Origin of the sequence: Reyranella sp., assembly GCF_965279625.1 — a bacterium.
Classification (GTDB): domain Bacteria; phylum Pseudomonadota; class Alphaproteobacteria; order Reyranellales; family Reyranellaceae; genus Reyranella.
Map to the genome: position 1 here is coordinate 2,519,873 of NZ_OZ257251.1, position 904,448 is coordinate 3,424,320.

At 66.7% G+C, this 904,448-nt stretch carries 851 protein-coding genes, 4 tRNA genes, 3 pseudogenes and 3 riboswitches (2 of these 861 running past the window's edge); of the genes and pseudogenes, 414 read left to right on the forward strand and 444 right to left on the reverse strand.

Going from position 1 to position 904,448, the window contains the following annotated elements:
* Positions 1–513, reverse strand: partial view of a hypothetical protein gene (locus ACQY78_RS12320; RefSeq protein WP_428685975.1) — the 5' portion only. 21 nt of this gene lie to the left of the window's left edge; the window shows 513 of its 534 coding nt (coding positions 1–513); its start codon is at positions 511–513; its stop codon lies off the left edge, out of view.
* Positions 510–752, reverse strand: a complete 243-nt coding sequence (locus ACQY78_RS12325) for a CDGSH iron-sulfur domain-containing protein (protein ID WP_422010437.1) — start codon at positions 750–752, stop codon at positions 510–512. Before ACQY78_RS12325 ends, ACQY78_RS12320 begins: the two co-directional genes overlap by 4 nt.
* 121 nt (positions 753–873) lie before the next feature.
* Between ACQY78_RS12325 and ispH the strand changes: the two genes are divergently transcribed.
* From ispH to rnhA, 3 genes are read left to right on the forward strand one after another with little or no spacing between them, the layout of a single operon-like run.
* Complete coding sequence (gene ispH, locus ACQY78_RS12330; RefSeq protein ID WP_428685976.1) at positions 874–1,824, forward strand: 4-hydroxy-3-methylbut-2-enyl diphosphate reductase; 951 nt, start codon at positions 874–876, stop codon at positions 1,822–1,824.
* Between the two features lies 1 nt (position 1,825).
* On the forward strand, positions 1,826–2,776 hold the full coding sequence (locus tag ACQY78_RS12335; RefSeq protein ID WP_428685977.1) for a homoserine kinase: 951 nt from the start codon (positions 1,826–1,828) through the stop codon (positions 2,774–2,776).
* Positions 2,773–3,219 (forward strand): ribonuclease HI, encoded by a 447-nt coding sequence (rnhA, locus tag ACQY78_RS12340; protein WP_428685978.1) that lies wholly within the window; start codon positions 2,773–2,775, stop codon positions 3,217–3,219. Before ACQY78_RS12335 ends, rnhA begins: the two co-directional genes overlap by 4 nt.
* Before the next feature lie 10 nt (positions 3,220–3,229).
* Here the strand turns inward: rnhA and ACQY78_RS12345 are convergent, their stop codons facing one another.
* Entirely contained in the window at positions 3,230–3,883 is a 654-nt protein-coding gene (locus tag ACQY78_RS12345) for a hypothetical protein (protein WP_428685979.1), read from the reverse strand.
* 28 nt (positions 3,884–3,911) lie between these two features.
* Entirely contained in the window at positions 3,912–4,766 is an 855-nt protein-coding gene (locus tag ACQY78_RS12350; RefSeq protein WP_428685980.1) for a tetratricopeptide repeat protein, read from the reverse strand.
* Between the two features lie 36 nt (positions 4,767–4,802).
* On the opposite strand from ACQY78_RS12350, the gene ACQY78_RS12355 reads away from it, so the two are divergent.
* Positions 4,803–5,666, forward strand: a complete 864-nt coding sequence (locus ACQY78_RS12355) for an SDR family oxidoreductase (protein WP_428685981.1) — start codon at positions 4,803–4,805, stop codon at positions 5,664–5,666.
* 96 nt (positions 5,667–5,762) lie between these two features.
* Here ACQY78_RS12355 and ACQY78_RS12360 read toward each other — a convergent pair whose 3' ends face one another.
* Entirely contained in the window at positions 5,763–6,509 is a 747-nt protein-coding gene (locus tag ACQY78_RS12360) for an alpha/beta fold hydrolase (protein WP_428685982.1), read from the reverse strand.
* 59 nt (positions 6,510–6,568) lie between these two features.
* On the opposite strand from ACQY78_RS12360, the gene ACQY78_RS12365 reads away from it, so the two are divergent.
* The 3 genes from ACQY78_RS12365 (at position 6,569) to infC (ending at position 10,440) form a co-directional block, all read left to right on the forward strand.
* Positions 6,569–7,705 (forward strand): glycosyltransferase, encoded by a 1,137-nt coding sequence (locus ACQY78_RS12365; protein ID WP_428685983.1) that lies wholly within the window; start codon positions 6,569–6,571, stop codon positions 7,703–7,705.
* A 196-nt stretch (positions 7,706–7,901) separates the two neighbouring features.
* The gene (gene thrS / locus ACQY78_RS12370) at positions 7,902–9,845 is read left to right on the forward strand and encodes a threonine--tRNA ligase (RefSeq protein ID WP_422033976.1); all 1,944 of its coding nucleotides are present in this window, start codon (positions 7,902–7,904) and stop codon (positions 9,843–9,845) included.
* Between the two features lie 58 nt (positions 9,846–9,903).
* Positions 9,904–10,440: a translation initiation factor IF-3 gene (infC, locus tag ACQY78_RS12375; protein ID WP_425069936.1), complete on the forward strand. Its 537-nt coding sequence runs from the start codon at positions 9,904–9,906 to the stop codon at positions 10,438–10,440.
* Between the two features lie 31 nt (positions 10,441–10,471).
* Here infC and ACQY78_RS12380 read toward each other — a convergent pair whose 3' ends face one another.
* Positions 10,472–11,344 (reverse strand): hypothetical protein, encoded by an 873-nt coding sequence (locus tag ACQY78_RS12380; protein ID WP_428685984.1) that lies wholly within the window; start codon positions 11,342–11,344, stop codon positions 10,472–10,474.
* Positions 11,345–11,394: 50 nt separating this feature from the next.
* On the opposite strand from ACQY78_RS12380, the gene ACQY78_RS12385 reads away from it, so the two are divergent.
* The gene (locus ACQY78_RS12385) at positions 11,395–12,411 is read left to right on the forward strand and encodes a hypothetical protein (RefSeq protein WP_428685985.1); all 1,017 of its coding nucleotides are present in this window, start codon (positions 11,395–11,397) and stop codon (positions 12,409–12,411) included.
* On the opposite strand, the gene ACQY78_RS12390 is transcribed toward ACQY78_RS12385, so the two are convergent.
* Complete coding sequence (locus ACQY78_RS12390; RefSeq protein WP_428685986.1) at positions 12,408–13,166, reverse strand: SDR family NAD(P)-dependent oxidoreductase; 759 nt, start codon at positions 13,164–13,166, stop codon at positions 12,408–12,410. The genes ACQY78_RS12385 and ACQY78_RS12390 overlap by 4 nt on opposite strands.
* Before the next feature lie 204 nt (positions 13,167–13,370).
* On the opposite strand from ACQY78_RS12390, the gene rpmI reads away from it, so the two are divergent.
* From rpmI to lepA, 5 genes are all read left to right on the forward strand, one after another.
* Positions 13,371–13,574 (forward strand): 50S ribosomal protein L35, encoded by a 204-nt coding sequence (gene rpmI, locus ACQY78_RS12395; protein ID WP_304856837.1) that lies wholly within the window; start codon positions 13,371–13,373, stop codon positions 13,572–13,574.
* 3 nt (positions 13,575–13,577) lie between these two features.
* Positions 13,578–13,934 carry a 50S ribosomal protein L20 gene (gene rplT / locus ACQY78_RS12400; RefSeq protein ID WP_428685987.1) on the forward strand — a complete coding sequence of 119 codons (357 nt, stop codon included), beginning with the start codon at positions 13,578–13,580 and terminating at the stop codon, positions 13,932–13,934.
* 95 nt (positions 13,935–14,029) lie between these two features.
* Positions 14,030–15,130, forward strand: a complete 1,101-nt coding sequence (gene pheS / locus ACQY78_RS12405; RefSeq protein ID WP_428685988.1) for a phenylalanine--tRNA ligase subunit alpha — start codon at positions 14,030–14,032, stop codon at positions 15,128–15,130.
* Positions 15,127–17,526, forward strand: a complete 2,400-nt coding sequence (gene pheT / locus ACQY78_RS12410; RefSeq protein ID WP_428685989.1) for a phenylalanine--tRNA ligase subunit beta — start codon at positions 15,127–15,129, stop codon at positions 17,524–17,526. Before pheS ends, pheT begins: the two co-directional genes overlap by 4 nt.
* Before the next feature lie 125 nt (positions 17,527–17,651).
* The gene (gene lepA / locus ACQY78_RS12415) at positions 17,652–19,454 is read left to right on the forward strand and encodes a translation elongation factor 4 (protein ID WP_428685990.1); all 1,803 of its coding nucleotides are present in this window, start codon (positions 17,652–17,654) and stop codon (positions 19,452–19,454) included.
* A gap of 7 nt (positions 19,455–19,461) precedes the next feature.
* Here the strand turns inward: lepA and ACQY78_RS12420 are convergent, their stop codons facing one another.
* Positions 19,462–19,815, reverse strand: coding sequence for a hypothetical protein (locus ACQY78_RS12420; protein ID WP_428685991.1), 354 nt, complete (start codon positions 19,813–19,815; stop codon positions 19,462–19,464).
* Positions 19,816–19,931: 116 nt separating this feature from the next.
* Here ACQY78_RS12420 and ACQY78_RS12425 point away from each other — a divergent pair.
* Positions 19,932–20,021 (forward strand) — tRNA-Ser (locus ACQY78_RS12425).
* 137 nt (positions 20,022–20,158) lie between these two features.
* Here ACQY78_RS12425 and ACQY78_RS12430 read toward each other — a convergent pair.
* From ACQY78_RS12430 to ACQY78_RS12440, 3 genes are all read right to left on the reverse strand, one after another.
* Positions 20,159–20,773: a TPM domain-containing protein gene (locus ACQY78_RS12430; protein ID WP_428685992.1), complete on the reverse strand. Its 615-nt coding sequence runs from the start codon at positions 20,771–20,773 to the stop codon at positions 20,159–20,161.
* The gene (locus ACQY78_RS12435; protein WP_428685993.1) at positions 20,773–21,480 is read right to left on the reverse strand and encodes a TPM domain-containing protein; all 708 of its coding nucleotides are present in this window, start codon (positions 21,478–21,480) and stop codon (positions 20,773–20,775) included. Before ACQY78_RS12435 ends, ACQY78_RS12430 begins: the two co-directional genes overlap by 1 nt.
* A 66-nt stretch (positions 21,481–21,546) precedes the next feature.
* On the reverse strand, positions 21,547–22,155 hold the full coding sequence (locus tag ACQY78_RS12440; protein ID WP_428685994.1) for a LemA family protein: 609 nt from the start codon (positions 22,153–22,155) through the stop codon (positions 21,547–21,549).
* Positions 22,156–22,755: 600 nt separating this feature from the next.
* Between ACQY78_RS12440 and ACQY78_RS12445 the strand changes: the two genes are divergently transcribed.
* Positions 22,756–23,820, forward strand: coding sequence for an Ldh family oxidoreductase (locus ACQY78_RS12445; protein WP_428685995.1), 1,065 nt, complete (start codon positions 22,756–22,758; stop codon positions 23,818–23,820).
* A 27-nt stretch (positions 23,821–23,847) separates the two neighbouring features.
* Here the strand turns inward: ACQY78_RS12445 and rutD are convergent, their stop codons facing one another.
* The 16 genes from rutD to ACQY78_RS12525 all read right to left on the reverse strand — a co-directional run bounded on the left by rutD (position 23,848) and on the right by ACQY78_RS12525 (position 37,334).
* Positions 23,848–24,624, reverse strand: coding sequence for a pyrimidine utilization protein D (gene rutD / locus ACQY78_RS12450; RefSeq protein ID WP_428685996.1), 777 nt, complete (start codon positions 24,622–24,624; stop codon positions 23,848–23,850).
* Positions 24,625–25,014 (reverse strand): pyrimidine utilization protein C, encoded by a 390-nt coding sequence (gene rutC / locus ACQY78_RS12455; RefSeq protein ID WP_428685997.1) that lies wholly within the window; start codon positions 25,012–25,014, stop codon positions 24,625–24,627. It abuts the gene before it with no gap.
* A complete protein-coding gene (gene rutB, locus ACQY78_RS12460) occupies positions 25,014–25,763 on the reverse strand; it encodes a pyrimidine utilization protein B (protein ID WP_428685998.1) in 750 nt (249 codons plus the stop codon). The genes rutC and rutB overlap by 1 nt, the downstream gene beginning before the upstream one ends.
* On the reverse strand, positions 25,760–26,863 hold the full coding sequence (rutA, locus tag ACQY78_RS12465) for a pyrimidine utilization protein A (RefSeq protein WP_428685999.1): 1,104 nt from the start codon (positions 26,861–26,863) through the stop codon (positions 25,760–25,762). The genes rutB and rutA (ACQY78_RS12465) overlap by 4 nt, the downstream gene beginning before the upstream one ends.
* A 614-nt stretch (positions 26,864–27,477) precedes the next feature.
* Positions 27,478–29,262: a PHA/PHB synthase family protein gene (locus tag ACQY78_RS12470; protein ID WP_428686000.1), complete on the reverse strand. Its 1,785-nt coding sequence runs from the start codon at positions 29,260–29,262 to the stop codon at positions 27,478–27,480.
* Positions 29,263–29,441: 179 nt separating this feature from the next.
* Positions 29,442–30,644, reverse strand: a complete 1,203-nt coding sequence (locus ACQY78_RS12475; protein ID WP_428686001.1) for a CaiB/BaiF CoA transferase family protein — start codon at positions 30,642–30,644, stop codon at positions 29,442–29,444.
* Positions 30,645–30,788: 144 nt separating this feature from the next.
* Positions 30,789–31,634 (reverse strand): TauD/TfdA dioxygenase family protein, encoded by an 846-nt coding sequence (locus tag ACQY78_RS12480; RefSeq protein WP_428686002.1) that lies wholly within the window; start codon positions 31,632–31,634, stop codon positions 30,789–30,791.
* Positions 31,635–31,711: 77 nt separating this feature from the next.
* On the reverse strand, positions 31,712–32,122 hold the full coding sequence (locus ACQY78_RS12485) for a hypothetical protein (RefSeq protein ID WP_428686003.1): 411 nt from the start codon (positions 32,120–32,122) through the stop codon (positions 31,712–31,714).
* Positions 32,123–32,124: 2 nt separating this feature from the next.
* Positions 32,125–32,562 (reverse strand): hypothetical protein, encoded by a 438-nt coding sequence (locus ACQY78_RS12490; RefSeq protein ID WP_428686004.1) that lies wholly within the window; start codon positions 32,560–32,562, stop codon positions 32,125–32,127.
* A gap of 34 nt (positions 32,563–32,596) precedes the next feature.
* Positions 32,597–33,415 (reverse strand): polyphosphate kinase 2, encoded by an 819-nt coding sequence (gene ppk2 / locus ACQY78_RS12495; protein ID WP_428686005.1) that lies wholly within the window; start codon positions 33,413–33,415, stop codon positions 32,597–32,599.
* 161 nt (positions 33,416–33,576) lie between these two features.
* The gene (locus ACQY78_RS12500; protein WP_428686006.1) at positions 33,577–34,212 is read right to left on the reverse strand and encodes a hypothetical protein; all 636 of its coding nucleotides are present in this window, start codon (positions 34,210–34,212) and stop codon (positions 33,577–33,579) included.
* A 162-nt stretch (positions 34,213–34,374) separates the two neighbouring features.
* A complete protein-coding gene (locus tag ACQY78_RS12505; protein WP_428686007.1) occupies positions 34,375–35,139 on the reverse strand; it encodes a Crp/Fnr family transcriptional regulator in 765 nt (254 codons plus the stop codon).
* Between the two features lie 55 nt (positions 35,140–35,194).
* Positions 35,195–35,632: a potassium channel family protein gene (locus tag ACQY78_RS12510; RefSeq protein WP_428686008.1), complete on the reverse strand. Its 438-nt coding sequence runs from the start codon at positions 35,630–35,632 to the stop codon at positions 35,195–35,197.
* 9 nt (positions 35,633–35,641) lie between these two features.
* Positions 35,642–36,736 carry a calcium/proton exchanger gene (gene cax / locus ACQY78_RS12515; protein WP_428686009.1) on the reverse strand — a complete coding sequence of 365 codons (1,095 nt, stop codon included), beginning with the start codon at positions 36,734–36,736 and terminating at the stop codon, positions 35,642–35,644.
* Positions 36,737–36,756: 20 nt separating this feature from the next.
* Positions 36,757–37,095 carry a hypothetical protein gene (locus ACQY78_RS12520; protein ID WP_428686010.1) on the reverse strand — a complete coding sequence of 113 codons (339 nt, stop codon included), beginning with the start codon at positions 37,093–37,095 and terminating at the stop codon, positions 36,757–36,759.
* A gap of 20 nt (positions 37,096–37,115) precedes the next feature.
* Entirely contained in the window at positions 37,116–37,334 is a 219-nt protein-coding gene (locus ACQY78_RS12525) for a hypothetical protein (protein ID WP_428686011.1), read from the reverse strand.
* 130 nt (positions 37,335–37,464) lie between these two features.
* Between ACQY78_RS12525 and ACQY78_RS12530 the strand changes: the two genes are divergently transcribed.
* Complete coding sequence (locus tag ACQY78_RS12530; RefSeq protein WP_428686012.1) at positions 37,465–39,183, forward strand: dihydroxy-acid dehydratase; 1,719 nt, start codon at positions 37,465–37,467, stop codon at positions 39,181–39,183.
* A 6-nt stretch (positions 39,184–39,189) separates the two neighbouring features.
* Here the strand turns inward: ACQY78_RS12530 and rutA (ACQY78_RS12535) are convergent, their stop codons facing one another.
* The 8 genes from rutA (ACQY78_RS12535) to ACQY78_RS12570 form a co-directional block, all read right to left on the reverse strand.
* Complete coding sequence (gene rutA, locus ACQY78_RS12535; RefSeq protein WP_428686013.1) at positions 39,190–40,269, reverse strand: pyrimidine utilization protein A; 1,080 nt, start codon at positions 40,267–40,269, stop codon at positions 39,190–39,192.
* A gap of 91 nt (positions 40,270–40,360) precedes the next feature.
* A complete protein-coding gene (locus tag ACQY78_RS12540; protein WP_428686014.1) occupies positions 40,361–41,425 on the reverse strand; it encodes an oligopeptide/dipeptide ABC transporter ATP-binding protein in 1,065 nt (354 codons plus the stop codon).
* Positions 41,422–42,399, reverse strand: coding sequence for an ABC transporter ATP-binding protein (locus ACQY78_RS12545; RefSeq protein WP_428686015.1), 978 nt, complete (start codon positions 42,397–42,399; stop codon positions 41,422–41,424). Before ACQY78_RS12545 ends, ACQY78_RS12540 begins: the two co-directional genes overlap by 4 nt.
* Positions 42,396–43,238 (reverse strand): ABC transporter permease, encoded by an 843-nt coding sequence (locus ACQY78_RS12550; RefSeq protein WP_428686016.1) that lies wholly within the window; start codon positions 43,236–43,238, stop codon positions 42,396–42,398. The genes ACQY78_RS12545 and ACQY78_RS12550 overlap by 4 nt, the downstream gene beginning before the upstream one ends.
* Complete coding sequence (locus ACQY78_RS12555) at positions 43,235–44,245, reverse strand: ABC transporter permease (RefSeq protein WP_428686017.1); 1,011 nt, start codon at positions 44,243–44,245, stop codon at positions 43,235–43,237. Before ACQY78_RS12555 ends, ACQY78_RS12550 begins: the two co-directional genes overlap by 4 nt.
* Before the next feature lies 1 nt (position 44,246).
* The gene (locus ACQY78_RS12560; RefSeq protein WP_428686018.1) at positions 44,247–45,848 is read right to left on the reverse strand and encodes an ABC transporter substrate-binding protein; all 1,602 of its coding nucleotides are present in this window, start codon (positions 45,846–45,848) and stop codon (positions 44,247–44,249) included.
* The gene (locus ACQY78_RS12565) at positions 45,845–47,212 is read right to left on the reverse strand and encodes an LLM class flavin-dependent oxidoreductase (protein WP_428686019.1); all 1,368 of its coding nucleotides are present in this window, start codon (positions 47,210–47,212) and stop codon (positions 45,845–45,847) included. Before ACQY78_RS12565 ends, ACQY78_RS12560 begins: the two co-directional genes overlap by 4 nt.
* Before the next feature lie 139 nt (positions 47,213–47,351).
* Positions 47,352–48,143 (reverse strand): class II aldolase/adducin family protein, encoded by a 792-nt coding sequence (locus ACQY78_RS12570; RefSeq protein WP_428686020.1) that lies wholly within the window; start codon positions 48,141–48,143, stop codon positions 47,352–47,354.
* A 151-nt stretch (positions 48,144–48,294) separates the two neighbouring features.
* Here ACQY78_RS12570 and ACQY78_RS12575 point away from each other — a divergent pair, with 151 nt between their 5' ends.
* The 5 genes from ACQY78_RS12575 (at position 48,295) to hutC (ACQY78_RS12595) (ending at position 52,613) form a co-directional block, all read left to right on the forward strand.
* The gene (locus ACQY78_RS12575) at positions 48,295–49,104 is read left to right on the forward strand and encodes a phytanoyl-CoA dioxygenase family protein (protein ID WP_428686021.1); all 810 of its coding nucleotides are present in this window, start codon (positions 48,295–48,297) and stop codon (positions 49,102–49,104) included.
* Between the two features lie 25 nt (positions 49,105–49,129).
* Positions 49,130–50,095, forward strand: a complete 966-nt coding sequence (locus ACQY78_RS12580; RefSeq protein WP_428686022.1) for an ABC transporter substrate-binding protein — start codon at positions 49,130–49,132, stop codon at positions 50,093–50,095.
* A gap of 229 nt (positions 50,096–50,324) precedes the next feature.
* Complete coding sequence (locus tag ACQY78_RS12585) at positions 50,325–51,101, forward strand: ABC transporter permease (RefSeq protein WP_428686023.1); 777 nt, start codon at positions 50,325–50,327, stop codon at positions 51,099–51,101.
* On the forward strand, positions 51,098–51,880 hold the full coding sequence (locus tag ACQY78_RS12590) for an ABC transporter ATP-binding protein (RefSeq protein WP_428686024.1): 783 nt from the start codon (positions 51,098–51,100) through the stop codon (positions 51,878–51,880). The genes ACQY78_RS12585 and ACQY78_RS12590 overlap by 4 nt, the downstream gene beginning before the upstream one ends.
* 7 nt (positions 51,881–51,887) lie before the next feature.
* On the forward strand, positions 51,888–52,613 hold the full coding sequence (hutC, locus tag ACQY78_RS12595; protein ID WP_428686025.1) for a histidine utilization repressor: 726 nt from the start codon (positions 51,888–51,890) through the stop codon (positions 52,611–52,613).
* Here hutC (ACQY78_RS12595) and ACQY78_RS12600 read toward each other — a convergent pair.
* The 5 genes from ACQY78_RS12600 to hutI all read right to left on the reverse strand — a co-directional run bounded on the left by ACQY78_RS12600 (position 52,598) and on the right by hutI (position 58,066).
* Positions 52,598–52,759 (reverse strand): hypothetical protein, encoded by a 162-nt coding sequence (locus tag ACQY78_RS12600; protein WP_428686026.1) that lies wholly within the window; start codon positions 52,757–52,759, stop codon positions 52,598–52,600. The two genes, hutC (ACQY78_RS12595) and ACQY78_RS12600, sit on opposite strands and share 16 nt — an antisense overlap.
* Positions 52,760–52,802: 43 nt before the next feature.
* The gene (locus tag ACQY78_RS12605; RefSeq protein WP_428686027.1) at positions 52,803–53,483 is read right to left on the reverse strand and encodes a DUF1028 domain-containing protein; all 681 of its coding nucleotides are present in this window, start codon (positions 53,481–53,483) and stop codon (positions 52,803–52,805) included.
* A gap of 187 nt (positions 53,484–53,670) precedes the next feature.
* Positions 53,671–55,332 (reverse strand): urocanate hydratase, encoded by a 1,662-nt coding sequence (gene hutU / locus ACQY78_RS12610; protein WP_428686028.1) that lies wholly within the window; start codon positions 55,330–55,332, stop codon positions 53,671–53,673.
* A complete protein-coding gene (gene hutH, locus ACQY78_RS12615; protein ID WP_428686029.1) occupies positions 55,329–56,870 on the reverse strand; it encodes a histidine ammonia-lyase in 1,542 nt (513 codons plus the stop codon). The genes hutU and hutH overlap by 4 nt, the downstream gene beginning before the upstream one ends.
* The gene (hutI, locus tag ACQY78_RS12620) at positions 56,867–58,066 is read right to left on the reverse strand and encodes an imidazolonepropionase (protein ID WP_428686030.1); all 1,200 of its coding nucleotides are present in this window, start codon (positions 58,064–58,066) and stop codon (positions 56,867–56,869) included. The genes hutH and hutI overlap by 4 nt, the downstream gene beginning before the upstream one ends.
* A 30-nt stretch (positions 58,067–58,096) precedes the next feature.
* On the opposite strand from hutI, the gene ACQY78_RS12625 reads away from it, so the two are divergent.
* From ACQY78_RS12625 to ACQY78_RS12645, 5 genes are all read left to right on the forward strand, one after another.
* Positions 58,097–59,464 carry a formimidoylglutamate deiminase gene (locus tag ACQY78_RS12625; protein WP_428686031.1) on the forward strand — a complete coding sequence of 456 codons (1,368 nt, stop codon included), beginning with the start codon at positions 58,097–58,099 and terminating at the stop codon, positions 59,462–59,464.
* On the forward strand, positions 59,461–60,180 hold the full coding sequence (gene hutC / locus ACQY78_RS12630) for a histidine utilization repressor (RefSeq protein ID WP_428686032.1): 720 nt from the start codon (positions 59,461–59,463) through the stop codon (positions 60,178–60,180). The genes ACQY78_RS12625 and hutC (ACQY78_RS12630) overlap by 4 nt, the downstream gene beginning before the upstream one ends.
* A gap of 78 nt (positions 60,181–60,258) precedes the next feature.
* Positions 60,259–62,268, forward strand: coding sequence for a hydantoinase/oxoprolinase family protein (locus ACQY78_RS12635; RefSeq protein ID WP_428686033.1), 2,010 nt, complete (start codon positions 60,259–60,261; stop codon positions 62,266–62,268).
* Positions 62,265–63,854, forward strand: a complete 1,590-nt coding sequence (locus ACQY78_RS12640; protein ID WP_428686034.1) for a hydantoinase B/oxoprolinase family protein — start codon at positions 62,265–62,267, stop codon at positions 63,852–63,854. Before ACQY78_RS12635 ends, ACQY78_RS12640 begins: the two co-directional genes overlap by 4 nt.
* Before the next feature lie 4 nt (positions 63,855–63,858).
* A complete protein-coding gene (locus ACQY78_RS12645) occupies positions 63,859–64,305 on the forward strand; it encodes a cupin domain-containing protein (protein WP_428686035.1) in 447 nt (148 codons plus the stop codon).
* 50 nt (positions 64,306–64,355) lie between these two features.
* On the opposite strand, the gene ACQY78_RS12650 is transcribed toward ACQY78_RS12645, so the two are convergent.
* The 6 genes from ACQY78_RS12650 to ACQY78_RS12675 all read right to left on the reverse strand — a co-directional run bounded on the left by ACQY78_RS12650 (position 64,356) and on the right by ACQY78_RS12675 (position 72,404).
* A complete protein-coding gene (locus ACQY78_RS12650; RefSeq protein ID WP_428686036.1) occupies positions 64,356–65,783 on the reverse strand; it encodes an FAD/NAD(P)-binding protein in 1,428 nt (475 codons plus the stop codon).
* A gap of 4 nt (positions 65,784–65,787) precedes the next feature.
* Entirely contained in the window at positions 65,788–67,458 is a 1,671-nt protein-coding gene (locus ACQY78_RS12655) for a dipeptide ABC transporter ATP-binding protein (protein ID WP_428686037.1), read from the reverse strand.
* Positions 67,455–68,321 carry an ABC transporter permease gene (locus ACQY78_RS12660; protein WP_428686038.1) on the reverse strand — a complete coding sequence of 289 codons (867 nt, stop codon included), beginning with the start codon at positions 68,319–68,321 and terminating at the stop codon, positions 67,455–67,457. The genes ACQY78_RS12655 and ACQY78_RS12660 overlap by 4 nt, the downstream gene beginning before the upstream one ends.
* On the reverse strand, positions 68,318–69,343 hold the full coding sequence (locus tag ACQY78_RS12665) for an ABC transporter permease (RefSeq protein ID WP_428686039.1): 1,026 nt from the start codon (positions 69,341–69,343) through the stop codon (positions 68,318–68,320). The genes ACQY78_RS12660 and ACQY78_RS12665 overlap by 4 nt, the downstream gene beginning before the upstream one ends.
* A gap of 4 nt (positions 69,344–69,347) precedes the next feature.
* Entirely contained in the window at positions 69,348–70,955 is a 1,608-nt protein-coding gene (locus tag ACQY78_RS12670; protein ID WP_428686040.1) for an ABC transporter substrate-binding protein, read from the reverse strand.
* 210 nt (positions 70,956–71,165) lie between these two features.
* Positions 71,166–72,404: a Zn-dependent hydrolase gene (locus ACQY78_RS12675; RefSeq protein WP_428686041.1), complete on the reverse strand. Its 1,239-nt coding sequence runs from the start codon at positions 72,402–72,404 to the stop codon at positions 71,166–71,168.
* 85 nt (positions 72,405–72,489) lie between these two features.
* On the opposite strand from ACQY78_RS12675, the gene ACQY78_RS12680 reads away from it, so the two are divergent.
* Positions 72,490–74,067 carry a GMC family oxidoreductase gene (locus ACQY78_RS12680; RefSeq protein WP_428686365.1) on the forward strand — a complete coding sequence of 526 codons (1,578 nt, stop codon included), beginning with the start codon at positions 72,490–72,492 and terminating at the stop codon, positions 74,065–74,067.
* On the opposite strand, the gene ACQY78_RS12685 is transcribed toward ACQY78_RS12680, so the two are convergent.
* On the reverse strand, positions 74,064–74,468 hold the full coding sequence (locus tag ACQY78_RS12685; RefSeq protein WP_428686042.1) for a hypothetical protein: 405 nt from the start codon (positions 74,466–74,468) through the stop codon (positions 74,064–74,066). The genes ACQY78_RS12680 and ACQY78_RS12685 overlap by 4 nt on opposite strands.
* Positions 74,469–74,525: 57 nt before the next feature.
* Positions 74,526–77,177: an aminopeptidase N gene (pepN, locus tag ACQY78_RS12690; protein ID WP_428686043.1), complete on the reverse strand. Its 2,652-nt coding sequence runs from the start codon at positions 77,175–77,177 to the stop codon at positions 74,526–74,528.
* Positions 77,178–77,436: 259 nt separating this feature from the next.
* On the opposite strand from pepN, the gene ACQY78_RS12695 reads away from it, so the two are divergent.
* From ACQY78_RS12695 to ACQY78_RS12720, 6 genes are read left to right on the forward strand one after another with little or no spacing between them, the layout of a single operon-like run.
* Positions 77,437–77,880 (forward strand): hypothetical protein, encoded by a 444-nt coding sequence (locus tag ACQY78_RS12695; protein ID WP_428686044.1) that lies wholly within the window; start codon positions 77,437–77,439, stop codon positions 77,878–77,880.
* Positions 77,810–78,607: a response regulator transcription factor gene (locus ACQY78_RS12700; protein WP_428686045.1), complete on the forward strand. Its 798-nt coding sequence runs from the start codon at positions 77,810–77,812 to the stop codon at positions 78,605–78,607. The genes ACQY78_RS12695 and ACQY78_RS12700 overlap by 71 nt, the downstream gene beginning before the upstream one ends.
* A gap of 7 nt (positions 78,608–78,614) precedes the next feature.
* On the forward strand, positions 78,615–80,111 hold the full coding sequence (locus tag ACQY78_RS12705) for a sensor histidine kinase (RefSeq protein WP_428686046.1): 1,497 nt from the start codon (positions 78,615–78,617) through the stop codon (positions 80,109–80,111).
* 25 nt (positions 80,112–80,136) lie between these two features.
* Complete coding sequence (gene panB, locus ACQY78_RS12710) at positions 80,137–80,976, forward strand: 3-methyl-2-oxobutanoate hydroxymethyltransferase (RefSeq protein WP_428686047.1); 840 nt, start codon at positions 80,137–80,139, stop codon at positions 80,974–80,976.
* Positions 80,977–80,991: 15 nt separating this feature from the next.
* Positions 80,992–82,632 carry a GMC family oxidoreductase gene (locus ACQY78_RS12715; protein WP_428686048.1) on the forward strand — a complete coding sequence of 547 codons (1,641 nt, stop codon included), beginning with the start codon at positions 80,992–80,994 and terminating at the stop codon, positions 82,630–82,632.
* On the forward strand, positions 82,632–83,723 hold the full coding sequence (locus ACQY78_RS12720; protein ID WP_428686049.1) for a phospholipase: 1,092 nt from the start codon (positions 82,632–82,634) through the stop codon (positions 83,721–83,723). Before ACQY78_RS12715 ends, ACQY78_RS12720 begins: the two co-directional genes overlap by 1 nt.
* Here ACQY78_RS12720 and clcA read toward each other — a convergent pair.
* The 3 genes from clcA to ACQY78_RS12735 all read right to left on the reverse strand — a co-directional run bounded on the left by clcA (position 83,720) and on the right by ACQY78_RS12735 (position 86,281).
* Positions 83,720–85,090 carry a H(+)/Cl(-) exchange transporter ClcA gene (clcA, locus tag ACQY78_RS12725; protein WP_428686050.1) on the reverse strand — a complete coding sequence of 457 codons (1,371 nt, stop codon included), beginning with the start codon at positions 85,088–85,090 and terminating at the stop codon, positions 83,720–83,722. The genes ACQY78_RS12720 and clcA overlap by 4 nt on opposite strands.
* A 57-nt stretch (positions 85,091–85,147) precedes the next feature.
* Positions 85,148–85,789, reverse strand: a complete 642-nt coding sequence (gene bluB, locus ACQY78_RS12730; RefSeq protein ID WP_428686051.1) for a 5,6-dimethylbenzimidazole synthase — start codon at positions 85,787–85,789, stop codon at positions 85,148–85,150.
* A gap of 108 nt (positions 85,790–85,897) precedes the next feature.
* The gene (locus ACQY78_RS12735; RefSeq protein ID WP_428686052.1) at positions 85,898–86,281 is read right to left on the reverse strand and encodes a cobalamin biosynthesis protein; all 384 of its coding nucleotides are present in this window, start codon (positions 86,279–86,281) and stop codon (positions 85,898–85,900) included.
* 204 nt (positions 86,282–86,485) lie between these two features.
* Here ACQY78_RS12735 and ACQY78_RS12740 point away from each other — a divergent pair, with 204 nt between their 5' ends.
* Both ACQY78_RS12740 and ACQY78_RS12745 read left to right on the forward strand, forming a co-directional pair.
* Positions 86,486–87,961 carry a cobyric acid synthase gene (locus ACQY78_RS12740; protein WP_428686053.1) on the forward strand — a complete coding sequence of 492 codons (1,476 nt, stop codon included), beginning with the start codon at positions 86,486–86,488 and terminating at the stop codon, positions 87,959–87,961.
* A gap of 22 nt (positions 87,962–87,983) precedes the next feature.
* Positions 87,984–89,792, forward strand: a complete 1,809-nt coding sequence (locus ACQY78_RS12745; RefSeq protein WP_428686054.1) for a sulfatase-like hydrolase/transferase — start codon at positions 87,984–87,986, stop codon at positions 89,790–89,792.
* A gap of 100 nt (positions 89,793–89,892) precedes the next feature.
* On the opposite strand, the gene ACQY78_RS12750 is transcribed toward ACQY78_RS12745, so the two are convergent.
* Positions 89,893–91,380 carry a protein adenylyltransferase SelO gene (locus tag ACQY78_RS12750; RefSeq protein ID WP_428686055.1) on the reverse strand — a complete coding sequence of 496 codons (1,488 nt, stop codon included), beginning with the start codon at positions 91,378–91,380 and terminating at the stop codon, positions 89,893–89,895.
* Between the two features lie 4 nt (positions 91,381–91,384).
* The gene (locus tag ACQY78_RS12755) at positions 91,385–91,657 is read right to left on the reverse strand and encodes a hypothetical protein (protein ID WP_428686056.1); all 273 of its coding nucleotides are present in this window, start codon (positions 91,655–91,657) and stop codon (positions 91,385–91,387) included.
* A gap of 166 nt (positions 91,658–91,823) precedes the next feature.
* On the opposite strand from ACQY78_RS12755, the gene ACQY78_RS12760 reads away from it, so the two are divergent.
* The 3 genes from ACQY78_RS12760 to ACQY78_RS12770 are packed head-to-tail and all read left to right on the forward strand — an operon-like array spanning position 91,824 to position 95,546.
* Complete coding sequence (locus ACQY78_RS12760; protein WP_428686057.1) at positions 91,824–92,753, forward strand: histone deacetylase family protein; 930 nt, start codon at positions 91,824–91,826, stop codon at positions 92,751–92,753.
* 44 nt (positions 92,754–92,797) lie between these two features.
* On the forward strand, positions 92,798–93,496 hold the full coding sequence (locus ACQY78_RS12765) for a hypothetical protein (RefSeq protein ID WP_428686058.1): 699 nt from the start codon (positions 92,798–92,800) through the stop codon (positions 93,494–93,496).
* Between the two features lie 46 nt (positions 93,497–93,542).
* Complete coding sequence (locus tag ACQY78_RS12770; RefSeq protein ID WP_428686059.1) at positions 93,543–95,546, forward strand: carbohydrate porin; 2,004 nt, start codon at positions 93,543–93,545, stop codon at positions 95,544–95,546.
* 5 nt (positions 95,547–95,551) lie between these two features.
* Here ACQY78_RS12770 and ACQY78_RS12775 read toward each other — a convergent pair whose 3' ends face one another.
* From ACQY78_RS12775 to aqpZ, 3 genes are all read right to left on the reverse strand, one after another.
* The gene (locus tag ACQY78_RS12775; protein WP_428686060.1) at positions 95,552–97,651 is read right to left on the reverse strand and encodes an adenylate/guanylate cyclase domain-containing protein; all 2,100 of its coding nucleotides are present in this window, start codon (positions 97,649–97,651) and stop codon (positions 95,552–95,554) included.
* A gap of 31 nt (positions 97,652–97,682) precedes the next feature.
* Complete coding sequence (locus ACQY78_RS12780) at positions 97,683–98,048, reverse strand: hypothetical protein (RefSeq protein ID WP_428686061.1); 366 nt, start codon at positions 98,046–98,048, stop codon at positions 97,683–97,685.
* Between the two features lie 63 nt (positions 98,049–98,111).
* Positions 98,112–98,804, reverse strand: a complete 693-nt coding sequence (gene aqpZ, locus ACQY78_RS12785) for an aquaporin Z (protein WP_428686062.1) — start codon at positions 98,802–98,804, stop codon at positions 98,112–98,114.
* A gap of 192 nt (positions 98,805–98,996) precedes the next feature.
* Here aqpZ and ACQY78_RS12790 point away from each other — a divergent pair, with 192 nt between their 5' ends.
* From ACQY78_RS12790 to ACQY78_RS12810, 5 genes are read left to right on the forward strand one after another with little or no spacing between them, the layout of a single operon-like run.
* Positions 98,997–100,631, forward strand: coding sequence for an ABC transporter substrate-binding protein (locus ACQY78_RS12790; protein ID WP_428686063.1), 1,635 nt, complete (start codon positions 98,997–98,999; stop codon positions 100,629–100,631).
* 10 nt (positions 100,632–100,641) lie between these two features.
* Complete coding sequence (locus ACQY78_RS12795; protein ID WP_428686064.1) at positions 100,642–101,646, forward strand: ABC transporter ATP-binding protein; 1,005 nt, start codon at positions 100,642–100,644, stop codon at positions 101,644–101,646.
* A complete protein-coding gene (locus ACQY78_RS12800; protein WP_428686065.1) occupies positions 101,643–102,641 on the forward strand; it encodes an ABC transporter ATP-binding protein in 999 nt (332 codons plus the stop codon). Before ACQY78_RS12795 ends, ACQY78_RS12800 begins: the two co-directional genes overlap by 4 nt.
* The gene (locus ACQY78_RS12805) at positions 102,641–103,570 is read left to right on the forward strand and encodes an ABC transporter permease (RefSeq protein ID WP_428686066.1); all 930 of its coding nucleotides are present in this window, start codon (positions 102,641–102,643) and stop codon (positions 103,568–103,570) included. Before ACQY78_RS12800 ends, ACQY78_RS12805 begins: the two co-directional genes overlap by 1 nt.
* Before the next feature lie 10 nt (positions 103,571–103,580).
* Complete coding sequence (locus ACQY78_RS12810) at positions 103,581–104,450, forward strand: ABC transporter permease (RefSeq protein WP_428686067.1); 870 nt, start codon at positions 103,581–103,583, stop codon at positions 104,448–104,450.
* 150 nt (positions 104,451–104,600) lie between these two features.
* Here the strand turns inward: ACQY78_RS12810 and ACQY78_RS12815 are convergent.
* Together ACQY78_RS12815 and ACQY78_RS12820 are read right to left on the reverse strand one after the other, a co-directional pair.
* Positions 104,601–105,199 (reverse strand): annotated as a pseudogene (locus tag ACQY78_RS12815) (YdeI/OmpD-associated family protein).
* Positions 105,199–106,335, reverse strand: coding sequence for a mandelate racemase/muconate lactonizing enzyme family protein (locus tag ACQY78_RS12820; protein ID WP_428686068.1), 1,137 nt, complete (start codon positions 106,333–106,335; stop codon positions 105,199–105,201). Before ACQY78_RS12820 ends, ACQY78_RS12815 begins: the two are co-directional and overlap by 1 nt.
* 60 nt (positions 106,336–106,395) lie before the next feature.
* On the opposite strand from ACQY78_RS12820, the gene ACQY78_RS12825 reads away from it, so the two are divergent.
* From ACQY78_RS12825 to ACQY78_RS12865, 9 genes are all read left to right on the forward strand, one after another.
* Positions 106,396–107,409, forward strand: a complete 1,014-nt coding sequence (locus tag ACQY78_RS12825; RefSeq protein ID WP_428686069.1) for an NADP-dependent oxidoreductase — start codon at positions 106,396–106,398, stop codon at positions 107,407–107,409.
* Positions 107,406–108,593, forward strand: a complete 1,188-nt coding sequence (locus ACQY78_RS12830) for a CaiB/BaiF CoA transferase family protein (RefSeq protein WP_428686070.1) — start codon at positions 107,406–107,408, stop codon at positions 108,591–108,593. Before ACQY78_RS12825 ends, ACQY78_RS12830 begins: the two co-directional genes overlap by 4 nt.
* Before the next feature lie 4 nt (positions 108,594–108,597).
* Positions 108,598–109,659: an SDR family oxidoreductase gene (locus ACQY78_RS12835; protein WP_428686071.1), complete on the forward strand. Its 1,062-nt coding sequence runs from the start codon at positions 108,598–108,600 to the stop codon at positions 109,657–109,659.
* 100 nt (positions 109,660–109,759) lie between these two features.
* Entirely contained in the window at positions 109,760–110,374 is a 615-nt protein-coding gene (locus tag ACQY78_RS12840; protein ID WP_428686072.1) for a TRAP transporter small permease subunit, read from the forward strand.
* Positions 110,371–111,663, forward strand: coding sequence for a TRAP transporter large permease (locus ACQY78_RS12845; protein ID WP_428686073.1), 1,293 nt, complete (start codon positions 110,371–110,373; stop codon positions 111,661–111,663). Before ACQY78_RS12840 ends, ACQY78_RS12845 begins: the two co-directional genes overlap by 4 nt.
* Before the next feature lie 19 nt (positions 111,664–111,682).
* Entirely contained in the window at positions 111,683–112,744 is a 1,062-nt protein-coding gene (locus ACQY78_RS12850) for a TRAP transporter substrate-binding protein (protein ID WP_428686074.1), read from the forward strand.
* Between the two features lie 10 nt (positions 112,745–112,754).
* A complete protein-coding gene (locus tag ACQY78_RS12855) occupies positions 112,755–113,300 on the forward strand; it encodes a HutD/Ves family protein (protein WP_428686075.1) in 546 nt (181 codons plus the stop codon).
* A gap of 12 nt (positions 113,301–113,312) precedes the next feature.
* Positions 113,313–114,236: a 2-dehydropantoate 2-reductase gene (locus ACQY78_RS12860; protein WP_428686076.1), complete on the forward strand. Its 924-nt coding sequence runs from the start codon at positions 113,313–113,315 to the stop codon at positions 114,234–114,236.
* Between the two features lie 8 nt (positions 114,237–114,244).
* Complete coding sequence (locus ACQY78_RS12865; RefSeq protein ID WP_428686077.1) at positions 114,245–114,988, forward strand: molybdate ABC transporter substrate-binding protein; 744 nt, start codon at positions 114,245–114,247, stop codon at positions 114,986–114,988.
* Between the two features lie 66 nt (positions 114,989–115,054).
* On the opposite strand, the gene ACQY78_RS12870 is transcribed toward ACQY78_RS12865, so the two are convergent.
* Both ACQY78_RS12870 and ACQY78_RS12875 read right to left on the reverse strand, forming a co-directional pair.
* A complete protein-coding gene (locus ACQY78_RS12870; RefSeq protein ID WP_428686078.1) occupies positions 115,055–116,338 on the reverse strand; it encodes an aspartate aminotransferase family protein in 1,284 nt (427 codons plus the stop codon).
* A 34-nt stretch (positions 116,339–116,372) separates the two neighbouring features.
* Entirely contained in the window at positions 116,373–116,723 is a 351-nt protein-coding gene (locus tag ACQY78_RS12875; protein WP_422031458.1) for a hypothetical protein, read from the reverse strand.
* 49 nt (positions 116,724–116,772) lie between these two features.
* Here ACQY78_RS12875 and ACQY78_RS12880 point away from each other — a divergent pair, with 49 nt between their 5' ends.
* Entirely contained in the window at positions 116,773–117,435 is a 663-nt protein-coding gene (locus ACQY78_RS12880) for an HAD family hydrolase (protein WP_428686079.1), read from the forward strand.
* Positions 117,436–117,500: 65 nt separating this feature from the next.
* Positions 117,501–118,316 carry a MipA/OmpV family protein gene (locus ACQY78_RS12885; protein WP_428686080.1) on the forward strand — a complete coding sequence of 272 codons (816 nt, stop codon included), beginning with the start codon at positions 117,501–117,503 and terminating at the stop codon, positions 118,314–118,316.
* A 49-nt stretch (positions 118,317–118,365) separates the two neighbouring features.
* Here the strand turns inward: ACQY78_RS12885 and ACQY78_RS12890 are convergent, their stop codons facing one another.
* Complete coding sequence (locus ACQY78_RS12890) at positions 118,366–118,884, reverse strand: hypothetical protein (protein WP_428686081.1); 519 nt, start codon at positions 118,882–118,884, stop codon at positions 118,366–118,368.
* A gap of 81 nt (positions 118,885–118,965) precedes the next feature.
* Complete coding sequence (locus ACQY78_RS12895; RefSeq protein WP_428686082.1) at positions 118,966–119,661, reverse strand: SDR family NAD(P)-dependent oxidoreductase; 696 nt, start codon at positions 119,659–119,661, stop codon at positions 118,966–118,968.
* Between the two features lie 73 nt (positions 119,662–119,734).
* On the opposite strand from ACQY78_RS12895, the gene ACQY78_RS12900 reads away from it, so the two are divergent.
* Positions 119,735–120,406 carry a DsbA family oxidoreductase gene (locus ACQY78_RS12900; protein ID WP_428686083.1) on the forward strand — a complete coding sequence of 224 codons (672 nt, stop codon included), beginning with the start codon at positions 119,735–119,737 and terminating at the stop codon, positions 120,404–120,406.
* Between the two features lie 16 nt (positions 120,407–120,422).
* Here ACQY78_RS12900 and ACQY78_RS12905 read toward each other — a convergent pair whose 3' ends face one another.
* The gene (locus ACQY78_RS12905; RefSeq protein ID WP_428686084.1) at positions 120,423–123,767 is read right to left on the reverse strand and encodes an AsmA family protein; all 3,345 of its coding nucleotides are present in this window, start codon (positions 123,765–123,767) and stop codon (positions 120,423–120,425) included.
* A gap of 311 nt (positions 123,768–124,078) precedes the next feature.
* Here ACQY78_RS12905 and ACQY78_RS12910 point away from each other — a divergent pair, with 311 nt between their 5' ends.
* Positions 124,079–125,668: an ABC transporter substrate-binding protein gene (locus ACQY78_RS12910; protein ID WP_428686085.1), complete on the forward strand. Its 1,590-nt coding sequence runs from the start codon at positions 124,079–124,081 to the stop codon at positions 125,666–125,668.
* A gap of 15 nt (positions 125,669–125,683) precedes the next feature.
* Here ACQY78_RS12910 and ACQY78_RS12915 read toward each other — a convergent pair whose 3' ends face one another.
* The 3 genes from ACQY78_RS12915 to ACQY78_RS12925 are packed head-to-tail and all read right to left on the reverse strand — an operon-like array spanning position 125,684 to position 128,804.
* Complete coding sequence (locus tag ACQY78_RS12915) at positions 125,684–126,169, reverse strand: YaiI/YqxD family protein (protein ID WP_428686367.1); 486 nt, start codon at positions 126,167–126,169, stop codon at positions 125,684–125,686.
* Entirely contained in the window at positions 126,166–127,272 is a 1,107-nt protein-coding gene (locus ACQY78_RS12920) for an enolase C-terminal domain-like protein (RefSeq protein ID WP_428686086.1), read from the reverse strand. The genes ACQY78_RS12915 and ACQY78_RS12920 overlap by 4 nt, the downstream gene beginning before the upstream one ends.
* Positions 127,269–128,804, reverse strand: coding sequence for a carboxylesterase/lipase family protein (locus tag ACQY78_RS12925; RefSeq protein WP_428686087.1), 1,536 nt, complete (start codon positions 128,802–128,804; stop codon positions 127,269–127,271). The genes ACQY78_RS12920 and ACQY78_RS12925 overlap by 4 nt, the downstream gene beginning before the upstream one ends.
* 155 nt (positions 128,805–128,959) lie before the next feature.
* On the opposite strand from ACQY78_RS12925, the gene ACQY78_RS12930 reads away from it, so the two are divergent.
* Together ACQY78_RS12930 and ACQY78_RS12935 are read left to right on the forward strand one after the other, a co-directional pair.
* Positions 128,960–129,685 (forward strand): ABC transporter substrate-binding protein, encoded by a 726-nt coding sequence (locus ACQY78_RS12930; RefSeq protein ID WP_428686088.1) that lies wholly within the window; start codon positions 128,960–128,962, stop codon positions 129,683–129,685.
* 26 nt (positions 129,686–129,711) lie between these two features.
* Complete coding sequence (locus ACQY78_RS12935; RefSeq protein WP_428686089.1) at positions 129,712–130,404, forward strand: hypothetical protein; 693 nt, start codon at positions 129,712–129,714, stop codon at positions 130,402–130,404.
* A 3-nt stretch (positions 130,405–130,407) separates the two neighbouring features.
* Here ACQY78_RS12935 and ACQY78_RS12940 read toward each other — a convergent pair whose 3' ends face one another.
* From ACQY78_RS12940 to ACQY78_RS12970, 7 genes are read right to left on the reverse strand one after another with little or no spacing between them, the layout of a single operon-like run.
* Positions 130,408–131,151 (reverse strand): amino acid ABC transporter ATP-binding protein, encoded by a 744-nt coding sequence (locus ACQY78_RS12940; protein ID WP_428686090.1) that lies wholly within the window; start codon positions 131,149–131,151, stop codon positions 130,408–130,410.
* Positions 131,138–131,785, reverse strand: coding sequence for an amino acid ABC transporter permease (locus ACQY78_RS12945; RefSeq protein WP_428686091.1), 648 nt, complete (start codon positions 131,783–131,785; stop codon positions 131,138–131,140). The genes ACQY78_RS12940 and ACQY78_RS12945 overlap by 14 nt, the downstream gene beginning before the upstream one ends.
* Positions 131,782–132,465 (reverse strand): amino acid ABC transporter permease, encoded by a 684-nt coding sequence (locus ACQY78_RS12950; protein WP_428686092.1) that lies wholly within the window; start codon positions 132,463–132,465, stop codon positions 131,782–131,784. The genes ACQY78_RS12945 and ACQY78_RS12950 overlap by 4 nt, the downstream gene beginning before the upstream one ends.
* 15 nt (positions 132,466–132,480) lie before the next feature.
* The gene (locus ACQY78_RS12955; RefSeq protein WP_428686093.1) at positions 132,481–133,287 is read right to left on the reverse strand and encodes a transporter substrate-binding domain-containing protein; all 807 of its coding nucleotides are present in this window, start codon (positions 133,285–133,287) and stop codon (positions 132,481–132,483) included.
* 8 nt (positions 133,288–133,295) lie between these two features.
* On the reverse strand, positions 133,296–134,090 hold the full coding sequence (locus tag ACQY78_RS12960; protein ID WP_428686094.1) for a transporter substrate-binding domain-containing protein: 795 nt from the start codon (positions 134,088–134,090) through the stop codon (positions 133,296–133,298).
* A 38-nt stretch (positions 134,091–134,128) separates the two neighbouring features.
* Positions 134,129–134,575 carry a ribose 5-phosphate isomerase B gene (gene rpiB / locus ACQY78_RS12965; protein ID WP_428686095.1) on the reverse strand — a complete coding sequence of 149 codons (447 nt, stop codon included), beginning with the start codon at positions 134,573–134,575 and terminating at the stop codon, positions 134,129–134,131.
* Positions 134,572–135,321 (reverse strand): FadR/GntR family transcriptional regulator, encoded by a 750-nt coding sequence (locus ACQY78_RS12970; protein ID WP_428686096.1) that lies wholly within the window; start codon positions 135,319–135,321, stop codon positions 134,572–134,574. The genes rpiB and ACQY78_RS12970 overlap by 4 nt, the downstream gene beginning before the upstream one ends.
* A 177-nt stretch (positions 135,322–135,498) precedes the next feature.
* Here ACQY78_RS12970 and ACQY78_RS12975 point away from each other — a divergent pair, with 177 nt between their 5' ends.
* Together ACQY78_RS12975 and ACQY78_RS12980 are read left to right on the forward strand one after the other, a co-directional pair.
* On the forward strand, positions 135,499–140,958 hold the full coding sequence (locus tag ACQY78_RS12975) for a HAMP domain-containing protein (RefSeq protein ID WP_428686097.1): 5,460 nt from the start codon (positions 135,499–135,501) through the stop codon (positions 140,956–140,958).
* Positions 140,959–140,981: 23 nt separating this feature from the next.
* On the forward strand, positions 140,982–142,919 hold the full coding sequence (locus tag ACQY78_RS12980) for an HWE histidine kinase domain-containing protein (protein ID WP_428686098.1): 1,938 nt from the start codon (positions 140,982–140,984) through the stop codon (positions 142,917–142,919).
* 142 nt (positions 142,920–143,061) lie between these two features.
* Here the strand turns inward: ACQY78_RS12980 and ACQY78_RS12985 are convergent, their stop codons facing one another.
* A complete protein-coding gene (locus ACQY78_RS12985) occupies positions 143,062–143,724 on the reverse strand; it encodes a methyltransferase domain-containing protein (protein WP_428686099.1) in 663 nt (220 codons plus the stop codon).
* Between the two features lie 293 nt (positions 143,725–144,017).
* On the opposite strand from ACQY78_RS12985, the gene ACQY78_RS12990 reads away from it, so the two are divergent.
* Positions 144,018–144,209, forward strand: coding sequence for a hypothetical protein (locus ACQY78_RS12990; RefSeq protein ID WP_428686100.1), 192 nt, complete (start codon positions 144,018–144,020; stop codon positions 144,207–144,209).
* Here ACQY78_RS12990 and ACQY78_RS12995 read toward each other — a convergent pair.
* Positions 144,206–145,534: a histidine-type phosphatase gene (locus ACQY78_RS12995; protein ID WP_428686101.1), complete on the reverse strand. Its 1,329-nt coding sequence runs from the start codon at positions 145,532–145,534 to the stop codon at positions 144,206–144,208. The genes ACQY78_RS12990 and ACQY78_RS12995 overlap by 4 nt on opposite strands.
* A 73-nt stretch (positions 145,535–145,607) precedes the next feature.
* Here ACQY78_RS12995 and ACQY78_RS13000 point away from each other — a divergent pair, with 73 nt between their 5' ends.
* From ACQY78_RS13000 to xth, 3 genes are read left to right on the forward strand one after another with little or no spacing between them, the layout of a single operon-like run.
* The gene (locus tag ACQY78_RS13000) at positions 145,608–145,988 is read left to right on the forward strand and encodes a hypothetical protein (RefSeq protein WP_428686102.1); all 381 of its coding nucleotides are present in this window, start codon (positions 145,608–145,610) and stop codon (positions 145,986–145,988) included.
* A 37-nt stretch (positions 145,989–146,025) separates the two neighbouring features.
* Positions 146,026–147,882 (forward strand): ABC transporter ATP-binding protein, encoded by a 1,857-nt coding sequence (locus ACQY78_RS13005; protein ID WP_428686103.1) that lies wholly within the window; start codon positions 146,026–146,028, stop codon positions 147,880–147,882.
* Between the two features lie 4 nt (positions 147,883–147,886).
* Positions 147,887–148,657, forward strand: a complete 771-nt coding sequence (gene xth / locus ACQY78_RS13010; RefSeq protein WP_428686104.1) for an exodeoxyribonuclease III — start codon at positions 147,887–147,889, stop codon at positions 148,655–148,657.
* Positions 148,658–148,741: 84 nt separating this feature from the next.
* On the opposite strand, the gene ACQY78_RS13015 is transcribed toward xth, so the two are convergent.
* On the reverse strand, positions 148,742–149,083 hold the full coding sequence (locus ACQY78_RS13015) for a hypothetical protein (protein ID WP_428686105.1): 342 nt from the start codon (positions 149,081–149,083) through the stop codon (positions 148,742–148,744).
* 67 nt (positions 149,084–149,150) lie between these two features.
* A complete protein-coding gene (locus tag ACQY78_RS13020) occupies positions 149,151–149,573 on the reverse strand; it encodes an OsmC family protein (RefSeq protein ID WP_428686106.1) in 423 nt (140 codons plus the stop codon).
* A 144-nt stretch (positions 149,574–149,717) separates the two neighbouring features.
* Here ACQY78_RS13020 and ACQY78_RS13025 point away from each other — a divergent pair, with 144 nt between their 5' ends.
* Together ACQY78_RS13025 and ACQY78_RS13030 are read left to right on the forward strand one after the other, a co-directional pair.
* The gene (locus ACQY78_RS13025) at positions 149,718–150,641 is read left to right on the forward strand and encodes a hypothetical protein (protein ID WP_428686107.1); all 924 of its coding nucleotides are present in this window, start codon (positions 149,718–149,720) and stop codon (positions 150,639–150,641) included.
* 26 nt (positions 150,642–150,667) lie between these two features.
* Complete coding sequence (locus ACQY78_RS13030) at positions 150,668–151,642, forward strand: Bug family tripartite tricarboxylate transporter substrate binding protein (protein ID WP_428686108.1); 975 nt, start codon at positions 150,668–150,670, stop codon at positions 151,640–151,642.
* A gap of 4 nt (positions 151,643–151,646) precedes the next feature.
* Here the strand turns inward: ACQY78_RS13030 and ACQY78_RS13035 are convergent, their stop codons facing one another.
* Positions 151,647–152,231, reverse strand: coding sequence for a hypothetical protein (locus tag ACQY78_RS13035; protein ID WP_428686109.1), 585 nt, complete (start codon positions 152,229–152,231; stop codon positions 151,647–151,649).
* Positions 152,232–152,252: 21 nt separating this feature from the next.
* Complete coding sequence (locus tag ACQY78_RS13040) at positions 152,253–152,714, reverse strand: hypothetical protein (RefSeq protein ID WP_428686110.1); 462 nt, start codon at positions 152,712–152,714, stop codon at positions 152,253–152,255.
* Positions 152,715–152,856: 142 nt separating this feature from the next.
* Between ACQY78_RS13040 and ACQY78_RS13045 the strand changes: the two genes are divergently transcribed.
* Both ACQY78_RS13045 and ACQY78_RS13050 read left to right on the forward strand, forming a co-directional pair.
* Positions 152,857–153,006 (forward strand): hypothetical protein, encoded by a 150-nt coding sequence (locus tag ACQY78_RS13045; protein ID WP_428686111.1) that lies wholly within the window; start codon positions 152,857–152,859, stop codon positions 153,004–153,006.
* A gap of 83 nt (positions 153,007–153,089) precedes the next feature.
* Positions 153,090–153,260: a hypothetical protein gene (locus ACQY78_RS13050; RefSeq protein ID WP_428686112.1), complete on the forward strand. Its 171-nt coding sequence runs from the start codon at positions 153,090–153,092 to the stop codon at positions 153,258–153,260.
* A gap of 11 nt (positions 153,261–153,271) precedes the next feature.
* Here ACQY78_RS13050 and ACQY78_RS13055 read toward each other — a convergent pair whose 3' ends face one another.
* The 4 genes from ACQY78_RS13055 to ACQY78_RS13070 form a co-directional block, all read right to left on the reverse strand.
* Positions 153,272–154,174: a carbohydrate ABC transporter permease gene (locus ACQY78_RS13055; protein WP_428686113.1), complete on the reverse strand. Its 903-nt coding sequence runs from the start codon at positions 154,172–154,174 to the stop codon at positions 153,272–153,274.
* On the reverse strand, positions 154,167–155,123 hold the full coding sequence (locus ACQY78_RS13060; protein WP_428686114.1) for a carbohydrate ABC transporter permease: 957 nt from the start codon (positions 155,121–155,123) through the stop codon (positions 154,167–154,169). Before ACQY78_RS13060 ends, ACQY78_RS13055 begins: the two co-directional genes overlap by 8 nt.
* Before the next feature lie 65 nt (positions 155,124–155,188).
* Complete coding sequence (locus ACQY78_RS13065; RefSeq protein ID WP_428686115.1) at positions 155,189–156,520, reverse strand: ABC transporter substrate-binding protein; 1,332 nt, start codon at positions 156,518–156,520, stop codon at positions 155,189–155,191.
* Positions 156,521–156,565: 45 nt separating this feature from the next.
* Entirely contained in the window at positions 156,566–157,618 is a 1,053-nt protein-coding gene (locus ACQY78_RS13070; protein ID WP_425068135.1) for an ABC transporter ATP-binding protein, read from the reverse strand.
* 208 nt (positions 157,619–157,826) lie between these two features.
* Here ACQY78_RS13070 and ACQY78_RS13075 point away from each other — a divergent pair, with 208 nt between their 5' ends.
* The 5 genes from ACQY78_RS13075 (at position 157,827) to ACQY78_RS13095 (ending at position 160,821) form a co-directional block, all read left to right on the forward strand.
* Positions 157,827–158,225: a DoxX family protein gene (locus ACQY78_RS13075; RefSeq protein WP_428686116.1), complete on the forward strand. Its 399-nt coding sequence runs from the start codon at positions 157,827–157,829 to the stop codon at positions 158,223–158,225.
* Between the two features lie 105 nt (positions 158,226–158,330).
* A complete protein-coding gene (locus tag ACQY78_RS13080; RefSeq protein WP_428686117.1) occupies positions 158,331–159,314 on the forward strand; it encodes a tripartite tricarboxylate transporter substrate binding protein in 984 nt (327 codons plus the stop codon).
* 13 nt (positions 159,315–159,327) lie between these two features.
* Entirely contained in the window at positions 159,328–159,666 is a 339-nt protein-coding gene (locus tag ACQY78_RS13085; protein WP_428686118.1) for a Lin0512 family protein, read from the forward strand.
* A 13-nt stretch (positions 159,667–159,679) separates the two neighbouring features.
* The gene (locus tag ACQY78_RS13090) at positions 159,680–160,024 is read left to right on the forward strand and encodes a Lin0512 family protein (RefSeq protein WP_428686119.1); all 345 of its coding nucleotides are present in this window, start codon (positions 159,680–159,682) and stop codon (positions 160,022–160,024) included.
* A gap of 14 nt (positions 160,025–160,038) precedes the next feature.
* The gene (locus ACQY78_RS13095; protein WP_428686120.1) at positions 160,039–160,821 is read left to right on the forward strand and encodes a glutathione S-transferase family protein; all 783 of its coding nucleotides are present in this window, start codon (positions 160,039–160,041) and stop codon (positions 160,819–160,821) included.
* 7 nt (positions 160,822–160,828) lie between these two features.
* On the opposite strand, the gene ACQY78_RS13100 is transcribed toward ACQY78_RS13095, so the two are convergent.
* The 6 genes from ACQY78_RS13100 to ACQY78_RS13125 all read right to left on the reverse strand — a co-directional run bounded on the left by ACQY78_RS13100 (position 160,829) and on the right by ACQY78_RS13125 (position 165,935).
* Positions 160,829–161,053: a hypothetical protein gene (locus ACQY78_RS13100; protein ID WP_425068140.1), complete on the reverse strand. Its 225-nt coding sequence runs from the start codon at positions 161,051–161,053 to the stop codon at positions 160,829–160,831.
* A gap of 67 nt (positions 161,054–161,120) precedes the next feature.
* Positions 161,121–161,648 (reverse strand): UGSC family (seleno)protein, encoded by a 528-nt coding sequence (locus ACQY78_RS13105; RefSeq protein WP_428686121.1) that lies wholly within the window; start codon positions 161,646–161,648, stop codon positions 161,121–161,123.
* 10 nt (positions 161,649–161,658) lie between these two features.
* Positions 161,659–162,714, reverse strand: a complete 1,056-nt coding sequence (locus ACQY78_RS13110) for a hypothetical protein (RefSeq protein WP_428686122.1) — start codon at positions 162,712–162,714, stop codon at positions 161,659–161,661.
* Positions 162,715–162,828: 114 nt separating this feature from the next.
* Positions 162,829–163,749 (reverse strand): LysR family transcriptional regulator, encoded by a 921-nt coding sequence (locus tag ACQY78_RS13115; RefSeq protein WP_428686123.1) that lies wholly within the window; start codon positions 163,747–163,749, stop codon positions 162,829–162,831.
* Positions 163,750–163,878: 129 nt separating this feature from the next.
* The gene (locus tag ACQY78_RS13120) at positions 163,879–164,967 is read right to left on the reverse strand and encodes an LLM class flavin-dependent oxidoreductase (RefSeq protein ID WP_428686124.1); all 1,089 of its coding nucleotides are present in this window, start codon (positions 164,965–164,967) and stop codon (positions 163,879–163,881) included.
* 2 nt (positions 164,968–164,969) lie between these two features.
* Positions 164,970–165,935, reverse strand: a complete 966-nt coding sequence (locus ACQY78_RS13125) for a Bug family tripartite tricarboxylate transporter substrate binding protein (RefSeq protein ID WP_428686125.1) — start codon at positions 165,933–165,935, stop codon at positions 164,970–164,972.
* Positions 165,936–166,029: 94 nt separating this feature from the next.
* Here ACQY78_RS13125 and ACQY78_RS13130 point away from each other — a divergent pair, with 94 nt between their 5' ends.
* Complete coding sequence (locus tag ACQY78_RS13130; RefSeq protein ID WP_428686126.1) at positions 166,030–167,643, forward strand: gamma-glutamyltransferase family protein; 1,614 nt, start codon at positions 166,030–166,032, stop codon at positions 167,641–167,643.
* Positions 167,644–167,836: 193 nt separating this feature from the next.
* On the opposite strand, the gene ACQY78_RS13135 is transcribed toward ACQY78_RS13130, so the two are convergent.
* On the reverse strand, positions 167,837–168,274 hold the full coding sequence (locus ACQY78_RS13135) for a CBS domain-containing protein (protein WP_428686127.1): 438 nt from the start codon (positions 168,272–168,274) through the stop codon (positions 167,837–167,839).
* A gap of 119 nt (positions 168,275–168,393) precedes the next feature.
* Between ACQY78_RS13135 and ACQY78_RS13140 the strand changes: the two genes are divergently transcribed.
* The 8 genes from ACQY78_RS13140 to ACQY78_RS13175 all read left to right on the forward strand — a co-directional run bounded on the left by ACQY78_RS13140 (position 168,394) and on the right by ACQY78_RS13175 (position 176,901).
* Positions 168,394–169,989, forward strand: a complete 1,596-nt coding sequence (locus ACQY78_RS13140; protein ID WP_428686128.1) for an ABC transporter substrate-binding protein — start codon at positions 168,394–168,396, stop codon at positions 169,987–169,989.
* 64 nt (positions 169,990–170,053) lie between these two features.
* Positions 170,054–170,989 carry an ABC transporter permease gene (locus tag ACQY78_RS13145; RefSeq protein WP_428686129.1) on the forward strand — a complete coding sequence of 312 codons (936 nt, stop codon included), beginning with the start codon at positions 170,054–170,056 and terminating at the stop codon, positions 170,987–170,989.
* The gene (locus ACQY78_RS13150) at positions 170,986–171,840 is read left to right on the forward strand and encodes an ABC transporter permease (protein ID WP_428686130.1); all 855 of its coding nucleotides are present in this window, start codon (positions 170,986–170,988) and stop codon (positions 171,838–171,840) included. The genes ACQY78_RS13145 and ACQY78_RS13150 overlap by 4 nt, the downstream gene beginning before the upstream one ends.
* Before the next feature lie 10 nt (positions 171,841–171,850).
* A complete protein-coding gene (locus ACQY78_RS13155) occupies positions 171,851–172,828 on the forward strand; it encodes an ABC transporter ATP-binding protein (RefSeq protein WP_428686131.1) in 978 nt (325 codons plus the stop codon).
* Positions 172,821–173,798: an ABC transporter ATP-binding protein gene (locus ACQY78_RS13160; RefSeq protein WP_428686132.1), complete on the forward strand. Its 978-nt coding sequence runs from the start codon at positions 172,821–172,823 to the stop codon at positions 173,796–173,798. The genes ACQY78_RS13155 and ACQY78_RS13160 overlap by 8 nt, the downstream gene beginning before the upstream one ends.
* Before the next feature lie 15 nt (positions 173,799–173,813).
* Positions 173,814–175,031 carry an adenylate/guanylate cyclase domain-containing protein gene (locus ACQY78_RS13165; RefSeq protein ID WP_428686133.1) on the forward strand — a complete coding sequence of 406 codons (1,218 nt, stop codon included), beginning with the start codon at positions 173,814–173,816 and terminating at the stop codon, positions 175,029–175,031.
* 67 nt (positions 175,032–175,098) lie between these two features.
* The gene (locus ACQY78_RS13170) at positions 175,099–175,581 is read left to right on the forward strand and encodes a Dps family protein (RefSeq protein WP_428686134.1); all 483 of its coding nucleotides are present in this window, start codon (positions 175,099–175,101) and stop codon (positions 175,579–175,581) included.
* Positions 175,582–175,593: 12 nt separating this feature from the next.
* On the forward strand, positions 175,594–176,901 hold the full coding sequence (locus ACQY78_RS13175) for an ABC transporter substrate-binding protein (protein ID WP_428686135.1): 1,308 nt from the start codon (positions 175,594–175,596) through the stop codon (positions 176,899–176,901).
* On the opposite strand, the gene ACQY78_RS13180 is transcribed toward ACQY78_RS13175, so the two are convergent.
* The 10 genes from ACQY78_RS13180 to ACQY78_RS13225 are packed head-to-tail and all read right to left on the reverse strand — an operon-like array spanning position 176,892 to position 186,546.
* Positions 176,892–177,749, reverse strand: coding sequence for a 5'-nucleotidase, lipoprotein e(P4) family (locus ACQY78_RS13180; RefSeq protein ID WP_428686136.1), 858 nt, complete (start codon positions 177,747–177,749; stop codon positions 176,892–176,894). The two genes, ACQY78_RS13175 and ACQY78_RS13180, sit on opposite strands and share 10 nt — an antisense overlap.
* Positions 177,746–178,705 carry an adenosine deaminase gene (add, locus tag ACQY78_RS13185; protein WP_428686137.1) on the reverse strand — a complete coding sequence of 320 codons (960 nt, stop codon included), beginning with the start codon at positions 178,703–178,705 and terminating at the stop codon, positions 177,746–177,748. Before add ends, ACQY78_RS13180 begins: the two co-directional genes overlap by 4 nt.
* Positions 178,702–179,493, reverse strand: a complete 792-nt coding sequence (locus ACQY78_RS13190; protein ID WP_428686138.1) for a phytanoyl-CoA dioxygenase family protein — start codon at positions 179,491–179,493, stop codon at positions 178,702–178,704. Before ACQY78_RS13190 ends, add begins: the two co-directional genes overlap by 4 nt.
* A complete protein-coding gene (deoA, locus tag ACQY78_RS13195; RefSeq protein WP_428686369.1) occupies positions 179,490–180,812 on the reverse strand; it encodes a thymidine phosphorylase in 1,323 nt (440 codons plus the stop codon). Before deoA ends, ACQY78_RS13190 begins: the two co-directional genes overlap by 4 nt.
* Before the next feature lie 2 nt (positions 180,813–180,814).
* Positions 180,815–181,606, reverse strand: coding sequence for a purine-nucleoside phosphorylase (locus tag ACQY78_RS13200; RefSeq protein WP_428686139.1), 792 nt, complete (start codon positions 181,604–181,606; stop codon positions 180,815–180,817).
* A gap of 2 nt (positions 181,607–181,608) precedes the next feature.
* Entirely contained in the window at positions 181,609–181,998 is a 390-nt protein-coding gene (locus ACQY78_RS13205) for a cytidine deaminase (protein WP_428686140.1), read from the reverse strand.
* A 1-nt stretch (position 181,999) separates the two neighbouring features.
* On the reverse strand, positions 182,000–182,920 hold the full coding sequence (locus tag ACQY78_RS13210) for an ABC transporter permease (protein WP_428686141.1): 921 nt from the start codon (positions 182,918–182,920) through the stop codon (positions 182,000–182,002).
* Position 182,921: 1 nt separating this feature from the next.
* Positions 182,922–184,019 (reverse strand): ABC transporter permease, encoded by a 1,098-nt coding sequence (locus ACQY78_RS13215; RefSeq protein WP_428686142.1) that lies wholly within the window; start codon positions 184,017–184,019, stop codon positions 182,922–182,924.
* Positions 184,016–185,542 carry an ABC transporter ATP-binding protein gene (locus ACQY78_RS13220; protein ID WP_428686371.1) on the reverse strand — a complete coding sequence of 509 codons (1,527 nt, stop codon included), beginning with the start codon at positions 185,540–185,542 and terminating at the stop codon, positions 184,016–184,018. Before ACQY78_RS13220 ends, ACQY78_RS13215 begins: the two co-directional genes overlap by 4 nt.
* The gene (locus ACQY78_RS13225) at positions 185,539–186,546 is read right to left on the reverse strand and encodes a BMP family lipoprotein (RefSeq protein WP_428686143.1); all 1,008 of its coding nucleotides are present in this window, start codon (positions 186,544–186,546) and stop codon (positions 185,539–185,541) included. The genes ACQY78_RS13220 and ACQY78_RS13225 overlap by 4 nt, the downstream gene beginning before the upstream one ends.
* A 126-nt stretch (positions 186,547–186,672) precedes the next feature.
* On the opposite strand from ACQY78_RS13225, the gene hydA reads away from it, so the two are divergent.
* Positions 186,673–188,118 (forward strand): dihydropyrimidinase, encoded by a 1,446-nt coding sequence (gene hydA, locus ACQY78_RS13230; RefSeq protein ID WP_428686144.1) that lies wholly within the window; start codon positions 186,673–186,675, stop codon positions 188,116–188,118.
* Positions 188,119–188,298: 180 nt separating this feature from the next.
* Here the strand turns inward: hydA and ACQY78_RS13235 are convergent, their stop codons facing one another.
* Positions 188,299–188,973: an isochorismatase family protein gene (locus ACQY78_RS13235; protein WP_428686145.1), complete on the reverse strand. Its 675-nt coding sequence runs from the start codon at positions 188,971–188,973 to the stop codon at positions 188,299–188,301.
* 12 nt (positions 188,974–188,985) lie between these two features.
* Positions 188,986–191,847 (reverse strand): FAD-dependent oxidoreductase, encoded by a 2,862-nt coding sequence (locus ACQY78_RS13240; RefSeq protein WP_428686146.1) that lies wholly within the window; start codon positions 191,845–191,847, stop codon positions 188,986–188,988.
* 33 nt (positions 191,848–191,880) lie between these two features.
* Here ACQY78_RS13240 and dapA point away from each other — a divergent pair, with 33 nt between their 5' ends.
* Entirely contained in the window at positions 191,881–192,789 is a 909-nt protein-coding gene (gene dapA, locus ACQY78_RS13245) for a 4-hydroxy-tetrahydrodipicolinate synthase (protein ID WP_428686147.1), read from the forward strand.
* 101 nt (positions 192,790–192,890) lie between these two features.
* On the opposite strand, the gene ACQY78_RS13250 is transcribed toward dapA, so the two are convergent.
* The 7 genes from ACQY78_RS13250 to ACQY78_RS13280 form a co-directional block, all read right to left on the reverse strand.
* Positions 192,891–193,598, reverse strand: coding sequence for an amino acid ABC transporter permease (locus ACQY78_RS13250; RefSeq protein WP_428686148.1), 708 nt, complete (start codon positions 193,596–193,598; stop codon positions 192,891–192,893).
* A gap of 15 nt (positions 193,599–193,613) precedes the next feature.
* Positions 193,614–194,402 carry an ABC transporter substrate-binding protein gene (locus ACQY78_RS13255; RefSeq protein ID WP_428686149.1) on the reverse strand — a complete coding sequence of 263 codons (789 nt, stop codon included), beginning with the start codon at positions 194,400–194,402 and terminating at the stop codon, positions 193,614–193,616.
* Positions 194,403–194,545: 143 nt separating this feature from the next.
* Complete coding sequence (locus tag ACQY78_RS13260) at positions 194,546–195,772, reverse strand: M20 family metallopeptidase (protein ID WP_428686150.1); 1,227 nt, start codon at positions 195,770–195,772, stop codon at positions 194,546–194,548.
* Positions 195,772–196,554, reverse strand: a complete 783-nt coding sequence (locus tag ACQY78_RS13265) for an aspartate dehydrogenase (protein ID WP_428686151.1) — start codon at positions 196,552–196,554, stop codon at positions 195,772–195,774. The genes ACQY78_RS13260 and ACQY78_RS13265 overlap by 1 nt, the downstream gene beginning before the upstream one ends.
* Positions 196,551–198,050 carry an amidohydrolase family protein gene (locus ACQY78_RS13270; RefSeq protein WP_428686152.1) on the reverse strand — a complete coding sequence of 500 codons (1,500 nt, stop codon included), beginning with the start codon at positions 198,048–198,050 and terminating at the stop codon, positions 196,551–196,553. Before ACQY78_RS13270 ends, ACQY78_RS13265 begins: the two co-directional genes overlap by 4 nt.
* Before the next feature lie 45 nt (positions 198,051–198,095).
* Complete coding sequence (locus ACQY78_RS13275; RefSeq protein WP_428686153.1) at positions 198,096–198,878, reverse strand: SDR family NAD(P)-dependent oxidoreductase; 783 nt, start codon at positions 198,876–198,878, stop codon at positions 198,096–198,098.
* A 22-nt stretch (positions 198,879–198,900) separates the two neighbouring features.
* Entirely contained in the window at positions 198,901–200,352 is a 1,452-nt protein-coding gene (locus tag ACQY78_RS13280; protein WP_428686154.1) for an amidase, read from the reverse strand.
* 134 nt (positions 200,353–200,486) lie between these two features.
* Here ACQY78_RS13280 and ACQY78_RS13285 point away from each other — a divergent pair, with 134 nt between their 5' ends.
* Both ACQY78_RS13285 and ACQY78_RS13290 read left to right on the forward strand, forming a co-directional pair.
* The gene (locus tag ACQY78_RS13285) at positions 200,487–201,701 is read left to right on the forward strand and encodes a CaiB/BaiF CoA transferase family protein (protein ID WP_428686155.1); all 1,215 of its coding nucleotides are present in this window, start codon (positions 200,487–200,489) and stop codon (positions 201,699–201,701) included.
* A 173-nt stretch (positions 201,702–201,874) separates the two neighbouring features.
* The gene (locus ACQY78_RS13290; protein WP_428686156.1) at positions 201,875–202,834 is read left to right on the forward strand and encodes a Bug family tripartite tricarboxylate transporter substrate binding protein; all 960 of its coding nucleotides are present in this window, start codon (positions 201,875–201,877) and stop codon (positions 202,832–202,834) included.
* Here the strand turns inward: ACQY78_RS13290 and ACQY78_RS13295 are convergent.
* Positions 202,821–204,041, reverse strand: coding sequence for an MFS transporter (locus tag ACQY78_RS13295; RefSeq protein ID WP_428686157.1), 1,221 nt, complete (start codon positions 204,039–204,041; stop codon positions 202,821–202,823). The genes ACQY78_RS13290 and ACQY78_RS13295 overlap by 14 nt on opposite strands.
* The gene (locus tag ACQY78_RS13300) at positions 204,038–206,278 is read right to left on the reverse strand and encodes an arylsulfatase (RefSeq protein ID WP_428686158.1); all 2,241 of its coding nucleotides are present in this window, start codon (positions 206,276–206,278) and stop codon (positions 204,038–204,040) included. Before ACQY78_RS13300 ends, ACQY78_RS13295 begins: the two co-directional genes overlap by 4 nt.
* 88 nt (positions 206,279–206,366) lie before the next feature.
* Here ACQY78_RS13300 and ACQY78_RS13305 point away from each other — a divergent pair, with 88 nt between their 5' ends.
* The 7 genes from ACQY78_RS13305 to ACQY78_RS13335 all read left to right on the forward strand — a co-directional run bounded on the left by ACQY78_RS13305 (position 206,367) and on the right by ACQY78_RS13335 (position 213,219).
* Positions 206,367–207,131 carry an alpha/beta fold hydrolase gene (locus ACQY78_RS13305; RefSeq protein ID WP_428686159.1) on the forward strand — a complete coding sequence of 255 codons (765 nt, stop codon included), beginning with the start codon at positions 206,367–206,369 and terminating at the stop codon, positions 207,129–207,131.
* A 5-nt stretch (positions 207,132–207,136) separates the two neighbouring features.
* Positions 207,137–207,856: a DNA-3-methyladenine glycosylase I gene (locus tag ACQY78_RS13310; RefSeq protein WP_428686160.1), complete on the forward strand. Its 720-nt coding sequence runs from the start codon at positions 207,137–207,139 to the stop codon at positions 207,854–207,856.
* Positions 207,853–208,605, forward strand: coding sequence for an aspartate/glutamate racemase family protein (locus tag ACQY78_RS13315; RefSeq protein WP_428686161.1), 753 nt, complete (start codon positions 207,853–207,855; stop codon positions 208,603–208,605). Before ACQY78_RS13310 ends, ACQY78_RS13315 begins: the two co-directional genes overlap by 4 nt.
* 11 nt (positions 208,606–208,616) lie before the next feature.
* Positions 208,617–209,459, forward strand: a complete 843-nt coding sequence (locus ACQY78_RS13320; protein ID WP_428686162.1) for a fumarylacetoacetate hydrolase family protein — start codon at positions 208,617–208,619, stop codon at positions 209,457–209,459.
* Positions 209,443–210,690 (forward strand): MFS transporter, encoded by a 1,248-nt coding sequence (locus ACQY78_RS13325; RefSeq protein ID WP_428686163.1) that lies wholly within the window; start codon positions 209,443–209,445, stop codon positions 210,688–210,690. Before ACQY78_RS13320 ends, ACQY78_RS13325 begins: the two co-directional genes overlap by 17 nt.
* Positions 210,690–211,529 (forward strand): NADPH-dependent oxidoreductase, encoded by an 840-nt coding sequence (locus ACQY78_RS13330; protein WP_428686164.1) that lies wholly within the window; start codon positions 210,690–210,692, stop codon positions 211,527–211,529. The genes ACQY78_RS13325 and ACQY78_RS13330 overlap by 1 nt, the downstream gene beginning before the upstream one ends.
* Before the next feature lie 175 nt (positions 211,530–211,704).
* Positions 211,705–213,219, forward strand: a complete 1,515-nt coding sequence (locus ACQY78_RS13335; protein ID WP_428686165.1) for an ABC transporter substrate-binding protein — start codon at positions 211,705–211,707, stop codon at positions 213,217–213,219.
* Positions 213,220–213,226: 7 nt separating this feature from the next.
* Here the strand turns inward: ACQY78_RS13335 and ACQY78_RS13340 are convergent, their stop codons facing one another.
* From ACQY78_RS13340 to ACQY78_RS13390, 11 genes are all read right to left on the reverse strand, one after another.
* Positions 213,227–213,880 (reverse strand): FABP family protein, encoded by a 654-nt coding sequence (locus tag ACQY78_RS13340; RefSeq protein WP_428686166.1) that lies wholly within the window; start codon positions 213,878–213,880, stop codon positions 213,227–213,229.
* A gap of 67 nt (positions 213,881–213,947) precedes the next feature.
* Entirely contained in the window at positions 213,948–214,268 is a 321-nt protein-coding gene (locus ACQY78_RS13345; protein ID WP_428686167.1) for a DUF2218 domain-containing protein, read from the reverse strand.
* The gene (locus ACQY78_RS13350; RefSeq protein ID WP_428686168.1) at positions 214,265–214,852 is read right to left on the reverse strand and encodes a PadR family transcriptional regulator; all 588 of its coding nucleotides are present in this window, start codon (positions 214,850–214,852) and stop codon (positions 214,265–214,267) included. The genes ACQY78_RS13345 and ACQY78_RS13350 overlap by 4 nt, the downstream gene beginning before the upstream one ends.
* A 146-nt stretch (positions 214,853–214,998) precedes the next feature.
* Positions 214,999–215,328: a hypothetical protein gene (locus ACQY78_RS13355; protein ID WP_428686169.1), complete on the reverse strand. Its 330-nt coding sequence runs from the start codon at positions 215,326–215,328 to the stop codon at positions 214,999–215,001.
* 177 nt (positions 215,329–215,505) lie between these two features.
* Complete coding sequence (locus ACQY78_RS13360; RefSeq protein WP_428686170.1) at positions 215,506–216,159, reverse strand: 2-dehydro-3-deoxy-6-phosphogalactonate aldolase; 654 nt, start codon at positions 216,157–216,159, stop codon at positions 215,506–215,508.
* Positions 216,129–216,998 carry a 2-dehydro-3-deoxygalactonokinase gene (locus tag ACQY78_RS13365; RefSeq protein WP_428686171.1) on the reverse strand — a complete coding sequence of 290 codons (870 nt, stop codon included), beginning with the start codon at positions 216,996–216,998 and terminating at the stop codon, positions 216,129–216,131. Before ACQY78_RS13365 ends, ACQY78_RS13360 begins: the two co-directional genes overlap by 31 nt.
* A gap of 13 nt (positions 216,999–217,011) precedes the next feature.
* Complete coding sequence (gene argE / locus ACQY78_RS13370; protein WP_428686172.1) at positions 217,012–218,181, reverse strand: acetylornithine deacetylase; 1,170 nt, start codon at positions 218,179–218,181, stop codon at positions 217,012–217,014.
* A gap of 32 nt (positions 218,182–218,213) precedes the next feature.
* Positions 218,214–218,840 (reverse strand): GTP cyclohydrolase I FolE, encoded by a 627-nt coding sequence (gene folE / locus ACQY78_RS13375; protein ID WP_428686173.1) that lies wholly within the window; start codon positions 218,838–218,840, stop codon positions 218,214–218,216.
* Between the two features lie 27 nt (positions 218,841–218,867).
* A complete protein-coding gene (apaG, locus tag ACQY78_RS13380) occupies positions 218,868–219,260 on the reverse strand; it encodes a Co2+/Mg2+ efflux protein ApaG (RefSeq protein WP_428686174.1) in 393 nt (130 codons plus the stop codon).
* Between the two features lie 60 nt (positions 219,261–219,320).
* The gene (locus tag ACQY78_RS13385) at positions 219,321–220,229 is read right to left on the reverse strand and encodes a cation diffusion facilitator family transporter (protein ID WP_428686175.1); all 909 of its coding nucleotides are present in this window, start codon (positions 220,227–220,229) and stop codon (positions 219,321–219,323) included.
* A gap of 14 nt (positions 220,230–220,243) precedes the next feature.
* Positions 220,244–220,717, reverse strand: a complete 474-nt coding sequence (locus tag ACQY78_RS13390) for a PaaI family thioesterase (protein WP_428686176.1) — start codon at positions 220,715–220,717, stop codon at positions 220,244–220,246.
* A 77-nt stretch (positions 220,718–220,794) separates the two neighbouring features.
* On the opposite strand from ACQY78_RS13390, the gene ACQY78_RS13395 reads away from it, so the two are divergent.
* Positions 220,795–221,244 carry a MarR family winged helix-turn-helix transcriptional regulator gene (locus tag ACQY78_RS13395; protein WP_428686177.1) on the forward strand — a complete coding sequence of 150 codons (450 nt, stop codon included), beginning with the start codon at positions 220,795–220,797 and terminating at the stop codon, positions 221,242–221,244.
* A gap of 367 nt (positions 221,245–221,611) precedes the next feature.
* Positions 221,612–222,544, forward strand: coding sequence for an IS110 family transposase (locus tag ACQY78_RS13400; RefSeq protein ID WP_428676352.1), 933 nt, complete (start codon positions 221,612–221,614; stop codon positions 222,542–222,544).
* Between the two features lie 149 nt (positions 222,545–222,693).
* On the opposite strand, the gene ACQY78_RS13405 is transcribed toward ACQY78_RS13400, so the two are convergent.
* The 4 genes from ACQY78_RS13405 to ACQY78_RS13420 all read right to left on the reverse strand — a co-directional run bounded on the left by ACQY78_RS13405 (position 222,694) and on the right by ACQY78_RS13420 (position 226,781).
* On the reverse strand, positions 222,694–223,305 hold the full coding sequence (locus ACQY78_RS13405) for a TenA family protein (protein WP_428686178.1): 612 nt from the start codon (positions 223,303–223,305) through the stop codon (positions 222,694–222,696).
* Between the two features lie 21 nt (positions 223,306–223,326).
* Complete coding sequence (gene metZ, locus ACQY78_RS13410) at positions 223,327–224,538, reverse strand: O-succinylhomoserine sulfhydrylase (RefSeq protein WP_428686179.1); 1,212 nt, start codon at positions 224,536–224,538, stop codon at positions 223,327–223,329.
* A 76-nt stretch (positions 224,539–224,614) separates the two neighbouring features.
* Positions 224,615–224,691: riboswitch (SAM riboswitch) on the reverse strand.
* Positions 224,692–224,761: 70 nt separating this feature from the next.
* Positions 224,762–226,450, reverse strand: coding sequence for a thiamine pyrophosphate-binding protein (locus ACQY78_RS13415; RefSeq protein WP_428686180.1), 1,689 nt, complete (start codon positions 226,448–226,450; stop codon positions 224,762–224,764).
* Between the two features lie 16 nt (positions 226,451–226,466).
* Positions 226,467–226,781, reverse strand: coding sequence for an NIPSNAP family protein (locus ACQY78_RS13420; RefSeq protein WP_428686181.1), 315 nt, complete (start codon positions 226,779–226,781; stop codon positions 226,467–226,469).
* Between the two features lie 289 nt (positions 226,782–227,070).
* Here ACQY78_RS13420 and ACQY78_RS13425 point away from each other — a divergent pair, with 289 nt between their 5' ends.
* From ACQY78_RS13425 to ACQY78_RS13450, 6 genes are all read left to right on the forward strand, one after another.
* On the forward strand, positions 227,071–227,820 hold the full coding sequence (locus ACQY78_RS13425) for an RNA recognition motif domain-containing protein (protein WP_428686182.1): 750 nt from the start codon (positions 227,071–227,073) through the stop codon (positions 227,818–227,820).
* A 118-nt stretch (positions 227,821–227,938) separates the two neighbouring features.
* Complete coding sequence (locus ACQY78_RS13430) at positions 227,939–228,664, forward strand: DUF1194 domain-containing protein (RefSeq protein ID WP_428686183.1); 726 nt, start codon at positions 227,939–227,941, stop codon at positions 228,662–228,664.
* Between the two features lie 93 nt (positions 228,665–228,757).
* Positions 228,758–229,513: an aldolase gene (locus ACQY78_RS13435; protein WP_428686184.1), complete on the forward strand. Its 756-nt coding sequence runs from the start codon at positions 228,758–228,760 to the stop codon at positions 229,511–229,513.
* An 11-nt stretch (positions 229,514–229,524) separates the two neighbouring features.
* Complete coding sequence (locus ACQY78_RS13440; RefSeq protein WP_428686185.1) at positions 229,525–230,115, forward strand: hypothetical protein; 591 nt, start codon at positions 229,525–229,527, stop codon at positions 230,113–230,115.
* A gap of 31 nt (positions 230,116–230,146) precedes the next feature.
* Positions 230,147–230,695, forward strand: coding sequence for a carboxymuconolactone decarboxylase family protein (locus tag ACQY78_RS13445; protein ID WP_428686186.1), 549 nt, complete (start codon positions 230,147–230,149; stop codon positions 230,693–230,695).
* A 6-nt stretch (positions 230,696–230,701) separates the two neighbouring features.
* Positions 230,702–231,337, forward strand: a complete 636-nt coding sequence (locus ACQY78_RS13450) for a LysE family translocator (protein WP_428686187.1) — start codon at positions 230,702–230,704, stop codon at positions 231,335–231,337.
* Positions 231,338–231,379: 42 nt separating this feature from the next.
* Here the strand turns inward: ACQY78_RS13450 and ACQY78_RS13455 are convergent, their stop codons facing one another.
* The 3 genes from ACQY78_RS13455 to ACQY78_RS13465 are packed head-to-tail and all read right to left on the reverse strand — an operon-like array spanning position 231,380 to position 234,053.
* Positions 231,380–232,156, reverse strand: a complete 777-nt coding sequence (locus ACQY78_RS13455; protein ID WP_428686188.1) for a cyclase family protein — start codon at positions 232,154–232,156, stop codon at positions 231,380–231,382.
* A gap of 14 nt (positions 232,157–232,170) precedes the next feature.
* Entirely contained in the window at positions 232,171–232,902 is a 732-nt protein-coding gene (locus tag ACQY78_RS13460; protein WP_428686373.1) for an SGNH/GDSL hydrolase family protein, read from the reverse strand.
* A 5-nt stretch (positions 232,903–232,907) separates the two neighbouring features.
* Positions 232,908–234,053: an OpgC domain-containing protein gene (locus ACQY78_RS13465; RefSeq protein ID WP_428686189.1), complete on the reverse strand. Its 1,146-nt coding sequence runs from the start codon at positions 234,051–234,053 to the stop codon at positions 232,908–232,910.
* A 57-nt stretch (positions 234,054–234,110) separates the two neighbouring features.
* On the opposite strand from ACQY78_RS13465, the gene ACQY78_RS13470 reads away from it, so the two are divergent.
* Complete coding sequence (locus ACQY78_RS13470; RefSeq protein ID WP_428686190.1) at positions 234,111–234,827, forward strand: alpha/beta fold hydrolase; 717 nt, start codon at positions 234,111–234,113, stop codon at positions 234,825–234,827.
* A gap of 102 nt (positions 234,828–234,929) precedes the next feature.
* On the opposite strand, the gene ACQY78_RS13475 is transcribed toward ACQY78_RS13470, so the two are convergent.
* Positions 234,930–236,138 (reverse strand): CaiB/BaiF CoA transferase family protein, encoded by a 1,209-nt coding sequence (locus ACQY78_RS13475; protein WP_428686191.1) that lies wholly within the window; start codon positions 236,136–236,138, stop codon positions 234,930–234,932.
* Between the two features lie 66 nt (positions 236,139–236,204).
* On the opposite strand from ACQY78_RS13475, the gene ACQY78_RS13480 reads away from it, so the two are divergent.
* A complete protein-coding gene (locus ACQY78_RS13480; protein WP_428686192.1) occupies positions 236,205–237,185 on the forward strand; it encodes a Bug family tripartite tricarboxylate transporter substrate binding protein in 981 nt (326 codons plus the stop codon).
* Between the two features lie 4 nt (positions 237,186–237,189).
* On the opposite strand, the gene ACQY78_RS13485 is transcribed toward ACQY78_RS13480, so the two are convergent.
* On the reverse strand, positions 237,190–238,395 hold the full coding sequence (locus tag ACQY78_RS13485) for a patatin-like phospholipase family protein (RefSeq protein ID WP_428686193.1): 1,206 nt from the start codon (positions 238,393–238,395) through the stop codon (positions 237,190–237,192).
* A gap of 178 nt (positions 238,396–238,573) precedes the next feature.
* Between ACQY78_RS13485 and ACQY78_RS13490 the strand changes: the two genes are divergently transcribed.
* Positions 238,574–240,361 (forward strand): hydantoinase B/oxoprolinase family protein, encoded by a 1,788-nt coding sequence (locus ACQY78_RS13490; RefSeq protein ID WP_428686194.1) that lies wholly within the window; start codon positions 238,574–238,576, stop codon positions 240,359–240,361.
* 5 nt (positions 240,362–240,366) lie between these two features.
* Complete coding sequence (locus ACQY78_RS13495; RefSeq protein ID WP_428686195.1) at positions 240,367–242,463, forward strand: hydantoinase/oxoprolinase family protein; 2,097 nt, start codon at positions 240,367–240,369, stop codon at positions 242,461–242,463.
* Here the strand turns inward: ACQY78_RS13495 and ACQY78_RS13500 are convergent.
* The 7 genes from ACQY78_RS13500 to ACQY78_RS13530 all read right to left on the reverse strand — a co-directional run bounded on the left by ACQY78_RS13500 (position 242,460) and on the right by ACQY78_RS13530 (position 248,581).
* Positions 242,460–243,746: a TRAP transporter large permease gene (locus ACQY78_RS13500; RefSeq protein ID WP_428686196.1), complete on the reverse strand. Its 1,287-nt coding sequence runs from the start codon at positions 243,744–243,746 to the stop codon at positions 242,460–242,462. The genes ACQY78_RS13495 and ACQY78_RS13500 overlap by 4 nt on opposite strands.
* Before the next feature lies 1 nt (position 243,747).
* Positions 243,748–244,332 carry a TRAP transporter small permease subunit gene (locus ACQY78_RS13505; RefSeq protein ID WP_428686197.1) on the reverse strand — a complete coding sequence of 195 codons (585 nt, stop codon included), beginning with the start codon at positions 244,330–244,332 and terminating at the stop codon, positions 243,748–243,750.
* A 16-nt stretch (positions 244,333–244,348) separates the two neighbouring features.
* Positions 244,349–245,398 carry a TRAP transporter substrate-binding protein gene (locus tag ACQY78_RS13510; RefSeq protein ID WP_428686198.1) on the reverse strand — a complete coding sequence of 350 codons (1,050 nt, stop codon included), beginning with the start codon at positions 245,396–245,398 and terminating at the stop codon, positions 244,349–244,351.
* Positions 245,399–245,465: 67 nt separating this feature from the next.
* Positions 245,466–246,194: a copper resistance protein B gene (locus ACQY78_RS13515; protein ID WP_428686199.1), complete on the reverse strand. Its 729-nt coding sequence runs from the start codon at positions 246,192–246,194 to the stop codon at positions 245,466–245,468.
* Positions 246,175–247,911 (reverse strand): copper resistance system multicopper oxidase, encoded by a 1,737-nt coding sequence (locus ACQY78_RS13520; RefSeq protein ID WP_428686200.1) that lies wholly within the window; start codon positions 247,909–247,911, stop codon positions 246,175–246,177. Before ACQY78_RS13520 ends, ACQY78_RS13515 begins: the two co-directional genes overlap by 20 nt.
* Positions 247,912–247,953: 42 nt before the next feature.
* Positions 247,954–248,304, reverse strand: coding sequence for a hypothetical protein (locus ACQY78_RS13525; protein WP_428686201.1), 351 nt, complete (start codon positions 248,302–248,304; stop codon positions 247,954–247,956).
* Position 248,305: 1 nt separating this feature from the next.
* Positions 248,306–248,581: a metal-sensitive transcriptional regulator gene (locus ACQY78_RS13530; protein WP_422018000.1), complete on the reverse strand. Its 276-nt coding sequence runs from the start codon at positions 248,579–248,581 to the stop codon at positions 248,306–248,308.
* Positions 248,582–248,609: 28 nt separating this feature from the next.
* Between ACQY78_RS13530 and ACQY78_RS13535 the strand changes: the two genes are divergently transcribed.
* The 3 genes from ACQY78_RS13535 to ACQY78_RS13545 all read left to right on the forward strand — a co-directional run bounded on the left by ACQY78_RS13535 (position 248,610) and on the right by ACQY78_RS13545 (position 252,382).
* The gene (locus ACQY78_RS13535; RefSeq protein WP_428686202.1) at positions 248,610–250,961 is read left to right on the forward strand and encodes a heavy metal translocating P-type ATPase; all 2,352 of its coding nucleotides are present in this window, start codon (positions 248,610–248,612) and stop codon (positions 250,959–250,961) included.
* A 78-nt stretch (positions 250,962–251,039) separates the two neighbouring features.
* Positions 251,040–251,387: a hypothetical protein gene (locus tag ACQY78_RS13540; protein WP_428686203.1), complete on the forward strand. Its 348-nt coding sequence runs from the start codon at positions 251,040–251,042 to the stop codon at positions 251,385–251,387.
* Between the two features lie 83 nt (positions 251,388–251,470).
* Positions 251,471–252,382, forward strand: a complete 912-nt coding sequence (locus ACQY78_RS13545) for a TerC family protein (RefSeq protein WP_428686204.1) — start codon at positions 251,471–251,473, stop codon at positions 252,380–252,382.
* Between the two features lie 56 nt (positions 252,383–252,438).
* On the opposite strand, the gene ACQY78_RS13550 is transcribed toward ACQY78_RS13545, so the two are convergent.
* Together ACQY78_RS13550 and ACQY78_RS13555 are read right to left on the reverse strand one after the other, a co-directional pair.
* Positions 252,439–253,356: a phosphoribosylaminoimidazolesuccinocarboxamide synthase gene (locus ACQY78_RS13550; RefSeq protein ID WP_428686375.1), complete on the reverse strand. Its 918-nt coding sequence runs from the start codon at positions 253,354–253,356 to the stop codon at positions 252,439–252,441.
* Between the two features lie 117 nt (positions 253,357–253,473).
* Entirely contained in the window at positions 253,474–253,866 is a 393-nt protein-coding gene (locus tag ACQY78_RS13555; protein WP_428686205.1) for a carboxymuconolactone decarboxylase family protein, read from the reverse strand.
* A gap of 88 nt (positions 253,867–253,954) precedes the next feature.
* On the opposite strand from ACQY78_RS13555, the gene ACQY78_RS13560 reads away from it, so the two are divergent.
* Positions 253,955–255,853, forward strand: coding sequence for a potassium transporter Kup (locus ACQY78_RS13560; RefSeq protein WP_428686206.1), 1,899 nt, complete (start codon positions 253,955–253,957; stop codon positions 255,851–255,853).
* A gap of 200 nt (positions 255,854–256,053) precedes the next feature.
* Here the strand turns inward: ACQY78_RS13560 and ACQY78_RS13565 are convergent, their stop codons facing one another.
* Genes ACQY78_RS13565 through ACQY78_RS13575 form a run of 3 tightly spaced genes read right to left on the reverse strand, consistent with a single transcriptional unit; the run spans position 256,054 to position 257,170 of the window.
* Positions 256,054–256,407 carry a bleomycin resistance protein gene (locus tag ACQY78_RS13565; RefSeq protein WP_428686207.1) on the reverse strand — a complete coding sequence of 118 codons (354 nt, stop codon included), beginning with the start codon at positions 256,405–256,407 and terminating at the stop codon, positions 256,054–256,056.
* Positions 256,404–256,661 (reverse strand): hypothetical protein, encoded by a 258-nt coding sequence (locus ACQY78_RS13570; protein ID WP_425068229.1) that lies wholly within the window; start codon positions 256,659–256,661, stop codon positions 256,404–256,406. Before ACQY78_RS13570 ends, ACQY78_RS13565 begins: the two co-directional genes overlap by 4 nt.
* 11 nt (positions 256,662–256,672) lie before the next feature.
* Positions 256,673–257,170, reverse strand: a complete 498-nt coding sequence (locus ACQY78_RS13575; protein ID WP_428686208.1) for a hypothetical protein — start codon at positions 257,168–257,170, stop codon at positions 256,673–256,675.
* A gap of 90 nt (positions 257,171–257,260) precedes the next feature.
* Between ACQY78_RS13575 and hemP the strand changes: the two genes are divergently transcribed.
* From hemP to ACQY78_RS13650, 15 genes are all read left to right on the forward strand, one after another.
* A complete protein-coding gene (gene hemP / locus ACQY78_RS13580; RefSeq protein WP_428686209.1) occupies positions 257,261–257,443 on the forward strand; it encodes a hemin uptake protein HemP in 183 nt (60 codons plus the stop codon).
* 109 nt (positions 257,444–257,552) lie between these two features.
* A complete protein-coding gene (locus ACQY78_RS13585; protein ID WP_428686210.1) occupies positions 257,553–259,796 on the forward strand; it encodes a TonB-dependent hemoglobin/transferrin/lactoferrin family receptor in 2,244 nt (747 codons plus the stop codon).
* A complete protein-coding gene (locus tag ACQY78_RS13590; RefSeq protein ID WP_428686211.1) occupies positions 259,790–260,632 on the forward strand; it encodes an energy transducer TonB in 843 nt (280 codons plus the stop codon). Before ACQY78_RS13585 ends, ACQY78_RS13590 begins: the two co-directional genes overlap by 7 nt.
* An 11-nt stretch (positions 260,633–260,643) precedes the next feature.
* Positions 260,644–261,690: a hemin-degrading factor gene (locus ACQY78_RS13595; protein ID WP_428686212.1), complete on the forward strand. Its 1,047-nt coding sequence runs from the start codon at positions 260,644–260,646 to the stop codon at positions 261,688–261,690.
* Positions 261,690–262,553 carry a heme/hemin ABC transporter substrate-binding protein gene (locus ACQY78_RS13600; protein WP_428686213.1) on the forward strand — a complete coding sequence of 288 codons (864 nt, stop codon included), beginning with the start codon at positions 261,690–261,692 and terminating at the stop codon, positions 262,551–262,553. The genes ACQY78_RS13595 and ACQY78_RS13600 overlap by 1 nt, the downstream gene beginning before the upstream one ends.
* Before the next feature lie 11 nt (positions 262,554–262,564).
* Positions 262,565–263,584 carry a FecCD family ABC transporter permease gene (locus tag ACQY78_RS13605; RefSeq protein WP_428686214.1) on the forward strand — a complete coding sequence of 340 codons (1,020 nt, stop codon included), beginning with the start codon at positions 262,565–262,567 and terminating at the stop codon, positions 263,582–263,584.
* Positions 263,581–264,360 carry a heme ABC transporter ATP-binding protein gene (locus ACQY78_RS13610; protein WP_428686215.1) on the forward strand — a complete coding sequence of 260 codons (780 nt, stop codon included), beginning with the start codon at positions 263,581–263,583 and terminating at the stop codon, positions 264,358–264,360. The genes ACQY78_RS13605 and ACQY78_RS13610 overlap by 4 nt, the downstream gene beginning before the upstream one ends.
* 98 nt (positions 264,361–264,458) lie before the next feature.
* A complete protein-coding gene (locus ACQY78_RS13615; RefSeq protein WP_428686216.1) occupies positions 264,459–265,751 on the forward strand; it encodes a hypothetical protein in 1,293 nt (430 codons plus the stop codon).
* Positions 265,752–265,760: 9 nt separating this feature from the next.
* Positions 265,761–267,227: an SrfA family protein gene (locus ACQY78_RS13620; RefSeq protein ID WP_428686217.1), complete on the forward strand. Its 1,467-nt coding sequence runs from the start codon at positions 265,761–265,763 to the stop codon at positions 267,225–267,227.
* A 39-nt stretch (positions 267,228–267,266) separates the two neighbouring features.
* Complete coding sequence (locus tag ACQY78_RS13625) at positions 267,267–270,233, forward strand: virulence factor SrfB (RefSeq protein WP_428686218.1); 2,967 nt, start codon at positions 267,267–267,269, stop codon at positions 270,231–270,233.
* 5 nt (positions 270,234–270,238) lie between these two features.
* Positions 270,239–272,908, forward strand: coding sequence for a virulence factor SrfC family protein (locus ACQY78_RS13630; RefSeq protein ID WP_428686219.1), 2,670 nt, complete (start codon positions 270,239–270,241; stop codon positions 272,906–272,908).
* 9 nt (positions 272,909–272,917) lie between these two features.
* Complete coding sequence (locus tag ACQY78_RS13635; RefSeq protein ID WP_428686220.1) at positions 272,918–274,012, forward strand: tetratricopeptide repeat protein; 1,095 nt, start codon at positions 272,918–272,920, stop codon at positions 274,010–274,012.
* 2 nt (positions 274,013–274,014) lie between these two features.
* On the forward strand, positions 274,015–274,494 hold the full coding sequence (locus tag ACQY78_RS13640) for a hypothetical protein (RefSeq protein ID WP_428686221.1): 480 nt from the start codon (positions 274,015–274,017) through the stop codon (positions 274,492–274,494).
* A 66-nt stretch (positions 274,495–274,560) separates the two neighbouring features.
* Positions 274,561–275,436 (forward strand): hypothetical protein, encoded by an 876-nt coding sequence (locus ACQY78_RS13645; RefSeq protein WP_428686222.1) that lies wholly within the window; start codon positions 274,561–274,563, stop codon positions 275,434–275,436.
* A 113-nt stretch (positions 275,437–275,549) separates the two neighbouring features.
* Complete coding sequence (locus ACQY78_RS13650) at positions 275,550–275,999, forward strand: hypothetical protein (RefSeq protein WP_428686223.1); 450 nt, start codon at positions 275,550–275,552, stop codon at positions 275,997–275,999.
* On the opposite strand, the gene ACQY78_RS13655 is transcribed toward ACQY78_RS13650, so the two are convergent.
* From ACQY78_RS13655 to ACQY78_RS13680, 6 genes are read right to left on the reverse strand one after another with little or no spacing between them, the layout of a single operon-like run.
* Positions 275,965–276,648, reverse strand: coding sequence for a response regulator (locus ACQY78_RS13655; RefSeq protein ID WP_428686224.1), 684 nt, complete (start codon positions 276,646–276,648; stop codon positions 275,965–275,967). The genes ACQY78_RS13650 and ACQY78_RS13655 overlap by 35 nt on opposite strands.
* Positions 276,638–279,322 carry an ATP-binding protein gene (locus tag ACQY78_RS13660; RefSeq protein ID WP_428686225.1) on the reverse strand — a complete coding sequence of 895 codons (2,685 nt, stop codon included), beginning with the start codon at positions 279,320–279,322 and terminating at the stop codon, positions 276,638–276,640. Before ACQY78_RS13660 ends, ACQY78_RS13655 begins: the two co-directional genes overlap by 11 nt.
* A 15-nt stretch (positions 279,323–279,337) precedes the next feature.
* Positions 279,338–279,928 carry a potassium-transporting ATPase subunit KdpC gene (kdpC, locus tag ACQY78_RS13665; RefSeq protein WP_428686226.1) on the reverse strand — a complete coding sequence of 197 codons (591 nt, stop codon included), beginning with the start codon at positions 279,926–279,928 and terminating at the stop codon, positions 279,338–279,340.
* Between the two features lie 11 nt (positions 279,929–279,939).
* Entirely contained in the window at positions 279,940–281,988 is a 2,049-nt protein-coding gene (kdpB, locus tag ACQY78_RS13670; RefSeq protein WP_428686227.1) for a potassium-transporting ATPase subunit KdpB, read from the reverse strand.
* Positions 281,989–282,000: 12 nt separating this feature from the next.
* Complete coding sequence (gene kdpA / locus ACQY78_RS13675; protein WP_428686228.1) at positions 282,001–283,710, reverse strand: potassium-transporting ATPase subunit KdpA; 1,710 nt, start codon at positions 283,708–283,710, stop codon at positions 282,001–282,003.
* A gap of 7 nt (positions 283,711–283,717) precedes the next feature.
* Positions 283,718–283,807: a potassium-transporting ATPase subunit F gene (locus ACQY78_RS13680; RefSeq protein ID WP_425068251.1), complete on the reverse strand. Its 90-nt coding sequence runs from the start codon at positions 283,805–283,807 to the stop codon at positions 283,718–283,720.
* A gap of 347 nt (positions 283,808–284,154) precedes the next feature.
* Here ACQY78_RS13680 and ACQY78_RS13685 point away from each other — a divergent pair, with 347 nt between their 5' ends.
* A complete protein-coding gene (locus tag ACQY78_RS13685) occupies positions 284,155–285,027 on the forward strand; it encodes a TorF family putative porin (protein ID WP_428686229.1) in 873 nt (290 codons plus the stop codon).
* A gap of 20 nt (positions 285,028–285,047) precedes the next feature.
* On the opposite strand, the gene ACQY78_RS13690 is transcribed toward ACQY78_RS13685, so the two are convergent.
* The 6 genes from ACQY78_RS13690 to ACQY78_RS13715 all read right to left on the reverse strand — a co-directional run bounded on the left by ACQY78_RS13690 (position 285,048) and on the right by ACQY78_RS13715 (position 289,813).
* Positions 285,048–285,557 (reverse strand): hypothetical protein, encoded by a 510-nt coding sequence (locus ACQY78_RS13690; RefSeq protein WP_428686230.1) that lies wholly within the window; start codon positions 285,555–285,557, stop codon positions 285,048–285,050.
* 15 nt (positions 285,558–285,572) lie between these two features.
* Positions 285,573–285,884, reverse strand: a complete 312-nt coding sequence (cyoD, locus tag ACQY78_RS13695; protein WP_428686231.1) for a cytochrome o ubiquinol oxidase subunit IV — start codon at positions 285,882–285,884, stop codon at positions 285,573–285,575.
* Positions 285,884–286,483, reverse strand: a complete 600-nt coding sequence (gene cyoC, locus ACQY78_RS13700) for a cytochrome o ubiquinol oxidase subunit III (RefSeq protein ID WP_428686232.1) — start codon at positions 286,481–286,483, stop codon at positions 285,884–285,886. The genes cyoD and cyoC overlap by 1 nt, the downstream gene beginning before the upstream one ends.
* Positions 286,480–288,453 (reverse strand): cytochrome o ubiquinol oxidase subunit I, encoded by a 1,974-nt coding sequence (cyoB, locus tag ACQY78_RS13705; RefSeq protein WP_428686233.1) that lies wholly within the window; start codon positions 288,451–288,453, stop codon positions 286,480–286,482. Before cyoB ends, cyoC begins: the two co-directional genes overlap by 4 nt.
* Before the next feature lie 3 nt (positions 288,454–288,456).
* Positions 288,457–289,293 carry a ubiquinol oxidase subunit II gene (gene cyoA / locus ACQY78_RS13710; protein ID WP_428686234.1) on the reverse strand — a complete coding sequence of 279 codons (837 nt, stop codon included), beginning with the start codon at positions 289,291–289,293 and terminating at the stop codon, positions 288,457–288,459.
* A gap of 139 nt (positions 289,294–289,432) precedes the next feature.
* Complete coding sequence (locus tag ACQY78_RS13715) at positions 289,433–289,813, reverse strand: hypothetical protein (protein ID WP_428686235.1); 381 nt, start codon at positions 289,811–289,813, stop codon at positions 289,433–289,435.
* Positions 289,814–290,018: 205 nt separating this feature from the next.
* On the opposite strand from ACQY78_RS13715, the gene ACQY78_RS13720 reads away from it, so the two are divergent.
* Positions 290,019–291,188 (forward strand): acetyl-CoA acetyltransferase, encoded by a 1,170-nt coding sequence (locus tag ACQY78_RS13720; RefSeq protein WP_428686236.1) that lies wholly within the window; start codon positions 290,019–290,021, stop codon positions 291,186–291,188.
* A gap of 5 nt (positions 291,189–291,193) precedes the next feature.
* Positions 291,194–292,150: a hypothetical protein gene (locus ACQY78_RS13725; protein WP_428686237.1), complete on the forward strand. Its 957-nt coding sequence runs from the start codon at positions 291,194–291,196 to the stop codon at positions 292,148–292,150.
* Between the two features lie 158 nt (positions 292,151–292,308).
* On the opposite strand, the gene ACQY78_RS13730 is transcribed toward ACQY78_RS13725, so the two are convergent.
* Entirely contained in the window at positions 292,309–293,106 is a 798-nt protein-coding gene (locus ACQY78_RS13730; RefSeq protein WP_428686238.1) for an SDR family NAD(P)-dependent oxidoreductase, read from the reverse strand.
* A 47-nt stretch (positions 293,107–293,153) separates the two neighbouring features.
* Positions 293,154–293,579 (reverse strand): VOC family protein, encoded by a 426-nt coding sequence (locus ACQY78_RS13735; protein WP_428686239.1) that lies wholly within the window; start codon positions 293,577–293,579, stop codon positions 293,154–293,156.
* 66 nt (positions 293,580–293,645) lie between these two features.
* Between ACQY78_RS13735 and ACQY78_RS13740 the strand changes: the two genes are divergently transcribed.
* Positions 293,646–294,284, forward strand: coding sequence for a TetR family transcriptional regulator (locus ACQY78_RS13740; protein WP_428686240.1), 639 nt, complete (start codon positions 293,646–293,648; stop codon positions 294,282–294,284).
* Here ACQY78_RS13740 and xdhB read toward each other — a convergent pair.
* Together xdhB and xdhA are read right to left on the reverse strand one after the other, a co-directional pair.
* Positions 294,217–296,535: a xanthine dehydrogenase molybdopterin binding subunit gene (xdhB, locus tag ACQY78_RS13745; RefSeq protein WP_428686241.1), complete on the reverse strand. Its 2,319-nt coding sequence runs from the start codon at positions 296,533–296,535 to the stop codon at positions 294,217–294,219. The genes ACQY78_RS13740 and xdhB overlap by 68 nt on opposite strands.
* Complete coding sequence (gene xdhA, locus ACQY78_RS13750) at positions 296,532–297,920, reverse strand: xanthine dehydrogenase small subunit (protein ID WP_428686242.1); 1,389 nt, start codon at positions 297,918–297,920, stop codon at positions 296,532–296,534. Before xdhA ends, xdhB begins: the two co-directional genes overlap by 4 nt.
* Before the next feature lie 80 nt (positions 297,921–298,000).
* Between xdhA and ACQY78_RS13755 the strand changes: the two genes are divergently transcribed.
* The 8 genes from ACQY78_RS13755 to ACQY78_RS13790 all read left to right on the forward strand — a co-directional run bounded on the left by ACQY78_RS13755 (position 298,001) and on the right by ACQY78_RS13790 (position 305,838).
* Complete coding sequence (locus tag ACQY78_RS13755) at positions 298,001–298,900, forward strand: polysaccharide deacetylase family protein (protein ID WP_428686243.1); 900 nt, start codon at positions 298,001–298,003, stop codon at positions 298,898–298,900.
* 1 nt (position 298,901) lies between these two features.
* The gene (locus tag ACQY78_RS13760; protein ID WP_428686244.1) at positions 298,902–299,825 is read left to right on the forward strand and encodes a polysaccharide deacetylase family protein; all 924 of its coding nucleotides are present in this window, start codon (positions 298,902–298,904) and stop codon (positions 299,823–299,825) included.
* Between the two features lie 4 nt (positions 299,826–299,829).
* A complete protein-coding gene (locus tag ACQY78_RS13765) occupies positions 299,830–301,164 on the forward strand; it encodes an MmgE/PrpD family protein (protein WP_428686245.1) in 1,335 nt (444 codons plus the stop codon).
* A 17-nt stretch (positions 301,165–301,181) separates the two neighbouring features.
* Positions 301,182–302,408 carry an ABC transporter substrate-binding protein gene (locus ACQY78_RS13770; protein ID WP_428686246.1) on the forward strand — a complete coding sequence of 409 codons (1,227 nt, stop codon included), beginning with the start codon at positions 301,182–301,184 and terminating at the stop codon, positions 302,406–302,408.
* A 183-nt stretch (positions 302,409–302,591) separates the two neighbouring features.
* Positions 302,592–303,464: a branched-chain amino acid ABC transporter permease gene (locus ACQY78_RS13775; protein WP_428686247.1), complete on the forward strand. Its 873-nt coding sequence runs from the start codon at positions 302,592–302,594 to the stop codon at positions 303,462–303,464.
* Complete coding sequence (locus tag ACQY78_RS13780) at positions 303,461–304,423, forward strand: branched-chain amino acid ABC transporter permease (RefSeq protein WP_428686248.1); 963 nt, start codon at positions 303,461–303,463, stop codon at positions 304,421–304,423. The genes ACQY78_RS13775 and ACQY78_RS13780 overlap by 4 nt, the downstream gene beginning before the upstream one ends.
* Positions 304,416–305,144 carry an ABC transporter ATP-binding protein gene (locus ACQY78_RS13785; RefSeq protein ID WP_428686249.1) on the forward strand — a complete coding sequence of 243 codons (729 nt, stop codon included), beginning with the start codon at positions 304,416–304,418 and terminating at the stop codon, positions 305,142–305,144. The genes ACQY78_RS13780 and ACQY78_RS13785 overlap by 8 nt, the downstream gene beginning before the upstream one ends.
* Complete coding sequence (locus ACQY78_RS13790; protein WP_428686250.1) at positions 305,137–305,838, forward strand: ABC transporter ATP-binding protein; 702 nt, start codon at positions 305,137–305,139, stop codon at positions 305,836–305,838. The genes ACQY78_RS13785 and ACQY78_RS13790 overlap by 8 nt, the downstream gene beginning before the upstream one ends.
* A gap of 12 nt (positions 305,839–305,850) precedes the next feature.
* Here the strand turns inward: ACQY78_RS13790 and ACQY78_RS13795 are convergent, their stop codons facing one another.
* The 8 genes from ACQY78_RS13795 to ACQY78_RS13830 form a co-directional block, all read right to left on the reverse strand.
* A complete protein-coding gene (locus tag ACQY78_RS13795; protein WP_428686251.1) occupies positions 305,851–309,333 on the reverse strand; it encodes a hypothetical protein in 3,483 nt (1,160 codons plus the stop codon).
* Positions 309,334–309,773: 440 nt separating this feature from the next.
* Positions 309,774–310,544, reverse strand: coding sequence for a methylmalonyl-CoA decarboxylase (gene scpB, locus ACQY78_RS13800; protein ID WP_428686252.1), 771 nt, complete (start codon positions 310,542–310,544; stop codon positions 309,774–309,776).
* Between the two features lie 11 nt (positions 310,545–310,555).
* A complete protein-coding gene (locus ACQY78_RS13805; RefSeq protein ID WP_428686253.1) occupies positions 310,556–311,875 on the reverse strand; it encodes an acetyl-CoA hydrolase/transferase family protein in 1,320 nt (439 codons plus the stop codon).
* Positions 311,876–311,963: 88 nt separating this feature from the next.
* The gene (locus ACQY78_RS13810; RefSeq protein ID WP_428686254.1) at positions 311,964–313,118 is read right to left on the reverse strand and encodes an NAD(P)/FAD-dependent oxidoreductase; all 1,155 of its coding nucleotides are present in this window, start codon (positions 313,116–313,118) and stop codon (positions 311,964–311,966) included.
* On the reverse strand, positions 313,115–313,492 hold the full coding sequence (crcB, locus tag ACQY78_RS13815; protein ID WP_298311291.1) for a fluoride efflux transporter CrcB: 378 nt from the start codon (positions 313,490–313,492) through the stop codon (positions 313,115–313,117). Before crcB ends, ACQY78_RS13810 begins: the two co-directional genes overlap by 4 nt.
* Positions 313,489–314,508, reverse strand: coding sequence for a P1 family peptidase (locus tag ACQY78_RS13820; RefSeq protein WP_428686255.1), 1,020 nt, complete (start codon positions 314,506–314,508; stop codon positions 313,489–313,491). Before ACQY78_RS13820 ends, crcB begins: the two co-directional genes overlap by 4 nt.
* Positions 314,505–315,251, reverse strand: a complete 747-nt coding sequence (locus tag ACQY78_RS13825) for an SDR family NAD(P)-dependent oxidoreductase (RefSeq protein ID WP_428686256.1) — start codon at positions 315,249–315,251, stop codon at positions 314,505–314,507. Before ACQY78_RS13825 ends, ACQY78_RS13820 begins: the two co-directional genes overlap by 4 nt.
* A gap of 65 nt (positions 315,252–315,316) precedes the next feature.
* Complete coding sequence (locus ACQY78_RS13830) at positions 315,317–315,748, reverse strand: CBS domain-containing protein (RefSeq protein WP_428686257.1); 432 nt, start codon at positions 315,746–315,748, stop codon at positions 315,317–315,319.
* An 83-nt stretch (positions 315,749–315,831) separates the two neighbouring features.
* Here ACQY78_RS13830 and queC point away from each other — a divergent pair, with 83 nt between their 5' ends.
* Positions 315,832–316,545, forward strand: a complete 714-nt coding sequence (gene queC / locus ACQY78_RS13835; protein ID WP_428686258.1) for a 7-cyano-7-deazaguanine synthase QueC — start codon at positions 315,832–315,834, stop codon at positions 316,543–316,545.
* Positions 316,546–316,551: 6 nt separating this feature from the next.
* Here queC and ACQY78_RS13840 read toward each other — a convergent pair whose 3' ends face one another.
* On the reverse strand, positions 316,552–317,070 hold the full coding sequence (locus ACQY78_RS13840; RefSeq protein WP_428686259.1) for a DUF4142 domain-containing protein: 519 nt from the start codon (positions 317,068–317,070) through the stop codon (positions 316,552–316,554).
* 94 nt (positions 317,071–317,164) lie between these two features.
* Between ACQY78_RS13840 and ACQY78_RS13845 the strand changes: the two genes are divergently transcribed.
* The 4 genes from ACQY78_RS13845 (at position 317,165) to ACQY78_RS13860 (ending at position 321,839) form a co-directional block, all read left to right on the forward strand.
* Positions 317,165–317,731, forward strand: coding sequence for a VUT family protein (locus tag ACQY78_RS13845; RefSeq protein ID WP_428686260.1), 567 nt, complete (start codon positions 317,165–317,167; stop codon positions 317,729–317,731).
* Positions 317,728–318,174: a TIGR01244 family sulfur transferase gene (locus ACQY78_RS13850; protein ID WP_428686261.1), complete on the forward strand. Its 447-nt coding sequence runs from the start codon at positions 317,728–317,730 to the stop codon at positions 318,172–318,174. Before ACQY78_RS13845 ends, ACQY78_RS13850 begins: the two co-directional genes overlap by 4 nt.
* Positions 318,175–318,258: 84 nt before the next feature.
* Positions 318,259–319,089, forward strand: coding sequence for a universal stress protein (locus tag ACQY78_RS13855; protein ID WP_428686262.1), 831 nt, complete (start codon positions 318,259–318,261; stop codon positions 319,087–319,089).
* Positions 319,090–319,220: 131 nt separating this feature from the next.
* Positions 319,221–321,839 (forward strand): M10 family metallopeptidase C-terminal domain-containing protein, encoded by a 2,619-nt coding sequence (locus ACQY78_RS13860; protein WP_428686263.1) that lies wholly within the window; start codon positions 319,221–319,223, stop codon positions 321,837–321,839.
* Positions 321,840–321,860: 21 nt separating this feature from the next.
* On the opposite strand, the gene ACQY78_RS13865 is transcribed toward ACQY78_RS13860, so the two are convergent.
* Complete coding sequence (locus ACQY78_RS13865; protein WP_428686264.1) at positions 321,861–323,315, reverse strand: hypothetical protein; 1,455 nt, start codon at positions 323,313–323,315, stop codon at positions 321,861–321,863.
* A 117-nt stretch (positions 323,316–323,432) separates the two neighbouring features.
* Between ACQY78_RS13865 and ACQY78_RS13870 the strand changes: the two genes are divergently transcribed.
* Together ACQY78_RS13870 and ACQY78_RS13875 are read left to right on the forward strand one after the other, a co-directional pair.
* Complete coding sequence (locus ACQY78_RS13870; RefSeq protein ID WP_428686265.1) at positions 323,433–324,566, forward strand: efflux RND transporter periplasmic adaptor subunit; 1,134 nt, start codon at positions 323,433–323,435, stop codon at positions 324,564–324,566.
* A gap of 2 nt (positions 324,567–324,568) precedes the next feature.
* Complete coding sequence (locus tag ACQY78_RS13875; protein ID WP_428686266.1) at positions 324,569–327,736, forward strand: efflux RND transporter permease subunit; 3,168 nt, start codon at positions 324,569–324,571, stop codon at positions 327,734–327,736.
* Positions 327,737–327,747: 11 nt separating this feature from the next.
* On the opposite strand, the gene ACQY78_RS13880 is transcribed toward ACQY78_RS13875, so the two are convergent.
* Together ACQY78_RS13880 and rutA (ACQY78_RS13885) are read right to left on the reverse strand one after the other, a co-directional pair.
* Entirely contained in the window at positions 327,748–328,482 is a 735-nt protein-coding gene (locus ACQY78_RS13880; protein WP_428686267.1) for a transglutaminase domain-containing protein, read from the reverse strand.
* Between the two features lie 180 nt (positions 328,483–328,662).
* Complete coding sequence (gene rutA, locus ACQY78_RS13885) at positions 328,663–329,748, reverse strand: pyrimidine utilization protein A (protein WP_428686268.1); 1,086 nt, start codon at positions 329,746–329,748, stop codon at positions 328,663–328,665.
* A gap of 128 nt (positions 329,749–329,876) precedes the next feature.
* On the opposite strand from rutA (ACQY78_RS13885), the gene ACQY78_RS13890 reads away from it, so the two are divergent.
* The 3 genes from ACQY78_RS13890 (at position 329,877) to ACQY78_RS13900 (ending at position 333,687) form a co-directional block, all read left to right on the forward strand.
* Positions 329,877–331,151, forward strand: a complete 1,275-nt coding sequence (locus ACQY78_RS13890; protein ID WP_428686269.1) for an amidase — start codon at positions 329,877–329,879, stop codon at positions 331,149–331,151.
* A complete protein-coding gene (locus tag ACQY78_RS13895) occupies positions 331,148–331,951 on the forward strand; it encodes an aspartate dehydrogenase (RefSeq protein WP_428686270.1) in 804 nt (267 codons plus the stop codon). The genes ACQY78_RS13890 and ACQY78_RS13895 overlap by 4 nt, the downstream gene beginning before the upstream one ends.
* A gap of 137 nt (positions 331,952–332,088) precedes the next feature.
* Positions 332,089–333,687, forward strand: coding sequence for a GMC family oxidoreductase (locus tag ACQY78_RS13900; RefSeq protein WP_428686271.1), 1,599 nt, complete (start codon positions 332,089–332,091; stop codon positions 333,685–333,687).
* Positions 333,688–333,860: 173 nt separating this feature from the next.
* On the opposite strand, the gene ACQY78_RS13905 is transcribed toward ACQY78_RS13900, so the two are convergent.
* The 16 genes from ACQY78_RS13905 to ACQY78_RS13980 form a co-directional block, all read right to left on the reverse strand.
* Complete coding sequence (locus ACQY78_RS13905) at positions 333,861–335,000, reverse strand: mandelate racemase/muconate lactonizing enzyme family protein (protein ID WP_428686272.1); 1,140 nt, start codon at positions 334,998–335,000, stop codon at positions 333,861–333,863.
* Between the two features lie 106 nt (positions 335,001–335,106).
* Entirely contained in the window at positions 335,107–336,246 is a 1,140-nt protein-coding gene (locus ACQY78_RS13910; RefSeq protein ID WP_428686273.1) for a mandelate racemase/muconate lactonizing enzyme family protein, read from the reverse strand.
* Positions 336,247–336,322: 76 nt separating this feature from the next.
* Positions 336,323–339,799, reverse strand: coding sequence for an AAA family ATPase (locus ACQY78_RS13915; protein WP_428686274.1), 3,477 nt, complete (start codon positions 339,797–339,799; stop codon positions 336,323–336,325).
* Complete coding sequence (locus ACQY78_RS13920) at positions 339,799–341,073, reverse strand: metallophosphoesterase family protein (protein ID WP_428686275.1); 1,275 nt, start codon at positions 341,071–341,073, stop codon at positions 339,799–339,801. Before ACQY78_RS13920 ends, ACQY78_RS13915 begins: the two co-directional genes overlap by 1 nt.
* 8 nt (positions 341,074–341,081) lie before the next feature.
* Positions 341,082–343,157, reverse strand: coding sequence for a hydantoinase/oxoprolinase family protein (locus tag ACQY78_RS13925; RefSeq protein WP_428686276.1), 2,076 nt, complete (start codon positions 343,155–343,157; stop codon positions 341,082–341,084).
* Between the two features lie 4 nt (positions 343,158–343,161).
* Positions 343,162–343,863: an ABC transporter ATP-binding protein gene (locus tag ACQY78_RS13930; protein WP_428686377.1), complete on the reverse strand. Its 702-nt coding sequence runs from the start codon at positions 343,861–343,863 to the stop codon at positions 343,162–343,164.
* Positions 343,864–343,874: 11 nt separating this feature from the next.
* Positions 343,875–344,624, reverse strand: a complete 750-nt coding sequence (locus ACQY78_RS13935) for an ABC transporter ATP-binding protein (RefSeq protein WP_428686277.1) — start codon at positions 344,622–344,624, stop codon at positions 343,875–343,877.
* On the reverse strand, positions 344,621–346,495 hold the full coding sequence (locus ACQY78_RS13940; protein ID WP_428686278.1) for an ABC transporter permease: 1,875 nt from the start codon (positions 346,493–346,495) through the stop codon (positions 344,621–344,623). Before ACQY78_RS13940 ends, ACQY78_RS13935 begins: the two co-directional genes overlap by 4 nt.
* A gap of 178 nt (positions 346,496–346,673) precedes the next feature.
* Complete coding sequence (locus tag ACQY78_RS13945) at positions 346,674–347,879, reverse strand: ABC transporter substrate-binding protein (protein ID WP_428686279.1); 1,206 nt, start codon at positions 347,877–347,879, stop codon at positions 346,674–346,676.
* Positions 347,880–347,955: 76 nt separating this feature from the next.
* On the reverse strand, positions 347,956–348,336 hold the full coding sequence (locus ACQY78_RS13950) for a hypothetical protein (protein WP_428686280.1): 381 nt from the start codon (positions 348,334–348,336) through the stop codon (positions 347,956–347,958).
* A gap of 10 nt (positions 348,337–348,346) precedes the next feature.
* The gene (locus ACQY78_RS13955; protein WP_428686281.1) at positions 348,347–348,934 is read right to left on the reverse strand and encodes an amino acid synthesis family protein; all 588 of its coding nucleotides are present in this window, start codon (positions 348,932–348,934) and stop codon (positions 348,347–348,349) included.
* Positions 348,931–349,938: a UPF0280 family protein gene (locus ACQY78_RS13960; RefSeq protein ID WP_428686282.1), complete on the reverse strand. Its 1,008-nt coding sequence runs from the start codon at positions 349,936–349,938 to the stop codon at positions 348,931–348,933. Before ACQY78_RS13960 ends, ACQY78_RS13955 begins: the two co-directional genes overlap by 4 nt.
* Entirely contained in the window at positions 349,935–351,365 is a 1,431-nt protein-coding gene (locus ACQY78_RS13965; RefSeq protein ID WP_428686283.1) for a 6-hydroxynicotinate reductase, read from the reverse strand. The genes ACQY78_RS13960 and ACQY78_RS13965 overlap by 4 nt, the downstream gene beginning before the upstream one ends.
* A complete protein-coding gene (locus ACQY78_RS13970) occupies positions 351,355–354,102 on the reverse strand; it encodes a molybdopterin-dependent oxidoreductase (RefSeq protein ID WP_428686284.1) in 2,748 nt (915 codons plus the stop codon). Before ACQY78_RS13970 ends, ACQY78_RS13965 begins: the two co-directional genes overlap by 11 nt.
* Positions 354,099–354,929: an FAD binding domain-containing protein gene (locus tag ACQY78_RS13975; protein WP_428686285.1), complete on the reverse strand. Its 831-nt coding sequence runs from the start codon at positions 354,927–354,929 to the stop codon at positions 354,099–354,101. The genes ACQY78_RS13970 and ACQY78_RS13975 overlap by 4 nt, the downstream gene beginning before the upstream one ends.
* Positions 354,930–354,987: 58 nt before the next feature.
* Entirely contained in the window at positions 354,988–355,464 is a 477-nt protein-coding gene (locus ACQY78_RS13980; protein ID WP_428686286.1) for a MarR family winged helix-turn-helix transcriptional regulator, read from the reverse strand.
* Positions 355,465–355,738: 274 nt separating this feature from the next.
* Between ACQY78_RS13980 and ACQY78_RS13985 the strand changes: the two genes are divergently transcribed.
* Entirely contained in the window at positions 355,739–356,938 is a 1,200-nt protein-coding gene (locus ACQY78_RS13985) for a CaiB/BaiF CoA transferase family protein (protein ID WP_428686287.1), read from the forward strand.
* On the opposite strand, the gene ACQY78_RS13990 is transcribed toward ACQY78_RS13985, so the two are convergent.
* From ACQY78_RS13990 to aroA, 6 genes are all read right to left on the reverse strand, one after another.
* Positions 356,925–357,932 carry an ornithine cyclodeaminase family protein gene (locus tag ACQY78_RS13990; RefSeq protein WP_428686288.1) on the reverse strand — a complete coding sequence of 336 codons (1,008 nt, stop codon included), beginning with the start codon at positions 357,930–357,932 and terminating at the stop codon, positions 356,925–356,927. The two genes, ACQY78_RS13985 and ACQY78_RS13990, sit on opposite strands and share 14 nt — an antisense overlap.
* A complete protein-coding gene (locus ACQY78_RS13995; protein ID WP_428686289.1) occupies positions 357,929–358,330 on the reverse strand; it encodes a lipopolysaccharide assembly protein LapA domain-containing protein in 402 nt (133 codons plus the stop codon). The genes ACQY78_RS13990 and ACQY78_RS13995 overlap by 4 nt, the downstream gene beginning before the upstream one ends.
* Positions 358,331–358,402: 72 nt before the next feature.
* Positions 358,403–358,738, reverse strand: a complete 336-nt coding sequence (locus ACQY78_RS14000) for an integration host factor subunit beta (protein WP_425068312.1) — start codon at positions 358,736–358,738, stop codon at positions 358,403–358,405.
* Between the two features lie 155 nt (positions 358,739–358,893).
* Positions 358,894–360,627: a 30S ribosomal protein S1 gene (gene rpsA, locus ACQY78_RS14005; protein ID WP_428686290.1), complete on the reverse strand. Its 1,734-nt coding sequence runs from the start codon at positions 360,625–360,627 to the stop codon at positions 358,894–358,896.
* A gap of 148 nt (positions 360,628–360,775) precedes the next feature.
* A complete protein-coding gene (locus ACQY78_RS14010; protein WP_428686291.1) occupies positions 360,776–361,408 on the reverse strand; it encodes a (d)CMP kinase in 633 nt (210 codons plus the stop codon).
* Positions 361,405–362,748, reverse strand: coding sequence for a 3-phosphoshikimate 1-carboxyvinyltransferase (gene aroA / locus ACQY78_RS14015; protein ID WP_428686379.1), 1,344 nt, complete (start codon positions 362,746–362,748; stop codon positions 361,405–361,407). Before aroA ends, ACQY78_RS14010 begins: the two co-directional genes overlap by 4 nt.
* Positions 362,749–362,904: 156 nt before the next feature.
* Between aroA and ACQY78_RS14020 the strand changes: the two genes are divergently transcribed.
* Positions 362,905–363,264 (forward strand): TIGR02300 family protein, encoded by a 360-nt coding sequence (locus ACQY78_RS14020; protein ID WP_425068315.1) that lies wholly within the window; start codon positions 362,905–362,907, stop codon positions 363,262–363,264.
* A gap of 57 nt (positions 363,265–363,321) precedes the next feature.
* A tRNA-Ala gene (locus ACQY78_RS14025) sits at positions 363,322–363,397 on the forward strand.
* A gap of 105 nt (positions 363,398–363,502) precedes the next feature.
* On the opposite strand, the gene ACQY78_RS14030 is transcribed toward ACQY78_RS14025, so the two are convergent.
* From ACQY78_RS14030 to ACQY78_RS14040, 3 genes are all read right to left on the reverse strand, one after another.
* The gene (locus ACQY78_RS14030) at positions 363,503–363,802 is read right to left on the reverse strand and encodes a PRC-barrel domain containing protein (protein WP_428686292.1); all 300 of its coding nucleotides are present in this window, start codon (positions 363,800–363,802) and stop codon (positions 363,503–363,505) included.
* A gap of 78 nt (positions 363,803–363,880) precedes the next feature.
* Positions 363,881–364,921: a hypothetical protein gene (locus tag ACQY78_RS14035; RefSeq protein ID WP_428686293.1), complete on the reverse strand. Its 1,041-nt coding sequence runs from the start codon at positions 364,919–364,921 to the stop codon at positions 363,881–363,883.
* Between the two features lie 208 nt (positions 364,922–365,129).
* Complete coding sequence (locus tag ACQY78_RS14040; RefSeq protein WP_428686294.1) at positions 365,130–365,972, reverse strand: alpha/beta hydrolase; 843 nt, start codon at positions 365,970–365,972, stop codon at positions 365,130–365,132.
* Positions 365,973–366,049: 77 nt separating this feature from the next.
* Between ACQY78_RS14040 and guaD the strand changes: the two genes are divergently transcribed.
* The 6 genes from guaD to ACQY78_RS14070 all read left to right on the forward strand — a co-directional run bounded on the left by guaD (position 366,050) and on the right by ACQY78_RS14070 (position 371,856).
* Positions 366,050–367,369 (forward strand): guanine deaminase, encoded by a 1,320-nt coding sequence (gene guaD, locus ACQY78_RS14045; protein WP_428686295.1) that lies wholly within the window; start codon positions 366,050–366,052, stop codon positions 367,367–367,369.
* Positions 367,370–367,654: 285 nt separating this feature from the next.
* Positions 367,655–368,380 carry a PhoH family protein gene (locus ACQY78_RS14050; protein WP_298307799.1) on the forward strand — a complete coding sequence of 242 codons (726 nt, stop codon included), beginning with the start codon at positions 367,655–367,657 and terminating at the stop codon, positions 368,378–368,380.
* 280 nt (positions 368,381–368,660) lie between these two features.
* Positions 368,661–370,547, forward strand: a complete 1,887-nt coding sequence (uvrC, locus tag ACQY78_RS14055; protein WP_428686296.1) for an excinuclease ABC subunit UvrC — start codon at positions 368,661–368,663, stop codon at positions 370,545–370,547.
* Positions 370,522–371,133, forward strand: coding sequence for a CDP-diacylglycerol--glycerol-3-phosphate 3-phosphatidyltransferase (gene pgsA, locus ACQY78_RS14060; RefSeq protein WP_425068323.1), 612 nt, complete (start codon positions 370,522–370,524; stop codon positions 371,131–371,133). Before uvrC ends, pgsA begins: the two co-directional genes overlap by 26 nt.
* A complete protein-coding gene (locus ACQY78_RS14065; protein WP_428686297.1) occupies positions 371,130–371,381 on the forward strand; it encodes a MoaD/ThiS family protein in 252 nt (83 codons plus the stop codon). Before pgsA ends, ACQY78_RS14065 begins: the two co-directional genes overlap by 4 nt.
* A 4-nt stretch (positions 371,382–371,385) precedes the next feature.
* Positions 371,386–371,856: a molybdenum cofactor biosynthesis protein MoaE gene (locus tag ACQY78_RS14070; RefSeq protein WP_428686298.1), complete on the forward strand. Its 471-nt coding sequence runs from the start codon at positions 371,386–371,388 to the stop codon at positions 371,854–371,856.
* A gap of 124 nt (positions 371,857–371,980) precedes the next feature.
* Here ACQY78_RS14070 and ACQY78_RS14075 read toward each other — a convergent pair whose 3' ends face one another.
* The 6 genes from ACQY78_RS14075 to thiO all read right to left on the reverse strand — a co-directional run bounded on the left by ACQY78_RS14075 (position 371,981) and on the right by thiO (position 377,230).
* Entirely contained in the window at positions 371,981–373,693 is a 1,713-nt protein-coding gene (locus ACQY78_RS14075) for an FAD-dependent oxidoreductase (RefSeq protein WP_428686299.1), read from the reverse strand.
* Between the two features lie 27 nt (positions 373,694–373,720).
* The gene (locus ACQY78_RS14080; protein WP_428686300.1) at positions 373,721–374,680 is read right to left on the reverse strand and encodes a ThiF family adenylyltransferase; all 960 of its coding nucleotides are present in this window, start codon (positions 374,678–374,680) and stop codon (positions 373,721–373,723) included.
* Positions 374,677–375,276: a thiamine phosphate synthase gene (locus ACQY78_RS14085; RefSeq protein WP_428686301.1), complete on the reverse strand. Its 600-nt coding sequence runs from the start codon at positions 375,274–375,276 to the stop codon at positions 374,677–374,679. Before ACQY78_RS14085 ends, ACQY78_RS14080 begins: the two co-directional genes overlap by 4 nt.
* A 4-nt stretch (positions 375,277–375,280) precedes the next feature.
* Positions 375,281–376,057, reverse strand: a complete 777-nt coding sequence (locus ACQY78_RS14090; protein WP_422031898.1) for a thiazole synthase — start codon at positions 376,055–376,057, stop codon at positions 375,281–375,283.
* A gap of 2 nt (positions 376,058–376,059) precedes the next feature.
* The gene (gene thiS / locus ACQY78_RS14095; protein WP_422031900.1) at positions 376,060–376,257 is read right to left on the reverse strand and encodes a sulfur carrier protein ThiS; all 198 of its coding nucleotides are present in this window, start codon (positions 376,255–376,257) and stop codon (positions 376,060–376,062) included.
* Entirely contained in the window at positions 376,226–377,230 is a 1,005-nt protein-coding gene (gene thiO, locus ACQY78_RS14100) for a glycine oxidase ThiO (RefSeq protein ID WP_428686302.1), read from the reverse strand. Before thiO ends, thiS begins: the two co-directional genes overlap by 32 nt.
* Positions 377,226–377,342: riboswitch (TPP riboswitch) on the reverse strand. (Overlaps the previous gene by 5 nt.)
* A 191-nt stretch (positions 377,343–377,533) precedes the next feature.
* Between thiO and ACQY78_RS14105 the strand changes: the two genes are divergently transcribed.
* Positions 377,534–377,959, forward strand: a complete 426-nt coding sequence (locus tag ACQY78_RS14105; protein WP_428686303.1) for a hypothetical protein — start codon at positions 377,534–377,536, stop codon at positions 377,957–377,959.
* 10 nt (positions 377,960–377,969) lie between these two features.
* Here the strand turns inward: ACQY78_RS14105 and ACQY78_RS14110 are convergent, their stop codons facing one another.
* The gene (locus ACQY78_RS14110) at positions 377,970–378,902 is read right to left on the reverse strand and encodes a branched-chain amino acid aminotransferase (protein WP_428686304.1); all 933 of its coding nucleotides are present in this window, start codon (positions 378,900–378,902) and stop codon (positions 377,970–377,972) included.
* A gap of 131 nt (positions 378,903–379,033) precedes the next feature.
* Positions 379,034–379,675, reverse strand: a complete 642-nt coding sequence (locus ACQY78_RS14115) for a glutathione S-transferase family protein (protein WP_428686305.1) — start codon at positions 379,673–379,675, stop codon at positions 379,034–379,036.
* A gap of 102 nt (positions 379,676–379,777) precedes the next feature.
* On the opposite strand from ACQY78_RS14115, the gene ACQY78_RS14120 reads away from it, so the two are divergent.
* The 4 genes from ACQY78_RS14120 (at position 379,778) to ACQY78_RS14135 (ending at position 383,509) form a co-directional block, all read left to right on the forward strand.
* Positions 379,778–380,275 carry a MarR family winged helix-turn-helix transcriptional regulator gene (locus ACQY78_RS14120; protein WP_425068334.1) on the forward strand — a complete coding sequence of 166 codons (498 nt, stop codon included), beginning with the start codon at positions 379,778–379,780 and terminating at the stop codon, positions 380,273–380,275.
* Positions 380,276–380,281: 6 nt separating this feature from the next.
* Positions 380,282–380,986 (forward strand): response regulator, encoded by a 705-nt coding sequence (locus ACQY78_RS14125; RefSeq protein ID WP_428686306.1) that lies wholly within the window; start codon positions 380,282–380,284, stop codon positions 380,984–380,986.
* Positions 380,983–382,338, forward strand: a complete 1,356-nt coding sequence (locus tag ACQY78_RS14130) for an ATP-binding protein (RefSeq protein WP_428676061.1) — start codon at positions 380,983–380,985, stop codon at positions 382,336–382,338. The genes ACQY78_RS14125 and ACQY78_RS14130 overlap by 4 nt, the downstream gene beginning before the upstream one ends.
* Positions 382,339–382,402: 64 nt before the next feature.
* Positions 382,403–383,509, forward strand: a complete 1,107-nt coding sequence (locus ACQY78_RS14135) for a branched-chain amino acid aminotransferase (RefSeq protein ID WP_428676063.1) — start codon at positions 382,403–382,405, stop codon at positions 383,507–383,509.
* 84 nt (positions 383,510–383,593) lie between these two features.
* On the opposite strand, the gene ACQY78_RS14140 is transcribed toward ACQY78_RS14135, so the two are convergent.
* From ACQY78_RS14140 to ACQY78_RS14160, 5 genes are all read right to left on the reverse strand, one after another.
* Entirely contained in the window at positions 383,594–383,932 is a 339-nt protein-coding gene (locus ACQY78_RS14140) for a tRNA-binding protein (protein ID WP_428676064.1), read from the reverse strand.
* A gap of 116 nt (positions 383,933–384,048) precedes the next feature.
* Entirely contained in the window at positions 384,049–384,483 is a 435-nt protein-coding gene (locus tag ACQY78_RS14145; RefSeq protein WP_425068339.1) for a phasin family protein, read from the reverse strand.
* A 130-nt stretch (positions 384,484–384,613) separates the two neighbouring features.
* The gene (locus tag ACQY78_RS14150) at positions 384,614–385,237 is read right to left on the reverse strand and encodes a TetR/AcrR family transcriptional regulator (protein ID WP_428676066.1); all 624 of its coding nucleotides are present in this window, start codon (positions 385,235–385,237) and stop codon (positions 384,614–384,616) included.
* The gene (gene proC, locus ACQY78_RS14155; RefSeq protein WP_428676068.1) at positions 385,234–386,031 is read right to left on the reverse strand and encodes a pyrroline-5-carboxylate reductase; all 798 of its coding nucleotides are present in this window, start codon (positions 386,029–386,031) and stop codon (positions 385,234–385,236) included. Before proC ends, ACQY78_RS14150 begins: the two co-directional genes overlap by 4 nt.
* A 4-nt stretch (positions 386,032–386,035) precedes the next feature.
* Positions 386,036–386,770, reverse strand: coding sequence for an enoyl-CoA hydratase/isomerase family protein (locus tag ACQY78_RS14160; protein WP_428676070.1), 735 nt, complete (start codon positions 386,768–386,770; stop codon positions 386,036–386,038).
* Between the two features lie 69 nt (positions 386,771–386,839).
* On the opposite strand from ACQY78_RS14160, the gene ACQY78_RS14165 reads away from it, so the two are divergent.
* Positions 386,840–387,106: an accessory factor UbiK family protein gene (locus tag ACQY78_RS14165; protein ID WP_298307734.1), complete on the forward strand. Its 267-nt coding sequence runs from the start codon at positions 386,840–386,842 to the stop codon at positions 387,104–387,106.
* A 118-nt stretch (positions 387,107–387,224) separates the two neighbouring features.
* On the opposite strand, the gene ACQY78_RS14170 is transcribed toward ACQY78_RS14165, so the two are convergent.
* From ACQY78_RS14170 to ACQY78_RS14225, 12 genes are all read right to left on the reverse strand, one after another.
* Positions 387,225–388,139 (reverse strand): aminotransferase class IV, encoded by a 915-nt coding sequence (locus tag ACQY78_RS14170; RefSeq protein ID WP_428676072.1) that lies wholly within the window; start codon positions 388,137–388,139, stop codon positions 387,225–387,227.
* A 10-nt stretch (positions 388,140–388,149) separates the two neighbouring features.
* Positions 388,150–388,917 (reverse strand): amino acid ABC transporter ATP-binding protein, encoded by a 768-nt coding sequence (locus ACQY78_RS14175; RefSeq protein WP_428676073.1) that lies wholly within the window; start codon positions 388,915–388,917, stop codon positions 388,150–388,152.
* The gene (locus tag ACQY78_RS14180; protein ID WP_428676074.1) at positions 388,914–389,573 is read right to left on the reverse strand and encodes an amino acid ABC transporter permease; all 660 of its coding nucleotides are present in this window, start codon (positions 389,571–389,573) and stop codon (positions 388,914–388,916) included. The genes ACQY78_RS14175 and ACQY78_RS14180 overlap by 4 nt, the downstream gene beginning before the upstream one ends.
* The gene (locus ACQY78_RS14185) at positions 389,573–390,253 is read right to left on the reverse strand and encodes an amino acid ABC transporter permease (protein ID WP_428676076.1); all 681 of its coding nucleotides are present in this window, start codon (positions 390,251–390,253) and stop codon (positions 389,573–389,575) included. Before ACQY78_RS14185 ends, ACQY78_RS14180 begins: the two co-directional genes overlap by 1 nt.
* Before the next feature lie 12 nt (positions 390,254–390,265).
* Positions 390,266–391,099, reverse strand: coding sequence for a transporter substrate-binding domain-containing protein (locus ACQY78_RS14190; RefSeq protein ID WP_428676078.1), 834 nt, complete (start codon positions 391,097–391,099; stop codon positions 390,266–390,268).
* Entirely contained in the window at positions 391,096–391,800 is a 705-nt protein-coding gene (locus ACQY78_RS14195; protein ID WP_428676079.1) for a GntR family transcriptional regulator, read from the reverse strand. The genes ACQY78_RS14190 and ACQY78_RS14195 overlap by 4 nt, the downstream gene beginning before the upstream one ends.
* 127 nt (positions 391,801–391,927) lie before the next feature.
* Positions 391,928–392,572 (reverse strand): glutathione S-transferase family protein, encoded by a 645-nt coding sequence (locus tag ACQY78_RS14200; RefSeq protein ID WP_428676081.1) that lies wholly within the window; start codon positions 392,570–392,572, stop codon positions 391,928–391,930.
* Positions 392,573–392,685: 113 nt separating this feature from the next.
* On the reverse strand, positions 392,686–393,570 hold the full coding sequence (locus tag ACQY78_RS14205) for a LysR substrate-binding domain-containing protein (RefSeq protein ID WP_428676082.1): 885 nt from the start codon (positions 393,568–393,570) through the stop codon (positions 392,686–392,688).
* 41 nt (positions 393,571–393,611) lie between these two features.
* Positions 393,612–394,058 (reverse strand): cyanase, encoded by a 447-nt coding sequence (cynS, locus tag ACQY78_RS14210; protein WP_425068351.1) that lies wholly within the window; start codon positions 394,056–394,058, stop codon positions 393,612–393,614.
* Positions 394,055–394,960 carry an ABC transporter ATP-binding protein gene (locus ACQY78_RS14215; RefSeq protein WP_428676084.1) on the reverse strand — a complete coding sequence of 302 codons (906 nt, stop codon included), beginning with the start codon at positions 394,958–394,960 and terminating at the stop codon, positions 394,055–394,057. The genes cynS and ACQY78_RS14215 overlap by 4 nt, the downstream gene beginning before the upstream one ends.
* A 7-nt stretch (positions 394,961–394,967) precedes the next feature.
* Positions 394,968–395,816 carry a nitrate ABC transporter permease gene (ntrB, locus tag ACQY78_RS14220; protein WP_428676086.1) on the reverse strand — a complete coding sequence of 283 codons (849 nt, stop codon included), beginning with the start codon at positions 395,814–395,816 and terminating at the stop codon, positions 394,968–394,970.
* Positions 395,817–395,987: 171 nt separating this feature from the next.
* Complete coding sequence (locus ACQY78_RS14225) at positions 395,988–397,355, reverse strand: ABC transporter substrate-binding protein (RefSeq protein ID WP_428676088.1); 1,368 nt, start codon at positions 397,353–397,355, stop codon at positions 395,988–395,990.
* A gap of 411 nt (positions 397,356–397,766) precedes the next feature.
* Here ACQY78_RS14225 and ACQY78_RS14230 point away from each other — a divergent pair, with 411 nt between their 5' ends.
* The 12 genes from ACQY78_RS14230 (at position 397,767) to ACQY78_RS14285 (ending at position 411,433) form a co-directional block, all read left to right on the forward strand.
* Positions 397,767–398,246: a YbjN domain-containing protein gene (locus ACQY78_RS14230; RefSeq protein ID WP_295144536.1), complete on the forward strand. Its 480-nt coding sequence runs from the start codon at positions 397,767–397,769 to the stop codon at positions 398,244–398,246.
* A gap of 143 nt (positions 398,247–398,389) precedes the next feature.
* Positions 398,390–399,226 carry a prolipoprotein diacylglyceryl transferase gene (gene lgt, locus ACQY78_RS14235; protein ID WP_428676090.1) on the forward strand — a complete coding sequence of 279 codons (837 nt, stop codon included), beginning with the start codon at positions 398,390–398,392 and terminating at the stop codon, positions 399,224–399,226.
* Positions 399,227–399,250: 24 nt separating this feature from the next.
* Complete coding sequence (locus ACQY78_RS14240; RefSeq protein WP_428676092.1) at positions 399,251–400,330, forward strand: class I SAM-dependent methyltransferase; 1,080 nt, start codon at positions 399,251–399,253, stop codon at positions 400,328–400,330.
* Positions 400,327–401,094 (forward strand): peptidoglycan editing factor PgeF, encoded by a 768-nt coding sequence (pgeF, locus tag ACQY78_RS14245; protein WP_428676094.1) that lies wholly within the window; start codon positions 400,327–400,329, stop codon positions 401,092–401,094. The genes ACQY78_RS14240 and pgeF overlap by 4 nt, the downstream gene beginning before the upstream one ends.
* Before the next feature lie 54 nt (positions 401,095–401,148).
* Positions 401,149–402,126 carry a hypothetical protein gene (locus ACQY78_RS14250; protein WP_428676096.1) on the forward strand — a complete coding sequence of 326 codons (978 nt, stop codon included), beginning with the start codon at positions 401,149–401,151 and terminating at the stop codon, positions 402,124–402,126.
* Positions 402,127–402,256: 130 nt separating this feature from the next.
* Positions 402,257–403,843 carry an ABC transporter substrate-binding protein gene (locus ACQY78_RS14255; RefSeq protein ID WP_428676098.1) on the forward strand — a complete coding sequence of 529 codons (1,587 nt, stop codon included), beginning with the start codon at positions 402,257–402,259 and terminating at the stop codon, positions 403,841–403,843.
* Positions 403,844–403,949: 106 nt separating this feature from the next.
* On the forward strand, positions 403,950–405,518 hold the full coding sequence (locus tag ACQY78_RS14260) for an ABC transporter substrate-binding protein (protein WP_428676100.1): 1,569 nt from the start codon (positions 403,950–403,952) through the stop codon (positions 405,516–405,518).
* 81 nt (positions 405,519–405,599) lie between these two features.
* Positions 405,600–406,541: an ABC transporter permease gene (locus ACQY78_RS14265; protein WP_428676102.1), complete on the forward strand. Its 942-nt coding sequence runs from the start codon at positions 405,600–405,602 to the stop codon at positions 406,539–406,541.
* Between the two features lie 35 nt (positions 406,542–406,576).
* Positions 406,577–407,473 (forward strand): ABC transporter permease, encoded by an 897-nt coding sequence (locus ACQY78_RS14270; protein ID WP_428686381.1) that lies wholly within the window; start codon positions 406,577–406,579, stop codon positions 407,471–407,473.
* Positions 407,473–409,104 (forward strand): ABC transporter ATP-binding protein, encoded by a 1,632-nt coding sequence (locus ACQY78_RS14275; protein WP_428676103.1) that lies wholly within the window; start codon positions 407,473–407,475, stop codon positions 409,102–409,104. The genes ACQY78_RS14270 and ACQY78_RS14275 overlap by 1 nt, the downstream gene beginning before the upstream one ends.
* A 58-nt stretch (positions 409,105–409,162) precedes the next feature.
* Positions 409,163–410,788: an acyl-CoA dehydrogenase family protein gene (locus ACQY78_RS14280; protein ID WP_428676105.1), complete on the forward strand. Its 1,626-nt coding sequence runs from the start codon at positions 409,163–409,165 to the stop codon at positions 410,786–410,788.
* A 12-nt stretch (positions 410,789–410,800) separates the two neighbouring features.
* Positions 410,801–411,433 (forward strand): LysE family translocator, encoded by a 633-nt coding sequence (locus ACQY78_RS14285; RefSeq protein ID WP_428676107.1) that lies wholly within the window; start codon positions 410,801–410,803, stop codon positions 411,431–411,433.
* A gap of 6 nt (positions 411,434–411,439) precedes the next feature.
* On the opposite strand, the gene ACQY78_RS14290 is transcribed toward ACQY78_RS14285, so the two are convergent.
* A complete protein-coding gene (locus ACQY78_RS14290) occupies positions 411,440–412,789 on the reverse strand; it encodes an MATE family efflux transporter (protein ID WP_428676109.1) in 1,350 nt (449 codons plus the stop codon).
* Positions 412,790–413,013: 224 nt separating this feature from the next.
* On the opposite strand from ACQY78_RS14290, the gene ACQY78_RS14295 reads away from it, so the two are divergent.
* Positions 413,014–414,483 carry a M81 family metallopeptidase gene (locus ACQY78_RS14295; RefSeq protein WP_428676110.1) on the forward strand — a complete coding sequence of 490 codons (1,470 nt, stop codon included), beginning with the start codon at positions 413,014–413,016 and terminating at the stop codon, positions 414,481–414,483.
* Positions 414,484–414,537: 54 nt separating this feature from the next.
* On the opposite strand, the gene ACQY78_RS14300 is transcribed toward ACQY78_RS14295, so the two are convergent.
* Together ACQY78_RS14300 and ACQY78_RS14305 are read right to left on the reverse strand one after the other, a co-directional pair.
* Entirely contained in the window at positions 414,538–415,281 is a 744-nt protein-coding gene (locus ACQY78_RS14300; RefSeq protein WP_428676112.1) for an amino acid ABC transporter permease, read from the reverse strand.
* 18 nt (positions 415,282–415,299) lie between these two features.
* A complete protein-coding gene (locus ACQY78_RS14305) occupies positions 415,300–416,133 on the reverse strand; it encodes an ABC transporter substrate-binding protein (protein ID WP_428676114.1) in 834 nt (277 codons plus the stop codon).
* A gap of 130 nt (positions 416,134–416,263) precedes the next feature.
* Here ACQY78_RS14305 and ACQY78_RS14310 point away from each other — a divergent pair, with 130 nt between their 5' ends.
* The 5 genes from ACQY78_RS14310 (at position 416,264) to ychF (ending at position 420,785) form a co-directional block, all read left to right on the forward strand.
* Positions 416,264–417,172, forward strand: coding sequence for a TauD/TfdA dioxygenase family protein (locus tag ACQY78_RS14310; RefSeq protein ID WP_428676116.1), 909 nt, complete (start codon positions 416,264–416,266; stop codon positions 417,170–417,172).
* Positions 417,173–417,317: 145 nt separating this feature from the next.
* Positions 417,318–418,250, forward strand: coding sequence for a ribose-phosphate pyrophosphokinase (locus ACQY78_RS14315; RefSeq protein WP_298318850.1), 933 nt, complete (start codon positions 417,318–417,320; stop codon positions 418,248–418,250).
* A gap of 75 nt (positions 418,251–418,325) precedes the next feature.
* Positions 418,326–419,015: a 50S ribosomal protein L25/general stress protein Ctc gene (locus ACQY78_RS14320; RefSeq protein WP_428676118.1), complete on the forward strand. Its 690-nt coding sequence runs from the start codon at positions 418,326–418,328 to the stop codon at positions 419,013–419,015.
* Between the two features lie 27 nt (positions 419,016–419,042).
* Complete coding sequence (gene pth / locus ACQY78_RS14325; protein WP_428676120.1) at positions 419,043–419,684, forward strand: aminoacyl-tRNA hydrolase; 642 nt, start codon at positions 419,043–419,045, stop codon at positions 419,682–419,684.
* Positions 419,685–419,687: 3 nt separating this feature from the next.
* A complete protein-coding gene (gene ychF / locus ACQY78_RS14330; protein WP_428676122.1) occupies positions 419,688–420,785 on the forward strand; it encodes a redox-regulated ATPase YchF in 1,098 nt (365 codons plus the stop codon).
* A gap of 129 nt (positions 420,786–420,914) precedes the next feature.
* Here the strand turns inward: ychF and ACQY78_RS14335 are convergent, their stop codons facing one another.
* Complete coding sequence (locus ACQY78_RS14335; RefSeq protein WP_428676124.1) at positions 420,915–422,849, reverse strand: PhoX family protein; 1,935 nt, start codon at positions 422,847–422,849, stop codon at positions 420,915–420,917.
* A gap of 153 nt (positions 422,850–423,002) precedes the next feature.
* Here ACQY78_RS14335 and ACQY78_RS14340 point away from each other — a divergent pair, with 153 nt between their 5' ends.
* Positions 423,003–424,373 (forward strand): esterase-like activity of phytase family protein, encoded by a 1,371-nt coding sequence (locus ACQY78_RS14340; protein ID WP_428676125.1) that lies wholly within the window; start codon positions 423,003–423,005, stop codon positions 424,371–424,373.
* 188 nt (positions 424,374–424,561) lie between these two features.
* Here the strand turns inward: ACQY78_RS14340 and ACQY78_RS14345 are convergent, their stop codons facing one another.
* The 5 genes from ACQY78_RS14345 to ACQY78_RS14365 form a co-directional block, all read right to left on the reverse strand.
* Positions 424,562–426,070: a tripartite tricarboxylate transporter permease gene (locus tag ACQY78_RS14345; RefSeq protein ID WP_425068376.1), complete on the reverse strand. Its 1,509-nt coding sequence runs from the start codon at positions 426,068–426,070 to the stop codon at positions 424,562–424,564.
* A gap of 4 nt (positions 426,071–426,074) precedes the next feature.
* Entirely contained in the window at positions 426,075–426,560 is a 486-nt protein-coding gene (locus ACQY78_RS14350; protein WP_428676127.1) for a tripartite tricarboxylate transporter TctB family protein, read from the reverse strand.
* Positions 426,561–426,562: 2 nt separating this feature from the next.
* Complete coding sequence (locus ACQY78_RS14355; protein WP_428676129.1) at positions 426,563–427,543, reverse strand: tripartite tricarboxylate transporter substrate binding protein; 981 nt, start codon at positions 427,541–427,543, stop codon at positions 426,563–426,565.
* A 45-nt stretch (positions 427,544–427,588) separates the two neighbouring features.
* Complete coding sequence (locus tag ACQY78_RS14360; protein WP_428686383.1) at positions 427,589–428,515, reverse strand: tripartite tricarboxylate transporter substrate binding protein; 927 nt, start codon at positions 428,513–428,515, stop codon at positions 427,589–427,591.
* Positions 428,516–428,655: 140 nt separating this feature from the next.
* The gene (locus ACQY78_RS14365; RefSeq protein ID WP_428676131.1) at positions 428,656–429,279 is read right to left on the reverse strand and encodes an FMN-binding negative transcriptional regulator; all 624 of its coding nucleotides are present in this window, start codon (positions 429,277–429,279) and stop codon (positions 428,656–428,658) included.
* A gap of 67 nt (positions 429,280–429,346) precedes the next feature.
* Here ACQY78_RS14365 and ACQY78_RS14370 point away from each other — a divergent pair, with 67 nt between their 5' ends.
* The 3 genes from ACQY78_RS14370 to ACQY78_RS14380 all read left to right on the forward strand — a co-directional run bounded on the left by ACQY78_RS14370 (position 429,347) and on the right by ACQY78_RS14380 (position 432,274).
* On the forward strand, positions 429,347–430,018 hold the full coding sequence (locus ACQY78_RS14370) for a dienelactone hydrolase family protein (protein WP_428676133.1): 672 nt from the start codon (positions 429,347–429,349) through the stop codon (positions 430,016–430,018).
* Positions 430,019–430,130: 112 nt separating this feature from the next.
* On the forward strand, positions 430,131–431,384 hold the full coding sequence (locus ACQY78_RS14375; RefSeq protein ID WP_428676135.1) for a CaiB/BaiF CoA transferase family protein: 1,254 nt from the start codon (positions 430,131–430,133) through the stop codon (positions 431,382–431,384).
* On the forward strand, positions 431,381–432,274 hold the full coding sequence (locus ACQY78_RS14380; RefSeq protein ID WP_428676137.1) for an HpcH/HpaI aldolase/citrate lyase family protein: 894 nt from the start codon (positions 431,381–431,383) through the stop codon (positions 432,272–432,274). Before ACQY78_RS14375 ends, ACQY78_RS14380 begins: the two co-directional genes overlap by 4 nt.
* 27 nt (positions 432,275–432,301) lie before the next feature.
* On the opposite strand, the gene ACQY78_RS14385 is transcribed toward ACQY78_RS14380, so the two are convergent.
* The 3 genes from ACQY78_RS14385 to petA are packed head-to-tail and all read right to left on the reverse strand — an operon-like array spanning position 432,302 to position 434,949.
* Complete coding sequence (locus ACQY78_RS14385; protein ID WP_428676139.1) at positions 432,302–433,099, reverse strand: cytochrome c1; 798 nt, start codon at positions 433,097–433,099, stop codon at positions 432,302–432,304.
* A 5-nt stretch (positions 433,100–433,104) separates the two neighbouring features.
* Entirely contained in the window at positions 433,105–434,340 is a 1,236-nt protein-coding gene (locus ACQY78_RS14390) for a cytochrome b (protein ID WP_428676141.1), read from the reverse strand.
* A gap of 42 nt (positions 434,341–434,382) precedes the next feature.
* Positions 434,383–434,949 (reverse strand): ubiquinol-cytochrome c reductase iron-sulfur subunit, encoded by a 567-nt coding sequence (gene petA, locus ACQY78_RS14395; RefSeq protein WP_428676143.1) that lies wholly within the window; start codon positions 434,947–434,949, stop codon positions 434,383–434,385.
* Positions 434,950–435,108: 159 nt separating this feature from the next.
* Between petA and ACQY78_RS14400 the strand changes: the two genes are divergently transcribed.
* Together ACQY78_RS14400 and hemF are read left to right on the forward strand one after the other, a co-directional pair.
* Positions 435,109–435,567 (forward strand): tRNA (cytidine(34)-2'-O)-methyltransferase, encoded by a 459-nt coding sequence (locus ACQY78_RS14400; RefSeq protein ID WP_428676145.1) that lies wholly within the window; start codon positions 435,109–435,111, stop codon positions 435,565–435,567.
* Entirely contained in the window at positions 435,564–436,490 is a 927-nt protein-coding gene (hemF, locus tag ACQY78_RS14405) for an oxygen-dependent coproporphyrinogen oxidase (RefSeq protein WP_428676147.1), read from the forward strand. The genes ACQY78_RS14400 and hemF overlap by 4 nt, the downstream gene beginning before the upstream one ends.
* A gap of 211 nt (positions 436,491–436,701) precedes the next feature.
* Here the strand turns inward: hemF and ACQY78_RS14410 are convergent, their stop codons facing one another.
* Genes ACQY78_RS14410 through ACQY78_RS14430 form a run of 5 tightly spaced genes read right to left on the reverse strand, consistent with a single transcriptional unit; the run spans position 436,702 to position 440,349 of the window.
* Positions 436,702–437,850 (reverse strand): AAA family ATPase, encoded by a 1,149-nt coding sequence (locus tag ACQY78_RS14410; RefSeq protein ID WP_428686385.1) that lies wholly within the window; start codon positions 437,848–437,850, stop codon positions 436,702–436,704.
* Between the two features lie 35 nt (positions 437,851–437,885).
* Positions 437,886–438,290: a hypothetical protein gene (locus ACQY78_RS14415; protein ID WP_428676148.1), complete on the reverse strand. Its 405-nt coding sequence runs from the start codon at positions 438,288–438,290 to the stop codon at positions 437,886–437,888.
* Positions 438,287–439,501, reverse strand: a complete 1,215-nt coding sequence (locus tag ACQY78_RS14420; protein WP_428676149.1) for a CCA tRNA nucleotidyltransferase — start codon at positions 439,499–439,501, stop codon at positions 438,287–438,289. Before ACQY78_RS14420 ends, ACQY78_RS14415 begins: the two co-directional genes overlap by 4 nt.
* Entirely contained in the window at positions 439,498–439,731 is a 234-nt protein-coding gene (locus ACQY78_RS14425) for a hypothetical protein (RefSeq protein ID WP_425068392.1), read from the reverse strand. The genes ACQY78_RS14420 and ACQY78_RS14425 overlap by 4 nt, the downstream gene beginning before the upstream one ends.
* Positions 439,732–439,749: 18 nt before the next feature.
* Positions 439,750–440,349 (reverse strand): CoA pyrophosphatase, encoded by a 600-nt coding sequence (locus tag ACQY78_RS14430; protein ID WP_428676151.1) that lies wholly within the window; start codon positions 440,347–440,349, stop codon positions 439,750–439,752.
* A 93-nt stretch (positions 440,350–440,442) separates the two neighbouring features.
* On the opposite strand from ACQY78_RS14430, the gene ACQY78_RS14435 reads away from it, so the two are divergent.
* Genes ACQY78_RS14435 through ACQY78_RS14450 form a run of 4 tightly spaced genes read left to right on the forward strand, consistent with a single transcriptional unit; the run spans position 440,443 to position 447,264 of the window.
* Positions 440,443–441,456 (forward strand): AAA family ATPase, encoded by a 1,014-nt coding sequence (locus ACQY78_RS14435; protein WP_428676153.1) that lies wholly within the window; start codon positions 440,443–440,445, stop codon positions 441,454–441,456.
* Between the two features lie 33 nt (positions 441,457–441,489).
* Positions 441,490–442,386: a DUF58 domain-containing protein gene (locus ACQY78_RS14440; protein WP_428676155.1), complete on the forward strand. Its 897-nt coding sequence runs from the start codon at positions 441,490–441,492 to the stop codon at positions 442,384–442,386.
* Between the two features lie 4 nt (positions 442,387–442,390).
* Complete coding sequence (locus ACQY78_RS14445; protein WP_428676157.1) at positions 442,391–445,183, forward strand: DUF4159 domain-containing protein; 2,793 nt, start codon at positions 442,391–442,393, stop codon at positions 445,181–445,183.
* A complete protein-coding gene (locus ACQY78_RS14450) occupies positions 445,180–447,264 on the forward strand; it encodes a hypothetical protein (RefSeq protein WP_428676159.1) in 2,085 nt (694 codons plus the stop codon). Before ACQY78_RS14445 ends, ACQY78_RS14450 begins: the two co-directional genes overlap by 4 nt.
* 111 nt (positions 447,265–447,375) lie before the next feature.
* Here the strand turns inward: ACQY78_RS14450 and ACQY78_RS14455 are convergent, their stop codons facing one another.
* From ACQY78_RS14455 to ACQY78_RS14465, 3 genes are read right to left on the reverse strand one after another with little or no spacing between them, the layout of a single operon-like run.
* Positions 447,376–448,113: an SDR family NAD(P)-dependent oxidoreductase gene (locus tag ACQY78_RS14455; protein WP_428676161.1), complete on the reverse strand. Its 738-nt coding sequence runs from the start codon at positions 448,111–448,113 to the stop codon at positions 447,376–447,378.
* Positions 448,110–449,081, reverse strand: a complete 972-nt coding sequence (locus ACQY78_RS14460; protein WP_428676163.1) for a Bug family tripartite tricarboxylate transporter substrate binding protein — start codon at positions 449,079–449,081, stop codon at positions 448,110–448,112. The genes ACQY78_RS14455 and ACQY78_RS14460 overlap by 4 nt, the downstream gene beginning before the upstream one ends.
* Before the next feature lie 23 nt (positions 449,082–449,104).
* Positions 449,105–450,106: a LacI family DNA-binding transcriptional regulator gene (locus ACQY78_RS14465; RefSeq protein WP_428676165.1), complete on the reverse strand. Its 1,002-nt coding sequence runs from the start codon at positions 450,104–450,106 to the stop codon at positions 449,105–449,107.
* A 116-nt stretch (positions 450,107–450,222) separates the two neighbouring features.
* Between ACQY78_RS14465 and ACQY78_RS14470 the strand changes: the two genes are divergently transcribed.
* The 7 genes from ACQY78_RS14470 to ACQY78_RS14500 all read left to right on the forward strand — a co-directional run bounded on the left by ACQY78_RS14470 (position 450,223) and on the right by ACQY78_RS14500 (position 455,936).
* On the forward strand, positions 450,223–451,881 hold the full coding sequence (locus ACQY78_RS14470) for a flavin-containing monooxygenase (protein ID WP_428676167.1): 1,659 nt from the start codon (positions 450,223–450,225) through the stop codon (positions 451,879–451,881).
* Positions 451,878–452,417, forward strand: coding sequence for a VOC family protein (locus ACQY78_RS14475; protein WP_428676169.1), 540 nt, complete (start codon positions 451,878–451,880; stop codon positions 452,415–452,417). Before ACQY78_RS14470 ends, ACQY78_RS14475 begins: the two co-directional genes overlap by 4 nt.
* Before the next feature lie 211 nt (positions 452,418–452,628).
* Positions 452,629–453,345 carry a pirin family protein gene (locus ACQY78_RS14480; RefSeq protein ID WP_428676171.1) on the forward strand — a complete coding sequence of 239 codons (717 nt, stop codon included), beginning with the start codon at positions 452,629–452,631 and terminating at the stop codon, positions 453,343–453,345.
* 70 nt (positions 453,346–453,415) lie between these two features.
* Positions 453,416–454,189 carry an SDR family NAD(P)-dependent oxidoreductase gene (locus ACQY78_RS14485; protein ID WP_428676173.1) on the forward strand — a complete coding sequence of 258 codons (774 nt, stop codon included), beginning with the start codon at positions 453,416–453,418 and terminating at the stop codon, positions 454,187–454,189.
* 39 nt (positions 454,190–454,228) lie between these two features.
* Entirely contained in the window at positions 454,229–454,756 is a 528-nt protein-coding gene (locus ACQY78_RS14490; RefSeq protein WP_428676175.1) for a hypothetical protein, read from the forward strand.
* A gap of 149 nt (positions 454,757–454,905) precedes the next feature.
* A complete protein-coding gene (locus ACQY78_RS14495; protein ID WP_428676176.1) occupies positions 454,906–455,502 on the forward strand; it encodes a 2-hydroxychromene-2-carboxylate isomerase in 597 nt (198 codons plus the stop codon).
* The gene (locus ACQY78_RS14500) at positions 455,499–455,936 is read left to right on the forward strand and encodes an OmpA family protein (protein WP_428676178.1); all 438 of its coding nucleotides are present in this window, start codon (positions 455,499–455,501) and stop codon (positions 455,934–455,936) included. Before ACQY78_RS14495 ends, ACQY78_RS14500 begins: the two co-directional genes overlap by 4 nt.
* 32 nt (positions 455,937–455,968) lie before the next feature.
* Here ACQY78_RS14500 and ACQY78_RS14505 read toward each other — a convergent pair whose 3' ends face one another.
* The 5 genes from ACQY78_RS14505 to ACQY78_RS14525 all read right to left on the reverse strand — a co-directional run bounded on the left by ACQY78_RS14505 (position 455,969) and on the right by ACQY78_RS14525 (position 460,220).
* Positions 455,969–456,976 carry an NADPH:quinone oxidoreductase family protein gene (locus ACQY78_RS14505; protein WP_428676180.1) on the reverse strand — a complete coding sequence of 336 codons (1,008 nt, stop codon included), beginning with the start codon at positions 456,974–456,976 and terminating at the stop codon, positions 455,969–455,971.
* 19 nt (positions 456,977–456,995) lie between these two features.
* Complete coding sequence (locus ACQY78_RS14510; protein ID WP_428676182.1) at positions 456,996–458,831, reverse strand: carbamoyltransferase family protein; 1,836 nt, start codon at positions 458,829–458,831, stop codon at positions 456,996–456,998.
* A gap of 17 nt (positions 458,832–458,848) precedes the next feature.
* Positions 458,849–459,001 carry a DUF5989 family protein gene (locus ACQY78_RS14515; RefSeq protein ID WP_296379768.1) on the reverse strand — a complete coding sequence of 51 codons (153 nt, stop codon included), beginning with the start codon at positions 458,999–459,001 and terminating at the stop codon, positions 458,849–458,851.
* A gap of 18 nt (positions 459,002–459,019) precedes the next feature.
* Positions 459,020–459,463, reverse strand: a complete 444-nt coding sequence (locus tag ACQY78_RS14520; protein WP_428676184.1) for an SxtJ family membrane protein — start codon at positions 459,461–459,463, stop codon at positions 459,020–459,022.
* Between the two features lie 82 nt (positions 459,464–459,545).
* Complete coding sequence (locus ACQY78_RS14525) at positions 459,546–460,220, reverse strand: TetR/AcrR family transcriptional regulator (protein ID WP_428676186.1); 675 nt, start codon at positions 460,218–460,220, stop codon at positions 459,546–459,548.
* A 118-nt stretch (positions 460,221–460,338) separates the two neighbouring features.
* On the opposite strand from ACQY78_RS14525, the gene ACQY78_RS14530 reads away from it, so the two are divergent.
* The 6 genes from ACQY78_RS14530 (at position 460,339) to ACQY78_RS14555 (ending at position 467,816) form a co-directional block, all read left to right on the forward strand.
* Positions 460,339–461,004, forward strand: a complete 666-nt coding sequence (locus ACQY78_RS14530) for an HAD-IA family hydrolase (protein WP_428676188.1) — start codon at positions 460,339–460,341, stop codon at positions 461,002–461,004.
* A 4-nt stretch (positions 461,005–461,008) separates the two neighbouring features.
* Positions 461,009–461,572, forward strand: a complete 564-nt coding sequence (locus tag ACQY78_RS14535) for a regulatory protein RecX (protein WP_428676190.1) — start codon at positions 461,009–461,011, stop codon at positions 461,570–461,572.
* A 33-nt stretch (positions 461,573–461,605) separates the two neighbouring features.
* Positions 461,606–461,956: an arsenate reductase (glutaredoxin) gene (gene arsC, locus ACQY78_RS14540; RefSeq protein WP_428676192.1), complete on the forward strand. Its 351-nt coding sequence runs from the start codon at positions 461,606–461,608 to the stop codon at positions 461,954–461,956.
* A gap of 4 nt (positions 461,957–461,960) precedes the next feature.
* Positions 461,961–463,628 carry an adenylate/guanylate cyclase domain-containing protein gene (locus tag ACQY78_RS14545; RefSeq protein WP_428676194.1) on the forward strand — a complete coding sequence of 556 codons (1,668 nt, stop codon included), beginning with the start codon at positions 461,961–461,963 and terminating at the stop codon, positions 463,626–463,628.
* A 61-nt stretch (positions 463,629–463,689) separates the two neighbouring features.
* Complete coding sequence (locus ACQY78_RS14550; RefSeq protein ID WP_428676195.1) at positions 463,690–464,166, forward strand: tetratricopeptide repeat protein; 477 nt, start codon at positions 463,690–463,692, stop codon at positions 464,164–464,166.
* 128 nt (positions 464,167–464,294) lie between these two features.
* On the forward strand, positions 464,295–467,816 hold the full coding sequence (locus ACQY78_RS14555) for an indolepyruvate ferredoxin oxidoreductase family protein (RefSeq protein WP_428676197.1): 3,522 nt from the start codon (positions 464,295–464,297) through the stop codon (positions 467,814–467,816).
* A gap of 229 nt (positions 467,817–468,045) precedes the next feature.
* Here ACQY78_RS14555 and ACQY78_RS14560 read toward each other — a convergent pair whose 3' ends face one another.
* On the reverse strand, positions 468,046–468,642 hold the full coding sequence (locus ACQY78_RS14560) for a YqgE/AlgH family protein (RefSeq protein ID WP_428676198.1): 597 nt from the start codon (positions 468,640–468,642) through the stop codon (positions 468,046–468,048).
* Positions 468,643–468,808: 166 nt separating this feature from the next.
* On the opposite strand from ACQY78_RS14560, the gene ACQY78_RS14565 reads away from it, so the two are divergent.
* From ACQY78_RS14565 to ACQY78_RS14575, 3 genes are all read left to right on the forward strand, one after another.
* A complete protein-coding gene (locus ACQY78_RS14565; RefSeq protein WP_324505020.1) occupies positions 468,809–469,291 on the forward strand; it encodes a peroxiredoxin in 483 nt (160 codons plus the stop codon).
* 68 nt (positions 469,292–469,359) lie between these two features.
* Positions 469,360–470,229: a shikimate dehydrogenase family protein gene (locus tag ACQY78_RS14570; RefSeq protein WP_428676200.1), complete on the forward strand. Its 870-nt coding sequence runs from the start codon at positions 469,360–469,362 to the stop codon at positions 470,227–470,229.
* 150 nt (positions 470,230–470,379) lie between these two features.
* Positions 470,380–470,790 carry a hypothetical protein gene (locus ACQY78_RS14575; RefSeq protein ID WP_428676202.1) on the forward strand — a complete coding sequence of 137 codons (411 nt, stop codon included), beginning with the start codon at positions 470,380–470,382 and terminating at the stop codon, positions 470,788–470,790.
* Between the two features lie 17 nt (positions 470,791–470,807).
* On the opposite strand, the gene ACQY78_RS14580 is transcribed toward ACQY78_RS14575, so the two are convergent.
* The 8 genes and pseudogenes from ACQY78_RS14580 to leuC form a co-directional block, all read right to left on the reverse strand.
* On the reverse strand, positions 470,808–473,693 hold the full coding sequence (locus ACQY78_RS14580; protein WP_428676203.1) for a PAS domain S-box protein: 2,886 nt from the start codon (positions 473,691–473,693) through the stop codon (positions 470,808–470,810).
* Positions 473,694–473,729: 36 nt separating this feature from the next.
* A complete protein-coding gene (locus tag ACQY78_RS14585) occupies positions 473,730–474,536 on the reverse strand; it encodes a response regulator (RefSeq protein ID WP_428676204.1) in 807 nt (268 codons plus the stop codon).
* Positions 474,537–474,641: 105 nt separating this feature from the next.
* The gene (locus ACQY78_RS14590; RefSeq protein WP_428676206.1) at positions 474,642–475,403 is read right to left on the reverse strand and encodes an SDR family NAD(P)-dependent oxidoreductase; all 762 of its coding nucleotides are present in this window, start codon (positions 475,401–475,403) and stop codon (positions 474,642–474,644) included.
* A 25-nt stretch (positions 475,404–475,428) separates the two neighbouring features.
* Positions 475,429–476,646: an SGNH/GDSL hydrolase family protein gene (locus ACQY78_RS14595; protein WP_428676207.1), complete on the reverse strand. Its 1,218-nt coding sequence runs from the start codon at positions 476,644–476,646 to the stop codon at positions 475,429–475,431.
* A 20-nt stretch (positions 476,647–476,666) separates the two neighbouring features.
* Positions 476,667–477,275 carry a 2OG-Fe(II) oxygenase family protein gene (locus ACQY78_RS14600; protein WP_428676208.1) on the reverse strand — a complete coding sequence of 203 codons (609 nt, stop codon included), beginning with the start codon at positions 477,273–477,275 and terminating at the stop codon, positions 476,667–476,669.
* A 193-nt stretch (positions 477,276–477,468) separates the two neighbouring features.
* Positions 477,469–477,792 (reverse strand): annotated as a pseudogene (locus tag ACQY78_RS14605) (redoxin domain-containing protein); the annotation flags it as partial.
* Positions 477,793–478,717: 925 nt separating this feature from the next.
* Complete coding sequence (locus ACQY78_RS14610) at positions 478,718–479,281, reverse strand: Crp/Fnr family transcriptional regulator (protein ID WP_428676210.1); 564 nt, start codon at positions 479,279–479,281, stop codon at positions 478,718–478,720.
* Between the two features lie 580 nt (positions 479,282–479,861).
* Positions 479,862–481,274, reverse strand: coding sequence for a 3-isopropylmalate dehydratase large subunit (gene leuC, locus ACQY78_RS14615; RefSeq protein ID WP_428676212.1), 1,413 nt, complete (start codon positions 481,272–481,274; stop codon positions 479,862–479,864).
* A gap of 169 nt (positions 481,275–481,443) precedes the next feature.
* Here leuC and ACQY78_RS14620 point away from each other — a divergent pair.
* A pseudogene (locus ACQY78_RS14620) lies at positions 481,444–482,106 on the forward strand (DUF5131 family protein).
* Between the two features lie 195 nt (positions 482,107–482,301).
* Here the strand turns inward: ACQY78_RS14620 and ACQY78_RS14625 are convergent.
* Positions 482,302–482,378: transfer RNA gene (locus ACQY78_RS14625), tRNA-Arg, on the reverse strand.
* Between the two features lie 226 nt (positions 482,379–482,604).
* Between ACQY78_RS14625 and ACQY78_RS14630 the strand changes: the two genes are divergently transcribed.
* The 4 genes from ACQY78_RS14630 to lon are packed head-to-tail and all read left to right on the forward strand — an operon-like array spanning position 482,605 to position 486,814.
* Positions 482,605–483,027, forward strand: coding sequence for a DUF4864 domain-containing protein (locus ACQY78_RS14630; protein WP_428676213.1), 423 nt, complete (start codon positions 482,605–482,607; stop codon positions 483,025–483,027).
* A gap of 28 nt (positions 483,028–483,055) precedes the next feature.
* A complete protein-coding gene (locus ACQY78_RS14635) occupies positions 483,056–483,937 on the forward strand; it encodes a DMT family transporter (protein ID WP_428676215.1) in 882 nt (293 codons plus the stop codon).
* 55 nt (positions 483,938–483,992) lie between these two features.
* Entirely contained in the window at positions 483,993–484,415 is a 423-nt protein-coding gene (locus ACQY78_RS14640) for an Hsp20/alpha crystallin family protein (protein WP_428676217.1), read from the forward strand.
* A 17-nt stretch (positions 484,416–484,432) separates the two neighbouring features.
* Positions 484,433–486,814, forward strand: a complete 2,382-nt coding sequence (gene lon, locus ACQY78_RS14645; RefSeq protein WP_428686387.1) for an endopeptidase La — start codon at positions 484,433–484,435, stop codon at positions 486,812–486,814.
* 120 nt (positions 486,815–486,934) lie between these two features.
* Here the strand turns inward: lon and ACQY78_RS14650 are convergent, their stop codons facing one another.
* A complete protein-coding gene (locus ACQY78_RS14650; RefSeq protein WP_428676219.1) occupies positions 486,935–488,383 on the reverse strand; it encodes an amidohydrolase family protein in 1,449 nt (482 codons plus the stop codon).
* A gap of 86 nt (positions 488,384–488,469) precedes the next feature.
* Here ACQY78_RS14650 and ACQY78_RS14655 point away from each other — a divergent pair, with 86 nt between their 5' ends.
* Positions 488,470–490,035 (forward strand): ABC transporter substrate-binding protein, encoded by a 1,566-nt coding sequence (locus tag ACQY78_RS14655; protein WP_428676220.1) that lies wholly within the window; start codon positions 488,470–488,472, stop codon positions 490,033–490,035.
* Positions 490,036–490,137: 102 nt separating this feature from the next.
* Here ACQY78_RS14655 and ACQY78_RS14660 read toward each other — a convergent pair whose 3' ends face one another.
* The 10 genes from ACQY78_RS14660 to phbB form a co-directional block, all read right to left on the reverse strand.
* Positions 490,138–490,980 (reverse strand): GNAT family N-acetyltransferase, encoded by an 843-nt coding sequence (locus ACQY78_RS14660; protein WP_428676222.1) that lies wholly within the window; start codon positions 490,978–490,980, stop codon positions 490,138–490,140.
* An 11-nt stretch (positions 490,981–490,991) separates the two neighbouring features.
* Entirely contained in the window at positions 490,992–492,338 is a 1,347-nt protein-coding gene (locus ACQY78_RS14665) for an LLM class flavin-dependent oxidoreductase (protein ID WP_428676224.1), read from the reverse strand.
* 82 nt (positions 492,339–492,420) lie between these two features.
* Positions 492,421–493,815, reverse strand: a complete 1,395-nt coding sequence (locus ACQY78_RS14670) for an amidase (protein WP_428676225.1) — start codon at positions 493,813–493,815, stop codon at positions 492,421–492,423.
* Positions 493,812–493,994 (reverse strand): hypothetical protein, encoded by a 183-nt coding sequence (locus ACQY78_RS14675; RefSeq protein WP_428676226.1) that lies wholly within the window; start codon positions 493,992–493,994, stop codon positions 493,812–493,814. The genes ACQY78_RS14670 and ACQY78_RS14675 overlap by 4 nt, the downstream gene beginning before the upstream one ends.
* Positions 493,995–494,053: 59 nt before the next feature.
* Positions 494,054–495,268: a patatin-like phospholipase family protein gene (locus ACQY78_RS14680; RefSeq protein WP_428676228.1), complete on the reverse strand. Its 1,215-nt coding sequence runs from the start codon at positions 495,266–495,268 to the stop codon at positions 494,054–494,056.
* Between the two features lie 26 nt (positions 495,269–495,294).
* On the reverse strand, positions 495,295–496,479 hold the full coding sequence (locus ACQY78_RS14685) for a class I SAM-dependent rRNA methyltransferase (RefSeq protein WP_425068436.1): 1,185 nt from the start codon (positions 496,477–496,479) through the stop codon (positions 495,295–495,297).
* Between the two features lie 2 nt (positions 496,480–496,481).
* Positions 496,482–498,137: a gamma-glutamyltransferase gene (gene ggt / locus ACQY78_RS14690; RefSeq protein WP_428676231.1), complete on the reverse strand. Its 1,656-nt coding sequence runs from the start codon at positions 498,135–498,137 to the stop codon at positions 496,482–496,484.
* Positions 498,134–498,937 (reverse strand): methyltransferase domain-containing protein, encoded by an 804-nt coding sequence (locus ACQY78_RS14695; protein WP_428676232.1) that lies wholly within the window; start codon positions 498,935–498,937, stop codon positions 498,134–498,136. Before ACQY78_RS14695 ends, ggt begins: the two co-directional genes overlap by 4 nt.
* Position 498,938: 1 nt before the next feature.
* A complete protein-coding gene (locus ACQY78_RS14700; RefSeq protein ID WP_428676234.1) occupies positions 498,939–499,337 on the reverse strand; it encodes a carboxymuconolactone decarboxylase family protein in 399 nt (132 codons plus the stop codon).
* Between the two features lie 111 nt (positions 499,338–499,448).
* Positions 499,449–500,174, reverse strand: coding sequence for an acetoacetyl-CoA reductase (gene phbB / locus ACQY78_RS14705; RefSeq protein WP_298318297.1), 726 nt, complete (start codon positions 500,172–500,174; stop codon positions 499,449–499,451).
* Between the two features lie 146 nt (positions 500,175–500,320).
* On the opposite strand from phbB, the gene ACQY78_RS14710 reads away from it, so the two are divergent.
* On the forward strand, positions 500,321–501,529 hold the full coding sequence (locus ACQY78_RS14710) for an MFS transporter (protein WP_428676236.1): 1,209 nt from the start codon (positions 500,321–500,323) through the stop codon (positions 501,527–501,529).
* A 50-nt stretch (positions 501,530–501,579) separates the two neighbouring features.
* A complete protein-coding gene (locus ACQY78_RS14715) occupies positions 501,580–502,017 on the forward strand; it encodes a hypothetical protein (RefSeq protein ID WP_428676238.1) in 438 nt (145 codons plus the stop codon).
* 61 nt (positions 502,018–502,078) lie between these two features.
* Here the strand turns inward: ACQY78_RS14715 and ACQY78_RS14720 are convergent, their stop codons facing one another.
* The 4 genes from ACQY78_RS14720 to ACQY78_RS14735 form a co-directional block, all read right to left on the reverse strand.
* Complete coding sequence (locus tag ACQY78_RS14720; RefSeq protein ID WP_428676240.1) at positions 502,079–503,257, reverse strand: acetyl-CoA C-acetyltransferase; 1,179 nt, start codon at positions 503,255–503,257, stop codon at positions 502,079–502,081.
* Positions 503,258–503,291: 34 nt separating this feature from the next.
* A complete protein-coding gene (locus tag ACQY78_RS14725; RefSeq protein ID WP_428676242.1) occupies positions 503,292–504,476 on the reverse strand; it encodes an acyltransferase family protein in 1,185 nt (394 codons plus the stop codon).
* A gap of 116 nt (positions 504,477–504,592) precedes the next feature.
* Complete coding sequence (locus ACQY78_RS14730; RefSeq protein ID WP_428676244.1) at positions 504,593–505,441, reverse strand: LytTR family DNA-binding domain-containing protein; 849 nt, start codon at positions 505,439–505,441, stop codon at positions 504,593–504,595.
* Positions 505,425–506,699, reverse strand: a complete 1,275-nt coding sequence (locus ACQY78_RS14735) for an alpha/beta fold hydrolase (protein WP_428676246.1) — start codon at positions 506,697–506,699, stop codon at positions 505,425–505,427. The genes ACQY78_RS14730 and ACQY78_RS14735 overlap by 17 nt, the downstream gene beginning before the upstream one ends.
* Before the next feature lie 10 nt (positions 506,700–506,709).
* Between ACQY78_RS14735 and ACQY78_RS14740 the strand changes: the two genes are divergently transcribed.
* The 3 genes from ACQY78_RS14740 to ACQY78_RS14750 all read left to right on the forward strand — a co-directional run bounded on the left by ACQY78_RS14740 (position 506,710) and on the right by ACQY78_RS14750 (position 507,920).
* The gene (locus ACQY78_RS14740) at positions 506,710–506,988 is read left to right on the forward strand and encodes a hypothetical protein (protein WP_428676248.1); all 279 of its coding nucleotides are present in this window, start codon (positions 506,710–506,712) and stop codon (positions 506,986–506,988) included.
* 61 nt (positions 506,989–507,049) lie between these two features.
* Positions 507,050–507,724, forward strand: a complete 675-nt coding sequence (gene phaR, locus ACQY78_RS14745) for a polyhydroxyalkanoate synthesis repressor PhaR (RefSeq protein ID WP_428676249.1) — start codon at positions 507,050–507,052, stop codon at positions 507,722–507,724.
* Positions 507,725–507,731: 7 nt separating this feature from the next.
* Positions 507,732–507,920, forward strand: a complete 189-nt coding sequence (locus tag ACQY78_RS14750; protein WP_428676251.1) for a DUF1289 domain-containing protein — start codon at positions 507,732–507,734, stop codon at positions 507,918–507,920.
* A 99-nt stretch (positions 507,921–508,019) separates the two neighbouring features.
* On the opposite strand, the gene ACQY78_RS14755 is transcribed toward ACQY78_RS14750, so the two are convergent.
* Positions 508,020–508,829, reverse strand: a complete 810-nt coding sequence (locus ACQY78_RS14755) for an enoyl-CoA hydratase/isomerase family protein (RefSeq protein ID WP_428676253.1) — start codon at positions 508,827–508,829, stop codon at positions 508,020–508,022.
* A gap of 80 nt (positions 508,830–508,909) precedes the next feature.
* On the opposite strand from ACQY78_RS14755, the gene ACQY78_RS14760 reads away from it, so the two are divergent.
* Entirely contained in the window at positions 508,910–510,514 is a 1,605-nt protein-coding gene (locus ACQY78_RS14760; RefSeq protein ID WP_428676255.1) for a serine hydrolase domain-containing protein, read from the forward strand.
* A 97-nt stretch (positions 510,515–510,611) separates the two neighbouring features.
* Here ACQY78_RS14760 and ACQY78_RS14765 read toward each other — a convergent pair whose 3' ends face one another.
* The 7 genes from ACQY78_RS14765 to ACQY78_RS14795 all read right to left on the reverse strand — a co-directional run bounded on the left by ACQY78_RS14765 (position 510,612) and on the right by ACQY78_RS14795 (position 517,252).
* Entirely contained in the window at positions 510,612–511,640 is a 1,029-nt protein-coding gene (locus ACQY78_RS14765) for an amino acid ABC transporter substrate-binding protein (RefSeq protein WP_428676257.1), read from the reverse strand.
* Positions 511,641–511,695: 55 nt separating this feature from the next.
* A complete protein-coding gene (locus ACQY78_RS14770; protein WP_298318337.1) occupies positions 511,696–512,475 on the reverse strand; it encodes a succinate dehydrogenase iron-sulfur subunit in 780 nt (259 codons plus the stop codon).
* 32 nt (positions 512,476–512,507) lie between these two features.
* Positions 512,508–514,352 (reverse strand): succinate dehydrogenase flavoprotein subunit, encoded by a 1,845-nt coding sequence (gene sdhA, locus ACQY78_RS14775; RefSeq protein ID WP_428676260.1) that lies wholly within the window; start codon positions 514,350–514,352, stop codon positions 512,508–512,510.
* 3 nt (positions 514,353–514,355) lie between these two features.
* Entirely contained in the window at positions 514,356–514,742 is a 387-nt protein-coding gene (gene sdhD / locus ACQY78_RS14780; RefSeq protein WP_428676262.1) for a succinate dehydrogenase, hydrophobic membrane anchor protein, read from the reverse strand.
* 10 nt (positions 514,743–514,752) lie between these two features.
* Positions 514,753–515,151 (reverse strand): succinate dehydrogenase, cytochrome b556 subunit, encoded by a 399-nt coding sequence (sdhC, locus tag ACQY78_RS14785; protein ID WP_428676264.1) that lies wholly within the window; start codon positions 515,149–515,151, stop codon positions 514,753–514,755.
* Between the two features lie 134 nt (positions 515,152–515,285).
* The gene (locus tag ACQY78_RS14790; protein ID WP_428676266.1) at positions 515,286–516,374 is read right to left on the reverse strand and encodes a MaoC family dehydratase; all 1,089 of its coding nucleotides are present in this window, start codon (positions 516,372–516,374) and stop codon (positions 515,286–515,288) included.
* Positions 516,371–517,252, reverse strand: coding sequence for an HpcH/HpaI aldolase/citrate lyase family protein (locus ACQY78_RS14795; protein WP_428676268.1), 882 nt, complete (start codon positions 517,250–517,252; stop codon positions 516,371–516,373). The genes ACQY78_RS14790 and ACQY78_RS14795 overlap by 4 nt, the downstream gene beginning before the upstream one ends.
* 69 nt (positions 517,253–517,321) lie before the next feature.
* Between ACQY78_RS14795 and pdxY the strand changes: the two genes are divergently transcribed.
* Together pdxY and ACQY78_RS14805 are read left to right on the forward strand one after the other, a co-directional pair.
* Positions 517,322–518,185, forward strand: a complete 864-nt coding sequence (gene pdxY, locus ACQY78_RS14800; protein WP_428676269.1) for a pyridoxal kinase PdxY — start codon at positions 517,322–517,324, stop codon at positions 518,183–518,185.
* Positions 518,186–518,192: 7 nt separating this feature from the next.
* A complete protein-coding gene (locus ACQY78_RS14805) occupies positions 518,193–518,888 on the forward strand; it encodes a LysE family translocator (protein ID WP_428676271.1) in 696 nt (231 codons plus the stop codon).
* Positions 518,889–519,035: 147 nt separating this feature from the next.
* Here the strand turns inward: ACQY78_RS14805 and ACQY78_RS14810 are convergent, their stop codons facing one another.
* A complete protein-coding gene (locus ACQY78_RS14810; protein ID WP_428676273.1) occupies positions 519,036–519,617 on the reverse strand; it encodes a malonic semialdehyde reductase in 582 nt (193 codons plus the stop codon).
* Positions 519,618–519,781: 164 nt separating this feature from the next.
* Between ACQY78_RS14810 and ACQY78_RS14815 the strand changes: the two genes are divergently transcribed.
* The 3 genes from ACQY78_RS14815 to ACQY78_RS14825 are packed head-to-tail and all read left to right on the forward strand — an operon-like array spanning position 519,782 to position 521,990.
* Entirely contained in the window at positions 519,782–520,723 is a 942-nt protein-coding gene (locus tag ACQY78_RS14815) for a radical SAM protein (RefSeq protein ID WP_428676274.1), read from the forward strand.
* Positions 520,720–521,397 carry a TIGR04283 family arsenosugar biosynthesis glycosyltransferase gene (locus tag ACQY78_RS14820; RefSeq protein WP_428676276.1) on the forward strand — a complete coding sequence of 226 codons (678 nt, stop codon included), beginning with the start codon at positions 520,720–520,722 and terminating at the stop codon, positions 521,395–521,397. Before ACQY78_RS14815 ends, ACQY78_RS14820 begins: the two co-directional genes overlap by 4 nt.
* Positions 521,397–521,990, forward strand: a complete 594-nt coding sequence (locus ACQY78_RS14825) for a TIGR04282 family arsenosugar biosynthesis glycosyltransferase (protein WP_428676278.1) — start codon at positions 521,397–521,399, stop codon at positions 521,988–521,990. Before ACQY78_RS14820 ends, ACQY78_RS14825 begins: the two co-directional genes overlap by 1 nt.
* On the opposite strand, the gene ACQY78_RS14830 is transcribed toward ACQY78_RS14825, so the two are convergent.
* The 4 genes from ACQY78_RS14830 to ACQY78_RS14845 form a co-directional block, all read right to left on the reverse strand.
* Entirely contained in the window at positions 521,987–523,417 is a 1,431-nt protein-coding gene (locus ACQY78_RS14830; RefSeq protein WP_428676280.1) for a tetratricopeptide repeat protein, read from the reverse strand. The genes ACQY78_RS14825 and ACQY78_RS14830 overlap by 4 nt on opposite strands.
* Before the next feature lie 235 nt (positions 523,418–523,652).
* The gene (locus ACQY78_RS14835) at positions 523,653–524,666 is read right to left on the reverse strand and encodes an aspartate-semialdehyde dehydrogenase (RefSeq protein ID WP_428676282.1); all 1,014 of its coding nucleotides are present in this window, start codon (positions 524,664–524,666) and stop codon (positions 523,653–523,655) included.
* A gap of 88 nt (positions 524,667–524,754) precedes the next feature.
* Positions 524,755–525,726, reverse strand: coding sequence for a Bug family tripartite tricarboxylate transporter substrate binding protein (locus ACQY78_RS14840; RefSeq protein WP_428676284.1), 972 nt, complete (start codon positions 525,724–525,726; stop codon positions 524,755–524,757).
* A gap of 13 nt (positions 525,727–525,739) precedes the next feature.
* Positions 525,740–527,140 carry a sulfatase-like hydrolase/transferase gene (locus ACQY78_RS14845; RefSeq protein WP_428676285.1) on the reverse strand — a complete coding sequence of 467 codons (1,401 nt, stop codon included), beginning with the start codon at positions 527,138–527,140 and terminating at the stop codon, positions 525,740–525,742.
* 118 nt (positions 527,141–527,258) lie between these two features.
* Between ACQY78_RS14845 and ACQY78_RS14850 the strand changes: the two genes are divergently transcribed.
* The 5 genes from ACQY78_RS14850 to ACQY78_RS14870 all read left to right on the forward strand — a co-directional run bounded on the left by ACQY78_RS14850 (position 527,259) and on the right by ACQY78_RS14870 (position 531,779).
* Positions 527,259–528,470, forward strand: a complete 1,212-nt coding sequence (locus tag ACQY78_RS14850; protein ID WP_428676286.1) for a CaiB/BaiF CoA transferase family protein — start codon at positions 527,259–527,261, stop codon at positions 528,468–528,470.
* Positions 528,467–529,681, forward strand: a complete 1,215-nt coding sequence (locus ACQY78_RS14855) for a CaiB/BaiF CoA transferase family protein (RefSeq protein WP_428676287.1) — start codon at positions 528,467–528,469, stop codon at positions 529,679–529,681. The genes ACQY78_RS14850 and ACQY78_RS14855 overlap by 4 nt, the downstream gene beginning before the upstream one ends.
* A gap of 9 nt (positions 529,682–529,690) precedes the next feature.
* Positions 529,691–530,026, forward strand: coding sequence for an Mpo1-like protein (locus tag ACQY78_RS14860; protein WP_428676288.1), 336 nt, complete (start codon positions 529,691–529,693; stop codon positions 530,024–530,026).
* 81 nt (positions 530,027–530,107) lie between these two features.
* The gene (trxA, locus tag ACQY78_RS14865) at positions 530,108–531,040 is read left to right on the forward strand and encodes a thioredoxin (protein ID WP_428676290.1); all 933 of its coding nucleotides are present in this window, start codon (positions 530,108–530,110) and stop codon (positions 531,038–531,040) included.
* A gap of 10 nt (positions 531,041–531,050) precedes the next feature.
* Complete coding sequence (locus tag ACQY78_RS14870) at positions 531,051–531,779, forward strand: LON peptidase substrate-binding domain-containing protein (RefSeq protein WP_428676292.1); 729 nt, start codon at positions 531,051–531,053, stop codon at positions 531,777–531,779.
* A 17-nt stretch (positions 531,780–531,796) separates the two neighbouring features.
* On the opposite strand, the gene dmeF is transcribed toward ACQY78_RS14870, so the two are convergent.
* Positions 531,797–532,717, reverse strand: coding sequence for a CDF family Co(II)/Ni(II) efflux transporter DmeF (gene dmeF, locus ACQY78_RS14875; RefSeq protein WP_428676293.1), 921 nt, complete (start codon positions 532,715–532,717; stop codon positions 531,797–531,799).
* 10 nt (positions 532,718–532,727) lie between these two features.
* The gene (locus tag ACQY78_RS14880) at positions 532,728–533,003 is read right to left on the reverse strand and encodes a metal/formaldehyde-sensitive transcriptional repressor (RefSeq protein ID WP_428676295.1); all 276 of its coding nucleotides are present in this window, start codon (positions 533,001–533,003) and stop codon (positions 532,728–532,730) included.
* A 126-nt stretch (positions 533,004–533,129) separates the two neighbouring features.
* Here ACQY78_RS14880 and ACQY78_RS14885 point away from each other — a divergent pair, with 126 nt between their 5' ends.
* From ACQY78_RS14885 to murJ, 4 genes are all read left to right on the forward strand, one after another.
* Positions 533,130–533,348: a Trm112 family protein gene (locus ACQY78_RS14885; RefSeq protein WP_425068475.1), complete on the forward strand. Its 219-nt coding sequence runs from the start codon at positions 533,130–533,132 to the stop codon at positions 533,346–533,348.
* A gap of 20 nt (positions 533,349–533,368) precedes the next feature.
* Positions 533,369–533,755, forward strand: coding sequence for a gamma-butyrobetaine hydroxylase-like domain-containing protein (locus tag ACQY78_RS14890; protein WP_428686389.1), 387 nt, complete (start codon positions 533,369–533,371; stop codon positions 533,753–533,755).
* Between the two features lie 19 nt (positions 533,756–533,774).
* The gene (locus ACQY78_RS14895; RefSeq protein WP_428676298.1) at positions 533,775–535,028 is read left to right on the forward strand and encodes a flavin-dependent oxidoreductase; all 1,254 of its coding nucleotides are present in this window, start codon (positions 533,775–533,777) and stop codon (positions 535,026–535,028) included.
* A gap of 182 nt (positions 535,029–535,210) precedes the next feature.
* Entirely contained in the window at positions 535,211–536,797 is a 1,587-nt protein-coding gene (gene murJ / locus ACQY78_RS14900) for a murein biosynthesis integral membrane protein MurJ (RefSeq protein ID WP_428676300.1), read from the forward strand.
* Here murJ and ACQY78_RS14905 read toward each other — a convergent pair.
* Entirely contained in the window at positions 536,766–537,707 is a 942-nt protein-coding gene (locus ACQY78_RS14905) for a succinylglutamate desuccinylase (protein ID WP_428676302.1), read from the reverse strand. The two genes, murJ and ACQY78_RS14905, sit on opposite strands and share 32 nt — an antisense overlap.
* A 67-nt stretch (positions 537,708–537,774) precedes the next feature.
* Here ACQY78_RS14905 and ACQY78_RS14910 point away from each other — a divergent pair, with 67 nt between their 5' ends.
* Positions 537,775–539,061, forward strand: a complete 1,287-nt coding sequence (locus tag ACQY78_RS14910) for an MFS transporter (protein WP_428676304.1) — start codon at positions 537,775–537,777, stop codon at positions 539,059–539,061.
* A gap of 3 nt (positions 539,062–539,064) precedes the next feature.
* On the opposite strand, the gene ACQY78_RS14915 is transcribed toward ACQY78_RS14910, so the two are convergent.
* Positions 539,065–540,852, reverse strand: a complete 1,788-nt coding sequence (locus ACQY78_RS14915; protein ID WP_428676306.1) for a peptide ABC transporter substrate-binding protein — start codon at positions 540,850–540,852, stop codon at positions 539,065–539,067.
* A 221-nt stretch (positions 540,853–541,073) separates the two neighbouring features.
* Between ACQY78_RS14915 and trpS the strand changes: the two genes are divergently transcribed.
* Positions 541,074–542,147, forward strand: coding sequence for a tryptophan--tRNA ligase (gene trpS, locus ACQY78_RS14920; RefSeq protein WP_428676308.1), 1,074 nt, complete (start codon positions 541,074–541,076; stop codon positions 542,145–542,147).
* A gap of 105 nt (positions 542,148–542,252) precedes the next feature.
* Here the strand turns inward: trpS and ACQY78_RS14925 are convergent, their stop codons facing one another.
* On the reverse strand, positions 542,253–544,004 hold the full coding sequence (locus ACQY78_RS14925) for a heparinase II/III family protein (protein ID WP_428676310.1): 1,752 nt from the start codon (positions 544,002–544,004) through the stop codon (positions 542,253–542,255).
* Between the two features lie 187 nt (positions 544,005–544,191).
* On the opposite strand from ACQY78_RS14925, the gene ACQY78_RS14930 reads away from it, so the two are divergent.
* Positions 544,192–544,653, forward strand: coding sequence for an Hsp20 family protein (locus ACQY78_RS14930; protein ID WP_428676312.1), 462 nt, complete (start codon positions 544,192–544,194; stop codon positions 544,651–544,653).
* 34 nt (positions 544,654–544,687) lie between these two features.
* The gene (locus ACQY78_RS14935; protein WP_428676314.1) at positions 544,688–544,909 is read left to right on the forward strand and encodes a DUF1150 family protein; all 222 of its coding nucleotides are present in this window, start codon (positions 544,688–544,690) and stop codon (positions 544,907–544,909) included.
* A gap of 24 nt (positions 544,910–544,933) precedes the next feature.
* Here the strand turns inward: ACQY78_RS14935 and ACQY78_RS14940 are convergent, their stop codons facing one another.
* The 4 genes from ACQY78_RS14940 to ACQY78_RS14955 all read right to left on the reverse strand — a co-directional run bounded on the left by ACQY78_RS14940 (position 544,934) and on the right by ACQY78_RS14955 (position 547,886).
* Positions 544,934–545,404, reverse strand: coding sequence for a PTS sugar transporter subunit IIA (locus tag ACQY78_RS14940; RefSeq protein ID WP_425068485.1), 471 nt, complete (start codon positions 545,402–545,404; stop codon positions 544,934–544,936).
* Positions 545,405–545,529: 125 nt separating this feature from the next.
* Positions 545,530–547,068: an RNA polymerase factor sigma-54 gene (gene rpoN / locus ACQY78_RS14945; protein ID WP_428676316.1), complete on the reverse strand. Its 1,539-nt coding sequence runs from the start codon at positions 547,066–547,068 to the stop codon at positions 545,530–545,532.
* A gap of 83 nt (positions 547,069–547,151) precedes the next feature.
* A complete protein-coding gene (locus ACQY78_RS14950; protein WP_422032201.1) occupies positions 547,152–547,775 on the reverse strand; it encodes a ribonuclease D in 624 nt (207 codons plus the stop codon).
* A gap of 26 nt (positions 547,776–547,801) precedes the next feature.
* Positions 547,802–547,886: transfer RNA gene (locus tag ACQY78_RS14955), tRNA-Leu, on the reverse strand.
* Positions 547,887–548,020: 134 nt separating this feature from the next.
* On the opposite strand from ACQY78_RS14955, the gene ACQY78_RS14960 reads away from it, so the two are divergent.
* From ACQY78_RS14960 to ACQY78_RS15000, 9 genes are all read left to right on the forward strand, one after another.
* The gene (locus ACQY78_RS14960) at positions 548,021–548,974 is read left to right on the forward strand and encodes a complex I NDUFA9 subunit family protein (RefSeq protein ID WP_428676318.1); all 954 of its coding nucleotides are present in this window, start codon (positions 548,021–548,023) and stop codon (positions 548,972–548,974) included.
* A 257-nt stretch (positions 548,975–549,231) separates the two neighbouring features.
* Entirely contained in the window at positions 549,232–550,674 is a 1,443-nt protein-coding gene (locus ACQY78_RS14965; protein WP_428676320.1) for an NAD(P)-dependent oxidoreductase, read from the forward strand.
* A gap of 3 nt (positions 550,675–550,677) precedes the next feature.
* A complete protein-coding gene (locus ACQY78_RS14970; protein WP_428676322.1) occupies positions 550,678–551,289 on the forward strand; it encodes a glutathione S-transferase family protein in 612 nt (203 codons plus the stop codon).
* Between the two features lie 18 nt (positions 551,290–551,307).
* Positions 551,308–551,493: a 4-oxalocrotonate tautomerase gene (locus tag ACQY78_RS14975; RefSeq protein ID WP_428676324.1), complete on the forward strand. Its 186-nt coding sequence runs from the start codon at positions 551,308–551,310 to the stop codon at positions 551,491–551,493.
* A gap of 171 nt (positions 551,494–551,664) precedes the next feature.
* Positions 551,665–556,209, forward strand: coding sequence for a glutamate synthase large subunit (gltB, locus tag ACQY78_RS14980; RefSeq protein WP_428676326.1), 4,545 nt, complete (start codon positions 551,665–551,667; stop codon positions 556,207–556,209).
* 248 nt (positions 556,210–556,457) lie between these two features.
* Positions 556,458–557,348 (forward strand): DMT family transporter, encoded by an 891-nt coding sequence (locus tag ACQY78_RS14985; RefSeq protein WP_428676328.1) that lies wholly within the window; start codon positions 556,458–556,460, stop codon positions 557,346–557,348.
* Positions 557,349–557,352: 4 nt separating this feature from the next.
* The gene (locus ACQY78_RS14990) at positions 557,353–558,150 is read left to right on the forward strand and encodes an enoyl-CoA hydratase/isomerase family protein (protein ID WP_428676330.1); all 798 of its coding nucleotides are present in this window, start codon (positions 557,353–557,355) and stop codon (positions 558,148–558,150) included.
* A gap of 74 nt (positions 558,151–558,224) precedes the next feature.
* Complete coding sequence (locus ACQY78_RS14995; protein WP_428676331.1) at positions 558,225–558,926, forward strand: CoA transferase subunit A; 702 nt, start codon at positions 558,225–558,227, stop codon at positions 558,924–558,926.
* Positions 558,927–558,936: 10 nt separating this feature from the next.
* Positions 558,937–559,596 carry a CoA transferase subunit B gene (locus tag ACQY78_RS15000; protein ID WP_425068496.1) on the forward strand — a complete coding sequence of 220 codons (660 nt, stop codon included), beginning with the start codon at positions 558,937–558,939 and terminating at the stop codon, positions 559,594–559,596.
* 91 nt (positions 559,597–559,687) lie between these two features.
* On the opposite strand, the gene ACQY78_RS15005 is transcribed toward ACQY78_RS15000, so the two are convergent.
* The 5 genes from ACQY78_RS15005 to cobS form a co-directional block, all read right to left on the reverse strand.
* A complete protein-coding gene (locus ACQY78_RS15005) occupies positions 559,688–560,374 on the reverse strand; it encodes a lipid-binding SYLF domain-containing protein (RefSeq protein WP_428676333.1) in 687 nt (228 codons plus the stop codon).
* Positions 560,375–560,469: 95 nt separating this feature from the next.
* On the reverse strand, positions 560,470–561,039 hold the full coding sequence (gene cobU, locus ACQY78_RS15010) for a bifunctional adenosylcobinamide kinase/adenosylcobinamide-phosphate guanylyltransferase (protein ID WP_428676335.1): 570 nt from the start codon (positions 561,037–561,039) through the stop codon (positions 560,470–560,472).
* Positions 561,039–561,905, reverse strand: a complete 867-nt coding sequence (locus tag ACQY78_RS15015; protein WP_428676337.1) for a class I SAM-dependent methyltransferase — start codon at positions 561,903–561,905, stop codon at positions 561,039–561,041. The genes cobU and ACQY78_RS15015 overlap by 1 nt, the downstream gene beginning before the upstream one ends.
* On the reverse strand, positions 561,902–562,573 hold the full coding sequence (locus ACQY78_RS15020) for a histidine phosphatase family protein (RefSeq protein WP_428676339.1): 672 nt from the start codon (positions 562,571–562,573) through the stop codon (positions 561,902–561,904). Before ACQY78_RS15020 ends, ACQY78_RS15015 begins: the two co-directional genes overlap by 4 nt.
* Positions 562,574–562,609: 36 nt before the next feature.
* Positions 562,610–563,449, reverse strand: a complete 840-nt coding sequence (cobS, locus tag ACQY78_RS15025) for an adenosylcobinamide-GDP ribazoletransferase (protein ID WP_428676340.1) — start codon at positions 563,447–563,449, stop codon at positions 562,610–562,612.
* A 54-nt stretch (positions 563,450–563,503) separates the two neighbouring features.
* Here cobS and cobT point away from each other — a divergent pair, with 54 nt between their 5' ends.
* The 5 genes from cobT to ACQY78_RS15050 all read left to right on the forward strand — a co-directional run bounded on the left by cobT (position 563,504) and on the right by ACQY78_RS15050 (position 567,693).
* Positions 563,504–564,526: a nicotinate-nucleotide--dimethylbenzimidazole phosphoribosyltransferase gene (gene cobT, locus ACQY78_RS15030; protein WP_428676342.1), complete on the forward strand. Its 1,023-nt coding sequence runs from the start codon at positions 563,504–563,506 to the stop codon at positions 564,524–564,526.
* Positions 564,519–564,980: a nuclear transport factor 2 family protein gene (locus ACQY78_RS15035; protein WP_428676344.1), complete on the forward strand. Its 462-nt coding sequence runs from the start codon at positions 564,519–564,521 to the stop codon at positions 564,978–564,980. Before cobT ends, ACQY78_RS15035 begins: the two co-directional genes overlap by 8 nt.
* Positions 564,981–565,080: 100 nt before the next feature.
* Positions 565,081–565,608, forward strand: a complete 528-nt coding sequence (locus tag ACQY78_RS15040) for a hypothetical protein (protein WP_428676346.1) — start codon at positions 565,081–565,083, stop codon at positions 565,606–565,608.
* Positions 565,609–565,714: 106 nt separating this feature from the next.
* Positions 565,715–566,662, forward strand: a complete 948-nt coding sequence (locus tag ACQY78_RS15045; protein WP_428676348.1) for an amidohydrolase family protein — start codon at positions 565,715–565,717, stop codon at positions 566,660–566,662.
* A gap of 41 nt (positions 566,663–566,703) precedes the next feature.
* On the forward strand, positions 566,704–567,693 hold the full coding sequence (locus tag ACQY78_RS15050; RefSeq protein WP_428676350.1) for a Bug family tripartite tricarboxylate transporter substrate binding protein: 990 nt from the start codon (positions 566,704–566,706) through the stop codon (positions 567,691–567,693).
* Positions 567,694–567,822: 129 nt separating this feature from the next.
* Here ACQY78_RS15050 and ACQY78_RS15055 read toward each other — a convergent pair whose 3' ends face one another.
* Positions 567,823–568,755, reverse strand: a complete 933-nt coding sequence (locus ACQY78_RS15055; protein WP_428676352.1) for an IS110 family transposase — start codon at positions 568,753–568,755, stop codon at positions 567,823–567,825.
* A gap of 254 nt (positions 568,756–569,009) precedes the next feature.
* A complete protein-coding gene (gene katG, locus ACQY78_RS15060; protein WP_428676354.1) occupies positions 569,010–571,193 on the reverse strand; it encodes a catalase/peroxidase HPI in 2,184 nt (727 codons plus the stop codon).
* Between the two features lie 179 nt (positions 571,194–571,372).
* On the opposite strand from katG, the gene ACQY78_RS15065 reads away from it, so the two are divergent.
* Positions 571,373–572,974 (forward strand): ABC transporter substrate-binding protein, encoded by a 1,602-nt coding sequence (locus ACQY78_RS15065; RefSeq protein WP_428686391.1) that lies wholly within the window; start codon positions 571,373–571,375, stop codon positions 572,972–572,974.
* 164 nt (positions 572,975–573,138) lie between these two features.
* Here ACQY78_RS15065 and ACQY78_RS15070 read toward each other — a convergent pair whose 3' ends face one another.
* From ACQY78_RS15070 to ACQY78_RS15090, 5 genes are all read right to left on the reverse strand, one after another.
* Positions 573,139–574,470 (reverse strand): NAD(P)/FAD-dependent oxidoreductase, encoded by a 1,332-nt coding sequence (locus ACQY78_RS15070; RefSeq protein WP_428676356.1) that lies wholly within the window; start codon positions 574,468–574,470, stop codon positions 573,139–573,141.
* A 129-nt stretch (positions 574,471–574,599) separates the two neighbouring features.
* The gene (locus tag ACQY78_RS15075; protein WP_428676358.1) at positions 574,600–575,391 is read right to left on the reverse strand and encodes an ABC transporter permease; all 792 of its coding nucleotides are present in this window, start codon (positions 575,389–575,391) and stop codon (positions 574,600–574,602) included.
* Entirely contained in the window at positions 575,388–576,197 is an 810-nt protein-coding gene (locus tag ACQY78_RS15080; protein ID WP_428676360.1) for an ABC transporter permease, read from the reverse strand. The genes ACQY78_RS15075 and ACQY78_RS15080 overlap by 4 nt, the downstream gene beginning before the upstream one ends.
* A gap of 123 nt (positions 576,198–576,320) precedes the next feature.
* Positions 576,321–577,367, reverse strand: a complete 1,047-nt coding sequence (locus ACQY78_RS15085) for an ABC transporter ATP-binding protein (RefSeq protein ID WP_428676362.1) — start codon at positions 577,365–577,367, stop codon at positions 576,321–576,323.
* Positions 577,368–577,373: 6 nt separating this feature from the next.
* Positions 577,374–578,438, reverse strand: coding sequence for an ABC transporter substrate-binding protein (locus tag ACQY78_RS15090; protein ID WP_428676364.1), 1,065 nt, complete (start codon positions 578,436–578,438; stop codon positions 577,374–577,376).
* Between the two features lie 165 nt (positions 578,439–578,603).
* Here ACQY78_RS15090 and ACQY78_RS15095 point away from each other — a divergent pair, with 165 nt between their 5' ends.
* From ACQY78_RS15095 to ACQY78_RS15115, 5 genes are read left to right on the forward strand one after another with little or no spacing between them, the layout of a single operon-like run.
* Complete coding sequence (locus ACQY78_RS15095; RefSeq protein WP_428676365.1) at positions 578,604–579,665, forward strand: extracellular solute-binding protein; 1,062 nt, start codon at positions 578,604–578,606, stop codon at positions 579,663–579,665.
* Positions 579,662–580,747, forward strand: coding sequence for an ABC transporter ATP-binding protein (locus ACQY78_RS15100; RefSeq protein ID WP_428676367.1), 1,086 nt, complete (start codon positions 579,662–579,664; stop codon positions 580,745–580,747). Before ACQY78_RS15095 ends, ACQY78_RS15100 begins: the two co-directional genes overlap by 4 nt.
* Positions 580,748–580,757: 10 nt before the next feature.
* Positions 580,758–582,203, forward strand: coding sequence for an amidase (locus ACQY78_RS15105; RefSeq protein ID WP_428676369.1), 1,446 nt, complete (start codon positions 580,758–580,760; stop codon positions 582,201–582,203).
* Between the two features lies 1 nt (position 582,204).
* Positions 582,205–583,044 (forward strand): ABC transporter permease, encoded by an 840-nt coding sequence (locus ACQY78_RS15110; protein WP_428676371.1) that lies wholly within the window; start codon positions 582,205–582,207, stop codon positions 583,042–583,044.
* Positions 583,041–583,841 carry an ABC transporter permease gene (locus ACQY78_RS15115; protein WP_428676373.1) on the forward strand — a complete coding sequence of 267 codons (801 nt, stop codon included), beginning with the start codon at positions 583,041–583,043 and terminating at the stop codon, positions 583,839–583,841. The genes ACQY78_RS15110 and ACQY78_RS15115 overlap by 4 nt, the downstream gene beginning before the upstream one ends.
* A 157-nt stretch (positions 583,842–583,998) precedes the next feature.
* Here the strand turns inward: ACQY78_RS15115 and ACQY78_RS15120 are convergent, their stop codons facing one another.
* Positions 583,999–584,892: a LysR substrate-binding domain-containing protein gene (locus ACQY78_RS15120; protein ID WP_428676375.1), complete on the reverse strand. Its 894-nt coding sequence runs from the start codon at positions 584,890–584,892 to the stop codon at positions 583,999–584,001.
* 101 nt (positions 584,893–584,993) lie between these two features.
* Here ACQY78_RS15120 and ACQY78_RS15125 point away from each other — a divergent pair, with 101 nt between their 5' ends.
* From ACQY78_RS15125 to ACQY78_RS15135, 3 genes are read left to right on the forward strand one after another with little or no spacing between them, the layout of a single operon-like run.
* Positions 584,994–586,319, forward strand: a complete 1,326-nt coding sequence (locus ACQY78_RS15125; RefSeq protein WP_428676376.1) for an NAD(P)/FAD-dependent oxidoreductase — start codon at positions 584,994–584,996, stop codon at positions 586,317–586,319.
* Positions 586,316–587,395 (forward strand): M14 family metallopeptidase, encoded by a 1,080-nt coding sequence (locus tag ACQY78_RS15130; RefSeq protein ID WP_428676378.1) that lies wholly within the window; start codon positions 586,316–586,318, stop codon positions 587,393–587,395. The genes ACQY78_RS15125 and ACQY78_RS15130 overlap by 4 nt, the downstream gene beginning before the upstream one ends.
* Before the next feature lie 8 nt (positions 587,396–587,403).
* Positions 587,404–588,972, forward strand: a complete 1,569-nt coding sequence (locus ACQY78_RS15135) for an ABC transporter substrate-binding protein (protein ID WP_428676380.1) — start codon at positions 587,404–587,406, stop codon at positions 588,970–588,972.
* A 12-nt stretch (positions 588,973–588,984) separates the two neighbouring features.
* Here ACQY78_RS15135 and ACQY78_RS15140 read toward each other — a convergent pair whose 3' ends face one another.
* A complete protein-coding gene (locus ACQY78_RS15140; RefSeq protein ID WP_425068525.1) occupies positions 588,985–589,542 on the reverse strand; it encodes a carboxymuconolactone decarboxylase family protein in 558 nt (185 codons plus the stop codon).
* Positions 589,543–589,610: 68 nt separating this feature from the next.
* Positions 589,611–589,805: a hypothetical protein gene (locus tag ACQY78_RS15145; RefSeq protein WP_428676381.1), complete on the reverse strand. Its 195-nt coding sequence runs from the start codon at positions 589,803–589,805 to the stop codon at positions 589,611–589,613.
* A gap of 191 nt (positions 589,806–589,996) precedes the next feature.
* Between ACQY78_RS15145 and ACQY78_RS15150 the strand changes: the two genes are divergently transcribed.
* Both ACQY78_RS15150 and ACQY78_RS15155 read left to right on the forward strand, forming a co-directional pair.
* Entirely contained in the window at positions 589,997–593,224 is a 3,228-nt protein-coding gene (locus ACQY78_RS15150; RefSeq protein WP_428676383.1) for a hypothetical protein, read from the forward strand.
* Positions 593,225–593,260: 36 nt separating this feature from the next.
* Positions 593,261–594,169 carry an aldo/keto reductase gene (locus ACQY78_RS15155; RefSeq protein WP_428676384.1) on the forward strand — a complete coding sequence of 303 codons (909 nt, stop codon included), beginning with the start codon at positions 593,261–593,263 and terminating at the stop codon, positions 594,167–594,169.
* On the opposite strand, the gene ACQY78_RS15160 is transcribed toward ACQY78_RS15155, so the two are convergent.
* Genes ACQY78_RS15160 through ACQY78_RS15175 form a run of 4 tightly spaced genes read right to left on the reverse strand, consistent with a single transcriptional unit; the run spans position 594,166 to position 598,256 of the window.
* Positions 594,166–595,065 (reverse strand): NAD-dependent epimerase/dehydratase family protein, encoded by a 900-nt coding sequence (locus ACQY78_RS15160; RefSeq protein ID WP_428676386.1) that lies wholly within the window; start codon positions 595,063–595,065, stop codon positions 594,166–594,168. The genes ACQY78_RS15155 and ACQY78_RS15160 overlap by 4 nt on opposite strands.
* Before the next feature lie 11 nt (positions 595,066–595,076).
* On the reverse strand, positions 595,077–596,156 hold the full coding sequence (dinB, locus tag ACQY78_RS15165) for a DNA polymerase IV (protein ID WP_428676387.1): 1,080 nt from the start codon (positions 596,154–596,156) through the stop codon (positions 595,077–595,079).
* A 55-nt stretch (positions 596,157–596,211) separates the two neighbouring features.
* Positions 596,212–597,576, reverse strand: coding sequence for an ATP-binding protein (locus ACQY78_RS15170; protein ID WP_428676389.1), 1,365 nt, complete (start codon positions 597,574–597,576; stop codon positions 596,212–596,214).
* Complete coding sequence (locus tag ACQY78_RS15175; RefSeq protein WP_428676391.1) at positions 597,573–598,256, reverse strand: response regulator; 684 nt, start codon at positions 598,254–598,256, stop codon at positions 597,573–597,575. Before ACQY78_RS15175 ends, ACQY78_RS15170 begins: the two co-directional genes overlap by 4 nt.
* Positions 598,257–598,378: 122 nt before the next feature.
* Here ACQY78_RS15175 and ACQY78_RS15180 point away from each other — a divergent pair, with 122 nt between their 5' ends.
* The 6 genes from ACQY78_RS15180 (at position 598,379) to ACQY78_RS15205 (ending at position 609,495) form a co-directional block, all read left to right on the forward strand.
* The gene (locus ACQY78_RS15180; protein ID WP_428676392.1) at positions 598,379–599,620 is read left to right on the forward strand and encodes an efflux RND transporter periplasmic adaptor subunit; all 1,242 of its coding nucleotides are present in this window, start codon (positions 598,379–598,381) and stop codon (positions 599,618–599,620) included.
* A gap of 48 nt (positions 599,621–599,668) precedes the next feature.
* On the forward strand, positions 599,669–602,827 hold the full coding sequence (locus ACQY78_RS15185; protein ID WP_428676394.1) for an efflux RND transporter permease subunit: 3,159 nt from the start codon (positions 599,669–599,671) through the stop codon (positions 602,825–602,827).
* Positions 602,824–604,359, forward strand: a complete 1,536-nt coding sequence (locus ACQY78_RS15190; protein WP_428676396.1) for an efflux transporter outer membrane subunit — start codon at positions 602,824–602,826, stop codon at positions 604,357–604,359. Before ACQY78_RS15185 ends, ACQY78_RS15190 begins: the two co-directional genes overlap by 4 nt.
* An 18-nt stretch (positions 604,360–604,377) precedes the next feature.
* Positions 604,378–605,406: an adenylate/guanylate cyclase domain-containing protein gene (locus ACQY78_RS15195; RefSeq protein WP_428676398.1), complete on the forward strand. Its 1,029-nt coding sequence runs from the start codon at positions 604,378–604,380 to the stop codon at positions 605,404–605,406.
* Positions 605,407–605,499: 93 nt separating this feature from the next.
* Positions 605,500–608,658 (forward strand): efflux RND transporter permease subunit, encoded by a 3,159-nt coding sequence (locus ACQY78_RS15200; protein ID WP_428676400.1) that lies wholly within the window; start codon positions 605,500–605,502, stop codon positions 608,656–608,658.
* Positions 608,659–608,700: 42 nt separating this feature from the next.
* Positions 608,701–609,495 (forward strand): alpha/beta fold hydrolase, encoded by a 795-nt coding sequence (locus tag ACQY78_RS15205; RefSeq protein ID WP_428676402.1) that lies wholly within the window; start codon positions 608,701–608,703, stop codon positions 609,493–609,495.
* 116 nt (positions 609,496–609,611) lie between these two features.
* On the opposite strand, the gene ACQY78_RS15210 is transcribed toward ACQY78_RS15205, so the two are convergent.
* Positions 609,612–610,622 (reverse strand): tetratricopeptide repeat protein, encoded by a 1,011-nt coding sequence (locus ACQY78_RS15210; RefSeq protein WP_428676404.1) that lies wholly within the window; start codon positions 610,620–610,622, stop codon positions 609,612–609,614.
* A gap of 111 nt (positions 610,623–610,733) precedes the next feature.
* On the opposite strand from ACQY78_RS15210, the gene acnA reads away from it, so the two are divergent.
* The 6 genes from acnA to ACQY78_RS15240 all read left to right on the forward strand — a co-directional run bounded on the left by acnA (position 610,734) and on the right by ACQY78_RS15240 (position 619,182).
* Positions 610,734–613,421 (forward strand): aconitate hydratase AcnA, encoded by a 2,688-nt coding sequence (gene acnA, locus ACQY78_RS15215; RefSeq protein ID WP_428676406.1) that lies wholly within the window; start codon positions 610,734–610,736, stop codon positions 613,419–613,421.
* A 20-nt stretch (positions 613,422–613,441) separates the two neighbouring features.
* Complete coding sequence (locus tag ACQY78_RS15220) at positions 613,442–613,996, forward strand: DinB family protein (protein ID WP_428676407.1); 555 nt, start codon at positions 613,442–613,444, stop codon at positions 613,994–613,996.
* Positions 613,996–615,117, forward strand: coding sequence for an alpha/beta fold hydrolase (locus ACQY78_RS15225; RefSeq protein ID WP_428676409.1), 1,122 nt, complete (start codon positions 613,996–613,998; stop codon positions 615,115–615,117). The genes ACQY78_RS15220 and ACQY78_RS15225 overlap by 1 nt, the downstream gene beginning before the upstream one ends.
* A gap of 6 nt (positions 615,118–615,123) precedes the next feature.
* The gene (locus tag ACQY78_RS15230) at positions 615,124–615,795 is read left to right on the forward strand and encodes a nitroreductase (protein WP_428676411.1); all 672 of its coding nucleotides are present in this window, start codon (positions 615,124–615,126) and stop codon (positions 615,793–615,795) included.
* An 85-nt stretch (positions 615,796–615,880) separates the two neighbouring features.
* Positions 615,881–617,818 (forward strand): acetate--CoA ligase, encoded by a 1,938-nt coding sequence (acs, locus tag ACQY78_RS15235; RefSeq protein ID WP_428676412.1) that lies wholly within the window; start codon positions 615,881–615,883, stop codon positions 617,816–617,818.
* 8 nt (positions 617,819–617,826) lie between these two features.
* Entirely contained in the window at positions 617,827–619,182 is a 1,356-nt protein-coding gene (locus tag ACQY78_RS15240; protein WP_428676414.1) for an amidase, read from the forward strand.
* A 120-nt stretch (positions 619,183–619,302) separates the two neighbouring features.
* Here the strand turns inward: ACQY78_RS15240 and ACQY78_RS15245 are convergent, their stop codons facing one another.
* On the reverse strand, positions 619,303–619,938 hold the full coding sequence (locus ACQY78_RS15245) for a flavin reductase family protein (RefSeq protein WP_428676416.1): 636 nt from the start codon (positions 619,936–619,938) through the stop codon (positions 619,303–619,305).
* Positions 619,939–620,035: 97 nt separating this feature from the next.
* On the opposite strand from ACQY78_RS15245, the gene ACQY78_RS15250 reads away from it, so the two are divergent.
* The 8 genes from ACQY78_RS15250 (at position 620,036) to ACQY78_RS15285 (ending at position 626,232) form a co-directional block, all read left to right on the forward strand.
* On the forward strand, positions 620,036–620,614 hold the full coding sequence (locus tag ACQY78_RS15250) for an SCO family protein (protein WP_428676418.1): 579 nt from the start codon (positions 620,036–620,038) through the stop codon (positions 620,612–620,614).
* Between the two features lie 76 nt (positions 620,615–620,690).
* The gene (locus tag ACQY78_RS15255) at positions 620,691–621,911 is read left to right on the forward strand and encodes a polyhydroxyalkanoate depolymerase (protein WP_428676420.1); all 1,221 of its coding nucleotides are present in this window, start codon (positions 620,691–620,693) and stop codon (positions 621,909–621,911) included.
* 57 nt (positions 621,912–621,968) lie between these two features.
* On the forward strand, positions 621,969–622,769 hold the full coding sequence (locus ACQY78_RS15260; protein WP_428676422.1) for a mechanosensitive ion channel family protein: 801 nt from the start codon (positions 621,969–621,971) through the stop codon (positions 622,767–622,769).
* A 15-nt stretch (positions 622,770–622,784) separates the two neighbouring features.
* Complete coding sequence (locus tag ACQY78_RS15265) at positions 622,785–623,642, forward strand: metallophosphoesterase (RefSeq protein ID WP_428676424.1); 858 nt, start codon at positions 622,785–622,787, stop codon at positions 623,640–623,642.
* Positions 623,643–623,717: 75 nt separating this feature from the next.
* On the forward strand, positions 623,718–624,107 hold the full coding sequence (locus tag ACQY78_RS15270; protein WP_428676426.1) for a YciI family protein: 390 nt from the start codon (positions 623,718–623,720) through the stop codon (positions 624,105–624,107).
* The gene (locus ACQY78_RS15275; RefSeq protein WP_428676428.1) at positions 624,104–625,345 is read left to right on the forward strand and encodes an RNA polymerase sigma factor; all 1,242 of its coding nucleotides are present in this window, start codon (positions 624,104–624,106) and stop codon (positions 625,343–625,345) included. Before ACQY78_RS15270 ends, ACQY78_RS15275 begins: the two co-directional genes overlap by 4 nt.
* Positions 625,346–625,422: 77 nt before the next feature.
* Complete coding sequence (locus tag ACQY78_RS15280; RefSeq protein WP_428676430.1) at positions 625,423–625,833, forward strand: VOC family protein; 411 nt, start codon at positions 625,423–625,425, stop codon at positions 625,831–625,833.
* Positions 625,834–625,839: 6 nt separating this feature from the next.
* Positions 625,840–626,232 carry a DoxX family protein gene (locus ACQY78_RS15285; protein WP_428676432.1) on the forward strand — a complete coding sequence of 131 codons (393 nt, stop codon included), beginning with the start codon at positions 625,840–625,842 and terminating at the stop codon, positions 626,230–626,232.
* Between the two features lies 1 nt (position 626,233).
* Here the strand turns inward: ACQY78_RS15285 and ACQY78_RS15290 are convergent, their stop codons facing one another.
* From ACQY78_RS15290 to recQ, 3 genes are all read right to left on the reverse strand, one after another.
* Complete coding sequence (locus ACQY78_RS15290; RefSeq protein WP_428676434.1) at positions 626,234–628,147, reverse strand: ATP-binding protein; 1,914 nt, start codon at positions 628,145–628,147, stop codon at positions 626,234–626,236.
* 125 nt (positions 628,148–628,272) lie between these two features.
* Complete coding sequence (locus tag ACQY78_RS15295) at positions 628,273–629,766, reverse strand: ATPase domain-containing protein (RefSeq protein WP_428686393.1); 1,494 nt, start codon at positions 629,764–629,766, stop codon at positions 628,273–628,275.
* 115 nt (positions 629,767–629,881) lie between these two features.
* A complete protein-coding gene (gene recQ, locus ACQY78_RS15300) occupies positions 629,882–631,702 on the reverse strand; it encodes a DNA helicase RecQ (protein ID WP_428676436.1) in 1,821 nt (606 codons plus the stop codon).
* Between the two features lie 157 nt (positions 631,703–631,859).
* On the opposite strand from recQ, the gene ACQY78_RS15305 reads away from it, so the two are divergent.
* Complete coding sequence (locus tag ACQY78_RS15305; protein WP_428676438.1) at positions 631,860–632,096, forward strand: DUF3309 family protein; 237 nt, start codon at positions 631,860–631,862, stop codon at positions 632,094–632,096.
* 106 nt (positions 632,097–632,202) lie between these two features.
* Positions 632,203–632,337: a hypothetical protein gene (locus tag ACQY78_RS15310; RefSeq protein ID WP_428676440.1), complete on the forward strand. Its 135-nt coding sequence runs from the start codon at positions 632,203–632,205 to the stop codon at positions 632,335–632,337.
* Between the two features lie 3 nt (positions 632,338–632,340).
* Here ACQY78_RS15310 and ACQY78_RS15315 read toward each other — a convergent pair whose 3' ends face one another.
* Complete coding sequence (locus ACQY78_RS15315; protein WP_428676442.1) at positions 632,341–640,881, reverse strand: GH36-type glycosyl hydrolase domain-containing protein; 8,541 nt, start codon at positions 640,879–640,881, stop codon at positions 632,341–632,343.
* A gap of 233 nt (positions 640,882–641,114) precedes the next feature.
* Between ACQY78_RS15315 and ACQY78_RS15320 the strand changes: the two genes are divergently transcribed.
* Positions 641,115–641,474 carry a hypothetical protein gene (locus ACQY78_RS15320; RefSeq protein ID WP_428676444.1) on the forward strand — a complete coding sequence of 120 codons (360 nt, stop codon included), beginning with the start codon at positions 641,115–641,117 and terminating at the stop codon, positions 641,472–641,474.
* A 103-nt stretch (positions 641,475–641,577) separates the two neighbouring features.
* Here the strand turns inward: ACQY78_RS15320 and ACQY78_RS15325 are convergent, their stop codons facing one another.
* Genes ACQY78_RS15325 through ACQY78_RS15335 form a run of 3 tightly spaced genes read right to left on the reverse strand, consistent with a single transcriptional unit; the run spans position 641,578 to position 644,954 of the window.
* Positions 641,578–642,351 carry a short-chain dehydrogenase/reductase gene (locus ACQY78_RS15325; protein ID WP_428676446.1) on the reverse strand — a complete coding sequence of 258 codons (774 nt, stop codon included), beginning with the start codon at positions 642,349–642,351 and terminating at the stop codon, positions 641,578–641,580.
* An 11-nt stretch (positions 642,352–642,362) separates the two neighbouring features.
* Entirely contained in the window at positions 642,363–643,253 is an 891-nt protein-coding gene (locus ACQY78_RS15330; protein ID WP_425068562.1) for an MBL fold metallo-hydrolase, read from the reverse strand.
* Between the two features lie 24 nt (positions 643,254–643,277).
* On the reverse strand, positions 643,278–644,954 hold the full coding sequence (locus ACQY78_RS15335) for a hypothetical protein (protein WP_428676448.1): 1,677 nt from the start codon (positions 644,952–644,954) through the stop codon (positions 643,278–643,280).
* 125 nt (positions 644,955–645,079) lie between these two features.
* On the opposite strand from ACQY78_RS15335, the gene ACQY78_RS15340 reads away from it, so the two are divergent.
* Genes ACQY78_RS15340 through ACQY78_RS15350 form a run of 3 tightly spaced genes read left to right on the forward strand, consistent with a single transcriptional unit; the run spans position 645,080 to position 647,350 of the window.
* Entirely contained in the window at positions 645,080–646,231 is a 1,152-nt protein-coding gene (locus ACQY78_RS15340) for a CaiB/BaiF CoA transferase family protein (protein ID WP_428676449.1), read from the forward strand.
* Between the two features lie 24 nt (positions 646,232–646,255).
* The gene (locus ACQY78_RS15345) at positions 646,256–646,951 is read left to right on the forward strand and encodes an EI24 domain-containing protein (RefSeq protein WP_428676451.1); all 696 of its coding nucleotides are present in this window, start codon (positions 646,256–646,258) and stop codon (positions 646,949–646,951) included.
* Between the two features lie 9 nt (positions 646,952–646,960).
* Positions 646,961–647,350, forward strand: coding sequence for a hypothetical protein (locus ACQY78_RS15350; RefSeq protein ID WP_428676453.1), 390 nt, complete (start codon positions 646,961–646,963; stop codon positions 647,348–647,350).
* A 14-nt stretch (positions 647,351–647,364) separates the two neighbouring features.
* On the opposite strand, the gene ACQY78_RS15355 is transcribed toward ACQY78_RS15350, so the two are convergent.
* Complete coding sequence (locus ACQY78_RS15355; protein ID WP_428676455.1) at positions 647,365–648,855, reverse strand: alpha/beta fold hydrolase; 1,491 nt, start codon at positions 648,853–648,855, stop codon at positions 647,365–647,367.
* Positions 648,856–648,878: 23 nt separating this feature from the next.
* On the opposite strand from ACQY78_RS15355, the gene ACQY78_RS15360 reads away from it, so the two are divergent.
* Positions 648,879–649,784, forward strand: a complete 906-nt coding sequence (locus ACQY78_RS15360) for a LytTR family DNA-binding domain-containing protein (RefSeq protein WP_428676457.1) — start codon at positions 648,879–648,881, stop codon at positions 649,782–649,784.
* A gap of 248 nt (positions 649,785–650,032) precedes the next feature.
* The gene (locus ACQY78_RS15365; protein WP_428676459.1) at positions 650,033–650,974 is read left to right on the forward strand and encodes an IS110 family transposase; all 942 of its coding nucleotides are present in this window, start codon (positions 650,033–650,035) and stop codon (positions 650,972–650,974) included.
* Between the two features lie 105 nt (positions 650,975–651,079).
* Here ACQY78_RS15365 and gtdA read toward each other — a convergent pair whose 3' ends face one another.
* The gene (gtdA, locus tag ACQY78_RS15370) at positions 651,080–652,138 is read right to left on the reverse strand and encodes a gentisate 1,2-dioxygenase (protein WP_428676460.1); all 1,059 of its coding nucleotides are present in this window, start codon (positions 652,136–652,138) and stop codon (positions 651,080–651,082) included.
* Between the two features lie 7 nt (positions 652,139–652,145).
* A complete protein-coding gene (locus tag ACQY78_RS15375; protein WP_428676462.1) occupies positions 652,146–652,961 on the reverse strand; it encodes a gamma-glutamyl-gamma-aminobutyrate hydrolase family protein in 816 nt (271 codons plus the stop codon).
* Positions 652,962–653,121: 160 nt separating this feature from the next.
* On the opposite strand from ACQY78_RS15375, the gene secB reads away from it, so the two are divergent.
* The gene (gene secB, locus ACQY78_RS15380; RefSeq protein ID WP_428676464.1) at positions 653,122–653,643 is read left to right on the forward strand and encodes a protein-export chaperone SecB; all 522 of its coding nucleotides are present in this window, start codon (positions 653,122–653,124) and stop codon (positions 653,641–653,643) included.
* On the opposite strand, the gene dnaQ is transcribed toward secB, so the two are convergent.
* From dnaQ to ACQY78_RS15395, 3 genes are all read right to left on the reverse strand, one after another.
* The gene (gene dnaQ / locus ACQY78_RS15385) at positions 653,640–654,323 is read right to left on the reverse strand and encodes a DNA polymerase III subunit epsilon (protein ID WP_428676466.1); all 684 of its coding nucleotides are present in this window, start codon (positions 654,321–654,323) and stop codon (positions 653,640–653,642) included. The two genes, secB and dnaQ, sit on opposite strands and share 4 nt — an antisense overlap.
* A 26-nt stretch (positions 654,324–654,349) precedes the next feature.
* Positions 654,350–655,012 carry a dephospho-CoA kinase gene (gene coaE / locus ACQY78_RS15390; protein WP_428676468.1) on the reverse strand — a complete coding sequence of 221 codons (663 nt, stop codon included), beginning with the start codon at positions 655,010–655,012 and terminating at the stop codon, positions 654,350–654,352.
* Positions 655,013–655,167: 155 nt separating this feature from the next.
* Positions 655,168–656,145: a quinone oxidoreductase family protein gene (locus ACQY78_RS15395; RefSeq protein ID WP_428676470.1), complete on the reverse strand. Its 978-nt coding sequence runs from the start codon at positions 656,143–656,145 to the stop codon at positions 655,168–655,170.
* Between the two features lie 114 nt (positions 656,146–656,259).
* Between ACQY78_RS15395 and ACQY78_RS15400 the strand changes: the two genes are divergently transcribed.
* From ACQY78_RS15400 to ACQY78_RS15420, 5 genes are read left to right on the forward strand one after another with little or no spacing between them, the layout of a single operon-like run.
* On the forward strand, positions 656,260–657,399 hold the full coding sequence (locus ACQY78_RS15400; protein WP_428676472.1) for a PQQ-dependent sugar dehydrogenase: 1,140 nt from the start codon (positions 656,260–656,262) through the stop codon (positions 657,397–657,399).
* Positions 657,400–657,404: 5 nt separating this feature from the next.
* Positions 657,405–658,004, forward strand: a complete 600-nt coding sequence (locus ACQY78_RS15405) for a Maf family protein (protein WP_428676474.1) — start codon at positions 657,405–657,407, stop codon at positions 658,002–658,004.
* The gene (locus tag ACQY78_RS15410; protein ID WP_428676476.1) at positions 658,001–658,903 is read left to right on the forward strand and encodes a shikimate dehydrogenase; all 903 of its coding nucleotides are present in this window, start codon (positions 658,001–658,003) and stop codon (positions 658,901–658,903) included. The genes ACQY78_RS15405 and ACQY78_RS15410 overlap by 4 nt, the downstream gene beginning before the upstream one ends.
* Positions 658,904–658,906: 3 nt before the next feature.
* Complete coding sequence (locus ACQY78_RS15415; RefSeq protein WP_428676478.1) at positions 658,907–659,344, forward strand: PaaI family thioesterase; 438 nt, start codon at positions 658,907–658,909, stop codon at positions 659,342–659,344.
* Entirely contained in the window at positions 659,341–660,549 is a 1,209-nt protein-coding gene (locus ACQY78_RS15420; protein ID WP_428676480.1) for an MFS transporter, read from the forward strand. The genes ACQY78_RS15415 and ACQY78_RS15420 overlap by 4 nt, the downstream gene beginning before the upstream one ends.
* 138 nt (positions 660,550–660,687) lie before the next feature.
* Here the strand turns inward: ACQY78_RS15420 and rho are convergent, their stop codons facing one another.
* The 10 genes from rho to ubiE all read right to left on the reverse strand — a co-directional run bounded on the left by rho (position 660,688) and on the right by ubiE (position 669,595).
* Positions 660,688–662,067: a transcription termination factor Rho gene (gene rho, locus ACQY78_RS15425; RefSeq protein ID WP_428676482.1), complete on the reverse strand. Its 1,380-nt coding sequence runs from the start codon at positions 662,065–662,067 to the stop codon at positions 660,688–660,690.
* A 206-nt stretch (positions 662,068–662,273) separates the two neighbouring features.
* Positions 662,274–663,182: an NAD(P)-dependent oxidoreductase gene (locus ACQY78_RS15430; protein WP_428676484.1), complete on the reverse strand. Its 909-nt coding sequence runs from the start codon at positions 663,180–663,182 to the stop codon at positions 662,274–662,276.
* Positions 663,179–663,652, reverse strand: a complete 474-nt coding sequence (locus tag ACQY78_RS15435; protein ID WP_428676485.1) for a GNAT family N-acetyltransferase — start codon at positions 663,650–663,652, stop codon at positions 663,179–663,181. Before ACQY78_RS15435 ends, ACQY78_RS15430 begins: the two co-directional genes overlap by 4 nt.
* Positions 663,653–663,795: 143 nt before the next feature.
* On the reverse strand, positions 663,796–664,230 hold the full coding sequence (locus ACQY78_RS15440; RefSeq protein ID WP_428676487.1) for a carboxymuconolactone decarboxylase family protein: 435 nt from the start codon (positions 664,228–664,230) through the stop codon (positions 663,796–663,798).
* A 37-nt stretch (positions 664,231–664,267) separates the two neighbouring features.
* Positions 664,268–664,729, reverse strand: coding sequence for an RrF2 family transcriptional regulator (locus ACQY78_RS15445; RefSeq protein ID WP_425068583.1), 462 nt, complete (start codon positions 664,727–664,729; stop codon positions 664,268–664,270).
* A 19-nt stretch (positions 664,730–664,748) separates the two neighbouring features.
* Positions 664,749–665,231, reverse strand: coding sequence for a dUTP diphosphatase (gene dut, locus ACQY78_RS15450; protein WP_428676489.1), 483 nt, complete (start codon positions 665,229–665,231; stop codon positions 664,749–664,751).
* A gap of 54 nt (positions 665,232–665,285) precedes the next feature.
* Positions 665,286–666,512 carry a bifunctional phosphopantothenoylcysteine decarboxylase/phosphopantothenate--cysteine ligase CoaBC gene (coaBC, locus tag ACQY78_RS15455; protein ID WP_428676490.1) on the reverse strand — a complete coding sequence of 409 codons (1,227 nt, stop codon included), beginning with the start codon at positions 666,510–666,512 and terminating at the stop codon, positions 665,286–665,288.
* Between the two features lie 13 nt (positions 666,513–666,525).
* Positions 666,526–667,266 (reverse strand): sulfite exporter TauE/SafE family protein, encoded by a 741-nt coding sequence (locus ACQY78_RS15460; RefSeq protein WP_428676492.1) that lies wholly within the window; start codon positions 667,264–667,266, stop codon positions 666,526–666,528.
* Between the two features lie 4 nt (positions 667,267–667,270).
* Positions 667,271–668,797, reverse strand: coding sequence for a 2-polyprenylphenol 6-hydroxylase (gene ubiB, locus ACQY78_RS15465; RefSeq protein WP_428676494.1), 1,527 nt, complete (start codon positions 668,795–668,797; stop codon positions 667,271–667,273).
* A complete protein-coding gene (ubiE, locus tag ACQY78_RS15470) occupies positions 668,798–669,595 on the reverse strand; it encodes a bifunctional demethylmenaquinone methyltransferase/2-methoxy-6-polyprenyl-1,4-benzoquinol methylase UbiE (protein ID WP_428676496.1) in 798 nt (265 codons plus the stop codon).
* Between the two features lie 25 nt (positions 669,596–669,620).
* On the opposite strand from ubiE, the gene ACQY78_RS15475 reads away from it, so the two are divergent.
* The 6 genes from ACQY78_RS15475 to ACQY78_RS15500 all read left to right on the forward strand — a co-directional run bounded on the left by ACQY78_RS15475 (position 669,621) and on the right by ACQY78_RS15500 (position 676,041).
* Positions 669,621–670,355: an SDR family oxidoreductase gene (locus ACQY78_RS15475; protein ID WP_428676498.1), complete on the forward strand. Its 735-nt coding sequence runs from the start codon at positions 669,621–669,623 to the stop codon at positions 670,353–670,355.
* A 143-nt stretch (positions 670,356–670,498) separates the two neighbouring features.
* On the forward strand, positions 670,499–671,437 hold the full coding sequence (locus ACQY78_RS15480; protein ID WP_428676500.1) for an ABC transporter permease: 939 nt from the start codon (positions 670,499–670,501) through the stop codon (positions 671,435–671,437).
* Complete coding sequence (locus ACQY78_RS15485) at positions 671,434–672,324, forward strand: ABC transporter permease (protein WP_428676502.1); 891 nt, start codon at positions 671,434–671,436, stop codon at positions 672,322–672,324. Before ACQY78_RS15480 ends, ACQY78_RS15485 begins: the two co-directional genes overlap by 4 nt.
* A 65-nt stretch (positions 672,325–672,389) precedes the next feature.
* Entirely contained in the window at positions 672,390–673,961 is a 1,572-nt protein-coding gene (locus ACQY78_RS15490; RefSeq protein WP_428676504.1) for an ABC transporter substrate-binding protein, read from the forward strand.
* Positions 673,961–674,947, forward strand: coding sequence for an ABC transporter ATP-binding protein (locus tag ACQY78_RS15495; RefSeq protein ID WP_428676506.1), 987 nt, complete (start codon positions 673,961–673,963; stop codon positions 674,945–674,947). The genes ACQY78_RS15490 and ACQY78_RS15495 overlap by 1 nt, the downstream gene beginning before the upstream one ends.
* A complete protein-coding gene (locus ACQY78_RS15500; protein ID WP_428676508.1) occupies positions 674,944–676,041 on the forward strand; it encodes an ABC transporter ATP-binding protein in 1,098 nt (365 codons plus the stop codon). The genes ACQY78_RS15495 and ACQY78_RS15500 overlap by 4 nt, the downstream gene beginning before the upstream one ends.
* Before the next feature lie 40 nt (positions 676,042–676,081).
* Here the strand turns inward: ACQY78_RS15500 and ACQY78_RS15505 are convergent, their stop codons facing one another.
* Positions 676,082–676,924, reverse strand: coding sequence for an AraC family transcriptional regulator (locus tag ACQY78_RS15505; RefSeq protein ID WP_428686395.1), 843 nt, complete (start codon positions 676,922–676,924; stop codon positions 676,082–676,084).
* A 149-nt stretch (positions 676,925–677,073) separates the two neighbouring features.
* On the opposite strand from ACQY78_RS15505, the gene ACQY78_RS15510 reads away from it, so the two are divergent.
* Both ACQY78_RS15510 and ACQY78_RS15515 read left to right on the forward strand, forming a co-directional pair.
* A complete protein-coding gene (locus ACQY78_RS15510) occupies positions 677,074–677,769 on the forward strand; it encodes an O-methyltransferase (RefSeq protein ID WP_428676509.1) in 696 nt (231 codons plus the stop codon).
* Between the two features lie 65 nt (positions 677,770–677,834).
* Positions 677,835–678,515 carry a siderophore-interacting protein gene (locus ACQY78_RS15515; protein WP_428686397.1) on the forward strand — a complete coding sequence of 227 codons (681 nt, stop codon included), beginning with the start codon at positions 677,835–677,837 and terminating at the stop codon, positions 678,513–678,515.
* A gap of 31 nt (positions 678,516–678,546) precedes the next feature.
* Here the strand turns inward: ACQY78_RS15515 and ACQY78_RS15520 are convergent, their stop codons facing one another.
* A complete protein-coding gene (locus ACQY78_RS15520; RefSeq protein WP_428676511.1) occupies positions 678,547–680,091 on the reverse strand; it encodes a PLP-dependent aminotransferase family protein in 1,545 nt (514 codons plus the stop codon).
* A gap of 118 nt (positions 680,092–680,209) precedes the next feature.
* Here ACQY78_RS15520 and ACQY78_RS15525 point away from each other — a divergent pair, with 118 nt between their 5' ends.
* Positions 680,210–680,947, forward strand: a complete 738-nt coding sequence (locus ACQY78_RS15525; RefSeq protein ID WP_428676513.1) for a pyridoxamine 5'-phosphate oxidase family protein — start codon at positions 680,210–680,212, stop codon at positions 680,945–680,947.
* Here the strand turns inward: ACQY78_RS15525 and ACQY78_RS15530 are convergent.
* Positions 680,920–681,879, reverse strand: a complete 960-nt coding sequence (locus ACQY78_RS15530) for a LysR substrate-binding domain-containing protein (RefSeq protein WP_428676515.1) — start codon at positions 681,877–681,879, stop codon at positions 680,920–680,922. The genes ACQY78_RS15525 and ACQY78_RS15530 overlap by 28 nt on opposite strands.
* An 84-nt stretch (positions 681,880–681,963) precedes the next feature.
* On the opposite strand from ACQY78_RS15530, the gene ACQY78_RS15535 reads away from it, so the two are divergent.
* Complete coding sequence (locus ACQY78_RS15535; protein ID WP_428676517.1) at positions 681,964–683,292, forward strand: MFS transporter; 1,329 nt, start codon at positions 681,964–681,966, stop codon at positions 683,290–683,292.
* Between the two features lie 29 nt (positions 683,293–683,321).
* Here ACQY78_RS15535 and ACQY78_RS15540 read toward each other — a convergent pair whose 3' ends face one another.
* Positions 683,322–683,909, reverse strand: coding sequence for a hypothetical protein (locus tag ACQY78_RS15540; protein ID WP_428676519.1), 588 nt, complete (start codon positions 683,907–683,909; stop codon positions 683,322–683,324).
* 91 nt (positions 683,910–684,000) lie between these two features.
* Here ACQY78_RS15540 and ACQY78_RS15545 point away from each other — a divergent pair, with 91 nt between their 5' ends.
* The gene (locus ACQY78_RS15545) at positions 684,001–684,483 is read left to right on the forward strand and encodes a hypothetical protein (protein WP_428676521.1); all 483 of its coding nucleotides are present in this window, start codon (positions 684,001–684,003) and stop codon (positions 684,481–684,483) included.
* 27 nt (positions 684,484–684,510) lie between these two features.
* On the opposite strand, the gene ACQY78_RS15550 is transcribed toward ACQY78_RS15545, so the two are convergent.
* From ACQY78_RS15550 to ACQY78_RS15560, 3 genes are all read right to left on the reverse strand, one after another.
* Positions 684,511–685,488, reverse strand: a complete 978-nt coding sequence (locus ACQY78_RS15550; RefSeq protein ID WP_428676523.1) for a Bug family tripartite tricarboxylate transporter substrate binding protein — start codon at positions 685,486–685,488, stop codon at positions 684,511–684,513.
* Between the two features lie 192 nt (positions 685,489–685,680).
* Positions 685,681–686,643 (reverse strand): ribonucleotide-diphosphate reductase subunit beta, encoded by a 963-nt coding sequence (locus ACQY78_RS15555; RefSeq protein ID WP_428676525.1) that lies wholly within the window; start codon positions 686,641–686,643, stop codon positions 685,681–685,683.
* 105 nt (positions 686,644–686,748) lie between these two features.
* Complete coding sequence (locus ACQY78_RS15560; protein WP_428686399.1) at positions 686,749–688,545, reverse strand: ribonucleoside-diphosphate reductase subunit alpha; 1,797 nt, start codon at positions 688,543–688,545, stop codon at positions 686,749–686,751.
* A 522-nt stretch (positions 688,546–689,067) separates the two neighbouring features.
* On the opposite strand from ACQY78_RS15560, the gene ACQY78_RS15565 reads away from it, so the two are divergent.
* Positions 689,068–693,903 (forward strand): NAD-glutamate dehydrogenase, encoded by a 4,836-nt coding sequence (locus ACQY78_RS15565; RefSeq protein ID WP_428676527.1) that lies wholly within the window; start codon positions 689,068–689,070, stop codon positions 693,901–693,903.
* Positions 693,904–694,089: 186 nt separating this feature from the next.
* Here the strand turns inward: ACQY78_RS15565 and ACQY78_RS15570 are convergent, their stop codons facing one another.
* The 3 genes from ACQY78_RS15570 to ACQY78_RS15580 are packed head-to-tail and all read right to left on the reverse strand — an operon-like array spanning position 694,090 to position 696,732.
* Complete coding sequence (locus ACQY78_RS15570) at positions 694,090–695,064, reverse strand: alpha/beta fold hydrolase (protein ID WP_428676529.1); 975 nt, start codon at positions 695,062–695,064, stop codon at positions 694,090–694,092.
* A 38-nt stretch (positions 695,065–695,102) separates the two neighbouring features.
* The gene (locus ACQY78_RS15575; protein ID WP_428676531.1) at positions 695,103–695,972 is read right to left on the reverse strand and encodes a metal ABC transporter permease; all 870 of its coding nucleotides are present in this window, start codon (positions 695,970–695,972) and stop codon (positions 695,103–695,105) included.
* A gap of 16 nt (positions 695,973–695,988) precedes the next feature.
* Positions 695,989–696,732 (reverse strand): metal ABC transporter ATP-binding protein, encoded by a 744-nt coding sequence (locus ACQY78_RS15580; RefSeq protein WP_428676533.1) that lies wholly within the window; start codon positions 696,730–696,732, stop codon positions 695,989–695,991.
* Positions 696,733–697,023: 291 nt separating this feature from the next.
* Between ACQY78_RS15580 and ACQY78_RS15585 the strand changes: the two genes are divergently transcribed.
* Positions 697,024–697,761, forward strand: a complete 738-nt coding sequence (locus ACQY78_RS15585) for a DUF1223 domain-containing protein (protein WP_428676535.1) — start codon at positions 697,024–697,026, stop codon at positions 697,759–697,761.
* 3 nt (positions 697,762–697,764) lie between these two features.
* On the opposite strand, the gene ACQY78_RS15590 is transcribed toward ACQY78_RS15585, so the two are convergent.
* The 7 genes from ACQY78_RS15590 to ACQY78_RS15620 are packed head-to-tail and all read right to left on the reverse strand — an operon-like array spanning position 697,765 to position 704,512.
* Complete coding sequence (locus ACQY78_RS15590) at positions 697,765–698,751, reverse strand: Bug family tripartite tricarboxylate transporter substrate binding protein (protein ID WP_428676537.1); 987 nt, start codon at positions 698,749–698,751, stop codon at positions 697,765–697,767.
* Between the two features lie 33 nt (positions 698,752–698,784).
* A complete protein-coding gene (locus ACQY78_RS15595) occupies positions 698,785–699,561 on the reverse strand; it encodes an enoyl-CoA hydratase/isomerase family protein (RefSeq protein ID WP_428676539.1) in 777 nt (258 codons plus the stop codon).
* Positions 699,558–700,742, reverse strand: a complete 1,185-nt coding sequence (locus tag ACQY78_RS15600) for a CaiB/BaiF CoA transferase family protein (RefSeq protein ID WP_428676541.1) — start codon at positions 700,740–700,742, stop codon at positions 699,558–699,560. The genes ACQY78_RS15595 and ACQY78_RS15600 overlap by 4 nt, the downstream gene beginning before the upstream one ends.
* Before the next feature lies 1 nt (position 700,743).
* Entirely contained in the window at positions 700,744–701,532 is a 789-nt protein-coding gene (locus ACQY78_RS15605) for an enoyl-CoA hydratase/isomerase family protein (RefSeq protein ID WP_428676542.1), read from the reverse strand.
* 9 nt (positions 701,533–701,541) lie between these two features.
* The gene (locus ACQY78_RS15610; protein WP_428676543.1) at positions 701,542–702,297 is read right to left on the reverse strand and encodes an enoyl-CoA hydratase/isomerase family protein; all 756 of its coding nucleotides are present in this window, start codon (positions 702,295–702,297) and stop codon (positions 701,542–701,544) included.
* Complete coding sequence (locus ACQY78_RS15615) at positions 702,294–703,529, reverse strand: CaiB/BaiF CoA transferase family protein (RefSeq protein WP_428676545.1); 1,236 nt, start codon at positions 703,527–703,529, stop codon at positions 702,294–702,296. The genes ACQY78_RS15610 and ACQY78_RS15615 overlap by 4 nt, the downstream gene beginning before the upstream one ends.
* Positions 703,526–704,512, reverse strand: coding sequence for a Bug family tripartite tricarboxylate transporter substrate binding protein (locus ACQY78_RS15620; protein WP_428676546.1), 987 nt, complete (start codon positions 704,510–704,512; stop codon positions 703,526–703,528). The genes ACQY78_RS15615 and ACQY78_RS15620 overlap by 4 nt, the downstream gene beginning before the upstream one ends.
* A 92-nt stretch (positions 704,513–704,604) precedes the next feature.
* Between ACQY78_RS15620 and ACQY78_RS15625 the strand changes: the two genes are divergently transcribed.
* From ACQY78_RS15625 to ACQY78_RS15650, 6 genes are all read left to right on the forward strand, one after another.
* Positions 704,605–705,504: a LysR substrate-binding domain-containing protein gene (locus ACQY78_RS15625; protein WP_428676548.1), complete on the forward strand. Its 900-nt coding sequence runs from the start codon at positions 704,605–704,607 to the stop codon at positions 705,502–705,504.
* A 64-nt stretch (positions 705,505–705,568) separates the two neighbouring features.
* On the forward strand, positions 705,569–708,850 hold the full coding sequence (locus ACQY78_RS15630) for a helicase-related protein (protein ID WP_428676549.1): 3,282 nt from the start codon (positions 705,569–705,571) through the stop codon (positions 708,848–708,850).
* Between the two features lie 24 nt (positions 708,851–708,874).
* Positions 708,875–709,129, forward strand: a complete 255-nt coding sequence (locus ACQY78_RS15635; RefSeq protein WP_428676551.1) for an RNA-binding S4 domain-containing protein — start codon at positions 708,875–708,877, stop codon at positions 709,127–709,129.
* A 78-nt stretch (positions 709,130–709,207) separates the two neighbouring features.
* Positions 709,208–709,543, forward strand: a complete 336-nt coding sequence (gene fdxA, locus ACQY78_RS15640) for a ferredoxin FdxA (protein ID WP_422032419.1) — start codon at positions 709,208–709,210, stop codon at positions 709,541–709,543.
* Positions 709,544–709,833: 290 nt separating this feature from the next.
* On the forward strand, positions 709,834–710,361 hold the full coding sequence (locus ACQY78_RS15645; protein WP_298315789.1) for a CarD family transcriptional regulator: 528 nt from the start codon (positions 709,834–709,836) through the stop codon (positions 710,359–710,361).
* A gap of 97 nt (positions 710,362–710,458) precedes the next feature.
* Entirely contained in the window at positions 710,459–711,268 is an 810-nt protein-coding gene (locus tag ACQY78_RS15650; protein WP_428676553.1) for a hypothetical protein, read from the forward strand.
* Here ACQY78_RS15650 and ACQY78_RS15655 read toward each other — a convergent pair.
* Positions 711,265–712,677 carry a M48 family metalloprotease gene (locus ACQY78_RS15655; RefSeq protein WP_428676554.1) on the reverse strand — a complete coding sequence of 471 codons (1,413 nt, stop codon included), beginning with the start codon at positions 712,675–712,677 and terminating at the stop codon, positions 711,265–711,267. The two genes, ACQY78_RS15650 and ACQY78_RS15655, sit on opposite strands and share 4 nt — an antisense overlap.
* A 111-nt stretch (positions 712,678–712,788) precedes the next feature.
* Between ACQY78_RS15655 and pip the strand changes: the two genes are divergently transcribed.
* The 5 genes from pip (at position 712,789) to dnaJ (ending at position 718,923) form a co-directional block, all read left to right on the forward strand.
* Positions 712,789–713,799 carry a prolyl aminopeptidase gene (pip, locus tag ACQY78_RS15660; RefSeq protein WP_428676556.1) on the forward strand — a complete coding sequence of 337 codons (1,011 nt, stop codon included), beginning with the start codon at positions 712,789–712,791 and terminating at the stop codon, positions 713,797–713,799.
* A gap of 29 nt (positions 713,800–713,828) precedes the next feature.
* Positions 713,829–714,884 carry a TauD/TfdA family dioxygenase gene (locus ACQY78_RS15665; RefSeq protein WP_428676558.1) on the forward strand — a complete coding sequence of 352 codons (1,056 nt, stop codon included), beginning with the start codon at positions 713,829–713,831 and terminating at the stop codon, positions 714,882–714,884.
* Positions 714,885–714,958: 74 nt separating this feature from the next.
* A complete protein-coding gene (locus tag ACQY78_RS15670) occupies positions 714,959–715,558 on the forward strand; it encodes a nucleotide exchange factor GrpE (protein WP_428676560.1) in 600 nt (199 codons plus the stop codon).
* A 222-nt stretch (positions 715,559–715,780) separates the two neighbouring features.
* Positions 715,781–717,718: a molecular chaperone DnaK gene (gene dnaK / locus ACQY78_RS15675; protein ID WP_428676561.1), complete on the forward strand. Its 1,938-nt coding sequence runs from the start codon at positions 715,781–715,783 to the stop codon at positions 717,716–717,718.
* An 86-nt stretch (positions 717,719–717,804) separates the two neighbouring features.
* A complete protein-coding gene (gene dnaJ / locus ACQY78_RS15680; RefSeq protein ID WP_428676563.1) occupies positions 717,805–718,923 on the forward strand; it encodes a molecular chaperone DnaJ in 1,119 nt (372 codons plus the stop codon).
* 127 nt (positions 718,924–719,050) lie between these two features.
* On the opposite strand, the gene ACQY78_RS15685 is transcribed toward dnaJ, so the two are convergent.
* The 5 genes from ACQY78_RS15685 to ACQY78_RS15705 are packed head-to-tail and all read right to left on the reverse strand — an operon-like array spanning position 719,051 to position 724,541.
* A complete protein-coding gene (locus tag ACQY78_RS15685) occupies positions 719,051–720,013 on the reverse strand; it encodes an ABC transporter ATP-binding protein (RefSeq protein ID WP_428676565.1) in 963 nt (320 codons plus the stop codon).
* Positions 720,010–721,044, reverse strand: coding sequence for an ABC transporter ATP-binding protein (locus ACQY78_RS15690; protein ID WP_428676567.1), 1,035 nt, complete (start codon positions 721,042–721,044; stop codon positions 720,010–720,012). The genes ACQY78_RS15685 and ACQY78_RS15690 overlap by 4 nt, the downstream gene beginning before the upstream one ends.
* Before the next feature lies 1 nt (position 721,045).
* The gene (locus tag ACQY78_RS15695) at positions 721,046–721,954 is read right to left on the reverse strand and encodes an ABC transporter permease (RefSeq protein WP_428676569.1); all 909 of its coding nucleotides are present in this window, start codon (positions 721,952–721,954) and stop codon (positions 721,046–721,048) included.
* Positions 721,955–721,958: 4 nt separating this feature from the next.
* Complete coding sequence (locus tag ACQY78_RS15700; protein ID WP_428676571.1) at positions 721,959–722,912, reverse strand: ABC transporter permease; 954 nt, start codon at positions 722,910–722,912, stop codon at positions 721,959–721,961.
* Between the two features lie 24 nt (positions 722,913–722,936).
* The gene (locus ACQY78_RS15705; protein WP_428676572.1) at positions 722,937–724,541 is read right to left on the reverse strand and encodes an ABC transporter substrate-binding protein; all 1,605 of its coding nucleotides are present in this window, start codon (positions 724,539–724,541) and stop codon (positions 722,937–722,939) included.
* A gap of 150 nt (positions 724,542–724,691) precedes the next feature.
* Between ACQY78_RS15705 and ACQY78_RS15710 the strand changes: the two genes are divergently transcribed.
* Genes ACQY78_RS15710 through ACQY78_RS15720 form a run of 3 tightly spaced genes read left to right on the forward strand, consistent with a single transcriptional unit; the run spans position 724,692 to position 727,917 of the window.
* Positions 724,692–724,886 (forward strand): hypothetical protein, encoded by a 195-nt coding sequence (locus ACQY78_RS15710; RefSeq protein ID WP_422009059.1) that lies wholly within the window; start codon positions 724,692–724,694, stop codon positions 724,884–724,886.
* Between the two features lie 9 nt (positions 724,887–724,895).
* Entirely contained in the window at positions 724,896–726,308 is a 1,413-nt protein-coding gene (locus ACQY78_RS15715) for an amidase (protein ID WP_428676574.1), read from the forward strand.
* 13 nt (positions 726,309–726,321) lie between these two features.
* Positions 726,322–727,917, forward strand: a complete 1,596-nt coding sequence (locus ACQY78_RS15720; protein WP_428676576.1) for an ABC transporter substrate-binding protein — start codon at positions 726,322–726,324, stop codon at positions 727,915–727,917.
* 139 nt (positions 727,918–728,056) lie between these two features.
* Here the strand turns inward: ACQY78_RS15720 and ACQY78_RS15725 are convergent, their stop codons facing one another.
* Positions 728,057–728,776, reverse strand: coding sequence for a haloacid dehalogenase type II (locus ACQY78_RS15725; protein ID WP_428676577.1), 720 nt, complete (start codon positions 728,774–728,776; stop codon positions 728,057–728,059).
* Between the two features lie 37 nt (positions 728,777–728,813).
* Here ACQY78_RS15725 and ACQY78_RS15730 point away from each other — a divergent pair, with 37 nt between their 5' ends.
* A complete protein-coding gene (locus tag ACQY78_RS15730; protein ID WP_428676579.1) occupies positions 728,814–729,386 on the forward strand; it encodes a DNA-3-methyladenine glycosylase I in 573 nt (190 codons plus the stop codon).
* Positions 729,387–729,388: 2 nt separating this feature from the next.
* The gene (locus ACQY78_RS15735; RefSeq protein ID WP_428676581.1) at positions 729,389–730,852 is read left to right on the forward strand and encodes a M81 family metallopeptidase; all 1,464 of its coding nucleotides are present in this window, start codon (positions 729,389–729,391) and stop codon (positions 730,850–730,852) included.
* Positions 730,853–730,870: 18 nt separating this feature from the next.
* On the opposite strand, the gene ACQY78_RS15740 is transcribed toward ACQY78_RS15735, so the two are convergent.
* From ACQY78_RS15740 to ACQY78_RS15750, 3 genes are all read right to left on the reverse strand, one after another.
* Positions 730,871–732,178, reverse strand: coding sequence for a hypothetical protein (locus ACQY78_RS15740; RefSeq protein ID WP_428676583.1), 1,308 nt, complete (start codon positions 732,176–732,178; stop codon positions 730,871–730,873).
* Positions 732,179–732,338: 160 nt separating this feature from the next.
* The gene (locus ACQY78_RS15745; protein ID WP_428676585.1) at positions 732,339–732,740 is read right to left on the reverse strand and encodes a GFA family protein; all 402 of its coding nucleotides are present in this window, start codon (positions 732,738–732,740) and stop codon (positions 732,339–732,341) included.
* A gap of 26 nt (positions 732,741–732,766) precedes the next feature.
* The gene (locus tag ACQY78_RS15750) at positions 732,767–733,036 is read right to left on the reverse strand and encodes a DUF3303 domain-containing protein (RefSeq protein WP_428676587.1); all 270 of its coding nucleotides are present in this window, start codon (positions 733,034–733,036) and stop codon (positions 732,767–732,769) included.
* Between the two features lie 57 nt (positions 733,037–733,093).
* Here ACQY78_RS15750 and dapB point away from each other — a divergent pair, with 57 nt between their 5' ends.
* The gene (dapB, locus tag ACQY78_RS15755) at positions 733,094–733,891 is read left to right on the forward strand and encodes a 4-hydroxy-tetrahydrodipicolinate reductase (RefSeq protein ID WP_428676588.1); all 798 of its coding nucleotides are present in this window, start codon (positions 733,094–733,096) and stop codon (positions 733,889–733,891) included.
* Positions 733,892–733,898: 7 nt separating this feature from the next.
* Here the strand turns inward: dapB and ACQY78_RS15760 are convergent, their stop codons facing one another.
* A complete protein-coding gene (locus tag ACQY78_RS15760; RefSeq protein WP_428676590.1) occupies positions 733,899–734,387 on the reverse strand; it encodes a DUF2244 domain-containing protein in 489 nt (162 codons plus the stop codon).
* Between ACQY78_RS15760 and nth the strand changes: the two genes are divergently transcribed.
* Complete coding sequence (nth, locus tag ACQY78_RS15765) at positions 734,386–735,048, forward strand: endonuclease III (protein WP_428676592.1); 663 nt, start codon at positions 734,386–734,388, stop codon at positions 735,046–735,048. The two genes, ACQY78_RS15760 and nth, sit on opposite strands and share 2 nt — an antisense overlap.
* On the opposite strand, the gene ACQY78_RS15770 is transcribed toward nth, so the two are convergent.
* Positions 735,023–735,961: a LysR family transcriptional regulator gene (locus ACQY78_RS15770; RefSeq protein ID WP_428676594.1), complete on the reverse strand. Its 939-nt coding sequence runs from the start codon at positions 735,959–735,961 to the stop codon at positions 735,023–735,025. The genes nth and ACQY78_RS15770 overlap by 26 nt on opposite strands.
* 80 nt (positions 735,962–736,041) lie before the next feature.
* Here ACQY78_RS15770 and ACQY78_RS15775 point away from each other — a divergent pair, with 80 nt between their 5' ends.
* A complete protein-coding gene (locus tag ACQY78_RS15775) occupies positions 736,042–736,968 on the forward strand; it encodes an AEC family transporter (protein ID WP_428676596.1) in 927 nt (308 codons plus the stop codon).
* Between the two features lie 4 nt (positions 736,969–736,972).
* Here the strand turns inward: ACQY78_RS15775 and ACQY78_RS15780 are convergent, their stop codons facing one another.
* Positions 736,973–737,419: a MarR family winged helix-turn-helix transcriptional regulator gene (locus ACQY78_RS15780; protein WP_428676598.1), complete on the reverse strand. Its 447-nt coding sequence runs from the start codon at positions 737,417–737,419 to the stop codon at positions 736,973–736,975.
* 57 nt (positions 737,420–737,476) lie between these two features.
* Between ACQY78_RS15780 and ACQY78_RS15785 the strand changes: the two genes are divergently transcribed.
* Both ACQY78_RS15785 and ACQY78_RS15790 read left to right on the forward strand, forming a co-directional pair.
* Positions 737,477–738,190, forward strand: a complete 714-nt coding sequence (locus ACQY78_RS15785; RefSeq protein ID WP_428676599.1) for a DUF1428 domain-containing protein — start codon at positions 737,477–737,479, stop codon at positions 738,188–738,190.
* 9 nt (positions 738,191–738,199) lie between these two features.
* Complete coding sequence (locus ACQY78_RS15790) at positions 738,200–738,679, forward strand: VOC family protein (RefSeq protein ID WP_428676601.1); 480 nt, start codon at positions 738,200–738,202, stop codon at positions 738,677–738,679.
* A gap of 81 nt (positions 738,680–738,760) precedes the next feature.
* Here the strand turns inward: ACQY78_RS15790 and ACQY78_RS15795 are convergent, their stop codons facing one another.
* The 3 genes from ACQY78_RS15795 to nudB are packed head-to-tail and all read right to left on the reverse strand — an operon-like array spanning position 738,761 to position 740,983.
* Positions 738,761–739,078: a monooxygenase gene (locus ACQY78_RS15795; protein WP_428676603.1), complete on the reverse strand. Its 318-nt coding sequence runs from the start codon at positions 739,076–739,078 to the stop codon at positions 738,761–738,763.
* An 11-nt stretch (positions 739,079–739,089) separates the two neighbouring features.
* Positions 739,090–740,487, reverse strand: coding sequence for an MFS transporter (locus ACQY78_RS15800; protein ID WP_428676605.1), 1,398 nt, complete (start codon positions 740,485–740,487; stop codon positions 739,090–739,092).
* Positions 740,488–740,545: 58 nt separating this feature from the next.
* On the reverse strand, positions 740,546–740,983 hold the full coding sequence (gene nudB / locus ACQY78_RS15805) for a dihydroneopterin triphosphate diphosphatase (RefSeq protein ID WP_428676607.1): 438 nt from the start codon (positions 740,981–740,983) through the stop codon (positions 740,546–740,548).
* Positions 740,984–741,059: 76 nt separating this feature from the next.
* Between nudB and dapD the strand changes: the two genes are divergently transcribed.
* Positions 741,060–741,899 carry a 2,3,4,5-tetrahydropyridine-2,6-dicarboxylate N-succinyltransferase gene (gene dapD / locus ACQY78_RS15810; protein WP_428676609.1) on the forward strand — a complete coding sequence of 280 codons (840 nt, stop codon included), beginning with the start codon at positions 741,060–741,062 and terminating at the stop codon, positions 741,897–741,899.
* Positions 741,900–741,953: 54 nt separating this feature from the next.
* On the opposite strand, the gene ACQY78_RS15815 is transcribed toward dapD, so the two are convergent.
* The gene (locus ACQY78_RS15815) at positions 741,954–742,421 is read right to left on the reverse strand and encodes a nuclear transport factor 2 family protein (protein WP_428676611.1); all 468 of its coding nucleotides are present in this window, start codon (positions 742,419–742,421) and stop codon (positions 741,954–741,956) included.
* 64 nt (positions 742,422–742,485) lie between these two features.
* Between ACQY78_RS15815 and ACQY78_RS15820 the strand changes: the two genes are divergently transcribed.
* From ACQY78_RS15820 to ACQY78_RS15875, 12 genes are all read left to right on the forward strand, one after another.
* Positions 742,486–743,040 carry a LemA family protein gene (locus tag ACQY78_RS15820; RefSeq protein WP_428676613.1) on the forward strand — a complete coding sequence of 185 codons (555 nt, stop codon included), beginning with the start codon at positions 742,486–742,488 and terminating at the stop codon, positions 743,038–743,040.
* A gap of 13 nt (positions 743,041–743,053) precedes the next feature.
* Positions 743,054–744,001: a M48 family metallopeptidase gene (locus tag ACQY78_RS15825; RefSeq protein ID WP_428676615.1), complete on the forward strand. Its 948-nt coding sequence runs from the start codon at positions 743,054–743,056 to the stop codon at positions 743,999–744,001.
* Entirely contained in the window at positions 743,988–744,911 is a 924-nt protein-coding gene (locus ACQY78_RS15830) for a glycerophosphodiester phosphodiesterase (RefSeq protein ID WP_428686401.1), read from the forward strand. The genes ACQY78_RS15825 and ACQY78_RS15830 overlap by 14 nt, the downstream gene beginning before the upstream one ends.
* A 39-nt stretch (positions 744,912–744,950) precedes the next feature.
* A complete protein-coding gene (locus ACQY78_RS15835; protein WP_428676616.1) occupies positions 744,951–745,622 on the forward strand; it encodes a GntR family transcriptional regulator in 672 nt (223 codons plus the stop codon).
* Between the two features lie 49 nt (positions 745,623–745,671).
* Positions 745,672–746,472, forward strand: coding sequence for a phytanoyl-CoA dioxygenase family protein (locus tag ACQY78_RS15840; protein WP_428676618.1), 801 nt, complete (start codon positions 745,672–745,674; stop codon positions 746,470–746,472).
* Between the two features lie 22 nt (positions 746,473–746,494).
* A complete protein-coding gene (locus ACQY78_RS15845) occupies positions 746,495–747,859 on the forward strand; it encodes an NAD(P)H-dependent oxidoreductase (protein ID WP_428676620.1) in 1,365 nt (454 codons plus the stop codon).
* A gap of 525 nt (positions 747,860–748,384) precedes the next feature.
* Positions 748,385–749,191: a DeoR/GlpR family DNA-binding transcription regulator gene (locus ACQY78_RS15850; protein ID WP_428676621.1), complete on the forward strand. Its 807-nt coding sequence runs from the start codon at positions 748,385–748,387 to the stop codon at positions 749,189–749,191.
* A 4-nt stretch (positions 749,192–749,195) separates the two neighbouring features.
* Positions 749,196–750,206: an extracellular solute-binding protein gene (locus tag ACQY78_RS15855; protein ID WP_428676623.1), complete on the forward strand. Its 1,011-nt coding sequence runs from the start codon at positions 749,196–749,198 to the stop codon at positions 750,204–750,206.
* 212 nt (positions 750,207–750,418) lie between these two features.
* Positions 750,419–751,237, forward strand: coding sequence for an ABC transporter permease (locus ACQY78_RS15860; RefSeq protein WP_428676624.1), 819 nt, complete (start codon positions 750,419–750,421; stop codon positions 751,235–751,237).
* A gap of 1 nt (position 751,238) precedes the next feature.
* Positions 751,239–752,045 (forward strand): ABC transporter permease, encoded by an 807-nt coding sequence (locus ACQY78_RS15865; protein WP_428676625.1) that lies wholly within the window; start codon positions 751,239–751,241, stop codon positions 752,043–752,045.
* The gene (locus ACQY78_RS15870) at positions 752,042–753,091 is read left to right on the forward strand and encodes an ABC transporter ATP-binding protein (protein ID WP_428676627.1); all 1,050 of its coding nucleotides are present in this window, start codon (positions 752,042–752,044) and stop codon (positions 753,089–753,091) included. Before ACQY78_RS15865 ends, ACQY78_RS15870 begins: the two co-directional genes overlap by 4 nt.
* Positions 753,092–753,101: 10 nt before the next feature.
* A complete protein-coding gene (locus tag ACQY78_RS15875; RefSeq protein ID WP_428676629.1) occupies positions 753,102–753,920 on the forward strand; it encodes a phosphodiesterase in 819 nt (272 codons plus the stop codon).
* 134 nt (positions 753,921–754,054) lie between these two features.
* Here ACQY78_RS15875 and def read toward each other — a convergent pair whose 3' ends face one another.
* Together def and argB are read right to left on the reverse strand one after the other, a co-directional pair.
* Positions 754,055–754,630 (reverse strand): peptide deformylase, encoded by a 576-nt coding sequence (def, locus tag ACQY78_RS15880; protein WP_428676631.1) that lies wholly within the window; start codon positions 754,628–754,630, stop codon positions 754,055–754,057.
* A 48-nt stretch (positions 754,631–754,678) separates the two neighbouring features.
* A complete protein-coding gene (argB, locus tag ACQY78_RS15885) occupies positions 754,679–755,593 on the reverse strand; it encodes an acetylglutamate kinase (RefSeq protein WP_428676632.1) in 915 nt (304 codons plus the stop codon).
* A gap of 129 nt (positions 755,594–755,722) precedes the next feature.
* Here argB and ACQY78_RS15890 point away from each other — a divergent pair, with 129 nt between their 5' ends.
* A complete protein-coding gene (locus ACQY78_RS15890; protein ID WP_428676634.1) occupies positions 755,723–756,409 on the forward strand; it encodes a 2OG-Fe(II) oxygenase in 687 nt (228 codons plus the stop codon).
* 126 nt (positions 756,410–756,535) lie between these two features.
* Here the strand turns inward: ACQY78_RS15890 and yihA are convergent, their stop codons facing one another.
* Genes yihA through rpmH form a run of 5 tightly spaced genes read right to left on the reverse strand, consistent with a single transcriptional unit; the run spans position 756,536 to position 759,870 of the window.
* Positions 756,536–757,198 (reverse strand): ribosome biogenesis GTP-binding protein YihA/YsxC, encoded by a 663-nt coding sequence (yihA, locus tag ACQY78_RS15895; RefSeq protein ID WP_428676635.1) that lies wholly within the window; start codon positions 757,196–757,198, stop codon positions 756,536–756,538.
* Positions 757,198–759,015 carry a membrane protein insertase YidC gene (gene yidC / locus ACQY78_RS15900; protein WP_428676637.1) on the reverse strand — a complete coding sequence of 606 codons (1,818 nt, stop codon included), beginning with the start codon at positions 759,013–759,015 and terminating at the stop codon, positions 757,198–757,200. Before yidC ends, yihA begins: the two co-directional genes overlap by 1 nt.
* A gap of 24 nt (positions 759,016–759,039) precedes the next feature.
* A complete protein-coding gene (yidD, locus tag ACQY78_RS15905; RefSeq protein ID WP_428676638.1) occupies positions 759,040–759,306 on the reverse strand; it encodes a membrane protein insertion efficiency factor YidD in 267 nt (88 codons plus the stop codon).
* Positions 759,307–759,358: 52 nt separating this feature from the next.
* Positions 759,359–759,730 carry a ribonuclease P protein component gene (gene rnpA, locus ACQY78_RS15910; RefSeq protein ID WP_428676640.1) on the reverse strand — a complete coding sequence of 124 codons (372 nt, stop codon included), beginning with the start codon at positions 759,728–759,730 and terminating at the stop codon, positions 759,359–759,361.
* A gap of 5 nt (positions 759,731–759,735) precedes the next feature.
* On the reverse strand, positions 759,736–759,870 hold the full coding sequence (gene rpmH / locus ACQY78_RS15915) for a 50S ribosomal protein L34 (protein ID WP_068199953.1): 135 nt from the start codon (positions 759,868–759,870) through the stop codon (positions 759,736–759,738).
* A 114-nt stretch (positions 759,871–759,984) separates the two neighbouring features.
* Here rpmH and ACQY78_RS15920 point away from each other — a divergent pair, with 114 nt between their 5' ends.
* From ACQY78_RS15920 to ACQY78_RS15935, 4 genes are all read left to right on the forward strand, one after another.
* A complete protein-coding gene (locus ACQY78_RS15920) occupies positions 759,985–760,632 on the forward strand; it encodes a glutathione S-transferase family protein (protein ID WP_428676641.1) in 648 nt (215 codons plus the stop codon).
* Positions 760,633–760,697: 65 nt separating this feature from the next.
* Positions 760,698–761,405 carry a TVP38/TMEM64 family protein gene (locus ACQY78_RS15925; RefSeq protein WP_428676643.1) on the forward strand — a complete coding sequence of 236 codons (708 nt, stop codon included), beginning with the start codon at positions 760,698–760,700 and terminating at the stop codon, positions 761,403–761,405.
* Position 761,406: 1 nt separating this feature from the next.
* Positions 761,407–762,831: a dihydrolipoyl dehydrogenase family protein gene (locus ACQY78_RS15930; RefSeq protein ID WP_428676644.1), complete on the forward strand. Its 1,425-nt coding sequence runs from the start codon at positions 761,407–761,409 to the stop codon at positions 762,829–762,831.
* 9 nt (positions 762,832–762,840) lie between these two features.
* The gene (locus ACQY78_RS15935) at positions 762,841–764,271 is read left to right on the forward strand and encodes an ATP-binding protein (RefSeq protein WP_428676646.1); all 1,431 of its coding nucleotides are present in this window, start codon (positions 762,841–762,843) and stop codon (positions 764,269–764,271) included.
* Between the two features lie 6 nt (positions 764,272–764,277).
* Here ACQY78_RS15935 and ACQY78_RS15940 read toward each other — a convergent pair whose 3' ends face one another.
* A complete protein-coding gene (locus tag ACQY78_RS15940; RefSeq protein WP_428676648.1) occupies positions 764,278–765,030 on the reverse strand; it encodes a DUF1499 domain-containing protein in 753 nt (250 codons plus the stop codon).
* A gap of 88 nt (positions 765,031–765,118) precedes the next feature.
* On the opposite strand from ACQY78_RS15940, the gene yddG reads away from it, so the two are divergent.
* Complete coding sequence (yddG, locus tag ACQY78_RS15945; protein WP_428676649.1) at positions 765,119–766,000, forward strand: aromatic amino acid exporter YddG; 882 nt, start codon at positions 765,119–765,121, stop codon at positions 765,998–766,000.
* 85 nt (positions 766,001–766,085) lie between these two features.
* Here yddG and ACQY78_RS15950 read toward each other — a convergent pair whose 3' ends face one another.
* Genes ACQY78_RS15950 through ACQY78_RS15960 form a run of 3 tightly spaced genes read right to left on the reverse strand, consistent with a single transcriptional unit; the run spans position 766,086 to position 768,269 of the window.
* Positions 766,086–766,508 carry a cupin domain-containing protein gene (locus tag ACQY78_RS15950; protein ID WP_428676651.1) on the reverse strand — a complete coding sequence of 141 codons (423 nt, stop codon included), beginning with the start codon at positions 766,506–766,508 and terminating at the stop codon, positions 766,086–766,088.
* Between the two features lie 5 nt (positions 766,509–766,513).
* The gene (locus ACQY78_RS15955; RefSeq protein WP_428676653.1) at positions 766,514–767,134 is read right to left on the reverse strand and encodes a glutathione S-transferase; all 621 of its coding nucleotides are present in this window, start codon (positions 767,132–767,134) and stop codon (positions 766,514–766,516) included.
* A 31-nt stretch (positions 767,135–767,165) separates the two neighbouring features.
* Positions 767,166–768,269, reverse strand: coding sequence for a malate/lactate/ureidoglycolate dehydrogenase (locus tag ACQY78_RS15960; protein WP_428676655.1), 1,104 nt, complete (start codon positions 768,267–768,269; stop codon positions 767,166–767,168).
* Positions 768,270–768,453: 184 nt separating this feature from the next.
* Here ACQY78_RS15960 and ACQY78_RS15965 point away from each other — a divergent pair, with 184 nt between their 5' ends.
* Together ACQY78_RS15965 and ACQY78_RS15970 are read left to right on the forward strand one after the other, a co-directional pair.
* The gene (locus ACQY78_RS15965; RefSeq protein WP_428676656.1) at positions 768,454–770,898 is read left to right on the forward strand and encodes a DUF3772 domain-containing protein; all 2,445 of its coding nucleotides are present in this window, start codon (positions 768,454–768,456) and stop codon (positions 770,896–770,898) included.
* Complete coding sequence (locus tag ACQY78_RS15970; RefSeq protein WP_428676657.1) at positions 770,879–771,937, forward strand: alpha/beta fold hydrolase; 1,059 nt, start codon at positions 770,879–770,881, stop codon at positions 771,935–771,937. Before ACQY78_RS15965 ends, ACQY78_RS15970 begins: the two co-directional genes overlap by 20 nt.
* 145 nt (positions 771,938–772,082) lie before the next feature.
* Here ACQY78_RS15970 and ACQY78_RS15975 read toward each other — a convergent pair whose 3' ends face one another.
* The 5 genes from ACQY78_RS15975 to ACQY78_RS15995 are packed head-to-tail and all read right to left on the reverse strand — an operon-like array spanning position 772,083 to position 776,615.
* Positions 772,083–772,607, reverse strand: coding sequence for a UGSC family (seleno)protein (locus tag ACQY78_RS15975; protein WP_428676659.1), 525 nt, complete (start codon positions 772,605–772,607; stop codon positions 772,083–772,085).
* A gap of 12 nt (positions 772,608–772,619) precedes the next feature.
* Complete coding sequence (locus ACQY78_RS15980) at positions 772,620–774,062, reverse strand: thioredoxin family protein (RefSeq protein WP_428676661.1); 1,443 nt, start codon at positions 774,060–774,062, stop codon at positions 772,620–772,622.
* Entirely contained in the window at positions 774,055–775,026 is a 972-nt protein-coding gene (locus tag ACQY78_RS15985; RefSeq protein WP_428676662.1) for an alpha/beta fold hydrolase, read from the reverse strand. Before ACQY78_RS15985 ends, ACQY78_RS15980 begins: the two co-directional genes overlap by 8 nt.
* A gap of 9 nt (positions 775,027–775,035) precedes the next feature.
* Complete coding sequence (locus tag ACQY78_RS15990; protein WP_428676664.1) at positions 775,036–775,959, reverse strand: fatty acid desaturase; 924 nt, start codon at positions 775,957–775,959, stop codon at positions 775,036–775,038.
* Positions 775,941–776,615: an MSMEG_1061 family FMN-dependent PPOX-type flavoprotein gene (locus tag ACQY78_RS15995; protein WP_428676666.1), complete on the reverse strand. Its 675-nt coding sequence runs from the start codon at positions 776,613–776,615 to the stop codon at positions 775,941–775,943. The genes ACQY78_RS15990 and ACQY78_RS15995 overlap by 19 nt, the downstream gene beginning before the upstream one ends.
* Before the next feature lie 109 nt (positions 776,616–776,724).
* Between ACQY78_RS15995 and ACQY78_RS16000 the strand changes: the two genes are divergently transcribed.
* Positions 776,725–777,051 (forward strand): hypothetical protein, encoded by a 327-nt coding sequence (locus ACQY78_RS16000; RefSeq protein WP_428676668.1) that lies wholly within the window; start codon positions 776,725–776,727, stop codon positions 777,049–777,051.
* A 6-nt stretch (positions 777,052–777,057) separates the two neighbouring features.
* Positions 777,058–777,360: a hypothetical protein gene (locus ACQY78_RS16005; RefSeq protein ID WP_428676669.1), complete on the forward strand. Its 303-nt coding sequence runs from the start codon at positions 777,058–777,060 to the stop codon at positions 777,358–777,360.
* Positions 777,361–777,506: 146 nt separating this feature from the next.
* Here ACQY78_RS16005 and ACQY78_RS16010 read toward each other — a convergent pair whose 3' ends face one another.
* Positions 777,507–778,388: a hydrogen peroxide-inducible genes activator gene (locus tag ACQY78_RS16010; protein ID WP_428676671.1), complete on the reverse strand. Its 882-nt coding sequence runs from the start codon at positions 778,386–778,388 to the stop codon at positions 777,507–777,509.
* A gap of 112 nt (positions 778,389–778,500) precedes the next feature.
* Here ACQY78_RS16010 and ahpC point away from each other — a divergent pair, with 112 nt between their 5' ends.
* The 4 genes from ahpC to ACQY78_RS16030 all read left to right on the forward strand — a co-directional run bounded on the left by ahpC (position 778,501) and on the right by ACQY78_RS16030 (position 782,904).
* The gene (gene ahpC, locus ACQY78_RS16015; protein WP_422009167.1) at positions 778,501–779,070 is read left to right on the forward strand and encodes an alkyl hydroperoxide reductase subunit C; all 570 of its coding nucleotides are present in this window, start codon (positions 778,501–778,503) and stop codon (positions 779,068–779,070) included.
* Positions 779,071–779,140: 70 nt separating this feature from the next.
* Positions 779,141–780,742 carry an alkyl hydroperoxide reductase subunit F gene (ahpF, locus tag ACQY78_RS16020; protein ID WP_428676672.1) on the forward strand — a complete coding sequence of 534 codons (1,602 nt, stop codon included), beginning with the start codon at positions 779,141–779,143 and terminating at the stop codon, positions 780,740–780,742.
* Positions 780,743–780,911: 169 nt separating this feature from the next.
* A complete protein-coding gene (locus ACQY78_RS16025; protein ID WP_428676674.1) occupies positions 780,912–781,994 on the forward strand; it encodes a hypothetical protein in 1,083 nt (360 codons plus the stop codon).
* Positions 781,987–782,904, forward strand: coding sequence for a hypothetical protein (locus tag ACQY78_RS16030; protein WP_428676675.1), 918 nt, complete (start codon positions 781,987–781,989; stop codon positions 782,902–782,904). Before ACQY78_RS16025 ends, ACQY78_RS16030 begins: the two co-directional genes overlap by 8 nt.
* An 18-nt stretch (positions 782,905–782,922) precedes the next feature.
* Here ACQY78_RS16030 and ccmI read toward each other — a convergent pair whose 3' ends face one another.
* From ccmI to ACQY78_RS16125, 19 genes are all read right to left on the reverse strand, one after another.
* Positions 782,923–784,251, reverse strand: coding sequence for a c-type cytochrome biogenesis protein CcmI (ccmI, locus tag ACQY78_RS16035; RefSeq protein ID WP_428676677.1), 1,329 nt, complete (start codon positions 784,249–784,251; stop codon positions 782,923–782,925).
* 5 nt (positions 784,252–784,256) lie between these two features.
* On the reverse strand, positions 784,257–784,760 hold the full coding sequence (locus ACQY78_RS16040; protein WP_428676679.1) for a cytochrome c-type biogenesis protein: 504 nt from the start codon (positions 784,758–784,760) through the stop codon (positions 784,257–784,259).
* Positions 784,761–784,822: 62 nt separating this feature from the next.
* Positions 784,823–785,362 (reverse strand): DsbE family thiol:disulfide interchange protein, encoded by a 540-nt coding sequence (locus ACQY78_RS16045; protein ID WP_428676680.1) that lies wholly within the window; start codon positions 785,360–785,362, stop codon positions 784,823–784,825.
* The gene (locus tag ACQY78_RS16050; RefSeq protein ID WP_428676681.1) at positions 785,363–787,324 is read right to left on the reverse strand and encodes a heme lyase CcmF/NrfE family subunit; all 1,962 of its coding nucleotides are present in this window, start codon (positions 787,322–787,324) and stop codon (positions 785,363–785,365) included.
* 211 nt (positions 787,325–787,535) lie between these two features.
* Entirely contained in the window at positions 787,536–787,970 is a 435-nt protein-coding gene (gene ccmE, locus ACQY78_RS16055; RefSeq protein ID WP_428676682.1) for a cytochrome c maturation protein CcmE, read from the reverse strand.
* A complete protein-coding gene (gene ccmD, locus ACQY78_RS16060; protein WP_428676683.1) occupies positions 787,967–788,107 on the reverse strand; it encodes a heme exporter protein CcmD in 141 nt (46 codons plus the stop codon). The genes ccmE and ccmD overlap by 4 nt, the downstream gene beginning before the upstream one ends.
* Positions 788,104–788,823, reverse strand: coding sequence for a heme ABC transporter permease CcmC (gene ccmC / locus ACQY78_RS16065; protein ID WP_428676684.1), 720 nt, complete (start codon positions 788,821–788,823; stop codon positions 788,104–788,106). The genes ccmD and ccmC overlap by 4 nt, the downstream gene beginning before the upstream one ends.
* Before the next feature lie 14 nt (positions 788,824–788,837).
* A complete protein-coding gene (gene ccmB, locus ACQY78_RS16070; RefSeq protein WP_428676686.1) occupies positions 788,838–789,503 on the reverse strand; it encodes a heme exporter protein CcmB in 666 nt (221 codons plus the stop codon).
* Positions 789,500–790,141 (reverse strand): heme ABC exporter ATP-binding protein CcmA, encoded by a 642-nt coding sequence (gene ccmA / locus ACQY78_RS16075; protein ID WP_428676687.1) that lies wholly within the window; start codon positions 790,139–790,141, stop codon positions 789,500–789,502. Before ccmA ends, ccmB begins: the two co-directional genes overlap by 4 nt.
* Positions 790,142–790,562: 421 nt before the next feature.
* Complete coding sequence (locus ACQY78_RS16080; protein ID WP_428676689.1) at positions 790,563–791,753, reverse strand: ABC transporter permease; 1,191 nt, start codon at positions 791,751–791,753, stop codon at positions 790,563–790,565.
* A gap of 7 nt (positions 791,754–791,760) precedes the next feature.
* The gene (locus tag ACQY78_RS16085; RefSeq protein WP_428676690.1) at positions 791,761–792,759 is read right to left on the reverse strand and encodes an ABC transporter permease; all 999 of its coding nucleotides are present in this window, start codon (positions 792,757–792,759) and stop codon (positions 791,761–791,763) included.
* Between the two features lies 1 nt (position 792,760).
* Entirely contained in the window at positions 792,761–794,734 is a 1,974-nt protein-coding gene (locus ACQY78_RS16090) for a dipeptide ABC transporter ATP-binding protein (RefSeq protein ID WP_428676691.1), read from the reverse strand.
* Positions 794,731–795,237 carry a hypothetical protein gene (locus ACQY78_RS16095; protein WP_428676692.1) on the reverse strand — a complete coding sequence of 169 codons (507 nt, stop codon included), beginning with the start codon at positions 795,235–795,237 and terminating at the stop codon, positions 794,731–794,733. Before ACQY78_RS16095 ends, ACQY78_RS16090 begins: the two co-directional genes overlap by 4 nt.
* A 22-nt stretch (positions 795,238–795,259) precedes the next feature.
* The gene (locus ACQY78_RS16100; protein WP_428676694.1) at positions 795,260–796,012 is read right to left on the reverse strand and encodes a polysaccharide deacetylase family protein; all 753 of its coding nucleotides are present in this window, start codon (positions 796,010–796,012) and stop codon (positions 795,260–795,262) included.
* Positions 796,009–797,157, reverse strand: a complete 1,149-nt coding sequence (locus ACQY78_RS16105; RefSeq protein WP_428676695.1) for a glycosyltransferase family protein — start codon at positions 797,155–797,157, stop codon at positions 796,009–796,011. The genes ACQY78_RS16100 and ACQY78_RS16105 overlap by 4 nt, the downstream gene beginning before the upstream one ends.
* Positions 797,154–797,741, reverse strand: a complete 588-nt coding sequence (locus tag ACQY78_RS16110; protein WP_428676696.1) for a histidine phosphatase family protein — start codon at positions 797,739–797,741, stop codon at positions 797,154–797,156. Before ACQY78_RS16110 ends, ACQY78_RS16105 begins: the two co-directional genes overlap by 4 nt.
* Entirely contained in the window at positions 797,738–798,853 is a 1,116-nt protein-coding gene (locus tag ACQY78_RS16115) for a glycosyltransferase family 4 protein (protein WP_428676698.1), read from the reverse strand. Before ACQY78_RS16115 ends, ACQY78_RS16110 begins: the two co-directional genes overlap by 4 nt.
* A gap of 2 nt (positions 798,854–798,855) precedes the next feature.
* Positions 798,856–800,133 carry a glycosyltransferase gene (locus ACQY78_RS16120; RefSeq protein WP_428676700.1) on the reverse strand — a complete coding sequence of 426 codons (1,278 nt, stop codon included), beginning with the start codon at positions 800,131–800,133 and terminating at the stop codon, positions 798,856–798,858.
* A gap of 13 nt (positions 800,134–800,146) precedes the next feature.
* Positions 800,147–801,439: a glycosyltransferase family protein gene (locus ACQY78_RS16125; protein WP_428676702.1), complete on the reverse strand. Its 1,293-nt coding sequence runs from the start codon at positions 801,437–801,439 to the stop codon at positions 800,147–800,149.
* Positions 801,440–801,606: 167 nt separating this feature from the next.
* Here ACQY78_RS16125 and ACQY78_RS16130 point away from each other — a divergent pair, with 167 nt between their 5' ends.
* From ACQY78_RS16130 to ACQY78_RS16140, 3 genes are read left to right on the forward strand one after another with little or no spacing between them, the layout of a single operon-like run.
* The gene (locus ACQY78_RS16130) at positions 801,607–804,327 is read left to right on the forward strand and encodes an ABC transporter transmembrane domain-containing protein (protein WP_428676703.1); all 2,721 of its coding nucleotides are present in this window, start codon (positions 801,607–801,609) and stop codon (positions 804,325–804,327) included.
* 20 nt (positions 804,328–804,347) lie between these two features.
* A complete protein-coding gene (locus ACQY78_RS16135) occupies positions 804,348–804,797 on the forward strand; it encodes a cyclic nucleotide-binding domain-containing protein (protein WP_428676705.1) in 450 nt (149 codons plus the stop codon).
* A 25-nt stretch (positions 804,798–804,822) separates the two neighbouring features.
* Positions 804,823–805,311 (forward strand): class I SAM-dependent methyltransferase, encoded by a 489-nt coding sequence (locus tag ACQY78_RS16140; RefSeq protein WP_428676707.1) that lies wholly within the window; start codon positions 804,823–804,825, stop codon positions 805,309–805,311.
* 4 nt (positions 805,312–805,315) lie between these two features.
* Here the strand turns inward: ACQY78_RS16140 and ACQY78_RS16145 are convergent, their stop codons facing one another.
* Both ACQY78_RS16145 and ACQY78_RS16150 read right to left on the reverse strand, forming a co-directional pair.
* Positions 805,316–805,561, reverse strand: a complete 246-nt coding sequence (locus tag ACQY78_RS16145; RefSeq protein ID WP_324505122.1) for a GlsB/YeaQ/YmgE family stress response membrane protein — start codon at positions 805,559–805,561, stop codon at positions 805,316–805,318.
* Between the two features lie 12 nt (positions 805,562–805,573).
* A complete protein-coding gene (locus ACQY78_RS16150) occupies positions 805,574–806,395 on the reverse strand; it encodes an exodeoxyribonuclease III (protein WP_428676708.1) in 822 nt (273 codons plus the stop codon).
* Between the two features lie 66 nt (positions 806,396–806,461).
* Between ACQY78_RS16150 and ypfJ the strand changes: the two genes are divergently transcribed.
* A complete protein-coding gene (gene ypfJ, locus ACQY78_RS16155) occupies positions 806,462–807,409 on the forward strand; it encodes a KPN_02809 family neutral zinc metallopeptidase (protein ID WP_428676710.1) in 948 nt (315 codons plus the stop codon).
* 74 nt (positions 807,410–807,483) lie between these two features.
* Here ypfJ and ACQY78_RS16160 read toward each other — a convergent pair whose 3' ends face one another.
* Positions 807,484–808,185 carry a fumarylacetoacetate hydrolase family protein gene (locus tag ACQY78_RS16160; RefSeq protein ID WP_428676712.1) on the reverse strand — a complete coding sequence of 234 codons (702 nt, stop codon included), beginning with the start codon at positions 808,183–808,185 and terminating at the stop codon, positions 807,484–807,486.
* Between the two features lie 35 nt (positions 808,186–808,220).
* Entirely contained in the window at positions 808,221–808,925 is a 705-nt protein-coding gene (locus ACQY78_RS16165; protein WP_428676714.1) for a GntR family transcriptional regulator, read from the reverse strand.
* Positions 808,926–809,010: 85 nt separating this feature from the next.
* Between ACQY78_RS16165 and ACQY78_RS16170 the strand changes: the two genes are divergently transcribed.
* The 7 genes from ACQY78_RS16170 to ACQY78_RS16200 are packed head-to-tail and all read left to right on the forward strand — an operon-like array spanning position 809,011 to position 815,597.
* Complete coding sequence (locus ACQY78_RS16170) at positions 809,011–809,400, forward strand: VOC family protein (protein WP_425068721.1); 390 nt, start codon at positions 809,011–809,013, stop codon at positions 809,398–809,400.
* A 44-nt stretch (positions 809,401–809,444) separates the two neighbouring features.
* Positions 809,445–810,425, forward strand: coding sequence for an ABC transporter ATP-binding protein (locus ACQY78_RS16175; RefSeq protein ID WP_428676716.1), 981 nt, complete (start codon positions 809,445–809,447; stop codon positions 810,423–810,425).
* Positions 810,415–811,422 carry an ABC transporter ATP-binding protein gene (locus ACQY78_RS16180; protein ID WP_428676718.1) on the forward strand — a complete coding sequence of 336 codons (1,008 nt, stop codon included), beginning with the start codon at positions 810,415–810,417 and terminating at the stop codon, positions 811,420–811,422. The genes ACQY78_RS16175 and ACQY78_RS16180 overlap by 11 nt, the downstream gene beginning before the upstream one ends.
* Positions 811,423–811,458: 36 nt before the next feature.
* Positions 811,459–813,078 (forward strand): ABC transporter substrate-binding protein, encoded by a 1,620-nt coding sequence (locus tag ACQY78_RS16185; RefSeq protein ID WP_428676720.1) that lies wholly within the window; start codon positions 811,459–811,461, stop codon positions 813,076–813,078.
* A 3-nt stretch (positions 813,079–813,081) separates the two neighbouring features.
* The gene (locus ACQY78_RS16190) at positions 813,082–814,053 is read left to right on the forward strand and encodes an ABC transporter permease (RefSeq protein ID WP_422009239.1); all 972 of its coding nucleotides are present in this window, start codon (positions 813,082–813,084) and stop codon (positions 814,051–814,053) included.
* A gap of 16 nt (positions 814,054–814,069) precedes the next feature.
* A complete protein-coding gene (locus tag ACQY78_RS16195; RefSeq protein ID WP_428676721.1) occupies positions 814,070–814,915 on the forward strand; it encodes an ABC transporter permease in 846 nt (281 codons plus the stop codon).
* Between the two features lie 55 nt (positions 814,916–814,970).
* Positions 814,971–815,597, forward strand: a complete 627-nt coding sequence (locus ACQY78_RS16200; RefSeq protein WP_428676723.1) for a L,D-transpeptidase family protein — start codon at positions 814,971–814,973, stop codon at positions 815,595–815,597.
* Between the two features lie 106 nt (positions 815,598–815,703).
* On the opposite strand, the gene hrcA is transcribed toward ACQY78_RS16200, so the two are convergent.
* The gene (gene hrcA, locus ACQY78_RS16205) at positions 815,704–816,807 is read right to left on the reverse strand and encodes a heat-inducible transcriptional repressor HrcA (protein WP_428676725.1); all 1,104 of its coding nucleotides are present in this window, start codon (positions 816,805–816,807) and stop codon (positions 815,704–815,706) included.
* Positions 816,808–816,941: 134 nt separating this feature from the next.
* Here hrcA and rph point away from each other — a divergent pair, with 134 nt between their 5' ends.
* Genes rph through ACQY78_RS16225 form a run of 4 tightly spaced genes read left to right on the forward strand, consistent with a single transcriptional unit; the run spans position 816,942 to position 820,295 of the window.
* Entirely contained in the window at positions 816,942–817,661 is a 720-nt protein-coding gene (gene rph, locus ACQY78_RS16210) for a ribonuclease PH (protein WP_428676727.1), read from the forward strand.
* Positions 817,661–818,275: an RdgB/HAM1 family non-canonical purine NTP pyrophosphatase gene (rdgB, locus tag ACQY78_RS16215; protein WP_428676728.1), complete on the forward strand. Its 615-nt coding sequence runs from the start codon at positions 817,661–817,663 to the stop codon at positions 818,273–818,275. Before rph ends, rdgB begins: the two co-directional genes overlap by 1 nt.
* Positions 818,272–819,426 (forward strand): radical SAM family heme chaperone HemW, encoded by a 1,155-nt coding sequence (hemW, locus tag ACQY78_RS16220; protein WP_428676729.1) that lies wholly within the window; start codon positions 818,272–818,274, stop codon positions 819,424–819,426. The genes rdgB and hemW overlap by 4 nt, the downstream gene beginning before the upstream one ends.
* A complete protein-coding gene (locus tag ACQY78_RS16225) occupies positions 819,423–820,295 on the forward strand; it encodes a transporter substrate-binding domain-containing protein (protein WP_428676730.1) in 873 nt (290 codons plus the stop codon). Before hemW ends, ACQY78_RS16225 begins: the two co-directional genes overlap by 4 nt.
* Positions 820,296–820,477: 182 nt before the next feature.
* Here ACQY78_RS16225 and ACQY78_RS16230 read toward each other — a convergent pair whose 3' ends face one another.
* Positions 820,478–821,137: a GntR family transcriptional regulator gene (locus tag ACQY78_RS16230; protein WP_428676732.1), complete on the reverse strand. Its 660-nt coding sequence runs from the start codon at positions 821,135–821,137 to the stop codon at positions 820,478–820,480.
* A 213-nt stretch (positions 821,138–821,350) separates the two neighbouring features.
* Here ACQY78_RS16230 and ACQY78_RS16235 point away from each other — a divergent pair, with 213 nt between their 5' ends.
* The 6 genes from ACQY78_RS16235 (at position 821,351) to ACQY78_RS16260 (ending at position 827,515) form a co-directional block, all read left to right on the forward strand.
* Positions 821,351–822,463 carry a BMP family ABC transporter substrate-binding protein gene (locus ACQY78_RS16235; RefSeq protein WP_428676734.1) on the forward strand — a complete coding sequence of 371 codons (1,113 nt, stop codon included), beginning with the start codon at positions 821,351–821,353 and terminating at the stop codon, positions 822,461–822,463.
* A 208-nt stretch (positions 822,464–822,671) separates the two neighbouring features.
* Entirely contained in the window at positions 822,672–823,727 is a 1,056-nt protein-coding gene (locus ACQY78_RS16240) for an ABC transporter permease (RefSeq protein WP_428676736.1), read from the forward strand.
* A 2-nt stretch (positions 823,728–823,729) separates the two neighbouring features.
* Entirely contained in the window at positions 823,730–824,656 is a 927-nt protein-coding gene (locus ACQY78_RS16245; protein ID WP_428676738.1) for an ABC transporter permease, read from the forward strand.
* A gap of 8 nt (positions 824,657–824,664) precedes the next feature.
* Positions 824,665–825,348, forward strand: a complete 684-nt coding sequence (gene biuH, locus ACQY78_RS16250) for a biuret amidohydrolase (RefSeq protein ID WP_428676740.1) — start codon at positions 824,665–824,667, stop codon at positions 825,346–825,348.
* Positions 825,349–825,395: 47 nt separating this feature from the next.
* A complete protein-coding gene (locus tag ACQY78_RS16255) occupies positions 825,396–826,853 on the forward strand; it encodes an ABC transporter ATP-binding protein (RefSeq protein ID WP_428686403.1) in 1,458 nt (485 codons plus the stop codon).
* A complete protein-coding gene (locus ACQY78_RS16260; protein ID WP_428676742.1) occupies positions 826,853–827,515 on the forward strand; it encodes a cysteine hydrolase family protein in 663 nt (220 codons plus the stop codon). The genes ACQY78_RS16255 and ACQY78_RS16260 overlap by 1 nt, the downstream gene beginning before the upstream one ends.
* A gap of 154 nt (positions 827,516–827,669) precedes the next feature.
* Here ACQY78_RS16260 and hspQ read toward each other — a convergent pair whose 3' ends face one another.
* The gene (gene hspQ, locus ACQY78_RS16265; RefSeq protein ID WP_425068739.1) at positions 827,670–828,041 is read right to left on the reverse strand and encodes a heat shock protein HspQ; all 372 of its coding nucleotides are present in this window, start codon (positions 828,039–828,041) and stop codon (positions 827,670–827,672) included.
* 199 nt (positions 828,042–828,240) lie between these two features.
* Between hspQ and ACQY78_RS16270 the strand changes: the two genes are divergently transcribed.
* The 9 genes from ACQY78_RS16270 (at position 828,241) to ACQY78_RS16310 (ending at position 837,011) form a co-directional block, all read left to right on the forward strand.
* Positions 828,241–829,089 (forward strand): MBL fold metallo-hydrolase, encoded by an 849-nt coding sequence (locus ACQY78_RS16270; protein WP_428676744.1) that lies wholly within the window; start codon positions 828,241–828,243, stop codon positions 829,087–829,089.
* Positions 829,090–829,099: 10 nt separating this feature from the next.
* Entirely contained in the window at positions 829,100–829,936 is an 837-nt protein-coding gene (locus ACQY78_RS16275; protein WP_428676746.1) for a class I SAM-dependent methyltransferase, read from the forward strand.
* Complete coding sequence (locus tag ACQY78_RS16280; RefSeq protein WP_428676747.1) at positions 829,936–831,288, forward strand: adenylate/guanylate cyclase domain-containing protein; 1,353 nt, start codon at positions 829,936–829,938, stop codon at positions 831,286–831,288. The genes ACQY78_RS16275 and ACQY78_RS16280 overlap by 1 nt, the downstream gene beginning before the upstream one ends.
* Positions 831,289–831,379: 91 nt before the next feature.
* A complete protein-coding gene (locus ACQY78_RS16285; RefSeq protein WP_428676749.1) occupies positions 831,380–832,099 on the forward strand; it encodes a Tim44/TimA family putative adaptor protein in 720 nt (239 codons plus the stop codon).
* 17 nt (positions 832,100–832,116) lie between these two features.
* Positions 832,117–833,220: a murein transglycosylase A gene (gene mltA, locus ACQY78_RS16290; protein ID WP_428676751.1), complete on the forward strand. Its 1,104-nt coding sequence runs from the start codon at positions 832,117–832,119 to the stop codon at positions 833,218–833,220.
* A 137-nt stretch (positions 833,221–833,357) separates the two neighbouring features.
* The gene (locus ACQY78_RS16295; RefSeq protein WP_428676752.1) at positions 833,358–834,149 is read left to right on the forward strand and encodes a (Fe-S)-binding protein; all 792 of its coding nucleotides are present in this window, start codon (positions 833,358–833,360) and stop codon (positions 834,147–834,149) included.
* Positions 834,149–835,567, forward strand: coding sequence for a LutB/LldF family L-lactate oxidation iron-sulfur protein (locus tag ACQY78_RS16300; RefSeq protein WP_428676754.1), 1,419 nt, complete (start codon positions 834,149–834,151; stop codon positions 835,565–835,567). Before ACQY78_RS16295 ends, ACQY78_RS16300 begins: the two co-directional genes overlap by 1 nt.
* Positions 835,564–836,244, forward strand: coding sequence for a LutC/YkgG family protein (locus tag ACQY78_RS16305; protein ID WP_428676755.1), 681 nt, complete (start codon positions 835,564–835,566; stop codon positions 836,242–836,244). Before ACQY78_RS16300 ends, ACQY78_RS16305 begins: the two co-directional genes overlap by 4 nt.
* Positions 836,244–837,011, forward strand: a complete 768-nt coding sequence (locus ACQY78_RS16310) for a class I SAM-dependent methyltransferase (protein WP_428676757.1) — start codon at positions 836,244–836,246, stop codon at positions 837,009–837,011. Before ACQY78_RS16305 ends, ACQY78_RS16310 begins: the two co-directional genes overlap by 1 nt.
* Before the next feature lie 74 nt (positions 837,012–837,085).
* Here the strand turns inward: ACQY78_RS16310 and ACQY78_RS16315 are convergent, their stop codons facing one another.
* Positions 837,086–838,465, reverse strand: a complete 1,380-nt coding sequence (locus ACQY78_RS16315) for a porin (RefSeq protein ID WP_428676758.1) — start codon at positions 838,463–838,465, stop codon at positions 837,086–837,088.
* 422 nt (positions 838,466–838,887) lie between these two features.
* Between ACQY78_RS16315 and ACQY78_RS16320 the strand changes: the two genes are divergently transcribed.
* Entirely contained in the window at positions 838,888–839,433 is a 546-nt protein-coding gene (locus ACQY78_RS16320; RefSeq protein WP_428676759.1) for a DUF3576 domain-containing protein, read from the forward strand.
* A 30-nt stretch (positions 839,434–839,463) separates the two neighbouring features.
* Here the strand turns inward: ACQY78_RS16320 and ACQY78_RS16325 are convergent, their stop codons facing one another.
* The 3 genes from ACQY78_RS16325 to ACQY78_RS16335 all read right to left on the reverse strand — a co-directional run bounded on the left by ACQY78_RS16325 (position 839,464) and on the right by ACQY78_RS16335 (position 841,521).
* Positions 839,464–840,186, reverse strand: a complete 723-nt coding sequence (locus ACQY78_RS16325) for a response regulator (RefSeq protein ID WP_428676761.1) — start codon at positions 840,184–840,186, stop codon at positions 839,464–839,466.
* A gap of 43 nt (positions 840,187–840,229) precedes the next feature.
* Positions 840,230–840,676 (reverse strand): hypothetical protein, encoded by a 447-nt coding sequence (locus ACQY78_RS16330; protein WP_428676762.1) that lies wholly within the window; start codon positions 840,674–840,676, stop codon positions 840,230–840,232.
* A 575-nt stretch (positions 840,677–841,251) separates the two neighbouring features.
* Complete coding sequence (locus ACQY78_RS16335) at positions 841,252–841,521, reverse strand: hypothetical protein (RefSeq protein ID WP_428676764.1); 270 nt, start codon at positions 841,519–841,521, stop codon at positions 841,252–841,254.
* 179 nt (positions 841,522–841,700) lie between these two features.
* Here ACQY78_RS16335 and ACQY78_RS16340 point away from each other — a divergent pair, with 179 nt between their 5' ends.
* From ACQY78_RS16340 to holA, 5 genes are all read left to right on the forward strand, one after another.
* Complete coding sequence (locus ACQY78_RS16340; protein ID WP_428676765.1) at positions 841,701–845,351, forward strand: PAS-domain containing protein; 3,651 nt, start codon at positions 841,701–841,703, stop codon at positions 845,349–845,351.
* A 137-nt stretch (positions 845,352–845,488) separates the two neighbouring features.
* Positions 845,489–848,086, forward strand: a complete 2,598-nt coding sequence (gene leuS, locus ACQY78_RS16345; RefSeq protein ID WP_428676767.1) for a leucine--tRNA ligase — start codon at positions 845,489–845,491, stop codon at positions 848,084–848,086.
* A gap of 29 nt (positions 848,087–848,115) precedes the next feature.
* Positions 848,116–848,289 carry a hypothetical protein gene (locus ACQY78_RS16350; protein WP_428676769.1) on the forward strand — a complete coding sequence of 58 codons (174 nt, stop codon included), beginning with the start codon at positions 848,116–848,118 and terminating at the stop codon, positions 848,287–848,289.
* 45 nt (positions 848,290–848,334) lie between these two features.
* Entirely contained in the window at positions 848,335–849,414 is a 1,080-nt protein-coding gene (locus ACQY78_RS16355) for a hypothetical protein (protein WP_428676771.1), read from the forward strand.
* Positions 849,415–849,441: 27 nt separating this feature from the next.
* Positions 849,442–850,485: a DNA polymerase III subunit delta gene (gene holA / locus ACQY78_RS16360; protein WP_428676772.1), complete on the forward strand. Its 1,044-nt coding sequence runs from the start codon at positions 849,442–849,444 to the stop codon at positions 850,483–850,485.
* Between the two features lie 2 nt (positions 850,486–850,487).
* Here holA and ACQY78_RS16365 read toward each other — a convergent pair whose 3' ends face one another.
* The gene (locus ACQY78_RS16365) at positions 850,488–851,303 is read right to left on the reverse strand and encodes a family 1 encapsulin nanocompartment shell protein (RefSeq protein ID WP_428676774.1); all 816 of its coding nucleotides are present in this window, start codon (positions 851,301–851,303) and stop codon (positions 850,488–850,490) included.
* On the reverse strand, positions 851,300–851,692 hold the full coding sequence (locus tag ACQY78_RS16370) for an encapsulin-associated ferritin-like protein (RefSeq protein WP_428676775.1): 393 nt from the start codon (positions 851,690–851,692) through the stop codon (positions 851,300–851,302). Before ACQY78_RS16370 ends, ACQY78_RS16365 begins: the two co-directional genes overlap by 4 nt.
* 125 nt (positions 851,693–851,817) lie before the next feature.
* Here ACQY78_RS16370 and ACQY78_RS16375 point away from each other — a divergent pair, with 125 nt between their 5' ends.
* On the forward strand, positions 851,818–852,285 hold the full coding sequence (locus ACQY78_RS16375; protein WP_428676776.1) for a hypothetical protein: 468 nt from the start codon (positions 851,818–851,820) through the stop codon (positions 852,283–852,285).
* 6 nt (positions 852,286–852,291) lie between these two features.
* Here ACQY78_RS16375 and ACQY78_RS16380 read toward each other — a convergent pair whose 3' ends face one another.
* The 4 genes from ACQY78_RS16380 to mnmG form a co-directional block, all read right to left on the reverse strand.
* Positions 852,292–853,128, reverse strand: coding sequence for a ParB/RepB/Spo0J family partition protein (locus ACQY78_RS16380; RefSeq protein ID WP_428676777.1), 837 nt, complete (start codon positions 853,126–853,128; stop codon positions 852,292–852,294).
* A 134-nt stretch (positions 853,129–853,262) separates the two neighbouring features.
* Complete coding sequence (locus ACQY78_RS16385) at positions 853,263–854,102, reverse strand: ParA family protein (RefSeq protein ID WP_428676779.1); 840 nt, start codon at positions 854,100–854,102, stop codon at positions 853,263–853,265.
* Positions 854,020–854,658: a 16S rRNA (guanine(527)-N(7))-methyltransferase RsmG gene (gene rsmG / locus ACQY78_RS16390; protein WP_428676780.1), complete on the reverse strand. Its 639-nt coding sequence runs from the start codon at positions 854,656–854,658 to the stop codon at positions 854,020–854,022. The genes ACQY78_RS16385 and rsmG overlap by 83 nt, the downstream gene beginning before the upstream one ends.
* A 1-nt stretch (position 854,659) precedes the next feature.
* Positions 854,660–856,519 carry a tRNA uridine-5-carboxymethylaminomethyl(34) synthesis enzyme MnmG gene (gene mnmG / locus ACQY78_RS16395; protein WP_428676782.1) on the reverse strand — a complete coding sequence of 620 codons (1,860 nt, stop codon included), beginning with the start codon at positions 856,517–856,519 and terminating at the stop codon, positions 854,660–854,662.
* Positions 856,520–856,644: 125 nt separating this feature from the next.
* A riboswitch (cobalamin riboswitch) is annotated at positions 856,645–856,848 on the forward strand.
* A 175-nt stretch (positions 856,849–857,023) separates the two neighbouring features.
* Between mnmG and ACQY78_RS16400 the strand changes: the two genes are divergently transcribed.
* The 5 genes from ACQY78_RS16400 (at position 857,024) to ACQY78_RS16420 (ending at position 862,452) form a co-directional block, all read left to right on the forward strand.
* A complete protein-coding gene (locus ACQY78_RS16400) occupies positions 857,024–858,859 on the forward strand; it encodes a TonB-dependent receptor plug domain-containing protein (protein ID WP_428676784.1) in 1,836 nt (611 codons plus the stop codon).
* A 71-nt stretch (positions 858,860–858,930) separates the two neighbouring features.
* A complete protein-coding gene (locus ACQY78_RS16405; protein ID WP_428676785.1) occupies positions 858,931–859,719 on the forward strand; it encodes a carbon-nitrogen hydrolase family protein in 789 nt (262 codons plus the stop codon).
* A gap of 176 nt (positions 859,720–859,895) precedes the next feature.
* Positions 859,896–860,723: an ABC transporter substrate-binding protein gene (locus ACQY78_RS16410; RefSeq protein WP_428676787.1), complete on the forward strand. Its 828-nt coding sequence runs from the start codon at positions 859,896–859,898 to the stop codon at positions 860,721–860,723.
* Positions 860,720–861,676: a FecCD family ABC transporter permease gene (locus tag ACQY78_RS16415; protein WP_428676788.1), complete on the forward strand. Its 957-nt coding sequence runs from the start codon at positions 860,720–860,722 to the stop codon at positions 861,674–861,676. Before ACQY78_RS16410 ends, ACQY78_RS16415 begins: the two co-directional genes overlap by 4 nt.
* On the forward strand, positions 861,673–862,452 hold the full coding sequence (locus tag ACQY78_RS16420) for an ABC transporter ATP-binding protein (protein ID WP_428676789.1): 780 nt from the start codon (positions 861,673–861,675) through the stop codon (positions 862,450–862,452). Before ACQY78_RS16415 ends, ACQY78_RS16420 begins: the two co-directional genes overlap by 4 nt.
* A gap of 121 nt (positions 862,453–862,573) precedes the next feature.
* Here ACQY78_RS16420 and ACQY78_RS16425 read toward each other — a convergent pair whose 3' ends face one another.
* From ACQY78_RS16425 to ACQY78_RS16440, 4 genes are all read right to left on the reverse strand, one after another.
* A complete protein-coding gene (locus ACQY78_RS16425) occupies positions 862,574–863,473 on the reverse strand; it encodes a Ku protein (RefSeq protein ID WP_428676790.1) in 900 nt (299 codons plus the stop codon).
* A 46-nt stretch (positions 863,474–863,519) separates the two neighbouring features.
* Positions 863,520–866,177 carry a DNA ligase D gene (gene ligD / locus ACQY78_RS16430; protein WP_428676791.1) on the reverse strand — a complete coding sequence of 886 codons (2,658 nt, stop codon included), beginning with the start codon at positions 866,175–866,177 and terminating at the stop codon, positions 863,520–863,522.
* A gap of 73 nt (positions 866,178–866,250) precedes the next feature.
* Positions 866,251–867,594, reverse strand: coding sequence for a tRNA uridine-5-carboxymethylaminomethyl(34) synthesis GTPase MnmE (mnmE, locus tag ACQY78_RS16435; RefSeq protein WP_428676792.1), 1,344 nt, complete (start codon positions 867,592–867,594; stop codon positions 866,251–866,253).
* Positions 867,591–867,938, reverse strand: a complete 348-nt coding sequence (locus ACQY78_RS16440; RefSeq protein ID WP_428676794.1) for a ComEA family DNA-binding protein — start codon at positions 867,936–867,938, stop codon at positions 867,591–867,593. The genes mnmE and ACQY78_RS16440 overlap by 4 nt, the downstream gene beginning before the upstream one ends.
* A 119-nt stretch (positions 867,939–868,057) precedes the next feature.
* Here ACQY78_RS16440 and ACQY78_RS16445 point away from each other — a divergent pair, with 119 nt between their 5' ends.
* A complete protein-coding gene (locus ACQY78_RS16445; RefSeq protein WP_428676796.1) occupies positions 868,058–870,850 on the forward strand; it encodes a [protein-PII] uridylyltransferase in 2,793 nt (930 codons plus the stop codon).
* Positions 870,851–870,908: 58 nt separating this feature from the next.
* Here the strand turns inward: ACQY78_RS16445 and ACQY78_RS16450 are convergent, their stop codons facing one another.
* From ACQY78_RS16450 to ACQY78_RS16460, 3 genes are read right to left on the reverse strand one after another with little or no spacing between them, the layout of a single operon-like run.
* Complete coding sequence (locus ACQY78_RS16450; protein WP_428676798.1) at positions 870,909–871,889, reverse strand: Bug family tripartite tricarboxylate transporter substrate binding protein; 981 nt, start codon at positions 871,887–871,889, stop codon at positions 870,909–870,911.
* An 11-nt stretch (positions 871,890–871,900) separates the two neighbouring features.
* Positions 871,901–872,308: a hypothetical protein gene (locus ACQY78_RS16455; RefSeq protein ID WP_428676800.1), complete on the reverse strand. Its 408-nt coding sequence runs from the start codon at positions 872,306–872,308 to the stop codon at positions 871,901–871,903.
* A gap of 23 nt (positions 872,309–872,331) precedes the next feature.
* Positions 872,332–873,165 (reverse strand): pyruvate, water dikinase regulatory protein, encoded by an 834-nt coding sequence (locus tag ACQY78_RS16460; RefSeq protein ID WP_428676801.1) that lies wholly within the window; start codon positions 873,163–873,165, stop codon positions 872,332–872,334.
* Positions 873,166–873,496: 331 nt separating this feature from the next.
* On the opposite strand from ACQY78_RS16460, the gene hemE reads away from it, so the two are divergent.
* From hemE to hemJ, 3 genes are read left to right on the forward strand one after another with little or no spacing between them, the layout of a single operon-like run.
* Positions 873,497–874,537: a uroporphyrinogen decarboxylase gene (gene hemE / locus ACQY78_RS16465; protein WP_428686405.1), complete on the forward strand. Its 1,041-nt coding sequence runs from the start codon at positions 873,497–873,499 to the stop codon at positions 874,535–874,537.
* Positions 874,538–874,546: 9 nt separating this feature from the next.
* Positions 874,547–875,578, forward strand: a complete 1,032-nt coding sequence (hemH, locus tag ACQY78_RS16470) for a ferrochelatase (RefSeq protein WP_428676803.1) — start codon at positions 874,547–874,549, stop codon at positions 875,576–875,578.
* Positions 875,578–876,003, forward strand: a complete 426-nt coding sequence (gene hemJ, locus ACQY78_RS16475; RefSeq protein WP_428676804.1) for a protoporphyrinogen oxidase HemJ — start codon at positions 875,578–875,580, stop codon at positions 876,001–876,003. Before hemH ends, hemJ begins: the two co-directional genes overlap by 1 nt.
* Here hemJ and ACQY78_RS16480 read toward each other — a convergent pair.
* Positions 875,990–876,937, reverse strand: coding sequence for a LysR substrate-binding domain-containing protein (locus ACQY78_RS16480; RefSeq protein ID WP_428676805.1), 948 nt, complete (start codon positions 876,935–876,937; stop codon positions 875,990–875,992). The genes hemJ and ACQY78_RS16480 overlap by 14 nt on opposite strands.
* A gap of 101 nt (positions 876,938–877,038) precedes the next feature.
* On the opposite strand from ACQY78_RS16480, the gene ACQY78_RS16485 reads away from it, so the two are divergent.
* Genes ACQY78_RS16485 through ACQY78_RS16495 form a run of 3 tightly spaced genes read left to right on the forward strand, consistent with a single transcriptional unit; the run spans position 877,039 to position 879,361 of the window.
* Complete coding sequence (locus ACQY78_RS16485; RefSeq protein WP_428676807.1) at positions 877,039–877,587, forward strand: phosphonopyruvate decarboxylase; 549 nt, start codon at positions 877,039–877,041, stop codon at positions 877,585–877,587.
* 1 nt (position 877,588) lies between these two features.
* The gene (locus ACQY78_RS16490) at positions 877,589–878,215 is read left to right on the forward strand and encodes a thiamine pyrophosphate-dependent enzyme (protein ID WP_428676808.1); all 627 of its coding nucleotides are present in this window, start codon (positions 877,589–877,591) and stop codon (positions 878,213–878,215) included.
* 9 nt (positions 878,216–878,224) lie between these two features.
* A complete protein-coding gene (locus ACQY78_RS16495) occupies positions 878,225–879,361 on the forward strand; it encodes a C45 family autoproteolytic acyltransferase/hydolase (protein ID WP_428676810.1) in 1,137 nt (378 codons plus the stop codon).
* A gap of 145 nt (positions 879,362–879,506) precedes the next feature.
* Here ACQY78_RS16495 and ACQY78_RS16500 read toward each other — a convergent pair whose 3' ends face one another.
* From ACQY78_RS16500 to ACQY78_RS16515, 4 genes are all read right to left on the reverse strand, one after another.
* Positions 879,507–880,298: an enoyl-CoA hydratase-related protein gene (locus ACQY78_RS16500; RefSeq protein WP_428676812.1), complete on the reverse strand. Its 792-nt coding sequence runs from the start codon at positions 880,296–880,298 to the stop codon at positions 879,507–879,509.
* Between the two features lie 5 nt (positions 880,299–880,303).
* Positions 880,304–880,672: a nuclear transport factor 2 family protein gene (locus ACQY78_RS16505; protein ID WP_425068784.1), complete on the reverse strand. Its 369-nt coding sequence runs from the start codon at positions 880,670–880,672 to the stop codon at positions 880,304–880,306.
* A 15-nt stretch (positions 880,673–880,687) separates the two neighbouring features.
* On the reverse strand, positions 880,688–881,056 hold the full coding sequence (locus ACQY78_RS16510; RefSeq protein ID WP_428676814.1) for a hypothetical protein: 369 nt from the start codon (positions 881,054–881,056) through the stop codon (positions 880,688–880,690).
* Positions 881,057–881,118: 62 nt separating this feature from the next.
* Complete coding sequence (locus ACQY78_RS16515; RefSeq protein ID WP_428676816.1) at positions 881,119–882,024, reverse strand: LysR family transcriptional regulator; 906 nt, start codon at positions 882,022–882,024, stop codon at positions 881,119–881,121.
* Between the two features lie 102 nt (positions 882,025–882,126).
* Here ACQY78_RS16515 and ACQY78_RS16520 point away from each other — a divergent pair, with 102 nt between their 5' ends.
* Positions 882,127–882,258 (forward strand): hypothetical protein, encoded by a 132-nt coding sequence (locus ACQY78_RS16520; RefSeq protein WP_428676818.1) that lies wholly within the window; start codon positions 882,127–882,129, stop codon positions 882,256–882,258.
* Between the two features lie 21 nt (positions 882,259–882,279).
* Positions 882,280–882,777: a DinB family protein gene (locus ACQY78_RS16525; protein ID WP_428676819.1), complete on the forward strand. Its 498-nt coding sequence runs from the start codon at positions 882,280–882,282 to the stop codon at positions 882,775–882,777.
* Positions 882,778–882,834: 57 nt separating this feature from the next.
* On the opposite strand, the gene ACQY78_RS16530 is transcribed toward ACQY78_RS16525, so the two are convergent.
* A complete protein-coding gene (locus ACQY78_RS16530) occupies positions 882,835–883,524 on the reverse strand; it encodes a TetR/AcrR family transcriptional regulator (RefSeq protein WP_428676820.1) in 690 nt (229 codons plus the stop codon).
* Here ACQY78_RS16530 and ACQY78_RS16535 point away from each other — a divergent pair.
* The gene (locus ACQY78_RS16535) at positions 883,523–884,755 is read left to right on the forward strand and encodes an MFS transporter (RefSeq protein ID WP_428676822.1); all 1,233 of its coding nucleotides are present in this window, start codon (positions 883,523–883,525) and stop codon (positions 884,753–884,755) included. The genes ACQY78_RS16530 and ACQY78_RS16535 overlap by 2 nt on opposite strands.
* On the opposite strand, the gene ACQY78_RS16540 is transcribed toward ACQY78_RS16535, so the two are convergent.
* Positions 884,742–887,927, reverse strand: coding sequence for an efflux RND transporter permease subunit (locus tag ACQY78_RS16540; protein WP_428676824.1), 3,186 nt, complete (start codon positions 887,925–887,927; stop codon positions 884,742–884,744). The genes ACQY78_RS16535 and ACQY78_RS16540 overlap by 14 nt on opposite strands.
* A 10-nt stretch (positions 887,928–887,937) precedes the next feature.
* Positions 887,938–889,083 (reverse strand): efflux RND transporter periplasmic adaptor subunit, encoded by a 1,146-nt coding sequence (locus ACQY78_RS16545; RefSeq protein WP_428676826.1) that lies wholly within the window; start codon positions 889,081–889,083, stop codon positions 887,938–887,940.
* A 241-nt stretch (positions 889,084–889,324) separates the two neighbouring features.
* Between ACQY78_RS16545 and ACQY78_RS16550 the strand changes: the two genes are divergently transcribed.
* From ACQY78_RS16550 to purT, 6 genes are all read left to right on the forward strand, one after another.
* Positions 889,325–890,353: an amino acid ABC transporter substrate-binding protein gene (locus ACQY78_RS16550; RefSeq protein WP_428676828.1), complete on the forward strand. Its 1,029-nt coding sequence runs from the start codon at positions 889,325–889,327 to the stop codon at positions 890,351–890,353.
* A gap of 22 nt (positions 890,354–890,375) precedes the next feature.
* Positions 890,376–891,266, forward strand: coding sequence for a MurR/RpiR family transcriptional regulator (locus ACQY78_RS16555; RefSeq protein WP_428676830.1), 891 nt, complete (start codon positions 890,376–890,378; stop codon positions 891,264–891,266).
* Positions 891,263–892,594 (forward strand): aspartate aminotransferase family protein, encoded by a 1,332-nt coding sequence (locus ACQY78_RS16560; protein ID WP_428676831.1) that lies wholly within the window; start codon positions 891,263–891,265, stop codon positions 892,592–892,594. Before ACQY78_RS16555 ends, ACQY78_RS16560 begins: the two co-directional genes overlap by 4 nt.
* Positions 892,595–892,750: 156 nt before the next feature.
* Positions 892,751–893,962 (forward strand): efflux RND transporter periplasmic adaptor subunit, encoded by a 1,212-nt coding sequence (locus ACQY78_RS16565; protein WP_428676832.1) that lies wholly within the window; start codon positions 892,751–892,753, stop codon positions 893,960–893,962.
* On the forward strand, positions 893,959–897,081 hold the full coding sequence (locus tag ACQY78_RS16570) for an efflux RND transporter permease subunit (RefSeq protein ID WP_428676833.1): 3,123 nt from the start codon (positions 893,959–893,961) through the stop codon (positions 897,079–897,081). The genes ACQY78_RS16565 and ACQY78_RS16570 overlap by 4 nt, the downstream gene beginning before the upstream one ends.
* A gap of 122 nt (positions 897,082–897,203) precedes the next feature.
* Entirely contained in the window at positions 897,204–898,394 is a 1,191-nt protein-coding gene (purT, locus tag ACQY78_RS16575; protein WP_428676834.1) for a formate-dependent phosphoribosylglycinamide formyltransferase, read from the forward strand.
* Between the two features lie 130 nt (positions 898,395–898,524).
* On the opposite strand, the gene purH is transcribed toward purT, so the two are convergent.
* From purH to ACQY78_RS16600, 5 genes are all read right to left on the reverse strand, one after another.
* Positions 898,525–900,138, reverse strand: a complete 1,614-nt coding sequence (purH, locus tag ACQY78_RS16580; protein ID WP_428676835.1) for a bifunctional phosphoribosylaminoimidazolecarboxamide formyltransferase/IMP cyclohydrolase — start codon at positions 900,136–900,138, stop codon at positions 898,525–898,527.
* A 45-nt stretch (positions 900,139–900,183) separates the two neighbouring features.
* On the reverse strand, positions 900,184–901,416 hold the full coding sequence (locus tag ACQY78_RS16585) for a threonine ammonia-lyase (protein ID WP_428676836.1): 1,233 nt from the start codon (positions 901,414–901,416) through the stop codon (positions 900,184–900,186).
* A 117-nt stretch (positions 901,417–901,533) separates the two neighbouring features.
* Positions 901,534–902,619 carry an NAD/NADP octopine/nopaline dehydrogenase family protein gene (locus ACQY78_RS16590; protein WP_428676838.1) on the reverse strand — a complete coding sequence of 362 codons (1,086 nt, stop codon included), beginning with the start codon at positions 902,617–902,619 and terminating at the stop codon, positions 901,534–901,536.
* A 148-nt stretch (positions 902,620–902,767) separates the two neighbouring features.
* The gene (locus tag ACQY78_RS16595) at positions 902,768–904,096 is read right to left on the reverse strand and encodes an NAD(P)/FAD-dependent oxidoreductase (protein WP_428676839.1); all 1,329 of its coding nucleotides are present in this window, start codon (positions 904,094–904,096) and stop codon (positions 902,768–902,770) included.
* Positions 904,097–904,169: 73 nt separating this feature from the next.
* Positions 904,170–904,337 (reverse strand): DUF1674 domain-containing protein, encoded by a 168-nt coding sequence (locus ACQY78_RS16600; RefSeq protein ID WP_298314243.1) that lies wholly within the window; start codon positions 904,335–904,337, stop codon positions 904,170–904,172.
* A 59-nt stretch (positions 904,338–904,396) separates the two neighbouring features.
* On the opposite strand from ACQY78_RS16600, the gene htpX reads away from it, so the two are divergent.
* A protein-coding gene (gene htpX / locus ACQY78_RS16605; RefSeq protein WP_428676840.1) for a zinc metalloprotease HtpX crosses the window boundary here: on the forward strand, positions 904,397–904,448 show its beginning. It continues 896 nt past the right edge of the window; the window shows 52 of its 948 coding nt (coding positions 1–52); the start codon lies at positions 904,397–904,399; its stop codon lies beyond the right edge, outside the window.

Below are 904,448 nucleotides of genomic sequence, written 5' to 3' on the forward strand. Positions count from 1 at the left end.
GTTGTACTCGAGTTCGTCCTGCGACGGCCTGAGGCCGACGGCGATGCGGTAGCTGCCCAGTTCCTGAATCTGGCTGAACGGCAGGGTGAGGTTGAGCTCCTCCTGCGACTGGCCCCGCGGGTTGGCGGCCGACAGTTTGAAATCGGCCGTGAAATCCTGGCCCTGTACGACCTGGCCGGAGGCGCCGATCACCCGCACGAAGTACGGCACGCGCGTCTGGCCGGCGATGATCGAGGGTCCGGCCGTGACCGCGACGCGCATGACCAGGGTCACATCCATCTGATTGCGCCGCAGCGAGCACTTCGTGCCGACACCGGCCAACGCCGCCTCATACTCGACGTCGCGCGGGTCGCGCCCCGGCCCGTCCTTGAAATGGGTCAGCCGGCCCGCATCCTGGACCGTGAACGGCGCAGGGCAATAGGCGGTCGCGGAGTCCTCGGACTTGCCACCACAGGCGGAGAGGAAGAGCGCCAGCGCGACCGGCGCGGCGCGGAGATACATACTGAGGGTCATGCCAATGTCTTGTGTGAGCCGTCGCAAAGCGGTTTCTTCGAGGAGTGCTTGCAGTCGCAGAGCCAGTAGTCGCCGGCTTTCTCGACCGAGTACTTCATCGGGGCAAGGCCGGAGCCCTTGTGGCTGCCGTCGCAAAACGGCTGGGCCTTGCTCAAGCCACAGGCGCACCACCAGTAGTCCTTGCCCGCCTCGAGAGCGACCTTCGAAGGCGCCCTGGCCGCGACAACCGGCTCGGTCATGTTGCTTTCCCCGTTGCGGCGGCTTTGTTACGGTGCCGCGCCAATCCGTACCGCGCGGACTCTAGGCAATGGTCCGCAGGCCCGCAAGCGAACGGGTCGGCATAGTCTCGAACGAATTTTCATGGTCACCCAGAAGAAGCCGCTCACGATCCTGCTCGCCAGTCCGCGCGGCTTCTGCGCGGGTGTCGACCGTGCCATCCAGATCGTCGAGCGTGCCCTGAAGCGCTACGGCCGGCCGGTCTATGTCCGCCACGAGATCGTGCACAATCGCTTCGTGGTCGAAAACCTCGAGGCCCAGGGCGCGATCTTCGTCGACGAGCTCGACGAGGTGCCGGACGATCGACCGGTCGTCTTTTCCGCGCACGGCGTGCCGAAATCCGTCCCGGCCGAGGCCGGGCGGCGCAACCTTCTCTATGTCGATGCGACGTGTCCCCTGGTCTCCAAGGTCCATCGCGAAGCCGAGCGCCACAGCGAGTCGGGACGCACGGTCGTGCTGATCGGCCATGCCGGTCATCCCGAGGTGATCGGCACGATGGGCCAGCTTCCCGACGGCGCGGTGATCCTGGTCGAAGATGCCGCGCAGGCGGAAACGGTCGAGGTGCCCGACCCGGAGAACCTGGCCTATGCCACGCAGACGACCCTGTCGGTCGACGACACGACCGGGATCGTCGCGGTGCTGCGCCGGCGCTTTCCGGCGATCCAGGGACCGAAGATGGAAGACATCTGCTACGCGACCACCAACCGTCAGGCGGCGGTCAAGGCGATCGCCGGCCGCTGCGACGCCCTGGTGGTGATCGGCGCGCCCAACTCGTCGAACTCGATGCGGCTGGTCGAAGTCGCGGCCAACTACGGCTGCGCGAAGTCGCGCCTGGTCCAGCGCGCCGCCGACATGGACTGGACGTGGCTGGGCGATGCAGGCCGCCTCGGCATCACGGCCGGCGCCTCGGCACCCGAGCTTCTGGTCGACGAGCTGATCGAGGCCTGCCGCGCCCGCTACGACGTCACCGTCGAGGAAGTGCGCACGACCGAGGAAAGCGTCGTGTTCAAGCTGCCGCGCGCGCTGGTGGCCTGACGTGGCGGTCTACACGGAAGTCGGCGACACCGAGCTCGAAGCCTTTCTCGCCGAATACGACATCGGCCGGGCCGAGTCGTTCAAGGGAATCGCCGAGGGTGTCGAGAATTCGAATTACCTGCTCACCACGACGAAGGGCCAGTACATCGTCACGCTCTACGAGAAGCGCGTCGATCCCCGGGATCTCCCCTTCTTCCTCGGCCTGATGGATCATCTGGCGGCACGCGGCATCACCTGCCCGCAGCCGATCCATGGCCGCGACGGCAATGCCCTGCGGTCGCTGGCCGGCAAGCCGGCGGCGATCACCAGCTTCCTGCATGGCATGTGGCCGAGGCGCACGACGGTCGCCCATTGCGCACCGGTCGGCGAGGCGCTGGCCGGCCTGCATCTCGCCGGCCAGGACTTCGCGCTCCGGCGACCCAACGCGCTGTCGGTGGCGGGCTGGCGCCCCCTCTGGGAAGGCTGCCGCCGCGAGATCGATGCGCCGCTCGACCGCGAGCTGGGCGCCGAGATCGAGTTCTTCGAGGCGAACTGGCCGCGCGACCTGCCGGCCGGCGTGATCCACGCCGACCTGTTCAACGACAACGTCTTCTTCCTGCAGGACAGGCTCTCGGGCCTGATCGACTTCTATTTCGCCTGCAACGACCTGCTGGCCTACGACGTCGCGATCTGCCTCAACGCCTGGTGCTTCGAGATCGACAATTCGTTCAACGCCACCAAGGCGCGCAACCTGCTGCACGGCTATGAGCGCGTGCGCAAACTGAGCGGTGACGAGAAGCAGGCGCTGCCGTTACTGGCGCGCGGCGCGGCCTTGCGCTTCCTGCTGACCCGTCTCTACGACTGGGTGCACACGCCGCCCAATGCGCTGGTGAAGCGCAAGGACCCGCAGGAATACCTCGCCAAGCTGCGCTTCCATCGCGGCGTCACCTCTCTTTCGGATTACGGATTGTGAACGAAGCCGCGAAGGTCGAAATCTTCACCGACGGCGCCTGCAGCGGAAACCCCGGCCCGGGCGGCTGGGGCACCATCCTGCGCATGGGCGAGAAGGAACGCGAACTGTCCGGCGGCGACCGCGCCACGACCAACAACCGCATGGAGCTGATGGCGGCGATCCAGGGGCTCGAGGCGCTGAAGCGGCCGTGCCACGTCCGCCTCTTCACCGACAGCACCTATGTGAAGGACGGCGTCACCAAGTGGATCCACGGCTGGAAGAAGAACGGCTGGCGGACGTCCGACAAGAAGCCGGTGAAGAACGTCGAGCTATGGCAGCGCCTCGACGCGGCTCGTGCCGCCCATCAGGTCGAGTGGCACTGGGTGAAGGGCCATAGCGGCCATCCCGAGAACGAACGCGCCGACGCACTCGCCCGCGCCGCGATCTCGGCGCTCAGATCGTAGAGCGCTGAGATCAGCTCCGCTTCGGCTGCGCCGGAACGGGCTTCTTTTCGCCCTGCTTGTCCATCACGAGGTCGAAGCCCTCGCGCGTGCCGTCGCAGGGATTGTCGCCTTCGGCCAGGCGCCAGACCTGCGACTTGCCCGAGCGGCGGAAGGTGAGCAGCCCTCCCACCTTGCAGGGCGTGCCCTTCTCGACCTTGGCGACACGGAAGGCGACTTCGCCGCGAACCTGAACCACGCCCGCCGCGATGCGCTCGACGACGCCATCGATGGAAACCCAGTCGCCCTCGGTGCCGGGCGCGACGCTGTCGAGGCGGCCCTTCACGGTCCACAGATTGCCCTGGCGGGTCACCGTCACTTCGCCGGGCTTCGCACCCTTGATCTTGGCATAGCGTCCCCAGGTGATCTTGCGCGCCTCCGCGAACAGCTGCGCCTCGGCGTCGGAATCCACGACGGTCCGTTCGACCTTGGCCGGCGCCGCCGGCAAGGGCGACGAAAGATTGGAGGGAGACGCGCCCCGCTCGACGACCGGCGCACGCTCCGGCGGCGGCGCGGGATAGTAGGAGGAAGGCGGCTGCGGGGCGGCGGCCGGCTGGGCGAAGGCCGGCGCGGCAAGCACCAGGGCACCGAGGAGGGCGATCGACGAGAGGGCTTTGTTCATTTGCATGAGTTTTACCTGAGGGGCGTGCACGAGGCTATCGCTTCCCGCCGGCTGGCGGGGCCGTGGGAGCAGCAGGTGACGACGCACCTGCATTGGCGAGACCGGCGGTGGCCCGGCGCGCGGCGGCCGAGCCGGCCGGCGCCCGCTGCAGCACGCGGTTGAAGTCGGCGTTGGCGGCATCGCGCGACCCGCGCGCCAGATTGGCGAAGCCGCGCTCGAGCAGCGCCTCGGAATGGTCCGGCGCGATCGACAGGGCCCGGTTGAGATCGACCAGGGCGCGGCCGGGGTCGCCGGCATTGCGCCAGGCCGCGGCGCGCAGCACCAGCACCTCGACATCGTCCTGGCGCAGGCGGATGGCCCGGTCGAAGTCGGAGATGGCGCGCGGCCAGGACTGCATCGCGGCGTAGGACAGGCCGCGATCGACCCAGAGGTCGGGATCGTCGGTCTTGAGTTCGAGCGCCCGGCTCTGGGCCGCGGCGGCCTTGTCGGCGGCGCCGGCCTCCATCCAGGCCTGCCCCGCCTGAACGTACAGTTCGGCCCGCAGGCCCGGCCGGTCCTGGCCCATGTCGCGGGCAATGGCCTCGAACTGTGCGGCGGACTGGGCATACTTGCCCGACTGGAACATGGCCAGGGCGACGCAGTGGCGGGCTCCCATGCCGCCGCCTTCGGCGATCCATTTCTCGGCCGCCGGCAACGCGCGCAGCGGCTCCATGCGGGCGAGCCGCATGCAGTCGTTGTAGCGTTGGACGTGATCGGGGCGCACTTCCAGCGCCGGCGGACCGGGCAAGGACTTGGGCGGCCCCGGGATGACGGGAATGGGCTGGGCGAGAGACGGCGACGCGGCGAGGATGCCGAGCAGCAGCCACAGTGGCTTGCGGCGAAACAACATGGTTGAAAAGAACCGTGCCACGGCGTTCCTGACAAGATGACAAGACGACTTTTCATTTTCGGCCTGGGCTTCAGCGGCCTTGAAATTGCCAAGCTTGCAAGCGCGGAAGGCTGGTCGGTGGCCGGCACCTGCACGACCGAAGACAAGGCACGCAGGCTGCGCGAAGAGGGCATCGAGGCCCACCGGTTCGACGGCACGGCGGCGCTGCCGACGGAGGCCTTCGGCGAGGCGACCCATGTCGTCTGCACGATCGCGCCGGGCGTCGAGGGCGATCCGGCACTGCGAACCTGCCGCGCGCTGCTCGGGCGGGCGCGCTGGCTGGGATACCTCTCGACCACCGGCGTCTACGGCGATCACGAGGGCGGCTGGGTCGACGAGACGACAGACCCCCTTCCAAGCCAGCCGCGCAGCCAACAGCGGCTCGCCGCCGAACAGGGCTGGCGCGAGGTCGCGTCCGCGACCGGCGCATCCCTCCACATCCTGCGGCTGCCCGGCATCTACGGCCCCGGGCGCAGCACCCTCGACCGCGTGAGAGACGGCACGGCCCGGCGCATCGACAAGCCCGGCCAGGTCTTCTCCCGCATCCATGTCGAGGATCTCGCCGCCAGCGCGCTGAAGGCCACGGAGCGCGCCACCGGAACCGAGATCTGGAACGTGGCCGACGACCTGCCGGCCTCGAACGCCGACGTCATCGCCTATGCCTGCGAGCTGCTGGGACGACCGGTGCCGCCCGCCATTCCGTGGGAAGAAGCGGCACCCGTGATGTCGGCGATGGCCCGCTCCTTCTATTCGGAGAGCCGTCGCGTGAAGAACGACAAGCTCAAGCGCGAGCTGGGCGTCACGCTGCGCTATCCGACCTATCGCGAGGGCCTGAAGGCGATCGCAGCGACGGAGCTCTAGCGTGGTGTAGCAACGGAGCGCGCCACTCCAGTGGCGCTCATACAGGGCTCGACCGCCAATGCTTGAGCGCCACTGGAGTGGCGCGCTCCGATGAGACTACCCCACCAGCTCCTCGACGGTCGCGATCAGGCGGGCGATGTCGGCGGGGGTGCTGAGACGATGGTCGCCGCCCTTGATGAAGGTGGTGACGACCTCGGGCGCCTCGAGATGTTTGGCGATCTGCAGCGAATATTCCCACGGCACGTCGGGGTCGCTCTGGCCGTGCAGCAGTCGCACCGGACAGGGCAGCGCCAGCGGCTTGTCGAGCAGCAGGTGATGACGTCCCTCCTCGATCAGCTTCCAGGTGAAGACCGACGGCTCGGGCGAATATTGCGACGGGCGCTCGAGCCGGCCGTCGCGCTCCAGGGTGGCGCGATCCTCGGGAGAGAGGCCGTTGAGCAACATGCGCTCGGTGAAGTCGGGCGCGGCCGCGATCAGCACGAGACCGACCAGCCGCTCCGGGCGCGCACGCGCCGCCAGCAACGAAAGCCAGCCGCCCATGCTCGATCCGACCAGCACCAGCCTGCCCGTGGTCAAACGGTCGATGGCGGCGAGCGAATCGTCGAGCCAGCGGCCGATCGTGCCGTCCTCGAAGCGACCCGACGACTGGCCATGGCCGAGATAGTCGAACCGCAGGAACGCGCGGCCGGTCTTTTCGGCCCAGGCTTCGAGCGCTACCGCCTTGGTCCCGGTCATGTCGGAACGAAAGCCGCCCAGGAAGACGACGGTCGGCCCGCTTCCGTCCGTCGTTGCATAAGCGATAGTGTTGCCGTCGTCGCGCTGCAGTCGCTCGACCCTACCCACGTTGCTCCTCCCGTGTTACCTGCTGCCGCCCTTCAATCGTGTAGCCAAAAGCCACGCCCGTGTCCGCGCCCACCCTGCTTCAGATTGTTCCGACCCTGGCCGGCGGCGGCGTGGCGCGCGCCACGCTCGAGGCCGCGCAGGCCGTCATCGCGGCCGGCGGCTCGGCGATCGTGGCGTCGCCCGGCGGCAGCCTCGTTCCCGATCTGCTGAGACTGCGCGCGAGCCACATCGACATTCCCGTCCCCTCTCACGCGGTGTGGGGACGGTTGACCCTGCCGGGCAAGCTCGTCTCGAGCCTGCGCGACGCGAAGGTCGACGTGATCCAGGCGCGCTCGCCCGCTTCAGGCTGGGTCGCGCGGGCGCTGGCGCGGCGGCTCGGCGTAAAGTGGATCGCGACGCTGCACCGGCCGTTCCTCGCGTCCGATCTCGCGGGCCGTTTCGTCGAGGGACGCCAGTCGCGCGCCGATGCGGTGATCGCCGTTTCCCAGCATGTCGCGCGCGATGCCCTGGAGCGCTTTCCGGCGCTGCAGGACCGTCTGGAGATCATCCCCCCGGGCATCAACTTCGACCGCTTCGATCCGGCGATCGTGCGCGCCGACCGCCTGATCCGCCTGGCCGGCGAGCTGCGCGTGCCCGACGGCAGCCACCTCGTTCTCTGCCCCGGCCGCTTCGGCGAGGACAACGGCCAGAAGATCCTGGTCGAGGCGATCCGGCGACTGGGGCGCGACGACGTGTTCTGCCTCCTGCTGGGCTCGACGGGCGCGACGACTCCGTTCGAGAAGGAACTCGAACGCACCATCGAAGCCGCGCAGCTCAACGGTCGCGTCCAGATCGGCCCCTATGTCGACGACATGCCGGCCGCCTACATGCTGGCCGACGTCGTGGTCTCGACCGGCGGCGCGCGGCAGGGCTTCAGCCGCGCCCTGGTCGAGGCGCAGGCGATGGGACGGCCCGTGGTCGCCGAGGATGGCGGCGGCGCGGCCGAGACGCTTCGACCCGACGGTGTCACAGGCTGGCTGGCCCCCTCCGGCGATCCCGCAGCGCTGGCCGAGGCCTTGCAGGCTGCCCTGTCGCTTTCGGTCGAGCGACGGGCTGAACTCGCGCGAACCGCGCAGGAGCATGCGCGCAGCACGTACAGCGTGGCGCAGTCCAACCAGCAGCGTCTGGCCCTCTATCATCGTCTGGCCATCCGCTGACCTTGACTCGCGGGGGCCCGGCAACTATCTCCGGGCACATGGAACGTCGGTTTTTCACCGCTCCTGCCGTTATCACCACCGTCCGAACTTGAATCGGCCGGGCGCGCGCACTCGTGCGGCTTCCCGGCCTGCCGCTGCCGACCCTGTTGAGTCGGCGAATGGATCGCGTTCGGAATTTCGTTAGCTGGTGACTTCAATGATCAATATTTCTCTGCCGGACGGTTCGGTCCGGTCCTTCGACAAGCCCGTCAGCGGCGCCGAGATCGCTGCCTCGATCGGTCCGGGCCTCGCCAAGGCGGCCCTCGCGCTCCGCGTCGACGGCAAGATGGTCGACCTCGCCCATGTCGTCGACCGCGACGCCCGGATCGGCATCGTGACGTCGCGCGACCCGGATGCGCTGGAACTGCTGCGCCACGATGCGGCGCACGTGCTGGCGCAGGCGGTCCAGGAGCTCTTTCCCGGCACGCAGATCACGTTCGGCCCCTCGACGGAGGACGGCTTCTATTACGATTTCGTCCGCGACCAGCCCTTCTCGCCCGACGACTTCGCGAAGATCGAACAGCGCATGGGCGAGATCGTCGACCGCGACCTGCCGATCGAGCGCTCGGTGTGGGACCGCGCGCAGATCAAGGACTACTTCGTCCAGCACGGCGAGAAGTTCAAAGCCGAGTGGGCCGACGAGCTGCCGAAGGACGAGGAGATCTCGGTCTACAAGCAGGGCGACTGGCTCGACATGTGCCTCGGGCCGCATCTGCCCTCGACGGGCAAGCTCGGCAAGGCCTTCAAGCTCACGAAGGTGTCGGGCGCCTACTGGCGCGGCGACAAGAACAACGCCCAGCTCCAGCGCGTCTACGGCACGGTCTTCTTCTCCGACAAGGACCTGAAGGCCTACCTGCACCGCATCGAGGAGGCCGAGAAGCGCGACCATCGCCGTCTCGGCCGCGAGATGGGCCTCTTCCACCAGCAGGAAGAAGCCGCGGGCATGGTGTTCTGGCATCCCAAGGGCTGGACGTTCTGGCGCACGCTTGAGAGCTACATACGGCGCAAGCTGGATGCCGGCGGCTACCAGGAAGTGAAGACGCCGCAACTGGTCGATCGCAAGCTGTGGGAAGCCTCGGGCCACTGGGAGAAGTTCCGCGAGAACATGTATCTCAGCGAGAACGAGGAAGGCCTGCGCGAGTTCTTGGCCGACGACGACAAGCGCATCTTCGCGCTGAAGCCGATGAACTGCCCCTGCCACGTGCAGATCTTCAACCAGGGACTTCGCAGCTATCGCGAGCTGCCGCTGCGCATGGCCGAGTTCGGCTCGTGCCACCGCTTCGAGCCGTCGGGCGCGCTGCACGGCATCATGCGCGTACGCAACTTCACGCAGGACGATGCCCACATCTTCTGCAGCGAAGAGCAGATCGAGAGCGAGACGATCCGCTTCTGCGAGCTGCTGGGCTCGATCTACAAGGACCTGGGCTTCCCGGACTATTTCGTGAAGTTCTCGGATCGTCCGCCGGTGCGCGCCGGATCGGACGCGGTGTGGGATCAGGCCGAGGGCGCCCTCAAGGCAGCGTCCAAGGCGGCCGGGCTCGACCTCGTCCTCAATCCCGGCGAGGGCGCCTTCTACGGTCCCAAGCTGGAATTCGTGCTGCGCGACGCGATCGGCCGCGACTGGCAGTGCGGCACGCTGCAGGTCGATTTCGTGCTGCCCGAGCGGCTGGACGCGGCCTATGTGGCCGAGGACGGATCGCGCAAACGGCCGGTCATGCTGCACCGCGCCATCTTCGGCAGCTTCGAGCGCATCATCGGAATCCTGATCGAGAACTATGCCGGGCGGTTCCCGCTCTGGCTGGCGCCGACACAAGCGGTGGTGGTCACGATCGTTAACGACGCCGATGGCTATGCCGAGGAGGTCGCGGCAGCGCTGAGGGCCGCCGGCATGCGGGTCGACACCGACCTGCGCAACGAGAAGATCAACTACAAGGTCCGCGAACATTCGCTGGCCCACGTCCCGCTGATCCTCGCGGTCGGCCGGCGCGACATGGAAGCCCGGACGGTGGCGATCCGCCGCCTGGGCTCGGAAAAGCAGGAGGTCCTTGAACTCGGGGCCGCCGTCACTACACTTTCAACCGAGGCCCGGCCGCCCTTCTAGGACGGCCGGTCCCCGGACCCGCCCCTAAGTCGGGGCTTCAACAGAGGAGAAGGAAGCCATAGCAAGACCTGCCCAACAGACTGCGCCCACCCGCGAGGGTCCGCGCGTCAATGCCGAAATCCGAGCCGCGCAAGTCCGTCTCATTGACGAGAACGGCGAGATGGTCGGCGTGCTGAGCACGCGCGAGGCCATCGAGATGGCCGAAGAGGCCAGTCTCGACCTGATCGAGATTTCGCCGAACGCCGTACCGCCCGTCGCCAAGATTTCCGACTACGGCAAGTACAAGTACGAGGCCCAGAAGAAGGCCCACGAGGCGCGCAAGCATCAGAAGGTCATCGAGGTCAAAGAGATCAAGATGCGCCCGAACATCGATGATCACGATTACGAAGTGAAGATGCGCGCCATGAAGCGTTTCATCGAGGAAGGCGACAAGGTGAAGGTCACCCTGCGCTTCCGCGGACGCGAGATGGTTCACGCCGATCTCGGCATGCAGGTGCTGAACCGCGTACGCGGCGAGATGGACGAACATACCAAGATCGAGTCGATGCCGCGCATGGAAGGCCGGCAGATGATCATGGTCCTGGCGCCCAAGTGACGCCAGGCAGGTAGCGCCGGCAGGCGGCCCCTTATTTCTTCGGGGGCCGCTGGCGCAGTGTCACCGTGCCGGTGGCGCGCTGCTCATCGGGGTTGAACCGCCCCATGGTCGCGATCTCGTCCGGCCAGCTCACGCTATAGACGGTCTCGCCGGCGAACGACATCGGTCCCTCTGCCTTCGCCGACTTCCAGTAGTCGCACCGCACCGCGTCGGCGGGGTCGATCTGCTGCGCGAGGCAGAACTGATGCAACACGTACGGAATGAAGCGGGCGCGACCGCCCTCCGGCGCGGTGGCGACGTTCAGCCCGAATGACGATGGCTGGCGGTTGCAGCGAGAGCCCGCCACGATATCCGACGTTCCCGGTGTGCGCATCTGCAGGCTTTGGAGTTCGCCCCGCAAGACATCGAAAGCGCGCGTGCGCGTCGCGTCCGCGAAGCTGGCGGCAATCAGCGCCGCCTCATAGCGGCCGATGGCCTCGGCAACCGGTCCTTCCGGGTAGCCGGCTCGCACGAGATCGCGGGACCACGACAGGGTCTCGAGCGCGCGCACGACCATCTCGCCGGTGAGCCCCGAACTCTCGCCCCACTCGCCCAGCACATTGGCCGGGGCCCAGCAGTATTTCAGCAGGTTGTAGCCACCGGCCTCGACCGGCAACGCGCGCGTCTTCAGCACACCGATCGATTGCGCGACCACCGTCTTCATCAGCAGGTACTGCACCCCCGGATTGTCCCGCACCTTCTCTGAACTGGAGAGAGCGGTCAGCGGCGTCGCGGCAGCCTGCGCATTCGCGGGCGGCGCCGGCGGCGCATCCAGTCGAAGGGCGGAGACGGGGGGCGCCGGCAACTGGGCCTGCGCCGGCAGCGCAGCCAACAGCCCCAGGAGAATGAACGCTGTGGTTTTCATCGTGCCGGGATCCCTAGGGAGGTCGGGGCGGAGAATGCTAGCTTTCGCCCGTGAGACAACGCATCAGCTCCCTCATCGTTGCGGCCATGATCGCGGCCGCCGCTCCTGCAAACGCGCAGACGGCCTCCCAGCCTCCGGGGCAGGCACCCTCGGCCAGCGACGCCGCCCGGCTCCTCGCCGACTTCCAGAATTTCGGACCGCACCGCGCCTTCGTCGTATCACCGGACGGGCGGGCGAGCTGGTGGGCCGGCGTCAGCGGCCCCGACCCTGCTCCCGCCATTACCTCCGCCCTGAAGCGCTGCCGGGAGCGCACCCAGCAGGACTGCAAGCTCCACATCGTCAACAACTATACGGTCACCGGACACGACTGGCGCGAACTCGTCCCGGCGCGCTCGGCGGGTGCGGTCGATATCGGGCGTCTGCGGCCGCAACCCTACTGGTCGATGCGGGGGCCCCAGCTCGCCAACGGACTGATCGTCTGGAGCCACGGCTACATGGCCGGCAAGAACTCTACCGAAAGCGCGCCACAGGCCTGGGTCGGTCATTTCACCCACCTCGGGTACGATCTCTACCGCTTCGATCGCGAGTGGATCACCGACTGGGCGAGCGATGCCAGCGCGCTGGCCGATGCCGTCGCCAAGGCCCGTGCCCTGGGTTACCGGCGCATCATCCTCGCCGGCCAGTCGGCGGGCGCCTGGGTGTCGCTGGCGGCGCTGCAGCGCGGTGCCGCGGCCGACGGCGTAATCTCGATCGCCGCAGCCCATCACGGTCCGGTGGAGAAGATGCGCGACCCGACGCGGGCGCGCTCGGAATGGCAGCACGTGCTGGAAGGCATCCGGCGAGGCCCGCGCCTGATCGTGGTGAATTTCGCCGGCGATGCCTACGATGTCGGCGGCCGCATGGACGACGCGCGATCGATCCTCGGCCGAAACGGCGTCGAGGCCGAGATCGTCGACGCGCCCGAAGGCTTCAAGGGCCATGGCGCCGCCGACTCGATCTTCTCGCGCAAGTTCGGCGCCTGCTTCGCGGCTTTCATCGAAACCGGGAAGAAGCAGCCGCCCTGCTAGGGCATGTACGCGCCGCCGTTGACGTGCAGCACCTGGCCGGTCGTGGCGTCGGACTCGTCGGAGGCGAGAAAAATGGCGGTGCGCGCGATCTGCTCGGGGGTCAGCAGTTTGCCGCCCAGCGGGATATTGGCGCGTGCCATCTCGACAAGTTCGGCGTCCGTATTGCCGTAGCGCGGCTGGGCGGTGTCGGTGGTGCCGGGGGCGATCGCGTTGACGCGGATGCCATACGGGGCAAGTTCGAGGGCCATCGCCCGCGTCATCGAGACCACGCCGCCCTTGCTGGCGCTGTAGTGGACGCCGCGCACGGCGCCCCGGATCGCCTGCGAGGAGAGGTTGATGATCGAACCGCCCTTCCGCCCGGCGGCGATCTGGGCCTTGGCGACCGCGATGGTGGCGAAACAGCCGGCCTTCAGGTTGATGTCCATGAGATAGTCCCAGTCGCTCTCCTGCATCTCGAGCAGGGGCACGCGCGGATAGACGCCGGCATTGTTCACCAGGATGTCGGGCGGCCCCAGGACCTTGATCGTTTCGGCGACCATTGCCTCGATCTCGGCCACCTTGGAGACGTCGGTCTTGAGCAGGTAGGCCTGCCGGCCGACCTGGGCGATGTCGCGCGCCACCGCCTCGGCGCCCGGCCGGTCGTCGAGCCAGCTCACCGCCACGTTGGCCCCCTCGCCCGCCAGTGCGCGCGCGATCGCCGCCCCGATGCCCTGCTGGGCACCCGTCACCAAAGCCACCTTGCCTGCCAGTTTCATGCGAAAATCCCCGTCAGAAGGCCATTTGGCCCGGTCCCGGCGTGCTTGCACGTATTGGGCCGCCTCTGTATAAGCCGCGTTCCTTCGAGTGGCTTGGCCAATAAGGGCATTGCCTCGGCTGCTTTGTAAGGACTTTCCGGCCGTCTGTTCACGCAGGGGGTCGGGACCGGCGCGCAAGCGCTAACCCTTTGAAAAGGAACAAAAATGCCCAAGATGAAGACCAAGAGCGCGGCCAAGAAGCGTTTTCGCTTCACGGCCTCGGGCAAAGCGAAGCATGGGGTCGTGGGCAAGCGCCACGGCATGAGCAAGCGCGGTAACCGCTTCCTCCGTCAGGCGACCGGCATGGCCATCGTGTCCGATCCCGACACCCGCATCCTGAAGCGCAACTTCTTCCCGTACGAGAGGTAGACCATGGCACGCGTAAAGCGGGGCGTGGCTGCACACGCTCGTCACAAGAAGGTCCTGAAGCTCGCCAAGGGCTATCGCGGCCGCTCCAATGCGGCGTTCCGCGTCGCCATCGAGAAGGTCGAAAAGGGCCTTCAGTATGCCTATCGCGACCGCCGCAACAAGAAGCGCGCGTTCCGTGGCCTCTGGATCCAGCGCATCAACGCTGCGACCCGTGAGCATGGCATGACCTATTCGCAGTTCATGAACGGCATCATCAAGGCCGGGATCGAGATGGACCGCAAGGTCATGGCCGATCTCGCGACCCGTGAGCCGGCAGCGTTCAAGGCTTTGGTCGATCAGGCCCAGGCCGCCCTCAAGTAGTCTTTCGCGCGTCACGCGCGGCAGATAGCAATCGCAAAGAGGGAGCCTGGACCACAGGCTCCCTTTTTTCGTGTTCGGTTTCGAGAGTGGGAAAGATGGACGATCTTTCGACGATTCGCAGCGAGGCGCTCGACGCCGTCCAGGCCGCCGCCGATCTTGGCGCGCTGGAAGCCGCCCGCGTGGCGGCGCTCGGCAAGAAGGGCAGCGTCACCGGCCTGATGAAGACGCTGGGCGGGCTCGCGCCCGAGCAGCGCAAGGAATTCGGCGCGCGGGTGAACCAGCTCAAGGGCGAGATCGAGGCCGCGCTCGAGGCCCGCAAGGGATCGCTCAGCGCCTCCGCCCTCGAAGCGAGACTCGTCGCCGAGAAGATCGACGTCACCCTGCCGGCGCGGCCCGAAGGACAGGGCACGCTGCATCCGATCGGCCAGGTGATGGACGAGATCGGCGCGATCTTCGGCGAGATGGGATTCACCTGGGCCGACGGTCCCGACATCGAGGACGACTGGCACAACTTCACCGCCCTCAACATTCCGCCCGACCATCCCGCGCGCCAGATGCAGGACACGTTCTATCTGCCGCCGCGCGCCGACGGCACGCCGATGGTGCTGCGCACCCACACCTCGCCGGTCCAGGCGCGCACCATGCTGAGCAAGGACGTGCAGAAGCGCCTGGCCGACGGCGGCTCGCTGCGCATCATCGTGCCCGGCCGCACCTACCGCATCGACAGCGACGCCACGCACACACCGATGTTCCATCAGGTCGAAGGCCTGGTGATCGACCGCACGACGCATATGGGCCATCTCAAGGGCTGCCTGGTCGATTTCTGCCGCGCCTTCTTCGAGGTCGACGACCTGCCGCTGCGCTTCCGCCCCTCCTACTTCCCGTTCACCGAACCGTCGGCCGAGGTCGATATCGGCTGCTCGTGGAAGGACGGCGAACTCAAGATCGGCGCCGGCGATTCGTGGCTGGAAATCCTCGGCTCCGGCATGGTCCATCCCAACGTCATCGCCAATTGCGGCCTCGATCCCGCCGTCTACCAGGGCTTCGCCTTCGGCATGGGCATCGATCGCATCGCCATGCTGAAATACGGCATTCCCGACCTGCGGGCCTTCTTCGACGCCGACCTGCGCTGGCTGCGCCACTACGGCTTCTCGGCCCTGGAAACTCCCTCGCTCACCGGAGGGCTCGGACGATGAAATTCACCCTGTCCTGGCTGAAAGAGCATCTGGAGACCGACGCGACGCTGGTCCAGGTGCGTGACACGCTCACCATGCTCGGCCTCGAGGTCGAGGGCCTGAGCGATCCCGCCGAGGCCCTGAAGGGCTTCGTCGTGGGCTACGTGGTCGAGGCGGTGCAGCATCCCAACGCCGACCGGCTGCGCGTCTGCAAGGTCGATACCGGCAGCGGCACGGTCGTCCAGGTCGTGTGCGGCGCGCCCAACGCGCGCAGCGGCATGAAGGGCATCTTCGCGCCGACCGGCAGCTACATCCCCGGCACCGGCATCACGCTGAAAGCCAGCAAGATCCGCGGCGAGGAGAGCAACGGCATGCTCTGTTCCTCGCGCGAGCTGCAGCTCGGCGACGACCATAGCGGCATCATCGACCTGCCGGCCGAGACCGTGACCGGCCAGTCCGCCGCCGAAGCGCTCGGCCTCGGCGATGCGGTGATCGAGATCAAGGTGACGCCCAACCGCGGCGATTGCCTGGGTGTGCACGGCATCGCCCGCGACCTCGCGGCGGCCGGCCTCGGCACGCTGAAGCCGGTGAAGTCCGACAGGATCGCCGGCAGCTATGCCAGCCCGATCAAGTGGACGCACGACTATGCGCCCGCGCCCGATAGCCCCTGCCCGATCGTGGTCGGCCGTCATTTCCGCGGCGTGAAGAACGGCCCCTCGCCCGACTGGCTGCAGCGCCGGCTGAAGGCGATCGGCCTGCGCCCGATCTCGACGCTGGTCGACATCACCAATCTCGTGACCTTCGACCTCAACCGGCCGCTGCACGTGTTCGATGCGGCGAAGCTCTCCGGCGACCTCGTCATGCGCCAGGCGCGCGACGGCGAGCAGATCCTGGCGCTCGACGGCAAGACCTACACGCTCGATACCGCGGTCTCGGTGATCGCCGATGCGAAGGGCGTGCACGGGATCGGCGGCATCATGGGCGGCGAGGAAACCGGCGTGCAGGAGGGCACGACCGAGGTGTTCCTCGAAGCCGCCTACTTCCAGCCGATCGGCATCGCCGCCTCGGGCCGCAAGCTCGGCATCCTGTCCGACGCGCGCTATCGCAACGAGCGCGGCATCGATCCGGAATCCTGCTGGTGGGGGGCCGAGGTCGCGACCCGGCTGATCCTCGACCTGTGCGGCGGCGAGTGCAGCGAGCTGGTGTCGAGCGGCGTCATGCCGACGTGGCAGCGCAGCTACACGCTGCGCACCGATCGCGTGCAGACGCTGACCGGCATCGAGGTCTCTCCTGCCGACACGGTCTCCATCCTCGGCAAGCTGGGCTTCGGCGTCGAGGGCAGCGGCCCGTGGACCGCTTCCGTGCCGTCGTGGCGTCCCGACATCGTGGGCGAGGCCGATCTCGTCGAGGAAGTGACGCGGGTGTTCGGCTTCGACAAGATCCCGACCACCTCGCTGCCGCCGGTTTCGACCATGTCGCGGCCGGTGCGCGATCCGCTGCAGCGCCGCACGCCGCAGGCGCGCCGGGCGCTGGCCGCGCGCGGCATGAACGAGGCCGTCACCTGGTCCTTTCTGCCGCTGAAGAAGGCCGAGCGTTTCGGCGGCGGGGCTGCGGACGTGCGGCTGCTCAACTCGATCGATGCCACGCTCGACACGATGCGGCCCTCGATCCTGCCCAACCTGATCGACGCGGCGTCGCGCAACGAGGCGCGCGGCCTGTCCGATCCGGCGCTGTTCGAGGTCGGCCCGCAGTACAAGGACGCGACGCCCCAGGGCCAGCGCACCGTGGCCGCCGGCATCCGCCACAACATGGCGGTGCCGCGCAACTGGGCGGGGCCGGCACGCACCGTCGACGCCTTCGACGCCAAGGCCGATGCGCTGGCGGTGCTGGCCGCTGTCGGCGCGCCGGACACGCTGTCGTCGCAGGCGGGTGCGCCGAACTGGTACCACCCCGGCCGCTCGGGCGCGCTCAAGCTCGGCGATCGCGTGATGGCCTATTTCGGCGAGCTGCATCCCGAGATCGTGGCGGCCGCCGACCTCAAGGGCCCTGTGGCCGCCTTCGAGGTGTTCCTCGACGCGCCGCCGTTGCCCAAGGCGAAGGCCACCAAGGCCCGGCCGAAGCTCGTCCTGTCGGCCTTCCAGCCGCTCGAACGCGATTTCGCCTTCCTGGTCGACACCGGCGTCGAGGCGGAAAAGCTGGTGCGCGCGGCACGCAACGCCGACAAGGTGATGATCACGGCCGCCCGCGTCTTCGACCTCTATGCCGGCAAGGGCGTGCCGGAGGGCAAGAAGTCGCTGGCCATCGCCGTCACCCTGCAACCGGTCGAGCGTACCCTGACCGATGCGGAGATCGAGGCGGTTTCCGAAAAGATCGTGGCAGCCGTCGCCAAGGCGACGGGTGCCGTGCTGCGTGGGTAACACTCTTGTCGTCCTGAGCGCAGCGAAGGACCTCGCGCCTACACCAGAGAACGCCTTTGGAAGTAGCGCCAGATCCTTCGCTGCGCTCAAGATGACAATGAAAGTTGAATTGGGCTCGAAGTGAAATGACCGACCTGTCGTTGATCCGAAACTTCTCGATCATCGCCCATATCGACCACGGCAAGAGCACGCTGGCCGATCGGCTGATGATGGCCTGCGGCGCCGTGAGCGAGCGCGAGTTCCACGACCAGATGCTCGATTCGATGGACATCGAGCGCGAGCGCGGCATCACCATCAAGGCGCAGACCGTGCGCCTCAACTACAAGGCCCGGGACGGCAAGACCTACGTCCTGAACCTGATGGACACGCCCGGCCATGTCGACTTCGCCTACGAGGTCAGCCGGTCGCTGGCCGCCTGCGAGGGCTCGCTGCTGGTGGTCGACGCCAGCCAGGGCGTCGAGGCGCAGACGCTGGCGAACGCGTATCACGCGATCGAGGTCAATCACGAGATCATCCCGGTCCTCAACAAGATCGATCTTCCCTCCGCCGATCCCGAGCGGGTCTGCCGCGAGATCGAGGACGTGGTCGGCATCGATACCTCCGAAGCCGTCCTGGTTTCGGCCAAGAGCGGCCTCGGCATCGACGACCTGCTCGAAGCCATGGTCAAGCGCCTGCCGGCGCCCAAGGGCGACCGCGACGCACCGCTGAAGGCCCTGCTGGTAGACAGCTGGTACGATCCGTATCTCGGCGTCGTCACCCTGGTGCGCGTGCAGGACGGCGTGCTGCGCAAGGGCATGAAGATCCGCATGATGGCGGCGGCCGCGGCCTACGACCTCGACAAGGTGGGCGTGTTCGCGCCCAAGGCCACCGACGTGGCCGAGCTCGGCCCGGGCGAGATCGGCTTCATCATCGCCGGCATCAAGACCATCGCCGACTGCAAGGTCGGCGACACGATCACCGACGACCGCAAGCCCGCGGCCGAGATGCTGGCGGGCTTCAAGCCCAGCGTGCCGGTGGTGTTCTGCGGCCTGTTCCCCGCCGACGCCGCCGAGTTCGAGACCTTGCGCGAATCGCTCTCCAAGCTCCGCCTCAACGACTCCTCGTTCCACTTCGAGGCCGAGACCAGTGCAGCGCTTGGCTTCGGTTTCCGCTGCGGGTTCCTGGGCCTCCTGCATCTCGAGATCGTGCAGGAGCGGCTGGAGCGCGAGTTCAATCTCGACCTCGTCACGACGGCGCCCTCGGTCGTCTACAAGGTCGCGATGGTCGACGGCACGTCGATGGAGCTGCACAATCCCGCGGACTATCCCGACCCGATGAAGATCGAGTCGATGCAGGAGCCGTGGATCAAGGCCACGATCATCACGCCCGACGAGCATCTCGGGTCCGTGCTGACGCTCTGCCAGGATCGCCGCGGCCAGCAGCTCGAGCTCACCTATGCCGGCACGCGCGCCATGGCGATCTATCGCCTGCCGCTGAACGAGGTCGTGTTCGACTTCTACGACCGGCTGAAGTCGATGACGCGCGGCTATGCCAGCTTCGACTACGAGATGGACGGCTACGAGGAGAGCGAACTGGTGAAGCTCGCCATCCTGGTGAACGCCGAGCCGGTCGATGCGCTGTCGATGATCGTCCACAAGAATGCCGCCGAGAGCCGCGGCCGCGCGCTCTGCGAGCGGCTGAAGGAACTGATCCCGCGCCAGCTCTTCAAGATCGCCATCCAGGCCGCGATCGGCGGCCGCGTGGTCGCGCGCGAGACCATCAGCCCGATGCGCAAGGACGTGCTGGCCAAGTGCTACGGCGGCGACATCAGCCGCAAGAAGAAGCTCCTGGAGAAGCAGAAGAAGGGCAAGAAGCGCATGCGGCAGATCGGCGAGGTCGAAATCCCGCAATCGGCCTTCATCGCCGCCCTCAAGATGGACAACCGCTAGGCTGAAATCAGGAGAGCCCGCCGCGGCGCCGGCGCGGCCGCGAGCCCGCCAGAAAGCCGGGTTCCGATCGGCCGCCCTCGCGGCGGCCGATCCAGACGAGGGCTGCGCCCAGCACGAGGAAAGCCGGCACCGCCGGCACGGTGAGCAGGGGCCGCATCATCCAGGTCCACAGGACGCCCGACAGGTGGCGCCGCGCTGATGTCTGGGTGTTGCCCAGCGAGGCCGGGTCGAGGTGCGCCCACAGGCTCCCCAGGGTCGAAAACGGATAGGCGCCTTCCGACCACCAGGTGAGCAGGTCGTGCACGATCACTGCGACAGCCAGGGCCAGGAACAGCCACCCCAGGCCACGAAATACGACCATCACGCCCCCAAGCACCAGTCAAGCACCGCTCCAAACCCTAGCCAAGCCGGTGCAGCCGGGGAAGACCGTTGCCCAAACCATCCACCGCGCTATAAGAGCGGCCGACCGCGCTTCCCGGACAGGTGGCCGAGCGGTTTAAGGCACACGCTTGGAAAGCGTGCGTGGTGTAACAGCCACCGCGGGTTCGAATCCCGCCCTGTCCGCCATTCATTCTGCGAACCTTCTCTCCGGGGCCTTAGCCTTGGAGAAAAGGTCCGGTTCCCGCGCCAATGCTCGCGGCAGAGAAGCACGATGGTCCGCACAGATCGCCTCCCGATCGGGCCGCCCGGCCAAGCGTGGACTTTCAGATCAGATAGATCCGATTTGGCAGCTCGCTCCGTTCCCCTTCGACCAATGGGAAATGAGCCGCCAGGACAGCACCGCACCGATCGATCGCCGTGACAAAACCATCGGCAATGTGGCCCTCCCGCATATGGCCTCTCAAAATATCGATGGCGCCCTGCCATTCCTCCCGGGGAACGCGGCTGGCAATGCCCTCGTCAGCGATAATGCGAGCGTAGCGCTCGGCCAACGAAACGAAGATCAAGATGCCGGTCCTCTCTCGTGTTCGTGCGATCCCGCGACGCACGAACTGTTCCATGGCCGCGCGGTGGGCGAGAGCGCGGCACGCCGCTCGAGGCAGAAGCGCCACGCGCACACGTGGCAGGCAGAAGACCCCAAGCAAACCGAAGAAGGCCAGAACCTGCAGCGATAACATCAGTTGCAGCGGTGCCGCCGTAAAGCTCATCAACATCCACGGCAGCGCCAGCGCAATAACCGCCGCCAGCATCACGGGCACGCCGACTGCTTCCGACGACGAGGTCCGGGCCAGGACGCAGACGATCTCACCAGTCGTACGAGCCTCGCTGGCGTGGATGGCGGAGGAGATGCGCGCGCGGTCCTGTTCGCTCAATTCCATCACCAGCTCCCTGACGCTCCGCCGCCGCCGGAAGAGCCCCCGCGGCCTGAGAACCCGCCGCCGCCCCTGGAGGATCCCCCTCCGCCCAACCCGCCCGATCCGCCGCCCCGCCCGCTCATCAGCATGCCGATCACCAGCCACCGGAAAGACGGCGACACGATCATCAACCCGATCACCGCGATGATGACGACGATGACGAGCCAGTTCACAGGCGCCGAGGCAGGTTCGCTGTCGACACGCAGCGAGGGACGCTGCTGCCATTCCGAGGAATCGGTCGTCAGGACGATGATGATGTCGTCGACGCCGCGCGTTATGCCTGCGGCGAAATCACCTGTTTTGAAACGCGGGGCGATCGCATTAGTGATGATCACCTTCGATAGCGCATCGGTCAGCGTTCCTTCGAGGCCGTACCCGACCTCGATCCGGACGCGCTTCTGGTTGGGTGCCACCAGAAGCAGCACGCCATTGTTGCTCGTCTTGTCGCCAAGCTTCCAGGTCCGGAACAATTCGTTGGCGTATGGCTCGATTTCCTGGCCGTCGAGCGAACTCACCGTGGCGACAACGAGCTGGATACCCGACCTCGATTCGAGGTCGGCGAGCTTGGCCTCCAGATCTGCAACAGCGGGCGCCGGCAAGATGCCGGCTTCGTCGACGACCCTGCCGGTCAATGGCGGGAAATTGGCGGCGACTGCGGCCAGCCCGAACAATAGGGATAGCGCCAAGCCCGCGAGCCACGCGCCTGTCCTCGAGCGACCAGGACGCATGGCCGACGATCAGAACTTGACGGTCGGTGGCGTCTGGGCGGTATCGCTGGCGGTGAATTCAGCCATCGGCTTGTTCGACCGGAATGCGGTCATTGCCCACAGCATGCCGGGAAAGGTCCTGAGCTCGGTATTGTAAGCCCGTACGGCTTCGATGTAGTCGCGGCGCGCGACCGTAATGCGATTCTCCGTGCCCTCGAGCTGCGACTGCAGCGCCAGGAAGTTCTGGTTCGATTTGAGGTCCGGATAGTTCTCGCTGATGGCGATCAACCGGCCCAGGGCGCCCGAGAGCTGATTCTGCGCATCCTGGAATTGCTTCACCTTTTCCGGATCGGTGAGCTGGGACACGTCGATCCTGGTCTGGGTGGCCTTGGCACGGGCCTCGACCACGGCGGTCAACACGTCTTTCTCCTGCTTGGCATAGCCTTGAACCGTCGCGACCAAATTCGGAATCAAGTCTGCACGACGTTGGTAGTTGTTCTGGACGTCGCCCCATTTCGCTTTCGCCTGCTCCTCGAGCGTCGGGATATTGTTGTACCCACACGACGCCAAGCCCAGGCACAGAACGGCAGTGGCCAGACGCGAAAGAAATGAACTTGAGATCGATCTCGTACCCGTCATGACTCTCCTCGCGAGGCCGACGCTCGTCGAGCCGCCAGGGAAACGTCCGACCTGCCGAAAAGTTCCTGTCTCCCCGCGCGCAGCTCTTGCCCGGGCCTCGCCTGCAGGTTTGGTGGCACAATTCATTCCAAGCATGAAGTGTCGACCGTCTGGCTGCCACAGCCGGCCACGATATCAGGCAAGCGCAATAGCTCGAGCTTCGACCAGTCGATATGGAAGGTCTCAGCTGCGCCAACAGACTCCGCGGCCAAGTTCTGGGAATCCAGCTCACATTCAGCGCCGGTCGTGCGCGGTGGCCTATGTTGCCTGGGGTCTCACGCAGGGCGAAACCGAGCCCGAAGCCACCGAGGAGCTGGCGGTCAAATACGTTCCCCTGACGGAAGCCTTCCGCATGGTTTAGGCGGGAGAAATTCGCGCCGCGCTCAGCGTTCTGTCCCTGCAGGCCGTCCAAAACTTCACCTGCAGGACAAACTGGACCTGAGAGAGCCCCCGTAGGTTTGCATCCCGGCTTCGGGTCGCCGATATCCGCTGCGGCGCGGGTTCTTCGGTTGCTTGAGCCGCCGCACCCCGAATAATGACGCAGCAACAGAGGATTGAAGCATGCCCGCGTCGTACGAAACCCACCGCAAGCAACTCGAACTGATCCTCGAAGCCTGGGGCATGCCGAAGGAAACGGCGGCCGGCACGGCGGAGATCATGAGCTGGGCCGACCTGCACGGCATCGACACGCACGGCATCTCGATGGTGCCGCCCTACGATGAGCGCCGGCGCGCGAGCAAGCTCGACATCCGCGCCGAGCCCCGGATCGTGAAGGAGACCCCGGTGTCGGTGCTGGTCGACGGCAACGGCGGCCTCGGCCATCCCACCGGACGGCGCGCCATGGAGATCGCCATCGAGAAGGCGAAGAAGACAGGCATCGGCGTGGCGGCGGTGCGCAACTCGGGTCATTTCGGCGCCTGCGGCTTCTATGTGCTGCAGGCCGTCGACGCCGGCTTCATCGGTATGGCGACGACCTCGGCGAGCGGCATCAACATGGCGCCGACCAACGGCGCGCAGGCCCGCCTCGGCACCGATCCGATCGCCTTCGCCGCGCCCGGCAAGCCGGGCGAGCCGTTCCTGCTCGACATGGCGACCACGACCGTCGCCGCCGGCAAGATCCGCAACAAGGCCAACGAGAAGCTTCAGACGCCGACCGGCTGGCTGGTGACCAAGGACGGACTGCCCAGCACCGACCCGCACGAGGTCAGCAAGGGTGGCTACATGACGCCGCTCGGCGGCACGCCCGAGGGCAGCAGCCACAAGGGCTACGGGCTGGGCGCCATGGTCAACATCCTGAGCTCGGCTCTGTCGGGCGGCGTGATGGTGACGGATCCGACGCGCAACACGCGGCCCGGTCCGATCGATATCGGCCACTTCTTCCTGGCGATGGATCCCGGCATGTTCCGCGACGCCGCCGACTTCCAGGCCGACGTCGCCGCCTTCTGCGACACGCTGCGCGCCACACGGCCCGCCGATCCGGCGAAGCCGGTGCAGGTGGCGGGCGACCCCGAGCGCCGCATCGCCGCCGCGCGGATGAAGACCGGTATCCCCGTCGGCCGCAACCTGCTCGCCCAGGTCAAGGAGATCGCACTCGCCTCGGGCGCCAAGTGGATCATGGAGGGCTGACGGGACAAGGCCGGCAAGCCGGCGGACTTACACCCGACCGAGAAAGTCGAGGAGCGCCGCATTGAACGCGTCCGGCTCGACGACGTTCACGGCATGCCCGCCATAGTCGGCGATCTGCAGGACCGCGTGTGGCAGACCGGCCGCGAGTTCCTCGGATTTGCTGACGGGCACGAGCACGTCGTCCCGCGCGCCCATGACGAAGACCGGCGTCCGGATGGCGGCGAGGTCGGCGGTCGCGTCGAAGCGCAGGAGCGCGCCTATGCGGCGACGCAGGGTCTCCTCGCCCTGGAAATGGGCCAGCCCATGCGCGTCTTCGCTGCGCGCCCGCTCCGCGTTCCGGGCCAGCCACAGGGCCGGATAGAGGAAGATCGGCTGGGCCCGCACATAGGCGGCAGGGCCGCCATGTTCCAGCAACAGGAGCCGCGCCTCGAAGCAGCGCTTCGTATGCTCGTCCGCCGTCGCCCAGCCGTTCACGACGGTGAGCGACGTGAGCCGCTCCGGCGTCCGGCGGGCGAGGTCCAGCCCGACCAGTCCGCCCAGCGCGTGTCCCACGAAATGACAGGTCGTGGTCGCGGTTTCGTCGAGGATCGCCAGCACGTCGTCGGCCATGGCGCCGATCGAGTAGGTGTCCGGCAGGACCCGCTTCGCACGCCCCGTCCCCGCCTGGTCGTAGGTGATCACGCGGTAACGCGCACGCAGCGCAGCAAGCTGCGGCGCCCAGTAGCCCGCCGCACCACCCAAGCCGGATGAAAGGAGGACGGTCGGCGCACCCGCGCGGGTGCTTTCGAGGACGTCGACGCTCACTTAACTCTTGCCGAGATGCGCCGTCGTGGCGATCTCGACCAGCGCGTCCTTCTTCACCAGGCCGCACTGGATGCAGTAGCGCGCCGGCTTGTCGCCGGGAAAGTACGTCGCATAGACGGTGTTGATGGCCGCGTAGTTGGCCCAGTCGGTCAGGAAGATCTGGTTGAAGGTGACATCGGCCATGGTGCCGCCGGCCGCTTCGATCACGGACTTGATCTGTTCGAGCACGAACTCGGTCTGCTTCGCGGCGTCGCCCACGTGGACGACGTTGGTTTCCTTGTCGAGCGCCAGCGTGCCCGAGACATAGACGATGCCGTCGGCCATCGCGCCGGGCGAATAGGGCGCCAGGGTCTTGCCGGAACCGGCCGGAATCACGGGTTTCATCGCCATCACTCTGCTCCCTTCGTCGTCAGCGTCGGATTGGTGTTGTCCTTCAGCGCCTTCTGGAACGCTTCGACAGAAGAGACCCAGCCGAAGAACTTCTCGATGTTGTAGAGCGACGCCTTCTGCACGAAGTCCGGGCCGGCATGGTGGCAGGCGTCGTGGAGGACCACGCCGAAATATTCGAGGAAGAAGCCATCGCGCAACGTCGACTCGACGCACACGTTGGTCGCCACGCCCGTGAAGACGAGAGAGCGGATGCCGCGCGAGCGCAGGATACTGTCGAGGTTGGTGTTGTAGAAGGCCGAGTAGCGCGGCTTGGGAACCACGATGTCACCCGCCTCCGGCTGCAGCTCCTGCACCAGCTCGTAGTCCCAGCCGCCCTTGGCCAGCAGCTTGCCCTGCAGCTCGGGCTTCGCCCGCATGGTCTTGAGCGCGTTCGACTTGTGGAAGTTGGGTGAGCCGGGTCCGCCCGCCTCCACATAGTCCGGATCCCAGCCGTTCTGGAAATAGATCACGGTCACGCCCGCCGCCCGTGCGGCGGCACACGCCTGCTGGGTCTTCTCGATGGCCGCCGCGGCGCCCGAGACGTCGAAGCCGGCGAGATCGAGATAGCCGCCCTTCGAGGCATAGGCGTTCTGCATGTCGACCACGATCAGCGCCGTCTCCTGCGGACGGATCAGCAGCGCCTCCGGCTGCGCTTCTAGATGGCGCGCGTTCGGATCGTCGGGCGGGAAGTAGCTGACGGGCTTGCTCATTCCGCGGCCTCCGCAACAGGGGCGACAGGCCAGGCGATGTGCCGGCGGCTCTTCATCAGGGGCTGGATGCGCTCGCCGAAGATCTCGGTGCCGCTCACGAATTCGTCGAAGGTCAGCAACGTGCCTGCCAGGCCGGGGATCGTCGCGACCTCGTCCATCATCCGCGCCACCTTGGCGTGGCTGCCGACCAGGAGGCCGATGTTGAGGTTCACCGACGATTGCGGATCGATCATGTGCTTCACGTTGGTGTCGGCGCCGGACTTCTTGTCGGCGCTGCCCTGATCGGTCAGCCACTTGAGCGCTTCCAGGTCCGCGCCGTCCTTGTAGTGCTGCCACTTGGCTTCCGCCTCGGCGTCCGTTTCACCGGTGATGATCATGAACAGCGCATAGGTCGCGATATCCCGGCCGCTGCCGGCGGCGATCCTCTGCATGCGCTCGACGGTGTCGGCACAGGCAGTGGGTGTGTTGTAGCCCTTGCCGAAGCAGAAATTGTAGTCCGCGTACTTCGCCGTGAACGCCATGCCGGCATCGCTCTGTCCGGCACAGATCACCTTCATCGGCTGCTGCGGGCGCGGGCTGAGCTTACAGTCCTCCATCCTGAAGAACTCGCCCTTGAAGTTGGACGTGCCGGTCTCCCACAGCTCGCGCATCACCTGGACGTACTCGGCCGCATAGTCGTAGCGGCGCGCGAAATATTCGTCGCCCGGCCAGATTCCCATCTGCGAATACTCGGGCCGCTGCCACCCGGTGATGACGTTGAGGCCGAAGCGGCCGTGCGAGATCGAATCGATCGTCGAACACATGCGGGCCGCGATCGCCGGCGGGATCGCGAGCGTCGGCACCGTCGCATAGAGCTTGATGCGGGATGTCACGGCCGCGAGGCCGGCCATCAGGGTGAAGGATTCGAGATTGTGGTCCCAGAACTCGCTCTTGCCGCCGAATCCGCGGAGCTTGATCATCGACAGGGCGAAGTCGAACCCATATTTCTCCGCGTTGAGTGTGGTCTGCTTGTTCAGTTCGAAGCTCGGCCTGTATTGCGGCGACGTCGTCGAAACGATCCAGCCGTTGCTGCCGATCGGGATGAATACGCCGATTTCCAAGAGCCGCCTCCGAGGGACGATGACTGCGGGGAGTTTCCCAAAAGCTACAGATCTGGTCACTTCATATAGTTCGCGCGACGCGCCACGATGGCCCAGGAGTTGCATCGTGGTCCAACCCGGTGCGGATCAGAGCATTGCGAGGGGCACACGACGGCTTTGATCTGGAGCAAGGTCGCAGGCCCGGTGGCGGGGCAAACTCAAGCAATCATTCGAAGGACTTGCCATGCAGTCATCGGGGACATTGCTTGACTATCTGACAACCGTGGACGTCATCGTTTTCGTGGGCGTGCCGCTTTGCCTGTTGACCATCGTCCTGGCGCAGCAACTTCTCGCAGGCAGGACGACGTCCCCCTTCGGTGGCTCATACCCGCGACGGCCGGCACAGCCTTCCCTCATGAAAGGGCCGGAGGCGTGGTCGAAGCCTCATCCCAGGTTTACTGCTCCCGGAAAATGAGCATTCCATGAGGTCCCGCTTCGGCTACTCGCGATACCTCGTACCGGCCGCAATCGTGATCCTGGTTGTCATAGGGACGCTCTTCATCTTCTACGTCGCGCTCTTTGGCGCACGCATAGACTGAGATGGCGTGAGCGCGGGCGCGCTTTGTACGGCTCGATTACTCCTGCAAGACATAGGTACCCGGCGCATCGCAGAGCGCCACCAGTCCGGCGGCGGGATTGCCCATTTGGGGCGGCGGCTGCGCGCCCTCCGAATGAGACGCAAGCCAGGCCGCGAGCGTGGGCCACCACGATCCGTCCCGCTGCGGGGCGATCGCGAGCCAGGTCTCGGGATCGACATAGCGATCCTCCGCCTTCTTGGTCATGACCTGATGATGCCGGCCGGGGCGGTCCGGTTCCGACACGATACCGGCATTGTGCCCCCCATTGGTCAGCACATAGGTCACCTCGGTGTCGGCCAGCAGGTGGATCTTGTAGGTCGATCTCCAGGGCGCCACATGATCCCATGACGTTCCGACGGCGAAGATCGGAACGCGAATGTCGGTCAGCGCAACCGGCCGGCCCTCGACCAGATACCTTCCTTCCGCCAGGTCGTTGGCGAGGAACAGGCCGCGAAGATACTCCGAATGCATCCGATAGGGCAGACGCGTCGCATCCGCGTTCCACGCCATGAGATCGCTCATCGGCTCTCGCGTGCCCATGAGGTAGCGACACAGGACCACGGACCATATGAGGTCGTTCGACCGCAGCATCTGGAAGGCGCCGGCCATCTGCTTGGCGTCCAGAAACCCCTGCTCCCACATCATGTCCTCGAGGAACGCGATCTGGCTTTCATCGATAAACAGCATGAGTTCGCCGGCTTCGGTGAAATCGGTCTGCGCCGCCAGCAACGTCATCGTCTTGAGACGCAGGTCGCCGTCCCGTGCCATCGCCGCAGCGGCAATCGACAGCAACGTCCCGCCCAGGCAGTACCCCATGGCATGCACCTTGCGCTCGGGGACGATCGCGGCAATGGCATCGAGAGCGGCCATCACCCCCAGGCGCCGATAGTCGTCCAGGCCAAGATCGCGGTCGTCGGTGACAGGATTCTTCCACGAGATCATGAACACCGTGAAACCCTGTGCCGTCAGGTATCTCACCAGTGAATTCTGCGCCGAGAGGTCGAGAATGTAGTACTTCATGATCCATGCCGGCACGATCAGCACCGGCTCGGCGTGGACCTGCGCGGTCACGGGTTCGTACTGCAGCAACTCGATGAGCCGATTGCGGAAAACCACCTTCCCTGCGGTCGCCGCGACGTTGCCGCCCACCACATAGGCTTCGCTCCCCACCGGCCGCTTGCCGCTGATGGCCCGTTGCCAGTCCTCGAACAGATGCTGCATCCCGACGAGGAAGTTCTGGCCCCCGGTCTCGAAGGCGCGTTGCTGGAGTTCGGGGTTCGTCGGCAGATAGTTCGAGGGCGCAAAGACATCGAGGATCTGACGGCAGCCGAACCGGGCGATCTCCTCGTGATGGCGCGTGACGCCGCGAACGTCGGACGTCGCGTTATGCCACCATTGCTGCTGCAGCAAAAAGCCCTGATAGAGCAGATTGAACGGGAAATGTTGCCAGGACTCCCCGGCAAAGCGGCGGTCCTGGGGGAGCGGTTCGATCGCGGGTGCGGCCTTGCCGGGACGCACCGTCTGTTGCGAGGCAAAGTTGGCAAGGCGCAGTGATTTGCGCGCCATCTTGTCGAGCAGCTGGAGGCGCTTGCCGGGAGCCGCCATGAGATGAACCAGCCAGTCGAGATAGGCCGCCGCCACCGCCGCCGGCGACAGCCCCAGCGTAAATCGCGCCAATCCCGCATGCAGGGCGCGATCGGTAATGTCCGACAGCGCCGTGACGACATAGGAGTCGTGCGCGGCGGTCGGGGAGACCACGGATGAACCTTTGTCCGGCGCCATCGGTCAGTCACCTTCCGTGCGTGTGGAACCATCGCCGGATGACGAATGACGGCCATCGAGACGAGCAAGCCGCGAACCGGCGATCACGGCCGCGCCACTCTGCCTGAAAGGCGGTTGGAGACCTTGACCCAGGTCAAGAAAGGCGCGGCTTCACCCCCATGACGGCGGCGGCCTGCGCTTTATGCAGGCGCTGACTCGCCGATCGCCTTGGCGCTGAGCAGGGCGTCGATGTCGGCCTCGCTGTAGCCGACTTCCGCGAGGATCTCGCGCGTATGCTCGCCCAGCCGGGGCGGCAGGCGGCGGATCGCGGCCGGGCTTTCCGAAAACCGCGCTGGCGGGCGTGCCTGCTGGATCGTCCCTTCCGTCGGATGCTCAAGCTTCTGGAACAGCCCCACGGCCTTCAGATGCGGCTGCTCGCCGACCTCCGTCATCTTCGCGAACGAAGCATGGGGAACGTCGATCTTGAGCAACAGCTCTTCCCATTCCGCGGTGGTCCGCTCGAGCGCAATCTCCTTCATGCGCGCGTAGATCGCGTCGATGTTGGCCGCCCGCTTGATCGGGTCGCGAACCGCGAACTCCTCGATGCATTCGGGACGTCCGACCGTTTCGAAGAAGGTGCACCAGTTCTCGCCGGAATAAGGGAGCATGGTGAGCCAGCCGTCCCTGGTCTTGACCGGCTTGCGTTCCTTGACACGCTTGTATCCCGCGGGCCCGATCGGCGGCACGAAGGCGTGCCCGCCCAGCATCTCGATGCTGTTGAACGCCGCCACCGTCTCCAGCATCGGCACTTCGACGAGCTGGCCCTTGCCGGTGCGCTCCCGATAGACCAGCGCGGCCGCCACGGCACCGGCGAGCGCAAGTCCGCAGAGCTTGTCGCCGACGAGGCTCGGCACGAAGGCCGGCTCGTCGTCGGTCCCGATGGACGAGGCAAGTCCCGAGGCCGCCTGGACGATCTCGTCGAAGGCCGGCCGCTTGGCCCACGGCCCGTCCTGGCCGAAGCCGGTCGCGGCCGCATAGATGATCTTCGGATTGAGAGCCTTGCAGGCCTCGTAGCCGAAGCCGAGTCGTTCCAGGGCGGCGGGCCGGATATTCGTCACCAGCGCGTCGGCCTGCGCCACGAGGCGACGAAGCACCTCCGCACCGCCGGCCGATTTCAGATCGATCGCCACGCTGCGCTTGTTGCGGTTGGCGGCCATGAACTGCCCGCTCATGCCCCTGTTGCGGAACTGGCCAGTATAGCGCCACTGGTCGCCTGTGAGCCCCTCGACCTTGATGAGCTCGGCGCCCCAGTCGCCCAGCGTCTGGGCGCCAAAGGGGCCGAAGAGAACGGTCGTCAGGTCCAGAATGCGTAGGCCGGCGAGCGGCCCGGTAGCCTCGGTCATTGCAAATCCCGCGAATGGTGGGTTCGACGTCTCAGATAGACAAGGGCGCGCCACAGCGAAAGCGCGGCCAGCCGATCATCGAAATGCACTGCATGCAGAGGTCTCTTTGCCGCAGCGGACCGTGGTCAGAACGATCACACCCGTTCAGACGGGATTCGTCGGGCCCGACGTCAGCCGCCGCATGTGGCGGCGCAAGCCGTGATAGTCGTTGATGGCATTGTGCATGGTGCGCCGGTTGTCCCAGATCGTGAGCGTGCCGGGCTTCCAGTGGACGCGGCAGGTGAACTCCGGCCGCGTGGCATGTGCCTGCAGCCAGTCGATCATCGGCTTGCTCTCTTCTGGCGTCATGCCCTCGAAGGCGACGGTGTGGCCGATGCTGCAATAGAGCGCCTTCTGGCCGGTCTCCTCGATGGTGCGCACGATCGGATGCACCGCCTCGTAGGAATCGGCCTCTTCGGTGCCGGTGATCTTCATGCCGCCGACCACCGCGTGATGCGCCTTGCGGCCGCCCACATGCTTGAGGCCGGCACTGTTCACGCCCTTGAGCGTTCCCAGCATTTCCTTCAGCCGATCCGACAGGCTCTCGTAGGCCGCGACCATGTCGCAATAGAGCGTGTCGCCGCCCCGCTCCGGCGTCTCCAGCGCGTAGAGCAGGGTCGCGAGCGGCGGGGTCTTCGTGTAGGTCGTGTCGGAATGCCAGCCGCCGCCGAAATTGCGCTTCTCGGACGGCTCCTTGACGATGTCGAACAGGAACGGGAAATCGTCCATGCCCTTCACGAACGGATAGTGATTGGGTTCGCCGAACCGCGCGCCCACGTCCATGAGGTCCTGCGGCGACAGCCCCTGGTCACGGATCGCGATCACCTTGTGGTCGAGGAACGCCTGGTGGACCTGCGCCCAGTCATGATTGTCCATGGTGCGCAGGTCGACGCCCGTCACCTCCGCCCCGAGAGAACCCGCGATCGGCGTCACGGTGATGCTGCTGGCCATTCGATCGCTCCGGTGTTCGCGCCTTCGATCGGGCGATTAGAGACCCGAAGGCACAGGACGGCAATCGTCTGGTCCGCTCAAGCCGCCTTACGGAATGTGACCGGGACATCCAGGGTCGTGCCGCGGGTGTATCGCCCGTTCAACGCGTCACCACCACGCTGGAGCACGTATCGGCCCCCCAGTGCCGCTTCAATCGTGAGCGTGCCATCGACAACCGTGCCATGATTGGTGCGCTTACCAGAGTCGGCTTTGTCGCCAAAGGTGGAGACGAAGCCTTGAAGGGCAAACTCCATCCTGCCTTGCACGAGGCCGTCGGCGCCGACACCGCTGATGGTGAGCGAAGCCTCGCCGATCCCCGGCACTTCGCCTTTCCAGGTTCCGACGAAGGAGCTTCCGCCCGACTGGGCAAGGGCCGCCGAACCTAGCGACGTCAGGAACCCGGCGACGAAAACCCTGCGCGACTGAACATGGATGTCCCCGATCCGCACGATCAGCCCCAGCTGAGCGTGATAGCGACGTCACCGGGCATACCGCCCGGATAATCAATGATGTGATAGCGGATATGGTAGCCGAGCGGGCGCAGCTCACGCTTCCAGAACCCGTACATTTCCTTGGGGAGTCCCGTGAGGGTCTTTTCCCAGCCTTCTTCCACCTGATTGATCGCCCGCCCGCCATCGGTGCAGATGTGATTGGGGAAGCGCAGCACCTGGACGGCGGTCAGGCCGTTTTCCATCGCACGACTGATGATGAGCGAGACTTTCTCGCTCGCTTGCTCGTCGGTCAATCCCGACGGTGCGAGCAGATGGTCGAGCAAGGCCTTCTTCTCGGCCTCCTCCGCCTGCTGGGCCTTCAGCGCAGCTGACGCCTTGGCGCCCTCCGCCTCGGCAATCTTCATGTGCAGTTCCTTGACGCTCAGCAGCTTTGACATCCTGACCTCCTCGGAAGGGATAAAGGCGTGGCGCCTAGAATTTCTCCGCAACGAAGCGGCGACCGGCGATCGCGCGTTGGTCGTCGTACGCCCGCTTGTTGGAGCGCGACGACAGCTTCACCTTGGCGCGCTCGACCTTCTTGTAGGGAATCTGCGACAGGATATGCGCGATCACATTCAGGCGCGCCCGCTTCTTGTCGTCGGAATGGACGATGTGCCAGGGCGCGTGCTCGGAGTCGGTGTGCTGGAACATCAGGTCGCGCGCCCGCGAATAGTCGTACCAGCGCGAGTAAGACTCGACATCCATCGGACTCAGCTTCCACTGGCGCACAGGGTCCTCTATCCGCGCCTTGAAGCGCCGGTCCTGTTCCTCCTGCCCGACCTCGAGCCAGATCTTGATGAGCCGCAAGCCGCCTTCGATCACGAACTTCTCGAAGACGGGACAAAGCTCGAGGAAACGCTGGTGCTGCTCGGGCGTGCAGAACCCCATCACGTATTCGACGCCCGCGCGGTTGTACCAGCTGCGGTCGAAGATCACGATCTCGCCGCCGGCTGGGAACCGCTCGACATAACGCTGGATGTACATCTGGGTCTTGTCCCGGTCGGACGGGGCGGGTAACGCGACGACTTGGAACACGCGCGGGCTGACACGCTCGGTCAGGGCCTTGATCGTGCCGCCCTTACCCGCCGCATCGCGGCCCTCCAGCACGATGACCACGCGTTCGCCGGAGACCTTGATCCACTCCTGCAAACGGCAAAGCTCGACCTGCAGCTCTCGCAGTTCCCTCTCGTAGATCTTGCGTTTGAGCTTGCCCGGACCGTTGTCGGTGTCGTTACCGTTCTTCTTTGGCATTCGCGCCTCGGTGGCCGTGAAGGAGGGAAGCTACTCCCGATCACCCCTGCTGCCTTTGATTTTGGTCAACCTGAAAAGCTGTCGACACGAAATCGGGCGCTGCAGATCCTGCGGCGCCCGGCATTCTCGCTACTGCGGCCCGATTGCGGGCGACGAGCGCCCTAGCGGATGATCTTCACGGCGATCGCGGTCTGGTGCGTCCAGACGGTCGTGACGATATCGCCCGGCTTCAGCATGCCCAGTGCCTGCTTGCCGGCCTCGGTCTGGATCTGCGGCAGGGTGATGACCTCGCCACTGTTGGGCGAGGGCTCTTCCGGTCGGCCGTTGGAGGCATTGATGATCGACAGGCCACCGTTGGACGGGGACACCTGTGTGACCATGCCGGACATGCTCCACATGCGGATCGGCTCGCGCGCGCCCGGGATGCCGGTCAGCTGGGCGCCTTTGTCTATCAGTGCCTTGGCCTGGGCATCCGTCTGCGGCGACTTCTTGGCGATCAGCACGTCGATATAGTCGAAATAGTTGCAATCGACGATCATGCCTTCGCGCAGGGACGGGTAGTTGGCAACCAGGTCGGCGGCGCGCATCTTGATACGCCCCATGTCTTCCCAGGTGACGTTGAGGATGCGGCGATCGGGATGCAGCCCGTCGATCTTGCCGCGCTTGAAGTTCTGGTAGTTGTTGGTGACCACGAACTCCTGCGCCGAGGCCGTCGTCGCAAACACGGCCATGCCGGTTGCAGCAAGCGTGCCGCCGGCCATCAGCTTCAAGGCGCTTCGGCGGGATGAATGGGTCATTGTCGGTCTCTCCCCTCGGGTTGAATTATGGCTGCTTCCCAAGCCTGCCCCGGCCTGAGTCCGCGCCAGGACCGCCAGCCTCGGCTACGGGCCATCGCCTGTCCTTGACCAATATCAAACCCTTAGCCTGGGCCGATTGGGCGTCCCCTTCGGGGCACAGCCCTAGGCCGTCATCTTGCCGGCCTCGCGAAGCCTCTCATAATCCAGGATCACGACTTCACCGCCATCGACCAGTGCGATGATATTGCGGCTCTTCAGCTTGCCGATCGACCGGCTGACGGTTTCGATCGTCAACCCGAGATAGTCGGCGATCTCGTTCCGCCCCATGTGCAGCGTCAAAGGCTGAGCGGGCGATACATGCCGCTCGGCATAGAGCGAGCTGATCTCAGCCAGGAAATGCGCCACCCGCTCCGTCGACCGGAGCTGCCCGAGTACCAGGGTCAACATGCCCGACTGCTTCAGCGCGCTCGACAGCGCGTTGGCCAGGGCGGCCGCAAGGTCCGGATGTCGTGCGGCGAAGGCATCGAACTTGCGGCGGTCGAAGGCGCAGGCTTCGACGTCCGTCAGCGCTTCACCCTCGAAGGCATAGGTGCCGTTCTCATCGAGATAGCCGACGCAGTCGCCGGGCGCGCGCAGGGCAACGATTTGCCGGCGCCCGTCATCTAGCGTGTGGGAAACCGCGACAATGCCTTTGCGGATCTTGAAGAAGGCGCCGATCGGATCGCCCGCGCGGAAGAGCGTGTCATGCTTTTTCCAGTGCCGGATACTTCCCAGCGCCAGCAGCTGGTGCAGCCGAGCATCGTCCAACGGCCTGCAAAGATTGAGTGTTCTGCCGATGCAGGTATCACAGGGCAGGCTCAACGGGGCCGTGAGCCTTTGCGACGTTCCAAAGACGAGCGGCTGACCAAGGATTGCACCGTCGCGCACTATACGCAGATAGCATGCGGTCAGAATTATGTCATCCGCTCATACGGATTCGGAATTAAGAAGTCCGCTCCGCCCGAGCCACCTCTAACAAGGCTTTACGCAGGACCTCGAAGATCACCGCTGTAGACCAGCCGAACATCAGGACCCCGCACATCGCTGTCGTGGGACCGATGAGCCGCCATCGTTCGACGGGAACGACGTCGCCGTAGCCCAGCGTCGTGTAATTCACGAAGGCGAAGTAGAGAGCGTCGGCATCTGGAGGCACCGCTCCGGCCATTTCGTAGGTCAGCGCCCATACGCAGACTTCGAGGCCGTGCGCGATCATCAGGACCGAAACAGTCGCCACCATGATCGTGATCAAGAGCAGAGACGGTCCAAGCCTGGAGGTCATTGCGGCGCCCTGCGCCACGCGCACCACGACCAGCATGACCAGGGCGTGGATGGCGATGTTGCAGATGCAGGCGGCCGCCCCCACGACGAACTGCAGGAGCATGTGTCGCGCCTAGGCCGGGATCGCGAACACAGTGATCGCCATCACGAGATAGACTGCGATGAGCTGCACACCGGTGAACCATGTCGACTTGCCGTCCAGGAGCAGGATCGCGGCGACGAATGTCGCAGCAAGGACCAGGAAGACCTCGACGCCGGAAAAGGCAAGGCTGAGCGGCTCTGGCGCCACGAAGAGACTGAGCAGCACCAGCAGCGGCGCGACGAACAGGGCGATCTGGGTGCTGCTGCCGATCGCGATGCCGATCGCCATCTCCATGCGATTGCGCATGGCGACCAGCACCGCTGTGCTGTGCTCGGCTGCATTGCCGACGACCGCCACCACGACGATCCCGACGAACAGGTTGGAAAGACCGAGGGCGGCGGAGGCGTGCTCGACGGTCGCGACCAGGATCTCGCTCATCCAGACGATCATCATGGTGACCGCTGCCATCACCCCAACCGTCAGGGAGACGGGCCACGACGTTCCGTGGTGCCCCTCGTCGCTGGCCGGCTCTTCTCCGCGGAACAGGTCGGCATGGGTGCGCAGCAGGAACAGGAGGCTGAGGGCATAGACCACCAGCAGGATTACCGAGACCACGACGCTATAGGTCACGGAGCGGCTCGCCATCTCGCCCGAGCCGGTGGCGGCAAAGACCGATGGCACCAGGATCGCGATTGCGGCCAACGCCATCATGCCGATCTGCGTGCGCACGCCGATGGTGGCGAAGCTCTGGACTTTGTAGCGCAGGCCGCCAGCCAGGAAGGCCGCACCCAGTACCAGCAGAAGATTGCCAATGATCGATCCGGTCAGCGACGCCTTGACGACGTCCAGCATGCCGGCGCGCAGCGCCACCAAGGCGATGATCAGCTCGGCGGCGTTGCCCAGCGTGGCATTGAGGAAACCGCCGATGCCCTCGCCGAGACGGGCCGCGAGCTTTTCCGTCGCCACGCCCAGCAGGCCGGCCAACGGCACGATCGCAACGCAGGCCAGCAAGAAGACCAGGAGGGGCGAGTCGGGCCGCGCATGATGGGTCCAGGCGGCGATCGGCACCGCCAGCAATAGCCACGCCAGCGGCGCCTCGGCCAGCACGCTGCGCACTGTTTTCATCGGCTTTGCCTGGTTACCCGTCAGCGCTTCGGCAGCCGGCTCGATTCGGCCGCGACGGCCCGATCGATCACGGCAAAGAGATAGGCATCGGGTGAAAGCGTACAGCCGCCGCGAACCAGATTGGCGAGCTGGGCGCCCGGCTCTCCGTCCGGGATCGCAACGCCACGGCGCTGTGCGGAATGATTGGCAAGAAACACGGACAAGGCGATGCGCTGATCCGGTGGCAGGATATGGGCTTCGCGGCAGGTGACGTAGGCGGCCTTGTCGAAGGTGAGGGGCGCGGCCTGGGCGACCGCGGCCGAAGCGCCGGCGGTGAGCGTGACGAGCGCGGTCGAGACGGCAAGCATCCTGCTTGTCATGCGGCAATCTCCCGAGGTCATTACTTGTTGCCGATGGCCGTGCCGCCGATATAGCCGACCGCGCCGCCGATCAGGCCGGCGCCGACAACCGTTCCGAAGCTGCCGCCGGAAACGAGGCCAATGCCGGTGCCGAGTGCGGCGCCGGTGACCGCGCCTTTCTGGCCGGTCGACAGATTGTCGAACTGGTCGCAGCCGCAGGTCATGCCTGCGAGGGCAATCAACAGGACCATGGCACGCATCGATTCCTCCGCCTGATCCCGTGATTGTGCGCGTTCCCGCCGGCCGCCGTGTTGACTAAAATCAAAAGAGGAGCCTGATTGTGAACTGGCCTAGAGATTGGCTCCAAGAACCTCCTTCCCGCGGAACGACATGAAAAAAGACAGCAGCACCTACTGGAAGAAATCCCGCGTCGAGCTACGGGCCGCGGGTTTCGAGCCCGATCATGTGGCGCAGACCAGTGCCGTGGTCACGATCGCCAGCGCCTATACCAACGCCCATCGCTGCAACAACCGGGTGCGCACCATCAGCGACCTGCTGGTCGAACTGCTGGCCGAGCGCGGCGGAAACGGGTTGATCGTCGGGGCGCCCGCCGTGTCCGATGCGCTGACGCAAGGCACGCCGACGGCCGGCTACAGCCTGGTGTCGCGCGACGTCGTGGCCGACTGCTTCGAGATCGGCCACTACGCCCATCACGGCGACGCGATGATCGTGATCTCCGGCTGCGACAAGACCGGCGCGGCGGCCCTCATGCCGCTCGCCCGCACCAACGCCTTCGGCCTGGTCCTCTATCCCGGCACCAGCTCGCCGGGTCGCGTCTCGTTCGGCGCCTGGGCCTCGAAAGGCAACAACCTCACCATCATGGACTATGTCGAGGGCCGCGCCGCCAACGAGGCCGGCCGCATCTCAGGCGAGGAACTGCTCGAACTCGAAGGCAACGTCATGCCGGGCAGCGGCACCTGCGGCGCGATGTTCACCGCCAACACGATGAGCACGATCGCCGAGGCGATCGGCATGATGCTGCCGCGCGGCGCCTCGCATCCGGCGGATTACAAGGCCGGCAGCGACATCCATGCCGATGTGCGGGCCCAGGCCAAGGCGTCGGTCGACGCGCTCTATGGGCTGATGGCAGCCGGCATCCGTCCGCGCGACATCATGACGGAGAAGGCCTTCGAGAATGCCATCGCCACGGTCTATGCGATGGGCGGTTCGACCAACATGTACCTGCACCTGCTCGCCATCGCGCGCGAAGCGCAGGTGCCGATCACCATCGAGCGCATCCAGCAGGTCGGCGAACGCATGCCGCTGATCTGCAATCTGCAGCCGCATGGCCCCTATGCGATGGTGAGCCTGCACGAGATCGGCGGCGTGCCCGTCGTGATGAAGGAGCTGCTGCGCAACGGCTTCCTCCATGGCGACGTCATGACCGTGACGGGCAAGACGCTGGCGGAGAACCTGGAATCGGTGCCGACGCTCGAGGAGATCGGCAAACAGGACATCATCCTGCCCGTGTCCAGGCCGGCGGCGCCCGCGAACAACCATATCAGTGTGCTGAAGGGCAACCTCGCGCCGGAGAGCTGCCTGCTGAAGCTGAGCGGCAAGACCCTGGAGAAGGGCGAGTTCCGCGGCACGGCGCGCGTGTTCGAATCGGAGGCCGACACGATGAAGGCCATCCGCGCCGGCGAGATCGTTCCCGGCAACGTCGTCGTGGTGCGCAATGTCGGTCCGGTGGGCGGTCCCGGCATGCCCGAGATGGTGATGCTTACCATCCAGCTCCAGGGACGTGGACTCGGCGAGGACGTGGCGCTGATCACCGACGGCCGCTTCTCGGGCGTCAGTCACGGCATCCTGATCGGCCACATCTCGCCGGAAGCGGCGCGCGGCGGCCCGATCGCGGCGGTGCGCGACGGCGACACGATCGTGATCGATCCGGGCGCCCGCACCCTGAACCTCGAAATCTCCGACCAGGAGCTGGCCCGCCGCATGGCCGACTGGCGCCCGCCCGCCGCGGCCGACCGCCCGCGCCCCGGCTCCGTGCACGACAAGTACACGAAGCTGGTGTCATCGGCGCATTATGGCTGCGTGGTGTGAAGTCTCTTACGCCGCGACCGAAAGCCTGGCCCGGCTCTTCATGAGCGGCTGGATGCGCTGGCCGAACTGTTCGATGCCGATGATGAAATCGTCGAAAGTGAGCATCACGCCCGCCAGCCCGTCGATCTCGGCCATCTCGTCGAGCAGGCGCGCGATCGTGGCGTAGGAGCCGATCAGGCGCGAGCCGTTGTTGGGCAGCGGCTCGCGGCGGCGTATACGACCGGCCGTCGAGTTCTCGGCGGCGAATTTGTCGGAGGCGGCCTGGTCGGAGCGCCAGCCGATGGCGTCGAGGTCGACGCCGGCCTTGTAGTGCTCCCACTTGGCCATCGCGGCTTCGTCGGTTTCGTCGGCGATGATCATGGTCAGCGCCAGCGCCTTCACGTCCCGGCCGGCGGCAGCGCAGGCAGTCTTGAGGCGGCCCACCGCCTCGGCGCAGTCGCGCGGATCGTTGGCCTCGCCCTGGCCGCTGCAGAAATTGTAGGTGCAGTGGCGGGCGGCGAAGCTCATGCCGGCATCGCTGGTGCCGGCCGAAATCAGCTTGATCGGTCGCGACGGCAGCGGTGACAGCCGGCAGTCGTTCATCGTGAAGTAATTGCCCTTGAAGTCGGACTGGCCGGTCTCCCAGAGCTCTTTCATCACCGTCACGTACTCGGTGACCATCTCGTAGCGATGCTTGAAATGCTCCTCGCCCGGCCACAGGCCCATCTGGTCGTACTCGGCCTTCTGCCAGCCGGTGACGAGGTTCACGCCGAAGCGGCCCTTGGAGATGCTGTCGATCGTCACCGCCATGCGTGCGGTGATCGCCGGCGGCAGCGTCAACACGGCGACCGTGGCGATGAGGTCGATGCGCGTCGTCACCGCGGCGAGCCCTGCCATCAGGGTGAACGATTCGAGATTGTCGTCCCAGTGGCGCGACTTGCCGCCGAAGCCGCGCAGCTTGATCATCGACATGGCGAAGTCGAACCCGTAGCGCTCGGCGCGCTGCACGACCTCGCGGTTGAGATCGAAGCTCGGCGTGTATTGGGGCGAGGTCGACGAGATCAACCAGCCATTGTTCCCGATGGGAATGAAGACGCCGATTTCCATCCTGCACCTGCCTGTGATGCCCGACAGGCAGCAAGCGTCATGCCATCCACGCCACGGCACAATCGTGCAGGAAGCGCAGCCGCAGGCCGCGCTAAGCGCGGCGCTTTGCTCCGATTGAAGCAGTCTGCTCCAGGATCGGCCCTTGCTGCGCCACCACGTCGGCGCGAAGGCAGGCAACGTCCTGTCCGGTCGCAACGGTTTGCAGCTGGGGCGTCGCTTCCTGGCAGGCCGGCCTGGCCATCGGACAGCGATCGAAGAAGGAACATCCGGGCACGACCAGGCGCGGATTGGGCGGATCGCCGCGGACCAGCGACGGGCCCGCCGCCCGGCGCCCGGTCAGTCGCGGCGCCGCCGCCAGCAGCGTGCGGGTATAGGGATGGGTCGGATGGGCAAACACGGTCTTGGCCGTACCCAGCTCGACGATGCGGCCGAGATACATGATCGCCACCCGGTCGGACAGGCGCTCGACCACCGACAAGTCGTGCGAGATGAAGAGATAGGTGAGCGAGAAGCGCTCCCGCAGTTCCAGCAGCAGGTTCAGCACCGTCGCCTGAACCGACATGTCGAGGCCGGAGGTCGGCTCGTCGAGGATCAGCACGCGCGGCCGCAGCAGGAGAATCCGCGCCAGCGCCAGCCGCCGAAGCTGGCCACCGGAGAATTCGTGCGGATAGCGCCGGGCTGACGTCGGATCCAGTCCGACCGCCTGCAGCATCGCCGCCACCCGGTCGCGCCGCTCCGAGACGTTGCGCACGCCGTGGATCTTCAGCCCCTCTTCCAGGGTCCGCCCGATGCTCCACCACGGATCGAGCGCCGCGCCGGCATCCTGATGGGAATACTGCACGATGTTGCGCGCCCGCCGCGCCGCTTCCGGCGCGAGCCCGCTCACCCGTCGTCCCTCCAGCAGGATCTCGCCCTCGCTCTCGCGCTGCAGGCCGAGGATGGTGCGGCCGAGGGTCGTCTTCCCGCAGCCGGACTCGCCCACCAGCGACAGGATTTCGCCACCTCTCAGATCGAGGCTGACCTGCTTCACCGCCTGAACGGGCAGCAGCGTGCGCTGCAGGAAGCCCTTGCGACCGCCCAGCCTCACCGACACGTCGCGCAGCGCCAAGATCGGATCGCCCGCCTTCGGATCGCCCGTCTTCGGATCGGGCCTCATGTGAATTGCACGCAGCGAACCTCGGCGCCGGACCGGGCCCGTCCCTGCGGCGGCCGTCCGGCACGGCAGAGCGCATGCGCATCGTTGCAGCGCGGCGCGAACAGGCAGCCCGGTGGACGTGCCAGCGGCGACGGCACCGAGCCCGGAATGCCGAGGAACGTCGTCGCGCGATCGGGATGGCAGGCAAGCAACGCGCGGGTGTAGGGATGCGAGGGTGCATCGAGGATCGCCTGGACCTCCCCCGCCTCCACCGTCTGACCGGCATAGATGACGCAAAGGTCGTCACACAGCTCGGCGACGACGCCGAAATCGTGGGTGACGAACAGCAGCGAGATTCCGAACTCGGCCACCAGCTCGCGCAACAGAAGCAGGATCTGGTGCTGCGTCGTGACGTCGAGCGCCGTCGTGGGCTCGTCGGCGATCACCAGGCCTGGCGCACAGGCCAGTGCAGCCGCGATCAGCAGGCGCTGGCGCTGGCCGCCCGAGAACTGATGCGGATAGCGTTCGAGCGCGGTTTCCGGATCCGGCACCTGCATGCGCTTGAGCAGGCTGACCAGCCGCGCGACATGCGCCCGCTTGCGCGCCGCGCCGCGCAAACCGTCGGCGGGCGCATGCCAGCGCATGATCTCGAGCATCTGGGCACCGACCTTGAACACCGGATTGAGCGCCAGCAGCGGATCCTGCGGGATGAAGCCGATGCGGCTGGAGCGGACGCCGTCGTTCAGCTCGGCTTCGCTGAAGGCCAGCAGATTCTCGCCCTCGAACCAGATCTCGCCGCCATCGACCGTCGCCGCGCGCGGCAGGATGCCCATGATCGAGCGGATCAGCGTGGACTTGCCGCAGCCCGATTCGCCGACCACACCCAGGATGCGGCCGCGCTCCAGGGTGAGCCCGATATCGTCCAGGATCTCGGCCTTGCCCTCGTCGGTGCGGATCGACACCTTGAGGCCGCGCACGCTGAGGACCGGGATCATCGCGACCGCCGGATCCGGGGATCGACGATGTCGCGCAGGCCGTCGCCCAGGAGATTGAAGCCCATCACCGTGATCAGGATCGCGAGGCCCGGAAAGGTCGCGTACCACCAGGCACGCGGCAGGTAGGTCCGGCTCTCGGCGATGGCGAGGCCCCAGTCCGGCGCCGGAGGCGTCGCGCCCATCCCGAGGAAGCCGAGCACGGCCGCGACCAGGATGGTGAAGCCCAGCCCGATGGTGGCGCGCACGATCACCGGCGAGAGCGCATTGGGCAGGATGTGCAGGAAGACGATGCGGCCGCTGCCGGCGCCGATGCCGCGCAGGGCGTCGACGAACAGCGACGACGAGAGCCGCCGCGTCTCGGCATAGACGATGCGCGTGAAATACGGCCAGTAGGTGAGCGAGAGCGCCAGCATCGCGCTTTCGAGCGAGGGCGACATGAGTTGTGCCAAGGCCAGCGCCAGAATGAGCTGCGGGATCGCCAGCACCACGTCGGTGACGCGCATGATGCTCTCGGACAGCCAGCCGCCGCGATAGCCCGCGATCAATCCCAGGGGCACACCGATCAGCATGGCGGTCGAGACCACGGTGAGCGCGATCGACAGCGCCCCGCGCGCGCCCAGGATCACGCGCGAGAAGATATCGCGGCCGAGGTTGTCGGTACCGAACGGAAAGGCGGCGCTGGGCGGCCTCAGCCGGCGCGTGAGATGCGAGGCCGCCGCATCCTCCGGGTAAGGCGCCAGCAGCGGGCCGAAGATCGCGATGACCAGCACGAAGAGCACGATCCCCAGCCCCAGCATCGCCGGCAGGTCGCGGCTGAGCTTGCGGAAGATCTGGCTCATCCCCGCTCCATCAGCCGCGGATCGAGCACACCGTGCACCAGGTCGGTCAGGATGTTGACGGCGGCGTAGACCACACCGATCAGCAGCGTGACCGCGAGCATGACCTGCCGGTCGCCGGTCAGGATCGCCTGCACGGTGTAGCTGCCGATGCCAGGCCAATCGAAGATCGCCTCGACCACCACGCCGCCCGCGATCAGGCCCCCGAACAACAGGCCGATCTGGGTCACCGTCGCCGTCACCGAGTTGCGCAGCACATAGATCCAGTTGAGGCGCCAGCGGCGATAACCCATGGCGCGTTCGTAGAAGACGAAATCCTGCTGCAGCGTGTCGAGCACGCCCGCGCGCGTGAAGCGCACGATGGTGGCGAGCCCACCCAGCGACAGAGTCACCGCCGGCAGGACGAGATGGCGCAAGGCATCGGCCACCACGTCGAAGCGGCCGGCGATCGCCGCATCCAGCACCATGAAGCCGGTGACCCTGGGCGGCCGCTGGATGGTCGGAGAGAGCTCGCCGCGCAGGGGCAGCCAGCCCAGTTCCATCGAGAAGAGAAGCTGCAGCATGATGGCGAACCAGAAGGCCGCCACGGCGATGCCCATCACCGAGAAGATGCGCAGCAGGTAGTCCGGCCAGGCATTGTGCGAGAGCCCGGCGATGACGCCCAGCGGCACGCCGACGAAGACCGAGATCGCCAGAGCGCAGAAGGTGAGCATCAGGGTGGCCGGCAGGCGCTGGGCGATGTCGAGCGCGACTGGCCGACGCGAGAAGGCGCTCTCGCCGAGATCGAGCGTGGCGACCTTGCCCACGTAGGAGACGAACTGCTCCCAGATCGGGCGATTGAGGCCGTATTGCTGGCGCAGGCGCTCGATCTGCTCGGGCGTCGCGGCATCACCCGCCATCGCGACCGCCGGATCCGACGGCACGACGCGGATCAGCAGGAAGGTGATGACCAGCAATCCGAGCAGCGACGGCAGCACGAGCAGGCAGCGCCGGACGACGAAGCGCAGCATCTCAGCTTTCGAGCGTGATCCAGCGTATCTCGGCGCCCTGGCCCACGGTGCAGAAGCGGCGGCCCTTGACGCGCTTGTTGAGCCCCTGGAGCTGCATGGAATTGTAGATCCAGATGTCGGGCGAATCGGCCATGATCTTGCGGATGGCCTCCTCGTAGAGCGGCTCGCGCTCCTCCTGCTTCACCGCCGCGCGCGCCTTGCGCAGCAGCGCGTCGACCTGATCGTTCTTGTAGTAGGACGAGGCCTTCCAGGTGCCGTGGAACTGGCTGTCGTACATCTGGCCGACCCAGTTCTCCGGATCGACGAAGTAGGTGCTGACCCAATGGACCCACATGTCGGGTGTGGTGTCCGGCTTGGCGGCGGCAGTGGTCAAGTTCGACCAGATGTTGCCCACGACCTTCAGGTTGATGCCGATCTGCGCCAGGTCGGCCTGGAAGAGCTGGGCGCCCTGTACGCTCTGCTCGTTCTCCGACTGCACGTGCAATTCCAGCGGACGCTTCATCGGCGCGCCCTCGGCCACGGCCTTGGCGTAGTACTCCTTGGCTTTCTTCAGATCGTAGTCGTAGCCCTTGGCGTCCTTGGGAATGCCCCACAGGTTCTCGGGCATGGGATAGGGATCGCGCGTGGCGTAGCCGCCCAGGATATCGTTGATGAATCCCATGTAGTTGAAGGCGTGCGCGAAGCACAGGCGCGCGTTGAGATTGTTGAACGGCGGCTTGCTGTTGTTCATGCGGATCACAAAAGTCCGCATCACCACGTCCTTCTGGACGTAGGCGATCTTGGAGGCGTTGATCTGCTCCACCTGGTCGGCCGGCAGGTTGGGATCTGTGCAGTCGAGCGAGCCGTTCAGCAGGGCCAGAACGCGTGTCGAGGTTTCCTTGGTCGGCCGGTAGGCGATCTTCTTCACCGGCTTGGGATTGTGGGACCAGCCGAGGAAATGACCCTCGTTGATCTCCATGTCGAGATACTCGAGCGGCCGGTAGCCGGCGGGGACGATGCGATAGGAACCGGAACCCGCACCGTTCGACGCGAGCCAGGCCTTGCCCCAGTCGCCGTTCTTCACGTTGGGCTCGATCTGACGCGGATTGACGATGGAGATGCTCGGGATCGCCGCGAAGAACGGCGCATAGGAAGTCTCGAGCTTGAACCGCACGGTGAGCGGATCAGGCGCCGTGACATTGTCGGGCTTCAGGATCTTTAGGAACGCGCCGGCCGGCGCCAGTCCCAGCGCCAGCACGCGGCGGAAGCTGTAGACGACGTCTTCCGCCGCCATCGGGCTGCCGTCGTGGAACTTGATGTTCGGGCGGAGCTTGAATTCCCACAGCAGGCCATCGTCGGAGACGGTGTGGCTTTCGGCCAGCCACGGCACGATCTGCGGCGGGTCGTTCTGGTAGCGATAGAGATTGTCGTAGGCATTCAGCATCATCGACTGCATCGGCACGTCGTAGACCTGATGCGGATCGAGGTTCATCGGCAGCGCGAAGCCGCTGACGAAGGTCGAGGCGTCGGCAGCCTGCACGGACCTCATCGTGCCCGCGACGAGAGCGCCGGCGGCAAGCCCAACCGCTTGACGACGGCCGAGCACGAGACCCCGGGCCGTCATTGGGCAGCTCCCGCGAAACGGTCGGCATGGAAGCGGCTGATCGGCTGCGGCAGCCCGAGATTCCCGCGCAAGGTCATGGCTTCGTACTCCGTTCTGAACAGACCCCGGCGCTGCAGTTCGGGGATCACGAGGTCGACGAAATCGGTGAGCGATCCCGGCAGCCAGGCGGGCATCACGTTGAACCCATCGCAGGCACCGTCCTTGAACCAGTGTTCCATCTCGTCGACGACCTGCGACGGCGTACCGATGGTGAGCACGTGACCGCGCGGCCCGGCATTGGCGAGGCAAAGCTCCCACAAAGTGAGATTGTCGCGGCGCGCCTGGTCGAGCAGGAGGCGCTGGCGGCTGAGCGGCCCGTTGGTGTCGGGCATCACGGGCACCGGCCCGTCGAGCGGCAGCTTGTCGAGATCGTGCACGCCGATCGTGTGTTCCAGCACGGCGAGACCGACGCTGGGATGGATCAGCGACTGCAGGTACTCGTACTTCTCCTGCGCCTCCGAAGCCGTCGGCGCGACCACCGGATAAAGACCGGGCATCACCAGAACCTCGGCCGGCGAGCGGCCATAGCGCGGCAACCGCCCCATCACGTCGCCGTAGAATTCCTTGCCCTGCTCGAAGGTGGTCTGCGCGGTGAACACCAGCTCGGCGAGGCGCGCGGCGACATCTCGGCCTGTGCCAGAAGCACCCGCCTGTACCAGCACGGGCCGCCCCTGCGGCGAGCGGGCGACGTTGAGCGGCCCGCGCACCTGGAAATGCTTGCCCTTGTGATGCAGTGGATGGAGCTTCGACGGATCGAAGAAGACACCCGAGTCCTTGTCGCGAATGAAAGCGTCCTCGTCCCAGCTGTCCCACAGACCGGTGACGACCTCCGCGAACTCGATGGCGCGCTCATAACGGTCTGCATGCGCGGGATGCTGTTCGAGGCTGTAGTTGAGCGCATCGTCCTCGTTGTTCGAGGTGACGAGATTCCAGCCGGAGCGGCCGCCGCTGATCTGGTCGAGCGAGGCGAACTGGCGCGCCAGCGTATAGGGTTCGTTGAAGGTGGTGGTGGAGGTGGCGACGAGGCCGAGATGTTTGGTGACCGCGGCGAGCGCCGACAGGATGGTCATCGGCTCGAATTTGACCACCTTGCCCATTCGGCCACGCGACTCGGGCGTCCCCGACAGGCTGACGGCGGCCGTGTCGGCCAGGAAGAGAAAGTCGAACTTGCCACGCTCAGCGGTCTGGGCGACCTCGACCGCGTCGGCAAAACTCGCGCCCGAGTGGAAATGCGCTTCCGGATGACGCCAGGCAGCGACGTGCTGACCGGTCTCATGGACGAAAGCGCCGAGATGCATCATCCGGCGTCGAGTCTCTTGAGGCACGCCTCGCTCTCCCGTTCGGAACGCTGAAGGTCATTCCGGAGAACGCAAGCGTCATGCCAAGCCCTGCCACCCATCGGCTCGCGACAGCGCACACATGACGCGCTGCGCTCTCTGCACCCTGGCCGAGCGGTGCCAGCGATCAGGCGTCGACGTCGGGATAGCGGCGCTTGGCGCGGCGCATGAATCCCGCGAAGATGTCGTCGTACGGCGTCTTCTCGTGAGCGTCGGCCAATTTGGTCAGGCCCTTCAGCACGACCTGCTCCTCCGCCGGCATCTCCGACATGATCTTCTCGGAGATGGGCTGGACGCCGGCCGGATTGGCCAGCGCGCGGACCTGGATGCTGCAGGCCTTCTCGAAGAAGTAGAAATAGAAGAACGCCTCGCCCATGGTGGCGCCGACGCTCAGCGTGCCGTGGTTCCTGAGGATCAGGACTCGGCCATCCGGTCCCAGCGCCTTGGCGGAAGCCTCGCCTTCGCCCGGCAGCACGACGATGCCGTCATAGTCGAGGTAGCGGACCTTCGGGTAGACCATCGCGCCGTCCTGCGTCAGCGGCTGGAAGCCGCCCTTCATGGCGCCGACCGCCGCGCCGTCCAGTGTATGGGCATGGATGATCGCGTTGACGTGCGGCGAGGTGAACATGATGCCGGAATGCAGGTTGAAGCCGGCCTGGTTCAGCTCGTAGCCGTTCTCCGTCAGGATCTTGCGGTTCTTGTCGACCTTCACGAGGCTCGACGCGGTGATCTCGTCGAAGGCGAGGCCGAATGGATTGAGCAGCAGCGCGTCGGGTTCGCCGGGCACGCGGGCCGAGATGTGACCGAAGATCGACAGTTCGTAGCCCATTTCGAAAGCGGCCCGATAGGCCGAGGCGAGCTGGACGCGGACGGCCCACTCCTCCGCTGAAACCTTCTCCTTTAAGCTGACGATACTCACTGGCTGCTCCTCGCTGGCTTATCGGGCTGAGCGCGCGTCTTAGCGACACGTCATTGCTACTGCAAATGAGGAATGACGGTCCGAGAGCGAGCTCAAAGAACTGGCACGCTTCCTGCTGTATAAACTTGTATAGACAGGCTAAAGGCAAAGCATGCAGATCAGCCCCTCTCGCTCCGAAACGGACGACTGCGCAGAGCGCTACCGCCAGGATGGCGTCCTCCTGCTGCGCGGGGTTTTCGACGCCTGGATCGAGCCACTGCGGACCGGCATCGACGCGCTGATGGCCAATCCCAGCCCGCTCGAACGGACCGTCCGGCCGGCCGATGGCTCGGCACCCTTCTTCCAGGATTTGTGCAACTGGCAGCGCATCCCGGAATTCGAGGCCTTCGTCTACAAGTCACCCGCCGCGGAGATCGCCGCCCGCCTCATGGGCTCGCGCACCGCCCGCTTCTTCCATGACCATGTGCTCGTGAAGCAGCCCGGCGGCAGCACGGTTACACCCTGGCACCAGGACCAGCCCTATTACTGTGTCGAGGGCCAGCAGAGCGTCAGCTTCTGGATCCCGCTCGATCCCGTGCCGCGCGATGTCGTGATGGAGTGCATCAAGGGCTCGCATGCCTGGGGCAGGGGCTTCCGCCCCATGCGCTTCGACGGCACGCGGCTCTATGCCGACGACGATTTCGAGGCGATGCCCGATATCGACGCCATGCGCCCGACGCTCGACATTGCGGGCTGGGACATGCAGCCGGGCGACGCCATCGCCTTCAACTTCCGCACGGTCCACGGGGCGCCGGGGAACCAGTCGCCGCGCGCGCGTCGCGTCTTCTCGGCGCGCTGGGTCGGCGACGACGCGGTCTTCGCCCGGCGCGCCGGCCGGACCTCACCGCCCTTTCCCGACCTCAGGCTCGAAGACGGCGAACCGCTCGATGCGCCGATCTTTCCCGTCGTCTATCGTTCGTAACTCTCACTGCAAACGGAGCTCTTCAATGGCCAAGTTCTCAGCATTCGCCGCCGTGGTCGCGGCGGCCGCCGCCGTCGCGGGCGGCGCGTCGGTCGCCCTGGCGCAGGACACCAAGGTCGCCATCGGCATTTCCGGCTGGACCGGCTTCGCGCCGATCACGCTGGCCAAGGAAGCAGGCATCTACAAGGCCAACGGCCTCGACGTCACGATCAAGAAGATCCCGCAGAAGGACCGCCACCTCGCGATCGCCTCGGGCGATCTGCAGTGCGCCGCCACGACGGTCGAGACCTGGATCGTGTGGAACACCAATGGCATCGCCACCACCCAGCTCTTCAAGATGGACCAGGGCATGGGCTCGGACGGCATCGTCGCCCGCAACGACATCTCCAAGGTCACCGACCTCAAGGGCAAGACCGTCGCCGCCTCGGCGCCGGGCACCAACCCGCACTTCACCCTGGCCTGGATCCTGAAGAAGAACGGCATGTCGCTGAAGGACGTGAAGCTCGTCACCCTCGAGCCGGCGCCCGCCGCCAATGCCTTCGTCACCGGCAAGGACCTCGACGCCGCCGTCACCTACGAGCCCTATCTCAGCCTGGTGCGCGACAAGCCCGAAACCGGCAAGCTGATCGCCGATTCGCTGCAGTACCCGATGGTGTTCGACTCCTTCGGCTGCACGCCGAAGTTCATCAAGGAGAACCCGAAGGCCGTTAAGGCGCTCACCGAGAGCTACTTCCAGGCCCTCGACATGATCGAGAAGGACAAGCAGAAGGCCTTCACGATCATGGGCGCCGACGTGAAGCAGACGGCCGAGCAGTTCGAGAAGTCGCAGGCCAAGATCAAGTGGGCCGACCGCGAAGCCAACAAGAAGTTCTTCAACGGCGAGATCCAGGCCTTCAACAAGGAAGCCGCCGAGCTGCTGCTCGAGATCGGCGTGATCAAGAGCAAGCCCGACAACATGGATACGCTCTTCGACACGACGTACATCAAGTAACGCTTCGTCCGTCCTTTCCGTTACCGGGAGGGGCTATCGCATATGAGTCAAAGGTCCTTCGCTACGCTCAGGATGACACCGGGTTTTGGTTCGGCGCACTGCGCAGATTTCAACAACAGTGTCATCCCGAACGAAGTGAGGGACCTTTCCTTCGGGCGGCAGGCAATCGTCGGCGAAGACGTCGACACCTTCCCCGTGCAAGCGGGCAGGAAGTTTTGAGAAGATTCGCATGAAATTGCTGGTTCCCGTCAGACGGGAGAATCGCATCGTCCTCGGCGTGGCGTTCTTCATCGTCTTCGTCGCGCTCTGGTTCCTGATCACCTGGACCGGAGCGGTGCCGAAGCACTTCCTCGCCTCGCCGTGGCAGACGCTGGTCTCGGGATGGGATCTCTTTGCCACCCAGGGCTTCACCAACGACGTCGGCATGACCATCTGGCGCGTCGTCGGCGGCTTCTTGCTGGCCGCCGTCATCGCCGTTCCGCTCGGCATCGCGATGGGCGTCTACAAGCCGATCGAGGCCTTCTTCGAGCCGTTCGTTTCCTTCGCGCGCTACCTGCCCGCTTCGGCCTTCATCCCGCTGCTGATTCTGTGGGTCGGCATTGGCGAGGCGCAGAAGCTCACCGTCATCTTCATCGGCTGCTTCTTCCAGCTCACTCTCATGATCGCCATGATCGTGAGCGGCACCCGCCGCGACCTGGTGGAAGCCGCCTATACGCTGGGCTGCAAGGATAGCGGCGTGATCCGCCGGGTCGTCCTGCCCGGCGCCGCCCCCGACATCGCCGAAGCGCTGCGCCAGGTGCTGGGGCTGGGCTGGACCTACATCATCGTCGCCGAGCTGATCGGCGCCTCCTCGGGCATCGGCCACATGATCACCGACAGCCAGGCGCTGATGGCGACCGACCACATCATCGCGGGCATCGTGGTGATCGGCCTGGTCGGGCTGCTCTCGGACCTGGCGTTCAAGAGAGTGAACCAGCACCTCTTCTCGTGGAGCCTGCTGCGATGAGCCGGCTGTCGATCCGCGACGTCTCCAAGACCTTCCCCGGCCACAGGCGCACTGCGCCGGCGACCCAGGCATTGCTGCCGATCGGCCTCGAGGTCGCCGACAACGACTTCATCACCGTGCTGGGGCCGTCGGGCTGCGGCAAGTCCACCCTGTTGCGCCTGGTTGCCGGCCTGGAGACGCCGACGACGGGCGAGATCCGGCTCGACGGCACCAAGATCGTGGGGGCGGGCGCCGACCGCGGCGTGGTGTTCCAGAGCTACACGCTCTTCCCCTGGCTCAACGTCCGCCAGAACATCTGCTTCGGCCTGCGCGAGAAAGGCATGAAGCTCTCGGAGCAGCGCGAGATCAGCGACCGGTTCATCGCCCAGGTCGGCCTGCGCGGCTTCGAGGATCACTTTCCCAAGCAACTCTCGGGCGGCATGCAGCAGAGGGTGGCCATCGCCCGCGCGCTGGCCAACGATCCGAAGATCCTGCTGCTCGACGAGCCGTTCGGCGCGCTCGACAACCAGACGCGCGTGCTGATGCAGGAGCTGCTGCTCGGCATCTGGGAGCAGGCCCAGAAGACGGTGATGTTCATCACCCACGACATCGACGAAGCCATCTTCATGGCCAGCCGCGTCGTCGTGTTCAGCGCCCGCCCCGGTCGCATCAAGGCCGAGATCGAGGTTGGGTTCCCTCATCCTCGGCACTACACGATCAAGACGTCGCCCGAATTCATGGCGCTCAAGGCCCGTCTCACCGAGGAGATCCGGGTCGAAGCCATCGCCGCAGCGCACTGAGGGACCGATGGAACCGACCGCGCTCTACCAGCAGGTCGAGGACTATATCGTGCGGCATATCCAGGACGGCACGTGGCCGCCCGGCCACCGCCTGCCCTCGGAGCACGAGCTGGTGAGCCGGTTCGGCATGTCGCGCATGACCGTGAACCGGGCGCTGCGCGACCTCGTCCAGCAGGGACGGATCGTGCGGATCGCCGGCGTCGGAAGCTTCGTCGCCGAGGACAAGCCGCAATCGACCCTGCTGCATATCGCCAGCATCGCGCGTGAGGTGCGGCAGCGCGGTCACGACTATCGTTGCGCGCTGCTCTCGGCGGACCGCGTGGCGGCGCCGGGCGACATCGCCGCCTGGCTCGGCCTGCGTTCGGGGCAGTCCGTCTTCCATTCGGTGTGCCTTCATCTCGAGAACGAGGTGCCGGTCCAGTTGGAAGATCGCTACGTCAATCCGCAGGTCGTGCCGGACTTCCTCGATCAGGATTTCGGCGACACCCCGCCGGGCGAGTACCTAGTGCAGAACGTGCCGTTCGACGAGATCGAGCATGTCGTGGATGCCGTGCTGCCGACGCCTGAACAGGCGAACCGGCTGCAGATCGATCCTGCGGAACCCTGCCTGATGCTGACCCGCCGGACCTGGACGCGTACGACACCGGTCACGATGGTGCGTTGCCTGCACCCGTCTTCAAGATACAGGTTGGGCTGTCGCTTCGACGCCGTCGGAAATCAGCGATTTGGTTGAAGTGCCTCGGCGGCGGTATGCGCCGCCCACGACCGGGACGCCTGTTGCGCCCACAGCGCCCGCTTCAGCGCGGCTTCGAGCTGCTCGCGTGCAGCCTTGCTGGCCGGTTCGGCCTGATCTTCGGGATGCAGATGATCGCGGGGCATGCGGACCAAACGCCGCCACCCGCGATAAAGTTGCATCAAGCGATCAGGTCGTCTTGAGCTTCATTCCCGGCGGCGGCACCGCAGCTTCCGGATCCACGGCGCGGATAACGTAAGCCTCGGCTTCGGGCTCGTATTTCGACCAGAGGCGGGCGAGTTCGGCGATCGGCTGCGGATGGTCGTCGATACGCAGATCGACATAGGGAAATGACTCCCGGTCGACCACGACCAAGGCGGCCGAGTTGACAGGCTGATACTCACCGCCTGCGGCTTCGCCTGCCGCGAGCGCATCGAGCAGGCGGCGCGCCAGCGACTGGTCGGGAGACGCCTCGAACGCGCCGACCATGGCCTGCGGCAGTGACGCGGAGCGCACGATGTTGGCGATGGCGGCGCAATCCTTCCCTTGGGCCTCGCCGCGTTCGGCCCGAACATTGGCGCCGGAATAGACGGCGGTGCGGCCGGCCGCATCGATCAGCGCCAGTTGCCGCCACTGCCGGTGCGGCGTGGCCGCGACCACGGCCTGCATCGCTTCGGGCGCGGAGAAACCATGGGCCAGCAGATCGAGAGCCAGCGGCCCCAGCCTGGGATCGGTGCGATGCTGAGTGAGCGCCGCGCCGATGCCGGCCCGCGCGTGCGAACAGCGTGACCCGACCGAGATCGACGAGGTGGTCACGACGGCACCCAGCATGCCGGTCCGGGCACAGCGTCCGACGAGCGAGAAGGTCATGTGGAGGCTCCGCAGTCTCTTCGTCTCAAGTTGACCAAGCCTACCTCATCCTGAGGAGCCGCGTGCAGCGCGGCGTCTCGAAGGATGGGCAACAAACGAAGTGCTCGTGCCCACCCTTCGAGACGCGGTCCGGCGGACCGCTCCTCAGGGTGAGGACGTTGTTGATCGCTCGCCAACACACTCGCTCCTAAAGACTCGGCAGATTGAGCCCCTTCTCGCGGGCGCAGTCGATGGCGTCCTGGTAGCCGGCATCGGCGTGGCGCATGACGCCGGTCGCCGGGTCGTTCCACAGGACGCGTTCGATGCGCTTGCCCGCTTCGGGCGTGCCGTCGCAGACGATGACCATGCCGGCATGCTGGGAGAAACCCATGCCCACACCACCGCCATGATGCAGCGACACCCAGGTCGCGCCCGAGGCGCAGTTGAGCAGCGCGTTGAGCAGCGGCCAGTCGGATACGGCGTCGGAGCCGTCCTTCATCGCCTCGGTCTCGCGGTTCGGGCTGGCGACAGAGCCCGAATCGAGATGATCGCGGCCGATCACGATCGGCGCCTTGAGCTCGCCCTTGGCCACCATCTCGTTGAAGGCGAGTCCGAGACGATGACGGTCGCCCAGCCCGACCCAGCAGATGCGCGCCGGCAGGCCCTGGAACTTGATCTTCTCGCGGGCCATGTCGAGCCAGTTGTGGAGATGCTTGTTGTCCGGCAGCAGCTCCTTCACCTTCGCGTCGGTGCGATAGATGTCCTCGGGATCGCCCGAGAGCGCGGCCCAACGGAACGGCCCCACACCGCGGCAGAACAGCGGACGGATGTACGCCGGCACGAAGCCGGGGAAGCTGAAGGCATCGGCGACGCCCTCTTCCAGCGCCACCTGGCGGATATTGTTGCCGTAGTCGACCGTCGGAACGCCGAGCTTGTGGAACTCGAGCATGGCGCGCACGTGACCGGCCATCGACTGCTTCGCGGCCTTGGCGACGCCCGCCGGATCGCTCGCCCGCTTGGCTTCCCAGTCGCCCAGCGTCCAGCCCCTGGGCAGGTAGCCGTTCACCGGATCGTGGGCCGAGGTCTGGTCGGTCACGCAATCGGGGCGCACACCGCGCCGCAGCAGTTCGGGCAGGACGTCGGCGGCATTGCCCAGCAGGCCGACCGAGACCGCCTTCTTCTCCGCTACCGCCTTGCCGATGATCGCGAGCGCATCGTCGAGATCCTTGGCCTGGACGTCGAGATAGCCGGTGCGCAGGCGCATTTCGATGCTGCTCGGACGACATTCGATGGCGAGGCAAGAGGCGCCGGCCATCGTCGCCGCCAGGGTCTGCGCCCCGCCCATGCCCCCCAGGCCCGCGGTCAGGATCCAGCGGCCGGCAAGGCTGCCGCCATAATGCTGGCGCGCCATCTCGACGAAGGTCTCGTAGGTGCCCTGAACGATGCCCTGGCTGCCGATGTAGATCCACGAGCCGGCCGTCATCTGGCCGTACATCATGAGGCCCTTGCGATCGAGCTCGTTGAAATGCTCCCACGTCGCCCAGCGCGGCACGAGGTTGGAGTTGGCGATCAGCACGCGGGGCGCATCGACATGGGTGCGGAACACGCCGACCGGCTTGCCCGACTGCACCAGCAGGGTCTCGTCGGCCTCGAGCTTGCGCAGCGCAGCCACGATGCGGTCGAAGCTTTCCCAGTCGCGCGCGGCGCGGCCGATGCCGCCATAGACGACGAGCTCGCCCGGCTTTTCGGCGACGTCGGGGTCGACGTTGTTCATCAGCATGCGCAGCGGCGCCTCGGTAAGCCAGCTCTTGGCCGTGAGCTCCGTGCCGTGCGGCGCGCGGATGGTACGGGCATTGTCGATGCGGTTCATGGTGTCTCCTGAAGGGCGGGCAGGAAGCCGGGGCCGACGGTTGCGACGAGGGTGCCACTGGCGACGAGAGAAGTGGCCTTCTCCATGTCGGGATGGAAATGGCGGTCGTCTTCGAGATGCGGCACGTCGCGGCGCAGCAAGGTGCGCACCGCTTCGAGCGGTGGACTGGAGGCCAGCGGCCGGTGGAAGTCGCAGCCCTGCGCCGCCGCCAGCAACTCGATGCCGATCACCGACGAGACATTGGCCGCCATGTCGAGCAGCCGCCGCGCGCCGTGCGCGGCCATCGAGACATGGTCTTCCTGGTTGGCCGAGGTCGGAATCGAATCGACGCTGGCGGGATAGGCGCGCTGCTTGTTCTCCGACACCAGCGCTGCTGCCGTGACCTGCGGGATCATGAAGCCCGAGTTGAGGCCCGGCCGCGGCGTCAGGAAGGCCGGCAGGCCCGACAGCGCCGGATCGACCAGCATGGCGATGCGGCGCTCGGCCAGCGAGCCGATCTCGCACAGCGCCAGCGCGATGATGTCGGCGGCGAAGGCGACGGGCTCGGCGTGAAAGTTACCGCCCGACAGCGCTTCGTCGGGATCGGTGAAAATCAGCGGATTGTCGGTGACGCCGTTGGCTTCGGTTTCCAGCGTGGCCGCGGCCTGGCGCAGGATGTCGAGCACGGCGCCCATGACCTGCGGCTGGCAGCGCAGGCAGTAGGGATCCTGCACCCGCTCGTCGCCCACCAGATGCGAGGCGCGGATCGCCGAGCCCGTCATCAGGCGGCGCAGCGCCTCCGCCGTCGCGATCTGTCCCGCGTGACGGCGCAATTGATGGATGCGTGGATCGAAGGGGGCGTCCGAGCCGCGCGCGGCATCGGTCGAGAGGGCGCCGGTCACCAACGCCGCGCCGTGCAGGTTCTCGGCCTCGAACAGGCCGGCCAGCGCATAAGCGGTCGAGAACTGTGTGCCGTTCAGCAGCGCCAGCCCTTCCTTGGCGCCCAGCACGAGCGGCTTCAGCCCGAGATCGCCCAGCGCCTGCGCGGCCGGCACGACCTCGCCATCGACCAGAAACGAACCGACGCCGATCATCGCCGCGCTCATATGGGCGAGCGGCGCCAGATCGCCCGAGGCGCCGACCGAACCCTGGCAGGGGACGACGGGCGTCAGCCCTTCCGCCAGCATCGTCTCGAGCAGCCGCACCGTCGCGGGCTGTACGCCCGACGCGCCCTGCGCCAGGCTGCCGAGCTTCAACGCCATCATCAGCCGCACCACCGGCACTGGCATCGGCGCGCCGACACCGGCGGCGTGGCTGAGCACGATGTTGCGTTGCAGGGTCTCGAGATCGGCGGCCTCGATGCGGACGCTGGCCAGTTTTCCGAAGCCGGTGTTGATGCCGTAGACCGGCTGCCCCTTGGCGAGGATCGACGAGACTGCCCGCGCCGACCTCTCGATCGCCTCGTAGGAAGCGGGATCGAGTCTCACCGCGGCACCGCGATAGATGTCGCGCCAAGCCGAAAGAGGAACCGTTCCCGGCGTGATGACGATCGCCTTCATTTGCCCCTCCACACCCGTGCGTGCAGCGGATTGAAACCCATGCGGTAGACCAGTTCGGCCGGGCGCTCGATGTCCCAGATGGCGAGATCGCACCATTTGCCCGCTTCGAGCGTGCCGGCGCTGTCGAGACAGCCCAGCGCCCGCGCCGCCTCGCGCGTGACGCCCGCGAGGCATTCGTTGACCGTGAGCCGGAACAGCGTCGCGCCCATGTTCATGGCCAGCAGCAGCGAGGTGAGCGGCGAGGTGCCGGGATTGCTGTCGGACGCCAGCGCGATCTTTACACCGTGCTGTCGCAGCAACCCGACCGGCGGTTTGTGTGTCTCGCGCACGAAATAAAAGGCGCCGGGCAGCAGCACGGCCACGGTGCCGGCCGCCGCGAGCGCCTTCACGCCCTGTTCATCGACATGTTCGAGATGATCGGCCGACAGCGCGCCGTAGCGGGCCGCCAGGCTCGTCCCGTGCAGATTGGAGAGCTGCTCGGCATGCAGTTTGACACGGAGGCCCTTCGCCTTCGCCGCCTCGAACACCCTTTCGAGCTGTTGCGGCGTGAAGGCGATGCCCTCGCAGAAGCCGTCGACCGCATCGGCCAGCCCGGCTTTGGCGACGGCCGGCAGCATCTCCTCGCAGACCGTGGCGATATAGGCATCCTTGTCGCCGTTCGCTTCCGGCGGCAGCGCATGCGCGCCGAGGAACGTCGTTGTCACCGAGAGCGGCCGCACCTCGCCGATGCGGCGCGCGGCCCGCAGCGACTTCAGTTCGCTGGCGAGGTCGAGCCCATAGCCCGACTTGATTTCCATCGTCGTGACGCCCTCGGCGATCAGCGCATCGACCCGTGGCAACGCACTGGCGACCAGCGCCTCCTCCGTCGCCGCGCGGGTCGCCCGCATGGTCGAGACGATGCCGCCGCCGGCGCGCGCGATCTCCTCGTAGCTGGCGCCGGCCAGACGCAGCTCGAACTCGTGCGCGCGGTTGCCGCCATAGACGATATGGGTGTGGCAATCGACCAGGCCCGGCGTGATCCAGCGGCCGGCACAATCGATCGTCTCGGCGGCGTCGAGCGACGGCGCATCGGCCACCGCACCGGCAAACACGATGCGGCCGTCGCGCGCGGCGACAAGGCCGTCTTCGACGAGGCCCAACCCCTCGCCGGTCAGGGTCGCGAGGCGTGCGTTCTTCCAGAGGCGGTCACATTGCATGCGGCCCTTATTATGACTATACATAATAATATGTCCAGAACCGCCCTCTGGTTCCGCTCCCTGCTCCTGCCCGACGGCTGGGCCGACGGCGTGCGCGTGGTGATTGTGGATGGCCGGATTGAAAGCTTGATGAAGGACTCTCCCGCCGAAGCGGGGGACGAACGCCACGAAATCGGACTGCCGGGCCTGCCCAACCTGCACAGCCACGCCTTCCAGCGTGGCATGGCAGGGCTCACCGAGCGCCGCGGCCCCACGCAGGACAGTTTCTGGACGTGGCGCGAGGCGATGTATCGCTTCGTCGACCACATGGGCCCCGAGGAGGTCGAGGCGATCGCCGCCCAGGCCTTCCTGGAGATGCTCGAATGCGGTTTCACCCGCGTCGGCGAATTCCACTACGTGCATCACGATCCGGCCGGCGCGCCCTATGCCGACATCGCGGAACTTGCGACGCGCATTGCCGCCGCCGCGGGCGAAACCGGCATCGCGCTGACCCTTCTCCCCGTCTTTTATCGTCACGCCGGATTCGGCGGCCTGCCGGCCGCCCCCGGCCAGCGGCGCTTCGTCAACGACATCGACCGTTACGCAAGATTGATCGAGGCGAGCCGCAGATCCGTCTCGTCGCTGCCGGACGCGCTGGTGGGCATCGCCCCGCACAGTCTGCGCGCGGCAACGCCCGAGGAAATCGCGACGATCTTGCCGCTGGCAGATGGCGGCCCCGTCCATATTCACGTCGCGGAGCAGCCGAAAGAGGTCGAGGATTGCCTCGCCTGGTCGGGCAAGAGGCCGGTCGAGCTTCTGCTTGACCGCCTGCCGGTCGACGAACGCTGGTGCCTCGTCCACGCGACACATGTCACCGAGTCAGAGAGCAACGTCATCGCGGCGCGCGGCGCCGTGGTGGGCTTGTGCCCGATCACCGAAGCCAATCTAGGCGACGGTCTCTTTCCCGCCCAATCCTTCCTGGAACGCGGCGGCCGGTTCGGCATCGGCTCTGATTCCAACGTCCTGATCGACGCCGCCGAGGAGCTGCGCCTTCTCGAGTATGGCCAGCGCCTTTCGCTGCGGACACGCAACGCGCTGGCGCGGGCTGCGACACCGTCGGTCGGACGCAGCCTGTTCGACACGGCCCTGGCCGGCGGCGCCCAGGCGCTCGGCGCGCCGTCGGGCATTGCCGTCGGTCACCCTGCCGACCTGGTGAGCCTGAAGGCCGACGACAATGCGCTCGCCCATCGCCACGGCGATCAATGGCTCGACGCCTGGATCTTCGCCGGCGGCCGCCGGACCGTGGACTGTGTTTGGCGGGCTGGCGCCAAGCTCGTGACTGGCGGCCAGCACATCCATCGCGAGTCGATCGGCCGGCGCTATCGTCAGGCGCTTCAAAAGGTACTGCACCCATCGTGACCGCGGCGCCGCAGTCCCTGCATCAGAAGATCCTCGGCGACCTGCAGGGCAAGATCCTGTCGGGCAAGCTGGCCCCGGGTGCCCGCATCGCCACCGAGCACGAGCTGGCCGAGGCCTACGACTGTTCGCGCATGACCGTGAGCAACGTGCTGGCCAAGCTCGCGCGCGCCGGCCTGGTCGAGCGCCGTCGCAAGGCCGGCACTTTCGTCACGCGGCCGCAGTCGCAGGCGGCGGTCCTCGAGATCCACGACATCAAGGCGGAGGTGCAGGCGCTCGGCCAGGCCTATCGCTTCGAGCTGGTTACCCGCGACACAAGGCGAAGCACCGCACCGGATCGTGAGCGGCTTGTGTCCAAATCCGCCGGCCGGGTCGTCGAACTCGTCGTCCGCCATTTCGCCGGCGACAGGGTCTTCTGCCTGGAACAGCGTCTGATCAATGCCGAGGCAGTGCCCGAGGCGGCTCATGAGCCCTTCGATGATGTGGCGCCCGGCCGGTGGCTGCTCGACAGCGTGCCTTGGACCGCGGCGGAGCATCGCATCGGCGCTAGCAGCGCCGGCAAGGAGAGGGCTGCACTCCTGTCGGTGCCCGCGACGACGGCCTGCCTGATCGTCGAACGCCGCACCTGGCGGGCCGCCCTGCCCGTCACCCATGTCCGGCTCACCTATCCCGGCGACTCGCACCAGCTGGTCGCGCGCTTCACGCCGGCCCAGACCTGAGCGCCCCCACGTTTCCCCGGTCCTGAATGGCCCGTATCGTGCTCCGAGGCGGCGGAAGCCACTATTGGAGCGTCGAGTATGTCGGAAAGCGGCTGGCAGGTCGGAATCGACATCGGTGGAACTTTCACCGATCTGGTAGCCCTGTTGCCGTCCACCGGCGACTTGCGCTCGATCAAGGTGCCGACCCAGCGCAACGATCCCGTCGCCAGCATCCGCGCCGCCCTCGCGGCGGCCGACCTGTCCGCCGAACGCGTGGACGATCTCGTCCATGGCACCACACTGGTCACCAACGCGATCGTCGAGGACAGGGTCGAGCCCGTCGCCCTGGTGGCGACCGAGGGCTTCGAGGACGTGCTCGATATCGGCCGCGCCGGACGTCAGCATCTCTATCGGCTCGACCTGCTGCCGCGACGCGAGGCGCAGGTGCCGCCCGAGCGCCGCATCGCCCTGGCTGAGCGCGTCGACTTCACCGGTGCTGCGGTGCTGACGCCCGACACCGCCGCGATCGACGCGGTGGTGAGGCAGGCAAGGGCGATGGGCGTCGAGAGCATCGCCGTGTCGCTGCTCCACGCCTATGCCAATGCCGACCATGAGCGCGCGGTCGGCGCGGCCCTGGCCAAGGCCTTTCCGTTCGTCTCCCTCTCCCACGAGGTCAATCCGGAGACGCGCGAATTCGAGCGCACGGCGACCACGGTCCTCAACGCCTCCGTCATGCCCATCGCGGCGCGCTACCTCGATCGGCTGCAACGCGAAGTGAGAGGCGCCCGCCTGCACGTCATGCATTCGGCGGGGGGCATGGCCTCGCCAGAAGCTGCGGCGAAGCGGCCGCTGTCGATGGCGCTATCCGGCCCGGCGGCCGGTATCTCGGCGGCGGCCAGCGTCGCGGCATCGCTCGGCCTGGAGAAGGTGCTGACCTTCGACATGGGCGGCACGACGACCGATGTCTGCCTGATCCTGGGCGGCACGGCCGAGATCTCCACCGATTCCAAGCTCGCAGGCCGGCCGGTGCGACAGCCGATGGTCGCCGTCGAATCGATCGGCGCTGGCGGCGGCTCGCTGGTGACACTGGGGACCGGCGGCCTGTCGATCGGCCCGCAGAGCGCCGGCGCGGAACCGGGTCCCGCGGCCTACGGAAGGGGCGGCACGCTGCCGACCGTTACCGACGCCAATGCGGTCCTGGGCTATCTCGACCCGACGAAGCGTCTGGGTGGCGCGATCTCGCTCGACGTCGCCGCGGCCGAAGCGGCCCTCGCGCCGCTCGCCGCGCGTCTCGGTGTCGGCATCGTCGAGCTGGCGCTCGGCGTGCAGCGCGTCGCCAACGCCGCCATGGTGCGGGCGCTGGCGCGAGTCACGGTGGAGCGTGGTGTCGATGGACGCCAGTGCACGCTGCTTGCCTTCGGCGGTGCCGGCCCGATGCATGCGGCACGGCTCGCCCGCGAATCCGGCATCGGCGAGATCGTCGTGCCGCGCTTCTCCTCCGGCTTCTCCGCGCTCGGCTGCATCGTGGCCGACATGAGCTACACGCAACAGCAGGCGGTACGACTGCTCAGCGCGCACTGGGATGCCGCCCGCTTCGCCACGCTGCACGATGGCATGCTCGCCACGCTGACGGCGCCGCTCCACAGCCATGGCCATGGGGCGGATGAGATCACCGTGGAGCGCACCGCGCTCGTCCGCTACGTCGGCCAGAGCTACGCCGTCGAGGTCCCCTTCACCCTACCGCTCGACCTCGAGCGCCTCGGCCGCGACTTCCGCAAGCGCCACCATGAGATCTACGGCTACTCGACCGACGAGCACTGGGAGATGCAGAGCCTGCGCATGCGCGCCCTCGTCGCGCGACGCACGACGTTCGGACCGCTCGACATCGCCGGCGCAAGCGCCGTGCCGACCTCGGTCGCTCCCTGCTGGTTCGACCCCGCCGCGCCGCATCCCACGCCGCGCTACGATCGCGACCGGTTGCCGACCGGCGTCCGAATCGCCGGTCCCGCGATCGTCGAGGATGCCTGGTCGACCATCGTGGTGCCGCCCGGCTACACGCTGAGCTCGGATACGATGGGCCATCTCTGGATTCGCGAGGATGCACGATGAGGAACAGCGTCGATCCCTTCACCGTCGAGGTCATCCGTCATGCGCTGACGGCCGCGGCGGAGGAGATGTCGTTCGTGGTCATGCGTTCGGCCCGCTCGCCGCTGCTGCGCGAGGCCGGTGACCTGTCGTCTGCGCTCACCGACCACAAGGGCGACCTGATCGCCCAGGGCCGCGACATCCCGATCCATCTCGGCGTCATGAGCTTCACCGTGAAGAAGTTCCTCGAACGCGTGCCGGCCGAGCGGCTGCGGCCGGGCGACGTCTGGTTCCTCAACCTGCCCGAGGTCGGCGGCAACCATCTGCCCGACGTGAAGGCGATCCGGCCGATCTTCCTCGAAGGCCGCCTGTTCGCCTTCGCCGTCAGCCTGGCCCATTGGGGCGATATCGGCGGCGCCTGGGCCGGCAGCTATTTCGCCGCCGCGACCGAGACCTGGCAGGAGGGCGTGCGCATCCCGCCGCTGCGCCTGTTCACCGCCGACGGCATCGACGAGGAGAAGCGCGACTTCCTGCTGGCCAATCTGCGCGGCCCCGCCGAACGCGAGGGCGACCTGATGGCCCAGATGGCCTCGACCCGCGCCGCCGAAGGAAGGTTGCTGCGGCTGGGCGAGGAGCATGGTGCCGCCACCCTGCGCGCCGCCCTGGACCGGCTCGACGACCTGTCCGAGGCGCAGATGCGCGAGGCCATCGCCGGCCTGCCCGACGGTGTCTACGAGGGCGAGGATTTCCTCGACGACGACGGACCGGGTGGACAGCCCGCTGCGATTCGCGTGCGCGTGGCGATTTCGGGCGACACCGCGAAATTCGATTTCTCGGGCACCGACGATGCCGTCGCCGGGCCGCTCAATACGACGCCGTTCGTGGCCATGGCGGCGGTCTACTACGCCATCAAGGCGGTCGCCGGCCCCGAGATCCAGCCCAATGGCGGCTGCTATCGCCCGCTGGAGATTCGCACACGGCCGGGCTCGATCCTGGAACCCGGCATCGACAAGCCGGTGGTCGGCGGCAACCACGAGACCTCGCAGCGCGCCGTCGACGCCATCATGCGCGCCTTCGAGAAGGCGGTGCCCGAACGCCTCACGGCGGGCGGCTCAACCACGGCCGGCCTGCTGATCTTCGGCGGCACGCGGCGCGACGGCGCCATCGGCACCTTCTACGAGACCCATGGCGGTGGCGAAGGCGCGCGCACGGAGCGCGACGGCGCGCCGGTGGTGCGCGTCCATCTCACCAACACGATGAATACGCCGGCCGAGATCGTCGAGGCGGAGTACATGATCCGGGTCGACGAACAGCGGCTGCGGCGCGGCTCCGGCGGTGCGGGCAGGCATCGCGGCGGCGATGGCATGCGCCGCGCCTATACCGTCATGGCCGACGGGCTCTCCCTCACCACCATGTTCGAGCGCAGGGTGATCGCACCTTACGGGATGCAGGGCGGCGCCGACGGCGCGCCGTTCCGGGTGACCCTGCATCGCGCCGCCGGTGGCAGCCGCGATCTGTCGGGCAAGGAGAACCTCGCCCTGGCCCGGGGCGACCGCATCGTCATGGAAACGTCGGGCGGCGGCGGCTACGGCGCGCCCACACAGGAGTGAACTCATGACTTCAGCGAAGGAAGCCCTGCTGCTGCGCCGCGCCGGCGCCTGCCCCGTGTCGCGCATCTCGCCGGGCGACACCAACAAGTTCGTGATGCTGGTCGATCCGCTCTCCGACCGCACTCCCTTCGTGTCGGCCGTCGAGATTTTCGAGGTCGGCGGCAAGACACCGCCGCACTCCCATGCGACGGCGCACGAGATGTTCTACGTGCTGAGCGGAAGCGGCCGTTGCCGCTGCGACGACGGCAGCCTCCACGAGATCACCCAGGGCGATGCGCTGGTGCTGCCGCCCGGCCTGGAACACGTGATCGAGAACACAGGCACCGAGCGGCTCTATTGCCTCACCGTGATGGTGCCCAACGAAGGCTTCGCCGAAATGATCCGCAACGGCCAGCCGATGGCCCTCGACCAGGCTGACCGCGCCGTCGTCATCGGCGCCTCGGACTCCTAGTCACCTTCCTGTAAGACGGGGAGGTGCAGAGAGAGGCTATACGCTCGTCTTCAGGCCCTCGTCAGCCGGCTCCGGTCCAGTTCGACCTGCTTGACGTCGTAGGCCAGCAGCGACTGCCAGTGCCGCTGCAGGTCGCCGGCGAACAGGCCGCGCGTCACGCCGGCCGCCACTTTAGGCACGGCCGCGGTCATGGCGTTGATGCTGCTGCCCGACGGGCCGAAGCTCAAGGTCGCGCCGATGCCGAAGACATGGATGTCCGCGAGCCATGGCGCCTCGCCCGGCACGCGCTCGAGCAGGCAATAGTCGTGACCGAGATAGGGATAGGCCGCGAGCAGCGGATCCTCTTCGCCGGGCGGCGGCGTGTAGCGGTCCCGCCACAGCGCGATCTTGTCGGCGAAGGAGGCGAGTTCCGGCCGCTGCGCCACGTCCTGGCGGATGCCGGTGCCGCAGATCGCATAGTCGGCATGGAACGGCCCGCGCGGCGTGTCGATGCGGATGCGGTCGCCTTCCATGCGCGCATCGGTCCAGGGCCGGTCGACCTGCATCGTGAAGTCGGGAAAGGCGATGACCCGCTTGTAGGTGTCGGTCGGAAAACCCTCGCGGGCGCCGAGGATGTTGCCCATGATCCGCCAGCGCCATTCGTCCGGCATCTCGCCGATATGCTTCAGGAAGCCCGCGAAGGTCAGCCAGCGATAGCGCTGCACCACCGACGGCTCGGCGCGGCGGCAGAAGAGATGCACCGTGGCGCCGTGCTCCAGCGCCACGGCGGCATTGTCCATGGCCGAGGCGCCGGCGCCCAGCACCGCGACGGTACGGCCGCGCAACCGCTCGAAGTCGATCATCTCGCAGCTATGGGCGCGGCGGTCCTGCGGAAGCGCGCGCACGAAATCGGGCATCCACCATTCGCCGGTGCCGTCCTGGCCGGTCGCCAGCACCAGCTTGCGGGCGGCCAGGACCTCGCCCGTCGACAGGGTCACCAGCAGGCAGCTGCCGCCATCGTCGAGCCGGCCGGGCGCAATCGCCGTGGCGGCCACGTCATTGCGCACCGGAATGTCGAGCACGCGACGATACCATTGCAGGTAATCGTGCCAGGCCTTGCTGGGAATGAGGTGCAAGCCGGCAAAGCTGCCCGGGCCCTGGACCGCATCGTACCAGGCCTCGAAGGTGAGGCTCGGCATGCCGAGATCGGGACCGGTCTGGTCCTTGGGGCTGCGCAGGGTCGGCATGCGCGCGAAGGTGACCCAGGGCCCTTCCTTTCCCTCCGGCGCGCGATCGATCAGCAGGATGTTGCGCACGCGGTCGCGCATCAGCGCGAAGCCGATGCAGAGGCCCGACTGTCCCGCGCCGACGATCAACACATCGAGCGCCGGCTCGCCCTGATACAGGCGCGGCACCATCCATTCCGTGCGCGGATGCGCCGTCATCTCGAGGTCCCGTTTCACGCGGGCTTCGAGGGAAGAGAGATCGCCTGCAGTCATGACCTCACGCCGTCTTCAATAGCTCTTTACGCTGCGGATCGAAATACGGCACGGCCTCGAGCAACATGCGCGTATAGGTCGCCTGGGGTCGCTGGAAGACCTCCTGGCTGCGTCCCGCCTCCACGACCTGGCCGGCCTGCAGCACGACGAGATCGTCGCACAACATGCGCACGACGTTGAGGTCATGGCTGACGAACAGCAGGCCGATCCCGTCCTCCCGCCGCAGCCGGTCGAGCAGTTGCAGGATCACCGCTTGGACCGACACGTCGAGCGCCGCCGTCGGCTCGTCCAGCACCAGCAGGCGCGGTCTCGGCGCGACAGCGCGGGCGATGCCGACCCGCGCCTTCTGGCCGCCGGAAAGCTGGTGCGGGAAACGCTGCAACAGATCCATCGGCAGGCCGGCGCGTGCCGCGGCCTCACGCACGCGCGTCTGCAGCACCGCCCCGTCGCGCAGGCCTTCGAGCCGGCGCAGCGGATAGGCGATGCTGTCGAATGCCGTATGCCGCGGGTTGAGGCTGTCGTTGGGATCCTGGAACACGATCTGGATGTCCCGGCGGCGCGGCGATTGATGGAATTCGCGCGCCGGCACGCGGGCGATCGATTCGCCGTCGAACACGATGTCGCCGTCGTCCGGATCGATCAGCCGGCAGATCAGGCGCGAGAGCGTGCTCTTGCCCGATCCCGATTCGCCGACCAGGCCGAGCGCGCCGCCCTGCGGGATCTTGAACGAGACATCGTCCACCGCGCGGGTCGGCCCGCCGAACGACTTCACCACATTCACGAGTTCGAGGAGCGGCGGCGTGCCCGGCCCGTGCTCGCGCGGCACCGTGACGACCGGCGCCGCGTCCCGCGCCAGACCGGGCGGCGCCAGGTCGGCCAGGGTCGACCGCCGGGTCGGCGACGCCGCCACCAGACGCCTCGTATAGGGATGGGCGGGTGCTTCGAACAGCGCCACGGTCTCGCCCTGCTCGACCACGCGCCCTGACTCCATCACCGCGATGCGATCGCACCAGCGCGCGGCCAGCCCGAGATCGTGGGTGATCAGGATCATGGCCATGCCGCGCTCCGCCTTGATGCGGGCCAGCAGCTCCATCACCGTCTGCTGCGTCGTGACATCGAGGCCCGTCGTCGGCTCGTCGGCGATCAGCAGGACCGGCTCGCAGGCGATGGCCATGGCGATCATGACCCTCTGGCACATGCCGCCCGACAGTTCGTGCGGATAGGCGCCGAGCCTTGCCTCGGGATCGCGGATCAGCACGGCGCGCAGCAGGTCGAGCGCCTGCGCCCGTGCATTGGCGCGCGACAGCCGGCCGTGCGCGGCCAGCACGTCGACGATCTGCTGCTCCACAGTGCGGATCGGGTTCAGCGCCGCGCGCGGGTTCTGGAAGATCATCGACAGGGCCGAGCCGCGCAGCCGCCGCAGATCGGCGTGCCCGGCATGGGTGATGTCGCGGCCTTCGAAGAGGACGCGTCCTCCCGTGATCTTGCCCGCCCGATCGAGCAGCCGCATGACGGCGAGCGAGGTCACGGACTTGCCCGACCCGCTCTCGCCCACGACGCCCAGCGTCTCGCCCGCCGCCAGCGCGATATCGATCCCGTGCAGCGCGGTGACGGTGCCATGGCGGGTCGAGAAGGCAACCTGCAGGTTCTCGACCTGCAGCAGCTGCGCGGTCATGTGCGCATCCGCGGGTCGAGGATGTCGCGCAGCCCGTCGCCCAGCAGATTGAAGCAGAGCACCGTGAGCATCAGCGCGAGGCCGGGCATCGCGACCAGCCACCACTTGCCGGTGGTGATGAAGCGCGCGCCTTCGGCGACCATGATGCCCCATTCCGGCGTCGGCGCCGTGACGCCCAGCCCGATGAAGGAGAGGCCGGCCGCATTGAGGATCGCCCAGCCGAGGTTGAGCGAGATCTGCACCGCCATGGCCGGCAGGACGTTGGGCAGCAGGACGCGCAACACGACCGATAGATGGCTGTCGCCGCAGGCCCGCGCCGCCTCCACCCAGCCGGCGTTGCGCCGCACGTTCACCTCGGCGCGCGCGAAGCGGATGTAGAAAGGCAGGTTGATGACCGCGGTGGCGATGACGATGTTCTCGACGCGGTTGCCCAGTGCGGCGACCAGGGCCATCGCCAGGACGAACAGCGGAAAGGCCATGAGCACGTCGACGAAGCGGCCGACCCAGCGGTCGAGCCGCCCGCCGCGATAGCCGCAGAAGCCGCCGATGACGGCGCCCGCGACGAACGACAGGCTGACCGCCGAGACCGCGATCATCAGGTCGATGCGAGCCGCCCAGATGATGCGGCTCAGGATGTCGCGCCCGAGCTGATCGGTGCCGGCGAGGTGTGCCCACGACGGCGGCTGCAGGGCCTGCGGCACGTTGGAAGCCACGGGATCGTAGGGCGCCAGAACGGGGGCGAGGATCGCGATCAGGACCAGCATCAGCGTGCCCGTGGCCGCCAGCGCCGTGACCGGGTTCGAGCGCAGCACATAGATGATGTGGCGGCCGGTCGAGGAGGAACTGAGGGCGAGATCGCTCATGCGACGGAGACCCGCGGATCGGCGATGCCGTACAGCACGTCGATCGTGACGTTCACCATGACGAAGATCATGGCCATCAGCAGCACGAAGGCCTGCACCGGCGCATAGTCGGAGGCGAGCAGCGCATCGAGTGCGTAGGAAGCGACGCCGGGCCAGGAGAAGACCTTCTCGACCAGCACGTTGGCCCCCAGCATGGTCGAGAACACGATGCCGGTGATGGTCAGCACCGGCAGCAGCGCGTTGCGCAGCGCATAGGCCACGATGATGCGCAGCCGCGACAGGCCCATCGCGTGCGCAGTGCGGATGAAGTCGCTGCCCAGCACCGCCAGCATCGAGGCCCGCGTCATGCGCGCCAGTGGCGCCAGGACGAACAGCGCCATGGTGCAGGCCGGCAGCAGGAGCTGAGAGAAGGCGGCCCACCACCCTTCCCAATCGCCCTTCAGGGCGAAGTCGATCAGGAAGAAGCCGGTGATGTCGGGCGGCGCCCCGGCGAAGATGTCGATGCGACCGGTGGGATCGGGCGCCCAGCCCAGCAGGTAGTAGAAGGCGTAAATGAGCAGCAGCCCCGACACGAAGGTCGGCACGCAGACTCCCAGGGTACACAACATGCGCACGATATGGTCGATCGCGGTGCCCGGCCTGAGCGCCGCCGCGACGCCCATCGGCACGGAGAAGATGAGCGCGATGAACAGCGCCGTGCAGGTGAGTTCGAGCGAGGCCGGCAGGCGGCGGGTCATGTCGACCACGACCGGTTGCCCCGTGGTCATCGAGCGGCCGAGATTGCCGGTGGCGACCTCACCCAGATAGCGCATGAGCTGGACGGGGATGGGACGGTCGAGCCCCATGCTCCGGCGCAGCTCCTCGATCTCCTCCTTGCCGGCAGAGGGACCGGAAGAGAAGAACACCGCCGGATCGCCCGGCAGGACGCGCATCAGCACGAAAGTGACCACCACCACGCCGAACAGGGCCGGGATCGACGCCAGCAGGCGTCGACCGACCCGGCGCAGGATCCCCGCCAGCATGGCGCTAGACCCGTTTGAGGTCGCGGAAGTCGGCCTGGCGGTAGAACTGGTAGGTGTAACCGTCGACCGACTTGGCCATCACGGCGTCGTGGTTGGGCTGCCACAGCATGATCAACGGCGTCTCGGCGTTGAACAGCTCGATCATCTGCTTGCAGCCCTCTTCGTACTTGGACTTGTCGGTCTGGTAGCGGGCGTCGAGCGTCAGATCTTCCATCTTCTTGCTCTTCCAGCTCGCGAAGTTCCAACGCTGGTCGCGCGTGAAGTAGAGATAGAAGAAGTAGTAGGTGTAGGGCAGCCAGGCCGTCGCGCCGTCGGTGAAGAGCGGCATCTTCTTCTCCGACTCGAGCGTGTTGAACTCGGCGTCGGGCTTCTTCTGGATCTCGACCTGGATGCCGATCTTGCCCAGCGACTCCTTGACCAGCGCCGCCATCGGCTCCGCCGTCGCCGTCTGGCCCGCGGTAAAGGCGAAGGTGGTGGAGAAGCCGTTGGGATGGCCCGCCTCGGCCAGCAGGGCCTTGGCCTTCGCGAGATCGGTCTTGTTGGGAATCGCCTGCGGGAAGCTCGCATCGGGCGGCACGGTGGCCCAGGTGCCGCCGTAGAGCTTGGTGCCGCGGCCGAAGATCGCCGCCTTGAACATGTCCTCGTAGGGCAGCGCCATGGCAACGGCCTGACGTACCTTGAGATTGTCGAACGGCGCCATCTGCGTGTTCATCGAGATGTGCGTGAAGCCGTTGGTCTGCGGGATCGATACGACCTTGGACTTGGCGGACTTCTCGATGGTCGGCAGATCGCTGGCCGCCAGGTCGATGGCGAGATCGGCGTCGCCGCGCTCGATCAGGTTGGCGCGCGTCGCCGGTTCAGGCACGGTCTGGATGATGATGCGCTTGAAGGAGGGCAATGCGCCACCGGCACCGCCGACCCACTTCTCGTTGCGGCGGAGCACGGTGCTCTCACCGGGCTTGTGGCTCTCGATGATGTAGGCGCCGCTGGCCGCGGTGTTCGTCTTCATCCACTCCATCGCCCACGGATCGTCGGCCGTGGCGTTCTTCTTCGCCAGCTTGCTGTTGATCATGATGGCGTAGCAGACGCAGAGATTGGCCAGCGCCAGCCGGTCGGGCTTGTCCAGCGTCACCGTCACGGTCTGTGGATCGACGATCTTGAACTGGTCGGCGCTGGTCAGTGAGCCGGTGGTGAACTGCGGCGCCGCCAGCGACTTCGCCGTAACGTGCCTGTCGAGCGACCACTTGACGTCCTCGGCTGTCACCGGCGTGCCGTCGTGCCAGGTCGCATCCGGGCGCAGGGTGATGGTAATGAGCTTGCTGTCTGGGCTGATGCTGTAGGATTTGGCCAGTTCGCCGCGGATCGTGTCGGGATCGAATGCCCAGTTCTCGCCCACCTTCTTGCGGCCGAAGCTGAACAGACGGTCGTAGACGTTCATGCTGAGGCCGAATGCCTCGCGCGTGGCGCCGGGCATCGTCGTGTCGAGCGTGTTGATGGTCGCGCCGGTCACGTATCTCAGCGTCTCGGCGCGGGTCTGTGCCGATGCCGGCCACGCCCCGCCCGCCATAAACGCTGCACCCGCCGCACCTTGCAGAAGAATTCGCCGCTTCATGTCGCCACCATTCGCCGGATGAAAGGACGCCGTCCGCCGCCTTCACGTCATCGATCGGCCACGCCACGCGCGGCTTCGACGATGACTGCACCCCCAATGCTCACCCGTGGTTACGGGCCGTGAAACGCGAACAGTCTTTGCGAGAGGGACGCAAAAGCCATGCCACCGATGCCACGGTCGGTGTGGCGGTTCTTTCCTGCTTGGAAGACTCTAGCGATTGGCCCGAGTGACGGCGGCGTTCAGAAGGAGGTTGGCGCCGGGAACCGAGCGCGTGAGTTCGATCGCCTCGTTGACGTTGTGGCTGATGCCCTCGAAGCAGGGCGTGAAGATCATCGCGGTCGGCGCCAGGGTGGCGACCGCATAGGCGTCGTGGCCGGCCTGGCTCCTCATCTCGCGATAGGGAAGGCCAAGCTCCTTCGCCGTCGACTTCAGCAGCTCGATGCATTCCGGCGCGAACAGCTCGCTGCCCCAGCTCCAGCCCTCGGCGACCTCGATTTCGACATTGGCCTTCTTCGCCGCGGCGGCGATCGCGGCATCGACCTCGGCGCGCATCGCCTTGAAGCGGTCGGCATCGATGTGGCGAAAGTCGATGGTGAGCTTGACCTGTTCGGCATAGGTGCCGGCCAGGTTCGGGAAACTCTCGATGCGGGTCGTCGTGGTGCGGCCCTCGTCGGCAGCGTAGGCGAGGCCGATGTCGTTGACCGCGGCGATGACGTAGCCGGCGCCGACCAGCGCATTGCGCCGCTGCGCCATCGGCGTGCCGCCGGCATGCCCGGTATCGCCGTTGATCGTGAGACGAAGCGCCTGGGTCTTGTAGCCGCCGACCACGATGCCGACGTCGCAGCCCTCGCGGTCCAGCACGGGCGCCTGCTCGATGTGCAGCTCGAGATAGGAATCGAATTCGCGACCCACCGGCGCGGGGCCGGCATAGCCGATCTCGTCGAGCGCCTGCTCGACCGTGATGCCGGCATCGTCGGTCGTGGCCAGCACGCTCTCGAGGGTTATCACCTTGGCGAAGGCCATGGAGCCCATCATCGGAGGGTTGAAGCGCGCGCCCTCCTCGTTGGTCCAGCAGATGACCTCGATGCCGCGTTTGGTCTGCAGGCCGCGATCGTTCAAGGTCCGCACGACTTCGAGGCCGCACAGCACGCCCAGGATGCCGTCATAGCGACCGCCGCAGATCTGCGTATCGAGATGGCTGCCGATCGCGACCGGCGGCAACGACGGGTCGGTGCCCGGCCGCCGCGCGAAGATATTGCCGAGACGATCGATCTCGACGCTGCAGCCCGCCGACTTCGCCCAGTCGACGAACAGGTCGCGCATCTGCTTGTCCTCGGCCGACAGCGCGAGGCGGCGCAGGCCGACGTCGCGGAAGCGTCCGATCTCCGCCGACCGCTCGAGACTCTCCCACAGGCGCTCGGGATTGACCTCCAGGACGTTTGCGACCATGCGGCGCTCCTTTTGCGTGCGGCTTTCCGAACCGGTGGTGGCATTCTAACCAAGAAGCGTGCCAGCCAGCGAAAGTGACGAAGACATCATGGACGACGATTACGATTACATCATCATCGGCGGCGGCTCGGCCGGCGCGACCCTCGCCGCCCGGCTGAGCGAGGATCCGGCGCTGCGGGTGCTGCTTCTCGAAGCCGGCCGCGATTTCCGGACCGCCGAGACGCCGCACCATCTGCGCATTCCCAATCCGCTGCGCGCCATCGGCGACGACAATTACCGCTACCCGAAGCTGCTGGCGCGGCGCACCGAGCGCCAGGAACCCAAGCTGCTGTGGCGCGGCCGGGCGATCGGCGGCAGCTCGACCATCAACGGCCAGATCGCCATCCGCGGCATCCCGGAGGATTTCGAGGACTGGGCGTCCATGGGGGCCACGGGCTGGGGCTGGGAGGCCTGCCTGCCCTATTTCCGCAAGCTCGAAACCGATATGGATTTCGGCGACGCGCCCTATCATGGCAACCAGGGCCCGCTTCCGGTCTATCGCGCACCAATCGATCAGTGGGGCACGGTCGACCGTGCTCTCCGGGAAGCCGCGCTGGGCCTCGGCTATCCCTGGTGCGACGACCACAATGCACCGACCGGCAGCGGCGTCGGGCCCTACGCGATCAACAGCCGCGAGGGACTGCGCATTTCGACCAATGACGGCTATCTCGAGCCGGCGCGCGGCCGTCCCAACCTCACGATCGTCGGCGAAGCCATCGTCGACATGCTGCAGTTCGAGGGCAACCGGCCGCATGTCAGCGGCGTGCGCGTGCAGGTCGGTGGCGAGGCACGGCACGTCCGGGCCCGGCGCGAGGTCATCCTGTCGGCCGGCGCGATCCATTCACCGGCGATCCTGCAACGGTCCGGCATCGGCCCGCGCGACTGGCTCGACGCGCTGGGGATCGAGGTCGTGGCCGACCGGCCGGTCGGCAAGCACCTGCTCGATCATCCGATCCTCGGCCTCATGCTCGAGCTGCGCGACGATGCGCGCGTGAGCACCTTGATGCATCGCCACACCAACTGCTGCCTGCGCTACTCCTCGCGGCTCGGCGGCGCCGGGGTGGCCGACATGATCATGATCGCCGGCAATCTCAGGCCGGAGGAAGATGGCGGCACGGCGCGCGCACGCCTCGCCGTCTCCGCCTTCGAGGCCTTCAGCGAAGGCACGGTCCGCATCACCACGCGCAACGCCGGCATCGACCCGCAGGTCGACGAGCGCATGCTGTCCGACGAAAGCGATCTCTTGCGCATGCGCGACGGCGTGCAGCGGATGCGCGACCTCTGCCTGCAGCCCGCCTTCAAGGCGATCTCGACGCGGGTCGAGTACGGCATGACGGGACGTTCGATCGAAGACCCGTTCGACGCCGAGGCAATGGACGATTGGATGTTCGCCGAATGCTCCGACGCGCAGCACGCCAGCGGCACCTGCCGCATGGGCGCGGCAGACGATCCACTCTCAGTGGTCGATCCGGAATGCCGCGTGATCGGCTGTTCGGGGCTGCGGGTGATCGATGCGTCGATCATGCCGACCGTGGTGCGCGCCAACACGCATTTCACGACCGTCATGATCGCCGAGAAGATGGCGGACGAGCTGAAGCGCTCTCGCCCCCCGAATGCCTCCTAGCCGCGGAGGTCCTTGGCGCGGGCCTTGTTGATGGCGTCGGTGCAGTTCTGGCCCTTGAGCGGCGCCCGGATCTTCCAGCACATCGTCTCGTCGTCCCGCACGATGCCGGAATTGCAGTAGAAGACGTCCTTCCGCTTCTGCAGCCAGATGCCGCCGGGCACGGCCGCCTTGATCTCGTAGCCGTCGGCCACCAGATCCCACGCCGCCACGCCCGGCCTTTCCTGATGCTGAGAGGCGCAGGTTGAATCACCCGCGGCCACGGACGGCCGAGGCGCCGCGGCGAACTGTGCCTCGGCGCGCCCCACGGCCGAATCGCCGAACAGCGAGGTCTGCGCATAGACGTAGGCCAGGATCGCGAGGACCGCCGCAGCCACGCCCGAAACGATGAGTTTCTTGTTCATTGCCATGTCTCTAATTCTTGCACTTCGATGGCAACCTTTCAACCGGCCGGCCCGGCATCAGGCTAGCCCCTTGGAGGCGATCTCGAAGACGTCGCGCGACAGGCCAGGTTCGGCGACGATGCGCTGGAGCTCGTGCTTCATCAGGGCTTGCCGGCCCTTGTCGTAGCGCCGCCACGAGCCGAGCGGGCCGAGCAGGCGGGCCGCGATCTGCGGATTGAGCTTGTCGGTCGCCAGCACCTGGTCAGCGAGGAAGCGATAGCCGCCGCCCGTGGCCTCGTGGAACTGCACCGGATTGCCCGACGCGAAGGCGCCGATCAGCGAATAGACCCGATTGGGATTCCTGCGGTCGTAGGACGGATGGTCGACCAGGCGCTTCACGCGCTCCAGCGTTCCCTCGGTCGGCGTCCGCGCCTGGATCCCGAACCACTTGTCGAGCACCAGCGCTTCGTCCTTCCAGCGCTCGTAGAAGGATGCGAGCGCCGCCTCGCCCTCAGCGCCGCCCAGCTCCGCGAGCACGGTGAGGCCCGCGACCTGCTCGGTCATGTTGGTCGCGCTCTCAAAATAGGCGACCGCCCGCCGGCGCGCCGCCTCGCCTTTGTCGGTCGAGAGATACTGGAGCGCGGTGCTCCGCAGACGCCGGCGTCCGACCTCGTCGGGCGTGAAGCGATAGGGCCCGGCGGCGTGGTTCGCGTCGTAGGCGGAACTCCAGCGATCGGCGAGCCGGTCGGACAGGACCGAACGAATCCGCTGCTGCGCGGCCCACAGACCGTCGATGTCGATCTCCGGCATGAGTTCGCCGAGAAAAGCGAGGCCCGGCAGGGCCACCGCGTCGGCGATGAAGGAGCGATCGAGCCGCTGGTCGTCGAGCGTGCGGCGGATGGCATCGACGTAATGGTCCGGCACGACCAGCGGCTGGCCGGCCTTGCGCGCCGCGACCAGTTCGAGGATCAGCCGCGCACCGAGCTGCTGGCCGGCTTCCCAGCGTGCGAAGGGATCGCTGTCATGCGCCATCAGGAAGGTCAGCTCGTCGTCGGAGCGCGGCGCCTCGAGCTTCACCGGCGCTGAGAAGCCGCGCAGAAGCGACGCGACCGGCTTCTCCGGCACGTCCTCGAACACGAACACGTCGCGCTGCGTGCGCACGTCGAGCACGCGCGTCGTGCCACCGGCATTGGCTTCGCCCGAAAGCCGCAGCGGCAGGTCGCGGCCCGCACCGTCGAGCAGGCCGACCGAAAGCGGAATGTGCATCGGCTGTTTTTCGGGCTGGGCCGGCGTGGGCCGCAGGCTTTGGCCGACGGTCAGCGTGTAGCGCTTGCCCGCGGCGTCGTAGCTGCCGTCGACCTTGAGGTCCGGCGTGCCGGCCTGGGCGTACCACAGGCGGAACTGCGTGAGGTCTACGCCCGACGCGTCTTCCATCGCGTTCGCGAAATCGTCGCAGGTCACGGCCTGCCCGTCATGGCGCTGGAAATAGAGGTCCATGCCCTTGCGGTAGCGCTCCGGTCCCAGCAGCGTGTGCATCATCCGCACCACCTCGGCGCCCTTCTGATAGACCGTCGCGGTGTAGAAGTTGTTGATCTCGATATACGAGTCCGGCCGGACCGGATGGGCCATCGGCCCGGCATCCTCGGGGAACTGGCCGGCGCGCAGGCGGCGGACATCGTCGATGCGCGCATCGGCGGCCGAGCCCATGTCGGCCGAGAACTGCTGGTCACGGAAGACGGTCAGCCCTTCCTTGAGCGAGAGCTGGAACCAGTCGCGGCAGGTGACGCGATTGCCGGTCCAGTTGTGGAAGTACTCGTGGGCGATCACGGCTTCGATCGAGTGATAGTCGAGATCCGTCGCCGTCTCCGGATTGGCGAGAACGAGCTTCGAGTTGAAGACGTTCAGCCCCTTGTTCTCCATCGCGCCCATGTTGAAGTCGTCGATGGCGACGATCATGAACGTGTCGAGATCGTATTCGAGGCCGTAGACATCCTCGTCCCACTTCATCGACTTCTTCAGCGACTCCATCGCATGGTCGCAGCGCCCGACATCGCCGGGGCGAACGTAGATGCGCAGCGTGACCTCACGACCCGAGCGCGTCCTGAAACGGTCCTCGAGACAGTCGAGGCGCCCCGCGACCAGCGCGAAGAGATAGGACGGCTTGGGAAACGGATCTTCCCACTTGGCGAAGTGCCGGCCACCGTCGAGCGCACCGCTGTCGACCAGGTTGCCGTTGGACAGCAGCACCGGCACCAGGGTCCGGTCGGCCACGATGCGCGTGGTGTAGCGCGCCATCACGTCGGGACGATCGAGGAAGTAGGTGATGCGGCGGAAGCCCTCGGCCTCGCACTGGGTGCAGAAGAGATCGCGCGATTTGTAGAGGCCGGTCAGTTCGGTATTGTCCTGCGGGCGCAGACGCGTCGTGATCTCGAGCGCGAAGGCGTCGGGCACACCTTGGACGGTCAGCGTCTCCGGCGTGACGTCGTGAACAGCGGGCTTGCCGCCGAGCCGGACCGACACGAGCTGCATCTTCTTGCCGTCGAGGACCAGGTCGGCGGGCTTGGTCGCCGCCGCGGGATTACGGCGTACGGCCAGTCGCGCGACGACCGTGGTTGTCTCCTGCCCGAGCTCGACATCGAGATCGACGGTATCGATCAGGAACGGCGGCGGCGTGTAGTCGGCGCGGCGAATCGTATCGGGGGTGGTCGTCATGTCCTTGCTGATGTCCATGGTTTCTCCATACGACGGCGCCGCCCCTACCCGAAATCGTGCTTGCCTCGCGTGACGACTCGCCGCAATCCTGAGGGATCGAAAGCGCTGTTCCCATGGGAATCGCGCTGTCGTGGCACGGCATCGTGCCGCAAACCCGCCACATGGCCTCTTTAGGCCTGTCAGCAGGCTTTCTTGGATGCGGATGACGATTGGACATTGGTCAACACGGACCCTCAGCGTCGGATTGGGACTGCTGCTCCTTTCCGGCTGCGATGTGATGCGCGCAGCACGCGACGACTTCGCAAGCCTCACCGCGCCGAAACCGCCGGCTCCCGCCGCGCCGGTGCGCAAGGCCACGCCCGCACCGCAGCCGGTGGCCGCGGCACGGCCCGCGAAGCCGACGGCCGTCGTCGCACCTGAAGCTGCCATTGAGGTCGCCCCCGGTCCCGCCGTCGACGCGCCGCCGCCCGTGCTCACCGGCTATCGCGAGTCCGAGCTGCGCGCCCTGTTCGGGCCGCCGACCAGCGAGGAGGATCGTCCTCCTGGCAAGCAGTGGCGCTATCGCAACGGCAGATGCACTCTCGACATCCAGCTCTATCCCGATGTCGAAACCAAACAGTACGGAACCCTATCGTACAAGGTGAAGAGCGATGACGACACAGACGAAGGACGACGGTTCTGCCTGGCCCAACTCCAATCCCGGCTACCGGCCGGACGCTGAGATAGAGACCGGCCGGCGAGTCCGCATCGCGTTCGTGGAGGACGATGACGATTTCCGCGAGGCCGCGAGCGGCGAGCTCGGCGACTACGGCTTCGATGTCGCGGCCTTTCGCGACGGCACCGGCCTGGTCGAATTCCTGGAGACGGCCGGCGACATCGAGATCGTCGTGCTCGACTGGAGCCTGCCGCGCGTCTCAGGCATCGACCTGATGCCCAAGCTGCAGCGCGCCGGCATCAACCTGCCGGTGGTGTTCCTGACGGGACACAGCGAACCCAACTACGAACAGCTCGCCCTCGACCGTGGCGCCATCGACTTCGTCGATAAGTCGCGCGGCGTGCCGATCCTGGCCCGCCGCCTGCGCCTGATCGCGGACCGCGCCGACAATCCGATGTCGGCGGACGGTGAAGGCAACTTCCATTGCGGTCGCCTGCTGTTGAAGCCCTCGGTCAGTCGCGCTTTCTGGGACGAGACCGATCTCAACCTGACGGTGACCGAGTTCAAGATCGTGCATACGCTCGCAGCCAACATCGGCAGCTATGTGAGCTATCGCGCTGTCTACGACTGCATGCACTATGTCGGCTTCATCGCGGGCAGCGGCGAGAATGGCTACCGGACCAATGTCCGCTCCTGCATCAAGCGCATCCGCAACAAGTTCCGGGCGATCGATCCCGAGTTCGGCGAGATCCAGAACTACCAGTCGTTCGGCTACCGCTGGGGCAAGGACTAATCTTCCCGTGCTGCGCCACCTCGCCGCTTCGCTGACGCTGAAGCTGGTGGTGCTGATCGGGCTGTTCGTGGCGCTGCCCATCGTGCTCTACGGCCAGTTCGAGAGCGCCGACAGCCAGATGCGGAACCTGGTGACGCGCGCCATCCAGGATCGCAGCGCGCTGATCTCCGAGGCCCTTGCGCCGGTGCTGCGCGACACCGATCCGGCTGCCCCCATGAACATGAACCGCGAACTCGAGAAGTACGCGAGCAGCGGGACCGTTCTGAAGCTGATGTACCAGCCGCCGGCGGCGCGTTCGGCGAGCCGCTTCTTTCTCGTGGGCTCGGCGCCACCGCTCGCGCCCGAGGCCGTGAGCGCGGAACTCGAGGAGCTGAGCCAGCGCGGCCTCCTGCAGCGCCTGTCCGAAGCCTGCACGTGGAACGCCTCCGACGAAATGCGCTACAGCCGTGCCGATGGCACGGTCGAGCTGCTGACGTCCATCATCCCGATCCGCGCCCGCGGCAATTGCTGGATCCTGACGACGACCCACGTCGCGTCGGACTTCCTCAACACCTCGATCGGCCGCCCCTACTGGGAGACACGCGAGGTCCGGATCGCCGCCGCGATCTATCTCGGCGGCGCGCTGCTCGCCGTCCTGGTGGCACTGGGTATGCGTCTCAGCCTGCGCCGCTTCCGCAACGTCGCTGACGAGATCGCGCTGGGCCGCGCCGCCGATGCGACCTTCGTCGAGCGCAACACCGTGCCCGAACTCGCGGGCGTGGCGCGCGATTTCGACCGGCTGGTCCATGAACTGCGCCGGGTGTCGCGCGAGATCAGGCAGTCCGCGGAAGACAATGCGCACTCCTTCAAGACGCCGCTCGCCGCCGTGCAATCGGCGCTGCGTCCGGTGCACCGGGCCGTGCCGGAGGAGGATCAACGCGCCCGGCGGGCGCTCGAGATCGTCGATTCCTCGCTCGCGCGGCTGCTCGGCCTGATGAACGCCGCGCAGCGCCACGACATGGGAACGGCCGACATGATCGACGCACCGCGCGTGCCGACCGAACTCGCGCCCCTGGTCGAGGAGGCGGCGCGACATTTCCAGGAGATCGTCGCAGCGCGAGAAATCGGCCTCGTCCTGAGGCTAGATCGCGGGATCGCCGTTCGCACCGCGGCCGGCATGATCGAAGCCGCTCTGCAGGCCGTCTTGGAGAATGCCATCAGCTTTTCGCCCGGCGGTACGACGGTGACCGTTTCGCTGCACGCGTCCGCCGACACGGTCGAACTGAGTGTCGAGGACGAAGGGCCCGGCATCGACGACGAGAAGATCGAACGTGTGTTCGAACGCTACTTCTCTTCGCGTCCCGACGATGGCATAGGCAGCGATCGCAGCGTCGAGCATTCAGGTCTCGGCCTCTGGATCGTGCGCCGCAACGTCGAGGCATTGGGAGGCCAGGTGAAGGCCGCCAACCGCCCCGCCGGAGGTCTGTCGGTCAGGATGGTGCTGCCCCGGTTCGTCGTCCACTAGCCGGCTTTCGAAAGGTCAGGAGATCATGAGCGCCGTCACCGCAGCCAAGAGAGTGAGCACGCCGCAGATCCGCGCCCGCAAGGGCGGCGAGCCGATCGTCTGTCTCACCGCCTACACCACGCAGATGGCGCGCTGGCTCGATCCGCATGTCGACCTTCTGCTGGTCGGCGATTCGCTGGGCATGGTGCTCTACGGCTTCGACAGCACGCTGCCCGTGACGCTGGACATGATGATCGCCCACGGCTCGGCCGTGATGCGCGGCTCGAGCCACGCCTGCGTGATCGTCGACCTGCCCTTCGGCAGCTACCAGGCCAGTCCCCAACAGGCCTTCCATAGTGCCGCGCGCATCATGTCGGAGACCGGCGCGAGCGGCGTGAAGCTCGAGGGTGGCGAGGTCATGGCCGAGACCGTGCGATACCTCGCGCAGCGCGGCATCCCGGTTTGCGCCCATGTCGGGCTGATGCCGCAGGCCGTGAACGTGGCCGGCGGCTTCAAGGCGACCGGCCGTTCCGACGAAGAGGCGCGGCAGGTGACCCGCGACGCCGAGGCGATGGCCGAGGCCGGCGCCTTCGCGATCGTGCTGGAAGGCACGCTGGAGCCGGTGGCGGCCGCCATCACCAGGTCGCTGCCGATTCCGACCATCGGCATCGGCGCCTCGCCGGCCTGCGACGGCCAGATCCTGGTGTCGGAGGACGTGTTCGGCCTGTTCAGCGATTTCACCCCGCGGTTCGTGAAGCGCTATGCCGATCTCGGCGGAAAGATCGCCGAGGCGGCCGCCGCCTACGGGGCCGATGTGCGGGCTCGACGTTTTCCCGCGATGGAGCATTGCTTCCTGCCCAAATCCGGTGGTCAATCCCGTTCCTAGGGAGGAAGCAACCGGATGGAGAGTTTCGACTACGTGATCGTGGGGGCCGGTTCGGCCGGCAGCGTGCTGGCCAACCGGTTGAGCGAGGACCCCAACGTCACGGTCTGCGTGCTCGAAGCCGGGCCGCGCGACTGGCATCCCTTCATCCATATCCCGGCCGGCTTCATGTACACGCTGGTCGATCCCAAGGTGAACTGGCTCTACAAGTCCGAGCCCAGCGAATGGACCGGTGGCCGTGCCATCGCCGCGCCGCGCGGCAAGACACTGGGCGGCTCGAGTTCGATCAACGGCCACATCTACAATCGCGGCCAGCGCCTCGATTTCGACGGCTGGGCCCAGCGCGGCAACCGAGGCTGGGGCTATTCCGACGTGCTCCCCTACTTCCGCCGCAGCGAGCACCGCATGGCGAGCGATGCCGATGCCACGTTCCGCGGCAGCGACGGCAACCTGCCGATCACCGACCTCGAATGGCGCGACCCCTTGTGCGAAGCCTTCATCGAAGGCGCCGTGGAACAGGGCATTCCGCGCAACCCGGACTACAACGGCACGAAGCAGGCGGGCGTCAGCTACGTCCAGCGCATCATCAGGAACGGCCGCCGGGTCAGTGCCGCCCGCGGCTACCTGCATCCGGCTATGTCGCGGCCCAACCTCACCGTGCGCACCCACGCGCAGGCGACGTCGATCGTCCTCGAGGGCAAGCGCGCTGTCGGCGTGCGCTACCGCAAGGGCGGGCGCAACGGCACGGCCATGGAGATCCGCGCCACCCGGGAAGTGATCCTGAGCGGCGGCACGGTAAACTCGCCGCAGCTCCTGCAGCTCTCGGGCATCGGCCCCGGACCGTTGCTGAAGTCGCTCGGCATCGAGGTGAAGCACGAGCTGGCGGGGGTCGGCGAGAATCTGCGCGATCATTACGCGCCGCGCTTCGTCGCGCGCGTGAAGAACGCCATGAGCATCAACGAGCGCTCCAAGGGACTGCGCCTCGCAGGCGAAGTCCTGAAATACGTCACGACGCGCAAGGGGCTGCTGACGCTCAATCCGACGCTCATCTACGTCTTCTGGAAGTCCGACGAGAGCATCGAGAATTACGACCTGCAGCTCACCTTCACCCCCGCAAGCTACAAGGAAGGCGTGCAGTCGACGCTCGACGATTTCCCCGGCATGACCATCGCCTCGTGGCAGCAGCGGCCCGATTCGATCGGCTATGTCCGCGCGCGCTCGTCCGATCCGTTCGAGCATCCGATCATCCAGCCGAACTATCTCGGCGCAGAGAGCGACCGCCGTGTGCTGCTGGCCGGCATGAAGCTGGCGCGGCGGCTGCTGGGCTCCAAGGCGCTCAGCAAATACTATGACCGCGAGGAATTTCCCGGCGCCGAGAAGCAATCCGATGCCGACCTGATGCAGGCCGCCAAGGAGCGCGGCACCACGACGTTCCATCTGATGGGGTCCTGCCGCATGGCACCCGACACCGACCCGACCGCCGTCGTCGACGACCAGCTGCGCGTGCGCGGGCTCGAAGGGCTTCGCGTGGTCGATGCCTCGATCATGCCGACCATGCCGTCGGCGAACCTCAACGCCTCGGTGCTGATGATCGCCGAGAAGGCGGCCGACATGATCCGCGGCAAGCCCGCACTCGACGCCGTGATGCTGAAGGACTGATGGCCGACGAGGCTGCCACCGAGGCCCTCACGGCGCTGGTACCCGCGACCCTGCGGGCACTGCACGCCATCGAGTTCGCCAGCCGACACCTCTCGCCGCAGACCCTGCCGCAGATCGTCGAGACCCTCGCCGGCCGCAACGACGATCTGGCGCCCGCCCTCGCCGCCTCGCGCGCCCTGGACTGGCCGGGGCGACTGGCGCCGGTGCGGGATCACCTCGAACGCGCCGCCGCGTTTGCCGCCGAGGCAATCCAGGGTCTGCGGGCCGCGCCCGAAGCGCCGCAACCGATCGTGGCCGCCTATCGCAGCCTGCGCGGTTACCCCCGGGCCTGCGAGGCACTCTATCCGCTGTCGCCGTTCCTTCGACCCATCGGCAACTTCTTCCTCGAACAGCCGGCGCGCAGCGACGCGGATCTGCAGGCGCGCATCGCCGCCGCCGACCCGACGCGGGAAGGCGTGGGCTTCATGCATGTCGGCGGTCCGTCCGGCACACGCGGCGCCTTCTCGCTGTACGTGCCGGAATACTACGACCCAGCCAGGAGCTGGCCGCTGGTCGTGGCCCTGCATGGCGGCAGCGGCAATGGCGGCGCGTTCCTCTGGAGCTGGGTGCGCGAGGCGCGGACGCGCGGCTTCATCGTGCTGGCGCCCACGGCTTCGGGCAGCACATGGTCGCTGATGGAACCGGAGATCGATGGGCCGCTCATCGACCGCATGGCGGCCGGCGTCGCCAATGACTGGAACGTCGATGCCTCGCACCAGCTCCTCACCGGCATGAGCGACGGCGGCACCTTCACCTATGTCATCGGCCTCGGCACCGAGTGTCGCTTCACCCACCTCGCGCCGGTCGCCGCGAGCTTCCATCCGATGCTGATGATCGCCGCCGATCCCGATCGCGTCCGCGGCCTGCCCGTCCACATCGTGCATGGAACGCAGGACTGGATGTTTCCGCCGGAGATGGCGCAGGGCGCAGAGCGGGCCCTGAGGCAGGCCGGCGCCGACGTCACCTATCGCGAGATCGCCGACCTCTCTCACACCTATCCGCGCGACGAGAATGCGCGGCTCCTGGACTGGTTCCTGCCGCGCGCGCTTTAGGTGCCGCGCCGGTCGTCCGTGCCGACCGGTGTCGGCACGCCGGTCTCGACGGGCGGCGGCGGCACCTGGCCGGACAGCCGCAATGTGCGCTCCAGCAGGAGTTCGTAGATCGGGCGGCTGCCCAGCGCCTGCGCGATGCCGTTGGCGGTCACACAGGTCACGATCAGCGGCAGGATGAGTGCATAGCCCCCGGTCAGTTCGGCGGCCAGCACGACACCGACCAAAGGCGCTCGGATGGAGGCTGAGAACAGTCCGCCCATCGCGGCGATGGCGAAGGCGGCGCCGCCCAGCGGCGGCAGGGGTACAACAGCCTCCAGCAGCAACGCTCCGATCAGGCCCACCGTGGTGGCAAGGGTCAGCATGGGCGAGAAGATGCCGCCGGGAACACCGACCGGGTAGCTCAGCATGGTGCCCGCGAAGCGCATCAGGCAGAGCAGCAGCAGGGTCGCGATCGGCAGGTTTCCCGTGACGATGCCGGGGATCAGCAATTCGCCGCCGCCCACCGCCTGCGGGAGAACGAGGGCCAGCACGCCGACGGCCGCGCCGACCAGCAGCGCCGGCAGGAATGGCACCCGCCGGAAGGTCGTCGACACCCAGTCGAGCAGGAAAAGCAGCGTGCGGTTGAAGACGAGGCCAAGGGCCCCCAGCACCACGCCCAGCACGAGGAACGCCGGCAGCATCGACAGCGGCATCTCGGCATTGTCGAGCTTGAGCTGCGGTGCCGTGCCGCCGACGATCTCCATACCGATCGCGCTGGCCGCCGAGGCGATGATGACGGCGGTGTAGGAGCGGAAGGTGTAGCGGAACTGCTTGCGCGTCTCCTCGATCACGAAAAGGATCGCCGCCAGCGGCGCATTGAAGGCGGCCGCCAGGCCGGCGGCGGCGCCGGCGGCCAGCAGCCCGCGCAGTTCGGCCTCGCTGAGCTTCAGCCGCTCGGCGATGGCCTGCGCGATCGACGCGCCCATGTGAATGGTCGGCCCTTCGCGTCCCGCCACAAGGCCGGACGACAGCGCCATCACACCGCCCACGAACTTCACCGGCAGCACGCGCCGCCAGCGCACATGGCGCAACCCTTCCATGGCACCTTCGATTTCCTGCACGCCGCTGCCGGCCGCTTCCGGGGCCACGAGGCGTGTGAGGAAGAAGGCGGCGACCAGGCCGGTCGCCGCGATGGCCGCCGCCGCCGCCATCGTGAGAGGCCCATGACCCATCTGCGCCACCAGCCAGGACGGCCACGGGACCAGTGCATTGACGGCGAGATGAAAGGCGGCGCCCACGACGCCCGTGGCGCCGCCGCAAAGGGCCGCGAGCAAATAAAGCAAAGCATCGGGGATCGATTGCTCCGCTGGCCGATCCCCTGAACTCACGCCTGCCCTCCCTTGCTGCGGCGCAATAATGCCCGGCGAGGGAGGCGTGTCAAAGAATCAGCGCGTCAGCACCACGTCGCTGAGGTCGCTGCGCACTTCCCAGTGATGTCGCTCGAGCTCGGGATCGAGATGTTCCTCCGCCGGCAGGCCAAGGCAGAGATAGGCGACGAGAGTCCAGCCAGCCGGCACGGCGAGCACGCGCGTCACCGCCTTCGGATCGAGGATCGAAACCCAGCCCATGCCGATCCCATGGGCGCGCGCGGCCAGCCACAAGGTCTGGATCGCCGCCACCACGGAATAATGCAGCGTCTCCGGCATGGTCTGCTGGCCCAGCCCGCTGCCGGTATGGGTGCCGTCGTCGGAGAAGACCGCGAGATGGACCGGCGCTTCCTTGAGGCCGGCCAGTTTCAGGCCAGCATAGATCGCGTGCTTCTCACCGGCGTAACCGGCAAGCGCTTCCTCGTTCGCCTGCGTGAAGCTCTCGACCACGGCGCGGCGACGCTCCGGGGATTCGACATGCACGAACCGCCAGGGCTGGCTGAGCCCTACCGACGGCGCGTGGCTTGCCACTTCCAGCAGCGCGTCGATGCGCTCGCGGGGGATTGGATCGGTCCGGAAACGCCGCACGTCACGCCGCCACAGGACCAGTTCGCGAAACTCGGCCCGGAAGGCCGCGTCGAAATGCGGATGCGTCGCCATCAACTCCACCGATCGATTGCATGAACGAACGAGCGATGCGTCGCCCGTCGATAGGAGGCAAGAGGAATAAAACTCGCGACCGGACGCCCGGTTCCCCGCGCGCTGGTTCTATCGTCCTTCTCCGATGGCGATGGCGCAGGTCGCGTGTTCGGTCGCCACGCGGGTCCCCAGCAACCGGCCTTCGCGGCCCGCCGCCACGAGGGCCGCCCCCTCCGCGATCGAGGGCAACCCCTTCGCTTTCAGTACCAGCTTCGAAGGCGTGAGCACGCGCCCCGCGACGCGGTCGAGATCGTCCACCGTGCAGGCGACAAACCTCACCGAGAGCCGACGCGCGACTTCCACAAAGGCGTGTTCGGTCGCCTTTTCCGATTCCGTGGCCAGCGCGTCCAGTCGTTCGACGGGCAGGTCGAACAGGCCAAGCGCCATGCGCACGATGCGCTCGAGTTCGTCAGCCGAGGCCTCGCGCCGATACCCCACGCCCGCGACGATCATCGCCGGATCACGCAGAGGCTGCGCATGCCGTTGCGCTGCAGCCATCGAGGGCGAAAGAGCATCACCATTGCGGAGCCTCTCTGACACGCGCCTTGGGGCGCGCGTTCATTTCAGTTAGGGTCCGCTCTTGCCGTGCGTCAACGCGATTCATGCAGCAGGAACGCGCGATCACGGCTCGTCCCTTCTGACTCGATCGGAGACCTCATGCCGGCGCGCGCGCTGATGATCCAGGGCACAGGCTCCGATGTCGGCAAGTCGCTGCTGGTCGCCGGCCTCGCCCGCGTCTTCGCGCGGCGCGGCCTGAAGGTGCGGCCGTTCAAGCCGCAGAACATGTCGAACAATGCGGCGGTGACGGTCGAGGGCGGTGAGATCGGCCGCGCCCAGGCGCTGCAGGCGCGGGCGGCGCGCGTGGCCGTCAGCGTTCATATGAATCCGGTGCTGCTGAAGCCCCAGAGCGATGTCGGCGCCCAGCTGGTCGTGCAGGGGCGCGTCGTAGGCAATACCTGGGCGCGCGACTACCAGACCCTCAAGTCCGGCCTGCTCGCCGCGGTGCTCGACAGTTTCGACCGTCTCGCGGCCGAAGCCGATCTCGTGCTGGTGGAGGGCGCCGGTTCCGCTTCCGAGGTCAACCTGCGCGCCGACGACATCGCCAACATGGGCTTTGCACGCGCCGCGGATGTGCCGGTCGTCCTGGTGGGCGACATCGACCGCGGCGGCGTCATCGCGAGCCTGGTCGGCACCAAGGCCGTGATCGATCCCGAAGACGCCGCGATGATCGTGGGCTTCGTCGTCAATCGCTTCCGCGGCGATCCCAGCCTGTTCGCCGACGGCATGACACGGATCGCGGAACAGACCGGCTGGCCTGCGCTCGGCCTCGTTCCCTACTTCGCCGACGCCATCAGGCTGCCGGCCGAGGATGCGCTCAGCCTGCCCGGGAACAGCGCACCGGACGGCGCTGTGAAGATCGTCGTCCTGGCCTATCCGCACCTCGCCAACTTCGACGATGTCGATCCGCTGCGTCTGGAGCCGGACGTCGATGTCGTGTTCGTCCGGCCGGGGGAGCCGATCCCGGGCGATGCGCGGCTCGTCATCCTGCCCGGCTCGAAGGCCACCATCGCCGATCTCGCCACCCTGCGCGAGGCCGGCTGGGACATCGACCTCAAGGCGCATCTGCGTCGCGGCGGCCATGTCCTGGGACTCTGCGGCGGCTATCAGATGCTCGGCCGGCGCGTCGCCGATCCCGAGGGCATCGAAGGACCGCCCGGCAGCGTCGACGGTCTCGGGCTGCTCGAAGCGGAGACCGTTCTCGGCGGCGACAAGGTCCTGGTCGAGGTCACCGGGAAGACCATGGCGGACGGCGTGCCGTTCAAGGGTTACGAAATGCATGTCGGCCGCACGACCACGACGGCACGTCCGCTGCTCGACCTCGATCACGGCGGCACCGATGGCGCGATCGACGCGAGCGGCAGGATCGCGGGCTGCTACATTCACGGCCTGCTGGCCGACGATCGCCAGCGGCGTCACTGGCTGCACAAGATCGGCGCCGCGAGTTCCGGCCTCGACTACGAGGCCGGAATAGAAGAAACGCTCGACCGGCTGGCCGATCACCTCGAAGAACATGTCGACTGTGCGCGGCTTCTCGAGCTCGCGCGCCTGCCACGATTCGGTGCTACGAGGTGAGCGAGCTCTCTACGAGGAAGCCATGACCGATCCATCGCGCAGGTCCTTCATCGCCGGCAGCGCCGCGCTTGCCGCTACGGCCGCTTGCGATACGCCCGCCCAGGCGCAGACGACCCGCATCACCGGCGGCACCGAATCGGCCTTTCCGTCCGCGGAGGCGCCGGGCTCGACCGAGGGCGGCTACAACATCCTCTTCATCCTGACGGACCAGGAGCATTACATGGGCCCAGGCTGGCCCATACCGCTGCCGGGACATGAACGGCTTCGCACGACGGGGACCTATTTCGAAAATCACCAGATCGCGGCGGACATGTGCTCGGCCTCGCGCGCGGTGATCTATACGGGCCTGCACATGCCGCATAACGGCATCTTCGACAATGCTGGCGTGCCCTACATGAAGAGCCTGGATCCCGCGCTGCCGACCATCGGCAAGATCCTGCGCAAGATGGGCTACTACACCGCCTACAAGGGCAAGTGGCACCTGAACGGCGCGATGGCGATGGAGAACCACGCCGACGATATCAAGACGCTGTTCGAGACCATGATGGATCGCGACTACGGCTTCTACGACTATACCGGCGTCGGCGACTTCATCGAAGGCGCGCAGGGCGGCTACCAGTACGACCAGATCACGGCTGCGCAGGCCATCCAGTGGCTTAAGGCCAAGGGCCGGCCGATGACCGACAGGAAGCAGCCCTGGTATCTCGCGGTGAACCTCGTGAACCCGCACGACGTCATGTGGGTGAACACCGACAGGCGCGGCGAGAAGCCGGTGCAGGCGGTCGAGGCCAAGCTCAAGATCGACTATCCGCCGGACGATTCCTTCTATCGGCGGGAATGGAACGAGATCCCGCTGCAGAAGACTTGGCAGCAATCGCTCGACACGCCCGACCGCGTGCCGGCGCACCGCATCTACAAGGGCGCCAATGCCATCCTGACCGGGCTGATCCCGCAGGAGGAATGGCGCATGCGGCTGCGGCAGAACTACTACTTCAACGCCATCCGCGACGCCGACCAGCAGATCGTGCAGGTCCTGGAACAGCTCGACCGGCTCGGCCTCACCGACAAGACCATCGTGATCTTCACGTCCGATCACGGCGAACTGCTGGCCAGCCATGGCGGCCTGCAGGGCAAGGGCACGACCACCTATCGCCAGCAGAACCACGTGCCGATGCTGGTGGTCCATCCGGAGATCAAGGGCGGCCAGCGCTGCCTGGAGCTCACCTCGCATCTCGATTTCGTGCCGACCATCGTTGCGCTCACGGCGAAGTCGACGGCCCCCGTGGCCGATATGATGAAGCAGATGAAGGGCCAGGATTTCTCGCCCCTGCTGCGCCAGCCTGTGAACCCCGCCTTCACGCAGAAGCGCGGCGGCACGCTGTTTTGCTACAGCCAGCTCATGGTGCACGACGCCAATTTCACGCGGACGCTCTACGAGACCCTGCAGGACAAATCGATCGCGCGCTCCGACCAGTTCAGGAAGATCGAGTCGTTCCCGGTCGACTGGAAACTGCGCGTCTGCATCCGCTCGATCGTCGACGAGCGCTACAAGTTCAGCCGCTACTTCTCGTTCCACGGCTTCAACACGCCGGCGACGCTGGAGGAGCTTCGGGCCAAGAACGATCTCGAACTCTACGACCTCGTGAACGATCCCGATGAAATCGTGAACCTGGCCCACGACTTCGAGCGCAACCGAGACCTGATCGCAATGATGAACGGCAAGCTGAACACCCTGATCGCCCGCGAGATCGGCACCGACGACGGACGCTTCATGCATCTCGACCGATGGATCGACTGGAAGGACGCGCGGCCCACTGCGGTCAATCTATGAGGCAATGCAGAAGGCTCGTGTCGGATGGTACTTTCTTCGGCGCTCCCGGACATCGCAAAAGCGATGTCCTGACGCTCCGGGGGCCGAGCTTCGCTCGGCCCTACGTACCGCAGAAGGTCCTGTAGACACCGTCATCGGCCGGCGCCGGTTCGGCGTAGGCGGCGAATTCCGGCCGTTCCTCGAAAGGTCTGGCCAGTACCGCGAGCAGCTCCTCGAACGGCGCGTAGTCCTCGCGTTCGACGGCGGCGGCCAACGCCAGCTCGACCCGGTGATTGCGCGGAATGTAGAGCGGGTTCGCGGCATGCATGGCCGTACGCCGGCTGGCGCCGTCCTGCGGCTCGCGCGACAGGCGTTCGCGCCAGCGCGGCAGCCAGGCGTCGAACGCTTGCAGCTTGTCGCCAAACAGGAGGCGCACCTCGGCGTCGGCCGCCGGATCGGCCGCGGCATCGCCCAGGCGGCGGAACGTCAGGGTGAAATCGGCCCGCCCGTCGGTCATCGCGTTGAGCAGGTCCTGCGCCAGCGCGGCATCGCCCTCTTCCTCGGTGAACAGGCCGAGCTTGCGGCGCAGACCGCCGACCAGGGCGGCGACGTAATGCTGGCGGAAGGTCGCGAGAGTCTCGTTGGCGATCGCCAGGGCCTTGTCGCTGTCGTCGGCCAGCAGCGGCAGCAGGGTCTCGCCGAACCGCGCCAGGTTCCAGTGCGCGATGCCCGGCTGATGGGCATAGGCGTAGCGGCCCTGCTGGTCGATCGAGCTGAACACCGTCTCGGGATTGTAGGCGTCCATGAAGGCGCACGGACCGTAGTCGATGGTCTCTCCGGCGATCGAGCAATTGTCGGTGTTCATGACGCCGTGGATGAAGCCGACCAGCAGCCACTTGGCCACCAGTGCAGCCTGGCGGCCGATCACGCCTTCGAACAGCGCGCGATAGGGTTCGGCGGCTTTGCCTGCCTCCGGATAGTGACGCGCGATGACATGGTCGGCGAGCAGGCGCAGCGCCTCGGTGTCGCCGCGCGCGGCGAAGAACTGGAAGGTGCCGACGCGCACGTGGCTCGAGGCGACGCGTGTCAGCACGGCGCCCGGCAGCTCGCCGTCGCGCCAGATCGGCTCGCCGGTGGTGACAGCGGCCAGCGAACGCGTCGTGGGAATACCCAGCGCGGCCATCGCCTCGCTCACGATGTATTCGCGCAGCACCGGCCCGACCGCGGCGCGGCCATCGCCGCTGCGCGAGAAGGGTGTGGGCCCCGAGCCCTTGAGCTGGATGTCGCGGCGCCGGCCGTCGCGGTCCACGACCTCGCCCAGCAGGATGGCGCGCCCGTCGCCAAGCTGCGGCACGAAGTTGCCGAACTGGTGCCCGGCATAGGCGAGCGCAATCGGCTCCGAGCCCGGCGCCACGCGGTTGCCGGCCAGCATCTCGACGCCCTCGTGTGAGGCCAGCGCGGCAGGCTCGAGGCCGAGCTGCAGCGCGAGCGCCTCGTTCAGCTTTACGAGGCGCGGTGCGGCGACCGGCGTCGGCGCCAGCCGGGCATAGAACCGCTCCGGCAGCTTCGCGTAGCTGTTGTCGAACGGCAGTCCCGGCAAGGCGTCCATTTTCCTACTCGTCGTAGCGGGCGGTGGTGATGCCGCTCATGCGGTCGTAGTGGAGCGAGATATTCTGCAGGGTGCAGAGGTTCAGGTACCCCCAGACGGCGGGCGCACCGCCGTCGGCGAAGGTGACCTTCAGGTCGCCCATGCACCAGTCGGTCGGCGCCCGGTAGGACACTTCGCGGGCCTCGCCCGGCCGGATGACCGGCGGGCGCAGGAAGTTCGGCCCCCACATGTTGAGCTGGGTCGGCGAAACCGAGAGCTGGGCGATCGGATATGCCATCGAATTCTTCAGCCGGAAGGTGGTTTCCTGGGCGGAGGCCGGCCCGGCAAAAAGGACCAGGACGGCGGCGACCAAACAGTGCAACTTTGACAAAACAACCTCACAGCGATCGAAGGGTTGCGGGTGACTCTGTCGCAGAACGCCGAAGCGCGCTAGAGGGGGATGCATGACGCTGCTGATCAGCCACCCGTCGTTCCTCGAACACGATACCGGCGACTATCACCCCGAGCGGGCCGACCGGCTGCGCGCGGTGACGGCGGCCCTGGCCGACGAGGAGTTCGCGGGCCTCACACGCCTGATCGCGCCCGCCGCCACCATCGAGCAACTGACGCGCGTGCATCCGCTGTCCTATGTCGACGCCATCCTGGGCATCCGCCCGCCGCCCGGCGAGCTGGTCCATGTCGATGCCGATACCGTGATGAGCGCCGGCAGCGCCAATGCCGCGCGCCATGCCGCGGGGGCCGTCGTGGCCGCCGTCGACGGCGTGCTGGGCGGACAGGCCCGCACCGCCTTCGCAGCCGTACGCCCGCCCGGCCATCACGCCACACCCGACGTGCCCGGCGGGTTCTGCCTGTTCAGCAATGCAGCGATCGGCGCCCTGCATGCGCGTACCGCCCATGGCGTCCGGCGCATCGCCCTGATCGACTTCGACGTCCATCACGGCCAAGGCACGCAGGCCGTGGTCGAGACCGATCCCGACCTGTTCTATGCCTCGACGCATCAATACCCGCTCTATCCCGGCACGGGCTCGCCGCGCGAGCGTGGCATCGACGGCAACGTCGTAAACGTTCCCCTGCCGGCCGGCAGCGGCAGCACCGAATTCCGGGCCGCCTGGGCTGACCGCCTCCTGCCAGCGCTCGACAATTTCGCGCCCGAGCTGGTCATCGTCTCGGCGGGCTTCGACGCCCATCGCCGCGATCCCCTGGCACAGCTCGACGTCGAGACCGAAGACTTCGTCTGGCTGACCGAGGAGCTCCTCGCCATTGCCGATCGCCATGCGCAGGGCAGGCTCGTGTCGGTCCTCGAGGGCGGCTACGACCTCGCAGCCCTTGCCGAATCGGTGGCAACCCACGTCCGGACATTGATGCGCACCTGAAAACGACTTGCGCGTGTAACAGTCTCGGGCGAACTTCTCGCCGCGTGAAAAATAACAATTACTGCATCTTCGTCGGACTCCTGCTGTGGGTCGCCGCTGCCGTGTTCGCCGGGCCGACATTGGCGGCCGGCGGCGCGCATGTCGTCGACGATTCCGAGGTCGAGACGCCCGGCACCTGCCACGTCGAACTCTGGGTCGCGGACTTCGTGCCCGGCGACGGCTACGGCAATATTGCGCCCGCCTGTACCTCTCTCAAGATACCTTGGCTCGAGATCGGGGCGGCCTACGCGCACTACTGGGATCAGACCATCTCCGGACCGCTGATCGGGCCGCAGATGAAGATCAATTTTCAGCCGGCATCGAAGGGCGTGGGCTTCGGGCTGGCCCTGAACGCCGGCGTCAATGCGCGGACCGGCGACGTGGGCCTGGCAGGACTCATCGGACTGGTGACGATCCCCGTCACCGAGAAGTTCAGGATCAACGTGAACGGTGGATGGAGCTATCTGCGCGGCGACCATCCCACCGCCTTCTTCTGGGGCGGCCAGGTCGAAGTCGATGTCGGCTGGGATGTCACCCTCATGATGGAAGCCTTCGGACGCCAGCCCGGCGTGATCGGCAACCAGATCGGACTGCGCTACACGCCCGCCGCCCACCCGCGGTTCGATTTCGACCTGCTCGCGGGCACAACCTACGACACGATTAACACCAAATTCTTCACGCTGGGTGTAACCGTTCGCTTCTGAAATCGTCGCAGGGCGGACCGGCCGCGCACGTGATATCGAGCGGCCGATGACGGCCAGGCGATCACTTAACGGCGCACGGAAGGGCAGTCCGGTGTGGGCGGGCATTGCCGCCATCGCGGCCGTCCTGCTCGCAACTCCGCTCGCGCGCGCCGACGAGCCCGGCGCGCCGCGCTCGGGCTTCTATGTCGGTGGCCATGTCGGCTATCTCTTCGGCAACGCCACCGCCACCTTCGCCGATCCGATCCCCGGCGCGACGGCGGGGGGCACGACACCTTACGGCACCGTTTTCGGCGGTGTGCAGGCCGGCTACGAGCACTACTTTCCGTCCCGGCTGATGCTCGGCCTCGAACTCGACATGTCTTTCGCTGGCGCCCAGGATCTCGGGCAGGTCATGTCGTACCGGGCGACCGCGACAGCCACCGCCAACCAGCAACTCGAATATCTCGCGAGCCTGCGCGGCCGTCTCGGCTACGCGATCGACCGCTGGACGCCCTTCGTGACCGGCGGCATTGCCTGGGCCAGCACGCGCACCGAACGCATTGATCTCACGACCGGCAACGACGACGCCACGCCGGGCAATGTCCGCGCGGGTTATGTGCTGGGGGCCGGCGTCGACTACCGGCTGGATTCGAAGTGGTCGGCGCGCGCGGAATATCTCTACACCAGCCTGCCCCTGAACGGCTTCACCTTCGCCTCGCCGTCGCGCTACGATTCACTCTACGACCTGCACCGGGTCAGGCTCGGCCTGAACTACAAGTTCGGCGCCCCCGAGAAGGATCCGGACGACAAGCCCGATCGTGGGCCGGGTTCATGGGAAATCCACGGCCAGACGACCTTCATCTTCCAGGGCTATCCGCCGATCGCCGCAGCCTATACCGGTGCCAACAGTCTGCCGGCGGAAGGACAGAGCCGCGAAACCTGGACGGTCTCGGCCTTCCTCGGCGTGCGGCTCTGGCAGGGCGGCGAGCTCTACTACAATCCCGAACTGCTGCAGGGCTTCGGCGTCGCCAACACGACGGGCGCCGGCGGCTATCCCAACGGCGAGGCGCAGAAGTCGAATTTCCCCTACCCGCGCTACAACACCTCGCGCCTGTTCCTGCGGCAGGAGATCGGGCTGGGCGGCGAGCGCGAAAAGGTGGAGAGCGAGTACGGCCAGCTTTCGGGCGAGCGCGACGTCTCCCGCGTCACGCTGCAGATCGGCAAGTTCTCGGTGAAGGACCTGTTCGACGGCAACACCTATGCCGAGGATCCGCGCATCGACTTTCTCAACTGGTCGATCTGGGCCTCGGGCGCCTTCGACTATCCCGCCGATCGCCTGGGCCTCACCTGGGGCTTCGCCGCCGAACTCAACCAGCCGAGTTGGAGCGTGCGCGCCGGATATTTCCTGGTGGGCAACGAGCCCAATGCCAACACCTTCGACCTCGCTCTGTTCACCCGCGGCGGCTACGTGGCCGAGCTGGAGCTGCGCTACCGGCCATTCGACCGGGCGGGCGCGGTGCGTCTCGGCACGTGGATGAACAGCGCCTTCTCCGGCTCCTACAACGAGGCCGTCGCCCTTGCCGCCCTGACACCCGGCCTGACGGCCAACGACACGATCGACCAGACGCGGCGCGGCCGCACCAAATACGGGCTCTACCTCAATCTCGAACAGGAGATCACCGACGATATCGGCCTGTTCGGCCGCTTCAGCTGGAACAACGGCGCGTCGGAGATCATGGCCTTCACCGACATCGACACCAGCATCTCGCTCGGCACCTCGATCAAGGGAACGCGCTGGGGCCGGCCCGACGACCGGATCGGCATCGCGGGCGCCCTCAACTCGATTTCAGCCGATCACAGCAACTATCTGGCTGCCGGCGGCCTGGGTGTCCTGGTGGGCGACGGCGCCCTCACCTATGCCTCCGAAGCCGTCGTCGAGACCTACTATGCCTTCCAGCTTGCCAAGGGCGTCGTCGCCACCGCCGACTATCAGCTGCTGGCCAACCCCGCCTACAACGCGGTGCGCGGACCGGTCCACGTCTTCAGCGGACGTCTCTCGGCACGATTCTGAACGCGCTACTTCTGGTCCATGTGCCAGATCCCGTCCCACTGAGGAGGCGCGCCCTCGGTCTGGAATCTCTCGCAACGCCGGATGAACACGCGGCACGGCGCATCCTCCTCACGCATCGCCGCCGCGGCCTGGAAGCCAGCCAAAGCCTCGTCGAAGCGGCCTTCGACATAGGAGCCACGGGCACGATCCCAGGCGGCGAGGAAGGCCGCGTGTTCGGCGCGGACGGCCGCCTCTCCCATGGGTTCATAGACATCGTGCGGCTCGGTCGTGCCGACGGCGACGACGCGATCGATGTGGCGCCACACGAACAGGTTGGAGGTCGGTCCGGCGACCTCGCCGCTCGCCAGGATTTCGGTGCCATACACCTTGTTCATGCCTTCGAGGCGCGAAGCCTGGTTGGCGACCTGACCGACCAGCGTATAGTTGATGCGTTCCCGCGCGCCGACATTGCCGACCACGGCCGGTCCCGTATGCAGACCGAAGCGCGTGCGGAAGCCCGGCCGGCCGCGATCGCGCCACTTCTCCGAGAGCGCCCGGCCGGCGGCGGCGGCCTGCAGCGCACTGCGGCAGGCATTGGCGATGTGCTCCGGATCGGTCTCGGGCGCGTTCCAGAACGCCATGATGCTGTCGCCGATATACTTGTCGATCATGCCGCGGTTGGCTGAGATCGCTGAGCCCAGCGCCTCGAAGTAGCGCGACAGACGGCTGGTCAGCAGTTCCGGCTCCATCGTCTCGGTGAGCAACGAGAAGCCTTCGATATCGGTGAACATCACCGTGATCTCGCGGCGCGTGCCGCCGACGCCGCTGCTCTCGGGCGACCGCATGATCTGCTGCACGAGGTCCTTGGACACGTAGCGCCCGAAGATTTCGAGCCCCTCGCGCATGTTCTCGACCGCGTCGGACAGGCGCACGATCTCGGTGATGCGGCTTCGCACCGGCTGCTGGTCGGAGAAGTCGAGCTGGCGGATGCTCTCCGTCTTGAGGGCGATGCGCGCGATCGAGCGCGAGAGGATGAGCGAGGCGGCCAGCGCCCCGAGCGCGGCGAGCGCCACGGCGATGGCGGCGGCCATGGCGGCCCGCTGCAGAAGCACGCGCGACTCCGCCGTCAGCTCCAGCACCGGCACCGCCGCTCCGATCACGAAGCGCTGCCCCAGCAACGGCGGCATGCGATGGACGATCACGCGATAGGTGTGGCCTCCGGCTTCGACCTGGCGATCAATCTTGGCATCGGTGGCGACCGCCTCCTCCACGGCCTTGTGCAGGATCTGCCGCACGGCCGCGTCGGACGGCAGGCAGCCGGGTAGCGTCGGCGCGCACGGCTCGGACTCGATCTCGACCGCGCCACCGGAATGGCCCACCACGATCACCGAGTTCTCGGTGATCTTGTAGGCGGTGAGCAGCTCCGAGAGCGTCCGGAGCGTGAAATCGAAGCCCATGACGCCGATATCGCTGCGCAGCGGAATGCCGGCGGAAATGCCGGCGTCCGGCGTCTGAACGAAGCGATACGGCTCGGTGAGAATCGCCTGCTTCGCCTTCATCGCCTGGACGTACCAGGGCCGGGTGCGGGGATCGAAGGTCGTCGTGGCCGTCCGGGCGGGACCATGGCTGCCATCCGGCAGATAGAACCAGTAGGTCTCCTTGCGCGGAGGCTCGCCCGCCTCGATCACCCGCACGATGATCGATTCTCCATCCGGCGCGTCCAGTTCGATGCGTTGCTCGATGGTGAAGCTTTCCGGCCGCCCGGCATAGATGAAGCTGCCGTCGGCGTAGCCGACGAACGCCGACTGCACGGCCGGGTGACGGTCCAGCATGGCGATCAGCTGGTGCCGCCGCTCCTCGTCGACGACCGGATTTTCCGTGGCGTTGAAGCTCGGACCGTAGGCCAGGGTCTGGCCGACCGAAATCACCACATGCAGGCCGTCGGTGAGGAAGTCTTCCACCGCCGATTCGAGATGGGAAACCTTCTGGTCGGCGCTGCGCTGCTCGAGCAGATCGACGGAACGCCAGCCGAGCCACAGCAACACGCTCGTGAGCGGCACGACCACCAGCGCCATCAGCGTCAGGATGGTGACGCTGAACGGAATCGATCGCCGCGACGACTTCATGACGCCATTCACGAATCAGCGAAGACGAACGTCAGGCCTTCACCGCATTCCACTTGCAGCCGCCATCCTGGCTCTGCGCGACCAGTGTCGGCGGCGTGGCGCCGAGATCGGCGGTGTAGATGATGTTCATGCGACCGAGATCGAAGCGGCCTTCATAGACGTTCGCGCGGATCGGCTTCATTTTCACCTCGATGCCGCCGGCCGACTTGAGTTCGACCTGACCGTTGACGATCGAGAATGTGTGCTCGCGCGTGAAGGACGGATCGGCCTGGATGCAGCCGGAGATGCTGTTGGGATTCTCCTTGAACCGGAACTTCACCTCGGCGTCTTGCTGGGCAGCCGCAGCCACCGGCAGAAGTCCGACCAGGACGAGCAGCGCGAGTCTCTTGATGAACATGGGGGGATCGCCTTCATTGGTCTTGGGCTTATCCCCCCACTCTACAGCGCCCGGACGGCCCCGTCAGTCCTTGCTGCGCAGCAACCCATAGGCAGCGCCCGCGATCGCGCCTCCCAGCAGCGGCGCCACCCAGAACAGCCAGAGTTGCGACAGGGCCGCGCCGCCCACGAACAGCGCCGGTGCCGTGCTGCGCGCGGGATTCACGGACGTATTGGTCACCGGAATGGTCACGAGGTGAATGAGCGTCAGCGCGAGGCCGATCGCGAGGCCCGCCACCGCCGGGCTGACGCGCTTGTCAGTAGCGCCGAGGATGATGGTCACGAAGCCGAAGCTCATGACGACTTCGATGACCAGCGCGGAGACGAGCCCGTACTTGCCGGGCGAGTGATCGCCGTAGCCGTTGGTCGCAAAGCTCCCGATCTCGGCTCCGGCCTTGCCGGTCGCGATGACATAGAGGATGGCGGCGCCCACGATGCCGCCCAGCACCTGGGCGACCACATAGTGAACGACCTCGCCGAAGGGAAAGCGGCCCGCTACGGCCAAGCCGACCGTAACCGCCGGATTGAAATGACCGCCCGACACCCCGCCCACGGCATAGACCATCGTGAGCACGGTGAGGCCGAAGGCGAGCGCCACGCCGGCGAAGCCGATGCCGAGTTGCGGAAAGCCGGCGGCAAGCACGGCGCTGCCGCATCCGCCCAGCACCAGCCAGCCAGTTCCCAGAAATTCTGCATAGAGACGATTGGTAATAGGCATGTTCTCTCCCCGAGTTGCCGAGGCAAGTCTACGCCTCTACCGACTATTCTCCTAGGCCATGCGTAAATCCGCCTGGCGTTGCACAGCCCAGAGGATTTCCCGCACTGCAACAAGCGAAGCGTCACCGAACCGAAACCTCGCATTCACGAAAGCGCCCTAGCGTGCCGCCCTTGCCGTCCAGGGGTTCACACCATGTTTCTGCGCCGCCGTGCTCTGATCGCCGCATCCGGTCTCGCCGCCACCAGCTTCGGCCTGCCGCGTATCGCCCTGGGGCAGGCCGACCGTCGGCCCAGCATCACCATCGCGGTCCAGCAGATCGCCAACAGCGCCGCGCTGGAGCCGCTCCGCGAGCAGTCCAATGTCGGCCAGCGCGTCTTTTCGTTCATGTTCGAGCGGCTGATCATGCAGGACCTGCTCGCCAAGCTGGAGGAGGTGCCAGGCCTCGCCGAGAGCTGGAAGCGCATCGACGACCGCACGGTGGAGTTCACCCTGCGCAAGGGCGTGAAGTTCCATAACGGCGACGAGATGACCGCCGACGACGTGGTCTTCACCTTCAGCCGCGACCGCATGTTCGGGCCGGACTACGACATCACCTCGAACAAGACGCTTTTCACCTCGGTCCTCATCCGCGATGCGGTGCAGGGAAAGAACCTGCCGCCGGAGGTCCCCGCGGTGGCCAAGCGCCTGTTCCCCGCACTTGAGAAGGTCGAGGCCGTCGACAAATACACGGTCCGCTTCGTCAACCGTACGCCCGACGTGACCATGGAGGGCCGCATCGGGCGCCTCGGCAGCGACATCGTCTCGCGCCGCGCCTATGACGAAGCCAAGAGCTGGCTCGACTGGGCGCGCGCGCCGGTCTCGACCGGCCCCTACAAGGTGCGCGAGTTCGTGCCCGACCAGTCGCTGACCCTGGATGCGCACGATGACTACTGGGGCGGCCGCCCGCCGCTGAAGAGCGTGCGCATCATGGTGGTGCCCGAGGTCGCGACCCGCATCAATGGCCTGCTGGCCGGCCAGTTCGACTTCATCTGCGACGTGCCGCCGGACCAGATCCCGGGCATCGAGAAGAACCCGAAGTTCGAGGTGCTGGGCAGTACCATCGTCAACCACCGCATCACGGTGTTCGACAAGAACCATCCGCGCCTCGCCGACCCGCGCATCCGCCAGGCCTTCACCCACGCAATCGACCGTCAGGCCATCGTCGACGCGCTCTGGTCGGGCCGCACCCGCGTGCCGCCGGGCCTGCAATGGGAATTCTACGGCCCGATGTTCATCGAGAACTGGACGGTCCCGGCCTACGATCTCGCCAAGGCCAAGGCGCTGCTGAAGGAAGCCAACTACAAGGGCGATCCGATCCCGTACCGGCTGCTCAACAACTACTACACCAACCAGGTATCGACCGCGCAGGTGCTGGTCGAGATGTGGCGTACCGCCGGCCTCAACGTGCAGATCGAGATGAAGGAGAACTGGCAGCAGATCTTCGACGCGAACGGCGCGCGGGCCGTGCGCGACTGGTCCAACAGCGCCGGCTTCAACGACCCGATCTCCTCGCTGGTCGCCCAGCACGGGCCGCAGGGCCAGCAGCAGCAGGTCGGCGAATGGACCAACGACGAGATGAACCGTCTCTCCACCGCGATGGAGATCGAGACCGACATGCCCAAGCGCAAGGCGATGTTCAGGCGCATGCTCGAGATCTGTGAACGCGAAGACCCCGCCTATACGGTGCTGCACCAGAACGCGACCTTCACCGCCAAGCGCCGGGACATCAAGTGGAAGGCCTCGCCGTCTTTCGCCATGGAGTTCCGCAGCAACAACTTCTCGATCTGAGGGCCGCGCGATGACGGCGCCCCTCGTCGCGGTACGCGACCTCACGGTCGATTTCGCGGGCGGCGCGCAGGACTCGCGCGCCGTCGATGGCGTGAGCCTCGAGATCGCCCCCGGCGAAGCGCTGGGCATCGTGGGCGAATCGGGCTCGGGCAAGAGCGTGACCTGGCTGGCCGCGCTCGGTCTGCTGCCCACCAAGGCACGCGTTACGGGGTCGGTCCGTCTTGACGGGAAAGAGCTGGTCGGGGCCACGCGCGGCGACCTCGAGCAGGTGCGCGGCAATCGCATCGCCATGATCTTCCAGGACCCGTCGAGCTGCCTCAACCCGGTGCATCGCATCGGCCGGCAGCTCGTCGAGGCACTCGGCCTGCATCGTGGCCTTGGCGGACGCGCCGCCGAGGCCGAGGCGTTGCGCCTGCTCGACCAGGTCGGCATCGCCGACGCGCGCCGGCGCCTCTCCGACTATCCGCATCTTCTGTCGGGCGGCCTGAACCAGAGGGTCATGATCGCCATGGCGCTGGCCGGCGAGCCCGACCTGCTGGTCGCGGACGAGCCCACCACGGCGCTCGATGCCACGATCCAGGCGCAGATCCTCGCCCTGCTGGCCAGCATCCGGCGCGACACCGGCATGGCGCTGGTGCTGATCAGCCACGATCTCGGGGTGGTTGCCGAGAACGTCGATCGTGTGGCGGTGATGTATGCCGGCCGTCTCGTCGAGGAAGCCCCCGGCGCCGATCTGTTCGGCGCGGCGCGTCATCCCTATACGCAGGGCCTGCTGGCTGCCCTGCCCACACTCACCGGCCCGCGCCGCCGGCTGGCCGCGATTCCCGGCACCGTGCCGGAACCCGGCGCCATGCCGGCCGGTTGCCGCTTCGCGCCGCGCTGCCCCGTCGCCGAAGCGCGATGCGCGACGGTGCCGCCGCCCTCGCGCCTCGTCGGCTTTCGCCACCTCACTGCCTGCCATCGCCGCGTCGAGGCCGGCGTCTCCGCGTGGATTCAGCCGCAGGCCGCGGAATGAGTGCTCTGCTCGAGGCCACCGATCTGCGCCGCCACTACCAGGTCCGCGCCGGCCAGGGACTCTTCGCGCCTAAGGCCGTGCTGCGGGCCGTCGACGGTGTGTCGCTCGTCCTCCATCCCGGCCGCACCCTGGGCCTGGTGGGCGAATCGGGCTGCGGCAAGTCGACGACCGGCAAGCTGGTGCTGGGACTGGTCCCGCCCACCTCCGGCAGCATCCACTATCGCGGACAGAAGCTGCCGCCCGTCGGCACGCCGGCCTGGCGCGGCCTGCGCCGGCACATCCAGATGGTCTATCAGGATCCGCTGGGCGCACTCGACCGCCGCCTGCCGATCGGCACGCAGATCGAGGAGCCGCTCGTCATCCATGAACAGACGACCGCAGCGGAGCGCCGCGATCGCGCGCAGGCGGCGATGGAATCGGTCGGCCTGCAGCGGCACCAGTACGAACGCTATCCGCACGAACTGTCCGGCGGCCAGCGCCAGCGCGTGGTGCTGGCGCGCGCCCTGATGACCAAGCCCGACCTGCTGGTCTGCGACGAGCCGATCTCGGCGCTCGACGTTTCCATCCAGGCGCAGGTCGTGAACCTCCTGCTCGACCTGCAGGACCGGCTGGGCATCGCCTATCTCTTCATCAGCCACGATCTCAAGGTCGTGCGTCAGGTCAGCCACGACGTCGCCGTCATGTATCTCGGCCGCATCGTCGAGCAGGGCGAAGCCGAGAGCCTGTTCGCCGCACCGGCCCATCCCTACACGCGCGCCTTGGTCGCCGCGATTCCCACCGTCGATTTCGGCGGCGGACCGAAACGCGAGCGCCTGCTGCTGCAGGGCGACCCGCCCAACCCCGTGAACGCGCCATCCGGCTGCGCCTTCCACACGCGCTGCCCCTTCGCCACCGCGCAGTGCCGCGCCGAGGCGCCGACCTTGCAGCCGTCGAACGGCGGACGTCTCGTCGCCTGCCACCGCGTCCACGAGCCCGCCCTGCAGGTCGCCGCCTGATGCTGATGTTCGCCACCTCGCGCCTGCTGCGCGCGGGCCTCACCATCCTCTTCGTGATGACCTTCGCCTTCGTGGTGCTGCGGCTGTCGGGCGATCCGGCGCTGCTCATCATGTCGGTCGACGCGCCGCCCGAGGCGATCGCGGCGTTCCGCGAATCCTGGGGCCTCAACCAGCCGATCTGGGATCAGTATCTGTCCTATATCGGCCATGCCCTCACCGGCGATTTCGGCAAGTCGATGCGCGACGGGCGGCCCGCCATCGACCTCGTGATGGAACGTGTACCGGCGACCCTCGCCATCACCATGCCGGCGCTGGCGCTCAAGATCGGCCTCGGGATTCCCGCCGGCATCTATGCCGCCCTGCATCGCAACTCGATGGCCGACCGGCTGACCATGGCGGCCTCGGTCGCGGGCTTCACCATGCCGAGCTTCGTGCTGGCGTTGTTGCTGGTGCTGGTGTTCGCGGTCCAGCTCGGCTGGCTGCCAGCCAGCGGCAACAGCGGGCTTTCCTCGGCCATCCTGCCGATCATCACGCTGGGCACCGGGGGGGCCGCGATCATGGCGCGCTTCACCCGCTCGGCCATGCTGGAAGTGCTGGGCCAGCCCTATATCCGCGCCGCCTCGGCCAAGGGCGTGACCTGGCATGCCGTCGTAACCCGCCATGCGCTGCCCAACGCCGCCATCCCGACCGTCACCATCATCGGCTTCATGGTGGGCAGCCTGGTGGCCGGCGCCGTCGTCGTCGAAAGCGTGTTCTCCTGGCCGGGCGTCGGCCGGCTGCTGGTCTCGGCCGTGGCCAACCGCGACCTCGCGGTCGTGCAGGCCATCCTGATGGTGATCGCGGCGTGGATGGTAATGGCCAACCTCACCGTCGACCTCGCCTATGGCTGGCTCGATCCGCGCGTGCACGGCACGGCCGCGGCGCACTAGGACAAGCAGCATGGCCATTGCCGAACGCGCCCCCGCTCCCGCCCTCCCGCGTCGCCTCTTCGCCCTGCCGCTCGGCGTCACCCTGGCGCTCGCCTGGCTGGCTTTGATGATCGTGACGGCGCTGGGCGCGGATCTACTGGTCCCCTATTCCATCACCGCGCTCGATCTCAAGGCGCGGCTGGCGCCGCCGGTCCTGATGGGCGGCACCTGGGCCCATCTGCTGGGCACCGACGAACTGGGCCGCGACGTGCTCTCGCGGCTCATCATGTCGATCCGCATGAGCCTGCTGATCGCGCTGTTCGGCACGATCATCGCGGCAACGCTCGGCACGGCGCTGGGCTTTCTCGCCGCCCACTTCCGCAAGGGGGTCGAGCAGGTCGTGCTGATGGCCATCGACTTCCAGGCCAGCATGCCCTTCATGATCATCGCGCTGTCGGTGCTGGCGTTTCTCGGCAACAGCCTGCCGCTGTTCATTGCGCTGATGGGCTTCCATTCCTGGGAACGCTACGCCCGCATCGCGCGCGGCCTCACCCTGGCGGCCAACGAGCAGGGCTATGCCGCCGCGATCCGCCAGCTCGGCGCCGGCCCGGCCCGCATCTACGGCCTGCACATCCTGCCCAACATCGCCTCGACCCTGATCGTGTCGATGACGCTCACCTTTCCCGAGATCATCCTGCTGGAGAGCGGCCTGTCGTTCCTCGGCCTCGGCGTCCAGCCGCCGCTCGCGTCGCTCGGCAACATGGTGGGCTACGGCCGCGAATACATCAGCCACGCACCCTGGATCATGCTGGCCCCGGCCGCCACCATCGTTCTGACGACGCTGTCGATCAGCCTGCTCGGCGACTGGCTGCGCGACCGGCTCGACCCGACGTTGCGGTAGCGCACGAGGCTCAATGGAGCGTGCAACTCCAGTTTCGCTCAAAAAACAACGGTCCCTCGCTTACGCTCGGGATGACAACATTGTTGAAATTGGCGCAGGTGCGTCGATGAAAGAACGATGTCATCCCGAGCGTAAGCGAGGGACCTTCCGCTACTTCTTCTTGCCCTGCGGATGGATCGTTTCACCGCGCTCCAGCATCTCGACGAAGGCCTCGATCTTCTTCTTGCGGCCCGCTGCGGTCTTCATGCTTTCGGTACGGAAGGTCAGTGCGAAGCGGTTTGCGCGCTGAGCTTCGCCAGCATGGCTTTCGCCCTGGGCTCGGCATCGATAGCAACCTGGAGATCGTCCGGAATCCTCGAGTCCTTGACGCGGTAGGCGCGCGCCCACCGCCCGTCTTCCTTCGCCGCCTCGACCTGCTTCAGCCCGTGCTCGGTCATGCGGCCTGCCTCGACCAGCCGGGCGACGTTGTCGACGTTGATCTGGCTCCAGACACTCTTGCGGCCGCGCGGCGTGTAGCGCTGCAGGAAGCTCTTGTCGTCGAAGCCCTTGCGGATTCCGTCGATCCAGCCCCAGCACAGGATGACGTCGATTGCCTCCTTCGGCGTGATCGACGTGAGACCCGACCCGACCTTGTGGATCTTGATCCAGACTTCGCTTTCGGTGTCGTGATGCTTGCCCAGCCAGTCGTGGAAGCTGGCTTCCGTCGCGAACTCGCGGACCTTGTCCGGGTCGACCTTGACCGGCGGCATCAGCACACCCGGTAGCGTTCGACGGCATCCCGATCGAGCTCGATGCCGAGACCGGGCCCCTCCGGCAGGAGGATATGACCGTCTTCGAGCACGAGCGGCGACTTCAGCAGCTTGGTGCGCAGCGCGTTGTCGCTCATGTCGTATTCCAGCATCGACGGATGCGGCGGATGGTCGGTGTGCGGCGTCGCGGGCAAGGCGGCCAGGAAATGACAGGCCGTCGCCAGGCCCACCGCGCCGCCCCAGACATGCGGCGCGACCCGCAGGTTCTGCGCATGGGCCAGCGCCACGATGCGCTTGGCCTCGGTGATGCCGCCGACGCCGGGAATGGAAGGCTGCACGATGTCGATGCAGCGGCCGTCGATCAGCGCGCGGAAATCGCGGACCGTATGATGCGCCTCGCCGGCCGCCAGCGCGATCGGCGAGCGTGCCCGTAGCTCGGCATAACCACGGAAATCGCCCGGCGGCAGCGGCTCCTCGATCCAGTGGATGTTGAAGGGCTCGATCGCGCGGGCGCATTCCAGCGCCACGTCGACCGTATAGGCGCCGTTGATGTCGACCAGCAGCAACTTGTCAGGGCCCAGCGCCTCGCGGGCGAGTTTCACCCGCTCGACGTCGCTCTTGATGCCGCGGCCGATCTTGATCTTGGCGCCGGCATAGGGATGGGCCGCCGCCTCCGCCATCATGTGCTCGAGCTGGCGATCGGGATCGTCGGAGAAGAAGCCGGTCGAGGCATAGGCCGGGAAACGTGTCGCGCCGCAGCCGCCGATCAGGTCGCAGACGCGCACGCCGAAGCCGCGGGCCATGGCATCCCACAACGCAACGTTGATGCCGGCAAGACAGGCGGTGAGCTGGTTGCCGACGCCCAGGTGATAGATCGCGTTGCGCACCTTCGCCTCGACATGGTCGAAGTCGAAGACGCTGCGGCCGACGAACATCGGCTCGAGCATGCGAAAATACTCCCGCGTCACCAGCGGATTGCCGAAGGCTTCGCCGATTCCGGTCACGCCCTGGTCGGTCTCGACCTCGACCAGCCCACCCTGTCGGCGGAAGCCGCCGCCGCGCGACATGCCGTAGGCCTTCTCCGGCGCGAAGGAATACTCGAGTCCGATGAACGAAAGGCGGCGGATCGTCGGCATGGCAGCTCCTGCAAATCCCGCGCTATGGTGGGCCCCAAAGCAAATCGGAGGCAACCGCTCATGACCATCCCCAAGACCCATCGCCGCGTCGTCCTCGTGCGCCGGCCGCCTGGCGAGCCCGCCGAATCCGATTTCCGCGTCGAGGAGGCGCCGGTGCCCGAGCCGCGCCACGGCGAGGTTCTGGTGAAGGTGCATTACCTCTCGCTCGATCCCTATCAGCGCGGCCGCATGCGCGACGCCGCGTCCTATGCGGCAGCCATCGGCCTCGGCGAGGTGATGACCGGCGGCACGGTGGGCGAGGTCGTGGCTTCGCAGCATCCGGACTTCAAGGTGGGCGACATCGTCGAGGATCGTCTCGGCTGGCAGGAATATGCGATCGGCGGCGGGCCGGCCCTGCGCAAGGTCGATCCCTCGCTGGCGCCGATCTCGACCGCCAACGGCGTGCTGGGCATGCCGGGCATGACCGCCTATTTCGGCCTGCTGCATGTGGGGCAACCCAAGCCCGGTGAGACGGTCGTCGTGTCGGCGGCCTCCGGCGCCGTGGGCCAGGTGGTGGGCCAGATCGCCAAGATCATGGGCTGCCGGGTCGTCGGCATCGCCGGTGGCGCGAAGAAATGCGCCTTCGTGAAGGACGAACTCGGCTTCGATGCCTGCATCGACTACAAGGCGGAGAAGGACCTCGACGCCGCGCTGCGCGCCGCCTGCCCCAACGGCCCCGACGTCTATTTCGACAATGTCGGCGGCGAGATCACCGATGCCGTCCTGCGCAACATCAACTTCTTCGGACGCGTCGCGCTGTGCGGCTCGATCTCGCAATACAACGCGACCGGCGCCTCGATGGGACCGCGCCTGCTCGGCACCTTCGTCGGCAAGCGCGTGATGGCGCGCGGCTTCATCGTGACCGACTTCGCACAGCATTACGGCCCCGCGATGCGCCAGATGGGTGAGTGGATCCGCGACGGCAAGCTCAAGTACCGAGAGGATATCGTCGAGGGAATCGACAAGGCACCGCGCGCCTTCATCGGACTGCTGCGCGGTGAGAACTTCGGCAAGATGCTGGTCAAGCTCGCATGAGCTACGACGCGCCCTTTGCCGGCCTCAAGGTCGTCGACCTGAGCCAGGGCATTGCCGGCCCCTATTGCGCGATGCTGCTGGCCCAGCACGGCGCCGAGGTGATCAAGGTCGAGGGCATCGGCGAAGGCGACTGGGCGCGCACGCTCGGCGTACACTATGGGAGCCACAGCGCCTTCTCGATCATCGGCAACATGGGCAAGCGCAGCCTGTCGGTCGACCTCAAGAGCGAGGCCGGCAAGGACGTCGTGTGGCGCCTGCTGAAGGATGCCGACATCTTCCTCGAAGGTTTCCGGCCGGGCGTCATCCAGCGCTTGGGCTTCGACTATGCCGCCGTCTCGGCCCGCGTGCCGCGCCTCCTCTACGTGTCGATCTCGGGCTTCGGCCAGACCGGGCCGCTGGCCGAGCGGCCGGCCATGGACCCGGTGCTGCAGGCCTATACCGGCATGATGGCGGAGAATCGCGGCGAGGACGGGATTCCCCATCGCGTGCCGGTGATCGTGGTCGACATGTCGACCGCGCTCTATGCCTTCCAGGCGGTGAGCGCGGCGCTCTACGCCCGGCGCGACGAAACGAAAGGACGCTACATCGACGTCAGCCTGATGCAGTCGGCGACCGCGCTGCAGTCGATCCGCCTCATGGCCTGCCATCTCGAAGGCGGCACGATGAAGCCCGGCGGCGTGCCCGGTGGCGTGTTCAGGACAGCGGACGCGTGGATGTCGATTCTGGCCATCAAGGACGGCGACTGGCAGAGCCTCTGCCGGCTGATGGACGTGCCCGCGTTGGCATACGAGGGACGCTTCGCTACGCCGGCGGCGCGTCTCGCCAACGAGGCAGCGCTCTATGCCATCATCCGGCCGATGATCGAGGCGAAGCCGTCCGCGCACTGGAGCCAGAAGCTCACCGAGGCGAAGCTGATGCACGAGCGACTGAACAGCTACGCCGATTTCATCAACCAGCCGCACGTCAAGGAAACCGGCCTGATCCATTGGCTCGAACAGGCCGGCCTTCCGCAGAAGGTCCCGGTCCCCGCGTTGCCCGGCATGTTGCCCCCGGAGCCGGGCACGGCACGCGCCGAGGCACCGGTGCCGGGCCAGCATAGTCGCGCGATCCTTCAGGAGCACGGCTACGCGGCCGGCGAAATCGACACGCTGATCGCCAACGGCACCGTCGCGACGACGAGGTAGAGACATGCAGAAGAAAGCCGTCGTGGTCGGCGCCCTGGGCGTCATCGGCCGCTACATCGTCGAGCGGTTGCTCGCGGAAGGCGACTGGCAGGTGATCGGGCTGTCGCGCCGGCGGGAAAAGGACAGGCCGCGCTATCGCCACGTCTCGGTCGACCTGCTCGACCTTGACGACGTGGCGGCAAAGCTCAAGGACCTGCGCGACGTCACGCATGTCTTCTACGCCGCCTTCCAGCCCGGCACCGGCAATGCGGCGGGCTATGCCTCGGTGATCGCGCCCAATCGCGACATGCTGGTGCATTCCGTGACCGCCATCGCCAAGGCGTCGCGCGGCCTGCAGCGCGTCGTGCTGGTCACCGGCACCAAGTACTACGGCACGCATCTCGGCCCCCTGAAGACGCCGATGCGCGAGACCGATCCGGGCCACATGCCGCCCGACTTCTACTTCGACCAGATCGACTGGCTGACCGGCTTCCAGCGCGGCAAGCGGTGGAGCTGGACCGAGCTAAGACCCCAGACGCTGTGCGGCTTCGCGCCGGGCACGGCGATGAGCATCCTGCCCGCCATCGCCGTCTATGCCGCGATCTCGAAGGAGCTCGGCCTGCCACTGCGCTTTCCCGGCAAACCCGGCGCCTACGGCACGATCTACCAGGTGACGGAATCCTCGCACTTCGCCAGTGCGGCGCTGTGGGCCGCCACCGAGAAACGCGCCGCCAACGAGGCCTACAATATCACCAACGGCGACTATTTCCGCTGGCGCAACGTCTGGCCGCGCATCGCGCAGGTCTTCGACATGCAGGTGGGCGAACTGCAGACCATCAGCCTGACGCAGCAGATGGCCGACAAGGCGGATATGTGGGCGGAAATGACGAAGAAGTACCGGCTGAAGAAGTTCGACTTCGGCCAGCTCGTGGCCTGGCCGTTTGCCGACTACGTTTTCGGCTCGGACTGGGACGTGATGTCCGATGTCACCAAGAGCCGACTGCACGGCTTCCACGAGGTGATCGACAGCGAGGCCATGTTCGAGCGCCTGCTCACGCGCTTCCGCAAGGAGAAGATCGTGCCCTAGCGGGTGGCGTGGCGACAGACTACAAAGAGACATGGCCCGGACATTGCTCGGGTCATGATGGTCGCGGGGGCGCCGTCATTCGGGGGAGCAGATTCGTAAAATGAGTGAGTCGTCCAGTCTCCTGCCGCCCGAGCCGTGGCCGCAGCGCATCTCGCGAATACTCGCCTGGATAGGCGGCGCCATCATCCTCATCGGCTGCAGCGGCCTCATCACCATCGACGTCATCACCCGCTACCTCTTCAAGCGCGGCATGGTCGAGAGTTTCGAAATCTCGGGCTACGCGCTGGCCGCCTGCATCGGCCTGGGCCTGGGATTCGCCACCACTTCCAAGACCCATATTCGCGTCGACATCCTGCTCGATGCTTTTCCGAGGTCCGTCCGCGTGGCCTTCGACCTGCTCGCCGCCCTGTCGCTGGCGCTGCTGGCCGTCGCCCTCGCCTGGTTCTGCTGGGGTACGCTTGCGCAATCCATGGCGATGAACGCCAAGTCGGTGTCGGCTCTGCAGACGCCGATGGCGCTGCCGCAGTCGATCTGGTGGGTCGGCATCTTCTGGTTCGCCTGTGTCGCCGTGCTGCTGCCGATCCAGGCCGTGCTGCGCCTGCTGGCGGGCGACGGTCCGGGTTTCGACGCCCTGATCGGCAGCCTGCGCGTCAACGAGGAAATCAGCCAGGCTGGCGTGGAACAGGTCCCGCCTACGAATGGAGCGCCGCGATGATCGGCACAGCCTTCACGCTGCTCGTCGTCCTGGTGGGGATCAGCCTGCCGGTCGCGGTCGCGCTCGGCCTGATGGCCTATGTCCTGTCGGAGCGCTACGCCTTCTTTCCGATGACCGGCGCGATCGGCGAGCTGGCATGGAACTCGTCCAACGACTTCATCCTGATCGCCGCGCCCATGTTCATCATGATGGGCGAGCTGATGCACCGGTCGGGCATGAGCGAGCGCCTGTTCACGGCGCTGACCCCGTGGTTCGCGCGCATTCCCGGCCGCCTCATCCATACCAACATCGCGGCGAGCGCGATCTTCGCGGCCACCTCGGGCTCCTCGGTGGCCACCGCCGCCACCATCGGAACGGTGGCCATCCCCAACATGGACAAAGGGGGCTACAACCGCCCGCTGTTCCTCGGTTCGATCGCCGCGGGCGGCACACTGGGCATCCTGATCCCGCCTTCGATCAACATGATCATCTACGCCGTGCTGACGGACACGTCGGTGGCCGACCTGTATGCGGCGGGGTTCATTCCGGGCTTCATGCTGGCGGGACTCTTTTCGCTGATGGTGCTGGCGCTCTGCCTGTTCCGACCGCAATGGGCCGGCCCCAGGCAGGACACGGCGAACCTCTGGCAGGAACGCGTGTTCGGCCTGAAGAACCTGCTGCCGCCGCTCGGCCTGTTCCTCGTCGTCGTGGGGTCGATCTATGCCGGCATCGCCACGCCGACCGAAGCGGCGGCGCTCGGCCTGATGGCCACGCTCGGCCTGGTCGCGGCCAACGGCCAGCTCACCCTGCCAGTCCTGCTGAGGGCTTTCGAGGGCACCGTGCGCACGACCTGCATGGTCATGCTGATCGTGATCGCCGCCTTCTTCCTCAACTTCGTCATGGTGTCGATCGGTCTGGTCAAGGCCATCACCGACACGGTGCTGGCGCTCGGCCTCTCGCCGCTCGGCATGCTCGTCTCCATCGTCGTGTTCTATCTGATCCTGGGCTGCTTCATGGAGACGCTGTCCATGATGATCGCCACGACGCCGGTGGTGGTGCCCGTGATCGTGGCGCTGGGCTACAGCCCGGTCTGGTGGGGTATCGTCTTCGTCATCCTGATGGAGGCCGCCCTGATCACCCCGCCGGTCGGCCTCAACCTCTATGTGGTGCAGGCGGTGCGGCGCGGCGGTGCCTTCTCCGACCTCTGCCTCGGTGCGCTGCCGTTCGTCGTGATGATGATCGTCATGATCGGCATCCTGATTGCCTTCCCCCAACTGGCCCTGTGGCTGCCGGCCCTTCTCAAGGCCTGACTTCAAAAAGGAGGATTTCATGTTCCTGAAGCATCTCGTCGCGGCGGCGGCTCTTGCCGGTTCGTTCGCCCTCGGCAGCGCCATGGCGCAAACGCCGCCGGCCCTGCCCTCGACCTCGTTCAACGTCGTGGGCAGCATCGGCGGCCTGTCGATGTACACGAGCCGCGAACTGCCCTTCTGGACGGTGACGGTGCCAAAGGAATCGGGCGGCGCGATCAAGGTCCAGGTCAAGCCCTTCACCGAGCTCGGCTTCAAGGGTGCCGAGGTCTTCCGCCTCGTCTCCAGCGGCACCCTGCAGTTCGCCACCACCGTGCTGAACTACAATTCCGGCGAAGTGCCGATGAACGAAGCCGCCGACCTGGTGGGCCTCGTCGGCTCCGTCGAGGAACTCGAGAAGGTCATCGACGCGATCCGCCCCGCCTACGCCAAGTTCCTCGAAGAGAAGCACGGCATCAAGCTGCTGGGCTTCGGCTCCTACCAGGCGCAGGTCCTCTATTGCCGCGACGCCTTCGTCACCATCGCCGACCTGAAGGGCCGCAAGATCCGCGCCTCGGGCGCATCGCAGCAGGCCTTCGTGACCCATATCGGCGCCTCGCCGCTCAACATCGCCTTCGCCGAGGTCCAGCCGGCGCTGGCCAGCGGCGTGGTCGATTGCGCCATCACCGGTGCGCTGTCGGGCTACAAGTCGAAGTGGCACGAGGCCGCGAAGTTCATTTCGCCCATGCCTGTCAATTTCGGCGTGGCCGCCCAGCTCGCGAACCTGAAGTGGTGGAATTCGCTCGATCCCAAGGTTCAGGCTTTCCTGCAGACCGAGTTGAACAAGCTCGAAAAGTCGATCTTCGAGCAGGCCCGCACCGAGACGCAGACCGGCATCAACTGCAATACCGGCGCCGGCCCATGCAGCGAGGGCGCGCCCGCCAACATGAAGCTGGTGCCCGTCACGGCCGCCGACGAAGCCTTGCGCAAGGACGCGCTCACCAAGGCGATCCTGCCGTCCTTCGCCAAGCGCTGCGGCCCCGAGTGCGTCAAGACCTGGAACGATACGATCGGCAAGACGCTGAACGTCACGCTCGCACCGTAACGGGCGGCCCGTGATCACCCTGCTCGATCCCGCCAACTATCTCCGCACGCCGTGGAAGAACGGCGGCGGCACGACCGTCGACATCGCCTTCTCGGGCGATGTCTGGCGGTTCGGCCGCACCCCGATCGTGCAGCCCGGGCCCTTCTCCGACTATACCGGGTACGATCGCATCCAGGTGCTCGTCTCCGGCAGCGGCCTGGTGCTGGAGACGCCCGAGGGCGAGATCGACGTGCGCCAGCCCTTCCGGCCGGTGCACTTCACCGGCGAGACCAGGATCGCGAGCCGGCTGGAGGCCGGACCGGTGGAGGTCGTCAACCTGATCGGCGCCCGCGCCCAGGTGAAGATCGACATCGCCGTCCTCGACGAGGGCCGCACGCTCCACCTGCAGCCTGGCATCCACATTGCCTACAGTCCTCACGGCGAGGCGACCGTGGCGGTGCAGGACGACGAGCGGCGTCTCGCGTCGGACCACGCGCTGCGGCTGGACATCACGGGGCCGACACGGCTGAGCGGCCGGGTCGGCTGCCTGCTGGTCGGCAGCATCACCGCGGCATAGGAGACGGGCTCGATGAGGATCGCGGTTGTTGGCGCCGGCGGCGTCGGAGGCGGATATGGCGCAGCGCTCGCGCAGGCCGGCGCGGACGTCACCTTCATCGCCCGCGGCGCGCATCTCGCGGCCATGAAGAAGGACGGGCTGCGCATCGAGAGCGTGCGCGGCAACACCCATCTGCAGCCGACGCAGGCCACCGAACATCCGGCCGAGGTCGGGCCGGTCGATTATGTGCTGTTCTGCGTGAAGCTGTGGGACGTCGAGAGCGCGGGGGTCGCGATCAAGCCCATGATCGGGCCCGACACCGCGGTCATCACCCTCCAGAACGGCGTCGATGCGCACGAACGGCTGATCCCGATCCTGGGCGCCCGCGCCGTGATGCCGGGCGTCGCCAACATCAGTGCGACGATCGCCCAGCCGGGGCTGATCCGCCAGACCGGCACGGTGATGCGCATGGTGTTCGGCGAACCCGACGGCAGCCGCAGCCCGCGCGCCGTGGCCCTCGCCGAGATGTGCAAGAAGGCCGGCATCGACGGCGTGCTGAGCGACGCCATCCTGACCGATCTCTGGATCAAGTTCGTGCTGCTGGCCTCCAATGCCGGCGTCATGGCGCTGACGCGCCTGCCGGTCGGCAAGCTGCGCGACGATGCCGACATCAACGCGATGTTCGGCGCCGCCTACGAGGAAGTGGCCGCGGTCGGGCGCGCCCTGGGCGTCACCCTGCCCGCCGACATCGTCGAACGGACCTTCAATTTCAACCGCAACGCCCCGCCGCAGCTTATGGCGTCCATGGCGGTCGACCTGCTGCGCGGCAACCGGATCGAGCTGCCCTGGCTGTCGGGCAAGGTCGTGGAGCTGGGCAGGAAGCACAATGTCCCGACACCGACGCACGCGCTGATGTATGCTGCCCTGAAGCCCTATGTCATGGGCACGCCAGCCTGAGGAAATCCATGCGCGTCCTGCTCTTCCTCCTGTTCGTCCTTGCCGCGGGCAGCGCCTCGGCTGCCGACCTCAAGCTCCTGACCGCCGGTGCCTACAAGTCGGCCGCCCTCGAGATCGTTGCCGACTTCGAGAAGAAGACCGGCCACAAGGTGACGATCGACAGCGGCACGACCGGGGCCCTGCAGAAGCGCGTCGCCGCCGGCGAGTATTTCGACGTGGTGGTCATGCCGCCGATCCCGATGGCCCAGTTCCTGGGCAACCGCATCGACGAGAGCAGCGCCAAGGAACTGGCCCGCGCCGGCGTCGGCATGGCCATCAAGCAGGGCGCGCCGGTGCCCGACATTTCCGAGCCCGACGGCTTCAAGAAGGCGCTGCTGGCGGCGCGCGCCGTCGCCTATATCGACCCGGCCTCCGGTGGCTCGAGCGGCATCTACGTCGCCCAGCTCTTCCAGCAGATGGGCATCGCCGCCCAGCTCAAGCCCAAGAGCGTGCTGGTCCAGGGCGGGCTGGCGGCCGAACGCATCGTCGATGGCAAGGCCGACATCGCGCTCCAGCAGAGCAGTGAGCTGATGGGCATGCCGGGCGTGCAGTTCGTCGGGCCGATCCCGCTGATGCTGCAGAATTTCACGATCTATTCCGGCGGCGTGTCCGTGGCCTCCGGCAACCGCGCCGCCGCCGACGCGCTCCTGCTGGCGCTGGCCAATCCCGAGAACGGCAAGATCCTGAAGTCGAAGGGCCTCGACAGCCCGTAGGGCGGGACGAGACAAAAAGGCCCCTCACGTCATCCGAACGAAGCGAGGGACCTTTGAATCAGTGGCTCACTTGATCTCCTTCAACGCCTCTTCCCAGGCGCCGATCGTGTGGTCGATGTCGGCCTGGGTGTGCGCCACGCTGACATAGTACTTGCTGTCGCCCTTCATGATGCCGCGGGCGCGCAGGGCCTGATTGAAGCGCTTCAGGGTCGCGGTGTCGGCCTTCAGCGTGTCGCGGTAATCCTTGACCGGCTGATCGGTGAAGATGATGTCGAACAGCGGCGGCTCGCCGATCACCTGCGCCTTGAAGCCGTGCTTCTTCAGGAGCTCCGACAGCGTGTCCATCAGCTTGCGGCCGTTGGCGAACACGCCTTCGTAGGTGCCGGGCCGCTTCAGCACCTCGAGCGTGGCGAGGCCCGCGACCGCGGCGACCGGATTGCCCGACAGCGTGCCCACCTGGAAGATGAAATCCTCGTCGGTCATCGCCAGGCGGTCGAAGTGCTTCATGATGTCGGCGCGACCGGCGATCGCCGCCAGCGCGAAGCCGCCGCCCACGATCTTGCCCAGGGTGCAGAGATCGGGCGTGACGCCGTAATATTCCTGGGCGCCGCCATAGGCGAAGCGGAAGCCGGTCACGACCTCGTCGAAGATCAACGGGATGCCGTGCTCGGCCGTCACCTCGCGAAGCGCCTGCAGGAAGCCGGGCTTGGGCGGGATCAGGCGCTGGAACGGCTCGACGATGACGCCGGCCAGCTCATCCTTCTGCTCCTCGATCAGGCTCCGGACCATGTCGATGTCGTTGAAGGCCGCGACCACCATCTCGTCGGCCACCGACTTCGGAATGCCCGCCGAGTCGATGGAGCCGCGCGGGAAATTGCCGGGAGCCTTGGGCGCCAGCGACACCAGCGCATAGTCGCTCATGCCGTGATAGCCGCCCTCGAACTTCAGGATCTTGTCGCGCTTGCGGAAGGCGCGTGCGGCCCGCATCGCATAGAGGTCGGCCTCGGTGCCGGAGCAGACGAAGCGCACCTGCTCGGCGCAGGGAACGGCCTCGACGATCGCCTCGGCGAGCGCGATGCCGTGGCGGTTGTTGCCGAAGAAGGTCGTGCCCAGCGGCACCTGCGCCTGCACCGCCGCCGTGACCTCGGGATGGGCATGGCCGATGAACATCGGGCCGGAGCCCAGGAGGAAGTCGACATATTCCTTGCCGGCCTCGTCGTAGATGTGACCGCCCCTGCCCTCCTTGAGGATCACCTCGGCCGGCAAGTTGCCGAAGGTGCCGCCCGGCAGGACGCGGCGTGCCTGCTCGATCAGCTCGTTGGTGGGATCGACGGGGGTCTGGACGTTCATGGATGCCTCTCTACGCTTGAAACTCTTGGCGGAATTACTCGATCGGAACGAAGATGGAATGACGCAGCTTGCCCTCTATCGCCTTCGAGAAGTGGCCCTTGCCGTGCGTGTCCTCGACCAGGATCACCTCGCCGGCCCCGATGATGCGGGTCTCGCCGTCGCTGGCCTGGATGGAAACGCCGGCATCGAGGTTGATGATGTACTGCCGGCGCGGCGCGGGATGCCATTCATAATCGTAGGTGCCGGGGGTCTCGCGGAAGATGATGCCGGTCGCCGGCAGGGTGGCGGAGGTCTTGCCGCCGCGACCCTCGTTCTTCCACTCGATCTCGATATCGCGGAAGTGGGTCTCGCCGTCGGCGTCGACATACAGATTATGGATACGCATGAATTTTTCTCTCCCTTGCCCTCTCGGCCGCACAGCTTAGAACGAAAGCATGCTGAAGAAACCCGTTGAAGCCGTTCTTTTCGACATGGACGGTCTGCTGATCGACACCGAGGCCGTCTACATCGATGCCCTGCAGGACGCCGCCCGCGATCTCGAAATCGAGATGACGCTGGAGTTCTGCCACTCGATGATCGGCATCTCGGGCCGCGAATGCGACGTCATGATCCAGAATTTCTATGGGGCCGCCTTCCGCATCGACGATTTCCGCGAACGCTTCTCGGGTCACGCCAAGCGGCGGCTGGAGAGCCATCTGCCGGTCAAGGCCGGTGTCGTCGAGATGCTCGACTTCCTGGCGGGCCGCGGCCTGCGCCTCGCCGTCGCCACCGGCTCGGGGCGTCTCACCGCGGAGCGTCACCTCGCACGCGCCGGACTCATCGATCGCTTCGCCGCGGTTGCGACACGCGACGATGTCGAGAACGCCAAGCCGGCGCCCGACGTCTATCTCGAAGCCGCCCGTCGCCTCGGCGTGTCGCCGGAGCGCTGCATCGCCTTCGAGGATTCCAATGTCGGCCTCACCGCCGCCCACGCCGCCGGCACGATGGCGTTCATGGTGCCGGACATCCTGCCGCCGCTGCCCGAGGTCCGGGCCAAGTGCCTGAGGGTGTTCGACGATTTGCACGCCGCGCGGCTGATGCTCGAAAAGACTCTTTAATTTCACACAGACTGATCCGGCAATCCTTCGGAAACGTAAAATAGGGCAAACAGCGGAGTTGCCCTGTGCGTTTGTCCCGTCTCCTCGCGACCTGCCTCGCCTTCGTCACGGTGCACGCAGCAACAGCCTCCGCCCAGCCCACGAGCATCGGCAGTGAGCCCGCCGGGCCGCCGCCGAAGGACTGGACGTTCGATATCGGACCGGGCGCGGTCATCGCCCCCTGGTTCGAGGGCAGCGCCAACTATCGTGTGTTGCCGGTCCCCAACCTCGACTTGCGCTATCAACGCGACAAGGTCTTCATCTCGGCGCGCGACGGCATCGGGGCTACGCTGTTCGACAATTCCGGTTTCAAGGCCGGCCCGATCTTCCGCTACCGCTTTCCCCGCAACCAGGGTGACGGCGGCTATCTCTACGGTACGGGCAACGTGCCCTTCACGATCGAGGGCGGCGCCTTCCTGCGCTACGACCAGCCCTTCATCGCCGCCAAGATCGAGCTAAGGCGCGGCATCGGCGGCAGCAACGGCCTGATCTTCGATGCACTGGTCGACGGCAAGATGCGGCTCACCGACAGCGTGTTCCTGTCCGGCGGTCCGCGGCTCTCAGTGACCGACGGCACCTTCAACCAGGCCTACTTCGGAATCACGGCGCTGCAGTCGATCAACTCAGGCTACGCACAATACTACCCCGGTGCCGGTCTTCGCAGCGTCGGCGTCGGGGCGAGCGCCCTGTGGCGCATTCACGACCGGCTGAGCTTCGTGGCCTTCGGCAGCTACAACTACCTGGCCGACACGGTCGCCAATTCCCCGATCGTCACCGGACCCGGCGGATCGCGGAACCAGTTCGTGACGGGTGCCGCGCTCACCTGGCGCTTCTCCTGGTGACGCGCCGGCCCCTCGTCGACGCCTGAGCCATTGACCGAAGGGCTTTGGATCAGCGCGTCGAGAGGCCGGCGTTGCGCGCAGTGCGTCCGCTGAGCGGCGTGCAGGCTCGGCTTTCGCAAAGTTCAGCCTTGTCGTTGTAGAAATACATCATCCCGTCATTCGACGGCAGGTTGACCCACTGCTCCATCAGCGCCCGGTCGACATTGGGCGCCCGTTGCGGAATCCAGGTACGCAGCCGCTGCGGCGCATCCGCCAAGAGTGCGCCGTTGCTGCCGTAGTTCCCGTGAAGCCCCACTCTGGAATTCGGTCCTTCGAGCGTGCGCTCGACACCGCCCAGCCACATCCGGGAACAGGACGACGCGCAGCGACCCCGAATGACCGTGGACAGCCCACGCTCGCGGATCAGATCGCCGACGCAATAGCCGGCGCGGGCATTGCCTCCGCCCGAGTTGGTGAGAACGACGGTCCTGATCATCGCCTGGGATAGAATCGCATCGAGGGCAGTGCATTCGGATCCATCGACGGCGCCCGACAGGACGACGGACTCGCCCTCGACCTTCATGTCCATTGCCCGTGTCTGGAACGGCATCAACAGGGACAGAAGGATCAGCGCGGCAGAGGACGAAGACCGCATCGTCGTCCCCTCGACCTAGAATTTCTCGACCCAGGGCCGTACCTCGACCTCCCAGCTCCAGGCGCTGCGGTGCTGGTTCAGCACATGCCAGTAGGTCTCGGCGATGGCGTCGGGATCGAGCAGGCTGTCGGGCCTGTCGTCGGGAACCGGCCGCGCCGCGCTGCGGATGCCGCCGTCGATCACGAAATGAGCGACGTGGATGCCCTGAGGCGAGAGTTCACGCGCCATGGATTGCGCGAGGCCGCGCAGCGCGAACTTGCCCATGGCGAAGGTCGCCGAGAGCGCAAAGCCCTTCACGCCCGCCGTCGCGCCTGACAGGAGAACCGCTCCCTCCCCCTTGGGCAGCATGCGCTTCACCGCCTGCTGGGACACGAGGAAGGCGCCGAAGGCGCTGATGTCGATGGCCCGTTTCACGTCGTCCGGCGCCAGGTCGACGAGGGCGCCGCGCACCCGGTTGCTGGCGTTGTAGACGACGACGTCGGGCGTGCGGCCGGCCGCGTCCAGCGTCTCGAACAGCGCCGCAACATCCTGTTGATCCGCAGCGTTGCAGGCGTGAACCGATGCCCCGGTCTCGTTCGCAAGGGTCGCAAGCTTGTCGGTCTGCCGGGCCGCCAGGGCCACCGACATTCCGTTCTTCGCGAACAGGCGGGCCAGCGAGGCGCTGAGGCCGGGGCCTGTTCCGACGATCAGGGCGGAGCGATATTTCGGCATGGGCGGGGTCCTCTCGTTGCCGGATATTCCGCGCAGGTATACGCTTGGAGGCAATAGGGAAGGAAACAAAGCCATGGACCAGGTCCAACCGACCGGCCGTATCGACGTCATCTCCGACGTGATCTGCCCCTGGTGCTACATCGGCAAGCGCCAGCTCGAACGCGCCCTCGATCTTCTCGCCACCCAGCATTGCCGGGTCGCCGTCGCCTGGCATCCCTTCCAGCTCAATCCCGAGATGCCCGCCGAGGGCGTCGAACGCACGAGCTACCGCATCTCCAAGTTCGGCAGCCTCGAACGCTCCCAGCAGCTCGACCAGCGCATCACCGAGACCGCCGCGACGGTCGGGCTCGAGTTCCATCTCGACCGCATCGCGCGCACGCCCAACACGGTGAACGCCCATCGCCTGATCCGTTTCGCCGGCCAGCGCGGCGTACAGGATGCGGTCGTCGAGGAATTGTTCGACAGCTATTTCTGCAAGGGTGCCGATATCGGCGACCAGAAGATCCTGGCCGACGTGGCGGCCGAAGCCGGGCTCGACCGCGCCGAGGTGCTTGCGATGCTCATGAGCGACGAAGGCCGGCGCGAAGTGCTGGCCGGCGACCAGATGGCGCGCAATGCCGGCATCCAGGGCGTGCCGAGCTTCGCCCTGCAGGGCCATGTGCTCTTCTCCGGCGCGGTGCCCGCCGAGGAAATGGCGCAGACCTTCCGCCGCGCCTGGGAAATCCTGAAGGAGCGGGCGGCTTAGGACGGACGCCTGATCGTCACTTGCCGCGGATGCTCATGGTCGGCGAGGAGACCGGACCGCTCACCGTCATCACATAGTCCGTCGCCCCATTGGAGCCCGCGTCGAGCGCAATGGTGGTCTCGGTCGTGGCCGCCGTCAGGCTGGTGCGGCTGTTGATTCGCGCCGTCGCATTCGGACCTTTCAGGGCGTGGTTCTGCAGGTTGATCTCGCCGTTCGAAAGCGTGATTTCGCCCTCGATCGTGCTCTGCGCGTTGATGAAGCCCGAGATGACCGCGGAGTTGAATCCCATCTCCGTGCTGAAGATGCTGCCGAGGCCGGTGGCGAAAGAGGCGAAGCCCAGAGACCCGCCGGCGACGGAAGGGTAGATCACGCCCGACAGATGGCCCTGGCCTGTCAGGGAATTGCGGATCTGCTCGGGCGAGTTGCCCTGGCCCTGGAGCGCGACCTTCATGACATTGATCTTGCCATCGACCGCCACCATCAGGTGCTCGTTGCCGAACACATTGTGGCCCGCCGCGCCGCGCAGCATCTCGCCGACATAGATGCCTTGCAGGGTGCCGGCCACGTCGACCGTCATCGTATCCTTCGAAGCATCTATGGTGCCCCCGAAGTCGACGGCGCCGCTGTAGAACTGTCCGGTGAGCTTGGACACCTTGACGACGCCGTTGCGCAACGTCGCGTCCATATCGGCGTAGGTCACCTTCAGCGATCCGAACTCGATGGCGCTGGTCTCGAGGTTCAACGTGGCATCGAAGGCGCGCAGGCCCGAGAGATCGATCTGCTTGCCCGTCGCCGCGCGCGGCCCCTTCGACGGCAGCGGCACGGCCTCGGCGCCCGCGCCGCCCGGCGCGGCGGGAATCGCCGGCGTGGGCACGGCGGGCGCGGGCCCATCGGAGGTGCCCAGCCAGTCGTCGAGGTCGAGCGTGCCGGGAATGCGCAGATTGGCCACGAAGTTGGGCCTCTTGCCCAGGGTGGCATCTATCTTTCCCGACATCTGCGTGCCGAGCGCCGTCAGGTTGCCGTCGAATGACGCGCGTTGGTCGTTGCCCTTGAACGAACCCTCGGCCACCAGCCCGCCCAAACCCGTCTGCGATCCCCCGGTGGCCACCGACACCAGCCCGCTCGCATCCTGCGTCTGCACGGCAAAGCTCGAGAAATCGAAGGAGAACTTGTCGCCCAGAACCAGCGAGCCGGTGGCGCGTGCGGTCGCCCCGGCAGCGCTGACCGAGGCATTGCGCAGGGTCAGCGCCCCCATGGTGCCGGCGACGCTGCCCCCCGCCGTCGAGGCGCCGAGCTTGCCGTTGAGGAACTTGGGCATGCCCGCATAGACCAGCAGCTTGTCGGTATCGGGCATCGTGGCGTTGAAGGTGACGTCGAAGCGCGGCACGGTGCCGAAGTCCGCGACCTGGCCCTTGAGGTCGAACCTGGCGCCCAGGAGGTCGGCGATCTTGAGGCCGTTCACCTTGAGGAGATTGCCCTGTACGGCGAGGTCCGCGTCGATGCCATTCAGTGTCCCGCCGCGGAACACGAGCTTGGCGACCTTGGCCTTAAGTCCAAGAATGGGCAGGGTCGTGTCGGAGGCTGCGGCTGGGGCCGCAACGGCCGGAGCTGGTGGCGTCGCAGTCGCAGGTTCCGCGATGACGGAGGGCTCCCGAGGCGTCGGCAGGTAGGCATCGAGGTCGAAACTGTCGAGCTGAACCGAGGTCGCCAGCGTGAGCGGCAGTCCGAAGGTGATGCTGCCGCTGCCGGTCGCACGCTGGCCATCCAGGTCCATCAGGAGGTCGGAAATCTGCAGGCTGCTCGCCGTCGAGGCGAGCTTGCCTTCGATCGACAGCGACTGGAGCTTGGCGGCCGGCACGCCGGACGTGTCGATCTCCAGCCACGCCAGCGTCTCACGCAGCCGCGGCCCCACCAGGCTGAACACCCCGGCGGATTGGACGGAAGGAGCTGCGCCTGGCTTGGCAGGCGGTGCTGCGGGGGCCACCGGAGTGGCGGCCGTATTGGCCTTGAGAACCATGTCGCCCGGCAACGTCGCGCTCATTCGCGGCACGGCGATCACGCCGTTGCGGATCTCCACGGCAAGCGCCACGTCGCGCGCCGTGCCCCTGCGATAGACGACTTCCTTGGCGTCGAGCGATACCAGCACGGTGAAGGCCGGCGGAAACGGCGACAGCGAAGCGGTAGCCGGAGCAGCGGCGGCCTTGGCTGGAGCGGCGGGGGCGGCCGCCGGCGGCTTCGCCGCCGCGGCGGCGGGCGCGGTCGTCGTCGCTGGAGCGGCTGCTGCCGGCTTTGCGCCCGCGGGCGCCTTCGGTCGAAAGGCTTCGGGGTTGGACAGCAGCGCGAGCCATTTCTCGGCATCGACCTTCGGCAGCGACAGCCGGCTCTCGAGCGAGGGCTTTGCACCCGTGATCAGCGTCAAGCTGCCCGTCACGCTCTCGGTGCCGATCGACATCTTGAAATCGGTGAGCGCCAGCTTCTCGGCCGTAAGGTCGATGTCGCCATCGAAGGCGAAGGGACCGATCACCGAGGCATCGAAGGCAGGCGGTTCCTGACCGCCGGCGCGCACCAGACTGGCGATGAAATCGGTCAGGCCGCCGGTCGCGAGAGAGACCTTGCCCTTCACGTCGGCGTCGACGGCGATCCGGCTGACATGGCCGTCGAAGTTCAGTGTGCCGCTGTGCACCTTGAGCTTGAAGGACATGTCGCTGCCCTTGTCGCTCGGCGCGCCGACCTTCGCCATCAGTGACAGCGGGACACCGTTGACGGTCGCCGTGGCGTCGAAGTCGAACGGCCCCTGGAAAGACCCAACGGACGCGAGCGCCTCCAGATTCTCGGCCTTCAGCGTCTGGCCGGTCTTCGGATTGGTGTAGCTGAGCGTGCCTTCGCGGATTTTGAGCGTGCCGATCGCCAGATGCAGGCCGCTGCTGGGCGCACCGGCCGGTTGGGCGGCGCCGGCGCCGGGATGGAATTCCCAGTTGGGGCGGCCCTCGGCGTCGGTCTCGAGGACCAGGGTCGGCCTGAAGAGCGTGAGCCGCCCGACCTCGATGCGTCCCTGCAGCAACGCCCAGAAGGCCGGTGTGATGCCGACCCAGCGCACGTCCACCATCTGGGCGCCCTTGCCGCCCACGGCATTGGCGAAATGGACCTGACGGGCGCTGATGCGCAGTGTCGGGAAGACCGTGAGCTTCAGCGGCCCCTCGATCACGAGTTCACGGCCGGTCGCCTCCTTCACGGCCGCGATCATGGCAGGCTTGTATTGGTCGATATTCAGCAACGCGGGCGCCACCAGGCCGGCAAACGCCAGCAGCGCGGAAAATGCGACGACGGCCACTCCGGTCCGGATCCAGGTTCGCTTCTGCATGGCCAATACTCGTGAACGCCTCGGGCCCGTGAACGCCGCGAGGCGTGGCAGGATGCAAACACAGTCTATTTGAGGTCCCGCTTTGGGGCTATTCCAAGCTCATGCGCGGCTCGGACTTCCCTCTACGATCGTGATTGAGCGGGGAGCGCCCGGACGGAATTGTAATCATTGTATCGTCGCAGGCCCTGGCCGCTTCCGGCAGGAACCCGTCGGCCGTACTGTAGAGGATGAAACTTTCGTCCGCCTGGCAAAACTGGCAGACTCGTGACGAAGCTGTGACCGCTGGTCCGGCGTGCGTGAAGGTTTGGGCAATGCGTACGAGGCTGCTGGCCTTCTCCCTGGCTCTGCTCCTGTGCTGGTGCGACACCGCGCTCGCCCAGCGCAGCGGGGGTATGCTTCGCCTCTTCCAGCGCGAAACGCCGACCACCGCCTCGATCCTGGAAGAGGGCAATGCCGCCACCGTCGTGGCCTTCATGCCGATCTTCAACAACCTCGTCATCTTCGATCCGGCGGTGCCGCAGAACGGCGATCAGTCCATCGTTCCGGACCTTGCCGAATCCTGGTCGTGGAACGAGGACAAGACAGAGCTGGCCTTCACGTTGCGCCGCGGCGTGAAGTGGCACGACGGGATGCCGTTCACGTCGAGCGATGTCGAGTGCACCTTCAACCTGCTGACCAATCGAGCCCGCAATCCCCTGCGAAGCAACCCGCGCGGCGCCTGGTTCGGCAACGTCAAGTTCGTCCGGTCGAAGTCCGACCATGATGTGACGATCCACCTCAACCGGCCGCAACCGTCGCTGTTGGCCATGCTGGCATCGGGCCTGACGCCAATCTATCCCTGCCACGTCCCGCTGGCGCAGATGCGCCTGAAGCCGGTCGGCACCGGGCCGTTCGTGCTCGACGCCTTCGACAAGTTCGATCGCATCCGGCTGAAGCGCAATCCCGCCTACTGGAAGGCCGGCCGCCCCTATCTCGATGGTATCGAATTCTCGGTGGTCGCCAGCCGCTCGGCGGCGCTGCTGAGCTTCGTTGCCGGCCGCTACGACATGACGTTTCCGGGTGAAGTCTCGATGACGCAACTGCGCGACGTCAGGCGTCAGTCGTCGCGCGTGGTGTGCGAGGCGACGACGATGAACATCAACACCAACCTGCTGCTGAACCGCGATGCCGCGCCCTTCGATAATCCCGACATCCGCCGGGCGCTCACGCTGGCGCTGGATCGCCGTGAATTCGTGGCTTCGCTGGACAACGGCAGCGGCTTGATCGGCGGACACCTGTACCCCCCTCCCGACGGACGATGGGGCATGCCGACCGAGATGCTGGCCAAAGTTCCCGGCTACGGAACCGATCTCGGAAAGAACCGCGAAGAAGCGCGCGCACTGATGCAGTCGGCCGGTTTCGGGCCGGACAAGTCGCTGGAGATCAGGATACTAACCCGCGCCGTTTCGCCCTATCGAAACCCGGTGACGGTGCTCTCCAGGCAACTTCGGGAGATCTACATCGAACCGGCGATCGACGTCGTGGAAACCACACACTGGTACACCCGCCTGCAGCGCAGCGACTACGCGCTTGCAATCGAGACGACCGGCAATGGCATCGACGATCCCGACCAGGTCTTTTACGAATCCTTCTCCTGCCGCTCGGAGCGCAACTACAGCCGCTATTGCAATCCGGAAATCGAACGACTTTTCGAGGTCCAATCCTCGGAGCTCAACGTCGAAAAGCGCCGCCAGCTTGCATGGGACATCGACGCCAGGCTTCTGGCGGACGGTGTGCGGTTGCCCCTGGCGTGGAGACGTGCCGCCACCTGCTGGCAACCCTACGTGAATGGGTTCGCACCACAGACCGTCGGCGCTTCCAACGGCTTCCGCTTCGAAGACGTCTGGATGGAGCGTCGCTGACGGCTCGGCCGGCCTCTAGGACCGGCGCCGCCGGACCTTCTGAACCGCCTCGTCGAGCGCCGACAGGAAGCGTGAACGGTCGCGCGGCGCCATCGGTTTCGGCCCACCCGTGATCTCGCCCATCGCGCGGAGATTGGACATCAGTTCGCGGCTCGCCATCGCCATGCCGATCGACGAGGCGGTGAACGGCACGCCGGTGGAGCCGATCACCGAGGCGCCCTTCTTCAGGCTGCGATCGGCCAGCGGGATATCGGAAGTGATGACGATGTCGTCGGGCCCGGCCCGCTCGGCGATCCAGTCGTCGGCCGCGTCGAAGCCGTCGCTCACGACCACGCGCTCGATGCGCGGATCGCGCGGCACGTTGATGTAGGCGTTGGCCACGACGAAGACCTTGAGCCCGTAGCGCTCCGCCACCCGATAGACCTCGGCCTTCACCGGGCAGGCATCGGCGTCGATGTAGATGTCGATTCCAGCCTCCTCGGCAGCGTCCCTCGAGCTCAGCTCAGCACCGTGATTTTCTTGCGTTCGATCAGGGCGAAATCGATGGCTGCCCCGAGGCCCGGCTCGTTCGGCACATGCACCAGACCGTCGCGTCCGACGGTGATGTCGCGCTCCAGCCCGTACTTCTGTGCGCCGTCCGGCAGCAGCACCTCGAAGAACTCGGTGTTTCGGATCGCGGCGATGACATGGAGGTTCGCCACGTTGTTCAGCGAATTGCCGCCATGATGGACTTCGTAGTTCATCCGGAAGGCCTCGGCGAGATGCGCGGTCTTCACCAGCGTGGTGATGCCGCCCTTCACCGCAACGTCGCCGCGCAGGTAATCGGTGGCCTTTTCCATGATCCACGGCTGATAGGAGTCGAGGCCGGTCTGCGGATACTCCGTGGCCATGATCGGAATGGAAAGCTGCTGCTTCAGTTTGGTGTAGTTGTAGATGTCCTGGTCGGCCAGCGGGTCTTCGTACCAGTAAAAGCCCATCTCCTCCACGGCGCGGCCGACGCGGATGGCGGCCGGGTAATCGTAGCTCCAGGTCGAGTCGAGCATGATCGTGTAGTCGCCAACGGCGCGACGCACCGCCTCGCAGACCTTGATGTCTTCCTTCCAGCGCGTCGGCGGATGAATTTTGTAGGCGGCCCATCCGTACTCCTTGAACCGCACCGCCTCCTCGGCGTACTCGGCGGGCGAGGCCAGCACCGCGGAGCTCGCATAGGCCGGCACGGTCTCTCGATAGGTCCCGAGCAGGCGATGGATTGGCTGGCCCATCGCCTTGCCAACCAGGTCCCAGAGCGCCACGTCGACCGCCCCGATGGCGCGCACGCCGGCCGAGCGCTGGCGCTTCCAGATCTCCTGGTTGAGGAGTTCGCGCTGGAACGGATCCTTGCCGATCAGCCCCGGCTTCAGGTGCGAGATCAGCGCCTGCCCGTCGGACGTCGCGGGATTCATCGCCGAACCCAGGAAAGCGTGACCCTCCAGGCCCTGGTCGGTGACGATGCGCAAGAGCCCCAGCGCGCTCTTGCCCGAGAAGCGGCCGGTATGCGCGCCGTAGGTCGTGGGCGGGATGTCATCCCAGGCGAACAGTGTCAGCGTGACGTCGGTGATCTTCATTCCTTTGTCTCCCAGACCCGCCGCTCCGTCCCCAGCGGGTCGATGTCGATGTGGCAAACCGTGTCGAAAACCATGGTGCCGCGCATGCCGACCTCATAGGCAGGCCACACCGGCAGGCCCGCATGTCGGGGGTTGCCGTTCCTCGCGAAGGCGATCCACGACCGGCTCATCGTCTCGCCGAGCGGCAGACGCGCGGGATCGTCGCCGGTCAGTTCCGCGGTTTCGAGATTGGAGAAGACGAAGGGAATTTCGAGCGTATGGCAGGAGCGCAGCCTGCCTCCCAGAACCGGCGTCTCCCAGGCGAAGAGATAGACGAACACCGGCGCGCTATCTTGCGCCAGCTTGCGCTCCGCCATCAGCAGCGACGGCGCGCGGACACCCTGGTCGGAGACGATGGCGATGGCGATCTCGTCGGGCCTCAGTTTCGGCTGCGCCCGGCGGTAGACCGCGACGATCTCGGCGGCCCGGTCGCCGAGATAGGGTGTCAGCGATTCGGGCAGGTTCTCGAAGGTGGCGCCGGAGACCCACGGCATGTGACCCAGGAACAGGGTCATCTCGTCCTTGTTGCTGCCGATCATCAGCGGCACGTCGAGGGAAGCGAGCGGTGCACGGGGCGCGAAGGGGCCGCCGGGAAACAGCGTGCCGTCGATCACCGGATTGAAGCCGAGCCTTCGACGGTCGGCGAAGGCCGCGCGACTGACGCCCGCCAGCACCTTGACCTGCGCTTCCAGAATCTTCGCCGCCGGCAGACGGCGCAGCTCGGCGGCGCTCGCGGCATCGAGGCCGAGATGCTCCAGCATCTGGCGCGCCGTCCGGGAGCCGTCCTCGCGATTGGCCATCTGTACGGCGGGGCCGCTCTGGATGATGGCCTTGTGGAACAGGCCCTTGGCCGGCGGCATGGCCATCAGCACACTCACCTTCGCGCCGCCCCCCGATTCGCCGAAGATGGTGACGTTGTGCGGATCGCCGCCGAAGCCGACGATGTTGTCGCGCACCCATTCCAGAGCCGCCACGATGTCGAGCATGCCCGCCAGGCCCGACTGCTCGAAGCCGGTCGCCATGTCCTCGAGATGGAGATAGCCCAGCGCGCCCAGCCGATGGTTGAACGAAACCACCACGACATCGTCGAGCCGGCAGAGATTGGCGCCGTCGGACCAGGGCGAAGAGCCCGACCCGGTGATGAACGCGCCGCCGTGGCACCAGAACAGGACCGGTCGCGCCGAGCCTTCACGGCCCGACGTCCAGACGTTGAGATAGAGGCAGTCCTCGTCGAGCTTCTGCTTTCCGGCGAGCGTGAAGAGGCGCAACAGGTCCTCGGGCAGCGCGAACACGTTCTGGCTCTGCACCGCCATGTTGCCGTAGTCGAGCGCGTCGCGAATCTCGCCCCAGGGCTGCGGTTTGCGCGGCGGCCGGAAGCGCAGCTCGCCCAGCGGCGGCTCGGCATACGGAATTCCCTTGAAGATCTCGACACCGCGATCGCGGATGCCGCGGATCCTTCCGGCGGTGGTCTCGACGATGATTTCACTGCTCATGAGCGACACTCTAGCGCGAAACGGGCGTACCGGCGCTGTGATCGCACCGTAACAATTTCCGGCTGGGACGCACCATGAGCCGCACCTCGAGCGTGAGCCGCCGGGACATGCTCATCGACCTACCATCCGATGCGGGTTGCCCATAGACTGATGCCATGAACGATAAAGTCCGAGCCCAAATCGCCCCCACCGGTGTCCTGCGCGCCGGCATCAATCTCTCCAACTTCCTGCTGGTCACTGGCCGCAGCGAGACCAACGATCCGACGGGCGTCGCGCCCGACATGGCGCGCGAGATCGCGGCCGCGCTGGGCGTGCCCGTGAAGTACGTCCCCTTCAAATCGCCGGGCGAGCTCGGCGACCAGGTGGGCAAGGACGTCTGGGACATCGGCCTGATCGGCGCCGAGCCGCAGCGCGCCGAGAAGATCCAGTTCACCGCCGCCTATGTCGAGATCGAGGCGACCTACATGGTGCCCGAGGGCTCGCCGATCAAAACCATCGCCGATGTCGACAGGAAGGGCGTGCGCATCGCGGTCTCCGCCCGCTCCGCCTACGATCTCTGGCTGGTGAACAACATCAGGAACGCGACGCTCGTCCAGGTGAACGGTCTGGACGCCGCCTATGAAAAGTTCATGTCGGACAAGCTCGAGGTGCTGGCGGGCCTCCGCCCCGGCCTGCTGAAGGATGTCGAGAAGGCGCCGGGGCTGAAGATCCTCGACGGCAAGTTCACCGCCGTGCAGCAGGCAGTCGGTACGGCCAAGGCCAATGTCGAGGCCGCAGCTTTCCTCGCCGACTTTGTCGAGAAGGCCAAGAAGTCGGGCATGGTCCAGGGCTTCATCGACCGCCACAAGGTCAAGGGCCTGTCCGTCGCCCCGCCGGCCTGATCGTTCATGGAAGTGCCTGCCCCCTCATGGAACTGAACGTCAAGACGCTCTACCTGATCGGCGGCATCGTCACCGTCTGCAGCGCGGGCGCGGCATTCCTGACCTGGTACCTCCATCGCGGGGCCACGGCGCTGCGCGCCTGGGCGGCCGCCCTGCTGTTGACCAGCCTGGGCGCCCTTATCCTGAGATTCCGCACTTCCGAGGCCGATGTGGCGCTCGTCGTGGCCGCCGACATGGTGATCGTCGCAGGCTTTGCCGTGATGTGGCTCAGCCTGCGGTACGCCAACAGGGGGCGCTCCGACCTGCTCCGGCCGGTCGTCGTCTCCCTCGCGGTCAGCCTGATCTTCCTCGCGTCCTTCGTCGTGCTGCGCGCCCTCGGCGCGGGCCTGCAGGCGGCATCGATTCCCTTCTCCCTGTTCCTCGGACTGCTCGGACTGGCCTGCGCCTGGGAAATCTGGCAGGGCCGCCGCACCGACGGTCTGCAGAGCCGCCTGCCGGCGACGCTCGCGTTCATCGGCCTCGGCGTCGCCCGAATCGTGCGCGCCGGCGTCCTGGGGCTCGAGGTGCTCCATGTCCTGTCGCCGGGAGCGGCAGCGGCGACGCATCCCTACACGCTCTACGCCACGATCGTGTTCACCGTGGTCGTCACCTACGGGCTCGTCATGATGGCCAACGAACAGGCCGGCCGCCGCGAGGCGATGCTGTTCGTCGAGAGATGACCTCTAAAGTTCGCTGCCGACGAACTGCCTGAACTCGGCGGTCTTCGGCTCGGCGAACAGTTCCGCCGTCGGCCCGATCTCCCACACCCTGCCGCGATGCATGAACACGACGAGGTCGGCCACGCGGCGGGCGAAGCCCATTTCGTGCGTGACGGTGATCATCGTCATGCCGCGGCGGGCGAGGTCCTCCATCACGGCCAGCACCTCGGCGGTGAGTTCGGGATCGAGCGCCGAGGTCACCTCGTCGAACAGCATGACCTGCGGCTTCAGCGCCAGCGAGCGCGCGATGGCCACGCGCTGCTGCTGGCCGCCCGAAAGCTGCTCGGGATAGGCAAGCAGCTTGTCGGTGAGGCCGACCAGCCCCAGCACCTCGCCGGCAACCCTCTTGGCCTCTTCCTTGCCCTGCTTCTTCACCAGGGTGAGGGCCAGAGTGATGTTCCGCTCGACCGTGAGATGGGGGAAGAGATTGTAGCTCTGGAACACCATCCCGACGTCGCGGCGAAGCTGGGCCCGCGCCTCGCTGCCCGGCCGGCCCACCGCGTGGCCGCAGACCTCGATGGCGCCGCCCTGGATCGACTCCAGCCCGGCGATGCAGCGCAGCAGCGTGCTCTTGCCCGAGCCGCTGCGGCCGACGATCGCCACGGTCTGCCCGCGTGTCACGTCGAACCCGACGCCGTCGAGCACGCGCAGCGGCCCGAACTCCTTCACGACGTCCTGGACACGGATGACGGCGTCACCTTCCGGCATGGGCCTTCCTCTCGAGATGGCGGCTCGCCAGCGACAGCGGATAGCAGATGGCGAAATAGATCGCGCCGACGATGGCAAAGATCACGAACGGCTCGAAGGTCGAGTTGTTGACGATCTGTCCGGCGCGCGCGAGTTCGACGAAGCCGATCACCGAGGCGAGCGAGGTGTTCTTCACGATCTGAACCATGAAGCCCACGGTCGGCGGCGTGGCGATACGCACGGCCTGGGGCAGGATCACGTAGGCATATTGCTGGAACACTTTCAGCCCCAGGCAGTCCGACGCCTCCCACTGGGTCTTCGGCACCGCCTCGATGCAGCCGCGCCAGATCTCGCCGAGGAAGGCCGCGGCGTAGATCGTGAGGGAGAGGCCGGCGGCGACCAGCGGGTCGAGCTTGAAGCCCACGATGCCCAGCCCGAAGTAGGACAGGAACAGCACGATCAGCAGCGGCGTGCCCTGGACGATCTGGATGTAGGCGCCGGCGAGGCCGCGCAGGAGACGCGACCGGGCCACGCGCATCAACGCCAGCGGCAGCCCGACCAGCGCGCCGCCCACGAAGGCGATGAGCGACAGCAGCACCGTCCAGCGCGCCGCCTCGACGAGGTAGAGGATATGGTTGGCGCTGAGCTGGATCACAGCGGCGTGCCCAGCCGCCGGCGGCGTTCGAACAGCACGAGCCCGATCGCCCACAAGGCGAGGCGATAGAGCGCCGAAAGGGCGAGATAGACCACCGCCACGATCATGTAGACCTCGAAGCTGCGGTAGGTGTCCGACTGCACGAGGTTCGCGGTCGCCGTGAGCTCTTCGGCCGAAATCTGCGAGGTGATGGATGAGGCCAGCATCAGCAGCACGAACTGGCTGGAAAGCGCGGGATAGACGCGCTCCATGGCCGGCAGCAGCACGACATGCAGGATCGTCTGCATCTTGGTGAGGCCCAGGCAATCGGCGGCCTCGAGCTGGGTGCGCTGGATGGACTGGATGCCGGCCCGCATGATCTCCGTTGTGTAGGCGCCCATGTTGACGGTGAGCGCCACGATGGCGGAGACCTCGGCGCTGAGCTTCAGGCCGAGGCTCGACAGGCCGAAATAGACCAGGAAGATCTGGATCAGCAGCGGCGTGTTGCGGATCGTCTCGACATAGATGCCCACCATCCGGCGCAGGATCGGCCCGCCATAGACACGCGCCAGCGCACACACCGTGCCCACCACGAAGCCCAGCGCGATCGACGCCACGGTGAGCTGCACGGTCAGCCAGGCGCCCGCCACGAAGTCGGGCCACCTGTCGGCCAGGAACGCGAAGTCGAACTTGTACGACATGGCTCGGTCCGGCCGTCAGCCGCCCGCCTTGAGGAGCAGGGCGGGATCGACGTCTATCCCGTGATGGGTCCTGTAGATGTCGATGAGCTTGCCGTTCTGCAGATTGGCGCGCACCCAGTCGTTTACCCAGCTCAGCAGGCGCGGCTCATCCTTGCGCAGGCCGATGGCCAGATAGAACGTCTGCATCGTGATCTTGGGTTCCAGCGTCCGCGCCGGGTTCTTCTTGCTGATCGCCGGCAGGAGCGAGCGCGCCGTTGCGATGATGTCGACCTGTCCCGAAGCAAAAGCCAGCGCCATGGTGGCGTCGTCCTCGTAGCGCACGAGTTGGGCACCCTTGGCCTGCCGGGTGAGATCGGTGTCTTGAGTGGTCCCGCGTACGACGCCGATCTTCTTGCCCTCGAGGTCCGACATCTGCCTGATCGTCGCGGAGGTCAGTCCCGCGACGACAGACGGATGGTCGGCATAGGGTATCGAGAAATCGACGACCTTGGCCCGCTCCGGCGTGATCGACAGGGTCGAGACCACGAGGTCCGCCTTGTTGGTCTGCAGCATCGGAATACGGGTCGGCCCCGTCGTGGAGACGATCTCGAGCTGAACGCCGAGATCCTTGGCCAGCAGACGCGCCAGATCGACGTCCGATCCGGCCGGCTGCATCTTGTCGTCGTTCATGCCGAAGGGCGGGATGGCGAGATCTATGGCGATCCGCACCTTGCCGGCCTTCTTTATGTCATCGAGCGTGTCGGCCTGCGCCACGGCGCCACCCAGCGCCGCCAGCGCCAGGACTGCGCCCAGGATCAGGCGCAGCATCGAGGTGGTCTTCATGACAGGTCCTACTTCTGGTTCAGGATGACCTCGGGCAGGCCGTTGCCGTGGAACTTCTTGTAGATCTCGTCCAGCTTGCCGTTCTTGAGGTTGGCCAGGATCCACTTGTTGACCTCCTCGACCAGCCGCGTCTCGTCCTTCTTGACGCCGACGGCGAGCTTGAAGGTGTCGAGCACGAACTTGACCTCGACCTGGCGGGCCGGGTTCTTCTTGTCGATCGGCGCGACCAGCAGCTCGGCGGTGGAGAAGATGTCGACCTGGCCGCTCAGGAAGGCCTGCGCCTCGGTGGCATCGTCCTCGTAGCGCACCAGCTTCATGCCCTTGGGGCCTTCCTTGGTGAGCTGGGTGTCGTGCGTCGTGCCGCGCACGGTGCCCACGGTCTTGCCGTCGAGATCGGCGAGGCTCTTCACGTTCACGCTCTTGGGCGCGGCGATCACGGTGCGCAGGACGGCGTAGCCCAGCGAGAAGTCGATCACCTTGGCCCGTTCCGGGGTGATCGACAGGGTCGAGATCACGAGGTCGGCCTTGCCGGTCTGCAGCGAGGGAATGCGCGAGGCGCCGGTGGTCGGCACATGCTCGAACTGCAGGCCCCAATCCTTGGCGAGCAGCTTCGCGGTCTCGATGTCCGAGCCGGTCGGCTGCATCTTGTCGTCGGTCATGCCGTAGGGCGGCACGCCGAGATCGACGGCGATGCGGATCTTGCCCGACTTCTTGATGTCGTCGAGCGCGTCGGCGTTGGCGACCTGCACGACACCCATCATCGCCACCGCCGCGATCGCGACGGCCGTCATCATCTTTCTCATCGTTTCCTCCATCTTCTCTTTTCGTTGTTGTCCGGACTCTAGCGGCCCGCATCCATGTCGGCGAGCTTTGCCACGCGGCGACGGAACTCCTCCGCCGTCGAAAATTTGGCGTCGAGGTAGGCGGCGATCAGGTCCTTGGCGAGCCAGGGCCCGACGATCTGCGCACCGATGCACATCACGTTCACGTCGTCATGCTCGACGCACTGATGTGCCGAATGCACGTCGTGGCACACCGCGGCGCGGATGCCCTTCATCTTGTTGGCGCCGATCGAGGCGCCCACGCCCGTGCCGCAGACCATCAGGCCGCGCTCGGCCCGGCCGGAGGTGATCGCCGCCGCGACCTGGCGTGCGATGTCGGGAAAATCGACCGGCTCGGGATCATAGGAGCCGACATCCTCGACCTCGTGCCCACGCTCGCGCAGAAAGGCGAGCAGTTCGGCCTTCATCGGGAAGCCTGCGTGATCCGATCCGACGACGATCTTCATGTGTCCGTGCCTTGCGTTTGGTAGGTGGAGATCAGGTTGTTGCGGCGCAGCCCGTCGCCGATCGCGAAATGCTCGCGCAGCCGCCGTTCGGCCTCGTCGGGATTGCGCTCCGCCAGCGCGAGAAACACCTGTCGATGGGCATCGACGAGGCCCGAGGTGATGGCGGGTTCGCGGAACGTGTCGCGGCGGCGCTCGACATGGCTGCGCATCAGCAGGGGCGAGATCGCCTCGTAGATCTTCATCAGCGCGCCGCTGCCGCTCGCCCGCACGATGGCCAGGTGGAAGGCATAGTCCGCCCCGCCTCCGCGCTCGGGATCGTCGAGCGAATCGACCAGCGTATCGAGGAGCGCCGCGATGGCCTGGAGATCACGTTCGCTCGCGCGCGTGCAGGCGAGCCGAATGGCCTGGCATTCGATGGCGATGCGGGCCTGCAGGACGTCGTCGAGGATGTTGGGTTCGGGCGCGAGGCACAGCGTCAGCGCCTGCCCCAGGACCGAGGCATCGGCGGAGCGCACGTAGGCGCCGCGTCCGTGGCGGATGTCGAGCAGGCCCAGCATGGACAGCGAGCGCAGCGCCTCGCGCAGCACCGGCCGGCTCACGCCCAGCGCCAGTGCCAGCTCGCGTTCGCCCAGCAGCCGGTCGCCCGCCTTCAGCTCGCCCGACAGAAGCCGGTCGCGGAAGAAGGTGAAGACGCGGTCTGCGCCGCTTGGCGTTTCCTCATTGTCTTGCCGGACGATATCGAGCATTTCGGCCTTGGTCAGTCCGTGGTCTGACCACTCTAGGACAAACACAGAAGGGCATGCAACCGGGCGCAGCCATCGACGTTAATTCTCGCTGCGGGAGGTCTGACCGTGCCGGAAGAAGGTTCCGAACGAACCGAAATAATTCCGCGCGCTGTGCTCCCAGATGAGGGGGCTTTCTACATGACCGCTGACGCCGGCTCTTCCTTGGCCAGTGGGCCGACCACGACCACCTCCCGCCGCCTGCCACCCGCGACCGACCTGCATGACCTGCTGAACGTTCTGGAAGCGCTGCGCGGCGGTAATTTCTCCGTTCGCTTGACGGGCGACCATGACGGCACCCTGGGGAGGATCGCCTCTGTGGTGAACGACATCGCCGCCGGCAACGAGAGCATGGCCTATCAGCTAGAACGCATCGGCAAGGCCGTCGGCGAGCAGGGCCGCACCCGCCAGCGCGTGAAATTCGGCCTGTCTGCCGGCGCCTGGGGCGAGATGGAGGGGTCGGTCAACACGCTGATCGACGACCTCGTCTGGCCGACCACCGAGGTCACGCGCGTGATCGGCGCCGTGGCGCAGGGCGACCTGCTGCAGACGGTGCGCCTCGACGTCGACGGCCGGCCGCTGAAGGGTGAGTTCCTGCGCGCCGCTACCATCGTCAATACGATGATCAAACAGCTCTCGGTCTTCACTTCCGAGGTGACCCGCGTGGCGCGCGAGGTCGGCACCGAGGGCAAGCTCGGCGGTCAGGCCAAGGTGAGTGAAGTGACGGGCGTGTGGCGCGAGCTGACCGAGAGCGTCAACTCGATGGCCAACAATCTGACGGCCCAGGTCCGCAACATCTCGGACGTGACGATCGCGGTGGCCAACGGTGACCTGTCGCGCAAGATCACCGTCGATGTGCGCGGCGAGATCCTGCAGCTCAAGGAGGCCATCAACACGATGGTCGACCAGCTGCGCTCCTTCGCCTCGGAAGTGACGCGCGTGGCCCGCGAGGTCGGCACCGAGGGCAAGCTCGGCGGCCAGGCGATCGTGCCGGGCGTGGCCGGCACCTGGAAGGACCTCACCGATTCCGTGAACGCGATGTGCGGCAACCTTACCGACCAGGTGCGCAACATCGCCGACGTGACCACCGCCGTGGCGCGCGGCGACCTGTCGAAGAAGATCACGGTCGACGTGCGCGGCGAAATCCTTCAGCTCAAGGACACGATCAACACGATGGTGGACCAGCTGAACGGCTTCGCGGGCGAGGTGACCCGCGTCGCCCGCGAGGTCGGCACCGAGGGCAAGCTGGGCGGCCAGGCCCAGGTGCCCGGCGTCGCCGGCACCTGGAAGGACCTCACCGACAACGTCAACTCGATGGCGACCAACCTCACGGCGCAGGTCCGCAACATCGCCGACGTGACCACCGCGGTGGCGCGCGGCGATCTCTCCAAGAAGATCACCGTCGACGTACGCGGCGAGATCCTGCAGCTCAAGGAGACCATCAACACGATGGTCGATCAGCTGAACGGCTTCGCCGGCGAAGTGACCCGCGTCGCCCGCGAGGTCGGCACCGAGGGCAAGCTCGGCGGCCAGGCCCAGGTCCCCGGTGTCGCCGGCACCTGGAAGGACCTCACCGACAACGTCAACCTGCTCGCTGCCAACCTGACCACCCAGGTCCGCAACATCGCCGATGTCACCATCGCGGTGGCGGGCGGCGACCTCTCCAAGAAGATCACCGTCGACGCCTCGGGCGAGATCCTGCGCCTGAAAGAGACCATCAACACGATGGTCGATCAGCTCAACTCCTTCGCAGGTGAAGTCACGCGCGTGGCGCGAGAGGTCGGCACCGAAGGAAAGCTCGGCGGCCAGGCCCAGGTCCCCGGCGTCGCCGGCACCTGGAAGGACCTCACCGACAACGTCAACTTCATGGCCACCAACCTGACCGGTCAGGTGCGCAACATCGCAGAAGTGACCACCGCCGTGGCCAACGGCGATCTCTCCAAGAAGATCACAGTCGACGTGCGCGGCGAGATCCTGCAGCTCAAGGACACCATCAACACGATGGTCGACCAGCTGAACGGCTTTGCCGGCGAAGTGACCCGCGTGGCGCGCGAGGTCGGCACCGAAGGCAAGCTCGGTGGCCAGGCGCAGGTGCCGGGCGTCGCCGGCACCTGGAAGGACCTCACCGACAACGTGAACCTGCTGGCGGCCAACCTCACGACCCAGGTGCGCAACATCGCCGAGGTAACGACGGCCGTGGCGACGGGCGACCTTTCCAAGAAGATCACCGTCGACGTGCGCGGCGAGATCCTGCAGCTGAAAGACACGATCAACACGATGGTCGATCAGTTGAACGGCTTCGCGGGCGAGGTGACGCGCGTGGCCCGCGAGGTCGGCACCGAAGGCAAGCTGGGTGGCCAGGCGCAGGTGCCGGGCGTCGCCGGCATCTGGAAGGACCTCACCGACAACGTGAACCTGCTGGCCGCGAACCTGACGACCCAGGTCCGAAACATCGCCGAGGTGACCACCGCCGTGGCGACCGGCGACCTGTCCAAGAAGATCACCGTCGACGTGCGCGGCGAGATCCTGCAGCTCAAGGAGACCATCAACACGATGGTCGATCAGCTGAACGGCTTCGCCGGCGAAGTGACGCGCGTGGCCCGCGAGGTCGGCACCGAAGGCAAGCTCGGCGGTCAGGCCCAGGTCCCCGGCGTTGCCGGCACCTGGAAGGACCTGACGGGCAACGTGAACCTGCTGGCGGCCAATCTCACCACACAGGTCCGCGCCATCGCCGAAGTGGCGACGGCCGTCACCAAGGGCGACCTGACGCGCTCGATCCAGGTCGACGCGCTGGGCGAGGTGGCCGAGCTGAAGGACAAGCTCAACACCATGATCGACAATCTCCGTCTCACGACGGAGCGCAACACCGAGCAGGACTGGCTGAAGACCAACCTCGCCAAGTTCACGAACATGCTGCAGGGCCAGCGTGACCTCGGCACCGTCGGCCGCATGATCCTGAGCGAGCTGACGCCGCTCGTGGACGCCCATCAGGCGGTGATCTACCAGACCCAGGACGACGGTACGCCGCGGCTGCGCCTCCTCTCGGTCTATGCCGACGCAGTGGGCGACGGGCACCCCGAAATCCTGCGTGTCGGCGAGGGCCTGATCGGCCAGTGCGCCGCCGATGGGCGGCCGATCCACATCTCGGCCATGCCGGACGCCGCGCGGCCGATCACCTCGGGTCTCTTCCGCGCCGCCCCCCGAAGCATCGTCGTCCTGCCCGTGCTGTTCGAAGGCCAGGTCAAGGCGGTGATCGAACTGGCCTCGCTCAGCACCTTTACCGAGCTGCAGATGGCCTTCCTCGAGCAGCTCACCGCCTCGATCGGCATCGTGCTGAACTCGATCGAGGCGACGATGCAGACCGAGAGCCTGTTGCAGCAGTCGCAGAAGCTCGCGGGCGAGCTGCAGAGCCAGCAGGGCGAGCTGCAGCAGACCAACGAGCAGCTCGAACAGAAGGCCGCCCAGCTCGCCGAGCGCAATGCCGAGGTCGAGCGCGCCAACCAGGAGATCGAGCAGGCCCGCCGCGCCGTCGAGGAGAAGGCCTCCGAACTGGCACTTACCTCGCGCTACAAATCGGAGTTCCTGGCCAATATGAGCCACGAGCTGCGCACACCGCTGAATTCGATCCTGATCCTGGGCCAACAGCTCGCCGACAATCCCGACGGCAATCTGGCTGCCAAGCAGGTCGAATTCGCCCGCACCATCCACGGCGCCGGCACCGACCTCCTGAACCTGATCAGCGACATCCTCGACCTCTCGAAGATCGAATCCGGCACCGTCACAGTCGACGCGGAGGAGATCTATTTTACCAACGTGCTCGAAGCCGTGGCCCGTCCGTTCCGTCATCAGGCCGAGTCGCAGGGACTCACCTTCGAGGTCCAGACCGACCCCGATCTCGGCCGCTCCATCGTCACCGATTCCAAGCGCCTGCAGCAGATCCTGAAGAACCTGCTGTCCAACGCCATGAAGTTCACGGCCGAAGGTAGCGTGCGGCTGCGCGCCGTGCCGGTGACCGCGGGCTGGCGGACCGACAATGGCGCGCTGAACCAGGCGAGTGCGGTGGTGGCCTTCGAAGTCACGGATACCGGCGTCGGCATTCCGATCGAGAAGCAGAAGATCGTGTTCGAGGCCTTCCAGCAGGCCGATGCCAGCACCAGCCGCAAATATGGCGGCACCGGCCTTGGCCTCGCGATCAGCCGCGAGCTGGCGAGCCTGTTGGGCGGCGAACTCACCGTGCGCAGCACGCCCGGCATCGGCAGCACGTTCACCCTCTACCTGCCGATGATGTACACCGGCCCGCGTACGGCCGTGCGCCAGCCCGGCCAGGGACAGGGCCAGGGACAAGGTTCGCAGCCCTTGCCGGCCGCGGCACTGCCCGAGCATCTCGCCGACCAGTTCCCCGACGACCGCCACGATCTGCAGGCCGGCGATCGCATCCTTCTGATCGTGGAGGACGACGCCAACTATGCCGGCATCCTGGTCGATGCCGCGCACGCCGCGGGGCTGAAGGCCGTGGTGACGGCGCGCGGCTCGGAGGCACTGGACCTCGCTTTGCAGTACAAGCCGGTCGCCATGTCGCTCGACGTGTTCCTGCCCGACATGCTGGGCTGGAACGTGCTGAGCCAATTCAAGCGCACGCTGGAGACACGCCACATTCCGGTGCAGATCCTCACCATGGACGAGGATCGCCAGCAGGGCCTGTCGCGCGGCGCCTTCTCATACCTGAGCAAGCCGACCTCGACCGAAGGGCTGACGGCCGCGCTGGCGCGCATCAACGACTACGTCCAGCCGCGGCGCAAGAAACTCCTGGTGGCCGAGGACGACGAGGGCGAGCGACTGAGCATCACCGCTCTTCTCGATCATCCCGAGGTCGAGATCACGACGGTCGGCTCGGGAGCGGAGGCGCTGGGAAGACTCCGGACCGAGCGGCACGATTGCATGGTGCTCGATCTGCGACTGCCCGACATGTCAGGCTTCGAAGTGCTGGAGTCGCTCCAGGCCGACCCGGCGCTCGCCGACCTGCCGGTCGTGGTGTTCACCGGCCGCGACCTCACGGCCGAAGAGGAAGGCCGGCTGCACGCGATGGCGCGCAGCATCGTGGTCAAGGGCGCGGCGTCGCCCGAGCGGCTGTTCGACGAGACCTCGTTGTTCCTGCATCACGCATCGGCCGCGCTCGCGCCGGAGAAGCAGCGCATGCTGGAGCGCCTGCATGGTTCCGACGAAGTACTGGCCGGGCGCACCGTGCTGGTGGTCGACGACGACGCCCGCAACATCTTCGCCTTGTCGAGTGCGCTGGAACGGCGCGGCATGCGGGTACTGACGGCGACGACCGACCACGAAGCGATCTCGATCCTCGAAACCTCTCCCGACGTGTCGATCGTGCTGATGGACATCATGATGCCCGATATGGACGGTTACCAGACCATGACCCTGATCCGCAGCAAGCCGGCGCTGCGCCGCCTGCCCATCCTGGCCCTGACTGCCAAGGCGATGAAGGGCGATCGCGAGAAATGCCTGGAGGCTGGCGCGTCCGACTATCTCGCCAAGCCGGTGAATACCGAGCAGCTCTTCTCGGCCCTGCGCCTCTGGCTGCATCGCTGATCTTGACCCGGACATCAGCCCCCATGGACAAGGTCAACATCCTGCTGATCGACGATCAGCCGGCCAAGCTGCTGAGCTACGAGGTCATCCTCGGCGAGCTGGGCGAAAACCTGGTGAAGGCCAACTCGCCGCACGAGGCGCTCGGCCTGCTGCTGAAGCTGGAAGATGTCGCGGTCGTGCTGATCGACGTGGTGATGCCGCAGATCGACGGATTCCAGCTCGCTGCCATGATCCGCGAGCATCCGCGCTTCCAGAAGCTCGCCATCATCTTCGTGTCGGCGGTGCAGATTGCCGAGACCGACCATCTGCGGGGCTACGAGATCGGCGCCGTCGACTATGTGACGGTGCCGGTGGTGCCGGAGGTGCTGCGCGCCAAGGTGCGGGTCTTCATCGAACTGTATCGCAAGACCCGCGAGCTCGAGGCCATGAACCGGGAACTCGAGAAGCGCGTCGCCGAGCGCACCGCCGAACTCGAGGCCCAGACCGAGCAGTTGCGCCAGAGCGAGGAGCGGCGTTCGATCGCGCTCAGCGCCGGCGACATGGGTTCGTGGGAAGTCGATATCGTCTCCGGCCACGTCGAATGGGATGACGGACCCTATCGGATCTTCGGCGTCGACCGCACCACCTTCGAGCCCACCGTCGCGCGCATCGAAGCGCTGATTCACCCCGAGGACCGCGAGAAGAATGCGGTCGCCACCATCGTCGCTGCGGGCGAAAACCGCTTCCAGGTCGAATTCCGAATCATCCGCCCGAGCGGTGAGGTCCGCTGGTGCTATGGAGCCGGGGTGATCTCGCGCGATGCCGAGGGCAATGCCGTGCGCATGAACGGCGTCACCGTCGACATCACCGAGCGCAAGCGCGCCGAGGAACGCCAGCTCGTGCTCGCGCGCGAGGTCGATCATCGCGCCAAGAACATGCTTGCGGTCGTCCTGTCGGTGCTGCGCCTCACCAAGGCCAAGAGCACGCCGGAGTTCGTGTCGACGGTCGAGGGCCGCATCCACGCCCTCGCCGCCACCCACAATCTCCTGTCGGCGACCCGGTGGCAGGGCGCCAATCTCAGCCAGATCGTCGACGAGGAGCTGGCGCCCTACCGCACCGATCATCGCCAGCGCATCGAGTCGGGCGGTCCCCCGGCCATGCTGCTGCCCGCGACCGCGCAGGCCGTGGCGCTGGCGGTGCACGAGCTCGCCACCAACGCCGCCAAGTACGGCGCGCTGTCGACCGACACCGGCCACCTTCGCCTCGTCTGGACGCTCGACGACGAGGCACTGGTGGTCGACTGGATCGAGACGGGAGGACCGCCTGCCCGCGAACCCAAATCGCTGGGCTTCGGCCTCTCCATCGTGCGTTCCTCGATCGAGGCGCAGTTCCGCGGCGGCGTGCTCTACGACTGGCGGCCGGAGGGGCTGAAGTGCCGCCTCTCGATTCCCCGTGCCCAGATCGTCGGCCCGACGCCCGGACAGAAGCCGCGGACGGAAGGCCCGCGCGAGAGTCCGAGCCGCCGGACGCGAAGCCTGACGGGTCGCCGCCTCCTCATGGTCGAGGACGAGGTGCTGGTCGGCATGATGGCCAAGCGCATCGTGGAGGATCTTGGCGCCACCGTGATCGGCCCCTATGGCGGCCTGGCCGACGGACTGGCGGCGGCTCACAATGAACGGTTCGACGGCGCGCTGCTCGATTTCAATCTTGCGGGAGAACTCGCCGATCCGCTCGCCGACCTGTTGATCGCGCGCGGCGTTCCGTTCGTGTTCATCACCGGATACCAGCGCGACAGCATCGATCGTCGCTATGCCAACGTTCCCGTCCTGCCCAAGCCGCTCGAAGCCGAGACGCTGGAACGCGTGCTGGTGTCACTGCTCCAGCCGCCCACGCGCGGCACCGCCGACTCGCGGAGCGCCGAGCCCGATAACAAAGGGAGTGGGATTCCCACAGGATCCAAGGCTGATTCCTGTTCAGCCTGACATAGAGAGCGGCAGGCCACGGCGCGGCCTGCCAAACCCGTCATCTAGGGGGACGCCAAATTGGCACCCTATCTTGCGGCCATCCGAAGCAATCAGCCCGGATACCGCCCGCGCCGGAATTTGGCCTTAGCGCAGCTGGTTCTCACCCCTTCCGCGCGGCAGGCTTGCGAGCTGCGACCCAGGTGTGGACTGGCCACTTCTTCTCATTCCTGATCGCCAGTTCATATATGGGGTTTCCCGCAACTTCGGGGACTTTGCGCCCACGATAGCCGAGTTGCATGTAAGTCCAGGCTGCGCGATTGCCCCACCCGCCGGCTTTGATCACTTCGGCCCCGGCCTGCTTCATGAGCAATTCGAGAGACTGGGGTGTAAAGCGCCAAAAATCCAAGGGAAGCATATGCATGAAATTCATGAAGCAACTCGTGTGGACGATCACTCCTCCCGGCTTAGCGACTCGCACGCTCTCAGCGACTGCCCGAAAGGGGTCTCCTTCAACGTGCTCGAGAACCTGGTCCGACACAACAAAATCAAAACTTGCATCCTCATATGGAAGCGCGAGCATGTTGACCTCCGGATAGGCTGTTATGATGCGCTTAGCCAAAACGGTTCCCATCACCTCCGCCAGCGGATGTGAGTGCGAAATGCACAGGCACGTCTTGGACGCGTCATCTTCGGCCAGGACGAGATTCTCCAGCGCCATATGCATACTGACACGCGTTATGTGCGTTCGAGCTGGCCCGCGCTTGTCCGCCAATGCAAATTCTATCAGCGCCTTTGAGAGTTCAGTGTCCTCGGGTGCAAACATACAGCATCAGCCCTTTCCAAAGAAATCTCGATACCAGATCGTGCCCGGTATCCATCTTGATCTCAAATATTAGTCAACGAAGGGTTCACGAGGAACCTTGCCGTGAAGACCAGCCAGCACCTTGCCATCACGATCTTCCGCGCCAAGGGCGGCACCGAAAATCCGCGAAACAGGGCGAAGTCGAGGCGGTTCCCGGTGTAATCGAGGTCTGCACCCTCAACTTTTGCAGCAGCCTGCCGTTATCACCATCCAACACGGAGGTGATACGAAACATGGCGAGAGACATTCGAACTATGCCCAGAGGCCTGATCGCGCCGCTTACCCAGGCCGCTCTTGCTTCACTGCGTGCGCTGGCCGAAGGCACGGCCCCCTCGATGCCGCATGAGCATCGCGCACGCCTCCTTCACCTCGCTTTGATCGAGACGGCCGCGGAGGGCGATGCCATCACGGCGCTCGGTCGCGAACGCCTGATCTCCGATCGCTAGTAGTTGCCGCCCGTCGCCGTGACGCAGCCAGGGGCGACCGCCGCCTTCACGATCTTGATAAACGTGTCGAGCGGGCAGGCATTGTTCACGAGGTCCGCGGAACAGGCCGGCAAGGCGACCTGCACCATGCCCGGCGGATCGCGGTAGTTGAGCGGCGCGCGACGGCGTATCTCGTCCAGCGTCTGCGCATAATAGGCGATGCGCACGAAGCGCTTCCCGGTCCTCATTTCATGGAACTGCTCGAACGCCAGCGCACCGCCCGGCGAGGCTTCGCCCGGGAGGAAGCCGGGTATCTGCCAGGTGAGATCGAGCAGCGCGGCCACGTTGTGGATGTTGCTGTCGTGGCCGACCAGAATTCCGAGGCGCACCGGCTGGCCGGTGGCGGCATGGCCGGGGAAACTATGGCCGTTGACCAGGATGGCGCCGATCAGCGACAGCAGGTTCGATCCGCGCTGCTGGGCGATCGGCTTGGTCTTCTGGGTCAGATCCTGATCGAGCTGGTGGAGGGTGAGAAGTTCGCTCAGCGTCGCATCGTGGGCCAGCCGCCCCCAGGCGACCTGATCCTTGGGCAGGCCCTCGGCCGACTGCATGAGGAAGTTCTCGGCGGCGGTCGAGGCATAGCCGATCGGACCGCGCAGCCGAACGCCGTCCTCGGTGCCGCTCGCGATGCTCGACGGCATGCCCGCTTCGCCGCAGCTTCCGCCTCCCGCCGACCGGGTGGCGTCGGCCGGGCACAGGACAGACTGCATCATGGAGAGCTGTCCGCCGTAGTCGCGCTGCACCGATGCGAAGCTGCCGCCCAGACGCGCCAGGATGGCCGCCCGGTTGGCCGCGAGATCCATCGGGCAGGATGCCGTCGCCTGCGGATTGAACAGCGGATCCGGCACTGTGAAGTTCGCCTGGTTGCGCAGCGGCAGGTTGGTGCAGCGCGGATACATGCCGGCGAGGATCGCGGCGCCCGAGGTGCGCGTGCGCTGCGAGAGATCGGTCCAGGCAGCCACCGTGCCGGCGGTCGGGCAATCGTCGGCCTGGACCAGCCCGCGGCCGCCGTAGAGCACGCGATAATAGCCGCCCATCAGGCGCATCAGCTCCTCGCCACGCGGCGACAGGAAGCCGGGTTCGACCGGCCAGGAGGGCCAGGGTGTTGCACTATATTTGTCGAGCTGCTCGTTGGTGGCCGTCGGCGAGCGCACGCCGTGCCGATTCAGCAGGACCGCACGTTCGATCTGCCAGCCCGGCGGGGTCGGCAGAAGTTCGGCGCTGGCCGGCATCAGGGCCGCCAGAAGCGTGGCAACGAGGACGACGGTAAAAACGCGAATGCTCATGGTACTCCCCCGGAGGCCGCACTATGCCGTCTCCGGGTCCCGCGCGTCATCCATTCCGTGCTAGAATTCACCCATGCCCGTCCAGTGGACGATCTCGCATCCCGACCGCCTGGTCGTCGCCGTTGCCAAGGGCAAGGTGACGGTGGCCGACATCGAGCGTTATTTCGCCGGCGTCACCGCCGAGGGCGCGATGGGCTATCGCAAGATCTTCGAGATCACCCACACGCCCGAGGCGCTGAGCGACGAGAACCTGCGGGCGTTGGGCGCGCGGGTCGTGCTCTATGCCCAGCATGGACAGGTCGGGCCGCTGGCGATCGTCGCCGCGTCCGACACCAGCTTCGGCCAGGCAAAGACCTTTGCCGCCGCCGCGACAGCCCGGCGCCCGCTCGCCATCTTCCGCGAACTGCACCTCGCGCGGCAGTGGCTGGATGCACAGTCCCTGCCAGATGACTGAGCCGGAACCAGCACCCCGTCGCCGGGGTTGAGCCGGGATGCCTTCACCGTCGACGATCAGCGCCAGCTCATTCCGCGAGCGCGTCGGCGCGCTCAGGAACCTGCGGCCCTTCCTCGCCATGGTCTGGGCCACCAGCCCGCGGCTGACCGCCGCCACCATCGCGCTGCGCCTGATGCGCGCCCTGCTGCCGGTCGCCACGCTCTACATCGGCAAGCTGATCATCGACGACGTCGTGATGCTGGTGCAGCTGCAAGACAAGCCGACGACCCTGCCGCAATGGCTCGACAGCGGCCATCTCAACCGGCTCGGGCTCCTGCTGGGGGCCGAGTTCGCGGTGGCGGTGCTGGCCGACGTGCTGGGGCGCATCGTCTCCCTGCTCGACGGGCTGCTGGCCGAGCGGGTCAGCACCAGCTCGAGCGTGCGTCTGATGGAGCATGCCGCGACGCTCGACCTCGAGGATTTCGAGGATGCCGAATTCCAGGACCAGCTGGAGCGGGCGCGACGCCAGACCAGCGGCCGCATGACCTTGATGAGCCAGCTGTTCTCGCAGGCCCAGGACCTGGTGACGGTGGCGAGCCTCGCCGCCGGTCTCATCGTCTTCGCGCCCTGGCTGATCGTGCTGCTGCTGGTGGCGCTGGTGCCCGCCTTCCTCGGCGAGGCGCATTTCAATGCCAAGAGCTATTCGCTCGATTTCGGCCGCACACCCGAGCGGCGGGAACTCGACTATGTCCGGCAGACCGCCGCCAGCGCCGAGACCGCCAAGGAAGTGAAGATCTTCGGGCTGAACGGATTCCTGATCGATCGCTATCGGCGCCTCGCGACCTCGTTCTACGAGGCCAACCGCCGCCTCGCGCTGCGCCGTGCCGGCTGGGGCGGGCTGTTCACCACCATCGGCACGATCGGCTATTATTTCGCCTACGCCTACATCGCGTGGCGCACGCTGACCGGCGAATTCTCGGTCGGCGACCTGACCTTTCTGGCCGGCTCGTTCCGCCGCCTGCGCACGCTGCTCGAATCGCTGCTGAGCGGCTTCTCCTCGGTGGCCGGCCAGGCGCTCTATCTCGACGACCTCTTCTCCTTCTTCGAGGTCCAGCCGGAGATTCACTCGCCGGCCAATCCCCTGCCCTTTCCCAAGCCGATCCGCGACGGCTTCGTGTTCGAGGATGTCGGCTTCATCTATCCCGGCGCCGAGCGCTGGGCGGTGCGCCACCTCTCCTTCACCCTCAAGGCCGGCGAGGTCGTGGCGCTGGTCGGCGAGAACGGCGCCGGCAAGACCACGCTGGTCAAGCTGCTGACGCGGCTCTACGATCCCGACGAAGGCCGCATCCTGCTCGATGGCCGCGACCTGCGCGACTATGGGCTCGACGAGCTGCGCGGCAGCATGGGCGTCATCTTCCAGGACTTCGTCCGCTACAACCTGCCGGCCGGCGACAATATCGCGGTCGGCCGGGTCGAGGCGCGCGACGACCATGAGCGCATCGCGCGCGCCGCCGGCCGCAGCCAGGCCGACGAGGTGATCGCGCGGCTGCCCCGCGGCTACGACCAGATGATCGGCAAGCGCTTCAAGAACGGCGTCGAACTGTCCGGCGGCGAATGGCAGAAGATCGCCATCGCCCGCGCCTACATGCGCGAGGCCGAGGTGCTGATCCTCGACGAACCGACCGCCGCCCTCGATGCCCGGGCCGAATTCGAGGTGTTCCAGCGCTTCAAGGAGCTGAGCAAGGGCAAGACCGCGGTGCTGATCTCGCACCGCTTCTCGAGCGTCCGCATGGCCGACCGCATCCTGGTGCTGGCCGAGGGCAAGGTCGAGGCGCAGGGCACGCACGAGGAGCTGGTGGCGCAGGAAGGCCGCTATGCCGAGCTCTTCGAGCTGCAGGCGGCGGGATACCGCTAGCGACATGAAGATCGCCACCTTCAACGTGAACAACGTGAACCGGCGCCTGCCCAACCTGCTGGCCTGGCTGAAGCGTGCGAAGCCCGACATCGTCTGCCTGCAGGAACTCAAGGCGGCCGACGAGGCCTTTCCCGCGGCCGAGCTGCGGCGCGCCGGCTATCACGCCGTCTGGCAGGGGCAGAAGACATGGAACGGCGTCGCCATTCTCGGGCGCAGGGCCGAGCCGGTCCTGACGCGAAAGGGCCTGCCCGGCGATCGCAGCGACGACCAGAGCCGCTACATCGAGGCAGCGGTGAAGGGGCTGATCGTCGGATGCCTCTATGCACCCAACGGCAATCCGCAGCCGGGCCCGAAGTTCGACTACAAGCTCGACTGGCTGCGCCGCCTGCAGCGCCACGCGACATCCCTTCTGAAGAGCGGCGTGCCCGTGGTGCTGGCGGGCGACTACAATATCGTGCCGACCGATTTCGATATCTATTCGCTGCGCTCGTGGAAGGACGATGCGCTGGTCCAGCCGGCGCCACGGGCGGCCTTCGGGAAGCTGCTGGCGCAGGGCTGGACCGACAGCCTGCGCGCTCTCCATCCCGACAAGCCGATGTACACGTTCTGGGACTACAAGCGGCATCGCTGGGAGCGCGATGGCGGCCTGCGCCTCGACCATCTGCTGCTCAGCCCCAATCTCGCCGCGCGCCTGAAGCGCGGCGGTGTCGATCGGGAAGAACGCGGGCGCGAAAGCCCCAGCGACCACGCGCCGGCCTGGATTGCGCTGAAGTAGGGATTGTGGTCGTTCTTTCTTCGGCGCTCCCGGACATTGCCAAGGCAATGTCCTGCCGCTTCGCGGGCTGAGCTTCGCTCAGCCCTACATCGCCGGCGGAAGCTCGTTCAGCGCCTGCTTGGCGATCGGCATCATCTTCTCGCAGAAGTCCTTCTTGTTCTTCTCCGCTTCCTTTTCCATCGTGTCGTAAGTCTTGTCGAGCTTGCGGTCCGCGATGTTGAGCTGCTTCTCGGCCCACGCGATCCAGAATTCGAGGCGCGTCTCTTGGTCCTTGGTCATGTCGAGGTCGCAGGTGTCGACGGCAATGGAAACGGCGTAGAGGCCGATCACCATCTTCTCCGCGTCTTCCTTCTTGAGCGTCTGGGCGGAAGCCGCCACGAGTGGCAGGACCACCAACGCAAGCGAACAGGCGAACTTGCGGATCATCTAAAAAATCTCCCCCGGCTTGCGGGGCGCCGCTCCATGCGGCGCACCCGATCTTGAGAGCCGGAACCTACTTCAAAGTCTTGTGGAGCGTAATCTCGGCGTTGAGCAACTTGGAAACCGGACAACCTTTTTCGGCCGCCTCGGCGAGCTTGTCGAAGGTCGCCTGGTCGAGGTTCGGCACCTCGGCGACCAGGGTCAGGGCCGACTTGCTGATCTTGAAGCCCGGACCGTCCTGGTCGAGCGAGACCGCCGCCTCGGTCTCGAGCAGGGTCGGCGTGAAGCCCGCCGTCTGCAGCTGGAACGCGAGCGCCATGGTGAAGCAGCCGGCATGGGCGGCGGCGATCAGTTCTTCGGGATTGGTGCCCTTCTCGCCCTGGAAACGGGTCTTGAAGGAATAGGGCGTTCCGGCCAGGACTCCGGAATCGCTGGTGAGGCCGCCGGTGCCGTCCTTGCCCGTGCCGCGCCATTCGGCCTTTGCCTTACGGATCATCTGTCGTCTCCTTCGGGTGGTCGATGACGCACCATGCCCCGACCGTGTGACAGAAGCGATTCCTCCCTTGGTATAGGAGCGGCGGGCGGTCTGCGCCCGTGAGTGTCCGTGCTATCTTCGGCCATCGGGTGAGGAGACGGGTTCATGCGGGTAGTTTTCGCGGCGCTGGTGTCGGCGCTGCTGCTGATCGGTTTTGCGACCGGCTCCTGGGCGCAGAACGGGCTGGAGCGTTTCGAGAAGGAGATCAAGCCCCAGTTCGAGCTCAAGACCCTGAGCTATGCCAGCGCCCAGCCGCTGGGTGCCTCGGGCTTCGTGCTGAACGACGTCGTCGCGATCGTTCCGGCCAACGCCGCGACGGGCGACAAGGAAAGCACCATCAAGATCGACAAGGTGACGGTCGAGGAACTCGACTTCGATCGCCTCAGGAAGGACTCCAAGGACGATCGCGCGCCGCGGTTTGCCAGGCTCAGGATGGAGGGCATGACGGGCGACGACGAGATATTCGCCGCCCTCGAACCCTACGGCGTCCCCAAGGTGCCGTTCGACATCGCGCTCGATTACCGCATCGACACGGCCGCCAAGGTCCTGACCCTCAACATGCTGGAAGTGACCTTGCGCGGTCAGGCGCGCTTTGCCCTGTCGATGATCGTGGACGGGGTGAGCGACGACACCGACATGGACACCGCCAAGGACGAGGGCCGGCTGCGCAGCGCCTCCTTCACGATCGACGACAAGGAACTGCTGGGCAAGCTCGTCCCCGCCGTCGCCAGCGAGGAAGGCATCAAGCCCGAGGAACTGATCACGACCGCGCTCGACGCGCTGGCCGGCTTCGCCCAGGCGCAGACCGGCGAGACGCTGAAGGCGCTCGACGCCGTCTCCTCCTTCATCGCCGACTGGAAGGCGCCCAAGGGTCCGCTGGTGCTGGGCTTGAAGCCGACCAAGACCGCGGGCCTGCAGGACCTCGACAAGATCATGGTGCCGGATGCGCTCTCGACCCTGTTCGGCTTCACCGCGACCTATCCCGGCGCGCGAACCGGCGCGGCGAAGGCAGGCTCCAAGGGCAAGTAATCAACCAAGACGTCAAGGGAGGAAACATGAAGCGGCGTACCCTTCTGGCCGGCACGGCGATGCTGCCGTTCGGCCTTCCGGTTCAGGCCCAGGAGGCCTATCCGTCGCGGCCGATCACGATGATCGTGCCTTTCCCGCCCGGCGGCGTGGCCGACATCACGGGCCGGCCGACGGCGCATGTGATGGGCAAGCTACTGAAGCAGTCGGTGGTCGTGCAGAACAAGGGCGGCGCCGGCGGCGCGGTGGGCACGGCACAGGCCGCGCGCGCGGCACCGGACGGCTACACAATCCTGATGGCGCTGTCGTCGATCTCGGTCCTGCCGGTGGCCGATCGCCTGCAGGGCCGTGCGCCCGCCTACGAGCTCGACCAGTTCGCGCCCATCGCCCTGATCAGTGCCGATCCCACGGTGCTCGTCGTGCGCGAGGACGGGCCCTACAAGACGCTGAGGGATCTGGTCGAGGCTGCGAAAGCGAAGCCCGGGACGATCAATTATGGATCGTCGGGCGTCTACGGCACGCTTCACGTGGCCATGGAAATCTTCGCCGATGCCGCGGGCATCAAGCTGTTCCACATTCCCTATCAGGGCGGCGGACCGGCGGTCGCAGCCCTGCTGGGCGGCCAGATCGACGCCCTGGCCTCGGGCCCGTCGGCGGCGATGGGGCAGATCAAGGCCGGCAAGATGCGGGCGCTCGCGGTGTGGGGCGACAAGCGCCTCGCCTCCATGCCCGACGTGCCGAGCATGAAGGAACTGGGCTACGACGCCACCTTCTACATCTGGTCGGGACTGTTCGCGCCGGCAGCGACGCCCGCACCGATCCTGGCGACATTGCGCGATGCGGTGAAGCGCACGGCCGACGACCCGGAGTTCAAGGAGGCCATGGCGAAAGTCGAGACGCCGATCGCCTATCTCGATGCGGCGGAGTTCAAGACCTTCCTCGACAAGGATGCTGCACGGCTGAAAGTCGCGGTGGAGCGAATCGGCAAGGTACCCGAGCAGTAGCCGGCTATAGCTTCGCGTAGGGCCGGCGCAGGCGCTCGATATCGGACTGGCTGGGCGTATAGGGCTCGGCCTGCGGATCGAAGCGCGTCCACCCAGCGGTACGATAATCGGTCTCGCGGGCGACGTAGTCGATCGGGCGATGCTGGTCCATGATGAGGAGCACGCGCTGCTCGTCGGCTTCCGACGTTCGCATGCTCACCATCGTGCCGCCGCGGCGCACCGCTTCGCAGTAGACCTCCGCCTCCCGCTGCGGCACGCCGGACGACACGAGAGCGCCGACCAGGCCGCCGGTCGCCGCGCCCGCAACGGCGCCGACTGCCGTCGCCGCCAGGGCACCGGCCGCCACGACCGGCCCCAGCCCGGGAATGGCGATCAGGCCCAGGCCCGCCAGCAAGCCCGCCGTGCCGCCGAGAGCGGCGCCGATTCCCGCACCGGCGCGTGAAGGTTGCTCGCCGCGCAGCGTCTCCTCGCAGACGTACCGGTTGGCGATGATGTTGATGTCGGATGAGGGTGCGCCGGCAGCCTCGAGATCGGCGACGACGTGCCTGGCCTGCGCATACGTGTCGTAGACGCGCGTGATCGTCTTCACGATGAACCTCCTGCTGAACTGCTAGTGCGAAACCACGTTGCCCTTGAAGTCGATGGCAACGTTCACCGGCGCACCGCCCTTGCGGGCGGTTCCGCGCCAGATGCCGTCAGCGTCCTTGGAGAGTGTCGCAATGTCGGTGTAGCCCGCAGCGACGGCGCGATCCTGGGCCTGCGCCTCGGTAAAGGAGTTGGCACCCTTCAACGGCGCACCAGGGTCAGGCGCTTGGGCCTTGAAGACGTCGCCTCGGCAGGCCTGCATGAAGGCGTCCTGGGTGATGCGGCCGTCCTTGGGCTCCGCCTGCGCCCGAATGCGGATGTAGGCAATGTAACGGTCGGCCTCCGGGCCGGCGATCACGCCGTCCTTGTCGACATCCGCCTGCGCCCACTCTGCCGCGCACCCGGCCTCATCTGCGGCGAACGCGAATGGTGGTGCGGCGGCCAACGCCGCCGCCAGGAACGTCGTTACTGCAATCGAGCGGACCATCGAAATCTCGGAAACCAATTGCTTCTCGAACGGTGCATCTTCAGTCCAAGAAACGGCAGAACGTGCAACCCCGTTCCCGCAGCTGGCGTTTTGTAAGTAGCGGTCGCCATTCCGGCGGGCGCGGCGAACATGGAGAAACACCATGAACGACCAGAAGCAGAATCCCTCCCAGCAGCAGGATCGCGATCGCCAGCAGCGCGAGCAGGTCCAGCGCGAACAGCAGCAGAAGCAGAACCAGCAGCCCAACCAGAAGCCTGGTCAGCCTCAGCAGCCGCAGAACAAGGACCACTAGTCCTTGACGCCTCGAAGCAGAATGCCCGCCTCAAGGCGGGCATTCATTTTGGGGCCAGAACGAACAAACAGGAGAGGTTTACGATGACGTACCAGGCCGCCGATCCGCCGCGCGAGATTCCGTCCGTTCCGCCCGCGCCGGGCAAGGTCGATCCAGTGCCACCGGAAATGCCGGCGCAGCCCGACATGCCGATGCCGGAAGATCAGCCGACGCCGGTCCCTCACCCGTCGGGTCCACCGAGCCCGATCGCCTGAGGCGCGAAGGTTTACTCCTTCACCGCTCCGGTGAGGGAGGAGACGTAATAGTCGACGAAGAACGAATAGAAGATCGCGACCGGCAGCGAGCCCAGAAGCGAGCCCGCCATCAGGGACCCCCACTGGTAGACGTCCCCTGACACGAGCTCGGTCAGGATGGCGACCGGGACGGTCTTCTTTTCGCTGCTCTGGATGAAGGCCAGCGAGTAGATGAACTCGTTCCATGACAGGGTGAACGAAAAGATGCCGGCCGAGATCAGGCCGGGTATGGCAAGCGGCAGCGTGATGCGCCGCAGGATCTGCAGGCGCGTCGCGCCGTCGATCAGCGCGCATTCCTCGAGTTCGTAGGGGATCGACTTGAAGTAGCCGATCAGCAGCCACGTGCAGAACGGCACCAGGAAGGTCGGGTAGGTCAGGATCAGCGCCAGCGGCGTGTCGAACAGGCCGAGCTGGTAGACCGTCGTCGCCAGCGGAATGAACAGGATCGACGGCGGCACCAGATAGGCGAGGTAGATGCCGAGGCCGACATACTGGCTGCCCCTGAAGCGCAGGCGCTGGATGGCGTAGGCCGCCAGCACGCTGGAGAACAGCGACAGGAAGGTCGCGCAGAAGGCCACGCCCATCGTGGTCAGCAGCCACTTCGGGTACGCCGTCTGGAACAGCAGCTTGTAGATGTGATCGAGCGTCGGGCTGCCGATCAGAAACGGATTGTAGGTCTTGTAGTCGTACAGCTCGGCGTTCGGCTTGAAGGCCGTGATCGCCATCCAATAGAACGGAAACAGCAGGATGATGACGAAGCAGATCAGCGGAACGTAGATCGTCACCATGCGACGGCCGCGGCTCTCCCAGACCATGTCGTCGGGAGGCGCGGTGGCATTGGTTGGCGTCAGCGCCTCTGTGGCGACGTTAGTCATTGGCCTCTCCCTGCTGCCACTTGCGGCGCGCGAGTGCGAAGTAGCTGAACAGCGTGGCGAACACGAGGAACGGGATCATGGCGACGGCGATCGCCGCGCCCTCGCCCAGCTCGCCACCGGCGATGCCGCGCTGGAAGGCGAGCGTCGCCATCAGATGGGTCGAGTTGATCGGCCCGCCGCGGGTGATCGCATAGACAAGCTGGAAGTCGGTGAACGTGAAGATGATCGAGAAGGTCATCACGATCGCCAGGATCGGCAGCAGCAGCGGGAAGGTGATGTAGCGGAAGCGCTGCCAGGCCGTGGACCCGTCGAGCAGGGCGGCCTCGTACAGCGATGGCGAGATCGTCTGCAGGCCGGCCAGCAGCGAGATCGCCACGAACGGGATGCCGCGCCAGATGTTGGCGGCGATCAGCGACCAGCGCGCGGGCCAGGTCGTGCTCAGGAAGTCGAACGGCTTGTCGCGGATGCCCACCACGTCGGTGGCGAGATAGGAGATGATCGAGAACTGCGGGTCGTAGATCCACCAGAAGGCCAGCGCCGACAGAACGGTGGGCACGATCCACGGCAGCAGGATGATGGCCCGCAGCAGGTTCTTCATCGGCAGGTGCCGGTTCAGCAGCAGCGCGAGCCAGAGGCCCAGCGCGAACTTTCCGAACGTCGCGACGGCCGTGTAGAAGACGCTGTAGAACACCGCCGTCCAGAACTGCGGGTCCTCCAGCAGGTACTCGAAGTTATCGAGACCGATCCACTTGCCGGTACCGCCGATCTTGGTGTCGGTGAAGGACAGCCAGATGCCGAGGCCCAGCGGATAGGTGAGGAACACCATCAGCAGGCCGCAGGCCGGCAACAGGCACATGAAAATCAGGAACGCCTTGTTGTCGAACAGGCGCGCCAGCCAACCCTGCTGTATTCGGGTCCGGTTCCAGTCGGTCATCGTGGCGACGGTCATCTTCCCTCCGGAGAGCGGGAAAGCGGCGCGACCGTGGTTCGGTCGCGCCCTTTCCGAACTACGCCTTAGCGGTAGTAGCGGCGCGTGCGGCGCTCCGCTTCCTTGGCGGCATCGGCCGGCGTCGCCTGGCCCGCGGCCACCGAGGCGAACATCTGGACCAGGATGTATTCGGCCGCGACCGTGCCGGCGGCCTGGGTGATCGGACCCTTGTAGCCGCTCCAGAAGCGGTTGTTCATGGTGTTGCGATAGATCTCGATCTTGGGATCGCTCGTCCACACCTTGCTCTTGTCGTAGGCATTGAGCGGATGCGCCCAGTAGCCGAGGCAGCCGGTCAGCCAGGGATCGTACTGCTCGGCCTCCATCATGAAGGTGAGGTAGGCCTTGGCGGCATTGGGGAACTTGGTGTGCTTGAACACCATCGCGTTCAGCACCGTGGCGCTCATCGGCGTCGAGCTCGCCACGCCCTGGGTCAGCAGCGCGTGCTCGGTGTCGTCGGCGATGGCCTTGGTCGCCGGATCGTTCTTCAGCGCGAAGTACATCGACACGCCGTTGGCCGTGAAGAACAGCTCGTTCGACGCATAGGCCCGGTTGTTGCTGATGTCGTTCCACGACATCGTGCCCGGGATGAAGGTCGGATAGAGCTCCTTCATGTAGTTGAGCGCGTTGACCGTTTCCTTGCTGTTGATGGTGACCTTGCCGTCTTCGTCGACCAGCGAGCCGCCATGGGCCCACAGCATCCAGTTGGCGAAGCCGTTGGCGTCGCCCACCGCGTTGCCGAGCGCGAAGCCGGCCGGCTTCTTGATCTTCTGGAGCTGCTGGCAGAGCTTCAACAGGTCGGGCAGCGTGGTCGGCACCTTGTCGAATCCGGCTTCCTTCACGGCCGAGGCGCGGTAGACGAGCGGGCCGCCGGTGCCGCCCATCGGCAGGCCGATCCAGTTGTTGGTCTTGGCCCTCTTGCCGAACTTCTCGCCGAGGAACATCCAGCCGCCATACTTCTTGCCGAGATACTCCGCGACGTCGCTGAGTTCGACCACCTTGTCGGCGTAGATGTGCGGATCCTCAGCCCAGCCCAGGACGACGTCGGGGCCGGCGCCGGTGTTGGCCGACACGGCGGTCTGCTGGCGGATGTCTTCCCAGCCCACGAAGTCGACCTTGACCTCGACGCCGGTCTCCTTGGCGAACTTGGCGCTATTGGCGCGAAAGATCACTTCGTCCGGCTCGACGAAGCGCGCCGGGCGTATCAGGCGGAGCGTCGCGCCCTTCTCGATCGGCAGCTTGGGCGCGGGCACGTCGGCCTTGGGGATCTCCGACTGGGCGTTGGCTGCGCGGCCCATCGCCATCGCCGCCGCCGCGGCACCGAGAATGATCGACTCACGCCGCCTGATGATGAACGCCATTGTTTCCTCCTTTGTTGATTATCGTCTGTCTTTTTTTCCCCGTTCTCAGAGGCGCTGGCCCGACTGCTGGTCGAACAGATGGACCAGGGCGGGATCGGGCCTCACGGGCAGGATCTCGCCGGGCTTCGCCGTAACACGTTCGCGGAAGGCGCCGATCACCGGCTGGCCGCCGATCTTCATCAAGACCTGGGTCTCCGATCCGGTCGGCTCGACCACCTGGACGGTGGCCGGAATGCCGCCGGGATCGAGCATGAGATGCTCGGGCCGCACACCGTATACGGCGGGACCGTCGGCCGGGCGGCTGCCATTGGCGGGCAACGGCCAGGCCGTGCCGTCCTCCATGCGGAGCGCGCCGTTCGAGACGGTGCCCTTCACCATGTTCATGGCCGGCGAGCCGATGAAGCCCGCGACGAACAGGTTGGCCGGCCGGTCATAGAGTTCGAGCGGCGCGCCGATCTGTTCGATATGGCCGTTGTTCATGACCACGATCTTGTCGGCCATGGTCATGGCCTCGATCTGATCGTGCGTGACGTAGACGGTCGTGACCTTGAGCCGCTGGTGCAGCTCCTTGATCTCCGAGCGCATCTGGACGCGCAGCTTGGCGTCGAGGTTGGAGAGCGGCTCGTCGAACAGGAAGACCTGCGGGTTGCGCACGATGGCGCGGCCCATGGCGACCCTCTGGCGCTGGCCACCGGAGAGCTGGCGCGGGAAGCGATGCAGGAGCTGCTCGAGCCCCAGGATCCTGGCGGCCCGGCCGACTTCCTCGTCCATCACCGACTTCGGTGCCTTCGCGAGCGTCAGCGAAAAGGCCATGTTGTCGTAGACGGTCATGTGCGGGTAGAGCGCGTAGTTCTGGAACACCATCGCGATGTCCCGGTCCTTGGGCGGCACGGTATTGACCACCCGCCCCCCGATCGCGATCTCGCCCGACGTGATGTTTTCCAACCCCGCCAGCATGCGAAGCAGGGTGGACTTGCCGCACCCCGAGGGGCCGACCAGCACCACGAACTCGCCATCGGCGATGTCGACACTGACGCCATGTAGAATTTCTACAGGCCCGAACGCCTTCCGCACGGTGCGGACTTCGACCGTCGCCATTCTTCCTCCACACGCGCGGCCTCGGGCCGCTTATTGCTTGTACTTCTGCCGGTTCTTTCGACCGATCGTGCCTGATCATAGCAAAGCCCGAGCGAAGTGCGAGGACTACTGACGAGATGGTGACCGGGTTACCGAGCAACCGCTTGTCGAAAAGCCGCGCGCCCTTCAGGATGGCCAAAGTGCGTTTTATTTTTGGGGAATTGTCGCAATGAATTTCGATGCTCTCGGCACTTCGTGGGCGCCGCGCCTGCTCAGCGTCCTGCGAATCATCAGCGGCCTGCTCTTTCTCCAGCATGGCACGGCCAAGTACCTCAAGATTCCGGTCGTCCCGATGTTCGCCAACGTCAATCCGATGTCACCGCCGGGCATCGCCGGCATCCTCGAGCTGGTGGGGGGTGTGCTGCTCATCCTCGGCCTGTTCACCCGCAGCGTCGCCTTCATTCTCTCCGGCCTGATGGCGGTCGCATACTTCATGGCCCACGCCCCGCGCGGCTTCTTTCCGATCCTCAACGCCGGCGAGCTTGCGATCCTCTATTGCTTCGTCTTCCTCTACATCGCCGCGGCCGGCCCCGGCCCGTGGAGCATCGACGCCGCACGCCGGAAGTAGCGCTTAACGCGCCTTCGCCGAAACGCTATGGAACGAACGGACGGCTGCCTCGTGCAGCCGTTTCGATGTGTGCAAGACTTAAGAAGAAAAACAGGAGGAGCGTTCATGTCCCAGCCGGTCTCGATCAGCCGCCGCCGCTTTGCCGCCCTGGCCGGCGCGACGGCGCTCACCGCGCCAATGCTGGCGAACGCCCAGCCCCGCTGGAAGCCCGAGAAGCCGATCACGATCTACAACCCCTTCGCCGCGGGCGGCGTCACCGACGTGCACATGCGCCTGCTCGCCGAGGCGGTGGGCAAGATCCTGGGCCAGCAGATCATCATCGACATCAAGCCGGGTGCGGCCGGCACGCTGGCGCCGGCCATGCTGCTCAACGCCAAGCCCGACGGCTACACGCTGGCCGTGATGAGCATCAACACGCTGCGCTATCCGCACTATCAGCAGACCAACTGGAATCCGCTGACCGACTTCACCTACATCACCGGGCTCTCGGGCTACACGATGGGGATCGTCGTACGCTCCGATTCTCCGTGGAAGACCTTCCAGGACATGATCGCGGCCGGCAAGAAGGACCCGGACAAGTACAATTACGGCACCTCGGGCGTCGGCGGCACCGGCCAGCTCATGATGATCGAGGTCGAGCAGGCGACCGGCGCGAAGTTCACCCACGTCCCCTACAAGGGTGGCGCGGAATGGATGCAGGCGCTGATGAGCGGCGAGATCCAGTTCATCGCCGACGCCGCCCAGTGGGCACCCTTCGTCGACGACGGCAAGTGCCGCGTCCTGGCCTTCGCGACTGAGAAGCGCATCCCGCGCTATCCCGACGTGCCGACGATGATCGAGCTCGGCGTGAACGTCGTGGGCCAGAGCCCGTACGGCCTGCTCGGCCCCAAGGGCATGGCGCCGGAAGTCGTTGACACGCTCTACCAGGCCTTCAAGCAGGCCTCGACCGAACCGAAGGTGACCGAGTATCTCGCGAAGTTCATCCAGGTACCGTGGGACAAGAGCCCCGCGGAGTTCCGCGCCTTCGCCGAGAAATACTATGCCGACGTGAAGCCGCTGCTCATCAAGGCGGGCCTCGCGAAGCCCTGAACAGGAGAAAGCCATGGCGTTGAAGAAGGTGGCCCTCGAGATCGGCATGGGCACCGATATCCGGGGCGGCGACTACACCAAGGCGGCAGTCCGCGCCCTGCGTGACGCGCTGTGGCACAACTCGCTCACGATCGCGACGGCGCTCGGCAAGTCGAGCGACGACATGGTGGTCGAGGTCCTGATCGGCGTGCCGCAACCCGACCAGGTCGACACCGCGCAGGTGCTGGCGGTCCTGCCGCACGGCACCGGCACGGTGAAGGTGGTCGAGGGCGGCCTCGAGATCGACAACGAAGCCGGCACGGACAAGACGGTGATCGCCCAGGCGGCCGCCATCGTCCGCCTCGACCTGTAAGGGAGCCAAGCCCATGACCGCCAAGCGCGTGATCCTCGAACTCGGCACCGGCAACGACCTGCACGGGGGCGACTATACCAAGGCCGCGCTGCGCGCCGTGCAGGACGCCCTGCACCATTCGTCGCTCGCGATGATCCGGACCCTCAAGATCGACACCAAGACCGGCATGTTCGTCGACGTCACGATCGGCGTGCAGCAGCCTGACAAGGTCGACGCAGAGAAGGTGAAGGCCTCCCTGCCCCACGGCATCGTCACGGTGAAGGTGGTCAAGGGCGGTCTCGATATCGCCGATCCCGAGAACAACGATCCGGCGGTGATCGCCAGCGCCGCCATCGCGGTCCGGATGGAGATTCCCTGAACGGAGTACGCGCCATGCTGCTCTACGAACATCCGCTCTCGTCCTACGCCCAGAAGGTGAAGATCGCGCTGCGCGAGAAGGGACTCGACTTCACGGTCGAGACACCCGCCGCGCTGGGCACCGGCACGGCCGGTGGCGCATTCGCCGCCGCCAGCCCGCGCAACGAGGTGCCGACCCTGATCGACGGCGAGGCGCGCATCTTCGATTCGACGATCATCCTCGAATATCTCGAGGACAGGTATCCCTCGCCGCCCCTGCTGCCGCGCGATCCGGCGGCACGCGCCGAGGCGCGGATGATCGAGGATCTCTGCGACACGCTCTACGAAGCGGTGAACTGGGGCCTGAGCGAGATCCGCTGGTTCAAGCGCGCCGAGGGCGAGCAGGCGGAGAAGATGAAGGCCACCGCCGCGCAGCAGACCGCCCAGTTGCAGGCCTGGCTTGCCGACAAGCTCAGCGACCGGCCCTGGTTCAACGGCGAGAGCTTCGGCTGGGCCGACCTCAGCGTGGCGCCCTACCTCAATCGCTCGTTCTTCTATGGGTTGGGAACGCCGGCCGGCTCAGCGCTGGCACGGTGGCGGGACCGGCTCATCGAACGGCCGTCGGTCGCGGCGACCTTCCGGGAGTTCGAGGCGGCGGCCGCCGGCATGGCAACCGCCCACGAGCGCCTCGCGTCGGGACAGATCCGACGCGAGTATCGCGATCATCGCCTGGAATGGATGATGAAGTCGGGCGGTCAGCAGGTTGTTCTCGACGGACTCGCCAGGAACAACATCCGCTTCACTTGGCCGCTGGGCTGAAGAAGCCTCACCCGCGCGCGGCGCGGCCCATGAACAGGAGGCCGGCGCCGGCGATCACCGCGACGATGCCGGCAATGGTCGGAATGGGAATGGTGCGCTGTTCGTCGGCCGTGACCTTGAGTGGACCGGCGTCGACGATGGTCTTGCGTTCGGTGAAAGAGATATTGTCGATCGCCAGGCCTGCGATGCCGATCGCGATCAGAAGAACACCCAAAATTGCCATCGGCTTCATGCCGTAAACTCCCCTATGGTTCCCCGGACAACGCAAAAAGTCGTCCGGGGTTGCCCGAGTGGGGAATTCAGGCCTTGGGCCGCACCAGCATCGCCAGGCCCTGCTCGATGGCCGTGCGGGCCATGTCGCGGAGCTGGTCGTCGGTGGCGCTGCTGACCGGATGGCCGATCTGGGCGAAGGCATAGCCCGGCATGCCGAGCACGCGGCTCATCATGTCGGCAGCACTTGCGAACCGGGTCGTCATCACGCTGAACGCGGGAACGTCCAGTCTTTCAGCGGTAACTGAGTCGTGCAGACTGCACGATGAACAGCTGCCTCAATCCCCCAGGCCGGAGACGACGGCATCCCAGCCCTTGATCTCCGCCACGATGTGGGGATCGGCCGGCGCGCTGTAGTTCGACTTTGTGCGGCTCACCACCTGGGCGACGCCGTATTCCTCGCGCAGGATCTGATCCAGGTGCTTGAAGAAGCCCTTGGTGCCTTCCTTGCCGTTCGAGATGAAGCCGATCGTCTTGCCTTCCAGCGTGTCGAGCCGCGGGGCGAGCTGGCCGGCGGGCGGGGCGGTGCCCGGCGTGGGGTCGAGAACTTCGAACATGTGTTTCCTCTTACTTCTTGGGAGGTTCGCAATCGACGCAGACGCCGATCGGCAACGTCACGGCATAGCTCTTGTTGCCGAGCCAGGGCGGGATGACGGCGCCGAAGCCGCCGGCCGGTCCACCCGCGGCCACGACCAGAAGCTGGTCGGGGGAATCCATCGCGGTATAGACGCTGTCGCCGCGGTCGCGGACGACGGCGCCCTTGCCGACATCGGCCCATTCGCGGCGATGGATGCGGGCGCGCTCATGGATGAAGGTCGCGATGTCGGCCTTGGTCCAGCCGCCGGCCTGCAGATGCTCGCGCAGCTGCTTGGGGATGATCAGCGCGTAGTTGCCGGGATGGATCGAGTAGTGGCGCATGTTGGCGCGCATCTCGGCCGCGAAGGTTTCCAGGATCTCCTCCGGCTTCGTGGTCCATTCGTTCATGAGCTGGCGCGGCGCGCCGGCCGCCAGCACAGTCACGGAGGACGCGCCCTTCGGCACGCCGCGATGCTCGGCCAGCGGCAACCAGCTCGTGTCCTCCTCGTCCTCGGCGACGCAGTAGCTGAACTTGCCGGGATGGCCGAGTGTGGAACGGTCGATCACGCCCGGTCGGTCATCCAGCAGGTTGATCAGGCAAAGCCGGATGGCGCGCCCGATGACCGCCGTCGCCCGGTCGGAATTGGCGAGCGCATTGAACGAGCCGCTGGCGCCAATCTCGAGCCGGATCGGCCCGTTCAATATGATCAGCACCGCGCAGCCGCCCGTGCTCGCCGTCGCGCCATGCATCAGGAATTCTTCCTGCATCATGGCGGTCCAGGCCGTCACGACGACCGGGAAGTGCATGGGCAGGCAGCCCGCCATCACGGCGTTGATCGCGAGCTTCTCGGCGGTAATGGCGAGGCCGCGCACCGGCTCGATGCCGATCAGCTGGTCGGGCGGCATCATTACCCATTCGAGGCACGCTTCTACGGCCTCGCGCGTCGGCGGCACGATGGGCAGACCGTCGGTCCAGCCGTTGGAATGATAGAGTTCCTGAACCGCCGAAATGCTGTCGGCCGAATAGGATCGGGATGCAAACTGCACGCTGTTTCCTCCACCGCTCCGGGCACATGACACCGGGCGGCTTCCCGGCAGAATAGACTTCTGCGCGCCTATGCCAACCGCAAGCTGATAGCCTCGATTATTCCATTTCGCGTATCAACGCCTGGCCGGCTTGGGCCACGATCGCCGCGCCAGGGCGAGGAAACCGGCCGCCGCCGGCGACGGCTCGCGTTCGCGCAACAGCACGATGCCGAGGCGTCGTGACAGTTTCGGCTCGCCGAGCCGGACCGCGCGCAGATCGCGGCCCAGGAAGTGGCCCGTCGCGCCGGTCGGGACGATGGCGAGCCCCACGCCCGCCCGCACGCAGCCCATCAAGGTCGCGAACTGACTGACCGTGGTCATCTGGCGCAGCGTGACCCCCGCGACCGAAGCGGCGGCATCGATCGTACGGCGGGTGCGTGAATCGCCCGGCAACGCCACCAACGGCTCGTCGCGCAGCTCGGCCAGCGTGACCGTGGGGCGGCTGGCCAGCCGATGGCGGCGCGGCACGACGAGGCAGAAGGTCTCGCGCTGTAGCGCCTCGCCCGACATCGCATCGGGCAATTCATCGACATAGGCCAGGCCAAGATCGGCGACGCCGCTGCGCACCGCCTCGAGCACGCTGCCGTGCACACCCTCCTGCACATGGATTTCGATGCCGGGCCGGTCGGCGCGATAGGCCGCGAGCAACAAGGGCAAGGCGCCGCTCGCGACCGACATGATGCTGGCGATGGTCAGCCGGCCGCGCTGCTCTTCGGCCACCTCTCGGATGGAACGCACCGTGATTCGCAGGTCGTTCAGCATGCGCTCGGCCACCGCCGCGAACTCGCGGCCGGCCGGCGTGATCTGGACATGACGCGTGCTGCGCTCGAACAGCCGAACGCCCAGGGCGGTCTCGATACGCTTGATCGTTCGCGTCAGCGCCGGTTGCGAGATGCGCAGCCGAGCCGCCGCCGCGATGAAGCTGCCATATTCGCCAACGGCGAGGACCGCCTCGAGCTGGCGGGCACTGAAATCCGGCAAGGTCGGCTGGGCCATGGCAGCTCACGCTTTGAGAGAAGCGAAGTGAGGGATCCTGATCCACGTCTACCGTGAAGACGAAGCGGGATCACGTTCCTCCCCATTACAATGGGCAGGTGGCGCGTAGCGGGCGGAGCTTCGCTCGGCCTATGCCGCCAGCATGCGCCCAGGATTGCGCTCGCGCAGGATCGGCATGATCCATTTACCGAAGCGCTCCGCCTCCTCGTCGTGCAGGTAGCCCGAGAGGCAGAAGGAGTGGCAGCCGAGGTCGATGAACTTCTGCAAGGTGTCGGCGCACTGCTCGGGATCGCCGACGATGGCGATGCCGGCGCCGGGGCGGACCTGGGTGATGCCGGTCCACAGATGCGGCTCGATGGTCTCGCCGATCGCCGCCAATTCGCGCACGCGGCGGTTGGCCTCCGAGGTGGCGAAGCGTTCCTTCACGAAGGCCTTCTGCGCCTCGCTCGCATGTTCGACCAGCCCATGGGCGAAGTCCCAGGCTTCCTTCTCGGTCTGCCGGCAGACGACCTGCAGGCGCATCCCGAAGCCGATCTCGTTCTCGCGGCCGTGGCGCGCCGCCATCGACTTGATCTCGGCCATGTTGGCGCGGATGCGCTCGTAGGTGTCGCCCCAGAAGAGATGCACGTCGGAGTGCTTCGCCGAAATCTCCCAGGCCTGCTTGGACCCACCGCCGAGATAGAAGCGCGGATGGGGCTGCTGCAGCGGATAGGGCCGGATCTGCGCGCCCTTGAGCTGATAAAACTTGCCGTCGAAGTTAACCGGCCCGCGCGTCGTCCACAGCGCCTTCAGGATCGAGACTTCCTCGTCCATGATCTCGTAGCGCTCTTCCTTGCCCCATTTGATGCCTTCGGAGGCATTCTCGGCCTCGCTCTGGCCGGCGATCAGGTTGATGCAGATGCGCCCGCCCGAGAGCTGGTCGAAGGCGGTGATCATCTTGGCCAGCAGCACGGGATTGATGTAGCTCGGCCGCGCCGCCACCAGCATGCGCATCGACTTCGAGCGCGCCACCATCATGGCGCTGGAGATCCAAGCCTCCCAGCAGGCGGTCTGGACCGGCACCAGCATGTATTCGAAGCCCGCCGCCTCGGCTGCACCGACCACCTTGTCGAACAGGTCGAGCGACGGCGCCACCTGGGCGCTGGCCAGCCCATAGGCGGTGGTGTCGCCCGCCGTGGGCAGGAACCAGCCGAATTCGAGACGCTTCTGCTCAGCCATCTTCATTCCTTTTCGATGCCGGCGGCCTTGGAGTGCCGGCCCCATTTCTCGATTTCCGACTTGATGAAGGGCCGGACGTCTTCCGGTGCCTTGCGCTGCGGCTCGAACGAGATCCCGCGCAGGCGCTTGATCACCTCGGGATCGGTCACGACCTGCTGCACCGCCGTATCGATCCGCGCCACGATCTCGGGCGGCGTCTTCGCCGGGGCCATGATCACGAACCAGGCGTCGAGCGCGAACTGGCCGAGCCCCGCTTCCTGGAAGGTCGGCACCTCGGGCAGCAGCGGCGAGCGCGAGTCCGAGGCCATCACCAGCGCCTTCACCTTGCCCGCCTTCACCTGCGGCACCGCGATGGCCACGTCGGCGAAGGTCATGTCGATCTGGCCCGACAGAAGATCAGCCAACGCCTGCGGCGCGGACTTGTAGGGCACGTAGGTGATCTCCGTGCCGATGCGCTCTGCCAGGGTCGCGGTGATGACACGCGCCGAGGGCGTGCCGGCGCCCGAGGTCAGCGTCGGCTTGGCCTTGGCGCGCTTGATGAAGTCGGCAAGCGTGTCCATGCCGGCATCGGCGCGCACCAGCAGGACGAACTGGATGAAGCCGTAAAAGCCCGCCGGCGCGAAATCGACCAGCGAATCGTAGGGCACCGATTTCATCAGGTTGGGATTGCCGGCATGGGTGGCCGCCGTGGCGATCATCAGCGTGTAGCCGTCGGGGGCGGACTTGGCCACGTAGTTGGCGGCGATCGAACCGTTGCCGCCGCCCTTGTTGTCGACGATCACCGGCTGGCCGACGCGCGGCGCGAGTTGCTCCGCCATGAGACGAGCCAACGTATCGGTGGCGCTTCCCGCCGCATAGGGCACCACGATGGTGAGCGGCTTCGTGGGCCATGATTGAGCGCGTGCAGGAGATGCAGCGGCGGACGCTGCGGCGAGGATCGTGAGGGCTTTGCGCCGGCCGATTGTCATGCCGCTTTATGCTAGCGGCAGCACCGATGCGCAATTGTCGCTGGCCGAAGCGCGAAAGAGGCGGCACGATCCGCGCGGCTCAAGGGGAGATCTCATGCTGCAACACGGCAGGCGTCCGACAATCGCATCGCGGCACGGCATGGTGGCCGCGGCTCATCCGCTGGCAGCGGCGGCCGGCGCGCGCATCCTGTCGAACGGCGGCAACGCCTTCGATGCAGCGGTTGCGACTGCAGCGGCACTGAACGTCGTCGAACCCTACATGTCCGGCCTTGCCGGCCGCGGCGTCGCAACCTGCTACATCGCCGCTGAGAAGCGCGTCCGCACGCTCGACTTCGTCGGGCCGATTTCAAAGAACTTCCCGATCGACAAGCTCAGCAACCGATCCCAGCTCCAGCGGGGCGCGCTGGCGGTCGGAGCACCGGGCAATCTCGCCGGCTGGTGCGAGCTGAACAGCAGCCATGGAAAGAAGAAGCTGCCGGAGCTCTTCGCCCCGGCGATCGCCCTCGCGCGCGACGGCTTCCAGCTGATCGAATTCAACCTCGAGGAAATGCAGGCCATCGCCGGCGACCTTGCGGGCCACAAGGCGCTGCATCCGGAATGGTCGCGCGTCTACACGGCGGGCGTGGGCACCGTGAAGCCGGGCTTCGTGCTCAAGCAGCCCGACCTGGCGCGCACGCTCGAGGCGCTGGCCAGCGAAGGCCCCGGCCTGCTCTACGGCGGCGCACTCGGCCAGAAGATCCTCGACCGGTTGACCGAGCTGGGCGGCTGCATGGTCATGGACGATCTGCTGGCCGCCAAGGCGACCTGGCGCGACCCGGTCGCCGTCACCTATCGCGGCCGCACCGTCCACGTGCCGCCGCCGCCCTGCGAGGGTTTCCAGTTCCTGCTGACGCTGCGCATCCTGGAAGGCTTCGACCTCGCCGCGATGAAGCGCAATTCGACCGAGCATGTCGACACAGTGCTGCGTGCCGTTCGCCTCGCCGCCGGCGTCCGCATCGCGGCCGGCGTGCCGACGCCGCAGAAGCTGGCGGAAATCCTGTCGGACGCCCATGTCGAGACGCTGCGCGCCCGCGTGCGCGACGGCAAACCGGTGATCGGCCCGACCGAACAATGGACGCCGCCGCAAGAGCCGGTCTCGCCGCCCGACGAGAGCCACACCACGTCGTTCTCGATCGCCGACCGGGACGGCAACGTGATCTGCCTGACGCAGAGCCTGGGCAGCGTGTTCGGGTCCGGCGTCGTGGTGCCCGGCACCGGCCTCTGCCTCAACAACTTCCTCTACTGGGCCGACGTGAACCCGCAGAGCCCCAATCGCGTGAAGCCGGGCGAGCAGCTCCCGATGTGCATGGCGCCGTCGATCTCGACCAAGGACGGCGCCCCGATCCTCGCGCTGGGCACGCCGGGCAGCTACGGCATCCTGCAGACCCAGCCGCAGGCGATGGTCCAGCATGTCGATTTCGGCCTGCCGCTGCAGCAGGCGATCGAGGCGCCCCGCGGCCGCCTCACCGACGGCGCCGCGGTGCTGCTCGAATCGCGTCTCTCGCCGGAGGTTCATGCCGACCTGCGCAAGCTCGGCCACAACGTCACGACCGGTCCGGAATGGACCTGGAGCGTGGGCGGCATGCAGGGCGTCGCGATCGATCCCGAGACCGGCATCTTCACCGGCGGCTGCGATCCTCGCCGCGACGGCTACTGCGTTCCGGCGTAGCGGTTTCCCGTCTTAGAAGGGCCCGCTAACCTCATCCTGAGGAGTGGCCGCAGGCCCTGTCTCGAAGGATGGGCAATGGACGGTGTGCTCGTGCCCCCCCTTCGAGACGCACTCCTTCAGAGTGTTCCCCAGGGTGAGGTCGTTGTTGGGAGGGCCGATTTTATCCTTCCGCAGTCGGGAGGATTCAAACAGGCTACTTTAGCGGCCTCGACGGCTCGGAGATCTCCGCCATGGCGGCGCCGACGCGGCCCGCCGCAGCGGCATCCGGCTCGGTGGCGATGTCGCCCAAGGCCACGATGCCGGCCAGGTTCTTGTCGCGGTCGAGGATGACGAGACGCCGGACCTGCAGCACTTTCATGCGTTCGAGCACTTCCTCGGTCTCCTCGTCGCAGAAGGCATAGGCGACATCCTCGGTCATGCAATCCTTCACAAGGGCGTCGACCGGCGACCAGCCGGCCGCCACCGCCCGCACGACGATGTCGCGGTCGGTGATCGTCCCGACGAGGCGCTTCCCATCACAGACAGGTAGCGAACCGACGCCCATTGCTTCCATCGCCTCGGCGGCCGCCTGAAGGGAGGCATCGGGCGCGATCGTCTCGACCTCGCGGGTCATGATCTCGGACACCTGCATGCTCGGGTAATGCGACTCTCTCGACATGGTTGCGGCCGGCTTAGGCATTCCTCTTGCACGGAGGCACAATGCAAGATGGAATGCGGTCCAACGAGAATGTTCACGAGGGGGATGGGTTGATGCGTAAACTGGCATGGCTCGCGGTCGCCGCGATCGCCGTCATCGGCGCCGGCACGGCGAACGCGCAGGAGACGCCGCGCAAGGGCGGCACGCTTCGGATGACCGCGCCCTACGCCGCGAGCTTCGGCAGCCTCGACCCGCACGTGACGCCGCGGGCCCAGGACGACATCGTCGGCAAGGCGCTGCAGCGCTCGCTCTACAACTGGGACACCGCCGCCAACAAGCTGTCGCTGGAGCTCGCCAAGTCGGTCTCCGCATCAGCCGACGGCCTCACCTACACCTACAAGCTGCGCGACGACGCCTTCTTCCATAACGGCCGCAAGATGACGGCCGACGACGTGATCTTCTCCTTCACCCGCATCATGGACGGCAGCAAGGGCTATCCCGGCGCCCGCTATGTCCGCCTGATCAAGGGCGCGGTCGATGTCGAGAAGGGCACCGCCAAGGAAATCTCCGGCCTGAAGAAGATCGACGACTACACGCTCGAGATGACGATCACCGACCGTGTCGACCCCGGCTACTACTTCTTCGGCGGTTCGACCGCGATCCTGCCGAAGGAGGAGGTCGAGAAGGGCAACTATGCCTCCAATCCGGTCGGTCTCGGCCCCTTCAAGTTCAAGGAGCACATCCCGGGCTCGCGCGTCTCGATGGACCGCTTCGACAAATTCTACAAGACGGGCCAGCCCTACCTCGACAAGCTCGAAGTGCTGATCATGGCCGAGGCCGCGGCCCGCGACGTCGCGTTCCGCAACAAGGAGATCGACACCTCGATCCTGGGACCCGCGCAGTACGTCGCCTATCGCGCCGATCCGCAGCTCTCCAAGGGCATCCTCGAAGTGGCCGAGATGTTCACGCGCTCGATGCACATGAACCTGAACTCGATCAAGCCGTTCCAGGACAAGCGGGTGCGCCAGGCGATCAACTATGCGATCGATTCCAACCTGATCATCTCCCGCCTGGTCAAGGACAAGGCCTATCGCGCCACCAGCTGGCTGCCGCCCTCGTCGGCTTCCTTCGACAAGACCATCAAGCCCTACCCCTACGATCCGGAGAAGGCCAAGAAGCTGCTGGCCGAGGCGGGCTATCCCAACGGTTTCGAGTTCGAATGGACGACCAGCCAGAACGAGAGCTGGGGCCTGCCGATCGTCGAAGCGGTGATCCCGATGCTGGCGAAGGTCGGCATCAAGGCCAAGCCGAAGCTGGTCGAGGTCACGGTGCTCACCGAGATCCTGATGAAGGGCGATCACCAGTCGCTCATCGCCTCGAGCCTGACCGGCCCTGATTCGCTCGCCACCCTGCGCTGCTATTACTCCAAGACGCCGCGCACGGCCTGCAACTACACCGGCTTCAACAATGCCGATTTCGACAAGCTGCTCGACGATGCCGCCCAGGAAGGCGACATGGCCAAGCGCGACGAGATCCTGAAGAAGGCCAACAACCTGCTCTATGACGAGGCGCCGGTCTGGTTCTTCAACTACAACAAGGCGGTCCTGGCCTTCCAGCCGTGGGTCCACGGCCTGCAGCCCAACCCGACCGAGATCACGCACCAGTACCCGGAGAACATCTGGGTCGACGCCAGCTCCCCGGCCAAGTAACCGGCGACATAGAAAGTCGGAGGTCCCCTGCATTTCGAGCAGGGGCCTCCGGAGTTTTCAGTAAATGCTCCTCGTCCTTGGCCGCCGCCTCGCCAACATCATCCCGACGATGCTCGCCGTTGTGGCGCTCGTCTTCCTGCTCTTCTCCGTCCTGCCGGGCAGCTTCATCTCCGGCATGAACGAGGACGGGCGCTCGACCATCGACCCCGCGGTCATGGAACGCATGCGCAAGGAGATGGGCCTCGACGATCCGCTGATCGAGCGCTTCGCCAAGTACGTCGCGGCCACCGCCACGGGCGATCTCGGTACCTCGTTCCGCACGCGCGAGCCGGTCACCAAGATGCTGGCCGGGCGCATCTGGCCGTCGCTGAAGCTGGTGCTCGCGGCCATGACCTTCGCCATCCTGGTCGGCGTCACGCTGGGCTTCCTGGCCGCGCTCAGGCCCGGAAGCCTGGTCGATACCGCCGCCATGGTCGGCGCCATTTCCGGCCTCTCGCTCAGCCAGTTCTGGTTCGGCCTGATGCTGATGTACCTGTTTGCGCTCAAGCTCCAGTGGCTGCCGAGCTTCGGCTACGGCGACGGTGGATTGCGCAACCTCATCCTGCCGGCCATCGCGCTGGGGGTCGGCCCGATGGCCCTGCTCGCCCGCACCACACGCGCCGCGGTGCTCGACGTGCTCAATGCCGATTTCGTCCGCACGGCGCGCAGCAAGGGCATGAGCGAGCGCCGCGTCGTCGAATGGCACGTGCTGCGCAACGCGCTGGTCCTCGTCATCACCATCGTCGGCCTGCAGTTCGGCTCGCTGATGGGCCAGGCGGTCGTCGTCGAGAAGCTGTTCGCCTGGCCGGGCGTCGGTTCGTTGATGGTCGACTCGGTGTTCCAGCGCGACATGCCGACGGTCCAGGGCTGCATCCTGATGATCGTGCTGTTCTTCCTCGTCATCAACACACTGGTCGACATCGCCTATGTCGTGATCGACCCCCGGATCCGGTACCGATGAGCATTGCCCTCAAGCTTCCCCGGTTGCGCCTGAAGGGCGGCGCCTCCCTATGGGTGGGCGGCGGCCTGGTCGCCATCGCCATCTCCTCGGCGCTCCTGGCGCCGTGGATCGCACTGACCGATCCGGTACTCGACGCCAACCTGATGAATGCCGAAATCCCGCCCTGCTGGGAGTTTCCGTTCGGCACCGACGCGCAGGGTCGTGACATCTACTCGCGCATCGTCTGGGGCGCGCGCGTGTCGCTGAGCGTCGGCATCATCAGCCAGGTCTGCAACAGCCTGATCGGCGTCACGCTGGGCCTCACCGCCGGCTACTGGGGCGGCTGGTGGGACGATCTGGTGAGCGGCCTCACCAACCTGATGCTGGCGATCCCGTCGCTGGTCTTCGCGCTGGCCATCATGGCGATCCTCGGGCCCGGCCTCTTCAGCCTTGTGATCGCGCTCGGCCTCACCAGCTGGTCCTATTCCTGTCGCATCGCGCGTGCCCAGGTCCTGTCGCTGAAGAGCCAGGGCTATATCCAGGCCGCGCGCATCCTGGGCTATGGCGACCTGCGCATCATGTTCACCCAGATCCTGCCCAACATCCTGGGGCCGCTGATCGTGATCGCGACCCTGGGCATGGGCGGCGCGATCCTCTCCGAAGCGGCCTTGTCGTTCCTCGGTCTCGGCATCCGCCCGCCCTTCCCGAGCTGGGGCAGCATGCTGTCGGAAGCCCGCGACCAGATCACCACGGCGCCCTGGCTCTCGGTGTTTCCGGGCCTCGCCATCTTCTTCACGGTGCTGGGCCTCAACCTGCTGGGCGACGGCCTGCGCGACTATCTCGACCCGCAGTCGACCACGCGGCGCGGATGAGGACTCGCGCATGACGACGCCTCTCCTCAAGGTCGAGAACCTGCGCATCGCGCTGGCCGGCGACGGCGTCACCTACGATGCCGTCGAAAACGTGTCGTTCGAGATCGGCCGCGGCGAGGCCTTCGGGCTGGTGGGCGAATCGGGCTGCGGCAAGAGCATCACGGCGCTGTCGGTGATGGGCCTGCTGCGCCGGCCGCTGTCGCTGGCCGGCGGCAAGATCATCCTCGACGGAAAGGAGATCCAGAACGTCTCGCCCGCCGAGATGCGCCGCCTGCGCGGCAAACGCATCGCCATGATCTTCCAGGAGCCGATGACGGCGCTCAATCCGCTGTCGCCGGTCGGCCGGCAGATCGCCGAGATGTTCGTGCTGCACCAGGGCGCCAACTGGAACGAGGCGATGGACCGCGCCGAGGATGCGCTGCGCCAGGTCCGCGTGCCCTCGCCCGAACGGCGCATCAAGGACTATCCGCACCAGCTCTCGGGCGGCATGCGCCAGAGGGTGATGATCGCCATCGCGCTGGCCTGCGGTCCCGACCTGCTGGTCGCCGACGAGCCGACCACGGCGCTCGACGTCACGGTGCAGGCCGAGATCATCGACCTGATGGCCGAGCTGTGCGCCGCCAAGGGCACGGCCATCCTGATGATCAGCCACGATCTCGGCCTGGTCGCCAACATGTGCAAGCGGGTCGCGGTGATGTATGCCGGCCGCATCGTCGAGAGCCAGGTGGCCGACGCCATCTTCGCCACGCCGACCCACCCCTACACGCAGGGCCTGATCGATTCGCTGCCGAGGCTCGGCGAGCGGGCGCGCCGCGGCCGCCAGAAGCTGCGCGAGATTTCGGGCGTGGTCCCGTCGATCGCCAACTATCCGGCCGGCTGCCGGTTCAATCCGCGCTGCCCCGCCGTCACCGATGTCTGCCGCACGATCGTGCCCGAGGCCACGCCGCTGCCGGCCGACGGCCTCGTAAGGTGCCATCACCATGGCTGAGTCCCTGCTTTCGCTCGACGACCTCGCGGTCCACTTCAAGGTCGGCAACGCCCTGGCCGGCGGCATCAAGACGCTGAAGGCGGTCGACGGCGTCACGCTCGACGTGAAGCCCGGCGAGTGCCTGGGCCTGGTGGGCGAATCCGGCTGCGGCAAGTCCACGCTGGCGCTCGCCATCATGGGCCTGCTGCCGCCGACACGCGGCACGATGAACGTCGACGGCCAGCAGATTTCCGGCGCCACGCCGCCCGACCGCATGAAGATGGCGCGCACGGTCCAGATGGTCTTCCAGGACCCCTACGCCTCGCTCAATCCGCGACAGACGGTACGCCGCACGCTTGCCGATCCGCTGCGCCTGCACGGCATCACCGACAAGGCCGAGGTCGAGGCGCGCGTCATCGACATGATGGCCAAGGTCGGCCTGCGCCCCGAACAGGCCGACCGCTATCCGCACGAATTCTCCGGCGGCCAGCGCCAACGCATCGGCATCGCCCGCGCCCTGATCCTGAAACCCAAGCTGGTGCTGTGCGACGAGCCGGTATCGGCACTCGACGTCTCGATCCGCGCCCAGATCATCAACCTCCTGCTCGAACTGAAGGACGAGATGGGGCTGTCCTACATCATGATCAGCCACGATCTCGGCGTGGTCGAACATGTGAGCGACCGCGTGGCGGTGATGTATCTCGGCCGCATCGTCGAGCAAGGCGGCTGGCAGGAGATCTTCGAGAATCCGCGCCACCCCTATACGCGCGCGCTGATCGCCGCGATCCCCGATCCGTTCCACCGGGCCGCGATCAGCGCCGACGCCAAGGCGCGCGGCGAGATCGCCAGCGCGCTCAACCCGCCCCCAGGCTGCCATTTCAATCCGCGCTGCCCGCTGAGGGCCGATATCTGCACGACCGAGTATCCGGCGTTCGGCGAGGTCTCTCCCGGCCATCGTGCGGCTTGTCATTTCCGCGACCGCGTGGGTTGATGGGGCAATAGCCCCATGACCCTCCTCGATACCGATATCCTGCTCGACTGGATCGTTCGCCGCGGCCTCGACGGCCTGGACGAGGGTCAGCTTCTGCGCGAGTTCTGTGAGAAGTGCCGGGAAGCCGGCCTCATGCTCTCGCGCGCGCTGTCCTTCATCGACACGCTGCACCCCGTCCATGAGGGCCGCATCTACCGCTGGCGCGACGATTCCGTCGAGGAAGAAGCGGCCACGGACTATGCCCGCACCGACCAGGGCGGTCCCGCCGCCGAATCCTGGCAACGCAGCCCCTTCTTCCATCTGCTGCAGACCGGAGAGGAAGAGCTGCGCCGCCGCATCGGCTTGGGCGAGGCGCCGGACTTCCCTGTCATCCAGGAGATGAAGGATGCCGGGCATACCGACTACATCGTCTTCATCCACCGCTTTGCCGGCGACACCAAGATCGGCGACATGGACGGCGTCTATTCGGCCTGGTCGACGCGCCATTCCGAGGGCTTCAGCGATGCCAACATCGTGGCCCTGCGCCGCCTGGTGCCGGCGCTGGCGCTTGCGATCAAGAGCGCGGCCCTGGCGCGCATCGCCGACACGCTGGTCCGGGTCTATCTCGGACGCGATGCCGGCCGGCGGGTGCTGGAGGGCAGCATCCAGCGAGGCGTCGCCGACCGGGTCGAGGCGGCGCTGTGGTTCTCCGACCTGCGCAGCTACACCGCCATCACCGATACGGCCAAGCCCAGTGAGATCATCCCGCTCCTGAACGACTATGCCGAGGCGGTGATCAACTCGATCCACGAGGCCGGCGGCGACGTGCTGAAGCTGATCGGCGACGGCACGCTGGCGGTCTTCCGCGCCGACGATCCGGCTGAGGCCTGCCGCTGCGCGCTGCGGGCCGAGGAGAATCTGCGGGCCCGGATGAAGGAGCTGAACGAACGCCGCCTCGCCGCGGAACAGCCCGTCACCACCGCCTATATCGGCCTGCATATCGGCGAAGTCTTCTACGGCAACATCGGCAGCTTCGACCGCCTCGACTTCACGGTGGTGGGACCGGCGGTCAACGAGACCAGCCGCATCGCCTCGATGTGCCGCTCGGTCGACCGGCCCGTCCTCGTCTCCTCGATCTTCGCCGACGCCCTTCCCGCGGAGGAACGCGCCCGCCTGGTCTCGGTCGGCCGCTTCGCCCTGCGCGGCGTCGGCAAGGCGCAGGACCTGTTCACCATCGATCCCGAGCTGCTCTGACCTTTGGTATGGTTGCCGACGACGCGGACGCTGCTAGGTTCGCGGCCCGACCCAAGAGGAGCAGCCCATGGCCAAGACACCCGCCATCTCGATCGGCATCAAGGAAGCGGACCGCAAGAAGATCGCCGACGGTCTGAGCCACCTGCTGGCCGATACCTATACGCTCTATCTGACGACCCACAATTTCCACTGGAACGTCACGGGGCCGATGTTCACGTCGCTCCATACGATGTTCATGACCCAGTACACCGAGCTCTGGAACGCGGTCGATCCGATCGCCGAGCGCATCCGATCGCTGGGTTATCCCGCCCCCGGCTCCTACGGCCAGTTCGGCAAGCTGAGCTCGCTCGCCGACGCCCCGGCCAAGCCGCCGAAGGCGCTCGAGATGGTGAGCATCCTGGTCACCGGCCATGAAGCCGTGGCGCGCACCGCGCGCGGCATCTTCCCGGCGGCCGACAAGGCGGGCGACGAGCCGACCGCGGATCTGCTGACCCAGCGCCTGACGGTTCACGAACAGTCGGCCTGGATGCTGCGTTCGCTGCTGGAATAGCCGTCACCAACCATGGCCCGAACCAAACGCCGTAGCCTCTTGAGACTTGCCGGCGGCGGCGGCGCGTCGATGGCCGCCATCCTGGCGACCGGCCGCATGCCAGCACTGGCGCAGCAGCGGACGGTCCACTGGCTGAAGTGGGTCGACTTCGTCCCCGCGTCCGACGCGCTGCTGCGGGCAGAGCTGCTGCCGGAAGCCGAGCGCGCGCTGGGCATCAGGATCGTCCTGGAGACGGCCAACGGCAACGACCTGCAGCCGCGCGTGACCGCCGCGATCAGATCCCGCGCCGGCCCCGACCTGGTCATGGCGTTCAACGAACAGACCTATCTCTATGCCGGCAGCGCGGTCGATCTCACCGACCTCGCCCAATCCGTCGCGCAGGCGGAAGGCGGCCTGTACGCCTATGCCCGGACGATGTGCAGCAACGGCGGCAGGTTCATGGCCATGCCGTGGGCGGTGATCGGCAACATGATCGCCTATCGCCGGTCGTGGTTCGAAGAGGTTGGCGCGACCTTCTTCCCCGGGACCTGGGCGGACTATCGCGACGTCGCGCGGAAGCTCAAGGCCAGGGGGCGCCCGATCGGACAGACGCTGGGCCATACGCTCGGCGACTCGCCCAGCTTCACTTACCCCTACCTGTGGTCCTGGGGCGGCATGGAAGTCGACCCCGCCGGCAAGGTGGTTCTCAACTCGCCGGCGACGCTCGAATCGGTGAAGTTCATGCAGGGCTTCTGGAAGGACGCCTGCGACGAGCGCGGCCTCACCTGGGACGATACCGGCAACAACCGCGCCTTCCTGTCCCAATCCATTTCGGCGACGCTCAACGGCGCCTCGATCTACATCGAGACGTTGCGCCGGCCCGAGCGCTACCGGACGGCCGACGGCGCGCCGATGAACAAGGACATCCTGCACGCGCCGCTGCCGGCGGGTCCGGCCGGACGGTTCGGCATGCACCTGCTGCAGTCGAACGTGCTGATGAAGTATTCGAAGAACCAGGAGGCCGTGAAGGATTTCCTGAAGTGGATCCACGCCGAGAAGAACTTCGAGAAGTGGTTCGTCTCGCAGAAGGGCTTCTCGACACCCTGCACCGAGAAATGGGAAGGCCACGCGGCCTGGACCGACGATCCCGTGATGACGCCGTTCAAGGTCGCCGCGAAGCTGGGCCAGGCGCCGGGCCGCGCCGGCCCTCCGGACGCGAGGGCCGCAGAAGCGCTGTCGAAGTACGTCATCTCCGACATGTATTCCAAAGCGGTTCAGGGCATGCCGGCCGAGGAGGCCGTGAAGTGGGCCGATGGCAGGCTGAAGAAGATCTACGGCTGAGCCGGCCCCGACCACGACTCCAGCACGTCCCACTTCGCCTTGCGCTGCTCGTCGCGCGGCTTCTTGAAATCGTGCCCGTACGGCGCCGTGTCGAACGAGCCATAGGTCGGATTGGGCAGCATCAGCCATTGCTTGCCCCAATAGGGCATGCCGGCCTCGAACGCCTTCACCCGGTCGGCTTCGCTGCTGCGATAACGGTCGTCGAAGTCGCCCAGATTGTCGCCGATGTTCAGCAGGATGCGATAGTCCCTGGCGATCACCGCGCGGCGCGTGCTCTTGGCGCCGGTCCAGTCGGGCTTCTCGCCCTGCATCAGGAACGTGTCGACGTTGCCGCCCAGGGGAAAGCCGAGCTTCGCCATGTTCTCGCGCGTGTCCTTCTCGGTCTCGACGCCGCGGTTGGTGACGTAGAAGACCTTCACGCCCTTCGAGTCGGCGTACTTCGTGAACTCGACGGCGCCTGGAATCGCCGCGGAAATCTGGGCGGCGCAGAACTGGTTCCAGCTCTTCGTGCTGAAGCTCTGGTCCGCCCGCATCAGCCAGACCTGGTACTTCGAATTGTCGAGCAGGGTCTCATCGACATCGAGCACGATGGCGGGCGGCAGGGTCTGGAAGTCGCCCTTCTGCTCGGCCGGCGCGGCCGTCCAGCTCCTGTCGGCCAGCGCCTCGTCGAGGCGGATACGCGCCAGCGCGTACACCGTGAGCGCGTTGGCCCTGTATTCGACGGCGCGCTGCGTCCACAGCGTCGCCAGCAGCAGGTCGTTGGCCGGCGGCGTTTCCTGGGCGCGGACTCCTCCGCCGGACAGCACCGCCAGAAGAACGGCGACGAGCAGGCCGTTGCGTGCCCTCATCCCGATATCCTTTCCAGCAACAGCCGCTTCGTCGCCGGGTCCGCGAACGACGCCTCGATGGTCGTGCGGGCAATCTGCCGCAAATGCTCCTCGTCGAGACCCGCGAGGTCGTACTCGGTCCCGAGCGTGGTGTGGAAGAAGGGCGGATCGTCGGAGTTCAGCGTGACCCTCACGCCGGCATCGATCAACCGGTGCAGCGGATGCGAGGCGCGGTCGGGATAAAGGCCCAGCGCCACGTTGCTACCCGGACAGACCTCCAGCACGATGCCGCGCCGCACCAGTTCCTCCATCAAGGCCGGATCGTCTGCCGAGCGCACGCCATGGCCGATGCGCGTCACCGGCAGATCGCGGATCGCGGCCCATACGCTCTCCGGCCCCACGACCTCGCCGGCATGGACGGTGCAGCCATAGCCGTTCTCGTGCGCCAGACGGTAGGCCGGCGCGAAATCGACCGGCGCGAACTTGGCCTCGTCGCCGCCCATGCCGAAACCCACGACATAGGGATGCGGCTCGACCAGCATGCCGCGGACCATCGCCTCGGCCCGCTCGGGCCCGAGATGGCGGATGCAGATGATGATGATGCGGCCCTCGATGCCGAATTCCCGGCGGGCATCGTCGATGCCCTGCGCCAGCGCCTCGAGCCACTGGGTGTAGGAGATGCCGAGCGCGGCCGGCCGTTCGGGCGAACAGAACATCTCGACATAGACCGCGCCTTCGCGCGCCGCGCCGGCGAGGTAGGTGTAGATGACGTCGCGGAAATCGCGGGGCTTCTTGAGCGCCGTGCAGACGCGGTCGTAGGCGTCGAGGAAGCTCCAGAAGTTCGTCCAGGCGTAGTGGCCTTTGGCATCCAGCAGGTTCGGCGGCAGCACCAGACCGTTGCGCCTGGCCAGTTCGAGGGCGAGCGACGGCGGGATCGAGCCTTCGAGATGGCAGTGGATTTCGGCCTTGGGTATCACGCAAATCCTCGGAGCGGCAGGTCAGGGCGTTGCAGCCAGTTGTCGGCCGCATAATCGGCCCGGCCATCGATCAGGTGCAAGCTGTAGGCATGCCGCGGCCGCGACGAACGGTTGGCCGTGCTGGCATGCGGCAACAGGCCATGCAGGACGATCAGGGTGCCGCGCCGGACCTCCAGCGCCATCGGCTCGACGTCCGGCCACGGCGCGGCGTCGATCGTCCGGGTGACGAGGTCCCCGTCCCGATAGCCGAACCACTGCCGCAACGGCCCGCGATGGGCGCCCGGCAGGGCGATCAGGCAGCCATTGTCACGGTCGGCGTCGTCGAGCGCGATCCAGAAGCCCGTGACGCTGGGCGGTTCGGTGCGCAGAAACGCGGCGTCCTGATGCCAGCCCACTTCGCCGCCGACGCGCGGCTGCTTGAAGAGATACATGGATTGCAGCAGCAGCGGCTCTTCAAGGCCGAGAGACCCGGCAAGCGCCGCCAGCGCAGGCTGTCGCGAGAAGCGGTCGAACACCGGATCGAGATCGTGCAGGGCATGACCGATCTTGTTCATTTGGTCGGATGCTTCCGCCTCGACGAAGAAACGGATGTCGCCGCCCGACTCGCGGAAGTAACGGTCGCGCGCATGGGCCTGATCGACGGTCGAGAAGACCGTAGGCGCAGCGCTGCGGTCGAACCCGGCCACGAGTTCGGCAGCCCGCGCCTTCAGCGCCTCACAGTCAGCTTCCGTCACGAAATCCGGCAGGACCGCGAAACCGTCCCGCGCGTAAGCGTCGAGGTCGATCACAGGGCGACCCGTTCGAGGATCGCGGGCGTCTCGGGCGGCGCCTCCTCTTCGATGCGGACGGCGCGACGGATCAGGGCAATCGCCTCGTCGGCATCGGCCTCGCTGGCCGCGTGGACCAGGCAGAGCGGCTCGCCGCTCCGGATCTGGCATCCAACATCGACGAACCCGGTGAGGCCGACCGTTGTATCGATGGCATCGTCGGCGTGGCGGCGCCCGCCGCCCAGTTCGACGACGGCGATGCCGACCTCGCGGGCATTCATGCCGGCGACATGGCCGGATCGCTCGGCCGTACAGGCCTTCACCACCGGCGCATGGCCGAGATAGCGGGCGCTGTGTTCGAGGAAATCGTCGGGACCTCCCAATGCCGAGACCATGCGGGCAAAGGTCTCGGCCGCGCGGCCATCCGCCAGGACGGCCTCGGCCTTAGCCCGGCCCTCGCCGACATCCTCCGCCAGTTTGCCGAGCACCAGCATCTCGCCCGCCAGCGCCATCGTGACCTCGTGCAGGCGCGGTTCGCGCACACCGTTGCCGGTGAGATACGCGACGGTCTCCGCGACTTCGAGCGCGTTGCCGACCTCGCGCCCCAGCACGCGGTCCATGTCGGTGATCAACGCCACCGTCGGCAAGCCGGCCCGGTTGGCGACATCGACCAGGCTTCGCGCCAGGTCGCGCGCCATCTCCTCGGTGTCGCAGAAGGCGCCGGAGCCGCACTTCACGTCCATCACCAGCCCGTGCAGCCCCTCGGCAACTTTCTTGCTGAGGATCGAGCTCACCAGCAGCGGGATCGATTCGACACTGCCGGTGACGTCGCGCGTCGCATAGAGGCGTCGGTCGGCGGGCGCCAGATCGTCGGTCTGGCCGATCACCGCGCAGCCGACCTCGCGCACGACCTTGCGGAACGTGGCGATGTCGGGCTGGGTCTCGTAGCCCGAGATGGCCGAGAGCTTGTCGAGCGTGCCGCCGGTATGGCCGAGGCCGCGACCGGAGATCATCGGCACGAAGCCGCCGCAGGCGGCCACGATCGGCGCCAGCATCAGGCTGACCTTGTCGCCGACGCCGCCGCTCGAATGCTTGTCGAGCACCGGCCCTGGAAGGTCGAGGTCGCGCCAGTCGAGCATGATGCCCGAGCGCGCCAGCCCGAGAGTGAGCGCGACCCTTTCCGGCACGGTCATGCCGCGGAAGAACACGGTCATCGCGAAGGCCGCCACCTGGCCCTCGCTCAGGCCGCCGTCGTGGATGCCCCGCACGACGAAGGCGATCTCCTCGTCGGAGAGTTCATGCCCGTCGCGCTTCCGGCGGATGACCTCCTGCGGCAGCATGCTCATGCGCAGCCTTCCAGGAAGGTGCGCAGCACGAGGCGCACCTTGTCCGCCGCGGCAGCCGCCACCGCCAGCGTCTGGTCGTGGCCCAGCGCACCCGGCACCAGGCCTGCGGCGTAGTTCGTCATCAGCGACAGCGCCGCCACCTTGAGGCCGGCGTGGCGCGCCAGGATGGTCTCGGGCGCCGTCGACATGCCCACGGCATCGGCGCCCAGCACGCGCGCGGCGCGGATCTCGGCCGGCGTTTCGAAGCTCGGCCCGCTGAAGAAGATGTAGACGCCCTCGTGACACACGACGTTGGCCGCCCGCGCCGCTTCCATCAGCTTCGTGCGCAATGCCGGATCGTAGGCATCGACCATGTCGACGAAGCGGCTGTCGCCCGGCCCGACGCCGAACAGCGGATTGATGCCGCCGAAGTTGATGTGATCGCTGATCGCCATCACCGAGCCCGGCGGCATGTCGAGCCGCAGGCTGCCGGCCGCATTGGTCTGCAGCAGGGTCTCACAGCCCAGTCGGGCCATCGCATCGATGGCGCCCTTCATCTCGTCGGCCCGGCCGCGCTCGTAGTAATGCGCGCGGCCCTGCAGCACGGCGACCGGTGTGGGGCCGACATGGCCCAGCACCAGCCGGCCGGCATGACCGCCGACCGTCGGCTGCGGGAAGCCCGGCAGGTCGGCGTAGGGAATGGTGGCGACCGCCGTCACCTCCTCGACGAAGCCGCCGAGGCCGGAGCCGAGAATCACCGCGACCTTCGGTCGAAAGCCCGGAGCGGCCCGTTCGAGAACGTCGCTCACGGCTAACCGAAATGCTGCGGACCGAAGGACATCGGGAGGAGCTGGCCCAGGGTCACCGTGCGATGCAGCCCGTCAGGACCGCAGAGATGGACCTGCACGTCGTCGCCCGCGAACTCGCGCAGCTTCTGCCGGCAGCCGCCGCAGGGGGTGATGACCTCCGGGCCGGGACCGACCACGACGCATTCGAGGATGCGCTTGTGCCCTGCCGCGACCAGGACCGCGATGGCGCCCGCCTCGGCGCAAAGCCCCTGCGGATAGGCGGCGTTCTCGACGTTGCAGCCGCCATGGATCGAGCCGTCCGCGGCGCGCACGGCGGCGCCGACATGGAACTTCGAATAGGGGGCATGGGCGCGCAGCATCATCCGCTGCGCCAGGTGGAGAAGGTCGTTCATCTCAATGCTCCTTCTCGTAAGGCACGCCGGCCGCCTTCGGCGCGACGGTGCGGCCGATGAAACCGGCCAACAGGAATAGGGTCAGAAGATAGGGCAAAGCCTGGATCAGTTGCACCGGGACTTCGCCCACACCAGGCAGCTTCACGCCCTGCAGCCGGATGGCGGTGGCGTCGAGCAGGCCGAAGGCCAGGCAGGCGCCGAAGGCGGGCAACGGCCGCCAGCGACCGAAGATGATGGCGGCCAGGGCGATGAAGCCCTGCCCTGCCGTCATGTCGCGGCTGAACCCTGCATTCTGGGCGATCGAGAGGTAGGCGCCCGCCAGCCCGGCGAACAGGCCGCAGATCAGCACCGCCCGATAGCGCAGCCACGAAACGGAGATGCCGGCGGCATCGACAGCCAGCGGCACCTCGCCCACGGCACGCAGCCGCAGGCCAAAGCGGGTGCGCTCGATCACCCACCAGGCAAAGGGGACGGAGAGCAGCGCCGCGTAGACCAGGATATTGTCGCCGGCGACGGGGAAGAAGATCGGGTTGAGACGCTCCGTCCCGGCAAGCGGCGGCGTCTGGCCGCCCCGCCCGAACCATGCCGTGCCCAGCACCACGGTGAGCCCCATCGCCAGGATGTTGATGGCGATGCCGCTCACGACCTGGTTGCCGCGATGGGTAATGCAGGCAAAGCCGTGCAGAAGGGCCAGCATCTCGGCGGCCAGGATCGCGGCGCCCACCCCCGCCCAGGCGGATCCGGTGAGCGACGCGGTGGCCGCCGCGAAGAACGCCGCCATCAGCATCTTGCCTTCGAGCCCGACATCGATGATGCCGCTCTTCTCGGAGAACAGCCCGCCCATGGCGCAGAGCACCAGCGGCGTCGCAACCCTCAGGGTGGCGGCGAGCGTCGCGACGACGAGGGTGAGCGCTTCCTCCACGTCAGCCCTTTCGCGCGAACAGCGCCTGCAGCCACGGCCGCGGCAGATGGACGAGCGCGCCGGAGAACAGGATCACCAGCCCCTGGATCACCACCACCATCTCGCGCGTGATCTTCGGGATTTCGAAATTGAGTTCAGCACCACCCTGTTGCAGTGCGCCGAACAGCAGCGCCGCCAGCACGATGCCGAGCGGATGCCCGCGCCCCATCAGCGCGACCGCGATGCCGGTGAAGCCGTAGCCGGCGGCGAAGTCGAGCACGAGACGGTGATGCACGCCCAGCAGCTCGTTGACCGCAACGCCGCCCGCGAGGGCGCCGGACAGGCACATGGCGAGCATCGTGGTGCGCTTCAGGTTGGTGCCGGCATAGAGCGCCGCTTCCGGATTTTGCCCCATCGTGCGCAGCCCGTAGCCCCAGGGCGTGTGCCACAGGAAGACCCAGACGCCGACGCAAGCCAGCAGCGCCAGCAGCAGCGACAGGTTGAGCGCCGACGGCGCGACCGCGATGCCGACCCACTGCAGCGCGGCCTGCATCGACGGCACCGCGGCGGAGGCGGCGAAGCCACGGCTCTGCGGCGTCATCGAGCCCGGCGCAATCAGCACGTTCACCATCAGGTAGACCATCAGGGCCGAGGCCACGAAGTTGAACATGATGGTGGTGATGACGATGTGGCTGCCGCGCCAGGCCTGCATCCACGCGGGAATGGCGGCCCAGGCCGCACCGAACGCCGCCGAGGCGAGGATGGCGAACGGAATCATCAGCAGACCCGGCAGGTAGCGGTCGAGCGCCAGCACGGCGAGCCCGCAGCCCAGCCCGCCGATATAGGCCTGCCCCTCGCCGCCGATGTTGAACAGGCCGGCATGGAAGGCCACCGCCACGGCAAGCCCCGTGAAGATGAAGTTGGTGGCGTAATAGAGCGTGTAGCCGATCGATTCCGACGAACCCACGGCGCCCAGGACCAGGAGCTTCAGGGCATGGAACGGATCGACGCCGATCAGCTCCACGATGAGCCCGACCACGAGGAACGCCATCGCGATGTTGGCGAGCGGCAGCAGGCCGATCTCGACCCAGCCCGGCAACGGACGGCGCGAGGCGCTCATGCGGCGCGGGCGCCCGCCATCATCAGGCCGAGCGTGCGCTCGTCGGCCTCGCCGGCCGCGACCTCGCCCACGATGCGGCCGCCGAACATCACCAGGATGCGGTCGGCCAGCGACAGGATCTCTTCCAGTTCGACCGACACGACCAGCACCGCGCAGCCCGCGTCGCGGCTCCGGACCAGCTCGCGGCGGATGAACTCGATGGCGCCGATGTCGACGCCGCGCGTCGGTTGGCCGACCAGCAGCAGCTTGGGATTGCGCGCCATCTCGCGCGCCAGGATCAGCTTCTGCTGGTTGCCGCCGGAGAAGTTCGACGAGCGCAGGCCCGGCGTGCGCGGCCGCACGTCGAACCGCTCCATGAGGTCGGCGCAGTACTTTCCGACGGCGGGACCGTCCATGAGGTAGTTGTGGCAGAACGGCTCGCGATCCTGATAGCCGAGGATCGAGGTCTCCGACGCGAGGAAGGCCGGCACCAGCCCCTGCCTCAGCCGATCTTCCGGAACATGGGCGACGCCCAGCGCGCGCATCTCGGCCGGATCGACGGGATGGGCGGCATCGACCTTGCGCCCGCAGGCTTCCATCTCGCCGCCGGTCGGCGGCCGGATGCCCGCGAGAACCTGCAGCAATTCGCTCTGGCCGTTGCCGGAAACGCCGGCGATCCCCACGATCTCCCCGGCCTTCACGTCGAGCGAGATGTCGTCGAGCAGACGGACGCCGCGACGATCGACCAGCGACAGGTGCCGCGCGGCCAGCCTCGTCTCGCCTCCCAGCGCCGGCGTCTTGTCGAGATCGAAGCGCACCTTGCGGCCGACCATCAGCTCGGCCAGGTCCTCGATATCGGTCTCCGCGGTGCGCCGCTCCGCCACCACCTCGCCCTGACGCATGACGATCACCTTGTCGGTCACGCTCAGGATCTCACGCAGCTTGTGGGTGATCAGCACGACCGTGACACCACGATCGCGCAGCACGCGCAGGATCTCGAGCAGCCGGTCGGTCTCCTGCGGCGTCAGCACGGCGCTGGGTTCGTCCAGGATGAGAATGCGGGCGCCGCGAAAAAGCACCTTGAGGATTTCGACCCGCTGCTGTTCGCCCACCGACAGGTCGGCCACGAGCGCATCGGGATCGATGGCGAGTCCGTACTCGTGCGCGAGCCGCGCCAGCTCCGTCCGGGCCGCTGCCAAACCGCCGGCCAGCAGCGCGCCGCCTTCGGCGCCCAGGATCAGGTTCTCCAGCACGGTGAAGCTGTCGACCAGCATGAAATGCTGGTGGACCATGCCGATGCCGTGGCCGATCGCGTCGCGCGGGCTCGCCATCTCGACCGGCCGTCCGTCGACCAGGATCTCGCCGGCATCAGCCCGATGGAGCCCGTAGAGGATGCTCATCAGGGTCGACTTGCCGGCGCCGTTCTCGCCCACGATGCCGGTGATGCTGCCGCGTTCGATCCGCAGCGAGGCGCCGCGCACCGCGTGCACGCTGCCGAACGACTTGTCGATTCGCCGAAGCTCGATGGCAGCGTCGGCCGTCAGCTCTTGCACGAATTGTTGCTCATATAGTCGTGGACGACGATCTGGCCCGAGATGATCGCGGCTTTAGCGGCATCGACCGCAGCCTTCATCTGCGGCGTGATGAGCTTTTCGTTGTCCTTGTCGAGCGCCCAATCGACGCCGCCTTCCTTGAGGCCCAGGACCTGCACGCCGCCCTTCCACTCGTTGTTGCGGGCCGCCTTGAAGCTGTCATAGGCCGCGAGATCGACGCGCTTCAGCATTGAGGTCAGCATGTTGCCGGGATGCAGATGGTTCTGGTTGGAATCGACACCGATGCCCAGCTTGCCGCGGTCCTTGGTCGCCTGGAGGATGCCCAGCCCGGTGCTGCCGGCGGCGGCATAGACGACGTCGACCCCACGATCGAACTGGCCCTTGGCCAGCTCGGCGCCACGGCCCGGATCGTTCCAGGCAGCAGGCGTCGTGCCCGTCATGTTGGTGATCAGCTCGGCATTGGGGCTGGCGTACTTGATGCCCTGCTCGAAGCCGCACTGGAAGCGGCGCACCAGCGGGATGTCCATGCCGCCCACGAAGCCGATCTTGCCGGTCTTCGAGGCCATTGCCGCCAGGACGCCGACGAGGAACGAGCCTTCCTGCTCCTTGAACACGACCGACTGGACGTTGGGCAGGTCGACCACGCTGTCGATGACGGTGAAATGGATGTTGGGGAATTCCCGGGCGACCTTGTCGAGAGCGACCGCCTGCGCGAAGCCGACGGCAATGATCGGGTCTTGCCCCCTTTGGGCAAAGCGCCGCAGCGCCTGCTCGAACTGGGTCTCGTTGCTGGGCTCGAACTCCGAGACGGCGATGTTCGTTTCCTTCTTGAATCGCTCGGCGCCCTGCCAGACCCCCTCGTTGAAGGATTTGTCGAACTTGCCGCCGGTGCTGAAGACCACGGCCGGCTTGATGGCGACGGTCTGTGCCTGCGCGAGCGCGCCGAGGCCGACGGCGGCCAGCACGGAGATCAGGGAGCCAACCCAACGTTTCATTGCCATTCCCATTTTGTTGGCGCGAGTTTGGACCGGGCCGCGCCCCCGGTCTAGGCGCAGACTGGGAGGCGAGGAGCGGGCACGGGACTTGCTATACTACAGCGCAAAGCCGCCCCGGGAGGACACATGGCCGAGTACGATCTCGTCATCCGCAATACGACGATTGCCACGGCTTCGGACGTGGTGAAAGGCGACATCGGTGTCGTCGGGGGGCGCGTGGTGGCACTGGGCGAACGGCTCGACAAGGGCCGGCGCGAAATCGATGCCACCGGCCTGATTGCGGTACCCGGCGGCATCGACGCGCATGTCCATTTCGACCAGGACACGGCGGACGGCTCGGTCTTCTGCGACGATTTCGAGAGCGGCAGCCGCGCCGCCGCGGCAGGCGGAACCACGACCATCATTCCCTTCGCCTACCAGAACAAGGGCCAGCCCCTGCGCGACGCGGTGAACAAGTATCACAAGCGCGCCGAAGGCAAGTCGCTGATCGACTACGCCTTCCATGTGATCCTGTCGGATGCCAGCGAAAAGATCATGGGGCAGGATTTCACCGCCCTGGTCGCCGACGGCTACACCTCGTTCAAGGTCTACATGACCTATGACGACGTGAAGCTGACCGACCGCGAGATGCTCGACGCCCTGGCCGCCGCGCGCCGCGAGCAGGCGATGCTCATGATCCATGCGGAAAACTCCGACTGCATCACCTGGCTGACGGAGCGGCTCGAGCTCAAGGGCATGACGGCCGCCAAGTTCCATGCGACCTCGCGCCCCTTCGTCGTCGAGCGCGAGGCCACGCACCGCGCCATCTCGCTGGCCGAGCTGCTCGACGTGCCGATGCTGCTGGTCCATGTCTCGGCCAAGGAAGCCATGCACGAGATTCAACGTGCGCAGGCGCGCGGCCTGCGCGTCTATGGCGAGACCTGCCCGCAATACCTGTTTCTCAGCGAAGAGGATTTCGAGAAGCCCGGCGAAGAGGGCGCCAAGTGCGTCTGCTCGCCGCCGCCCCGCGGCACCGACAACCAGGAGCATATCTGGACCGGCCTCTCGGCCAACACCTTCCAGATCCTCTCTTCCGATCATGCCGCGTTCAAATTCGATGATGTGCGCGGCAAGAAGCTGCCGGGCGCGGCCCAAAGCTTCCGCAAGATCCCCAACGGCGTACCGGGCGTCGAGACACGGCTTCCGTTGCTCTTCTCAGAGGGCGTCAACAAGGGCCGCCTCACCCTGCAGCAGTTCGTGGCGCTGAGTTCGACCAATGCCGCCAAGATCTACGGCCTGCATCCGCGCAAAGGCACGATCGCGGTCGGCTCGGATGCCGACATCGTGCTGTGGGATCCCGAGCGCCGGGTGAGCCTCACCAACTCGATCCTCCATCACAATTGCGACTACACGCCCTACGAAGGACGCGAACTCACCGGCTATCCGGTGATGACCCTGTCGCGCGGCGAGGTGGTGATGGAGGAAGGCCGCATGAGCGGCTCGGCCGGCCGCGGCGTCTTCCAGAAATGCGACCGCCCCGAAGCCGCCCGCCCCCGCGGCCGGCCGCTGATCGATCCGTCGATCTTCAATTGACGCATTCTCTGCAGAAATTAATCGCTTCGCCCAACACCACCTCATGCTGAGGAGGCTGCGCAGCAGCCGTCTCGAAGCATGGGCTACACACACCACGCCCGTTGCCCATCCTTCGAGACGCCACGCTGCGCGTGGCTCCTCAGGATGAGGTGGGTTTGGTTAATCTGAGGCGCAAGAACTCTAGCCAACCGACTCGTAGCGTTCCAAAAAATCGATCACCTCGGCGACCGGCAGGACATCGGCGTATTTGGCCATCATGTCGTAGAGATTGGCGAAGTGCGGGCTCTCGTGCTTGTCGGAGACACATTCCTCCGGAACGATCGTGCGGAAGCTGCGGGACAGGCTGTCGACCACCGTGGCGCGCACGCAGCCCGAGGTCGAGCCGCCGGTGACGATCACCGTATCGACCTTGTGATAGGTGAACAGCGATCCGAGGTTCGTCTCGAAGAACGCGGACGCCATGCGCTTGTTCATGACGATGTCTCGGTCGCGATCGATGTCGCAGCGGTCGTCGAGCTGCGCTTGACGGGTCTCGGCCGTGATGCTTCGCAACGAAGCCGACATGTCGGCCCGCGTTCCCCAGACACCGCAATCCTCGCCGGAGCCGAGATAGGCGACGTAGGTCCAGATTACCGGACAGCCATGGGTGCGCAGCAGCCGCGCCAGCCGGTTCACATGCTCGATCTGGCGCGGATCGGTCTCGTAGGCCGTCGCGAACTCGGACGGCCGCGTGTAGGCGTTCTGGAGATCGACGTTCACCAAAGCGGGCTTGCGGCCAAAGCCGAAGCGGCGCCGCTGCGGATCGGCTTTCAGCGTCTCGTAGAGCTGCCGCGCCGTCCTGGTCGAGGTTTCCACGCAAAGCCCTCCTCAGTTAAAGCGCTGGATCGAATAGGGCGCCACGGACAGGCTCGTGCTGCGGCCGGCCAGCATCTCGGCCGTCAGGCGCGCCAGCACGGGCGCCAGCGTATAGCCGTTCGAGCCGACGCAGTTGTAGAAGCCCGGCAGGCCCGGCACTTCACCCAGGATGGGCGCGCCGTCGACGTTGACGTTCATGCCGGCCCAGATGCGCACGACATGGAGATCGGCGAGCGCCGGGATGACCCGGCCGGCGATCCAGAGATTGCCCTCCACGCTCGAGCGCAACGCGCGCGACAGGCGTTGGCCTTCATCGAGACCCGCCGTCCAGCCGCCGCCGATCAGGAAGGCGCCCGACGCCATCTGCTTCAGGGTGAGATGGCGATCGGCATGGGCGATCAGCTTCTCGATCGTGGGCGGCGCCGGCTCGGTCACGATCATCTGCAAGGGCGCGCCCTTGACCGGGACCGTCACGCCGAGATGTGCGGCGACCTGCGGCGTCCAGGCGCCAGCGGCGTTCACGATGCGCCGGCAGGCGATCTCGCCGCGACTGGTGACGACCCGATAGCCGCGCCCGGTGCGCTCGATCGCCTGCACGTCGCTGCCGCGGCGGAAGCGGGCGCCCAAGGCACGCGCCCGCTCGGCCACGGCATAGGTGGCCAGCAGCGGATTGATCTTGCCCTCGCCGGGGCACCATTCCGCGGCGATCGCCACGTCGCTCACCCCCGGCTCGAGGCGGCGCAGCTCGTTGGCGCCGATCAGCTCGGCCTCGACGCCGTGCGCACGCTCGATCGCGATCTTGGCCTTGAGGAATTCCACGTCGCGCGCGGTCTCGGCCAGCATCAGCCCGCCCATGACCTTCATCTCGAGATCCTGGCCGGTATCGGTCGCGATCTCGCGCCACAGCGCTACGGAGGCCGGGCCCAAGGGCAAGGTGGCCGCGGCCGGACCGCCGCCGGCCTGGGCCTTGGCTCCGAAGTCGAACGACAGGAGCTGGACATGCAGGCTGCCGGCATTGGCGCCCGAGGCCTGGAGATTCACCTCGTCGCGCTCGACGACCAACGTCTCGATGCCCTCGCGCGCCAGCCAGTAGGCAAGACACGAGCCCACCACGCCGCCGCCGATCACCAGCGTATCGACCGTCTCGGTCGCCAGAGGCTCGCTCTCGCGCGGCCGCGACATATCCGGCGGCACGAACTCCTTGTGGCCGCCCCACTCGCCCTGCTCGACCGTCAGCGCGCGGATCGGCACGGGCTTGACCGGCGGCCGCGGCGCGAACAGGTCGAACTCGCCGACCTCGCTCGTCGTCAGGCGGCCCACCAGCGACGCACAATAACGGCCCTGGCAGCGTCCCATGCCGACACGACATTTGCGTTTCAGGACAGCCGGCGAATCGTGACCGGCCGCGATCAGGGTCCGCAGGTCGCCCGCCGTCACCTCTTCGCAGCGACAGATGATGGCGGCGTCCTCGATCGTTGCTAGATCGAGCGGCGGCACGTCGAACAGCTGCCACAAGGCCGCTTGGAAGCGACGGGATTGGTTCAACGTCCGCCGGGCTTCCTCGATCTTGATGCCTACGAAGCCCAGGTCTTTGGCAATGGAAGCAGCGGCGATGGTTCCCTGCGCCATCGCCGCCTGCGCGCCGCCGAACCGCGCGCCATCGCCGATGGCGAACACCTCCGGCAGGCTCGAGCGGCCCTCCCCGTCCGTCAGCGTTTCCATCGAGCCGGTGCCACGCGGCACGAAGCGATGCGCACAGCCCAGCGAGCGCGCAATCTCCGAAGAGGAGGCAAAGCCGTAGCCCAGCGCCACGATGGCGGCGTCGATCGCGAACGCGCCGGCTTCGACGCGACGCACCCGATCCTCGCCGGCCAGCCGCGTCACCTTGCAATCCCACTGGAGGAGATTGCCCAACCGCCCCGCAAGGCGCGCTCCCTGCGCGATGAGAAAGGGATCGGCTGCGGCGGCTCGCGCCACCGCGCGCCACTGCGCGAGACCAGGCCGCCGCGCCGCCTCGAGCACCGCAACAACATTCGCGCCGCCGTCGATCAGCTCCGCCGCGGTCTGCAGGCAAAGCGGGCCATTGCCCGCAATCACGATGCGCTGGCCCGGCGCTACGCGATAGGAACGCGCGAGCGTCTGCAAGCCACCGACCGTCATCACGCCGGGCAGGGTCCATCCCGGAACCGGCAGCGATTGCTCGTAGGCGCCCGTCGCCAGCACCAGGCGTTTGGGACGAAACAACATCGCCTGCCCCGCCACGACGGCGGCGATTTCCCCGGCCGAGAAGGCTGACCAGACTGTGGCCTCGTTAAGAATCCGGACACCCGCCGCCAGCGTCGACTGCCGCAAGACCGCGCCATCCCGGAACTGTCGGTCGAGGGTTGCCAGATCGGCTTCGTGCGACGGCGCCAGCGGCTTGAAGTACTGCCCGCCCGGATGAAGGCGCTCGTCGAGAACCACGACCGAGGCGCCCGCCACGGCCAGTGCGCGGGCCGCGACCAGCCCGGCTGGACCGGCGCCGACCACCAGCACATCGCAGGTTACCTCTTCGGCCGCGGCAGTCTCTGTCCTCGTCTCCGTCGGCGGACCCGCCACCGGCGAGGAGGACACCGCCATGCCGGACTCGACCTTGGTGAGGCAAGCCCGCTGGCTCGGGCGGCCATCCACAGTCACGAGGCAGTCGAAGCAGACACCCATGCCGCAGAAGGGGCCGCGCGGCGCACCGGAGCGGGCCTCCCGGACGGCGACGATGCCCGACGCCGCCAGCGCCGCGGCAATCGTCTCTCCCTGGATCGCCTCGATATCGCGCCCGTCGAAGGAGATTCGAATGGGCGCGCCCGTGGGCCGCATGTCGGGATGTTTCAGGCGCATGCAAAAGGTCTACAATGTTGCCGGAGGCACAGCATGAAGAAGTTCCGCGGCACCTACACCGTCATGATCACGCCCTTCACCGCCGACGGCCGGAAGGTCGACGAGGCGGCGTTGCGTCGGCTGGTCGACTTCCAGATCGCCGAGGGCATCCACGGCCTGATCCCGCTGGGCAGCACCGGCGAGTTCCTGAGCGTGACGCCGGACGAGCGCCGCCAGATCGTGGAGATCGTGGTGAAGCAGGCGGCCGGCCGGGTCCCGGTGCTGATCGGCACGGGCGCGGAATGGACCGACGAGGTCATCCGCACCAGCCGCGAAGCCGAATCCATGGGCGCCGACGGCGTGATGATCATCCCGCCCTTCTACAGCGTGCCGACCGACGACGAGCTCTTCACCCACTACAAGAAGGTCGCGGACGCGATCTCGCTCCCGATCATGGTCTACAACAATCCGGCGACGGCGAACGTCGACATGCAGCCGGAGCTGATCGCGCGCATCGCCCAGATCCCGAACTGCCTCTACGTCAAGGAGTCGACTCTCGACCCCACGCGCGTGCGCGACATCATCCGCCTCGCCGGCGACAAGATGACGGTCTTCGCGGGCGTGCTGGGCTACGAATCCTTCTGGCTGGGCGCGGAAGGCTGGGTCGCGGTCTGCTCCAACGTGATCCCGCGCTGGTCGGCCGAGCTGTTCGAGCTGGTCGCCGACAAGCGCGACATGGACGCCGCTCTCGCGCTCTACATGAAGATGACGCCGCTGCTCTGGTGGGTCGGCGGCCCGCGCTATGTCTCCGGCACCAAGGCCGCGTTCGAGATGATGGGCATGCCGATGGGCCCGCCGCGCGCGCCACGCCTGCCGCTGCCCGAGGCGCAGCTCCCGGCCCTGCGCGACGTGCTGCGCCAGATGGGCGTGCTGACCGAAGAGGCGGCGCGCGCCCGCGCCTAGTGCGTCAGCAAGATGGTCCATTAGGATCGCTTCGCTCCGACCGCAGCTATCCTCCCCCGTAAAACGGGGGAGGAAATCGAGGGCAAGAGTCAGCGCCAAGATCAGCGATCGTCACGCGCCAGCTGGCCATCGACCGCGGACCCGTAGGCTTTGCCGTAATAGGCCTCGATGCGGCGCTGCACGAAGTCCCAGCAGGTCGTCATCGCCAGGTAGATGATGGCCACGACGATGAAGACCTCGAGCACCTGGAATTTCTGCTGCATCAGGATCTGACCGCGCCGCAGGACCTCTTCCATCGAGATCACCGAAGCGATCGACGTGGTCTTGAGCAGGCCGTTCACCGAATTGCCGAGCGGCGGGATGATGACGCGCAAGGCCTGCGGCAGCACGACCAGCCGGAAGATCTGGTGCGGCTTCAGCCCCATTGCCCGAGCCGCCTCGGTCTGCCCCTTGGCGACGGACAGGATGCCGCCGCGCAGGATCTCCGAGAGATAGGCCGCCTCGTTCAGCGCCAGGCCGAGAATCGCCGATTCGAGCACATTGAAGCGCACCAGCCCGAGCTGCGGCAGGCCGGTGTAGATGATGATGAGCTGCACCAGCAGCGGCGTACCGCGGAAGATCCAGATATAGGTCTGCGCCGCGCGGGCCAGACCCTTGTGCTTGCTGAGGCGCATCACGGCGAGCAGGAGGCCCAGCATACCGCCCAGGATGAGCGTGCTGATGGTCAGCCCGATCGTCCACAGTGCACCCTCGAGAAGGTAGAGGTTGGTGAAGTACCCCCAGAAGCCTTCCCAGTTCCAGACTTTCACGCAGCCACCGGTCCGCTAGGCCGGGCCTGGGCCCTTGATGGCGAAGGCCGGCTCGTCGATCTGCAGGACGCCATACTGGTCGAGCAGCTTGGCGTAGGAACCATCCTTCTTGAGATCGTTCAGGGCGCCGACGACGGCATCCGCCAGCGCCTTGTTGGCGAAGGCAAAGCAGGCAATCTGGGGAAACACGCCGCTGATCGCGCGCGTGAAATCGCCTCTCTGCTGCATGAACATCGCCGTGGCATCGATGCTGGTGGCGGCGTCGGACTGACCGGCCTTCAGCGCCTGGAAGGCCTCGGCAAAGTTGTTGAAGGTCATGACGGTGATGGGCTTCAGGCCCTTCTTGGCCACCATGTCGGCGACTTCGCGGGTGCGCCGCTCCTCGATGCCGCCCAGCTCGACCGAGATGCGCTTGCCGGCCAGATCGTCCACCGTCTTCAGGCCCAGCGGATTGCCCTTGGCGGCGAGGAAGCTGATGGCCGCCTGCTCGGTCGGCACCATGTACATCAGCTTGGACCGCTCTTCGGTCCAGAAGATGCCGGTGTTGATCATGTCCCAGCGCTTGGCGGCGAGGCCGGGGATCATGGTCGCGAATTCGGTGCGGATATACTCCGGCGCAAGCCCCAGCCGCTTGCAGCATTCGTCGGCGAGTTCGACCCGCATGCCCTTCAGCTGGCCCTTGTCGTCGACATACTGCAGCGGCGGCAGGGTCGGGTTGATCGACATGATCAGCGTGCCGGCCTTGATGAGGGTGGGCGGCGCGATCTTCGGCTGGGCACGCAGCACGCCCGGAACCAGAGTCATTGCAGATGCTGTGACAGCGGCGCCAAGAAGACCGCGGCGGCGAAGCTTAATGTCGCTGAAACTGTTCATGATTTCCCCCAGAATACGATTCCCACGACCGCATGCAATTTTGACGCCGAAATCCGCCCTTGGCCCGGGATGTTTCAGACCGTCCCGCACCAACCGACAATAATGTCTGACGCGACCTCGACCGCCCGCCGATAATCTTCGACGTCGACCCATTCATCGTGCAGGCCGTTCTGCGTGAGATCGCCGCCGAGAGGCCCCAGTCCGATCGTCGGGATGCCCGCCTGGACGATCGGATTACGGATGTCGCTTGCGGTATGCAGCGGATTGACGTGCGGCCGTTCGCCGGTGGTCGCCACGATGGCGTCGGCGACGATGCGGTAGAGCGGGCTTTCCGTCGGCACTTCGGCACCCGATATGCCCGACACCCAATCGATGCGCGCCAGGCCCTTCACGGCCTCTTCGACGGACGCCTGGACACGGGTCATGTCCTCGCCCGGCAGCAATGAAACCGCCCCCTCGATGAGACCGCGCGAAGCGATCCGCGTGTGAGTGCCCGGCGTGCCGACATTCATGTGAGAGATGAGCAGATTGGACGAGCGGCCGACCGCCTGTTCCAGCAGCGGGTGGCGAGCGGCCTCTGCCCGTCGGTCCGCCAGTGCCTTCAGGCGGGAATGGATTTCCATCAGCGTGTCGGCTGGATTCTCGGCCTGATGGGCGAAGGCGAGATGGCTGATCTCATGGGTGGAAGGCGGCCTCCCCGCGACGAGGATGCGGAAGTCGAGCTGGCCCAGGCAGAAGGCCTTGATCTCCCGCATGCCCAGACCCGATTCGGCGGGATGACAGTAGACCGCCGCATCCGCTCTCAGTCCGCCATGGAGCAAGGCCGACACGCCACGTGCGTGACGCTTGCTGGGCGTACTGGCCAGGATCACATCTCCGGCTGGCCGGCGCCCGGAGGCGAGCAGTGCCCGCAACCCGTCGATCATCATCGCCACGCCGGACAGATCGTCCGCCACGCCCCAGCCGTGGATACGGCCCCCGTCGACGACGCCGCCAAAGGGATCGCGGCGCCATGCGTCGAGCCCGGCAAGCGGCTCGCCATCGGGATGGGCAAAGAAGATGACGCTTCGCCCCTCTCCCCCACCCTTGAAGGTCGCGACAACACTCTCGCGCTCACCCTCGACCATGGTGCGACTCGCCGCGAATTCACCCACCATGGGGACGTCGCCAGGCTTGTAGCGCACCGTCTCGACGGCACAGCCCAGGGCGCGCGCCGCGTCGGCAACGACGGCCTGTACGGCCGCCTCACCGCCCGTCTGGGCGCGAATGAGCTGACGCAGGAAGGAAACGGAGTCTTCCATCAGATCGCCATCCGCGCTTCGCGGCGTTTCAGCAGCCTCATCAGGCTGAATGTCGTGTAGTCGATCGGGTCGCCGTCGGGCGGCACGTCGCGTCCCCCGACTTTCAGAACGACATTACCCGGTGCCGCGTGAATCTCGAGTTCATGGCCGGTCTCGCTGATCGCCGGATCGGCCACCAGTTCGGCTTCCGTTCGATCGAGCCCGAGCCCGGCCAGCGCGACGCCGACCGATGTGTTCAGGTTGTTGGGGAAGTGACGCGCGACCTCGCGCACGCTGCCCTTGAAGAAGACACGGCGCGTCTCGATCGATGCGAGATCGGCAAGCCGGTCGGCCGGCGTCAATCGCCACATGGAAGGTGACTTGAGCTGACGATAGATCACGCGGCTCAGCCCCTCCTCGCGCGCCGTCGCCAGCAGGTCGAGCGTCCCGATCGCACCGGGCGCGATCTCCAGGCGGCCCGGCCCCGCTTCCGCCGCCTCGATCAAGCCGCGCTCGATCCGCGGATCGGCGAAGGCCGTGAGCGAAAGAGGTATCAGATCGATGCCATGGGCCAGCAATACAGCCCCCGTCTCGGCCAGCATCGATGCGGAGGCACACTCGATCGCGATCCCGGGCCCGTGCGCGATGAACGCGTCGAGCGACGTGCAAACGGCCGCGCTGCCCACGATTGCCGCGGCCTCCGGCGCTTGCGCGGGACGCACCAGAACCGCCGCGACGCCCGGCATACGTTCCGCCAACCGTCGACCGATCCGTCCGAAACCGACAATGCCGTAACGTGTCATGAGGGAACGACGAACCCATATCGCAGGTTCGACGGTTCGCGGCCCGCACGCTCATAGTCCGACTTGATCGCGGCGAAGCGGTCGTCGCGCCAGGCGGCTTTCTTGATGTCGTACTTGTACATCTTGGCCGAATTCTCGCCGAAGATCGCGCGCTTCACCGGGCCGTCGGCGCTGCCCAGCGGGGCAAAGCCGAACTTCCTCTGCATGTCCTCGGGAATCTCGAGGCGGCGCAGCGCCTCGATCTGCCATTGCGGTGCGCCGGTCCATACCGCGTCGGTGCCCCAGACGACATGATCGGCGCCCATGCCCTTGATCAGCATGCCCATCAGCGCCGCGCACAGGCGGGGCTCCGTCACCGTGGTCTGGGCGAAGATCTGGCCGAGGTCGGCGTAGACGTTGTTGACGCCGTATTTGGCGGGAATCTCCGCAAGGTCGGAGGTCCAGTCGACTCGCCCGGTTTTCTCGAACTGCGCATAGCCGTCCGCCGAAGCGCCGGGCGCGCCGGTCCAGCGGAAGGCCGAGTGGTAGACGACGAAGCGGATCTGCGGCCAGTCCTTCGCCGCCTTCCCCACATCGTCGACCGCCGCGTACGGCGTCAGATGCGGCCAGCGCTGCGAGACCGACGGCGGATAGAGACCCTTGTGCACGCAGACGATGTCGTAGCCCGCCTTCACGATCTTCTCGTAGAAGGGATAGACGAGCTTCTCGTCGTCCATGCGCCAGGGATGGCGCGCCAGGTCCTTGTTGGTGTTGTCGCCGACCGTGTAGCCCTTCCAGGAATCGGGCTTCAAGGTCGCGATGCACTTGTCGACCTCGTCCATCCAGCCGTCGTAGCCCGGCGTGAAGATGGCGTGCGACAGGCAGCGCTTGGAGCCGGCCGCCTTGTTCACCTTCTCGCGCGCCTCGGCCTTCATCTCGTTGGTCAGGAACCAGTCGCGCGGATCCTCCGAGGCCGAGCCGCTGACCAGCGCCACCTTGGTGTCGCTGTCGAGATAGATCTCCTTGAACCAGTTCGGATATTTGAGATCGTCGATCGTCTGCGGCCTGTCGACGAGTCCGGGATTCCAACCGGCCTTGCCCACCGCCTCGCGGCCGCGCACGAAGCCTTCGAGCCGCGTGTCGTCGCGCAGGAAGTGCGTGTGCACGTCCATGACGAACTGGTCCTTCAGCCCGTCGGCCCGTGCCTGCGCGAGGTCGACGCTCTTCGCCTCCGCCGGCGAGGCGCCGTAAAGTGGGCCGTAGATTTCGTTCATGGCGACGAACGCCGCAGCCATGCCGGCGGCGGTCTGGAAGAAGCGCCGGCGCGACAGGCCGTTCTTCTGGCCAAACTCGTCGCCGAGCGCATTCATGCGCGCTTCGACCTTCTTCTGCGCCGGCGTCTGCGCAATCGGCAGGAACTCGTCGCTGGACACGACGCGGGTCGGGACGGGTGTGGTGCCGCCGGCCAACCGGGCCGGTGCCAGAAGGTTGCGCTCGTCGTCGCTCAACAGGCCCATGGTGCCTCGCAAGGTGCTGGGGATGAGGGGCGTATCGCCCCCAGCTTACCGGGCGCGCGGCGTCGCGGCGACTCCCGGAACGTGATTGAGGACCGAGTGAACGAGGCCACCATCGACCAGCAGCGACTGGCCGGTGATGTAACTGGCCTGCGGTCCCAGCAGGAAGGCGATGGCGTCGGCGATGTCACCCGGCTTGGCGACCCGGCCGAGCGGCACCATCTTGGCGCGACCGCGGGCCAGCGCCGGCTTGCTGTAGATGGCGTCCGTCATCGAGGTATGGACGAAGCCCGGGCAGACCGCGTTGGCGCGGATGCCGTCGGGCGCCCATTCCTGCGCCATCATCTCGGTCAGCATGATCAGTGCCGCCTTGGTCGGGCTGTAGGCGCCGGTCGGAAGCTGCGGCACGACGCCCGCCATCGAGGCCAGCATCACGATGGCGCCCCTGGAGCGCTTGAGATGCGGATGGGCGGCCTTGGCCAACAGCCAGTTGGCGCGCAGGTTGATGTCGAACACGCGGTTCCAGGTCGCGAGATCGAGATCGACCAGCTTCGAGGGCGCGGTGATGCCGGCATTGCCCACCAGCGCATCGATTCCGCCCATCGCCTTGACCGCCGCCGCGATCACCTTGGCCGGCTCCGTGGGCTTGGCCATGTCGGCCTTGAGCGTACGCACGCTGCAGCCCGAGGTGCGCAGGTTGGTGGCCAGCGCCTCGAGCTCGTCGAGATAGGCCACGTCGCACAGCGTCATGGCTTCCGCACCGTCGGCGGCCAGTTTCAACGCGGTCGCTCGACCGATGCCACGGCTCGCGCCGGTAATGACGACCCGCATCGTTTCTCCCCCTTTTCCCGTTTTATGGGGAGGAGGGTGGCACGGTTCCCTGCCTGGGGTCGATGGGGAGCAGTCGATCGAATCCGACCAATTTCTCGTAAAGCGCCGCGGCCTGCAGGAGCGCTGCCTCGCCGCGCGGCTTGCCGACGAGCTGCAGGCCCACCGGCCGGCCGAAACTGTCGAAGCCACAGGGCACGGCGATCGCCGGGCTGCCGGTCACGGTGATCGCGGAGTTGAGCGTCGAGCCCGACATGTAGTTTTCGAGCTTCTTGCCGGCGATGGTCTCCGGCGCGCGCAGGTTGACGTCGAAGGCGGCGGTCGGTGCGCCCGGCGTCACCAGCAGGTCGTAGGTCTGGAAGAAGGTGAACATCCGCCGGTACAGCGCCGCGCGTTCGCGCTCCGCCCAGGCAAGCTGGCTCGTCGTCTGCTTGAGGCCAAGCTCGGTGTTCCAGATGATGTCGGGCTTGAACTTGTCGCGGTACTGCTGGATCTGCAGTTCGCGGTCGACCACGAATTGCTGGCTGCGCATGGCCATGAAGACCTCGTCGACCGGACCGAAATCGGGCGAGACCTCCTCGACGATGCAGCCCAGCTCCTCGAAGCGTTGCGCCATCTTCGTGCAGATCTCGCGGATCTCGCGGTCGACCTCGAACCGGCCGCCGAAGTCGATGGTGAAGGCGACGCGTTTGGGCAGCACGGGATTTGCGACCGCTTGGCTGAACGACACGGCCGGGGCGTCGAAGGTCATGGCGTCCTGGGGACAGAAGCCCGACATCGTGTCGAGGAACAGCGCCAGGTCGGCGACGTTGCGCGCCATCGGGCCCTGCACCGACTGCGGCGAATAGAGATTGTTCGAGGTGCCACGCGTGACCCGGCCCGCCGATGGACGGAGGCCAACCGTCGAGCAGTAGGTCCCGGGACGCCGCAGCGAGCCGCCATGGTCGGAGCCGTGTGCCAGCCAGACTTCGCCGGTCGCCACCGAGACCGAGCCGCCGCCGGTGGACCCGCCGCAGGTGAGCGAGGTGTTCCAGGGATTGCGCGTGCGGCCGAAGACTTCGTTGAAGGTGCTGCCGCCGGCGCCGAATTCCGGCGTATTCGACTTGCCCATCACGATGCCGCCCTTGCGCTCGATGCGCTCGACCAGCGGATTGGACTTCTCCGGCACATGGTTGGCGAAGATCGGCGAGCCGTAGGTGGTACGCACACCCGCCACGTCGGTCAGGTCCTTGATCGAGACAGGAAGACCGGCGAGCCAGCCCGCCTCACCCTCGGCCTCGTTGGCGGTGCCCGCCATGATCCGCTTGGCGTGGTCGCGCGCGCGATCGAGGCAAAGCGTCGGCATGGCGTTCACGGCCGGCTCGACCTCGGCCATGCGCGCGGCCGAAGCCTCCACCAGGTCGAGGGGCGAAATCTCCTTCTTCTTGAGACGCGAAACGGCCTCGACTGCGGTAAGACGCCAAAGTTCGTTGCTCATGCATTGCCCCCGGTCGCCACTGTGCCAGCCTTCTCTGCGCCCTGTCTGCCTTCCATCTCCCGCAAAGCCGGTTTAGCTGCCTTGACCGATCCGCATGCGCGCCGGCCCGATATTCGCCCACGAGGAATAGCCCGATGAAAACCGATCAACCTGAAGCCGCCGGCCCCCTCAAGGGTTTGCGCATCGTCGACATCTCGACGGTCGTGGCCGGCCCTTTCGCGGCGGGGCTGCTGGGCGACTATGGCGCCGAGATCGTCAAGGTCGAGATGCCGGGCGTCGGCGACTCGCTGCGCGCGCTGGCGCCGCACAAGGACGGCGTGCCGCTGTGGTGGAAGGTCACCAACCGCAACAAGAAGGGCATCACGCTCGACCTTCGCCTGCCCGAAGGCCGTGACCTGTTCGCAAAACTGGTCGTCGATGCCGACGTGCTGGTCGAGAATTTCCGACCGGGCACGCTCGACGGCTGGGGCATCACGCGGGCCTGGCTGCAGGGCCTCAATCCGCGCCTCACCATCCTGAGGGTCACCGGGTTCGGCCAGGACGGTCCCTATGCCGGGCGGCCGGGCTTCGCCCGGATCTTCGAGGCGATGAGCGGCTTCACGCAGATCTGCGGCGAGGAGGACGGACGGCCGCTGCATCTCGGCTATCCGATCTCCGACGCCGTCGCCGGCCTGTTCGGTGCGCTGGGAATCCTCGCCGCCCTGCACGATCTTGCGAAACATCCCGAGCGGCGCGGCCAGGAGATCGACTGCTCGGCCACCGAGGCGATGATGCGCACGCTCGAGTTCCTGGCGATCGAGTACGACCAGCTCGGCGCCGTGCGCACCCGGTCGGGCAATCGCAGCCAGTATGCCGCGCCGGGCAATGTCTATCGCACGGCCGACGACAAGTGGGCGTCGATCGCGGCCTCGACCCAGAGCATCTTCGTGCGGCTTTGCGCGGCGCTGGACCTGAAGCACCTGCTGGAGGATCCGCGATTCGCGCTCAATCCGGCGCGCGTGAAGAACTACCGCGAGTTGGACGAGATCGTCGGCGCCGCCATCGGCAAGCTGACCCTCGCCGAGTTGCGCGAGACCTTCACGCACCACGAGGTCGGCTTCTCGCCGATCTACGACATCGCCGACGTCTTCGCCGATCCGCAGTTCGCGGCGCGCCAGGCGATCGTCAGCGTGCCCGACGCGGAGCTGGGTTCGGTGCGCATGCAGGGCGTGGTGCCGCGTTTCTCGGAGACGCCGGGCGTCGTGCGCCATGCCGGCCCGTCGATCGGCCAGCACAATGAAGAAGTCTATGGTGGCCTGGGCCTGTCCGCGGCGGAGATCGCGGCGCTGCGGGCACGCAAGGTCATCTAGCAGGCCATCCAGAAAGGCGGGCCCTGGCGAATAAACGAAATAAACGAAATAAACGAATCAAACGAAATGAATGTCGCACCCCCGGCGAAGGTATCCGGGTACCGCTGACGGGCCGATTTTACTCGCCGATACCTGCAAAAATCTATTCCAACAGCCTGGAAGGGAGGATCACGATGCAACGACGTACGTTTGGCGCGCTTTCGCTCGCCACCCTGGCCGCGCCTTCGGCCCATGCGCAGGGCGAGAAGGTCGCGAAGCTGGTGGTCGGCTTTCCGGCCGGCCAGGCGACCGACATCGTCGCCCGGCTGCTCGCCGAGGCGCTGAAGCCCGAACTGGGCGAGACCGTCATTGTCGACAACAGACCGGGCCAGGGCGGCAGCATCGCCCTCGGCCTCGTCGCCCGCGCGACGCCGGACGGCAGCACCTTCGTCCTGTCGCCGCTCGCCGCCCTGGCGATCAATCCGCATCTCTACAAGAACGTCGCCTACCAGAGCCTGACCAGCTTCGAACCGGTGGCGCGCGTCTGCGACCTGCCGCTCGTGCTGGTGGTGCATCCGTCGCTGCCGGTGAAGACGCTGCCCGAACTGATCGCCTACGCCAAGGCCAACCCCGACAAGCTCAGTCATCCCTCGTCGGGTAACGGCACGCTGAGTCACGTCGCCATGGAGGAGCTGAAAACCAAGGCTGGCATGCGCATCCTTCACGTGCCCTATCAGGGCAGCCCGCCGGCGATGAACGACCTCGTCGCCGGCACGGTTCAAGTCGCCATGGATACGGTAACGGTCACCAAACCGCATATCGATTCCGGCCGGTTGCGCCTGATCGCCGTCAGCACGCTCGATCGCCTGACCTTCTTCCCCGACACGCCGACCATTGCCGAGCAGGGATTCCCCGGCCTCGAAGCCAGTGCGTGGCTGGCGATCCTCCTGCCGGCGCAGACGCCCGCCGATAAGGTCAGGCGGCTGTCGGACGCCGTCGTGAAGGTGGTCGGCCTGGCGGAAATCCAGAAGAAGTTCCTGGCGGTGGGCGCTATTCCGCATGCGATGGACGCGCCCCAGTTCACCACGTTCCTGAAGAGCGAGGATCAGCGCTGGAGCAAGGTGATCGCCCAGTCGGGCATCAAGGCAGACTGACCATGTGGCGCCGGCGCTGGGCCGTATAGAGGATGCCCAGCAGCATCAGGTTGAGCAGATTGAAGGCGAGCGCCGACTGGAACGCCGACGTATAGGAAAGCGTCGCGTCGAAGATGAAGCCGCCGAGCCAGCCGCCGGCCGCCATGCCCGCCATCGCGAACAGCATCACCACGCCCAGCCGCCAGCCGGCGATCGTGGGCCCGTAGAGGAAGCGCAGGTTGAGCGCATAGCCCTGCACGATGGCGATGAAGGGAATGCCGTGCAGCAGGGACAGCGCGTAGATTCCGTTGATGTTACGGACATAGAGGAAGCCGACCAGCGAGCCGATCTGGATCACCGAACAGAGCAGGCTGACGGGCAAGGGCCCGATGCGCTGGGCGAGGCGCGCCATGACGAAGGTGGCGACGATGGCCGACACCAGCACCAGCGACACCGCCTCGGTGCCGCGTGCCGCCGGGTAGCCCAGGTCGCCACAGAAGGCGACCATGTGAACGAAGGGAATCGCCATGGCGGCGCAGCAGCAGAAGCCGGCCGCCGACAGCAGCAGCATGATCGTCGAAGAGGGTAGCGGCAGGTGGACCTTCTCCTCGCGCCGCCGTCCGCCCGGCCCGCGCAGGGTCGGTGCCGCGCGGACGTAGAGCGCGCCCAGCAGCAACAGCCCGCCGGCCGACAGGCCGTAAACCAGCAACGTGTCGCGCCAGCCGATCTCCGGCAGCAGCAGGCGGTAGACCTGCGGCCACACCGAACCTGCGACCGCGGGCCCGATCGAGATGAGAGCGATCGCCATGTTGCGCCGCTTCTCGAACCAGCCCTGCACATTGTTCATCGCCGGCGTGAAGGTGCCGGCATTTCCGAGGAATCCCAGCAGGACGGCATAGCCTGCATAAAGCGCGATCTCGCCGCCGCGGGATGCCACCCAACCGCCCAGCGCGATGCAGACACCGGCGATCAGCAGCGGGACCCTCGGGCTGGTGCGATCGGCCAGCCAGCCCATGAAGACGCCGCCCACGCCCATGCCGAAGAAGCCCACCATGTAGGCGAAGGACGGCACGGCGCGCTGGTCGCCGAAGTCGGCCGCCATTTCCTTGAGGCCGACCATGGGCAGATAGATGCCGCCGCCGCCCAGCGCGACGCAGGCCATCGAGACCCACGCCAGCCGCCACGCATAAGCGCTGTCGACGCCCCTTCCCGGCGGGGTGACGCTCACTCGCGCGCCAGCGCCGCCGCCGCTGCTTGCTCGGCGTTGAGCACCTGGTCGTCGTCCATGAGCACGGTGACCTTGCGCAGCTTGCCGGTGAAGGCGAACGGCGCCTCGTAATGCGACACCGGACTCGACCGGTCGCGGCCGATGTCGAGGCCCGACCAGGAGATGAAGCTCACGAAGCCGTTCTGGGTGTCGAAGCTGCCCGCCGGCTCGCCGTCGATCAGGAGGGTGGCGAGGTTGCGCCCCTTGTTGCGCCGCATCTGGACCGCCAGCTTGCGGTTGCCGGCCTGCACCGGCCGATCGGAGACGATCAGGTGATGCTCGCCGCCGATGTTCATGTCGTAGGCCAGCTTGCCGTCCTTCATGTAGAGCGAATAGCCGGTGGTGGCGTCGCCATGGGCGATCAGCACGCCCTCGGTCATCGCCCCGTCCACATGCACGTCGGCTTCGATCGTATAGGTCCGGTTGCGCACGTCGGGCGCCACGTCGGTCGGCACGTGGCCCATGCCGGCATGGAACACGAAGCGGTTGCGCGGGCCGTGGAAACGCTTGGCATTGTCGGCGAAGCGCGGCGCGAAGCGGTCGTCGAGCGGCAGCACCTTGCTCGCCTCGGCCTGCCGCCACCATTCCTCGATCATCGCCTTCAGCCGCTCGGGCTCCTTCTCGGCGAGATCGTTGGTCTCGTTGAAGTCCTGATCGAGATGGTAGAGTTCCCACTTGTCGTTGGCGAAGTCGGCGCCGGGTGGATGGAAGGAGACGGCCTTCCAGCCGTCCTGCACCAGGCCGCGATGGCCGAACATCTCGAAATATTGCGGCTTGGCCTTGGACTTGGCCTTCGCATTCTTGAGGCTCTTGGCGAAGCTGGTGCCTTCGAGCGGCATCTGCTTCACGCCGTTGATCGCCTTGGGCGGCTTGATACCGACGACGTCGAGCAACGTCGGGACGAGGTCGCTGGCATGGCAGAACTGATGGCGCAGCTCGCCGCGCGCGGCGATGCCCTTGTCCCAGGCCATGACGAGTGGATCGCGGATGCCGCCGCCGTGCGTGTTCTGCTTGTAGCGGCGCAGCGGCGTGTTGGCCGCCATCGCCCAGCCCCACGGGAAGTTCGAATGGGTGTCGGGGCCGCCGATATCCTCGATGCGCGCGATCTTCTCCTCGAGCGATTCGCGACGGAGATTGTAGGGGCCCATGGCGTTGATCATGCCGAACGGGCCGCCTTCCTGGCTGGCGCCGTTGTCGGACATGACGATGACCAGCGTGTCGTCGAGCTGGCCGCTGTTCTCGAGGAAGGCCATCAACCGGCCGATATGCTGGTCGGCATGGTCGAGCATGGCGGCGTAGGCGGCCTGCAGCCGGGTGAACAGTCGTCGCTCGGGCTCGGCCACTTCGGCCCACGGCCGCACGGAATCGTTGCGCGGCGGCAGCTGCGTGCCCTTCGGCACGATGCCCATTTCGATCTGGCGTGCGAGGCGGCGTTCACGCTCGGCATCCCAGCCCTCGGCAAAGACCGAATCGTACTTTGAGACGAGGTTGAACGGCGCCTGGTGGGGCGCATGGCAGGCACCGAAGGCCAGCCAGGTGAGCCACGGCGTCTCAGCATTGTCGGCGGTGTGGTCGGCGAGATAGCGGATCGCCTGGTCGACCAGGTCGGAGGTGAGATGATAGCCGGTGGCGAAGGTGCCGGGCGGATCGACCGGCGTGTTGTCGCGCACCAGCTCGGGGGCAAACTGATCGGTCTCGGCGTCCATGAAGCCGTAGTAGCGGTCGAAGCCGCGGCCCAGCGGCCAGCCGTCGAACGGGCCGGTCGCGCCGGACTCGGTGAGCGGCGTCACGTGCCACTTGCCCAGCATGTAATTGCGATAGCCGTGCGGTCGCAGCATCTCGGCAATGGTGCCCGCCTCGCGGCTGATCTTGCCGCGATAGCCGGGATAGCCCGAATCGAAGTTGGCGAGGCAGCCGACGCCGACCGAATGATGGTTGCGTCCGGTCAGAAGGGCTGCACGCGTGGTCGAGCACATCGCCGTCGTATGGAAGCCGGTATAGCGCAGCCCGCGCTTGGCGAGGGCGTCGATGACGGGCGTCTCGATCGGCGAGCCGTAACAGCCCAAGTCGGAGAAGCCGACATCGTCGAACAGGATGACCAGGATGTTGGGGGCGCCTTTCGGTCGCTTCGGAGCCTCCGGCCAGTGGGGCTGTGACTCCTGGACCGTCTTGCCGATCTTCCCCTGATGTCCCGTCATGCGTTTCCTCTTTTGTTGTCGCGGTTGTCCGACACTTGGGCAGCGCGATCAACCTTGTCGCAGTTCATGCCACTTGTTAGGGAAAGTCATGGCTCACTTCACCTCCGATGGGCTCGACCTCGCCTACGATGAATTCGGTCCCGCCGATGGCCGCAAGGCGATCGTGCTGGTGCACGGCTTTTCCGCGAACCGTTACGAGAACTGGAAGCGCATGGGCTGGTACGACGCCATCGCCGCCAAGGGACTCCGTGGCTTCGCGCTCGACAATCGCGGCCACGGCGAAAGCGCCAAGCCGCACGATCCGGCCCTGTACGATCGCGAAGCCATGGCCCGCGATGTTCTTGCATTGATGGACCATGCCGGCGTCGAGCGCGCGCACGTGCTGGGCTTCTCGATGGGCTCGCACATCGCCCTGACGGCCGCCCTGCTCGATCCCGGCCGCATCGATCATCTGGTCGTGGCAGGCGTCGGTGCCAAGCTGTTCGATCCGCCGCGCGAGGAAGGCGCCATGGCGCAGGCCATGGAAGCGGCCAGCCCGGATGAGATCGCCGATCCGATGCTGAAGAGCTTCCGCCACTTCGCCGACGAGCAGAAGGAAGACCGGCTGGCACTGGCCGCCTGCTCGCGCGGACCGCGCCTGCCGCTCACGCACGACTCGCTGGTGGCGATCCGGCGTCCGACCCTCGTCGTCGCCGGCGCCCGCGACCAGCTGGCCGGCCCGCCGCAGGGACTGGCCGACGCCATCCCCGGCGCCAAGGCGGTGACCCTGCCGGGGTGCGATCACTTCTCCTGCATCGGCCATCCGCTGTTCAAGGCCAGCGTGTTCGACTTCTTCGACGGCTGGCTCGAGTAGCCTCCATGGCGCGCGTCAGCTTCAAGTCGATCCAGGCGCGCGCCGCCAAGCGCAAGGGCGGCGAGAAGGCGTTGGCGGCCCTGCTGCCGAAGAAACGCGACAACAAGGCCCTGGCGAAACTGACGGACGACCGCGTGCTGGCCGAGATGGCGCGCCGCGTGTTCTGCGCGGGCTTCGTGTGGAGCGTCATCGACAAGAAGTGGCCGGGCTTCGAAGAGGCCTTCCTCGGCTTCAATCCCAAGCGGCTCCTGTTCCAACCAGCCGAGTTCTGGGAGAAGCTGACGCAGGACACCCGCATCGTGCGCAATCCGACCAGCATCCGGTCGGTGCGCGACAATGCGAAGTTCGTCACCGACATCGCGGCGGAGCATGGCAGCTTCGGCAAGTTCCTCGCCGCCTGGCCGGCCGACGACCAGATCGGCCTGCTCGAAGTCTTCGCCAAGCGCGGCTCCCGTCTCGGCGGCTTCTCCGGCCAGTACCTGCTGCGCTTCCTCGGCCGCGATTCCTTCATCCTGACAGGCGACCTGATGATGTGCCTGCGCGATGCCGGCGTGCCTCTCAGCGAGAAGGGCAGCTCCAAGAAGGACCAGAAGCTCGCCCAGGCCCAGATCAATGCCTGGGCCGAGGAGACCGGCCTGCCGCTCACCCACATCTCGCGCATCTGCGCCCTGTCGATCGGCGAGAACCACGATGCCGCGCGCCTCGCGGAAACCATGCGGACATGACCATGACGAACATCCTGCTGATCAATCCCAACACGACGAAGTCGATCACCGATCTCGTCCTCAAGACGGCCAAGGGCTTTGCCTCCAAGGGCACCCGCCTGCGGGCGCTCACCGGCTCCTTCGGCCCGCGCTACATCGCCTCGCGCGCGGCCTATGCGATCGCGAGCCATGCCGCACTCGATGCCTATGCCAACGATCGCGGGCCCAAGGACGCGGTGGTGCTGGCCTGCTTCGGCGATCCCGGCCTCGCAGCTCTCAAGGAGGTCAGTCCGGTGCCGGTCGTGGGCATGGCTGATGCGTCCATCCTGCAAGCCTGCGCCATGGGCAACCGCTTCTCCATCGTCACCGGCGGCGAGCGCTGGAAGTCGATGCTGGAAGAATTCGTCGCCAACCACGGCCTCTCCTCGCGCCTCGCCTCCGTGCGCACCGTCGCGCCGACCGGTGCCGACATCGCGCGTAACCCCACCGCCGCTATGGAATTGCTGGCAAAAGGCTGCAGCGCTTGCGTCGAAGAGGACGGCGCGGACGTGGTGATCCTGGGTGGCGCGGGGTTGGCAGGCCTTGCAGCGAAGCTGAAGCACATGGTCGATGCCCCGCTGCTCGACGGCGTGGCCTGCGCCATCTCGATGGCCGAGGGGCTCGCGCTGCAGAAGCTGGCGAAAGCCGCCAATGGTGCACTTGCGAAGCCCGGCGCCGTGGACAGCGTCAAACTCTCCAAAGGTCTTTCGAAGCTGCTGCAATCACCCTAGGGTCCGTCCCTATGCGGTTGGTCAGCTTTCGCCATGCGGGCGCGAACAAATTCGGCGCGGCCGTCGACGGCGGCATCGTCGATCTGTCGGCACGCACGCACGGGCGCTGGTCCAGCTTGCGCGATGTCATTGCGGCCAAGGCGCTCGATGAACTCCGCACAGCAACGCAAGGTGCCGCGGCAGATCTCGTGTTCGAGGACGTCGAGCTGCTGCCTGTGATCCCCGATCCGGGCAAGATCCTCTGCGTCGGCCTCAACTATGCGAGCCATGTCGGCGAGGTCGGACGCCAGATGCCGACGGTGCCCAGCGTCTTTTCTCGACTTCACAACACACTCGTGGCCCACGGCGGCGACATCGTGCGGCCAAGCGCCTCGACCCATTTCGACTATGAAGGCGAGCTGGCCATCGTGATCGGCGAGCGTTGCCGGCACGTCCCGCGCGCCAGCGCTTTGTCGGTGATCGCGGGCTACAGCTGCTTCATCGACGGGAGCGTCCGAGACTTCCAGAAGCATTCGGTCTTCGCCGGCAAGAACTTCCCGGCCACCGGGCCGCTGGGGCCGTGGATGGTCGCGTCAGATGTGATCGCCGATCCGCAGCGGCTCGAACTGACGACGCGGCTGAACGGCACCGTTGTGCAGCATGACACGACCGATCACATGATCTTCGATGTCGCGACCATCATCGAATATCTCTCGACCGTGACCTGGCTCGAGCCGGGCGACATCATCGCGACCGGCACGCCCGATGGTGTCGGCGCCGGCCGCAAGCCGCCGCTCTGGATGAAGTCCGGCGACAGGCTGGAAGTCGAGATCTCAGGCATAGGGACTTTGGGCGTCAATGTCGTCGACGAGTAACTCATTCGACCTGCCGGCCAGCGAGGCCGGCGCCGATGCGAAGAAGGTCCGCGAATACAAGGTGATCGCGCTGGTCGCCTTGGCGCATTTCGTGAGCCATGTGCACATCATGCTGTTGCCGCCGCTGTTCGGCGAAGTCCGCGAGGCGTTCGGCGTCAGCTATGTCGAGATCGGCTTCGCGCTCACGGCGTTCAATGCCGCGTCCGCCCTGCTGCAGACGCCGGCCGGCTTCCTGGTCGACCGGGTCGGGCCGCGCGCCATGCTGACCGGAGGCCTGGTCCTGGGCGGCATCGCCGTCGCGGCGGCCGCGCTGCTGCCCGGCTACTGGTTCTTCGTCATCGCCTACGGCTTCCTGGGCCTCGCCAACACCGTCTATCACCCGGCCGACTACTCGATCCTGTCCGCCACCATCGACCACAAGCGCATCGGCAAGGCCTTCTCGATCCATACCTTCGCGGGCTACCTCGGCTCGGGCGTGACACCGGCGCTGGCGCTGGCCTGTGCGGCCCTGTGGGGCTGGCGCGGCGCCTTCCTGTTCGTCGCCGGCCTGTCGATCGCGACCGCCCTCGTGTTGATCGTCGCGGGCAGCATCCTGCCGCGCGTCGTGCACAAGCCCGGGCAGCAGCCGGCCAAGGACAGCGGCCAGAAGGTCGGGCTCGACCTGCTGTTGAGCGCGCCGATCCTGCGCAATCTGCTGTTCTTCTTCTGCCTCGCCATGGCCAATGGCGGCATCCAGGTCTTCACCGTCGTCGGCATGGCGCAGATCCATGGGACGCCCGCCGATGTCGCCAGCGTGGCCCTGTCGGGTTTTCTTTTGTTCAGCGCCGGCGGCGTGCTGCTGGGCGGCATCATCGCCGACCGTACGCCGCACCATGAGCGCGTGGCCGCCATCGGCTTCGCCTGCACCTCGACCATGGCGATCCTGATGGCCTGGGTGAACATGCCAGGCGCCGTGCTGATCGGCGTCATGTCGGCCGGCGGCCTGCTGAACGGCATCATCCAACCGTCGCGCGACATGATGGTGCGCGCCGTCACACCGCCTGGTTCGTTCGGCAAGGTGTTCGGCTTCGTCAGCACCGGCTTCAACCTGGGCGGCATGGTCGCCCCGCTGCTCTATGGCGCCCTCATGGACCATGGCGAGCCGCGGGCCATCTTCATGATCGTTACCGGCTTCATTTTCCTGGCGCTGATCACCGCGATCACCCGCCGCAAACCCGAGAGCATTGCCTGATGGATTCCCTGACGCCTGCCACGCCTCCCAAGACGGAAGCCCTCGCCCGCCGTTACGGCGCCGATGTCCTGCCCGCGGCCGGACCGTGGAATGAGACGATCGCCACGATGCTCGATCATCGCTCGGTGCGCAGCTACAAGCCCGATCCCGTGCCGGCCGGTGCGCTCGAGAGCATGATCGCCGCCGCCCAGTCGGCCGCCACCAGCTCCAACATGCAGTGGTGGTCGGCGCTCGCCGTCACCGATCCCGCCAAGAAGAAGGTGCTGGCCGAGATCGCCGGCGGCCAGAAGCATATCGAGCAGTGCCCGCTCTTCATTGCCTGGATCGCCGACATGTCGCGCAACCAGCGCATCTCGAACGCGACGAAGACCCCGTTCGAGACGATGCCGTGGCTCGAGACCTTCATGGTCGCCTCGATCGACGCCGCACTGGCGGCCCAGAACGCGGTGGTCGCCGCAGAGTCGATGGGCCTGCGCACGGTCTATATCGGCGCCATGCGCAACGACCCGATCCGCGTTGCCGAGCTGCTGGGCCTGCCGCCCCAGGCCGTCGTGGTCTTCGGCCTCTGCGTCGGCTACGCCACAGAAAAGGGCGAGGGCGAAGTGAAGCCGCGCCTGCCGCAGTCGGTCGTGCTCCACAGCGAGCGCTACGACGCGAGCAAGGAAGAGGCGCTGCGCGCCGCCTATGACGCCGAGATGAGCAAGTTTTCGGCCCGCCACGAGTTGCAGGCCGCGACCTGGACCCAGCGAGTCCTGAACCGGCTGGGGGCCCTCAAGGCCATGAACGGCCGCGAAACGCTGCGTGCCGCGCTGGCGAAGATGGGATTTGAGGTTCGGTAGAGCGTCCACCGTTCCAAAGGGTGATGGGTGATCGCTCTTTCTTCGGCGCTCTCGGACATCGCAGAGCGTGGCGGCTTGTAACCAAGCCGCGGCCTGACGCTACCCGGCCGAGCTTCGCTCGCCTCAATGGCACGCCGCGTGCTGGGGTCTCGGGACGGTCAGGACGGAGGGCATCATGCGGCGGACGGCTCATCGCTTTCTCATGACACTGGCGCTGTGCGCGGCAGCCAGCACAGCCTCGGCGCAGGGTCATCTCAGGATCGGCATCGGCGACGATCCCGACGTGCTCGATCCCACCCTGTCGCGCACCTACACGGGTCGCATCGTTTTCGCCTCGATCTGCGACAAGCTGTTCGACATCGACGAGAAGCTCACGATCGTGCCCCAGCTTGCGCTCGGCCAGGAGACCTCGGCCGACGGCAAGACGGTCCTCATCAAGCTGCGGCCCGGCGTTAAATTCCATGACGGCGAACCGTTCGACGCCGCCGCCGCCAAGTACAGTCTCGAACGCCACCTGAACATGAAAGGCTCGTTCCGCAAGCCCGAGATCGGCATCGTCGAAAGCGTCGACGTCGTCGATCCTCTGACCATAAAGCTGAACCTGAAGCAGCCTTTCTCGCCGCTGCTGGCCCAGCTCACCGACCGGTCGGGCATGATGGTCTCGCCCAAGGCCGCGGAGGCGGCGGGCGACAAGTTTGGCCTCAAGCCCGTGTGCGCCGGCCCCTACAAGTTCGTCGAGAGAGTCCAGCAGGATCGCATCGTGGTCGAGAAGTTCGCCGACTACTGGAACAAGGACCAGGTGTTCATCGACAAGATCACCTACCTGCCCATCATCGATACGACCGTGCGCCTGGCCAACCTGCGCTCGGGCGGCATCGACCTCACCGAGCGCATCCTGGCGACCGACATCCCGACCGTGCGCGCCGATCCCAAGCTGAAGCTCGCCAACTCGGTGTCGCTTGCCTGGTTCGGACTGATGATCAACCAGGACAACGGACCCAAGTCGAACAATCCGCTGGGCAAGGACCCGCGCGTACGCCGCGCCTTCGAGCTGGCGCTCGACCGCGACGCCATCAACCAGGTCGTGTTCAACGGCGAGTTCGTGCCGGGCAACCAGTGGGTCAGCCCGCAGAGCCCCTACTATCAAAAAGACTTCCCGATCCCCAAGCGCGACATCGCCAAGGCCAAGGCGCTGATGAAGGAGGCCGGCATCACCGGCCGGCTCAGCCTCGACTACATGGTGAACAACGCGCCGGAGTCACGGGCCATCGCCGAGGTCGTGCAATCGCTGGTGGCTGAAGCGGGCTTCGACCTGAAGCTGCGCGTCGTCGAAGTCGCGACCGCCCTGAAGGCGGGCGAGGATGGCGACTTCCAGGTCTATGCGCTGACCTGGAGCGGCCGCAGCGATCCCGACGGCAATTCGGTGGTCTTCCAGACCTGCGGCGCGCCGCAGAACATGGGGAAATACTGCGACAAGGAACTGGATGGCTGGCACCAGGAAGCGCGGGCCGCCACCGAGATCGAGGCGCGCAAGGCGATCTACCGCAAGGTCACCGAACGCTTCCTCGACAAAGGCTGGATCTTCTACCTCTTCCACCCGCAGAACCTGGCGACCCACACGGCCCGGCTCGAAGGATTCCGTCCGGTGCCGGATGGGCTGCTGCGGGTGGTCGGCCTGAAGCTGAAGTAGCCGCGCGTCAGTCGAACTTGCCGCTCTTCAGCCGGTCCACCATCGGATTCTGGGCCGGCGCCGAGACCCGTCGCAGCGTGTTCGTGTCGCGGTGGTTGAAGGCCGGCGTCGTGCCGCGCACCGCCAGATCCGTGCGCGTCACGTAGGACCAGCTGCCGTCATCGTTGAAGGTGATGTCGATGCGGTAATAGTCGGTGCGGAACGCCTGCTCGAGGAAGGTGGTCGAGCAGATGCCGAAGCGGGTATCGCCGCGCCTGGCTTCGACGGAAATCGTCTTGTCGCCGGGCTTCGCGGTTCCGCCCGCCAGCACGACCTGGCCGCGCGGGATGGCGATGGACTGCATAATCAGGCCGGTGGCCGGTTCCCACAACCAGTAGCCGACCTGGTCGTGGAAGGTGATCGCTTCCTCGTCGGTGTTGATGTGGATGTGATAGCGCAGCCCGTAGAGGAGCTGGGGCCCGTTGGGCTGCGGGTCGATCGGCTCCATCCGGATGTGCTCGCGGAAGCCGCGCTGCTCGGGACCCGGCGCCTTGGGCGCGATGTCGATGCCCTTGTCGGACTCCCATTCGCCGGCGAGGCGGGCCAGCGGCCCCAGGTTGGCCAGCGTATCCGGCGAAAAATCTTCGGGTTCGGTAAAGACGTCTTCAGGAAGGGTCGACATGGGGTCCTCGGGCTGCACTCGCGCGGAATGTGCAAGCCCGCCCCGGCGTTAACAAGCGCGCGGCTTGTCACGCATCGCGCCACTCGAAGGCGAGTGGCGCCTCGCGGAAGGCAAAACGATCGAGATGACTCGCGACCGCCCCCTTGAGTGCGTCGAGCTGTCCGTCGGCACTGGCCTCGAGGCGGCATTCCAGCGCATCGGAATTCGCCGTCAGGACGAGAGTGGCGTCGCCCGGCCAGTCGGCCCCGCGGGCGTTGCGGGGAAAGACCACCTTGCCCGTCTCCGGCGTGAACTCGACCTCGAGATTGTGGCTCCAGTGCTTGCAGAGCTGCTGGAGGTAGCGGCTGCCGCTCGCCGTCGGCACGCGCGCGCTGCTGGCGGTACTCATAGACGTTCGATCCTCTGCGCGGCCTCGTCGATGATGGCGACCGCGTCGTGGACCGTCTGTTTCTGCACGCCCTCCCGCCCCAGGCGATGGATCAGGGCTTCCCGGAGGTTGTTCATCGCCCGGCGCACCGGCGCCGAGTCGGTGCGTTCCTGGAGGCCGGCAAGTTCCGCGAGCCGCGCGAACAACGCGTCGACCTCCGCCTTGCGCTCCACGAGATGGGCGGTGCCGTCCGGCGTCACCGCGAAGGATTTGCGCGCGCCTTCCGACTTGGTCGCGGCGATGTGGCCCATTTCGTCGAGCATCGTGAGCGTCGGGTAGATCATGCCGGGGCTCGGCACGTATCTGCCGCCGGTCAGGTCCTCGATGGCGCGGATCAGTTCGTAGCCGTGCCGCGGCTCGTCGGCGATCAGCTTCAGGAGTACGAGCCGAAGCTCGCTCGAATCGAAGACGCGATGGCGGCCGCGGCCGCCGCTTCTGTCGCTGGCGTCGCCTTCCCAGCCATGGCCCGGCCGGCCAAAGCCGCGCCGACCGAAATGATGCCGATGGGACCCGTCGTGCCCGTGATGATGATGAGAAGATCGCACTGTTTCACTCTTGGTATGATTAAACATACTCAAGATATATCTTGATCGTTCAAAAATACAAGAGCCTTCAGCGAGGTTTCTGATTTTGAGATTTGAGTTATCTGTAGTTAAGGAGGCGGCCACCCTTCACAGGGTGGCCGGCTGCGTCAGCGACGGCCCGCGCGATTGACCGGACCACCCCTGTTCACTTCTCCATCGACGCCAACTCCCGGGGCCACGCCGACACCGGGAGCCCCCGCGCCGACGCCAGGCGTGACGCCCACACCCGGAGCGCCGACGCCGACACCCGGCGCAACGCCCACCCCTGGGGCGCCGGCACCGACGCCCGGGACCACACCGACACCCGGCGCACCGGCGCCGTGGGGTGCCCAGACGCAGCCACGCGGAATGCCCTCCGCCCGACAATACACCTCGGCCTCAGCCGTGGTCGCCATCAACACCAGACCCAGCGACACACCGACGATTGTACGAATCATGACTTTCTCCCATGTCCGGCAGGATGGAGAAATCCCACCGGCAGTTCGTAACATGTCACCTGCAAGCCGGTGCACAAGCTCCGAACGCTTTAAATCGCAGCGACGCCCCTCTGCCGGACCGCGAACAGCCCGCGGAGTATCCCGCAACTCTTGATCTTCTTTGTTTCCTTCCGGACTTCATTGGCGCCAGGCCGACACGATGGCGGTCGCCTTCGCCCGCACAGTCGCCGCGTCGTCGCCCGGTCTGTAGAGCGAAGACCCGAGGCCGAAGCCGGCCGCGCCGGCCGCGCGCCAGGCTGCGAGGTTGTCCGCGCCAATGCCGCCGACCGGGATCAAGGGCGTGCCTTTCGGCAGCACCGCCAGCAGGGCTTTGACGACGGCAGGCGACGCCAGCTCAGCCGGAAAGAGCTTCAAGCCATGCGCGCCCGACTTCAGCGCGGCAAAGGCTTCCGTGGGCGTCAGGATGCCGGGCAAGCTCGTCAGGCCGAGTCGCACCGTCTGCTCGACGACCTCGGGGTCGAAGTTGGGCGCGACGATCAGCTCGCCGCCGGCCGTGGCCACGTCCCTCGCCTCAGCGGCCGTCAGGACGGTGCCGGCACCGATCACGGCATCGGGAAAGCGCCGGCGCAGCGCGGCGATGCTGTCGAGCGGCTGCGGCGAGTTGAGCGGCACTTCGATCAGGCGGAAGCCTGCTTCCACCAGCACCTCACCGATCGCGGGCGCCTCTTCGGGCCTCAGCCCGCGCAGGATGGCGATGAGCGGCAGCTCGCGCATCGCCGCCCTGAACCTGTCGATGATGGTCATCCCTGCAAAGCCCTCAAGCCCGCCCATGTTGCCTCCGCGCCGAAGGTCCGCACCGTGGTGTCCGTCCCTGCGAGCGCCAAAGCATAGCGCCCGGTCAGCGCCGGTGCGCCGATGACGATGACGTCGCCGCCGGCCGGCAATTCCTGGGTTCGCAGTTCCTCGCCGATCAGCAGACCAGACAGGTAGCTTGCCGATTGAGCCGGCGACAGACGGTCGAACAGGGCGAGCGCCCGTACTCCGAACGCGTTGTGCAGGAGGCTTTTGCCCTCGCCAGCGCGCGTCACGCCGCGGAGGAACATCGCTTCGTCGAGCGGTGCATCGGCGTCGAGGGTGCGGGCGAGGATCGAATGTTGGCCGAGCAGCCCGTAGAATTCGCCCGTCATGTAGGTCCGGAAGCCGGTGACCCTGCCCTCCCGCACCGTGGCCCATTTGCTGTGCGTGCCCGGCAGCACGAACAGCCCCTCCGTCACACCGGCCAGCCGCATCGCGCCGAAGATCTGGACCTCTTCGCCGCGCATCACATCAGGCACTTCGCCCTGCTCGACACTGAGGCCGGGTACCAGGGCGATGCGCGGCTCGATCCAGTGCAGGTGGCGCTCGAGTTCTTCGGGTCCGGCCGGACACGCGACATAGGGCGCCTCGACCCAGCCCTGCCGGCTGCCGGCCATGCCGGAGATCAGGCAGACGCTCCCCGCCGGCTTCATCCAGTCAGAGAACAGAGAGTTGAAGACGCCGGCAAAATCGCCGTTTGGGACGTTGAGGATCCCGAGCGGCGCGCTCTTCTCCTCCAGCACGCGGCCCGCTCTATCGAGACGGGCGCCGCGCAGCGAGCTCGTGCCCCAGTCGACGGCGATCAGGTGCGGCACGACCTCCTCACAGTCAGTCCCGGCAGGACCACTCCAGCATGCGCTTCATGAACTCCTCGCCGGCATCGATCTGCGAGGCCAGGATGAATTCGTTCGGCTGGTGCGCTTGGGCGATGTCGCCGGGGCCGCAGACCACCGTCGGCACGCCCAGCACCTTGCGGAAGATGCCGGCCTCGGTGGCGTAGACCACCGCGCCGACCGTGTTGGAGCCGGACCAGCTTCCCGCCAGGGTCTTGGCGTCGTCGTTTCCCTCGGGCGAGAAGGCGGGGGTCGAGGCGCGCAGCTCGGTCTCGATGCCGGCCGCGGGGTGCTTGGCCTTCATCTTCGGCAGCAGCTCTTCCTTCAGCCACTTCTTGGCGCGTTCGCCCAGCTCCTCGATCGGGCGGGTCGGCAGCTCGCGATAGCCCCACAGGACCTCACACTCGCGCGCCAGGATGTTGCCCGCGGTGCCGCCGATGATGGTGCCGACGTTGAAGGTCGCGGCGGCCGGCATGAACTCGCTGTCCTTGGGGGCCGCCGCCTCGAGCTCTTCCTGCACCGTGTTCAGGTAGTGAATGAACTCGCCGGCGAAATGGATGGCGCTGACCCCGAGATGGGTCATCGAGGAATGGGCCTCGAAGCCAGTGAACTTGGTGACGTAGCTCTGGCTGCCCTTGTGGGCGTGCACCACGGTCATCATGGTCGGCTCGCCGATGATGATGACCCGCGGCTTCGGCACCTCGGTCGCCATGCGGGCGGCCAGCGAATGCGCACCGAAGCAGCCGATTTCCTCGTCGTAGGAGAGCGCGAAGTGGATCGGCTTCTTGAGGGGAGCCTTCAGGAACTCCGGCAGCATGGCGAGGCCGATGGCGTAGAACGCCTTCATGTCGCAGGTGCCGCGGCCGTAATACTTGCCGTCCTTCAGCGTGAGCGTCCACGGATCGGTGACCCAGGGCTGGCCGTCGACCGGCACGACGTCGGTATGGCCCGACAGCACGACGCCGCCCGGCACGTTGGGACCGACGGTTGCGAACAGATTGGCCTTCGAGCCGTCCTCGTTGGGGACCAGTTTGGACTCGACGCCATGGCCCTTGAGGTACCCCTGCACGTATTCGATCAAGGCGAGGTTGGAATTGCGCGAGGTGGTATCGAACGCCACGAGCTTTCGCAGCATGTCGATGGAATTGACGGTCTCTCCGGCCATGGTGTCCTTGTCTTACTCGGGGCGCGTTGCGGTTAAATGGACGTGCGACCGATCATGCTCAGGAATTCGCGCCGTGTCTCTCCATTGTTCCGGAAGGCGCCCAGCATGCGGCTGGTGACCATGGTGACGTCGGACTTGTGGACGCCGCGCGTGGTCATGCACTGGTGTGCCGCCTCGATGACGACCGCGACGCCGCGCGGCTGGAGGACCTCCTGCAGGGTATTGGCGATCTGAGCCGTCAGCTTCTCCTGGATCTGCAGGCGATGGGCATAGGCATCGACCACGCGGGCGAGCTTGCTGATGCCGACCACGCGCTTGTCCGGCAGGTAGCCGACATGGACCTTGCCGATGATCGGCACCATGTGATGCTCGCAGTGCGACTCGAGCCGGATGTCGCGCAGCGCCACGACCTCGTCGTAACCCTCGACCTCTTCGAAGGTCCGCTGCAGCATGTCGCGCGGATCCTGGTCGTAGCCCGCGAAGAACTCCTCGTAGGAGCGGACGACGCGGTCGGGCGTGCCGGCCAGCCCCTCGCGACCGGGGTCGTCGCCGGCCCAGCGGATCAGTGTGCGGACGGCGGCCTCCGCTTCCTCGCGCGAAGGCCGTGACAGGCCAGTGGCGAGCGAAACGATCTCGCGCGGCTTCGCCATCTTGTTCATCGTCTTACTCCCCTTGATCCGCGCGGCCTAGTTGAGGCTGCGCTGCGCTGCCGGCGTGTCCAGCGAGAAGGTCGGAACTTCGATGTCGAACTTCACGCCCCCCTCGTCGACCATCTGATACGTACCGCCCATGATACCGGATGGCGTGGAAAGTGGCGTTCCGGAAGTGTACTCGAAGACCTCGCCGGGGCGCAGCAACGGCGTCTTGCCCACGACACCGGGGCCCTTGACCTCCTGCAGACGGCCAAGCCCGTCGGTGATCTTCCAGTGCCGGCTGCGCAGCTGCACGGCGACATCGCCCTTGTTCTCGATGCGCACCGTGTAGGACCAGACATATTGCGACTTCGCCGGCTCCGACTGGTCGGGCAGATATTGCGGTTCGACCGTCACCTGGATGGCACGGGTTGTGGCTTTATACATGCTGGGGCGAATCCTTCCGGCCTCTGACATGGGAGTTTCCGGGCAAAAGGTCAAACCCGTCTACAGCCACTTCGGGTCGGCGGTGAAGTCGATCGTGAGCCAGCGGTTCGGACCTTCGCCGCCGATCGCCTCGGCGATCTCGCGTCGGATGCCGTCGGCCTCGCCCACGCTGTCGATCGGCGATTCCGGCGGAACGGCAATATGGATCTCGATGAACTGGGCGCGCCCCACCTTGGCGACGTAGGAGGTGTAGGTCTTGAATTCGTGACGGGCGATCACCTCGTCCATCACCTGACGAACCCGCGCGTCGAGCTCCGGCGGCGTGATCAGCAGGATTTCCTGCAGCGCCTTGCGCACCGTCTGGATCGGCACGAACACCAGGACCATCGTCAGCAGCGCCAGCACCGCCGGATCGGCGTAGGGCGCGAGATGCGCATAGGCCGTGCCCTTCAACCAATCGCCGAGGGCAAAGGCCACGAACAGGGCCGAGGTGATCGACCCCGTCATCAGCCAGCTCTGCGCGTCGAGCCGCACGAAATCGGAGCCGATACGGCGATTGAGGCGACGCTCGTAGAAGAACATGGCGAAGCACGCGGCGCAGACCAGGACGGCGTAGGCCATGGCCCAGTCGAAGTCGAGCTGACGGCCGCCGGCCAGCAGGCTGTCGAGGGAATTCAGGAAGGCATAGAAGCAGAGCAGCATCAGGGTGCCGCCGTTGAAGGCCAGAACCATCGGCTCGATATGCCAGTAGCCGAACTGGAAGCGCCGGTTCTCAGCGACGCGGGTGACCAGGCGCGACACGAACAGCGCCAGCCCCGACATGGCGGCATCGATGGCGGAGAACACGCCGTCGAACAGGATCGACATCGAGCCCGACAGCAGGCCGAACAGCACGCCGAACGTCGCCACCACGATGGTTACGGCGATGGAGAGTTTCAGGAGTCTTTGTTCGGCGGCGGCATTCTGCATGCCGCCAGAATAGGCTAAATCGGGAAGATCAGGCAGGTGGTCGTGCCGTGGGCCAGCAGCTTGCCGGCGGCGTCGGTCAGGCGGCCCTCCGACGTGGCGATGCGCGAGCCGACATTGATGACCTTGCCTTCGGCCCGGACGGGACCGGTCTTGTCGGTCATGGCACGCACGTAGTTCACCTTGATCTCGACGGTCGTGTAGCCGCTGCCGGCCTTCAGCATCGTGTGGATGCAGCAGCCCATCACCGAGTCGAGCAGGGTGGCGGCGATGCCGCCATGGACCGTGCCCAGCGGGTTGTAATGGTCGAACACCGGCGTGTAGCCGAACAGGACGCGTCCAGCTTCGACTTCCAGCAGGTTGAACCCCAGCGTCCGTGAGATCGGCGGCGCCGGATAACGTCCCTCCAGCAAGCCCTTGAACAGGTCCAGACCGTCAAGGGTGCGCGCCTGCTCGATCGGCACCACGCCAAATCCCGCCTCTGCCGCCATGTCCGCCTCCGTCGCGATTTATGTGCATATACACATTGAGGCTTTGCCGATGCAAGAAGCGGCGATAGTCTTCCCCCATGACAGCCGATTCTCCTCCGGTCCGCCTGTCGCCCGCCGAGTGCACCTGCTTTCGCGTGCGCAGCGCGGCGCGGCGTGTGACGCAGATCTACAGCCGGCATCTGGCGCCGACCGGCCTGCGCATCTCGCAGTTCTCGCTCCTGGGGCATGTGATCGCTCGCGGTCCGCTCAGCATCACCGAACTGTCCGATCTCCTGGCCACCGATCGCACCACTCTGACGCGGAACCTGCGTCCGCTGCTGACTTCGGGCGTGATCGAACGGGCGGCCGCAGGCGACAAGCGCCGACACGAGCTGGTCGCGACGCCGGCCGGCCGCGCCCTGTTCAAGCGTGCGCTGCCGCTGTGGGCCGAGGCCGAGCAGGAAGTGCGGACCGCGATGGGCGCGAAGCTGACCGCCGACCTGCACGGCGCCCTCGACCGCTCGATGGAGAGGCTGGCGCCGCTCTGACAGGCGGTTGACAAAGCCGTATCCTGGCAAATAAACGAAACAGTCGAAACGAGAGTCGCACCCCCTCAAACAGGTATCCTGGTATCGCGGATGTTCCCAGCGGGGCCAGCCAAACCCCTTGCCAACGCCCGCTAGAGCGTTTGTGGGCAAGATCGAATCGAGCCGAGCATTCCAACACCGACCTCACCCTTGTAAGTCGGCGTCTGCCGGATCGGCTAGACTAGCCGGCGCGGTGGCGGCGGGTAGACCGACTCACCCCGGGGCGTCGAAGCTCGTTCCTCAGCAAGGTCGCCCGTCCGTCGTTCCAGCGAACCCGAACAGTCGCGTGGGCCGCATCGCGAGCTCGCTTTCGCAAGGAAGGGTTGCCATGGAACACCGTCGCATTGTCGGCATCGACGTGTCGAAGGACCGACTGGATGTGCATGTCCTGCCGTCGCAGGAGGCCTTTGCGGTTTCCCGCGACGCAACAGGCCTCGTCGAGCTGTGCCGCCGCCTGGGCGACACGGTGGACCTCGTGGCGGTCGAAGCCACTGGCGGCTACGAGACCCTCGTCGCCGCGACCCTCTCGGACCACGGCATGCCTGTGGTGATCGTCAATCCGGCACAGGTCCGGGCCTTTGCCCAGGCGCTGGGACAGCGTGCCAAGACCGATCCGATCGACGCGTCGGTCATCGCCCGCTTCGCCGAGGCCACCCGGCCCCAGATCCGGCTGCTGCCCGATGGGGCCGCTCGCCTGCTTTCCGATCTGATGGCGCGCCGGCGCCAGATCGTCGAGATGATTGCGTCCGAACGTCAGCGCCTGTATCGCACCGAGCCGCCGCGCGTGCGCAAGAGCATCGAGCGATTGTTGAAGGCTCTTGAGCGCGAACTCGGCACTATCGACCATGACATCGATGGCGCCGTGCGCGGTTCACCGCTGTGGCGGGAGAAGGAAGACCTGCTGGCATCGGTGCCAGGCATTGGCTCGATCATCGCCAGGACCTTGCTGGCCGAACTGCCCGAGTTGGGGCGGCTCGATCATAAAAAAATTGCAGCGCTTGCCGGCCTGGCTCCCTACACACGCCAGTCCGGTCTCTGGAAGGGCAAGGCCCGCATCGGGGGCGGACGGGCGGTGGTCCGAACGGCCCTCTTCATTGGCGCCCAAGTCGCCAAGCGCTGGAACCCACCCTTGAAAACCTTCTACGAGCGCCTCATCGCCGCCGGTAAGACCAAGATGGTCGCCACCATCGCCGTCGCCCGCAAACTTCTTGTCATCCTCAACGCCATCCTCAGAGACAGGACACCATGGCAAAACGCTTGACCTCAGACACAGTCGCTGAGGAGCATCGCGCAGCGATGCGTCTCGAAGGGTGGGAACGCGCACCTTGCCTATTGCCCATCCTTCGAGACGCCGCGCAAGGCGCGGCTCCTCAGGATGAGGGAAGTGGGTCAATGTAAAATGGCAGGAATCTAGACGTGGGCGGCGAAGAAGCCGAACTCCAGTTCCATGGCGCGGCGATAGTTGGCGCGCACGGCTTCGGTGTCCTGGGCATGGAGATCGAGCAGGGCTTCGAGCTGGGCAGCCAGCGCCTCGAAGCCCGGATCGGCATAGGTCTTCACCCAGTCCGAATAGAGCTTGGCCACGCTGTTCGCCGCCAGCGCACGGCCGAGGAAGGCGTAGAGCCGCATGCACGGCGTCATCGCCGCGATCGTCTCCCCGAGATCGCCGTGCCGCGCCGTCTCGAGAAGAAAGTCGACATAGGCGCGTGTCGACTCGATCGGGGCGACACCGTCGAGGTCGACCCGCCAGCGTTCGGCATAGCCCTTATGGAGCTTGAGCTCCTGCAGGACGCCGGCGATCAGGCCGGCGAACCCATACAGGTCCTCGCGCGAGCGCGAATTGGCGAGGCAGAAGGCGTAGGCGCGCGCGAAGGCTTCGAGGAAATAAGCGTCCTGTGCGACATAGCCCTTGAAGCATTCGATCGGCAGCGAGCCGTCCCGCAGCCCGCGCACGAAGCCGTGCGACAGGATGCGGGACGCCAGGTCGGAATTTGCCGCCCACAGGTCGGCCGAAAGCGACATTCCCTGCCCCGGCTGCCGGCGTCAGGCGTCCAGCGCCTGCACGAGGTCGGCGACGATGTCCTCGACATCCTCGAGGCCGACCGAGAGGCGGACCGTGCCGTCGGTGATGCCGAGCTTGGCGCGCTCCTCGGCGCCGATGCGCATGTGGGTCGTCGTCGCCGGATGGGTGACTAGGCTCTTGGCATCGCCGAGATTGTTGGAGATGTCGACGATCTGCAGGCGGTTCAGCGCGGCGAACGCCGCCGGCTTACCTGCCTTGACGTCGAACGTCACCACGCCGCCGAAATCGGACATCTGCTTCGCTGCCAGCGCATGCTGCGGATGGTCGGGGCGTCCCGGGTAAAGCACGCGGCCGATCGCCGGATGGGCGGCCAGCGCGTCGGCGACGCGGCGGGCGTTGGCGCAATGGCGCTCGACGCGCAGGCCGAGCGTCTCCAGCCCCTTCACCAGCACCCAGGCGTTGAACGGGCTGAGCGACGGGCCGGTGTTGCGGATGATCGGCTGCAGCTTGTCGATGATGAACTCCTTCGAGCCCAGCACGGCGCCGCCCAGGGTGCGGCCCTGGCCGTCGATGTACTTGGTGGCGGAGTGGACCACGACGTCGGCGCCGAACTCGAGCGGCCGCTGCAGGATCGGCGTGGCGAAGGCGTTGTCGAGCACGACCTTGGCGCCGGCCTTATGGGCGAGGTCGCACACTGCCTTCACGTCGACGATGTCGAGCATCGGATTGGACGGCGATTCGAACAGCACGGCCTGCGTCGGCTTGCTCAACGCCTTTTCCCACTGGGCGAGATCGCCGCCGTCGACCAGTTCGCTCTGGATGCCGTACTTCGGCAGCAGGTCGGCCACGATGTAGTGGCAGGAGCCGAAGAGCTGGCGGGCCGCGACGATGCGGTCGCCCGACTTGAGCAGCGCCAGCAGCGCGAAGAACACCGCCGACATGCCGGTCGAGGTGGCGCGGCAGGCCTCGGCGCCTTCCAGCGCGGCCAGCCGGTTCTCGAACATGGTGACGGTCGGATTGCCGAAGCGCGAATACTGATAGTGCTCGGCCTCGCCCTTGAAGGTGGCTTCGGCCTGCTCGGCACTCGAATAGGCATAGCCCGAGGTCAGGAAGAGCGCTTCGGACGTCTCGTCGAAGTTGCTGCGGATCTGTCCGCCGCGCACCGCGCGGGTCTGGGTACGCCACTTCGAAACGTCGGCTTGCGCCTTTTTCACGGGAATCGAACCATCCATCTCACTCTCCTGTCTCGCCGCGTGCCCTTTCCTGGCAACGCAAACGAAAAGCCCCCGACCTGGAAGGACGGGGGCTTTGCGAGCACCTCCGACCTTTTAGCGATGTTTAACGTGGTCGCAAGCCGGTCGGCTCAAATCTCCACGGACCGCCTCTATAAGGACGGCGACGGCCGGACGCAAGCCCGTCGATCGGGTTTGCGTCCGGCCGCTTCGCCTTCTCAGGTCAGTGCTTCTGCTTCGCCAGCGCCTGCTCGCGGAGCTTGCTCATGGTGATGCGCGAGGTGATCGCCTCGGCGTCCGTCTTCACATGGATGATCGAGGGCTTGCCGGCGGCGAGCGCGCGCTCGAACGCTGCCTCGAAGTCCGCGGTGCGCTCGACCGTCTCGCCATGGCCACCGAAGGCGCGGGCATAGGCCGCGAAGTCCGGGTTCTTCAACTCTGTGCCATGAACGCGCGTCGGATACTCTCGCTCCTGATGCATGCGGATCGTCCCGTACATGCCGTTGTCGACCACGATGAAGACGACGTTCGCTCCGTGCTGGACGGCGGTCGCGAACTCCTGCCCGTTCATCAGGAAGCAGCCGTCGCCGCTGAACGACACGACGGTGCGGCCGGGCGCGGCGATCTTGGCCGCCACCGCCGACGGCACGCCGTAGCCCATCGAGCCGTTGGTCGGCGCGAGCTGGGTGCGGAAGCCGCGATACTGGAAGAAGCGGTGCACGTAGCCGGCATAGTTGCCCGCCCCGTTGGTGACGATGACGTCGTCCGGCAGGCGCTTGTTCAGCCAGCCGACGATCTCCGCGAGGTTCGCGGAGCCCGGCTGCGGCGTCGGCTCGATGTTCTTCAGATAGTCGGCGCGCGCGGCGGCGACGCCCGCCTTCCACGCGGACGCATCGACCGGCTTCATCGCCTTGGCCGCGGCGGCAAACTGCGACATGCCGCTGTTGATCGGCAGGGTCGCCTGATAGACGCGGCCAAGCTCCTCGGCGCCGGCATGGACGTGCACCATCTTCTGCGCCGGCACGGGCACGTCGAACATGGCGTAGCCGCCGGTGGTGGCCTCGCCGAGACGCGGGCCGATCGCGATGATGAGATCGCTTTCCTTGATGCGCTTGCCGAGCGGCGGGTTCACGCCGAGGCCGAGATCGCCCGCGAAATTGTCGTGACGGTTGTCGATCAGGTCCTGGTTGCGGAAGGCCGTCGTCACCGGCAGGTGATTGGCCTCGACAAAGGCGCGGATGTCGTCGCAGGCCTTGGCGTCCCAGCCGCCACCGCCCAGGATGACCAGCGGCTGCTTCGCCGCGGCCAGCAGCTCGCGGAACGTGGCCATGTCCTCGGGCGCCGGCGCGCCGCGCGCGACCTTGTAGGGGCCGGCATCGGCGACCTCGACCTCGTCGACCAGCATGTCTTCTGGCAGCGCGATGACGACCGGACCGGGCCGGCCGTTCATGGCGCGATGGAAGGCCTGGCTCACGATCTCGGGGATGCGGCGGGCGTCCTCGATCTGGGTCACCCACTTGGCCATCTGGCCGTACATGCGGCGATAGTCGATTTCCTGGAACGCCTCGCGCTCGGCCTGTTCGCGCGCGACCTGCCCGACCAGCAGGATCATGGGCGTCGAATCCTGGAAGCCGGTATGCATTCCGACGCTGGCATTGGTGGCGCCGGGGCCACGCGTGACGAAACAGACGCCGGGCTTGCCGGTCAGCTTGCCGTAGGCTTCGGCCATGTAGGAGGCGCCGCCTTCCTGGCGGCAAATTACATAGCGGATGGAATTGCGCTGCGCGTAAAGCGCGTCGAGGGCGGCCAGGTAGCTTTCGCCGGGCACGCCGAAGATCGTGTCGGTGCCGTGGATACGCAGTTGGTCGATCAGAACCTGCGCGCCGCTGCGGCGCGGGTGTGCGGTAGCCATGTTGGAGATCTTTCCCTTACTTCGTGGGTGAGAAGGTGGTGGGCACCAATATCTTGTTATTCATGTGCTTCATATAATCTCGGCTTTTCTGCAAATAGGCTTGCCAGGCGGGATCGGCTGCCATCGCCGCGCGACGCTTCGTGCGGTCGGCGAGGTCGGCATAGCCCCAGATGTGCACGATCTCGTTCACGTTGCCGACTTCGGTCGTGTAGTAGCCGACGAGGTTGCCGAGATGCTTGAGCTGGACCGGCAGGCCCTCCTTTTCGTAGAGCGCGAGGAAGTCGCGCAGGCGGCCGGGCTGCAGCTCGTAGGTTCGATGGTCGACGATCACTTTCAAATCCCTCCCGAATTCCCGTCGATTGTGTGCCGTGCTTCGTTGCGTCTCAACCCCGCGACGCGGTGGACTCAAAGCTTGAATCAGCGCATAAGTGCTGCATTGCGACACCCGCCGACGAGCATCATCAAGAGTCTCGGCACCCAGTCGCGGAGCGCGATACCGGTCAACGTCTTCCCGTGAGCTACTTGGTCATCTGTCAAAGGTCATCGAAACGCTTGGACGCATCCGTCCAGCAAGCGCGCGCCGGACTCCGCTCGATCCTTCCTCTAGCCCAGAGCCTTGAATGAGTCGCAAATTGTTTGTGGGCAACCTGCCCTATTCGGTCACGTCTGAGCGTCTGTCTGAAGCCTTCTCTCAGTTCGGCACCGTTACCTCTTCGAAAGTGATCGTGGATCGCGAGACCGGCCGCAGCCGCGGCTTCGCGTTCCTCGAGATGGAAACCGATGACCAAGGCGCCTCGGCCATGCAGGCCATGAACGGCGCGTTGCTGGATGGCCGCTCGATCGCGGTCCGCGAAGCCGTCGAACGTCAGCCCGGTGGCGGCGGCGGCGGTGGTGGATTTGGCGGCGGCGGTGGTGGTGGCGGCCGCGATGGCGGCGGCTTCCGTCCGCGCGGTCCGCGTCCGCCGTACGGTGGTGGCGGCGGTGGCGGCTACGGCGGTGGTGGTGGTGGCGGCGGCTACGGTGGTGGTGGCGGCGGCCGTGACGGCGGCGGCGGTGGTTATCGCGGCGGTGGTGGCGGCGGCTACGGTGGTGGCGGTCCTGGCGGCGCCAGTGGCGGCGGCTATGGTGGCGGCGGTCGTGAGGGTGGCGGCGGCGGCGGTGGTTACCGTGGCGCAGGCCCCGGTGGCGATGGTGGTCCGATGCGGGATCGCCGTGCCGATTTCTCCAGCGCTCCTCCTCCGTCCGACGGCGGCGCTCCCGGTGGCGAATTCGCCAAGCCGGTCCGTCGTTTCGGCGGCGGCGCTCCGGACAAGCCGCGCCGCGAGCGCGACTACGAACCGCGCAAGCGCGGCTTCGACGACGATCAATAGGCCATTCTGGCAATAGACCGTCCTGACGGTCGACCTGAACGCCGGAGGATTTCCTCCGGCGTTTTTGTTTGCGCCGGGCGCGACGGTGTTATGCTTCGCTCCTTCGGCGGAGGTGGGCATGAGGCGACGGTCGGCGCTCGTAGGCTCCATGGCGGCGCTGGCGACGGTCAGGTCGGCGCGCGCCCAGACCCCGGTCGACCTGCAGCTCGTACTGGCCGTCGATGTCTCGCGATCGATCGACGAAGTCGAAGCCGAGCTTCAGCGGCGCGGCTATATCGAGGCGCTCACTAACGACCGCGTCGTCGACGCCAGCCTCTCGGGCGAGAACCGGCGGATCGCGATCTGCTACACCGAGTGGGCGGGCGCACACTTCCAGACCGTCGTTCTCGACTGGACGGTGATCGACAGTCCGGGGGCCGCCCGGCGCTTTGCCGACAAGCTCGCCGAGGCGCCGCGCACCTCGCAGAGCTGGACCGCCGTCGGGGCCGCCCTCGCCCATGCCGGCCAGCGTTTCGAGAATTCGCCCTTCATCGCCCGGCGCCGCGTGATCGACGTTTCGGGCGACGGCCGCACGAACGACGGGCCGCCGGCCGAGATCGTGCGCGACAAGCTCGTGTCCCAGGGAATCGTGGTGAACGGGCTACCGGTGATGATGAACCGCAACAATTTCGGCCGCCCGCCCGACCTCACCCTCGACAAGTACTACGAGGAAAGCGTCATCGGCGGCCCGGGCTCGTTCCTGATCGTGGCCGACAATTTCGACCATTTCGGCCGCGCCGTCCGCTCCAAGCTGGTACGCGAGATCTCGGCGAACGACCGGCCGCGACACTCCATGCCCGCCTGATCTCGCGCCTTTCCTGGCAATTTCCCTTGGCCGCGATTGGTGGAAGCCGCATCATCCGCACTGAACCGGTCTTCGAGGATGGAGTTCCCAGGAATGCTTGCCAACGACCCGATCACCCAGGCGCGGATCGACCTGACGACGGCGCTGCGGGCCGCCGCGCGGCACGGGCTGAACGAGGGCGTCTGCAATCATTTCAGCATGACCGTGCCCGGCCGCGAGGAGCTGTTCCTCGTCAATCCGCAGGGCCTGCACTGGTCGGAGATCACCCCGTCGGACATCGTCATGGCCGACGGCGACGGCAACATCCTCGAGGGCAAGTACCCGGTCGAGCCGACCGCCTTCTACATCCACGCCCGCATCCATGCGGGCAACCCGCGCGCCAAGGTCGTGCTGCATACCCACATGCCCTATGCGACCGCGCTCACGTCGATCCGCGACGGCCGCATCGAGATGTGCACCCAGAACGCCTTCCGCTACTGGGGCCGCATCGCCTACGACGAGGCCTATGGTGGCGTGGCGCTGTCCAACGACGAGGGCGAGCGCATGTGCCGCGCCATGGGCGACAAGGACATCCTGTTCCTGCGGAACCACGGTATCATCGTGTCGGGTCCGACCGTTGCCCAAGCCTACGACGACCTTTATTACCTCGAACGTGCGGCGATGGTGCAGGTGCTGGCCATGCAGACCGGCCGGGAGCTGCACAATGTCGACGAGGCGATGGCCGAACATACGGCCAGGCAGATCGCGGGCGAGGCGCAGCAGGCCTTCCTGCATTTCGAATCGCTGAAGCGCATGCTCGACCGGGACGAAGCCGGCTGGAGCAGGCTGACGGCGGTCGAGGGACGTTAGGGGAAAGACGAATGCGTATCGCCGCCACCTTTGTCGCGCTCTCGGCGCTCTGTTTCGCCGCACCGGCCTCCGCCCAGGGATATGGCGTGGGCGCCGGACCGAAGCTGGGCGAACTGGAGATCAAGGCGTTCCAGAAGATTCCCAAGGCCAAGATCGCCGTCCAGCTCACCTCCGACACCCACCTGGCGCGCGAGTTGCGCCGCCAGGTCATGGTCCGCCTCACCCAGCGCGGCAACCAGGTGGGCTTCAGCGGCGGCAACATCATGCGCATGGACGTGAGCTATTTCGACCTGTCCGGCGGCGCCGACCGCGAGATCCCGATGATGCAGAGCCAGGACTACGAGACCGGCGCCAATCCGCGTCTCGCGCTGCCGGCAAACCGGATCGGTCCGCGCGACACGATTCCGGCGGTGCCCTCGGGCTCGACGCTGCGGGTTTCGCTCACGCTCTACGAATCCAACAGCGGCAAGGTGCTGTGGACCGCCACCGCGTCCTGCAGCGTCCGCTCGAGTGCCGCGATGCAGGCGGGCCTGTCGATCGTGAACCACATTTTCGACAATGCCGATGCCAACCGCGTCGGCGACGCCGGTTGTCCGATCTAACCTTTCGACAAGACAGAACAGAGGAAACGCAATGCCGCGTCTGGCGCCGCTCGACACGAACAAGCTCGACCCCGAACAGAAGAAGGTCGCCGACGCGATCATGTCCGGCCCCCGTGGCGGCCTGCGTGGCCCCTTCGAGCCCTGGCTGCGCAGCCCGGTGCTGGCCGACCGCGCCCAGAAGCTCGGCGAATACTGCCGCTTCGACAACTCTCTGCCCCGCGACCTCTCGGAACTCGCGATCTGCCTGGTCGGACGGCACTTCAAGGCGCAGTTCGAGTTCTATGCGCACGCCCGTCTGGCCAAGGAGGCCGGCCTGCCGGAAGACATCATCGAGGCGGTCCGCCTGCGCGCCACGCCGCCCTTCAAGCGCGACGTCGAGAAGGTGGTCTACGACTTCGTCACGGAATATCTCGAGACCAACCGCGTCGCGCCGACGAACTACAAGCGCGCCATCGACGCGTTCGGCGAGAAGGGTGTCGTCGACCTCGTGGGGGTCTGCGGCTACTACATGCTGGTGTCGATGACCCTCAACGTCTTCGAAGTGCCGCTGCCGCCGGGCGAGCCCGACCCGCTGCCGTAGGCGGCGATGGATCTCGCGACCCTCGCACTCTTCTTCTTGACGGCCCTGGTGATCGCGATCTCACCGGGCCCAGGCATATTATACGTGGCAGCTCGCACGCTGGCCGGCGGGCGAGGCGAAGGCCTCGCCTCCAGTGTCGGCACGGGTCTGGGCGGTCTGGTGCATGTGGCAGCCGGCGCCATCGGTGTGTCGGCACTGGTGATGGCGAGTGCCGAGGCCTTCACCATCCTTAAGCTCGCGGGCGCCCTCTACCTCGTATGGATCGGGATCAAGGCGATCCGCGAGGCCCGCCTTGCCTTCGAGGCCGAAGCGCCGACGACGGGCGCGAGCAGGGCGTTTCGCGAGGGCATCGTCGTCGAGGCGCTCAATCCCAAGACCGCGGCCTTCTTCCTGGCGTTCCTGCCTCAGTTCGTCGACCCGTCGGCGGGCCCGATCTGGCTGCAGTTCCTGCTGCTGGGTCTGATTTCGGTCACGCTCAACACCGCCGTCGATGTAGTCGTGGCGTTGCTGGCGTCGCGCGCACGCTCCCTCGCCACGAGCCGGCCAGAGATGCTGCGCCGCCTGCGCACCGCCGCAGGCGGGCTCATCGCCGCCCTCGGCCTCGCCCTCCTTTTCGCACGCCGGCCGGCGACCCTTGGGTAGCTAAGATCCCTCGCAAAGGCTCGGGATGACGCGCACGGCGCGTCACTCCTCGAAGATCGCCACCGCGCGGGTCCAGCCGGCGGAGGCGCCCCGGATCTTGTGCGGGAAGCAGGCGATGGTGAAGCCGTCGCCAGGCAGGGCCTCTAGGTTGTGCAGCTTCTCGAGATGGCAGTAGCCGATGTCGCGGCCGGCCTTGTGGCCTTCCCAGATGATCGACGGGTCGTGGTCCTTCGCCCATTTCTGGGCGGTGAAATAGAACGGCGCGTCCCAGCTCCAGGCGTCGGTGCCGGTCAGCCGCACGCCCTTCTCCAGCAGGAAGATCGTGGCGTCATAGCCCATGCCGCAGCCGGAATTGACGTAGTCGTCGTTGCCGTAGCGCGAGCCCGCGCGCGTGTTCACGACGACGATCTCCAGCGGCTTCAGCTCGTGACCGATCCGCTTCAGCTCCTGCTCGACCTCGGCGGCCGTGATGACGTGGCCGTCCGGCTTGTCGCGGAAGTCGAGCTTCACGCCGGGCTGGAAGCACCATTCGAGCGGCACCTCGTCGATGGTGATGGCGCGCTCGCCCTTGTTCATCGTCGGATGGAAGTGATAGGGCGCGTCGAGATGGGTGCCGTTGTGCGTCGAGAGATTGACGTTCTCGACGGCCCAGCCGGCGCCGTCCGGCAGGTCTTCCTTTTTCAAGCCGGGGAAGAAGCCGGCGATCTGGCCGGCCGTGTCGGCATGCTTGTGATACTGGATCTTCGGGCCGAACGGCGGCGGATCGGAGATCACGTCGTTCTCGAGGTAGATGGAAAGATCGACGAAGCGACGAGGCATCTTGCGTCCTCTTGTCAGGGACCCTTCAGCGCATCCACGATCGAGCGGGTCAGCAGCCTGCCGATGCACTTCTGGCCGAAATCGTTGAGATGGAGCCCGTCGAGCTGCACGAACTGGGCGTAGGGCATGCCGTCATCATACCAGCCGCGCATGATGTCATAGCGGCGGAACAGGCCGGCGGAATAATCCCTGGCAGCATCGGCCATGATCTTCTCGTAGGCTTCCTTGTCGGGCGCGGCGACAACGGCCGGCACGTATTGCAGGTTCATCAGGACGAAGTCCGCGCCCAGCGACTTGCCGAGCTTCAGCCCGCCGCGCAGCGTGCTGTCGAACTTGTCGAGCGGCATGTGCCGGATGGCAGCGTTGGTGCCGGTCTGCCAGATGACCAGCGAGGCCGGATTTTCCTGCATCTCGACTTGCATGCGGGCGGCCATCTCCTCGACGTCCTGCCCGCCAATCCCGCGGTTGATCACCTCGATGTCGATGCCGGGCAGCGCCTTCTCGAGGCCGATGCGGAGCTGCGTGGGATAGGCGAAGGCGGGATTCGACACCCCGTAGCCCGCGGTGGTGGACGATCCCAGGGCAATGATGCGCAGCTGCTTGCGCTCGGCGATCGCCTTGCGCGAGACCGGCAACGTCGTGCCGAGCGCCAGCATGGCCGGCTGCGCGCGGCACAGCGTCATGGAGTTCGCGTGGGCCGTTCCGCCCGCCGCGAACAGGAGGGCCGCGATCAGGAAGGCGAACATGCGTTTCACTTGGAAGCCCCGTTTGCCGCCCGCGTGCGAGCCGGCACACGCGCATTCCCGCGCTTGAACCAGGCGGCGATGTAGGCGGCCACGCACATGATGGCGATGCCCCCGATGCTCACGAGTATCTGCGACAAGATCGAATCTTCATAGTGGCTGACGATGACCTGGCCGCTCAGCGCCAGGAAGGTCCCGATGCAGAATATAAGCAAGGAAGCCTCCCCGCATCTGCGAAGTGGCTCCCAGAGGGGCCATTTGAGACCGGGGGCGTCGATCGGGACGGCGATCCGGACCAGCCAGGCGATGGCCAGGAAATGCAGGAATCGCAGGATGTCGATGTTGGTCTTGTCGATCGGATAGATGATCCGGGCCACCCAGGTCGGGACCAGCCTTTCCAGCGGGTTGTACTGCCAGGACAGGGCGATGAAGGCCGCAAACAGGATGAAAGCGATCGCCAGGATGGTCAGTGGCGCCCGGAACCGGTCGAGGCGGGAAAGCCCCGGGCCGAATACGGCGCAGGCTGCACCGACGTGAAAGACGACCTGCCAGGCCATGGGGTTGAAGTACCAGACCTTCTCGTCGGGATAGGCCGGGAGACTCCAGTTCAGACGACAGGTCGCGGCATACAAAGCGATCGAAACCGCGATCACGAACCATGGCCAGCGCACCATTATGGGCAGGACCAGCGGGAAGGCGGCCAGAAGCACGATATAGAGCGGCAGCACGTCGAGATTGACCGGCCGGAACTTGAGCAGAGCCGCCTCGAGAATCGCCCGATAGGGATTATCGCCGAGGCCCATCAACTGCATCTCTTCAATCAGCGCCGGCGTATCGCGGGCGATCGAGACCCAGGCGATCTGTGCGGAGAAGGCCACGAACAGCAGGATATGGGCGACGTAGAGCTGCCAGACGCGGCGATAGATGCGCGCGGCGGTGCGCGGCCACCCTTCCTCCTCCAGCATGCGGCTGTAGGCGATGACCGCGGTGTAGCCGGAAATGAAGACGAAGATCTCGGTAGCGTCGCTGAAGCCGTAGTTGCGGACGGTCAGCCAGCTCACGATGTTGGTCGGAATGTGGTCGAGAAAGATGAACCACAATGCGAGCCCGCGGAACAGGTCGAGACGGATGTCGCGAACGGAGGCGGCGGCCATGGCCTATTGGTACCGCAGACGAATCGTCTGCGCTACGCTTCGCGTCGGAGGAAAGAAATGACCAGGACACCCTTGTTGCTCGTCCCCGGCGTGCTGTGCTCGCCGCGCCTGTTCGCCGCCCAGGTCGCCGCTCTTTCAGGGCAGGCCGAGATCGTCGTGCCGGACTGGCGCAAGGCGCCACTTGCCATCTGGGACAGTTGGGAGAGCGCCGCCCGCTGGGTGGTCGACCAGATGCCGGCGGAGAAGTTCGCCCTGGCCGGCCTGTCGCTGGGCGGCATGCTCGCGGTCGAGATCATGCAGTTCGCCGCCGACCGCGTGACCAAGCTCGCGCTGCTCGATACCGGCATGAGGAGCCAGAGCGAAGCCGAGTGCGCAATCCGTCGCGCCCGCATCCGCCTGGCGAACGAAGGTCATTTCGAGCTGGTGCTCGGCATGCAGATGACGCGCTTCATCCCGGCCTATCGTCTGCCCGAGAAGTCGCTGGTCGACGAGGTGATGACGATGTGCGGCGAGATCGGCGTCGAGATCTACAAGCGGCAGGAAGAGCTGGCGGCGATCCGCACCGACCGGCGCCCCGACCTGCCGCGCATCAAGTGCCCGACTATCGTCGTCTGCGGCCGCGACGATGCGGCGACGCCTCTGTTCCTGTCCGAGGAAATGGCCAAGGCCATCCCGGCGGCCGCGCTTGTGGTCATCGACCAGTGCGGCCATCTCGTCACGATGGAGAAGCCCGAGGAGACCAACCTGATCCTGAAAACCTGGCTGGACAGATGAGGATTTTCGTCATCGCGAGCGCAGCGAAGGATTTCGCGCCAGCCAGGGAATCGTCTGATCGTTCCGTGCGGTCCTTCGCTGAACTCAGGACGACATGAAGCTTCAGCCGACGATCTTCTTTTCGCGCAGCGTCGCGATCTCCGCCGCCCCGAGGCCTGCGAGTTCCGTCACCACCTGATCTGTATGTTCGCCCAGCGCCGGCGGCGGTCGCGTGTCGTCGACCGGCGTGTCGGAGAAGTGGAAGTTCGAACCGATCAGCGGCACGTCACCGACCCGGCTGTGCTTGTAGGTCTTCAGCATGCCGCGGCGCTTCACTTCCGGCTCGTCCAGCGCCTCCTTCATGGTGCGGATCGGGCCAGCGGGCAGGTGGCGCAGCTTCTGCGCCCAGTTCTCCTTGGTGTCGGTCGTCAGCACCTCTTCCATGAGGCGCGTCAGCTCGGGCTTGTTGGCCACGCGGTTCGCAACCGTATCGAAGCGCGGATCGCTCACCCATTCGGGATGGCCCAGCGCCTTGGCCGTGTCGGCGAACAGCTTCTGGTTGGCGACCGCCATGTAGATCTTGCCGTTCGCCGTCTCGAACGAGCTGTTGGGCGCCGACGCGAAATGGCCGTTGCCCGCACGCCGCGGCTGCTCGCCGCCAATCAGATAGTAGGCCCCCATGTTACCCAGCGACACGAGCGCGGTGTCGTAGAGGGCGAGGTCGATCTGCTGGCCCTTGCCGGTGTCACGTCGGGCGTAGAGCGCTGCATTGATCGCGGCCACGGAGTGGATTGCCGTCATCGTGTCGACGATGGCGATGGCATGGCGCAGCCCCTCGCCATTGGCCTCGCCGTTCACGCTCATCATGCCCGACTCGGCCTGCAGCACGGGATCGTAGCCCGGCCGGTCCGACAGCGGCCCGGTCTGGCCGTAGGCCGAGATCGAGAGGTAGATCAGCTTCGGATACTTCGCCGCGAGGCTGGCATAGTCCAAGCCGTATTTCTTCAGTACGCCCGGCCGGAAATTCTCGACCAGCACATCGGCATTGGTGAGCAGCTTGTGCACGATCGCCTGGCCGTCAGGCTTGGTGAAGTCGAGCCCGACGCTCTTCTTCCCTCTGTTGAAGGCCATGAAGAAGTGGCTCTCGCCCTCGGCGCCACCGGCGCGCGGGCCGGCGCCCTTGCGCGTATCGTCGCCGCCGTCGGGATTCTCGATCTTGATCACCTCGGCACCCATGTCGGAGAGCATCTGGGTGCACATGGGCCCCGCGATCACGCGGGAGAAATCGATGACGCGAATGCCGTCGAGCGGCGGCCGACCTGATTTTGACATGGGTGCAAAGTAGGGCTGCAAGCGCCGCGCTGTCCATCCGGTGCGCATGCGCTAAACTCCACTCCCATGGACACATTTCGCACATCGCTGTCTCGCCGCAGCCTCTTCGCCCTCCCGCTTCTCGCCGCCCTGCCCGCCGCTGCGCAGACCGAAACTTATCCGAACAAGGCCATCCGGATCATCGTGCCCTTTGCGCCCGGTGGCTCGGGCGACATCACCGCGCGCCTCGTCGGCAAGTACATCGAGGAGAAGACCGGGCAGCCCTTCGTCGTCGAGAACAAGCCGGGCGCCAATGGAATCGTCGGGGCGATGTCGGTGAAGGTCGCACCGCCGGACGGCTACACGCTGATGCTCGCCACGACGTCGACCAATGCCGCCAACGTCCACATGTACAAAAATCCGGGCTACGATCCGGAGAAGGATTTCTCGGTCGTCGGCATCATCGGCTCCTCCGGCACCTTTCTCGTGGTGCCGGCCGACGGCCCTTATAAGACCCTGGCCGAGCTGCTTGCCTATGCGAAGGCGAACCCCGGCAAGCTCAACTTCGGCTACTTCAATGCGAGCTCGCAGGTCCCGGCCGAGGTGCTGGGCAAGCGCGCCGGCGTCGACTGGCAGGGGGTCGGCTACAAGGCGATCGGCAACGCCTGGAACGACCTCTACGGCGGCGCCATCAACTTCATGTTCGTCGACCTCACCGCCGCGCGGGGCCAGGTCGTCGACAAGAAGGCGCGGCCGCTTGCCATCTCGCTGCCCGAGCGCAGCCCGCTCTATCCCGACGTGCCGACCCTCGCAGAGACCTACCCTGGCTTCACGAGCTCCGGCTTCCTGGCGATCGCCGTGCCGAAGGCGACGCCCCTGTCGATCCAGCAGCGGCTGAACACACTGATCAACGAGGCCATCAGCTCACCCGAGAACAACAAGCGCCTGACCGAGGAGTTCGCCCTCACCGCCAAGCCGCTGACGCTCGAGCAATGCGCGGCGCAGGACCGCGAGGAGCGCGCTAAGTGGGCCGACTACGTCAAGATCGCGAAGATCGAGCCGCAGTAGAGGCTCACTCCGAGCGTGGCGGAGGATCATCCTTCCATCGCGCCAACGGCAGCTCGTCGCGACCGTCGCCCCGTGATTCGGCCTGCCCGGCGGTCTGGTCCTCGCTGAGCGACGAAGCAGCGACGGCCGCGGCGCGCTGGCGCAGGAAGAGAGCCGCCGCCTTCTCGCCCTCGGCGGTCAGCCTGGAGATGTTCTCCGAACCCCGGTCGATCTTGCCTTCGTAGTCGAGCGAGTCCTGGAACTCGACCGGCATCTCGATGCAGGGGATATGGTAGGGCTTGTCGGCATCGGTATGAAACGACTTCGGAATGCGCACCGGGGCCTTTATGTCGAAGCGCGCCAGGAACTCCGGCCGGAAGGCATCGGCCAGGATCAGGTCGTTCATGAACTCGAGATGGCCCAGCTGCTGGAACAGCGAGATGTTGCCCTCGAGCTGATTGCGGCGATCGACGATCTCGCCCGGCTTCACGGGCACCCGCCGGCTCGCCGTCGGATTGATCTTGATCAACCAGATTTCGTCGGGAATGTTCGCCTCGCCGACCGAGCGCGGCCGGATAAGCTCCTCGACGGGCGGATTGTCGGAGAAGAGACCGTCCCAATAGGCGTCGTCAGCGATCTGTACCGCCGGGAAGATGTTCGGCACGGCACAGGACGCCAGGATGTGCTCGACCCGGATCGGCTCGCGGGTCGACAGGAACTTTACGAGCGCCCCGCTCGTCACATTGGCCGCGCCCAGCATGAGCACCGGCTTCTGCGGCTTCGGCCCCCACGAGGCAATCTCGGCGAAATCGATGTGCTTTTCGAGCAGGCCGCGGAAATCGGAAAAGCCCATGCGCTGGCCGGCCGTCATGACGCCCGTCATGTGCTGCATCATCGGCGAGGATGGGCTGAGCTGCAGGGTGGGCATCATCCCCGAATTCACCAGCCGCACCGATTCGACGATGAACCGGTTGATGGCGTGCTCGACCGGACCCTGGGCGGTGTTCTCCTCCCAGAAGTTCATCATGCGCTTCCAGACCGGCCGCTCGCCCTTCATGAACGAGTACCAGAGGAGCGCCGCGCACACGGCGCCGCCCGAGGTGCCGCTGATGCTCACGAACTCGAATTCCTCGCCGAGCTGGGCCTGACACAGGGTCTTCAGCGCGCCGGCGGTAAAGGCGGTCTGGCTGCCGCCACCCTGGCAGGCGACGGCGATCTTTGTCTTGGGCATTAGGACTTTCTTCGAAAACGGAACACCCCAGTCTAGCGCGCCGCTGGCGATTTCGCCTATGCGATCCGTCGAACTCCACCTTCCAGGCACTGGAATCGACGGCCGAAGCGGCTTGCAAATTGCATGGTGAGGCTCGCCAAATGACGGCTGCAGATTTCGGGAGGAAGACGAAGTGCCGGTGTCCGATCCGATCGCGTTGGAGCTCTTCAAGAACGCCATTTTCTCGATCGCCGACGAGATGGCGCTCACGGTCTTCCGGACGACCTATTCCGGCGTGCTCAAGGACAATATGGACTATTCGACGGGTTTCGCCGATGCCAACGGCAAGCTCGCCGCGCAGGGTCTGACCCTGCCGGGTCATCTTGGCTCGGTGCCAACCGCCATGGAATCGATCATGCGTCACTTCAAGGACGACATGGCGGAGGGCGACGTCTTCATCATGAACGATCCTTTCGACGGCGGCATGCATCTGCCCGACATCTTCGTGATCAAGCCGCTGTTCCACGAAGGCGAGCGGCTGGCCTTCGCCTGCACGGTCTGCCACCACATCGACGTCGGCGGCCGCGTCGCCGGCTCGAACGCGTCGGATTCGACGGAAATCTACGCCGAGGGCCTGCGCATCGCGCCGATGAAGCTCTACGACAAGGGCGTCCTCAACAAGACCATCATGACGTTCATCGAGAAGAACGTCCGGCTACCCGTCCAGCTGTTCGGCGACCTGCGGGCCCAGCTCGCGGCCTGCCATATCGGCGAGAAGCAGTTCGCCGAGCTGGTCTCACGCCATGGGGCAGAGGAGACGAAGTTCTACCTGAACGAGGTCATCGACTATGCCGAGCGCCTGACGCGGGCGGCGATCCAGGAGCTGCCCGACGGCGAGTGGAGCTTCGAGGACTGGATCGACGATGACGGCGTCGACTACGGCAAGCCGATCCGCCTGTTCGTCACGATCACCAAGAAGGGCGGCCACATGGTGGTCGACTGGACCGGCACCCATCCGCAGGTCAAGGGTGCGATCAACAACACGCTCTCCTTCACCAAGGCCGCCTCCTATACCGGCGTGCGCTCGGTGCTGCCGCCGGGCATCCCCAACAACGAAGGCGTGTTTCGCGCCATCGAGGTGATCTGCCCGCCGGGCACCGTTGGCAACGGCGTGTTGCCGGCGGCATGCGCGGCGCGCGGACTGACCGGCTTCCGCATGACGGACTGCATGTTCGGCGCGCTGGCCATGATGCTGCCGGACCGCGTGAAGGCGGCGGGCGACGGCGGCAACACCGGCATCTCGATCGGCGGCTACGACGCGGCCCGCAAGCCCTTCGTCTACGTCGACTTCACCTGCGGCGCCTGGGGTGCCCGGCCCTTCGCCGACGGGCTCGACGGCAACTCGCACATGTTCGCCAACATGGCCTCGCACTCGATCGAGGTCACGGAGGCCGAGCAGCCGATCCAGCTGCTGGCCTACGAGTTCGTGGCCGACAAGGCGGGAGCCGGGAAATATCGCGGCGGCGTGCCGTTCCGGCGCGACTACAAGTTTCTCGAGGCCGAAGGCATGCTGCAGGTCCGCTCCGACCGGCGCGACCACCGGCCGTTCGGCCTCTATGGCGGCAGTCCCGGCGGACCGTCGGAGAACTATCTCAATCCCGACGGTGAGAACCGGCTGCTGCCCTCCAAGCTCACCATGACGGTCAAGGGCGGCGACATCTTCCGCCACGTGCTGGCCGGGGCGGGCGGCTGGGGCGACCCGCTGGAACGCGATCCCGCCGCGGTGGTGCGAGACGTGCGCAACGAACTGCTCTCGCCGGCGAAGGCGCTAGGCGACTATGGCGTCGTCATCGACACCACCGCCTGGACGGTCGACACCGCCGCGACCCAGCAGCGGCGCGCCGAGATGGCCAAGGCGCGCGGCTGGACGAAGCCGCCGACGGTCCAGTGGCACGACCCGGTGCTGCTCGCCCGAGCGGCGGAGTAGCTCCCATGACCGTGACCTATCGCGTTGGTGTCGACATCGGCGGCACCTTCACCGATATCGTGCTGCTCGGCTCCGACGGCACCGTCCACACCAAGAAGATCTCGTCGAGTGTCGGCAACTACGCCCAGGCGATCGTCGACGGGTTGAGCGAGGTCTTCCGCGAGACCGGGCTTGATGGCGCCGCGATCGAGGAAATCCGCCACGGCACCACGGTCGCTTCCAACGCGATCCTCGAACACAAAGGCGCGAGAGTCGGGCTGATCACCACCAAGGGCTTTCGCGACGTGCTGGAGATCCGCACGCTGCGCATGCCCAAGCTCTACGATCTCGCCTGGACCAAGCCGGAGCCGCTGGTCGAGCGCTATCTACGCCGGGTCGTGGACGAGCGGGTCGACCATGCCGGCAAGATCGATCGGGTACTCGATCCGGCCGATGCCGAACGCGCCGTCGATGCGCTGCTGGCCGAGAAGGTCGAAGCGATCGCGATCTGCCTGCTCAACTCCTTCGCCAATCCGGCGCATGAGCTGATGCTGCGCGACATCGTCCTCCGGAAGGCGCCGCACCTGCCGCTCAGCGTGTCGTGCGAGGTGCTGCCCGAGATCAAGGAATACGAGCGGACCTCGACCACGGTCATCAACGCCTATGTCATGCCGATCGTGGCGACCTACCTGCACGCGCTGCGCCGCGGGCTGGACAGTGCCGGCATTCCGGCGCGCCTGCTGCTGATGCAGTCGAACGGCGGCCTCACCACCGACACCGCCGCCGCCGAGCGGCCGATGAACATCATCGAATCGGGTCCGGCCGGCGGCGTGGTCGGCGCACAGGCCCTGGCTCGCGCCAAGAAGCTAGAGAAGATCATCACCTTCGACATGGGCGGCACCACCGCCAAGGCCTCGATGGTCGAGGATGGCGAGGTCGCCCGCGCCCAGGAATATGCCGTCGGCGCCGGCATCATGATCGGCTCGCGCCTGCTCACCGGCGCGGGCTACACGCTCAAGGTGCCCGCCATCGACCTCGCCGAAGTGGGCGCGGGCGGCGGCAGCCATGTCTGGATCGATCCCGGCGGCGCGCTGCAGGCGGGACCGGAGAGCGCCGGCGCCTTCCCCGGTCCTGTCTGCTACGACAAGGGCGGCGAGGCGCCGACCATCACCGACGCCAACGTGCTGCTGGGCTACATCAATCCCGGCCATCTGGTGGGCGGCGCGGTGAAGCTCAACGCCGACAAGGCCCGCGCGGCGTTCGAGGAGAAGATCGCCAGGCCCCTCGGCATGACGGTCGAACGCGCGGCCTACGGCGCGCACCTGATCGCGGCTTCCAACATGATCCGCGCCATCAAGGCGGTGTCGACCGAACGCGGCCGCGATCCGCGCGAGTTCTCGCTGTTCGCCTTCGGGGGCAACGGGCCCTTGTTCGCGGCGGGCATGGCCGCGGCCCTGGGCATCGCCCGCGTGATCGTGCCGCCCTCGGCCGGCCTCTTCTCGTCCTTCGGCCTGCTCTATGCCGATGTCGAGCATCACTATGCGCGAACCTTCCGGCGCCTGCTGCGCCAGGCCGATCTCGGCGAGATCGACCGCGCGTGGACGGCGATGGCCCAACAGGCCGACAAGCAACTCGCGGAGGAAGGCTTCACCGGCACGAGCGCCCGGCTGAAGCGCTCTGCGGCGCTGCACTACAAGGGGCAGAGCTACGAACTCACCGTGCCGGTGCCGGACGGGCCGATCGACGCCCGCATGGTGACGCATCTCGAGGAAGCGTTCGGCCAGGAGCACGAGCGGACCTACGGCCACCGCGCCGGTCCCGACGAGCCGGTCGAGCTGGTTTCCATCCAGCTCGTCGGCGCGGGGCTGCGCGACGGCAGCGGCGTGCCGCAGAACGTGCGACCGAGCCGGGTCGAGGCGACGGGCCAGGCCTCGCGCCGCGCCTGGTTCGGCGATAGTCACGGCTGGATGGACACGCCGGTCGTGAGTCGCGCCGATCTCGCCGACGCCAGGATCGGCCCGCTGATCGTCGACGAATACGACACGACCTGCGTCGTCCCGCCCGGCGCCCGCGCCGAACGCGACAGCGCGGGGAACATCGTGATTACGTTGGTGCCGGGCTAAGTCGCCGCCATCTGCGGCAGCCACAGCGCAATCTGCGGCCAGATCGCCAGGACCACCAGCATCAGCAGCATGGTGATTACGAACGGCGACGTACCGATGATGACGTCGTCGATTCGGCCCTTCTTGCGCAAGCCCTGGACGACATAGAGGTTGATGCCGACCGGCGGCGTGATCATCGCCAGTTCCATCAGGATGATTATCATGATGCCGAACCAGATCGGATCGTAGCCGGCCTTGATCATGATCGGCGCGATGATCGGCACGGTTGCGACCATCATCGACAGCGTCTCCATGAACATGCCGAGGATAAAGTAGAAGATCACCACGGCGATCAGCAGTTGGACCTTCGAGAGGCCGAGGCTGGTGATGAAGCTGTTCACCTGGCCGGTGAGGCCGATCGAGGTGATGACGAAGTTGAGGAAGTAGGCCGCGAGCAGGATCGCCATGATCATGGCGGTCGTACGCATCGTTCCCTCGAAGGCATTGAGAAGGGTGCGCAACGTCAAACGCCGATAGGCCGCCGCGATGCCGATCGAGGCGATCACGCCCAGCGCCGCCGATTCGGTGGCGGTCGCCCAGCCGGCGTAGATGGAACCAATCACCGCCAGAAAGATCACCAGCGGCGGAATCAGATCGGGTAGCGCCGCGATGCGCTGCGCCCAGCTCGTCACGGTCGGCTTGCCGCCCAGCGACGGCTTGATCACGCAGATCAGGAGCACCGTCAGGCTGAACAGGCTCGCGAGCACGATGCCGGGGATGAAGCCCGCAAGGTAGAGCTTGGGAATCGATGTCTCGGTGAGCACCCCGTAGACGATCATGTTGATCGACGGCGGAATCAGAATTCCCAGAGTGCCGCCGGCCGCGATGGTCCCGAGAAAGAGACGCTCGGAATAGCCGCGCTTCTCGACTTCACCCAGCGCCACGGTGCCGATCGTCGCCGCCGTCGCCACGCTCGAGCCCGAGGTGGCCGCAAACATCGCGCAGGCCGCGATGTTGGAATGCATGAGCCCGCCCGGCAGCCAAGGCACCCAGAGCACCAGCGCGTTGTACATGCGCTCGGCCATGCCGGAGCGCAGCAGGATCTCGCCCAGCAACACGAAGAACGGGATCGCCACGAGCAGGAAATTGTTCGACGTGCCCCAGGCGATTTCGCCGATCGCCAGCGACAACGGAAGCTTCGAATAGATGGCGGAGAGCGACAGGCCGAGAATGCCAAGACCGGCGGCGACCGGTATCGCCAGCGCCAGCAGCCCGATCAGGATGAGAAGCGTGACGATCAGCATGTCAGGTGCTCCCCTCGCGGTCCTGTCGTCCCTTGAGGTCGCGAATCTCGTCCTCGACTTCCTCTTCGGCAGATCGCGTGCTGATGAGCTGCGCCATGCCGTGCAGGTCGCCGGCCATGGCGAGCCAGAGCGACTGCACGAGGATCACCATCGCGATGCCGACAAAGGCCACCAATCCGGCGATCCAGAAGAACTGCGGGATGATGGTCGGCGTCTCGAGGGCAGACTGGCTGCGCGATTCCGACGTCCAGGATTGTGCGACCACGCCGAAGCCGTGCCACAGGGTCAGGGCGAAGAATGCCGTGAACAGAACGAGCGCCAAGAGGTCGAGAGCGAGCCGCAGCTTCTGTGGAAACAGCACGTAGAGCGAGTCGATGCGTATGTGGGCCCGATCCAACAGTGCCGCCCCCAATCCCCAGGTCGTCCCGATCGCCAGAGAATAGCCCGCCAGTTCGTCGGCGCCGCCGATCGAGCGCGCGAGGAACTTGCGCATGAGCACATCGATGCCGATCAACACCGCGGCCAGGAGGACCAGCCCGCCGCCGAACCACAGGCCCCACTGGGCGAAGCGTCTAACCCCGATCATGTAATGCCGCTGCCCGTCAGGGCGTCGGCGCCTTCAGGTCGAGCGTCTTGCCGACCGTCTCGTTCCATTCCTTCGCGCACGCCGCACCGCAGCGCTTGGCCCAGCCGGCGAGAACGGCGCCTTCGACCAGCTTCTTGTGGGCCTCCATCTCCTCAGGCTTGACCGGGACGATCGTGGTCTTGGCGAGCTTGCCCATCGTGCAGGGCTGCTTGCCGGTGTTGCAGTTGTCGGCCTCGCCAGTCGTCGTCTCGATCGTCGTCCACATCTTGTCTTCGTAGGTCTTGAACTGCTCGGTCAGGAAGGCCTGTGTCTTGGGATCAAGCCGCTTCCAGGTGTCGAGGTTGACAGCCAGCACATTGATGCTCCAGCCCAGTGACATCGGGTAAATCGACTTGGTGACCTCCGCCCAACCGGCGGTGTTGCCCGACAGGCTGCCGGTCACGCCGCAATCGACCACGCCGTTGTTGAGCGCGGGCACCACCTCGGCAAAGGCCATGCTGACGGCGGTCCCGCCGACACCGCTCAGGAAGTCGCGCATCGTATTGTTGAAGACGCGGATCTTCTTGCCCTTGAGACCCTCCAGGCCGGCCAGCACGTCGCGGCACCAGAAGACCTGGGGCGTGTTGCCGCCGAAGGCCAGCAGCTTGGCGTTCCAGTTCTTCTGCATCTGACGATCGATCACGTCCCGATAGGCATTGCAGGCCGCGCGCGCCTTGGCCGGCGTGAGTGTGAGCCCGGCGAGATCGCAGGCCTCGAAACGAGGGTCGTCGCCGGCCATCTTGGAGATGTCCATGGCGGCAAAGTCCATGACACCGAGCTTCAGCAGCCGCAGCATGGTCTTGTCGTCGATGCCCATCTGGTCGAGCGGCGTCACATCGACGGTGATCGCGCCCTTGGAGGCCGCTGGGATCGTCTTGCGCCAGAAGGGCAGCTCGTCGTGGATCGAGACCGGTGTCGGGCTGTTGAGTCCGATCACCTTGAACTGGCTCTTCGGAAGATCCTGTGCCGTGGCGACGGAGACGAAAGCGGCCGCAAGAGCCAGACCGGACACCAAACGATGGAACATGCGAACCCCCTGGATCGTCCCCGAATTCCCGGGAACGATGCAGCAATTTGCATGCCACGCGCCGGCGTCAGAACCAGACCTTGAGACCCACCAGTGCCCGCACCAGCGAGGTCGGCTCGCCGGACGCCGCGACGAAGCCCGCGGTGTTGCCGGTGAACTGCTCGAAGGCGACGCCGATGTACGGCGCCACTTCCTTGGTGATCTCGTAGCGCAATCGAAGGCCCAGCTCGACGCGCGCGAGTCCGCTGCCGAGCTGGATGGCGGGATCGTCCTTGGAGGCGACCATCGCCTCGAGGTAGGGCGTGGCGATCAGCTTCTGCGACAACAACGCGTCGTAGGAGGCTTCGAGCCGCGCACTCACCACGCCGGTCTGGCTGACGCCTGCCACGAGATCGACGTGGACACCAAACGGCGCCACCCCCTCGACGCCCGCGAGGAAACCAGAGCGCGTGACACCCTCATCGAACACTGTGAATTGCACGCCGGCCTTGGCGTCCCAGAAGTCGGAGATCAGCCGGCTGTAGAAGAAGCGGGTGTCGATGCCCCTGGTGCCGCCTTCGTTGTCGATGTGGCCGTTGTCTCCGACGATGCCGGTGTTGGCCAGCCGCAGCTTGTTGCGATCCTCGCCGATCCAGGCCGACGCCGCCCATTCGGTCGCCGGCGCAACCGAAGAGATGCGCTTCTCCGCACGGCCGTCGAAGCGCCACCAGATCACCTCATCATCCATCGCCTGCGCGGGCGCTGCCGCGAGCAGGAGGGCTGAGATGCCGAAGAGCCTAGTGATGGTGCTGGCCATGGCCGCCTCCCGTCACGGGTGCCGGAGGGGGGACAGGCGCCGCTGGCCTCGACGCCGGTCTCGATGGTCGCGCTGCAGGTTCATCCGCGGGCACGACGTCGTCGACCACCGGCACCGCCGACGGCGTCACGACGAACTCACGGAACATCCCGGTCATCATGTGATAGAGAAAATGACAGTGGAACGGCCAGCGGCCGGTCTCCGTCATGCGCACCGTGACGCTCACCGTGCGGCCGGGCGGCACGATCACCACATGCTTGCGCGGCCGGTCCTCGCCCGCGCCGTTCTCCAGATCCATCCAGAGCCCGTGCAGGTGAATCGGATGGTTCATCATGGTCTCGTTCCTGAAGACCAGGCGCACCGTCTCGCCCTGCGTGAAGTTCATCACCGGATCTTCGGAGTACTTCTTGTCGTCGAACGACCAGAAGAACTTCTCCATGTTGCCGGTCAGCCTGATGTCGATCGTGCGGTCGGCCGGCCGCAGCCGGTACGAGCGGTCGATGCGGCGCAGGTCGGTGTAGGACAGCACCTTCGATCCCGCCGGCGCGTCGACCGGCGGCACGTGGACGAGGCCCGACAGGTCGGACGATGCCGAAGCGGCACGGCCCATCTTCGCGTGGTCCATCTTCGAATGGTCCATGCCAGGCATGCCGCCATGTCCCATGTCAGCCTCGCCGAGCAGCGCGGGCGGCCGCGGCATCGGCGCCGGTCCGGTCATGCCTTCGCGCGGTGCGAGCGTGCCGCGGGCGAAGCCTCGACGGTCGATCGACTGCGCCTCGATCGTGTAGGCGCGATCGTCCTTCGGCTCGACGATGACGTCGTAAGTCTCGCCGACGCCGATGCGGAACTCGTCGATCTCGATCGGCTTCACGTCCTGCCCGTCGGCCTGCACGACCTTCATCCGCAGCCCCGGGACGCGCGTGTCGAACAGGGTCATCGCCGAGCCGTTGATGAAACGCAGCCGCACCTTCTCGCCCGGCCTGAACAGGCCGGTCCAGTTGTCGGTGGGACCGCGGCCGTTCACCAGGAACGTGTAGCCCGTCACGTCGGCGAGATCAGTTGGGTCCATCCGCATCTCACCCCACATCAGGCGGCTCGAGATGACGGCCTGTTTCTCTTCGGTCGTCTTCGCCGCCGCGAGATCGCGCATCAGCCCGAGCAAGGTGCGCCTGCGGTCGTTGAAGTAGCCGGGTTCCTGCTTCAGCTTGCGCAGGATGGAGCCTGGCGACATCGGGTGATGGTCCGAGAGCATCACGACATAGTCGCGCGCCGCCTTCTCGCGTTCGCCCTTCGCCGGAGCGATCACGATGGGCGCGTACATGCCCTCCTGCTCCTGTCCGCCGGAATGGCTGTGATACCAGTAGGTACCGGCCTGCCGGACCTTGAACCGATAGGTGAAGGTCTCACCCGGCCGGATGCCGCGAAAGCTCACCATCGGCACGCCGTCCATCTGGTAGGGCACGAGGATGCCGTGCCAGTGGATCGACGTATCCTCCTTCAGGTGATTGGTGACGTTCACCGTCACCTCCTCGCCCTCGGTCCAGCGCAGCGTCGGACCGGCGATCTCGCCATTGATGGAAAAGACACGGCGTGTCTGGCCGTCGATCGCGACAGTCGTGCGATCGATGACCAGATCATAGGTGCCGGCGAGGACCGGCGACGCAGCAAGCCCGAGGGCCAGCACAGCGAGGCCGACGAACGAACGTCGAATCGACATGGAAATCTCCCGAAACTGAAAAGAAGCGAAGAGGGCTTCGGTTCAGGCTCGGGGAGGCGGCAGGTCCTTCACGGGCGCGAGGCCGGTCAGGTCGCGGAACAAGGAGGCGTCGCGCGGCTCAGGCAATGAGTCGATTGCCGCCAGGGCGCCGGCCGGCAACAGCGCGACGCAGCCGCCCATCGCCGGGCAGCAGTCGCCGGTGACGTGTTTGGCCGTGTCCCTCGAGGGACAGTCGTCGGGCGGCGGCGGCTTGTGCTCGCCGCAATCCGTCATGGCGGCGTGGCCCGCCCCCTGCTCCGTGGCCGCTTGAACCGGCGCCGTGCGCGTTCCCAGCGAGGGAACGGCGAAGGCGACCAGCGCGATCAGCCAGAGGAAGGAGCGAAGCCCGGTCATGTCAGCGCCGACGGCTGTCCAGCACTTCGAGGATCTCGTCGATCTTGATCTGCCGGTCCTTCTCCGAGCCGGCATGGAAGGCATGCGCTACGCAATGCTGCAGATGATCGCCCAGCGTCTCCTGCTCGACCTTGTCGAGCGCGGCGCGCACTGCGCGGATCTGCGTCAGCACGTCGATGCAGTAGCGCTCCTCCTCGATCATGCGCGCCACGCCCCGCACCTGGCCCTCGATCCGGCTGAGGCGCGCAAGCTGCGACTTCTTGAGCTTTTCGTCCATCCTTGAACCATACCCCTGTAGGGTATACATGGCAAGCATGACCCACGCCTGCTGCCACGCCTCCCAGGGGGCACCTGTCCAGGATCCCGCCATCGCCATCGACCCCGTCTGCGGGATGAAGGTGAAGATCGAAGGCGCGAAGAACACGACCGTGCACGAGGGGCAGACCCATTACTTCTGCAATCCCAAGTGCCTGCAGAAGTTCACCGCCGATCCGGCGCACTACCTGAAGCCCGAGGAATCACCGCCCGCGGCGCCGGTCGCGCCCGGCACGATCTTCACCTGCCCAATGCATCCCGAGATCCGACAGGTCGGCCCGGGAAGCTGCGCGATCTGCGGCATGGCACTGGAGCCTGCCGAGATTACGCTCGACGACGGGCCGAACGAAGAGCTCGTGGACATGACGCGCCGCCTGTGGATCGGGGGCGCCCTCGCCGTTCCGCTGGTGGCGCTCGACATGGGCGGGCATCTGTTCGGTCTGCACGGGCTGCTGCCGCACGGCGTCATGCCTTGGCTGCTGATGGCGCTCGCGACACCGGTGGTCCTGTGGGCCGGCTGGCCCTTCTTCGTGCGCGGCTGGCAGTCGGTGCGGACGGGTCATCTCAACATGTTCACCCTGATCGCGCTGGGCACCGGCGTCGCCTGGATCTACAGCGTCGTGGCGACCGTGGCGCCTGGCCTGTTCCCCGTCGGCCTGCGCGGCGCCGACGGATCGGTGCCGGTCTATTTCGAACCGGCCGCCGTCATCGTCGTGCTGGTGCTGGTCGGACAGGTTCTGGAGCTGCGCGCGCGCGACGCGACCGGCGGCGCCATCAAGGCCCTGCTGGGACTGGCGCCGCGCACGGCCCTGCGCATCGATGCGGCCGGCAACGACGCAGAAGTGGCGATCGACCGGATCGCGGTAGGCGACCGGCTGCGCGTGCGGCCCGGCGAGAAGGTGCCGGTCGACGGCGTGGTGAGCGAGGGGACCGGATCGGTCGACGAATCGAGCATCACCGGCGAGCCCATGCCGGTCTCGAAGGCGGCCGGCGCCCGGGTGATCGGCGGCACGGTGAACGCCAGCGGCACCTTCGTCATGAAGGCCGAACTGGTCGGCAGCGACACGATGCTGTCGCGCATCGTCAAGATGGTGGCCGAGGCGCAGCGCAGCCGCGCGCCGATCCAGCGGCTCGCCGACATCGTCGCGGGCTGGTTCGTGCCGACGGTGATTGCCGTGTCCGTCATCGCCTTTGCCGCCTGGTCGATCTGGGGCCCGGCGCCGGCCTTTTCCTATGCGCTGGTGGCGGCGGTCTCGGTGTTGATCATCGCCTGCCCCTGCGCGCTGGGCCTCGCCACGCCGATGTCGATCATGGTCGGCGTCGGAAGAGGCGCCGCCGCCGGTATCCTGATCCGTAACGCCGAGGCGCTCGAACGGTTGGAGAAGGTCGACACGCTGGTGATCGACAAGACCGGCACCTTGACGCTGGGCAAGCCGACCCTGGCGACGGTGGAGTCGCTCGGCTCCCTGTCGCAAGACGAGATCCTGCGGTTGGCCGCCAGCCTCGAGCGCGGCAGCGAACATCCCATCGCCACAGCGATCCTGGCCGGCGCCCACGCTCGCGGCGTGGCGACGGCCAACGTGGAAGGATTTGCCTCACCCGCCGGCAAAGGCGTGTCGGGAACGGTAGAGGGCCGGCGTCTCCTGCTGGGCAACGCCGCCTTCCTGCGCGAAGCCGGTATCGAAATCGCCACCGCGGACGCGAGAGCCGATGCGTTGCGCGAAGACGGTGCCACCGTCGTGCTGCTGGCGGTCGACGGCACGGCGGCAGGGCTGCTGTCGGTGAGGGACCCGGTCAAGGAAACGACCCCGGAAGCGCTGGAGCGCCTGCGCGCCGCCGGCCTGCGCATCGTCATGCTGACCGGCGACAACCGGCGCAGCGCCGCGGCAGTCGCCGCCCGGCTGGGCATCGACGACGTCGAGGCCGAGGTCCTGCCCGAGGACAAGGCGCGGATCGTCCAGCGGCTGAAAGCCGAGGGCCGCGTCGTCGCCATGGCCGGAGACGGCATCAACGACGCGCCGGCGCTGGCCTCCGCCGACGTCGGCATCGCCATGGGGACCGGCACCGACATCGCCATCGAGAGTGCCGGCATCACCCTGGTGAAGGGCGATCTGCTGGGTATCGCGCGCGCCCGCCAGCTTTCCCGGGCGACCATGGCGAACATCCGCCAGAACCTGTTCTTCGCCTTCGTCTACAACGCGGCCGGCGTACCGATTGCGGCAGGCGTGCTCTACCCGGTCCTGGGGATGATGCTGAGCCCGGTCTTCGCCGCCGCCGCCATGGCGCTGAGTTCGGTCAGCGTCATCGGCAACGCTCTGAGACTGAGGCGTCTGAAGTTCTGAGCCGACCTGCGAAATTTCAGACGGCCTTGTCGCTTTGCGCTTGATCTGCGGTCGGCTGGGCTCGAAATTGCGCCGACCATGCGCCTGATCCATCGATCACACCGCGCCGCCAACGCCGTCCGGACCGTGTCTCCGAGCGGCGAACTGTTCGTTGCGTCGATCGTGATCTGCATGATCCTGGCTTCGTTCGGCGATGCGGTCGATCCGACCTGGCTGGGCGAGGCAGGCGTCGAGTTCGCCTTCTTCGATCTCGGCGGAGAGTTCTCCGTGCTGGCCATGCGCCACTGGCATCTGCTCGAGCTATTGCTGGCCGGCGGCGTGATGGCCGTGGGCATCATGGTGCTGCGCATCGTGGCCGGCGCCTTCTTCCGGCCGCTCGATCCCGCCGATTCCGGCGGCGTCGAGAAGGTGCCGATCAAACTCTGACGACTGGTTGAAACCGCCGTCGACCGCCCTTCCCCCGGAAGAGCGCGGTGTCGGCACGCATTCACGTGTTGTTGGAGACTTTCATGGAACTCGAACTGTTTTCGGGCGCATTCTTTTCCGCGCTCCTGGCCATCATTCTGATCGACCTCGTGCTCGCGGGCGACAACGCCCTCATCATCGGCCTCGTGGCACGCAATCTTCCCAAGGAAAGCCAGAAGAAGGTCATCTTCTGGGGCACCTTCGGCGCCATCGCCATCCGCGCCCTGATGGCCATCCTCGTTGTCTACATCCTGGCCGTGCCGGGCTTCATGCTGGCCGGCGGCCTTGCGCTGGTCTGGATCGCCCGCAAGCTGCTGACCCCCCAGGAGAATGCCGAGGAGAACCACCTCGTCAAAGCGCCCGTCGCGAGCTTCGCCGCGGCGGTGCGCACGATCATCATCGCCGATGCGGTGATGGGCATCGACAACGTGCTGGCCATCGGCGGCGCCTCGCACGGCTCGATCCTGCTGATCCTGATCGGCCTCGCCATCAGCGTGCCGATCATCGTCTGGGGCAGCCAGCTGGTGATCAAGCTGGTCGACCGCTATCCGTCGGTGATCCTGGTGGGCGGCGCGGTGCTGTGCTGGACCGCCTACGGCATGATCACCCGCGAGCCCATGCTGGTGACCTGGTTCGAGGCCCATCCGGCCGCCAAGCTGATCCTCGCCGTGCTGGCCTTCTCGATCGCGCTGGCGCCCTGGTACGCCGAACGTCTCAGCGAGCAGATGAAGCCGCTGACGGTGCTGCTGCCGGCCATCCTGATCTGGATGCTGGGCTTCGAAGTCGCCGCCAGCGTCTGGAAGGTCCAGGCCGACTATCTGACGGCAACCACCCAGGGCGAATACCTGATGGAAGGCCTGCGCTGGATCGGCTGGCTGCCGCTCGCGGCGCTCTTCCTCTGGGTGCGTGAGCGGCTCGTCCTGCGCACCGCCCGCCTGGCGCGCAGCGCGCAGTAGGGCTGTATCCAGCCAATCCCTTCTCCTCCCCCGCAAGCGGGGAGGAGAAGGGTCTTTTACGACACCGACAGTTCGGCGCCGGTCAGGCGCCGATAGGCCTCCAGATACCGCTTGCTGGTCGCCTCGACGACCTCCGCCGGAAGCCTGGGTGGCGGCGCCTCGCCGTTCCAGCGGCCGGCATGGCGCTCGACGTCGAGCCAGTCGCGCAGCGGCTGCTTGTCGAAGCTGGGCTGCGGCTTTCCTTCGGCATAGCCGTCGAGCGGCCAGAAACGCGAGGAATCCGGCGTCATCACTTCGTCGATCAACAGGATTTTGCCATCGGCGGTGCGGCCGAACTCGAACTTCGTGTCGGCGATGATGATGCCCTGCTTCAGGGCGACGTCACGCCCGCGCGTGTAGACGAGGCGGGTCAGCCGTTCGAGCTCGGCGGTGATCTCGGCGCCCAGCGCCGTCCGCATCTGGGCGACGGTGATGTTTTCGTCGTGGCCGCTCTCGGCCTTGGTCGCCGGGCTGAAAATCGGCGGATCGAGACGGCCGCTCTCCTTCAGACCCTGGGGCAGTGTCTCGCCGGCCAGTGTCCCGGCCTTGGCATATTCGCGCCAAGCCGAACCGGTGATGTAGCCGCGGACCACGCATTCGATCGGAAACACCGTGCCGCGCCGGCAGAGCATGGCGCGGCCGGCGATCTCGGCGCGATGGCCCTTCAGGGCGGGCACCGCGGCGACGATCTCGTCGGCGTCTGCCGAGATCATGTGATGATCGACGAGATCGCCCAGCTGGCGGAACCACCAGGCGCTGACCTGGGTCAGCACGGCGCCCTTCTGCGGGATGGGCTCGGCCATCACCACGTCGTAGGCGCTCACCCGGTCGGTCGCGACCAGTAGCAGGCGGTCTGAATCCACCGCATAGACATCGCGCACCTTGCCGCGCGCGATCCTCTCGAGCGGCAGGTCGCTCACCGTCATCAGCATCATCATATCCCTCGTCCTGAGGAGGCCGCCCAGCGGCCGTCTCGAAGGACGAGCCACAGGGCGGGTGCCCACCCTTCGAGACGCGGCCTGTGGCCGCTCCTCAGGATGAGGTTCCTCCGATCAACCTTCCTTGCGCAGTTCCTCGAACACTTCCTTGGCGGTGAGCAGCGCCTCGCGCACCGACGGCAGGCCGATATAGCCGCAAAGATGCATCAGCGCCTCGGACAATTCATCCTCCGTCCAGCCCTGGCGGCGGGCCATCCGCAGATGGATGGCGAGTTCGGGCCAGCGCGCCTGGGCGGTGTCGGAAATGACGCAGATCAGCGTCTTGGTCTTGAGGTCGAGGCCGGGGCGCGACCACAGCATCCCGAACACCGCCTCGCGGGCGTAATCGCCGAACTTCTGCATCATCGGGTCGTCGTAGACCGACTTGTTCATGTCGGCGGCGAATTTTTCGCCCATCAGGCTGGCGCGCATTGCGCTGCCCTTCCTGTAATTCTCGCTGTCCGCCATGGATTCCTCCTTTGTTACGATTTCTGGGCTGCAGCGTCCCGGAATTCGCGGCTAGGATCAATTGTCCAAGGGGAGACTTGACCAAACAATGGCCGCCAGCGGCACTGTGATCGAACCCGCCGGCCGGCGGCGCCGGGCGGCGCTGACCCTGGCCGCCCTGGGAGTGGTATTCGGCGATATCGGCACCAGCCCGCTCTACACGGTCAAGGAGTGCTTCAGCGAATACACGGGCATACAGCCCACGCACGACAATGTGCTGGGCATGCTGTCGCTCATCACCTGGGCACTGATCGTCGTCGTCACGCTGAAATACGTGGCCGTGGTCATGCGCGCCGACAACAAGGGCGAGGGTGGCGTGCTGGCGCTGATGGCGCTGGTCTCCAGCCAGGCGAACATCTCCTCGCCCTGGCGCCGCCGCTTCTATCTCATGCTGGGGATTGCCGGCGCCGCGCTGTTCTACGGCGACTGCCTGCTGACACCCGCCATCTCGGTCCTCAGCGCCGTCGAGGGCCTGACCGTCGCCACCCCGGCCTTCCAGCCCATGGTCATACCGATTGCAATCGGCGTCATCGTCGCCCTGTTCTCGGTCCAGCACTTCGGCACCAGCGGCATCGGCAAATGGTTCGGCCCGGTGACGCTGATCTGGTTCATCCTGCTGGCGGTGCTGGGCGCGCACCAGATCGTGCAACGGCCGGAAGTTCTGGCGGCGCTGTCGCCGCACCATGCGGTGGCCTTCGCGCTGCGCGAAAAGATCGTGGCCTTCATCGCATTAGGCGCAATCACGCTCGCCATCACCGGCGCCGAGGCGCTGTACGCCGACATGGGCCATTTCGGAGCCAAGCCCATCCGGCTCGCCTGGCTGGGCCTCGTGCTGCCGTCCCTGCTCCTCAATTACTATGGGCAGGGTGCCCTGATCCTCAGCGACCCGACCGCGCTCGCCAATCCGTTCTTCAATCTCGCCCCCGACTGGGCGCTGTATCCGCTGGTCGGTCTCGCCACGGCCGCCACCGTGATCGCCTCACAGGCCACGATTTCGGGCGCCTTCTCGATGGCCAAGCAGGCGGCCCTGCTGGGCCTCAGCCCGCGCGTTCACATCCGGCACACCTCGGCCAGCGAATTCGGGCAGGTCTATCTGCCGGTGGTCAACTGGCTGCAGATGCTGGGAGTCGTGATCCTGATCATGGCGTTCAAGTCGTCGACCAACCTCGCCTCGGCCTACGGCATCGCCGTCACCGGCACGATGCTGATCACCAGCACCCTCGTCTTCGTGCTGGCCGTGCGCTGCTGGAACTGGGGCTGGCCGCTCAGCATCCTGGTGTTCGGCAGCTTCATGACGCTCGACCTGGCCCTGCTCTCCTCGAACATGCTGAAGTTCTTCGACGGCGGCTGGGTGCCGCTGGCGATCGCCGCGGTGATCTTCCTCTGTATGTGGACCTGGCTGACCGGCCGGGCGGCCGTGGCCAGACACGAGCAAGCGGAGGCACTCCCTCTGGAAACACTGCTCGAAAGCATCAATCCGGCGCGCGTGCACCGGCCGCAGGGCACCGCGGTCTACCTGACCGCCACGTCGACCAACGCGCCGCGGTCGCTGATGCACAATCTGAAGCACAACGAGGTGCTGCATGAGCACGTCGTGCTGCTGAGCATCGAGGTCCCCGATATCCCCTTCGTGTCGCCCGAAGGCCGAAGCCAGGTGACCCATCTCGGCAAGGGCGTGCATCGCGTCGTGCTGCACTACGGCTTCATGGAGCAGCCCGACGTGCCGAGCGCGCTCGTGCTCCTCGAGGACAAGGGCATACCGTTCGACCCGATGCGAACGTCCTACTTCATCGGCCGCAACACCTACATGGAGGCGAGCAGGCCGCTGTTGCCACGCTGGCAGGAGAAGCTGTTCCTCGCTCTCTCGCGGTTGGCCGCCAGCGCCGGCGACTTCTTCGGCCTGCCCACCAACCGCGTCGTCGAACTGGGCAGCCGCATCGAGATCTAGCGGCTGCTGAAACGGGTTCTTGCAGGCACCGGCAGGGAAACACGACCTGCATGCGGTACCAGGATACCTGTTCGGAGGGTGCGACTCTCGCTTCGATTGATTCGTTTATTTCGTTTGTTTCGTTTACCCGGACGCCGTGCCGGGCACGGCTTCTCGGGATGAGGCGGGCAGGTCGCTGTAAGACGGAAGGACCCTAGCCCTCACCATTCACCGCAACCGAACTTCAGCAGGTTGCCGTGCGGGTCATGGATGTAGAATTCCTTCCTGTTCCATGGCCGCACCAGGAAGGGCGACAGGCCGGGCACGCCGCGTGCCGAGTACTCCTCGTGGAGTGTGGTGACCTGACCGCCGCGGACGTAGCAGGACGTGTTCTCGGGAAACTTCCGGTCGTCGGTTTTCCAGAAGTGCAGTTCCATGTCATCGCGTTTGACGATCATGTAGTTGCCGTCCTGGTAGCTGACCGAAAACCCCAGCCAGTCGACATAGAAGGCACTGGTCTCGGCGATATCGAGGGAGGCGAGGATCGGGATGGTGCGGGCGAAGTCCGTCGTCATGCATCGAAGCCCGACAGCGAGACCGCCTCCCGGGCCGGCGGCTGCAGACCGCGCGCCAGGAGGTCCCCCAGGCGCGCGAAGATGCGGCCTGCTTCGGTGCAGCCGACATCCTGGGCCACGGCCTCGGCCGCGACATTGAGCAACGCATTGCCAGCGAGGTCGCGGCACTCGGCGGGCAGGCCGTCGACGGCTTCGGCGATCACGCGCATGGCGTGCTGGAGATCGCAGAGGCGATCGGGCATTGGCGCGGTCATGGCAATGGCCTTCAATTGAGACGACCGCCAGCGGCGCCGGCGGCCGGAGCGATCCTGAGGCCTGCGCCAGCGAGGGCGACGGCAAAGGCCTTCAGTCGGATCGCGGCCACGCGCGACGCGGTGGGCGCCATCATGATGTCGAGCGACGCCAGCAGCGGCCGGTCGTGATCGGCCTGGGCGAGACCACAGAGCGCCACCAGCACAGCCTCGTCGCGGCTCACGCTCGAGCAGGTCGGCAGGTGGATTTCCATGGCGCGCCGTGCGCCAAACAGGAACGCGTCCATGGCGATCGCAAAATCCGGCAGGGCGTCGAGCACGCCCGCGACCTTGAAACCACGATGGAGGATCGAGCCTTCATGGGGCAGCGCGCGGTCCTGTTGCCATTGGCGCAGCGCCCACAGCACGAACCGCTCGCTCACCGGAAGCGCGCAGGCGCAATCGGTCCGACCGCAGCCCTCTCTGGGCTTGCGATGCACGGTGCCAAGCCTCTGTTCCTGAACGATTTCCATGGTCTCACCCGTGTTGAAGGACCTTGACTGTTCGATCAGTCTGTGCAATTAAGAGTCGTTCGCAATACAAAAGAGGGAGCGAGAGGCGACATGAACCAGATGACCCGTCCCCTTCGGGTGTCGGAGGCGCAGAGCGACAGGCTGGAGGTCACGCTTCCGGCCGTTGAGAGCGCCGCGCTCCTTCAGGGACGGCGTGAACTCATGATCCGCCACGGCGCCGAACTCTATCGCCTGCGCCTCACCGCCTCGAACAAACTCATCCTGACGAAATAGAGTCGAAGACCCCGAGGGGCCATCCCTCCTCGGTCAAACTGCCCAGCCAGCCGGTCCTGCAGGGGATCCCGCGAGCCAGGCGTCCTTTTTTCTGGGGGACCTGGTTCCAATGAAGCTGCGCATCGTCTACGCGCTGATGGCGACAACCGCCATCTGCGCGCCTCTGGCCACGCCCGCCTGGGCGCAAACACCGACCACGCCTCCCGCCGCGGATTCGACGCAGGCGCCGCCGGCCACCCAGGCCGTGCCCACGCAGCTCGACGCCGTGACGACGGCCGCCATGCGCAGCCGGCGACCGCTCGACGACGTGCCGGCCACCGTCTCCGTGATCACGACCGAGAACATCGATCGCGAGAACATGCAGGACGTCAGGGACCTCGTCCGCAACGAGCCCGGTGTCACCGTCGGCAACAATCCCGGACGTGCGGGCTTCCAGAACTTCGTGATCCGCGGCATCGGCGGCAACCGCGTGCTGCTGATGGTCGACGGCATGCGAACGCCCGACTTCCCCGACAGCAACCAGGGCGCAGGCACCTATTCGCGCGAGCAGCCCGACCTCGAGGACATCAAGCGGGTCGAGATCATCCGCGGTCCCGCCTCCGCCCTCTATGGTTCCGACGCGATCGGCGGCGTGGTGGCCTACACCACCAAGGATCCAGGCGATTACATGCGCGACGGCAAGAACGTCTATGCCAGCGCCAAGGCCGCCTATAGCGGCGCCAACCAGCAGTTCTCAGAATCGTTCACCGGCGCGGTCCGCTCGGGCAACGTCGAGTTCATGGGCATTTACACCCGCCGCGACGGCCAGGAGTTCCAGCCGGCGCAGTCGACCATCAGCCCGAACCCCACGACCTGGTCCAACAACAACTTCTTCGCCAAGCTTGTGATCAAGCCGACCGAAGTCGACACGATCCGCCTCACCGGCACCTACAATCAGGGTTCCCAGAGCACAAACGTCCAGTCCGGCATCGGCAACTTCGCCAGCCTGTTCGCGCGCGTCTTCGACGAATGGGGCCAGGACTATACGAACACCTATCGGGTGAGCGCGCAGTGGGAGCACAATGCGCCGATCGGCTTCGTCGACCGGCTGAGCTTCCTCGCCTACTTCAACTCGGTCTACACGCAGGCCGACACCTATACGCTGCGCAGCGGCTTCAACGGTGTCGTTCCGACCAACGCCCGCACCTCGCAGTTCTACTATACGCAGAACGTGACCGGCTCCGAGCTGCAGATGCACACCGATCGCGAGATCGGCGGCCTCGACAATTTCTTCACCTACGGGGCGAGCTTCTCCTGGACGACGACGACCCGGCCGCGCAACCGCACGCAGATCACGCTGGCGACCGGCGCCACGACGAACTCGGTGGGTGGCGAGACCTATCCCAACAAGAACTTTCCCGACACCGACACGGTCCAGGCCGGCATCTACGTCCAGGATGAGATCAGCGCACTGGGTGGACGCCTGAAGATTACCCCGGCGGTCCGCCTCGACTACTACAACATGACGCCCAACCCGGATCGCTATTACTGGAACTCGACGGGCGCGACGCTCAATGCGGTGCCGTCGGCAACCACCTATGTCTCGGCTTCGCCGAAGCTCGGCGTGCTCTACCACTTCAACGATACCTACTCGGGCTATTTCCAGTACGCGACGGGCTTCCGTGCACCGCCATATGACAATGCCAATTTCGGCTTCACCAATGCCGCGTCGTTCTACCAGATCCTGCCCAACGCCAACCTGAAGCCTGAGACCGCCAACTCCTTCGAGGTCGGCTTCCGCGGCAAGTACGAGGACGGATCGAGCTGGCAGCTCACCGGCTTCTACAACCTCTACAACAACTTCCTCGAAACCACCGTCGTCGGCACGGTGGGCGCGGTCACGCAGTACCAGTACGTCAACCTCACCAACGTGACGATCTGGGGCATCGAGGCGCGCGGCGAGTACCGTTTCGCGCCGGAATGGGCGGTGGCCGGCTGGACCGCCTTCGCGCAGGGCACCGACACGAGGACCGGCCTGCCGGTCGACTCGGTATCGCCGTGGACCACGCAGGCCCGCATCCGCTACGGCTTCGACAAGGGCCTCGTGGCGCAGCTGATCGGCACGGTGGCGGCGGCGCACACCCAGGTCAGCAGCCCGACCTACTTCCAGGCGCCGGCCTATTTCACGCTCGACGCCACCGTCGGCTACGTCCTCAACGACCACTTCAAGGTCAATGCCGGCGCCTTCAACATCACCAACGCCAAGTACTGGAACGCCCCGGACACGATCGGCATCGCCTCGACCAATCAGCAGCTCGATCTCTACGCCCAGCCCGGCCGGTATTTCGGCGTCAACCTCACGGCCAAATGGTAGTCCCGGCAGCCCTCTCTGCCGAGCGACTGCCGGCGCCACCGGCACGCGGTCCCCGCGTGCCGGTGGCGTTGTCGCTTGCCTTGCATGGGCTGGCCATCGTCCCCCTTCTTCTCGCCGGCATGTCCGGCAGCAGCGCCAACGACGACCAACCGGCGCTGATGGTCGAACTCTCGCTGGCGGCACCCACCGCCGGTCCGGCGGCGGAAGCCGACCAACCCGACACTACCGAACCGCAGCAGCAACCCGATGTCCCCATGCCGCCGGTCGAGCGAGCCGAAGTGGCACCGCCCCCCGAGCCGGAGCCGCCCCCTCCACCACAGGAGGTGGCCGCCGCGGAGCCCGAGATCAAACTCGAGCTCCCTCCGCCGGACGAACCGCCACCGCCGACCGCCGCCGAGATGAAGCCCGTCGAGCCGCCCAAGCCCAAGCCGCCACAGCCCAGGCCGGCCGCCGCGCCGCGCCCTACGACACAGGCCGCCGTCACGAAGGCGCCCTCGCCCGACGCCGGCAATGCCAGCATCACGCAGCAACAGGCGGCCGCCTCCTCGTCGCTCATCGTGTTCGAGGGCAGGCCGCGCTACCGGATCCCTCCCACGCCGGCCGTCTATCCGCCGCGTTCCATCGAGCTCGGCCAGCAAGGCGAGGTCCTGGTGCGGGTCCGCCTCGAACCCGACGGCGCCGCCGCCGAGATCGTGCTGTGGCGCAGCAGCAGCTTTCCCCTGCTCGACCGCGCCGCGCTCACAGCGGTGCGCGGCTGGCATTTCCTTCCCGCCATCCGCGACGGCCGTCCGGTCGCCGCCTGGGTGGAAATCCCCGTTCGTTTTCATCTTCGTTGAAAGGATAGCCCATGCTCTCACCCGCTGATTCAGACCTTGCCGCCCGTTGGAACGCCTTGCGCGGCGAGAAGCCGGCCTTGCGAATTCGCGACGCGGCCGCGACCCTGGGCGTCAGCGAAGCCGAACTGGTGGCACTGGGCGTCGGCAGGACCGCGACGCCGCTGAAGGCCGACTGGCGCGGCATCCTGAACGACATGCCCGAAGTCGGCCGCGTGATGTGCCTGACCCGGAACGAGCATTGCGTGCACGAACGCCATGGCCGCTTCGAGGGCGTGGACGTCAAGGGCCCTCATGGGATCGTGCTCGGACCCGACATCGACCTGCGCCTGTTCCTCGGCTCGTGGAAGCATGGCTTTGCCGTGCGCGAGCCGCTGAAGCAGGGCGAACGGCTCAGCCTGCAGTTCTTCGACGGCGCCGGCGACGCGGTGCACAAGATCTACGCGACCGAAGAGACAGACGGTCCGGCTTTCGACGCGCTGATCGCGCGCTATACGGCAACACCGGACGACATGAAGATCGTCGCACGCACCGCCGACACCATCGACCGTCCTGACGCCGAGATCGATGTCCAGGGCCTGCGCACCGCCTGGCTCGCCATGAAGGACACGCACGAGTTCTTCGGCATGCTGGGCAAGTTCAAGGTCGGCCGCGTGCAGGCGCTGCGCCTGGTCGGCGAGGATCTCGCCCGCGAGCTGCCGGTGCGCGCGCTGCGTGCTGCCTTCGAAGCCGCGGCAGCCGATGGCACGCCGATCATGATCTTCGTCGGCAGCCATGGCTGTATCCAGATCCACACCGGCCCGGTGAAGCGCCTGGTCGAGGCGCACGGCTGGTTCAACGTCCTCGATCCGGACTTCAACCTGCATCTGCGCGAAGCCGGCATCGCCCGCGTCTTCTCGGTGCGCAAGCCCACCGAGGACGGCATCGTCACCTCGATCGAGGCCTTCGACATGCACAACCGCAACATCCTGCTGATGTTCGGCGCCCGCAAGCCGGGTGCTCCGGAACTCGAGGCGTGGCGCGCCATCGTCGCGCGCGTCGAGAAGCAGGCGGCCTCGTGATGCGGCGCCGCACGGCTTTCAGCTTGGCACTGGGCGCGGCAGCCGCCGCCGCCCTGCCCACCAACGCGCAGCAGCCGGCGCGCATCGTGGCGGTCGGCAGCTCCATCACCGAGATCGTCTATGCGCTCGGCGCCGAGAAGCTGCTGGTCGGCGTGGATACGACCAGCCTGTACCCCGAGGCGGCCCGCAAGCTGCCGCAGGTCGGTTACATGCGCGCGCTTTCGGCCGAGGGCGTGCTGTCGCTCAAGCCGACCTTGATCATCGCGACGACCGCGGCCGGACCGGCCGGCGCCCTCGACCAGCTCAAGGCGACGGGCATCGAGATCATGATCCTGCCCGACCTCTACGATTATGACAGCGTGATCGCCAAGATCGCCGCCGTGGGCAAGGTGACCGGCAAGGTCGCAGAAGCCGACGCGATGATCGCCATGGGTCGACAGGCCATGACGTCGCTGGCGGCGGCACTCGCGAAGACGGCCGATCGTCCGCGCGTGCTGTTCCTTCTGTCGATGACCGGCGGCGCGCCCCAGGCCGCCGGCCGCGACACCGCCGCCGCCGGCATCATCAAGCTGGCGGGCGGCACCAATGCGGTCGACGGCTATTCCGGTTACCGGCCGCTGACGCCCGAATCGGTCATCGCCTCCCGGGCCGACTTCGTGCTGGTGACGCGCCAGACCGTCGAGGCGATGGGCGGCAAGCAGGCCATCCTCGACCAGCCGTCGCTCAATCGCACACCGGCCGGCAAGGCCGGCCGGATCGTCGAGTTCGACACGCTGCTCCTGCTGGGCTTCGGTCCGCGCACGCCGGAGGCGGCCCGGGAACTGGCCATGGCGCTGCATCCAGACCTCGCCCGCGCGCCGTGACGGCACTCGCCTTGCGCCGTCCGATCCCGCTGTTCGCGCTCGCCGCCCTGGCAAGCGTGGTGGCCAGCCTCTGCATCGGCGCCTTCCCCGTGGGCTTCGGCCAGATCCTGTCGGCCGTCGGCCTGTCGAACACGCCGCTCGACGAGACGACGGCGGCGGTCCTCTACGCCATTCGCGCGCCGCGCGTGTTCGCGGCCTTCGCCGTCGGCGCCGCGCTGGCGGCCGGAGGGGCTGCGATGCAGAGCCTGTTCCGCAACCCGCTGGCCGATCCCGGCCTGCTGGGTGTGTCGAGCGGCGCCGCGCTCGCCGCCGTGTCGACGATCGTGCTGGGCGAGAGGGTGATGCACATCGTGCCGCCCGACCTGCGGCCCTGGTGCTTGCCGATTGCTGCCTTCCTCGGGGGCCTTGCCGCCACGATCGTCGTCTATCGCATTGCCGCGCGCGAAGGCGTCACGCTGGTCGGCACGCTGCTGCTGGCGGGCATCGCCATTAATGCGCTCACCTCGGCGGGCATCGGCATGCTGGTGTTCGTGGCCGACGACCAGCAACTGCGCACATTGATCTTCTGGACGATGGGCGGCTTCGGCTCCGTCACCTGGGTTGCGATCACGCCTGCTTTGTTGATTCTTCTCGTCAGCGTGCCGACGCTGCTGCCCACCGCGCATCTGCTCGACGCGCTGGCGCTGGGCGAGCGCGAGGCCGGCCATGTCGGCGTCGATGTCGAGCGGCTGAAGAGGCGACTTGTGGCGCAGGTGGCGCTCGCCGTCGGCGCCGGCGTGGCGATCTCGGGCATCGTGGGCTTCGTCGGCCTGATCGCGCCGCACATCGTCCGCCTGTTGCTCGGCCCCTCGCATCGCACGTTGCTGCCCGCCGCGGCGTTGTTCGGCGGCGCCTTCCTCGTGCTGGCCGATGCGCTGGCCCGCACGCTGGTCTCGCCGGCCGAGCTGCCGATCGGCGTGCTCACGGCCCTGGTGGGCGGTCCGTTCTTCCTTTGGCTGCTCGCCAGCCGCGCCGCGCGAGGCGGGCTATGAAGCTGCTGCAGGCCATCGGCATCGAGGTGCGGGCTCGCACCAAGCCGCTGTTGTGCGACGTCTCGCTCGATGTCGCCCCCGGCGAGTTCGTGGCGATCATCGGACCGAACGGCGCCGGCAAGAGCACCCTGCTGAATGCTCTCGCCGGCGATCGCGTCCTGACCGCAGGCGAGATCCTGCTGGACGGACGGCCGTTGCCGCAATGGAACAAAATGGAGCTGGCGCGCCGTCGTGCCGTGCTACCGCAGCATTCGGCCGTGGCCTTCGACTTCACCGGCCTGCAGATCGCCATGTTGGGCCTGCTCGCCTTTCGCGGCAGCCTGTCGGAACGACAGATGCAGGCGCTGGCCGAACGGGCCCTTGCCGAAACCGAGGCGCTCGCCTTCGCCGATCGTCCCTACACCGTTCTGTCCGGCGGCGAACGCCAGCGCATCCAGCTCGCCCGTGTGCTCGCCCAGTGCGATGCCGCCCCCCAGGCCATGCCGTTCCTGCTGCTCGACGAACCGATTACCGGTCTCGACCTCTCACACCAGCATGCAGCCCTTGGCAGTGCGCGACGTCGCGCCGACCGTGGGCTGGGCGTGCTGGCGGTCCTGCACGACCTCAACATGGCGGCGCGCTATGCCGATCGTGTCGGGATCGTCGAAAATGGCCGTGTGACAAATCTGGGACCGACCCGGGAGACGCTGGATCCCGGGAGGCTTTCGGCCGTCTTCGCGACACCGATTGTGCGAATCGAGGCAGCCGGCGGAGCGGCCTTCCTCAGCCCCGGCTGATTCACCGTGGTTCGGTGTTCAATCCGACATAAACCCGCCGGATTCGAACGATGTTATGATGCCTCAGCCAGCAATCATAAGTCCGACCTCAGGCCTCCATGGGCGAACGCCCCACTTTGTTGATGACGACGCGATTGGGCGTGCGCCCTCTGGGCGTGCGGGGCGAACCGCTGCATGCGGTCGCCAGCCAGTTGCTGTCCGTCATTCGCCGCCGCCTGGGTGATGGCCCGGCCGACCTGCTGGCCGATCCGCAGCTTCGCGAGTCCGGTGACGGCATCGACTGGTACGCCGCGCGCGGCGGCACGGTCGAACGCTTCGCAGAGCTGAGCGATGACCGGCGCGCGGAGGTCCTGCGCACCGTCGAGGAGCGGCTCGCTGCCATCCGGTCGCTGGGCGCGCAGCTCATGGGTTCGCAGACCAGCGAGGAAGCCCGACTGATCGGCCGCTCCCTCGAACTGTCGACGTCGCGTCCCTCGGATGATTTCGTGTTCCTCGTCGACGGGCAGCCGGTGATCGTTGCCTGGGGCTACGAAGAAGATGCCGCGGCGAGCCTGCAGGCCTTCCAGCTGGCGACGGTTCCCGCAGCGGCCCCGCCTCAGGCGCGCGCCCAGGCCGTGTTCGGCAGCGCGCCGGGCGCGGCGATGTTGCCGGCCACACAAATCGTCGGCTGGGCACCCTGGGTCAGGGCCCTGCTGTTCGGATTGCTGCTCCTCCTGCTCTTGCTGTTGACGTCTTGGCTCCTGCGGACCTGCGTGCCGGTCGATCCGTCCCTGAACGTGGCAACGCTCGAGACGCCGGCGCCCCCGGCGCCCGAAGCGCCGCCCGATCCGACGCCGCTGCTGAAAGCGGCCCTCGAATCGGCCGGCGACGAGGAGGGGAAGCTCAAGGCCGAGCTGGCCTCGCTCGAAGCCCAGCTCAAGGACAAGCTCGAACAGTGCAAGCCGATCGAGCCGCCCAAACCTCCGCCGGCGCCCCCGCCCGTGGCGAAGGTCGAGCCGCCGAAGCCGCCGCCGCCGCCGGCCCCCAAGCCGCAGCCGCCGCAGCAGGCGTCCGCCCCGCCGGTCAACCGTCCGCCGCCGGGCCAGCTTCCCTGCGACTGGTCGGGCGATTCCGGCGGCGAGGGCGTAACGCGCAACAAGCACTATCTGGGCGACAAGCCGGGCTTCGTCGCGCTGAACTACCAGCTGTTCGTGCGGCCCGACGACATCAAGGTCATCTATCGAGGTCAGAACGTCGCCGGAACCGGTGGCCCGCGCAGTGGTCGCGGCGGCTTCGGATTCGATTGGAATCCGGTGGCCGGGGATTATTCCGTCGATGTGATCGTAACGGGTGAGCAATGGGGTACGCGCTGGAACTATGCCATTTCCTGCCCGCGCGGCAGCAGACGGTGAGGAGCTGAAATGGCCGCAGGTCCGCTTCTCGCCCGTGAACCGCTGCAACGCTATCGCGCCCTCGGCCTTGCCGGCGATCCGGTCTGGCGTGCCGCAGGACAGCTGCGCGCTGCCATCGCCGCCCGCCTGTCGCGCGAACATGCCGACCTCCTGGCGTTGCCTGAGGCCGAGCCGAGCGGTCGCACCATCGACTGGTATGCGCCGTTCGACGGAGAGGTGAGGCGCCTCAGTGATCTCGGCGAGGCCGAGCGCCGCCAGATTCTCGACGAGGTGCAGCGGCTGCACGGCGAGATCGCCGGCCTCGCGACCCAGATGGAAGCGATGGAGCGCTCGAATGCCGAGCGCAATTTCGCGCGGCTTCTGCGTCACGCCCTCACCGCGCCGGGCGAGGAAACGCTCTACGTCGTCAACGGGCGGCCAGTGATGACCTTCTGGGGGTTCACCGCCGATGCGGCCCTGCCGGGCGTGTTCCTGGCGAGCCCTCCGCCCATGATCGCGGCCACCGCCACGGCCCGCGCCGCCGCTGCTTCCTCCGGACGGCCCGAGGCCGTGATGGCCTCGGCGCCGGCGATTGCCGCCGTCGCGGGCCCACGGACCGTATGGTGGCAATGGCTGCTGCTGGGCGTCGTGCTGATGCTGATCCTGGCGCTGCTCGCCTGGCTGGTGCGCCCCTATCTGCCGCGCATCGAACCCTATATCGAGGCCAAGGCCCGCGAACAGGCGCTGGGATTTGCCGTCCGCCAGCCGGCGGAGCTGCAGCAGGTCCGCGTCGCGACCCTGCTGCAGGACAGCGAGGATTTGCGTCTCGAACTGGCGCGCCTCACCGACGAGCTGTCACGCCGCGGCGGCGATTGCGCTGCCGGCGTCCTCGGACCGGGCGGTGTGATCGTCGGTTCGGCCGGTGGGCCACCGATCGAACGCGGCGCCGGGCCCGATCCCGCCATGGCCGCCAACGATCCGGCGCACGACGCCAAGGATCCGAACAAGCCGGAGCCCAAGGGCGCCGACGCGAAGGGACCCGACGAGCAGAACAAGGACAAGAACGCCGCGGCGCCCAACGATCCGAAGAACGAGGCCGCCAACAACAAGAAGGACGAGCCCAAGCCGATGGTTGTGCCGCCCGAGGCCAAGCAGAAGCAGGACCTCGCCTTCCTGAAGGGCGACTGGCGTTCGCGCACCGGCCTTGCGACCGCGACCGGCGAGAAGGATCTGCGCCCCTCCTACACGCTCGACGACAAGGGCAAGGGCAAGGTGTCGTTCACCCAGAAGAACGGCGCGACCTGCGAAGCGCCCGCCGAGGCACGCTGGGACGGCACCAAACTGGTGATCGAGGAAAAGAGCAACCCGCGCTGCAGCGACGGCAAGACCTACGCCCGCAACACCGTGAACTGCGAGATCGGCGCCGACGGCGCGGCGCAATGCAAAGGCAGCCAGCCCGGCGACCCGCGCAGCTACAAGGTGCAGATCGGGCGCTGAGACCCTACATATGCATGATGATGGCCGTACTGGATTGACATGAGCGACCTCGCCCGCCTGCCGAGCTATCCCAGCCCGACGACGCTGATTGCCCGCTCCGGCATCCAGTTCCTCGATTTCGGCTTCGATCCCGTGCGCCTCAAGGTGCGCGAATGGGGTTTCCATGACGCCTCTGCCTCGAACGCGGTCGACGATCTGGTGCAACTCGACTTCGACGAGGGCCGCGGCCAGTACGAGGTGGTGGAGAACGGCCGCCGTCGCGCCGCCGATCCGAACCTCGTCATCACCGCCAAGGATGCGCTCGCGCCCTTTCTCGACAAGTGGGTGCCGGTGCCATTCCTCCAGGTGCGGCCCAACAACCAGTTTCGCGAGGGCCCGGCCGACTGGGCGCGGGTACGCGTGGTCGATCTCGAGGCGCGCTACGGATCGGGTTATCGCGACGAGCAGGGCAACCGCTATCGCGCGGTCCTGGCCTTCGACACCGGCCTGATCGCCGAAGCCGAGGGCCGCGCCTATCTCGCCCCCTCGCCCAAGGACGTGACCGCCGGCGCGCTCTTCGCGCTCGCCCCACAGCAGCGCGCCAACCACTGGCTGCTGCGCCAGGGCTGGATGGTGCAGTGGCTCGACGAGCTGTTCCATGAATTGCATCCGCGCGCGACCGCAGAAGAAATCGACAACGACATCAAGCAGAAGCCGCAAGAGGCAACCGCGCGCTATCTCGCCTTCCTCGGCCTGCTCGCCGCCGCGGCGCACTTTCCGCCGGTCAAGCTGGTGGGCGATGCCGAGCGGCCGGGCCGCGGCGCGATCGAAGTGGATCTCGTGCTCGACGTCGGCAACTCGCGGACCTGCGGCCTCTTGATCGAGGCGGCGGGCGAGCTCGGCGTCAACCTGAACGATTCCTACGAGCTCGCGCTGCGCGACCTCTCGCATCCCGAGGTCGTCCATACGCGCCCCTTCGAATCGCGCGTTGAGTTCGCGCAGGCCTGGTTCGGCAAGAACCACCTCTCGCGTCTCGGCGGTCGCGCCGATGCCTTCGTCTGGCCGACCATGACGCGGGTCGGACCCGAGGCCACGCGACTGGCCGCGCGTCGTCGCGGCACCGAGGGCAATACCGGCATGTCGAGTCCCAAGCGCTATCTGTGGGACGAGGAGCCGCAAACCCGCGAATGGCGCTTCAACGTGGCCTACGCGCAGGACCAGACGGCAATGCCGGCCGCCGCCGGGCCGATGGCCCAGCTCGTGAACCAGAAGGGCGAGCCGCTGCACCTCGTCGATCCCGACGCCGACTCGGCCGACCACCTGCCGGTGTTCGAGCCACTCTATTCGCGCTCCTCGGTGATGACCTTCGTGCTTACCGAAGTCCTGCTGCAGGCGCTGATGCTGATGAATTCGCCTCAGCAACGCGGCCGGCGCGCCCATGCCGAGACGCCGCGCCGCCTGCGTCGCATCGTGCTCACCTTGCCAACCGGCATGCCGCTGGCCGAACGCCTGATCTTCCGCAAGCGCGCCGAAGCCGCGCGCGATCTCGTGTGGATGATGATGGGCTGGAAGCTCGACGATCCGGCGGCGCCGGCGCCGCGCGTTCTCACCGACTGGGACGAAGCGAGCTGCACGCAGCTCGTCTATCTCTACACCGAGGTCGCGCGCAATTTCGGCGGCGACGCCCGTCGCTTCTTCCAGATCACGCGCAAGCCGCGCGGCAAGCCGCCCGAGGATGTGCTCAACATCGCGAGCATCGACGTGGGCGGCGGCACGACCGACCTGATCATCAACTCCTACCGTCTGGAAGGCGCCGGCACCTCCGTCACGCTGTTGCCGGAGCAGAAGTTCCGCGAGGGCTTCAACGTCGCCGGCGACGATATCCTGCTGCGCGTGGTCCAGGGCCATGTCCTGCCGCCGATCGAGGCGGCCTTGCGCGCCGCCGGCATCGGCAATCCCGGCGACCTGATGGCCGAGCTGGTGGGCGGCGATCGCGGCGGCGAGGACGTGATCCAGCGCAACCTGCGCCAGCAGTTCGCCCTGCAGATCGCCCATCCGCTCGCGCTCGAGTTCCTGCGCGCCGCCGAGACCTACGATCCGACGTCGGGGGTCGTTGCGGCCGAGCCGCGCGCCTATGAGACCTTCTTTCCGGGCGGCGCAAGGCCGTCCGAGGAGGTCGTCACCTTCGTGAACGAGGCGGCGCGCAAGCGCGGCGCTCAGAACTTCGACCTGCGCGAAGTGATCTTCCCGGTCGACCTGCCCGGGCTCGACAAGACGGTACGGGCCGAGATGGGCCGCGTGCTGGCACCGCTCGCCGAGATCGTCCATGCCTACGATTGCGACGTGCTGCTGCTGTCGGGCCGGCCTTCGCGCCTGCCCGGCATCCGCGCCCTGGTGATGGAGCTTCTGCCGCTGCCGCCGGAGCGCGTGATCTCGCTGCACGAGTATCGCGTCGGTGCCTGGTATCCGTTCCGCGACGCGCGCCTGCGGGTCGAGGATCCCAAGACCACGGTTGCCGTCGGCGCGATGATCGCGGCGCTGGCGCAGTCGCAGCTTCCGGACTTCTCCTTCCGTTCCGACCTGCTGCGTTCCAAGAGCATCGCCCGGTTCATCGGCAAGCTCGACGGCGGCGGCCGCCTGCAGAAGGAAGACCTGATCTATCGCGACGTCGATCTCGACAATCGGGAGTTCGAACTGCCGGAAGTCGCCTTCGAGTTCCGCGGCCCGATGTGGCTGGGCGCCCGTCAGCTCGACCTGGTGCGCTGGCCGGCGGCGCGACTCTACGCGCTCGAGTTCGCCAAACCTGAATATGCCGAGCGCCACGCCCGCGAGACGCCGTTCCGGATCGCGCTCGCCAGGGTGAAGCCCAAAGACAAAGACTCGGGGGATGTCGAACGTTTCCGCCTGCGGCAGGTGACCAACCGCGACGGACGTGCCGTCGCACTCGACCGCCTGACGCTCCGCCTCCAGACATTGCCGCGCCGCGAGGGCTACTGGCTCGACACGGGCATGCTCAAGACCGGTTAGAGGACATGGACACAGTCGATCTCAAGCTGGCCCAGGACTGCGAGGCGCTGGCCGTCGCCGCGGGCGAGGGCGTGGCGTGGCTCAGGAACGCGTCGGAACAGTCGCCGACGGTGGCGCAACAGGCACCGTCACTGGTGAGCGAGCTGCAGAAGGTTCGCAACCAGAGCCGCAAGCTGGCGCGCGCCGCGCGTCGCCGCATGTGCGTGGGCGTGTTCGGTCCCAGCCAGGCCGGCAAGTCGTATCTCGTGTCGATCCTGGCGAGCCGCGATGGGCGCCCGTTGCAGGCGCGCTTCGCCGACAAGACCTATGACTTCCTGCGCGAGATCAACCCACCGGGCAATCGCGAGTCGACCGGCCTGGTCACGCGCTTTGGCCTCGGCCTCAGCGACGGCTCACCCGAGTTCCCGGTGAGGGTGCGGCTGCTCACGCAGACCGACATCGTGAAGATCCTGGGCAACTCCTTCCTGCTCGACTTCGACCATCAGAAGGCCGAGTTCGTCGGACCCGACGGCGCGGCGATCCGCAAGCGCCTGTCCGAGCTGCGCGCCAAGGCGCAGCCGCAGCCGGTCGGCGATCTCGATTCCGACGATGTGCTCGACCTGATCGAGTATTTCGACACCTTCTTCGCCGGCGTCACCGCCGAGTTGCGCACCGACTACTGGCGCGAGGCGATCGATCTCGCGCCGCGCCTGTCGGGCCCCGACCGCGCCCGGCTGTGGTCGGTGCTGTGGTACGACTTCCAGCCCTTCACCGACCTCTACCTCACGCTCTACGACGGCCTGCAGAAGCTCGGCCACGCGCCCGAAGCGCTGCTCGGCATGGACGCGCTGATCCCGCGCGAGAAGAGCATCGTCGACGTGCTGACGCTCGATCGCCTCGGTGCCGATGCCGACGATCCGCTGCTGGTGCGCCCCAGGCAGGCCGACGGCCGGTCCTCGCCCGATGCTCGGCTGCCGCGCTCGCTGGTCTGCGCGCTCACCGCCGAATTGAACGTCGCGATCGACGAGAAACCGTGGGACTTCTTCGATCACACCGACCTGCTCGATTTTCCGGGCGCGCGGTCACGGCTGAAGCTCGCGAACCTGGACGACGTCGCCAAGACCAAGGGCGTCGCCGAGGGCGCCAATCCGCTGCGCGAGCTGCTGCTGCGCGGCAAGGTCGCCTATCTGTTCCAGCGGTATTCGGCCGAGCGCGAACTCAGCGCCATCCTGCTGTGCATCCCCGACGGCAATCAGGAAGTCCGCGACCTCTCCGACATGATGACGGCGTGGATCGACCAGACGATCGGCGCCACGCCGGCGGACCGTGCCAAGCAGAAGAATGCGCTGTTTCTCGTGCTGACCAAGATGGACCGCGAGTTCGAGCAGAAGGCCGGCGAGACCGAGGAATCGCGCCGCCTGCGCTGGAGCGCGCGCCTCGGCAACTCGCTGGTCAACAATTTCCGCGGCGAGTGGCCGCTCAACTGGAACGGCAAGCCGTTCGACAACAGCTTCTGGCTGCGCAATCCGACCGTCATCGACGAGCGGCTGATGGACTATGACGGCGGCCGCGAAGTCGGCATCGCCGATTCCTTCGCCCAGCGCGCCGGCGAGCTGCGTCGCCATTTCATCGAGAACGAGGATGTACGCCGCCACTTCGGCGATCCTGCACTCGCCTGGGACGAGGCGTTCCGCGCCAATGACGGCGGTGTGGCGCACCTGGTGAAGAGCCTGATCCCGGTGTGCGATCCGGCGATCAAGCGCGCCCAGGTGCGCGGACAGCTCGAGATCCAGCTGCGCCGACTGGTCGACCGGCTCGCCGGCTTCCACAGTGCGTCCGATGGCGACGCGCGGGCGAAGAAGCGCGACCTCATCCACACGGTGCTGCGCGGCCTGGCGAACGTCATCCAGCAACAGCTGTTCGGCGAACTCGTCGGTGCCCTTCAGGTCGCCGACACGGCCTTGCGCGATATCTACTTCCGCATTGCCACGGCACAGCCGTCCGACGAGGGCACAGGCAGGAACGGCAAGTCCCCGGCCGCCGCAGCGCAGTCGACCGGCGCCGCGGTCGACATCGGCGCCATCTTTGCCGACGTGTTCGGCGAGGAGCCCGGCCGCGCTCCGCCGCCCTCCGGGGTGATCGAGGATCGCGCGGAGCGCTTCGCCCGCGAGGCCGCCGAATACTGGCTCGAGAACATGCGCCGCGTCGGCGCCGACGAGAAGGCCCTGTCGCATTTCGGCGTCGACCGCCAGCATCTCGGCTGGCTGATCGACGAGCTGATCGTGGGCGCCCATCGCCTGAAGCTGATCGACCAGCTCTCCCATGAAGTGCGCGAGCTGGAGAACGCCGCCAACGCCAAGTGGGAGGAGATCGCCGAGCGCCAGGTGCGCACGGCCTCCTCGGCACTCAACGGCTATGTCAGCGCGCTCGGCTTCGACAAGCTGCCGCTCGACCAGCGACCCGGCCTGCCGCCGAACGCACCGCTGCGCCGCGTGTTCGAGCAGCCGACCCTGATGATCGACGGCATCCCGCAGCTCAGCGAGAATCCGGCGCCGATCTATGCCGACTACTGCAAGGACTGGATGCGCGCCTTCCTGCAGCTCGCCATGGACAATGTCGGTTACGAGGGCGGACGCGAGATCACGCCGGAGCAGAACGACCGGCTGGGCGCCATCCTGCGCACCGTGGCGGCGTAGAGCGCTTCGATGCCCGTTCGCGCGACCATCACCCCGATGCCGGAACCCGGCCACGCGCTGTTGCGCGTGAGCGAACTCGACGCCGCGCCCGACGGCCTCACCATCTCGATCCAGCGCCAGCAGGGGCCGGATACGCACCTGGCCGACGATGGCTGGCGGCGCACCGAAACCTGGCTGATGCCCGACGAGGTGAGGCGCAACGGCGAAACCCTGGAATTCCATCTCGGTCCCGAGATCTGCGACCGGCTGGCGGGAATCGCGACCGTCCGGCTGCGCGTGCGCGAGCCCGACATCGGGGTCGTCGGCACGACCGTCGTGGCCTGGCCCACGATGCTGACCTCCGGCGCGGCAGGCGCCTCGGGCGCCTACGACGACACGGTGCGGCTCCGTCGCCGGCAACCGCTTCCGCCCGAGCCCGAACCGGAACTGCCGCCGCCCCTGGAGGTCGCGCCCGAGCCGCCGCCGCCACCGCCTCGCCCGGACCTGAGGGCCGCGCGCGACCCGATGGCCGATCTGCCGAAGCGCTCCGGCGCGACCGGCTGGATGATCGCCGCCGTGCTCGTCCTGCTCGCGGTGGGCGGTGGCTATTACTACTGGACCAACCACCTCCATCCGCCGGAGCCCGTCGTCGTCGCCGCGACGCCGCCCGCGCCGACGCCGCTGCAACCGCCGGCTCCGCAGCCGCCCGCGAAGTCGGTGCGCGAGACGGTCGCGGAGTATCTCGCGACCAAGCCCCCGCCTGAGGCGATGCTGGCCAAGGCCCGGGACTTCGCCAAGGCGGACGACTTTGCATCGGCCTTCCTGGTGTTCCGTCAGGCCGCCGAACAGGGCAACGCTGCCGCCCAGCTCGAGCTTGCGTCCTTCTACGACCCGATGAGTCCGGCCAAGGCGGGCTTCCCGCATGACGGCGTGCAGGCCGCCGACTGGTACGAGCGCGCCGCACTGACCGGTCTTGCGGAAGCCCAGCGCAAGCTTGGTATCCTGCTCGCCAAAGGTGGCGCGGGCCTCACCGCCGACGCGGCCAAGGCCAAGGTCTGGCTGCAACAGGCTGCAGCCCAGAACGATGCCGATGCGAAGAAGGCTCTGGACGGTCTCCCGAAATGAAGATGAGCTCTTGGTTGCCGGTGACGGCGGTGTTGCTTGCCGGCACGGCACAGGCGCAGACGGCGGCCAGTAAACCCGCAAGCCCGCCGCCGCCCAGCAATCTGGCCTGCGGCGTCCTCAAGGCCGAGACCTCGAAGACAGGCCCGAGCTCGAACTGGACCGTCTCGGGCCCCTCGGGAAAGAACACCGAGACCGGCGTCCTGAAGAGCGGGCCCCGCTTCGAATGCATCGACGGCGCCGTGCTGACCGTCGAGTTCACCTCGACGGCCGGGCACTCCTTCTTCGATGCCTACTTCCCCGACGGCACCAACATCGGGTACGGCCGCCAGCAGATCGACCGCCGCGGCAGCCGCTTCGTCCTGCCGATCCAGGCTAAGGCCCGCATCGCCGCGCCTTATCGGACGGCTTTCGACTATCACTGCAAGCTCAACATGCCGGCCGATCCGATCTCGCCGACCATGCGCGCGGAGTGCGCTTTCTGAATTCCCCTTGTCAGCAGGCACGCAAATTGCACTTACTATGCGTCTGCGTACCTTGGGGAAAAAGCGATGAAGATCAAGATTGCTGGCGGGCTGACCGCCCTTGTCCTTGCAGGCTCCGCCCTGCTGGCCGCTCAACCCGCCCTGGCACAGGGGGCGATCGACAATAGTTCTCTGGCCTCAACCGCCTTCCGCGAACACAAGCGCACCTTCGGGCTGGTCTACACGCTGCCGAAGGAAGTGAACGATCTTCTCTCTCTCACGATCGGCGGGCTGCTGCGCGAGAAGCTGCTGAACGCGAACCTGATCGACGAGGCGCTGCGTTTCAACATCCCCCACGTCACGGTTCTGCACATCCACAGCGCCGATCCGACGACGCCGGACAAGATGCTGAAGGCCATGCCGAAGCTGCCGCCGGTCCTGAATGTCACGCTCAAGACCTTCTATACGACCGAAGCGGCCAAGGGCGCCGGCCATCCCTGGTGGCTCGACCTCGGTATCGTCAAGGAAGGAGCAAGTTTTGAGGCGATGATGGCCTTCAACACGCTTGCCACGCCGGCGCTCACGCCGCTGCGCGACGGGCCGCTGCCGCGCGTCACGGGGCCAGTCTATGCGGCAATGGGTGATGCCGGTAAGGAACTGGTCCAGACGGTCGGCGTCAGCGGCATCAATACCGTCAAGGACGGCAAGGAACTGCGCCCGCACAATCCGCACAACACCCTGGTCTACTCGATGGCGAAGTTCACGCCCGAGATCCAGGCGGCCTTCAACCAGACCGCGGTCGAGTTCAACCAGATCCTGCCCGACGGCATCCCCACCGCGTTCAAGACGGTGTCGATCGTGGAGCTGGGCTTCGCGGGCAACGTGCTGCGCGAAATCTATCGCCTGAGCCTCGAGGACGGCTCCGTGATCAACGTCGCGACCGGCGCCAAGGTCGCGAAGTAGCTCCGCGGCACACGGCCCCGTCTTTATGCCGGGGCTATGCCGGCTCGTGTCCAGCCCTCTCGAATTCCTACGGGACCCTCCGCCATATCGGAGGCGTCCCGGAGGAAATTTGCATGCTCGACATCCCGTCTTCTGCTCCCGACGACCCGTCGGGAGCCCTCGTCGATCAAGTCATGGCGGTCGCGCACCTGCCGCCGACGGCAAGCGTCGCCGTCATCGGCCATCACACCCTGCCGCTCCTTCTCGCCCTCATGCGTCGCGGCTGCGCATGCGTACGGAGCCTGCGTCCGGACACGGTCGCGCCGGACGGTGAAGCCACCGACCTCGCCTGGATCGTCGACGTCGCCAGCGAAGACGAACTCTGCGAGGCGCTGCAGGCCGCGCGCCGCCGTACCGGAGCGAGCGGCCGCGTGATCGTGGAAGGCACGGAGTGCGTCTGCCGCACAGGACTTTCCGCCGTCCGCGATCGCGCGGCTAGCGCGGGTCTCGACGTGGTTTCGTTCGATCACAGGGCGGGCCGGCTCGTCTTCAGACCAGCCGGTAGCCAACCCCAGGCTCGGTGAGGACGTGCTGCGGCGAGGCCGGATCGGTCTCGATCTTCTGGCGAAGCTGGCGGATATAGACCCTCAGATATTGCGGATCGACCGCCTCATCGCGCCACACTTCGCGCAGCAGGTGGCGATGGGTCAGCACCTTGCCGGCATGGATCGCGAGCTGTTCGAGGATGTCGTATTCCTTGGGCGACAGCTTCACCGCCTCGCCGTCGCGCTCGACCAGCCGGCGCACCAGATCGACCTTGAGCGTGCCGCTGGAAAAAGACCGGTCCGCGCCCTGCTGCTGCAGCCGGTGACGCAGCGCCGCGCGCAGGCGCGCCATCAACTCCTCGGCACCGAATGGCTTGGTGACGTAGTCGTCGGCGCCGGAATCGAGGGCCGCCACCTTGGCCGACTCGTCGCCGCGGCCCGACAACACGACGATGGGCACCGGCGCCAGCTTGCGGATGTCGGCGATCAGCTCGAGCCCGTCGCGATCGGGCAGGCCGAGATCGAGCAACACCAGATCCGGCCGGTGGTGCCGCATCGCCTGCAGGGCCTCGGCGCCCGTTCCGGCTTCCAGGACACGGTAGTCGTGCGCCGCCAGGGTCGTGCGCAGCAGCCGACGGATCGGCGGCTCGTCCTCGACGATCAGGATGGTGGCGCCGTCAGCCGTCATTTTGAGAAACCGGAAACTCCATCACGAATTCCGCACCGCCGGGTTCGTTTCGAGTGTTTCGATTGCGCGCCGTGAGCGTGCCCCCCATGGCTTCGACCAAACCGCGGGCGATGGCAAGCCCCAGTCCCGTGCCGGCACGGCGCCGATCCCCCGACTCGGCGCGATAGAACTTCTCGAAGATGCGTTCGAGGTCGGCCTCGGCGATGCCCGGCCCCTCGTCGCGCACGATGATCTCGACCCTCGATCCGGCGAGCCTGGCCTCCACCGAGAGACGGCCGCCGGGCGGGGAATACTTGGCGGCATTGTCGAGCAGGTTGAACAGGGCCTGCTCGGCCAGCACGAAGTCGAGCGGCAGGGCAGGCAGCGCTGGCGGCACGATGCTGCCGACCTCGTGGCCGGCCAACAGCGGCGCGGCGCGACGCAGCGCGGTCGAGATCAGGTCGCCCACTTCGACGGCCTCACGCCGGGGCACGACAGCGCCGGCATCCAGCCGCGTCATGTCGAGCAGGTTGCCGACGAAGCGGTCGAGTCGCTCGGCCTCGCCCTGTGCCGTCGCCAGCAGTTCTTCGCGTGCCGCAGCATCGTAACGCGCCCCGAAGCTGCGCAGGCTGGACAGGGATCCAATGATCGAGGCGAGCGGCGTGCGCAGATCGTGCGAGACCGAGGTCAGCATCGCCGAGCGCAGCCGCTCGCGCTCCGCCCCCAGCCGCGCCTGGTCGATGTCTTCCGCAAGCGTCACGCGCTCGATGGCCACGGCCGCCTGGTTTCCGACGGCCTCGAGCAGGCGGCGTTCGCCCGCCGAGAGCTCGTGGCCCTCCTTGTTCGGCAGCACGCCGATCACGGCAATCGCCGAACGGCTGGTGCGGATCGGCACGAACAGCCAGCGCCCCCCCGGTAGGGTGTCGGTCCCGCGGCCCGCGGGCCGGTCGGCATCCCAGGACCAGCGCGCAGCGGCGAGATCGGCGTCGCTCAGTGCCCCGTCGGGAGGGAAGGCCGCCCGGGTCGTGAGCTGGCCTTCCTCCGGCATCAGCACCACGATCTCGGCCTGCAGCAGGCGCGCCAGATGCGAAACCACGATCCACAGGAGATCGTAGAGCTCGACGACACCCGCGATCTTGCGGCTGAAGGCGTAGAGCCCGGCGGTGGTGCGTGCCTCGCGACGCGCCGATTCCGTCTGCGTGCGCGTCCTGGCCGCCAGCGCGCTCGCGATCACCGCCACGACGACGAACAGGAAGAGCGCCATCACGTTGGCCGGGTCGGCGATCGTGAACTGGTAGAGGGGCGGCAGGAAGAAGAAGTTGAAGCAGGCGACGCTGAGTGCCGACACCCAGAGCGACGGCACCAGCCCGTGGCGTGCGGCGGAGAACAGCACCGGAAGCACGTAGACCAGCGAGATGTTGGGCAGCACGATCAGGCGATCGATCAGCACGCCGGCAACGGTTGCCACGGCCGTCGCCAGGCTGCCCTCGAGATAGGGCCCCGACGTCAGCGGCACGTCGCGCAGCCAATCGCGTGGGCCGGACTTCTGCTCTCCATCGGCCGAGGGCGCCACCTCGACGGCAAGGCCCGACCCCGAGCGCACCAGCTCGTCGACCACCGAGCCGTGGCGCAGCTCGAACCAGCGCGACCGCCGCGACTTGCCGACCACGACGCGCGTGGCATTCCGCGAGCGCGCGAAGGCCACGATCTCCTCGACGACCGAGCGGCCGGGCAAGGTGACGACCTCCGCCCCCAGCCGGGCTGCCAGACGCTGGGCCTCGGCCAGGCGCGCATGTTCGGCTTCCGAGAGCGTGGCGTGCCGGTCGGTCTCGACATAGAGCGCGATCAGCTCGGCATCGAGCGCGTCGGCGCTGCGCTTGGCGGCCCGCACGGCGTTGGCCGCCCCCGGCCCGGGATCGAGGCAGACGATCACCCGCTCGCCCGCCGCCCAGGGACCGGCGATGGCATGTTCACGCATGTAGCTGCGCATCTGCTCGTCGACGCGCAGGGCGGTGCGCCGGAGCGCCAGTTCACGCAGCGCCGTCAGATTGCCGGGCGAGAAGTAATGGCGGAGCGCGCGCTGCGCCTGGTCGCGGACATAAACCTTGCCCTCGGCCAGCCGCGCAATCAGGTCGGCCGGCGTCAGATCGATCAGCTCGACCTCGTCGGCGGCATCGACGACATGGTCCGGCACGGTCTCGCGCACGCGGATGCGCGTGATGCGGGCGACCACATCGTTCAAGCTCTCGATATGCTGGACGTTCAGGGTCGAATAGACGTCGATGCCGGCCGCCAGCAGCTCCTCGACGTCGAGGTAGCGCTTGGGGTGTCGGCTGCCTTCGGCATTGGTGTGAGCGAGCTCATCGACCAGGACCAGGGCCGGCCGCCGCTTCAGGACGGCGTCGAGATCCATCTCTCCGATCGTGCGGCCGCGATAGTCGACCGAGCGGCGCGGCAGGATCTCGAGTCCCTTGAGCTGCGCCTCGGTTTCGACCCGGCCATGCGTCTCGACGACGCCGACCACCACGTCGATCCCTTCGCGGACCCGACGGTGGGCAGCCGACAGCATCTCCCAGGTCTTGCCGACGCCGGGCGCGGCGCCGAGGAAGATCTTGTGCTTGCCGCGCGACTCCTTCTCCGCCGCCTTCAGGAGCGCGTCGGGCGAGGGCCGCAGATCGTCAACGGCGGTGGGCATGCAGCCGGATCATTGTCACCGCTTGGGCAGCGCGTCGAGGGCGAGATTGAGCTGCAGCACGTTGACCCGCGGCTCGCCCAGCAGCCCGTACATGCGGCCTTCGGTATGCTGCGCCACCAGCGTCCGCACCTCGGCTTCCGGCAGCCCCCGCGCCTTGGCGACGCGCGCAACCTGCCAGGTCGCCCCCTCCGGCGAGAGGTGCGGATCGAGGCCGCTCCCCGAGGTCGTGACGAGATCGACCGGCACGCCGTTGCCGAGCTTGTCGGCGTCCTCCTTGACCCGGTCGACCAGGGCCTTGGAGGTCGGGCCGAGGTTCGAGCCGGCCGAGTTGGCCGCGTTGTAGGGCGCGGCGACGGTCTTGGTCGAATCGGCCGGATCGGTATCGGTTGTCGCCGAGGGGCGGCTGTGGAAATAGGTCTCGCCGGTGAAGGACTGGCCGATCAGGCTCGAGCCCACGACCTTGCCGTCCTTCTGGAGGAGCGAGCCGCCGGCCTGGCCGGGAAAGGCCGCACCGGCAACGCCCACCATGGCGAGCGGATAGGCGATTCCCAGCAGGACGGTCATCAGGACCAGCATGACGAGCGAAGCACGGAAATGACGAAGCATGATTGTCTCCTTCAGGCGAGGCCGGTGGCCGCGACCACAACGTCGATCAGCTTGATGCCGACGAAGGGGACGACCAGGCCGCCTATTCCATAGATCAGCAGGTTGCGCCGGAGCAGCGAAGCGGCACCGCTCGGGCGGTACTGCACGCCGCGCAGCGCCAGCGGGATCAGCGCCACGATGATCAGCGCATTGAAGATGATCGCCGAGAGAATGGCGCTCTGCGGCGTCGCCAGTCCCATGACGTTCAGCACGCCGAGCTGCGGGTAGAAGGCGATGAACATCGCCGGAATGATGGCGAAGTACTTCGCCACGTCGTTGGCGATCGAGAAGGTGGTGAGCGCGCCGCGCGTCATCAGCAGCTGCTTGCCGATGGCCACGATTTCGATGAGCTTGGTCGGGTCGCTGTCGAGATCGACCATGTTGCCGGCCTCGCGTGCGGCATTGGTGCCGGTCTGCATGGCGACGCCGACATCGGCCTGGGCGAGCGCAGGCGCGTCGTTGGTGCCGTCGCCGCACATCGCCACCAACTTGCCCTTGGCCTGCTCCTCGCGGATCAGGCGCAGCTTGGCTTCCGGCGTCGCCTGCGCGAGGAAATCGTCGACGCCGGCTTCGGCGGCGATCGCGGCCGCCGTCTGCGGATTGTCGCCGGTGATCATCACGGTGCGGATGCCCATGGCGCGCAGCTCCGCGAAGCGCTCGCGGATGCCGCCCTTCACGATGTCCTTCAGGTAGACGACGCCCAGGATTCGGCCGTTGCGCGACACGCCGAGCGGCGTGCCGCCCTCCTTGGCGATGGTCGTGGCGATTCGGTTCACCTCTTCGACCGGCGGCGTGATGCCGAGCGAGCGCGCATGCTCGATCACCGACTCGACGGCGCCCTTGCGGATGACCGCGCCTTCATGGTCGACGCCGCTCATGCGGGTCTGCGCCGTGAAGGGCACGAACTGCCCGTGCAGCTCGGCCACGTCGACACCACGCAGGCCGTACTTCTCCTTGGCCAGCACGACGATCGAGCGGCCTTCCGGAGTCTCGTCGGCCAGGCTGGCCAGCTGAGCCACCCGCGCCACCTCGTCCTCGGTCACGCCCGTCACCGGGATGAACTGCGTGGCGTGGCGGTTGCCGAGCGTGATGGTGCCGGTCTTGTCGAGCAGCAGCGTATCGACGTCGCCCGCCGCCTCCACGGCACGGCCGGAGGTCGCCAGCACGTTGAAGCGCACCAGCCGGTTCATGCCGGCGATGCCGATGGCCGACAGCAAGGCGCCGATGGTCGTCGGGATCAGGGTGACGAACAGCGCGATCAGCACGACGACGGAAACCGCGCCGCCGGCATAGGTCGCGAAGCTCGGGATGGTCACGACCGCCAGCACGAAGATCAGCGTGAGGCCGGCCAGCAGGACGCTGAGCGCCAGCTCGTTGGGAGTCTTCTGGCGCGCGGCACCCTCGACCAGGGCGATCATGCGATCGAGGAAGCTCGATCCCTCCTCCGCGGTGATGCGGACCTTGATCCGGTCCGACAGGACGCGCGTGCCGCCCGTCACGGCCGAGCGGTCGCCGCCGGCCTCGCGGATCACCGGCGCGGACTCGCCGGTGATGGCCGATTCGTCGATCGTCGCCACGCCTTCGATGATCTCGCCGTCGCCCGGCACCAGGTCGCCAGCTTCGACCAGCACCTTCTCGCCAACCTTCAAGGTGTGCGCGCGCCGCGGCTCGAACGTGTCGCCGACGCCCAGCAGCACCTTGGCCATGGTCTCGCTGCGCATACGGCGCAGCGTGTCGGCCTGGGCCTTGCCACGACCCTCGGCGACGGCCTCGGCAAAGGTGGCAAACAGCACCGTCACCCACAGCCAGAGCACGATCTGGATCTGGAAGCCGCTCCCGGCCACTCCGGTCACCAGATCACGCACGGTGAGGACGGTGGCGGCCAGCGCGACCATCTCGACGGTGAACATCACCGGGTTCTTCACCAGCTCGCGCGGGTCGAGCTTGGCGAAGCTGTCCAGCAGTGCCGGTTTCAGGATCGCGGGGTCGAGGAGCGACTGCGACTTGTCACGTTTACTCATGATGACGCCTCGTTAGAACAGCGAGCCGGCCAGCAGAGCGAAATGCTCCGCGATGGGGCCGAGGGCCAAGGCCGGCAGGAAGGTGAGACCGCCCACGATCAGCACGGCGCCGACCAGCAGGCCGACGAACAGCCCGCCATGGGTCGGGAAGGTACCGGCCGAGATCGCGGCCTTGCGCTTGGCGGCGAGCGACCCGGCGACGGCCAGCATCGGGATGATGATGGCGAAGCGGCCGACCATCATCGCGACGGCGAGCGTGCCGTTGTAGTAGACGGTGTTGGCGGTCAGGCCGCCGAAGGCGCTGCCGTTGTTCGCCGCCGCCGACGTATAGGCATAGAAGATCTCGCTGAAGCCATGCGGGCCTGCGTTGGCCGGACCGGCGAGGCCGGCCGGGACGACGGCGGCCAGCGCCGTGAAGCCCAGCACCGCCAGCGGGACGCAGAGGATGGCGAGCATGGTGAACTTCACCTCACGCGCCTCGATCTTCTTGCCGACATACTCCGGCGTGCGGCCGACCATCAGGCCCGCCAGGAAGATCGCCAGGATGGCGAACAGCAGCATGCCGTAGAGGCCCGCGCCGACGCCGCCGATGATGATCTCACCCAGCAGCATGTTGACGAGCGGGACCATACCGCCGAGCGGCATGAAACTGTCGAGCATGGCGTTCACCGCACCGCACGAGGCGGCCGTGGTGATCACGGCGAACAAGGCGGAGAGCGGAGCACCGAAGCGCACCTCCTTGCCTTCCATGTTGCCGGCCGCATTGTCGACGCCGAGCGCCCCGATCAGCGGATTGCCGCCGGCCTCGGCCCAGTAGCAGACGACCACGCCGGCCAGGAACAGCACGCTCATGGCGGCCAGGATCGCCCAGCCCTGGCGCTCGTCGCCGACGGCACGGCCGAACAGGTTGGTGAGCGCCGCACCGATCACGAAGATCGACAGCATCTGCACCAGGTTCGAGAGCGCCGTCGGATTCTCATAGGGATGCGCGGAGTTGGCGTTGAAGAAGCCGCCGCCATTGGTGCCCAGCATCTTGATGGCAAGCTGCGAGGCCACCGGCCCCTGCGCGATGGTCTGCTTGGCGCCCTCGAGCGTGGTCGCCTCGACATAGGACGACAGGTTCTGCGGCACGCCCTGCCAGACATAGAAGACCGTCAGCAGCAGGCAGAAGGGCAGCAGCACGTAGAGCGTGGCGCGCACTATATCGGCCCAGAAGTTGCCGATGCCCTTGGATTCGGCGCGCGCAAAGCCGCGCACCAGGGCCACGGCCAACGCGATGCCGGTGGCGGCGCTCAGGAAGTTCTGCACCGAGAGGCCCGCCATCTGCGAGAGATAGCTCATGGTCGTCTCGCCGCCGTAGCTCTGCCAATTGGTGTTGGTCAGGAAGCTCACGGCGGTGTTGCCCGCGAGGTCGGGCGGTACGGCGGACATGCCCTGCGGATTGAGCGGCAGCAGGTCCTGCAAGCGCAGCAGCAGGTACAGGAAGGCGAAGCCGACGATGTGGAAGACCACCATGGCGCGGGCATAGACCCACCAGCTCTGTTCTTCCGCCGGGTCGATGCCGGCCAGTCGATAGAAGCCGCGCTCGACCGGCAGCAGCACCGGCGACAGCAGGGTACGCCGCCCCGCCATGACATTGTCGAGATAGCCGCCAAGTGGCCGCGTGAGCAGCAGCACGAGGCCGCAGAAGAGCGCGATCTGCGCCCAGCCGTTGAGAGTCATGACCGCCTCAGAATTTCTCCGGCCGCGCCAGCGCGACCGTCAGATAGACGAGCAAAAGGGCGGCAAGGCCGCCGCCGAGCAGGTAATCGAACGTCATGATCGCCTCACAGCCTGTGGCACAGGCGTTCGTAGGCGATCAGGAGGCAGAACAGGACGAGTCCGCCGCCGAAGAACAGGATGTCGAGCATGGAAGTCTCCTTCGGCCGCATAGAAGGCGTTCCAGCCATAGGAATTCGAGCCGGCGGGCGCGCCGCTCGCATAGGAAATTCATAGGAATTTGCGGCGCGTGACCCTCAGGTCCCTGAACAGCTTCATGAAGAGACCCCTCTGCCGCCGGCAGTCGCTTCCGTCTTTATGGGAATCCTATGGGTTTCCCTTGCCACTCTTCTGGATTTCCTAGGCCTGGAAGGCGTTCTGTGCGGCCGACATCAGGGGAGATAAAAGATGATCGGCAGAAGCTTGATCTCGATGATTGCGATGACCGTGTCGAGTGCTTCATACGCGCAGGGCACGACAGATCCGCAGACCATGACGGTCACGCAGGATCAGCAGACGGCTCAGGGTACGCCGAATGCGGCGACTGAGGCGGCACCCGAGAAGGAGACCTGGAAGGCTCCGTTCGGCGGCAACTTCACCGCCGGCTTCGCCGTCCTCAACGACTATTCTTATCGCGGCATCTCGCAGACCCAGCGCCAGATCGCCATCCAGGCGTCGCTCGGCTACGAGACCCCCACCGTCAGCGAAAAGGTCCCGCTCAGCGCCTATGTCGGCGCCTGGGGCTCCAACGTGAACTTCCCCGGCACCGGCACCACCGCCGAGATCGACCTGCTCACCGGTCTCAAGCTCAAGCTCATGGACGACAAGCTCACCTTCGACCTGGGCTACATCCGCTACAACTACCTCAGCGCCCCCTCGAACCTGTTCTACGACTTCAATGAGTTCGGCCTCGTCGCCGGCTACGACTTCGGCGTCGCCCAACTCAGCGCGGCCGTCCGCTACAGCCCCAACTTCTTCGCCAACTCCGGCAACGCCTGGTACAAGTGGGCCTCGCTTACCGTTCCCATGCCGTTCCTCCACGTCAACGACAACGTGGCGTTCAAGGCCTTCGGCACCATCGGCAACCAGTATGTCGAGCGCTTCGCCAACTACGGCATCCCCAATGACAACTACTGGGACTGGCAGCTCGGCCTCGTCGTCTCCGTCTACGGATTCGACCTCTCCGCCGTCTACACCGGCACCAACCTCAGCGTTCAGGACTGCCTCGGCACCCAGAACTGCGCCAGCCGCGTCATCCTCGGCATCGCCAAGTCGTTCTAGCGCCGGACGAAGCGACGGCCCTAGTGCCGGAACCTCAGGCTGACCGCCAGCATGCGCAGCGACAACAGGCCGAGGCTGAGGCCCAGCATGCCGAACAGCAGGCTGGGCTCCGCCAGCGCCGCGCCGCGATAGGGAAAGACCTGGCCGCCGATCAGCATGAACAGCCAGATCACCGCCCAGCTCGCCATCTCGAAGAACGAGGCGGCGCCGGGCACGTAGTTCGCCGGCTTGGCGTAGGGCGCAAAGCGCACCGTCCAGAACAGGTAGGCGGACATCGCCACGAACCAGAGAAAGCTCAGGAACTGGACGGCCGTGAGCAAGGTCGCGGGCTTGGCGAGCCGGCACCAGAAGGCCGGCAGGCCCGCGGCACACAGACCGTCGAGGGTCTTCTCGGTGAAGCCGACCGCTCCCTCCGCCAGCGCCGTGTTCGCCAGGACGACATAGGCGAGCACCATCACCGGTATGGGCGAGAGGACCAGGATCCACTCCCACAACAGGATCGGCGTCATCTTCGATTTGGCTTGTGCCATGGCGGGCGCCGCCGGCTAGAGCAGCATGCGGCTGTGCAGGTCGAACATGATCCAGAAGCTGCCGCCCACCATGATGAACAGCAGAAGGCAGGTGAAGACCAGCGCCAGGATGTTCTCGCGCGGCGTCGTGGTGAAGTTGATGTGCAGGAAGAAGCGCAGGTGGACCAGCACCTGCAGCACCGCGGCGATGCCGATGACGAGCAGCGTGCGCTGCGGCGGCAGAGCGTGCGTGTAGACCAGCCAGAACGGAACGGCGCTCAGGACGACCGCCAGCACGAAGCCGATCAGGTAGGAGCGCAGCCCGTGCGAGGTTTCCGGACGTTCCATCACAGCAATCCCGGCAGGTAGACGATGGAGAAGATGCCGACCCAGGCGATGTCGAGGAAGTGCCAGAAGAGGCCCAGCCGGTGCAGTCGCGAGGCGACCGGCATCGAGAGACCCTTCAGCGCGACCTGGGCACCGAGGACCACGATCCAGATCAGGCCCATGGTGACGTGCACGCCGTGCGTGCCCACCAGCGTGAAGAAGGCCGAGAGAAAGCCGCTGCGATCCGGGCCGGCGCCCTTGGCGATCATACCGGCGAACTCGCGCACCTCCAGGAACACGAAGCCCGCGCCCAGCAGGAAGGTGATCGCCAGCCACGCCAGCACGGCGCCGCGATTGCCCGCCTTCACCTGGAGGCTGGCGAAGCCGAAGGTCATGCTGGAGACCAGCAGCAGGGCCGTCTCGATGGCGGCATTATCGAGCTCGAAGAGCTGCTTGCCCGTCGGACCGCCGGCGGTGCCGGGGATCATGATGGCGTAGGTCGCGAACAGCAGGGCGAAGATCACGGCATCGCCCATCAGGTAGAGCCAGAAGCCCAGCGCCCGCTGCTCGTGGACCTCGATCTCTTCCCGCTCGTGCTCACTCATGGGGGCGACGCTCATGGCCGGCTCCCCATGACGCGAAAGCGCTCGTCCTCGATGGCCTTCACCTCGGCCGCGGACATGGTGAACTCCTGATCGTCGTTGGAGGAGCGCACGACCACGGCGGCGAACATGACGAGGCCGGACGCCAGGACCAGCCACCAGATGTGCCAGACCATGGCGAAGCCCAGGACGAAGCCGAAGGCGCCCAGGATCACGCCGATCGGCGTATTCGAGGGAATGCGGATCGCCTCGTAGGCGGCCGGCCGCTGATAGGCGGTGCCCTTCTCCTTCATCTCGAGGAAGGCCTCGCGGTCACCCACCGTCGGGAGCACCGCGAAATTGTACGGCGGCGGCGGCGAGGACGTGGACCATTCCAGGGTGCGGCCGTTGAACGGATCGCCGGTGAGGTCGCGCGTCTTGTTGCGGTCGCGGATCGAGACGTAGAGCTGCATCACCATGCAGCCGATGCCGCACAGGACGATCACGGCGCCCGACATGGCGACCAGCAGGTAGGGCTGCCAGGTCGGGTCGTTGTAGGTCTCCATGCGGCGCGGCATGCCCTTCAGGCCGAGCAGGTAGAGCGGCATGAAGGCGAGGTAGAAGCCGATGATCCAGCACCAGAAGGCGCCGAGACCCCAGCCGCGGTGGAAGGCGAAGCCGAAAACCTTTGGGAACCAGTACATGTAGCCGGCGAGGTAGCCAAACAGCACGCCCGGGATGATCATGTTGTGGAAGTGCGCGACCAGGAAGGTCGTGTTGTGCATCAGGAAGTCGGCCGGCGGGATGGCCAGCAGCACGCCGGTCATGCCGCCGATCACGAACGTCACCATGAAGCCGATGCTCCACATCATCGACGGGTGGAAGTCGATGCGGCCGCGATACATGGTCAGCAGCCAGTTGAACACCTTCACGCCGGTGGGCACGGCGATGATCATCGTCATGACGCCGAAGAAGGCATTGACGCCGGCACTGGAGCCCATGGTGAAGAAATGGTGCAGCCAGACGGTGAAGGACAGCACGCCGATCGCCGCCGTTGCATAGACCAGCGATTCATAGCCGAACAGGCGCTTGCGCGAGAAGGTCGACACGACCTCGGAGAAGATGCCGAAGGCCGGCAGGATCAGGATGTAGACCTCCGGATGGCCCCAGATCCAGAACAGGTTGACGTAGTTCATCATGTTGCCGCCATGCGCATTCGTGAAGAAGTGCATGCCGGCGAGGCGGTCGAGGGCGAGCAGGCCGCAGGCCACGGTGATGGCCGGGAAGGCGAAGGCCATCAGGACCGAGGCGACCAGCGCGGTCCAGACGAAGGGCGTCATGCGCATCAGGGTCATGCCCGGCGCGCGGCGCTTCAGGATCGTCACGATGAAGTTGATGCCCGACATGGTCGAGCCGACACCGCTGATCAGGATGGCCCAGATCCAGTAGTCGACGCCGACGCCGGGATTGTACTCGATGCCCGAATAGGGCGGATAGCCGGTCCAGCCCGCGGTCGAGAACTTGCCGATCACCAGCGAGACCATGACCAGCGCCGCGCCGGCCGCGCTCAGCCACAGGCTGACGGCGTTCAGCCACGGGAAGGCCACGTCCCGCGTGCCGATCTGCAGCGGCACGATGATGTTGATCAACCCCGTCATGAACGGCATCGCCATGAAGAAGATCATGATGGTGCCGTGCGAGCTGAAGATCTGGTCGAAATGCTCGGGCGGCAGGTAGCCGCCGCCGTTCAGCGCCATCGCCTGCTGGGTACGCATCATGATGGCGTCGACGAAGCCGCGCAGCAGCATGATCAGCGCCAGCACGACGTACATGACGCCGATGCGCTTGTGGTCGACGCTGGTCAGCCAGTCGGTCCACAGATACTTCCAGGCCTTGAGCCAGGTGAGCACGATGGCCACCAGCAGCGCGCCGCCCACGGTGACGAGGGCGCCGCCCGCGGCGATGGGGCTGTAGAACGGCAGGGCCTCGATCGTCAGTTTGCCGAACATCCGCTATCTCCGGACCGGCGCGGAGTGCGCGTGGCCGCTGTGCCTGTATTTGTCGATGATCGAATCGAACAGCTTGGGCTCGATCGCCGAATAGTAGGTGATCGGGTTGGCGCGGCTCTTGGCAGCCAGCGCCGGGTAGGTCGTGGCGTCCAGCCGCGTGCCACCCTGCTTGGCGCGGGCCACCCAGGCGTCGAAATCGGCCTGGCTCATCGCCTGGACCTCGAAATGCTGGTCCGAGTAGCCGCCCCCGCTGTACTGGCTGTTGCGGCCAACGAAGGTGCCGGGCTGGTCGGCCAGCATCTGCAGCCGGGTCTGCATGCCGGCCATGGCGTAGATCTGACCGGCGAGCTGCGGCACGTAGAAGGAGTTCATCACCGTGTCGGAGGTGATGCGCAGGCTGACCGGACGGCCGGCCGGGAAGACGAGCTGGTTCACGACGGCGATCCCCTGCTCGGGATAGATGAACAGCCACTTCCAGTCCTGCGCCACGACCTGCACGTCGAACGGTGCTTCCTTCGATTCCAGCGGACGGTAGGGATCGAGCCGGTGAGTGCTGCGCCACAGCAGCACCGCGACGGCGATGACGATGACGGCGGGGATCAGCCAGGTGAGGGCGTCGATCCTGACCGAATTGGCCCAGGTCGGCGCGTACTTGGCGTTGGTGTTGGAGGCGCGATACCTCCAGGCGAACCACAGGGTGAGGACGATGATCGGAACGATCACGAGCATCATCACGCAGAAGGCGTCGAACAGGAGATTCCGCTCGGCGAGCGCGACCGGCCCCTTGGGGTCGAGAACGGCTGCGTGCTTAAGGTCGCAGGCGGCCGTCAACAGGGCCAAGGTGGCCGCCGACGCCGCTCCCCGCCATCGAGTTACAGCCAGCCTCACGCTCTCCCGCCCCGATTTTTCATATCTCGGGCAGACTGAGGCTAGCTCCTGTAATGAGCAACCGTTCTTTTGTTACGTTCTGGTCTTCGAATCAGGTCTTCTGGCCGGCCGGCGCGGGCGTCGAGGCCGGCGGCGCTTTGCCGGCCGGGTCCTTCGCCGTGCAGACATCGGCGCGCAGACGGTCCTTCAAAGTGGCGATCTGGTCTTCGATCTGCTTGTTCGCGAGCTTCTGCTTCTCGATCTGCTCCTCGAGCGCCTTGACCTGCGCGGCGGGTCCGGCAGGTGCGGGGGGCGCCGGCGGCGCCGGCAGCTGGACAGCCACGTTCACGATCGGCCGGTAGAACAGGTACCAGCCCAGCCCCAGCCCGGCCGCGAGCAGGAAGAATCCGCCCAGCAGCCCGCCCATGATCCAGGGCCAGCGCGGCGTGGACTGCGCGGGGGTCGAACGCTCGGGAGGCGGAAGGTCGGCCATGTACCAGTGAGGCTCCGGTTGAGGGATGCAGTCAATACCCGCCGCGCGGCGGAATTTGGGCGCCGCGCTGACCGTGCGGAGGCTCCTGCATCGCCCTCTTGCGCGATCCGGTCCGGCATATAAGTGTATATGCACATAATGGCGCCCTCTCGACCGGCCCTACGGCCGCGTCTAGGGTCGCCGCCACGAACCAAGGAGACATTCCATGACCGCGTGCATCGTTGGCTGGTCCCACGGCAAATTCGGCAAGCTCGATGGCGAGACCAGCGAGTCGCTGATCGTCAAGGCGGCGTCCGAGGCGATCGCCCATGCTGGCATCGAGCCGAAAGACGTCGACGTGATCTACGTCGGCAACATGAACGGCGGGTTCGTGCGGCAGGAATTCCACTCCTCCCTGGCGCTGCAGGCCCATCCCGACCTGCGCTTCAAGCCCTCGACCCGGGTCGAGAATGCCTGCGCCACCGGCTCGGCGGCGATCCATATGGGCCTCAACACCCTGGCCGCCGGCAAGGCGCGCTTCGTGCTGGTCGTCGGCGTCGAGAAGATGACCGAACTCAACTCCACGCAGGCAGGCGAAGTCCTGATCAAGGCTTCCTACGTCGCCGAGGAAGCGACCATCGAGGCGGGCTTCGCCGGTATCTTCGGCAAGATCACTTCGGCCTACTTCCAGCGCTATGGCGACAAGTCCGACGCGCTCGCCAAGATCGCGGTCAAGGCCCACAAGAACGGCGCCAAGAACCCTTATGCGCACTTCCAGAAGGAGTTCGCCTACGAGTTCTGCCGCACGCCGTCGGACAAGAACCCGTTCGTCGCCGGCCCGCTGAAGCGCACCGACTGCTCGCCCGTCACCGACGGCGCCGCGGCGGTGATCCTGACCGACGTCGGCACGGCGCTCGGCATGAAGCAGGCGATCGCCTTCCGCGCCGCCGAGCACGTCAACGACTTCCTGCCGATGAGCCGCCGCGACATCATCAAGTTCGAGGGACCGCAGCTCGCCTGGCAGCGGGCGCTGAAGTCCGCGCATCTCGACCTGCTCGACCTCTCCTTCGTCGAGAGTCACGACTGCTTCACCTCCGCCGAGCTGATCGAGTACGAGGCGATGGGATTGACGGCGCCGGGCGAAGGCGAGCGCGCCATCCACGAAGGCTGGGTCGAGCGCGACGGCAAGCTGCCGGTCAACGTCTCGGGCGGCCTCAAGGCCAAGGGCCATCCGGTCGGCGCCACCGGCGTCAGCATGCACGTGATGTCGGCGATGCAGCTCTCGGGCACCGCGCCGGAAGGGCTGCAACTGCCGAACGCCAAACTCGGCGGCGTGTTCAACATGGGCGGCGCCGCCGTCGCCAACTATGTGAGCATCCTCGAGCCGCTGCGCTAGAGAGCGTGCGCGCCGTCGGCCGTCGCGAGAGCGACGCCATTCTCGGGGCCATGCGCCAGGTGGCGCTGGCCGGCGGGCGTGCGCTCAGTTACGCCGACACGGCGAGCCTCCTGGCGGCCGGCCATTATCTGCTGCGCCGCCGCGATCTCGTCGACCTCGGCACCCTGCCGCCGGTCGAACCAGCCGACCTCGTCGCGGCGTTGACGGAACGCGTGCTGGCGGAAGAGGCGGTGAAGTATCTCGCCGTCATGGCGATGGTCGACGGCACACTCGATCGCGGTAAGCTGAGGCGCGTGCTCGAATACTCCCGCGCCCTAGACATCGAGGCCGACTATCTCACCGACCTCGTCGAAGCGGCCTCGGGCCATCTCGCCTGGGCCGCCGCCGACATGTGGCGCAAGAACTTCGACAGCGTGCTCAGCCGCTCCTCAGAGGGCCTCGATCCCAACACCTGGATCCGGCCCTATGCCGGCACCAACGCCGATCCCGCCCTGCTCGCGCGCTACGAGGCGCTGGGCCGTCTGCCGCAGAACAGCTTCGGCAAGGCGCTGTGGGACTTCGACAAGACGAATTTCTATCCCTTTCCGGGCGATCCGGCGGCGCTCAACGCCGCCTTCGGCACGGCGCACGATTCGACGCACGTGATCTCGGGCTACGACACCAGCGCGCGAGGCGAGCTGCTGGTCTCGACCTTCACGGCCGGGATGCATCCGATCAATCCGATGAGCGGCCACATCCTGCCGGTGATCTTCTTCTTTCACTTCGGCGAGCAGCTGAACGACGTGGGCCACGCCGGCAAGGGCGGCCTCGATCCCGACGAGTTCTGGCACGCCTGGGCACGCGGCGCCGAGATGACGGCCGACCTGTTCGACCCGAAGTGGAGCGTCTGGGACTGGGTCGAGCACGACCTCGACGAGCTGCGCCGCCGCTGGAACGTGACGCCAGCAGGCAACCGGCGCTAAACTTTGCGCTGCGAGTTCACCCGCACCACCTCATCCTGAGGAGCACGCCGTAGGCGTGCGTCTCGAAGGATGGGCAACAGGCGCAGTGCTCGTGCCCATGCTTCGAGACGGCTGCTGCGCAGCCTCCTCAGCATGAGGTTGGTGCTGATTGTCGCTTCCTAGACCACCGGGCTTGCGCCGCCGTCGACGTTGATGGCGACGCCGGTGATGAAGGAGCCGGCATCCGAGCAGAGGAAGCAGGCCATGCGGGCGAATTCCTCGGCCTTGCCCATGCGGCCGAGCGGGATGCGGCCCTTGGCCATGCCGGCCAGGAACTCCTCGTAGGTCTTGCCCTCCCCGGCCGGCCCCTTGTGGCGGCGCTGCCACTGGTCGCTCTCGATCAGGCCCACCAGCATCGCGTTGACGAGGATGTTGTCCTTGGCGAGTTCCTGGCTCATCGCCTTGGTGAGCGCCAGGCCCGCCGCGCGGCTGACGCTGGTCGGCGTCGAGTTGGCGGTCGGCGCCTTGGCGCCGATGTTCAGCACGTTGACGATGCGGCCCCACTTGCGCTCGCGCATGCCGGGGATCGCCGCGCGGCTGAGACGGATGGCGGCGAACAGCTTGAGGTCGAGGTCGCCCTGCCAGTCCTCGTCGGTCACGGTCTCGAACGACTTGGCGTGGCTGATGCCGGCATTGTTCACGACGATGTCGACCTTGCCGAACTCGGCCTCGATCTTCTTGAACGTATCGGCGATGGGCGCGGCCTTCGCGACGTCGCAGGAATAGGCCTCGATCTTGATGTTGGCCTTGCCCGCAGCCTTCTGCACCTCGGCCTTGGCCGCAGTCAGCGCGTCCTGCTTGCGCGCCAGCAGGGCCACCGACGCGCCCGACGCCGCGAACTCCTTGGCCATGGCGAGGCCCAGGCCCGTGCTCGCGCCGGTGATCACGGCCACGCGGCCATCCATACGTACGTCCATCTTGTCCTCCCGAAAGTTTCAAAATCGGGCGACACCATATCCATCGATCAGCGGGGCAGCGAGTCCGGCGCGTATTGCTGGGCGAACTCCGCGCTGGGCGGAATCGGCTTGATCACGTCGATGGCGATGCCGTTGGGATCCTCGGTGATGAAGTGCCGCTGGCCGAACGGCTCGTCGCGCAGCGGAAGATGAATCTTCAGTCCAGCCGCCTGCGCCCTGGCATAGAGCGCATCGACATCGTCCACCTCGACGTTCACCAGCACGCCCGACGCCTTCTTGCGGAACGGCGCGGGGATCGTCTCGTGGCGATAGTCGAGGATGGCGAGGTTCGCCTTGTCCGAGTCCGTGCCGGTCAGGTGGACGTACCAGTCGACCTCGAAGGCGCGGCGGAAACCGAAATTCTTTTCCCAGAAGGAAGCGGTGCCGGCGACGTCGTCGGTGCAGAGCACGGTGTAGAACTCCCTGAGCTGCATTGCTCTCTCCTCTGTGGCCATTTACCTACAATCGGTATGCTGGCGATTTAGATACAGGTTGTATGTATGTCAAGACCCCGGACCCAGGCGGAGCGGTTGGCCGTCACGCGCGCCACGCTGCTGCGGGAAGCGCGGCTGATCTTCGCCGCCTCCGGCTACGACGCGGCGGCGACCGAGGAGATCGTGCAGCGGGCCAAGGTGACGCGCGGCGCGCTCTATTATCACTTCAAGGACAAGCGGGCCGTGTTCGAGGCCATCGTCGAGGAGGTGGCGAGTGAGATCGCGGCGGCGATCGACAAGAGGGCGGAGCCCGCGGGCGACCCGCTGCAGGCGTTGATCGAGGGCACGCGCGCCTTCCTCGATGCCTGTCTCGATCCCGCCGTGCGCCGCATCTACCTGATCGATGCGCCCGCCGTCCTGGGCTGGCATCGCTGGCGCGAGCTCGATGCGCCGCACGGGCTGCGCTCACTGCGCGAGGGCGTGGCGGCGGTGCTGGCGGCGCGTCCGAATCCGGGCCTCGGCGTCGAGCCGGTCACGTTCCTCCTGTCGGGCGCCTTCAACGAAGCCGCTCTGTGGGTCGCCGAAGCCGGGGACGAGAAGACCGCGCGTCGCGAGATGGACCGCACGCTGGTCCAGCTCATGGAGCGGCTGTTCGGGTCTCCCGCCGAACCTGCTCGACCGCCGCGAGCACGCGCTCGGGCGTAGCCGGCGCGTCGAGCCGTACCGGCACCTTGCGTTCGCCCACCGCGCCGATCGCATCCTTGAGCGCCGTCCACACCGCGGTCGCCAGCATCAGCGGCGGCTCGCCGACCGCCTTGGAGCGGAAGATCGTCGCCTCGCGCGACGGCGCATTGTCGAGCAGCCTGACATTGAACACCGGCGGCACGTCGCGGCTGCCGGGGATCTTGTAGGTCGACGGTCCCGCCGTGCGCAGCCGGCCTTTGGCGTCCCACCACAGTTCCTCGCAGGTGAGCCAGCCCTGCCCCTGCACGAAGGCACCCTCGATTTGCCCGAGGTCGATGGCGGGATTGAGCGATTCGCCGCAATCCTGGACGAGATCGGCGCGCAGCACGCGGCTCTCGCCGGTCAGCGTGTCGATCGCGACTTCCGCCATCGCCGCGCCAAAGGAGAAATAGAAGAACGGCCGGCCATGCATCGCGACGGGATCCCAATGGATCTTCGGCGTCTTGTAGTAGCCGGTCGCGGAGAGCGAGACGCGACCCAGCCAGCAGAGCTTGGCGAGCTCGCCGAAGCTTAGCACCTGATTACTGCCGGGCCTGGCGATGCGCACGTTGCCATCGGCGAATTCGATGTCGGATTCGGCCACGCCGAAATGCTCGGCGGCAAAGGCCACCATGCGGCTGCGGATCGTGTTCGCCGCGTCCCACGCCGCCCAGCCGTTGAGGTCCGAGCCCGTCGAGGCCGCGGTCGGCGAGGTGTTGGGCACCTCGGCGGTCGAGGTGGCGGAGGGCCGGATGCGCTCGACATCGACCTTGAAGACCTCGGCTACCACCTGGGCCACCTTGATGAACAGCCCCTGGCCCATCTCGGTGCCGCCATGGTTCAGGCGAATCGAGCCGTCGGTATAGACATGCACCAGCGCGCCGGCCTGGTTCATGTGCGGCAGGTTGAAGGAGATGCCGAACTTCAGCGGGAAGAGTCCCAGCCCGCGCTTCAGCACCGGGTTCGCCGCGTTGAAGGCATCGATCTCGGCGCGCCGCCGCTCGATCTCGCCGCCGGCCTTCACTTCGGCCCAGCAGCGCTCCAGATGATTCTCGTCGACCTTCTGACCGTAAGGCGTCTCGTCCCGGCCCTCGGCATAGAAGTTGAGCGCGCGCACGTCGACGGGATCGTGCCCGAGATGAAGCGCGATCCGGTCGAGCGCATCCTCCATCACCACGACGCCCTGCGGCCCGCCGAAGCCGCGGAACGCCGTGTTCGACTGCTTGTTGGTGCGGCAGGCATAGCCGACGGCCCGGAAGTGCGGGATCCAGTAGGCGTTGTCCGTATGGGTGAGCGCCCGCGTCACGACACCGGGAGTCATGTCGAGACTCCAGCCGGCATCGGCCGCCAGCACGGCGTCGAGCGCCAGCACGCGGCCCTCGTCGTCGAAGCCCACCGTGTAGCGATAGTCGAAACCATGGCGCTTGCCGGTCGTCAGCATGTCGACCTCGCGCGGCAGCCGCAGCTTCACCGGCCGGCCGGTATGGCCCGCCGCGACGGCCGCCGCGGCCGCCACCCAGGAGGCGTTGCTCTCCTTGCCGCCGAAGCCGCCGCCCAGGCGGCGCACCACCACCGTCACCCGGTTGAAGTCGCAGCCCAGCAGCCGGGCGCAGACATGCTGGACCTCGGTCGGATGCTGGGTCGAGGAATGGACGGTGATGTCGCCGTCCTCGCCGGGCAGCGCGACGGCGATCTGGCCCTCGAGGTAGAAATGCTCCTGCCCGCCGACGCTGAATTCGGCCGTGAGCCGATGCGGCGCGCCGGCCAGCGCCGCCTCCGGCTCGCCGCGCACGATCGTGGCCGGCGCCTGCACGTAGGACTTGCGGGCCAGTGCCGTCGCAATGTCGAGGACCGGCTCCTCGGCCTCGATCTCCACCACGACCTTTTCGGCGGCCGCCCGCGCGGCGTCGAGGCTCTCGGCAACGACCATCGCCAGGGTCTGGCCGGCAAACTCGATCCGGTCGACGGCGAACAGCGGCTCGTTCTTGCCGATGGCCGCGATGTCGTTCCGGCCAGGAATGTCTTGCGGCCCCAGCACCGCCACCACGCCCGGCATCGAAGCGGCAGAGGCTGTGTCGAGCCGCACGAGCTTGCCGCACGCGATCCGGCTCAGGACCAGGGCGCCGTGCAAGGTACCCGGCGGCTCGGGCATGTCATCGATATAGAGCGCCTGCCCTGTGACGTGCTTCAGGGCGCTGTCGTGACGCTGCGCCGTATGGACCTTGCCGCTCACAGCGCCTCGACCTCCAGCACGCGCCCCGGCTCGGCGAGGCGCAGTTCCAACCGTCGCAGCAGGTTGGCCGCGATCTGCAGGCGATAGGCGGCCGAGCCGCGCCAGTCGTCGAGCGGTTTGAAGTCCTTCTCGATGGCGGCAATCGCGGCCGCAAACCCGTCCGTCAGCAGGGCCGCCTCGGCCGCGGGAGCGCGGCGCGGGGTTGCCGCCATGCCGCCGAACGCCAGCCGCGCATCCTCGATCCTGCCGTTACGGATGCGCACGCGGTAGGCACCGGCGACGGTCGAGATGTCCTGGTCGCGACGCTTGCTCACCTTGTCGCAGTGGAAGGTCTCGCCCTCCCACAGGCGCGGCATCGAGAGGCTCAGCATGATCTCGTCGGGCGCCAGCGCCGTCTTGCGATAGTCGAGGAAGAAAGCGTCGAGCGGGATTTCGCGGGTGCCCCGCTTCGACACCAGCGTCAGGCTGGCTTCCAGCGCCAGCAGAACCGGCGGCATGTCGCCGATCGGCGAGGCCGTGCCGATATTGCCGCCGATGGTGCCCATGTTGCGGATCTGTCTCGATCCCAGCCGCGAGAGATAGGGTCGAAGGGCGGGAAAGGCTTCGATCAGGGTCGGCGCAGCGGCTTCATAGGTGGCTGCGGCGCCGATCGTGATCTTGTCCGCGGTCGCAGAGATCGCGGCCAGTTCAGGCACGTGCACGAGATGGATCACCGCCTTCGGCGGCTTGCGCTCGCGGCTGGCCAGCAGGCCGAGATCGGTACCGCCGGCCAGCAGCAGCGCTTCGGGATGGGCGACGCGCAGGGCCAGGAGCTCCTTGAGGCTTCGCGGCGCGAAGAAGGCGCCATCGAAGGCAATCGACGTCGTTCGCGGCGCTACGGGAGAGGGTGCGGGCGGCGGCTCGACGGCGAGGCCGGCGATCCGGGTCATCGCCTCGACGATCGGCCGGTAGCCGGTGCAGCGGCAGAGATTGCCCGCCAGCGCTTCGTGGATTGCTTCGGGGTCGGCCGTGCCGCCGTTGCTCGCATGGGCCAGCGCCGACATGACGAAGCCGGGCGTGCAGAAGCCGCATTGAGTGGCATCGGCTTCTGCCATCGCCGTCTGGACCGGATGCGGCCCGCCGTCGGCGCCCTTCAGCCCCTCGACCGTGCGCACCGACTGGCCGTCGAGCTGGCCCAAAAGGACGATGCAGGAATTGACCGCGTCGCGGCGGCCTTCGCGTTCCAGCACCACGGTGCAGGCGCCGCAATCGCCTTCCGCGCAGCCCTCCTTGGTGCCACGCAGGCCGCGTTGATCGCGCAGCCAGTCGAGCAGGGTCGTCATCGGCGGAACGCCGACGATCTCCACGTGCCTGTCATTGAGGGTGAACCGAACGTTATCCGCCATGCGAACAGGATGCTGGGCGTTGAAGTACAACGCAACACGTGTTGCACTCGGCATGCCAACCCAAGAAAGAAAGTGCCCGGATGGACCCCTATCGATTCGGCTATTCCCCCATCGTCGAACGACCGAAGCTCTCCTGGCCCAACAATGCCCGCGTCGCGGTCTGGGTCTGCCCCAACATCGAGCACTACGAATACCTCCCTGCAGAGGTCCGCGTGCGCAACCCGTGGCCGCGCGTGCCGCATCCCGATGTGCTGGGCTATGGCGGCCGCGACTACGGCAACCGGGTCGGCCTGTGGCGCATGTTCGAGGTGTTGGACAAGCACAGCATCCGCTGCACCGTCTCGCTCTCGATGTCGGTGATCGAGATGTATCCCGAGATCCTCGAGGCGATGGAAGCGCGCCGCTGGGAATATATGAGCCACGGCTACTTCAACACGCGCTATCACTGGGGCTACAGCGAACAGGAAGAGCGCGAGGTCATCGAGCACAGCAAGGCGACCCATCTGCGGCTCACCGGCCGCAAGCTGCGCGGCTGGTTCTCGCCGGCGGTCTCCAACACGCTGAACACGCCCGATCTCGTGAAGGAAGCCGGTCTCGATTACTTCTGCGACTTCTATCACGACGACCAGCCGACACCTCTCGCCACCAAGCACGGCCCGCTCATCCACGTGCCCTATTCGATGGATCTCAACGACGCGATGATCTACCGCCAGCCGGTCGAGGCCGAGGAATTCGCGCAGATGATCATCGACCATTTCGACACGGTGTATCGCGAGGGCGGCGAGAACGGCCGCGTCATGTGCCTTGCGCTGCATCCCTACATGATGGGCGCACCGCACCGGCTGAAGCATCTCGACCGGGCGCTGTCCTATATCCGCCAGCACAAGGATGCCTGGGTCTGCACCGCCGAGGAGATCCTCGACTGGTATGTCGCGAACGGGCTGAAACCCTATCAGCAGCATCTCGGGAAGGAGGCGTGACATGAGCACCGTTCCCAAGAACCCGCCGCCGCTGCCCGCCGGGATGGACAATCCCTGGTACGACTACGCCCCCTATCCGAAGCGGCCGAAGCTCAACTGGCCGCGCAACGCCCGCGTCGCCTTTTACGTCGTGCTCCATCTCGAATATTACGAGCTGCTGCCGCCCGACGGCGTGGTGAGGGATAGCCGCTTCACCGGCGAGTTCGGCACCTACCATCCCGACTACCGCACCTGGACGCAGCGCGAATACGGCAACCGCACCGGCATTTTCCGCGTGCTCGACGTGCTCGACCGCTACCAGATCCGGGCCGGCGTGGCCGTCAATGCGATGGCGGCCGAACGCTATCCCTTCCTGATGGAGCAGTTCCGCAAGCGGAACTACGAGATCATCGGCCACGGCGTCTCGGCCAACCGCATCATCAGCTCGAAGATGAGCGAGGCGGAGGAGAAGGAAGAGATCGCGACCTCGATCGCGGCCATCGAGAAGGCAACCGGCGCGGCGCCCAAGGGCTGGCTCGGCCAGGAATATGGCGAGAGCCAGCGTACGCCGAAGCTGCTGGCCGAGGCGGGCCTCGACTATGTCCTCGACTGGCCCAACGACGACCAGCCCTATGCGATGCATGTCGGCGACGGCGCCAAGTTCGTCTCGCTGCCGAACCAGCCGGAATGGGACGACGTGCAGCAGCTCTGGCTGCGGCGCATCAACACCACGCGCTATCCCGACATCGTGGGCGACGCTTTCGAGCTGCTGCATCACGAGGGCGGCCAGGTGTTCAACCTGTCGATCCATCCCTGGCTGATGGGCATGGCGCATCGCATCAAGTATCTCGACGAGGCGCTGCGCCGCGTCGAGCGCTTCGGCAACGTGTGGCAGGCGACGCCGGGCGACGTGGCGAAGCACTATCGCGAAACGATGATGGGCTGATCGCGTGACCACGTTCTGGCTCGATACGCTCGCTGAGTTCATCGCGGACTTCCGTTTCGACCAGCTTCCGGCCACCACGGTCGAGCAGACCTCCTACGTCATCCTCGACACGGTCGGCGCCATCGTGGGCGGCGCGGCCGAACCCGAGATGCAGGCCCTTACCGCCAAGCTCACCGTCAGCCCGGTCGGCGAAGCCGCGGTAATGGGCACCGGCAGGACGGCCGTTTCCGCTGCTGCCGCCTTCCTGAACGGCACCGCCGGCACCTTCCTCGAAATGGACGAGGGCAACCGCTTCGCCAAGGGCCATCCCTCGATCCACGCCCTGCCCGCCGTGTGGGCGATGGCCGAGATCAAGGGTCTCTCCGGCAAGGCGGCGATGGAGGCGCTGGTCCTGGGCTACGAGGTCGGTGCACGCATCGGCATCGCGGCCTCCCTGCGCCCAGACATGCATCCGCATGGCACCTGGGGCACGGTGGGCGCCGCGGCCGCCGTCGCCAAGCTGCTGGGCTACGACGCGGCGCGGATTCGCGAGACCATCAACGTGGCCTCCTCGCTGACCCTCGCCAGCTCCAAGCGCACGATGCTGGAGGGCGGCACGGTACGAAACGCCTATGCCGGCATCTCGAACCGCATGGCGCTGATGGCGATCGATCTCATCGAGGCGGGCTTCATCGGCGAGCACGACGGCCTTTCGAGCGTGTTCGGCAAGGTCGTCTCGGAGCGCTTCGACACGGCCCGCATGATCGACGGGCTCGGCCGCGACTGGCAGATCGACCAGAACTATTTCAAGCTCCATTCCTGCTGCCGCTACAATCACGGCGCGCTCGACGCGCTCGACATCCTGCTCGCGCAGGAAGCCGTTACCGCCGACGCGGTCGAGCGCGTGGATGTGGCGAGCTACCTCTACGCCGCCGAGCTCGACGACCAGGCACCGCGCAACACGCTGGCCGGCAAGTTCTCCGTGCCCTTCGCGGTGGCTACGCGCCTGGTGCGCGGCTCCTCGCGGGTCGAGAATTTCACCTGGGACGCCCTGCGCGACGAGCGGGTGCTGGCCCTCGCCCGGCGCGTCTTCGTGACCGAGGACAAGGCGATGACGGCGAAGCTGCCGGAGTTCCGCCCGGCACGGGTCGATCTCAGGCTACGCGACGGCCGCACGCTCACCGCCGCAGTCGAGAGCAACCGCGGCGACGACCGCGATCCCTATTCGCGCGACGAGCTTACGGGCAAGTACTTCTCGCTCGCGGCACGGATGTTGCCTCACGAAGTCGCGGATGAAGTGCGTAAGAAGATTCTGGCTCTGGATAGCATCGCCGACATACGCTCGATCTTCGCTCGTTGATCTGCCGGGAGGGTTTCATGACCAAGCAACGGACGCAGGCGGTTTCACGCCGGACCTTTCTGGCGGGAGGCACCGCGCTGGCGACCGGCGCGATTGGCGCCCCCGGACTGGTCGGCGCCCAGCCCGCCGCCGTGAAGATCGGCATGATCCATCCCGTCACCGGCTTCGTCGCCTATAACGGCCAGCAGAGCCGGCTCGGCGGCACGATGGCGATCGAGGACGTGAACAAGGCCGGCGGCATCAAGTCGATGGGCGGCGCCAAGCTGGAGGCCTTGCTGGGCGACAGCCAGTCCAAGGTCGAGGTCGGCGTCAGCGAAGTCGAGAAGATGAACGAGCAGGGCGTGGCGGCCTATATTGGCTGCTTCCAGAGCCCGGTCGGCATCGCCGCCAGCCAGGCTGCCGCGAAGTACGGCACGCCCTTCCTGGTGGATGTCGGGGCCTCCGACCTGCTGATGAGTCGCGGCCTCAAGAACGTGTTCCGCCTGAAGCCGGGCTTTGGCGTCTGCGTCGACGACGGAATCGCCTCCCTGGGAGCGCTGAACAAGGCCGCCAACAACATCGCCAAGACCGCCGTGATCGTCCACGAATCGGGCGAATTCGGCACCGGCACGGCCAAGCTGCTCGCCACGAAGCTGCCCTCGATCGGCATCGCGGCGAAGGAGCTGATCGCCCACGACAATCCGACGCGCAACTTCGACAACATCGCGCTGCGCATCCGCTCGCTGGCGCCCGACATCGTCATGATGTCGAACTACGGCAACGAATACATGCTGCTGGCGCGCACGCTCTACCAGCAGAAGGTGAACGTCGCGGGCTTCTTCTCGATCCTGGGCGGCGGCTTCAACTACAAGTTCGTCAAGGAGATGCCCGACGTCTCCCAGTACATGATGGACGTGAACCACTGGTACAACCCCAAGAGCCCGCAGGCCCAGGCGCTGAAGAAGCGTGTCGAGGCGACCGGCGCGCTGTTCACTTTCGAGGTCTACCTCACCTACACCAACGTCATGCTGCTGGCCGATGCGCTGGAGCATGCGGGTTCGGCCGACAAGGAGAAGCTCATCGCGGCGCTGGCCGCCTCGACCTTCAAGGCCGAACTGATGCCCTACGGGCCCACGAAGTTCGTCGACGGCCAGAACCAGGGCGGGCGTCCGGCGACCATGCAGTCTCTCAAGGGCGACATCGAGGTGATCGCCCCCGAGGAATTCGCCTCGGCCAAGGCGGTGTTTCCCAAGCCGAAGCTCTAAGGCCTTCCGGGTGATATCGAATCGCCTCCGACTCGCCAACAAAGACCTCACCCTGAGGAGCGAACGCAGTGAGCGTCTCGAAGGGTGGGCACGAGCACCGAGTCTGCTGCCCATCCTTCGAGACGGCCCTTCGGGCCTCCTCAGGATGAGGAGTAAACCTGTAACCGAAAGAAGCTAAGGGACGTGTTCGATCCCGCCTTTCTCCTCGCGGGCGTCCTGAACGGCCTTCTGGCCGGCGGCATCTACGTGCTGGTCGCCGTCGGCCTCACGCTGATCTACGGCGTGCTGCACATCATCAACTTCGCCCATGGCAGCCTGCTGATGCTGGCCATGTATGCCGTCTTCTATCTCTGGCGCCTCATCAGCATCGATCCCTATGCCGCCCTGCCGGTGGTGATCGCCGGCGCCTTCGGCTTCGGCTTCGTGCTCTACCGCCTGCTGATCGGGCGCTACAATCACGGCCGCGACGAGAACATCCTGTTGATCACGCTGGGCCTCTCGATCGTGATCGACAATGTCGCGCTGCTGTTCTTCGGCGGCGACACGCAGACCATCGACGTGCCCTACGCCGGCACCTTCGTCGAGATCGGCGCCGCCTTCCTGCCGCTGCCCAAGATCATCTCGTTCGGCGCCTCGCTGGTGATCTGCGCGGCGCTCGGCCTCTACATGGCGAAGAGCGACATGGGCAAGGCGATCCGCGCCGTCGCCAAGGAGAGGCAGGGCGCGCGCCTGGTCGGAATCGATGTCGAGAACGTCTTCGCCGTCTCCTACGGCATCGGCATCGCCTGCCTCGGCGCCGCGGCCTGCCTGCTGATGCCGACCTATTACGTGACGCCCTCGTCGGGTCACGCCTTCGTGCTCGTGGCCTTCACCATCGTCGTGCTGGGCGGCATGGGCAGCTTCGCGGGCGCGGCGGTCGGCGGCTTCATCATCGGCATCACCGAATCGTTGGGCGGCCTGTTCCTGGGCGAGCAGCTCGGCCAGATCGGCATCTCGCTGATCTTCATCCTGATCCTGCTGCTGAAGCCCACCGGCCTGTTCGGGAGCAAGGCGTGAGCCGCGTCGCCCTCCTGTGCATGCTGGGCCTCGCGGCGGCGCTGGCCTATCCGCTGCTGGTGCCGAACTACCTCGTCACCCTGGGCATGCTGATCCTGTTCACCGCCTTCATCGGCCAGTCGTGGAACATCGCCGGCGGCTTCGCGGGTCAGACCTCCTTCGGACATGTCGTGTTCTTCGGCACCGGCGCCTATACCTCGACCATCCTGCAGGTGACCTATGGCTGGAATCCCTGGGTCGCCTGGCTCGCCGCCATGGCAGCCGGCGGGACCGTCGGCTGGATGATCGCCGTGCTTTCCTTCAGGGCCGGGCTGCGCGGCTCCTACTTCGCGCTGATCACGCTGGCCTTCGCCGAGGTCTTCCGCATCCTCGCCAACTCCGTGCCCTTCACCAAGGGCGGGCTCGGCATGCTGATCAAGGCCGATCCGCGGCCGATCAACTTCCAGTTCAAGGACCCGATCTGGATCTACTATCTCGCCCTGCTGCTCTGCATCGTCTCGCTGCTGATCGCCTGGCAGCTCACGCGCAGCCGCTTCGGCGCGCGGCTGGTGGCGATCCGCGAGAACGAGGATGCCGCGCGGGCGCTGGGCATCGACGTCTTCGCCGAGAAGGTGAAGGTGCTCACTCTGTCGGGCGCGATGTGCGCGGCCGGCGGGACCTTCTATGCCCAGAAATACCTCTACATCGATCCCGGCATCGCCTTCGGCGTCGACAAGTCGGTCGAGATGCTGCTGGTCAGCATGGTCGGCGGCGCCGGCACGATCTTCGGGCCGCTGATCGGCTCGTTCACCCTGATGGGCATCAACGAGGTGACGCGCTGGCTGGCCAGCGTCGTGCCGGCCCTCAAGAACGTCCAGCCGCTCAGCCTGATCGTCTACGGCATCATGCTGATCCTGATCGTGGCGCGACTGCCCGACGGGCTGATGAGCCTGTTTCGGAAAAAGCCGCGCCATGCTTGAGGTGCGCGGGATCTCGAAATCCTTCGGCGGCCTCAAGGCTGTCGACAGCGCCTCGCTCGACGTGGCGCCGGGCGAGATCGTGGGCCTGATCGGGCCCAATGGGGCGGGCAAGACGACCCTGTTTGCGACCATCGCCGGCTTCCACCGGCCCGACGCCGGCACGGTCTCCTTCGAAGGCAAGCCGATCACCGGTCTGGCCCCGCATCGCGTCTGCGCGGCCGGCATGGTCCGTACCTTCCAGATCACCCAGCCCTTCGCCGGCATCAGCGTGCGCGAGAACATCATGGTCGGCGCCTATCTGCACACTGCCGACCGTCGCCTGGCCGCGCGCGAGGCCGAGGCGGTGGCCGCTCTGGTCGGCATGAAGGACCAGCTCGAGCAGCGTGGCGCCGACCTCACCGTCGCCGGCCGCAAGCGGCTCGAACTCGCGCGCGCTTTGGCGACCGGGCCGCGGCTCCTGCTGCTCGACGAGGTGATGGCCGGACTCAACCCGACGGAGATCGTCGAGATCGTGAGTGTCATCAAGAACATCCGCGCCTCCGGCGTCACCATCCTGCTGATCGAGCACGTCATGCAGGCGGTGACCTCGCTGACCGAGCGCGTCTACGTGCTGAACCAGGGCCGCATGATCGCCGAGGGCACGCCGGCGGCCATCGCCGACGACGAAGCCGTCATCGAAGCCTATCTCGGCCACGGCGCCGCCAAGGTGCTGCGTGCTTGAGGTCGCGGCCCTGCGCGCGGGCTACGGCGCCATCGAGGTGCTGCGCGGCGTCGATCTCACGGTCGGCGCGGGCGAGATCGTGGCGCTGCTGGGCAGCAACGGCGCGGGCAAGTCGACGCTCAACAACAACGTGTCCGGCCTCTACCGGCCGCGCGGCGGCTCGATCCGCTTCGACGGCGAGGAGATCACGGGCGCCTCCTCCATGCGCATCGTCGAAGCGGGCCTCGTGCAGGTGCCGGAAGGTCGCCGCGTCTTTCCCACCCTCTCGGTGCGCGACAATCTCGAACTCGGCAGCTATCGCCGCGGCAAGCCCCACCGTGCCGCCAACCTGGAGCGGGTGCTGGAGACCTTTCCGCGCCTGCGCGAGCGTCTCACCCAGTCCGCCGGCACCCTCTCGGGCGGCGAGCAGCAGATGCTGGCGATCGGCCGCGGCCTGATGGGCGAGCCGCGGCTGCTGATCCTCGACGAGCCCTCGCTCGGCCTGTCGCCGCTGCTGGTCGAGGAGATGTTCGGCCTGATCGGTCAGCTCAACCGGCAAGGCCTCGCGATCCTGCTGGTCGAACAGAACGTCGTGCAATCCCTCGCGATCGCCCACCGCGCCTATGTGCTGGAGAACGGCCGCATCGCGCTGTCAGGCAGCGCCGCCGACCTCGCCCGCGATCCCGATCTGCGCCGCAGCTATCTCGGTCACTGACTTGCCCAACCGCTAAGGCGCCGTGCCGACATCACCGCTGAAGACCAGGTCCGGCCCGATCATGCGGATCTTGAACCTGTAGACATGGCCCTCCTCAAAGGGATCGTCGATCTTCAGCACGACGCCGGCCAGGGTCGTGACGCCCAGAATGACGATGTCCATCGGGTCGATATCGCCGAACTTGCCTTTGAACTCCGAGAGCAGCTTGGCGATCGCACCCTGCTTCGTGGAGTCTTCGACTTCCTTTTCGAGGATCTGAGGCTGCACGCCGATATGGGCGACCCGGTTGGCATCGAGCTTGTAGCGCGCCGAATCGGTGGGATCGGCATAGTCCTCCCGGACCTGCACAGTGATCTCGAAACTGCCATCGTCGTCGATCTTCTCGAAGACGAGGCTGCGCTGGCCGGAGTCTGGCGCACCGTTGGGGATACCTTCGCTGATCGACGGTGTGCCGTCCGCCTTGGGATCCTGCGTGACCCTGCCCCAGACGCTATTGATGCCGTCGAAAGCGTTGAAGTGACTGAAGGTAAAGACGATGCGCGCACGGCCCGTCGGGTTGGTGTCGCTCTTCTCGGGTTGCGGCTTGGGCACCGGCACAGGCTTAGGCGTGCTGGGAGGGACACCCGTCGGGACATCCGGCGGCTTCACGGGATCGGGATCCTTCGGGCCGGGGTTCGGCGTCGGCGTCGCCTCCGGCTTGGGCTGACCCTGCGCGGCGATCATCGCATCCTGGACCTGGCCGATCTTCGTTGCCTTCTCGCCGGCCGACAGTTCCGGACTGTTGCGGATCGAATCCATGGTGGCGCGGCCTGAGGTCACCGCCTCAAGCGCCTTGTTGGTCATGCTCGTCGTGTTGTTGGCGAGATTTTCGAGGAACGAGCCCAGCTGGGCCATCCCGGACATGTCGCGGAAGGCGCCCAGCGAGCCCAGCAGGTTGCCGGCCACGGAGAGCCCTGTCGGCGCGGGCTGCGCCGACGGATTGACGATGTTGATGAGGCTGGGCGGCATCGGCGTCGGAGTGACGCCCTCCTCGGCGCCGTTGGTGCGCGACTCGGTCGACAGGGGGTTGATCTGCGGGCCGGCATCCGGGATCGGCGAACTCTGCCAGTCCCAGAAGCGCGAGGAGTCGATGATCTCCGAGGCATTGCAGTGGCCGAGCTTGGCCTCGCCGAAGATGCCGCGCGTCGGCAGGGTGACGAGCTGCTCGACATATTCGGCGAACTCCGGCACGCCCTCCTCGATGTTGAACAGGCCGTTGACGAAGTCTTCCTGGCCCTCGTTGACCGGCATGATGAGCTGGCCGTTGTCGACGTCGTAGAGCGTATTCTCGACGACATCGAACAGCGGCCGTCCGCTGATGCCGAGCTCGCGCATGTTGCGGTAACGCTGCTCCTGCGTTTCACCCAGCCAGACCGCCGAACTGTAGTAGCCGGTATTCTCCTCCAGGTGCTCGAGCGCGGCTTCCATGGCGTCGAGCTGCGCATCCGTCATCAGGTCGTCGGCCGAGCGCGGTGGCGCGTTGAGTTCGGTGGCGGCAACCGTCGTGCTGCCGCCCACCGGCACCGGCGAGTCGGGCGGCGTGCCCTCGAACAGCACCCAGTTGATGTTGTTGCGCCAGGTTGCGAGATGGAGAAAGGCCACATCCCACGGCGCATCGGAACTGGGGCCGACGATCGGCGCATCGCTGTTGACCAGGCGGACCTGGTAGAGGTCCTTCCAGAGGATGCGCCGTGCCGGCTTGAAGGAGGCCGAGAATTCCTTGCCGGGTTCGAGCTTGGGATCCCGATCGGTGCGAAACGCATCTGTCGATAACAGGCCGGTGACGCCGCCGGCCAGACCCGTTCCGACGCGAGGGTCGGCCACCGTCACCCCGATCTCCTCGCCGCTTGCGAGGACCAGCCGCGGCTTCACGAAATCCTTCGGCGCACCGGTACCGGAACGGAAGATGATGGTGATATCGCCGACCTCGAAGAAGTCGCTCGGCCGACCGAACTCCTCGTCGCGCTCCTTCTGACGCTCGATCTTGCGATCCAGCGCGCGATAGCGCTCGACCTCCGCGAGGCCCGTCGCAAACCGCCGATCCAGAAGATAGCGTTCGAGGACGGGGCGATGTCGGGAGATCACATCGAGGTCGCTGAAATCGAGCGGTGCGCGCTGGACATAGAGGACTGTGCGCCGCGCCGTCGAGCGTGTGACCAGCCGATTGTGACTTAGCACCTCGTAGTAAAGCAGCGTCAGCGCATGGCTGTGATTGTAATTGGCGACGATGCGCGTGCGCGCCGTCGCGCTCTCCGCCTCGTTCGACTGGATGACGACGGTCGAACGCAACTCCCGCACGGCGCTCGAGGCCTGGTGGAAGCTGTCGCTCAGTTCCTGCACGGTCTCGCCCTGGACGCTGCGCGTGCCCTCGCTCTTGGAGCCCGAGCCGCCGAGCGAGAAGATGCCGCTGGCCGCCCCGGCTCCCCCGAATGAGAATATTCCAGTCGAGCCCTGGCCTGAGCCGCCGCCTGCACCGGAGCCCGCAGTGCCGGCCATCACTGCGCTCCCTTTCTGTTTTTCCTTCACGACCATTTCGACGGTCTCGCTCACCGTGCGATCCTGCGTCTGGTCGTGTACCAGCGCTTCGCTGACCTTGGTGTCCTCGTCGCGCGAGGTCCGGTCGGAGCGCGACCAGTCGATCACCGCGAGCTGGATCCTCTCGCCGGGCGCCAGCGGCAGGCTGTAGGCGATCTGGCCCAGCGAATGGCCGATCGGGAACCACTCCGTCGCGAGTTCGACGGCAATGCCGGGCCGCACTTCGCCATGTTCCTTGCGGCCCGAGAGCGGAACATAGGGCTTGCCCTTGGCCGGCGTGATGCGCACCGAGCGGCGGAAACGATACAAGCGGCTGGAGAGGTTGCCCGGCAGCATCGTCTCGCAGCCGTCCTCGCCGATCAGCAAGGTACCCGACAGCGAGAAGGAGCTCGGCGACAACCGCCAGTCGAGGATACTGGGGGTCTGCAGGCTGGTGCCGGCGAAGTCGGTGTTGCGGCCTTCCAACATGCCGGCATCGATATCGACACGCGCCACGATATAGTCTGGCGCGATGTCGCCGCGCGCCAGCACGTCGTAGGCGAGCCACGGATCGCCGAAGGGCAGGAGCGTGAGCGCCGTCGCCACGAACTCGACGGCGCCACGGCCGTCGGCCAATTGTTTCTGCGCCCCCGTGCCGATCTCGTCGAGATAGGTCTGTGCGCGATCGAACACACCTTGCGACCGCACACCGGCGAGATCGAAGGAGGCATAGCCTGCGTGATCGCTGATCAGCACGCCGAGCGGAATGACGATTCCTTTGCGGGCCTTTGCGCGCTTCGCCACGTCGCCAGCAACGATGTTCTTTTCGTGATCTTGTAGGGACGACGCGGGAAAGACCTTGTCCAGATCGGCAGGCGCCAGCGTAAGCAGGCCGTAGAGCGGAACGTTGCGCAACGCCGCGCCGATATCGACGCGACGCACGAACACACTCAATTGCCGGTAAGGGAACGCGAAGCGGAACGGAATATCTTCCGTGCTCCGCTGAAATTGTTTCAAGCCATCGAGAACGCTGTGCTGTTTGACGGTTGCGAGGACGTTAGTGCTGCTGACGGCAGTCAAGATCCTCGCCATATCGGTCTCCTCGCGAACTCAAGGAACAGCTATATCGGCTCCCCTACTCGCTATACGCTGCGCGACGTCACCTGAAGACTTAAGTCCGCATAGCTGCGCCGCACATCTCATGCGATCGACTCGCCCGCCACCCAGCCCGACGACCAGGCCCACTGGAAATTGTAGCCGCCCAGCCAGCCGGTGAAGTCGAGCGACACGCAACCATCGACGGCGCAACGCTATGTCCGAAGTTGCTCCGGAAGGAGACATAGCGGAATGGTCGATGCGCCCCCCCCGCACCAGACATCGGCTCAGAACTTGGGAGCACGTTTCTCGAGGAACGCGGCCGTGCCTTCATGGTAGTCGGGACCGAAGTAGACATCCCGGCGCAGGCCATGAAGATACTCATAGGTCGCCGGGTTGATCGGCACCGATTCGCTCAGCACTCGAATCGCCTCCTTGGAGGCGGCAATCGCCTTTGAGGACCGCGACGCGATCGTCCTCGCCATCGCGTAGGTCTCCGCCTCGAGTGACGTCGCCGGCACGACTTGATTGACGATACCGACGCGCTCCGCCCGTTCGGCCGAAATGAGATTCGCCGAGAAGAACATCTCCTTCACGACTGTGAGCGGCAGGCGACTCATGAAGTTGAGAATTCCAGCGACGTTGTACGGCAACCCCAGCTTCGCGGGCGTGATGGCGAAGGCGCAGGTCTCGTCGCCCATCACGAGGTCGCAGGCCATGACCAGATCGCAAGCACCGCCCCATGCCGAACCGTGGACCATGGCGATCACCGGCGCCGGAAACGCCTTGACCGCCCGCAGCAACTGTTCGAGCGGATCGCTATAGGGCAGCGGGTCGACGTCCGCCCTCGGCAGCTCGCCGACATCGTGACCGGCCGACCAGACCTTGCCACCGGAGGCACTGCGCAACACGACCACGCGTGCGCCATCGGCCTTGAAGGCATCCAGGGCTGCAATCACCTCGGCGATCAGGTCGGCGCCGAGGGCGTTGCGCTTGTCGTCATGGTCGAAGGCAATGGTGCCGATCTTGTCGGCAAGCGAAGTCCGAATCAGCGGCATGCGATCGATCCTCAGATCAACGTGACTTTGCGGGCCGCCGACATCAGCTCGTCGCGAAAGGCCGGATCGGCAATTCCGATCAACGCGAGCGCGCGTTCCTTGGTCGACTTCCCGCGCAGGTTCACTGCTCCGTGTTCGGTGACCACCCATTCGACGTCCATGCGAAGATCGGTCACCATCGCGACCTTCGGCACGATGCTGGAGACCGTTCCCTTCCGCGCCGTCGACTGAATCGCGATGATCGACTTGCCGCGCTTCGCCAGCGAGGCGCCCTTGACGAAGTCGAACTGGCCACCCGATCCGCTGTATTCGTGCTCGCCGATGAACTCGGCATTGACCTGCCCATAGAGGTCGATCTCGATCGCCGTATTGACGGAGATGAAGTCGTCGTGCTGCGCGATGACCCGGATGTCGTTCACGTAGGACGATGCGTAGCTCTCGAAGGCGCTGTTGTCGTTCATGAAGGCGTAGGAGTCGGTTGTACCGAAGGCCACAGTGAAGACGTGCTTGCCGGGGTGGAGCGTCTTGCGCGCGCCGGTGATGACGCCCTTCTGGACCAGGTCGGCCATGGCCGGCGAGAACAGCTCGGTGTGAATGCCGAGGTCCGAATGGTTCTCCAGCGCCATCGCAACGCCCGAAGGTATCTTGCCGATGCCGAGCTGGATCGTGGCGCCGTTCGGCACCATGGGCGCCACCAGGGCGCCGATGGCGCGGCCCTCGGGCGATGGCTCAGCGACACCCGCCTCGATAAGGGGCACGTGATTTTCCACGATTGCGGCCACCTCGCTCACATGGATCTGCGACTGCCCGAACACCCGTGGCATGTTGCGATTGACCTCGACGATCAGGCGCTTGCATCGCCGTGCGGCGGTCGAGGCGAAATCGTTGTTCGTGCCCAACGAGAAAAAGCCGCCGCCGTCCATCGGCGAGACCGTCACGATGAAGGTGTCGAGCTCAATGATTTCCTCGAACAGGCGGGGAATCTGGCTGAAGTTGACGGGAACGAAGCTCAACAGCTTCTTGCCGGTCTTGAGCTGCCGCTTGATGATCTCGTGGTCGGGGCCGCCGATGAAGAAGCTGTGGGCGTCGACCTTCTCGATGACATCCTCGGCCAGCAGCGACTTGGCCAACGGCTCCATGGCAATCTTGTAATAGAGCCGAATCTGTTTGAGATCGTTGGACCGCAGCCGATCGGCAAGCGCTGCCAGCAAAGCCGGTGGTTGGCCGATCGCCATGCCGAGGGAAACCGTTGCCTCATCGGGAACGCCCGCAACTGCCTTCTCGGCAGTCGTCAGCTTGGCCAGGTACAAGTCAGCAAAACTTGTCGCCATCGTTCCATCCCCCCCAACCGGCACCTGACCGTGTCGCCAAGTTGCTTGTTCAGTTGAGCCGACGAGGGGACCATGTCAACACGCCTGCCTACACCGCCTCGCCCGCCACCCAGCCCGACGACCAGGCCCACTGGAAATTGTAGCCGCCCAGCCAGCCGGTGACGTCGACCGCCTCGCCGATCGCGAAGAGGCCCGGAACCTTCTTCGCTTCCATCGTCCTCGAAGAAAGCTCGTCAGTGTCGATGCCGCCCACGGTCACCTCGGCCTTGGCGTAGCCCTCGGTGCCGGTGGGCGTCACGTGCCAGGTCTTCAGCTCTGCCGCCAGGGTTTCGAGATCCTTGTCGCGCCGCTCGCCGATCACGCCTTCCGGCGCCAGCGCCTGCGCGAGTCGATCGGGCATCAGGTCGCCCACGATGTTGCGCAGCTCGGCCTTGGGCCTGAGCCGCTTGCGGCCCTTGAGGAAGGTGGCCGCGTCGCTGTCGGGCAGCAGGTCGACCGTGATCTCCTGGCGCGGCTGCCAGTAGGAGGAAATCTGCAGGATCGCGGGCCCCGAGAGACCGCGATGGGTGAACAGCATGGCCTCGCGGAAGCGCGTGCGGCCGACGCTCGCCACCACGTCGAGCGCCACGCCGGCGATGTCCGGCACGCGCGCCGTGAAGGGCACGAGGCCAGGCCGCGTGTCGGTGATACGCAGCTTGAAGTGGCGCGCCACCTCGTGCGCGAAGCCGGTCGCGCCCATCTTCGGGATCGACAGGCCGCCGGTCGCCAGCACGACGGAGGCCGCGGAGAAATCGCCGTGGTCCGTCATCACCGTGAAGCGGTCGGACTTTTCCACGCGCGTGATCTTGTGCGCCACCCGCACGTCGACCCCGACCGCCGCGCATTCGTCCAGAAGCATCGCCACGATCTGGCGGGCCGAACCGTCGCAGAAGAGCTGGCCCAGCGTCTTCTCGTGCCAGGCGATACGGTGCTTGTTCACCAGATCGATGAAGTCGTGCTGCGTGTAGCGCGCCAGCGCCGATTTGCAGAAGTGTGGATTGGCCGAGAGGAAGGCCTCGGGCCGCGCGTCGAGGTTGGTGAAATTGCAACGCCCGCCGCCCGAGATCAGGATCTTCTTGCCGACCTTCTCGGCATGGTCGAGCAGCAGGACCTTGCGGCCGCGCTGGCCCGCCCGCATCGCACACATCAATCCCGCGGCGCCGCCGCCCAGAACGACGACGTCGAAAACCTGCGACTGGCTCACGCCAGCGCCTTGCCCATGATCCACAGCGCGGCGGCGAGGCCCGCGATGGCGCCGGCGACCGAACCGCCGACATACAGGCCCGCCATCAGATATTCATGCCGCTCCCACAGCAGCACGGCATCAAGCGAGAAGGCAGAAAAAGTCGTGAAGCCGCCCATCACGCCCGTCGCCAGGAACAGGCGAAGATGACCGGCCGCACCGATCCGTTCGGCGAACCAGCCCGTGATCAGTCCCATCACGATGGACCCCAGGATGTTGATCACGAGCGTGTGCCAGGGGAAGTGCGAGCCCAGAAGGCGCGCGACCCAGATGTTCATCCCGTGTCGGGCGGCGCCGCCGATGCCGGCGCCCACGAAAACGACCAGATAGCTCATGGCCGACCGCCTCCAAACTTCGTCTTCCAGTCCGGCACGGCATTCGCGAAAGGCAGCGCCGTCGCCTCGTAGACGCCGCGCGCCACCGCCCGCGCCAGGCAATCGGCCGCCACCGTGCCGAGTTCCGTGAGGACCGGCGGCTCACCGCCGCGGCCCGCCTTGCCGGTCGCGGCGGCAAACACCGTGTCGCCGTCGTTCGGCGCATGCACGGGACGCAGCGACCTGGACAGTCCGTCGTTCGCCATGATGGCGAGCCGCTTGCACTCCGCCTTCGTCAGAGTCGCATCCGTGGCCACCAGCGCGATGGTGGTCGCCGTGACGGGCAAGGGCTGTCCCTTGAAGCGCATCTTGAGCGCATCGTCGGGCAGCCGGGCCGGCCAGCCGAGGCCGCCGAACTCGCTTCCCTGCTCGTAGGCGCCCGCCCAGAAATGCGGACTGCTGCCGATCGTGGCCGAGCCTACCGCATTGACCGCAACGAGCGCGCCGACGGTGAAGCCCTGGCTCGTCTTCGCACTGGTCGAACCCAGGCCGCCCTTCAGTCCCGCCGTGGTGGCGCCGACACCGGCACCCGCCGTGCCGAGCGCAAAGTCGTGCGCCGCCACCAGCGCGGCGTCACGGCCCAGATTCCAGTAGGGCGGCTCGTGCTTCACCGGCTCGCGCATCCAGTCCTTCTCGCCGCCATTGATCAGGTCGAACAGGATAGCCTGCACCGCCACGGGAATGGCCAGTCCGCCGAACGTCCGGCCCTGCCCGCGCTGGCAGAGCACAGCCGAAGCACCGCCCGCAGCGTCAAGCCCATAGACCGAGCCGCCCGACAGCACGACGGCATCGATCGCCTGGCCCACCATCTCGGGCTCGAGCGACGTGCCCATCCGGTCGCCCGGCGCCCCGCCCAGGGTCGAGATGCTGGCGACGGCGCCCTGCTCGAAGATCGCGACCGTGGCGCCTGTGGCGGCGCGCATGTCCTGGGCATTGCCGACCAGCACGCCCGGCACATCGGTGATCAGGTTTCTCATGTCAGGAACTCGCCGCCGTTCACGTGGATCGTCTGGCCGGTGATGAAGGTGCCTTCTGGCCCGACCAGCAGCCGCACCATGGCCGCGATCTCCTCGACTGTGCCGAAGCGCTTCAGCGGAATCGGACGGTTCACCGCCGGACGCGCGCCCGCTGCTGCGCCGCGCGTCGTGTCGATTGCGCCAGGCGCCAGCGCATTGCAGGTGATCTTGTGCGGCGCCAATTCGACCGCCAGCGCCCGCATCAACCCTTCGAGGCCCGACTTTGAGGCCGACACGTGACAGCGGTTGGGCGTGCCGACATGGGTGGAGATGCCGGACAGCGCCACGAAGGCACCGCCGCCGCGCGCCACCATCTGCGGCACGATCGCCTTGCCCAGCAGAAAGGCGCCGTCGAGCGCGACCGACATGATCTCGCGCCACTCGTCGAACGACATGTCGAGGAAGGCGGTCTGGCGGCGCAGCCCCGCATTGCTGACCAGGATGTCGACACCGCCGAACTTCGCGGCAGCCTCGGCCGCGAGACGCGGCGGCACGGCGGGATCGGAGACGTCGCCCATTGCGGCCATCGCCTTGCCCCCGGCGGCCTCGATCTCGGCCACAACCGCGTCGACCGCCGCCTTGTCCGAGCGGCCATTGACCACGAGGGCCGCGCCATCGCGCGCCAGGGTCAGCGCGATCGTGCGGCCGATATTCTTGCCCGCGCCGGTTACCAGCGCGACCTTGCCTTGCAGGGGTAATGACATGCGATCTCCGCCCAGGGTCCGGCCGGGACCCTAGCGGAGATCGATTGCGAACTTAAGCGGTGCCGTCAGCCCGCGACGATGTAGGCGCGCAGTGCCTCGGTCTCGTGATGCGCCTCTTCGAGACGCGCCTTCACCACGTCGCCGATCGAGACCAGGCCCAGCAGTTCGCCGTGGCGGACGACCGGCAGGTGACGAAAGCGACCGCGCGTCATGAGCTGCATGACATGCTCGATCGAATCGTCGGGATCGCAGGTTACGACGTCGCGCGTCATGACGGAGCTTGCCTCGAGGTCGAGGGCGGCGACGCCGTGCGTGGCGAAGGCCCGCACGAGGTCGCGTTCGGAGACGATGCCGGCGATCGAATCGTCGGCATCGAGGATCAGCACCGAGCCGATGTGACGCGTGCTGAGCTGCTGGGAAATCTGGCCGACCGAGGTGCCCGGTATGACCGTGTAAACGAGACCGCCCTTGAGCGACAGGATATCGGAGACGAACATGGGTTCCCCCGTCTGTGGTGATGGGTCCGGTACACAAGCCTACGCTGTAGCGCGGAGAGAGGTTGCGGGCGATAAAGCCCCTCATGAACGATGCCCGATCTGCCCTCGTCCTCTTTTCCGGTGGACAGGACTCCACCACGTGTCTGGCCTGGGCGCTAGAACGATTCACGCATGTCGAGACGGTCGCTTTCGACTACCGTCAGCGGCACCGAATCGAGCTGGATCAACGACTTATCGTCCTCGACCAGGTCAGGCGCAGCTTTCCGCACTGGGCGGACCGGCTGGGCGAAGACCATTTCATCGACATGGGCGTGCTGGGACAAATCAGTGACACGTCACTGACGCGTGACGTCGCCTTCGCGATGGAGAAGGACGGCTTGCCCAACAGCTTCGTGCCGGGCCGCAATCTCCTGTTCTTCACCTTCGCCGCCGCCGTCGCCTGGCGGCGCGACATCCGCAACCTGGTGGGCGGCATGTGCGAGACAGATTTCTCCGGCTATCCCGACTGCCGCGACAACACGATCAAGGCTCTGCAGGTCACGCTCAACCTCGGCATGGATCGCGCCTTCGTCCTGCACACGCCGCTGATGTGGCTCGACAAGGCCGAGACTTGGGGCCTCTCCCACCAACTGGGAGGACAGCCGCTTGTCGACCTGATCCTGGAACACACCCACACCTGCTACGACAGCGTGCGTGGGGCGCGGCATGAATGGGGATACGGCTGCGGCGAATGCCCCGCCTGCGCCTTGCGCAAGCGGGGGTTCGTAGCCTGGCGCGAGGGCAAGCCCTCGATCTAGCGAGTGCTAGCGGCCGCCCGCGAGCTGACGCGCGCCGGTCAGGTTCTGCTGGATCTTCGGGAGCTGGCCCTGGGCGTAGCGGCGGAGTGCGCCGTTGCCGCCGTCTTGCGAATAGGCGCCGTACTGCGCGTTGGCATCGATATGGGCCGCGAGCTGGGCGTTGGCATAGGCGGTGTCGAATTCGACGCCCTCCAGCACGTTCAGGCGCTGCAGCGTGGCCGTCCAGCCTGGCGCGTTGGCGGGATCGGGCGCGTAAGAGACGCCCGCTTCCTGACGCGACTTGCTCAGGTACTGCGCCGCCTCGGTCTGATCGGCCACCATGCGGGCCGCAAAGCCCCGGACATTCTCGTTCGTCGACTTGGCGAGCGCGAGCCGACCCGAAGCGATTTCGAAGTCGTTGAATTCCTGGGCAAAGCCCACGAAGCGGGCGTCCGGCAGGGCGTTGACCGCGAACGCGGCAGTGGCGGAAAGAACCGCGAGGGCGGTGGCGCCGAACAGAACCGAACGGCGGGCGAGGGGCTGCATAAATGTCTCCTGGATTGTGTGCGATCTAACGCAACCATTGCGGGCGGGTTCCCCAGGGTTCCAGTAGTGCAGCGGACCTGCTAGGAGCGCGGGCATGAATTTGTCCATGCGGGCCAAGCTCGAAGGCCTGTCCTACTTCCTCGGTTTCATCGCCTGCATCCCGCTCGCGAACTGGATGATCGGCAATGTCGGCGCCGTCTGCGTGCCGCAGGGCCCCTGCCTGGTGCCGGTGTGGCCCTGGGGCCCGGGCGACAAGCCGCTGATGGCGCCATCGGGGGTATTGATGATCGGCCTGGCGCTGGTGCTGCGCGATCTCGTGCAGCGCCGGCTCGGCCGTGGCGTCGCCGTCACCGCCATCGTGGCGGGCGCAGCCCTTTCAGGAGCCGTCGCGCCGCCGCAGCTTCTCATTGCCTCGGCCACGGCCTTCCTCTTGTCCGAACTGGCCGACTTTGCAGTCTACACGCCGTTGCAATCGCGCGGCCTGGTCCTGGCCGTGCTGGCGTCCAGCGTCGTCGGCTTGATCGCCGACAGCATCCTCTTCCTCTGGCTCGCCTTCGGCAGCCTCGAGTACCTGGCCGGCCAGGTCCTGGGCAAGCTCTGGATGGTGCTGCTGGCCCTGCCGTTCATCCATTGGATCCGCAAACGCGAGTTGTCGTCATGAGCCTTCCCCTCTTCCCGGTCGATGACCGTGTCTCCGTCTCGGGCCAGCTGAAGCCCGAGGACATGAACGAACTGGCCGCGGCAGGCTTCACGGCCGTCGTGAACAACCGGCCCGACGGCGAGGCCTTCTTCGGCCAGCCGAAGGCGGCCGACCTGCGCGCGGCCGCCGAATCAGCCGGGCTGAAGTTTCTCGACCTGCCCTTTTCCGGCCCGCGCGCGACGCCCGATCAGGTCCGCGCCTTCGCCGACCTGCTCTCGGAAGGTGACACAAGGGTCATTGCCTTCTGCAAGAGCGGCATGCGTTCGGCGTTGTTGTGGGGCGCTGCATCGCTCGCCAACGGCAGATCGATCGACGAAGTCCTCCAAAGCGCACGCAATGCCGGCCAGGAGCTGGGCGGTGTCGCAGAGCTGATGACCGGTCTCGCACAGGCGGCGCGAAGCTGAGCCGCCGGCCGAAAGACTTGGCTTGCACCAAGGGCGCCGCCGCCCCTTAATCGCGCGTCCTGAAGATCCCTGGGGGAGTATTCCATGTTGAAGTCGATTCTGGCCGTGTCCGAAGGCGGTCCCGATGCCGCGATGTCCTTCCGGCTGGCCGCGCGGGTTGCCGGCATCTTCGACGCCAGCGTGGACGCACTGCATCTGCCTGTCGGGCCGGCGGGCGGCGCGATCGGCGGCCTTGCCATGAGCGGCGAGGCGATGCCGCTGATCATGAACCTCGACGACGAGCGCCTCGAAGAGCGAGCCAAGGAATCGGACCGCGCCTACAAGGAACTGCTCGCTGCCCATGCGGGCTCGACCTACACCGCCGCCGAGACGGCGACGCTCGACACGCTGGTGGCGATGGGCCGCTGTTCCGACCTGCTGGTTCTCGGCCGGCCGGGTTCCGACCCCGAGAACGTGGCGCCCGCCACCGTCGAGGCCGCCATCCACGAATGCGCGCGCCCCGTCATGATCGCCCCGCCGAATGCCGGCACCGGCGGCTTCGGCTCGATCATCGTCGCCTGGAACGGCAGCTTCCAGGCCGCTCGCGCCGTCGAATATTCCCTGCCGTTCCTGGCGAAGGCCAGTTCCATCACGCTGCTGGTCGTCGGCTCGAAGGCCGACGATGTCGGCGCGTCCTATCTCGCGCGCAATCTCGGCCGGCATGGCATCAACGCCACCATCGACGCGATCGATCCCGGCGCCGTGTCGGGCCGCGCCCGCGGCCGCGCCTTGCTCGATTACACGCACGGCAAGGGTTCCGACCTGCTCGTCATGGGCGCCTATGGCCGCGGCCAGATGATGAGCTTCCTCGGCCTGGGCGGCGCCACCGGCAAGGTGATCTCATCCTGCCGCGTTCCGCTGCTGCTGGCTCACTAAGGCGCTCCCCTCCCCGCTCAAAGCATCGAGGAGAACTCCTCCTCGATGCTTACCGCGACTTCCAATTGCCCTTGCAACTTTAGCCCGATTTACGCATTCCTGATGTGACGTAGTCCGACCGCGGGGGACGCATGGTTACGCTCTCAGACGTAGACGCCGAAGTAACCTTTCTCTCCTCCGTCGACAGCACAGGGCACGTCGCCAGCCCCCACTATCAAACAATCCAGAAGTGGGGTGACCCCCTCATCGGCACCGGCAGCGGCACGATCACCTATTGGTTCGATGCCGCGTCTGGTTGGACGGATTTGGAGAAGCAGACAGCCACAGACGCGTTGGCGCTGTGGTCGGCCTTTGCGAACATCACCTTCGCGCCATCTGTGAGCAGCAATTCAAATGTCACCTTCCAACGCATCGACGGAAGCACCGGGAATGCCAATTATCCGCTCAACCCGCCCCCTATCGCGGACGGAGCATCGCAGGCAGCGACGATAGACTCGGCGACGTCGTGGTTCACGAATGCGAACGGCGACACCTTCGGCGGGGCACAACCGCTTGGCTCGCCCCAACACATCAACCTCCTTCACGAGATCGGACACGTCCTCAGCCTGGGACATGGCGGGCCGTACAACTACGCCATCGATCTACAGACACAGCAGTTTGGTGTTTACGACACGCGTCAATGGACGATCATGTCGTACGTTGCCGAATGGGATGTAACGCCGTACTCCCCGTCCTATCCGGTGCCGGGGACCGACTGGCATCAAATCCGTCCGTCGACGCCGATGTTGCTCGACATTCTTGCTCTGCAGCGGGTGTACGGCGCGCCGACGAACTCGCCCCTCAACGGTGACGATACGTTTGGCTACAACACCAACATCACGGGGCCGCTTGCCCAGTTCTACGATTTTGACAGGGATTTCCCCGATCCCGTCGTCACGCTGTTCAGCACCGGGACCAACAACACGCTCAATCTCTCGGGCGATACCCACGATCTGAAAATCAACCTGGAGCCCGGTTCATTCTCGAGTTCCGCCGGCCTCGTCAACAATCTCGCGATCGATTTCAACACGATCATCGAGACCGCGATCGGCGGATCCGGCGACGATACGATCAAGGGCAATGCGCAGGACAACAGGCTCGTCGGCTCCACCGGCAGCAACACGTTGACCGGCGGCCTCGGCATCGACGAATTCGCCGTTACCGGCACCGATATCATCACCGATCTGGGGCTCGGCGGCGCCGACTTCTTTCGCGTCGGATCGGGCGTTTCGTTGCTGGCGCACGTTGCCGATACCTGGACGGCAACGTCGCAGACGTTCAACCTTGGCAACACAACCGTTCAGGCGAACGGCCACAATGTCAGCCTGAAGCAGGCCTTTGATACCGGCCGCGGTTACACGCTCCACAATATCGGCAACGACACGGCGGTCGTGCTGTATGGGTCGGGGAGAGACGATTCCATCACCGGCGGCAACGGCGACGACTGGCTCTTCGGCGTCGACGGCAGCGACTTGATGACGGGCGGGCTCGGGCGCGACAGGTTCGCCGTCGATGCTGGCGAAGCCGACGTTTTCGACCTCGGTCTCGGCGCCGACGAGATCAACGTCGACACGGCGGGCTTGCTGCGCGCGCGGCTGGTTGCCGACTGGACTCCCACCGGTGCAACGACCAATCGCGGTCGGGTCATCCTCGTGGCCGACGGCCATCATATCGACCTGTCCCACGTGTCCGACTCCATTGCCTTGCCGCAGGGATTCACCGTCAGCAACCAGGGTCATGCAACGGCGGTGACGCTGATCGGCTCGCTGCGCAACGACATGATTGCGGGCGGGCTGGGCGACGACCTGCTGAGCGGCAAGCTGGGCGACGACAATATCGATCTCGGTGGCGGCCACGACATGGTGCGCGACACGCTGGCGGACCTGAACGGCGACCTGATCTCGGGCTTTGCCCCAGGCGACGCGATCGATGTCACCGGCGCGCTGATCGGGCGCAACAACCTCTCCGTGACCCTCGGCACGAGCTCGGCGACGCTCGCGGTCGGTGGCGTGTCCTTCCAGGTCGAGGGCGATTTCTCGAACGGTGAATTCCTGACGGCGGCGCGCGGCACCGGGGTCGACGCTCATACGACGGTCACCTTCCAGAATCATCTGCTCGAACTGAAGGAAGGCGTCTCCGTCGCTCCCTCCAAAATCAACGGCATTGTCGACCAGGCCTTCCTCACCGGCGGCGGCGCGGCGACTTTCTCGCTCACGCTGAAATCGGCGGACTCGGCCTACGCGAACACACTCGGCACCTATCGGGTCGACACCGACGGCAAGATCTTCGACGTACATGTTGTTTTCGCCAACACACTGAACGTCGCCGCGGACGCGCGGACCGTCAGCCTGGGCTCACCCGCCGACGGCCAGAAGATCGGATTCTTCCTGATCCAGGATGGCTTCAATCGCTACGGCAACCTGCCTGACAACCTGTCCTTCGTTGTGCCCGGTACGCCGACCGCGACGGATCTGGACGACGGCCTGCCGCCGGCCTTGCGCAGCGCGACCCTCGGCCAGCTCAGCACTGCCGCCATCTTCCACTCGTTCTCGACACTCAATCCCGGCGATGCCCACCAGGCGCTGTCCGGCGTAACGATGGGCGGCCGCGAACTTCAGATCGGCTTCGAGGACCAGTTCAACGGCGACAACGACTTCCAGGACATCGTGATCGCCATCACGACGAACACCGACAATCTCCTCGTCGTCTGACGCGCGGAGAGTATCGAGCGATCACGGGCAGGCGCCGGCGCCCTGGGTCACGACCTGCGGATCGCTGCAGGCCGTACAGGCGTTGCCGTAGGTCTTGCGCGTCCCGTCACGCAGCTGGCCGCAGGCCGGACGATAGTCCTTCGTGCACATTTGCGGTCGCGGATCGGCGCAGGGACCGCCGGCCACCGGCAGCGATTCCGGCGCCAGTTCCGCGCGGGTCAGGCGGAACAGGAACGGCTGGGTCCGGTAGTCGCTCAACGTGCCGAACATGAAGATCTTCGACCCCACGGCAGGCAGGGGGCTGAGCGGACGCATCATCGTCACCTCGAGCTCGACGACATCGCCGGCCTGAGCCTCGTCGGTGATGGCGCCTTCGATACGCTCCGGCGTGGCGGTGATCACCTTGAACGGAAGCTTCAACCGCTGGCCGCCCTGCTGCCTGTCACCGATCGCCTTCCAGACCGCCTCGGCAGCCCGCTTGTTGGCCGGGCTGACGTCGCGATGGCGCAGCACAAGCACCCACTGCGCGGGCGAGAGCTTGGCCGGCTCGTTGTCTTCGAGGATCTCCAGCGCCCGATCCGGCGGCGTCATCGCCCGCGGAATCGACTTCTTGAAGTTGGCGGCCGGCGCCGTCTCGTTGGCGACGCGCGAGACGATCGCATCCCAACCCTCCTCGCTGCCGCGATAGACGCTGTAGCGCGAGCGAACGTAGCGATCGATGTCCTGCGCGGCGGAATCGTTCTTCGCCGCCCTGGCGATGGCGATCGAGCGGGCACCGTACCAGAAGCCCAGCGCATCGACCGGCGATCCCTCGAGTTGGGCCACCGCATACTGATAGACGTCCTGGAGATTGGCCGGGTCGGCTTCCACGGCCAGGCGATAGTATTCGCGCGCCTTGTCGTAATCCTTGGCCTGCAACGCCGCGAAGCCAAGCACGCCGTTGAAGACGCCGGCCATCTGCTCCTTCACCTGCGCGAAGCCGGCATCGTCCAGCAAAGCGGGCTTCTGCCACTTGGGCATCACGGCGAGACCGCGCTCCGCCGCCGTGACAGCCGCCGCCAGCGCTGAGGTGTCCCCGCCCGCGGCCTTGAGGCGTCCGACATAGGCCCGGTTGGCCAGCGCGCGCACATTGTCCGGATCGACCTGCAGCAGGCGCGCGACCAGCACATCCGCCTTGCCCGGCTGGTTGGCGGCCTGCCAGGCCGAGATCGCCTGCTCATGGGCGTCCAGCCGCAGGGCGCTTGCCGGATACCAGGCGATGAACACCTCCATCGCCTGCGCCCGGCGCGCCGGGTCCTTGGTGTTCAGCGCCGCCATGTAGCTGTCGTATTCGGCGGGGTTGGCGAAGGAACTGCGTTGCGCCTGACTGCCGGTTGAGGGGGCAGGCGTCTGCGACGGTGTCTGTGCGGCAGCGTTGAAGGACGCGACGGCACATGCCGTCGCCAGAACGATACCAAACCACCGCCATGCCGCCATTCCAGACTCCTCTCCGATCACGCGCTATGTTGCAAGGCCCATCTCCCCTGAATTGCCGTGACCATTTGGGCGAATTAAGGCACTGTTCCGCCGATACTTTTGAGCGGGGACTTCAAGATGAAAGACCGACGTTCGACGGCTTCGATGCTCGTCGCTGCGGCGCTTTGGGCTGCCTGCAGCTTGGCCCCGGCTCTCGCTCAGCAGCCGGGCGCCCCACCCCCCGCCGTGCTCGTCCAGGCTGCCGAACTGAAACCGATCGCCGACCAGGCCGAGTTCATCGGCCGCGCCGCTGCCGTCGACAAGGTCGAGCTGCGGGCCCGGGTGAAGGGCTTCCTCGGTCCGCGCAAGTTCGCCGACGGCGATCAGGTCAAGAAAGACCAGGTCGTCTTCACCATCGAACCCGAGACCTACCAGGCGGCGGTCGACCAGAAGAAGGCGCAGGGTGATGCCGCGCGCGCGGCGCTGGCGAATGCCGAGCTTCAGCTGAAGCGCGCCGCCGAGCTGCTGCGCACCAACACCGGCACCCAGGTCACCTACGACCAGCGGCTCTCCGAGCAGCTCCAGGCCAAGGCGCAGGTCGAGGACGCCAACGCCCAGCTCCGCGACGTCGAACTCCAGCTCTCCTACACCGACATCAAGTCGCCGATTGACGGTCGCATCGGTCGCGCCGCCTTCTCGCCGGGCAATCTCGTCAGCCCCGAATCGGGCGTGCTGGCGACGGTCGTCAGCGAAAACCCGATCCGCGTGCTCTTCCCCGTGACGCAGCGCGAGCTGCTCGAAGCACGGCGGGACCAGGCGACCGACCCGAACGGCATCGTGGTGCGCATCCGCCTGGCCGACGGCACGATCTACAAGGAAAAGGGCAAGATCGACTTCATCGACAACACGGTCGACGCCAAGACCGATGGCCAGATCGTCCGCGCCACCTTCCCCAATCCGGACGGCATGCTGACCGATGGCCAGACCCTGCGGGTCATCATCGAAGGCGAGAAGGTGCCGACCTCCGTCGCCGTGCCGCAAGCCGCCATCGCCCAGGACCAGACCGGCGCCTATCTCTTCGTCGTCAACGACAAGAACGCGGTCGAGCAGAAGCGCGTCAGGACCGGGGTGTCGCGTGACGGCATGGTCGCCATCACCTCCGGCCTTCAGGCCGGCGAAAGGGTCATCGTGCAGGGCCAGCAGCGCGTACGGCCGGGCATGACGGTCAATCCCACCGTGGCGCCCCCCTCTGCCTCGACGCAGAAGCAATAGCCATGACGATCTCGTCGCTGTTCATCCGCCGCCCGCGGCTGGCGTTCGTCATCTCGACCGTCATCACCATCGCCGGCATCATCGCCATGACGGCGATGCCGGTAGCGCAGTTCCCCGACATCGTGCCGCCGCAGGTCCGCGTCACCGCGACCTATCCCGGCGCGTCGGCGCAGGCGGTCGAGGAAAGCGTGGCGCAGGTCATCGAGGCGCAGGTCAACGGCGTCGAGCGCATGATCTACATGAAGTCGACGTCGGGCGGCGACGGCAGCTACCAGCTCACCATCAGCTTCGAGGTCGGCTCCAATCCCGACCTCAACACCGTCAACGTCACCAACCGGGTCAACCAGGCGCTTGCCCTGCTGCCACCCGAGGTGCAGCGGCTGGGCGTCACGACCAAGAAGCAGTCCTCGGCCCTGCTGCAGGTCGTGGCCGTCTATTCGCCCAATGGCTCGCGCGACGCCCTGTTCCTGTCGAACTTCACGACCATCACCCTGCTCGACACGCTGCGGCGCGTGCCGGGCGTCGGCGACGCCACGCTGTTTGGCGCGCTCGACTATTCCATGCGCATCTGGCTGAACCTCGAGCGCATGGCGAGCCTCGACATCACCCCCAACGAGGTGGTGCAGGCGGTACAGGCGCAGAACGTCCAGGCCGCCGTCGGTCTGGTGGGCGCGGCGCCGCTGCTCGACGATGTCAGCTTCCAGCTCAACATCACGACGCAAGGCCGCCTCGTCACCGTCGAGGAATTCGAGAACATCGTGGTGCGCGCCAAGTCCGACGGCGCCCTTGTCCGCGTCAAGGACATCGCCCGCGTCGAGCTCGGCGCCAAGACCAGCGACCAGCTCGGCCGCTACAACGGTCAGGCCGCGGCCGGCATCCAGATCTACCAGCTGCCCGGCGCCAACGCGCTGGCCACCGCCCAGGGCGTACGCGACGCGATCAAGGCGATGGAGCCGCGCTTTCCCGAGGATGTCGCGTACAACGTCATGTACGACACGACGGTCTTCGTGCAGGCCACGATCAAGAGCGTGATCAAGACGCTGATCGAGGCCTTCGTGCTGGTCGGCATCGTCGTCTTCATCTTCCTCGGCAACCTGCGCGCCACGCTGATCCCGATCATCGCGGTGCCGGTGGCGCTGATCGGCACTTTCGCCGTCATGCTGGCGCTGGGCTACTCGGCCAACACGATCTCGCTGCTGGCGCTCGTGCTGGCGATCGGCATCGTGGTCGACGACGCCATCGTCGTGGTCGAGGCGGTCGAGCACATCCTGGAGCACGAGCCCGAACTCACGGTCGCCCAGGCGACCGAGAAGGCCATGGGCCAGGTCACAGGCCCGATCATCGCGATCACGCTGGTGCTGCTGTCGGTCTTCATCCCGACCGCCTTCATCCCCGGCATCTCGGGCCAGCTCTACGCCCAGTTCGCCGTGGCCGTGTCGGTCTCGATGATCATCTCGGCGATCAACGCGCTGTCGCTGTCGCCCGCCCTCTGTTCGCTGATCCTGCGCCACCGCAAGAAGCCGACCGGCGTCATGGGATGGATGCAGGGCCGCATCGACCGGACGCGCGACGGCTACACCAAGCTCGTGACGCCGCTGGCACGTCGCGGCATCGTGGCCCTCCTGCTGGTCGTGGGCTTCGCCGCCGCGACCGGCGGCATCGGCTCCATGGTGCCCTCGGGCTTCCTGCCCGACGAGGACCAGGGCGCCTTCATGGCCGAAGTGCAGCTCCCCGATGCGGCCTCGACCAACCGCACGCTCGCGGCCGTCGCGGAAGTCGAGAAGACCATTGCCGACAAGCCCTGGAAGCAGAGCGTCTTTACCGTCTCGGGCTACAGCCTGATCGACGGCCTGGCCTTGCCCAACCGTGCGCTGGTCGTGGTCGAGCTGAAGCCGTTCGATCAGAGAAAGGACGCCTCGCTCTCGGTGTTCCAGGCCCTGAAGGAACTCAACATCGCCTTCAGCCAGATCGCTTCCGCAAACGTCTTCGCCTTCAACCTGCCGCCCATCATGGGCCTGGGCAATTCGTCGGGCTTCGAATTCGTGGTGCAGTCGCTCGCCGGCGCCTCGCCCACCGATCTCGCGGCCGTGGCGCGCGGCGTGATGATCTCGGCGCAGGAAGTGCCTGAACTCGCCGGTGTCTACACGACCTACAGCGCCTCGACGCCGCAGATCAACCTGAAGCTCGACCGCGAACGCGCCCAGGCGCTGGGCATATCGATCGCCGACATCTTCTCCGCCATGCAGACCGCGCTGGGCGGCGCCTATACCAACGACTTCAACCTGTTCGGCCGAACCTGGCAGGTGAAGGTGCAGGCCGATGCCTCCGACCGCAGCAAGGTGAACGACGTGTTCCGCGTGCGGGTGCGCGCGGCGAGCGGCGAACTCGTGCCGCTGCAGGCGGTCGCCAACATCGAGATGGTCACCGCGCCCTCCTCCGTCGTCCGCTACAACAACCTGCGCTCGGTGGTGGTGAACGGCGCGCCCGCGCCGGGCTACTCCTCGGGCGACGCCATCGCCGCCATGGAGAAGCTCGCGACCCGTACCCTGCCCGCCGGCTACGGCTTCGAATGGACGGGCACGGCGCTGCAGGAAAAGGCGGCCAGCGGCCAGACCGGCTTCATCCTGGGTCTCGCCGTCGTCTTCGCCTACCTCTTCCTGGTCGGCCTCTACGAGAGCACGGCGATCCCGGTGGCGGCGCTGCTGTCGGTCATCGTCGGCCTGTTCGGTGCCGTGACGGCGCTGCTGATCGCCGGCCTCGACAACAACATCTTCGCCCAGATCGGCATCGTGGTGCTGATCGCGCTCGCCGCCAAGAACGCCATCCTGATCATCGAGTTCGCGATGGCGGAACGCGAGAAGGGAGCCGACGTCGTCACCGCGGCGACGACGGCCGCCAGCCTGCGGTTCCGCGCCGTCATGATGACTTCGTTCGCCTTCATCCTGGGACTGGTACCGCTGGTGATCTCCTCGGGCGCCGGCGCCGCCACCCAGCGCGCCGTCGGCACCGCGGTGTTCGGCGGCATGATCGCCGCCTCGTTCCTCGGCATCTTCGTGATCCCGGGCCTCTACGTGGCCTTCCAGCGCTTCCGCGAGACCGTGAAGGGATGGATGGGCGTCAAGCCGGCAACGCCGTCGGCAGCACTGCCGCCGACGACGAAGGAGCACTGACCGCGGTCAGCTCAACGGCCGAGCCACGGCGGAAGCGGTTCGGCCGTCGGCTTCTCCGGATGGGCGGCCAATTCGTCGGCTGCGGCGCATTCGGCCTCGGATAGGAAGTGGTGCGCCGCCGTCGCCTGCCGCCACGTATCCCAATCGGACGTCTCGCGTCCGTTCACCGAATGATGGTCGCGCACGACGTTCACTCGCACGAACCACAGGCCGCTCGCCTGCGCACCGTGTCCGAAGTCCAGGGGATCGGCCTCGCCCGCACGACAACGCAGCCACGCTTCCCCGGCAGTGATGAACATGTCGTCCGGCAGGTCCGCGAGATCGAACCCGATGCCCAGACGCGGCGCGATGATGCGATCGAGCTGGGCGTCCGCACGGCGCCAGCTCCCCTCGCGCCAGTACTCGCAGATCCAGTGATCCTCCCACTCCCTCTTGAAGTAGGCCCCGAAGCCGCAGCGCACGCGTGCCGGCACGCCTTGCTGGCGCAGCATGCCGCACAGCATCAACGCGTAGTCGCGACAGGTGCCGACCGCGCGCCGGTCCGGCGCCCGCTCCACCGTCAGCGCGGATCCATCGAGTTCGGCGATCTGCCTGAGCCGGCCGGCCAGCGGCAAGGTCTCGCGCGAGACCGTGCGGAACTGGGCCTCGCTCACGCCGTAGGCCGTGAGCCAGTCGGAATGAATCAGCACGCCCTGCACGATCCGGCAGAGTGCTCCGACATCGACGGGCAATTCGTCGAAATTCAATGATCCAGTCCCGGGCTCTGACATCTGCCCGTGACGTTGCCAGCGTTGGGAGGGTTCCATGGTCGTCATGACGACCATGGTAGCAGGTCCTCCCTGAAAGCGGCGCTCCCGGACATCGCTTCGCGTGGCGGCTTGTGACCAAGCCGCGGCCTGACGCTCACAGGCCGAGCGTTGCTCGGCCTAAGCGGCGGCTTTGACCAGGCGGTCGCTGCGGCACTTCATCAGCGGCTGGATGTGCTGGCCGAACTTGTCCATGCCGGCCAGGAAGTCGTCGAAGGTCAGCATGATGCCCTTGGTGCCGGGCACGGTGGCGCATTCGTCGAGCATCTTCGCCACGCTGGCATAGGAGCCGACCAGCGTTCCCATGTTGAAGTTGATCGCCCCCTCGGGCGCGGAGATCGCCTTGGCGGTCCCGCCCTCGGCGGCATTGGGATCGGCGTCGGCCTGGCCCGACATCCAGGCCATCGCGCCCATGTCGGCCCCGTCGTTGTAGAGCTTCCACTTGGCCATCGCCTTCTCGTCGGTCTCGTCGGCGATCACCATCATCAGCACGTAGTTGCCGACGTCGCGGCCGGTCTTCTCGGCCGCCTCGACCATCAGCTGGTTGGTCGGGGCATGGGCGGTCGGCGTGTTGACGCCCTTGCCCAGGGTGAAATTGTAGTTGCAGTAGGTCGCCCCGAACTCCATGCCGCGCGGGCTCTGGCCGGCGCTGACGATCTTGATCGGCTCCTTCGGCCGAGGGCTGAGCTTGCAGTCCGACATCTGGAAGTACTTGCCCTTGAAGTCGGACGTGCCGGTTTCCCAGAGCTCCTTCATCACCGTCACGAACTCGGTGGAGTAGTCGTAGCGGTAGCCGAAATAGGCCTCGCCCGGCCACAGGCCCATCTGCTCGTACTCGTCCTTGGCCCAGCCCGACACGATGTTGACGCCGAACCGGCCACTCGAGATCGAATCGATGGTCGAGGCCATGCGCGCGACGATGGCGGGCGGGATGGTGAGCACCGCCACGGAGGCATAGAGCCGGATGCGCTCGGTCACGGCGGCCAGTCCTGCCATCAGGGTGAAGGATTCGAGGTTGTGGTCCCAGAACTCGCTCTCGCCGCCGAAGCCGCGCAGCTTGATCATCGACAGGGCGAAATCGAGCCCGTAGCCCTCGGCCTTCTGCACGATCTGCCGGTTGAGATCGAAGCTCGGCATGTATTGCGGCGATGTGGTGGAGATCAGCCAGCCATTGTTTCCGATCGGAATGAATACACCGATGTCCATGGAGCCCTCCTCGGATATGGACTCCCGGCAGCAAGCGGCATGCCAGTCGGCGCCCCCGGCACGGGCTACCTTTCCGCCGGCCGCTCGGTCATCATGCGCGGGACGAGCTGAAAAGGGGGAACGAGCGAATGGCGAAATCGCCGAACAGGCTATCGGCCAGCGAGGCCGTGCGACGGATGGGCGAGAAGCGGCTGAAGGCCCGCGACCTCGTCGAGGCCTGCCTCGACCGCATCGAGCAGCGCGAAGGCCAGGTCCATGCCTGGGAGGCGCTCGATCCGGAAGGTGCCCGCAAACGCGCCGACCTGCTCGACAAGCGTGCCAAACCGATCGGCCCGCTGCACGGCGTGCCGCTCGCGGTGAAGGACATTATTTCGACCAGGACGATGCCCACGACCTGCGGCTCGCCGATCTATCGCGACCATGTCGCGGGCTTCGACGCCGCCTGCGTCACACAGCTCGTGAAGGCCGGCGCCCTCGTGCTGGGCAAGGCGGTCACGACCGAGTTCGCCGGCGCCCATGCCGGCAAGACCCACAACCCGCACAATCTCCGCCACACGCCGGCGGGCTCCTCTTCCGGCTCGGCGGCCGCGGTCGCCGACTTCATGGCGCCGGTCGGCTACGGCACGCAGACCGCGGGCTCGGTGATCCGGCCCGGCGCCTTCAACGGCGTGGTCGCCTACAAGGGCACCTACGGCTGGGCCGACATGACGGGCGTGAAGACCTACGCCAAGTCGCTCGATACGCTCGGCTTCTTCGCCCGCGAGGCCAACGACCTCGCCCTGATCCGCGCGGCCTACGGCCACGAAGCTGCCGATCCGGTGCGCGAGCCGCCGCGCATCGGGCTGATCCGCACCCCGTGGTGGGACCTGGCGGAGCCGTACAATCAGAAGAACATCCTCGAAGCCGTCCGCGCGCTGCGCGCCGCCGGCGCAAAGGTGCGCGAGTGGCAGGCGCCGGAGGACTGGACCGGGCTGATGCAGGCGCAGCACCGCATTATGACCAAGGAAGCGACGCAGTCCTACGCCCCGGAGCGCAAGCGCTTCCCGCATCTCCTCTCCCCGGTGATGCAGCAGGGCATGATCGACGGCGACGCGGTGACGGCCAGGCAATATGCCGACGCGAAGAAGCGCAAGAAGATGGCGGTAGCCCAGCTCGACGACGCCTGGGAGAAGTTCGACCTCCTGCTGGCGCCGTCAGCCAAGGGCGAAGCGCCGGCCGGTCTCGGCAACACCGGCGACCCGCTCTTCAACCGCTTCTGGACGTTGCTCGGCACACCCTGCATCGCGCTGCCCTTCAACACGGGACCGTTCGGCCTGCCGCTCTCCGTGCAGCTCATCGGCAAGCATGGCAGCGATGACCAGCTCATCTCCTGGGCACGCTGGGTGGAGAGCCGCCTCTCGTGACGACCAGGGCCGCGGTCCGGCTGGGCATGATCGGCTACGGCGCCATCGGCAAGCATGTCGAGGCGGCGCTGAAGGCCGGCAACATCGAGAACCTCGATCTGGTCGCGGCGCTGGTAAAGCGCCCGCGGCCCGAGGATAGCCTGCTGACCCACGAGCCCGACCGTTTCTTCGGCCACACCTTCGACGCCGTGGCCGAATGCGCGGGGCATGAGGCCGTCCGCACATACGGGCAACGCGTGCTGGAAAGCGGCGCGGATTTCCTCGTGACGTCCGTCGGCGCCTTCACCGACACGGTCCTGTTCGAGCGTCTGCTGGGCGTCGCCAGGGCCAATGGCGTGCGGCTGATCCTGCCGTCGGCCGGCATCGGCGCGCTCGATATCCTGAGCAGCGCCGCGGTCGGTGGGCTGGAGAGCGTCACCGTCACGGTGCGCAAGGATCCGTCGGCCTGGAAGGGCACCATTGCCGAGACACTGGTCGATCTCGACGCGTTGAAGGCCCCGCACACCGTCTTCGACGGGCCGGTACGCGAGGGCGCGCGGCTCTATCCTCAGAACGTCAACATCTCGGCCGCCGCTGCGATCGCCGGCCTGGGTCTCGACAGGACACGTGTCGTCATTGTGGCCGATCCCACCATCTCCACGCACATTGTCGAGCTGGAAGCCAGGGGCACGTTCGGTCGCTTCACCTTCATGGAAGACGTGGCCGTCAGCGAGGAGAACCGCAAGACCGGCAAGCTGGTCGCCATGGCAATGGTGAAGTCGGTGCGCCAGCTGGCGTCGACGCTCGTCGTCGCCGCCTAGCCCAACCTCATGCTGAGGAGGATGCGCAGCGGCCGTCTCGAAGCATGGGCCACAGATCGCGACCGTGGCCCATCCTTCGAGACGGTCGCCCCGCGACCTCCTCAGGATGAGGTCAATGAATGAACGGGAGAATAAAAATGGAAGAGTTCGACTACGTCATCGTGGGCGCCGGTGCCGCGGGCTGCGTGCTGGCCAATCGCCTGTCCGCTTCGGGCCAGAATACGGTCGCCGTCATCGAGGCCGGTGGCAAGGACAACCATATCTGGATCAAGGTGCCGGCCGGCTTCAACAAGACGGTCTACAACGACAATCTCAACTGGGGCTACGAGACCGCGCCCGGGCCGCACATCGACGATCGGAAGATCAGATTTCCGCGCGGAAAGGTGCTGGGCGGCTCGGGCTCGATCAACGGCCATCTCTATGTGCGCGGCCAGTCGGCGGACTACGACACCTGGGCGCAGCTCGGCTGCCGCGGCTGGTCGTGGGACGACCTGCTGCCCTACTTCAAGCGCGCCGAGAGCCGGGTCGGCGGCAGCGACGAGGTGCGCGGCCGTGCAGGTCCCCTCAGCATCGAGGACCAGCGCGATCCGCACGACCTGTCCGACGCCTTCATGGCCGCCAACGAGGCGCTCGGGCTGAGGCGCTCGCCCGACTACAACGGCGGCAACCAGGAAGGCACGATGCTTTATCAGCAGATGATGAAGCGCGGCCGGCGCTGGAGCCCCGTCGATGCCTATCTGCGGCCCGCCATGGACCGGCAGAACCTTAAGGTGCTCACCCGCGCGCTGGTCGAGCGGATCGACCTCGAGGGCAGGAAGGCCGTCGGCGTCACCTACCGCCACGACGGCCAGATGAAAACGATACGCGCGCGCCGCGACGTGATCCTGAGCGGCGGCGCCATCAACACGCCGCAGCTCCTGCAGATCTCCGGCATCGGCCACCCCGAGGATCTCGCCGCCATCGGTGTCGCGGTGAAACACGCTTTGCCCGGCGTCGGCCGCAACCTGCGCGACCACTATGCCGTGCGCGTCTCGGCGCTGGTGAAGGGCGCGGGCTCGCTGAACGAGCGCAGCCACGGGCTGCGGCTGGTCGGCGAGGTGATCCGCTACGCCGTCACGCGCAAGGGCCTGCTGACGTCGAGCCCGAGCCATGCCGGCGGATACTTCAAGACGCGGCCGGGCCTCGAGACGCCCGACATGCAGCTCTATTTCGCGCCGGCCAGCTACGCGCCCGGCAGCTACGGCACGTCGGTGCTGGATTCGGTGCCTGGCATGACGCTCGGCTGTTCGCAGCTACGGCCCGAGAGCACCGGGCACGTGAAGGCGCTGAGTTCGGATCCCGCGGCCAAGCCCGAGATCCAGCCCAACTATCTGGCGGTCCAGCACGATCGCGACGCGCTGCTGGCGGCGATGAAATATCTCCGCAAGCTGATCAACACCTCGCCGCTCAAGGAACATGTGGTCGAGGAGAACCTACCCGGCCCCGGCGTGCAGACCGACGAGCAATGGATGGCCCATGCCCGCGCCACCGGCTCGACGACCTATCATCCAGTGGGTACGGCCAAGCTCGGCACCGATCCGATGGCGGTCGTCGATCCGCTGAGCATGCGCGTGATCGGCCTCGAGGGGCTGAGGGTCGCCGATGCCTCCTGCATGCCGACCATGGTCTCGGGCAACACCTACGCCGCGACCAACGCCATCGCGGAGAAGGCGAGCGATCTCATCCCGGCGACGTAGAGTCTTCCACTCCTGACCGCACCACCTCACCCTGAGGAGCGGTCCGCAGGACCGCGTCTCGAAGGGTGGGCGCCAGCACCGCGTTTGTTACCCATCCTTCGAGACGCCGCACTGCGTGCGGCTCCTCAGGATGAGGGTATCGGTTTGACTCGCGCTGAAACAGCCTCTCCAGCTCAGACGTAGCCCGGCCCCTCGATCACCGGGTGGGCAATCAGGAACTCTTCGTCGATCTCGACGCCGATGCCGGGCTTGTCGAGCGGGCGGACGTTTCCGTCCTTGCCGATCTCCCAGGGCGCGCTGCCCAGCTCGTCGCGGAACTTGTTAGCCACCGAGAGGTCGGCCTCGAAGTAGCCGCCATTGTCGATCGACGCCAGGAAGTGGATCGACACGGCGTGATTGAGGCCGGTCATCGAACTGTGCGGGTGGATCGGCAGCTTCCACATCGAGGCCGCCGCCGCGATTCGCTGCACCTCGGTGATGCCGCCGCTCTTGGACAGGTCGGGCTGCAGGATGGTGATGTTGCCGTCCTCGATGATCCGGTGGAACTCGAAGCGCGTGTAGTGGTTCTCGCCGGCCGCCAGCGGCGTCACGCCCCAGCCCTTGGCCATCGCGTAGGAGCGGTGGTCGTGCGCCGGGAACGGCTCCTCCAGCCAGGAGATGCCCAGCTCGTCCATCGCCGGCATCACCCGCCGCACATCCTCGACCGTGTAGCCGGTGTTGGCGTCGGTCAGCAGCACCATGTCGTCGCCGAAGCGCTTGCGCACCGCGGTCATGCGCGCAATGTCGTTCTTGACGCTGTCGCCGACCCTGAGCTTCAGCGCCTTGTAGCCCGCCGCGATCATGGGTTCTGCCTCATCGGCCAGCGACTCCGGCGCCTGGTAACCCAACGAGATGCCACCGGCATAGGCCGGCACCGGTCTGTTGGAGCCGCCCAGCAGCTTGTAGAGCGGCCAGCCCACGGCCTTGCCCTTGATGTCCCACAGCGCCTGGTCGAGGCCGCTCATCGCCATGGCGGTGGCGGCGCCCATGCCGTGACTCCCGAGCTGGAACTTGTAGATCCTGGCCCAGATGCCGACCGTGTCGGTGGCGTCCATGCCGACCACGAAGCCCTTCAGCGTCGTGTTGATCAGGTGCCCGATGCTGCCCGGTGATCGCGCATGGTGGCTTTCGCCCCAGCCCACGATCCCGTCCTCGGTCGTCACCTTGACCATCACGCAGTCGCGCTTGGTCATGGTGCCGATGCCCAGCGACACCTGCAGCTCCTTGGGCACGCGATAGCTGGTCGGATAGGCCTTTACGTCGACGATTTTCATATCGGCTCCATTGTCATCCTGAGCGCAGCGAAGGATCTCACCGAACGATCAGGCAAGTCCTATGCGGCTGGCGCAAGGTCCTTCGCTGCGCTCAGGACGACAGAGATCACGCGACCTTGTATTTCTTCAGGACCTCGCGATCGATTTCGATGCCGAGGCCGGGACCCGTCGGGACCTTGACGATGCCCTTCTTCTGCTCGATCGGCTCCTGCGCCAGGTGATCGCGCAACGGGTTGGGCGTCTGCTCGAACTCGAGCATCGGCGGCATCGGCCGGAAGGCCGGTGGCTGGTCCGGCAGCGCGGCGAGGAACTGCACCGTGGCGGCCAGCCCGATCGCCGAGCCCCAGGCGTGCGGGACGCATTCGACGCCGAAGGCCGAGGCGAGCGTTGCGATCTTGCGGCATTCCGAGAAGCCGCCGGCGGCGCAGAGGTCGGGCTGCACGATGTCCATCGCCTTCCTCGCAATGACGTCGCGGAAGCCCCAGCGGGTGAAATCGTTCTCGCCGCCGGCCACCGCCATATCGAGCGCGCGTGTCACCTCGATATAGCCGTCATGGTCCTCGGGGCTGATCGGCTCCTCGAACCAGAGGATGTCCTGCTCCTCCAGCATGCGGCCGAGCTTGATGGCGTTGGGCACCGAGAAGCAGTGATTGGCGTCGACCGCGAGCTTCACGTCCGGACCGATCGCCTCGCGCACCGCCGTGACCCGCTTCGCATCGAGCTTCAGGTCGCCCAGGCCGATCTTCATCTTGATCGCCTGGAAGCCGGCGTGCTTGAACTCCAGCGCTTCCTCGACCGCCTCGTCGATCAGACGGTTCATGTCGATGAAGTAGAGTCCGGTCGCGTAGGGAATGACCTCGGTGCGATAGGCGCCACCGATCAGCTTGTGCACCGGCTTGTTCACGGCGCGGCCCATGATGTCCCACAGCGCGATGTCGATGCCGGAGATGGCCGAGATCGCCATGCCGGTCGTGCCGTAATCCTTGATCCTGTTGTAGAGGTCTTCCCAGATCGCTTCGACGTCGAACGGATCGCGGCCGACCACGCGCGCCTTGTACTGCGTCTCGACGAAGGTCTTGGCGACGGCCGCCGGACCGTAGCATTCGCCCCAGCCGGTGATGCCCTCGTCGGTCGAGATCTCGACGAGGCAGGTCGAGCGCGTACCATAGACCCAGCCGCGCGCCGAGACGAACGGCTTGTCGACCTTGCAGCTCAGGATGTGGCAGACGACGTCGGTGATCTTCACTTTTCTTTTCCTCCCAAACTCAGCGGCGTCACTCTTGAGCAGGAAGGGGGAATCAGCAAGCGGCCAGACTCGGCGATCACGCTTCCATTTGGTGAAGGCGGGCCGTCGGACAGACGCGCAGGGCGATTTCCGCCAGGTGGCGATGATGGGTGAGATAGATCACCTGTCCGACCCCGGCCATGTCGGCGAACAGGCGGAAGGCCTCCTCCGCGCGGAAGTCGTCGAACGACTCCATGATGTCGTCGGCGACGAACGGCACCGAGGGACGTGACCGGGCAAACTCGTGGTAACCGGCAACCCGGAGCGCCAGGTAGAGCTGGAAGCGGGCGCCTCTCGACAACTCCATCGCCATCTTCGAGCGGCCGTCCGCGCCGACGGCGATCAGCGTCTCTCCGTCCTTGTCCGGCTGCGTGGCCAGGCCCTCATAGGTCCCACGGCTGATCGTCCTGAACGCATCCGACGCGCGCGCCATCATCGAGCTGCGGTGCTGCTCGCGATAGGCCCGCAGGGCGTGCTCGGCAGCGGCAGAGCCCAGCCTTAGCCGCAGGTAATGCAACGCCTTGTCCTCGACATCGAGCTGCGTCGTCCGCCGCTGCTCCTCAATCCGGGCGACCGCGTCGTCGCCTCCCACCGCTTCGACGGCGTCCACGGCTTTGCTGTGCTCGGAGAAGAGATCGCGGCAGCGCTGATCCAGATCGGCAGACCGCGGCTTCAACTCGGCCAACTCGGCTTCGAGGGCGCCTCTCTCCAGGTCCTCGAGCAGCCGTTCGGCCTCGTCGATCGTCGCCACCTGCAGCATCGCGACAATGTCGCGGACCGCCGCATCGTACTGCTCCTGCAACCCGCTCCTTCTTTCGATGGCCTGCAGCTTCACGGCCACCTCGCCGAGCGACTGGACTCCGAAGAACCCCGTCCGTTCGGCTTTGAGTCGCGCGTGGATGGCGACGTCCTCGGCAAGAGCGCGTTGCTTTGCCAGCGCCGCTTCGAGGTCGCGCTTCTTGCCGATTCGCTCCGCCTCGGCCGCGCGCGCCGCATCGACGCGGCGCTGGAGTTCGCGGGCGAGATCGAGGGGTGCGATCCCCGCCGAGGTAACGCCCATCTCCCCGGCCATGGCCTCGAGTTCGGCAGCAAATGCCGCCTGGTCGTTCTCCATCTTTTCGATCCGGTCAGCGAACCCCGCGCGCTTCTCGAGAGCGGGGCGCAACTCGACCAGTGCCGCCAGAATCTCGCGGACCGCGCCCATCGACGGCATCGGGTCGGCATCGCCTAACCAGCATGGCTTGCATGCAGCCTGCCAGGCCGACGTCCACTCGTTCCTCGAGGCAGAAACTTTCTCCACCTCCCGCTCCCGCCGCTGCAGGTCGCGCTGGCGCGCGGCCAGCGCCGTCCGCAGGTTCTCGAGTTCACCCTCCTGATCGATCGCACCCTGCGCCGTTTCAAGAAGCCCCTCGAAGCTTGCCTCCGCTTCGACCGCAATGCCTCTGGCGACGAGCGCCGCCGTGAGCCTGTCGCGCGCCGCCCTCGCGTCCGAGTCCGCTCCTTCCCTGTCGTGTCGCGCGGAGAGAAGGTTCGCTCGCACGTCCAGGGCCAAGGCGCGCCGCGACAGCCAGGCCTCCAGCTGCGGCAGCGTCATCGTGACCGGCAGCGCCGGGGACGCAGCGCCGAGCGCCGCCGCGATCTCGTCAGCCACACGCTGCAAGACCGCCGCCGCCGCATCGCGCAGGCCCACGGCGCGCCCAAGGGCCTGTTCCGCTACCACGAACGCACGGCTCGCCTCCTGAAGCTTCACGAGGTCGGTCGTGTGTCCGAGCCGGGTCGTCGTCACGATGTCGTCCTGACGCAGAGCCGCCTCGAACGTATCGGCCGAGGCGTCGTCGAGGGTCCGTCGATGGCTGGCCCAGGCGCGCTCCCGCGCCATGCGAACCTCGCTTGCTTCCTGATCGCCGACGACGCCGGTGACACCCAGCGCGTCGCGCTCCGCCTTGATCCTGTCGCGCTCGGTGGTCAGCCGCTCGATATCGTCCTCGTGCCGGTCGACCTGCCGTTGCGCGGCCGCGGTCTCCTTCTTCCACCGCTCGATGGTACTGGCGTCCGGCAGTTTCAACGCCGCCAGCTGCTCAATATCGCCCGACCAGGGGTGCAGGTCCCGGAGTCGCTCTTCCAGCGCTCGCAGATGCGTGGCATGCGCGCGGTCGGCAAGCCGCCGCCGGGCCACGTGATCGTCGGCCCGCAGGGCCGCCACGACCGGACCGAGCGTGGAGGCAAGGCTCGACGGGTTGCGTTCGCTCTCTCTGGCGCCTCCAGCCTCCTCGAGCTGGACCCGTGCTTCCTCCACGCGGCCTCTGGCGGCCTCGAGTTCGTTCTCGGCGGCCTTCAGGGCGGCCTCGATTCCCGACCAGCTCTCGATCAACGCTCGCAAGGACGCCGCGATGGACGCACCCAGCAGCAGCCTGCCCGGCTCCGGCTCGTCCTTGCGTTCGATCCGTTCGAGGATGCCGGAGATGACGAGGTCGACCTCCCGCGACTGCAGCCGACGCTCCGGAATGTCCTTAGTCGCCGTGACGTATCGGGCCCGGAGATCGGAGAGGCCGCTGAACCGTTGGGCCAGGGCGAGAGCGGCCGGATCGACGACGATCGCCGCCAGTTCACCTTCCAGCCTCGCTACTTCGTCCTCGACGGCCTGTGCCCGCGTCTCCAGGGCGATCTCATCCTTCTGCATCCCGGGCAGCTGCTCGGCCCAGTCGCGCGGAATGTCCGGCAGATTGGCGAGCGGCAGGAGACGTTGCCGGATCTCTCGCAACGCTCCAAGGCGAGGAAGGGCGATCAGCAGTCGCGCAATCTCGCCGCACCGGGAATCGATCCTGGCGCGTTCTCCCAGGACGTCGTTGTACAGGCTGAAGGCCTTGTCACGCGTCGCGACCAGTAGGGCATATTGCGCGGCGAAGGTATCGATCTTCTCTCGTTCGGCCCGTAACGTCGCCAGCCGGGCCTTGAGGTCGGCCAGCTCTCCGCTCCGGGCGCGGTACTTGTAGAACCTGTCGGCTTCGCCGCGGATCTCCTCGAGGTTGCGGCCCAGATCGGACAGGCCGGCGCTGGCCGAAAACAGCAGCTGCCCGAGATCGCCCTTGCTCGCGAGGATGCTTTCGCCGCCCTTTTCCAGCGTGTCGTCGTCGAGCGAGAACATCGTCCGGTAGGAGTCGCGATCGATGTTGCCCAGCTCCGCCTGGATGAGCGCCTCCGGGACCGGCTGGTCGCCGGCGTCGAGGAGGCTGTTCTGCGCCCGCTTCACCCTGACCAGTTCCCGGCTGCCCCGCGCAAGCTCGAGCGCTGCGCCGATGCGCATCGTCGGATAGGAATGAAGGAAGTTGAAGCGCGACCGCGGCTCGATCCCGAACAGAAAATCCAGGAAGGCTGCCAACGCCGTCGACTTACCCGCCTCGTTCGGACCGTAGATGATGTGCAGATCGGGCGCGCCCTCCTCCGCCGGGCCGAAATCGATGCTGCGCCCGGTGAACCGGCCATAGCGCGTGAGGTCGAGCCGCCTTAGGCGCATCAGCCCTCTCCGGCTTTGGCCTGGGCATGAAGCCGGGCAAGCACATCGTCGGCTCCATCCTGGGCCAGCGACAGAATGAAGTCCCTGAGACCCGCCTCGTCGGCGCCGAGGAGATGCCGGCATTCCTGCGGCAGTTGCCCCCTCAGCTCCTCGCCGATCTCGAGGGCCTCTCGCTGGAACGCATCGGAGCGGACGATCTCGCTCTCGATCAGCCGGCGCAACTCCGCGATCGGGTCGCCCGATGACACTGGGAGCATATCCAAAGGCTGGCAGTCGATTTCCAGCTTCTCCACGCTGCAGGCGCCCATCGCGGCGGCGCGGTGCTCCACATCGGCCCTCAGGAGATCGAGATCGCTGCGCATCCGCCACGCCAGCGGGGTCTTTCCGACGATCTTCAACCGGACCACCAGGTGACCCGCCGCGACACTTGCCCGGGTCCTTTCCATTGCCTTGGCGGTCGCCGCGATCAGGTCGCGCCATTCGGCGATGCCGCTCGCGTCGACGACGGTCCTCTCGAACTGCGCAACGCTCGTGTACCGCTCCTCGATGCGGATCGAACCGTCATCGGCGATCGTGCCCAGGGTGACGGACCTGGCGCCGGCCTCGTTGATATCGCGGCCCTGCGGATTGCCGGGCATCACGATGGTACAGGGACCGTCGGCGACGAAGCGCTTGTGAACATGGCCGAGAGCCCAGTAGCGGAAGTCCGTGGCGCGCAGATCGGCGACGCTGCACGGCGCATAGGGATCGTGGCCGGGCGCCCCGGCCAGACTCGTGTGCAGGATTCCGACGTTCACTGCCCCCTCGACGGGCGGCTTGTAGCGCGGCAGCAGGCTGTCCGGGGCGTGAGGCTGCGCGAAACTCATACCGTGGATCACCACGCGAGGCTTGCCGGCCGCACCCTCGATGGCAATGGCCTCGGCGCGGCCGCTGAAGACCTTGACCGACTCGGGGAGAACCAGTTCCTTGGTGATGCGCGACAGCGCATCGTGATTGCCGCGAACGATGAAGACCCGGATACCGGCCTGGTCCAGGCGATGAAGCTGATTCGCGAAATAGCGCGCCGTCTTCATCGACGTCTGATCGCCGTCGTAGAGATCGCCCGCTAGGAAGAGCGCATCGACCTCCTCGGCGAGGCACAGATCGATGATGCCGGTGAAGGCCTGGCGCGTCGCGTTTCCGATCAGATCGGCAAGCTCGGGATTGCGCAGCGCGAGCGATCGAAGCGGCGAATCCAGATGAATATCGGCCGCATGCACGAAGCGAAACGCCATCGATATTCCTACCCTGTCGAGGTCTGGATCGTGTCCTGGCGGCTCACCGAGATCAACAGATTGCCGAGCCCGTCCTGCCGGACCGTGTCGCCCGGTTCGACGACGGTGGTGCAGTCGAGCTGTTCGAGGATCGCCGGTCCTTCGAGCGTGGCATCGAGCGGCAGCTTCTCGCGGGCATAGACCGGCGTCTCGTGCCAGCCGTCGCTGAACCAGACGCGACGCGTGCCGAGCTTCGCGGCGTCGAGCGTGGCGGCGCGCTCGGTGGCCGCCAGCGCGGCCAGCGAGATTTCGGGGCGTACGCCGATCACCGCGGTGTGCAGGTTGACGAGCACCGGCGGAATCTCCGGCAGCTCGATGCCGAAGCGGCGGAAGTAGGCAGCGGCGAAGGCCTTGTGCAGGCCCGCGACACCGATATCGGCGCTGTCGACGCCGACCGACAGGATGTGACTCTGCCCCTGGAACTGCATGTCGGCGGAGAGGACGCGGCGCAGCTCGCGCACCGGCACGCCCTCGCGCGCGATCGTGGCCTCGCCTTCGCTCGCCTGCTCGGCATAGATGCGCGCCACCGTCGCGTCGTCGACCGCGGACAGCGGCTTGTTCACGGTGCGCACATAGTCGTGGCGCAGGTCGGCCACGACGCAGCCCAGCGCATTGGTGATGCCGGGCCGCACCGGCACCAGCACGGTCGGAATGCCCAGCTCCCGCGCCAGGGCGGTCGCGTGCAGCGGACCGGCGCCGCCGAAAGCAAAGAGTGCGAAGTCGCGCGGATCGTGGCCGCGCGACAGCGACACGAGACGTACCGCGCCGGCCATGCGGTCGTTGGCGATGCGCAGGATGGCGGCGGCCGCCGCCCCGGCATCGAGGCCGAGACGCTGGCCGACCTTCTCCAGCACCAGCCCACGCACATGATCGAGCGTCACGGGATGATCGACGCCCAGAAGCTTGTCGGGATTGAGCCGGCCCAGCACCAGGTTGGCGTCGGTGATGGTGGGCTCGGCGCCACCGCGGCCGTAACAGATGGGACCGGGCCGCGCGCCCGCGCTCTCGGGGCCGACCCGCAGCATGCCCGCCGCATCGACCGAGGCGATGGAACCACCGCCGGCGCCGATCGTGTGCACATCGACCATCGGCACGTGGATCGGCATCGCATATTCGAGTTCGAGCTCGCCCGAGACCTGCGGCACGGCATTCTCGATCAGCCCGACATCGGTCGAGGTGCCGCCCATGTCGTAGGTGATCAGGTTGGGATGGCCCGAGGCGCGGCCGGTATAGGCTGCCGCCATCACGCCCGAGGCCGGGCCGGACATCACCGTGTTCACTGCCGCCTCGGCGATAAGCTGCGAAGAGATCGTGCCACCGTTGCCCTGCATCACCAGCAGGTCGCGATCGTAGCCCTTGGCCTTCAGCTCCTTGCGCAGACGCGACAGGTAACGGTCGAGCACCGGCTGCACCGAGGCATTCACCGCCGCCGTCACGCCGCGCTCGTACTCGCGATACTCCGACAGGATGGCGTGGCCCGCCGTGACATAGGCGTTCGGCCACAGGCCGCGCACGATCTCGGCGGCGCGGCGCTCGTGCGCCGGGTTGATGTAGCTGTGCAGGAAATGGATGACGACGGCCTCGCAGCCCGCCGCCAGCAGCGCCTTCGCGGCCTCGGCGACCGCGGCCTCGTCGAGCGCCGTCAGGACCTTGCCGTCGGCATCCATGCGCTCGGATACTTCGAGCCGCACCTCGCGGTCGATCAGCGGCGTGAAGGTACCGCGCAAGCCGTAAGCCTGAGGGCGCGTGCGGCGGCCCAGCTCCAGCACGTCGCGGAAGCCCTTCGTTGTGATCAGCCCGACCTTGGCGATCTTGCGTTCGAGCACCGCATTGGTGGTCGTCGTCGTGCCGTGCACGACCGCCTGCAGCAGCGCCGGATCCAGTCCCGCCGCCGCCAGCGCCGCCATGAAGCCGATCGCCTGGTTGTCGACCGTAGTCGGCACCTTGGCGAGCTTCACCTCGTTGGTGGCCGGATCGATCGCCAGCAGGTCGGTGAAGGTGCCGCCGACATCGATGCCGACGGTGAAAGTGCTCTTGGACGCCATGGGTTCAAACCGAAAGATATTGTTCGCGGAGGGACTCGTTGGCCGCCAGCTCGGCCATGGAACCGCCGAAGCGGATCTGACCTTTCTCGATGATGTAGGCGCGGTCGGCGACGCCCAGCGCGAAATGCAGGTTCTGCTCGCACAGGATCACCGACACGCCCTCGCCCTTCAGCGCCCGGATGGAATTGGCCATCTCATCGATGATGATGGGGGCCAGCCCTTCGGACGGCTCGTCGAGCAGGACGCAGCTCGGGTTGCCCATCAGGGTACGGGCGATGGTGAGCATCTGCTGCTCGCCGCCGGACATGCGCCCGCCCGGCCGCTCGCGCATGCGAGCGAGATTGGGGAACAGCGCGAAGAGCTTGTCTTCCGTCCAGGTCGGCACGCCGGCCCGCGCCGCCTGACGGCCGACTTCGAGATTCTCCATCACCGACAGTTCAGTGAAGATGCGCCGCTCCTCGGGCACGTACCCCAGGCCGAGCCTCGCGATCCGGTACGGCGCCAGGCGCTCGATGCGCTGGCCGGCGAAGCTCACCTCGCCGCGCGCCGGCGGCACCAGCCCCATGATCGCCTTCATCGCCGTCGACTTTCCCGCGCCGTTGCGGCCCAGCAGCGCCACGACCTCGCCGGCGCGCACCTCCAGCGAGATGCCATGCAGGATATGGGCGCGGCCGTAGAAGGCATGCAGGTCCTTGACCTCGAGCATCGGCGACGCGGTCAATGCGCGCTCCCGAGATAGACCGCGCGCACGTTGGGGTTGGCGCGGACTTCGGGCGGGGTGCCGCCGGCGATGAGCACGCCGCGGTCGAGCACGATGATGCGGTCGGCCTGGGTGAAGACCACGTCCATGTCGTGCTCGGTGAACAGGACCGCGATGTTGCGCGCCCGTGCCAGCCGTGCCGTCAGCTCCATCAGCGCCACGCGCTCTTTCGGCGCCATGCCGGCGGTCGGCTCATCCATCAGCAGCAGGCGCGGCTCGTTGGCCAGCGCGATGGCGAGTTCGACCCGCTTCAGGTCGCCATAGGCCAGCACGCCGCAGGTCCGCTCCGCCTGGTCGAGCATGCCGACCTGGTCGAGCAGCGCATCGGCTTCCCCGACGAACGCCGCGCCGAAGCGCGACAGCAGCGAGCGCAGCCGGCCGGCATGCGAATAGAGCGCCATCTGCACGTTCTCGCGGACGCTGAGCGAGGCGAAGGTGGCGGTGATCTGGAAAGTGCGGCCGACACCCAGCCGCCAGATGGCGCGCGGCCGCAGGCCCACGATGTCGCGGCCTTCGAGGCGCACGATGCCGGAGTCGGGCACGAGCTGGCCGTTCAGCATGTTGAAGCAGGTGCTCTTGCCCGCCCCATTGGGCCCGATCAGCGCCAGCATCTCGCCGGCCGAGACGGCGAAGGAGACGTCGGCCACGGCCTGGACACCGCCGAACGCCTTGTGCAGGCCCTCGACCTGCAGGACCGCGTGGCTCATGCCCGCTGCTCCCGCCAGCGCGCGACCAGCGCCTTCAGGCCGCCGACGAGTCCTTGCGGGAACAGCAGCACGATCAGCAGGATCACGCCGCCCATCACGGCGCGCCAGAATTCGGTGTTGCGGGCCACCACGTCGCGCAGCCAGGTGAAGATCGCCGCGCCGACCACCGGGCCGGTCAGGGTTTCCACGCCGCCCAGCAGCACCATGATGAGCCCGTCGGTCGACTGCGCGATCGAGATGCTGGAGGGCGAGATGCTGCCCTTGGAGAAGGCGTAGACCGCGCCGGCGAGGCCAGCCAGCGCACCGACCAGCACGAAGGCCGCCCACTGGAAGCCGCGCAGGTCGATGCCGATGGCCTCGGCGCGCAGCGGCGAATCGCGGCCGGCCCGCAGGGCATAGCCGAAGGGCGAGAACAGCACGCGCCACAGGAAGACGATCCCGGCGCCGCAGAGAACGAGCGCCAGATAGTAATAGGCGGTCTTGTCAGCGAGCCAGGCAGGCGGCCAGATGCCGAACACGCCGTTGCTGCCGCCGGTGACAGAATCCCACTGATACACAATCGACCAGCTGATCTGGGCAAAGGCGAGCGTCAGCATGGCGAGGTAGACGCCCGAGAGCCGCACGCAGAACCAGCCGTAGACGATGGCGAACAGTCCGGCGACCAGCGGCGCCAGCAGAAGGGCGGCCTCCATCGGCAGGCCGAAGCGCTTCATCAGCAGGCCCGCCGCATAGGCGCCGATGCCGAAATAGGCGGCGTGGCCGAACGAGACCATGCCGGCCGGCCCCATGATGAAATGCAGCGAGACCGAGAACAGCGCGAAGCAGACGATGTCGGTCAGCAGGATCGTGGTGTAGCGGTCGGCGACCAAAGGCACGAGCGCGAGCAGCACCAGCCAGACCAGCGCGAAGGTCCAGGACGGCACTTGGAGCCGGGGCGCCGGTTCGGCCGCCCGTTGCGCGGCCTGCGGCTTGCCCAGCAGCCCGTAGGGCCGCACGACCAGCACCAGCGCCATGATCAGGAACTCGACCACCAGGGTGAGCTTGGAGAAGGACACCTCGAAGCCGAACCAGGTCACGGTGCCGATGCCGATGCAGAAGGCCTTGGCGACGCCGATGATGATGGCGGCCAGAAAGGCGCCGCCGATGCTGCCCAGCCCGCCCACCACCGTGACCACGAAGGCATCGGCGATAATGGCGAGGTCGAGTTCGAGATTGGCCGGCTCGCGCGGGATCTGCAGCGCGCCGCCCAGGCCCGCCAGCACCGAGCCTACGAAGAAGACCGAAGTGAAGAGCTTGGCCTGGTCGACGCCCAGCGCGCCGACCATCTCGCGATCCTGGGTCGCCGCCCGCACCAGCGCGCCCCACCGCGTGCGCGTCAGCAGCAGCCAGACGAGGCCCAGCACGACCGGACCGATGGCGATCAGCAGCAGGTCGTAGGCCGGGATGCGGCGCCCCATGATCTCGACGGCCATCGAGAGGCCGGGCGCGCGCGGGCCGACCAGATCCTCGGCGCCCCAGGTGAAGAGCGCGATGTCCTTGATCACCAGCACGACCGCGAAGGTCGCCAGCAGCTGGAACAGCTCCGGCGCGCGATAGATGCGCCGCAGGACTAGCACCTCGATCAGGATGCCGACCAGGCCGACCGCCAGCGCCGAAAGCACGACGGCGCCCCAGAAGCCGAGCGGCGTCCGGCCAAAGAACTCGATCAGCGAATAAGCGCCGTAGAGCCCCAGCATGTAGAGCGAACCGTGCGCGAAGTTCACGATCCGCGTGACGCCGAAGATCAGCGACAGGCCGGCCGACACCAGGAACAGCGACGCGGCGGCCGCCAGCCCGTTCAGCAGCTGGATGAGGATGGAAGCGAGAGTCACGCGACGGCCACCTCAACTCCCGCCCCCGTCATACGTGGGAGGGCAGGGGAGGGGGAAAGCAACACGAAGGTAAGAGAAGAAAAGGTCATGCCAATGGCCTTCCCCCTCCGGCCTTTCAGGCCACCTCCCCCGTCAAACGGGGGAGGAAATGAGAGGGACGAAACCAACAGACGGGCTATCAGTTCTTCGGCCGCATCTTCTGGATGTCGGCATCGCTCGGCAGGGCGTCCTTGCCGTCGACGAAGCGCCAGTTCTTCATGTAGCCCTTGCCGTCCTTCACGCCGATCTGGCCGACATAGGCGCCCATGGTCGACTGATGATCGATCGGCCGGTACTCGATCATGCCGAAGGGCGTGATCAGCTTCAGGCCGCTCATCGCCGCGACCAGCTTTTCCTGGTCGAGCGAGCCCGCCTTCTTGATGGCTTCAGCCGCCGACATCACGGTCGCATAGCCGACCACCGAACCCAGTCGCGGATAGTCCTTGAACTTGGCTTGGTAGGCGTTGAGGAACTTGGTGTGCTCGGGCGTCTTGAGTTCGCTCCACGGATAGCCGGTGACGTACCAGCCGTCGGGCGACTCCTCCTTCAGCGGATCGAGATATTCCGGCTCGCCGGCCAGCAGGTTGAAGACCTCGACGCCCTTGAACAGGCCGCGGGTCTGGCCCTCGCGCACGAACTTCGCGAGGTCGGGACCGAACAGAGAGGAGAAGATCGCGTCGGGCTTGGCGTCGGCCAGGGCCTGCGCCACGGCGCCGGCGTCGATCTTGCCGAGCGGCGGCGCCTGCTCGGCAACGAACTCGACGTCGGGCTGCTTCTCCTTCAGCAGCTTCTTGAAGGCGGCAGTCGCCGACTGGCCGTATTCATAGTTCGGATAGACGATCGCCCAGCGCTTCTTGTTCAGCTTGACGGCGTCGGGAATGAGCATCGCCGTCTGCATGTAGGTCGAGGTGCGCAGGCGGAACGTGTAGGCGTTGCCCTGGTCCCAGACGATCTTGTCGGTCAGCGGCTCGGCGGCGATGAACAGAACCTTGCGCTGCTTGGCGAAATCGGCGACTGCCAGGCCAACGTTCGACGGGAAGGTGCCGATCAGGAACGACGCCCCCTCGCGGCTCAGCAGCTCCTCGGCGACGCGCACGGCATCGCCGGGATTGCCGTTGTCGTCGCGGCTCACCACCTCGATCTTGCGGCCGAGCACGCCGCCGGCGGCATTGACCTCCTCGACCGCCAGCTCGATGCCCTTCTTGTAGGGTTCGAGGAAGGCCGGGAAGACCTTGTAGCTGTTGAGCTCGCCGATCTTGATCGGCGCCTGCGCGGCAGCCGGTCCGACGAGCGACAGCGCCACGAGCGCGGCGGTGCCGGCAAGCAGGCGATTGCGGGTCAGCATGACATCCCCCTCCTGAATAAGTGAAAAATTCCCCGTGAACCGACCCTAGCGAGGCCGGCCCCTCTCCCACAAGCGCTCAGTCGGCAAAGCTCGACCGCGCCTGTATTCCCCAATGACCGTCCTGAAGCGTCACGATGTAGATCGTCTCGAAGACGCCGAGGAGCGATCCATCCTCGCGCCAGCGGCTGAACTTCACCTTGAGATGGACCTTGTCGCGGCCGACATGGATCGGCGTGCGCTCGTCCCAAGTGCTGTGGTGCCAGCCGTCGCCGGCGCGGGCGACGAAATCGCCCAGCTTGTAGTCGCCGTGGTTGGGCCACACGACCACCTTGCCGCCCGCCAGCCGCACATGCGGGAAATTGCAAGCGTCGTTGACGGCCGGCTCGTCATGGCGATTCAGGCCGCCGATATAGTCGTCCATTACCTTCAGGGCGGCGGCGAGCGCATCGTCGCTCATCGTTGGCCCCTCATCGCTGCCCGTCCCCGAGCTTGATCCCGTCCGGCGTCAGCCCGGCGACCCTGGCATGGGGCCGGCCCCCGATCGCGGCGGCGACGATGAACACGATCTCGTCCGGACGCGGCCCATCGGGCACGCAGAACTCGATGGCATCGAAATGGCTGCGCACGTAAGCCGCCGTCACGTGATGCAGTGGAATGTCGATGCGCGCGCCGGCCGTCGCGACCTTTACGGTCGAGGGCACGATCGACTTGGCGCCGCCCATCGCATGGCGGATGCCGAAGCCGCTGGGCTGGTGCCACAGCGCGGCATGTTCCAGCTCGCCGTTCAAGCCGACGATGGCGCCCTTGCCGTAGGCTTCCAGCTCGGAGCCCTTGGCGCCCAGGATCTTCATCACGCGCTCGGTGAGATCGACCGCGAGCGGTTCCAGCGCCTTCATCATCGGCTGGATGTCGGCCACGTGCCTTCCGGCATAGGGATTGGCGATGACGCCGCCGACCACCGCCTTGGTCACCGGGCGCGCCAGCGCCGGCCCGAAGTCGTGGAGCGTCTCCTCGACCGTGGCCACGTATTTCCGCACTCTCACCAGATCGCTCATCCCGCCTCCGACAGAGCAAGCGGCGTGCCGCCTGTCTCAATTCGCCATTGTCCATCAAGCGACAGCGCGGCGCTGTCGATCAGGCCGCACAGCCTGAGCCGCCGCGCTTCCGTCCGTCCGCGATCGAGCGCCACCGCCACGATCTCCGGCGGCAAATCACCGACCGCATCCGTCACCAGAAGCTCGCCGAGATCGCTGTCCGGATCGAGCGAGCACGCGGGCCGGCGCTCGATGAATGGATGGTCTGCGTTAACTTCGTTGGCGATCATGGTGGCCGCAGCATCGGCCGCCGCCGCCGTCGCGGCGAGCACGGTCACGGACTCCGCGATGCCCAGCGAGAAGGACCGCCCGCCCCGGCCCGAGGTCGCGATGCCACGCACCGGCCGCTCATGCGTCAAAAGTGCCACACCGTCCAATGTCTTGTCGTATGCCTCCCCATTCAAATGGGGAGGTGTCGGCGTCTCGCGGCTTGTAACCAAGCCGCCCGCCGACGGAGGGGTCAGCCCTTGCGGTGGCGACGAGCATGACCCCATCGCCCCGTATGACGGGGCACTTCCCCATTTGAATGGGGAAGAGACTGAACCCGCGACGATGCCGGCGCGCAGCGAATGCCCGGGCGTCAGATGGATCGCGATGTCGCCGCCGTCGTTCACATAGGCCTTGGCCAGTGTGCGGCCATGGACCAGCGCCTGCAGCATCTCGTCGGCGACGGCGCCGGCAACGGCGGCCATCGGCGTGATGTAGCGAGCGCGATGTGGCCACACGGCTTCGGCCATGCGCCGCGCCACCGGACCCTGCAGCAGCGGATAGGCCTCGCCCACCGGCCGGCGCAGCACCGGAAGCTCACCGACCAAGGTCGGCAGGATGTCGCCGAAGCGATCGATGGCTTGCGCATAGGCACGCTCGACTTCGTCCGCCGCGCCGAAGGCCTCGACGATGAGATCGATCGGCCCGTGCTGCAGATGCAGCCGTCCGTCGGCGAAACGGGCGGCGACGGCGCTCATTCGATCCGCACCTTGTGGCGGGCCAGCACGTCTTCCAGCGTGACCGCGCGCGAGGCGTAGCCGCCCAGCGCCGCATAATCGTCGGCGCGCAGGGTGAATTCTATGGGCGCGACCAGCGCCGGTGTCGGCACGTAGCCGAAGGATTTCTCCGGCATGCGCGCCACATCGACCATCAGGGTGATGCCACCGCCCGGCCAGATGAAGGCCGGCGCGCCGCCCAGCGTGACCTTGGTCAGCGTGTCGCGCACCGAGCGCGTCAGCCGCACCGGGTTCTCGGTGACACCGGCGCGCAGCGAACCGCCGGCACCGGCCATGAACAGCACGGTGCAGAGCGCGGGCTCGCAATTCTCGGCGATGCGCTCGACGACGTGACGCACCGGCGCGGGCATCTCGGCGGGCTGCGGTTTCAAGTCACTGTCCAGCGTGAACCAGGCCGAATGCTCGCCGGTCGTCGAGACCATCAGCAGCTTGAGCCCCGGCCAGGCCTGCTTCGGATCGATCCTCTCGATGATCTCGAGCGGGTCGCTCACATTCGTGCCGCCCCAGCCCATCCCCGGCTCGGCCACCTGGAAGTATCGGCCCGGCGTCGAGCGGCGGCCGCGCACGCGGATGCCGGCGGGCTTCATGTCGAGGAAGACGCCGCCCTGGTGCTCGCTCAGCACGCCGGTGATGTGGTCGTCGACCACGATCACCTCGTCGACATGGTCCTTCCATTGCGGCGCGAACATGCCGATCGCCGCCGAGCCGCAGCCGACCCGCATGCGCTCCTCGAGGGTGCCGTTCACCACCGGTGGCCTGTCCGCCTGAACCACGACCGTCGAGCCGCCGTCGATGGTGAGTTCGACGGCCTCGCGATTGCACAGCGCCAGCAGCGTGTCGCAGGTGACGACGCCTTCTTTCTTGCTGCCGCCGGTGAGATGGTGGACGCCGCCCAGCGACAGCATCTGCGAGCCGTACTCCGCCGTGGTGACGTGGCCCACCGCCTCGCCCTTCACCCGCACCGCCGCCTGCTCGGGCCCGAGATAGCGGTCGGTGTCGATCTTCACCTTGACGCCGCAATAGCTGAAGATCCCCTCGGTCACGACCGTGACCATGTCGACGCCGTCATGCTTCGACGAGACGATGAAGGGCGCGGGCTTGTAGTCGGGATAGGTGGTGGTCGCGCCGATGCCGGTGACGAACGCGCCTTCCCCTTTGCCCAGCTCGCCACGCCAGGCTTCGCTGCCTTCGATGAACGCGACGCGCGCGAGATCGGGCTTGGCCAGCAGCACCAACGGGTCGACCCGCACCAGCGCGCCATTCTCGTTGGCATAGCGGTCGCAGGCGCCGGCACGGCCGGGACGGATGCGGCATAGGACAGGACAGGCGTCGCAGCGCACGATGCCGGCGCTGCGTTCGGCCTCCGAGAGCGAGATGTCATCGCTCATGATTTCGCTCTTTCTTTACCTCCCCCGTATGACGGGGGAGGCGAGAGTTATGGACGATCGCTTCGCGCAGGCGATGCGGCAGCAGCGGGACGCGGTGGGCGCGCACGCCGGTCGCGTGATGGACCGCGCCGAGGATGGCCGGGGCCGTCGGCACCAGCGCGGGCTCGCCGATTCCCTTGGCGCCCGAGGGACCGAGCGGCTCGCGATCCTCGATCAGGAGGCACTCGATCTCGGGCACGTCGCCGACGGTCGGAATGAGATAGTCGTGCAGGTTCTCGGTGCGGCCGGGCAGATATTCCTCCATCAGCGCGAGGCCCAGCCCCTGCGCCACGCCGCCCTGGATCTGGCCTTCGACCAGAGTCGGATTGATGGCCCGGCCGACATCGTGCGCCGCCACGATGCGCAATACCTTCACCGTGCCCAGCTCGACATCGACCTCGACCTCGGCCAGCTGCGCGGCGAAGGCATAGGTCGCATAGGGCACGCCCTGCCCATCGGCATCGAGCGGGGTGGTCGGCGGATCGAAGGTGCCCTCGCCCATCAAGGCGCCTGATGTGGCGAGATCGATCGTCCGCACTTCGCCACCATCGCGCACCGAGAGCGTCGCGCCCTCGAGCGACAGGATCGCCTCCGGCCCGGCATTGGCCAGTCGCAGGATCTGCTGGCGCAGATCCTGTCCCGCCTTTTCCGCCGCCTTGCCCGACACGAAGGTCTGGCGCGAGGCCGAGGTCTTGCCGGCATCGGTGGTGAGATCGGTGTCGCCCGTCACCAGCGCGAATTGCTCGGCGGGGAGACCGACCGCATCGGCGGCGATCTGCACCATGATGGTGTTGCTGCCCTGGCCGATGTCGAGCGCGCCGCTGTAGAGCGTCAAGGTGCCGCCCGGCGACAGGCCGACCCGCATGCGCGACGGGTTCGACATCGAGGTGTTGCCGATTCCGTACCACATGCAGCCGATGCCGATGCCGCGGCGATGCGAGCCGCCCGTCTCGTTGAAGGCGGCAATCTCCTCGTGCGCCTTCCGCCAATGCGGCCGCAATGCTTCGAGACACTGCGCGAGGCCGGCGGAATGCGTGAGCGTCTGGCCCGTCGCGGTCGTGTCGCCGGCGCGCAAGGCGTTGCGATGCCGGAACTCCAGCCGGTCGATCCCGAGCCTGTCGGCAAGTTCATCCATCATCGCTTCATGCGCGATGGCGGCCTGCGGCACGCCGAAGCCGCGGAAGGCGCCGGCCGGCGGTCCGTTGGTGAAGAAGGCTTCGCCCCAGGTTCGCACGTTGGGGATGGCATAGGGTCCCATCGCATGCACCGGCACGCGGTTGGCGACGGTTGGGCCCCAGGACGCATAGGCGCCGGTGTCGAACAGGGCAGTCACGTCGCAGGCGAGCAGCTTGCCCTCGGCATCGCAGCCGAAACGCGCCGTCACCCGGGCCGGATGGCGCTTGGTGCTGGCGGCCATGCTTTCGGGGCGCGTGTAGACCAGCGCGACTGGCCGCCCCAGGGTCCAGGCCGCGATGGCGATCAGCGGCTGCACCGAGAGATCGAGCTTGCCGCCGAAGCCACCGCCGCAGGCCGTCGGCACGATGCGCACCGCCTCGTGCTTCAGCCGCATCAGATTGGCGATCTCGTCGCGGTCCATGTAGGGCGTCTGGGTGGTGGCGTGAATCTCGATCCGGTCGCCAACCCGGCGCGCCCAGCCGGCCTCGGGTTCGATGTAGGCGTGCTCGACGAACGCCGTCTCGAAGGTGCCTTCGGACACCGCGGCGCATTCCTCGAACGCAGCCATCGCGTCGCCGCGCTTCACCCCGCCCTTCAGCAGCAGGTTGCCGGGCCGGTCGGCCTGCACCAGCGGCGCATCTTCCGCCCTCGCGGCATCGACGCCGAAAAGAGGCGGCTCGGGCCTCCAGGTGATCGGCACCTCGTCGTCGCGAATCGCCAGCACTGCAGCGCGCTCACCGACCAGGGCAACGACCGCCTCGCCGCGATAGCGGACATGCCCATCGGCCAGCACCGGCTGATCCTTGATGTCGGGATAGATGCCGTAGCCGTTGAACGGCACGTCCGCGGCCGTCAGCACTGCCGTGAGTCGGCGCCGCAGCGGCTCGAGATCACCCAGCTCGAAGCGCGCCCGCGCGTGCGGCGAGCGCACGACCCGGATCCACAGCGCGTCCGCGGGAATGCCATCGGCGCCGAACACGTCGCGCCCCGTCACCTTGGCCGGACCATCGACCCGCACGATTCGCGACCCGACGGCTTCGCCCGCCGCCGGTGCGCTCGCCGGCGCCGGGGAGACGACATCCATCACCGCATCGACGATCTTGCCGTAGCCCGTGCAGCGGCAGAGCACGCCGCCCAGGAAATCCTCGACCTCGGCACGGGTGGGCTTGCTGTTCCGCCGCACCAGCTCCTGGGCGGCCATCAGCATGCCGGGCGTGCAGATGCCGCACTGGGCAGCGCCATGATTGAGGAACGACTGCTGGAGCGCGGCAACGGTCTCCCCGGCGGCGGCAAGACCTTCCACCGTCTCGACGCTGCGGCCCGCGACCTGGCCCATGGCCACGAGGCAGGAACAGACCTGCCGCCCATCCAACAGAACGGTGCAGGCGCCGCAATCGCCGGCATCGCAGCCGACTTTCGTGCCGGTCAGACCAAGATCGTCGCGCAAGGCCGCGGCGAGACGCGTGACCGGCGCGCCGTCCCAGCTTGTCTCGTGTCCGTTGAGGGTGAATTCGAGCTTCATGCCGAGACCTTCGCCAGGAGGCGCCGCAGCAGGACCAGGGCCACATCGCCGCGATACGCCGCGCTGCCCCTTATGTCGTCGATCGGCGACAAGGGCGCGAGATGCGACGGCTCGACCCGTTCGCCGAGACGCAGATCGAACGGCGCGCCGATCAGTGCGTGCTCAAGAGCCGGCAGGCGCTGCGCCACTGGCGAGCAGGCCCCAACGGCGACACGAGCCGCCGTGACCTTCCCGTCTTCGACTTCGACCAAGGTCGAAGCCATCGCGATCGAGATTACGAGGTAACGCCGCGCGCCCAGCTTCAGGAACGCGCTCCTCGCCGCGTGGTGCGGGCGCGGCACGTGGAGCGCCACGACCAGTTCACCCGGCTGCCGAACAGTCTTGCGCACGCCGATGATGAAGGAAGAGAGCGGCAGGCGCCGTGTGCCGCCCTGGCTCGCCAGCTCCACGTCGGCGTCGAGCGCCAGCAAAGCCGGCACGCCATCGGCGGCCGGCGAGGCGTTGCAGATGTTGCCCGCGATCGTACCGCTGTTCTGGATCTGCCGGCCGCCGACCTCGTGCGCCGCCTGTTTCAGACCGTCGAACAGGGGCGGCAGCGGCGCTTCGACCAGCTCGCTCCAGGTCGTCGTGGCGCCCAGCCGCCAGCCAGCCTCGGTCTCGGAAACCCCGCGCAGGGTCGCGATTCCTGCAATGTCGAGAATGTCTTCGGTGACGGCGCGTACAACACGCGCGGGATAGAAGTCGGTACCGCCGGCCAGCACAATGAGCGGCCGGGTCAGGGCCTGGAGTGCCTCTTCAAGGCCTCGGGGTCGGAGATAGGCGCCCATATCGTTCGTGTACGTACGATGACACAGGCGACGTGCGAGTCAAACGAATGAGTCGGATTCAGATGATTCGCGAGAGAAGATCGAGAAGCTGCTTCTGTTCCTGAGGATTGAGCGGCTTCAGCGTCTCGCGCGAGACGGCCGGCCCGTTGAGCAGCAGCCTGTTGACCAGCTTCTGACCTTCGGTCGTCAGGCTGAGCAGTGTGCGGCGCGCATCGCCGGGGTCGGGCCGCGAATCGACGAGACCGCGTTCCTTCAACCGCCGCACCACGCCCTGCATGGTGGCCTTGTCCATGCCGACGAGACGGCCGAGAAGATTCTGCGACAGCTCGGTGTATTCATCGAGCTTCGCCAGGCTTGAATACTGGGTCGGCGTGATGTTGGGATCGCCGATGCCGCCCTGGAAGATCGCGCTGGCACGCTGGTGGGCGCGCCTCAGCAGGTAGCCGATCTGGTCTTCGATGCGATAGGGCCTGGAGGCCGCGCTGCTCGATGCCGCCTTAGGCTCGTGCTGCTTTTTTGCAACGTTGCTTCGCATCGCCCCCCCGGCTCGCTATCCCTTGGCTACACTGCCGCGGCTCGTCGCACAACGGTCACATGGGCCTCTTTGTCCGAGTGTGGGAATGGGGGAATTTCCAAGCCTCCTGCAACCGGATGTTCCCGTGAGCGAGGAGTCCTTCACGGTCACCGGGCATTATCCCAACGGCTTCAATGATTTCCGTCCGCATTCTGCGGCGCAATGGCAGCAACAATGACGCGCGGGCGAGGCGGTGGCAGTGTGACCGCACACCATTCACAACAAGGAAGTAAAAATGCCCGGCGCGCTCGAAGGCATCAGGATCGTCGACCTCACCAACATCATCCTCGGGCCCTACGGCACGATGCTGCTGGCCGACCAGGGTGCCGACGTCATCAAGGTCGAGGCACCGGAAGGCGATGCGGTGCGTCACATCGGCAAGCCCGGCAAGACACCCGGCATGGGGCCGACCTATCTCTACGTCAATCGTAACAAGCGCTCGCTCTGCCTCGATCTCAAGAACAAGGACGCGCGCGCCGCCCTGCTCAAGGTGGTCGCGACGGCCGATGCCTTCGTCCATGCGTTGCGGCCCCAGGCGATCGAGGCGCTGGGGCTGGGCTACGAAGAGATCCGCAAGGTGAAGCCCGACATCGTCTATGTCGGCGCCTATGGCTATTCGGCGGAAGGTCCTTACGGAAAACTGCCCGCCTACGACGATGCCATTCAAGCCCGCTTCGGCATCGCCGACCTGATGGGTCGCGCGGCGGGCGACGACGTCCCGCGCTATCCGCCGACCATCATCGCCGACAAGACGGTGGGCCTCACCTTCGCCTTCTCGACCCTGTCGGCCCTGATGCATCGTCAACGGACCGGCGAGGGCCAGTTCGTCGAGGTGCCGATGTTCGAGACCATGTCGGCCTGGCTGATGGTCGAGCATCTGTGGGAACGGACATTCAGCGACGAGGGCGAGGTCGGCTACACCCGCCTGCTCGCCCGCACCCGCAAGCCCTATCGCACCCTGGACGGCTGGATGGCGATCCTGCCGTACAACGACAAGCACTGGCGCAACTTCTTCGAGCTGGTCGGCCGGTCCGAGGTGCTGCAGGACAAGCGCTACTCGACCATCAATGCCCGCTCGATGCATATCGGCGACATGTACGCGATGGTCGAGGCGATCGCGCCCTCGAAGACCACCGGCGAATGGGTGAAGCTGCTCGACCAGGCGCAGATTCCCAACGCCCCGGTCTCGAAGCCGGCCGACCTGTTCGAGGACCCGCACCTCGTCTGGCGCAAGCTCTTCAAGAAGTATCCGCATCCGTCGGAAGGCGAGATCATGATGGTCGAGCCGCCGATGACCATGAGCAGGACCCCGCCGTCCATCCGCACCATGGCCCCGCTGCAGGGTCAGGATTCGCGCGCCGTCCTGGCGGAGGCCGGTGTCAGCGCCCCCGAGATCGAGGCGCTGAAGAATTCGGGCGCGCTTATCGAGCCGTAGCTTCGACTGCCATTTCCACGGCGAGCTCGGCGGCGGCCAGGTCCTCGAGCGCGGCGCCGACCGACTTGAACAAGGTGATCGACGTGGCGTCGCCGGCAGCGCGGCCGCTTCGCTCGCCGCGCGCCAGCTCGAACAGATCGGCGAGCACGGCCTCGCCGGTGATCGAACCGCTGGCGATCGCCTGCACGATGTCGCCGCCCTCTTTCAGGGCGCCGGCTCGGGTGTCGACGTAAAGGCGGGCCCGCTGCACGGCCCGATCGTCGCTCTCGCGCATCTGCGGCGTGTAGGCGCCCACCAGATCGACATGCTGGCCCTCGCGCAGCCAGTCGCCTTCGACCAGGGGCTCCTTCGAGAGCGTGGCACAGGAGACGATATCGGCCTCCTGCACCGCGGCGCGGCGGTCGCTGACGGCCCGCACGGCGACCGGCCGGCCGACCGCTTGCGGCAAGGCGGCCGACAGGCTCTCGGCCAGGGTCTGGGCCTGGCGGGGCGTGCGGCCCCAGATCGACACTTCGCGGATCGGCCGCACCTTGGCATGCACCCGGATCAGTTCCGGCGCGAGGGCGCCCGTACCGATCATCAGCAGCCGCTCGGCATCGGGCCGCGACAGGTAGCGCGAGGCGAGGCCCGAGGCGCAGGCGGTGCGCCGCTTGGTCAGCATCGTGCCGTCGAGCAGCGCCAGGGTGGCGCCCGTGCTGCCATCGAGCAGCAGGTACTGGCCGTAGATCGAGGGCAGCGAGCGTTTGCCGTTGTCGGGGAACACGGTGACGATCTTGACGCCGACGCGGCCGGAGGCACCGCCGGGCTGAGCGGTCGTCCAGGCCGGCATCAACAGCAGCATCGCATCGGACGATCCGGCACCGAGCGGCTCCTTGATCGGATGATGATGCCGCACCGGCATCTCGCAGCCCGCCCGGAACAGGGCATCGAGCCGGTCGATCAGTGCGAGGTCGTCCAGGGCGGCGTCGATCTCGGCCGCCGACAGGACCTTCACGAGAACGGGCCCCGCGTGGCCCGCGTGCCGAGTTCGGGTGCCACGAGGGCGCTCTGGCGCTCCAGGGCGCGCTGGTCGCGCGGCGCCGGGCCGCTGGGCGCGGCCGGCTGCGCCGCCGACTGAACGGCGCGCAGGCGGGCGACTTCGCGGTCGAGCCGCGCGGCCTCGCCGCCGGCCTCGCGGGCGCGACGCCGGTGATGCCGGCCGGCCCACCAGCCCATGCTGAGTCCTGCGAGGACCCCCAGCATCAGCATGGCGATGACCAGAAGATAGACCGGCATCACGATGATATGCGGCAACGGCCACAGTGCGAGCTGGACGGGCTGCGCATTGCTGACCGCGACCAGGACGCCGATCAGGATGAAGAGCAGGAACAGGGCACGGGAGAGGATTTTCATGCGGCCCGGAGCATGCCACACCGCGCCCCCACGACGCGAGGCAGACGATCGGCCGAGGGCTATTTCACGGCGTTATTTCTTGTCGTCGTCCGCAGGTTCGGGCGGCAGCAGGCCGGCGGCCCGCGCGGCCTCCCGGTTCAGCCGGTCGCGCAGATCCTTGCCGGTCTTGAAATAGGGGACGCGCTTGGAGGCGACGGACACCTGCTCGCCGGTGCGCGGGTTGCGCCCGGTGCGCGGGTCGCGCTTCTTCACGGAGAACGCGCCGAAACCGCGGAGTTCAACCCTGTGACCGGACGCCAGAGCCTTGGAAATCTCGTCGAACACGGTCGCGACGATCCGCTCGACATCCCTCTGGTAGAGATGCGGATTCCGGGCCGCCAGGCGCGCAATCAGCTCGGACTTGGTCATCGCGTTTCCATGGCGGGCGCTTCAGGCCCAGAGAAATACCGTTAAGTCCTTGATATTAAACTGGATAACGGTGTCGTCAAGCCTAAGCCCTTGAAAGCAAAAGAAAAGGCCGACCCTTGCGGGTCGGCCTTGCCGTAAACCTTGATGAAAACGGCTTACTTTTCGTCGTCGTCGGCCTCGGCCCGCTTCTTGAGAGCCGCGCCGAGGATGTCGCCCAGGCTGGCGCCCGAGTCGGACGAACCGAAGTCGGCCATCGCCTTCTTCTCCTCGTCGAGTTCACGCGCCTTGACCGACAGCACGACCCGGCGCGAGGCCTTGTCGATGTTGGTGATCTTGGCATCGAGCTTGTCGCCGATCGCGTAACGGTCGGGACGCTGCTCGGAGCGGTCGCGGCTGAGCTCCGTCTTGCGGATGAAGCCCGGGATGCCGTCCTGGACCGTGACGTCGATGCCGTTGTCCTGGATGCCGGCAACGATGACGGTGACCACGTCGCCCTTCTTGGCGACCGCGCCGACCTTCTCGAACGGATCGTTGGCCAGCTGCTTGATGCCGAGCGAGATGCGCTCCTTGTCCATGTCGACGTCGAGGACCTTGACCTTGACCTGGTCGCCCTTCTTGAAGTCGCGGATCGCCTCTTCGCCGGCCTTGTCCCAGCTCAGGTCGCTGAGATGGACCATGCCGTCGATGTCGCCGGGCAGGCCCACGAACAGGCCGAACTCGGTGATGTTGCGAACCTCGCCCTCGATCTCGGTACCGGCCGGGAACTGCTCGGCGAAGCTCTCCCACGGGTTGGCCATGCACTGCTTCAGGCCGAGCGAGATGCGACGCTTGGACATGTCGACGTCCAGCACCATCACTTCGACTTCCTGCGAGGTCGAGACGATCTTGCCGGGGTGCACGTTCTTCTTGGTCCAGCTCATTTCGGAGACGTGGACCAGACCCTCGACGCCCGGCTCCAGTTCGACGAACGCGCCGTAGTCGGTGATGTTGGTGACGCGGCCCTTGAGCTTAAGGCCGACCGGGTACTTGGCACCCGCGCCGTCCCACGGATCGCTCATCAGCTGCTTCATGCCGAGAGAGATACGCTGCGTCTCGGGGTTGAAGCGGACGACCTGCACCTTGACCTGCTGGCCGATGGTGAGGGCTTCCGACGGATGGTTGATGCGCTTCCAGGCGATGTCGGTGACATGGAGCAGGCCGTCGACGCCGCCCAGATCCACGAACGCGCCGTAGTCGGTGATGTTCTTGACGACGCCGTCGAGCACCTGGCCCTCCGACAGCGCGCCCATCAGGCGCGTGCGGTCTTCGGCGCGGGTCTCTTCCATGACGGCACGGCGCGACACGACGATGTTGCCGCGGCGACGGTCCATCTTGAGGATGGCGAACTGCTGGGCCTGGCCCATCAGCGGGCCGACATCGCGCACCGGGCGCACGTCGACCTGGCTGCCCGGCAGGAAGGCCACGGCGCCCGAGAGGTCGACCGTGAAGCCACCCTTCACGCGGCCGAAGATCGTGCCCATGACACGTTCCTGGTCGGTGAAAGCCTTCTCGAGGACGGTCCAGGCCTCTTCGCGGCGAGCCTTGTCGCGCGAGAGGACGGCTTCGCCCTCCTTGTTCTCCATACGGTCGACGAAGATGTCGACGATGTCGCCTTCCTTGACCTCGGGGGCGCCGGCGCCGCCGTTGGAGAACTCACGCAGTGCGACGCGGCCCTCGGACTTGAGGCCGACATCCACCACGACGAAATCGTTGGCAATGCGAATGACGCGGCCCTTGACGACCGTGCCTTCGAAGCTCGTCGAACCGCCCAGCGATTCCTCGAGAAGTGCCGCAAACTCGTCGCTTGACGTGTCGTTCGCGGGTCTACGCAGGGCGCTGCCCTTTGCCATATGGAACTCTCCATCATCGATCCCGGGACACGTGCCCCGTCGGCCAACCGGTTAAGTCCGGCGGATCCAATGCCTTTGAAACACCGACGCAAGGACGACACGTCCCGGCGCAGCCGCCGCTGAAAGTCTTCGATCCGCCGGCGGCGACTTACGGCCCGGAGGATCGAAAGCCCTTGCTCTCCATGAACGCCAAGGCGGCGGCGAAGGCCGCATCGGCATCCATGTCGCTGGTATCGAGGTGGTAAGCATCGGGTGCGGCTTTAAGAGGTGCTGCCGCCCGTTCGCTGTCGCGACGGTCCCGCTCCGCCATCTCGGCAAGAACGCGCGGCTTTATAGTGTCGACCCCCTTGGCGCGCAACTCCCGGTACCGCCGCTCCGCCCGCGCCTCGGGGCTGGCGGTCACGAATAATTTCACTGACGCATGGGGGCAAATGACGGTCCCGACGTCGCGGCCGTCGAGCACGGCGCCCGTCGCCTGGTCCGCGAACTTCCGCTGGAAATCCAGCAGGTTGGCCCGAACCTCGGGAATCGCGGCCACTTTCGACGCGGCCTGGCCCGCCACGTCGGTCCGCAGATCGGGATCGGCGAGGTCCGACGGATCGAGGCTGACCGCGATCTCGACCGGCGGGCGCCCGGTCCTTTCGGCCTTCAGCCCGACCGCGCGGTAGAGCAGCCCGGTATCGAGGTGGGGCAGGCCGAAATGGTCGGCCAGCCGTCGGGCAAGGGTTCCCTTGCCGGCACCTGCCGGCCCGTCGATGGCGATGACAGGCCTGATCGTCACGCGGCCTCGATCCTCGCTCCGAGATCGCCCATCAGCTTCGCGAAGCCCGGAAAACTCGTGTCGATCGGCGAGCCGTCGTCGACGGCGACGCCGTCGCGCGAGGCCAGGCCCAGCACGAGGAAGGCCATGGCGATGCGATGATCGAGGTGCGTGACCACCGTCCCGCCGCCGGCCGGCACCTCGCCGGTGCCGTGCACGAAGAGCGTATCGGCGCCCATCTCGTGGCGGACGCCGTTGACGGCCAGCCCGGCGGCGACGCTGGCCAGCCGGTCGCTCTCCTTGGCGCGCAGCTCGGCCAGGCCCAGCATGCGCGTGGTGCCGCGGGCGCAGGACGCCGCGACGGCCAGGATCGGATACTCGTCGATCATCGACGGCGCCCGTTCCGGGGGCACCTCGACGCCGCGCAGCTCGCCGCCGCGCACGCGCAGGTCGGCCACCGGCTCGCCACCGACTTCGCGCGCGTTCTCGGCGGTGATGTCGGCGCCCATCTCGCGCAGCGTGTCATAGAGGCCGGCGCGCAGCGGGTTCAGGCCGACATTCTCGACCGTCACGTCGCTGCCGGGACGGATCGCCGCCGCCACCACGGCGAAGGCCGCCGACGAGGGATCGCCCGGCACCACGATGTCGCGCGCCTTGAGTTCGGGCCAGCCGACGACGGTGATGCGCTTGCCGCCGCCCTCGGCCGGCACCACCCTCACCTCGGCGCCGAAATGGCGCAGCATGCGCTCGGTATGATCGCGCGTCGCTTCGGGTTCGATCACCGTCGTCTCGCCCGCGGTATTGAGGCCGGCGAGGAGAATGGCGCTCTTCACCTGGGCCGAAGCGACCGGCAGCCGGTATTCGATCGGCACCATCTCGTCGGTACCCACGATGGCCAGCGGCATGCGGCCGCCCTCGCGCGCCTCGAAGCGGGCGCCCATCTGCGACAGCGGCGCGATCACCCGCTGCATCGGCCGGCGGCGCAGCGAGGCATCGCCGGTCATGAAGCTGGTGAAGCGGTGGCTGGCCAGGATGCCGGACAGAAGGCGGGCCGAGGTCCCGGAATTGCCGAGGTCGAGCACATTGTCGGGCTCGCGCGCCCCGCCGACGCCAAATCCGCGCACGCGCCAGGCACCGCCGCCCTCGTGATCGACCTTCGCCCCGAGCGCACGCAGGGCCGCGGCCGTGGCGAGCACGTCCTCCCCCTCCAGCAGGCCGGTGATGTTCGTTTCTCCCAGCGCCAGGGCGCCGAACATCAGGGAGCGATGGGAAACCGACTTGTCGCCGGGCGCCCGGACACGGCCTTGCAACCGGTCGACGGGACGGGCGATCAGCTTCGCGGGAGCGGCAGGAGCGGACAGGGAAGTCTCCACGACAGAGTTGGGCGGCAGGGGACCTGCAGCGCGCGGCCGTCGTAGCATGCCGGAATTTGGTTTTGACAGGGTGAAAGACGCGTGACATACGCGCTCCCTCGCGGCCCTTTTGGCCGATTCCAGCACATTTGCAGGAGATTGAGCGTGGTCAAAGCGAGCTGGGGCACCAAACGCACCTGCCAGAGCTGTGCAGCGCGCTTCTACGACCTGGGCAAGAGCCCGATCAAATGCCCCAAGTGCGGGCGTGAGCACGATCGCGAGGACTTCGTGAAGGTCCGCCGCGGCCGCGGCGCGGCCGCAGCGACGGCGGCGGCAGCGGCTGCAGCAGCAGCGGCGGCCAAGGCGGCGGCAGCAAAGAAGAAGGTCGACGATCTGGACGGTGACGATTTGCCGGATGTCGACGGCGACGAGGCGCTGTCGGCGGACGATCTGGACGATGACGAGGACGATCTGGAGGTCGAGGTCGAAGTCGAGGTCGACGATAAGGGCGAAGGCGACCGCTAGAGCCTGTTGCCAGCGCGCGAGGTTGGAACTATAACCTCGCGCCTTCCCAAGGATTTCGGGGCCATAGCTCAGCTGGGAGAGCGCTACAATGGCATTGTAGAGGTCAACGGTTCGATCCCGTTTGGCTCCACCAAAATCGACAAGGGCTCGGCCGGAAACGGCCGGGCCCTTGTTCTTTGTGGGATTGGAAGAGGACTGACGTTCTCTTCAGGCTTTTCGTTTCAAAGAGACTTCGCCCTCAGCGATCCCGGTGCTCGGGCATCGCCTTCATCTGATCCTTCGTCCAGTTCGTCACCGCATGGACGTCGCCATCCTCGTCGCGCATGAACTCGAGGTCTCCGACCGGGACGCCCACCGGCTTGGCGCCGATGCCGAGGAAGCCGCCGACGTCGATCACGATCTGGGCCGTCGCGCCGGCGCCGTGCAGATGGGCGACCGTGCCGATCTTCTCGTCGCCGGGACCGTAGATGGTGGCGTCGGTGAGGATATCCGCCGTCAGTTCGTTGCCCGCCAGGCGGACATGCTTGCTGTGATCCATGGTTCGGGTCCTTCTTGAAAAGTCAGGACCTCGCTAACCCGCCCACCCGTCGAGCGTTGCGGGCTTCGTCACATGCTTTCAGCGGTCGCCCGTCTGCGTGAGCAGTCGCCGGCTGACGAGTTCGCGCATCACGAGGTCGGCAACCACGCGATTGCCGTCGGCCGAATGATGATCGGAGCGGTAGAGCGCGGCGGCGCCGCGAGCGTCGACGGCCGCCTTCAGCGTATCGGAGACGTCGAATGGAATGAGGCCGGCCGCAGCGGCGCAGTCCAGCACCTTCCGGACGGACCGATGATGCGCCGTCCCGTGCGGGCCATTGTCGTTCCAGTAGGCGCGACTGTATTGCGCCATGACGACGACCGGCACGCCCAAAGCGGCAAGCCGAGGCATCAGCCGGCAGGCGATCGTCTCGCCGGTGCCGCGAGGCACGGCCTGGACCTCGGTGAAGTACCAGCCTTGCTGGATGCCGAGACGCTGCACCGCGAGGTCGGCCAAGGCCGACCATCCCAGCCACTCCGCCACCGCTGGCAGGGGGACCGGTGCACCCGCCCGGCCGGGAACCGGAACATTCCGCAGATCCAGCTGTCCGTCCGTCACCGTGAAATAGGGCTTCTCGCGGCTCCAGGCGACCTGCAGCTCGGCGCGCTGGATATCGCCCGGCGTGAAGCTCACGACGACGAGGAGCGGCTTCACCTTGGGCACCAGCTTCTCGGTGGCCAGCACCGTCTGGTCGAACGCATATCCGCTGACCCCGGCGTTCACGACTTTGCGGCCGATCATGTTCTGCAGATAGGCAGGCCACGCTTCGTCATCCTTCACCTCGTCGCCCTTGGCGAAGGACGAGCCGGTGACGAGGATGGGAGGCTCGGCGAGCGATGCCTGGGCGGAGGCATGACGAAACCCGTCGGCATCTGAATTGTAGCTGTCCGAGACGCAGTTCGAGGGCGAGGTCCAGCCGATCGCCGCATTGTAGGCGTACTGGCACCTCTCGCCGCCGGGGCCCGTCCCCATGCGCTGGTGAGCCAGGTTCGGCCAGTGCACGAGCCCTTCCGGCCCCCACAGCACCAGCCGGTATCCCGCTTCGAGAAGCGCCAGCGACATCAGGACCGATGCCGCCACCAGGGCGATGCGCGCCCCCCAATCTGTCGTTCTTGAACGGAGCTCTCGCTCGCCTTTCGGGGCAGCGACAGCTGCCTCGCGATCGACGCTCATTATTCACCTCCCAGAGCGCCCCAAAATACCATTGAAGCGCCGGGAAGGGATGTGACGCGGCGTCATAGGACGCGCGCGCACGCGGCGGAAACGCCCGGAAAATGCCGCTTTTTCGTCAGGAATCAGACGGAAAAGCCAACCGCGCGGCCGCCGTCGCGAGCGCCCCGTCGCGGGCCTCGAGCTGGTCCATGATGGAGAAGTGATTGAGGCCGGCGAGCGGCAGCACTTCGCTCGGCAGGCCCGCGGCGCGGCGCGCTTCGTGATAGGCGATGGACTGGCGCTGCAGTTCGGGAAGTTCGCCCGTGCCGTAGGCCAGTACGACCGGCGCGCTCTTCTTCGGCAGGTGAAGGAGCGGACTGGTGCGGGCCGCTTCCTCCGCCGTCAGATTCAGTTTTTCATTCAGGTAGTTCAGACGGCAGGGCTCGACCTCGTAGATGCCGCTGATGGCGAGGCCCGCATCGACCTCGTCCATGGCCAGCGTCGTCGCCGTCAGGTGACCGCCCGCCGACCAGCCCGAGACGACTAGGCGGTCCTGCGCCACACCGTGACGCGGTCCTTCGCGGCGCAGCCAGCGCACCGCTTCGGCGATCTCCTCGACGATGGCCGACAGGGTGACTTCGGGCGCCAGGGTGTAGCCCAGGAACGCGACATCCATCCCGTTCGCCAGCGGGCCCTCGGCCATGCAGGCAAAGATCTCCTTGCTGTTGCGCTGCCAGTAGCCGCCATGGATGAAGGCGAACAGCGGCGCCTTTGCACGGCCGCAGCGGTACAGGTCGAGCTTGTTGCGGGGCCGCGGGCCATAGGCGAGATCCAGCCCCTCGGCGTGAAGCGTGCGGAAGCGCTCGCTGCGCTCGATCCAGCCGTCGCGGCGCAGGCCGGAATCGGCCACGGCATTGGTATTGTCGTAAGCCTTGTCGAGTTCGGTCCGCGTCATGCCGCGCCATACGATTTCGTCCATCACGACCTCTTCCGTTCGAGGCTTCTCCTCTAGCACAGGCCTTTCGCGCTTTGCCGTTCGATGCGAACGTTGCGGAGATGACTCCTTCGACACGCCCGACGGCCCTGCGCGGCCCGGCCCTCACCTTCACAGGCGATCCGTTTCGCGACGGACTCGAGCGGACCCTCGTCCATGAGCCCGATGCGATCGTGGCCATGCAGGACGGGCGCATCACTCATTTCGGTCCCGCCGCGCGCATAGCCCCGCTCCTGCCGGCAGGCGTGGAGATCAGGGACTTCGGCAAGGATGCGCTGATCTCGGCGGGTTTCATCGACACCCATGTGCATTTCCCGCAGACGCCGATGATCGCGAGCCACGGCGCCCAGCTTCTCGACTGGCTCGACCGCTACACCTTTCCGACCGAGCTGAAGTTCGCCGACCGCGCCTATACGCGGCGTGTCGCACGGGCCTTCCTGCAGGAGAACCTGCGCAACGGCATCACGACGAGCTGCGTCTACTGCACCGTGCACGCCCATTCGGCCGACATCCTGTTCGAGGAGGCGGAAGCGCTCGGCCTGCGGCTCGCCGCCGGCAAGGTGTTGATGGACCGCAACGCCCCGGAGGGGCTGCGCGACGATGTCCAGACGGGCTACGACGACTCGCTGGCGCTGATCCGCAAATGGCACGGCCGCGGACGCCTTCTCTATGCCATCACGCCGCGCTTCGCCGGCACGAGTTCACCCGAACAACTCGCCGCCGCCGGGGCGCTGTGGCGCGACCATCCCGACTGCCTGATGCAGACCCACATCGCGGAGACCCAGGCCGAAGTCGCCTGGATCGGCGAACTGTTCCCCGACCGCGCCAGCTATCTCGACGTCTACGATCATCACGGTCTGTGCGGCCCGGGCGCGGTGTTCGGGCACGGGATCTGGCTGGGCGAGGACGAGCTGAAGCGCCTGCACGCCGCCGATGCCGCGATCTCCCACTGCCCGACCTCGAATTTCTTCCTGGGCAGCGGCATGTTCGACATCGCGCGTGCCAAGCAGGCCGACCGGCCGGTCCGTGTCGGCCTCGGAACCGATATCGGCGCTGGCACGTCCTTCTCGATCCTGCAGACGCTCAACGAGGCCTACAAGGCCGCGCAGCTCAACCGCCATGCTCTGTCGGCTGCCCATGCCTATTATCTCGCGACGCGCGGCTCCGCGGCGGCGATGCACCTCGAGGACAGGATCGGCAGCATCGCGCCGGGCATGGAAGCCGACCTCGTGGTGCTGGACATGCGCTCGACGCCCCTGATTGCCTTCCGCATGGACGAGGCCCGCGACTTCGCCGAACAGCTCTTCATTCAGATGATCCTGGGCGACGACCGGGCCGTCCGGGCGACCTATGTGGCGGGTAGGCTGGCCCACGACCGTTGAAGGCGAATTGCTTTCCCTTGGGTTAAATTTCGGTGGCAGACCATAAATATGGTGGAAGGAGGGTCGGATTGACGGTAGCCTTCCACAGGTAGCTGAAGGAGGGTTTTATCCGTTCGAGGACATGTCCCCCGACGGAATTTGGTTCACCGGTGGATCTTCCACCGCGTGCCCTATCTGCCTCACCTTGCAGCCAGACCACCGATCGCCAACGCCTCCGCTCGCCGGGGGCGTTTTTGTTTTGGGCGATCGATCACGCTCCTTTGACCCTGACACCGGAGTAAGAATATGGCCAAACGCGCCGCACGCCGAGCCAAGCTGCACGCCATCGATGGTGCCCGTATTCACAACGTCGTTTTCGACCACACTCCGGCCAACGACCGCGACCAGAGCTACATCAAGAAAGTCCGACCGCGCAGCGACAACCAACGACTGCTGATGGAGGCGATAGACTCCAAACCGCTCACCGTGGCGTTGGGCCCCGCCGGCACGGGCAAGACCTATCTGGCGATCGCCGCCGCCGTCGAAGCCCTGGAAAGCGGCACCGTCTCGCGAATCGTGCTGTCGCGCCCGGCCGTCGAAGCGGGAGAGAATCTCGGGTTCCTGCCGGGCGACATGCGCGAGAAGCTCGACCCTTATCTGCGGCCCCTGTGGGACGCCCTCAACGACCGGCTTGGCGCCAAGCGTCTCGCCCAGAATCTCGACGACGGGACGATCGAGATTGCGCCGGTCGCCTTCATGCGGGGACGGACGCTCAACAACGCCTTCGTCCTGATCGACGAGGCTCAGAACTGCACCTACGGCCAGCTCAAGATGCTGCTGACGCGGCTGGGATGGCACTCCACGATGGTGATGACCGGCGATCCCGACCAGACGGATCTGCTGCCGGAACTGTCCGGACTGGCCTCGATCGCCACGAAGCTGGATGGGCTCGAGGACGTCTCCGTTGTGCGCCTGACGCAGGGCGACGTGGTCCGCCATCCCCTGGTCGGCCGCATGCTGTCGGTGCTGTAAAGCCACCGAATTTATCCACAGATCGAAGCGGGCCGACCAATTGGATCGAACCGAGAACGAAATGGATGACCAGCCTTTTCTACGGTGAGGCTAGAACGCAGAATTTCTAACCAGATCAACATACTACCAGAGGGGTGACGGGCGACTGTCACCCCTCTCACATTGAGTCAATACGGTGACGCTTGGGTAACGTCCGAAGGTCCTTGGGTTTCTTCACAGACTTCCCCACATGGCCCGTTTGCCTTGTATGGAGGCCCCGGGAACACCATTCTCCGCCCCCGTGACCGACGAACCCGACATCGATCTGCCCCCCAGCGAAGGCTCGCTTGCCGATGGCATGCGGATCATCGCGGAGTTCGTGCGGACCCTGCCGCGCAAGCCGGGCGTCTACCGCATGATCGCGGCCGACGGCGAGGTTCTGTACGTCGGAAAGGCGCGCTCGCTGCGCAGCCGGGTGGCCTCCTACACCCAGCCGACCCGGCTCGCGGCGCGCCTGATCCGCATGGTTTCGGCGACGCGGACCATGGAGTTCTCGGTCACAGACAGCGAAGCCGAAGCGCTGCTGCTCGAGAACAACCTGATCAAGCGCTTCCGGCCGCGCTTCAACGTCCTGCTGCGCGACGACAAGTCGTTCCCCTACATCGTCATCCGCCGCGACACCGACTGGCCACAGCTCGCCAAGCACCGCGGCACGCGCGAACCGGGCAACGAGTATTTCGGACCGTTTGCCTCGGCCACGGCGGTCAACCGCACGCTCTACGCCCTGCAGCGCGCCTTCCCGCTGCGCTCCTGCTCGGACGGCGTCTTCTCGACGCGCACGCGGCCCTGCCTGCAGTACCAGATCAAGCGCTGCACGGCGCCCTGTGTCGGTCGCATCGACAAGCCGCAATACGAGGCCATCGTCGAGGACGTTCGCGGCTTCCTCGGCGGCCGCAACCGCGAGATCCAGCAGACCCTGTCGCAGCGCATGGAGCAGGCCTCGGCCAATCTCGAGTTCGAGAGCGCCGCCATCCTGCGCGATCGCATCCGCGCCCTGGCCCAGATCACCTCGCACCAGTCGATCAGCCTGCCGTCGATCGACGAGGCCGACATTTTCGCCGCCCACGCCGAAGGCGGGCAGGTCTGCGTCCAGGTCTTCTTCCTGCGCGCCGGCCAGAATCTCGGCAACCGCGCCTACTTCCCGAGCCACGGCAAGGAGCTCGACGAAGGCCAGGTGCTCGAAGCGTTCATGGGCCAGTTCTACGAGGCCAGGCAGGCCCCGAAGCTGATCCTGACCAGCCACGACGTGCCCGAGCGCGAACTGATGGAGAGCGCACTGGCTTTGTCAGCCGGCCACAAGGTCGAGATCCGACAGCCCAAGCGCGGCGACCAGAAGGATGCGCTCGACCAGGCGGTGAACAATGCCCGCGAAGCGCTGGGCCGCCGCATGGCCGAGCGCGGCACGCAGCGCACCTTGCTCGAGGGCGTGGCTCGTGTGTTCGGGCTCGACGCGCCACCCGACCGCATCGAGATTTATGACAACAGTCACATTCAGGGGACGGCGGCGATCGGCGCGATGGTCGTGGCGGGCCCCGAGGGCTTCAACAAGAACGCCTACCGGAAGTTTAACATCAAGACCGAAGGCGCGGCAGGCGACGACTTCGCCATGATGCGCGAGGTCATGAGCCGCCGCTTCGGACGCGCGCTCAAGGAGAATCCCGAGCGCGACGACGAGCATTGGCCGGACCTGCTGCTGATCGACGGCGGCCAGGGCCAGCTCGAAGCGGTGCGCGGGGTGATGAGCGAACTCGGCCTCGAGGACATCGCGCTCGTCGGTATCGCGAAAGGGCCCGACCGCGATGCGGGCCGCGAGCGCTTCTTCATGGTGGGCAGGCCGCCCTTCTCGCTCGAGCCGCGCGATCCCGTCCTCTACTTCCTGCAACGGCTGCGCGATGAGGCGCATCGCTTCGCGATCGGGACTCACCGCACGCGCCGTGCGGCGGACCTGACGCGCTCGACGCTCGACGAAGTGCCGGGAATCGGCGCAGGGCGGAAGCGCGCGCTGCTCAATCATTTCGGCAGCGCCCGTGCGGTCTCCGGAGCGACCCTTGAAGACATCAAGTCGGTGCCCGGAATCTCGAGTGCACTTGCCCAGAAAATCCATGACCACTTCCGAGGCGGCCGGTAAGGTCGGGGCGATGCTGTTCAATCTTCCCAACATGCTCACCCTGTCGCGCATCGTCGCGATCCCGCTGGTCGTCGCCTGCTTCTGGCTCGATCGCGGCTGGGCACAGTGGTTGTCGATGGCACTGTTCGTGGCCGCGGCGGTGACCGACTGGTTCGACGGATATTTCGCGCGGCGCTATCACCAGATCTCGCGCTTCGGCCGCTTCCTCGATCCTATCGCCGACAAGCTGCTGGTGGCCGCCGCCCTGGTCATGCTGGTCGACAACAGCACGCTCGCCGGTCTGAACGTGCTGGCCGCCCTCATCATCCTGGCCCGCGAAATTCTGGTCTCCGGCCTGCGCGAGTTCCTGGCCGAACTGCGCGTCGGCCTGCCGGTCAGTGCGCTCGCCAAGTGGAAGACGGCCGTGCAGATGGTGGCGATCGCCGCATTGCTGGTCGGTGACTCGGCCGCGCACTGGGTCACTCAAGCCGGCATCGTGCTCATCTGGATCGCCGCAGCCCTCACCCTCATCACCGGCTACGACTATCTGCGCACCGGCCTGCGCCACATGGCGGAAGACACTCCCGCGTCGGGCGGGCCGAAGTGAAGATCCGTTATTTCGCCTGGATGAAGCGCACCGTCGGAGTCCCCGAGGAAGAGGTGACGCCGCCCGCCGGCATCGACACGGTGGGCGATCTGATCGTCTGGTTGCGCGGCCGCAGCGCGGGCCATGCCGAAGCCTTGGCCGAAGGCGCCGCGTTCGGCGCCGCCGTCGATCAGCGCACCGCGACCTTCGACGTGAAGCTCGACGGCGCGCGCGAAGTCGCCTTCTTCCCGCCCTTCACCGGCGGGTGATGCAATGAGCGTCCGCGTCCAGGAAGCCGACTTCGATGTCGGTGCCGAGCTGACCCGCCTCACCGACGGCAACAAGCGCATCGGCGGACTCGCGGTCTTCGTCGGTCTCGTGCGCGAGATGCATGTGCGCGAGGGCTATCACCGCGACAGGATCGATGCGCTGACGCTCGAGCACTATCCCGGCATGACCGAGACGGCGCTGCAGGAGATCGAAGCCGAGGCCAACCGGCGCTGGCCGCTCGAGGCGACCCTGATCGTGCACCGCTACGGCCGCATGGAACCGGGCGAACGGATCGTGCTGGTGGCTGTCGGCTCACCGCATCGCGAGGCCGCCTTCGAGGCCTGCGAATTCCTGGTCGACTGGCTGAAGACCAAGGCGCCCTTCTGGAAAGTGGAAGACACGCCCAAGGGCGAGCAGTGGGTCGGCGCCCATGAAGACGACGGCGCAGCGGCAGCGCGCTGGGAGAAGAAGTAACACAAACCTCATGCTGAGGAGGCTGCGCAGCAGCCGTCTCGAAGCATGGCACCCGCACCACGTTTGTTGCCCATCCTTCGAGACGACGCGCTTCGCGCGTCTCCTCAGGATGAGGTTGTGCGGATCAAACCGTCCGCACAGCCGCCTTCTCTGCCGCCTCGCCCATCGCCTCCAGCACGCCGTGGATCTGGGCGACGACGTTCGCCCCCTCGCCGATCGCTGCGCCCACCCGCTTCACCGAGCCGTAGCGCACGTCCCCGACCGCAAAGACTCCCTGCACGTTCGTCTCGTAGGCGAGCGGCGGACGCTTGGGACAGGGCGCCTCGACATCGGCGCCGGTGCGGATGAAGCCGGTCCTGTCGACGTCGATGCCGCACTCCTGCATCCACTCGGTCGCGGGCTCGGCGCCGAGGAACTGGAAGACGTGACGGATCGGCCGGTGCGTGTCGGTCCCGCTGGGACGGTGCCGCCAGGTCACGCCGCGCAAGCCGCTCTGTTGCGTACCGACGAGTTCGACGATCTCCGTCTCGGCCAGCACCTCGATGTTCGGAGCCGACGCGATGCGGTCGATCAGGTAGCGCGACATGGTTTCGGCAAGACCGCTGCCGCGCACCAGGATCCACACTTTCGCCGCGTGGCCCGACAGGAAGACCGCCGCCTGTCCGGCTGAGTTGCCACCGCCGACGATGACGACCTCGGCATTGGCGCAGAGCTTGGCCTCGATGGGCGAGGCCCAGTACCACAGGCCACGATTGAGGAAGTCCCCGAGATTGGGCAGCGACAGCTTGCGATAGCGTGCGCCCGAGGCGATCACGACGGTCTTCGCCTGCACCCTCCAGCCATCCGTCATTTCGAGCGACATGGGCCGCGAGAGCCCGCCGCCGCAATCCAGTCGCGCGACTTCGAGCGGGATGACGAACTGAGCGCCGAATTTCTGCGCCTGCACGAACGCGCGCGCGGTCAGCGCCTGCCCCGAGATACCCGTCGGAAAGCCGAGATAGTTCTCGATGCGCGCGCTGGCGCCGGCCTGGCCACCGAAGGCACGGGTCTCGACGACGAGCACCGACAGGCCCTCGGACGCCGCATAGACCGCGGTCGACAGGCCGGCCGGTCCGGAACCCACGATCGCGATGTCGTAGACGCGCGGCTCGGCGCTTTCCCGGAGGAGGCCGATGCAGAGTGCCAGCTCCTGTTCGCTGGGATTGCGCAGGATCGTGCCGTCGGGACAGACGACGAGAGGATAATCGTCGGCGTCGGGCGACAGACGTTCGATCATCTTCGCGGCGTCGGGATCGGTCTCGGGATCGAGGATGGTGTGCGGCTGGCCGTTGCGCGTCAGGAATCCCTGCAGGCGGATCATCCCCGGCTGCGTGAGTTCACCGACAAGGATCGGCCCGACCACGTTGGCCTCGATCAGGCGGACGCGGCGCAGGATCAGCGCTCGCATGATGCGCTCGCCGAGATCGGCGTCGGCAACCATCAGGGCGCGCAACTGATCGTGCGGCACGATCAGCGCCTCGACATCCTCCTCGGCCCGGACGTCGACCATCGCCGGCTGACCCGCGAGTTCGGCCAGCTCGGCCGCGAAATCACCGGGGCCCATGTCGGCGATCGGCGACACGTGACCCAGCCCGTCATGGCCCAGGATGGCGATCCGGCCCGACACGATGACCGACATACCCGGGCTGCTCTCGCCCGTCCGTGCCAGGAACTCGCCGGCCTTGAAATGCTGCTTGCTGCCAAAGCGGGCGATGCGCTTCAGCTCCGCCGCCGTGAGCACCGGATACATCTGGTGGCGGCGCGCCTCTTCCATGGTCGGCGGAACGGGATCGGCCATGTCGGAACTCCTATCGGCTTGGGCGCTTCAGCCCAGGGCAACTAGAGCAAGATTCGTGACACCGCGCTCGCGCAATCTGTCCGCCGCCATCAACGCCCGCTGGCCGCTGCGGCACGCCAGCACGACCCGGCCCGACGGCGTGCCCAGTTCGTCGATCGTGTCGACGACAAGCCGCCGCGCGCCGGCGAAGGGCGAGACCGGCGCCTCGTCGAGGCCGCGCAGGTCGACGACGAGGTCGTCGGATCGCACCTGATCGGGCGCGATGAAAGCCACCTGATCGTCGGGTTCCGGACTGCCGGCAAAACCGAACCCGCCGAAGCCCACGCGCTTGGCGTCGAAGGTGACGACCCGGCCCAGCACGGCAGGTTCGAGGCCGAGCAGATGATGCAGCGTGAGGTGCGCCTGCAGGCTGCCCATCATTGCCACCGCGGTGCCGATCACGCCCACCGTGGCGCAGGTGCCGCCGTCGACCGAAACCTCGGGAAACACCGCGCGATAGCTCGGGCCACCGCCGCAGAAGACGCCGGCATAACCGGTCATACCGATCACCGAGGCGCTCACCAACGGCTTCGCCGCCGCAAAGCAGACGTCGCTCAGCATGTAGGTCACGGCGAAACTGTCGGCGGCGTCGACCACGATGTCCGCCTCGGCGACCAGCCGCGCCGCGTTCTGCGGCGTCAGCCGCTCGGCCACAGCGTCGATGCGAACATGCGGATTGAACCGCTGGAGCGTGGCGCGCGCCGCCTCGGCCTTGAGCTTGCCGATGTCGGGCATGCCGTAGAGCGGCTGGCGATGCAGGTTCGTCTCCTCGACCGTGTCGTGATCGACGATTGTGAGCCGGCCGACGCCGGCACCGCTCAGATACTGCAGGACCGGACAGCCGAGGCCGCCGGCACCGACCACCAGCACCGAGGCGGCCGCGAGACGCGCCTGTCCTGCTTCGCCGATCTCCGGCAGCACGGCCTGGCGGGCGTAGCGGTCGGTCACTTCTTTCTCGTCGCGGCGATCCAGGCCCTGGCCTGACCGATCGGATCGGCATGGTTCACGATGTCGCCGACGACCGAGGCGATGTCGGCGCCCGACTTCAGGCACAGCAGCGCGCGTTCGAGCGTCAGCCCGCCGATCGCGACCAGCGGCCGGTTGCCTACAAGCTTCTTCCATTCGGCCAGACGCTCGGTGCCCTGCGGCGCCCACGGCATCTGCTTCAGCTTGGTCGGCCAGATCGGCCCCAGCGCGACATAGTCGGGATCGATGGCCAGTCCCTTGTCGAGTTCCACATGGTCGTGCGTGCTGACGCCGATCTTGATGTTGGCACGGCGCAGCGCCTTCACGTCGGCATCGACCAGGTCCTCCTGACCGAGATGGACCCAGGCGCAGCCTTCGTCGATGGCGATCTGCCAGTAGTCGTTCACGATCAGGTCGGCACCATGCTGCGCGCAGACGGCTTTCGCCTCGCGCACCTGCCGCCGGACCTCGGCCTCAGCCTGGTCCTTGATGCGCAGCTGGATGAGCTTCGTGCCGACGGGCACCAGCTTCGACACCCAGCTGGAGTCGGGCACCACGGGATAGAACGGATCGAGCATCTCTTCAGTCTCCAAGCGCCGCTTTGCCGATCACCGGCGTCGACGGTACGGCCATGTCGCGCGGCTCCATCGGGCGCGCAAGATAGGCGGCACGACCGGCTTCGACGCCGAGTGCGAAGGCACGCGCCATCTCGACCGGATCGCCCGCTTCGGCGACCGCCGTGTTCAGCAGCACCGCGTCGTAGCCCAGCTCCATCGCCGCCGCCGCGTGCGAGGGCACACCCAGCCCGGCATCGACCACCAGCGGGATGTCGGGGAAGTGCGCCCGCATCGAGCGCAGGCCGTAGACATTGTTGAGGCCGCGCGCCGAACCGATCGGCGCGCCCCACGGCATCAGCACCCGGCAGCCTGCCTCGACCAGCCGCTCGGCGACCACGAGATCCTCGGTCGTGTAGGGGAACACTTCGAACCCCTCTTCGGAGAGAATGCGCGCCGCTTCGACCAGGCCGAACACGTCGGGCTGCAGGGTGTCGGCCTCGCCGATCACCTCGAGCTTGATCCAGGGCGTGTCGAACAGCTCGCGCGCCATGTGGGCGGTCGTCACGGCCTCCTTCACCGAATGGCAGCCCGCCGTGTTGGGCAGCACCCGCACGCCCATCGACTGGATTAGCGACCAGAAGGCCTGACCGGCCCGCCCCGCACCGCTCTCGCGCCGCAGCGACACGGTCACGACGTCCGCACCCGACGCCTTGACGGCGCGTTCGAGGACCGCCGGCGAGGGATAGCGCGAGGTGCCGAGCAGCAGCCGCGACTTCAGCTCGACGCCGTAGAACGACGACATGGTCATCCTCCCTGCATCGGCGCGACGACTTCGATCTTGTCGCCGTCGGCCAGTTCGGTGCGGGGGCGCGCGGCGGCGGCGACGAAGCGGCCGTTCACCGCCGTCGCGATCTTGCGACCGCCATAGCCGAGGTTTTCCAGCGCCGCGGCCAGCGTGCCGGGCGAGACCTCATGCATGTCGTCGTTCAGGAATATCCGCATCTCTCGTCTCCACTAGAACGGCATCGGCAACCTGCCTCGCCAGCCAGGGCGCGAGCAGGAAACCATGCCGGAAAAGCCCGTTGGCGTGCAGCATGCGGCCGTTGCGCCGGAGGCACGGCAGATTGTCGGGAAAGGTCGGCCGCAAGTCGGTGCCCAGCTCGACGATCTCGGCCTCGCCGAAGGCCGGATGAAGCGTATAGGCGGCGTTCAGCAACTCCATGGCCGAACGCACGCTGACGGCGCGGCGTTCCTCGCTCTCGATCATGGTGGCGCCGATCATGAAGACCCCGTCGCCGCGCGGCACGATGTAGAGCGGAATGCGCGGATGCAGCAGCCGCACCGGACGCGAGAGCGACACGTCGCGGGTCCGCACCACGAGCATCTCGCCGCGCACGCCACGCAGCTCGGGCAGTGCATCGCGCGCGGCCAGCCCGCGGCAATCGACGACGAAACTCGAGTCGACTTCCGATGGCGTGCCCTCGACGCCGAAGCGGATCGCAACACCTCGCGCCTCGAGACCCGCAGCCAGCGAGGCCAGCGCCTTGCGCGGCTCGAGATGGGCCTCGTCGGCGAAGAACAGCGCACGGCGGAAGCGGCCGGCGAGATCGGGTTCGAGGGACGCGATGCGGTCGCCGTCGATCCACTCGTAGCGCTCGGTCCGCGCCGCGAAGCGCGTGAGGTCGGCGGCATCGCGCGGCGGCGTGAGGACCAGGCTGCCCTGGCTGACGGTGCCGGGATAGTGGCGCCGCCACCAGTCGATCGACGGCTCGCCCAGGCGGGCGACGATCTCGTCGGTGGTCGCCCGCTCGCACCACGGCGCCAGCATGCCCCCGGCCATCCACGAACAGGCGCTTTCGCCCAGACGGGCGCTGCGCTCCAGCACCTCGACGGTGACACCGCGGTCGGCAAGCTCCGTCGCGCAGGCCAGGCCTGCGACGCCAGCTCCGATGATTGTTACGACAGGCCGATCCAACGCTTGCTCCCGTTCCTACGCCGGCATGACCCGGATCAGGTTCAAAGGGTTCAGCCGCGTGGCCGTCTCAGCCCTCCTCCCGCGTGGAGACCGGGCACCCCTCGGACATCATCGAGAAAAGGGGATCGCAGGCCCCGATGTCAAGCGGTCGCCGCATCGCCTATGATTCATGGCTAACGAGGGAGATTTGCAATCGGCTCCTATTTTGAAGCCGTCTTCGCCATCGTCGGCCTGGTCGTCGAGCTGGCCCTGCGTTTCGTCGCCTGGCTGTTCCAGCCACTGATCGTCGCTATTCGGAAGGCCTTGGGCACCGACCGTCCCAAAGCAGCGCCGACCGGGGTCAAGCAGCGCGACCTCCCTCCGGATGCGCTGGACGGAATTCTGGCAGCCCTGCAGGCGGACAAGGAAGCGGCCGCGGCGCTGCCCCGCGGTTGGCGTGGCTTCTATTCGTCCATCTCCAGCGACTCCGAAGGGATCGGCGACCTCCTGCCCGGCGCCGAAATCCGCCTCAGCCTCGAACCCGACAATCCCGATCGCGAAGATGCGGTCCGCGCCGAGTCCGACCTACCCGACCGATCCACACTGCGGATCGGCCATCTGCGGCGAGGCCATGAGCTCAGCCGGAGCATTGCCCACGGTCGCGTCCGCTGCTGGTTCGCTTCCCGCCACCGGACCTTGGGGGCCGAAGGGTGGGAAGCCGTGATCTTCGTCGCCGTTTACGATCCGTAAACGCCGGAGGTCAGGCCGCCAACGACGATGCCGGCGTCATCAGATGCGTGGCTTCGCCGAAGCCTTCGCTGTCGGGGGCACGCACGAGCTTCTGAAAGTCGGCCATCAGCGTCTTGGCAACGGGGCCCGCCTGAAAGTGATGCTGGTCGATCGAGCCGACCGGCACGATCTCGGCGGCGCTGCCGCACAGGAAGACCTCGCTCGCGGTGCTCAGTTCCTCCGGCATCACGTCGCGCTCCTCGACCGTCCAGCCGCGCGTCCGCGCCATGCCCATCACCGCACGGCGCGTGATTCCATCGAGGAAGTTGTGCGGCGTCGGCGTGACCAGCCTGCCGTCGATCACCAGGAAGATGTTGGCGCCGGTCGTCTCGGCGATGCGGCCCTGCCAGTCGAGCATCAGCGCATCGTCGAAACCGGCCTTGAGCGCACGGTCCTTCTCGATGCCGCAGATCACGTAGAGGCCCGCCACCTTGGCGTGGCCGGGCGCGGTCTCCGGCGAGGGCCGGCGGTATTTGGCCATGGTCACGTTGATGCCGGCATCGCGCGCCTGCACCGAGAGGCGGCCTTCCTGGGCCCACGGGGCGATGGCGAGATGCACCGTCGTGCCGATCGCCGACACGCCCAGCACCTCTGAGCCGCGCCAGGCGATGGGGCGGATATAACCGGCGGTGAGGTTGTTGGCCTTCACGACGGTGCGGGTGGCTTCGTCGATCTCTTCGCGCGACCAAGGCAGGTCGTAGTCGAGCAGATTGGCCGAGCGGATCAGGCGCGCGCTGTGCGCGGCGAGACGGAAGACGCGGCCGTCATAGATGCGCTCGCCCTCGAAGACGGCCGACCCGTAGTGGAGCGCGTGGGTGAGCACATGCATGCGGCTCTCGCGCCACGGCACCAGCTTGCCGTCCAGCCAGATCACACCGTCCCGATCATCCATGGTTAAGGACATTGCGATATCCCCTCTCGATTGATTCCAAATAGGTCTCTGGAGACACCTCCAGAACAACTATCAACCTAATTAGGTCAATAATACTGACCTTGTCAATCACACTGACCCTGCGGGTTTTTCGTCCGTGGATTTCAGGTCAGGAGGAGAGGCATCCCGGGATCGCCCTTGTGCATCGCCCGCTGGTAGGCCGGCCGGGCGGCGATGCGCTGCAGATAGGCGCGGATCGCCGGATAGGGCGCGAGGTCGAACGGCAGGAAGTTGCGCATGGTGGTGAGCGAAAACACGGCCATGATGTCGGCGGTCGTGAGTTCCGCCCCGGCCAGGTAATCGGCCTTCCCGAGTCGCGCCTCGACGAGTCCGAGGGCCAGGTCGAGACGGGCCTTCATCGCCTTGATCAGGGCATTGTCCGCCGGAAGATCCAGCCGTCCCAGGATCATGTTGCGACCGGTCGCCGGCTGGAGCGTGCCGTTGGCGAAATGGAACCAGTAGAGGAACTGCGCGAAGTCGGGATGGTCGGGCGCCAGCACCAGCCGGCCCTTGCCGTACCGCGCCACGATGTACTCGACGATGGCCCCCGATTCGGCCAGCAGGACGTCGCCGTCCTCGATCACCGGCGCCGCGCCGAGCGGATGCAGAGCCTTGTACTCGGGCGGCGCGAGCCGCGTGACCGCGTCGCGGTCGTAGACCTTCAGCTCGTAGGGAAGGCCCAGTTCCTCGCACAGCCAGACGATGCGCTCGGATTGCGACACGCCGAGATGGTGAACGGTCAGCATGGCGCCCTCGCACGGTTTCGGAAAATTTCTGGAAGGAGGCTCGCGCCGTAACATCCGCTCGCGCGGGGTGTCAACGCAGCGCGCCCGCACTATAAAGACAGCGTGGAATCCAGAGCCCCCGCCAACCCCCTTTTCCTCCGCGACGAAGAACTGCGCCAGGGCATCGAGCTGATGTTCTACGCCTATCGCGACTTCACCTTCGAATCCGACCAGCAGCTCAAGGACCGCCAGCTCGGCCGCGCCCACCATCGGGCGCTGTACTTCATCGGGCGCCATCCCGGCCAGACGGTCGGCCATCTCCTGTCGATCCTGAAGGTGACCAAGCAGTCGATCAGCCGCGTCCTCAAGGACCTGCTCGAGCAGGGCTATGTCGAGCAGAAGAGCGGCGCGCGCGACCGCCGCGAACGTCTCCTCTGGCTCACGCCCAAGGGCCAGGAACTCGAGCGCGACCTGACGGACCGCCAGAGCCAGCGCTTCGCCCGGGCCTATCGCGAGACCGGCGCCGAGGCGGTCGAAGGCTTCCGCAAGGTGCTGCTCGGGCTGCTCGATCCGCCGGAGCGCCAGGTGGTCGACAAGCGGCTGCGCGGCGGCGGCCGGTAGCGCGCCATGGATGCGTCGACCGACAAGCCGCACATTCTGGTCGTCGACGACGATACGCGCCTGCGCGAACTCCTGAAGTCGTTCCTCTCGCGCAACGACTTTCGCGTCTCGACCGCGGCCAGCGCCGCGGAGGCGCGCCAACGGCTGAGTTCGCTCGACTTCGACCTGATCGTGCTCGACGTCATGATGCCGGGCGAGACCGGTCTAGAATTCGCCACCGAACTGCGCCGCACCGACGATGTGCCGATCCTGATGCTGACGGCGATGGTCGAGACCAAGGATCGCATTGCCGGTCTGGAGAAAGGCGTCGACGACTATCTCGGCAAGCCCTTCGAGCCACGCGAACTCCTGCTGCGCATCCAGAGCGTGTTGCGCCGCGGTCGTCCGGCGGCCGCGGTCGCGGCCCCCGATGCGCCGCGGCAGGTGACGTTCGGCCCCATGCAGTTCGATCTCGAACTGGGCGAGCTGACCGACAAGGGCAAGCGCGTGGCGCTGACCGACGCCGAGATCGCCCTGATGCGCGCCTTCACCGGGCGCATCGGCGAGGTGCTGAGCCGCGAGACGCTGTGCAAGATCGTCGGCGCTTCCGTGAACGAGCGTGCGATCGACGTGCAGGTGACCAGGCTGCGGCGCAAGATCGAGCCCGATCCATCGTTTCCACGCTATCTGCGCACGGTTCGCGGCCAGGGCTACCGTCTGGTCGACGCATGAAGTGGAGTGTCGTCAGCGACATCTTCGAGCGCATCGCGCACTGGTCGGACAAGCATTCGCCGCAGACCCTGTTCGCGCGCGCGCTCATCATCATCGTCGTGCCGATGCTGCTGCTGCAGGCGCTGTCGGCCTGGTGGTTCTACAGCCAGCGCGGCGACAACGTCACCAACCGCCTCGCCATCCTCCTGGTCCGCGACCTGCGCCTGCTGATCTCGCTGCGGTCCGACTTTCCAGACGACGAGCACCGCCAGTGGATCCTGCGCCGCTCCGCCCAGGACCTGCTGCTGTTCGTTTCCTTCCGCAAAGGCATCGTGCGGCCCTTCAAGGAGCCGGAGTATTTCGACATCGTCGCCCGCGAGGTTCAGGGCGCGCTCAATGCCGACCTCAAGCGTCCCTTCTTCCTCGACAACAATATCGGCGGCGGCCAGCTCCTGATCGAGATCCAGCTGCCGGACGGCGACGTGATGGACGTGCTGGTGCCGCATGTGCGCCTGACCTTCGGCTCGAGTTTCGCCTATGTGCTCGCCCAGCTCGGCCTCGCGTTGGTCCTGTTCGGCCTCGCCATCTGGTTCATGCGGCGCGAGCTGGTGCCGATCGAGCATCTGGGCGTCGCGGCCGACGCGCTCGGCAAAGGGCGCGACGTACCCGATTTCGCCTTCTCCGGCGGCACGCGCGAGGTGCGCAATGCCGCCACCGCCTTTCATACGATGCGCATCCGGCTGCGCCGCTCGATCCAGCAGCGCACCGAGATGCTGGCCGGTGTCAGCCATGACCTGCGCACGCCGCTCACCCGCATGAAGCTCTCGCTGGCGCTGCTCCCGGAGTCGCCGGAGACCCGCGAGCTGGCCGATGACGTGGACGACATGCAACGCATGATCGAGGGTTATCTCGCCTTCGCACGCGGCGAGGGCGACGAGGATCCGGTGATGTCCGACCTGTCGGAGATCCTGGAGGATGTCGCGGCCGGCGCGCGCCACGGCAGTGCCGCCCTCGAGGTCGCCTGGAAGGGCGATATGAACGTCGAGCTGCGGCCGATCGCCATCAAGCGCTGCCTGACCAACATCGTGTCCAATGCCGGGCGCTACGCCAGCGAGATCAGGATCGAGGCGGTACGCGGCCGGACCGCGGTCGAGATCGCGGTCGACGACAACGGCCCCGGCATCCCGCCCGAGAATTACGAGGACGTGTTCCGGCCGTTCTTCCGCCTCGACCAGTCGCGCAATGCCGAGACGGGCGGCGTGGGCCTCGGCCTCAGCATCGCGCGCGACGTGGCGCGCAGCCACGGCGGCGAGGTCACGCTGGCCGGCTCGCCGCTCGGCGGTTTGCGCGTGGTCGTGCGAATTCCGCTCTGAGCGGTCCGGAGGGACTTGCGGCAGAGCCGCCTGTGATAGATTGAAAGAAATACTCAAGAGAGAAATGTCCAAGGCAATGTCCAAGACACCGTCGCTTCAGTTCACGCACGTTCCGCACCCGTCGCCGCTTCCCGCCGATCAACGCGCGGCGCTGCTCAAGAATCCGGGCTTCGGCCGCGTCTTCTCCGATCACATGGTGACCATCCGCTATCACGAGTCCCAGGGCTGGCACGATGCCAAGGTCGAGCCGCGCGCGCCGATCCCGATGGACCCGGCGGCGGCCGTGCTGCACTACGCCCAGGAGATCTTCGAGGGGCTGAAGGCCTATCGCACGGTCGATGGCGGTGCGACGCTGTTCCGCCCGCTGGAGAATGCCCGCCGCTTCCAGCAGTCGGCCGAGCGCCTCGCCATGCCGGCCTTGCCCGAGAACGTGTTCCTCGAAGCCGTCGACCAGCTCGTCAAGATCGACCGCGCCTGGATCCCCGAGGGCGACGGCAGTCTGTACATCCGGCCCTTCATGTTCGCGAACGAGATCTTCCTCGGCGTGAAGCCCTCGTCGGATTATCTGTTCATCGTCATTGCCTCGTCGGTCGGCGCCTACTTCAAGACCGATGCGCCGGCAGTGTCGGTCTGGGTGTCCGAAGATTTCACCCGCGCGGCCCCCGGCGGCACCGGCGCCGCCAAGTGCGGCGGCAACTATGCCGCCAGCCTGCAGGCGCAGGCCGAAGCGACGCGCCACGGCTGCGACCAGGTCGTGTTCCTCGACGCCGTCGAACAGCGCTGGATCGAGGAGCTGGGCGGTATGAACATCTTCTTCGTGTTCGACGACGGCTCGATGATCACCCCGCCGCTCGGCGGCACCATCCTGCCCGGCATCACGCGCAGCTCGCTGCTCACGCTGGCGAAGGACAAGGGCATCAAGGTGAGCGAGGAGCGCTATTCGATCCAGCAGTGGCGCAAGGACGCCGCCAGCGGCCGGCTGCGCGAGGCCTTCGCCTGCGGCACGGCCGCGGTGGTCACGCCGATCGGAACGGTGCGCAGCAAGGACGGCGAGTTCAGGATCGGCAATGGCGGCTCCGGCGCCGCCACCGAGGAGCTGAAGGCCGCCCTCGTCGGCATCCAGCGCGGCCGCACGGCCGATCCGCACGGCTGGATCCACAAGGTCTTCTAGAGCAAGCGGTCGTTATTGGAGCGCGCAACTCCCGTTGCGCAATCATGATCATGAGCGTCACTGGAGTGACGCGCTCCAATGAGCCTAGAACAGCTTGCTGCCGTTCGGCACCGGCTTCGTCGGTGCGATCAGCACGACGCTGCCGTCGGCGGCCGGGAAACCGAGAGTCAGGACTTCCGACATGAACCTGCCGATCTGGCGCGGCGGGAAGTTCACCACGGCCGCGACCTGACGGCCAACCAGCTCTTCCGGGGTGTAGTGCACGGTGATCTGCGCCGAGGATTTCTTCGTGCCGATCTCGCCGCCGAAGTCGACCAGCAGCCGATAGGCGGGTTTGCGCGCGCCTTCCAGCGGAGCGGCCTCGACGATGGTGCCGACACGGATGTCGACCCGCTCGAAATCTTCGTAAGCGATGACTGTCATGGTGCCCGGAGACTAGAGCCGCGGGATCAAAAGACAAAGACGGGCAAAAGAAAAGGGGCCGCGAATGCGGCCCCTTCCCGATCAGCGACTGGCTGATCGACGCTTACGCTAAACGCTTACTTCTTGGCGAGGGCGGCCTTGACCTCTTCGGTCAGCTCGGCAACGCGGGCGCTGAGCGCCGTCACGGCGTCGGCCTGGCCCTTGGTGTAGAGATCGGCCAGTTCCTTGGTGTTGGTGATGGCCGAGTCGTAGGACTTCTTGATGAAGTCGATCTGCTTGGCGGCCTTCTCCTCGACGGTGGCGGCGGCGAGCACTTCGCTGCCGTGCTTGGAGAAGTCTTCCATCGCGGCGCGGACCATGTCGCCCTGGCGCTGCGCGATCGTCTTCATCTGCTCGACGGCGGCGGTGTTGAGCGAGGTCATGGTCGCGAAGTTCTTGCGGGCGGTCTCGACGAACGTCTCGACGTTCACGGTCGGGAGCTTGAACTCACCGGAAATCTTGCTGAAGTCGAAGTCGGCGAAGGGGTTCTTGAAGGCACCGTTGGCGTACATGGAAATTCTCCTTGAGGAACAAAGCAAGGCTGAGCTCGGGTGCCCCGCTTTGCTGCGGTGCACAATGAAGCTCAATTTAGGGATGCATTGCAGCGAGTCAAGGGCCGTTTTTGTGCACTGCACAAAATGTTCACGCCTCGGGCGAAACGGGCGCCGCGGCCGGTAGGCCGGCATCGGGTAAATTCACATATTTGTCAAAGAGTTGCGCCCAGCGCTCGGCCGTCTTCAGACGATTGTCCAGGGCGGCCATCGTCTTGGAGAGGTCCTGGGTATCGTCGCGGTCGAATACTCGCGAGACGGCGTAATGGATGGCCAGAAGCCCGTTCTGTCGCAACGCACCGGGCACCCCGTCGCTGGGCACCGACGCGGCCTCCAACATCGCCGCCATCGAGCGCCGCAGCCCCGGGCCCATCGCAATCGACAGAATCGGGTCACGTGTGCCGGCACGCCGCAGCGCCCGCAGCGCCGCACGGTACGGCCTCAGCGCGTCGTAGCGGCGCATCATCACGTCGAACAGCCGGTCGCGCGGCGTCTCCTCGAGGTCGAGCGCCGAGGGCGTCCCCGCCATGACTTCCGCATCGATGCGCGCCATGAAGGCCGCGGCCAGCGCGGTCTTGTCGGAATAGACCCGATAGAGATCGGCAAAGCCCAGCCCGGCCGCCTGCGCCACGTCGCGCAGCGCCACGTCGGCATAGCCCTTCTCGGCGATCAGGCCGAGAAAGGCGTCGAGGGCCTTGTCGCGAACGTCGCTCACCCTGCCAGCTCCTTGGAACGATGCGTGGCGGCCGCGAGGGCCTTGTCGAATACGGGTTGGATGCCGTCGGTTGCCATCAGGACCTGCAGGGCTGCGGCGGTCGTGCCGCCGGGACTGGTCACGTTAACGCGCAGCTGCGACGCCGGCTCCGGAGACTGCTTCAGCAGTTCCCCGCTTCCGATCACCGTGGCGCGGGCGAGCTGCATGGCCATCTCGGGCGGCAGCCCGGCCTTCACGCCGGCCGCCGCCATCGCCTCGACCAGCAGGAAGACATAGGCCGGGCCGCTGCCGGACAAAGCCGTGACCGGATCCATCAGCGCCTCGTCGTCGGCCCACAGGACCTGGCCCACCGCCTCCAGCAGCTCGTGGCAGCGCTTCTTTTCCGCCGCCGTCACGCTCGCCGCCGCGGTGGCGACGGTCACGCCCTGCCGCACCGCCGCCGGCGTGTTGGGCATCGAGCGCACGATCTTGGCCGCATGACCGAGACGGGCGGCGAAATAGCCCAGCGTCTTGCCGGCCGCGATCGAGAGGAACACCGAACCCTGTCCGGCAAATCGCCGCAGATCGACCAGCGTCTCGTCCATCGACTGCGGCTTGACCGCCAGCACGACGATCTCGGGCGTCTCTTCCATCTCCGCCGAGGAGGACACGACGCGAACACCGGCGTGGCGGGGACGGATCGCCTCGACCGGCTCGGCGACTACGATGTCGCCGGCGGGCAGGCCGCGCGCCAGCCAGCCGTCGAGCATGGCGCCGCCCATTTTGCCGCAACCGATCAGCAGCAGCTTGCCCATAGCGTCAGCGTCCCTGGAACTTGGGCGACCGCTTCTCGCGGAAGGCGGCGGCGCCCTCCTTGCGGTCCTGGGAATTGGCGATGGTCTCGAGCTTGTAGCGCTCCGGCACGAAGACCTCGGCCGGGCCCCGCGGCAGCGTCTGGTTGGCGAAGTCGCGCAGGGTGCGGATCACCAGTGGCGCGGACTGGGCGATGACCGAAGCCATGCGGCGCGCCTCGGCGCGCTCCTGGCCGAGCGGCACGACCTTGTTGACGAAGCCCACGTCGTAGGCGCGCTTCACCGAAATCTCCTCGCCGAGCAGCAGCAATTCCATCGCGACCTTGTGCGGCATGCGCGAAACGATGCCGGGCATCAGCCCGCCGAACACGCCGACCTTGGCCTCAGGGTACATGAACTTCGTGGTATCGGCAGACACCATGAGATCACAGGTCATCACGAGACAGATACCGCCGCCGATCACCCAGCCCTGGGTGGCGGCGATCACGGGCTTGGTGAGCGCGTGGCTGACATGCGGCACCGCCTTCCACATCGCCGCAGGCGGATTGTGCAGGTCGGCGCCGACGCAGAAGGCGGGGCCATCGGCCTGCAGCACGGCGACCTGATCGTCGCCTTCCTCGAAGGCGCGATAGGCCTCGTAGAGCCCGTCGCACAACTCCTGCGTCAGCGCGTTGCGCTTCTCAGGGCGCATCATGGTGATGGTGGTGATACCTTCGCTCGACTCGACTTTGACCAGACTCACGGCGTCCTCCAGTGCTTCTTGCGCGGGATGCTACCAGCCGACCATACTCGCCGCATCAGGAGACCTGACATGCAAACCCGCAATCCCTTCATCGACGACCTCACCAAGGTGGCCAACGGCGCCATGGGCGCGCTGACCGGCATGAAGGACGAGGTCGAGGCCCGTGTCCGCGACCAGATCGCCAAGATCCTGGACGGCATGGACATTCCGCGCCGCGACGAGTTCGACGCCGTCAAGGCGATGGCCGCCAAGGCACGCGAGGAGAACGAGGAGCTGAAGAAGCAAATCGCCGAACTGCAGGCGAAGCTCGCCGGACCGTCCAGCCCGGAAGCGTAGGACGCGAACTGGCGGCAAGCAAAGGTCCCTCGCTGCGCTCGGGAGGACAGCGTTGTTGAGGCGCACACCATGCGCCAAAGAGAAAATGTCATCCCGAGCGTAGCGAGGGACCTTTGCGCTACAGCGCCCCGACCGACTTCAGGTAGAGGTCGTTCGCTTCCTTCGTGACCTTTCCCGCCTTGCCATCGGCAATGAGCCGGCCGTCGACCTTCGTCACCGGCGTGACGCCGCCCAGGGTGCCGGTCACAAAGGCTTCGTCGGCGGAGTAGACCTGCGCCAGGGTGAAATCGCATTCCTTCGCGACGTTGCCGGCCGCGCGCCAGGCGTCGATCACGTTCTGCTGGGTGATGCCCTTGAAGCTGTAGAGACCGGTCGAGGTCCACAGCTCGCGGCCGCGCACGATGAAGAAATTGGTGGAATTGCACGACGCCACGAAGCCGCGCGGATCGAGCATCAGCGCCTCGTCGGCGCCGGCCTTGATCGCCTGGATCAGCGCCTGGATGAGATTGAGCCGCGAGTGCGAGTTGAGGCGCAGATCGAACTGGTCGGGGTTGGTCGTGCGGAAGGTCGAGGTGAAGAGCGCATAGCCTTTGGCCTTGGCCTCGGGGATCGGCGTCTTGTATTCGGCGACGCAGACGATCGTCGCCTTGCCGATCACGAAGCGCGGATCCTGGTTGGGCGTCTTCTTGAGGCCGCGCGTGATCATGAGGCGGATGTGCGCGCCGTCGGTCATGCCGTTCTTCGCCAGCGTATCGGTCACGACCTTGGTGACGCCGGCGCGGTCGAGGCCGATGTCGAGGTCGATCGAGCGCGCGCCCTCGAACAGGCGATCGAGATGGGCGTCGAGGCTGATCAGCTTGCCCTTGACGAGACGCAGCCCCTCCCACACGCCGTCGCCCAGCACGAAGCCGGAATCGAAGACCGAAACGCTGGCCTCGTCGCGGGCTGCGAACGCGCCGTTCACGTAGACCAATACCTGTTCGTTGCGCGCATCGGCCAGATAGGCCTGGGCGCTCGCCTGTTCCGTCGTCATGGCAGTTTCCCTAGAAGCTGAATTGCTTATGGCTGGCGAGGAAGGCGCGCGTGCGCTCCTTCTTCGGGTTCTTGAGGACTTCGTCCGGCGTGCCCTGCTCGTGGATGGCGCCGTCGGCCAGGAAAATGATTCGCGTCGCGACGTGGTAGGCGAAGCCCAGCTCGTGCGTCACGAGCATCATGGTGCGGCCCTCCTCGGCGAGCGCGAGGATCACGGCCAGCACCTCGCCGACCAGCTCCGGATCGAGCGCCGAGGTCGGCTCGTCGAACAGCAGCATCTCGGGATCCATCGCGAGTGCGCGCGCGATGGCGACCCGCTGCTTCTGGCCGCCCGAGAGATGGGCCGGATAGGTGTCGGCCTTCTCGGCAAGTCCGACCCGCGCCAGCTCCGCGGCGGCTCGCGCCTGCGCCTCGGGCTTGGGCATGCCGCGCACGGTGCGCAGCCCTTCCATCACGTTGCCGAGCGCCGTCATGTGCGGGAACAGGTTGAACTGCTGGAACACCATGCCGACCCGCTGGCGCACCTGGATCAGCTCGTTCTCGCGATAGGTCCGCTCGCCCGACTTTCCCTCGCGGCCCAGCACCTGGCCGTCGAGCGCGATCGTGCCGCCGCCCGGTCGCTCCATGAAATTGAGGCAGCGCAACAGCGTGCTCTTGCCCGAGCCCGACGCGCCCAGGATCGCGATGCGCTCGCCGCGCGCCACATCGAGGTCGATGCCGCGCAGCACCTCGGTCGCGCCGAAACGCTTGGTGAGGCCGGAGACTTTCAGGATCGTCATTCGTCCCGCCTCAGCCGTCGTTCGAGGAAGTAGCTGAACTGGACCAGCGGCCACAGGAACACGAAGAAGATCACCGCAACGGCGGTATAGGCCTCTATCGGATTGTAGTTGAGCGAGGCGATCAGCTTGCCCTGCTGCAGGAGCTCGACATAGGCCACGGCCGAGGCGAGCGTCGACATCTTGAAGATCTCGATGGCGCGGTTGGTGAGCGCCGGCAGCATGCGCTTCAGCGCCTGCGGCAGGATGATGCGCCGCATCGCCTGGCCCCAGCGCATGCCCAGCGCCCGCGCGCCGTCCCATTGGCCGGTCTCGATCGACTGGATGCCGCCGCGATAGATCTCGGCCGAGAAGGCCGCCGAGTTGAGCGAGATGCCGAGCGAGGCGGCGGCGAGCGGCGAGATCGCGAAAGGTAGCAGGATTGGAAGCGCGAAGTAGAACCACAGGATCTGCACGAGCACCGGCGTGTTGCGGAAGAACTCGACGAAGATCGTGGCCGGGATGTGGAGCCAGCGGTTGCGCGAATAGCGCCCGAGGCCGACGAGGAGCCCGAGGCTCAGCCCCAGCACCAGGCAGATCGCAAAGATGCGCAGGGTGCCGGCGGCGCCGACCAGCAGCGCATCGGTGTTGTCGAAGACGGAGGCGAAATCCCAGCGCATCAGTGAACGGTCGATTCGCCGCTGCGCGCCAGCCGCAGCTCGACCAGGCGCGCAACCTGGCTCGCCAGGAAGATCACGACGAAATAGATCAACGCGACGACCGTATAGGTTTCCAGCGGCCTAAAAGTCTTCTGCGAGATCTCGTTGGCGGCGAACAGCAGGTCGGCATAGGAGATGGTGGCGATCAGGGTCGTCGTCTTCATGAGCTCGATGGCGCGCTCCATGAAGGCCGGGATCATGCGCTTCACCGCCTGCGGCAGGATGATGCGCCGCATCGCCTGGTCATGGCGCATGCCGATCGCGCGCGCACCGTCCCACTGGCCGCGCTCGATCGACTGGATGCCGGCGCGGAACACCTCGGCGAAAAACGAGGCCGACTGGATCGAGAAGGTGACGGCGCCGGCCACGAACGGCGTCATCTCGATGCCGACCAGCATCGGCAGGGCGAAGAAGAACCAGAAGAGCTGGACCAGCGGCGGCGTCGTTCGGAAAACTTCAATGATGAAGCCGGCCGGCCACGACACGAAGCGCCGCGGCGAGAGTCGCAGCAGCGCCAGCCCCAGACCCAGCACGACACCGCAGACCAGCGCCGTGCCCGTGATCCTGAGCGTATTCACCAGGCCTTCGACCAACAGCGGCGCGTTGGCGAGGACCGGCGAGAAGTCCCATTGATAGGCCAAAGGCGAGGCCGCCTACTTGATCATCTCTTTCATGACCGGCGGCGCGGATTTGGGATCGAGGCCGAAGTCGGCGATCGCCTGCTCGTACCACTTCTGGGTCTGGCCGCTCTTGTAGTAATCGACGAACTGCTTATCGACCCATTCGGTGAAGGCGGCATCGCCCTTGCGCAGCGCAGCACTCGAGGGCTGCGATTCGGCGGGCAGCGGCACCACGATCTTGCCCTTGCCGAGCCGCTGGCGGGCGGCCAGCAGCGGCGGATGGAAGAGCAGGACCGCATCGACGCGCCCCGACTGGAAGGCAGCGATCGCCTCCGCGTTGCCCGGGAAGCGCTGGATGTCGGCCTTGGGCGTGTGCTGCGTCGCCCAGCGGTCCATGGTCGAGGCCTGCGGCACGGCGATGCGTACGCCCTGCTTGTTGAGGTCCTCCCAGGTCTTGGCATTGAGGTCGTCGCGCGCCAGCACGGCGAGCGAGTACCAGAGCAGCGGATTCTCCGGGAAGTTGGCGGCCTGTTTGCGCTCGGCCGTGGCGTCGAGCATGAACATGATGTCGATCATGTCGCCCTGGAGGGCTGCGATCGCATTGCCCCAGCTCACCTCGACGGGCTCGAACTTCACGCCCAGCGACTGCGCCATCGCCTTGCCCATCGAGATGCCGAGACCCGACGCCCATTCGCCGGTCTTGGGATCCTTCGAGTACCAGGGCGGCGCCTGGGTGACGCCGACGCGCAGCACGCCGCGCTTCTTCACCTCGTCGAGCGTGCCCTCGGCGCGCGCGGCGAACGGAATGGCCAGCGCGGCGGCACTCGCGGCCGCGACGGCGAACAGCGAACGTCGATTGATGCTCATGAATTGTCTCCCCTTTTTGGCTTCCCGGACAAAGTCGGCAGCGAGCGCAAGAACGTCTCGGTGGTTTCCATGCCGCGACGCATGTGATCGGCGATCTCGGCCTTCATCGCCTCGAAGTCCGGCCCGAAGGCCGCCTTGATGTAGCTGTCGTGGCTGTCGCGCCTGGGGCCGCGCCGACCGTGCGCGCGATGATGCGCCGCCCAGTAGAGCTGCAGCCGCCCGCGCAGCCCGTACCAGGCCCGCTGGAGCAGTCTGTGGCCGCTCGCCTCGTAGACGAGGCCGTGGAATTCGAGTTCGGTCAGGATGCTGGCGCGATCGTCGCCGGCATCGATGGTGGCGATCAGCGCCTCGTTGCGACGCCTGAGCTCGGCGCGGAAGCGATCGTCGCGGCGCGGCCAGACCTGCTCGAAGGCAAAGGTCTCGAGCACGGTGCGCAGCGAATAGATCTCCTGGACGTCCTCGACCGACAGCTCGGCGACATGCGTGCCGGTGTAGGGCACGGTCACGACCAGCCCCTCCTCGATCAACTGACGCAGCGCCTCGCGCAGCGGCCCGCGGCTGACGTCGAACCGCTCCGACAACGCCGTCTCGACCAGCGGCGCCCCGGGCGGAATGTCACCCACCAGGATCGCATGCCGCAGCCGCTCGACGATATGCGCGCGCAACGTCGCCTTCGGCACACGTTCGAAAAGCGCGTCCACTCCCCGCGTCGAAAGATCGGAAATAGCCAAACTGCCCTCGGAATGGCGGATCGTCGATTGTCAACAATGTGTCATAGCAGAACGCGTGCGCACAACAGAAACCTCGGAATGCCACCAGCGGGCAAAACTAGACGTAGCAGGTCAGTCGTTTGCCGGGCAGCAGGTCATAGGGCGCTCTCCATCCGGGAAGCTCCGCCATGCGCAGAAGCCACGCATTCACGGCTGGATGGCTGACCGCCAGATCATACCCGGCCTCCCGCTTCGGGAAGGAGAGATAGGCCATGATCGAGATATCGGCGATCGTCGGCCGGTCGCCGATCATGAACGGGCGCTCCAGCAGATGGCCGTTCAGGATCGTCAGATAGTCGTCGAGGCGCCGGCGCATATGGGCCAGCACGGCGGGATCGGGTGAGGGCGTGAACGCCCGATAGTAACGATAGGTCGCCATGTAGCCGCTGAGCTTGTGGTTGTCCCAGAACAGCCAGCGAAGAATTTCGAACTTCTCCTCGTCGCTCCGTCCGCCAAACTGGCCGTGGCGTTCGGCGAGCCGCAGCAGGATCGGCGCCGTCTGGGTGAGGCGTTGCGCACCCTCCTCGAGAACCGGGATCTCGCCCATGACATTGACGCGGGCGCGCCACTCGGGGGTTCGCGTGACGCCGCCGCCGAAGTCGGTCCAGACCGGCTCGAAGCTCTGGCCGCACAGCGTGAGCATCAGCGCCAGCTTGTAGCTGTTGCCGGATTCCGGAAAGTAATGCAGGCGATAGTTGGTCATGCGCGACACCATTCACCGGACGCAGTCTTCGATGCCGCGAACGTAGAACCCGGCGCCCGGCGCGACCATTCAGTTCTCAGCCGTTGACTTCAGGAATCCTCAACGCCCCCCCTTCAGGCGGCAGCGGCGACCTCGCCCATCAACCAGCTACGGAAGAGATCGAACCGGTTCGACTCGACGTGATCGGTCCGCCGAACGAGATGGAAGCTTCTGGAGAGCGTCACGTCATCCGGCCACAGGCGCACGAGCCGACCGCTTTCCAGAAATGGCCGCACGAGGGGATCGAGGCCGATGGCGGCCCCGAGTCCGGCCGCTGCCGCCTCATAGACAAGCTGAAGATTGTCGAAGCTCCTGTAAGGACCTTGGCCAAGGCCGATGCCGGCGTGCTGACCCCATTCCGGCCAGAAATCGGGCTGATGACTGGATCCAATGAGAGTCTGTCGTGCGAGGTCGGCCGGGCTCCTGAGCCGCTTGCGGGCGACGAAGTCCGGACTCGCGACCGGATACGCCTTTATCGGCAGAAACCTCTGTCCGACCGATCCCGGCCAGGGTCCGAGACCCAGGCGAATGGCGCAGTCGAGATCGTCGCGCTCGCGCAGTTCCACGATATCCGGTGAGGTCTCAATTTCGACCTCCAGTCCCGCGAGACGCAATCGGCTTCGCGCAAGCCTGGGCACCAGCCAGTTCGCGGCAAAGGTCGGGATGACGCTGACCTTGAAGGCGTCACGGCGAACCGGCGATGTGGCGGCAATCGTCGCCTTCCACACGCCATCCCAGGCGGGCCCCAGTTCCGAGAAATATTTCTCGCCCGCCTCCGTGAGGCTGAGGCCCCGTGGCTGGCGGTCGAAGAGTTTCGCGCCGAGGTAGCGCTCCAGAATCTGGATCCTGCGGCTCACCGCCGGGACCGTGATGTTCAACCTCGCTGCGGCTTGCGCGAGATTGCCGGCACGCGCCACGACGACAAAGGCTTCGATGGACCGCAGGGGGAGCTGGCTCATGAAACCAGTCTACCCCCGCGCAGCTGCTTCCGGGACAGGCGTCAGTAGCTCTTGTACCCCAGGAACTTGCCCGACATGGCGATCTTCACCCGGTCGCCCTTCTGGTCGGGCTGGCGCTCCATGGTCATGTCGAAGTCGATGGCGCTCATGATGCCGTCGCCGAATTCTTCCTGGATCAGTTCCTTCCAGGTCGTGCCGTAGACCTGGACCAGCTCGTAGAAGCGGTAGATCAGCGGGTCGGTCGGCGGGATCTGGGGCAGCGAGCCGCGATAGGGGACTTCCTGGAGCAGCAGGACTTCTTCCTTGCCCAGGCCGAACAGCTTGCCGGCCTTGGTGGCCTGCTCCTTGGTCATCTTCATCTGGCCCATGCAGGCCGCGGTGACGATGATCTTCGAGGCACCGCCGATCTTCTTGGCGATCTCTTCCCAGGTCAGCTCCTTCATGCGCTTGGCCGTCAGGATCTTCTCTGTGACTTCAGCCCGCTTCATTGCCGTCTCCCGGTTGTTAAAGGCACGATCTCGGCCGGCGGATTGACCGCCGACAATCCAGGTTTCACCAGCTTCGGCCGCCGCGGATCGTAGCCGTGCGCGGCGATCTCCTGGTCGAACGCCTTGGAGCGATTGACGAGGAATTCCACGAGGTGGTTGCGGATCGCGTAGTACTGCGGATGGCGATGCAGGTCGTTCCGGTGCCGCTCGTTCTTCGGCATGGTGTTGACCACGATCTCGGCGATGCGCGCGCCCGGCCCGTTGGTCATCAGCACGATCTTGTCGGCAAGCAGGATCGCCTCGTCGACATCGTGGGTGATCATGAACACGGTCTGCTGGGTGTCGGCGCAGATGCGCAGCACCTCGTCCTGCAGCATGCCGCGGGTCAGCGCGTCGAGGGCGCTGAACGGCTCGTCCATCAGCAGCATCTTGGGCTGGATCGAAAGTGCGCGGGCGATGCCGACCCGCTGCTTCATGCCGCCGGAGAGCTGCGCCGGTCGCTTGTTCTCCGCGCCGGCAAGACCGACCAGTTCGATGAAGCGCATCGCATGATCGCGCACCTTGGCGCGATCCCAGCTCGGCCAGCGCGACGAAACGGCAAAGGCGATGTTGCCCATCACCGTCATCCACGGCAGCAGCGCATGGCCCTGGAAGATCACGGCCCGGTCGAGACTCGGACCGTCGATCTCGCGGTTGTCGACGATGACGGCGCCGCCGCTCGGGCTGTCGAGGCCGGCCAGCACGTTCAGGATGGTGGTCTTGCCGCAGCCGGAATGGCCGATCAGGCAGCAGAACTCACCCTTGTCGATGCCGAACCAGATGTCTTCGAATACGGCGGGCTGGCCGGTCTCGCCGAAGCGGCGCGCCAGACCTTCGACGCTGATGAGCGGACGGTTCTCCATGGCGCGCCTATTCCGGATAGGTGACGAGCTTGGCGAGGTACGCCAGGCCCTGGTCGAGCAGGAGACCGACCAGGCCGATCAGCAGGATCGCGGTCACGATGTTGGCGATCGAGAGGTTGTTCCACTCGTTCCACACGAAGTAGCCGATGCCGGTGCCGCCCACGAGCATCTCGGCCGCCACGATCACCAGCCAGGCGATGCCGACGGAGATGCGCATGCCGGTCATGATGGTCGGCGCCGCGGCCGGCAGGATGACCTTGAAGGCGGTGCGGAACGGGCCGACCTCGAGCGTGCGCGCCACGTTCAGCCATTCCTTGCGCACGCTGCCCACGCCGAACGCGGTGTTGATCAGCATCGGCCAGACCGAGCAGATGAAGATCACGAAGATCGACGAGATGGCGCTGTCCTTGATCGTGTAGAGGGCGAGCGGCATCCAGGCGAGCGGCGACACCGGTTTCAGGATCTGGATGAAGGGATCGAGCGCGCGATAGACCAGCGGCGACATGCCGATCAGGAAACCGAGCGGAATTGCCACGAGGGCGGCGAGGCCGAAGCCCAGCAGCACACGGCCCAGCGAATAGGCGAGCTGGATGCCGATGCCCTTGTCGTTGCTGCCCCGGATATAGAAAGGATCGGCGAGGTGCTTCCAGATCGTGGCGCCGATGTCGGCCGGCGTCGGCATCGCCGATTTCTGTCCGGTCGCCGCCGCGGCACCGACCAGCTTGGCATATTCCGGATCCATCGCCGGCCCGCTGGCCGCCGTCGGCAGAGTGGCGACCTGCCAGATGCCGACGATGGCCACGAAGATCAGCAGCGACAGCAGGCCCGCCCGCAAACGCAGCGAGTTCTTCAGCATGTGCGCGACCAATGCACCAAAGGCAAAGACCTCATCCTGAGGAGCGAGCGCAGCGAGCGTCTCGAAGGATGGGCCAAGGACACCGCGCCTGCAGCCCATCCTTCGAGACGGCTGCTGCGCAGCCTCCTCAGGATGAGGTCGGGTTTTGGTCGCGCCGAAAAAGTCACGAGTTCAGGTCCGCTTGATGGCGAAGCTGTTGACGTACTCGTCGGGCTTGGACGAATCGAAGGGCTTGCCCATCACCACGATCGTCTTCTTCGACGGATCGGGCGGCGTGAGGCCCATCTCCTTCATCATGTTCGCCGTGTCGGTGGCGAGATAGACCTCGGAAGCGACCTTGGCATAATCGACGTCGCCCTTGAGCTGACCCCAGCGCTTCATCTGGGTCATGATCCAGATGGCGAACTGGTTCCACGGGAAGGGATCGAAGTCGATGCGGTCGGGATCCTTCTTCACGCCGCCCAGGCCGTCGGCATAGGTGCCGGTCAGGATCTGCTCCAGCACCGTCTCGGGCTGGTTCAGGTAGTTGGCCGGTGCGATCGCCTTGGCGATCTCCTTGCGGTTCTCCTGCTTGTGGGCATAGGCGGTCGCGTCGATGATCGACTTCAGCAGCGCGCGATAGGAGTTGGGATTCTGGGTCGCGAATTCCTTGCTGACGGTGAAGGCGCAGCAGGGATGACCGTCCCAAAGTTCCTTGGTCAGCAGGTGGATGAAGCCGATGCCGTCGAACACGGCGCGCTGGTTGAACGGATCGGGGCCGAGATAGCCGTCGATATTGTCGGCGCGCAGGTTGGCGACCATTTCCGGCGGGGGCACCGAGCGGATCGAGATGTCCTTGTCGGGATCGAGGCCCGCCTCCGCCACGTAGTAGCGCAGCAGATAGTTGTGCATCGAATAGTCGAACGGCACGGCGAAGCGGAAGCCCTTCCAGTCCTTCGGGTTGCGCTTGTCCTTGTGCTTGTTCGCGAGCGTGATCGCCTGGCCGTTGATGTTCTCGATCGCCGGCATCGTCCACGGCACCGGGTTCGAGCCGACCCCCAGGGAGATGGCGATCGGCATCGGCGAGAGCATGTGCGAGGCGTCGTATTCCTTGGCCAGCGACTTGTCGCGGATCACCGCCCAGCCGGCCGTTTTCACGACTTCGACGTTCAGCCCCTGCTTGGAATAGAAGCCCATCGGATGGGCCATGATGATGGGCGTCGCGCAGGTGATGGGAATGAAGCCGACCTTGAGGTCCTTCTTCTCCGGCGCCCCACCCTGGGCGAAGGCCTCGCGGGCGGCCCCGAGCGGCAGGACCGAGGAAATGGCCGCCATCGCGGTGGCCGCGCCGACCGTCTTCAGGAACTGACGGCGCTGGGCGTCGACCGGGAACACGGCCCGCAGGACGGCGGCATCGACCACCCGGTTCCAGCGATCCTCCTCCCCCGCCGGCACGGCCGCCGCCGTCAGGCGGGCATGGTCGGCCTGGCTGTGGCTTCCGCCGCAGCTGCAGCCGCCGCGGCCGAGCAGCGCCTTGGGATCGAACGGGTCCTTGAACATCGATGCCTCCTCCAGTCTTGGTGCCGGCATCCGGTGCGCGGCGTGATTGGAGGCAGAAAAGGCAAGGCCTGTGCCAATCGCTCAGGACGTGCGGAAACCTTGGCGGAGCAAGGCCCGGGCCTCAACATTTGCTCAAAAAATCGGCAAAATCGCCCGACTCGTTCTGCGGAATCGACGGATTCGAATCTTAACGTTGGGGATTAAATTCATGGAATCCCTGACTCTTTCCCCGTTTTACACGGCCATTTCTTATTGCGCAGGGGGGCATCCTTTGGCAGGCTAGCGTTAGTGGGTTGTTGGGTGCCCACCACGATATGTCGGCCACCCGCCTCAAGAATGGCTCAGTGGAGCCGCACGGCGGAATGGTTGGGGAGTAGCTCGATGGCGTTATCTCGACATGAGCGGACACGATTGAAGTCTGACCTGAATCCGCTCGAAATGATCGAGAAGGTCGTGTCCGCCAACGACTGGCCGTTCGACCGCACCTCGGACCGCGAAATCGCCGTCGAGGTCGCAGGCCGCTGGTGCGACTACCGCATGTTCTTCAGCTGGCGCGACGATGTCGAGGCGCTGCACTTCACCTGCGCCTACGACGTTCGCATTCCCACCGAGCGGCATTCCGACATCCATGGGCTGCTGGCCCTGATCAACGAAAAGATGTGGCTGGGTCACTTCGATCTGTGGACCGAGGAAGGCCTGCCGATGTTCCGCCACGCCATCCCGCTGCGCGGGACCAAGGGCTTGATGGCCGAACAGCTGAACGACCTCGTCGAGGTGGCGATCACCGAGAGCGAGCGCTTCTATCCCGCCTTTCAGTACGTCGTCTGGGCCGGCAAGAGCCCCGCCGACGCGTTGACCGCCTCCATCCTGGAGACGGTCGGCGAAGCCTGAGCCGACAAGGACCTTCCGACGCCCCCTCTCGCTAAAAACTTAAAAACACTCTCGTTCGGATAGTCCCCAGCGGCGCCGATCCCCCCGGATCGGCGTCGCGACGATTTTAGGAACGCGATTCCCCGGCTATAAGGGTCGCCTTCATGAGCACCCTTTCAGCGTTTCTCCCGGCCGCGCTTCCCCTGGCGATCCCGTATCCCGAGATCGATCCCATCCTGGTCCAGCTCGGCCCCTTCGCCATCCGCTGGTACGCACTGGCCTATATCGCGGGCCTGGTGATCGGCTGGCAGGTCATGCGCCGCGTCTGCGAGCAGCCGCCCAAGGTGCTGTCGCCGCTCAAGATCGACGATTTCCTGCTGTGGGCCGCACTCGGCGTCATCTTGGGCGGGCGGCTGGGCTATGTGCTGTTCTACAAGCCGGGCTTCTATCTGGAACATCCGCTGTCCGCGCTCACCCTGTGGGAGGGCGGCATGTCGTTTCACGGCGGGCTGCTGGGCGTCATCGTCGCCATCCTGCTCTTCGCGATGCGCAACAAGACCGATCCCTTCATGCTGTCGGACCTGGTGGCGATCGTGGCGCCGCTCGGCCTGCTGTTCGGTCGCCTCGCCAACTTCATCAACGGCGAACTGTGGGGCCGCGTGAGCGACGTGCCGTGGGCCATGGTCTTCCCGCGCGGCGGCCCCCTGCCGCGTCATCCCAGCCAGCTCTACCAGGCCTTCTTCGAGGGCGTGCTGCTGACCCTCATCGTGCTCGCGGTATGGAAGCTCACCGAGGGCCGCCGCCGGCCCGGCCTGCTGACCGGCGTGTTCTGCGCCGGTTACGGCCTCGCGCGCATCGTGGGCGAGATCTTCCGCGAGCCCGATGCGCATCTCGGCTATCTGTGGGGGCCGATCACCATGGGCATGCTTCTGTCGTTGCCGGTGCTGCTGTTCGGCCTCTGGCTGATCGGACGCGCCTATCGCAAGCCCGCCCTGCCGTGACCGGGGCACCGTGACCGAGCCCTCATGACTGAATTGGGCGGGCTGATCGCGCGCCGCATCGCGCTGACCGGCCCCATCTCCCTCGCCGACTTCATGGCCGAGGCGATGGGGCATCCGCGGCTTGGCTACTATCGCCGCGCCGTGCCCGTCGGCGCCGCCGGCGACTTCACTACCGCCCCCGAAATCTCGCAGATGTTCGGCGAGCTGATTGGCGCCTGGCTGGCCGAGCGCTGGCTGGCGATGGGCCGGCCGTCCCCCGTGCGGCTGGTCGAGCTCGGGCCCGGCCGCGGCACCCTGATGGCCGATGCACTGCGCGCCACACGCGGCGTGCCGGGCTTCCATGCCGCGATCGACCTGCATCTCGTCGACATCAACGCGCCGCTGCGCGAGGCCCAGCGCTCCACGCTGCAGGCCTACAGGCCCGCCTGGCACGAGCGCTTCGACGAGGTGCCGGCGGGACCGCTGCTGCTGGTCGCCAACGAATTCTTCGACGCCCTGCCGGTACGCCAGTTTCATCGCACCGCCAAGGGCTGGCGCGAGCGCATGGTCGGCCTCGACGAGGCGGGCGGTCTGCGGCTCGCCCTCGCACCGGGCGGCACCCCCTTCGCCTCGCTTCTCCCCGATGCCAGCGAAGGCGCCGAAGCGGAGTTCAGCGAGGCCGGAAGATCCCTGGCCGGCGCGATCGGCGCGCGCATCGCCCGCGATGGCGGCTGGGCGCTCATCATCGACTACGGGCTGGAGAGTGCGGGCCGCGCGGCTTCGCTTCAGGCGGTGCGCGGCCACCAGAGGGCGGGCATTCTCGACCGTCCCGGCGAGACCGATCTCAGCGCCCATGTCGATTTTGCAGCGCTCGCAGCGTCTGCCGGCGTCGCGGCCTATGGCCCGGTGGGCCAGGGCGAGTTCCTGCGGCGCCTCGGTCTTCCCGAGCGTGCGCAGGCCCTGAAGCGCACTGCAAAGGCGGCACAGGCCGATGCCATCGATGCGGCATCGGCCCGCTTGATCGCGCCCGACCAAATGGGCACCCTCTTTCGCGTGCTGGCCCTCGGCGACGGCAAGACCGCCCCGCCCGCCGGCTTTACGGATTTCCCCGCGGACCCTTCATGATCCAGGCTCAGACACTCGCCGCCCTCGACGGGGTGCAGCACCGATTCTTCACCCGCCGCGGCGGCGTGAGCACGGGCCTCTTTACGTCGCTCAACTGCGGCTACGGCTCGGCTGATGCGCCGGAGAACGTGCGCGAGAACCGTCGCCGCGCGGCCGGGCAATTCGGCCTCGACGAACCCGACCTGCAGACCGTGCACCAGATCCATTCGGCCGACGTGCTGACGGTGGCCGCGGAACGCTGGAGTTCGCCGGGCGCCCCCAAGGCGGATGGTCTCGTGACCGACCGGCCGGGCGTGGCGCTGGGCGTGATGGCGGCCGATTGCGCGCCGGTGCTGCTGGCCGACGGCGACGCCTCGGTGATCGGCGCCGCGCATGCCGGCTGGAAGGGCGCGCTGGGCGGCGTCGTCGACGCCACCATCGCGGCCATGGAGAAGCTCGGCGCCCGGCGCGAACGCATCCGGGTCGTGGTCGGCCCCTGTATCGGGCCGGCATCGTACGAGGTCGGGCCGGAATTCCCCGCGCCGTTCCTCGCCCAGGACGAGGCCAACGCCGCTTTCTTCCGCGCCGCCACGCGCGCCGGACATTTCATGTTCGACCTGCCGGGCTATCTCGTCCACCGCATTGCACGGAACGGCGTCGCCGTGAGCGCGACCGGCCACGACACGCTCACCGGCACGGACGATTTCTTCAGCTACCGGCGCAATACGCTGCAGGGCGTACGCGACTACGGGCGCGGCCTGTCGGCGATCGCCCTCGCGGCCTGACGTGCCCTACTTCATCATCCTGATGGTCTGTTGCCTGCTCGGGGTTATCGCGACATGCGCCATGTTGTGATGTTGCTTTGCCTGTTCGCCCTCGCGGCGTGCGGCGGATCTCCCAAGCCCTTCGCCCACGATCCTTCGCAGATCTCCTACGGGCGCCAGCTCCGCGACAAGGTCGAGGTCTCGATCAGCCCGCCGCGCAACATGCCGCCGGAAATGGGCGAGCGTGTCGCCGCCGCCCTCGCCATCGAACTCCAGTCCTATGGGATCGTGGCGGCCGTCGCGCCGGCCGAGGCGCCGATCGCGGTCGAGGGCGTGATGAGCACGCGCGACGCCGACATGTCGATCGAGATCCAGGTCGACTGGCGCATCCGCGGCAAGCCACGCACCGACGAGCCGGCGACCGTCAAGACGCGCGCACCGCCCGAGGATTATGCCGAGCAGGCCGAGCGCCTGGTTTCGCGCATCGCGCAACAAGCCGCGCCCCGGGTCGCGACGCTGATCGGCAAGCCGCCGAACTTCATCCCGCGCGCGCCCGGCCAGGTCGCCGCAGGCATCACCATCCCCTACGAATTCCCGCCCGATCCCGCCGCGGCCCCGCCGCCCGAGGGGACGGTACCGACCTCGACGACCACGCCGACGCCGATCGCAGCCAAGCCGGCCGAGTCGCAGGTCAAGGTGCTGGTGGCGCAGGTGACCGGTGCGCCGTCGGACGGCAATCGCCAGCTGACGTCCGGCATGCGGCGTGCGCTGGGATCGAGCAAGCTCGTGATCGTGGACCAGGCAGAAGCCGACGCCTTCACCGTCGCGGGCACGGTCACCATGACACCGATCGACGACCGCATGGCCAAGCTCGTCGTCAAATGGATCGTCAAGGATCCGGCCGGCAAGAATGTCGGCGACATCGAGCAGTCCAACCCCGTGCCGCTGGCCGCCGCCAAGGGCTCGTGGGCGGGATTCGGCGACATCGTCGCCTCTGCCGCCTCCGAGGGGGTGCTCGAGCTTCTCGAGAAGGCGATCAACAAAACCCGCTGAGTCCTGCGCTGTATGTGAATCGGCTTGTCAGAGGGGGGCTTTCGGCTGCTACTGTTCCGGGGGGCGGCGCGATTCTTGCAAGCTTTGCGCAAGGCAAGAACCGACCGCGAGACAGGGAGTCAAAAAAATCATGTTCTCATTCAGGAAGTCGGCCTTGGCCGTCATCGCTGCAGCGAGCGTCAGCGGCCTCATGGCCGCCGCGCCGGTCCAGGCGCAGACGCTCAAGGTCGTGATGCATTCGGACGTGAAGATCCTCGATCCGATCTGGACCACGGCCTACATCCAGCGCAACCACGGCTACATGGTGTGGGACACACTGTTCGCGGTCGACGAGAAGTTCAACGTCAAGCCGCAGATGGTCGACAAGTATGAGAACTCTGCCGACAAGCTGACCTGGACCTTCACGCTGCGCGACGGCCTCGAGTGGCACAACGGCACGCCGGTCACCGCCGAGGATTGCATCGCCTCCATCAAGCGCTGGGCCGCCCGCGATTCGATGGGCCAGAAGATGATGGGCTCGGTCGAGGCCCTCGAAGTCGTCGACGCCAAGACCTTCCGGATGAAGATGAAGGAGCCGTACGGCCTGGTGCTCGAGTCACTCGGCAAGCCGTCGTCGAACGTGCCCTTCATGATGCCGAAGAAGACCGCCGAAACCGACCCGATGCAGCAGATCAAGCTCGAGGACGTGATCGGCTCCGGCCCGTTCGTCTTCAAGGGCGACGAATGGAAGCCCGGCGAGAAGATCGTCTACGTCAAGAACACCAAGTACAAGCCGCGGGCCGAGCCGGCCAACGGACTCTCCGGCGGCAAGGTCGTCAAGGTCGACCGCGTCGAGTGGCTCGCGATGCCGGACATCCAGACGCAAGTGGCCGCGCTGCAGAGCGGCGAGATCGACATGATCGAGGCACCGGGCCATGACCTGCTGCCGCTGCTGGCGAAGGACAAGAACGTCGAGCTGGTCAGCTTCAACCCGACCGGCAACCAGTACGCCTTCCGCTTCAACAGCATCGCCAAGCCCTTCGACAATGCGAAGATCCGGCATGCCGTGTTCGTCGCCTTCGGCCAGGAGGACTTCCTCAAGGCCACGATCGGCGATCCGCAATGGTACAAGGTCTGCAAGGCGCCGTTCGTATGCGGCACGCCGCTCGCGACCGACGCCGGCATGGCCGACGTGCTGAACGGCAACGCCGCCAAGGCCAAGCAACTCCTCACGGAAGCCGGCTACGACGGCACCCCGATCGTGCTGATGCAGTCGACCGACCTGCAGGTTCTCACCAACCTCGCCCCGGTCGCCAAGGCGCAGATGGAGCGGGCCGGCTTCAAGGTCGACATGGTGTCGATGGACTGGCAGACGCTGGTCGCGCGCCGCGTCAAGAAGGACCCGCCGAGCCAGGGCGGCTGGCACGCCTTCCTCACCTCGTGGGTGGCGGCCGACATCCTCAATCCGGTGATGGCGGGATACTTCAACGCCGCGTGCGACAAGGCCATGTTCGGCTGGCCGTGCGATGCGACGATCGAGAAGTATCGCGACCAGTTCGCCAAGGAGACCGACCCGGTGAAGCAGAAGCAGATCGTCGAGGATCTGCAGAAGTACTGGGTCGACCATCCGACCCACATCAATGTCGGCCAGTGGTACGCCCCGCTGGCGCGCCGCAAGAACGTCGAGGGCAACCTGACGGCGCCGGCGCCGGTGTTCTGGAACGTCACCAAGAAGTAGCTCGATCCGCGCGCGGGGTTCTTCCCCGCGCGCCCATCGATGAGGGCGGGCGATCCCGCCTTCTTCGATGGGGAAGAAACCCGGAGGGGGCTCTATGAAAAAAGTGATGAAGCGTACGCTCGCGGCGATGGTTGCCGGTGCGATTCTATCGAGTGCGGGGCCGGTGCTGGCCCAGGGCAAGGTCGTCAAGTTCGTCCAGAACGGCAATCTGACGATCCTGGATCCGATCTGGACCACGGCCTACGTCACACGCAACCACGGCTACTTCATCTACGACACGCTGTTCGCCTCCGACGAGAACAACGTCGTCAAGCCGCAGATGGTCGACAAGTACGACGTCTCCGCCGACAAGACGGTGTGGACCTTCACCCTGCGCGACGGCCTGGAATGGCACGACGGCAAGCCGGTGACGTCCGAGGATTGCATCGCTTCGATCAAGCGCTGGGGCGCCCGCGACGCGATGGGCCAGAAGCTCATGGACTTCGTGAAGGAGTTCAAGCAGGTCGACGCCAAGACTTTCCAGATGGTGCTGAAGGAGCCTTACGGCCTGGTCCTCGATTCGCTCGGCAAGCCGTCGTCGCAGGTTCCGTTCATGATGCCGAAGCGGGTGGCCGACACCGACCCGTTCAAGCAGATCGACAGCCAGATCGGCTCGGGCCCGTTCATCTATGTGAATGCCGAGTCCAAGCCCGGCGAGAAGCACGTCTACGCCAAGAACGCCAAGTACAAGCCGCGCGCCGAACCCGCTTCGGGCCTGGCCGGCGGCAAGGTGGTCAAGGTTGATCGGGTCGAGATCATCGAGATGCCGGACCCGCAGCAGCAGGTGAACGCGCTCGCCGCGGGCGAGATCGACGTGATCGAGCAGCCGCCGCACGACCTGATCCCGATCCTCAAGAAGGAAAAGGGCGTCACGCTCTATAACTGGAACCCACTGGGTCACCAGTTCATCTACCGCATGAACTGGCTGCAGCCGCCGTTCGACAACCCGAAGATCCGCGAGGCCGCGCTGCTGACCATCCGCCAGGAGGATTACCTCAAGGCGACCGTCGGCGAGCCGGAGTTCTACAAGGTCTGCGCGGCCGCGTTCATCTGCGGCACGCCCAACGCCGTCGACGCGCCGGGCGACCTGCTCATCAAGCCGAACTTCGAGAAGTCGAAGGCGCTGCTCAAGGAAGCGGGCTATGATGGCACGCCGATCGTGCTGCTGCAGTCGACGACCCTGCCGGTTCTCACCAACGTCGCCCCTGTGACAAAGGCGCTACTCGAACAAGGCGGCTTCAAGGTCGACATGCAGTCGATGGACTGGCAAACCGTCGTGACGCGTCGAACCAACAAGGGTCCCGTGAGTCAGGGCGGCTGGAACATCTTCCACACATTCTCGGTGGCGGCGGACATCCTGAACCCGATCTCGACCTCCTACATGGTCGCGAACGGCGACAAGGCGTGGTTCGGCTGGCCGAACGATCCGGAAATGGAGAAGCTGCGCGACGCCTACGCCAAGGAAACCGACCCCGCGAAGAACAAGGCGCTCGCCGCCGCCGTCCAGGCCCGGGCTTTGCAAACCGCCCAGTATGGCTGGATTGGCCAGTGGTACGGCCCGGGCGCCATGCGCTCCAACATCTCGGGCTGGCTCAAGGCGCCGGTCCCGGTGATGTGGAACATCGAGAAGAAGTGAAACTGATCTTCATCCCGACCCTCTGCCGGCAGCCGGCGGAGGGTCGGGATGGAGGCAGTCAGATAAGGTAAACCGCATACAATGATCGATTTCATCGCTCGTCGTCTCATAGCCATCATCCCCGTGCTGGCGGTGGTGGCCATCTTCGTCTTCCTCATGCTGCGATTGACGCCGGGTGATCCCGCCGCGGTCATCGCGGGTGACAACGCGACGTCCGACCAGATCGCCGACATTCGCAACAAGCTCGGGCTCGACGAGCCGATCTGGGCGCAGTTCGCCATCTGGATCGGCAACGTGCTGCAGGGCAATTTCGGCGAGAGCTTCTTCTTCAAGAAGACCGTCGCCGAGCTGATCGCCCAGCGCGTCGAGCCGACGCTTGCTCTCGCGGTCTGCACGCTGATCTTCGCCGTCAGCATCTCCGTGCCGATCGGCGTCATGGCGGCCTACCGCCAGGGCTCGCTGCTCGATCGTGCGGTGATGGGCTTTTCGGTGCTGGGCTTCTCGGTGCCGGGCTTCGTGATCGGCTACTGCCTGATCTATGTCTTCGCCATCGAGCTCGGCTGGCTGCCGGTGCAGGGTTATATCCGGATCGGCGTCAATTTCTGGGGCTTCCTCGAGCGCATGATCCTGCCGTCGCTCACTCTGTCGGTCGGCTTCGTGGCCCTGATCTCGCGCATTACGCGCGCGTCGGTGCTCGAAGTGCTGAACGAGGATTACATCCGCACCGCCCGCGCCAAGGGCCTGTCCAACCGCGTGGTGCTGATGCGCCATGCTCTGCGCAATGCCGCCGTGCCGATCCTGACCGTGATCGGCCTCGGCATCGCGATCCTGATCGGCGGCGCCGTGGTGACCGAAAGCGTCTTCGGCCTGCCCGGTCTCGGCCGTCTGACGGTCGAAGCGGTGCTGAGCCGTGACTTCCCGACCATCCAGACCGTCATCCTTCTCTTCTCCGTCGTCTATGTCGTGATCAACCTGCTCATCGACATCAGCTACACCCTTTTCGATCCGAGGATCCGGTATTGAGCGCGATCACCGAAGAAGTCGTCGACTCCGCCTCCATCGCGGCGGCGTCGACCAAGCGCAAGAGTCTCTGGCTCGTTGCTCTCCGCAACCCGAACGTGATCATCGGCGGCGTGATCCTGCTGACGATGCTGGTGATCGCCATCCTGGCGCCCTTCCTCGGCACCGTGGATCCGACCCGTATCGATCCGGCGGCCCGCAACAAGAAGCCGGGCACCGAGATCACCTATCGCCTCGACGACGGGACGACCGCCAAGCGCATCGCCATCATGGGCACCGACAGCCTGGGTCGCGACGTCTACAGCCGCGTGCTCTACGGCGCGCGCGTGTCGCTGGCCGTGGGCGTGGCCGTCTCGATCATCGCCGTCGCCATCGGCATGGTGATCGGCCTGGTGTCCGGCTACATCAGGTGGGCCGACGGGCTCATCATGCGCGTCATGGATGGGTTGATGGCGATCCCGGGCATCCTGCTCGCGATCGCCCTCGTCTCGATCTGGCGCGCCGGCCTGATCACCGTGGTCTTCGCCATCGTCGTCCCAGACGTGCCGCGCGTCGTGCGCCTCGTGCGCTCGATCGTGCTGACGGTGCGTGAAGAGCCCTACGTCGAAGGCGCGATCTCGGTCGGTACGCCGACCTGGATCCTGATGTTTCGCCACATCCTGCCCAACACCGTGGCACCGCTGATCGTGCAGGGCACCTTCCTGGCCGCCGCCGCGATCCTGACCGAAGCCGCCCTGTCCTTCCTGGGCATCGGCATCCCGCCGGAAATTCCCAGCTGGGGCAACATCATGGCCGAGGGCCGCACGCTGTTCCGCGTGTTCCCGCACAACATCCTGTATCCCGGCATCTTCCTTGCCTTGACGGTGCTGGCCATCAACATCATGGGCGATGGTCTGCGCGACACGCTCGACCCGAAGATGAGCAAGAAAGTCTGATGTCGACCGAAACCAAGAAACCCGTCCTCGAAGTCCGCAACCTGAGCGTCGCCCTGCCCAAGGGCGGCGACCGGGTCCATGCCGTCGAAAAGGTGAGCTTCACGGTCAATCCCGGCGAGATCGTCTGCCTCGTGGGCGAATCGGGCTCGGGCAAGTCGGTGATCGCCTTCACCGTGATGGGCCTTCTCGCCAAGGCGCTGAAGCCGACCTCCGGCGAGATCCTGCTCGAGGGCGAGAACATCCTGACGGCGAGCGAAGACAGGCTGCGCGAGCTGCGCTGCACGCGCATGTCGATGATCTTCCAGGAGCCGATGACGGCGCTCAATCCCGTCATGACCTGCGGCGAGCAGATCGACGAGGTTCTGAATACCCACACCAAGCTCGACGCCGCCACGCGCAAGGCCAAGATCATCGCCATCCTGGACCGCGTGAAGCTGCCGGAGCCGGAGCGTATCTACGCCTCGTTCCCGCACCAGCTCTCGGGCGGCCAGCGTCAGCGCATCATGATCGCCATGGCGCTGGTGCTCGATCCGGTCCTGCTGATCGCCGACGAACCCACCACCGCGCTCGACGTCACCACCCAGGCCGAAATCCTGAAGCTCGTGGCCGAGCTGCAGGCGGGCCAGGGCACCGGCGTGCTGTTCATCACCCACGATTTCGGCGTGGTGGCCGAGATCGCCCATCGCGTCGCCGTCCTGCGCTGGGGCGAGCTGGTGGAGATGGGCCCGACCGAGCAGATCCTGTCGCGGCCGGTTCAGGCCTACACCAAGATGCTGATCTCCTCGGTGCCGTCGATCACGCCGGTCCATCGCGGCGTGCGACGGGACGGCACCACCATCCTGCGCACCGAAAAACTCGGCAAGATCTACACGGGCAACGCCTTCTTCCAGAAGGCGCGCGTGGTGAAGGCCGCCGTGGACGTCGACCTCGACATCCGCCGCGGCGAAACGCTGGGCATCGTCGGCGAATCCGGCTCGGGCAAGTCGACCGTGGCGCGCTGCATCGCCCGGCTGATCGACCCGACCGAGGGCAAGATCTATATCGGCGACACCGAGATCGCGACCATGTCGGCGCGCAAGCTGCGGCCGCATCGCCGCCGCGTGCAGATCGTCTTCCAGGATCCCTACCGCTCGATGAACCCGCGCATCACCGTGGGCGACTTCATCATCGAGGGGCCGATGAACTTCGGCCTCGGGCGTGAGGAAGCGATGGCCCGCGCCCGCAAGCTGATGGAAACGGTGCGGCTCGATCCCAACGCGCTCGACCGCTTTCCCCACCAATTCTCCGGTGGCCAGCGCCAGCGCATCTGCATCGCGCGCGCGCTTGCCATGGAGCCCGAGCTGCTGATCGCCGACGAGGCCGTGTCGGCGCTCGACGTGTCGGTGCAGAAGCAGGTGCTGGAACTGCTGGACGAGATCCGCGTCCGGCTGAACCTCGCCGTCCTCTTCATCACCCACGATCTGCGCGTCGCGGCGCAGATCTGCGACTACGTGGCCGTGATGAGCAAGGGCCGCGTCGTCGAATACGGCTCCGCCGAGCAGGTCTTCGGTTCGCCCCAGGCCGACTACACCAAGGCCCTGTTCGCCGCCGCCCCCGGCCGCACCTGGGAATTCGGCAAGTTCGCCGCCTGATGCTCTCTCCGGGCCCTTCCCTCTAGCGGGAGGGAGGGGCTTGGAGGAGACTGGCACCATGACCTCCGGCTTCCTCGAAGACGCTTCGTTCAACCAGTCGCCCGCCTTCGGCGACATCGACCTGTTCACCGCCGACCAGCCGCTGGCCGATGCCGCGGCCCGCGCGGGTCTCGACCTCGCGGCGCTCTCCGCCTGCGGCAGGGACTATGGCGCGGCCGAGACGCTCGATCTCGGACGGGTAGCTAACGAGAACCCGCCCAGGCTCCGCACCATGGACGGCAAGGGCAATCGCCTCGACCTGGTCGAGTTCCATCCCGCCTATCACGCGCTGATGCGCAAGAGCATCGGCCATGGCATCCACGCCTCGGCGCATGACGGCAGCGACCTGCCGGCGCCGATGTCGGCCCGTGCCGTCCGGCTCTATCTCGCGACGCAGGCCGAGAGCGGCCACATGTGCCCGATCACCATGACGCATGCCTGCGTGGGCGCGCTCCGTTCCGAGCCGGCGCTGCTCGAAAAATGGCTGCCGAAGATCCAGACGCGCACCTACGATCCGCGGCCGCTGCCATGGTGGGAGAAGAACGGCGTCACGCTGGGCATGGGCATGACCGAGCGCCAGGGCGGCACCGACGTGCGCGCCAACATCACGAGCGCCGCCGCGCACGGCGACCATGCCGAGATCACCGGCCACAAATGGTTCATGTCGGCGCCGATGTGCGACGCGTTCCTTGTCCTTGCCCAGTCAGAAGGCGGCCTCACCTGTTATCTGATGCCGCGCTACCGGCCCGACGGTTCGCAGAACGCGATCCGCTTCCAGCGGCTGAAGGACAAGCTCGGCAACAAGTCCAATGCCTCCTCCGAGGTCGAGTTCCACGGCGCCTGGGCCGAGAGGGTCGGCGCAGAGGGCGCGGGCGTGCGCACCATCATCGAGATGGTGAACCTGACGCGCCTGGACTGCGCCATCGCTTCGGCCGGCCAGTCGCGCATCGCGCTCAGCCAGGCGATCCATCACATCCGCAACCGCTCGGTCTTCCAGCGAAAGCTGGCGGACCAGCCGGCGATGCGCGCCGTCGCCGCCGACATGGCGCTGGAACTGGAGGCGCAGGTGGCTCTCGTCTTCCGCCTGATCCGCGCCGCCGAGCATGCCGCCCACGATCCGCGCGAGGCGGCCTATGCGCGCCTGCTGACGCCCGCCGTGAAATTCCTCGTGTGCAAGAGCACGCCGCAGCTCGTCTACGAATCGCTCGAGTGCCTCGGCGGCAACGGCTACACCGAGGACCTGCCGATGGCGCGCTACTTCCGCGAATCGCCGCTCAACGCGATCTGGGAGGGCTCGGGCAACGTCATGGCGCTCGACGTGCTGCGTGCCGCCGGCCGCCACCCCGAAGCCGCGACCGACACGCTCTCGCGTCTCGTACGCACCGCCGACCGGGCGTTCAAGGCCGGTCCGCTGGCGCAGGCGCTGGAGCAGATCCTGAAGTCAGGCGCCGCCGAACGCCGCGCGCGTTTCCTGTGCGAGAGCCTGGCCAAGATCGCCGCCGTGGCGGCGCTGGTCGAAGCGGGCTCACCCTTCGCCGCGCTCTATGCCGAGACGCGCCTCGCCGGCTCGCCTTTCGCGCAGTTCGGCTCGGCAGATCTCGGCGACAGCGAGAGGGCGCTGATGGACCGCGCGTTGGCGGCGTAGAAAATTGACGACATGATCGATCTCTCCACGCTCGCCCTCTTCGCCCTCGCGTGCCTGGCGCTCACGGCCACGCCCGGCCCCGACATGCTGTTGATTGCCTCGCGCAGCGCGAGCCAGGGCAGGGCCTCGGGCTTCGCCACGCTGGCCGGCATCCAGCTCGGCACCTATTGCCATGCGGCCGCGGCGGCGTTCGGCCTGTCGCAGCTCTTCCTGGTCGTGCCGCTCGCTTACGACATCGTGCGCTACGCGGGCGCGGCCTATCTGCTCTACCTCGCGTGGAAGACGTTCCGCGCCACGGGAACGGTGCTCGCCCCGGCCGACAGCGCGCGAGGCTTCTCGATCGCGATGGTGTTCCGGCAGGGGCTGCTCACCAATCTGCTCAATCCGAAGATGGCGTTGTTCGTGCTGGCGCTCTTCCCGCAATTCGTGCGACCGGAAGCGGGCTCGGTCGCGTTGCAGATCATGCTGCTGGCGACCGTGCTCAACCTGATCGGCATCACGGTCAACGGTGCGGTCATCCTGGCGGCAAGCCGGCTCGGCCATGCCTTCAGTGGCGGCGGCCGCTTCCGGCGCGTTCCGCAGATCCTGCTGGGCACCGTGTTCGCAGGGTTCGCGTTGCGCCTGGCATTGGACAGCCGGCGCTGAGGCGGGCTAGCGCTTCGCGGGAAGACGCGCCTGCCAGGGCCGCAACAGCAGCATGCCGCCCATCACAAGACCATAGACGGCGAGCCCGATTCCCATCGCCCAGAACACCGAATCGAGCCCCTGCCCCAGCTCGATCGCGAGCCAACCGCCGCCGACGGTGATGATCAGCCTTACCAGCACGGCGGCGACCGGAACGCCCATGCGGCCGGCGCCCTGGCTGCCGAAGTGGAGCGTCAGGCCGAGACCGTAGAGGATATAGAAAGGGGCCGCCCGCGTGAGATAGCCGACGCAGGCGGCGATCGTTGCGGGATCGCTCGTGAACAGACGCGACCACTGCTCCGGCAGGAGGGCGATCGCGCCGCCGATCGCGCCGATCACCGCCGCGGCAAAGAGGCTGCCGGTCCAGGCGACGCGACGCGCCCGCGCCCATCCGTCAGCCCCGGCGGCAACGCCGATCAGCGTCAGCATGCCGGTGCCGATCCCGTAGGAAATTGCGCCCATCAGGTTTTCGAGCCGCGATCCGATGGCGTAGCCCGCCAGCGCCGACGTGCCGAAGCGGCCGACCAGTCCGGTCAGCACCATCGTCCCGATGCCGCCGACCACGGTGACGGCCGACGACGCAAGGCCGACGCCCATGATCTCCGCGAACAGGCGGCGCTGCAGGCCGCGCCCGCCGAGCGAGGGGACGAAGCCCAGCCGGCCGCCCCAGATCGCGCGCGCCGTCAAAGCGAGCGATAGGCCGGATGCCGCCACGCCGGCCGCCGCGAAGCCGGCCACGCCCCAGCCCGGCCAGCCACCGATGCCGAGCCCCAGCAATGCCGCCAACGGCACGTAGACCGCCGAGCCCACGACGCCGAACCGCGCCGCCAGGGCCGCGCTGCCCACGCCCCGCAGGATCGCCGACGCGAAGTTGGTCGCCCACACCAGCACGCCGCAGCTGAACCAGACGTCGCTGTAGGCGCGTGCCTGTCGCAGCACCGCGCCCTCGCCGCCCATCATGCGGTAGAGAAGCGGCGCGGCCGTCCACGCAAACAGCGCGCAGAGCGCGGCGAAGACGAACGCCAGCACCATCGCGTGGATCACCAGCGCCTGGGCGTCCTCGCGCCGGCCACCGCCCAGGGCACGTGCCATGGACGCCGCGACAGCGCCGCCCAGGCCACCCGAGGACACGTTCATGACCATGACGACGAAGGGATAGACCAGCGCAAAGGCCGCCAGCGCGCCGCTGCCCAGCCGGCCGACCAGCCAGATCTCGGCCAGCACGACGGCGATCTGCACCACCATGAACGCCGTCGTTGGACCCGCGAGCCGCAGCAGGGAACGCCCGATGGGGGCAACGAGAAGAGGATGGGACACGAGGACTCCGGCGGGAGCGGCAGCGCAACAACGATGCACCCGGTCCCTGGCGGGACGGGCAGAGAAGGATCGTTAAAGTCGCGAGCTCATATGCGGAGTCTCCAGAGGAGCACGCACTATGGCCTTGCAGGCAGCCGTCGACAACCTGCCCGCTTTGCCCGCCGATGCCGCACCGGTACACTCCGCCCAGCGTTCCAGCCAATGTTCAGCGAGTACTCCTTCCAATGAAAAAGATCTTCACGGCGTGCCTCGGTACGGAGACCAATACCTTCGCCTCGATCCCGACCGGGCACGGCCTGTTCGAGGAGACATGCCTGTTCCGCAAGGGCAGCTACGGCAAGAACGTGCCGATGTTCGGCGCCCCGCTCGCCGTCTGGCGCACCCGCTCCGAGGCCAAGGGCTGGCAGGTGGTCGAGAGCCTCTGCGCCTTCGCCCAGCCGGCCGGCAGGACTGTGAAGAAGGTCTATGAGGCCTTCCGCGACGAGATCATCGCGGACCTGAAGGCCGCTATGCCGGTCGATGCGGTGTTCCTCTCGATGCACGGCGCCATGGTGGCCGAGGGCTACGACGATTGCGAAAGCGACCTGCTCGCCCATGTGCGCAAAGTGGTCGGGCCGGAACTGCCGGTCGGTGTCGAGCTCGATCTCCACTGCAACATCGGCGAAGGCACGATGCGCGACGCCACGGTGCTGGTCCTGTTCAAGGAGTATCCGCATGTCGACGTGTCGGACCGCGCCGACGATCTGTTCAACGTCATGGAAGGCGCGATCGAGGGCCGCACCAAGCCGGTGATGGCCACCTGGGATTGCCGCATGATCGGCGTGTTCCACACCACGCGCGAGCCGATGCGCGGCTTCGTCGACAAGCTGATGGCGATGGAAGGCAAGGACGGCGTGCTGTCGCTCTCCGTCGCCCATGGCTTCCCGTGGTCCGACATCAAGGAGATGAGCAGCCGCATCATCGCCGTCACCGATGGCGACAAGGCGAAGGCCGAAAAGCTGGCCAAGGAACTCGGCCAGGAATTCTTCGCCATGCGCCAGGCCACGCAGCCGCCCTATGTGACCCTGGAGGCCGCCATGGCGCGGGTCAGCTCGCACAACCTGCCCAAGCCCATGGTGCTGGCCGACGTGTCGGACAATGCCGGCGGCGGCGCGGCCTCGGATTCGACCTTCGTTCTGAAGGCGCTGCTCGACGGCAAGGTGAAGGACGCGGCGATCGCCATGTTCTGGGATCCCGGCGCCGTAAAGCTCGCCTTCGAGGTCGGCGAAGGCGCCGAACTGGACATCCGCCTCGGCGGCAAGCTCGGGCCGCAGTCCGGCGCCCCGATCGACGCCCGCGCCCAGGTGCTCAAGCTCGAGAAGGACGTCTTCATCCAGTTCGGCGGCGCCCGCAAAGGCACCAACCCGATCGGTGACGTGGCCGCCCTGCAGATCGAAGGCGTGACGGTGATCGTCAACTCCAAGCGCTCGCAGTGCCACAGCCTCGACTGCTTCACCAAGCTCGGCATCGATCCCTCGACCAAGAAGGTCGTCGTCGTGAAGTCGATGCAGCACTTCCACGCCGCCTACGCGCCAATCGCCAGCGAGGTGGTCTATGTCGCCGCGCCCGGCGCCCTGGTGCCGGACTGGTCGCTGCTGCCCTACACCAAGGCCGACAAGACGCAGTGGCCGTTCGTCGCCAACCCGCACGCCTGAGGCAATCAAGGCAAAGTAAGCCCGTCGTCTCCGCTCGAGACGACGGGTCTGTTTTCAACGGGGGAGCGCGGCCTGCTCCACGGCGGGCATGACGGCGGGCACGCCTTTGGACTTCTTCTCCGCGACCTGCAGCGTCCGGGTCGGATCGTAGCGGCGCTCGAGCCAGCGCTGGGCGCGATCCCAGAGCGTGGTCAGCACGAGGTAGTAGACGGCGGCCGCGGCAAAGACTTCGAGCACGTCGAACTTGATCTGCATGATCATCTCGGCACGCCGCATCAGCTCCTCCATCGAGATCACCGAGGCGATGGACGTGGCCTTCAGCAGGCCGTTCACTGAGTTGCCCAGTGCCGGCAGGATGATCCGCGTGGCCTGCGGCAGCAGCACCTTGCGCAGCGCCAGGGTGCGGGAGAGACCCAGCGCCTTGGCCGCATCGTGCTGGCCCGCCGGGATGGCGAGAAAGCCACCGCGGATGATCTCCGCCATATAGGCCGCCTCGTTCAGCACCAGCGTCACGATGACGGAGGTCAGGACGCCGAACTTGATGCCGAGCTGCGGCAGGCCGGAATAGATCATCACCATCTGGATCAGCAGCGGCGTGCCGCGGAAGAACCAGATGTAGCCCTGCGCGATCCGGCTGACCGGGCCGTTGTGCGAGGCCCGCATCAGCGCGATGGCGAGACCGAGGATGAGTCCGCCCGCCAGGCCCGCCACGGTGAGGCCGGCGGTCACCAGCACGCCGACCAGCAGGAACTGGTTGGTCAGCGCCGCGTAGAAGTCACCGACGTCGAAGCCCCTCATGGTGCGGCCGTTTCGATGCTAGGCCGGGCCGGGGCCGCGAATGACGAAGGTCTCGACCGGCAACTTGGTGAGACCATACTTGTCGAACAGCTTTTCGTAGTAGCCGTCCTTCTTGAGCTCGGTGAGCGCGGCCGCGACTTTCTCGGCGACGTTCTTGTTGCGATACATCTGCGTCGTCGGCGCGCTGCCGAGGCCTGTCGCGGTGATCTCGATCAGGCCGCGCCGCTTGATCTCGACCGCCGTCACGTCGATCAGGATCGCGGTCTCGACCTGGCCGGCCCGCAGCGCCGCCAGCACGTCGGTGGCGGTCTTGAAGGTCAGGATCTCGATGGGCTTGGCGCCCTTGGCGACCTGCTCCTTGTCGACGCCGCGCAGCCAGCGCTCCTGGTAGGAATTGACCTCGACGCCCGCCTTGCGGCCGGCCAGCGATTCCGCGTCGGTCAGCTTGAGCGGGGAATTCGCGGTGACGGTCAGCGCGATGGTCTGCTGCGCATAGGGCACGGTATAGGCGATCTTCGACCGCTCCTCCGTCCAGAACATGCCGGTGTTGATGCCGTCGAAGCGACCGCCCTGCATCGCCGGGATCATCGGCGGGAAGTCCATGCGGATCAGCTCGAGCGGGATGCACAGCTTCTTGGCGATCTCGCGCATCAGCTCGACGTTCAGCCCCTGCAGCTCGCCCTTCTCGTCGACGAACTGCTGCGGCGGCAGGGTCGGGTTGATCGACATCTGCAGCTTGCCCGCCGTGACCAGGTCGCTGTCGGCGATCGCCGGCTTGCAGCTCTGGGCCGCGACGGGAAGGGCGGCGATGCAGAGCGGAAGAAGCACAGCAGAGATCAGTGGAACACGCATGACATCCATCCTCGATAGGCCTGCCGCCACGAGGGTCCGCGGCACAGCGCTTGCAGTGGTGTTGGCCCAGAGGCCGGTCCAGGTCCGTGCCTGGGAAACAGCAATAACGGTGCCACTGAAGGAGTCCGTCATGCCCGCACAGGTCGATCACTCGTTCGATTGGCGCAGCGCCGCCGCGGCGCGCGGACTCGTCGTCACCGACCTCGCGGAGCATGTCGCGACGTCGATCGAAGGGATCGACCTCGGCGACGACCACGACGAGGAGATGGTGGCCATCATCCGCGCCGCCTGCGTCGCGCGGACCCTGCTGCTGTTCCGCGGCCAGGAGAAACTCTCTCCGGCCGGCTATCTTGCCTTCGCCAGCCGTTTCGGCGGCCGCCCCGACCTGCACTCGCTGCGGCACTATTGCCTGCCCGAGCACCACGAGATCTTCGTCGTCGGCAACGTGCACGAGGATCAGACCAGGGTCGGCTCACCCAAGGTCGGCCTCAACTGGCATACCGACCACTATCACCTCCCCGAGCCCGGCCTGTTCACCTACCTGCACGCCATCCAGGTACCGGACGGCCAGGGCGACACGCGCTATGCCAACGGCATCGCCGCCTACGAGGCCCTGCCCGAGGCCAAGCGCGCCGAGATCGACGGGCTGAAGGTGCTGCACAGCCGGGCACGCCTGTTCCGCAACCTCTTCCCCGAGGCCAGCGAGGAGGAGGCGGAAGCCGAGCGCCGCAAAATCCCCGACGTCGTTCATCCGCTGGTCCGTACTCACCCGGAGATCGGCAAGCGCGGCCTTTACCTCGGCGGCGAATGGGGGTCGTGCATCGACGGAATGCCGGCGGACGAGGGGCAGGCGCTCTACGAAGAACTGCTGCACCACATGATCCAGGACCGCTTTTCCTACCAGCATCGCTGGCAGCCCGGCGACGTGCTGATGTCGGACAATCGCTGCAGCCTTCACCGTGCCAGCGAATGGGACGAGGAGACACAGGTGCGCCGCCTGCACCGCATCATCACGATCGACGACAGGGCTCCGTACTGAAGCGACGAAAAGTCCTGTATTTCAGGGCGTTTACAGCGCTTCGACTCGTTGGTATGTTCCGCCCCGTCGCGGCCCGGGATGGCCGTTTTGTCGTTTTAGATCAACGGCTTAACCATGTCCCGCCCCGGCGCGAGGGCAGCGATTCATGAAGATTCTCACCGGCAACAGCAACAAACCGCTGGCCGAAGCCATTTCCGCCAAACTGGCCTTACCGCTGGTCAAGGCCAACATACGCCGTTTCTCCGACAATGAGATCTTCGTCGAGATCCTGGAGAATGTCCGCGGCGAGGACGTTTTCGTCATCCAGTCGACGAGCTTCCCGGCCAACGACCATCTGATGGAACTGCTGATCACCATCGATGCCTTGCGCCGCAGCTCGGCCCGCCGCATCACCGCGGTGATCCCCTATTACGGCTATGCCCGCCAGGACCGCAGGGTCGGCTCGCGCACACCGATCTCGGCCAAGCTGGTCGCCAACCTGATCACCCATGCCGGCGCCAATCGCGTGCTGACGCTCGACCTGCATGCCGGCCAGATCCAGGGCTTCTTCGACATCCCGCTCGACAATCTCTATGCCGGCCCGGTCTTCTCCAAGGACATCAAGGAGACGCTGAGCAACCGCAACCTGACCGTCGTGTCGCCCGACACCGGCGGCGTGGCCCGTGCCCGCGCCATCGCCAAGCGCATCGACGCCGACCTCGCGATCATCGACAAGCGCCGCGAGGCCGCAGGGATCAGCGAAGTCATGAACGTGATCGGCGACGTGAAGAACCGTGACTGCATCCTGATCGACGACATCGTCGATTCGGGCGGCACGCTGTGCAATGCCGCGGTCGCGTTGATGGACCAGGGCGCCACCTCGGTCTCGGCCTACATCACCCACGGCGTGCTGTCGGGGGGCGCGGTTGCCCGCGTCGCCGCCTCGCCGATCGAAAAGATGGTGATCACGGATTCGATCATGCCCACCGAGGCGGTGCGCGTGTCGCCCAACATCAAGCCGCTCAGCATCGCGACGCTGATGGCCGAGGCGATGAAGCGCATCACCGACGAGGCCTCGGTTTCGAGCCTGTTCGACTAGGAATTTCAAGAGATCCGGCGATTGGCACCCCTGGAGGCCACGCCGCGATAAGAGAGCAACCCAAGGAGATATCAGATGGCAGAGACGACCAAAGTCGTCGCGAAGATGAGGGACCGGGCCGGCAAAGGGGGCGCCCGTTCCAGTCGTCGCGAAGGACTGATTCCCGCCGTGATCTACGGCGACAAGCAGCCGCCCGTGATGATCGCCGTCGAACCGAAGTCGGTCGAGCGCGAGATTCACAAGGAAGGCTACTTCAATCACCGCATGAAGATCACCGTCGATGGCACGGACTACGACGTCCTGCCGCGTGACGTGCAGGTCGATCCGGTGACGGACAAGCCTCTGCATCTCGACTTCCTGCGCATCGGCCCCGAGTCGATCATCACCGTGCAGGTGCCCGTGCGCTTCCGCAACGAGCTGGCCTCGCCCGGCATCAAGCGCGGCGGCGTGCTGAACGTCGTGCTGCACGAAATCACGATCCGCACCAAGGCGGATTCGATTCCGGAGCTCTTCGAGGTCGACCTGACCGGCCTCGAGATCGGCCACTCGATCCACATGTCGGCGCTCAACATTCCCGAGAGCGCCCGCGTGGTGACGCGCGACAAGAACGCCACCGTGGCCTCGATCGCCGCACCGACCGTGGCGCGCGAAGCGGCCGCGACGGATGGGGCCCCGGCCGACGGCGCTGCGCCGGCGGCAGGCGCTGCTCCGGCGGCGGGTGCTGCGGCGGGCGGCAAGGCCGCTCCCGCCCCGGCGAAGAAGTAACGGGCGGGCGAAGGCTCCGCTCCGTCGATGCTTCTGCTGGTCGGGCTCGGCAATCCCGGGCCGCGCTATGCGGGGCACCGGCACAATGTGGGATTCATGGCGGTGGACGAGATCGTCCGCCGCCGTGTCTTCTCCCCCTGGCGTGCGCGCTTCAACGGCGAAGTGGCCGAAGGCCATCTCGGCGGCGAGCGTGTCATCGCCCTGAAACCCATGACGTTCATGAACGAATCGAGCAAGGCCGTGGGCGAGGCGGTGCGCTTCCTCAAGGTTCCGCTCGACCGGCTGGTCGTCTTCCACGACGAACTCGACATCGCGCCCGGACGGGTGCGCATGAAGAAGGGCGGCGGCGCCGGCGGGCATAACGGCCTGCGCGATATCGACGCCCATGTCGGCAAGGACTATCGCCGCGTCCGCATCGGCATCGGCCATCCCGGCCACAAGGACCTGGTGCTGCACTGGGTGCTGCGCGACTTCGAGCGTGACGAGCGCGATCCGAAGGACGGCTGGGTCCCGAAGGTCCTGAGCGCGCTGGCCGAGGAGTCGGCGCTGCTGGTCGAAGGCGGCGCCAAGGGCGACGAGAAATACATGAGCCGGGTGGCGCATCTCGCGCCGCCTCCCGACCTTCCGGCCCGCCTCGACATCAGGGGCGCCAAGGACAGCAAAGAGTAGACCATGGGATTCAATTGCGGAATCGTCGGCCTGCCGAACGTCGGCAAGTCGACCCTGTTCAACGCGCTGACCGCCACCCAGGCGGCGCAGGCGGCCAACTATCCATTCTGCACCATCGAGCCCAACGTCGGCCGCGTCGCCGTGCCCGATCCGCGGCTCGAAAAGCTCGCGGCGATCGCGGGGTCGGCCAAGATCATCAACACCCAGCTCGAATTCGTCGACATCGCCGGCCTGGTGAAGGGCGCGTCGCGCGGCGAGGGGCTGGGCAACCAGTTCCTCGGCAACATCCGCGAGGTCGACGCGATCGCCCACGTGCTGCGTTGCTTCGAGGATGGCGACGTCACGCACGTGAGCGGCAAGGTCGATCCGGTGAGCGACGCCGAGGTCGTCGAGACCGAGCTGATGCTGGCCGACATGGACAGCCTGGAAAAGCGCCTGCCCAATCTCGAGAAGAAGGCCAAGGGCGGCGACAAGGAAGCAGCGGCCGAGGCCCCCGTCGTGAAGAAGGCGCTCGACGCGCTGCGCGACGGCAAGCCGGCCCGCGAGGCCAAGCTCACGGACGACGAGCGCGCCGTGTTCGCCCGGCTTCAGCTCATCACCGCCAAGCCGATGATGTACGTGCTGAACGTCGAGGAAAGCTCGGCCGCGACCGGTAATGAGCACAGCGCCAAGGCCGAGGCCTTCGCCAAGTCGCGCGGCATGCCGTCGGTCGTGATCTCCGCCGCCATCGAGGCCGAAGTGGCGCAGCTCCCGGCCGAGGACCAGAGCGACTACCTGTCATCGCTCGGCCTCGAGGAGACCGGCCTCGCCCGCGTCGTGCGCGCGGGCTACGCGCTGCTCGACCTCGTGACCTTCTTCACGGTCGGTCCGAAAGAGGCGCGGGCCTGGACGGTGCGCCGCGCAGCAACGGCACCTGAAGCCGCCGGCGTGATCCATACGGATTTCGAGAAGGGCTTCATCCGCGCCGAGACCATCGCCTTCGACGACTATGTCACGCTGAACGGCGAGGCCGGTGCCCGCGATGCCGGCAAGCTCAGGCTCGAAGGCAAGGAATACGCCGTCAAGGACGGCGATGTGTTTCATTTCAGGTTCAATGTTTAACGCGCCTACGGCGCGATAAACATTGAACCGGTGAGCGGCAGCGCTTGTCATCAAGCGCGAGAGCTCACTCGGCGCAGAACAGACAAGAAAGCGAAAGGTCCCTCGCTACGCTCGGGATGACAACTTTCGCTAAGTTCCTATCTGCCCCCCACCCTTCTTCGTGATCGCGATCACCGACGGGCGCGGCGGCATGCCGTCCTTGAAGTCGGGCCAGCGCGTCGAGGGTTTCTCGAACGAAGAGCCGCGGTCCTCGCCGGGATGCTGGATGGCAAGGAACAGCGTGCCGTCGTCCGGCGCGAAGATCGGCCCGCACACTTCGGCGCCGGTCGGCGCCTGGTAGAAGCAGCGCGTCAGCGCCCGGCCGAAGCCCACTGTGTCGGCGGCATAGAGACCGTCGGCCACGCCGGCGGCCGACGGTGCACCGTCGGTCGCGATCCAGATGCGTCCCTTGCTGTCGAAGGCGATGTTGTCGGGACAGCTCAGCCAGCCATTCTCCGAGGTCGCGCGATGATAGCGGGCGCCGGCATCCTGCCCGGGCTTGCCGGCCAGCAGGAAGATCGACCAGGTGCCTTCTGCCGCGGCATGGTCGCCGTCTTTCGGCGCGATCTCGATTATGTGGCCGTGATCGTTGGGCGCCCGCGGATTGGCCTTGTCTACCCGCTCGGGCTTGCGCAGGCCGTTGTTGGTCAGCACGACATAGACCCGCCCGTTGACCGGATTGGTCTCGATGTCTTCCGGCCGATCCATGGGCGTCGGCTTCAGGAGATCGGCCGCGAGCCGCGTCTTCACCAGCACGTCGCCCTGGGTCGCAAAGCCGTTCTCAGGCGTGAGCGGTCCCTGCCCCTGCACCAGCGGCAACCACACGACCTTGCCGTCGGCCTCGAAGCGCGCGACGGAAAGCGTGCCCTCGTCCAGCAGGTTCTTGTTCGCGGCCCGATCGTTGGGGTTCCACGGCTTCGCGGTGACGAAGCGATAGACATACTCGAAGCGCTCGTCGTCGCCGCTGTAGAGAACCACGCGGCCGTCCTTGGCGAGCGCATAGGTGCAACCCTCATGCTTGAAGCGGCCCAGCGCCGTGCGCTTGACCGGCGGCGACGCGGGTTCGTAGGGATCGATCTCGACCACCCAGCCGAACCGGTTGGGCTCGTTCGGCTCCTTGTCGAAGTTGAAGCGATCGACGTGCTGGCCCCAGGCGTTGGTTGCGCGGGCCACGCCATAGCGCTTGCCGAGTTCGGTATCGGCCAGCCTTGCTGCGTCACCGTCGAAGTAGAAGTGGAAATTCTCCTCGCAGGTCAGCCACGTGCCCCAGGGCGTGCTGCCGCCGGCGCAGTTGCCGAAGGTGCCGAGCACGCGCGTTCCCGTGGGATCGGCCGAGGTCTTGAGCCGGTCGTTCCCCGCGGCGGGCCCTGAAATCTCCATCGGCGTCGTGGCGGTGAGGCGGCGCGCGAACTTGCTGTCGGGCACGACCTTCCACCCGGCGCCGTCGCGGGCGATCTCGATGACCGCCCCGCCGACCGATGCCATCTCGACCGCGACCTGATCCTTCGTGGCCTTCAGCGCCGCGCCGCGGCCGCTGCCCAGGCCGGCGAACATCAGATTGGGGTTGGTGTATTCGTGGTTCGCGACCATCAGGAAGCGGTCGCCGCTGCGGCTGCCGGCCGGCAGCGGATAGAGGCCCAGATAGTCGTTGTTGTAGCCGAACCGCTTCTCCTGCTCGGCCGCCGTGAGGGTGGCGGGCTCGAAGCCCGTGGCGCCGCCGATGATCGGATCGCCCCAGCGGATCAGCACCTGCATCTCATAGCCCTCGGCGACATGCTGCGTGCCGTCGAGCGTATGGGCCAGTTCCTTGAAGGTGAGAGACGAGGGACCGTTCGCCTGGGCCTGCGTATCGGTCGCGGCGAACGGACCGGCGAGCGAGGCCGCGAGGCCGGCGCCGGCGAGGCCGCGCAACGCGTCGCGTCGGCTGAGGCGCCGCTCGATCAGTTCGCCGATCGACGGCTCGGTGCTGGCGTTCACGCCGACATCGTCGGAATCGGTGTAGTCGTCATCTTGTGCGGCGGCCATCTGAACTCCTGGAAACGCACGTCTGGCGTAGCGGGCAATAGTGGCGTTTCCGTTACGATCCTGCACGGCCGGCGACGGCTTCCACAAGACCGTCAGTAAACCGTAGCGCGAAGCCTGTAGCAGGCAGATGTCACACCTCATGAAGAGATGAACATGAAAACACATCTGTTGTTTGCGGCGTCCGCGACCGCCCTTCTGCTCGCGGCCTTCCCCGCCTCTGCGCAGACCAAGTTTCCGGCCACCCTGGAAGGCCATGCGATCCTGCCGGCCATGACCCTCGTGCCCGCCCCGGCCGACGCGCCGCAGGAGCTGCAGATTTCCGGCCGCTATGCCGGCCCGGCCGGCCAGCGGGTCGACACGCCCGAGAGCGTGCAGGCCTTCTCGGCCCTCTCCGACAAGGCCGCGCCGCGTCCGACCGGCCTCAGCCTGCCGCTCAAAGGCCAGGCCGTGCAGGGCCTGTCCGGCATCAAGAACCTGAAGGACGGCACCTTCCTCACCATTACCGACAATGGCTTCGGCTCGAAGGCCAACTCGCCCGACTCGATGCTGATGTTCCATGTGGTGAAGCCCGACTGGAAGAGCGGCGCGGTCGAGCGCGTCTCGACCACCTTCCTCAGCGACCCGGATCGCAAGGTGCCGTTCCGCATCGTCAACGAGAACACGCCCCGGCGCTATCTGACCGGCGGCGACTTCGATCTCGAATCGGTTCAGCCGGTCGGCGACTTCCTGTACTTCGGCGAGGAGTTCGGCCCCTACCTGATCAAGACCGACAAGAGCGGCAAGGTCGTGCAGATCTTCGAGACCAAGGTCGACGGCAAGGTCGTGCGCTCGCCCGACCATCCGGCGGTCACGATGCCGGGCGCGCCCGGCGCGGTGAAGTTCGAGGTCCGGCGCAGCAAGGGCTTCGAGGGCATGGCCCAGTCGCCCGACGGCAAGTTCCTCTACCCGCTGCTCGAAGGCCCGCTGGTCACCGAGTCGGGCGAGATGGAAGCCAAGGACGGCAAGCGCTTCCTGCGCATTCTCGAATTCGACGTGGCCAAGGGCGAGTACACGGGCAAGAGCTTCAAGTACACGCTCGAGGCGCCGGCCAACGCCATCGGCGACTTCAACATGATCGACGCCAGCACCGGCCTGATCATCGAGCGTGACGACACCGAGGGCGACGCGGCCCAGGCCTGCAAGGACGGCGCGGTGAAGGCCGACTGCTTCAACGCACCGGCCAAGTTCAAGCGCATCTACAAGATCGATCTCGGCCAGGCCGATGCCGACGGCTTCGTGAAGAAGGTGGGATACATCGACCTGATGGACATCCAGGACCCGAACAAGCTCGCGCGCGCCGGCGCCAAGGACGGCAAGCTCACCTTCCCGTTCTTCACCATCGAGAATGTCGACCTGATCGATGCCGACCACATCATCGTCGGCAACGACAACAACCTGCCCTTCTCGTCGGGCCGCGCGCTGGGCAAGTCCGACGACAACGAGCTGATCCTCCTGAAGGTCACCGACCTCCTGAAGGCGAAGTAATCCGGAGTCTTTCCGGCGGGGACTGACTCAGTCGATCACCCAAACACCGACCTCACCCTGAGGAGCGAACGCAGTGAGCGTCTCGAAGGGTGGCACGAGCACCGCGTTCGTTGCCCATCCTTCGAGACGCCGCGCTTAGCGCGGCTCCTCAGGATGAGGGAAATTGCTCGAAGCGAGACTGAAAGTAGTTACTCGGTCACGTCGAGCGCCACCTTCTCGCGCTTCTTGCGGAGCGCGGGAAGGAGTGGTGCGATCAGCAGGAAGGCCGCGAGTGCCAGGCAGGCGACCGAGATTGGCCGCGCGACGAAGATCTCGAACGACCCCTGGCTCAGGATCAGCGACTTGCGCAGGTTGTTCTCGAGCATCGGCCCGAGCACGAAGGCCAGCACCAGCGGCGCCGCCTCGTAGCCGAACTTGCGCATGAGATAGCCCAGCAGGCCGGTGCCGATCATGACGAATACGTCGAACACGGCGTTGCCCGAGGCGAAGACGCCGACGATGCAGAACATCAGGATCAGCGGGAACAAGATCCTGTAGGGCGCCTTCAGCACCTGAACCCACATGCCGATCAACGGCATGTTGAGCACCAGCAGCATGATGTTGCCGACATACATGCTGGCGACGATGCCCCAGAAGACCTTGGGGTTCTGGCTCATCATCAGCGGCCCGGGCTGCAGCCCGTGGATGACGAAGGCACCCAGCAGCAGCGCCATGATGACGTTGGGCGGAATGCCGAGCGTCATCAGCGGAATGAAGGCGCCGCCGGCCGCCGCGTTGTTCGCGGCCTCAGGCCCTGCGACGCCCTCGATGGCGCCCTTCCCGAAACGCTCGGGCGTGCGCGACAGCTTCTTCTCCATCGCGTACGACGCAAAGGAGGCGATCACCGCGCCGCCGCCGGGCAGCACGCCCAGCAGGAAGCCGAGCAGAGTGCCGCGGCCGATCGGGCCGGCGCTCGCCTTCAGGTCCTCGCGCGAGGGCCACAGGCTGCCGATCCGCGATTGCACGATGTCGCGGCGAATCTGCTGCTCGATGTTCGCCAGGATCTCGGCCACGCCGAACAGGCCCATCACGACCGGCACGAGGCCGATGCCGTCGACCAGTTCGAGGCGGTCGAAGGTGAGGCGCGGCATGGCGTTGATCTGATCGAGGCCGATCAGGCCGACCACGACGCCGACCGCCGCCATCAGCAGCGCCTTTGCCATCGAGCCCTGCGTCAGGAACGACAGGATGGTGAGGCCAAGGACCATCAGGCTGAAATATTCCGGCGGGCCGAAGGCCACGGCGACCTGGGCCAGCATCGGCGCCACGAGCATCAGGGCGACGATCGCGAAGGTGCCGGCGACGAACGATCCCAGCGCGGAGATGCCGAGCGCCGGGCCGGCACGGCCGCGCTTGGCCATCTCGTGGCCGTCGATACAGGTGACGACCGAGGCCGCTTCGCCCGGGATGTTCACCAGCACCGCGGTCGTCGAGCCGCCATACATCGAGCCGTAGTAGATGCCGGCCATCATGATGATGCCGGACTCGGGCGAGCCCGAGAGCGTGACCGGCAGCAGCAGCGACATGGCCGAGATCGGGCCGATGCCCGGCAGCACGCCGACCAGCGTGCCGATGAACACGCCGATGAAGCAGTAGAGGAGGTTGACCGGATCGAAGGCGACCGCGAATCCCTGGTAGAGACCGGAAAGCACGTCCATCGCGTCAGCCCGCCAGCCAGGAGAGATAGGGAACGTCCTCGAGCCAGCTTCCCTTGGGAAGCTGCACCAGCAGGACCTTTTCCAGCACGTACCAGACCCCGACCGAGGCGACCAAGGAGATCGGGATCGAGAGCCTGGGCGCCACCGGATCGACGAAGGTCATCAGGAAGAGCAGAAGCGCCAGGCTGCAGAGCACGAAGCCCAGCTTCTGGAACAGGACACCAAAGACGATCAGGGCGGCGATCACCATGACGACGTTGCGCCATCGCGCCCCGTGCCAGAGATCCGCCAGCAAGGGCCCCTCGCCGCGCGCGCCGGCGACGGTGATCGACAGCGACAGAGCGCACATGAAGAGACCGAGCCAGAAGAAGACGAAGCCTGAGCCCGGCTCATGCAGGGTGCCCAGTTCGAGCAGCCAGCCCTGCCAGGTGACGAACACGCCGACACCCAGCCAGAACAGGCCTCCCCAGAATTCAGCGCGACGCAGCATGCTCAGCTCTTCTTCGCGAGCCCGAGCTGGTCCACGACCTCGCGCTGCTCGTCATACTGCTGCTTGGCGAACCTGGCGTAGTCCGCCGTGTTCAGGTAGCGCTTGGGATAGTCGTACTTGGCCATCAGCTCGACCACCTTGGGATCTTCGAGCGCCGCCTTGAAGGCGTCGTGCAGCTTCTGCACCACGGCCGGATCCATGCCCTTCGGACCGGCCAGCCCGAACGGCGAGTCGAGAGTCAGGTTGTAGCCCAGCTCCTTCAAGGTCGGCGCATCGGGCCAGCGCGGACTGCGCTCCTGCGTCCAGATGCAGAGCAGGCGGAACTTTCCGGCATCGACCAGCGGCGCCCAGCCGGTTGCGTCGGCGTCGGCCATGACGTGGCCGCCCTCGAGCGCCGCCCATCCCTCAGGACCGCCCTTGAAGGGCACGTGGGTGAACTTCACCCCGGCCTTGTGGGCGATCTGCTCCATCCCGATGTGCAGCGAGCTGCCGGCCCCCGGCGTTGCGTAGGTGAACTTGCCCGGGTTGGCCTTGGCGAAGGCGATGACGTCCTGAAACGTCTTGAATTGCGAGTCCGCCCGCACGACCACGCCGAACGTGTAGGCCGAGGTGTGGAGGATCCAGGTGAAATCCTTCATCGGATCGTAGGGCGTCTTCTGCATGTGCGGCAGGCGGAAGATCGTCACCGGCATCTGCGAGATCGTGTAGCCGTCGGGCTTGGCGGTCGCGGCCATGCTGGCCGGGCCGCTGGTTCCCGAACCGCCGGTGCGGTTGTCGATCACCACCGGCTGGCCGAGGATCTTGGCCGCGGCGTCGCCCAGCGCGCGATGCCAGACGTCGACGCCGCTGCCGGCCGGCCACGGCATGATCAACGTGATCGGCTTGTTGGGGAAATCCTTGGGCCCCTGGGCATGGCCGATGGCGGGCGCGAGAGCGGCGGACGCGACCGCACCCGACGCCGCGATGAACGAACGACGACGCATGAACTCCTCCCTTGTTGTTTTCTTCCCCGCTCTCTCCGGGGCGGACTAGCTCTTGGCGGCCAGTCCGAGCTTCTCCAGCGCCGCCTTCTCCTCGGCATAGAGCTGGCGGGCGAACTTGTCGTAAGCCGCCGCCGGCATGTAGCGCGGCGACATGTCGTACTTTTCCAGGGTCGCGATGACGTCCTTGTCCTCGAGCGCGACCTTGAACGCCTCGTCGAGTTTCTTGACGGCGAGCGGGTCCATGCCCTTCGGGCCGCCCATGCCGAACGGCGAATCGAACACCATGTCGAAGCCGAGATCCTTCAGGGTCGGCACGTCGGGCCAGTTCTTGGTGCGCTTCTCGGTCCACACGCAGAGCAGCCGAAGCTGGCCCGCGTCGACCAGCGGCTTCCAGCCCGTCGAATCGGCCTGCAAGGTCGTGTGCTTGCCGAGTACGGCGGCGTTGGTTTCCGCACCGCCCTTGAACGGCACCATGGTCCACTTGATGCCGGCCGCGGCCGCGATGCGCTCCATGCCGATGTGAAGCGAGGTGCCGGCGCCCGGCGTGCCGTAGGTCACCTTGCCCGGATTGGCCCTGGCGTACTCGATCACGTCCTTGAAGGTCTTGTAGGGCTGGTCGGCCGCCGTTGTGACGCCGAACGTATAGCCGCTGAGATGCGCGACGTAGGTGAAGTCCTTCAACGGATCGAACGCCGTCTTCTGCATCACCGGCAGCCGGAACACGGAAATCGGGAGCTGCGAGACGGTGTAACCGTCGGGCCGTGCGGTGGCGGCCATCGTGGCCGGTCCCAGCGTGCCGGAAGCGCCGCCCTTGTTGTCGATCTGGAAGGGCTGCCCCAGCACCTTGCTCGCCCGCTCGCACATGGCGCGGAGCGTGATGTCGCTCGATCCGCCGGCGGGCCACGGGACGATGAAGGTGATCGGCTTGCTGGGATAGGCCTGGGCGCGGGCGGCCGGAAGATACAGCGGCATGCCGACGCCGGCAGCGATCACTGTTCCCAGACCGCGCTTCACGAGACCACGACGACGGACCGTCATTTTATTTCCTCCCTTTTATTGGCGAGGAAAGTGGCCGATGGTCCGGTCGATGTAAAGAGATCGCAGAACCTGTGTTACGGCAGGACGCGCTTCATCCAGTGGGCCGTCGCCTGCGCGTCCTGGTTGTCGCTTTCCGCGAGCTTCTGCATCACGCGCTGCCGGTCCTCCAGGTCGCGGTTCTGGCTGAGCTTGATCTTGGTCTGCAGGCGCGCGAGCGGCATGCGGAAGGCAACGATGCCTCGCGTCTGCGCTTCGGCATTGCCCGGCGGCAGGCGGTCGAGGTTCCAAGACGAAGGGTCCGCCCCTTCGTAGGCCGTCGAGAGTTTCGTCAGCACATCGAGGGCGCCCTGCGTATCGGTGACGACCTCCGGCCGGCCATAGGCATGGACGGTGACGTAGTTCCAGGTCGGCACCTTGGGTCCGGGCGTGTACCAAGTCGGCGAGACATAGGCGTGCGGCCCCCAGAACAGGGCCATCGACTCCGCCGGCCGCTCGAACAGCTTCCAGTGCGGATTGGCCCGCGCGATATGGCCGATCAGCGAACCGTGTTCGCTGCCATCGTCCTGCCAGAGCAGCGACAGATGGGTGGCGAAGGGCGCACCGGTCTCGTCGGTCGTCATCAGGAGGGCCCAGCTATGGGCCGTCATGACCTCGCGGCCGACCGCTTCATCGCCTGCGAAATGCTTCGGAAGATACATGGCTTGGATTCCTTGAACGGCGCGGGCTTACCATGGTCCAATGCCGGCCACACAGGGAGGATTATTCATGGGCGAAGATATCCGTCTTAAGTCTGCCGCCGGCGAGATCGGTGCTTACCTGGCCACCCCGGCGGGCACGCCGAAGGGCGCCATCGTGGTCATCCAGGAGATTTTTGGCGTGAACCACCACATCCGCGCCGTGACCGACAAGTTCGCCGCCGAAGGCTACCTCGCCCTCGCGCCGTGCTTCTTCGACCACCTCAAGCCCGGCATCGAGCTCGGCTATACACCGGACGCGATTGCCGAGGGCCGCGGCTACGTCATGACGCCCGGCTTCACCGAAAAGGCCGTGCAGGACGTCGAGGCCGCCATCGCCGAGCTGAAGAAGCGCGGCGCGAAAAAGGTCGGCGTCACCGGCTTCTGCTGGGGCGGCACCATCACCTGGCTGGCGGCGACGCGCCTCAAGCCCGACGCGGCCATCGCCTATTATGGCGGCGGCATCTACGGCGCCCGGGACGAGAAGCCCGGCGTGCCGACGATCATGCATTTCGGCGACAAGGACATGCATATCCCGATGACGCACGTGAACGAGCTGCGCCAGCTCCATCCGAACGTCACGATCTACGACTATCCCGCCGACCACGGCTTCCATTGCGACGAGCGCGGCAGCTACGACGCGGCGGCCTCGAAGAAGGCGATGGAGCGCACGCTGGAATTCATGGCCAAGCACGTCGGCTGACGCACGACGCCGTTCCCACCACCATTGTCATCGCGAGCGTAAGCGAGGGACCTTTCCAGGCGCTGCCAAGGGTCCCTCGCGGCGCTCGGGATGACAGGATTTTCGTTGGAAAATGCCCGCCAAACGTCCCGCCAAGAAGACCTTCACCCCCGACGCCCGCGGCCCCCTGAACGGGGTTCGCGTCGTCGACTTGTCGCGACTCGTCGCTGGCAACGTCCTGACCCTGCAGCTCGCCGACTTCGGCGCCGAGGTCATCAAGATCGAGCCGCCGGAAGGCGACACGCTGCGCTCGTGGCGGGTGAAGGGCGTCGAGACCGCCTGGAAGGTCTACAGCCGCAACAAGAAGAGCGTCGCCCTCGACCTGCGCTCCGACGCCGGCCGCACCATCGTGCGCGAACTGGCGAAGACCGCCGCCATCCTGGTCGAAAGCTTCCGGCCGGGCGTCATGGAGGATATGGGCCTGTCGCCGGCCGAGCTGCACGCCATCAACCCGAAGCTGGTGATCCTGCGCATCTCCGGCTGGGGCCAGGACGGCCGATATCGCCACAAGCCGGGCTTCGGCACGCTGATCGAGGGCTATAGCGGCTTCGCCTCGATGAACGGCTTCGCCGATCGCGAACCGGTCCTGCCGCCGATGTATCTCGCCGACTGCATGGCCGCCCTGAACGGCTATGGCGCCGTGATGGTGGCGCTGCGCGAGGTCGAGATGAACGGCGGCAAAGGCCAGGTGCTCGACCTGCCGCTGTTCGATCCGTTGTTCTCGATGCTGGGACCGCAGGCGGCCAATCACAGGCTGACCGGCGAGGTGAAGGTGCGCACCGGCAGCCGCTCGACCAATGCGGCGCCGCGCAACGTCTACCAGACCAAGGACGGCAGCTGGGTCTGCCTCTCGGCCTCGACCCAGGGCATGGCGATGCGCGTGCTGGACAAGATCGGCCGGCCGGAACTGAAGGAGGATCCGCGCTTCGCGACCAACATCGAGCGGGTGCGCAACGGGCTCGAACTAGACCGCATCATCGGCGAGTTCGTGGGTGCCCGCGATCTCGACGAGAACCTGCGCTATTTCGACGAGGCCGGCGTCACCATCGGCCCGGTCTACGACATCTCGCAGATCGTGCAGGACGACTATGTGCTGGAGCGCGAATCGCTGATCGAGATCGAGGATGCGGACATGGGCGAACTGCCGACCCATCCGGTCGTGCCGCGCATGTCCGGCACACCGGGCGCGCTGAAGAGCGCGGCGCCGAGGGTGGGAGAGCACAACGAAGCCCTGCTGAAGCCGATGCTGGGCGCGGCGGAGTACGACAAGCTCTGTGCGTCGGGGGCAATTTCGGACGGCAAGACCACGGGGAAGACAAGGAAGTGAACCGGCCCGTCCCGTCCGTCTGGCGCTCGATCCTGTACGTTCCCGGCAACGTCCCGAAGTTCATCGACAAGGCCCACGAGCGCGGCGCCGATTGCGTGCTGGTCGATCTTGAGGACAGCGTGCAGCCGGCGCAGAAACCCGAAGCGCGGGCGATGCTGCCGGACACGATGGAGAAGGTGGCGCGCGGCGGCGCCGACGTCGCAGTCCGCATCAACCGGCCGCTTCGGCTGGCGCTTCCCGACATCGAGGCGGCGGTGCGGCCCGGCCTCTCGGCCCTGTTCGTCACCAAGACCGAGGGCGTGCAACACATGCGTCTGCTCGACGAGGTCGTGACGGAGCTGGAGCGTGAGCGCGGCATGAAGGTGGGCAGCGTCGGTTTCGCCGCCATGATCGAGCATCCGCGCGCACTGACCGAGCTGAACGACATCGCCGAGCGCGGACCGAGGGTCATCGCCATGATGCTGGGGGGCGAGGATTTCGCGCTGGAGACCGGCTCGGTGCCGGGCGACGAGACGCTCGAACTGCCCAAGCGGATGGTCGCCTTCGCGGCCCAGGCGCACGGCGTGCCGGTGATCGGGATTCTGGGGACCGTCGCGGACTATTCCGACCCGACCGCCTACAGGAAGAGCGCTGAGCGGGCGCGCCGCTTCGGCTTCTCGGGCGGGACCTGCATCCATCCCGGCCTCGTCGCAACGCTGAACGAGGCCTTCACGCCAACGGCGGATGAAGTCGCCTACGCGCGGAAGCTGATCGCGGCCGACGAAAAAGCCGCGGCTGAGGGCCGCGGCTCGTTCTCGGTGGATGGCAAGATGATCGACATCCCGGTGATCGTTCGCGCCCGCCGGCTGATCCAGCGATACGAAGCGATCGAACGTCGCCTCCGGCGTTAGCGCCCAGCGGCACTAACGCCCCAAGCGTCAGTGCTTGTCGGCCCACACCATACGCTTCACGGCATACATCAGGCCCGCGAGAGCGATCAGGAACAGGATGACCCGAACGCCGGTGCGCTTTCGGTCTTCCATGTGCGGCTCCGACGCCCAAGCGAGGAACTCGGTGACGTCGGCGGCTTCCTGGTCGAGCGTGGCCTTGGTGCCGTCGGCGAAGGTCACCTTGTCATCCGCGAGCGGCGGCGCCATGGCGATCTTGTGGCCCGGGAAGTACTTGTTGAAGTTGTCGTCCTTCTTGACGTCGAACTCCTTGATCTGCTCGGGCGTCAGCTTGTCGTACGGCACGTAACCCGTGAGGATTCCGTAGATGTAGTCGGGACCGAACTCGCGCGCCTTGACGATGACGCTGAGGTCGGGCGGGGCCTTGCCGTTGTTGGCAGCGGCCGCGGCGGCCTCGTTGGGGAACGGCTTCTTGAAGCGGTCGGACGGCCGGGCCGGCCGGTCGGCCGGCGCACCTTCGTCGTTGAGATCGGAGACGGAGATGTCCTTGATGAGGCCCTTCACCTGGTTCTCGGTCAGCCCGAGTTCGGTCAGGTTGCGATAGGACATTAGCGACAGCGAATGGCAGGCCGCGCAGACTTCCTGGTAGACCTGGAAGCCACGCTGGGCGGCGGCGCGATCGTAGGTGCCGAACGGGCCCTGGAAGTGCCAGTGCTTGTGCGGCGGATGCTCGGTCCCGCCGGCCGCGATGGCGACGGTGCCGGTGGCGAGGGCCGCCAGCGCGATGGCGCCGGAGACCAGGAGATTGCGGGCGAAAGGCTTGCGCATGGCTCTTAGACCGCCTTCTTCTTGAGCACCGAGTCGGCGATGCTGGCAGGCAGTGGCAACGGCCGTTCGATCTTGCCCAGGATCGGCAGCAGGACGAGGAAGTGAGCGAAGTAGTACAGGGTCGCGAGCTGCGACAGCGGCACCCAGAAGCCTTCCGGCGGCTTGGAACCGCAGATGCCCAGGACGATCACGTCGACCACCAGGAACATCATGAACCACTTGTAGATCGGCCGGAACGTGCAGGACCGCACGCGCGAGGTGTCGAGCCAGGGCAGGATGAACAGCACCGCGATGGCGCCGAACATCGCCAGCACGCCGCCCAGCTTGTCGGGGATGGCGCGCAGGATCGCGTAGAACGGCAGGAAGTACCATTCAGGCACGATGTGCGCCGGGGTGACCATCGGGTTGGCCGGGATGTAGTTGTCGGGATGGCCCATGTAGTCCGGCGCGAAGAAGACGAACACGGAGAAGACGATCAGGAAGCAGACCACGCCGAAGCCGTCCTTCATCGTGTAGTACGGATGGAACGGGACGGTGTCCTGCGGGCCCTTCGGGTCGATGCCGGTCGGGTTGTTCGAACCGTGAACGTGCAGCGCCACGACGTGCAGCGCCACGACCGCCACGATGATGAACGGCAGCAGGTAGTGCAGCGCGAAGAAGCGGTTGAGCGTCGGGTTGTCGACGGCGAAGCCGCCCCACAGCCAGGTGACGATCGATTCGCCGACGATCGGAATGGCCGAGAACAGGTTGGTGATGACGGTGGCGCCCCAGAAGCTCATCTGGCCCCACGGCAGCACGTAGCCCATGAAGGCCGTCGCCATCATCAGCAGGAAGATGACCACGCCCAGGATCCACAGCAGTTCGCGCGGCGCCTTGTAGGAGCCGTAGTACATGCCGCGGAAGATGTGGATGTAGACGGCGATGAAGAAGAACGACGCGCCGTTCATGTGCAGGTCGCGGATCAGCCAGCCCTGCGGCACGTCACGGTCGATGCGCTCGACGGCGTCGAAGGCCATCAGCACGTGCGGCGTGTAGTTGGTCGCGAGCACGATGCCGGTGGCGATCATGAGGACCAGCATCACCGTGGCGATCGCGCCGAAGTTCCAGAAATAGTTGAAATTCCGTGGCGTCGGGAACGTGTGATATTCCTTCTCGATATACGAGAAGATCGGCAGGCGGTGATCGACCCAGGCGATCACCTTGTTATTGAAGACCGGCGGCGTGCCGTGTGACGAGGCCATTCTGGAACTCCAGCGAGATCTGAGGCGGACGACCTGGGTCGATCAGCCGATGCGAACGAGCGAGTCGGAAGTGAACAGGTAGTCCGGAACCACGAGGTTCTTCGGGGCCGGTCCTTTGCGGATGCGGCCCGACGTGTCGTAGCTCGAGCCGTGGCAGGGGCAGAACCAGCCGCCGAACTCACCCTTGGGATCGCCCGGCTTGTTGCCGAGCGGCACGCAGCCCAGATGGGTGCAGACACCGATCATGATCAGCCACTCGGGCCGGACCTTCTTGGAGGTGTCGGTGACACGCGCATTGTCGGTCTGCGGATCCGGCAGCTGCGCCATCGGCACCGCCTCGGCCTCCTTGATCTCGGCCTCGGTACGGTGCCGGATGAACACCGGCTTGCCGCGCCACTTCACGGTGACCGCCTGGCCGACCGCGATCGGCGTGACGTTCACCTCGACGGTCGACAGGGCCAGCGTGTCCGCGGCGGGGTTGAGATTATTGATGAAGGGCCACGCGACGGCCGCGGCGCCGACGGCGCCAAGAGCGCCCGTCGCAACCATCAGGAAGTCGCGCCGAGTCGGGTCGCCGTGTCCGTGTGCCGATGTGCTTGAAGCAGCCATGATTACTCTCTTCCGTCCCCCCGAGGAGATTGGCCGGTATATAGCCGGGAAAGCCCCTTTTGTTTCAAGGCTCTGTTGGTCGCAGGCCCGATGCGCGGCATTCTGTGACAGCGTGCCGCATAAAGAGCCTTCCGCGACGCGGACCGGAATGGAGAGTTCATGCGCCTGGCGCTGTTTCAGCCCGATATCCCTCAGAATGTTGGGGCTTTCATCCGCCTGTCGGCCGGGCTTGGAGTGCCCCTGGACCTCATCGAGCCCTGCGGATTCCCGGTGGACGACAAGCGGATTCGCCGGGCGGCGATGGATTATTACGACCTCGCCACCCTCGTCCGGCACGCTTCCTGGGCCGCTTTCTGCCGGGACCGGCCGCCCGGACGGCTGGTTCTGCTGACCACGGCGGGGGCGGAGCGCCTGCCGGACGCCAGGTTTCGGGCGGACGACATCCTGCTGATGGGCCGCGAAAGTGCGGGCGTCCCGCCCGATGTCCACGAGGCGGCGGACGCCCGGGTCCGCATCCCGCTCCAGCCCGGGGCGCGGTCGCTCAATGTCGCCCTGGCCGCGGCGATGGTATTGAGCGAGGCCCTTCGCCAGACCTCGGGATTCGAAAAGCTCGCATGACCGCCAAGCCCGCCCGCACCGCCACCGGCCCCAACGGCCCTTCGCCCCTGCCCGACGAGGCGACGATCACCCGTCAAAAGGAAGAGGCCGCGACCTGGTTCGCGGGCCTCCGCGACCGCATCTGCGCCGCCTTCGAAAGCCTCGAGGATGACCTGCAGGGAACGCATCGCGACAAGGCGCCCGGCCGCTTCCAGCGCAAGAGCTGGGAACGCGAGAAGGGTCCCAACGGCGAGGATCACGGCGGCGGCACCATGTCGTTGATGCGCGGCCGCGTGTTCGAGAAGGTCGGCGTCAACATCTCGACCGTGTTCGGCGAGTTCAGCCCGGAGTTCCGCAGCCAGATCCCCGGCGCCCAGCAGGACCCGCGCTTCTTCGCGGCCGGCATCTCGCTGGTGGCGCACATGCAGTCGCCCAAGGTGCCGGCGGTCCACATGAACACGCGCTACATCGTGACCACGCGCAGCTGGTTCGGCGGCGGCGCCGACCTGACGCCGATGGTGCCGCACGAACCCGATACGCAGGATTTCCACGCCGCGTTCCGCACGACCTGCGACGCGCACGATCCCGCCTACCATCCGAACTTCAAGGAATGGTGCGACGAATACTTCTTCCTGCCCCATCGCAACGAGCCGCGCGGGATCGGCGGCATTTTCTACGACTATCTCGACAGCGGCGACCATGCGCGCGACTTCGCCTTCACGCGCGATGTCGGCGAGACCTTCCTCGACATCTATCCGAAGCTGGTGCGGCGTCACATGAACGAGCCGTGGACCGAGGCCGAGCGCGCGCACCAGCTCGCGCGCCGCGGCCGCTACGTCGAGTTCAACCTGCTGCACGATCGCGGCACACGCTTCGGCTTGATGACCGGCGGCAATGTCGAGGCGATCCTGATGTCCCTGCCGCCCGAGGTGCGCTGGCCCTGACAGGCCGCTGAATTAGCGGGAGTCGGGGCAAATAATCGATATAAACGAAATAAACGAAACAATCGAAATGAGAGTCGCACCCCCTCGATCTGGTGCCGCCGCGCCCCTTGACGGTCAGGCTGCTCGACAGTCCTTTTGAAAAACCTGTTCAAGGACGAGACGGAGCCTGCCCGAGGGCTTCCGAGGGGGCGCTTCGGTCGAGACGACGGGATTACCGGCCCGGCCAGTTCCACATCGGCCGGTCTTCGTCCTGGGCGACGGTTTCGCCCAGCTCCTTCGCGAGCGTGATCCGTCGCCCGCCCGCCTGGGTGAGCGCGGCGACGAGGCGTTCGGCGTGCGAGACCACGATGATCTGCGATCGCTTGGCCGCATCGGCGATCAGCCGGGCCAGCGGCGCCAGCAGGTCGGGATGGAGGCTGGTTTCGGGCTCGTTCAGGATCATGAGCGAGGGCGGCCGCGGCGACAGCAGCGCCGCCACCAGCAGCAGGTAACGCAGCGTTCCGTCCGACAGCTCGGTGGCTTTCAGCGGCCGCAGCAGCCCGCGCTGGCGCATCTCGACCTCGAAATAGCCGTCGCTCACCGCGACATCGACCGACGCACCGGGAAAGGCGTCGGCGATCGCCGCCTCCAGCTGCCCCTCGCTGCCGATCTCCTGGATGGTGGCGATGGCCGCGGCGAGATCGGCGCCATCGCCCGCCAGCACGGGCGTCCGCGTGCCGACCTGGCGGCGGCGGGCCGGCGCGTCGCTATCCGTGCGGAAGTGATCGTAGAACCGCCAGTCGCGCAATTGCTCGCGCATCGCCAGCAGCTCCGCGCCATCCTCGGGATTGGCGCAATGGGTCAGCATGCTGTCGAACGGCTGGAGGCGCGTATAGGCCTGCCGGCGCTCTCCGTTGAGATCCCGCAGCGTGACCGACGGGCCGTGCCGTTCGGCGAAGGCGTTGGCGCGCTGCAGGACGAGCCCGGTCCACAGGGTCTCGGTCTTGATCACCGGATCGCGGCCGAACAGGCCGCCGGGGACCGGCAGGCCGAGATCGATCGCGTAGCCGTAGGACTCCGAGGCAAAACCCAACTTCAGGCTGATCGTCGACTGGCGCACCGTGCCCTGCACCGGCTGGTCACCGCGCTTCATGCTGCGCGAAAACTGCTCGGGCCCCGCCCACAGCACCGAGGAGATGCCGCCCTCGAGCGCGAGCGACTGGATGATCCGCCCCTGCGCGACATCGGCCAGCAGCCGCAGGGCGCGATAGAGGCTAGACTTGCCGCTGCCGTTGGCGCCGGTGACGACCGTGAGCGGCTCGATCTCCAGCCGGACGTCCCGCAGCGAGCGGTAGCCGGAGATGCACAGCCGCGAGACGATGCTCATCGTGGGCTCATCGTGGGCTCATCCTGGGCTCATCGATGCCGGGCCAGCGCCCAGCCGGCCAGCAAGGGCGACGCGAACAGCACGAGCACCAGCAGCGGATAGGGCGCGCCCCACCAGAAGCCCAGGCGATCGAAGAAGGCTTCCGCGCCTTCCTCGTAGGCCACGCGCGCATAGGTGAAGCCGGCCAGCATCGTCGAGGTCGACCACAGCAGCGCCGCCAGCAGCGCCGCCGGGAACCAGTCATCGCCGCGCGTACGCCGCGCGTGGATGATCGCCACCATCGCCACGTAGGGAATCGGCACCAGCGCCTTGTACCATTCCACCGCGCGCACCGAGAGCGTGGCGGCGATCCACGTGTCGCCCACGAATTCGTTCAGCACGACGAGGGTCGCGATCGCCAGCCACAGCGCGAAGGTGACGCCGGGACGGATCATGGCTGTGCTCTCACGAGTCGCTCGAGTTCGCCGAGGCAGCCCGCACGATCGGCGGTGAAGTCGCCGTCGATCCACCAGCGTTCGACCGCCTCGATCAACGCACCGACCTTCGGCCCCGGCTTGAGGCCGAGCTTCAGCGCATCGCCGCCGCTCACCGGCAGCTCGGGCGGCGTCCAGTCGCGCGCCATCGCCAGCGCCGCGCGCCAGTCGCCGGGCGCATCGACCGCGAGCAGCAGGCGGTCGGCGTAGAGATTGCCGCCCAGCGCATAGATCTGCGCACGCCACGCCGTCGCGCCGCCGGCCACGTCGATGACCGGATCGGCGGCCAGCATGACGTCGAGCCGCAGCGCCTCCTGCGTCGAAAGCTTCAGGCGCTTGCCGATCGCGGTGGCATCGGCCTCCGCCCCGAGGATCGACGCCAGCCGGCGGAGCGGGTCGGGCCTGTCCTCGCGCGCGATCAACGCGCGCAGCCGCGCCGTGCCGTCGCATTCGGGCAGCCAGTGATCGAGGATGGCGGCTTCGCGCATCGCGGCGACCGTGTCGGCCGGCGCCGGCGCCTGCAGCAGGCGCAGCAGTTCCTTGCGCACCCTCTCGCCCGACAGGCCGCGCAGGCTGCCGGCATTGCGGCGGCAGGCTTCGAAGCCCGGCGCATCGAACGGTGGACGCCCATACCAGGTATGGAAGCGGAAGAAGCGCAGGATGCGCAGCCGGTCCTCGGCAATACGGAGGTCAGGATCGCCGATGAAGCGCACGCGCCCGTCGGCGAGGTCGGTCCGGCCGTCGAACGGATCGTAGATCGTTCCATCGAGATCGGCGTAGAGCGCGTTGAAGGTGAAGTCGCGCCGGCTCGCATCCTCCAGCCAGTCGTCGGTGAAGGCCACGACCGCATGCCGGCCATCGGTCTCGACGTCGCGGCGCAGGGTCGTGAGCTCATAAGGCGCTCCGGCGATCACCACCGTCACGGTGCCGTGCTTCAATCCGGTCGGCACCACCTTGATGCGGGCCGCCTTGAGGGCGAGCATCACGGTCTCGGGCGGCTTGTCGACCGCAAGATCGGGTTCATTGCTGAGCGGCGCACCGCGCACGGCATCGCGCACCCAGCCGCCGACGAAGCGCGCGGCGATACCGGACCCGCCCAGCACGTCGAACAGGGTGCGGACCGCCGTGTCGTTCGACCACGGCACCACGTCGAGACGACCGGCAGGCTTCATGATGCGAAGAGACCGCCGTAACCCTGATCCTGGGTGAAGAACATGACGAAGAAGCCCGCGATGGCGCAGGCGAAGCCAGCAATACCCAGCCACGTCATCGGCATGTCCTGCCACGACGGCAGCGTGCCCGCGATCTTGCGCTCCTGTTTGATTTTCACCGCCCAGGCCCAGAGGAAGAAGGCGCCGAACGGCGCCAGTACGAGCACGAGGATGAGGAGGACGACTCGCATGGAAACTCCCGGCCTGCGTCAGGCGCTTGTGGTCAGGATGAAGTGGAGGTTTTTCAGCATACCCGCCGTGGCGCCCCAGATGTAGCGCTCTCCGTAGGGCATGGCGTAGTAGCGCCGTTCGCGGCCCTGCCAGACCCTGCTGTCGATGCGGTGATTGCGTTCGTCGAGGAAATGGTCGAGCGGCACCTCGAAGACATCGGCGACCTCGCGTGGATCTGCACGCATCGTGAAGCCGGGTGTGACGATGCCGACGATCGGCGTGATCTGGTAGCCCGTGCCCGTCCGGTAGAGGTCGATCGTCCCGACGACGTCGATGAAGTCGCGGGTGAGACCGACCTCTTCCTCGGTTTCGCGCAGCGCGGTTGCCGTCGCGTCTATGTCCTCGACCTGCCGGCGACCGCCGGGAAAGGCGATCTGGCCCGCATGACTGGGCATATCCTCGGTCCGCTGGGTCAGCAAGACCGTGATTCCCGTCTCGCGTTTGATCAAAGGGATGAGCACGGACGCAGGACGCCACACTTCGGGCATCGCCCCGACACCGTTCAGTGAGAAGTCGCTGCCGATCGGCGGCGACGCCACGGGCAATCCGGATGCCAAACGCCTGCTGCGCTCGGCCACCCGCCGCACAATTTCGTCAACCCTCATGCCCTTGTTCCGGCCTCAATTCTGGGCTTCCCTCAAACATATTCCCTCGACGACAGGAGCGCCCTGGTGGCCCCCGATACATCGACTGCTACCGACGCCGACGCGCAGGCCGCCCTCGCCGACATCGAGAGGCTGGGCGGCCAACTTCGCGCCGCCCGTACCTCCATCGGCAAGGTCATATATGGCCAGCAGGACGTGATCGATCAAACGCTGGTTGCTCTCCTGTCGGGCGGCCACCTACTGCTGATCGGCGTTCCGGGTCTCGCCAAGACCAAGCTGGTCGACACGCTGGGCGTGGTGCTCGGCATGGAATCCAAGCGAATCCAGTTCACGCCCGACCTGATGCCGGCCGACATCCTGGGCTCGGAGATTCTCGAGGAAGGTGAAGGCGGCCGCCGCTCCTTCCGCTTCCTGCAGGGTCCGGTCTTCGCCCAGCTGCTGATGGCCGACGAAATCAACCGCGCCAGCCCGCGTACCCAGTCTGCACTGCTGCAGTCGATGCAGGAGCGGCATGTAACGGTGGCCGGCAAGCGCTACGATCTGCCGACGCCCTTCCATGTACTGGCAACCCAGAACCCGCTCGAACAGGAAGGCACCTATCCCCTGCCCGAAGCGCAGCTCGACCGCTTCCTGCTGCAGGTCGATGTCGGCTACCCCGACGAGGCGGCCGAACGCCAGATCATGATCGGCACCACCGGCGCCGAGCAGGCCGTGGCCACGCAGGCCCTTTCACCCGGCGACCTGATGGCAGCACAGGCCCTGGTCCGTCGCCTGCCGATCGGCGAGAGCGTGGTCGACGCCATCCTGAAGCTGGTGCGCGCCGGCCGTCCCGAGCACACCGATCTCGATGTCGTGCGCCAGCGCGTCGCCTGGGGCCCCGGCCCGCGCGCCAGCCAGGCCTTTATGCTGGCCTGCCGCGCCCGGGCGATCATCCAGGGCCGCCTTGCGCCGTCGGTCGACGACGTCGTGGCGCTGGCCGGTCCGATCCTGCGTCACCGCATGGCCGTCAACTTCTCTGCCCGCGCCGAAGGCGTAACCGTCGAGTCCGTCATCGCCCAGATGTGCGCCCGCCTTGGGTAATCTTCTGGCCTAGGCATTGCACTGCGGGTGTTCATGGCTGCGCCTTCAACCCTTCATCGATCGCTCGAACTCGCCGGCACGCTGCCCGCCCTCATGGTGGCCGCCGATCGCGTGGCCGCGACCGTCATCCAGGGCGTGCACGGCCGTCGCCGCGTCGGCCAGGGCGATGCCTTCTGGCAGTACCGGCCCTATCGCGACGGTGACAGCGCGAGCCAGATCGACTGGCGCCAGAGTGCGCGCAGCCGCCACCTGTTCGTACGCGAGACCGAATGGGAGGCCGCCGCCAGCATCTGGCTGTGGCGCGACGCCTCGCCTTCCATGCAATACGCCTCGCTCAAGAACGCCGACACCAAGGCGCTGCGCGCCGAGCTGATCACCCTCGCGGTGGCGAGCCTGCTGGCCGATGCCGGCGAGCGCGTCGCCGTCTTAGGGGGCGGCATGCGTCCCGCCTCCGGCCGCGTGGCCGTCCGTCGCGTCGCCGAGACCCTGCTGGACGAGAGCCGCGACACCAGCCGCACGCCTGCCAGCCTGCCGCCTATGGTGCCGCTGCCGGCCCATGGCACGGTCGTTCTCGTGTCCGACTGGCTCGATCCGCTCGAGAAGATCGAGGAGATCATCCGGTACTATGCCAGCGTCGGCGTGCGCGGCCATCTCGTGCAGGTGCTCGATCCCGCCGAGGAAGAGCTGCCGTTCGACGGCCATGTGAAGTTCGAGGGTCTTGAGTCCGAAGGCCAGCACACGGTCCGTCGCGTCGAAGCCGTGCGGGCCGCCTATGGCGCCCGCCTCGCCGCGCAGAAGGAAGGCCTGCAGCGCCTGACGCGACCGGCCAACTGGACGGTGCATCTGCATCGCACCGATCGCTCGCCACAGACCGTGCTTCTGTCGCTCTATCTCGCCATGGCCAATCTCGGCCGGCTGAACGCGGCCTGATGACATGCTGAGTCTCGGCGCGTTCGCCTTCGCTGCCCCCGGCATGCTGGCCCTGCTGGTGGCCCTGCCGGCGATCTATTTCCTGCTGCGGCTGATCCCGCCGCTGCCGAAGCTCGTGCGCTTCCCGGCGATTCGGCTGCTGGTCGGGCTGGAGCCGCCCGAGCAGACTCCGATGAAGATGCCGTGGTGGCTGCTGCTGCTGCGGCTCCTGCTGGCGACGGCGCTGATCCTGGCGGTCGCCCGGCCGCTGTTGAATCCGCAGGCCGACCTGCCGGGCCGCGGACCGCTTCTGCTGGTGATCGACGATGGCTGGTCGAGCGCGCCGGGCTGGGCGACGCGCACCGCCCATGCCGAGCGCCTCATCCAGCGCGCCGAACGCGCCAATCGCCCGGTCGTGCTGGTCGGCACCGCGCCGGCGCCGCTCGATGCGCCCGCCGTTCGCCGCGGCGCCATGCGTCCCGACGAGGCGCGCACTCTGCTCCGCGCCTTCCGCCCCAAGCCCTGGCCGACCGATCGCACGGCGGCGGCGACCGCCATCGACCAGATGCAGGTCGACGCTGGCGCCTATGCCGTGTGGTTGAGCGACGGCCTCGAAGACGAGGGCGCGACGCGCCTCGCCGAGCGCCTGCGCCGCTTCGACGGGCTGCAGGTGCTGCTGCCCGATCAGGCGACGACGCCGTTGCTGCTTCTGCCGCCGGCCGCCGAGGGCCGCGACCTCAAGGTGCGGGCGCTGCGTCCCGTCGCCGACGGTCCGCGCAAGGCCGCGGTCCAGGCCTCGGACGAACAGGGCCGCGTCGTGGCCCGCATCGACCTCGACTTCGCCGCGACCGCCACCCAGGGCGAAGGCATGCTTTCCATCCCGGCCGAACTGCGCAACCGCATGGCCCGCCTCGACATCGAGGCCCAGGGCGGCGCCGGCAGCACGATCCTGCTCGACGAGCGCCATCGCCGCCGTCCGGTGGCGATCCTCGGCGAGCGCGCCACCGCGGGCAATCAGCCACTGCTGCAGGAGATCTACTTCCTCGAACGCGCGCTGGATCCCTATGTGAGCCTGAGCATCGGCGATCGCGAATCGGTGCTAACGCGCAACACCGCCGTACTGCTGATCCCCGACGGTTCCGCCCCGTCCGCCAACGACCGCGAGGAGATCTCGAAGTGGATCGAGCGCGGCGGCATTGCCGTGCGCTTTGCCGGTCCCAACCTCGCCGCCGGAGCCGACACGCTCGTGCCGACGAAGCTGCGCCTGGGTGACCGCGCACTGGGCGGCATCATGAGCTGGGGCCAACCCAGCGCGCTGGCCGAGTTCCCGTCCAACAGCCCCTTCCTCGGCATCCCGATCCCGAAGGACGTCCGCATTTCCCAGCAGGTACTGGCCGAGCCGACGCCCGACCTCGCCGACAAGACCTGGGCCCGTCTCGCCGATGGCACGCCGCTGGTCACCGCCGAGAAGCGCGGCCAGGGCTATCTCGTGCTGATCCACACCACCGCGAACACCGGCTGGAGCAACCTGTCGCTGTCGGGCCTGTTCGTGAACATGCTGCAACGCCTGGTCACGCTGTCGCGCGGCGTCGCCGGCGATGGCGTCAACAAGGCGCTGAAGCCGTGGCGTACGCTCGACGGCTTCGGCCGCCTCGGCGCACCGCCTGCCGGCATCCAGATCCTGCCGGCCGATGCCGCTGAAACCTTCCAGCCCAAGCCAACCTCCCCGCCGGGCCTCTATGGCGACGAGAACGCCCAGGTGGCCTTCAACATCGGCGGTCGGATCGCCGCACCCAAGCCGCTGGTTCTGCCGAGCGGCGTGGCGTCCGACCGGCTCTCCGAGGCCGGCGAAACCGACCTGTCGAAATGGTTCCTTCTGGCCGCGCTCGTGCTGCTGCTGGCCGACCTGCTGATCTCGCTGTGGCTGCGCGGCCTGCTGCCGAAGGCGATCCGGTTCGGACGCGCGGCTCCGGCGGCGCTGCTCCTCGCCGCTCTCGTCTTCACCGGCTCGCCGGACGCTCAGGCGCAGCAGCCCCCTGCAGCCCCCCAGCGTCCCGGCACCGCGGCAACGCCGCCGGCCAAGCCCGGACCGCCTCCGCTCACCGACGAGCAGGCGCTCAAGGGCTCGCTCGACATTCGCCTCGCCTACATCATCACCGGCGACAAGGAAGTCGACGATATCAGCAAGGCGGGTCTCGAAGGCCTGAGCGAGATCCTGCGCGCCCGCACCTCGGTCGAGCCCGCCGATCCGGTCGGCCTCGACCTCGAACGCGACGAGCCACGGCTCTATCCGCTGATCTACTGGCCCGTGACCTCGACCCAGCCGGCTCTGTCACCGCGCGCGCAGGCCGCGCTCGACCGCTACCTGCGGACCGGCGGCATCATCTTCATCGACACGCGTGACCAGCAGATGAGCTTCGACCGTCCGGCCGGCGGCAACCCCGACCTCAAGCGCCTGCTGGCCGGCGTCGAGACACCGCCGCTGGTCGCCATGCCGCCCGACCATGTGTTGAGCAAGTCCTTCTATCTTCTGTCGGACATGCCCGGCCGCTGGCAGGGCGGAAAGCTCTGGATCGAGTCGGGGACCGGCCGCGTCAATGACGGCGTGACGACCATCCTGATCGGCTCGAACGACTATGCCGGCGCCTGGGCCGTCGACCAGCGGGGCCGCGGTCTGATGCCGGTGACGCCGGGAGGCGAGACGCAGCGCGAGATGTCTTATCGTTTCGGCGTCAACCTCGTGATGCATGCGCTGACAGGCAACTACAAGGACGACCAGGTTCACCTGCAGGACATCATGCAGAGGTTGAGGCGATGAACATGACATCGGCCGTCTCGGTCGCCTTCGATCCGCTGCTGCCGTGGACGGTGCTCGCCGTGCTGGGCGCGATCGGCCTCGTGCTGGTGCTGCTCGGCCTGCGCGCCGGGGCGCGCGGCACGATCTGGCGGATGGGTTCGCTCGTCGTCGTGCTGGCGGCACTGGCCAATCCCTCGCTGATCGAGGAGCAGCGCAAGCCCATCGCCGACGTGGCGCTGGTGGTCGTCGACGACAGCGATTCCATGGCGATCGGCGAGCGGCGCCAGCAGGTCCAGACCGCGCGCGAGACGCTGAAGCGCAAGCTCGGCCAGCAGGACGGGCTCGAAGTGCGCGAGGTGGTGCTGCCGCCGTCGCAGATCCAGCTCGGCAGCGAGCGCCCGGGCGGCACGCGCCTGATCGACGCGATGCGCTCGGCGCTGATCGAGATTCCGCAGGAACGGCTGGCGGGCGTGGTCCTGCTGAGCGACGGCCAAGTCCATGACGTGCCGGCCGGCGTGCCGCCGGAACTGGGCGGCGCGCCCGTGCATGCGCTGATCGCCGGCAAGAAGAACGAGCGTGACCGGCTGATCGTGCTCGAACAGTCGCCGCGCTTCGGCGTGGTCGGCCGCGAAGTGACGACCAAGTTCCGGATCGAGGATCCCGCAGGCGGCGCCGCGCCGGTGACGCTGTCGGTCGGCGGCGAGGTCGTGAAGCGCATCGATGTCCCCGTCGGCCGTTCTGTCGAACTGCCGATCACCGTCGGCAATCCGGGCGCCAACGTCGTCGAGCTGGAAGTCGGCCCCGGCACGAGCGAGCTCACCCTCGACAACAACCGCGCGCTCTTCACCATCAACGGCGTGCGCGACCGGCTGCGCGTGCTGCTGGTTTCCGGCGAGCCATACCAGGGCGAGCGGGCGTGGCGGAACCTGCTGAAGAGCGACCCCGCGGTCGATCTCGTGCACTTCACCATCCTGCGCACGCCGCAGAAGGACGACTTCACGCCGGTGCGCGAACTCTCGCTGATCGTCTTCCCGATGCGCGAGCTGTTCGAGCAGAAGCTGAAGGAATTCGACCTGATCATCTTCGACCGCTACGAGTCGGGAAACCTGATCACGCGCGACTATTTCCGCAACATCACCGAATACGTGAAGGGCGGCGGCGCGCTGCTCGTTTCGGTCGGACCGGTGTTCGCGACGCAGCGCTCGCTCTATCGCACGCCGCTCGGCGCCATCCTGCCCGGCGCCCCGACCGGCGACGTGGTCGAGACCGGCTTCAAGCCCAAGGTCACCGAGATCGGCCAGCGCCATCCGGTGACGGCGAACCTGCCGCAGGCCGGTGATCCCAACAAGGAGCCGGAGTGGGGCCGCTGGTTCCGCCTGGTCACCTCGCGCACCGAACGCGGCAACGCCGTGCTGGCCGGCGCCGAGGAGAAGCCGCTGGTGATCCTCGACCGTGTCGGCGAAGGCCGTGTGGCGCAGCTCCTGTCCGATCACCTGTGGCTGTGGAATCGCGGCATCGACGGCGGCGGGCCGCAGCCCGAGCTGGTCCGCCGCATCGCGCACTGGCTGATGAAGGAGCCCGATCTCGAGGAGGAGGCGCTGCGCGCCACCGCCGTCGGCGGCCGCATCGAGATCACGCGCCGCACGCTGGCCGCCACGTTCCCGCAGGTCACCATGACCTCGCCGGGCGGCGCCACGCGCACCTTGGACCTGCGCCAGACCGCGCCGGGCCTCGGCCTCGCCGTGGTCGATGTCGACAAGCCCGGCCTCTATCGCTTCGATGACGGCACGCTCCGCACCGTCGCCGCTGTCGGCAGCCCCGATCCGCTGGAATTCTCCGACGTCCGCGCGACCGACGCGAAGCTCAAGCCGCTGGTCGACGGCACGGGCGGCGCCCTGATGTGGCTGGCCGACCAGTCGGACCCGGACATCCGCACCGTCCGCCCCGGCCGCGCCGCCGGTGGCTCGGACTGGATCGGACTTCGCCGCAACGAGGGCTACACGGTCGCCGGCATCAACCAGCTGCCGCTGCTGCCCGGCATCCTGGTGGCGCTCGCCTTCCTGATGGCCATCGCCAGCGCCTGGTGGCGCGAGGGTCGCTAAGCTGAGCGAAGCTCAGCTTAGCTGTTAAGCGTCAGGCCGCGGCTTGGTTACAAGCCGCCAAGCCCTCGGCAATGTCCGAGAGCGCCTAAGAACGAACGACCAAACGCTTCCTCAATACGTCGCCCGGCCACCCGAAATGTCGAAGACCGCGCCGGTCGAGAAGGAACAGCCCGGCGACGCCAGCCAGTAGGCCAGCTCCGCGACCTCTTCCGGACGAACCATGCGGGCCATCGGCACGTTGGCCAGCAGCTTGGCGCGCCGTTCGTCGGTGAGTTCACCGAAGATCGCCGTCTCGGACGCCGAGGGCGTGATCGCATTCACCAGCACGCCCGACGTCGCGAGTTCCTTGCCCATCGACTTGGTGAGAGCGATGACGGCGGCCTTGGAGGCGACATAGGCCGCGACGTTCGGGTTGCCGTCCTTGCCGGCGATCGAGGCGATGTTGACGATGCGGCCATAGCCGCTCGCCACCATGTCGGGCACCGCAGCCTGGCAGCAGCGGAACGTGCCGTTGAGATTGATGTCGAGCACCCGGTGCCACTGTGCCTCGGGATACAAAGCGATTCCGGCCGAGGGGCCGAGGATACCGGCGCTGTTGACCAGGATTGACGGCGTGCCGAGCGCCGCCCTGGTCGCCGACCAGGCCGCTTTCACCGCACCCGTATCGGTGATGTCGACGGCGAACGGCGTGGCGAGCGCGCCGATCTCCCCGGCGGCGCGTTGTGCGCCGGCAAGATCGACATCCCACAGCGCGACCCGGATGCCTTCGCGCGCGAAACGATGCGCGATGGCGCGGCCGAGGCCGCTGGCCGCGCCGGTGACGACGGCAGCCTGCTTGACGGGGTTCATGGCTTGATGTTCGCCTGCTGCGCAATCTTGCGCAGGGCCGCGATGTCCTTGGCCGTCTGCGCCTTGAGATCGTCGGGGCTGATCGTCGAGGCGGTCATCCCGAACTCGGCCCAGCGCTCCTTGATGTCGGGCATCGCCAGGATCTTCATCAGCTCGGCATGGAGGCGCTGGACGATCGGCTTGGGCGTGTTGATCGGCGCCATCAGGTCGTAGCGCCAGACGAAGTCGAAATCGACGCCCTGCTCGACGAAGCCCGGCACGTCGGGGAAATTGATCGACCGGCGCGTGCACGACACCACGACCTTGACCTTGCCCGACTTGACCATCGGCACCGCCGACTGCACGTCGGAGAAGCCGAGCTTGATGTGGCCGGCCGCCACGTCGTTCAGCACCGGCGCCGCGCCCTTGTAGGGCACGTGGGTCATGTTGATGCCGGTGCCGGCGCGGATGATCTCGGCGCAGAGATGGCCGGTCGAGCCGTTGCCCCAGGTCCCGTAGTTCACTTCGCCGGGCTTGGCCTTGGCCAGCGCGATCACGTCGCGCAGGTCCTTCACCGGATAGTCGGGGCTGGCCACCATCACGACCGTGGCAGAGCCGATATCGGCCAGATGCTCGAAGTCCTTCACCGGATCGTAAGGCAGGTCGGGCAGGACCGCCGGATTGACGACGACGGTGCTGGCCGAGCCGAGGACCAGCGTGTAGCCGTCCGCCGGCGCCTTCTGGGCCGCTTCCATCGCGATGATGCCCGAGGCACCGGGCTTGTTGTCGACGACCACGGTCTGGCCGAGCGCCGTGCCGAGCTTCTCCGCCAGCGCGCGCGCCACCAGGTCGGTGCCGCCGCCCGCGGCGAACGGCACGATCATGCGGATCGGCTTGGTCGGCCACTTGGCGTCGCCCGTCTGCGCGAATGCGGGCGTTGTCACGCCCAAGGCCAGAGCCAGGGCGAATGCCCTCCGGAACATCTTCATTCTTTCCTCCACGTGGTTCTTGATTACTTCGACGTCGGCGGCCCGCATGATTCGCGCAGCACGAGATCGACCGGCAGCAACGCCCGCGACTGCCCCTCCCCCGTGCCCCGCAACCGTTGCAGCAGCAGCTCGGCGGCCGCCCGGCCGACATCTTCCAGGCTCCAGCGCAGTGCGGTGATCGCCGGCGTGTGCACGGCGGCGAGATCGGTGTCGCCGACGGCAATCACCGACAAGTCTGCGGGGATGGAAAGCCCGAGGTCGCGGGCGGCGCGCAGCGCACCGGCCAGGATGCGGGTGCCGAGCGCGATGATCGCGGTCGGGCGTTGATCACGGCGCAACAAAGCGAGCGCATCGCCCTGCGCGAAGTCCATAGACGATTCCTGAAGGCAGACCTCGGCGCCCGCCGGATCGATATCGGCTTCGGCGAACGCCGCCTTGAAGCCCGCGATGCGCTCACGTCCCGGCCGCATGCGCGCGCCCGGCGTCAGCAGCGCGATGCGGCGATGCCCCAGTCCGATCAGATAGCGCGTCGCCGTCCGCGCGCCCTCGCGATGATCGACCAGCACGGCGGGCCAGGACGCACCCTCTTCCTGCGGCACGTCGCGGTCGAGGATGACGATGGGAGCGCCGCCGGCCGCGAGCTCGCGCCATGCCCGGTCGTTCTCGTCGCTGCCGGGCGCGACTAGCATGCCGTCGAGGCGGCGGCTGCGGAACGCCGCGACCATCGCCCGCTCCCGCGCGGGGTCGTTGGCCGTGTTTCCGACGATCATCAGCAGGCCGGCGTCGCGCAGACGCGACTCCGCCGCTTGCACGATGCTGGCGTAGAGCGGATTGGCGAGGTCGGAAACCAGGCAGCCCACCATGCCGGTGGTGCGCGTCCGCAGGCTGCGCGCCAGGAAATCCGGTTGGTAGCCGAGTTTCTCCGCCGCCGCGGCGACGTCGCGCGCGACCCTGGCGCTGACGTTCTTGCCGCCGTTGAGCGCCCGCGACACCGACCCAACCGACACGCCGGCCGTCCGGGCCACGTCTCGAATGGTCGCTCTGGAAACGATTTCTGCCATACGAGCGCACATATTTGACATCTATGTCGCTGCTTGCAAGGTTAAATTGGAAACGTTTCCATTTGCGGAGTGTCACGACCATGGAGGCTTCCATCGCGGAGCGCGCGAGTACGAACGAGGCCGACAGCGAGTGCGATGTCGTCGTGGTGGGCGCCGGCTTCGGCGGCCTCTACGCCCTGCACAAATTGCGCGCCTGTGGATTTTCCGTGCGTGGGATCGAGGCGGCGCCGGATGTCGGCGGCACCTGGTACTGGAACCGCTATCCCGGCGCGCGCTGCGACGTGCCGAGCCTGTTCTATTCCTACAGCTGGTCGCCGGAGCTGCGCCGAGAATGGCGCTGGACCAACCGGTATGCCGGCCAGGAGGAAATCCTGAGCTACGCCCGGTTCGCCGCCGACCGGCTCGACCTGCGCAAGCTGATCCAGTTCGACACAAGGGTCGCCGGCGCGACCTTCGACGAGAAGACCGGGCGCTGGATCGTCGAGACCGATCGAGGCGACCGCCTGCATGCCCGCTTCGTCGTCATGGCGACCGGCGGCCTGTCGGTGCCCAACACGCCCGACATTCCCGGCGTCGCCGACTTCCAGGGCGCCATCTACCACACCGCGCGCTGGCCGCAGGAACCCGTCGACTTCGCGGGCAAGAAGGTCGGCATCATCGGCACCGGATCGTCCGGGGTGCAGGTGATCCCGATGATCGCGCAGGACGCCGAACAGCTCGTCGTGTTCCAGCGCACACCCAACTTCTCGGTGCCGGCGCGCAACCGTCCGCTGACCGACGCGGACCACAGGAGCTTCGACGACGGCCTGGAAACCTATCTCGCCAGCCTCGAGCAATCCGACTTCGGCCGCGTGCCGCCGACGGCCTTCACGGCGGAGGTGCCGCCGCGCGACGTGCAGTGGGCGCGTTACGAACAGCTCTGGCAGGAAGGCGGCAGTGGCGGCTTCCTGAAGGCCTTCCCCAACATCCTGGTCCATCCCGACGTCAACGAGGTCTGCGCCGACTTCGTGCGCCAGAAGATCCGCGAGACGGTGAAGGATCCGAAGACCGCAGAGACTCTTTCACCCTCCGGCTATCCGTTCGGCGTGAAGCGCCTGTGCGTCGATACAGACTATTTCGACACCTACAACCGCTCGAACGTCGAACTGGTGAACCTGCGCGACGAACCGATCGAAAAGATCACGGCGCACGCCGTCGACTCGGCGTCGCGACACTTCGAACTCGACGCGCTGGTCTTCGCCACCGGCTTCGACGCGGTGACCGGGGCCCTGCTCGCGGTCGACATCCGTGGTCGGGAGGGCGTCCCCCTCAAGGACGCCTGGTCGGAAGGGCCCCAGACCTACCTCGGCCTGACCGTGAAGGGCTTTCCCAACCTCTTCACCATCACCGGTCCGGGCAGCCCGTCGGTGATCGGCAACGTCATCACCAATTGCGAGTATCACGTCGACTGGATTGCCGAGTGCCTGACGCACATGCGCCAGCACAACCTCGGCACGATCGAGCCCGACGGCGAGGCCCAAACCGCCTGGGGCGCACATGTCGCCGAGGTCGCGGACCGCACCCTCTTTCCCAAGGCCAACTCCTGGTACCTGGGCGTCAACATTCCCGGCAAGCCGCGCGTATTCATGCCGTATATCGGCGAGGGCTACCGCACGACCTGCAAGGAGATCGTGGCCGATGGCTACAGAGGATTCGTGTTCGGTAAAGCGGCCGGACACGAACGAGTGGCCGCCGAATGAGCCGGCTGTTCGGACCGATCCGCCAGAACGGCTATGTCGTGCGCGACATCGAAGCCGCGATGAAGCACTGGATCGACGTGCTGCAGGTCGGGCCGTGGTTCTACATCGAGCGCGTGCAGACCGACTGGTTCCGCCATCGCGGCCAGGACTCCGCCGTCGAGATGAGCATTGCGCTGGCCAATGCCGGCGACCTGCAGATCGAGCTGATCCAGCAACGCAACGACGGGCCGTCTATGTACAAGGAGTTCCTCGACGCCGGCCGCGAGGGCCTGCAGCACGTGGCCTTCTGGTCGACCGACTACCAGTCGCTGTACGACCGGGCGATCGGCCAGGGCTATAAGCTCGGCCACGAAGGCCAGATCGGCGGCGAGCGCGGCCGCTTCGCCTACTTCGACACCGGCGCCCCGGCCGATCCCCATGCCGGCACCGTCGTCGAGATTTCCGACATCAGCGGCAACAAGGGCCGCTTCTTCGAGTACGTCCGCAAGCGCGCCCAGGACTGGGACGGCACCGATCCGATTCGGCGCCCTCGTTAAGGTCGCCTCCCCATTCAAATGGGGAGGTGCCCCGTAGGGGCGGAGGGGTCAGGGAATTCCGGTGATCGTTCTTCCTTCGACGCTCTCGGACATTGCCCAAGGCAATGTCCTGCCGCTCCTGGGGCTGAGCTCCGCTCGGCCCACCGTTACCAACCAGAAACTTGATCCCCCTGCTTGTTGCGCCATTTTTGGGAGCAGCAAGGAGAACACCATGATCGAGCTCAGACCCTTCGATAAATTGGGCAAGTCGGACCACGGCTGGCTCAAGGCGAACTTCCACTTCAGCTTCGCCGACTACCGCAACCAGGACCGCGTCCACTGGGGAGCGCTGCGCGTCTGGAACAACGACCGCATCGCGCCGCAGTCGGGCTTCCCGCCGCATCCTCACCGCGACATGGAAATCGTGACCTACGTCATCAAGGGCGCGATCACGCACAAGGACCATCTCGGCAACGAGGGGCGGACCGAGGCGGGCCAGATCCAGGTAATGAGCGCGGGCAACGGCATCCAGCACGCCGAGTACAACATGGAGCAGGCCGAGACCGAGCTGTTCCAGATCTGGATCATTCCCAACAAGCAGGGCGTGCCGGCGCGTTGGGAGACGGTGCAGTTCCCCGCCGACGCGCGCGACGGCAGGCTGGTGCCGCTGGCGTCCGGGCGCGGCGACGACGGGGCGATCCCGCTCTATGCCGACGGCTCGCTGATGGCCGGCACGGTGAAGGCGGGCCAGTCGATCCGCCAGAACCTGAACGGCAAGCCGACCTATCTCGTGCCCGCCAAGGGCAAGATCGAAGTCCGCAGCAGCGACGGCAAGGTCGTGACCGCGAATGCCCGCGACGGCGTGGCCGTCGTCGACCAGGACGAGATCGAAATCGTCGCGCTGGAGGATGCCGAGATTGTGCTGGTCGAAACGGACCGGCTGAACTGACCTCTCGTCAGATTGACGCTACGGACCGGGCGGGGTTTGATCCCGCCCGGTTTTCGTTTGGGAGAGACGCATGGCCTACAAGGGCTTCGATCTGACGGGCAAGGTGGCGCTGGTAACCGGCGGCAACGGCGGCATCGGCCTCGGCATGGCCGACGCGATGGCCCAGGCGGGCGCCGGCGTCTGCATCTGGGGCACGCGCAAGGAGAAGAACGACGCGGCCGTCGAGCAGCTCAAGAAGCATGGCGGCAAGGTCCACGCCCAGATCGTCGATGTCGGCGACGAGAAGCAGGTCGAGGCGGCCTTCGCCGAGACGGTGAAGGTGATGGGCCATGTCGACAACTGCGTCGCCAATGCCGGCGTCTCGGGACGCGGCAAGGGCTCGATCCTCGAGATGGACTACGCCGAGTGGCGGCGCGTCCTGCAGATCAATCTCGACGGCGTTTTCTTCACATTCCGTGCAGCCGCCAAGCACATGGTCGAACGCGGCCAGGGCGGTTCGCTGGTGGCGATGGCCAGCACGGCGGCCATCGAAGGTGCTGCGCGCTCCAGCCACTACGGCGCCAGCAAGGGCGGCGTCACGGCCATGGTGCGCGCGCTGGCCGTCGAGCTCGCGCGCTACAAGATCACGGTGAATTCGATCCTGCCGGGCTGGATCGAGACCGAGATGACGGCCAATGCCGTGGCCAACCCGAAGTTCGCCGGCAACGTCCTGCCGCGCATTCCGGCCCGTCGGTGGGGCAGCGGCGCGGATTTCGGCCCGCTCGCCGTCTATCTGGCGAGCGGTGCGACCGGCTATACGACTGGACGCGACTTCGTTATCGATGGCGGCTATACGTTGTTTTAGCCCGTCGCCACTCCAGCACCAGACTTTGGGGAAACACTCATGATCAATCGGTTCGCAGCCAGCCTGGCCGTCCTTGTCGCTTTCGGCGCCGTGCCGGCGCTCGCGCAGCAACAGCAGCCCAAGCCGGCCGCCGCCGCGGCGACCCCGAAGGCCGACGAGGATCGCTATGTCGGCTACTACTATCCGAAGCCGACGGCGACCGAGAACTACACTTCGCCGATGCAGACGATCGCCGGCGCCGAGCGCGCCCAGCGCGTGCAGTTCGCCACGGTCGTCTCGCAGGGCACGATCCAGTCGGCCTATCGCGTTCCCTACTCGGTCTTCGTGAAGGGCGAGAAGGCCGACAAGATGATCATCGTCGGCCTGCAGCCGGGCGAGATGAGCACGATCTTTCGCGCGCGCGCGATTCTCGCGAACATGACCACCATGTCGCGCCTGTCGCCGTTCTTCCAGGAGCGCACGATCGCCGAGGACGCGAACTTCTTCGACCTGCTGAAGCTGCTCGGCTTCCAGCAGGTCACGATCAGCGACGGCGACAAGTTCACCCACCAGGTGAACATCAAGTAAGCCTCTTCGCCGTCCAGGCCATCCAAAGCACGCCGAGGGTATCAGCCTCCGGCGTGCTTTTTTGTTGGACGTTGCGCACCAGCTCCAAACGCTCTTGTCGCAAGGCGGGCCACAGCGCAGGCTTGCCCGCAAGCCAAGGAGGAACGCACATGCCGCGTACGCTGGAATTCTACTTCGACTATGGCAGTCCCTACAGCTACCTCGCCGACACCCAGGTCGAGGCGATCGCGCAACGCGCCGGCGCTACGCTTGTCCGCAAGCCGATGCTCCTGGGCGGCGTGTTCAAGGCGACCGGCAATCATTCGCCGGCCGAGCTGCCGCAGAAATCCGCCTGGAGTGCCTTCGACATGCCCCTGTGGGCCCGGCACTACGGCGTGCCGTTCCAGCGCAATCCCTTCTTCCCGGTCAACACGCTGGCGCTGATGCGCGGCGCCGCAGCCGCGCAAATCGATGGCTTGTTCGAGCGCTATCACCCGGCGGTCTTCAAGGCGATGTGGGTCGACGGCCGCAATCTGAACGACATGACGGAAGTGGTGGCCGTGCTGTCGGCAGCAGGCCTCGACCCGGAAAAGTTCGGCGCCCGACTCCAGGATCAGGACGTGAAGGATCGGCTCAAGGCCACCACCGACGAGGCGGTCGCGCGCGGCGTATTCGGCGCACCGACCTGCTTCGTGGACAACATGATGTTCTTCGGCAACGATCGACTCCCCTTCGTCGAAATGGCCCTCAAGGAAGAGCTCAAATGAAGAAAATCGGTGTCCTCATCGCCGTCGGTACGCTGTTCGCCGCGGCACCGTCCTTCGCACAGACGATCGGCACCTGCCCGCGCGGCGGCGGCAGCAGCCAGCCGCAGCCGGTCCGCATTCTGTTCGCCCTCAACAGCTCGCAGCTGCCGCCGGCCGAGAAGCCGATGATCGCCCAGGCGGTGAAGATCGCGAAGGACCGCCAGGTCTCGGCCATCTGCCTGATCGGCCATACCGACAAGCTGGGCGACAAGGCCTACAATCAGAAGCTTGCCCGGGCTCGCGCCCAGGCGGTCGCCGCCGAGATGATCCGGGACGGCTACCCTGCCAAGGACATCACCATCGTGGCCGACCCGGAAGCCTTCGGGAACATGAGCTTCGGTAACGACAACGCCTCCGAGATCGACCGCAAGGTGACGATCTTCTACGCGCGGTAACTGAAAGCCCGTCGTCGAGACGACGGGCTTAGTTAAGCCGAAGGCGTCATCTCGATCGCGACCTTGCCGACGACCTTGCGGTCGATCAGGACGCGGAAGGCGTCAGCAACCCGTTCCATCGGGAAGCGATGCGAGATGTTCGGGCGCATGACGCCGAGCGACGCGAGCCGCGGCAGTTCCTCGACATAGTCGCGGCCGAGTTCGGGCGAGAGGCGCAGGATCGTCTCGCCGGCGCGCACGCCCAGGACCGACAGGCCCTTGATCAGGATGTGGTTCGACATGAGTTTGCTCGGACCGCCCGAGGTGAATCCGACCACCAGCAGACGCGCGCCATAGGCGGCGGCCCGCACCGACTTCTCGAGCACCTCGCCACCCACCGGATCGTAGATCACGTCGGCGCCCTTGCCGTTCGTCATCTTCTTGACGGCGGCGACGAAGTCACCGGTCCGGTAGTTCACAACCTCGTCGGCGCCGTTCTCCCGCACGATGGCCAGGCGATCGTCGTCGCTGCCCGTCGCAATCACGCGCGCGCCGATATGCTTGCCCAACTGAACTGCCGCCAAACCGACGCCGCCAGAGGCACCATGGACCAGCAGAACCTCGCCCTTCTTCAGCGCCGCGCGATGAACCAGCGAGTGATAGGCCGTCTGCGCGGCAACGCGGAAGCCCGAGCCCTCGGCAAACGACCAGTCTTCGGGCAGGCGCATGAGATTGCCGCTGGCCTTCAGCTTCACGTACTCGGCGAAGGCCCCGGGACGCACGCCGAAGATCACGCGGTCACCGACCTTCCAGCTGGTGACGCCGTCGCCGAGTGCATGAATTGTCCCGGCGCCTTCCATGCCAGGCACGAAGGGCAGCTCGGGCTTGTGCTGGTAGCCGCCGGCCACGGTCAGCACGTCCGGGAAATTGACGGAGGCGGCTCCGACCCGGACGACGATCTCGCCCGGCCCGGCCTCGGGGATCGGACGTTCCTCGATATGGAGAACGGAGGGATCGCCGAGCCGATCGCAGACGATGGCTCGCATGAGGGGCGCACGCATCGACGAAGCGCCCATCGCGCTAGTCGAGTTCGAAGGCGTTCTTGTAGTCGAGCTTCAGAGCCGGATCCTGATCTTCCTTGCGCAGGAAGCAGTTGCCGACCACCAGCACCTCGATCTCGCTGCCCATGAAGCAGCGCCACGCATCCTCGGGCGTGCAGACGATCGGCTCGCCGCGCACGTTGAACGAGGTGTTCACCACCACCGAGCTGCCCGTCTTCGCCTTGAAGGACGAGATCAGGTCGTAGAACGGCTTGTTGGTTTCCTCATGCACCGTCTGGATGCGGCCCGAATAGTCGACGTGCGTGACTGCCGGAATGTCGGAGCGCGGCACGTTCAGCTTTTCGATGCCGAACAGCTTGTCTTCCTCTTCCGTCATCTTGCGGCGGCGCGTCTCGACGACCGGCGCCACCATCAGCATGTAGGGGCTGTCGGTGTGGAATTCGAAATACTTGTCGACGTCCTCGCGCAGCACCGCCGGCGCGAAGGGGCGGAACGACTCGCGGTACTTGACCTTGAGGTTCAGCGTCTTCTGCATCGAGGGCGAACGCGCGTCACCCAGGATCGAGCGGGCGCCCAGCGAACGCGGACCGAATTCCATGCGGCCCTGCATCCAGCCCACCGCCTTGTCGTCGGCCAGGGCCTGCGCGGTCTGGTCGATCATCTCGTCGCGCGTCAGGCGCGAGAACTTGGCGCCGACGGCCGTCAGGCGCTCGGCGATCTCGTCGTCGGTGAAGTCCGGGCCGAGATAGGAACCGGCCATGCCGTCCATGTGGCCGTTCAGCTTGCGCGGCTGGCCGAGGAAGCCGTGATAGGCGGCATAGGCCGCGCCGACCGCGCCGCCGGCATCGCCGGCCGCCGGCTGCACCCAGATGCCGTCGAAGATGTTCTCACGCAGCAGCTTGCCGTTGGCGACGCAGTTCAGTGCGACGCCGCCCGCGAGGCAGATGTTCTTGACGCCGGTTTCCTTCTTCACCGACCGGCCGAGGCGGATCACGATCTCCTCGGTGACGGCCTGGATGGACGCCGCGAGATCCATGTGGTGCTGCGTCAGCGTCTCTTCGGGATTGCGACGCGCGCCGCCGAACAGCGCGCCGAACTTGTCGTTCGTCATGCGCAGGCCGGTGCAATAGTCGAAGTAGGTCTGATCGAGGCGGAAGGTGCCGTCTTCCTTGAGATCGACGATCTTGTCGAGGATCAGGTTCTTGAACTTGGGCTCGCCGTAGGGCGCGAGGCCCATGACCTTGTATTCGCCCGAGTTGACCTTGAAGCCGGTGTAATAGGTGAAGGCCGAATAGAGCAGACCGATCGAGTGCGGGAAGTGGATCTCGCGCAGCATCTCGAGCTTGTTGCCGCTTCCCATGGCGAGCGACGTCGTCGCCCATTCGCCGACGCCGTCCATGCAGAGCACGGCGGCCTCTTCGTAGGGCGACGGGAAGAAGGCCGACGCGGCGTGGCTCTGGTGATGCTCGCCGAACAGCAGGCGCTTCTGCCAGTCGAAGTCGGGCTCCCACTTCTTCATCTCGTCGCGCAGCAGCGTCTTCTGGAAGAGCTTTTCCTTCAGCCACAGCGGCATGGCCATACGGAAGGAATTGAAGCCGCGCGGCGCGTAGGCGAGGTAGGTCTCGAGCAGGCGCTCGAACTTCAGGAACGGCTTGTCGTAGAAGGCGACGTAGTCGACGTCCTGAAGCTTGATGCCGGCGCGGTCCAGGCAAAACTGGACCGCATTCTGCGGGAAGCCCGCATCGTGCTTCTTGCGGGTGAAGCGCTCTTCCTGTGCGGCGCTCACCAGATGGCCGTCCTCGATCAGCGCGGCCGCGCTGTCGTGATAGAAGGCCGAGATGCCGAGCACCCGCATGGAAGGTCCCTACCCTTTTAGAAGAGCGTGTAGATGAACGGCGCGATCGCCGAGCCCTTGGTCAGCACGATCAGGCCGCCGAAAATCACCATCATGATCATGATCGGCAGCAGCCAGAACTTCTTGCGCTCGCGCATGAAGGCCCAGAGTTCGACAATAATGGAGCCCATGGATCGGTCCTTTCGGAATCAGAACTGGTTTTTCATCGATTGCGGCGGCGGCCCCGGCGGGCTGCGGTCGATCCAGTAGCTCTTGGCATTGCGGTCGAGCTTCAGCCGCAGGAAATCCTTGCCGAACGCGCGCATCACCAAGCCGATCGGCATGATGGTGATGAAGAACAGCAGGCCGAGGACCAGGGGGTTCATCACCTTGTAGAGGAGCAATCCGAACTTCAGCCACAGCCGGTTCAGCGGTCCGAGCAGCTTGGGATAGACGAGGGCCACCAGCAGGAAGGCCGCCGCGAGCGGCAGCATCCACTTCCAGGCGGCACCGTGTTCGGTGCCGTGGCGCCACAGGTTGATCGCGCTCAGGATTCCGAAGAAGCCCGCGAAAACGAACCCGAAACCGCGATCGGAGCCCGCCTTGACGTGCTCTTCGCGCGAAAAATCTTCATGAAGCTGGCTGGTCGCCATTTACCGAGCGTTCGTCAATTGAATGGGGCTCTTAACTCTCTGATCCCAAACGCCAAGTCAATCGGCGACCAGCAGGGAGTGGCTATTCCGCCGCAACCGAGGCGAAACGATGCGCCAGGAGCGCGGTCAGGGTCATCCGCCAGACGGCGGCCGCCCGCTCGAAGCTCAAATTGTCCCGGCGACGCAGCACGATCCAGGCATCCAGGGACAGGGCGGCGCCGATCGCGTCCGCCAGTTCCTCACGGGCCTGCTCGCCCAGGTTGGCGAATTCGGGGGCAAACGCCTCGAAAGTCGACTTGCGCAGCTCCAGCTTGAAGGCCTGCCCGCGCTCGATCAGCGCCGGATGGTCGACGAACTGGCCGGCGGCGACCCGCAGCGGCACGATCTTGTCGAAAACTTCAGCCAGACCCTGGACCACCGAGGCGACCCGCTCGGCCAGCGGCCGCGAATTGGAGGCCTGATGGGGGACCACGATGTCCTGCCCAATGGCGTCCATGACAGTCACGAAAAGTGACTCAACGTCACCGAAATGCTGGAAAACCGAGCGGACCGACACGTCGGCCCGGCGGGCGACGGCCACCACGGTCGGCGCCGTGCTGGTCTCTGTGATCATGATCTTGGCGGCTTCGATGATCTTGCGACGGGTCTCGGCGGCGCGACGATTGCGGCCATCGGGACGAGCCGTCCCATTCGAGTCCGTTCCTGCTGCCACTACCGCCACTGCGTTGCCGCGCGGCATCACCGCTGCTTCGCTCATGTGTAAATTCCTAATCCGGAGTTCAGGCTTGGATGGTCAACGTTCGACCGGTCGCCTATGGAGGGCGTGAGATAAGGGCCGACTGCGGCAGCAACAAGGTAAAGACGGTCGCACCACCATGAATACGAGCCATGCAAAAACCCCGCTCGCGGTCCTGTGGGACTTCGGCGGCGTGATCCTTTCCAGCCCCTTCGATGCCTTCAATCGATACGAGGCGGAGGCCGGCCTTCCCAAAGATTTCCTCCGGGGGCTGAACACGCGCAATCCCGACACCAATGCCTGGGCCAAAATGGAACGAAGCGAAGTTTCGCTTCAGGGCTTCGTAGATCTGTTCGAGGAGGAGGCCCGCCTCCAGGGCTACCGCGTCGAGGGCTGGAAGATTCTGCAGGCACTAAGCGGCGACATTCGGCCGCAGATGGTGGAGGCGCTGCGGCGCTGCAAGGCGACGTTCCGGGTGGCCTGCATCACCAACAACATGAAGGCCGGCGAAGGGCCCGGCATGGCCCGCAGCCCCGAGAAGGCCAAGGCCGTGGCCGAGATTCTGTCTCTTTTCGAGCATGTCGTCGAATCGAGCAAAGTTGGCCTGCGCAAGCCCGACCCGCGCATCTACCAGCATGCCTGCGACCTGCTGGGCGTGCCGCCCGACCGCTGCATCTACCTCGACGATCTCGGCATCAATCTGAAGCCGGCGCGGGCGCTGGGCATGCGCACCATCAAGGTCGGGGATCCGGAAGTCGCGATCGACGAACTGCAGGCGATGGTGGGAATCCCGCTCCGGGGCTGATGCCGTGAAGCGCACCGCCTCTCCGATCACGGCGAAGTATCTCCAGAACGCCGCCGTGTTCTATCTCGAGCGGTACGCCAGTTCGGCCGAAGGACTGCGACGGGTGTTGCGGCGGCGGGTCTCCAAGGCCCGGCTGCTCGACGCGCCGGTGATGGACAATGTCGATGAGGCCATCGAGGCCGTCGTCCAGAAATTCGTATCGGCCGGCCTGCTCGACGACAGGGCCTTCGCCCAGACCAAGGCGCGATCCCTGCACCGCCGCGGCCTGTCGGGCCGGCTGACGCGCCAGCGCCTGCAGGTCGCGGGCGTCGGCCGCGAGGACGTGGACAAGGCCATGGAAGCGCTCGACGACGAGCTGGGCACCGCTCCTGCCGAACGCGAGATGCAGGCCGCCCTGGCCTTTGCCCGCCGGCGCCGGCTGGGCCCCTGGCGCATGAAGGACCGCGAGGCCAACAAGGCGCGCGACCTCGCCTCGATGGCGCGTGCAGGCTTTGCCTACGCACTCGCCCGCAAGGTCGTCGAGGCGGCCGATCCCGATGCACTGACGGGCGCTCTGGACGAAACCTGAACGGCTCGCCATGGTTCGGCCAACGAGGACCGCATGACCGTCACGATCTGGCACAATCCGCGCTGCAGCAAGTCGCGGCAGACTCTCGACCTGCTCCGGAGCAACGGCGTGGAACCGGCCATCCGCGAGTATCTCAAGGAGCCGCCCGGCAAGGCCGAGGTCGAGAAGCTGGTGGCGCAGGTCGGCGGCGATCCGCGCGAGCTGATCCGCGACGGAGAGGCCGAATTCAAGGCGCTGAAGCTCAGGAAGGCCGACCTCACCAAGGCCCAGATCGTGGATGCGATCGCCGCGCACCCCGTCCTGCTGCAACGTCCGATCGTCGTGAAAGGCAATAACGCCGCGATCGGCCGCCCGCCCGAGGCGGTCCTGCCTCTCCTGAAATGACGCCATGACCGGACGGCTTCGCCTCTGGTCGGGCTACGTCCTCTTCTTCTACGTCGTCACCCATCTCCTCAATCATGCGCTCGGCCTCGTCTCGCTGCGCGTCCTCGAGGAGGGACGGCACTGGTTCGCCTTCGTCTGGAGCAATCCGGCCGGCCAGACCCTGCTCTACGGGGCGCTGCTGGGTCACTTTTTTCTCGCGCTGTGGTCGCTGTACCGGCGGCGCGCGCTGAAGCTGTCGCGCTGGGAATGGGCGCAATGGATCCTGGGCGGAGCGACCATCCCGCTGGGTGTGATCCATGTCGCGGGCACACGCCTCGCGGCGGATCTCTACGGCGTCGAGTCGGGATATCCGTGGGTGCTGGGAACGCTCGTCGCCGGCGGCTGGACGGGCATCCTGCGACAGTTCTCCCTGCCGCTCGTCGTCTGGATGCATGGCTGCATCGGCCTGCACTTCGCGCTGCGCCTGAAGCCCTGGTACCGCGACTGGCTGCCGCTGCTCTACGCCCTGGCCCTCCTGATCCCCGCAGCCAGTCTTGCCGGTGCCGCGGTCGCGCTGCGCGACGTCGCCGAGCTGGCGCAGCGTCCCGGCTTTCTCGAAGCGCTGTTCGAGCGCGCCCGTATTCCGACGCCCGATCAGGTCGCCCACCTCTATTCGATGTCGGCCGGGCTCGAGTACACGGCGCTCGCTTTGCTGTTCGCGGCGATCGCCGCCCGGCCCTTGCGGGATCTCTGGGAACGGCGCGCCGGCGTGGTGCGCCTCGACTACGGCGAACGCCGCAGCGTGACGCAGCCGGCCGGCCTCTCGATCCTCGAGATGAGCCGGGTCGCGGGCATTCCCCATGCCTCGGTCTGCGGGGGTCGCGGCCGCTGCTCGACCTGCCGTGTGCGCATCACCGGCGACGACCGCCAACGGCTGCCACCGGCCTCGCCGGAGGAAGCGAAGGTGCTGGCGCGCATCGGCGCTCCGGCCAATGTCCGGCTGGCCTGCCAGCTGCGCCCGCCGCCCGGTCACTACCGGGTGGCGCTGCTGCTGCCGGCCGCCGCCGGCCCGGTCGAAGCCTATCGCCGGCAACCCCAGGCGCATGGCGGCGAGCGCTACATTGCGGTTCTCTTCGCCGACATCCGCGGCTTCACGACGATTTCGGAAGGCAAGCTCCCCTACGACGTGGTGTTCCTGCTCAATCGTTACTTCCGCGCCACGGGGCAAGCCGTCGAAGCCGCGGGCGGACGTCTCGACAAGTTCATCGGCGACGGGGTGATGGCGATCTTCGGCCTCAACCAGGAACCGCAGGTCGCGTGTAGGCAGGCGCTCGATGCGGCACGGCGCATGGCGCTGGCCCTCGCCGATCTCAATGAAGCGATGTCCGGCGATCTCGACCAGCCGCTGCGCATCGGCATCGGACTTCATGCCGGGCCCGCGATCGTGGGCGAGATGGGCTATGCGCGCGCCGCCCAGATCACCGCGATCGGCGACACGGTGAACACCGCAAGCCGTCTCGAATCGCTGACCAAGGAGTTCGCCGTCGAGCTCGTCGTGTCGCAGGAGCTGCTCGACCGCGCCGGCATCGATCTCGGCGAGGTGCCCCGCCACGAAGTCGAGATCCGCGGCCGGCAGGGCCGGCTTTCCGTTCGCGCGATCGCGAAGACGATCGATCTCACGGCAATGTCATAAGATGTTCGTTGTCCAAAGCGCAGACCGGGCGACAATCCCGAGACCTTCAGGAGGCAATCCCATGCGCGCTCTTTTCCTCGCCGCCGCACTGGCCGTGGTGACCGTTGGCCCGTCGCTGCCCGCGCAGGCGGCCGGCGGAACCGCGGAACCGGCCAAGCCGGTCGACGCCAACTACACGCGCGCCAAGGCGATGATCGAAGCGAAGGACTACAAGGGCGCGCTGCCGCTGCTGCAGCAGGTCGTGGCCAAGGATCCGAAGAATGCCGATGCCTACAACCTGATGGGCTTCGCCACACGCAAGTCGGGAGATCCCAACGCTTCGCTGCAATACTACCAGCAGGCGCTTTCGATCGATGGCCGCCACATCGGCGCCTACGAGTATCTCGGTGAGGCCTACCTGATGCTGGGCCGCCTGCCGGAAGCCGAGCAGCAGCTCGCCCGGCTCGACTCGCTCTGCACCTTCGGTTGCGCCGAGTACCGCCAGCTCAAGGCCGCCATCGCCGACTACAAGGCGGGCAAGCGGCCGGCGACGAACTAGACGACGGACCGGGGGAGCGAAATTCGGAACGGCGGAAGGCCTCGATAGGCTTTTCCGCCGACGGCAGGTCCCGCTATGCTGCGGCGGATAAACGCCCATTCACGCCGCCGCATCGGAGGGCTCCCGCGATGAGCACCGTCACCCCAGTTCCGCTCGTTTTCGGCGACTACACCCTCGAGGATCGCTACCGGCTGGGCAAAGGCCGCGTCTACATGACCGGCATCCAGGCGCTGGTGCGCCTGCCGATGATGCAGCGCCAGCGCGACCTCGCGGCCGGCCTCAACACCGGCGGTTTCATCTCCGGCTATCGCGGCTCGCCGCTCGGCATGTACGACAACGCACTGTGGGGCGCGAAGCGCTACCTGAAAGAGAACAACATCCACTTCCAGCCCGGCCTCAACGAGGATCTCGCGGCGACGTCGGTGTGGGGCAGCCAGCAGACCAACCTGTTCCCCGGCGCGACCGTCGATGGCGTCTTTTCGATCTGGTACGGCAAGGGCCCCGGCGTCGATCGCTCGATGGACGTGCTGAAGCACGGCAACGCGGCCGGCACCTCGCCGCATGGCGGCGTGATCGCACTGGCCGGCGACGACCATGGCTGCCAGTCCTCGACGCTGCCGCACCAGAGCGAGCAGGTCTTTGCCGCGGCGATGATTCCGGTCGTCAATCCGGCAACCGTCCAGGAATATCTCGACTACGGCATCCTGGGCTTTGCCCTGTCGCGCTACTCGGGCTGCTGGGTCGGCTTCAAGGCGATCTCCGAGACGGTCGAGAGCGGCGCCTCGGTGTGGGTCGATCCCGAACGCATCCAGATCGTGATGCCGACCGACTTCCAGCTGCCGCCAGGCGGGCTGGGTATCCGCAATCCCGATCCGCCGCTCGAGGCCGAGAAGCGCCTGCACGGCCCGAAGATGGCGGCGGTCGCCGCCTTCGTGCGCGCCAACGGCTTCGACCGCACCGTGATCGAACCGACCCAGACCGGCACCAAGGCCCGCATCGGCATCATGACGACCGGCAAGGCCTATCTCGACACGCGCCAGGCGCTGGAGGATCTCGGCATCGACGACGCGCGCGCCCGGGCGCTCGGCATCCGCCTCTACAAGGTGGGCGTCACCTGGCCGCTCGAGGCCGAAGGCGCACGCCGCTTCGCCGAAGGCCTGCAGGAAGTGATCGTCGTCGAGGAGAAGCGCTCTAACCTCGAGGACCAGCTTCTGCGCATCCTCTATCACCTGCCGGCCGACCGCCGCCCGGTGGTGATCGGCAAGGCCGACGAGAGCGGCCGCATCATCCTGCCGAGCGAGGGCGAGCTCACGCCGACCGGCGTGGCCATGGTGATCGCCGGCCGCCTGATGAAGCATGAAGGCGAATCGCCCGAGCTGCGCCAGCGCCTCGCGCGCCTCGAAGGCAAGGAGAAGCTGCTGTCGGCGCCGCCGCCCAAGGTCGCGCGCACGCCGTTCTTCTGTTCGGGCTGCCCGCACAATACCTCGACCAAGGTGCCCGAGGGCAGCCGTGCCATGGCCGGCATCGGCTGCCATGGCATGGCGATATGGATGCCCGAGCGCCGCACTTCGCTGATCTCGCACATGGGCGGCGAGGGCGTGGGCTGGGTCGGCCAGGCGCCGTTCCATTCCGACAAGCACATCTTCCAGAACCTGGGCGACGGCACCTATTACCATTCGGGCCTGATGGCGATCCGCCAGTCGGCCGCCGCCGGCGTCAACATCACCTACAAGATCCTGTTCAACGACGCGGTCGCGATGACCGGCGGCCAGCCGCATGACGGGCCGCTGACGGTTCCCGAGATCACGCGTCAGGTCGAGGCCGAGGGCGCCAAGAAGGTGATCGTCGTCACCGACGAGCCCGACAAGTACCCGATGAACGCCGGCTTCGCGCACGGCGTCACGATCCGCCATCGCGACGAGCTCGACGCCGTGCAGCGCGAGCTGCGTGAAATTCCGGGCCTCACCGTCCTGGTCTACGACCAGACCTGCGCCGCCGAGAAGCGCCGCCGCCGCAAGCGCGGCACCTTCCCCGACCCCAACAAGCGCGTCTTCATCAACGACGCGGTCTGCGAAGGCTGCGGCGACTGCTCCGAGAAGAGCAACTGCGTGTCGGTGAAGCCGCTCGAGACCGAGCTCGGCCGCAAGCGCCAGATCGACCAGAGCAATTGCAACAAGGACTTCTCCTGCGTGAACGGCTTCTGCCCGAGCTTCGTGTCGGTGCATGGCGGCGCCCCCGCCAAGGCCCGCCGCCGCAAGCTCGAGGTCGTCGCCGAGGATCCCTTCGCCTCGCTGCCGATGCCGACCCTGCGGCCGCTGAGCGAAGCCTACGGTATCCTGGTGACAGGCATCGGCGGCACCGGCGTCATCACCGTCGGCGCCCTGATCGGCATGGCGGCCCATCTCGAAGGCAAGGGCTGCACGGTGCTCGACTTCACCGGTCTTGCGCAGAAGAACGGCGCGGTGATGAGCCATGTGCGGCTGGCGCCCAAGCCCGAGGATCTCCACGCCGTTCGGATCGCCGCCGGCGGCGCCAATCTGGTGCTGGGCTGCGACATGGTCGTGGCTGCCTCGCCGGCCGCGCTGTCACGCATCGAGCAGGGCGTGACCAAGGCCGTGATCAACGGCCATGTCCAGCCGGTCGCCGCCTTCGTCATGAACGGCGACATGGATCTCGGCGCCGAGTCGATGATGAAGGCGATCCGCGACGCCGCCGGCGACGAGGCCACCTCGTTCATCGACGGCACCGGACTCGCCACGGCGATCCTGGGCGATTCGATCGCCACCAACCTGTTCATGCTGGGCCATGCCTGGCAGAAGGGCCTGGTGCCGCTGTCGTTCGAGGCGCTGATGCGCGCCATCGAGCTGAACGGCGTCGCCGTCGAGAGCAGCAAGCGCACCTTCGACTGGGGCCGCCTCGCCGCCCACAATCTCACCGCCGTGCAGGCAGCCGCCAAGCCCGCGCTGCGGATCGAGAAGCCGGTCGCGCGCACCCTGCCCGAGATCGTCTCCCGGCGCGTCGAGCTGCTCACCGCCTATCAGGACACGGCCTATGCAGAGCGCTATCGCAAGCTGGTCGACAAGGTTGCCCGGGTCGAGAAGGACAAGGCGCCAGGCCGCCGCGGCCTCGCCGAAGCGGTCGCCAAGTCGCTCTACAAGCTGATGGCCTACAAGGACGAGTACGAAGTCGCCCGCCTCTACAGCGACGGCGAGTTCCACAAGAAGCTGCGCCAGCAGTTCGAAGGCGACTACACGCTGACCTTCCATCTGGCGCCGCCGCTGTTCGCCGACCGCGATCCGACGACGGGCGAACTCAAGAAGAGCGAGTTCGGCGCCTGGGTGATGCCGGCGTTCCGCCTGCTCGCGTCGCTGAAGCGCCTGCGCGGCGGCCGGTTCGACATCTTCGGCTACAGCGAAGAGCGGCGCATGGAGCGTCGCCTGATCGGCGAGTTCGAGGCGACGGTCGAGACGCTGCTGGCCAGGCTCGGCCAGGACAACCATGCCCTCGCGGTGCAGATCGCGTCGGTGCCGGAAACGATGCGCGGCTTCGGTCACGTGAAGGAGAAGAACGTGAAGGCCGCCAAGGAACGCGAAGCGTCGCTGCTCGCTGCCTACAAGAGCCCCGCCAGCCAGTCGATCGCGGCCGAGTAGGGCGCCGCCGAGTAGTCACTCGGCGCGAGGACGGGACGCCCGCACTCCCTATAAGGGGTTGGGGAAGGAACGCGGACGTCCCGGGTACGCATGCCGGCCGCGAAGGGAGGCAAGCGGTCGACATCCTGCGCCTATAGGCCCGTTAGCCTGGGGAAGGTAAGCGCAATCGGGGCGCGAGTACGCACACCTCATTACTCGGAATGCATAGAAGCGCTTGAACCCTGAAAGCTCAGGCGCGTCCGGACTGGGGAGAGAAGGAGGCGAGATCGAACTTGGCGCCGGGTCCGCCGCGGCCCAGCCGGTCGAGCGCACGCTGCCACTTGGCGGCGAGATCAGCGTCGAACACCAGTTCCGCATCGCCGTCGACCACCAGCCAGGCGTTATCCTGCATCTCGCGGTCGAGCTGGCCGGGCGCCCAGCCGGAGTGCCCCAGGGCAAGCCAGGCATTCTTCGGCCCGGTGCCGCCCGCCATGTCCTTCAGGATCTCGAGCGAAGCGGTGAGCGCCAGGCCACCATCGATCAGCAGGGTCTCGTCGCGCTTGTAGTCGGCCGAGTGCAGCACGAGGCCGCGCGAGGTCTCGACCGGGCCGCCGAACAGGACCGGCCAGTCAGCGGCCGTCTTGGACACCTCGATCCCGAGCTGCTTGTAGACCTGGCCGAGTGGCAGGTCGTCGACCTTGTTGTTCACGATTATTCCCAGCGCACCATCGTCATCGTGCTTGCAGATGAACACGACGCTCTTCTGGAAGCGCTCGTCCGGCATGGACGGCGCGGCCACCAGGAAGCGGCCAACCAATGTGGCGGCAGGAGAGCTGGACCCGGGCATGTGCAATGATCTCCCATATCCATGGGGATTGTCCGGCTAAAGTTCAAGCAGCCAGCGCCCCCATCTTCCCGATAACGGGCCTTCCATGGACAAAAACCCAACCCCGGCCTAGGGTCCGCCAGTTCGCAAAGGCCGCGGTTTGGCGGCGTATATTAAGGAGCTAATAATGGCGAAAGTCGGCGACAAGGTCCCCAGCGCCACGCTGCGCACCATGGGTCCCGAAGGCCCCAAGGCCGTGACCACCGAAGAGCTTTTCGCACCGGGCAAGAAGGTCGTCGCCTTCGCCCTGCCGGGCGCGTTCACCCCGACCTGCTCGGCCAAGCATGTGCCGGGCTTCGTCACGGAGTTCGACAAGCTGAAGGCCAAGGGCATCGACACGATCGCCTGCATCTCGGTCAACGACGCCTTCGTGATGGGCGCGTGGGGCAAGGACCAGAAGGCCGAAGACAAGGTGATGATGCTGGGCGACGGCAACGGCGAGTTCACCCAGGCGATGGGCCTGACGATGGACGGCTCGAAGTTCGGCCTCGGCACGCGCAGCCAGCGCTATGCCATGGTCGTCGAGGACGGCGTCATCAAGCACCTGTTCGTCGAAAAGCCGGGCGCCTTCGAGGTTTCCTCGGCCGAATACGTGCTGAAGAATCTCTAGCGTCGGGCATTCTGCACGACCAAGATCGACGGCGGAGCGCAGGCTCCGCCGTTTTCTTTTGGGGGCCCATGAACCCGACAGACCCGACGCTCTTCAATGGCCTCTTCCAGGTCAACGGCGCCACACGCCTCTACGGCACGATCGGCGATCCCATCCGTCAGCTGCGCATGACCGGCGTGATGCCCCAGGTGTTCGCCGCCACCGGCGTCAACGCCGTCTGGTTGCCCTTCGAAGGCGGCCCCGATCTGCTGCCGCTGATGCTCGAGGCGCTGGCCAAGATGCGCAACCTGGGCGGTTTCACCGTCACCATCCCGCACAAGACCGCCATGCTCGACCTGATGGGCCGCGCCACGCCGCGCGCGCTGGCGGCCGGCAGCGTCAATCTGGTGCGGCGGGACCCTGACGGAGTGCTGGCCGGCGACAATGTCGACGGCCTGGGCTTCGTGCGCGGACTGGAGGCGCAGGGGCATCGCGTAAAGGGCGCCAGCGTCTGGCTGGTCGGCCTCGGCGGCGCCGGCGGCGCCATTGCGGCCGCGCTGTGCGAAGCCGGCGTCGGCCGCCTGCTGGTCACCGAGCTCCAGCAAGCGCGCGCCGACAAGGCGATCGACCGGCTGCTGAACCACTATCCCGACGTGCCTGTCGCGGAGGTCGGAATGCCGCCCAAGGGCATCCACATCGCGATCAACGCGACGGCGCTCGGCCTGCGCCCCGACGACCCCCAAGCCTTCGACCCGATGACGCTCGATCCCGACGTCGTCGTGGCCGACGTGATCATGAGCCCGGTCGAAACGCCGCTGCTGAGGCGGGCCCGCACCCATGGTCGACGTATCCATCACGGCCGGCACATGCTCGATCATCAGGTGCCGCTCTACCTCGACTGGTTCGGCATCGACACCAAGGGCATCGACATCATCCGGCTGGTGCGCTCGATCGGCTGAATGGTCGGCCCACCGCCGCGCATTAGCCCCGCCCGCCCCCGCAACTGTCGCGCGAGGTCACTCCCGGCGGCACATCCGCACGGGACTCTGCCGCCCCCTGGCCCTACAGTACTGCTCCGACTGTACGCTGCACCCTCAGAGAGGGGCATGATGGCTCATACGATCCGCTTCAATAGAGACCTGGGCGTGATCGTGCTACGCGCCAAGCAGAGCATGGATATCGACGAGCTCGAACAGTCGTTCGCCGAGCTCGTGAATCTCCCCGGCTTCAAGGAGGGGCTCAGTCTCATCTTCGACTTCAGGGGAAGCACGACACCTCTGACCTCTGCCGATCTGCGGCGGCTGGCCATCTACGCGGAACGGACAGATGCGCGATGGGGCAATACCAGATGGTCATTCCTCGCCGCGACCGACGTAACCTTCGGGCTGAGCCGCATGTTCATGGCCCTCACCGCCAAGCATCAAGTCGAAACACACGTCTTTCGCACGCTGGTGGAGGCCAACGACTGGCTGGGTCTCGGGATGGAAATCGAACAAATCCTGAGGCGGACTCCCGACTGATTGCAGGCGTGCGAGCCTCAGATCAGGGCTGAATCGAGGGCCTCGCGCACATGCTTCGCCAGGTCGTGCTTGCGGAACGGTTTGGTCAGAAGATTGGACGCCTTGGTCCCTTCCGCATAGCCGGACATGAAGGCGACGGCGGTTCCAGGCCAGCGGCGTGCCACCTGTTCGGCAAGAGCCTTGCCACTCAAAGGTCCGGGCATCACGATATCGGTGAGGAGAAGGTCGTAGGGCGTTTTCGCGGCGTCGAACGCAGCCAGCCCGGCCGCACCATCGGCGGCCTCCGCGACCTCGTATCCCAGACTCCTGAGCTGTCGCGCCACGTCTTCACGAACCTGGGGCTCGTCCTCGACGACCAGGATTCGCTCGCTGCCCGTCAGCAGGGTGCCGGCACCGGGCGCAGCGGCCAACTCGACGGCGCCGTCGCTGCGCGGCAGGTAGAGATTGACGGTGGTGCCCCGCCCGACTTCGCTCTTGATCCCGATGGCGCCCCCGGACTGCTTGATGAAGCCGTACACCATGCTGAGACCAAGGCCGCTTCCCTTCCCCACATCCTTCGTCGTGAAGAAAGGCTCGAACACCTTGGCCAGCACGTCCGCCGGCATGCCGGTCCCGGTGTCCGTTACGCTCAGCCTCACATAGTCCCGGGCGTCGATGTCGGGATTCTCCGGCTCGACACCGGCCTGGTAGGCGATGTTTCTGGACTGGATGAACATCCTGCCGCCGCCGGGCGTCGCATCCCGCGCGTTGACGCAGAGATTGATCAGCGCCGTCTCGAGCTGGGCGCGGTCGATATCGACCGGCCACAGGTCGGCGGCGAGATCGACAACGAACTCGATATGGCGGCCCAGCGTGCGTCGCAACAGTTTGCCCGTGGTGACGACCAGGTCATTGAGATCGGTCGCCTTCGGATTGAGGGCCTGCTTGCGGGAAAAGGCCAGCAGCTGACTCGTCAGCTCCGCCGCCCTGAGCACCGCCTTGGCGATCTGCTCCAGACGCGCCTTGACCCGCGGATCCAGGCCTTCCTCTTCCTGGACCTCGTCGGTGTTGGCGAGGATGACCGTCAGGAGATTGTTGAAATCGTGGGCGATGCCGCCGGTGAGTTGTCCGACGACTTCCATCTTCTGAGCCTGGCGAAGTTGCTCTTCCGCCGCTTCGCGGGCCTGCTCTGTCCGGAGACGCTCCCCCACATCGGTGACGATAGTCAGGGCCGCCGCCCTGTGCTGGTACTCGATCAGCCGCACTGCCATCTCGACCGACATCAGGCTTCCATTGCGCCGACGATGGCGCACGCCCTGCACGACGGTCGTGACGTCGGCCGAGAAATCGCGGCGCCGACGCGTCATCGCCGGCCGATCTGCCGGGACGTAAAATTCCTCGGCTGTCAGGGCGAGCAATTCGTCCCTCGACCGGCCATAGAGCTTCACGGCCGCATCGTTCGCCGCCAGCACACGAAGCGTCTCGCGGTCGGTCACTAGAGCGGCGTAGGGGGCGGCTTCGAACAGGGTGCGGTAGCGCTCCTGCGTTTCGCGCAGCTCCTCCTCGGCGACCTGGCGCTCCTGCTCCGCCCTGATCTGGCCCGTGATGTTCTGTGTCATGACCAGGGTCGCAGGGACGTTGCCGAACCGGATCGGCCGCGATCTCAGTTCGACGTCCATGATCGTGCCATTCTTCCGCCGGTGCCGCTGGCCAGTGACGATGCGACCACGGCTCGAGCCGCTCGCTTCGTGAATGGCCCCCTCCTCCAGCACGTTGCCCGGAGCGTAGAAATCGCTCGCCGACATCCGTAGCGCTTCCTCCCTCGACCACCCGTATTCCTGCAGCGCTGCATCGTTCACCGCGAGCAAAGCGCGTGATGCGCGGTCGAGAACGGCCATGGGATAGGAATTCGCGTCGAACAGCATGAGATATCGGTCCTCTTCGGCGCGTCGGGCATTCCATTCGGTGACCAGCCACATGCCGAGGGCGCACAGCGTCGCCAGCGAGACCGCCCATCCGGCGGCGGCGAGGCGGGCGATGTGGCGCCAGGGTTTGAGCGCCTGATCCGCCGTCTGCATCACGGTAATCACGAATCCGGGAAAGTCGGCAAGCCGACGGAAGGCGACCAGGCGGTGCTCGCCGTCGACGCCGCTCGCAATCTCGAAGGTGCCCTGCATCGCTCCCCCGCTCACCCGGCGCATGAGTTCCGGACTGAAGGTCGTGCGGCCAATGTCCTGCTCGGCGAAGGGGCTACGCATGATCATCGCACCGTCGATCCGCCACAGCGCCGTCGACTGACCCTTGATCGTTCCTTCCACGGTCCAAACCCGATCGAAGAAGTGCGGGTTCACGGACGCAAGGATGACACCGGCAAACTCTCCACTGGGCAGGCGCACGCTGCGGGAGGCGGGAAGCAGCCATTCCCCTGTCGCGCGAGAGCGAACCGGTGTTCCGAGCTGGAAGCGAAGGCCGGGGCGGCTCCGGCTGTCGATGAAGTAGGCCCTGTCCGAGAGGTCGAGACCTACGACGTCTCTCTCGCTGCTGAAAAGAACGTGGCCCTCGCTGTCGAGTACCGTGACCGCGCTCAGGAAGGGTCGGCTCTCGATAAGGCGCCGCAGTTCGGCGCTCAGCGAAGGCATATCGCCGAGAGCGGAGCGCATCGCGGGCAGAAGTTGCGCTTCGAGTCCCTCCAAGGTCTGCTCGACGTTCTGGAAGGTGCGTGCCGTCTGTTCGTCGCTGAGCTGGGCGAAGGCCTTCAGGGTATTCTGACTGGCGACGACGACATCCGCTCGGAGTTGCTGCAGGATGACGGCGACCACCGCCGCGCTCATGACGGCATAGGTCGCCAACATCAGGACGATGCGCGTTCGGAACGAAAGCTCCCGGCCCAGCACCGAAAGGGCCCGCCGAATGCTTGTTGCCAATGTATTGCCTGCAGGCCCTTGGGGTGCCCGGAGCGATTATCGTGCCGGGTCGGACTCGTTCGACAGCGCCTCGCTCACGCTCTGCGCGAGCTGGTGTTTGCGATAGGGCTTTGCGAGGACCTGGGTGCCTTCGTCGAGCTTGCCATCTCGCACGAGCGCGACTTCGAAGTAGCCGGACGTGAACAGCACCTTGATCCCGGGGCGGAGCCGGCGTGCTTCCACCGCGAGCTGGCTTCCGTTCATGCCGCCGGGCATGACCACGTCCGTCAGCAGCAGGTCTATGTCGCCGGGTCCGGTCAGAATATCCAGAGCCGCCGCAGCGTCAGCGGCGGCGATGACCCTGTAGCCAAGGCTGGTGAGTTGAGCGTCGATCGTCTCCAGGATCTGTGCATTGTCGTCGACCACGAGGATTCTCTTTGGACGCGGCAGGGTGATCAACTTTCCCGAGGCTGCCAGCGTCGGCGCCGTTCGAGGGAGGCCGGTGGGTTCGCGAATCAGCATGCCGTAGCCCATGAGAGTCTTGTCGACGGCATGAAGCGGGATCAGCACGGTTTGGGCTTCGATCTCGGTTCCGTCCCGGCGGACCCGCCGACCCGTGTGCTCGTAGCGACCGTGGGCTGCCGCTTCTTCCCGCCCCATCGCCGGTTTGGTCGCAGCTTCCTCCGCCGCATAGAGAAGCGACACATTCCGGCCAACGACTTCCTGGGAGGCGTACCCCATCAGCCTGCTGGCCCCGGCGTTCCAGCTCAGGATGGTCCCGTCGATGTCGAGGAGACAGAGGGCGTAGTCAGGCAGTCCGTCGACGAAGAGTTCGAACAGCCCAGCGCGATCCAACTCTTTCATAGCGGCAGCGACCCCCGCGGACATCTGTTCCGCCATCACGGCAACGGCAGTCGACCTCAATGGTTGCCGAGCGCAATAGTTTTCGTCGCCGGAGTTGCCGAGTTGCTAGAGCGTGACGCCGCCGTTCACGTGCACCGTCTGGCCGGTGATGTAGCTCGCGGCCGGGGAGCACAGGAAGGCGATCAGCGCCGCCACTTCAGCGGGCTTGCCGTAGCGGCCCATCGGGATCGACTGGGTCACCTTCTCCATGCCGGCGCGCGGCACGGCGGCATGGGCATCGGGATCCTTCTCGATGAAACCCGGTGCCACGCAGTTCACCGTGGCGCCCGAGCCGGCGATATCGACGGCGAAGGCCTTGGCGAAGGCCTCGACGCCGGCCTTGGCGGCGGCCGAGGCGGGAAAGGTCATGAGGCCGCGTGCAAAAGCATGCGCCACGAAGGAGGAGACGCCGACGAGCCGCCCCGCCGCACCCGCCTTGATCAGCCACGGCTTGGCGGCGGTCGCCAGTTCGAAGAAGGCGGCGGTCATCGCGTTCTGGCTGGCGTCCCAGGCCGCCCGATCCAGTTCACCGACCTGGGTGCGGTTCGCGAACCCGGCATTGCTGACGATGATGTCGAGGTGACCGTACGCCTTCACCGTCTCGTCGACCAGACGCGCCGCCGTGCCGGTTTCGGCGAGATCGCCTTCGAGGATGAGCGCTTGGGCGCCCGCACCGGTCACGAATCCCGCGACCCGTTCGAGGCCGGTCCGGTTGCGCCGCGCGTGCAGGGCGATCGCCGTATCGGGCGCGGCCAGGGCGCGGGCGGTTGCGGCGCCGATGCCCGAGGAGGCACCGGTGATGAGGATGACGCGAGAGGGAGAAGCCATGCGACAGGAGTAGAATCCCGTGCGCCTAGCGGCAAGCCTCGCGCACGGCAGGGGCCAGCAGCGCCGCGAATCGGCGCGCGCCGGCCGCCGAGAAATGTCCCTGATCCACGAAATCGGCCGGACCGAACGCCTCCTCCGGCAGCGCGACGTAGGTGTCGCCCAGGGCCTTGGCCGTCCGTTGCAGCAGGGCGTTCGATTCCCTCAGCAACCTCGGCAGATCGCGGTCGCGCACGCGCGGCAGCCAGCCGTACAGGCCCTCGCCCATCAGGCGGTCGGGATTGACGACCTGCCCGACCCAGATGGTCGGCGTGCCGCGCGCCCGATTGAGCGCGGAGATCGAGCGGACGTTGCGCTCGAAAATCGTGGCGGCCGCCGCATCGGGGCCGGCGACCGGCGGCAGCGCGTAGGGGTCCTTGGCGTACCGCACCGTGTCGACTTCGGCGGAGACGAGGCGCGTCAGCACGGTGAGCACCGGTGAGATCGTTACGTTGGAGCCTCCGACCCTCCGCACCTTCAGGGAATCGACCTGGCTCGGCATGTGGAAGTCGGCATAGCCGGCATCGAGCTTGGGAATGTGCGAATTGCGCAGATCGTTCCAGCCCACAAAGTAGACCGCGCAACGCGGCGCCTTGCCGAACTTCTCAGGGTAAAAGGCCGTCTGCAGCACATGCTCGGCCGTCGTGTAGCCCGGCACGCCATGATTGACGACGACCAGCCCATCGTCGCGCAGTGCCGCGTCCAGCCGCTCGGGCCAGGTGTCGCCCTCGCCGTTGCCGATATCGTAGGTCGCCGAGCCGCCGAAGGTCGCCACGACGCCGCTGGCGGCCAGCCGCGCCGGATCGGGATCGCGGCCGCGCGTGCCCTGGGACGAGTGCCGGATGGCGAGCCCGGTCGCGCTGGTGAAGGCGAGGCCCGGCGCCGGCACCGCCTGCAGCAGCGGATGCCACTGGAAACGCGCCGGCTCGGCACTGACCGGCGGCAGCAGCGAAGGCGAACCCGGCGGCGCCAGCGCCCAGGACCCGAGACCCCAGGCGAACTCGACACAGGCGAGCACGAGCAGCACGCCGGAGAGACGCGGCCAGCGCGCGAGGACGAGGACGAGCGCAAGCAGCGCCGCGAGGTAGAGGAAATAGTCGGTTCGCGGCCCGGAGACGAGTAACTCGCCCCGGCCGAACAGCCAGGCCGCGACGCCGGCGAGGGCGAGAAGGCCGATAAGGCCGACATAGCGAAGGAATTTCGACACGGTCCCGAACTGGTCTGAGGTCAGCCGCCTTTGTACGCGCCGACCGAGGGATCGAGGAACTGATTGTTGGCCACCCGGATCCTGGCTGCGGCCTCGTCGTAGAGGAACGGCAGGAAGGCGTAGCGCCGGCCGCGCGAAACGGTCGAGACCGCATGCATCAGCGAACAGGAGAAGACCACGGCGCCGCCCACCGGCGGCTTGAAACCGCGCGGCCCGTATTCCGGGAAGCTCACCTCACCGCCCTCGAAGTCCTCGTTGAGATTGATCGACACCGCGAAGCGCCGATGCGCCGTGCCCCTGGTCGTGTTGTCGCGATGGGCCGCGAAGTGGCCGCCCTCCTCCGCCGTGTAGCAGCCGACGAGATAACGCTCGATGCGCGTGGCCTCGAAGAAGAACAGGCGGGCGATCTCCGGCACGATGCGTCGCCTGATGCGCCGCTGCACCGCGAGGATCACCTCCTCGTCCTCGACGATGAAGTCTCGCCGGCGCTTGCGGGCGGGATCCTTCAGCTCGACGGTCTTGCCGGAAACGTCGCTCATGAAGCCGGTGTCGCGGCCGCCATCCGCCTCGTGCAGGTGGATCAGGCTGCGGCAGAAGTTGGGCTCGAAGACGTTGGGCAGGACCAGCACCGGCGCCTGCACGGGCTGGCCGGCATGCAGGTGCGCGGGCGGCAGCGCGTCGAGACAGGCGAACAGTTCGGCGCAGTCCCCCCCCGCCCGGCTTGAATGGGATGATCTGCAGCACGCGCAGGGTCGGGTCGAGCACGACCCAGAACTGCCGCGCGCCGACCTGCCCATCCGGCCCGGCGTCGCGCGGCAGCGCGCCATAGAGGCGGCAGACGCTGCCGTCGAAGTCCCAGAAGTGGCGCACTCCCGGCAGGCTCTGCTGAACGCGGCCGCTCGCCTTGTCCGTCGGATCGACGGTCACACCGAAAAAACACACCCGCTCGTCGTCGAACCGGTGCCGGTTGGCGGCCACCGCCTCGAGCGCCGCGGCACCGCCCGGCGTGCTGCCCGAGACGAAGAAGCAGAGCACGACGTAGCGTCCCGCCACCGTATCGAAGATGTAGCGTGGATTGCTCGCCGTCGCGGCCGTGAACCGGGGCGCGGGATCACCGCGCATCAGGTTGATGAAAGTTCGTTGCATCGATCAGCGCCCTCTCCGCCGGCGCGCGATCGAACGGTATCCCGGTTCACCTATTCGACAAGAGAGAAATGGCGTGCGCGAAACCAGTCGAACCTCCCGGGAGACGCGGCCGAGCCTGAATGCCTGAAACCCTCCCGTCAGGGGGAGACAAGATCGGGAAGACCCACGAGATCCTGAGGTACGGATCCGAAGAGGCACAATATAGAGTGGCGCGACCTCCGGATTCGGGGGGTGCGACCTTCGATTCGTTCGTTTCGTTTGTTGCGTTTATTTCGTTTATCTGTCTGGACTTCAAATTTGGGGGCGCAATCGTGGTTGACGCGCCGAGTGAGATGTTTGTCCTGGTTGGCAAGACGGCTGGATTATAAGGCGCCATTGGCCCGGTGTGTGACCAGCAGCTGAAGGGACCGTTGTTTACGGTCCCGAGGGCCCACAGGGTTTGGTCGCCGATCGGAATCGGATTGCTGGTCAGACTGCGATAACCGCCATTGTACGCGACCGCGTTGGCGATCGGTCCATACCAGTTCCTGTATCAAGACAAGAGAAACCGCTAGCAATCGAGTGACGCCGTAACGGCTCCCGAGTAGCCTTTCTGGGCATATTGGAAAGCAGAACGAAGAGAGCGACGGCATGGCGCGCATCCCCAGACCCCCAAATGAAGCACCCCGCGAACCGCCACCCGGTTCCAAGCCGACTCCAGTCCCGCCCATGCCGCCCCTCCGCGAGCCACCGCCCGGCCCGCCGCCCGCGTGATTGAGTTGAACCGCTGCGGTCGCGCGCCGGTCGAGGCCGTCGATAAAATACGTCGCGATGACTAGTACGCGACACCGACTGTCCTGAGCTGGACCAAAGTAGTTGGTCCGCTTTTTCGGACAATTCACGAAGTTTGGCGCGCGTCGAGTAGTGGCCCAGACCCGGGAGCAATCTAATAAGCAGGCTTATCACTGATCCGCGCGAGGCCGGCCAGGTCGCGAACGGTGATGAGGGTTCGCCGAGTCGCAATGAGGTTCATTCCCTCCATCTCGGCGAGATTGGTAGTAATGGTTTGGCGCCTGGTCCCAAGCAAGCTTGCGAGGTGTGCGTGGCTGATGGCCAAGGACACCCTCCCCGTGACTTCGCACCCGCGGTGGAGCCAGCGTGCCAAATCCCCCATCCGCGAGCCCTTTGCGCGCCCGATCGAAACGAGCGCCGTCTCGCAGAACGCGGCGTGGTGCGCTTCGGCAAGCCTCCTATGGATCGCGTCATCCGCCGCGGCCATGGCCTGCAGCCTGGAAGTTTTCATCGACCACGCGCGCCCACCGATTGAGACGACAACGTCCAACGGAAGGTTTGCAGCCTTCAGCGCGAGATCGGGAAAACTCGTGCCCTCCCGCCCGACACTCAGCGCTTCGACACCCTCGGTCGATACCATGCTGAGCAGGCAGTCGACAGGGAAGTAGGTGAGATGAGGCCGCTCGCCCGCCACGCCGAGCGACTGACCGGCAGTCAACTCCACTTCTGTTAGGTGCGGCAGCAACAGGCTGGAAGCAGCGTGTCCAAAACGGCCAATAGTTGGGGGTCCGTTCAAGGTCGCCGGTACGATGTGCTGTGTGGTTACACTGACGTTACCGAGGCCTAGTCAGAGACGTAAGGTTATGTCCGGTTTCGGACATCTGTCCGCCGGATTACGCAAAGGATTCGCATCCCGGGCTAGCGGCCGCTCGTCGTCGAATCGAACAATGCAGCCGCCTACTCATCCAAGCGTGCCGTCATATCGAAGAAGTATGGAAAGAGAATGCATGACATCTTTGACGTATGACGCGGGGGCTTCCAGGCTGCCCCTCATGGAACCCACGATAGAACCTCTGGTACGCGACTTGTTAGCTTGGCTAGCGAAGGAACCGCGGTTGCATGCAGAAGTCATCGAGAGTTGGCGCACGTCGTGTCCGCGCCTCCCGGTCTGGGAAGAGTGCACCGATCAAAGGTTCGTGGTCCGCAAGGGACCAGTTGTCGAAGTAACTCCGCGGGGCCACGCATTCCTCGAAGGCCTCGCCTGCCGCAGCTCATAAAGCCTGCTGATCGACGCGGGGCTAGCCAAACTCGCGCACGTCAGCCAGCGCTCCAGTCACGGCGGCGGCGGCGGCCATCGCAGGCGAGACGAGGTGGGTGCGGCCATCAGGGCCCTGCCGTCCTTCGAAGTTGCGGTTCGACGTGCTGGCCGAGCGCTGCCCCGGCGTAAGCCGGTCCTCATTCATGGCGAGACACATTGAGCAGCCGGGCTCGCGCCATTCGAAGCCCGCCTCAATGAGCACGCGATCCAGTCCCTCTGCCTCCGCCTGCCGCTTAACCAGGCCGGAACCCGGCACGACCAGCGCGCGCACTCCTGGTGCGACCTTGCGTCCCCGCAGCACCGCGACAACCGCACGGAGGTCTTCAACTCGGCCGTTGGTGCAGGAGCCTATGAACACGACATCGATCTTGAGGCCGGCGAGCTTCTGTCCCGGCGCGAGGCCCATATAGTCGAGCATGCGGCGGTGTTGGGTGCGGCGTTGCGCGTCCATCTCGTTCTCTGGATCAGGTACCGCGCCGGTGATCGGCACGACCGCTTCCGGGTTGGTACCCCATGTCACCATTGGCGCGATGTGCGAGGCATCGATCATGACCACCCTGTCCCAGGAGGCGCCGAGGTCGGACGGCAGCGTACGCCACCAAGCGATTGCGCGATCGAGCGCTTCGCCCTTCGGTCCCAGCTGACGGCCGCGCACATAGGCGAACGTCGTCTCGTCGGGTGCAATCATCCCGGTACGTGCGCCGGCCTCGACTGCCATGTTGCACACGGTCATACGCCCGGCCATGTCCAGCCCCGCAATCGTATCGCCGCAGAATTCGATCGTGTGGCCGTTGCCGCCGGCCGCGCCGACATGTCCGACGATGGCGAGCGCTAAGTCCTTGGCAGAGGTGCCGAAGGGCAGGCCGCCGGACACCTCGACTTTAAAGTTACCGGCTTTCTTCAGCACCAGCGTCTGCGTTGCCAGTACATGCTCGACCTCTGATGCGCCGATTCCGAAGGCGAGGGCACCCAGCGCCCCGTGCGTCGAGGCATGTGAGTCGCCGCTAACGATGGTCTGACCTGGTAACGAAAAGCCCAGTTCCGGACCAACTACATGGACGATGCCCTGCCGCGCGTCGTGCAACGGAATGTATGGCACTCCGAACGCGGCGACGTTGGCCTCGAGTGCTGCCACCTGTGCCCGGGAACGAGGCTCCGTGATGCCGGCCTTCCTCTCTGAAGTCGGCACATTGTGATCGACGACCGCCAGGGTCGCAGCCGGCCGCCGCACGGGCCGCCCTGCACGGCGCAGCCCGTCGAAAGCCTGGGGGCTGTGCACTTCGTCGATCAGGTGCCGGTCGACGTAGAGGACATACGTCTCATCGCCCAATCGCTCGACGACGTGGGTATTCCAAATCTTGTCGTAAAGCGTCTGTGGCACCAACGCGCTCATGTCTATCCGCTTCGGGTAGCTGCGAGAAGTCGATCACCTCGACAGTAGGGCCGTGAACTTGCCGTACATGACCAGGGATTGCCAAGCGCCTGTCACAAGGAGTGCTGCTGTGAGGCGCCCCAGCCTGGGGCCAGTGGCCATTGCCCGCAATTTGCCGCCAGGCAATTGCATGGTCACCAACTCACCTATCGAGTGGACGGAGGCGAAATGGAATCCAGTCGCGGGCTGTACCGTCCTCTCGCCCGGATGCGCGAACTGCTACGTCATGCGCCTCGCTGCGCGGCTCGAACTCATGGGCCAGCCGAAGTACAGGGGGATCACTCGAAAGTCCGGTGGCCGCTACAAGTGGAACGGGCGGATCAATCTCGACTGCGCGGCGCTAGAAATCCCCAAGCGCTGGAAGACGGGCCGCATGATCTTCGTCAATTCCATGTCGGACCTCTTCCACGAGGACGTGCCGCTTAAATTCATCCATGAAGTTTTCGCGGCTATGGTCGCCACTCCCCAGCACACCTATCAGGTGCTTACCAAGAGGGCTGAAAGGACAGAGGAGCTATCGTCTGCGCTGCCTTGGCCGATGCACATTTGGGTGGTCTTGAGCCTCTCTTGGGGCCGCTGGAAGGGCTCGACCTCACGGACATGATTGGGCCATCGCCGGGGGGGCAAGAGTGGCCCCAAGGCGCGGCCGATGCAGCCTGAGTGGGTTCGTTCAATCCGCGACCAGTGCATCAAGGCGAACGTGGCGTTTCATTTCAAGCAATGGGCTGGCGTGAATAAGAAGCGTACGGGTCGGATGCTCGCCGGCCGGACGTGGGATCAGCTGCCACAGTAGTGTGCAAGCGAACATGGCGTTCGCGGATTGAAGCCAGCAACTACCGGCTAGCAGGACAAGTGCAAAGCACCCCGTCACGGGACTAGAAATTTTCCTTTTGAATCTCCGTGGCTACCGGGTGGCTTCCGCCACTCGTCGCAGTCGACGTCGCCACACAGACGAAGCGATGAAAGGCTGTATTTACTGAGAGAGAAATGGCGCGCCCGGAAGGAGTCGAACCTCCAGCCTTCTGATTCGTAGTCAGATGCTCTATCCAGTTGAGCTACGGGCGCACAGCCGAACCCCGAGAGGCCCGACGAAGAGGGGCGCACCCTAATGAAACTGCCCCGGCGATGCAAGCCGAGTCACAGGGCCATTTGTGCCTGCGACCGGGCGCCGCCATCGCCCGCAGATCGAGGCCGGGAACGGCCCGCTGGCGCCGTCTGCACGGCGTTTTCCCGCCTCGACCGGACCTCCGCGGTGGTCGCCTCACCACCGTCGCGGGCGTAGAGTGCCGCCATGCCCCTGCGTTTCCTTGCCCTTCTCGGCGCACTCCTTGCCCTGGCGCTGCCGGCGCAAGCGCAGCTTTCCGAGCCCGACCGGAGCGCCATCCGCGACGTGATCGAGCGCCAGATCGAGGCCTTCCGCCGCGACGATGGCGAGGCGGCCTTCGGCTACGCGTCGCCCAGCATCCAGGGCATGTTCGGCACGTCTGAGACCTTCATGGATATGGTGCGGCAGGGCTATCGACCGGTCTACCGGCCGCGCGCGGTCGAATTCCGCGAGATCGTCACCCTGCAGGGAATGCCGACGCAGAAGGTCCATGTGATCGGTCCCGACGGACGGCCGGTCACCGCCTTCTACCCGATGTCGCGGCAGGCCGACGGCAGCTGGCGCATCGAAGGCTGCTATCTGCAGGCGCCGGACGAACCCCAGGCCTGATCGTCCCCGCCCCGCCCGCCCCCCGCCCATGTCCCGCGTTTCGCCCAAGGTGCTGGCGCTTCTCGGCGCCCTCACCCTGGTCTGGGGCACCAACTGGCCGCTGTTCCGGATCGCGCTCGACGAGCTGCCGGTCCTGACGTTCCGCACCATCGTTCTGTCGACCGGCGCGCTCGTGCTGACCGCGATCCTGCTGATACGTCGCGAGAACTTCGCCGTCCCCAGGGGCAAGTGGCCGGCACTCGTCCTCGCCTCGGCGATGAACATCGGCATCTGGAACATCGCGACGTCGCTTGCGGTGCTCTACGTCCCGTCCGGCCACGCCTCGGTGCTGGCCTATACGATGCCGCTCTGGGTGGCGCTGCTGGGTTTCCTCGTGTTCGGCCAGAAGCTGACGGGCCGCCTGCTGGCCGCGCTGGCGATCGGTGCCGGCGCGGTTGCGGCGCTGATGATCCCCAATTTCCAGAGCTACGCCACCGCGCCGCTCGGCCTGTTCTGGGGGCTGCTGGCCGGTTTCTGCTGGGCGGTCGGCACCTTCGTGGTGAAGCGCACGAACTGGTCGGGCATGGGTCCCTCGCTCACCTTCTGGCAGATCGTGATCACCCTGCCGCCGGTCGCCCTGGGCGCGCTGATCTTCGACGGGCTGCCGACGCACTGGCCGTCCACGAAGGTCCTGATCGCCACGATCTATACCGGTGCCATCCCGATGGCGCTGGGCACCATGGTCTGGTTCACCCTGGTGAAGCTCCTGCCGGCCCAGGTGGCGGCGCTCTCCTCGATTGCCATTCCGATCGTGGCGATCGTGAGCGGCATCCTGATCCTCCACGAGCCGCTGTCGCTGCTGCAGGCGGTCGCCATCGGCTCGACCGTGATCTCGCTCTGGCTCGCTCTGGTGCCGGGTCGGACGCGGTAGTTGTCGCCGGCCGTTCCAATTCCCACATTGGGGCGGGAATTGGAGGCCCGGGTTCATGAAGAGAGGCGATCCCAGAGACTGGATGTGGTCGGAGGCGCTGCAGATGCTGGCGCAGGCCGAACGGCTGCATGGCCAGGTATTCAGGCCGCAGACGGCCGGCCGCCTGCGCGCCAACTGGGAGCCGCCGGTCGACGTGCTCGAGACCGAGCGCGAAGTGCTGATCCTGGCCGCGCTGCCGGGCGTCGACGTGCAGACGGTCGAGGCGGTGATCGAGAACGGCACGCTCGTCCTGTGCGGTGAACGCACCGTTCCCGCCGAGCTGCGCACGGCCAAGATTCATCGCATGGAGCTGCCGCAGGGCCGTTTCGAGCGTCGGGTGGCCCTTCCGTCCGGCGTGTATGGCGAGGTGCGACGCTTCGAGGCCAACGGTTGCCTGGTGGTGACCCTGGCCAAGGCAAGTACGCGGAGGCAGCCATGAGCCCGCAGGATGACGTGATGCAGTCCGTGAGCGCGAAAGCCGAGTCGAAGCCCGACGCGAAGCCCCTGCCGTCCGACGCCCTGATCGTCGTGCCGGTGCGCGACCTCGTCCTGTTTCCCGAGATGGTGTTCCCGGTGAGCGTCGGCCGGCCCTCGTCGGTCGCCGCCATCCAGCAGGCCGTGCGCGAACAGCGCCAGATCCTGCTGGTGCTGCAGCGCGACCCCACGAAGGAAGAGCTGGTGCCGGCCGATCTCCATCCGGTCGGCACGGTCGCGAACATCCTGCGTTACGTCACCACGCCCGACGGCAACCATCACATCGTGTGCCAGGGCGTTCAGCGTTTCCGCATCACCGACTTCGTCGAGGGACATCCGTTCCTGCTGGCGCGCGGCCTGCACCTGGTCGAGCCGACCACGACCGGACCGGAGATCGAAGCCCGCTTCCTCGTGCTGAAGCAGCAGATCCGCGACACGCTCGAACTGCTGCCGCAGGTGCCGCAGGAGCTGCGGCAGACCGTCGAGAACACGACTTCGGCCGGCGCCCTCGCCGATCTCGCGGCCTCCTATCTCGACTCCAAGCCCAGCGAGAAGCAGGAGATCCTGGAAGCGCTCGATCTCGTGCCGCGTCTCGACAAGGTGACCCAGCTTCTGTCCCGGCGCCTGGAAGTGCTGCGCATCAGCAGCGAGATCGGGAAGCAGACCAAGAGTTCGCTCGACGCCCGCCAGCGCGAGATGGTGCTGCGCGAGCAGATGGCCGCCATCCAGCGCGAGTTGGGCGAGGACGATTCCAACAAGCAGGCGATCGCCGATCTCGACAAGGCGATCACCGACGCGAAGATGCCGCCGGAGGCCGAGACTGCCGCGCGCAAGGAATTGCGCCGTCTGCAGCGCACGCCCGAGGCGTCGGCCGAGCACGGCATGATCCGCACCTATCTCGACACGCTGGTCGAGCTGCCCTGGGCGCTGCCCGAGACGCAGCCGATCGACATCGCCGAGGCGCGGCGCGTGCTCGACGCCGATCATTTCGGCCTGGAGAAGATCAAGAAGCGCATCGTCGAGTATCTCGCCGTGCGCAAGCTGGCGCCCGAAGGCAAGGCGCCGATCCTGTGCTTCGCCGGACCTCCGGGCGTCGGCAAGACCTCGCTCGGCCAGTCGATCGCCAGGGCCATGGGCCGCAAGTTCGCGCGCGTTAGTCTCGGCGGCGTCCATGACGAGGCCGAGATCCGCGGCCATCGGCGCACCTATATCGGCGCACTGCCCGGCACGATCATCCAGGCGATCCGCAAGGCCGGCTCGCGCGACTGCGTGATGATGCTCGACGAGATCGACAAGATGGGCAGCGGCGTGCACGGCGATCCGTCGGCGGCGATGCTCGAGGTGCTCGACCCCGAGCAGAACGGCACGTTCCGCGACAACTATCTCGACGTGCCGTTCGACTTGAGCCGCGTCGTGTTCATCGCCACGGCCAACATGCTGGACACGATCCCCGGCCCGTTGCGCGACCGCATGGAGATCATCTCGCTCACCGGCTACACGGCAGGCGAGAAGCTGCAGATCGCCAAGCGCTACCTCGTTCGCCGCCAGCTCGAAGCCAACGGCCTCACGGCCGAACAGGCCGGCATCGACGACGACGCCCTGAAGCTGATCATCGGTGGCTACACGCGCGAGGCCGGCGTCCGCTGGCTGGAGCGCGAGATCGGCCGCGCGTTGCGCCACGTCGCGGTGCAGGTCGCCGAAGGCTCAGCGACCCGGGTGCAGATCGGCACGGCCGACATCGAGGAGCTGCTGGGACCGGTCCGCTTCGAGAACGACGTTGCCATGCGCACCAGCGTGCCCGGCGTGGCGACAGGCCTTGCCTGGACGCCGGTGGGCGGCGACATCCTGTTCATCGAGGCCACGCGCTCGCCCGGCCACGGCAAGCTGATCCTCACCGGCCAGCTCGGCGAGGTGATGCGCGAGAGCGCGCAGGCCGCGCTCAGCGTGCTCAAGAACAAGGCGAAGTCGATCGGCCTCGATGCCGTCCTGTTCGAGAAGAACGACATCCATGTCCACGTGCCGGCCGGCGCCACGCCCAAGGACGGGCCGAGCGCCGGTGTCGCGATGTTCATGGCGCTGGCGTCGCTGATGACGGGCCGCACCATCCGCAGCGACACCGCGATGACGGGCGAGATCAGCCTGCGCGGACTGGTGCTGCCGGTCGGCGGCATCAAGGAGAAGGTCGTGGCCGCGGCGGCGGCGGGCATCACGCGCGTGATGCTGCCGGCGCGCAACAGGCGCGACTACGACGACATCCCCGAGGAGGTCCGCAACACGCTCGAGTTCATCTGGCTCGAGACGGTCGACGACGCGGTTGCCCAGGCTCTGACGCCCGACGCGCCGGACGACAGCAACGAGGGGTAAGCCTATTGTCGTCCTGAGCGCCAGCGAAGGACCTAGCCGAGCGACCAGAGTACTGCGTCGCTGGCGTTAGATCCTTCGCTGCGCTCCAGAGCGGGGGTTACCCCGCTCGCGATGACAAGGTTACGCAATCGGCAGCGACAGCGGCGAGATCTCGTCGCCGGGACGGTTGGCGTAGTCGAGCTTGACCGAATCGCGCAGCATGCGGGCCTGCGCCTCGGCCAGGCGTTCCATGGCCGCGACCGGATCGAGATGGACCGGATCGCCGTCCTTCAGCACGATCTCGCCGTCCACCAGCACGGTCCGCACCGCGCGATCGGCGGCATGGAAGACGAAGGAGCGCAGCGGGTCGCGCGCCGGCTGCATCAGCGGATGGTTGAGGTCGACCAGCACGATGTCGGCCGACATGCCGGGCGCCAGCGCGCCGATATCGTCGCGGCCGAGTGCCGCCGCACCGCCGAAGGTCGCGGCCTCGAAGGCGCCGGCGGTGTCGAGGCTGCGGATGTCCTCGCTCATCAGGCGGCCTGCGACGATCGCGAGCCGCATCTCCTCGATCAGATTGTGCGGTGCGCAGTCGGTGCCGAGGCCGACATTGACGCCGCGCGCGCGATAGCGGCCGACATGGTCCATCGCCAGGCCATAACGCGCGAAGGGCTGCGGGCAGTGCGCCACCGACGCGCCGGCCTCGGCGATCAGGTCGAGGTCCTTTCGCGTGTGCCAGTTAATCTGCGGATGGTCGTCGAGCAGGATGCAGTGCGCCATGATCGTGTCGGACTTCATCAGTCCGTTCTGCGCGGCCCACTGGATGGGCGTCATGTTGTGGCGGCGGATCATCTCGCGCACCTCGACGACCGACTGGCCGACATGGGTCGAGAAGCGGCGGCCCGACTCGTCGGCATGCTTGCGGCCCGCCGCGAACAGGTCCGGCGTCACGGTGTCGATCTGCGCCGGGAAGACCACGGCATCGAGGCGGCCTGAATTGTGCGCCTCCGCCTCGTCCATCACCCGCCTGGCCTTCTCGAACTGCGCGAGGCCGGCGGCCTCGTCCCACTTCCAGGTCACGGTCTGCGGCGAGGACATGCCCCAGCGAGCCGACGCGAAAGTCGGCGCCGCATAGAAACGCATGCCGCTCTGCGCCATCGTCTCCAGCCAGCCGTCGAACGGCACGGTGACGTCGCAGGCGGTCGTGGTGCCGGCGCGCAGCATCTCGGAATAAGCCATGGTCGCGGCGCCCTGGCGACCGTCGTCGCCCAGGCGAAACGCCTGCAGCCGCTCCATCAGGCCGGTCATCTGCTGTTCGGGCACGCCATGATCCTCGCGCACGCCGCGATAACCGGGCTCGGTCGAGGGATGGGAATGGATGTTCACGAGGCCCGGCAGCGCCAGCATTCCGCGTCCATCGATCACGGTCTCGCCCGGCCCCGTCGGACGCGCGCCAGCCGGGCTGATCTCGACGATGCGGCCATCCTTCAGATGCAGGTCGACCTCGCGGCGATAGACGTGACGTCGCTCGCTGCCGTCCCGGACCACGGCCCAGGCGACATTTCGGATCGAATCGGGCCGCATCGACATGAATTCTGCTCCAGCAAAGGCATGCCTGTTGCATAGGCACCGCAACGGGACGATAGAATCGGGAAACCGAGAGAACAAGGAGGCAGATGATGCGGAAGATGAAATGGGCGCTGGCCGCGGCGACGGCAGCGCTGCTCTCGGCCACGGCCGAGGCGCAGACGCTGAAGGTCGTCATGCATTCGGACGTCAAGATCGTCGACCCGATCTGGACCACCGCCTACATCGTCCGCAATCACGGCTACATGGTCTACGACACGCTGCTGGCGGTCGACGAGAAGCTCGACGTCAAGCCGCAGATGCTGGAAGGCTGGAAGGTGAGCGACGACAAGCTCACCTATACCTTCACCCTGCGCGACGGGCTCAAGTTCCATGACGGCGCGCCGGTGACGGCCGAGGACTGCATCGCCTCGATCAAGCGCTGGGCTTCGCGCGACGCGATGGGCCAGAAGCTGATGACCTTCACCAAGGCCATGGCCGCGGTCGACGACAAGACCTTCACGCTCACCCTCAACGAGCCCTACGGCCTGGTCATCGAATCGCTCGGCAAGCCCAGTTCCAACGTGCCGTTCATCATGCCCAAGCGCATCGCCGAGACGCCGGGCAACACCCAGATCAAGGAGTTCATCGGCTCCGGCCCGTTCGTGTTCCGCGCCGACCTGTGGCGGCCGGGCGAAAAGGCGATCTATGACAAGTTCAAGGACTACAAGCCGCGCGCCGAGCCGCCATCGGCGCTGTCGGGTGGCAAGACCGTCTATGTCGACCGGGTCGAGTGGGTGAACATCCCCGATCCCCAGACCGCGGCCAACGCGTTACTGACCGGCGAGATCGACATCCTCGAACAGCCGCTGATCGAGATGCTGCCGCTGATCGAGAAGGACAAGAACATCGAGGTCAAGGACCTCAACCCGCTGGGCAGCCAGTACAGCCTGCGCTTCAACGTGCTGCACAAGCCGTTCGACAACGCCAAGATCCGGCAGGCCGCGCTCTACGCGCTGAACCAGAAGGACTTCCTGCTCGCCGCCATCAACGACCCGAAATACTTCAAGGAGTGCAAGGCGCTCTTCATCTGCGGCACGCCCTACGCGACCGATGCCGGCTTCGAGGACAAGCTCGAGTCGAACTTCGCCAAGTCGAAGGAGATCCTGAAGCAGGAAGGCTATGACGGCACGCCGGTCGTGCTGTTGTTCGCGACCGACACAAACACCGGCCGCCTGACGCCGATCGCGAAATCGCTGCTGGAGCGCGGCGGCTTCGTCGTCGACATGCAGGCGATGGATTGGCAGACCGTGCTGTCGCGCCGCTCACGCAAGGAGCCGCTCAACGCCGGCGGCTGGAGCGGCTTCATGACCTCCTGGGTCTCCGCCGACCTGCTCAATCCCATCGTGTCGGCCTTCGTCGGCGCCGCCTGCGACAAGGCCGCGATCGGCTGGCCCTGCGACGCCAAGCTCGAGGAACTGCGCGACGCCTTCGCCAAGACGACCGATCCGGCCAAGCGCAAGGAACTGGCGACCGCCGTGCAGGTGCGCGAGTCGGAGTATCCGACCTTCGCCCAGCTCGGCCAGTTCAACATTCCGATGGCGATCCGCAAGAACGTGACCGGCAGCCTGTCCTCGCCGGCGCCGGTCTTCTGGAACATCAAGAAGGCGCAGTGATCCAGGACGCGACGAAGACAACGGAGCGCGCCACTCCAGTGGCGCTCATGCTTTGTCGATCAGCAAGACATGAGCGCAACTGGAGTTGCGCGCTCCAATGAATCAGCCGAGTTCCAGGCTGGTCACGCCGAACAGGCCGGCATAGTCGACGTCGGGGTCCGCGCCCGTGTACATGCGCGCGGTTTCGAACGAGGGCTTGAGGCCGATCTGTTCGGCCAGCTTCACCGCCGGCTTGTTGCGATCGGGCACATCGATCGCAACGGCCGTCGCGCCGAGCGTCGTTGCGAGCGCGCCCACAAGTGCAGACGCGATCTCCGGCGTGGCGCCATAGAGAGGGCCGACGCGCGAGGCCGCCGCACAGGCGCGCATCACGGCAAAGCCCACGATCTCGCCGTCCCGCAGGGCGACGAGGGCGGCACGCTCGGGCAATGAGATCCACGTCGCCAGGAACGAATCCCGCGCCTCGGGAAAGAACCGGCGATCGTAGGCCGCGACCCGGTCGAAACCGATGCTGCGGGCATCAGCGAAGGTGACGCCGGCCGGCGGCTTTCCCGACGGCGGGGCGCCCTCGTGGCGGATATTGTTCCACGCCAGCCGGAATCCCGACTTCTTGTAATTGCCCTGCTGCGCCACGACGCCGTCGAGCCCGACATTGCGCCCCGCGAGCCGCGCCATGCCGGCGCGCCAGACCTGGATGCCATAGCCCTTCCCGCGCACCGCCGGCCGGGCGATGTAGAAGCCCAGGAAACCGAAGCCAGCGCCGTATTTCACCACGGAGATGCAGGCCTGCGGCTCACCGTCGAGGCGGCCGATCAGGAATGCACTGGGGTCCGCCGCGAAGAAGGCGTGGGCATCCGTGTTGCCGGGGTTCCAGCTTTCGTCATTGGCCCAGGAGGCCATGCGCTGCACATCGTCGGCGCTGCCGACCTCGATCTCGAAGCTCATGGGCGCGGAGCTTACTCCGCCGCCTTGGCCGTTGCCGCGAAAAAGCGGTTCTCGGGCCGCGGCAGGCCGAGATTCTCGCGCAGCGTCGTGCCCTCATACTCTGTGCGGAAGAGGCCGCGCCGTTGCAGCTCGGGCACGACCTTGTCGACGAAATCGTCGAGTCCGCCCGGCAGGTAGGGGAACATGACGTTGAAGCCGTCGCAGGCTTCCGTCACCAGCCACTCCTCCATCTGGTCGGCGATCATCGCCGGCGTGCCCAGCATGCCGAGCCCGCCATAGCCGCCCAGACGGCCGGCGATCTGGCGCACGGTCAGGTTCTCGCGCTTGCCGAGTTCGATGACGCGGTCGCGTCCGCTCTTGCTGGCTTCGGTCTCGGGAATGTCGTCGGGCAGCGGCTTGTCGGGATCGAACGTGCGGGCATCGACGCCCAGCGCCATCGAGACGGCGGCGATCGAGCTGTCATAGTTCACGAGACTGTCGAGCCGCGCGCGCTTTTCCTTCGCCTCGTCGAGCGAATCGCCCACCACCACGAAGGCACCGGGCAGGATCTTGATGTGATCGGGATTGCGGCCGATCTTCGCCGCGCGGCCCTTCACGTCGGCATAGAAGGCGCGGGCGCCGTCGATCGGGCCGCCGGCGGCGAACACCATCTCCGCCGTCTCGGCGGCAAGCTGGCGGCCGGCATCCGAGGCGCCGGCCTGCACGATGACGGGCCAGCCCTGCACCGGCCGGGCGATGTTCAGTGGCCCGCGCACCTTCAGGTACTTGCCCTTGTGGTCGAGCACATGCAGGCGCGACGGATCGAAGTAGATGCCGTTCTCGACGTCGCGCACGAACGCATCGTCGGCCCACGAATCCCAAAGGCCCGTCACAACGTCGAAGAACTCGCGGGCGCGGGCGTAGCGCTCGGCATGGGGCATCTGGTCGTCGAGGCCGAAGTTCAGCGCGGCATCGGGATTGGACGTCGTCACCAGGTTCCAGCCGGCCCGGCCTTCGCTGATATGGTCGAGCGAGGCGAAGCGGCGGGCGATCGTGTAGGCCGGCTCGAACGTGCTCGAGGCGGTGGCGATCAGGCCGAGATGCTTGGTGGCCATCGCCAGCGCCGGCAGGAGGGTCAGCGGATCGAACGAGGTCACCGTGGCGCTGCGCTTCAGCGCGTCCATCGGCATGTTCAGCACGGCCAGGTGATCGGCCATGAAGAAGGCGTCGAACTTGCCGCGCTCCAGCGTCTGCGCGTACTGCACCAGCGCCTTCAGATTGAAGTTGGCGTCCGGCGTGCCGCCGGGATAGCGCCACGCGGCGGTGTGGATGCTGACAGGGCGCATGAAGGCGCCGAGGCGAAGCTTCTTCTGGGTCATGGGGCGGTATGTTGCGCCCGCCGGGCGGGCCGGCAAGGCCCGCTCGGACGACAAGAACTAATTGAACGAATAATTTCCCCGATCAGAGGATCGGGGGATGTTTTTTGTCCGTCCCGGCGACGCGCTCCCAGGCGCGCGCCACCTGGAAGACCGTCGCCTCGTCGAAGTAGCGGCCGACGAACTGCACGGAGACCGGCATGCCGCCGACCGAGAGGCCGGCCATCATGGCGAGCGCCGGGTGGCCGGTGACGTTGAACGGCGTGCGGGCCTGGCGCGGATAGGTGCGCTCAACCTCGGCCGTATCCTCGATGCGGCAGGCCGGGTCCATCGAGCTGGCGCAGAGCAGCACGTCGACTTCGCGGAATGCGGCCTCGACCTCGGCAATCATCTGCAGGCGACGACGGCTCGCCAGCATGTAATCGCCCGCGCTCATGAAGGCGCCTGCCATCAGGCGCTGACGGCCCAGCTTCCCGTAGTCGCCGGGACGTTCGCCCAGCCACGGTCCGTGGATCGACCAGGCCTCGCTCTGCAGGATCACGCGGTTCACCGCGCCGAACTCGCCGAGCGCCGGCAACGTGATGTTGCGGACCTCGGCGCCTTCGACCTGCAAGCTGCGCGCGACATGCTCCAGGGCCGCCGTGACCTCGGGGTTCGCGGGCGTGTCGATCTCGTGGAAATGACGCACGAAGCCCACGCGCAGGCCGCGAATGCCGCGGTCGAGCGCCGCGCCGTAATGGCCTTGCGCCGCCGCCGCACTGCCGGGATCGAGCGGATCGTGGCCGGCGATCGCTTCCAGCATCAGCGCATTGTCGGCGACGGTGCGGGTCATCGGCCCGACATGATCGAGCGTGAAGGAGAGCGGGAAGACGCCGCGGCGCGAGACCAGACCGTAGGTCGGCTTCAGGCCGACGATGCCGCAGCAGCTTGCGGGGTTGCGCACGCTGCCGCCGGTATCGGTCCCCAGCGCCATCGGGAACAGGCCGGCCGCGACGCCCGAACCGGAGCCGGACGAGGAGCCGCCGGGATGATGATCGGTGTTCCAGGGATTGCGCGCCGGCGGCCAGGGCAGGTCGAAGCTCGGCCCGCCGATGGCGAATTCGTGCGTCGAGAGCTTGCCCAGCACAATGGCGCCGGCGCCGCGCAGCTTCTCGACACAGACCGCGTCGGCGGTCGCCATGTTGTCCTGCAGGACCTTCGAATGGCAGGTCGTCGGCAGGCCCGCGACGTTGATGATGTCCTTGATGCCGACCGGTACGCCGTGCAGCGGCCCGCGCAGCCGGCCCGACTGGGCCTCGGTTTCGGCGGCCAGGGCAGCCGCCATCGCGGCATCGCCATCGACGCGGATGAAGGCGTTGAGCTTGGGATCGAGCTGCTCGATGCGATCGAGCAGCGCCTTGGTGAGATCGACGGGCGAAAGCTCCTTTGCGGCGATGGCGCGGGCCGCTGCGTCCACCGTCATCCAGTGCAGGTCGCTCATAGCGTCGTCCCCGCCTTCATCGGCGGCCACGGCTCGGCGGTCGGATCGGCCGGGCGCTTGATCTTCTGCGCCACGTCGGCGGCCTGCTTTGCGGCGACCGTCACGTCTTCGGGAAATTCGGCCAATGCCCTGGCGAGACCGGCGCGGTGCGCCAGCAGCTCAATCGTATTCTTGTCCACGGCACCTCTCCATCGTTCCCAGGGATGCAGGCACGAGTCGTGCCAGCCACCCGCAGAGTTTAACGCGTCGGGACGGCGGCCGGCGAGGCGAGGCCCGGCGGGTGTTTGTGCCAGGCGCGACCCTCCACGATCTCGCGCACACCGTATTCGTAGAGTGCGTTCATGTAGGCCTGGTCGAACTCGCCCTTCTTCGGCGCCTCGAAATCACGCCCGATATAGGCGAGGTTGTAGTCGACCTTGTCGCGCTGCGAGATGAAGTAGGTCCGCAGCACGTCGTTGACGCCGCTGGCCGCCAGCATGGTCGCGATCGCGCGGCCGGCGATGGTGATGGTGCGCCGCTCGGCCATCGCATAGTCCGGATCGAGTCGGGCGTTGCGGATGATGTAGGCATGCCGCTCGCGCTTGAGGCTCGCGATGTCGATCGACGGCGGATAGAGGAAGAGCTGGGCGATGGCACCGCCGTCGACATGCAGCTCCTGATATTTCTTGCCGTCGAGTTCGACATCGATCAGCACCGGCTGGAAGGCGCCGGGAATGGCGGCCGACGCACGCAGGATCTTGCGGAAGAGATCGAGCGAGCCCGGATGCCCACTGGCGGCGATGGCGCCGATGTTCCAGATCACCGGCCGCTGGGCGTCGAGATCGGTCGTACCGATCATCAGCAGCCGGCCCTTGTTGTACTCGGCCGCGATCGCGTCGAACATCTTCTGGTCGGCATACTTCGCGATGATCTCCGCGAGCGGTCCCGTATCGGCCATCGCATCGTCGAACAGGGCCGCCGTGAGACCGCGCCGGCGATAGACCTTGTCCGGCGTCATGGTCGTATAGACTTCGCGCAATTGCGGATCGTAAGCCGACCCCAGGAAGGCGAAGGGCGCGATCAGCGCGCCGGTGCTGACGCCGGTGACCATCTTGAAGGTCGGGCGTGTCCCGACCGCCGTCCAGCCGTTCATGATCCCGGCGCCGAAGGCGCCGTTGTCGCCGCCGCCGGATACGGCAAGGAAGTAGGCGGGCGGCGCCTGCGCCGGCGTCCTGCCCCCGGCACGCAGGGCGGCAGCCTCGCGCACGCCCGATCGCATTCCTTCCTCGACCATCAGCCTGGCATCGCCATCGGCATAGAAGCGCGCATTGGGAATGCCGAGCGGCATCGCCCGCTCCGTCTGCAGGCGCGGCACCGCGTCGTCGCGATCCGGAATCGAACAGCCCGTGCCCGCGAGGCCCAGCATCGCCGCTGCCACCAGCAGACAGCGGCGGCCCATTGTGATTGTCGACATCCCCTCTCCCCCCTGACTTCTCCTGGTCAGTCCAGTTGCAGCACCATGGCTTTCAGATAGGCCGTCTCCGGCAGGCCCGGATGGATCGGATGGTCGAGCGCGGCGCCGCTGCTCAGCAGGATGCGGCCATTGCGCTCGGCGTCGCGCAAGCCGCGGCGGACCTGCTCGGCGAACAGCGGCACATCGACGAGATGCGAGCACGACGCCACGAAGAAGAAGCCGCCCTTGGTGACCAGCGGCGCCGCCAGGCGCACCAGCTTGCGATAGCCCTGCGCGCCGATCTTGAGGTCCTTGCGGTTCTTCACGAAGGCCGGCGGATCGCAGATCACGACCTCGTAGCTGCGCGGCTTCTGCTTCTCCAGCGTTTCGAACACTTCGCCCTTCTGGAGCGACACGATCTTCTCGACCTTGTTCAGCTCGACCGCCTTCTGGGCGGCGTCGAGGGCGGGCTGCGACCGGTCGAGGCAAAGCACCGACTTCGCACCGCGCGTCGCCGCCAGAACACCGAAGCCGCCGCTGTAGCAATAGGCATCGAGGACGCGCGCATCCTTGGCCAGCCCCGCCATGAAGCGCCGGTTGTCGCGCTGGTCGTAGAACCAGCCGGTCTTCTGCCCCCCGGAGAGATCGGCCACGAAGCGGGCGTCGTTCTCGATCAGCTCGATGCTGCCGGCCTCGCCCTTCGCCACCACGACTTCGCGCGGCAGGCCCTCGAGCACGCGCACCGGCGAATCGTTCTTGAGGATGATCGTCCTGGGCGAGAACTCCGCCTCCAGCGCCTCGAGGATGACCGGCGTCAGCGCGTCCATGCCGGCGGTATTGACCTGCACCACGAAGGAATCGCCGAACCGGTCGACGATCACGCCCGGCAGTCCATCGGCCTCGGCATGGATCAGGCGGTAATAGGGAACGCCCACCAGCCGATCACGCAAGGCCGCGGCCTGGGCCAGCCGGCGCCCGAAGAACAGCGCGTCGATCTGGGCTTCAGGGTTCGTGGTGAGAAGGCGGGCGGCGATCAGCGAATGGGGGTTGAACGTGCAGACTCCCAGCGCCTCACCGCCCGGCGCCCGCAGGGTGGCCAGGCTGCCGGCGGGAATCGCCTTGGCGTCGGCGTCCATCAGGATCTCGTTGGAGAAGGCCCAGGGGTGGCCGGAGCGGACGCGGCGATCCTCGCCGGCGCGCAGGATGACGGTGGGGAGCTTCTTCAGGGCCAATTCTATTCTCCTCGGGCGACGCCATCGCGCCGCGGATCGGCGCCGCCTTCCCACCCGTCGCCGTTGCGCCGGATGGCGGTCAGGCCGCCTTCATGCCGGCGGACTTGTACTTCATGGCCCAGCGCGCGCAAGGCGGCCGCCTGGTCGGCGATCGGCGTGCCCTCCTCCAGTTCGGTCGCCCCGTTCAGGTTGGCCACCCGCGGAAGGTCGACGGCGGCCTGCGCCGACAGGTCCCAGTCCAGCATGCCGATCAGAGCCTGCAGCGTGTCGCCGATGATCCTGGCCCCGCCGGCCGAGCCCAGGGCCGCGACCAGTTTGCCCTCCCGGTCGAGGACGAAGGTCGGGGACATGGACGAGCGCGGCCGCTTGCCCGGCTGCACCCTGTTGGCGACCGGCTTCCCGGCAAGCTCGGGGAGGGGCGAGAAATCCGTGAGTTCGTTGTTCAGGAGAAAGCCCCGCACCATGATGTGAGCGCCGAACGGCGCCTCGATCGTGGTGGTGAAGCTGACGGCGTTGCCCCAGCGATCGACGATGCTGATATGGCTGGTGCCGCGCTCGACATAGCCCGGGGGCACGCCGGGACCGACCTCGCCCATACTGCGGTCCGGCGAGATCAGCTTGCGGCGCTCCGCGAGATAGGCGGGCGACAGCAGGCCGGCCACCGGCACGTCGACGAACGCGGGATCGGCGACGTAGCGGTCGCGGTCGGCAAAAGCCAGCCGGCTCGCCTCGGCGATCAGATGGATGGACTTCAGGTCGTTGGGAGGATCGCGCTGGAGATCGAAAGGCTGGATCAGACCGAGCACCTCCAGGATCGCGATCCCGCCCGACGAGGGCGGTGGCATCCCGCAGACGACCCAGATGCGATAGGGCCCGCACACGGGTTCCCGCTTGATCGGTCTGTAGTCGGCGAGATCGGTGGCGGAGAGTGTGCCCGGCCGGCGATGGTTGCGCACGCGCTCCACCATCTCGGCCGCGACCGGGCCCTCGTACACGACGCGCGCGCCCTGGGCGGCCAGCAGGCCCATCGTCTCGGCGAGCGCCGGGTTGGCGATACGCTCGCCCAGCTTGCGCGGCGCTCCGTCGGCATCGAAGTAGGTCTCGCGGATCGCCGGCTCCTCGCGCAGAGCCGGAATCCTCTGCAGCCAGGCGGCAAGACGGGACGAGACCGGGAAGCCGTCGCGCGCCGCGGCGATCGCCGGACCGAACAACTCGCCCCAGGCAAGCTTGCCCTTCTCCTTGTGCGCGAGTTCGAGCATGGCCATCACGCCGGGAACGCCGACCGAGATGCCCGAGGCCACGGCCTCGCGATACCCCAGGGGCCTGCCGCCGGGTGCTAGGAACATGGTCGGACTTGCACCTGCGGGCGCCGTCTCGCGCCCATCATAGACGGTGATGGCGTGGCTCGTGCCATCGTAGTGCAGCAGGAAGCCGCCACCGCCGATCCCCGACGCATGCGGCTCGACGACGCCCAGCACCATCTGGACGGCGATCGCCGCGTCGACCGCTGTGCCGCCGCGACGAAGAACCTCCAACCCCGCCTCGACCGCCAGCGGATGGGCGGCCGCCACCATCGACTGTGGCGCCGCCTGCACGGCCGGCACACGACAGGCCGCGAGCAGCAGCAGCGCGACACCCAGCAGGCGACGCACGATCATGCGCGGCGCGCCACGATGAAAAGACGGCGGAAGGGAAACAGCGTGATGCCGTCGGCGCGCGTCGGATAGGCTTTGCGCAGCAGCGCGGCATAGGCCTCGTAGAACTGCGTGCGCTCCGGCTCCTGCAGCAGTTCGAGATAAGGTCGCAGCCCGGTCGACGAGGTGTACTGCGCCACCGGGTCCTTCCCGGTGAGCGGCTGCTGGTAGATCGTCTCCCACACTTCGAGGTCCGAACAGAGCGGCTTCAGCACGTCGTAATAACGTTCCGGCTCCTCGACGCGAACGATCGGACGCACCTTGGTGAGCTTGTCGCGCCACGGACCGGCCTGCGCCGCTTCGTTCATCGACGCATGCGAAGGCGCCTCGTGATTGCGCGGCATCTGGATCGCGAGCTGGCCGCCCGACGGCAGAAGCTTCAGCAATCCCGGAAACATGTCGATGTGTCCGTCGAGCCATTGATAGGCGGCGTTGCTGTAGAGAATGCCGGGCGGCAAGCTGGGCTCGAAATGCGCGAGGTCGCCCTTGGCGAAGGTGACGCGGGCATCGACCGTCTGGCTGCGCGCCTTGGCCAGCATCTCCTCCGACGAATCGATGCCGATGACCGGCGATTCCGGGAAGCGCTCGGCGAGGATGCGCGAGATGTTGCCCGCGCCGCAGCCCAGATCGTAGATCGCATGGCCCGGCCGCGCGCCGTTGGCCGGATCGAGACGGCCCATCAGATCGAGCGCCGGCCGCGTGCGATGATCGGCGAACTTCAGGTAGAGGTTGGCATCCCACACCGTGGATTTGGCGTCGCTCACGTCACTTCTCCTCGAAGGCCTCGTCGATCGGCACACGATAACCCGTCGCGATCTTGTTGCCCTTCTGCGCGGCCAGCACGACCGCCATGAACTCGTCGAACATCTCCTCGGTCATGCCTTTCTGGCGCGCCATGTAGCCGTGCGAATTGATGCAGTAGTCGCACTGGTTGGCGACCGACACGGCGAGATAGATCAGCTCCTTGGTGAGCCCGTCGAGCGCGCCCGGCGTCATCACCGCTTTCATCTCGGCGGCGAAGCGCTCCATCGTGTCGGGATGGCGGGCCAGCGCCTTCCACACATTATTGATGCCCGCCGGATCGATGCCGCGCGCAGTGGCGATACCCTCGACGACGGCCTTGGCCCGCGGGTTCATGTCCTCGTACTCGGTCAATTTGGCCATGGTTGCTCCACGAATGAAAAGGGCCGGCAATGTGCCGGCCCATCTTGGCGCTTTCGCGCCGCCTGGTCAGTATCAAGCTAGTGTCAGTATCAAGCTGATGCCAGGCTCGTATCAGTACATATGCTGGCCGCCGTTGATCGACAGGGTCGAGCCGGTGATGAAACCGGCATCGTCGGCGATCAGGAACATCACGCCGCGGCCGATTTCCTCGGCCTTGCCCAACCGTCCGACCGGGATCTTGGCCACGATCTTTTCCAGCACGTTGGCCGGCACCGCCGACACCATGTCGGTGTCGGTGTAGCCCGGCGCGATTGCATTGACGGTGATGCCCTTGGGCGCGCCTTCCTGGGCCAGTGCCTTGGTGAAGCCATGGATACCCGACTTGGCGGCGGCATAGTTCACCTGGCCGTACTGGCCGCCCTGGCCGTTGATCGAGCCGATGTTGACGATGCGGCCGAAGCCGCGCGCGTTCATGCCGTCCCACACCGCCTTGCTCATGTTGAAGCAGGAGCCGAGGTTGGTGTCGATCACCGCCTCCCACATGTCGCGCGTCAGGCGGCGCATCGTGGAGTCGCGGGTGATGCCGGCATTGTTCACGAGCACCTCGACGGGACCGAGATCCTTCTCGATTTCCGCGACCGCCTTCTGGCAGGCATCGAAGTCGCACACGTCGAACTTGTAGACGGCAATGCCCGTCTCGGCCTTGAACTTCTGCGCCGCCTCGTCATTGCCGGCGTAGGTCGCGGCGACCTTGTAGCCCTTGTCCTTCAACATCCGGGAGATGGCACCGCCGATGCCACGCGTTCCGCCCGTCACGACTGCAATCCGTCCGGCCATTTTTTCCTCCCTGGAGATATCGCCCCTACAGTCTAGCCGGTTATCCCCCATCTCGGGCAAGCGTCAGATTGATGTCGCCGCAGAAGTTCGAATTGGACGACGCCACCGGATAGAGACCGCAGGCATCGCGGCCCTAGAACGGCGTCATGAAGCCTTTCACCGCCCTGCTCGGCGCCGCTGCCGGGACCCATGCCGCCGACCAGATGGCGCTCGCCACCCTGCCCCTGACCGCGACCCTCGTCCTGGGCGCCGGTCCGGACCTGCTCGGCCTGCTGGTCGCCGCGCAGAGTGCCGCCTGGCTGCTGGTCTCCCTGCCGGCAGGCACCTGGATCGACCGCCTGCCGCGACGCCGCATGCTGATCGTCGCGCTGGCGCTCGGCCTCACCGCCTCTATCGTTGCGGTTGCAGCGGCGGCCACCGGCTATGTCGTCCTGCTGGGCCTCGCCGCCGTCGCCGGCGCATCGGGCACCGTGGTCTATGTCCTGACCTCGGTCTCGCTGTTGCCGAGCCTCGTGGCGCCCGGCGACCTGCCCCGCTCCAATGCGCGTCTCGAACTGGCGCGTGCCGTCGTCAGTCTCGCGGCTCCATTCGTGGCCGGCCTGCTCGCCCAGCATCTATCGCCGACCTGGGGCTATGCGCTGGCAGCCCTGGGGGCCGCCCTGGCGCTGGTCTGCGTGCTCGCCTTGCCGGAAGGCACGGCCCCGACGACGCAGGGCGACCGTCCAACCCTCGCCAGCGCCATCCGCCTCGGCGCGGCCTTCGTGGTGCGCAACGAGCTGCTGCGTGGCATCAGCCTCTGCGCGATCTTCTGGAACTTCGCGTTCTTCGCGCTGCTTGCCATCTGGGCGCCGCTGGCACTGGGACCGCTCGGCCTCGACCCGGCGCATATGGGCCTCGCGCAATCGACTTATGGCGCCGGGCTGATCCTGGGGGCGCTGATGGCACCCGCGACGGCCCGCCGCCTGCCGCCGTTCGTGACCCTGATCTTTGGACCCGCCGTGTCGGTGGTCGCCGCCTTCCTCTTCCTGGCGGCCCCTTCGGGCAACGGCTTCGCCCTCTCGGCGGGCGGCTACTTCCTGGTGGGGTTCGGGCCGATGCTCTGGCTGATCTGTCAGACGACGGTGCGCCAGCTCGTAACGCCGTCGCCGCTGATGGGCCGGGTCAACGCCACGGTGCAGACCGCGATCTACGGCGTCCGTCCGCTGGGCGCCCTGGTCGGCGGGCTGGTGGCGGCACACGCCGGGATGCACGCGGCCCTGCTGTTGATTGCGGTGGCGTTCGCGCTGTCGACCCTCGTCATCATCCTGTCACCACTGGCACGCCTGCGCGTCCTGCCGGCACCAGCGACAGCCTGAGGCTTGACCCGCAGGCCGGTCCGTCGGACTTTGCCGGCGGAGGTCGTTGCATGAAGAAGTTTCTAGGCGTCGCGTTGATGGCGCTTTCCCTGTCCGCTTGCCAGAACTCGCCGTCGCCCTGGTACCAGGCCTATGGCACGACGTCCTTCCCGGTCGCCAAGGACGGCATGGCCGCGCTCTACATCGTGCGCGACACCGCCCCGCCGGACGCGCCGAGCATCCCGATCTCCATGAGCCGCCATCCCGTCGGGGGCCTCACGGGCTCGACCTGGATGCGCCTCGACCTGCCGCCCAATCCCTACGATCTGCGCGCCTTCGGCAGCGACGAGAGCAGCGAACTGATCATCACCGTCGTGGCGGGCGAGACGCGTTTCCTGCTGGTGCAGCCCAAGGGCGTCAACGACGCGCAGCTGACCTGGCTGTCGCAGGAGGACGGGCGTCGTCTCGTCCGCGCGGGCACCCATGTCGGCAGCTATTACAACCCCTGAACAACAAAACGCCCGAAGGAGCGATCCTTCGGGCGTTTGATCTCCAAGCGTCGAGCGAAGATCAGTCGCGCTGGACGCACATGGCGATGCCCATGCCGCCGCCGATGCACAGGGTGGCGAGGCCCTTCTTGGCGTCGCGCTTCTGCATTTCATAGAGCAGCGTGGTCAGGACGCGCGCGCCCGAGGCGCCGATCGGATGGCCGAGCGCGATCGCGCCGCCGTTGACGTTAAGCTTCGTCTCGTCGAGGCCGAGCTGCTTGCCGACGGCGACCGCCTGGGCGGCGAACGCTTCGTTGGCTTCGACCAGGTCGAGATCCTTGACCGTCCAGCCGGCCTTCTTCAGCGCGGCCTGCGAGGCCGTGACCGGGCCGATTCCCATGATCGACGGATCGACGCCCGTGGTCGCCCACGACACGATCTTCGCCAGCGGGGTGATGCCGCGCTTCTTGGCTTCGTCGGCGCTCATCAGCACCAGCGCGGCGGCGCCGTCATTGATGCCCGAGGCGTTGCCGGCGGTGACCGAGCCGCCTTCCTTGGTGAAGGCCGGACGCAGCTTGCCCAGCGTCTCGATCGTCGTGCCGTGACGCGGGAACTCGTCGGTGTCGACGACGACCTCGCCCTTGCGCGTCTTCACCGTCACCGGGACGATCTCGTCCTTGAAGCGACCGGACTTCTGGGCCGCCTCGGCCTTGTTCTGCGACGACACGGCGAACGCATCCTGCTCGGCGCGCGTGATCTGGAACTTCTGCGCCACGTTCTCGGCGGTGTTGCCCATGTGATAGCCGTGGAAGGCATCCCACAGCCCGTCCTTCAGCATGGTGTCGAGCATCTTGAACTCGCCCATCTTCGTGCCGTCGCGCATATAGGCGGCGTGCGGCGCCTGGCTCATGCTCTCCTGGCCGCCGACCACCATGATGTTGGCGTCGCCGTTGCGGATCGCCTGCCAGCCGAAGGCAACGGCGCGCAGGCCGGAGCCGCAGAGCTGGTTGATGCCGAGCGCGGTCTTCTCGACCGGGATGCCCGAGTTGACGGCCGCCTGGCGCGCCGGGTTCTGACCCTGACCGCCGGTCAGGATCTGGCCCATGATGACTTCGTCGACTTCCTCGGGCTTCACATTGGCGCGTTCGAGCGCGCCCTTGATGGCAACCTTGCCGAGATCGTGTGCCGGCACGGCGCCGAACGCGCCGTTGAACGAGCCGATTGGCGTGCGCGCTGCGCTCGCGATAACGATGTCCGTCATGAAATCCTCCTTGGCAGGCCGCCCTTGCGGATATTTATAGGCCTGCCGCGCGGCGGGGCAAGGACCGCCGCTCGCCGGGAGGGGCTGGCTTCATTCCGAACAGCGGCCGGATCCAGCGCCACGGGCGCACAAGGCCTGCGTAAATCAACCAGGTCCCGGCGAAGGTCGCCACCACCGCCGCAATGAAGCCCGGGACCGGCGGGGCGCCGATCTTCAGGAGCCAGTAGACGGCCACGACCGTCACCGTCTGGTGGATCAGGTAGAACGGATAGACCGCCTCGGTCGCCTCCGACAGAAACGCCGGCCGCCGGGTCAAATACCGGTGCGCGAAGCCGATGATGGCGAACAGCCACGCCATGACATTGACCGCCGACAGCAGCGCAAAGGCCGGCCGCATCTCCGGGGAGATGGTCGGCCGGACCGCCCCCGCGAAGAAACCAACATAGAGGATCGCATAGGCAGCGATTCCGACGGCCAGCGAGACAAGGCGCTGGCGTTGCAAGGCCCGGAGCAGATCGGACGACCCGAAGAGGAAGGCGCCGTAGAGCAGCAGCGCGCCGCAGGAGACGAGGCCGTGCCAGTCGCCGACCAGCCCGTTGATGTTCCACGAGATCGGCGCCAGCCACAGGGTCGAAGCGGCGAGCGGCAGGACCATCGTCCACTGGAGGCCCAAGCGGGCGGCGATCCGGCCGGCTTTCGCGACGACTGCCTGTCCCGAGGGCGACCGGGCCCACAGGAAGACGGGCAGCAGGAGCAGAGTCAGGACCAGCACGTAGGCCAGGAACCAGAGATGGTGCCAGCTCAGGTTCCCCTTCGGATAGATGCCGTCGAAAGCGTGCGGCAGCCATTCCAGGAACGAGCCGGTGACCTGGCCACGATACACCCGCTCCAGATAGACCTGCGGCGGCACGATCACGACCATGCCGAAGGCCAGCGGCAAGAGCAGGCGCTTCAGCCGGTCGCGAACGAAGGCGGCCAGCGTGCGATCGCCCAGCGCCAGCATGATGGCCGCGCCCGAGACCACGAAGATCAGCGGCATGCGCCAGCGGTTCAGGAACCGCATGGCCTCGCGCAATCCGTCGAGACTCTCTGGGCTGGTGACGTGCCAGCTCCAGCCCGACCAGGCCATGCCGGCGTGGTAGAAGATCAGGAGCCCAAAGGCGAGCACCCGCAGCCAGTCGAGATCGGCACGGCGGGCCACATGGACGGCAGGGGGCATCGCGAGCTCCGGGTGGTGGATACCCTCGGCCTACTCCCCAAGTCTTTGATTTCGTGTCGGTTTGTGACGACCGGCGCGTCCGGTGGGACGACCGGCAGGCGCCGCGGGACGTCCGGTCAGGCCCTGACGGGCGCCAGGGCCTCGAAACGCTGCCGATAGCGCCGGCTCAGATTGACCTCGGCGCCGCTCTGCAGCCGGATGCGCCAGTCGCCGCTCACCCAGGGCGTCACCTCGACCACGCGGGCGATGTTCACCAGGTGGGATTTGTGCACGCGGACGAACCGCTTCGGATCGAGCTCGCCTTCCAGCTTCGTGAGCGAGGAGCGGATCTCGAACGTCTCGTCGCCGACATGGAGCACGGCATAGTTGCCCGACGCCTCGATCCAGTCGATGTCGGCCACCTCGACCATGACCTCGCGGCCCTTGCGGCGAACGGCGAATCGCTCGGGCAGGGGTTCCGACGGCGGCGGCTCGGTCTTCGCAACGGCTTCCGCGATCACCGGCGGAACCGGTCGCGCCAGCACGTGGCGCAGCGCCACCGCGCCGGCACTCAACATCCCGTAGGCGATGAGGTCCTTGGCGAATTCGTAGAGCATCCTGTCGAAGGTGAGCGGAAAACTATGCGTCTCGCCCAGCACTCCCCCGAACCACACGAACCTGAGCGCCGCCATGCCGACCGTATGGACGATGCTGAACGGTACGACCGCCGCGACATGGATGAGCAGGTTGCGCGGATGGCCGGCGATGGGCCAGCGTCGATGCAGCCAGTAGATCGCCGGTAGCAGGGCCGCCACGACCAGATGGCTGGAGATCTGGATCGCCAACGCAGCGCCGTAGGACATCCGCACGCCGCGCGCCGTTTCGTTGGCGATCTCGACATGGGCGTGGGCGAACACCGAGACGGTGAGCAGCACCGCCCAGATCGCCGGTACGCGCCAGTCGATGGCTCTAGCCGGCGGCGACACGGGAGCGCCGGGACGGAAGCGCCGCCAGCCATTCCATCAGAGGGTTCCAGCAGAGTTCGCGGGCACGCCCGCTCACGACCATGCCGATATGGCCGAGCGGCAGGTCGATCCGGGTGACGTTCTTCAGGCCCTTATTCGGATCCGCCAGCGCGGCGGCCGAGAGCGGCGGCACGATGCGGTCGCCCGAGGGGATCATGACCAGCGACGGCAGCTTGATCTTCGACGGCACGATGCGCTTCCCGCCGACGACCCACTGGCCGCGACCCGGCGTATTCTCGCCATACCAGCCGACCAGGCAGTCGCGCGCCGTCGGACCGGCAAGCGGCGCGCCGCCGTTCAACCAGTCCTCGAGCAGAACGAACTCCTTCGCACTCTCGCCCTTGGGATCGAGCCCCACGAAACGCCCGAACTTCTTCACCGAGAGCCACGGATCGAGCGACCAGAACAGGGTCTGCAGGATGTCGACTGGCAATTCACCCACGCGATCGGCCACCTCCGCGAGCAGCGGGCCGGTCGAGAGCAGGAAGGCTTGCCCCGTTCGGTCGGCATGGAAATCCCACGGTGCCGCCATCAGCGCGAGGCCGGCGACGCGACGCGGCCGGCGCGCCGCCAGGGCCACGGCGAGCGTGCCGCCCATGCAGTAGCCGAGGACCGCCGGCGCCCGCCGGGCCCGCCGGGCCACATAACCCAGCGCCCGCTCGAGGCGCGCGACATAGGCGCTGGCGTCGAAGCGGCGTTCCTCGTCGTCGGGCGTTCCCCAGTCCACCAGATAGGGCCGCAGCCCCTGCGCCGCCATGGCGCGCATGAGGCTCTTCTCCGCCGTCAGGTCGAGCACCTCCCAGCGATTGATCAGCGACGGCACCACGAGCACCGCGCGCGTCCCGCGCTTGCGCGACGCGCGATGGGTGGCACCGTAGTCGAGCAGGCGCGTATTGCCTTCACGCCAGACGGCAGGCGGATCGACCAGCGTGCGATGGACGTCGTTGCGTTGATAGGCGAGCACGCCATCGGCCAGCCGGACCTGGCGCCGACGAATCTCGCGCTGCAGCGCCTGTTCGAACTGGCCGGCGCCGGCCTTGGCCTCGAGCGCGGCAATTTCCGGCAGCAGGGCCGCGAGCGATTCAGGAACCTCGGAGGCGGGCTTCGAGGTCGGCGAGCCTTGCTTCAAGAGACTCCACGCGCTTTCGGAGCTCGCCCACGTCATCAGGGCCGTTCCCAGATGGAGCGGCAGCGGACGGGGACCTAGTCGTACCTGCATGGGACGCTCCTTGCGCAACCTGCAATGCCGAAGCGACCTGGGAATTCGCGGCCGCGAACAGGCGGGCAATCTGCTCGGTGACCGCCTGATCCGACGCGAGGCCCGCCAGCTGGGCCTGCCACAGATCGAGATAGCGCCGGGCCAGCCCGTCGAACTCGGCGCCGGACTCGGTTGTACCGGCCGTCTTGTCGTCGTTTCCGGAGACCATGTCGGCACTATAACGCATAGCCGCGCCAACGCTGCTTCCATCGGCGAAGGTTGGGTTGTCGCACTGCGGCATCGGCGCTAAGGTGGCCGTCCCTGAGTAAACGAGCGTTCACAGCGCGCGGGAGCTAAAGGAGCGAAGCGTAATGGCCGACCAGGCAGTACCCGACGGTGGACCGAAAGCGGCACCGGTGGTGATCAAGAAGTACGCGAACAGACGGCTCTACAATACCGCGACCTCGGCCTATGTGACGCTGGATCATCTTTCCCAGATGGTGAAGGACAAGACCGACTTCGTGGTCTACGACGCCAAGACTGGCGACGAGATTACGCGCTCGGTGCTGACGCAGATCATCTTCGAGGAAGAGAGCAAGGGCGGCCAGACGCTGCTGCCGATCCCGTTCCTGCGCCAGCTGATCTCCTTCTACGGCGACAGCCTGCAGGGCGTGGTGCCGCAATATCTCGAAATGTCGATGACGCAGTTCGCCCGCAACCAGGACCAGATGCGGCGCTACATGCAGAATGCCTTCGGCTTCAATCCGTTCCAGCAGTTCGAGTCGATGGGCAAGCAGAACATGGCGATGTTCGAGAATGCCATGCGCATGTTCAACCCGTTCGGCACCGCGCCCGGCGGGCAGGCTGCTGCCGGTGGGCAGGCCTCCGCGCCGGCGCCTTCTTCGTCGCCTGCGGGCGCCAATGGCCACGAACCGGCCAGGCCGGAGAGCGCGGCGGCCCCCTCCGGCGAAGCCGCGATCGACGACCTGAAGCGCAAGCTCGACGAGTTGCAGAACCAGCTCGCGGAACTCGGCAAGAAGCCCTGACCGCTCCATGACGTCGTCGCCATCGTCCGTGGTCCGTCGCGTGATGTCGCCCTGCATCGGCATCTGCAAGCTCGACCAGAAGAGCGGCCTCTGCCTCGGCTGCCGGCGCACGATCGACGAGATCGGCCGCTGGGCCATGCTCGACGACCCGGCGCGCCAGGCCATCGTCGACCAGCTCCCGACGCGGAAGCTCTAGCGCTGGGGGCGCGCCACTCCAGTGGCGCGACTGTTAATCACGATGAAGACGCGCCACTCCGCGCGGGGTAACCCCCGCGCTTTAGTGGCGCGCCCCCAGCTAACGTCCCTTGAACGACGGCTTGCGCTTCTCGCGGAACGCGGCGGTGCCTTCCTTGTAGTCCTCGGTCAGGCCGGTCAGCACGTTCTGGTCGGCATCCATGTGGCTGCCGAGATCGTCGAGCGCATGGGTGAGGCGGTTGACCGTGGTCTTGGTCATGCGCACGGGGATGGGCGGCTGGCGGGCGATGCGCTCGGCGAATTCCATCGACGCGGCGAGCGCCTGACCGTCGTCCACGACATTCTCGACGAGGCCCCAGTCCAGCGCCTGCGCCGCACCGATCCGGTCCGACGCCAGGATTACCGCCTGCTTGGTGCGCGCCGGGCCCATCAGCGCCAGCATGCGCGGGATCGAGCCCCAGCTCATGTTCATGCCGAGCTCGATCTCGGGAATGCGGAAATGCGCCGAGCGGCCGCAAGTGCGGAAGTCGAGCGACACGACCAACGCCGCGCCGCCGCCGATGCAGTGACCCTCGATCGCGGCAATCGTGATCTGGTCCATGTCCTGCCACGCCTTGCACATCCTGGGTCCCAGGCGCTGGCGATGGATGCGTTCGCCGATCGGCAGGCCATCGCGAGCGCGACCGTCGCCATCCTTGAGGTCGAAGCCGGCGGAGAAGGCCTTGGCCGAACCGGTCAGGATCACGACGGAGGTTTCGAGATCGTCCTCGAACTCGCGCGGCACGTCGCGCAGCTCGCGCATCGCCTGCTGGCTGAGCGCATTGATGTCGTCGCCGCGGTCGAAACGCACGACGGCGATGCGCCCTTGCGGGCCCAGCCCCTTCTCGATCCTGACGAACTGACGATCCATCGCGCGTTTCCTTCCGACTCTTTGCGCGAGCCTAACGGCTCGCCTTTACAAGGGCGAGCCGCTTCGATTGACTGGCCTGCATGTCGAAAGCCATTGAATCCGCCGTCTTCGAGCGCCGCGTCAACGCGTTGTTTGCCCCTTACACCAAGCCCGGTTCGCCCGGCGCCGTCGTCGGCGTGATGCGCGGCGGCGAGATCGCATTCTGCAAGGGCTTCGGCCTGGCCAGCGTCGAGCTCGGCGTGCCGATCCGTCCCGACACCCGCTTCCGCATCGCTTCCGTGAGCAAGCAGTTCACGGTGACGGCCGCCCTGATGCTGGCGGCCGAAGGCAAGCTCAAGCTCTCCGATCCGCCGCACAAGTACCTGCCCGACCTGCCGCCGCTGCCGGTCACGATCGACCAGATGATGCGCAATTCGAGCGGCCTGCCCGATTTCCTCGAGCTGCTTCGCCTCGGCGGTCACGGGCTCGACAGGCCGGCACGGCCCGAAGACCTGTTCGACGCCTGCACCCGCAACCGCCATCTCAACTTCGCGCCCGGCAGCCGCTTCCTCTACAGCAACACCAATTTCCTGCTGCTCGGCCTGATCGTCGAGAAGCTCGCAAAGAAGAAGCTCGGCGACGTGCTGGCCGAACGCATCTTCAAGCCGCTCGGCATGGCGCACACCTCGCTGGTCGCCGAGATCGATGCGGTGATCCCGAATCTCGCCACCGGTTATCTCGGCGACGCCGAGCAGGGTTTCCGGCGCGCCGCGCACGCCTATCCGCAGGGCGGCGAAGGCGGACTGACGTCCACCGTCGAGGACCTGCTGATCTGGAGCCGGCATTTCGACAGACCGACGCTCGGCAAGACCTTGCCCACGCAACTCGCGGCCGTTGCGCCCCTCACCGGCGGCAAGGCCAACAACTACCGCCGCGGCGTCGCCGTCGAGCAGTTGCGGGGCTTGTCGACGGTCGGTCACGGCGGCCTGTGGCCGGGCTTCCGCACGGAATTCCTGCGCGTGCCGAAGGCCGATCTCACCGTCGTCGTCATCGCCAACCTCGGCAGCATCGATCCGTGGCGGCGCGCCCGCACCATCGCCGCGCTGGCGCTGGAAGACGACAGGAGGATGAAGCCGGCGCTGCCGCCGATCACGGCCGCCGAGATCAAGCCGCTCGCCGGCACCTGGTTCAACGCGGCAGAACCGTCGCTGTTCGACCTGGCGTGGCGCAACGGCGAGGCCGTCGTGACGCAGAACGGGATGCCCTTCGCGCTGGGCCGGCGCGCCGGCGGCTGGCTGGCGGCCGAGCGCGGCTCCTACGAATTCGCCCTGAAGCCCGGCCCCAAGGGCACGCTGAAGGTCGATCTCGGCGCCGGCCGCATCATCACCTTCGGCAAGCTCGCCAAGCGCGCGACCGTGCCGGCCGACCTTGCCGGCACCTATGTATCGTCCGACTGCGCCGCCGTCTGGCGCATCGGCCGCGACGGCGCGGATTGGACGATGGAGGTCGGCGGACCGCTGATCTCGGGCGGCGCGCCGTGGATCGTGCGCGGCCTCGATGCCGAGACGGTGGAGGTCGAATCGCCGGGCAGCTGGATCAAGGCCACCCAGCTCGCCCATCTCGTCCGCGATCGCAGCGGCAAGATCGCCGCCCTCGAAGTCTCCACCGGCCGCATCAAGAAGATGCGGTTCGATCTCACGCCTTAGCGCGAGATGATCTGAAATTCGCCCTCCTCTCTTCTCCTCCCCCGTCTGACGGGGGAGGAAGGCTATGATCGGAGCAGCGCGTTAACGCCGTAAGGTCTCAGCGGAACGGGATCGCGTACATCAGGCCGCCGTTGGTCCACAGCGCGTTCTGGCCGCGCTCGAGCTTGAGCGCCGTGGCCGGGCCAACGTGGCGGTCGTAGCTCTCGCCGTAGTTACCGACCTGCTTGATGACGTTGTACATCCACTTCTCGTCGACACCGGCGGCCTTGCCGAAGCCCGGCGTGACGCCGAGGAAGCGCTTCACGGCGGGATCGTCGCTCTTCAGCATCTCGTCGACGTTCTTGGAGGTGATGCCCATCTCCTCGGCCTCGATCATGCCCATCAGGGTCCACTTCACGAGATCAAACCACTGGTCGTCGCCGTGGCGCACGATCGGGCCGAGCGGCTCCTTGGAGATGCGTTCGGGCAGGATGACATGCTCCCCCTTGCCGGCGAGCTGGCCGGCCCGCACCGCGGCGAGCCCCGACGCGTCGGTCGTGTAGGTGTCGCAGCGGCCGGAGGCATAGGCCTGCAGCAGCTCGTCGAGCTTCTCTATCAGCACCGGCTTGAAGGTCATCTTGTTCTTGCGGAAATAGTCCGCGAGATTGAGCTCGGTCGTCGTTCCCGGCTGCACGCAGACCGTGGCGCCGTTCAGATCCCTGGCGCTCTTGATGTTGCTCTTGGCCGGCACGATGAAGCCCTGGCCGTCGTAGAAATTGACGCCCGCGATGTTAAATCCCAGCGAGGTGTCGCGCAGCAGCGTCTGCGTGGCGTTGCGGGTGATGACGTCGACCTCGCCCGACTGCAGGGCGACGAAGCGCTGCTGGGAGGTGGTCGGCGTGAACTTGACCTTCTCGGCGTCGCCGAACATCGCCGCGGCGATGGCCTTGCAGAGGTCGACGTCGAGGCCGGTCCACTTGCCCTGGCTGTCGGCAAACGAGAAGCCCGCCAGGCCGGTGTTGACCGCGCACTGGACGAAGCCCTTGGCCTTGACCGCGTCGAAGGTCTGGCCGGCCGACGCCGGCCCCGAGGCAAACGCCGCCGCGCCGGTGAGCGCGGCCATGGCCGTGATGGATTTGAATGACATTGCTGAAGCCCCCTGTCTGTCCCCGGTGGCTTCAGCATAGCAAAAGGCGAGCCGCTTAGATGGTGCGTTCGACCATCAGCTTCTTGATCTCGGCGATCGCCTTGGCCGGGTTCAAGCTCTTGGGGCAGGTCTTGGTGCAGTTCATGATCGTATGGCAGCGATAGAGCCGGAACGGATCCTCGAGATTGTCGAGGCGCTCGCCCTTGGCTTCGTCGCGGCTGTCGGCGATCCAGCGATAGGCCTGCAGCAGGATGGCCGGGCCGAGATAGCGCTCGCCGTTCCACCAGTAGCTGGGGCACGAGGTCGAGCAGCAGAAGCACAGAATGCATTCCCACAGGCCGTCGAGCTTGGCGCGCTCCTCCGGCGACTGCAGGCGCTCGCGTGTCGGCGGCTGGGTGGTCGACTTCAGCCACGGCTCGATCGAGGTGAGCTGGGCGTAGGGCACGTTGAGGTCGGGCACCAGATCGCGCACCACCGGCATGTGCGGCAGCGGGTAGATCTTGATGTCGCCCTTCACCTCGTCGATGAACTTGGTGCAGGCCAGCGTGTTGGTGCCGTCGATGTTCATCGCGCACGAACCGCACACGCCCTCGCGGCAGGAGCGCCGGAAGGTGAGCGAGCTGTCCATCTCGTTCTTGATCTTGATCAGCGCGTCGAGAACCATCGGCCCGCAGGTGTCCATGTCGACTTCATAGGTGTCGACGGACGGGTTCTTCCCGTCTTCCGGGGTCCAGCGGTAGACCTTGAACTTCCGGATGTTCTTGGCGCCCGCCGGTGCGGCGTAGGTCTGGCCGACGCCGACCTTGGAATTGGCGGGAAGAGTGAACTCGGCCATTTGGTCCTCTCGAACTCAGTACACGCGGGCGCTTAGTACACGCGGGCTTTTGGCGGGAACGACTGAACGTCGTTGCTCATCGGCTGCAGGTTGACCGGACGGTAGTCGATACGCGTCTTGCCGGTCTTCTCGTCGACCCAGACGACCGTGTGCTTCAGCCAGTCCTTGTCGTTGCGGTCCGGGAAATCCTCTTGCGCGTGGGCGCCGCGGCTTTCCTTGCGATTGGCCGCCGAGCGGATCGTGCCCTGCGCCTGGAGGATCAGGTTCTCGAACTCCAGCGTCTCCATGAGATCGGAGTTCCAGATCATCGAGCGGTCCTTGACGCGGACGTCGTCCTTGCCGGCGAACACCTTGTCCATGTTCACGCAGCCCTCTTCGAGGGTCTTGGTCGTGCGGAACACCGCGCAATCGTTCTGCATGGTCTTCTGCATCATGGCGCGCAGCTGGGACGTCGGCGTGCCGCCGTTGGCGTGGCGGGCGCGGTCGAGGCGGGCGATCGCCTCCTCGCCGGCGTTCTTCATGTCCTTGTGCGGCTGGCCCGGCGTCATCTGCTCGGCCACCCGGTTGGCGGCGGAGCGGCCGAACACGACCAGCTCGAGCAGCGAGTTGGAGCCGAGACGGTTGGCGCCATGGACGCCGACCGATGCGGCCTCGCCCAGCGCCATCAGGCCGGGGACGACGGTATTGGGATTGCCGTCCTTCACCGTCATCACTTCGCAGTGATAGTTCGCCGGGATGCCGCCCATATTGTAGTGGCAGGTCGGCAGGATCGGGATCGGCTGGCGGGTGACGTCGACGCCGGCGAAGATACGCGCGGTCTCGGCGATGCCCGGCAGGCGCTCGTGGATGATCTTCGGGTCGAGATGCTCGACGTGCAGCTCGATGTAATCCTTGTTCGGACCGCAGCCGCGGCCTTCGCGGATCTCGACGGTCATCGAACGGCTGACGACGTCGCGCGAGGCGAGATCCTTGGCCGACGGGGCATAGCGCTCCATGAAGCGCTCGCCGCTCGAGTTGGTGACGTAGCCGCCTTCGCCGCGCACGCCCTCGGTGATCAGGCAGCCCGCACCGAACACGCCGGTGGGATGGAACTGCACGAACTCGAGATCCTGCAGGGGCAGGCCGGCGCGCAGCGCCATGGCGCCACCGTCACCCGTGCAGGTGTGGGCCGAGGTCGCCGTCTGGTAGACGCGGCCGTAGCCGCCGGTCGCCAGCACCACCTTGTGGGCGCGGAAGCGATGGATGGTGCCGTCGTCGAGGTTCCAGGCCATGACGCCGCGGCAGACGCCTTCGTCCATGATCAGGTCGAGGGCGAAATACTCGATGAAGAACTCGGCGTGGTTCCGCAGTGACTGCTGGTAGAGCGTGTGCAGGATCGCGTGGCCGGTGCGGTCGGCGGCGGCGCAGGTGCGCTGGGCGATGCCCTTGCCGTATTCCGTCGTCATGCCGCCGAACGGGCGCTGGTAGATCTTGCCCTCGGGCGTGCGGCTGAACGGCACGCCGTAATGCTCGAGCTCGATGATCGCGCCGATGCCGTCGCGGCACATGTATTCGATCGCGTCCTGGTCGCCGAGCCAGTCGGAGCCCTTGACCGTGTCGTACATGTGCCAACGCCAGTCGTCCGGGCCCATGTTGCCCAGCGCCGCGGAGATGCCGCCCTGCGCCGCCACGGTGTGGCTGCGGGTCGGGAACACCTTGGTGATGCAGGCCGTCTTGAAGCCCTTGTTGGCCATGCCGAAGGTCGCGCGAAGACCGGCACCGCCGGCACCGACGATGACCACGTCGTATTCGTGATCGATCACCTTGTAGGCGGTGTTGCCGATGTTGACGATTCCCGCGACGGGCGGGTTGCTCTTGCCGCTGCTGGCCTCGGCCATGACTTAGCCTCCGAATCCGATACGCATGATGGCCACGACCGCAGCCAGGCCGAACAAGACCGCGATGAACCTCACCGCCACGATCAGCGCCAGCTTGAGACCGTCATTGTGCACGTAGTCCTCGATCACGACCTGCAACCCGAGCTGGCCGTGATGCAGCCCGATCACGATGGTCAGGATCAGCAGCACCATCGCGACCGGCGATCCGATCCAGGCGCGCACCATGCCGTAGTCGGCACCGCTCATCGTTACGAGCGAGATGGCGAACCAGATCACGAGCGGGATCAGCGCGAGGGCGGTGAGACGCTGCGCCCACCAGTGATGCAGCCCGTCCTTGGCCGAGCCGAGGCCGCGGGCGCGATTGAGGGGGCTTCTGAGATCGCTGTTCATCCGTCGCTCCTCAGATCAGCCGCAGGCCGACGATCCACGCGATCGCCGTCACCACGAGGGAAGCCGCCACGACCAGCCAGCCGCTGCGATAGGCGTCCTTGAGCTCGAAGCCGTAGCCCGCATCCCAGAAGAGATGCCGGATGCCGTTGAACAGGTGATAGAACAGGCAGAACAGCCAGCCGCCCAGCACGAAGCGCCCGACGATCGAACTGTTGAAGCCCTGGAACTTCGCATAGGTCTCGGGGCCCGCAGACGCGCACATCACCCAGACGGCGAGATAGAGCACGCCCACCGACAGGGCGATACCCGTCGCACGATGCAGGATCGAGAGAGTGGAGGTGAGCTGCGGGCGATAGACTTGCAGATGCGGAGAAAGCGGCCGATGCACCGGCCGGTTGGCGACGCTCATCCGTGATGACCTCTAGTGCCGATATCGGCTGGCGCTGTTTTTAGCGCGCAGCCGCATCAAGTCAACGAATGTCGGCGTCGCACGAGCCTTAAGCCCCGGATTTGCAAGCTGAAATCCGCCTACCGAGCGGCCGGCTAGGCTTTGCGCCTCGGCATCAGCAGCCAATAGTCGAGATCGAGAACCACGGCGGGATGATATTTGCCGTCCGCGCCCTTGCCCGGCCACTCGCCGCACGGGCAATCCTTTGCCGCAATGCTTCGCATTCGCAAAGCGCCGACATCCTCACGGCCCGGCAGCGGCGCCGTCTCGAGCACCTCGGACCAGGCATAGATCGTGTCGCCGCCGAATGTCGGGGCAACGTGGCTTCCCGCATTGAACGCGGCGACGCGGAAACCGTTGGCCAGCCCGTTGAACGACAGTGCCCGCATGAGCGAGATCACGTGACCACCATAGGCGAGGCGGCGGCCGAAGCGGGTCTGCTTTCCGGCGAAGGCGTCGAAATGCACGCGCGCGGTGTTCTGGTAGAGCCGCGTCGAGAACATGTGGTCGGAGTCCTCGAGCGTGATGCCGCTCACATGGTCGATGCGCTCGCCCGGCGCGTAATCCTCCCAGCGATGCGACGAGCCGGCCGCGCCATCGTCATAGCCGGCGAGCGACAGCCCGGCCGGCACGACGAGGTCCTCCGGCTTCACCGCTGGCGCGGTCTTCGGCACGACGGTCGCCTGCACCGGCGCCTGCGGGTCGCGCTTGTGCACCATCACCCAGCGCACATAGTCGAGCACCATTTCGCCCTTCTGGTTGACGCCCGTCGAGCGCACCCAGACGACGCCGCTCGTCTTGTTGGAATTCTCGCGCAGGCCCAGCACGGTCGACTTCGACGACAGCGTGTCGCCCGGATAGACCGGCACGCCCCAGCGGAACTCGGCATAGCCGAGATTGGCGACGGCGTTCAGCGAGATGTCCGGCACCGTCTTGCCGATGACGACATGGAAGACGAGCATGTCGTCGAGCGGCGCGCGCGGCAGGCCGATCGCCCGGGCGAACTCGTCGGACGAGTTGATGGCGAAGCGCGAGCCGTAGAGCGCGACGTTCAGCGCCGCATCGGCCTCGGTCAGCGTCCGCGGCGTGGCATGGTGGAATTCCTGCCCGACGCGGAAATCCTCGAAGAAGTTGCCGTTGTTGGTCTTGCTTGTGCTCTTGGGGCTCATGCTCGTGGGGCTCATGGGGCGGCCTGCAGTTCCTTGATCGCGGTGGCGAGCGCCAGCGCGCGCTCGGCCTGATCGACGTGAAGGTTCTCGATCATGCGTCCATCGACGGTGACGACGCCCTTGCCTTCGGCCTGCGCCGCCTTGAACGCCGTCACGATCTTGGCCGCCATTTCCAGCTCGGCCGGGGACGGCGCGAACACCTCGTTGCAGGGCTCGACCTGCGTGGGATGGATCAGCGTCTTGCCGTCGAAGCCCATCTCCAGCCCCTGCTGGCAGACGGCGCGGAAGCCTTCGGCGTCCTGGATGTCGTTGTAGACGCCATCGAGGATGGTGAGACCGTGGGCGCGGGCGGCGAGCATGCCGAGGCCGAGCGCCGTGATCATCGGCAGGCGCATCGGCGTGTGGCGCGCGCGCATGTCCTTCACCAGATCGTTGGTGCCCATGATGAAGAGCGTGAGCCGCGGATGCGAGCCCGCCACCTCTTCGGCGCGCAGGATGCCCTTGGGCGTTTCCATCATCGCCCAGACCGCCATCGACTCGGGAGCGCCGGCGGCGTCGAGCAGGCCGATCACGCTCGCCACCTCGGCGGCACTCTCCACTTTCGGCACCACGACCGCGTCGGCGCCCGATTTGGCGATCGCGGTGATGTCGGCGGCGCCCCAGGGCGTGCCGAGACCGTTGCAGCGGATCGCGATCTCGCGTTTGCCGTAGCCCTTGCTCTGCGCCGCGGCGACCACGTTGGCGCGTGCCGCCTCCTTAGCATCGGGCGCCACCGCGTCCTCGAGGTCGAAGATCAGCGCATCGGCCTGCAGGGTGCGGGCCTTTTCCAGTGCACGCGTATTGGCGCCGGGCATGTAGAGCACGCTGCGGCGCGGACGGACGGACTTCGACATCTCTAGGCCTCCCCGAAAAACGCGGCGGACTATAATGGCGGCCTTCCTTGTGGCAAGGTGGCGCCGGCCATGCGCTTCCTGTCCCTCCAGAGCCATGTCGCCTACGGCTACGTCGGCAATCGTGCGGCTGCTTTTCCCCTGCAACGATTGGGCCACGAAGTCTGGGCGGTGAATACGGTCGAGTTCTCCAATCACACGGGGTACGGCGCGTGGCGCGGTCGCGCGGCCTCGGCCGAGCAGGTCTCGGAGATCGTGCAGGGCATCGAAGCACTGGGGCAATTCTCGCGGTGCGATGGCTTACTGACCGGCTATGTCGGCGACGCGGCCCTGGCCGATGTCGTCCTGGATACCGCACGCCGCGTGCGGGCCGCCAACCCACGCGCCATCTGGTGCTGCGATCCGGTGCTGGGCGACATCGACACCGGCATCTACGTCAAGCCGGGCATCGATACCTTCTTCCGCGATCGCGCGATCCCCGCTGCAGACCTGGTGACGCCCAATCATTTCGAGCTCGAGCACCTGACCGGCCGGACCGTCTCGACCATGGCCGAGGCGCTGGCGGCGGCGCGCACCCTGCTCCAGGGAGAGCTCCCGGGACCGCGGCTCGCCCTCATCACCAGCCTGCGCCGTGCCGATGCAGCGGCCGACACGATCGAGATGGTGGCGGTGACGCGGGAGGCTGCCTGGCGGGTGGCGACGCCGATGATCGGCTTCGAGATCGCGCCGAATGGCACCGGCGACGCGGTCGCCGCCCTGTTCACGGCGCACTGGATCTCCGGCGACGAAATCGCCGATGCGCTCGGCAAGGCCGCCTCGTCGATCTTCGCGGTGCTGGAAGCCACCCAGGCGATGGGCGAGCGCGAGCTGCAGCTGGTGGCGGCGCAGGACCGGCTGGTCGCCCCGCCGCGCGCGTTCAAGGCCGAGAGGCTATAGGCACGCGATGGACGTGCCGGGTTTCGTGTTCAATCCCATCTCGCTGGCCATCGAGGGCGCGGCGATCGGCTTCCTCATCGCCGTGCCGGTCGGGCCGGCGGCGGCGCTCTGCATCCGGCGCTCCATCACCGTCGGCGCCATGGCCGGCTACATGACCGGCATCGGGGCAGCACTGGGCGACGCGGTGTTCGGCGCCGTCGCGGCCTTCGGCCTGTCCTTCGTGCAGAAGTTCGTGATCGAGCGGGAGGCCTGGCTGCTGGGCATCGGCGGCCTCGTGCTGGTGATCATGGGCTGGACGACGATGCGTCACCGGCCGCGCAATGTCGGCGATCCCGTGGCCGACGACCGCGAGCACCAGTTCTCGACCCACCTCCACTATGCCAGTTCGAGCTTCTTCATCACGGTGTTCAATCCGCTCACCGTGATGGCCTTCGGCGCGGCCTTCGCCGGCCGCAACCTGGCCGGCGTCGGCGCGAGCCTGCCCGACGCCACCCTGCTGGTCGCCGCCGTGTTCTGCGGCGCGCTGGCCTGGTGGACGATCATCTGCACCGCGTCCGTATCGCTCAGGGCCCGCTTCACCGGTGCCGGCCTGCTGTGGCTCAATCGCGGCTCCGGCGCCATCATCCTGGGCTTCGGGCTGGTGGCACTGATCTCGCTGCTGCCGCTGCCCTGGAAGCAGATGGGCAAGTTCTTCGGCTTTTGAGCCTCCTCCCCGTTCGAATGGGGAGGTGTCGCGTCCGCGGCTTGTAACCAAGCCGCTGATGCGACGGAGGGGTCATGACGCCATCGCCCTTGAAGACGAGGCCCCTTCCCCTTTGCGGAGTCCGCAAAGGGGAAGGGCTGAACACTCTCAGACGATCTTGCAGACCTCGTCGAACTCGAAGCGCGGGCTGCGCCCGAACAGCTTCGCGTGATCGCCGTAGCCGATGTTGCACAGGAAGTTCGTCTTGAACTTGCCATCGGGGAAGAAAGCCGCATCGACCTTGGCATTGTCGAAGCCGCTCATGGCGCCGCAATCGAGACCCAGCGCGCGGGCCGCGATGATCAGGTAGGCGCCCTGCAGGGTGCCGTTGCGGAACGCGGTCGGTTCGGCCGCCGGCTTGCCCTTGAACCAGTGGATGGCCGTCTTGTCGTGCGGGAACATCCGCGGCAGGTGCTCGAAGAATTCCGGATCGTAGGCGAGGATCGCCGTCACCGGCGCCGTCATCGTCTTCTCGGTATTGCCCGCGCTCAGCGCCGGCTTGAGCTTCTCCTTGCCCTCCTTGGTGCGCACGAAGACGATCCGGGCAGGCTGGCAGTTGGCCGAGGTCGGGCCCCACTTCATGAGGTCGTAGATCTCGTGGAGTTTTTCGTCGGTCACCGGCTTGTCGAGCCAGCCATTGTGCGTGCGGGCGTCACGGAAGATCGTGGCAAGCGCCTTGTCGTCGAGCATTCAAATCCCCTCAGGTGTTGACGAACCGTAGCGAAGCGCCGTCGCGCGGTCGAGATGCGCGCACGTGAGCGAGTTACGGTTTCGGAACCCGCCCTTTCGCGGCCACTTTGCATTGCACGAAGTGTGCTAGCCTCCGCCGCCGCCCGTTGCGCAGGATTTCCCCGATGCTGCCCGCTCTCCTCGATCCCGCGAAATTCAAGGATGCCTGGCTGACGGCCAAGGGCGAGACGCGCGCGCATGTCGGCCTGAAGGCGCTCGAGACGCTGTGGTTCAACACCGGCACCCTCTGCAATCTCACCTGCCGCAACTGCTACATCGAATCCTCGCCGCGCAACGACCGGCTGGTCTATCTCACGGCCGGCGAGGTCGCGGTCTATCTCGACGAAATCGAGCGCGACGGCCACGGCACGCGGCTGATCGGCTTCACGGGCGGCGAGCCCTTCATGAATCCCGACCTGCCTGCGATGCTGGACGACGTGCTCGCGCGCGGCCTCAAGGCGATCGTGCTGACCAACGCGATGAAGCCGATGCACAGAATGAAGCCGGCGCTGCTCGACCTGCTGGCGCGTCACGGTCGCGACAATTTCGCGATCCGCGTCTCGGTCGATCACTACGAAAGATCCCTGCACGAGGAGGAACGTGGCCTGCGAAGCTGGAAGCCGACCATCGATGGGCTGGTCTGGCTGGCCGAGGCAGGTTTCGACGTGCACGTGGCGGGCCGCCACTTCTCCAACGAGACCGATGGCGAAGTCCGTGCCGGCTATGCGCAGCTTTTCACACGACTGGGCGTCACGATCGACGCACACGATCCGGCGCGGCTGGTGCTCTTTCCGGAGATGGATCCGACCGTCGACGTTCCCGAAATCACGACGGCCTGCTGGGGCATCCTGAAGAAGTCGCCGGACAGCGTGATGTGCGCGTCCGCCCGCATGGTGGTGAAGCGAAAGGGCGCGGCACGCCCCGCCGTGGTCGCCTGCACCCTGCTGCCCTACGATCCGCAATTCGAACTGGGCGGGACATTGGCGGAAAGCGTCGGCGAGGTGCGCCTCAACCATCCGCATTGCGCCAAGTTCTGCGTCCTGGGCGGGGCCGCCTGCAGCGCGTGACGACCGCCATCGACATCGTCATTCCGACGCTGAACGTGGGCCCGACGCTTGATGCCACTCTCGCGGCACGTCCCACCCATCCCGAACTCGCCTTCTCGACGACCATCTGCGACGGCGGCTCGCGTGACGACACGGTTGAGATTGCGCACCGGGCCGGGACAGCCGTCGTATCGGCACCGGCCGGGCGCGGTGGCCAGCTTGCCGCTGGCGCCGCTGCGGGCGTTGCGCCGTGGCTGCTGTTCCTGCATGCCGATACGAGACTGGACGCCGGCGCGGGCGAGGTGATCGCGCGCTTCGTCGCCTCGGTCGCCGGCAAGGCCGGCTATTTCCGTCTGCGCTTCGATGCCGCCGAACCCGCCGCGCGCAGGGTCGAGCGACTGGCCGCCTGGCGGTGCCGCACCTTCGGCCTTCCCTATGGCGACCAGGGGCTGCTGATTTCTCGTGCGCAGTACGATCATATCGGTGGCTTTCGATCGCTGCCGCTGATGGAGGATGTCGACCTCGTGCGCCGTATCGGCCGGAACGATCTGGTTCCTCTCGAGGCCGATGCGATCACGTCGGCGACCCGCTATCGGCGCGATGGCTGGTGGCTCCGCCCGTTGCGCAACCTCAGCTGTCTCTCGCTCTATTTCGCCGGCGTCCCGCCACAGACTCTGCGACGGCTCTACGGCTGATGAAACGCCATCTCGTCATCTTCGCCCGCGCCCCGCAGACCGGTCGCGTGAAGCGCCGGCTGGGCCGGGAGATCGGCATGAGGGATGCCGCCCGCTTCTACCGCCGCCTTCTCGACGACCAGATCAGGCGCATGACGTGCGATCCGCGCTGGACCGTGTGGTTGTTCGTGACGCCCGACACGGCGCTCCGAGATTCTGCCTGGCGCCTCGTGCCTGTCTCCCGGAGAAAGCCCCAGAGGCCGGGCGATCTCGGCCGGCGCATGAAGCGGCCGTTCCTGACCTTGCCCGCCGGGCCCGTCGTGCTGGTGGGCAGCGACATTCCTGCGATGCGCACCCATCACATCGCGCGGGCTTTCGCGTTGCTCGGCGGGCACGATCTCGTCTTCGGCCCGGCGCGCGATGGCGGCTTCTGGCTGGTCGGCGCGCGACGTGGGCGGCCCCTGCCGCGTTCCCTGTTCGACGGCGTGCGCTGGTCGACGCCGACGGCGCTTGCCGACACATTGGCCGGCCTGCCGCGGCACGTTACGACCGCCTTGGCCGATACGCTGGACGATGTCGACGATGCCGAGGCGCTGCGGCGGCTTTCGCCTTAGGCCGATGTCCTCTTCAGGGTGTCGAGTTCGCGCCGCACGGCGGTGAAGACGTCGTTCCAGTTTCCGGGAGTCGTCTGTTGGAAGACGCGCGCCGACGGGTACCAGGGCGCCTCGGCACCACCGAGCTGCCAGCGCCAGTCGGCGGTCGAAGGCAGCAGCACCCAGGTCTTCACGCCCATTGCCGCGGCAAGGTGCGCCACCGGCGCGTCGATCGAGATCAGCAGGTCGAGTTGCGACAGCGCCGTGGCGGCCTCGCCGAAGTCGAAGATGCCGCGGCCGACATCGTGCACCAGTCCGCCGGCGCCGAACGCCTGGATGTCCTTCTGGTGGACGCCACCCTGCAGGCTGAAGAACAGCAGCTCCGGATCGCCCGAGAGCGCCAGGAAATGCTCGAACGACACCGAGCGCTGGCGGTCCTGCGCCTGGCCCGGCATCGCCGCCCAGTAGATGCCGATGCGCACCTTCGCCTGCTCGAGCCGACCGAGCTTGATGCGGCTTTCCTCCGGCGCCCGGAGATAGGGCGTGTCGGTCGAAAGCGCCGCGAAATCGGCGCGGCACAGATGCGGCAGCGACACCATCGACGCATGCACGTCGAACGCGGGGAGCGGCTCTTCCTCGGCCACGACCTCGTCGATGCAGTCGGCCGCGTGAAGCAATTCCTTCAGCAGCGCTTGGCACAGGACGATGACAGTGGCGCCGCGCCGCTTCAGTTCGCGGGCGAAGCGCACGAACAGCAGCACGTCGCTCAGGCCCTGCTCCGGATAGAGCAGGATGCGCTTGCCCTGGAGGGGCCCGCCGTCCCACGCCGGCTGCGCGAAGTCGGGCGTCGGCGTTTCGGGCAGGCGCTTGCGGATCTCGTAGGCGGCAAAACCCGCTTCGAGCTCGCCGCGCATCAGGAGCGCGATCGCGAACTCGACTCGGACACGCCGGCTGTCGGGATTGATCGTCAGTGCGCGGCTGAAGCAGCCGATGGCTTCGTCGAGGCGGCCGAGGTCGCGCAGGCAGAGCGCGAGATTGAAGAAGCCCTCGGCATAGTCGCGGCTGAGCGCGATCGACTGGAAATGATGCTTCACCGCCTCGTCGAAGCGATTCACGGCGCGCAGCGCATTGCCGAGATTGGAATGCAGGGCCGGATTTTCCGGGTCGGCCGCCAGCGCCAGCCGATGATGCGACACCGAGGCTTCGAGCTTGCCCGCGAGTCGCAGCGCGACACCGAGATTGTTGTGCAGTTCGGCATGATCGGGACGAACCGCGAGCAGCCGCAGGTAGGAGGTGATCGCCTCCTCGAGACGCCCGGCGCGGTGGGCCTGCGACGCCAGGCGCAATTGCTGGACGAAGCTGTCGGCGGCGCTGCCGAACAACGGCGTCGGCGCGCTGGAACCCGCGGATTCACGCTTCGTCGGATGGATGTGGGGCGTGTCGTTCACGCGTGCAGTCTACCTCAGCGACCCCACACAAGCATCCGTCCTCACATGAAAATGGCGCCGACCCAGAGGCCGGCGCCATTCGATTTCTGGATCGTCCCAACAACCTCATGCTGAGGAGGCTGCGCAGCAGCCGTCTCGAAGCATGGGCCGCCCGCACCGCGTCTGTCGCCCATCCTTCGAGACGCGCTTCGCGCTCCTCAGGATGAGGTGGTGCGGGTCGTTAGAACGACACTACTTAGATGTAGCCCTTGATCAGCTCTTCGGCGATCTGGACGGCGTTCAGCGCCGCGCCCTTGCGCAGATTGTCGCTGACGACCCACATCGCCAGGCCGTTCTCGACCGTGGGATCGGAGCGGATGCGGCTCACGAACACGCCGTCCTGGCCGGTGACTTCCTTCGGCGTCACGTAGCCGCCGGGCTCGCGCTGGTCGACCACCAGGATGCCGGGCGCCGCGGCGAGGATGCGCCGCGCCTCGTCATCGTCGAGCGGCCGCTCGAGCTCGAGGTTCACCGCCTCGGCGTGACCGACGAAGGTCGGCACGCGCACGCAGGTCGCGTGGACCTTGATCCTGGGGTCGAGGATCTTCTTGGTCTCGACCACCATCTTCCACTCTTCCTTGGTCGAGCCGTCATCCATGAAGACGTCGATCTGGGGAATGACGTTGAAGGCGATGTTCTTGGTGAACTTCACCGGGTCGAGCGTCTGGTTGACGAAGAAGCTCTTGGTCTGGTTGACCAGCTCGTCCATCGCTTCCTTGCCCGCGCCGGACGTCGACTGATAGGTCGACACGACGACGCGCTTGATGCCGGCCGCGTCGTGGATCGGCTTCAACGCGACGACCATCTGGATGGTCGAGCAGTTCGGGTTGGCGATGATGCCGCGGCCCTTGTAGCCGGCGATCGCCTGCGGATTGACCTCGGGCACGACCAGCGGCACGTCCGGATCCATGCGCCAGTAGGAAGTGTTGTCGATCACCACCGCGCCGGCCTTGGCGGCGCGCGGGCTGTGCTCCGCCGACACCTTGGCGCCCGGCGAGCTCAGAACGATGTCGATGCCCTTGAAGTCGAACTTGGCGAGATCCTGGACCTTCAGAATCGACTTGTCGCCGAACGAGGCCTTCAGGCCGACCGAACGGGAGGAGGCCAGCGCGACGACCTCATCGGCCGGGAAGTTCCTCTCGGCCAGGATCTGCAACATTTCGCGACCGACATTGCCGGTCGCGCCGACGACGGCGACTCTGTAGCCCATGACTATATGCGCCTAGCGTGCGCGCACCCCTGATTGAAGGACAGGGGGAGATACGCGCAAGGCCCTGCTTTGGCAAGGATAGCGCCTGCTACTCGGCCGTCGCGCCCGAGGCCTTGATGATGGGAAGCCAGAGCGCCAGCTCGTCGCGTATCAGCTTGTCGACGGCAGCGGGCGAGTCGGGCGGCATCATGTCGATGCCCTGGCCCTTCGTCTTCTCCAGCACCGCCGGCAGCTTGGCGATGCGGATGATTTCCGCGTTCAGCTTGTCGATGACCGGCGCCGGCGTGCCTTTCGGCATGGCGAAGCCCATCCACGTGTTGAATACGTAATCCTTCATGCCCTGCTCGACCATCGTCGGCACTTCGGGCAGCAGTTCCGACCGCTGCGCGCTGGTGACGGCGAGGGCCTTCAGCTTTCCGCCCTTGATCTGACCGACCACGGTCGGCGTGTTGTAGAAGGCCATCGTCACCTCGCCGTTGGCGACGCCCATGATCCCGGCCGGCGTCGTGCGATAGGGCACGTGCTGCAGCTTCACGCCGGCATCGCGCTCGAACAGGACGGCCGACAGGTGGTGACTCGTCCCGGTGCCGCCCGACGAGTAGGTCAGTTCCCCCGGCTTCGCCTTGGCCTGCGCGATCAGGTCGGCCACCGTCTTCGCCGGATTGTCGGGATGCACGACCAGGACATTGGAGACGGAACCCGCAACAGCCACCGGGTCGAAGTTCTTCACCGGATCGTAGCCCGGCTTCGGATAGAGCCCGATGTTGAACACCATGGTTCCCTGCGAGACCAGCAGCATCGTGTAGCCATCGGGCGCCGCACGCGCAGCTTCGGCGGAGGCGATCGTGCCACCGGCGCCCGTCTTGTTGTCGACCACGACGTTCTGGCCGAGCGCCTTGCCGAGTTCGTCGGCATAGATACGCGCGATGATGTCGGCCGTGGCGCCGGGCGCCAGCGGCACGATCATGCGGATCGGCCTGGTCGGCCAGGCCTGCGCCATGCTCCGCGTCGAGACGGCGGCCAATCCGGCAGCGAGGAAGCTTCTCTTCGTCAGGAGCATGGCTCTCAGTCTCCTAGAGGCCGACGGACTTCGCGACCAGAGAAGCGAGCTGCTTGCGCAAACGCGCCACCAGCCCCTTCTCCGATCGCTTGCCGATCAGGTTTTTCATTTCGTAGGGATCGGTCTTGAGGTCGTAGAGTTCGTCGCACGCGACGCCGTCGAGCGATTTCTGCGTCCAGTGGATGTACTTGTGTCGCTTGGTGCGGATCGCCTTGTAGCTCATGCCCACCAGCCACGGCATGGCGTTCTCGCTGAAGTATTCGCACATGAACGACGTGCGCCAGCCCTTGGGCTTGGCCCCTTTGGCGAGCGGCTTGAGCGACTGGCCCTGCATCGTCTTGAAGTCCGCGGCCTTGCCGCCCGCCAGATCGACGAGCGTCGGTGCGATGTCGAGCGCCAGCACCAGCTCGTCGTTCAGCGTGCCCGGCTTGAACCAGGCGGGATAACGGATGAGGAACGGCGACTTGATGCCTTCTTCGTAGGCAAAGCGCCGCTCGGGCCCGAGCCCGTGTTCGCCGAAGAAGTAGCCGTTGTCACCGAAGAACAGGATGAAGGTATTGTCGAGTTCGCCCTTCTCCTCGAGCAGCTTGAGGATGTCGCCCATGCCCTCGTCGACCGAGGCCATCATGGCGGCGCGCAGGCGGATTTCCTCGTCGGTGCCGGCCAGGATTCCATCCAGCACCTTGCGCGAGGCCTCATTGACGCGAAGCGCATGGGCTTCGGTCCAGGCCGGCTTGTCCTTCACTACGTCGGCCGCAGGCAGCGCATTGGGCCGGCGCGGAAAGTGTTCGCCCTTGTAGAGGTCGGCATGGCGCGGCGCGGGACGGTAGCCACCGTCGGTGAAGTCGATCGTGCCGTCGGCCGCCTGGAAGGCGTCGGGATGCACGGCCTTGTGCGCGAAGAACAGCGCAAAGGGCTTGTCGCGCTTCTTCTTGAGGAAGTCGACGGCGTGCCCGTTCAACAGGTCGGTGATGTAGCCTTTGTATTTCTTTTCCTGGCCATCGATGTTCAGGATCGGATCGATGATCGAGCCGTGGCCGGGGAAGCTCACCCACTTGTCGTAGCCTGGCCGCGGACCGCCGGAATTGCCCATGTGCCACTTGCCGATATGAGCGGTTTCGTAGCCCAGGCGCTGCAGGATGACGTGGTAGTTCGGCAGTCGATGGCTGTGGGCGTCGCGCGCCACATTGTCGATGATGCCGTGGCGGCTCGCATACTGGCCGGTCAGGATCGAGGCACGGTTGGGCGAGCAGAGCGGCGTGGTGTGGAACGCCGAGGTGAACATCGCGCCTTCATGGCCGATGCGATCGATATGCGGCGTCTTCATATAGGGATGGCCGCAGATCCCCAGCTCGTCGAACCGGAGGTCGTCTATCAGCACGATCAGAAAATTCGGTTTGCGCTTCTTTGCCACTATCGGATTCCTCGTTCTCAAATGCCGGCAAGCACACCGCGTGCCGAAATCAAGCTAACGAGCGGTGTTGACGGCGGCCAGAGCGTCGCGCCCATATCGGCCGCGAAAGGGAGAATCCATGACCGAGACTGCCCTGCCGTTGGCGGGATTGCGCGTACTGGACATCAGCTCGTTCATCGCCGCACCGGCTGCTGCCGTCGTGCTGGGCGACTGGGGCGCCGACGTGATCAAGGTCGAAGGACCGGACGGCGATCCCAATCGCCGGATCATGCAGGATTCGGCGAACTACCCGAAGAGCGAGGTCAACTATCCCTGGCAGATGGATTCGCGGAACAAGCGCTCGATCGTGCTCGACCTCAAGCAGGCGGACGCCCGCACCGCCCTCGACCGGCTGATCGCGACCTCCGACATCCTGATCTGCAACTTCCCGCCGCCGGTGCGCGACAAGCTCAAGCTCGCCTATGACGACGTGAAGCAGGTCAACCCGAAGCTGATCTACGCCTCCCTCACCGGCTACGGCGAGAGCGGCCCCGATCGCGACCGGCCGGGCTTCGATGCGACCGCGTATTTCGCCCGCTCGGGCCTGCTCGATGCGCAGCGCTATGAGGGCGGACCACCGGGCGTGCCTGGACCCGCGCAGGGCGATCGCGCGACGGCGATGGCACTCGTCTCGTCCATTCTCATGGCGCTCATCCACCGCATGAAGACCGGCGAAGGCTCCTGGGTCGGCACGTCGCTGCTCGGCAACGGCCTGTGGTCGTGCGGCGTGATCGCCCAGGCAGCGCTCGTCGGCGCCTTCCTGCCGCACCGGCCGCCGCCCGACCGGCCGCGCTCGGCGCTGGGCAACATCTACCGCACGTCCGACGATCGCTGGCTGCAGCTCACCATCGTGCGCACCGACAAGCTCTGGGCGCCGCTCTGCCGCGCGATGGGACTGGAGTCCCTGATCGACGATCCGCGGTTCTCCACCGAGCCCGAGCGTCGCGCCCGCGCCGGCGAGCTCGCCGGCATCCTGAGCGACATCTTCGCCACAAAGCCCTACGAGCATTGGCGCGAGGCCCTGGCGACGCACAGCGTCACCTTCGGCGTCATCAGCCGCCCGCAGGACGTGCCCGACGATGAGCAGGCCGTGGCCTGCGGCGCCGTGGTCGACACGGCGATCCCCGACATGCCGCGGACGCTGGCAGATCCGATCCGCCTCGGCTTCGCCACCCAGCGCATCGCGCATCCCGCCCCGGAACTCGGCGAGCACAGCGAGCAGGTGCTGCGCGAGGCCGGCGTCAGCGCGCAGGAAGTCGCGGCTCTCAAGGCGAGCGGTGCGCTTCGATGACGCCGGACGAACCTCTGCCGCTGGCGGGCCTCACCGTCCTCGACATCAGCTCCTTCATCGCCGCACCGGCCGCCGCGGCGGCTCTGGGCGATTTCGGCGCGGACGTCATCAAGATCGAGCCGCCGGTCGACGGCGATCCGCACCGCAACAGCTTCCGCAACGCGAGCTACCCGCAGAGCGACCGGAATTTTCCGTGGCAGCTCGACGGCCGCCACAAGCGCTCGCTGGCGCTCGATCTCAAGACCGACGGCGCCCGCACCATCCTCGAACGGCTGCTGAAACGCGCCGACGTGATGATCGTGAACTTCCCGCCGCCGGCGCGCGAGCGGCTGCGGTTGCGCTGGGAGGACATCGAGCCGATCAACCCGCGCCTCGTCTATTGCTCGCTCACCGGCTACGGCGAGACCGGCCCCGACCGCGACCGGCCGGGCTTCGACATCACCGCCTATTTCGGCCGCTCCGGCATCCTCGATGCGGCGCGCTATGACGGCGGCCCGCCGGGAGTCTCGCTGCCGGCGCAGGGCGACCGCGCGACCGCAATGACCCTGGTCGCCGCGATCCTGATGGGCCTGCGGCGGCGCGACCAGACCGGCAAGGGCGGCTGGGTCGGCACCTCGCTCTACGCCAACGGCGTCTGGGCCAACGGCACCACCGCCGCCGGCGCGCTGATCGGGGCGCAACTGCCGGTGCGCCCGCCGCCCGACAGGCCGCGCAATGCGTTGACCAACCTCTATCGCACCTTCGACGATCGCTGGCTGCAGCTCCTGATGGTCCGCGACGACCGGCTCTGGGCGACGTTCTGCGACATCATCGAGCGGCCCGACCTGATGGCCGATCCGCGCTTCACCGGACGGCCGGAACGGCGTGCCCATGCCCAGGACCTGCACGACCTGCTGGCGCCGGTCTTCGCCGCGCGCCTCTATGCCGACTGGGAGAAGCGCCTCTCCGGGACCGGCATCCCCTTCGGGGTGATCGGACGGCTGGCCGACGTGATCGACGACGAGCAGGCCGAACATGCCGGCATCTTCGCCGAAACGACCAATCCGGCGATCCCGCGCACCGTCAACACGCCGATCCGGCTGGGCTTCGCCACGCCGCGTACCGCCGGCCCTCCCCCCGAGGTCGGCCAGCACAACGACGAGGTACTGCGCGAGACCGGCTTCAGCGAGGCCGAGATCGACGCCCTCAAAAAGTCCGGCGCTTTGGGGTAGTCTTTCCGGATGGCCTCACGCTTCCGGACCTACGCCGAGTTCTGGCCCTTCTATCTGCGCGAGCACGCGAAGCCATCGACGCGGGCCGTGCACTATGTCGGCACCATCGCGTCCGCCGCCCTCCTCGTCTGGGCGGTCGCATCGCAGAACTGGTGGTGGCTGCTGGGCGTCCCCGTGTTTGGCTACGGCCCAGCCTGGTTCGGTCATTTCTTCATCGAGAAGAACCGGCCCGCCACCTTCGAGGCGCCGTTCTGGTCGCTGATCAGCGATTACCGGATGTGCGGCCTCTTCCTCACCGGGCGCCTCGGTGACGAGTTGATGAAACACCAGGTTCGCGCCCCCTAGAACGGATCGGTGTGGCCCCTTGCTTCCCGGGGGGGCCGACGCCACATTGCAGGCGAACATCCCAATTCCGCTCGAGGACTCATGGAAACGATGCTGCAGGGCGCCGCGCCGCAGGCTGCCCCCGCCGACCTGATCAAGGACAGCGACCAGACGAAGTTCGCCAAGGACGTGCTCGAAACCTCGCGCACCGTACCGGTGATCGTCGATTTCTGGGCGCCGTGGTGCGGGCCGTGCAAAACGCTCCAGCCGATGATCGAAAAGGTCGTCAAAGAGGCCAAGGGCGCGGTCAAGCTGGTCAAGATCGACATCGACAAGAACCAGATGCTGGCCCAGCAGCTGCGCATCCAGTCGATTCCGGCCGTCTATGCCTTCTTCGGCGGCCGCCCGGTCGACGGCTTCATGGGCGCGGTGCCCGAGAGCCAGATCAAGGAATTCGTCGCCCGTCTCATCCAGGCTTCCGGCGGCGCCACCGGCGATCCCGCAGCCGCGGAGCTGGCCGAACTGCTCGAACAGGCCAAGGCCGCGGTCGCGCAGAACGACATGGACACCGCCGCGCAGCTCTACAGCGAGGTGTTGGGCCTCGAGCCGACCAACGTCGTGGCCCTGGCCGGCCTCGCGCGTTACCAGGTCTCTCTCGGCGACGTCGAACAGGCCAAGGAGCTGCTTGAGCAGATCCCGGCCAAGGAGCGCACCGGCGCCGATGTCGTGGCCGCCCAGGCCGCCATCGATCTTGCCGAGAAGGCCAAGGATGCCGGCCCGATCGGCGAGCTCAAGGCCAAGGCCGAGGCCGATCCGAAGGACTTCCAGGCTCGCCTCGACCTCGCCATGGCCTATTGGGCCGGTAACCAGAAGCAGGAGGCGGTCGACGAGTTGCTTGCCATGATCAAGGCCGACCGCAACTGGAACGAGGCCGCCGCGCGCCAGCAGCTCCTGAAGTTCTTCGAGGCGCTGGGCTTCAGCGATCCCATCTCGGTCGACGGCCGCAAGCGGCTTTCGACCATCCTGTTCTCGTGAGCCCCTCTTCATGAGTGACTCGGAGCGCTCCTCTGACAGGCCGGCGCGCAATCCGTTCGAGCCGTCCTTCGAGCAGCTTCCCGAGACGCTGCCGATCTTTCCGCTGTCGGGCGTGCTGCTGCTGCCCGGCGGCAAACTGCCGCTCAACATCTTCGAGCCGCGCTATCTCGCCATGATCTCCGATGCACTGGCGGGTTCGCGCATGATCGGCATGGTGCAGCCGGTTCAGCCCGGCGGCTTCGCCGGCGACGGGATGCCGTCGGACGACGGTCGTCCCAAGGTGCACAAGGTTGGCTGCGCCGGACGCATCACCAACTTCAACGAGACCGAGGACGGTCGGCTGATGCTGGTGCTGAGCGGCGTATGCCGCTTCGACATCGTGCGCGAGCTCGACCCCGCCCAGGGCGGTTACCGCCGCGTCTCCTCGGTCTTCTCGCCCTATCGCGCCGATCTCGATCATGCCGACGACGTCGTCGAACTCGATCGCGACCGGCTGATGGCGGCCCTTGCCGCCTTCTTCCGCGGCCGCCAGCTCTCGACCGACTGGGATGCGGTGAACAAGGCGGCCGACGCCAACCTCGTCACCTCGCTGTCGATGGTGCTGCCGTTCGGTCCGGCCGAGAAGCAGGCCCTGCTGGAGGCCGCCGACAGCACGGCACGCGCCAAGCTGCTGATCGCCTTCCTCGAAATGAGCGCCTTCGGCGACAACTCGGACACACCGCCCGGCCGCACGAACTGAGCCTGCCACCCGCAGCGTCAGCGGGTTTCGATCGTCACATGCGCGAGTTCGTGGACCGGCACGAGGCGTTCGCGAATGGTCTTGCCGTCGACACTGCCCGCGACGCTGACGATCGCGGCATGGGCGCCGGGACCGATCCGCCAGATGTGCAGATCCGTGATGCGCGCATCGCCGGGGCCCTCGACCTGCTCCCGCACCTCCGCCTCGAGATGCGGATCGCTGGTGTCCAGCAGCACGGCGGCCGTGTCGCGCAGGAGGTTCCACGCCCAGATCGCGATCACGATGCCGCCGACGATGCCCATGACGGGATCGAGCCAGACCCAGCCGAGATAGCGGCCAGCCACCAGGGCTACGATCGCCAGGACGGAGGTCAGCGCATCGGCCAGGACGTGGGCGAACGCCGAGCGGAGATTGTTGTCGTGATGGGCGTCGTGATGATGTCCATGGTCGTGATGAGGGTCGTGGTCGTGGCTATGGCTATGGCCGCCCGACAGCAGGAATACGCTGGCCACGTTGACGACCAGCCCCACGATGGCGACGAGAGTCGCCTCGCCGAAGGCCACCGGTGAGGGATCGAAGAGGCGCCCGACGGACTCGAAGGCGATCCCCAGCGCGACCAGCGCCAGGACCATCGCCGATGCGAACCCCGACAGGTCGCCGACCTTGCCGGTCCCGAAACTGAACCGACGATCGGCGGCGTGCCGCCGGGCAAAGGCGTAGGCGGCGGCTGCCACGGCGAGCGCGCCGGCGTGGGTTGCCATGTGAAAACCATCGGCCAGCAGGGCCATCGAATTGAAGACGATGCCGGCGGCGATCTCGCCCGCCATCATCAGCGCGGTCAGCCCCACGACCCAGAGCGTGCGCCGTGCATTTTCATCGTGCCGCTCGCCGAGGAACACGTGATCGTGGGAAGGCGCTTCGATACCTCGCGCGGTCATGTCGTCCCCGTCACTTCGCATAGCGCCGGACGACGGCGATCAGTTCCTCGGCGCCGACGGCGCGCGCCGCGGCGTCGAGTCCCGGCCGGGCGACATGCTCGCGGACGTGATCCTCGATCAACTCGCCCATCAGGCCGTTGAGGGCGCCACGCGCACCGGCGACCTGCTGCAGCACCGCGGCACAGTCGGCGTCCTCATCGATCGCTTTCTCGATCGCCGCCATCTGTCCCGCGATCCGGCGAACCCGCGCCATCAGCCGGGCCTTGTTCTTCTGAAGGTGAGCCATAGTATACCCCCCTATACTATTTTCCCGCCGTGAGGAAGCCCACGTCGGACCGCGCCGCCGCGCACTAGGGCGGGCATCGGCCGCCGTGCTATAAGAGCGGCACAAAAATCAGGGAAACACCGCACGATGAGCCCTCCATCGGACGACCCCGCAGCCCCGCGCCGTGCCGGCGTGGATCCGAAGCTGCTCGAAATCCTCGTCTGCCCGGCGACGCATGGCCCGCTGGAGTACGACGCCGCGGCCGGCGAACTGATCAGCCGCAAGGCCGGCCTCGCCTATCCGATCCGCGACGGCATCCCCATCATGCTGGTGAGCGAAGCGCGCCAGCTGCGGGACGTGCCGTGACCGCCGAATTCCCCAAGGCCGTGCCCGACGGCGGCAATTACGAATCGGATGCGGCGCCATGGCCGACCGAGCTCCGGGTCTTCAAGGAGGAGGGACGGCTGGAGATCGATTTCTCCGACGGCCATGCCTGCGCGCTCCCCGCAGAATATCTGCGGGTCGAGAGCCCGTCCGCCGAAGTGCAGGGCCACGGGCCGAACCAGAAGAAGATCGTCGGCGGCCGCCGCCATGTGAAGATCGCCTCGGTCGAGCCGGTCGGCCACTACGCGATCCGCATCGTGTTCGACGACCGCCACGACAGCGGCATCTACAGCTGGGCCTATTTGCGCGAGCTCAGCGAAACGCGGGCCGAGCGCTGGGCCACCTACGAGGACGCTCTCGCCCAGCGCGGCCTGAGCCGGGACACCTGAACAGACCAACGAGCCACCCATGAAGATCATCATTGCCGGCGCCGGAATCGGCGGATTGACCGCAGCCATGTGCCTGCATCGCGCAGGGCACGACGTGCAGGTCTACGAGGCCGTGTCGGAGATGCGACCGCTGGGGGTCGGCATCAACATCCAGGCCGGCGCGGTGCGCATCCTGTGCAGCCTCGGCCTCGAGCCCGCCCTTGCCGCCACCGCGATCGAAACACGCGAACTGCGCTACGCCAATCGCCACGGCCAGACGATCTGGGCCGACCCGCGCGGACGCCATGCTGGCCTCCCCTGGCCGCAATTCTCGATTCATCGCGGCGAGCTGCAGATGATCCTGGTCCACGCGGCCCGGGAAATGCTGGGCGCGGACCGTATCCGGATGGGGCGGCGCATCGCGCGCTTCGCACAGCATCACGGCAAGGTCTCCGCACAGTTCGTCGATCGCGACGGCATGCCCGTCGAGAACGTCGAGGCAGACATCCTCATCGGCGCCGATGGCATCCACTCCGCGGTGCGTGCGCAATACTATCCGGACGAAGGCCCGCCCAAGTGGCAGGGCATCCTGATGTGGCGCGGCGTCACCGTGGGCAAGCCCTTCCTGGGCGGCAACACGATGGTGCAGGCCGGCCATCACAATCAGAAATTCGTCTGCTATCCGATCAGCCGCGCCCACGCCGAACGCGGCGAAGCGCTGATCAACTGGATCTGCGACCTCCACATGGGCGACGGCGCCCTGCCCTCGCGCGAGGACTGGAACAAGCCGGGCCGGCTGGAGGATTTCCTGCCGCGCTTCGCCGACTGGAACTTCGGCTGGCTCGACGTGCCCGAGGTCATCCGCAACGCGCATACGATCCTGGAATTCCCCATGGTCGATCGCGATCCGCTGCCGCGCTGGAGCCATGGCCGCATCACCTTGCTGGGCGATGCCGCCCACCCGATGTATCCGATCGGCTCCAACGGCGCCTCGCAGGCGATCCTCGACGGCGAGGCAATCACGCAGGAGCTGGCGGTCGGCGACGATCCCGAGGTCGCGCTGCGTCGCTATGAGGAGCGGCGCCTGCCGCCCACCGCGCGCATCGTCGACAGCAACCGGCGCAAGGGAATCGACGTGATGCTCGACATCGTCGAGCAGCGCGCGCCGCAGGGATTCACCGATCTCGAAAGCGTGCTGCCGTCGGACGAACTCGAGAAGATCGTCGGCGACTACAAGAAACTGGTCACGCAGGACCGCGAGACGCTGCTGAAGCTCGCCGCCGCGTCCAAGTGATCCGCCCAAAAGAAAACCGGCCCCTCTCGGGACCGGCCGTGGTGGCGTTTTAGTCCGGCCATCACATCGCCGGCACCACCGAGAGAGTTTATGCCAGAGGGCGATGACAGAATTATGGCTTTCAGATCAGCCTTTTTATTCCTCTCCCCCCTTTCGGGGGTGAGGAGACAGAAGAGAAGGGCATGAGTCTCGCGCGGGCCATCGCGACGGTCGGCGGGTTCACGCTGCTGAGCCGCGTCGTGGGATTCGTGCGCGACATCGTGCTTTCGGCGGTGCTGGGTTCCGGCGCCGTGGCGGACGCGTTCTTCGTCGCCTTCAAGCTCCCCAACTTCTTCCGCCGTCTGTTTGCCGAGGGTGCGTTCTCGGCGGCCTTCGTGCCGCTGTTCGCGCGCGAACTGACGGGCGTTGGCCGTGCCGAGGCAATGACCTTCGCGCGCCAGGCCCAGGCCGCCCTGCTACTGGTGCTGGTCCCGTTCACCGCCTTGTCGATCCTCGCGATGCCCTGGGTGATGGCCCTGCTCGCGCCCGGCATGCGCGACGACCTGCCGACCTTCGCCATGGCCGTCGAGTTCGGCCGCATCACCTTTCCTTACCTTCTGTTCATCTCGCTGGCCTCGCTCTATGGCGGCGTGCTCAACGGCATCGACCGCTTCGCCCATGTCGCCGCCACACCGGTCCTGCTCAACCTCGCGCTGATCGGCGCCGTGCTGGGACTGACGCCGCTCCTGCCAAACTCGGGCTATGCCGCCTCGATCGGCGTGGCGATCGCCGGCGTGCTGCAATGGGTCTGGCTGCTGGTCGCCTGCGCGCGCGACGAGGTCGGCATGGCGCTGGTGCGGCCGCGCTGGACCCCGCGGGTGGCGCGGCTGGTGAAGCTCGCGACGCCGGTCGCGATCGGCGGCGGCGTGCAGCAGATCAGCGTCGTGCTCGACGTGGTCTGGGCCTCGCTGCTCCCGGTCGGCACGATCTCCGCGCTCTACTATGCCGACCGCATCGCGCAGCTGCCGCTGGGCGTCGTCGGCATTGCCATCGGTACGGCGCTGTTGCCGTTGCTGGCCCGCGAGCTGCGGGCCGGCAACACGCAATCGGCCATGACCAACCAGAATCGCGCTCTGGAGTTCGGCCTGCTGTTCAGCCTGCCGGCGGCGGTGGCTCTGTGGCTGTTGGCCGATCCGATCATCCGCGTGCTGTTCGAGCGCGGCCGGTTCCTGCCCGACGACACGCTGCGTACGGCGAGCGCATTGGCCGCCTTTGCCGTCGGCCTCCCGGCATTCGTGCTGGTCAAGGCGCTGGCGCCCGGCTTCTTCGCCCGCGAGGATACCCGCACGCCGCTCTACATCGCGCTGGCGGCGATCACCGCCAACATCCTGTTGAACATCTATTTCCTGTTCGGCACGTCGCTGGAACTGGTCGGCATCGCGCTCGCCTCCTCGCTCTCGGGCTGGCTGAACGCGGCACTGCTGGCCGCTGTCCTGCGCCGGCGCGAGCAATGGGTGCCCGACGGGCGGTTGATCGCCCGCGGTGTCCGCATCGTCGCCGCGAGCGCCGGTATGGGCGTCGCGCTCTGGCTCGGGCTGCTCTGGCTGGCCAGGCCTCTGTCGCGCGCCGACATCGAGGGCGGCGTGGCGCTGGCCGGCATCTGTCTGATCGGTATAGCGGCCTACGCGGTGCTCGGCGCCGCGCTGGGCGTGGTCAGGATTTCCGAGCTGCGCTACGTGATGCGCCGCCAGCCCAACCTCAAGTCAGCCGACCCAGGCGAACAACCGTGACGCCGGGCCGCAACGGCCGGCTCGACGAGGGCATGACCAGCACGCAGTCGTCGTAGGGCGTCGTCACCGGCTCGCCATCGTCATGGCCCAGCACGGTGCCGGCCTTGGCGATCACGTCCTGGCCCTCGAAGCGCTGCGCCGGCGTGAAATTGCCGCGCTTGGTGGCGACCGCATGGGTCACCTCGACGACGCGCTGGCTCGCGGGCGCGGGCTGGCGCCACCCGGCCGGAAGATCGGCCTCTTCGACGATGCCCGTCTCGACCAGGAAGCGCGCCGTGACGTCCTTGGCGACGACGACCGACGAGGCCCGCCAATGCTGACCGGTCTCGATCAGCAGCGCATTCTTGGGGCTCTTCGGATCGCCGAACCCGCCATAGTCGCGCATGCGCATGCCGGCGGCGTGGCCGGCATCGCGCACGATGTCGACCGGCGTGCCGATCTTCTTGGCGAACTCGACGCCCTTGTCGAGCGGCCCGGACAGCATCAGGGGCACGCAATCGTCGTGCATGGAATGGAGGTCGAGCAGCAGGTCGGCACGTTCGACGAACGGCTTCAGCACCTGTGCGCGCCGGGTCTCGACAGTGGTCGCGGGCTCGTCGATCCGGCCCCAGACGCGGTTGAAATCCTCATCGACCAGGCGCGACTTGAAGGGCGTGCGCCGGTCGAACGAGTGATAGGCCTCGATGTTGTTGAAGGACAGGATCAGCGTGCCCTTGCGCGGCTTCACCTTCGCCGCCAGCAGCGCATCGACCACGATGGCCCCCGAGACCTCATTGCCGTGGGTCAGCGACGCCACCATCACGGTCGGCCCCGGCGTGCCGCTCTCCAGCACGTGGATGTAGGGCGCGGCGCCCTTCTCCCACTTGCGCAGGTCGGGGAAGGCGAATTCGATCGGCGGAGTCTCGGACATGTTCAGGACCATCGGCAGGTTGCACCGCTCCTTCGCATGCTAGTTTGCCAGGGACAAGGAGAAGCAAATGCCGCGCAGCCGGTACCGCTGGTTCATCGTCTTCCTGCTGTTCGCGATCACCGTCGTGAACTACGTCGACAGGGCGGCCCTCTCCTACGCCATCCCCATGATCCAGCGGGATCTCGGCCTGTCGCCGGCGGAGACCGGCGGCATTCTCGGCGCCTTCGGCCTGGGCTACGCCATCACGACCCTGATCGGCGGCTTCGCGGTGGACCGCTACGGCGCCCGGCTGGTGCTGACGATTGCAGCCGTGCTGTGGAGCCTATCCATCGGGGCGACGGCGCTGGCGACCAGCGTCACCATCCTCTATGCCGCGCGCGTGCTGCTGGGCGTGTCGGAAGGCCCCAACTTCCCCGCCCTCACCGGCGCGGTCAGCCACTGGCTGTCGCCGCATGAACGGGCGACGGCGCTCGCCAATGCGCTACTGGCCGTGCCGCTGGCGCTGGCCATCGGCGGACCGCTGGTGACGCTGCTTCTCGGCTGGCTCGACTGGCGGCTCACCTTTGCCGCGCTGTTCGTCCTGTCCGCCGCCTGGATCCCGCTCTGGTATGTCTGCTTCCGGGACGATCCGTCGCAATCGCGCTTCGTGAACGAGGCCGAACTGGCCCATATCCGTAAAGTGGATCCCGGCGTCACCGCCGCGCCGCACGCGGTGCTGAAATCCTGGCCGGAGCCCGGCGTGCTGAAGGAACTGCTGACCAACCGCACGCTGCTGGCGAACTACTGGGCCTTCTTCGTCTTCGGCTATTTCCTGTTCTTCTTCATGAGCTGGCTGCCGAGCTACCTGGAACGCAAGTACGGGCTCGACCTGGCCTCGGTCGGCCTGTTCTCGGTCCTGCCCTGGCTGTCCGCCGCGTTCCTGCTGTCGGCCATGGGTCGCTGGTCGGATCATCTGCTCAGGACCACCGGCAGCATGCGCATCTCGCGCTCCTACCTCATCGCGGGCAGCCAGTTCGTGGCCGCCCTCGCGGTCATCCCGGTGGCGCTCACCGACAACCTCACCGTCGCCATCGCCGGCATCACCCTGGCGGTCGCGGCCTCGATGGGCGCCAACGCCGCCTACTATGCGGTGAACGTCGACATCGTGCCGCAGCGCGCCGCGACGGCGCTCGGTATCATGGATTTCGCCTTCGCCATCGCGGGCTTCCTGGCCCCCGCCATCACCGGCTGGGTGCTGAACCTGCGCGGCTCCTTCGCCGACGGCTTCCTGCTGATGACCGCCCTCGCTTTGTCGTCCGTCGTGGTGGTCCTGCTGTTCCACCATCCCGACCGTGATCGCCGCGAGAAGACCTGATGCCTAGGCCTCGCGATACCAGTTCGCGAGGTCCCATGTATTGTTGTCCCAACCGCTGATGTTCGCGACGAGGCCGCTGATCACGGCGACCGCGCCGGGCCGCGCCACCAGCGGGATGACGACCTGATTGTTGACCACCAGCTCGTTGCACTTGATCAGCAGGGCAGCCCGCTTCACCGGATCGAGCTCGACCTGGGCGGCCTTGTGAGCCTCGTCGTATTCCTTGTTCTGCCACCGCGTGATGTTGCGACCCTGCCACTTGTTCTCCTTCTGCGCGGCTTCCCAGGAACAGAACTGACGCAGGAACACCTCCGGGTCGGGGGCATTCATGCCGTTATTGTACATCTGCAGGTCGGCGTAGAAGTGCGGGTAGGTGTCGGGGTTGGCGACATCCGATGAAAAGAAGACCGATGCCGTCACGGCCTTCAGGTCGACGTCGATGCCCGCCTTCTGGAGGGCCTGCTTGATGATCTGCTGCGTCTTCTGGCGCGGCTGGTTGATCGAGGTCTGGTAGACCCATTTCAGCTTCTTGCCATCCTTGGCGCGGATGCCGTCGGGCCCACGTGCATAGCCCGCCTTGTCGAGAAGCGCGTTGGCCTTGTCGATGTTGAATTCGTATTTCGTCGTCTTCGACCGGAATTTCTCGGGATTGCTGATGTAGTTGGGCGTGGCGAGACCGATGCGGCCGTAGATATGCTTCTCGATCGAATCGCGGTCGATCAGCAGCGCCAGCGCCTGGCGCACCGCCGGGTCCGTAAGCGTCGGATGCTTGACCTTGAGGCTCGACCGCTCGCCATCGATCTCGACGTTCGGGTCGGTGTTGTTGACCTGCAGGTGCTCGATACCGCCGCTGGGCGTGATGACGACGCGCCCCTTGCCGCCCTTCTCCATGCGCAGGAGGATTTCGTCCTCGACCTGAAGGTTCCAGGCGAAATGAAACTCGCCCGTCTGCAGCACGGCACGCGCTGCCGAAACCGCGTCGCCACCCCCCTTCATCTCGATCGCATCGAAATACGGCCGGTTCGGCACGTGATAGTCGAGGTTGATCTCGCCCGTGACGAGGTCGCCCGGCTTGAAATCCTTGAACCTGTAGGGGCCGGTGCCGACCGGCTTGAGATTGGTCGGTGCGTCGCGCGACTTGGCGCCAATATAGTCGCCGAACAGGTGCCTGGGGATGATGCCGCCCGCCCAGCCGACGAAGGCGTCGGCCCAGAAGGGCGTCGGCTGCTTGAACTTCACGACGACGGTGAAGTCGTCGACTTTCTCGACCACGACGTCCTTGTAGGAGCCGCTGCTGACCGCCGCCGTCGCCGGATCGCTGGCATAGGCCCAGGTGAAGACGACATCGTCGGCGGTGAAGGGCTTGCCGTCATGCCATTTGACGCCGCGCTTCAGCTTCCAGGTGACCGACTTGCCGTCGGCGGCAATCCCGTCCTCGCGGGTGGGGATCGAGGCGGCGAGCTTGGGCTGGAGATTGCCATCGCGATCCCAGGCACCCAACGGTTCGTAGAACAGACGCGACGCGTCCTGGTCCTTGGTGCCAACGGCGAAATGCGGATTGAGCAAGGTCGGCCCCTGCCACCACATGACCTTGAGCAGGCCGCCGCCGCCGCGCTTGGTCGGTTTGTAGGGCGCATTCGATTGCGCCATCGCCACGCCCGAGAAGGCGAGGAGCTGGTTCGCCAGGGGCGCGGTGAGCCCCACCACCGCCATCCGTTTCACGAAGGCACGGCGGGACAGCCCGCCCGCCTTTACCCGGTCGATGAGACCACGCAAGCCACGCTCGTCCATTGGATGCCTCCAATCAGAGTGTCGAAGCCGTTTCCCTGACGCTCCTGCCATCTTGCAAGATGCGTGCAATTCGATGGGAACAGCGCGGTGCGCTGCCGTCAACGGCTCCACCTTGATTACCTGGGCCGTGTGCGCGATACCCGCCCGCCCCTGGCCTTCCACCGGCGGGGTGCGCGGAGGTCCAAACCCCGCGCCATCGACCTCATTCGGAGTCCACATCCATGACCGACACGACGACCGCCGCGACCAGCGCGCCCAACCCGCATCTCGCGCCTTACGAAGCGCGCGGCCTCAAGGGCCGGATCCTTTCCGGGGTGCAGCCCACCGGCAATCTCCATCTCGGCAACTATCTCGGCGCGATCCGCAACTTCGCGCGCCTGCAGAACGACTATGAATGCCTGTACTGCGTGGTCGACCAGCACGCGATCACCGTCTGGCAGGAGCCGGCCCAGCTTGCCGCGCAGACGCGCGAGATCGCCTCGGCCTTCCTTGCGGCCGGCGTCGACGGCACCAAGCAGATCGTCTTCAACCAGTCGATGGTGCCCGAGCACGCGCAGCTCGCCTGGATCTTCAACTGCGTGGCCCGCATGGGCTGGATGAGCCGCATGACGCAGTTCAAGGAGAAGGCCGGCAAGGACCGCGAGAACGTCTCGCTGGGCCTGTTCGCCTATCCGGCGCTGATGGCGGCAGACATCCTGATCTACAAGGCCACGCACGTTCCGGTGGGCGAGGACCAGAAGCAACATCTCGAGCTGACGCGCGACATCGCCATCAAGTTCAACAACGATTTCAGCCAGCCCGACTTCTTCCCGATCACCGAGCCGCTGATCTTCGGCGCGGCGACGCGCGTCATGAGCCTGCGCGACGGCACCAAGAAGATGAGCAAGTCCGATCCGTCGGACTATTCGCGCATCAACCTCACCGACGATGCCGACGCGATCGCCCAGAAGATCCGCCGCGCCAAGACCGATCCGCTGCCGATGCCCGACACGCTGGAAGATGCCGAGAAGCGGCCGGACGCCGACAACCTGCTGGGCATCTACGCCGCCCTCGCCGACCAGGAAAAGGACGCCGTGGTGGCGCAGTTCGCCGGCAAGCAGTTCTCCGAGTTCAAGACGGCGCTGACCGATCTCGCGGTGGCAAAGCTCGGCCCGATCGGCGCGGAGATGCAGCGGCTGATGAAGGACCCCGGCCATGTCGACGGCGTGCTGCGCAACGGCGCCCAGCGCGCCCGCGCCATCGCCGCGCCGATTCTCGACGAGGTCTATAAGACGGTGGGTTTCTTGAAGCCTTAGCGCTGGGGGCGCACCACTACGAGCGGAGTAGCCTCCGCTCTTAAGTGGCGTGTTTTCTGCTGATGAAAGCCATGATCGCGCGACTGGAGTCGCGCGCCCCCAGCATTATCCCTCCATGCGCGTGAGGGCCCACTTCACGGTGGTGCCCTCCGCCGGGACTTGGCCGACCAGCACGATCTGCTCGGTGCGGCGCACGCGACCTTCCTCGCCGAGATAGATGCTCTCGGCCAGGCCGATGCCGGCACCGGTGGCGCGCAGCCGCCAGCCGCGGCCGCTCGGCAGCCGCATCAGCACGGCCTGTCCGCTCTGCGCCAGGGTCGCCTTCACCGTCGGATGCAGGTGGAAGCGCACGATGTAGCGCCGGTCCGGCACGGTGACCGGCCTGCCCTCGTAGCCCAGGAATGAATCCTCGCCGCGCAGGTCGCCGCCGTCGGGCGACAGCCACAGGCGCCGACGGTGGATGATGCCATAGAGCGAGCGGTAGCCGTCGTGGCACATGTCGAGCCACTGGGCGCCGGCATCGTCGGCGCGATCGATCAGCACGTTGCCCGCCCGATACTCCAACGCGCCATGGTTGGTGATCTCGGTCGAATTGACGTCGTCGACCACGGCCGTCGAATGCGCGGCCGTGAAGCGCATGAAATGCTGCCAGTCACGCGGCGCCCCGGGATAGGTGCCGCAGTTCACGACCAGCCGCTCGTGCGCGGCGCTCATCTCGAAGCTCAGGGTGCCTGCATGGGCGATGCCGTCCATGCCGCGGCCCGGCGGGCTGCCGGCATCGGCGATCACCAGCGACGTTCCGGCGGACAGCCGCTGAAAGCCGCTCGCCAGCGCCATGGCCGGGGCGACCTCGCCCGAGCCGGTGCGCGCCAGCACGAGATCGATCAGGCGGCGGTCGCCTTCCCACGTGCCGTTGAACAGCGCCAGGCCGCCGTCGCCATGGCGGAAGAAGCGCAGCATCGGCGCCATGCGGTCGATCGCGGCGACCAGCTCGGCCGGCGCGCGGCGCTCCGCCGACGCGATCGCCGCCCGCACGTCGATGAGGTGGCGCAGGACGGTGAGCTGCAGGTGAGGGGCGCGTTCCGAGACGATGCCGTCGTGCAGCACATAGCGCTTCACGAACTTGGAGAGCCGCGCCAGCGACTGTTCGAGGCTCTTCTCGAAATGCTTGCCGTCGCGGATGAAGGCCAGGTCGGCAAAGATCAGCGCCTTGTACACGGCGACCGCTTCGTGGCCGACCATGCCGCGGCGCGCGACGCGGCGCAGATGCACGCGCTGGCGCCCGAGCGAAAAGACGAAGCGGGCCGCGAATCCCGGATCGGCCGCCGCGGCCATCCATTCATAGTGCCGGATCCAGGCGACCATGCGCGCCGCCAGCACGTCGCGCTTCCACGTCAGCGGGGACCAGCGCCATTCGCGATTCGTCCAGTCGTCGACCAGACGCGCCGCGAGCATGGCGCCGTGCGGATCGCCATTGTCGCGCAGGTCGCGCAGCCAGCCGAATCCGTTCAGCGCGTCCAGCCAGAGCGGCGCGGCCCCGGCCCGCTGCCACGGCGGATCTTCAGAATCGGGCAGGACCGTGCCGCCGCTGCCGGCCGCCGCGAACTCGCCCGTCTGCAGAAGTCGCTGCCCGGCCACCGGATCGCCCGGCCAGGAATCGGCGGCAACGGCGAAGAAACTGCGAGGTGTCGCGTACCCGAGCGTCAGGGAATAGAGCGACGAGCCGAGCAGCCAGCGGCCGAAGGCGCGGCGCTCCCCTTTGGCACCGGCAGATGGGCGGGTCGGAACCGAACGGATCGGGCGGGCGCCGGAGACCAAAGGTTCCCCGTGCCGTCGTGTGTCAGCGACCAAGGTCATCTTTTCGTTCTTTGGCCCGGGAGGCTCGAGCAGCCGGGCAGTGGAGGGGTTTCGGTTATTTTACCCCAGCCGGAGCGCTCTGGCGATGGCTGGGTGGGCTTGAACGCGGGCCCCTGCACCCCAGATTCATTCCAAGGGAAGGCCCGCACGGGGTTCCCTGCCACTCGCTCCATGGGAGGGGGGTTATATGAGTCGCGTGTCTGTCTTCAATTCGCCCTTGTTACTGGGCTTCGACCAGCTCGAGCGCACGCTCGACCGTCTGGCCAAGAACGCCGAGGGCTATCCGCCCTACAATATCGAGCGTGTCGGCGAGAATGGGCTTCGGATCACCCTCGCGGTGGCCGGGTTCACCAGCGACGGGCTCCTGATCGAACTCGTCGAAAACCAGCTCACCGTCCGCGGCAAACAGGCCGACGAGGGCGACAGGGTCTATCTCCACCGCGGTATCGCCGCCCGACAGTTCCAGCGATCCTTCATGCTGGCGGACGGAATCGAGGTGACGGGCGCCCGTCTCGACAACGGATTGTTGTCGATCGACCTGGTGCGACCGGTCCTCGAGCCCCGCATTCGAACCATCCGCATCGACCCCGGCGGTCCGGCCGGCGGCGCGGACCAGACGATCGATATCACCGCGCGTCGCAGCCGTTGAGGCGGAGCGCGTTGACGCTGCCAAGGAGGTAGCCATGGAAAATGATGTTGTGATGTTTACCCCCCTCGCCGATGAGGCCTTTCTCAGCCTGGGCTCCGAGCACATCGCCTATGTGAAGGAGATCAGCATGCCCGACGGCGCCCATGCCATCGGCATCTTCTCGGCCGACGGCAAGCCGATGGCTTCGGCGCCGTCGATCGAGATCGCGCAGGCGCTTATCCGCCAGCACGAGCTTGAGCCCGCGCTGGTACACTGAAGACGTTCTGAGGAACCGTGCGGTTCAGGCCGCGCTTTGGGCCTGGACCGTCTCGACGAGCAGCGCGTACAGCGCCTCGGCATTCTCGGTCGCCCGCAGCTTCTCGACGAGGCTGCGGTCGCGCAGCAGGCGTGACACACGAGCCAGCGCCTTGAGATGATCGGCGCCGGCGCCCTCGGGCGTCACCAGCAGGAACACGATGTCGACCGGACGTTCGTCGATCGCGTCGAAGTCGACCGGATGCGCCATCCGGGCGAACAGCCCGAGCGGCTTGACCATGGTCGCCATGCGACCGTGCGGAATCGCGATCCCGCCGCCGATGCCGGTCGATCCCAGACGCTCCCTCTCGAGCAGGCGGTCGAACAGCTTGCGCTCGTCGACGTTGAAGAGACCTGAGGCGCGACTGGCCAACTCCGCCAGCAGCGCCTTCTTCCCGGTTGCCTTGGCACTTGCCAAAACGGCATCCGGACCGGTCAGCAAATCGGCGATTTCCACAATGTCACCAATGGGTTAGCGAGCGCGAACTCTGGCGGCCCGGCGTGGGGTGCGCCCCTATAGGCGCCTCCCCCGGTCGGGTCAAGCCATGGTTCGGAAGCACGCGGCGCCCCGTCCGGCGTCCGTCAGTCGGCCGGGCCCGTCATCGCCTGGGCGGCGAGGGCGGCATTGGACAGGACCGACGGCATCTGGCGGCTCATGCCGAGCCGGCCCAGACGACGGCGTTCGGCCGACGAGGGAATCCGCATGGCCTCGCGGTACTTGGCAACGGTCCGGCGTGCGATCTCGATACCCTCGCCCTTCAGCAGATCGACGATGCGGTCGTCGCTGAGCGGCTGGTGGGAATTCTCTCCCCCCACCAGAAGCTTGATGCGCGACCGCACCGATTCCGAGGAGACGACGACGCCCGGCGTGCGCGCCGGCAGCGCCGAGGTGAAGAAGTACTTCAGTTCGAAGATGCCGCGCGGCGTGTTGATGTACTTGTTCGAGGTGACGCGGCTCACCGTGCTCTCGTGCAGCTCGGTAGCGATGGCGATGTCGCGCAGCACCAGCGGCTTCAGCGCGCTGACGCCATGGCGGAAGAACCCGTCCTGCTGGCGCACGATCTCACGGGCGACCTTGAGGATCGTCGTCGCCCGCTGCTCCAGCGTCTTGACCAGCCAGTTGGCCGACTGGAAGCGCTCCGCGACGAAGTCACGGTCGGGCTTGGCGCGGGCGCCCTTCATCAGCGTGGCGTGGTAGTTGCGGTCGACCAGGACTTTCGGCAGCGCATCGGTGTTGAGTTCGATGTGCCATCCGTCCTCGCCGGTTTCGGGATCCTTGGCCGTCGTCAGGTAGAGATCGGGCTGCACCGGCTGGATCGGCTCGAAATCGAAAGCCTGCCCGGGACGCGGGTCGAGCGTGCGCAGCTCGGTCAGCATGTCGCGCAGATCCTCGTCATCGACGCCGCAGCGGCGGCGAAGCTGGCCCAGCTCGCCTGCGGCGACGAGATCGAGATTGTCGAGCAGCGCCTTCATCGCCGGATCGAGGCGATTGCGCTCGGCCAGCTGGGCGCCCAGGCACTCGGCGACGGTGCGCGAAAACAGGCCGGCCGGCTCCATCTGGCGCAGCCGCGCCCAGATCTTCTCCACGACCGCGATGTCGGTCGCGACGGCTTCGGCCACGGCGGCCGGCTCGATGCGGCAGTAGCCGGCCTCGTCGAGACCTTCGGCGATCTTCAGCGCGATGCGGCGTTCCGCCAGATCCTCGAACAGGACCTCGAGCTGCTCGAGCACATGGACCGCCATGGAGCGCGGACGTTCGGCCACGAAATCGAGGGCGTCGGGCGCATCCTCGCGCTGGCCGACACGGCTCGCAGCGGCATCGCCGCCCCGGTCCGCATGTTCGCGCGACCAGCGATCGTCGGCTTCGGCGAGGGCGGGTGCCGCCGCCGCCAGGGCATCGGCCGTATCACCGGACGCTTCGAGGACGGGAGCCTCGTATTCGGCAATGGGGCCCTCGTCCGAGGCGCCTTCGGACAGCAGCGGATTCTTTTCCAGTTCCTGTTGGATGAACGCCGCAAGCTCCAGGTGCGAAAATTGCAGCAGCTTGATGGCCTGCTGGAGCTGTGGCGTCATCGCCAAGGTCTGGCGCGACGCGAGGATTAGGCTCGGACCGATACGCATGACACCCCACCCCTGAAGGTCGTTGGACCTCCCCGATGGACAGTCTAGAGCAAGAAGCGTGCCAATGTCAGCACGGACACTCTTCAGTGGGCGAAGATATCCGTCTCGGGCCAGCCCGCGATGTCGAGACGCGCGCGGGTGGGCAGGAACGCGAAGGCGGCCTCGGCCAGTTCCCGGCGGCCTTCACGCTCCAGGAGCACGTCGAGCTTGGCCTTGAGCGCATGCAGATGCAGCACGTCTGAAGCGGCGTAGGCAAGCTGCTCGTCCGTGAGGCTGTCGGCGCCCCAGTCCGAAGTCTGCTGCTGCTTGGACAGGTCGACGCCGAGCAGTTCCCGGCAGAGTTCCTTCAGGCCGAAGCGATCGGTGAAGGTGCGGACCAGCTTGGCCGCGATCTTGGTGCAGTAGACCGGCTCGCAGCGCACGCCCAGCGAATGCTCGAGCACGGCGATGTCGAAGCGGCCGAAATGAAAGAGCTTGAGGACGTTCGGGTCGGCGATCAGGGCAGCAAGCCGAGGCGCCTTGGCGGCGCCCTTCGGCGCGCCGCGCGGGATCTGGACCAGATGGGCGTTGCCGTCGCCGCCCGAAAGCTGAACCAGGCAGAGCCGGTCGCGATGAGGATTGAGACCCATGGTCTCGGTATCGATGGCCACCACCCGGCCAAACGAAACATCCGCGGGAAGATCGCCGCGGTGAAGGCTGATCGCCATTATTTAAGTGCTCCGACTGACCTGCATGGTGCCCAGGAGAAGACTCGAACTTCCACGCCTCGCGGCGCTAGTACCTGAAACTAGTGCGTCTACCAATTCCGCCACCTGGGCACGGCATGCGGTCTAGTGCGGGCGCTGAGTTAGAGCCGGGCCGCGCTGATGTCAACCACGCTGGACGTTCGCGCCTCACGTCGCGAGCGCGCTTGCCCCTTGAACCTTCATGGTATTGGGCTATAGGCAGCATCATGAGCATTAAGCAGGTCACGGTTTTTGGCGGCAGCGGCTTCGTCGGCCGCGCCATCGTGCGGGCGCTGGCGCAGGAGGGCTATCAGGTCCGCGTGGCCTGCCGGCGCATCGAGCTCGCGGAGCGGATCAAGACCGCAGGCGATGTCGGCCAGATCACCATCCTGCGAACCAATTTGCGAATCCCCGCCTCGGTCGCGGCCGCCATCTCCGGCAGCCAGGCCGTGGTCAACGCCTCGGGCATCGCCTTCCAGCGCGGCCAACAGAAATATCAGAGCGTCCATGTCGACGGCGCGCGGACCATCGCGGAGGCCGCAACGGCCGCGGGCGTGCAGCGCCTCGTCCATATGTCGGGCATCGGCGCGGACCAGCGCAATTCGACGAACAAATATGTGCGCTCCAAGGTCGATGCCGAGGACGCGATCGTCGCGGGCTTCCCGGATGCCACGATCCTGCGCCCGAGCGTGATTTTCGGGCCCGAGGACGCGATGTTCAATCGCATGGCGCAGATCGCCGCCAAGGCGCCGTTCCTGCCCGTGGTCGGCGATGGCGCCGCCAGGGTGCAGCCGGTCTATGTCGGTGACATCGGCGCGGCCGTGGCGGCCGTGCTGGAACGGCCGGAGACGGCCAAGAGCGTCTTCGAGCTGGGCGGCCCGCGCGTCTACACCTATCGCGAGATCGCCGCTCTCGTGCTGCGTGAGATCGACCGCCACAAGCGCATCGTGGGCGTCCCGGCAGGCCTGATGAAGATCGCGGGATTCTTCGCCGAATTCTTGCCCGTGCCGCCGCTGACCCACGACCAGGTCGACCTTCTGGTGACCGACAATATCGCCCGTCCGGGAGCACCCGGACTGGCCGAGCTCGGCATCGCGCCGACCGCCGCCGAAGCCATCCTGCCGATGTATCTCGACCGCTACCGCATCGGCGGTCGCTACAACCTGCAAGCTCCGGCCTGACCGACCCCCAATAAAGGCGTCATCGATGGCGCCTATGCTTGCCTAAAGCTATTAGTCCTGTATCGGTATTATATTCTTCTATCTCAAGGCGGTTTTTTCCCGATCCGACGCCGACGCGGCTGTCAGAGTCGACATTAGGTCAATAATGTTGACTAACGTTTCGCGGCATGATTTAAGGGATCCAACATCGCAGCAAAGGCGCGATCGGCGCGCTTCTTGCGTAATAAAATTTCACAAACTGTCCGAGGAGGCCGGGGATGGCCGAGAGGATGCTGAAGTTCGTCGGAACGCCGCAAGCCATGCCCGACAAGCGGCCGGCTGCCGAACGCCGTCGCGACTTCGACGAGATTTATCAGAGCTTCGCCAAGGACAGGGCTGCCGAGCAGGCCGCGCGCTGCTCGCAATGCGGCGTGCCGTTCTGTCAGATCCATTGCCCGCTCAACAACAACATCCCCGACTGGCTGAAGCTCACCGCCGAAGGCCGGCTTGAAGAGGCCTACGAGCTCTCCTCGGCGACCAACAATTTCCCGGAGATCTGCGGCCGCATCTGCCCGCAGGACCGCCTCTGCGAAGGCAACTGCGTCATCGAGAAGGGCTTCGAATCGGTCACCATCGGCTCGGTCGAGAAGTACATCACCGACACCGCCTGGCAGCGCGGCTGGGTGAAGCCGATCCAGCCGCGGCGCGAGCGGCCCGAGAGTGTCGGCATCGTCGGCGCGGGTCCCGCAGGCCTTGCTGCAGCCGAGCAGCTTCGGCGCAAGGGCTACCAGGTCGCGGTTTACGATCGCTACGACCGGGTCGGCGGCCTGATGATCTACGGCATCCCGAACTTCAAGCTCGAGAAGGAGATCGTGCAGCGTCGCGAGACGCTGCTGCGCGACTCGAAGGTCACCTTCCACCTGAACTGCGAGGTCGGCCGCGACGTTTCGCTGGAGGAGCTGCGCGCGCGTCACGGCGCCGTGCTGATCGCCACCGGCGTCTACAAGGCGCGCGACATCGCCGCCCCCGGCGTCGGCCTCGCTGGTATCGCACCGGCACTCGACTACCTCACCGCCTCGAACCGCCAGGGCCTGGGCGACACGGTGCCTGGGTTCGAATCGGGCATGCTGAATGCCGAGGGCAAGAACGTCGTGGTGATCGGTGGCGGCGACACGGCGATGGATTGCGTGCGCACGGCCGTGCGCCAGGGCGCCCGGTCGGTGAAGTGTCTCTATCGCCGCGACCGCGCCAACATGCCGGGCTCGCAGCGCGAGGTGAAGCACGCCGAGGAGGAAGGCGTCGAGTTCGTCTGGCTGGCCGCGCCGCAGGCTTTCCTCGGCAAGGACAAGGTGAGCCATGTCCGCACTGTGCGCATCCATCTCGGCATGCCCGACGCCTCGGGCCGCCAGACGCCGCAGGAGATTCCCAACAGCCACGTCAACATCGAGGCCGACCTCGTGCTGATGGCGCTGGGCTTCGACCCGGAGGATCTGCCGGCGGCGATGAGCGCACCGGACCTCGGCGTCACCGGCTGGAACACGCTCAAGATCGACTGGAAGAGCATGATGACCAGCCTCGATGGCGTGTTCGCCGCCGGCGACATCGTGCGCGGCGCCTCGCTGGTCGTGTGGGCGGTGCGCGACGGCCGCGATGCCGCCGAGCGCATTCACACCCATCTGACCACCAAGGCGCTGGCCGCCCAGCGCATCGCGGCGGAGTAGACCATGCTGAAGGTTTATGACTTCACCGGGTCGGGCAACGGCTACAAGGTGTGGCTGCTGATGTCGCAGCTCGGCCTGCCGTTCGAGCGCATCGAGCGCGACATCCTGAAGGGCGAGACGCGCACGCCCGAGTTTCTTGCGAAGAACCCGAACGGCCGCATCCCGACGCTCGAGCTCGAGGACGGCACGTTCCTCTTCGAGTCGGGTGCGATCCTCTGGTACCTGGCCGAGGGCACGGACTTCGCGCCTTCGGACCGGTTGTCGCGCGCAAGGACCCTGCAATGGATGTTCTTCGAGCAGTACAGCCACGAGCCCTATATCGCCGTGGCACGCTTCTGGAAGCACTTCCTCGACAAGCTCTCAGCGCAGCAGGAAGCCAACCTGCCCGACATCATGAAGAAGGGCTATGCCGCGCTCGACGTGATGGAGAAGCACCTGGCGACGCGAGAGTTCTTCGTCGACGACCGCTACGGCCTCGCCGACATCGCGCTCTATGCCTACACGCATGTCGCCGACGAGGGCGGGTTCGACCTGTCGCGTTACCCCGGTATCAGCGCCTGGATGGCGCGCGTGAAGGCGCAGCCCGGCCATGTCGCGATCGATCACACGTTCTGACCAAGGGAGAAGAAGAAAATGCCAATGATCAACGTCCAGATGTTCGAAGGCCGCACCATCGAACAGCGCCGTGCGCTGGCGAAGGAGCTGACCGAGGGCGCCTGCCGCGCCCTGGGCTGCACGCCCGACGCCGTGCAGATCGTCCTGACCGACATCAAGAAAGAGAACTGGGCCGAAGCCGGCAAGCTGTTCTCCGACACATGACCTTCTGACTGAAAGACCCGTCGCGTTGCTCTCCCCCTCCCTGCCTCCCCCGTATGACGGGAGAAGTGGATGAGACAAGAGCACTCGCGGCGCCCTCTCCAATCCCTCCCCTGCCATACGGGGGAGGTGGCCGAAGGCCGGAGGGGGAAAGCCACGATAAGGAATAGTTCCATGTCCATCCTTCCCTTCGATGCCGAGCAGTTCGTCCGCGACTACAAGAGCGGCACCGCCAAGCTCACCGCCGCCTATGGCTACAACCCCGCCGAAGGACTCGATTCCTGCGGCGTCGGTCTCGTCGTGGCGCTGGACGGCAAGCGCCGCCGCGACGTGGTCGCGGCGGGCATCGATGCGCTGAAGGCCGTGTGGCACCGCGGCGCGGTCGACGCCGACGGCAAGACCGGAGACGGCGCGGGCCTCCACGTCGAGATCCCGCAGGACTTCTTCAAGGAATATGTTCGCGACTCGAGCGGCGAGGTCCCGCAGGTCGGCCGCATCGCGGTCGGTATGGTGTTCCTGCCGCGTACCGACCTCGGTGCGCAGGAGCGCTGCCGCACCATCGTAGAGACCGAGATCCTGCGCTTCGGCCACACCATCCTGGGCTGGCGCCAGGTGCCGGTCGACATCTCGGTCATCGGCGCCAAGGCCAACGAGACCCGTCCCGAGATCGAACAGATCCTGATCGGCCGCGGCGATGCGAAGCTCGACAACCGCGAATTCGAAAAGCAGCTCTACATCCTGCGCCGGCGCATGGAGAAGGCGGCACTCGCCGAGAACATCGCCGAGTTCTACGTCTGCTCGCTCAGCTGCCGGTCGGTCGTCTACAAGGGCATGTTCCTCGCCGAGCATCTCGGCGCCTTCTATCCCGACCTGCTCGACGAGCGCTTCGTCTCGCGCTTCGCGATCTTCCATCAGCGCTATTCGACCAACACCTTCCCGCAATGGAAGCTGGCGCAGCCCTTCCGCGTGCTCGCCCACAACGGCGAGATCAACACCATCCTGGGCAACGTCAACTGGATGAAGAGCCACGAGGCGCGCCTCGAGCACGAGACCTTCGGCCGCTTCATCGAGGACCTGAAGCCGATCGTGCAACCGGGCGCCTCCGATTCGTCGGCGCTCGACAATGTGTTCGAGCTGCTGGTCCGTGGCCATCGCAACCTGCCGATGGTCAAGACGATGATGATTCCCGAGGCCTCGGCCACGAACCCGAACGTGCCGGCCGACCATCGCGCCATGTACAACTACGTGAACGGCGTCATGGAGCCGTGGGACGGACCGGCCGCCATCGCCGCCGTCGCCGGCAAGTGGGCGCTGGTCGGCCTCGACCGCAATGGCCTGCGCCCCATGCGCTACGTCATGACGTCCGACGACCTGCTGATCGCCGGTTCGGAAGCCGGCATGGTGCCGCAGGACGAGGCGAAGATCGTCGAGAAGGGTCGCCTCGGGCCCGGCGAGATGCTGGCCGTCGATATGGACCAGCCCAAGGTCTACCAGGACCGCGAGCTGAAGGACATGCTCGCCGCCACGCACGACTATGCGAGCTGGACGAGGCGCACGGTCGAACTCGATTCGCTGATCCGGCAGGACGCGCCGGCGACCGAGCACTTTGCCGCCGACGAGCTGCGCCGCCGCCAGTTTGCGGCCGGCTGGTCGATCGAGGATCTCGAGGCGATCCTCCATCCCATGGTCGAGGACGCCAAGGAGGCCGTCGGCTCGATGGGCGACGACGCACCGCTCGCGGTGCTGAGCGACACCTATCGCGGCATGCACCACTATTTCCGGCAGAACTTCAGCCAGGTCACCAACCCGCCGATCGACAGCTTGCGCGAGCGCAACGTGATGACGATCCGCACGCGGCTGGGCAATCTCGGCAACATCCTCGACGAGACGCCCGACCAGAGCGAGATGCTGTCGCTGCAGTCGCCGATCGTGCTCAACGCCGAGTTCGAGGCGATGCGCAAGTACATGGGCGACACGGTCGCGCGCATCGACTGCACCTTCGATCCCAAGGGTGGCCTCGACGCGATGCGCCAGTCCTTCGAGCGCATCTGCAAGGAAGCCGAGGACTCGGTGCGCAGCGGCTGCCTGCACATCGTGCTGACCGACGCCAACATCGGCCCCGATCGGGCCGCGCTGCCGATGATCCTGGCCGCCGGCGCGGTGCACTCCTACCTGGTGCGCCAGTCGCTGCGCACCTTCACCTCGCTGAACGTGCGCTCGGGCGAATGCCTCGACGTGCATTATGTCGCCGTCATCATCGGCGTCGGCGCAACGACGGTGAACCCCTACCTCGCCGAGGAGACGATCGCGGCCCGCCACGCGCGCGGCCTGTTTGGCAAGCTGTCCCTCAGCCAGTGCCTCGCGAACTTCAAGAAGGCGCTGGACGAGGGCCTGCTCAAGGTGATGTCCAAGATGGGCATCTCGGTCCTGTCGTCGTACCGCGGCGGCTGCAACTTCGAGGCGGTCGGCCTGTCGCGCTCGCTGGTCGCCGAGTTCTTCCCCGGCATGCCCTCGCGCATCTCGGGCATCGGCCTGCGCGGCGTGCAGGAGGAAATCGCCGAACAGCATGCACGCGCCTTCGACGAGGACGTGATCGCGCTGCCGATCGGCGGCTTCTACAAGGCGCGCCGCGGCGGCGACCGGCACAATTTCGAGGGCGCACTGATCCACATGCTGCAGGACGCGGTGAACACCGAGTCCTACGCGAAGTACCGCAAGTACAGCGAGGCGGTGCGCCGCCAGCCGCCGATCAACCTGCGCGACCTGCTGGACTTCAAGCCCGACCGCACGCCGATCGCCCTCGACGACGTGGAGTCGATCACCGAGCTGCGCAAGCGCCTGGTGGCGCCCGGCATCTCGCTGGGTGCGCTGGGGCCCGAAGCGCACGAGACGTTGTCGATCGCCATGAACCGCATCGGCGCCAAGTCCGATTCAGGCGAAGGCGGCGAGGATGCCGCGCGCTACAAGCCGCGTCCGAACGGCGACAACGCCTCCTCGGCCATCAAGCAGGTGGCGTCCGGCCGGTTCGGCGTCACCGCCGAGTACCTGAACAACTGCCGCGAGCTCGAGATCAAGGTGGCCCAGGGTGCGAAGCCCGGCGAGGGCGGCCAGCTTCCGGGCCTCAAGGTCACGGAGATGATCGCCAAGCTGCGTCACTCGACGCCCGGCGTGACGCTGATCAGCCCGCCGCCGCACCATGACATCTATTCGATCGAGGATCTGGCGCAGCTGATCTACGACCTGAAGCAGATCAACCCCGAGGCGCGCGTGACCGTGAAGCTGGTCGCGCGCTCCGGCATCGGCACGATCGCGGCGGGCGTGGCCAAGGCCAAGGCCGACGTTATCCTGGTCTCGGGCCACAATGGCGGCACCGGCGCGTCTCCCCAGACCAGCATCAAGTATGCCGGCATCCCGTGGGAGATGGGCCTGTCGGAAACCCACCAGGTGCTGACCTTGAACCGTCTGCGCGACAAGGTACTGCTGCGCACCGACGGCGGCATCAAGACCGGCCGCGACGTGGTGATCGCCGCCATGCTGGGCGCCGAGGAATACGGACTCGGCACGGCCTCGCTGATCGCCATGGGCTGCATCATGGTGCGGCAGTGCCACTCCAACACTTGTCCGGTGGGCGTCTGCACGCAGGACCCGAAGCTGCGGGAGAAGTTCGAGGGGTCGCCCGAGAAGGTGGTGAACCTGTTCAGCTTCGTCGCCGAGGAGGTGCGCGAGATCCTGGCGCAGCTCGGCTACAAGTCGCTGCTCGAGATCGTCGGCCGCTCCGACCTCTTGAAGCAGGTCGGCCGCGGCGCGCGCCATCTCGACGATCTCGACCTCAACCCGCTGCTGACGCGGGCCGATGGCGGGCACGAGACCGTGCACTGCACGGTCGAGGGCCGCAACGAGGTGCCCGACACGCTAGACGCCCAGATGCTGCGCGACGTGCAGCCGCTCTTCACGCACCGCGAGAAGATGCAGCTGCAGTACAGCGTGCGGAACACCCATCGCGCCGTCGGCACGCGGCTGTCGGCCATGATCACGCGCAAGTACGGCATGACGGGCCTGCCGCCCGACACGGTGACGGTCCGCCTGCGCGGCAGCGCCGGCCAGTCGCTCGGCGCCTTCGCCGTGCAGGGCATGAAGCTCGAAGTGTTCGGCGACGCCAACGACTATGTCGGCAAGGGATTGAGCGGCGGTACCATCGTGGTGAAGCCGACCATCTCGAGCCCGCTGGTGCCGGAAGCCAACGCCATCATCGGCAACACGGTCCTGTACGGCGCGACGGCGGGCAAGCTCTTCGCCTCGGGCCGCGCCGGCGAGCGCTTCGCCGTGCGCAACTCGGGCGCCGATGCGGTGGTCGAGGGGCTGGGCTCCAACGGCTGCGAGTACATGACCGGCGGCACGGCGGTGATCCTGGGATCGATCGGCGTAAATTTCGGCGCCGGCATGACCGGCGGCATGGCGTTCCTCTATGACCCGGAGGATGCCTTCCAGCTGAAGGTCAATCCTGAGACAGTGACGTGGCAGCGCATCGACCATCCGCATTGGGAAGCCGTCCTCAAGGCCCTGGTGGCGGAACATGTCGCCGAGACCAAGTCGCCGCTGGGCGCGCGCCTGCTGAACGACTGGGATCGCGAGGTCGGCCATTTCTGGCAGGTCGTGCCGAAGGAAATGCTGACCCGTCTGCCGCAACCGCTCACCATCGCACAGGAAAAGCGCGCCTAGGCGAGATGGTTTGGTTCGCCACATGATCTCCCGTGGTCTCGACCGGAGCCGAGCGTAGCGAGGCGGAGCGGAGAGACCTTTTTTCCACGATTAGCAGCTTTTGGTGGAACGAAGGTCTCTCCACTTCCGCGGCGGAGCCTGCCCCGAGGCTTCCGAGGGGCGCTTCGGTCGAGGCGACGGTCCTACTGCGTCAACATCAACTCATCCCGCTCCAAGTGCGCACAAAAAGATAACGGGAGGAAACGTCCATGAGCAACGCGCGACCTTCGCGCGTGGCTTGGCTACAGCTTGGCCTCGTCGTCGTGCTGTTCGGCCTGGCCTGGCCGCTGATCCGGATCAGCCTGGGCGCCGGCACGCCGATCTGGCTGGCAGCGGCGCGCGCCACCCTGTCGGCGACGACGGCGTTCGTCCTGGTGGCGGCGCTGAAGCGGCTCGCTTGGCCCGGTCGCGCCGACTGGCCGATCATCCTGTCGGTCGGCGCGCTGCAGCTCACCTGTTTCTTCGCCTTCGCCAATCTCGGCGTGCAGATCGTCCCGCCCGGCCGCTCCGGCGTGCTGGCCTACACGACCATGCTCTGGATGGTGCCGATGTCCTGGATGGTCGGCGAAAAGGTCGGCCGCCGCGCCTTCGCCGGCACCGCCCTCGGGGTCGCGGGCATCCTCGTGCTGGTCGATCCGCTGCACTTCGACTGGAGCGACCGCCGGGTGATGCTGGGACACGGCTGGCTGCTGGCCGCCGGCTTCACGTGGGCCCTCACCATTCTGCATGCGCGCCGCCACACCTGGCGCATGTCGCCGCTCGACGTGCTGCCCTGGCAGATGGGCGTGGCCACGGTGCTGCTGTGGATCCTCGCCTTCGTGCTCGAACCCGCCGGCCATCTCGACCTGCATCAGCCGTCGTTGTGGCTCGCGCTGCTCTATCTCGGCGTGCTGGCCGGCCCGACGGCGACCTGGGCCGCCGTCTCCGTCGCCCGCGCCCTGCCGCCGGTCACCGGCTCGCTCGGCATGCTGGGCGTGCCCTTGCTGGCCATCGCCAGCTCGGTCGTGCTGGTGGGCGAGCCCGTGACCTGGCCGCTGGCGATCGGCACGGCGCTGGTGATCGCGGGAATTGCCATCGTGATCCTGGACAGGAACAATTGAGCCCATGTCCCTGATCGAAATCGAGCGGCGCGATGCCGTCGCTATTGTCCGTTTCAACAATCCGCCCAAGGGCTACATGAATGCCGCGATGGTCGGCGAACTCGACACGGCGGTCGACGGGCTGCTGGCCGACGAGACCGTGCGGGTGCTGGTCTTCACCGGCGCGCTGGAGGGCGTGTTCATCGAGCACTACGACGTGTCCGAACTGCTGGCGCTGTCGGCGAAGCTGCGCGCCAAGGGCACGACCTTCTCGCTCGATCGGCCCTCGCCCGAGAGCGCCTATCACAAGATCCTCACCCGCCTCGAAACCGCGCCCAAGCCGGTGATCGCCGCGATCAACGGCACGGCGATCGGCGGCGGCTTTGAGTTCTGCATGGCCTGCGACATCCGCCTCGCCGAGCGCGGCCCCTATTGGCTGGGCCAGCCCGAGGTCAATATCGGCATCCTGGCCGGGGCCGGCGGCACGCAGCGGCTCGTGCGCCTGGTCGGCGAGGCACGGGCGCTCGAACTGTCGCTGCTGGGCCGCACCGTGTCGCCCGACGAGGCCGCGCGCCTCGGCATGGTCCATGCGGCGGTCGACGGGCCGGTGCTGGACCACGCGATGACGATGGCGGAGCGGCTGGCCGAGAAGCCGCAGCGGGCGGTGGCGCACATCAAGCGGCTGGTCCGGTCGGCGACTGAAACACCTCTGTCACAAGGCCTCGCCAACGAACGGACGCTGTTCATGGACCTCGCGGTGAGCGACGATGGGCACCGGCTGATGGGGGAATTCGTCACCGGAAAGCGGACAATTCGCGACTGATTGACAGGCAAGTGGCGGCCCTTCCATATGCCGAGACCCCAGCGAGTACGGGCAGGCGAGGACGGAACACAGCGATGGCAAACAAGGTCTACAAGGATGCGAAGTCGGCGCTCGAGGGCCTGCTGCGCGACGATCTGATGCTGATGTGCGGCGGCTTCGGCCTGGTCGGCATTCCCGAGAGGCTGATCGGCGCGGTGCGCGATTCCGGCGTGAAGGGCCTCACCTGCGTGTCGAACAATGCCGGCATCGACGGCGCGGGCCTCGGCCTGCTGCTCGAGACCGGGCAGGTCAAGAAGATGATCAGCTCCTACGTCGGCGAGAACAAGACCTTCGCCAAGCTCTACCTCGACGGCAAGCTGGAGCTCGAATTCAACCCGCAGGGCACGCTGGCCGAACGCTGCCGCGCCGGCGGCGCCGGCATCCCGGCCTTCTATACGAAGACCGGTGTCGGCACGCTGGTGGCCGAAGGCAAGGAGACCAAGGTCTTCGACGGCGAGGAATATGTGATGGAGCGCGGCCTGGTCGGCGACATCGCGCTGGTGAAGGCCTGGAAGGGCGACACGTCGGGAAACCTGATCTACCGGAAGGCCGCGCGGAACTTCAATCCGATGATGGCGACAGCCGCGAAGGTCTGTGTCGCCGAGGTCGAGGAGCTGGTGCCGGTCGGCGAGCTCGATCCCGACCACATCCACACGCCTTCCGTGTTCGTGAAGCGCATCTTCTGCGGTGCGCCCTACGACAAGCAGATCGAACAGCGCACCGTACGCAAGGCTTGAGGAGAGAACGATGGCCTGGACCCGCGATCAGATGGCGGCACGTGCCGCCAAGGAACTCAAAGACGGCTTCTACGTGAACCTCGGCATTGGCATCCCGACGCTGGTGTCGAACTATGTCCCTGAGGATGTCGACATCACGCTGCAGAGCGAGAACGGCATGCTGGGCGTCGGCCCCTTCCCCTACGACAACGAGGTCGATGCCGACATCATCAATGCCGGCAAGCAGACCGTGACCGAGGTGAAGGGCACGTCCTACTTCAGCTCGGCCGACAGCTTCGCGATGATCCGCGGTGGCCATATCGACTTGTCGATCCTGGGCGCCATGGAAGTGGCGGAGAACGGCGATCTCGCCAACTGGATGATCCCGGGCAAGATGGTCAAGGGCATGGGCGGCGCCATGGACCTGGTGGCCGGCGTGAAGCGCGTGATCGTCACCATGGAGCATGTCTCCAAGGACGGCGCCTCGAAGCTGCTGGCCGAATGCACCCTGCCGCTGACCGGCCGGCGGGTGGTCGACATGGTGATTTCCGAACTCGGCGTCTTCGCCGTCGACAAGAAGGGCGATGGCGGCGTCACGCTGATCGAACTCGCCGACGGCGTCACCGTCGACGAGGTCAAGGCCAAGACCAAGGCCAAGCTCTCGATCGCGGCGGGGCTGAAGGTCGCTTAGACTCATTGGAGCGCGCAACTCCAGTTGCGCTCATGAATCATGATGCGCAACTGGAGTTGCGCGCTCCGATGGCTGCTTTCTTATCGGCTCACTACCACTTCGACAGATACTGCCTGAGCGGCTCGGCGCCGGGGTTGGTGAAGCGGCGGTCGAGCACGACGCCCTTCGCGGTCGCGCCGCTGCCGTAATAGAGCGCGTTCCAGTCGTTGTCGGCGTCGAGATACGATCCTTCGATCGAGGCGCCGGCGAACAGGCCCTGCGAGTTGGCGAAGGCCACGATGTCGGCGCCGCCAGCTGCCGTGGAGGCGCCTTCGAGGCCGATGCCGACCGCGACCATGGTCACGCCCGCTTCCGCCCCAACCTTGAACTTGTGGTCGAGGATGGCCTGCAGCCCCTTCTCGGTCCGGATGATGAACACGATCTCGGAAACCTTGCCGCCGACCTGCAGGCCGACGCTGCCGGAACCCATCATGTAGAAGGCCGGATAGCTCCAGTTGTTGGGCGAGCTTCGACCCATCAGGACGCCGCGACCACCCGCGGCGCCGAAGATGAACCCGCCCTGGACCAGTTCGGGAATGATCAGGACGCCGCGCGCATTGACCATCTGTCCGGCGGCATCGGGGAAGTCCGGGCCGCCCAGGATCTTCCGGGCGGTGGCCAGGCAGGAATCGACCAGCGACTGGCGCTTGGCATCGGCACGGGCCGGCATTGAGGTCAGGAACGGCGCGGCGAACGCGGCCGCGGTGCCCGAAAGGACGGTTCGGCGATCGAGCTTCATTTTGTGCTCCGTGTGGCTGGCGACCGACGCCGAGGGAGCGCCTGGATGGTCACAAGAGCTGAATCATAACACGTTTCGCGGCCGATTGGGCTGTTTCAGCGCGGCCGGGCCGGGCGGTCCTTCATCACCAGAGGGAGGCCCGCGGCCATCAGGATCACCCGGTCGGCGCGCTCGGCAATACGCATATTCAGCCGGCCCATCGCGTCTCGAAAGGTTCGGCCGAGGGGGGTCTCGGGCACGATTCCGAGGCCCACTTCGTTGCTGACGAAGACCACCGGCTGGTTGTGATCATCCAGTGACTGCACAAGATCGTCGGTCGCCTGGTCGACGTCCTCGCCGGCATGCATGAGGTTCGAGAGCCAGAGGGTGAGGCAGTCGATCAGCATCGGCTGCCCCTTGGCGGCCGCCTGTTCCATCACCTCGGCGAGCTTCAGCGGCTCCTCGATCGTGGTCCAGGCGACGCCGCGGCGCGTGCGATGGGCCATGATCCGGGTCGCCATCTCGACGTCGCCCGCCTCGGCGGTGGCGATATAGACGGCCGGCCGCGGGGTGCCACCGTGCAGGGTGCCCGTCACCAGCCGCTCGGCATGGGTGCTCTTGCCCGAGCGCGCGCCGCCCAGGACGAGAGTCACCGGCGGCAGCGGAAAGGTCGAGATATGTTCCATCAGCCGGGCGTCGCGCTGACCAGCCAGCAGGCGCCGGGAAGCGACACGCCCTCCTTGGTGGCGTGCGGCGCCAGCGCCTCGACGATCGCGGCCTTGGCCTGCGCGGCGGCGGCCGGATCGGCCTCGGCGAGCGGCCGGGCCAGCGGCCCGAAGCGGCCGGCATTGGCCACGACGTCGGCCGGGTCGCGGCCCATCCAGATCTCGACGTCGAGCGGCTCGATCGCGAGACCGGTGAAGCCCGCGCCGGTCAGGATGCGTTCGACGCGTGCCGCGTTACCGAAGGCGAACTGTCCGGGTTCTTCCGGACCGGGCCGCGGCATCGGCGGCAGGAACGGCGCGGCCGCCTGCACCGGTGTGCGGCTCCAGGGATTGTCCTGCGCGCTCCGCCAGCAGACGAAGGCGAGCCGACCCGACGGTGTCAGTGCGCGCCGCAGGTTCGTGAAGGCGGCCACCGGATCGCCGAAGAACATCACGCCGAAGCGCGAGAAGATCAGGTCGACGGAAGCGGCCTCGAAGGGATGCGTGCCGGCATCGGCCACGAGGAAGGTCGCATTGGAGAGCCGTCGCGTCGCCGCCGCGTCGATCAGTACCCGGGAGATGTCGACGCCCAGAACGTGCCCCTCCAGCCCGACCGCGGCCGCCAGGGCCGCCGTCGTGGTGCCGGGGCCGCAGCCGACGTCGATCGCCGTCTCACCGGGCTGAGCGTCCGCCAGAGCTAGCGCGTGGCGCGTGATCCCGGCCATCAGATGGTCGAGGCGGGCCTGCGCCTTCAGCCAGTTCTGCCCGCCCGGACCGTTCCAGTGGGCGGCCTGTTCGGCCGCCAGATCCGCGGTCGATTTACCGGTCGACGGGGCGGCCGCCGTCACGCAGGCCCGCCCGCATGGGCGAGGACGATTTCGCGCGGCATGTAGTTCACGAACGACACGCGCCAGGCATGAGCCGGATCGGCCTGCTCGAAATGCTCGATCAGCGTGATCGAGACATTGTCGATCTCGAAGCGCACCGCCGCCTCGGGATGCAGGTCGAAGGCATGCGCCAGCGCCGCGCGGATCGTGCCGCCATGCGCCGTCGCCACGATGTCGCGACCCTTATGCTCGGCGGTCAGCCGGTCGATGCTGCGCACCGTGCGGTCGCGCAGGTCGACGAAGCTCTCGCCGCCGTCAGGCCGGAATTCCGGCGGTCCCAGCCAGAACAGATGATTGTTGGCGTGGTTCTCGGCGATCTCGACATAGGTGAGCCCCTGCCACGAGCCGAAATGCTGCTCGGCGAGGTCGGGATCGATGTGGAGCGTGTCCATCTCCGCCCCGGCCTTGGCGAGCGTTTCGGCGGTCTTGCGCGCCCGCAGCAGGTTGGAGGCGTACCAGACCGCGCCCTTGGGCAGCAGCTTCGCCTGGTGACGGAACAGCGCCTCGTTGCTCACGTCGCAATCCATGTCCGACTGGCCGTAGCAACGGCGTTCCGGATTGGGCACCGGCGCGTGCCGCACCCACCACCACCGCGTGACCGCTCCCGTGATCTTGGCGCCCGTCGCCATGCTGTTCCTCCGATGGATCTTTAAGCGGCCGTCTTCTTAGCGGCCGATGAACAGCGCCGCCACCACGAGGAAGACGACCTCCGCCTTCTGCTGCACGGCGCCCAGCGTATCGCCGGTATAGCCGCCGAGCCGCTTGGCGACCCAGTGCGAGGTGAACCAGGCCGAGGCGAGGACGGCAAGCGGCGCCAGGAGGGCCACGAACAGGCCCTTACCCAGCATCAGCAGGAAAGCCAGCCCCGTGCCGATGCCAATGGTGATCCACACGTCGTTGTCAGTCGGCTTGCCCACTGTCGCGCCCAGCCCGTCGGCATGGACCGGCGAAAAAGCCAGCAGCGGATAGGCGAGCACAGCGCGCGACAGCGCGTGGGCCGAAATCAGCACGACGAGTCCGGTCGCGGCGCCGAACTGCGCCAGGCAGGCGACCTTGATCAGCACCGAAAGCGCCAGCGCCAGCACGCCGAACGTGCCGTTGCGGCTGTCGCGCATGATCTCGAGCCGCCGCGCCGGCTCCAGCCCATGCGGCCCCAGCCCGTCGGCGGTATCGGCCAGCCCGTCTTCATGCAGGGCGCGCGTCAGAACGATCGCCGCGCCGACCGCCAGCACCGCCGCCAGCCAGCCCGGCCCGGCAATGCCGCGCACGATCGCAAAGATCAGCCCGGAGGCGAGGCCGATCGCCGCGCCGACCACCGGCAGGACCGGCAGCACGTCGGCGAGCTGCCAGCGCGGCAGACCGACATCGAGCTTCAGGCCCGTGAAGAACGTCATCTGTTCCTTGAAGGCCTGCAGCCATTCGTCGAACGAGGTGGGCCGGGGCGCGCTGCTGCCCCCGCCGCTGAACGAAGACGAAGAGGAGGACGGCTCGTGGGGACTGGTCATGGTCCCGCGAATATAGGATGGTCCGGCCCCTTCCTGAATGCCCCCGGACAAACAATGTCGGCTGCCTCCTTCGATGAAATGCGCCGGATCCTGCGCGAACTGCCGGGACCCGATCTCACCGCCCAGACCGAGGTGGTCCGCCGCCAGGCCGAGCTGACCAAGCCGCCGGGCTCGCTCGGCCGGCTGGAGGAGATCGCCGAATGGCTGGCCTGCTGGCAGGGCCGCGCCCAGCCGCGGGTCGAACGGCCGCGCATCGCGGTGTTCGCCGGCACCCATGGCGTCGCCGCGCGCGGCGTCTCGGCCTATCCGCCCGAAGTCACCCGGCAGATGGTGACGAACTTCACCAACGGCGGCGCCGCCATCAACCAACTGGCCGCGGCGATCGATGCCGACCTGCGCATCTACGAACTCGACCTCGACCATCCGACGGCCGACTTCACGCAGGGGCCGGCGATGGACGAGACGCGCGCCGCCAATGCCATGGCCTACGGCATGATGGCGGCCGAGCCCGGCATCGACGTGATGTGCCTGGGCGAGATGGGCATCGCCAACACGACGGTGGCCTCGACGCTCTGCGCCGCGCTGTTCGGCGGCACCGGCGCCGACTGGGCCGGGCCGGGCACCGGCGTCAGCGGCAAGGCGCTGGCCCACAAGATCGCGGTGATCGACGAGGCGCTGGCCTTCCACAAGGACGCGATCGCCCGCCGCGATCCGCTCGAACTGCTGGCCGCGGTCGGCGGCGAGGAATTCGCGGCCCTGACCGGCGCCATCGTCGCGGCCCGCATGGGCCGCATCCCGGTGCTGCTCGACGGCTTTGCCTGCACCGCCGCCGCCGCGGTGCTGCGCGCGGTCGACCGCCGAGCGCTCGACCATTGCCTGGTCGCCCATCGCTCGGCCGAGCCCGGCCACACCCGCCTGCTCGCCGAACTGGGCCTGCGCCCGCTGTTCGACCTCGACATGCGCCTGGGCGAAGCCTCGGCCGCCGCGCTCGCGGTGCCGCTGCTCAAGGCCGCCGCCGCCTGCCACAACGGCATGGCGACCTTCGCCGAGGCCGGCGTATCCTCGAAGGATGCGTAGACGCACCCTGATCGGAGCGCTCCCGCTCCTCCTGTTGGCCCCTGAGGCCTTCGCCCATCCGCCGCGTCAGCCCGATTCGGCGGAGGCGAAGAAGTTCATCCAGGAAGTCACCGACTTCCGCAGCAAACTCGCGAAGGCGGTCCTCGCCAAGGACTTCGCCGCGATGCGCCCGCTCTACGCCGAGAGCTTCACGCACACGCACGGCTCGGGGAAACTCGACAACAAGGACGCGCGCCTGGTCGCCGCGATGGCAGGCGAGCCGCTGATCGAAGCGGCCCCCGCCACCGACCTCAGCTTCCGTGTCTTCACCGGCCCAACCGTGATCGTCACCGGCAAGAGCCCGATCCTGAACGTGATGGAACAGAAGACCTACGACTTCCGCTGGGTCTCAGTGTACGTGACGGCGCAGGACGGGTGGCAGTTGGCGGTGAGCCAGGCGACGCGGCTCGTCTGACCGCACCGAAAAGCCTCACACCCGAAAGGCATCATCTCGACCCGCCATCGGATGCCCGATAAAGTTGTGGCATGAGAATCCTCCGCCCGTCAGGACAGCGATGAAACTAGCCCTCGCCATCCTCACCGTCCTCGCGATGTTCTCATTCTTCTATTTCTTCGTGGCCTCTGCGGCGGCGATCGTCGGCGCCCGACTGGAGGTGAAGCAGTTTCCTTCCGACAAGTCGTCACTCTTCTTGAGCCTGTGGGGCGGTGGCCCGTACACCGAGCGCGGCAAGGAATTGATGGCGCGCTATTATCGCAACTTCTTCTTCGCCTTCGCTTCCGGAGCCATCATGGTCGTATCGGGTGCGGGCTACGTCCATTTGCGAGACGGCGCAGTCGGACCATCTCCGTTTAAGTCTCCTGCCTTCATCGCGGCGCCAGCTGTTGTGTTTGGCAACGCGCTGATAGCCTTTCTCGGTTGTGCCGTCTGGTTGCTGGTGTGCTTGGCCGGTGCCGCCCTTCGAAAGCGGCGCAGAGAGCCAATGAGCGACGCTCAACGCCGACAGATCGTAAAGAGCTTCCAATGGACAATAGGCTGCTTCGTCATTGCGGCGTTGTCTCTCGTGATAATGCGAAACCAGTAGGAACTATCCGCCAGGCAAATCGGACGTCTCACTCGTGGCTGCCTTCTGTTGACACCGCCATCACCCGCCCGCTTCATCAACACAACAAGAAAGTCGGGCGGAAACAATGGATCTTCTCAAGACCCTGTCGGCGACGGGTGAGCTCGCGACGCCGATCGTCGATGCGCATCATCATCTGTGGGACCTGAAGGCCGGGCACTATCCGACCAAGCAGGATCAGTACGACAAGAACTTCTTCCTCGGCGACTATCGCGCGATCTGTCGCGATTACATGCCATCGGACTATGTCGAGGCGCTAAAGGGTTTTCGCGTCATCGGCAGCGTGCACATCCAGGCGGCGCGCGCGATGGACGAGCAGGTGGCCGAGACCGAATGGCTGGAGACGATGAACGAGCAGTACGGCCTGCCGTCCGTCGTGGTGGGCCACGTCTCGTTCATCCAGCCGGATTGCGCCGCGATCCTGGCAGGCCACGCGAAGTCGCCGCTGATGCGCGGCATCCGCTCGCGGCCCACGACCTCGCCGGGGCCGGGCGCCTCGGTCGCGGGCGCGTCGGGCACGATGCAGGACGATCACTGGCGGCGGAACTTCGCGCTCTTGGAAAAGCACGGCATGTCGTGGGACATGCGCATCCCCTACTGGCACCTCGAGGAAGGCGCCGAGGTCGCGCGGTCCTTTCCGGGCATTCCCATGGTGGTGAACCATACCGGCCTGCCGCTCGATCGCTCGGAGGAAGGGCTGGCGATCTGGCGCAAGGGGCTGGCGGCACTGGCCGACTGCCCGAACGTGGTGATCAAGATCTCCGAGCTCGGCCTGCCGCACGGCACGTGGGACGTGCCGAGCAACATCCGCGTGGTGCGCGAAGTGGCGTCGATCTTCGGGCCGGACCGCATCATCTTCGCCAGCAATCTTCCCGTCGCCAGCCTCAGCACGAACTTCGGCGGCATCGTCGCGGTCATGCGCGAGGCGCTGGCCAAGGAGACGACGGAGACGTTGGGCAAGTTCTTCGCCAGCAACGCCATCCGCTTCTATCGCATTCCCATCCAACTGCCCTGAGAGGCAGGTCGACGTACCAAAGACCAACCGGAGGACGCGCGATGAGCCATCGAGTGACGAGGCGTAACCTGCTGGCCATGACGGCCGGCGGCCTTGCAGCGACGACGGTGCCGCTCGGCGGCGCGAGCGCAAACGATCCGTGGCCGACCAAACCGATCAAGGTGATCATGCCGTTCGGCGCCGGCGGCTCCATGGACACGCTGTCCCGGCTGCTCGCGCCGATCGTGTCGGACACGCTGGGCCAACAGGTCGTCGTCGAGAACCGGCCGGGCGCCACCGGGACGGTGACGATGGCGGCGGTGGCCTCGGCGCCGGCCGATGGTTACACGCTGATGTTCACGGGCAGCAGCTATTCCATCATCGCGCTGTTGATGCCCAACCTGCCCTTCAAGATGGACGCCTTCACGCCGCTGTCGCGGCTCACCGTCGGACCGACGCTGATGGCGGTGCCGGCGCAGCTCGGCATCAAGACCATGGCCGAGTTCGTGGCGGCCGCGAAGAAGCAGCCGGGCAAATGGTCGTACGGCAGTTCGGGGATCGGCACGTCGGTGCATCTGGGTGGCGAGCTGTTCAAGATGGCCGCGGGTGTCGACCTGGTTCACGTGCCCTATAGAGGCACCCCGGCGATCGTCGCCGACCTGCTGGAGAACCGCCTGCAGATGTCGGTGCTGGGCGTGGCCGACTGCCGGCAGTATGTCGCCTCGGGACAGTTGCGCGCGCTCGCGGTCAGCTACACCGAGCGGATGCCGGAATTCCCCGACGTCCCGACCTTCGCGGAAGTGGGCTATCCCAACGTCCGCGCGAGCAACGATTTCGGCATCGCGATCCGGGCCGACACGCCGGCGCCGATCAAGGCGCGGCTGGAGGAAGCCTATCGGGTCGCCGTGCGCCGGCCGGAGATCGTGCAACGCCTCAAGGATTTCGGCCTGATCGTCGTGGCCACTTCGTCGGCCGACTTCGCGCGTGTCCTCGCCGAGGACGCCGCACGCTACAGTGAGGTGATCCGGGCGGCGAACATCAAGCTGGAGTAGACCCACCCACCTCATCCTGAGGAGACGTTCGCAGCACGTCGTCTCGAAGGATGGGCAACAGGCGGGGTGCGGGTGCCGACCCTTCGAGACGCACTGCTACGCAGTGCTCCTCAGCGACTGTGTCTGAGGTCAAGCGTTTTGCCATGGTGTCCTGTCTCTGAGGATGGCGTTGAGGATGACAAGAAGTTTGCGGGCGACGGCGATGGTGGCGACCATCTTGGTCTTACCGGCGGCGATGAGGCGCTCGTAGAAGGTTTTCAAGGGTGGGTTCCAGCGCTTGGCGACTTGGGCGCCAATGAAGAGGGCCGTTCGGACCACCGCCCGTCCGCCCCCGATGCGGGCCTTGCCCTTCCAGAGACCGGACTGGCGTGTGTAGGGAGCCAGGCCGGCAAGCGCTGCAATTTTTTTATGATCGAGCCGCCCCAACTCGGGCAGTTCGGCCAGCAAGGTCCTGGCGATGATCGAGCCAATGCCTGGCACCGATGCCAGCAGGTCTTCCTTCTCCCGCCACAGCGGTGAACCGCGCACGGCGCCATCGATGTCATGGTCGATAGTGCCGAGTTCGCGCTCAAGAGCCTTCAACAATCGCTCGATGCTCTTGCGCACGCGCGGCGGCTCGGTGCGATACAGGCGCTGACGTTCGGACGCAATCATCTCGACGATCTGGCGCCGGCGCGCCATCAGATCGGAAAGCAGGCGAGCGGCCCCATCGGGCAGCAGCCGGATCTGGGGCCGGGTGGCCTCGGCGAAGCGGGCGATGACCGACGCGTCGATCGGATCGGTCTTGGCACGCTGTCCCAGCGCCTGGGCAAAGGCCCGGACCTGTGCCGGATTGACGATCACCACAGGCATGCCGTGGTCCGAGAGGGTCGCGGCGACGAGGGTCTCGTAGCCGCCAGTGGCTTCGACCGCCACGAGGTCCACCGTGTCGCCCAGGCGGCGGCACAGCTCGACGAGGCCTGTTGCGTCGCGGGAAACCGCAAAGGCCTCCTGCGACGGCAGGACATGCACATCCAGTCGGTCCTTCGACACGTCGATGCCGACAATGCGACGGTGTTCCATGGCAACCCTTCCTTGCGAAAGCGAGCTCGCGATGCGGCCCACGCGACTGTTCGGGTTCGCTGGAACGACGGACGGGCGACCTTGCTGAGGAACGAGCTTCGACGCCCCGGGGTGAGTCGGTCTACCCGCCGCCACCGCGCCGGCTAGTCTAGCCGATCCGGCAGACGCCGACTTACAAGGGTGAGGCCGTTGTTAAAATAGAACGCCCGCCATGGCTCTCGCCGGGCGGGCTTTCCGTTTTCAGATAACGCGGCTCAGACGTGGAGGTCGAAGCGGTCGAGGTTCATGACCTTGGTCCAGGCGGCGACGAAGTCCTTCACGAACTTCTCCTTCGCATCGGACTGGGCGTAGACCTCGGCCAGGGCGCGGAGCTGGCTGTGCGAGCCGAAGATCAGGTCGACGCGCGTGCCGGTCCACTTCACGGCACCGGACGTGCGGTCGCGGCCCTCGTAGACGCCGTCCTCGCCGGCCACCGGCTTCCACTCGGTCGCCATGTCGAGCAGGTTGACGAAGAAGTCGTTGCTGAGAGTCTCGGTCTTCGCGGTGAAGACGCCATGCTTCGAATTGCCCGTGTTGGCGCCCAGCATGCGCAGGCCGCCGACCAGGACCGTCATCTCGGGCGCGGTCAGGGTGAGACGCTGGGCGCGATCGACCAGCCGCTCCTCAGACGATTGCGGCATCTTCGTTCCGACGAAGTTGCGGAAGCCGTCGGCCGTCGGCTCCAGCGGTTCGAAGGAGTGCACGTCGGTCTGCTCCTGCGAGGCATCCATGCGGCCCGGTGTGAAGGGGACCTTCACGTCCTGGCCGGCGGCCTTCGCCGCCTTCTCGATGCCGACGACACCGCCCAGCACGATCAGGTCGGCCAGCGAGACCTTCTTGTCGCCCGAAGCGGAGGCATTGAACTCGGCCTGGATCGCTTCGAGCTTCGCCAGGACCGTGGCGAGTGCGGCCGGCTGGTTGACCACCCAGTCCTTCTGCGGCGCGAGGCGAATGCGGGCGCCATTGGCGCCGCCGCGCTTGTCGGCGCCGCGGAAGGTGGCGGCCGAGGCCCAGGCCGTCGTCACGAGCTGCGACACGGTGAGGCCGGAGGCGAGCAGCTTGGCCTTCAGCGACTCGATCTCGGCGTCGCCGACCAGCGGATGGTCGACCGCCGGGATCGGGTCCTGCCAGATCAGATGCTCCTTCGCCACGAGCGGGCCGAGGTAGCGCGCGATCGGGCCCATGTCGCGGTGCGTGAGCTTGTACCAGGCCCGCGCGAAGGCATCGGCGAACTGGTCGGGATGCTCGAAGAAGCGCCGCGAGATCTTCTCGTAGGCCGGATCGAAGCGCAGCGACAGGTCGGTGGTCAGCATGGTCGGCAGGCGACGCTTCGAGGGGTCGGCCGGGTCGGCCGGATCAGGCACGGTCGCCTGGGCGTTCTTCGCCGTCCACTGATGGGCGCCGGCCGGGCTCTTGGTCAGCTCCCATTCATGGCCGAACAGGCTCTCGAAGAAGTTGTTGCTCCACTTGGTCGGCGTCGTGGTCCAGGTGACTTCGAGGCCGCTGCCGATCTGGTCGGCGCCCTTGCCCGAGCGGAAGCTGCTCTTCCAGCCCAGACCCTGCTGCTCGATCGGCGCGGCTTCCGGTTCCGGCCCGACCAGGGCGGCGTCGCCGGCGCCGTGGGTCTTGCCGAAGGTGTGGCCGCCGGCGATCAGCGCCACCGTCTCCTCGTCGTCCATCGCCATGCGCGCGAAGGTCTCGCGGATGTCGCGCGCCGCCGCCAACGGATCGGGATTGCCGTTGGGCCCTTCGGGATTGACGTAGATCAGGCCCATCTGCACGGCGCCCAGCGAGCCCTGGAGCTGGCGATCGCCGCTGTAGCGCTCGTCGGCCAGCCACTTGCCCTCGGGGCCCCAGTAGATGTCCTGCTCGGGCTCCCAGGTGTCGGCCCGGCCGCCGCCGAATCCGAAGGTCTTGAAGCCCATCGATTCCAGCGCGACGTTGCCGGTGAGGATCAACAGGTCGGCCCAGGAGATCTTCGCGCCGTATTTCTGCTTGATCGGCCAGAGCAGCCGGCGCGCCTTGTCGAGATTGACGTTGTCGGGCCAGGAATTCAGCGGGGCGAAGCGCTGCTGGCCGCCGCCGGCGCCGCCGCGGCCGTCACCGACGCGATAGGTGCCGGCGCTGTGCCAGGCCATGCGAATGAAGAACGGGCCGTAATGGCCGAAGTCGGCCGGCCACCAGTCCTGAGAATCGGTCATCAGGGCGCGCAGGTCGGCGATCACCGCCTCGAGGTCGAGGCTCTTGAACGCCTTGGCGTAGTCGAAGGCCGCGCCCATCGGATTGGAGAGCGGGGAGTGCTGGTGCAGGACCTGCAGGTCGAGCTGGTTGGGCCACCAGTCACGGTTCGTATGCCCCTTGGGTGCACCGCTGAAAGGGCATTTGCTCTCGGTCGTCATCGTCCATCCCTCATGTTCTAGGCTCGCGAGCTTAGTTTAGAACGATTCTAAATTAGAAGTCACGTTCTTTGTCGAACCGACGCACTTTCGGACGGGCGGGAGGGAGGCGCCACCTATCCTTTGGCATGGTTCTGGCCTCTGCCGAGGCAACGACCTCAAGGAAAGCAGGGACCTTCGTGATGATTCTCGCCAAAAAAGCCGTTCTGGGCACCGTCGCCCTTCTGGCATCGCTGGCCGCGACCCCGGTACTGGCGCAGGGCACGCTGCGCATCGGCATGACCGCATCGGACATTCCGCTGACCACCGGCCAGACCGACCAGGGCGGCGAAGGCATGCGGTTCATGGGCTACACGCTCTATGACGGGCTGATCAATTGGGACCTGTCCTCGGCCGACAAGGCCTCGGTGCTGGTGCCCGGCCTCGCCACCTCGTGGAAGGTCGACGAGGCCGATCCGACGCGCTGGACCTTCACCCTGCGCGACGGCGTGAAGTTCCACGACGGCAGCGACTTCAAGGCCGACGCCGTGGTCTGGAACCTCGAGAAGCTGCTGAACGACAAGTCCCCGCAGTTCGACCCGAAACAGGCGGCGCAGGGCCGCTCGCGCATTCCCGCGGTCGCCTCCTACAAGGTGATCGACGACAAGACGGTCGAGATCACGACCAAGACGCCCGACGCCTTCCTGCCCTACCAGATCTCCTGGGTGATGATGTCGAGCCCGGCGCAGTGGGAGAAGGTCGGCAAGGACTGGAACAAGTTCGCGCAGACGCCGTCGGGCACCGGCCCGTGGAAGCTCACGGCCTTCCAGCCGCAGACCCGCGCCGAGCTGTCGCCCAACAAGGACTATTGGGACAAGGCGCGCGTGCCGAAGCTCGACAAGATGGTGCTGCTGCCGATCCCCGAGCCCGCGACCCGCACGGCGGCGCTGCGTTCGGGCCAGGTCGACTGGATCGAGGCGCCCTCGCCCGACGCGATCCCCAGCCTGGAAAAGGCCGGATTCAAGCTCATCAGCAACGCCTATCCGCACAACTGGACCTGGCACCTCTCCTTCGCCGACGGCTCGCCCTGGAAGGACATCCGCGTGCGCAAGGCCGCCAACCTCGCCGTCGACCGCGAGGGTCTGAAGGTGCTGCTGAAGGGCATGATGATCCCGGCCAAGGGCTTCCTCACGCCGGGCAGCCAGTGGTTCGGCAGTCCGAGCTTCGACGTGAAGTTCGACCCCGAGGCGGCCAAGAAGCTGCTGGCCGAGGCCGGCTTCAGCAAGGCCAAGCCGGTGACCGCGAAGGTGCTGATCTCGAGCTCGGGCTCGGGCCAGATGCTGCCGTTGCCGATGAACGAGTACATCCAGCAGAACCTGGCCGATGTCGGCATCAAGATCGAGTTCGAGGTCGCCGAGTGGAACACGCTGATCAACCTGTGGCGGGCCGGCGCGAAGTCGGACATGACCAAGGGCGCCAGCGCGCTGAACTTCAGCTACTTCATCCAGGACCCGTTCACCGCCTTCATCCGCCATCTCGATTCGAAGCTGGTGGCGCCCAACGGCACCAACTGGGGCTTCTACCAGGACCCCGGCATGGACGCGTTGCTTGAGAAGGCACGCACGACCTTCGACCAGAAGGCGCAGGACGAGGCGCTGAAGAAGGTCCACGAGAAGATCGTCGACGACGCGCTGTTCCTGTTCGTGACGCACGACGTGGCGCCGCGCGCTTTGTCGCCCAAGGTCACGGGCTTCATCCAGGCCCAGAACTGGTTCCAGGACTTCTCGCCGATCACGATGAAGTAGAAAGAGGCTCCATAGGAGCGCCCGAAAACACACGACCTCATCCTGAGGAGGTCGCGGAGCGACCGTCTCGAAGGATGGGCAACAGACGTGGTGCTCGTGTCCACCCTTCGAGACGCACCGCTACGCGGTGCCCCTCAGGGCGAGGTCTTATTGTTTGAACTGCTTTAAGCCCGCACCCGGTCCCACCAGTCGCGGGTGCGGTACCAGGCACCGACGAAGGGCAGCACCCATTCGGGGTTGCCGCTGTAGAAGGGCACGGTCGGGAAATCCTGGCCGTCAAAGGCATTGACCGGGGCGTTCGAGCCGCCGGCAATCTTCCGCGCCGTCTGGTAGCCGAGATAGGACATCATCGCGACGCCCGAACCGTTACACGCCATCAGATAGTGCATGCCCTGCTCCATGCCCATGTGCGGCAGGAAGTCGAAGGCGAAGGCAACATTGCCGGTCCAGGCATGGGTCACCTTCACGCCCTTGAGCTGCGGCCAGCGCTCCAGCATGTAGCCGTGCAGCACCGGTGCGCTGACCTCCGGCGTCACTTGGGTGAAGCGGGCGCGGCCGCCGAAGATCACGCGCTTGTTGTCGGGCGACTGGCGATAGTAGCAGAGCACCCGCTTGGTATCGGAGACGACGCGGTTCTTCGGGATCAGGCTCTGCACCAGATCCTCGGGCAGCTCCTCGGTCGCGATGATGTGGCTGGCGACCGGCACCAGCTTGCGCCGCAGGGTGGGGGTGAGTTCGGTCGTATAGCCGTTGGTCGCGATCACCACCTCGCGCGCCTCGATCGGCCCCTTGCTGGTGAGAACCCTGAACCCGCCCGGCTTGCGCTCGATCTTCTCGGCATCGCAGTTGGCGCAGAGCGTTGCGCCGGCACGGTGCGCGGCCTTCAGCAGGCCGCCGTAATAGAGTGCGGGATGGAGCTGGCCGGTGCGTTCCACGACCATGCCGCCATAGTAGTAATCCGAGGCGATCTCCTCGCGCTGACGCTCGCGCGGGATCATGTAGGTGCCCAGCGCCGCCTGCTCGTTGTAGGTCGCGACCTTGGCCTGCTGTTCGGCGAAGTGGCGCGGCGTGTAGGCACCGCTGAAGCGGCCATTCATGCGCCAGAAGCACTCGATGCCTTCGCGCTGGATCACCGTCTCGACCTGGCTCAATGAATCGGCGGCGTCGCTCAGCATGCGCGCCATCACCTTCTTCCAGGCCTCCGGATCGCCGCCGACGCCCTTGCCGGAGAAGCCCTTGCCCATGGTCGTGCCGCCGCTGACGCCACCGCCGTTGCGGGTCGAGGCGCCGACGCCGAAATCGCCGCGCTCCAGCACCGTGACGTCGACGCCCGAGCGCGCCAGCTCGAGCCCGGTCGACAGGCCGCCATAGCCGGCGCCGATCACCAGCACGTCGGTCTTGAGCGGCGGATCCTGGCTCAGCTCGTTGGAGGGATGCCACCATTCCCACCACCAGGGCGTGGCCTTGAAATCCTTGTGGAAGACGCTGTCGGCCATCACCTGCTCCTTGGCCCATCCTTCGAGACGCGGTCCTTCGGACCGCTCCTCAGGATGAGGGTTTCACTACACTCCCACCTCACCCTGAGGAGGCCGCACCGCGGCCGTCTCGAAGGGTCGGCAACATCGTCATCTCGCACTATCCTTGAGGCCCCGGCCGAAGCGGCCGATCAGCACCAGCACGACCGACACCAGCAGGATCTGCATCACCGACACGGCGGCGATGGTCGGGTCGATCTCCATCATGATGTTGTCGAACATCTTCTTGGGCAGGGTCATGTTGGCGCCGGCCAGGAACAGCGCCACCACGACCTCGTCGAACGAGGAGATGAACGCCAGCAGCCCGGCCGAGACGAGGCTGGGGCGCAGCAGCGGCAGGGTGATTCGCGCCAGCGTGCGCCAGCGGCTGGCGCCCAGCCCCTCGGCGGCCTGTTCCAGCGAGCGGTCGAAGTCGCGCAGGCCGGCGCCGATCACCAGCACCACGAAGGGCAGCGCCAGCACCGTGTGGGCGATCACCAGCCCGTACCAGCTGCCGATCAGCTTCAGCTTGGCGAACAGGCCATAGACCGCCACCGAGAGGATGATGGTCGGCACGATCACCGGCGCGAGCGCCAGCCGGTCGATCAGGATGCGGCCGAAGAATTTTCCGCGCACCAGGGCGAAGGCGAGCGGCACGCCCAGCAGCAGGGCGAAGACCGCCGTCGCGCTGCCGATGTAGAGTGAGCGCCAGGTCGCATCGATCCATTGCGGATCGTCGAGATAGCGCTCGTACCACTGCCACGAGAGACCGGGTGGCGGGAACTGCATGTAGGGCGCCGACGACAGCGAGATCGGGAAGACGACCAGCAGCGGCAGCATCAGGAAGAAGTAGATGAGGCCGCAGGACACGACGAGGAGACGGCGGCCGGGCGTTCGGGTCATCGCGCCGCCTCCGTCCGCGTGAAGCGCTGGGCCAGCGCATAGACGGCGAAGGTGAAGACCAGCAGCACCGCCGAAAGGGCGGCGGCAAACGGCCAGTTCAGCGCCTCGCGCACCTGCTGCTCGATCAACACGGCGATCATCATGACCCGGCCACCGCCCAGCAGCGCCGGGGTGATGAAGAAGCCCAGCGACAGCACGAACACCAGCACCGAGCCCGCGAATATGCCGTTCAGGGTGAGCGGCAGGTAGATGCGCCGGAAGATCGCGAAGCTCGACGCGCCGAGGCCCGCAGCCGCCGCCGGGATGGCGGGATCGACCTTGCGGACGGCGCCGTAGATCGGCAGCACCATGTAGGGCAGCAGCACATGCACCATGCCGATCAGTACGCCGGTGAAATTGTGCAGCAGCGGGATCGGATCGCTGATGATGCCCGCTTCCATCAAGGTGCGGTTGAAGACGCCGTTGCGGCCCAGCAGCACCATCCAGGCATAGGTGCGCACCAGCACCGAGGTCCACAGGGGCAGCAGGACGAAGATGAAGCCCGCTGTCGCCCAGAAGGGCGTAGTCGTGGCCATCAGGAAGCCCAGCGGATAGCCCAGCAGGAGGCAGAAGAAGGTGACCAGCAGCGCGATCTCGAAGGTGTTCCAGAAGACGCGCAGATAGAGCTGTTCGCCCAGCGCCTTGGCGTACCAGTCGAGCGTCCCGCCTTCGAGGCTGAAGCCCAGCATGCGCACGACCGGGAACAGGAAGAAGATGAAGAGCAGGATCAGCGCCGGCAGCGCCGGGAGGAAGCCGCGGCTGGTCACGACATAGCCCTCATCCTGAGGAGGCGCGCAGCGCCGTCTCGAAGGATGGGAACGAGCACCACGTCCGTGGCCCATCCTTCGAGACGCATCGCTTCGCGATGCTCCTCAGGATGAGGCTGGGGTTCAGAACACATGGATCGACTCGGGCTCGATGCCGACGGTCACGCGCGTGCCGGCGGCGGGCAGCGTGCCGCGCGCGGGCTGGCGCACCAGCAGCTCGAGGCCGCCTTCGCAGGCGAGCCGCAGCTTGAACGACGTGCCGAGATAGACCGATTCGATCACCTCGCCGGTGAAGGCGTTGGTGCCCGTCGGCGCGAAGCGTTCGGGGCGCATCAGCACGCCGACCTTGCTTCCGGCAGGTTTGTCGCCGCGCACCTGCAGCGTACGCCCGCCGTCGAGCGTGACCGTGCCCGGTCCGCTCATCGTGCCGTGGAAGATGTTGCTCTCGCCCACGAAGTCGGCGACGAAATCGTTGGCCGGCCGCTCGTAGATCTCCGTCGTCGTGGCGATCTGCTGGATCGTGCCCTTGTTCATCACCGCGATGCGGTCGGAGAGGACCAGCGCCTCCTCCTGGTCGTGGGTGATGAAGATGGTGGTGAGGCCGAGACGGCGCTGCAGGCGGCGCACTTCGAGCTGCATGGTCTCGCGCAGCTTGCGGTCGAGCGCCCCGAACGGCTCGTCCAGCAGCAGAAGCCGCGGGTTGAAGACGATGGCGCGCGCCAGCGCCACCCTCTGCTGCTGGCCGCCGGACAGCTGCCGCGGCAGCCGCGCCTCGTAGCCCTTGAGTTCGACCATCGCCAACGCCTCGGCGACGCGACGCTCGATCTCCGGCTTGGCGACGTTGCGCATCTCAAGCGGGAAGGCGACGTTGGCCGCGACGCTGAGATGCGGAAACAGCGCATAGTTCTGGAACACCATGCCGATGTCCCGCCGGGCCGGCGGCAGCGAGGTGATGTCGGCGCCGCCCACCGTCACGCGGCCGGCGTCGGGTGTTTCGAAGCCCGCCACGACCTTGAGCAAGGTCGTTTTCCCTGAGCCGCTCGGCCCGAGGATGGTCAGCAGCTCCCCCTGGGCCACCTGCAGGGAGACGTGATCGAGGGCGACCACCTCTCCGAAACGCCTGGCCACGCCCTCGATGAGAAGGTCGGCCGATCCCCCGCTTTTACTCAACGGAGGTCAGCCCTTCTTCAGCATCCAGGCGTTCCACAGTTCGGCCGCCTTGGTGCCGTTCTCGGCATACCATTCGTCGCTGACCCAGAACTGCTGGTCGAGATAGGCCGTCGGCAGGAACGGCTTCACCTTCGGATCGACGAAGTTCAGCGATTCGAGGTTGAGACCGGGATAGCCGAGCTCGGAGGCATAGACCGCCTGCTGCTGCGGCACCGCGAGTTCGGCCAGCATCTTGTTGGCCCAGTAGGGGCTCTTGGCGCCGCGCGGAATGGCGAAGCTGCCCTGCTTCAGCGCGCCCTCGTTCCATTCGATGCCGACCGGCGCACCCTTCTTGATGATGTCGTAGAAGCGGCCGTTCCAGCCGGTCGCCAGCACCACTTCCTTGTCGAGCAGGAGCTGGGCGGGCTGCTGGCCGGTCGACCACCAGACGGTGATGTGCGGCTTGATCTGGTCGAGCTTCTTGAACGCCCGGTCGAAGTCGATCGGATAGATCTTGTCCTTCGGCACGCCGTCGGCGATCAGCGCGAATTCGAGATTGTCGGTCGGATGGTTGCGCATCGAGCGCGCGCCCGGGAACTTCTTCACGTCCCACCAGTCGGCCCAGCTCTTGGGCTGGCTGCCGTTCTTGAACACGTCGTTCCGGAACCCGATGATGGTCGTATAGACCGACGAGGCGAACACGTAGGGGTTCTGCGCCGAGGGCGGATACTTGGAGCGGTCGACGACCTTCGGGTCGATCTTGTCCAGCAGGTTGGCCTTGCTGGCCCGGATCGCATCCTGGCCGCCGATCTCAGTGAGGTCCCATTCGACGTTGCCGGAATCGACCATAGCGCGGAGCTTGCCGAAATCGACCGGACTCGTCTCGACGACCTTGATTCCGTACTTCTTTTCGAAGCCGTTGAAGAAGGCCTTGCGCATGGCCGAGCCCATCGACCCGCCGGAATGATTGACGACGAGCTGGGCGGGCTTGGCCGGCTCTGCCTGCGCGAAGGCAGGCCCGGCGGCGCCGACCGCGGCGGCGCCTCCCAGCAGCGAGAGAGCGTGGCGGCGATGCAGGCGCTTCATATCCATGGCGTGTCCCCTCCGAAATCCCCACGCGACTGTACGAGCGGTATCTGCACGGAGCAACAACCAACACCATAACCTCCGGGAATGAACAGCGGGGACGAATGAATTTCTCGCGCGCTGCAGGATGCGCCTAACGTTGTCAAAACGGGACAACGGCGGGGGCCAGCGATGATGAACCGATTGAAGGCATTGGCGTGCGGCGCGATCCTCGCCTGCACAGGCGTGGTCGCCGGCGCGGGTGGTGCGGTGGCCCAGGAACTCACCATGGCGGTGTGGGGCGGCGGCGGCGCCAACACCTGGCGCGAAGCCTTCATCAAGCAATTCAACCCGGGCAACGGCTCCACCATCAAGATGGTCGAGGTGCCGAACCCGGCGGGGGCGCTGCGTTCTCCCGCCGCGGCCGGCCAGTACAATCTGGCGCTGGTCACCTATTTCGAGGCGATCGCGCTCTCCAATGCGGGCCTCATCGAAAGCTTCGACGACAAGCAGCTCCCGGGAATCGCCGATGTCGATCCGAAGTTCCTGACCAAGGACAAAGCCGGCCGCCATGTCGGCCTGCCGGCCTACTTCACCTACTACGGGATCGCCTACAACACCGACCTCGCCAAGGCCGAGGACTTCGCCTCCTGGCAGGGGCTGGCCGACCCGAAGTGGAAGGGCAAGCTGTCGCTGACCCGGCCGGTCTATCTCGCCCCCTACGACGCGGTGATCATGGCCAAGGCGATGGGCGGCAGCGAGAAGGACATCGCTCCGGGCTTCAAGCTGCTCGAGAAGATCGTGCCGAACGTACTGGCGACCTACACGTCGCTCGCCCACATGAACACGCTGCTGACGCGCGGCGAGGTGGCGGCCGTGCCCTTCTATGCCTCGCGCATCTGGGCCCTGCGCCGCCAGGGCGCGTCCAACGTGGGCATCGCGATTCCCAAGGAGGGTGCGCTGATGCTGCCCTATGTCGTGGTGATCCCGAAGGGGGCCAAGAACCAGGACAAGTCGCTGATCTGGATGAACTACATTGCCGGCGCCGAGCCGCAGCTGCGCGCCGCGCTGCTCGACGGGTGGCTTCCGATGAACTCCAAGGTCAAGCTGCCTGAGGACCTCCAGAAGACGCTGGGCCAGCCTTACGAGCAGATCGTGAAGTCGCTCTACTCGCCCGACTGGCGCATCGTCGTGGAGCACAACGAGGCGCGGGTCGATCGCGCCGAGAAGCTCATGTCCGGCGTCAGGCAGTGAGCCGCGGAACGATCTCGATCACGGGTGTCGGCAAGGAGTTCGGCACCGCGACGGTGCTGCATGCGGTGGATCTCTCGATCGAGGGCGGCAGCTTCGTCACCCTGCTTGGCCCCTCGGGCTGCGGCAAGACCACCCTGCTGCGCCTGATCGCGGGTTTCCTCGAACCCAGCCGCGGCACCATCGCCATCGACGGCGCGTCCATGCAGGGCGTACCGCCGCGGCGGCGCCCGCTCGGCATGGTGTTCCAGAACCTGGCGCTGTTCCCGCATCTCGACGTTTTCGAGAACGTGGCCTACGGCATGCGGATCCGCGGCACGGCTGCGTCCGAGATCGCAAGCCGCGTCTCACGCTTCCTGGGTCTCGTCGGCCTGGCCGGCTTCGAGCGGCGGCGCATCGGACAACTCTCCGGCGGGCAGAAGCAGCGCGTGGCGCTGGCGCGCTCGCTGGCGCTCGAACCCGCGATCCTGCTGCTCGACGAGCCGCTGAGCGCGCTCGATCTGCAGCTTCGCCGCCAGCTGCAGGTCGAACTCAAGTCGATCCAGCGCCAGCTCGCCACGACCTTCGTGTTCGTCACGCACGACCAGGAAGAGGCGACGATGCTCTCCGACACGATCGTCGTGATGAACGGCGGACACGTGCAGCAGGTCGGCACGCCCGGCGAGATCTATCGCCGCCCGGCCTCCCCCTTCGTCGCGCGCTTCGTCGGCGACATCAACATGATGGATGGCCGCATCGAGGCGGTCGATGCCATGTCGGTCGCGGTCTCCATCGCCGGCAGAACGATCTCCGTTCCCCGCTCGTCCGTCGTCGGCACCGCATCGGTGGGTCGTGCCTGCCAGCTCGCCTGCCGACCCGAGTCGGTGCGGCTGGGCGGAACACAGGCGGGCGCGCTGTCGCTCGAGGCCCGCGTTTCGGCATTGCATCGTCTCGGCCCCACCGTGAAGGCCGTGCTCGACACGCCGCTGGGGCCGCTCACGGCGCTGACCTTGGCCGACACGCCGCACATGGCGGAACTCATCGAAGGAAAGACGGCGCACCTCTCGGTTCCGTCGGACACATTCACGCTCTTCGCCTCAACCTGAAAGAACGATCATGCCCGCTCAGGATTTCGCCGGCCGCACCGTCGCAGACCACGTAGAAGCCTTCACCTCCGGCAAGGTTGCCGCACGCGACATCGTCGAGGGGCTGCTGGAGCGCACGAAGAAGGCCGAGCCCTTCAACCCGATCGCCACGCTCGATACGGACGGCGCCCGCGCCGCCGCCGACGCCCTCGACGCGCGGCGCAAGAAGGGCGGGTCGTTTGGCGCCCTGGCCGCCGTGCCGGTCTCCGCCAAGGACCTGATCCTGACCAAGGGCCTGCGCACCGCCTTCGCCTCGGTCACCATGAAGGACAACGTCCCGTCGATCGACGCCGAGGCCATCGCCCAGTGGCGCGGCGCCGATGCCGTCCTGTTCGCCAAGACCACGACGCCGGAGTTCGGCCACAAGGTTCTGACCGACAGCCCGCTGCACGGCATCACGCGCAACCCCTGGAACCGCGAGCATACGAGCGGCGGTTCGAGCGGCGGCGCGGCCGTCTCGGTGGCGCTGGGCCTCGGTCCGATCGCCATGTCGACGGACGGGGCGGGTTCGGGCCGCATTCCCGCCGCCTGCTGCGGCGTCTACGGGCTGAAGGCCACCCTGGGCCGCGTGCCGCACGAAGTGCCGCCCGACCAGTTCGGCCAGCTCACCTATCTCGGCGTCATGGCGCGCCATCCGGGCGATCTCGGCGCCGGCCTCGCCTCGATGTCGCGCGGCCATCGCGACGATCCCTGGACGCTCGCCATCGGCCGCGAGCCCTTCGCCTGGCCCGACGAATCCGGCGAACATCCGATCGGCGGCCGGCGCATCACCGTCATCCGCCGCATGACCGGCGGCTATCTCGATCCCGAGACCGAAGCCCGTCTCGACGCGGCCATCGCCTTCCTCGAACGGCAGGGCGCCCACATCAAGGAAATGGACGGGCGCGAGATCGACTGGAAGCTCGACGTGGCGCGCATCATCCTGCGCGCCAACCAGATCGAACGCTTCGCCGACATCCTGAAGAATCGCCGCGGCGACCTCGATCCGTCCTTCGCCAAGACATTGGACGAAGGCAATGCCGTCGACGTGGTGGCACTGCGCCGCGCACTGGTCGACCGCACCACCGCCTTCAAGTCGGTGCAGCGCCTGTTCGCCGATTGCGACCTGCTGCTCACGCCGACCGTCGCGACGCCGGCGCCGCTTGCCAGCCAGAACCAGTTCGAGCCGTTGGTGGTCGACGGCAAGCCGCTCGGCGACCTGCGATCCGCCTGGTACACCTACACGATCCCCTTCAACATGACGGGCCATCCGGCGATCTCGATCCCCTTCGGCCATTCGAAGGCGGGCCTGCCCATCGGCATCCAGTTCGTGGCGCCGTGGTATGGCGAGGCTCATCTCATCAAGCTCGCCGAGACGTTCGATGCCGAGACCGGCGCCTCGGCGGCGTTTCCGCCGGGCTTCGCAGCCGGCGCCTGAGATGAGCGGCGCCACCTCCGCTCCGCGAGGCCTGGGCTGGCTGCTGCTGCCGGCGCTGCTGGTGCTCGCCCTGTTCCTGGGCTCGGTGGCGCTGCTCCTCTTCCATGCCTTCTGGGGCAAGGACGGCTTCTCGCTGGTCTATTTCCGGCAGATCCTCGAGCGCGCCGACTATCACGACGTCTTCCTGCGCACCGTGTCGATCGCCGCCATCGTGGCGGTCGCCGCGGCCGTGCTGGCCTATCCTATCGCGTGGCTGCTATGGCGCCTGCCACGCTGGCGCAACCTGCTGCTGGTCATCGTGCTGGTGCCGTGGCTCGTCAGCCTCGTGGTGCGCACCTATGGCTGGCTGGTGATCCTCGGCCCCAAGGGCTTCCTCAACGAGACGCTCAAGTGGGCGGGCGTCATCCAGTCGCCGCTGCCGCTGATCTTCAACGATCTCGGCGTGGTGATCGGCCTCACCCATGTGCTGATGCCCTTCTCCGTCATCGCCACGCTCTCGGTGCTGCTGCAGATCGACAACCGGCTGGAGGAAGCGAGCGAATCGCTGGGCGCCGGCGGCTTCGAGACCTGGCGTCGCGTCGTGCTGCCGCTCTCGCTGCCCGGGGTCTTCACCGGACTCGGCATCACCTTCCTCACCTCGATGGGCGCCATCGTGACACCGATCCTGCTGGGCGGCATTCGCCAGAAGATGGCGGGCACGCAGATTTATCAAGAGGTCGTCTACAACTTCAACATGAGCAAGGCGTCGGCTTGGGCGATCTGCCTGCTGCTGCTGAGCGGGCTGGGTCTCGCCCTCCTGCGCATGGTCGAGGCGGCCCTGGTGCCGAAGGCCGACCGATGAACGCGCCGATCGTGAAGCTGGGCCGCGCCGCATCGTTCGCGCTGCTGCTGTTCCTGCCCCTGCCGATCCTGGTGATCGGCGCCACCTCGTTCGCCGCCGCCGGTTATCTCCGGTTCCCGCCGGGCGAACTCAGCCTGCGCTGGTATGCCGAGGCCGCCACCGATCCGCGCTGGATCGAGGCCTTCGTCACCAGTCTCGGGATCGCGGGGGTGGTATCCGTGCTCGTCACCGCGATCGCCTTTGCCGGCGCCTATGCCTGTCACCGGTTGCGGCCGCGCTGGCTGCCGGCCTTCGAGCTGGCGGTCATGTCGCCCCTCTTCTTTCCGCATGCCGCGCTGGGCGTGGCGCTGGTGAACGTGCTGGCGATGGCGGGCTATCTCGGCTCGGCCACCGGCATCGTCATCGCCCATATCGTCTGCACCCTGCCCTTCGCCTGGCGGCCGATCGTCGTCGCCCTGCAGCGCATCGACGGCGAGATCGTCGAGGCCGCCTCGCTGCTGGGCGCCGACGAACGACGCATCGCGCTCGGCATCGCCCTTCCGCTCGCGCGCTCCGGCCTCGTCACCGCGCTGCTCTTCTCGTTCATCATCTCGTTCGACGAGGTGACGATCACGATGTTCCTCACCGGACCGCAGGTCACGACCCTGCCGGTCCAGATCTATGCGTTCATCCAGGAGAACGCCTCCCCGGTGCTGGCGGCGATCTCGACCGCGACCGTCGTGGTGACTCTGGTGGTGGTCATGCTGCTGGAGCGGCTGATCGGCCTCGAATTCTTCGTGGCGCATGACCCGGCTTAGTGTTCGGCGCGGCACAGAATCATCCGCCTCCCCATTCAGATGGGGAGGTGTCGGCGTATTACGCCGACGGAGGGGTCAGATCGATCGTTCGTCCATCGGCGCTCTCGGACATTGCAGGCAATGTCCTGTCGCTCAGGTGCCCGAGCTTCGCTCGGGCCTACCACCCCTTGGCCTTCATGTGGACCTTCACGGCATCGAGGAACGCGTCGGCCAGGCGCGAGGGCTTGCGATGGCGCGGCCGCATCGCGCGGAAGAGGTAGCGAATCCGCGGTTCGAACGGCACGACCGCGATGCCGGCGCCGAGATAGTCGCGGGCGGTGAACGGATCGACGATCGAGACTCCCAGGCCGCGCGCAGCGAGCGCGCAGGCATCTGCGGAGGAGTAGACGTCGATCTGCAGTTGGCGCTCGATCCGCTCCTGCTCGAAGGCGGCATCGATCAGATGACGCATGCGGCCGTCGAGCGGGAAGGACAGGAAGCGCTCGCCGCGCAGGTCGGCGGGCCGGATCACCTTGCGCCGCGCCAGCCGATGGTTGCCCGGCAGCACACAGACGGCGGCGGCGCGGCTCAGCTCCTCCGTGACCATCGCGGGATGCTCGAACGGCATCATCGAGAAGCCGAGGTCGATCTGCTGGTCGACCATCTTCTGGTTGATGTAGGTCGAGCTGCGGACCTGGAACACGATGTGCGCCTTGGCGTGGCGTTTCATGAAGGTGGCCATGACGTCCGGCAGGACGCTGCGGCCGAGCGCCGGTGTCGAATAGATCAACAGGTCGCCGATCTGGCGCTCCCGGATTTCCCGCGCCACGTCGGTCACGCGCTCCAGGCTGTGATAGAGCCGCGCCACTTCCTGTTCGAGAAGCCGGGCCTCGCTGGTCGGCGCCAGGCGTCGCTTGATGCGGGTGAAGAGGGGATAGCCGATCTCGTGCTCCAGCCCCGCCAGGATCTTGCTCACCGCCGGCTGCGAGACACCCAGACGCTCCGCGGCGGCGGTCACCGTTCCATGCGCCATGATGGCGCGAAAGGCTTCGAGCTGGCGCGACGTGATCATCATAACCTCGAGGACTTAACCACGTCGGACAATGACTTTGACCCCCTCGCACCTCAAGCCGTAACTCCATTCTGTCAACGTTTTTGCGTATGAGCCCTGTCATGCCTGCGGTTAATCAGTCGATCTTCTCCAGTGACTTCACGGACGCGCCCTACTGGTGGGAGGCTTTCCGCCCGCAGGCCATCACGACGCCCTCGCTGCCCAGCCGAACCGATGTCGTGGTCGTCGGCGGCGGCTATGCCGGCCTCGCCACGGCGCGCGCGCTGGCCGATGGCGGCGTGCAGAGCGTCGTGCTCGAAGCCGACGAGTTCGGCTCGGGCGCCTCGACGCGCAGTGGCGGCGCGCTGAGCGCCGGCCTGTCGATCGGCAAGAGCTTCACCGGCCGCACGCTCGACTATTCGCCCGGTCTGGTGCGCGACGTGGTGGGCTGGGCGATCGACGCCTATCGCGCCCTGATCGATCTGGTCGAGCAGGAGAAAATCGAATGCCACCTTGAACAGCGCGGTCGTTTCCTCGGCGCCTGCGCCGCCTCGCATTATGAAGGGCTGCGCACGCGCTTCGCCAAGCTGCGGGACGGCGGCGCCACCGACTGCCGGCTGATCACCCGCGAAGAGCAGCGCGAGGAGATTGGCAGCGACTTCTATCATGGCGGCATGGTCTTCGAGAGCGCGGGCAAGCTGCATCCGGCCCTGTTCTATGGCGGCCTGCTGGCGGCGGTGCGCCGGCGCAACTCGGTGACCCTGGCGGGCCATTGCCGCGCCACCGGGCTCGCCCGCGACGGCGAGGGCTGGCGGGTCAGCACCAGCATGGGCGAGGTCCGGGCGCGCCACGTCGTCGTCGCGACCAACGGCTACACGTCGGGCGTCACGCCGCGGCTGCAGAAGCGGCTGGTGCCCATCGCCAGCCACATCATCGCGACCGAAGAGCTGCCTGCGGACCTGATTCGCGAAATCTGCCCCAAGGGGCGCACCTTCTCCGAGACGCGGCGCGTGCTGCACTACTACCGGATCTCGCCCGACGGAAAGCGCGTCATCTTCGGCGGTCGGGCCCGCTTCACCGAGATCGACGCCGAACTCCGCGCCCAGCTCCTGCACCAGGCGCTCGTCGAGCGACTGCCGCAACTTGCCGACACCAAGGTCACCCATACCTGGCAGGGCAACGTCGCCTTCACCTACGACGCGCTGCCGCATGCGGGCGAGCTCGACGGGCTGCACTTCGTGCTGGGCTGCAACGGCTCGGGCGTGTCGATGATGCCGTTCCTCGGCAATGCGATGGGGCAATCGATCGCCGGGCGCCTGCATGGCAAGATGCCCTTCGCCGGGACGGAACTGCCGTCCATTCCGCTCTATTCCGGCAAGCCCTGGTTCCTGCCGGTGATCGGCGGCGCCTTCCGCACCCTGGATTACATCGACGAGAAGGTCAGATGAGCGCCTCGTTCTTTTCCGCCGACTACGAAGAAGCCCGCCAGCGCTTCCTCGACGCCTCGACCAAGGCCGGCGCCCGCGTTCAGCATCACATCCATCCGCTGAAGGGCGCAGCGGATGAGGAAATCGCTACCGATACGGCGCTGCTGGGGGCTACCGACGCAAGCAAACTGTTCGTCGTGAGTTCGGGCACGCACGGTCCGGAAGGATTCTCCGGTTCGGCCTGTCAGCTCGCGCTGCTGAACGACGAGCTGGCAAAGCGGGCGAGCGATCGCGGAGTAGCGCTGCTTCTGATCCATGCGGTGAACCCGTTCGGCTTCTCCCATCTGAAGCGGACGAACGAGGACAATATCGACCTCAACCGGAACTTCGGAGACTTCTCCCAACCCTATCCCGACAACCCGGTGTACGAGCAGATCCACGACCTGTTGGTGCCGGCGACCTGGCCGCCCTCCCCCGACAACGAGGAGCGCCTGACCGCCGCGATGGCGCGCCTTGCTGGACAACGCGATCCCGGCGTGTCGAGCGGCCAGGCGAAGCATGCGGACGGACTCTTCTACAGCGGCACGGCGCCGGCCTGGAGCAACGGCACGATCCGCTCGATCCTGCGCGCTCATGGCACGAACAAGCGGCACATCGCCTGGATCGACGTCCATACCGGCCTCGGACCTTATGGTCATGGCGAGAAGATCTTCGGCCGTCATTCCGACGAAACCACGAGACGTGCAAAAGCCTGGTGGGGCAGCGACCTGATCGTGAGCACGGCGACCGAGTCGGTCTCGCCGCGCACGGTCGGGCACATCACCGGCTGCGCGCCGGAGCAATGCCCCGGCGTCGCGATTACGCCGACGACGCTGGAATACGGCACGGTGCCCAACCCCGTGGTGCGTCACGCGCTGCGTGGCGAGGCCTGGCTGGCGGGGCATCCAGATGCGCCGCCGCCTCTCGTAAAGGACATCAGGCGCGCGGTGCGCGACGCCTTCTTTGTCGATGCAGACGACTGGAAGGGCATGATCCTCGGCCAGTTCCGGGCCCAGGCCCTGCAGACGATCAACGGGCTCGCAAACGAACAAATCTAGGAGGAAGCATGAACTTCAAGGCCCTGCTGGGTGCCGTCGCCGGGCTCGCGCTCGCGATGCCGGCCGCTGCGCAATCGACACTCAAGATCGTCATGCATTCGGATCTCAAGATCCTCGACCCGATCTGGGCGTCGGCGCAGATCAGCCGAACCCACGGCTATCTCGTCTACGACACGCTGTTCGGCCTCGACGGCGATCTGAAGCCGCAGCCCCAGATGGTGGGGAACTGGAGCGTCGATCCGGCAGGGCTGGTCTACAGCTTCACCCTGCGCGACGGATTGAAATGGCACGACGGGGCGCCCGTCACCGCCGAGGATTGCGTCGCCTCGCTCAAGCGCTGGGGCAGTCGCGATCCGGTCGGCCTCAAGCTGATGGCCAACGTCAAGGAGCTCAGCGCGCCCGACGCCAAGACGATCCGCCTCGAACTCGCCCGGCCTTACGGCCTCGTGATCGATTCGCTCGCCAAGCCGGCCGGGGTCGTGCCCTTCATGATGCCCAAGCGTGTGGCCGAAGCGCCGGCCACCCAGCAGATCAAGGATCCGACCGGCTCCGGCCCGTTCATGTTCAAGGCCGACGAATGGCGGCCCGGCGACCGCGTCGTCTATGTGAAAAATCCCAACTACGTGCCGCGCACCGAGCCGCCGACCAACTACGCCGGCGGCAAGGTGGCCAAGGTCGATCGCGTCGAATGGGTATCGATTGCCGATCCTCAGACCGCGGTGAATGCGCTGGAGAACAGCGAGGTCGATGCGCTCGAATCGGTGGCGCACGATCTGCTGCCGCTGGTCGAGAAGCGCAAGGGCATCGAGGTGCAGCGCGGCGCCTATGCCAGCCAGTATGCGCTTCGCCCCAACTGGCTCCATCCGCCCTTCAACGATCCCAAGATGCGACTCGCCCTCGGCTACGCCATCGACCAGAAGGGCTTCCTGGACGCCGCCGTCGGAGATCCGAAGTACTGGCGTCCCTGCAAGACGTATTACGGCTGCGGCACGCCGCTGGCGTCGGACAAGGGCACGTCAGGTCTGCTCGAGGGCAATGTCGAGAAGGCCAAGGCGCTTCTGAAGGAGGCGGGCTACGACGGGCGGCCGATCGTGCTGCTACAGGTGACCGATTTGGCGTCGCTGGCCAATCTCGGCCCCGTGGCCAAGGCGCAGCTCGAACGGGTCGGCTTCAAGGTCGACATGCGTCCCGCCGACTGGCAGACGCACCTTGCGCGCGTCATGCGCAAGGAGCCGCCTGAGGATCGCGGCTGGAACATCACGCTGTCGAGTACCGGCGTCATCGACGTTGCGAACCCGATCACCTCGCTGTTCCTGAACTCGGCCTGCGACAAGGCCTCTGCCGGCTGGTCGTGCGACGAGCGGATCGAGGCGATGCGCGAGGCTTTCGCGCTGGAGCCGGATGCGGCCAAGCGCAAGGCGATCGCCGATGAGATCCAGGAGCGCGCCCTGCAGCTCGGCACGCACTACCCGCTCGGCGAATGGTACAGCGCCTCGGCCGTCAGCGCCCGCACGAAGGGCTGGATCCGCCCTCCCTCGACAACCGTCTTCTGGAACGTCGAGATGGCGAAGCGCTGAAGGCGTCGGGTTCTACTTCTTCTGGGCGCCCGGCAGAAAATCGTCGAGCGGCACGCCGAAACTGTTGAGCGCCCAGGAGACGAGATTGTACTGGCCGACCGTGAACACGGCGTCCATGAGCTGCTCGGTCGAATAGGTCTTCGACAGAGTGGCCCAGGTCGCGTCGGAGGCGACCGAGTTCTCGAAGAGATCGTCGGCCAGCTGCATCAGCGCCGCCTCGTGCTCGTTCCAGCCCTTGGCCTTGGGTCCTTCCTTGAGATTGGCGATGTCTGTGTCGGTGACGCCGCCCCTCTTGGCGATCAACTCGTGCTGCGCGAATTCGTATTCGGCCTGGTTCAGCCAGCCGATGCGCAGGATCAGCAGCTCGCGATCGCGGAACGGCAGGGTCTGCTTGGAGAGGATGTGGCCGGCGAACGGCGTCCAGCGCTTCGTCAGCGCGGGGTGATTGGCCATCACCTTGAAGATGTTGAACACCTGGCCGTTCAGGGCGTTCTTCTCGATCGCCTCGCGATCCTCCGCCTTCATGGTCGAAAGGTCACGAATCGGAATACGCTGCTTGCGCTTGATCACCACTTTCCTCCTTTGTCGGTCGTGATGTGGACTAGCGTCCCCTCAGGCGACCGACAAGGCGAAAGGCACTAATCCGCGCGCAGGCTTTCGCGCGGCGGCTGGAGCTTGGCCGCGGCGAGGCGCGCCTGGCCCGGTGTATTGAACTGGTGGCCCTCCAACTCGAAGAAGGGACGCGTGAAGGCATGGAAGCGAAACGCATTGCCTTCCTTGAGGACTACGCCGGCGGGCTTCCCCCAGATTTCGACGACGAAGGGCTCGAGCATGGCGCGGTCTCCTTCAGGCTGAAGCATCTGCGATCGGTCGTGAGATGGTGTCGGCATGGCGCGAAGACAATGACCAAGAGTGTCGAAACATCGGGGAGTTGAAGCAGACGCTTCGCGTACGGCATCAATATGGCGTCAGCGCTTTTTCCTTGCTGGTGCTGCACTCATCGATGCTGAACAATGACATCGAAATGTCACGTGACTTCACACGCTCCCGCTTCCTGCGCAGCGCCGGTGTCACGGCCGCGATGCTCGCTGCCGGTCCGGCGAGCGCGCAGGCGCGACGCGAAGAACAGGTGCTTGTCAGCGGCATCGAGACTGCAACGATCGATGGTCGCGATTGGGACAGGCCCATACCGGGAGGCCAAACGGTCGACGGCGTGCATCGCTCCGTCCTTCTGCGCTTTCCAGGGGCCGCCGATGCCATCGCGCTGCACCTGTTGCATGGCCGCGCGCTGGCAAAGGCCGAACTGGTGCTGGGCTACGATGGATACGAGATCGTACCGGAGGACTACACCTGCCGCGAAGGGCTGGGCCGCAAGCTCTGGACCGACGATCCTCCGACCTGGCACATCGTGGCGTGGCCGCTGCGCCAACCATGGGTCGCCGACGCCGCCATCGGGCCGACCTTCAATGCGAGCATCAACGGCAGGCGCTACTGGTCCCGCTGGGGCGCGACCGATCCGACGCGCGACCGGTTCGATGGCCTGCTCGCCCCGCAGGAGCTGTCACTGCAGCAGCAGGCGGCTCGCTTCGACATCACGCACTTCTTTTCCACGGACATCCTTGCGCGCGATCCTTCGAACCGGCTGCTGATGCCCGAGCGCTGCGGCTTCCTGCTGCGCAAGCTCGAGACCTACGACACGCGCTATCGCGAACGCGGCAATGCCTACGAATGGGCGATGCCGATCGGCGGACACGGGCTGAAATTCAAATCCGCCCGCCTGCAACTCACGATGCGTCCGATCGCCGGCAACAGCAGGGGCGCGATCACATCGCCACCCGATGCGGAGCGGGCCCTGCCCCGTACCGCCGATGGCAGCCAGCCGACGGCTCGTCTCCTGCCGATCGAGGAAATTGCCAAGCGAGCGCGTGCCGCCAGTCACGGCCTGGAGCAACGCCCCGAATGGCAGGTCGCGCGCATCCGAGAACTACAACGTGTCGGTGGCGACAATGTCAGCCCGTGGGCGGAGGTCGGCGGGTCCGACGCGCGGAGCGCGTACGAAAGCCGGCTCAAGGAACTGCTCGCCATGCCGCCGCGCTACTGGATGGGCTGGGAGATCGCCGACCTGCTGCTCATATGGCACCTGTTCCGCGAGCTGCTGCCGGAACCGGTGCAGGACCACCTGAAGGCCTACTGGACCGCCTGGCTGCAGCCCGACCTGCCGACCAGCGCGTTCGTGTCGCCACAAGGCGCCGAAGCGATCGACTACTGGCGCCGCAACAAGGACTGGCGCGGTCGCGCGTCGTTCTTCCGCGATGGCTACAACTACGCCGTCAGCACGCAGAACTTCAATCACACCGCCGCCATGGGCGCCCTGCTCGGCGGCGCGATGATCGGCTCTTCTCATGCCATGGCCGACGGGCGGCACGGTCTCGAGAATCTGCCGCTGCGCTTCTGGGGTTTCCTCGACGGCAGCACGCAGGAGATGCTCGATCCCTACTACCTGTCGATCACCCTGAGCGCCCTCAAGCTGTTCAGGGACTATGGACCGACGCCGCTCGACCGCCTGGTGGGTCGCGTGCTGGTCGACCGCACGCTGGAGCTGCTCATCAGCGTCTATCATCCGGCGCTGCGGCGCTTCGTCTGCTCCGGCACCCGCGTTCGCCTCTCGGGCGTGCTCGCGGAACAGGACGGCATCTACGGGACGCTCCACACCGTATCGAAGGCCGGTGTGGTCAATCACCTCGACATGAATTCGGAGGGCACGGTCCACGACATGCCGGCCTGGGGGTACGACTTCCCGCCGGGCCGCGTGGCGATGCAGAGCCTGGAGGCCCCGTGGGCACCCGACTGGGTGTCCGGCCCGATCGACGACCGCACCCGGCCCTGCGAAGAAACCTCCGCCGAGACGACGCGCGGCATCTACAAGCCAGCGCTCTGGAAGCGGACCTATCTCGGCCGCTGGCACGGGCTTGCCAGCCAGGACATGCGCGGCGGCACGGTCGACCTCGTCGGCCAGTGGGTCCGAGCACCACGGATCGCCACGACGCCAGCGGAGCGAGGCATGCTGACGGCACGTTACGTGGCCAACACGCCGAACCTCACCAGCACGCAGGAGGGGCTGATCCCGCAGGCCGGCCTGCTACTCACCTTCCAGAGCCGCAACCGCGCCATCGTCTTCGCGACGCCGCACTGCAACCGGGAGCGCTTTCTCGAAGCCGCCACCAGCAGGATCGCCTCACTGGCGACGGTGATCGGGCTCTGGAACTTCGCGGCGTCACCCGGTTGGGAAATCCATGCGGGCGATCGCCGCCTCAGCTCGTTTCCGCAGAAGCTCCCGGCCGGCCAGCGCGTCTTCATTCGCGACGGCGTGAGCTATCTCGCGATCCTGCCTCTGCCCACGACCGATCTCGGCCGCGACACCGATATCGAGATCGCGCCAGGGATCACGGCAAGAGCCGAGCCGAACGACGCCATGGTGGGGCCCGCCCTCACCATCTCCTTCTTCAATCTGCGCCGTGCGCAGCCAGTGCCGGTCTCCTCGCTCGACTTGAATGCCATCCTGTCCCGCGCCTATGGCGGCTTCGTGCTCGAGATGGGCGACGAGGCCCAGCATGGCAGCTTCGATGCCTTCCGCCGCCACATCGCCGCCGCCGAGCTGAAGGCGGACTGGAACGCGTCCCGGCGAGTCATGGATGTCACCTATCGCAGCGGCGGCGACGTGATGGAGGCGGGCTTCTCGACGGAATTCGCACAGCCTCCGGAGATCAACTATCCGGTCCAGGGCGGCGCCCAGCAGAAGGCGATCCCCTATCGCCGGCTGAACGGCGGCTGGCCCTACCTGCCGGAGGGAATCGATCGCGACAGTTTCTGGGCGCAGCAGGGCACGACCGGCCGGCTCGAAAAGGCCGGCGCGGTGCTCACGACAGAGCAGGGGCGCAAGGCTTACCTGATCGCCGATCCGTCGAGCGGCGCGGTGGTGGCGTACAATCCGCTGCCCGACCCGCAGGACTTCGCTCTCGCGACGCGCGACGGCACGGCCTTTCGTGCCGACGGCAAGATTGGCCTGATGCGCCTTGAATATCGGCCCTGGGCACGCGAGATCGAGATCGACCACGCGCCCAAGACCGGTCAGGAGGGCCTGGCCGCGACGATCACGGTTTCGGGGCTTGCCCGTGAACCCAAGGTTACGGTCAATGGCCACCGTGTCGATCCGCGCATCGCCGGCGAGAATTTTCAGATCCCGATAGCCTGATCGACCCATGGAAACATTGAGGTCGCGGAGAGTATCATGCCCCTGACGCGTTCAGCCCTGCTCGGCCTCGCCGGCGCCAGCGTCCTCGCGGCACGACGGACGGCCGCGCAGACGGGAGCACGCATGCACCAGCGCAAGATCCCCTCCTCAGGCGAGATGCTGCCCGTCGTCGGCGTCGGCACCTGGCGCACCTTCGATGTCGGCGCCCAGCCGGCCGGCCGTGCGCCGCTGGCAGACGTGCTGCGCCTGCTGTTCGACGCGGGCGGGTCGGTGATCGACACCTCGCCGATGTACGGGTCGGCCGAGGCCGTCGTCGGCGACCTGCTGACCGCCGCCGACGCGCGCGCCAGGGCTTTCATCGCCACCAAGGTCTGGACCACCGGCCGCGACAACGGGATCGCGCAGATGCGCAGCTCCCTGCGCCTTCTCAAGACCGATCGCATCGACCTGATGCAGATCCACAATCTCGTGGACTGGCGCGCCCACTTGCCGACCTTGCGCGCCTGGAAAGCCGAAGGCCGCATCCGCTATCTTGGGATCACCCACTATACGCAGAGCGCACATGACGAGTTGGAAAGCGTGATGCGTGCGGAGAAGTGGGATTTCGTGCAGATCAACTACGCGCTGGACGATCGCGCCGTCGAACGCACGCTCCTGCCGCTCGCTGCGGAGCGCGGCATCGCGGTGATCGTGAACCAGCCATTCGGCGGCGGGGGACTCCTGCGCAAGCTCCTGAGCCGCAAGCTGCCCGACTGGGCCGGCGAGATCGGCGCCACGAGCTGGGCGCAGCTCCTGCTGAAGTTCGTGCTGGCTAATCCGGCCATTACCTGTGTCATTCCCGGCACCGGCAAGCCCGAGCACATGGCGGACAATCTGCAGGCGGGCTTCGGCGTCTATCCCGACGCGGCCCTGCGCAAGAAGATGATCGACGAGATCGCCGTCTAAAGCGGCAGCTCCGCTTCGATCCATTTCGTCGCCGAGCCGTGCTTGGGCTGCCAGCCCAGCTCGCTGCGGGCGCGCCGGGCGCGGACGCGGCTGTTGGATCCGAACGTGTAGGCCGCGCTGTTTTCTCCGAGTTCCTTCGCCGCTTCTTCGAACGGCCAGGCCTGCGGCTCGCCCAGCTTCAGGCGGCGCGCGATCGCAGCACAGATCTCGCGATAGGAGGACTCGCCGTTCTCGGCGAAATAGAAGGCGCCCGGCGGTGCCTTGAGGAGGGCCAGGCGATAGAGGTCGGCCACGTCCTCGACATGGACGTTCGACCAGATGTTCAGCCCCTGGCCGACATGGCGCACCACGCCCGACGCCTTTGCCCGCTTCGCGAGGCCGGGAATCTGTGCGCTGTCGCGCGCCAGGCCCAGGCCGTTGCCATAGATCATCGTCGGGCAAACGACGATGGTGCGCACGCCGCGGCGGCTCGCGTCGCGGATGGCGCGGTCGATGTCGACCCGTGCCTGCTTGCCCGGCACCGGCTCGAACGGCGTCTCCTCGTCGTAGATCTTCTCCGAGGCGACATCGCCATGGGCATCGTCGGCCACGATGCTGGAGCCGCTGGTATGCAGGAACTGCTTGTTCGATCCGGCAAGCGTCTCCAGGAACGCATCGATCGCACCGCGATGATCGCTGTTGGCGGTGTTGATCACGGCATCCGCGCGCCCGGCCTCGGCCGCGAGGATCGCGGCATCGTCGAGGCCGCCAATGATCGGCTCGACACCGAAGACAGCGAGTTTCCTGCCCTTCTCCGAGTCGCGAACAAGCCCGCGGATCTCGTGGCCATCGTCGAGCAGGCGGCGCGCGATGGTGCCGCCGATATAGCCGGTCGCGCCGGTCATGAAGATCTTCATGGTCATGTCTCCTAGAGAGCCAGTGTCATCTGGGGCGACACCTTGCGCTCTTCGCGCTGGTGCAGGTTGTGCAGCGATACGCCCAGCAGGCGCACTTTCTTTTCGAGCGGAAAGATCGAGCGCACAAGCTCGCGCGCCGTGCGTTCCAGCAGGTCTCGGCTGTCGACACCCTCCTCGAGGGTCCGACTGCGCGTCACGATCCGGAAATCGGCATACTTGACCTTCACCGTGACCGTGCGGCCGACGATGCCGGTGCGCTCGCAATAGGACCACACATCTTCGAGCACCGAGGCGACGCCGTCCTCCACTGCGGCCGGCCGGTCGAGATCCTCCATGAAGGTCGTCTCCGAGCCGATCGACTTGCGTGGCCGGTTGGGCACGACGCGACGCTCGTCATGGCCGCGCGCAATGGCGTGATAGTAAGTGCCGGAGCGGCCGAAATACTGCTGCAGGAATTCCAGCGACTGCGTCTTCAGGTCGGCGCCGGTATGGATACCGAGTCGGTTCATCTTCTCCGCCGTCTTCGGCCCAACGCCGTGGAAAAGGCCGACCGGCAGTCCTTCCACGAAGGCCGGTCCCTTTTCCGGCGGGATCACCGTCTGCCCGTCGGGCTTGCGATGATCCGAGGCAAGCTTGGCCAGGAACTTGTTGTAGGAGATGCCGGCCGAGGCGGTGAGGCCCGTGCGTTCGAGAATGCGTGTCCGGATCTCGCGGGCGATCTCCGAGGCCAGCGGCATGCCCTTGAGGTTGGTCGTGACGTCGAGATAGGCCTCGTCGAGCGAGAGCGGCTCCACCAGCGGCGTGTAATCGAGGAAGATCTCGCGGATCTGGCGCGACACTTCCTTGTAGACCTCGAAGCGCGGTTTCACGAAAAGCAACTCGGGACAGAGGCGCTTGGCGGTGACCGAAGGCATGGCCGAGCGCACGCCGAATTTGCGCGCCTCATAGCTGGCCGCCATCACAACGCCGCGCTGCCGCCCACCGACCGCGACCGGCTGGCCGCGCAGCGAAGGATCGTCGCGTTGCTCCACGGACGCGTAGAAGGCGTCCATGTCGACGTGGATGATCTTGCGGATCTCTGCTTCCGCCATGGCCGGAGTATAGGCCCGTCCTGCCGCGAGGTCCCGTGGGGTTGGCGCCGTCGGCTCACACCGGGGGCGCGGGTTGCAGGCGAAGCGTGAAGACCGCGCCGCCGCCGGGCCGATCGTCGATCGAGATGGTGCCGCCATGAGCGGCGGCCACGCGCGTCACGATGGCCAGGCCCAGTCCGCGGCTCTCCGGCCGGGCGCGGTCACGCCGCCAGAAGCGCTTGAAGATCGTCTCGCGCTCGGCGAACGGCACCCCTGGCCCCTCATCCAGCACCCGGACCGTTCCGTCCGCGACGACATCGACTTCGATCGCCCCGCCGGCGGGCGTGTGTCGGATCGCGTTCTCGACCAGGTTACGAACCGCCCGGAACAGTGCTTCGGCGTGGCCGCGCACCCACACCGGCATTTCGACACCCGTGAGGGCAATCGTCTTGTCGCTGTCTACGGCGAGCGGCGCCATGAAGGCGACAGCGTCGGCACAGACGGCCTGCAGGTCAGCCCTCGAATCGCCGTCGACGACGAACGCCTCGAGTTCTGCAATGTCGAGGACCTGGTTCACCGTGCGCGTCATGTTGACGATGTCGGCTTCCAGCGAGCGGCGTAGCGGCAGGTCCTCCATCGTATCGACGCGGGCGCGCATGATGGCCAGCGGCGTCCGCAGCTCGTGCGCCATGTCGGCGGTGAATTCGCGTTGGGCCTGGAAGCCCGCCTCCAGACGGTCGAGCGCCTGGTTGACCGCATGGACGAGCGGAACGATCTCGCTCGGCATCGACTGCTCCGACAAGCGAATGTCGGTGCTGGTCGGGCCGATCGCCGCCGCCGTGTCGGAGGCGGCGCGCACCGGCTCAAGCGCGCGGCGGAAGATCATGATGTCGATCAGCAGAAGGAGCAGGAGGATCGGGAAGGTGATCCAGGCGACCCGCGGCAGGAACGAGGCGACGATATCGTCGATGATCACGTCGCGGTGCGCCAGATCCTGACCGACCTGAATCCAGTAGAGGCGATCGCCGATGGCGCGCGGCACATTGACCCCGATGAGCAAAGTGCCCTTGTTGCGGCGTCGCGTGAAGGAATCGTTGGTCAGCGGATCGTTCGGCGCCGAGAGCGGCGCATCGCCCGGGCGCGAAGTGAACAGCACATTCCCCTTCGAATCGAGGATGGCATAGGCATAGAGGGCGTAATCGCCCGAATAGATGGGCTGGGCCTCCGGCGGGATATCCAGCGTGACACCGCCATCGTCGGGGGCCGGCCGCAGGAAGCTCGCGATCGTGAGGGCCTGCGCGCGCAACGCATCGCGGTGGAGGCTGTTGGCGGCCTCGTTGAGCAGCCAGTAGAGCGCCAGCGGCATCAGGATGGACGTGGCGCCGATCGCCACGACGTGCAGCGCCACCACACGGGAGATGATCGAGCGGAACCGCGTCAAACGACGGCCTTTTCCTCGGCCAGGAGGTAACCGACGCCACGCACGGTATGGATCTTCACCGTGGCGCCGCAGTCGGCCAGCATCTTGCGCAGACGGTGGACATAGACCTCGACCGCGTTGGAACCGACATCGCCCGACAGGCCGAACAGCTGGTCTTCGAACAGACGCTTCGGCACCACATGGCCGCCACGCCGCAGCAGGATTTCGAGGATCGCCGTTTCCCGCGCCGGGAAGACCCGGACCGTCCCGTCGATGAAGACCTGGCGCCCCTCGGTCTCGAGCGAGACGTTGCCGAAGGTGAGCTGGCGACCGAGCAGATTGCCGGGGCGGCGCAGCAACGCCTGGAGGCGCGCCACCAGCTCTTCCATGGCGAACGGCTTCACGAGGTAATCGTCGGCACCGGCACGCAGGCCATTGACCCGGTCGCTGACCCCGTCACGGGCCGTGAGCACGAGGACCGGCGTCGAATCGCCGCGCCCGCGAATGCCCCGCAGCAGCGACAACCCATCCTGATCGGGCAGACCGAGATCGAGCACGATTGCCGCGTAGCGCATGGCGGCCAGCGAATGCTCTGCATCCCCGGCATTGCTCACTGAATCCGCCGAGAAGCCGCTGCGCGCCAGACCCTTGACCAGAAGGGCGACGAGCTCTGCGTTGTCCTCGACGACAAGGACTCTCATGGACGTCCGCCCTCCCCTGACGTAGTCGCGACAAGTCATAGCTTAGCATGGCCCGCGCCCTTGCATCGTCATGCAAGCGGCAAGTCAGGCGCACGTAATGTGAAGCGACTAGCTTCCCCGCCATGACCACTGCGCCGAAAACCTCCCCCGCCCGTCCGCGCCGCGCCCGCCTGTGGTTCGCTGGCGCCGGCATCGCAGCCCTCGCGCTCGCCGCGGTATGGACTCTCGACACCGGCCCCACCAACGCACTCATTCGACCGGCGCTGGCCGTGGAGAACGATGGCGCCTTCCGTCCCAGCGAGACCCAGTGGGCCAGCCTGCGCATCGCACCGGTCGAAGCGACCGCCTTCCGCGACGAGCGCGCGACCGACGGCAAGATCGGCATCAACGAAGACACGACGACGCCGGTCTTCTCGCCCTATTCGGGCCGGGTGACGCGCCTCATCGCCAAGCCGGGCGAGCGTGTCCAGCGCGGCGACCCCCTTTTTGCGATCGAGGCAAATGAGTTCGTGCAGGGGCAGAACGATCTCGTAAGTGCCGTCGCCGGCGTCGAAAAGGCACGTTCCAAGCTCGCGCTGGCCCAGAATTTCGAGAGGCGTCAGAAGGAATTGCTGGCGATCCGCGGCGGCTCGCTGAAGGACCTCGAACAGGCCCAGTCCGACCTGGTCGCGGCCCAGGGCGACCTGCGCTCCTCCGAGATCGCACTGGCCGCGGTGCGCAACCGCCTGCGCATCCTCGGCCGCACCGACACCGAGATCGACGCGCTGGAGAAGGTCGACCATATCGGCGCGGAGGCGATCGTGTCGGCCCCCATCGCCGGTACCGTGATCCAGCGCAAGATCGGCCTCGGACAGTACATCAACGCCGGCGCCGCCGATCCCGTATTCAACATCGGCGACCTGTCGACGGTCTGGCTGGTCGCCAACGTCCGTGAGTCCGACGCGCCGAAGATGAAGGTCGGCGCCCCGGTCGAGGTTTCCGTGCTGGCCCATCCCGGCCGCGTCTTCAACGCCAGGCTGGCCTATGTCGCACCGGCCCTCGACCCCAATACGCGCCGCCTGCCGGTACGTGCCGAGATCGCGAACGCCGATCGCGAACTGATGCCCGAGATGTTCGCCAGCTTCCGCATCGTGACGGGTGAGCCGACGACCAACCCCGCCGTGCCGCAGGAAGCCGTCGTCTATGAGGGCGCCAACGCCCGCGTATGGGTTGCAAATCCGCAGGACAAGTCGGTCGCGTCGCGCCCGATCGAGGTCGGGTCGACCGCGAACGGCATGGTCGAGGTCAAGAAGGGCCTCGCCCTGGGCGAGAACGTGGTGACCAGCGGCACACTCTTCATCGATCGCGCGGCAAAGCGCGACTGACGGCCCGGCGCGCCCCTCGGGTGCGTCTCTCCAACATATCGGTTGCCCATGCAATCCATCGTCGCCGCCGCCCTCAAGCAGCGAATCCTCGTCGTCATCCTGAGCGTGGTGCTATCCATCGCCGGATTGTTCGCCTACTCGCGGCTGAACATCGAGGCCTATCCCGATCCGGTGCCGCCGCTGGTCGACATCATCACGCAGAATCCCGGCCAGTCCTCCGAGGAGATCGAGCGCTACATCACCATCCCGATCGAGATCCAGATGGCCGGCCTTCCCTATGTCCAGGCCATCCGTACGGTCTCGCTGTTCGGGCTGAGCGACGTGAAGGTGCAGTTCACCTACGACGTGACGTACCAGCAGGCCTCGCAGATGGTGATCAATCGGCTGTCGCAGCTCAGCCCGATGCCCAACGGCGCGCAACCCACCCTGTCGCCCACCAGCCCGATCGGCGAGGTCTTCCGTTACCGTCTCGTCGGCCCGCCGGGCTACTCCGTCTCCGACCTCAAGACGTTGCAGGACTGGGTCCTGGAGCGACGCCTGAAGGCGGTCCCCGGCGTCGTCGACGTCACCGGCTGGGGTGGCAAGACCAAGACCTATGACATCACCGTCAATCTCGACCGGCTGCTGGCCTACGGGCTTACGCTCAAGCAGGTACTGGACGGATTGAACAACGCCAACATCAATGTCGGCGCCAATACCGTGAACATCGGCTCGCAGTCGGCGATCGTGCGCAGTGTCGGCCAGATCCGGTCGATGGACGACATCCGCAACACCATGCTCACGGTCCGCGATGGGGCCCCGGTTCTGGTCTCCGACGTGGCCGACGTCACGGTGGGCAACCAGCCGCGGCTCGGCATCGCCGGCCAGAACGACGACGACGACATCGTGCAGGGCATCGTGCTGATGCGGCGCGGCGCTGAGACCATGCCGACCCTGAGCGGCGTGCTGGCGGAAGTCGACAGGATCAACAACGGCAACATCCTGCCGCCCGGCGTGCGCATCGAGCGCATCTACGATCGCAGCTCGCTGGTGAACATCACCACCCACACCGTCCTGCACAACATGGTCGTGGGCGTCTGCCTCATCTTCCTGATCCAGTGGCTGTTCCTGGGTGATCTGCGCAGCGCCCTGATCGTCTCCGCCACGATCCCGTTTGCGCTGCTGTTTGCCGTGGTCGTGCTGGTGTTGAGCGGCGAATCGGCGAACCTGCTCTCGATGGGCGCGATCGACTTCGGCATCATCGTCGATGCCACCGTCATCATGGTCGAGAACATCTTCCGGCATCTGTCCGAAAGCGACCACCCGACCGGATCCCAGCGCCGCGCGCCGGATGGTCTCACCGGAAAGCTGGCGACGATCTTCAACGCCTCGACCGAAGTCACCCAGGCGATCTTCTTCTCCGCCACCATCATCATCGCGGGCTTCCTGCCGCTGTTCACGCTGTCGGGGGTCGAAGGCCACATCTTCGGCCCGATGGCGCGGACCTACGCGTACGCCCTGCTGGGTGGCCTGATCGCCACCTTCACCGTGTCGCCTGCGCTCTCGGCCCTGCTGCTGCCCGACAAGATGGCGCATGCCGAAACACGCGCCGTGCGTGCCCTGCGTCGCGCCTACGAAAAGCTGCGCAACGTCGCGCTGGCCAGCCGCCGCGCCACCTTCGCGGCGGGTCTCGGCGCGCTGGTGCTGGCCGGCGCCGCCGGCAGCACGATCGGTCTCGAGTTCCTGCCCAAGCTCGAGGAAGGCAATATGTGGATCCGCGCCGTGATGCCGGCGTCGATCTCGCTCGAGGCCGGCAACGACTACGCCAACCGCATGCGCAAGCTCATCAAGAGCTTCCCCGAGGCCGAGACCGTCATCTCGCAGCATGGCCGTCCCGACGACGGCACCGATTCGACCGGCTTCTTCAACGCCGAGTTCTTCGTGCCCCTGAGGCCCGCGGACCAGTGGCGCAAGGGTCTCGACAAGGAAGCCCTGATCGCGGAGATCAGCAGTGCGCTCGAGAAGGCCTTTCCGGGAGTCGAGTTCACCTTCTCGCAATACATCCAGGACAATGTCCAGGAAGCGGCCTCCGGCGTGAAGGGCGAGAACTCCGTCAAGATCTCGGGCAACGATCTCGAGACGCTGTCGAAGCTCGGCAACGAGATCAAGTCGGTTCTCGCAACGGTCCCCGGCGTCACCGACCTCGCCGTATCGGCCTCCCTCGGCCAGCCGACCATCCGCATCGACATCGACCGCGCCAAGGCGGCGCGCTACGGGCTGACGCCGGGCGACATCAATGCCACCGTGCAGGCGGCGATCGGCGGTCAGGCCGCCGGCGACGTCTATGAGAGCGGCAGCGACCGGCACTTCCCGATGGTCGTCCGCCTCGCCTCCCGCTACCGCCAGAGCCTCGACGCGATCAGTCGCATCCAGATCGGCGTCCAGGGCGCGAACGGCAACCTCACACAGGTGCCGCTGAGCGAAGTCGCCAAGGTCGAGCTGGTCTCCGGCGCCTACTACATCTACCGCGAGCAGCAGGAGCGCTACGTCCCGGTGAAGTTCAGCGTCCGCGGCCGCGATCTCGGCAGCACCATCATCGAGGCGCAGCAGCGCGTCGCGGAGAAGGTGCAGATCCCGGGCGGCTATCGCATCGAATGGGTCGGCGAATTCGGCAACCTGAAGAACGCGCTGCAGCGCCTGGCCGTTGCCGTACCGATCGCCATCGGCCTGATCGGGCTCCTGCTCTACATGAGCTTCGGATCGTTCCGCGACACGTTGCTGGCTGCGAGCGCCATTCCCATGGCGCTGACCGGCGGCATCCTCGGCCTCTGGATCACCGACATGTCCTTCAGCATCTCCGCCGCCATCGGCTTCGTGGCCCTGTTCGGCATCGCGGCGATGAACGGCATCATGGTGCTGAGCTGCTTCAACAGGTTGATCGACAGCGGCCGCGACCGCGAGACGGCGATCTACGAGACCTGCTCGCTGCAGATGCGCCCGGTGCTGATGACCTGCGTCGCCGCCGCGGTCGGGCTGCTGCCTGCCGCCTTCTCGACGGCGATCGGCAGCCAGGTCCAGCGACCGCTCGCCATCGTCGTGGTCGGTGGCACCCTGCTGGCGCCCTTCCTCTTCCTCACCGTCCTGCCGGCCATGATCGGCCTGTTCTCGCGCCGCCGCGCTCTCGCGCCGGCGTCACATCCTCACGATACGGTCGCGGAGACAACATGATGCGACGCTCCCTCATCGCCGCGCTGCCGCTCGTCGCGGCGGGCCTCCTGGCCGGCTGCTCGGTCGGTCCCGACTTCACGGCACCGGACGGCCCGAAGACGGCGAACTATGTTCCCGACCAGAAGAGCGACCTGATCGCCGCCGGGATACCGGGCGGCGAGGCGCAGCGCATCGTGCAGAGCATGGACATTCCCGGACAATGGTGGGGCGTGTTCCAGTCGCCGCAGCTCAACAGCCTGATCGAGCGCTCGCTGCGCGCCAACCCTGACGTCAAGGCCGCGGTGGCCGGACTGCGCGTTGCCCAGCAGAACGCGCGCGCCCAGCGGGCGACCCTGTTCCCGACCGTCCAGGGCACCTTCAACGCCACGCAGAACCAGACCCCCGCCAGCCTGCAATCGGCCACGGCCGACCAGCAACCGATCTATGGCCTGTTCGTCGCCGGCCTCCAGATCACCTATGCACTCGACCTTTGGGGCGGCAATCGCCGCCAGATCGAATCGCTCGAGGCGCTGGCCGAGGCGCAGTGCTTCCAGCTCGAAGGCACGTACCTCTCGCTCGCCTCGAACGTCGTCGCGGCCGCCATCGTCGAGGCGTCGTTGCGCGGCCAGGTCGAGGCAACCAAGCGCATCATTGCCACCCAGCGCGACACGCTCGGCATCCTGACGCGCCAGTCGGGCCTCGGCGCCATTCCCGGCGCCGACGTCGCCACCCAGCAGGCCGCCCTGGCACAGGCCGAGTCCACCTTGCCGCCGCTCGAAAAAGCGCTGGCGCAGCAGCGCAACCTGCTGACCACCCTGACCGGCCGGCTGCCGAGCGATCCCATCGCCGAGCGCTTCGAGCTCACCGATCTCAAGCTTCCGTACGAATTGCCGCTCACCCTGCCCTCGCAGCTCGTCGAGCAACGGCCCGATGTTCGCGCCGCCGAGGCGAACCTGCATGCCGCCAGCGCCCAGGTCGGCGTCGCGATCGCCAACCAGCTGCCGCAGGTGACGCTGGGCTTCGGCATCAACAGCAGCGCGCTGTCGCTCGGCACGCTGTTCATGCCCGGGCTCGCGGGCGCCACAACGGGCGCCAGCGCCATCCAGACTTTGATCGACGGCGGCGCGCTGGCCGCCAAGAAGCGGTCTTCTGTTGCGGCACTCGAGCAGGCCGACGCGCAGTACCAGTCCATCGTGCTCGCCGCCTTCCGCAACGTCGCCGACACGCTGAATGCCCTCGAATACGACGCGCTGGCGCTCAAGTCGGCCGTCGAGGCGGAACGGGCGGCGGCCACCGCCCTCACCATCGCGCGCAAGCGCCTCGAACTTGGCGACACGACCTATGTCGTCGTGCTGATCGCGGAGCTCACCTATCAGCAGACGCTGCTCACGCGCGTGCAGGCGCAGGCTGCGCGTCTCACCAACACCGCGGCACTGTTCCAGTCGCTGGGCGGCGGCTGGTGGAATCGCGACGGCGCCGGCCCGGGGAATGGCCGGTCGCGCTGCAAGCCGCCGGCCTCTCCCTGGTCCATCTCCTCAAATACCCAGCGCTGAACTTGTGGGCCGGGTGTCATGGCGCGCACGGCCCCCGGAAGGCGAACGGCCCCCTCCAAGGCGGTCGTGCTGCTGGTGGCCTTCGTCCTGTCGGCCGGCGTGGGCTATGCGGACATCGCCACCGGCGACCTGCGCCTTACGGCGCTCTATCTCGTGGTCATCTTCGGGGCCTCTTGGCTCGCGGGCCGTTCGATCGGCCTGATTGCGGCGCTGACCGCCTTCGCCTGGATGATCGGCGCCAACCCACCGCCCGACTTCATCAGTCCCCGGTTCACCTACTACGGCGTCGAAGGGATCGGCACAGCGGCTGTTTTCCTGGCCTGCGCGCTCCTGGCCCACCGGCTGAGGCACAGTCTCGACCGGGAGCGGCTGCAGAATCTCAACCTCTCACGCTACCTGCCTTCCGAACTGGTCGACAGGCTGGCGCGTGAAGGGCTCCGGGCGGCCCGTGGCCGGCGGGCGAACGCCGCGATCCTGTTCATGGATATGCGCGACTTCACCGCCTCGGTTCAGACCATGGAACCCGACGCTCTGCTCCGCTTCCTGCAGGACTATCGCACCCGGATATCGCGCATCGTGGAGGCCGAGGGCGGGCTCATCGACAAGTTCATCGGCGATGGGATGCTCGCGGTGTTCGGTGCCTTGAAACCCTCGCCCGACGACGCTGCCGCCGCCATCCGATGTGGCCTCCGGCTGATCGCGGGCATCGACACCTGGAACGTCGAACGCGCAGGACGCGGCGAGCCGCCGGTGCGCATTGGCGTGGGTGTCCACTATGGCGAGGTCGTCATCGGCGCCATCGGCGACGAGCAGCGCCTCGAATATTCCATCGTCGGCCATGCCGTGAACGTCTGCTCACGCATCGAGCGCCTCACCAAGAAGTACCGTTTCCCGCTGCTGGTCTCACAAGAGACGCTGGTCGAGGCAGCGGGCACCGGCATGACGTTCGACGACTGGCAGCAATTCGTCGATGAGGATGTCCACGGCATATCCGGTGAACTGCAACTCGCGGCACCGCGCAATGCACACGCCACGCAGTTCGCATAGGAGATGTACTCGCAATGCTAGTGTGTCTGCGCGACTTGTGATCTAGCTGCTCGTGAAGGCACCGCCGCCCAACGGCTGCCACGAGGGTCGCGGATGCATGCAATCGTTGGCGCTGCACTACGTCAGCGCATTCTGGTTTTGATTCTCGCCGTCCTGATGATCTGCGGCGGCCTGTTCGCCTACAAACGTCTCAACATCGAAGCCTATCCCGACCCGGTGCCACCGTTGGTCGACATCGTGACTCAGAACCCCGGTCAGTCCTCCGAGGAGATCGAGCGCTACATCACCGTCCCGATGGAAGTGCAGATGGCGGGACTTCCCTACGTGAAGTCCATCCGCTCCATCTCCCTGACCGGCCTCAGCGACGTGAAGGTGCAGTTCACCTACGACCTGACCTACCGCGAGGCCGCCCAGCTGGTGACCAACAGGCTGGCCCAGCTCGGCCCGTTGCCCAACGGCGCCCAGCCCATCATCTCGCCGACCAGCCCGATCGGCGAGATCTTCCGCTATCGCGTGGTCGGTCCCAAAGGCTTCAGCGTCACCGAACTGAAGACGATGCAGGACTGGATCCTGCTGCGCCGGCTCAAGGCCGTGCCCGGCGTAATCGACGTCACGACCTGGGGAGGCAAGAGCAAGAGCTTCGACGTCACCGTCGATCTCGACCGGCTGCAGGCGCATGGGCTCACGCTGAAGCAGGTGATCGACGGGCTGAACGGCGCCAACATCAACGTCGGCGCCAACACCGTCAATCTCGGGCCGCAATCGGCGGTCGTGCGTGCCGTCGGCCAGATCCGGTCGATGGACGATATTCGTAGCACCATGCTCACGGTGCGCGACGGCTCGCCCATCCTGGTATCCGATGTCGCCGACATCGCCGTCGGCAACGAACCGAGGCTGGGCGTCGCCGGCCACGACGACGACGACGATGTCGTCGAGGGCATCGTTCTGATGCGTCGCGGCGCGGAGACCATGCCGACACTGCGCGCCGTCGAGCGCGAGGTCGAACGCATCAACGCATCGAGCCTGCTGCCGCCCGGCGTGCGCATCGAGCGAATCTACGACCGCAGCGTTCTGGTCGACGTCACCACCCACACCGTCCTGCACAACATGGTGATGGGTGTCGGCCTCATCTTCCTGATCCAATGGCTGTTCCTCGGCGACCTGCGCAGCGCGCTGATCGTCTCCGCCACCATTCCCTTCGCGCTGTTGTTCGCGGTCGTCATCATCGTGGTGAACGGAGAGTCGGCGAACCTTCTGTCGATGGGCGCGATCGACTTCGGCATCATCGTCGATGCCACCGTCATTATGGTCGAGAACATCTTCCGGCATCTCGCGGAAGCGGGTCATGCCGGCGCCACCCGGTCCTCCGTGCGCGAGGAGCCGGAGGGCCTCACCGGCAAGCTGTTCACGATCTACGAAGCCTCGGGCGAAGTGACCAAGGCGATCTTCTTCTCCGCCACCATCATCATCGCGGGCTTCCTGCCGCTGTTCACGCTGTCCGGCGTCGAGGGGCGCATCTTCGGCCCGATGGCACAGACCTATGCCTACGCCCTGGCGGGCGGGCTGATCGCGACCTTCACCGTGTCGCCGGCACTCGCCGCGCTGCTGTTGCCGGAAAAGGTCTCCGAGACCGAGACTTTCCTCGTCCGGGGAGTGCGCCGTCTCTATCGCCAGGCCTATTCGCTGGCGCTTGCCTGGCGTCACGCCATGCTGGCCGTCGGCCTGGGTGTACTGCTGGCGGCCGGAGTCGCGGGGAGCACCGTGGGCCTCGAGTTCCTGCCCAAGCTCGAGGAAGGCAACATCTGGATGCGCGCCGCCCTGCCGCCGTCGGTCTCGCTCGACGAGGGCAACGGATACGTCAACCGCATGCGCAAGCTGGTGAAGAGCTTCCCCGAGGTCGAGACGGTGATCTCCCAGCACGGCCGGCCCGACGACGGCACCGACCCCGACGGCTTCTCCAATGCCGAGTTCTTCGTGCCCCTGAAGCCTGCCGGCAAATGGCGCAAGGGGATGGAGAAGCCCGAGCTGATCGCCGAGATGAGCGACGCGCTGCGCCGGGCCTTTCCCGGCGTCACCTTCGCCTTCTCGCAATACATCCAGGACAATGTGCAGGAAGCGGCTTCGGGCATCGATGCGGAGAACGCGATCAAGGTTTCCGGCCCCGACCTCCTCACCCTGCGCAAGATCGCCATCGACATCCGCCGCGTGCTGGAAGGCGTGCCCGGGATTACCGACATCCAGGTGCCGCCGCTGCTCGGCCAGCCGACCATCCGCATCGACATCGACCGCGCCAAGGCCGCGCGCTACGGCCTCTCGCCGGGCGACATCAACGCCACGATCCAGGCGGCAATCGGCGGGCAGGCGGCGGGCGATCTCTACGAGGAGGGCAGCGACCGTCGCTTCCCGCTGCTGGTGCGCCTCGCGCCGCGCTACCGCCAAGACATGGACTCGATCCGCCGAATCTCCCTCGGCGCCATCGGTCCCAACGGCAGCGTCATGCAGGTCCCGTTGAGCGAGGTCGCGACGGTCAAGCTCGACACGGGCGCCTTCTACATCTACCGCGAGCAGCAGGAGCGCTACATCCCGGTGAAGTTCAGCGTGCGCGGCCGCGATCTCGGCGGCGCGGTGCTGGAGGCCCAGCAGAAAGTGTCCGAACAGGTTCCGCTGCCGAGCGGCTACCGGCTCGACTGGGCCGGCGATTTCGTCAACTTCGAGAGCGCCATTGCGCGCCTCGCCATCGCCGTGCCGATCGCCATCGGCCTGATCCTGCTGCTGCTCTATGTGAGCTTCGGCTCATTGACCGACACGCTGCTGGCCGGCGCCGCCATGCCTCTGGCGCTGTCCGGCGGCATCCTTGCCCTGTGGGCTGCCGACATGTCGTTCAGCATCTCGGCCGCCATCGGCTTCGTCGCGCTGTTCGGCATCGCGGCGATGAACGGCATCATGCTGGTGAGCTGCTTCAACCGCCTGATCGCCGCGGGCGTCGAACGCGAGCAGGCGTTGCGCGAGACCTGCGAACAGCAGATGCGCCCGGTGCTGATGACCTGCGTCGCCGCGGCCGTCGGGCTGCTGCCTGCCGCCTTCTCGACGGCGATCGGCAGCCAGGTCCAGCGACCGCTCGCCATCGTCGTGGTCGGCGGCACCCTGCTGGCGCCCTTCCTCTTCCTCACCGTCCTGCCGGCCATGATCGCCGTCTTCTCCCGGCGCCGAGCCGCGGCGCGATTGTCGCAAGGCGGTCTGGCGACGGCCTGACGCGGCCTTGACCCCAGCCTGAGGGGCCCTGAAAAGGGGGCGATGTCCTCGACAGACGAACTCATCGATCTTGGCGACCGCCGTCTGCGGGTGCGCCGCATCGCCCCGGCGCGTGACGACGGGCTCGACCGCACGGTGCTCGTCTTCCTGCATGAAGGCCTTGGCTGCATCGAGATGTGGCGCGACTTCCCCCAGAAGCTGTGCGACGCCACGCGCTGCGCCGGCATCGTGTACGACCGCACCGGGTATGGGCAGTCGAGCCCGTGGCCGGCCGCTCCCGGTGTCCGCTACATGGAGATCGAGGCCGATCTCGTCCTGCCGCGCCTCCTTGCCGGGCTCGGCGTCGAGGATTGCGTGCTGGTGGGCCACAGCGACGGCGGCACGATCGCACTGAACTACGCCGCGGCGGATCCCGAGCCGCTGCGCGCAGTGGTGACCCTGGCCGCACACGCGATCAACGAGCCGATCTGCGTCCAGGCAATCGCCCGGGCCCGGGAGGCCTTCGCCTCCGGCGACCTGCGCCAGAGGCTCGCGAAGTATCATGCCGATGTCGACGGCGCCTTCCATCTCTGGGCGGATTCCTGGGTTTCGCCGGGTTTCGAGCCGATGGACGCCAAGGGCAGGCTGCCGGGCGTCGTCGTGCCGGTGCAGGCGATCCAGGGTGAGGACGACGAATACGGCTCCGAACTGCAGCTCGGCATCATTGCCGGCAAGGTCGGCGGCTATTGCGAGACTCGGCTGGTGCCGGACTGCGGCCACAGCCCGCACCTGCAGCAGCCGGCCCATGTCCTGTCCGAGATCACGCGCTTCGTGTCGCCCCTGGCCCTGCTGGGGTAAAAGCCCACCCCTGTCGTCCTGAGCCCAGCGAAGGACCTGACGGATCGACCAAAGGACTGCGTGGCTGGCGCGAGATCCTTCGCTCCGCTTTAGAAAGTCGCCGGCTGCATGCTTTGCTAAAGCCGCTTCAGCTCGCTCGAGGCCGCCCAGTTGAACTCCGACACGGTCGGGCAGCGGGCCTGGGCGAGCTGGAACTGTTCTCGGGCGCGCTGCTTGTCGCCGCGCCGCACCGCATCCATGCCGATGAAGAAGGCCGATGGGCACTTGCCGTTGCTGCGCTTGGCCCCGTCGTCGGATTCGGCGGCGACCTCGAGCTCGCCGGCCGAGCCCTTGCCCAGCAGGAAGCGCACGATCGGACCAGGCCACTCGTTGAGGCTCTCCGCCCCGACGTCACGGGCAAGGGTGGCGCGCGCATCGCGCCGGGCACGGACCTGGGCCGCATAGCGCCACAGCAGCGGCGCCTGCTTGGTCTTGAAATCGGGGCGGCCGGCCAGCGTGGCGTCGAAATCGTCGACCGCCTGCGCATAGTTGCCGAGATTGAAGTTCGCAAGGCCACGGTAGAAGAACACCGACCGCTGTTCACCCGGCGTCTGGGCACCCGCGAGGGCGGTATCGAGCAGGCCGAGCGCGCGCGAGAAGTCGGCGATCTGCATGTAGACCTGGGCCTGGGCCATCGTCAGGGACGGATCGCCCGGCTTGCGCTGCAGGGCACTGTCCAGGGTGCGCAAGGCCGCTGCCCGGTCGCCGCCGCCCGCCAGGCCCGGCATCGTGCTCGAAAGCACGACCTGCCAGTCGCCCGGCAGCACCTTGCCCATCTCGGCAATGTCCTTCTGGCTGTCGGCCTCGCGACCGAGCCGGCTCAACTGAAAGGCGCGGATGCTGAGATAGATCGAACGGTCGAAGGCCGAGAGCTGCGACGCCGACAGGATTTTGTTCAGTGATTCGAGGGTCGCCCCGCCATTTCCGCCCGTCGCACCGGGAAGCGAGGGGGCCGGCGACCCGCCGGATGCAAAGCCGCGGGCGCTGGGGTCCCAGGATTCGGCCGCATTGCGCTGCGCCGCCGCCTCTCCCGACAGGGCGAGATACGCTGCAAGAACCCCAAATACGTGACCGATTTGACGTCGCATGCGTCCAATCTGACACAACGGCCGCAAAGCCGCATCCGCCGATTGCCTGTCGAGGTTCATGCCCCTATTTTGCGCAACATCCGCAGAGACCGACCTTCCAGGAGTAAAGATATGGCCGCCGCCCATCCCAATAGCTTCAAGGCTCGAAAGACACTGAAGGTCGGTAGCCGCAGCTATACCTATTTCAGCCTTAAGGCGGTCGAGAAGGAGGTCGGCGACCTGTCCCGCCTCCCGTTCTCTCTCCGCGTCCTGATGGAAAACCTGCTGCGCCACGAGGACGGCACGACCGTCAAGAAGACCGACATCGCGGCCTTCGGGGCATGGTTGAAGAATGGCGGCCGCTCGACCAAGGAAATCAACTTCCGCCCCGCCCGCGTGCTGATGCAGGACTTCACCGGCGTCCCCGCCGTGGTCGATCTCGCCGCCATGCGCGATGCCATGGGCAAGCTGGGCGGCGACGCCAAGAAGATCAACCCGCTGGTCCCGGTCGACCTCGTGATCGACCACTCGGTGATCGTCGACAATTTCGGCAATTCGAGCGCTTTCGGCGCCAACGTGAAGCTGGAATACGAACGCAACCTCGAGCGCTACCAGTTCCTCCGCTGGGGCGCGATGGCGTTCGACAATTTCCGCGTCGTCCCGCCGGGCACCGGCATCTGCCACCAGGTGAACCTCGAATACCTGGCGCAGGTGGTCTGGACCAAGAAGGAAGGCAAGGAGACGATCGCCTATCCCGACACGCTGGTCGGCACCGATTCGCACACCACAATGGTGAATGGCCTGGCCGTGCTGGGCTGGGGCGTCGGCGGCATCGAGGCCGAGGCCGCCATGCTCGGCCAGCCGCAGCCGATGGTCATTCCCGACGTCGTGGGCTTCAAGCTGACGGGCAAGCTCAAGGAAGGCGCGACCGCGACCGACCTGGTGCTCACCGTCACGCAGATGCTGCGCAAGAAGGGCGTGGTGAACAAGTTCGTCGAATTCTACGGCGACGGCCTGGCGGACCTGCCGCTGGCCAACCGCGCGACCATTGCCAACATGGCGCCCGAGTACGGCGCGACCTGCGGCTTCTTCCCGGTCGACGACATCACGCTGGGCTTCCTCAAGACCACCAACCGCGGCACGGCCGCCAAGCTGGTCGAGGCCTATGCCAAGAAGCAGGGCCTGTGGCGTTCCAAGAAGTCGCCGGAACCGGTCTTCACCGACACGCTGTCGCTCGACCTGGGCGACGTCGTGCCGAGCCTCGCCGGCCCGAAGCGCCCGCAGGATCGCGTGCCGCTCACGGAAGCCGCGCAGCAGTTCGTCGCGAACATGGAGAAGGAATTCGACCGCAAGGACGACGGCAAGCGCATCAAGTGCGACGGCACCAATTATGACCTCGGCCACGGCGACGTGGTGATCGCCGCCATCACCTCCTGCACCAATACCTCGAACCCCTACGTCATGCTGGGCGCCGGCCTGATCGCGCGCAACGCGGTGAAGCTCGGCCTCAAGGTCAAGCCGTGGGTGAAGACCTCGCTGGCGCCGGGCTCGCAGGTCGTGACCGAATACTTCGAAGCCTCGGGCCTGCAGAAGGACCTGAACAAGATCGGCTTCAATCTCGTCGGCTACGGCTGCACGAGCTGCATCGGCAATTCCGGCCCGCTGCCCGACCCGGTCACCAAGGCGATCGGCGACGGCGACCTGGTCGTGAGCTCGGTCCTCTCGGGCAACCGCAACTTCGAAGGCCGCGTCAATCCGCTGACCCGCGCCAACTACCTCGCCTCGCCGATGCTGGTCGTCATCTATGCGCTGGCCGGCTCGATGAAGATCGACATCACCAAGGACCCGATCGGCATCGGCAAGGGCGGCAAGCCGGTCTATCTGAAGGACCTCTGGCCTTCGAACCTGGAGGTCTCCAAGACCGTCGACAAGTTCGTGACGGCCAAGGCCTTCAAGAAGCGCTACGCCAATGTCTTCGAGGGCGACCGGTTCTGGCGCGGCATCAAGACCAAGCCCAGCCTGACCTACGCCTGGGACGACAAGTCGACCTACGTGCGCAACCCGCCCTACTTCGAGGGCATGGGCAAGACGCCGGCGGCCCTGACCAACATCACGGGCGCCCGTCCGCTCGGCCAGTTCGGCGACTCGATCACCACCGACCACATCTCACCCGCCGGCTCGATCCGCAAGGACAGCCCCGCCGGCAAGTACCTGATGGAGGAAGGCGTCGAGGCCAAGGACTTCAACCAGTACGGCACGCGCCGCGGCAATCACGAGGTGATGATGCGCGGCACCTTCGCCAACATCCGCCTGAAGAACGAGATGGTCCCGGGCATCGAGGGTGGCTACACGCACCACTACACGACCGACCAGCCCGAGCCGATCTACGACGTGGCGATGCGCTACAAGAAGGAGCACACGCCGCAGGTCCTGATCGCCGGCAAGGAATACGGCACCGGCTCCTCGCGCGACTGGGCGGCCAAGGGCGTCAACCTGCTGGGCGTCAAGGCGGTGGTCTGCGAGACCTTCGAGCGCATCCATCGCTCGAACCTGGTCGGCATGGGCGTGCTGCCCCTGCAGTTCAAGGACGGCATGACGCGCAAGACGCTGAACCTCACCGGTCGCGAGACCTACGACGTGAGCGGCATCGACGGCGAGCTGAAGCCCGGCATGGACGTGCCGCTGACCATCCATCGCCCCGACGGCGCGTCGGAGACGATCATGCTGACCTGCCGCATCGATACCGCGGAAGAGGTCGGCTACTTCAAGAACGGTGGCGTGCTGCATTACGTGCTGCGCAACCTGGCCCACGCGGCCTGACGTCGAAGGACACGGGACCCATGGCGACGGGGCTGCCAGGCCATGCCGTCGCCATGGCCCGCAACAACATCTGGGCGAACCACCGGCTACTCAATGCCTGCAAGGCGTTGACGCCGGAGGAGTTCGCCGCTCCGCGCACCAGCTTCTTCCCCTCGCTGCGCGCCACGCTCAATCACATCCTCTGGGTCGACGTCTATTACATCGACGCGCTTCACCGCGATCCGACGGTGCTGAGCCGATACCAGGATCCGGTTCCGGACTTTTCCGACGCTGCGTCGCTCTATGACGCCCAGATCGCCAGCGACCGCCGGCTGCTCGCCTTCTGCGAACGCCAGACCCAGGAAAGCCTGGCCGAGGGCCTGGCGCTGCCACGGCCCAACCGAACGCCGCCGCCCTCCAGCGTCATCTCGATCCTGGAACATCTCTTCCAGCACCAGACGCATCATCGCGGCCAGGCGCATGCGATGCTGGCCGGCACCGCCGTGAAGCCGCCGCAGCTCGACGAGTTCTTCCTCGCAGGCGAACAGCATCTGCGGCGCGACGAGCTGCTGGCCCTGGGCCTGGAGCCGAGCTGATGCGACCGCGTTCTTCCTTCGCTGGCGCGGCCATCGAGGTGAGCGACCTCGCACGTTCCGTCGCCTTCCATCGCCTGTGGCTGCCGATGCTGGGCTTCCATCGCGTCTGGGCCAGCCCCGACCGGGTGATGTGGTCGCGCGGCTACGATCATTTCGTGATGCGCCAGGCCAAGGACGGCATTTCCTACGGGCCGGGTGCCCTGTGGCTTGCCGTGTCGGCCGAGAGCCGCGGCCAGGTCGACCAGGTGTTCGCCGAACTGCGCGATGCCGGCGCGGAGATCATCCAGCCGCCGCAGGAACTCGACTATCTCGCGCCCGGCTACTACTCGGTGGGCTTCCGCGACCCCGACGGCGTTCCCATCGAGGTCATGCACCGCTGGGACGACCTGCCCGATGTTCCCGACGCCGAGCAGGTGCGCGTGCCCGGCCACGGCGTCAGCCTGGGCGGCTATTTCTTCAAGCCGGTTGCCGGCCAGCCGCCCTATCCGGCGCTGATCCTGCTGCACGGCTTTGCCGGCCACGCCCACAACATGGTGGGCCTGGCGCGCGCCGCCGCGGCCAACGGCTATGCCGCCCTCGCGCTGTCGCTGCGCGGCTGGCTGGGCTCGGAGGGCGAGAACGACCAGGGCCTGCGCCAGCCGCTCGACGTGCTGGCGGCGATCGACTGGCTGGCCAAGCGCCCGTTGGTGGATCGCGACCGCATCGCGCTGGTCGGCGCCTCGATGGGCGGACAGGTGGCACTGCTCGCCGCGGCCCACAAGCCGCCGATCCGTGCCGTCGCGGCCTTCTTCGCGCCGACGGATCTGGCGCGCTGGCGCGAGGCCAATCCCTACATGCGCGACTATCTCGACGATCTCTGCGGGCCCGAGGGCCTGCCGGTGCGCTCGCCGATCCTGAGGGTCGCGCAGATCGACGCGCCGGTGCTGCTGCTGCACGGCGACCGCGACGAGAACGTGCCGGTCGAGCAGTCGCTCGCCATGGCCGAGGCGCTGGTGGCCCACGGCAAGGAGGCCGAGGCCGTCGTGATCCCCGGCGCCACCCACTATTTCACCGAGCAGCAGAACGCCGCCGCGCGGCGTACGCTGTTCGACTTCCTGCGTCGTCATCTCACCCGGAGCTAGCCGTCCATGCGCGTGTCAGAAGCCGTCAATTCCCGCCGCTCCATGCGCGTCTTCAAGCCGGATCCCGTGGCCAAGGCCGACATCGAATGGATCATCGAGAACGCCAACCGCTCGGCGTCGAACGGCAACCTGCAGCCCTGGAAGCTCTATGTGACCATGGGCGCGGCGCGGAAGCGGCTCTCCGCGGCGATCCTGTCGGCGATGGATGCCGGCGATAACGGCCCGGGCGCGGAGTACAACGTCTATCCGCAGGAAATGACGCCGGTCTACGATGCGCGCCGCAAGCTCGTCGGCAAGCAGCTCTACACCCTGCTCGGCGTGCCGCGTGGCGATGCCGCCGGGATGATGAAGCAGTTCCGCAAGAACTACGAGTTCTTCGACGCGCCGGTCGGCATGATCCTCAGCGTCGAGAAGCGCATGGGCAACGGCCAGTGGATCGACTGCGGCATCTTCCTCGACCAGCTCATGCTGCTGGCGCGCGAGAAGGGTCTGCACACCTGCCCGCAGGCCGCCTTCAGCCGCTACCAGCACGTGGTGCGGCGCGAGCTCAATATCCCCGAGGACCAAACCGTGATCTGCGGCCTGGCGCTGGGCTATGCCGATCCCGACGTGGTGCCCAACAGCCTGATCACCGATCGCGCGCCGATCCAGGACTTCACGACCTGGTTCAGCGAGTGACGCCCAAAGTCGAATTGCCGAGCCCCGCGGCAGCGGGCTAGAACGCAGGTAATTCAAGGCACAAAGCCGAAGCTGGAGGAAAGCCATGGCCGATGAAGTGATCGCCGTCAGCGCGGACTGGGCCAAGCGCGCCTATGTCGACAAGTCCAAGTACGAGGCGATGTACGAGGCCTCGACCAAGGATCCTGCCCGGTTCTGGGAAGAGCACGGCAAGAGGATCGACTGGATCAAGCCCTACAGCCCGGCCGCCGTGCGCGACGTCGACTACAACGGCGACGTCCGCATCCGCTGGTTCCACGACGGCGTCCTGAACGTCTCGGCCAACTGCATCGACCGTCACCTCGCCAAGCGCGCCGACCAGACCGCCATCATCTGGGAAGGCGACGATCCGGCGAAATCCGAGAAGATCACCTATCGCAAGCTGCACGACGAAGTCTGCCGCATGGCGAACGCGCTAAAGGAGCTCGGCGTCAAGAAGGGCGACCGCGTCACCATCTATCTGCCGATGATCCCCGAGGCGGCCTACGCGATGCTGGCCTGCACGCGCATCGGCGCCATCCATTCCGTCGTGTTCGGCGGCTTCTCGCCCGACAGCCTCGCCAACCGCCTGGTGGATTGCGACAGCAACGTCGTGGTCACCGCCGATGAAGGTCTGCGCGCCGGCAAGCACGTGCCGCTCAAGGCCAATTGCGACGAGGCGCTCAAGAAGGCGCCGGGTGTGAAGAAGGTGCTGGTGGTCAAGCACACCGGCGGCAAGGTCGCCTGGGAGGCCGGCCGCGACGTCTGGTGGCACGAGATCGCGGCGAAGGTGCCGGCCGAGTGCACGCCCGAGCCAATGGGCGCCGAGGATCCGCTGTTCATCCTCTATACGTCGGGATCGACCGGCAAGCCGAAGGGCGTCCTGCACACGACCGGCGGCTACATCGTCTATGCGTCGATGACCCACCAGTACGTGTTCGATTATCACGACGGCGACGTCTACTGGTGCACCGCCGACGTGGGCTGGGTGACCGGCCACAGCTACATCCTCTACGGACCGCTGGCCAACGGCGCCACCACGCTGATGTTCGAGGGCGTGCCCAACTACCCGGATACCAGTCGCTTCTGGCAGGTGATCGACAAGCACCAGGTGAACATCTTCTACACCGCGCCCACCGCCATCCGCGCGCTGATGCGCGAGGGCGAGGCGCCGGTGAAGAAGACCTCGCGCGCGAGCCTGCGCCTGCTGGGCTCGGTCGGCGAGCCGATCAATCCCGAGGCCTGGCTGTGGTACCACCGCGTGGTCGGCGACAGCCGCTGCCCGATCGTCGACACCTGGTGGCAGACCGAGACCGGCGGCATCCTGATCACGCCGCTGCCCGGCGCCACGGCGCTCAAGCCCGGCTCGGCGACCCTGCCCTTCTTCGGCGTGCAGCCCGTGATGGTCGATGCCGACGGCAACGAACTGCAAGGCCCCTGCACCGGCAATCTCTGCCTGATCAACTCGTGGCCGGGCCAGATGCGCTCGGTCTATGGCGATCACCAGCGTTTCATCGAGACCTACTTCAAGACCTATCCGGGCAAGTACTTCACCGGCGACGGCGCGCGCCGCGACGAAGACGGCTACTACTGGATCACCGGCCGGGTCGACGACGTGATCAACGTCTCGGGTCATCGCATCGGCACCGCCGAGGTGGAAAGCGCGCTGGTCGCCAATACCAAGGTGGCCGAGGCCGCCGTGGTCGGCTTCCCGCATGACATCAAGGGCCAGGGCATCTACGCCTACGTCACCCTGAAGGCCGGCCAGCAGCCCTCCGACGAGCTGCGCAAGGAACTGGTCGCCTGGGTGCGCAAGGAGATCGGCCCGATCGCCACGCCCGACGTGATCCAGTGGGCGCCCGGCCTGCCCAAGACCCGCTCGGGCAAGATCATGCGCCGCATCCTGCGCAAGATCGCCGAGAACGATTTCAGCAACCTGGGCGACACGTCCACGCTCGCCGACCCGATGGTCGTCGACGATCTCGTGAAGCACCGCGGCAAGTAAGGACTCCGATGGCCAACCCGACGATCACCCAACTCGCCGCGGACCTGGCCGCCGGCCGCACCACCTCGCGCAAGCTCACCGAAGAGGCGCTCGCGCGCATCGCGGACCCCAAGGGCGAAGGCAGCCGCGCCTTCGTGAAAGTCTGGAAGGACCAGGCGCTGGCCGCTGCCGATGCGAGCGACACGATGCGCAAGGCCGGTCTCGTGCCTTCGCCGCTCGCCGGCATTCCGGTCTCGATCAAGAACCTGTGCGACGTCGCGGGCGAGACGACGCTCTCGGGCTCGAAGGCGCTCGACGATGCCAGGCCCGCGACAGAAGACGCACCCGTGGTGGCGCGCCTGCGCGCCGCCGGCGCGGTGATCGTCGGCAGCACCAACATGAGCGAGTTCGCCTTCTCGGGCGTCGGCTTCAACCCGCATTACGGCACGCCGGGCAATCCCGCCGACCGCACGCGCGTGCCGGGCGGCTCCTCCGCCGGTGCCGCCGTCTCGGTGGCCGACCGCATGGCCGTCGCAGCCCTCGGTACCGATACCGGCGGCTCGGTGCGCATTCCCGCGGCCGTCTGCGGACTCGTCGGCTTCAAGCCGACGGCGCGCCGTGTGCCGATCGACGGCGTCGTTCCGCTCTCGACCTCGCTCGATTCGATCGGGCCGCTGGCCAATTCGGTCGAGGATTGCGCCATCGTCGACGCCGTCTTCGCCGGTGAATTCGGAATGGGGCCGATCTCGGTACCCGCCGCGGCGCCGCTCGCCGGACTTCGCTTCGCCATCCCGAAGCACTTCGTAATGGACGAGCTCGACCCGACGGTAGCCAAGGCTTTCGAGCGCGCCTGCAAGGCGCTGGCAGCCAAGGGCGTGAAGATCGAGCAGATCGACCTCGCCGAGCTGAACGAACTGCCGGCCATCAACGCCAAGGGCGGCTTCGCCGCCTCCGAGGCCTATGCCTGGCACAAGGAGCTGATCGCGCGGCGCGGCCAGGATTACGACCAGCTGGTCTATCCGCGCATCATGCGCGGCAAGGACATGAGTGCGGCCGATTACATCGAACTGCTCGCGAAGCGCGCCGACCTCTGCCGTCGCGTCTCGGCGATCACCTCGAACTACGATGCGGTGATCATGCCGACCTGCGCCATCGTGGCGCCGACGATCGACGAAGTGTCGACGCCCGAGGGCTTCACGAAGAAGAACATGCTGCTGCTGCGCAATACCACGGTCGGCAACTTCCTCGACCGCTGTGCCATCAGCCTGCCCTGTCATGCCGCCGGCGAGTTGCCGGTCGGCTTCATGCTGATGGGCGAGGCCATGGCCGACAAGCGCGTGCTCGCGATGGCGCGGTCAGTGGCGCCGGTCGTCGCGGGTCACTAGTTGCGTAAAGACGACGACTACCCTTTGTCATCCTGAGCGCAGCGAAGGATCTCGCGCCCGCTCAGGAGCCCGCTGGTCGTTCCGTCAGGTCCTTCGCTGCGCTCAGGACGACAGTTTAACTCACTGAAACCGAGGATCGTCCGGACGGCGCATCTTCCAGACGTTCTCGACCGTCGTGTATTCGCTGTAGCCCAGCCGCGCGACCGGCTTCATGGACATGATGTCGACCCTGCCATCTTTGAGGATGGCGTCGTCGATGTGGATACCGACCACCTGGCCCAGTACGATCGAGCCGCGCTTGGCCTCGTGACCCGGCTCTTCCGGCAGTTCGATCGTCTTCCAGTACTTGCACTCGAGCGCCACCGGCGATTCCTTGACCCGCGGCGGCTTCACGAAACGGCAGGGCTCGGGCGTCAGGCCGGCGAGCTTCATCTCGTCGATGCCGTAGGCCACCATCGCGGTGGTGATGTTCATCTTCTCGCTCATCTCCGCGGTCACCATGTTGACCACGAACTCGCCGGTCTCCTCGGCGTTCATGCGGCTGTGCTTGGTCGGCGTGTCGCCGTAGGTGCCGGTGATGGCGAAGTAGACCATGGGCGGGAATTCGCCGACGCCGTTGTAGAAGCTGTAGGGGGCGAGATTGACCCGGCCCTGGCCGTCGATGGTGGAGATCCAGCCGATGGGGCGCGGCACGATCAGCGCCTTCAGCGGATCCTGCGGCAGTCCGTGGTCGCGCTTGGCGGCATCGTAGAACATCGTACTTTCCCTCTCGGTCGAAAACGCACTGTCAGAGAGCGTTGTGCGACGAGGCGTCCGGCTTGTCGAGCCGCCGCGTGCAGCCCATGTTCACGCCATGTCACGCACTATGAAGGCGCTGCTCGGCGTCTGGATTGCGGCGCTCGTCGTCGCTGCCGGCTGGATCGGCTGGGATGCCACGCAGGGCGGGAAACCGTCGATCGGCGGGCCGTTCAAGCTCGTCGACCAGGATGGCCGGCCGTTCTCGAGCGACCAGCTCAAGGGCAAGCCGACGCTGATCTATTTCGGTTTCACCTATTGCCCCGACGTTTGCCCGACCTCGTTGCTGCTGATGGAGACGGCGGTCGAGAAGCTGGGACCGGACGCCGCCAAGAAGGTGAACCTCGTCTTCATCACCATCGATCCCGAGCGCGACACGCCGGAACTGCTGAAAGGCTATGTTCCGAATTTCGGGCCAGGCATCATCGGTCTCACCGGCACGCCGCAGCAGATTGCCGACGTGGCAAAGGCCTATCGCGTCTACTATCAGAAAGTGCCCGGCAAGGAGGGGTCGCCCTACCTCATGGACCACTCCTCGATCGTCTACCTGCTCGATCGCAACGGCCGCTTCGTCACCCACTTCACCCATGACGCCAAGGCCGAAACGATCGCCAACGCCCTGGGGCGCCTTCTCTAAGTCTTTGATTTTTCACAATTGTTGCGCCGCAATATGGACGTGACATAGGCGGCGCGGGGCGTACAATCCGCGCCCCATGCTTTATCAAGCCTACGAATTCCAGCGCCAGCTCTCCGTCCCCTTGCGGATGTGGGCCAGCGCCCTCGAGCAGGTCTATTCCAGCCCCTACAATCCGTGGGCTGAGACTTGGTTGGGCAAGTCGATCGCCGCCGGTGCGGAGATCATGACGCGCCTCACGCAAAACTACGGCAAGCCGGCATTCGGATTGAAGACGACGGTGGTCGGCGACGACACCGTCGCAGTCAACGAAGAGATCCTGCTGCGCAAGCCGTTCTGCCAGCTCCTCCATTTCCATCGCGACACCACCCGTCGCGATCCCAAGGTCCTGGTCGTGGCGCCGATGAGCGGCCACTACGCCACCCTGTTGCGCGGAACGGTCGAGGCGCTGCTGCCCGACCATGACGTTCACATCACCGACTGGATCGACGCGCGCGAAGTGCCGCTGAGCCAGGGCAACTTCGACCTCGACGACTACATCGACTACGTCGCCGACTTCTGCCGCTATCTCGGCCCCGACGTCCATGTCATCGCCGTCTGCCAGCCCTCGGTGCCGGTGCTGGCCGCCGCCGCTCTGATGGCGGAGGCCAAGGAGCCGCGCCAGCCCAAGTCGCTCACCCTGATGGGCGGCCCGATCGACACCCGCGTCAGCCCGACGGTCCCCAACGACCTCGCGATGCGCAACTCGATGATGTGGTTCCGGCATAACGTCATCTCGACGGTGCCGCTCAACTATCCGGGCGCGTTGCGCCGTGTCTACCCGGGCTTCCTGCAGCTCACTTCCTTCATCAGCATGAATCTCGACCGCCATGTGAATGCGCACATGCGCCAGTTCGAGCATCTGGTGAAGGGCGACGACGATCCGGCGGACGCCCACCGCGCCTTCTACGACGAATATCTCGCCGTGATGGATCTCAGCGCCGAGTTCTATCTCCAGACCATCGAGGTCGTATTCAAGGAGCACCTGCTGCCGCGCGGCGAGTGGGTGAGCCGCGGCCGCAAGATCGATCCCTCGTTCATCGAGACCGCCCTGATGACGGTCGAGGGCGAGCTGGACGACATCTCGGGCGTCGGCCAGACCAAGGCGGCGCATGCACTGACGCCCAACATTCCCGGTGCGCGCCACGTGCACTGGGAGCAGCCGCGGGTCGGCCATTACGGCATCTTCAACGGCCGCAAGTGGCGTGAGCAGATCATGCCGCGTGTCCGCACCTTCATTCGCGAGAACGACGCCCGCTGAGGCCGCATCCGGCTAAGGGAAGGCAACCGCCGCGACCCGCGGGGCGTTTGCCGTCCCATGGGCATCGAGCAACAGTGGAATAACGCGGCAAACGTACTGGTGGCCCTGGTCACCACCTATGGACTACGCATCATCGGCGCAGTCATCATCCTGTGCGCCGGCTGGATGACGTCGCGACTTCTTTACACGGCTGTTGTGCGGCTCTGCCAGAAGTCGCCCCGCATCGACCGGACGGTTGCGCTCTTCATCGGCAATGCTGTCCGCTACACCGTTCTCGTGTTCACCTTCGTCGCGGTGCTGACGACGTTCGGCATCGCCACGACGAGCTTCGTCGCCGTCCTCGGCGCGCTCGGCATCGCCATCGGCCTGGCACTCCAGGGCACACTCAGCAATCTCGCGGCCGGCATCATGCTGGTGGTGTTCCGGCCGTTCCACATCGGAGACCGTGTCGAAACGGGCGGCGTGACGGGCATCGCGCGTGAGATCAACCTGTTCTTCACGGAGATCGATGGTGACGACAACACCCGCATCATCATTCCCAACGGCAAGCTGTGGGGAGAGATCCTGAAGGTGCCGACCCGAAATGACACCGCACGTCTCGAGTTCCGCGTTCCGCGGCCGGCAAACGAAGACATCGACACCTCGATCTCCCGCCTTCGCGGGACGATTGAGCGGGATGCAAGGGTTCTCAAGGTCTCGGCGATCGGCATCGATACGCTGGAGGCCGACAAGTACACATTGGCTGCACAGGTGTGGACGCAGCGGGAAGCGGCCGTCCAGCTCAAGTACGATCTCAATCGAGGGATCAAGCAGGAGTTCGACCGCGAGCCGGCGGCTGTGGAGCGGCAAACCGGATAGGGCTAGCATGGCCCGATGACCGACCTCCCCGTCACCGTCTCAGAGTGGAAGCCCGCCCCGTTCGATCTGAAGGGGGAGACGGTGTTCGCCATCGGCGACGTCCATGGCTGTGCGGCGGAACTGGCTGCGCTCCTGAAATCCATTGCCGGACTGGCCGGCGAAGCCACGGGCCGGCGGCGGCTGATCTATCTCGGCGACATGATCAACCGCGGCCCCGACAGCGCCGGCGTGCTCGAACTGTGGGCCCGCTCCGAGGAAGCGCACGGAGTCGACCATGTCGACCGGCTGATGGGCAACCACGAGATCATGATGATGCTCACGGTGGTGGGCGGTCCGCACGCGCACAAGGCGGAGACCATGTGGCTCAGCAAGCGCATGGGCGGTCACATTCTCCTCGATGAGATGGCAGCCCGCGCCGGCCGATCCGCGGCCCACGCCGATCAAGCACTGCTCCGCGAGGCGCTCGGCGAGACAGTGGTGCACCGCCTGCAGGGCATGCGCTCGCACGTGCGGCTCGGCAACACGGTGTTCGTCCATGGCGGCCTCGATCCACATGCCGAGGAGGACGAGTTCCTCGCCCGCCCCTGGCTGATCTTCACCGAAGCGCGCTGGGCCTGGATCAACCATGGCTTCCTCGACTGGAAGCAGGGCTTCGGCGGTACGCTGGTGGTCCATGGCCATACGCCGCCCGACAAGCACACGGCGATCAGCGGGATGGAAGACCCGCATCTCTTCGAGGGCGATCGCCTGGGGCTCGACGGCGGCAGCGCGCGCACCGGCATCGTGGCCGGTGCAGAGATCCAGGACGGCCGCTATCGAATCCTCAAGGCCGGCACGCCCTTCGCGATTCCCGTCTCTTCCGACGCCGAATAAGCTGAAATAAATCGCGCTGGGCTGTCGGCTGATGGCCTGTTCCTGCGTCCTAGGTCCAACAGGAGCCGAACATCCATGCTCTACGCCATCCTCTGCTACAATTCCGAGGAAGCCATCGGTTCGTGGTCGAAGGAGTACCACGATGAGACGATGACGAAGCTCTACGCCGTCAACGACAAGCTCGCCCGGCAGGGCCGCCTCGGGCCGGTGGCCCGCCTCCTGCCGACCACGGCGGCCACGACCCTGCGCAAGGGGCGCGAGGAGATGGTGATCGACGGCCCCTTCGCGGAGACCAAGGAGCAGCTGCTCGGCTTTTACGTCATCGACTGCGCTTCGCTGGAAGAGGCTCTCGACACGGCGAAGGAACTCGCCAAGGCCAATCCGGGCACAGGCAGCTACGAAATCCGGCCGGTCGCCGAATTCCACCCCAGCCAGCTTCCTGACGAACGGAAGCCAGCCCCGTGAACGATCTCGGCTGGATCGATCCGGTTCTGGGCGCAGCCCGCCCCCAGGTGATGGGGGCGCTGCTGCGATACTTCCGGAATCTCGATACCGCCGAGGAAGCCTTCCAGGAAGCCTGCCTGCGCGCGCTCAAGAACTGGCCGCAGAACGGGCCGCCGCGCGATCCCGCCGCCTGGCTGATCCTGGTCGGCCGCAACGCCGCGATGGATCAGGTCCGCCGTCAGGCGCGGCAGACGGAACTGCCGGACGAGACGGTGCTGTCGGACCTCGACGACGCCGAGACCTCGCTGGCCGACCGGCTCGACGGCGAGCACTACAAGGACGACATCCTCCGGCTGCTGTTCATCTGCTGTCATCCGGAACTGCCCGCAACCCAGCAGATCGCGCTGGCCCTGCGCATCGTCTGCGGCCTGTCTGTGAAGCAGATCGCCCAGGCCTTCCTGGTCAGCGAAGCCGCAATGGAGCAGCGCATCACGCGGGCCAAGGCGCGCATCGGCAACGCCAGCGTCGCCTTCGAGACGCCCGGAGCGCCCGAGCGCGCAGAGCGTCTCGCCGTCGTGGCAGCGATGATCTACCTGCTGTTCAACGAGGGATATTCCTCGAGCAACAGCCGCGAGGCCGAGGCCCGCAAGCCGCTGGCCGAAGAGGCGATCTGGCTGGTCCGCCTGCTGCTGCGCCTGTTCCCCACCGAGCCCGAGATCATGGGGCTCACGGCCCTGATGCTGCTGCAGCGCGCGCGGGCCAAGGCCCGCTTCGACGGGGACGGCAACATCGTCCTGCTGGAGGACCAGGATCGCAGCCTGTGGAGCCGGCCGCGCATCGCCGAGGGGCTGGCCCTGATCGACAAGGCGATGCGCCACCGCCGGCCCGGCCCCTACCAGATCCAGGCCGCCATTGCGGCGCTGCATGCCCGTGCCCAACGCGCCGCAGACACGGACTGGGCACAGATCGACCTGCTCTATGCCAACCTAGAGCGCCTGCAGCCGTCGCCGGTGGTGACGCTCAATCGAGCGGTGGCGGTCTCGAAGGTCCGCGGCCCCGAAGCCGCGCTCGAGATGATCGAACCGCTGGGCACTCGGCTGCAGGGCTACTTCTATTTCCATGGCGTGAAGGGCGCGCTGCTGCTGCAGCTAGAGCGCCCCCAGGAAGCCCGCGAGGCCTTCGGCCGCGCGATAGCACTCGCCAATACACCGGCCGAGGCGGCACATATCCGCCAGCATCTGGACCGGCTGTCTCCCTAGAAATAATTCTGGCCGCGGTGTCGGGCGCCGGATCGCCCGTTCGTCCTGTGGACATGACACCAGCCAAGGAGACCGTCATGACCCCTGTCGTTCAGCCGCCCGTACTCGGTGGTCCCTGTCCCTACCTTTCCGTCAGCAATGCCGCCCAGGCGGCCGAGTTCTACGTCACGGCGCTCGGCGCCCAGGAAGTCATGCGCATGCCGCCCGACGACAAGGGCCGCTACATGCACATCCATCTGGTGGTCAACGGCGGGTCGCTGATGCTGGCCGACGCCTTCCCCGAACACGGCGCGCCTCTGGAAAAGCCCGCGGCCTTTATCCTGCATCTCCAGGTCGACGACGTGGATGCCGCTTTCGAGAAGGCGCTCAAGGCCGGCGGCACGGTCGTGCTGCCCGTCCAGGACATGTTCTGGGGCGACCGCTACGGCCAGTTCCGCGATCCGTTCGGCGTCCTGTGGTCGATGGGCATGTCCCCGAAGAAGAGCTGAACGAGCATGGTCTCGACCAGAGCCCTGTGGGCGGGCCGCCTCCTCAGCAGCCTCGCCATCCTGTTCCTGATCTTCGACGGGATGATCAAGTTGCCGCCCCTCGAGATCGTCACCGCCACGATGAAGGAGCTCGGCTATCCCACGACCGAGTCCTTCGCACGCCTCCTGGGCATCGTGACGCTCGCCTGCACGGCGCTTTACGCCTGGCCGCGTACGGCACTGCTGGGTGCGGTGTTGCTGACCGGCCTGTTCGGCGGCGCCATCGCGACCCACCTGCGCATCGGCAGCCCGCTGCTCAGCCACACACTGTTCGGCCTCTATTTGGGCATCCTGGTCTGGGGCGGCCTCTGGCTGCGCGACGAGCGCGTGCGGCGGGTGATGCCAGTCGTGATCCAATGAGTCAGCCGAGCAGGCTCTGGATCTGTTCGGCGAGTTGCTGCTGCTGATAGGGCTTGCTGAGGCGCGGCAGGGCGAACTTGGGGCGAGTCGGAAGGTCGGCATAGCCGGTGGCGAGCAGGATGGGTAGCTCGGGGCGCAGCGCGCGGGCTTGCTCGGCCAGTTCGAGACCGGTCATTCCCGGCATGGCGTAGTCCGTGATCATGAGGTCGATGGGGCCGCCGGAACGCAGCACTTCGAGAGCCTCAGGCCCTGACGAGGCCTTCACGACCGTATGTCCGAGATCCTCGAGGAGCGACGTCGTACTGAGGCCAATGAGAAAATCGTCGTCGACGAACAGCAGCGTAGCCCGGCGCTTCTCGTCGGAGTCTTCGGCAGCAGGTTCGGGGGCGGTGACTCTCGCGGCCCCGAGGGCGACGGGCAACCACAGCTCCGCCCGCGTACCCTGGCCGGGCGTACTGAACAGGCGCAGAGCGCCTTTGAGCTGTTGGGCCAGGCCGTGGATCATCGACAGGCCAAGCCCCGTGCCCTTGCCCACGTCCTTGGTGGAGAAGAACGGCTCGATGGCCTTGCGGAGTGTCTCGGTGTCCATGCCCGCACCGGTGTCGGATACGGCGAGACGCACGTAACGGCCCGCCGCGAGATCGCTCGCGGCATCGGTCTCCGCGAGATCGAGCGTCAAGGTCAAGGTGCCGCCTTCCAGCATGGCATCGCGGCTGTTGACCGCAAGGTTGAGCAGCGCGAGTTCCACCTGGTTGGCATCGACATGAGCCGGAGGAATGCCGGCCGGAAGATCCTGGATCATCGTCACCGAAGGACCGAGCGAGCGGTGCAGCAGGTCGTCCATGCCTCGTATCAATTCGCCGAGATCGACCGGCCGGGCATCGAGCGCCTGATGACGCGCGAAGGCCAGCAGGCGCTGCGTCAATGCCGCGCCCCGCTGGGCGCCCTGCATGGCGCCCTCGATCAGCCGGTCGCTGGACGGGTTTGCAGGCACGCGTTTACGCAACAGTTCGAGGTTGCCGATCACGGCCGTCAGCAGGTTGTTGAAATCGTGCGCGACGCCGCCCGTGAGCTGGCCGATCGACTCCAGTTTCTGCATCTGGCGGAGTTGGGCCTCCGTCCGTTCCCGCTCAGAGATCTGGGCAAGAAGCTCGTCATGTGCACTCCGAAGCTGCGCCGTCCGCTCCTCGACCCGCTTCTCGAGCTGTTCGTTCATGCCCTGAAGCGCCATCTCCGCCGATTTGCGCGCGGTGATGTCCGAGGCGAGGCCGACGAAACGTCGCGGCGATCCCGCCCCATCGCGGACCAGGCGCGCACGGACTTCGAGCCAAAGGAGGGCGCCGTCAGGTCGTCCGAAACGAAGATCGGTGGCGAAGTCTTCACCGGTCGCGACGCTGCGGCCAAGGGCCTGAATCACATGAGCCTGTTCGTCCGATACAATCCCTTGCAGCAACTCGTCGAGCCCGATCTCCCGTAGGCCGGTGAGGCCGAGCATCGATCTTCCCTCGTCCGACACCGTAAGCCGCGACGTGGCGAAGTCGAACTCCCAGGCGGTCAACCGGCCAGCGTGTAGCGCGGTGCGCAGCCGCTCGTCGCTATCTCGCAGGTGGGCGAGCAGCCGGCGCGTGTCGTGCTGGCGCCGCCGGCCTTTGACGGCGGCCCGTGCGACGCTGACCAGTGTCGTGGGATGGAAGGGGCGCTCGATGAAGGAGACGTTGCCCAGCGTCTCCAGCCAGCGTGAGGCGATCGGATTGCGCTCCGGCCCGCCGCCGTGGTCGGTCACCAGAAGGAACGGCAGGTCGGACCAGGGCGGCTGGTTGGCGAGCCAGGCGCCGAGAGGCTTGAGATCCGCGCCCCGGATCGCCTCCTCTGTGATCAGGAGGAAAGCGATGTCGTCGTCCAGGAAATCGACCACGGCTGCTAGTCTCGGGCAGACAATGCACGAAACGCCCGTTGGCTCGATCAGAGACGACGCCACCGCGGCATCCCGCCCCCTGGGCGCCAGCACCAAGGCGCGGAGAGGCCGCTCGGGTGAAACCGTCATTCGCCACGCGCCGGACGAGCAGGCGCGCGATCCCCGGGATAAAATGGCGTGCCACGCAGGACACCCTGGAACTCCGATAGCGGTTCGCCGATATGCAGGCCGCCATCGATCCAGAACTCGCGGATCGTGTCCTCGTGCTTGCCGCCGCGCTTCTTGATGACCGAGAGTGCACGACGCACCGACCCTTCTGCCTCGAAGAAGCGCAGCAGGATCACGGCATCGGCCAGGTAGGTCACGTCGACCGGCGACTTCATCTCACCGACCAGTCCATGCTGGGCCACCGTGAGGAAGGTCGAGACGCCGGAGCGGTTCAGATACTGAACAAGCTCATGCATGTGCAGGATCAGGGCGTTCTCCTGCGGCATCGACGCCTGGTAGCCGTTGAGGCTGTCGATCACGACCGTCTTCATTGCCGGATCATCCGCCGCTTGGCGGACCTGGTGGGCAAATTCACCGGGCGACAGCTCGGCAGCGTCGAGCTGCGTGATCTGCAGACGCCCCGTCTCCTGCATCGCGGCGAAATCGAAGCCGAGGGGCCTGGCGCGCTCGATGAGGAGCCCGAGCTCCTCGTCGAAGATGAACATGGCTGCCTTGTCGCCCTTGCGAACAGCTTCCGCCACGAACTGCCACACCAGGGTCGACTTGCCCGAGCCCGCTGGCCCAAGCACCAAGGTGCTGGTTCCTTGCTCGATTCCGCCTCCCAGCAGACCGTCGAACGCCGGCAGACCGGTCGCGATGCGGCCGCGTGCGAAGCTGCGCCGGTTTTCTGCCGCGACCAGCCGCGGAAAGACACGGGCGCCGCCCGCGCGAATGACGAAGTCGTGGTAGCCGCCGCGAAAGCCCTGCGCCCGGTACTTCACCACGCGCAGGCGCCGTCGCTCGCCACCATAGTCCGGCGTCATCTCCTCCAATCGGATAACGCCATGCGCAACGCTGTGCACCGTCTTGTCGAGAATGTCGGTCGTCAGATCGTCGAGCATGAGAACGGTAGCGCCGTGGCGTGCGAAATAGTGCTTCATGGCCAGGATCTGTCGCCGGTAGCGCAAAGAGCTTTGCGCGAGCAGGCGGATTTCCGACAGCGAATCCAGGACGATGCGCTGGGCCTTGCTGCGCTCGACCGCTTCGAAGATCAGCTTGATGGTTTCGCCGAGTTCGAGGTCCGACGAATAGAGCAGGCTCTGCTGCTGGTCGGCATCGAGCAGGCTCTCCGGCGGCACGACTTCGAAGATCTCGATCTTGTCGTCTATCTGCCAGTCGTGTGCCTCGGCCGTCGCGCGCAGCTCGGCCGCGGTCTCGGACAGGGTGATGTAGAGGCCTCGCTCCCCGCCTTGGGCGCCTTCGATAAGGAAGCGCATTGCCATTGTGGTCTTGCCCGTGCCGGGGCTTCCCTCGAGTAGAAAGACCCGCCCAACCGCAAGCCCGCCCAGAAGAACATCGTCGAGCCCCGGCACACCCGTCCGATCCTTCGACTTGCTCGTCCTGGCCAACATCTGTTTTCTCCGCTTTGCCGACCCGCTCCGGAGCCAAGAAGCGCCAGTCCCGGCCCGGGACGGCGCGATCTGCAAAACGTAGGGAAGCCGGAAAAAGTTCCGAAACAGGGCCTCTTCAGGGTGCCCGAGGCTCGATGATGGCCAGGAATTCGGCCCCGTAGCGCTCCAGCTTGGCATCGCCGATTCCGTGGATTTCCCGCATCGCCGCCGCCGTCGTAGGCCTATGGGTGGCGAGTTCGACCAGGGTGCGGTCGGAAAAAACGACGTAGGCGGGAACGTTCTGGGCGCGCGCCAGCCTGGTGCGCAGCGAGCGGAGCGAGTCGAGCAGCTCGCTGTCGGCGTCGCTCACGATCGGCGCCGCCGTGGCCCGCCGGTCGCGGCGCTCTCCCTTGGACGTCGGTGACGACACGATCTTGCGCAGCTCGACCTTCTGCTTGCCCTTGAGCACGGCCCAACCCTCGTCGGTCACCCACCAGCGTCCGTGCTCCATCAGATCCTGGGCGATCAGCCCCACCGCGGAGAGCTGCCGGAAGATGGAGCGCCAGTCGGCAGCCTTGCGGTTCTTGCCGACCCCGAAGGTCGGCAGCCTCTCATGGTTGAACTTGGCCACGTTGTCGGTGAGTTCGCCGGTCAGGATGGCGATGAGATGTTCCATGCCGAAGCGCTCACCGGTACGCACGATGGCGGACATCGCCTTCTGGGCATCGATCGTTGCATCGAACAGCTCGACGCCTTCCTGGCAGAGATCGCAGTTGCCGCAGATTTCCGAAGCCTCGCCGAAATAGGCGAGCAGTGTCTGGCGCCGGCAGCGCGGTGCCTCGGCCAGCGCCAGCAACGCACCCAGCCGCTGGCGCTCGATGCGCTTGCGTTCATCGGAGGAATCGCTCTGCTCGATCTGCAGGCGGCGGAGCTGCATATCGCCCAGCCCGTAGAGCGTCAGCGTGTCGGCCGGCAACCCGTCACGGCCGGCGCGGCCGATCTCCTGGTAGTAGGCTTCGACGTTGGACGGCAGGTCGGCGTGGCAGACGAAGCGTACGTCGGGCTTGTCGATGCCCATGCCGAAGGCGACGGTGGCGGTCATCACCAGCCCGTCTTCCTGCTGGAACGCATCCTGGTTGGCATCGCGCACAGATTTCTCAAGGCCGGCGTGATAGGGCCGCGCGTTGATGCCCGCAGCCTTGAGCGTCTCGGCCAGTTCCTCGACCTTGCGGCGGGACGAGCAGTAGACGATGCCGCTCTCGCCCGGATGGGCCTGCACGAAGGACAGGACCTGGCGCGTCGAACGTTCCTTGGGCCTGAAGGCAAGCTTGAGGTTGGGACGGTCGAAGCTGCGCACGAAGACGCGCGGCTCGGCGGCGAACAGCTTCTCGACGATGTCGCCGCGGGTAGGTGCGTCGGCGGTGGCGGTGAAAGCCAGCGTCTGCAGACGCCCGCCGATCTGGCGCGCCAGATTGCCCAGCGTCAGATAGTCGGGCCGGAAGTCGTGGCCCCATTGAGAGACACAATGCGCCTCGTCGATGGCCATCATCGTGACCTGCGCCTCGGCCAGCATCTCGACCGTGTCGGGCCGCGCCAGCCGCTCCGGCGCGACGTACAGCAGGCGCAACTCGCCGCGACGCAGCAGGCCCATCACCCGTGCAGTCTCGGACGACTCGTTGCTGGAGTTCAGGCTGCCGGCTGCGACCCCGGCGGCGGTCAGCGCCTGGACCTGGTCGCGCATCAGCGCGATCAGCGGCGAAACGACCAGGGTGAGACCGGGCCGGGCGATGGCCGGAAGCTGGAAGCAGAGCGACTTGCCGCTGCCGGTGGGCATGACGGCCAGCACATTCTCACCGGCCAGCACGGCGCGCACGATTTCCTCTTGGCCGGGACGGAATGCGCCGAATCCAAAGACGGACTGCAGCAGCGCACGGGCGTGCGAGAGGGGATCGTTCATTGTTGGCGGCAACCTACCCCTGCATGCCCGCCTGCGACCATGTGGAATGCCGTCGCTGAGGGATGGCTCGGCCGCCGAGCCCGTACCGAAAAAGACCATCTCAGGGCGGAACCCGCACTCTCCATGCTCGTTCATCCGCCAACGATAGGGGATACAAATGCTGGGATTGAGCCTCGCCGTGCTGTTGGCGGCCGCGGGCATCGCGATTTTTCCGTGCTGGCGGCACAGCGCTCGTTGGGGCTATGGGCCGAGCACCGTCGCAGGCGGCCTGCTTTTCCTGGTGGCCGCATTCACCATCGGAGAGCGCGCCGTGCCGCATTCGCCGTCGGCCACCCCCGAGCGAGCCCCGTCTTCTCGCACGCACGCGGTGGTCGCGCAGATAGAAGCCCCCTGAACCAGCGGGTCATTAATCGTACTTCGAACGTCAATCGGCGTAGAGTGCGCCCAATGGCCCGACGATCCGGAGATTTTCTCCGCCTCGACGCCAGGAAACCAACCCCATGTCCATGAAGCATCGCCGCGGCAACCGCGAGATGAAGAAGCCCAAGCAGGACAAGGCCAAGGTCGTCGCTCCGACCTTTGCATCCTCCATCGCTTCCGCGGTGAAGCCCGCGGCTCCGGCAAAGCGCAAGTAGCGCTCAGCCCAGAGTCACCACGACGGTCCGCCGGGCGACCTCGTCGCTCAGGCGGATTACCGCCTTGCCGTCCGCCACCGGCTGGGTCGCGCCGTCCAGCTCGACGGCGACGACACCGCCGCTGACGCCCGCGGGATTGCGCACAGCAATCTCGTAGACAGATCCACCCAGAGTAAGAGTCATCTCGAAGCCCGGCCACGCTGCCGGCAGGCAGGGCGCGACCTCGAACCGGTCGCCCTTCACCTTGAGGCCGAGGATCGACTCGACGCCGGCCCGATAGAGCCAGCCGGCCGAGCCCGTGTACCAGGTCCAGCCGCCTCGCCCGACATGCGGCGCCACCGAATAGACGTCGGCTGCCACGACATAGGGCTCGACCTTGTATCGCAGCACGCCGGCGCGGGTCGCGGCATGATTGATCGGGTTGATCAGCGCGAAAAGCTCGTGGGCCTTGTCGCCCTGGCCCAGTGCCGCGAACCCCATGATCGACCAGGCTGCTGCATGCGTGTACTGCCCGCCATTCTCGCGGATACCCGGCGGGTAGCCCTTGATGTATCCGGGATCGAGCGGAGTCTTGTCGAAGGGCGGCGTGAACAGCAGTGCCAGCCGGTCGCCGCGATGCACGAGCATCCTGTCGAGCGACTCCATCGCCTGTATGGCCCGCGCCGGGTCGGCGGCGCCCGAGATCGCGGCCCACGACTGGGCGATGGCATCGATGCGGCACTCTTCGCTCGTGGCCGAGCCCAGCGGCGTGCCGTCGTCGTAGTAGCCACGGCGATACCAGGCACCGTCCCACGCCTCGCGGTCGAGCGCAGTCTTCAGCGCCGCGGCATGGGCGATCCAGCTGGCTGCCCGTCGCGTTTCGCCGCGGCGTTCGGCGATGGGCGCGAACGCAAGCAGGGCCGCGTACAGGAACCAGCCCAGCCAGACGCTCTCGCCGCGCCCCGCCTCGCCCACCCGGTTCATGCCGTCGTTCCAGTCGCCCGTGCCGATCAGCGGGAGGCCGTGCGCGCCGGTGGCCAGGCTGAGATCGAGGCCGCGCGCGCAATGCTCGAACAGCGACGCGGTCTCGTCGGCCTCGCCGGGCTGGAAGTAGAGATCGTGTTCGCCCTCGCGAAGCGCCGGTCCGTCGAGGAAGGAAACGCGCTCGTCGAGGATCGCGACATCGCCGGTCGTCTCGACATAGTGCGCGGCAACCGTGGCGAGCCACGCACGATCATCCGAGATGCGTGTGCGCACACCTTGGCCGGCGATCGGAAACCACCAATGCTGGACATCGCCCTCTACGAACTGCCGCGACGCCGCGCGCAGGATATGGGCGCGCGCCAGCGCGGGCATCGGCAAGGACAGCGACATCGCGTCCTGGAGCTGGTCGCGGAAGCCATAGGCGCCGCTCGCCTGATAGAAGGCCGACCGCGCCCAGTAGCGGCAGGCCAGCGACTGATAGAGCAGCCAGCCATTCAACAGGATGTCGGTCGCGGGATCGGGAGTCTTCACCTGCACGGTACCCAGGACACCGTCCCAGAATCCCACAGCCTCGCGATGCACGGCGGCCAGGTCGGCAACCCTGTAGCGCGCGATCAGCGCGCGCGCCTCGGCCTCGTCGGCCGCCTGTCCCAGGAAGCACACGACCTCTTGCACGCCGCCCGGCTTCAGGTCGACAGTGGTCTGCAAGGCGGCGCAGGGATCGAGGCCCGCGCCGAGGCGCTGCGACAGCGGTAGATCGGCGCTGAGCGCCGCGGGATGGTCCATCCTGCCGTTGCGGCCGATGAATTCGCCGCGATCGCCCGTCCAGGCGGTCTGGCGCCCTGCGAGATCGGCAAATGCGACACGACCGCCATGATGAAGATTCCATCTGTTGCGCGCGAAGATTGCACCGGTCTCGCCGTCCCGCTCCGTGACGACCGTCGGGCCGGAGGTGCCGCGGGCAAGGCCCAGGACCCATTCGACATAGGCGGTGACCGAGAGCCGGCGCGGACGGTCGGAGATGTTGCGGATGGTCAGCCGCGATATCTTGAGGGAATCGCCCATGGGAACGTATTGCAGCAGATCGAGCGCGATGCCGTTCGCCACCAGCTCGAACCGGCTGTAGCCGCGGCCATGCCGGACGATGTAGGTCGCCTGCTCAAGGCGCACGGGCTGCGCCGTCGGCGTCCACAACTCGCCGCTGTCGAGGTCGCGCACATAGAATGCCTCGCCGGGCCGGTCGACCACCGGATCGTTGGACCAGGGCGTGAGCTGGTTGTCGCGGCTGTTCTGCGACCAGGTGTAGCCGCCGCCGTCGGCCGCCACCTGAAAGCCGAACGACTCGTTCGAAATCACGTTGATCCACGGTGCCGGTGTCGACTGGCCGGGGCCGAGGACGGTGACGTACTCCCGGCCATTGGGTGAGAAGCCGCCGAGCCCGTTGAAGAACTGCAGCGCAGCCAGGGCCACCGGCTGCGGCGGCACTCGCTTGGAGCCGGCATCGACGGCAAGGGCACGACGGAGCGGTGGCGCGACTCCGCGCGGCGACTTGAGCCGGTCGAGCTGGTCCGACAGGCTGCCACGTCCGCCGCGCAGCACCACGCGGGCAAGAGCAATCAGGAGGGCCCTGGTCTCGGTGGAAATCAGATCGGTGCGCAGGACGAAGACGGCGCCGGGTAAATTCTCGACCCCGAGATGGGTCCGGGACCGGCTGGCACGAACCAGGGTTTCGAGCATGGACTGGAGATCCTGCACATACGAGGTGCTGCGCTCGTTCAGGATCACGAGATCGACCGACAGGCCCTTGAGTTGCCAGTACTCGCGCGCCCGCAGGAGTTCGCGGACGATGCCGGTGTCCTCGATCTCCTCGACGCGCACCAGCACGATCGGCAGATCGCCGGAGATGCCTTGCGACCACAGGGTCGGCGGCGCAGCGAGGCCGCGCCGTATCGCGTCGGGGGAGGAGCGAAGCGCCGGATTGGCATAGAGCACGTGTCCCGCCAGGCGCTGGAAGTAGCTCGCCTCGACCGCATCGATGTCGAGATGGCGAAGCTGAACCTGCGCCTGCGTCCAGGCGAGCGTGGTGGCGCGCGTGAAGGCATTGACGTCGAGGTGCCGGTCGATCGCGTCGAGCAACGCTTCGCGTGTCGATGTGACGACTGTCCAGAAGGCGATCCGCGCCATGCCGCCTGCGGGCACCCGCAGGCGCCGGCGCAGAGCGAACACCGGATCGAGGACCGACCCCACCGTGCCGGAAAGCCGGCGACCGTCGGTTACCGCGATCGAGTCGCCGATCTCGTTGCCGCGACCGATGAAACGGGCGCGATCGGTCTCGACCTCGATCTCGCCCACAGCCACGCCTTCCACCACCGCCAGATGAGCCGCCCACAGCTCGGGCTCGCCCGGCCCGCGACGCCGTCGCGTGGCCAGCAGTGCGCCGGAGGCCGGCAGATATTCGGTGTGCACGAACATCTTGGAGAAGGCCTGGTGCGCCGCATCCGCGCCGCGCGGCGCCAGGACGATTTCAGAGTAAGACGTCAGCTCGACGGTACGCGGCAGCCTGCCGACATTGGTCAGCGTCACGCGCCTGACTTCCGCGTCGTCCTCCGGAGAGACGACGACATCGAGGCTGGTGACCAGCGTGCCATCGTGGCGCACGAACTCGGCGCGGTCTTCGGCGAACATCACCTCGAAGCGATCGGGGCGCTGGCGACATGGTTGAGGTGTGGCCGACCAGACCGCGCCGGACTCGATGTCGCGCAGAAAGACGTAGCTCCCCCAGTCGTCGCGCGTCGTGTCCTCGCGCCAACGGGTTACCGCCTGGGGGCCCCATTGGCTGTAGCCGGAGCCTGCCGCCGTCAGCATGACCGAATAGCGTCCGTTCGACAGAAGATGAACCGAAGGGCTGGCGGCGTGCGGGTTGCGCAGGCGCCGCACCAAGGCCGGCTCGACATCCTTGACCAGCGCGCTGGCGCCGACTTCCTCGGCGCGCGGATGGGCGACCGCGACATCGCGTGGCGCGCGCTCCTGCAGCAGCAGTTCCGTCGCTTGAACGCCCGGTTCGGCATGGAAGCGTGACCGCATCACGCCGTCGAGCAGGGCATTGGCAATGGCCACCACCGTCATGCCCTGGTGATGGGCCATGTAGGCAAGCACGACTGCGCGCCCCTCGCCGTCCGGCAGGCGCGACGGCGTGAAATCGAGCGCCTCGTAGAAGCCGTAGCGGCCGCGCGCACCGAAGGTGGCCAGCCGGTCGAAATTGGCGGCCGCCGCCGCGGGATCGACCATGGCGGCCAGGCCGGTGGCATAGGGTGCAATAACGAGGTTCTCGCTCAGGCCGCGCTTGAAGCCGAGTCCGGGCACGCCGAAATTCGAATACTGGTAGGTGAAATCCTTGTCGCGGGCATTGTACGCCGACTCCGATATCCCCCACGGCAGACCGAGTTCGCTCGCGTACTGAATCTGCCGGCGGACGATGAGACGGTTGGTCTTCTCGAGCAGGCTGCCGAGCGGCGCACGCATCACCAGCGACGGCATCAGATATTCGAACATCGATCCCGACCACGAGACCAGGGCAGCACTGTGGGCGACCGGCGTGACCTCGCGGCCCAGCCGAAACCAGTGTCGCGCCGGGATATCGCCTGCCGCGATGGCGAAGAAGCTCGCCAGCCGCGCCTCGGAGGCAAGAAGGTCGTAGCAATTGACGTCGAGCCGGTCTTCGGCAATCAGGAAACCGATCGACAGCAACCGGCGGCGCTCATCGAACAGGAAGTCGAACTCCATGGCGCTCGCCATGGCCCGCGCGGAGGTCTCGACCGTGAGCAGTCGACGGTCCAGATCATCCGTCATCCCGTCGGTCAGGGCGTCGCGATGATGGCTGGCAATCGTGCGATGAGCCGCCTCGATCCAGAACAGCATGTCGGCGCTCTCCGGATCGGCACGCTCGCTCGTGAGCGTGCGCGCGAGGTCGACGGCGGTTTCCGCCATCGCCAGTGCCGCTTCGAGGCGGACCGGTGACCCGGACAGGGCCGCCGCCAGACCGTCGAACGCCCGAACGAGTTCGGGCCGCGTGACGAGATGGGTGCGGCGATCGTCGGACAGCGCCGACAGGGCCTCGCGGGCGAGGGCGAGACTGTCGGACGCGCCGCGCGCGCCATCAGGCCGCGCGGAGCCTCGTGTGCGCCAGGCGCCACAGGCATTGGCAAGCGCGATCAGGTGTCCGGCGAGGTTGCCGCTGTCTACCGTCGAGACGTAGCGCGGCTCGAGGGGGCGCAGATCACTCGTGTCGTACCAGTTGAAGAAGTGTCCCCGAAACCGTTGCAGCCTCTCCATCGTTGCGAGGGTGGCTTCAAGGCGCTCCACCGCCTCGGCGGTGCCGATCCAGCCGAACTCGCGGGCAGCGGCCGTCGAGAGGAGCAGCAGACCGAGATTGGTCGGCGACGTGCGATGCGCCACGACGGGCGTCGGCGCCTCCTGGAAGTTGTCCGGCGGCAGCATGTTGTCCGCCTCGGTGACGAACGTCTCGAAGAAGCGCCAGGTCTGGCGCGCGATGAGGCGTAGCGAGGCCGCTTCGGCGGGCTTTATCCGCAGGCTGCCGGCGTCGCGCGGCGGACGGCTCACCCAGTCGGCGACCGCGGGCGCCAGCAGCCATGCCAGCACGAACGGGGCGGCGACCGGGATCGCCGCGCGGCCGACCAGCCAGACCACGCAAGCGGCGACGACCGCGACCACGACGCTTCCTGCCATCTTGCCGTAGAGGCCAGGCCACCCGGCCCGTACGCTCTGCTTGGACTGGGCGGCAGTGATCCATTCGAGGAGACGACGATGGCTGACCACGAGCCGGAACAAAGTCCGGCCGATCGCGTCGGCCATCAGCCAGGCATGGTGACCCAGGAAGACGACGAGCATGGCCGTCTGCAGGGCCGCCGAAACGACGTCGCTCCACAGCGCATCAAGATGACTGCGGGTCGAGATCTTCGCATGTCGCGGAAACAGGGCCGCGATCGCCGGCAAGAGCGTCGGCAGCGCGATGACCAGCAGCACGAAACCCGTCCAGACCAGCGCGGCCGCGAGAGGCAGCGTCCATCCCGCCAGCAAGGCGACGACCGCCGCCGGCGCCGATAGCGTGCGACGCAGATTGTCGAACATTTTCCAGAAGCCGATCGCGGGCAGGAACTCCGCCCGCGAACCGGAGCCTGTCGACTTCACGGCTCCCAGCATCCACGGCAGGAGCTGCCAGTCGCCCCTCGCCCAGCGATGCTGGCGCGCCGCCGCCACGTCGTAACGCGCGGGAAATTCCTCGATGACCTCGATGTCGGAAGCGAGGCCCGAGCGCGCGAAAGTCCCTTCGAAGAGATCGTGGCTCAGCATCATGCTGTCGGGAACGCGCCCCTGCAGCGACGCCTCGAAGGCGTCGATGTCGTAGATGCCCTTGCCGGAATAGGAGCCCTCTCCGAACAGGTCCTGATAGACGTCCGACACGGCCGAGGCGTAGGGATCGATACCGCTATTGTTGGAGAAGACGCGCTGGAACCGCGAACCCTCGGCGCCGACCGGCAGCGAGGGCGTGACGCGCGGCTGCAGGACGCCATAGCCTTCGACCACGCGATGCCGGGCCGCGTCGAAGCGCGGCCGGTTCAGCGGATGGGCCATCTTGCCGACCAGGCGAACGATCGCGTCGCGCGGCAGGCGCGTATCGGAATCGAGGGTCACGACGTAGCGCACATCCGCGGGCAGTGCCCGCTCGGCGCCCGGCACGGCGACGAAGGTCGTGCCCGTCGAGCCGCGCAGCAGATGGTTGAACTCGTGCAGCTTGCCGCGCTTGCGCTCCCAGCCGATCCAGGCCCCTTGCGCCTCGTTCCATCCGCGCCGGCGATGAAGCAGAAAGAACCGATCGACGCCCGCTTCCGCCGGATAGCGGCGATTGAGGCGCGCGATACCCTCGACCGCGGTCGCGAGCAGGGCCGCATCCTCCGGCATCGATTCGGCAGGCGCGTCCGTCCAGTCCGACAGGAGAGCGAAATGAATCGCACCGGCCGGATTGGAGAGATGATGGACCTCGAGGCTCCCGATCAGCTCTTCGATCGCTGCCTGCGTCGTGAGCAGGGTGGGAATGGCCACGACCGTCCGCAGATGCGCCGGCACGCCATCGCGCAGTTCGAGGCTGGGCAGCAGCGTGGCGCCGAAGCCTCCGGTGATCAGCCGGTTGACCACCAGGAGTGCAGCATCGACCGCGGGCAACAGACCCGCGGCGGCCATCCCGAGCAGCAGCGGGCCATGAAGCCCGAGCAGCGACAGACCGAGTAGCGGCAGCAGGAGTACGATGCCGGCCGTGACGGCAACGGCGCCGACATAACCCGCCAGACCGGTCCGCACGAGCCGCCGCCGCACGGTCAGTCCCCTGGTGCGGAAGCCGACCGACCGTTCGAACGCCCGGCGGCCGCTGCCGATGAGATGGTAGCCCGGCTCGCGCCGCCGCGCGTCTCCATCGTCGTCGACGGCGCAGTCCGCCGCCACGGCGAGAGCGCGCCGGGCGATCTCCGGTTCGTCGAGCGCCGTACCACGGGCGATCTGCTCGATGGCGGTGCGATAGAGGTTACGGCCCGCAAAATCCATGTCGACGAAGACACCACCGGTTCGCAGCACGTCATCGACCGGACTCACCTCCTCGAACAGCTTCGACCAATCGACATCGGAGACCAGCCGCATGCTCGTGATGATGTTGCGGACCGTGACGTTGGTCGCGCCCTGCAGCTGATGCTCGCGCCGCACCAGCTCGTCGGCGCTTGTTCCCTCGCGCGCCAGGCGCTTCTCGAGCCAGCCCACGGCCGGGGTCGTCTCGGGATCCTGGTCGCGCAGGCGATGGACGAGCTGGACGGCAAAGCCTTCGGAAAAGCCTTCCCGGTCATACGGCTGGAGAGCCGCGGGGTCCGCCGCGTGATCTTTCACTCCCAACAGGCGATCGGCGACGAGATCGGCCTGCTCGCGCTCCGTGCGCCGGTTGACGATGCGGCTGGCCGAACGACGCAGGTTCTCGATCAGGACGATGCGGAGCGTGATCGCGACGGCCCACAACTCGCCGATGGAGAGCGGCTGGACCGTCTGGTACGCGCGCACAAAGCGGGTGAGCGTTTCCGGATCGAAGCGACTGTCGCTATGGGCCACGAAGGCCCAGGCCAGGCCGAACACCCGCGGATAGTCGGCCAGCGGTCCTTCGCTGAGTTTGGGAAGCTGGCGATAGTAACCTGGGGGAAGGTCGGTCCGGACCTCCCGGACCTGCTGCTCCACGAGATGGAAGTTATCGAGGAGCCATTCGGCGGCGGGCGTCACCGTCCGGCCGGCATCGACGGCCGCCGCAATCGAACGATAGGCCTCCAGCAGCACGCGCTCGTTGTCGCGCAGGCGGACAACGAGCGACTTGCCGGCGGTCAGAGCGGCATGGACGGGTTGGCTGGCCGCCAGGCTTTGCGCGTGTTGCTCCAGCCGCTCGATCCCGAACAGCTCGCTGCGGATGGCGTCTTCGTCTTCCCGAATAGCAGCGGGTCGCGCGCGCCCGAAGGCGCGCCACGCGAACAATTTCAAGGATGTCGGCCTTTCCGGCAAAGGCGCGCATACAACGCAAAAAGGCGTTCCGCACGCTCATGAAGCGCCCCTCGCTCGGCGGAGGTCGCTACGAGGTTGATTTCTACAGCAGATGACGGGTGGCGACGAATCGCACTGAGAGTGTGAATGCGCCCAGCCGTTTGCAGTTCCGGGCGACTATTGATTCCGGTTTTGCTATCGCTTTTCCGGACATCATCACGGGAGACCGATCAATGCTTCGCCTTGCCACCCTGGCCGCCGCTGCCGTCCTCGCCACCTCGGCAGCCCTTCCCGCCTGGGCACTCGACTGCCCCAAGCCGCAGCCGACGGCCAAGCCCGGCATCCTGAAGGAAACCCCGGCGCAGATGACCGCCGTCGGCAAGCAGCTCGCGAGCGGCGACACCTTCAACGCGATCGCGTCGGCGACGGCCGATCTGCGCATCCGCTATCCCGGCGTCGAGAGCGCCGAGGTCGTCAACTACCTCGTCACCGCCTACTGCCCGGCCGTGGCCGCCGACAGCAAGCTCAGCGAAGCGCAGAAGAAGTCGGCCGTCGACGGCTTCGCCGCCCAGGTGATGCGCCAGGTCTACTAGGCTGAGCGAAGCTCAGCCCCAGGAGCGGCAGGCCGCGGCTTGATTACAAGCCGCTAAGCCTTAGGCAATGTCCGAGAGCGCCGAAGGAAGAGCGGCCACCCGACTAATGGCGGGCCGCCTGTCCGCCATCGAGGGTCATGACCACGCCGCTGATGTAGCTGGCGCGGTCGGAGGCGAGGAAAACGGCGAGGTCGGCGACCTCGTCGGGCTCGGCGGCACGGCCGAACGGCATGTGCTTCGTCAGCTCCGCCCAACGCTCGGGATCGCCGAACTTCTTTTCAGCCTGTTCGCGCAACCGCGTCAGCATGCGGTCGGTGCGGGTGGCCGGCGGATTAATTCCCACCACGCGCACACCGTGATCGACGCTCTTCGACCCCACCGCGCGGGTAAAGGCCATGATACCGGCGTTACCCATCGTGCCGGCGACATAGTCGTAGTTGAAGCTCTCGCCGGCCAAGCCGATCACGTTCACGACGACACCCGCCTTGCGGGCATACATCTTCTCCAGCATGGCGCGCGTGGCGTTGACGTAGCCGAACACCTTGAGATCCCAGGCCTCGCGCCACTTGGGCTCGGTCATGCCGAAGACGTCGCCCTGCGGGATGGCGCCGGCATTGTTCACCAGGATATCGGCATGGCCCACGGCCTCGACGACGCTGCGCGCCGTGTCGCCGTTCGAGAAGTCGGCAGGATGGATCTCGACCGGCACGTTGTGGCGGGCCCGGATTTTCTCGCGCGCCGCTTCAAGAGACTCCTTCGACCGCGAGGCGATGTGCACGGTGCAGCCCTCGGCCGCGAATCCCATGGCGCAGGCGAAGCCGATGCCGCGGCTGCCGCCGGTGATCAGCACGGTCTTGCCGGAAAGCTTCATGTCCATTTGTCGTTCCCCTACAGCCGGTAGACGCTGTCGATCGTCGCGCGTCCGTCCTCGGTCTTGACCCGTCCGTCCTTCACCATCTGGACGAGATGGGCCAGCATCGAGCGGCCGGCCGCGGGATGGAGGTGGACCGGCGTGTCGGCATAGTTCTTGGCGACCATCTGCGGAACGGTCTGCGGACCGTCCTTGAGACGGGCGATGATCTGCGCTTCGCGGCCCAGCCGATGCTCGATATAGGCCTGCACGAACGGATTGGGATCGCGGATCTCCGCGCCATGCGTCGGAATGTAGAGGCTCTCGTCGCGCGGCAGCAGCTTGCGCAGCGAATTGAAGTAGTCGGCCATGTTGCCGTCGGGCGGCGAGATCACCGCCGTCGACCAGCCCATCACATGGTCGCCCGTGAGCAGCGCCTTGTCTTCCTTCACCGCGAAGCAGAGATGGTTGGAGATGTGTCCCGGCGTATAGACCGCCTCGACGTTCCAGCCGTCGCCCTCGATGACGTCGCCATCGTTCAGCTTGATGTCGGGCGCGAAGGAGAAATCGCCCGCCTGCTCCGTCGTGACGCCTTCCGGCGTCGGGTGCGGGCCGTAGCTGTAGACCTTGGCACCGGTCGCCTTGGCCAGCGCGGGCGTGGCCGGCACGTGATCGATATGGGTGTGCGTCACCAGGATGTGCGTCACCGTCTCGCCACGCAACGCGCGCAGGACGGCGTCGATATGCTCCTGCTGATCGGGGCCGGGATCGACGACCGCCACGTTGCCATGGCCGATGATGTAGGTGCCGGTGCCCTTGAAGGTGAAGGGGTTGGGATTGTTGGCGACGACCCTTCGGATCAGCGGCGTCACTTCCATCGCCGTGCCGTAGTCGAACTTGAAGTCCCTGATGAACGGAATACCGGCCATTTCAGCCTCTTTGGAGTGCGCCGACTACGGCGGCGTCAATTTGTAGAGCGAGTTCCGGATGTCGGCGCTGACATAGACGATGCCGGTGCGGCCGACCGCGACACCCGTCGGCACCAGCGCCGGCGGTCCGCCGGGGAACGGCGCCAGGCCGATATCGAGGTTCGACGCGATCACCGTCTTCGCGCCGGTCGCGGGATCGATGGCGACGACGCGCTTCTGGCCGACTTCGGCGACGTAGAGCCGCCCGTCCGGACCAAGATCGATGCCCTCGGGGCCGGTGAGATTGTCGGCCACCACCTTGCGTGTCCCCGCGGTGACGTTGATCTCGGTGACGGCGCCGGCCGAGATCTCGGTGACGTAGATCAGCGGGCCGGGCCCGTGGACCATGGCGACGGGACCGCGCAGCTCCTTCATCACGGTGCTGCGCTCCTTGCCGTCGGCGCTCACCTTCACGAGGTTGCCGCTCGCCAGCTCGGCCACGTACATCGTGCCGTCGGCGAACTCCACCGCATCGACGGGGGCGGCGAAGTCGCCCAGCGTCGCCACGAGCTTGCCGGTCTTGCGGTCGACCTTCTCGACGGTGTTGGAGAACCAGCTCGAGAGCAGCACGTTCTTCGGCCCGACGGAGATGCCGATCGGATAGGCGTGCGTCTCGCCATGCACGCGCAGTACGTCCTTCACCGCGCCATCGGCGCCGTCGACGGTGCGATAGCTGAACACGTCGGCCACGTGCACCGTGTCCTTGCCGCCTTCGCTGGTCACCGCGAGGTCGGACGGAACGGCGAGCTTGCCTTCCACGATGGTACGATGCGCGCCGGTCTGCTTGTCGACCAGGTAGACGCCGTTGTCGGTCATCGAGGTGACGAACAGCCGGCCACGCGAATCGAAGGCGAGATTGTCGAGGCCGGGCTTCATCGAGGCCACCAGCTTCTTGGCCTTGCTGGTGAGGCTCACGCTCCAGATGCCGCCCGTACCGGTATCGACGACGTAGAGGTTGTCGCGGTTCTGCGGATCGATGTTGGCGGCGGCCGGGGTCTTGAAGCCCGAGGCGATCACTTCGGTGGCGCCGCTCTCGAGATTCACCTTCACGATCTCGCCCTTGAACCAGAGCGGGCCGTAGAGAAAGCCGTCGTCCTTGTGGACCTCGAAGCCGTTGAGGCCGCCCAGCTTCTCGGCGATGCGGCGCAGTTCGTTGCGCGCCAGCGGCTTGAAGTCGGGCTTGTCGACGTTCTTGATGTCGATCTCGTAGAGCGCGTCGCCGAGGAAGACCTCGGACACGAACAGTCGCCCATCCTTGCCGAACGCAAGCGAATTGGGACCGCTCAGCCCCTGGGCGACCTCGATCGTCTTGCCGTTGGGCTTGCGGATATAGACCTTGCCGATCAGGAAGGCCGTCCAGGCCATGGTCCCGTCCTCGGCGAAGGCGATGTCGTCGGCCATGCCAGTCGGCGGATCGATCACGCGGTCGACCTCGCCCGAGTCGACCTGGACGCGATACAGCGTCTGGCCGATCACCGAGCCGGCGAACAGCTGATCGTCCTTGTTGAAGGCAAGCCCATGCACGCCATGGAACCACGAGCCCGGCACCAGGAATTCCTGGTTATACTCCTTGGGCGGCGGCGCTTCGGCCTGCTGCGCCAACGCGCCACCGGTCATGCCGAACGCAATCACCGCCGACGCGACAATGCGGCCCAACCCCATCCCGTTTCCTCCGACCGTCCCACTCGCGGCGCGGACTTTAGACCGCGTGACGGGTTTTGTAACGCCGAACCCTTCGGCTACCATCGCCGTTCGACAGAAGAACGCTCATTCTGCAGGAGGAAATCATGGCGGGTCCGCTCACTGGACTGACGATCGTAGAGCTGGCCGGTATCGGTCCCGGCCCGATGTGCTCGATGATGCTGGGCGACATGGGCGCCGACGTGATCCGGGTCGACCGCACCAAGGCGCATGTCATGGACCGGCTGGCCGATCCGAAGTTCGCCGTTCACAACAGGAGCCGTCGTTCGGTCTCGGTCGACCTGCAGAGCAAGGCGGGCGTCGAAGTCGTGCTGCGCCTGATCGAAAAGGCCGACGGCATGACCGAGCCGTTCCGTCCCGGTGTCGCCGAGCGGCTGGGCCTCGGGCCGGACGTCTGCCTCGCGCGCAATCCCAAGCTCGTCTACGGCCGCATGACCGGCTGGGGCCAGGACGGCCCGCTCGCCAAGGCCGCGGGCCACGATATCAACTACATCGCGTTGACCGGCGCGCTGCATGCGATCGGCGGCAAGGACAAGCCGGTGCCGCCCCTCAATCTCGTGGGCGATTTCGGCGGCGGCGGCATGCTGCTGGCCTTCGGCATGGTGTGCGGCCTGCTGGAGGCCCAGCGCTCCGGCAAGGGCCAGGTGGTCGATGCCGCCATGGTCGACGGTGCCGCGCTGCTATTGGGCGGCATCTACGGCATGGCCGGGGCCGGTCTTTGGAACGACGAGCGCGAAGGCAACATGCTCGATGGCGGCGCGCACTTCTATGGCACCTACGAGACCAAGGACGGCAAGCATGTCTCCATCGGCTCGATCGAACCGCAGTTCTATGCGCTGTTGCTCGAGAAGACCGGCCTGAAGGACGAGCCGCTGCCGGCGCAGATGGATCGCAAGGCCTGGGGACAGCTCAAAGACCGGCTGAGCACCATCTTCAAGACCAGGACGCGCGACGAATGGTGCGCGATCATGGAAGGCACGGACATCTGCTTTGCGCCGGTGCTGAGCATGAAGGAAGCGCCGCACCACGCGCACGCCAAGGCGCGCAACGCCTATGTCGACGTGGCCGGCTTCGCCCAGCCGGCCGCCGCGCCGCGCTTCTCGCGCACCAAGGAAGGCGTGAAGGGCCCGGCGGCCAAGCGCGGCCAGCACACCGACGAGATCCTCTCCGAGCGCGGCTTCTCGGCCAAGGAGATCGGCGAACTGAAGGCCACCGGCGTCGTCGGCCCGCAGGCCTGACATCACACTCCTGAAGGGCCACCCATGATCCGTGCCTTCGAACTGGCGGTGCAGCAGCTTGGCGATCCCAAGCTGCGCAGCATCGTCTGGCAGTCGCTGGCTCTGTCGCTGGTGCTGCAGATCGCATTGGGCGTGCTGGCCTGGTGGGGGTTGCAATCGCTTGCGACCTTCCAGTGGTCATGGGTGAACGAGACCATCCGCTGGCTGGGCGGCGGCGCCGTGGTGGTCCTGGCGCTGATGCTGTTCCCGGCGAGCTTCGGCATCGTGATCTCCGTCTTCATGGAGCGGATCGCCGACATCGTCGAAGCCCGGCACTATCCGCAACTCGGTCCCGCCCGCGGCATTCCGCTCTGGACCGGGCTCTGGTCGGGCATCCTGTTCCTGTTCACCCTCGTGGCGATCAATCTGGTGATGCTGCCCTTCTATGTGGTGGCGCTGTTCGTCGCCGGTCTGGGCGCGGTCCTTTTCTATGGCGTCAACGGCTTGCTGACGGGCCGCGAATACTACGAGCAGGTGGCGCTGCGCCGCCGCGACCCGGCCGAGGTCAAGGCCTGGCGCAAGGCCAATACCGGCACACTCTGGCTGACGGGCATCGGAATCGTGTTCCTGGGCACTGTCCCGATCCTCAACCTGATCGTCCCGGTGCTCGGCATGGCGACGATGGTGCACATCGCCCAGACGCTGAAGCCGCCCCTTAACCGACCGACCGGGCCGCGTTAAAGTAAATCTATGAGATCTGCATTTGGGGCACTCGCGGCCATCCTTCTGCTGGGTGGCTGCCAGACGGGCGGCACCCAGGAATATTCACTGGGCGCCGGGGAAAAGGGCGTCTTCAGTTCGCGCAACGCCGGGTCGCCGATCCCTGCGGATCGCATCAAGGGTCTCGACGAGGCCCAACTGGTCGCCTTGTTCGGCGCCCCGCAGCTCGATCGCAAGGACGGAACGGCCCGGGTGCTGCGCTACAAGTCGGACGCCTGCACCCTCTTCGTCTCGATGTACCAGCGCGACGGCCAGCCCTTTAAGGCCGAGTTTGCCGACGCCTACGATACCCAGCTGCGGCCGTTGCCACCGGACCAGTGCGCCGGCTCCATCGCGGCGCAGAAGAAGCGCGTCGCCTGACGTCGCGGCCCGGCTCAGGTCCCGCTTTCTCCTGACAGCCGCCGCCAAAGCGCGGCGATCGCTGTGCAGGCCCGCTCCTGGGCAATCATGTCGAGATGGCCGAGGCCCGGCACGACCTCGACGGAAATCTGCGGGTTGAGTTCCTTGAGCAGGGGAGCGTACTGCTCGGCCCGGAACAATTCGTCGTTCGCCCCGACGGCGACGATCGTCGGCCGGTCGATGCGCGCAATCTCGCGCCGCCAGTCGCGGCTGAGTTGAAGCGCCGCGGCCAGCCGGAAGGAGTAGGCCGGGGTGCGGTTCTCGCTCGGCCCCGAAGCGGTGGCGAAGCGCACGACCGGCAGTCCCTGGAACCAGGGCAGGCCGAAGCCATCGAGGACCGTGAGCGCGATCACGCGCGGCACCGCCACGCTCGCCCAGCCGCCCGAGGCCGGTCGCGTGGTGGGGGCATCCTGCGCGATGTAGGGCGAGACCGCGAGATAGGCATCGAAAGCCTGCCGGTTGGCGCCGCTGGCCGCGCGCAGCACGAAGCCGCCGCCGGACGAGAAGCCGATCAAGGTCCGCTGGATCTTCGGATCCGTGAGGCCGGTCGCCTTCAGGAAATCCATGAGGTCGTCGTCGAGCTGGCTGCGATACGACGTGTCGCCAATGGCCGTGCCGCTTCCGCCATGGCCGCGCAGGCTGATCGAATAGACCGTGGCCCCCGCCGCCTGCAGCGCCTGCGCCGACTTGTGCATCGAGATGCTGGCGCTCGACGAGCCGTGGACCAGCACGACGGCGCGGTCGGGCCGGGCCGGATAGACCCGGTAGGCCAGGGGCGCCCCGTCGCGCGCCATCACGCGCTGAACGGGAGGAAGCTCGGCCATGTTCCAGGTCGACATGCCCGGCAGGGAATCGCCCGCGAGCAGGCGCGGCAGTTCACCGGGACTGCTGAAGGCGATGGCACCGCCGAGGCCCGCCGCCACGGTGAGCAGGAAGATCGCGGGCGCCCACCGGAGCCGCCGGATCCAGCGGTTGGACCGGCCGCCCACACCGCCCAGCCAGCCGAGGCCAAGGCCGGCCACGAAGCCGCCAACGCCGCCCGCCACGGCGATCCAGGCAGGCTCGGCCCTGAGCGATGGCGCCATCCCGAAGACGACGCCCAGCGCATAGCGCGCGGCGAAGATTCCAATGCCGAAGACCAGCATGAACCAGCCGCCGGCGATCTCCAGCCGGCCATCCTCGAGGCGCCGCACGGGGCGGCGGCGGCCCAGCAGGTCGCCCAGCGGCAGGGCGGCCGCCAATGCCGCCAGCCAGGCGACCAGGGCCAGCGCGGGCTGGACGGCCTGACCCAGTCCGACGAAGGACAGGACGAGGCCGACGGCCGGCAGCACCGCCAGCCGCCACAGCGGCAGGGTCCGCGTCCGCAGCCCGAGCACCCCCAGCCAGACCACGAGCGCCATCAGCGGCCACACCCAGAGCGGGGTGTTCCTGACGATCTGAAGAAGGGTTTCGAAAAGTGACGGCATTGGGGACCTCGGGGATGGCGGCGTTGCCCTCACCTTCCGCGCCCTACCGGTCCGGCTCCATCGTCGCTTCGTGGAAATGCTGGCGTTTTTCGCGATCTGCCGTCATTCATCCGTTCACGATGCGCGAATCGCCCTATGTCCGGTCGTTGCCGTACCAGTTGCCGGCGGTCCTCGGGCTCGCCGTCGTCCTGGGCGTGACCGGGCCCTTCGGCACCTACGAGCACCTGGAGCTCGGCCGCCGCATCGCCTACTTCGGCATCATCGGCGGGCTGAGCTGGCTGCAGATCGTGACCTTGGCGGCGTGGTTCGGACGCATCGAGCCCATCGACCGCTGGCCGGTCGCCGGCCGCATGGCCCTGGTCGGCGTGCTGGCGGCGATCCCCAGCACCTTCGAGGTCATCGTCGTCCAAACGTGGCTCGGCCGCCCGATCCCGCTCCGGGCCGCCCCCTACATCTTCCCCGAGAACGCCCTGCTCACGGCGGCCATCGCGGTGGTGTTCGGCCTGTTCGTCGAGCAGCGCCTGCGCGCGGCGGCCGATGCCGAGCGCGCCCGGGTCGCCGCCCTGCCGCAGCCGCCCCCCATCCCCGAGGCCGACTCAGCCCCGTCCGCCGCACCCGACTTCCTGCGCCGGGTTCCGCCGGCGCTGGGCCGCGACCTGATCGCGCTGGAGATGGAGGACCACTATCTCCGCATCCACACCGCCCTCGGCAGCGACCTGGTGTTGATGCGGCTCCGCGATGCGCTGGCCGAGCTGGGGCCGGACCGGGGGCGGCAGGTTCATCGCTCCTGGTGGGTGGCCGAAGGCGCCGTCGCCTCGGTCGACCGGACGGCCGGACGGCTCGTCCTGATCCTGCGCAACGGCCTGCAGGTCCCGGTGAGCAAGACCTACCGCGACCGCGTCAGGGAAGCGGGCTGGCTGGAGGTGTAAAACAACCTGGCCCTCTCTTGTCATCCTCGTCTTAGCAAAAACGGCTAGCCTTTAGACGCTTCGCAAGGAGCGCGCGGGCCCGGATGGCCATCCGGGCCCGCGCGGCCGGTCGTCGGATCGACGTCGTCTGATCCCTTTGGGGGATGAGCTCAGCAAGATCGCGGCCGGCCTCTTCACCCGATCCGGATGGTTGCCCGAACTCCAGGTTCGAAGACGAGGCAGGATGGACGAAGATGAGCGATGTTAGCATGGTCGTAGCCGGGATCGACATCGGCAAGGCGCGGCTGGACGTGGCGCTGCACGGCGCGGCAGACCGCATGGCGTTCGACAACAGTGCGGCCGGCCATCACCAGCTGATCCAATGGCTCCGCGCGGCGCAGGTCGTGCGGGTCGGTCTGGAATCCACCGGTTCGTACTCGCAGGAAGTGACTGGCACGTTGCGCGAGGCCGGCTTCGAAGTAGCGGTATTGCAGCCCCTACAGGTCCGGGCGTTCGCGCAATACCGCCTGCGCCGGGCCAAGAGTGACCCACTGGATGCGGCGCTGATCGCCACCTGCGCGGCGTTGCTCGACAAGGTGCACGAGGCTTCGGATGCGCGGCTGGTTCCCCTTGCCGAGCATCTGCGGCTGATCGAGCAGCTGGAGGACGACGTGGTGCGGGCCAAGACGCGCCTGGAGGCCGCGCATCTGGCGCATGTGCGCCGCTTCCTGCGCCGGGAGGTCGAGCGGCTGGAACGGCGCGAGGCGGCAGAGCGGATCCTGCTGATGAAGAGCATCGCCGCCGAGCCTGACCTGCTGGCCCGGCTGCAACTGATCCAGAGCGTCGACGGGGTCGGCGAGCGCACCGCGCTCAGCCTGCTGCTGCTGCTGCCCGAACTCGGGCGTCTCGAGCGTGAACCGATTGTCTCCCTGGCGGGGCTGGCTCCCTTCGTGCGGCAGTCGGGCAAATGGAGAGGCCAGAGCCGCATCGGCGGCGGCCGCGATCGGGTGCGTCGCGCGCTCTATGCCGCCAGCCTCGCGGCAGCCTTCCGCTGGAATCCGGCCATCAAGGCGCTGTATCAACGCCTGAAGACCGCCGGCAAACCCCATCGTAAGATCATGATCGCCTGTGCGCGCAAGATGCTCATCCAGGTCAACGCCGTCGTCGCCCGCGGCACCCCGTGGATCTCATCTCGCCGCGTCGCCGCATAGTGCATTCTTAATGGTTGCTGAGCGCAGCGAAGGATCTCACATCCGTTGCGGAGTGCTTCGGTCGATCCGTCAGGTCCTTCGCTTCGCTCAGGACGACAGTTAGCTTCACTTCCCGCCGCGATCCTCGCGCCACAGGTCGAGCTTCTCCTGGATGGGGCGATCGGAGAAGGAGAACACGACGGCGTCGCTGTCGGCGCGATGCTCGACCCGGGCCCAGCTCGGCACGACGAAATGATCGCGCTTCTTCCAGCACATCACCTGATCGCCGATCCGGCTTTCGCCCTCCCCCTCGACCACCGAGAACACCGTGCCGTCGGTGCTGCGATAGGGTGCGGTCGCGAAGCCCTTTGGCAGCAACTGCATGAAGGTGCCCATGGTGGCGATCGGCGCGCCGCCGTTCGCCGGGTTGACGTAGCGCAGCTTGTAGCCGTGGCAGGGGTCGGGCGCGCCGGCCCTCGCGAGACCTTCCAGCGCCTCGCGGGTGCGGGCATAGGGATAGTTGAAGATCGGCGAGGTCTGCTTCGCCGGCTTCCAGTCGACCGGCAGGAGACCGCTCGCATACTTCGCGTCGGACGTGCCCTGCGGCGTCGTCACCACCTGCTCGTCGGTCTCGCCGGTTTCGGCGAAGCCGGCGTTGAACATCGCGACCAGCGGGATGTCGAGCCCATCCAGCCACACCATCGGCTTCGACGAATCGTTGCCGTGATCGTGCCAGGTCCAGGTCGGCGTGATGACGAAGTCGCCCTCGTGCATGATCGTGCGCTCGCCGTCGACCGCGGTATAGGCGCCCTCGCCTTCGACGATGAAGCGCAGGGCCGATTGGGTGTGGCGGTGACTCGGCGCGACTTCGCCCGGAAGAATCAGCTGCAGGCCGGCATAGAGGGTCGGCGTGATGCAGGCGCTGCCCGTCATGGCTGGGTTCTCGAGGATCAGCACCCTGCGCACCGCCTCCTTGGCGGTGATGAGCGCGCCCGATTCCATCAGGAACGGGCGGACCTTGTCATAGTCCCAGTGCGCCGCCTGGTACTTCGGCGCCGGCATGGGCGGCACGAGCTGGTGCAGCGATTCCCACAGCGGCGCCATCGAGAGGCCGCCGATGCGCTCGTAAAAGTCGCGCCGTGCGTTGTTGCCCGTGGTCGATGCTGACGGGGTCGGCGCGGACATGGCGGCCCTATTCGGCGGCGCGCAGCATCGGCACGGTTCGCGCCACCATCCGCGCCCGGCAGGCAGCGGCGAAGGCATCGAAGAGCTTCATCGAGACCGGGTTTTCGAGCGCCTTGTATTCGGGGTGCCATTGCAGAGCGAGCACGAAGCCCGGCGCGTCGGGCACGCTCAGCGCCTCGACCTGCCCGTCCTCGCAGCAGGTCGCCTCGAGCCGCGCGCGCGGCGCCAGCGTGTCGACGCCCTGTCCGTGCAGCGAGTTGACCGTCGCGCGTCGGGTTCCGAGCAGGTTCTGCAGCAGGCCGCCTTCGGCGATGTCGATGTCGTGGGCCGGCGCATAGTTCACGTCCATGTCGGGCGACTTGGGCGAGCGGTGATCGCGCCGTCCCTCGACCTCGTGCACATGCTGGTGAAGCGATCCCCCCAGCGCGACATTGACCTCCTGCAGCCCGCGGCAGATCGCGAACAGCGGCACACCGCGGTCGATCGTGTGCCGGATCAGCGGCAGCGTGGTGGAATCGCGGGCAGGGTCGTGCAGCGTGCCCTCGCGGCTCTCCTTGCCATAATGATGCGGCTCGACATTGGAGGGGCTGCCGGTCAGCAGCACGCCATCGAGACTGTCGAGCAGACGATCCATCGCCTCGAGGAAGCCGGGTTCATCCCCGAACTCCGGCCCGATGGCGGGGATCAGGACCGGCAGGCCGCCGACGGCGCGGATCGCCGCCTGGACGTATTTCTCGCCGACCGTGTGATGCCAACCGCCGCGACCGTTCTCCTTGAGGCAGGCGGAAACACCGATCAGCGGGCGCGGAGAGGAGCGGGTCATGGGTGCCGGAGGATGCAAATAACGGAGCCTCATTTTCGCCGGTGCCCCGCACCTTGGCAATTGCCCGACGCCGGAGTCTGCCCGCTGCTTGTGCAGTGCAGCCCTGCATGGTACCGCCGCGCCGCAGCAAACTTTTGTCCAAGACGATTGGAAGAGCGCCATGACGACCACCCCTCCGCCGTCCGCCCCGCCCGCCGGCACGACCGCCCAGGCAGGCCCCGCCGCCCCCCTCACGATGCACGGCCAGTACATCAAGGATTTCAGCTTCGAAAATCCGCGCGCGCCGCAGAGCCTGATCGAGCAGACGCAGCCGCAGCTCACCCTGAACGTGCAGGTGGCCAATCGTCAGTTCGACGCCAAGACCTTCGAAGTGTCGCTGACGATCGAGGCCTCCGCGCATACGCCGGAGAAAGAGCCGCTGTTCATGCTCGAGCTGATCTACGCCGGCACCGTGACCCTGGGCGAAATCCCGCAGGAGGCTTTCGGCCCGATGCTGTTCATCGAGACGCCGCGCCTGCTCTTCCCGTTCGCCCGCGCCATCGTGGCCAACGCCACGCGCGAGGCGGGCTTCCCGCCGCTCAACATCGCGCCGGTCGACTTCGTGGCGCTCTATCGCCAGCAGCTCGAGGCCAATGGCGGCCAGATGCCGGGCGTCCCCGCCGGCCCCGTCGGTCACGCCTAAGCGTCGACCTTCAGCCAGAGCGGATCGCTGATCTTCTTCAGGAACTCGACATGTGCGGCGAGCTCGGCAGGGCTTGCCGCATGCGGCCGGGGCGGCCGGATGGGCCGACTCTGGTCCATGAGGCCTTGCACACCCGTCGCGACCATCTCTGGCGCCAGCCCGAGGTCGCGCTGCCTGCCGCCGCTCAGCTCCAGATAGACTTCCGCCAGAAGCTCCGAATCGAGCAGCGCGCCGTGCTTGGTGCGCTTGGTGTTGTCGATGCCGAATCGATCGCACAGCGAGTCGAGGCTGGCGCGCTGGCCCGGAAACTTGCGGCGCGCCATCGTTACGGTGTCGATATAATCGTTCGTGAGCTTGGGCTTGCCGACGCGAGCGAGCTCGGCGTTCAGGAAGCCCAGGTCGAACTGCGCGTTGTGGATGACGAGCTGGGCGTCACTCAGGAATTCGAGCAGCTCGTCGACCTTGTCGGCAAACAGTGGCTTGTCGGCCAGGAATTCGTCGGAGAGACCGTGCACTTCCTGCGCCCCGGCCGGCATCGGCATCTCGGGATTCAGATAGAGCTGCAGCGAGCGGCCGGTGGCCACGAGGTTCACCAGCTCGATGCAGCCGATCTCGACAATGCGGTTGCCGGAGAGCGGATCGAGGCCGGTGGTCTCGGTATCGAGGACGACTTCACGCATCCCGATCTTGTAGCCTGTTTGCCTGCCTACTTGCGACGCGCACGCGCGAGGCGGGCTGTGAATTTCTCGCGCCACGGATTGGGCGGCCAGAACTGTCCGCGCAGGCCGCGCAACTCGGCCACGGCTTTGCCGAGGGCGGCCCGTGTCGGAGCGAGGCCCATGCCGGTCGGGATTACGATGCTGGCCTTGCGCCGCTTCAGCGCGTCCGGCACCTGCTGACGCAGGATGCCTTCGAACTTGTCCGCCGTCATGCCGGGCCGCGCCATGACGCGGCGACGCTGCAGGAAGGCAGGGGCGCTGACCACCAGCGTGGCATCGACGCGACGCTCTCCCATCCCCTCGAACAGCAGCGGGATGTCGAGCACCACCAGCTTCTCGCCGGCGAGCGCGGCGCGCCGCAGGAAGGCACGCTGCATGCGGTGGACCAGCGGATGCACGATCGCCTCCAGGCGACGCAACGCTTCCTTGTTGCCGAAGACGCGGGCGCCCAGCGCCTGACGGTCGAGCACGCCCGCCTTCACGACACCGGGAAATGCCGCCTCGATACCGGGCAGCGCCGCGCCACCCGGCGCCTGAAGGGTGTGAACGGCGGCATCGGCGTCGTACACGGGGACACCCATCTCCCGCAGCATCTTCGCTGCGGTCGACTTGCCCATGCCGATCGACCCGGTCAGTCCGACGATGACCATCTAGAACTCTTTCCGACTCAAGTTCCCCTCGCCTGCCTCATCCCGAGGAGGCCGCTGCAGCGGCCGTCTCGAAGGATGGGCCACAGACGTGGTGCTCGCCCACCCTGCGAGACGCGCTCCTGCCGAGCGCTCCCCAGGATGAGGCTTTGTGGGCGCTAGGGAACCAGGACGGTCTGGCCCGTGGTCTTGCGACCCTCGAGGTCCGCGTGCGCCTGGGCGGCCTCGGCCAGCGGATAGTGCTGGTCGATCGAGATCTTCACCTTGCCGCTCTTCACCATCTTGAACAGCGACCGGGCGCTGGCCTCGAGGTCGGCTCGTGTGGCCGTGTAGGCGGCGAGGCTGGGGCGCGTCAGGTAGAGCGAGCCCTTGGCGTTGAGGATGCCGATCGGCACCGGTGCGACGGCGCCCGAGGCGTTGCCGAAGGAGACCATCAGGCCGCGCGGCTGCAGGCAGTCGAGCGAGGCCGCCCAGGTGTCCTTGCCGACGCCGTCGAATACCACGGGCACGCCCTTGTTCTTGGTGATCTTCTTCACCTCGGCCACGATGTCCTGCTTGGTGTAGTCGATCACCCACTTGTAGCCGTTCTTCTTGGCGAGAGCGGCCTTCTCGGGCGACGACGTCGTGCCGATCACCTTGTAGCCGCGCGCCTTGGCCCACTGGCCGAACAGCAGCCCGACGCCGCCGGCGGCGGCATGGAACAGGATCGTGTCGCCCTTCTTCAGCCAGGCCTTCGCCGTCCGGTCGACGAGATACTCGGTCGTCATGCCCTTCAGCATGATCGCAGCGGCCTGCTCGTCGCTGACGCCCTTCGGCACCTGCACGAGCTGTTCGACGCCCATCAGGCGCTCCTGGCAGTAGGCGCCCAGCACGCCGCAATAAGCGACGCGGTCGCCTTTCTTGAAGCCCTTCACCCGGGGCCCGACCTCGACGATGACGCCGGCGGCTTCGCGACCGACCGCGTTGGGCAGCGGCGTCGGGTAAAGGCCGGAGCGGGTATAGACGTCGATGAAGTTCAGGCCGATGGCCGTGTGACGAAGCTTGACCTGGCCGGGACCGGGCTTGCCGACCTCGACGTCCTCGAACTTCATCTTCTCGGGGCCGCCGTTTTCGTGAATCAGGATGGACTTGGACATCTGAAATTTCTCCCCTTGCAGCGGCGACCGGGGAACGTCGCCTGCTTGCGCGCGTCGAGTATAGTGACCGGCTTTTCATGCGCCAGCCCGGCGCGACCTTCGACAGGAGAGTTTATGCTCGGGAAGGTCTTTCTCGGACGTCGCCGCCTCCTCACCGCGACCGTAGCCGCCGCACTGGCAGCCCCTGCCGTGGCGCGCGCCCAACAGGTCATGCGCAGCAGCAAGGTTTCCTACAGTCTGAGAATGCTCACGCTGGACCTCGAACAGCCGTGGGGCATGGCCTTCCTGCCCGACGGCCGCCTGCTGATCACCGAGCGGCCGGGCCGGCTGCGGATCTTCGCCAACGGCCGGCTGGAACGGGCGCCCGTCGGCGGCTTGCCCAAGGTCTTTGCGCGGGGCCAGGGCGGACTGCTCGACATCTGCCTGCATCCCGACTTCGCCCGGAACGCCCAGCTCTATCTCACCTATTCCGGCGAGGGCGAGGGTGGCGCCGCGACGGTCCTGGCGCGGGCCGAGTTCCGCAACAATGCCCTAGTCGGCGTGCAGCGCCTCTTCGAGGCGCTGCCGCGCACGTCAGGCGGCCTGCACTTCGGCTCGCGCATCGTCTTCGACCAAGCGGGTCTGCTCTACGTGACCTGCGGCGAGCGCTACCAGATGCAGCGTGCGCAGAACCTCGCCGATCTCGGAGGCAAGGTCGTGCGGCTGCGCGACGACGGCTCGGTCCCGCCGGACAATCCCTTCGTCGGCCGTGAGGGCGCGCGACCGGAGATCTTCACCTGGGGCCATCGCAACCCACAGGGCATGGCGATGAATCCCGCCACCGGCCGCATCTGGGTGGCCGAGCACGGGCCGCGCGGCGGCGACGAACTCAACCTGCTGAAGGCGGGCGCCAACTATGGCTGGCCCCGCGCGACGCATGGGATCGACTATAGCGGCTCGACCATCAGCCCGAACAAGAGCCTTCCCGGAATGGAGGATCCGGTGCGCGTGTGGGTGCCCTCGATCTCACCCAGCGGGCTGGCCTTCTACAGCGGGGACCGCTTCCCCGGCTGGAAGGGCTCGGTGTTCACCGGCGCCCTCTCCGACAACGCCCTGATCCGCATCGAACTCGACGGCGACCGCTACCTCGGGGAAGAGCGGTTGCTCGTCGACCTGCTTCCCTATATCCGCGACGTTCGTCAGGGGCCCGATGGCCTCCTCTACCTGGTCACCCACACCGACAGTGGGGGCCTCTATCGCCTGGAACCTGCGTAACGCCCATGCTGATCCTCGCCTCCGCCAGCGTCTCGCGTCGCCAGATGCTGCAGAATGCCGGCCTCGACTTTTCGGTCGAGACATCGGGCGTCGATGAGGACGAGGTGAAGCTCAGTCTTTCGGCCGAGAAGGCGACGCCGCAGGACATTGCCGAGACGCTGGCTGAACTGAAGGCGAAGCGCGTGTCGATGCGAAACCCCGAAGCGATGGTGATCGGCGCCGATTCGACGCTCTCGTGCAACGGCCGCCTGTTCGACAAGCCGCCGACGATGGCAGCGGCCCGCCAACAGCTGCAGGCGCTGGCCGGCCAGGCCCACGAGCTTCATTCCTCGGTCGTGGTGGCCAGAGGCGGCGTGCGGCTGTGGCATTGCAACGACCGCGCCCGGCTCACCATGCGGCCACTGCCGGATGCCTTTCTCGATGCCTATCTCGCACGGGCCGGTGAAGCGGTGACGACCTCCGTCGGAGCCTACCAGCTCGAAGGCGTGGGCGCTCATCTCTTCACGAAGGTCGAAGGTGACTATTTCACCATCCTGGGCCTGCCGTTGCTCCCGTTGCTTTCGTTCCTCGCCGGACATGGCATCGGGCTGGAGAACGCCGCATGAGCGCTGCCGCAAACCCCTACGACACGCTCCTCGCCGAGGCCGCAGGCCGGCCCTTCGCCGCCATCGTCGGCTGGCCGGTCGAGCATTCGCGCTCCCCCGCCCTGCACGGATTCTGGCTGAAGCAGCACCATATCGACGGCCACTACGGACGGCTGCCCGTCAAGCCACAGCGCGCCGCGCTGGAGGAGCTCGTCGCGTTTCTCAAGAAGACGCCCAACGCGCGCGGCTGCAACCTCACCCTGCCGCACAAGGTCGAGATCCTGCCGCTGCTCGATCGCATCGATCCCGTCGCCCGACGCATCGGCGCGGTCAACACCATCGTGAAGCAGGCCGACGGCACGCTCGAAGGCCGCAATACCGATGGGTTCGGCTTCCTCGAAGCCCTGAAGTACAACGCGCCGCACTGGATGGCGGACGCCGGGCCGGTCGTCGTGCTGGGAGCCGGCGGCGCCGCCCGCGCCATCGTCGCGAGCCTGATGGATGTCGGCGTGCCCGAGCTGCGGCTCGTCAACCGCACGCGCGAGACCGCTGTCGATCTCGGTGTCGCGCTCACCCCGCCGGGCGGTCAGCGCATCGTGGTCGGCTCGTGGGACGAGCGTGCGGAGCTGCTAGAGGGCGCAACGCTGCTGGTCAACACGACCTCCCTCGGCATGAAGGATCAGCCGGGTCTCGACATCGACCTGGAGAAGCTGCCGCGCACCGCGGCGGTCTACGACATCGTCTATGTGCCGCTCGAAACCTACCTGCTGGCCGCCGCCCGCTCCCGGGGCAATCGCTGCATCGACGGGCTGGGCATGCTGCTGCACCAGGGGCGGCCAGGCTTCGAGGCCTGGTTCGGCCCCAAGGTCGATGTTTCGGCCGCACAGCGCCATGCGGTCGCCGCCGACCTGGGGGCCTGATCCATGGACCAGAGCAACCCGCCGGCGGCCGATCCACCAGCCGGCTACAAGCCGCTGTTCCGCACCAGCCCGTTCCTCGACCATAACGGGCCGTTCTTCTATCGAGAGAACGGCGACGGCACCTTCGTGGTCGGACTGCGCATCCAGCCCAAGCACGCCAATGCGCGCGGCGTCGCCCATGGCGGCCTGCTGATGACCCTGTGCGACATCTCGCTGGGCTATCGCACGACGCGGAGCCAGACGCCCTCGCCGCTGATCGTGACCGCGAGCGTGAAGACCGACTTTGCGGGTTCGGCGAAGATCGGCGACTGGGTCGAGGCCCATGTCGACGTGCACAAGGTCGGCGGACGGCTGGCCTTCGCCAACTGCTACCTGAAGGTCGGCGAGGAGCGGATCGTCCACGCAAGCGCGGTGTTCGCCAGGACAGGCGACCGCTCTTGAAGCTCGTTCTGACGGCGTTCCTGCCGTTTGCCCTCGGCTATTTCCTGAGCTTCCTCTTCCGCTCGCTCAATGCCGTGGTCGCGCCCGCGCTGCGCGGTGAGCTCGGCCTGGACGATTCCGCCATCGGCGTCGTGACCTCGATGTACCTCGCCGCCTTCGTGGTGGCCCAGCTTCCCGCCGGTGTTGCCCTCGATCGCTTCGGGCCACGGCGCGTGGCGCCGGTCATGCTGCTGGCGACCGCGTTGGGTGCCGTCATCTTCGCGCTCGGCCAGGACGTCATCATGCTGAGCATCGGTCGTGCCCTGATCGGTCTCGGCCTGTCCGTCGCGCTGATGTGCGGCTTCAAGGCCAATGTCCTCTACTGGCCGATCGGTCGCCTGCCGCTGGTCAACGCGGTCATGATGACGTTCGGCGGGCTGGGCGCTGCGATGGCGACACGCCCGGTGCAGTGGCTGCTGGTCGACTTCGACTGGCGAGAGGTGTTCCTGGGACTCGCCGCCATCACCGTCGCCGTGGCGATCTACCAGCTGCTCGCCGCGCCCGGTTACGAACGCGGCGGCAAGAGTCGCCTGACCGACGAACTGCGTGGCCTCACAGGTGTGCTGAAGTCGCGAGTCTTCTGGAGCGCGGGCCTGGCGCCCACCTTCTCGCTGGGCGTCTGGATCTGCTACGCGAGCTTCTGGGCCGCCGGCTGGCTGCGCGACGTGGCCCATCTCGACGAGCCATCGGTCGGCGTCGCCCTGTTCGCGCTCTCGATCGCCATCGTGCCCGGCTATTTCTTCAGCGGCATAATCGTCGACCTGCTGCACCGGCGCGGCATTCGCGGCGGCCGGGTGCTGCTGGTCTACGGGATGCTGTTCCTCGCGATCCACATCCCGATCGCGCTCAACGTCACGGCGGCACCCAAGCTCCTGTGGTTCGCCTATGTGATGTTCGGTGGAATGCCGGTGGTCTGCTACGCGCTGGTCACGCGCGCCTTCGCGCCCGAACTGGCCGGCCGGGTCAACACGACGCTCAACCTCGTGTGCATGCTGATCGCCTTCGTCCTGCAGGCGTCGATCGGGCCGGCGTTGGCCTGGATGGAGGCGACGCAGGGCCTGCCGCGCGCCCAGGCGCACCAGATCGTGACCCTCGCCGTGCTGGCGATGCAGGCCGCGCTCTGGCTGTGGTTTGCGTCGAGCCGGGACGCTCGGGATCTGCCGTAAAAGAAGAAGAGCGCCGATTGCTCGGCGCTCTTTGAGTTCTTGTCCATTCTGAGCCGTGTGGGTCGGCGCTGTTTACAGCGCCTGACTCGCGCTTGGTTACAAGCGCTGCCGCCCACCATAAGGCGCGCGTAGCGCGCCTTATTGATTCATCGACCCGAAGAAATCCTGGTTGGTCTTCGAGGTGCGGAGCTTGTCGAGCAGGAACTCGATCGCATCCACCGCGCCCATCGGCATGAGGATGCGGCGCAGCACCCACATCTTCGAGAGCGTCGCGCGGTCGACCAGCAGCTCTTCCTTGCGGGTGCCCGACTTGGTGATGTCGATCGCCGGGAAGGTGCGCTTGTCGGAGACCTTGCGGTCGAGGATGATTTCCGAGTTACCGGTGCCCTTGAACTCCTCGAAGATGACCTCGTCCATGCGGCTGCCGGTATCGATCAGGGCGGTCGCGATGATGGTCAGCGAGCCGCCTTCCTCGATGTTGCGGGCCGCACCGAAGAAGCGCTTCGGGCGCTGCAGCGCGTTGGCGTCGACACCGCCGGTCAGCACCTTGCCCGAGCTCGGCACCACGGTGTTGTAGGCGCGGCCGAGGCGGGTGATCGAGTCGAGGAGGATCACCACGTCCTTCTTGTGCTCGACCAGGCGCTTGGCCTTCTCGATCACCATCTCGGCGACGGCGACGTGACGGCTGGCCGGTTCGTCGAAGGTCGAGCTCACGACCTCGCCCTTCACCGTGCGCTGCATGTCCGTCACTTCCTCGGGCCGCTCGTCGACGAGCAGCACCATGAGGAAGACCTCGGGATTGTTGGCGGTGATGGCGTGCGCGATGTTCTGCAGCAGCACCGTCTTGCCGGTGCGCGGCGGCGACACGATCAGGGCGCGCTGGCCCTTGCCGATCGGCGCGATCAGGTCGATCACGCGGGTCGAGATGTCGAGCTGCTGCTGCGCCGTCGTGCCGGCCTTCTTGGTCAGCGTGCCGGTGCGGCGCGTGCCGACGCGGCCCGACGAAGTCGCCTTCGAACCGCCCACCGCTTCCTCGGTGACGACCGGCGCCATGGCGGCGGCACCGCCATCGAGTTCGAGCTTCAGCTTCTCGTCGGGATAAAGCGGCGTCAGCGAGTCGAAGTTGATGCGATGGCGCAGCGAGTCGGGATCGTCGAAGTTGATCTTGTTGATCTGCACCATGGCGAAGTAGCGCTCGCCGTCCTTGGGCGCGCGGATCTCGCCTTCGACCGTGTCGCCGGTGCGCAGGCCGAACTTACGGACCTGCTGGGGGCTGACATAGATGTCGTCGGCGCCGGGCAGGTAGTTGGCTTCCATCGAGCGCAGGTAGCCGAAGCCGTCGGGAATCACCTCGATGGTGCCGACACCGAAGATCGCCTGGTCGGCGGCGGCCAGCTTCTGGAGGATGGCGAACATCAGCTCCTGGCGGCGCATCATCGCCGCACCCTCCACACCCTGCTCTTCGGCAAAGGCCAGGAGTTCGGGGGGCTTCTTCTTCTTGAGGTCTTGGAGATTCATGGGTCTTCAGTCTGTGGGGGAAATGACGCACGCGCTTGCAGCGACCGGAACGGCCGAACCTGAAAACAGCGCTGTGTCGTACTTGGATGGACCCTATCGAGTTGCCGCCGGGGAGACGGCGCCAAGGGCCCTGGGTGGCGCTTGTATAAACGCCGCCCCCTGCCCTGTAAAGACGGGCTCCGCCGGAACGCGGCAGCCGTGCCCCGTCACTCGCCTTCGGCCAGCATCTCGGCGTAGCGGAAGATCTCGGTATGGTCGGCGCCCTTGCCCAGCTTGCCGTCGGCTGCCGTCCAGTAGGCCACGGCCTGCTGAAGGCCCGGTACGTTGACCTTCAGATGATTGGCGACGTCACCCGCGGTGCGCAGATCCTTGGCCATCAGCGCGGTCGTGAATCCGGCCGCGAACGTGCGCGACACGACGAACTGGCGGCCCTTCACCTCGGTGGCGTTGCTCTTGCCGGTCGAGCTGTTGAAGACGTCGACCATCGTTCCGGGATCGAGCCCGAACGATTCGCCCACGACCAGGGCCTCGCACATGGCGACGAGGCCGGCGGCCGAGAGATAGTTGTTCAGGGCCTTCAGCGCATGTCCCGCACCGGCGGGACCGCACAGGGTGATGGTCTTGCCCATGGCGCCGAAGACGGGCCGCGCCCGTTCGAGATCGGCGGCCGCGCCGCCCACCATGATGCTGAGCGAACCGTCGATCGCGCGCTTCACGCCCCCGGAGACCGGCGCATCGAGCAGGGCCACGCCGCGGGCCGCGAGATCGCGCGCGAGCTTCTGGGTGTCCACCGGGTTGGACGAGCTCATGTCCATGACCACCGCGCCTGCCTGAAGCCCCTCGATCGCAGGGTCCTGCCCGTCGAGGATGGCCTGCCGCACGATCTTGCCGTCGGGCAACATCGTGATCAGCGCCGCGGCGCCCTGGGCGGCGGCCTTCGCCGAGGCCGTGGCCAGCGCCGACGGATGGGCGCCGACGAAATCGGAGACCGCCTTCTGCGAGACGTCGAACACGCGCAGCTTGAAGCCCGCTTCGGCGAGGCGGGTCGCCATCGGACGGCCCATCATGCCGAGCCCGATGAAGGCGATGGTGGCGGGAGGTGCGAGCGTGGTCATGACGAGGCTCCTGACGTGAGGTCGTATTCATAGAACGGCAGGACGCGACCGGGAATCGCATCCGACGGCTCGTTTCGCAGATAGCGGGCGCCCATGCGCTCGTAGAAGCGGGCGGCGTTCACGTCGGCGAGGATGGTCATGCGCCGGTATCCCAGCTGCCGCGCCAAGGCGACAGCAGCTTCGAACAGCAGGCGCCCCGTCCCGCCGCCCATGGCGGCCGGTTCGACGAACATCAGCGCCAGCTCGGCATCGTCACCGTCGCGGCCGACACTGACGGTACCGGCCGTTCGACCGGCTTCGTCGATTGCCACCAGCACGCGCCCCTCGGCGATGCTGCGCTCCTCGACCGTGAGCGAGGGGACGCAGAGTCGCATGAACTCCGCGTCGTAGCCCCAATGCGCCTTCGACCTCAGGCAGAGCGCGGTGAGGCTGGCCGCCTCACCCGCCTGCGCCTTGCGCAGCCGTGTCATCGCACCACCCTGAGAGAAAGGTCCCTCGTTACGCTCGGGATGACAATTGTGCATATGGACCGACGAGCTTTGCGCCCCCTGGTCCTCACACCCCCATTGTCATCCCGAGGCCGCAGGCCGAGGGACCTTTGGCCGTTGAGGGTTCAGACGCCGCGGTCCTTGAACACGTCGCGGGCGGTCTTGAAGGCGTCGAGGCTCGCGGGGATGCCGCAATAGATCGCGACCTGGAGGAAGATCTCCTTGATCTCGTCCTTGGTCAGGCCGTTGTTCAGCGCACCGTTGATGTGCAGCTTGAGCTCGGGGCCGCGGTTGAGCGCCGCCAGCATAGCGAGGTTCAGCATCGAGCGGTTCTTCTTCGAAAGGCCCGGCCGCGTCCAGGCATAGCCCCAGCAATATTCGGTGGTGATGTCCTGGAAGGCCATCATGAACTCGTCGTCGGCCGCGCCGGCCAGCGAGTTGTCGACATAGGCCGCGCCGAGCACGGCCTTACGCATCTTCATGCCCTCGTCGTAGAGCTTCTTGTTGCGCGGTGCGGGCTTGGCTTTCTTCGCCTTTGCGACAGCGGTCTTCTTGGCCATGTCTTGCTCCTCCGGATGAAAATCGGGGAGCTGTATATCAGATCGTCGCGTGCCCCGCGTGGGGCTGCGCCGGCGCAACGTTGAGGCCCTTGGAGCGCGCCTGCTGGCAGAGATCCTCGATGGTGACGTCGTCGAGCTGCGCCATCATTTCCTCACGCAGCTTCTCCCACAGCGGCCACACGACCTCGTGGGCGAGCGGTGAGCCGATCGACGGATCGCTGGGCTCGGTCTCGACCTCGAGGTTGCGCACCACCCGCACGACCTCGCCCAGGGTGATGCTGGCCTTGTCCCGGCCCAGCCGATAGCCGCCGCGGGGCCCGCGCTTGCCGGACAGGATCCCCGCGCGCACCAGGTGCTGCAGGACCTGCTCGAGATATCGCTTGGGAATGCGCTGGCGCTCGGTGATGTCACCGCTGCGCACCGGGTGATCGCCGACATGGAACGCCACGTCGAGAACCGCCTCGATCGCGAACATCGTTTTCTTGCTGAGGCGAGGCATCCCGTTCTCTCGTCCCTCTTCAGGCCCTCTTGATCGAGCCGGCCGTTACTCCCGTCGAACCGAAGCCGCCCGCGCCGCGCGCCGTTTGGTCGAGGGCCGAGACCTCCCGCCAGGCGGCACGAGCGTGACGCGCAATGATAATCTGTGCAATTCGCATGCCGCGCTCGATGCGAAATGGCTCCTTGCCGAGGTTGATCAGGATGACGCCGACCTCGCCGCGATAGTCTGCATCGATGGTGCCGGGGGCATTGGCGACCGTGACGCCATGCTTGGCGGCCAAGCCGGAGCGCGGTCGGACCTGGGCCTCGAAACCTACCGGCAGGGCAATGGACACGCCCGTTGGAACGATCCGGCGCTCGAGCGGCCCCAGCTCGATCGGCTGGTCGATCGCAGCCAGCAGGTCCGCCCCGGCAGCGGCGGCCGTCGCATAGTCCGGCAGCGGCAGGTCATGGCCGTGCGGCAGCCGCACGATCTCGATTTCGACGCTCTCGACGCCCGTCATCGGCTCCCCATTGTTCAAAAAATCCGCCGGCCCGCTCAAAATTGGGCCGGGCAATCACTCTGCCGCCTGTGCCTTGTCTGCCTGCGCGAGATGCAGCGCGATCCGGCCGGCGAGACGCATGGCAACATCGCCCTTGCCGAGCGGCGGCCAGTCCTCGGTGCAAGCTGCCGTGATCAGATGCACGGTATTGCGCTCGCCGCCGAAGGTACCGGTGGCCGGCGACACGTCGTTGGCCACGATCCAGTCGCAGCCCTTGCGGGTGCGCTTTTCGACGGCGTTGGCCACCACGTTCTCGGTCTCGGCGGCGAAGCCCACCACCAGGACCGGTCGCCGGGGGCCGGCCTTGGAGAGTGTAGCCAGAATATCGGGATTGGGAGTGAGTTCGAGCGCAGGTGGCGGCGCACCTGCCTGTTTCTTGATCTTCCCGGTGGCCGGCCTGGCCGCCTTCCAGTCGGCGACGGCGGCGGCGCAGACGGCGATGTCGAGCGGGCCGGCGTCGAGACAGGCCGCGAGCATCTGGTCGGCCGATTCGATGCGCACGACTTTCACGCCCTGCGGATCCGGCACCGCGACCGGGCCGCTCACCAGGGTGACGTCGGCGCCGAGCTGGGCCAGCGCCCCGGCGATGGCATGGCCTTGCTTGCCCGAGGAATGGTTCGAGATGAAGCGCACCGGATCCAGCGCCTCGCGGGTCGGACCCGAGGTGACCAGCGCGCGCCTGCCGGCGAGCGGTCGGTCGCGCCCCAGCATCGCGTCGATGGCGGCGACGATCTCGGCCGGCTCCGACATGCGGCCGGGGCCGTGTTCGTTGCAGGCCATGGCGCCATCGTTGGGACCCACGAAGGTGACGCCGCGTTTCTTCAGCGTTTCGACGTTGGCCACGGTCGCGGCATGGGTCCACATGCGCACGTTCATCGCCGGCGCGGCGAGCACCGGCTTGTCGGTGGCGAGCAGCACGGTGGCCGCCAGATCGTTGGCCAGGCCGCCCGCCATGCGCGCCAGCAGATCGGCGGTCGCGGGCGCCACGACCAGCAGGTCGGCATCGCGCGAGAGCTGGATGTGGCCCATCTCGCTCTCATCGGTCAGGGAGAACATGTCGCCATAGACACGGTCTTCCGAGAGGGCCTGCAGCGTGAGGGGCGTCACGAATTTCGCGCCGGCTTCCGTCAGCACACAGCGCACCGAGGCGCCGCGCCCGCGCAGGAGACGGATCAGTTCAGCCGACTTGAAGGCGGCAATTCCGCCCGCGACGATCAGCAGGATACGCTTGCCGTGCAACATGGCGTTCAGCCTATCACAAGAGCCGGGTGGCGACAGTATAGAGGCCGGTGAGCAGCAGCGCCCAGAAGACAGCCAGGCGGAACTGCTCGACCGAGAGCCGCGAGCGGATCTGCTGGCCAAGCCACATGCCGCCGATCGCCGGCACGACGGCGGCGGCCGAGACGAGGGCGCGCGGCCCGTCGAGCATGCCGAAGAACAGAAGCGAGGCCGTCAGGGTCAGCGACGTGGCGCACAGCACCACGCCCAGGGTCTGGACCAGTTCGACCGGCTTGATGTCGAGCCCCTGCAGGTACGGCATCAGCGGGATGATCGGCACCCCGACCAGGCCCGCCACGAAGCCCGACACGACGCCGATGACCGGCGCCAGCGGCTTCTCGAGATCGGCGTGGATGGTGAGCCGGATGCGCAGCAGGCCGAGAGCGCTGTAGACGATCAGCACCGTGCCCAGCACCACGAAGGCCCAGCCCGGACCCTTCTGGCCGATCAGCCAGACCGTCAGGTAGAGCACCACCGTCAGCGGCAACATCAGCGGCCACTGGCGGCGAACGATGTGCCAGAAATGACCGCCCACCGAAGCCTGCCAGACGTTCGTGACGATCGTCGGCAAGGCGATCAGCGCGATCGCCTCCGACAGCGGCAGGAAGAGCGACATCAACGCGATGGAGATAGCCGGCAAACCGAGGCCCACCAGGCCCTTGACGGTACCCGCGAGCAGGAAGATCGCGAGGCCGATGACGATCTGGTCGGTCGGCACGGGTTCAGTGCCACCAGGCGGCGATGGCGGCCACCAGGGCCAGGATGGCGACGGTCTCGGCGAAGCCGGGGCGCCACAGGCGGCCAGCCGGCGGCGGCTGCAGCGCGTCGCGCTCGGCATTGAGCCGCTCATGCTCGGCCAGGAGATGCAGGCTGTCGATCAGGCGCGGCAGGCGGCGCAGCCCCTGGGCGAGATCGTCGACCGCGCGGCCGACGGTGGCGCGCGGGCCGAAATGGGTGACCATCCAGTCCTCGATCAGGGGACGCGCCAGCTCCCAGATGTTGACTTCGGGATTGAGCTTGGTGCCCATGCCCTCGGCCATCAGCATGGTCTTCTGCAGCAGCAGGAGCTGCGGCTGCGCACTCATCTCGAACTGCTCGGTGACGCGCAGCATCTGCGCCAGCAGGCGGGCGATCGAGATCTGGTGGCTGGGCTTGCCGAAGATCGGCTCTCCGATCGAGCGGCAGGCCTGTGCAAAGGTTTCAACCGACTGGTCGGGCGGCACGTAGCCCGCGCGGAATTGCACTTCGGCAACGGCGCGATAGTCGCGTCGCAGGAAGGCAACCAGCAGCTCGGCGAGATAGCCGCGCGTATCGGAGTCGACCCGGCCCATGATGCCGAAATCGACCGGGACGATGGTGCCCTGGCGATCGACGAAGGCGTTGCCGCCATGCATGTCGGCATGGAAGAAGCCGTCGCGGAACACCTGATAGAAGAACGCTTCGGCGCACTTCCTCATGATCTCGTGCGGATCGTGGCCGGCGGCGATGATGGCGTCGCGATCGCCGATCGGGATGCCGTCGACCCGCTCCTGCGTCATCACGCGCTCGGCGGTGCGGTCCCAGTCGATCTTCGGCGCCCGATAGTTCGGATCGTCGGCGAAATTCTCGCCCAGTTCCTCGGCCGCCGCCGCCTCCATGCGCAGGTCCATCTCGACCCGCACGACATCGGCGAAAGCGCGCACCGATTCGACCGGCTTCAAGCGGCGGAAACGCGGCTGCGTGCGCTCGACCAGTTCGGCGACCCAATAGAAGAGATCGAGATCCTGCTCGAAGGCCTTCGCGATGCCGGGCCGCAGCACCTTCACGGCGACATCGCGACCGTCGGCGGTGACCGCGAAATGCACCTGGGCGATCGACGCCGCCGCCACGGGCACGTCGTCGAACTGCGAGAAGATGTTACCGAGCGGCTGCCCGAGTTCGCTCTCGACGATGCGGCGCGCCTCAGCGCCGGGAAACGCCGGGATATGGTCCTGCAGGCGCGCGAGATCGGCGGCCACCTCTTCGCTCAGAAGGTCGGCGCGGGTCGAGAGCGCCTGACCCAGTTTGATGAAGGACGGACCCATGTCCTGCAGCGCCGCCGCCAGCCGCTCGCCCGGCCGGCGCGGATCCTGGCGCGGTGCGAAGAGACGCGCCCAGGCGATCAGCGCCGGCGCGATGCCCAGCGACTCGAGCGGAAACAGCGCGTCGTGGCGAGCGAAGCTCACCGCCATACGCAGCAGGCGCCAGGCATTGCGGAGCGCGCGGAACATCTAGATGCGCCAGCCCTGATGCAGCGCCACGACGCCCAGCGACATGTCGCGCCAGGAGACGTTCTCGAAGCCGGCGGCCCGCATGCGCGACGCCAGCTCGCGCTGCGGCGGAAAGCGGCGGATGCTCTCGTGGAGATAGCGATAGGACTCGGCATCCCGGGCAATGACCTTGCCGAAGAACGGCAGTGCGCGCTCCGAATAGGCGTCGTAGACGCGGCCGACCGGCGCCGAGGTCACCTTGCTGAATTCCAGGCAGTAGAAGCGACCACCGGGCTTCAGCACGCGATGGGCGTCGCGCAGGGCCTGGTCGATGTCGGTGACGTTCCGCAGGCCGAAGGCGATCGTGTAGGCGTCGAACGAGCGATCGGGGAACGGCAGATGCTCCGCATCCCCGGTCGCCCAGGTGAGCCCCTGCAGCAGCCCGCGGTCGACGGCGCGGTCGCGCCCGACCTCGAGCATCGCGGGATTGATGTCGCACACGGTGACGTCGGGCCGTTCGCCCTGGCGGCGCAGCAGGCGGAAGGCGATGTCGCCGGTGCCGCCCGCCACATCCAGGAGCTTCTCGCCCGGCCGCGGATTCACCACGTCGACCATGGCGTTCTTCCAGAGCCGGTGCACGCCGCCCGACATCAGGTCGTTCATCAGGTCGTAGCGCGGCGCCACGCTGGCGAAGACCTCGCGCACCAGACCGGCCTTTTCGGCAGCCGGCACGTCGCGGAAACCGAAGGACGCACGCCCCTCCGGGGCCTGTCCCTCGGGGCGGGCTGCGCTAGGATCGTCGGAATGGGCTTGGTCCATGGGGCCGCAACCTAGAGGAATCGCCATGCTGCTGAAAGACCGGGTCATCCTGATCACCAATGTCGAGAAATTCGCAGGGCACGGCACCACAAAGGTCGCCCTGGCCCAGGGCGCCACCGTGCTGGCGCACGATCCGTCGTTCGAGGCGCCGAGCGCGCGGCGCAAGTACGAAGCGCAGTTCCCGGGCGCCCATGCCCTGTCGGCGACGGAGCCGGCGACGATGGTCGAGCTGGCCCTGAAGCGGCACGGTCATATCGACGCGCTGGTGAACAACGACGCCTATCCGGCGCTGCGCGCGCCGCTCGGCGAAGCCCGGGTCGAGGACTTCCGCGATGCGCTGGAAACCATGGCCGTGGCGCCGTTCCGGCTGACGCAGCTCGTTGCGCCATCGATGCGCAAGCGCAAGTCGGGCCGGATCGTGTTCGTGTCCTCGGCCGCGCCGCTGCGCGGCATCGCCAACTATGCGCCCTACGTCTCGGCGCGCGCCGCAGCCAACGGTCTCGTCTCCTCGCTCGCCAAGGAACTGGGGCGCGACGGCATCACGGTGAACGCGGTCGGCTCGAACTATGTCGAGAACCCCGACTACTTCCCGCCGGCGCTGCTCGCCAACAGCGCGGCGATGGCCAAGATGACGGCACAGATCCCGCTTGGCCGTCTCGGCAAGTCGGACGAGCTCGGCGCCACGATCTGCTTCCTCTGTTCCGACGGTGCGGGCTTCATCACCGGACATGTCCTGCCGCATGCCGGAGGCTGGGCGTGACATCGCGAAAAATCGCATGCAGTATCTCTGCATAACGAACGCCGCGCAGGTCTGACCGAAGCAGCGGCTGCCAGGGAGAAGCGCCGAGACACGTCGGGAAACCGGCGCGCTCCCCCTTGGCCGAAACGGTCCGAGGACGGCGCATGGGAAGACAGATCGTCCACCGCCTGCTGGTCTCGTTCCCCGCGCTGCTCGGGGTTCTCTTCCTGTGTTTCTGTCTCCTGCAGGTGGTGCCCGCCGATCCGGCGATGATCATCGCCGGGCCCGACGCCAAGGCCGAGACCATCGCGGCGATCCGCCTCGAACTCGGCCTCGACCGCTCGATCCCCGTCCAGTTCGCCGACTATATCGGCCGCGTGCTTCAGGGCGATCTCGGCCGCTCCATCATCTCCAACAAGATGGTGAGCGAAGAGCTCGCGCTCACCATCGGTCCGACGGTCGAGCTGATGCTGGGCGGCATGCTGATCGCCATTCCCCTGGGCCTGGCGCTGGGGACGCTCGCCGCCGTGAAGCGCGGTACCCTTGTCGACCGCGCGATCATGGCGGTCTCGGTCGCCGGCGTGTCGATGCCGGTCTTCTTCATCGGCCTGGTGCTGATCCAGTACATGGGCTTCCAGTGGGGCCTGTTCCCCTTCACCGGCCGCACCGGCCCGATCTGGGACGGCGGCCTGCCGAGTCTGGTGCTGCCGGCGCTGACCCTGGGCAGCGTGCTGATCGGACCGATCGCGCGGCTGACGCGCACCGCCGTGCTCGAAGTGCTGGGCGCCGACTATGTCCGCACCGCCCGCGCCAAGGGCCTGCGCGAGACGGTGGTGATCATCCACCACGCGCTGCGCAACGCGATGATTCCCGTCGTCACGCTGATCGGCCTGCAGGCCGCGTTCCTGCTGGGCGGCGCCGTCGTCACCGAGACGATGTTCTCATGGCCGGGCGTGGGACGGCTGGCGGTCGGCGCCATCGTGTCGAGCGATTTCCCGACGGCACAGGGCGCGATCATGATCCTCGCGATCGCCTTCCTCTCGATCAACCTGATCGTCGACGTTCTCTACGTCTACCTCGATCCCAGGATGCAGCGGTCATGAGCGTCGACGCCCTCAACGGCCCCACACCGACAGCCGCCGAAGAGAACGGCCTCTTCTCCCGCTCCGGCGTTCTGCGTCGGCTGGCCCGGGACAAGGTGGCGGCGGTGGCCGCCCTGCTGCTTACCGCCATCGGTCTCGCCGCCCTCTTCGCGCCGCTGGTCGCGCCCTACGATCCCTATCTCACCGATCTCACCAAGGTGATGCAACCGCCCAGTGCCGAGCACTGGTTCGGCACCGACAATACCGGCCGCGATATTCTGAGCCGTGTCATCTTCGGCGCGCGCAACACGCTGATGCTGGGACTGGTCGGCGTGATCTTCGGCGGCTTCCTGGGCGGTTTCCTCGGCATCCTGGCGGCCTACTATCGCCGTCTCGACGGCTGGATCATGCGGCTGGTCGACGTGATGCTGGCCTTCCCGGCGATCCTGATCGGCCTCGCGGTGGCGGCGATCTTCGGCGCCGGCCTCACCGCCGTGGTGATCGCACTCGTCGTCGCGACCGTGCCGGACGTGGCCCGCGTGGCGCGCGGCGCCGCGATCGGCATCATGAGCCAGGAATTCATGGAAGCAGGCCGCGCCGTCGGCGTCTCCGACCGCACGCTGATCTGGCGCTATCTCACGCTCAACTGCATCTCGACCATCTTCGTGTTCCTGACCCTGCGCTTCGGCCAGATCATCCTGATCGGCTCGGCGCTGGGCTTCCTCGGCATGGGCGCCCAGCCGCCGACCGCCGAGCTCGGCATGATGGCCGCGCAAGGCCGTGACTTCCTGTTCATGGCGCCGCACATCGCGACGATCCCCAGCTTCATGATCTTCGTGATCGTGCTGGCCGCCAATCTCCTGGGCGACGCCTTGCGCGACGTCCTCGATCCGCGACTGCAGAGCTGATCCTGCACACTCCTCCAACAAGGATTCCGACGTGACGCACTGAACAACAACAAGGCGAGGAAGCGATGCGTAAGTTCCTGAAGGGCGTAACGGCGTTGCTTGGCGTGATGGGCCTCTCCCCCGTGGCGGAGGCGCAGACCTTGCGGATGATGAAGTCGCTCGATGCACCGCATTACGACGGCCAGCGCACGACCTGGTCGCCGACCTCCGACATCGTGAACATGTTCCAGGACACGCTGGTGGCGATGGACTGGGACGGCAAGACGGCGATTCCCTACCTCGCCAAGTCGTGGACCATCAGCCCGGACGGCAAGCTCTACACCTTCAAGCTGCGCGACGATGTGAGCTTCTGCAGCGGCAAGAAGTTCACCGCCGAGGACGTGATCTATTCCTTCAAGCGGCTGACCAGTCCCGAGCTCAAGGCTCCGCTCGCCTGGCGCGCCGGCAACATCAAGGAGCTGCGCGCGCCCGATCCCTACACGGTCGAGTACGAGCTGAACGAACCCTTCGCCGACCTGTTGCTGCAGCTCACCATGTTCACAACGGCGATCCATAACAAGGAGAGCGTGGAGGCGCTGGGCAAGGACTACGGCGTCAAGGCGATCGACGGCACCGGCCCCTGGTGCTTCGACAGCTGGCAGCCGCGCACCGAGATCGTGCTGAAGCGGCACGACGCCTACAAATGGGGCCCCTCGATGTATTCCAACAAGGGGCCGGTGAAATTCGAGAAGCTCAGCATCAAGATCATCCCTGAGGACTCGAGCCGGGTTGCCGCGATGATGGGCGGACAGTTCGAGGTCACCCACCAGATCCCGCTGCAGTTCATTCAGCAGGTCAAGGCGTCGCCCAACCTCAACGTCCAGGAAGCCAAGCCCAACTTCCAGCTGATGTACTACGGCTACAAGACCACGCGTCCCATGGTGGCCGACAAGCGCGTGCGCGAGGCGATGAACATCGCCATCAACCGCGCCGACATCGTCAAGGGCATCATGCTGGGCAACGCCGAGCCCGCCTATACCTTCATCGATCCCAAGGCGCTCGACTTCGCCGACTCGACCAAGAACCTCATCAAGGAGGATGTCGAACGGGCCAAGAAGCTGCTCGACGAGGCCGGCTGGAAGGTGGGCAGCGACGGCATCCGCGAGAAGGACGGCGTCAAGCTGGCGCCCAAGGTCCTGTTCACCCAGGTCGCCTACTTTCCGCGGGTCTCCGAGGCCATCCAGGGCTACATGCGCAAGATCGGCGTCGACTGGAAGATCGTCGGATACGATTCGACCATCGCGCCCGCCGAGATGGGCAAGCAGGACTTCGAGCTGTGGACGGTGACCTTCCCCTACATCTCGTCCGGCGACCTGCTGAACTTCTACTTCGATTCCAAGAACATGCCGGCGCCCAACCGCATGAACTGGAACGACGCCAAGACCGACGAGTACCTGAAGATGGGCCGTGCCTCGATCACCGACGCCGACCGCGCCAAGTACTACGCCCTGGCCCAGCAGAGGGTGACGGAGGAGCATCTCTGGATGCCGGTCATGAACATCGCGATGTACACGACCAGCCTCAAGAGGCTGAAGGGCGTGCGACCGCACATGCTCTACCAGAACACCTTCTACAAGGGCCTGGATTACTCCTACTGATGGAAAAGCTCCTCGAGGTCCGCGGTCTCCGCACCCACTTCCACACCGACCGCGGCCTGTTCCGCGCGGTCGACGGCATCGACTTTTCCGTCGGCCGCGGCCGCACCGTCGGACTGGTCGGCGAATCCGGCTGCGGCAAGAGCGTCACCTCGCTGTCCGTCATGGGCCTGGTAGCGAGCCCCCCCGGCCAGGTTGAGGCCGATGCCATCCTGTTCGAGGGCCGGGACGTGCTCGGCCTCTCCGCCGACGAGCGCCGTCGCCTGCGCGGCGGCAAGATGTCGATGATCTTCCAGGAACCGATGACCTCGCTCAATCCGGTCCACACGATCGGCCAGCAGATCGTCGAGGCGATCCTGGCGCACACGCAGCTGTCGCCGCAGGCCGCCAAGGCCCGAGCCATCGAGATGCTCGAGCTGGTGCGAATCCCCTCGGCCAAGCAACGGGTCGACGATTATCCGCATCTCCTGTCCGGTGGCATGCGCCAGAGGGTGATGATCGCCATGGCGCTCTCCTGCGAGCCCGCCTTGCTGATCGCCGACGAGCCGACGACGGCGCTCGACGTCACGATCCAGGCGCAGATCCTCGACCTGCTGCAGGACCTGCAGCGGCGGCTCGGCATGGCGATGCTGATCATCACCCACGATCTCGGCGTCATCGCCGAAATCGCCGACGAGGTGGTGGTGATGTATGCCGGCAAGATCGTCGAGAGCGCGCCGGTCGACGCGCTGTTCGTCGATCCGCAGCACCCCTACACGATCGGCCTGCTGGGCTCGATCCCGCGCATCGAGGTCGATCGCGAGCGCCTGTCGACCATCGAGGGCTCGGTGCCGAGCCCCAACAACCAGCCCAAGGGATGCCGCTTTGCGCCGCGCTGCCCCTTCGCCGATTCGCGCTGCCACCTCGAGCCGCCGCCGCTGCGCGACCTCGGGCCGGAGCATCGCGTCGCCTGCTGGAAGGCGCCGGTCGAACTGGCGAGAGCGGCATGAGACTCGTTGAAGCAACGCCCGTCCTCCAGGTCGACGGGCTGGTGAAGCACTTCCCGGTGAGCCGCGGCCTGATCCGCCGCAAGGTGATCGGCATGGTGCGCGCCGTCGAAGGCGTGAGCTTCGAGATCGCGCGCGGCGAGACCCTGGCGCTGGTGGGCGAATCGGGCTGCGGCAAGTCGACGACCGGCCGCCTCGTGCTGCGCCTGATGGACCCGACCGCGGGCTCGGTGCGGTTCAAGGGCGAGGAGATCGCGACCCTCGACAAGCATGCGCTGCGCCGGCTGCGCCGCCACATGCAGATCATCTTCCAGGACCCCTATGCGTCGCTGAACCCGCGCATGACGGTGGGCGAGATCCTGGCCGAGCCGATGGCGGTGCACGACCTGCACACCGCAGCCGAGCGTGCGACAAGGGTGAAGGACCTGCTCGACGTGGTGGGTCTCCTGCCCGAACACGCGCGGCGCTATCCGCACCAGTTCTCCGGCGGCCAGCGCCAGCGCATCGGCATCGCCCGCGCGCTGGCGGTCAATCCCGACCTCATCATCTGCGACGAGCCGGTCTCCGCGCTCGACGTGTCGATCCAGGCGCAGATCGTGAACCTGCTGCAGAACCTGCAGCAACGCTTCGGCCTCTCCTATCTCTTCATCGCCCACGACCTTGCGGTGGTGAAGCACATCAGCGACCGGGTCGCGGTGATGTATCTCGGCCAACTGGTCGAGATCGCAGCCAAGCGCGATCTCTACGACCGGCCGCTGCACCCCTACACGCAGGCGCTGCTGTCGGCGATCCCGCGCCCCGATCCCAGCGTGCGCAAGGAACGCGTGCTGCTGGCCGGCGACGTGCCCAGCCCCTTCGCACCGCCGCCGGGCTGCCGTTTCCACACACGCTGCATCCACGCCCAGCCGCGCTGCCGGCAGGAGCAACCCGAACTGCGCGACGCCGGCAACGGCCATCGCGTGGCCTGCCACTTCTACGAGACGCTGCCGATACCCGAGGCGGCCTCGACGGCCAGCACCTCGCTCGGCAAGCTCCCCGAACGACTGGCTGCCTTCGAAGCCGCCAAAGCGGCGCGAAGCGGTCCGGCGGGCGCGTGAACGGTCCATTCCCGGACACTCCCCGGGCATTTCTGGATCCCTATTTCCGGACGGCCTCTGTCGGTGAATCCAGCCTGTTCGCAGAGCTCCCGGGCCGTCGCTCTGCCATGTAGCGTCCTGGCGATGTCCCGAGTGCCTTGCGAAACATGGTCACGAAGCTTGGCACACTTTCGTAGCCGAGGTCGGCCGCGGCCTGCTGAATCGACGCGCCCCCCGCCAACCACTTCACGGCAAGCATGACACCGAGTTGCTGCCGCCAGCGCCCGAAACTCATGCCCGTTTCCCGGCTGATCATCCGCGCCAGGGTCCGCTCGCTCAGACCCGCCCGTTTCGCCCAAACCTCCAACGTTCCCCGATCCGACGGCGATGCCATCATCAGATCCACGATCCCGCGGAGCCGGGCGTCGATCGGCATCGGCAGATGAAGATCCTCGATCTGCGCCGCCGCAATCTCGTCGAGCAGCACCGCCACCAGGCGCGAGTTCGCACCGCCTTCATCATAGAGAGCGGGCAGGTGCGCGGAGCGGATCAGAAGCTCGCGCAGCAGCGGCGTCACCGATACGGCGCAGCAAGTCTCCGGCAGACTTCGGCTGACGGCCGGATCGACGAAGGCGGCGAAGCCTTCGAGCCCGCCGGTCGCTGTAATCGCATGGAGCGCCCCGCCGGGAATCCAGACGGCGCTGCGGGGCGGCACGATCCATAACCCGCCTTCGACCTCGCAGCTCAGGGCGCCGCGCTGAACGAACAGCACCTGTCCCTTCTTGTGCCTGTGGAGATCCAACTCGATCCTGCCGACCCCGGCCATCGCGGCCCCGAAGGTTACGATCGGACGGGGCACCTCATCGGGATCGATCCAGTCAGAAGGGTCGGCAAGGATGGGCATCGTCTTACTGTCCGTCAGGAGAATGGATTTGGCCAGATTGAATAATAATCTGTCCAGACTTCGGAATGACGCCACAACTGGTTTCCTCTATCCGATCGATACGGACAAGTCGACGCCTCCCCGGCGTCCGTGATCGGAAAGGAATCCTCGTGAATTCACTGAGCAGCGGGTGTCTCGCCCAGGTTTTGGACAAGCTTCACCAGGGCGCCGAAGCGGCGGATCTCGGTTACATGGCCGAAGTCATGGCGGAGATCGACGCGTCCGGCACCACACTGGAGCAGATGATCGCTGGAAAGCTCGCTGAGGAGCGGGCGGACTATCGGAAGATCTATCGCGACCGCGCCGACAATTTCCTTGCCGTCTCGCCGGCCTATGGCCGCTTCCTCTACACGATCGCGCGCGCCTGCAAGGCGACCAGGATCGTCGAGTTCGGCACGTCGATGGGGGTTTCGACGATCTATCTCGCCGCCGCGCTCCGCGATAATGGCGGCGGCCGTCTCATCGGCACGGAACTCGAGCCTGCCAAGGTGGCGTGCGCACGCGCCAACCTCGACACGGCGGGTCTCGCCGATCTGGTGGAGATCCGCGAAGGCGACGCGCTCGAGACGCTCCGCGATGCCGGCGACAGCGTGGACCTGTTGCTGATCGATGGTGCATTCACGCTCTATCTTCCGGTCCTGAAGCTCGTCGAACCCCGCCTGAAGCCCGGCGCCGTCGTCCTCGGGGAAAACGCCTTCGACCCGGAATATCTGGACTATGTCCGCAATCCCGCGAACGGGTACCTTTCGCAGCCACTCCCCGTCGACGAAGGGCGTGGCAACGAATTCACCGTGAGGACCGCGTGATCCTCGCGATAGGATCGCCCGAACGCGCGGCGAGCAGGGTCCCTGGCCGGCTGAGCAGAGCCTTGGTGCGCCTGTTCATGAGACACGCGACCGTCACCGCGGTTGAGACGATTGCCGATCGCTTCCGGCTGATCACTCTGGAAGGCCCGGCACTGGCGGGCATCGCATGGACGCCCGGACAGAAGATACAGATTGCAATGGGGTCGGCATTCGTCGCGCGAACCTACACGCCGATCGAATGGGACCCGGTTGCCGGTCGGACCCGGATCCTCGGCTACGCGCACGGCGACGGACCGGGAAGCGCATGGGTTCGCGACCTCGAGCCCGGCGATGCGTGCGACATCTTCGGGCCACGCCACTCGCTGGATCTCAGCGCCGTGGCGGGTCCGCTTGCCCTCCTTGGCGATGAAACCTCGATCGGACTGGCACGCGCGCTCCTGTCCCACGATCGGACGGGCACCATCGCGTGCCTGTTCGAGGTCGATGATGTCGACGCCAGCCGCCGGATCATGGCGCGTCTCGGCCTCGATGACGTCACGCTGTTTGGCAGGACAGAGGATGGTGCACACATCGAGGGGATCGAAGCGGCGCTCCCTGCGCTTGACGCCGCCGGGCCGACCTTCGTGCTGACGGGAAAGGCCTCCACCATTCAACGGCTCCGGCTGGCGCTGAAGCGCCGGGCCGTGCCCGCCACGCGCATCGTCGCCAAGGCCTATTGGGCTCCCGGCAAGGCCGGCCTCGACTGAACGAGTACCTCCAACTCGAGGGGGAAGAGCTTCAGGCAGGACGCTGCCTGCGCTTGGAGCGGCCGGCCCCGCTCAGAACCACGTCGCGCAGCTTCACCAGAGCGCGGTCGATCTCCGCTTCGGGCGTGCCGGCATAGCCCAGGATGAGGCCGTGGCGCCGTGCACGCCCGGCGTAGCAGACCGAGAGCGGCTGGACAGTCAGCCCCTTTTCCGCCGCCGCCGCAGTCACGGCGACATCGTCGAAGCGCCGGGCAATCTGCGAGATGGGACTGGCGATCACGTGCATGCCGCCGGGATCGGGGGCGACCGTGAGCAGGCCGTCGAGATGCCGCGCGGCCGCCTGCAGCAGCGCCTCGCGGCGGCCGGCATAGAGCTGTCGGGTGCGGCGCAGGTGCGTGGCGAAATGGCCGTCGGCGATGAAGCGGGCGAGCGCGCCCTGGCCCATCAGCGGCGCCCGCACCGAGACGCGATCCATGATGCGTTCGGTTGCTTCGACCAGCGAGGCCGGCAGCACGAGGAAGCTCAACCGAAGCGCGGGGAAGAGCAGCTTGGAGAAGCTGCTGAAATAGGCGACGCGGCCGGCGCGATCGAGCGCGCGCAGCGGCGCGAGCGGCCGGCCGCTGTAGCGGTACTCGCCGTCGAAATCGTCCTCCGCGATCCAGCCTTTGGCTCGTTCGGCCCAGCTCAGAAGTTCGAGCCGGCGCTGCAGACCGAGCACGGTACCGAGCGGAAAATGATGGGCCGGCGCCACGACCGCCAGGCGCGCGTCGGGCGCCAGTGCCCGCGCCACTTCCGGCGAGAAACCCGCTTCGTCGATGGCGGCCGGCACGGCTTTGACGCCTGAACCCGCCAGCGCCTCGCGAACACCGACGAAGCCCGGCTCCTCGATCCAGGCCGTGTCGCCGGCATCGAGCACGACCTGGGCGAACAGCGAGAGCCCGTGGCGGATTCCCGTCGTGACCACGACCTCGGCCGGATCGCAGGTGAATCCGCGCGCCACGCCGAGATAGGTCGCGATCGCCTCGCGCAGGCCGGCATGGCCGAACGGATGCACGGCGCTCGCCGCCTCGATCCCGGGCCGGCGCCACTCGCGTTCCAGCAGCTTGGCCCACAGCGCAAAGGGGAATGCCTCGCGATCCGGCTGGCCGGTCGGAAACGCCAGAGGCGGACCGGCGGGAACGGGCGCTGGCGTCTCGGCCAACAGCGCCCGCGTACGGCGGGCCACGGCGGGCCGGGTAGCGGCGGTGCGCCCGAGCGAGCCGCCGGCCGGCGTCACGGTCAGCATCTCGTCGGGCAGGTTGGCCGCGACCGACATGGCCGACCCGGCCTGGCTCACCACGTAGCCCTCGGCGACCAGCTGATCGAAGGCCAGCACGACCGTGCCCCGCGCGCAGTCGAGATCCTCTGCCATCTGACGCGACGAGGGCAGGCGCGCGCCGGGCTTCAGCCGCCGTTCGAGAATGGCGCGCCGCATCTGTTCGCCAATCTGGCGATGCAGCGGCTCGGGCGAGGTTGAATCGAGCGCGAGACCAAGCGGCGGAGCGCGGCGGGAGCGGGGCTTCGTGCGGGGCGTCATGCGGGGCTTCAAAACTGGTCCAGTCTCTTTCCGCCAAACTGGCTCTTTCGCCTGATCCGTATCGCGACGATGGTCTGCCGGCAAGCAACCCCTTTTCCGGTGCGCCAAAGGTCAAGCCATGAGCCCTCCCGATTCAGTCACGCCCCCCGACAGCTATCCCGTCACCAATGTGAACAAGGTGAAGCGCGTCCACGAGCGCGGTCGCTACGACAAGGAGACCATCCACGCGATCCTCGATGCCGCCCTGGTCTGCCACATCGCCTATGTGATCGACGGCCGGCCTTACTGCACGCCCACCGGCTTCTGGCGCGAGGGCAGCCACCTCTACTGGCACGGCTCGTCGGCCAGCCGCATGATCCGTAGCCAGAAGGAAGGCGTCGACGTCTGCCTCACGGTCACGCATCTCGACTCACTGGTGATGGCGCGCTCCGGCTTCCATCACTCGGTGAACTATCGCGCCGTCATGGCCTTCGGTAAGGCGCATGTGATCGACGATCCGGAAGAGAAGCTGAAGCTGATGGACCGCTTCATCGACCGCATCTATCCCGGCCGCTCCAAGCTCATTCGCCAGCCGAACAAGCAGGAGTTCAAGGCGACAACCATGATCGGCATGGAGATCGAGACGGCGTCGGGCAAGATCCGCAACACCCATGTCTCGGACGAAGAGGAAGACTACGAGGGCGTTCCCGCCTGGTCGGCCCTGTATCCGATCACGCAGGTTCTCGGCGAACCGTCAGACTGCGCGCGACAGCTTCCGGGCCTCACGCGGCCGGACGAGATGTCCGACTTCGTACCCGGCTCGCGCTTCGACGAGCTGATGACCAAGACCTACAAGCGGACCTTCGGCGAAGGCTGAGCCGCGCGGCGGCCGGTGGTGGCTTCGGCCTCCCCGACCGCCCACGACACGAACCGACTTACGCGCTCGTCGCCCGTCAGGGCGGCGGGCCAGCGCACGATGTGGGCTTTGCTCGACGGCATGTCCCAGGACGAGGGCAGCACGCGCACCAGCCGCCTGTCCCTCAACGCATCGTGCACCAGCAGCGAGCGCGCCATGACGACGCCCGCGCCCTGCAAGGCCGCCGAGATCGCCGTGTGGATGGTGCCGAAGCGCAGCGCCGCCGCCGGGGGCTTGCCTGCAATGCCCAGCCGCTCGAACCAGACAGGCCATGACCATTCCGCGCCCTGGCCGCGGCCGGGTGTTCCCTTGTGCAGGAGCGGCAGCGTCGCGAGCGCCTTAGGGTCACGCAGCGTCCGGCCGCGGGGCAGCAAGCCCGGAACGCAGACCGGAAAGACCTGCTCCTGGAACAGCAGCCGCTGGGTCGAGGAGGACCGCGCCGTCGCGGTGGGTTGCCAGAGGATCTGGACGTCGATGTCGGAGGCCCGCAGCTCGGTCTCGCTCTCGACGATGACGAGCTCTACTTCCAGGCCGGCATTCGCGGCGGCAAAGGCCGGCAGCCGCCGCACCAGCCAGTAGTCGGCGAGCGCTGCCCCCACGCCGACCCTGAGCCCTGAGGGCGCGGCAACGGCACGGCAGCGCGCGCGCAGATCGGACAGGCCATCGAGCAGGTCGGCAAGGCCGGTCGCGAGCGCCGTGCCGGCCGGCGTCGCGCTGAGACCGGTGCTGGAGCGATGGAGCAGCGGCGCCCCCACATAGGCTTCGAGCCGGCGCAGCCGGTGGCTGACGGCGCTCTGCGTCATGCCGAGTTCAGCCGCCGCAAGCGTCATGCTGCGATGACGCAGCGCCGTATCGAAGGCGACGAGGGCGTCGAAGGGTGGGAGGGAGCGCATTTTATCCCATCATGAACCACATTCATGTCGAAGTGAATGCTTGGCGCTCGGGCCCGCGCGCGCGAGGCGGCATCACTGGGCGCCATGAAAACCTTCCGCCGCACCCCTGCCCTCGCCCTCTCCTTCGCAGGCTTCCTCACCCAGCTCGATGTCACGGCCGTCGTCGTCGCCCTGCCGACCATCGGCGACGATCTCGGCTTCGGCCTCGCGGCCTATGCCTGGACGATGGACGCCTACAGCCTGGCCTTCACCGCCACGCTGCTGGCCGCCGGCGCGCTGGCCGATCGTTACGGGCGGCGACGCGCCCTGCTGATCGGCAACGCGCTGTTCGCCGTGGCGTCGCTCGCCTGCGGGCTGGCCTGGGACGGACCCTCTTTGTGGGCCGCGCGGGCGGCGCAGGGCTTCGCGGCGGCGTTCGTGATCACCGGCTCGATCGCGCTGACCGCCAGCGCCTATCCCGATCCGGCAGACCGCGCCCGGGCCTTCGGTCTCGCGGGCATCGTCTCCGGGGTGGCGATGGCGATCGGGCCGACCCTGGGCGGCGCGGTCGCCGACTGGTTCGGCTGGCGCTGGATCTTCCTCGCCAACCTTCCGTTCTGCCTTCTGGCTGCGTTGATCGTGCCGCGGCTCGTCGCGGAAGAGCGCGCCGCGGACGCGCGGCCCCTCGATCCCCTGGGCGTCGCCCTGCTCACCCTGGCGCTCGGCCTCGCCATCGAGACGCTGCTGGCGGGCCGGACGGCGATACATCTCGCGGCGGGCACGGGCGCGTGCCTGATCCTCGCCGCTTTGTTCGTCGTGCAGCAGCGACGCCGGCCGCAGCCGGTCCTCGACCCCGCGCTGCTGACGCAGCCCGCCATGATCGCCGTTGCGCTCCTCCTGATCACCGTGTCGATCGGCTACTGGGCCGTATTGGTCTATCTGCCGCTGTTCCTGACGACGACCTTCGGCCTCTCCACCACGAAGGCCGGCGTCGCCCTCCTCGCCGCAACCCTGCCGATGGTCGTCCTGCCGCCGCTCGCCGGTCGCCTGGCAACTGAGTGGGGATGGCGAGCGCTGTTCACCTGCGGGCTATCGCTGATCGCCGCCGGCGATATCGCCCTGGCGCTGAACCCGACCTGGACGATGGCGCTCGTCGGCATGGCCGTGATCGCGACGGGCGCGGCGCTCGTGCAGTCGCAACTGTCGGGCGCGGTCGTGACCCTGGCGCCGCCGGCCCTGGCCGGCATGGCCTCGGCGCTCACCATCGTCATGCGCCAAGGCGGCTTTGCCCTCGGGATCGGGGCCTTGGGTGCGGCTCTCGGCCAGGAGCCGTCGGGGAGCGGCTACGCAACGATGTTTGGCGTGGCGGCTTCGTCAGCGTTCGTCGGTGCGGGGTCGGCTTTCTTTCTCTTGTCGGGGAAGATCCGCTCGTGACGCCGCAAACGGCCCCGGCAACGGACCGGTCATCGCGGCGCGGCAATACCCGTTTGCGCCGTCAGATCGGCCTGCAGACCCGCGATCGCGTCCGTCAGCGCCTTGTCGACCGCCGCGGTGACCGCGGGCATCGTGCTGATGCAGGCGAGGCCCAGCTGGGCGCGTTCCGAAGCCTCCTTCGTGACGTTCACGCTGACCACCTGGCTGGCGCGGGTTGTACCGCCTGCCGTGAGACCAACTCTCGCCTCCGCCTCGCAGTAGCTCAGGAGGGCAGCGAGGCCCGAACTGTGGCACCGCATGCGCAGCGACATCGGCTGGACATCCACGGCTATTCCGTTCGGAAAGGCCGCCGCGTAATCTTCGAGGCCCTTGATGAGCGCGACCTGGGCGAACGCCTGCCGATCGGTTTCATAACTTGCAGTGCGGCATTGATCCGTCAGGACGAGAGCCGTCTGGCGAAGATTCGAAAGGCCGGAAATTCGTACGCTTCCCGTCCCCTGCACCGACGATAATGCCGTCTGAGAAGGGTTCGAAGACGAGGCGTCGGAAACGGTGCAACCCGCCAACAGGGCGATCGCAAACAGAGAAACAATTGGAACATTCACGCTCGATTGCATCGTTGCGCCACCTCTACGCCCCACGGTAGAAACTTTTCTACTGAGACAAACTTGGATTGTCCAAGCGTAGAAATCAGAGTTGGGGGATTGCTTGTTCACACGGATTATCGCGGCCTCTGCTGCCACTCTGATGCTTGCGGCCTGCGCACAACCGGTCAAACCCATTCAGGCCTGGGCGCCCGCGACGGCGGCACAGGCATCGATCGGAAGCGTCACCGTCACGAGCCGCGCCGGGAACATTCCCGAGGAGAATCTTCAGGCCCTCAAGTCGGCGCTCGAATTGAAGACAAGCCAGTGCGCGACCGGACCGACACGCTACGAGATGCAGGTCCGCGTCGATAACTTCAAACTCGCGAACAGTGGCATGGTGATGCTGCTCGGCGACAACCACGAGGTTGCGGGCGAGGTGAAACTGGTCAATACCGCCGACAACAGCGTTGCGTCCGAATACTACGTGCAGGAGATAACGTCCGGCGGCGGCCTCATCGGGCTCGCCAAGCTCTCGGGCGGCGCCCGCGCGATATCGACTGATTTCGCGACCTCGGTTTGCGAAAAGGTCTTCTTCAAGAAGTAGCAAGGCCAGGCCGGCATCAGCGGCCGGCTACTCGGCCTTGATGCCGGCGGACTTGATCACCTTCGCCCACTTCTCCGTGGCGTCCGCGAGGATCGCGCCGAACTCCGCCGGCGTGCCGCCCAGCACCGTGCCGCCGAGTTCGACGATGCGGGTCTTGATCTTGTCGCTGGCGAGTCCGGCGTTCAGTTCCTTGTTCAACAAAGTGATGATCTCGAGCGGCGTGCCCCGGGGCACGCCGATGCCGGCAAAGCCGCTCGCCTCGTAACCCGGCACGAAGTCCGCCACCGGCGGAACGTCCGGCAGCACCTCGAGTCGCGCCTTGGTCGTCACCGCCAGCGCGCGCAGCTTCCCGGCCTTGACCTGCTGAACGGATTCCGACAACGGCGCGAAGACCACCTGCACGTGGCCCGAAATCAGATCGGCGACGGCCGGCGCGCCGCCCTTGTACGGAACATGGACCAGGTTCACGCCGGTCATCATCTTGAAGAGTTCGCAGGCGATGTTCTGTGGCGTGCCCTGGCCTGCCGATCCGTAGTTGATCTTGCCGGGGTTGGCCTTGGCGTAAGCGATGAGCTCGGGAAGCGTGTTCGCAGGAACCGACGGGTTCACCACGACGAGGTAGGCGAGACGCGCGGCGCAGATGACCGGCGCGATGTCGCGCATGAAGTCGAAGCCGAGATTGGAATAGAGCGCGGCATTGATCGCATGCGGCGTCACGACCTGCAGCAGCGTGTAGCCGTCGGGCGTGGCCTTGACGACGGTCTCGGTGCCGATGTTGCCGCTGGCGCCGGGCTTGTTCTCGACGATGAACTGCTGGCCGAGGCGCTCGGTCAGCCATTCCGCCATCAGGCGCCCCTGGATGTCGGTCGCACCGCCGGCGGGAAAGCCGACGACGATACGGGCGGTCCGCGATGGATAGGCTTGCGCCTGCGCCAGGCCGGGCACGAGCGGCAACGCCGCGGCACCCACGGCGAGGTGCACCAACGATCGACGGCGAATTTTCATGATGGCTGCCTCCAGAGTTCATTACGGCGCGCGCACGCAACGCAACTGGACGCTCAGCGGAGGAAGCCTACATCGATCTTACGGGATGATGGAAGGGAGCAACGGCTCCCGTCGGCGCATCGACTGGTTTCGCTGCGCCGCAACATCCCTCCTCACAGAGGGAGGTGGGAGAAGAATGGCCGGTAACAAAGCCTAGGTGAACGCCTCGTCCCAGGTGCCGCGCGTCGACGCCTTGGAGTATTCGGTCGAGCGGTTCTCGAAGAAGTTGGTGTGCTCGATGGCGTTCATCATCTGGTCCATCCACGGCAGCGGATTCTTGGCGTCCGCGCGATAGATGGGCTGCAGGCTGAGCTGGGTCAGGCGGCGGTCGGCGATGTAGCGGATGTAGCGCTTCACATCGACCGCGGTCATGCCCTCGATGCCGCCCAGTTCGAAGGCGAGGTCGATGAAGGCATCCTCGTGCTCGACGATGGTCGAGCAGGCGACGTAGATCTCGCGCTGCAGCTCTTCGGTCCAGACTTCCGGGTTCTCCTGGATGAAGGTGCGGAACAGCTTGACGATCGAGTTGCAGTGCAGCGTCTCGTCGCGCACCGACCAGGTCACGATCTGGCCCATGCCCTTCATCTTGTTGAAGCGCGGGAAGTTCATCAGCATGGCGAAGCTGGCGAACAGCTGTAGGCCCTCGGTGAAGGCGCCGAACACGGCCAGCGTCTTGGCGATGTCTGCCTTCGAGTCGACGTTGAAGCCCTGCATGTAGTCGTACTTGTCCTTCATCTCCTTGACGGTGAGGAAGACGGAGTACTCGGTCTCGGGCATGCCGATCGTGTCGAGCAGATGGCTGTAGGCGGCGACGTGCACCGTCTCCATCGCCGAGAAGGCGGCCAGCATCATCTGCACTTCGGTCGGCTTGAAGACGCGGGAATAGTGCCGCATGTAGCAGTTGTTCACCTCGACATCGGCCTGGGTGAAGAAGCGGAAGATCTGCGTCAGCAGATGGCGCTCGCTGTCGGTCAGCTTGTTGCGCCAGTCCTTCACGTCGTCGGCCAGCGGCACTTCCTCGGGCAGCCAGTGGATGCGCTGCTGCGTCAGCCAGGCGTCGTAAGCCCACGGATAGTGGAACGGCTTGTAGATCGGCTTGGCGTCGAGAAGTGACATGGCGCGGGCGTCCAATATGTCGGGCGAATGAATGGGGTCGCTTGAAATTAAAATCCCCTGCCGCGATCCCGAACGCCGGGAACGCGACAGGGGGACAACGCTCGTTTACTGGCAGCTAAGACATTCTTCGTAGTCATTGCTCTGCGGACCCGGCGGCGTTCCGAGCGGCAGAGAGGAGGGAGCGTCGATTCTAGGCGCCGTAAGGGCATGGTCGCCGAGCGGTGCGGCGAGGGCTTCGCCTGCCACGCTCTCGGCGCGCTGGATGGACAGGGAGCGGCAGTAATAGAGGCTCTTCACGCCGCGCTTCCAGGCCATCATGTGGATCTGATGCAGGTCGCGCTTATGCACGTCGGCCGGCAGGAAGATGTTCAGCGACTGGCTCTGGCAGATATAGGGCGTCCGGTCGGCTGCGTGCTCGACCAGCCAGCGCTGATCGATCTCGAACGCGGTCTTGAACACCGCCTTCTCGTGATCGTCGAGGCAGTCGAGATTACGCACCGAGCCCTGGTCGGTCATGATCGCCGTCCAGGTGTCCTCGTCGTTCTGGCCCTTCTGGGCCAGGATCTTCTCAAGGTACGGATTGCGCACCACGAAGGAACCCGAGAGGGTCTTGTGGTTGTAGACGTTGGCCGCCGACGGCTCGATGCCGGGCGAGGCGCCGCCGCAGATGATCGAGATCGACGCGGTCGGCGCGATCGCGAGCTTGTTGGAGAAGCGGTCCTGGAAGCCGAAGTCGGCCGCATCCGGGCACGCGCCGCGCTCCTTGCCGAGCGTCATCGACGCCTCGTCGCACTGGCCGCGGATGTGCTTGAACATCTTCTTGTTCCACACCTTGGCCATCACGGATTCGAGCGGAATGCCGTTGCCCTGCAGGAAGGAGTGGAAGCCCATGACGCCGAGACCGACCGAGCGCTCGCGCATCGCGGCATAGGTCGCGCGTGCGAAGTCGGAGCCCGCGGTGTCGATGAAGCTCTGCAGCACGTTGTCGAGGAAGCGCATCACGTCCTCGATGAAGGTCGGATGCTCGTGCCATTCGAGATAGGTCTCGAGGTTCAGCGACGACAGGCAGCAGACGGCGGTGCGCTGCTTGCCGTGATGGTCGATGCCGGTCGGCAGCGTGATCTCGCTGCACAGGTTCGACGTCTTGACCTCGAGGCCCGCGAGCTTGTGGTGCTCGGGACGGGCATTGTTCACGTGGTCGACGAATACCAGGTAGGGCTCGCCGGTTTCCACACGCGCCGTCAGGATGCGGATCCACAGAGCGCGGGCCGAAACGGTGCGCTGCACGGCGCCGTCCTTGGGGCTGACCAGCGCCCATTCCTCGTCGTTCTCCACGGCGCGCATGAAGGCGTCGGAGATCAGCAGGCCGTGGTGCAGGTTCGTCGCCTTGCGGTTGGGGTCGCCGCCGGTCTGACGGCGGATCTCGATGAACTCCTCGATCTCAGGATGGTTCACCGGCAGGTAGACGGCGGCCGAGCCGCGGCGCAGCGAGCCCTGGCTGATGGCGAGCGTGAGCGAGTCCATGACGCGAATGAACGGCACCACGCCCGAGGTCTTGCCGTTCATGCCGACCTTTTCGCCGATCGAACGCAGATTGCCCCAGTAGGAGCCGATTCCGCCGCCCCGGGCGGCCAGCCACACGTTCTCGTTCCACAGCCCGACGATGCCCTCGAGGCTGTCGTTCGCCTCGTTGAGGAAGCACGAGATCGGCAGGCCGCGGCTGGTCCCCCCATTGCTGAGCACGGGCGTGGCCGGCATGAACCACAGATTGCTGATGTAATCGTAGATGCGCTGGGCATGGGCGTCGTCGTCGGCATAGGCCGCAGCAACTCGCGCGAACATGTCCTGATAGCTTTCGCCCGGCAGCAGGTACCGGTCGTTCAGCGTGGCTTTGCCAAAAATGGTGAGACGGGCATCCCGGGAAGAATCGGTAACAACCCGCGCACCGCTTCGAACTTGAACGACATCAAACACTTGCGGTCCCCTTTTTCTTTTTGTCCACAGTTGTGGATAGAACAGTCTGTGGAAGAAGCCTACATCTTGGGAGCAATTGGCTGCTCCCCACTATCCATAGATATTACGGATGGCGCCGAGCCTGTCATTGCGAAATTTAGTCCCCGTCTGTGAATCTCAAGAATGGTTGGTTAAGCATCTGAAATCGAAGAAGAAAAAGAGGTTTGAAATTCTGTTTCAATCGGCGTTTTCGACTCTTCGCAGGTGCAGCATAGGATGAGAACAAAACGCGCTTTCCCGCGGAATCCGTGGCCCTTGGACAGAAACCGCAGTGAATCGGCTCAACCTCTCGGGGCCAAGCCGTGAAAGGCGAGATACGATGGGCATTCTCGGCTTCGCCAAGAGTCCGTCGTCAGAATGTCATGGTCAGGCGTAACATCGCCCCCGGTTTTGCGGAGGAATGCACAAAATATGGTCACCGCTTCGGTGCCGCGCGTCTATGGATTGGACGCCATCTGCGCTGCCGCGCTCCAGGCTGGCGGTGAGGATTCCGCACAATTTGCGCGCAGGCTGTTTGGCCGCCTGTCGGACAAGGACCTCGCCGCCGCCCCCGTAGTCCAGCGCGCCGCTGCAGCCACTTCCTTGCTGGCCTTCGCCCGCCGGCGCCTGCCTGGGGTCGCCAAGGTCCGCATCTTCAACCCCTCCCTCGCCGACCACGGGTTCGAGAGCCGTCACACGATCGTGCAGATCGTGAACGACGACATGCCGTTCCTGGTCGATTCGATCTCCAACGAATTCAATCGCCGCGAATTCGCCGTCCATCTGCTCGCCCATCCGGTGATGGCGGCGCGGCGCGATCTCGACGGCGACCTGGTGGGCATCGCGCTCGAAGCCGGCGAACGCGCCCGCTCCGAGTCGATGATGCATATCGAGATCGATCGCCAGGCCGACCCCGGGCTGCTGGACGAGATCGCCGCCGCGCTCACGCGCGTGCTGGCCGAAGTGCGGCTGGCCGTCGACGACTGGCAGGCGATGCGCCGCGCCTGCCTCGACGCCATCGCCGACCTGGCCCCCGGCCATGCGCCGGGCCTCTCGGAGTACGAAGACTTCCTGCGCTGGCTCGAGGCCAACCACTTCACCTTCCTCGGCCATCGCCGCTATCGCTACGTCGAGGACGCGAACCAGCCCGGCGGCCTGCGCTACGAGCTGGTGCCCGGATCGGCCCTGGGCATCCTGCGCCGCGACGAGGTCCGCCTGTTCGAGGTCGGCGTGGGCAGCGGCGAGGCGATGGCGCGCTTTGCGCGGGGCCCGAACAACATCCTGATCGTGAAGACCGATCGTCAATCGCTGGTCCACCGCATCGGCGCGATGGACTGCGTGATCGTGAAGACCTGCGACGCCGACGGGCGCGTCACCGGCGAACATCGACTCGTCGGCCTGTTCACCTCCGCCGCCTACCACGCGGCCGTGCACGACGTGCCGCTCCTGCGCGGCCGAATCGAGTCGCTGCTGCGCCGCTCGGGATTCGACCGCCACGGCCATGACGGCAAGGCCCTGCTGGCGATCCTCGATTCTTACCCACGCGACGAGCTGTTCCAGGTCGACGAGGACACGCTCTACGACCATGTGCTGGGCATCCTGCAGCTGCAGGAACGCCGGCGCGTGGCGCTGTTCACGCGGCTCGACACGGTGGGCCGCTTCGCCACCGCGCTGGTCTTCGTCCCGCGCGAGCGCTTCGATGCCGCGCTTTCGGAGCGCTTTTCCGCCCTGCTGGAGAAAGCGTGGGCGGGAAAGGTGACGTCTGTCGTCACCTCTGTCGGCAGCAATTCCGCATTGGTCCAGTCGCTCTATACGCTCAAGCTGGGCACGCGCGAGCAGGCCGGTCCCGATCTTGCCGCGCTCGAACGCGACCTGATCGAGGCGGCGACGTCGTGGAACGACCGGCTGCGGGCCACCCTGCAGGAAAGACTCGGCGAGGCGGAAGGACGCGCCGCCGCACGGCGCTGGCGCGACTGGTTCCCCGTGGTCTATCGCGAGACCTTCGATTCGATCCAGGCCGCGACCGATATCCAGCAGCTCCAGAGGTTCGTCGACGGCGCCGAATTCGGCGTGCAGGTCGGCCGCCGCGCCGGGATGCCGGCGCACCGCTTCGCGCTCCGCCTGTTCCACCCACGCAAGCCCTTTGCGTTGTCCGACATCCTGCCGCTCGCCGAGAATCTCGGCCTGCGCGTGATCAGCGAGGTGCCCTTCCTGCTGCGCAAGGAGGGCGGCGACGAGCAGACCCATGGCATTGCCATGCAGGTGCTGCGCGTGGAAACCACGGACAAGTCGGCGGTCGATCTCGCCGCCGCAGGCCCCCGCTTCATCGAGGCGATCGAGAAATTGCGCGAAGGCGCGCTCGAGAATGACGGGCTGAACCGTCTGGTGCTGGGCGCCGGCCTCGCCTGGCGCGAGATCGCCATCGTGCGTGCCTACGCGAAATATCTGCGGCAGGCCGGCATTCCGTTCAGTCAGGAATACATGGAACGCGCGCTGGCCGCCTATCCGAAGGTGGCGCGCCTGCTGGTCGACCTGTTCGTGGCGCGCTTCGATCCGGCGCTGGGCGAGGCTGCCTCCGAGGCGCGCACGGCGAAGATCGCGGCGATCGAAGCGGAAATGGCGGCCGCCCTCGAAGCCGTCACCACGCTGGACGAAGACCGCATCCTGCGGCGCTTCCACAACGCCGTGCTCTGCACCCTGCGCACCAACTACTGGCAGGCGGGGGGCACGAAGGAGTGGATCTCCTTGAAGATCGACAGCCGCGCCATCGACGAGCTGCCGGCGCCGCGGCCCCTGGTCGAGATCTTCGTCTACAGCCCGCGCATGGAAGGCATCCATCTGCGCGGCGGACGAGTGGCCCGCGGCGGCATCCGCTGGTCCGACCGGCGCGAGGATTTCCGCACCGAGATCCTGGGCCTGATGAAGACCCAGATGGTCAAGAACGCCGTCATCGTCCCGGTCGGCTCCAAGGGCGGCTTCTACGTGAAGCACGCCCCGGCCGGGGGCACGCGCGAGGAGGTCCAGGCCGAGGGCATCGCCTGCTATCGGACCCTGATCCGCGGCCTGCTCGACATTACCGACAACTATGCGACAGGCGAGCAAAAGGGCGGCGGCATCGTGCCACCCGCCGACGTGGTGCGGCACGACGCGGACGATCCCTATCTCGTGGTCGCCGCCGACAAGGGCACGGCCACCTTCTCCGACATCGCCAACGGCCTGGCCCGCGACTACGGCTACTGGCTCGATGATGCTTTCGCCTCGGGCGGCTCGGCCGGCTACGACCACAAGAAGATGGGCATCACCGCGCGCGGCGCGTGGGAGTCGGTGAGGCGCCACTTCCGCGAACTGGGACAGGACATCCAGGAAACGCCGTTCACGGTCGCGGGAGTCGGCGACATGTCGGGCGACGTGTTCGGCAACGGCATGCTGCTGTCGCCGCACATCAAGCTGGTGGCGGCCTTCGACCATCGCCACATCTTCATCGATCCCTCGCCCGATCCCGCCACGAGCCTGGCCGAGCGGCAACGGCTGTTCGCGCTGCCGCGCTCCTCGTGGATGGATTACGACAAGAGCCTGTTGTCGGCGGGCGGAGCGATCTTCGATCGCGCCGCGAAGTCCCTGAATTTGTCGCCCGAAGCGCGCGCGGTATTGGGCATCGAGACGCCGACCCTGGCGCCCCTCGATCTGCTCCGCGCCATCCTGACGGCGCCGGTGGACCTGCTCTATTTCGGCGGCATCGGCACGTACGTGAAGGCGTCGAGCGAGGGCAATGGCGATGCCGGCGACCGCACCAACGATGCGGTGCGCGTCGACGCGGGCCAATTGCGCGCGCGCGTGATCGGCGAGGGCGCCAATCTCGGCTTCACGCAGCGCGGCAGGGTCGAGGCCGCGCTCGCCGGCCGCAAGATCAACACCGACGCGATCGACAATTCGGCGGGCGTCGACACGTCCGACCACGAGGTCAACATCAAGATCGCGACGGGCGGCGCCATCGCGAGCGGCGCGCTCACGGCCGACACCCGCAATCCGCTGCTCTTCTCCATGACCGACGAAGTGGCGAGCCTGGTCCTGCGCAACAACTACCAGCAAAGCCAGGCGGTCAGCGTCGCCGAGGGCCAGGCGGCCGAGGAACACGACCGGCTGGAACGCTTCATGCGCGCGCTCGAACGCAAGGGACGGCTTGACCGCGCCGTCGAATTCCTGCCCGATACCGTCGCGATGCGCGTGCGCGCCCAGAATCGCCAACCGCTGACGCGGCCTGAACTCGCGGTGCTGCTGGCCTACGCCAAGATCGACCTCAACGAGGAGATCCTGGCCTCCGACCTGCCCGATGATCCGCGCCTGCAAGAGGAACTGCTGCGCTACTTCCCGGCGGCCCTGCAGGAAAAGTACCAAGCCGCGCTCCAGGGCCATCGCCTGCGCCGTGAGATCACCGCGCTGCAGGTCGTGAACTCGCTGGTCAATCGCTGCGGCCCGACCTTCGTTCACACGGTGGCGCAGCGGACCGGCGCCTCGGCGGCCGCCATCGCCCAGGCCTTCACCGTCGTGCGCGATGCCTGGAAGCTGCGCGACCTGTGGGCCGACATCGAAGGCCTCGATCCGGCGCTCAAGGCCGCGGCGCAGATCCGGATGCTGATCGCCTCGCAACGCTTCGTACTGCGCGGCGTGCAATGGGTCCTGCGGCGCCTGCCGCAGCCGCTCGACACCATCGCCGCAACGGATCGGCTCGGCCGCGCCGTCGCCGAGCTGGGCAGCCTGCCTGCGGATCTTGTGGGCGAGGCCGAAGGCGCGGCGCTCGGCGAACGCTCCGCCGCCCTCGAAGCGATGGGCGCGCCGGCCGATCTCGCCCGCCGCGCCGCCGCGCTCGAAGCCTTGTCCGCCGCAGGCGACCTCGCCCTGGCCGCCCAGGCCAATGGCTGCACGATCGGCAGTGCCGCCAGGCTCTATTTCCGCCTGGGCGAGCGGCTGTCGCTGGCGCTGCTGGCCAATGCCGCGCAGAAGCTGCCGCGCGAGGGTCTATGGCCCTCGCAGGCCGCGCTCGCGATGCAGGACGAACTGGCAGCGCTCCATGCCGACCTGCTGCGGTCTGCCCTGCGAGCGAGCGGGAACAACGACTGCGATCCCGACACGGCTCTCGCCGCCTGGAGCGAACCGCGCAAGCTCGCGCTCGAGCGGGTGGACCGGCTCCTGGAGGATCTCGCCTCGGCCGGCGCCATCGACCTTGCCATGCTGTCGGTTGCCATCGCCGAGTTGCGCACCCTGGTTTAGCAGGCCGGTGAAAAAGTCAGAGTCACGGCGAATAAACGAAATAACCGAAATAAACGAAACAAATGAAATGAATGTCGCACCCCCTGAATCCTGTGTCGCGGTGACCGTTGGCGCAACAATGTTGCTCGCCGGTACCTGCTGAAAGCTATTCAACAGCTTGTTAGGGCGCGGTTCTCACGTCTTCTCTCAGAGCCCCTTGAGGAATTCGATCAGCAGGCGGTTCACCTCGCTCGCGCGCTCCTGCTGCACCCAGTGGCCGGCCCCCTCGAGGATATGGCTGCCGCGCAGGCCCGGCAGGGTCTTCGGATAGGCGTCGAGCTGGCTCTTGGCGGCCGGAAAGCGCAGCACGCCGTCGCGGCTACCGGCGATGAATTGCGAGGGCTGGCGGATCGGCTGGCCGCGCCACGGACCGCTGAGCTCCCAGTTGCGCCGCAGGTTGCGATACCAGTTGAGGCCGCCGCGAAAGCCCGCGCGGGCGAACTCCCCGGCGTAGTAGTCGAGGTCGGCGTCGCTGAGCCATCCCGGCAGCTCCGCGGGATCGACGGTGTTGGCCAGAAGCGAGCCGCCGGTGAGGCGACCAAAGCCCTTGTCCTTCTCCGTCATCTCGCCGCCGGCGGTGTAGTAGAGCTTGCGCAAGGCGCCGCGAATGTCCTGCTGCAATTCGGCCTCGGCGACGCCGGGCTTCTGGAAGTACTGCAGATAGAAGTTGTCGATGCCGAGCTTCTCGAGCGCCGACAGGATGTCGACATAGCCCGGCGGCGCATAGGGCACGCTCATGGCCGAGACAGCTGTGAACAGATCGGGCCTCCAGAGAGCGGCATGCCAGGCGACGGGCGCGCCCCAGTCGTGGCCCACGATCACCGCCTTGGTCTCGCCGAGTGCCTTCACCAGCTCGGCCATGTCGCCCACGAGATGGAAGAGCGTGTACTGGTCGATCGGCTCGGGCGATTGCGTGCCGCCATAGCCGCGCATGTCGGGCGCGACGGCGCGGAACCCCGCTTCACTCACGGCCCGGAGCTGGTGGCGCCAAGAGTACCAGCTCTCCGGCCAGCCGTGACAGAACAACACGAGCGGACCGCTGCCTGCCTCGGCATAGCGCATATGAATGTTGTTGGCGGTCGTCGTCTTCAGCGTGACGCCCGGCACCGGTGAGTTGGTCATTCTGGTTTCCTCCGCGGAGGTCACCCTAGCCTGCCGCCTCAGCCGCGCAAGTGAACCGGCCGTGACAGCCGCGCGCGCACCGAGGCGCGCGACCCGAAGAGCAGCGACAGCAGGAAGAAGAAGCTGGCGAACAGAACGATCACCGGGCCGGAGGGCAGGCCGGCGTGGAACGACACGAGCAGGCCGACCGCCGCCGACGTGAAGGCCATCGGCGCGGCGACCAAGCTCATCGACCAGACCTCGCGCGCCCAGAAGGACGAGGCGACCGCGGGCAGCAGGATGAGGCCGAGCGCCATCAGGGTGCCCAGCGCCTGGAAGCCCGCCACCATGTTCAGAACGGCGAGCGACAGGAAGAGATAGTGGTAGAGCGAACCGCGCACGCCCATGGCGGCAAGGAAGCCCGGGTTGAAGCATTCGACGACCAGCGGACGATAGATCGCGGCGAGGCCGATCAGGGTCAGCGTCGCCGTCGACACGACGAGGACCAGCGCCCCTTCGTCGACGGCGAGGATCGCGCCGAACAGGATGTTCATGAGATCGACCGCCGAGCCGCGCAGGGAGACGATCAGCACGCCCAGCGCCATCGCTGTCAGGTAAGCGGCGGCAAAGCTCGCATCCTCGCGCATGCTCGAGAAGCGCGCGATGATTCCCGAGAGCAGCGCCGTGGCGACGCCGGCGATGAAGCCACCGAGGCTCATTGCCGGCAGCGACAGGCCGCCGATCAGGAAGCCCATGGCGGCGCCGGGCAGTAGCGAATGCGCCAGCGCGTCGCCCATCAGGCTCATGCGGCGCAGGATCAGGAACACACCGATCGCCGAGCCGCCGACCGACAGCGCGAGGCTCGCCACCAGGGCGCGGCGCATGAAGCCGAAATCGGCGAAGGGCGCGATCACATACTCATAAAACATGACGCGAAACGCTCGATCAGGCGCTGAGGCGCAACGGCACGTCGCAGGTGCCGGCCTGCTCGTCCCAGGCCTCGGCCATGGCGCGGGCCCGTAGAAGGTTCTCCGCCGACAGGACACGCACGGTCGGGCCGGCATCGACCAGCTCGCGCGCCAGCAGCAGCGCGTGCGGAAAGTCGCGGCGGACCTGGTCGAAATCGTGCAGCACCGCGACGACGGTGCGCTTCTCTGCCCGCCAGCGGCGGATCACGACCATCAGGTCGGCAACGGTCTTGCTGTCGATGGCGGCGAAGGGCTCGTCGAGCAGCACGAGATCGGCATCCTGCAGCAGCAGTCGCGCAAACAGCACGCGCTGGAACTGGCCGACCGACAACGTGTCGATCGGCCGGCGTTCGAAGCCCGAGAGGCCGACCGCCTCGATCGCATGACTGGCGTCATGCAGGTCGACGGGCTTGGCGGCCCCGAAACCACCGAAACGCGACCAGCGGCCGAGCAGCACGGTATCGAGCACCGAGATCGGAAAGGAACGATCGATCTCCGCCTGCTGGGGAAGATAGGCGATCCGCTTCGCCGTGCACTCGATGCGGCCTTCCACTTGTGGCGCCAGACCGATCAGCGCCTTCAGAAGCGTGCTCTTGCCCGCCCCGTTGGGGCCGACGATCGCCGTCATCTCGCCGGCCGGGATCTCCGCCGACACGTGATGGACCGCCGGGTGACGATCGTAGCTCACGGTCAGGTCGGTCAGGCGCAGCGCGGCGTTCATGGCGGACCTACAGTGCCCACCAGGCACAAAGCCACAGTACGGCCGAGACGGCGACCGCGGCCGCGATTCGGGCCGGGGCGCTCATGGCCAGCAGGGTCGTGCCGGGAGAGAGCGGTCTGCGCATTCGGCGGGATTGTTATAATATTACCCCTCGCGAGTCCATAAGGTCCCCGATGGGGCCGATGTCACCGGCCGGTGAACGGTCAGTGACCGATTGTTGATTGGCAGAGCCGGGGCGGCGCGCGCATCTTGTCTCCCATGTCGACGTCTTTAATTCCAAGTCGCAGATCCGTGCTGATCGGCGCCGCCGCCGTCGCGGCCGGCCTGTCGGCAGCGGCTCCACGGTGGTCGTCCGCGCGGCCGCCGAGCGACGGGCCATGGGCCGTCGAGCTCTTCACGTCGCAGGGCTGCAGTTCGTGCCCGCCGGCCGACGCCTATCTCGGTCGCCTGTCGATGCGGCCCGACATCGTCGCGCTCGCCTTTCACGTCGACTATTGGGACTACATGGGGTGGAGGGATCCCTTCGCCTCCCGCGAAACGACCGAACGCCAGCGCGCCTATGCCCGCGTGCTGAAGCAACGCTATGTCTACACGCCGGAGATGGTGGTCGACGGCATCGGCCATGACACCGGTCGCGACAAGGCGCCCATAGAGGCGCTGCTGGCCAAGGCGCAGTCCCGTTCGCCCACGCGCGCAACGCCCGAGCTTTCGCGGCCCAGTGGCAGTCCGCTCACCGTGCGGCTGGACGCCTTCCCGCTCGACGGCCGCGCCGCCGACGTGACGCTCGCGGTCTACGATCGCCGCCACACGACGCCCGTGAAGAGCGGAGAGAACCAGGGCCGCATGATCGAGAACTTCAACACCGTGCGGCAGCTCGAGCTGATCGATCACTGGGACGGCGCGGCGAAGAGCTGGACGATCGCCGCCGACCGCATCGGTGCCACACAAGGCGTGGCCGTCCTCGTCCAGTGGACGGACCACGGCGCGGTGATCGGCTGCAATAAGCTGGAACCCGCCTATTCGGGCTGAGCGCTACTCCATCTTGGCGCCGGTCGCCTTGATGATGGGTTCCCACCGCTCGATCTCACTCGTGAAATAGGCAGCCGACTTCGCCGGATCGGCATCGCCCACCGGATCAATCGACATGCTGCGCAAGTCGGCGAGCAGCTTCTCGTCGGCCATGATCTTTCGAGTGGCCTCGGCGATGGCCGTCACGATCGCCTGCGGCGTGCCGGCCGGCAGCGCCACCGGGTTGACCGTCAGCACCTGGACCTCGGGCAGGCCGCTCTCGCCGGTCGTCGGCACCTCGGGCGCCAGCGCCGAGCGCTTCTCGTCGCACACCGCGAGGTAGCGCAGCTTGCCCGACTTGTAGTGGCTGAATGACGTGCCGAACGTGTCGAGCATGAAGTCGACCTCGCCCGACAGGCAGGCCTGAAGGGCCGGGCTGTTGCCCTTGTAGGGCACGTGCAGCGCGCTGAGATTGCCGGCCTTCATCTTGAACAACTCACCGCCCAGATGATTGATGCTGCCCATGCCCGACGAGCTGTAGCGATACTTGTCGGGATGGGCCTTGAGGAGCGCCACCAGCTCGGGCAGCGTCTTGGCCGGCACCGCCGGGTTCACCGCAATCACCATGGGGACACGCCCCACGATGAACAGGACGAAGTCCTTCACCGGATGATAGGGCGGCGTCGGCATCAGCAACGGGCTGGTGACCTGCGTCGAGGACGAGCCGAACAGCATCGTGTAGCCGTCGGGCTTCGATTTCGCGACGAGGTCGGCGCCGATCGTCCCGCCCGCGCCCGCCTTGTTCTCGATCACCACCGGCTGACCCAGCAGCGCAGACAGACGCTCGCCATAGCGGCGGCCGAACACGTCGGTCGGACCGCCCGGCGGGAATGGCACCACCAGCCTGATCGGCTTGGAGGGATAGGTGTCCTGCGCGCCGGCGGCTTTCGCGCCCTGCAATGCGCCCACGCCGAGAGCGGCGGCGCCGATGAGAAGCTTGCGTCTATTCATCTTGGTCCTCCCGTCTTCTTTCAGTCGTTGCCATCACCATTTCGGAACGCGCTTGTCGAAGAAGGCAGCGATGCCTTCGCGGGCCTGCGGGCTGGCAAGCCCGAGGCTGATCGAATCCACGGCCGTCGCCATCGAGGCGCGATGGCCGGACTCGTCGCTGTGCCACACGAACTGCTTGGTGCGCGCCACCGCATCCGGCCCGCTGCGCAGCAGGCCGGCCAGCATCTTCTCGAGCTCGGCCTCGAGCGAGGCCGCCGGCACAGCCCGCGTGATCAGGCCGATCCGGTCGGCTTCCAGTGCGTCGATGCGGCGGCCTGTCAGAACCAGCTCCATCGCCTTCTTGCGGCCGACGGCCAGGAACAGCGCCATCAGCGCGGGCGACGGCGGGAAACCGTGATGGACCTCCGGGTAGGCGAACAGCGCCGTTTCCTCGGACAAGGCGATGTCGCACCAGCTCGACAGGGTGGCGCCGGCGCCGAACGCGTACTTCTCGATCAGCGCCACCGTCGGCTTGGGGCAGAACCATACCGCCTCGTTCAGAGCCTTCAGCTTTTCGTAGGTCGCCACGATCGTGTCGTTCGACGCATCCTGCAGCGCCCGCAGGTCGCGCAGCTCGCGGCCGGCACAGAAGATGCCGCCGCGGCCGCGCATCACGAGGACCCTGCAGGAGGGATCGGCCGCCAGGGTGCGACAATGGCCAGTCAGCGCGTCGATCAGCGCATTGTTCAGCGCGTTGCGATGCTCGGGGTTGTCGATCCACAGCACCGCCACACCGTCGGCCCGCCGTTCGAGTTCGATCCTGCCGCTCATATCGCTCCCTCTTCTCTCAGCGCCGTGATGCGCGCCTCGTCCAATCCAAGTTCACCGCGCAGGATGGCGTCGGTGTGTTCCCCGAGCAGCGGCGGGGCAGCGCCGGGCGCCGCCGGCGTCGCCGACAGGTTGAGCGGTACGCCGACCAGTGGCATCGACCCGCCGTCGCGGCGGGCCACGTCCAGCACCATCTTCATCGCCGCGATCTGCGGATGGGCCAGCGTCTGCGAGATGTCGTTCACCGGCGCGCACGGCACGTTGGCGGCGTCGAGGGCCTCGACCCAGTCGGCGGTCGGCCGGGTGGCGAAGATCGCGGCCAGCGCCGGGATCACCCTGTCGCGGTTCTCGATGCGCAGCGCCGAGGTGGCGAGCGCTGGATCGGCGGCGAGGGTCGTCGCGCCGATCGCCGCGCAGAGGCGCTGCCAGGCCGCGTCGTTGGTCGCGCCTGCCAGAACGTGACCGTCGCGCGTGGCGAAGGCCTGGTAGGGCACGATGTGCCAAACGCCCGAGCCGTCGCGCGGCGGCACCTTGCCGGCCATCGTGTAGGCCGGCACGTGATAGCCGAGCAGCGCAATCGCCGTCTCCATCAGCGATACCCGGATATGCTGGCCGCCCGCCTTGCCGGCCTGCCGCGCATAGAGCGCCGAGGCGATTCCCGAAAAAGCGAGAAGTCCGGTCGCCATGTCGATGAAGGAGGCGCCGGCGCGGATCGGGCCGCCGTTGGGCTCGCCGGTCATCGCCATCATGCCGCTGAAGGCCTGCAGCATCAGGTCGTAGCCCGGCTTGTCGGCAAGCGGCCCCTCATGGCCGTAGCCGCTGATGGTCGCATGCACGAGATCGGGCCGAAGCGCGCGCAGCTTCTCGTCGTCGACGCCCAGTCGCCGGGCGACCGCGGGCAGGAAGCTGTCGATCACCACGTCCGCCTTGCTCACCAGCGCGGCCAGCACCTCCTGGCCGGACCGGCTCTTGAGATTGAGCGTCATGCCGCGCTTGCCGCGGTTGACGCTGAGGAAGTTGGCGCTCTGCCCCTCGATGACCGGCGCCCACTTGCGGTTCTCGTCGCCGCCGACATCCTCGACCTTGATCACGTCGGCGCCGAAGTCCGCGAGCATCTGGCCGCAGAACGGCCCCGCGAGGACGCGGCTGAGGTCGAGGACGCGGATGCCCGTAAAGGCGGTCATGTCAGGTGCCGCGCACCGTGGCCTTGCGCTTCTGGCGCCAGGCATTGTGGGCTTCCTTGGAGTCCTCGGTCTGGCTGAGCGCCATGAAACGGTAGACGTCGACTTCCGAGGCATCCTGGATGTTGGGGATGTCGAGACCCTTGGTCAGCGATTCCTTTGCCAGCCGCGCGGCGAGCGGCGGCAGGGCCGCGATGTCCTCGGCGACCTCGAGGGCGCGATCCATGAGTTCGGCGTGCGGCACCAGCCACTGCGCCAGGCCGATGCGGTAGGCCTCGGCGCCGTCGATCGGATGGCCGAGCGCGGCCTTCATCGCATTGCCCTTGCCGACCCAGCGCGACAGGCGCACCGCGCCGCCATAGGCCGGCATGATGCCCAGCCGCACCTGCGGCAGGCGCCATTCGGCGCGCTCCGAGGCTACGATGAGATCGCAGCAATAGGTGGCGATGCAGCCGATGCCGATCGCATAGCCGTTGACCGCGGCGATCACCGGCTTTGGAAAGTCGGTCAGCAGGTTGGCGACGAACTTCCGCCAGTGCGGGATGCCGGTGATGAACGCCGCCGGCGAGGCGACGGTGTGGGTTTCGGTGTCGGCGAGGTTGGCGCCGGCCGAGAAGGCGGCACCCTTCTCGTCGCCGGTCAGGATCACGCAGCGGATCTCGTGGTCGTGCTCGAGTTCGCTGAGCCGCGCCTCGAGGCCTTCGTTGAAGTCCTCGTCCCAGGCGTTGCGCGCCTCGGGCCGGCTCAAGGTCAGGATGGCCACATGGCCGCGTTTCTCACAAAGCAGGGGCATCGTTCTCTCCTATTTTCCCGTCCAGACCGGCAGTCGCTTCTCGCGGAAGGCGCGCATGCCCTCCACCGCGTCGTCGCTCTCGAACACCGGCTTGAAACGTTCCAGTGCCACCGCCATTGCGGCTTCGGGCTTGAGCCCGGCGGTCTCGTAGATCATCGCCTTGGTGGCGCTCACCGCGAGCGGTGCGGCGGCGCAAAGATCCATCGCGAGGCCCAGCGCCTTCTCCATCAGGAAGTCGTCGGGCACGACGTGATTGACCAGGCCGAGCTCGTGGGCACGCCGCGCCGTGATCGGATTGCCGGTCAACGACATTTCGAGCGCCACCTTCTGCGGGATCACCCCGTTCAGCCAGAAGGCGTAGATCGGCGCGCGCCCGACGCGGACCTCGGTCAAAGCGAAGGTCGCACTGTCGGCCGCGACGCACAGGTCGCACGAGATCGCCATGAAGCAGCCGCCGCCCAGCGCCGCACCGTTGATCGCGGCGATCACCGGCTTGGAGACCGAAATCTCGTCGCGCAGGATCGGGATGAAACCGTGGCCATGGCCGCTCGCAGCCTCGGAGAGATCGCGGCCGGCACAGAAGGCCTTGTCGCCTGCGGCGGTCAGGATCGCCACCCTGGCCGCGGGATCGGCCTCGAAGCGCTTCCACGCCGCCAGGACGCCGTCGCGCATCGCCAGGTTCACGACGTTGCGCTTCTCCGGCCGGTTCAAGGTGATGATCGCGACCGGACCTTGCATTTCGTAGAGGACGGGATCTCCGCTCATCCGATAGCTCCCCTGGCTTGCAGTGCGTCGATGGCTTCGTCGCCGAGGCCAAGAAGAGTCGAAAGGGTCTCGCGGGTATGTTCGCCGAGCTGTGCCGGACGACCGTCGTATCGGACCGGTGTCTGCGACATCCGCATCGGCGAGGCGAGGCAGGCGACGTCACCGAGATCGGGATCATCGAAGTGCACGACCGCACCGCGCGCCTGCACCTGCGGATCGGCGAAGACCTGTCCGAGGTCGTTGATCGGGCCGGCCGGCAGCCCCACCGCCTCGAACGCGGTGAGGCAATCGAGGACCGTGCGCCGCGCGATCGCGGGCTCGACGACTGCATCGAGGGCGGCGTGGTTGGCGACGCGCAGCGGCGAGGAGGTGAAGCGCGGATCGCCGGCCAGCGCCGGCATTTCGAGTACGGCGCACAGGCGGCGGAACTGGTCGTCATTGCCTGCGATGATCATGATTCGACCGTCGCGGCAGGCATAGATGCCGCTGGGATGCGTCACCGGATTGCGCGACCCGGTGCGCCGCGGCACCCGGCCGGACGCCAGATGATCGACCGCGAAATAGGACAGCGAGGAGACCATGACGTCGAGCAGCGACAAGTCGATCTGCTGGCCGGCGCCACTGCGGTCGCGATGGCGGAGCGCCGCCAGGATCGCGGTCGAGGCGTAGAGGCCGGTCAGGATGTCGATCATCGGTACCCCGGCCCGCTGCGGCCCGCCGCCCGGCTGGCCGTCGGGTTCGCCGGTGAGGCTCATCAGGCCGCCCATCGCCTGGATGATCGAATCGTATCCGGCGCGGGTGCGATAGGGGCCGGTCAGGCCAAAGCCGGTGATCGAGCAATAGACCAGCCGCGGATTGATCGCGGCGAGATCTCTCCAGCCGAGGCCGTAGCGCTCGAGCGTGCCGACCTTGAAATTCTCGATCAGCACGTCGGCCTTGGCGACGAGGCCGCGTACGAGATCGGCGCCCTCGGCGTTGGCGAGATCGATGGCAACGGAGCGCTTGCCGCGATTGGCCGCCCAGAAATAGGCTGAGCTGTTGACCAGTTCGCCCGTGCCGCCGGGAAAGTGCGGCCCCATCAGCCGCGTGTCGTCGCCGACCGCCGGCCGCTCGATCTTGATCACCTCGGCACCGAGATCGGCCAGCGTCTGCGCGGCCGACGGACCCGCCAGCACGCGGCTCAGGTCGAGGACCCGCACGCCCTCCAGCGCTTGCACGCCGGCGGCCATCATTCGTCCAGCTTGATGTTGCCGGTGCGGATCACGTCGCCCCACTTCTTCGATTCGGCGTCGAGGAAGGTGCGGAACTGGGCGGTATCGTTGCCGACGATGTTGTTGCCGCCGGCGATCAGCTTTCTGCGAACGTCGGGATCGGCCAGCGCGGCCTTGGTGGCCTCGTAGAGGCGTTTGATGATCGGATCGGGCGTATGGGCGGGCGCGAACAGGCCGACCCAGGTATCGGCATTGAATCCTTTCAGCACCGTCTCGTCGAGTGTCGGCACGTCGGGCAGGCTTTGCGAGCGCTGCAGGCCGGTCATGGCGATCGCCCTGAGCTTGCCGGCCTGGATCAGCGAGAGGGTGGCCGAAACGGTCGAGAAGCTGAGATCGACGTTGCCCGCGACGACATCCATCACGGCGGCGCTGTCGCCCTTGTAGGGCACGTGCACCATGTTGGAGCCGACGCGCGTCTTGAAGAGTTCGGCCGCGAGATGGGTCGGGGCGCCGATGCCCGAGGAGCCATATTGCATCTTGGCCCCGTTGGCCTTCACGTAGGCCACCAGTTCGGCCGGGGTCTTCACGGGCAGCTTCGGGTTCACGACGATGACGACGTCGTTCGTGGCGACGAGGCTGATCGGCACGAAGTCGTTCACCGGATCATACGGCAGCTTCAGCATGTGCGGATGGATGGTGAGAGCGCCGATGCCGCCCAGCAGCAGCGTGTAGCCGTCGGGCGCGGCCTTGGCGACGGCGTCGGTGCCGATGCGGCCGTTGGCGCCCGCGCGATTGTCGATGATGAAGCTCTGCCCGAGTTCGCGGCCCATGCGCTCGGCCAGCACGCGGCCGATATTGTCGGTCACGCCGCCGGGCGTGAACGGCACGATCAGCCGGATCGGCTTGTCGGGATAGGACTGGGTCTGCGCCTGGGCTCCGGCAAGCGCCGATCCGGTGCAGGCAAGCGCCGACAGCGCGCCCAGCACAAATCGTCTCGTTTTCATTTTGCGTTTCCTCCGAGGAGAAGGATTCGCCGAGTCCGATCATATGAGAATTATATTTTTTGAATCAGAATAATCTGATTATCGTATCACCGATGAATCTGCGGTCCCTTCGCTGCTTCCTGGCTGTCGCCGAAGAACTGCATTTCGGCCGCGCGGCAAAGCGGCTCGCCCTTTCCCAGCCGCCGCTCACACAGCACATCAAGAACCTGGAACTGGAAATCGGTGCCCTGCTGTTCCATCGCACCAAGCGATCGGTGCGCCTCACCGATGCCGGCACCGCGCTGCTCGACGAAGCGCGACGGCTGATCGCCCAGGCGGACGGGCTGCGCCACGTCGTGCAGCGCGCGCACGAAGGCCGAAGCGGCTATCTGCGCGCCGGATTGATCACCTCCTCGGTCTTCACCAAAATCCGGAAGCTCTACAGCAAGATTTCGCGCGGCGTGCCGGGCGTCACGGTGATGTGGCAGGAAATGAGTTCGTCGGAGCAGATCGAAGCCCTGCACGAAGACAAGCTCGATATCGGCTTCCTCCACATGCCGACGCCGCATCCCGACCTCGTGACGCGCACGATCGTCCGCGAGCCGATGCTCATGGCGATGTCGGACGTGCACCGCCTGGCCGGCCGCCGCCGGGTGCGGCTCTCGGAATTCGCCGGCGACGACTTCGTCCTGCCGCTCCGCCACATGTCGCCGATCTTCTACGACAGCATCATCGCCGCCTGCCGCGCCGCCGGCATAAGCCCGACGATCCCGCCACATCAGCCGCGCAACCTGCTCACCATCCTCAGCCTGGTCTCGGTTGGCGCCGGTGTTTCAGTGATACCGGGCACGCTGGCCGCCGCGGGGTTTCCGGGTGTCGCCTTCAAACCCCTCCTCGGCGAAGCGCCGATCAACGAGGTTTCGGTGGTGTGGCGAGCCGACAACCGCTCGCCGGTCCTGGCGCGAGCCCTGCAGGCACTTGGCCTCGCGCAAACCAGGGGCGCTTCGACCTGAAGCACCGTTCGGCAGCATTCGGGCCGGCCTTGCTTCCGCCACGGCCGCGCGCGAAGGTGCAACCATGTCGTTTTCCGGCGATTCGGGCCGCCTGACAGCCGTCCTCGGCCCCACCAACACCGGCAAAACCTATCTCGCGATCGAGCGCATGCTCGGCCACGATTCGGGCATGATCGGATTTCCGCTGCGCCTGCTGGCGCGCGAAAACTATGAGCGCGTCGTCAAACTGAAGGGTGCTGGCCAGGTCGCCCTGATCACCGGCGAGGAGAAGATCTCACCGCCGGGCGCGCGCTATTTCGTGTGCACCGTGGAATCGATGCCGGTCGACAGGCCGGTTTCCTTCCTCGCCGTGGACGAGGTGCAGATGGCGTCCGACCCGGAGCGCGGCCACTTCTTCACCGACCGGCTGCTGCACGCACGCGGCCTGAACGAGACGATGCTGCTGGGCGCCGACACGATCCGTCCGATACTGAACCGACTGTTGCCCGGCATCGACGTGGTCGCGCGTCCCCGCTTCTCGAACCTGTCCTATGTCGGCTCGAAGAAGGCGACGCGGCTGCCGCGCCGCTCGGCGGTCGTGGGATTCTCGGCCAACGAAGTCTACGAGATCGCCGAGTTGATCCGCCGTCAGCGCGGCGGAACGGCGATCGTCATGGGCGCGATGAGCCCGCGCACGCGCAACGCGCAGGTCGACATGTTCCAGTCGGGCGAGGTCGATTATCTCGTGGCGACCGACGCGATCGGCATGGGCCTCAACATGGATGTGAACCATGTGTGGTTCGCCTCCCTGCGCAAATTTGACGGTCGGAGCTCGCGTCCGCTGCGCACCGTCGAACTGGCGCAGATCGCCGGCCGTGCCGGCCGTCACATGAACGACGGCACTTTCGGCACGACGGCCGGCGTCCCCGGCCTCGAGCCCGAGATCGTGGAAGCGATCGAAAATCATCGCTTCGACCCGCTGCGCGACCTTCAGTGGCGCAACAGCGAGCTCGATTTCCGGTCGGTCCAGGCCCTGGTCGGCTCGCTGAACGCCAGCCCACCGCATCCGGTGCTCCAGCGGGTCCGCGAGCAGGACGATCAGCTCGCCCTGCAGACGCTGGCGGCACAGTCGGCGTTTTTGCCGCGCCTGAATTCGCCGCGCCGGGTCAAGCTGCTCTGGGACGTGTGCCAGGTCCCCGACTTCCGCAAGACCATGACGGAAGAGCACATACAGCTGCTGGGGCAGCTCTTCGGGCATCTGACGCAGGGTGGCGAGCGCCTGCCGGAAGACTGGATCGAGAGCCATGTGAAGCGCCTCGAACGTTTCGACGGCGACATCGACACGTTGATGGCACGCATCGCACACGTTAGGACATGGACTTATATTTCCCATCGGCCCGACTGGATTCAGCGCGCCACCCACTGGCAAGAGCGCGCGCGCGCCATCGAGGACAGGCTTTCGGATGTTTTGCATCAACGACTCACGCAACGGTTTGTCGATAGACGCGCGGCTTTGCTTGTACGAAGATTGCGCGATGAGGGTGAAATGAACTCGTCAATCGCCGCAGCGGGCGAAGTCACGGTCGAGGGCGAGCATCTCGGTCGCATCGAGGGCTTCCGCTTCGTACCGGACGCAACGGAAGGCCAGACCGACCAGAAGGCGGTGCTGAGCGCGGCTCTACGCGTGCTGCGTCAGGATCTGCCCGATCGCCTGCAGGCCTTCGTGAACAGCCCGGACGGCGAAATCGTCTTCGATGGGCAATTGCGTGTCTGCTGGGGCGGCGGCCCCGTGGCGCGGCTTCTGCCGTCGGGCGACGTGCTTGCGCCCAAGGTCGAAGCCATCGCCTCCGATCTGCTCGACGGCCCGGCCCGTGAGGAAGTGCGCAAGCGCGCAGCGACCTGGGTGGAGACCCGCATTCGCCTCGGCCTCAGCGAGCTGATGGACGCGCGCGCCACGACCGAACTGCCGGCCGGTGCGCGCGGCGTCATTTTCCAGCTCTGCGAAGGCCTCGGCGTCCTGCCACGCCGCCCGGTCGAGGAACAGCTCGCCCAGCTCAGCGAGGAGGACCGCAAGGCTCTGGCGCGCCTCGGCGTCCGCATCGGCGTCTTCTCGCTCTATTTCCCCAGCATGCTGAAGCCGGTGCCGATCCGCCTGCGCGCCGGCCTCTGGATGATCGCCAAGAATCGCGAAACGATCCCGACGCTGCCGGCCGAGGGCCGCACCTCGATGGATCTGCCGCGCGATGCCGAGCGCGATTTCTACGCGACCATCGGCTACCTGCCGCTCGGCGACCACGCCATCCGCGCCGACATGGTCGAGCGCCTGGCCGCCATGGCGCGTGCCGCCGTGCGCGACAGCCGCGAAGCCTCGCGCCGGTCGCAGCAGCAGGAAAAGCAGGAAAAGAAGCCCGCCGCCGAGGCGACGGGTGCCGCGCCCGCGATTCCCGCGCCCGCGACGGCCGACGAAATCAGCGAATGGGCGATCGTCGCCGCTGCCTTCGGCGAGAACGAACCGGCGGAGCCGGCAGTCGAGCCCGAAGCTCCCGCTGCCGAGCCTGTCGCTGTCGCCGCCGAGCCGGTCCCGGAACCGGCTCCGGAGCCTGCGGCGGAACCCGGTGCCGAAGCGCCTGTCGAGGCTGCTGCCCCGGCCGAGCCGGTTGCTGCCGACACGCTCGCGACCGAACCCGCCGCGCCGGAACCTGCCCTGGAAACGGCGGCAGAAGGTGCGGACGCACCCGCCGACAGCAGCGCGCCTCCGGCAGAGGCCAAGCCTGCGAAGAAGGAGCCTCGGCCGTTGCCGCCGGGTTGGTTCCGCGCCACGCCGCAGATGATGTCGCTGGTCGGCTGCTCGGAACCCGAGATGGCGAATGTGCTGCGCGGCCTTGGCTATCGCGTGCATCCGCCGTCGGAAGAGAATGGACCGCTCTATGCCTTCTCGATCAAGCCGCGCTTCGTGCGCGAGCGCGAGGAGCAGCGCGAGCGCCAGCGCCTGCAGGAGCGGGAACAACGACAGCAGCGCGAGCAGCGTCGTCGCGACCGACCGGAACGTCCGAACGAGCGTCAGTTCTTCGCCGACACCCCGCGCCCGCCGCGCGGCAAGGATGACGGTCCGCGCAGTGGTCCCCGGCCGGGAGGCGGCCAGCCCAGCAATGCGCCGCGCCCCGCTGGCCAGACACAGGATCGCAAGGACGGGCGTCCCCCCAACGAGAACCGCGGACGCGACGACAGGCGGGGCCCCCGTCCGCCACAGCGCGACAGTGGCGGGCCGGCGTTGCGCCTGTACGCCACGACCGAGACGAAGGGCGATGCGGCGGCCGATTCGCCGTTCGCCAAGCTGCTCGAGCTCAAGCTCGGTGGAAAGAAGTAGCCACCCGTGAGTCGCTGAGGCGCGATGCGGCTCGACAAGTGGCTCTGGCACGCGCGCTTCTTCAAGACCCGCACCCTGGCTTCCCGCTTCGTGGAGAAGTCGCGCTGCCGGATCGACGGCCGTGCCGTCGACAAGCCGCACGCCACGGTCGCGCCGGGCATGGTTCTCACCTTTGCGCTCGGCGTCCGGGTGAGAGTCGTGCGCGTCGTAGCGCTTGGGGAACGTCGCGGGCCTGCGCCGGAAGCGCGCGGGTTGTATGAGGAGATCGACTCGACCTAAATGGCGTGCGCCCCATCGCCAGCCTTGCGCGGCGGGGGTTCGCACGTTAAGCAGCCGCCGCTCGTTTCTGGAGCCGATATGACCTACGTCGTGACTGAGGCTTGCATCAAGTGCAAGTACATGGACTGTGTTGAAGTGTGCCCCGTGGATTGCTTCTACGAGGGCGATAACATGCTGGTCATCAATCCGGACGAATGCATCGATTGCGGCGTCTGCGAACCTGAATGCCCGCCCAATGCAATCCTGCCGGACACGGAAAAGGGTCTTGAGAAGTGGCTTGAGCTAAACCGCAGCCTGTCGCTGACCTGGCCGAACATCACCCGCAAGGGCGACGCCCCGGCCGATGCGGAGCAGTTCAAGGACGAAAAGGACAAGTTCGAGAAGTATTTCAGCGACAAGCCGGCGGCCCGCTGACTTAGACTTTCCTGCAAGTCCTCTATTGTACCTTTTGCAACAGCCATGCAGTTACTGCATGGCTCGACCGTTGCTGAAATGCAACATATTGCGCGACTCCGCGCCTGAATTCTGATATGAGACTGCCGCTTGAAGCGGTCCGGGATCCGGTCCGCCGCTCGCTCGGTGTCCACTTCGGTATCCGAAAGAAACCTACCGATGGCGTGACGCCGGGCCGAATACGCAGGGGAGCGTATGCGGTGGGTCGCGGTATCGCAGAAAGCGGGGCTGTTGTGAAGGGACTAGATGATATGGCCAAGCCGAAGAAGGCGCCCGCCAAGCCGAAGGAATACGCCTTCGAGAAGGGCGATTTCGTGGTGTACCCGACGCATGGCGTCGGCCGCGTAATTGATATCGAAGCCAAGGAGATCGCAGGTCACAAGCTCGACCTGTTCGTGATCTCGTTCGAGCAGGAGCGCATGATGCTCCGCGTTCCGGTGGCGAAGGCGAAGATTTCCGGTCTGCGCAAGCTCAGCTCGCGCAAGATCATGGAAAGCGCGCTGGTGACCCTGAAGGGCCGCAGCCGCGTGAGCCGCGCCATGTGGAACCGCCGCGCCCAGGAATACGAAGCCAAGATCAACTCTGGCGACCCGGTGTCGATCGCCGAAGTCGTGCGCGACCTGCATCGCAACGCCGGCCAGCCCGACCAGTCCTACAGCGAACGGCAGATCTATGAAGCCGCGCTGGACCGGCTGGCGCGTGAACTCGCCGCCGTCGAGCGGATCGACAAGGATCTGGCGACCCAGAAGCTGAACAGCGTCCTGCAGAAGGTCGCCTAGAAGCTTCTGGTACGATCATGAGCGAAAAGGCGGCCCGGCACTTTCCTGTCGCGCCGCCTTTTTCATGTCAGGCCATGCGACGCCCGTTTCCCAAATCATGACCAAAGTTGCCTCGATCGCCCGCCTGCGCGAGGGCGGCACCACCTGGGCGCTCGGCGCCCTGGTCGGCGACGATGCCGCACTGGAGCGGCTGGGAAGCGCCCTGATGCAGCAGTGGCGGCCCGGCGACCGGCTCGTGGTGCTGGGCAACATGCTGGGGGCCGCCGGCAACACGCCGCGCACGATCGACCTCATGCTGCTGCTGCGCCGGCGTCTGCTGGCGAGGCCCGGCGCCGAGGTCGAGGACTTCGTGTTCCTGCGCGGGCCGCAGGAGGAGATCTGGCACAAGGCGCTGCAGCTCCAGTTCGCGCTGGCGCCGCTCGACGTGCTCGACTGGATGCTGTCGCGCGGGCTGGACGCCATCATCTCGGCCTACGGCTATTCGATCGCCGAGGGCCGCATCGCCAGCCGTAACGGCTCCCGCGCCATCGCGCGCTGGACCTCGGGCCTGCGAGAACGACAGGCTGCCTTTCCCGGCCACAGCGATCTCCTGAACACCCTGTCCCGTGCCGCGCTCAGCGCCGATGGCCGGCTCGTCTTTGCCGCCAGTGGAGTCGATCCCGGCCGGCCGCTCGACGGGCAGGCTGATGCCTTCTGGTGGAGCACACAGACCGATTCAGCGCTCGATGAGTCGCTCGGCAAGGCGACCGATGGCACCTGGTCCGCCATCGAACGTGTCGTGCGCGGCACCGCTCCGTCCAGGAACGTCCCGCAGGACGCCGGCCGCGTCCTGACCGTCACGCGCGCGGCGCCGGCCCTGGTGGCACTCGACGCCGACGGCGCCTTGCTGGAGCGGATCGAAGCCTAAGGCTCGATGATCTTGATCTGCGGGCGGCTTGCGAGCTCGGCGGGTGTCTGCGCCGCGTTCAGCACGAGAAGACGTTCCATCTTGAGATCGGGATAGGGCATGCGGGCGGCGAGCTGTGCCGGCGTCGATCCCGTCGGCGAGACGATGCGCAGCCGGTACGGCTGCAGCGCGGCCGCCTCGGCCTGCGTGAGGCTACGGAACGTCCGTGCCGCCCGGACCATCTCCTCGATCTGCCGGTCCTGGTGCGCGCCCTCGCTTACCAGGGCGAAGTTGCACACGCGATTGCCATCTCGGATGACGACATAGCGTGCCTGGCCGAGGCCGGTGTCGGATCCGCGCGGGCGGGCGCCGATCGCAGCCTCGTTGCCGTTGATCTCCAGGGTCTGGATGTCGGTCGGCGTGGGCTTCAGCTTGTTGCGCATCCAGTCGTCGAGCGGACCCGATATCGGCGTCGCGACGCAGGCGAACAGCATCAGGGAGCGGTCGCGGTTCACCGCCAGCACGCCGTCGCTGTCGTTGAGCAGGCGGAAGCCCGGCGGTGCCGTGAAGGCGAGGCGCATCGTCGGATGGACGAACGTGCGGCCGCGGATGAAGCCTTCCTGCGGCGAGTCGTCGACCGACATGCCGTCGATGGCCGCGAAGTAGCCCTTCTCGTTGGTTTCGCCTGGTGCGTTCGCGAGCGGAAGGCCCGCGATCGCGGAGGTGCGTTCGATCGGCACGGGATGGGTCGACGCGGCGCTCGGCCGGTCACCGACATCGGGCGACTCGCCCATGATCTGCGCCTCAAGCGCACTCTGCTGGCGCAACCGCTCGATCAGGGAGGCCATCGCATCGCCGCGATAGCCGGCCTTGACGATGTAGCCCAAAGCCAGGCGGTCCGCTTCGAGCTCCTGTTCGCGCGAATAGCGCCGCAGGGCGAGCAAACCGTCCTGCGCCACCGCCCGGCCAACGGTGACCGAGCCGCTGGCGGCGGCCGCGTCGATCGCCGCCTCGAGCACGCCCTGACGGACGCGCGCGCGCTGCGCGGCGTGGCGCTGCACCAGATGGCCGAGTTCGTGGCCGACAGCCGCAGCGAGTTCGGCCTCGTTCTCCAGCAGCGCCAGCAGGCCTCGCGTGACGAAGACGTAGGATTGCACGGCGTGCGCATTGGCGACCGGCGAATCGAGCACGACGAAGCGGAAACCGCTGACACCGGCGGCTGCCACCACGCGCTGGCCGACCCGGTCGACGTAGGCCTGCAGACGAGCATCCTGGTCCGCGGGACCGACGAGCTTCTCGATGTCGCGCGGCAGGGTGGCGACGCCGCGTCCGGTCGCCGCAGGGGAGGCCGGGGCCGACGGCGCCGCGGACGTGCAGGCAACGACGCTGGCCAGCAATGCGACCAGCGCCAGAATACGGCGAATATCCACGGATCCTCCTGGAACGACTCGACCTTAGACGCTCGACGGACAAGGCTGCAATCGCCTGCAAGGCTGGCACGAATGCCGCCGCTATGGCAGTGATGCCCCGAGGACAATCGCATGCCGCGTTCAGAGACCCCTCTACGTTCCGATCTGTTTCCCGAAATATCGCCCTATGCCAGCGGCATGCTGGCGGTCGATGGTCGGCACACGGTCTATTGGGAACAGAGCGGCAATCCCGAGGGCGTGCCCGTCGTGTTCCTGCACGGCGGACCGGGCGCCGGCTCCGCGCCGGTCCATCGGCGGTTCTTCGATCCGCAGTTCTATCGCATCGTCGTATTCGACCAGCGCGGCTGCGGCCGCTCGATGCCGCTCGGTGAGCTGCAGGACAACACCACGGCCGATCTCGTGGCCGACATGGAGAAGCTCCGGACGCATCTCGGCATCCCGAGCTGGCTGCTGTTCGGCGGCTCCTGGGGCAGCACGCTGGCGCTGGCCTATGGTCTCAGCCATCCGGGGCGGGCCACCGGCTTCATCCTGCGCGGCATCTTCCTGGGCGCACGCCCGGAGATCGACTGGTTCCTCCACGGCATGCGCACCATCTTCCCGGAGGCGTGGCGCGAATTCGCCGAGCACCTGCCGGCCGAGGAGCGTGGCGACCTGCTGGGCAGCTACTACCGTCGCCTGATCGACCGCAATCCCGACCTGCACCGTCCGGCGGCGCGCGCCTGGAGCCGCTACGAGGCGGCCTGCTCGACGCTCTATCCGATGGTGCGCGCGCCGTTCGAGTCCGACCATGGCGGCTTCGCGCTCGCCCTGTCGCGCATCGAGGCCCACTATTTCGCCAACGGGACCTTCGTGCCGGAAGACTGGCCCTGGGCCGGTCTCGACCGCATCCGCCATTTGCCCGCCACCATCGTCCAGGGTCGCTACGACATCGTCTGCCCGCCGGTGACGGCCGATGCGCTGGCCCGCGCCTGGCCCGAGGCCCGCTACATCATCGTGCCCGACGCCGGCCACAGCGCCCTGGAGCCGGGCATTCGCGCGGCGCTGGTCAATGCCACCGAAAGCTACCGGCTCTCGACCAGCGACACCGAACTCTTTGCCCCCCGCTTTCCGTGGGACGCATAAAAAAAGACCAAACCGAGGAACGCCTGATCATGTCGTACGAACTCCCGCCGGAGCAGACCGGCGCCGCCGCCTGGTATGGACCCGAGATCGCCAGGCGCGACGACTGGATGATGCCGCTGTCGGCCGCTGAAGTGGCCGAGGTCGAGGCCGCGACCCAGGCGCTGGTCGCGCGCGACGCCGATATCGCCGTGCTGAAGCCGAAGGATTTCCCGCTGCCGACGCTCGGGGCGAAGCTCCGCTCACGCGTGGGCGAAGAGGTACTGAACGGCCGCGGCTTCCTGCTGCTGCGGGGCTTGCCGGTCGACCGCTGGTCGATCCGCGAATCGGCGACGGCCTTCTTCGGGCTGGGCGCCCATCTCGGCAGCGCCCGCTCACAGAACGGCAAGGGCCACGTCCTGGGCCACGTGCAGGATCTCGGGCTCGACGTGAACGACCCCAACGTGCGCATCTACCAGACGCACGAGCGGCAGACCTACCACACCGATTCCTGCGACATCGTCGGGCTGCTCTGCCTCAAGACCGCCCGGTCGGGCGGCCTGTCGGCGCTGGTGAGCTCGACCACGATCTTCAACGAGATGCGCCGCCGCCGGCCCGACCTGCTGAAGCTGCTGTTCCAGCCAATCGCCACCGACCGACGCGGCGAGGTACCGGAGGGGCAGAAGCCCTTCTTCGAGATTCCGGTCTTCAACTGGCACCAGGGCTACCTGACCGCGATCTACCAGCGCCAGTACATCGACAGCGCCCAACGCTTCCCCGAGGCGCCGCGGCACACGCCGGAACTGATCGAGGCGCTCGACATGTTCGACTCGCTGGCCAACGACCCGGCGCTGAACACCTTCATGGAATTCAAGCCGGGCGACGTGCAGCTGGTTCACAACCACACGATGCTGCACGACCGCACCGGCTTCGATGACTGGCCCGAACCGGAGCGTCGCCGTCACCTGCTGCGCCTGTGGCTGGCCGCCGAGGGGGCCCGGCCGCTGCCCGAGATCTTCGCCCAGCGCTACGGACAGGTCACCATCGGCGACCGCGGCGGCATCATCGTGCGCGGCACCAGGCTGCAGGCGCCCCTGCAGGCCGCCTGAGCCAGTTGACCCGGAGCGGCCTCGTCCCTAAGTGAAGGCCGCTTCAAGCAAACAACTCACAAAGGGGACACCCTATGGCCAGCGATCCAACCGCGGGCGGCGCCCCGGCGGATATGCCGGTCGACCCGGACAATCTCGACATTCCGCCCCGGCCGGAAACCGCCGCCGAGTGGCAGCGTCTCGTCGAGCAGCTCCAGGCCGAAAAGGCCGATCTTCAGGACAAGCAGCTCCGGGCCCTGGCCGAGGCGCAGAACGTGCGCCGCCGGGCCCAGCAGGATGTCGAGAAGGAGCGCAAGTTCGGTGTCGAGCGCTTTGCCCGCGACGTGCTTTCGGTGGCCGACAATTTCGGCCGCGCCCTGTCGGCCCTGCCGGCGAACGTCGATTCCCTCGATCCGGCGCTGCGCAACGTGATCGTCGGCATCCAGGCGACCGATCGCGAGCTGCAGTCCGTACTGGAGCGGCACGGCGTCACCCGCATCGAGAGTCTCGGCAAGCCGTTCAACGCGGAATTCCATCAGGCCATGATGGAGGTCGAGAATGCCGACGTCCCGAACGGCACCGTGGTCCAGGAGCTGATCCCCGGATACCTGATCGCCGGGCGTCTGCTGCGGGCGGCGATGGTCGCGGTGTCCAAGGGCGGCCCCGCCGCCAGCGCGCCGGCCAACGCAAATTAGGAAGTGGCCGGCCTTGCCGGTCGCCCCCATGAGTCCGCCCGGTAGTGTGCCGAACGGCACATTCCAGCGGAGATTTTGGTCCTCAAGTCCATTGCAGGCAGGCGGACAGGACCTATATAGCCCCTGTCCTGACCCGGTTTTTCCGGCAGGTAACCACAGTACGGGGGCCGATCGGGCGCCTTTGGGTCCGGAACGGCTTGCCGAGGGAAGAGAGTAGAAATCATGGCGAAAGTCATTGGCATCGACTTGGGTACGACCAATTCGTGCGTCGCGGTCATGGAAGGCGGCGACACCAAGGTCATTGAGAATTCCGAAGGCGCGCGCACGACGCCTTCCATGGTCGCCTTCACGGATGGCGGCGAGCGTCTGGTCGGACAGGCCGCCAAGCGGCAGGCCGTCACCAATCCGCTGAAGACCCTCTATTCGGTCAAGCGCCTGATCGGGCGCCGCTTCGACGACCCCATGGTCGCCAAGGAGAAGACGCTCGTCCCCTTCAAGATCGACAAGGCGCCGAGTGGCGATGCCTGGGTCGACGTGAACGGCGAGCAGTACAGCCCGAGCCAGATCTCGGCCTTCATTCTCGGCAAGATGAAGGAGACGGCCGAGGCCTATCTCGGCGAGAAGGTCGAGCAGGCGGTCATCACCGTTCCGGCCTACTTCAACGACGCCCAGCGCCAGGCCACCAAGGATGCCGGCCGCATCGCGGGTCTCGAAGTGCTGCGTATCATCAACGAGCCGACGGCTGCGGCGCTCGCCTACGGCATGGACAAGCGCAAGTCCGGCACGATCGCGGTCTATGACTTGGGCGGCGGCACGTTCGACGTGTCCATCCTCGAGATCGGCGACGGCGTGTTCGAGGTCAAGGCGACCAACGGCGACACCTTCCTGGGCGGCGAGGACTTCGACCAGCGCATCATCAGCTACCTGGCTGACGAATTCAAAAAAGAGCAGGGCATCGACCTGCGCAACGACAAGCTCGCCCTGCAGCGTCTCAAGGAAGCCGCCGAGAAGGCCAAGATCGAGCTCTCCAATTCCAAGGAGACCGAGATCAACCTGCCGTTCATCACGGCCGACGCATCGGGCCCGAAGCATCTCGTGATCAAGCTCTCGCGCGCCAAGCTCGAGTCGCTGGTGGACGACCTGGTGCAGCGGACGCTTGAGCCCTGCAAGGCGGCGCTCAAGGATGCTGGCCTGCAGGCCGGTCAGATCGACGAGGTCATCCTGGTCGGCGGCATGACGCGCATGCCGAAGGTCATCGAGGTCGTGAAGCAGTTCTTCGGCAAGGAGCCGGCTCGCAACGTCAATCCCGACGAAGTCGTCGCGGTCGGCGCAGCGGTCCAGGCGGCCGTGCTGAAGGGCGAGGTCAAGGACGTCCTGCTGCTCGACGTGACGCCGCTGTCGCTCGGCATCGAGACGCTGGGCGGCGTGTTCACGCGCCTCATCGAGCGCAACACGACGATTCCGACCAAGAAGAGCCAGACCTTCTCGACGGCCGACGACAACCAGACCGCGGTGACCATTCGTGTCTTCCAGGGCGAGCGCGAGATCGCCGCCCAGAACAAGATGCTGGGTCAGTTCGATCTGGTCGGTATCCCGCCGGCACCGCGCGGCGTGCCGCAGGTCGAGGTCACGTTCGATATCGACGCCAACGGCATCGTGCAGGTCTCGGCCAAGGACAAGGCCACCGGCAAGGAGCAGCAGATCCGCATCCAGGCTTCGGGCGGCCTTAGTGAGGCCGACATCCAGAAGATGGTGAAGGACGCCGAGCTGCATGCCGAGGAAGACAAGAAGAAGCGCGAGCTGATCGACGCCCGCAACCAGGGCGAGGCGCTGGTTCACTCGACCGACAAGCACCTGGCGGAGTACGGCGACAAGGTGAGCCCCACCGAGAAGGCCGAGATCGAGGGTGCGCTCGAAGGGCTGAAGACGGCTCTCGCGGGCGAGGATGTCGAGGCCATCAAGGGCAAGACCAACGACCTGACCCAGGCCGCGATGAAGCTCGGCGAGGCGATGTACAAGGCCCAGCAGGCCGAAGCCCAGGCGGGCGCCGCGGGGACGGCCGGCGGAGCGGGTGGCGGCGCGTCCGACGCGAAGGGCGAGAAAGTCGTCGACGCGGAGTTCGAGGATGTCACCGACAAGAACAAGAAGACGGGATCCTGATCAGGGACTCCCGGCGGAACGAGACGGCCTCCCGCGCGAGCGGGAGGCCGACCTGTAAGGGGCAAGTGGGGGCTGCGTAGAGCGTTATGTCGCAAGACTTTTACGAGCTGCTCGGGGTGAGCCGGACGAGCGCCGCCGACGACATCAAGAAGGCGTACCGCAAGCTCGCGATGCAGCACCATCCGGACCGCAATCCCGGCGACAAGGAAGCGGAACGGAAGTTCAAGGAAATCAGCCACGCCTACGACATCCTGAAGGATCCGGAGAAGCGTGCCGCCTATGACCGCTACGGCGCGGCCGCGTTCGAGGGCGGCACGGGACCGGGCGGTCCGTTCCAAGGCGGCCAGGGCTTCGACTTCGGCTCGGTCTTCGGCGACATCTTCGAGGAGATGTTCGGCGCGAACGGTGCGCGCGGACGCGGACGCGCCGACATGCGCGGCCAGGACCTGCGCTTCAATCTCGAGATCACGCTGGAACAGGCCTATGCCGGCACCGAAGCCACGGTGCGCGTGCCGAGTTCGGTTTCCTGCGAGGTCTGCCATGGCAGCGGTGCCGAGGCCGGCTCCAAGCCGCAGCAATGCCCGACCTGCCAGGGCCGTGGCCGCATCCGCGCCCAGCAGGGCTTCTTCACCGTCGAGCGCGCCTGTCACACCTGTCACGGCGCCGGACAGGTGATCGACAAGCCTTGCAAGAACTGCGGCGGCCAGGGCCGCGTGCGCCGCGAGAAGACGCTGAAGGTCAACATTCCGGCCGGCGTCGAGGACGGCACGCGTATCCGCCTGAGCGGCGAGGGCGAGGCGGGTGCGCGCGGAGGCCCGGCCGGCGACCTCTATGTCTTCCTGTCGGTTCGCCGGCACCAGTTGTTCGAGCGCGAAGGACCCGACGTCCACTGCCGCGTGCCCATCTCGATGGTCCAGGCCACCCTGGGCGGCAACATCGAGGTGCCGACTCTCGACGGCAAGATGGCCCGCATCAACATTCCCGCCGGCGCACAGGGCGGCCATCAGTTCCGCATGCGCGGCAAGGGCATGCCGATCGTACGGTCCAGCCAGCATGGCGACATGTACATCGAGATCAACGTCGAGACGCCGACCAACCTCACGTCCAAGCAGAAGGAACTGCTCAAGGAATTCGAGAAGGCCGGCAAGACCAGCCCCGAATCCGAGGGCTTCTTCAGCAAGGTAAAGGAAATGTTCGGCGGCTGAGGCCGCCGATCTCCAGGCTCACGGATCTAACCGCTAGAGCCTTTTGGTCTCATTTCGACACATTCACCTCATCCTTCGAGACGCCGAGCGTCGCACGGCTCCTCAGGATGAGGTCATTGGTGAGATGCTACGCCGCGAGGACGCAGCGCACTGCGTGCGCGGTCTCGACCTCGCGCAGCGCCGGAATCGAGGCCGTGCAGTCGGGACGGACGAACTTGCAGCGCGGCGCGAAGCTGCAGCCGTCCGGCACGGCCGCGAGATCGGGCGGCGCGCCCGGGATGGATTCGAGGCGCTGGCCACGCATGCCGTCGTGCACGGTCGAGGCCAGCAGGCCGCGGCTGTAGGGATGCTGCGGCGCGTCGACCATGCGCTCGACGGGCGCCATCTCGACGAGCTTGCCGGCATACATGACGCCGATGCGGTCGGACACTTCGACGGCCACGCCGATATCGTGGGTGACGAAAATGACGCCGAGGTTGAACTCGCGTTGCAGCTCGCGGATCAGCAGCAGCACCTGGATCTGCACCGTGGCATCGAGCGCCGTGGTCGGCTCGTCGGCCAGCAGCAGGGTCGGATTGCACGACAGCGCGAGCGCGATCATGGCGCGCTGGCGCATGCCGCCCGACATCTCGTGCGGATAGGCTTTCAGACGCTGCGCCGGCGAGGGAATCCGCACCATCTCCAGCAGATCCTTGGCGCGCTTCATGGCCTCGGCCTCGCTCTTGCCGGTGTGACGGCGCACCGTCTCGGCGATCTGTTGGCCGATGGTGAAGACCGGATCGAACGCGGTCGCCGGCTCCTGGAAGATCATCGAGACCCGCTGGCCGCGCAGATCGGACAGGGCCCTGGGCTCCATCTCCAGGACCTCGTCGCCCTGAAGCTTGATGCTGCCGGACCAGCGCGTGCGATGCTCGGGGTGCAGCCGCAGGATCGAGCGCAGGGTGACGCTCTTGCCCGAGCCGGATTCGCCCAGGATTCCAAGCGTCTCGCCGCGCGCGAGGTCGAAGCTGACGCCGTTGACGGCATGCACCGTTCGGTCGGGCGTGACGAAAGTGACGTGGAGGTCGCGGACCTGCAGCAGGTTGGTCATGCAGCCATCGCCTTTGAATGGCCCGAGCCCGCCACGCGCATGTGGCAGGCCACGGCCTGGTGTCCGGTATCGGCCAGCAGCGGCTCGGCGCGCGCGCAGACGTCTTCGGCAAAGGGGCAGCGCGTGCGGAAGCGGCAGCCCGAGGGCGGATCGATGGGATTGGGCGGGTCGCCCTGGATCGGCGCCTCGTGGGTCCGCTTGCGCGGGTCCATCGACGGCCGGGCCGAGAGGAGCGCCCGTGTATAGGGATGCTGCGGATTGCCGTAGATCGCCTCGACCGGACCCAGCTCGACGATCTTGCCGAGATACATGACCAGCACGCGATCGCTGAGATACTGCACGACGTTGAGATCGTGGCTGATGAAGACGTAGGTGAGGTCGAGCTCCGTCTTGAGGTCGACCAGCATGTTCAGTACCTGCGCCTCGACCGACTTGTCGAGCGCCGACACCGCCTCGTCGAGGATGATCAGCCGAGGCCTGAGCGCGAGCGCCCGCGCGATGTTCACCCTCTGGCGCTGGCCGCCCGACAGTTCGTGCGGATAGCGCGTGGCGTAGTTCACCGGATCGAGCCCGACCTTGCTCAGCAGGTCGCGCACCCTCTCGCGCGCTTCGGCGGCGGGCAGGCCATGCGCGCGCGGCGCGAAGGCCAGCGTCTCGGCGATGGTGAGACGCGGATTGAGCGAGGCGTAGGAATCCTGGAACACCATCTGCACCTGGCGGCGCAGCTCGTTCACCGTGATGCCATGCGGCTCGTCGACCGGATCGCCGTCCAGCACCATCGTGCCCTTGTCCGGCTTGATCAGGCGGATGAGCAGCCGCGCGACCGTCGACTTGCCGCAGCCCGATTCACCCACGACGCCCAAAGTCTCGCCCTTCGCGACCGAGAGGGTGAGGTCGTCGACGGCGCGGACGACCTTGGTGGTGCGGCCGAGCAGGCCGCCGGGGATCGGGAAATGCTTGCGCAGGCCGGTCGCCAGCAAGAGCGGCTGGGCCGGTCCACCGCGATCCTGGATGGGAAGCAGCGTGTCCATGTCAGGCCTTCACGTCCATGGCCGCGCGCAGGCCATCGCTCATCAGGTTGAAGCAGATCGAGGTGATGAAGATCATCACGCCCGGCAGGGCCGCGAGGACCGGATTGACGTAGATCGCCTGGCGCAGCGTGTTCAGCATCAGGCCCCATTCGGGTTCCGGCGGCTTCACGCCGAGGCCGAGGAAGCTGAGGCCCGCCGCCAGGATGATCGCGACGCTGATCAGCGACGTCGCATAGACCAGGATCGGTCCCAGAACGTTGCCCAGCACATGGACGCGCACGATGGTGAAGGCCGAGGCGCCGCTGGCCTTGGCCGCATCGACGAAGTCGAAGCCGCGCACCTGGGTGGTGACGCTTTCCGAGACACGGCAGATCGGCGGGATGAACACCAGGGTGAGCGACAGCAGCGTGTTCTCCGTGCCGGCGCCCATCGCACCCGAGAGCGAGATCGCGAGCAGCACCGAGGGGAAGGCATAGAAGACGTCCATGACGCGCATGATCGCCATGTTGGTCTTGCCGCCGACGAAGCCTGCGAGAATGCCCAGGCTGCCGCCGATCAGCAGAGCGAACACCACGGGTGTCACGCCCATGAACAGCGACAGACGGCCGCCGTAGATCAGTCGGGCGAACATGTCCCGCCCCAGCTCATCGGTGCCCAGCCAGTGGTTCGGCGATCCCAGCGGATAGAGGCGGCGGAGCATCGAGGTCTTGTAGGGATCCGCCAGATAGAGATAAGGCGCGGCGATCGACGCCAGCACCAGCAGGATCAGGATGGCCGCGCAGACCAGGGTGACCGGGTCGCGGCGCAGCCGCCGTCCGACCGACTGCCAGTAGCCGCGGCCGGCGGAGGTGGGCGTCGGCTTCACCAGGATGGCGCCACCGATGTCGAGCGAAGGAGTTTGCAGGGCCATTTTGTCAGCCTCGCTTGATGCGGGGATCGACCATGGTCTGGATGATGTCCACGGTCAGGTTGAGCAACATGAAGAAGCCGGCGAGCACCAGGGTCGTGCCCTGCAGGATCGGCAGGTCGCGGCGGAAGATGGCGCTGTTCAGCAGGAAGCCGGTGCCCGGCCAGGCGAACACCGTCTCGATCAGGATCGAGCCGCCGATCAGGTTGCCGGCCTGCAGGCCCATGACGGCGAGGCAGGTCGGGGCGGCATTCTTCAGCACATGGAACAGGATGCGGCTGTCGCGCATTCCCTTGGCCTGCAGCGCCGTCACGAACTCCATGCTGAGCGTTTCCTTGACGGTGGAGCGCACCGTGCGGGTAACGACGCCAAGCGGAATGACGGAAAGGGCGATGGTCGGCAGCACCATGTGGGCGAGATGGGCGCGATCGAAGGTCCAGCCGGTCGAGTTCTCCGGCCCTATGCCCATGGGCGGCAGCACGCCCAGTTCGACGGCGAAGATGATGACCAGCACGATCGCCAGCCAGAAGTGGGGCACGCTGACGCCGATCAGCGAGATCATCGTCACCAGCCGGTCGACGATGCGCGACTTGGCATAGGCGGCGGCGGTTCCCAGGATCACCGCCAGGCTGAAGGCGAACAGCGTGGCGGCGATGGCCAGGATGATGGTGTTGCCGAAGGCGCTGCCGACTTCCGACGCCACCGACCGGCCGGTGCCGATCGAGGTGCCGAGATCGCCCGTCAGGGTGACGCCGAGCCAGCGCAGGTACTGAACCGGCAGCGGCTTGTCGAAGCCGTAATATTCCTTGAGCTTGTCGACGACTTCCTTAGGCGCGTCAGGTGGCACGATCGCCGAGATCGGATCGCCGGGCGCCAGATGCACCAGCGCGAAGACGAGCAGCGACACGCCGAAGGCGACGGGCACCAGGTAAATCAGGCGGCGTAGGGCGTAGAGGAGCATTGCGGCCCGCCTCTCTCTTTCTCGTTACTTGAGTTCGACGGGGGTGAGATCCTGGAACCAGCTCTGCGCCTGAACGAAGCCCTTCACCTTGGGGCTCATCGCGCGCGGGTTCAGGTCATGCGCGATCCAGACCCAGTAGGCCTGGTCGACGATGTAGGTGTGCACGTCGGACAGAGCCTTGGTCTGCTCGGCCTTGTCGAAGCTCGTGTGCGCCTTGTTGATCATGGCATCGAGCTTCTCGTCCTTCAGGACGCCCCAGTTGGCACCGACCGGCGTCACGAAGTTGCTGTTCATCAGGCGCGTGAAGGCGGAATAGGGATCGACCGTGGCACGGCTGATGTTGATGCCGTTGACGCCGGCCTTCTTGGCGTTCTCGCCCGTCACCGGCTGGAAGGAAAAATTCACCAGCGCGTTCCACTCCATGACTTCGAACGAGGTGTCGAAGCCCACCGCATTCAGGTTCTCCTGCACGTATTCGTTCATCGGCAGCGGCAGCATCTGGCCGGAGCCCGAGGTCGAGATCGCGATCTTGATCTTGGGCTTCTTGGTCGCGCTGTAGCCCGCTTCGGCCAGCAGCTTCTTGGCCTCCGCGGGATCGTACTTGATGTCGAAGGCGGGCGAGCCGAACCACGGATGGCCGGGATAGACATGGCCCTTCGACTCGATCATCAGCCCGCCCAGCAGCTTGTTGAGGCCGGCGCGATCGATGGCGAGATTGGCCGCCTTGCGTACGCGGATGTCGGTCCATGGCGAACCCTCGACCATGGAGGGCTGGTAGGCCCAGTTGTGCGGATACTTGTTGGTGACGATGGTCATGCCGCCCTGCTTGAGGCGCGGAATGGCGTCGGGCGCGGGCACCTCGATCCAGTCGACCTGGCCGGCCAGCAGCGCCGCCGTGCGGGTCGCCGCCTCCGGCATCGGGAACAGGATCACCTTGTCGAGCTTCGGCACGCGCGCCTTTTCCCAGTAGTCGGCGTTGCGCGAGAGCTCCAGACGCTCGCGCGGCACCACGCGGTCGACCTTGAACGGACCGGTGCCCGACGGGTTGAGGGCAACCTTGTTCCAGTCCTTGCCCTGCTTCTCCCAGTTCGCCGGGCTCGAATAGAAGACGTAGGACATGTCGTAGGGAAACAGCGAGTTGACGATGCGCGTCGTGAGCTCGACCGTGTTCTTGTCGATCTTCCGGTATCCGACCAAAGTCGGAATGCGAGCACGCACCTGCGCCAGCTGCTTGCTGTCGAACTGCGGCGACTTGTCGTTCAGAACCTTGTCGAGGTTCCAGATCACGGCGTCGGCATCGAAGTCCGAACCGTCGTGGAACTTGACGCCCTCGCGCAGTTTGAAGATCCACTTGGTCGGCTCACCCTCGACCGGCGCCCACGACAAAGCGAGACCGGGACGGATGTCGGCGATCGTATCGGCCTTCGACAGGTCCCAGTTCACAAGCGCGTCATAGATCGTGTAGCCGGCGAAGCGAAATCCCTCGAACCCTTGATCGGGCTGGCCCGTCGTCAGCGGGATGTCGGCGGCTGTCATGCCGATGCGCAGAGTGCCCTGCGAGAGGGCAGGCGTAGCAGTCGCTGCAAGGACACCCAGGCCGGCGATGGCGACGCGAAGGCGCTTGAACATTCACTACTCCCCGGTTCGGCGATCCCGTCGGCAACCCCGACGCGAGACGCTGTCCGTTCCGTCATGCAAGCGCCAAGCCAACGCAACAAATGCACGCCACACGTGAAGCGGCATGTCGATTGCATGCACCAATCGTTGCGGAGGAATGTCATGACATCGTCGACCAAGGCGCCAACGCTCGAGGAATTCCGGGCACGCGCTGCGCTGACCGGTCTCACCTTGACCGAGGAAGATATCGGCCACCTGCACAAAGGTTATGTCGGCCTGCTGGGGCTGATGGAACGCATCCCCGAGCGCTGGGCCTGGGCCGCCGAACCGCCGCAAGTCTTCCGCGCCGACGAATAGTAGATTTACATGACCGACCTTACGACGAGCGATCTCACCACACTGGGCATCGCCGAGGCGGGCCGCCGGATGGCGCGCGGCGAACTCACCTCGACAGCGCTCACCGAAGCGTTCCTGGCGCGTATCGCCACCGTCGATCGCAGCCTGTCCAGCTACGTCACCGTCACCGCCGACAGCGCGCTGAATGCCGCCCGCCAGGCCGACATGGAAATGAAGGGCGGCCTGCGGCGCGGACCGATGCACGGCATCCCGATCGGGCTGAAGGACATTTACGAAACGGCCGGCATCAAGACGACCGGCCATTCACATCTCAAGATCGACTATGTGCCGGCCATCGACGCCGAGACGGTGCGACGCCTGAAGGCCGGCGGCGCCGTGATCCTCGGCAAGCTGGGCACGCACGAATTTGCCAACGGGGCGATGACATCGGACCAGCCGTTCCCGCCCGTGCGCAATCCGTGGAACACCGCGCTTCAGCCCGGCGGTTCCTCCAGCGGCTCAGGTGCGGCGATTGCAGCCGCGCTCTGCATGGGCGCGATGGGCTCCGACACCGGCGGCTCGATCCGCAACCCGGCGGGCTACTGCGCCACGGCCGGCCTCAAGCCGACCTACGGTCTGGTGAGCCGCTGCGGAATTTTCCCGCTTTCGTTCAGCCTCGACACGGCCGGGCCCATGGCCTGGACGACCGAGGACTGCGCACTGATGCTCGACGTGCTGGCCGGGCACGATCCCAACGACCAGGCCTCGGCGCGCGCGCCCAAGGTCGACTACGGCGCGGCGGCTCAACGCCCGATCAAGGGCATGCGCATCGCCCTGGCGCGGAGCTGGTATGAGGGGCCCAAGGGCAGGCTCTCGGACGACATGGCTGCGGGCATGGAAGAAGCCGTGCGCGTGATGCGCGATCTCGGCGCCACGGTCGACGAAGTAATTTTCCCCGACATCCGCGACTATCACATCTGCGGCCGCGTCATCATCACCACCGAGGCGCACGCCATCCATCGCCGCGACGTGATCGAGCGGCCCGAGAAGTTCGGCTACACGACGCGCCGCCGCTTCCAGCTCGGCGCCTTCCTGTCGGCCGAGCAGTACCTCTCGGCACTGCGGTTCCGCCGCAAGCTGCAGCAGGACACGCGCGAGGCGATGCGCGGTTACGATCTCGTGATGACGGCCAACCAGTGGGGTCCGCCGGAAGGGTTCGAGGATCCAGCACAGATCTTCCACTTCCTCGGCAAGCCCTCGCTCAGCATGCCCTTCAATGTCACAGGGCAGCCTGCCGCTGCGGTGTGCTGCGGCTTCGACGCCCAGGGCCTGCCGCTCGCCTTCCAGCTTGCCGGCCGCGCGTTCGACGATGCCAGCGTCCTGGCCGCCGGCTCTGCCTATGAACGCGCCACGCCTTGGCGTTCGCACCGACCGAAACTCTGACAGGAGTCCCGCCATGAACGTGTCCCGCCGTACCTTCATCGCCGCCGGCGCGTTGGCGGCACTGCCCATACCGGCGTTCGCGCAGGAAAAGGTCGTGCGGTTCGGCATCTCGATGGCCGACGTGCCACTAACCACCGGCCAGCCCGACCGCGGCGCCGGCGCTTACAAGTTCACGGGCTACACGCTCTACGATCCGCTGGTCGCCTGGGAAATGGACATCTCCGACCGGCCAGGCAAGCTGATCCCCGGCCTCGCCACCGAGTGGAAGGTCGATGACGCCGACAAGACGCTGTGGGTCTTCAAGCTGCGCGACGGCGTGAAGTTCCACGACGGATCGGCCTTCAACGCCGACGCCGTGGTCTGGAATTTCGACAAGGTGTTCGACACCAAGGCGCCGCAGTTCGACCAGCGCCAGGCCTCGCAGGTCCGGCCGCGCCTGCCGTCGGTCGCGAGCTACCGCAAGATCGACGACATGACCGTCGAGGTGAAGACCAAGGTCGTCGATGCGCTCTTCCCCTACCAGATGCTGTGGTTTCTGGTGTCGAGCCCGGCCCAGTTCGAGAAGCTCGGCAAGGACTGGAACAAGTTTGCGTCCGAGCCGTCGGGCACCGGCCCGTTCAGGCTCGCCCGCCTGGTCCCGCGCGAGCGCGCCGAACTGGTCAAGAACGAGGCTTACTGGAATCCCAAGCGCATTCCCAAGGCCGATCGCATGATCCTCGTGGTCGCGCCCGAGGGGGCGACGCGCACCGCCGCCTTGCTTTCAGGCTCGGTCGACCTGATCGAGACGCCGACGCCCGACACGGTCGACCGCCTGACCAAGGCGGGCATGAAGATCGTGCAGAACGTGACGCCGCACGTCTGGAACTATCACCCCTCGATGCTGCCGGGCTCGCCCTGGACCGACATCCGCCTGCGCAAGGCCGCCAACCTCGCCATCGACCGCAACGCCATCGTCCAGCTGCTGGGCGGCCTCGCCACGCCCGCCTTCGGCCAGGTCGACAAATCGAGCCCGTGGTTCGGCAAGCCCAGCTTCGAGATCAAGTTCGCGCCCGACGAGGCACGCAAGCTCATGAGCGCGGCGGGCTTCAGCAAGGCCCAGCCGCTCAAGACCAAATTCGTCGTGGCCTCGGGCGGCAGCGGGCAGATGCTGTCGCTGCCGATGAACGAGGCCATTCAGCAGATGTTCAAGGACGTCTACATCGACCTCGACTTCAAGGTCGTCGAGCTCGAGGCGCTCTACACGGCGTGGCGCGCCGGTGCCAAGGCCGAGATGAACAAGGACGTCACCGCCAACAACATCGCCTATGTGACGTCGGACCCGCTCTACGCCTTCACGCGCTTCTTCGCCTCGAACCAGGGCGCGCCCGTGGGCGTGAACTGGAGCAACTATGCCAGCCCGGAGGTCGACAAGCTGATCGACGAGGCGCTGGCGCAGTTCGATCCCGCCAAGCAGGACGCCATCATGGCCAAGGTCCACGAGAAGGTGGTCGACGACGCCGTGCTGATCTGGGTCGTCCACGACACCAACCCGCACGCCCTGTCGCCGAAGATCAAGTCCTACATCCAGGCCCAGCACTGGTTCCAGGACCTGACGACGATCGGGGTTTAACTCTCATTTCCTCCCCCGTCATACGGGGGAGGATACAGGAGGGGGGAAGGCCACGCGATGAATGCCTCGACTGAGGCTCTTCCCCTCCGTTGTCGTAAGACGACGACACCTCCCCCGTTTGACGGGGGAGGAAAGAGCGTCAGCACCCAAGCTTCTTCGCGAGATCGATCATCGAGGTGCCGACGGCGTTCCACTCGCCCTCGGCCTTGAGGTCGCGCTTCTGGTTCGGGCCGTGTTCGTTGGGGCGCAGGACGAAGCCGGTCGACAGGCCGCACTTCTGCGCCGCCGCGAGGTCGTTGTTGTGCGCGGCGACCAGCATCACCTGCTCGGGCTTGACGTACATGCTGTCGACCACGCCGAGATAGGCCTCGGGGTCGGGCTTGTAGTGATGGAAGGTCTCGCCGGAGAAGCAGTGGTCCCAGGGAATGCCGCCGTTCTTGGCCATGTTGATCAGCAGCGCGACGTTGCCGTTGCTGAGCGTGGCGACGACGAACTTCTTCTTCATCATGCCGATGCCCTCGACCGAATCGGGCCAGGGGCGCAGCTTGTGCCAGAGGTGGGTGAACTCCCACGCGCCTTCCTCGCCCGGATGCTTCAGGCCGCGCTTGGCGAGCAGCATCTCGAAGGCTTCCTTGTGCAGGTCGTCGATGCGCGTCCACGGCAGCTCGCCCTTGCGCACCCGTGTCATCTGCGGCTGGTAGAGGCCGCGCCAGTCGTCGGCGAAGCTCGTCCAGTCGGTCTCGATTCCGTATTTCTTGCCGAGCGCGGGCAGGTCGGCGATCAGGCTGCCGCGCCAGTCGACGACGGTGCCGAAAACATCGAAAATGCAGACCTTCAGATTGGCGGGGACCTTGGACATTGGGTAGCTTCCTCACATGGTTTGGAAGCACGATAGAGTGAGCGGCGCGGACGGCAAGCCAAGATGCGGCTGGGTGTCGGACGATCCGCTCTACCAGGAATACCACGACACGGAATGGGGACGGCCGCTGCGGGACGACCGCGCGCTGTTCGAGCTTCTGACCCTGGAAGGTTGCCAAGCGGGCCTTTCGTGGATCACCGTGCTGCGCAAGCGCGAGCACTATCGCAAGGTCTATGACGGGTTCGATCCGGAGAAGATCGCGCGGTATCGCCCTGCGAAGCTGGAGAAGCTGCTGCTCGATCCCGGCATCATCCGGCACAAGGGCAAGATCGCCGCCAGCGTGAGCAACGCCCAGGCCTATCTCGCGCTGAAGGAGCGCGAGGGCTCCTTCTCGAAGTTCCTGTGGAGCTTCGTCGGCGGAGCGCCAAGGAAGAACCGCCCAAAGACCCTCAAGGACGTGCCGGCGCGCTCGCCCGAAAGCGACGCCCTGTCGAAAGCCCTTCAGAAGGCCGGCTTCAAGTTCGTCGGCTCCACCATCTGCTACGCCTTCATGCAAGCCTCCGGCATGGTCGACGACCATGTCGCGGGCTGCCACTGCGCCAAGGAGTGATCGTGACCAAGCGTGTGTACATCGCGGCCCTCGGGACCGAGACCAACCAGTTCGTGCCCTTTCCCACCGGCCTGCGCGGCTATCAGGAGCACGGCATCTGGCACGGCGACGCCACGAAGCATGAGCCGACCAACTTCACGGCGCCGATGCATGTCTGGCGCAAGGAGACCGAGAAGCGCGGCTGGACGGTGATCGAGGGGCTCTCGACCTTCGCCGCGCCCTCGGGCACCACCGTGCGCAAGGTCTACGAGGATTTCCGCGACGAGATCCTCGACGGCGTGAAGGCCGCCCTGCCGCTCGACGCCGTGCTGATCAACGTGCACGGCGCCATGGTGGCCGACGGCTATGACGACTGCGAGGGCGATCTCCTGTCGCGCATCCGCGCCATCGTCGGGCCCAAGGTGGCGATCGGCGCCGAGTTCGACCTGCACTGTCACCTGAGCGCGCTGATGCTCGACAGTGCCGACGTGCTGGTCGGCTACAAGGAATACCCGCACACCGACACGATGGAGCGCGCGGCCGAGCTGTTCGCGATCATCGCCGACACGGTCGAGGGCAAGGTGAAGCCGGTGATGGCGCGCTACGACTGCCGCATGATCGCGCAGTACCGCACCTCCGTGCCGCCGATCAACGAGTTCGTCGTTCGCATGAAGAGCCTCGAGGGCAAGGACGGCATCCTCTCGGTGTCGCTGAGCCACGGCTTCTCCTTCGCCGACGTGGAGGACGTGGGCACGCGCACCCTGGTCGTGGCCGACGGCGACAGGAAGAAGGCCGAGGCGCTGGCCGAGCAGCTGGGCCGCGAGCTGTGGGACAATCGCGAGCGCTATGCCACCCGGTACCTGACCGTCGAGGAGGCGATGGACCGCGCCGCCTCGCACAACCAGGGCCCGCTGGTCCTGGCCGACCGCGCCGACAATCCCGGCTCCGGCGCACCGGGCGATTCGACCTTCGTGTTGAAGGCGCTGGTCGAACGCGAGATCGGGCCGGCCCTGTTCGGCGTGATGTGGGATCCGATGGCCTTCCAGATTGCCGAGGAGGCGGGCGAGGGTGCGCGCATCCGCATGCGGCTGGGCGGCAAGTCGGGCACGGTGAGCGGCGATCCGGTCGACCTCGACGTCACGGTGAAGAAGATCGCCCGCAACGTCTTCCAGCCCTACGGGCCGGTGATGTCGCCGCTCGGCGACATGGCGCTCTTGTCGTCGGAGCATGTCGACATTGCGATCTGCACGCGGCGCAACCAGACCTTCCACGCCGATGCCTTCCGTGCCGTCGGTGCCGAGCCCGCCGACTACCGCGTCGTCGTCGTGAAGAGCGCACAGCATTTCTATAACGGCTTCGTCGGCGTCGCGAAGGAGATCCTCTACGTCGCCACCCCCGGCGCCGCCGACCCCGACGTCACCCGCTGGCCCTACACCAAGCGCAAGACGCCGTTCTGGCCGAAGGTCGCGGATCCGTGGAAGGGATGACGACTGCGTGTCGGGACGTCAGCTCGAGGTCGTGTCCCAGCCGCCGAGCGTGATCGTGACGGTCGAGCCGTCCGGCACGGTGGCGCTCTTCGACGGCACGTTGGGGCCAGAGTACGGCCCATCCGGGTTCTCGTCCTCGCTGAAGCCGTAGGCGGCATTGGCAATGAAGATCGGCGGATTGCCGCTGGTGCGACTGTCGTTCCCGTCCGCGTCGGAATAGTGCAGGAACTTGGCGTAGACGTGGCTGACGTTGCCGGGCTGGTACCAGTTGTCCGGATTGTTCCACGCCGTGGTGCTCTCGCCACCGGTGATCGGCGTCGTGGATACGCCCTGCTGCGCCACGCCACGACACAGCGCTTGCCAGATATTGTCCTGCAGCAGGCCCTTGTCGGGCGCCGGCGCCACGGTGAAGGCCTGCTGAAAGACGTACTGCGCGCCTGCGAAGCCCAACGGGTTGGAATTCAGCGGATTGTCGAATGCGTAGGTATTGGGGCCATTGCTGAACGTAAAGACCTCCGCGCCGACTCCCCCGCTGCAATAGCCGGAATAGATGTTCGGCGCCGCCGGATTGGCGCTGAGGTTGATGCTGAGATAGTTGCCTACGGTGAACAAGGCGGCCAGCGCCGTATCCCAGTAGGTCGCCAGCGGATCGTCCGTCGCGGCCGTGTAATTGTCGGTGAGGGCGTTCAGCATGTCGTTGGGGTCGGAGATGGCGAAGAACTGGCTGTCCACCGACGGCGGCGCAGGCGCGCCGGCGACGTTGAGGGCGCCGTCGTAAAGCAGCTCGGCGAAGGCCTTGGCGGCCGGGAGGCTCGCCGCCTCGTTCGCAACGAAGGCCGTGTAGGCCGTGCCGATCTCCTGCCGGGTCACCGCGCTCGACACACCGAACTGCTGGCTCACATCGCCGCTCACCGAGAAGCACAGGTTTAGACCGAAGCCGCTTACTGCGCTCACATCGTCCTGGGCGTTCTGGCCGAACTCGAAGATGTCGAACGGTCCGGGCGCGGCAATGCCGGGCGCAACCGGGTAGGGATACTGCGTGTATTTCTGCGGCGCCGAATTCAGGACCTTGAGAGTCGTTGGCGCCCCCGGCGACACAACGAACAGGAGCTGGTCGTTGCCGTTGGTCGCCACGTCGAGTGTCACCGCCGGTATCGTCGATACGGGGTAGAATGGGACGGTGGTTGGGGTGCCGCCGCCGAACGTGCCGTCGCTCTGCAGCACCTGGAAGGAGGAAGAGCCTCCATTGATCCAGCCTGCAACATAGGCCTTCGCAACGCGAGGATCGAGGTTGGTGTCGTCCTGCAGCGTGAACGTCGTCGTCATGGCGAAGACTCCAGCACCGGTTGATATCTGCGCCCCGCTGGCGGAGCAGCCGCAGCTTATCAAGCCGGCAATCGCCGGTAGCCGTTCATTTCTGCATTTCTATCCGAAGGGACTGGATGGACGATCGACCCTTCACAACACGGTCAGCGCGCCTCCCGCGTCACTGCTGCGGCGGATAGCGGTCGAAGGCCGGCAGTTCGTGGGCGTTCTTCATCCACCCGATCCGGTCGGCGACCTGGATGTGGACCTGCGCCGGCACCGTATCCGGATCGTCGTAGGTCGCGCTCTGGATATCGATGAGCCCCGGCAACACCTTCGCATTGTCGTAGAAGAGCCCGGTGCCGCAGTCGGGGCAGAAATGCCGCCTCCCGTGCTCCGACGAGGCGTAGACTCTGGGGATACCCTTGGTCACCTTGACCGCGTCCTGCGGGTACATCGTCCAGCCTACCATCGGCGCGCCGGCATGCCGCCGACAGTCCGTGCAGTGACATAGCGCGTGATTGAGGGCGCCGCCCTCGGCCTGATAGCGAATCGCGCCGCAATGGCAGCCACCTGTAATCATCGTCGGCTCTCCTTCGTCGAAACTGTCTACAACAGCGGCTCCAGCGCCTCGCGCGTCGTCTTGCCTTCGACGACGGGCACGACCTCGAACTCGACGACTTCCTGCCAGTCGGCAATCCATTTCTGGAAGAGCGTTATGTCGTCGGTGCGCATGAGCTGGAAGCAGCGGCCGAGATCGGCCGTCACGTAGCTCGCGACGAACTCCAGCCCGTCGGGCAGGCCGCGGCCCTTCTGGAGCTTGCGATAGACGGCCTTGCCGTCCTGGTTCTTGAACTTCTCGACCACCATGAAGAGCATGTGTTCCCCTCGCTTCCGGTCCGTTAGTCTAGGCCAACGAACGAGAAGAGGAACGAGATGAAGATCGCCGTCGTCGGCGCCTCCGGGCGCATGGGCCAGATGCTGGTCCGCCAGATCGCACGGACCGAGGGCGTGACCTTGGCCGCGGCCAGCGAGAGGCCGGGCAGCAAAGCGCTGGGCAAGGATGCGGGCGAGATGGCCGGCATCGAGCCGAACGGCGTGCTGATCGGCGACGACAGCGCCGCCGCCATCAGGGCCGCCCAGTGCGTGATCGATTTCACCGTGCCGGAGGCGACCGTGGCGCATGCCAACGTGGCCAGCGAAAACGGGGTCGCCATGGTGATCGGCACGACCGGCCTCGATCCCGTCCAGACCAAGTTGATCGAGGACGCGGCCAAGAAGGTGCCGATCATGTGGGCGGCTAACATGGCGCTGGGCGTCAACATCCTGCTGGCGCTGGTCGAGAAGACCGCGTCGATGCTCGACCCCAGCTACGACATCGAGGTGCTGGAGATGCACCATCGCCACAAGATCGACGCGCCCTCTGGCACCGCGCTGGCGCTCGGCCGGGCCGCGGCGGCGGGCCGCAAGGTCCAGCTCGAAGAGGTCTGGCGCAAGAGCCGCGACGGCCATACCGGCGCACGCCCGAGCGGCGAGATCGGCTTCGCCACCCTGCGCGGCGGCGAGGAGGTAGGCGTGCACACGGTCTACTTCGCGGCGGCCGGCGAACGGCTCGAACTCAACCACCGCTCCTTCAGCCGCGAGACCTATGCCGCCGGCGCCGTGAAGTCGGCCAAGTGGCTGGAAGGCCGGAAGCCCGGCCTGTACGGCATGAAGGACGTGCTGGGGCTTTAGACGAGGGCTACTCGTCCCAGGCGTGGTCGTAGCGGGGCGCGCGCATGTCGGCGATGGCGGCCTTGAGCTGTTCGGCGACGCGCAGGCGTTCGTCGGGGCCGAGGAAGCGGCCGATCACGGCGCGGTTGCCGCGCGAGGTCACCACCAGGCGCTCCTCGGTGGCCTCGACCTTCAGCCAGTAGGCGTCGAGCCGCAGCTCCTCGCGCTCGCCGTCGGGCGCGACCCGGACCACGACCAGCTCACGGTCGGTCAGCAGCAGGGTCTCGCTGCGGCGGGCGTCGAAATAGCTGCGCTTGAACAGCCACCACAGCAGGAAGACGTCGACGCCCATGAAGCCGAAGACCGGCCAGGCGCCCATGATGAAGAGGGGCAGGCCGATCACCAGGTTGGCAGCGATCGCGCCCAGCATCACGAAGCGGAAGCCCTCCGCAGACAGGCTGCGATGGGGCGTCAGCGAAGTGGCGAAATGAACCGCCGGAAGGGGCGCTTCGGTCATGGTAGGAAGCTATATGGCCCTGATGAAGACCGCCGTCATCCCCGAGTTCTTTGCACGCCTCAAGAAGGCAATGCCGGAGCCCGAGACGGAGCTTGAATACGACAATGTCTACCAGCTCCTGGTGGCCGTCGTGCTTTCCGCACAAGCCACCGATGTGGGCGTGAACCGGGCCACCGGGCCGCTGTTCAAGGTCGTGAAGACCCCGGCCCAGATGGTGGCGCTGGGAGAAGCGAAGCTGATCGACCACATCAAGACGATCGGCCTGTTCCGCACCAAGGCGAAGAATGTGATCGCGCTCAGCCACCTCCTGCTGGAGCGGCATGGCGGCGAGGTGCCGCGCACGCACGAGGAGCTGGAGGCGCTGCCGGGCGTCGGCCGCAAGACCGCCAACGTGGTGATGAACGTGGCCTACGGCGAGGCGACCATCGCCGTCGACACCCACATTTTCCGGGTCGGCAACCGCACCGGCCTGGCGCCGGGCAAGAACCCGCTGCAGGTCGAGCTGAAGCTGCTGAAGCGCGTGCCGGAGGAATACAAGCTGCACGCCCATCACTGGCTGATCCTGCACGGCCGCTACACCTGCAAGGCGCGCACCCCTCTGTGTCCGGCCTGCGTCGTGAACGACCTCTGCACCTTCAAGGGGAAGACCGTCGCGGCCTAGCCTTTCGGGTCGCCTTCGCCCGCTTCCGGGCCGGTGCCGAGGCCGCTTCCTTTGCCCCCTTCACGGCCTCGGCCAGCGCCACGGCGAGACGGCCGCCGCGGCGGTCCTGGCGTTCCAGCATCACGATGTTGCGGATGAGCTGCGGCTCGCCGAACGGCAGGCAGGTCAGCTTCAGACCGGCGAAGACCTCGTCCGCCACGGCCAGCACGGCGACGCCCAGACCCTTCTCGACCATGCGCAGGATGATGTCCTGGCTGTCGAGCACCATCTCCTCGTGCACCTCCACCCGCATGCGCCGCAGTTCGCGGTCGATCACCCGTCCCGCCCAGGCCTTGCTGTCGAAGCGGATGAAGGGCAGCTCGGCCAGCAGGTCGCGGGCGCTCCGCCGCCCCTGGCCGGGCGGGGCGAACAGCCAGAAACGGTCCTGGTAGAGTGGGGTCCAGACGAGGCCGGCCGGATAGGGCCGTACTGGCTCGGTGGTCAGCGCCGCGTCGAGTTCCCCAGCCGCGACCTTCTCCGCCATTTCCGCCGACAGGCCGACCGAAACGGAGACGCGGGCACGCGGATGGGCGCGGTTAAGTGCGACCAGCGCATCGGGCAGCACGCCGGCCAGCGCGGTCTGCACGGCGCCGACCCGCAGCCGGCCGGCCAGCGATCGTTCGTCGCCGAGGGCACCGGCAATGTCGTCGTAGAGCGCGAGCACCTCGGCGGACCGCGCCACGACGATGCGGCCGGCCTCGGTCAGCGCCGGGAGGCGGCGCGAGCGATCGAAGAGGGCTGCGCCGAACTCCTCCTCCAGCGCCTTCACCTGCAGGCTCACGGCGGATTGCGTCAGCCCCACCGCCTTGCCTGCAGCGGCGAAGGAGCCGTGACGCGCGATGGCCTGCAGGGTGCGGAGGGCGCGCAGCGACATGGATCGATGATAAATTGTCATCGGTCGATTGAGTATTAAGAATTTTCACTCGGGTGCGATGAGGGCCTACACAAGCGCTCATGAGCGCCGACGTGATCCTCGCCCTTCTGCCCATCGTCCTGCTGATCGCGTTGGGCATGGGCCTGCGGCACCTGCGCTTCCTCGCCGACGGGTTCTGGCCGCAGGCGGAGCGGCTGAGCTACTACGTTCTGGTCCCGTGCCTGTTCTTCCATAGTCTCGCGACGGCTCGGCTCGACTCGCTGCCGGCGCGCGAGCTCGTCACGACCCTGATCCTCTCGATCCTCGCCGTGGCGGGACTCGTCATCGCGTTGCGGCCGATGCTGAGGGTCGACGGGCCCTCCTTCACCTCGATCTTCCAGGGCGGCATCCGCTTCAACAACTATGTCGGCGTGACCCTGGCCGCCGGCCTGTTCGGCACGCAAGGCCTCGCGCTGGCGGCCCTGTGCAGCGCCGCCATCGTGCCCACCGTCAACATTCTCTGCGTGCTGGTCTTTGCCCGTCACGGCGCGGCGCGGTTGAGCGGCCGCGGGATCGCCCGGCAACTGGTGACGAACCCGCTGGTGCTAGGCTCGTTCGCCGGCATCGGCTTCCAGCTTCTCGGGCTCACGCTTCCGGCCGGTATCGAGCCGGCGTTGCGGGCGCTCGGTGCTGCATCGCTGCCGCTCGGCCTGCTCTGCGTCGGCGCGGCGCTGGAGTTCGGATCGGTGCGCGGCTGGATCGCGCCAGTCGCCACCTCCTCCGCGATCAAGTTCCTGGCTATGCCGGTCGTAACAGTCCTGGTCGCTTCGCTTATGGGCCTGACTGGACCGGCTCTCGTCACGGCGCTTCTCTTCCAGGCCCTGCCGACGGCGTCCTCGGCCTACATCATGGCGCGCCAGCTCGGCGGCGACGCGCCCCTGATGGCTGGCATCACGGCATTGCAGACCCTCTTTGCACTCGTCGCCCTGCCGATCGCGGCCGCCGGCATCGGCGCCTTCGCCGCCTGACGCGTTACGCCAGCGCCCGCAGGCCGCTGCGGAGTGCCTTCCCATCGTGGGGCGTCACGAGCTGATCGATCTCGCCATGCACCTCGACCCAGATCGGCAGGGCCGACTGCAGCACCCTGCGACCGGCCGGCGTCAGGATGAGCCGCCGCACCCGGCGGTCGGTCTCATCGACGGCGATCTCCACGAAGCCGCGCTGCTCCAGCGGCTTCAGGTTGGCGGTGAGCGTGGTGCGATCCATCACGAGCAGCGCGGCGATCGAGCCCATCGAAGGCGGCTCGGGCTGATTGAGCGAGGTCAGCAACGAGAACTGTCCGCTGGTGAGACCAAGCGGTGACAAGGCTTCGTCGAAGCGACGCGCTAGCGCGCGTGCGGCGCGTTGTGCGGCGAAACACAGGCAGTGGTCGTAGACGTGCAGCGTCGTCTCGAACGAGGCTTTTAGCTTCTTTGACATATCGTGGTTACGTTGATATCAACCTTTCAGCTTGAAATCAACCAGCAGGAGGAACTGATGGCCTACGTGCAGGGATTTGTTTTGCCGGTGCCGGCCGACAAGAAGGAGGCCTATCGCAAGGCTGCTGCCGACTTCTCGCCGATCGCCAAGGAATTCGGCGCCACCCGCCAGGTCGAGGCCTGGGGCGACGACGTGCCCGACGGCAAGCTCACCGACTTCAAGGGCGCGGTGAAGGCCAAGCCGGACGAAGTCGTGGTCTTCTCGTGGATCGAATATCCCAGCAAGGAGATCGCGGAGGAAGCACACCGGAAGGTCATGAACGATCCGCGCATGCACGACATGGACATGCCGTTCGACGGCCAGCGCATGATCGTTGCAGGCTTCACGCCGATCCTCGACGAAGGCGGCCGGGGCCACATGGGTTACGCCGACGGCGCGCTGCTGGCGGTGCCCGCCGCCAACAAGGCGGACTATCTCGCCATGGAGGTCCGGCACGCTGCGATCCTGCAGGAGCACGGCGCCACACGGGTGGTCTCGGCCTGGGGCGAGGATGTTCCCGACGGCAAGGTCACCGACTACAAGGGCGCAGTGAAGGCGACGGCCGAGGAGAAAGTCGTCTATGCCTGGATCGAATGGCCGTCGAAGGCGGTCCGCGACGCGGCCTGGCCCAAGGTGATGGCCGACCCGCGCATGCATGAAGGCAAGGACCGGCTGCCGTTCGATCCGCGGCGCATGATCCACGGCGGCTTTGCGCCGATCCTCGACGTCTGAGGAATGGCAATGACCGTAGCGAAGAACACGATCTGCATCTGGTTCGACAAGGACGCGGAGGCCGCCGCCCGCTTCTACGCCGCGACCTTTCCCGATAGCGAGGTGAGCGCCGTCCATCGGGCGCCCAGCGACTATCCCTCGGGCAAGAAAGGCGACGTGCTGACCGTGCAGTTCACGGTCTGCGGCATCGCCTGCCTGGGCCTCAACGGCGGGCCGGCCTTCAAGCAGACCGAGGCCTTCTCGTTCCAGATCGCCACCGACGACCAGGAGGAGACCGATCGTTACTGGAACGCCATCGTCGGCAATGGCGGCCAGGAAAGCGCCTGCGGCTGGTGCAAGGACAGATGGGGCCTGTCGTGGCAGATCACGCCGCGCGTGCTCACCGAGGCGATGGGAGCCGGCGGCGAGGAGGCGAAGCGCGCCTTCGAAGCCATGATGGGCATGAAGAAGATCGACGTCGCCCGGATCGAGGCGGCCCGTCGAGGATGATTGCTGGGGGCGCGCGACTCCAGTCGCGCGTCTCCGTCGGTCGCAATGAAGATCGCGCCGCTGGAGCGGCGCGCCCCCAGGCTACGCCGCGTCGGCGGTGATCGTGTCGCTGTCGTTGTCGACCACGACCGCGGTCTCGAAATAGCGGATGTCGGGCGGCGCGCCGTAGCGCTCGGCGATATAGGCCTGCCACTGCGGCGTGTAGACCGCCTCGGCGTCGGCACGGCTCTTCCAGAGATAGACGCCGCCGCCGATCCGCTTCTCCGCGTCGAACAGATAGTATTTCCGGACCAGTCCCTTCATCCCGCGATATTTCGGCGCCGAACCCTTGAAGAGTTCGGCGGCCTTCTTCGCATCGATGTCGGCCGGCAGCTTGAAGTTCACGATGGCGGTGATCATGAGATCCTCCTTCACACGGGGGCGGCGCGCTCCTCGCGCACCTTCCACAGCAGGATGAAGCCTACCACCAGGAAGAACAGAACGCAGGCCATGCCGATGCGGGTGGACTGGGTCGCCGCCGTGACGGTCGCGATGGCAAACGGCGCCATCCAGGCCGTGGCCCGGCCCGACAGGGCGAACAGGCCGTAGAATTCGCCGGTCATGCCCGGCGGGGCGATGCGGCCCACCATGGTGCGGCTGGCCGCCTGCATCGGCCCCATGCAGAAGCCGAGAATGAGCGCGAAGCCCATCAGCACCTTCTCCTGCAGCGAGCCGAACAGGCCGCGCGTCGGGCTGATCGGGTCGGCCGGCACGATGTAGAAGACATGCGTGGCCGTGACGCCGACGATGCCCAGGGTGGCCACGATCACGCCGGCGATGGCGATCTGCACCGTCCGCTTGCTGCCGATCCAGTCGTCGAGCCGGCCGCCGAGAAACGCGCCGGGAATCGCGAAGACTGTCAGGACGATGCCGAAGATGCCGAGCGTCACCGTGCTCCAGCCGAAGGTCGCGGCGGCATAGACGCCACCGAAGGCAATGATCGCCGCGAGTCCGTCATTGTAGAGCATGAAGGCGATGAGATAGCGCAGCGCGTTGCCGTAGCGCGGCAGGCGCTTCAGCGTCGACAGGAGCGAGCGGCCGCCTTCCCGCGCGGCGACGAGCAGGGGCTGGCGCCGCGCACCGGCGGAATCCGGCGTGAACAGGAACATCGGCAGCACGAAGATCATGATCCACAGGGCCGAGGCAGGTCCGACCAGGCGCTCCAGCTCGTGGCTGGCAGGATCGAGGCCGAACAGCGGCCGGTCGTTCGAGGCGGCCAGGCCGAACAGGGCCGGCATCGACACGGCAAGCACGACGATCAGCGAGACCAGGCCGCCGCAATAGCCCAGGCCCCAGCCGTAGCCGCTCAGCCGTCCCATGCGCTCGGGCCGCACGATGTTGGGAAGCTGGGCATTGTTGAACACGATCGACATCTCGGCGCCGACCGTGGCCAGGATCACCGCCCAGCTGATCGGCAGGATGAGGTCGGGGCGATTGGGATAGGCGAACCACAGGCCGGCGCATCCCACGACCAGCAGGAGCTGGAACGCGAGGATGAAGGGCTTGCGACGGCCGCCGGCGTCGGCCATGGCGCCGAGGAACGGGCTCATCAGGGCGATCAGGACGCCGGAAGCCGATTGCGTGAAGCCCCAGGCCGCCTGCCCCTGTACCGGATCGCCGACCAGCACGTTGGCAAAGTAGGGCGCGAAGATGAAGGTGGTGATGATGGTGAAGAAGGGCTGGTTGGCCCAGTCGAACAGCGCCCAGCTGAACTGGCCGAGCGTCGAGGCTTCACGGACGGGCGGCGTGGCCGCGTGAGAATCTGTCATGCCGGGTCACTATGCCCGAGAGCAGGCACTCTTCATAAGCCCCCTGAGCAAGGGACCTTCACGCGTTCACCCTCCGCTGTAATTGCCAGATCGCATCCCGATTGGTGGGCGAGAAGACCTTCTCCATGGCGCCCTGCCACGGCAGCCAGAGCTGGGCGACGTGCTCGGACGGATCGAGCGTCGCCACCGTCCGTTCGGGCACCTGGAAGCCGAACACATGCTCGACATTGTGGGTGACTTCCGGCGCGTAGCGGGCGCGCCACTGGGCCCAGATCTCGTAGCGGTTGGTCTGGCGCCAGTCGGTGAGCGTGCCGACCGCGAGGCCGGTCTCCTCCTGGAGTTCGCGGCGGGCCGTCGCCTGCATATCCGGATCGTCCAGTTCGCGTGATCCCGTCACGGATTGCCAGAGTCCGGTCCCCGTCCGTTCCAGCACGAGCACGTCCAGCCGGGGCGTATGAACCACCACCAGCACCGATTCGGGGATCTTGAAGGCCATGCCGCAGCATAGCCCGGAACATTGACTCCGGGCCTCCCGCCGCTATGGTCCGGCGGCATTTTTCGAGGGATTTTCGATGAGCAAGCAGCTGCAGACCGCGATCGACGCGGCATGGGAAGCGCGGGACGGCATCAACAGCGCCACCAAGGGCGAAGTGCGTGACGCCGTCGAAGCGGCGATCGCCGGCCTCGACGACGGCACCTACCGCACCGCCGAGAAGTTCGGCGACGAATGGGTCGTGAACCAGTGGCTGAAGAAGGCCGTGCTGCTCTCCTTCCGCCTCTACGATTCGGTCCCGATGGACGGCGGCGCCTCGTTCCCCGGCCTCGGCGCCGCGCCCTGGTTCGACAAGGTGCCGCTCAAGACCACCGGCTGGGACGCCGCCCGCTTCGCCAAGGCGAACTATCGCTCGGTCCCCGGCTCGATCGTGCGCCGCGGCTCCTACATCGCCCCGTCGGTCGTGCTGATGCCGTCCTTCGTGAACCTCGGCGCCTATGTCGACACCGGCACCATGGTCGACACCTGGGCGACGGTCGGTTCCTGCGCCCAGATCGGCAAGAACTGCCACCTCTCGGGCGGCGTCGGCATCGGCGGCGTGCTCGAGCCGCTGCAGGCCAACCCGGTCATCATCGAGGACAACTGCTTCATCGGCGCCCGCTCCGAGGTCGTCGAGGGCGTGATCGTCGGCACCGGCGCGGTGCTCTCGATGGGCGTGTTCATCAGCGCCACCACCAAGGTGGTCGACCGCGCGACCGGCCAGATCCATATCGGCAAAGTGCCGCCGTACTCGGTGGTGGTGCCCGGCAATATCGGCGGCGGCCCGGATCGTCCCTCGACCTATTGCGCCGTGATCGTGAAGACCGTCGACGAGCGCACCCGCTCCAAGACCTCGATCAACGAGCTGCTGCGCGACTAGCGTCAGCGTCTTCCCCTTTGCGGGCTCCGCAAAGGGGAAGCGATGATCCGACGATCAGCCGGTGTGACGCTTCCACTCCGGCTGCGTCCTAAGGTGGGCGCCTTCCTTGGCGAGGATCTTGGAGGTGCGCTCGGGCGCGAAGCCCAGCTCGACGAAGGCGGGCCCGACATTGGCCACTTCGCGATAGTCGAGGATCAGACCGTCGCGCAGCTGCATCATCGAGCAACCTTCGAAGCCGACGCGCTTGCCCTCGGCGCCGGGCAGCTTCGAGACGTAGCTGAACGTGTAATAGGCGTAGAGCATCTTTCCGTCGCTGACCGGGCGGTGCATGTCCCAGCGGAACTCGTGCGCGGTGCGATGGAACCAGTCGTCGATCATCTCGGCGATCCGCTCGCGCCCGACGAAATCGCCGTAGAACACGTCGTGATAGACGGCGTCCTCGGTGAACAGGCTGGCGAACCCCTTGCCGTCGCGGCACTCGACCGCGGAGCAAAAGGCCTTCAGCAGCTCTGACGTATCCATTGTTATTCCTCCCGAACGGCCCCGATCATGACTAGACTGGCGGCCGCGGCAAAGGAGAACTGGCATGAGCACATGGATCTTCCTCGGCATCGTCGTCGCCATCGGCGTGTGGCTGATCGCCGTCTATAACGGCCTCGTCGGCGGCCGCAACCAGGCCCAGACCGCGTGGAGCCAGATCGACGTGCAGCTCAAGCGCCGGCACGATCTCATTCCCAACCTGGTGCAGGTCGTGAAGGACGCGATGGGCTACGAGCAGGAGACGCTCACCAAGGTGATCCAGGCGCGCAACAACGCGGTGGCGGCGAGCGGCAACGCCGCGCAATCGGGACCGGCGGAAGCGGCGCTCAGCCAGGCGACGCATGGCCTGTTCGCCCTGATGGAGAACTACCCGCAGCTCAAGGCCAACGACAATGTCATGCAGCTCCAGGAGGAGCTCACGACCACCGAGAACAAGATCGCCTTCGCGCGCCAGTTCTACAACGACTCGGTGAATACCTATAACACCCGCCGCCAGAGCTTCCCGGCGGTGCTGGCCGCGGCGTCGCTGGGCTTCGGCCCGATGGACCTGTTCAACATGCCGGAGTCCGAGCGCGAAGTGCCGAAGGTCGCGTTGCGCTGAGAGGGCACGGCGCATGAGCGCCACCACCGACTTCGTCTCCGCGCAGAACCAGAACCGCCGCAACACGATGGTGCTGCTGGCGGTGCTCACCCTGCTGGCGGGCGGGATCGGCTATCTGGTCGGCGCGCTGCTGGAGACCGAGTCCTCGGGCTCATTGCCCGCCGTGAGCCAGATGGGCATTGCGGCCGCCGGCCTGATGGCGGCCGTCAGCGTCGGCTGGAGCGCGATCTCGCTGGCGGTGGGCGACCGGATGGTGCTGTCCATGGCCGGCGCCAAGGTGATCGAGAAGCAGGACGCGCCGCAGCTCTACAACGTGGTCGAGGAAATCTCGATCGCCGCGGGTGTGCCGATGCCCCGGGTCATGGTGCTGGAGACCGACGCACTGAACGCCTTCGCCACCGGCAACAAGGTCGGCAATGGCACCATCGCGGTCACGCGCGGGCTTCTGAATTCACTGACCCGCGACGAGCTGCAGGGCGTGGTGGCGCACGAGATGGCGCATCTGCGCAACCTCGATACGCGTTACATGGTCGTGGTCGGCGTCACGGTTGGCCTCATCGCTTTGGTCTGCGACATGGCGCTGCGCACGATGAACCTGGGCCGGATGCGCAGCGACGACCGCAAGGGCAGCTCGGGCGGCGGTATCCTGATCATCGTGCTGCTGGTGGTCGCGATCCTGGCGCCGCTCGCGGCCAAGGCGGTGCAGATGGCGGTCTCGCGCCAGCGCGAGTATCTCGCCGACGCGACCTCCGTGCAGTTCACGCGAAATCCCAATGGCCTCATCTCTGCGCTGGGCAAGCTCGCAGAGAAGGCCGCGCCCTTTCCCGGAGTGAGCCGTGCCACGCAGCATCTCTTCATCGTCAACCCGATCAACCAGTTCACATCCAAGACACCGGCGCTTCTCGCCACGCATCCCGATATCGAGGATCGCATCGCTCGCCTGCGCAATCTGGGCAGCTAGCGCCGGGCTCGCGGCGGCGTTCGACCTGCAGGGCCATCGCGGCGCGCGCGGCCTGGCGCCCGAGAACACGCTGGCCGGCTTCAAGCTGGCGCAGGACCTGGGCGTCACGACCCTCGAGACCGACCTCGCGGTGACGCGCGACGGGATCGTCGTCATCAGCCACGACCCTTATCTCAATCCCGACCTGACGCGCGGGCCGGACGGGCAGTGGCTCACCGCTTCAGGACCGGCCATCCGCACGCTGCCCCTGGATGAACTGAAGCGCTACGACATCGGCCGCGTGAACCCGGCCAGCAAATATGCCCAGCAGTTCCCGGAGCAGAAGCTGGTCGACGGCCAGCGTTTTCCGACCCTGCCCGAATTCTTCGCGCAGGCGTCCCCCGGGGTGCGCTTCAACATCGAGATCAAGACCGATCCGGGCAAACCCGACCTCACCCTCGACCCTGCCGCGTTCGCCGCGCTTGCCGTCGACGGGATTCGCAAGGCGAAGGTGGAGCCGCGCAGCACGCTGCAGTCGTTCGACTGGCGCGGCCTGATCGAGGCCCGCAAGCTGGCGCCCGAGATCGCCACCGGCTGCCTCACCATCGAGAGCAACAACTTCGACACGGTGCAGCGTGCCAGCGGCCGGCCCTCGCCCTGGCTGGGCGGGCTCGACCTGGCAGCCCACGGCGGATCGGTGCCGCGGCTCGCCCAGGCGGCCGGCTGTGCGACCTGGTCGCCCTTCTGGCGCAACGTCACGCCGGAGAACGTCAAGGAAGCTCACGCGCTCGGCCTCAAGGTCGTCCCCTGGACCGTGAATGCCCCGGCCGAGATGGGTCGGCTGATCGAGCTGGGCGTGGACGGGCTGATCACCGACTATCCCGATCGCGGGGCACAGATTCTCAGCTCCAAGGGCCTCAAAGCCCGCTAGGCGGTTGACTCAGGGCATCTCTGTGTTCTGTATACAGACATGCGCCCCATCCTTCCCGAGCCCGATCTTTCAGAGCGAATTCACGATTCGGTCCTCGAAGCGATCTGCTCCGGTGAGCTGAAATCCGGCGCCCGGATCACCCAGGAGGAAATCGCCCAGCAGTTCGGCGTGTCGCGCCAGCCGGTCCTGCAGGCCATGATGCTGCTGCGCCGCGAGGGCTTCCTGGTCGACGCCGGCCGCAAGGGCGTGTGCGTCGCCCCGCTCGACGTCCAGCAGGCCCGCAATCTCTACGTCGTCCGGGCCGCGCTCGACGGCGCCGCCGCTCGGCTCGCCGCGTCCAACTACACGCCCCACCTGATGCAGCGCGGCCGCGCCCTGCTCGACGTCGGCCGTCGCGCCGTGGCGAGCGGATACGTGCCGTCGGTCATCGAGGCCGACATCGATTTCCATCTCTTCGTCTACGAGGCCTCGGGCAATCCCGTGATCGGCGAGACCGCCCAGCCGCACTGGCAGCATCTGCGTCGGGTCATGGCGGCGGCCTTGAGCGAAGAGGATCTGCGGATCAGTGTATGGGACGAGCACGAAGGCATCCTGCGCGCGCTCGAGGCGGGCCAGGCGGCCGAGGCCGAAGCGCTCTGCCGCGGACACGCCGAACAGATGGCCGACATTCTCACCGGACGATTGAAGGTCGTGATTTCCCACGCCGCCTGAAGACGGCGCTCACTACAAAGCAAAACGACAAGGCAAAGGAGGAATCGCCATGAAGCTCACCTCTGAGCAGCTGAAGCAATTCGACGAAGAGGGCTATCTCTTCTTCCCCGATTATTTCTCGCCGGAAGAGACCCAGATCCTGAAGAACTCGGTGCCCGAGGTCTTTGCCCAGCGCCGTCCCGAGAACGTGCGCGAGAAGAGCGGCGACGTCGTGCGCACCGCCTTCGCGGTCCACACCTATCATCCGGTGTTCGAGGCGCTGGTCCACCATCCGCGCTTCGTCGAGCCGGCCGAGCAGCTGCTGAAGGACAAGACCTACATCCATCAGTTCAAGATCAACGGAAAGGCCGCGTTCGACGGCGACGTCTGGCAGTGGCACCAGGATTACGGCACCTGGAAAGCCGACGACGCCATGCCCGAGCCGCGCGCCATGAACCTCGCGGTGTTCATCGACGAGGTGAACGAGTTCAACGGCCCGCTCTGGTTCATTCCCAAGAGCCACAAGAAGGGCGCGATCGAGGCCCGCCACGACCTGACCACGACCTCCTATCCGCTGTGGGTGATCGACAACGACACCATCGCCAAGCTGGTCGACCAGGGCGGCATCGTCGCGCCCAAGGGCGGCCCGGGCTCGGCGATCTTCTTCCACGGCACGCTGGTGCACGGCAGCGGGCCCAACATGTCGCCGTGGGATCGCCAGATCATCTATGTGACGTACAATTCGGTCAGCAACGCGATCCGCCAGTTCAAGCGGCCGGACTATATCGCGCACCGCGACTTCACGCCGGTCGACCCTTGGGAAGACGATGCGGTGATCCGCGCCGTCAACCGCAAGGTCGCGGCGGAATAATCAAGAAACTCCGGAGGAAACCATGAGTCTCCATCGCATGCTTCTGGCGCGCGCCGCCGAAGCCAATCCGCTGCGCATCGGCGTCATCGGCGCCGGCAAGTTCGGCTCGATGTACCTATCGCAGATCCCGACCACGCCGGGCATCCATCTGCTGGGCATCGCCGATCTGTCGCCCGACCGCGCGCGCGAGAACCTGGCGCGGCTGGGCTGGAAGCCCGACGTGACCTCGGCGACCTCGTTCGCCGATGCGCGCAAGCACGGCAGCACCCATCTCACCGACGACTGGCGTGCGCTGGTCAGCCATCCCGAGATCGACATCATCGTCGAATCGACCGGCGACCCGATCGCCGCCGTCGAGCATGCGCTCGAAGCCTTCAAGCACGGCAAGAGCGTGGTGATGGTGACCGTCGAGGCCGACGCCTTCTGCGGCCCGCTGCTGGCCAAGCGCGCCGCCGCCGCCGGCGTGATCTACAGCCTGGCCTATGGCGACCAGCCGGCGCTGATCTGCGAACTGGTCGACTGGGCCCGCACGTCCGGCTTCGAAGTGACCGCCGCCGGCCGCGGCCACAAGTGGCTGCCGCACTTCGCGCAATCGACGCCCGAGACCGTGTGGAAGTACTGGGGCCTCAACGAGGAACAGGCCAAGCGCGGCGGCCTCAATCCCAAGATGTTCAACTCCTTCCTCGACGGCTCCAAGCCCGCCATCGAGAGCACCGCCGTCGCCAACGCCACCGGCCTCACGCCGGCGCCGGACGGGCTGGCCTTCCCGCCGTGCTCGGTGGAGGACCTGCCCTTCGTGATGCGCCCGATCTCCGAAGGCGGCCAGCTCCACCACAAGGGCCAGGTCGAAGTCGCCTCGTCGCTGGAGAAGGACGGACGCGCCATCCCCTACGAGATCCGCAAGGGTGTGTGGGTCGTGTTCGAGGCCGCCACCGAGTACCAGAAGAACTGCTTCGAGGAGTACATGCTGCAGACCGACCCGAGCGGCCGGTACTCGGTCATGTACAAGCGCTGGCACCTGATCGGCCTCGAGGTCGGCATGTCGGTCGCCTCGATCGGCCTGCGCAAGGAACCGACCGGCACGCCGATCGGCTTCCACGCCGACGTCATCGCCACCGCCAAGCGCGACCTCAAGCCCGGCGAGATCCTGGACGGCGAGGGCGGCTACACGGTCTACGGCAAGCTGTTCCCGTCCGAGAAGTCGACCGGCCTCGGCAGCCTGCCGCTCGGCCTCGCCCACAACGTCAAGCTGGTGAAGCCGATCAAGGCCGGCCAGTCGCTGACCTACGCCGACGTGGTGATGGACGAGTCGCTGACCGCCGTGAAGCTGCGCCGCGAGATGGAACGCGACTTCGCCCCAGCGGCCGCGAAGATCGCGGCTCAGTAAGGCTTCATCCCTGGCGGCGTGGGGCAAGCGTCGCTCCGCCCGGAGCGCAGCGGAATGGAGGGACCTGTTTTCCTCCATTTGACGGCTTTGGAGTCTTTCCGAGTCCGATGGAATCACCACACCGCCCTCATGCTGAGGAGCGCGCCGCAGGCGCGCGTCTCGAAGCATGGGCACGAGCACCGCGCCTGTTGCCGATCCTTCGAGACGCGGCCTGCGGCCGCTCCTCAGGATGAGGTGGTGCGCGTCGACCTGAAGCGGAAAAGCTCTGGCAGCCTGTCCCAGATGGGTTTTTCAGAAGGACCGACGAGCAACACCGCTCCGTCGAGGTCGACCCCTGACAAGACTCGGGGGGTGCGACATCCGTTTCGATTGTTTCGTTTAAGCGGCCGAGCTGCGCTCGCTCGCCCGCTCACTTGACGTCTCGGAATGTTCATATGAAAGTCATATGAACGAAAACAACGGTCTGCAGAGTTCATTCGAACCATGCAGATCGATCGGGACAGGAAACGGGCTCAGGAACCGGGAATGCAGGCGGAAGAACGCGCCCGCGCCATCGTCGAACGCGTCCGGGGGGACGGGTTCCAGGCGATCGAGGCGCTTGCCCTTCAGTTCGGCGTCACGCCGCAGACGATCCGACGGGACGTCAACCTGCTCTGCGACCGCGGCCTGCTGCGCCGGCGCCATGGCGGCGTCGAGCTGCCGCCCGAGGGCGAGAACCTCGCCTATCCCGCCCGCCAGGTCCTGAACATCGACACCAAGCGCCGCATCGCCCAGCTCGTGGCGCGCGAGGTGCCGGACAGGGCCTCGCTGTTCTTCGGCATCGGCACGACGCCCGAGCAGTGCGCGCTGGCGCTGCTCGACCATGCCGGCCTGCGGGTCATGACCAACAATCTCAACGTCGCGATGGCGCTGAGCCGCAGCGCCTCCTGCGAGATCACCGTCGCCGGCGGCCGCCTGCGCAGCCTCGACCGCGACGTGGTGGCGGGCGAGGCGCACGGTTTCTTCGGCCGCTTCGCCGCCGACATCGGCATCTACGGTGTCGGCGGTGTCGCCGAGGACGGCACGCTGCTCGACTTCAGCACCGACGAGGTGGCGATGCGCAACGCGCTCGCCGCCCATTGCCGCCAGCGCTTCCTGGTTCTCGATCATTCCAAGTTCGGCCGCGGCGGCACGGTGCGCGGCGGCCACATCACCGAAGCAAGTGCCGTGTTCACCGATCGTCCGGTGCCGGAGCCCATCGCGCGTCAATTGAGCGATGCCGGCGTCCGGCTCGTGTCCTGGCCGGACGACGGCGCCACCATCGATACGACACGTCAAACAAGGAGGGGTTGATCTCATGTTGAAGCATCTCGCGATCGCGGCCGCGCTCGGCATCGCCGCCGTGGCAAACATCTCCGGCGCCGCCGCCCAGCAGCGCGCCGTCTGCTACAACTGCCCGCCGGAATGGGCCGACTGGGGCTCGCAGCTCAAGGCCATCCAGGCCAAGCTCGGCATCCAGGTGCCGCCGGACAACAAGAACTCCGGCCAGGCCATCGCCGCACTGATCGCGGAGAAGGGCAATCCGGTGGCCGACGTCACCTATCTCGGCGGCATCGCAGCCGACCCGGCCAAGGATGCCGGCGTGCTGACGCCCTACAAGCCTGCCAACTGGGACAAGATCCCGGCCGACCTCAAGGATCCGGACGGCAACTGGTTCACGATCCACTCCGGCACGCTCGGCCTGTTCGTGAACAAGGCGGCGCTGGGCAACAAGCCGGTGCCGCAGAGCTGGGCCGACCTCTTGAAGCCCGAATACAAGGGCATGGTCGGCTATCTCGACCCGACCTCGGCCGCCGTCGGCCAGCTCGGCGTCATGGCGATCAACCTGGCGCTGGGCGGCACCTACGACAATCTCGATCCGGCCATCAAGTTCTTCAAGGAACTGGCCAAGAACCAGCCGATCGTGCCGAAGCAGACGTCGTATGCCCGCGTGATCTCGGGCGAGATTCCGATCCTGCTCGACTACGACTTCAACGCCTATCGCGGCCAGTACACCGACAAGGCGCCGGTGCAGTTCGTGATCCCGAAGGAGGGCACGCTGGTGTTCCCCTACGTGATGGCGCTGGTGAACAAGGGCCCGAACCCCGAGAACGGCAAGAAGCTGCTCGACTTCGTCCTGTCCGACGAGAGCCAGGCGATGTGGGGCAATGCCTATCTGCGCCCGGTCTTCGCCGACCGGCTCTCGGCCGAGGCCAAGGCCAAGTTCCTGCCCGACGCGGAATATGCCCGCGCCAAGCCGGTCGACCTGAAGAACCTCGCCAAGGCGCAGCCACAGATCGTCGAGCGCTACCGCAAGGAAGTGAACTGATCAGACGAGTATAGTGGGGCGACGACAAGCACATCGCCCCGCTGCACTCGATTACGACCTCACCCTGAGGAGCGCTCCAGAGGAGCGCGTCTCGAAGGGTGGGCACGAGCACCTCGCCTGTTGCCCATCCTTCGAGACGGCGCGGAGTTTACCCCGAGGTATTCGAGGGGCGCCTCCTCAGGATGAGGGTGCGCCAAGAGGAACCACAAAGAATGCGGCACGAAACCCGCCGATTGATCCTTCTCCTGCTGCCGGCCGGCATCGTCTTCGCGGCCTTCTTCCTGCTGCCGATGGCGCGGCTGTTCTTCATCGGCGGCAGCGGCAAGACCGGCTGGGCGGCCTATGCCGCCATCCTCACCGACTCGCTCTATCTCGACAGCCTGCTGTCCACACTGGCCGTGGCGGCCGCAACGACGGCGGCGACGCTGGCGATCAGCGGCATCTCGGGCGTGTTCCTGCAGCGTCACAAGTTCCCCGGCAATGCGCTGCTCGTGTCGATGCTGACCTTTCCGCTCGCCTTCCCCGGCGTCGTCATCGGCTTCATGGTGATCATGCTGGCCGGCCGCCAGGGGCTGATCGGACAGGTCACACAGGCCCTGACCGGCGAGAAGCTGGTCTTCGCCTATACGATAGCCGGCCTGTTCATGGGCTACGTCTACTTCTCCATCCCGCGCACCATCCTCACCGTGATGGCCGCGGCCGAGAAGCTCGATCCGAAGCTCGAGGAGGCGGCGCGGTCGCTCGGCGCCTCGCCGTGGCGCGTGCTGCTCGACGTCATCATCCCCGGCCTGAAGCCCGCCTTCATCTCGGCCGGCGCGATCTGCTTTGCCACCGCGGTCGGTGCGTTCGGCACCGCCTTCACGCTCGCCGCCAGGATCAACGTGCTGCCGATGGTGATCTACACCGAGTTCACTTTGTCGGCGAACATCGCCATGGCGGCGGCGCTGAGCTTCGTGCTGGGCATCGTCACCTGGCTGGTGCTGGCGGTGGCGCGCACGGCCGCCGGTTCCAGCGTCGCGGCGGCAGGCTGACATGAAGCGCCGCGGCCTCTTCTATCTCCAGCTCGGCTTCACCCTGCTGGTCTGCGCCTTCCTGGTCGTGCCGGTGTTCCTCTCGATCATGGCCGGTCTCACGGTCAACTACTTCGTCGGCATCGAGAGCGGCCTCACCCTGCGCTGGGTCATGGAAGTGTGGAACGGCTATCGCGACACGATCTTCCTGTCGATCGGCCTGGCTCTCGCCTGTCTCGCCGTCACCCTCGTCATCGGGGTGCCCGCCGCCTACGTGCTGGCCAAGCGGCAGACGTCGCTGACCCGTGCGCTGGAGGAGATGCTGGTGCTGCCGGTGGCCGTCCCGGGGCTCGCCACGGCGCTGGCGCTGATCGTCACCTACGGCAGCCTGTCGGGTTTCCGCACCTCGTGGGCCTTCATCCTGGTGGGCCACGTTCTCTTCACCCTGCCCTTCATGGTGCGCAGCGTGCTGGCGGTGCTGAGCGCCATCGACCTCAAGACGCTCGAAGAGGGCGCGGCGTCGCTCGGGGCCGGCTTCTGGCCGCGCTTCCGCGACATCGTGCTGCCGAACTGCCGGCAGGGCATCCTCGCCGGCTCGCTGATGGTCGTGACCCTGTCGATGGGCGAATTCAACATGACCTGGCTGCTGCACACGCCCTTCACCAAGACGCTGCCCGTGGGCCTCGCCGATGCCTACGCCTCGCTGCGGCTGGAAGTCGGCAGCGCCTATACCCTCGTGTTCTTCCTGATGATCATGCCGCTCTTGCTGGCGCTGCAGGCCTTCGCCAAGCCGCGCCCCGCGAAGTTCGTGGCAGAGGACGCCGAATGAACGATACCGGAAACAAACCCGTCTCCATTGCCCTGACCAACTGCGCGAAGACCTTCACCGACGGCACGCGCGCGCTGGAGCCACTCGACCTCGCCATTCATGCCGGCGAGACCGTCGTGTTCCTCGGCCCCTCGGGCTGCGGCAAGACCACGACGCTGCGCATCATCGCCGGCCTCGAAGAGCCCGACGCCGGCGGCAAGGTGCTGTTCGACGGGGTCGACGTCACGCACCTGCCGATCGAGCAGCGCAATGTCGGCATGGTGTTCCAGTCCTATGCGCTGTTTCCCAACATGACCGTGGCCGGCAACATCGGCTACGGCCTGAAGATCCGGAAGGTGCCTGACGCCCAGATCAAGGCGCGCGTGTCGGAGATGCTGGCGATGATGCAGATCACGCGGCTCGCGGATCGCCGCATCGACCAGCTCTCGGGCGGCCAACGCCAGCGCGTGGCACTGGCCCGCGCCATCGCGGTCCGGCCGCGTGCGCTGCTGCTCGACGAGCCGCTGACGGCGCTGGACGCCAAGCTGCGCGACACGCTGCGCCTGGAGATCGATTCGCTGCTGCGCTCGCTCGGCATCACCGCGATCTACGTCACCCACGACCAGGCCGAGGCGATGGCGCTGGGCGACCGCATCGTCGTCATGGAGCATGGCCGGGTCGCCCAGATCGGCAAGCCGCGCGACATCTACCAGCGCCCGGCCACCCGCTTCGTCGCCGAATTCATCGGCACGATGAATCGCCTGACCGGCCGCGTCAGCAACGGCACCTTCACCTGCAAGGCCGGCGGCCTCGCCTGGGCGCAAGCGCCGGCCACCGCGACCGAGATCCTGTTCCGGCCCGAAGACATCCGCGTGGTCGAGAGCGGCGAGGCCACCGGGCTCAAGGGGACGGTCGCGGCCGCCTTTTTCCTGGGCGACCGCACGCGCCTGTTCGTGGATGTGGGCGAGGCGCAGCCGCTGGTGATCGAGAGTACGGCGCGGCGCGACTTCAGCCACGGCGACGCCGTCGGGCTCGCCATCGACCCGCGCGGCCTATTGGTGTTGTGAGGAGCCTGCCATGCTGATCGCCCAGATCACCGACACCCATATCAAGCTGCCGGGCAAGCTCGCCTATCGCAAGGTCGACACGGCTTCCATGCTGCGGCGCTGCGTGCAGGAGCTGCTGGCGCTCAGCCCGCAGCCCGACATCGTCCTGCTGACCGGCGACCTGGTCGATCTCGGACGACCGGAGGAATACGAACACCTGAAATCGATCCTGGCGCCGATCCAGCAGCGCATCATCGCCATCCCCGGCAATCACGACGAGCGCGAGGCGATGCGCGACGCCTTCCGCGACGGCGGCTACCTGCCGCCCGAGGGGAAGTTCCTCCAGTTCGCGATCGACGACTATCCGTTGCGCCTGGTCGGCCTCGACACGCTAATTCCCGGACAGGGCGGGGGCGAACTCTGCCGCGAGCGGCTCGACTGGCTCGACCGCACGCTGGCGGAGCGGCCCGATGTGCCGACCCTCGTGATGATGCACCATCCGCCCTTCGTCACCGGCATCGGCCACATGGACAAGATCGGCCTGCTGGGGCGCGAGGCCTTCGCCGAAATCGTGGCGCGTCACGATCAGGTCGAGCTGATCCTGTGCGGCCATCTCCATCGCACGATCCACGCCCAGGTCGGTGGCCGCCCGGCGATGACCTGCCCCAGCCCCGCGCATCAGGTCGCGCTCGACATCCATCCCGATGCGCCCAGCCGCTTCCGCATGGAGCCGCCGGGTTTCATGCTGCACTGGTGGAACGACGGGCAGCTCGTGACCCATGCCGCCGTAATCGGCGACTATGACGGCCCGTATCCGTTCTTCGACGCCGACGGCAAGTTGATCGATTGATAGCCCTGTCGTCCTGAGCGCAGCGAAGGACCTAGCGGAGCGACCAAAATACTGCGTTGCTGGCGCGAGATCCTTCGCTGCGCTCAGGACGACAAGGTTGATCGTGTTTGACGCTTCGCGTCGAACGCCACCGCCTAGATCACGTGCTCGGGGTCTTCCTTCGGGTGGGCCTTGGGCGGCCGGCCTTCGGCCGCGTCGCGTTCCTGTTCCTTGCGCGCCTTCAGCAGCTTGCGCAGGATCATGTTCCGCTTCAGCGCCGAGATGTGGTCGATGAACAGCACGCCGTCGAGATGGTCGATCTCGTGCTGGACGCAGGTCGCCAGCAGGCCGTCGCAGGCGAGATCCTGCTGCTTGCCGTCGCGGTCGAGGTAGCGGACCGTCACCGTCGCGGGACGGACCACGTCGGAATAATGGTCCGGCACCGACAGGCAGCCTTCCTCGTAGGCGACGTCCTCGTCCGAGGCCGCGACGATCTCGGGATTGGCCATGAACAGCGGGCCGGTCTTGGTGTCCTCGCGGTCGATGTCGAGCACGACGACGCGCTTCAGCACGCCGACCTGCGGCGCGGCCAGCCCGATGCCGGGCGCGTCGTACATCGTCTCCAGCATGTCATCCATGAGCTGGCGCACGCCGGCGTCGACCGTGTCGACGGGCAGGGACTTCTTCTTCAGGCGCGGATCGGGCGCGGTCAGGATGGGCAGGAGAGCCATCGGGCCTAAATATGCGTCAGGATGGGGCTTTTCAAGGTCGGGGCCGAATCAGGTGCGCCGGACCATGGTGCCGACGCCCGCCTCGGTGAAGACCTCGAGCAGCAGGCAGTGGGGCACCCGCCCGTCCATGATGACGGCGGCTTCGACGCCCGAATTCACGGCATCGATGCAGTTCTCGACCTTGGGGATCATGCCGCCGGAGATCGTGCCGTCGGCGATCAGGGCGCGCGCCTGCTCGATCGTCATGTCGGGAATCACCTTGCCGCCCTTGTCGAGGACGCCCGGCACGTCGGTCAGGAACAGCAGGCGCTTGGCCTTCATGGCACCGGCGATGGCGCCAGCCGAGGTATCGGCGTTGATGTTGTAGGTCAGTTCGTCGTCGACGCCGAACCCGATCGGGGCGACCACCGGGATCACGTCGGCGCGGCGCAGCTGCTCCAGCACCATGACGTTGATCTTGGCCGGCTCGCCGACCTGCTTCAGGTCCACTTTCAGGAGCTCGCCGGTCTTGGGATCGCGCATCTGCGTGACCTTCTTGGCCAGGATCAGGTTGCCGTCCTTGCCGCAGATTCCGACGGCGATGCCGCCGCATTCGTTGATGTCGGCCACGATCGCCTTGTTGATCGAGCCGGCCAGGACCATCTCGACGATTTCCATCGTCTGGGCGTCGGTGACGCGCAGCCCGTTCACGAACGTGCTCTTGATGCCGACCCGCTCCAGCATCTTGTTGATCTGGGGGCCGCCGCCATGGACCACGATCGGGTTCATGCCGACCTGCTTCATCAGCACAACGTCGCGGGCGACCAGGTCGCCGAGCTTGGGGTCGGTCATGGCGTGGCCGCCATACTTCACCACGAAGGTGGCGTCGTTGTGCCGGCGCATGTAGGGCAACGCCTTGGAGATGGTCTCCGCCATGCGGATGAGCCGCTTCTGCTCCTTGTCGGGTTGAACAGGCTCGGCCATTTCACAGCATCCCCAGTTGAACGAAAGCCCTCTCCGGGTCGGGAGAGGGCCGAGCAATTCGCGCAGGCGCATAATATATTAGGCGGCTCCCGGATAGAAGAACCGGACCTGCCGCGTCAGGATGTCCGCATGGCAGCTTCCCACCCCCTCGACAGCGAAACCCTGGCCGATCGCGGCTTCACCGTGGTGCGCAACCTGATCGGCCCCGAGGAATGCCGCGCGCTGGCCGCGCTGTGGCCCGAGCCGGCCCGGTTTCGCAAACATATCGTCATGCAGCGCCACGGCTACGGGCAGGGCGAGTACCAGTATTTCGCCTATGACCTGCCCCCGCCCGTCGAGCGGCTGCGCCAGGCGCTGTACCCTGAGCTGGCGAAAGTGGCCAACCAATGGAACGAACGGCTGGGACGGCCCCGGCGTTTCCCGCCGGCCCTGAAGGACTGGCTGGGCGAATGCCACGAGGCCGGCCAGACCCGGCCGACGCCGCTGCTGTTGCGCTACGGGCCGGGCGACTACAACTGCCTGCACCGCGATCTCTACGGCGAGTTGGTCTTCCCGCTGCAGGTCGTGGTGCTGCTGAGCGCCCCGGGCCGCGACTTCACGGGCGGCGAGTTCATGCTGGTCGAGCAGCGCGCCCGCATGCAGTCACGCGGCGAGGTCGTGCCGCTGCAGCAGGGCGATGCCGCGATCTTCGCCGTGAACGAGCGGCCCGCGAAGGGCGTGCGCGGCTGGCACCGCACCGCCCTGCGCCACGGCGTCTCGACCCTGCGCGACGGCGAACGCTTCACCCTGGGCCTGATCTTCCACGACGCGGCGTGACAGATTCGCGGAGCGATACCTACGCCCCCGTCATCCTGAGCGAAGCGAAGGATCCAACGTCCGACAAGGGAGTGCTCTGGTCGTTCCGCTAGGTCCTTCGCTGCGCTCAGGACGACAGGTCGAAACCTAAACCTGCGCGACCGCGAAAATGTCGGCGCGGAGTTCGGGAATGCCGAAACCGGTCTCGCTGCTGGTCGGCAGCACTTCGGGATGGGCGGCGCCGTGCTTGCGGGCGACGGCCTCGGCGGCCTTCACGGCGGCCGCGACGTCGGAGGCCCGCAGATAGTCGGTCTTGGTCAGCAGGAGCTGGTAGGAGACGGCGGCGCTGTCGAGATTGCGCATCGTCTCGCGGTCGCTCTCCTTCACCCCGTGCCGGCCGTCGATCAGCACGAAGATGCGCATCAGGGTCGGACGGCCGCGCAGATAGGCCGAGGCGAGATCCTGCCACGTCTCCTTCATCGAGCGCGAGACCTTGGCGAAGCCATAGCCCGGCAGGTCGACCAGCATTAGCCGGTCGCAGAGGTTGAAGAAGTTGACCTGGCGCGTGTGGCCGGGATTGCCCGACACGCGCGCCAGGGTGCGCCGGCCGGTGAGCGCATTCACCAGGCTCGACTTGCCGACATTGGAGCGTCCGGCGAAGGCCACTTCCGGCAGCGAGATGCCGGGCAGCGATTCGATCGACGCGGCGCCCGAGACGAAGTCGCAGGGGCCCGCGAACAGCTTGCGCGCCGCCTCGATCTCGGCCGGCGAATAGCCCTCGTCGATCTCGTCAGGTGACTTGTCAGGCATCAGTTCTTCTTGCCGGAGCCCTTGCCGCCCTTCTTTTCGTTGGAGGGAGCCGCCGGCGCGGGAAGCGCGGGCGCCGCCTTGCCGCCGATCGGCGCGCCGTGACGGCGCATGATCATGTACTGCTGCGCGATCGAGAGCGTGTTGCTCCACGCCCAGTAGATCACCAGGCCGGCCGCGAACGGCGCCAGCATGAAGGTGAACAGGATGGGCAGGAACTGGAACACGCGCGCCTGCACCGGATCGGTCGGCTGCGGGTTCAGCTTCTGCTGCAGATACATCGTGACGCCCATGATCATGGGCCAGATGCCGATGTTGAAGAAGTGCAGGAACGACGGGACGTCCCACGGAACCATCCCGAAGCCGGTCAGGATCGTGAGCGGATCGGGCGCGGAGAGGTCCTTGATCCAGCCGTAGAACGGCTGATGGCGCATCTCGATGGTGGTGTAGAGCACCTTGTAGAGCGCGAAGAACACCGGGATCTGCACCACGATCGGCAGGCAGCCCGCCGCCGGGTTCACCTTCTCGCGCCGATAGAGCTGCATCAGCTCCTGGTTCATGCGCTGGCGGTCCTCGCCGTAGCGCTCCTTGAGCTTCTCCATCTCGGGCTGGAGCCGCTTCATCTTGCTCATCGCCGCGTAGGACTTGTTGGCCAGCGGGAAGAACACGGCCTTCACGATCACGGTCAGCACCAGGATCGACAGGCCGAAATTGCCGAGATGCACGTAGAGCCACTCGAGCAGCCAGAACAGCGGCTTGGTGAAGAACCAGAACCAGCCCCAGTCGATCGTGAGGTCGAACTTCTGGATGCCGTACTTGCTTTCATAGTCGGAAATGACCCGCACGATCTTCGCGCCGGCGAACAGCTTGGCATCCGTCGTGGCACTGGCACCGGGAGCGACCGTGACTCCGCTGGCGACATAGTCGACCTGGTACTTCACGTCGGCGCCGGCGCCAGTCTGCTTGATCGAGACGTCGACCTTGGACTTCTGGTCAGGCACCAGCACCGACATCCAGTACTTGTCGGTGATGCCGACCCAGCCGCCGGTGGTGGCGATCTTCTGCTGCTTGTTGCCCTTGAAGTCGGAGTAGCTGAACTCTTTCAGCGTATCGTTGAAGACGCCATACGGACCCTCGTGGAGGATGTACATGCCCTCGAACTTGGGCTCGCCGTAGCGCACGATGAGGCTCCACGGGAACAGCGTCGCCGGCTTGTCGGTCTTGTTGTCGACGCTCTGCTTCACGTCGAACATGAAGAACTCGTCGATCGAGACCGTGAGGCCGAACACCAGCCCTTCGCCATTGTCCCAGGTGAGCTTGACCGGCTTGCCGGGCGCCACCGTCGGAGCCTCGGCCGTCCAGACCGTCTCCGGGCCCGGCACCTTGAGGGCAGGGTCCGAGGAGGACCAGCCGAACTCGGCATAATAGGGATGCTCGCTGCCGATCGGCGACAGGACCGGCACAGGCGGGCTCTTGGGATCGATGGTCTCGCGGTATTTGACCAGCTGCACGTCGTCGATGCGCGCGCCCTTGAGCGAGATCGAGCCGGTGAGCTCGGCCGTCGTGAAGGTGACACGCGGCGTCAGCGCGACGGCCTCGCCGCGGCTGACCACGGGCTGCTGCGTCGGCGCGGCGCCTGGACCGGGCTGCGTCCCCGGAGTGCCCGGCTGACCGGCCGGGGCGGCAGGAGCACCGGACTGCGTCGCAGCCTGCTGCTGGGCAGTGTTAGTCGCCTGTTTGGACGGCGGGAACACCACCTGCCAGCCCACGATGATCAGCACCGAAAGGACGATGGCGACGATAAAATTCTTCTGATCCATTTGTCGGCGATCTTTCGTGGCGCGTCAGAAGCGCCGGGCAGGGTGGCAGGAAAGCGGCGCGCGCGAACGGGCGGCGGCCGACGGAACGGGATCATAGCCGCCGGCGCCCCAGGGGCCGCAGCGGCACAGGCGATGAGCGGCCAGCCAGCTTCCCCGCAACGCGCCATGCTTCGACAGGGCCTCGACCGCATAGGCCGAGCACGAGGGCTCGTAGCGGCAGGCACCGACGAAGAAGTAGGCGAGCGTGAGTTGGTAGAAGCGAATCGCGCCGCGCAGGACCAAGGACATCATGCGGCCCGGAAACTGGCGATTTAAGTGCTCCGGCGCAAGCTGCCAATGCAAGTCATGGCGTCGCTATGGGCGCGGCGAGCGCCTTGAGGCGCCGAAGGGCCTCCTGCAGCTCGGTCCGCATCGCGGCGAAGTCACGGCCCAAGGCACCCTGACGGCCCACCAGCACATAGTCATGATCGGCCCGGGCCGATTGCGGGATGATCTGGCGGGCGATCTCGCGCAAGCGGCGTCGAACCCGGTTGCGCACCACGGCATTGCCGACCTTGCGGCTGACGGTGAAGCCAACCCGGATGGCCGGACTGGCGAGTTCGGCCGGAACGGGTGCCATTTGCAGCACGAAACCGGGCATGGCACATCGCCGCCCGGCCTGGACGCGCAGAAAGTCGCTACGATTCGGCAGCCGACCGAGGTCCGCCGCCGCCAATCGAACTAGGCCGACAGGCGCTTGCGGCCGGACCGGCGGCGGTTCGCGATGACCTTGCGGCCACCGACGGTCGCCATACGGGACCGGAAACCGTGCCGACGGGCGCGGACCAGCTTGCTCGGCTGATAGGTGCGTTTCATGACGCAACTCCTCTAAACACAACAATGCCCCCGCGCGGTGCACCGGGGGCGAATTCCGTGGGCGAGGGTAATAAGCGGGTGCCCCTTCAGAGTCAACGAGGGCTAGGATGCCCCATGGCCCTCATTCTTCATGGCTATCGCTACAGCGTCTACGTCCGCATCGTCCGCTTGGTCCTGACCGAGAAGGCCCTGGCCTACGACCAGGTCGAGGTGAACCCGTTCGCAACCGAGGTTCCGGAAGCCTATCTGGCGCTTCATCCGTTCGGCCGGGTCCCGGCGCTCGTCCATGACGGCTTCCCGCTCTACGAGACCGGCGCCATCACCCGCTATCTCGACCGGGCCTTCCCACAGCCTTCGCTGCAGCCGCAGGCGCCGAGACGGCTGGCCCGCATGGACCAGATCATCGCCGTGGTCGACGCCTACGCCTACTGGCCGCTGGTGCGGCAGGTCTTCGTGCATGACGTCGTTCGACCTCATATGGGCACGGCCGGCGATGCGGCGGAATTGGAGAAGGGTCTGGAAGGCGCCGCCAGGGCGCTCGATGCGCTCGAAGCCCTGGCCGCGCCGGAGACATGGCTGACGGGCCCGGACCTCTCGCTCGCCGACCTTCATCTCGGGGCGATGGTCGCGTACTTCGCGCAGTCCGCGCGCGGGACCGAACTGCTGGCCGCACGACCACGACTCTCGACATGGTGGCAGCGATTCAAGGTACGCCCGAGTGTCGCCGCCACGGAGCCCGGCTTGCCAATCACTCAGGCGTGACAGCATGTGCTTTGAGGATCGGCCCCGCGGCGTCAATATCGAGGCGGGGGGAGACGAAAGGCCAGATGGATACGTCGACACTGCGCCGGCTGCTGCCAGTGGCGATCCTGCTGGTCGGGCTGGCCGCTTTCCTGCTGCTCGGGCTCGAGCGTTATGTCTCCTACGACATGCTGGTCCGCCACAAGGCCACGGTGACGACCTGGGTTGCCGGCCATCGTCCGCTGGCGGCGCTCGCCTTCCTGCTGGCCTATGCGGTCATGGTGGCCTTCTCGCTACCCGTCGCCGTGCTGGCGACGCCGGTCGGCGGCTTCCTGTTCGGCACCTGGGCGGGCGCCGGCCTGTCGGTGATCGGCGCGACCCTGGGTTCGATCGCCGTGTTCCTGGCCGCGCGCTACGCGTTTCGCGATCTCTTCCGGGCCCGCGCCGGCGCAAAGCTGGCGCGCTTCGAGGAAGGATTCCGGCAAAGCGATTTCAACTATCTCCTGTTCCTGAGACTGGTCCCGGTATTTCCCTTCTGGCTGATCAATATCGTGCCGGCCCTGCTCGGCATGCGACTGAGAAACTACGCGCTCGCAACGATGATCGGCATCGTACCGGCCTCGATCGTCTATGCGAGCGTCGGGGCAGGCCTCGGCGCGGTGCTGAAGCGCGGCGAACACCCCGATCTCGGCATCATCTTCGAATGGCGCATTCTGCTGCCGCTGCTGGGGCTTGCCGTGCTGGCGCTGCTGCCCGTGGTCTTCGCCCGCCTGCGCCGCAAGAGCTCCCCGTGAGATGAGCGTCCTGCTCACCCCCGATGTCTGCATCGTCGGCGGCGGCTCGGCCGGCCTGGTGGTGGCGGCCGGCGCCGCGCAGCTCGGCCTCGATGTCGTGCTGGTGGAACGCGCGCTGATGGGCGGCGACTGCCTCAATTACGGCTGCGTGCCGTCGAAGGCGCTGATTGCGGCGGCCAAGGCGGCGCAGGCGCAACGCAGCGGCGCGGCCTTCGGCATCGCTCCCGTCGAGCCCGCCGTCGATTTCGGCAAGGTGATGGACCATGTCGCCGGCGTGATCGCTGCCATTGCGCCCAACGATTCGGTCGAGCGCTTCGAGAAGCTCGGCGTCCGCGTTCTGCCGGAGGAGGCGCGCTTCACCGGCCGCACCGAGCTGCAGGCGGGCAGCCATCGCATCCGCAGCAAGCGCATCGTGCTCGCAACCGGCTCGCGTCCCACCGTGCCGCCCGTGCCGGGCCTCGCCGAGGTGCCGCACTTCACCAACGAGACGATCTTCGCCAACCGTATCCTGCCGTCGCATCTCGTGGTGCTGGGCGGCGGCCCGATCGGGCTGGAGATGGCGCAGGCTTTCCGGCGGCTGGGCGCCAAAGTCACCGTGCTGGAAGCGGCGACCTGCCTTGCCAAGGACGATCCCGAACTCGCCGCGATCGTCGTCGCGCGCCTGCGCCGCGAAGGCGTGGAGCTGCACGAGAAGACGAAGGTGGCGAGGATCGAGCGCACGGCGGGCGGCATCGCGGCCGTGCTCGAGGAGGGCGGCCGCATCGAAGGCTCGCATCTTTTGGTGGCGACCGGTCGCGCGCCGACGACCGACGGACTGGACCTCGACAAGGCCGGCATCGCCCACGATAAGCGCGGCATCACGGTCGACGACTCCCTGCGCACCTCCAACCGCAACGTCTGGGCGATCGGCGACTGCAACGGCCGCTATGCCTTCACCCACATGGCGGGCCACGAGGCCTCGCTGTTCATCCGCGGCGCCCTGTTCCGCGCGCCGGCGAAGCTCGATCCCTCGATCGTGCCGTGGGCGACCTATACCGATCCCGAACTGGCGCAGGTCGGCCTCAACGAGCGCGACGCGCGGGCGCGCCATGGCGACGGCGTGAAGATCCTGCGCTGGACGTTCGCCGACAACGATCGCGCCCAGACCGAGCGCGAGACCGACGGGCTGGTGAAGGTCGTCACCGACCGGCGCGGCCGTGTCCTGGGGGCGGGCATTGCCGGGCCGCAGGCCGGGGAACTGATCCAGACCTGGTGCCTGGCCCTCGCCGGCCGCCTGAAGGTCGCGACCCTGGCGAGCTTCGTGCCGCCCTATCCGACGCTCGGCGAAACCGCCAAGCGGGCGGCCGGAAGCTACTACACCGAAACCCTGTTCGGCTCGCGCACGCAGCGCCTCGTACGATTTCTCGCGCGATTGCCGGTCTGGTAGAAGCGTCCGATGAGCGCCGAGGTCACCGTTCCGGCCGAGACCGCCCGCCCCGCGCGCCGGCGGACCACGAGCTTCGGCCTGTCGTGGCGTATCCTTGGCCTGGTGATCGTCGCGGTCATGACGGCCGAGGTCGCGATCTTCCTGCCCTCGATCGCCCGCTTCAGGCTGGTCTATCTCGAACAGCTGATCGAGAGCGGCACGCTGGCGGCCCTCGCCCTCGACGCCACCCCCGACAACATGGTGACGGAGCAGGTGAAGGCTTCGCTGCTTGCCCATGCGCGCGTGGAGGCGGTCGTGCTGCTCGAGCCCAACAAGCCCAAGCGCGCCCTGATGAACATCGAGCCGCGACCCGAGATGCAGGGCTTCAACCTGAAGGACCGCGGCGCGCTCGGCCTGATCCTGGATGCGCTGGAAACGATGGCGCGCGACGGCTCGCATCTCATCCGCGTCGGCGGCGAGTCGGTTCGACTGCCCGGCGCCATGGTCTGGATCGTCCTCGACGAACGACCGATGCGGGCGGCCATGTACGGCTACACGAGCCGCATCCTCATCCTGTCGATCATCATCGCGCTGTTCACCGCCGCGCTGCTCTATCTGGCGCTGCGCTGGCTGGTCATCCGGCCCCTGCAGGATCTGTCGACGGCGATGGTTGCCTTTCGCCGCGCACCGGAAGAGGGCGGCACCGAACGTGCCCCGGTGAGGCGCAACGACGAGATCGGCGTGGTCGATCGCGAATTCCAGATCCTGCAGCGCGAGCTGCGCGCTTCGCTGCGCCAGAAGTCGCGCCTGGCAGAGGTCGGGGCGGCGACCAACAAGATCAACCACGACCTGCGCAACATGCTCTCGACCGCGCGCCTTTTGTCGGATCGGCTGGCGCGCAGCGACGACGAGCGGACGCGTGCGCTCGCACCGACCATCCTCAATACGATCGACCGCGCCGCCCGCCTGGCCAGCGACGCCATCGAGTATGTCCGCGAGAAGCCATCGCCGCGGCTGGCCGAGGTCGATCTCGCCGACCTCGTCGACGAGGTCGGTATCGCGCTGCAGGAGCAGGGCGAGGACAAGGATCCCAACCTGCTGCGCAGCTGGGTCAACGAGATCGGCGACGGCGGCATCGCGCGCTGCGACCGCGACCTGCTCTACCGGGTGTTCATCAATCTCGGACGCAACGCCTTCGAGGCCGGTGCGACGAACATCACCATCCGCACGAGGCGCAGTGGCGGCTTCCTGCTGGTCGAGGTCGCCGACAACGGGCCCGGCGTCCCCGCTGCAGTCGTCAGGCAACTCTTCCGGCCCTTCACCACCGGCGGCCGCCAGGGCGGCACCGGCCTCGGCCTCGCCATCGCCCGCGACCTGGTGCGCCTGCACGGCGGCGACATAACCCTGCTCGAATCCAACGAGCGGGGCACGCTCTTCGGCTTCACCCTGCCGATCGCCTGAAGTCTTTCAGTACCCCTCGCTCTTCAGCAGGGCGAGGAAGGCGCGAACGCGGTCGACGTTGCCGCCGAGATCGGCGTCCCCGATGCGGCTCTTGGAGCGGATGTCGATCCGGCTGCCGGTCCCCTGGGGGCGAACGCGGACGACGACGTCGTCGCGAAAGCCGAACCATGGGCTGGTCACGACGGCTTCGAGGCGGCCGTCCGCCGGCACCCGCGCCACGATCTCCCAGTTGAGGGCGGTGGCCACGCGCTCGACACGCTTGAAGGCCTCGGCCGGCGGCACGGCCAGCATGACGGATTCGATGTCCGGGAAGGCGGCACGCTGGAGGGCGGCATTCTCCTTCGGATAGTTCAGCGGATTGGGCGCGCCGCGCCGCAGTTGCACCGTCGCCACGAGCGGCGGCGGATTGGCCGTGTCGGTCGTGATGTCGTTGATGGCGGGCCGGTGCTGCGCCTGCAGGAACCAGTGCAGCGGGACCCATGCGCCGGCGCCGCCGATCACGATGGCGAGGAAGGCCGCGACGCTGCCGCGGCGCCGGTCACCGGGCCGGGCGGGAAGGATGGTGGCGAGGCCCAGCGCGACGCCGGCCACCGTGAGATAGAAGCCGTAGCGGAACACGGCGATCGCCGCCTCGATATCCAATCCGAGATAGCGGTGCAGCGGCCCGGAAACGGCTACGATCAGCGACCCGACGGTCGCTAAGATGAAGGCGATACGCGCCAGTCGATGACTGATCGGATTGGTCGGCCTAACGAACATCCAGGCTCCACTGCAATCGCATCGTAACCGTGAATCGAAACCCGCGCATCCGCTCGACAATCCCCGCTTCATTCTCTATGCGGCCACAATGACCACAGCCGACACCGTCCGGCGCCGCGCCATGGCGGCGGGCCTGATCTCGATCTGCCTGTGGAGCTCGCTCGCTCTTCTATCGGTTTCGGCCGGACCGATCCCGCCCTTCCAGATGGTCGCGATGACGTTCGCGATCGGCGCCGCCATCGGCATCGTCCGCGCCCGGGCCAACGGGGTCGGCTGGGCCGGCCTGGTGGGCTGGCCGGCACGCGTCTGGCTGCTCGGTATCGGCGGCCTGTTCGGTTACCACGCCCTCTACTTCGCGGCGCTTCAGCTCGCCCCGCCGGCCGAGGCCAACCTCATCAACTACCTGTGGCCGCTGCTGATCGTGCTGCTCTCGGCACCGCTGGCGGGGGAGCGGCTGGGCTGGCCGCACCTCGCGGGTGCGGCCCTGGGCTTTGCGGGAGTCGTGTTGCTGGCCTTCGGCCGCGGACTGAACTTCGCCGACAATCATGCGCTGGGCTATCTGCTGGCACTGGGCTGCGCCTTCGCCTGGTCGATCTATTCCGTGCTGTCGCGCCGCTTCGGGGAAACGCCGACCGACGCCATCGCCGCTTTCTGCGCCGCCTCGGCCCTGCTCTCGCTCGTCTGTCATCTCGCCTTCGAGCGCACCGTGTGGCCCGCCACCGGTATGGCCTGGCTCGCGGTCCTGGCGCTGGGCCTCGGCCCGGCCGGATCGGCCTTCTATTTCTGGGATCACGCCGTGAAGCGCGGTGACATCCGCGCGCTGGGAGCGATCTCCTATGCGACGCCCATCCTCTCGACGGCCATTCTGGTGCTCTTCGGGCTTGCCGAGCCGACCGGCACGCTGATCGCCGCGGCGCTGCTGGTCACCGTCGGTGCCGTGCTGGCCTCGCGCGAACTCTGGAAGCGTTAGAGCGCGAAGCGGCCTCATTGGAGCGCGCCACTCCAGTGGCGCTCATGACCATGATTGCGCCACTGGAGTGGCGCGCTCCATTGCTCTAAGTGCCCGGCGTCCAACCCGGCGGGGCGAGCTCGAAGCCGGCGAAGTCGAAGGCCGGGGCCACGGTGCAGCCGACCAGCGTCCAGTTGCCGAGCGTGCGGGCCGCCTGCCAGACACCGCGGGGCACGACGATCTGCGGCGTCTCGCCCAGCCCGAAGTCGCGGCCGAGGCGCAGGTGGCGGGCCGTGCGACCGTCGTCGCTCATCGCAAGCTCGAGCGGCGCGCCGTCATAGTGATGCCAGACCTCGTCGGCATCGACCCTGTGCCAATGCGAGCGCTCGCCGGCCTTCAGCAGGAAGAAGATCGCAGTGCTGGCGCCGCGCCCGTCCGTTCCGCCGGGGGCGCGGAAGGTCTCGCGGTAGTGGCCGCCCTCGGGGTGCGGCTGCAGGCCCAGGCGGGCGATGATCTGGTCGGCGGTCATTCCGATCAGGCCGGCGGCGGGACCGTGGTCTTCATCGACGGCGTCTTGGCGAAGGCCGTGAACCACTTTGCGAGCTTCGGCCGCTTCGCGCGCCAGTCATGGTGACCGAAGCGGAAGTCGAGATAACCCAGCGCGCAGCCGATCGAGACGGTGCCGATCGTGGGCTTGCCCTTGAGTGCCTTGGATTCGGCCTCGAGCTGGTCGAGCACGCCGTCGATCTTCTTCATCTGGCCCTTCGACCAGTCGGGCCAGCGCTTCTCCTCGGGCCGCAGGAACCCCTCGTAACGGGCGAGCAGCGCGGCATCGAGCAGGCCGTCGGCCATTGCCTGCTGACGCAGCGCCATCCAGCGCTCGCGGCCCTTGCGCGGAAACAGCTTGCGACCCTTGTGCTGGCTGTCGAGATACTCGCAGATCACCGGCGAGTCGAAGAGGTCCATGTTCTTGGTCGAGAGCGCCGGGATCTTGCCGATCGGATTGTGCTTGTCGACGTCGGCATTGGGCGCGACCGGCGTCAGGGCCACGTTCACCATGTCCATCTTCTTGTCGAGACCGGTCTCGATCGCCAGCACCCTGACCTTGCGGGCATAGGGCGACGACGGCGAGTAGTAGAGCTTCATCTTGGCCATGGTCGGTCTCTCCTGTCGGCTTCCGGTCGCGTCAGGCGCCGGCCATCTGCGGGATATCCGTATCGTTCAAACGCACCTTGCGGGCCGTTTCGACGAGCTGCTGCCAGGTGGTCGTGTCGATCGGCACGCCGTTCTTCTCACGATCGAGCCTGCGCGCCCGCTCGGGCTCACCCGGCACCAGCACCTCGGCGACGCCGGGCTGCGGCTTCGCCGACTTCACCCAGTCGATGAAGGTGTCGACCTCGTCCTCGAAGAAGGCGGTGCCGCCCATCGAGTCGGGATCGATGATGATCGACAGCATGTTGTTGATGATGTCGGTGCCGTTCTTCTTGATCGTGCGCGGGCTGTGCGTGCGGCCACCGGTCAGCGCGCCGGCCAGCAGGTCGCAGATCACGGCGAGGCCACCGCCCTTGTGCAGGCCGAACGGCAGGATGGCACCGTAGGGAGCGTTGTACATCACGCCCGGCTCGGTGGTGGCGTTGCCGGCGGCATCGATCAGCAGGCCTTCCTCCATCTGGATCTTCTTGTTGTTGGCGACCCGCACCTTGCCCATCGCCACCTGGCTGGTCGCGAAGTCGAGCACGATCGGCTCCTGGCCCTTGCGCGGAATGGCCGTGCAGTAGGGATTGGTCGTGAAGCGCGCCTCGGCGCCGCCGAACGGCGCGACCAGCGACTTGTGGCCGTGCACGTTCACCCAGTGCGTGCTCACCATGCCGGCGCGCGCGCACTGCTCGCCCCAGTGGCCGATCCGGCCGATGTGATGGGAGTTCTTGAGGCCGACGACGCAGACACCGTGCTTCTTCGCCCGCTCGATGCCGATGTCCATCGCCTCCTTGGCGATGACCTGGCCGTAGCCCGCACCGCCTTCGATCACGATCACCGCACCATTGTCCCGATCGATCGTGGCGTGGTGGTTGCGCTTGCAGGCCCCGTTGAGGGTGTTCTGGATATAGGAGGGCATCATGCCGACGCCGTGGCTGTCATGGCCGAACAGGTTGGCCAGCACGAGATGGTCGGCGACGAGCTTGGCTTCCTCGTCGGAGCTGCCGTCGGCCCGGCAGATCGCCATGGTGAAGCCGTGCAGGCGGTCGGGCTTGATGCGGATTTCGCCCACGGAACCTTGCCCCTCGGCCATCTCTCGTCTCCCCTTCAGATTTCGGGCGGCAAGGTTCCGCGTCGCCACGACGCTGTCAACGCCGAACCGGCGCCCTGATTTCGCCGCTCTGGGCAGCCAGACAGTCTGCGACGTGGCTTGATCCGGGCCGCCTATGGTAGTGACCTTGCAAAGCCCTTCGTCGTTTCCGGGATTAGCGCACCGAATGCGGTCTCTCGCTCGCCTCGCATTGTTCGTGCTGCTGTTCGCAAGCGTCGCGGCTTCCGCCCAGACCGTGCCACAGCCGCAACGCCCCTTCAGCCAGCTCGTCGAACTGTGGGGCCGGCAGCTCGACCGCATTGCCTCCCGCACCGAGCAGGCCGACCTGCTGCCCGTCGAGATCGACGGTTTGCGTGAGCAGGCAACCGATGTGCGCGCGGCCGCAATGGCTGCCGCCTCGTTCGCGCGCAACGACCTCGCCGACACCAGAAAGCTCCTGGCACCGCTCGAATTGAAGCCCGGCACCGACGCGCCCCCTGAGAGCGATGCCGTGAAGGCGGACCGCGAAAGGCTGACCGAGCAGGCCACGGTCGCCGAGGGCCGGGTCAAGCAATGCGAAGTCGTGATCGCCCGCGCCGACCAGCTGCTCGAGCGCCTGACCAAGGTGCGTGGCGAGCTGGTACTTCAAACCCTGCTGCGCCGAGACCCCTCTCCGCTCTCGCCCGGTGTTTGGCACAAGATCGGCCCGCAATTCATGGCGTCGGTGAAGACGCTGTCCGGCGCGATGGCGAGCTGGAGCCACGAGGGCTTCCTCACCCTGAGCGCCGGCAGCCCCGAGCTGGTGCCGCTCGGCCTGTGGGCCGCGCTCACGATCATCCTGTGGTGGGTCGGGCGCGCGCTGCGGCGGCGCTTCGGCCGGGGCGGCACGCACATCGATGCGCGGCGCGACCAGACTATCATTAGCGCCATCGACGGGCTCGGCCTCGTCCTCGTGCCCATCCTGGCGGTGTGGCTGATCGGCAAACTCCTGCTTGCGAGCAATCCGCCGACACCGATCGACATGCTGATTCCCGAAGCCGTGGGACGCCTCATTCTGCTGCTGCTGGTGTTCGGCATGACCGCCGCGGGCCTGCAGCCGGCGCGCCCCGAATGGCGTGTCCTGCCGTTCAGCGACGACAGCGCCCAGCACCTGTCCCGGGCGCTGCGGCGGCTCTTCTCGATCAGCCTGCCGCTCGAATTCGTCTACATTGCGCTCAGCCGAGGAGAGGGTCGCGATGCGGTCGCCGCGGTCGGCGCCGTCGTGCTGACCGCCGTCGTCGCCGTGCTCAGCCTGCCGACCCTGTCGAACCGCGCCTGGCAGGCCGACCGGCCCGAGGGCTCGGAACTGCCGCCGATGATCGGCGGGACCTGGTGGGCGGTCGCACGTCTGCTGCTGGTCATCGCGGTCATGTCGTCGATCGTCTGCTCGCTGATCGGCTATGCGACCCTGGGCGCACATCTGCATACGGCGATTTCGACGACCTGCCTGCTGATCGCGATCGCGCTGTTGCTCCACAAGCTGGTGGCCGATCTCCTGGACGCGGCCGCTGCCCCCGATACGCCCTCCGGCACCTTCGTCCGCCGTGCCTTCGGCCTGCCCGCGGACAGCACGCTGCGCGGCCAGTACCTGGTGCTGCTGCTGTTCGACTCGGCCCTGATCCTGCTGCTGGCGGTCGCCATCCCGGCGACCTGGAACGTCGATACCGATGCGATGATCGACGGGCTGGGCCAGCTCGTTAGAGGCGTCAAGGTCGGCGGCGTCACGATCTCGCTAGGCAATGTCGGCATGGCGATCGTGGCGTTCTTCGTGTGCATGCTGCTGGCGCGCGTGGTGCGCAGCGTCGTGCGCGACCGCGTGCTGCCGACCGTCGAGGCGCCGATGCCGCTGCGCCAGTCGATCGATGCCGGCCTCAACTATGCCGGCGTGATGATCGCCATCCTGGTGAGCATCGGCGCGCTGGGCGTGGACTTCACCAACCTGGCCATCGTGCTGGGCGCGCTGTCGGTCGGTATCGGCCTCGGGCTCCAGAACATCGCCAACAACGTGATCTCCGGCGTCATCCTGCTGGTCGAGCGGCCGATCAAGGCGGGGGACTGGGTGACGGTGAACGGCCACGAGGGCTTCGTGCGGCGCATCAACATCCGGGCGACGGAAATCGAAACGTTCCAGCGCACGCACGTCATCGTGCCCAACAGCCTGTTCCTGCAGAATCCGGTCGTCAACCGCACCTATTCCGACACGTCGAGCCGCATCGAGATCAAGCTGACCGTGCCGGTCAGCTCCGACGTCGATGCCATGGAGGCGATCCTGCGCGAGGCGGCGCTCGCGCATGCGCGCGTGCTGCGCATCCCGCCGCCGATCGTGCGCTTCGTCAAGGTCGGGTCCGACGGCCTCGAGTTCGAACTGTTCGTGTTCGTGGCGCGCCTCGAGGACCGGCTGATCGTGACCAACGACCTCAACCGCGCGATCCTGGCCAAGCTGATCGAGCAGAAGATCATCAATCCCGGCGCGGTGCCGGAAATCAGGCTGCGCGGCCTCGACAAGGTGAACTTCTCGCTGCACGCCGATCCTTCGCCCGAGACGAAGGAGACCACCAACGACAGGCCGGGCGATGCCCCCGCGGCGTCGTAGGGACGAGGCGCCGCGCCGGCGCTGGCCGCTCTATGCGCTGTTCGGCGTGGCGGCGTTCGCGGGCGTGGCGATGTGGGCCTATGCGCCGTCGCTGCCGCCCGAAACACTGATCGCGCGCTACGCCAACGATCGCTCGCGCTTCGTCGATGTCGGCGGCGTCAACGCCCATGTCCGCGAACAAGGCAATCCCGAGGGCGTGCCCATCGTGCTGATTCACGGCTCGAACGGCTCGCTGCACATGTGGGAGGGTTGGGCGCGCGAACTGGGCAAGGAAGCCCGCGTGATCTCCGTCGACCTGCCGGGCCATGGCCTGACCGGCGCCTGGCCGCGCGACGAATATACGGTCGAGGCCTATGCCGACTTCATCGAGGTGCTGATCGACACGCTGCACCTCGACAAGGTCGTCGTGGCCGGCCATTCGCTGGGCGCCGCCGTCGCCTGGACCTTTGCGGCCACGCGACCCGATCGTGTCATCCAGCTCGTGCTGGTCGATGCCGCGGGCTATCCGCGGCAGGGCGGCGACGCGCCGCTGCCGACCCGGCTGGCCCGCACGCCGCTCGTCGGTGACATCGGAATCTATTTCAAGACGGAGGGCGTGGTCCGCCGGTCGCTGAGCGAGGCCTACGCCGATCCGGCGATGGTGACGCCCGAGCGCGTCCGGCGATACGCCGAGCTGCAGCGCTTCCCCGGCAATCGCGAGGCCACCCTGCAGCGTGCCCGCACCCAGGACCCGCTCGATCCCACGGCGCTGAAGCGCCTCGACGTGCCGACCCTGATCATCTGGGGCGCCAAGGACCGCTGGGTGCCGGTGGCCGATGCCTTCCGCTTCCAGGAAGACATCAAGGGCGCCAAGCTCGAGATCTTCGAGAATCTCGGTCACAACCCGATGGAAGAGGCCCCGCGCGCGACCGCCGCCGTCGTCGCGGCCTTCATCGCCAACGCGCCCCTGCCCCCGCAATCGAGCGCCCCGGTGGAGCCCGATGCCGATGCGACCGTCGACGAGACCGTCCAGCCCGCCGTCGTGCCGGAGAAGGATTGAGTTGCCTCCCCATTCAAATGGGGAGGTGGCGGCGTCATACGCCGACGGAGGGGTCATCCCCTCCATCGCATCGACTCATGACCCCTCCGTCGCGCTTTGGAGTGCGACACCTCCCCATTTTGAATGGGGAGGCGGATGATCTTGATCAAGCGCTCTTCAGCAGCGCCATGACCTGGGTGAAGGCGTGGTCGGCGATTTCTTCGACTTCGGCCTTCGTGCGGTTCTGGATGGGATGCGGCACGTAGACGACCGCCGGCTCGAAGCCCAGCGCATCGCTTTGCGCGGTGACGCCGTCCACGAATTCGGTGGTCACGATGTTGACGCCGGGCAGGCCGCGGCCGTCGAGACTATGTAGGTCGTGCAGACTGCACGATGTGCAAGAGCCTCAATCGCTTAAGGCGATCACCGCGAGCTGTGCCTCGGCCGCGATCGTCTGCAGCACCGACGCCGGCGCGACTTTGGTGTTGGTGGGCTTGCGATAGCGCTTGGTCGCCACGCCGGCTGACTTGAAGTGGCCCTCGAGCCGATCGAGGAACACCGCGCCCCCCGACTTGCCGATATCCATCAGCGCCACGACCTTGCCGTCGAGCGAGGGCGGCGGGGCGAGGCGGGCGCGGCGCGTCGGCGAGGTCTCGGCCGTCGGATCGCGCAGCTTGCTCGAATAATTCATGAACAATGTCCTTCAGCGAATCTCGTGGGTGACGGCCTGGCATTCCTCGCGCACGCGCTGTCCGGGCCAGCCGCCGATGATGGCGGAGAATAGACCGGCCGGCCCCCCGGCGCGAACGATCAGCAACCCGTCAGGCGGAAACTTGTCGACGATCTTGTCGGCCATCGAGGCGGGCAGCCCTTCCGCCACGCCCTGGGCGCCGTGGATCAGGTCGCGGCCGGGCCGCTTGAGGGCCTGATAGAGCGCGTCCTCGATGCGCCGGCGGTTCCAGCCGCCTTCCTTGAAGATCCTGTAATGCTCGGGCGAGAGCACCAGCACGGCGTTGCCTGAGTCGCAGAGCTTGGGATGACCGACCCCGAACAGGCCCATTGCCAGCGAGCGCGCGAGCTCTTCCGGCGTGCGGGATTTCTGGTCGATGAAGCCGTGCACGCCTTCGGCATGGAACAGCGTGACGGCGCTCTTACCTGCCGCGATGCCGCGGCGTTGCGCCAGCGGCTCCCAGTCGGGATCGGATTCGTCCTCGGCAAAGCAGAATGTGTACTTGCCGGGATTGCCCAGGGTGGCGCGATCCATGCCGCCGGGCAGGCCACCACCCACGTTGCGCACGATGAGCTGCAGCGCGCGGCCGATCGTGGCATTGGCGCGATTGCCCTGGCCCAGTGCATTGATGCCGGAATTCATGCCGACCGCCTTGGCGGCCGGTCCGTTGATGATCACCAGCGGCCCCGCAAAATGCGTGGTGCAGAGCAGCCCGTGCAGCACGAACAACGGATCGAGTGCGGCCTCCAGCACGCCCAGCACGACCGGCAGGTATTCCGGCTTGCAGCCTGCCATCACGGCGTTGATCGCCACCTTCTCGACCGTACAGGGCGCGAGGTTGGGCGGGATCAGGCCCACGATCTCGTCGGGCTTGCGGTCGGTGCCGCCCAGCATGCGCAGGATGCGCTCGTCGGTCGGCGGCACGACGGGCAGACCGTCGCTCCAGCCGCGCTCGAAGCAGGCCTCGATGGGATCGTCCCATTCGCCGACCGGAATCTCGCGGGACGCCAGCCCAGGATCGCCATAGCGCGCGATCAGCGCTTCCTGCACGCCGGGCTCGACGCTGCGCGAGCCGCAGCCGGGCTGCCACGCCGGCAGGCCTTCGCCCGCGGCCGCTTCGCCGGCGAGGCGGGTCCATTCGGCGCGATCCCAGCCCACGGTGCGGCCGACCTCGCGGCCGCCTTCGTAGCGAATCAGGGTCGGCACGGCTTCGATGTTGAGATGAAAAGAGCGTTCGAGCTGCTGGTCGTCGAGCACACGGCCGACGCCGGAGGGAAAGGCCGGATCGTCCTGGGTGATGACGGTGAGCGGGCCCACCTTGTCGAGGCGCTGCATCACCGGTTCGACCAGCACGCAGGTATGGCACTCGTGCTTGGCGACGATCACCAGCCCGTCCGCGGGCAGTACCTCAATCATTCAGCAGAGCCTCCACCTGGGCATCGATGAACGCGGCATCGTCGGGATTGTCGCGCGGGTTGCCGGCGCGATGACCCCATACGGACGGGATCTCCACCAGCTTTCCGTACTTCAGATACGGCAACTCTTCCCTGTTGTCGTCGGTCTGGAAATAAAGATCCGTCGCCGACGGCATCAGCAGGACCTTGGCCTTGATGCCGGCCAGCGCCATCTGCAGATCGCCGCGATAGAGATCGTTGGCCGAAATGTCGCCGTGCTGCCACGTGAAGAGCTGGGCCTGCAGGTCGTGCAGGTCGCGTCGCAGGAAGTTGGCTTCCCACGACCGCACGAGGAAATCCTCGAGACTGGCGAAGCCCAGGCCGCGCCACATCTCGCGGCGATAGAAGGTCTGGCTGAGCGCCCAGCCGGCATAGATGCGGCCCATGGCGCGCAGGCCCTGCTGCGGCGTCGCGGCGGCCTGCAGGGTGGTGCGGATGCCTTCGAGGAAGACGAAATTGTGCGGCGCGGTCTTCGCCGAACCGCAATTGACCACGATGCGCTCGACCGCCTCGCCGAACAGCGCGCCCCAGTGATAGGCCTGCTGGGCGCCCATCGACCAGCCATAGACCAGCTTCAGCCGGTCGATGGCGAACAGCTCCAGCAGCATCTGCCGCTGCAGCATGACGTTGTCGTAGGTCGTGACCTCGGGGAAGTCCGGCGTGTTGGACGGCGACGAGGACAGGCCGTTCGTCAGCATGTTGGGAATGACGATGAAGTAGCGGCTGGGATCGAGGCAGTGCCGCACGTCGACCAGCCAGTCGATGTCGGTGTGATGGGCGCCGTAGCTGGTGGGATAGAGGATGACGTTGTCGCGTTTGGGCGACAGCGTGCCGTAGGTCTTCCACACGATGCGGGCCTGCTTCAGGGTGCCGCCGCGCTGCAGCCGCACATTGTCCGCCGCCCAGGTTCCTTGGTTCGTCCGCATCCTTCGACCTTAGCCGAAGCTGCGGATGATCTCTCCATGTGTCTGAGTATAGCTCCTCGCCACATATTTCAGGTGCGGCCGCAGATGCCGGTGCGCCTCGGGCAGGTGGTGGAACGGGATGTTGGGCAGCAGGTGATGCTCGGCGTGGTACGGCAGGTTCCACATCAGGAAGCGCACGATCGGATTGGAGATCGTCGTGCGCGTGTTGGCGAAGCCGTCGTCGCTGTTGGGACACAGCGTGTGCTCGGTCAGGAGATAGAGGCGCAGCAACGGCAGTCCGACCAGCAGCGGGAAGAACCAGACCCAGAGCACGACATCCGTCCTGAGCAGGATCGAGCCCACGATCAGCACCGCATAGAGGGCGAGCAGCCAGCGGCCCCAGCGCCGCACCTCGGGCCACGCCGAATCATGGATGTAGGTCACGTCGCCCTTGAACCCGAAGGGGAACAGGAAGATGTCGCGCACGCGGATCATCAGGAACGGGATCGAGCTGATGCGGAAGAGATAGGCCCGCCAGCTCCGCGGGGTGCCTGAGGTGATCAGCTCGGGATCGCGGTCGGGGTCCTGGGTGTAGCGGTGATGAGCGAGATGATAGTGCCGGTAGAAGCCGGCATTGTTGAGGATCGCAGCGCCCGAGAAGAAGGCCAGCAGGTCGGCCATCCAGCGCGTCTTGAACGAGCCGTAATGCACCGACTCGTGCATGGCGCCGAACAGCGAATTCACGAAGATGCCCTGCAGCAGCAGCGCCGGCAGCACCCACCAGGTGCCGCGCGTCTCGAGCACCAGCCAGCCGCCGAGGACCAGCAGTGCGAGATGAGCGCCGGTCTGGATCAGGCCCTTGGTATCGTCGCGCGCATAGAGGCGCTTCAGCACCTCCGCCGGCACCACCCGCATCTGACGGGCGCGCTGTCCGGTTACTGTATAGGTGCCCATAGACCTTCCTTGTAAGCGTGTTCGGTGACCGCCTCGCGCTTCTTCTTCTCGTCCTCGCTCAAGCCGATCTGGTCGCCGACCATGCGCGCGATCGACGGGAAGGTGCCCTTGGGCTGGACGTAATCGGACGCCCACAGGCGCGAGCGCAGCAGCGCCTTGGCGCAGTGCAGGTAGGCCTGGCGGACCGAGACGACGATGGCGCATTTCGGCGCCTTGCCCTGCACCGCCATCGAGTCGAGCAGCGCCGGATCGACCGAGAGGCGCGCCGTGCCCGCCACCCGCACCGTCTCGTTGACGCCCGGCAGCAGGAAGATCAGCGCGACCTCGGGATTCTCCAGCAGGTTGCGCAGCGTATCGAGCCGGTTGTTGCCCGGCCGGTCGGCCAGCGCGATCGTCTTCTCGTCGAGCACCTTGAACGAGCCCGGCGGGTCACCGCGCGGGGTCACGTCCTGCTTGCCCGAGGCGTCTGCCGTGGCGATCAGGCAGATCGGCGACAGGGCGATGAAGCGGCCCATATGCGCATCGATGCGGCCGATGTCCTTGACAGCCGCCGTCACGCTGATCGGCGCGTAGGAGGCGACCAGCGCCCGCGCGCCTGCGTCGTCGAGCAGTGCCGGTTGCTTCGGGGGAGCCGAAAAAGGCAGCGAATCGGGCATTTTCTAGACCTCCGGAATTTGCAAGGCAGGGTAGCAGGCACCACCCTCCGGGGAAACCATCTGGCGCGAGGAGTCGTTGGTCCTGCAGTCACAGCAAAAGGAGGACCAGATGAGCAATTACGATCCGAACCTGGGTCCCGGCCGTCCGGGCTATGATCCGACCGACCCCTACCGTAATGCGCCGGACAGTGGCCGTCCGGGTTACATCCTGCTCGCCGCTTTGGCGGGTGTCGCCCTGGTCGGCGGCTTCCTCTACTTCGGCAATCCGCAGAACAGCAACATCGGCCCCGAGCAGGCGCAGGCCCCGGCCCCGATCGAGCGGACCGTAACGGATACCCCGGGCGTCACGCCGGATGCCGACCGTCCGGCAGCGATCCCGCTTCCGGCCCGCCCGGCAACGCCGGCTCCGGCCCCGACGCCGGCGCCGCAGGAGTAAGGGGTGATGAGCGATTATGACCCCAAGCTCAACAAACCCGTCTACGAGGACGTGGCTTTCGAGCCACGCTCCCCGAGCCGAGGACTCTATCTGGTGGTGGGCGTGGTGGCCGCGATCGTGGCGGCAGCAGGCCTGATGTTCTTCTCGAGCGATCGCCCCGAGCGCACCGATCTGGCCCGCAACCCGGACCCGGCGACGGTGAACGCGCAGACCAACGAGACACGCACTCCGACGGTGCCGAGAGTGGCGCCGATTCCGGCCACACCGACGCCGGAGCCGATGACGCTCGCACCGAGCCAGCAGCCTTAAAAGGGCAGCGCCTGGACAAAAAAATAGCCCGACCGCGAGATCCGCGGTCGGGCGCACAGGCCTTTAATCTCTGCGGATTCGAAGTAGCACGACGGCCTGTGGGTGCTGCCGAGTCAATCCTGCAGACCTGACCTGCTCCTTCCTCATTACATCGCGAGTTCAGCCTTCAGCGCGTCGCCTAGCGCGCGGAAGGTTTCCGTGCGCGCGGACGAGCGGCGCCACACCAGACCGATGCGGCGATGCGGGACGGCGCCGGTCAGCGGCCGCACCGTCACGTCGAGGCCGCGCAGGATGCCGGCGTCGAGCGCCATCTGCGGCATCAGGGTGACGCCCAGGCCGTTCGCCACCATCTGCGCCAGCGTGTGCAGGCTGGTGCCGTTGAAGCCGGCATTGCGCCGCGCGCCTTCCAGCTCGCAGGCCGCCAGCGCCTGCTCGCGCAGGCAGTGGCCATCCTCCAGCAGCAGCAGATTCTCGTCGGCGATACTGGCCGCGGGGGCTTGTCCGGCGGGATAGACGATCGAGAACCGGTCCGCGCCGACATCCATCACCTCGAGATCGCCCAGCGCGTAGGGCAGCGCCAGCACCACGGCGTCGAGCTCGCCCGAGTCCAGCCGCTCCAGCAGGCGCGCGGTCTGGTCCTCGCGCAGGTAGAGCTGCAGCTTGGGGAAGCTCTCGCGCAGGCGCGGCATGGCGCGCGGCAGCAGGAACGGGCCGATGGTCGGGATGACCCCGAGATGCAACGGCCCCGACAGCGGATCGCGCGCCGCCTGGGCGACATCCATCAGATCCTCGGCGCCCTTCAAGAGACCACGCGCGCGGTCGGCGACCTTGCGCCCCAGCGCCGTCGGCACGACCGAGCGCTTGGTCCGCTCCAGCAGGGGCGCCCCTAAAAGCTCTTCCAGCTCCTGGATGCTGGCGCTGAGCGTCGACTGGCTGACGTTGCAGCCGGCGGCCGCCTGCCCGAAGTGGCAGCGATCGACCACCGCCACCAGGTAGCGGAGCTGTCGCAGTGTCGGGATAGGTTTCATGCTGGGCATATAATCGCTTTTAGCGATTATTCAATTCTGTATTTTGAGCTTTAAACGATCTTAGAATGCCCCTAAGTAACCGTTGCCAAGAGTTAACCAAGGAGTTTCAAGCGTGTCCCTCATCAACACCGAGATCAAGCCGTTCAAGGCCACCGCCTTCCAGAAGGGCAAGTTCATCGACGTGACCGACGCCGACCTGAAGGGCAAGGGCAAGTGGTCGGTCGTGTTCTTCTACCCGGCCGACTTCACCTTCGTGTGCCCGACCGAGCTCGAGGATCTGGCCACGAACTACGCCGAGTTCAAGAAGCTGGGCGTCGAGATCTACAGCGTCTCGACCGACACGCACTTCAGCCACAAGGCGTGGCACGACACGTCGGAAGCCATCAAGAAGATCGAGTACGTCATGGTCGGTGACCCGACCGGCGCCATCACCCGCAACTTCGGCGTGATGATCGAGGAAGCGGGCCTGGCCGATCGCGGCACCTTCGTGGTCGACCCGGACGGCAAGATCCAGATCGTCGAGATCACCGCCGGCGGCATCGGCCGCGACGCCTCGGAGCTGCTGCGCAAGGTCAAGGCGGCCCAGTACGTCGCCTCGCATCCCGGCGAAGTCTGCCCGGCCGCCTGGAAGGAAGGCGAGAAGACCCTCGCCCCCAGCCTCGACCTGGTCGGCAAGATCTGACGAAGGGCGGAGGGGCCTCACGGGAGGTCCCTCCACTCCGCTTCGCGACATTTCAGTAGGAGTACCTCCCATGTTGGACGCCAACCTCAAGACGCAGTTGAAGGGCTATCTCGAGCGCCTGACCTTGCCGGTCGAGCTGGTGGCGTCGCTCGACGGCGGCGCGAAGTCGGCCGAGCTGAAGGAGCTGTTGCAGGAGATCGCGAGCCTGTCGGACAAGGTGACCTTCGCCGAAGCCGACGAGGACATGCGCAAGCCCTCCTTCGCCATCGTGCGGCCCGGCACCGACATCTCGGTCCGCTTCGCCGGCATCCCGATGGGCCATGAATTCACCTCGCTGGTGCTGGCGCTGCTTCAGGTCGGCGGCCACCCGAGCAAGGAAGCGCAGGACACGATCGAGCGGGTGAAGGGCCTCGACGGCGACTATACGTTCGAGACCTATTTCTCGCTCTCGTGCCAGAACTGCCCCGACGTGGTGCAGGCGCTGAACCTGATGAGCGTGCTGAACCCGCGCATCCGCCACACCGCGATCGACGGCGCCCTGTTCCAGGACGAGGTCGAGAAGCGCGGCGTGATGGCCGTGCCCTCGATCTTCCTCAACAGCCTGCCGTTCGGCCAGGGCCGCATGAGCCTGGAGCAGATCCTGGCCAAGCTCGACACCGGTGCGAGCGAACGCGCGGCCGAGGAGATCGCCGCGAAGAAGCCCTACGACGTGCTGGTGGTCGGCGGCGGCCCCGCCGGCGCCGCTGCAGCCATCTACGCGGCGCGCAAAGGCATCCGCACCGGCATCGCCGCCGAGCGCTTCGGCGGCCAGGTGCTGGACACGATGGGCATCGAGAACTTCATCTCGGTCTCCCACACCGAGGGCCCGAAGATGGCCGCGGAGCTGGCCGCGCACGTCAAGGACTACGAGGTCGACGTGATGGACCTGCAGACCGCCACCAAGCTGATCCCGGCGACGCAGCCGGGCGGCCTGGCCACGGTCGAGCTGCAGAACGGCGCGACCTTGAAGGCCAAGACCATCGTGCTCTCGCCCGGCGCGCGCTGGCGGCAGATGAACGTCCCCGGCGAGGCCGAGTATCGCAACAAGGGCGTGGCCTACTGCCCGCACTGCGACGGCCCGCTGTTCAAGGGCAAGCGGGTGGCGGTGATCGGCGGCGGCAATTCCGGCGTCGAGGCGGCGATCGACCTCGCCGGCCTGGTGAGCCACGTCACGCTGATCGAGTTCGACGGCCAGCTGCGCGCCGACGCGGTGCTGCAGGCCAAGCTCCGCTCGCTGCCCAACGCCACGGTGATCGTCTCGGCGCAGTCGACCGAGGTGCACGGCGACGGCGCCAAGGTGACCGGCCTCGCCTACAAGGACCGCACCACCGGTGAGCAGAAGACGATCGAGCTCGAGGGCATCTTCGTGCAGATCGGCCTGGCGCCCAACACCGAGTGGCTGAAGGGCGCGATCGAGCTCAGCCCGCGCGGCGAGATCGAGATCGACGCCCGCGGCCAGACCTCGGTCCCCGGCATCTTCGCCGCCGGCGATGCGACGACCGTGCCCTACAAGCAGATCGTCATCGCCATGGGCGAGGGCGCCAAGGCCGCCCTGTCGGCCTTCGACCACCTGATCCGCAGCACCCCGGTCGAGGTCAAGCAGGCGGCCGCGGAAGGCCGGAAAGCGGCTTAGATAGGCAATTCAGGATTGTTGGATAGCTTTAGCGTCCTGCAACCTCCGCCCTGTGAGATTTTCACGCTAATTTGGAGGTGCCGCTTCAATATTAAAGCGGCACCTAAATGTAAAGATGACACCTTCATATTAAGTTGACATTTCAATATTTAGATGTCATTTACACGTAGTGGAAGATATCGTTTTTGAACCCCGCTTCCCCAGCCCACCTGGCTCTCGCGCCGATGCCATGCTTGGGGACACCATATTTGAAGTAGTTGAGAATCTCCGAGACGCCAGATTGCTTCGGAGCAAGCTCACGAACGCCGCAAGAATTATTGCGGAAAATCCGAGACGAAGAGCAGTGCTGATCCTAGATCAGCCCAAAATGAGTGAAAAACTCATTCAAGATGAGTGGCAAAGTCTAGAACCTATCTTGCGGCACAACATTTTCGAGCGCCTTCGCATAATCGTGCGAAACGAAAATGAAATCCTGACGATCTCCGGCCGGAGCATCAATCATCACCTCATATACGACGGTGAGTTTTCAGCCCGCATAATTGAGACGATTGTTCAGCACAGCACCAGTTCACGTAATCTAAGGCAGGCAAGACCTTACGATACGTATTTCGATATTTTACGCGTTCTACTTATTCGTTTCTTTAGAGAACGAAGGCCAATAACCACTAAGCGACTAAGCGAAATAGTGGGCTGTAGCTATCCAACTACCGCAGCGGCTCTAAAGAGGCTGAGCCCTCATATCCGGCGAGACAGCGATCGCCGAGTAAGCATGCGCTCTTTTCCTAGAGATGCCTGGCTAGAATTAGCAGCCGTTTCCGAAAGGGTGAGACTAACTCGCTTCTTCGCCGATAGATCGAGTAAACCACGCCTACTCCAACGGCTAGTAGACCGACTTTGCGACTTAGGCCGAAATGATGTTGCTGTCGGAGGAGTACTTGCTGCTAAGCATTACTTCCCCAAACTGGATCTACTTGGTTCTCCACGTCTTGATCTAACGGTGCATGTCTCAAACGAGACAACGAACACCTATGACTTCATCAAAGCACTTGATGCTGGCCTTGTAATTGCCGAGCGGGGAGAAGCTCCCCGCGTTGCAATCCACACAATCATTCGCAAGGAAAGTATGTTCGAACATGGTGATTCAGGCCATATGTGGGCTGACCAAGTAGAATGCCTGCTTGATCTTCACGAGGCACGATTGGAAGCACAAGCTGAAGAATTCCTTGAAAACCTGATTGCCACTCATGAGTAAAGTATCGCCAAGTTTAATCCTGACTGAGGTCGCCGCAGCCATACCGGCAGAATGCCGCTCCAACATAATTGTTATTGGAAGTCTTGCTGCTGGATACCACTTCTTCGGAGAAAAAGAGGGCGAGGTCGTCCAGACCAAAGACATCGATTGCGTTCTTGAGCCACATCACGCAGCTATCACAGCGGGAAAATCAATTGCCCATCAATTGCTTGCCGCAGGGTGGCAGCGCGGGACCTCAGGAGAGCATAGCAATCCTGGCGATGAAAACACGCCTTCCGATAAGCTTCCTGCAGTTCGACTCTACCCGCCTCATTTGTCTCCGGAAGATTCAGATGCCTGGTTCATCGAGTTTCTAACGGTTCCACCGCCTGAGGGACAATTAGACAAGCAGTGGACTAGACTTCCTCTAGAAGAGGGTCACTTCGCGCTTCCAAGTTTTCGATTTCTATCCATTTGTGCGTACAATCCGCTGCCCGCAGGAAATCTCGGGATACGGTATGCTCAGCCAAAGATGATGGCACTCGCCAATATGCTTGAGCATCCCACAATCAAGCCCGATAGAATGGGCAAATCATTCGCAGGAAGGTCTATCAAGCGTAGCAATAAGGATCTAGGGAGAGTCCTGTCCATTGCCGCCCTAACGGACGATGAATACTCCGAATGGATTGGGTCATGGAAGGATGCCCTTCTCCAATACTTTCCACATGAAGCACATGAACTTGCCAATCGTGCTGGCGATGGAGTTAGGATGCTTCTGCATAGCGAGCAGGATATGGAGGAAGCACTCCATACTTGTGCCAACGGGCTTCTAGCTTCTAGACGAGCCACTATTGAAGATTTAACAGCAGCAGGTAGGAGGCTCTTAGCGGAAGCTATTGATCCTTTACGCGAGGCCTTTAGGAGACTCTAGCGCTCTCTCTGGCACCGATCAGCCGCCCCCCGCCGCCTTGATCCTTTCCTCCAGCATCCCCCGGATCGGCGCATCCGCCGGCAATAGCGCCAGCAGCGTCTTCCAGCGCTGCAGCGCCGCCGGCTTGTTGCCCGCGGCTTCGGCGGCGACGCCCAGGTAGAACAGGGCCAGCGCGTTGCGCGGCTCGGCCTTCTCCAGCCTCTCCAGCACGGCGACGGCCTGCGCCGAAGGCACGGCGCCGGGCGCGAGCTGGCGGACATGCGCCTCGGCCCAGTCAGCCAGGATGCGCGCGTCGACGGGGGCCAGCGTGTCGGCGCGGCCGTAGGCGTCGGCGGCGTTGGCGTTCTCGCCCAGCACCTTCCAGGCATTGGCCAGGCGCAGCCAGCCGGCGCGGTCCTGCGGCGCGTCGGCGAGGCGCGCGGCCAGCCCCTCGACCATGGAGCGGATCGCCTGCTGGCGCTGCTCCGGCGTGAGCTGGGCCATCGCCTCCTGCTGCTCGCGGCTGGGCTGCGGCGTGGCCGATTGCGGCGCTTGGGTCGGCGGTTGCGCGGTTTGCGGCAGCTCGATGCCGGCGGCCTTGGCCACGCGCGCGATCTCGGCGCGCAGCATCGGCAGCCAGGGCGCGTCGGGCGGGCTGCTGGCCTCGAGGTCGCGCCAGCGGGCGATCGCGGCCTTCGAGTCGCCGCTCTGCGCCTCGTGCAGGCCGAGATAGTAAAGGATGCGCGCATCGTCGGGCCGCGCCGGGAGCGCCCGCTGCAGCGCCTCGAGCGCCGGTTGCGTGACGGTGCCGCCGGCCTCCAGGGTCAGGCCTTCACCCAGGGCCGCCAGCGCCTCGGCGTCGTTGGGGTCCTGCGCCAGGCGGGCGCGCGCCTCGGCCAGCAGGCCGGCGACGTCGAGCTGGCGCGACGGGGCGGGCTGTTCGGTGCCCCTGTCCGCGAACGGCGCGGCGGGCAGGCCGGGGCGGCCGACCTGGAGGTAGAGGCCGAGCGCCAGCAGCGGCACGCACAGCGAGAGCGCCGGCGGTAGCCACTTCTGCACCGCGTCGGAGGCGCCCGGGGCTTTGGCGGTGCCCTTGGTGGTGCCCGAGGCGCTGCCCGCGGCGGCGTCGCCGGCGGCGGCGTCGCCGGCGGCCAGCATGCGGCGCTCGATCTCGGTGCGGGCGGCGGCGGCCTCGGCGGGCTTGAGCGTCCCGGCTTCGCGCTCGCGCTCCAGCTCGGCCAGCTGGTCGCGGTAGATCGCCAGTTCGCCCGACAGCCGGTCGCGCGCGGGCAGGCGCATCCGCAGCAGCGGCCACAGAAGGGCGGCAACGGTCGCGGTGGTGAGCAGCGCCAGCAGGAATTCGAGCATGGCCTTCAGCCCTTCAGGAGCGCGTCGAGGCGGCGGCGCTCCTCCTCGTCGAGCGGTTTGGGTGCTGCGATCGGTGTGTGCCGGCGGCGGCGCGCGGCGAGCAGGAGTGCAGCACCGGCCAGCAGCAGCAGCAGCGGCGCGCCCAGCCACAGGATCAGGGTGCCGGCCTTGAAGGGCGGCTTCAGCAGCACGTAGTCGCCGTAGCGCGCGACCATGTAGGCGAAGACGTCGCCGTTGCTGTCGCCCGCGACGAGCCGCTCGCGCACCGCCCGGCGCATGTCATGCGCCACCTCGGCCGAGGAATCGTCGATCGACTGGTTCTGGCAGACGACGCAGCGCAACGAACGGCCGATCTCGCGGGCGCGGGCTTCGAGCGCCGGGTCGGGCAGGACTTCGGACGGCTCGACGGCGAGGGCGGGGAGGGTGAACAGCAGCGCGAGGAAGAGCGCGACTGCGGCCCACCCCCTCCGCCCCTTCGGGGCACCTCCCCCGATGACGGGGGAGGACATGAATGCTTCACTGCCCCCGCTTGCGGGGGAAGTCGGCGCGCAGCGCCGGAAGGGGGAAAGCCTCACTTCACCGCCCCCTTGAGGAACGGCAGGATCGTCTCGTTCAGATCGCGCTCGGTGATGGGCCCGCGATAGTGGCGGCGCACGATGCCGGTGCCGTCGATCAGGTAGGTCTCGGGCACGCCGCTCAGCCCCCAGTCGAGGCCGGTCTTGCCGTCGAGGTCGAGGCCCGCGAGCTTGAAGGGATCGCCCAGCTTCTTCAGCCAGGGCAGTGCGTCGTCGCGCTTGTTCTTCCAGGCGATGCCCACGATCGTCGCGCCCTCGCGTTCGCTGAGCCGCGTGAACAGCGGATGCTCGGCCAGGCAGGGCGTGCACCAGCTCGCGAAGAAATTCACGATCACCGGCTTGCCGGTGCGCAGATCCGCGTCGGTGAGCGCCGCCTCGCCCGGCCGCAGCGCCGGCAGGTCGAGCCTGGGCGCCGGCCGTCCCACCACCACCGAGCCGATCGAGGCGGGGTCGCGGCCGCTGGTCAGCGACCAGGCGAAGAAGCCCGCCATCAGCGCGAGCGTCAGCAGCGGCAGGATGAAGAGGAGGCGGCGCATCTATTCGGCCGGCTGCAGTGGTGGCGCTTGAGGGACGGGCCGCCGCGACGGCGCGCCGATGCGCAGCCGCCGGTCCGACAGCGAGACGAAGCCGCCCAGCGCGCACAGCGCCGCGCCCAGCCAGATCCACGGCGCCAGCGGGTTGAGATAGAGGCGGATCACCCAGCCCTGTTGCGGGCTGCCCTCGCCCAGGGTGGCGTAGAAGTCGCGCAGCAGGTTGGTCTGGATCGCCGTCTCGGCCACTTGTCGACGCTGCACGGTGAACAGCCGGCGCTCGGGCTGCAGCACCGTGTAGGGCTTGCCGCCGACGCTGACGGCGAGCGTCGCGCGCTCGGCGATGTAGTTGGGGCCGCGCACCTCGTCCATGCGCTCGAGCTGCACGCTGTAGCCCGCGAAGTCGATGCGGTCGCCGGGCTTCATCGTGTGCATCAGCTCGGTGTTCCACGACGAGGTCGCGACCGAGCCCAGCACGACGACGCCCAGCGAGGCGTGGCTGATCACCATGCCTAGGGTCGAGCGCGGGAGGGTGCGCAGGGTGCCGCTGCGGATGCGGTCGGTCAGCGACGCCAGGCTGCCGACGATCAGCCAGACTCCGAAGCCGAAGGCCAGCGCCGCCAGGGTCGAGCGGCTGTCGATCATCGTCATCGCGACCAGGATGGCGGCCAGCGACACGACGAGCGCCACGCGCAGGCGCATCAGGGCGGGCCAGAGTTCGGCGCGCTTCCAGCCGAGGAACGGGCCGACGCAGAGCGCGGCAAACAGCGGCGCGCAGAGCGGCACGAAGGTGGCGTTGAAGAAGGGCGGGCCGACGGAGACCTTGTTGCCGGTGAGCAGGTCGAGGAACAGCGGATAGAGCGTGCCCAGCAGCACCGTGGCCGCCAGCGTGCACAGCAGCAGGTTGTTCAGGATCAGCGCGCCCTCGCGGCTGACCGGCTGGAACAGGCCGCCGCCCTGCAGTTGCGGCGCGCGCCAGGCGTAGAGGGCGAGGCCGCCGCCGGTGACGAACAGCAGGAAGGCCAGGATGAACATGCCGCGCGCCGGATCCTGCGCGAAGGCATGCACCGAGGTGAGCACGCCCGAGCGCACCAGGAAGGTGCCGAGCAGCGACAGCGAGAAGGCGAGCAGGGCCAGCAGCACCGTCCAGCTCTTCAGCGCGTCGCGCTTCTCCACCACGATGGCCGAGTGCAGCAGCGCGGTGCCGGCCAGCCACGGCATCAGCGAGGCGTTCTCGACGGGATCCCAGAACCAGAAGCCGCCCCAGCCCAGGATGTAATAGGCCCACCACGAACCCAGCGCGATGCCGAGCGTCAGGAAGCACCAGGCCGCCAGCGCCCACGGCCGCACCCAGCGCGCCCACGCGGCATCGACCCGGCCTTCGAGCAGGGCGGCGACGGCGAAGGCATAGGTCACCGAGAAGCCGACATAGCCCAGGTAGAGCAGCGGCGGATGGAAGGCGAGGCCGGGATCCTGCAGCAGCGGGTTCAGCCCGTTGCCATCGGGCGGCGCCGGGAACACGCGCTGGAACGGGTTGGAGGTGAAGAGCAGGAAGGCCAGGAAGCCGACGCCGATCAGCGCCTGGATGGCCAGCACGCGGCTGCGCAGCGTGTCGGGCAGGTTGTTGCCGAAGATCGCGACCGCCGCGCCGAACAGCGCGAGGATCAACGCCCATAGCAGCATCGAGCCTTCGTGGTTCCCCCACACGCCGCTGATCTTGTAGAGCAGCGGCTTGGCCGAATGCGAATTGTCGACGACGTTGAGGACGGAGAAGTCCGACGTCACGTAAGCCTGCGTCAGCGCGCCGAACGCCAGCAGCACGAGGAAGGCTTGCGTCAGCGCGGCGGTGCGGCCGAGGGCCATCAGGCGCAGGTCACCTCTGCTCGCACCAATGAGCGGCAGCGTTCCCTGCACCAGCGCGACGGCCAGCGCGAGGATGAGTGCAAAGTGGCCGAGTTCGGGAATCATGCGCTTGCAGCGTAGCGAAAGCGCTGGCGGGCGGCAGGCGCTGCAGCGTACGCGCCCATGAAGGCGCGGGAGCGAAGCGCCGGGAGCCCGCACGGCTCAGAAAAGATGAGGGTGGCGAAACACCGCCTGAAAGCCTCCACACAGTGGGCTCCCGCGCCTTCGTCGCTGCGCTCCTGCAGGCGCTGCCGCCCACCGGAGGTCGCCAAGGCGCTCACTTGGCGTCCTTCCATTTGCCACTTTCCTTCAGCGCCTTCGCGACCTCCGGCGGCATGTAGTTTTCGTCGTGCTTGGCTAGGATCTCGCGCGCCGTGAACACGCCGTCGGGGCCGATCGAGCCCTCGGCGATCACGCCCTGCCCCTCGCGGAACAGGTCGGGCAGGATGCCGCGATAGGTGACCTTGAGCGTCTTGTGGGTGTCGGTGACGGTGAAGCGCACGACCTGCCCGTCCTTCTGGACGCTGCCCTCCTCGACCAGGCCGCCCAGCCGGAAGCGGCGGTCGGGGCCGATGCTCTTCTCGGCGACCTGGGTCGGCGAATAGAAGAAGACGAGGTTGTCGTTCAAGGCCGTGAGCACGAGCGCGGCGGCGACACCGAGCGTGCCCAGCGATCCCAGCAGCAACCACAGACGGCGGCGCTTCGGCGTCATCGCCGCCTCTCCAGGCCGCGCGCCGCCAGTTCGCGCCGCACCTTCCGGCGCGCACCGAGCGAGGCGATCACCAGGCCGCCCAGGATGACCGCGGCGGCGAGATAGGCACCGAGGATATAGGCCGCGTGGTTGCTCATGCCGTGGCCTCGGCATTCTCGAGGCGGCGGCGGTCGATCTCGGTCTCGGTGCGCAGCAGCACCAGCCAGACGAACAGGAACAGCAGCGAGACCGCCATCCAGAGCAGCGGCACCAGGATCGAATTGTGGATCGCCGGCGCATCGAGCCGCGTGATCGAGGCGGGCTGGTGCAGCGTGTTCCACCAGTCGACCGAGAACTTGATGATCGGCAGGTTGATGACGCCGATCAGCGCCAGGATCGCCGCCGCGCGATCGCCGCGCTCGGGCGAATCGTAGGCGCGGCTGAGCGCGATGTGGCCGAGATAGAGGAAGAACAGCAGCAGCATCGAGGTGAGCCGCGCGTCCCACACCCAGTAGGTGCCCCACATCGGCCGGCCCCACAGCGAGCCGGTGAGCAGGCACACCGCCGCGAAGCTCGCGCCCACGGGGGCGGCGGCGCGCGCCATCAGCGCCGCCAGCGGATGGCGCCATACCAGCAGCGAGGCGCCGAGTGCCGCCAGCAGCGCGTAGCCGCCCATCGACAGCCAGGCCGACGGCACGTGCAGGAACATGATCCGCACCGTCTTGCCCTGCTGGTAGTCCTCCGGCGCCACGAAGAAGGCCATGTAGAAGCCGACCGCCAGCATCAGCACCGTGGCGAAGGCGAGGCCCGGCAGCACGCGCTGGCTGAAGCGGCGGAAACGCGCAGGATTGGCGAGAAAATGCAGGTCGGCCATCGGCCTCATCCTCCCTATTCGCCGGCTTGCCGCAAGGCTGCGGCAATCGCCCAAGGCGTCGTGGCCAGGGCGACCAATGCAAGAGCGGCGAGGATCGCGACATGTGTCACGATGCCGTCACCCGCCGCCAGCGTCTCGATCGCGCCGGCGCCGAAGATCAGGGTCGGCACGCAGAGCGGCAGCGCGAGCAGCGCCAGCAGCGCGCCGGATTTGCGCGCGCCCAATGTCAGGGCCGCCGCGAGCCCGCCGATCAACGACAAAGTGGGGGTGCCGACCAGCAGGGTCGCGCCCAGCGCCAGCAGGCTCTGCCCGTCGAGGCCGAAGGCGATGCCCAGCACGGGCGCCAGCAGGCTGAGCGGCAGGCCGGTCACGATCCAGTGAGCCAGGCATTTGGCCAGCGCCGCCAGCTCGAGCGGCCACGGCGCCAGCAGCAGCAGGTCGAGCGTGCCGTCCTCGTAGTCGGCGGCAAACAGCCGCTCCAGCGACAGAAGTGCCGCGAACAAAGCGGCGCACCACAGGACGCCGGCGGCGATGCGCGCCAGCACGTTGGTCTCGGGGCCGATGCCCAGCGGGAACAGCACCGTGGCCACAACGAAGAAGGCCAGCACCACCCCGACATCGCCCGGCCGCCGCAGCACCAGGCGCAGGTCGCGCGCGAGAAGCGTCGTGAAGCCGCTCATGGCTCGTCCCGCAGGCCGCCGCCGCGCAGGTCGAGCCGCTGCGCGCCCTCGATGCCGAGCTCGGCATGGGTCGCGGCGATGGCCAGACCGCCGGCCGCGAGGTGGATCTGCAGCGCGGTCCGGAACGCCGCCTGGGCCGGCGCGTCGAGCGCGTTCAGCGGCTCGTCGAGCAGCCAGAGCGGCGCCTGGGACAGCACGACACGGGCAAGCGCCGTGCGGCGACGCTGGCCCGCCGAGAGGGTGCGCACCTCCCGTACGGCCAGTCCGTCGAGATCGAAAGCCACCAGGGCGCCATCCAGCCGGTCACCCGCCTCGCCGCCGCGCAGCCGCTCGGCGATCAGCAGGTTCTCGATCACCGTGAGGTCGCCCTTCAGCCCCTCGAGATGGCCGAGCCAGGCCAGCCGGCCGCGCCAGGTTTCGGGGTCCTCGGCGATGTCGATGCCGCGCCAGGCGACCGTCCCGGCCGCGGGCGGTGTCAGCCCGGCCAGGGCCCGCAGCAGGCTGGTCTTGCCGCTGCCGTTGCGCCCGGTCAGTGCCAGCAGTTCGCCCGCGCCCAGCCCGAAGGAAAGACGGTCGAACACCGGCCGGCCGCCGCGGCGGCAGGACAGGCCGGTCACTTCGAGGAGCGGAGGCACCATGGGGCGCCCTCCTAGCATGGGGGCAAGGGGCACGCCGCCCGCAGGCAAAGAAAAAGGCCGCCATCTCGGGGGAGAGTGAGATGGCGGCCTGAGCGCCTCCGAGGAGGCTAGAACGTGGCTTTGGGGGGACCACGTTCGGGGGAGATACAAGAAGGAAGATGGAAAGGCGGGGTGGCCGTCGCTAGGCCCAAATGGGGCAAAACGGGGGTATTTGAGCCGCAAGCGGCTCAAATACCCCCGTTTGGCAGGCGGCAGGGCCTGCAGGAGCGCAGCGACGAAGGCCCGAGAGCCTGCACCGTGCAGAATAGATAAGGATTTCAAGGGCTTGAGGGTGTCGCAACACCCTCATCCGTTCTGAGCCGTACGGGCTCCCGGGCCTGATTACAGGCCCTGCCGCCCGCCACGCGTAAGCGCTGTGCGCTTACGCGTAGGGATCCGCAGCGTCGCGCATCCCGTCGCCCATGAACTGATAGGCGAGGATCACGAGAATCACCGGCACCACCGGCAGCATCAGCCACCAGTTCACCGCCACGACATTGATGTCCGTCGCCTCGTTCAGCAGCACGCCCCACGAGGTGATCGGCGGCCGCAGCCCCAGGCCGAGGAACGACAAAGCCGTCTCGGCCAGGATCATCGACGGGATCGACAGGGTGGCCGAGGCGATCAGGTGGCTCATGAAGCCGGGCAGCAGGTGGCGACCGATGATGCGGGCGGGCTTGGCGCCCATCATCTGGGCGGCCGCCGCGTAATCCTCCTCGCGCAACGACAGGAGCTTGGAGCGCACGGCGCGTCCCAGGCCCGGCCAGTCGAGCAGCGCCAGGATGATGGTGATGCCGAAATAGACCAGCAGCGGCGACCAGGTGACCGGCAGGGCCGCCGACAAGGCAAGCCACAGCGGCAGGTGCGGGAAGCTCTTGATGATCTCGGTCAACCGCTGGACGACACTGTCGATCCAGCCGCCGTAATAGCCGGCCAGTCCGCCCAGGACCAAGGCGAGCGTGAAGGACAGCGCGATGCCGATGACGCCGATGGTGAGCGATATCCGGGCGGCGTAGACGATGCGACTGAACATGTCCCTTCCCAATCGGTCGGTACCGAGCAGGAAGAAGGTCCCGTCCTCCGGGGGGCAGACCAGATGGAAGCGCCCCTCGATCAGGCCCCAGAACTCGTAGCTCTCGCCCATGCAGAAGAAGCGCAGCTGCTGCGGCTTGGTCGTGTCGGCCGAGTAGATGCGCTGCAGGGTGGCGGGATCGCGCTCCATCTTGAGGCCGTAGACGAACGGCCCGAGGAAGGAGCCCTCGTGGAACAGATGGACGCCTTGCGGCGCCGCGAAGATATAGCGCGAATGCCTCGTGTGCAGGTCGTAGGGCGCAATCCACTCGCTGATGATCGTCGAGAAATACATCAGCAGCAGGAAGACCATGGAGACCACGGCCGGCTTGTGGCGGCGGAAGCGCCACCACATCAGCTTCCACTGGCCCGCCATGTAGTAGCGTTCCTGCTCGGCGGTCAGCTTGTCGGCGACGTAGGGGTCCCACGTCTCCTTCGAGACGAAATGGGGCGCGCGGCGGGGGGCTTCGGGGGGGATGCCTGAGGGTGTCGTGTCGGTCATGGCACCCTCACTTTTCCGAACTGGCGCCGAAGCGGATGCGCGGATCGAGCGCGGCGAGCGCCAGGTCCGAAATCAGCATGCCGATGACGGTGAGCACCGCCACGAACAGCAGGAAGGTGGCGGCGAGGTTGACGTCCTGGGTCTTGAGCGCGCTCAGCAGCATCGGGCCCGTGGTCGGCAGCGACAGCACCACCGAGACGATGACCGATCCCGAGATGACGTCGGGCAGCAGGCCGCCGATGTCGGCGACGAACGGGTTGATGGCATGGCGAAGCGGATACTTCACCAGCAGCCTCATCGGCGGCAGGCCCTTGGCCCGGCCGGTGACGACATACTGCTTCTGCAGCTCGTCGAGCAGGTTGGCGCGCAGCCGGCGGATCATGCCGGCGGTGCCCGACATGCCGATCACGACGACCGGAATGATCAGGTGCTGCATCACCGACACGATCTTGCCCCAGCTCAATGGCTTGTCGATGTACTCCGGGTCCATCAGGCCGCCGATCGACAGACCGAAATAGACCTTGCCGACATAGAGCAGCACCAGTGCCAGCAGGAAGTTCGGGATCGACAGGCCGATGAAGCCGATGAACGAGGCGACGTAGTCGCCCCATTTGTACTGATGGGTCGCGGCGTAGACGCCGATGACGAACGACACGACCCAGATGAAGATGATCGTGCAGGTTTCCATGATGATGGTGAGCATCATGCGTTCGCTGATCAGGTCGGCGACCGGCACGGTATCCTGGCAGGACAGTCCGAAGTCCCAGCGGAAGATGCCGGCCACCCAATCCAGGTAGCGGTGCCACAGCGGAAGATTGAGGCCGTAGAGCTGGCGCAGCTCCTCGGCGCGCTGATGGGCGTCGGGATCGCCGCGGGCCAGCAGCTCCTCGATCTGCGAGGTCACGCAGTCGCCGGGCGGCAGGTCGATGATGAAATAGACGAGGGCGCTGATCACGAACAGCGTCGGGATCATCAGCAGAACGCGGCGGGCAATGAAGTGCAGCATGTCAGACCACCTCTCGCCCGGCGAGATGCCCGGCCGATCGCGAGACGCGCACGAAATGGCCCGGCTCGGCCTCGGTCCAGAGGAGCGGCGTCTTGCCGTCGTCGCGGAACGGCTCGGGCCAGACGGTGGGATCGGACGCCTTGCCCTCCATCAGCGCGCCGAGGTCGAGGCGGGCGTCGGGATCGGGCATCGGCACCGCCGAAAGAAGGGCCTTGGTGTAGGGATGCATGGGGTTGCGGAACAGCTCGCCCGCCGGCGCGAGTTCGACCAGGCGCCCGGCGCACATCACGGCGATGCGGTCGGCGATGTAGTCGACCACCGCGAGATTGTGGCTGATGAACAGGTAGGTGAGGCCGAGCTGCTTCTGCAGGTCCTTGAGCAGGTTCAGGATCTGCGCCTGGATCGACACGTCGAGCGCCGAGACCGGCTCGTCGCAGATCACCATGTCGGGCCTGAGCGCGAGCGCGCGGGCGATGCCGATGCGCTGGCGCTGGCCGCCGGAGAAGGAGTGCGGGTAGCGGCTGAGGTGCCGGCGGTCGAGGCCGACCATTTCCATCAGCTCGGCCACCATCTCGCGGCGATAGGCATCGTCGCCGATGCCATGGATGACCAGCGGCTCGACCAGGATGTCGTAGACGGTCATGCGCGGGTTCAGCGAGCCGAACGGATCCTGGAAGATGAACTGCAGCTTGGTGCGGAAGCGGTTGAGCTCCGTGCCCTCGAGGCTCATCACGTCGATCTTGCGGCCCCAATCGTCGAAGATCACGCGGCCGCCCTGGCCCTCGTCAGCGGAGATGCCGCGCATCAGCATCTTGCTGAGCGTGGTCTTGCCGCAGCCCGATTCGCCCACGAGTCCCAGGCATTCGCCGCGCAGGACATCGAAGCTCACGTCGTTGACGGCGCGGACGGCACGCGTCGTGCCGCCGCCCATCAGCTGTTCCATCAGCGTGTCGGCCTTGCGGATGCGGAACGTCTTGGTGACGTGGCGCACCTTGAGCACCGGCGCGTCGGGATTGAAGGTCGCGGTCGGGGCCGAGACCGGCTTTTCCTTCAGCAGATGGCCGGTCGTGCCCTTGATCTCGCGAATCGGCTGCAGCCGCTCGCCGGGTTTCATGTCGAAGCGCGGCACCGCATGCAGCAGCGCCTTCAGGTAGGGATGCTGCGGATCGCGGAAGATGTCGTGCAGGTCGCCCGATTCGACGACCTTGCCGCGATACATCACGACCACGTCGTCGGCGACGTTGGCGACCACCCCGAGATCGTGGGTGATCATCAGGAGCGCCATCCCAAGTTCCTTCTGCAGGTCCTTGATGAGGCGCAGGATCTGGGCCTGGATGGTGACGTCGAGCGCGGTCGTCGGCTCGTCGGCGATCAGCAGCGCCGGCCGGCAGACCAGCGCCATGGCGATCATCGCACGCTGGCGCAGACCGCCGGACAATTCGAAGGGATAGGTTCGCAGCGCCCGCTTGGGATCGGGGAAGCCCACCATGCGCAGCATGTCGATGGTGAGCCCGTCGATCTCGGCGCGGCTGAGCTTGCGGCCGCCCTCGCCGCCCTTGCCGCCCAGCGGACCGCCGGGTTGCGCGCCGTGCAGTTCGACGGCCTCGCCGATCTGGTCGCCCACCGTGTGGAGGGCCGACAGCGACGTCATCGGTTCCTGGAAGATGATCGAGATCTGGCCGCCGCGGATGCGCCGCATCTCAGGCCCGGTTCGGTCGATGCGGGCGATGTCGACGACGCCCTGGTTGACGCGCGGATCCTGGAACAGGATGGAGCCGGAGGCGATCTTCGCCGTGCGCGGCAGCAGGCCCATGATCGCCTGGCTGCAGACCGACTTGCCCGAGCCCGACTCGCCCACCAGCGCCACCGTGCCACCCGGCGGGATGGAGAAGGAGACCTTGTCGACGGCACGCAGCACGCCCTCGTGGACGCCGAACTCGACCGTCAGATCTTCTACCCGCAGCAGATCCTTCATACCGTCTCTTCCTGACCCGCCACCACGATACCCATGGACCTCAAGTTTGCGCGCGTTGCGTCGCCGAGCGCCACTCCCGTCGCTTCTGCAGCTTGGGCGGCCTGCGCGACGATATCGTGAAAGCCCTCGAGCGAGGAATCGACCTTCACCGGCCTACCGCCTGTCGAGCCGACCGCGAGCTGCATCCACCCGTCCGACCGGTCGCGCTTGGTCGAGAAGTAGCTGAGCTTCATCCTGTCCAGCCGATTCCAGTCCACCACGGTCCCCGCCGGGCCCTCGGCCCGTAGCGAAACCGGGCTCAATATGTAACGCGTCCGGTGGCGCAGTGCCGTGCGTAGCAGAAAGAGGGCGAAGAGTCCGAACCCTGCGAGAAGCAGGGCAGCCAGCCAGCGGTTGACGTCGAGCAGCAGCAGCGGCGCCGCGCAGAGCACCACACCGGCCGCGGCGCGCATATAGTCCGCCACCAGCGTCTGCTGCGGATAGCGCAGCTCGACGGAATTCACCTGCGCCCTCCCTCGACCGGCATCATGGGCCGAACAGCGCGCGCGCCGGACGCACGCGGATGTTCTCCAGCGTTTTCATTCTTTCCCACAATGACCTTAGGAAATCCCACGCCCCGGCGTCCATCGCAAGATGATGGCTGAGGATGCCAACCGGCTCGCCGCCGCCGGCGCGCGCCTGGGCCAGCGCCGCCACGAGGCCGGCGAGCGTGGCTTGTTCGCCCACGAACACGCGGCCGCCCTTCCAGTCGATCAGGTCGACATGGGTATTGACCTGCAACAGGCCGCGCACCGGATGGACGCGCGGACGCGGGCCGAAGGTCGAGAGCCCGCGATACCCGATCTCCGGCAGCGTCGGCACGAGCATGGGCGCGATACGGTTCCAGGGCGGGACCATGACCGCGAGCGCGCGCGATCCGAAAAGCCGCTCGAGCGCCATCCATCCGGTCGCAAGCTCGCCCAGGGTCATCATGGCCGGACGCTGCACGCCGAGCTCGATCTTCTTTTCCGACCCGAGCGCATGATTGGCATGGGCGTAGCCGTGCTGCAGCACGTCGACCTCCGGTTCACCGGCAAGGCGGGCGGCCAGCGCCGGGGTGGCCTGGGCCGGCACCACCGCGAGCGCGAGCGGCGTTTGCGTGTCGCGAACGAGGCCGACGAGACGATCGAGCGAAGGCGTGGCATCGATGGCGTCGTCGTCGCGCCACCAGAGCTCGGCCGTGCGGCCCGCATCGCGCCAGCGCGCGGCCTCGTCGGCAAGCGCCTGCCAGCCGCTCATGGGGCCACCATCTGTTTCAGGGCTGCGACCGTGGCGGCCGCTCCGCGCGCATCGACCGGCGGGAAGCTGCGGATCGAAGGTCCTGCCCAGGCTCTCGCGATGGCCGCCGCAAGGGTCTCGGGCGAAAGGTCTCCGGGCGCCACGGAAGCCACCATGCCGCGCTCGACCAGAACGCGGGCGCGGTCCGCCTGCTCGGTCTCGCGCGCCGTCCCGAACGGCACCAGCACGGCACGATCGCCATGGCACAGCGTCTCGACCACGGTGTTGTATCCCGCCTGCGAGATCGACAGGGCCGCGTTGCGCAGCAGGGACGGGAAGTCGGCGCGTACCGGCTCGACGATGATGTCCCCGTCCGCCGACGCCGCGAGCGCCGCGCGTTCGGCGTCCGGCATGTTCGGTCCGACGAGCAGCCGCCATCTGCGATCGGCCAGTGCCGTCAGGGGACGGGCCGCAAGGGCGGCCTGCAGCAGCGGCGCACCGACCGCACCGCCGCCGGCCGACACGATCACCTCGCCCTTGCCGACGGCAAGGTCCGCAACGGCGGCAGGGTCGGAGTCGGAAACGTATCCGGTGTAGAGCGCCCGGGCCTGGATGTCGGCCCAGGCGGGGAAACTGTCGTCGAGCCGCACCAGCGCCGGATCGGCATGGACCAGCACGGCGTCGAAGGCTTCGAAGGTCTGCACCATCTCGTCCACCCGCGCCGGCGAGGCGGTGCGGCGCAACACATCGCGGATCGACGAGACGATCCACGGCGCGGTGGGCCGGTCCTGGGCCGCCTCGAGCAACGGCAGCAGCTCGAAGCGAAGCTGCGTGCGGCCAAAGGGAAACTGCTCGGTGAGCAGGATGTCGGGCGCCTCGACCTCGAACAGATCGAGCAGTTGCCGCGTGCGCCTCGCGCGAAACGCCTCGTCGACCGGCGCGCCGTCGAGCTGTGCCAGCTCCTTCAGCCTCTCATTGGCGGCGCGCACCGGCGGCAGTTGATGCAGCCGCGCACCGCCGAGCGCCAGCCCGTCGACCGGCGCGCCGCCGGAGACCAGCAGCACGTCGAAGCCACCGGCCGCCAACGCGCGCGCCAGGGTCGCGGCGCGCCGCAGATGGCCGATGCCCAGCAGGTGCTGCACATAGAAGAAGACGCGCGCGGTCATGACGTGAGCGGCACGTTCAGGCGCTCGATCGTCACGCGTCCCTCGCCCTGCGCGACGAAGAAGTGGGCGCACTTCCAGTCAAGCTTGTGCGGCGGCCGCCCCAGCATGTTCCAGCCGCTCGCCAGCGCCAGCAGCGCGCGGATCGCGGCCTTGTGCGACACCGCGACCACGGGCTCCGTCAGCGTCGAACTCCAGTGCGACAGGCGGGCCATGGCCATGCGCGGCGACTCCCCACCCGGCGGGTGGAAGTCGAGGCCGGCCGCTTCGGCTGCGGCGAAGGCTTCGCCGCCTGTGGCGCGCAGCTCCTTCACCGTGAACCCCTCCCAGACGCCGAAGCTCATTTCGCGCAGGCGCGAATCGATGCCCACGGGCATTGAAGGCTGCAGGAGCTCGGCCGTGCGGCGGGCCCGCTGCAGCGGACTGCTCCATCGCTTCCAGCCGTCGGCCGGCGCGGGCAGGCGCCAGCTCCGGGCCGCCGCCTCGCCTTCGGGACTGAGACAAGTATCGGTGAGGCCCTGCAGCCGGCCACCGGCATTCCAGTCGGTCGGGGCGTGGCGCAGCAGCACGAAGGGCACGGCCCTCATCTCTTCGCGCCCGGCAAGGTCGCCAGCGCCGCTCCCAGCGCGTGCGCGGCGGCGCGCTCGTCGTGATGCGCGGCCACCCGCCGGGCGGCGGCGGCGGCAAGACGGGCGCGTTCCGCCGGGTCGTCCAGCAGGCGCGCCACCGCCGCGGCAAAGGAAGCCGCATCGCCGATAGGGGTCAGCAATCCCGTGACACGATCAGCCACGACCGCGGGGACGCCGCCGGTGCGGCCGGCGACCACGGGCAAGCCAGCCGCCTGGGCTTCGAGAAAGGCCATGCCGTAGGCTTCGTTGATCGCGGGCCAAAGGTAAAGGTCCGCCGACGCGTAGAGTTCCGGCAGCTCGCCGTGCGGCACGGCGCCGGCAAAGCGCACGCGCGCGCCAAAAGGCGCCATCAACCCCTCGATTTCGGCGCGGGCGGGACCATCACCCACCAGCAGGGCGCGCCACTCTTTGTCCTCCAGCAGGGCGAAGGCGCGGGCCAGTACGCGATAGGACTCGAGCTTGTCGCGCGTGCGCATCATGCCGACGCTGAGCAGCAGGGGCGGCTGGCCCGGGTCACGCCGGGGCGGAACCTGGAAAGGGGCGACATCGATGAACGGGGGCAGCCAGAGCTGTCGGGCACCCGGCCGCAGCCGCGCTTTCACGCCCGCCACGTCCCGCGGATTGACGGTCAGCACGAGGTCGGCCGCCGCCAGCGCCTGCTCGACGGCGCGGTGGCCGGCCCGTGTCGGGCCCTGCGCACGCCGCGGCGCATGCGAGGCCTCGACGATCACATAGGGAAGGCCAAGGGCCTGCGTCACCGCCGGGCCCAGCCAGTCGGGCTTGCGATAGTAGCAATGGTAGGTGAACCAGAGATCGAACCGCTCCGGATGATGCGGAGGAAGCGCCCGCCAGCGCGCGATCAAGCGCGCCGCCTGCGCACGCGCGCGCCGCTCCAGCGACAGGTGCGCGGCAACCGGCGGCACACCGGGCGCGACTCGGCTCACTGGCGGCATCGCGACCCTGTGACCGAGGCGTTCGAGCAGGCGAACCAGCCCGCGCGCCATCTCGCGATCGCCGGACGGTATGGGACTGTCGGGCGCCTTCAACGGCGTGTGCAGCAGGACGCGCACGGCTATTCCGCGGCGTGGGCGGTGACGGTGCTCTCGCCCGTCCGACCCTGCAGGGCCGACGCAATCCATTCGACGCCGGCTTCGTAGGAGAAGCGCGTGCGGACGACCTCGCCGGCGCGCTGCGCCAGCCTTTGCCGTAGCACCGGGTCGGCGACCATGCGAGCGAGCGCAAGGCCCAGCTCACGCGGCGCGCCCGGCGGCACCAGCAGGCCGGTCTCGCCGTCCTCGATGAATTCCCCGATGGCCGCGGCCTGCGTCGATACGAGAGGCAGACCCTGATGGGCGGCCTCCATCAGGACGTTGGGCAACCCGTCCTGATCGCCATCGGCGGCTCTCTTGCTTGCCAGCACGAAGAGATCGGCACGCGCCAGCGCCGCGAACACCGCCTTCTGCGGCTGGGCGCCGTGCCAGAGGCAGCGATCGGCGAGGCCGAGCGAGGCCGCCTGCGCCTTCAGAGCCTCGGAGAGGTCGCCCGCGCCGACATGCTCGAAGCGCCAGTGCAGCGTGGCCGGCAGCGATGCCAGCGCGTTCAGGAGATCTTCGTAGCCCTTCTTCTCGACCTTGCGGCCGACGGAGAGAATCACGACGGGATCGGCGGGATCCGAGCCGTCGCGCGGCGGCCGCGCGGGCGGCGGAGGCGGCAAATGGGCGAAGTCGAGCCCGTGATAGACCAGCCGCAGCTTTGCCGGGTTCGGCGCCAGTTCCTCCAGGCGCTGCAGACCGACCTTGGTGCAGGTCACCAGCCAGGCGCAGTCCTCGAGCTTTTCGCGCACGTCCCAGGGTTCGCTGGTCCAGATATCCTTGGCATGGGCCGACACGCTCCATGGAAGGCCGCGCAGGATCGCGGCGTAGCGCGTCACCGAGGCGGGCGTGTGCAGGAAATGCGCATAGAGGCGCTCGATCGTGTCCGGCAGCTCGGCCGCCAGCACGAGCGCCTGGCCCCAGCGCCGCGCACGGTTGGAGGTGCGGTCCCGCTGGAAGTCGGCGAGGAACCTGGCCCGCGCCGCGGCATATCCCGGCATACGGCGGGCCTTGAGCCAGGCCGAGAACACGCGCCGCCGCTCGTCCTTCAGGTATTCGGGCAGATAGACGACGCGGGCCGCGACGCGATCATGGACGGGATGGCGCGCCTTGTCGGTCGGACGGCGCATCGACCACAGTTCGAGCGCCACCCCGCGCGCTTCGAGGCCGGCGATTTCCTGGGCGATGAAGGTCTCGGAGAGGCGCGGCCAGCCTTTCAGGATGACCGCGACTTTGGGCCTGTTCTCATCTTGCAACATCGGCGTCCGGAAATCAGGTGCGGTGGCGTCCCGGCAAGGGGACCGGGTCCGCCGAGGCGAGTTCACCACCCAGAGACGCGCCGGCTGCTTCCGCCGCCTCGAGCGAGGCCGGGCCGCGGTGGGGATGGGAGAGCTGCTTGGAAACGAGCCGCCAGACGCTGCCCAGCCCGTCGAGCAGACCCGGCACCACGACATCGCTCGGCAGGCCCTGCTGCGGCAGGTGGCGCAATGCCGTGGCCATCGTCTGCGGGTCGCGCCCACGATTGGGATCCAGCATCTCGATCAGGCCGATGTTGCGTGCCGCGCGGGCACGGATGAACTGCTCGAGGCGCGGATGGGTGCGCGGCACGATGATCGCACGCTTGTCGAACGACAGGATCTCGCAGAACGTGTTGTAGCCGCCCATGGCGACGACGCCGGCGGCACGCTGCATCAGGGCGCCGAGATTGTTGGTGAAGGTGAGCGTCTGAATGTTCGGGAACTTCGCGGCGCGTTCCTTGAAGGCCTCGCGCGCCGTGGCCGGCATGAACGGCCCGAACACGATGACCGCGCCGTAGGGAATGTTGGGATCGGACTCGTAGGCCGCGAGCACCCAGTCGACCAGCTCGACACCGTCGCCGCCGCCGCCCGGCGTCACCAGGATGAAGGGCCCGTGCATCTCCTCCATCTCATGCGGCACGTCGCTGTGCAGCGGCAACTCGCGCCGCAGATAGCCGGTGTAGACCATCTTGTGGCGCACCGATGGCGGCACGTCGATGCCGGTCAATGGCTTGTTGACCTGAGGCAGGCCATAGACCCAGATCTCGTCGTAGAGGTCGCGTAGCGCCGGCACGACGTTCTTTCGTTCCCACTCCTTGGCGAGTTGGGCGGGATCGTCCATCACGTCGCGCAGGCCGAGGACCAGCGGCGTGCCGCGATCCTTGAGCAGTCGCAGGGCCGGTCCGACCTCGCCGCGCAGGCCGAGCGGCTCCTTGTCGACGATGAAGAGGTCGGGGCGGAAAATGTCGGCGGTGTCGCGGATGATGCGGGTGCGCATCTCGAGCGTATGCTCGACGTTCATGCGCAGGTTGGCCGAGTCGTACTCGCCGGTCTCGATCTTCACGACACCGGGGATGCGCACGAAGTCGACGCCGGATCGGAATTCATAGGAGCCAACGACCGGCGAGCCGGACAGGATCAGGACCGACACGGACTGATCGGCCTCGACGATGGCATTGGCGATCGTACGGCAGCGGCTCACATGGCCAAGACCGAACGAGTCGTGGCTGTAGAGCAATACGCGTTTGGACCGGTTGCTGGCGGGCATTGGCCTCTCCCTCGCCGAAGCCCATGCCCCGACCGGTGAACGACGGGGGGACTATGCCACAAGCCGTGCGTGCCGCGAACCCCGGTGCGGCAACCCGGCAAATATCTAATGTAATCAAGGCACTGATCGCCTATAGGGGGAGCGTCGACCGCGGCGGCACAGGATTCATGGAACGCAGTCTCTTCTCCTATATCTGGCGGCACAGCCGGCCCGAACAGGTCGTGATCCTGCTGCTGGTATTCCTGGCCCAGATTTTCTACTTCATGTCGCTGACGGTACCGAAATCGGTCATCAACAACGGCATCCAGGGAAACGCGTTCAAGGACAGCAAGACCATCCCCTTCCTGGTCTGGGAACTGGACCTCTCCGCCGTCTTCCCGGGCAGGGTCATCCGCTTCTTCGACGGTTTCCAGGTCGACCAGCTTCAGTATCTCGTGGTGATGAGCTTCGTCTTCCTGGGCGCGGTCATCGTGAACGGCCTGTTCAAGAAGACGATCAACACCCAGAAGGGCCGCATGGGCGAGCGCATGCTGCGCCGCCTGCGCTACGAACTCTACGACCGCATCCTGCGCTTCCCGCCGGCCCACTTCCGCAAGGTCAAGCAGGCCGAGCTCGCCACCATGGTGAAGGACGAGGTCGAGCCGCTGGGCGGCTTCATCGGCGACGCCTTCGTGCAGCCGATGTTCCTGGGTGGCCAGGCGCTGACGGCCATCATCTTCATCATGATGCAGAACTGGCTGCTCGGGATCATCGTGATCGTGCTGCTCGCCGTGCAGATGTCGATCATCCCGCGCCTGCGCAAGCCCGTGCTGGTGCTGGGCCGTCAGCGACAGATCTCGGCCCGCCAGCTCGCCGGCCGTATCGCCGAGACCGCCGACGGCGTGCACGAGATCCACATCCATGGCGCGGCCAACTACGAACGCGCCGATATTTCCGAGCGGCTGGGCCTGATCTTCAAGATCCGCTTCGACCTCTACCAGAAGAAGTTCGTCGCGAAGTTCTGGAACAACATCCTGTCGCAGGCGACGCCCTTCGCCATCTATCTGGTGGGCGGCTATTTCGCCATCACGGGGCAGATGGACGTCGGTGCCGTGGTCGGCGTCCTGCTCGCCTACAAGGACCTGCCATCGCCGATCAAGGAACTGATCGACTGGGACCAGCAGCGCCAGGACGTGCAGATCAAGTACGAACAGGTGATCGACCAGTTCCAGCCCGAAGGCATGATGCCGCCGGAGCTTCAGGCGATCCCCGACGGACCGCCGCCGCCGCTCGGCAACCAGCTGGCGCTGGTCGGGGTGGTCGTGACCGAGGACGGTCGCGTGAAGCAGCTCGACAATCTCTCGCTCAACCTGTCGACCAGCGGTCGCGTCGCGGTGATCGGCGGCTCGGGTTCGGGCAAGGACGTGCTGGGCCAGGTGCTGGCACGCCAGACCCTGCCGGCCAGCGGCACGATCCGCATCGACGGCAAGGATTTCTTCCAGCTGCCCGAGTATGTCATCGGCGCGCGGCTGGCCTATGTCGGGCAGGACACCTACCTCTTCCCGCTCTCCGTCCGCGACAATCTCCTGTTCGGCCTGAAGCTGCGGCCCGTGGCACCGGCAACCTATGACGAGGCCACGAAGGCGATTCGCGAGGCGTTCTGGAAGGAATCGGAGCGCGCCGGCAATCCGGCCTTCGATCCCAATGCCGATTGGGTCGACTACGAGCTGGCCGGCGCGACCGGTCCGGCCGATCTGCTGCCCTGCATGGTGCGGGTGCTGAAGCAGGTCGAGCTCGACGAAGACATCTATTCATTGGGCCTGCGCGGCACCGTCGACGCGGCCGTGCGGCCCGATCTGGCCGAGAAGATCCTGAAGGCGCGGCATACGCTGCACGAGCACCTGCAGGACGGCACCTATGCCGGCCTGGTCGAACCGTTCAACGACGACCACTACAACAAGAACCTGTCGGTCGCCGAAAACCTGCTGTTCGGCACGGCGCTGGGCAAGCAGTTCGACGGCGACAATCTCGCGGCCGATCCCTACGTGATGTCGGTGCTGCGCAAGACCGGGCTCGACGTCGACCTGCAGCGCATGGGTCTCAGCATCGCCGAAACCATGGTCGAGCTGTTCTCCGGACTGTCGCCCGACAATCCTCTGTTCGAGCAGTACAGCTTCATCTCGGCCGACGAACTGCCGAACGTCCGCCTGCTGCTGCAACGCCTCGGCGGCAAGGGCATCGAAGCGGTGCCCGAGGCCGACCGCATCCGTCTGATGACGCTGCCGTTCCGCTACATCGAGGCGCGCCACCGCCTCGGCCTGATCGACGCGGCCATGGAGGAGCGAATCCTGGGCGCCCGCCGCGCCTTTGCGGAGGGCCTGCCGGCCAATCTGCGCGACGCCGTCGAGTTCTACGATTTCGAGCGCTACAACAGCGCCGCCACCCTGCAGGACAACATCCTGTTCGGCCGCCTGGTCTACGGCCAGGCGCAGGCCGGCGAGCGCATCGGCACCCTGATCGCCCAGGTGTTCGACGAACTCGGACTGCGCGATTCGGTGATCGAGGTCGGCCTGGAGTACAATGTCGGCGTCGGCGGCAAGCGACTGCCCGCGAGCCAGCGCCAGAAGCTCGGAATCGGCCGCGCCCTGATCAAGAGGCCGCAGCTCGTGGTCGTCAACGAAGCGGTGGCCATGTTCGACGGCCGCACCCAGGACCGCATTCGCGACAACATTCTGGCCGATGCTTCCGAACGGGGCTGCGGTGTGTTCTGGATCGCCAACCGGCCCAACCAGGCCGAGCCGTTCGAGCAGATCGTCGTTATGCAGGGTGGCCGTGTGGTCGCCCAGGGATCGCCGTCAGAGCTGGCGGCAAAAGGCGGGCTCTATACCGAGCTGATGGCGTCGGCGTAGGGCGCATCGAGGAGGACGCGATGAACCTCAACGAAGAGGTGGAGCTGCTGAAGGGAGTGCCGATCTTCTCGAAGGTCGAGCAAGCGAGGCTCAAGCTGCTGGCCTTCACCAGCGAGCGGGTGAACTTCGGCATCGGCCAGGAGGTCTGTCACCAGGGCGATCCCGGCGACACGATGTACGTGATCCTGGGCGGCACGGCCGACGTGCTGATCGACACGCCGACCGGCCAGATCTCGGTGGCCGAGATGAAGCGCAACAGCTTCTTCGGCGAGATCGCCATCCTGTGCGACGTGCCGCGCACCGCGACCATCAAGGCCAAGGAGCCGCTCGCCACGCTCAAGATCACCAAGGATATGTTCTATCGCCTGGTCGCGGAGTTTCCCGAGATGGCGATCGAGATCATGCGCGAGCTGGCGCACCGTCTCGAGGACACCAATCAGAAACTGCGTGCCGCCACCAAGGCCGGCTGATCGCCCTCAGAGTCATCGCATCGTCATGAGTCGTCTCGACAGTTTCATCGCGCGCATGCAGGCGCAGCGCGACTGCCTGAACTTCCTGAAGCCCGCCGTCGATGCGATGCCTGGCCCGTTGCTCGAAGTGGGCCTGGGCAACGGCCGCACCTACGATCATCTGCGCGAGCTGTTTCCCGGCCGCGACATCTATGTGTTCGAGCGCAAGGTGGCGGCCCACCCCGACTGCATCCCGCCCGATGACCGGCTGTTCCTCGGGGACGCCGACCGGACGATCGACGACGCCGCAAGAAAACTCGGCGCAACGGCCGCGCTGATCCACACCGATCTCGGCACCGGCGATCACGAAGCGAACGTGGCAATGGGCAAGTGGCTGGGGCCGGCGCTCGACAGGCTCGTTGCGTCAGGCGGCTACGTGCTGGCCAACCAGTCGCTCGAGGTGCCCCGCTGGCGGCGCCAGCCCGACCCGCCGGGCGTGCCGGCGGGCCGGTACTTCCTGTACCGCGTAAGTTAGCGGCTCATCTGCCGAAGAGCTGGACGAGAGCCAGCAGGACGATCGCGCCGATCACCGAACCGATGAAGCCGGCCGGCCGGCCGGCGCGGTAGAGGCCGAGCGCCTGACCGCCGTAGGTCGCGATCACCGATCCGACGACGCCGACCAGGACGGTGATCCAGAAGCCCTGGATCTGCTCGCCGGGACCGATCCAGCGGGCCAGGAGACCGACGACGAAGCCGATCAGAATGGTGAAGATTATTTGCATCATGGCAGGCTCCCCCTAAACCTCGAACGTCGCCGACACAGGCACATGGTCCGACGCCTTCTCCCAGTCGCGCAGATCGACGTCGATGTGGTGGCTGCGAATTGCCCCGGCAAGAGCGGGGCTCGCCAGGATATGATCGAGCCGGCGGCCGCGATTGGAGGCGCGCCAGTCGGTGTTGCGATAGCTCCACCAGGAATAGAGCTTCTGGTCTTCGGGCACGAACCGGCGCGGCACGTCGATCCAGTCGAGCGAGGCCTGGAGCTTGCCGAACAATTCCACTTCGACCGGCGTGTGCGAGACGATCTTGAGGAGCTGCTTGTGGCTCCACACGTCATGCTCCAGCGGCGCCACGTTGAGATCGCCCACGGTGACGCGGCGCAGGCCCTTGCGGGCGCGCGGGCCGGGCTTGCGCTCGGCGTACCAGGCGGCCATCTCGCGATAGAAATCGAGCTTGTGCGCGAACTTCACATTGAGATCGGGATCGGGAATGTCGCCGCCGGCCGGGATGTAGAGATTGTCGAGCAGGATCGGATCGCCGCCGACGTCGAGCGCGACCTCGACGTGGCGGCAATCCTCCTTGCCGCAGCGATGGTGGATGGTGCCGGCGGCGAACGGCACCTTGGAAAGGATCGCCACGCCGTTATAGGCCTTCATCCCCTGCACGAAGCGGTGGGTGTAGCCCATGCGCTCGAAGGCCTCGTGCGGGAAGAATTCGTCCGGGCACTTGGTCTCCTGAAGGCACAGCACATCGGGCTTGCGCAACTTCAGGTACCGTTCGACGTTTCCGATCCGCAGCCGGACCGAGTTTATGTTCCAGGTCGCAATGGTGAGACTCATCGCCGGGCACTATAGACGATCCGGAGACGATCTCGCCGGGAACATCTCGACCAAGGAGACCGAGCCATGCAGATGGATGGCGACCAGAGCAGCAACATCGAGGATCGCCGCAGCGACGGCGGGATCGGCGGCGGAGGATTCGGCGGCGGCGGCGGCTTTCCCATTCCGATGGGCGGAGGCGGCGGCGGCCTGTTCAAGGGCGGCTTCGGCCTGGTGGCCTTCGTCGTCATCGCCATGATCATGGGCGCCGATCCGGGCGCCATCCTCAGCGATATTACCGGCGGCGGGGGCGGCACCTCGAGCTACGCGCCGGCGCCACCCTCCTCCTCGGCCAGCCGCACGCCGGGCGCGACTGCGCCCGCCGGCGACGCCCAGACGCAGTTCGTGTCGCGCGTGCTGAAGAGCACCGAGGATGTCTGGCACGAGGTCTTCCAGGGCATGGGCCGCCAGTATCGCGACCCCAAGCTGGTCCTGTTCCGCGACGCCACGCGCACCGAGTGCGGCGTCGGCCAGGCGGCGATGGGTCCGTTCTATTGTCCGGCCGACCAGCGAGTCTATCTCGACCTCGGCTTCTTCGACGAGCTGGCGCGGCGCTTCAAGGCCCCCGGCCAGTTCCCGCAGGCCTATGTGATCGCCCACGAGATCGGCCATCACGTGCAGAACCAGCTCGGCATCTCGGCCAAGGTCCAGCAGATGCGCCAGAGCATGAGCAAGCGCGACGGCAACGCGCTGTCGGTCCGCACCGAACTCCAGGCCGATTGCTTTGCAGGCGTCTGGGCCAACCGCGCCGACAAGAAGAGCGGCGGCAAGATGATCGACGACAGGGACGTGGACCAGGCGCTGGCCGCCGCCAGCGCGATCGGCGACGACGCGCTGCAGAAGCAGAGCCAGGGCCGGGTCGTCCCCGACAGCTTCACCCACGGCAGCAGCGCGCAGCGCGCGCGCTGGTTCCGCAAGGGCCTGGAAACGGGCGATCCCCGTCAGTGCGACACGTTCAGGGCTCAACAGCTTTAGCGCAGCTAAAGCTGTTGGCGGGCGGCAGCGCTTTCACAAGCGCGGGAGCCCGCGCGGTGCAGAAAAAGTAAGAACTACACCAGCACGCACGTCACCGTGCCGCAGCCGTCGACGAAGCCGGACAGCGTGTCGCCTTTCACCACCGCGGCGACGCCGTCGGGCGTGCCGGTGTAGATCAGGTCGCCGGCGGCCAGCTCGACGAGGCCCGACAGATAGGAAATCGTCTCGGGCACGCTCCAGATCAGCGCGTTGAGATCGGACTTCTGGCGGGTCTTGCCGTTCACATCGAGCTGGATGGTGCCCTTGGCGGGATGGCCGATCTTGGCCGCCGGATAGATCTCGCCGATCGGCGCGGACTGATCGAAGCCCTTGCCCATGTCCCACGGGCGGCCCATGTCCTTGGCCTGGTTCTGGAGATCGCGGCGCGTCATGTCGAGGCCGACGCCGTAGCCATAGACGTGATCCAGCGCCTTCTCGACGGGGATGTCGCTGCCGCCCGACTTCATCGCCACGACAAGCTCCATCTCGTGGTGCAGGTTCTTGGTGGCCGGCGGATAGGCGACCTTGGTCGGGTTCTTCGGGTCGGCACAGATCACGATCGCGTCGGCCGGCTTGGTGAAGAAGAACGGCGGCTCGCGGTCGGGATCGTGCCCCATCTCGCGGGCATGGGCCGCATAGTTGCGGCCGACGCAGAAGATGCGGCGGACGGGGAACAGGTCGCCGGTTCCATTGACCGGCACGCCGACGGTGGCCGGCGGCGTCACGACATAAGCCATCTCATTCTTCTCCCGATTGAAACCCTTGAAATGCTCTAGCCAGTGGCGGCGATGCGGCGAGGCGAAGCCTCCGGCACATCGTCGTCGAGATCGCGTGAGAGGATCCGGCGATTGGTCGCGACGAGATGCTCTTCGACGACCCGGCAGAACGTCTCGCCGTCGCCGGCGGCCAGCGCGTTGATGATCTCCTGGTGGGCCGACATGGAGTCTTCCAGCGCCGGCGCCTCGCGGAAGGCGCGCCAGCGGAACAGGTTCAGCTCCTTGTTCAGGCTCTTGTAGATCTCCGACAGGCGCGCGTTGCCGGCGATGTCGATCAGGCTGTGATGGAATTCCTCGTTCAGCGCGTAGTAGCGGGACAGGTTTCCGAGTTTTGCCTGTTGTTCGATCTTGGCCACGAGCGCCCGCAAAGCCGCGATCTGCGCGGGCTTTATGCGCTCAAGGATCAGCCTGTTGATGTGGCGGTTCAGCACGAGCTTGATCTCGCACAGCTCTTCGGCCGAGCGCCGCGAGATCTTGCGCACGAAGACGCCGCGGTTGGTGATGATCTCCACCAGGCCGGCCTGTTCCAGCCGCCGGCACGCTTCCCGGATGGGCGCGCGACTGAGGCCGTTGCTGTCGCTCAGGGCCTTTTCGTTGATCGGATCACCGGGCTTCAGCGTCCCGTCCATGATCATGCGCTCGAGCTCGTCGAAGACGAGAGAGACGAGGGAGGGCCGCTTGGCGATTTTCAGCGCAGTCATGTCGGACGGCACACTAGTCGATTGACACGATTTGGTAAATTATAGATTGTCGACAATTCGCAATTGCAGTCCGAGGGAGCAGCGCATGATCGTCGGCATCGACCACATCGAACTCGTCGTGAAGGACGTGAAGGAATTTGTTGAGTTTTATCAAAAGCTTGGCTTCAAGCTGCTGACCTGGACCGACCATCATGGCGGCTCCGCAGAGCTGCAGATGCCGGGCGAGAATTCGCCGATCTTCGAGATCCACTCGGTCATGACCGAGGAAAATCCCGGCATCAACCACATCTCCTTCAAGGTCGTGGACATCGACAAGACCCACGCCGAGCTCGTCGCCAAGGGCATCAAGTTCCACAAGGACGTCCATCCCTCGCGCGCCACCGGCCGCAAGAACGCGCTGCTGCGCGACCCCGACGGCTGGCGCCTCCAGCTGAGCGACGCCGAGCGCGGCGAGCCCGAGCCCGGCCGCAGCTAAACGGCGGCAAATCCTGCCCGGAAACCTGGATCGACGAGGCGCCAGTGAACGACGTCCTGCTGAACATCGAGGGTCTGCACACCTACTTCTTCGCCGACGACAAGGTCGCGAAGTCGGTCAGGGGCGTGGACCTTTCGATCGGCAGGGGCGAGACGCTGGGCCTCGTCGGCGAATCCGGGTCGGGCAAGAGCGTGACGGCGCAGTCGATCCTGCGCCTGATCCAGCAGCCGGCCGGCCGCATCGTGCAGGGCCGGATCGTCTTCGAGGGAACGGATCTTGCCTCGGTCGGGGAAGAGGAGATGCGCCGCATTCGCGGCAACAGCATCTCCATGATCTTCCAGGAGCCGATGACCTCGCTCAACCCCGTGATCCGGATCGGCGAACAGATCGCCGAGGTCGTACGGCTGCATCGCGGGTTGCCGCCACGCGAGGCCCTGGCCTACGCGACGGACATGCTGGCCAAGGTCGGGATCGCCGATCCGGCCCGGCGCATCACGCAATTCCCCCACGAGCTTTCCGGCGGCATGCGCCAGCGGGTCATGATCGCCATCGCGCTCGCCTGCGGCCCCCGGTTGCTGGTCGCCGATGAACCCACGACGGCGCTCGACGTCACCATCCAGGCGCAGATCCTCGACCTGATGCGCGCGCTGCAGCGCGACTCCGGCGTCTCGATCCTGCTGATCACACACGACCTCGGCGTTGTGGCGGAGATGGCCCAGCGCGTTGCCGTCATGTATGCCGGACAGATCGTCGAACACGCCGACGTCGCCTCGCTGTTCGGGCGTCCGCTCCATCCCTATACCGAAGGGCTGATGGCATCGATCCCGCGCATGGACGAGCCGCCGCCGCCGGACAGGATGCTGCCGGCCATTGCCGGCATGGTGCCGAACGTCCACGACCTCCCGGTCGGCTGTGCCTTTCAGGATCGCTGTCCCAAGGTCCATGAGCGCTGCCGCCTCAAAGAGCCGCCGCTCGCCGCGATCGGAACCACGCACGATGTCAGGTGCTGGCTGCATGTCGCCTAGCGTGCTGCTCGAGATCGAAGGACTGAAGAAGCACTTCCCCGTGCGCGGGCGGCTGTTCAACCGCAGCACCGATTCGGTGAAGGCGGTCGACGGCGTGAGCCTCAGCGTACGCAAGGGCGAAACGCTGGGGCTGGTGGGCGAATCCGGTTGCGGCAAGAGCACGCTCGGCCGCTGCCTGCTCAGGCTCGAGGAGCCGACGGGCGGCCGTATCGTGTTCGACGGACACGATCTCCTGACCCTCGACAAGCCGGCAATGCGCCGGCTGCGCCGGGACATGCAGATCATCTTCCAGGATCCCTATTCGTCGCTCAATCCGCGCAAGGCCGTGGGCGGGATCATCGGCGAGGCCTTCCGCGTGCACGGCCTGCACAAGGGGGCCGCACGGCGGCGCAAGGTCGAGGAGCTGCTCGCGCTGGTCGGGTTGCGGCCCGAGCACTACGACCGCTTCCCGCACGAGTTCAGCGGCGGCCAGCGCCAGCGCATCGGCATCGCCCGTGCGCTCGCCCTCGATCCGAAGTTCATCGTCGCGGACGAAGCCGTGTCCGCACTCGACGTCTCGATCCAGGCGCAGATCCTCAATCTGCTGGTGTCGCTGCAGCGACGCCTCGGCCTCACCTACGTCTTCATCTCGCACAATCTGGGCGTGGTGCGTCACGTCAGCGATCGCGTCGGCGTCATGTATCTCGGCAAGATCGTCGAGCTGGCGCCGACCGGCGCGCTGTTCGCGGCGCCCGCGCATCCCTACACCGAAGCGCTGCTGTCGGCCGTGCCGCGGGCGAGCGTGGCCACCGCGACCAAGCGCATCATTCTGGCGGGAGACCCGCCGTCACCCCTGCGCCCTCCTTCGGGATGCGCCTTCCATCCGCGCTGCCCCTACCGCCAGGACATCTGCACGCGCGAAACGCCGCCGCTGCAGGACATCACGCCGGAACGCGCGGTTGCCTGTCACTTCGCGCTCCACGCCTCGGCGACGACGACGCCCGCCGCGGCCGCCTGAGATGCCGTGTCCCGCCCCCCATCCGAGGAGATGACGATGACGTCGCACCGCCTGCCCGCCTCGAGACGCCAGATCCTTGCGATGTTCGGCCTTGCCGCCGTGGGCGCCGGTGCAACGTCGGCCCTGTCCGGCGAGGCGCATGCCCAGGCCGGCAAGAAGGGCGGCACCATGGTCGTCGCCCTGCCGGGCGACGTCGAGGTCATCAACTCCTCGATCACGACCGATATCTCGTCGAGCAACATGTGCGGACAGGTCTACAGCACGATCGTCCGTCTCGACGACGACGGCAACGTGCAGCCCTATCTCGCGAAGCAATGGGAGATCTCGCCCGACGGCCTGACCTATACGTTCCGCTTCTTCGAGAACGTCACCTGGCATGACGGCAAGCCGTTCACCGCGGAAGACGTGACCTGGGGACTGTGGAACGTCAACCGCAAGTACAACGGGCCGGCTTCCGGCCTGTTCGAGGCCGTCGAATCGATGACGGCGACCGACAAGCACACCGCCGTCTTCAAGCTCAAATATCCCTATCCGCCGCTGTTGCGCGGCCTCGCCTATTTCAACAGCTCGACGATCATCCCCAAGCACATCTTCGACACCGGGGAGGACCCGCGGAAGAATCCGGCGAATCTCAAGCCGGTGGGCACCGGCCCGTTCGTGTTCCAGGAATACCGCAAGGGCAGCCACGTCACCTTCGTGCGCAACCCGAAGTTCCACCTCGAGAACCGCCCGTATCTCGACCGGCTGGTGTTCCAGGTCATTCCCAACGAGGCCGCGCGGGCGCTCGCGCTCGAGAAGGGCGATATCGACTTCATTCCCTATTATTCGATGTCGCTGGCCGAGGTGGAGCGGCTGAGAGGCAATCCGAAAGTGAAGATCGCGATCGCCAAGCGCCAGATCGCCGGCGAGTACATGGTGTTCATCAACACGCGCAACGCGCCGCTGAACAAGAAGGAAGTCCGCCAGGCGCTGTTCTATGCGATGAACCGCGACGAGATGCTGGCGAAGGCGGGCTTCGGCTTCGGCAAGGTTTCGGCCGGACCGATCTCCTCGGAACAGCCGATCTTCTACACCGCTGACGGTCGCACCTACCCCTACGATCCCGCGCGTGCCGAGAAGATGCTGGACGAGGCGGGCTTCCCGCGCGGCGCATCCGGTAACCGCTTTTCGCTGCGCGTCAGCTTCTCGCAGTCCGAGGGACCGCTGAACAACGTGGCGCGTCTGATGCGCGCCTACTTCGCCAAGATCGGCGTCGACCTCAAGGTCATGGGCATGGACCCTTCGGCCTGGCGCGATTCGGCGTTCCGCAATTGGGACTTCGACCTGACGATGGGGACCTATGCCACGGGCCCCGACCCGGCGATCGGCGCCGAGACCTTCTACATCTGCAAGCGCATCGAGAAGATTCCCGGCCGCAACGCCTCGGGCTACTGCAATCCCAAGGTCGACGAGCTGTTCGCCGCCGCGGGACAGGAGCTCGACGAGAAGAAGCGCGTCGTCCTCTATCACGAGGCGACCAGGATCCTGACCGAGGACGTGCCGCATTTCTGGTTGTGGGACCGCTATTACCCGGTCGCCTTCAACGCCAACCTCACCGGCCTGCCGGGCGATCCGACGGGCTACGGCCCGTTCGACCAGACGCGGTGGATCAAGTAGCCCATGACCGTCGGCTTCTATCTGCTGCAGAGGCTGCTCTACACCGTGCCGCTGCTGCTGGGCGCGGTGACCATCGTCTTCGTCCTGGTGCATCTCGCGCCGGGCAACCCGGTCGACTACATCATCGGCGAATCCGGCGCCGACAAGGAGATGATCGCGCGCCTCACGGCCGACATGGGGCTGGACCGTCCGCTCTACATCCAGCTGCTGCGCTATCTCGGCCAGGTGGCGACCGGCAACCTCGGCTATTCGTTCGTGTCGAGTACGCCGGTGCTCGAGCTGATCCTGGACCGGCTGCCGGCGACCCTGCTGCTGATGGCCAGCCAGCTCGTCTTCTCCATCTCGCTGGGCATAACGCTGGGCGTCCTGTCGGCGCGGCGCCCCAACTCGCTGCTCGACAACACGATCACAGTCTTCTCGCTGGCGAGCTTCGCCATTCCGGTCTTCTGGCTGGGCCAGCTTCTGATCCTGGGCTTCGGCTACTATCTCGACTGGCTGCCGATCCAGGGCATGGTCAACCTGCGCGCCGGTTACACGGGCTTCGACCACGTGCTCGATGTCGCCCGGCACATGATCCTGCCGGTGGCGACCCTCACGCTCTACAACCTCGCCCTGATCCTGCGCCTGACGCGCGGCAGCCTGCTCGAGGTGGTCGGGCAGGAATACATCAAGGTCGCGCGTTCCAAGGGCCTCTCCGAGAACACGGTGATGGTCAAGCATGCGCTGCGCAACGCGCTGCTGCCGGTCGTGACGGTGATCGGCCTCGAGTTCCGCGCGCTCATCGCCGGCGCGGTGCTGACCGAAACCGTCTTCGCCTGGCCGGGCCTCGGCCGCCTGACCTTCGACGCCATCAATGCGCGCGACTATCCGTTGCTCATGGGGATGTTCATCTTCATCTCCCTGCTGGTGGCGATCGGGAACCTCGTGACAGACCTGCTCTATGCCCTCCTCGATCCCCGCATCCGCTATCAATAGGGAAGGGCCGGCCGCCATGGTGCCCGCACGAGTCCGCCCGTCCCGCCAGGTCTGGCTGCGCTTCCGGCGCAAGAAGACGGCCCTGTTCGGACTGGCTGGCGCGGTACTGTTCGTCGCCGTCGCGTTGTTCGCGCCACTGCTGGCGCCTTACAACCTGATGGACATGGGTCCGTCGTTCCAGCCGCCCGGCGCGGACCACATTCTTGGCACCGACAGCCTGGGCAGCGACGTGCTGAGCAACATGATCCTCGGCACGCGTACGTCCCTCATCGTCGGTCTCTGCGCCGTGCTCACGTCGAACATCATCGGGCTCACCTTCGGCGCCATCGCCGGCTATTTCGCCGGCCGCACCGACAATATCCTGATGCGCGTCACCGAGATGTTCCAGATCCTGCCGCAGTTCTTCCTGGCCATCATCGTGGTCGCGCTGTTCGGCTCCAGCATCTGGAACATCGTCTTCGTGATCGGCATCCTGACCTGGCCGGTGACGGCGCGGCTGCTGCGCGCCGAGTTCCTGTCCCTGCGCAAGCGCGAGTTCGTCGATGCCGCGCGCGCGCTCGGCATGTCGGATTTCGACCTGATCGTGCGCGAGATCCTGCCCAACGCGCTGCCGCCCATCATCGTCAACGCCAGCCTGCAGATTTCCGGCGCCATCCTGCTCGAAGCCAGCTTGAGCTTCCTCGGGCTGGGCGATCCCGACGCGATGAGCTGGGGGATCATGCTCCACAACGCACAGGAATACTTCAATCGGGCCTGGTGGATGGCGGCCTTCCCCGGCCTCGCCCTGTTTGCGACGACCCTCGCTCTGAACCTGATGGGCGACGGGCTGAACGACGCCCTCAATCCTCGACTGCGGACCTAACGTCGCTTTCGCCCCGGCGGCCGAACCTCTATGAAGGCCGCCGGAGTTCCAGAACATGACCGACGAAAATGTCCTGATCGTGCAGGCCGACACGGCCGAGGGGTCGCTGGCGTGGGCCACCCTGGGCGAGCGGCGGTGGCGTTGTTGCGTGGGTGCGGGTGGCGTGCGCGAAGACAAGGTCGAGGGCGACGCCGCCACGCCGGTCGGCGAGTTCCCGCTGCGCCGCATCTATTACCGCAACGACCTGGTGGTCCTGCCCAAGCCCAACTCTCCCAAGAGCGCCCTGCCGGCGCGGCCGATCAGCGAGCATGACGGCTGGTGCGACGACCCGCGCTCGCCCAGCTACAACCGGCTGGTCCATATTCCCAACGAGTGGGGCGCCGAGAAGATGTGGCGCGAAGACGGGCTCTACGATCTCGTCGTCGTGGTCGGCTACAACGACGATCCGCCGGAAGGCGAATGGGGCAGCGCCATCTTCCTCCACATCGCGCGCGACGATTACGCCGGGACGCAGGGCTGCGTGGCCTTTGCCCGCAACGATCTCCTGGAGCTGCTGCCGCTGCTCACCCGCGAGACGCGCCTGCGCGTGCTGTCGCATTCGGCCGCCGAGGAAGCCCCGCCGCCCTCGGAAGAAGACGCGCGCGCGAAGCAGTTCGAGGATTTTGACGAAAAGGACTGGTGAGCGCTGACTGTTGTTGCAGGCAAATTTGTCATCCCGAGCGTAGCGAGGGACCTTTAACTGCTTCAGCGCAAAGGTCCCTCGCTACGCTCGGGATGACAATGATGCCTTATCCAACCATCCGCCCGATGGCGCGGGCAGTGTAGTCGACCAGCGGGATGATGCGCGCATAGTTGAGGCGGGTCGGGCCGATCACGCCGATGGCGCCCAGGATGCGTTCCTGCGAATCGCGGAACGGGGCCACCACCATCGAGCAGCCGGTATTGGCGAACAGCGGGTTGTCGGCGCCGATGAAGATCTGGACGCCCGACGCCGTGTTGGCGAGTTCGAGCAGGCGCACGAAGCTCTCGCCGCGCTCCAGCGCATCAAAGAGTATGCGCACGCGCTCCAGATCCTCGATCGCCGTGATGTCCTCGAGCAGGCGGGCCTGGCCGCGCACGATCAGCGACCCGCCGCCCGGCTCGCCCGACCAGGTCGCGAGACCCGATTCGATCACGCGCGCGGTGAGGTCGTTCAGCTCGGCGCGCTTCAGCTTGATGTCCTCGAGGATCAGCCGCCGCGCCTCGTCGAAGGTGCGTCCGCTCAGCCGCGCATTGAGATAGTTGCTGGCTTCGGTCAGCGCCGACGGCGGCATGCCGATGGGCGTATCGATGACGCGGTTCTCGACATGGCCCGACTGCGTCACCGTCACGACCAGCGCGCGGCCGGGGCCGAGATTGACGAACTCGATGTGCTTCAGCGGCTGCTCGGTCTTGGGCGCCATTACCAGGCCGGCGCAGCGCGACAGGCCCGACAGCATCGCCGTCGCCTGCTCCAGCGCCTCGGTGACGGTGCGACCCGACGTGGCGCAGCGCGCCTCGATCGACTCGCGCTCCTCCTCGGAGACGTTGCCGACCTCGAGCAGGCCGTTCACGAACAGTTTCAGCCCGGCGTCGGTCGGTAACCGCCCGGCCGAGGTATGCGGGGCATAGAGCAGCCCGGCATCCTGCAGGTCGGCCATGATGTTGCGAATGGTGGCGGGCGACAGCGTCTCGGTGAGCTTGCGCGTCAGCGCGCGCGAGCCGACCGGCTCGCCGGTCTCGACATAGCCTTCCACTACGTGGCGCAGCACCTCGCGCGCGCGATCGTTGAGTTCCGCCACGGAGGCGGCACGCTGTCCTGTGGAGGGCTCGGCAAGGGCGCCCCCGGAGATGCCGATGCGGTGGATCGCCATGGAAAAAATGTAGGTAGTGTGGGCAGGGTGGTCAATGAACGCCGGCCCGAACGCCGCTCTCCAAACAAGGCATCGTGGCTGGATTCGCCAACGTTCGGGCGCTACACCGGCCGCCCGCCCCTCAGGAGAAATAAATGCGCCCATCAGGCCGCGCCCCCGATCAGCTTCGCCCGGTTTCCCTGGAACCCGGCTTCTCCCGTCACGCCGAGGGGTCGTGCCTGGTCAAGTTTGGCGACACCCATGTCCTCTGCACCGCCTCGGTCGACGAGAAGGTACCGCCGTGGATGCGCAATACCGGCCGCGGCTGGGTCACCGCCGAATACGGCATGCTGCCGCGCTCGACCCATACCCGCACGGACCGTGAGGCCGCGCGCGGCAAGCAGTCGGGCCGCACCCAGGAGATCCAGCGCCTGATCGGCCGCTCGCTGCGCGCCGTCGTGAACCTGCAGGCCATGGGCGAGCGCCAGATCAACATCGATTGCGACGTGCTGCAGGCCGACGGCGGCACGCGCACGGCCAGCATCACCGGCGCGTGGGTGGCCCTGCACTTTGCCTACGAGCGCCTGATCAAGGACGGCAAGCTGGCGGTCAGTCCGCTGACGGGGACCGTCGCGGCGGTCTCGTGCGGCCTCTGGGAAGGCGCCGCCGTGCTCGACCTCGACTACCCCGAGGATTCCAAGGCCGATGCCGATGCCAATTTCGTGCTGACCGGCGCCGGCGGCATCGTCGAGGTGCAGGGCACCGCCGAGAAGGACCCGTTCTCCGAGGCGCAGTTCCTCGAACTGCTCGCCCTGGCCAAGAAGGGCATCGGCGAACTGGTGAGCCTGCAGAAGCTGGCCATCGGGAAGAGCTGATGGCGCGGCGCTTCGCCCTGCCCAGGCTCGTTGTGGCGACCCACAATCGCGGCAAGGCGGGCGAGATCCGCTCCATGCTGGCCCCGTTCGGCGTCGAGATCGTCTCGGCCGCCGATCTCGGCCTGCCGGCGCCCGACGAGACGGGAACGACCTTCGAGGACAATGCCACCCTGAAGGCGCTGGCGGCGGTGCGGGGAAGCGGACTGCCCTCGCTCGCCGACGATTCCGGCCTCAGCGTGCATGCGCTCGATCACCAGCCCGGCGTCTACACCGCCGACTGGGAAGGGCCGACGCGCGACGCCATGGTCGGCATGCGCCGCATCCAGGACGAGCTTGCGGCGCGCAAGGTGCCCCAGACCGATGCGGCGCGCCTGGCGACCTTCCATTGCGTGCTGGCGCTGGCCTGGCCCGACGAGCATGTCGAGCTGTTCCACGGCACGCTCGACGGCGCCATCGTCTGGCCGCCGCGCGGCACCGGCGGCCATGGCTACGATCCCTGCTTCCAGCCGGTCGGCGAGACGCGCACGACGGCGGAAATGTCGGACACCGAGAAGAACGCCATCAGCCATCGTGGCCGTGCCTTCCGGTTGATGGTCGAGGCCTGCTTCGAATGAGCCCGGCGCCCCTGGGCGTCTATGTCCATTGGCCCTTCTGCAAGTCGAAGTGCCCCTATTGCGACTTCAACAGCCACGTCCGCGACGGCGTTGAACAGGCGCGCTGGCGGGCGGCGCTGCTGCGCGAGCTGGAGCACGCCGCCCGCGAAGCGCCGGGCCGCCGGGTCGAGACGATGTTCTTCGGCGGCGGCACGCCCTCGCTGATGGAGCCCGAGACCGTCGCCGCCTTGATCGCGCGCACGCGGCAACTCTGGGACAGTGCGCCCGAGATCGAGATCACGCTGGAAGCCAATCCGACCTCGGTCGAGGCCGGCCGCTTTGCGGCGCTCGCTGAAGCCGGCGTCAATCGGGTCTCGCTGGGCGTGCAGGCGCTCGACGCCGCGTCGCTGAAATTCCTCGGCCGCGAGCATTCGACGGACGAGGCGCTGGAGGCGCTGGCCACGGCGCGGCGTCATTTCGCGCGCCATTCCTTCGACCTGATCTATGCGCGGCCCGGCCAGACGCCGGAGGCGTGGGCGGAGGAGCTGGAGCGCGCGCTCACGCTGGCCGGCGAGCATCTGTCGCTCTACCAGCTCACCATCGAGCGCGGGACGCGCTTCTTCACAGACCATGCCCGCGGCACCTTCGTCTTGCCCGATGAAGAAGCTTCCGCCGCCATGTTCGAGCACACGCAGGCGCGGCTCGAACAGGCCGGGCTCCCGGCTTACGAGATTTCCAACCACGCGCGGCCGGGGGCTGCCTGCCGCCATAATTTGATCTATTGGCGGTATCAGGATTACGTCGGCATCGGGCCGGGCGCCCATGGCCGCTTTGCCGTCGGGGCCACCAAGAAGGCGACCCGCCGGTCGAGCGGGCCGGAAGCCTGGCTGGAGTCCGTTGAGCGCGTGGGCCACGGCACGGCGGAGACGTCGACGGTCGAGGGACAGGATCTGGTGGAGGAGGCTTTGATGATGGGACTGAGGCTGGCCGACGGCATCGACCGCGCCACCTTTGCGTCCGTCACCGGCGTCGACCCGGTCGAAGCCCTGGAGGCCGCGCGGCTCGAGCCGCTGGTGCGGGCCGGCTTCCTCGAAGTCGACCTCACCCATCTGCGCGCAACGCCTGAAGGACGGCAGCGACTCAATGCGCTTCTGGAGCGCTTGATCGCATGAGGCCACTGCTCAGTCTCCTGGCGCTGGTCGCGATGACAGCCGTCGCGGCGGCGCAGCAGCCGCAACCACAGGCCCAGCCGCAGCAAAAACCGCCGGCCAAACCCGCACCGGCCGCCAAGGCCGCGGCACCGGCCGCCAAGCCGGGACCGAAGTCGCCGTTCACGCCGGCGGCGTTCAAGATCACCATCGCCACCGAGGGCGCCTTCCCGCCGTTCAACTATCTCGATCGTAAGGGCATGCCGGCCGGCTTCGAGATGGAGTTGGCGCAGGAAGCCTGCCAGCGCATCAAGGCGGAGTGCGAGTTCATCGCGCTGAAGTGGGACGAGCTGATTCCCGGCCTGCTGGAGAAGAAGTTCGACATCATCATGTCGTCGATGGAAGTGACGCGCGAGCGACGCCAGCGCATGGGCCTGTCGCGTCGCTACTACCTGTCGCCCGGCGCCTTCATCGCCCCCAAGGGCGCGCCCTATGACGGGCCGCCGTCGCTTCTGCGCAACAAGCGCATCGGCATCCAGAAGGATTCGACGCATGCCGACTGGGCCGACAAGAGCTTCCGCCGCTCCGCCCAGCTCAAGCGCTACGCCTCGATCCAGGAAGCGCTGACCGCGCTGGCCAACGACGAAGTCGACGCGGTGTTCGGCGACAAGGCACAGCTCTGGCTGTGGAGCCAGAAGCCCGAAGGCAAGTGCTGCGAACTGGTCGGCCAGGACATCAAGGACACGCAGACCCTGGGCGTCGGCGTCGCGGCGGGCCTGCGCAAGGAAGACGCCAAGCTGCGCGAGGCGCTGAACAAGGCGTTCGGCGAGATGATGACCGACGGCACTTACAAGAAGATCAACGACAAGTATTTCCCGTTCGCGCTGAATTAGGCGCATCGATCTATCGTTGGAGCGCGCCACTCCAGTGGCGCCTCAGAGACGACCTCACCTTTGCTCTGAACTAGAGCGACGACCACTAACTCTTGTCATCCTGAGCGAAGCGAAGGATCTCGCGCCCGCTACGGAGTGCCTTGGTCGGTGCGCTAGGTCCTTCGCTGCGCTCAGGACGACAGTTAGGCCGCGTTGATCGCGGCGAAGGCTTCGAAGGCGTCCTCGACCAGGCTGACGTGGTGGATCATCGCGGCGTGGGCGCCGGCGGCGTCGCCGGAGACGATCGCGCGGACGACGGCGTCGTGTTCCTGGTTGGAGCGCAGCAGGCGGCCGTCCATCCGGAACTGGGCGCGGCGGAACGGGCCGACGCGGCGGCGCAGGCCCATCGCATATTCGGCGAGCGGCGCATTGTGCGCGCCGGCATAGATCGCCGAATGGAAGGCGACGTTGGCATCGGAATAGGCTTCGGTGTCGCCCGCCGATGCCAGGGCCAGCATCGATTCGTGACGCGCCTGCAGACGGCGCCGCTCGATCGGCGTCATGCTCATCGCCGCGAGCCGGGCGCAGGTCGCTTCCATCTCGGCCATGGCCACGAACAAGCTCTCGATCTCCTCCGGCGTCGCCTTCGAGACGATTGCGCCCTTGCGCGGTCGCATGTCGATCAGGCCGCTCATCGCCAGCTGGCGCAGCGCCTCGCGGACCGGGGTGCGCGACACGCCATGCTGCTCGGCGAGGCCCACCTCATCGAGGCGTTCGCCGGGCGGCAACTTGCCGTTGAGGATGCCGTCGGCGATGGCCGCGGCGAGTTTGTCGGCCAGGGTCGGGTTGGTGTCGGTACGCATGCCGACTTGCATACAAGATAGATGCCAAAGCCGGAATTGCACTCAACCATGCACAAAAAGAATGCAATACGATGAAATTGCATACAATTAGAGCGGACGCGCTGCTGATTTCTCGCGGATTCGCCTGCTTTTAGGGCTTCCGAGGCGTGGCACACCGCTTGCTGTTTCCCTTTCGGGCCGCGACGGCCGACAAGCGATCGAGGGGGACGTTCGATGATCGACAAGTTCAATATCGGCCGACGGGCACTTCTGGGCAGCGCGGCAGGCGCGGCCGTTCTCGGTCTCGCGGGCGGCGCCCAGGCGCAGAAGCCGCTGGTGGTGGGCTTCATCTATGTCGGCCCGCGCGACGACTACGGCTACAACCAGGCCCATGCCGAGGGCGCGGCCGTCCTCAAGAAGATGGCCGGCGTGAAGGTCGTCGAGGAAGAGAAGGTGCCGGAGACGGTCGCCGTCGAGAAATCGATGGAGAGCATGATCAACATGGACGGCGCCACGCTGCTGTTCCCGACATCGTTCGGCTACTTCGACCCGCACATGCTGCGCATGGCGGCCAAGTATCCGAAGATCCAGTTCCGCCACTGCGGCGGCCTGTGGACCGCGGGCAAGAACCCGATGAACACCGGCAGCTACTTCGGCTACATCGACGAAGCGCAGTATCTCAGCGGCATCGTCGCCGGCTCGACCACCAAGAGCGGCAAGATCGGCTTCGTCGCGGCCAAGCCGATTCCCCAGGTCCTGCGCAACATCAATGCCTTCACGATGGGCGCGCGTTCGGTGAATCCGAAAGTCACCTGCCAGGTGATCTTCACCGGCGACTGGTCGCTGCCGGTCAAGGAAGCGGAAGCCACCAACTCGATGATCGCGCAGGGTGTCGATGTCGTGACCTGCCATGTCGACAGCCCGAAGGTCGTGATCGAGACCGCCGAGCGCGCCGGCATCTACACCTGCGGCTACCACACCAACCAGGCCAAGCTCGCGCCCAAGGGCTACCTCACCGGCGCCGAGTGGCAGTGGGAGAAGATCTACGTCGACTTCGTCGAGACGATGAAGAAGGGCGGCGTACCGGGCAACTTCGTGCGCGGCGGCCTCAAGGAAGGCTACGTCAAGAACTCGCCGTTCGGCCCCGCGGTGTCGGATGCCGCCAAGGCCAAGGTCGAAGAGGCCCGGAAGGGCATCGTCGACGGCAGCTTCGCGATCTTCAAGGGGCCGCTGAAGGACAACAAGGGCAACACCGTCATCGCCGCCGGCACGACCTACACCCAGACCGAGCCGGTCCTCGAGGGCATGAACTACCTGGTCGAAGGCGTCCTGGGCGCGACGTCCTAAGCGCCGCGCACGCGTGAGACGAGCAACTCTTCTCCTCCCCCGTCTCGCGGGGGAGGCCGGGAGGCGGAAAGCAAAGCGATGATTGCCAGCCGGAAAGTGATCAGACCTGCGGCTGTCCCCCTCCGGCCCTTCGGGCCACCTCCCCCGTGTGACGGGGAGGAAGGGTAGAGTCGATACATCTCCCTCCGCTCCAGGGATTGGCATAGGCATGAACACGGCCCTCGAACGCATCGCCGTCTCGGCGCTGGCCCTGCTGGCGTCGGCGGTGATCTTCGGCCTGCTGCTGGTTCTCTACGCGGGCGTCGATCCATTCGAGGCCTACGCGCTCATGTACCAGGGCGCGTTCGGCAGCTGGTTTTCCTTCCAGAACACGCTCACGCGCGCGGCGCCGCTGATCCTGACGGCACTGTGCACGGCACTGCCGGCACGGCTCGGGCTGATCATCATCGGCAACGAAGGGGCGCTGGTGCTGGGCGGCGTCGCGGCCGCGGCGGCCGGCGTCTCGGTCGCGGCCTCCGGGCCGCTGGTGACCAACCTCGCCATGGCGGCGGCGGCGATGATTGCGGGCGGCGCGTGGATCGCGCTGGCGGGCGGGCTGCGCCAGTACCGCGGCGTCAACGAGACGATCTCCAGCCTGCTGCTCACCTACATCGCCATCGCCCTGATGAACCATTTCGTCGAGGGCCCGCTACGCGACCCGTCGAGTCTCAACAAGCCGTCGACGCTTCCGATCGGCGACGCCAACATGCTGGGCACGATCGGCGGCTCCGACGTCCATTGGGGCCTGGCCTTCGGCATCGTGGCCTGCCTGCTCTGCTACGGCGTGCAGCGCTTCACCACCTTCGGCTTTGCCATGCAGGTGATCGGCGGCAACCCCAAGACCGCGCGCATGATGGGCCTCAACGTCGGCCGCTACGTGCTGGTCGCCTGCGCCGCCGGCGGCGCGGCGGCGGGACTGGCCGGCATGGTCGAGGTGGCGGCGGTGCACGGCAAGGCCAATGCCTCGCTGGCCGTCGGCTACGGCTTCACCGGCATCCTCGTGTCCTTCCTCGCGCGCCATCATCCGCTGGCGATCATTCCCGTCGCCATCCTGCTGGGCGGCATCGGCGCCAGCGGCGGCCTGCTGCAGCGCCGGCTCGACCTGCCGGACGCCGCCGTGGTCGTCCTGCAGGGCATCATCTTCGTCTGCATCCTGGCCAGCGAGACGCTGTACGGCCGGTCGTGGGCCTGGCTGTGGCGCTTCAGAGCGGTGGAGGGACGCTGATCATGGACGGCAGCGACATCGGTCTCTGGGGCGTGCCTCTCGCCATGCTGGCGGGCGCCATTCGCGTCAGCACGCCGTTCATTTTCGTGAGCCTCGGCGAGTGCCTCACCGAGCGCAGCGGCCGCATCAACTTGGGCCTCGAAGGCACCCTGATGATGGGCGCGATGAGCGCCTACGGCACGGCGCTGCTGAGCGGCTCGCCGTGGCTCGGCGTGCTGGTGGCGGCCGGCGTTGGCCTGCTGCTCGGCGCGTTGCATGCCGGGCTCTGCCAGCTGCCCAAGGTCAACGACATCGCCACCGGCATCGGCCTGATGCTGTTCGGCACCGGCCTCGCCTTCTTCCTGGGCAAGCCCTACATCCAGCCCAAGGCGCCCAACCTCGGGGCGCTCGATCTCGGCGGCTGGAGCAGCATCCCGCAGGTGCAGCAGGCCCTGCAGGTCAATCCGCTGTTCATCGTCGGCATCCTGCTGGCCTTCGCGCTCGCCTGGGCCCTGAAGAACACACGCTGGGGGCTGATCGTGCGGCTCGCCGGCGAGAGCGTCGATGCAGCGCTCGCCATCGGCGCCTCGGTCGGCCGGGTGCGGCTGATGGCGACGGCGGTCGGCGGCGCCTTCGCGGGCATCGGCGGCGCCTTCCTGTCGCTCTACTATCCCGGAAGCTGGAACGAGGGCCTGTCGAGCGGCCAGGGCCTGATGGCCGTCGCGCTGGTGATCTTCGCGCGCTGGGACCCGATCCGCTGCCTGTGGGCCTCGCTGCTGTTCGGCGCGGCCGGCGCGATCAGCCCGGCGCTGCAATCGGTCGGCGTGACCCAGGGCTACTACCTGTTCAGCGCCGCGCCCTACGTCCTCACCCTCGCCCTGATGATCGCCACCTGTTCGCCCGCGCGCAGCCTGCGCGGCGCGCCGGGCGAGCTGGGCGCCGTCAAATAGGAGCCCCCATGAGCACGACCCATATCGACTCCCGCCCTTATGCCTGGCCCTGGAACGGTGCGCTGCGTCCCGACAATACGGCGCTGGTCATCATCGACATGCAGACCGATTTCTGCGGCGTCGGCGGCTATGTCGACAAGATGGGCTACGACCTCTCGCTCACGCGCGCGCCGATCGAACCGATCCGGAAGCTGCTCGCCGCCGTGCGCAAGGCGGGCTGGACGGTGATCCATACGCGCGAGGGCCATCGGCCCGATCTCTCCGACCTGCCGCCCAACAAGCGCTGGCGCTCGCAGCAGATCGGCGCCGGCATCGGCGATCCCGGCCCCTGCGGTCGCATCCTGGTGCGCGGCGAACCGGGCTGGGAGATCATCCCCGATCTCGCGCCGATCGCCGGCGAGCCGATCATCGACAAGCCGGGCAAGGGCTCGTTCTGCGCCACCGATCTCGAACTGATGCTGCGCACGCGCGGCATCGACAATCTGGTGCTGACCGGGATCACCACCGACGTGTGCGTCCACACGACGATGCGCGAGGCCAACGACCGCGGCTTCGAATGCCTGATCCTCGAGGACTGCACCGGCGCGACCGACGCCGGCAACCACGCGGCGGCGCTGAAGATGGTCGAGATGCAGGGCGGCGTGTTCGGCGCCGTTGCGAACTCGACCGCCATCCTGAAGGTGCTTGCGTGACGGCGCCGTCGCTCGAGCTGATCGGCTTCACCAAGCGCTTCGGCGCGATGGCCGCGCTCGACGACGTCTCGGTGAAGATCAGGGCCGGCGCTTTCCATGCGCTGCTGGGCGAGAATGGCGCCGGCAAGAGCACCCTGGTGAAGTGCGCCATGGGGTACTACGCCGCCGACCAGGGCCAGATCCTGTTGAACGACCACGAGGTCGAGATCGCCCATCCGCGCCAGGCGCACGAGCTGGGCCTCGGCATGGTCTACCAGCACTTCACGCTCGTGCCGAACATGACGGTGCTGGAGAACTTCGTGCTGTCGCGCGGCGACCTGCCGGCGGTGATCGACTGGGGGGCGGAGCGGCGCGCGCTCAAGGCGTTCTTCGAGACGACGCCGTTCACCGTGCCGATCGACGTACCCGTCGCCGACCTTGCCGCCGGACAGAAGCAGAAGGGCGAAATCCTTCGCCAGCTCTATCTCAAGCGCAACCTGCTGATCCTCGACGAGCCGACCTCGGTGCTGACACCCGACGAGGCCGACGAGGTACTGACCACCTTGAAGAAGCTGACGACCAATGGACAGATCACCATCGTCACCATCACCCACAAGTTCCGTGAGGTGAACACCTATTGCGATGCCGTCACGGTGCTGCGTCGCGGCCAGCTGATCGGCACGAAGCCGACGAGCGAGCTCGACAACGACATGATGGCCGAGATGATGGTCGGCCGGCGCGAGACGCGCACCGTCGTCGAGCGCGAGGCGCGCGCGCCGGGGAAGGCGGTGCTGAAGCTCGAAGGTCTGAGCGTCGCCGACAATGTCGGCCAGCTCGCGGTCGAGGATCTGGCACTCGAGATCCGCGCCGGTGAGATCGTCGGCGTCGCCGGCGTGTCGGGCAACGGCCAGCGCGAACTCGTCGAGACGCTGGCCGGCCAGCGTGACCCCGAAGCCGGCCGCATGCTGGTGCATGGCGAGGTCTACACCGCGACGCGGCCGGAGATGGTCCGTCACAAGATCGCCTGCCTGCCCGAGGAGCCGCTGCGCAACGCCTGCGTCGCCGACATGTCGGTGGCGGAGAACATCGCGCTGCGCTCCTTCGACCAGCCGCCCTCTTCGTCGAATGGCATCTGGCTCAAGCGCCGCCCGATGCGCGAGACCGCGCGGAAGCTGATCGAAGCCTACAAGGTGAAGACGCCGGGACCCGACGCCGCCATCCGCGGCCTGTCGGGCGGCAACGTGCAGCGCGCGGTGCTGGCGCGCGAACTGTCGAGCGAGGGCGACCTGCTGATCGTGGCCAATCCCTGCTTCGGCCTCGACTTCGCCGCCGTCGCCGAGATTCGCGCGCGCATCGTCCAGGCGCGCAATCGCGGTGCCGCCGTGCTGCTGGTCAGCGAGGACCTCGACGAAATCCTGCAGCTCTCCGACCGCATCGTCGTCATGTTCGACGGCAAGCTGGCGCTTCAGACCGATGCGGCCAGCGCCGATGTCGGCGCGATCGGCCGCGCCATGGCGGGTCACTGATGAGAACCATCGCCGCGCAACCGTTCGACTTCACCTTCGATCCCGCGCACACGGCGCTGATCGTGATCGACATGCAGCGCGACTTCATCGAGCCGGGCGGCTTCGGTGCGACGCTGGGCAACGATGTGAGTCTTCTGTCCGCCATCGTGCCGACGGTCGGCCGGTTGATCGAGGTCTTCCGCAGCGCCGGGCTGACGATCATCCATACCCGCGAGTGCCATAAACCCGATTTGTCGGATTGCCCGCCGGCCAAGCGGCTGCGCGGCAAGCCGTCGATGCGGATCGGCGATCCCGGCGCAATGGGCCGCATCCTGATTGCGGGTGAGCCGGGTGCCGACATCGTACCGGAGCTCAGCCCGAAGCCCGGAGAGATCGTGCTCGACAAGCCGGGCAAGGGCGCGTTCTACGCGACGCCGCTCGGCGACATCCTGGCGGAGCGCGCGATCACGCATCTCGTGTTTGCCGGGGTCACGACCGAGGTCTGCGTGCAGACGACCATGCGCGAGGCCAACGACCGCGGCTTCGAATGCCTGCTGGCCGAGGACGCGACCGAAAGCTATTTCCCGGAATTCAAGAAAGCGGCCCTCGACATGATCCGTGCCCAGGGCGCGATCGTCGGCTGGACCGCCACCGTCGATCAGGTGGCCGAGGCATTAAGTTGACCCCGTCGTCTCGACCGGAGCCGAGCCTAGCGAGGCGAAGTGGAGAGGCCTTTTCTCCACCAATTGCCGGCTTTTAGTGGAGAGAAGGTCTCCACTCCACACCTTCGGTGCTCCGCTTCGGGCGGGGTTACCCCCGCCCTGAGACGACAGAGCGTTAGTGCAGCGAGCGCTCGCGCGATACGTAGTGGCCGCGCTTCAGTTCCTTGAAGAACTGCGGCACCTGCGGATGCGACACCGGCTTGCCGGTGTCGTCGGCCAGCAGGTTCTGCTCCGACACGTAGGCCACGTACGTGGTCTGCGCATTCTCGGCGAGCAGATGGTAGAACGGCTGGTCTCGACGCGGACGCACTTCTTCAGGAATCGACGACAGCCACTCCTCGGTGTTCGCGAACACCGGGTCGACGTCGAAGATCACGCCGCGAAAGGGATAGATGCGGTGCTTCACCACCTGGCCGATGGCGAACTTGGCGCAACGCAGGGGCGGCGCGGCGAGCGCCGGGGTAGAAGCCTGATTGATGGGTTCCATAGGCAAAGTATTGCTCCGAACAGGCCGGTAGGCAACGCAGTCGGGACGCCGGATTCGACCACCGACTGCAAGAATACGTGAAAAACAGCCGCCCAGATCGCCACGCAAGAATGCGGCCAGTTTCAGGAAGCCTCGCGCATCGGTTGACGGGACGCACCTGCCTGTGGACTCTGGCGCAACACTCGGTGGGAAGGGTTGATTGGTCGAAGGTCTGAAAGTCCGCTTCTGGGGCGTGCGGGGATCGATTTCATGCCCCGGGGCGGAATACGTACGCTATGGCGGCAATACATCGTGCCTGGAGGTTACCGCCGGCGGCCGCCGGCTGATCTTCGACGCCGGGACGGGAATTCGCACGCTGGGCGTAGAACTCGCCCGCCAGGCGCCGCTCGACATCGACATCTACTTCACCCACACGCACCTCGATCACATCTCCGGACTCACCTTCTTTGCGCCCCTGTTCGACCGGCGCAATTCGGTGCGCATGTGGGCCGGCCACCTCGAGCCGCCCTACACCTTGAAGAAGGTGGTCGGGCACCTGATGCAGGCGCCGCTCTATCCGGTGTCGCTCGACGTCTTCCAGGCCGGCGTCGAGTTCCGGGAGTTCAAGTCGGGGGAGAACCTGTCGTGCGGCGCCGTTGCGGTGCGCACGGCCCCGCTCAACCATCCCAACGGTGCCACCGGCTATCGCATCGACCATCTCGGCAAGTCGATCTGCTACATCACGGACACCGAACACCGCGAAGGTGAGCTCGATTCCACGATCGTCGAGCTCTGCCGCGGTGCCGACGTGATGATCTACGATTCGAGCTACACCGACGCGGAATACGAGCGCTATCGCGGCTGGGGCCACTCGACCTGGCAGGAAGGCGTGCGGCTCGCCGATGCGGCCGGCGTCGGTACGTTCGCCATCTTCCATCACGATCCCGGCCACGACGACGCTTTCATGGACGGTGTGGCCCGCGAAGCCGCCCTCGCGCGACCGGGCATCGCGGCGAGTGGCCTGCCGCGTGTGCTCGTCGCCCACGAAGGCCTGACGCTGACACCGTGAGCAGTCCCCGATGAGTGCCAGATCCACCCTGCGCGGCCGCTGGCGGCGGTTCGCCCTGGGATTGCCGACCGTGCTCGGCCTGAAGCCGCGCGGCTGGTTCATTCCGCACCGCTATGCGCCGCTGCTGCCGCCGCCCGGCGCGCAGCCGCCCTATCCCGCGATCGAGCGCCTGTTCGAGGCGCATACGAGCCAGTTCGCCGCCGTGCTGGATGCCGTCGACGCGCGCGCCGATGCCCTCGAGAGCTGCAAGGCGATGTTCGAGCAATCGTGGTTCCCTTCGCTCGACGCCGCCGTTGCCTATGCGCTGGTCCGCGAGCGCAAGCCGCGTCGCATCATCGAAGTGGGTTCCGGCCATTCGACCCGGTTGCTGTCCAAGGCCGTGGGCGGCGTCGGCGAAATCCTGGCGATCGATCCGGCGCCGCGCGCCGATATTGCCGACCTGCCCGGGGTCCGCGTGAAGTCGTCGACCCTGCAGGCGGCACCCGACAAGGTCTTCGACGACCTCGTACAGGGCGACGTGTTGTTCATCGATTCCAGCCACATCCTGATGCCCGGCAGCGACGTCGACATCCTGCTCAACCGCGTCCTGCCACGCCTGCCGTCCGGCACGCTGGTCCATATCCACGATATCTTCCTGCCGTTCGACTATCCCGCGATCTGGGGCTGGCGCGCCTACAACGAGCAGCAGGGCGTGGTGCCGCTGCTGACGAGCGGCGCCTTCAAACCGCTCTTCTCCAGCGTCTGGGCGGAGCGTCGCATGTCCGATCGCCTGGCCGCTTCGGTGGTCTCGCGTCTGCCGCGACCGCCGGATGCGCTGCCCGCCAGTCTCTGGCTGGAAAAGTGCTGATGCTCCGCCGCCTGCGCCATTGGTTGTTCGGGGGCGGCGAGACGACCGAGCTTCCTGACCGTGTGCGCCAGGCCATCGAACGCCAGCAGGAGCAGAGCGAGATCCTGATCGGTTGGGTGCAGCTCGCCATCGTGGTGCTGGTCGGCACGGTCTACGAATCGAGCTCCATGCCGGGCGGTGTGGTGCAGGAGGATTATTCCTTCGAGTTCGAGGTGCTGGTGATCTACGGCGCCTTCTGTCTCCTGCGCCTTGCCCTGGCCTACGCGCGCCTGTTGCGCCCCTGGATGCTCTATCTGTCGGTGATCGCCGACATGCTCCTGCTGATGGGACTGATCTACTCGTTCCATTACAAGTACGCCCAGCCGGCCGTCTTCTATCTGAAGGTGCCGACGCTCCTTTACGTGTTCCTGTTCATCGCGCTCCGCGCGCTGCGCTTCGAGGCGCGTTTCGTCGTATTCACCGGCCTGACGGCGATCGCCGGCTGGATCGGCCTCATCCTTTATGCGGTAGGCGGGCGCGGGGGGCCGGCCAATCCGACCGACGACTTCGTCGAATACATGACCTCGAACGCCCTGCTGGTGCATGCCGAGGTCGACAAGATCATCGCCATCCTGCTCACCACCCTGGTCCTCGCCCTCGCCATCTCGCGGGCCCGCCACCTGCTGGTCCAGGCGGTGAGCGAAAGCACCGCGGCGCACGACCTGTCGCGCTTCTTCGATCCCGGAGTAGCGGCCCGCATCCGCGGAGCCGCGATCTCAATCGAGGCGGGCGAAGGTGAACTGCGCGACGTCGCCATCCTCACCGTCGATCTGCGGGGCTTCACGAGGCTGTCGATGGAACTTCCGCCGGCCGAGGTGATGAAGGTCCTGCAGGACTATCAGGGCCGCGTCTGCCCTCTGATCGCAGCAGCCGGCGGCAGCATCGACAAGTTCCTGGGCGACGGCATCCTGGCCTCGTTCGGTGCGGTGATTCCGTCAGCCACGGCCGCCGCGGACGCGCTCCGCGCTGCCGACGCGGTGATGGCCGCCAGTGCCGCGTGGGCTTCGGAACGTCGCGCCGCCGGCTTGGCCCCGCTTGAGATCGGGCTTGCCGTCGCGTCGGGCCGTGTCGTGTTCGGCGCTGTCGGCGATGCGGAGCGACTCGAGTTCACCGTGATCGGGGAGGCCGTCAATCTCGCGGCCAAGCTCGAGAAGCACAACAAGGAGGAGGGGACCCGCGCCCTGACGGACGCCGGAACCTATGCTCTCGCCGAGCGTCAGGGCTATCGTGCGCCCGCGGCGCATGAGCGTCGTTTCAATCGGAAGGTTGGCGGCGTCGCGGAATCTGTCGATATTGTGGTGCTGGCCGCTTGAGGCGCGGGCTCATCCGGGAAGCGCGGCGGGGAGGTCGCCTTGCCCTTTGCCCATTCGCAGCCTATGTAATTTGTGACAGTGGAGCGCCATCGTGGGTAACAACTACGACATCATCCTGATCGGGTTGGTCGCGGTCTTCTTGATCCTGCGACTGCGGTCCGTGCTCGGCAAACGCACGGGCAACGAACAGCCGCCCGCCCGCGATCCGTTCACCCCGCCCGCAGCGCCGCCTCCTCGCGTCGGCGACGCATCGCAAGGCAACGACAATGTCGTGCCGCTGCCGACGGCCAATGCGCCGGCGCCGCGCCAATCTTCGCCCACCACCGGTCCCGGCGGCATTCGCGCCACCGTCCTGCCGACAGCAACCGCAGGCGTCGCAGCCATTCGTGCGGCCGATCCGGCCTTCGAACCGATCGGCTTCACCGGCGGCGCCCGCGCAGCCTTCACCGCCATCGTCGAGGCCTTCGCCCGTGGCGATACCGCGACGCTTAAGCCGCTGCTGGACAGCACCACCTACGCAAGCTTCGAGGCCGCCATTCGCGGTCGCATCGAGCGCAACGAAAAGGCCGAGACCACCCTGATCGGCTTCGAAGCATCGGATGTTGCCGGCGCGGAGATGCAGAGCAGCAACGCCGTCGTCACCGTGCGGTTCGTTAGCGAGCAGATCAACGTCGTGCGCAACGCCGACAGCCAGATCATCGACGGCAATCCCAACGAGGTGCAGAAGGTCGTCGACCTCTGGACCTTCCGCCGTGACACCACGTCGGGCGATCCCAACTGGCAGCTCGTCAAGACCGAAAGCGAAGGCTGAGGGAGGCTTTTCCGGGAATGCGATGGCGCCTCCTCGCGGGCGGTGCGGCCTTGCTGGCTGCAGCCGGCCTCCTCTCCGCCTGTGCCGGAACCCCCGGCTCCCCGCCGCAGCAGCGGATTTCGATGGAGCCGACTTCTTACAACGAGATCGCCGGGTGGGCGCAGGACCGTCATGCCGAGGCTCTCGTCGCCTTCCGCCGTTCCTGCCCGAAGCTGACCTCCGGTCCTGACGTCCGGATTGCCACCGATGGCGGCGAAAAGACGATCACGCCCGGCGAGTGGGCGCGCATCTGCGACGCCGCCGCCGCCGTAAAGGCAGGCGACGCGCGTGGATCGCGGATGTTCTTCGAGGAGAATTTCCGGCCGTTGATCGTCCAGGTCCCCGGCAAGTTCACCGGTTACTTCGAGCCGGAGCTGCGCGGCAGCAAGGTGCCCTCGCGGCTCTTCACCGTGCCGGTCTATCGCAAGCCGCCGGACCTCAGCGACAAACCGTATTTCACGCGCGCCGAGATCGAAGCGGGGGCGTTGAAGGGCAAGGGCCTGGAAATCGCCTACGTGCAGGATCCCGTCGGACTGTTCGAGGTCCAGGTCCAGGGCAGCGGTCGTATCCAGCTCGCCGAGGGCGGCACCATGACGCTCGGCTTCGACGGCTCCAACAATCGGCCCTATACCGCGATCGGCGCGGTGCTGGTCGAGATGGGCGTGATGAAGAAAGAAGACGCGACCTGGCCCGCGATCCGCGATTGGCTGAAGCGCAATCCGCAGCAGGCGCGCGATGTGATGCGCAAGAACGAGCGCTACATCTTCTTCAGGGACACCCGGACCTCCGCGCCGATCGGCGCCGAAGGCGTGGCGCTCACCGCGCAGCGCAGCATGGCAGTGGATCCCGCGATCACGCCGTACGGCACGCCGGTATGGATCGACACGCGCCGCCCGGTCTATCGCAAGCCCGGCGCCACGGATTCCTATCGCCGCCTGATGATCGCGCAGGACGCGGGGGCCGCCATCAAGGGGCCAGCGCGTGGCGATGTCTTTTACGGCGCCGGCGAACAGGCGGCAGAGTGGGCCGGTCGCATGAACAGCGAAGGCCGCGCCATCATCCTGGTTCCCAACAAGAACTGAGCGCGCGTCCGTAGCGACGCGCGTGCCCCGCCGGGCACGCCGCAATTGCAGCCCGAGCGTAAAGGAGCGGCGCGGCCTCGACGCAAACTTGGCCGAGTCATCTTGCACGCCAATTTCACCGCTGCCATGGTCGGGGCGTGTCCAGCTCGCCCGCCATCCCCGTTCCCCGTCCGCGCCGCGTCGCGCTCTTCGTCACCTGTCTCGTCGACCTGTTCCGGCCGTCGGTGGGCTTCGCCGCCGTGAAGCTCCTCGAGGAGGCGGGCTGTTCCGTCGACGTCCCACCGCTTCAAACCTGCTGCGGCCAGCCGGCCTACAATACCGGCGACCGGGCCACGACACGGGCCATCGCTACGCAGGTCATCGACGCCTTCGAAGGTTACGATGCCGTCGTGGCCCCCTCCGGGTCCTGCGGCGGAATGCTGTCGCATCACTATCCCGGCCTGTTCGATGACGACCCGGCCATGAAGGCCCGCGCGGAGACTCTCGCCGGCCGCAGCTATGAGCTGATCTCATTTCTAGTGGACGTCTTGGGCGTCGAGAAGGTCGCCGCGCACTACCCCGGCGCCGTGACCTATCACGATTCCTGCTCCGGCCTGCGCGAGCTCGGCGTCAAAGACCAGCCGCGCAATCTGCTGGGATCGGTGCAGGGGCTCGAGCTTCGCGAGATGAAGACTCCCGAGGTCTGTTGCGGCTTCGGCGGCACGTTCTGCGTAAAATACCCCGAGATCTCGAATGCCATGGTGGGCGAGAAGTCTGCCGATATCGCTTCCACTGGAGCGGAGACGCTGCTGGCCGGCGATCTCGGTTGCCTCATGAACATGGCGGGCAAGCTGCAGCGCGAGGGCAGCGCCGTACGGGTGCGCCACGTTGCCGAAGTGTTGGCCGGGATGGGCGACCTGCCGGCGATCGGCGAACCGGAGCGCAGCTGATGGAATCGACCGCCCATGCCTTCAAGGCGAATGTCGGCCACGCGCTGGCCGATCCCAACCTGCAGGATTCGCTGGCCAAGCTGAAGGTTGGCTTCTCCGAGCGGCGACGCCAGGCGGCCGAGCGGCTTCCGGAATTCGAGGCGTTGCGCGACCGTGCGCGCGACATCAAGAACCACACGCTCGCCCATCTCGATTTTTACCTCGAGGAGTTCGAGCGCAAGGTCATTGGGCTCGGCGGTCACGTGCATTGGGCGCCGACCGCCGCCGACGCGCGACGCATCATCGCCGAACTCTGCCAGAGCGTGAATGCCCGCACCGTCGCCAAGTCGAAGTCGATGGTGGCCGAGGAGATCGCCCTCAACGAACATCTCGAGGAGCTTGGCATTGCGCCGATCGAGACGGACCTCGGCGAGTACATCATTCAGCTGCGCAACGAACCGCCCAGTCACATCATCGCGCCGGCCGTCCATCTCACCAAGGACCAGGTCGCCGACACCTTTCTCGAGCATCACGCCAAGCTGGGATTCGACAAGCGCCTGACCGAGCGCAACGATCTGGTCGCCGAAGCGCGCTACGTCCTGCGCCAGAAGTTCCTCGATGCCGATGTCGGTTTGACCGGTGCCAATTTTCTGGTGGCGGAAACCGGCTCGTCGATGCTGGTCACCAACGAGGGCAATGCCGATCTGTCCAATACGCTGCCCCGGATGCACATTGTGCTGGCCAGCATAGAAAAGGTGATCCCGACGCTCGAGGACGCGGCGGTGCTGTTGCGCGTGCTGGCGCGTTCGGCGACCGGGCAGGAGTCTTCTGCCTATACGACGCTCAACACCGGGCCGAAGAGGCCGGAGGATCTCGACGGGCCGGACCAATATCACGTGGTGCTGCTCGACAATGGCCGGTCGGGCGTTCTCGGCACCGAGATGCAGGACATCCTGCGCTGCATCCGCTGTGGCGCCTGCATGAATCATTGCCCGGTCTACGGCGCGGTCGGCGGCCACGCCTATGGCTGGGTCTATCCCGGCCCGATGGGCGCGGTGCTGACGCCGCAGCTCGTCGGAGTCGAGGAGGCGAGCAACCTGCCCAATGCCTCGACCTTCTGCGGCCGTTGCGAAAGCGTCTGTCCGGTGCGCATCCCGCTGCCGAAACTGATGCGCCATTGGCGCGAGCGGGAATTCGAGAAGCACCTCACGCCGAAGGCCGTTCGCCAGGGCCTGGCGATGTGGAGCTTCGCCGCCCGGCGACCCGCGCTCTATCGCCGACTGACCGGGATGGCCAACCGCGTGCTGGCCTTGTTCGGCCGCGCGGACGGGCGCTACCGGGCCCTGCCGCTGGCTTCCGGCTGGACCCGCTTCCGCGATTTCCCGGCGCCGCAGTCCGGCGGGACCTTCCACGCACGCTGGGCGAAGAGGAAGGCATGAACGACGCCAGCGCCCGGACCCAGATCCTGAGCGGCATCCGGCGCTCGCTGCGCCGCGGCGAGCTCTCGGGCGAGGCTCGCCAGGCCGTCGATGCGCGCCTCGCGTCACCGCCGCGCGGTCCCGCGGTCGCGCGCGCCCAGCTGCCCCAGGCCGAAAGGGTCGCCTTGTTCTGCCAGTGGGCCGAGACTCTCAACGCCACCGTGGCGCGGGTGGGAGCGGCCGAGGTGCCGGGCGAGGTGACGTCCTACCTCGCGCGCAACAACCTGCCGGCGAATGTCGCGATGGCGCCCTCACCGCTCCTCGACGGCTACGACTGGACCAGCCAGAAGATGCTCTCGATCCGGCGCGGCCGCGGCGAAGGCAGCGATCAGGTTTCGGTCACCGGCGCCTTTGCCGGCATCGCCGAGACCGGCACTCTGGTGATGGCGTCCGGTCCGGATCACCCCGTGTCGCTCAACCTGCTGCCCGACACGCATGTGGTCGTGTTGCGCGAGTCCGACATCGTCGGTGGTTACGAGGATGTATGGGGCCGCCTGCGCGCGCGCTATGGCAAGAACCTGATGCCGCGCACGGTCAATACGATCACCGGACCCTCGCGCACCGGCGACATCGAACAGGCGATGGAACTGGGTGCCCACGGGCCACGGCGCGTGCACATCCTGGTGGTGCGCGACTGATGCCGGCCGGCGAAGCCACCTCCGGTGAGCTGCGCCCCGGTGAGCTACGCATTGTCGGCACGAGCGTAAGTCGTGAAATCGAGCTCCTGCTCGATCGGGTGGCGCAGCTGGTTGGCAAGCGCCCGCCACGGGTCCTGCAGGTCGGATCGCGCACCCTCCTGTCCGATCGCAATGTTCGCAACTGGCGCAAGCTTGTGGTCAACCGCTTCGGTGCCAAGGCGCAGTTCGTCGGCATCGATCTTTCCGACGGCGCGAACGTCGACTGCGTCGCCGACATCTGCAGCGACCCCAGAACGCTGAAGGGCAGACTGGGCGAAGAGCCTTTCGATCTCGCGATCTGCTGTCATGTGCTCGAGCATACGCGCCATCCCGGGCGCGCCGCGCGCAACATCGAGCGGGCTCTGCGGCCCGGGGGCCTTGCCTATGTCGCGACCGCCTGGTCGCAGGCTTTCCATGCGGCGCCTGACGACTACTGGCGATTCTCGGCCCGTGGCCTGATGCTGTTGTTCGGCAGGCTCGAGATTGCCTCGTCGTTCTATAGCGGCGGCGATGTCGGACTCGACGTCGCCTATCGCATCGAGCGCGATGGCCGGCCGGCGGTCGATCCCGGTGCGGGCGCCGTCGAACAGGGTCTCTTCCAGCTTGTCCTGGACCATGAGGACAACCGCGCCGTGCTGGCGCGCCAGGCGACCGAGCGGCTGCCGGTGTCGCGTACCTACTTGCCCGGCCTGTTCGTCAATCTGGTGGGACGGCGCGCTTCGACATAGAGCCACCCTCGGGACGCACAAAAGAAAAGAGCGGGCTTGCGCCCGCTCTTTCCAATTTTCGGATCGTCCTGCGACTAGAAGCGCAGGTCCATACCCAGCAGCAGACCCCAGCTGTTGCCCGAGACGGCAGCAGTCGGGCCCGAAGCGGTGTACAGCAGACCACCACCGGTGAGCTTGACTCCCGGCCCGAGCGCGTAGTTCACGCCCAGTTCCCACTTGTTCACCGACTCCTGTCCGAAGGCGAGGTTCGAGGGGTTGTTGCCGTTGCCGAAGGCGGTCGAGTTCACACCCGGGACGCCCGTGGCGGCCGGCGTGGTGCAGGTCGAGGTGTTGACCGTAACGGTGTTGCAGCCGTAGGAGCCGTTACCGTTGTTGTTGTACGAGCCAACCCAGCTGAACGACATCTGCCACGGGCCCGTCTCATACATCAGGCCAGCGGTGTAGAAGCGGGTCGCGTTGTCCTGGCCCGTGTAGTAGTTCGCGCCGAGACCGTTGTTGTCCCAACCCAGTGCGCCACCGAGGGTGAAGCCCTTGAAGCCGAACTGAGCGCCGACAACCCACTGCTTCCAGCTGGCGGCATTGGCGCCGGTCGACTGGTTGGCAGCCGCGCTGAACGGCTGGTTGCCCGGAACGAAGTTCGCGTACAGGAACGCGCCGTACAGAGCGACCGTGACGTCACCGAACTTGTTCAGGTAGTTGGCGCCGATGTCGAACACGTCCTGGTACGAGTAGTCGTTCGTCGGGCAGTTCGCGGACGACGTCGCATTGGTGTAACCGCAGACGCCCTGGGTCGCGGCACCCGGACCGACCGCCATGCCGGAGAGAGCGCCACCCTGCGGGTTGACGTTGATCTTCGGACGATAGCCGACGCCGATCTGCAGGCCCTGGAAGCGCGGGGTGAAGTAGTTGATGCCCTGCGCGTCCTGGAACTGACCAGCGTTCGTGGTGGTCGTGGCGTGGAACCACGCCTTGTTGTTGCTGATGACGCTCTGGTTGGCCCAGGCGAAGTTCGTGTTGTGCTGAACGGCACCGAAGCCGATCAGGGCCGACGGCGTGCCGTAGTACATACGGTAGGTCGCCGGATCGCGCGAACCGAACTCGACGCGGCCCCAGTCGCCGAAGGCGAACAGGAAGGCTTCGTCGATCCAGGCGCCAGCAGCCGCACCAGCATTCTGGTTCCAGCCTTCGAGTTCGACGTGCACGCCGACCGAGGTACCGTTGTCCAGCTTGGTCTGGCCGATGAAGTGGATTTCACCTTCCTGCTGGAACTGGAGGCCCTTGTACTGAGCCCAAGAGCCGTCAGTGGCGTAGGTCGACTGGATGCCGCCGGCGATCGCGTAGAAGGTGTAGTAACCACCCACGCCGATCTTGATCGGGTCGGCGGCCATGGCCGGGGCGGCCATAAGCCCGCCGACGACCAAGGCGGTCGAGCCGAGTAGAAGCTTCTTCATCATTCTCCCTCTCTCATTGATCAGAGACTGGTACGTACCAAAAAGGCCTGTCCGACCGGCGGGAACTGGAAGCCTGAACCACGAAGCTCACGGAATCCACCAATGCGGCAAAGCTATAAAACACTTCGCCAAATCGAGGGTCAAGAAATGGTCGCCCCACCGCTGCATTCTGCCCGCACCTGTGGCGTCTTTGTCACAATTTGCGAGGGTCAGGAAAGTTGCCGAAAGCTTCAGGCACTAATAGTTGCAACGGGAGACTTGTAAATTATTTTAGTTAGTCTTTAAAAGAGACTTATTGTGGCATATCGCCCCGCCGCTTGCAGTTCATATCTCGTTGAGCCTATGGTCGCCGCCACTGCTCCGCCGCGGAATTGCGGCCCATAGGAAGATCAAGGCGCCATTCTATGACGGGACCGTCCAAATTCGTGAGCATCGCCGCAATTGCGCTCCTGGCCGTCGGTATGGCCGGCTGCGCCGACGATAGCAGCAGTCTAGAGAGGAACACCGGCCCGTCGGGCGACCGCAGCAGGAACGACGTTCGTTCAGGCTTGGGTGGTCGCACCCAGGAGCAGGGTACCCTGTTCGGCCCGGGCGGCCTGCTCGGGTCCAAGGCCGACAAGAAGACGGATTCGGGCGGCGGCACCGGCGTCGCCGTGAACGCCTATCTGTGGCGGGCTTCGCTCGACACCATCAACTTCATCCCGCTCGTGTCGGCCGACCCGTTCGGCGGTGTCATCATCACCGACTGGTACACGCCCTCGGAGACCCCCAACGAGCGCATGAAGGTCCAGGTCACCATCCTCGACCGCGAACTGCGGGCCGACGGCGTGCGTGTCTCCGTCTTCAAGCAGCAGACCAGCCCCCGCGGCGGCAACTGGGTGGACGCCCAGGTCGACCCGCGCACCAACATCGACATCGAGAACGCGATCCTCACGCGCGCCCGCCAGCTTCGCATCGCCGGCGGCTCCTGAGACGACGCTCCTTCGAGACGGGGCCAGCCCTCAGTCTTCGGGCGGCACGAACATATAGCCGGCGCTGCGAACGGTGCGGATCGACGTCGGCCGGGCTGGATCGACCTCGATCTTGCGACGGATGCGCAGGATTCGAATGTCGATGGCGCGGTCGAAGGCTTCCATCTCGCGATGGCTGGTGGTCTCGAGCAGCCAGTCGCGGCTGAGCGGCCGGTTGGGATTCTCGGCGAACAGCTTCAGCAGTTCATATTCTCCCGCGCGCAGGGGAATTTCCTCGCCGGACAGCGCCACCAGCCGGCGGGCCTGCAGATCGAGCAGGCACCTGCCCATGCGTACGCGCTCACCGGTCGTCGCGGCCTCGGCACCGCCGGCGCGGCGCAGAACGGCCTTTATGCGCGCGAGCAGGGCGCGCGGCTCGTACGGCTTGGCGACGTAATCGTCAGCGCCGGTCTCCAGCCCCACCACCTGGTCGATGGTGTCCCCACTGGCCGTCAACATGATGATGCCGGTCTTGCGGCTGCGCTCGCGCAGGAAGCGGGCGAGCGCGAAGCCGTCCTCGCCGCCGGGCAGCCGGAGATCGAGCAAAACGAGGGCAGGTGGATCTCTTTCTACCAGCTTGCGAAGCGCGGCACCCGAATCGACACCCGATGCGCGATAGTGATTCTCATTCAGAAAATCGATCAGTGTCTCGCGCTGAAAGGCCTCGTCCTCTACGACGATGATATGCGGTCTTTGGTCTTTTAGCTTAGACACTGCAATAAGACGTTAGCGCAAGACCGCACCGAATGAAAGGCCATCAGAATGGACGCGACCAGCGAAGGCTGCCCGTGAAAAGATCGATGGAGCCTTGGTCGAAGTAGTAGCGGTAAGCGCCCAGTCCAACTGCAAGCGTTCCGCCAGACACGTCGGAGATCGCGTGGCCGATCGAAACGCTCGCCAGCTTCGCCGTTCCGACGGTGTAACTCGGCAGCACATACTGGGCATAGTCCATGTGTCCGACCGAAACCCCCAGGGAGAATCCGGCTCGCGACCATGAGAGACCGACCATCGCCAGGCGCGTCATTGACAGTCGATCCCCGGCCGGATTCTCGGCGAGTGTGGTGTCGAGCCCGGACAGGCCGATCGCGAAACCGTGCTGGCCTCCCAGGTCGCTGATCTGCGCCGTGGCGCCTTCGGGACTGAAGCCATGCGCCTCCCCGCTGAGGACCAGAGCGAGGAGGAGGAGGGCGATAGATCGAAACATCGTGTCATCCTTCTTCGACGACGCCAGTGTGTCGTGACGCGGTCTCCTCGCGATTTCGCGGCGCCGCTGGCTTGTTTCGTGGGTCGCTCGCTCAGCGCCTGATCTGCTGCAGGGTCGGCTGAGAGGACGGCGTCGACATAGCGGGCACGGCGCGACCGGGCCCGCCCGTCGACGCCCAGGCCGGCGATGGTATCGACGTCACCGCGGGGACGCCCGCCGCCGGCGCCGATCCAGGGTCCGCTTTCGAGGTCGTCGATCTCTGCGACGGCTGGGCGTCGCCGCCGTTACCATCAAGGTCCCAGGCGTTGGCCGGCTGAGCGACCGCGAGGGCGAGAAGGGCGGCGGTGGCGGCCCTGAGTACAAATCTGGCAAGCATCGGATTCTCCGGTTGAGCCGACGGACGTTTCCGTCGACGGCAGAACTCTAGGAGGGTCGCGTTTCCGGAGGACTGCTCCGACGGGTCGTTCGGTTTCGTGCGTTGCGCGGCACCGGCGCGCGATCCGCCATGAAAAACGGCGCCCTCGAGGGGCGCCGTCGTTGGAGGGGCCGGCGACGATCCGGCTCTGATCGGGCTCTCAGCGCGACGGCAGCTTCGGCGAGGGGCTGGGAGCGGGCTGCGGCGCGGGGGTCGGCATCTGCGAGGGCGTCGGCTGCGGGACACGCGGCATATTCATGGTGCCGCTCGTGGGCTGGGACGGCAGCGACACCGGAGGGGCGGGCTTCGGAGCCGGGGTGCTCGTGGAGGTCGGCTTGGGCTGCTTCGGCAGCGCCTGGGCGGCGACCGGCAGAGCAACGGCGGCGGCGAGAAGGGCGGCGGCGGCGGCGATGGTGAACTTGGCGAACATTGAAGTCTCTCCCTCGAAGTGGCGGGCGGCGGGATGCCGTCCGTCGATGGGAGGAGAATGAGCGCGCCCGGTTTCCCGAAGACTGCGCGGCGGTGCCCTTTGGTTTCATGCGTTGCGCGAGACAGCGTCCCCGCCCGGCACGCACAATCCATCCGCCCTGGCGCAACCAACGAAACAATTTGCGGCCGCCGCGTTACAGTTCGGAAACTCGCGATGACGTAGAATTCGTCATGTCAGATACACGCGACAGCACGAGCAACGAGTCCACGAACATCGAAGATGCCATCGTGATGCAGGCAGAGCTTCGCCGGGCACGCGACCGGATCGCCGACCTGCAGCGCCTTTTGGAAGCCGTCTGCAATGGTGTGATGGATGGCGTCGCCCTGTTCGATGCCGACCACGAGATCGTTCATATCAACGACGCAGCCAGAGAGTTTCTCGATATCGGTCGCGCGCCGGCCCCCGGCTTGGGAGGCGAGGAGACCGTGTTGGCGGGCGACGTATTGCGCGGCCTCGCGGTCCTCGACGGGGGGATGGCGTCCTTCGATGAACGCATGGCGCACGCCTTCGCACCGGAGGGCAGCCGCTTCGAACGCGCCCTGGCGGACGGCCGCCACGGCGAGATCGTTTTCCGCCCGCTTGGCGATGGGCAGACACTTTGCGTCTGCCGCGATATCACCGCGCAGAAGCGGCGGCAGGTCGAACTCAAGGAGGCGCGTGACGAAGTCGCGAACGCGCGCCGGCTGACGAGCACGATCCTCGATACGATGATCGATGGCGTCGCGCTGTTCGACGCCGATCGCCGGCTGGCATACGTCAACAGGGCCCTTCATGACCAAATGGTGCTGCCCGGCAAGGATCCGGTCCGCCTGGGCATGTCGATGGAAGAGATTGCGCGCGCACGAATCGCGGCCGGCGAACAGGTCGCCGAGGGTGGCAGGACACTTTCCCCAGAGGCCCGCGTCGAACTCGCGCTGACGCCCGGCGGAACGCGATTCGTCCGGGAACTGGCGACGGGCCGCCATGTCGAGTTCATCTTCCGGCCGGTGGGCGACGGCCGAACGCTCGGCATCTATCGCGACATCACCGAGATGCGGCAACGTCAGGTCGCGCTGGAACGGTCACTCGGCGACCTGGAGGCCGGCCAGCGCCTGATGGGCGCCGTGCTCGACGCCATGCCCGACGGCGTGGGCCTGCTGCACGGTCAACGGGTCCTGTACGCGAACAAGATGATGTCCCAGCTGTTCGGTTATGCCGGGCTGATCATCCGGCCTGGCACCACGCTGTCGGACATCGTCCGCGCCCAGGACGCGGTTGGCGACCGAGTGTTCGTCGACGGCCGGCCCCTCACGGTCGACGAGCGGGTGTCTCGGGTATTGGCACCCGGCGGGAGCCGCTTCGAGCGCAAGCTGCCCTCGGGCCGCCACGTCGAGTTCCTCTTCATGCCGGTCGGCAGCGATCAGACCCTGTGCGTCTATCGCGACATCACTGCCCTGACACAGAAGCAGAGCGAACTCGAGAAGGCGCAGGACGAAGTCAGGACGACGCGCAATCTGATGTCCGACATCCTCAAGGGTCTGCCGCTCGGCGTGACCGTTTTCGACTCGGAGCGCCGGCTGATCTACTCCAACCGCGAGTTCTCCGCCAAGAGCCTGGGCCTGGCACCGGAGGCGCTGCCCAATCCTGTTCGCCTGGACGACATCATCCGCGCCCAGATCGCGGTCGGCGATCATCTCTATGGCGACGACGGCACGCCGCTGACGCTCGAGCAGAGGCTGGCGCTCTGCCTCGCTCCCAAAGGCAGCCGCTCCGACCGCGTCCTGCCATCGGGCCGCCATTTCGAGTTCTCCTTCAAGCCGGTGGGCCAGGGCAACACGATGACTCTCGTCCGCGACGTCACGGACCTCCGCCGCCGCCAGGCCGAGCTGGAGCAGGCGCGCGACGAGGTGGCCGCGGCCCACAAGCTCACGGTCACCATTCTGGAATCCATGACGGACGGGTTCAGCCTTTTCCTTCCCGACGGTCGCATCGCCCTCATGAACAACACCGTCCGGCGGGAGTTCGGAATTCCGGAGGACAAGGCGCGCGACCTCACGCTCCAGGAGCTGGTGCGTATGCAGATCGCGGCAGGCGACCAGGTCGTGGTCGACGGCAGGGTCCTTTCGGCCGAGGAGCGGATCGCGCGCATCCTCGATCCCGCCGGCTGCCAGTTCGAGCGGCTGATGCCCTCGGGAACGCACGTCGAGTTCAATTTCCAGCCGGTGGGAGATGGCCGCACACTCGGCATCTACCGCAACATCACCGACCTGAAGCGGCGGCAGACCGAACTTGAGAAAGCCCGGGATGCGGCCGAGGCCGCGAACCAGGCGAAATCCACCTTCCTCGCGACCATCAGCCACGAGATCCGCACGCCGATGAACGGCGTCATCGGTACCGCCGAGCTGCTCGAGCGTGAACCGCTCGACGAACGCCAGAAGCGGCTGGTGCGCACGGTGCGCACCTCGGCGACCGCCCTGCTGCGCATCATCGACGACGTGCTCGACTTCTCCAAGATCGAGGCCGGCCGCATGGAGCTCGAAGACGCGCCGTTTCAGCTCCGCGCCGTCATCGAAGGCACCGGCGAGACCCTGTCGGTCCAGGCCGAGAGCCGGGGCCTCGCCGTTACCACCGTGATTGAACCGGGGACGCCCGATCACCTCCGGGGCGATGCAACGAGAGTGCGCCAGATCCTGTTCAACCTGATCGGCAATGCCATCAAGTTCACCGAAGTGGGCGAGATTCGCGTCCATATCCGAGCCCTTTCGGAGTCCCGCGATCACGTGCGCCTCGCGCTGTCGGTCACCGACACCGGCATCGGCGTCAGCGCCGAGCAGGCAGCCCGACTGTTCCAGCCTTTCTCCCAGGCCGACAACTCGACCACCCGGCGCTTCGGCGGCACCGGACTCGGCCTGTCGATCGTGCGGCGGCTGGCCGAGCTGATGAATGGCGGGGTCACGGTTGAAAGCACGCCCGGACGGGGTTCGACCTTCACCGTCACGCTCGATCTGGGCCGCGCCGAAGGGCCGGTCGCCGAAGCCACGCCGAAGCCAGCATCGCCCGGCGGGATTGGCGGCGGGCGGGTGTTGGCGATCGACGATTATCCCATCAACCTCGAGGTCCTGACCGGTCAGCTCGAAATCCTGGGCGTGTCGGTCGACACGGCCGCCGACGGTATCGAGGGCCTCACCATGTGGCGCAGCCAGACCTATGCGCTGATCCTGACAGACATCCACATGCCGGACATGGATGGCTTTGAGTTGACGCGCCAGATCCGCGCCGAGGAAGCGACGGACAGGTGCGGCCGGCATACGCCCATCGTTGCCCTGACCGCCAATGCACTGAAGGGCGAGGCCGAGAAGTGCCTCGCGGCCGGCATGGATGACTACCTCACCAAGCCCCTGACCCTGGACCGGCTGCGCGCGTCGCTGGAACGCTGGATGAGCAAGGCCATCGTGATGTCCCCAGATGCCATGACCGGCGCGTCGAACGACTCCATTGACCGCGGGGTGGTGGCGCAGTTGTTCGGGAACAACGAGGGGATGGTCGACCGCATCCTCCGGCGCTTCCGCGTGGCCGGGGCCGGGCTCGTGGACGATATCGCCGTCGCGAACGATGACGCCGTCCGGTTGGTCGAGCTGGCACACAAGCTCAAGGGAGCTGCGCGCGCCGCCGGTGCGGTACGTCTGGGCGACTTGGCGGCCGCTTTGGAACAGTCCGGAAGTGTCGTTGACGCCGCCGCCGTACGGGCCGAATGGAGACGGGTCGTTCAAGCCCTGCCCGACTTGAGCTGAGGCGTGGAATATGCCGCCTGGCAGCCCCATAATAGGAACGGCCTCATTTCTACCAAGAGCTTGACGTGAGAGGCCGCAGCGGGCATCCGCTGCGGCCTCTGTCTTTTTCGGTAACACCCTTTTTCGGGAAGAATTCCGTGTCGTCGACACCCGCCGCACCCACCGCGCGCTACAATTTCACCGAAACCGAGAGCAAGTGGCAGAAGGTTTGGGAAGATCGCCAGACCTTCAGGGCCGTGATGGATAAGGCGCGCCCGAAATACTACGTGCTCGAGATGTTTCCCTATCCGTCGGGGCGCATCCATATGGGCCATGTGCGCAACTACACGCAGGGTGACGTGATCGCGCGCTACAAGCGCGCCAAGGGCTTCAACGTCCTGCATCCCATGGGCTGGGACGCGTTCGGCCTGCCGGCCGAAAACGCCGCCATGGAGAAGAAGGTCCACCCGAAGAAGTGGACCTACGAGAATATCGCCTCGATGAAGAAGCAGCTGAAGTCGATGGGCCTGTCCCTCGACTGGAGCCGCGAGCTGGCGACCTGCGACCCGAGCTATTACCGCCACCAGCAGAAGATGTTCCTCGATTTCTGGAAGGCGGGGCTGGCCTACCGCAAGGAGGCCTGGGTCAACTGGGATCCGATCGACAACACCGTGCTCGCCAATGAGCAGGTGATCGAGGGCAAGGGCTGGCGCACCGGCGCACCCGTCGAGCGGCGCAAGCTCACCCAGTGGAACCTCAAGATCACGCACTTCGCCGACGAGTTGCTGAGCCGCCTCGACACGCTCGACCGCTGGCCCGAGAAGGTGCGCCTGATGCAGGCGAACTGGATCGGCAAGAGCCGCGGTGCGCGCGTCTTCTGGGAACTCACCGATGCCTCGGGTACCGACCACGGGAAGCTCGAAATCTTCACGACCCGTCCCGACACCCTGTTCGGCGCCTCGTTCATGGCGCTGTCGGCCGAGCATCCGCTGGTCGCCGGCCTCGCGCCGTCCGATCCCGGCCTGCAGCACTTCATCGCCGAATGCCGTAAGACCGGCACCGCGGCCGCCGAAGTCGAGACCGCCGAAAAGCAGGGCTACAAGCTGCCCCTGCTCGCCAGGCATCCGCTGATCCCCGGCAAGACGGTGCCGGTCTTCGCCGCCAATTTCGTGCTGATGGAATACGGCACGGGCGCGATCTTCGGCTGCCCCGGCCACGACGAGCGCGACCATGAATTCGCGACCAAGTACGGCCTGCCGATCCTGCAGGTCGTGGCGCCGGTTGACGGGAAGGCGCTGAACATCGCCGAAGCGCCTTATGTCGAGGACGGCGTCATCGTGAACTCCGGGTTCCTCGACGGACTCGGCGTCGAGGAAGCGAAGGCAAAAGTGATCGCGCGCCTCGAGGAGATGGGCGTCGGCAAGGGCACGACGCAGTATCGCCTGCGCGACTGGCTGGTTTCCCGCCAGCGCTACTGGGGCTGCCCGATCCCGGCGATCCATTGCGACAGCTGCGGCGTCGTGCCGGTGCCGGACAAGGACCTGCCGGTGCAGTTGCCCGACGACGTGACGTTCGACCGGCCGGGCAATCCGCTCGACCGCCATCCGACGTGGAAACATGTCGCGTGCCCGACCTGCGGCAAGCCTGCGCGCCGCGAGACCGACACGTTCGACACCTTCATCGATTCGAGCTGGTACTTCGACCGGTTCACCTCGCCGCAACTGGAGACGGCGCCGTTCGACCGCGAGGAGAACCAGTACTGGATGCCGGTCGATCAATATATCGGCGGCGTTGAGCACGCGATCCTGCATCTGCTCTATTCGCGTTTCTGGACGCGCGCGATGCGCGAGGTCCAGATGACCAGCCGCGACGAGCCGTTCGACGGGCTCTTCACCCAGGGCATGGTTTGCCACGAGACCTATCGCGCGAGCGACGGGACCTGGCTGACGCCCGAGGAGATCGTGCGTGGCGATGGCGGCAAGTTGGTGCGCGCCTCCGACAAGAGCCCGGTCGAGGTCGGCCGCTCGGAGAAGATGTCCAAGTCGAAGAAGAACGTCGTCGACCCGGACGAGATCATTCGCGACTACGGCGCCGACACCGCGCGCTGGTTCATGCTGTCCGACAGCCCGCCCGAGCGCGATCTCGAATGGACCGAGGCCGGCGTCACAGGCGCCTGGCGCTTCCAGCAACGCCTGTTCCGCATCGCCTCCGAGGCGATCGAGTCGCTGCCGGCGATCGGTACGGCCCGGCCCGAGACCTTCTCCGACGCTGCCATCGCCCTGCGGCGCGCCGCGCACAAGGCGATCGCCGGCATTTCCGCCGACATCGAGGCCTTCCACTTCAACAAGGCCGTGGCGCGGCTGTACGAATTCGCCAACACGATCGATTCGGTCGAGGCCAAGGACGAGGCGACAAGCTGGGCGCTCCGCGAGGCGCTCGAGATCTTCGTGCGCCTGATCGGCCCGATGACGCCGCATCTCGCCGAAGAGCTGTGGCATTCGCTCGGCCACAAGAGCCTGCTGGCCGACGCGCCGTGGCCGCTGGCCGAAGACGCGCTGCTGGTCGACGACACCGTCACCGTTGCAGTACAATTGAATGGCAAGCTGCGCGGCACGATCGCGTTGGCCAAGGACACACCCAAGGACGCGGCGGAAGCCGCGGCATTGGCACTGCCAGAACTCATCCGCGGTCTCGACGGCAAAACACCCAAGCGGGTGATCGTTGTGCCGAACCGCATCGTAAACGTCGTGGTCTAGAGGCCGCAGAGCCAGGAAGGGCCAAGAATATGGCACGCAAGCCGAATTACGATTTCGAGCGCCGCGAACGCGAGCGCCAAAAGGCCATCAAGGTCGCTGAAAAGGCGGAAGCCAAGCGCGCCGCCCGCGAGCGCGCCAGGCTGGAAGAGGGCGGCGAGGTCGCAGCCGACGGAGCCGAACCGGCGGCCGACAAGGCCTCCTAGAGCGCAGCCCTTCGACTCGCTCCCGCGTTGTCCGCGAGCGAGTTCATGAAGCGAACCCTTACGCCTGATCCTGGACCTGCCGGCCCCTCGCACGGGCTGTGGCCAGGTCTGATCTGCAAGCTGCCCAAGCCGCTGCTGGTCGTTCCGATGGTCGTGCAGTGGTTGGTGCTGGCACTGCGCTACCGCAGCCTGTCGCTGCCTTCGGCCGCCGACCCGATGATCGATGCCGGCGGTTTGGCGGGCGAATCCAAGATCGCGTATTTCGACCAGGTCGGCGACGCCGAGCGCCCGTGGCTGGCGCGCACGGCCGCCATCGTTTCCGACCCCGACGCGGCGGCGCGAGCGTGCGCGGCGATGAACGGCCTCGGCATCGACTTTCCCATCATCGCCAAGCCTGACATCGGCTGGTGCGGCTTCGGCGTGCGGCGGATCGACGATCCCTCGGCTCTCCAGGCCTATTGCGACGCCTACCCCGAAGGCGAGACCCTGCTGGTGCAGGAGTATCTCGACCTGCCCGGCGAGGCTGGACTCTTCTACGTGCGGCGGCCTACCGAGACGCGCGGCCGCTTGCTCTCGCTTACGGTCCGCAGCGCGCCGACCGTACAGAGTGACGGCATGAGTACACTGCGGCAGTTGCTGGCCCGGGACGAGCGATTGCGCAGCCGGACCTGCCTCTACGAGGGCGTTGGGCTCGACCGCGTGCCGCCGGCGTCCAGCGACGTGCCGCTCGCCGCCGTCTGGTCCTATCGCATGGGCGGTCTCTATCGTGACTGCAGCGACTCGATCACCCCGGACCTCGAGGCGCGAATCGACGAAATCGCCTCGAGCATGCCCAATCTGCATGTCGCGCGCTTCGATGTTCGCTTTGCGAGCCAGGCGGAGTTGGGAGAGGGCCGATTCAAGATCATCGAAATCAACGGGGCCGGCTCCGAGGCGATCGAATTCTTCGATCCCGCCGTTCCCTTCTTCAGTGCCTATCGCGGCATCCTGCAGAAGCAGGCCATGGTGTTTGCGCTCGCCGCCGAGAACCGAGCCGCCGGCTTCGCGCCCTGCGGCTGGCGGGCGCTGCTGCGAGCCTACCGGCGGCAGGCACGCCTGCTCGGTCGCTACCCGGCCTCGAATTGAGGGGGGTGGCGGTGCTATAGACGGGTCGTGAAGATCGAAGCACGCCAGGTCGAAGCCTTCCTGAAGAAGCCGGATCCCAAGGTCCGCGGCGTCGTGATCTACGGAAACGACGACGGTCTGGTCGCGGAGCGGGCCGTGGCGCTCGCCAAGACGGTCTGCGAGGACCTCAAGGATCCGTTTCGCGTCGTCGACATTGCCGGCGACGTGCTGAAACACGATCCGGCGCGGCTGGCCGATGAGTTCGGTGCCATGTCGATGATGGGCGGCCGCCGGGTGATCCGCGTGAGGCCGGCCGGCGAAGAGTCGGTCGCGGCGCTTGAGAACCTCGTCGAAGCCGTTGCCGGGGATGCGCTGATCATCGTCGAGGCCGGCAACCTCACACCACGCTCCAGCTTGCGCACCTTGGCCGAGACCGAAGCCAGCCTGGCCGCACTACCCTGCTACATGGACAACGAGGCCGCGCTCGAGGGCCTGGTCGAAAGCGCCGCGCGCGCGCAGGGCCAGAACGTCGATCCCGATGCGCTGGAATGGATCGTGGAACGGCTGGGCGGAGATCGCGGCCAGACACGCGGCGAGATCGACAAGCTGCTGCTCTACAAGGGAACCGACGCCGGCAAGAGCATCACCCTGGAAGATGCGATGGCCGTGCTGGGCGACACGGCCTCCATCGGCATCGACGATGTGATCGCGGCAACCTTCGACGGCGAGCTGGTCGCCCTTGATCGCGCGCTCGACCGCGTCTTCGCCGAGGGTGGCAATCCGGTGCAACTCGTGCGCTCGCTGCAGCGCCACACCGACCAGCTTCACCTGGTGTCGGGACACGTTGCCAAAGGAAGCAATCTGGAAGGCGCGATGTTCAAGGCGCGCGGCCTGCCGCGCGGCGGGCCAGTCCGCCAGCGCTTCGAACGCCACTTGCGCATCTGGCCGCTCCCCCGGTTGAGCACGGCCCTGACGACGATCCTGGAAGCGGAGATCGACTGCAAACGGACGGGACTTCCGCATGAAGCCATTGCCCGTCGTCTCTGTCTTAGACTCAGCCAGGCCGCGCGGTCGGCGAAGGCCCGCCGATAAGTCTACTTGCCGGTCGGCGTCAGCGGGATCGCGGCCTGCGGCGACAGCACGAGGAAGGTGAAGCTTTCCTCGATGTAGAGCCGCACCCGTTCTGTGTCGTGCTCGAGATAGCCGATCGAGAAATCCTGTCCGACCGTGAGTTCGAAGTCGCCGCCGCGCAGGGAAATCACCAGACCGCCGTCGAGCCCCGGGGCGGCATAGACATCACCGTCAATCAGGCGCTGAACGTGGCTCAGAATCGGATAACCGCCATCGGTACGCGATGTCAGATCCTTGTAGAGTTGCTCGCTCAGCACGACGGCGAAGGGACCCTCGACACCTTCATCGCGCAGCTTCTTGAGAGCCGCGGCGACGGCATCGGGATAGTCAGCATGGCTGGTGCCCAGCGCGACCGCCTGGCCCATTTGCGCCTCGCAGATGCCGGTGATCTGAGCCGCCTCGTAACCGTGAAAAATGGCGCGATCTTCGGCGATGGCAATCTCGCGCGCGGCGGCTGTCACGGCATCGAGATCGGGATCTCTTGCGCCGCGATCGATGGCGTCGAGTTCGGCACGGCTTACTTCGAAGGGTATGCGCAATTCGACGAGCGGCTGGATACGACGCAGCAGCGCGCGAACATTCGCTCCGCCGGGCGGCGAAGCGATGGGGTCGGCCCGACCCAACTCCACGTCGGAGGCGCCCCATCCCAAAGGACCGCGGAAATCGACGACGCGACGCGCGGCGAGAAGGGTGCGAAGAGTGCGCGTGGCTTCCTTCTCGATCTCTTCCCAGCCTGCCTCGGTAATGGGCGCGCGATCACGAAACAGATGGTTCTTCATTTCCTCACCTGATCGGACTTGCGGCGCAGGCTGCCAATGCCGAGGCTGCCATCGGAGACGGGTTCACTTTTGCCTTCGGCGCCACCCCCCTTCATGTCGGCCTCGATCTCCTTGATCGGACCTTTCTTGAACAGGAAGGTGCGCAGATGCTCGTCCATCTTCGGGTCGTTGCGCCGTAACCATTCGAGCGCCATCGCGGCGTGCTCTTTCTCCTCGTCGCGGTTGTGCTCAAGGATGGTTCGCAACTCCGCGTTGGACGTTGCTTTCGCCCGCTGGTCATACCAGTCGACGGCCTCGAGTTCTTCCATGAGGGAGACGATCGCGCGATGGCGATCGATGACCTCGGGGCCAAGCTTGGCCGGGTCTTCGTGCAGCGTTTCACTAGCCATGGCCGCACTAACGCACGTGCAGAACGGAAGTTCCGCGGGGAACTTGGTTGTCCGTAAGGCAGGCGCTGGAACGCCGGTGTCGAACGCGCGTTCAACCGATCACCTGAATACCGAATGGAGGAAGCGTGCGCGCTCTAGGTTGCCTTCTTACGACGTCGTTCCTGCTGGGCGCCTGTGCTTCGGTGCCGCTGGCAGGCCCGGCTGCGGACTCCGACGGCAAGCGCTTCGAACCGCCGCCTCCGGGTCAGTCGGCGTTGTATCTCTATCGCAGTTCGGTGATTGGATCGGAGGTCGTGTTTTCGCTGGCCGACAACCAACAGCCGATCGGCGCGCTGGCAAACCGGACCTGGACGCGCGTAGACGTCGTCCCCGGACGCCACGTCATAAGCTGCAGCGTGCCGAGTTACGCGCCGCTGACCCAGACGCCGGCGCAAGCGGCAACCGTCGACCTGGCGCCCGGCGAATTACGCTTTCTCGAGGTCGATGTCTGGCCGGGACTGCCGCTCAATCCGCGTTGCGTGGCGACCGAAGTGTCGGCCGACAAAGGCCGGGCCGCGGTGACGGACGGCAATCGCGCGGTCGCGTCGAACTGATATCGATCAGCGCCGCGTCAGCTTGTCGACCACCGTATCGAGCTGATCGAAGTCGCTAATCTCGAGCGTCAGCAGGCTCTGCTCCCCCAGGCCGCGAAGCGTCAGGTCTGCCTTGAGGCCCAGCGCTTCCTCGATGCGCTTCTCGAGCGCGCGGGTATCGGCGCTCTTGGGAGCGCCGCCGCCCGCGCCGGTCTTGGCCTTCCCGCTACCCCCCTTGGAGGGCTTCTTCGTCTCGCCGGTGAGGCGCTCGAGATCGCGCACCGTCAGCTTCTCTGCCACGGCCCTCTGAGCCATCGCCAGCGGGTCAGGTACACCGATCAGTGTACGGGCCTGGCCGGCCGAGAGGTCGCCCTCCCGCACCATCTCCTGAACGGCCGGCGGCAGGTCGAGCAGGCGGAGCGTATTGGCGACATGCGGGCGGCTGCGGCCCATCATGCGCGCGATGTCTTCCTGGGTGTGGCTGTAATCCTCGACCAGCCGCTTGTAGCCCTGGGCCTCGTCGATCGCGGTGAGGTCGGATCGCTGCAGGTTCTCGACCAGGCCGATCTGCAGCGCGTCCCGGTCGTCGATGCTGCGGATGACGACCGGCACGTCGTGGAGCTGGGCCTTCTGTGCGGCCCGCCAGCGCCGTTCGCCGGCGATGATCTCGTAGGCGTCGGGCACGTCACGCAGGGGACGCACAAGGATAGGTTGCAGAAGGCCATATTCCTTGACCGACTCGACCAGCATCTCGATGCCCTCGAAGCTGGTGCGCGGCTGCATCTTGCCGGGTTTGAGCTGGCCGATCGGCAAGGTGAGGGGCGTCTTGTTGGGCGAGAGGCGCGCATTTTCGGCGGGGCCCACTCCAGGCTGAACAACCTCCGGTTGAACGGCTGCCGACGCAACGGCAGGAGAAGGCGTCACCGCTGCGGCGACTTCGTCGTCGCCCAGGAGAGCGGAAAGGCCGCGGCCGAGGCCGCGCGGTTTCGGGGCTTGGGTCATTGTACGACTGCCTGTTCTGCGGCGAGGCGCCGGCGGCGGATGAACTCGCTCGCCAGCAGGATGTAGGCCTGCGATCCGGCGCAGGCATTGTCGTAGATCAGCACGGGCATGCCGTGCGACGGCGCTTCGGCGATGCGCACGTTGCGTGGGATCGTTGTCCCGAAGACCTGCTCGCCGTAATGGGCGCGAACATCGGCGACGACCTGCTGACTCAGCGTCATCCGTCGGTCGACCATGGTCAGGACGACGCCAAAGATGTGGAGCCTCGGGTTGAGGCGCTTCTTCACACGCTCGATCGTATTGCCCAGTGCGCCGATCCCTTCCAGGGCCAGGAACTCGGCCTGGAGGGGAACGAGGACCGCATCGACGGCCACCAGCGCATTGAGCGTGACGAGACCCAGGGACGGGGGACAGTCGATCAGGACAATGTTCCAACGCTGACGGGCGTCGCTTTCCGGAGCCGCCAGCGCATCCGCCAGCCGATTCTCCCGGCGTTCCATGTCGATCAGCTCGATCTCGGCCCCCGCGAGCTGGACCGACGCCGGCATGACCTCCAACCCCGGGATGCGGGTCTGCCGGACACACTCGCCCATCGTGTTCAGGCCCAGCAAATACTCATACGAACCGGGTGAGCGCTCATTTCGACCTACCCCTAGGCTCGTCGACGCATTCCCCTGGGGATCCAGATCGATCAGCAGGACCCGTTCGCCGACCGCCGCAAGGGCAGTGGCGAGGTTGATGGCCGTCGTGGTCTTACCGACGCCGCCCTTCTGGTTGGCGATCGCGAAGATCTGCGGCGGCGGCGTAGGGGCCGATTCGGAGGATGACGGCGTCACGATCGGTCACGCTCGCAATGGCATCGGGCGAAAAGTCCCATTTCTTCTTTGCCTCGTCTACCTCTGCCTGCCAGCCCTTGCCTTTATGAAAAAGGCAGGTGGCAGCATCTGTCCTATGCCGATTGGACCATTCCAGCAACTGATCCAAGGGCGCAAGCGCCCTTGCCGTGACCACGTCCGCAGACGCCGGAGGCGCCGCCTCGATTCTCTTGATGACGAGCTTAGGCGGCTTCTCGAGTTCCATCTTTCGCCCGGCCTCTCCCAGAAAGGCAGCCTTGCGCGCATCGGATTCGATCATGGTGATTTGCAGGTCCGGGCGCATGGCAGCGATGACAAGGCCCGGAAAGCCGCCCCCGCTGCCGAGATCCGCCAAGGACTTGGCGTCGGCAGGGATCAGGGGAACAACCTGAGCGGAATCGACGATGTGACGCTTCCAGGCCCCGTCGATCGTGGTCTTACCCACCAGATTGATGGCTTTTTGCCATCGTTCCAGGGTCTCCACGAGAACTTCGAGCCGCCGGATTGTTTCACGTGAAACACCTTGAAGCGGATCCATCTTAGGCGGCTCGCCGGCGGACATGCTTCAGGAGGGCCACCAGGGCGGCGGGCGTGACGCCAGAAATGCGAGCCGCCTGGCCGAGCGTGGCCGGCCGATTCGCCTCCAGCTTTTGGCGGACCTCGGTCGAAAGACTGCCGATGGCGCCGTAGTCCAGACCCGGCGGGAGGATCAAAGCCTCGTCGCGGCGATACGCTTCGATGTCACCGCGTTGGCGAGAAAGGTATCCTTCGTATCGGGAATCGATGGTCAGCTGCTCGGCGATCTCGGCTGACACGGTCGCAAGCTGCGGCCACAGACCGACCAGACGGTTCCAATCGATCTCAGGATAGGCGAGGAGATCGAGGGCCGATCGGGCGACGCCATCCTGGTTGATCGTAATGCCGCGCTTGGCCAAGGCAGAGGGGGTAATCTTCAATCCCAAGGCGAGAGAGCGGGCCGCGTCTATGGCGCCATGTTTCACGTGAAACATTTCTGCCCGCTCGCGCCCTACACATCCAATCTCCAGGCCGCGCGGCGTCAAACGCTGGTCTGCATTGTCGGCCCGGAGCCAGAGCCGGTACTCGGCCCGCGACGTGAACATACGGTACGGTTCGGTGACTCCGAGGGAGACGAGGTCGTCGATCAGGACACCCAGATAGCCGTCTGCACGGTCAACGATGAAGGGCTTTGCCAGCACCGCATTCAATCCGGCGATCAGACCCTGGGCCGCCGCTTCCTCATAGCCCGTGGTGCCATTGATCTGGCCCGCCATATAGAGACCCGGGACGCGTCGCGTCTCCAGGGTGGCGTGGAGTTCGCGCGGGTCGATATGATCGTATTCGATGGCATAACCCGGGCGTACCATCTCCGCGCGCTCCAGCCCCGGAATGGTCTGAAGCATGGCGAGCTGCACGTCCTTCGGCAGCGAGGTTGAGATGCCATTGGGATAGACGGTGAAATCGTCCAGCCCTTCGGGCTCGAGGAAGATCTGGTGGCGGTCGCGCTGGCCGAACCGAACGACCTTGTCCTCGATCGAGGGACAGTAGCGCGGGCCGACGCTCTCGATCTGGCCCGAATACATAGGTGCCCGGTGCAGATTGGCGCGGATGATCTCGTGGGTCGCGGGCGTGGTCGTCGTGATGTGGCAGGGCACCTGCGGCGTGGTGATTCGCTCCGTCAGGTATGAAAAGGGTCGCGGCGGGTCGTCTCCGTCCTGCTGCTCCAGCGAGGCATAGTCGATCGTGCGGCCATCGAGTCGCGCCGGCGTGCCCGTCTTGAGACGCCCCAGCTTGAAACCCAGTCGATGCAAAGTCTCCGCGAGCGCCGTGGACGGTTCCTCGACCCCATCGCCACGCACGCGGCCGGCCGGGATCTTGGTCTCGCCCATGTGAATGAGCCCTCGGAGAAAGGTGCCCGTCGTCAGGATCACGCGCCCGGCGGCGATCTCGGCACCTGACTCGGTGACGACGCCGGCACACGCGCCGCGTGCGTCCAGCACAATGTCTGCAACCGCGTCCGCTCGGATCTCCAGATTGGGCTGGTCCGCCAGCAGCGCCTGGACGGCCTGCCGGTAGAGTTTGCGATCAGCCTGGGCACGGGGCCCCCGAACCGCGGGCCCCTTGGAAAGGTTCAAAGTGCGAAACTGGATCCCGCCACGGTCGATGGCGCGACCCATGATTCCGTCGAGAGCATCGATTTCGCGCACCAGATGGCCCTTGCCGAGCCCCCCGATCGCGGGATTGCACGACATCTCGCCGATTGTTTCGATCCGATGCGTTATCAGCATGGTGCGTGCGCCAAGACGCGCCGAAGCGGCGGCCGCTTCACATCCGGCATGGCCGCCACCCACAACGATGACATCATATAAAGAGGCCCGCATGTCGCGCCATTTACGCTTCCAGCCGGCGCCGGTCGAGTCCGCTGCTCTGTAGCGCGCCGGCCACAGGGCCCGCGTGTCGCATGCCTCAGGATCGCCAAATTCTTGACGGCCGCCGTTGGGTTGCCTAACGAGTGAACATCGACGGTCCTCCTTAACCGGAGGCTAACAGGGAATGCCGTGCTGCTCCTTCGGGAGCTAATCGGCAGCTGTACCCGCAGCTGTAAGCGGCGAGCGACTGCCCCAGCGTCACTGGACCCTTCAGGGTCTGGGAAGACGGGCAGGAGCGACGACCCGCGAGCCAGAAGACCTGCCGGCGATAGCGTCGCTCTTCCGATGGACGGGACAATCCAACGGGACGGTCAACCGAGCGGTGACGCGCCTTGTGCGTGGTGCTGTTTGGGGAATCCGTCTATGACGCCGATCCGTAGAATCCTTGCTGGCCTTTTTTTGCTGTCGCCCGTCCTGACCCCTCTGGCGGTGCAAGCCCAGACTGAACCGGACGCCATGATGCCCGCTACGGTCGTGACGGCCGATCGCTTCCCGACTGACCCGGAAAAGGTCACGGCCAGCTACACCGTCGTCATGCAGGAAGAGATGCAGCGACGGCAGCTTCGCAATGCCGCCGAAGTGCTGAAGACAATTCCCGGCGTCTCCGTTCAACAGTCCGGCGGCGTGGGCACACTGACTTCGGTCTTCGTGCGCGGCTCCAATGCCAATCACGTGCTGGTGCTGATCGACGGCGTCAACGTCAGCGATCCCTCGAGCGGCAACGGCGCCGTCGATTTCGGCAACTTCCTCACCGAGAACCTCGACCGCATCGAAGTCGTGCGCGGTCCGATGTCGACGATGTATGGCAGCCAGGCGATGGGCGGCGTCATCAACATGGTCACCAAGGCCGGCAAGGGCCCGATGAACGGCGCGGCCTTCACCGAACTCGGCACGCGGCTGCAGAGCAACAGCGGCGCCTATGTTCGTGGTAGCGTTGGCAAATTCAATTACAACCTGACCGCGGCGGGCACGTTCAGCCCGAACGATACACCGGTGCCGGCCCGCTTCACGCCGAACGGCGGCTTCGTCGACGTCGATCCCTATCGCAACATCACGCTCGCCGCGCGCCTCGGATTCGAGATCAACGAAAATACCCAGCTCAACTGGTACACGCGCTACATCGACGCCAAGGTAAATTACGACCAGGTCGGGCAGGAAGACCCGAACGCCAACGGCTACACGTCGCAGTTCTACACGCGCGGCGAACTCGAAGGCTCGTACTTCGACGGACGCTGGAAGCCCGTCGTCGGCGTCAACTACAGCACGATCACGCGCCACGATCTCGACTATGCCAGCGATCAGAACCCGTTCCCCTTCAACACCGACAGCTGGTTCAACGGTCGCCGCCTGCAGGCCGATTTCAAGAACCTCGTGAAGATCATCGACCAGGTCGAAGTGATCGGCGGTATCGATTACGACCGCCAGTGGGCCTACACGAATACCGTCGGCCCGTTCACGCCCTACACGCAGGCGTGGGGAACGATGTCCCAGACCGGCATCTACGGCCAACTTCGCCTCAATCCGTTCCAGGGCTTCAACCTCAACATCGGCGGCCGCGTCGACATGAACGACATGTTCGGAACCGTGGGCACCTGGCGTGCCGGCGCGTCCTACCTGTGGGCGCCGACGGACACCAAGATCAAGGCATCGTACGGCACGGCCTTCAAGGCGCCGGCGCTGATCGAAATGTTCGGCCCCGGGCCGAGCTGTGGCGGCAATCCCAATCTCCAGCCTGAGTACAGCCGTGGCTACGAGTTTGGCGTGGAGCAGGGCCTTTTCGATCGCAAGGTAAAGGCTGGCATCACCTACTTCTTCAACACCTACTCGAACCTGATCCAGTGCGCGCCGCCGACCTATGCTCTGATGCAGAACGTCGCCAACGCCCAGACCGAAGGCTTCGAGGTGACCCTCCAGATCAGCCCGGTGAAGTGGCTCGACCTCTATTTCGACTACACCAACCTGATCGCGCGCAACGTCGACGCCAACCAGCCGCTGGTGCGCCGCCCCGGCGATACCTTCAACATCCGCGCCGAGGTGCGGCCGTGGGAGAATACCCTGTTCGGCATCGGCATCCTGCAGGTCAGCAGCCGCACCGACATCAATGCAGTCACTGGCGCGTACATGACCCCGGCGCCCTACACGCTGGTTCGCATCACGGCGCAGTACGACGTCATCCCGTCGGTCCAGCTTTTCGCCCGTGCCGAGAACGTCCTGAACCGGGTGTACGAGGAGCCGGAAGGCTACCAGGCGCCGTATTTCCAGGCCTTCTTCGGCGTGAAGGCGAGGTTCTGATCGGCACGACCTCCCTGCGTCACCGGCGAAACTTGCTGCAAGTCTTCGCCGGTGGCGTAGCTTTCGCTACCGTGACCCACGCGACTGCCGTCTCGACGACCACCATTGCCTTGCTCCATCTCGCCCCCCGTCCCGGGGAAATCGAGGCGAACAGGAACGCCCTCGATCAGGCCGTGCGTCGGGCCGCGGCCAACGGCGCGCGACTCATCGTGACGCCGGAACTCGGCGTAAGCGGCTACGGCTTCCGCGATCTGATCGGCACCGGCTGGATCGCAGGGGGGCAATCCGCACTGTTCGCCTGGGCCGGCGCGCTCGCGCGCGAAACCGGGGCGTCGCTGGTGCTCGGCACCCCGGAAGCCGCGCCGGAAGACGGAGCGCTCTACAACAGCATGGTCCTGTTCGCGCCGGACGGCTCGGTGGTGGGCCGGCACCGCAAGGTGAACGCCTTGCGGGTGGGATCCGAATCCTGGTCGACGCCGGGCGACCGGACCTCGGTGTTCGCCATAGAGGGCATCGGCCGGGTCGGCTTCTTCGTCTGCGCCGACATGTATTCACCCCGTCTCGTCGATGAGACCGCCGCCAGGGGCATCGACCTGCTCCTGTCCGCCGCCGCCTGGGCGCCGGGCCATCACGGGCCGGACGGCGAATGGGAACGCGCTTCTGCCACGACCGGCCGGCCCGTCCTCGTCTGCAACCGGACGGGCAGGGACGTGCTCGACTTCGAAGCGGCCCAGTCGGTCGCCGCCGTCGACGGCGCGATCGTCTTCTCGCACGCTTCGCCCGGCCCGAAGATCGCGCTGGTCGACTGGATCGCCAACACGCACCGCCTGACCAACTGGCGCGTGGCCGCAGCAGCCTAGGGCGGTGAGTTCATGCAGATTGGACTGAAGACATCCCAACAACGGCCTCATCCTGAGGAGCGCTCCGCAGGAGCGCGTCTCGAAGGATGGGCACGAGCACTCCGTCCGCTGCCCATCCTTCGAGACACCGTGCACGGCACGGCTCCTCAGGATGAGGTCCTTGTCCTGTGCTGAGGATGGCAATCCTCCGCGCCCTCTCGCGCTTCGCGAGCCTCGCGCTCCTACTCATGGCCCTCCCGGCCGCCGCTCAAGCACCACAGCGGGTGGTGACGCTCAATCTCTGCTTGGACCAGATGGCCCTGCGGCTGGCCGCTCCCGGCCAACTCGTGGGTGTGAGCTACCTGTCGCAGGACCCTCACCTTTCCGTCCTGGCCGATCGCGCCGCCGCCCTCGCATCGGTGCGCGACTCCGTCGAATCGATCCTGGTCCTGCGGCCCGACCTGGTGATCCTCGCCGCGTACAGCCACGCCCCGCTCAAGCGCCTGCTGCGCGGCGCCGGCGTGCGCCTGCTCGAACTGCCGTGGGCAACGTCGATCGAGGAGGCCGAGGCCGTCATCGAACAGATGGCGACGGCGCTTGGCCGCGAGGACACCGGACGACACCTGATTTCAGACATGCGCGAACAAAAGCGCCAGCTCACCTGGACGGGCGCGCCGCTCGGTACAGCGGTCTATCTGGAGGCCAATCGCGGCACGTCGGGAAAGGGCAGCCTGATGGACGAGCTGCTGCGGCTCTCGGGCTACCGCAATCTCGCCGCCGAGCTCGGCATCGGCTCCTTCGGCCGCGTGTCGCTCGAAACCGTTCTTGCGGGCCAGCCCGACCTGTTGGTGCTCGACGGCACCGCCAACAAGAATCCTGCGCGCGCCACCGAGTTCGTCGGCCATCACGCGTTGCTGGCCCTGGCGGGCACAGCAAAGCTCGCGTCGGTGCCGACCCGATATTCAATCTGCGCCGGGCCGGACAATTTCGAGGTAATGCGGCTCCTGGCGGAGGCTCGGCGATGAATCGCTGGCTCCTCCTGCTGCTGGCGGCACTCTATCTCCTGTCGCTGGCGGTCGGTCCCGCCTGGTGGCCGTGGCGGCTGGGCAACGAGGTCGGCTGGGCCATCGTCTGGGAACTGCGACTGCCGCGCGCCACCCTCGGTCTGCTGATCGGCGGCGTGCTGGGCCTGAGCGGCGCGGTGCTGCAGGGCTGGCTGCGCAATCCGTTGGCCGAGCCCGGAGTCATCGGCGTGTCGGCCTGCGCGGGCTTCGCCGCCGTCTGCGCCTTCTACAGCGGTCTCGCCGCCGCCTTCGCGCTGGCGCTGCCGCTGGCCGGCATCGCCGGCGCCGCGATTGCCGTCGCCCTCCTGATGGGCGCGGTGCGTTCCGGCACGGGCACCGTCTCGCTGCTGCTGATGGGCGTGGCGATCAACGCCATCGCCGCCGCGCTGATCTCGCTGGTGCTGGCGCTGTCGCCCAATCCCTTCGCCTATCAGGAAATCTCGCTCTGGTTGGCGGGCTCGATCGTCGATCGCGACCTGCGCTATCTCGCCATCGCGGCACCCTTCATGATCCTGGGCGCGGCGATCGTCCTGGGCGCCGGCCGCTGGCTCGATGCCCTGTCGCTGGGCGAGGACACGGCCCGCAGCCTGGGCGCCGACACCAGATCGCTCGGCCTGCGTCTCACCCTCGGCGTCGGATTGATGGTCGGAGCGGCGACCTCGGTCGCGGGCATCGTCGGCTTCGTGGGCCTCATCGCCCCTCATCTCGTGCGCGCGCGCGTGGGCTTCCGGCCCGGAGCGACGCTGATCCCGTCGATGCTGGTCGGCGCCGCCCTTGTGCTGGGCGCCGACATCGTCGTTCGTCTGCTGCCGACGGCGTCCGAACTGCAGCTCGGTGTCTTCACCTCGCTGGTGGGGGCGCCATTCCTGGTGCGCGCGGTGCGCAAGGCCCATGCCGCGTGGCTCGCCACATGAGCACGACCGCCATCGCCGTTCGTGGGCTCGTGAGCCGGCGCGACCATGCCGTCGTGCTCGACGGCATCGATCTCGCTTTCGAAGCCAACCAGGTCACCGCCATCGTCGGCCCCAACGGGGCGGGCAAGACGACTCTGCTGCGCCATCTCGCCGGCCTCGACACGCCGTCGGCCGGCGAGGTCGAGCTGCGCGGCCAGCCGCTGGCCTCGCTCGGTCCCGCCATCCGCGCGTGGAGCATCGCCTATCTGCCGCAAGCGGCGTCCGCCTACTGGCCGTTGCGCGCGCGCGACCTGGTGGCGCTCGGCCGCCTGCCGCACGGTGTCGATCTCAGCCGCCCGATCAAGACCGCAGATGCAGAGGCGGTTCAGCGCGCACTCGAGCGCGTGGACGGGGTGCGCTTCGCGGACCGACCCATCGATGCGCTGTCGCAAGGCGAGCGCGCGCGCGTGATGATGGCGCGGGCGCTCGCCACCGAGGCCGCGATCTTCCTCGCCGACGAACCGGTCGCCAGCCTCGATCCGGCCTATGCGCTGGAGACGATGACGATCCTGCGCGCCGAAGCCGCCCGCGGCGCCTGCGTGATCGTCGTGTTGCACGACCTGGGCCTCGCCGCCCGCTTCGCCGACAGGATCGTCGTACTGGCCAACCACAAGGTTGCGGCCGACGGCACGGCCGACGTCGCGCTCGCGGCCGGCGTGATTGACGCCGCCTATGGCGTCACCTTCCGCCACCTCACGGTCGACGGCGTTCCCCAACCGGTGGCGTGGGAGCGGTGAGATAATCAGAGAGTCGTCCTGAGCGAAGCGAAGGGCCTTGCCGAACGACCAGCAGGCTCCCTGGCGAGCGTGAGATCCCTCGCTTCGCTCAAGATGACAAGAGGGGAGCTGTTCTACTCATTCAAGCCGCCCGCTTGCGCGACGTCGTCTTGCGGCGGGCCTTCTTCGCCTTGGGCTTCGCGGTTCGGCCATGCGCCTCGAGAAAGCGGTCGGCCTTCTCGCGCGAAGGACCGCTCCCGCCCTTCAGGCTCCTCTTCAGCGCTTCCATGAGATCGACGACCTTCTCCTCATCCTGCTCCGGCGCCTCCGAGACGACGGGCTGTCCCTTCTTCTTCCGGGCGATCAGTTCGCGCAGGGCATCCTCGTAGCGATCGGTGAAGCGGCTGGGATCGAACTTGGCATCCTGCTGCTCGATGATCTTTTCCGCGATCTGCAGCATGCGGGAGTCAGGCTTGGGCAGGTTGCGGTCGAATACTTCCGAGGTGGCCCGAATCTCTTCGTGCGTGCGCAAGGTCGTGAGCAGGATGCCGTTGTCGCGCGGCTCCAGCGCACAGATGCGCTCGCGCTGGTGCATGACGACTCGACCCAGCGCGACCTTCTTCTGCTTTTCCATCGCCGCGCGGATCACAGAATAGGCCCCGATGCCGGTCTTGCCCGACGGCGCGAGATAGTAGGGTTCGTCCCAGTAGATGCGATCGATCTCGGACGCATCGACGAACTCCTCGATGTCGAGGATGCGCGTCGATTCGATCCGCACCGCGTCGAGTTCTTCCTTCTCGAGCAATACGTACTTGTTCTTCGAGATGGCGAAGCCCCGCACCAGATCGGCGCGGTCCACCGGCTTGCCCGTGCCGGCATCGACCGACTGCATGCGAATACGGTTGTTGGTCTTGGGGTTGATCATATTGAAGTGGATGTCCGCGGTGCGCTCGGTCGCGGTGTAGAGCGAGACCGGACAGGTCACCAGCGAGAGTCGCAGATGGCCTTCCCAGGTCGGTCGCATTGCTTTTTGCTTGGCCATGGTTATTGCTCCGGGCTGACCGTTGGTGGGTGAGACGAACGGTACGTTAAGACTTCACGAGCTTCTCGATGGCGGCGCGCAGCGGGCGCGCGGACTTCGCGTAATCCTTCCACGGATTGTTGCGCTTCAGCAGGGCCGGCGCCGTACGCACCGTGTACTTCATGGGATCGAGGCCCTTCTTCACCTGCGTCCATTCGATCGGCATCGACACGGTGGCGCCGGGACGGGCGCGCGAGGACAAAGGCGCGACCGCCGTCGACGTGCGGTCGTTGCGCAGATAGTCGAGGAAGATGCGGCCGGTCCGTTCCTTCTTCGCCATGTTGATCAAATAGAGATCGGGCTCGTCCTCCGCGACGCGACGGCAAATCTCGCGCGCGAAGGTCTTGGCGGTATCCCAATCGGGACTCTTCTTGTCGTCGGTCAGCGGCACCACGACATGCAGGCCCTTGCCGCCCGTCGTCTTGCAGAAGGGCACGAGGTCCAGTTTCCTCAACCGCGCGGCGATCTCGCGGGCGCCCGCTATCACCGCATCGAAGCCGACATCGGGCGCCGGATCGAGATCGAAGACCAGACGGCCCGGCAGTTCGGGATTGCCGGGCTGGCAGTTCCACGGATGCAGCTCCGTCGCCCCCATCTGCGCCACGGCGATCAGGCCCTCGACGCGGTCGATCTGGAGATAGGGCTTCTTGTCGCCGCTCACCTCCACCTCCGACAAGAGGTGCGAGGATCCGGGCATGGCGTGACGCTGGAAGAAGTTCTGCTTGCCGTTGATCCCGTCGGGCGTGCGCACGATGGAGCAGGGCCGTCCGGCGATATGATCGATCATCCAGTCGCCTACCGCCTCGTAGTAACGCGCGAGTTCGATCTTGGTCACAGGCGGCTTCTCGTCAGGCCACAGCGGCTTGTCGGGATGCGAGATCGACACGCCCATCACGATGGCTTTCCCCGACGCCGTCGTCTCCGTCTTGCCTGGGTGCTTGCCGGTCTTGCGAGGCGTGGGCTTTGCCATCTCGACTTTCTCCGGCTTCGCGGCCACTTCCGCCTCGACTTCCTCGGCCGGCTTGTCGCCGCGCAGTCCCTTGAACGCAGCCTGACGCACATTGCCCGCGCCGGTCCACCCGGCGAACTCGATCTCGGCCACCAGGTCGGGCCGCGCCCAATGCATGTTGGCTTCCTTGGGCGGGCTCGCGCCCGCGGCGAAGGGGCTGGTCTTGCTCTCGACCTCGCGCAGCTTCGGGACGAGGGAGCGCATCACGCTCTCGCCGAAGCCGGTGCCGACGCGGCCGACATAGACGAGCTTCCTGCTCTTGCCCTCGCCGCGATGGACGCCCGCGAGCAGCGACCGCAGACGCCTGCCTTCGCTGGTCCAGCCGCCGATGATCACCTCGTGGCCCGCCCGGCATTTGGCCTTGGTCCAGCTGCCGCCGCGACCCGATCGATAGGGCGCATCGAGCTCTTTCGACACGATCCCTTCGAGGTGCATGCGGCAGGCCGATTGCAGCACGGCATCGCCCGCCGTCTCGAAATGATCGACGAAGCGCAAGCCCGCATGCTTGCCCTTGAGCCCTTCGAGCAGTGTCTTGAGGCGCGCCTTGCGTTCCGACAGCGGCAGGGGACGCAGATCTTTGCCCTCCAGGAACAGCAGGTCGAACGCGAAGAAGATGAGGTCTTCCGACTTGTCTTCCGAAAGCGCCGCCTGAAGCGCCGCGAAGTCCGGTGCGCCATGCTTGTCGAGCGCCACCGCCTCACCGTCGAGGATGCAGTTCGGCAGCGACTCGCCCTGCTTGGCGATGGCCGAGAACTTCCTGGTCCAGTCGAGGCCCTTGCGGGTGCGAAGCTGAGCCTCGCCATCCTCGACGCGAAGCTGCAGGCGATAGCCGTCGAACTTCACCTCATGCGCCCAGCCTGCCGCGGCCGGCGCTCGCTCGACCAGCTTGGCCAATTGCGGTTCGACAAACGTCGGCATCGAGGTGACCGTCCTGACCGTCGTCTGGGACTTGCCTTTCACTTTCGCTTTTCTCTTCGCGGGCACAGCGGCCTCGCCGCCGTCCTTCTTGTCGCTTTGCCAGACGGCGCCGGCACTGCGCTTCTTGCCGGTCATGAAGGGCTTGGGCGCTTTGCCGGTGCCCAGCCCGATTTCCTTCAGGGTGCGTCCGGAGGCGATCGATTTGGGATCTTTCAGGATCTTGTCGTCGTCGCCCTCGTGCGCCGCGGCATCGCGATGCTTGATCAGCAGCCAGTTGGTGCGCTTGCCGCCCTTGCGGTCCCACTTCATGCGCACCAGTACCCAGCTCCCCTCGAGCCGCTCGCCCACCAGGCTGAACTTGAGATCGCCGCGCTTCAGCCCGTCATGCGGATCGCCCTCGGGAATCCAGTAGCCGCGATCCCAGAGCTGGACCGTGCCACCACCATATTGCCCCTCAGGAATCGTGCCTTCGAAGTCGCCATAGTCGAGCGGATGGTCCTCGACCTCGACGGCCAGGCGCTTGACCGTCGGATCGAGCGACGGGCCTTTGGTCACCGCCCACGACTTGAACGTGCCATCGAGCTCGAGGCGGAGATCGTAGTGGAGTCGCGTCGCGTCGTGACGCTGGATGACGAAACGAAGCTGCCTGGATTTTGGAACGGAGGACTTGCCCGACGGCTCCTCCGTCAAGCTGAAGTCGCGCTTGGCGCGATAGGGAGCGAGACTATCCTTGCGCATGAACCACCAATCTCGCGAGCTATGCGGGACCTGAACGTCGCACGCCCTCAGTCGTTGCAATCCGGCCGAGTCCTCACTTTCCGATGCAGAAGTCCCGGAAGATCACGTCGAGCAGTTCGTCGAGGCGCACGGTGCCGGTGATGCGGCCGAGAGCACGCAGGGCCAATCGTAGATCTTCCGCCGCCAGCGCGACCTCCGGTGCCTGCAACGCCCGCTCGAGTGACGCCTGACAGTCCAGCAAGGCCTCGCGATGGCGCACGCGGGTGAGCGGTGGTGCACCGGCGCCTTCCTGCATCAGGGCTTCGGCGGAAACCTCCAGGCGCGCCAGCATCCGAGGCAGGCCGGTGCTGTCCCTGGTCGACAGGGCAACGACTTCGGGATCGTCGATCGACACGAGATCCGTCTTGTTCACCACCACGATGTCGCGCGCCGAATCCCAGCGTTCGGTCGCCCCCACGATTGCCTGCATTTCCGAGCGCCAGTCGCCGGAAGCGTCGAGCACCAGCACGCGCAGGTCGGCGGCTGCCGCCCGCGCCCGCGCGCGCCGCACGCCTTCCTGCTCGATCGCATCGCCCGACTCCCGCAGCCCCGCGGTATCTGCCAGCACGACCGGCCAGCCCCCGAGATCGAGATGGACCTCGATCACATCGCGCGTCGTGCCGGCGGTCTCCGAGACGATCGCCGCCTCGCGCCGGGCGAGGAGGTTGAGCAGCGAGGACTTGCCGGCATTGGGTGGCCCGATGATCGCGATGGACAGCCCGTCCCGCAGCCGCTCGCCGCGGCGATCCTCCAGATGGGCCGCGATCTCCTTTTGCAGGCCGGTTACGGCGACACGCACCTCGTCGGCCAGCCCCTCGGGCAAGTCCTCGTCGGGAAAGTCGATCGCCGCCTCGAGATGGGCCAAGGCCCGCAACCCCTGGGCCCGCCAGTCCTCGTAGAGCCGGTGCAGCGCGCCGTCCATCTGCTGCAGCGCCTGCCGCCGCTGCGCCGCCGTCTCGGCCGCCACGAGATCGGCGATGCCCTCGGCTTCGGTGAGGTCGAGCTTCCCATGCTCGAAGGCGCGTCGCGTGAACTCGCCGGGCTCGGCCAGCCGGCAGAAGCCCAGACGGGCGAGGGCATCCAGCGCCGCGCCCACGACGGCGCGGCCGCCATGAAGGTGCAGTTCGGCCATCGTTTCGCCGGTCTCGGTGTTCGGCGCCGCAAACCACACGACCAGGCCCTTGTCGAAGACCTCGCCCGTGGAGGGATCGTGCAGGCTGCGCAGGACCATGCGGCGCGGTACCGGCAAGGGCCGGCAGGTGAGTTGCTCCACTGCTTCGCCCGCACGCGGGCCGCTCAGCCGGACGACCGCGAGCGCGCCGGGGTGGGCACGCGTAGGCGTCGGCGTGCCCAGCGCGTAGATCGTGGCGTCGGTCACGTCCGCTTGGGAGCCGGCGGGGCCGGGCGCGGCGGCGGGGCAGCGGGCACCGGGCGCGCCATGACCTTGTCGGAAATCTTCTCGTAGAGCGCTTCGGGGATCAGGCGCCGTTCGACCAGCTCGGTCTTGGCCTTGAAGGGCCGCGCCCGGATGATGGCGTCGGCGCGAACCTCGCCGATCCCGTCGAGCGACATGAGATCGTCTCGGCTGGCGCTGTTGAGGTCGATCAGGCCGGAAGCGGGCGCCGAGGGCGCGGGCGGAGGGGCAGGGCGCGCCCCCTGTGCCAGAACGGGGCCAGTCCCGAGCAGGATCGCGAGGGCTGCGAACAGGGCTTTGAACGACATGGCGCTCACTATCGCATGAAATCGTCCCGGGACGGGACAGCCGGAAAACACCGCCAGGAGGGAAGCGCCTCTCATGGGGCCTACTTTAGGCCACCCGCACCCTGTAGTATCCGCCCGCCATGGCCCAACCCTACGACGAGATCCCGGACCGCCGCGCCATCGTGCGCCGCCGCACGCTCGAGGAATCCCTCGCCCGCCTAGTCGAGGACCTGCCGGACGGTGGCGAGCCGCCGCGCCCGCCGGTGCTCGCCCTGCTGCGCGATGCACTGACCAAGGGCCGGGCCGAGATCCGCCGCCGCTTCGAGGAGCCGGGCCCGCTCAGGAATGACGGGCCGGCCGTCCTGGTCGCGACCTCCTACCTGATGGACCAGATCATCCGGGTCCTGTTCGACTTCGCCGACCAGCATGCCTATCCGGCGGCCAACCCCAGCGCCGCGGAGCGGCTGGGCGTGGTGGCCACCGGCGGCTATGGCCGTGGGGAGCTGGCGCCTCTCTCCGACATCGATCTCCTGTTCCTGCGCCCCTACAAGCAGACGCCGCGCGGCGAGCAGATCGTCGAGTTCATGCTCTATCTCCTGTGGGACCTCGGCCTGAAGGTCGGCCACGCCACCCGAACGGTCGACGAGAGCCTGCGCTATGCCGAGCGCGACCAGACGATCCGCACCGCGCTGCTGGAAGCGCGTTATCTGTGGGGCGACCGTGCGCTGTTCGACGAACTGCAGCGCGGCTTCGCCCAGAAATTCTATACCGGCGACGGTCGCGACTTCGTCGATGCCAAGCTGGCGGAGCGCGACCAGCGCCATCAACGGATGGGCGATTCACGCTACGTCGTCGAGCCCAACGTCAAGGAAGGCAAAGGCGGCCTGCGCGATCTGCACCTGCTCTTCTGGATCGCCAAGTATCTCTACCGGGTGAGCGAACCGGGCGAGCTGGTCGCCAAGGGCGTGCTTACCAAGGAAGAGGCGCAGCACTTCGAAAGGGCCGAGCGTTTCTTCTCGACGGTGCGCTGCCACATCCACTACCTGACGGGCCGCGCCGACGATCGCCTCTCGTTCGATCTCCAGCGTGAGATCGCCACCCGCCTCGGGTATCGGGATCGCCCGGGCAGCCGCGGTGTCGAGCGCTTCACCAAGCACTACTATCTCCACGCCAAGACCGTGGGTGATCTTACGCGCATTTTCGTCGCCGCCCTCGAGGACAGCCGTCGCCGCAAGCCCAAGCTCGCCGCGCTGTGGCAAAGTCTGCGACCGCGCGAACTCGAAGGTTTCCGCCTCGACGGCGAACGCCTGGCCGTGGCCTCGCCCGATTCGTTCACCAAGGATCCGGTGGCGATCCTGCGTCTCTTCCACGTCGCGCAGGAGAACGACCTCGACATCCATCCCGCGACCTTGCGGTTGATCACGCAGAACATCCGGCTGGTCGACAGGCTTCGCAACGATCCGGACGCCAACCGGCTGTTCATGGAAATGCTGACGTCGCGGCACGATCCGGAGACGACGCTGCGGCGTCTCAACGAGGCCGGTGTGTTCGGCCGCTTCGTGCCCGACTTCGGCAGGGTGGTCGCGCAGACGCAGCACGACATGTATCACACGTACACGGTCGACGAGCACACGATCCGCGCCATCGGGATCCTCTCGAAGATCGAGTCGGGGGTGCTGAAGGAAGATCATCCGCTGTCGGCCGACGTGGTGCACAAGATCCTGTCGCGACCGGTGCTCTATCTCGCGGTGCTGTTGCACGACATCGCCAAGGGTCGCGGCGGCGATCATTCGCTGCTGGGGGCCGACGTGGCGATGCAGCTCGGACCTCGCCTTGGGCTCAGCGCCGCCGAGACCGAAACGGTGGCCTGGCTCGTGCGCTATCACCTCGCCATGTCTGCGACCTCGTTCCAGCGCGACCTGATGGATCCCAAGACGATCGAAACCTTCGCGGCCCTGGTCCAGTCGCCCGAACGCCTGCGCCTGCTGCTGGTCCTGACCGTGTGCGACATCCGCGCGGTGGGCCCGAACGTGTGGAACAACTGGAAGGCCGCGCTGCTTCGCCAGCTCTACAATGCCACCGAGCAGGTCCTGTCGGGCGGCACGCTGAGCGGTGGCCGCGCCGAGCGCATCAAGCATATCCAGACCGAGATCGCCAAGCATCTGCCGGGCTGGAGCGACGCCGACAAGGAAGCGCACTTCGCACGAGGCTATGCCTCCTACTGGTTGTCCTTCCCGCCGTCGACCCTGGCGCGCCAGGCCGAACTGGTGCGCGGCGCCGAAAGAGCCAAGCAGCCGCTTGCCATCGAGCATCGGGTCGACGAAGCGCGCTCCGTGACCGAAGTCACGATCTATACGCTCGACACGCACGGCCTGTTCGCCCGCCTCGCCGGCGCCATGGCGATCAGCGGTGCCAACATCGTCGACGCCAAGATCTTCACCCTGGCCAACGGCATGGCGCTCGACACGTTCTGGATCCAGGACCTCGAGGGCAAGCCATTCGACGGGCCGCAGCGACTGGCGCGGCTCGCCGCCAGGGTCGAGCTGGCCCTGTCCAACCGTCTCGACATTCAGCGCGAACTGGACAGTCAGCGCGGTTCGTGGCCCAAGCGCGATCGCGTCTTCACCGTCGAGCCGCGCGTTCTGATCGACAACAATGCGTCCGACACGTTCACCGTGATCGAAGTCAACGGGCGAGACAGGCCGGGCTTCCTGCACGTCGTCACGCGGGCGCTCACGCGCCTCAACCTGCAGATCGCCACCGCTCATGTCACCACCTACGGCGAGCGTGCGGTCGACGTCTTCTACGTCAAGGACCTGTTCGGCCTGAAGGTCGTGAACCAGGACAAGCTGAAGCAGATCTCCACGGCCGTCGAACGCGCCATCCGCGACTTCGACTCGCGCTTCGATCCGGTCGCGAAGGCGGCGGAATAGTTCACCGCCTTCTTTTGACAGATCCCTGGCAAATGCTCGGGATGACGGCCGAGGGCCGTCACTCCGGCTTGAAGTTGGCTTCCTTGAGAAGAGCCGTGTTCGTCTCGATCTCGGTCTTGATGAAGGCGGCGAACTCCTTGGGACCGCGGGCGGTCGGAACGATGCCGAGTGACGTCGTCTTTTCGATGAAGCCCTTGTCCTGGGAAACAGCGGCCATGCCGGCGGCGAGCTTGTTCACGACAGCGTCCGGCGTGTCCTTGGGCGCCCAGATGCCGTACCAGGAACTCAGATTGAAATCCTTGAGGCCCACTTCGGCGGACGTCGGGATATTCGGTGCGAGCGGCGTACGCTCCCGGGAGGTCACGAACATGCCCTTGGCACGGCCCGACGTGGCAAGCGGCAGCAAAGCCGTCCACGGGTCCATGAAAAACTGGACGCTGCCTGACATCAGGTCGGTATTGGCCGGCGCGGTGCCCTTGTAGAGGATCTGGTCGAGCGGAATGCCGATGCGCTTCAGCCACGCCAGGGTGGCGATGTGGCCGGCAGATCCTCCGGAGGAAATCGCCACGAAGAACTTCTTGGGATCCTTCGCGACCGCCGCCATGACGGCCCCATAGTCGGCACCCGGCACATTGTTGTTGGCGAGCAGCACCAGGGGCGCCTCGCCAGCCTGGGCGATCGGACGGAAATCGGTCTGCGGGTCATAGGGGCAGGAGGGCACCACCGTCTTGCCCAGCACGAACAGGCTGGCATTGAACAGGATCGTGTAGCCGTCCGGCTCGGCGCGACGGACGGTGTCGGAACCGATGGTGCTGGAAGCGCCCCCGATGTTCTGGATGACGATCTGCTGGCCGAGCTTCTCCGACAGGAACTGCGCCGTGATACGGCCGAGACCGTCCGTGCCGCCGCCCGGCGGGTAGGGCACGACCATCTTCAAAGGCTTGTTCGGATAATCCTGGGCGAGGGCGGAGCCAGTGAACGGGACAGCGAGAAGCGAAGCGCCCGCGGCGCCCAGCACGGTCCTACGACGGAGTTTCATGGAAGACTGCCTCAGGGTTGCACGGAGACGGAAGATGCACACACTGTGCCATGCTCTATCTCGCAAATCGTGCGCAAGACCCGTCTTTCGCTGACTTCCCCGCAGGGCACGCCCAGAGCCCGGGACGTATCCAGATGCTGGCGTAGTATTGTCGTGGCGCCGGGAGCGATGGGAGCAGGAGCCCCCTCGCGATAGGCCGACTTCAGTTCGACGACCCGCTGGCGGCCGTCGCGCAAGGCCAGCACGATATCGACCTGGAGATAGTCGATCGTTTCGCCCGTCTTGTTCTCGACGACGAGGCTCGGCACGCAGTTGCCGTAGACATTGGAATCGCTGCCGCGCGTCACGGCGATACCGTTGGCGGCAAGGGCCACCGTTGACGAGAGAACCCCAACCAACGCTGCCCAGGCTGCCTTCATGGTCGCCTCCTGCCTCGGTTTTCCTACTGCGTCTGGAGCCTCTGCTCGCGGCGGGTCGCCAGCATCTGAAGGATCGCCGCGGCCGTCTCCTCGATCGAGCGGCGCGTCACGTCGATGGTCGCCCATTTGCGGCGGGCATAGAGGCGGCGCGCTTCCTGGATCTCGCCCTGCACCGTGTCCATGTCGGTATAGTCCGACTCGGTGTCTTGCTGCATGAGGCGCAGCCGGTTGACGCGGATCTGCACCAGCCGCTCGGGATCGGTGATCAGGCCAACGATCAGCGGTCGCTTGGCCTGCTCGAGTTCGATCGGCGGCGGCACCTGCGGCACCAGCGGCACATTGGCAGCGCGCACGCCGCGATTGGCGAGATAGACACAGGTCGGTGTCTTCGAGGTGCGCGAGGGTCCGACCAGGATGACATCGGCATCCTCGAGGTCGTGCGTCGACTGCCCGTCATCGTGCGCCAGCGTGTAGTGCATGGCGTCGATCCGGTCGAAATAGCCCTCGTCGAGCTGATGCTGGCGGCCGGGCCACTGCTCGCTCTTGGAATGGAAATGGACGGCCAGCACACTCATCGCCTGGTCGAGCACGCCGACGCAGGGAAGCTGCAGGCGCCGGCAATGATCGCGCACGACATCGCGCAACTCGGGATCGACCAGCGTATAGAGGACGGGACCGCGGTCGCGCTCGACCGCCTGCATCACCTTTTCCATCTGCGCCGGGGAACGCACCAGTGACCAGACATGCTCCTGGACGAAGATGCCCTCGTACTGGACGAGACAGGCGCGCGCGACACTCGAGACGGTCTCACCGGTCGAATCGGACACGAGATGGACGTGAAAATTGCGGTTGGCCACGGATCATTTTACCCCACAGCGACGCCGGGAGAAACGCGGGATTGCTGCGGGCATTTCGGGGACAAACGGGGCGGCTGTCCAAACCGAGCCGATTCAGGACCCGACTCGCCTCAGCCGTCCAACTTGTCGTCCCCTGCGTACACCTTGGGATGAATGACCTGCGAGTCGGGAATCAGGCCCTGGAGTCGCGTGGAATCGGTACGATCCGGTCCACAGGCCCCTGGGGAACGATCACCAATAGGGCGTATCCCCACGTGCCACAGGCCCTACTACTGCTACTACCTAATATGAATAGAGTAGAAGGAAGCATGAGGGACAGAGCTTGAGCAGTGTGAACCCGAGGGGAAAGTTCCTCGAGACGTTGGCCGGAACCAGGCATCCGACGCCACCTATCTGGCTGATGCGCCAGGCCGGGCGGTATCTGCCGGAGTATCGCGCCGTGCGATCGACGACCCGGTCGTTCCTCGAATTCTGCTACACGCCCGACAAGGCCGTCGAGGTAACCTTGCAGCCGATCCGCCGGTTCGGCCTCGACGCGGCGATCATTTTCTCCGACATCCTCGTGGTGCCGGATGCGCTCGGCCAGAAGGTCTGGTTCGCGGAGGGCGAGGGACCGAAGCTCGAGGCGCTGACCGATCCTTCGCAATTCGGCCGACTGTCACGAGCGCGCCTTCAGGAACATCTCGCGCCGGTCTATGAGGCGATCCGCCAGACGCGGGCAGAGCTGCCGAACGACACGGCGCTGCTGGGGTTCGCCGGCGCACCGTTCACGCTCGCCTGCTACATGATCGAAGGCAGCGGCAGCAAGGATTTCGCCAAGGTGAAGAAGTGGGCCTATGCCCATCCCGAATCCTTCAAGCTTCTGATCGATCTCCTCGTCGAGGCGGTGGTCGATCATCTCGGCCACCAGGTCGAGGCCGGCGTCGATGCGGTCCAGCTCTTCGATTCCTGGGCAGGCGTCCTGCCGGAAGAACAGCTCTTCCATTGGTCGCTCGATCCGATGGTGCGGATCGCCAAGTCTTTGCGCGAGCGTCATCCCGACGTGCCGATCATCGCCTTTCCGCGGGCCGTCGGACCGGCGGCGCTGATGTATCGCCTGCCCGAAACGTTCAGCGCCCTGTCGCTCGACACCGGTATCGGCGCGCATTGGGCGGCCAAGGAAATTCAGCCGCACATCCCCGTGCAGGGCAATCTCGATCCGATCATGGTCGTTGCGGGCGGCGAGGCGATGGAGCGTGAGGCGAACCGCATTCTCGACAAGCTCGGGCACGGTTCTTTCGTGTTCAATCTCGGTCACGGCGTGGTGCCGCAGACGCCGCCCGACAATGTCGCGCGTCTGGTCGAGATCGTGCGCAACTGGAAGCCGGGCTGAGATCACGCGATGAAGATTGCCATCGTCCTGTTCAATCTCGGCGGCCCGGATTCGCCGGAAGCCGTGCAGCCGTTCCTGCGCAACCTGTTCAGCGATCCGGCGATCATCTCGCTGCCATCGTTCTTCCGGTTGCCCTTGGCGCGGTTCATTTCCAGCCGTCGTGCACCCAAGGCACAGGCCATCTACGCGCAGATCGGCGGCAGCTCGCCGATCCTCGGGCAGACCGAGGCCCAGGCCCGCGCACTCGAGGAGGCGCTGGGCTCGGAGCATGAATGGCGCGGCTATGTCTGCATGCGCTACTGGCATCCGATGACCGACGCCGTCGTGCGCTCGGTGAAGCGCTTCGCGCCCGATCGCATCGTCCTGCTGCCGCTCTATCCGCAATTCTCCACCACGACGACGGCCTCCTCGGTGAAGGCCTGGAAGGAAGCGGCAACGGCCGCGAAGCTCGATGTGCCGACACAGACCGTCTGCTGCTATCCCGACGAGGAAGGATTCATTTCGGCGTCCGTGGAGCTCGTGAAGCAGGGCCTCGCCGAAATGGGCGATCGTCCCGTGCGTGTGCTGTTCTCGGCACACGGGCTTCCCGAGAAGATCGTCAAGGCCGGTGATCCTTACCAGGCGCAGGTCGAACGCAGCGCCAAGGCAATTGCCGACCGCATCGGCGGTCTCGACTGGTCGGTCTGCTACCAGAGCCGGGTCGGGCCCCTGAAATGGATCGGCCCCTCGACCGATGCGGAGATCCAGCGGGCGGGCAGCGACGGCAAGGCCATCGTGCTCTATCCGCTGGCCTTCGTGTCGGAGCATTCCGAAACCCTGGTCGAGCTCGACATCGAGTATCGTCATCTCAGCGAGAAGAACGGCGTGCCGGCCTACGTTCGCGTGCCGACCGTGGGCACGCATCCCGCCTTCATCGCGGGGCTCGCCGACCGCGTACGCGCCATCCTGGCCGAACCGCAGGTCGCGATCTGTCATGGTGCGAAGTCGATGCCGTGCAGCGGCAACCACCGCGGTTGCCCGCTGATCGCCGGAGCGGCGTGATGCTCTACGACGTACTGAAGGCGCTGCACATCATCTCGGTCATCGCCTGGATGGCCGGACTGCTCTACCTGCCGCGCCTGTTCGTCTATCACGCCGATGCCGAGAAGGGCTCGGTGCAGAGCGAGACCTTCAAGACCATGGAGCGGCGCCTGCTGCGCGGCATCATGAACCCGGCGATGATCCTGACCTGGGTTTTCGGCCTCTCGCTCACCTGGCAGGGCGAGTGGTGGCATGCCGGCTGGTGGCACGCGAAGTTCGCGTTGGTCTGCGGCCTCACCGTCGTGCACCACCTGTACGGACGTTGGCGCAAGGAATTCGCGGAAGATCGAAACGTACGCCCGGCGAACTATTATCGCTGGTGGAACGAGGTACCGACCCTGCTGATGGTCGCGATCGTCTTCCTGGTGGTGCTCAAGCCGTTCTGAGTTGTCCGCGACCGAGCAGTCGTCCGGGCCAGATCTTCCGCTCGACATGGTCGGCAACGATATCGGCGATCGTCTCGCCGGCAAATCGTGTGAGACGCGAGACCGGCCGGTCCGCCGGATAGGACAGGACCAGCTGCCGGACCGGCGCCGGATCGGTGAGCGGCGCCGCGGCCAGGCGGCCCGCGTCGATGTCGTCGTGAATGGGCGACAGCGGCAGGATCGTCCAGCCATGACCATGACGCACCAGATCCTTCAAGGTCGCGTAGGAATCGGCTTCGATGGCGATGTGCAGTGCGATGCCGGCTTCCACCGCGCACTGCTCGACGATCGTTCGCAAGCCGTGACGCGTGCTGGGCAGGAGGATGCGCTTGCCGTCGAGGTCCTTGAACGGGATCGAGCGTTCGCCCGAGAGGCCTGAGTCGGGCGGGCCAATCAGGAACAGGTTCTCGAGCAGCAACGGCTCCGACCGCAGCGATCGGGCGGAATTCGGGTCGTAGAGGATGGCGACGTCGATCTCGCCGCGATGCAGCCAGTCGAGCAGATGGCCCGTATAGGCGCCGACCAGCCGCAGCTCGACCTGCGGGTGGCTCTTTCCGAACGCGGCGACCAGGGGCAGCGAGAGGATGTCAGCCACCGTCGGCGGAAAGCCGATGGAGATGCGGCCCCGCAACGGTGCGTCCAGATCGGAGGCCGTGGCGCGGATCTCCTCCAGCTCGGTCATGACGCGCGTGGCGTGTTCGAGGATCTCGCGGCCCTTGTCCGTGAGGACCATGCCTCGCCCGTGGCGCGTGAACAGGCGGACCGACAGCTCCTCCTCCAGCATCCGGATCTGGCGGCTCAGCGCGGGCTGGGCGATGCCGATCCGGTCGGCCGCCTTGCTCAGGCTGCCGAGCTCGGCGACATGGATCAGGGTGCGAAGTTGGGAAAGCTCCATCGAGCGATACAATATAGTTATATCTGTTCATTCCCAACGGTCGTCGAGTTTCGTTGGCGTTATAGCTAATGTGCCGCCGACTTGAGCCGGATGGGAGAAACATGACCGCCGCCCCGACGCAGCCTGCCCCTTCCAAAGTTGATTGGCGCGACCAGATTTTCGAGGTCTTCCAGGACCATGACGTGAAGCAGGTCTATCACGTGCCCGACGCCGGCCATGGCCGGCTGATCGAGGCCTGCCAGACGTCGAACTCGATCCGCACCCTGGCCCTCACGACCGAGGAGGAGGGCATTCCGCTCGCCGCCGGCGCCTGGCTGGGCGGCCAGCGCTCGGTGCTGCTGATGCAGAGCTCGGGTGTCGGCAACACCATCAACCTGATGGGCATGCCCAAGACGCTGCGCTTTCCGTTCCTGACCCTGATCACGATGCGCGGCGACTGGGGCGAGTTCAATTCCTGGCAGTATCCGATGGGCCAGGGCACGCCCAAGGTGCTCGAGGCGATGGGCGTGCTGCTCTACTCGGTCGACAATGCCGCCGAGGTGAAGACCACGGTCGACGCCGCCGCGCGCTCGGCCTTCAACGGCGGTCAGGCCGTCGCCGTGCTGCTGCGCCAGAAGCTGATCGGCATCAAGAATTTCGGGAAGAAGTGAGATGAGCACGCAAGCGCACAGGGCCACGCTGCAGCGCCGCCCTCTGGTGAAGCAACTCCTCGACGGCGCCGACGATAATCTGCTGGTGATCGCGGGCCTCGGCTCGTCCAACTGGGACATAACCGCTGCGGGCGATCGGCCGCTCAACATGCCGCTGTGGGGCTCGATGGGCGCCCCGGTCGGCATGGGCCTGGGCCTTGCCCTGGCGCAGCCCACGAAGCGCGTGCTGGTCATCACCGGCGACGGCGACATGCTGATGAGCCTGGGCTCGCTGGCCACCGTGGCGACCCAGATGCCGGAGAACCTGGCGATCGTCGTGCTCGACAACGAGAAGTTCGGCGAGACCGGCAACCAGGCCACCCACACCAGCCCGCGCAACAACGGCCCGACCGATTCCGGCGCCGGCACCGATCTCGCCATGATCGCCCGCGGCTGCGGCATCGCCGACGCCACGACGGTGCGTGAGGCCGGCGAGGTCGCAGAGTTCGTGAAGGACGTGCGCACCAAGAAGGGGCCGGTGTTCCGGCTCGTGAAGGTCATGGTAGAGAAGCTGGAGTTCGTGATGCCGCCGCAGGATGGCGCGCATCTCAAGGACCGTTTCCGCCAGGCCCTGCTGGGTCACGCTTAAGAGGCTGCCATGACCGACTACGCTCCCTTCCCGCTGATCGATCTGTCCGGCGGTCCCAGGGAGCGGGGTCGGATTCACGGCAAGGCCGCCGCGGATCGTTTGAAGCGCGGCGCGAAGATGTACGCCGAGTCGTTGCTCAAGACGGGCGTCGACTGGAAGGAGCTGGAGCGGCGCGCTGAGGCGATGGTGCCGCTGATCGACAGGTTCGATCCGGCCTATGTCGAGGAAATGCGCGGCATCGCCGAAGGCGCGAACGAGCCCTTCGCTGCCGTGGTGCTGATGAACGCCCGCACCGAGATGGTGGTCGCGGCGCGCAAGCAGCAGGCCGCCAAGCACTTTCCCGACGGCTGCACCGCGGCGCTCGCGCTGCCCGAAGCCAGCAGCGATGGCGTGCTGCTGCATGGCCAGAACTGGGACTGGCGGTCGGAGTGCGCCGAGACCGGCGTGGTGCTGCGCATCCGGCGCGACGACGGACCCGATATCCTGACCTTCACCGAAGCGGGTGGCCTTGCGCGTTCGGGCCTCAACTCGGCCGGCATCGGCCTCACGGCCAACGCCCTGGAATGCGACCGCGACTATCAGCGCGGGCAGGGCGTGCCGCTGCCCTTCATCCGCCGCAAGGTGCTGGAGGCCGCGCACCTCGCCCATGCGGTGCAGACCATCGTCTCGACGCCCAAGCCCGGCTCCAACCACATGGCCGTCAGCCATTGTGGCGGCGAGGCCTTCGGCTTCGAATGCGCGCCCGACGAGACGTTCTGGATCGCGCCCGACCGCGGCCTCTATGTGCACGCCAATCACTGGATCGCCGATTCGGCGCGCGCCAAGGTGAAGGACACCGGCCTCGCCGAGACGCCGGACTCGATCTATCGCGACAAGCGGGTGCGTGATCAGCTCTCGCCCAAGCGCGGCAAACTCACTTTGGAAGATTTCCGTCAGGCCTTCTTCGACGATTGGGGCACGCCCTACTCGGTGTGCCGCCCGCCCCGCCTCAACTCGCGCGGCGTCTCGACGGCGACCACGGCCATGATCCTGATGCGCCCGGCCGAGGGCCATCTCGAAGCCTGCCCGATGCCGGCGCTGAACCGCCAGTTCACGACCTACACGCTGACGCCCGATCGCCTCGCACAGAAGCAGGCGGCGGAGTAGATCGCTGTTGTCGTCCTGAGCGCAGCGAAGGACCTGACGGAGCGAGCAAAGGACTCCGTTGCTGGCGCCAGATCCTTCGCTGCGCTCAAGATGACAAGCAAAGAAAGGCTTCGTCTCGACCGGAGCGGAGAGACGACGGCTTTTTTTAGCCCGGATACCAGGACGGCTTGCGCTTCTCTCTGAAGCTCGCGAGGCCTTCGGTGGCTTCGTCCTGCTGGCGGGTGCGGGCGTGTTCGTCGATCAGATCGCGCAGTTCGCCCTCGTCGATGAAGGCGCGGGCGGAAGCCAGCGAGCGCAGCTTGGTCGCGGTGGTGGCGCGCGGGGCGTTCATCAGCACGGACTCGACGATCTTCTCGCCGGCTTCGGCCAGACCGCCCACCGGGCAGACTTCGTGCACCAGGCCGAGACGGCGCGCATCGTGGGCGCCGAAGCGTTCGCCGGTCAGCGCGTAGCGGCGCGTCTGGCGCAGGCCGATGGCCTGGCAGAGCTGCGGCAGGATGATGCCGGCCATCAGGCCCCAGCGCGTCTCGCTAATGGAGAAGAGCGCATCCTCCTGCGCCACGACGACATCGCAGGCCGCCGCGATGCCGGTGCCACCGCCGAAGCAGCCGCCCTGGATCAGTGCCAGCGTCGGCACAGGACAGGTGTCGAGACGCTTCACCGCCTCGGCGGTGAGACGGCTCACCTTCTCGTTCTCGGCGGGCGATTGCTTGGCGACGCCGGTGATCCACGACAGATCGGCGCCGGCCTGGAAATGCTTGCCGTTGCCGCGCAGCACGACGATGCGCAAGCCGCTCTCAGAACCCAGCGCATCCATCGCGTCGTGCAGGCCCTGGATGAGGTCGCCGTTATAGGCGTTGTTCACCTTGGGCCGGTTCAGCGTGACGGTGGCCACGCCGCGGCGGTCGATTTCCCAGAGCACGGTATCGTTCGACATCGAAGTCACTCGGCCTTCATGTAGCTGTCCTTGAGCGCGATCTTGCCGTCCTTCACCTCGTAGAGGTCGATGCCGTAGCGATCGAACGGCTTGCCGGCATGGTCGATACCGGTGGCGCGGAAGGTGCCGAACAATTTGTCGCCGGCGCGATGGATGCTGGCCTCGGAGAAACGCACTTCGCGATGCGCCGTGCTCTTGTCGGCGAAGTGCGCGCGCAGCGCCTCCTTGCCCTTGAGCACCCGCCCGGTTGGCGCGCCGCCGGTATTCAGGCGCCATTCGAAATCGTCGGTCACGCAGTCGGCGATCGCGTCGACATCGGCCTTGTTGAAGGCCTTGCCGAAGCGGCGGAACAGGTCGTCGATGGCATCGGCCATGGAATCCTCCCAGGGTTACTTGGTCTTGAGCAACGATCCGAAGCAGAGCGCGATGTCGTTCTTCACGCCGGCCTGCGTAACCGCGGAGAGATCGTAGCGCGAGGTCTTGCACTCCGAGGCCATGACCTCGATCTCCTTCGCCTGCACGTCGCCGCGGTAGCGCAGCAGGCGGGTGTTGGACGCTCCGCTGGTATGGATGGTCAGCATGAGGGTCGGGCCGCTCTCGGGCGCGGTCTTCTCGTCGGGCGAGAATTCCAGGGTCGAGATATTGGCATCGTGGCCGGCATGGCGCAGGGCATCGACGGCCTCGTCGAGTTCGGGCCGGATGATGTCGCGGCACTTGACCCAGAAGGCCTGCACGAAAAGGTCGGTCTCGGCGTTCATCTTGCCTCCCTATGTTTGTTGGGCGGGACCCTAGCATCATCCCGGCGGTTAAATCTCCACCCCTAGATCTCCCACGGCGGCGGCGAGAACTTCTCCAGAATGAAATCGATGAAGGCCGTCACCTTCGGCGCGAGATGCCGACGGTGCGGATAGACCGCATGGATCGGGATCGGCTGTTCGGCCCGGAACGCCTCCAGCAGCGAGACCAGCTCGCCGTTCTTGATGGCCGAGGCGACCGTCAGGCGAGTCAGGCGCACGATGCCCAGCCCCTGCAGCGCCAGCCGCATCTGGGCCTCGCCCTCGGTGACGGCGACCCGGCCGCCGACCTCGATCTCGCGGATCTCGCCATCGATGCGGAACGGCCAGCGGTTGAGATAGGTGCGGTCGCGCGAGACGATGCAGTTGTGGCGCGTCAGGTCCTCCGGCCGCTGCAGCGGGCGACGATTTCGAAGGTAGGCGGGCGAGGCGCAGACCAGCCGAACATCCTCGCCGATCTTGCGCGCCATGAAGCTGGTGTCGGCCAGTCGCCCGATTCGGATCGCCACATCGACCCCTTCCTCGATCATGTCGACCACCCGGTCGGTCGGCATCAGCTCGAGCTGCAGCAGCGGATAGCGTTCGAGGAACTCCGCGATGACGGGCGCCAGCTGATGGGTCGAGAAAGCGAGCGAGGTCGTGACCTTGAGCAGTCCGTGCGGCGTGCCGCTCTGGCCGCTGATCTGGTTCTCCAGGGTCTCGATCTCGCCCACGATGCGCCGCGCCGTGGCGTAGAACGCCTCGCCCTCTTCGGTGAGGCTGATCGCCCGGGTGGTGCGCTGGAGCAGCCGCACGCCCAGCCTCGTTTCCAGGCGCGTCACCAGTTTGCTGACCGCCGACGGGGTCAGGCCGAGGCTGGGCGCAGCAGCGGAAAAGCCTTTCGAATCAACGACCCGGACGAAGGCCGCCATCTCGCTCGCATGATCGATCATTGCGCCATTAATGAATAGTATTCACGAGTGTTGGTCATACACTCCGTATTAACCCCCAGGAAGAACGGAATTAGTTCCTTTCAACCCTTGGAGGTCTTTCCCATGTTTACGACGCCTTATCCCACCATTGCCGAACGTCGCGCCCTAGAAGCCCGTGCGCTGCGCCTGCGGGGCGCCGCCGTGGCCGGCCTCATTCGCCACTTCGCCCGCTGGGTTTCCGCCGCGGCTCGCTAACGTCGCGTCGCGGGGCAGGCCATGAGCGGGATCTGGGCGCAGTACGCCCGCTACAACCGGCTGGCCAACGAGAAGTTGTATGCGGCCTGCGCCGGGCTCTCCGGTGCCGAGTACCGTCGCGATCTCGGCGCCTTTTTCGGCAGCGTGCACGGTACGCTGAACCATCTGCTGCTGGGTGACCGGATCTGGATGGCGCGGTTCGAAGGCGGCGCGCATGTGTCCACTGGCTTGGGCGCGGTCCAGTTCGAGAAGTTCGAAGCGTTGCGCGCGGAACGCGAGCGCCTCGACCGTCATATGGAGCATTTCTTCGCGAACCTGCCCGAAGGCTTCGAAGGGGGCAGCGTGAGGTACGTCAACAATTCCGGTTTCGACACCGAGGATCCCTGGTCGGTGATCCTGCCGCACTTCTTCAATCACCAGACCCACCACAGGGCCCAGGTGCACACGCTGCTCTCGCAACTGGGGCACAAGCCGCCGGTGCTCGATCTGCATCGCGTGCTGCGGCCCGATCCGACGTAACTTCTCCTTGTCGTCGTGAGCGCAGCGAAGGACCTGGCGGAACGACCAGAGCACTCCTTATCGGACGTTAGAGCCTTCGCTGCGCTCAGGATGACAGGGGCGGGGAGTCTTGCGAATAGAAGACACACCCGCCGCTTTCAGTAACACAGTCGCCGCTTCACGCGCCGCCGCCGCGACCTTGGGGTCGCCGCGTACGATGGCGGCGGCGATGGCGCCATCGATCAGGATCTGGAGCTGCAGCGACAGGGATTCGGCCTCCTCGATGCCGAGCTGCTGCAACAGCGCCTGAAACCAAGTGCGCCGTTGTTCCTTGAAGGCCAGCGCGATCCTGTTGGCGGCGTGCGCCGGCTCCTTGAGCTCGGCCACGGCGTTCACGAAGGGGCAGCCGCGAAACACACCGGTCGCGATCGTGCGCTCCAGCCGGTCGAAGGCGCCCATAATCTGTTCCAGCGGAGGCCGGTCGGACGGCGGCGCGGGTTTCAGCCGGCGCGACAGGTAGGCCACGATCAGATCGTCTTTCGACGGGAAGTGATTGTAGAGCGTGCGCTTGCTGATGCCGATCTCGGCCGCGATCGTGTCGACGCCGACGGCACGGATGCCCTGGCCGTAGAATAGCCGGTCCGCCGTCTCGAGGATGCGTTCCTGCATCGCTGCCCTGACATCCGCTCTCGCCATGCCGTCTTGACCTTTTTCCGGTGCCGTCCGTAGATTACACAGAATTGTGTAATTTCGGAAGGGCGCTGCCATGACCACCCTCAAGGACCTGCGGCCCGTCCTGCCGATCCTGATCGGCGCCTCGGTCATGTTGAGCCTCGGCATGGGCGTGCGCCAGAGTTTCGGCCTCGTGATGCCGTCGCTCACGCGCGACATCGCGCTCACGGTCTCCGACTTCGCCCTGGCCATGTCCGTCCAGAACCTCGCCTGGGGTTTCCTGCAGCCGGTCGCGGGAGCGCTGGCGGTGCGGCTGGGCTTTCGGCCGATCATGGTCGGTGGCGCGGCCCTCTACGTTGCCGGGCTCGGCCTGTTCTCGAGGGCGGACGGCATGACCGGCGTGATGCTGGGCGGTGGTGTGCTGATCGGGATGGCGCTGGCCTGTACGGCCTCCGCGATCTCGCTCGCCGTGGGCGCCCGCGCGGTGCCGGCAAAGTCGCGCAGTTTCGTGCTGGGCGCGATCACCGCGACGGGCTCGCTGGGGGCGCTGCTCTCGGCGCCCCTCGGCCAGACCCTCACGGTCGAGTTGGGGTGGCGCGCCGGGCTGCTGGGCTTCCTCGCGCTGACCGTCTTCATGCTGCCAGCCGCCTGGATCGCGGGCCGGATCGACCGGTTGGCCCCTCCGACCCCGGCGGCGGGCGACATCAGTGCAGCGTCTCCGCGGATCGCACTTCGCGCGGCGCTTCGCCACCCGTCCTTCCTGGTGATGACGGCCGCCTACTTCGTCTGCGGCATGCAGCTGCTGTTCATCACCACGCACCTGCCGTCCTATCTCGCGATCTGCGGCATGGATCCGTCGCTCAGCGCCGGCGCGCTGGGCGCGATCGCGCTGTTCAACGTGTTCGGCAGCCTGTTCTTCGGCTGGGCCGGCGGTCACTGGCCCAAACTCGGCCTGCTGGGCGGCATCTACATCGCCCGCTCGATCGTGCTGGCCTGCTATTTCGTGATGCCGCCGACGCCGGTCAGCACGCTCGTCTTCGCTTCGGCGATGGGCTTCCTGTGGCTGGGTGTCGGCCCCCTGGTCGCAGGATCGGTGGTCGAGATGTTCGGCCTGCGCTGGCAGGCGATGATCCAGGGCGTCGCCTTCATGAGCCACCAGGTCGGCAGCTTCGTCGGCGCCCTGGGCGGCGGCCTGCTGTTCGACGCGCTGGGCTCCTACGATCTCGCCTGGCGCCTCGGTGTCGCGATGGGGCTCACCGCCGGCATCGTGCAGGTGGCGTTCGCGCTGATGCGCCCGCCACCTGCGCCGACACCTATTGCGGCTTGAGGTCCGGCTTGATGTCCTGCTTGCGCCATTTGAAGCGCAGCTCGGCCAGACCGACGGAGAGCACATAGAAGACCGGCGTGAAGATCAGGCCGAAGATCGTGACGCCGATCATGCCCGAGAACACCGCGGTGCCGAGCGACTGGCGCATCTCCGCGCCGGCGCCCGTGCTGATGACCAGCGGCACCACGCCCAGGATGAAGGCGAGCGAGGTCATCAGGATGGGACGCAGGCGCGTCTTGGAGGCGGTGACCGCCGCGTCGAAGCGGTTCATGCCCTGCTCATGCGCCTGCTTGGCGAACTCCACGATCAGGATGGCGTTCTTCGCCGCCAGACCGACCAGCACGACGAGGCCGATCTCGACCAGGACGTTGCGGTCGAGGCCCCGGATGTTCACGCCGATCATCGCCGCGAGAATACACATCGGCACGATCAGGATGACGGCGAGCGGCAGCAGCCAGCTCTCATAGAGCGCCGCCAGCAGCAGGAAGACGAACAGCACGGCCAGGCCGAAGGCCAGGATCGCGGTGTTGCCCGCCAGCTTCTCCTGCAGCGCGATCTCGGTCCACTCGAAGCCGAAACCTGACGGCAGCACCTTCTCCGCCAGCGCCTCCATGGTGGCGATGCCCTGCCCCGAGGAGTAGCCGCGCTGCAGGGCCACCTGCACTTCGGCCGCCGGATAGAGATTGTAGCGGGCGACACGGTAGGGACCGGTGATGTCCTGGAAGGTCGCGACGGCGCCGATCGGCACCATCTCGCCGCTCACGCTGCGCGTCTTGAGGTTCTCGACGTCGCGCAGCGTGAGGCGATAGGGATCGTCGGCCTGCACGGTCACGCGGTAGGTGCGGCCGAGGATGTTGAAGTCGTTGACGTAGGCCGAGCCCATGTAGGCCGACAGCGTCTCGAAGACGCGCGAGATCGGCACGCCGAGCTGCTCTGCCTTGGTGCGGTCGATGTCGGCGAAGATCTGCGGCGTGCGCGTATTGTAGAGCGTGAAGGCCTGGGTGAGGCCCGGCGCCTGTCCGGCCGCCCCTGCAAGCGCCCAGGTGGCGCCTTCGAGGGCCGTCAGTCCGCGCGACGCCCGGTCCTGCACGTAACCCTTGAGGCCGCCGCCGGTGCCGATGCCGGGCACGGCGGGGGGTTCCAGCACGAACACGAAGGCTTCGCGCAGCGCGAACATCTGGCCGCGCAGGTCGGCCAGGATCATGTCCTTGGTGATGCCCGGCCGTTCCTTGAACGGCTTCAGGGTCACGAAGATCACGCCCGTGTTCGGCGCGTTGGTGAAGGTCGCGCCGTCGAAGCCGACGAACGAGACGGCGTTCGCCACGCCCGGTCGCGACATGATGATCTCGCTGGCCTTGCGGACCAGCGCGTCCGACCGCTCGAGCGTCGAGCCGGCGGGAAGCTGCATGGCCGCGATCAGGTAGGAGCGGTCGAGCTGCGGCACCAGACCGGTCGGGGTCGAGGCGAGGCGGTTCTGGGTGAGCGCCAGCAGGCCGGCATAGATGACCAGCATGATGAAGCCCATGCGGATCACCCGCGCCGTCATGCGACCGTAGAAATTCGACAGGGCCTCGAAACCGCGGTTGAAGTGGTCGAAGAACCAGCGGACCGGCCAGGCAAGCCGCTCCATCAGGCCGGGCTTGGGCTTCTCGACATGCGACAGCGCATGGGTCTTCAGCAGCAGCGCCGCCATCGCCGGCGACAGCGTCAGCGACACGAAGGCCGAGATCGCGGTCGAGGCAGCGATGGTGATGGCGAACTGCTTGTAGAAGGTGCCCTGCAGGCCCGTGATGAAGGCCGTCGGCAGGAACACCGCGATCAGCACCAGCGAGATCGCGATCAGCGCGCCGCCGACCTCGTCCATCGTCTTGTGCGCCGCCTCCTTGGGCGACATGCCCTGTGTCAGGTAGCGCTCGACGTTCTCGACCACGACGATGGCGTCGTCGACCACGATGCCGATCGCGAGCACCAGGCCGAACAGCGACAGGGTGTTGAAGGAGATGCCCGCCGCCGCCATGATCGCGAAGGACCCGATCAGCGAGACCGGGATGGCGAGGATCGGGATGATCGCCGCGCGCCAGGTCTGCAGGAACAGGATCACGACGATCACGACCAGGATCACCGCTTCGAACAGGGTCGTGATGACGGCGTCGACGGAGGCCTGGATGAAGGTCGTGGGGTTGTAGACGATCGTGTAGTCGAGGCCCGACGGGAAGGTCTTCTTCAACCGTTCCATCTCGGCGATGATCGCGTCCGAGGTGGCGAGCGCGTTGGACCCCGGGCGCTGGAAGATGCCGAGCGCGGTGGCCGTCTTGTTGTTGAGGTAGGCATTCAGCGTGTAGTCCTGCGCGCCCAGCTCGACGCGGGCGATGTCGCGCAGGCGCGTCACCGACCCGTCCGGCTCGGCACGGATCACGATGTTCTCGAACTCCTCGGGCGAACTCAGCCGCCCCAGGGTGCGCACCGACAGGGTGAACCCACCCGGCGACACCGCCGGGGCCTGGTTGACCGCGCCCGCCGCCACCTGGAGGTTGGCCGCCCGCAGCGCCAGCACGACTTCGCCGGCCGTCAGGTTGCGCGCGGCGACCCTCGCGGGATCGAGCCAGACGCGCATCGAGTAGTCGCGGCCGCCGAACACCAGCACGTTGCCGACGCCGTCGACGCGGGTCAGCACGTCCTTCACGTAGAGCGTGGCGTAGTTCGATATGTACTGCTGGTCGCGGCTGCCGTCCGGCGAGACCATGTGCACGACCATCATCAGGTCGGGCGAGGCCTTGCGGACCACGATGCCGAGACGCTGCACGTCCTCGGGCAGGCGCGGCTGGGCGACCGCGACGCGGTTCTGCACCAGCACCTGCGCCTGGTCGATGTCGACGCCGGGCTTGAACACGACGTTGATCGACAGACGACCGTCACCGGTCGACTGCGATTCGATGTAGAGCATGTCGTCGACGCCGTTGACCTCGAGCTCGATCGGCGTGGCGACGGTCTCGGCGATCACCTCGGCGGAGGCGCCGGGATAGGTCGCGGTGATGTTGACGGTGGGCGGCGCGATCTCGGGATATTCCGCCACGGGAAGCCCGCGCTGGGCGATGAAGCCCACGATCACGATGATGACCGAGAGCACCGATGCGAAGATCGGCCGGTCGATGAAGAAATGTGAAAAGCGCATGGGGGGGCCCTTACTTGGCCTTGGCGACGATCTCGCCCTTCTGGGGCACGACCTTCGCACCGGGCCGGACCATGGGATTGGCGAGGCCGTCGAGCACCACCTTGTCGGTGGGCGTGAGGCCGGAGCGGATCACGCGCAGGCCGTCGACGAGCGTGCCCAGCGTGACGGGCTTGGCCTGCACCACGCCGTCGTCGCCGACGGTGAAGACGATCTTGCGTGCCTGGTCGGAGATGATGGCCGAGTCGGGGATCAGCAGCGCGTCGTACTCGCCGCCGAACAGCTGCAGCCGGCCGAAGATGCCTGGCGTCAGGAGCTGGTCCTTGTTGTCGACCAGGGCGCGCACGCGGATCGTGCCCGACCGCGCGGTCATCGCGTTGTCGACGAAGTCGACCTTGCCGGTGCGCTTCCAGTCGGTCTCGTCGGACAGACGGATGCGGACGGGATTGGCCCCGTCACGCGAGGAGGCAAGGGCGCCCGACAGGATCAGGCGATTGTAACGCAAATGATCGGCCTCGGAGATGTCGAAGACGAAGCGAATGGGATCGAGCGTCACGATCGTGGCGAGCAGCGTCGCGCCGGTCTGGCCGCCCGAGATCAGGTTACCGGCATCGACCTTGCGATCGGAGATGCGACCGGCGATCGGCGCCGTGACATGCGTCCATTCGAGGTTGAGCTGGGCGTTGCGCAGGGCCGCCTCGGCGGACTTGAGCTGGGCGCGGGCGACGGCGAGCGTCGACTTGCGCGAATCCTGCTCCGCCTCGGTGATGGTGCGGGAGGAAATGAGGGAAGCGCCGCGACCGACCTGCAGCTCCGCCAGATCGACCTGGGCCTTGTTGCGCGCGACTTCGGCTTCCGCCGATTCGACGGCGATCTCATAGGGCCGCTTGTCGATGGTGAAGAGCGGGTCGCCCACCTTCACGAGCTGGCCGTCGCGGAAATCGATCTTGTCGATGAAGCCCGACACGCGCGCGCGCACTTCGACCGACGCGACGGCTTCGAAGCGACCGGAGTACTCGTCCCACTGCGTGACGCGCTTGGCGATCGGCTCGGAGACCGTGACCGGCATCGCCGGCGGGCCGCCCTGGGCGAAAGACGCGACGGGAAGAGCGCAAAGGAAAAGACTGGCAAGAGCCAGGAAGCGGCGACGGACGGACACTTGTAGACTCCCCCGCGAACATTTTGCGTCGCGAAGTCGACATGTGGTTGCAGTGCAACCCAGTGTCAATTGCTGCCGAAGTAACTGAGATGCATGACAGAAACCGCTTTTGCGGTGCTGGCATTGCCAGCCGACAGAACACATTTTGAAACAAACGGATCAATAATATTCCGAGAGATTCGTTCGTTGCAGACCGAGGCTTCGGCGGGATAGTCTCGGAGATCTTTTTTCGGGGGATCATATGCTCAAGCGACTTTTCGCTGCCGGCGCCGCGTTCGGCGCCATTGCCTTTACGGCCGCCAGCGTCTCGGCGCAGACGCCGTCGACGCTCGAAACCGTGAAGAAGCGGGACCAGGTCATCTGTGGCGTCAATGTCGGGCTCGCCGGCTTCTCGCTGCCCAACAGCCAGGGCAAGTGGACCGGCCTCGACATCGACATGTGCAATGCCGTGGCCGCCGCCGTGCTGGGCGACGCGACCAAGGCCAAATACGTGCCGCTGTCGGCGCAACAGCGCTTCCTCGCCCTGCAGTCGGGCGAGATCGACGTGCTGGTCCGCAATTCGACCATCACGCTCGAGCGCGATGCTGGCCTCGGCATCCAGTATGCCGGCATCAACTTCTATGACGGCCAGGGCTTCATGGTGCCGAAGAAGCTGAACGTGAAGGGTCTCGCAGAGCTGGCCGGCGCCACGATCTGCGTCGCCCAAGGCACGACCCACGAGTTCAACATGGCGAGCTGGTTCCGCGGCCGGAACCTGCAAATCAAGGCCGTCGTCTTCGAGAGCCAGGACGTCATGTACGAGGCGTTCTTCGCCGGCCGTTGCGATGCCATGACCCAGGATTCCTCGGCCCTCGCGTCGGCGTTGGCGACCCGCGGCAAGCAGGCCGACTACATGGTGCTGCCCGAGCTGATCTCGAAGGAGCCGCTGGGCCCGTTCGTTCGTCGCGGCGACGATGTCTGGATGACCGTCGTGCGCTGGTCGTTCATGGCGATGCTCGAGGCCGAGGAGCGCGGCATCACCAAGGCCAATGTCGACGAGCAGTTGAAGTCGACCGATGCGCTGGTGAAGCGCTTCCTCGGTGTCACGCCGGGCAACGGCAAGGCGCTGCAGATCGACGAGAAGTGGGCCTACAACATCGTCAAGCAGGTCGGCAATTACGGCGAGAGCTTCGAGCGCAACGTCGGCATGGACAGCCCGCTCAAGCTCCCGCGCGGGCTCAACGCCCTGTGGACCAAGAGCGGCCTGATGTACCCGGTGCCGCTGCGCTGAGGCACGCCGCGGAGACGGAACGATGACCGGCGGGCCTCTGAGCGCATCGATCGTCGAGGCCTACGAGCTGTTGTCGCCGCAACTCAAGATCGCGGCGCGCTACATGCTCGACCGGCCCGACGACGTCGCCCTGCTCTCGATGCGCGAGCAGGCGCGACGTGCCGGCGTGCCGGCCGCGACCATGACGCGGCTGGCCAAGCGGCTGGGACTCGACGGCTACGACGAAGTCCGCGCGCTCTATGCCGGTGCGGTGCGCTCGGGGGCGCTGGGCTTCGCGGGCAAGGCCGGCGTTCAGGTCGAGGTGCAGGGGCTTCACGGCGAGCGCGCGCTGGCCGCCGACATGGCGCGCTCACTCTCGCGGCAGATCGCGCAATTGGCCGAACCCCAATCGCTGGAACGGCTGGCGGTTGCCGCCCGCCACCTTCACGCGGCCCGTCGCGTCTACTGCCTCGGCCTGCGCTCCTGCCACGCGGCGGCCTGGCACTTCCACTACATGCTGTCGCTGCTGGGCGACAAAACCGTGATGCTCGACGACGCCGGCGGCACCGGCCTCGACGCCATCCGCGACGCCGGGCCCGACGACGTGCTGCTGGCCGCCAGCGTCGAGCCCTATGCCCGTGCTGCGATCGAGGCCGCGCACTACGCCACCGCCGCCGGCGTGCCGCTGGTGGCGATCACCGACAGCGAAGTCTCGCCGCTCGCCGCGCGCGCCACCGCCACGCTCCTGGTGGCGACCGACAGCCCCTCCTTCTTTCACACCATGACGCCGCTGCTGGCGGTCGCCGAAATCCTCGCCGCGCTGGTGGCCGGAGCCGGCGGCAACCGGGCGCTGGAAGCGCTCGAGCGCACCGAAGCCCAGCTTTCGGCTTTCGGCGTCCACCTGCCACGTCGCCTTCCCCGGAAAAGACCATGACCCATATCCTGCATCGTCAGATCGGCTCGTCCCTTCCCGTTGCCGCCAGCGGCTCGGGCATCGAAATCGTCGACAGCACCGGCAAGCGCTACCTCGATGCCTCGGGCGGGGCGGCCGTCTCGTGCCTCGGCCACGGCCATCCCGCGGTGACCGCGGCGCTGCACGAGCAGCTCGACAGGCTCGCCTATGCCCATACCGGCTTCTTCACGACCGACGTCGCCGAACGGCTCGGCGACCGCCTGATCGAGGATGCGCCCAAGGGCCTCGGCCACGTCTACCTGGTGAGCGGCGGCTCCGAGGCGGTCGAGGCTTCCCTCAAGATGGCGCGCCAATACTTCACCGAGCGCGGCGAGACGGCACGCCGCCACGTCATCGCGCGGCGTCAGAGCTATCACGGCAATACGCTGGGCGCGCTGGCGGCCGGCGGCAATGCGTGGCGGCGCGCGCCGTTCTCGCCGCTGCTGATCGAGACGCATCACATCGATCCCTGCTTCGCCTATCGCTTCCAGCAGCCGGGCGAGTCCGACGAGGCCTATGGGCTGCGGGCCGCCGACCTGCTGGAAGAGAAGATCCTCGAGCTGGGGGCCGGCACGGTGATGGCCTTCGTCGCGGAGACCGTGGTCGGTGCGACCTCGGGCGCGGTGCCGCCGGCGCCGGGCTACTTCAAGCGCATCCGCGAGATCTGCGACCGCCACGGCGTGCTGCTGATCCTCGACGAGGTGATGTGCGGCATGGGCCGCACCGGCACGCTGCATGCCTGCGAGCAGGAAGGCATCGCGCCCGACCTGATGACCATCGCCAAGGGTCTGGGCGGCGGCTACGAGCCGATCGGCGCGGTGCTCCTGGGCAAGCATATCTACGAGACCTTCGCGAAGGGCAGCGGCTTCTTCCAGCACGGTCATACCTACATGGGACATCCCATGGCCTGTGCCGCGGGCCTTGCCGTGCAGGAGACGATCCGGCGCGACGATCTTCTCGCCAACGTAAAGGCGATGGGCGCGCTCCTGCAGCGCCGGCTGGGTGAGCGATTCGGGAATCATCCGCATGTCGGCGACATTCGCGGCCGCGGTCTCTTACAGGCGGTCGAGCTGGTCGAGGATCGCTCGACCCGCGAGCCGTTCGATCCCGCCCTCAAGCTCCATGCGAAGGTGAAGAAGGCGGCGATGGCGCGCGGCCTCATGGTCTATCCGATGGGCGGCACGATCGACGGACAGCGCGGCGACCATGTCCTGCTGGCCCCGCCGTTCATCGTGACCGCCGAGCAGATCGGCGACATTGTCGATCGTCTCGGCCGCGCAATCGACGACGCCCTCGCGCAAGGCGGGTGACGAAGCTTTCTGCCGCGACGGCGGAACGTTTGGCGTAGCGCGTCGTTTCCCCCGGTGTTTCTGCGCCCGCGAGCTGAGTTGCTCCGGGCCGGGTACACCTGCGACAGGGGGACGTCTTCTTGACCTCGGCTACGCTCACCGTGAAGTCCTAGCCAGATGGCCGTGAACGTTCCACCGGCCCGCGTCGCCGTGCTGGCGGTCGTCGTGGTCGCGGTCGTCGCCGCGGCGGTCTACTGGTTTGCCCTGCGCGAGCCGAAGGCGCCGCCGGTCGCCGCCACGCCACCGCCACCGGAAGTCGGCGTGGTCCAGCTCGCGACAGCCGACGTGCCGCTGCCTCTGCGCTATTCCGGCCGTGTGTCGGGCTTCCGCGTGGTCGAAATCCGCTCGCAGGTTGGCGGCATCCTGCAGAAGCGCGAGTTTACCGACGGCGAGCCGGTAAAGGCGGGCGCCGTGCTGTTCCGCATCGATCCGCGCAGCTTCGAGGCCTCGCTGGCACGCGCCAAGGCACAGGAGGCCCAGGCCCAGGCGACGCTCACCCAGGCCAGTGAGAACTTCACGCGCGTCGAGGGACTGGCGGCGCGTCAGGTCTCCACGCAGAAGGCATTGGAAGACGCGACCGCTGCCCGCGAGCAGGCGACCGCGGCCCTGGCGTCGGCCAAGGCCGATGTGCAGACCGCAAACCTCAATCTCGAATACACGGTGATCAAGGCACCGATTGCCGGCCTCACCAGCATCGAGGCTTCGCCCCCCGAAGGCACGCTGATTCAGCCGCAGCAGACGCTGTTGACCAGGATCACCCAGCTCGATCCCGCCTATGTGTATTTCACCACGACCGATGGCGAACTGCGGGAGCTCAAGGAGATCAACGCCACGCGGGCCCGGCCGCTGACCGAGAGCGACGTCACCGTGAAGCTGCGGTTCGGCAATGGCGACCTCTATCCGCTGGACGGCCGGGTCGACACCAGTTCCGGCATCGTCGATCCGCGCACCGGCACGGTTCAGATCCGAGCGGTCTTTCCCAACGAGGAGCGCGGCTTGCTGCCCGGTCAGTTCGTTCGGGTCGACATCCTCGGCGTCACCATGCCGAACGCGATCCTGGTGCCGCAGACGGCGATCGTTCAGGGGCCGCAGGGAGCGGCCGTCTACGTGCTCGAAGCCAATGACGTGGCGCAGCTGCGCCCGGTCAAGCTCGACCGCGAGGTCGAGCGGGGCTGGATCGTGAAGAGCGGACTGAAGGCGGGCGAAAAGGTGGTCATCGACGGCGTGATCCGTGTACGGCCCGGGATGAAGGTGATGCCGGTGGCGCCCGCTGCACCCGCTGCCCCTGCGACTCAGGCGGTGCCTGCCGGAAGCGGGACCAGACCGTGATCTCCAAGTTCTTCATCGACAGGCCGGTCTTCGCCAGCGTCCTGTCGATCGTCATCGTGCTGGCCGGGCTCGTCGCCATGCGGGCGCTGCCGATCTCGCAGTATCCGCAGATCGTGCCGCCCGACGTGGTGGTGACGGCGAGCTACCCCGGCGCCACCGCCGAGACCATCGCCTCGACCGTGGCGGCGCCGCTGGAACAGCAGATCAACGGCGTCGAACGCATGATCTACATGCGCTCGACCTCGACCGGCTCGGGCACGATGAGCCTCACCATCAGCTTCCAGATCGGCACCGATCCCGACCAGAACGCCATCAACGTCAACAATCGCGTCCAGCGTGCGCTGCCGCTTCTGCCGGCGGAGGTGTCGCGTCAGGGTGTCGTGGTCCAGAAGCGCTCCTCTTCGATCCTGATGGTGATGGCCATGTCGTCGCCGGACCGGCGCTACGACACGGTGTTCATCAGCAACTACGCGCTGGTCAACGTGATCGACGAGCTGCGCCGCCTGCCGGGCGTCGGCGACGCCGCCCTGTTCGGGGCCTCGGATTACTCGATGCGCATCTGGCTGCGGCCCGACAAGCTCGCGCAATACAATCTGACGCCGGGCGAGGTCGCGGCGGTCGTGCGCGAGCAGAACTCGCAGTTCGCCGCCGGCCGTTTCGGCGAGGAGCCGATGAAGAACCCCCAGGCGTTCACCTATTCGGTGACGACGCCGCCGCGGCTGGTCGATCCCACGCAGTTCGAGAACATCATCATCCGCTCCGACGAGATCGGCGGGGCGCTGCGCCTGAAGGACGTGGCGCGGGTCGAGCTGGGCGCGCTGACCTACGGCTTTTCCGCGATCTTCAACGGTGCGCCCGCGGTCCCGATCGGCGTCTACCTGCAGCCCGGCGCCAACGCGCTGGAGGTCGCCCGGTCGGTCAACGAGACCATGCAGCGCATTTCCAAGCGCTTCCCCGACGGGCTGCGCTACGACGTGCCGTTCAACACCACGCGCTTCGTGGAGGTGTCGATCGAAGAGGTGGTCATCACCTTCATCGAGGCGATCGTCCTCGTGGTGCTGGTCGTCTTTCTCTTCCTGCAGAGCGTGCGCGCGATGATCATCCCGGTCATCGCCATCCCGGTCTCAATCATCGGCACCTTCGCCGGCATGTACCTGCTGGGCTTCTCCATCAACCTGCTGACCCTGTTCGGACTGGTGCTGGCGATCGGCATCGTGGTCGATGACGCGATCGTGGTGCTGGAGAATGTCGAGCGGATCATGACCACGCAGGGCAAGAGCCCGCGCGATGCCGCGATCCAGGCGATGCAGGAGGTGACGGGTCCGGTCATCGCCATCGTCCTGGTCCTCTGCGCGGTGTTCATCCCCGTCTCCTTCCTGGGCGGGCTGGCCGGCGAACTCTATCGTCAGTTCGCGGTGACGATCGCCGTCTCGGTGGTGATCTCGGGCATCGTGGCACTCACGCTGACGCCCGCGCTGGCGGCACTGATCCTGAAGCCCGGCCACGAAAAGCCGTGGTGGCCCTTCGCCCAGTTCAACAAGGGCTTCGACTGGGTGACCGAGCGCTACACCGGCGGCGTGTCGTTCCTGCTGAAGCGCACGGTGCTGGGGCTGGCGGGCTTCGCCGTCCTCATCGCCGCGACCGTCTTTCTGTTCCAGCGCGTGCCGGGCGGTCTCGTGCCCAACGAGGACCAGGGCTACGTCTTCCTGGTGACCGCCCTGCCGCCCGCCGCATCGCTCTCGCGCACGCGCGAGGTCACGGCCAAGGCCACAGAGGAGCTGGGCAAGAACCCGGCCGTGGCCAACGTCGTCACCTTCTCCGGCTTCGATCTTCTGTCGGGTGCGCAGAAGACCAACTCGGGCGTCTCCTTCGTCACCTTGAAGGACTGGTCGGAGCGCAAGGAGCCGGCACAGGATGCACGCAACCTTGCCCCATCGTTCGCCGCCCTGAACGCCCATTTCCGCGACGGCGTGGTGATCGGGTTCAATCCGCCGCCGATCCAGGGCATGAGCACGACAGGCGGCTTCGAATTCTACCTGCAGGATCGGTCCGGCGGCTCGCTGGCGAGCCTGGCGGAGGCCGCCAACAAGGTCGTGCAGGCCGCCGCCAAGCGGCCGGAACTCACGGGCGTGTCCACCACCTTCACGACCGGCGTGCCGCAGTACCGGATCGACGTCGACCGCGACAAGGCCAAGGCGATCGGCATCCCGATCAACTCGATCTTCGACACGATGCAGAGTTCGTTCGGCAGCCTCTATGTCAACGACTTCACTTTGTTTGGCCGCACCTATCGCGTCAGCCTGTCGTCCGAGCCCGACTTCCGCGAGAAGCCGGACGATCTGCGCCAGGTCTTCGTGAAGTCCGACAAGAACGTGATGGTGCCGCTCAACGAGCTGGTGACGGTGACGCGCATCGTCGGCCCCGACACGGTCGACCGCTTCAACATTTTCCCCGCGGCCAAGATCCTGGGCAATCCGGCGCCGGACTATTCGTCGGGGCAGGCGATCGCGGCCATGCAGCAGGTCGTGGCCGAGACCCTGCCCGGCGACTACACGATCGGCTGGACCGGCTCGGCCTATCAGGAGCTGGCCAGCCAGGGCGCCGGCAGCCTCGGCTTCGTGTTCGGCATCGTCATGGTGTTCCTGATCCTGGCGGCGCAGTACGAGCGCTGGTCGCTGCCGCTCGCCGTCATCACCGCCGTGCCCTTCGCGGTGTTCGGCGCGCTGCTGGCGGTCTGGATCCGGGGCCTGGAGAACGACGTCTATTTCCAGATCGGCCTGATCACGCTGATCGGCCTCGCCGCCAAGAACGCCATCCTGATCGTCGAGTTCGCCTCGCAGCGCTACCAGCAGGGGCTCTCCGCCTACGATGCGGCGATGGAGGCGGCCAAGCTGCGCTTCCGGCCGATCGTCATGACCTCGCTCGCCTTCATCCTGGGCGTGGTGCCGCTGGCCATCAGCAGCGGTGCCGGCTCGGCGAGCCGCCATTCGATCGGCACCGGCGTGATCGGTGGCATGCTGGCCGCCACCTTCGTCGCCATCCTGTTCGTCCCGCTGTTCTTCCGTCTGCTGACCCGGAAGAACAAGGAAGAGCCGAAGCCGCCGGAGTCGAAGCCCTAGCCCAATCTGTCATCCTGAGCGAAGCGAAGGATCTCACGCCAGCAACGCAGTGCGTTGGTCGCTCTGTCAGGTCCTTCGCTTCGCTCAGGACGACCTGCGCTCTCGCCTGCTATCATCGGCACATGAAGATCAAGAAATTCGGCACGCCGCTCAAGCCCTCCGCGATCAAGCTCATGATGCTGGGCTCGGGTGAGCTCGGTAAGGAAGTCGTCATCGAGGCGATGCGCTTCGGCATCGAGGTCATCGCCTGCGACCGCTACGCCGATGCGCCGGCCATGCTGGTCGCCAACAGCGCCTACGTGTTCGACATGCGCGACGGCGGGGCGATGCGCCATGTCGTCGAGACGGTGAAGCCCGACTTCATCGTGCCCGAGATCGAGGCCATCGCCACCGACACGCTGGTCGAGCTGGAGAAGGAGGGCTGGACCGTCATCCCGACGGCGCGCGCCGCCCAGCTCACCATGGACCGCCGCGGCATCCGCAAGCTCGCGGCCGAGAAGCTCAAGCTGCCGACCTCGCCCTATCGCTTTGCCGCCAGCCTCGAGGAGCTGCAGGCGGGCGCCGAAGCCGTGGGCTTTCCCTGCTTCATCAAGCCCACCATGTCGTCGTCCGGCCACGGCCAGAGCGTCGCGCGCAAGCCCGCCGACATCGCCAAGAGCTGGAAGATCGCAATGGAGGGCACGCGCGCCAGCACCGGGCTGGTGATCGTCGAGGGCGCCATCGACTTCGATTACGAGATCACCCTGCTCACCGTGCGCCACGAGGGCGGCTTCGGCTTCTGCGAGCCGATCGGCCATATCCAGGTCGACGGCGACTATCGCGAGAGCTGGCAGCCGCATGCCATGTCGAAGCCGGCGCTGCGCAAGGCGCGCGACATCGCCAGGAAGGTCGTGAACGCGCTGTGCGGCGCCAAGGGCCGCGGCCTGTTCGGTGTCGAGATGTTCGTGAAGGGCGACAAGGTCTGGTTCTCCGAACTGTCGCCGCGCCCGCACGACACCGGCATGGTGACCATGGTCACCCAGAACATGAGCGAGATGGAGCTGCACGTCCGCGCCATCCTCGGCCTGCCGATCCCCGAGATCACCTGCCAACCCGGCGCCTCTGTGCCGGTCCTCGGTGACGGCAACATAGAGGACCCGACCTACACCGGCATCGCCAAGGCGCTGACCGCGCCGGGCACGTCGGTGCGCATCTTCGGCAAGCCCGAGGTGAAGGGCCACCGCCGCATGGCCGTCGCGCTCGCCACCGGCCGAACGGTCAAGGACGCGCGCCGCAAGGCGATGGCATCGGCGAAAAAGATCAGGGTTGGGTAGCGATACCTACACCACCTCATCCTGAGGAGCCGCGCAAAGCGCGGCGTCTCGAAGGATGGAACGAGCACCTTGTTTGTAGCCCATCCTTCGAGACGGCTGCTTCGCAGCCTCCTCAGGACGAGGGTGTGCCTCAGTGCCGGAAGTGCCGCATCCCGGTGAACACCATCGCCAGGCCTTTTTCGTCGGCCGCGTCGATCACTTCCTTGTCGCGCATCGAGCCGCCCGGCTGGATGATCGCCGTGGCGCCCGCCTCGGCCGCCGCCAACAGACCGTCTGCGAAGGGGAAGAACGCGTCCGAAGCGACGACGCTGCCGACCGCCGGGCTCACCGTGAGGCCCGCGGCCTCGCCCGATTCGGCGGCACGGATGGCGGCGATGCGTGAGGAGTCGCGACGGTTCATCTGGCCGGCGCCGACGCCCACCGTGGCGCCGTCCTTGGCGTAGACGATGGCGTTCGACTTCACGTGTTTGCAGACGGTGAAGGCGAACAGCAGGTCGTCGAGTTCCTTCGCGGTCGGCGACCGCTTGGTCACGACCTTGAGATCGGCCTTTGTGAGATGGCCATTGTCGCGCGTCTGAAAGAGATAGCCGCCGGCCACGCTCTTCAGCGTCATGCCCGCAGTCGAGGGATCCGGCAGGGCGCCGGCCAGCAGCACGCGCACATTCTTCTTGGTGGCGAGAATGGCCAGCGCTTCCGGCGTCGCGTCGGGCGCGATCACCACTTCGAGGAACAGCTTCACCAGCTCGGCCGCGACCTTGGCTTCGAGCGTCCGGTTGACCGCGACGATGCCGCCGAAGATCGACACCGGATCGCAGGCATAGGCCTTCTGGTAGGCGGTGAACTGGTCGGGATCGACCGCCACGCCGCAGGGATTGGCGTGCTTCACGACGACGATGGCGGATTCGGCGAACTCCGCCACGCATTCGTAGGCCGATTCGGTGTCGCCGATATTGTTGTAGGATAGCTCCTTGCCCTGGACCATGCGCGCCGTGGCGACGCCCGGCCGCTTGCTGCCGTCGCTGTAGAAGGCCGCCTTCTGGTGCGGGTTCTCGCCGTAGCGCAGGGTCTGCACCCTCTCGGCCGACAGGGTCAGCCGCTCGGGGAAGGTCTCGCCTTCCTGGCCAGCGAACCAGTTGGCGATCGCCGAATCGTAGGACGCGGTGCGGGCATAGGCCTTGGCCGCCAGCTTGCGGCGAAGCGCCAGGGTCGTGGCGCCCTTGTGGGCGTCGAGCTCCTGCAGCACCGAGGCATAGTCCTTCGGATCGACCACGATCGTCACGAAGTCGTGGTTCTTGGCCGAGGCGCGGATCAGCGCCGGGCCGCCGATGTCGATGTTCTCGACGCAGGTCGGGAAGTCGGCGCCGCGCGCGACCGTGGCCTCGAACGGGTAGAGGTTCACCACCACCAGATCGATGCCCGCGATCCTGTGGTCGCTCATCGCCTTCTGGTGGCCGGCATCGGTGCGGCGGGCCAGGATGCCGCCGTGGATCGAGGGCTGCAGCGTCTTCACGCGCCCGTCCATGATCTCGGGGAAGCCGGTGTGATCGCTGACCTCGACCACCTTGAGGCCGGCGTCGCGCAGCGACTTGGCCGAGCCGCCGGTCGACAGGATTTCCACCCCGTGCGCCGCCAGCGCCTTGCCCAGTTCGACCAGGCCCTCCTTGTCGGAAACGGAGATCAACGCGCGCTGGATGCGGGCCAGGTCGGGCGTGGGCGAGGGGACGTACTGGGTCGAGGCGGACATGGCCGGTCTTTTAGCCCCCTCTCCCCTGGGGAGAAAGCGGCGGATTTACGCGTCCGCCCCCTCGAGGACACGGACCGTGAAGCCTTCCGCCTGCAGCGCCGTGACCAGCTCGCGGGCATGGTCGCGGTCGCGGGATTCGACGGTGACGTCGAGCTCCGTCGATTTGGCGACGACGCTGCCGAACAGGCGCTGGTGCTGCACTTCCACGATGTTGCCGCCGGCGCCGCCGATCAGGCCGGCGACGCGGGCGAGCTGGCCGGGCAGGTCGGGGATCATCAGGCGCAGGCGCACGATGCGGCCGTCGCGGACCAGGCCGCGCAGCAGGACCGAGGCCAGCAGGCGGGTGTCGATGTTGCCGCCGCACAGGATCAGTCCGACCTTGCGGCCGGCGAAGACTTCGGGATGGGCCAGCAGGGCGGCGAGCCCCGCGGCGCCGGCGCCCTCGGCGACGGTCTTCTCGACCTCGAGGAACAGCGCGATGGCGTGCTCGATCGCCACCTCGTCGACCGCCAGCACGCGGTCGACCAGCGCGCGGGCGATGGCGAGCGGCGTCTGGCCGATGTCGCGCACGGCGATGCCCTCGGCGATCGTGTCGCCGCCTACCGTCACGGGCTCGCCGGCCAGGAGCTGGCGCATGGCCGAGTAGCCGGCCGATTCGACGCCGATCATCCTCACGTCGGGCTTGAGGCCGCGCGCGGCGACGGCGCAGCCGGCCAGCATGCCGCCGCCGCCGACCGGCACGACCAGCGTGTCGAGTTCGGGCGCATCCTCCAGCATCTCCAGCGCAATCGTTCCCTGTCCGGCGATGATGCGCGGATCGTCATAGGGATGGACGAAGACCAGCTTCTCGGCGTCGGCCAGGCGATGGGCCTCGGCCGCCGCTTCCGCCAGCGTGTCGCCGATCAGCACGACCCGCGCGCCATGGCCGCGCGTGTGCTTGACCTTGGTGTTGGGCGTGAAGGACGGCATGACGATGGTGGCGGGAATGCCCAGCCGGCCGGCGTGATAGGCGACGCCCTGGGCATGGTTGCCGGCCGACATGGCGATGACGCCGCGGCGGCGCTCCTCGTCGCTGAGCTGCAGCAGGGTGTTCAGCGCGCCGCGCTCCTTGAACGAGGCGGTGAACTGCAGGTTCTCGAACTTGATCCAGACATCGGCCCTGGCGATGCGCGACAGCGTCTCGCTGCGCAGGCAGGGCGTATGGACCACGGCGCCCTTGATGCGCGCCGCCGCGGCGCGGACATCGGCGAGAGAGACGGGGAGGGTATCGGTGGTCATCGCTTGGCTCTCAATTCTTGTCATCTCGGGCGGCGTAATCTCCGCCCTTAAGCGAAGCGAAGGATCTAACGCCAGCTCCGCAGTGCTTCGGTCGTTCCGCCAGGTCCTTCGCTGCGCTCAGGACGACAGAGGGGAGTAAGAGTCGCGGCACAGCATTTGAAGCTGTGGCAGGGAAACAGCGTCGATGTCGAGGGCGGCTAAAAGGTCGTTCTCGGCCGTGAAGTCGCGCCCGTACATCGCCGAGAAGAGGCTGACGCCGGCCTCGTGCAGCGGCGCGGGAGAGCCGGCCAGGCGGCCGAGTTTTGCAGTCGGGACCAGGCCGAACGGCACGTCCTCGGTGACGTAGCGGCTGTCGGCGGTCGTCGGGCCGGCGCCGCTCTTGCCGATGGCATGCATGGCCTGGTGCATCTCGTAGGCCGAGCCCAGGGGCACACCGAATGAGAGGTTGAGGTGCTGGAAGATCGTGCGCACCTCCAGGCCGAGCGCCGTCGCAACGGCGAGACGCTCGCGATCGAGTTCCTCGAGCAATCGGCCGACCTTGGGCGTCACGTTCTCTGCCTGGCCCCAGGTCTCGGCCCGCTCCATGCGCGTCATGTTGCCCAGCGCGATGCCCATGTGGATCGTCGGATTGAGATTGCTGAGTGCGATGGAGAGCAGGCTCTGCCGATCGACGAAGCGGTCGCCGAACAGCGACTGGCAGAGGGCGAGGCCCTCGGCGCTGCGTGACGCAGGCAGCGTGGCGAGATCGACCGTCTTGCGCACCGTGTTCACCTGGACCTTGGCGGGTCCGGTCTGGCGGCCGCTCACCAGCGTCGTGCCCCAGGCGACGATCGGCACCGTGACGCCGCGCGCGGCCAACAGGCGCGAGAGATAGAGCGCGCCGAACGAAGCGTGCGAGCTGACGATCACCGCCTGCGTCGCGGTGATGTGCGGCGCGATCCGGTCGAAGACGTGCTTGTGCCCGTAGGCCGGCAAGGCGATCAGGAGCACCTCGGCACCGGCTGCGAGCGACTCGGCGCTGGGGGCGACAGCCGGCTTGAACGATCCCTCGATCGCGCCGGCGGCAACGAGCGGCTCGCCCGCGGCCAGCGCCCTGGTGCGCTCACCGGACGGCGACCACAGGGTGGCAGCGTGCCCCGCCTGCTCGAGAAACGCCGCCATTCCAAACGCGATCGCGCCCGCGCCGACGATGCCAACCTTCATGTTCTACGTCCTTATATCCCCGTCATCTCGACCGAAGCCGAGCGCAGCGAGGCGAAGTGGAGAGATCTTCTCTCAACCAAAAGCCGGCAATTCGTGGAGAGAAGATCTCTCCGCTCCGCGCTGCGCGCTTCGGTCGAGATGACGGTGTTTAAGCCATCTTGCGGTCGAGCCAGTCGCGCGTGCGGTAGAGCGCGCCGATCAGCGGGAGATAGAGCGAGGGATCGCCGTTGTAGAGCGGGTGCTCGGGGAACTCGCGGCCGTCGAAGGCATTGACCGGGGCGTTGGAGCCACCCGCGATCTTCTTGGCCGTCTGGGTGCCGAGATAGGTCATCATCGCGACGCCGCTGCCGTTGCAGGCGAGCAGGTAGTGCATGCCGTCGTCCTGGCCCATGTGCGACATCGAATCGAGCGCGAAGGCCACGTTGCCCGTCCAGACATGGGTGATGCGGATGCCCTTCAGCTGCGGGAAGCGGTCGATCATGTACTGGTAGAGGATCGGAGCGCTCACTTCCGGCGGCGCCGCGGTGAAGCGGGCGCGGCCGCCGAAGATCATGTGCCTGCCGTCGGGCGAGGGCCGGTAGTAGGTCAGCACCCGCTTGGTGTCGCCGATCGAGCGCTGCAGCGGGATCAGGTCCGTCGCCGGCATCGGCAGCTCTTCGGTGGCGATGATGTGGCTGGCCACCGGCACGACGCGCATCTTCAGCTTGGGCGTCAGGTCGCCGGTATAGCCGTTGGTGGCGATGACGACTTCCTTGCAGGCGATCGGCCCCTTGGCGGTCAGCACGCGCCAGCCACTGCCCGTCTTTTCGATTCGCTCGGCCTCGACCTCGCCGCAGAGGATGGCGCCCTGGCCGTGCGCGGCTTCGAGCAGGCCCTTGTAGTAGCGCGCGGGGTGGAGGTTGCCGCCGCTCCGCACGTACATGCCGCCATAGTAATAGTCGGACGCCATCATCTCGCGCACCCGCTCGCGCGGGATCATCTCGGCGCCGACATTGGCGTACTTGTTGAACATCTCGACCTTGCGCGCCTGGTCGTCGTAGTGCTTGGGCGTCCAGGCGCCGGTGAAGCGGCCGTTGGTGATCAGGCCGCAGTCGATCTTCTCGCGGTGGATGATGTCGATCAGGGTCTGCAGCGAATCCGCACCACTGCCCAGGAACGCCGCCTTGTTCGCCTCGAACTCGGCCTCGACCTTGGGGTTCTTGCCGCCCAGGCCCTTGGCGATGTTGGTGCCGCCCGAAAGCATGCCGCCGTTGCGCGTCGAGGCGCCGATGCCGAAGACGCCGCGTTCCAGCACCACGCAGTCGATGCCCTTGCGCCGCAGCTCAAGCGCCGTCGACAGTCCGCCATAGCCCGCCCCCACGATCACCACGTCGGTCTTCGCGGGCGGATCGACGCTCAGCGCGTTGTTAGGCGTCCATGCCTCCCACCACCAGGGTTGCGCCTTGAAGCTGGGGTGGAAGATGTCGGCTTTGCTCATGGGCTTGCTCGGGGCCTACTCGGAGTTCTTTGTGTCAAGCACGCGAGGCAGTCTTCGTGCCATCGCCTTGCGTCTAGAAGTCGGTGACCTTGCCGTTGAACTGCCAGTCGCCGTAGCGCGTGGGCTCGGGGCCGGGCGGGCCGCCGATCTCCTCGACCTTCTTGGGCTTCTCGGGGGTGGGGGGCGTTGCCGGATCGGCCTTGGGCGGTTCCGGCGGGGTGGGCTTGATGGTGTCGGTCATGGAAGCATGATGCCTGTCCCTACCTTGATTCGCCACTTTTGCAGACCAACTTACCCGGCATGAATTACGTCAAGACCGCCCTCCTGCTCGCCGCGCTGACGGGCTTCGTCC

Excerpts from the sequence above, each read along its gene's own strand:
- ACQY78_RS12325 (WP_422010437.1), bottom strand. The coding sequence starts at position 752 with ATGACCGAGCCGGTTGTCGCGGCCAGGGCGCCTTCGAAGGTCGCTCTC.
- ispH (WP_428685976.1), top strand. The coding sequence starts at position 874 with ATGGTCACCCAGAAGAAGCCGCTCACGATCCTGCTCGCCAGTCCGCGC.
- ACQY78_RS12345 (WP_428685979.1), bottom strand. The coding sequence starts at position 3,883 with ATGCAAATGAACAAAGCCCTCTCGTCGATCGCCCTCCTCGGTGCCCTG.
- ACQY78_RS12350 (WP_428685980.1), bottom strand. The coding sequence starts at position 4,766 with ATGTTGTTTCGCCGCAAGCCACTGTGGCTGCTGCTCGGCATCCTCGCC.
- ACQY78_RS12355 (WP_428685981.1), top strand. The coding sequence starts at position 4,803 with ATGACAAGACGACTTTTCATTTTCGGCCTGGGCTTCAGCGGCCTTGAA.
- thrS (WP_422033976.1), top strand. The coding sequence starts at position 7,902 with ATGATCAATATTTCTCTGCCGGACGGTTCGGTCCGGTCCTTCGACAAG.
- ACQY78_RS12380 (WP_428685984.1), bottom strand. The coding sequence starts at position 11,344 with ATGAAAACCACAGCGTTCATTCTCCTGGGGCTGTTGGCTGCGCTGCCG.
- ACQY78_RS12390 (WP_428685986.1), bottom strand. The coding sequence starts at position 13,166 with ATGAAACTGGCAGGCAAGGTGGCTTTGGTGACGGGTGCCCAGCAGGGC.
- rpmI (WP_304856837.1), top strand. The coding sequence starts at position 13,371 with ATGCCCAAGATGAAGACCAAGAGCGCGGCCAAGAAGCGTTTTCGCTTC.
- rplT (WP_428685987.1), top strand. The coding sequence starts at position 13,578 with ATGGCACGCGTAAAGCGGGGCGTGGCTGCACACGCTCGTCACAAGAAG.
- pheS (WP_428685988.1), top strand. The coding sequence starts at position 14,030 with ATGGACGATCTTTCGACGATTCGCAGCGAGGCGCTCGACGCCGTCCAG.
- pheT (WP_428685989.1), top strand. The coding sequence starts at position 15,127 with ATGAAATTCACCCTGTCCTGGCTGAAAGAGCATCTGGAGACCGACGCG.
- lepA (WP_428685990.1), top strand. The coding sequence starts at position 17,652 with ATGACCGACCTGTCGTTGATCCGAAACTTCTCGATCATCGCCCATATC.
- ACQY78_RS12420 (WP_428685991.1), bottom strand. The coding sequence starts at position 19,815 with ATGGTCGTATTTCGTGGCCTGGGGTGGCTGTTCCTGGCCCTGGCTGTC.
- ACQY78_RS12430 (WP_428685992.1), bottom strand. The coding sequence starts at position 20,773 with ATGGAATTGAGCGAACAGGACCGCGCGCGCATCTCCTCCGCCATCCAC.
- ACQY78_RS12440 (WP_428685994.1), bottom strand. The coding sequence starts at position 22,155 with ATGACGGGTACGAGATCGATCTCAAGTTCATTTCTTTCGCGTCTGGCC.
- ACQY78_RS12445 (WP_428685995.1), top strand. The coding sequence starts at position 22,756 with ATGCCCGCGTCGTACGAAACCCACCGCAAGCAACTCGAACTGATCCTC.
- rutC (WP_428685997.1), bottom strand. The coding sequence starts at position 25,014 with ATGGCGATGAAACCCGTGATTCCGGCCGGTTCCGGCAAGACCCTGGCG.
- rutB (WP_428685998.1), bottom strand. The coding sequence starts at position 25,763 with ATGAGCAAGCCCGTCAGCTACTTCCCGCCCGACGATCCGAACGCGCGC.
- ACQY78_RS12470 (WP_428686000.1), bottom strand. The coding sequence starts at position 29,262 with ATGGCGCCGGACAAAGGTTCATCCGTGGTCTCCCCGACCGCCGCGCAC.
- ACQY78_RS12475 (WP_428686001.1), bottom strand. The coding sequence starts at position 30,644 with ATGACCGAGGCTACCGGGCCGCTCGCCGGCCTACGCATTCTGGACCTG.
- ACQY78_RS12480 (WP_428686002.1), bottom strand. The coding sequence starts at position 31,634 with ATGGCCAGCAGCATCACCGTGACGCCGATCGCGGGTTCTCTCGGGGCG.
- ACQY78_RS12490 (WP_428686004.1), bottom strand. The coding sequence starts at position 32,562 with ATGTCAAAGCTGCTGAGCGTCAAGGAACTGCACATGAAGATTGCCGAG.
- ppk2 (WP_428686005.1), bottom strand. The coding sequence starts at position 33,415 with ATGCCAAAGAAGAACGGTAACGACACCGACAACGGTCCGGGCAAGCTC.
- ACQY78_RS12500 (WP_428686006.1), bottom strand. The coding sequence starts at position 34,212 with ATGACCCATTCATCCCGCCGAAGCGCCTTGAAGCTGATGGCCGGCGGC.
- ACQY78_RS12510 (WP_428686008.1), bottom strand. The coding sequence starts at position 35,632 with ATGCTCCTGCAGTTCGTCGTGGGGGCGGCCGCCTGCATCTGCAACATC.
- cax (WP_428686009.1), bottom strand. The coding sequence starts at position 36,736 with ATGAAAACAGTGCGCAGCGTGCTGGCCGAGGCGCCGCTGGCGTGGCTA.
- ACQY78_RS12520 (WP_428686010.1), bottom strand. The coding sequence starts at position 37,095 with ATGACAAGCAGGATGCTTGCCGTCTCGACCGCGCTCGTCACGCTCACC.
- ACQY78_RS12525 (WP_428686011.1), bottom strand. The coding sequence starts at position 37,334 with ATGCGTGCCATGGTCCTGTTGATTGCCCTCGCAGGCATGACCTGCGGC.
- ACQY78_RS12530 (WP_428686012.1), top strand. The coding sequence starts at position 37,465 with ATGAAAAAAGACAGCAGCACCTACTGGAAGAAATCCCGCGTCGAGCTA.
- rutA (WP_428686013.1), bottom strand. The coding sequence starts at position 40,269 with ATGGAAATCGGCGTCTTCATTCCCATCGGGAACAATGGCTGGTTGATC.
- ACQY78_RS12540 (WP_428686014.1), bottom strand. The coding sequence starts at position 41,425 with ATGAGGCCCGATCCGAAGACGGGCGATCCGAAGGCGGGCGATCCGATC.
- ACQY78_RS12545 (WP_428686015.1), bottom strand. The coding sequence starts at position 42,399 with ATGATCCCGGTCCTCAGCGTGCGCGGCCTCAAGGTGTCGATCCGCACC.
- ACQY78_RS12550 (WP_428686016.1), bottom strand. The coding sequence starts at position 43,238 with ATGAGCCAGATCTTCCGCAAGCTCAGCCGCGACCTGCCGGCGATGCTG.
- ACQY78_RS12555 (WP_428686017.1), bottom strand. The coding sequence starts at position 44,245 with ATGCTGCGCTTCGTCGTCCGGCGCTGCCTGCTCGTGCTGCCGTCGCTG.
- ACQY78_RS12560 (WP_428686018.1), bottom strand. The coding sequence starts at position 45,848 with ATGACGGCCCGGGGTCTCGTGCTCGGCCGTCGTCAAGCGGTTGGGCTT.
- ACQY78_RS12575 (WP_428686021.1), top strand. The coding sequence starts at position 48,295 with ATGCAGATCAGCCCCTCTCGCTCCGAAACGGACGACTGCGCAGAGCGC.
- ACQY78_RS12580 (WP_428686022.1), top strand. The coding sequence starts at position 49,130 with ATGGCCAAGTTCTCAGCATTCGCCGCCGTGGTCGCGGCGGCCGCCGCC.
- ACQY78_RS12585 (WP_428686023.1), top strand. The coding sequence starts at position 50,325 with ATGAAATTGCTGGTTCCCGTCAGACGGGAGAATCGCATCGTCCTCGGC.
- ACQY78_RS12590 (WP_428686024.1), top strand. The coding sequence starts at position 51,098 with ATGAGCCGGCTGTCGATCCGCGACGTCTCCAAGACCTTCCCCGGCCAC.
- hutC (WP_428686025.1), top strand. The coding sequence starts at position 51,888 with ATGGAACCGACCGCGCTCTACCAGCAGGTCGAGGACTATATCGTGCGG.
- ACQY78_RS12600 (WP_428686026.1), bottom strand. The coding sequence starts at position 52,759 with ATGCCCCGCGATCATCTGCATCCCGAAGATCAGGCCGAACCGGCCAGC.
- ACQY78_RS12605 (WP_428686027.1), bottom strand. The coding sequence starts at position 53,483 with ATGACCTTCTCGCTCGTCGGACGCTGTGCCCGGACCGGCATGCTGGGT.
- hutU (WP_428686028.1), bottom strand. The coding sequence starts at position 55,332 with ATGAACCGCATCGACAATGCCCGTACCATCCGCGCGCCGCACGGCACG.
- hutH (WP_428686029.1), bottom strand. The coding sequence starts at position 56,870 with ATGAAGGCGATCGTCATCACGCCGGGAACGGTTCCTCTTTCGGCTTGG.
- hutI (WP_428686030.1), bottom strand. The coding sequence starts at position 58,066 with ATGCAATGTGACCGCCTCTGGAAGAACGCACGCCTCGCGACCCTGACC.
- ACQY78_RS12625 (WP_428686031.1), top strand. The coding sequence starts at position 58,097 with ATGTCCAGAACCGCCCTCTGGTTCCGCTCCCTGCTCCTGCCCGACGGC.
- ACQY78_RS12635 (WP_428686033.1), top strand. The coding sequence starts at position 60,259 with ATGTCGGAAAGCGGCTGGCAGGTCGGAATCGACATCGGTGGAACTTTC.
- ACQY78_RS12640 (WP_428686034.1), top strand. The coding sequence starts at position 62,265 with ATGAGGAACAGCGTCGATCCCTTCACCGTCGAGGTCATCCGTCATGCG.
- ACQY78_RS12645 (WP_428686035.1), top strand. The coding sequence starts at position 63,859 with ATGACTTCAGCGAAGGAAGCCCTGCTGCTGCGCCGCGCCGGCGCCTGC.
- ACQY78_RS12650 (WP_428686036.1), bottom strand. The coding sequence starts at position 65,783 with ATGACTGCAGGCGATCTCTCTTCCCTCGAAGCCCGCGTGAAACGGGAC.
- ACQY78_RS12655 (WP_428686037.1), bottom strand. The coding sequence starts at position 67,458 with ATGACCGCGCAGCTGCTGCAGGTCGAGAACCTGCAGGTTGCCTTCTCG.
- ACQY78_RS12660 (WP_428686038.1), bottom strand. The coding sequence starts at position 68,321 with ATGAGCGATCTCGCCCTCAGTTCCTCCTCGACCGGCCGCCACATCATC.
- ACQY78_RS12665 (WP_428686039.1), bottom strand. The coding sequence starts at position 69,343 with ATGCTGGCGGGGATCCTGCGCCGGGTCGGTCGACGCCTGCTGGCGTCG.
- ACQY78_RS12670 (WP_428686040.1), bottom strand. The coding sequence starts at position 70,955 with ATGAAGCGGCGAATTCTTCTGCAAGGTGCGGCGGGTGCAGCGTTTATG.
- ACQY78_RS12675 (WP_428686041.1), bottom strand. The coding sequence starts at position 72,404 with ATGGTCGCAAACGTCCTGGAGGTCAATCCCGAGCGCCTGTGGGAGAGT.
- ACQY78_RS12685 (WP_428686042.1), bottom strand. The coding sequence starts at position 74,468 with ATGAACAAGAAACTCATCGTTTCGGGCGTGGCTGCGGCGGTCCTCGCG.
- pepN (WP_428686043.1), bottom strand. The coding sequence starts at position 77,177 with ATGGACATCAGCAAGGACATGACGACCACCCCCGATACGATTCGCCGC.
- ACQY78_RS12695 (WP_428686044.1), top strand. The coding sequence starts at position 77,437 with ATGCGCGCAGCACGCGACGACTTCGCAAGCCTCACCGCGCCGAAACCG.
- ACQY78_RS12700 (WP_428686045.1), top strand. The coding sequence starts at position 77,810 with ATGACGACACAGACGAAGGACGACGGTTCTGCCTGGCCCAACTCCAAT.
- panB (WP_428686047.1), top strand. The coding sequence starts at position 80,137 with ATGAGCGCCGTCACCGCAGCCAAGAGAGTGAGCACGCCGCAGATCCGC.
- ACQY78_RS12715 (WP_428686048.1), top strand. The coding sequence starts at position 80,992 with ATGGAGAGTTTCGACTACGTGATCGTGGGGGCCGGTTCGGCCGGCAGC.
- ACQY78_RS12720 (WP_428686049.1), top strand. The coding sequence starts at position 82,632 with ATGGCCGACGAGGCTGCCACCGAGGCCCTCACGGCGCTGGTACCCGCG.
- bluB (WP_428686051.1), bottom strand. The coding sequence starts at position 85,789 with ATGGCGACGCATCCGCATTTCGACGCGGCCTTCCGGGCCGAGTTTCGC.
- ACQY78_RS12735 (WP_428686052.1), bottom strand. The coding sequence starts at position 86,281 with ATGATCGTCGCGGGCGTGGGGTATCGGCGCGAGGCCTCGGCTGACGAA.
- ACQY78_RS12740 (WP_428686053.1), top strand. The coding sequence starts at position 86,486 with ATGCCGGCGCGCGCGCTGATGATCCAGGGCACAGGCTCCGATGTCGGC.
- ACQY78_RS12745 (WP_428686054.1), top strand. The coding sequence starts at position 87,984 with ATGACCGATCCATCGCGCAGGTCCTTCATCGCCGGCAGCGCCGCGCTT.
- ACQY78_RS12750 (WP_428686055.1), bottom strand. The coding sequence starts at position 91,380 with ATGGACGCCTTGCCGGGACTGCCGTTCGACAACAGCTACGCGAAGCTG.
- ACQY78_RS12755 (WP_428686056.1), bottom strand. The coding sequence starts at position 91,657 with ATGGCATATCCGATCGCCCAGCTCTCGGTTTCGCCGACCCAGCTCAAC.
- ACQY78_RS12760 (WP_428686057.1), top strand. The coding sequence starts at position 91,824 with ATGACGCTGCTGATCAGCCACCCGTCGTTCCTCGAACACGATACCGGC.
- ACQY78_RS12770 (WP_428686059.1), top strand. The coding sequence starts at position 93,543 with ATGACGGCCAGGCGATCACTTAACGGCGCACGGAAGGGCAGTCCGGTG.
- ACQY78_RS12775 (WP_428686060.1), bottom strand. The coding sequence starts at position 97,651 with ATGAAGTCGTCGCGGCGATCGATTCCGTTCAGCGTCACCATCCTGACG.
- ACQY78_RS12780 (WP_428686061.1), bottom strand. The coding sequence starts at position 98,048 with ATGTTCATCAAGAGACTCGCGCTGCTCGTCCTGGTCGGACTTCTGCCG.
- aqpZ (WP_428686062.1), bottom strand. The coding sequence starts at position 98,804 with ATGCCTATTACCAATCGTCTCTATGCAGAATTTCTGGGAACTGGCTGG.
- ACQY78_RS12790 (WP_428686063.1), top strand. The coding sequence starts at position 98,997 with ATGTTTCTGCGCCGCCGTGCTCTGATCGCCGCATCCGGTCTCGCCGCC.
- ACQY78_RS12795 (WP_428686064.1), top strand. The coding sequence starts at position 100,642 with ATGACGGCGCCCCTCGTCGCGGTACGCGACCTCACGGTCGATTTCGCG.
- ACQY78_RS12800 (WP_428686065.1), top strand. The coding sequence starts at position 101,643 with ATGAGTGCTCTGCTCGAGGCCACCGATCTGCGCCGCCACTACCAGGTC.
- ACQY78_RS12805 (WP_428686066.1), top strand. The coding sequence starts at position 102,641 with ATGCTGATGTTCGCCACCTCGCGCCTGCTGCGCGCGGGCCTCACCATC.
- ACQY78_RS12810 (WP_428686067.1), top strand. The coding sequence starts at position 103,581 with ATGGCCATTGCCGAACGCGCCCCCGCTCCCGCCCTCCCGCGTCGCCTC.
- ACQY78_RS12820 (WP_428686068.1), bottom strand. The coding sequence starts at position 106,335 with ATGCCGACGATCCGCCGCCTTTCGTTCATCGGACTCGAGTATTCCTTC.
- ACQY78_RS12825 (WP_428686069.1), top strand. The coding sequence starts at position 106,396 with ATGACCATCCCCAAGACCCATCGCCGCGTCGTCCTCGTGCGCCGGCCG.
- ACQY78_RS12830 (WP_428686070.1), top strand. The coding sequence starts at position 107,406 with ATGAGCTACGACGCGCCCTTTGCCGGCCTCAAGGTCGTCGACCTGAGC.
- ACQY78_RS12835 (WP_428686071.1), top strand. The coding sequence starts at position 108,598 with ATGCAGAAGAAAGCCGTCGTGGTCGGCGCCCTGGGCGTCATCGGCCGC.
- ACQY78_RS12840 (WP_428686072.1), top strand. The coding sequence starts at position 109,760 with ATGAGTGAGTCGTCCAGTCTCCTGCCGCCCGAGCCGTGGCCGCAGCGC.
- ACQY78_RS12845 (WP_428686073.1), top strand. The coding sequence starts at position 110,371 with ATGATCGGCACAGCCTTCACGCTGCTCGTCGTCCTGGTGGGGATCAGC.
- ACQY78_RS12850 (WP_428686074.1), top strand. The coding sequence starts at position 111,683 with ATGTTCCTGAAGCATCTCGTCGCGGCGGCGGCTCTTGCCGGTTCGTTC.
- ACQY78_RS12860 (WP_428686076.1), top strand. The coding sequence starts at position 113,313 with ATGAGGATCGCGGTTGTTGGCGCCGGCGGCGTCGGAGGCGGATATGGC.
- ACQY78_RS12865 (WP_428686077.1), top strand. The coding sequence starts at position 114,245 with ATGCGCGTCCTGCTCTTCCTCCTGTTCGTCCTTGCCGCGGGCAGCGCC.
- ACQY78_RS12870 (WP_428686078.1), bottom strand. The coding sequence starts at position 116,338 with ATGAACGTCCAGACCCCCGTCGATCCCACCAACGAGCTGATCGAGCAG.
- ACQY78_RS12875 (WP_422031458.1), bottom strand. The coding sequence starts at position 116,723 with ATGCGTATCCATAATCTGTATGTCGACGCCGACGGCGAGACCCACTTC.
- ACQY78_RS12880 (WP_428686079.1), top strand. The coding sequence starts at position 116,773 with ATGCTGAAGAAACCCGTTGAAGCCGTTCTTTTCGACATGGACGGTCTG.
- ACQY78_RS12890 (WP_428686081.1), bottom strand. The coding sequence starts at position 118,884 with ATGGACATGAAGGTCGAGGGCGAGTCCGTCGTCCTGTCGGGCGCCGTC.
- ACQY78_RS12895 (WP_428686082.1), bottom strand. The coding sequence starts at position 119,661 with ATGCCGAAATATCGCTCCGCCCTGATCGTCGGAACAGGCCCCGGCCTC.
- ACQY78_RS12900 (WP_428686083.1), top strand. The coding sequence starts at position 119,735 with ATGGACCAGGTCCAACCGACCGGCCGTATCGACGTCATCTCCGACGTG.
- ACQY78_RS12905 (WP_428686084.1), bottom strand. The coding sequence starts at position 123,767 with ATGCAGAAGCGAACCTGGATCCGGACCGGAGTGGCCGTCGTCGCATTT.
- ACQY78_RS12910 (WP_428686085.1), top strand. The coding sequence starts at position 124,079 with ATGCGTACGAGGCTGCTGGCCTTCTCCCTGGCTCTGCTCCTGTGCTGG.
- ACQY78_RS12920 (WP_428686086.1), bottom strand. The coding sequence starts at position 127,272 with ATGAAGATCACCGACGTCACGCTGACACTGTTCGCCTGGGATGACATC.
- ACQY78_RS12925 (WP_428686087.1), bottom strand. The coding sequence starts at position 128,804 with ATGAGCAGTGAAATCATCGTCGAGACCACCGCCGGAAGGATCCGCGGC.
- ACQY78_RS12930 (WP_428686088.1), top strand. The coding sequence starts at position 128,960 with ATGAACGATAAAGTCCGAGCCCAAATCGCCCCCACCGGTGTCCTGCGC.
- ACQY78_RS12935 (WP_428686089.1), top strand. The coding sequence starts at position 129,712 with ATGGAACTGAACGTCAAGACGCTCTACCTGATCGGCGGCATCGTCACC.
- ACQY78_RS12940 (WP_428686090.1), bottom strand. The coding sequence starts at position 131,151 with ATGCCGGAAGGTGACGCCGTCATCCGTGTCCAGGACGTCGTGAAGGAG.
- ACQY78_RS12950 (WP_428686092.1), bottom strand. The coding sequence starts at position 132,465 with ATGTCGTACAAGTTCGACTTCGCGTTCCTGGCCGACAGGTGGCCCGAC.
- ACQY78_RS12955 (WP_428686093.1), bottom strand. The coding sequence starts at position 133,287 with ATGAAGACCACCTCGATGCTGCGCCTGATCCTGGGCGCAGTCCTGGCG.
- ACQY78_RS12960 (WP_428686094.1), bottom strand. The coding sequence starts at position 134,090 with ATGAGAAAGATGATGACGGCCGTCGCGATCGCGGCGGTGGCGATGATG.
- rpiB (WP_428686095.1), bottom strand. The coding sequence starts at position 134,575 with ATGAAGATCGTCGTCGGATCGGATCACGCAGGCTTCCCGATGAAGGCC.
- ACQY78_RS12970 (WP_428686096.1), bottom strand. The coding sequence starts at position 135,321 with ATGCTCGATATCGTCCGGCAAGACAATGAGGAAACGCCAAGCGGCGCA.
- ACQY78_RS12975 (WP_428686097.1), top strand. The coding sequence starts at position 135,499 with ATGACCGCTGACGCCGGCTCTTCCTTGGCCAGTGGGCCGACCACGACC.
- ACQY78_RS12980 (WP_428686098.1), top strand. The coding sequence starts at position 140,982 with ATGGACAAGGTCAACATCCTGCTGATCGACGATCAGCCGGCCAAGCTG.
- ACQY78_RS12985 (WP_428686099.1), bottom strand. The coding sequence starts at position 143,724 with ATGTTTGCACCCGAGGACACTGAACTCTCAAAGGCGCTGATAGAATTT.
- ACQY78_RS12990 (WP_428686100.1), top strand. The coding sequence starts at position 144,018 with ATGCCCAGAGGCCTGATCGCGCCGCTTACCCAGGCCGCTCTTGCTTCA.
- ACQY78_RS12995 (WP_428686101.1), bottom strand. The coding sequence starts at position 145,534 with ATGAGCATTCGCGTTTTTACCGTCGTCCTCGTTGCCACGCTTCTGGCG.
- ACQY78_RS13000 (WP_428686102.1), top strand. The coding sequence starts at position 145,608 with ATGCCCGTCCAGTGGACGATCTCGCATCCCGACCGCCTGGTCGTCGCC.
- ACQY78_RS13005 (WP_428686103.1), top strand. The coding sequence starts at position 146,026 with ATGCCTTCACCGTCGACGATCAGCGCCAGCTCATTCCGCGAGCGCGTC.
- xth (WP_428686104.1), top strand. The coding sequence starts at position 147,887 with ATGAAGATCGCCACCTTCAACGTGAACAACGTGAACCGGCGCCTGCCC.
- ACQY78_RS13015 (WP_428686105.1), bottom strand. The coding sequence starts at position 149,083 with ATGATCCGCAAGTTCGCCTGTTCGCTTGCGTTGGTGGTCCTGCCACTC.
- ACQY78_RS13020 (WP_428686106.1), bottom strand. The coding sequence starts at position 149,573 with ATGATCCGTAAGGCAAAGGCCGAATGGCGCGGCACGGGCAAGGACGGC.
- ACQY78_RS13025 (WP_428686107.1), top strand. The coding sequence starts at position 149,718 with ATGCGGGTAGTTTTCGCGGCGCTGGTGTCGGCGCTGCTGCTGATCGGT.
- ACQY78_RS13030 (WP_428686108.1), top strand. The coding sequence starts at position 150,668 with ATGAAGCGGCGTACCCTTCTGGCCGGCACGGCGATGCTGCCGTTCGGC.
- ACQY78_RS13040 (WP_428686110.1), bottom strand. The coding sequence starts at position 152,714 with ATGGTCCGCTCGATTGCAGTAACGACGTTCCTGGCGGCGGCGTTGGCC.
- ACQY78_RS13045 (WP_428686111.1), top strand. The coding sequence starts at position 152,857 with ATGAACGACCAGAAGCAGAATCCCTCCCAGCAGCAGGATCGCGATCGC.
- ACQY78_RS13050 (WP_428686112.1), top strand. The coding sequence starts at position 153,090 with ATGACGTACCAGGCCGCCGATCCGCCGCGCGAGATTCCGTCCGTTCCG.
- ACQY78_RS13055 (WP_428686113.1), bottom strand. The coding sequence starts at position 154,174 with ATGACTAACGTCGCCACAGAGGCGCTGACGCCAACCAATGCCACCGCG.
- ACQY78_RS13060 (WP_428686114.1), bottom strand. The coding sequence starts at position 155,123 with ATGACCGTCGCCACGATGACCGACTGGAACCGGACCCGAATACAGCAG.
- ACQY78_RS13065 (WP_428686115.1), bottom strand. The coding sequence starts at position 156,520 with ATGGCGTTCATCATCAGGCGGCGTGAGTCGATCATTCTCGGTGCCGCG.
- ACQY78_RS13070 (WP_425068135.1), bottom strand. The coding sequence starts at position 157,618 with ATGGCGACGGTCGAAGTCCGCACCGTGCGGAAGGCGTTCGGGCCTGTA.
- ACQY78_RS13075 (WP_428686116.1), top strand. The coding sequence starts at position 157,827 with ATGAATTTCGATGCTCTCGGCACTTCGTGGGCGCCGCGCCTGCTCAGC.
- ACQY78_RS13080 (WP_428686117.1), top strand. The coding sequence starts at position 158,331 with ATGTCCCAGCCGGTCTCGATCAGCCGCCGCCGCTTTGCCGCCCTGGCC.
- ACQY78_RS13085 (WP_428686118.1), top strand. The coding sequence starts at position 159,328 with ATGGCGTTGAAGAAGGTGGCCCTCGAGATCGGCATGGGCACCGATATC.
- ACQY78_RS13090 (WP_428686119.1), top strand. The coding sequence starts at position 159,680 with ATGACCGCCAAGCGCGTGATCCTCGAACTCGGCACCGGCAACGACCTG.
- ACQY78_RS13095 (WP_428686120.1), top strand. The coding sequence starts at position 160,039 with ATGCTGCTCTACGAACATCCGCTCTCGTCCTACGCCCAGAAGGTGAAG.
- ACQY78_RS13100 (WP_425068140.1), bottom strand. The coding sequence starts at position 161,053 with ATGAAGCCGATGGCAATTTTGGGTGTTCTTCTGATCGCGATCGGCATC.
- ACQY78_RS13115 (WP_428686123.1), bottom strand. The coding sequence starts at position 163,749 with ATGGCCCAGCCGACCTTGCCGGATTTCAGTGCCCGCCAGCTCGAGGCG.
- ACQY78_RS13120 (WP_428686124.1), bottom strand. The coding sequence starts at position 164,967 with ATGGCTGAGCAGAAGCGTCTCGAATTCGGCTGGTTCCTGCCCACGGCG.
- ACQY78_RS13125 (WP_428686125.1), bottom strand. The coding sequence starts at position 165,935 with ATGACAATCGGCCGGCGCAAAGCCCTCACGATCCTCGCCGCAGCGTCC.
- ACQY78_RS13130 (WP_428686126.1), top strand. The coding sequence starts at position 166,030 with ATGCTGCAACACGGCAGGCGTCCGACAATCGCATCGCGGCACGGCATG.
- ACQY78_RS13135 (WP_428686127.1), bottom strand. The coding sequence starts at position 168,274 with ATGCAGGTGTCCGAGATCATGACCCGCGAGGTCGAGACGATCGCGCCC.
- ACQY78_RS13140 (WP_428686128.1), top strand. The coding sequence starts at position 168,394 with ATGCGTAAACTGGCATGGCTCGCGGTCGCCGCGATCGCCGTCATCGGC.
- ACQY78_RS13145 (WP_428686129.1), top strand. The coding sequence starts at position 170,054 with ATGCTCCTCGTCCTTGGCCGCCGCCTCGCCAACATCATCCCGACGATG.
- ACQY78_RS13150 (WP_428686130.1), top strand. The coding sequence starts at position 170,986 with ATGAGCATTGCCCTCAAGCTTCCCCGGTTGCGCCTGAAGGGCGGCGCC.
- ACQY78_RS13155 (WP_428686131.1), top strand. The coding sequence starts at position 171,851 with ATGACGACGCCTCTCCTCAAGGTCGAGAACCTGCGCATCGCGCTGGCC.
- ACQY78_RS13160 (WP_428686132.1), top strand. The coding sequence starts at position 172,821 with ATGGCTGAGTCCCTGCTTTCGCTCGACGACCTCGCGGTCCACTTCAAG.
- ACQY78_RS13165 (WP_428686133.1), top strand. The coding sequence starts at position 173,814 with ATGACCCTCCTCGATACCGATATCCTGCTCGACTGGATCGTTCGCCGC.
- ACQY78_RS13170 (WP_428686134.1), top strand. The coding sequence starts at position 175,099 with ATGGCCAAGACACCCGCCATCTCGATCGGCATCAAGGAAGCGGACCGC.
- ACQY78_RS13175 (WP_428686135.1), top strand. The coding sequence starts at position 175,594 with ATGGCCCGAACCAAACGCCGTAGCCTCTTGAGACTTGCCGGCGGCGGC.
- ACQY78_RS13180 (WP_428686136.1), bottom strand. The coding sequence starts at position 177,749 with ATGAGGGCACGCAACGGCCTGCTCGTCGCCGTTCTTCTGGCGGTGCTG.
- deoA (WP_428686369.1), bottom strand. The coding sequence starts at position 180,812 with ATGCTGCCGCAGGAGGTCATCCGCCGGAAGCGCGACGGGCATGAACTC.
- ACQY78_RS13205 (WP_428686140.1), bottom strand. The coding sequence starts at position 181,998 with ATGAACGACCTTCTCCACCTGGCGCAGCGGATGATGCTGCGCGCCCAT.
- ACQY78_RS13215 (WP_428686142.1), bottom strand. The coding sequence starts at position 184,019 with ATGAGCGCCTCGCGCCGTCCGTTGCCGGGCTGGGTCGAGATCGGCCTG.
- ACQY78_RS13225 (WP_428686143.1), bottom strand. The coding sequence starts at position 186,546 with ATGAAACGTTGGGTTGGCTCCCTGATCTCCGTGCTGGCCGCCGTCGGC.
- hydA (WP_428686144.1), top strand. The coding sequence starts at position 186,673 with ATGGCCGAGTACGATCTCGTCATCCGCAATACGACGATTGCCACGGCT.
- ACQY78_RS13240 (WP_428686146.1), bottom strand. The coding sequence starts at position 191,847 with ATGCGCCTGAAACATCCCGACATGCGGCCCACGGGCGCGCCCATTCGA.
- dapA (WP_428686147.1), top strand. The coding sequence starts at position 191,881 with ATGAAGAAGTTCCGCGGCACCTACACCGTCATGATCACGCCCTTCACC.
- ACQY78_RS13255 (WP_428686149.1), bottom strand. The coding sequence starts at position 194,402 with ATGACTCTGGTTCCGGGCGTGCTGCGTGCCCAGCCGAAGATCGCGCCG.
- ACQY78_RS13260 (WP_428686150.1), bottom strand. The coding sequence starts at position 195,772 with ATGGAAGACTCCGTTTCCTTCCTGCGTCAGCTCATTCGCGCCCAGACG.
- ACQY78_RS13265 (WP_428686151.1), bottom strand. The coding sequence starts at position 196,554 with ATGACACGTTACGGCATTGTCGGTTTCGGACGGATCGGTCGACGGTTG.
- ACQY78_RS13270 (WP_428686152.1), bottom strand. The coding sequence starts at position 198,050 with ATGGGCCTGTTGAGCGACGACGAGCGCAACCTTCTGGCACCGGCCCGG.
- ACQY78_RS13275 (WP_428686153.1), bottom strand. The coding sequence starts at position 198,878 with ATGCGGGTCGTCATTACCGGCGCGAGCCGTGGCATCGGTCGAGCGACC.
- ACQY78_RS13280 (WP_428686154.1), bottom strand. The coding sequence starts at position 200,352 with ATGAGCAACGAACTTTGGCGTCTTACCGCAGTCGAGGCCGTTTCGCGT.
- ACQY78_RS13285 (WP_428686155.1), top strand. The coding sequence starts at position 200,487 with ATGAAAACCGATCAACCTGAAGCCGCCGGCCCCCTCAAGGGTTTGCGC.
- ACQY78_RS13290 (WP_428686156.1), top strand. The coding sequence starts at position 201,875 with ATGCAACGACGTACGTTTGGCGCGCTTTCGCTCGCCACCCTGGCCGCG.
- ACQY78_RS13300 (WP_428686158.1), bottom strand. The coding sequence starts at position 206,278 with ATGACGGGACATCAGGGGAAGATCGGCAAGACGGTCCAGGAGTCACAG.
- ACQY78_RS13305 (WP_428686159.1), top strand. The coding sequence starts at position 206,367 with ATGGCTCACTTCACCTCCGATGGGCTCGACCTCGCCTACGATGAATTC.
- ACQY78_RS13310 (WP_428686160.1), top strand. The coding sequence starts at position 207,137 with ATGGCGCGCGTCAGCTTCAAGTCGATCCAGGCGCGCGCCGCCAAGCGC.
- ACQY78_RS13315 (WP_428686161.1), top strand. The coding sequence starts at position 207,853 with ATGACCATGACGAACATCCTGCTGATCAATCCCAACACGACGAAGTCG.
- ACQY78_RS13320 (WP_428686162.1), top strand. The coding sequence starts at position 208,617 with ATGCGGTTGGTCAGCTTTCGCCATGCGGGCGCGAACAAATTCGGCGCG.
- ACQY78_RS13325 (WP_428686163.1), top strand. The coding sequence starts at position 209,443 with ATGTCGTCGACGAGTAACTCATTCGACCTGCCGGCCAGCGAGGCCGGC.
- ACQY78_RS13330 (WP_428686164.1), top strand. The coding sequence starts at position 210,690 with ATGGATTCCCTGACGCCTGCCACGCCTCCCAAGACGGAAGCCCTCGCC.
- ACQY78_RS13335 (WP_428686165.1), top strand. The coding sequence starts at position 211,705 with ATGCGGCGGACGGCTCATCGCTTTCTCATGACACTGGCGCTGTGCGCG.
- ACQY78_RS13340 (WP_428686166.1), bottom strand. The coding sequence starts at position 213,880 with ATGTCGACCCTTCCTGAAGACGTCTTTACCGAACCCGAAGATTTTTCG.
- ACQY78_RS13345 (WP_428686167.1), bottom strand. The coding sequence starts at position 214,268 with ATGAGTACCGCCAGCAGCGCGCGCGTGCCGACGGCGAGCGGCAGCCGC.
- ACQY78_RS13355 (WP_428686169.1), bottom strand. The coding sequence starts at position 215,328 with ATGATTCGTACAATCGTCGGTGTGTCGCTGGGTCTGGTGTTGATGGCG.
- ACQY78_RS13360 (WP_428686170.1), bottom strand. The coding sequence starts at position 216,159 with ATGGGCGGGCTTGAGGGCTTTGCAGGGATGACCATCATCGACAGGTTC.
- argE (WP_428686172.1), bottom strand. The coding sequence starts at position 218,181 with ATGGCCGGAGAGACCGTCAATTCCATCGACATGCTGCGAAAGCTCGTG.
- folE (WP_428686173.1), bottom strand. The coding sequence starts at position 218,840 with ATGAACAAGATGGCGAAGCCGCGCGAGATCGTTTCGCTCGCCACTGGC.
- apaG (WP_428686174.1), bottom strand. The coding sequence starts at position 219,260 with ATGTATAAAGCCACAACCCGTGCCATCCAGGTGACGGTCGAACCGCAA.
- ACQY78_RS13385 (WP_428686175.1), bottom strand. The coding sequence starts at position 220,229 with ATGCAGAATGCCGCCGCCGAACAAAGACTCCTGAAACTCTCCATCGCC.
- ACQY78_RS13390 (WP_428686176.1), bottom strand. The coding sequence starts at position 220,717 with ATGGCGGCAGAGGCGGGATTTGGCGTGGTGCCGATCGAGCAGGCGCGC.
- ACQY78_RS13395 (WP_428686177.1), top strand. The coding sequence starts at position 220,795 with ATGACAGCCGATTCTCCTCCGGTCCGCCTGTCGCCCGCCGAGTGCACC.
- ACQY78_RS13400 (WP_428676352.1), top strand. The coding sequence starts at position 221,612 with ATGGAACACCGTCGCATTGTCGGCATCGACGTGTCGAAGGACCGACTG.
- ACQY78_RS13405 (WP_428686178.1), bottom strand. The coding sequence starts at position 223,305 with ATGTCGCTTTCGGCCGACCTGTGGGCGGCAAATTCCGACCTGGCGTCC.
- metZ (WP_428686179.1), bottom strand. The coding sequence starts at position 224,538 with ATGGATGGTTCGATTCCCGTGAAAAAGGCGCAAGCCGACGTTTCGAAG.
- ACQY78_RS13415 (WP_428686180.1), bottom strand. The coding sequence starts at position 226,450 with ATGGCTACCGCACACCCGCGCCGCAGCGGCGCGCAGGTTCTGATCGAC.
- ACQY78_RS13425 (WP_428686182.1), top strand. The coding sequence starts at position 227,071 with ATGAGTCGCAAATTGTTTGTGGGCAACCTGCCCTATTCGGTCACGTCT.
- ACQY78_RS13430 (WP_428686183.1), top strand. The coding sequence starts at position 227,939 with ATGAGGCGACGGTCGGCGCTCGTAGGCTCCATGGCGGCGCTGGCGACG.
- ACQY78_RS13435 (WP_428686184.1), top strand. The coding sequence starts at position 228,758 with ATGCTTGCCAACGACCCGATCACCCAGGCGCGGATCGACCTGACGACG.
- ACQY78_RS13440 (WP_428686185.1), top strand. The coding sequence starts at position 229,525 with ATGCGTATCGCCGCCACCTTTGTCGCGCTCTCGGCGCTCTGTTTCGCC.
- ACQY78_RS13445 (WP_428686186.1), top strand. The coding sequence starts at position 230,147 with ATGCCGCGTCTGGCGCCGCTCGACACGAACAAGCTCGACCCCGAACAG.
- ACQY78_RS13450 (WP_428686187.1), top strand. The coding sequence starts at position 230,702 with ATGGATCTCGCGACCCTCGCACTCTTCTTCTTGACGGCCCTGGTGATC.
- ACQY78_RS13455 (WP_428686188.1), bottom strand. The coding sequence starts at position 232,156 with ATGCCTCGTCGCTTCGTCGATCTTTCCATCTACCTCGAGAACGACGTG.
- ACQY78_RS13460 (WP_428686373.1), bottom strand. The coding sequence starts at position 232,902 with ATGTTCGCCTTCCTGATCGCGGCCCTCCTGTTCGCGGCGGGCGGAACG.
- ACQY78_RS13465 (WP_428686189.1), bottom strand. The coding sequence starts at position 234,053 with ATGGCCGCCGCCTCCGTTCGCGACATCCGTCTCGACCTGTTCCGCGGG.
- ACQY78_RS13470 (WP_428686190.1), top strand. The coding sequence starts at position 234,111 with ATGACCAGGACACCCTTGTTGCTCGTCCCCGGCGTGCTGTGCTCGCCG.
- ACQY78_RS13475 (WP_428686191.1), bottom strand. The coding sequence starts at position 236,138 with ATGTCAAAATCAGGTCGGCCGCCGCTCGACGGCATTCGCGTCATCGAT.
- ACQY78_RS13480 (WP_428686192.1), top strand. The coding sequence starts at position 236,205 with ATGGACACATTTCGCACATCGCTGTCTCGCCGCAGCCTCTTCGCCCTC.
- ACQY78_RS13485 (WP_428686193.1), bottom strand. The coding sequence starts at position 238,395 with ATGCCCAAGACAAAGATCGCCGTCGCCTGCCAGGGTGGCGGCAGCCAG.
- ACQY78_RS13495 (WP_428686195.1), top strand. The coding sequence starts at position 240,367 with ATGACCGTGACCTATCGCGTTGGTGTCGACATCGGCGGCACCTTCACC.
- ACQY78_RS13500 (WP_428686196.1), bottom strand. The coding sequence starts at position 243,746 with ATGCTGATCGTCACGCTTCTCATCCTGATCGGGCTGCTGGCGCTGGCG.
- ACQY78_RS13505 (WP_428686197.1), bottom strand. The coding sequence starts at position 244,332 with ATGATCGGGGTTAGACGCTTCGCCCAGTGGGGCCTGTGGTTCGGCGGC.
- ACQY78_RS13510 (WP_428686198.1), bottom strand. The coding sequence starts at position 245,398 with ATGTTCCATCGTTTGGTGTCCGGTCTGGCTCTTGCGGCCGCTTTCGTC.
- ACQY78_RS13515 (WP_428686199.1), bottom strand. The coding sequence starts at position 246,194 with ATGGCCAGCACCATCACTAGGCTCTTCGGCATCTCAGCCCTCCTGCTC.
- ACQY78_RS13520 (WP_428686200.1), bottom strand. The coding sequence starts at position 247,911 with ATGTCGATTCGACGTTCGTTCGTCGGCCTCGCTGTGCTGGCCCTCGGG.
- ACQY78_RS13525 (WP_428686201.1), bottom strand. The coding sequence starts at position 248,304 with ATGACCGGGCTTCGCTCCTTCCTCTGGCTGATCGCGCTGGTCGCCTTC.
- ACQY78_RS13530 (WP_422018000.1), bottom strand. The coding sequence starts at position 248,581 with ATGGACGAAAAGCTCAAGAAGTCGCAGCTTGCGCGCCTCAGCCGGATC.
- ACQY78_RS13535 (WP_428686202.1), top strand. The coding sequence starts at position 248,610 with ATGGCAAGCATGACCCACGCCTGCTGCCACGCCTCCCAGGGGGCACCT.
- ACQY78_RS13540 (WP_428686203.1), top strand. The coding sequence starts at position 251,040 with ATGCGCCTGATCCATCGATCACACCGCGCCGCCAACGCCGTCCGGACC.
- ACQY78_RS13545 (WP_428686204.1), top strand. The coding sequence starts at position 251,471 with ATGGAACTCGAACTGTTTTCGGGCGCATTCTTTTCCGCGCTCCTGGCC.
- ACQY78_RS13550 (WP_428686375.1), bottom strand. The coding sequence starts at position 253,356 with ATGATGCTGATGACGGTGAGCGACCTGCCGCTCGAGAGGATCGCGCGC.
- ACQY78_RS13555 (WP_428686205.1), bottom strand. The coding sequence starts at position 253,866 with ATGGCGGACAGCGAGAATTACAGGAAGGGCAGCGCAATGCGCGCCAGC.
- ACQY78_RS13560 (WP_428686206.1), top strand. The coding sequence starts at position 253,955 with ATGGCCGCCAGCGGCACTGTGATCGAACCCGCCGGCCGGCGGCGCCGG.
- ACQY78_RS13565 (WP_428686207.1), bottom strand. The coding sequence starts at position 256,407 with ATGACGACGGACTTCGCCCGCACCATCCCGATCCTCGCCTCCCTCGAT.
- ACQY78_RS13570 (WP_425068229.1), bottom strand. The coding sequence starts at position 256,661 with ATGACCGCGCCAATGCCCGATCGCCTCTGCGATCTCCAGCACGCCATG.
- ACQY78_RS13575 (WP_428686208.1), bottom strand. The coding sequence starts at position 257,170 with ATGGAAATCGTTCAGGAACAGAGGCTTGGCACCGTGCATCGCAAGCCC.
- hemP (WP_428686209.1), top strand. The coding sequence starts at position 257,261 with ATGAACCAGATGACCCGTCCCCTTCGGGTGTCGGAGGCGCAGAGCGAC.
- ACQY78_RS13585 (WP_428686210.1), top strand. The coding sequence starts at position 257,553 with ATGAAGCTGCGCATCGTCTACGCGCTGATGGCGACAACCGCCATCTGC.
- ACQY78_RS13590 (WP_428686211.1), top strand. The coding sequence starts at position 259,790 with ATGGTAGTCCCGGCAGCCCTCTCTGCCGAGCGACTGCCGGCGCCACCG.
- ACQY78_RS13595 (WP_428686212.1), top strand. The coding sequence starts at position 260,644 with ATGCTCTCACCCGCTGATTCAGACCTTGCCGCCCGTTGGAACGCCTTG.
- ACQY78_RS13600 (WP_428686213.1), top strand. The coding sequence starts at position 261,690 with ATGCGGCGCCGCACGGCTTTCAGCTTGGCACTGGGCGCGGCAGCCGCC.
- ACQY78_RS13610 (WP_428686215.1), top strand. The coding sequence starts at position 263,581 with ATGAAGCTGCTGCAGGCCATCGGCATCGAGGTGCGGGCTCGCACCAAG.
- ACQY78_RS13615 (WP_428686216.1), top strand. The coding sequence starts at position 264,459 with ATGGGCGAACGCCCCACTTTGTTGATGACGACGCGATTGGGCGTGCGC.
- ACQY78_RS13620 (WP_428686217.1), top strand. The coding sequence starts at position 265,761 with ATGGCCGCAGGTCCGCTTCTCGCCCGTGAACCGCTGCAACGCTATCGC.
- ACQY78_RS13625 (WP_428686218.1), top strand. The coding sequence starts at position 267,267 with ATGAGCGACCTCGCCCGCCTGCCGAGCTATCCCAGCCCGACGACGCTG.
- ACQY78_RS13630 (WP_428686219.1), top strand. The coding sequence starts at position 270,239 with ATGGACACAGTCGATCTCAAGCTGGCCCAGGACTGCGAGGCGCTGGCC.
- ACQY78_RS13635 (WP_428686220.1), top strand. The coding sequence starts at position 272,918 with ATGCCCGTTCGCGCGACCATCACCCCGATGCCGGAACCCGGCCACGCG.
- ACQY78_RS13640 (WP_428686221.1), top strand. The coding sequence starts at position 274,015 with ATGAGCTCTTGGTTGCCGGTGACGGCGGTGTTGCTTGCCGGCACGGCA.
- ACQY78_RS13645 (WP_428686222.1), top strand. The coding sequence starts at position 274,561 with ATGAAGATCAAGATTGCTGGCGGGCTGACCGCCCTTGTCCTTGCAGGC.
- ACQY78_RS13650 (WP_428686223.1), top strand. The coding sequence starts at position 275,550 with ATGCTCGACATCCCGTCTTCTGCTCCCGACGACCCGTCGGGAGCCCTC.
- ACQY78_RS13655 (WP_428686224.1), bottom strand. The coding sequence starts at position 276,648 with ATGACGGCTGACGGCGCCACCATCCTGATCGTCGAGGACGAGCCGCCG.
- ACQY78_RS13660 (WP_428686225.1), bottom strand. The coding sequence starts at position 279,322 with ATGCCCACCGCCGTTGACGATCTGCGGCCCTCGCCCGACGCGCTCCTG.
- kdpC (WP_428686226.1), bottom strand. The coding sequence starts at position 279,928 with ATGCTTCGTCATTTCCGTGCTTCGCTCGTCATGCTGGTCCTGATGACC.
- kdpB (WP_428686227.1), bottom strand. The coding sequence starts at position 281,988 with ATGAGTAAACGTGACAAGTCGCAGTCGCTCCTCGACCCCGCGATCCTG.
- kdpA (WP_428686228.1), bottom strand. The coding sequence starts at position 283,710 with ATGACTCTCAACGGCTGGGCGCAGATCGCGCTCTTCTGCGGCCTCGTG.
- ACQY78_RS13680 (WP_425068251.1), bottom strand. The coding sequence starts at position 283,807 with ATGACGTTCGATTACCTGCTCGGCGGCGGCCTTGCCGCCCTTTTGCTC.
- ACQY78_RS13685 (WP_428686229.1), top strand. The coding sequence starts at position 284,155 with ATGATCGGCAGAAGCTTGATCTCGATGATTGCGATGACCGTGTCGAGT.
- ACQY78_RS13690 (WP_428686230.1), bottom strand. The coding sequence starts at position 285,557 with ATGGCACAAGCCAAATCGAAGATGACGCCGATCCTGTTGTGGGAGTGG.
- cyoD (WP_428686231.1), bottom strand. The coding sequence starts at position 285,884 with ATGGAACGTCCGGAAACCTCGCACGGGCTGCGCTCCTACCTGATCGGC.
- cyoC (WP_428686232.1), bottom strand. The coding sequence starts at position 286,483 with ATGAGCGTCGCCCCCATGAGTGAGCACGAGCGGGAAGAGATCGAGGTC.
- cyoB (WP_428686233.1), bottom strand. The coding sequence starts at position 288,453 with ATGTTCGGCAAACTGACGATCGAGGCCCTGCCGTTCTACAGCCCCATC.
- ACQY78_RS13715 (WP_428686235.1), bottom strand. The coding sequence starts at position 289,813 with ATGGCCGACCTTCCGCCTCCCGAGCGTTCGACCCCCGCGCAGTCCACG.
- ACQY78_RS13720 (WP_428686236.1), top strand. The coding sequence starts at position 290,019 with ATGACCGCGTGCATCGTTGGCTGGTCCCACGGCAAATTCGGCAAGCTC.
- ACQY78_RS13730 (WP_428686238.1), bottom strand. The coding sequence starts at position 293,106 with ATGGACGTACGTATGGATGGCCGCGTGGCCGTGATCACCGGCGCGAGC.
- ACQY78_RS13735 (WP_428686239.1), bottom strand. The coding sequence starts at position 293,579 with ATGCAGCTCAGGGAGTTCTACACCGTGCTCTGCACCGACGACGTCGCC.
- ACQY78_RS13740 (WP_428686240.1), top strand. The coding sequence starts at position 293,646 with ATGTCAAGACCCCGGACCCAGGCGGAGCGGTTGGCCGTCACGCGCGCC.
- xdhA (WP_428686242.1), bottom strand. The coding sequence starts at position 297,920 with ATGGCGGATAACGTTCGGTTCACCCTCAATGACAGGCACGTGGAGATC.
- ACQY78_RS13755 (WP_428686243.1), top strand. The coding sequence starts at position 298,001 with ATGGACCCCTATCGATTCGGCTATTCCCCCATCGTCGAACGACCGAAG.
- ACQY78_RS13760 (WP_428686244.1), top strand. The coding sequence starts at position 298,902 with ATGAGCACCGTTCCCAAGAACCCGCCGCCGCTGCCCGCCGGGATGGAC.
- ACQY78_RS13770 (WP_428686246.1), top strand. The coding sequence starts at position 301,182 with ATGACCAAGCAACGGACGCAGGCGGTTTCACGCCGGACCTTTCTGGCG.
- ACQY78_RS13785 (WP_428686249.1), top strand. The coding sequence starts at position 304,416 with ATGCTTGAGGTGCGCGGGATCTCGAAATCCTTCGGCGGCCTCAAGGCT.
- scpB (WP_428686252.1), bottom strand. The coding sequence starts at position 310,544 with ATGCCGCTGATTCGGACTTCGCTTGCCGACAAGATCGGCACCATTGCC.
- ACQY78_RS13805 (WP_428686253.1), bottom strand. The coding sequence starts at position 311,875 with ATGGCGACAAGTTTTGCTGACTTGTACCTGGCCAAGCTGACGACTGCC.
- crcB (WP_298311291.1), bottom strand. The coding sequence starts at position 313,492 with ATGAGCTATCTGGTCGTTTTCGTGGGCGCCGGCATCGGCGGCGCCGCC.
- ACQY78_RS13820 (WP_428686255.1), bottom strand. The coding sequence starts at position 314,508 with ATGAGAAACCTGATCACCGATGTGCCGGGCGTGCTGGTCGGCAATGCC.
- ACQY78_RS13825 (WP_428686256.1), bottom strand. The coding sequence starts at position 315,251 with ATGTCATTACCCCTGCAAGGCAAGGTCGCGCTGGTAACCGGCGCGGGC.
- ACQY78_RS13830 (WP_428686257.1), bottom strand. The coding sequence starts at position 315,748 with ATGTTCGTCTCCGATATCCTGTCGCTCAAGGGCGGTCTCGTTTACACG.
- queC (WP_428686258.1), top strand. The coding sequence starts at position 315,832 with ATGAACGATGCCCGATCTGCCCTCGTCCTCTTTTCCGGTGGACAGGAC.
- ACQY78_RS13840 (WP_428686259.1), bottom strand. The coding sequence starts at position 317,070 with ATGCAGCCCCTCGCCCGCCGTTCGGTTCTGTTCGGCGCCACCGCCCTC.
- ACQY78_RS13845 (WP_428686260.1), top strand. The coding sequence starts at position 317,165 with ATGAATTTGTCCATGCGGGCCAAGCTCGAAGGCCTGTCCTACTTCCTC.
- ACQY78_RS13850 (WP_428686261.1), top strand. The coding sequence starts at position 317,728 with ATGAGCCTTCCCCTCTTCCCGGTCGATGACCGTGTCTCCGTCTCGGGC.
- ACQY78_RS13855 (WP_428686262.1), top strand. The coding sequence starts at position 318,259 with ATGTTGAAGTCGATTCTGGCCGTGTCCGAAGGCGGTCCCGATGCCGCG.
- ACQY78_RS13860 (WP_428686263.1), top strand. The coding sequence starts at position 319,221 with ATGGTTACGCTCTCAGACGTAGACGCCGAAGTAACCTTTCTCTCCTCC.
- ACQY78_RS13865 (WP_428686264.1), bottom strand. The coding sequence starts at position 323,315 with ATGGCGGCATGGCGGTGGTTTGGTATCGTTCTGGCGACGGCATGTGCC.
- ACQY78_RS13870 (WP_428686265.1), top strand. The coding sequence starts at position 323,433 with ATGAAAGACCGACGTTCGACGGCTTCGATGCTCGTCGCTGCGGCGCTT.
- ACQY78_RS13875 (WP_428686266.1), top strand. The coding sequence starts at position 324,569 with ATGACGATCTCGTCGCTGTTCATCCGCCGCCCGCGGCTGGCGTTCGTC.
- rutA (WP_428686268.1), bottom strand. The coding sequence starts at position 329,748 with ATGGACATCGGTGTATTCATTCCGATCGGAAACAATGGCTGGCTGATC.
- ACQY78_RS13890 (WP_428686269.1), top strand. The coding sequence starts at position 329,877 with ATGGCGAAATCGCCGAACAGGCTATCGGCCAGCGAGGCCGTGCGACGG.
- ACQY78_RS13900 (WP_428686271.1), top strand. The coding sequence starts at position 332,089 with ATGGAAGAGTTCGACTACGTCATCGTGGGCGCCGGTGCCGCGGGCTGC.
- ACQY78_RS13905 (WP_428686272.1), bottom strand. The coding sequence starts at position 335,000 with ATGAAAATCGTCGACGTAAAGGCCTATCCGACCAGCTATCGCGTGCCC.
- ACQY78_RS13915 (WP_428686274.1), bottom strand. The coding sequence starts at position 339,799 with ATGCGCCTAAGGCGGCTCGACCTCACGCGCTATGGCCGGTTCACCGGG.
- ACQY78_RS13920 (WP_428686275.1), bottom strand. The coding sequence starts at position 341,073 with ATGGCGTTTCGCTTCGTGCATGCGGCCGATATTCATCTGGATTCGCCG.
- ACQY78_RS13925 (WP_428686276.1), bottom strand. The coding sequence starts at position 343,157 with ATGGCGTCCAAGAGCACTTTCACCGTCGGCATCGATGTCGGCGGCACC.
- ACQY78_RS13930 (WP_428686377.1), bottom strand. The coding sequence starts at position 343,863 with ATGCTCGAGGTCAAGGACCTGCATGCCTTCTACGGCCGCGCCCATATC.
- ACQY78_RS13935 (WP_428686277.1), bottom strand. The coding sequence starts at position 344,624 with ATGAGCCACGCGGTCCTGCAGGTCGAGGGCCTGCACAAGGCGTTCGGC.
- ACQY78_RS13945 (WP_428686279.1), bottom strand. The coding sequence starts at position 347,879 with ATGCTGACCCGCAATCGCCTGCTTGCCGGCACCGCCGCGCTCGTGGCG.
- ACQY78_RS13950 (WP_428686280.1), bottom strand. The coding sequence starts at position 348,336 with ATGAGCGACGATGCGCTCGCCGCCGCCCTGAAGGTAATGGACGACTAT.
- ACQY78_RS13955 (WP_428686281.1), bottom strand. The coding sequence starts at position 348,934 with ATGAGCGATCTGGTGAGAGTGCGGAAATACGTGGCCACGGTCGAGGAG.
- ACQY78_RS13960 (WP_428686282.1), bottom strand. The coding sequence starts at position 349,938 with ATGAGCGCCGTCGCCGCCCGTTTCGCCGACGGACGGCTGCATCTGCAG.
- ACQY78_RS13965 (WP_428686283.1), bottom strand. The coding sequence starts at position 351,365 with ATGAGCGATGACATCTCGCTCTCGGAGGCCGAACGCAGCGCCGGCATC.
- ACQY78_RS13970 (WP_428686284.1), bottom strand. The coding sequence starts at position 354,102 with ATGAAGCTCGAATTCACCCTCAACGGACACGAGACAAGCTGGGACGGC.
- ACQY78_RS13975 (WP_428686285.1), bottom strand. The coding sequence starts at position 354,929 with ATGGGCGCCTATCTCCGACCCCGAGGCCTTGAAGAGGCACTCCAGGCC.
- ACQY78_RS13980 (WP_428686286.1), bottom strand. The coding sequence starts at position 355,464 with ATGCGAAGCAACGTTGCAAAAAAGCAGCACGAGCCTAAGGCGGCATCG.
- ACQY78_RS13985 (WP_428686287.1), top strand. The coding sequence starts at position 355,739 with ATGCCCGGCGCGCTCGAAGGCATCAGGATCGTCGACCTCACCAACATC.
- ACQY78_RS13995 (WP_428686289.1), bottom strand. The coding sequence starts at position 358,330 with ATGAAAATCCTCTCCCGTGCCCTGTTCCTGCTCTTCATCCTGATCGGC.
- ACQY78_RS14000 (WP_425068312.1), bottom strand. The coding sequence starts at position 358,738 with ATGACCAAGTCCGAGCTGATTGCGCGCCTGGCGGCCCGGAATCCGCAT.
- rpsA (WP_428686290.1), bottom strand. The coding sequence starts at position 360,627 with ATGGCAAAGGGCAGCGCCCTGCGTAGACCCGCGAACGACACGTCAAGC.
- ACQY78_RS14030 (WP_428686292.1), bottom strand. The coding sequence starts at position 363,802 with ATGGATCACAGCAAGCATGTCCGCCTGGCGGGCAACGAACTGACGGCG.
- ACQY78_RS14040 (WP_428686294.1), bottom strand. The coding sequence starts at position 365,972 with ATGGACGAAATCGTATGGCGCGGCATGACGCGGACCGAACTCGACAAG.
- guaD (WP_428686295.1), top strand. The coding sequence starts at position 366,050 with ATGACTCCTTCGACACGCCCGACGGCCCTGCGCGGCCCGGCCCTCACC.
- ACQY78_RS14050 (WP_298307799.1), top strand. The coding sequence starts at position 367,655 with ATGGCCAAACGCGCCGCACGCCGAGCCAAGCTGCACGCCATCGATGGT.
- pgsA (WP_425068323.1), top strand. The coding sequence starts at position 370,522 with ATGACCACTTCCGAGGCGGCCGGTAAGGTCGGGGCGATGCTGTTCAAT.
- ACQY78_RS14070 (WP_428686298.1), top strand. The coding sequence starts at position 371,386 with ATGAGCGTCCGCGTCCAGGAAGCCGACTTCGATGTCGGTGCCGAGCTG.
- ACQY78_RS14075 (WP_428686299.1), bottom strand. The coding sequence starts at position 373,693 with ATGGCCGATCCCGTTCCGCCGACCATGGAAGAGGCGCGCCGCCACCAG.
- ACQY78_RS14085 (WP_428686301.1), bottom strand. The coding sequence starts at position 375,276 with ATGCTCGATCCGTTCTATCCCGTGGTGCCCGACTCCAGCTGGGTGTCG.
- ACQY78_RS14090 (WP_422031898.1), bottom strand. The coding sequence starts at position 376,057 with ATGTCGTCGTTCTACGGCGTCGAGCTGAAGTCGCGGCTGCTGCTCGGC.
- thiS (WP_422031900.1), bottom strand. The coding sequence starts at position 376,257 with ATGCGGATATTCCTGAACGACGACATGCATGAGGTCTCGCCCGGCACG.
- ACQY78_RS14110 (WP_428686304.1), bottom strand. The coding sequence starts at position 378,902 with ATGTCCTTAACCATGGATGATCGGGACGGTGTGATCTGGCTGGACGGC.
- ACQY78_RS14115 (WP_428686305.1), bottom strand. The coding sequence starts at position 379,675 with ATGCTGACCGTTCACCATCTCGGCGTGTCGCAATCCGAGCGCATCGTC.
- ACQY78_RS14125 (WP_428686306.1), top strand. The coding sequence starts at position 380,282 with ATGGATGCGTCGACCGACAAGCCGCACATTCTGGTCGTCGACGACGAT.
- ACQY78_RS14130 (WP_428676061.1), top strand. The coding sequence starts at position 380,983 with ATGAAGTGGAGTGTCGTCAGCGACATCTTCGAGCGCATCGCGCACTGG.
- ACQY78_RS14135 (WP_428676063.1), top strand. The coding sequence starts at position 382,403 with ATGTCCAAGGCAATGTCCAAGACACCGTCGCTTCAGTTCACGCACGTT.
- ACQY78_RS14140 (WP_428676064.1), bottom strand. The coding sequence starts at position 383,932 with ATGACAGTCATCGCTTACGAAGATTTCGAGCGGGTCGACATCCGTGTC.
- ACQY78_RS14145 (WP_425068339.1), bottom strand. The coding sequence starts at position 384,483 with ATGTACGCCAACGGTGCCTTCAAGAACCCCTTCGCCGACTTCGACTTC.
- proC (WP_428676068.1), bottom strand. The coding sequence starts at position 386,031 with ATGGGCAAGCTGCTGCTGATCGGTTGCGGCAAAATGGGCGGCGCCATG.
- ACQY78_RS14165 (WP_298307734.1), top strand. The coding sequence starts at position 386,840 with ATGCAAACCCGCAATCCCTTCATCGACGACCTCACCAAGGTGGCCAAC.
- ACQY78_RS14170 (WP_428676072.1), bottom strand. The coding sequence starts at position 388,139 with ATGACGACGGAACAGGCGAGCGCCCAGGCCTATCTGGCCGATGCGCGC.
- ACQY78_RS14175 (WP_428676073.1), bottom strand. The coding sequence starts at position 388,917 with ATGACGATCCTGAAAGTCTCCGGCCTCACCAAGCGTTTCGGCGCGACC.
- ACQY78_RS14180 (WP_428676074.1), bottom strand. The coding sequence starts at position 389,573 with ATGCGCTGGGATTTCGCCTCCGTCTTCGACAACACCGATGCGCTGCTG.
- ACQY78_RS14190 (WP_428676078.1), bottom strand. The coding sequence starts at position 391,099 with ATGAGCATCAATCGACGTTCGCTGTTCGCCGTCGCGGCCGCGAGTGCC.
- ACQY78_RS14200 (WP_428676081.1), bottom strand. The coding sequence starts at position 392,572 with ATGACCAACTATCGCCTGCATTACTTTCCGGAATCCGGCAACAGCTAC.
- ACQY78_RS14205 (WP_428676082.1), bottom strand. The coding sequence starts at position 393,570 with ATGAGCCAGCTCCCCCTGCGGTCCATCGAAGCCTTTGTCGTCGTGGCG.
- cynS (WP_425068351.1), bottom strand. The coding sequence starts at position 394,058 with ATGAAGCGGGCTGAAGTCACAGAGAAGATCCTGACGGCCAAGCGCATG.
- ACQY78_RS14215 (WP_428676084.1), bottom strand. The coding sequence starts at position 394,960 with ATGGAGAACCGTCCGCTCATCAGCGTCGAAGGTCTGGCGCGCCGCTTC.
- ntrB (WP_428676086.1), bottom strand. The coding sequence starts at position 395,816 with ATGCTGAAGAACTCGCTGCGTTTGCGGGCGGGCCTGCTGTCGCTGCTG.
- ACQY78_RS14225 (WP_428676088.1), bottom strand. The coding sequence starts at position 397,355 with ATGTTCAAGGACCCGTTCGATCCCAAGGCGCTGCTCGGCCGCGGCGGC.
- lgt (WP_428676090.1), top strand. The coding sequence starts at position 398,390 with ATGAGCACCCTTTCAGCGTTTCTCCCGGCCGCGCTTCCCCTGGCGATC.
- ACQY78_RS14240 (WP_428676092.1), top strand. The coding sequence starts at position 399,251 with ATGACTGAATTGGGCGGGCTGATCGCGCGCCGCATCGCGCTGACCGGC.
- pgeF (WP_428676094.1), top strand. The coding sequence starts at position 400,327 with ATGATCCAGGCTCAGACACTCGCCGCCCTCGACGGGGTGCAGCACCGA.
- ACQY78_RS14250 (WP_428676096.1), top strand. The coding sequence starts at position 401,149 with ATGCGCCATGTTGTGATGTTGCTTTGCCTGTTCGCCCTCGCGGCGTGC.
- ACQY78_RS14255 (WP_428676098.1), top strand. The coding sequence starts at position 402,257 with ATGTTCTCATTCAGGAAGTCGGCCTTGGCCGTCATCGCTGCAGCGAGC.
- ACQY78_RS14260 (WP_428676100.1), top strand. The coding sequence starts at position 403,950 with ATGAAGCGTACGCTCGCGGCGATGGTTGCCGGTGCGATTCTATCGAGT.
- ACQY78_RS14265 (WP_428676102.1), top strand. The coding sequence starts at position 405,600 with ATGATCGATTTCATCGCTCGTCGTCTCATAGCCATCATCCCCGTGCTG.
- ACQY78_RS14275 (WP_428676103.1), top strand. The coding sequence starts at position 407,473 with ATGTCGACCGAAACCAAGAAACCCGTCCTCGAAGTCCGCAACCTGAGC.
- ACQY78_RS14280 (WP_428676105.1), top strand. The coding sequence starts at position 409,163 with ATGACCTCCGGCTTCCTCGAAGACGCTTCGTTCAACCAGTCGCCCGCC.
- ACQY78_RS14285 (WP_428676107.1), top strand. The coding sequence starts at position 410,801 with ATGATCGATCTCTCCACGCTCGCCCTCTTCGCCCTCGCGTGCCTGGCG.
- ACQY78_RS14295 (WP_428676110.1), top strand. The coding sequence starts at position 413,014 with ATGAAAAAGATCTTCACGGCGTGCCTCGGTACGGAGACCAATACCTTC.
- ACQY78_RS14300 (WP_428676112.1), bottom strand. The coding sequence starts at position 415,281 with ATGAGGGGCTTCGACGTCGGTGACTTCTACGCGGCGCTGACCAACCAG.
- ACQY78_RS14305 (WP_428676114.1), bottom strand. The coding sequence starts at position 416,133 with ATGCGTGTTCCACTGATCTCTGCTGTGCTTCTTCCGCTCTGCATCGCC.
- ACQY78_RS14310 (WP_428676116.1), top strand. The coding sequence starts at position 416,264 with ATGCCCGCACAGGTCGATCACTCGTTCGATTGGCGCAGCGCCGCCGCG.
- ACQY78_RS14315 (WP_298318850.1), top strand. The coding sequence starts at position 417,318 with ATGAAGATTCTCACCGGCAACAGCAACAAACCGCTGGCCGAAGCCATT.
- ACQY78_RS14320 (WP_428676118.1), top strand. The coding sequence starts at position 418,326 with ATGGCAGAGACGACCAAAGTCGTCGCGAAGATGAGGGACCGGGCCGGC.
- pth (WP_428676120.1), top strand. The coding sequence starts at position 419,043 with ATGCTTCTGCTGGTCGGGCTCGGCAATCCCGGGCCGCGCTATGCGGGG.
- ychF (WP_428676122.1), top strand. The coding sequence starts at position 419,688 with ATGGGATTCAATTGCGGAATCGTCGGCCTGCCGAACGTCGGCAAGTCG.
- ACQY78_RS14335 (WP_428676124.1), bottom strand. The coding sequence starts at position 422,849 with ATGGCCGCCGCACAAGATGACGACTACACCGATTCCGACGATGTCGGC.
- ACQY78_RS14340 (WP_428676125.1), top strand. The coding sequence starts at position 423,003 with ATGAAAACACATCTGTTGTTTGCGGCGTCCGCGACCGCCCTTCTGCTC.
- ACQY78_RS14345 (WP_425068376.1), bottom strand. The coding sequence starts at position 426,070 with ATGGACGTGCTTTCCGGTCTCTACCAGGGATTCGCGGTCGCCTTCGAT.
- ACQY78_RS14350 (WP_428676127.1), bottom strand. The coding sequence starts at position 426,560 with ATGCTGCGTCGCGCTGAATTCTGGGGAGGCCTGTTCTGGCTGGGTGTC.
- ACQY78_RS14355 (WP_428676129.1), bottom strand. The coding sequence starts at position 427,543 with ATGCGTCGTCGTTCGTTCATCGCGGCGTCGGGTGCGGTCGCGTCCGCC.
- ACQY78_RS14360 (WP_428686383.1), bottom strand. The coding sequence starts at position 428,515 with ATGCCGCTGTATCTTCCGGCCGCCCGCGCCCAGGCCTATCCCAGCAAG.
- ACQY78_RS14365 (WP_428676131.1), bottom strand. The coding sequence starts at position 429,279 with ATGTATCTTCCGAAGCATTTCGCAGGCGATGAAGCGGTCGGCCGCGAG.
- ACQY78_RS14370 (WP_428676133.1), top strand. The coding sequence starts at position 429,347 with ATGGGCGAAGATATCCGTCTTAAGTCTGCCGCCGGCGAGATCGGTGCT.
- ACQY78_RS14375 (WP_428676135.1), top strand. The coding sequence starts at position 430,131 with ATGCCCGCCAAACGTCCCGCCAAGAAGACCTTCACCCCCGACGCCCGC.
- ACQY78_RS14385 (WP_428676139.1), bottom strand. The coding sequence starts at position 433,099 with ATGCGCAAGCCTTTCGCCCGCAATCTCCTGGTCTCCGGCGCCATCGCG.
- ACQY78_RS14390 (WP_428676141.1), bottom strand. The coding sequence starts at position 434,340 with ATGGCCTCGTCACACGGCACGCCGCCGGTCTTCAATAACAAGGTGATC.
- petA (WP_428676143.1), bottom strand. The coding sequence starts at position 434,949 with ATGGCTGCTTCAAGCACATCGGCACACGGACACGGCGACCCGACTCGG.
- ACQY78_RS14400 (WP_428676145.1), top strand. The coding sequence starts at position 435,109 with ATGCGCCTGGCGCTGTTTCAGCCCGATATCCCTCAGAATGTTGGGGCT.
- hemF (WP_428676147.1), top strand. The coding sequence starts at position 435,564 with ATGACCGCCAAGCCCGCCCGCACCGCCACCGGCCCCAACGGCCCTTCG.
- ACQY78_RS14415 (WP_428676148.1), bottom strand. The coding sequence starts at position 438,290 with ATGATCCGTCCCGGCGTCACCTTCGCGCTGTGGCTGGCGATCGCGACC.
- ACQY78_RS14420 (WP_428676149.1), bottom strand. The coding sequence starts at position 439,501 with ATGAAGCCTGCCGGTCGTCTCGACGTGGTGCCGTGGTCGAACGACACG.
- ACQY78_RS14425 (WP_425068392.1), bottom strand. The coding sequence starts at position 439,731 with ATGCGAGTCGTCCTCCTCATCCTCGTGCTCGTACTGGCGCCGTTCGGC.
- ACQY78_RS14440 (WP_428676155.1), top strand. The coding sequence starts at position 441,490 with ATGGCTGCGCCTTCAACCCTTCATCGATCGCTCGAACTCGCCGGCACG.
- ACQY78_RS14445 (WP_428676157.1), top strand. The coding sequence starts at position 442,391 with ATGCTGAGTCTCGGCGCGTTCGCCTTCGCTGCCCCCGGCATGCTGGCC.
- ACQY78_RS14450 (WP_428676159.1), top strand. The coding sequence starts at position 445,180 with ATGAACATGACATCGGCCGTCTCGGTCGCCTTCGATCCGCTGCTGCCG.
- ACQY78_RS14455 (WP_428676161.1), bottom strand. The coding sequence starts at position 448,113 with ATGAACCCCGTCAAGCAGGCTGCCGTCGTCACCGGCGCGGCCAGCGGC.
- ACQY78_RS14460 (WP_428676163.1), bottom strand. The coding sequence starts at position 449,081 with ATGAAGATGTTCCGGAGGGCATTCGCCCTGGCTCTGGCCTTGGGCGTG.
- ACQY78_RS14470 (WP_428676167.1), top strand. The coding sequence starts at position 450,223 with ATGGAGGCTTCCATCGCGGAGCGCGCGAGTACGAACGAGGCCGACAGC.
- ACQY78_RS14475 (WP_428676169.1), top strand. The coding sequence starts at position 451,878 with ATGAGCCGGCTGTTCGGACCGATCCGCCAGAACGGCTATGTCGTGCGC.
- ACQY78_RS14480 (WP_428676171.1), top strand. The coding sequence starts at position 452,629 with ATGATCGAGCTCAGACCCTTCGATAAATTGGGCAAGTCGGACCACGGC.
- ACQY78_RS14485 (WP_428676173.1), top strand. The coding sequence starts at position 453,416 with ATGGCCTACAAGGGCTTCGATCTGACGGGCAAGGTGGCGCTGGTAACC.
- ACQY78_RS14490 (WP_428676175.1), top strand. The coding sequence starts at position 454,229 with ATGATCAATCGGTTCGCAGCCAGCCTGGCCGTCCTTGTCGCTTTCGGC.
- ACQY78_RS14495 (WP_428676176.1), top strand. The coding sequence starts at position 454,906 with ATGCCGCGTACGCTGGAATTCTACTTCGACTATGGCAGTCCCTACAGC.
- ACQY78_RS14500 (WP_428676178.1), top strand. The coding sequence starts at position 455,499 with ATGAAGAAAATCGGTGTCCTCATCGCCGTCGGTACGCTGTTCGCCGCG.
- ACQY78_RS14505 (WP_428676180.1), bottom strand. The coding sequence starts at position 456,976 with ATGCGTGCGCCCCTCATGCGAGCCATCGTCTGCGATCGGCTCGGCGAT.
- ACQY78_RS14510 (WP_428676182.1), bottom strand. The coding sequence starts at position 458,831 with ATGCGGGTGCTCGGCATCTCGGCCTTCTATCACGACAGCGCGGCCGCG.
- ACQY78_RS14515 (WP_296379768.1), bottom strand. The coding sequence starts at position 459,001 with ATGGGCTCCATTATTGTCGAACTCTGGGCCTTCATGCGCGAGCGCAAG.
- ACQY78_RS14520 (WP_428676184.1), bottom strand. The coding sequence starts at position 459,463 with ATGGCGACCAGCCAGCTTCATGAAGATTTTTCGCGCGAAGAGCACGTC.
- ACQY78_RS14525 (WP_428676186.1), bottom strand. The coding sequence starts at position 460,220 with ATGAGCGAAGCAGCGGTGATGCCGCGCGGCAACGCAGTGGCGGTAGTG.
- ACQY78_RS14530 (WP_428676188.1), top strand. The coding sequence starts at position 460,339 with ATGAATACGAGCCATGCAAAAACCCCGCTCGCGGTCCTGTGGGACTTC.
- arsC (WP_428676192.1), top strand. The coding sequence starts at position 461,606 with ATGACCGTCACGATCTGGCACAATCCGCGCTGCAGCAAGTCGCGGCAG.
- ACQY78_RS14545 (WP_428676194.1), top strand. The coding sequence starts at position 461,961 with ATGACCGGACGGCTTCGCCTCTGGTCGGGCTACGTCCTCTTCTTCTAC.
- ACQY78_RS14550 (WP_428676195.1), top strand. The coding sequence starts at position 463,690 with ATGCGCGCTCTTTTCCTCGCCGCCGCACTGGCCGTGGTGACCGTTGGC.
- ACQY78_RS14555 (WP_428676197.1), top strand. The coding sequence starts at position 464,295 with ATGAGCACCGTCACCCCAGTTCCGCTCGTTTTCGGCGACTACACCCTC.
- ACQY78_RS14560 (WP_428676198.1), bottom strand. The coding sequence starts at position 468,642 with ATGCCCGGGTCCAGCTCTCCTGCCGCCACATTGGTTGGCCGCTTCCTG.
- ACQY78_RS14565 (WP_324505020.1), top strand. The coding sequence starts at position 468,809 with ATGGCGAAAGTCGGCGACAAGGTCCCCAGCGCCACGCTGCGCACCATG.
- ACQY78_RS14570 (WP_428676200.1), top strand. The coding sequence starts at position 469,360 with ATGAACCCGACAGACCCGACGCTCTTCAATGGCCTCTTCCAGGTCAAC.
- ACQY78_RS14575 (WP_428676202.1), top strand. The coding sequence starts at position 470,380 with ATGGCTCATACGATCCGCTTCAATAGAGACCTGGGCGTGATCGTGCTA.
- ACQY78_RS14585 (WP_428676204.1), bottom strand. The coding sequence starts at position 474,536 with ATGAAAGAGTTGGATCGCGCTGGGCTGTTCGAACTCTTCGTCGACGGA.
- ACQY78_RS14590 (WP_428676206.1), bottom strand. The coding sequence starts at position 475,403 with ATGGCTTCTCCCTCTCGCGTCATCCTCATCACCGGTGCCTCCTCGGGC.
- leuC (WP_428676212.1), bottom strand. The coding sequence starts at position 481,274 with ATGAGCGCGTTGGTGCCACAGACGCTTTACGACAAGATTTGGAATACC.
- ACQY78_RS14630 (WP_428676213.1), top strand. The coding sequence starts at position 482,605 with ATGCCCCTGCGTTTCCTTGCCCTTCTCGGCGCACTCCTTGCCCTGGCG.
- ACQY78_RS14635 (WP_428676215.1), top strand. The coding sequence starts at position 483,056 with ATGTCCCGCGTTTCGCCCAAGGTGCTGGCGCTTCTCGGCGCCCTCACC.
- ACQY78_RS14640 (WP_428676217.1), top strand. The coding sequence starts at position 483,993 with ATGAAGAGAGGCGATCCCAGAGACTGGATGTGGTCGGAGGCGCTGCAG.
- lon (WP_428686387.1), top strand. The coding sequence starts at position 484,433 with ATGCAGTCCGTGAGCGCGAAAGCCGAGTCGAAGCCCGACGCGAAGCCC.
- ACQY78_RS14650 (WP_428676219.1), bottom strand. The coding sequence starts at position 488,383 with ATGTCGATGCGGCCCGATTCGATCCGAAATGTCGCCTGGGCCGTGGTC.
- ACQY78_RS14655 (WP_428676220.1), top strand. The coding sequence starts at position 488,470 with ATGATGCGGAAGATGAAATGGGCGCTGGCCGCGGCGACGGCAGCGCTG.
- ACQY78_RS14660 (WP_428676222.1), bottom strand. The coding sequence starts at position 490,980 with ATGAGCTTCGAGATCGAGGTCGGCAGCGCCGACGATGTGCAGCGCATG.
- ACQY78_RS14665 (WP_428676224.1), bottom strand. The coding sequence starts at position 492,338 with ATGACCCAGAAGAAGCTTCGCCTCGGCGCCTTCATGCGCCCTGTCAGC.
- ACQY78_RS14670 (WP_428676225.1), bottom strand. The coding sequence starts at position 493,815 with ATGAGCGACCTGCACTGGATGACGGTGGACGCAGCGGCCCGCGCCATC.
- ACQY78_RS14680 (WP_428676228.1), bottom strand. The coding sequence starts at position 495,268 with ATGTCGACAATCACAATGGGCCGCCGCTGTCTGCTGGTGGCAGCGGCG.
- ggt (WP_428676231.1), bottom strand. The coding sequence starts at position 498,137 with ATGATCGTGCGTCGCCTGCTGGGTGTCGCGCTGCTGCTGCTCGCGGCC.
- ACQY78_RS14700 (WP_428676234.1), bottom strand. The coding sequence starts at position 499,337 with ATGGCCAAATTGACCGAGTACGAGGACATGAACCCGCGGGCCAAGGCC.
- phbB (WP_298318297.1), bottom strand. The coding sequence starts at position 500,174 with ATGGCCGGACGGATTGCAGTCGTGACGGGCGGAACGCGTGGCATCGGC.
- ACQY78_RS14710 (WP_428676236.1), top strand. The coding sequence starts at position 500,321 with ATGAAGCCTTTCACCGCCCTGCTCGGCGCCGCTGCCGGGACCCATGCC.
- ACQY78_RS14715 (WP_428676238.1), top strand. The coding sequence starts at position 501,580 with ATGAAGAAGTTTCTAGGCGTCGCGTTGATGGCGCTTTCCCTGTCCGCT.
- ACQY78_RS14720 (WP_428676240.1), bottom strand. The coding sequence starts at position 503,257 with ATGACGGACATCGTTATCGCGAGCGCAGCGCGCACGCCAATCGGCTCG.
- ACQY78_RS14725 (WP_428676242.1), bottom strand. The coding sequence starts at position 504,476 with ATGCCCCCTGCCGTCCATGTGGCCCGCCGTGCCGATCTCGACTGGCTG.
- ACQY78_RS14735 (WP_428676246.1), bottom strand. The coding sequence starts at position 506,699 with ATGCAGGTACGACTAGGTCCCCGTCCGCTGCCGCTCCATCTGGGAACG.
- phaR (WP_428676249.1), top strand. The coding sequence starts at position 507,050 with ATGGCCGACCAGGCAGTACCCGACGGTGGACCGAAAGCGGCACCGGTG.
- ACQY78_RS14750 (WP_428676251.1), top strand. The coding sequence starts at position 507,732 with ATGACGTCGTCGCCATCGTCCGTGGTCCGTCGCGTGATGTCGCCCTGC.
- ACQY78_RS14755 (WP_428676253.1), bottom strand. The coding sequence starts at position 508,829 with ATGGATCGTCAGTTCGTCAGGATCGAGAAGGGGCTGGGCCCGCAAGGG.
- ACQY78_RS14760 (WP_428676255.1), top strand. The coding sequence starts at position 508,910 with ATGTCGAAAGCCATTGAATCCGCCGTCTTCGAGCGCCGCGTCAACGCG.
- ACQY78_RS14765 (WP_428676257.1), bottom strand. The coding sequence starts at position 511,640 with ATGTCATTCAAATCCATCACGGCCATGGCCGCGCTCACCGGCGCGGCG.
- ACQY78_RS14770 (WP_298318337.1), bottom strand. The coding sequence starts at position 512,475 with ATGGCCGAGTTCACTCTTCCCGCCAATTCCAAGGTCGGCGTCGGCCAG.
- sdhA (WP_428676260.1), bottom strand. The coding sequence starts at position 514,352 with ATGGCCGAGGCCAGCAGCGGCAAGAGCAACCCGCCCGTCGCGGGAATC.
- sdhD (WP_428676262.1), bottom strand. The coding sequence starts at position 514,742 with ATGAACAGCGATCTCAGAAGCCCCCTCAATCGCGCCCGCGGCCTCGGC.
- sdhC (WP_428676264.1), bottom strand. The coding sequence starts at position 515,151 with ATGAGCGTCGCCAACCGGCCGGTGCATCGGCCGCTTTCTCCGCATCTG.
- ACQY78_RS14790 (WP_428676266.1), bottom strand. The coding sequence starts at position 516,374 with ATGAGCCCCACGAGCATGAGCCCCAAGAGCACAAGCAAGACCAACAAC.
- ACQY78_RS14795 (WP_428676268.1), bottom strand. The coding sequence starts at position 517,252 with ATGTCGAAGTCCGTCCGTCCGCGCCGCAGCGTGCTCTACATGCCCGGC.
- pdxY (WP_428676269.1), top strand. The coding sequence starts at position 517,322 with ATGCGCTTCCTGTCCCTCCAGAGCCATGTCGCCTACGGCTACGTCGGC.
- ACQY78_RS14805 (WP_428676271.1), top strand. The coding sequence starts at position 518,193 with ATGGACGTGCCGGGTTTCGTGTTCAATCCCATCTCGCTGGCCATCGAG.
- ACQY78_RS14810 (WP_428676273.1), bottom strand. The coding sequence starts at position 519,617 with ATGCTCGACGACAAGGCGCTTGCCACGATCTTCCGTGACGCCCGCACG.
- ACQY78_RS14815 (WP_428676274.1), top strand. The coding sequence starts at position 519,782 with ATGCTGCCCGCTCTCCTCGATCCCGCGAAATTCAAGGATGCCTGGCTG.
- ACQY78_RS14825 (WP_428676278.1), top strand. The coding sequence starts at position 521,397 with ATGAAACGCCATCTCGTCATCTTCGCCCGCGCCCCGCAGACCGGTCGC.
- ACQY78_RS14835 (WP_428676282.1), bottom strand. The coding sequence starts at position 524,666 with ATGGGCTACAGAGTCGCCGTCGTCGGCGCGACCGGCAATGTCGGTCGC.
- ACQY78_RS14840 (WP_428676284.1), bottom strand. The coding sequence starts at position 525,726 with ATGCTCCTGACGAAGAGAAGCTTCCTCGCTGCCGGATTGGCCGCCGTC.
- ACQY78_RS14850 (WP_428676286.1), top strand. The coding sequence starts at position 527,259 with ATGACCGAGACTGCCCTGCCGTTGGCGGGATTGCGCGTACTGGACATC.
- ACQY78_RS14855 (WP_428676287.1), top strand. The coding sequence starts at position 528,467 with ATGACGCCGGACGAACCTCTGCCGCTGGCGGGCCTCACCGTCCTCGAC.
- ACQY78_RS14860 (WP_428676288.1), top strand. The coding sequence starts at position 529,691 with ATGGCCTCACGCTTCCGGACCTACGCCGAGTTCTGGCCCTTCTATCTG.
- trxA (WP_428676290.1), top strand. The coding sequence starts at position 530,108 with ATGGAAACGATGCTGCAGGGCGCCGCGCCGCAGGCTGCCCCCGCCGAC.
- ACQY78_RS14870 (WP_428676292.1), top strand. The coding sequence starts at position 531,051 with ATGAGTGACTCGGAGCGCTCCTCTGACAGGCCGGCGCGCAATCCGTTC.
- dmeF (WP_428676293.1), bottom strand. The coding sequence starts at position 532,717 with ATGACCGCGCGAGGTATCGAAGCGCCTTCCCACGATCACGTGTTCCTC.
- ACQY78_RS14880 (WP_428676295.1), bottom strand. The coding sequence starts at position 533,003 with ATGGCTCACCTTCAGAAGAACAAGGCCCGGCTGATGGCGCGGGTTCGC.
- ACQY78_RS14885 (WP_425068475.1), top strand. The coding sequence starts at position 533,130 with ATGAGCCCTCCATCGGACGACCCCGCAGCCCCGCGCCGTGCCGGCGTG.
- ACQY78_RS14895 (WP_428676298.1), top strand. The coding sequence starts at position 533,775 with ATGAAGATCATCATTGCCGGCGCCGGAATCGGCGGATTGACCGCAGCC.
- murJ (WP_428676300.1), top strand. The coding sequence starts at position 535,211 with ATGAGTCTCGCGCGGGCCATCGCGACGGTCGGCGGGTTCACGCTGCTG.
- ACQY78_RS14905 (WP_428676302.1), bottom strand. The coding sequence starts at position 537,707 with ATGTCCGAGACTCCGCCGATCGAATTCGCCTTCCCCGACCTGCGCAAG.
- ACQY78_RS14910 (WP_428676304.1), top strand. The coding sequence starts at position 537,775 with ATGCCGCGCAGCCGGTACCGCTGGTTCATCGTCTTCCTGCTGTTCGCG.
- ACQY78_RS14915 (WP_428676306.1), bottom strand. The coding sequence starts at position 540,852 with ATGGACGAGCGTGGCTTGCGTGGTCTCATCGACCGGGTAAAGGCGGGC.
- trpS (WP_428676308.1), top strand. The coding sequence starts at position 541,074 with ATGACCGACACGACGACCGCCGCGACCAGCGCGCCCAACCCGCATCTC.
- ACQY78_RS14925 (WP_428676310.1), bottom strand. The coding sequence starts at position 544,004 with ATGACCTTGGTCGCTGACACACGACGGCACGGGGAACCTTTGGTCTCC.
- ACQY78_RS14930 (WP_428676312.1), top strand. The coding sequence starts at position 544,192 with ATGAGTCGCGTGTCTGTCTTCAATTCGCCCTTGTTACTGGGCTTCGAC.
- ACQY78_RS14935 (WP_428676314.1), top strand. The coding sequence starts at position 544,688 with ATGGAAAATGATGTTGTGATGTTTACCCCCCTCGCCGATGAGGCCTTT.
- rpoN (WP_428676316.1), bottom strand. The coding sequence starts at position 547,068 with ATGCGTATCGGTCCGAGCCTAATCCTCGCGTCGCGCCAGACCTTGGCG.
- ACQY78_RS14950 (WP_422032201.1), bottom strand. The coding sequence starts at position 547,775 with ATGGCGATCAGCCTTCACCGCGGCGATCTTCCCGCGGATGTTTCGTTT.
- ACQY78_RS14960 (WP_428676318.1), top strand. The coding sequence starts at position 548,021 with ATGAGCATTAAGCAGGTCACGGTTTTTGGCGGCAGCGGCTTCGTCGGC.
- ACQY78_RS14965 (WP_428676320.1), top strand. The coding sequence starts at position 549,232 with ATGGCCGAGAGGATGCTGAAGTTCGTCGGAACGCCGCAAGCCATGCCC.
- ACQY78_RS14970 (WP_428676322.1), top strand. The coding sequence starts at position 550,678 with ATGCTGAAGGTTTATGACTTCACCGGGTCGGGCAACGGCTACAAGGTG.
- ACQY78_RS14975 (WP_428676324.1), top strand. The coding sequence starts at position 551,308 with ATGCCAATGATCAACGTCCAGATGTTCGAAGGCCGCACCATCGAACAG.
- gltB (WP_428676326.1), top strand. The coding sequence starts at position 551,665 with ATGTCCATCCTTCCCTTCGATGCCGAGCAGTTCGTCCGCGACTACAAG.
- ACQY78_RS14985 (WP_428676328.1), top strand. The coding sequence starts at position 556,458 with ATGAGCAACGCGCGACCTTCGCGCGTGGCTTGGCTACAGCTTGGCCTC.
- ACQY78_RS14990 (WP_428676330.1), top strand. The coding sequence starts at position 557,353 with ATGTCCCTGATCGAAATCGAGCGGCGCGATGCCGTCGCTATTGTCCGT.
- ACQY78_RS14995 (WP_428676331.1), top strand. The coding sequence starts at position 558,225 with ATGGCAAACAAGGTCTACAAGGATGCGAAGTCGGCGCTCGAGGGCCTG.
- ACQY78_RS15000 (WP_425068496.1), top strand. The coding sequence starts at position 558,937 with ATGGCCTGGACCCGCGATCAGATGGCGGCACGTGCCGCCAAGGAACTC.
- ACQY78_RS15005 (WP_428676333.1), bottom strand. The coding sequence starts at position 560,374 with ATGAAGCTCGATCGCCGAACCGTCCTTTCGGGCACCGCGGCCGCGTTC.
- cobU (WP_428676335.1), bottom strand. The coding sequence starts at position 561,039 with ATGGAACATATCTCGACCTTTCCGCTGCCGCCGGTGACTCTCGTCCTG.
- ACQY78_RS15020 (WP_428676339.1), bottom strand. The coding sequence starts at position 562,573 with ATGGCGACGGGCGCCAAGATCACGGGAGCGGTCACGCGGTGGTGGTGG.
- cobS (WP_428676340.1), bottom strand. The coding sequence starts at position 563,449 with ATGACCAGTCCCCACGAGCCGTCCTCCTCTTCGTCTTCGTTCAGCGGC.
- cobT (WP_428676342.1), top strand. The coding sequence starts at position 563,504 with ATGTCGGCTGCCTCCTTCGATGAAATGCGCCGGATCCTGCGCGAACTG.
- ACQY78_RS15035 (WP_428676344.1), top strand. The coding sequence starts at position 564,519 with ATGCGTAGACGCACCCTGATCGGAGCGCTCCCGCTCCTCCTGTTGGCC.
- ACQY78_RS15040 (WP_428676346.1), top strand. The coding sequence starts at position 565,081 with ATGAAACTAGCCCTCGCCATCCTCACCGTCCTCGCGATGTTCTCATTC.
- ACQY78_RS15045 (WP_428676348.1), top strand. The coding sequence starts at position 565,715 with ATGGATCTTCTCAAGACCCTGTCGGCGACGGGTGAGCTCGCGACGCCG.
- ACQY78_RS15050 (WP_428676350.1), top strand. The coding sequence starts at position 566,704 with ATGAGCCATCGAGTGACGAGGCGTAACCTGCTGGCCATGACGGCCGGC.
- ACQY78_RS15055 (WP_428676352.1), bottom strand. The coding sequence starts at position 568,755 with ATGGAACACCGTCGCATTGTCGGCATCGACGTGTCGAAGGACCGACTG.
- katG (WP_428676354.1), bottom strand. The coding sequence starts at position 571,193 with ATGACGACCGAGAGCAAATGCCCTTTCAGCGGTGCACCCAAGGGGCAT.
- ACQY78_RS15065 (WP_428686391.1), top strand. The coding sequence starts at position 571,373 with ATGATTCTCGCCAAAAAAGCCGTTCTGGGCACCGTCGCCCTTCTGGCA.
- ACQY78_RS15070 (WP_428676356.1), bottom strand. The coding sequence starts at position 574,470 with ATGGCCGACAGCGTCTTCCACAAGGATTTCAAGGCCACGCCCTGGTGG.
- ACQY78_RS15075 (WP_428676358.1), bottom strand. The coding sequence starts at position 575,391 with ATGACCCGAACGCCCGGCCGCCGTCTCCTCGTCGTGTCCTGCGGCCTC.
- ACQY78_RS15090 (WP_428676364.1), bottom strand. The coding sequence starts at position 578,438 with ATGGATATGAAGCGCCTGCATCGCCGCCACGCTCTCTCGCTGCTGGGA.
- ACQY78_RS15095 (WP_428676365.1), top strand. The coding sequence starts at position 578,604 with ATGATGAACCGATTGAAGGCATTGGCGTGCGGCGCGATCCTCGCCTGC.
- ACQY78_RS15105 (WP_428676369.1), top strand. The coding sequence starts at position 580,758 with ATGCCCGCTCAGGATTTCGCCGGCCGCACCGTCGCAGACCACGTAGAA.
- ACQY78_RS15110 (WP_428676371.1), top strand. The coding sequence starts at position 582,205 with ATGAGCGGCGCCACCTCCGCTCCGCGAGGCCTGGGCTGGCTGCTGCTG.
- ACQY78_RS15115 (WP_428676373.1), top strand. The coding sequence starts at position 583,041 with ATGAACGCGCCGATCGTGAAGCTGGGCCGCGCCGCATCGTTCGCGCTG.
- ACQY78_RS15120 (WP_428676375.1), bottom strand. The coding sequence starts at position 584,892 with ATGATCACGTCGCGCCAGCTCGAAGCCTTTCGCGCCATCATGGCGCAT.
- ACQY78_RS15125 (WP_428676376.1), top strand. The coding sequence starts at position 584,994 with ATGCCTGCGGTTAATCAGTCGATCTTCTCCAGTGACTTCACGGACGCG.
- ACQY78_RS15130 (WP_428676378.1), top strand. The coding sequence starts at position 586,316 with ATGAGCGCCTCGTTCTTTTCCGCCGACTACGAAGAAGCCCGCCAGCGC.
- ACQY78_RS15135 (WP_428676380.1), top strand. The coding sequence starts at position 587,404 with ATGAACTTCAAGGCCCTGCTGGGTGCCGTCGCCGGGCTCGCGCTCGCG.
- ACQY78_RS15145 (WP_428676381.1), bottom strand. The coding sequence starts at position 589,805 with ATGCTCGAGCCCTTCGTCGTCGAAATCTGGGGGAAGCCCGCCGGCGTA.
- ACQY78_RS15150 (WP_428676383.1), top strand. The coding sequence starts at position 589,997 with ATGTCACGTGACTTCACACGCTCCCGCTTCCTGCGCAGCGCCGGTGTC.
- ACQY78_RS15155 (WP_428676384.1), top strand. The coding sequence starts at position 593,261 with ATGCCCCTGACGCGTTCAGCCCTGCTCGGCCTCGCCGGCGCCAGCGTC.
- ACQY78_RS15160 (WP_428676386.1), bottom strand. The coding sequence starts at position 595,065 with ATGAAGATCTTCATGACCGGCGCGACCGGCTATATCGGCGGCACCATC.
- dinB (WP_428676387.1), bottom strand. The coding sequence starts at position 596,156 with ATGGCGGAAGCAGAGATCCGCAAGATCATCCACGTCGACATGGACGCC.
- ACQY78_RS15175 (WP_428676391.1), bottom strand. The coding sequence starts at position 598,256 with ATGAGAGTCCTTGTCGTCGAGGACAACGCAGAGCTCGTCGCCCTTCTG.
- ACQY78_RS15180 (WP_428676392.1), top strand. The coding sequence starts at position 598,379 with ATGACCACTGCGCCGAAAACCTCCCCCGCCCGTCCGCGCCGCGCCCGC.
- ACQY78_RS15185 (WP_428676394.1), top strand. The coding sequence starts at position 599,669 with ATGCAATCCATCGTCGCCGCCGCCCTCAAGCAGCGAATCCTCGTCGTC.
- ACQY78_RS15190 (WP_428676396.1), top strand. The coding sequence starts at position 602,824 with ATGATGCGACGCTCCCTCATCGCCGCGCTGCCGCTCGTCGCGGCGGGC.
- ACQY78_RS15195 (WP_428676398.1), top strand. The coding sequence starts at position 604,378 with ATGGCGCGCACGGCCCCCGGAAGGCGAACGGCCCCCTCCAAGGCGGTC.
- ACQY78_RS15200 (WP_428676400.1), top strand. The coding sequence starts at position 605,500 with ATGCATGCAATCGTTGGCGCTGCACTACGTCAGCGCATTCTGGTTTTG.
- ACQY78_RS15205 (WP_428676402.1), top strand. The coding sequence starts at position 608,701 with ATGTCCTCGACAGACGAACTCATCGATCTTGGCGACCGCCGTCTGCGG.
- ACQY78_RS15210 (WP_428676404.1), bottom strand. The coding sequence starts at position 610,622 with ATGCGACGTCAAATCGGTCACGTATTTGGGGTTCTTGCAGCGTATCTC.
- acnA (WP_428676406.1), top strand. The coding sequence starts at position 610,734 with ATGGCCGCCGCCCATCCCAATAGCTTCAAGGCTCGAAAGACACTGAAG.
- ACQY78_RS15220 (WP_428676407.1), top strand. The coding sequence starts at position 613,442 with ATGGCGACGGGGCTGCCAGGCCATGCCGTCGCCATGGCCCGCAACAAC.
- ACQY78_RS15225 (WP_428676409.1), top strand. The coding sequence starts at position 613,996 with ATGCGACCGCGTTCTTCCTTCGCTGGCGCGGCCATCGAGGTGAGCGAC.
- ACQY78_RS15230 (WP_428676411.1), top strand. The coding sequence starts at position 615,124 with ATGCGCGTGTCAGAAGCCGTCAATTCCCGCCGCTCCATGCGCGTCTTC.
- acs (WP_428676412.1), top strand. The coding sequence starts at position 615,881 with ATGGCCGATGAAGTGATCGCCGTCAGCGCGGACTGGGCCAAGCGCGCC.
- ACQY78_RS15240 (WP_428676414.1), top strand. The coding sequence starts at position 617,827 with ATGGCCAACCCGACGATCACCCAACTCGCCGCGGACCTGGCCGCCGGC.
- ACQY78_RS15245 (WP_428676416.1), bottom strand. The coding sequence starts at position 619,938 with ATGTTCTACGATGCCGCCAAGCGCGACCACGGACTGCCGCAGGATCCG.
- ACQY78_RS15250 (WP_428676418.1), top strand. The coding sequence starts at position 620,036 with ATGTCACGCACTATGAAGGCGCTGCTCGGCGTCTGGATTGCGGCGCTC.
- ACQY78_RS15255 (WP_428676420.1), top strand. The coding sequence starts at position 620,691 with ATGCTTTATCAAGCCTACGAATTCCAGCGCCAGCTCTCCGTCCCCTTG.
- ACQY78_RS15260 (WP_428676422.1), top strand. The coding sequence starts at position 621,969 with ATGGGCATCGAGCAACAGTGGAATAACGCGGCAAACGTACTGGTGGCC.
- ACQY78_RS15265 (WP_428676424.1), top strand. The coding sequence starts at position 622,785 with ATGACCGACCTCCCCGTCACCGTCTCAGAGTGGAAGCCCGCCCCGTTC.
- ACQY78_RS15270 (WP_428676426.1), top strand. The coding sequence starts at position 623,718 with ATGCTCTACGCCATCCTCTGCTACAATTCCGAGGAAGCCATCGGTTCG.
- ACQY78_RS15280 (WP_428676430.1), top strand. The coding sequence starts at position 625,423 with ATGACCCCTGTCGTTCAGCCGCCCGTACTCGGTGGTCCCTGTCCCTAC.
- ACQY78_RS15285 (WP_428676432.1), top strand. The coding sequence starts at position 625,840 with ATGGTCTCGACCAGAGCCCTGTGGGCGGGCCGCCTCCTCAGCAGCCTC.
- ACQY78_RS15295 (WP_428686393.1), bottom strand. The coding sequence starts at position 629,766 with ATGTTGGCCAGGACGAGCAAGTCGAAGGATCGGACGGGTGTGCCGGGG.
- recQ (WP_428676436.1), bottom strand. The coding sequence starts at position 631,702 with ATGAACGATCCCCTCTCGCACGCCCGTGCGCTGCTGCAGTCCGTCTTT.
- ACQY78_RS15305 (WP_428676438.1), top strand. The coding sequence starts at position 631,860 with ATGCTGGGATTGAGCCTCGCCGTGCTGTTGGCGGCCGCGGGCATCGCG.
- ACQY78_RS15310 (WP_428676440.1), top strand. The coding sequence starts at position 632,203 with ATGTCCATGAAGCATCGCCGCGGCAACCGCGAGATGAAGAAGCCCAAG.
- ACQY78_RS15320 (WP_428676444.1), top strand. The coding sequence starts at position 641,115 with ATGCTTCGCCTTGCCACCCTGGCCGCCGCTGCCGTCCTCGCCACCTCG.
- ACQY78_RS15325 (WP_428676446.1), bottom strand. The coding sequence starts at position 642,351 with ATGGACATGAAGCTTTCCGGCAAGACCGTGCTGATCACCGGCGGCAGC.
- ACQY78_RS15330 (WP_425068562.1), bottom strand. The coding sequence starts at position 643,253 with ATGGCCGGTATTCCGTTCATCAGGGACTTCAAGTTCGACTACGGCACG.
- ACQY78_RS15335 (WP_428676448.1), bottom strand. The coding sequence starts at position 644,954 with ATGGGGTTGGGCCGCATTGTCGCGTCGGCGGTGATTGCGTTCGGCATG.
- ACQY78_RS15340 (WP_428676449.1), top strand. The coding sequence starts at position 645,080 with ATGGCGGGTCCGCTCACTGGACTGACGATCGTAGAGCTGGCCGGTATC.
- ACQY78_RS15345 (WP_428676451.1), top strand. The coding sequence starts at position 646,256 with ATGATCCGTGCCTTCGAACTGGCGGTGCAGCAGCTTGGCGATCCCAAG.
- ACQY78_RS15350 (WP_428676453.1), top strand. The coding sequence starts at position 646,961 with ATGAGATCTGCATTTGGGGCACTCGCGGCCATCCTTCTGCTGGGTGGC.
- ACQY78_RS15355 (WP_428676455.1), bottom strand. The coding sequence starts at position 648,855 with ATGCCGTCACTTTTCGAAACCCTTCTTCAGATCGTCAGGAACACCCCG.
- ACQY78_RS15365 (WP_428676459.1), top strand. The coding sequence starts at position 650,033 with ATGGTCGTAGCCGGGATCGACATCGGCAAGGCGCGGCTGGACGTGGCG.
- gtdA (WP_428676460.1), bottom strand. The coding sequence starts at position 652,138 with ATGTCCGCGCCGACCCCGTCAGCATCGACCACGGGCAACAACGCACGG.
- ACQY78_RS15375 (WP_428676462.1), bottom strand. The coding sequence starts at position 652,961 with ATGACCCGCTCCTCTCCGCGCCCGCTGATCGGTGTTTCCGCCTGCCTC.
- secB (WP_428676464.1), top strand. The coding sequence starts at position 653,122 with ATGACGACCACCCCTCCGCCGTCCGCCCCGCCCGCCGGCACGACCGCC.
- dnaQ (WP_428676466.1), bottom strand. The coding sequence starts at position 654,323 with ATGCGTGAAGTCGTCCTCGATACCGAGACCACCGGCCTCGATCCGCTC.
- coaE (WP_428676468.1), bottom strand. The coding sequence starts at position 655,012 with ATGGTCATCGTCGGACTGACCGGGTCGATCGGCATGGGCAAGTCGACC.
- ACQY78_RS15395 (WP_428676470.1), bottom strand. The coding sequence starts at position 656,145 with ATGTCCAAGTCCATCCTGATTCACGAAAACGGCGGCCCCGAGAAGATG.
- ACQY78_RS15400 (WP_428676472.1), top strand. The coding sequence starts at position 656,260 with ATGCTCGGGAAGGTCTTTCTCGGACGTCGCCGCCTCCTCACCGCGACC.
- ACQY78_RS15405 (WP_428676474.1), top strand. The coding sequence starts at position 657,405 with ATGCTGATCCTCGCCTCCGCCAGCGTCTCGCGTCGCCAGATGCTGCAG.
- ACQY78_RS15410 (WP_428676476.1), top strand. The coding sequence starts at position 658,001 with ATGAGCGCTGCCGCAAACCCCTACGACACGCTCCTCGCCGAGGCCGCA.
- ACQY78_RS15415 (WP_428676478.1), top strand. The coding sequence starts at position 658,907 with ATGGACCAGAGCAACCCGCCGGCGGCCGATCCACCAGCCGGCTACAAG.
- rho (WP_428676482.1), bottom strand. The coding sequence starts at position 662,067 with ATGAATCTCCAAGACCTCAAGAAGAAGAAGCCCCCCGAACTCCTGGCC.
- ACQY78_RS15430 (WP_428676484.1), bottom strand. The coding sequence starts at position 663,182 with ATGACCACGCTCGCACCTCCCGCCACCATCGCCTTCATCGGGCTCGGC.
- ACQY78_RS15435 (WP_428676485.1), bottom strand. The coding sequence starts at position 663,652 with ATGACACGGCTGCGCAAGGCGCAGGCGGGTGAGGCGGCCAGCCTCACC.
- ACQY78_RS15440 (WP_428676487.1), bottom strand. The coding sequence starts at position 664,230 with ATGGCCAAGAAGACCGCTGTCGCAAAGGCGAAGAAAGCCAAGCCCGCA.
- ACQY78_RS15445 (WP_425068583.1), bottom strand. The coding sequence starts at position 664,729 with ATGCCTCGCCTCAGCAAGAAAACGATGTTCGCGATCGAGGCGGTTCTC.
- dut (WP_428676489.1), bottom strand. The coding sequence starts at position 665,231 with ATGACGGGCGTCGAGAGCGTCGAAATCGAGATCGTGCGGCTGCCGCAC.
- coaBC (WP_428676490.1), bottom strand. The coding sequence starts at position 666,512 with ATGTTGCACGGCAAGCGTATCCTGCTGATCGTCGCGGGCGGAATTGCC.
- ubiB (WP_428676494.1), bottom strand. The coding sequence starts at position 668,797 with ATGTTCCGCGCGCTCCGCAATGCCTGGCGCCTGCTGCGTATGGCGGTG.
- ubiE (WP_428676496.1), bottom strand. The coding sequence starts at position 669,595 with ATGGACCAAGCCCATTCCGACGATCCTAGCGCAGCCCGCCCCGAGGGA.
- ACQY78_RS15475 (WP_428676498.1), top strand. The coding sequence starts at position 669,621 with ATGCTGCTGAAAGACCGGGTCATCCTGATCACCAATGTCGAGAAATTC.
- ACQY78_RS15480 (WP_428676500.1), top strand. The coding sequence starts at position 670,499 with ATGGGAAGACAGATCGTCCACCGCCTGCTGGTCTCGTTCCCCGCGCTG.
- ACQY78_RS15485 (WP_428676502.1), top strand. The coding sequence starts at position 671,434 with ATGAGCGTCGACGCCCTCAACGGCCCCACACCGACAGCCGCCGAAGAG.
- ACQY78_RS15490 (WP_428676504.1), top strand. The coding sequence starts at position 672,390 with ATGCGTAAGTTCCTGAAGGGCGTAACGGCGTTGCTTGGCGTGATGGGC.
- ACQY78_RS15495 (WP_428676506.1), top strand. The coding sequence starts at position 673,961 with ATGGAAAAGCTCCTCGAGGTCCGCGGTCTCCGCACCCACTTCCACACC.
- ACQY78_RS15500 (WP_428676508.1), top strand. The coding sequence starts at position 674,944 with ATGAGACTCGTTGAAGCAACGCCCGTCCTCCAGGTCGACGGGCTGGTG.
- ACQY78_RS15505 (WP_428686395.1), bottom strand. The coding sequence starts at position 676,924 with ATGCCCATCCTTGCCGACCCTTCTGACTGGATCGATCCCGATGAGGTG.
- ACQY78_RS15520 (WP_428676511.1), bottom strand. The coding sequence starts at position 680,091 with ATGACGCCCCGCACGAAGCCCCGCTCCCGCCGCGCTCCGCCGCTTGGT.
- ACQY78_RS15525 (WP_428676513.1), top strand. The coding sequence starts at position 680,210 with ATGAGCCCTCCCGATTCAGTCACGCCCCCCGACAGCTATCCCGTCACC.
- ACQY78_RS15530 (WP_428676515.1), bottom strand. The coding sequence starts at position 681,879 with ATGCGCTCCCTCCCACCCTTCGACGCCCTCGTCGCCTTCGATACGGCG.
- ACQY78_RS15535 (WP_428676517.1), top strand. The coding sequence starts at position 681,964 with ATGAAAACCTTCCGCCGCACCCCTGCCCTCGCCCTCTCCTTCGCAGGC.
- ACQY78_RS15540 (WP_428676519.1), bottom strand. The coding sequence starts at position 683,909 with ATGCAATCGAGCGTGAATGTTCCAATTGTTTCTCTGTTTGCGATCGCC.
- ACQY78_RS15550 (WP_428676523.1), bottom strand. The coding sequence starts at position 685,488 with ATGAAAATTCGCCGTCGATCGTTGGTGCACCTCGCCGTGGGTGCCGCG.
- ACQY78_RS15555 (WP_428676525.1), bottom strand. The coding sequence starts at position 686,643 with ATGTCACTTCTCGACGCCAAGCCGATCTACAAGCCGTTCCACTATCCG.
- ACQY78_RS15565 (WP_428676527.1), top strand. The coding sequence starts at position 689,068 with ATGGTCACCGCTTCGGTGCCGCGCGTCTATGGATTGGACGCCATCTGC.
- ACQY78_RS15570 (WP_428676529.1), bottom strand. The coding sequence starts at position 695,064 with ATGACCAACTCACCGGTGCCGGGCGTCACGCTGAAGACGACGACCGCC.
- ACQY78_RS15575 (WP_428676531.1), bottom strand. The coding sequence starts at position 695,972 with ATGTTTTATGAGTATGTGATCGCGCCCTTCGCCGATTTCGGCTTCATG.
- ACQY78_RS15580 (WP_428676533.1), bottom strand. The coding sequence starts at position 696,732 with ATGAACGCCGCGCTGCGCCTGACCGACCTGACCGTGAGCTACGATCGT.
- ACQY78_RS15590 (WP_428676537.1), bottom strand. The coding sequence starts at position 698,751 with ATGAATAGACGCAAGCTTCTCATCGGCGCCGCCGCTCTCGGCGTGGGC.
- ACQY78_RS15595 (WP_428676539.1), bottom strand. The coding sequence starts at position 699,561 with ATGAGCGGCAGGATCGAACTCGAACGGCGGGCCGACGGTGTGGCGGTG.
- ACQY78_RS15600 (WP_428676541.1), bottom strand. The coding sequence starts at position 700,742 with ATGACCGCCTTTACGGGCATCCGCGTCCTCGACCTCAGCCGCGTCCTC.
- ACQY78_RS15605 (WP_428676542.1), bottom strand. The coding sequence starts at position 701,532 with ATGCCCCTGCTTTGTGAGAAACGCGGCCATGTGGCCATCCTGACCTTG.
- ACQY78_RS15610 (WP_428676543.1), bottom strand. The coding sequence starts at position 702,297 with ATGAGCGGAGATCCCGTCCTCTACGAAATGCAAGGTCCGGTCGCGATC.
- ACQY78_RS15615 (WP_428676545.1), bottom strand. The coding sequence starts at position 703,529 with ATGATGGCCGCCGGCGTGCAAGCGCTGGAGGGCGTGCGGGTCCTCGAC.
- ACQY78_RS15620 (WP_428676546.1), bottom strand. The coding sequence starts at position 704,512 with ATGAAAACGAGACGATTTGTGCTGGGCGCGCTGTCGGCGCTTGCCTGC.
- ACQY78_RS15625 (WP_428676548.1), top strand. The coding sequence starts at position 704,605 with ATGAATCTGCGGTCCCTTCGCTGCTTCCTGGCTGTCGCCGAAGAACTG.
- ACQY78_RS15630 (WP_428676549.1), top strand. The coding sequence starts at position 705,569 with ATGTCGTTTTCCGGCGATTCGGGCCGCCTGACAGCCGTCCTCGGCCCC.
- ACQY78_RS15635 (WP_428676551.1), top strand. The coding sequence starts at position 708,875 with ATGCGGCTCGACAAGTGGCTCTGGCACGCGCGCTTCTTCAAGACCCGC.
- fdxA (WP_422032419.1), top strand. The coding sequence starts at position 709,208 with ATGACCTACGTCGTGACTGAGGCTTGCATCAAGTGCAAGTACATGGAC.
- ACQY78_RS15645 (WP_298315789.1), top strand. The coding sequence starts at position 709,834 with ATGGCCAAGCCGAAGAAGGCGCCCGCCAAGCCGAAGGAATACGCCTTC.
- ACQY78_RS15650 (WP_428676553.1), top strand. The coding sequence starts at position 710,459 with ATGACCAAAGTTGCCTCGATCGCCCGCCTGCGCGAGGGCGGCACCACC.
- pip (WP_428676556.1), top strand. The coding sequence starts at position 712,789 with ATGCCGCGTTCAGAGACCCCTCTACGTTCCGATCTGTTTCCCGAAATA.
- ACQY78_RS15665 (WP_428676558.1), top strand. The coding sequence starts at position 713,829 with ATGTCGTACGAACTCCCGCCGGAGCAGACCGGCGCCGCCGCCTGGTAT.
- ACQY78_RS15670 (WP_428676560.1), top strand. The coding sequence starts at position 714,959 with ATGGCCAGCGATCCAACCGCGGGCGGCGCCCCGGCGGATATGCCGGTC.
- dnaK (WP_428676561.1), top strand. The coding sequence starts at position 715,781 with ATGGCGAAAGTCATTGGCATCGACTTGGGTACGACCAATTCGTGCGTC.
- dnaJ (WP_428676563.1), top strand. The coding sequence starts at position 717,805 with ATGTCGCAAGACTTTTACGAGCTGCTCGGGGTGAGCCGGACGAGCGCC.
- ACQY78_RS15685 (WP_428676565.1), bottom strand. The coding sequence starts at position 720,013 with ATGACCAACCTGCTGCAGGTCCGCGACCTCCACGTCACTTTCGTCACG.
- ACQY78_RS15690 (WP_428676567.1), bottom strand. The coding sequence starts at position 721,044 with ATGGACACGCTGCTTCCCATCCAGGATCGCGGTGGACCGGCCCAGCCG.
- ACQY78_RS15695 (WP_428676569.1), bottom strand. The coding sequence starts at position 721,954 with ATGGCCCTGCAAACTCCTTCGCTCGACATCGGTGGCGCCATCCTGGTG.
- ACQY78_RS15700 (WP_428676571.1), bottom strand. The coding sequence starts at position 722,912 with ATGCTCCTCTACGCCCTACGCCGCCTGATTTACCTGGTGCCCGTCGCC.
- ACQY78_RS15705 (WP_428676572.1), bottom strand. The coding sequence starts at position 724,541 with ATGTTCAAGCGCCTTCGCGTCGCCATCGCCGGCCTGGGTGTCCTTGCA.
- ACQY78_RS15710 (WP_422009059.1), top strand. The coding sequence starts at position 724,692 with ATGACATCGTCGACCAAGGCGCCAACGCTCGAGGAATTCCGGGCACGC.
- ACQY78_RS15715 (WP_428676574.1), top strand. The coding sequence starts at position 724,896 with ATGACCGACCTTACGACGAGCGATCTCACCACACTGGGCATCGCCGAG.
- ACQY78_RS15720 (WP_428676576.1), top strand. The coding sequence starts at position 726,322 with ATGAACGTGTCCCGCCGTACCTTCATCGCCGCCGGCGCGTTGGCGGCA.
- ACQY78_RS15725 (WP_428676577.1), bottom strand. The coding sequence starts at position 728,776 with ATGTCCAAGGTCCCCGCCAATCTGAAGGTCTGCATTTTCGATGTTTTC.
- ACQY78_RS15740 (WP_428676583.1), bottom strand. The coding sequence starts at position 732,178 with ATGACGACGACGTTCACGCTGCAGGACGACACCAACCTCGATCCTCGC.
- ACQY78_RS15745 (WP_428676585.1), bottom strand. The coding sequence starts at position 732,740 with ATGATTACAGGTGGCTGCCATTGCGGCGCGATTCGCTATCAGGCCGAG.
- ACQY78_RS15750 (WP_428676587.1), bottom strand. The coding sequence starts at position 733,036 with ATGCTCTTCATGGTGGTCGAGAAGTTCAAGAACCAGGACGGCAAGGCC.
- dapB (WP_428676588.1), top strand. The coding sequence starts at position 733,094 with ATGAAGATCGCCGTCGTCGGCGCCTCCGGGCGCATGGGCCAGATGCTG.
- nth (WP_428676592.1), top strand. The coding sequence starts at position 734,386 with ATGGTAGGAAGCTATATGGCCCTGATGAAGACCGCCGTCATCCCCGAG.
- ACQY78_RS15760 (WP_428676590.1), bottom strand. The coding sequence starts at position 734,387 with ATGACCGAAGCGCCCCTTCCGGCGGTTCATTTCGCCACTTCGCTGACG.
- ACQY78_RS15770 (WP_428676594.1), bottom strand. The coding sequence starts at position 735,961 with ATGTCGCTGCGCGCCCTCCGCACCCTGCAGGCCATCGCGCGTCACGGC.
- ACQY78_RS15775 (WP_428676596.1), top strand. The coding sequence starts at position 736,042 with ATGAGCGCCGACGTGATCCTCGCCCTTCTGCCCATCGTCCTGCTGATC.
- ACQY78_RS15780 (WP_428676598.1), bottom strand. The coding sequence starts at position 737,419 with ATGTCAAAGAAGCTAAAAGCCTCGTTCGAGACGACGCTGCACGTCTAC.
- ACQY78_RS15785 (WP_428676599.1), top strand. The coding sequence starts at position 737,477 with ATGGCCTACGTGCAGGGATTTGTTTTGCCGGTGCCGGCCGACAAGAAG.
- ACQY78_RS15790 (WP_428676601.1), top strand. The coding sequence starts at position 738,200 with ATGACCGTAGCGAAGAACACGATCTGCATCTGGTTCGACAAGGACGCG.
- ACQY78_RS15795 (WP_428676603.1), bottom strand. The coding sequence starts at position 739,078 with ATGATCACCGCCATCGTGAACTTCAAGCTGCCGGCCGACATCGATGCG.
- ACQY78_RS15800 (WP_428676605.1), bottom strand. The coding sequence starts at position 740,487 with ATGACAGATTCTCACGCGGCCACGCCGCCCGTCCGTGAAGCCTCGACG.
- nudB (WP_428676607.1), bottom strand. The coding sequence starts at position 740,983 with ATGGCCTTCAAGATCCCCGAATCGGTGCTGGTGGTGGTTCATACGCCC.
- dapD (WP_428676609.1), top strand. The coding sequence starts at position 741,060 with ATGAGCAAGCAGCTGCAGACCGCGATCGACGCGGCATGGGAAGCGCGG.
- ACQY78_RS15815 (WP_428676611.1), bottom strand. The coding sequence starts at position 742,421 with ATGGATACGTCAGAGCTGCTGAAGGCCTTTTGCTCCGCGGTCGAGTGC.
- ACQY78_RS15820 (WP_428676613.1), top strand. The coding sequence starts at position 742,486 with ATGAGCACATGGATCTTCCTCGGCATCGTCGTCGCCATCGGCGTGTGG.
- ACQY78_RS15825 (WP_428676615.1), top strand. The coding sequence starts at position 743,054 with ATGAGCGCCACCACCGACTTCGTCTCCGCGCAGAACCAGAACCGCCGC.
- ACQY78_RS15835 (WP_428676616.1), top strand. The coding sequence starts at position 744,951 with ATGCGCCCCATCCTTCCCGAGCCCGATCTTTCAGAGCGAATTCACGAT.
- ACQY78_RS15840 (WP_428676618.1), top strand. The coding sequence starts at position 745,672 with ATGAAGCTCACCTCTGAGCAGCTGAAGCAATTCGACGAAGAGGGCTAT.
- ACQY78_RS15845 (WP_428676620.1), top strand. The coding sequence starts at position 746,495 with ATGAGTCTCCATCGCATGCTTCTGGCGCGCGCCGCCGAAGCCAATCCG.
- ACQY78_RS15850 (WP_428676621.1), top strand. The coding sequence starts at position 748,385 with ATGCAGGCGGAAGAACGCGCCCGCGCCATCGTCGAACGCGTCCGGGGG.
- ACQY78_RS15855 (WP_428676623.1), top strand. The coding sequence starts at position 749,196 with ATGTTGAAGCATCTCGCGATCGCGGCCGCGCTCGGCATCGCCGCCGTG.
- ACQY78_RS15860 (WP_428676624.1), top strand. The coding sequence starts at position 750,419 with ATGCGGCACGAAACCCGCCGATTGATCCTTCTCCTGCTGCCGGCCGGC.
- ACQY78_RS15865 (WP_428676625.1), top strand. The coding sequence starts at position 751,239 with ATGAAGCGCCGCGGCCTCTTCTATCTCCAGCTCGGCTTCACCCTGCTG.
- ACQY78_RS15870 (WP_428676627.1), top strand. The coding sequence starts at position 752,042 with ATGAACGATACCGGAAACAAACCCGTCTCCATTGCCCTGACCAACTGC.
- ACQY78_RS15875 (WP_428676629.1), top strand. The coding sequence starts at position 753,102 with ATGCTGATCGCCCAGATCACCGACACCCATATCAAGCTGCCGGGCAAG.
- def (WP_428676631.1), bottom strand. The coding sequence starts at position 754,630 with ATGGCTCTCCTGCCCATCCTGACCGCGCCCGATCCGCGCCTGAAGAAG.
- argB (WP_428676632.1), bottom strand. The coding sequence starts at position 755,593 with ATGGCCGAGCCTGTTCAACCCGACAAGGAGCAGAAGCGGCTCATCCGC.
- ACQY78_RS15890 (WP_428676634.1), top strand. The coding sequence starts at position 755,723 with ATGGCAGCTTCCCACCCCCTCGACAGCGAAACCCTGGCCGATCGCGGC.
- yihA (WP_428676635.1), bottom strand. The coding sequence starts at position 757,198 with ATGCCTGACAAGTCACCTGACGAGATCGACGAGGGCTATTCGCCGGCC.
- yidC (WP_428676637.1), bottom strand. The coding sequence starts at position 759,015 with ATGGATCAGAAGAATTTTATCGTCGCCATCGTCCTTTCGGTGCTGATC.
- yidD (WP_428676638.1), bottom strand. The coding sequence starts at position 759,306 with ATGATGTCCTTGGTCCTGCGCGGCGCGATTCGCTTCTACCAACTCACG.
- rpmH (WP_068199953.1), bottom strand. The coding sequence starts at position 759,870 with ATGAAACGCACCTATCAGCCGAGCAAGCTGGTCCGCGCCCGTCGGCAC.
- ACQY78_RS15920 (WP_428676641.1), top strand. The coding sequence starts at position 759,985 with ATGGCCCTCATTCTTCATGGCTATCGCTACAGCGTCTACGTCCGCATC.
- ACQY78_RS15925 (WP_428676643.1), top strand. The coding sequence starts at position 760,698 with ATGGATACGTCGACACTGCGCCGGCTGCTGCCAGTGGCGATCCTGCTG.
- ACQY78_RS15930 (WP_428676644.1), top strand. The coding sequence starts at position 761,407 with ATGAGCGTCCTGCTCACCCCCGATGTCTGCATCGTCGGCGGCGGCTCG.
- ACQY78_RS15935 (WP_428676646.1), top strand. The coding sequence starts at position 762,841 with ATGAGCGCCGAGGTCACCGTTCCGGCCGAGACCGCCCGCCCCGCGCGC.
- ACQY78_RS15940 (WP_428676648.1), bottom strand. The coding sequence starts at position 765,030 with ATGTTCGTTAGGCCGACCAATCCGATCAGTCATCGACTGGCGCGTATC.
- yddG (WP_428676649.1), top strand. The coding sequence starts at position 765,119 with ATGACCACAGCCGACACCGTCCGGCGCCGCGCCATGGCGGCGGGCCTG.
- ACQY78_RS15950 (WP_428676651.1), bottom strand. The coding sequence starts at position 766,508 with ATGACCGCCGACCAGATCATCGCCCGCCTGGGCCTGCAGCCGCACCCC.
- ACQY78_RS15955 (WP_428676653.1), bottom strand. The coding sequence starts at position 767,134 with ATGGCCAAGATGAAGCTCTACTACTCGCCGTCGTCGCCCTATGCCCGC.
- ACQY78_RS15960 (WP_428676655.1), bottom strand. The coding sequence starts at position 768,269 with ATGGCCGAGGGGCAAGGTTCCGTGGGCGAAATCCGCATCAAGCCCGAC.
- ACQY78_RS15965 (WP_428676656.1), top strand. The coding sequence starts at position 768,454 with ATGCGGTCTCTCGCTCGCCTCGCATTGTTCGTGCTGCTGTTCGCAAGC.
- ACQY78_RS15970 (WP_428676657.1), top strand. The coding sequence starts at position 770,879 with ATGCCCCCGCGGCGTCGTAGGGACGAGGCGCCGCGCCGGCGCTGGCCG.
- ACQY78_RS15980 (WP_428676661.1), bottom strand. The coding sequence starts at position 774,062 with ATGATTGAGGTACTGCCCGCGGACGGGCTGGTGATCGTCGCCAAGCAC.
- ACQY78_RS15985 (WP_428676662.1), bottom strand. The coding sequence starts at position 775,026 with ATGCGGACGAACCAAGGAACCTGGGCGGCGGACAATGTGCGGCTGCAG.
- ACQY78_RS15990 (WP_428676664.1), bottom strand. The coding sequence starts at position 775,959 with ATGGGCACCTATACAGTAACCGGACAGCGCGCCCGTCAGATGCGGGTG.
- ACQY78_RS15995 (WP_428676666.1), bottom strand. The coding sequence starts at position 776,615 with ATGCCCGATTCGCTGCCTTTTTCGGCTCCCCCGAAGCAACCGGCACTG.
- ACQY78_RS16000 (WP_428676668.1), top strand. The coding sequence starts at position 776,725 with ATGAGCAATTACGATCCGAACCTGGGTCCCGGCCGTCCGGGCTATGAT.
- ACQY78_RS16005 (WP_428676669.1), top strand. The coding sequence starts at position 777,058 with ATGAGCGATTATGACCCCAAGCTCAACAAACCCGTCTACGAGGACGTG.
- ACQY78_RS16010 (WP_428676671.1), bottom strand. The coding sequence starts at position 778,388 with ATGAAACCTATCCCGACACTGCGACAGCTCCGCTACCTGGTGGCGGTG.
- ahpF (WP_428676672.1), top strand. The coding sequence starts at position 779,141 with ATGTTGGACGCCAACCTCAAGACGCAGTTGAAGGGCTATCTCGAGCGC.
- ACQY78_RS16030 (WP_428676675.1), top strand. The coding sequence starts at position 781,987 with ATGAGTAAAGTATCGCCAAGTTTAATCCTGACTGAGGTCGCCGCAGCC.
- ccmI (WP_428676677.1), bottom strand. The coding sequence starts at position 784,251 with ATGCTCGAATTCCTGCTGGCGCTGCTCACCACCGCGACCGTTGCCGCC.
- ACQY78_RS16040 (WP_428676679.1), bottom strand. The coding sequence starts at position 784,760 with ATGTCCTCCCCCGTCATCGGGGGAGGTGCCCCGAAGGGGCGGAGGGGG.
- ACQY78_RS16045 (WP_428676680.1), bottom strand. The coding sequence starts at position 785,362 with ATGCGCCGCCTCCTCTTCATCCTGCCGCTGCTGACGCTCGCGCTGATG.
- ACQY78_RS16050 (WP_428676681.1), bottom strand. The coding sequence starts at position 787,324 with ATGATTCCCGAACTCGGCCACTTTGCACTCATCCTCGCGCTGGCCGTC.
- ccmE (WP_428676682.1), bottom strand. The coding sequence starts at position 787,970 with ATGACGCCGAAGCGCCGCCGTCTGTGGTTGCTGCTGGGATCGCTGGGC.
- ccmD (WP_428676683.1), bottom strand. The coding sequence starts at position 788,107 with ATGAGCAACCACGCGGCCTATATCCTCGGTGCCTATCTCGCCGCCGCG.
- ccmC (WP_428676684.1), bottom strand. The coding sequence starts at position 788,823 with ATGGCCGACCTGCATTTTCTCGCCAATCCTGCGCGTTTCCGCCGCTTC.
- ccmB (WP_428676686.1), bottom strand. The coding sequence starts at position 789,503 with ATGAGCGGCTTCACGACGCTTCTCGCGCGCGACCTGCGCCTGGTGCTG.
- ccmA (WP_428676687.1), bottom strand. The coding sequence starts at position 790,141 with ATGGTGCCTCCGCTCCTCGAAGTGACCGGCCTGTCCTGCCGCCGCGGC.
- ACQY78_RS16080 (WP_428676689.1), bottom strand. The coding sequence starts at position 791,753 with ATGACCGACACGACACCCTCAGGCATCCCCCCCGAAGCCCCCCGCCGC.
- ACQY78_RS16085 (WP_428676690.1), bottom strand. The coding sequence starts at position 792,759 with ATGCTGCACTTCATTGCCCGCCGCGTTCTGCTGATGATCCCGACGCTG.
- ACQY78_RS16090 (WP_428676691.1), bottom strand. The coding sequence starts at position 794,734 with ATGAAGGATCTGCTGCGGGTAGAAGATCTGACGGTCGAGTTCGGCGTC.
- ACQY78_RS16100 (WP_428676694.1), bottom strand. The coding sequence starts at position 796,012 with ATGAGCGGCTGGCAGGCGCTTGCCGACGAGGCCGCGCGCTGGCGCGAT.
- ACQY78_RS16105 (WP_428676695.1), bottom strand. The coding sequence starts at position 797,157 with ATGACCGCGCGCGTCTTCTTCTATGTGCAGCACCTGCTGGGCATCGGC.
- ACQY78_RS16110 (WP_428676696.1), bottom strand. The coding sequence starts at position 797,741 with ATGAGGGCCGTGCCCTTCGTGCTGCTGCGCCACGCCCCGACCGACTGG.
- ACQY78_RS16120 (WP_428676700.1), bottom strand. The coding sequence starts at position 800,133 with ATGTTGCAAGATGAGAACAGGCCCAAAGTCGCGGTCATCCTGAAAGGC.
- ACQY78_RS16125 (WP_428676702.1), bottom strand. The coding sequence starts at position 801,439 with ATGCCCGCCAGCAACCGGTCCAAACGCGTATTGCTCTACAGCCACGAC.
- ACQY78_RS16130 (WP_428676703.1), top strand. The coding sequence starts at position 801,607 with ATGGAACGCAGTCTCTTCTCCTATATCTGGCGGCACAGCCGGCCCGAA.
- ACQY78_RS16135 (WP_428676705.1), top strand. The coding sequence starts at position 804,348 with ATGAACCTCAACGAAGAGGTGGAGCTGCTGAAGGGAGTGCCGATCTTC.
- ACQY78_RS16140 (WP_428676707.1), top strand. The coding sequence starts at position 804,823 with ATGAGTCGTCTCGACAGTTTCATCGCGCGCATGCAGGCGCAGCGCGAC.
- ACQY78_RS16145 (WP_324505122.1), bottom strand. The coding sequence starts at position 805,561 with ATGATGCAAATAATCTTCACCATTCTGATCGGCTTCGTCGTCGGTCTC.
- ACQY78_RS16150 (WP_428676708.1), bottom strand. The coding sequence starts at position 806,395 with ATGAGTCTCACCATTGCGACCTGGAACATAAACTCGGTCCGGCTGCGG.
- ypfJ (WP_428676710.1), top strand. The coding sequence starts at position 806,462 with ATGCAGATGGATGGCGACCAGAGCAGCAACATCGAGGATCGCCGCAGC.
- ACQY78_RS16160 (WP_428676712.1), bottom strand. The coding sequence starts at position 808,185 with ATGGCTTATGTCGTGACGCCGCCGGCCACCGTCGGCGTGCCGGTCAAT.
- ACQY78_RS16165 (WP_428676714.1), bottom strand. The coding sequence starts at position 808,925 with ATGACTGCGCTGAAAATCGCCAAGCGGCCCTCCCTCGTCTCTCTCGTC.
- ACQY78_RS16170 (WP_425068721.1), top strand. The coding sequence starts at position 809,011 with ATGATCGTCGGCATCGACCACATCGAACTCGTCGTGAAGGACGTGAAG.
- ACQY78_RS16180 (WP_428676718.1), top strand. The coding sequence starts at position 810,415 with ATGTCGCCTAGCGTGCTGCTCGAGATCGAAGGACTGAAGAAGCACTTC.
- ACQY78_RS16185 (WP_428676720.1), top strand. The coding sequence starts at position 811,459 with ATGACGTCGCACCGCCTGCCCGCCTCGAGACGCCAGATCCTTGCGATG.
- ACQY78_RS16190 (WP_422009239.1), top strand. The coding sequence starts at position 813,082 with ATGACCGTCGGCTTCTATCTGCTGCAGAGGCTGCTCTACACCGTGCCG.
- ACQY78_RS16195 (WP_428676721.1), top strand. The coding sequence starts at position 814,070 with ATGGTGCCCGCACGAGTCCGCCCGTCCCGCCAGGTCTGGCTGCGCTTC.
- ACQY78_RS16200 (WP_428676723.1), top strand. The coding sequence starts at position 814,971 with ATGACCGACGAAAATGTCCTGATCGTGCAGGCCGACACGGCCGAGGGG.
- hrcA (WP_428676725.1), bottom strand. The coding sequence starts at position 816,807 with ATGGCGATCCACCGCATCGGCATCTCCGGGGGCGCCCTTGCCGAGCCC.
- rph (WP_428676727.1), top strand. The coding sequence starts at position 816,942 with ATGCGCCCATCAGGCCGCGCCCCCGATCAGCTTCGCCCGGTTTCCCTG.
- rdgB (WP_428676728.1), top strand. The coding sequence starts at position 817,661 with ATGGCGCGGCGCTTCGCCCTGCCCAGGCTCGTTGTGGCGACCCACAAT.
- hemW (WP_428676729.1), top strand. The coding sequence starts at position 818,272 with ATGAGCCCGGCGCCCCTGGGCGTCTATGTCCATTGGCCCTTCTGCAAG.
- ACQY78_RS16225 (WP_428676730.1), top strand. The coding sequence starts at position 819,423 with ATGAGGCCACTGCTCAGTCTCCTGGCGCTGGTCGCGATGACAGCCGTC.
- ACQY78_RS16230 (WP_428676732.1), bottom strand. The coding sequence starts at position 821,137 with ATGCGTACCGACACCAACCCGACCCTGGCCGACAAACTCGCCGCGGCC.
- ACQY78_RS16235 (WP_428676734.1), top strand. The coding sequence starts at position 821,351 with ATGATCGACAAGTTCAATATCGGCCGACGGGCACTTCTGGGCAGCGCG.
- ACQY78_RS16240 (WP_428676736.1), top strand. The coding sequence starts at position 822,672 with ATGAACACGGCCCTCGAACGCATCGCCGTCTCGGCGCTGGCCCTGCTG.
- ACQY78_RS16245 (WP_428676738.1), top strand. The coding sequence starts at position 823,730 with ATGGACGGCAGCGACATCGGTCTCTGGGGCGTGCCTCTCGCCATGCTG.
- biuH (WP_428676740.1), top strand. The coding sequence starts at position 824,665 with ATGAGCACGACCCATATCGACTCCCGCCCTTATGCCTGGCCCTGGAAC.
- ACQY78_RS16255 (WP_428686403.1), top strand. The coding sequence starts at position 825,396 with ATGGCCGCGCTCGACGACGTCTCGGTGAAGATCAGGGCCGGCGCTTTC.
- ACQY78_RS16260 (WP_428676742.1), top strand. The coding sequence starts at position 826,853 with ATGAGAACCATCGCCGCGCAACCGTTCGACTTCACCTTCGATCCCGCG.
- hspQ (WP_425068739.1), bottom strand. The coding sequence starts at position 828,041 with ATGGAACCCATCAATCAGGCTTCTACCCCGGCGCTCGCCGCGCCGCCC.
- ACQY78_RS16275 (WP_428676746.1), top strand. The coding sequence starts at position 829,100 with ATGAGTGCCAGATCCACCCTGCGCGGCCGCTGGCGGCGGTTCGCCCTG.
- ACQY78_RS16280 (WP_428676747.1), top strand. The coding sequence starts at position 829,936 with ATGCTCCGCCGCCTGCGCCATTGGTTGTTCGGGGGCGGCGAGACGACC.
- mltA (WP_428676751.1), top strand. The coding sequence starts at position 832,117 with ATGCGATGGCGCCTCCTCGCGGGCGGTGCGGCCTTGCTGGCTGCAGCC.
- ACQY78_RS16300 (WP_428676754.1), top strand. The coding sequence starts at position 834,149 with ATGGAATCGACCGCCCATGCCTTCAAGGCGAATGTCGGCCACGCGCTG.
- ACQY78_RS16305 (WP_428676755.1), top strand. The coding sequence starts at position 835,564 with ATGAACGACGCCAGCGCCCGGACCCAGATCCTGAGCGGCATCCGGCGC.
- ACQY78_RS16310 (WP_428676757.1), top strand. The coding sequence starts at position 836,244 with ATGCCGGCCGGCGAAGCCACCTCCGGTGAGCTGCGCCCCGGTGAGCTA.
- ACQY78_RS16315 (WP_428676758.1), bottom strand. The coding sequence starts at position 838,465 with ATGATGAAGAAGCTTCTACTCGGCTCGACCGCCTTGGTCGTCGGCGGG.
- ACQY78_RS16330 (WP_428676762.1), bottom strand. The coding sequence starts at position 840,676 with ATGTTTCGATCTATCGCCCTCCTCCTCCTCGCTCTGGTCCTCAGCGGG.
- ACQY78_RS16335 (WP_428676764.1), bottom strand. The coding sequence starts at position 841,521 with ATGTTCGCCAAGTTCACCATCGCCGCCGCCGCCGCCCTTCTCGCCGCC.
- ACQY78_RS16350 (WP_428676769.1), top strand. The coding sequence starts at position 848,116 with ATGGCACGCAAGCCGAATTACGATTTCGAGCGCCGCGAACGCGAGCGC.
- ACQY78_RS16355 (WP_428676771.1), top strand. The coding sequence starts at position 848,335 with ATGAAGCGAACCCTTACGCCTGATCCTGGACCTGCCGGCCCCTCGCAC.
- ACQY78_RS16365 (WP_428676774.1), bottom strand. The coding sequence starts at position 851,303 with ATGAAGAACCATCTGTTTCGTGATCGCGCGCCCATTACCGAGGCAGGC.
- ACQY78_RS16370 (WP_428676775.1), bottom strand. The coding sequence starts at position 851,692 with ATGGCTAGTGAAACGCTGCACGAAGACCCGGCCAAGCTTGGCCCCGAG.
- rsmG (WP_428676780.1), bottom strand. The coding sequence starts at position 854,658 with ATGGATCCGCTTCAAGGTGTTTCACGTGAAACAATCCGGCGGCTCGAA.
- mnmG (WP_428676782.1), bottom strand. The coding sequence starts at position 856,519 with ATGCGGGCCTCTTTATATGATGTCATCGTTGTGGGTGGCGGCCATGCC.
- ACQY78_RS16400 (WP_428676784.1), top strand. The coding sequence starts at position 857,024 with ATGATGCCCGCTACGGTCGTGACGGCCGATCGCTTCCCGACTGACCCG.
- ACQY78_RS16410 (WP_428676787.1), top strand. The coding sequence starts at position 859,896 with ATGGCAATCCTCCGCGCCCTCTCGCGCTTCGCGAGCCTCGCGCTCCTA.
- ACQY78_RS16415 (WP_428676788.1), top strand. The coding sequence starts at position 860,720 with ATGAATCGCTGGCTCCTCCTGCTGCTGGCGGCACTCTATCTCCTGTCG.
- ACQY78_RS16420 (WP_428676789.1), top strand. The coding sequence starts at position 861,673 with ATGAGCACGACCGCCATCGCCGTTCGTGGGCTCGTGAGCCGGCGCGAC.
- ACQY78_RS16425 (WP_428676790.1), bottom strand. The coding sequence starts at position 863,473 with ATGGCCAAGCAAAAAGCAATGCGACCGACCTGGGAAGGCCATCTGCGA.
- ligD (WP_428676791.1), bottom strand. The coding sequence starts at position 866,177 with ATGCGCAAGGATAGTCTCGCTCCCTATCGCGCCAAGCGCGACTTCAGC.
- ACQY78_RS16440 (WP_428676794.1), bottom strand. The coding sequence starts at position 867,938 with ATGTCGTTCAAAGCCCTGTTCGCAGCCCTCGCGATCCTGCTCGGGACT.
- ACQY78_RS16445 (WP_428676796.1), top strand. The coding sequence starts at position 868,058 with ATGGCCCAACCCTACGACGAGATCCCGGACCGCCGCGCCATCGTGCGC.
- ACQY78_RS16450 (WP_428676798.1), bottom strand. The coding sequence starts at position 871,889 with ATGAAACTCCGTCGTAGGACCGTGCTGGGCGCCGCGGGCGCTTCGCTT.
- ACQY78_RS16455 (WP_428676800.1), bottom strand. The coding sequence starts at position 872,308 with ATGAAGGCAGCCTGGGCAGCGTTGGTTGGGGTTCTCTCGTCAACGGTG.
- hemH (WP_428676803.1), top strand. The coding sequence starts at position 874,547 with ATGAAGATTGCCATCGTCCTGTTCAATCTCGGCGGCCCGGATTCGCCG.
- hemJ (WP_428676804.1), top strand. The coding sequence starts at position 875,578 with ATGCTCTACGACGTACTGAAGGCGCTGCACATCATCTCGGTCATCGCC.
- ACQY78_RS16480 (WP_428676805.1), bottom strand. The coding sequence starts at position 876,937 with ATGGAGCTTTCCCAACTTCGCACCCTGATCCATGTCGCCGAGCTCGGC.
- ACQY78_RS16485 (WP_428676807.1), top strand. The coding sequence starts at position 877,039 with ATGACCGCCGCCCCGACGCAGCCTGCCCCTTCCAAAGTTGATTGGCGC.
- ACQY78_RS16490 (WP_428676808.1), top strand. The coding sequence starts at position 877,589 with ATGAGCACGCAAGCGCACAGGGCCACGCTGCAGCGCCGCCCTCTGGTG.
- ACQY78_RS16495 (WP_428676810.1), top strand. The coding sequence starts at position 878,225 with ATGACCGACTACGCTCCCTTCCCGCTGATCGATCTGTCCGGCGGTCCC.
- ACQY78_RS16500 (WP_428676812.1), bottom strand. The coding sequence starts at position 880,298 with ATGTCGAACGATACCGTGCTCTGGGAAATCGACCGCCGCGGCGTGGCC.
- ACQY78_RS16505 (WP_425068784.1), bottom strand. The coding sequence starts at position 880,672 with ATGGCCGATGCCATCGACGACCTGTTCCGCCGCTTCGGCAAGGCCTTC.
- ACQY78_RS16510 (WP_428676814.1), bottom strand. The coding sequence starts at position 881,056 with ATGAACGCCGAGACCGACCTTTTCGTGCAGGCCTTCTGGGTCAAGTGC.
- ACQY78_RS16515 (WP_428676816.1), bottom strand. The coding sequence starts at position 882,024 with ATGATCGATCATGCGAGCGAGATGGCGGCCTTCGTCCGGGTCGTTGAT.
- ACQY78_RS16520 (WP_428676818.1), top strand. The coding sequence starts at position 882,127 with ATGTTTACGACGCCTTATCCCACCATTGCCGAACGTCGCGCCCTAGAA.
- ACQY78_RS16525 (WP_428676819.1), top strand. The coding sequence starts at position 882,280 with ATGAGCGGGATCTGGGCGCAGTACGCCCGCTACAACCGGCTGGCCAAC.
- ACQY78_RS16535 (WP_428676822.1), top strand. The coding sequence starts at position 883,523 with ATGACCACCCTCAAGGACCTGCGGCCCGTCCTGCCGATCCTGATCGGC.
- ACQY78_RS16530 (WP_428676820.1), bottom strand. The coding sequence starts at position 883,524 with ATGGCAGCGCCCTTCCGAAATTACACAATTCTGTGTAATCTACGGACG.
- ACQY78_RS16540 (WP_428676824.1), bottom strand. The coding sequence starts at position 887,927 with ATGCGCTTTTCACATTTCTTCATCGACCGGCCGATCTTCGCATCGGTG.
- ACQY78_RS16550 (WP_428676828.1), top strand. The coding sequence starts at position 889,325 with ATGCTCAAGCGACTTTTCGCTGCCGGCGCCGCGTTCGGCGCCATTGCC.
- ACQY78_RS16555 (WP_428676830.1), top strand. The coding sequence starts at position 890,376 with ATGACCGGCGGGCCTCTGAGCGCATCGATCGTCGAGGCCTACGAGCTG.
- ACQY78_RS16560 (WP_428676831.1), top strand. The coding sequence starts at position 891,263 with ATGACCCATATCCTGCATCGTCAGATCGGCTCGTCCCTTCCCGTTGCC.
- ACQY78_RS16565 (WP_428676832.1), top strand. The coding sequence starts at position 892,751 with ATGGCCGTGAACGTTCCACCGGCCCGCGTCGCCGTGCTGGCGGTCGTC.
- purT (WP_428676834.1), top strand. The coding sequence starts at position 897,204 with ATGAAGATCAAGAAATTCGGCACGCCGCTCAAGCCCTCCGCGATCAAG.
- purH (WP_428676835.1), bottom strand. The coding sequence starts at position 900,138 with ATGTCCGCCTCGACCCAGTACGTCCCCTCGCCCACGCCCGACCTGGCC.
- ACQY78_RS16585 (WP_428676836.1), bottom strand. The coding sequence starts at position 901,416 with ATGACCACCGATACCCTCCCCGTCTCTCTCGCCGATGTCCGCGCCGCG.
- ACQY78_RS16590 (WP_428676838.1), bottom strand. The coding sequence starts at position 902,619 with ATGAAGGTTGGCATCGTCGGCGCGGGCGCGATCGCGTTTGGAATGGCG.
- ACQY78_RS16595 (WP_428676839.1), bottom strand. The coding sequence starts at position 904,096 with ATGAGCAAAGCCGACATCTTCCACCCCAGCTTCAAGGCGCAACCCTGG.
- ACQY78_RS16600 (WP_298314243.1), bottom strand. The coding sequence starts at position 904,337 with ATGACCGACACCATCAAGCCCACCCCGCCGGAACCGCCCAAGGCCGAT.